The sequence below is a fragment of the Streptomyces sp. CY-1 genome (assembly GCF_047218265.1).
GTDB classification, from domain to species: domain Bacteria; phylum Actinomycetota; class Actinomycetes; order Streptomycetales; family Streptomycetaceae; genus Streptomyces; species Streptomyces niphimycinicus.
This window is the reverse complement of record NZ_CP178393.1, coordinates 9,817,150-10,739,895: the sequence shown is the minus strand read 5'-3', so window position 1 is coordinate 10,739,895 and position 922,746 is coordinate 9,817,150. Positions and strand designations below refer to the sequence as shown.

Annotated in this window: 576 protein-coding genes, 14 pseudogenes and 2 riboswitches (2 of these 592 cut by a window edge); of the genes and pseudogenes, 284 read left to right on the top strand and 306 right to left on the bottom strand. The window is 71.9% G+C overall.

Annotated elements, in window-relative coordinates; genetic code table 11:
- From ACK1X7_RS45270 to ACK1X7_RS45255, 4 genes are all read right to left on the bottom strand, one after another.
- A protein-coding gene (locus ACK1X7_RS45270) for an aldo/keto reductase (RefSeq protein ID WP_385146125.1) crosses the window boundary here: on the bottom strand, positions 1 to 239 show its 5' portion. The gene continues 769 nt to the left of window position 1, outside the view; 239 of the gene's 1,008 nt are visible here — the first part of the coding sequence; its start codon is at positions 237 to 239; the stop codon falls past the left edge of the window.
- Positions 240 to 312: 73 nt separating this feature from the next.
- Positions 313 to 2,850 (bottom strand): beta-L-arabinofuranosidase domain-containing protein, encoded by a 2,538-nt coding sequence (locus ACK1X7_RS45265; RefSeq protein ID WP_413116674.1) that lies wholly within the window; start codon positions 2,848 to 2,850, stop codon positions 313 to 315.
- A gap of 122 nt (positions 2,851 to 2,972) precedes the next feature.
- Positions 2,973 to 4,859, bottom strand: a complete 1,887-nt coding sequence (locus tag ACK1X7_RS45260) for a family 43 glycosylhydrolase (RefSeq protein ID WP_413116673.1) — start codon at positions 4,857 to 4,859, stop codon at positions 2,973 to 2,975.
- 289 nt (positions 4,860 to 5,148) lie between these two features.
- A complete protein-coding gene (locus tag ACK1X7_RS45255; protein WP_385149385.1) occupies positions 5,149 to 6,180 on the bottom strand; it encodes a hypothetical protein in 1,032 nt (343 codons plus the stop codon).
- Between the two features lie 279 nt (positions 6,181 to 6,459).
- Here ACK1X7_RS45255 and ACK1X7_RS45250 point away from each other — a divergent pair, with 279 nt between their 5' ends.
- The 11 genes and pseudogenes from ACK1X7_RS45250 to ACK1X7_RS45200 all read left to right on the top strand — a co-directional run.
- Positions 6,460 to 7,545 (top strand): MerR family transcriptional regulator, encoded by a 1,086-nt coding sequence (locus ACK1X7_RS45250; RefSeq protein ID WP_390795613.1) that lies wholly within the window; start codon positions 6,460 to 6,462, stop codon positions 7,543 to 7,545.
- Between the two features lie 178 nt (positions 7,546 to 7,723).
- Entirely contained in the window at positions 7,724 to 9,736 is a 2,013-nt protein-coding gene (locus ACK1X7_RS45245) for a glycoside hydrolase family 127 protein (protein ID WP_390795614.1), read from the top strand.
- Positions 9,737 to 9,923: 187 nt separating this feature from the next.
- Positions 9,924 to 10,154: a hypothetical protein gene (locus ACK1X7_RS45240; protein WP_216343740.1), complete on the top strand. Its 231-nt coding sequence runs from the start codon at positions 9,924 to 9,926 to the stop codon at positions 10,152 to 10,154.
- Positions 10,155 to 10,284: 130 nt separating this feature from the next.
- Entirely contained in the window at positions 10,285 to 11,079 is a 795-nt protein-coding gene (locus tag ACK1X7_RS45235) for an ABC transporter substrate-binding protein (protein WP_413116672.1), read from the top strand.
- Positions 11,080 to 11,120: 41 nt separating this feature from the next.
- Positions 11,121 to 11,906: an amino acid ABC transporter permease gene (locus ACK1X7_RS45230; protein WP_413116671.1), complete on the top strand. Its 786-nt coding sequence runs from the start codon at positions 11,121 to 11,123 to the stop codon at positions 11,904 to 11,906.
- A gap of 5 nt (positions 11,907 to 11,911) precedes the next feature.
- Entirely contained in the window at positions 11,912 to 12,748 is an 837-nt protein-coding gene (locus tag ACK1X7_RS45225) for an amino acid ABC transporter ATP-binding protein (RefSeq protein WP_385149397.1), read from the top strand.
- Positions 12,749 to 13,095: 347 nt separating this feature from the next.
- On the top strand, positions 13,096 to 14,139 hold the full coding sequence (locus ACK1X7_RS45220; RefSeq protein ID WP_390795617.1) for a LacI family DNA-binding transcriptional regulator: 1,044 nt from the start codon (positions 13,096 to 13,098) through the stop codon (positions 14,137 to 14,139).
- 113 nt (positions 14,140 to 14,252) lie between these two features.
- Positions 14,253 to 15,221: an acetylxylan esterase gene (locus tag ACK1X7_RS45215; RefSeq protein ID WP_385149404.1), complete on the top strand. Its 969-nt coding sequence runs from the start codon at positions 14,253 to 14,255 to the stop codon at positions 15,219 to 15,221.
- Between the two features lie 99 nt (positions 15,222 to 15,320).
- Entirely contained in the window at positions 15,321 to 16,460 is a 1,140-nt protein-coding gene (locus ACK1X7_RS45210; protein ID WP_385111249.1) for a CaiB/BaiF CoA transferase family protein, read from the top strand.
- A gap of 72 nt (positions 16,461 to 16,532) precedes the next feature.
- On the top strand, positions 16,533 to 17,267 hold the full coding sequence (locus tag ACK1X7_RS45205) for a YqjF family protein (protein ID WP_413116670.1): 735 nt from the start codon (positions 16,533 to 16,535) through the stop codon (positions 17,265 to 17,267).
- Between the two features lie 196 nt (positions 17,268 to 17,463).
- Positions 17,464 to 17,965: pseudogene (locus ACK1X7_RS45200) on the top strand (aminotransferase class I/II-fold pyridoxal phosphate-dependent enzyme); the annotation flags it as partial.
- 28 nt (positions 17,966 to 17,993) lie between these two features.
- On the opposite strand, the gene ACK1X7_RS45195 reads toward ACK1X7_RS45200, so the two are convergent.
- The 3 genes from ACK1X7_RS45195 to ACK1X7_RS45185 are packed head-to-tail and all read right to left on the bottom strand — an operon-like array spanning position 17,994 to position 19,706.
- Complete coding sequence (locus ACK1X7_RS45195) at positions 17,994 to 18,308, bottom strand: hypothetical protein (protein ID WP_385149413.1); 315 nt, start codon at positions 18,306 to 18,308, stop codon at positions 17,994 to 17,996.
- A 22-nt stretch (positions 18,309 to 18,330) separates the two neighbouring features.
- Positions 18,331 to 19,353, bottom strand: a complete 1,023-nt coding sequence (locus ACK1X7_RS45190; protein ID WP_385149416.1) for a hypothetical protein — start codon at positions 19,351 to 19,353, stop codon at positions 18,331 to 18,333.
- Positions 19,350 to 19,706, bottom strand: a complete 357-nt coding sequence (locus ACK1X7_RS45185; RefSeq protein ID WP_385149418.1) for a PadR family transcriptional regulator — start codon at positions 19,704 to 19,706, stop codon at positions 19,350 to 19,352. The genes ACK1X7_RS45190 and ACK1X7_RS45185 overlap by 4 nt, the downstream gene beginning before the upstream one ends.
- Before the next feature lie 336 nt (positions 19,707 to 20,042).
- On the opposite strand from ACK1X7_RS45185, the gene ACK1X7_RS45180 reads away from it, so the two are divergent.
- From ACK1X7_RS45180 to ACK1X7_RS45170, 3 genes are all read left to right on the top strand, one after another.
- Positions 20,043 to 20,699, top strand: coding sequence for a DedA family protein (locus ACK1X7_RS45180; protein ID WP_361510380.1), 657 nt, complete (start codon positions 20,043 to 20,045; stop codon positions 20,697 to 20,699).
- A 230-nt stretch (positions 20,700 to 20,929) separates the two neighbouring features.
- Positions 20,930 to 22,012, top strand: a complete 1,083-nt coding sequence (locus tag ACK1X7_RS45175) for a sensor histidine kinase (protein ID WP_385149421.1) — start codon at positions 20,930 to 20,932, stop codon at positions 22,010 to 22,012.
- The gene (locus tag ACK1X7_RS45170) at positions 22,003 to 22,647 is read left to right on the top strand and encodes a response regulator (protein ID WP_208519502.1); all 645 of its coding nucleotides are present in this window, start codon (positions 22,003 to 22,005) and stop codon (positions 22,645 to 22,647) included. Before ACK1X7_RS45175 ends, ACK1X7_RS45170 begins: the two co-directional genes overlap by 10 nt.
- 136 nt (positions 22,648 to 22,783) lie before the next feature.
- Here ACK1X7_RS45170 and ACK1X7_RS45165 read toward each other — a convergent pair whose 3' ends face one another.
- Positions 22,784 to 23,743, bottom strand: coding sequence for an ornithine cyclodeaminase family protein (locus tag ACK1X7_RS45165; protein WP_390795621.1), 960 nt, complete (start codon positions 23,741 to 23,743; stop codon positions 22,784 to 22,786).
- A 452-nt stretch (positions 23,744 to 24,195) separates the two neighbouring features.
- Here ACK1X7_RS45165 and ACK1X7_RS45160 point away from each other — a divergent pair, with 452 nt between their 5' ends.
- Entirely contained in the window at positions 24,196 to 26,376 is a 2,181-nt protein-coding gene (locus ACK1X7_RS45160; protein ID WP_385158416.1) for an MMPL family transporter, read from the top strand.
- Positions 26,377 to 26,480: 104 nt separating this feature from the next.
- Here ACK1X7_RS45160 and ACK1X7_RS45155 read toward each other — a convergent pair whose 3' ends face one another.
- From ACK1X7_RS45155 to ACK1X7_RS45115, 9 genes are all read right to left on the bottom strand, one after another.
- Positions 26,481 to 27,293: an alpha/beta fold hydrolase gene (locus ACK1X7_RS45155; protein ID WP_390795622.1), complete on the bottom strand. Its 813-nt coding sequence runs from the start codon at positions 27,291 to 27,293 to the stop codon at positions 26,481 to 26,483.
- Positions 27,294 to 27,414: 121 nt separating this feature from the next.
- Positions 27,415 to 27,639, bottom strand: coding sequence for an MbtH family protein (locus tag ACK1X7_RS45150; RefSeq protein WP_385158609.1), 225 nt, complete (start codon positions 27,637 to 27,639; stop codon positions 27,415 to 27,417).
- A gap of 55 nt (positions 27,640 to 27,694) precedes the next feature.
- On the bottom strand, positions 27,695 to 34,906 hold the full coding sequence (locus ACK1X7_RS45145) for an amino acid adenylation domain-containing protein (protein ID WP_413116669.1): 7,212 nt from the start codon (positions 34,904 to 34,906) through the stop codon (positions 27,695 to 27,697).
- A complete protein-coding gene (locus ACK1X7_RS45140) occupies positions 34,906 to 55,383 on the bottom strand; it encodes a non-ribosomal peptide synthase/polyketide synthase (protein WP_413116668.1) in 20,478 nt (6,825 codons plus the stop codon). Before ACK1X7_RS45140 ends, ACK1X7_RS45145 begins: the two co-directional genes overlap by 1 nt.
- Complete coding sequence (locus ACK1X7_RS45135; protein WP_413116667.1) at positions 55,380 to 65,294, bottom strand: amino acid adenylation domain-containing protein; 9,915 nt, start codon at positions 65,292 to 65,294, stop codon at positions 55,380 to 55,382. The genes ACK1X7_RS45140 and ACK1X7_RS45135 overlap by 4 nt, the downstream gene beginning before the upstream one ends.
- 81 nt (positions 65,295 to 65,375) lie before the next feature.
- Complete coding sequence (locus ACK1X7_RS45130) at positions 65,376 to 65,648, bottom strand: acyl carrier protein (RefSeq protein ID WP_361512881.1); 273 nt, start codon at positions 65,646 to 65,648, stop codon at positions 65,376 to 65,378.
- Between the two features lie 44 nt (positions 65,649 to 65,692).
- Positions 65,693 to 66,643, bottom strand: a complete 951-nt coding sequence (locus ACK1X7_RS45125) for a hypothetical protein (RefSeq protein ID WP_413116666.1) — start codon at positions 66,641 to 66,643, stop codon at positions 65,693 to 65,695.
- Entirely contained in the window at positions 66,640 to 68,415 is a 1,776-nt protein-coding gene (locus ACK1X7_RS45120; RefSeq protein ID WP_413116665.1) for an acyl-CoA dehydrogenase family protein, read from the bottom strand. The genes ACK1X7_RS45125 and ACK1X7_RS45120 overlap by 4 nt, the downstream gene beginning before the upstream one ends.
- Positions 68,412 to 70,187 (bottom strand): fatty acyl-AMP ligase, encoded by a 1,776-nt coding sequence (locus tag ACK1X7_RS45115; protein WP_413116664.1) that lies wholly within the window; start codon positions 70,185 to 70,187, stop codon positions 68,412 to 68,414. Before ACK1X7_RS45115 ends, ACK1X7_RS45120 begins: the two co-directional genes overlap by 4 nt.
- 413 nt (positions 70,188 to 70,600) lie before the next feature.
- Here ACK1X7_RS45115 and ACK1X7_RS45110 point away from each other — a divergent pair, with 413 nt between their 5' ends.
- Positions 70,601 to 71,431, top strand: coding sequence for an ABC transporter permease (locus tag ACK1X7_RS45110; RefSeq protein ID WP_216344490.1), 831 nt, complete (start codon positions 70,601 to 70,603; stop codon positions 71,429 to 71,431).
- A 55-nt stretch (positions 71,432 to 71,486) separates the two neighbouring features.
- Positions 71,487 to 72,428 carry a TauD/TfdA family dioxygenase gene (locus ACK1X7_RS45105; protein ID WP_413116663.1) on the top strand — a complete coding sequence of 314 codons (942 nt, stop codon included), beginning with the start codon at positions 71,487 to 71,489 and terminating at the stop codon, positions 72,426 to 72,428.
- Between the two features lie 92 nt (positions 72,429 to 72,520).
- Here ACK1X7_RS45105 and ACK1X7_RS45100 read toward each other — a convergent pair whose 3' ends face one another.
- The 7 genes from ACK1X7_RS45100 to ACK1X7_RS45070 form a co-directional block, all read right to left on the bottom strand.
- Entirely contained in the window at positions 72,521 to 75,787 is a 3,267-nt protein-coding gene (locus ACK1X7_RS45100) for an amino acid adenylation domain-containing protein (RefSeq protein WP_413116662.1), read from the bottom strand.
- The gene (locus ACK1X7_RS45095; protein ID WP_413116661.1) at positions 75,787 to 77,055 is read right to left on the bottom strand and encodes an ATP-grasp domain-containing protein; all 1,269 of its coding nucleotides are present in this window, start codon (positions 77,053 to 77,055) and stop codon (positions 75,787 to 75,789) included. The genes ACK1X7_RS45100 and ACK1X7_RS45095 overlap by 1 nt, the downstream gene beginning before the upstream one ends.
- Complete coding sequence (argH, locus tag ACK1X7_RS45090; RefSeq protein ID WP_413116660.1) at positions 77,052 to 78,536, bottom strand: argininosuccinate lyase; 1,485 nt, start codon at positions 78,534 to 78,536, stop codon at positions 77,052 to 77,054. The genes ACK1X7_RS45095 and argH overlap by 4 nt, the downstream gene beginning before the upstream one ends.
- A complete protein-coding gene (locus ACK1X7_RS45085; RefSeq protein WP_382959611.1) occupies positions 78,533 to 79,606 on the bottom strand; it encodes a pyridoxal-phosphate dependent enzyme in 1,074 nt (357 codons plus the stop codon). The genes argH and ACK1X7_RS45085 overlap by 4 nt, the downstream gene beginning before the upstream one ends.
- A gap of 105 nt (positions 79,607 to 79,711) precedes the next feature.
- Positions 79,712 to 80,653, bottom strand: a complete 942-nt coding sequence (locus ACK1X7_RS45080; RefSeq protein WP_385150886.1) for an ATP-binding cassette domain-containing protein — start codon at positions 80,651 to 80,653, stop codon at positions 79,712 to 79,714.
- 180 nt (positions 80,654 to 80,833) lie between these two features.
- The gene (locus ACK1X7_RS45075) at positions 80,834 to 81,694 is read right to left on the bottom strand and encodes a TrmB family transcriptional regulator sugar-binding domain-containing protein (RefSeq protein WP_385150883.1); all 861 of its coding nucleotides are present in this window, start codon (positions 81,692 to 81,694) and stop codon (positions 80,834 to 80,836) included.
- Positions 81,695 to 82,126: 432 nt separating this feature from the next.
- Complete coding sequence (locus ACK1X7_RS45070) at positions 82,127 to 82,762, bottom strand: HAD family acid phosphatase (protein ID WP_385150880.1); 636 nt, start codon at positions 82,760 to 82,762, stop codon at positions 82,127 to 82,129.
- Between the two features lie 421 nt (positions 82,763 to 83,183).
- On the opposite strand from ACK1X7_RS45070, the gene ACK1X7_RS45065 reads away from it, so the two are divergent.
- Complete coding sequence (locus ACK1X7_RS45065; protein ID WP_167543208.1) at positions 83,184 to 83,357, top strand: hypothetical protein; 174 nt, start codon at positions 83,184 to 83,186, stop codon at positions 83,355 to 83,357.
- Positions 83,354 to 84,154 carry a DUF427 domain-containing protein gene (locus ACK1X7_RS45060; RefSeq protein ID WP_390794970.1) on the top strand — a complete coding sequence of 267 codons (801 nt, stop codon included), beginning with the start codon at positions 83,354 to 83,356 and terminating at the stop codon, positions 84,152 to 84,154. The genes ACK1X7_RS45065 and ACK1X7_RS45060 overlap by 4 nt, the downstream gene beginning before the upstream one ends.
- A gap of 74 nt (positions 84,155 to 84,228) precedes the next feature.
- On the opposite strand, the gene ACK1X7_RS45055 is transcribed toward ACK1X7_RS45060, so the two are convergent.
- Positions 84,229 to 85,803: an AbgT family transporter gene (locus tag ACK1X7_RS45055; RefSeq protein WP_385153990.1), complete on the bottom strand. Its 1,575-nt coding sequence runs from the start codon at positions 85,801 to 85,803 to the stop codon at positions 84,229 to 84,231.
- A complete protein-coding gene (locus ACK1X7_RS45050) occupies positions 85,803 to 87,104 on the bottom strand; it encodes a metal-dependent hydrolase family protein (RefSeq protein WP_385153987.1) in 1,302 nt (433 codons plus the stop codon). Before ACK1X7_RS45050 ends, ACK1X7_RS45055 begins: the two co-directional genes overlap by 1 nt.
- Before the next feature lie 124 nt (positions 87,105 to 87,228).
- On the opposite strand from ACK1X7_RS45050, the gene ACK1X7_RS45045 reads away from it, so the two are divergent.
- The 3 genes from ACK1X7_RS45045 to ACK1X7_RS45035 all read left to right on the top strand — a co-directional run bounded on the left by ACK1X7_RS45045 (position 87,229) and on the right by ACK1X7_RS45035 (position 90,672).
- Complete coding sequence (locus ACK1X7_RS45045) at positions 87,229 to 88,290, top strand: Lrp/AsnC family transcriptional regulator (protein ID WP_385153984.1); 1,062 nt, start codon at positions 87,229 to 87,231, stop codon at positions 88,288 to 88,290.
- 154 nt (positions 88,291 to 88,444) lie between these two features.
- Positions 88,445 to 89,719 (top strand): O-antigen ligase family protein, encoded by a 1,275-nt coding sequence (locus tag ACK1X7_RS45040; protein ID WP_413116659.1) that lies wholly within the window; start codon positions 88,445 to 88,447, stop codon positions 89,717 to 89,719.
- Between the two features lie 152 nt (positions 89,720 to 89,871).
- Positions 89,872 to 90,672, top strand: a complete 801-nt coding sequence (locus tag ACK1X7_RS45035) for an alpha/beta fold hydrolase (protein WP_385153978.1) — start codon at positions 89,872 to 89,874, stop codon at positions 90,670 to 90,672.
- Here ACK1X7_RS45035 and ACK1X7_RS45030 read toward each other — a convergent pair.
- Genes ACK1X7_RS45030 through ACK1X7_RS45020 form a run of 3 tightly spaced genes read right to left on the bottom strand, consistent with a single transcriptional unit; the run spans position 90,641 to position 95,346 of the window.
- On the bottom strand, positions 90,641 to 92,158 hold the full coding sequence (locus ACK1X7_RS45030; protein ID WP_385153975.1) for an AMP-binding protein: 1,518 nt from the start codon (positions 92,156 to 92,158) through the stop codon (positions 90,641 to 90,643). The two genes, ACK1X7_RS45035 and ACK1X7_RS45030, sit on opposite strands and share 32 nt — an antisense overlap.
- On the bottom strand, positions 92,155 to 94,455 hold the full coding sequence (locus tag ACK1X7_RS45025; protein WP_413116658.1) for a CaiB/BaiF CoA-transferase family protein: 2,301 nt from the start codon (positions 94,453 to 94,455) through the stop codon (positions 92,155 to 92,157). Before ACK1X7_RS45025 ends, ACK1X7_RS45030 begins: the two co-directional genes overlap by 4 nt.
- Before the next feature lie 18 nt (positions 94,456 to 94,473).
- Positions 94,474 to 95,346 carry an alpha/beta fold hydrolase gene (locus ACK1X7_RS45020; protein WP_385153969.1) on the bottom strand — a complete coding sequence of 291 codons (873 nt, stop codon included), beginning with the start codon at positions 95,344 to 95,346 and terminating at the stop codon, positions 94,474 to 94,476.
- Positions 95,347 to 95,533: 187 nt separating this feature from the next.
- Here ACK1X7_RS45020 and ACK1X7_RS45015 point away from each other — a divergent pair, with 187 nt between their 5' ends.
- Both ACK1X7_RS45015 and ACK1X7_RS45010 read left to right on the top strand, forming a co-directional pair.
- Entirely contained in the window at positions 95,534 to 96,010 is a 477-nt protein-coding gene (locus ACK1X7_RS45015; RefSeq protein ID WP_385153966.1) for an FAS1-like dehydratase domain-containing protein, read from the top strand.
- Positions 96,007 to 96,405, top strand: coding sequence for an acyl dehydratase (locus ACK1X7_RS45010; RefSeq protein WP_385153963.1), 399 nt, complete (start codon positions 96,007 to 96,009; stop codon positions 96,403 to 96,405). The genes ACK1X7_RS45015 and ACK1X7_RS45010 overlap by 4 nt, the downstream gene beginning before the upstream one ends.
- 89 nt (positions 96,406 to 96,494) lie before the next feature.
- Here ACK1X7_RS45010 and ACK1X7_RS45005 read toward each other — a convergent pair whose 3' ends face one another.
- Complete coding sequence (locus ACK1X7_RS45005; protein WP_385153960.1) at positions 96,495 to 97,448, bottom strand: quinone oxidoreductase family protein; 954 nt, start codon at positions 97,446 to 97,448, stop codon at positions 96,495 to 96,497.
- Positions 97,449 to 97,692: 244 nt separating this feature from the next.
- On the opposite strand from ACK1X7_RS45005, the gene ACK1X7_RS45000 reads away from it, so the two are divergent.
- From ACK1X7_RS45000 to ACK1X7_RS44955, 10 genes are all read left to right on the top strand, one after another.
- Complete coding sequence (locus tag ACK1X7_RS45000) at positions 97,693 to 98,910, top strand: Rieske 2Fe-2S domain-containing protein (RefSeq protein ID WP_385157086.1); 1,218 nt, start codon at positions 97,693 to 97,695, stop codon at positions 98,908 to 98,910.
- 114 nt (positions 98,911 to 99,024) lie between these two features.
- Positions 99,025 to 100,362, top strand: coding sequence for a M20 family metallopeptidase (locus ACK1X7_RS44995; protein WP_385157083.1), 1,338 nt, complete (start codon positions 99,025 to 99,027; stop codon positions 100,360 to 100,362).
- A complete protein-coding gene (locus ACK1X7_RS44990) occupies positions 100,359 to 101,339 on the top strand; it encodes a catechol 1,2-dioxygenase (RefSeq protein WP_390794973.1) in 981 nt (326 codons plus the stop codon). Before ACK1X7_RS44995 ends, ACK1X7_RS44990 begins: the two co-directional genes overlap by 4 nt.
- Positions 101,336 to 102,199: an alpha/beta fold hydrolase gene (locus tag ACK1X7_RS44985; RefSeq protein ID WP_385157077.1), complete on the top strand. Its 864-nt coding sequence runs from the start codon at positions 101,336 to 101,338 to the stop codon at positions 102,197 to 102,199. Before ACK1X7_RS44990 ends, ACK1X7_RS44985 begins: the two co-directional genes overlap by 4 nt.
- Positions 102,200 to 102,215: 16 nt before the next feature.
- On the top strand, positions 102,216 to 102,998 hold the full coding sequence (locus ACK1X7_RS44980) for an IclR family transcriptional regulator (protein ID WP_351901510.1): 783 nt from the start codon (positions 102,216 to 102,218) through the stop codon (positions 102,996 to 102,998).
- Positions 102,995 to 103,531 carry a hypothetical protein gene (locus tag ACK1X7_RS44975; protein ID WP_385157074.1) on the top strand — a complete coding sequence of 179 codons (537 nt, stop codon included), beginning with the start codon at positions 102,995 to 102,997 and terminating at the stop codon, positions 103,529 to 103,531. The genes ACK1X7_RS44980 and ACK1X7_RS44975 overlap by 4 nt, the downstream gene beginning before the upstream one ends.
- Positions 103,528 to 103,923 carry an acyl dehydratase gene (locus ACK1X7_RS44970; protein WP_361507599.1) on the top strand — a complete coding sequence of 132 codons (396 nt, stop codon included), beginning with the start codon at positions 103,528 to 103,530 and terminating at the stop codon, positions 103,921 to 103,923. Before ACK1X7_RS44975 ends, ACK1X7_RS44970 begins: the two co-directional genes overlap by 4 nt.
- 236 nt (positions 103,924 to 104,159) lie before the next feature.
- Complete coding sequence (locus tag ACK1X7_RS44965; protein ID WP_413116657.1) at positions 104,160 to 105,179, top strand: NAD(P)/FAD-dependent oxidoreductase; 1,020 nt, start codon at positions 104,160 to 104,162, stop codon at positions 105,177 to 105,179.
- 1 nt (position 105,180) lies between these two features.
- Positions 105,181 to 105,501 (top strand): indolepyruvate ferredoxin oxidoreductase subunit alpha, encoded by a 321-nt coding sequence (locus tag ACK1X7_RS44960; RefSeq protein ID WP_014057389.1) that lies wholly within the window; start codon positions 105,181 to 105,183, stop codon positions 105,499 to 105,501.
- 151 nt (positions 105,502 to 105,652) lie between these two features.
- A complete protein-coding gene (locus ACK1X7_RS44955; RefSeq protein ID WP_385156993.1) occupies positions 105,653 to 106,465 on the top strand; it encodes an IclR family transcriptional regulator in 813 nt (270 codons plus the stop codon).
- Positions 106,466 to 106,516: 51 nt separating this feature from the next.
- Here the strand turns inward: ACK1X7_RS44955 and ACK1X7_RS44950 are convergent, their stop codons facing one another.
- Complete coding sequence (locus tag ACK1X7_RS44950; RefSeq protein WP_413116656.1) at positions 106,517 to 107,734, bottom strand: ROK family protein; 1,218 nt, start codon at positions 107,732 to 107,734, stop codon at positions 106,517 to 106,519.
- A 498-nt stretch (positions 107,735 to 108,232) separates the two neighbouring features.
- Here ACK1X7_RS44950 and ACK1X7_RS44945 point away from each other — a divergent pair, with 498 nt between their 5' ends.
- From ACK1X7_RS44945 to ACK1X7_RS44915, 7 genes are all read left to right on the top strand, one after another.
- Positions 108,233 to 109,336: a Gfo/Idh/MocA family protein gene (locus ACK1X7_RS44945; protein ID WP_385156987.1), complete on the top strand. Its 1,104-nt coding sequence runs from the start codon at positions 108,233 to 108,235 to the stop codon at positions 109,334 to 109,336.
- A gap of 42 nt (positions 109,337 to 109,378) precedes the next feature.
- On the top strand, positions 109,379 to 110,266 hold the full coding sequence (locus ACK1X7_RS44940; protein WP_390794975.1) for a sugar phosphate isomerase/epimerase family protein: 888 nt from the start codon (positions 109,379 to 109,381) through the stop codon (positions 110,264 to 110,266).
- 28 nt (positions 110,267 to 110,294) lie between these two features.
- Positions 110,295 to 111,803 (top strand): ABC transporter substrate-binding protein, encoded by a 1,509-nt coding sequence (locus tag ACK1X7_RS44935; protein ID WP_413116655.1) that lies wholly within the window; start codon positions 110,295 to 110,297, stop codon positions 111,801 to 111,803.
- Positions 111,804 to 111,885: 82 nt separating this feature from the next.
- Positions 111,886 to 112,827, top strand: a complete 942-nt coding sequence (locus ACK1X7_RS44930; RefSeq protein ID WP_385147017.1) for an ABC transporter permease — start codon at positions 111,886 to 111,888, stop codon at positions 112,825 to 112,827.
- On the top strand, positions 112,824 to 114,620 hold the full coding sequence (locus ACK1X7_RS44925; protein ID WP_385147014.1) for a dipeptide/oligopeptide/nickel ABC transporter permease/ATP-binding protein: 1,797 nt from the start codon (positions 112,824 to 112,826) through the stop codon (positions 114,618 to 114,620). Before ACK1X7_RS44930 ends, ACK1X7_RS44925 begins: the two co-directional genes overlap by 4 nt.
- Positions 114,617 to 115,480 carry an ABC transporter ATP-binding protein gene (locus ACK1X7_RS44920; RefSeq protein WP_385147011.1) on the top strand — a complete coding sequence of 288 codons (864 nt, stop codon included), beginning with the start codon at positions 114,617 to 114,619 and terminating at the stop codon, positions 115,478 to 115,480. The genes ACK1X7_RS44925 and ACK1X7_RS44920 overlap by 4 nt, the downstream gene beginning before the upstream one ends.
- Entirely contained in the window at positions 115,477 to 116,421 is a 945-nt protein-coding gene (locus ACK1X7_RS44915) for an NADP-dependent oxidoreductase (protein WP_390794978.1), read from the top strand. The genes ACK1X7_RS44920 and ACK1X7_RS44915 overlap by 4 nt, the downstream gene beginning before the upstream one ends.
- 80 nt (positions 116,422 to 116,501) lie before the next feature.
- Here the strand turns inward: ACK1X7_RS44915 and ACK1X7_RS44910 are convergent, their stop codons facing one another.
- The 3 genes from ACK1X7_RS44910 to ACK1X7_RS44900 form a co-directional block, all read right to left on the bottom strand.
- A complete protein-coding gene (locus ACK1X7_RS44910) occupies positions 116,502 to 119,219 on the bottom strand; it encodes a family 78 glycoside hydrolase catalytic domain (protein ID WP_413116654.1) in 2,718 nt (905 codons plus the stop codon).
- A gap of 214 nt (positions 119,220 to 119,433) precedes the next feature.
- Positions 119,434 to 120,396 (bottom strand): ABC transporter substrate-binding protein, encoded by a 963-nt coding sequence (locus ACK1X7_RS44905; RefSeq protein ID WP_385147003.1) that lies wholly within the window; start codon positions 120,394 to 120,396, stop codon positions 119,434 to 119,436.
- Between the two features lie 70 nt (positions 120,397 to 120,466).
- On the bottom strand, positions 120,467 to 121,603 hold the full coding sequence (locus ACK1X7_RS44900; RefSeq protein ID WP_385147000.1) for an LLM class flavin-dependent oxidoreductase: 1,137 nt from the start codon (positions 121,601 to 121,603) through the stop codon (positions 120,467 to 120,469).
- Between the two features lie 669 nt (positions 121,604 to 122,272).
- Here ACK1X7_RS44900 and ACK1X7_RS44895 point away from each other — a divergent pair.
- The gene (locus ACK1X7_RS44895; protein WP_398159615.1) at positions 122,273 to 123,277 is read left to right on the top strand and encodes an amino acid ABC transporter permease; all 1,005 of its coding nucleotides are present in this window, start codon (positions 122,273 to 122,275) and stop codon (positions 123,275 to 123,277) included.
- 66 nt (positions 123,278 to 123,343) lie between these two features.
- Here the strand turns inward: ACK1X7_RS44895 and ACK1X7_RS44890 are convergent, their stop codons facing one another.
- The 14 genes from ACK1X7_RS44890 to ACK1X7_RS44825 form a co-directional block, all read right to left on the bottom strand.
- A complete protein-coding gene (locus tag ACK1X7_RS44890) occupies positions 123,344 to 123,859 on the bottom strand; it encodes a flavin reductase (protein WP_385146994.1) in 516 nt (171 codons plus the stop codon).
- Positions 123,860 to 123,927: 68 nt separating this feature from the next.
- A complete protein-coding gene (locus tag ACK1X7_RS44885) occupies positions 123,928 to 124,680 on the bottom strand; it encodes an SDR family NAD(P)-dependent oxidoreductase (protein ID WP_390794981.1) in 753 nt (250 codons plus the stop codon).
- Positions 124,677 to 125,045 carry a hypothetical protein gene (locus tag ACK1X7_RS44880; RefSeq protein WP_361508965.1) on the bottom strand — a complete coding sequence of 123 codons (369 nt, stop codon included), beginning with the start codon at positions 125,043 to 125,045 and terminating at the stop codon, positions 124,677 to 124,679. The genes ACK1X7_RS44885 and ACK1X7_RS44880 overlap by 4 nt, the downstream gene beginning before the upstream one ends.
- 83 nt (positions 125,046 to 125,128) lie before the next feature.
- Positions 125,129 to 126,292, bottom strand: a complete 1,164-nt coding sequence (locus tag ACK1X7_RS44875; protein WP_413116653.1) for an acyl-CoA dehydrogenase family protein — start codon at positions 126,290 to 126,292, stop codon at positions 125,129 to 125,131.
- Positions 126,293 to 126,392: 100 nt separating this feature from the next.
- The gene (locus ACK1X7_RS44870; RefSeq protein ID WP_385146985.1) at positions 126,393 to 127,829 is read right to left on the bottom strand and encodes a sensor histidine kinase; all 1,437 of its coding nucleotides are present in this window, start codon (positions 127,827 to 127,829) and stop codon (positions 126,393 to 126,395) included.
- 11 nt (positions 127,830 to 127,840) lie between these two features.
- Positions 127,841 to 128,458 (bottom strand): response regulator transcription factor, encoded by a 618-nt coding sequence (locus ACK1X7_RS44865; RefSeq protein ID WP_385146982.1) that lies wholly within the window; start codon positions 128,456 to 128,458, stop codon positions 127,841 to 127,843.
- 48 nt (positions 128,459 to 128,506) lie between these two features.
- Positions 128,507 to 129,334 carry an ATP-binding cassette domain-containing protein gene (locus ACK1X7_RS44860; RefSeq protein WP_383147172.1) on the bottom strand — a complete coding sequence of 276 codons (828 nt, stop codon included), beginning with the start codon at positions 129,332 to 129,334 and terminating at the stop codon, positions 128,507 to 128,509.
- Positions 129,331 to 131,121 (bottom strand): dipeptide/oligopeptide/nickel ABC transporter permease/ATP-binding protein, encoded by a 1,791-nt coding sequence (locus tag ACK1X7_RS44855; protein ID WP_413116652.1) that lies wholly within the window; start codon positions 131,119 to 131,121, stop codon positions 129,331 to 129,333. Before ACK1X7_RS44855 ends, ACK1X7_RS44860 begins: the two co-directional genes overlap by 4 nt.
- Positions 131,118 to 132,059, bottom strand: coding sequence for an ABC transporter permease (locus ACK1X7_RS44850; RefSeq protein WP_385146975.1), 942 nt, complete (start codon positions 132,057 to 132,059; stop codon positions 131,118 to 131,120). Before ACK1X7_RS44850 ends, ACK1X7_RS44855 begins: the two co-directional genes overlap by 4 nt.
- A gap of 43 nt (positions 132,060 to 132,102) precedes the next feature.
- Complete coding sequence (locus ACK1X7_RS44845; RefSeq protein WP_413116651.1) at positions 132,103 to 133,611, bottom strand: ABC transporter substrate-binding protein; 1,509 nt, start codon at positions 133,609 to 133,611, stop codon at positions 132,103 to 132,105.
- A 108-nt stretch (positions 133,612 to 133,719) separates the two neighbouring features.
- The gene (locus ACK1X7_RS44840) at positions 133,720 to 134,607 is read right to left on the bottom strand and encodes a sugar phosphate isomerase/epimerase family protein (RefSeq protein WP_413116650.1); all 888 of its coding nucleotides are present in this window, start codon (positions 134,605 to 134,607) and stop codon (positions 133,720 to 133,722) included.
- Positions 134,608 to 134,682: 75 nt separating this feature from the next.
- Complete coding sequence (locus ACK1X7_RS44835; protein ID WP_413116649.1) at positions 134,683 to 135,792, bottom strand: Gfo/Idh/MocA family protein; 1,110 nt, start codon at positions 135,790 to 135,792, stop codon at positions 134,683 to 134,685.
- Between the two features lie 51 nt (positions 135,793 to 135,843).
- A complete protein-coding gene (locus ACK1X7_RS44830) occupies positions 135,844 to 136,764 on the bottom strand; it encodes a sugar phosphate isomerase/epimerase family protein (protein ID WP_385146963.1) in 921 nt (306 codons plus the stop codon).
- A complete protein-coding gene (locus ACK1X7_RS44825) occupies positions 136,761 to 137,912 on the bottom strand; it encodes a Gfo/Idh/MocA family protein (RefSeq protein ID WP_413116648.1) in 1,152 nt (383 codons plus the stop codon). The genes ACK1X7_RS44830 and ACK1X7_RS44825 overlap by 4 nt, the downstream gene beginning before the upstream one ends.
- 221 nt (positions 137,913 to 138,133) lie before the next feature.
- On the opposite strand from ACK1X7_RS44825, the gene ACK1X7_RS44820 reads away from it, so the two are divergent.
- Positions 138,134 to 139,369, top strand: a complete 1,236-nt coding sequence (locus ACK1X7_RS44820; protein WP_390794988.1) for an ROK family transcriptional regulator — start codon at positions 138,134 to 138,136, stop codon at positions 139,367 to 139,369.
- A gap of 53 nt (positions 139,370 to 139,422) precedes the next feature.
- On the opposite strand, the gene ACK1X7_RS44815 is transcribed toward ACK1X7_RS44820, so the two are convergent.
- Entirely contained in the window at positions 139,423 to 140,877 is a 1,455-nt protein-coding gene (locus tag ACK1X7_RS44815) for a glyceraldehyde-3-phosphate dehydrogenase (RefSeq protein ID WP_390794989.1), read from the bottom strand.
- A 380-nt stretch (positions 140,878 to 141,257) separates the two neighbouring features.
- Between ACK1X7_RS44815 and asnB the strand changes: the two genes are divergently transcribed.
- Entirely contained in the window at positions 141,258 to 143,090 is a 1,833-nt protein-coding gene (gene asnB, locus ACK1X7_RS44810; protein WP_385158410.1) for an asparagine synthase (glutamine-hydrolyzing), read from the top strand.
- Between the two features lie 82 nt (positions 143,091 to 143,172).
- On the opposite strand, the gene ACK1X7_RS44805 is transcribed toward asnB, so the two are convergent.
- A complete protein-coding gene (locus ACK1X7_RS44805) occupies positions 143,173 to 143,832 on the bottom strand; it encodes a TetR/AcrR family transcriptional regulator (protein ID WP_413116647.1) in 660 nt (219 codons plus the stop codon).
- Between the two features lie 171 nt (positions 143,833 to 144,003).
- On the opposite strand from ACK1X7_RS44805, the gene ACK1X7_RS44800 reads away from it, so the two are divergent.
- The 3 genes from ACK1X7_RS44800 (at position 144,004) to ACK1X7_RS44790 (ending at position 146,408) form a co-directional block, all read left to right on the top strand.
- Entirely contained in the window at positions 144,004 to 144,633 is a 630-nt protein-coding gene (locus tag ACK1X7_RS44800) for an MSMEG_1061 family FMN-dependent PPOX-type flavoprotein (protein ID WP_361504365.1), read from the top strand.
- Between the two features lie 22 nt (positions 144,634 to 144,655).
- A complete protein-coding gene (locus tag ACK1X7_RS44795; RefSeq protein ID WP_385157291.1) occupies positions 144,656 to 145,564 on the top strand; it encodes a PDR/VanB family oxidoreductase in 909 nt (302 codons plus the stop codon).
- A gap of 76 nt (positions 145,565 to 145,640) precedes the next feature.
- A complete protein-coding gene (locus ACK1X7_RS44790; protein ID WP_413116646.1) occupies positions 145,641 to 146,408 on the top strand; it encodes a siderophore-interacting protein in 768 nt (255 codons plus the stop codon).
- A gap of 50 nt (positions 146,409 to 146,458) precedes the next feature.
- On the opposite strand, the gene ACK1X7_RS44785 is transcribed toward ACK1X7_RS44790, so the two are convergent.
- The 3 genes from ACK1X7_RS44785 to ACK1X7_RS44775 form a co-directional block, all read right to left on the bottom strand.
- Positions 146,459 to 147,061, bottom strand: a complete 603-nt coding sequence (locus tag ACK1X7_RS44785) for a DJ-1/PfpI family protein (RefSeq protein ID WP_385157297.1) — start codon at positions 147,059 to 147,061, stop codon at positions 146,459 to 146,461.
- A gap of 108 nt (positions 147,062 to 147,169) precedes the next feature.
- Complete coding sequence (locus tag ACK1X7_RS44780; protein ID WP_385157300.1) at positions 147,170 to 147,592, bottom strand: tautomerase family protein; 423 nt, start codon at positions 147,590 to 147,592, stop codon at positions 147,170 to 147,172.
- 52 nt (positions 147,593 to 147,644) lie between these two features.
- Positions 147,645 to 148,346, bottom strand: coding sequence for an SDR family oxidoreductase (locus tag ACK1X7_RS44775; RefSeq protein ID WP_385157303.1), 702 nt, complete (start codon positions 148,344 to 148,346; stop codon positions 147,645 to 147,647).
- Positions 148,347 to 148,529: 183 nt separating this feature from the next.
- On the opposite strand from ACK1X7_RS44775, the gene ACK1X7_RS44770 reads away from it, so the two are divergent.
- The gene (locus tag ACK1X7_RS44770; protein WP_385157306.1) at positions 148,530 to 149,174 is read left to right on the top strand and encodes a TetR/AcrR family transcriptional regulator; all 645 of its coding nucleotides are present in this window, start codon (positions 148,530 to 148,532) and stop codon (positions 149,172 to 149,174) included.
- A gap of 50 nt (positions 149,175 to 149,224) precedes the next feature.
- On the opposite strand, the gene ACK1X7_RS44765 is transcribed toward ACK1X7_RS44770, so the two are convergent.
- From ACK1X7_RS44765 to ACK1X7_RS44740, 6 genes are all read right to left on the bottom strand, one after another.
- Entirely contained in the window at positions 149,225 to 150,235 is a 1,011-nt protein-coding gene (locus tag ACK1X7_RS44765; RefSeq protein ID WP_390794991.1) for a PfkB family carbohydrate kinase, read from the bottom strand.
- The gene (locus ACK1X7_RS44760; protein WP_413116645.1) at positions 150,232 to 151,725 is read right to left on the bottom strand and encodes a purine-cytosine permease family protein; all 1,494 of its coding nucleotides are present in this window, start codon (positions 151,723 to 151,725) and stop codon (positions 150,232 to 150,234) included. The genes ACK1X7_RS44765 and ACK1X7_RS44760 overlap by 4 nt, the downstream gene beginning before the upstream one ends.
- A 61-nt stretch (positions 151,726 to 151,786) precedes the next feature.
- A complete protein-coding gene (locus ACK1X7_RS44755; RefSeq protein ID WP_385149435.1) occupies positions 151,787 to 152,794 on the bottom strand; it encodes an ADP-ribosylglycohydrolase family protein in 1,008 nt (335 codons plus the stop codon).
- A 134-nt stretch (positions 152,795 to 152,928) separates the two neighbouring features.
- A complete protein-coding gene (locus ACK1X7_RS44750) occupies positions 152,929 to 153,645 on the bottom strand; it encodes a GntR family transcriptional regulator (protein WP_216340366.1) in 717 nt (238 codons plus the stop codon).
- Between the two features lie 132 nt (positions 153,646 to 153,777).
- The gene (locus ACK1X7_RS44745) at positions 153,778 to 154,341 is read right to left on the bottom strand and encodes a CGNR zinc finger domain-containing protein (RefSeq protein WP_390794993.1); all 564 of its coding nucleotides are present in this window, start codon (positions 154,339 to 154,341) and stop codon (positions 153,778 to 153,780) included.
- A gap of 87 nt (positions 154,342 to 154,428) precedes the next feature.
- Positions 154,429 to 155,163 (bottom strand): alpha/beta fold hydrolase, encoded by a 735-nt coding sequence (locus ACK1X7_RS44740; protein WP_390794994.1) that lies wholly within the window; start codon positions 155,161 to 155,163, stop codon positions 154,429 to 154,431.
- Positions 155,164 to 155,226: 63 nt separating this feature from the next.
- Between ACK1X7_RS44740 and ACK1X7_RS44735 the strand changes: the two genes are divergently transcribed.
- Positions 155,227 to 156,261 (top strand): helix-turn-helix transcriptional regulator, encoded by a 1,035-nt coding sequence (locus ACK1X7_RS44735; RefSeq protein ID WP_385149444.1) that lies wholly within the window; start codon positions 155,227 to 155,229, stop codon positions 156,259 to 156,261.
- A 26-nt stretch (positions 156,262 to 156,287) separates the two neighbouring features.
- On the opposite strand, the gene ACK1X7_RS44730 is transcribed toward ACK1X7_RS44735, so the two are convergent.
- Entirely contained in the window at positions 156,288 to 157,307 is a 1,020-nt protein-coding gene (locus tag ACK1X7_RS44730) for a D-cysteine desulfhydrase family protein (protein ID WP_413116644.1), read from the bottom strand.
- Between the two features lie 269 nt (positions 157,308 to 157,576).
- On the opposite strand from ACK1X7_RS44730, the gene ACK1X7_RS44725 reads away from it, so the two are divergent.
- The gene (locus tag ACK1X7_RS44725) at positions 157,577 to 157,753 is read left to right on the top strand and encodes a hypothetical protein (protein WP_361508107.1); all 177 of its coding nucleotides are present in this window, start codon (positions 157,577 to 157,579) and stop codon (positions 157,751 to 157,753) included.
- A gap of 50 nt (positions 157,754 to 157,803) precedes the next feature.
- On the opposite strand, the gene ACK1X7_RS44720 is transcribed toward ACK1X7_RS44725, so the two are convergent.
- On the bottom strand, positions 157,804 to 158,343 hold the full coding sequence (locus ACK1X7_RS44720) for a winged helix-turn-helix transcriptional regulator (RefSeq protein ID WP_390794996.1): 540 nt from the start codon (positions 158,341 to 158,343) through the stop codon (positions 157,804 to 157,806).
- 98 nt (positions 158,344 to 158,441) lie between these two features.
- Here ACK1X7_RS44720 and ACK1X7_RS44715 point away from each other — a divergent pair, with 98 nt between their 5' ends.
- Positions 158,442 to 159,224, top strand: coding sequence for an SDR family oxidoreductase (locus tag ACK1X7_RS44715; RefSeq protein ID WP_385149453.1), 783 nt, complete (start codon positions 158,442 to 158,444; stop codon positions 159,222 to 159,224).
- 62 nt (positions 159,225 to 159,286) lie between these two features.
- Positions 159,287 to 159,646, top strand: a complete 360-nt coding sequence (locus ACK1X7_RS44710) for a nuclear transport factor 2 family protein (RefSeq protein ID WP_385149456.1) — start codon at positions 159,287 to 159,289, stop codon at positions 159,644 to 159,646.
- Positions 159,647 to 159,693: 47 nt separating this feature from the next.
- Here ACK1X7_RS44710 and ACK1X7_RS44705 read toward each other — a convergent pair whose 3' ends face one another.
- Positions 159,694 to 160,719, bottom strand: a complete 1,026-nt coding sequence (locus ACK1X7_RS44705) for a 2-hydroxyacid dehydrogenase (protein ID WP_385149459.1) — start codon at positions 160,717 to 160,719, stop codon at positions 159,694 to 159,696.
- Positions 160,720 to 161,045: 326 nt separating this feature from the next.
- Here ACK1X7_RS44705 and ACK1X7_RS44700 point away from each other — a divergent pair, with 326 nt between their 5' ends.
- The 6 genes and pseudogenes from ACK1X7_RS44700 to ACK1X7_RS44675 form a co-directional block, all read left to right on the top strand.
- Positions 161,046 to 162,560 carry an ABC transporter substrate-binding protein gene (locus ACK1X7_RS44700; RefSeq protein WP_390794997.1) on the top strand — a complete coding sequence of 505 codons (1,515 nt, stop codon included), beginning with the start codon at positions 161,046 to 161,048 and terminating at the stop codon, positions 162,558 to 162,560.
- 1 nt (position 162,561) lies between these two features.
- Positions 162,562 to 163,491 carry an ABC transporter permease gene (locus tag ACK1X7_RS44695; RefSeq protein ID WP_385149464.1) on the top strand — a complete coding sequence of 310 codons (930 nt, stop codon included), beginning with the start codon at positions 162,562 to 162,564 and terminating at the stop codon, positions 163,489 to 163,491.
- 14 nt (positions 163,492 to 163,505) lie between these two features.
- Positions 163,506 to 164,480 carry an ABC transporter permease gene (locus ACK1X7_RS44690; RefSeq protein ID WP_390794998.1) on the top strand — a complete coding sequence of 325 codons (975 nt, stop codon included), beginning with the start codon at positions 163,506 to 163,508 and terminating at the stop codon, positions 164,478 to 164,480.
- The gene (locus ACK1X7_RS44685; RefSeq protein WP_390794999.1) at positions 164,477 to 165,490 is read left to right on the top strand and encodes an ABC transporter ATP-binding protein; all 1,014 of its coding nucleotides are present in this window, start codon (positions 164,477 to 164,479) and stop codon (positions 165,488 to 165,490) included. The genes ACK1X7_RS44690 and ACK1X7_RS44685 overlap by 4 nt, the downstream gene beginning before the upstream one ends.
- Positions 165,483 to 166,547, top strand: a complete 1,065-nt coding sequence (locus tag ACK1X7_RS44680) for an ABC transporter ATP-binding protein (RefSeq protein WP_385149473.1) — start codon at positions 165,483 to 165,485, stop codon at positions 166,545 to 166,547. Before ACK1X7_RS44685 ends, ACK1X7_RS44680 begins: the two co-directional genes overlap by 8 nt.
- Positions 166,544 to 167,161 (top strand): annotated as a pseudogene (locus ACK1X7_RS44675) (sulfite exporter TauE/SafE family protein); the annotation flags it as partial. The gene ACK1X7_RS44680 and the pseudogene ACK1X7_RS44675, both read left to right, overlap by 4 nt.
- A gap of 128 nt (positions 167,162 to 167,289) precedes the next feature.
- Here ACK1X7_RS44675 and ACK1X7_RS44670 read toward each other — a convergent pair.
- The 3 genes from ACK1X7_RS44670 to ACK1X7_RS44660 form a co-directional block, all read right to left on the bottom strand.
- Positions 167,290 to 167,610 carry a hypothetical protein gene (locus ACK1X7_RS44670; RefSeq protein WP_385149476.1) on the bottom strand — a complete coding sequence of 107 codons (321 nt, stop codon included), beginning with the start codon at positions 167,608 to 167,610 and terminating at the stop codon, positions 167,290 to 167,292.
- Between the two features lie 53 nt (positions 167,611 to 167,663).
- Positions 167,664 to 168,359 carry a DJ-1/PfpI family protein gene (locus ACK1X7_RS44665; protein WP_385149479.1) on the bottom strand — a complete coding sequence of 232 codons (696 nt, stop codon included), beginning with the start codon at positions 168,357 to 168,359 and terminating at the stop codon, positions 167,664 to 167,666.
- A gap of 146 nt (positions 168,360 to 168,505) precedes the next feature.
- Positions 168,506 to 169,537, bottom strand: a complete 1,032-nt coding sequence (locus ACK1X7_RS44660) for a LacI family DNA-binding transcriptional regulator (RefSeq protein ID WP_385149482.1) — start codon at positions 169,535 to 169,537, stop codon at positions 168,506 to 168,508.
- A gap of 110 nt (positions 169,538 to 169,647) precedes the next feature.
- Here ACK1X7_RS44660 and ACK1X7_RS44655 point away from each other — a divergent pair, with 110 nt between their 5' ends.
- The 4 genes from ACK1X7_RS44655 to ACK1X7_RS44640 all read left to right on the top strand — a co-directional run bounded on the left by ACK1X7_RS44655 (position 169,648) and on the right by ACK1X7_RS44640 (position 173,705).
- A complete protein-coding gene (locus ACK1X7_RS44655; protein WP_385149485.1) occupies positions 169,648 to 170,826 on the top strand; it encodes a phytanoyl-CoA dioxygenase family protein in 1,179 nt (392 codons plus the stop codon).
- 16 nt (positions 170,827 to 170,842) lie between these two features.
- Positions 170,843 to 171,619 (top strand): SDR family oxidoreductase, encoded by a 777-nt coding sequence (locus ACK1X7_RS44650; RefSeq protein WP_413116643.1) that lies wholly within the window; start codon positions 170,843 to 170,845, stop codon positions 171,617 to 171,619.
- Between the two features lie 98 nt (positions 171,620 to 171,717).
- Positions 171,718 to 172,722 carry a Gfo/Idh/MocA family protein gene (locus ACK1X7_RS44645; protein WP_385149488.1) on the top strand — a complete coding sequence of 335 codons (1,005 nt, stop codon included), beginning with the start codon at positions 171,718 to 171,720 and terminating at the stop codon, positions 172,720 to 172,722.
- On the top strand, positions 172,719 to 173,705 hold the full coding sequence (locus ACK1X7_RS44640; protein ID WP_413116642.1) for a Gfo/Idh/MocA family protein: 987 nt from the start codon (positions 172,719 to 172,721) through the stop codon (positions 173,703 to 173,705). Before ACK1X7_RS44645 ends, ACK1X7_RS44640 begins: the two co-directional genes overlap by 4 nt.
- A gap of 70 nt (positions 173,706 to 173,775) precedes the next feature.
- On the opposite strand, the gene ACK1X7_RS44635 is transcribed toward ACK1X7_RS44640, so the two are convergent.
- A complete protein-coding gene (locus tag ACK1X7_RS44635) occupies positions 173,776 to 174,387 on the bottom strand; it encodes a TetR/AcrR family transcriptional regulator (RefSeq protein ID WP_385157554.1) in 612 nt (203 codons plus the stop codon).
- Between the two features lie 243 nt (positions 174,388 to 174,630).
- Here ACK1X7_RS44635 and ACK1X7_RS44630 point away from each other — a divergent pair, with 243 nt between their 5' ends.
- The 5 genes from ACK1X7_RS44630 to ACK1X7_RS44610 all read left to right on the top strand — a co-directional run bounded on the left by ACK1X7_RS44630 (position 174,631) and on the right by ACK1X7_RS44610 (position 179,772).
- The gene (locus ACK1X7_RS44630) at positions 174,631 to 175,188 is read left to right on the top strand and encodes a 2Fe-2S iron-sulfur cluster-binding protein (RefSeq protein WP_383147210.1); all 558 of its coding nucleotides are present in this window, start codon (positions 174,631 to 174,633) and stop codon (positions 175,186 to 175,188) included.
- Positions 175,185 to 176,177, top strand: a complete 993-nt coding sequence (locus tag ACK1X7_RS44625) for an FAD binding domain-containing protein (RefSeq protein WP_413116641.1) — start codon at positions 175,185 to 175,187, stop codon at positions 176,175 to 176,177. Before ACK1X7_RS44630 ends, ACK1X7_RS44625 begins: the two co-directional genes overlap by 4 nt.
- Complete coding sequence (locus tag ACK1X7_RS44620) at positions 176,174 to 178,324, top strand: xanthine dehydrogenase family protein molybdopterin-binding subunit (RefSeq protein ID WP_385157560.1); 2,151 nt, start codon at positions 176,174 to 176,176, stop codon at positions 178,322 to 178,324. The genes ACK1X7_RS44625 and ACK1X7_RS44620 overlap by 4 nt, the downstream gene beginning before the upstream one ends.
- 186 nt (positions 178,325 to 178,510) lie before the next feature.
- Positions 178,511 to 179,044, top strand: a complete 534-nt coding sequence (locus ACK1X7_RS44615) for a ferritin-like domain-containing protein (protein WP_385156026.1) — start codon at positions 178,511 to 178,513, stop codon at positions 179,042 to 179,044.
- 20 nt (positions 179,045 to 179,064) lie between these two features.
- Positions 179,065 to 179,772 carry a pentapeptide repeat-containing protein gene (locus ACK1X7_RS44610; RefSeq protein ID WP_385156023.1) on the top strand — a complete coding sequence of 236 codons (708 nt, stop codon included), beginning with the start codon at positions 179,065 to 179,067 and terminating at the stop codon, positions 179,770 to 179,772.
- Here ACK1X7_RS44610 and ACK1X7_RS44605 read toward each other — a convergent pair.
- Positions 179,730 to 180,074 carry a hypothetical protein gene (locus ACK1X7_RS44605; protein ID WP_385156020.1) on the bottom strand — a complete coding sequence of 115 codons (345 nt, stop codon included), beginning with the start codon at positions 180,072 to 180,074 and terminating at the stop codon, positions 179,730 to 179,732. The genes ACK1X7_RS44610 and ACK1X7_RS44605 overlap by 43 nt on opposite strands.
- A gap of 204 nt (positions 180,075 to 180,278) precedes the next feature.
- Between ACK1X7_RS44605 and ACK1X7_RS44600 the strand changes: the two genes are divergently transcribed.
- The gene (locus ACK1X7_RS44600) at positions 180,279 to 181,145 is read left to right on the top strand and encodes a GyrI-like domain-containing protein (RefSeq protein ID WP_385156017.1); all 867 of its coding nucleotides are present in this window, start codon (positions 180,279 to 180,281) and stop codon (positions 181,143 to 181,145) included.
- A 67-nt stretch (positions 181,146 to 181,212) separates the two neighbouring features.
- Here the strand turns inward: ACK1X7_RS44600 and ACK1X7_RS44595 are convergent, their stop codons facing one another.
- Together ACK1X7_RS44595 and ACK1X7_RS44590 are read right to left on the bottom strand one after the other, a co-directional pair.
- Complete coding sequence (locus tag ACK1X7_RS44595) at positions 181,213 to 182,649, bottom strand: APC family permease (RefSeq protein WP_413116640.1); 1,437 nt, start codon at positions 182,647 to 182,649, stop codon at positions 181,213 to 181,215.
- Entirely contained in the window at positions 182,643 to 183,488 is an 846-nt protein-coding gene (locus ACK1X7_RS44590) for a carbon-nitrogen hydrolase family protein (RefSeq protein WP_385156011.1), read from the bottom strand. Before ACK1X7_RS44590 ends, ACK1X7_RS44595 begins: the two co-directional genes overlap by 7 nt.
- Before the next feature lie 109 nt (positions 183,489 to 183,597).
- Here ACK1X7_RS44590 and ACK1X7_RS44585 point away from each other — a divergent pair, with 109 nt between their 5' ends.
- On the top strand, positions 183,598 to 184,359 hold the full coding sequence (locus ACK1X7_RS44585) for a FadR/GntR family transcriptional regulator (protein WP_413116639.1): 762 nt from the start codon (positions 183,598 to 183,600) through the stop codon (positions 184,357 to 184,359).
- Between the two features lie 29 nt (positions 184,360 to 184,388).
- Here ACK1X7_RS44585 and ACK1X7_RS44580 read toward each other — a convergent pair whose 3' ends face one another.
- Complete coding sequence (locus tag ACK1X7_RS44580) at positions 184,389 to 184,898, bottom strand: DinB family protein (RefSeq protein ID WP_385156004.1); 510 nt, start codon at positions 184,896 to 184,898, stop codon at positions 184,389 to 184,391.
- Positions 184,899 to 184,932: 34 nt separating this feature from the next.
- A complete protein-coding gene (locus ACK1X7_RS44575) occupies positions 184,933 to 185,622 on the bottom strand; it encodes a class I SAM-dependent methyltransferase (RefSeq protein WP_385156001.1) in 690 nt (229 codons plus the stop codon).
- A 133-nt stretch (positions 185,623 to 185,755) separates the two neighbouring features.
- On the opposite strand from ACK1X7_RS44575, the gene ACK1X7_RS44570 reads away from it, so the two are divergent.
- From ACK1X7_RS44570 to ACK1X7_RS44555, 4 genes are all read left to right on the top strand, one after another.
- The gene (locus ACK1X7_RS44570; RefSeq protein ID WP_385155998.1) at positions 185,756 to 186,343 is read left to right on the top strand and encodes a helix-turn-helix domain-containing protein; all 588 of its coding nucleotides are present in this window, start codon (positions 185,756 to 185,758) and stop codon (positions 186,341 to 186,343) included.
- 285 nt (positions 186,344 to 186,628) lie between these two features.
- Positions 186,629 to 187,909 carry a YeeE/YedE family protein gene (locus ACK1X7_RS44565; protein WP_390795004.1) on the top strand — a complete coding sequence of 427 codons (1,281 nt, stop codon included), beginning with the start codon at positions 186,629 to 186,631 and terminating at the stop codon, positions 187,907 to 187,909.
- Between the two features lie 137 nt (positions 187,910 to 188,046).
- Positions 188,047 to 189,477 (top strand): hypothetical protein, encoded by a 1,431-nt coding sequence (locus ACK1X7_RS44560; RefSeq protein WP_385158455.1) that lies wholly within the window; start codon positions 188,047 to 188,049, stop codon positions 189,475 to 189,477.
- A gap of 221 nt (positions 189,478 to 189,698) precedes the next feature.
- Positions 189,699 to 190,106 (top strand): RidA family protein, encoded by a 408-nt coding sequence (locus ACK1X7_RS44555; RefSeq protein WP_385158451.1) that lies wholly within the window; start codon positions 189,699 to 189,701, stop codon positions 190,104 to 190,106.
- A gap of 70 nt (positions 190,107 to 190,176) precedes the next feature.
- Here the strand turns inward: ACK1X7_RS44555 and ACK1X7_RS44550 are convergent, their stop codons facing one another.
- The 16 genes from ACK1X7_RS44550 to ACK1X7_RS44475 form a co-directional block, all read right to left on the bottom strand.
- Positions 190,177 to 190,557, bottom strand: coding sequence for a winged helix-turn-helix transcriptional regulator (locus ACK1X7_RS44550; RefSeq protein ID WP_398159594.1), 381 nt, complete (start codon positions 190,555 to 190,557; stop codon positions 190,177 to 190,179).
- A gap of 84 nt (positions 190,558 to 190,641) precedes the next feature.
- On the bottom strand, positions 190,642 to 191,526 hold the full coding sequence (locus ACK1X7_RS44545) for an alpha/beta fold hydrolase (protein WP_390795947.1): 885 nt from the start codon (positions 191,524 to 191,526) through the stop codon (positions 190,642 to 190,644).
- Positions 191,527 to 191,631: 105 nt separating this feature from the next.
- Positions 191,632 to 192,240 carry a TetR/AcrR family transcriptional regulator gene (locus tag ACK1X7_RS44540; protein ID WP_390795948.1) on the bottom strand — a complete coding sequence of 203 codons (609 nt, stop codon included), beginning with the start codon at positions 192,238 to 192,240 and terminating at the stop codon, positions 191,632 to 191,634.
- A gap of 156 nt (positions 192,241 to 192,396) precedes the next feature.
- On the bottom strand, positions 192,397 to 193,473 hold the full coding sequence (locus ACK1X7_RS44535) for an ACP S-malonyltransferase (protein ID WP_413116638.1): 1,077 nt from the start codon (positions 193,471 to 193,473) through the stop codon (positions 192,397 to 192,399).
- Positions 193,470 to 194,906 (bottom strand): class I adenylate-forming enzyme family protein, encoded by a 1,437-nt coding sequence (locus tag ACK1X7_RS44530; RefSeq protein ID WP_361505562.1) that lies wholly within the window; start codon positions 194,904 to 194,906, stop codon positions 193,470 to 193,472. The genes ACK1X7_RS44535 and ACK1X7_RS44530 overlap by 4 nt, the downstream gene beginning before the upstream one ends.
- Positions 194,907 to 195,027: 121 nt before the next feature.
- Positions 195,028 to 201,948 carry an SDR family NAD(P)-dependent oxidoreductase gene (locus ACK1X7_RS44525; RefSeq protein ID WP_390795950.1) on the bottom strand — a complete coding sequence of 2,307 codons (6,921 nt, stop codon included), beginning with the start codon at positions 201,946 to 201,948 and terminating at the stop codon, positions 195,028 to 195,030.
- Positions 201,949 to 202,060: 112 nt separating this feature from the next.
- Positions 202,061 to 208,372 (bottom strand): type I polyketide synthase, encoded by a 6,312-nt coding sequence (locus ACK1X7_RS44520; RefSeq protein ID WP_413116637.1) that lies wholly within the window; start codon positions 208,370 to 208,372, stop codon positions 202,061 to 202,063.
- Positions 208,373 to 208,422: 50 nt separating this feature from the next.
- Entirely contained in the window at positions 208,423 to 218,781 is a 10,359-nt protein-coding gene (locus ACK1X7_RS44515; RefSeq protein ID WP_413116636.1) for a type I polyketide synthase, read from the bottom strand.
- A gap of 57 nt (positions 218,782 to 218,838) precedes the next feature.
- Positions 218,839 to 228,456 (bottom strand): type I polyketide synthase, encoded by a 9,618-nt coding sequence (locus ACK1X7_RS44510; protein ID WP_413116635.1) that lies wholly within the window; start codon positions 228,454 to 228,456, stop codon positions 218,839 to 218,841.
- A 45-nt stretch (positions 228,457 to 228,501) separates the two neighbouring features.
- Positions 228,502 to 253,269, bottom strand: coding sequence for a type I polyketide synthase (locus tag ACK1X7_RS44505; RefSeq protein WP_413116634.1), 24,768 nt, complete (start codon positions 253,267 to 253,269; stop codon positions 228,502 to 228,504).
- 76 nt (positions 253,270 to 253,345) lie between these two features.
- Positions 253,346 to 267,580, bottom strand: a complete 14,235-nt coding sequence (locus ACK1X7_RS44500) for a type I polyketide synthase (RefSeq protein ID WP_413116633.1) — start codon at positions 267,578 to 267,580, stop codon at positions 253,346 to 253,348.
- A 25-nt stretch (positions 267,581 to 267,605) separates the two neighbouring features.
- Complete coding sequence (locus ACK1X7_RS44495) at positions 267,606 to 272,549, bottom strand: type I polyketide synthase (protein WP_413116632.1); 4,944 nt, start codon at positions 272,547 to 272,549, stop codon at positions 267,606 to 267,608.
- Between the two features lie 85 nt (positions 272,550 to 272,634).
- Positions 272,635 to 283,029, bottom strand: coding sequence for a type I polyketide synthase (locus ACK1X7_RS44490; RefSeq protein ID WP_413116957.1), 10,395 nt, complete (start codon positions 283,027 to 283,029; stop codon positions 272,635 to 272,637).
- 91 nt (positions 283,030 to 283,120) lie between these two features.
- Positions 283,121 to 294,970: an SDR family NAD(P)-dependent oxidoreductase gene (locus ACK1X7_RS44485; RefSeq protein WP_413116631.1), complete on the bottom strand. Its 11,850-nt coding sequence runs from the start codon at positions 294,968 to 294,970 to the stop codon at positions 283,121 to 283,123.
- Positions 294,971 to 295,226: 256 nt separating this feature from the next.
- Entirely contained in the window at positions 295,227 to 295,433 is a 207-nt protein-coding gene (locus ACK1X7_RS44480) for a ferredoxin (protein WP_413116630.1), read from the bottom strand.
- Between the two features lie 79 nt (positions 295,434 to 295,512).
- Entirely contained in the window at positions 295,513 to 296,607 is a 1,095-nt protein-coding gene (locus tag ACK1X7_RS44475) for a cytochrome P450 (RefSeq protein ID WP_398159584.1), read from the bottom strand.
- Between the two features lie 472 nt (positions 296,608 to 297,079).
- Between ACK1X7_RS44475 and ACK1X7_RS44470 the strand changes: the two genes are divergently transcribed.
- From ACK1X7_RS44470 to ACK1X7_RS44455, 4 genes are all read left to right on the top strand, one after another.
- Complete coding sequence (locus ACK1X7_RS44470; protein WP_398159583.1) at positions 297,080 to 298,294, top strand: cytochrome P450; 1,215 nt, start codon at positions 297,080 to 297,082, stop codon at positions 298,292 to 298,294.
- Between the two features lie 160 nt (positions 298,295 to 298,454).
- Positions 298,455 to 299,063 (top strand): TetR/AcrR family transcriptional regulator, encoded by a 609-nt coding sequence (locus ACK1X7_RS44465; protein ID WP_385147447.1) that lies wholly within the window; start codon positions 298,455 to 298,457, stop codon positions 299,061 to 299,063.
- A gap of 146 nt (positions 299,064 to 299,209) precedes the next feature.
- Positions 299,210 to 303,853, top strand: a complete 4,644-nt coding sequence (locus ACK1X7_RS44460; protein WP_413116629.1) for a hypothetical protein — start codon at positions 299,210 to 299,212, stop codon at positions 303,851 to 303,853.
- Complete coding sequence (locus tag ACK1X7_RS44455; protein ID WP_385147440.1) at positions 303,850 to 304,512, top strand: hypothetical protein; 663 nt, start codon at positions 303,850 to 303,852, stop codon at positions 304,510 to 304,512. Before ACK1X7_RS44460 ends, ACK1X7_RS44455 begins: the two co-directional genes overlap by 4 nt.
- Here ACK1X7_RS44455 and ACK1X7_RS44450 read toward each other — a convergent pair.
- Genes ACK1X7_RS44450 through ACK1X7_RS44350 form a run of 21 tightly spaced genes read right to left on the bottom strand, consistent with a single transcriptional unit; the run spans position 304,500 to position 328,930 of the window.
- Positions 304,500 to 304,775 carry a hypothetical protein gene (locus ACK1X7_RS44450; protein WP_385147437.1) on the bottom strand — a complete coding sequence of 92 codons (276 nt, stop codon included), beginning with the start codon at positions 304,773 to 304,775 and terminating at the stop codon, positions 304,500 to 304,502. The genes ACK1X7_RS44455 and ACK1X7_RS44450 overlap by 13 nt on opposite strands.
- 5 nt (positions 304,776 to 304,780) lie before the next feature.
- A complete protein-coding gene (locus tag ACK1X7_RS44445) occupies positions 304,781 to 306,883 on the bottom strand; it encodes an ATP-binding protein (protein WP_413116628.1) in 2,103 nt (700 codons plus the stop codon).
- A gap of 5 nt (positions 306,884 to 306,888) precedes the next feature.
- Positions 306,889 to 308,766: a hypothetical protein gene (locus ACK1X7_RS44440; RefSeq protein ID WP_413116627.1), complete on the bottom strand. Its 1,878-nt coding sequence runs from the start codon at positions 308,764 to 308,766 to the stop codon at positions 306,889 to 306,891.
- On the bottom strand, positions 308,763 to 309,293 hold the full coding sequence (locus ACK1X7_RS44435) for a hypothetical protein (protein WP_385158706.1): 531 nt from the start codon (positions 309,291 to 309,293) through the stop codon (positions 308,763 to 308,765). Before ACK1X7_RS44435 ends, ACK1X7_RS44440 begins: the two co-directional genes overlap by 4 nt.
- A gap of 2 nt (positions 309,294 to 309,295) precedes the next feature.
- A complete protein-coding gene (locus ACK1X7_RS44430) occupies positions 309,296 to 310,432 on the bottom strand; it encodes a hypothetical protein (RefSeq protein ID WP_413116626.1) in 1,137 nt (378 codons plus the stop codon).
- Positions 310,429 to 312,474, bottom strand: a complete 2,046-nt coding sequence (locus ACK1X7_RS44425; protein ID WP_413116625.1) for a coiled-coil domain-containing protein — start codon at positions 312,472 to 312,474, stop codon at positions 310,429 to 310,431. The genes ACK1X7_RS44430 and ACK1X7_RS44425 overlap by 4 nt, the downstream gene beginning before the upstream one ends.
- Before the next feature lie 2 nt (positions 312,475 to 312,476).
- Complete coding sequence (locus ACK1X7_RS44420) at positions 312,477 to 313,733, bottom strand: hypothetical protein (protein WP_413116624.1); 1,257 nt, start codon at positions 313,731 to 313,733, stop codon at positions 312,477 to 312,479.
- 12 nt (positions 313,734 to 313,745) lie between these two features.
- On the bottom strand, positions 313,746 to 315,710 hold the full coding sequence (locus ACK1X7_RS44415; protein WP_413116623.1) for a phage tail protein: 1,965 nt from the start codon (positions 315,708 to 315,710) through the stop codon (positions 313,746 to 313,748).
- Entirely contained in the window at positions 315,707 to 317,758 is a 2,052-nt protein-coding gene (locus tag ACK1X7_RS44410; protein WP_413116622.1) for a putative baseplate assembly protein, read from the bottom strand. The genes ACK1X7_RS44415 and ACK1X7_RS44410 overlap by 4 nt, the downstream gene beginning before the upstream one ends.
- Positions 317,755 to 319,704 (bottom strand): putative baseplate assembly protein, encoded by a 1,950-nt coding sequence (locus tag ACK1X7_RS44405; RefSeq protein ID WP_413116621.1) that lies wholly within the window; start codon positions 319,702 to 319,704, stop codon positions 317,755 to 317,757. The genes ACK1X7_RS44410 and ACK1X7_RS44405 overlap by 4 nt, the downstream gene beginning before the upstream one ends.
- A complete protein-coding gene (locus tag ACK1X7_RS44400) occupies positions 319,701 to 320,123 on the bottom strand; it encodes a GPW/gp25 family protein (RefSeq protein ID WP_361498794.1) in 423 nt (140 codons plus the stop codon). Before ACK1X7_RS44400 ends, ACK1X7_RS44405 begins: the two co-directional genes overlap by 4 nt.
- The gene (locus ACK1X7_RS44395; protein ID WP_361498796.1) at positions 320,120 to 320,815 is read right to left on the bottom strand and encodes a phage baseplate assembly protein V; all 696 of its coding nucleotides are present in this window, start codon (positions 320,813 to 320,815) and stop codon (positions 320,120 to 320,122) included. Before ACK1X7_RS44395 ends, ACK1X7_RS44400 begins: the two co-directional genes overlap by 4 nt.
- A 2-nt stretch (positions 320,816 to 320,817) precedes the next feature.
- Positions 320,818 to 321,999, bottom strand: a complete 1,182-nt coding sequence (locus ACK1X7_RS44390) for a phage late control D family protein (RefSeq protein ID WP_385157477.1) — start codon at positions 321,997 to 321,999, stop codon at positions 320,818 to 320,820.
- Between the two features lie 10 nt (positions 322,000 to 322,009).
- Positions 322,010 to 322,681 (bottom strand): CIS tube protein, encoded by a 672-nt coding sequence (locus ACK1X7_RS44385; RefSeq protein WP_014057289.1) that lies wholly within the window; start codon positions 322,679 to 322,681, stop codon positions 322,010 to 322,012.
- The gene (locus ACK1X7_RS44380; protein ID WP_385157474.1) at positions 322,678 to 322,863 is read right to left on the bottom strand and encodes a putative phage tail protein; all 186 of its coding nucleotides are present in this window, start codon (positions 322,861 to 322,863) and stop codon (positions 322,678 to 322,680) included. The genes ACK1X7_RS44385 and ACK1X7_RS44380 overlap by 4 nt, the downstream gene beginning before the upstream one ends.
- Positions 322,864 to 322,868: 5 nt before the next feature.
- A complete protein-coding gene (locus ACK1X7_RS44375; protein ID WP_361498802.1) occupies positions 322,869 to 323,387 on the bottom strand; it encodes a phage tail protein in 519 nt (172 codons plus the stop codon).
- Entirely contained in the window at positions 323,384 to 324,877 is a 1,494-nt protein-coding gene (locus ACK1X7_RS44370) for a phage tail sheath family protein (RefSeq protein ID WP_385158073.1), read from the bottom strand. The genes ACK1X7_RS44375 and ACK1X7_RS44370 overlap by 4 nt, the downstream gene beginning before the upstream one ends.
- A 1-nt stretch (position 324,878) precedes the next feature.
- Entirely contained in the window at positions 324,879 to 325,334 is a 456-nt protein-coding gene (locus tag ACK1X7_RS44365; RefSeq protein WP_014057285.1) for a phage tail protein, read from the bottom strand.
- Positions 325,335 to 325,354: 20 nt separating this feature from the next.
- Complete coding sequence (locus ACK1X7_RS44360) at positions 325,355 to 327,619, bottom strand: phage tail sheath family protein (RefSeq protein ID WP_413116620.1); 2,265 nt, start codon at positions 327,617 to 327,619, stop codon at positions 325,355 to 325,357.
- Between the two features lie 10 nt (positions 327,620 to 327,629).
- Positions 327,630 to 328,355 (bottom strand): carboxypeptidase regulatory-like domain-containing protein, encoded by a 726-nt coding sequence (locus tag ACK1X7_RS44355; protein WP_385150912.1) that lies wholly within the window; start codon positions 328,353 to 328,355, stop codon positions 327,630 to 327,632.
- A complete protein-coding gene (locus tag ACK1X7_RS44350) occupies positions 328,352 to 328,930 on the bottom strand; it encodes a DUF4255 domain-containing protein (RefSeq protein WP_385150915.1) in 579 nt (192 codons plus the stop codon). Before ACK1X7_RS44350 ends, ACK1X7_RS44355 begins: the two co-directional genes overlap by 4 nt.
- A gap of 178 nt (positions 328,931 to 329,108) precedes the next feature.
- On the opposite strand from ACK1X7_RS44350, the gene ACK1X7_RS44345 reads away from it, so the two are divergent.
- Both ACK1X7_RS44345 and ACK1X7_RS44340 read left to right on the top strand, forming a co-directional pair.
- Positions 329,109 to 329,306 carry a hypothetical protein gene (locus ACK1X7_RS44345; protein ID WP_014057281.1) on the top strand — a complete coding sequence of 66 codons (198 nt, stop codon included), beginning with the start codon at positions 329,109 to 329,111 and terminating at the stop codon, positions 329,304 to 329,306.
- 175 nt (positions 329,307 to 329,481) lie between these two features.
- Positions 329,482 to 330,279, top strand: a complete 798-nt coding sequence (locus tag ACK1X7_RS44340; protein ID WP_390795013.1) for an AfsR/SARP family transcriptional regulator — start codon at positions 329,482 to 329,484, stop codon at positions 330,277 to 330,279.
- A gap of 78 nt (positions 330,280 to 330,357) precedes the next feature.
- On the opposite strand, the gene ACK1X7_RS44335 is transcribed toward ACK1X7_RS44340, so the two are convergent.
- Positions 330,358 to 332,211 carry an ABC transporter ATP-binding protein gene (locus tag ACK1X7_RS44335; protein ID WP_385150921.1) on the bottom strand — a complete coding sequence of 618 codons (1,854 nt, stop codon included), beginning with the start codon at positions 332,209 to 332,211 and terminating at the stop codon, positions 330,358 to 330,360.
- A gap of 136 nt (positions 332,212 to 332,347) precedes the next feature.
- Here ACK1X7_RS44335 and ACK1X7_RS44330 point away from each other — a divergent pair, with 136 nt between their 5' ends.
- Positions 332,348 to 332,788 carry a MarR family winged helix-turn-helix transcriptional regulator gene (locus ACK1X7_RS44330; protein WP_385150924.1) on the top strand — a complete coding sequence of 147 codons (441 nt, stop codon included), beginning with the start codon at positions 332,348 to 332,350 and terminating at the stop codon, positions 332,786 to 332,788.
- Between the two features lie 225 nt (positions 332,789 to 333,013).
- Here the strand turns inward: ACK1X7_RS44330 and ACK1X7_RS44325 are convergent, their stop codons facing one another.
- A complete protein-coding gene (locus ACK1X7_RS44325; RefSeq protein ID WP_385150927.1) occupies positions 333,014 to 333,754 on the bottom strand; it encodes a L,D-transpeptidase family protein in 741 nt (246 codons plus the stop codon).
- A 154-nt stretch (positions 333,755 to 333,908) separates the two neighbouring features.
- On the opposite strand from ACK1X7_RS44325, the gene ACK1X7_RS44320 reads away from it, so the two are divergent.
- Together ACK1X7_RS44320 and ACK1X7_RS44315 are read left to right on the top strand one after the other, a co-directional pair.
- On the top strand, positions 333,909 to 335,834 hold the full coding sequence (locus ACK1X7_RS44320; protein WP_385150930.1) for an ABC transporter transmembrane domain-containing protein: 1,926 nt from the start codon (positions 333,909 to 333,911) through the stop codon (positions 335,832 to 335,834).
- Positions 335,831 to 337,612, top strand: a complete 1,782-nt coding sequence (locus tag ACK1X7_RS44315) for an ABC transporter ATP-binding protein (protein ID WP_390795012.1) — start codon at positions 335,831 to 335,833, stop codon at positions 337,610 to 337,612. The genes ACK1X7_RS44320 and ACK1X7_RS44315 overlap by 4 nt, the downstream gene beginning before the upstream one ends.
- 47 nt (positions 337,613 to 337,659) lie before the next feature.
- Here the strand turns inward: ACK1X7_RS44315 and ACK1X7_RS44310 are convergent, their stop codons facing one another.
- Positions 337,660 to 338,451: a metal-dependent hydrolase gene (locus tag ACK1X7_RS44310; RefSeq protein ID WP_385150936.1), complete on the bottom strand. Its 792-nt coding sequence runs from the start codon at positions 338,449 to 338,451 to the stop codon at positions 337,660 to 337,662.
- Positions 338,452 to 338,587: 136 nt separating this feature from the next.
- On the opposite strand from ACK1X7_RS44310, the gene ACK1X7_RS44305 reads away from it, so the two are divergent.
- On the top strand, positions 338,588 to 341,116 hold the full coding sequence (locus ACK1X7_RS44305; RefSeq protein ID WP_413116619.1) for a DEAD/DEAH box helicase: 2,529 nt from the start codon (positions 338,588 to 338,590) through the stop codon (positions 341,114 to 341,116).
- Positions 341,117 to 341,177: 61 nt separating this feature from the next.
- Entirely contained in the window at positions 341,178 to 342,080 is a 903-nt protein-coding gene (locus tag ACK1X7_RS44300) for an acyl-CoA thioesterase (RefSeq protein WP_385150942.1), read from the top strand.
- A gap of 30 nt (positions 342,081 to 342,110) precedes the next feature.
- Here ACK1X7_RS44300 and ACK1X7_RS44295 read toward each other — a convergent pair whose 3' ends face one another.
- Together ACK1X7_RS44295 and ACK1X7_RS44290 are read right to left on the bottom strand one after the other, a co-directional pair.
- Positions 342,111 to 343,073 (bottom strand): DUF6397 family protein, encoded by a 963-nt coding sequence (locus ACK1X7_RS44295; protein WP_413116618.1) that lies wholly within the window; start codon positions 343,071 to 343,073, stop codon positions 342,111 to 342,113.
- 99 nt (positions 343,074 to 343,172) lie between these two features.
- Positions 343,173 to 343,577, bottom strand: a complete 405-nt coding sequence (locus ACK1X7_RS44290) for a roadblock/LC7 domain-containing protein (protein WP_014057270.1) — start codon at positions 343,575 to 343,577, stop codon at positions 343,173 to 343,175.
- Between the two features lie 119 nt (positions 343,578 to 343,696).
- Between ACK1X7_RS44290 and ACK1X7_RS44285 the strand changes: the two genes are divergently transcribed.
- Complete coding sequence (locus tag ACK1X7_RS44285) at positions 343,697 to 344,125, top strand: PPOX class F420-dependent oxidoreductase (protein WP_385150948.1); 429 nt, start codon at positions 343,697 to 343,699, stop codon at positions 344,123 to 344,125.
- Between the two features lie 53 nt (positions 344,126 to 344,178).
- Here the strand turns inward: ACK1X7_RS44285 and ACK1X7_RS44280 are convergent.
- A pseudogene (locus ACK1X7_RS44280) lies at positions 344,179 to 345,028 on the bottom strand (alcohol dehydrogenase catalytic domain-containing protein).
- The gene (locus ACK1X7_RS44275; RefSeq protein WP_385150951.1) at positions 344,997 to 345,515 is read right to left on the bottom strand and encodes a roadblock/LC7 domain-containing protein; all 519 of its coding nucleotides are present in this window, start codon (positions 345,513 to 345,515) and stop codon (positions 344,997 to 344,999) included. The pseudogene ACK1X7_RS44280 and the gene ACK1X7_RS44275 overlap by 32 nt, the downstream one beginning before the upstream one ends.
- A 241-nt stretch (positions 345,516 to 345,756) precedes the next feature.
- Between ACK1X7_RS44275 and ACK1X7_RS44270 the strand changes: the two genes are divergently transcribed.
- From ACK1X7_RS44270 to ACK1X7_RS44260, 3 genes are all read left to right on the top strand, one after another.
- Positions 345,757 to 346,377 carry a class I SAM-dependent methyltransferase gene (locus ACK1X7_RS44270; protein WP_385150954.1) on the top strand — a complete coding sequence of 207 codons (621 nt, stop codon included), beginning with the start codon at positions 345,757 to 345,759 and terminating at the stop codon, positions 346,375 to 346,377.
- Between the two features lie 200 nt (positions 346,378 to 346,577).
- Positions 346,578 to 347,114, top strand: coding sequence for a PadR family transcriptional regulator (locus ACK1X7_RS44265; protein WP_398159572.1), 537 nt, complete (start codon positions 346,578 to 346,580; stop codon positions 347,112 to 347,114).
- 102 nt (positions 347,115 to 347,216) lie between these two features.
- Positions 347,217 to 348,014, top strand: coding sequence for a hypothetical protein (locus ACK1X7_RS44260; protein ID WP_390795008.1), 798 nt, complete (start codon positions 347,217 to 347,219; stop codon positions 348,012 to 348,014).
- 308 nt (positions 348,015 to 348,322) lie between these two features.
- On the opposite strand, the gene ACK1X7_RS44255 is transcribed toward ACK1X7_RS44260, so the two are convergent.
- Positions 348,323 to 348,505, bottom strand: a complete 183-nt coding sequence (locus tag ACK1X7_RS44255) for a hypothetical protein (protein ID WP_014057263.1) — start codon at positions 348,503 to 348,505, stop codon at positions 348,323 to 348,325.
- Positions 348,506 to 348,647: 142 nt separating this feature from the next.
- Here ACK1X7_RS44255 and ACK1X7_RS44250 point away from each other — a divergent pair, with 142 nt between their 5' ends.
- The 3 genes and pseudogenes from ACK1X7_RS44250 to ACK1X7_RS44240 all read left to right on the top strand — a co-directional run.
- Positions 348,648 to 351,602, top strand: coding sequence for a DEAD/DEAH box helicase (locus ACK1X7_RS44250; RefSeq protein ID WP_390795007.1), 2,955 nt, complete (start codon positions 348,648 to 348,650; stop codon positions 351,600 to 351,602).
- On the top strand, positions 351,599 to 352,876 hold the full coding sequence (locus ACK1X7_RS44245; protein ID WP_390795006.1) for an SWF or SNF family helicase: 1,278 nt from the start codon (positions 351,599 to 351,601) through the stop codon (positions 352,874 to 352,876). The genes ACK1X7_RS44250 and ACK1X7_RS44245 overlap by 4 nt, the downstream gene beginning before the upstream one ends.
- A gap of 433 nt (positions 352,877 to 353,309) precedes the next feature.
- Positions 353,310 to 354,281, top strand: a pseudogene (locus tag ACK1X7_RS44240) (pectinesterase family protein); the annotation flags it as partial.
- 56 nt (positions 354,282 to 354,337) lie between these two features.
- Here the strand turns inward: ACK1X7_RS44240 and xylA are convergent.
- Positions 354,338 to 355,507 (bottom strand): xylose isomerase, encoded by a 1,170-nt coding sequence (xylA, locus tag ACK1X7_RS44235; RefSeq protein WP_390794916.1) that lies wholly within the window; start codon positions 355,505 to 355,507, stop codon positions 354,338 to 354,340.
- Positions 355,508 to 355,625: 118 nt separating this feature from the next.
- On the opposite strand from xylA, the gene xylB reads away from it, so the two are divergent.
- A complete protein-coding gene (xylB, locus tag ACK1X7_RS44230) occupies positions 355,626 to 357,083 on the top strand; it encodes a xylulokinase (RefSeq protein WP_382948666.1) in 1,458 nt (485 codons plus the stop codon).
- Positions 357,084 to 357,214: 131 nt separating this feature from the next.
- Positions 357,215 to 358,480, top strand: coding sequence for an ROK family protein (locus ACK1X7_RS44225; protein WP_390794914.1), 1,266 nt, complete (start codon positions 357,215 to 357,217; stop codon positions 358,478 to 358,480).
- On the opposite strand, the gene ACK1X7_RS44220 is transcribed toward ACK1X7_RS44225, so the two are convergent.
- Both ACK1X7_RS44220 and ACK1X7_RS44215 read right to left on the bottom strand, forming a co-directional pair.
- Positions 358,461 to 358,949, bottom strand: a complete 489-nt coding sequence (locus ACK1X7_RS44220) for a GNAT family N-acetyltransferase (RefSeq protein WP_385155571.1) — start codon at positions 358,947 to 358,949, stop codon at positions 358,461 to 358,463. The genes ACK1X7_RS44225 and ACK1X7_RS44220 overlap by 20 nt on opposite strands.
- 66 nt (positions 358,950 to 359,015) lie before the next feature.
- Positions 359,016 to 359,918: a phosphatidylinositol-specific phospholipase C/glycerophosphodiester phosphodiesterase family protein gene (locus tag ACK1X7_RS44215; RefSeq protein ID WP_390794913.1), complete on the bottom strand. Its 903-nt coding sequence runs from the start codon at positions 359,916 to 359,918 to the stop codon at positions 359,016 to 359,018.
- Positions 359,919 to 360,319: 401 nt separating this feature from the next.
- Between ACK1X7_RS44215 and ACK1X7_RS44210 the strand changes: the two genes are divergently transcribed.
- Positions 360,320 to 361,732, top strand: a complete 1,413-nt coding sequence (locus ACK1X7_RS44210; RefSeq protein ID WP_390794912.1) for a family 2B encapsulin nanocompartment shell protein — start codon at positions 360,320 to 360,322, stop codon at positions 361,730 to 361,732.
- 71 nt (positions 361,733 to 361,803) lie between these two features.
- The gene (locus ACK1X7_RS44205; protein ID WP_361508280.1) at positions 361,804 to 363,192 is read left to right on the top strand and encodes a family 2B encapsulin nanocompartment shell protein; all 1,389 of its coding nucleotides are present in this window, start codon (positions 361,804 to 361,806) and stop codon (positions 363,190 to 363,192) included.
- Between the two features lie 36 nt (positions 363,193 to 363,228).
- Here ACK1X7_RS44205 and ACK1X7_RS44200 read toward each other — a convergent pair whose 3' ends face one another.
- From ACK1X7_RS44200 to ACK1X7_RS44180, 5 genes are all read right to left on the bottom strand, one after another.
- A complete protein-coding gene (locus ACK1X7_RS44200; RefSeq protein ID WP_020866016.1) occupies positions 363,229 to 363,423 on the bottom strand; it encodes a hypothetical protein in 195 nt (64 codons plus the stop codon).
- Between the two features lie 162 nt (positions 363,424 to 363,585).
- Entirely contained in the window at positions 363,586 to 365,103 is a 1,518-nt protein-coding gene (locus ACK1X7_RS44195) for a GMC family oxidoreductase (protein WP_398159567.1), read from the bottom strand.
- 126 nt (positions 365,104 to 365,229) lie between these two features.
- On the bottom strand, positions 365,230 to 366,369 hold the full coding sequence (locus ACK1X7_RS44190; protein ID WP_385155583.1) for an acyl-CoA dehydrogenase family protein: 1,140 nt from the start codon (positions 366,367 to 366,369) through the stop codon (positions 365,230 to 365,232).
- Entirely contained in the window at positions 366,366 to 367,571 is a 1,206-nt protein-coding gene (locus ACK1X7_RS44185; RefSeq protein ID WP_390794910.1) for an acyl-CoA dehydrogenase family protein, read from the bottom strand. The genes ACK1X7_RS44190 and ACK1X7_RS44185 overlap by 4 nt, the downstream gene beginning before the upstream one ends.
- Positions 367,568 to 368,572, bottom strand: a complete 1,005-nt coding sequence (locus ACK1X7_RS44180) for an NADPH:quinone oxidoreductase family protein (protein WP_398159565.1) — start codon at positions 368,570 to 368,572, stop codon at positions 367,568 to 367,570. Before ACK1X7_RS44180 ends, ACK1X7_RS44185 begins: the two co-directional genes overlap by 4 nt.
- Before the next feature lie 220 nt (positions 368,573 to 368,792).
- On the opposite strand from ACK1X7_RS44180, the gene egtA reads away from it, so the two are divergent.
- The 5 genes from egtA to ACK1X7_RS44155 all read left to right on the top strand — a co-directional run bounded on the left by egtA (position 368,793) and on the right by ACK1X7_RS44155 (position 374,635).
- The gene (egtA, locus tag ACK1X7_RS44175) at positions 368,793 to 370,076 is read left to right on the top strand and encodes an ergothioneine biosynthesis glutamate--cysteine ligase EgtA (protein WP_390794908.1); all 1,284 of its coding nucleotides are present in this window, start codon (positions 368,793 to 368,795) and stop codon (positions 370,074 to 370,076) included.
- Positions 370,073 to 371,401 (top strand): ergothioneine biosynthesis protein EgtB, encoded by a 1,329-nt coding sequence (gene egtB / locus ACK1X7_RS44170; protein ID WP_385157354.1) that lies wholly within the window; start codon positions 370,073 to 370,075, stop codon positions 371,399 to 371,401. Before egtA ends, egtB begins: the two co-directional genes overlap by 4 nt.
- Positions 371,401 to 372,156: an ergothioneine biosynthesis protein EgtC gene (gene egtC, locus ACK1X7_RS44165; RefSeq protein WP_390794907.1), complete on the top strand. Its 756-nt coding sequence runs from the start codon at positions 371,401 to 371,403 to the stop codon at positions 372,154 to 372,156. Before egtB ends, egtC begins: the two co-directional genes overlap by 1 nt.
- Positions 372,153 to 373,118 carry an L-histidine N(alpha)-methyltransferase gene (gene egtD / locus ACK1X7_RS44160; protein ID WP_413116617.1) on the top strand — a complete coding sequence of 322 codons (966 nt, stop codon included), beginning with the start codon at positions 372,153 to 372,155 and terminating at the stop codon, positions 373,116 to 373,118. The genes egtC and egtD overlap by 4 nt, the downstream gene beginning before the upstream one ends.
- 278 nt (positions 373,119 to 373,396) lie before the next feature.
- Positions 373,397 to 374,635, top strand: coding sequence for a transglycosylase family protein (locus tag ACK1X7_RS44155; RefSeq protein ID WP_385157363.1), 1,239 nt, complete (start codon positions 373,397 to 373,399; stop codon positions 374,633 to 374,635).
- Here ACK1X7_RS44155 and ACK1X7_RS44150 read toward each other — a convergent pair.
- The gene (locus ACK1X7_RS44150; RefSeq protein ID WP_413116616.1) at positions 374,625 to 376,247 is read right to left on the bottom strand and encodes a phytoene desaturase family protein; all 1,623 of its coding nucleotides are present in this window, start codon (positions 376,245 to 376,247) and stop codon (positions 374,625 to 374,627) included. The genes ACK1X7_RS44155 and ACK1X7_RS44150 overlap by 11 nt on opposite strands.
- A gap of 141 nt (positions 376,248 to 376,388) precedes the next feature.
- Here ACK1X7_RS44150 and ACK1X7_RS44145 point away from each other — a divergent pair, with 141 nt between their 5' ends.
- Complete coding sequence (locus ACK1X7_RS44145) at positions 376,389 to 377,480, top strand: SGNH/GDSL hydrolase family protein (RefSeq protein WP_413116615.1); 1,092 nt, start codon at positions 376,389 to 376,391, stop codon at positions 377,478 to 377,480.
- A gap of 410 nt (positions 377,481 to 377,890) precedes the next feature.
- Here ACK1X7_RS44145 and ACK1X7_RS44140 read toward each other — a convergent pair whose 3' ends face one another.
- The 3 genes from ACK1X7_RS44140 to ACK1X7_RS44130 all read right to left on the bottom strand — a co-directional run bounded on the left by ACK1X7_RS44140 (position 377,891) and on the right by ACK1X7_RS44130 (position 380,936).
- Positions 377,891 to 379,072 carry a serine hydrolase domain-containing protein gene (locus ACK1X7_RS44140; protein WP_390794903.1) on the bottom strand — a complete coding sequence of 394 codons (1,182 nt, stop codon included), beginning with the start codon at positions 379,070 to 379,072 and terminating at the stop codon, positions 377,891 to 377,893.
- A gap of 132 nt (positions 379,073 to 379,204) precedes the next feature.
- A complete protein-coding gene (locus tag ACK1X7_RS44135) occupies positions 379,205 to 380,119 on the bottom strand; it encodes an SDR family oxidoreductase (RefSeq protein ID WP_413116614.1) in 915 nt (304 codons plus the stop codon).
- 1 nt (position 380,120) lies between these two features.
- Positions 380,121 to 380,936: an SDR family oxidoreductase gene (locus ACK1X7_RS44130; protein ID WP_385147559.1), complete on the bottom strand. Its 816-nt coding sequence runs from the start codon at positions 380,934 to 380,936 to the stop codon at positions 380,121 to 380,123.
- 79 nt (positions 380,937 to 381,015) lie between these two features.
- Here ACK1X7_RS44130 and ACK1X7_RS44125 point away from each other — a divergent pair, with 79 nt between their 5' ends.
- From ACK1X7_RS44125 to ACK1X7_RS44100, 6 genes are all read left to right on the top strand, one after another.
- Positions 381,016 to 381,771, top strand: coding sequence for an enoyl-CoA hydratase family protein (locus ACK1X7_RS44125; RefSeq protein ID WP_382948603.1), 756 nt, complete (start codon positions 381,016 to 381,018; stop codon positions 381,769 to 381,771).
- A 6-nt stretch (positions 381,772 to 381,777) separates the two neighbouring features.
- Complete coding sequence (locus ACK1X7_RS44120) at positions 381,778 to 382,641, top strand: CoA transferase subunit A (protein WP_385147562.1); 864 nt, start codon at positions 381,778 to 381,780, stop codon at positions 382,639 to 382,641.
- Positions 382,638 to 383,375 (top strand): CoA-transferase subunit beta, encoded by a 738-nt coding sequence (locus ACK1X7_RS44115; protein WP_385147565.1) that lies wholly within the window; start codon positions 382,638 to 382,640, stop codon positions 383,373 to 383,375. The genes ACK1X7_RS44120 and ACK1X7_RS44115 overlap by 4 nt, the downstream gene beginning before the upstream one ends.
- Positions 383,375 to 384,433, top strand: a complete 1,059-nt coding sequence (locus ACK1X7_RS44110) for an NAD(P)H-dependent flavin oxidoreductase (RefSeq protein ID WP_413116613.1) — start codon at positions 383,375 to 383,377, stop codon at positions 384,431 to 384,433. The genes ACK1X7_RS44115 and ACK1X7_RS44110 overlap by 1 nt, the downstream gene beginning before the upstream one ends.
- Before the next feature lie 38 nt (positions 384,434 to 384,471).
- A complete protein-coding gene (locus ACK1X7_RS44105) occupies positions 384,472 to 385,974 on the top strand; it encodes a glutamate synthase subunit beta (RefSeq protein ID WP_385147571.1) in 1,503 nt (500 codons plus the stop codon).
- A gap of 113 nt (positions 385,975 to 386,087) precedes the next feature.
- Positions 386,088 to 387,086 (top strand): MBL fold metallo-hydrolase, encoded by a 999-nt coding sequence (locus tag ACK1X7_RS44100; protein ID WP_385113951.1) that lies wholly within the window; start codon positions 386,088 to 386,090, stop codon positions 387,084 to 387,086.
- Between the two features lie 93 nt (positions 387,087 to 387,179).
- On the opposite strand, the gene ACK1X7_RS44095 is transcribed toward ACK1X7_RS44100, so the two are convergent.
- Both ACK1X7_RS44095 and lpdA read right to left on the bottom strand, forming a co-directional pair.
- Positions 387,180 to 389,837 (bottom strand): SpoIIE family protein phosphatase, encoded by a 2,658-nt coding sequence (locus ACK1X7_RS44095; RefSeq protein WP_413116612.1) that lies wholly within the window; start codon positions 389,835 to 389,837, stop codon positions 387,180 to 387,182.
- 65 nt (positions 389,838 to 389,902) lie between these two features.
- Positions 389,903 to 391,303 carry a dihydrolipoyl dehydrogenase gene (gene lpdA / locus ACK1X7_RS44090; protein WP_413116611.1) on the bottom strand — a complete coding sequence of 467 codons (1,401 nt, stop codon included), beginning with the start codon at positions 391,301 to 391,303 and terminating at the stop codon, positions 389,903 to 389,905.
- A 30-nt stretch (positions 391,304 to 391,333) separates the two neighbouring features.
- On the opposite strand from lpdA, the gene ACK1X7_RS44085 reads away from it, so the two are divergent.
- Complete coding sequence (locus ACK1X7_RS44085; protein ID WP_361507848.1) at positions 391,334 to 391,723, top strand: RNA-binding S4 domain-containing protein; 390 nt, start codon at positions 391,334 to 391,336, stop codon at positions 391,721 to 391,723.
- A gap of 46 nt (positions 391,724 to 391,769) precedes the next feature.
- On the opposite strand, the gene ACK1X7_RS44080 is transcribed toward ACK1X7_RS44085, so the two are convergent.
- From ACK1X7_RS44080 to ACK1X7_RS44070, 3 genes are all read right to left on the bottom strand, one after another.
- Positions 391,770 to 393,023, bottom strand: a complete 1,254-nt coding sequence (locus ACK1X7_RS44080) for an NAD(P)/FAD-dependent oxidoreductase (protein WP_413116610.1) — start codon at positions 393,021 to 393,023, stop codon at positions 391,770 to 391,772.
- Positions 393,020 to 394,447: an NAD(P)/FAD-dependent oxidoreductase gene (locus ACK1X7_RS44075; RefSeq protein ID WP_413116609.1), complete on the bottom strand. Its 1,428-nt coding sequence runs from the start codon at positions 394,445 to 394,447 to the stop codon at positions 393,020 to 393,022. The genes ACK1X7_RS44080 and ACK1X7_RS44075 overlap by 4 nt, the downstream gene beginning before the upstream one ends.
- A gap of 88 nt (positions 394,448 to 394,535) precedes the next feature.
- Entirely contained in the window at positions 394,536 to 396,032 is a 1,497-nt protein-coding gene (locus ACK1X7_RS44070; protein ID WP_413116608.1) for an FGGY family carbohydrate kinase, read from the bottom strand.
- Positions 396,033 to 396,266: 234 nt separating this feature from the next.
- Between ACK1X7_RS44070 and ACK1X7_RS44065 the strand changes: the two genes are divergently transcribed.
- Positions 396,267 to 397,274, top strand: a complete 1,008-nt coding sequence (locus ACK1X7_RS44065; protein ID WP_385147592.1) for a hypothetical protein — start codon at positions 396,267 to 396,269, stop codon at positions 397,272 to 397,274.
- 113 nt (positions 397,275 to 397,387) lie between these two features.
- Positions 397,388 to 398,908 (top strand): amino acid permease, encoded by a 1,521-nt coding sequence (locus ACK1X7_RS44060; RefSeq protein ID WP_385147595.1) that lies wholly within the window; start codon positions 397,388 to 397,390, stop codon positions 398,906 to 398,908.
- Positions 398,909 to 398,969: 61 nt separating this feature from the next.
- Here ACK1X7_RS44060 and ACK1X7_RS44055 read toward each other — a convergent pair whose 3' ends face one another.
- Positions 398,970 to 400,223 (bottom strand): FAD-dependent oxidoreductase, encoded by a 1,254-nt coding sequence (locus ACK1X7_RS44055; RefSeq protein WP_385147598.1) that lies wholly within the window; start codon positions 400,221 to 400,223, stop codon positions 398,970 to 398,972.
- Positions 400,224 to 400,396: 173 nt separating this feature from the next.
- On the opposite strand from ACK1X7_RS44055, the gene ACK1X7_RS44050 reads away from it, so the two are divergent.
- Positions 400,397 to 401,131 (top strand): peptidoglycan-binding domain-containing protein, encoded by a 735-nt coding sequence (locus ACK1X7_RS44050; protein WP_413116607.1) that lies wholly within the window; start codon positions 400,397 to 400,399, stop codon positions 401,129 to 401,131.
- A 28-nt stretch (positions 401,132 to 401,159) separates the two neighbouring features.
- Here ACK1X7_RS44050 and ACK1X7_RS44045 read toward each other — a convergent pair whose 3' ends face one another.
- From ACK1X7_RS44045 to ACK1X7_RS44035, 3 genes are all read right to left on the bottom strand, one after another.
- Complete coding sequence (locus ACK1X7_RS44045) at positions 401,160 to 402,515, bottom strand: CAP domain-containing protein (RefSeq protein WP_385147603.1); 1,356 nt, start codon at positions 402,513 to 402,515, stop codon at positions 401,160 to 401,162.
- A gap of 136 nt (positions 402,516 to 402,651) precedes the next feature.
- Positions 402,652 to 404,124 (bottom strand): NAD-dependent succinate-semialdehyde dehydrogenase, encoded by a 1,473-nt coding sequence (locus tag ACK1X7_RS44040; protein WP_385147606.1) that lies wholly within the window; start codon positions 404,122 to 404,124, stop codon positions 402,652 to 402,654.
- Between the two features lie 89 nt (positions 404,125 to 404,213).
- A complete protein-coding gene (locus tag ACK1X7_RS44035; protein WP_382948560.1) occupies positions 404,214 to 405,473 on the bottom strand; it encodes an aspartate aminotransferase family protein in 1,260 nt (419 codons plus the stop codon).
- 202 nt (positions 405,474 to 405,675) lie between these two features.
- Here ACK1X7_RS44035 and ACK1X7_RS44030 point away from each other — a divergent pair, with 202 nt between their 5' ends.
- Positions 405,676 to 407,361: a PucR family transcriptional regulator gene (locus tag ACK1X7_RS44030; RefSeq protein WP_385147609.1), complete on the top strand. Its 1,686-nt coding sequence runs from the start codon at positions 405,676 to 405,678 to the stop codon at positions 407,359 to 407,361.
- Positions 407,362 to 407,434: 73 nt separating this feature from the next.
- On the opposite strand, the gene ACK1X7_RS44025 is transcribed toward ACK1X7_RS44030, so the two are convergent.
- The 6 genes from ACK1X7_RS44025 to ACK1X7_RS44000 all read right to left on the bottom strand — a co-directional run bounded on the left by ACK1X7_RS44025 (position 407,435) and on the right by ACK1X7_RS44000 (position 417,810).
- Positions 407,435 to 408,040, bottom strand: coding sequence for a LuxR C-terminal-related transcriptional regulator (locus tag ACK1X7_RS44025; protein WP_216342518.1), 606 nt, complete (start codon positions 408,038 to 408,040; stop codon positions 407,435 to 407,437).
- Positions 408,041 to 408,372: 332 nt separating this feature from the next.
- Positions 408,373 to 411,180 carry an ATP-binding protein gene (locus ACK1X7_RS44020; protein WP_390794895.1) on the bottom strand — a complete coding sequence of 936 codons (2,808 nt, stop codon included), beginning with the start codon at positions 411,178 to 411,180 and terminating at the stop codon, positions 408,373 to 408,375.
- Complete coding sequence (locus ACK1X7_RS44015) at positions 411,170 to 413,926, bottom strand: AAA family ATPase (RefSeq protein WP_413116606.1); 2,757 nt, start codon at positions 413,924 to 413,926, stop codon at positions 411,170 to 411,172. Before ACK1X7_RS44015 ends, ACK1X7_RS44020 begins: the two co-directional genes overlap by 11 nt.
- 57 nt (positions 413,927 to 413,983) lie before the next feature.
- A complete protein-coding gene (locus ACK1X7_RS44010; RefSeq protein ID WP_413116605.1) occupies positions 413,984 to 416,884 on the bottom strand; it encodes a helix-turn-helix transcriptional regulator in 2,901 nt (966 codons plus the stop codon).
- 228 nt (positions 416,885 to 417,112) lie between these two features.
- Positions 417,113 to 417,619: an ATP-binding protein gene (locus ACK1X7_RS44005; RefSeq protein WP_385154156.1), complete on the bottom strand. Its 507-nt coding sequence runs from the start codon at positions 417,617 to 417,619 to the stop codon at positions 417,113 to 417,115.
- The gene (locus ACK1X7_RS44000; protein WP_385154153.1) at positions 417,616 to 417,810 is read right to left on the bottom strand and encodes a DUF5999 family protein; all 195 of its coding nucleotides are present in this window, start codon (positions 417,808 to 417,810) and stop codon (positions 417,616 to 417,618) included. The genes ACK1X7_RS44005 and ACK1X7_RS44000 overlap by 4 nt, the downstream gene beginning before the upstream one ends.
- Positions 417,811 to 418,186: 376 nt before the next feature.
- Between ACK1X7_RS44000 and ACK1X7_RS43995 the strand changes: the two genes are divergently transcribed.
- Entirely contained in the window at positions 418,187 to 420,490 is a 2,304-nt protein-coding gene (locus ACK1X7_RS43995; RefSeq protein ID WP_413116604.1) for an ATP-binding protein, read from the top strand.
- 231 nt (positions 420,491 to 420,721) lie between these two features.
- Positions 420,722 to 422,716, top strand: coding sequence for a pyridoxal phosphate-dependent aminotransferase (locus ACK1X7_RS43990; protein WP_413116956.1), 1,995 nt, complete (start codon positions 420,722 to 420,724; stop codon positions 422,714 to 422,716).
- A gap of 28 nt (positions 422,717 to 422,744) precedes the next feature.
- Here ACK1X7_RS43990 and ACK1X7_RS43985 read toward each other — a convergent pair whose 3' ends face one another.
- Positions 422,745 to 423,215 (bottom strand): hypothetical protein, encoded by a 471-nt coding sequence (locus tag ACK1X7_RS43985; RefSeq protein WP_385154146.1) that lies wholly within the window; start codon positions 423,213 to 423,215, stop codon positions 422,745 to 422,747.
- 212 nt (positions 423,216 to 423,427) lie between these two features.
- Between ACK1X7_RS43985 and ACK1X7_RS43980 the strand changes: the two genes are divergently transcribed.
- Both ACK1X7_RS43980 and ACK1X7_RS43975 read left to right on the top strand, forming a co-directional pair.
- Complete coding sequence (locus tag ACK1X7_RS43980) at positions 423,428 to 424,288, top strand: helix-turn-helix domain-containing protein (protein WP_385154143.1); 861 nt, start codon at positions 423,428 to 423,430, stop codon at positions 424,286 to 424,288.
- Between the two features lie 5 nt (positions 424,289 to 424,293).
- Entirely contained in the window at positions 424,294 to 424,530 is a 237-nt protein-coding gene (locus ACK1X7_RS43975; protein WP_216342526.1) for a DUF397 domain-containing protein, read from the top strand.
- 120 nt (positions 424,531 to 424,650) lie between these two features.
- On the opposite strand, the gene ACK1X7_RS43970 is transcribed toward ACK1X7_RS43975, so the two are convergent.
- Positions 424,651 to 425,805, bottom strand: a complete 1,155-nt coding sequence (locus ACK1X7_RS43970; protein ID WP_398159559.1) for a M20 family metallopeptidase — start codon at positions 425,803 to 425,805, stop codon at positions 424,651 to 424,653.
- A 46-nt stretch (positions 425,806 to 425,851) separates the two neighbouring features.
- Positions 425,852 to 427,537 (bottom strand): AbgT family transporter, encoded by a 1,686-nt coding sequence (locus ACK1X7_RS43965; RefSeq protein WP_413116603.1) that lies wholly within the window; start codon positions 427,535 to 427,537, stop codon positions 425,852 to 425,854.
- A 93-nt stretch (positions 427,538 to 427,630) separates the two neighbouring features.
- Here ACK1X7_RS43965 and ACK1X7_RS43960 point away from each other — a divergent pair, with 93 nt between their 5' ends.
- Together ACK1X7_RS43960 and ACK1X7_RS43955 are read left to right on the top strand one after the other, a co-directional pair.
- Positions 427,631 to 428,644, top strand: coding sequence for an Lrp/AsnC family transcriptional regulator (locus tag ACK1X7_RS43960; protein ID WP_385148738.1), 1,014 nt, complete (start codon positions 427,631 to 427,633; stop codon positions 428,642 to 428,644).
- Between the two features lie 61 nt (positions 428,645 to 428,705).
- The gene (locus ACK1X7_RS43955; RefSeq protein WP_413116602.1) at positions 428,706 to 429,116 is read left to right on the top strand and encodes an SRPBCC family protein; all 411 of its coding nucleotides are present in this window, start codon (positions 428,706 to 428,708) and stop codon (positions 429,114 to 429,116) included.
- 28 nt (positions 429,117 to 429,144) lie between these two features.
- Here the strand turns inward: ACK1X7_RS43955 and ACK1X7_RS43950 are convergent, their stop codons facing one another.
- The gene (locus ACK1X7_RS43950) at positions 429,145 to 429,978 is read right to left on the bottom strand and encodes an MOSC domain-containing protein (RefSeq protein WP_385148744.1); all 834 of its coding nucleotides are present in this window, start codon (positions 429,976 to 429,978) and stop codon (positions 429,145 to 429,147) included.
- Between the two features lie 1,515 nt (positions 429,979 to 431,493).
- Between ACK1X7_RS43950 and ACK1X7_RS43945 the strand changes: the two genes are divergently transcribed.
- Positions 431,494 to 432,648, top strand: coding sequence for a transglycosylase family protein (locus ACK1X7_RS43945; protein ID WP_390794887.1), 1,155 nt, complete (start codon positions 431,494 to 431,496; stop codon positions 432,646 to 432,648).
- Positions 432,649 to 432,872: 224 nt separating this feature from the next.
- Here the strand turns inward: ACK1X7_RS43945 and ACK1X7_RS43940 are convergent, their stop codons facing one another.
- Together ACK1X7_RS43940 and ACK1X7_RS43935 are read right to left on the bottom strand one after the other, a co-directional pair.
- Positions 432,873 to 433,607, bottom strand: coding sequence for a DUF429 domain-containing protein (locus ACK1X7_RS43940; RefSeq protein ID WP_390794886.1), 735 nt, complete (start codon positions 433,605 to 433,607; stop codon positions 432,873 to 432,875).
- Between the two features lie 154 nt (positions 433,608 to 433,761).
- A complete protein-coding gene (locus ACK1X7_RS43935; protein ID WP_413116601.1) occupies positions 433,762 to 435,690 on the bottom strand; it encodes a sulfatase-like hydrolase/transferase in 1,929 nt (642 codons plus the stop codon).
- Between the two features lie 233 nt (positions 435,691 to 435,923).
- On the opposite strand from ACK1X7_RS43935, the gene ACK1X7_RS43930 reads away from it, so the two are divergent.
- From ACK1X7_RS43930 to ACK1X7_RS43920, 3 genes are all read left to right on the top strand, one after another.
- Positions 435,924 to 436,295 carry a MerR family transcriptional regulator gene (locus tag ACK1X7_RS43930; protein ID WP_385117884.1) on the top strand — a complete coding sequence of 124 codons (372 nt, stop codon included), beginning with the start codon at positions 435,924 to 435,926 and terminating at the stop codon, positions 436,293 to 436,295.
- Between the two features lie 132 nt (positions 436,296 to 436,427).
- Positions 436,428 to 436,859 (top strand): Rrf2 family transcriptional regulator, encoded by a 432-nt coding sequence (locus ACK1X7_RS43925; RefSeq protein ID WP_361508320.1) that lies wholly within the window; start codon positions 436,428 to 436,430, stop codon positions 436,857 to 436,859.
- 84 nt (positions 436,860 to 436,943) lie between these two features.
- A complete protein-coding gene (locus tag ACK1X7_RS43920; protein WP_385148759.1) occupies positions 436,944 to 437,696 on the top strand; it encodes an SDR family NAD(P)-dependent oxidoreductase in 753 nt (250 codons plus the stop codon).
- Positions 437,697 to 437,718: 22 nt separating this feature from the next.
- On the opposite strand, the gene ACK1X7_RS43915 is transcribed toward ACK1X7_RS43920, so the two are convergent.
- Entirely contained in the window at positions 437,719 to 441,081 is a 3,363-nt protein-coding gene (locus ACK1X7_RS43915; RefSeq protein WP_413116600.1) for an AfsR/SARP family transcriptional regulator, read from the bottom strand.
- A gap of 183 nt (positions 441,082 to 441,264) precedes the next feature.
- Between ACK1X7_RS43915 and ACK1X7_RS43910 the strand changes: the two genes are divergently transcribed.
- A complete protein-coding gene (locus ACK1X7_RS43910; protein ID WP_413116599.1) occupies positions 441,265 to 442,479 on the top strand; it encodes an SGNH/GDSL hydrolase family protein in 1,215 nt (404 codons plus the stop codon).
- 127 nt (positions 442,480 to 442,606) lie between these two features.
- On the opposite strand, the gene ACK1X7_RS43905 is transcribed toward ACK1X7_RS43910, so the two are convergent.
- Positions 442,607 to 443,365 (bottom strand): GntR family transcriptional regulator, encoded by a 759-nt coding sequence (locus ACK1X7_RS43905; RefSeq protein WP_390794883.1) that lies wholly within the window; start codon positions 443,363 to 443,365, stop codon positions 442,607 to 442,609.
- A gap of 127 nt (positions 443,366 to 443,492) precedes the next feature.
- Between ACK1X7_RS43905 and manD the strand changes: the two genes are divergently transcribed.
- From manD to ACK1X7_RS43875, 6 genes are all read left to right on the top strand, one after another.
- Positions 443,493 to 444,710, top strand: a complete 1,218-nt coding sequence (gene manD, locus ACK1X7_RS43900; RefSeq protein ID WP_385148771.1) for a D-mannonate dehydratase ManD — start codon at positions 443,493 to 443,495, stop codon at positions 444,708 to 444,710.
- Positions 444,707 to 446,140 (top strand): mannitol dehydrogenase family protein, encoded by a 1,434-nt coding sequence (locus ACK1X7_RS43895; RefSeq protein ID WP_390794882.1) that lies wholly within the window; start codon positions 444,707 to 444,709, stop codon positions 446,138 to 446,140. Before manD ends, ACK1X7_RS43895 begins: the two co-directional genes overlap by 4 nt.
- Positions 446,141 to 446,173: 33 nt before the next feature.
- The gene (locus ACK1X7_RS43890; RefSeq protein WP_413116598.1) at positions 446,174 to 447,544 is read left to right on the top strand and encodes an MFS transporter; all 1,371 of its coding nucleotides are present in this window, start codon (positions 446,174 to 446,176) and stop codon (positions 447,542 to 447,544) included.
- 9 nt (positions 447,545 to 447,553) lie between these two features.
- A complete protein-coding gene (locus tag ACK1X7_RS43885) occupies positions 447,554 to 448,585 on the top strand; it encodes an NAD(P)-dependent alcohol dehydrogenase (protein ID WP_398159554.1) in 1,032 nt (343 codons plus the stop codon).
- Positions 448,586 to 448,700: 115 nt separating this feature from the next.
- Positions 448,701 to 449,123, top strand: a complete 423-nt coding sequence (locus ACK1X7_RS43880; protein WP_390794881.1) for a YchJ family protein — start codon at positions 448,701 to 448,703, stop codon at positions 449,121 to 449,123.
- Positions 449,124 to 449,283: 160 nt separating this feature from the next.
- On the top strand, positions 449,284 to 452,790 hold the full coding sequence (locus tag ACK1X7_RS43875) for a phosphodiester glycosidase family protein (RefSeq protein WP_413116597.1): 3,507 nt from the start codon (positions 449,284 to 449,286) through the stop codon (positions 452,788 to 452,790).
- Positions 452,791 to 452,890: 100 nt separating this feature from the next.
- Here the strand turns inward: ACK1X7_RS43875 and ACK1X7_RS43870 are convergent, their stop codons facing one another.
- The gene (locus ACK1X7_RS43870) at positions 452,891 to 455,227 is read right to left on the bottom strand and encodes a collagenase (protein WP_390794879.1); all 2,337 of its coding nucleotides are present in this window, start codon (positions 455,225 to 455,227) and stop codon (positions 452,891 to 452,893) included.
- Positions 455,228 to 455,388: 161 nt separating this feature from the next.
- On the opposite strand from ACK1X7_RS43870, the gene ACK1X7_RS43865 reads away from it, so the two are divergent.
- Positions 455,389 to 456,774 (top strand): aminopeptidase P family protein, encoded by a 1,386-nt coding sequence (locus ACK1X7_RS43865; protein WP_413116596.1) that lies wholly within the window; start codon positions 455,389 to 455,391, stop codon positions 456,772 to 456,774.
- 79 nt (positions 456,775 to 456,853) lie between these two features.
- On the opposite strand, the gene ACK1X7_RS43860 is transcribed toward ACK1X7_RS43865, so the two are convergent.
- Both ACK1X7_RS43860 and ACK1X7_RS43855 read right to left on the bottom strand, forming a co-directional pair.
- Complete coding sequence (locus tag ACK1X7_RS43860) at positions 456,854 to 457,540, bottom strand: GntR family transcriptional regulator (protein WP_413116595.1); 687 nt, start codon at positions 457,538 to 457,540, stop codon at positions 456,854 to 456,856.
- Positions 457,541 to 457,649: 109 nt separating this feature from the next.
- Positions 457,650 to 458,228 carry a tyrosine-type recombinase/integrase gene (locus ACK1X7_RS43855; protein WP_390794877.1) on the bottom strand — a complete coding sequence of 193 codons (579 nt, stop codon included), beginning with the start codon at positions 458,226 to 458,228 and terminating at the stop codon, positions 457,650 to 457,652.
- A gap of 98 nt (positions 458,229 to 458,326) precedes the next feature.
- Here ACK1X7_RS43855 and ACK1X7_RS43850 point away from each other — a divergent pair, with 98 nt between their 5' ends.
- Together ACK1X7_RS43850 and ACK1X7_RS43845 are read left to right on the top strand one after the other, a co-directional pair.
- The gene (locus tag ACK1X7_RS43850; protein ID WP_385157271.1) at positions 458,327 to 458,830 is read left to right on the top strand and encodes a metallophosphoesterase family protein; all 504 of its coding nucleotides are present in this window, start codon (positions 458,327 to 458,329) and stop codon (positions 458,828 to 458,830) included.
- A gap of 111 nt (positions 458,831 to 458,941) precedes the next feature.
- Positions 458,942 to 460,123: an MFS transporter gene (locus ACK1X7_RS43845; RefSeq protein WP_413116594.1), complete on the top strand. Its 1,182-nt coding sequence runs from the start codon at positions 458,942 to 458,944 to the stop codon at positions 460,121 to 460,123.
- 19 nt (positions 460,124 to 460,142) lie between these two features.
- Here ACK1X7_RS43845 and ACK1X7_RS43840 read toward each other — a convergent pair whose 3' ends face one another.
- A complete protein-coding gene (locus ACK1X7_RS43840) occupies positions 460,143 to 461,120 on the bottom strand; it encodes a TDT family transporter (RefSeq protein WP_390794875.1) in 978 nt (325 codons plus the stop codon).
- A 322-nt stretch (positions 461,121 to 461,442) separates the two neighbouring features.
- Here ACK1X7_RS43840 and ACK1X7_RS43835 point away from each other — a divergent pair, with 322 nt between their 5' ends.
- Positions 461,443 to 461,943: a hypothetical protein gene (locus tag ACK1X7_RS43835; protein WP_390794874.1), complete on the top strand. Its 501-nt coding sequence runs from the start codon at positions 461,443 to 461,445 to the stop codon at positions 461,941 to 461,943.
- A 139-nt stretch (positions 461,944 to 462,082) separates the two neighbouring features.
- On the opposite strand, the gene ACK1X7_RS43830 is transcribed toward ACK1X7_RS43835, so the two are convergent.
- Complete coding sequence (locus ACK1X7_RS43830; RefSeq protein WP_390794918.1) at positions 462,083 to 464,428, bottom strand: transketolase-like TK C-terminal-containing protein; 2,346 nt, start codon at positions 464,426 to 464,428, stop codon at positions 462,083 to 462,085.
- 162 nt (positions 464,429 to 464,590) lie between these two features.
- Between ACK1X7_RS43830 and ACK1X7_RS43825 the strand changes: the two genes are divergently transcribed.
- Positions 464,591 to 465,073, top strand: coding sequence for an Lrp/AsnC family transcriptional regulator (locus ACK1X7_RS43825; RefSeq protein ID WP_385152645.1), 483 nt, complete (start codon positions 464,591 to 464,593; stop codon positions 465,071 to 465,073).
- A gap of 199 nt (positions 465,074 to 465,272) precedes the next feature.
- Positions 465,273 to 466,196, top strand: coding sequence for a triacylglycerol lipase (locus tag ACK1X7_RS43820; RefSeq protein ID WP_385152648.1), 924 nt, complete (start codon positions 465,273 to 465,275; stop codon positions 466,194 to 466,196).
- A 76-nt stretch (positions 466,197 to 466,272) separates the two neighbouring features.
- Here ACK1X7_RS43820 and ACK1X7_RS43815 read toward each other — a convergent pair whose 3' ends face one another.
- Entirely contained in the window at positions 466,273 to 467,034 is a 762-nt protein-coding gene (locus ACK1X7_RS43815; RefSeq protein ID WP_413116593.1) for an IclR family transcriptional regulator, read from the bottom strand.
- A gap of 458 nt (positions 467,035 to 467,492) precedes the next feature.
- Between ACK1X7_RS43815 and ACK1X7_RS43810 the strand changes: the two genes are divergently transcribed.
- The gene (locus ACK1X7_RS43810; protein ID WP_385152654.1) at positions 467,493 to 468,881 is read left to right on the top strand and encodes a PHB depolymerase family esterase; all 1,389 of its coding nucleotides are present in this window, start codon (positions 467,493 to 467,495) and stop codon (positions 468,879 to 468,881) included.
- A gap of 240 nt (positions 468,882 to 469,121) precedes the next feature.
- On the opposite strand, the gene ACK1X7_RS43805 is transcribed toward ACK1X7_RS43810, so the two are convergent.
- The gene (locus tag ACK1X7_RS43805; protein ID WP_385152657.1) at positions 469,122 to 470,141 is read right to left on the bottom strand and encodes a YeiH family protein; all 1,020 of its coding nucleotides are present in this window, start codon (positions 470,139 to 470,141) and stop codon (positions 469,122 to 469,124) included.
- A gap of 100 nt (positions 470,142 to 470,241) precedes the next feature.
- Between ACK1X7_RS43805 and ACK1X7_RS43800 the strand changes: the two genes are divergently transcribed.
- Positions 470,242 to 471,174 (top strand): LysR family transcriptional regulator, encoded by a 933-nt coding sequence (locus ACK1X7_RS43800; protein WP_385152660.1) that lies wholly within the window; start codon positions 470,242 to 470,244, stop codon positions 471,172 to 471,174.
- Positions 471,175 to 471,222: 48 nt separating this feature from the next.
- Here ACK1X7_RS43800 and ACK1X7_RS43795 read toward each other — a convergent pair whose 3' ends face one another.
- Positions 471,223 to 471,954: a TetR/AcrR family transcriptional regulator gene (locus tag ACK1X7_RS43795; RefSeq protein WP_390794872.1), complete on the bottom strand. Its 732-nt coding sequence runs from the start codon at positions 471,952 to 471,954 to the stop codon at positions 471,223 to 471,225.
- A 37-nt stretch (positions 471,955 to 471,991) separates the two neighbouring features.
- On the opposite strand from ACK1X7_RS43795, the gene ACK1X7_RS43790 reads away from it, so the two are divergent.
- From ACK1X7_RS43790 to gndA, 4 genes are all read left to right on the top strand, one after another.
- Positions 471,992 to 473,155, top strand: coding sequence for a hypothetical protein (locus ACK1X7_RS43790; RefSeq protein WP_413116592.1), 1,164 nt, complete (start codon positions 471,992 to 471,994; stop codon positions 473,153 to 473,155).
- 12 nt (positions 473,156 to 473,167) lie between these two features.
- Entirely contained in the window at positions 473,168 to 473,761 is a 594-nt protein-coding gene (locus ACK1X7_RS43785; protein ID WP_385152669.1) for an ester cyclase, read from the top strand.
- A 22-nt stretch (positions 473,762 to 473,783) separates the two neighbouring features.
- Positions 473,784 to 474,602, top strand: coding sequence for an MBL fold metallo-hydrolase (locus ACK1X7_RS43780; RefSeq protein WP_385152672.1), 819 nt, complete (start codon positions 473,784 to 473,786; stop codon positions 474,600 to 474,602).
- 227 nt (positions 474,603 to 474,829) lie between these two features.
- Complete coding sequence (gndA, locus tag ACK1X7_RS43775; RefSeq protein ID WP_385152675.1) at positions 474,830 to 476,284, top strand: NADP-dependent phosphogluconate dehydrogenase; 1,455 nt, start codon at positions 474,830 to 474,832, stop codon at positions 476,282 to 476,284.
- 104 nt (positions 476,285 to 476,388) lie between these two features.
- On the opposite strand, the gene ACK1X7_RS43770 is transcribed toward gndA, so the two are convergent.
- On the bottom strand, positions 476,389 to 477,732 hold the full coding sequence (locus ACK1X7_RS43770) for an MFS transporter (RefSeq protein WP_385158293.1): 1,344 nt from the start codon (positions 477,730 to 477,732) through the stop codon (positions 476,389 to 476,391).
- An 80-nt stretch (positions 477,733 to 477,812) separates the two neighbouring features.
- On the bottom strand, positions 477,813 to 478,964 hold the full coding sequence (locus ACK1X7_RS43765; RefSeq protein WP_385158291.1) for an XdhC family protein: 1,152 nt from the start codon (positions 478,962 to 478,964) through the stop codon (positions 477,813 to 477,815).
- 51 nt (positions 478,965 to 479,015) lie between these two features.
- On the opposite strand from ACK1X7_RS43765, the gene ACK1X7_RS43760 reads away from it, so the two are divergent.
- From ACK1X7_RS43760 to ACK1X7_RS43740, 5 genes are all read left to right on the top strand, one after another.
- Positions 479,016 to 479,594, top strand: coding sequence for a (2Fe-2S)-binding protein (locus ACK1X7_RS43760; RefSeq protein WP_361508040.1), 579 nt, complete (start codon positions 479,016 to 479,018; stop codon positions 479,592 to 479,594).
- The gene (locus tag ACK1X7_RS43755) at positions 479,591 to 480,592 is read left to right on the top strand and encodes an FAD binding domain-containing protein (RefSeq protein ID WP_390794871.1); all 1,002 of its coding nucleotides are present in this window, start codon (positions 479,591 to 479,593) and stop codon (positions 480,590 to 480,592) included. The genes ACK1X7_RS43760 and ACK1X7_RS43755 overlap by 4 nt, the downstream gene beginning before the upstream one ends.
- Positions 480,589 to 482,751, top strand: a complete 2,163-nt coding sequence (locus tag ACK1X7_RS43750; RefSeq protein ID WP_413116591.1) for a xanthine dehydrogenase family protein molybdopterin-binding subunit — start codon at positions 480,589 to 480,591, stop codon at positions 482,749 to 482,751. Before ACK1X7_RS43755 ends, ACK1X7_RS43750 begins: the two co-directional genes overlap by 4 nt.
- A 10-nt stretch (positions 482,752 to 482,761) precedes the next feature.
- Positions 482,762 to 483,409, top strand: coding sequence for a TetR/AcrR family transcriptional regulator (locus tag ACK1X7_RS43745; RefSeq protein ID WP_385157584.1), 648 nt, complete (start codon positions 482,762 to 482,764; stop codon positions 483,407 to 483,409).
- A gap of 82 nt (positions 483,410 to 483,491) precedes the next feature.
- Positions 483,492 to 484,388, top strand: coding sequence for a lysozyme (locus tag ACK1X7_RS43740; protein ID WP_413116590.1), 897 nt, complete (start codon positions 483,492 to 483,494; stop codon positions 484,386 to 484,388).
- An 11-nt stretch (positions 484,389 to 484,399) separates the two neighbouring features.
- Here ACK1X7_RS43740 and ACK1X7_RS43735 read toward each other — a convergent pair whose 3' ends face one another.
- The 3 genes from ACK1X7_RS43735 to ACK1X7_RS43725 form a co-directional block, all read right to left on the bottom strand.
- A complete protein-coding gene (locus tag ACK1X7_RS43735) occupies positions 484,400 to 485,008 on the bottom strand; it encodes an extensin (protein WP_390794868.1) in 609 nt (202 codons plus the stop codon).
- A gap of 171 nt (positions 485,009 to 485,179) precedes the next feature.
- Positions 485,180 to 486,436, bottom strand: coding sequence for an acyltransferase family protein (locus ACK1X7_RS43730; protein ID WP_413116589.1), 1,257 nt, complete (start codon positions 486,434 to 486,436; stop codon positions 485,180 to 485,182).
- Positions 486,433 to 488,724 carry a glycosyltransferase gene (locus tag ACK1X7_RS43725; protein WP_390794867.1) on the bottom strand — a complete coding sequence of 764 codons (2,292 nt, stop codon included), beginning with the start codon at positions 488,722 to 488,724 and terminating at the stop codon, positions 486,433 to 486,435. The genes ACK1X7_RS43730 and ACK1X7_RS43725 overlap by 4 nt, the downstream gene beginning before the upstream one ends.
- Before the next feature lie 712 nt (positions 488,725 to 489,436).
- Here ACK1X7_RS43725 and ACK1X7_RS43720 point away from each other — a divergent pair.
- Positions 489,437 to 490,618 (top strand): FAD-dependent monooxygenase, encoded by a 1,182-nt coding sequence (locus ACK1X7_RS43720; protein WP_390794866.1) that lies wholly within the window; start codon positions 489,437 to 489,439, stop codon positions 490,616 to 490,618.
- Positions 490,619 to 490,676: 58 nt separating this feature from the next.
- Here the strand turns inward: ACK1X7_RS43720 and ACK1X7_RS43715 are convergent, their stop codons facing one another.
- Positions 490,677 to 491,531, bottom strand: coding sequence for an ABC transporter permease (locus ACK1X7_RS43715; RefSeq protein ID WP_385118894.1), 855 nt, complete (start codon positions 491,529 to 491,531; stop codon positions 490,677 to 490,679).
- On the bottom strand, positions 491,528 to 494,314 hold the full coding sequence (locus tag ACK1X7_RS43710; RefSeq protein ID WP_390794865.1) for an alpha/beta fold hydrolase: 2,787 nt from the start codon (positions 494,312 to 494,314) through the stop codon (positions 491,528 to 491,530). The genes ACK1X7_RS43715 and ACK1X7_RS43710 overlap by 4 nt, the downstream gene beginning before the upstream one ends.
- Before the next feature lie 167 nt (positions 494,315 to 494,481).
- Between ACK1X7_RS43710 and ACK1X7_RS43705 the strand changes: the two genes are divergently transcribed.
- Together ACK1X7_RS43705 and ACK1X7_RS43700 are read left to right on the top strand one after the other, a co-directional pair.
- The gene (locus ACK1X7_RS43705) at positions 494,482 to 495,750 is read left to right on the top strand and encodes a VWA domain-containing protein (protein ID WP_385158524.1); all 1,269 of its coding nucleotides are present in this window, start codon (positions 494,482 to 494,484) and stop codon (positions 495,748 to 495,750) included.
- Positions 495,750 to 496,619, top strand: a complete 870-nt coding sequence (locus tag ACK1X7_RS43700) for a hypothetical protein (RefSeq protein ID WP_413116588.1) — start codon at positions 495,750 to 495,752, stop codon at positions 496,617 to 496,619. Before ACK1X7_RS43705 ends, ACK1X7_RS43700 begins: the two co-directional genes overlap by 1 nt.
- Before the next feature lie 93 nt (positions 496,620 to 496,712).
- Here the strand turns inward: ACK1X7_RS43700 and ACK1X7_RS43695 are convergent.
- Positions 496,713 to 497,246: pseudogene (locus tag ACK1X7_RS43695) on the bottom strand (TerD family protein); the annotation flags it as partial.
- A gap of 156 nt (positions 497,247 to 497,402) precedes the next feature.
- Between ACK1X7_RS43695 and ACK1X7_RS43690 the strand changes: the two are divergent.
- From ACK1X7_RS43690 to ACK1X7_RS43680, 3 genes are read left to right on the top strand one after another with little or no spacing between them, the layout of a single operon-like run.
- Entirely contained in the window at positions 497,403 to 497,771 is a 369-nt protein-coding gene (locus tag ACK1X7_RS43690; protein WP_059147558.1) for a BlaI/MecI/CopY family transcriptional regulator, read from the top strand.
- Positions 497,768 to 497,956 carry a hypothetical protein gene (locus ACK1X7_RS43685; protein ID WP_398159542.1) on the top strand — a complete coding sequence of 63 codons (189 nt, stop codon included), beginning with the start codon at positions 497,768 to 497,770 and terminating at the stop codon, positions 497,954 to 497,956. Before ACK1X7_RS43690 ends, ACK1X7_RS43685 begins: the two co-directional genes overlap by 4 nt.
- Positions 497,957 to 497,971: 15 nt before the next feature.
- A complete protein-coding gene (locus tag ACK1X7_RS43680) occupies positions 497,972 to 498,691 on the top strand; it encodes a M56 family metallopeptidase (protein ID WP_413116587.1) in 720 nt (239 codons plus the stop codon).
- Between the two features lie 80 nt (positions 498,692 to 498,771).
- Here ACK1X7_RS43680 and ACK1X7_RS43675 read toward each other — a convergent pair whose 3' ends face one another.
- Positions 498,772 to 499,395 carry a DUF305 domain-containing protein gene (locus tag ACK1X7_RS43675; RefSeq protein ID WP_413116586.1) on the bottom strand — a complete coding sequence of 208 codons (624 nt, stop codon included), beginning with the start codon at positions 499,393 to 499,395 and terminating at the stop codon, positions 498,772 to 498,774.
- A gap of 279 nt (positions 499,396 to 499,674) precedes the next feature.
- Here ACK1X7_RS43675 and ACK1X7_RS43670 point away from each other — a divergent pair, with 279 nt between their 5' ends.
- Positions 499,675 to 499,797 (top strand): hypothetical protein, encoded by a 123-nt coding sequence (locus ACK1X7_RS43670; protein ID WP_413116585.1) that lies wholly within the window; start codon positions 499,675 to 499,677, stop codon positions 499,795 to 499,797.
- A gap of 250 nt (positions 499,798 to 500,047) precedes the next feature.
- Here the strand turns inward: ACK1X7_RS43670 and ACK1X7_RS43665 are convergent, their stop codons facing one another.
- Complete coding sequence (locus ACK1X7_RS43665) at positions 500,048 to 500,527, bottom strand: general stress protein (protein WP_385153877.1); 480 nt, start codon at positions 500,525 to 500,527, stop codon at positions 500,048 to 500,050.
- Between the two features lie 434 nt (positions 500,528 to 500,961).
- Positions 500,962 to 501,258: a hypothetical protein gene (locus ACK1X7_RS43660; RefSeq protein WP_078638913.1), complete on the bottom strand. Its 297-nt coding sequence runs from the start codon at positions 501,256 to 501,258 to the stop codon at positions 500,962 to 500,964.
- Between the two features lie 123 nt (positions 501,259 to 501,381).
- On the opposite strand from ACK1X7_RS43660, the gene ACK1X7_RS43655 reads away from it, so the two are divergent.
- The gene (locus ACK1X7_RS43655) at positions 501,382 to 501,750 is read left to right on the top strand and encodes an arsenate reductase family protein (protein ID WP_208519289.1); all 369 of its coding nucleotides are present in this window, start codon (positions 501,382 to 501,384) and stop codon (positions 501,748 to 501,750) included.
- Between the two features lie 70 nt (positions 501,751 to 501,820).
- Here ACK1X7_RS43655 and ACK1X7_RS43650 read toward each other — a convergent pair whose 3' ends face one another.
- A complete protein-coding gene (locus tag ACK1X7_RS43650) occupies positions 501,821 to 503,455 on the bottom strand; it encodes an AMP-binding protein (protein WP_385153874.1) in 1,635 nt (544 codons plus the stop codon).
- Positions 503,456 to 503,903: 448 nt separating this feature from the next.
- Here ACK1X7_RS43650 and ACK1X7_RS43645 point away from each other — a divergent pair, with 448 nt between their 5' ends.
- A complete protein-coding gene (locus ACK1X7_RS43645; protein ID WP_413116584.1) occupies positions 503,904 to 505,907 on the top strand; it encodes a M6 family metalloprotease domain-containing protein in 2,004 nt (667 codons plus the stop codon).
- A gap of 77 nt (positions 505,908 to 505,984) precedes the next feature.
- Here ACK1X7_RS43645 and ACK1X7_RS43640 read toward each other — a convergent pair whose 3' ends face one another.
- Positions 505,985 to 507,382, bottom strand: a complete 1,398-nt coding sequence (locus ACK1X7_RS43640; RefSeq protein WP_385153868.1) for a M28 family metallopeptidase — start codon at positions 507,380 to 507,382, stop codon at positions 505,985 to 505,987.
- A 264-nt stretch (positions 507,383 to 507,646) separates the two neighbouring features.
- On the opposite strand from ACK1X7_RS43640, the gene ACK1X7_RS43635 reads away from it, so the two are divergent.
- From ACK1X7_RS43635 to ACK1X7_RS43595, 9 genes are all read left to right on the top strand, one after another.
- Entirely contained in the window at positions 507,647 to 508,294 is a 648-nt protein-coding gene (locus tag ACK1X7_RS43635; protein WP_385153866.1) for a hypothetical protein, read from the top strand.
- 41 nt (positions 508,295 to 508,335) lie between these two features.
- Positions 508,336 to 522,702 carry a type I polyketide synthase gene (locus ACK1X7_RS43630; RefSeq protein ID WP_413116583.1) on the top strand — a complete coding sequence of 4,789 codons (14,367 nt, stop codon included), beginning with the start codon at positions 508,336 to 508,338 and terminating at the stop codon, positions 522,700 to 522,702.
- A 47-nt stretch (positions 522,703 to 522,749) separates the two neighbouring features.
- Positions 522,750 to 529,361 carry an SDR family NAD(P)-dependent oxidoreductase gene (locus ACK1X7_RS43625; RefSeq protein WP_413116582.1) on the top strand — a complete coding sequence of 2,204 codons (6,612 nt, stop codon included), beginning with the start codon at positions 522,750 to 522,752 and terminating at the stop codon, positions 529,359 to 529,361.
- 107 nt (positions 529,362 to 529,468) lie between these two features.
- Complete coding sequence (locus ACK1X7_RS43620; protein ID WP_413116581.1) at positions 529,469 to 535,267, top strand: type I polyketide synthase; 5,799 nt, start codon at positions 529,469 to 529,471, stop codon at positions 535,265 to 535,267.
- Positions 535,264 to 535,701 carry a nuclear transport factor 2 family protein gene (locus ACK1X7_RS43615; RefSeq protein WP_413116580.1) on the top strand — a complete coding sequence of 146 codons (438 nt, stop codon included), beginning with the start codon at positions 535,264 to 535,266 and terminating at the stop codon, positions 535,699 to 535,701. The genes ACK1X7_RS43620 and ACK1X7_RS43615 overlap by 4 nt, the downstream gene beginning before the upstream one ends.
- A gap of 35 nt (positions 535,702 to 535,736) precedes the next feature.
- The gene (locus tag ACK1X7_RS43610) at positions 535,737 to 536,204 is read left to right on the top strand and encodes a nuclear transport factor 2 family protein (RefSeq protein WP_390795887.1); all 468 of its coding nucleotides are present in this window, start codon (positions 535,737 to 535,739) and stop codon (positions 536,202 to 536,204) included.
- Between the two features lie 35 nt (positions 536,205 to 536,239).
- A complete protein-coding gene (locus ACK1X7_RS43605; protein ID WP_398162355.1) occupies positions 536,240 to 537,670 on the top strand; it encodes an NAD(P)/FAD-dependent oxidoreductase in 1,431 nt (476 codons plus the stop codon).
- Positions 537,667 to 541,575 carry a type I polyketide synthase gene (locus ACK1X7_RS43600; RefSeq protein WP_413116579.1) on the top strand — a complete coding sequence of 1,303 codons (3,909 nt, stop codon included), beginning with the start codon at positions 537,667 to 537,669 and terminating at the stop codon, positions 541,573 to 541,575. The genes ACK1X7_RS43605 and ACK1X7_RS43600 overlap by 4 nt, the downstream gene beginning before the upstream one ends.
- A gap of 35 nt (positions 541,576 to 541,610) precedes the next feature.
- Positions 541,611 to 542,018: an acyl carrier protein gene (locus tag ACK1X7_RS43595; protein WP_078638925.1), complete on the top strand. Its 408-nt coding sequence runs from the start codon at positions 541,611 to 541,613 to the stop codon at positions 542,016 to 542,018.
- A 96-nt stretch (positions 542,019 to 542,114) separates the two neighbouring features.
- Here the strand turns inward: ACK1X7_RS43595 and ACK1X7_RS43590 are convergent, their stop codons facing one another.
- Positions 542,115 to 543,374 (bottom strand): cytochrome P450, encoded by a 1,260-nt coding sequence (locus ACK1X7_RS43590; protein WP_413116578.1) that lies wholly within the window; start codon positions 543,372 to 543,374, stop codon positions 542,115 to 542,117.
- Between the two features lie 180 nt (positions 543,375 to 543,554).
- Here ACK1X7_RS43590 and ACK1X7_RS43585 point away from each other — a divergent pair, with 180 nt between their 5' ends.
- Positions 543,555 to 544,421, top strand: coding sequence for an alpha/beta fold hydrolase (locus ACK1X7_RS43585; protein WP_413116577.1), 867 nt, complete (start codon positions 543,555 to 543,557; stop codon positions 544,419 to 544,421).
- A gap of 92 nt (positions 544,422 to 544,513) precedes the next feature.
- Here the strand turns inward: ACK1X7_RS43585 and ACK1X7_RS43580 are convergent, their stop codons facing one another.
- Positions 544,514 to 545,209 (bottom strand): TetR/AcrR family transcriptional regulator, encoded by a 696-nt coding sequence (locus ACK1X7_RS43580; protein ID WP_385147867.1) that lies wholly within the window; start codon positions 545,207 to 545,209, stop codon positions 544,514 to 544,516.
- A 127-nt stretch (positions 545,210 to 545,336) separates the two neighbouring features.
- On the opposite strand from ACK1X7_RS43580, the gene ACK1X7_RS43575 reads away from it, so the two are divergent.
- From ACK1X7_RS43575 to ACK1X7_RS43550, 6 genes are all read left to right on the top strand, one after another.
- Entirely contained in the window at positions 545,337 to 547,010 is a 1,674-nt protein-coding gene (locus tag ACK1X7_RS43575; protein WP_390795883.1) for an amidohydrolase, read from the top strand.
- An 88-nt stretch (positions 547,011 to 547,098) separates the two neighbouring features.
- Positions 547,099 to 548,730, top strand: a complete 1,632-nt coding sequence (locus tag ACK1X7_RS43570; RefSeq protein ID WP_398162363.1) for an ABC transporter substrate-binding protein — start codon at positions 547,099 to 547,101, stop codon at positions 548,728 to 548,730.
- Positions 548,727 to 549,695: an ABC transporter permease gene (locus ACK1X7_RS43565; RefSeq protein WP_390795881.1), complete on the top strand. Its 969-nt coding sequence runs from the start codon at positions 548,727 to 548,729 to the stop codon at positions 549,693 to 549,695. Before ACK1X7_RS43570 ends, ACK1X7_RS43565 begins: the two co-directional genes overlap by 4 nt.
- Positions 549,692 to 550,555: an ABC transporter permease gene (locus tag ACK1X7_RS43560; RefSeq protein ID WP_390795880.1), complete on the top strand. Its 864-nt coding sequence runs from the start codon at positions 549,692 to 549,694 to the stop codon at positions 550,553 to 550,555. Before ACK1X7_RS43565 ends, ACK1X7_RS43560 begins: the two co-directional genes overlap by 4 nt.
- On the top strand, positions 550,555 to 551,586 hold the full coding sequence (locus ACK1X7_RS43555; protein ID WP_413116576.1) for an ABC transporter ATP-binding protein: 1,032 nt from the start codon (positions 550,555 to 550,557) through the stop codon (positions 551,584 to 551,586). The genes ACK1X7_RS43560 and ACK1X7_RS43555 overlap by 1 nt, the downstream gene beginning before the upstream one ends.
- On the top strand, positions 551,583 to 552,455 hold the full coding sequence (locus tag ACK1X7_RS43550) for an ATP-binding cassette domain-containing protein (RefSeq protein ID WP_385147849.1): 873 nt from the start codon (positions 551,583 to 551,585) through the stop codon (positions 552,453 to 552,455). Before ACK1X7_RS43555 ends, ACK1X7_RS43550 begins: the two co-directional genes overlap by 4 nt.
- Positions 552,456 to 552,535: 80 nt before the next feature.
- Here ACK1X7_RS43550 and ACK1X7_RS43545 read toward each other — a convergent pair.
- The 9 genes and pseudogenes from ACK1X7_RS43545 to ACK1X7_RS43505 form a co-directional block, all read right to left on the bottom strand.
- Positions 552,536 to 557,506, bottom strand: a pseudogene (locus ACK1X7_RS43545) (type I polyketide synthase); the annotation flags it as partial.
- A gap of 16 nt (positions 557,507 to 557,522) precedes the next feature.
- Positions 557,523 to 569,684, bottom strand: coding sequence for an SDR family NAD(P)-dependent oxidoreductase (locus ACK1X7_RS43540; RefSeq protein WP_413116575.1), 12,162 nt, complete (start codon positions 569,682 to 569,684; stop codon positions 557,523 to 557,525).
- Positions 569,685 to 569,725: 41 nt separating this feature from the next.
- Positions 569,726 to 579,346, bottom strand: coding sequence for an SDR family NAD(P)-dependent oxidoreductase (locus ACK1X7_RS43535; protein WP_413116574.1), 9,621 nt, complete (start codon positions 579,344 to 579,346; stop codon positions 569,726 to 569,728).
- Between the two features lie 194 nt (positions 579,347 to 579,540).
- A pseudogene (locus ACK1X7_RS43530) lies at positions 579,541 to 579,657 on the bottom strand (hypothetical protein); the annotation flags it as partial.
- Between the two features lie 10 nt (positions 579,658 to 579,667).
- Complete coding sequence (locus ACK1X7_RS43525) at positions 579,668 to 580,003, bottom strand: acyltransferase domain-containing protein (RefSeq protein ID WP_413116573.1); 336 nt, start codon at positions 580,001 to 580,003, stop codon at positions 579,668 to 579,670.
- On the bottom strand, positions 579,888 to 581,945 hold the full coding sequence (locus ACK1X7_RS43520) for a type I polyketide synthase (RefSeq protein WP_413116572.1): 2,058 nt from the start codon (positions 581,943 to 581,945) through the stop codon (positions 579,888 to 579,890). Before ACK1X7_RS43520 ends, ACK1X7_RS43525 begins: the two co-directional genes overlap by 116 nt.
- Positions 581,946 to 581,961: 16 nt before the next feature.
- Positions 581,962 to 594,117 (bottom strand): SDR family NAD(P)-dependent oxidoreductase, encoded by a 12,156-nt coding sequence (locus ACK1X7_RS43515; protein ID WP_413116571.1) that lies wholly within the window; start codon positions 594,115 to 594,117, stop codon positions 581,962 to 581,964.
- A gap of 41 nt (positions 594,118 to 594,158) precedes the next feature.
- The gene (locus tag ACK1X7_RS43510; RefSeq protein ID WP_413116570.1) at positions 594,159 to 600,863 is read right to left on the bottom strand and encodes an SDR family NAD(P)-dependent oxidoreductase; all 6,705 of its coding nucleotides are present in this window, start codon (positions 600,861 to 600,863) and stop codon (positions 594,159 to 594,161) included.
- A 41-nt stretch (positions 600,864 to 600,904) separates the two neighbouring features.
- Positions 600,905 to 608,209, bottom strand: a complete 7,305-nt coding sequence (locus ACK1X7_RS43505) for a type I polyketide synthase (RefSeq protein ID WP_413116569.1) — start codon at positions 608,207 to 608,209, stop codon at positions 600,905 to 600,907.
- A 243-nt stretch (positions 608,210 to 608,452) separates the two neighbouring features.
- Between ACK1X7_RS43505 and ACK1X7_RS43500 the strand changes: the two genes are divergently transcribed.
- The 4 genes from ACK1X7_RS43500 (at position 608,453) to ACK1X7_RS43485 (ending at position 613,031) form a co-directional block, all read left to right on the top strand.
- On the top strand, positions 608,453 to 609,265 hold the full coding sequence (locus ACK1X7_RS43500) for an SAM-dependent methyltransferase (protein ID WP_413116568.1): 813 nt from the start codon (positions 608,453 to 608,455) through the stop codon (positions 609,263 to 609,265).
- Between the two features lie 744 nt (positions 609,266 to 610,009).
- Positions 610,010 to 610,780 carry an AfsR/SARP family transcriptional regulator gene (locus tag ACK1X7_RS43495; protein ID WP_216344765.1) on the top strand — a complete coding sequence of 257 codons (771 nt, stop codon included), beginning with the start codon at positions 610,010 to 610,012 and terminating at the stop codon, positions 610,778 to 610,780.
- Positions 610,781 to 610,806: 26 nt separating this feature from the next.
- Positions 610,807 to 611,037: a DUF5988 family protein gene (locus ACK1X7_RS43490; protein WP_385156045.1), complete on the top strand. Its 231-nt coding sequence runs from the start codon at positions 610,807 to 610,809 to the stop codon at positions 611,035 to 611,037.
- Between the two features lie 86 nt (positions 611,038 to 611,123).
- Complete coding sequence (locus tag ACK1X7_RS43485) at positions 611,124 to 613,031, top strand: Xaa-Pro dipeptidyl-peptidase (RefSeq protein ID WP_413116567.1); 1,908 nt, start codon at positions 611,124 to 611,126, stop codon at positions 613,029 to 613,031.
- A gap of 42 nt (positions 613,032 to 613,073) precedes the next feature.
- Here ACK1X7_RS43485 and ACK1X7_RS43480 read toward each other — a convergent pair whose 3' ends face one another.
- Positions 613,074 to 613,925, bottom strand: a complete 852-nt coding sequence (locus tag ACK1X7_RS43480) for a class I SAM-dependent methyltransferase (RefSeq protein WP_385151585.1) — start codon at positions 613,923 to 613,925, stop codon at positions 613,074 to 613,076.
- Positions 613,926 to 614,243: 318 nt separating this feature from the next.
- On the opposite strand from ACK1X7_RS43480, the gene ACK1X7_RS43475 reads away from it, so the two are divergent.
- Positions 614,244 to 615,437: a CapA family protein gene (locus tag ACK1X7_RS43475; protein ID WP_413116566.1), complete on the top strand. Its 1,194-nt coding sequence runs from the start codon at positions 614,244 to 614,246 to the stop codon at positions 615,435 to 615,437.
- 43 nt (positions 615,438 to 615,480) lie between these two features.
- Here the strand turns inward: ACK1X7_RS43475 and ACK1X7_RS43470 are convergent, their stop codons facing one another.
- Both ACK1X7_RS43470 and ACK1X7_RS43465 read right to left on the bottom strand, forming a co-directional pair.
- Positions 615,481 to 618,132: an ATP-dependent Clp protease ATP-binding subunit gene (locus ACK1X7_RS43470; RefSeq protein ID WP_385151591.1), complete on the bottom strand. Its 2,652-nt coding sequence runs from the start codon at positions 618,130 to 618,132 to the stop codon at positions 615,481 to 615,483.
- A gap of 115 nt (positions 618,133 to 618,247) precedes the next feature.
- A complete protein-coding gene (locus ACK1X7_RS43465) occupies positions 618,248 to 619,357 on the bottom strand; it encodes a PP2C family protein-serine/threonine phosphatase (protein ID WP_390795187.1) in 1,110 nt (369 codons plus the stop codon).
- Between the two features lie 202 nt (positions 619,358 to 619,559).
- Between ACK1X7_RS43465 and sigJ the strand changes: the two genes are divergently transcribed.
- Positions 619,560 to 620,432: an RNA polymerase sigma factor SigJ gene (gene sigJ, locus ACK1X7_RS43460; protein WP_390795186.1), complete on the top strand. Its 873-nt coding sequence runs from the start codon at positions 619,560 to 619,562 to the stop codon at positions 620,430 to 620,432.
- Positions 620,433 to 620,506: 74 nt separating this feature from the next.
- The gene (locus tag ACK1X7_RS43455; protein WP_413116565.1) at positions 620,507 to 621,589 is read left to right on the top strand and encodes an NAD(P)/FAD-dependent oxidoreductase; all 1,083 of its coding nucleotides are present in this window, start codon (positions 620,507 to 620,509) and stop codon (positions 621,587 to 621,589) included.
- Between the two features lie 223 nt (positions 621,590 to 621,812).
- Here the strand turns inward: ACK1X7_RS43455 and ACK1X7_RS43450 are convergent.
- The 4 genes and pseudogenes from ACK1X7_RS43450 to ACK1X7_RS43435 form a co-directional block, all read right to left on the bottom strand.
- A pseudogene (locus tag ACK1X7_RS43450) lies at positions 621,813 to 623,270 on the bottom strand (aldehyde dehydrogenase family protein); the annotation flags it as partial.
- Between the two features lie 73 nt (positions 623,271 to 623,343).
- Positions 623,344 to 625,263, bottom strand: coding sequence for an ABC transporter permease subunit (locus ACK1X7_RS43445; protein ID WP_413116564.1), 1,920 nt, complete (start codon positions 625,261 to 625,263; stop codon positions 623,344 to 623,346).
- Positions 625,260 to 626,831: an ABC transporter substrate-binding protein gene (locus ACK1X7_RS43440; RefSeq protein ID WP_390795184.1), complete on the bottom strand. Its 1,572-nt coding sequence runs from the start codon at positions 626,829 to 626,831 to the stop codon at positions 625,260 to 625,262. Before ACK1X7_RS43440 ends, ACK1X7_RS43445 begins: the two co-directional genes overlap by 4 nt.
- Before the next feature lie 78 nt (positions 626,832 to 626,909).
- A complete protein-coding gene (locus tag ACK1X7_RS43435) occupies positions 626,910 to 627,395 on the bottom strand; it encodes a GNAT family N-acetyltransferase (protein WP_385151618.1) in 486 nt (161 codons plus the stop codon).
- Positions 627,396 to 627,549: 154 nt separating this feature from the next.
- Here ACK1X7_RS43435 and ACK1X7_RS43430 point away from each other — a divergent pair, with 154 nt between their 5' ends.
- The gene (locus ACK1X7_RS43430; protein ID WP_413116563.1) at positions 627,550 to 629,946 is read left to right on the top strand and encodes a tetratricopeptide repeat protein; all 2,397 of its coding nucleotides are present in this window, start codon (positions 627,550 to 627,552) and stop codon (positions 629,944 to 629,946) included.
- A gap of 44 nt (positions 629,947 to 629,990) precedes the next feature.
- Here the strand turns inward: ACK1X7_RS43430 and ACK1X7_RS43425 are convergent, their stop codons facing one another.
- The 3 genes from ACK1X7_RS43425 to ACK1X7_RS43415 form a co-directional block, all read right to left on the bottom strand.
- The gene (locus ACK1X7_RS43425) at positions 629,991 to 630,338 is read right to left on the bottom strand and encodes a hypothetical protein (RefSeq protein ID WP_385151615.1); all 348 of its coding nucleotides are present in this window, start codon (positions 630,336 to 630,338) and stop codon (positions 629,991 to 629,993) included.
- Positions 630,339 to 630,449: 111 nt separating this feature from the next.
- Positions 630,450 to 631,001: a hypothetical protein gene (locus ACK1X7_RS43420; RefSeq protein WP_413116562.1), complete on the bottom strand. Its 552-nt coding sequence runs from the start codon at positions 630,999 to 631,001 to the stop codon at positions 630,450 to 630,452.
- Positions 631,002 to 631,192: 191 nt separating this feature from the next.
- The gene (locus ACK1X7_RS43415) at positions 631,193 to 631,519 is read right to left on the bottom strand and encodes an MmcQ/YjbR family DNA-binding protein (RefSeq protein ID WP_161558908.1); all 327 of its coding nucleotides are present in this window, start codon (positions 631,517 to 631,519) and stop codon (positions 631,193 to 631,195) included.
- A gap of 53 nt (positions 631,520 to 631,572) precedes the next feature.
- On the opposite strand from ACK1X7_RS43415, the gene ACK1X7_RS43410 reads away from it, so the two are divergent.
- On the top strand, positions 631,573 to 632,232 hold the full coding sequence (locus ACK1X7_RS43410; RefSeq protein ID WP_385109900.1) for a PhzF family phenazine biosynthesis protein: 660 nt from the start codon (positions 631,573 to 631,575) through the stop codon (positions 632,230 to 632,232).
- 54 nt (positions 632,233 to 632,286) lie between these two features.
- Here the strand turns inward: ACK1X7_RS43410 and ACK1X7_RS43405 are convergent, their stop codons facing one another.
- On the bottom strand, positions 632,287 to 633,210 hold the full coding sequence (locus ACK1X7_RS43405) for a pseudouridine-5'-phosphate glycosidase (protein ID WP_382948468.1): 924 nt from the start codon (positions 633,208 to 633,210) through the stop codon (positions 632,287 to 632,289).
- Positions 633,207 to 634,343 (bottom strand): PfkB family carbohydrate kinase, encoded by a 1,137-nt coding sequence (locus tag ACK1X7_RS43400; protein WP_413116561.1) that lies wholly within the window; start codon positions 634,341 to 634,343, stop codon positions 633,207 to 633,209. The genes ACK1X7_RS43405 and ACK1X7_RS43400 overlap by 4 nt, the downstream gene beginning before the upstream one ends.
- Before the next feature lie 166 nt (positions 634,344 to 634,509).
- Here ACK1X7_RS43400 and ACK1X7_RS43395 point away from each other — a divergent pair, with 166 nt between their 5' ends.
- The 3 genes from ACK1X7_RS43395 to ACK1X7_RS43385 all read left to right on the top strand — a co-directional run bounded on the left by ACK1X7_RS43395 (position 634,510) and on the right by ACK1X7_RS43385 (position 637,209).
- Positions 634,510 to 635,412, top strand: a complete 903-nt coding sequence (locus ACK1X7_RS43395) for an ATP-grasp domain-containing protein (RefSeq protein ID WP_390795180.1) — start codon at positions 634,510 to 634,512, stop codon at positions 635,410 to 635,412.
- Positions 635,413 to 635,464: 52 nt separating this feature from the next.
- A complete protein-coding gene (locus ACK1X7_RS43390) occupies positions 635,465 to 636,292 on the top strand; it encodes an ATP-grasp domain-containing protein (RefSeq protein WP_385152799.1) in 828 nt (275 codons plus the stop codon).
- A 161-nt stretch (positions 636,293 to 636,453) separates the two neighbouring features.
- Positions 636,454 to 637,209, top strand: a complete 756-nt coding sequence (locus ACK1X7_RS43385) for a thioesterase II family protein (RefSeq protein ID WP_385152802.1) — start codon at positions 636,454 to 636,456, stop codon at positions 637,207 to 637,209.
- A gap of 23 nt (positions 637,210 to 637,232) precedes the next feature.
- Here ACK1X7_RS43385 and ACK1X7_RS43380 read toward each other — a convergent pair whose 3' ends face one another.
- Positions 637,233 to 638,447, bottom strand: coding sequence for a DUF4032 domain-containing protein (locus ACK1X7_RS43380; protein ID WP_385152805.1), 1,215 nt, complete (start codon positions 638,445 to 638,447; stop codon positions 637,233 to 637,235).
- A 30-nt stretch (positions 638,448 to 638,477) separates the two neighbouring features.
- Positions 638,478 to 639,089: a TetR/AcrR family transcriptional regulator gene (locus ACK1X7_RS43375; protein ID WP_385152808.1), complete on the bottom strand. Its 612-nt coding sequence runs from the start codon at positions 639,087 to 639,089 to the stop codon at positions 638,478 to 638,480.
- 159 nt (positions 639,090 to 639,248) lie between these two features.
- Here ACK1X7_RS43375 and ACK1X7_RS43370 point away from each other — a divergent pair, with 159 nt between their 5' ends.
- The gene (locus ACK1X7_RS43370; protein WP_385152812.1) at positions 639,249 to 640,025 is read left to right on the top strand and encodes an SDR family NAD(P)-dependent oxidoreductase; all 777 of its coding nucleotides are present in this window, start codon (positions 639,249 to 639,251) and stop codon (positions 640,023 to 640,025) included.
- A 40-nt stretch (positions 640,026 to 640,065) separates the two neighbouring features.
- Here ACK1X7_RS43370 and ACK1X7_RS43365 read toward each other — a convergent pair whose 3' ends face one another.
- The 3 genes from ACK1X7_RS43365 to ACK1X7_RS43355 form a co-directional block, all read right to left on the bottom strand.
- On the bottom strand, positions 640,066 to 641,937 hold the full coding sequence (locus ACK1X7_RS43365; RefSeq protein WP_385152816.1) for a CASTOR/POLLUX-related putative ion channel: 1,872 nt from the start codon (positions 641,935 to 641,937) through the stop codon (positions 640,066 to 640,068).
- Positions 641,938 to 642,108: 171 nt separating this feature from the next.
- Positions 642,109 to 644,799, bottom strand: coding sequence for a SpoIIE family protein phosphatase (locus ACK1X7_RS43360; RefSeq protein WP_413116560.1), 2,691 nt, complete (start codon positions 644,797 to 644,799; stop codon positions 642,109 to 642,111).
- A gap of 247 nt (positions 644,800 to 645,046) precedes the next feature.
- On the bottom strand, positions 645,047 to 645,421 hold the full coding sequence (locus ACK1X7_RS43355) for a hypothetical protein (RefSeq protein ID WP_385152823.1): 375 nt from the start codon (positions 645,419 to 645,421) through the stop codon (positions 645,047 to 645,049).
- Positions 645,422 to 645,617: 196 nt separating this feature from the next.
- Here ACK1X7_RS43355 and ACK1X7_RS43350 point away from each other — a divergent pair, with 196 nt between their 5' ends.
- The gene (locus ACK1X7_RS43350) at positions 645,618 to 646,976 is read left to right on the top strand and encodes a Gfo/Idh/MocA family protein (RefSeq protein ID WP_385152826.1); all 1,359 of its coding nucleotides are present in this window, start codon (positions 645,618 to 645,620) and stop codon (positions 646,974 to 646,976) included.
- 58 nt (positions 646,977 to 647,034) lie between these two features.
- Positions 647,035 to 647,739 (top strand): DUF4232 domain-containing protein, encoded by a 705-nt coding sequence (locus tag ACK1X7_RS43345; RefSeq protein WP_413116559.1) that lies wholly within the window; start codon positions 647,035 to 647,037, stop codon positions 647,737 to 647,739.
- Positions 647,740 to 647,774: 35 nt separating this feature from the next.
- Here ACK1X7_RS43345 and ACK1X7_RS43340 read toward each other — a convergent pair whose 3' ends face one another.
- Together ACK1X7_RS43340 and ACK1X7_RS43335 are read right to left on the bottom strand one after the other, a co-directional pair.
- On the bottom strand, positions 647,775 to 654,158 hold the full coding sequence (locus ACK1X7_RS43340) for an SDR family NAD(P)-dependent oxidoreductase (RefSeq protein WP_413116558.1): 6,384 nt from the start codon (positions 654,156 to 654,158) through the stop codon (positions 647,775 to 647,777).
- Positions 654,159 to 654,242: 84 nt separating this feature from the next.
- A complete protein-coding gene (locus ACK1X7_RS43335) occupies positions 654,243 to 655,595 on the bottom strand; it encodes a beta-ketoacyl synthase N-terminal-like domain-containing protein (RefSeq protein ID WP_385147958.1) in 1,353 nt (450 codons plus the stop codon).
- 522 nt (positions 655,596 to 656,117) lie between these two features.
- Here ACK1X7_RS43335 and ACK1X7_RS43330 point away from each other — a divergent pair.
- The 17 genes and pseudogenes from ACK1X7_RS43330 to ACK1X7_RS43250 all read left to right on the top strand — a co-directional run bounded on the left by ACK1X7_RS43330 (position 656,118) and on the right by ACK1X7_RS43250 (position 677,011).
- Positions 656,118 to 656,609, top strand: coding sequence for an Lrp/AsnC family transcriptional regulator (locus ACK1X7_RS43330; RefSeq protein ID WP_078638964.1), 492 nt, complete (start codon positions 656,118 to 656,120; stop codon positions 656,607 to 656,609).
- A gap of 133 nt (positions 656,610 to 656,742) precedes the next feature.
- Positions 656,743 to 657,552, top strand: coding sequence for a dimethylargininase (gene ddaH, locus ACK1X7_RS43325; RefSeq protein WP_385147961.1), 810 nt, complete (start codon positions 656,743 to 656,745; stop codon positions 657,550 to 657,552).
- On the top strand, positions 657,552 to 658,814 hold the full coding sequence (rocD, locus tag ACK1X7_RS43320) for an ornithine--oxo-acid transaminase (RefSeq protein ID WP_361505325.1): 1,263 nt from the start codon (positions 657,552 to 657,554) through the stop codon (positions 658,812 to 658,814). Before ddaH ends, rocD begins: the two co-directional genes overlap by 1 nt.
- A gap of 326 nt (positions 658,815 to 659,140) precedes the next feature.
- On the top strand, positions 659,141 to 659,737 hold the full coding sequence (locus ACK1X7_RS43315) for a hypothetical protein (RefSeq protein ID WP_385148002.1): 597 nt from the start codon (positions 659,141 to 659,143) through the stop codon (positions 659,735 to 659,737).
- Positions 659,738 to 659,815: 78 nt separating this feature from the next.
- Positions 659,816 to 662,140: an aminodeoxychorismate synthase component I gene (gene pabB / locus ACK1X7_RS43310; RefSeq protein ID WP_413116557.1), complete on the top strand. Its 2,325-nt coding sequence runs from the start codon at positions 659,816 to 659,818 to the stop codon at positions 662,138 to 662,140.
- 56 nt (positions 662,141 to 662,196) lie between these two features.
- Positions 662,197 to 663,759: an AMP-binding protein gene (locus ACK1X7_RS43305; protein WP_385148005.1), complete on the top strand. Its 1,563-nt coding sequence runs from the start codon at positions 662,197 to 662,199 to the stop codon at positions 663,757 to 663,759.
- Positions 663,760 to 663,831: 72 nt separating this feature from the next.
- Positions 663,832 to 665,421, top strand: a complete 1,590-nt coding sequence (locus ACK1X7_RS43300; protein WP_398161538.1) for a class I adenylate-forming enzyme family protein — start codon at positions 663,832 to 663,834, stop codon at positions 665,419 to 665,421.
- Position 665,422: 1 nt separating this feature from the next.
- Positions 665,423 to 666,700 carry an FAD-dependent oxidoreductase gene (locus tag ACK1X7_RS43295; protein WP_413116955.1) on the top strand — a complete coding sequence of 426 codons (1,278 nt, stop codon included), beginning with the start codon at positions 665,423 to 665,425 and terminating at the stop codon, positions 666,698 to 666,700.
- Positions 666,701 to 666,810: 110 nt separating this feature from the next.
- Complete coding sequence (locus ACK1X7_RS43290) at positions 666,811 to 667,653, top strand: aminotransferase class IV (RefSeq protein ID WP_385147973.1); 843 nt, start codon at positions 666,811 to 666,813, stop codon at positions 667,651 to 667,653.
- Complete coding sequence (locus ACK1X7_RS43285; RefSeq protein ID WP_385147976.1) at positions 667,650 to 668,147, top strand: carboxymuconolactone decarboxylase family protein; 498 nt, start codon at positions 667,650 to 667,652, stop codon at positions 668,145 to 668,147. Before ACK1X7_RS43290 ends, ACK1X7_RS43285 begins: the two co-directional genes overlap by 4 nt.
- A gap of 54 nt (positions 668,148 to 668,201) precedes the next feature.
- Positions 668,202 to 668,813 carry an Rv1733c family protein gene (locus ACK1X7_RS43280; RefSeq protein ID WP_385147979.1) on the top strand — a complete coding sequence of 204 codons (612 nt, stop codon included), beginning with the start codon at positions 668,202 to 668,204 and terminating at the stop codon, positions 668,811 to 668,813.
- 90 nt (positions 668,814 to 668,903) lie between these two features.
- Positions 668,904 to 669,194 carry a DUF1876 domain-containing protein gene (locus ACK1X7_RS43275; RefSeq protein ID WP_385147982.1) on the top strand — a complete coding sequence of 97 codons (291 nt, stop codon included), beginning with the start codon at positions 668,904 to 668,906 and terminating at the stop codon, positions 669,192 to 669,194.
- A gap of 210 nt (positions 669,195 to 669,404) precedes the next feature.
- On the top strand, positions 669,405 to 670,661 hold the full coding sequence (locus ACK1X7_RS43270; RefSeq protein ID WP_413116556.1) for a cellulase-like family protein: 1,257 nt from the start codon (positions 669,405 to 669,407) through the stop codon (positions 670,659 to 670,661).
- Positions 670,662 to 670,836: 175 nt separating this feature from the next.
- Positions 670,837 to 672,233: pseudogene (locus ACK1X7_RS43265) on the top strand (MFS transporter).
- Positions 672,224 to 673,396, top strand: coding sequence for an anhydro-N-acetylmuramic acid kinase (locus tag ACK1X7_RS43260; protein ID WP_385147987.1), 1,173 nt, complete (start codon positions 672,224 to 672,226; stop codon positions 673,394 to 673,396). Before ACK1X7_RS43265 ends, ACK1X7_RS43260 begins: the two are co-directional and overlap by 10 nt.
- Before the next feature lie 250 nt (positions 673,397 to 673,646).
- Positions 673,647 to 675,524 (top strand): hypothetical protein, encoded by a 1,878-nt coding sequence (locus ACK1X7_RS43255; protein ID WP_390795193.1) that lies wholly within the window; start codon positions 673,647 to 673,649, stop codon positions 675,522 to 675,524.
- Positions 675,525 to 675,529: 5 nt separating this feature from the next.
- Positions 675,530 to 677,011 carry an ABC transporter substrate-binding protein gene (locus ACK1X7_RS43250; RefSeq protein ID WP_413116555.1) on the top strand — a complete coding sequence of 494 codons (1,482 nt, stop codon included), beginning with the start codon at positions 675,530 to 675,532 and terminating at the stop codon, positions 677,009 to 677,011.
- 263 nt (positions 677,012 to 677,274) lie between these two features.
- On the opposite strand, the pseudogene ACK1X7_RS43245 reads toward ACK1X7_RS43250, so the two are convergent.
- Together ACK1X7_RS43245 and ACK1X7_RS43240 are read right to left on the bottom strand one after the other, a co-directional pair.
- Positions 677,275 to 677,430, bottom strand: a pseudogene (locus tag ACK1X7_RS43245) (transposase family protein); the annotation flags it as partial.
- 489 nt (positions 677,431 to 677,919) lie between these two features.
- The gene (locus tag ACK1X7_RS43240; protein WP_385147996.1) at positions 677,920 to 678,798 is read right to left on the bottom strand and encodes a helix-turn-helix transcriptional regulator; all 879 of its coding nucleotides are present in this window, start codon (positions 678,796 to 678,798) and stop codon (positions 677,920 to 677,922) included.
- Between the two features lie 105 nt (positions 678,799 to 678,903).
- Between ACK1X7_RS43240 and ACK1X7_RS43235 the strand changes: the two genes are divergently transcribed.
- Complete coding sequence (locus ACK1X7_RS43235; RefSeq protein WP_046426084.1) at positions 678,904 to 679,602, top strand: SDR family NAD(P)-dependent oxidoreductase; 699 nt, start codon at positions 678,904 to 678,906, stop codon at positions 679,600 to 679,602.
- Between the two features lie 413 nt (positions 679,603 to 680,015).
- On the opposite strand, the gene dnaK is transcribed toward ACK1X7_RS43235, so the two are convergent.
- From dnaK to ACK1X7_RS43215, 4 genes are all read right to left on the bottom strand, one after another.
- Entirely contained in the window at positions 680,016 to 681,935 is a 1,920-nt protein-coding gene (gene dnaK / locus ACK1X7_RS43230) for a molecular chaperone DnaK (RefSeq protein ID WP_390795171.1), read from the bottom strand.
- Between the two features lie 76 nt (positions 681,936 to 682,011).
- Positions 682,012 to 683,415 (bottom strand): Si-specific NAD(P)(+) transhydrogenase, encoded by a 1,404-nt coding sequence (gene sthA, locus ACK1X7_RS43225; protein ID WP_382948390.1) that lies wholly within the window; start codon positions 683,413 to 683,415, stop codon positions 682,012 to 682,014.
- A gap of 85 nt (positions 683,416 to 683,500) precedes the next feature.
- The gene (locus ACK1X7_RS43220; RefSeq protein ID WP_390795170.1) at positions 683,501 to 684,229 is read right to left on the bottom strand and encodes a YoaK family protein; all 729 of its coding nucleotides are present in this window, start codon (positions 684,227 to 684,229) and stop codon (positions 683,501 to 683,503) included.
- Positions 684,230 to 684,302: 73 nt separating this feature from the next.
- Positions 684,303 to 684,932, bottom strand: coding sequence for a CGNR zinc finger domain-containing protein (locus ACK1X7_RS43215; protein WP_385156923.1), 630 nt, complete (start codon positions 684,930 to 684,932; stop codon positions 684,303 to 684,305).
- A gap of 55 nt (positions 684,933 to 684,987) precedes the next feature.
- Here ACK1X7_RS43215 and ACK1X7_RS43210 point away from each other — a divergent pair, with 55 nt between their 5' ends.
- Positions 684,988 to 685,956: a ketopantoate reductase family protein gene (locus ACK1X7_RS43210; protein WP_390795169.1), complete on the top strand. Its 969-nt coding sequence runs from the start codon at positions 684,988 to 684,990 to the stop codon at positions 685,954 to 685,956.
- Here the strand turns inward: ACK1X7_RS43210 and ACK1X7_RS43205 are convergent.
- Positions 685,928 to 686,392, bottom strand: coding sequence for a DUF2000 domain-containing protein (locus ACK1X7_RS43205; RefSeq protein ID WP_216343486.1), 465 nt, complete (start codon positions 686,390 to 686,392; stop codon positions 685,928 to 685,930). The two genes, ACK1X7_RS43210 and ACK1X7_RS43205, sit on opposite strands and share 29 nt — an antisense overlap.
- Before the next feature lie 108 nt (positions 686,393 to 686,500).
- Between ACK1X7_RS43205 and ACK1X7_RS43200 the strand changes: the two genes are divergently transcribed.
- On the top strand, positions 686,501 to 686,995 hold the full coding sequence (locus ACK1X7_RS43200) for an Lrp/AsnC family transcriptional regulator (protein ID WP_216343485.1): 495 nt from the start codon (positions 686,501 to 686,503) through the stop codon (positions 686,993 to 686,995).
- Between the two features lie 19 nt (positions 686,996 to 687,014).
- Here ACK1X7_RS43200 and ACK1X7_RS43195 read toward each other — a convergent pair whose 3' ends face one another.
- Complete coding sequence (locus ACK1X7_RS43195) at positions 687,015 to 687,617, bottom strand: helix-turn-helix domain-containing protein (protein WP_385156916.1); 603 nt, start codon at positions 687,615 to 687,617, stop codon at positions 687,015 to 687,017.
- Between the two features lie 69 nt (positions 687,618 to 687,686).
- Here ACK1X7_RS43195 and ACK1X7_RS43190 point away from each other — a divergent pair, with 69 nt between their 5' ends.
- Complete coding sequence (locus ACK1X7_RS43190; RefSeq protein WP_413114635.1) at positions 687,687 to 688,895, top strand: IS701 family transposase; 1,209 nt, start codon at positions 687,687 to 687,689, stop codon at positions 688,893 to 688,895.
- 154 nt (positions 688,896 to 689,049) lie between these two features.
- The gene (locus tag ACK1X7_RS43185; protein ID WP_385158797.1) at positions 689,050 to 690,141 is read left to right on the top strand and encodes an IS630 family transposase; all 1,092 of its coding nucleotides are present in this window, start codon (positions 689,050 to 689,052) and stop codon (positions 690,139 to 690,141) included.
- A gap of 125 nt (positions 690,142 to 690,266) precedes the next feature.
- Here the strand turns inward: ACK1X7_RS43185 and ACK1X7_RS43180 are convergent, their stop codons facing one another.
- Together ACK1X7_RS43180 and ACK1X7_RS43175 are read right to left on the bottom strand one after the other, a co-directional pair.
- Entirely contained in the window at positions 690,267 to 691,694 is a 1,428-nt protein-coding gene (locus tag ACK1X7_RS43180; protein WP_390794707.1) for a purine-cytosine permease family protein, read from the bottom strand.
- A gap of 73 nt (positions 691,695 to 691,767) precedes the next feature.
- The gene (locus ACK1X7_RS43175; protein ID WP_216343482.1) at positions 691,768 to 692,685 is read right to left on the bottom strand and encodes a flavin reductase; all 918 of its coding nucleotides are present in this window, start codon (positions 692,683 to 692,685) and stop codon (positions 691,768 to 691,770) included.
- A 194-nt stretch (positions 692,686 to 692,879) separates the two neighbouring features.
- Between ACK1X7_RS43175 and ACK1X7_RS43170 the strand changes: the two genes are divergently transcribed.
- From ACK1X7_RS43170 to ACK1X7_RS43145, 6 genes are all read left to right on the top strand, one after another.
- On the top strand, positions 692,880 to 694,058 hold the full coding sequence (locus tag ACK1X7_RS43170; protein ID WP_385150374.1) for an LLM class flavin-dependent oxidoreductase: 1,179 nt from the start codon (positions 692,880 to 692,882) through the stop codon (positions 694,056 to 694,058).
- Positions 694,051 to 694,668: an amino acid synthesis family protein gene (locus tag ACK1X7_RS43165; protein ID WP_385150377.1), complete on the top strand. Its 618-nt coding sequence runs from the start codon at positions 694,051 to 694,053 to the stop codon at positions 694,666 to 694,668. Before ACK1X7_RS43170 ends, ACK1X7_RS43165 begins: the two co-directional genes overlap by 8 nt.
- On the top strand, positions 694,665 to 695,216 hold the full coding sequence (locus tag ACK1X7_RS43160) for an amino acid synthesis family protein (protein ID WP_390794706.1): 552 nt from the start codon (positions 694,665 to 694,667) through the stop codon (positions 695,214 to 695,216). The genes ACK1X7_RS43165 and ACK1X7_RS43160 overlap by 4 nt, the downstream gene beginning before the upstream one ends.
- Positions 695,217 to 695,221: 5 nt before the next feature.
- Positions 695,222 to 696,163, top strand: a complete 942-nt coding sequence (locus ACK1X7_RS43155) for an alpha/beta fold hydrolase (RefSeq protein ID WP_413116954.1) — start codon at positions 695,222 to 695,224, stop codon at positions 696,161 to 696,163.
- Positions 696,160 to 697,647, top strand: coding sequence for an aldehyde dehydrogenase (locus ACK1X7_RS43150; RefSeq protein WP_385150380.1), 1,488 nt, complete (start codon positions 696,160 to 696,162; stop codon positions 697,645 to 697,647). The genes ACK1X7_RS43155 and ACK1X7_RS43150 overlap by 4 nt, the downstream gene beginning before the upstream one ends.
- A 144-nt stretch (positions 697,648 to 697,791) precedes the next feature.
- Positions 697,792 to 698,472 carry a GntR family transcriptional regulator gene (locus ACK1X7_RS43145; protein ID WP_216345273.1) on the top strand — a complete coding sequence of 227 codons (681 nt, stop codon included), beginning with the start codon at positions 697,792 to 697,794 and terminating at the stop codon, positions 698,470 to 698,472.
- A 69-nt stretch (positions 698,473 to 698,541) separates the two neighbouring features.
- On the opposite strand, the gene ACK1X7_RS43140 is transcribed toward ACK1X7_RS43145, so the two are convergent.
- On the bottom strand, positions 698,542 to 699,219 hold the full coding sequence (locus ACK1X7_RS43140) for a GntR family transcriptional regulator (protein WP_385150383.1): 678 nt from the start codon (positions 699,217 to 699,219) through the stop codon (positions 698,542 to 698,544).
- 246 nt (positions 699,220 to 699,465) lie between these two features.
- On the opposite strand from ACK1X7_RS43140, the gene bglX reads away from it, so the two are divergent.
- From bglX to ACK1X7_RS43105, 7 genes are all read left to right on the top strand, one after another.
- Entirely contained in the window at positions 699,466 to 701,751 is a 2,286-nt protein-coding gene (gene bglX / locus ACK1X7_RS43135; protein ID WP_385150386.1) for a beta-glucosidase BglX, read from the top strand.
- Positions 701,752 to 701,936: 185 nt separating this feature from the next.
- Positions 701,937 to 702,857 (top strand): AEC family transporter, encoded by a 921-nt coding sequence (locus tag ACK1X7_RS43130; RefSeq protein WP_385150389.1) that lies wholly within the window; start codon positions 701,937 to 701,939, stop codon positions 702,855 to 702,857.
- Positions 702,858 to 703,115: 258 nt separating this feature from the next.
- Positions 703,116 to 703,934 carry a SigB/SigF/SigG family RNA polymerase sigma factor gene (locus tag ACK1X7_RS43125; RefSeq protein WP_385150392.1) on the top strand — a complete coding sequence of 273 codons (819 nt, stop codon included), beginning with the start codon at positions 703,116 to 703,118 and terminating at the stop codon, positions 703,932 to 703,934.
- Positions 703,935 to 704,114: 180 nt separating this feature from the next.
- Positions 704,115 to 704,954, top strand: a complete 840-nt coding sequence (locus ACK1X7_RS43120; protein ID WP_385150395.1) for an SDR family oxidoreductase — start codon at positions 704,115 to 704,117, stop codon at positions 704,952 to 704,954.
- Positions 704,955 to 705,000: 46 nt separating this feature from the next.
- A complete protein-coding gene (locus ACK1X7_RS43115; protein ID WP_413116554.1) occupies positions 705,001 to 705,642 on the top strand; it encodes a C39 family peptidase in 642 nt (213 codons plus the stop codon).
- A 129-nt stretch (positions 705,643 to 705,771) separates the two neighbouring features.
- Positions 705,772 to 706,599 carry an LLM class F420-dependent oxidoreductase gene (locus ACK1X7_RS43110; protein WP_385150401.1) on the top strand — a complete coding sequence of 276 codons (828 nt, stop codon included), beginning with the start codon at positions 705,772 to 705,774 and terminating at the stop codon, positions 706,597 to 706,599.
- Positions 706,600 to 706,615: 16 nt separating this feature from the next.
- Complete coding sequence (locus ACK1X7_RS43105) at positions 706,616 to 707,047, top strand: TIGR03668 family PPOX class F420-dependent oxidoreductase (RefSeq protein WP_413116553.1); 432 nt, start codon at positions 706,616 to 706,618, stop codon at positions 707,045 to 707,047.
- 37 nt (positions 707,048 to 707,084) lie between these two features.
- Here ACK1X7_RS43105 and ACK1X7_RS43100 read toward each other — a convergent pair whose 3' ends face one another.
- Positions 707,085 to 707,462 carry a DUF2267 domain-containing protein gene (locus ACK1X7_RS43100; RefSeq protein WP_385150407.1) on the bottom strand — a complete coding sequence of 126 codons (378 nt, stop codon included), beginning with the start codon at positions 707,460 to 707,462 and terminating at the stop codon, positions 707,085 to 707,087.
- A gap of 168 nt (positions 707,463 to 707,630) precedes the next feature.
- On the opposite strand from ACK1X7_RS43100, the gene ACK1X7_RS43095 reads away from it, so the two are divergent.
- Positions 707,631 to 708,341, top strand: coding sequence for an HdeD family acid-resistance protein (locus ACK1X7_RS43095; protein WP_385150410.1), 711 nt, complete (start codon positions 707,631 to 707,633; stop codon positions 708,339 to 708,341).
- Between the two features lie 86 nt (positions 708,342 to 708,427).
- Here ACK1X7_RS43095 and ACK1X7_RS43090 read toward each other — a convergent pair whose 3' ends face one another.
- The 3 genes from ACK1X7_RS43090 to ACK1X7_RS43080 all read right to left on the bottom strand — a co-directional run bounded on the left by ACK1X7_RS43090 (position 708,428) and on the right by ACK1X7_RS43080 (position 712,906).
- Positions 708,428 to 708,586 (bottom strand): hypothetical protein, encoded by a 159-nt coding sequence (locus ACK1X7_RS43090; RefSeq protein ID WP_361502676.1) that lies wholly within the window; start codon positions 708,584 to 708,586, stop codon positions 708,428 to 708,430.
- A gap of 147 nt (positions 708,587 to 708,733) precedes the next feature.
- Positions 708,734 to 711,499 (bottom strand): glycoside hydrolase family 2 protein, encoded by a 2,766-nt coding sequence (locus ACK1X7_RS43085; RefSeq protein ID WP_385150413.1) that lies wholly within the window; start codon positions 711,497 to 711,499, stop codon positions 708,734 to 708,736.
- A 252-nt stretch (positions 711,500 to 711,751) separates the two neighbouring features.
- Entirely contained in the window at positions 711,752 to 712,906 is a 1,155-nt protein-coding gene (locus ACK1X7_RS43080) for a hypothetical protein (protein ID WP_398159048.1), read from the bottom strand.
- Between the two features lie 131 nt (positions 712,907 to 713,037).
- Between ACK1X7_RS43080 and polX the strand changes: the two genes are divergently transcribed.
- Both polX and ACK1X7_RS43070 read left to right on the top strand, forming a co-directional pair.
- The gene (gene polX / locus ACK1X7_RS43075) at positions 713,038 to 714,783 is read left to right on the top strand and encodes a DNA polymerase/3'-5' exonuclease PolX (RefSeq protein WP_413116552.1); all 1,746 of its coding nucleotides are present in this window, start codon (positions 713,038 to 713,040) and stop codon (positions 714,781 to 714,783) included.
- On the top strand, positions 714,780 to 715,556 hold the full coding sequence (locus ACK1X7_RS43070; RefSeq protein WP_385151664.1) for a uracil-DNA glycosylase: 777 nt from the start codon (positions 714,780 to 714,782) through the stop codon (positions 715,554 to 715,556). Before polX ends, ACK1X7_RS43070 begins: the two co-directional genes overlap by 4 nt.
- 106 nt (positions 715,557 to 715,662) lie before the next feature.
- Here the strand turns inward: ACK1X7_RS43070 and ACK1X7_RS43065 are convergent, their stop codons facing one another.
- From ACK1X7_RS43065 to ACK1X7_RS43035, 7 genes are all read right to left on the bottom strand, one after another.
- Positions 715,663 to 717,234, bottom strand: a complete 1,572-nt coding sequence (locus ACK1X7_RS43065) for a S1 family peptidase (protein WP_413116551.1) — start codon at positions 717,232 to 717,234, stop codon at positions 715,663 to 715,665.
- Positions 717,235 to 717,485: 251 nt separating this feature from the next.
- On the bottom strand, positions 717,486 to 717,836 hold the full coding sequence (locus tag ACK1X7_RS43060) for an L-rhamnose mutarotase (RefSeq protein WP_385151670.1): 351 nt from the start codon (positions 717,834 to 717,836) through the stop codon (positions 717,486 to 717,488).
- 87 nt (positions 717,837 to 717,923) lie between these two features.
- Positions 717,924 to 719,858 (bottom strand): discoidin domain-containing protein, encoded by a 1,935-nt coding sequence (locus ACK1X7_RS43055; RefSeq protein WP_413116550.1) that lies wholly within the window; start codon positions 719,856 to 719,858, stop codon positions 717,924 to 717,926.
- Positions 719,859 to 720,350: 492 nt separating this feature from the next.
- The gene (locus ACK1X7_RS43050) at positions 720,351 to 721,715 is read right to left on the bottom strand and encodes a GH1 family beta-glucosidase (protein ID WP_398159045.1); all 1,365 of its coding nucleotides are present in this window, start codon (positions 721,713 to 721,715) and stop codon (positions 720,351 to 720,353) included.
- Positions 721,716 to 721,744: 29 nt separating this feature from the next.
- Positions 721,745 to 722,605, bottom strand: coding sequence for a carbohydrate ABC transporter permease (locus ACK1X7_RS43045; protein WP_079059413.1), 861 nt, complete (start codon positions 722,603 to 722,605; stop codon positions 721,745 to 721,747).
- Between the two features lie 28 nt (positions 722,606 to 722,633).
- A complete protein-coding gene (locus tag ACK1X7_RS43040; protein WP_390794695.1) occupies positions 722,634 to 723,632 on the bottom strand; it encodes a carbohydrate ABC transporter permease in 999 nt (332 codons plus the stop codon).
- 13 nt (positions 723,633 to 723,645) lie between these two features.
- Positions 723,646 to 724,965 carry an ABC transporter substrate-binding protein gene (locus ACK1X7_RS43035; RefSeq protein ID WP_385151680.1) on the bottom strand — a complete coding sequence of 440 codons (1,320 nt, stop codon included), beginning with the start codon at positions 724,963 to 724,965 and terminating at the stop codon, positions 723,646 to 723,648.
- Positions 724,966 to 725,148: 183 nt separating this feature from the next.
- On the opposite strand from ACK1X7_RS43035, the gene ACK1X7_RS43030 reads away from it, so the two are divergent.
- Positions 725,149 to 726,456 carry an ROK family protein gene (locus ACK1X7_RS43030; protein WP_413116549.1) on the top strand — a complete coding sequence of 436 codons (1,308 nt, stop codon included), beginning with the start codon at positions 725,149 to 725,151 and terminating at the stop codon, positions 726,454 to 726,456.
- Positions 726,457 to 726,605: 149 nt separating this feature from the next.
- Here ACK1X7_RS43030 and ACK1X7_RS43025 read toward each other — a convergent pair whose 3' ends face one another.
- From ACK1X7_RS43025 to ACK1X7_RS43015, 3 genes are all read right to left on the bottom strand, one after another.
- On the bottom strand, positions 726,606 to 727,658 hold the full coding sequence (locus ACK1X7_RS43025) for a LacI family DNA-binding transcriptional regulator (RefSeq protein WP_385151686.1): 1,053 nt from the start codon (positions 727,656 to 727,658) through the stop codon (positions 726,606 to 726,608).
- 82 nt (positions 727,659 to 727,740) lie between these two features.
- Entirely contained in the window at positions 727,741 to 729,489 is a 1,749-nt protein-coding gene (locus ACK1X7_RS43020; protein ID WP_413116548.1) for a discoidin domain-containing protein, read from the bottom strand.
- Between the two features lie 84 nt (positions 729,490 to 729,573).
- Positions 729,574 to 730,689, bottom strand: a complete 1,116-nt coding sequence (locus ACK1X7_RS43015) for a DUF1996 domain-containing protein (RefSeq protein WP_390794693.1) — start codon at positions 730,687 to 730,689, stop codon at positions 729,574 to 729,576.
- A 375-nt stretch (positions 730,690 to 731,064) separates the two neighbouring features.
- On the opposite strand from ACK1X7_RS43015, the gene ACK1X7_RS43010 reads away from it, so the two are divergent.
- Positions 731,065 to 732,891: a coagulation factor 5/8 type domain-containing protein gene (locus tag ACK1X7_RS43010; RefSeq protein WP_413116547.1), complete on the top strand. Its 1,827-nt coding sequence runs from the start codon at positions 731,065 to 731,067 to the stop codon at positions 732,889 to 732,891.
- A 77-nt stretch (positions 732,892 to 732,968) separates the two neighbouring features.
- Positions 732,969 to 733,442 (top strand): type II 3-dehydroquinate dehydratase, encoded by a 474-nt coding sequence (gene aroQ, locus ACK1X7_RS43005; RefSeq protein WP_385155682.1) that lies wholly within the window; start codon positions 732,969 to 732,971, stop codon positions 733,440 to 733,442.
- 66 nt (positions 733,443 to 733,508) lie between these two features.
- Here the strand turns inward: aroQ and ACK1X7_RS43000 are convergent, their stop codons facing one another.
- Positions 733,509 to 734,294, bottom strand: coding sequence for a DeoR/GlpR family DNA-binding transcription regulator (locus ACK1X7_RS43000; protein ID WP_385155685.1), 786 nt, complete (start codon positions 734,292 to 734,294; stop codon positions 733,509 to 733,511).
- A gap of 127 nt (positions 734,295 to 734,421) precedes the next feature.
- On the opposite strand from ACK1X7_RS43000, the gene ACK1X7_RS42995 reads away from it, so the two are divergent.
- The 4 genes from ACK1X7_RS42995 (at position 734,422) to ACK1X7_RS42980 (ending at position 737,704) form a co-directional block, all read left to right on the top strand.
- Positions 734,422 to 735,315 (top strand): SIS domain-containing protein, encoded by an 894-nt coding sequence (locus ACK1X7_RS42995; protein WP_382948291.1) that lies wholly within the window; start codon positions 734,422 to 734,424, stop codon positions 735,313 to 735,315.
- A gap of 69 nt (positions 735,316 to 735,384) precedes the next feature.
- Positions 735,385 to 736,224, top strand: coding sequence for a class II fructose-bisphosphate aldolase (locus ACK1X7_RS42990; RefSeq protein ID WP_382948288.1), 840 nt, complete (start codon positions 735,385 to 735,387; stop codon positions 736,222 to 736,224).
- A gap of 146 nt (positions 736,225 to 736,370) precedes the next feature.
- Positions 736,371 to 737,072: a glycoside hydrolase family 75 protein gene (locus ACK1X7_RS42985; protein WP_413116546.1), complete on the top strand. Its 702-nt coding sequence runs from the start codon at positions 736,371 to 736,373 to the stop codon at positions 737,070 to 737,072.
- Positions 737,073 to 737,245: 173 nt separating this feature from the next.
- Entirely contained in the window at positions 737,246 to 737,704 is a 459-nt protein-coding gene (locus ACK1X7_RS42980; RefSeq protein ID WP_413116545.1) for an STAS domain-containing protein, read from the top strand.
- Here ACK1X7_RS42980 and ACK1X7_RS42975 read toward each other — a convergent pair.
- The 4 genes from ACK1X7_RS42975 to ACK1X7_RS42960 all read right to left on the bottom strand — a co-directional run bounded on the left by ACK1X7_RS42975 (position 737,603) and on the right by ACK1X7_RS42960 (position 743,997).
- Positions 737,603 to 738,604, bottom strand: a complete 1,002-nt coding sequence (locus tag ACK1X7_RS42975; RefSeq protein ID WP_382948278.1) for a sigma-70 family RNA polymerase sigma factor — start codon at positions 738,602 to 738,604, stop codon at positions 737,603 to 737,605. The genes ACK1X7_RS42980 and ACK1X7_RS42975 overlap by 102 nt on opposite strands.
- Positions 738,605 to 738,714: 110 nt before the next feature.
- Positions 738,715 to 738,945 (bottom strand): DUF6296 family protein, encoded by a 231-nt coding sequence (locus tag ACK1X7_RS42970; RefSeq protein ID WP_385155696.1) that lies wholly within the window; start codon positions 738,943 to 738,945, stop codon positions 738,715 to 738,717.
- A gap of 92 nt (positions 738,946 to 739,037) precedes the next feature.
- Complete coding sequence (locus tag ACK1X7_RS42965; RefSeq protein WP_413116544.1) at positions 739,038 to 743,624, bottom strand: cation-translocating P-type ATPase; 4,587 nt, start codon at positions 743,622 to 743,624, stop codon at positions 739,038 to 739,040.
- A 79-nt stretch (positions 743,625 to 743,703) separates the two neighbouring features.
- The gene (locus ACK1X7_RS42960) at positions 743,704 to 743,997 is read right to left on the bottom strand and encodes a hypothetical protein (protein ID WP_385144782.1); all 294 of its coding nucleotides are present in this window, start codon (positions 743,995 to 743,997) and stop codon (positions 743,704 to 743,706) included.
- Between the two features lie 10 nt (positions 743,998 to 744,007).
- Here ACK1X7_RS42960 and ACK1X7_RS42955 point away from each other — a divergent pair, with 10 nt between their 5' ends.
- From ACK1X7_RS42955 to ACK1X7_RS42930, 6 genes are all read left to right on the top strand, one after another.
- Positions 744,008 to 744,454, top strand: coding sequence for a hypothetical protein (locus ACK1X7_RS42955; protein ID WP_385144781.1), 447 nt, complete (start codon positions 744,008 to 744,010; stop codon positions 744,452 to 744,454).
- 347 nt (positions 744,455 to 744,801) lie between these two features.
- Positions 744,802 to 745,377, top strand: a complete 576-nt coding sequence (locus ACK1X7_RS42950; protein WP_216345614.1) for a helix-turn-helix transcriptional regulator — start codon at positions 744,802 to 744,804, stop codon at positions 745,375 to 745,377.
- 146 nt (positions 745,378 to 745,523) lie between these two features.
- Positions 745,524 to 746,360: a hypothetical protein gene (locus tag ACK1X7_RS42945; protein WP_390794688.1), complete on the top strand. Its 837-nt coding sequence runs from the start codon at positions 745,524 to 745,526 to the stop codon at positions 746,358 to 746,360.
- A complete protein-coding gene (gene cseB / locus ACK1X7_RS42940; protein WP_390794687.1) occupies positions 746,357 to 747,130 on the top strand; it encodes a two-component system response regulator CseB in 774 nt (257 codons plus the stop codon). The genes ACK1X7_RS42945 and cseB overlap by 4 nt, the downstream gene beginning before the upstream one ends.
- Position 747,131: 1 nt before the next feature.
- Positions 747,132 to 748,403 carry a sensor histidine kinase gene (locus tag ACK1X7_RS42935; protein WP_385144775.1) on the top strand — a complete coding sequence of 424 codons (1,272 nt, stop codon included), beginning with the start codon at positions 747,132 to 747,134 and terminating at the stop codon, positions 748,401 to 748,403.
- Positions 748,404 to 748,541: 138 nt separating this feature from the next.
- On the top strand, positions 748,542 to 750,449 hold the full coding sequence (locus tag ACK1X7_RS42930; protein ID WP_385144773.1) for a transglycosylase domain-containing protein: 1,908 nt from the start codon (positions 748,542 to 748,544) through the stop codon (positions 750,447 to 750,449).
- On the opposite strand, the gene ACK1X7_RS42925 is transcribed toward ACK1X7_RS42930, so the two are convergent.
- Together ACK1X7_RS42925 and ctaD are read right to left on the bottom strand one after the other, a co-directional pair.
- Positions 750,436 to 750,783 (bottom strand): hypothetical protein, encoded by a 348-nt coding sequence (locus tag ACK1X7_RS42925; protein WP_385144788.1) that lies wholly within the window; start codon positions 750,781 to 750,783, stop codon positions 750,436 to 750,438. The genes ACK1X7_RS42930 and ACK1X7_RS42925 overlap by 14 nt on opposite strands.
- A 2-nt stretch (positions 750,784 to 750,785) precedes the next feature.
- On the bottom strand, positions 750,786 to 752,450 hold the full coding sequence (gene ctaD, locus ACK1X7_RS42920; RefSeq protein WP_385144770.1) for a cytochrome c oxidase subunit I: 1,665 nt from the start codon (positions 752,448 to 752,450) through the stop codon (positions 750,786 to 750,788).
- Between the two features lie 104 nt (positions 752,451 to 752,554).
- Here ctaD and ACK1X7_RS42915 point away from each other — a divergent pair, with 104 nt between their 5' ends.
- Together ACK1X7_RS42915 and ACK1X7_RS42910 are read left to right on the top strand one after the other, a co-directional pair.
- Positions 752,555 to 753,151, top strand: a complete 597-nt coding sequence (locus ACK1X7_RS42915) for an RNA polymerase sigma factor (protein ID WP_385144768.1) — start codon at positions 752,555 to 752,557, stop codon at positions 753,149 to 753,151.
- Complete coding sequence (locus ACK1X7_RS42910; RefSeq protein WP_385144766.1) at positions 753,148 to 754,128, top strand: CU044_5270 family protein; 981 nt, start codon at positions 753,148 to 753,150, stop codon at positions 754,126 to 754,128. The genes ACK1X7_RS42915 and ACK1X7_RS42910 overlap by 4 nt, the downstream gene beginning before the upstream one ends.
- A gap of 50 nt (positions 754,129 to 754,178) precedes the next feature.
- On the opposite strand, the gene ACK1X7_RS42905 is transcribed toward ACK1X7_RS42910, so the two are convergent.
- Entirely contained in the window at positions 754,179 to 754,967 is a 789-nt protein-coding gene (locus ACK1X7_RS42905; RefSeq protein ID WP_385144764.1) for an Fpg/Nei family DNA glycosylase, read from the bottom strand.
- Between the two features lie 83 nt (positions 754,968 to 755,050).
- Between ACK1X7_RS42905 and ACK1X7_RS42900 the strand changes: the two genes are divergently transcribed.
- The gene (locus tag ACK1X7_RS42900; protein WP_390794685.1) at positions 755,051 to 756,196 is read left to right on the top strand and encodes a PP2C family protein-serine/threonine phosphatase; all 1,146 of its coding nucleotides are present in this window, start codon (positions 755,051 to 755,053) and stop codon (positions 756,194 to 756,196) included.
- Between the two features lie 86 nt (positions 756,197 to 756,282).
- Positions 756,283 to 756,429, top strand: a riboswitch (SAM riboswitch).
- A gap of 342 nt (positions 756,430 to 756,771) precedes the next feature.
- Entirely contained in the window at positions 756,772 to 757,617 is an 846-nt protein-coding gene (locus ACK1X7_RS42895) for a glutathione S-transferase C-terminal domain-containing protein (protein WP_385144760.1), read from the top strand.
- Positions 757,618 to 757,658: 41 nt separating this feature from the next.
- Here ACK1X7_RS42895 and ACK1X7_RS42890 read toward each other — a convergent pair whose 3' ends face one another.
- From ACK1X7_RS42890 to ACK1X7_RS42855, 8 genes are all read right to left on the bottom strand, one after another.
- Positions 757,659 to 758,402, bottom strand: a complete 744-nt coding sequence (locus ACK1X7_RS42890; protein WP_385144758.1) for a Mut7-C RNAse domain-containing protein — start codon at positions 758,400 to 758,402, stop codon at positions 757,659 to 757,661.
- 144 nt (positions 758,403 to 758,546) lie between these two features.
- A complete protein-coding gene (locus ACK1X7_RS42885; RefSeq protein WP_413116543.1) occupies positions 758,547 to 759,407 on the bottom strand; it encodes a ribonuclease BN in 861 nt (286 codons plus the stop codon).
- A 230-nt stretch (positions 759,408 to 759,637) separates the two neighbouring features.
- Positions 759,638 to 760,525: a MauE/DoxX family redox-associated membrane protein gene (locus ACK1X7_RS42880; RefSeq protein WP_385144754.1), complete on the bottom strand. Its 888-nt coding sequence runs from the start codon at positions 760,523 to 760,525 to the stop codon at positions 759,638 to 759,640.
- Positions 760,522 to 761,232, bottom strand: a complete 711-nt coding sequence (locus tag ACK1X7_RS42875) for a cell wall protein (RefSeq protein WP_385144752.1) — start codon at positions 761,230 to 761,232, stop codon at positions 760,522 to 760,524. Before ACK1X7_RS42875 ends, ACK1X7_RS42880 begins: the two co-directional genes overlap by 4 nt.
- A 13-nt stretch (positions 761,233 to 761,245) precedes the next feature.
- A complete protein-coding gene (locus ACK1X7_RS42870) occupies positions 761,246 to 761,668 on the bottom strand; it encodes a septal ring lytic transglycosylase RlpA family protein (protein ID WP_413116542.1) in 423 nt (140 codons plus the stop codon).
- 269 nt (positions 761,669 to 761,937) lie between these two features.
- Complete coding sequence (locus tag ACK1X7_RS42865) at positions 761,938 to 763,095, bottom strand: acetyl-CoA C-acetyltransferase (protein ID WP_382948219.1); 1,158 nt, start codon at positions 763,093 to 763,095, stop codon at positions 761,938 to 761,940.
- Positions 763,096 to 763,130: 35 nt separating this feature from the next.
- Positions 763,131 to 763,802, bottom strand: a complete 672-nt coding sequence (locus tag ACK1X7_RS42860) for a TetR/AcrR family transcriptional regulator (protein ID WP_385144750.1) — start codon at positions 763,800 to 763,802, stop codon at positions 763,131 to 763,133.
- A gap of 15 nt (positions 763,803 to 763,817) precedes the next feature.
- Positions 763,818 to 764,603 carry an SDR family oxidoreductase gene (locus ACK1X7_RS42855; RefSeq protein WP_413116953.1) on the bottom strand — a complete coding sequence of 262 codons (786 nt, stop codon included), beginning with the start codon at positions 764,601 to 764,603 and terminating at the stop codon, positions 763,818 to 763,820.
- Between the two features lie 65 nt (positions 764,604 to 764,668).
- On the opposite strand from ACK1X7_RS42855, the gene ACK1X7_RS42850 reads away from it, so the two are divergent.
- From ACK1X7_RS42850 to ACK1X7_RS42840, 3 genes are all read left to right on the top strand, one after another.
- On the top strand, positions 764,669 to 765,850 hold the full coding sequence (locus tag ACK1X7_RS42850) for an acyl-CoA dehydrogenase family protein (protein ID WP_390794683.1): 1,182 nt from the start codon (positions 764,669 to 764,671) through the stop codon (positions 765,848 to 765,850).
- 76 nt (positions 765,851 to 765,926) lie between these two features.
- Positions 765,927 to 766,943 (top strand): acyl-CoA dehydrogenase family protein, encoded by a 1,017-nt coding sequence (locus tag ACK1X7_RS42845; protein WP_385144746.1) that lies wholly within the window; start codon positions 765,927 to 765,929, stop codon positions 766,941 to 766,943.
- A 58-nt stretch (positions 766,944 to 767,001) separates the two neighbouring features.
- Complete coding sequence (locus ACK1X7_RS42840; RefSeq protein WP_385144744.1) at positions 767,002 to 768,006, top strand: LacI family DNA-binding transcriptional regulator; 1,005 nt, start codon at positions 767,002 to 767,004, stop codon at positions 768,004 to 768,006.
- A gap of 61 nt (positions 768,007 to 768,067) precedes the next feature.
- On the opposite strand, the gene ACK1X7_RS42835 is transcribed toward ACK1X7_RS42840, so the two are convergent.
- Entirely contained in the window at positions 768,068 to 768,814 is a 747-nt protein-coding gene (locus tag ACK1X7_RS42835) for a PaaX family transcriptional regulator C-terminal domain-containing protein (protein ID WP_413116541.1), read from the bottom strand.
- A 122-nt stretch (positions 768,815 to 768,936) separates the two neighbouring features.
- Here ACK1X7_RS42835 and ACK1X7_RS42830 point away from each other — a divergent pair, with 122 nt between their 5' ends.
- From ACK1X7_RS42830 to ACK1X7_RS42815, 4 genes are all read left to right on the top strand, one after another.
- Positions 768,937 to 770,583 carry an acyl-CoA dehydrogenase family protein gene (locus ACK1X7_RS42830; RefSeq protein ID WP_385144740.1) on the top strand — a complete coding sequence of 549 codons (1,647 nt, stop codon included), beginning with the start codon at positions 768,937 to 768,939 and terminating at the stop codon, positions 770,581 to 770,583.
- Positions 770,580 to 771,395, top strand: a complete 816-nt coding sequence (locus ACK1X7_RS42825; RefSeq protein WP_385144738.1) for a crotonase/enoyl-CoA hydratase family protein — start codon at positions 770,580 to 770,582, stop codon at positions 771,393 to 771,395. The genes ACK1X7_RS42830 and ACK1X7_RS42825 overlap by 4 nt, the downstream gene beginning before the upstream one ends.
- A gap of 757 nt (positions 771,396 to 772,152) precedes the next feature.
- On the top strand, positions 772,153 to 772,305 hold the full coding sequence (locus tag ACK1X7_RS42820; RefSeq protein WP_385144736.1) for a hypothetical protein: 153 nt from the start codon (positions 772,153 to 772,155) through the stop codon (positions 772,303 to 772,305).
- 33 nt (positions 772,306 to 772,338) lie between these two features.
- Positions 772,339 to 773,109 (top strand): hypothetical protein, encoded by a 771-nt coding sequence (locus tag ACK1X7_RS42815; protein ID WP_385144734.1) that lies wholly within the window; start codon positions 772,339 to 772,341, stop codon positions 773,107 to 773,109.
- Here the strand turns inward: ACK1X7_RS42815 and ACK1X7_RS42810 are convergent.
- Positions 773,072 to 774,364, bottom strand: coding sequence for a cytochrome P450 (locus tag ACK1X7_RS42810; protein ID WP_385144732.1), 1,293 nt, complete (start codon positions 774,362 to 774,364; stop codon positions 773,072 to 773,074). The two genes, ACK1X7_RS42815 and ACK1X7_RS42810, sit on opposite strands and share 38 nt — an antisense overlap.
- A 56-nt stretch (positions 774,365 to 774,420) precedes the next feature.
- Entirely contained in the window at positions 774,421 to 775,272 is an 852-nt protein-coding gene (locus tag ACK1X7_RS42805) for a metallophosphoesterase family protein (protein ID WP_059148448.1), read from the bottom strand.
- Between the two features lie 106 nt (positions 775,273 to 775,378).
- On the opposite strand from ACK1X7_RS42805, the gene ACK1X7_RS42800 reads away from it, so the two are divergent.
- Both ACK1X7_RS42800 and ACK1X7_RS42795 read left to right on the top strand, forming a co-directional pair.
- Positions 775,379 to 775,840 (top strand): universal stress protein, encoded by a 462-nt coding sequence (locus tag ACK1X7_RS42800; protein WP_361505451.1) that lies wholly within the window; start codon positions 775,379 to 775,381, stop codon positions 775,838 to 775,840.
- 84 nt (positions 775,841 to 775,924) lie between these two features.
- Positions 775,925 to 776,137: a dodecin gene (locus ACK1X7_RS42795; RefSeq protein ID WP_093467158.1), complete on the top strand. Its 213-nt coding sequence runs from the start codon at positions 775,925 to 775,927 to the stop codon at positions 776,135 to 776,137.
- A 49-nt stretch (positions 776,138 to 776,186) separates the two neighbouring features.
- On the opposite strand, the gene ACK1X7_RS42790 is transcribed toward ACK1X7_RS42795, so the two are convergent.
- The 6 genes from ACK1X7_RS42790 to ACK1X7_RS42765 form a co-directional block, all read right to left on the bottom strand.
- Complete coding sequence (locus tag ACK1X7_RS42790; RefSeq protein ID WP_413116540.1) at positions 776,187 to 777,254, bottom strand: phosphatidylinositol-specific phospholipase C domain-containing protein; 1,068 nt, start codon at positions 777,252 to 777,254, stop codon at positions 776,187 to 776,189.
- Positions 777,255 to 777,438: 184 nt separating this feature from the next.
- Positions 777,439 to 778,527: an NAD-dependent epimerase/dehydratase family protein gene (locus ACK1X7_RS42785; protein ID WP_390794681.1), complete on the bottom strand. Its 1,089-nt coding sequence runs from the start codon at positions 778,525 to 778,527 to the stop codon at positions 777,439 to 777,441.
- 64 nt (positions 778,528 to 778,591) lie between these two features.
- On the bottom strand, positions 778,592 to 780,430 hold the full coding sequence (locus tag ACK1X7_RS42780; protein ID WP_413116539.1) for a transketolase: 1,839 nt from the start codon (positions 780,428 to 780,430) through the stop codon (positions 778,592 to 778,594).
- 27 nt (positions 780,431 to 780,457) lie between these two features.
- Positions 780,458 to 781,777: an NAD(P)/FAD-dependent oxidoreductase gene (locus tag ACK1X7_RS42775; protein ID WP_385146737.1), complete on the bottom strand. Its 1,320-nt coding sequence runs from the start codon at positions 781,775 to 781,777 to the stop codon at positions 780,458 to 780,460.
- Between the two features lie 141 nt (positions 781,778 to 781,918).
- The gene (locus ACK1X7_RS42770; RefSeq protein ID WP_390794679.1) at positions 781,919 to 783,130 is read right to left on the bottom strand and encodes an FAD-dependent monooxygenase; all 1,212 of its coding nucleotides are present in this window, start codon (positions 783,128 to 783,130) and stop codon (positions 781,919 to 781,921) included.
- 212 nt (positions 783,131 to 783,342) lie between these two features.
- Positions 783,343 to 784,209 carry an Fpg/Nei family DNA glycosylase gene (locus tag ACK1X7_RS42765; RefSeq protein ID WP_390794678.1) on the bottom strand — a complete coding sequence of 289 codons (867 nt, stop codon included), beginning with the start codon at positions 784,207 to 784,209 and terminating at the stop codon, positions 783,343 to 783,345.
- Positions 784,210 to 784,368: 159 nt separating this feature from the next.
- On the opposite strand from ACK1X7_RS42765, the gene ACK1X7_RS42760 reads away from it, so the two are divergent.
- The gene (locus ACK1X7_RS42760; RefSeq protein ID WP_390794677.1) at positions 784,369 to 787,185 is read left to right on the top strand and encodes a peroxidase family protein; all 2,817 of its coding nucleotides are present in this window, start codon (positions 784,369 to 784,371) and stop codon (positions 787,183 to 787,185) included.
- 18 nt (positions 787,186 to 787,203) lie between these two features.
- On the opposite strand, the gene ccrA is transcribed toward ACK1X7_RS42760, so the two are convergent.
- The 21 genes and pseudogenes from ccrA to ACK1X7_RS42655 all read right to left on the bottom strand — a co-directional run bounded on the left by ccrA (position 787,204) and on the right by ACK1X7_RS42655 (position 846,843).
- Positions 787,204 to 788,544: a crotonyl-CoA carboxylase/reductase gene (gene ccrA, locus ACK1X7_RS42755; RefSeq protein ID WP_413116538.1), complete on the bottom strand. Its 1,341-nt coding sequence runs from the start codon at positions 788,542 to 788,544 to the stop codon at positions 787,204 to 787,206.
- Between the two features lie 114 nt (positions 788,545 to 788,658).
- Positions 788,659 to 790,044 (bottom strand): NDP-hexose 2,3-dehydratase family protein, encoded by a 1,386-nt coding sequence (locus tag ACK1X7_RS42750; protein ID WP_413116537.1) that lies wholly within the window; start codon positions 790,042 to 790,044, stop codon positions 788,659 to 788,661.
- Entirely contained in the window at positions 790,032 to 791,018 is a 987-nt protein-coding gene (locus ACK1X7_RS42745; protein WP_390794675.1) for an aldo/keto reductase, read from the bottom strand. The genes ACK1X7_RS42750 and ACK1X7_RS42745 overlap by 13 nt, the downstream gene beginning before the upstream one ends.
- Complete coding sequence (locus ACK1X7_RS42740) at positions 791,018 to 791,983, bottom strand: NAD-dependent epimerase/dehydratase family protein (protein WP_385146751.1); 966 nt, start codon at positions 791,981 to 791,983, stop codon at positions 791,018 to 791,020. The genes ACK1X7_RS42745 and ACK1X7_RS42740 overlap by 1 nt, the downstream gene beginning before the upstream one ends.
- A gap of 92 nt (positions 791,984 to 792,075) precedes the next feature.
- On the bottom strand, positions 792,076 to 792,789 hold the full coding sequence (locus ACK1X7_RS42735; protein ID WP_385146753.1) for a response regulator: 714 nt from the start codon (positions 792,787 to 792,789) through the stop codon (positions 792,076 to 792,078).
- Complete coding sequence (locus tag ACK1X7_RS42730) at positions 792,786 to 794,048, bottom strand: sensor histidine kinase (RefSeq protein WP_385146756.1); 1,263 nt, start codon at positions 794,046 to 794,048, stop codon at positions 792,786 to 792,788. Before ACK1X7_RS42730 ends, ACK1X7_RS42735 begins: the two co-directional genes overlap by 4 nt.
- A gap of 1 nt (position 794,049) precedes the next feature.
- Complete coding sequence (locus tag ACK1X7_RS42725; RefSeq protein ID WP_385146759.1) at positions 794,050 to 794,787, bottom strand: ABC transporter permease; 738 nt, start codon at positions 794,785 to 794,787, stop codon at positions 794,050 to 794,052.
- Positions 794,788 to 794,808: 21 nt separating this feature from the next.
- Entirely contained in the window at positions 794,809 to 795,717 is a 909-nt protein-coding gene (locus ACK1X7_RS42720; protein WP_014056963.1) for an ABC transporter ATP-binding protein, read from the bottom strand.
- Between the two features lie 175 nt (positions 795,718 to 795,892).
- Positions 795,893 to 796,489, bottom strand: coding sequence for a dTDP-4-dehydrorhamnose 3,5-epimerase family protein (locus ACK1X7_RS42715; protein WP_385146762.1), 597 nt, complete (start codon positions 796,487 to 796,489; stop codon positions 795,893 to 795,895).
- The gene (locus ACK1X7_RS42710) at positions 796,486 to 797,718 is read right to left on the bottom strand and encodes an activator-dependent family glycosyltransferase (RefSeq protein WP_385146764.1); all 1,233 of its coding nucleotides are present in this window, start codon (positions 797,716 to 797,718) and stop codon (positions 796,486 to 796,488) included. Before ACK1X7_RS42710 ends, ACK1X7_RS42715 begins: the two co-directional genes overlap by 4 nt.
- 34 nt (positions 797,719 to 797,752) lie before the next feature.
- Entirely contained in the window at positions 797,753 to 798,538 is a 786-nt protein-coding gene (locus ACK1X7_RS42705) for a thioesterase II family protein (RefSeq protein WP_385146767.1), read from the bottom strand.
- A gap of 87 nt (positions 798,539 to 798,625) precedes the next feature.
- Entirely contained in the window at positions 798,626 to 804,880 is a 6,255-nt protein-coding gene (locus tag ACK1X7_RS42700; RefSeq protein ID WP_413116536.1) for a type I polyketide synthase, read from the bottom strand.
- A gap of 41 nt (positions 804,881 to 804,921) precedes the next feature.
- Positions 804,922 to 815,127: a type I polyketide synthase gene (locus ACK1X7_RS42695; RefSeq protein WP_413116952.1), complete on the bottom strand. Its 10,206-nt coding sequence runs from the start codon at positions 815,125 to 815,127 to the stop codon at positions 804,922 to 804,924.
- A gap of 69 nt (positions 815,128 to 815,196) precedes the next feature.
- Positions 815,197 to 820,107, bottom strand: a pseudogene (locus tag ACK1X7_RS42690) (type I polyketide synthase); the annotation flags it as partial.
- 61 nt (positions 820,108 to 820,168) lie between these two features.
- Positions 820,169 to 825,049, bottom strand: coding sequence for a type I polyketide synthase (locus ACK1X7_RS42685; RefSeq protein ID WP_413116535.1), 4,881 nt, complete (start codon positions 825,047 to 825,049; stop codon positions 820,169 to 820,171).
- Positions 825,049 to 838,419, bottom strand: a complete 13,371-nt coding sequence (locus ACK1X7_RS42680) for a type I polyketide synthase (protein ID WP_413116534.1) — start codon at positions 838,417 to 838,419, stop codon at positions 825,049 to 825,051. Before ACK1X7_RS42680 ends, ACK1X7_RS42685 begins: the two co-directional genes overlap by 1 nt.
- 137 nt (positions 838,420 to 838,556) lie before the next feature.
- Entirely contained in the window at positions 838,557 to 839,531 is a 975-nt protein-coding gene (gene rfbB / locus ACK1X7_RS42675) for a dTDP-glucose 4,6-dehydratase (RefSeq protein WP_385151573.1), read from the bottom strand.
- A gap of 13 nt (positions 839,532 to 839,544) precedes the next feature.
- Entirely contained in the window at positions 839,545 to 840,417 is an 873-nt protein-coding gene (gene rfbA, locus ACK1X7_RS42670; protein WP_385151579.1) for a glucose-1-phosphate thymidylyltransferase RfbA, read from the bottom strand.
- 136 nt (positions 840,418 to 840,553) lie between these two features.
- The gene (locus ACK1X7_RS42665; RefSeq protein ID WP_413116533.1) at positions 840,554 to 843,430 is read right to left on the bottom strand and encodes a helix-turn-helix transcriptional regulator; all 2,877 of its coding nucleotides are present in this window, start codon (positions 843,428 to 843,430) and stop codon (positions 840,554 to 840,556) included.
- Positions 843,431 to 844,021: 591 nt separating this feature from the next.
- Complete coding sequence (locus ACK1X7_RS42660; protein ID WP_385151567.1) at positions 844,022 to 845,740, bottom strand: 3-hydroxyacyl-CoA dehydrogenase family protein; 1,719 nt, start codon at positions 845,738 to 845,740, stop codon at positions 844,022 to 844,024.
- A gap of 38 nt (positions 845,741 to 845,778) precedes the next feature.
- Positions 845,779 to 846,843, bottom strand: coding sequence for a 3-oxoacyl-ACP synthase III family protein (locus tag ACK1X7_RS42655; protein ID WP_398159026.1), 1,065 nt, complete (start codon positions 846,841 to 846,843; stop codon positions 845,779 to 845,781).
- A gap of 295 nt (positions 846,844 to 847,138) precedes the next feature.
- Here ACK1X7_RS42655 and ACK1X7_RS42650 point away from each other — a divergent pair, with 295 nt between their 5' ends.
- Positions 847,139 to 848,584, top strand: a complete 1,446-nt coding sequence (locus ACK1X7_RS42650; RefSeq protein WP_413116532.1) for a lipase maturation factor family protein — start codon at positions 847,139 to 847,141, stop codon at positions 848,582 to 848,584.
- 19 nt (positions 848,585 to 848,603) lie between these two features.
- Here ACK1X7_RS42650 and ACK1X7_RS42645 read toward each other — a convergent pair whose 3' ends face one another.
- Positions 848,604 to 848,918, bottom strand: coding sequence for a hypothetical protein (locus ACK1X7_RS42645; RefSeq protein ID WP_385156461.1), 315 nt, complete (start codon positions 848,916 to 848,918; stop codon positions 848,604 to 848,606).
- Positions 848,919 to 849,023: 105 nt separating this feature from the next.
- Here ACK1X7_RS42645 and ACK1X7_RS42640 point away from each other — a divergent pair, with 105 nt between their 5' ends.
- Positions 849,024 to 853,658, top strand: coding sequence for an HAD-IC family P-type ATPase (locus ACK1X7_RS42640; RefSeq protein WP_413116531.1), 4,635 nt, complete (start codon positions 849,024 to 849,026; stop codon positions 853,656 to 853,658).
- A 167-nt stretch (positions 853,659 to 853,825) separates the two neighbouring features.
- Positions 853,826 to 853,954: a hypothetical protein gene (locus tag ACK1X7_RS42635; protein ID WP_382948127.1), complete on the top strand. Its 129-nt coding sequence runs from the start codon at positions 853,826 to 853,828 to the stop codon at positions 853,952 to 853,954.
- Positions 853,955 to 854,125: 171 nt separating this feature from the next.
- Here ACK1X7_RS42635 and ACK1X7_RS42630 read toward each other — a convergent pair whose 3' ends face one another.
- Positions 854,126 to 855,124, bottom strand: coding sequence for a cation diffusion facilitator family transporter (locus tag ACK1X7_RS42630; RefSeq protein ID WP_382948124.1), 999 nt, complete (start codon positions 855,122 to 855,124; stop codon positions 854,126 to 854,128).
- 294 nt (positions 855,125 to 855,418) lie between these two features.
- Here ACK1X7_RS42630 and ACK1X7_RS42625 point away from each other — a divergent pair, with 294 nt between their 5' ends.
- Positions 855,419 to 855,673 (top strand): hypothetical protein, encoded by a 255-nt coding sequence (locus tag ACK1X7_RS42625; protein ID WP_078639076.1) that lies wholly within the window; start codon positions 855,419 to 855,421, stop codon positions 855,671 to 855,673.
- Positions 855,674 to 855,754: 81 nt separating this feature from the next.
- Here the strand turns inward: ACK1X7_RS42625 and cobN are convergent, their stop codons facing one another.
- Positions 855,755 to 859,396 carry a cobaltochelatase subunit CobN gene (gene cobN, locus ACK1X7_RS42620; RefSeq protein WP_385157401.1) on the bottom strand — a complete coding sequence of 1,214 codons (3,642 nt, stop codon included), beginning with the start codon at positions 859,394 to 859,396 and terminating at the stop codon, positions 855,755 to 855,757.
- 33 nt (positions 859,397 to 859,429) lie between these two features.
- Positions 859,430 to 859,594: riboswitch (cobalamin riboswitch) on the bottom strand.
- 71 nt (positions 859,595 to 859,665) lie between these two features.
- Between cobN and ACK1X7_RS42615 the strand changes: the two genes are divergently transcribed.
- From ACK1X7_RS42615 to ACK1X7_RS42605, 3 genes are read left to right on the top strand one after another with little or no spacing between them, the layout of a single operon-like run.
- On the top strand, positions 859,666 to 861,195 hold the full coding sequence (locus tag ACK1X7_RS42615; RefSeq protein ID WP_413116530.1) for a nitrite reductase: 1,530 nt from the start codon (positions 859,666 to 859,668) through the stop codon (positions 861,193 to 861,195).
- 11 nt (positions 861,196 to 861,206) lie between these two features.
- Positions 861,207 to 861,842, top strand: a complete 636-nt coding sequence (locus ACK1X7_RS42610) for a precorrin-8X methylmutase (protein ID WP_413116951.1) — start codon at positions 861,207 to 861,209, stop codon at positions 861,840 to 861,842.
- Positions 861,839 to 863,338: a precorrin-2 C(20)-methyltransferase gene (locus ACK1X7_RS42605; RefSeq protein ID WP_385156068.1), complete on the top strand. Its 1,500-nt coding sequence runs from the start codon at positions 861,839 to 861,841 to the stop codon at positions 863,336 to 863,338. Before ACK1X7_RS42610 ends, ACK1X7_RS42605 begins: the two co-directional genes overlap by 4 nt.
- 16 nt (positions 863,339 to 863,354) lie before the next feature.
- On the opposite strand, the gene ACK1X7_RS42600 is transcribed toward ACK1X7_RS42605, so the two are convergent.
- Positions 863,355 to 864,131, bottom strand: coding sequence for a cobalt-precorrin-6A reductase (locus ACK1X7_RS42600; protein WP_390794667.1), 777 nt, complete (start codon positions 864,129 to 864,131; stop codon positions 863,355 to 863,357).
- A gap of 53 nt (positions 864,132 to 864,184) precedes the next feature.
- Here ACK1X7_RS42600 and ACK1X7_RS42595 point away from each other — a divergent pair, with 53 nt between their 5' ends.
- On the top strand, positions 864,185 to 865,345 hold the full coding sequence (locus tag ACK1X7_RS42595; protein ID WP_413116529.1) for a cobalt-precorrin-5B (C(1))-methyltransferase: 1,161 nt from the start codon (positions 864,185 to 864,187) through the stop codon (positions 865,343 to 865,345).
- Between the two features lie 78 nt (positions 865,346 to 865,423).
- Here ACK1X7_RS42595 and cobM read toward each other — a convergent pair whose 3' ends face one another.
- From cobM to ACK1X7_RS42530, 13 genes are all read right to left on the bottom strand, one after another.
- A complete protein-coding gene (cobM, locus tag ACK1X7_RS42590; RefSeq protein WP_385156060.1) occupies positions 865,424 to 866,200 on the bottom strand; it encodes a precorrin-4 C(11)-methyltransferase in 777 nt (258 codons plus the stop codon).
- Complete coding sequence (gene cbiE / locus ACK1X7_RS42585; protein WP_413116528.1) at positions 866,197 to 867,516, bottom strand: precorrin-6y C5,15-methyltransferase (decarboxylating) subunit CbiE; 1,320 nt, start codon at positions 867,514 to 867,516, stop codon at positions 866,197 to 866,199. Before cbiE ends, cobM begins: the two co-directional genes overlap by 4 nt.
- A gap of 50 nt (positions 867,517 to 867,566) precedes the next feature.
- Positions 867,567 to 868,376: an acyltransferase gene (locus ACK1X7_RS42580; RefSeq protein WP_385156054.1), complete on the bottom strand. Its 810-nt coding sequence runs from the start codon at positions 868,374 to 868,376 to the stop codon at positions 867,567 to 867,569.
- Between the two features lie 78 nt (positions 868,377 to 868,454).
- A complete protein-coding gene (locus tag ACK1X7_RS42575) occupies positions 868,455 to 869,198 on the bottom strand; it encodes a (2Fe-2S)-binding protein (RefSeq protein WP_413116527.1) in 744 nt (247 codons plus the stop codon).
- Positions 869,191 to 870,189 (bottom strand): methylmalonyl Co-A mutase-associated GTPase MeaB, encoded by a 999-nt coding sequence (meaB, locus tag ACK1X7_RS42570; protein ID WP_390794663.1) that lies wholly within the window; start codon positions 870,187 to 870,189, stop codon positions 869,191 to 869,193. Before meaB ends, ACK1X7_RS42575 begins: the two co-directional genes overlap by 8 nt.
- Positions 870,190 to 870,192: 3 nt before the next feature.
- Positions 870,193 to 872,421 carry a methylmalonyl-CoA mutase gene (gene scpA, locus ACK1X7_RS42565; protein ID WP_390794662.1) on the bottom strand — a complete coding sequence of 743 codons (2,229 nt, stop codon included), beginning with the start codon at positions 872,419 to 872,421 and terminating at the stop codon, positions 870,193 to 870,195.
- Positions 872,421 to 874,304, bottom strand: a complete 1,884-nt coding sequence (mutA, locus tag ACK1X7_RS42560) for a methylmalonyl-CoA mutase small subunit (RefSeq protein WP_385156972.1) — start codon at positions 874,302 to 874,304, stop codon at positions 872,421 to 872,423. Before mutA ends, scpA begins: the two co-directional genes overlap by 1 nt.
- A gap of 348 nt (positions 874,305 to 874,652) precedes the next feature.
- The gene (locus ACK1X7_RS42555) at positions 874,653 to 875,882 is read right to left on the bottom strand and encodes a cytochrome P450 family protein (RefSeq protein WP_385156969.1); all 1,230 of its coding nucleotides are present in this window, start codon (positions 875,880 to 875,882) and stop codon (positions 874,653 to 874,655) included.
- Positions 875,883 to 876,073: 191 nt separating this feature from the next.
- Complete coding sequence (locus tag ACK1X7_RS42550) at positions 876,074 to 877,258, bottom strand: MAB_1171c family putative transporter (RefSeq protein ID WP_385156263.1); 1,185 nt, start codon at positions 877,256 to 877,258, stop codon at positions 876,074 to 876,076.
- A complete protein-coding gene (locus ACK1X7_RS42545; RefSeq protein WP_385156266.1) occupies positions 877,251 to 877,961 on the bottom strand; it encodes an ImmA/IrrE family metallo-endopeptidase in 711 nt (236 codons plus the stop codon). Before ACK1X7_RS42545 ends, ACK1X7_RS42550 begins: the two co-directional genes overlap by 8 nt.
- Complete coding sequence (locus ACK1X7_RS42540; protein ID WP_382948075.1) at positions 877,948 to 878,475, bottom strand: helix-turn-helix domain-containing protein; 528 nt, start codon at positions 878,473 to 878,475, stop codon at positions 877,948 to 877,950. Before ACK1X7_RS42540 ends, ACK1X7_RS42545 begins: the two co-directional genes overlap by 14 nt.
- Before the next feature lie 280 nt (positions 878,476 to 878,755).
- A complete protein-coding gene (locus ACK1X7_RS42535; protein ID WP_211122063.1) occupies positions 878,756 to 878,926 on the bottom strand; it encodes a hypothetical protein in 171 nt (56 codons plus the stop codon).
- A 181-nt stretch (positions 878,927 to 879,107) separates the two neighbouring features.
- The gene (locus ACK1X7_RS42530; protein WP_413116526.1) at positions 879,108 to 880,646 is read right to left on the bottom strand and encodes an FAD-dependent monooxygenase; all 1,539 of its coding nucleotides are present in this window, start codon (positions 880,644 to 880,646) and stop codon (positions 879,108 to 879,110) included.
- A 127-nt stretch (positions 880,647 to 880,773) separates the two neighbouring features.
- On the opposite strand from ACK1X7_RS42530, the gene ACK1X7_RS42525 reads away from it, so the two are divergent.
- The 4 genes from ACK1X7_RS42525 to ACK1X7_RS42510 all read left to right on the top strand — a co-directional run bounded on the left by ACK1X7_RS42525 (position 880,774) and on the right by ACK1X7_RS42510 (position 886,877).
- Positions 880,774 to 881,370: a TetR/AcrR family transcriptional regulator C-terminal domain-containing protein gene (locus ACK1X7_RS42525; RefSeq protein WP_413116525.1), complete on the top strand. Its 597-nt coding sequence runs from the start codon at positions 880,774 to 880,776 to the stop codon at positions 881,368 to 881,370.
- A gap of 244 nt (positions 881,371 to 881,614) precedes the next feature.
- Complete coding sequence (locus ACK1X7_RS42520) at positions 881,615 to 883,945, top strand: glycosyl hydrolase family 95 catalytic domain-containing protein (protein WP_385156276.1); 2,331 nt, start codon at positions 881,615 to 881,617, stop codon at positions 883,943 to 883,945.
- A 165-nt stretch (positions 883,946 to 884,110) separates the two neighbouring features.
- Positions 884,111 to 885,670, top strand: a complete 1,560-nt coding sequence (locus tag ACK1X7_RS42515; protein WP_390794659.1) for a bifunctional phosphatase PAP2/diacylglycerol kinase family protein — start codon at positions 884,111 to 884,113, stop codon at positions 885,668 to 885,670.
- Positions 885,671 to 885,767: 97 nt separating this feature from the next.
- Entirely contained in the window at positions 885,768 to 886,877 is a 1,110-nt protein-coding gene (locus ACK1X7_RS42510; RefSeq protein ID WP_390794658.1) for a DMT family transporter, read from the top strand.
- Positions 886,878 to 886,906: 29 nt separating this feature from the next.
- Here the strand turns inward: ACK1X7_RS42510 and ACK1X7_RS42505 are convergent, their stop codons facing one another.
- On the bottom strand, positions 886,907 to 887,791 hold the full coding sequence (locus ACK1X7_RS42505; protein ID WP_390794657.1) for an NAD(P)-dependent oxidoreductase: 885 nt from the start codon (positions 887,789 to 887,791) through the stop codon (positions 886,907 to 886,909).
- Positions 887,792 to 887,933: 142 nt separating this feature from the next.
- Here ACK1X7_RS42505 and ACK1X7_RS42500 point away from each other — a divergent pair, with 142 nt between their 5' ends.
- On the top strand, positions 887,934 to 888,269 hold the full coding sequence (locus tag ACK1X7_RS42500; RefSeq protein ID WP_413116524.1) for a winged helix-turn-helix transcriptional regulator: 336 nt from the start codon (positions 887,934 to 887,936) through the stop codon (positions 888,267 to 888,269).
- Between the two features lie 240 nt (positions 888,270 to 888,509).
- A complete protein-coding gene (locus ACK1X7_RS42495; protein WP_216346604.1) occupies positions 888,510 to 889,847 on the top strand; it encodes an MFS transporter in 1,338 nt (445 codons plus the stop codon).
- A gap of 25 nt (positions 889,848 to 889,872) precedes the next feature.
- Here ACK1X7_RS42495 and ACK1X7_RS42490 read toward each other — a convergent pair whose 3' ends face one another.
- The gene (locus ACK1X7_RS42490; protein ID WP_385154917.1) at positions 889,873 to 890,340 is read right to left on the bottom strand and encodes an ATP-binding protein; all 468 of its coding nucleotides are present in this window, start codon (positions 890,338 to 890,340) and stop codon (positions 889,873 to 889,875) included.
- Between the two features lie 224 nt (positions 890,341 to 890,564).
- Here ACK1X7_RS42490 and ACK1X7_RS42485 point away from each other — a divergent pair, with 224 nt between their 5' ends.
- Genes ACK1X7_RS42485 through ACK1X7_RS42475 form a run of 3 tightly spaced genes read left to right on the top strand, consistent with a single transcriptional unit; the run spans position 890,565 to position 892,539 of the window.
- Entirely contained in the window at positions 890,565 to 891,422 is an 858-nt protein-coding gene (locus tag ACK1X7_RS42485) for a helix-turn-helix domain-containing protein (protein WP_216346602.1), read from the top strand.
- A gap of 29 nt (positions 891,423 to 891,451) precedes the next feature.
- Positions 891,452 to 891,724 (top strand): DUF397 domain-containing protein, encoded by a 273-nt coding sequence (locus tag ACK1X7_RS42480; protein WP_372458596.1) that lies wholly within the window; start codon positions 891,452 to 891,454, stop codon positions 891,722 to 891,724.
- Positions 891,721 to 892,539 carry an SAM-dependent methyltransferase gene (locus tag ACK1X7_RS42475; RefSeq protein ID WP_385154914.1) on the top strand — a complete coding sequence of 273 codons (819 nt, stop codon included), beginning with the start codon at positions 891,721 to 891,723 and terminating at the stop codon, positions 892,537 to 892,539. Before ACK1X7_RS42480 ends, ACK1X7_RS42475 begins: the two co-directional genes overlap by 4 nt.
- A gap of 60 nt (positions 892,540 to 892,599) precedes the next feature.
- On the opposite strand, the gene ACK1X7_RS42470 is transcribed toward ACK1X7_RS42475, so the two are convergent.
- Positions 892,600 to 894,012: a HAMP domain-containing sensor histidine kinase gene (locus ACK1X7_RS42470; RefSeq protein WP_385154911.1), complete on the bottom strand. Its 1,413-nt coding sequence runs from the start codon at positions 894,010 to 894,012 to the stop codon at positions 892,600 to 892,602.
- A complete protein-coding gene (locus tag ACK1X7_RS42465) occupies positions 894,012 to 894,716 on the bottom strand; it encodes a response regulator transcription factor (RefSeq protein WP_119992821.1) in 705 nt (234 codons plus the stop codon). Before ACK1X7_RS42465 ends, ACK1X7_RS42470 begins: the two co-directional genes overlap by 1 nt.
- Positions 894,717 to 894,891: 175 nt before the next feature.
- Between ACK1X7_RS42465 and ACK1X7_RS42460 the strand changes: the two genes are divergently transcribed.
- The gene (locus ACK1X7_RS42460) at positions 894,892 to 896,154 is read left to right on the top strand and encodes a glycosyltransferase family 4 protein (RefSeq protein ID WP_413116523.1); all 1,263 of its coding nucleotides are present in this window, start codon (positions 894,892 to 894,894) and stop codon (positions 896,152 to 896,154) included.
- Between the two features lie 60 nt (positions 896,155 to 896,214).
- On the opposite strand, the gene ACK1X7_RS42455 is transcribed toward ACK1X7_RS42460, so the two are convergent.
- From ACK1X7_RS42455 to ACK1X7_RS42425, 7 genes are all read right to left on the bottom strand, one after another.
- The gene (locus ACK1X7_RS42455) at positions 896,215 to 897,693 is read right to left on the bottom strand and encodes an SDR family NAD(P)-dependent oxidoreductase (RefSeq protein WP_361502581.1); all 1,479 of its coding nucleotides are present in this window, start codon (positions 897,691 to 897,693) and stop codon (positions 896,215 to 896,217) included.
- Between the two features lie 90 nt (positions 897,694 to 897,783).
- Positions 897,784 to 898,890 (bottom strand): pyrroloquinoline quinone biosynthesis protein PqqE, encoded by a 1,107-nt coding sequence (pqqE, locus tag ACK1X7_RS42450; protein WP_390794146.1) that lies wholly within the window; start codon positions 898,888 to 898,890, stop codon positions 897,784 to 897,786.
- Complete coding sequence (gene pqqD, locus ACK1X7_RS42445) at positions 898,887 to 899,261, bottom strand: pyrroloquinoline quinone biosynthesis peptide chaperone PqqD (protein WP_413116522.1); 375 nt, start codon at positions 899,259 to 899,261, stop codon at positions 898,887 to 898,889. The genes pqqE and pqqD overlap by 4 nt, the downstream gene beginning before the upstream one ends.
- Positions 899,258 to 899,965: a pyrroloquinoline-quinone synthase PqqC gene (gene pqqC / locus ACK1X7_RS42440; protein ID WP_014056908.1), complete on the bottom strand. Its 708-nt coding sequence runs from the start codon at positions 899,963 to 899,965 to the stop codon at positions 899,258 to 899,260. Before pqqC ends, pqqD begins: the two co-directional genes overlap by 4 nt.
- The gene (gene pqqB, locus ACK1X7_RS42435) at positions 899,962 to 900,867 is read right to left on the bottom strand and encodes a pyrroloquinoline quinone biosynthesis protein PqqB (protein ID WP_385155164.1); all 906 of its coding nucleotides are present in this window, start codon (positions 900,865 to 900,867) and stop codon (positions 899,962 to 899,964) included. Before pqqB ends, pqqC begins: the two co-directional genes overlap by 4 nt.
- Positions 900,868 to 900,878: 11 nt before the next feature.
- Positions 900,879 to 901,022 (bottom strand): pyrroloquinoline quinone precursor peptide PqqA, encoded by a 144-nt coding sequence (gene pqqA / locus ACK1X7_RS42430; RefSeq protein WP_385155166.1) that lies wholly within the window; start codon positions 901,020 to 901,022, stop codon positions 900,879 to 900,881.
- A gap of 158 nt (positions 901,023 to 901,180) precedes the next feature.
- Positions 901,181 to 902,974: a discoidin domain-containing protein gene (locus tag ACK1X7_RS42425; RefSeq protein ID WP_413116521.1), complete on the bottom strand. Its 1,794-nt coding sequence runs from the start codon at positions 902,972 to 902,974 to the stop codon at positions 901,181 to 901,183.
- A gap of 273 nt (positions 902,975 to 903,247) precedes the next feature.
- On the opposite strand from ACK1X7_RS42425, the pseudogene ACK1X7_RS42420 reads away from it, so the two are divergent.
- The 3 genes and pseudogenes from ACK1X7_RS42420 to ACK1X7_RS42410 all read left to right on the top strand — a co-directional run.
- A pseudogene (locus ACK1X7_RS42420) lies at positions 903,248 to 904,474 on the top strand (glycoside hydrolase family 27 protein); the annotation flags it as partial.
- Between the two features lie 110 nt (positions 904,475 to 904,584).
- Positions 904,585 to 905,391, top strand: coding sequence for a hypothetical protein (locus ACK1X7_RS42415; protein WP_413116520.1), 807 nt, complete (start codon positions 904,585 to 904,587; stop codon positions 905,389 to 905,391).
- An 11-nt stretch (positions 905,392 to 905,402) separates the two neighbouring features.
- Positions 905,403 to 906,485 (top strand): PQQ-dependent sugar dehydrogenase, encoded by a 1,083-nt coding sequence (locus tag ACK1X7_RS42410; protein WP_390794144.1) that lies wholly within the window; start codon positions 905,403 to 905,405, stop codon positions 906,483 to 906,485.
- A 75-nt stretch (positions 906,486 to 906,560) separates the two neighbouring features.
- Here the strand turns inward: ACK1X7_RS42410 and ACK1X7_RS42405 are convergent, their stop codons facing one another.
- From ACK1X7_RS42405 to ACK1X7_RS42395, 3 genes are all read right to left on the bottom strand, one after another.
- Positions 906,561 to 907,706, bottom strand: coding sequence for a glycoside hydrolase family 88/105 protein (locus ACK1X7_RS42405; protein ID WP_390794143.1), 1,146 nt, complete (start codon positions 907,704 to 907,706; stop codon positions 906,561 to 906,563).
- A 135-nt stretch (positions 907,707 to 907,841) separates the two neighbouring features.
- Positions 907,842 to 909,134 (bottom strand): NAD(P)/FAD-dependent oxidoreductase, encoded by a 1,293-nt coding sequence (locus ACK1X7_RS42400; RefSeq protein ID WP_398159014.1) that lies wholly within the window; start codon positions 909,132 to 909,134, stop codon positions 907,842 to 907,844.
- On the bottom strand, positions 909,131 to 910,525 hold the full coding sequence (locus ACK1X7_RS42395; RefSeq protein WP_385146559.1) for an MFS transporter: 1,395 nt from the start codon (positions 910,523 to 910,525) through the stop codon (positions 909,131 to 909,133). The genes ACK1X7_RS42400 and ACK1X7_RS42395 overlap by 4 nt, the downstream gene beginning before the upstream one ends.
- 170 nt (positions 910,526 to 910,695) lie before the next feature.
- On the opposite strand from ACK1X7_RS42395, the gene ACK1X7_RS42390 reads away from it, so the two are divergent.
- From ACK1X7_RS42390 to ACK1X7_RS42375, 4 genes are all read left to right on the top strand, one after another.
- Positions 910,696 to 911,919: a CdaR family transcriptional regulator gene (locus ACK1X7_RS42390; protein WP_413116519.1), complete on the top strand. Its 1,224-nt coding sequence runs from the start codon at positions 910,696 to 910,698 to the stop codon at positions 911,917 to 911,919.
- Positions 911,920 to 911,946: 27 nt separating this feature from the next.
- Positions 911,947 to 912,927, top strand: a complete 981-nt coding sequence (locus ACK1X7_RS42385) for an ABC transporter substrate-binding protein (protein WP_390794141.1) — start codon at positions 911,947 to 911,949, stop codon at positions 912,925 to 912,927.
- A gap of 151 nt (positions 912,928 to 913,078) precedes the next feature.
- Positions 913,079 to 914,437: a glutamine synthetase gene (locus ACK1X7_RS42380; RefSeq protein ID WP_385146565.1), complete on the top strand. Its 1,359-nt coding sequence runs from the start codon at positions 913,079 to 913,081 to the stop codon at positions 914,435 to 914,437.
- Between the two features lie 3 nt (positions 914,438 to 914,440).
- Positions 914,441 to 915,610 carry an amidohydrolase family protein gene (locus tag ACK1X7_RS42375; RefSeq protein WP_390794140.1) on the top strand — a complete coding sequence of 390 codons (1,170 nt, stop codon included), beginning with the start codon at positions 914,441 to 914,443 and terminating at the stop codon, positions 915,608 to 915,610.
- Positions 915,611 to 915,665: 55 nt separating this feature from the next.
- Here the strand turns inward: ACK1X7_RS42375 and ACK1X7_RS42370 are convergent.
- A pseudogene (locus ACK1X7_RS42370) lies at positions 915,666 to 915,890 on the bottom strand (hypothetical protein); the annotation flags it as partial.
- A 253-nt stretch (positions 915,891 to 916,143) separates the two neighbouring features.
- On the opposite strand from ACK1X7_RS42370, the gene ACK1X7_RS42365 reads away from it, so the two are divergent.
- The 5 genes from ACK1X7_RS42365 to ACK1X7_RS42345 all read left to right on the top strand — a co-directional run bounded on the left by ACK1X7_RS42365 (position 916,144) and on the right by ACK1X7_RS42345 (position 920,400).
- Positions 916,144 to 916,329 carry a hypothetical protein gene (locus ACK1X7_RS42365; RefSeq protein WP_385146569.1) on the top strand — a complete coding sequence of 62 codons (186 nt, stop codon included), beginning with the start codon at positions 916,144 to 916,146 and terminating at the stop codon, positions 916,327 to 916,329.
- Between the two features lie 134 nt (positions 916,330 to 916,463).
- On the top strand, positions 916,464 to 917,045 hold the full coding sequence (locus tag ACK1X7_RS42360) for a MauE/DoxX family redox-associated membrane protein (RefSeq protein WP_385146571.1): 582 nt from the start codon (positions 916,464 to 916,466) through the stop codon (positions 917,043 to 917,045).
- Positions 917,046 to 917,110: 65 nt separating this feature from the next.
- Entirely contained in the window at positions 917,111 to 917,665 is a 555-nt protein-coding gene (locus tag ACK1X7_RS42355; RefSeq protein WP_385146573.1) for a hypothetical protein, read from the top strand.
- 23 nt (positions 917,666 to 917,688) lie between these two features.
- Entirely contained in the window at positions 917,689 to 919,668 is a 1,980-nt protein-coding gene (locus tag ACK1X7_RS42350; protein ID WP_413116518.1) for an ABC transporter ATP-binding protein, read from the top strand.
- A 54-nt stretch (positions 919,669 to 919,722) separates the two neighbouring features.
- A complete protein-coding gene (locus tag ACK1X7_RS42345; protein WP_390794138.1) occupies positions 919,723 to 920,400 on the top strand; it encodes a S26 family signal peptidase in 678 nt (225 codons plus the stop codon).
- On the opposite strand, the gene ACK1X7_RS42340 is transcribed toward ACK1X7_RS42345, so the two are convergent.
- A complete protein-coding gene (locus ACK1X7_RS42340) occupies positions 920,370 to 921,470 on the bottom strand; it encodes an RICIN domain-containing protein (protein ID WP_413116517.1) in 1,101 nt (366 codons plus the stop codon). The two genes, ACK1X7_RS42345 and ACK1X7_RS42340, sit on opposite strands and share 31 nt — an antisense overlap.
- A 114-nt stretch (positions 921,471 to 921,584) precedes the next feature.
- On the opposite strand from ACK1X7_RS42340, the pseudogene ACK1X7_RS42335 reads away from it, so the two are divergent.
- The 3 genes and pseudogenes from ACK1X7_RS42335 to ACK1X7_RS42325 all read left to right on the top strand — a co-directional run.
- Positions 921,585 to 921,716 (top strand): annotated as a pseudogene (locus ACK1X7_RS42335) (right-handed parallel beta-helix repeat-containing protein); the annotation flags it as partial.
- A 340-nt stretch (positions 921,717 to 922,056) separates the two neighbouring features.
- Positions 922,057 to 922,650: a TetR/AcrR family transcriptional regulator gene (locus ACK1X7_RS42330; protein WP_390794135.1), complete on the top strand. Its 594-nt coding sequence runs from the start codon at positions 922,057 to 922,059 to the stop codon at positions 922,648 to 922,650.
- A gap of 6 nt (positions 922,651 to 922,656) precedes the next feature.
- On the top strand, positions 922,657 to 922,746 hold the 5' portion of the coding sequence (locus ACK1X7_RS42325) for an NADP-dependent oxidoreductase (RefSeq protein ID WP_413116516.1). It continues 912 nt past the right edge of the window; only the first 90 of its 1,002 coding nucleotides appear in the window; its start codon is at positions 922,657 to 922,659; its stop codon lies beyond the right edge, outside the window.

Below are 922,746 nucleotides of genomic sequence, written 5' to 3'. Positions count from 1 at the left end.
ATCGAGCCGAAGTTGGTCTCGGCGCTGCCGGGCGGCGGACCGTAGTTGTTGGCCAGATCGATATGGGTGACACCGAGGTCGAAGGCGCGGCGCAGCACAGCGCGCTGGGTCTCCAGGGGGTGGGTGTCGCCGAAGTTGTGCCACAGGCCGAGCGAGACCTTGGGGAGCTGCACACCACTGCGTCCGCAGCGCTGGTACTGCATGGAGTCGTAGCGATTCTCGGCGGCGAGGTGGACCATGCGCGTCGTCCTTGTCCGTACGGTGCGGTTGGGAGCGTGCGGGCCGTGGGGACGGCCCGCACGCCTGAGCTTGTCAGCTTTGGGCCAAAGTGGCGACCTCATTCCCGCTGAGTGTTCTGCCGTACACGCGGAAGTCGTCGAACGCGGCCTTCAGGTACGGGTCCGGGTACTGCGACTTGCCGAGGTAGCCGGCGCGGATGTGGTTGCCGAAGTGGACGGGCTCGACGGTGACGGCGGTGTTGCGTCCCGCCTCGCGCCCGCCCACGTAGAGGACGGCGGTGCCGCTGCCGTAGGCGACGGCGACATGCACCCACTGGCCGGTGGGCAGCGGGGCGGCCTCGATGCGCTGCTCGGCTCCGCCACCGCCCGCCGTGATGGCGAAGCGCAGCTTCCCGGAGTCGGCGACGGGGGTGAGGAACATATTGGCGGTCACCCCGGTGCCGATGTCGAAGATCCGGGTCCAGGCGGCGGGAGTGCCGTCCAGCCGGACCCAGGTGGCCAGGGTGTACGCCCGGGCGCCGGCCAGGAGGTCGTCGGCGAGGACGACATGGCCGTCGGTGCCGTTCAGGGCGACCGCGCCGCCGGTCCTGCCCGCCGTCCAGGAGGCGCCCCCGGTGAGCCGGGCGGTCCTGCCGCGACCGGTGGCGTCGGCTGCGGTGGTGCCGGAGGTCTCGTCGAAGCGGTGCCAGGCGGCGAAGGCGGGCGGCGGGGTGGGCGGCTGCCCGGTCAGCCAGTACACGTTGTAGTGCTGGTGGTGGACGCGGGCGACCGGCAGCAGGGTCACGCTCTCGCCACTGGCCGTGGCGCTGAACCGCATGGGGCTGGTGGCGTTCTGGGCCACGGATCCCTTGTCCAGGCGCGGCATGGTCATTCCGGTGCGGCCGCCGTACGCCCCGGCGAGCACGACGGGCCCGTAGAGCACGGCCTGGACATCGGGGTCGTCGGGGGTGGGGTCGAACGTCAGCTTCATCGGCAGGGTCACCTCGACCCGGTCGCCGGTCTTCCACCGGCGGTCGATGACCAGCCAACTGCCGGGGGCCGGCCGGTCGGCGAGGGGGGTGCCATTGAGCGTGGCGCGGGCTCCCGCCGTCCAGGAGGGGATGCGGACGCGCAGTTCGAGGGAGGCGCCACCGGAGACGACGCCGAGGGTGGTGGTCTGCTGGTCGGGGAAGCCGGTGGTCTGGCGCCAGGTGATGCCCTTGTCCTGCCAGCGCAGTTCGGCGGGGATGAAGAGGTTCACCAGCAGGCTGCGGTCGGCGTGGGTGTAGATGGTGTCGGCGAACTTGGCCTGGGTCTCCATGCCGCTGCCGTGGTCGCAGGAGAAGTTGTCGTAGTCGGTGGAGTACTGATTCGGGTCGGTGCCCATGAAGGACGGCTGCTGTTTGAAGGAGCCGGGGGCGAGACCGGTGTAGTAGATGTTGAAACCATGGGCCGAGTCCGGGTCCTGCTCGCCCAGCATCTGGTTGAGCAGGGTGCGCTCGTAGTAGTCGAGCAGATCCGTGCGCTCCGGCGCGTGGAAGTGGATCAGCCGGGTGAGCTTGAGCATGTTGTAGCTGTTGCAGTTCTCGCAGGCGTTGTCGGAGAGCTGGGCGGCGATGGCGTCGGGCTCGTGGAACGCCTCCCCGTTGCTGTTCCCGCCGATGACATAGGTGTGGTGATCGGTGACGATCTTCCAGAAGTTCTCGCCGATGGTGCGGTAGCGGCTGTCGAGCCCCTCCTCCCACAGCCGCATGGCGCCGACCATCTTGGGGATCTGGGTATTGGCGTGCAGCCCGGCGAGCCGGTCCTCGTTCCGGGCGAGCGGGTCGAAGACGCGGGCGTGGGTGAAGCGCTCGGCGACCTTCAGCCAGCGGCTGTCGCCGGTGATCTCGTGCAGATCGGCGAGGACGTCGTTCATGCCGCCGAACTCGGTCTGAAGCACCCGCTGCATCTGGTCGTAGCTCAGCTTCCCGGTGCGGGTGTCGACCCAGGCGGCCTGGCGCAGCACGGTCTGAAGGGCCTCGGCGTCGCCCGCGAGCCGGTACTGGTCGACAAGCCCGGCCATGATCTTGTGAATGGTGTAGTACGGGGCCCACACCCCGGTGCCGGCCTCCAGCCGGTCGAAGAAGCTCTCGGGGAACGCCGAGAGATAGCCCTGGCCGTAGCCGGCGGCCGGGGATCCGGCCTGGCAGGCGGCGAGCGCCGAGACCAGTGCGCGGCCCTTGTCGCGCAGCGCGGTGTCACCGGTGGCCGCGTACGTGAGCGCCAGTCCGGACAGGAGGTGGCCGGTGCTGTGGCCGCGCAGCTCCGTGGTGGGGCTCTCCCAGCCGCCGCAGGGCTGGGCGCCGCTGGGCAGGCCGACGTTGAGGCGGAAGGTGTGCAGCAGCCGGTCGATGTCCACGAAGCGCAGATAGGCGGTGTTGCGGGACTGGTTGTCCTTGAAGGCGCCGGGGAGCAGGGTCACGGCGGTGAGCGGAAAGGGCTGGACGCCGGTCAGCGCCTTGGGCTTGCCGTGGGTCTCGCCCGGGGGCGCCGCCGCGGCGGTTCCCCCAGCCGCGACGGTGAGCGCCACGGCCGCGGCCCCGGTGGCGGTCGTGGTGATGAAGTGCCGTCTGTCGACTGGTTCGCTCATGACTGCCCTCACCGAGGTTCGAAATTACGAACAATGTCCGACATCATGTGCATGGTGAAGGTACCGGCCCTCCCAGGGAAGTCAACAGCTCCCAGGCACCGGCGGTACGGGTGCGGTTGCGGTCACACGGTCTCCTTCAGGACGGTGAAGTGGCGGGCGAATCCGGTGAGCCCGGGCAGCTCCCGGATCGGCGTCCAGGTCCGGAAGCCGTCGAGGCTGTCGCTGTAGTAGTACTTCTGCTCGGTGTAGCCGTCGAAGTAGATCCGCCAGCCGCCGTTGTCCAGGCGCGCCAGTGCCGGTCCCTCGCGCCGGCTTCCCCAGCCCGCCCAGTCGCCGGTGCCGCGGAAGGTGTACGGCCCGCCGAGGCTGTTCGCGGTCGCGTGCTCGATGTACTTGGTCGTCTCCTGCTTGGTGAAGGCGTGATACTGCCCGGCGTGGCGGACGACGAAGGTGTCGATGTAGTTGGACGCGTCCAGACCCCGCAGCGGCGTGGGGGTGGTCCATGACGACAGCGACGCGTCGGTGGCGGTGAGCAGATGCGGCCGGAAGATGGAAGCGGGTGTGGAGGCGGTGTCCAGCGAGACGATGATGTTGACGCTGCCGCCGTCGTCGACGAAGAACTCCGGCGCCCAGGTGCGCTCGAGACCGGACACCGGCAGGGTGTGATCGCGGACGAAGGTCCAGGTGAGGCGGTCACGGCTGCGCGCGAAACCGATGGTGTTCCCGGTCCAGTTCGTCGTGTAGACGATGTAGTAGTAGCCGTCGGTGTGCTTGATGACGCTGGGGTCGCGGATGAGCCCGGACGGCGGGGTGTAGGCGGGTCCCTTGAGCAGCGTGTACGTGGTCGCGTCGGACGACTGGTAGACGTACATGTTCGACTCGCTGCTGTTGGTGAACGCCGTCATGGTGTAGCGGGTGGCGGCCGTGGTGTCGCGCGCCGGTGCGTCGGCCACGGGCACACCGAAGTCCGGGGTGCCGTCGGCCTTCCAGCCGAGGGCCTGGACGCGGGTGTGCCGGTTGGGGTCGTTCAGCGGGTCGCCGGTGATGTCCTTGTACTGGCGGGCGTGGTAGACGAGGAGGTCGGTGCGGCCATCCTCGGCGACGGTGAAGGAGTTGTGGCCGGGCCCGTACTGCTTGGTGGTGTCATTGCTGGTGAAGACCGGCCGCGGGCTCTTCTTCCAGGAGGCGGCGGCGAGCAGGTCGCTGCCGGCGGAGGCGGTCAGCAGCCCCATGCAGTAGTTGGCGTCGGTGGCGCTGGCGGAGTAGGCGAGGAAGAGGTGGCCGTTCCGCTGAAGGACCGAGGGGCCCTCGTTGACCTTGAAGCCACGGGTCTCCCAGTCGTACGTCGGCCGGGAGATCTCCACCTGGCGCCCGGTGATGGTCCACGGGTTCGCCATCCGGGCCAGGTAGATGCTCGAGTTGTTTCCGACGTCCGGGTTGCTCTGCGCCCAGACGAGATAACGCGTGCCCTGGTGGATGAAGGTGGAGGCATCCAGGGAGAAGGAGTCGATGGGCGTGGCGATGCGGCCCTTCTCGGTCCAGGTCCCGGCCAGGGGGTCGGCGCTCGCGTTCTCCAGCACCCACATCCGGATCTTCCAGACGTCGTTCGCCGGCGCGGAGGCGAAGTAGATGTACCACTTGCCGTCGATGAAGTGGATTTCCGGGGCCCATATGTGGGCGCCCATGTCGCCGCTGGTGTGCTTCTTCCAGATCACCGACTCGGCGGCGGTGGCCAGGCCGCCGATGGTCCTGGAGCGCCGCAGGACGATGCGGTCGTACTCGGGGACGGTGGCGGTGAAGTAGTAGTAGCCGTCGGTGTGCTTGACGATATGCGGATCGGCGCGGCGGGGCACCAGCGGATTGGCGTACGAGGCGGCCCTGGTGGCGGCCCGCGACGCGGTGGGGGTGGCGGCCTGCGCGATACCGGGTGCTCCGGCGGCGGCCCCCAGGGCGAGGGCGCCCATCACCACATGCCTGCGGCTGGGCCGGTGTTCTGCGCTGCGGCTCATGCGGTTCTCTCCTGCTCTGGAGAGCAGAAGCCGTTGAAGCGGGTGCCGCTCGCGGTGAGGGGAACCACGAGAGCGAGGGCGGCCGGCAGCGCGAGCAGCGCTGCCGGCGCTCTCCGGGGTCGGGTGGCATGCGGGGGCATCAGAGGGCTCCTGCGATCCGAAGTGATCGAATTTGTTCGGAGATTAAGGGTTCTGATGACTTCCGGCAGCCCCTGGAGAGGGTGCGAAAGTTTCGAAAACCGTGGAGCCCTGGAAGACGCGCGATGGGGCGGTGTGGTGAGGGGGCGGGTCAGACGAAGGTCTGGCGCTGGAGCCAGAGGTCCCTGGCGGTTCCGCTGCCCTGGATGAAGACATAGAGCAGATTCTCCTCGTTGAGGATGGGGACGCCGATGCCCGCGGAGCCGATGACCCCGCCGAGGGACTGGAAGCCGCTGTAGGCCGTGCCGTTCTCCGTGGTCTGCACGGCGACCCACAGGGCGTTGTCGGTGGCCTTGATGAACACGTTGACCCGGCCGTCCTGGGCGAGGGCGCAGGTGGGCCGCCAGACGATCTGGGCGCCGAGGCTCACGGGGGCGCCGAATGTGGCGTAGTCGTCGCTCTGGCCGACGCGCCGGACGGTCCCGTCGGAACCCCGGTAGAAGATCTGCACCCGGCCGGCCGCGTCGAGGCACACCGAGGGGCGGCTGGTCACGTTGGAGGCGTCGAGGGTGAAGGGCCCCCAGACGGTGGCGTTCTCGGTCTGCTGCTGGATGGTGTACAGGGTCTCGCCCGTGCCCTTGACCGCCACCACGATCCGCCCTCCCCCGTCGAGGATGGGCGAAGGCGTGGCGAAGATGGCACCGCCCAGCGATGTGGCGGCGGTGTAGGTCTCGTACTGGAGGTCCTGGTTGCGCAGGTACCACAGGGCGTCGTCGGCGCCGGGGAAGAACACATAGATGCGGCCGTCGGCGCCGAGCGCCGCGGCCGGATCGTCCCCGATGCCGGTGGCCAGGACCTGGGGTGGTCCGTACCCGGAGTTGATGGAGGTCTGGGTGATGACCTCCAGATTGTTGCCCGGGGTGCGGTAGAAGACCCGGACCTTGCCGTCCTTGCCCCGGATCGGCGCGGGAATGCCGTCGACGGACAGGCCCGGGTATTGCTGCCAGGGACCCCAACTGCCGTCCCGGGCCTCCACCCTGCTCCACAGGACGTTGGACCCGCCCCGGATGAAGACCTGCACCCGGTCGTCGGCGAACGCGACCGGGGCGGGCTCGGAGTGGATGCCGCCCTGAAGGTTGATCCAGGTGCCCCAGACGGTGCCGGGGGTGGTGGAAACGGTCATGAGAGGACCTCCCTCTTCTCGTGAAGCCACGAGACTGCACGGATACACCGTCAATTCCCGGGGAAAGCATGGCGGATACCCGAAGAAGGGAAGATGTATGGATATGACCGATTCATTATTATGAGGGACTGATGTCAGATTAAATACGCTCGCTTGCTGAGGAGATTCGTCACGCGAAAGGAGAGATGCTGATCGTGGACCCGCCGTTGACCTTCCCCGAAGGGGAAGCCCGAGCATGGTGGTCGCCGGGCGAGGTGCCCGGCGGCGAGGAGGGCGAACATGGGGCTGCTGACCATCGGTGCGTTCGCGAGGGCGTCGCGGCTGTCCCCCAAGGCGCTGCGCCTGTACGACGAGCTCGGGCTGCTGCCACCCGCCCGCGTCGATCCGCACTCCGGCTACCGCCGCTACGATCCGGCGCAGCTCGAGCGGGCCCGTCTGGTGGCGTGGCTGAGGCGGCTCGGCATGCCGCTCGCCGAGATCCGGATGGTGTGCGAGCTGGACCCGGAGGCGGCGGCGCGGGAGGTGCGCGCGTACTGGGCCCGGGTCGAGGCCGACACCGCGGCCAGAAGGGACCTGGCCGCCTTCCTCGTCGACCATCTGTCCGGGAGGGACACCACGATGACGTCCGACCACACCACCCTGGGGATCCGCTACGCCGTGCTCTCCGACACCGGCTCGGTCCGGGAGAGCAATGACGACGCCGGGTACGCCGGTCCGCGCCTGCTGGCCGTGGCCGATGGATTCGGGGGCGGACGGCACGCCGGCGAGGCGGCGATCGAGGCGCTCAAACCGCTGGACGCGGGCGTCCCGGGCGGGGAGTTGCTGAGCGCCCTGGAGGAAGCGGCGCACCGGGCCCGGGAGTCGGTCTCCGCGCTCGCCGCGTCCGACCCCGCGCTGCGGGATGTCGGCACGACGCTCACCGCGATGGTGTGGTCGGGCTCCCGGCTGGGGCTGGTCCATATCGGCGACTCGCGCGCCTATCTGCTGCGCGAGGGTGAGCTGTTCCAGATCACCCATGACCACACCGTGGTCCAGTCGCTGATCGACGAGGGTCGGATCACGCCCGAGGAGGCCGCCTCGCACCCCCAGCGGGCGCTGCTGCTGCGCGCCGTGGGCGGCGGTTCGGCGTTCGAGCCGGACTTCGCCCTGCGGGACGCCCGCGCCCAGGACCGCTATCTGCTGTGCTCGGACGGGCTGACGGGGGTCGTGCCCGCCGGGGAGATCCGGCGGGTGCTCGCCTCGGAGGACGATCCGGGCACGGCCGTACGGCAGTTGGTCGCCCTCGCCAACCGCGCGGGCGGGCCCGACAACGTCACCTGTGTGGTGGCCCATGTGGCCGAGCGGAGGGCACTGACCTCGGCGTAAGCCGCCGCCGCTGACCGATCGCCCACCCACCGTGACCGCTTGTTGAACGTTGATGAATGGTGTGTGCAAAAGCTTGTCGGCCGCAAGAACGCCTCCTTATGCTCGCGGCGGAAATCGCTTTCCACTCCTGCCGACCGGGAGACAGCCATGGCCGGCGGCGCGGCGTAAGGGGCAGGGCATGTCCGCAGGTCCGATCCGGCTCTCCCGGGGAGCGCACACCGCGCTCCGCCCGGCCACCGCGGCGCGGATCACCGGAGGCTTCTGGGCCGCCAGACGCCGTGTCAACGCCGAAGTGAGCGTTCCCCAGGGGCCGGACCGGCTGGAGCGGGCGGGCAATCTCGCCAATCTGCGGGCCGTCGCGGGGACGTCGCCGGCGGAGTCCGGCTTCCGGGGCGACTTCCCGTTCCAGGACTCCGATGTGCACAAGTGGCTCGAGGCGGCGTCCTGGCAACTGGCGGACGGCGGCGAGGGACCGGCCGAGGAGGAGCTGTCCCGGCAGGTGGAGCGGCTGGCCGGGCTGGTCGCGGCCGCGCAGGCCGAGGACGGCTATCTACAGACGTACTACCAGCTCGGGCCGGACGCCCGGCGGTGGGCGGAACCGCACTGGGGGCACGAGCTGTACTGTGCGGGCCACCTCCTCCAGGCCGCGGTCGCGCACCACCGGGCCACCGGCGCGGACGGGCTGCTCGATGTGGCGGTGCGGTGCGCCGATCTCGTCGACGCCACGTTCGGACCCGGCAGGAACGAGACGGTGTGCGGACATCCGGAGATAGAGACGGCGCTGGTCGAGCTGTACCGGGAGACCGGTGAGCGGCGCTATCTCGAGCTGGCCGGGTACTTCGTGGACCGGCGCGGGCACGGCAGCCTCGGCGACGGCCCGGCGGACGGCTCGCCCGGCCCCCGGCCCGGGGCGCCCTACTGGCAGGACCACATCCCGGTGCGGGCGGCGACGGCGGTCGCCGGGCATGCGGTGCGCCAGCTCTATCTCCTGGCCGGGGCCGCGGATGTGGCGGCGGAGACCGGCGACGCGGGGCTGCGGGACGCGCTGGTGCGGCTGTGGGAGGACATGGTCACGACGAAGACCTATCTGACGGGCGGGGTGGGGTCCCGGCACGAGCTGGAGTCCTTCGGGGACGCGTACGAGCTGCCGCCGGACCGGGCGTACGCGGAGACCTGCGCGGCCATCGCCGCCATCCACTTCGGATGGCGGATGGCGCTGCTGACCGGGGAGGCCCGCTACAGCGATCTGGTGGAACGGACCCTGTTCAACGGCTTCGCCTCGGGGGTGTCGATCGACGGTGAGCGCTGGCTCTATGTGAATCCGCTCCAGGTCCGCCAGGACGATGAGAGCCGTAAGGCCGCCACCGGTGACCGGAGCGCCCACCGGACGCCGTGGTTCCGGTGTGCCTGCTGCCCGCCCAATGTGATGCGGCTGCTGGCCTCGCTGCCGCACTACATGGCGAGCGGCGACGCCCAGGGGCTGCAACTGCACCAGTACGCGTCCGGCTCGTACGAGGCCGGCGGCGGGGCGGTGCGGGTGGGGACCGGCTACCCCTGGGAGGGGCGGATCGCGGTGGTCGTGGACGCGGCCCCGCAGGACACGGACTGGACGCTGTCGCTGCGCGTACCGCACTGGGCGACGGCGTACGAGGCGACGGTCGGCGGGGAGCCGGTGGCCGAGCGGGCCGAGAACGGCTGGCTGCGGCTGCGGCGCCGCTGGCGGCCCGGCGAGACGGTCGTGCTGAGCCTGCCCATGGACCCCCGGCTCACCCGGCCCGATCCGCGGGCCGACGGGGTGCGCGGCTGTGCCGCGATCGAGCGCGGCCCGCTGGTGTACTGCCTGGAGCAGCCCGATCAGCCCGCCGGGCTGCGGCTGGACGACATCGTCCTCGACCCGGATGCCACGCTGGGCGCGGAGCACCGGCCGGAGCTGCTGGGCGGGGTGACCGTGCTCACCTCCCTGGCGCTGCGCCATGCCGTCGCACGCGACGGGTGGTGGCCGTACCGCGACGGCGGCGCGGGCTCGGGCGGCGGCGCGCGCCCCGGCGGGGACGCTGGCCCGGGCGGGGACGCGGGTGGCTCGGAAGTCCCCGAGCCGGTGCCGGTGACCGCGATCCCGTACTACGCGTGGGCGAACCGCGAGCCCGGCGCGATGCGGGTGTGGACCCCGCTCCGGGCCCTGAGCGGCTGACCTTTGCGGAACAGGCCCAGGCCCCTGACCTGCTGGTCTTCTATTCACGCCCTGACCGGCTGATCTTCACCTGACCCCGGCACGTCCCGCGCGGTGTCCACCGGAACTCGGCGGACACCCCATGCGTTCATCGCTCGAGGAACACGCTCTTGTGCCCGAGCGGCACCATTGCAACGGGAGGTGCCCCTTGAGCACCGGATCCACACCCCGCGGGGACGACGACGCCGACGGCTGGGACGACGTCACCCTCGACGAGGACTTCATACGGGGCGCCGAGGTCGCCGAGCCCGCCGCGCGCACCCGGATGCTGACCGCGCGGTGGCGGCGCGGCGCGCCCGAGCCCCAGCCCTGGCGGGCGGACGAGCCGCCGGCCGGCTGGTTCTGGAGCAAGCGCCGCAAGCGGCGCCGGCGGCGCTGACCTCGCCTCTCCGTTATCCGGTCGCAATTGCGCGCGTAAAGACACCGCGGCGTATCCGGTGGGAGGATTCGGCCCGACTCACTGATCATCGAGGTCCGTGGTCGTTCGCCGACCCTGTCCCGGAGGTGCCGTGTCCGCTCGCTCCGCGTTGCCCGTCATAGCCGTCGCCGCCGTATCCGCCCTCCTGGCCGGGTGCACCAGCACCAAGTCGTCGGGGTCCGGCGGCGGCGACATCAGCCTGGTGAATTCCGGGAAGCTCACCACCTGCACCCATCTGCCCTATCCGCCCTTCCAGTCCAAGCAGGGCAAGAAGATCGTCGGCTTCGATGTGGACATCGTCGACCTCGTGGCCTCGGCACTCGATGTGAAGCAGGAGATCGTGGACACGCCCTTCGAGGGCATCCAGTCCGGGGAGGATCTCAACACCAACCAGTGCGACGTGGCCGCCGCCGGGATGACCATCACCGACGTACGCGAGAAGAACCTGGACTTCTCCGCCCCGTACTTCGAGGCCACGCAGGCGCTGCTCACCACCAAGGGCAAGCCCTACAAGACCCTCGCCGACCTCAAGGGCAAGAAGCTCGCGGTCCAGCAGGGCACCACCGGTGAGAGTTACGCCCAGAAGCACGCCAAGGGCGCCAAGCTGGTCCAGTTCGAGGATCTCGCGCTGCTGCTGACCGCCGTCAAGACCGGGCAGACCGACGCGGGCATCAACGACAACGGTGTGCTCTACGACTACGTCAAGGACAACGCCGACACCGCGGTGACGGCCGAGTTCGACACCGGCGAGCAGTACGGCATCGCCGTGCGGACCGGCAATGACGCCCTGCGCAAGAAGATCGACGCGGTGTTGAAGGACGCCCGGACGGACGACTCCTACGACCGTATCTACAAGAAGTGGTTCGGCACCGCGCCCAAGAAATGACGCCCGCCGACGGCCATCGGAGCTGAGGAGTCCGCACACTTATGGCAATAACCCGCCGGCAGCGGGCGCGGGCGATACGAGCGGTGCAGTACGCCGTGCTCATCGCCCTGCTGCTCGCCATCGTCCTGGCCGCGGACTGGGGTGAACTGCGGCGCGCGTTCTTCGACGCCGAGGTCGCCCGGTCCCTGTTCCCCGACATCATCACCACCGCCCTGGTCAACACCGTCGTCTACACCCTGCTCGGCTTCGGCTTCGGCCTTGTCCTGGGGGTGGTGCTGGCGCTGATGCGGCTCTCGCAGGTGCCGCCGTACCGCTGGCTGGCGGTCGCCTACATCGAGTTCTTCCGCGGGGTGCCCGCGCTGCTGGTGTTCATCGCGCTGGGCTTCGGGGTGCCGCTCGCCTTCCAGGTGGCGCTGGACCGGCATGTCACGGTGATGCTGGCGCTGGGGCTGGTCGGGGCCGCCTACATCGCGGAGACGATGCGGGCGGGCATCCAGGCGGTGCCCAAGGGGCAGATGGAGGCGGCGCGTTCGCTGGGCATGTCCCACAGCCGGGCGATGGCCTCGATCATCATCCCGCAGGCGTTCCGCATCGTCCTGCCGCCGCTCACCAATGAACTGGTGCTGCTGACCAAGGACTCGTCCCTGGTCTATCTGCTGGGGCTGTCCCTGGACCAGTACGAGCTGTCCAAGTTCGGCCGGGACGCGCTGAATCAGCACCGCAGCCTCACCCCGATCCTGGTCGCCGGGGTGTGCTACCTGATCATCACCGTTCCGCTCGGCCAGTTGGTGCGCCGGCTCGAGGCCCGTTCGGCGAAGGCGAGGTGACCGGTGTGAAGGAGACGACGGTGGCGAAGGAGACCGGCGAGGCGGACGGCATCGCCATCCAGGTGGCGGGGCTGCACAAGTCCTTCGGCACGCTGGAGGTGCTCAAGGGCATCGACCTCACCGTCCGGCGGGGCGAGGTGGTCTGTGTCATCGGCCCGTCGGGATCCGGCAAGTCGACGCTGCTGCGCTGTGTGAACCTCCTGGAGGAGCCGACCTCGGGCTCGGTCACCGTGGCGGGCACCGAGGTCACCGACCCGGACGTGGACATCGACCGGGTGCGGCGGCGGATCGGCATGGTGTTCCAGGCGTTCAACCTCTTTCCGCATCTCACCGCCCTGGAGAACCTCACCATCGCCCAGCGGCGGGTGCTGCGCCGCGACAAGGCGGAGGCGGTACGGATCGGGCGGGACACGCTGCGCCGGGTCGGGCTGAGCGACAAGGAGTCGGCCTATCCGGCGCAGCTCTCGGGTGGCCAGCAGCAGCGGGTGGCCATCGCCCGGGCGCTGTCGATGGATCCGGAGTTGATGCTCTTCGACGAGCCGACCTCGGCGCTCGATCCGGAGCTGGTCGGCGATGTGCTCGCCGTGATGCGCGCCCTGGCGGACGAGGGGATGACGATGCTGGTCGTCACCCATGAGATGAGCTTCGCGCGGGAGGTCGCCGACCGGGTCGTGTTCATGGACGACGGGGCGATCGTGGAGGAGGGCGGACCGGAGCAGGTGGTGTCCGATCCGGTCCACCCGCGCACCCGGGCCTTTCTCACCAGGGTGCTCAACCCGGCCGCGGCGCGGGTCGGGGAGGTGCCGGACACGGGCCCGCACGGAGCGCGGATCGACCGCTGAGCTCCGTGCGGGCGGCTGAGCTTCTCTACTGGCGCAGGTCGCGCGGGTCGACCGCCTCGCACCCGGACGCGGACGGCGTGGCCGCCGACGCTGGTGTGCACCACATCGCGGATCGACTGACCGGGCAGGGCGGGGACCGTCCCGGAGGCGGCGGCCTCCCAGGTGCCCGTCCGGCCATGGCCGGGGGCGGAGCGCGGGCAACGTTTCTGCGGGCGGCGGCGACAAGCAGGCGTGGGGCGTCCCACCTCGACTCCCGGGTCTTCCCGGCGACTTGGGGCGGCCTTAGGGTAGAAACCGATTGCTGCCCGGTCAGGGTTCCACGTGGGCGGTTAGGGAAGGGAGTCTCGATGGCTCGTTCCTCGGGATCGACGGGGCCCACGCTGGCGGTCGTCGCCCGTGAGGCGGGTGTGTCGGTGCCGACCGCTTCGAAGGTGGTCAACGGCCGGGAGGACGTGGCCCCCGAGACCCGTCGCCGGGTCACCGAGGTCCTGGACCGCCTGGGGTACATCCGCAGGCCGCGCTGTGAGACGCCCAGACCGGCCGCGATCGTCGACCTGGTGGTGCACTCACTCGACAGCCCCTGGCCGGGGGCGGTGCTGCACGGTGCGGCGGAGGCCGCGCACGAGGCGGGCCTCGAGGTGGTGGTCTCGGCCGCGGCCACTCGCGGCCCAGGCGGCCCGAGCGAGCACGGCTGGCCGGACAAGCTGTACGCCCGGGGCAGCTCGGGTGTGCTGTTCCATCTCAGGGAGCTCGCGCCCGCCCAGTACTCCTGGCTCGATGAGCACCGGATCCCGTTTGTGATGATCGACCCCGCGCATGACCCGCCGCCCGGGGTGCCGTCCGTGGCGGCCGCCAACTGGCAGGGCGGGATGGCCGCGACGGAGCACCTCATCGAGCTGGGGCACCGCCGGATCGCGGTGCTCGGCGGCCTGGGGCGGGCGGTGCGCGACGGTGGCCGGGTCGCCGGGTACCGGTCGGCGATGGCGGCGGCCGGGTTGCCGGTGCCGTCCGCGTATGTGCGCTACGGCGACGTCGGCGAGGCCGGGGCGGGCCACCGGATGGCCGAGCTGCTGGATCTGCCCGAGCCGCCCACGGCCGTCTTCGTCTGCTCCGATCAGATGGTGCCGGGGGTGTACCAGGCGGCCGGGGAACGGGGCCTGGAGGTGCCGCGGGACATCAGCGTCGTGGGCTTCGACGATCTGCCGCAGGCCCGCTGGATCACGCCCGCGCTGACCACGGTCCGTCAGCCGCTGTCGGAGATGGCGGCGGCGGCGCTGCGCAAGCTGCTGCGGCTGATGACCGGCGAGATACCGGAGGCGATCCGGACCGAGCTGTCCACCCGGCTCATGGTCCGGTCCAGTACCGCTCCCCCACTTCGCGCTCTCTTATGACCGAGGGCTCGAACACTGCACGGCTGTCCGGACGGGCCCGTATCACCAATCCCATCCCTCACATCTGATAGGTCATCCCGCACCGCACCGATCGCTACGGAGGTCCGCCCACCGTGTTCATCGACCTGCCCCTGGAGCAGTTGCGCAGCTATCAGCCCCCGCTGCCCGAGCCGGACGGCTTCGACGACTTCTGGACGCGAACCCTCGCCGAGGCCCGCGCCTGCGCGCTGAACGCGGTGTTCACCGAGGAAGACACCGGAATGGCCCGAGTGCAGAGCTACGACGTGGAGTTCTCCGGCTTCGGCGGGCACCGGATACGTGGCTGGCTGCTGGCCCCGCGGGAGGTGGCGGGCCCGCTGCCGTGCGTGGTGCAGTACCTCGGCTACAGCGGCGGCCGGGGACTGCCGCACAACTGGCTGCTGTGGCCGTCGGTGGGCTATGCGGTCTTCGTGATGGACAGCCGGGGCCAGGGGTGGGTCCAGCACTCCCCCGGCGTGACCCCCGATCCGGTCGGCGGCACCGGGCCCGAGACCCCGGGCAAGATGACCCAGGGCGTTCTCTCCCCGGACGACTACTACTACCGCCGGCTGTACACGGACGCGGTACGGGCGGTGGAGGCCGCCCGTGAGCATCCGCTGGTGGATTCCGGGCGGATCGTGGTCAGCGGCGGCAGTCAGGGCGGTGCGCTCGCGCTGGCGGCGGCCGGTCTGGTGCCGGATCTGACTGCGGCCCTGGTGGATGTGCCGTTCATGACCCACATCCGGCGCGCGGTCGAGATCACCGATGCGGAACCCTACGGTGAACTGGCCCGGTTCTGCGCCGGACAGCGCCACCTGACCGAGCGGGTGTTCGCCACGCTCGACCACTTCGACGGACTCAACTTCGCGGCCCGCGCCAGCGCGCCGGCGCTGTTCTCGACCGCCCTTCGCGATGAGATCACCCCGACCTCCTGCGGCTTCGCCGCCCATCACCACTACGCCGGTGAGAAGGACCTCAAGGTGTGGTCCTTCAACGGCCACGAGGGCGGGGGCACGCATCAGCAGGCCGAGCAGATCCGCTTTCTGCGCGGGCTGCTGGGCTGAACCCGGCGTGTCGGGCGGCGTTCGACCGCCGCCCGGATCGGGTTCGACCGCCGCCCGGCACGGGGTAGACAGGGGCTACCCGCACCGAAGGAGCCGCCCGTGCCCGCGCAACCGCTGGAAGGCATCACCGTCGTCGCCCTGGAGCAGGCCGTCGCCGCCCCGTTCGCCACCCGTCAGCTCGCCGATCTGGGCGCCAGGGTCATCAAGGTGGAGCGGCCTGGGCGCGGGGACTTCGCCCGCGACTACGACCGCGAGGTCAAGGGCGCGTCGGCCTACTTCGTCTGGATCAACCGCGGTAAGGAGAGTGTCGTCCTCGACGTCAAGGACGACACCGACCGGGCACTCCTCGATGCGATGCTCGCCCGCGCCGATGTCTTCGTGCACAATCTGGCGCCCGGCGCCGTGGACCGGCTGGGCCTGGGAGCGCGGACGCTGCGGCCCGCCCATCCCCGCCTGATCACCTGCGCGATCTCCGGCTACGGGGACAGCGGCCCGTACCGCGAGAAGAAGGCGTACGACCTGCTCATCCAGTGCGAGGCGGGGCTGCTGTCGATCACCGGCAGCCCACAGGCCCCGGCCCGCCCCGGGATCTCGATCGCCGATATCGCGGGCGGGATGTACGCCTATACGGGCATTCTCACCGCGCTGTACGAGCGGGAGCGCACCGGTGCGGGGACGGACCTGAGCGTGAGCCTGCTCGACGCGCTGGGCGAGTGGATGGGCCACCCCTATTTCGCCCAGGCGTACGGCGGTGCCGGGGTCGTGCGCAGTGGCGCGCGCCATCCGTCGATCTCGCCGTACGGCGCCTACCGCTGCGGGGACGGCGGTCAGGTGTTCCTGAGTGTGCAGAGCGACCGTGAATGGGCCGCGCTGTGCGAGCGGGTGCTCCGCCGCCCGGAGCTGATCGGGGATCCGCGCTTCGCGGACAATCCCCTGCGCCGTACCCATGACGAGGAGCTGACGGCCGAGTTGGAGTCGTGCTTCGCGGAGCACACCGCCGAGGGGCTGATCGCGCTGCTGGACGGGGCCGGTATCGCCAATGCCCGGCTGCGCGACATCGCGGAGTTCGGCGCCCACCCCCAGTTCGACGCCCGCGACCGCTGGGGCGAGTTCGGCTCCCCGGTCGGGCCGCTGCGCGGTCTGCTGCCGCCGGTGGAGGTGGCGGGCCGCAGGGCGCCGATGCGGCCGGTGCCGGGGCTCGGCGAGCACACGGAGGCATTGCGCGCCGAGTTCTCCTGAGCGCGTCGCGCGCCCCGGGAATCCGGGACCCGGCTGACGGGTGGCTCTGGCTCCTGTGCTAGGACGCTGGCCATGGAGATCGAGCCGATCACGCTGTCCACGCCACGGCCCGTGCGGCGGCCGACACTGGTCCAGCGCTGGGATGAACTCACCTTCCTGCACTGGCCGGTGGAGCCGGAGCGCGTCGCCCCGCTGCTGCCCGCCGGTACCCGCCCCGACACCCTCGACGGTGTCACCTATGTCGGGCTGGTCCCGTTCCTGATGCGCGGCGTGGGCTTCGGGCCGGGGCCCGGCCTGCCGTATCTGGGCACGTTCTGCGAGACGAACGTGCGGCTGTACTCGGTGGACGGGCAGGGCCGGCGCGGTGTGGTGTTCCGATCCCTCGACGCGGCCCGGCTGCTCCCCGTGCTGGTGGGCCGGCTCACCATCCGGCTGCCCTATCGGTGGTCCACGATGCGCCTGCGCCGCGAGAACGACGTGATCGCCTATAGCTGCGGCCCGCGACGGCGCCCGGCGGCCGGGGGCCGCACGAGCCGGGCCGTGGTGAGGATAGGCGGGTCCATCGCCGAGCCGACACCGCTGGAGCGCTTCCTGACCGCCCGGTGGGGTCTGCACGTCTCCTGGCACGGCCGTACGGTGCACCTGCCGAACGACCACGCACCGTGGCCGCTGCACCGGGCCGAGCTGCTCGATCTCGACGACGGCCTGATCACCACCGCGGGCCTGCCGCCCATGACGGTCCCGCCGGTGAGCCTGTTGTACTCCCCCGGGGTCGCCGTTCGCTTCGGGACCCCGCAACGCGCCTGAGCCCGGGAAATGGGCTCAGGCTGGAAGGTCAACGCGCGGACGTCCGCCATAGGCCGCCTCGGTGGGTTCCTCGGCCGCCCGTCCCGAGGCCGTGCGTCGCGTGCTCGGCCATCGGGCTGCGGCCGTCACGACCCGGCGCGTCCCGCACCGCCTCGGTCTACCGCCCGCACCGCGGCGCGCCTCCCAGCAGACCTGGCTGAAGGGTCCCGGACGAAGCCCCGCCCCGGCGGCGGTCTTCGACTGGATCGACCGGCGCACCGAATTGCGCCGCGCGCCGGGCTGACCCGTCACCTGCGCCCACGACCGGCCGACGAGCCCGTACCGGATCTGGCGGGCAACGACTACCTGGGCCCGGTCCGCCACCCGCGAGTGGTGCGGGCGGCCACGGAAGCGGTGGCGCGCCGGGGCGGCGGCGCCACCGGTTCACGCCTGGTGACGGGCACCACGCTGCCGCACCAGGAACTCGAGGAGGAACTCGCGGCCTTCTGCGGCTTCGCGGCCGCGTTGGTCTTCTCCTGCGGATATACGGCCAACCTGGCCGCCCTCACGGCTCTGACGGGACCGGGCACGCTCATCGTCTTCGATGCCTACGCGCACGGCCTCGGAGTTGTCGGCGACGGAGGCAGCGGCGCGCTGTCGGCCGCCGATCTGGCGGTTTCCCGGACGTAGTGGCCACCGTGACGCTGTCGAAGGCGCTGCCACCAGTCCCGGAGACCCGGTCGCGCATCACTCCGGATGGGCCACCGCATCATCCCGTAGTCGCACCGCTGCCAGCAGACTCAGCCCCGGCTCTGCCCCGCGCAGCGCCTTTACCGCCGCGACCGACGTGAGATCCCCGGCGAAGCCGACGTCGGCCAACCGGGAGCGGACCCAATGACCACGCACCTGGGTTTCGGTGGCGGCAGCGGTGGATTCGACGATCGTGACCGCGCGTTCCAGGCCCGGGCGCGTCTCGGCCGAGGCCCCGTCCAGTGCCTGGCGGAGAGCCGCCGCGACCACATGCGCGTCCCGGATCAGCACGACGTTGTGACTCTTACCCATTGTTACGTTGCTCCTCTTCAGATCACTGCTCTTGTGATGTCCGAGGTCCAGGCATACGCGAGCGCCGGAACCGCGACACGAACATTCCGGCGCTGACCAGCGACAAGGCTCCCCATCCGAAGGTCAACCCGGGCGGTTCGCCATTGACCAGGCTGAGCGTGAGCCCCATGGCCGAGCACACGGTGAGAATGGCCGACCGTGCATCGCCCCCTGCCGGCCGGCGCACCCGGCTGGGCTCCTGCTCCGCCAACCGGAGTGCGTACAGCCCCACCGGGCCGAATTCGTCCCAGGGCGCCCGGTCAGCATCGATGAGATGACGGGCCGCTTCTTCAGTGAGCTCGGCCGCGCGGGCACGAGGCAGGCCGTGTTGTTCTTCCAGCAGCCGCGGCAGGTTCCTCAGCCAGTCCTCGCAGGAGTGAACACTCTCCGGCATCCCGTCGAGTCCACCCTTGCTGGTCGGCTTACCGGGTACGGCAAACCAGATCGCCATCAGGACGACCCCCGCCAGACAGACGATTGGCGTTGGAAGCGTGCCAAGTCCGGTCCTGGGCAGCGTGGTGAAGGCGATGGCCGCCAGGATCGTCGTGGCGGCCGAGACGCACCACCACCCGACAGCCCGGCGCCGGGCGCCTGACCGCGGCCCGTGCGCCGCGACGAGCGCGGTCGCCAGAGCGAGCGTGGTGAGGACTGTGCCCGCCAGGCCGGCCTTGGTCAGCGTGAGAGTGCCACCGGCTGAGATCCACAGCCAGACGCCGGCCACCACCGTACTCATTCCCAGCAGACCGAACACGGCGGAAATGCGGTCGGCCGGGGTCAGGCCGTCCCGGTCGTAGGCCGCACGGATCTGATCCGGGACCCGTTCGGCGGCGACCATCGACGCGAACTCCGCCGGTGAGCCGAAAGCCTCCCGCGGATGCTCACCGCTCTCCGCGCAGTGCTGCCCCACTTCGTTCAGCACCGTGTCGGCGGTTTCCCGCGGCACCGGCCACGCGGCAAGCGTCAGCCGAGCCCTGGCGTACCAGACTTCGACGGTCTCGTTACTCACGTCCGCTCCCTGTCGACGTCATCCACCCGGGCCAGCAGACGATCCACGGAGCCGGAGAAGTGCTCCCAGCCCACCCGCTCCTCGCGCAGCCGCGCCCACCCGGCGTCGGTCAGCCGGTAGACCTTGCGCCCCGGGCCGCCCTCCCCCGCCTGCCAGCGAGCCTCGACCAGTCCGTCGTTCTCCAGACGGCCCAACACCGGGTAGAGCGCACCGCCACGGACCGTGCCGAATCCCTGCGCGGCCAACTGCTGGACCAGTGCGTACCCGTGCTGGTCGCCCTGCGCGAGCAGAGCAACCAGCAGCAGAGGCAGCATTCCTCGCAGCCAGCCGGACGAGGGCTCCCCTGTCGGCATGACCTACTCCCCCTTCCAACTAGTCGCGGTTCGCATCTAGTTTGATTTCAGAGTAGTTAAGCACGCTCCAAGATCTCACACCACCCCGGCTCGGTTCAGGGCGCGGCAGGCAGTTGGCCGTGTTCTCCCGAGCCGGTCCCCCGGTACCGCGCGCATGGTGCGCCTGGGCGGACCGGCACCCGGCTGATCTGCGGTTTCCCGCAGGGCGAGCGCTGCGGAGAACACCACCGGGTTGGGCGGCAATCCTCATGTCCTCGCTGGTCGGCGGTTTCTAGATTGACAGGCGTCGGGGCCGCACAGCGCTCCGGCGCCTGACCGCCATGTTGGAGACCACGCATGCACTTGATGACCCTGGCTCTGCCCCAGGAACCCTCCGACGGCTTCGCCGGCTGGGCCGCGGACCTCGTGGACGCGATGGGTGGGCCGGGAGCCGGTCTGGCCATCGCGCTGGAGAACCTCTTCCCGCCGCTGCCCAGCGAGGTGATCCTGCCGCTGACCGGGTTCGCGGCCGGGCAGGGTGTGCTCAGCCTGGCCTCGGCGCTGTTCTGGACCACGCTCGGTTCGGTGGTGGGCGCGCTGGTGCTGTACTGGATCGGCATGCTCGTCGGCCGCAAGCGCATGCACGCGATCTGGGCGAAGCTGCCGCTGGTGAAGGCGTCCGACCTGGACCGTACGGAGCAATGGTTCGAGCGGCACGGCACCAAGGCGGTCTTCATCGGCCGCATGGTGCCGATCTTCCGTAGCCTCATCTCCATTCCGGCCGGGGTCGAGCGGATGCCACTGCCGGTCTTCGCCCTGCTGACCACGCTGGGCAGCCTGGTCTGGAACACGGTGCTGGTGATGGCCGGCTACTGGCTGGGCGATCAGTGGGACGAGGTGGAGACCTACGTCGGTGTGCTCTCCAAGGTGGTCCTGGTCGCGGTGGTGGTGGCCATCGTGGTCTACGTGGTCGTGCGCTTCCGCGGTCGCGGCAGGCAGCGCCCCGCTTCATGAGCCATGACGGGCGCCCCGGCCCCTCCGCGCTGCTCGCGCCACAGCCCGGACGATCTTGCCCGGGCTGTGCGGCCGGGCTAGGCTTGGCCTCCGTGCAGGGGGATTTGACGAAATTCGCCACCCATCACCTGTTTCTCGGCTCGCCCGGTCAGGACGACGGCGGGAGGGGGGCGGCGGAACCCTCGTGGCCGCGCAAGATTCCGGGAGCGCTCCTCGGCTGTTGCACGGCCATGCTCGGATTTCTCTACTTGCTGATCGTCGGCACGGTTCTGGCGCCCTTTCTGTTGGGGCCGCGCACCCGGCATGGGGCCCTGGCCGCGCTCGCCTCCGGGGCCCGTCGGCTCGCGGGGCTGGACCGGGCGCGCCGCTTCGTCTTCTTCGGCGACCGTTTCCCCGAGCACTACAAGTCGTCCGACCAGAAGGTCCTGCGCTATCTGGCGATCCGCAGCTATACGGGGCTGCTGTGCACCATCGTCATCGGTCTGCTGGGGTTCGGTGTCATCCTCGCCGCGGTGCTGGCCATGCGACTGGTCCAAGGCCGCCTGGACCTCCAGGAACTCCTCACCCAGGCGCTGCTCGGCGGGGTGCTGCTCTTCCTCGACGTGCAGGGCATCTACTCTCTCGCGGTCCTGGACGCCCGGCTGGCCCGTGAGTGCTTCGGGCCGTCCGAGCGGGAGTTGCTGCGGCAGCGCATCGACGAGCTGGCCACCAGCCGGGCCGCGGTCCTCCAGGCCGTCGACGCCGAGCGCCGCCGCATCGAGCGCGATCTCCACGACGGCATCCAGCAGCGCCTGGTGGCGCTCGCCATGCTGCTCGGCCGGGCGCGCCGCAGCCGCGGCCGCAACCCCGAGCAGGTGGATGCCTTGCTGCACCAGGCCCACCAGGAGTCCCAGGAGGTCATCACCGAACTCCGGGAGGCCACCTGGCGGATCTATCCCTCCGCCCTGGACAGCCTGGGGCTGAAGGAAGCACTCAGCGGGGTCTCCGAGCGGTGCTCCATCCCCATCCGCATGGACTTCGAGGTCGACGGCGCACTGCCGCAGACGGTGGAGACCGCCGCGTACTTCGTGGTCTCGGAGTGCGTGACCAACGCCGCCAAGCACTCCGGCGCCACGGCCATCGACATCCGACTCGCGCTGCACGGAGCGGTGCTGGTGGTCCGGGTGGAGGACAATGGCACCGGCGGAGCGGATCCATCGGGCAGCGGCCTCACCGGGCTGCGCAGCCGGGTGAGCGCGCTCGACGGTCTGCTGCACATCGACAGCCCCCTCGGGGGACCCACGACCATTACCGCGGAGCTTCCATGCGCGTGATCCTCGCCGAGGACTCGACCTTGCTACGGGAAGGACTGGTACGTCTGCTGGTCGAGGAGGGCCATGAGGTCGTCGCGGCGGTGGGTGACGCGGTGTCCCTCATGAAGGAGGTCGAGGAGCGGATGCCCGACATGGTCGTCGTCGACATCCGGATGCCTCCGACGCACACCGACGACGGGCTGCGGGCCGCGCTGGACATCCGTAAGCGCTGGCCCCAGATAAGCCTGCTCGTGCTGTCGCAGCACGTGGAGCGCAACTACGCGGCCCAGCTTCTGGCGTCCAACGCGGAGCGGGTCGGGTATCTCCTGAAGGACCGGGTCGCCCAGGTCGAGGAGTTCCTGGACGCGCTGGAGCGGATCCATGCCGGTGGCGCGGCCATCGACCCGGAGGTCGTACGCCAGTTGGTCATCCGCACCACACACGGCGACCCGCTCGCCCGGCTCACCCCGCGCGAGCGCAGTGTGCTGGAGACGCTGGCGCAGGGCCACACCAACACGGCCATCGCACAGAAGCTGCATATCTCGCTGAGCTCGGTGGAGAAGAACCTCAACACCATTTTCGACAAGCTCGACCTGTCGCACACCGCCGGCTACAGCCGGCGGATCCTGGCGGTCCTGCGGTATCTGGAGTCCTGAGGCCCGCGCCGGGCGAGGCCATGGGTGGCGAGGTGCTCGACGACGTGTTCCCACACGTCGTCGAGATCCGCTCGGCGTCCAAGACGCCACCGGGCTGTCTGCGGCCCCACGTCCGGGCGGGCACAGCCCGGTGCCGTCACTGGAAGGAGTACGGGTTGAGCGCGTCCTCCGGCAGGTGTTCGAGCTGCACCCGGTCGCCGATACCGGCCTCCTCGGCGAGTTCGAGGAGCACATCGAAGGCGACGTGATCCTCCAGGGCGAATCCGGTCGAGTCGAAGACGGTCACCTGCTCCCGCCGTCCCTCGGCGAGCGCCGGGTCGACGCACAGCGCGGGCAGCTCCGGGCCCAGCTCGCTCCGGTCGAGCTGCTGGCACTCACCCTCGCGCAGCGCCTGCCCCTGGTGGTCGGGGGTGACGAAGGCGGACTTGAGCACGGACAGCGGCACCTCGAACTTGCCGATCAGATCGGCGCCTATGGCGTTGATGTGGACGTGCGGGCGCAGCCGCTCGCCGTGGAGGACCGGGCCGTCCCCGACCCCGACCGAGGTGACGGTGCAGATGATGTCCGACGCCGCCTCGATCTCCGCGACGGATGCCACCTCCACGTCGATACCGAGGAATTCCGCGCGCTCGGCGAAGGACTCGGCGTGGGCGGGCTCGATGTCGTGGACGAGGATCCGGTCCAGCCGGAAGACCCGGCTGAGGGCATGGGCCTGGGTCACCGCCTGGGCACCGGCGCCCACCAGGCCGAGGACCCGGCTGTCGGGGCGGGCGAGCAGACGGCTGGCGATGGCGGACGCGGCGCCGGTGCGGACGGCGGTGGGCAGGATGCCGTCACCGACGGCCAGCAGACGGCCGGTCACGTCGTCGTAGCGGGCCATCGTGCCGATGATGGTGGGCAGTTGGTGGGTGGACGGATTCGTGGGGGTGTACGCCACGGTCTTGATGGTGATCGAGTCGCCGGGCTGGTGGTGCGGCATCCATTCGAGGACGGCCGTGTTCTGAGGACCGCGCAGGAATCCGTCCCGCGCCGGGGTGATGCCCCATCTGTTTTCCGCACGGAACGCCTCATCGAGCCGGTCGATCATCCGGTCCATGAAAAGGTCCAATCCCTTTCCCTGGACGATCTTGGCAACATGTTGCCGAGTGAGGACCGTGGTTTCCATTGTTTCCCCTTGATTCGCATCACGGTGCGGCATTTACCTGCCAATGGAATTTTCACTCCACTGGAAAGGACGAACCGGAATATGAAACTAATGGCTGCGGAATCTTCCGGTCAAGCTTTCGCCTGGGCGAGTACGGTTTCCCGCAACTGTCACCCTGCGGAGAACCGCAGGGTGACAGTTGCGGGAAACAATGACTACCGAGGCGGTTTACCCCGTGTCGACGTCCGGGACATGGAACTAGCGTTTTAGCGTCATAAGCCCGGCAGCCGCCACTACGGTTCGGCAACATTGGGAGGACGCTGACAGTGCGAAAGAAACCGGCGACGTTACGGGTTGCCCGATGGAGCGCCACACATCCGTGGTCCGCGATCGGACTGTGGGTCGTGTTCGTCGCCCTGTGCCTCTTCCTCGGCGGCGCCGCCGGTACCAACAAGCTCGACTCCGAGGAGTCCGGGGTCCGGGAGTCGGGCCGGGCGGGCAAGATCGTTTCTTCCGGTGACTTCCCCGAGCGGGCCGAGGAGAACGTGCTCATCACCGCCGAGTCGGGCGGGAAGCTGGACCAGCGGGCGGCGCAGCGGGCGGCCCAGGACATCACCGGCCGGATGAAGGCACTGCCCGAGGTGCGGAGCGTCGGTGAGCCGGTGCCCGCGCCGAACGGCAAGGCCCTGCTCGTACCGGTGACGATGAACGGTGACAAGGACGACGCCATCAACCGGGTCGGCCCGCTGCTCGATGTGAGCGCCGAGGCCGACCGCACCCACGACGGGCTCAACATCGAGCAGGTGGGCACCGGTTCGACGGCGAAGGGCATGTCGGACACCATCGGCGAGGACTTCAAGAGGGCCGAGCTGATCAGCGTTCCGCTGACCCTGCTGATCCTGCTGGTGGTCTTCGGCGCGATCATCGCCGCCGGAGTGCCCGTACTGCTCGCCCTGTCCTGTGTGGTCACCGCGATGGGGCTGTCGACCCTGGCGTCCCATGTGCTCCCGGAGACCAGCGCGGTGAGCAATGTCATCCTGCTCATGGGCATGGCCGTCGGCGTCGACTACTCGCTCTTCTACCTCAAACGGGAGCGGGAGGAGCGCCGTAAGGGCAAGTCCCACCTCGACGCCATCGACATCGCCGCGGAGACATCGGGACATACGGTCGTGGTGTCCGGCACCACCGTGATCGTGGCGATGGCCGGGCTCTATCTGGCCCAGGAGGCCACCTTCGCCTCCCTGGCCACCGGTTCCATCATCGTCGTGGCGGTCGCGGTGCTCGGCTCGGTGACCGTGCTGCCCGCCCTCCTCGCCAAGCTGGGCCGCTGGGTGGACCGCCCCCGGGTGCCGTTCCTGTGGCGGCTGACGATGCGCTCCGGCGAATCGCGGGTGTGGCCGGTGCTGCTGCGCCCGGCGCTGCTCAAGCCGGTTCTCACGCTGGTGGTGTCGATCGGCGCGCTGCTGCTGCTCGCCCTGCCCGCCCTGGACATGAAGCTCAAGCAGCCCGGCCAGGACGACCTGTCGCGGGACATCCCGGTCGTCCGGGCGACCGACCGGCTCACCGACGCCTTCCCGAGCGAGGGCACCGTGCACAAGGTGGCGGTACGGGCCCCGGCCGACGAGGCCGGCCAGGTCAAGGCCGCGCTACGGAGGCTGATCGACCGCACCGAGGGCAACAGCCTCTTCGCCCACGACCAGACGCCGGTGATCCGCGAGTCCGGGGACCACCGGGTGCACACCGTCGAGGTGGGCACGCCGTACCCGCCGAAGAACCCCAAGGCCACCGAGTCGCTGAAGGTGCTGCGCGGGTGGGTGCCCCAGGCGCTGGACGAGGTCCCGGACGCCGAGAGCGGCGTCGGCGGCGCGGTGGCCCAGGGCATCGACTTCACCGACCACTTGGAGGAGCGCATGCCCTGGGTGGTGGGCTTCGTACTGCTGCTGACCTTCGGCACCATGGCGGTGATCTTTCGCTCTCTGGCCGTGGCGCTGTCGGCGGTGCTGCTGAACCTGCTCTCCGCGGCCGCCTCGTTCGGTGTCCTGGTGGCGGTCTTCCAGCACACCTGGGCGGAGGGGCTGCTCGACTTCGACAGCTCGGGCACGGTGGTGTCCTGGCTTCCGCTCTTCCTCTTCGTGGTGCTGTTCGGACTGTCCATGGACTACCACGTGTTCGTGGTCAGCCGGATCCGCGAGATGGCCGAGGACGGCGCGTCCGTGAGGGACTCGGTGCGTGAGGGCATCGTTCGCTCGGCGGGCGTCGTGACGAGTGCCGCGATCGTCATGGTGGCGGTGTTCTCGATCTTCGGCACGCTCAACGCGGTCGAGTTCAAGCAGCTCGGCGTGGGACTCGCGGCGGCGATCATGCTGGACGCCGTGGTCATCCGGATCTTCGTGCTGCCGGCGCTGATGACGGCGCTCGGCCCGTGGAACTGGTGGCCCGGCGGCACCTCCGGGACCGGCAGGGAGCCTTCCGCCGTGTCGGTCCCGGCCGGGACCGGTGAGCCGACGGGCCCGCCAACCCCCTCCGTACAGTCCCTCGTGCCCAGGACGGACCAGGCACCGTCGCCGGGCCGGCCGCGGCCGTAGTGGCCGAGCGGCCCCTTTGACGAGGGGGGAGGGCCGTCCGGTACCCCCGGCCGGGCGCCTCCCCCCTCTTTCTCGTTCCGGTGCCGCTCGCCGTCCCATGGCGGTCAGCGCGCGGCCGCCCCGGTGAGGAACTCCACCATCACCTTGTTCACCGTCGCGGGGTCTTCCAGATAGCCGTAGTGCCCACAGCCCTCGATGAGTTCGTACTCGGCTCCCGGGATGGCGTCGGCGACCTCGCGCGCCAGCTGCGCGGGGGTGATCAGATCGTCCGCGAAGGCGATGACCTGGCAGGGGACGCGGATGCCCCGGTATGCCTCCAGCCGGTGGCCCAGCGTGCTCAGCTCCATCTGCGCTCGCTGTCCGGGACCGGCCGCGGGCGACAGCTCGAACAGATCGAGCCAGTCGGCCATCGCCTCGCCGTCGTCGAGGGTGCGCGGGGACAGCGACTTCAGGGCCCGCACCACGGCGGCGTACCGGACCGGGATTTCCACCCCGGCGTCGTGCAGCTCGATCTCGGCACGGGTGATCGCGGCGCGCAGCGCATCGGTGCGGCCCCGGGTGGCGATGAGGACGGCCTGGCGTACGAGATCGGGCCGGGACAGCGCGAGTTCCTGCGTGATGAAGGCGCCCAGGGAGGTGCCGACGACCCGGCAGGGGCCGACCCCGAGGTGCTCGATGAGCCCGGCCACATCGCCGACCATGTCCTGGAGGGTGAACCCCTCGGGACACTCCGAGGTCGGCGGTATGCCCCGGTTGTCGAGGGTGATCACGCGGAATCCGGCGGCGGTGAGGGCGGGCACCTGGTGCAGTTGCCACACGGTGCCGCCGGCGCCGGTCCCCTGGATCATCACGACCGGCTCGCCCTCGCCGGCTTCCTCGTAGTGGAGCTGTATTCCGTTGACGTGAACGACCGGCATCTCGCTCCATCCTCCTTGGTATGACGGGTGCACGGGCATGGGTGTGGCCCGCCCCTCGGGTACGACGCGTCGGACGCGTCCCGGCGGGGCGGGCCACACGGCGGTCCAGCGGGGGCGGCGCTCAGGCCGCGTCGGCGCCTTCCATGGCCTTGATCAGGCTCTTGGGGCGCATATCGGTCCAGTGGGCGTTCACGTATTCGAGCGCCGCGTCCCGTGTGGCGTCGGCGAGGGCCGTGCGCCAGCCCTGAGGAACCTCGACGAACGCCGGCCACAAGGAGTGCTGCCCCTCATCGTTGACGAGCACGAGATACGTGCCCTCGGGGTCCTCGAAGGGGTTGGTGCTCATGAGATCGCTCCTTCTCGAAGAATTCTTTCGCTTGCGCTTGACGTACATTCACGGCTCACAGCCGGTCGGCGAGAAAACGTCCGATACGCGCCGCGTGACGGGCGTCGGTCATCAGATCTCCGTGGTTCGACTCTATGGGGCAGATCTCGATCGACCCGCCGGTCAGTGGTTGCCACAAGTTGACATTCAGGATGGTTTCCCGCTCGGCGGGTTTCCGCTCCGCGGAGATGAAAAGCATGTCCCCGTCGAAGAACTGGGGCTCATAGGACCGCATGATCCGGACATTGTTCACGTAGACGTCCTTGAGGGCCAGCACATCCTGGGCCTCGAGGTGGTCGAGGTGGGCCATGGGGTGATTTCCCCCTTGCAGGAATTCCCGGAAGCGCATCAGAACCCGCTCCTGGTCTGCTATGAGCTCGGCCATGTCGACGGTGAATCCCATGGCCTGAAGGTTGTTCGCGACGACTTCGTGCTCCACCGGCTCCGAGTGGTCGCTGTGCTCCCCCGGCGGGTAGGAGTCGAGCACCGCGAGCATCCCGACCTCCTCGCCCGCCGCGCGTATCCGGACGGCCAGCGCCTGCGCGGTCAGCCCACCGAACGACCAGCCGGCGAGCCGGTAGGGGCCGTGCGGCTGCACGGAGCGGATCCGCTCGAAATAGTCCTCGACCATCTCCTCCATGGACGCCGGGAGCGGTCCGGTGCCATCGAGGCCGCGGGCCTGGACGCCATAGACCGGTACCTCGGCACCGAGATGGCGGACGAGACCGGAGTAGCACCAACTGAAGCCGCCTCCCGGGTGCAGGAAGAACAGCGGGGCGGCCGAGCCGCGGGCGCGCAGGGGCAGCAGTGTTCCCGTCGAGTCGCCCTCCACAGGCGCCTCGCCCGTCAGCAGGCGGGCGAGCGCCGCCGGTGACGGGGCGTCGAAGACCGCCCGCACCGGCAGGTCGCCGCCCATCTCGTCACGGATCCGGCCGACCAGCCGGGCGGCGAGGAAGGAGTGGCCGCCGAGGTCGAAGAACTCGTCGTCGGCTCCGACCTCCGCCACGCCCAGGATCTCGGAGAACAGGGCGCACAGCGCACGCTCCTCGGGCGTCCTGGGCCGTCCCGACGCCGTATCGCCCCGGTACTCGGGCGCCGGCAGCGCGGCCCGGTCGAGCTTGCCGTTGGGCGTCAGCGGCAGCGCGTCCAGGGTGACGAACGCGGCGGGCACCATGTGGTCGGGCAGATGCCGGGCGGCGTGCTCGCGCACCCGGCGCGGTGCGGGGTCGGAGCCGGGCGCCGCGACCACGTAGCCGACGAGCCGCCGGTCCCCCGGCCGGTCCTCCCGCACGACCACGGCCGCCCGCACCACCTCCGGGGCGGTGGTGAGCACCGCCTCGATCTCACCCGGTTCGATGCGGAACCCGCGGATCTTGACCTGGGTGTCGGTGCGCCCCAGGTACGTCAGCTCCCCGTCGCGGGTGAGACGGGCCAGGTCGCCGGTGCGGTACATCCGGGCGCCCGGCGGGCCGTACGGATCGGCGACGAACCGCTCCCCGGTGCGGTCGGGGCGGGCGATGTAGCCGCGGGCCAGGGCGGCACCGGTGATGTACAGCTCGCCGGGGACGCCCGGCGGCACCGGGTTCAGCCAGGGGTCGAGCAGCCGCACGGCGGTGTTGTCGACGGGCCGCCCGATGGGGGCGGGGCCGGGTGTCCACGCGTCGGTGTCCGCCGGGAGCGGGCAGGCGGTTACCACATGGGTCTCGGCGGGCCCGTAGTGGTTGTGCAGCCGCACGCCGGGGCGGGCGGCGCAGAAGGTGCGGATGGCGCCGTGCGGGGTGAGCGCCTCCCCGGCCTGTACCAGGTCGGTGAGGTCCGGCAGCTCCAGCCCCTGGACGGTGGCGGCCTCGCACACCGCGTCGATGACCAGGTTGGGCGCGTACAGCTCCTGCACACCCGCGTCGTGCAGCCACCGGGCCAGGCGGGCCGGGTCGCGGCGGACGTCCTCGGGGCAGACCACGAGGGTCTTGCCGTGCAGCAGCGCGGAGAGGATCTCCTGGACGGAGACGTCGAAGCTGACCGCGGTGAACTGCGCCACCCGGGTGCCCGGTCCGCCCGGCAACTGCGCCTGGTGCCAGTCCAGCATGTTGGCGAGGGCGCCCACGGGCATCATCACGCCCTTGGGGCGCCCGGTGGAGCCCGAGGTGTAGATGGCGTACGCCGGGTGGGCGGGGTGGAGCGGCCTGGTGCGCTCGTCGTCGGTGACGTCGGTCGCGGGATACGCGGCGAGCGCCTCGGCGGCCTTCGGGTCGTCGGTGACGATCGTGCGGCCGGCGAGAGCTTCCGGAAGCGCCGTGGCCAGTTCGCCGGTGGTCAGCACGAGGGCGGGGCGGGCGTCTTCGAGCATGAAGCCGATGCGGGCCGCCGGGTACTCGGGGTCGACGGGCAGATACCCGGCACCGGCCTTGAGGACCGCCATGAGGGCGGTGACCAGGTCGGCCGACCGGGGCATGGCGACCGCGACAAGGTCCTCGGGGCCCACTTGGCGGTCGATGAGCAGCCGTGCGAGGCGGTTGGCGCGTGCGTTGAGTTCGGTGTAGCCGACCGCGCCTTCCGGGGTCTCCACGGCCACGCCGTGCGGGTTGTCGGCGACGGCCGTCTCGAACCGCTCGGGCAGGGAGGCGGCGCGCGCGGGGCGGACCGCGCCGCTGCCGCCGCTCAGCACGGTGGCCCGTTCGCCCTCGTCGAGGAGGGGCACCTCGCCGAGTCGCGCCTGCGGATTCGCGGTCATGGCCGCCAGCAGCCGCAGGAGCCGTGCGACGATCCGCTCGGCCGTGTCGCGCTCGAAGAGGTCGGTGCTGAATTCGAGGCCCGCGCTGAGCCCGTCCACGCTGCCGTCGGGGGCGTGCCGTTCGGCGAAGGACAGCAGCAGGTCGAATTTGGCCGTACCGGTGTCCGAGGCCACCCGCTCGACGGTCAGGCCCGGCGCCCCCACGCCGTCCTCGGGGGCCGCGGTGTCCGACGGCAGTTGCCGCTGCTCGGTGTTGTTGAAGGTGAGCATGGTCTGGAACACCGGGTGCCGGGACTGCGACCGCCTGGGGTTGAGCGCCTCCACCAGCCGTTCGAAGGGCAGGTCCTGATGGGCGTAGGCCGCCAGGTCCGTGTCCCGGACGCGGGCGATCAGTTCACGGAAGGTGGGGTTGCCCGAGGTGTCGGTGCGCAGCACCAGCGTGTTGACGAAGAAGCCTACGAGATCCTCGAGGGCGTCGTCGGTGCGGCCGGCCACCGGGGTGCCCAGCGGGATGTCGGTGCCCGCCCCGAGCCGGGTGAGCAGCGCGGCGACCGCGGCCTGGACCACCATGAACGGGCTGGCCTTGGTGGCCCGGGCCAGGGCGCGGACCTGCTCGTACAGCGGTCCGGGCACCTGGTAGGGGATGCGTTCGCCGCGATGGCCGGAGGTCGCGGGACGCGGCCGGTCGGCGGGCAGCGTGAGTTCGTCCGGCAGTCCGGCCAAAGCTCCCTTCCAGTAGGCGAGTTGCCGGGCGATCAGGCTCTGGTCGTCGTCCTCCGAGCCGAGCACCTCGTGCTGCCACAGGCTGTAGTCGGCGTACTGGACGGGCAACGGCTGCCAGGCGGGGGCGGTGCCGACGCGTCGTGCGGCGTAGGCGGAGACGATGTCGCGGGCGAGCAGCGGCACCGACCAGCCGTCGCCCGCGATGTGGTGGACCAGGAGCAGCAGCACATGCTCCCGCTCCCCGGTCTCGAACAGCCAGACCCGCAGCGGGAGTTCTTCGGACAGGTCGAAGGCGTGTCCGACGGCGGCGGCGATCTCCCGCTCCAGGCGATCCCGCGGCACGTCGGGGACGACGGTCAGCGCGGAGCGGGCCTCCGGGGCGGGCAGCACGACCTGGTACGGCCCCTCGGCGTCCTCGGCGAAGACCGTGCGCAGCGACTCATGGCGCTCCGCGACGTCCACGAGCGCGTCCCGCAGCGCCGTGCGGTCCAGGTCGCCGGTGAGCCTCAGTGCGAAGGGGATGTTGTACGTCGGTGAGGGGCCCTCGAAGCGGTGCAGGAACCACAGCCGGCGCTGGGCGAAGGAGGCCGGGACGCGGTCGGGGCGCGGTTCGGCGGGCATCAGCGCGGCACGGGCCGATCCGGCCGTGTCGAGGGCGCGGGCGAGCCCGGCCACGGTGGGCGTGTCGAAGAGTTGCCGCACCGCCATCTCGGCGCCGAGCACCGAACGGATGCGCCCGGCGAGCCGGGTGGCGAGCAGCGAGTGTCCCCCGGCGTCGAAGAAGTTGTCGTCGATGCCGACCGACGGCAGGCCGAGGACCTCCGCGAAGAGGCCGCACAGGATCTCCTCCTGGGGGCTGCGCGGGGCACGCCGCGCGGCGGTGGCGGCGGCCGGGCCGGTGTCGGGCACGGGCAGGGCCTTGCGGTCCACCTTGCCGTTGCCGGTCAGCGGCAGCGCGTCGAGAACGACGAACGCGGCGGGCACCATGTAGTCGGGGAGTTCGGCGCCGAGGTGCGCCCGCAGGTCCTCCGGGGACGGGGTGGTGCCGCGCTCGGCGACGAGGTGGGCGACCAGGCGCCGGTCGCCGGGGCGCGGCTCCTGCACGGTGACGACGGTCTGGGCGACGCCGGGGTGGCTGCCCAGCAGCGCCTCGATCTCACCCAGTTCGATGCGGAAGCCGCGCAGTTTCACCTGCTCGTCCGCGCGCCCGACGTATTCCAGGACGCCTTCGGCGTTCCAGCGCACCAGGTCGCCGGTGCGGTACATGCGGGCGCCCGGCGGGCCGTAGGGGTCGGCGACGAAGCGTTCCGCGGTGATCCCGGGGCGCCGCCAGTAGCCGCGGGCCAGCCCGGCCCCGGCGATGTGCAGCTCGCCCGCCGTGCCCGGTGGCACGGGGCGCAGTCCGGTGTCGAGGACCATCAGCCGGGTGTTGTCCAGGGGGCTGCCGATGGGGACGGAGGCCGGGACCTCCGGTCCCCGGGGAAGCCGGTGGCGCACCGCGAACGTGGTCGTCTCGGTGGGCCCGTACACGTCGATGACGGTGGTGTCGGGGCAGGCCCGCATCACCCGGCGGATGGACGCGGCGGGGACCGCCTCGCCGCCGGTCCACACCTCCTGGAGGCCCGCGAAGTGTTCGGGCGCCTCGTCGGCGACGAGCTGGAAGAGACCGGTGGTCAGGAACAGTCCGGTGATCTCGTGCTCGACGAGCAGCTTGCCGAGCCGTTCGGCGTCGAGGTCGCCGGGCGGGGCGACGACGGCGGTGCCGCCGGTCAGCAGCGGCACCCACATCTCGTAGGTGGAGGCGTCGAAGGCGTGCGGCGAGTGGACCAGGATCCGGGTGTGGGCGCCGTTCGCGAACGAGCGGTCATGGGCGAGTTCGAGCACATGGCGATGGGTGGCGGCGACGCCCTTGGGGGTTCCGGTGGAGCCGGAGGTATGGCTGATGTAGGCGATCTGGCCGGGGTGGACGTGCGGCAGTGGCTCTCCCGGCACGGCATCGGGCTCCGCCTGTGCGCCGTCGTCCACGACGACCACGGGCGGCCCCAGTTCCGCGGCGCGGTCGGCGTTCGCCCGGTCGGTCAGCACCAGCCGGACACCGGCGAGGCCGGTGAGCAGACGCAGTCGGTCGGCCGGGTCACGCTGCCGCAGCGGGACGTACGCGCCGCCCGTCTTGAGGATCCCCAGCGCGGACACGATGACGTCCGCCGAGCGCTCCATGAGCAGCGCCACCGGGGTTTCCGAGACCACTCCGAGCCGGGTCAGGCGGTGTGCCAGCGCGTCGGAGCGGGCGTCGAGCGCGGCGTAGTCGAGCGTGTCGGCGCCGGTGCGGACGGCGGTGGTGTGCGGGGTGCGGGCGGCCTGGGCGCGGAACGCCTCCGGCAGGCTGAGGTCCGGGATGGCGGTGTCCGCGCCGTGGCCGAGTTCGAGTACGGTGCGGTGTTCCTCCCCGGAGAGCAGTTCGAGCCGGCCGACGGGCCGCAGTGGGTCGGTGGCGACCGAGGTGAGGACGCGGACCACGCGGTCCAGGACGGCGCGGGCCGCTGCCTCGGGGATCAGGTCGGGCTGGTGGTCCAGGCGCAGCCGCAGCAGGCCACCACGGCCGACGGCGACGAGTGCCAGCGGATAGTGCGCGGCGTCGCGGTTGCGGGCGCCGGCGACGGTCAGGCCGCTGGTCCCGCCGGGCTTGTCGTTCCCGGCCGTGAGGTCCACGGGGTAGTTCTCGAACACCATCGTGGTGTCGAAGAGTTCACCGGCTCCGGCGAGCCGCCGCACCTCGGCGAGGTCGATCTGCTGGTGGGGCTGGAGCCGGGTCTGCTCGTCCTGGACCCGGCGCACCAGGTCCACCAGCGGTTCGTCGGCACGCAGCCGTACCCGCACCGGCAGGGTGTTGATGAACAGGCCCACCATCGTCTCGACCCCGGCGAGCTCGGGCGGCCGACCTGAGACGGTGGCGCCGAAGACCACGTCGTCCCGTCCGGTCAGTCCGCCGAGGACGACCGCCCAGGCGCCCTGCACCAGGGAGTTGAGGGTCAGCGCACGCTCCCGGGCCAGGGCGGCGAGCGCCTCGTACACGGCGGGTTCGAGCTCGGTGTCCAGGCGTCCGGGCACGACGGCGGCCCGGTCGCCGCTCCGGGGCGCGACGAGGGTGGGGCCGTCGATTCCGGCCAGCGCCTCGCGCCACGCGGCCACCGAGGCGTCCCGGTCCTGGCCGGCGAGCCAGTGCAGATAGTCCCGGAAGGGCCGGACCCGTGGCAGCCCGCTGTCGTCGCCGCGGGCCGCGTACAGCGCGAGGAGTTCGCGCAGCAGCATCGGGCGTGACCATCCGTCCAGCAGGATGTGGTGGTTGGTCAGGACGAAGCGGTGCCGGCCGTCGCCGAGCCGCAGCAGGGTGAACCGCATCAGCGGCGGCTTGCCGAGGTCGAAACGGCGTCTGCGGTCCGCCTCCAGCACCCGGTCCGCCGCCGCGGTGCGCTCGTCCTCGGTCAGCGCGGCGAGGTCGATCTCCTCCCAGGGCAGGGGGACCTCATGCGGAATGAACTGGACGGGGCGCCGCAGACCCGCGTAGCGGAAGCCCGCGCGCAGATTGGCGTGGCGCCGCAGCAGGGTGCGGCACGCGGCGCGCAGCGCCTCGGGGTCGAGGTCGCCCTCCAGGTCCATGGTGTCCTGCACGACATAGACGTCCGGCGCCGCCTCGTCGTACACGCTGTGGAAGAGCAAGCCTTCCTGTAGCGGGGCCAGCGGCAGGATGTCCTGCAATCCGGACTGCGTCGCCATCACATGGTCCTCCAGTCGTCTTCCAGCAACTCGATCTCGTCCTGGCTCAGCAGGCTCAGGGAAACGTCCGAGACGGTGAGCCCGCCCGCGTCGGGGCGCTCCGCGTGTTCGGTGAGGGCGGTCAGGGCCTGGAACCACAGGTCGGCCAGGGTGCCGACCGCGGTCCGGTCGAGGATGCCCTCGGCCCAGGTCCAGGTGGCGGCCAGTTCGGGTCCGCGCGGCCCGTCGTCGGTACGGGCGTTGAGCTCAAGGGGGTGGGCGAGCGGAACCCGGGGGTCGGTGCCGCCGATGCCGGCGGCGCTGGCCAGCACGGTCCAGTCCGGGACGGTGGCACTGCCCGCCTCCTCGGCGTCCGCGACCTGGAAGCGCCCGAGGTAGTTGAACGCCACCCGCGGCTCGGGCAGGCCGGTGAACCCCGGTGCGGTGCCCGGGTTCAGATGCCGGGCCAGGCCGTAGCCGATGCCCTTGTCGGGCACGGCCCTGAGCTGCTCCTTGATCCGCTTGACGGCCTCGCCCGCGGCCGGGCCGCCCGCGAACGCGTCGGTGAGATCCACGGCACCGGGGTCGATCCGTACGGGATACAGGCTGGTGAACCAGCCCACGGTGCGGGACAGGTCCACGGCGCCCACGATGTCCTCCTCGCGCCCGTGGCCCTCCAGGTCGAGGAGCGTTCCGGCCGCGCCCGGGCTCCAGGCGTCCCGGCCGCCGCGCCAGCGCGCCCAGGCCAGCGCGAACGCGGTGAGCAGCACGTCGTTGACCTCGGCGCTGAACACCGACGGCACGCGGGTGAGCAGCTTCTCGGTGACCGCGACCGGCAGTGTGACCGTCAGATGCGCCGCGCTCCCGTAGGTGTCCCGGGCCGGGTCCAGGGCCCGGCTGCCCAGGAGCGAGTCCCCGGGCCGCAGCACCTCCTGCCACCAGGCGGCCTCCGCCGCCCGCGCGGGCCCGGCCGCCGCCTCCGTCAGCCGCTGCGCCCAGTGGCGCAGCGAGGTGCCCACGGGCTGGAGTTCCGGCGCCCGCCCGGTGCTCACGGCGCGGTACGCCTCCGCCAGGTCGGGTACCAGGATGCGCCAGGACACCCCGTCGACCACCAGGTGGTGGATGAGGAGGAGCAGCAGGCCCGGAGTGTCCGCGCCGCGGTCGAACCAGACCACCTGGACGAGCCGTCCCGCGTCCAGGTCGAGACGCTCCCGGGCGGCTTCGGTCTCCCGCCGCACCAGGTCCCGCTGGGCCGGTTCGTCGAGCCCGGCAGCGGCCACGCGGTGGACCAGGGAGGCGGCGTCCACCGCGCCCGGTTCGCGGATCTCCAGGCGCCGTTCGGGGGCGGCGGTGAGCCGGGCCCGCAGGGCGCCGTGGTGGTCGAGCACCGACTGCACCGCGGACCGCAGATGCTCGTGGCGCAGCGCCGCGGGCACCTGGACCAGCCGCGACTGGTTGAACTGGTCGGCCGGGCCGCCTCGTTCGAGGAACCAGCGCATGATCGGGGTCAGCGGTACCTCGCCGACGTCCGCTCCCGGCTCCTCCGCGGCCACCCGGACGGTCTCCGTGGCGATGTCGGCGAGCGCGGCGACCGTGCGGTGTTCGAAGACGTCGCGCACCGCGAGTTCGAGTCCGGCCCGCCGGGCGCGGCTGACGAGCTGGATGGACATGATGCTGTCGCCGCCGAGGTCGAAGAAGCCGTCGTCGATGCCGACCCCGTCCAGCCCCAGCACCTCGGCGAACAGCCCGCACAGCGTCTTCTCCCGCTCGGTGCGCGGGCCGCGCCGGTCGGCCTCGGGCGTCCCGCCGTACACGGGCGCGGGCAGGGCCCGCCGGTCGAGCTTGCCGTTCAGGGTGAGCGGAAGCGCGTCCAGGACGACCACGGCCGACGGCACCATGTGCTCGGGCAGGGCGGTGGCGAGGTGGGCGCGCAGCGTGTCCTGCCCGGGAGCAGGGTCGGCGCCGGCGGTCGGCACGGCATAGGCGACGAGGCGTTTGTCGCCGGGCCGGTCCTCGCGCAGGATCACCGCGGCCTGGGAAACGGCGGTGTGCGCCTCAAGCGCCGCCTCGATCTCGCCGAGCTCGATGCGGAAGCCGCGCAGTTTGACCTGGTCGTCGATGCGGCCGTGGTACTCCAGGCGTCCGTCGGCCAGCCGGCGTCCGGTGTCCCCGGTACGGTACATGCGGCCCTCGCCGAACGGGTTGGCCACGAAGCGCTCGGCGGTCAGCCCGGCCCGGCCGAGATAGCCGCGGGCCAGACCGGCGCCGACGACGTACAGCTCGCCCACGACGCCGCTGGGCACCGGCCGGAGCCTCTCGTCCAGCACGTACACGCCGAGATCCGGGATCGGTTCGCCGATCACCGAGCCGGACGAGGCGGCGACGATGGCCTCGTCGAGCGCGATATGCGTGACATGCACGGTGGTCTCCGTGATGCCGTACATGTTCACCAGGGACGGGGCGTCATCGGGGTGCCGGGCGTACCAGTCGGCCAGCCGGCCCAGTTCGAGCGCCTCGCCGCCGAAGACGACATGGCGCAGGCGAAGCCGCGCGGCGGTCTCGGGATTGTCCCGGTCGGCCGCCATGAGCTGGTAGAACGCGGACGGGGTCTGGTTCAGCACGGTGACCCGCTCATCCGCCAGCAGCGTCAGGAACCGCTCCGGGGTCCGGCTGGTCTCGTAGGAGACGACGACCAGGCGTCCGCCGTGCAGCAGCGGGCCCCACAGTTCCCAGACGGAGAAGTCGAAGGCGTAGGAGTGGAACAGCGTCCATACGTCGTCGGGGCCGAAGCCGAACCAGTGGCCGGTCGCGTCCATCAGGCGTATCGCGTTGCCGTGCGGCACTTCCACACCCTTGGGCCGTCCCGTGGATCCCGAGGTGTAGATGACGTACGCGGTGTCCAGGGGCGAGAGTGCCACGTCCGGGTCGCCCGCCTGGTAGCGCTGCGACTCGGCGAGCACGTCGGGCGTCACGGTGAGGATCGGCCGGGCGTCGTCGACCATGTACGCGATGCGGTCGGCCGGGTAGGCCGGGTCGATGGGCACATACGCCGCGCCCGACTTCAGTACGCCGAGGACCGCGACGACCAGTTCCTCGGTGCGCGGCATGCTTAAGCCCACATACCGCCGTGGTCCCGCTCCCCGCTCGCGCAGCAGATGGGCCAGCCGGTTCGCCCGCGCGTTCACCTCGGAGTAGCTGAGGGACGTGGTCTCGTAGGTCACCGCGATGGCGTCCGGGGTGGCGGCCACCTGCCGCTCGAACCGGGACACGATCGTCTCGTCGGGGGCGGAGATGTGCCGCGGCGGTGCGGTCAGCTCGCGCCGCTCGGCCGGGGCGAGGATCTGGAGGTCCTGGATCGGGACGGCCGGGTCGGCGGCCACCTGTTCCAGCACCCGCACGAAGCGGTCGACGATGCTCTGTGCGGTGGCCCGGTCGAACAAGTCCGTACTGAAGTCCAGCGCACAGCCCAGGCCGGTCCCGGCGGTCCCGGCCGTCTCGGCCATCTCGGCCGTCTCGGCCATCTCGAAGGAGAGGTCGAACTTCGCCGAGGGCGACCCGAGCGGTCGCCCGGTGACGGTGAGCCCGGTCTGGGCGGTGAGGGGCCGAGCGGCGTTGTTCAGGTTGAGGACGGTCTGGAAGAGCGGGTGCCGGGCCAGTGAACGCTCCGGGTTGACCACCTCGACCAGCCGCTCGAAGGGCAGGTCCTGATGCGCGTACGCCTCCAGGTCCCGCGCCCGGACACGTTCGACCAGCTCGGTGAAGGTGGGGTTGCCGGAGGTGTCGGCGCGCAGCACCAGCGTGTTGACGAAGAACCCGACGAGGTCGTCCAGCGCGTCGTCGGTACGGCCCGCGACAGGGGTGCCGATGGGGATGTCGCTGCCCGCGCCGAGCCGGGTCAGAAGGGTCGCCAGGGCCGCCTGCAACACCATGTACAGGCTCGCGCGATGCTCACCGGCGACCCGCACCAGCCGCTCGTACAGGCCCGGCGGCAGCTCGAACCCGACCCGGTCGCCCCGGTAGGAGGCGGCCGCCGGCCGCGGCCGGTCGAAGGGCAGGGCCAGTTCCTCCGGAAGCCCTTCCAGCGCCCGGGTCCAGTAGTCGAGCTGGCGCGAGATCTCGCTGCCCGAGTCGGACTCGTCGCCGAGAAGGTCACGCTGCCAGAGGCTGTAGTCCGCGTACTGCACCGGCAACGGCTCCCAGGCGGGGGCACGGCCGGTCGTCGCGCGGGCCGCGTACGCCGCCGTCAGGTCGCGCACCAGGACACCGCGCGACCAGGCGTCGCTCGCGATGTGATGCGTCAGCAGGAGCAGCGTCGAACGGTCGGTTCGCGCACCGTCGGAGCCTGCGACGGCGGGCAGCCGGAACAGCGAGGCGCGGATCGGCATCTCGGTGGAGAGGTCGAAGGCGTATGCGGCGGCGTCACGCATCAGCCGGTCGACGGACGCCTCGTCGGCCACCTCCTCCACGGTCAGCGGCACCTTCGCCTGTTCCGGTGCGAGGACCACCTGGTAGGCGCCGCCGCCCGAGTCGTCCGCGAAGACGGTGCGCAGGCTCTCATGGCGTACGACCAGGTCGGCCAGGGCCTGCCGCAGCGCGTCCTGGTTCAGCGGGCCCGTCAGGTCGAGGGAGATGACCATGTTGTAGGCGTCGCTCGGCCCCTCCAGGTGCTGGAGGAACCACAGGCGTTGCTGCGCATGGGACAGCGGCACCCGGGCGGGCCGCTTCGCGCTCACCACCCGGCCTCGTACGGCGGCGGACTCGTCGAGCGCCGTGGCGAGTTCGGCCACGGTGGGTGCCTCGAAGACCCGGCGTACGGCCAGTTCGGTGTCCAGGACGGTACGGATCCGGCTGACCAGCTTGGTCGCCAGCAGCGAGTGGCCGCCGAGATGGAAGAAGTCGTCGTCGATCGTGACCGACTCCACGCCCAGGACCTCGGCGAACAGACCGCACAGGATCTCCTCGCGCGGCGAACGCGGCGCCCGGCCGGTGGCGCTGTCGGGGCCGTAGTCGGGCGCGGGCAGCGCACGCCGGTTCAGCTTGCCGTTCGCGGTGAGCGGGAAGGCGTCCAGCGTCACAAACGCCGACGGCACCATATAGCCGGGAAGTTGCCCGGCCACGTGCTCACGCAGGGCCAGGGGCTCCGGTCCGCCCGCCATGGAGGGGATGACATAGGCGACGAGCCGCTTGTCGCCGGGCCGGTCCTCACGGACGAGGACGGCGGCCTGGGCCACGCCGTCCTGCCCGGCCAGTACCGCCTCGATCTCGCCCAGCTCGATCCGGAAGCCACGCAGCTTGACCTGGTCGTCGACCCGGGAGAGATACTCCAGCTCACCCGCGGCGGTCCAGCGCACCAGGTCACCGGTGCGATACATCCGCCCACCGCCGGTGCGGTCGAACGGATCGGCCACGAAGCGTTCGGACGTCAGTCCCGGGCGTCCGTGGTAGCCACGGACCACACCCTCGCCCGCGATGTACAGCTCACCCGGCACCCCGGCCGGCACCGGCCGCAGCCCGCCGTCCAGCACATACACCTGGGTATTGGCGATCGGCCGCCCGATGCGGGGCGCACGCGCGGTGTCCGGGGTGACCGACCAGGCCGTCGACCAGATCGTGGTCTCGGTGGGGCCGTACATGTTCGTCACCGACTCGGCCCGCTCGGCCAATGCCACCGCCAGATCGGCGGGCAGCGCCTCGCCACCGACGAGGACCCGCACCCCCGCCAGCACCGAGGCGTCCTCGGCCAGCACCGCCCGCCACAGGCTGGGGGTCGCCTGCATCACCGAAATCCGCTCGTTGGTCACGAGCGCGCACAGCGTCACCGGATCCCGCACCGCGTCCCGCTCCGCCACCACCACCGCCGCACCGCTGAGCAGCGGTACGAACAGCTCCAGGCCCGCGATGTCGAACCCGACGGTGGTGACGGCCAGCAGCCGGTCCTCGCCCGTGAGCTGGAACCGCCCGGCCATCGCCACCACGAAATTCGCCAGCGGCCCCTGTGGCACCACCACACCCTTGGGTCGCCCCGTCGAACCCGACGTATAGATCACATACGCCGCATGCGACGGCGCGAGGGGAGCGATCCGCCGCTCCGCCGCCGTCCGGGAGAGCTCCTCGGCGATCTCGGGGGCGTCCAGCAGCACACGGGGGATGTCCACGTCCGGCAGCACGGACGCCAACCCGCCTGTGGTCAGGACGAGTTCGGGGCCGGCGTCCTGGAGCATATAGGCGAGCCGGTCGGCCGGGTACTCCGTGTCCAGCGGCAAGTACGCCGCCCCGGCCTTCCACACCGCCAGCAGCGCCACCAGCAGCTCCACCGACCTGGGCAACGCCACCGCGACGAACGCCTCGGGCCGCACCCCACGGTCGGCCAGCAGCCGCGCGAGACGGTCGGCCCGGGCGTCCAGCTCGCCATAGGACAGGGACACCCCGCCGGCCGCCACCGCCACCGCGTCCGGCGTCCGGGCCGCCCGCTCCTCGAACAGCTCCACCACCGGACGACCGGGCACCTCACCCGCCGTGTCATTCCAGTCCCGCACCACGGACCGCGCCTCGGCCTGGTCCAACAGGTCGATCCGGTCGAGCGGGGTGTCCGGGGCGTCGACCATGCCCTGGAGCACACGCAGATAGCGCCTGCCGAGCGTTTCGACCGTGTCCCGGTCGAACAGGTCGGTGCTGTACTCCAGCACTCCTCGCAGCCCGCCGGTTTCATGCGGCTGCTCGGTGAAGGCGAAGGACAGGTCGAACTTGCCCACGCCCGTGTCGGCCGCCACCGGCGACACGGTGAGGCCGGGGATATCGGCCACGGCTTGGTCGGTGGCCGCCGTGTCGGTGTTGTTGAACGCCAGGAGCACCTGGAAGAGCGGGTGACGGGCGAGCGAGCGCTCGGGGTTGAGCACCTCGACCAGCCGCTCGAAGGGCAGATCCTGATGGGCGTAGGCGGCCAGGTTCCGCGCACGGACGCGCTCGATCAGCGCGCGGGCCGTGGGACGTCCTGACGTGTCGGCGCGCAGCACCAGAGTGTTGATGAAGACGCCGACCAGGTCGTCGAGCGAGGTGTCGGTGCGACCGGCGATCGGTGTGCCGATGGGGATGTCGGTGCCCGCGCCGAGCCGGGTCAGCAGCGCCGCGAGCGCCGCTTGCACCACCATGAACGGGCTCGACTGCGTGTCCCGCGCGAACGCGACCACCTTGTCGTAGAGCGGGGCCGGAATCTCGAACGGGACGCGGTCCCCACGGTAGGAGGCGACGGACGGCCGCGGCCGGTCGTACGGCAGCTCCAACTGGTCCGGGAGGCCCGCCAGCGCGGCAGTCCAGTAGCCGAGCTGCCGCGAGATCTCGCTGTCGGCGTCGGTCTCGTCGCCGAGGACGTCCCGCTGCCAGAGGCTGTAGTCCGCGTACTGGACCGGCAGCGGCTCCCAGGCGGGGGCACGGCCGGCCGTCGCGCGGGCCGCGTAGGCCGCCGTCAGGTCCTGCGCCAGCGGGGCGCGCGACCACGCGTCGCTGACGATGTGGTGCAGGACCAGCAGCAGAATGTGTTCGTCACCGCCGTCGAGCGCGAACAGCGTTGCCCGCAGCGGCAGTTCTCCCGAATCCGCCGACAGGTCGAAGCCGCGCCGCGCGGCCTCACGCAGCTCCCGTTCGACATCCACCCGGTCCGTCTCCACCGTCGCCCACTCCGGCGCGGCCCCGCCCAGCGGACGAACGACCTGGTACGCGCCGTCGGCGTCCTCGGTGAAGAGGGTGCGCAGGCTCTCGTGGCGGGCGACCACATCGCCCAGGGCCAGGCGCAGCGCCTCCCGGTCCAGAGGACCGGTCAGTCTGAGCGCGATCGGGACGTTGTAGGTGGCGCTGGGGCCCTCGAACTGGTTGAGGAACCACAGCCGTTGCTGAGCGTAGGAGAGAGGGATGCGGTCCGGGCGCGGATCGGCCGCGGTCACGCGGCGGCGCACCGCGTCGGTCGCCAGGGCGGTGGAGATGCCCGCGACGGTGGGGGTCTCGAAGAGCTGCCGGATGGGCAGTTCGGCGTCCATGACGCTACGGATGCGGCTGACGAGCTTCGTCGCGAGGAGGGAGTGGCCGCCGAGGCGGAAGAAGTCGTCGTCGATGGTGACCGAGTCCACGCCCAGCACCTCGGCGAACAGACCGCACAGGATCTCCTCGCGCGGCGAACGCGGGGCCCGGCCGGTGGCGGTCTCCGGACCGTAGTCGGGCGCGGGCAGGGCACGCCGGTCCAGCTTCCCGTTCGGCGTCAGCGGCAGCTCGGGGAGGGTGACGAACGCCGAGGGCACCATGTAATCCGGCAGCAGGGCAGCGGCATGGTCCCGCAACCCCGATTCGGACACCGTGTCATCGGCCACCACATAGGCGACCAGCCGCTGGTCCCCGGCCCGGTCCTCCCGCACGACCACAGCCGTCTGCGTGACATCGGGATGGCCGCTGATGACGGCCTGGATCTCGCCCAGCTCGATACGGAACCCACGCACCTTGACCTGATCATCGACCCGACCCACATACACCAACTGACCATCGGCGTTCCACCGCGCCACATCACCCGTGCGATACATCCGCGCACCCGCCGGACCAAACGGATCAGCGGTGAACCGCTCCGCCGTCAGATCCGCACGACGCCAGTAGCCACGTGCCAGAACCACACCACCGACGTACAGCTCACCCGCCACCCCCGGCGGCACCGGACGCAACGACGCGTCCAGCACATAGGCCCGTGTGTTCCAGAACGGCCGCCCGATCGGCACCGCACCGCTCACCAGTTCCTGACCAGGCTCGATGCGGAAGTCGGTGCAGTTGACCGTCGCCTCGGTGGGACCGTACGCATTGACCACCGTCACATCCGGATGCGCGGCCCGCCACGACGCCAGCGCCTCACCCACCAGCGCCTCACCACCGGTGATCAACGTCCCCGACGGCGACACACCCTCCGGCAACGCTTCCAACAGCCCCAGATGGGAGGGGGTGACCTTCATAAACGACGGCTGAGCGACACCGGCCACCTGCTCATCGAGATCCGCCAGCACCACCCGGCCACCACTCACCAACGGGGTGTACAACGCCGTCACCGTCAGATCGAACGCCACCGACGAATGCAGCAACGCCGTACCCGACGCATCCGGATACACCTCCCGCGCCCGCTCCAGATACGCCCCCACCGAACGATGCTCGACCACCACACCCTTCGGCCGACCCGTCGAACCCGACGTGTAAATCACATACGCGGAGGTGTTGAGGGCGTTGATCGCCTGCACGCGCTCATCCGGATACTCGTCAGCCGCCGCGAGCGCCGCCGCATCGTCGATGACCAGCACCGGCCGTGCATCGCCCAGGATGTGCGCTATCCGCTCGGCCGGATACTCCGGATCCACCGGCACATACGCACCACCCGCCTTCAGCACACCCAGCAGCGCCACCACCAGCTCCACCGACCGGGGCAGCACCACCGCCACAAACGACTCCGGCCCCACCCCCTGCCCCACCAGCCACCGCGCCACCCGATTCGACCACGCGTCCAGCTCCCGGTACGACAGGCCGCGGTCCCCGGCGACAACAGCCACCGCGTCCGGCGTCCGCGCCGCCTGCTCCCCGAAGAGCACCGGCAACGACACACCCCGCACACCCCGCGACTCACCATTCCACCCGACCAGCAACCGCTCCCGCTCCACCGCGGACAGCAACTCCACATCACCGATGCGGCGGTCGGGGTCCTCAGTGAGCGCGGTCAGAACACGGACGAAACGCTCCGCGATGCCCTGCGCGGTGGCCCGGTCGAACAGCTCCGTGCTGAAGTCCAACGCCCCCTCCAGCACCACACCGCCATCCGCCTCACCCCCACACTCGGCGAGCCGGAACGACAGATCGAACTTCGCCGCACCCGCCGCCACCGGCTCACCGTCCACCGACAGCCCCGGCAACGAGGCAACAGCCGAGGCGCCACCCTGCTCCGTGTTGTTCAACGTCAACATCGTCTGGAACAAGGGATGCCGCGACAGCGACCGCTCCGGGTTGACCACCTCCACCAATCGCTCGAACGGCAGATCCTGATGGGCATACGCCTCGAGGTCCTTAGCGCGGACGCGGTCGAGCAGTTCGACGAATGTGGGATCGCCAGAGGTGTCCGTTCGGAGCACCAGGGTGTTCACGAAGAACCCGACAAGATCGTCCAACGCGTCATCCGTGCGCCCGGCGATCGCCGTGCCCAGCGGAATGTCCGTGCCCGCGCCCAGCCGCGTCAGCAGTGTCGACAGCGCGGTCTGCACCACCATGAACAGGCTGGCCCGGCGCTCCCGGGCGACCCGCGTCAGTTCTCCGTAAAGGCCGGACGGCACCTCGAAGGTGATCCGGTCACCCTCGTACGAGGAGGTCGCCGGCCGCGGCCGGTCGAAGGGCAGCGGCAGCTCCTCCGGGAGGTCCGCCAAGGCGGCCTTCCAGTAGGCCAGTTGGCGGTTGATCTCGCTGTCTGCGTGGTCCTCCGCGCCCAGCATCCGGCGCTGCCAGATGCTGTAGTCCGCGTACTGCACCGGCAGCGGCTCCCACCCGGGAGCGTCGCCGGTGGTGACGCGGGTCGCGTACGCCGCCGTCAGATCACGGGCCAGCGGGCCCATCGACCAGGCGTCACTCGCGATGTGGTGCGCCACGAGCAGCAGCACCTGCTCATCATCGCCGAGCCGGAACAGCCAGGCGCGCAACGGCACGTCGTCCGTGAGGTCGAAGGGAGTCCGTATCGCGTGGCTCAGTTCTTCGTGGACCGCTTCCCTGTCGGTCGCGGCCACCGTCAGTTCTACTTCCGCGGTGTCCAGAACCGTTTGATACGGGCCGTCGGCGCCCTCGGCGAACACCGTGCGCAGGCTCTCGTGCCGCGCCACCACATCACCCAGCGCCGACCGCAACGCACCCTCGTCCAGTGCGCCCCTCAGCCGCAACGCCACCGGAATGTTGTACGTCGCACTGGGACCCTCGAACTGGTACAGGAACCACAAACGCTGCTGCGCCAGCGACAACGGCAACCGCGCCGGACGCGGCACCACCGCCCGTACCGCAGACCGCACCACCGCCGACGCGTCCAGCACACCCGCAAGCTCGGCAACCGTCGGCGCCTCGAAGACACGGCGCACCGCCAGCTCGACGTCCAGGACGGTACGGATGCGGCTGACCAGCTTGGTGGCAAGCAGGGAGTGACCGCCGAGGTGGAAGAAGTCGTCATCGATGGTGACGGACTCCACGCCCAGGACCTCGGCGAACAGACCGCACAGGATCTCCTCGCGCGGCGAACGCGGGGCCCGGCCTCCCGTGCCCTCCGGGCCGTAGTCGGGCGCGGGCAGGGCACGGCGGTTCAGCTTGCCGTTCGCCGTCAGCGGGAAGGCGTCCAGCGTGACGAACGCGGACGGCACCATATAGCCGGGCAACTGGGTCGCGATGTGTTCGCGCACATCAGCGCTTATCAGGCCGGTGTCCGCCGTCGCCGGGACGACATAGGCGACAAGGCCCCTGTCACCGGGCCGGTCCTCACGCACCAGGACAGCGGCCTGCCCGACCTGGTCGTGCCCGGCCAGCACCGCCTCGATCTCGCCCAGCTCGATCCGGAAACCACGCAGCTTGACCTGGTCATCGACCCGCGACAGATACTCCAGCTCACCATCGGCGGTCCACCGCACCACATCACCGGTGCGATACATCCGCCCACCCGCCGAACCACCGAAGGGATCGGCGACGAAGCGTTCCGAGGTCAGGGCGGAACGCCCGTGATAGCCCCGCACCACACCGGCACCGGCGATATACAGCTCGCCCGGCACGCCGACCGGCACCGGCCGCAGCCCGCCGTCCAGCACATACACCTGAGTGTTGGCGATCGGCCGCCCGATGCGCGGGCTGCTCGCCCGCTCGGGGGTGACCGGCCAGGCCGTCGACCAGATGGTGGTCTCCGTCGGGCCGTACATGTTCGTCACCGACCCGGCCCGCTCGGCCAGCGCCACCGCCAGATCGGCGGGCAGCGCCTCACCACCCACCAGCACCCGCACACCGCTCAGCACGGCCGGGTCCTCGGCCAGGACCGCCCGCCACAGACTCGGTGTCGCCTGCATCACCGACACCCGCTCAGCCGACACCAGCCCACACAAGGCCACCGGATCGCGCACCACATCCCGTTCGGCCACCACCACCGCGGCGCCGGACAGCAGGGGCACGAACAGCTCCAGCCCCGCGATGTCGAACCCGACCGTGGTCACCGCCAGCAGACGGTCCTCGCCCGTGAGCTGGAGCCGCCCGGCCATCGCCACCGCGAAGTTCGCCAGCGGCCCCTGCGGCACCACCACACCCTTGGGCCGCCCCGTCGACCCCGACGTGTAGATCACATACGCGGAGGTGTCGGGGGCCGTGGCCGCCCGCTCCGCCACCCCTACCCGGGCAAGCTCTTCCACGACCTGAGGCGCGTCCAGCAGCACACGCGGAACATCCACATCCGGCAGCACACCCACCAGCTCACCCGTGGTCAGGACAAGGGCCGGTGCGGCGTCCTGAAGCATGTACGCCAGCCGGTCGGCCGGATACTCGGTGTCCAGCGGGAGATACGCCGCCCCCGCCTTCCACACCGCGAGCAACGCCACCACCAGATCCACCGACCTCGGCAACGCCACCGCCACAAAACGCTCGGGCCCCACCCCACGGTCGACCAGCAACCGCGCCAAACGCCCCGCACGGACATCCAGCTCGCCATACGACAGCGACACACCACCCGCCACCACCGCCACCGCATCCGGCGTCCGCGCCACCCGCTCCCCGAACAGCTCCACCACCGAACGACCCGGCACCTCACCCGCCGTGTCATTCCAATCCCACAACACCGACCGCGCCTCGGCCTCATCCAGCACATCGATGCGGGACACAGGTGCGGTCGGCTCGGCCACGGCCTCGGTCAGGAGCCGGAGGAGTCGCTCGGTGAACGTCTGGGCCGTCGTGCGGTCGAACAGGTCGGTGCTGAACTCCAGGACACCGTTCAGCGCACACACCTGCCCGCCCTCGTCATGGCTCTCGGTGAAGCCGAAGGCGAGATCGAACTTGGCCACTGCCGTCTCGACCTGCTGTCGGTGGGCGGTGAGCCCCGGAAGGCCGTCCAGCGAGTCCAATGCCCCTTGGTAGTCGGTGTTGTTGAGGGTCAGCAGCACCTGGAAGAGCGGGTGGCGGGCGAGCGAGCGCTCGGGGTTGAGCACCTCGACCAGCCGCTCGAAGGGCAGGTCCTGATGGGCGTAGGCGCTGAGGTTCGTCTCACGGACCCGGTGGAGGAGTGCGGTGAAGCCCGGGTTCCCCGAGGTGTCCGTGCGCAGCACCAGTGTGTTCAGGAAGACGCCGACGAGGTCGTCGAGCGAGGTGTCGGTGCGGCCGGCGATCGGCGTGCCGATGGCGATGTCCGTGCCCGCGCCCAGCCGCGTGAGGAGGGCGGCGAGGGCTGCCTGAAGCACCATGAAGGGGCTGGCCTGCGCCTGTCCGGCCAGCTCGCTGATCCGCGCGTACAGCTCCGGGGACACCTGGAAGGGGACGCGGTCTCCGCGGTAGGAGGCGACGGACGGCCGCGGCCGGTCGTACGGCAGCTCCAACTGGTCCGGGAGGCCCGCCAGCGCGGCAGTCCAGTAACCGAGCTGGCGCGAGATCTCGCTGTCCGGGTCGGTCTCGTCTCCCAGGACATCGCGCTGCCAGAGGCTGTAGTCCGCGTACTGGACCGGCAGCGGCTCACGCACGGGAGCCTCACCGGTGGTGACACGGGCCGCGTACGCCGCCGCCACGTCACGCGCCAGCGGGGCGCGCGACCACGCGTCGCTGACAATGTGGTGGGTCAGGGCGAGCAGCACATGCTCGTCCTCCGCGACCGCGAACAGAACTGCGCGGAAGGGAGTTTCGGCCGCGAGGTCGAAGGGACAGGCCGCCGCGACGGCCAGGTCCTCGTCCAGCCGCCGCTCGTCGGTCTCCACCACCGGAAGCTCCGTAGGCACCTCGTCGGCGGGCAGCACGATCTGCCGGGAGCCGTCGGCGTCCTCGGTGAAGACGGTGCGCAGGCTCTCATGGCGGGCCACCACATCGCCCAGGGCCAGCCGCAGGGCCTCCCGGTCCAGGTGACCGGTCAGCCGCAGGGCGACCGGAGAGTTGTAGGTGGCGCTGGGACCCTCGAACTGATTCAGGAACCACAGCCGCTGCTGGGCATACGACAGCGGGATCCGCTCCGGCCGCGGATCGGCCACGGTCACACCCCGGCGGACACCATCCGTCGCGAGAGCGGTGGAGATGCCCGCGACGGTGGGGGTCTCGAAGAGCTGCCGGATGGGCAGTTCCGCGTCCATGACGCTACGGATGCGGCTGACGAGCTTCGTCGCGAGGAGGGAATGACCGCCGAGGCGGAAGAAGTCATCGTCGATGGTGACCGAGTCCACGCCCAGCACCTCGGCGAACAGACCGCACAGAATCTCCTCGCGCGGCGAACGCGGGGCCCGGCCGGTGGCGGTCTCCGAACCGTAGTCGGGCGCGGGCAGGGCACGCCGGTCCAGCTTCCCGTTCGGCGTCAGCGGCAGCTCGGCGAGGGTGACGAACGCCGAGGGCACCATGTAGTCCGGCAGCAACCCGGCGGCGTGCTCCCGCAGGGCCGCATCGGAAACGTGGGAATCCGCCACCACATAGGCGACCAGCCGCTGGTCCCCGGCCCGATCCTCCCGCACGACCACCGCGGCCTGGGCCACCTCGGGATGACCACGCAGCACGGCCTGGATCTCGCCCAGCTCAATGCGGAAGCCCCGCACCTTGACCTGATCATCCACCCGGCCCACGTACACCAGTTGGCCATCGGCGTTCCAACGCGCCACATCACCCGTGCGATACATCCGCGCGCCCACAGGGCCGTATGGATCGGCGGTGAAGCGCTCGGCGGTCAGATCCGCACGCCCCAAGTAGCCACGTGCCAGCACCGCTCCCGCGATGTACAGTTCACCCGCCACTCCCGGCGGCACCGGACGCAACGACGCGTCCAGCACATAGGCGCGGGTGTTCCAGAACGGCCGCCCGATCGGCACCGCACCACCGGCGACCGCCTGCCCCGGTTCGATACGGAAGTCGGTGCAGTTGACCGTCGCCTCGGTGGGACCGTACGCGTTGACCACCGTCACATCCGGATGGGCGGCCCGCCACGACGCCAGCGCCTCACCCACCAGCGCCTCACCACCGATGATCAACGTCCCCGACGGCGACACACCCTCCGGCAACGCTTCCAGCAGCCCCAGATGGGAGGGGGTGACCTTCATAAACGACGGCTGAGCAACACCGGCCACCTGCTCATCGAGATCCGCCAGCACCACCCGGCCACCACTCACCAACGGGGTGTACAACGCCGTCACCGTCAGATCGAACGCCACCGACGAATGCAGCAACGCCGTACCCGACGCATCCGCATACACCTCCCGCGCCCGCTCCAGATACGCCCCCACCGAACGATGCTCGACCACCACACCCTTCGGCCGACCCGTCGAACCCGATGTGTAAATCACGTAGGCCGGAAGCGACAGCTCCCGCACCGCTGCCACCGGGTCATCCCGGTACGCCTCGGCCGCCAGGAGATCCGTGACCTTATCGATCACCAGCACCGGCCGCGCATCGCCCAGGATATGAGCCTTGCGCTCGGCCGGATACTCCGGATCCACCGGCACATAGGCACCACCAGCCTTCACCACACCCAGCAGCGCCACCACCAATTCCACCGACCGCGGCAACACCACACCCACAAACCGCTCGGCCCCGACGCCCTGCCCCATCAGCCACCGGGCCACTCGGTTCGACCACGCGTCCAACTCCGCGTACGACACCTCACGCCCGTCGCACACCACCGCCACCGCATCCGGTGTCCGCGCCACCTGCTCCGCGAACAGCACGGGCAACGAGGCACCCCGTACACCCCGCGGCTCACCATTCCACTCGACCAGCAACCGCTCCCGCTCCGCAGCATCCAGCAACTCCACCTCGCCGATGCGACGCTCGGGGTCCTCGGCGAGCACGCTCAGAACGCGGACGAAGCGCTCCGCGATGCGCTGAGCCGTGGCCGGGTCGAACATGTCGGTGCTGAAGTCCAGAGCCCCCTCCAGCACCACACCCCCGTCCGCGCCATCGACCCGCCGCTCGCCCAGCCGGAAGGACAGGTCGACCTTCGCCCCGCCCACGGCCACCGGCTCACTCGCCACGGTCAGACCCGGCAGCGAGGCCACCGCGGTTTCCGCGCCCTGCTCGGTGTTGTTCAGCGTGAGCATCGTCTGGAAGAGCGGATGCCGGGAGAGCGAACGCTCCGGGTTGACCACCTCGACCAGCCGCTCGAAGGGCAGGTCCTGGTACGCGTACGCCTCCAGATCCCGCGCCCGCACCCGTTCGATCAGCTCCGTGAACGTCGGGTCACCGGAGGTGTCCGTGCGCAGCACCAGCGTGTTCACGAAGAAGCCGACCAGGTCGTCCAGCGCGTCATCGGTACGGCCGGCCACGGGGGTGCCGAGGGGGATGTCCGTCCCCGCGCCCAGGCGCGTGAGCAGCGTGGACAGCGCCGCCTGCACCACCATGAACAGGCTGGCCCGGCGCTCATGGGCGATCCGCGTCAGCTTCTCGCGCAGCTCCGGAGCGAGGTCGAGGGTGACGGTGTCGCCCTGGTGGGTGGCGGCTGCCGGACGGGGGCGGTCGAACGGCAGCGGCAGCTCTTCCGGAAGGTCGGCCAACGCGGCCTTCCAGTAGGCCAGTTGGCGGGTGATCTCACTGTCGGGGTCGTCCTCGGCGCCGAGTACCTCGCGCTGCCAGATGCTGTAGTCCGCGTACTGGACCGGCAGCGGCTCCCAGCCGGGAGCCCCGCCGGAGCCGACCCGCGCCGCGTAGGCACCGGTCAGATCGCGGGCCAGCGGGCCCATCGACCACGCGTCGCTCGCGATGTGATGCGCGACGACCAGCAGTACACGCGCGTCGTCGCCCAGCTCGAACAGCCGGACCCGCAGCGGTCCTTCCGTCCGGAGGTCGAAGGCGTGGCGGGCCGCGCCGAGGAGTTCGGCGGGCAGCCGGGTCTCGTCGGTCCGTACCACGGCGAGCTGGACCGCTTCGGCGTCCCGGACCACCTGGTACGGGCCGTCGGCGTCCTCGGCGAACACCGTGCGCAGGCTCTCGTGCCGCGCCACCACATCGCCCAGGGCCAGCCGCAACGCGCGCTCGTCCAGCTCACCGCTCAGCCGCAGCGCCACCGGAATGTTGTAGGTGGCACTCGGCCCCTCGAACTGATGCAGGAACCACAGCCGCTGCTGGGCCAGCGACAGCGGCAGCCGTGCCGGGCGCGGTTCGACCGCCCGTAGCGGCGAGCGCACCGCGGCGGACACGTCCAGCACGGCCGCGAGGTCGGCGACGGTGGGGGCCTCGAAGACCCGGCGCACCGCCAATTCGACGTCCAGGACCGAGCGGATCCGGCTGACCAGCTTCGTGGCCAGCAGCGAATGGCCACCGAGGCCGAAGAAGTCGTCGTCGATGGTGACCGACTCCAGGCCCAGCACCTCGGCGAAGAGACCGCACAGGATCTCCTCGCGCGGCGAGCGCGGGGCCCGGCCGCCCGTGGAGCCCGGTCCGTAGTCGGGCGCGGGCAGGGCGCGCCGGTCCAGCTTGCCGTTCGGCGTCAGCGGGAAGGCGTCCAGCGTCATGAACGCGGAGGGCACCATGTAGTCGGGGAGCCGCGCGGCCATATGCCGGCGCAGCTCGGCGCCGTTCGGCACGCCGCCATCCGCCGCCGGGACGAGATAGGCGACCAGCCGCTTGTCGCCGGGCCGGTCCTCGCGCACGAGGACGGCGGCCTGGGCCACGCCGTCCTGCCCGGCCAGTACCGCCTCGATCTCGCCCAGCTCGATCCGGAAGCCACGCAGCTTGACCTGGTCGTCGACCCGGGAGAGATACTCCAGCTCACCTTCGGCCGTCCAGCGCACCAGGTCACCGGTGCGATACATCCGCCCACCGCCGGTGCGGTCGAACGGATCGGCCACGAACCGCTCGGACGTCAGCCCCGACCGCCCGTGATAGCCACGGACCACACCCTCGCCCGCGATGTACAGCTCACCCGGCACCCCGACCGGCACCGGCCGCAACCCGCCGTCCAGCACATACACCTGAGTGTTGGCGATCGGCCGCCCGATACGCGGCGCACCCGCCCCCTCCGATGTGACCGGCCACGCCGTCGACCAGATGGTGGTCTCCGTCGGGCCGTACATGTTCGTCACCGACTCGGCCCGTTCGGCCAGCGCCACCGCCAGATCGGCGGGCAGTGCCTCGCCACCCACCAGTACCCGCACACCGCTCAGCACGGCCGGGTCCTCGGCCAGGACCGCCCGCCACAGACTCGGTGTCGCCTGCATCACCGACACCCGCTCAGCCGACACCAGCCCACACAAGGCCACCGGATCGCGCACCACATCGCGCTCGGCCACCACCACCGCGGCGCCGGACAGCAGGGGCACGAACAGCTCCAGCCCCGCGATGTCGAAGCCCACCGTGGTCACCGCCAGCAGACGGTCCTCGCCCGTGAGCTGGAGCCGCCCGGCCATCGCCACCGCGAAGTTGGCCAGCGGCCCCTGCGGCACCACCACACCCTTGGGCCGCCCCGTCGACCCCGACGTGTAGATCACATACGCCGCATGCGACACCGCCGGAGAAGCGATCCGCCTCTCCCCCGCCGTCCGGGAAAGCTCCTCGGCGATCTCGGGCGCGTCCAGCAGCACACGCGGAACATCCACATCCGGCAGCACACCCACCAGCTCACCCGTGGTCAGGACAAGGGCCGGTGCGGCGTCCTGAAGCATGTACGCCAGCCGGTCGGCCGGATACTCGGTGTCCAGCGGGAGATACGCCGCCCCCGCCTTCCACACCGCGAGCAACGCCACCACCAGATCCACCGACCTCGGCAACGCCACCGCCACAAAACGCTCGGGCCCCACCCCACGGTCGACCAGCAACCGCGCCAAACGCCCCGCACGGACATCCAGCTCGCCATACGACAGCGACACACCACCCGCCACCACCGCCACCGCATCCGGCGTCCGCGCCACCCGCTCCCCGAACAGCTCCACCACCGAACGACCCGGCACCTCACCCGCCGTGTCATTCCAATCCCACAACACCGACCGCGCCTCGGCCTCATCCAGCACATCGATGCGGCCGAGCGGCAGCTCGGGATCGGCGACCAGGGCGTGCAGGATCCGCACAAAGCGGTCCAGGACGCGCTGGGCGGCGGCTTCCTCGAAGACATCGGGCCGGTAGTTGAGCCTGAACAGCATGGTGTCGCGTGCGGAGCCGACCAGCATCAGCGGGTAGTGGGTGGCTTCGCGGTCCTTGCCGGGGACGAGGCGGACGGCAGCGGCGATGCCCTCTTCGGCGGTGGTGGCGCGGTCGACGGGATAGTTCTGGAACACCATTGAGGTGTCGAAGAGCTCGCCGTGGCCCACCGTGCGCTGGATCTCGGCGAGTTCGAGGTGCTGATGCGGGGTGAGGCGGGTCTGCTCGGCCTGGACGCGGGTGAGGAGTTCGGCGAACGGTTCGGCGGCTCGCAGCCGGATCCGGGTGGGCAGGGTGTTGATGAACAGGCCCACCATCCGTTCGACGCCGTCGATCTGCGGCGGGCGCCCGGAGACGGTGGTGCCGAAGACGATGTCGTCGCGGCCGGTGTGCCGGCCGAGGGTGATCGCCCAGGCGGTCTGTACGACGGTGTTGAGGGTGATGCCTCGGCTGCGGGCGATCTCGGTGAGGGCGGCGGTGTCGGACCGGGAGAAGGAGGCGAGGACCTCGGCGGACGCGACCGTGGTGCGGGCGATTCCGGGGGCCACCGGGCTGGGTTCGGCGAGGTCGGCGAACGCCTCGCGCCAGGCGGTGCGGGCCGCCTCGCGGTCCTGCGCCGCCAGCCAGCCGAGGTAGTCGCGGTAGGGGCGTACCCGGGGCATGGCGCTGTCGTCGCCGTGGGCGTCGTAGAGCGCGCACAGTTCGGCCATCAGGACCGGCAGCGACCAGCCGTCCAGCACCAGGTGGTGGTTGGTCAGCACCAGGCGGTGGAGCGAGGGGCCGAGCCGGAGGAGTGTGAAGCGCAGCAGCGGGGGCCGGGTCACGTCGATCCGGGTGCTCCGGTCGGCGGCCATGGCCTCGGCCGCGGCAGCGGTCCGCCCGTCCTCGGGCAGCGCGGTCAGGTCGGTCTCGGTCCAGGGCAGCGGCACGGTACGCATCACCACTTGCGCCCAGTCGCCGTTCTTGCGCTGGCGGAAGGCGGCGCGCAGGGTGGCGTGGCGGGCCAGGAGGGCTTCGGCGGCGGCGCGCAGGGTGGCCGTGTCCAGCGGGCCCTCGATGTCGAAGGCGGCCTGGACGACGTAGGGGTCGAGTTCGCCCTGGTCGTAGACGCTGTGGAAGAGCAGGCCCTCGTGGAGCGGGGCCAGCGGCAGGATGTCCTCGATCTTCCGCGGGGTGCGACTCACTTGCGGGCCTCTTCTTCGTCTTCAGGAGCGTGTACGTCGTCGTATGCGGCCGGCTCTTCGTCGTCCGGCAGGTCGTCGAAAAGGTCGCCGAGTTCGTCCTCGAACGCCTCGATCTCGTCCTGGGTGATCGAGGACAGGGAGACGTCGGAGGGGGTGAGCCCACCGGCCTCGGGGTTCTCGGCGTGGGCCACGAGAGCTTGGAGTGCCCGGAACCACAGGTCGGCCAGTTCGCGGACCTCGTCCTCGTCCAGGATCCCCGCGGCCCAGCTCCAGTAGGCGACGAGCTGCGATCCCTGGGGGCCGTCGTGTGTACGGGCGTTGAGCTCCAGGGCGTGGGCGAGCGGCAGGTGCGGCGGGTCGCCGGCGACGCCGTCGATGCCGATGAGCGGGGTCCAGTCGGCGTTCTGTCCGGCGGCGGCGGTGGAGAAGCGCCCCAGGTAGTTGAAGGCGACCTGCGGGTCCCGCAGCCCGTCGAACCCCTCGGCCGTGGCGAGGTTGAGGTGACGGACGAGGCCGTAGCCCATGCCCTTGTCCGGCACCGCCCTCAGTTGTTCCTTGACGCGTTTGAGGATGTCTCCGGCGCTGCGCCCGCCCGCGAACGCCTCGGCTAGGTCGGCGGCGCCCGTCTCCAGGCGCACGGGGTAGAGGTTGGTGAACCAGCCGACCGTGCGGGACAGGTCGGCGCCGCGCACGAGGTGTTCCTCGCGGCCGTGGCCCTCCAGGTCGAGGAGGAGGCCGGTGTCCCCGCGCCACTGTTCCCACGCCAGGGTGAACGCGGTCAGCAGAACGTCATTGACCTCGGCGTTGAACGCGGCGGGCACTCGGGTCAGCACGGCTTCGGTGACATTCACCGGGAGGGTGACGCTGACCCGGCCGGCGGCCGCGGTCGTGTCCCGGGCGGGATCCAGCGCCCGGCGCCCGAGCCCGCGGTCCTCCTTGCGGAGCGTTTCCTGCCACCAGGCGGCGTCGGCGACCCAGGTCGGTGCGGCCGCTTCCTCGGTCAGCCGCTGGGCCCAGCGGCGCAGCGAGGTGCCCACGGGCTGGAGTTCGGGGGTGCGGCCGGCGGCGATGGCCTCGTGGGCCTCCGCGAGGTCGGGCACCAGGATGCGCCAGGACACTCCGTCGACGACCAGGTGGTGGACGAGGAGGAGCAGCAGGCCCGGGGTGTCCGCGCCACGGTCGAACCACACGGCCTGTACGACCGTGCCCCGGTCCAGGTCGAGCCGGTCCCTGGCGCTCTCGCCCTCCGCCCGTACCAGCGCGCCGAGTGCGGTTTCGTCCAGGTGCCGGCCGTCCTGTCCGTCGACCGTCACCCGGCGCACCAGCGGCGCGGCGTCGACCGTGCCGGGTTCCCGTATCTCCATTCGGCGTTCGGGTCCGGCGGTGAGCCGGGCCCGCAGGGCGTCGTGGTGGTCGAGGAGCGCCTGGAGGGACTGGGTGAGGGTGTCCAGGCGCAGTGCCGCGGGGGTCTGGAGGACGACGGACATGTTGAACCCGTCCAGGTCCTCGCCGCGCCGCAGCAGCCAGTGCGCGATCGGGGTGAGGGGCACCTCGCCGATGCCGGCGCCCGGCTCCTCGGCGGCGACTCCCTCCACCTCCGTGACGACCTCGGCGAGCGCGGCCACGGTGCGGTGCTCGAAGATGTCGCGGACCGACAGTTCGAGTCCGGCGCGCCGGGCCCGGCCGACCATCTGGATGGACATGATGCTGTCGCCGCCGAGGTCGAAGAAGCCCTCGTCGATGCCGACCCCGTCCAGCCCCAGCACCTCGGCGAACAGCCCGCACAGCGTCTTCTCCCGCTCGGTGCGCGGGCCCCGGCCCGTGCCGTCGCGGTCGGTGGCGGGGGCGGGGAGCGCGCGCCGGTCGAGCTTTCCGTTGGCGGTGAGGGGCAGTTCGGACAGGACCGTCACGGCCGAGGGGACCATGTAGTGCGGCAGGTGCTGTTCGAGGTGGGTGCGCAGGGTGGGCACGAGGTCGGCTTCGTCGTGGACACCTTCCGGTACGACGTAGGCGACCAGCCGGGTCGTTCCGGGGGTGTCCTCGCGGGTGACGACGACCGCCGTGTCCACGCTCGGATGGTCGCCGAGCACGGCCTCGACCTCGCCGGGTTCGACGCGGAAACCGCCGATCTTCACCTGGTCGTCGACGCGGCCCAGGAACTCCAGTTGCCCCAGGCGGTTCCAGCACACGATGTCACCGGTCCGGTACATCCGGGAGCCGGGGGCGCCGAACGGTGTGGCGACGAAGCGTTCGGCGGTGCGGCCGGGCCGGTGCAGATAGCCGCGGGCGATCTGGGCGCCGCCGATGTAGAGCTCCCCGCGCACACCGGGCGGCACCGGCCGCAAGTTCGCGTCGAGCACATGGACCTGGGCGTTCCACAGCGGCTGGCCGATGGACGCGGCCGAGGGCCACTCGTCGGTGTCCTCGGGGAGCGTGGTGGAGGTGGCCGCGTGGGTCTCGGCCGGGCCGTAGATGTTGTGCGCCATATGGCGCCAGTCGCCGGCACAGAACCGGCGGAGCTCGCCGCTGAGCCGGAACTGCTCGCCGCCTTGGAAGATGTCGGTGAGCGAGTCCAGTGGTTCGCCGCGGTCCTCGGCGGCGGCGAGCACCGCGTCGATCATCAAGGTGGGCGCGAACAGCTCATTGACACCGTGGCGGGCGATCCAGCCGACCAGTTCGTAGGCGTCGCGCCGGACGTGTTCCTCGGGCAGGACGAGTGTTTTGCCCGCCACCAGCGCCTGGAGGATCTCCTGTACCGCGAAGTCGAAGGCGACGGCGAGGAACTGGGCGGTGCGGGTGCCGACGCCGCCGCTGTAGGTGTCGGTGTGCCAGGCGAGCAGGTTCATCAGCGACGCCATCGGCATCACCACACCCTTGGGGGTCCCGGTGGAGCCCGAGGTGTAGACGACGTACGCCGGATGGCGCGGGTCGAGCGGGCGGACGCGGTCGTCGTCCGTGAGGTCGGTGGCCGGGGCGTCGGCGAGCGCCCGTACGGTCGCCGGGTCGTCCAGGACGAGGCAGCGGGCCGGTCCGGTGCCCAGGAGGGGGCGGGTGGCCGCGTCGGTGATCAGGGCGCGGGGCGCGCAGTCCTCGACAATGGCGCGCAGCCGCTGCTCGGGGGCCGAGGTGTCGAGGGTGAGGTAGGCGGCGCCCGTCTTGAGGACGGCGACCAGGGAGACGATCATCTCCGCCGACCGGGGCAGGGCGATGGTCACGATGTCCTCGCCCCCGATTCCCTCGGCGGCCATGAGCCGAGCCAGCCGGTTGGCCCGGGCGTTGAGCTCCGCGTAGGACAGGGTGGCGTCCTCGGAGATCAGCGCGGTGGCACGGGGCACCTCGGCGGTCTGCCGCTCGAACAGTGCGGGCACGGTGTGCGGAGGCACCTCGCGCGGGGTTCCCATCCAGTCATCCAGGATGTGCCGGGTTTCGGCGCGGGTCAGAATGTCGAGCCGCCCGATGGGGGCCTCCGGGTCGGCCACGACGCCTTCGAGCACCCGCAGCAGTCGGGCGGCGAAGCCGTCGGCGGTCTCCCGGTCGAAGAGGTCGGCGTTGTACTCGACTGCCGCGTGCATACCGGTCGGCTCGCCCGTGGGCCCGTAGGTCTGGTCGAAGAAGAACGCGAGGTCGAACTTGGCGCGGCCGGTCTCCGGGGCCCGTACGTCCATGGTCAGGCCCGGCAGCCTCAGCACTTCGAGGGCGTCCTGGTTGTTGTCGAAGCCGAGCAGCACCTGGAACAGGGGGTGCCGGGCGAGCGAGCGGACGGGGCTCAGCACCTCGACGAGCCGCTCGAACGGCAGGTCCTGATGCGCGTAGGCGCCCAGGTTGGTCTCGCGGACCCGGCCGACGAGTTGGCTGAAGGCGGGGTCGCCGGAGGTGTCGGTGCGCAGCACCAGCGTGTTGACGAAGAATCCGACCAGGTCCTCCACGGCGGCGTCGGTACGCCCCGCGATGGGGCTGCCGATCGGTACGTCGGTACCGGCCCCGAGCCGGGTCAGCAGCGTCGCCAGGGCCGCCTGCACCACCATGAACAGGCTCGACCGGGTGTCGCGCGCCAGGTCCGCGAGACCCGCGTGCAGCTCCGCGGGGACCTCGAAGGCGACCCGCCCGCCCTGGTGGGACTGGCGCGGCGGCCGGGGCCGGTCGGTGGGCAGCTCCAGTTCCGCCGGGAGATCCGCGAGCGCCCGCTTCCAGTGGGCGAGTTGGCGGGAGATCTCGCTGTCGGGGTCGTCCTCGGCACCGAGCACCTGTCGCTGCCACAGGGTGTAGTCGGCGTACTGCACCGGCAGCGGCTCCCACCGCGGGGCCTGGCCCGACTCGACGCGCGCCGTGTACGCGGAGGACAGATCGCGGGCCAGCGGGCCGAGCGACCAGCCGTCGCCCGCGATGTGGTGGAGCGCCAGGACGAGGACGCACTCGCCGGTGTGCGTGGTGAACAGCCAGCCGCGGACGGGCAGTTCACGGGTGAGGTCGAACGGGTGGGAGGCCGCGGCCCGCACCTTGTCGTCCAGTTCCTCGGGGGTGACCGTCTCCTCGATCAGCTCCGGTCGGGCCTGCGCGGCGGGCAGGATGACCTGCCGCGCGCCGGTCCCCTCCTCGGTCTCCTGCGCGAACAGCGTGCGCAGGCTCTCATGGCGGGCGACGACATCACCGAGGGCCAGGCGCAGCGCGGTGCGGTCCAGGGTGCCGACGAGCCGCAGGGTGACCGGGATGTTGTAGGTGGCGCTGGGGCCCTCCAGGTTGTGCAGGAACCACAGTCGCTGCTGCGCGTACGACAGCGGAAGGCGGGGCGGGCGCTGGGCGGGGGTCACGGGAGGCCGGGCGCCGGACGCCTCGTCGATCACCGCGGACAGTCCCGCGACGGTCGGGTTCTCGAAGAGCCGGCGGATGGAGATCTCCACGCCGAGCACCGAGCGTACGCGGCTGAGCAGCCGTACGGCGGACAGGGAATGGCCGCCGCCGGCGAAGAAGTCGTCGTCGATGCCCACGGCGGGGACGCCCAGCAGCTCGGCGAAGAGGGTGCACAGGATCTGTTCCCGCGGGCTGCGCGGCGCCCGGGACGGCTCGGTCCGCCGGTCGGGTACGGCGGCCTCGTCCGGCCGCTCGGCGGGGGTCTCGACCAGCCGCAGCTCCCCGTCGGGGGACCAGCGGGCCACCCGGCCGGTGCGGTGCATCGCGCTGCCCTGGTCGAAGGGGCACGGGAGCGGCCGGTCGGCGTCGGCGGTACCGGGGCCGGCGGCGTCCGCGCCGCCCGGGGCCGGGCTCGGGTACGCCACGTAGAGCTGTCCGGGGACGCCGGGGGCCACCGGGCGGAGGGTCTCGTCCAGTACATAGGCCCGGGTGCCGCTCACCGCCTCGGGCAGTTCCACCCGTGACAGCACGGCGGCCACACCCGGGCGCCGGATGTCGTTCCACTCCTCGAGGACGGCCGTCCGCTCGGCGGCGTCGAGTATCTCCGCCGCGAAGACCGGCCGGTCCGGTTCCCCGACCATGGCGGCCAGCAGCCGCAGGTAGCGATCCCGGAGGGTGCGGGCCGTGTCCGGCTCGAAGAGTTCGGCGCTGAACTCCAGGTCGGCGGCGATTCCCGCGGGCCTCCCCGCGTCGTCGAACCGCTCGGTCAGCTCGAAGTTGAGGTCGAACTTGGTGTCCTCGATCGGCAGCCGCTCCAGCTCCACGGCGAGCCCCGGCAGCCGGGCGACCTCGGCGACCGTGGCCCGGGGGTCGGTGTGGTGGAGCGAGAGCGACACCTGGAAGAGCGGGTGCCGGGAGAGCGAGCGCTCCGGGTTGAGCACCTCCACCAGCCGCTCGAACGGCAGGTCCTGATGGGCGTACGCCGCCAGGCTCCGCTCCCGGACCCGCCCGATCAGCTCGCCGAACGTCGGATCGCCCGAGGTGTCCGTGCGCAGCACCAGCGTATTGGCGAAGAACCCGACCAGTTCCTCGACCGCGGTGTCGGTACGGCCGGCGATCGGTGTGCCGATGGGGATGTCGGTGCCCGCGCCGAGCCGGGTCAGCAGCGCCGCGAGCCCCGCCTGCAACACCATGAACAGGCTGGAACGGGTCTCGCGGGCCAGCCCGTACAGCGCCTGATGGAGTTCGGCCGGGATGCGGAAGGAGTCCTGGCCACCGCGCTGCGTCAGCTCGTCGGTACGCGCCCGGTCGGCGGGCAGCGCCAGCTCGTCCGGAATACCGGCCAGGGCGGTGGTCCAGTAGGCGAGCTGGCGGGAGAGTTCGCTGCCGGGATCGTCCTCCCGGCCCAGGACCGCCCGCTGCCAGAGGCTGTAGTCGGCGTACTGCACCGGCAGCGGCTCCCACCGCGGGGCCTCGCCCGACTCGACGCGCGCCGTGTACGCCGTCGCCACATCACGCGCCAGTGGCCGCATCGACCAGCCGTCGCCCGCGATGTGGTGCAGCAGGAGCAGCAGTACATGCTCGTCCGGCCCCAGTTCGAACAGCGTGACCCGCAGCGGTGGTTCATGGGCCAGATCGAAGACGTACCGGGCCTCGGCCAGCAGCTCGGCCGCGAGCCGGGCCTCGTCCACCGTCCGCACGCCGGGATCGACCGGGGCGTGACCCGGTTCCAGGACGATCTGGGTGAAGCCTTCCTCGTCCTCGGCGAAGACGGTGCGCAGGCTCTCGTGGCGGGCGACCACATCCTCCAGGGCCAGGCGCAGCGCCTCCCGGTCCAGAGGGCCGGTCAGCCGGAGCGCGCCGGGCGCGTTGTAGGCGGTGCTTCCATCGCCCAGCAGGTCCAGGAAGCGGAGGCGGGCCTGGGCGTACGAGACGGGGACGCGGGACGGGCGCGCGGTCGCGACCAGGGCGGGGCGGGCGGCGGAGGTGCCGAGGGCCGTCCGGTCCAGGGTGGCGGAGATGCCCGCGACGGTGGGGGTCTCGAAGAGCTGCCGGATGGGCAGTTCGGCGTCCATGACGCTACGGATGCGGCTGACGAGCTTCGTCGCGAGGAGGGAGTGACCGCCGAGGCGGAAGAAGTCGTCGTCGATGGTGACCGAGTCCACGCCCAGCACCTCGGCGAACAGACCGCACAGGATCTCCTCGCGCGGCGAACGCGGGGCCCGGCCGGTGGCGGTCTCCGAACCGTAGTCGGGCGCGGGCAGGGCACGCCGGTCCAGCTTCCCGTTCGGCGTCAGCGGCAGCTCGGCGAGGGTGACGAACGCCGAGGGCACCATGTAGTCCGGCAGCAACCCGGCGGCGTGCTCCCGCAGGGCCGCATCGGAAACGTGGGAATCCGCCACCACATAGGCGACCAGCCGCTGATCCCCGGCCCGATCCTCCCGCACGACCACCGCGGCCTGGGCCACCTCACCATGAGAAGCGAGAACGGCCTGGATCTCGCCCAGCTCGATACGGAACCCACGCACCTTGACCTGATCATCGACCCGACCCACATACACCAACTGACCATCGGCGTTCCACCGCGCCACATCACCCGTGCGATACATCCGCGCACCCGCCGGACCAAACGGATCAGCGGTGAACCGCTCCGCCGTCAGATCCGCACGACGCCAGTAGCCACGTGCCAGAACCACACCACCGACGTACAGCTCACCCGCCACCCCCGGCGGCACCGGACGCAACGACGCGTCCAGCACATAGGCCCGTGTGTTCCAGAACGGCCGCCCGATCGGCACCGCACCGCTCACCAGTTCCTGACCAGGCTCGATGCGGAAGTCGGTGCAGTTGACCGTCGCCTCGGTGGGACCGTACGCATTGACCACCGTCACATCCGGATGCGCGGCCCGCCACGACGCCAGCGCCTCACCCACCAGCGCCTCACCACCGGTGATCAACGTCCCCGACGGCGACACACCCTCCGGCAACGCTTCCAACAGCCCCAGATGGGAGGGGGTGACCTTCATAAACGACGGCTGAGCGACACCGGCCACCTGCTCATCGAGATCCGCCAGCACCACCCGGCCACCACTCACCAACGGGGTGTACAACGCCGTCACCGTCAGATCGAACGCCACCGACGAATGCAGCAACGCCGTACCCGACGCATCCGGATACACCTCCCGCGCCCGCTCCAGATACGCCCCCACCGAACGATGCTCGACCACCACACCCTTCGGCCGACCCGTCGAACCCGACGTGTAAATCACATACGCGGAGGTGTTGAGGGCGTTGATCGCCTGCACGCGCTCATCCGGATACTCGTCAGCCGCCGCGAGCGCCGCCGCATCGTCGATGACCAGCACCGGCCGTGCATCGCCCAGGATGTGCGCTATCCGCTCGGCCGGATACTCCGGATCCACCGGCACATACGCACCACCCGCCTTCAGCACACCCAGCAGCGCCACCACCAGCTCCACCGACCGGGGCAGCACCACCGCCACAAACGACTCCGGCCCCACCCCCTGCCCCACCAGCCACCGCGCCACCCGATTCGACCACGCGTCCAGTTCGGAGTAGGTCAACCGGACGTCATCACACACCACCGCCACCGCGTCCGGTGTTCGCGCCACCTGCTCCCCGAAGAGCACGGGCAACGACACATCCCGCACATCCCGCGACTCACCATTCCACCCGACCAGCAACCGCTCGCGCTCCACCGCGTCGAGCAACTCCACGTCGCCGATGCGACGCTCGGGGTCCTCCGCGGCCCACTCCAGCACCCGCACCAGCCGTTCCTGGTGGGCGGCGATTTCTCGTTCGTCGTAGAGGGACGGGTCGGCGTCGAACTCCACGCGGATGCCCGTGCCGGAGCCTGCCGCGCCATAGAAGTTGATCTTCAGGTCGTTGACGGGCCCGGTGGACAGGGGGTGGGGAGTGGCCGGGCTGTCGCCGAAGAGGAGTTCGTCGACGTAGGCCACCACGTTGAGCGTCGGGCCGAGGCGGGCCTGACGGCCGCCGGAGAGCCCGAGTTCCCTGACGAGTTCCTCGCCCCGGAACCGCTGGTGCCTGACGACATCGGCCAGCGAGCGGGACACCGACGCGACCAGCTCCGTGAACGTGGTCCCCGGCGTGGCGGCCACCCGGATGGGCAGGACGTTGACCATCGCGCTCGGCGTGGTCAGCGACACCCGGCCGGTGCGGCCTGCCAGAGGCAGCGAGAAGGTGAGGTCCGTGCGGCCGGTCAGGCGGTGATAGAGGACGGCTGTGGCCGCGATGGCGACGGCCGGCCACTGCGCGCGAAGCCGGCCGCCCAGCGCGGTGAGCCGATCGGCCAGGGCGGTCGGCAGGGTGAGGATGCGGCGCAGACTGCTGTGGGTGCTGCCCGCGGAACGTCCCGCGAGCGCCACCGGCTCGGGCAGCTCCTCGAACAGGTCGAGCCAGTAGGCCCGGTCCTGGGCATAGCGGCGCGAGCCCGGATAACCGGCCTCCTCGGCGATCACCCGGTCGAGGGTGGCGAAGCCGGTCGCGGGGGGCTCGGTACCGCTGATCAGGGCGGTGTAGAGGGCCGCGACCCGCGCGCCGTACACGGCCTGGCCGAACGCGTCGAGGACGGCGTGGTGGTAGCGGTGGAAGTAGAAGGACCGGTCGTCGGCCAGGAGCAGCAGGGTCTGATCGCTCAGGGGGCCGTGGCCGAGGTCGAAGGGCTTGAGCATCTCCGCGTTCATCCACGCGTGCGCCGTGGCCTCCGGGTCCGCCGCGTCGCGCAGGTCGCGCACGCACAGGGACGTCGGCTCGGCGGGCGCGACGAGCTGGAACAGCCGGGTCTCGTCGGTGGTGTCGGTGGTGTCGGTGTCCTCGGTGAGGTGCGACCGCAGTGCCTCGGTCTCGTCGACGGCTCGCCGTACCGCCTCGTGGAGGACGTCCGGGTCGATCGGACCGTTGATCTCCAGATAGGCGCCGCAGTTGTAGAGGGGGCTGTCCGGCTCCAGTTGCTGGGCGACCCACATGCCCAACTGGGCGGCGCTTACGGGTCGACGGAGCGTACGGGCGGCGTCGGACATGACGGAGCGGTCCTCTCGGTTCTGCGGAGTGGCGGACTGCGCGGGATGGGATGCGGTGGCGGATGCGGCGGGGTGTGCCCGTCAGGCGTACTGGGCCAGCTCTTTGACGAGGGCTTCGCTGAGCGCGTCGATGGTGGGGTTGTCCCACAGGAGCGTCGGGTCGAGGGAGACGTCGAAGTGGTCCTCGAGCTCTCCGGCGACGGACAGCACGTACAGCGAGTCGAGTCCGTAGTCGGAGAGCCGCACGCTGGTGTCGATGGTGTCGGCGGGCCGCTCCAGGTGGGAGGCGATGCAGTTGGTCAGCCACTCCCGCAGGCTCTCGACGGTGTGCTGCTCGGCGTGGGGGTCGGACATGGGTGTCTCCTCTGCGTCGGGGGTCGGGTGTCCGGGCGCGGCGGCTAGGGACGGTCGGGGAGGGGGCGTTCGGCCAGGTCGAAGGAGTGGCCGGTGTCATAGCGGCGGTCGAGCTCCGCGAACAGGTGGTCCAGGGCGGCCTGCGGCGGCCGCGGTGTCCCTCGCCCAGGTGTGATGAGTGCGGCACGTGTGATGAGTGCGTGGCCGGGCGCCGCGCCGAGCAGTTCGGGGTCGCACAGCGCGGTGACGGCCGGTGCGGTCGTGAGGTCCGCGACGGTCATGCCGCTGAGTGGTGCGGCGGCGACGGCGGGCTCCGGCAGCCGGTCCGGTCGGCCGTCCGCCGCTCGGCCGTCCGCCGCGAAGAGCGCGCTCTGCATCTCGTTCAGCAGCAGGTGGAAGGCGGGCTGTTCGCCCTCCCTGATGTAGAAGCGCGACCCCATGGCCAGCGAGAGGCGGTCCATCGCACCCTGGAGCACGCGCGGTACGAGGATCCGGACCACTCGGTCGTGGGCGTCCGGCCGGGCGGGGAAGGCATCGGTGTTCCGGACGGCGAGTGTGGTCAGCGTGTCGCACACCAGCAGGTCGGCGTAGGCTCCGGCGAGTACCGCGCGCAACTGGGGGATGTCGATGGCCGCCGCGCCGTACAGGCGCCGGGCCCGCAGATGGCGCAGCGTCATGCGCAGGCCGGAGTCCAGGGTGCCGACGGCGATCGCGCCGACCGTCACGGCGCCGCTCCCCCACTGGGCCCCACCGCCGGACCGGGTGAGCGTGGGCGATCTGCGGTACCCGGCGCGCAGGGCGTGCATCAGCGACTCCGGGTCCACATCGCCGCCGTCGACGCCGTCCACGCGGAAGGGCTCACCGGCCGGTGGCTGTCCGGCCTCCCGTGCGGCGAGGATCGCCCGGAAGCCGTTGGGGTTCGTGGTGTCGTAGGGGTCGCCGAGGCGCTTCTCCACGGTGGTGGCGAGAGCGACGGAGCCGGTGGTGGTGGTCACGAGGCGGCCCCCTCCTGGGAGCTGGTCGGCTCCACGTGGTCGAGGAGCGAGTGGAAGGGGGCGGACGGGCGGGCGAGGACCGCGTCGGCGAGGTCGTCGAAGACGGTGCGGTCGGCTTCGTCGACGGGCTCCTCCAGGTCGGTGAGCGCCTTGACGAGACAGGCGGTCAGCGCGGTCTCCGCGAGGGGGCCCTGAGCGCGGGCGGCGGCGCGCAGCCACAGGTGGAGCGCCGAGGCCGCCGCGAAGCACGACTCGAACCGCTCGGCGAACCCGAACGCGTGGCCGGGGACGGCGCGGGGCGAGAACCGGACCGCCGCCAGGTCCTGGTGGAGCCGGTCGGACACCTCCAGGAGCCGCCCGGCCAGAGTGGTGAGCGCCGTGGAGGCGTGGCCACGTGCGGCCAGCTCGCGCAGCTCGCCGACCGCCGACGGCAGGCCGGCCATGACGGAGCAGCCGCCGCTGGAGACCAGGCCGAAGTCGCCGGGCCGCATCGGGCGCAGCGGGGCCCGCGGATCCGTGGCCTCGGCGAGGCCCTCCGCGTCCCACCGGCCCTTGGCGTAGCCGCGGGCGATGCGGGGGAACTGCTCGATGAGGGCGCTGCGGTTGACCAGGCTGCTGCCGTCGAAGATGCCGATGATGCGGTGGTCGCGTTCCACCTTGGCGAATCCGGTGTGCGGGTCGTCGGGGCGGAGCAGTCCGTACGGGCCGAGGAGGTGCAGCAGGCGCGCGATGAGGGCGTCGACCTCGGCGGGCACATATGCCTTCGCGGCGGCGGAGATGACGCTCATCTCGCCGGCCAGCGCGTGCGGGGAGCGCGCCGCCACCACGCCGGTGGCGTCGGCGAGCAGCAGGCCCGCGGCGGCCTCGCCCAGCTCCCGCCGCACGTACGGATCCCGTGCGAGCCCTCCGCCGTCCTGGGCCACGAACTCGGCGGCCAGCGCGAGCGCATGGTCTCCCGCGCCCAGTGACATCGCGACGCAGCCGGTCCGGGAGAGGTGCAGCGCCTTGAGGATGATCTCGATGCCCGCACCGACCCGCCCGATGAGCGCGTCCTCGGGCAGTGGCGCGTCGTGGAAGGCGATGCCGCTGATGTCCGCGCCCCGGATGCCGTAGGTGGGCACCTTGGACAGGTGGGTGAAGCGTTCCGGGGCGAGGCGGGACTTGTCCACGAGGAAGAGGCTGAAGCCGCGCGGTCCGCCGTTGTCGTCGGTGCGGGCGAGGACGGTGACCAGGCCGGCCCGGGTGGCGGAGTTGATCAGCCACTTCTCGCCGGACAGCAGCCAGCCGCCGCCCGGGGCGGGCCTGCCGGTCAGCTCACCGGCCATCAGATCGCTGCCGTGGTGGCGTTCGGTCAGGGCGCAGGAGACGGTCGTGCCCTCCGCTATCCGCTCTCCCAGCCGGCGGGCGGCCTCCGGCTCTCCCGCGATCCAGGTGGCGGCGGCCCCGAGATAGGTCTTCCCGTGCGAGGCGGCCACGGTCAGGTCGATCCGGGACACGGCCCGCAGCAGCCCCATGACGACGTCGAAGCTCTCCAGCGCGCCGCCGTGCTCGGCCGGTACGTAGTAGCGCCGCAGTCCGAACGCGTCGAGCGCCTGGCATGCCTCGGCGGGAAACGCCTCCGTCCGGTCGAGTTCGGCGAGCGCCTCGGGTGCGAAGGGCTGCCCGGGTACGGTGAGCTCGCCGAGCAGCCGGGTGAGCCGCTCGAGGGGCGCGGCGCAGGGGTTCTGGGCCGGGGTGGCCGGGGAGGCGGCGGTCGGGGAGGCGGTGGTCATACGGCGGCTTCCTGGGGCTCGGGTAAGGGGCGCAGCAGGCTCTGCTCGTAGACCGCGTAGGTGGGCCGCAGCTCGCCGGCGCGGAACAGGTCGCGCATCGCGCGCCGCTGGATCTTGCCGCTGGTGGTGCGGCGTACTCCGCCGGGGCGCAGCAGCAGGACCGCGCCGACGGGGGCGCCGAATTCGCGGGCGACGGTGAGCCGCATCTCGGCGGCGAGTTCGCGCAGCCGTTCCTCGTCCTTGATGCCGCGCACCTCGTGGGTGACCACGAGTACGTCATCGCCCTGCGGGCCCTCGCCCGGTACGGCGAAGCAGGCGCCGACGAGGTTGCCCAGTTCGGGCCACTGGGTGCGCAGTTCCTGCTCGATGTCCTGCGGGTAGAGGTTGCGGCCGCGCAGGTTGAGGACGTCCTTGATGCGGCCGGTGATGTGGAGTTCGCCCTCGTACAGGACTCCCAGATCTCCGGTGCGCAGCCAGTCGGTGTCGCCGTCGGCGGTCGTGGCGTGGAACTCGGCCTCGTTGGTGGCCTCGCGGTTCCAATAGCCCTGGCCGACGATGCCACCGCGGATCCAGATCTCGCCGACGTCGCCGTCGAGCAGGACCTGCTGGGTGTCGGGTTCGACGATGCGCACCTCGGCGCCGAGCGGCGGACCACAGCCGACGACGGCGCGGGCGGGCTCGTCGGGGGCCGCGGGCCGGAACTCGTGGCGTTCCAGGAGTTCGGCGGAGACGTGGCGCACCCGGGGGGCGGTGCCGGCGGCCCCGGCGATGAAGAGGGTCGCCTCGGCCATGCCGTAGCAGGGGGTCAGTGCGTCGGCGCGCAGTCCGTGGCCGGTGAAGCGCCGCTGGAATCGTTCGAGTACGGCGGCGCGTACGGGTTCGGAGCCGTCCAGTGCGTGCCGCCAGCGGGACAGGTCCAGGCCCTCGCTCTGGGCTTCGGTGACCCGTCGGCTGCACAGGTCGTAGGCGAAGTCCGGTGCCGCGGACGCCTCGACACCATAGCGGTCGACCATGTGCAGCCACAGATGGGGGCGTTTGAGGAAGGTGGTGGGGCTCATCAGGACGGTGGTCGACCCGAGCAGCAGTGGCGGGAGGATCGAGCCCATCAGCCCCATGTCGTGGAAGTGCGGGATCCATCCGCCGATGGGGGTGGTGTCGTCCAGTTTCAGCGAGTCGGCGAGGTTGGCGGTGTTGTGCAGCACATTGCCGTGGCTGATCATCACGCCTTTGGGGTCGCCGGTGGAGCCGGAGGTGTACTGGAGCACGGCGAGCGTGTCGTGTCCGGCGGGCGTCATCGTCCATGCGTCCGGATCGGCGGCCTCGCCGTCGTCGGTGACCAGGAGGGGAAGGCTGTCGAGTCCCTCCTCGGCGGCCCACGCCTCGATGTCGGCGCGGGTGGCGGAGTCGGTGAGGATCGCCACGGCGCCCGCGTCGTCCGCGATGCGCCTGACCCGGTAGCGCTCGTGCCGGTAGCGGCCGGGCAGGGACGAGGGAACCGCGACGGCGCCCGCGTACAGACAGCCGAGGAAGGCGATGAGAAAGGCCAGCCCGGCGGGGTACAGCAGGACGACGCGGCCCCCCGGCGGGACATGGGCGCGGAGCCGTACGGCGACGCTCCTGGCCTGTGCGTCGAGTTCCGCATAAGTGAGCCGTTGCGCTCCGTCGGTGCGCAACGGGTCCGTCACGAATACGGCCGCCGTCTTTTCCGGACGGTTTTCCGCATGCTCCCGGAGCACTGCGTCAACGGTGGGGGCGGTGACGATTCCCGCCATATCCGAGGCCCTGCCCTTCGTGTCCGCGAACTGAGTTTCCAGATGCCGATCCGGCACTGTCGTGCATTTCTACCGAGGGGCCGCAGGCGGGGAAAGGCGCTGACAACAAATTGCACCGCGCACCCCATCCCCTCGTCACAAAACCGACCAAAACGCCCGCATCTCACCGCGGTTCTCGTGCGCACCGGCCAGTACTGGCCATGAAACGCCCCGTCGGAGCCAATTCCGCGCGATAGAGTCGAAGCGCATTCGTTCCCCATGGACGACGCAGCCATCCGATACCACCGCGCTCAGTCATCGCGTAGCCGGTCATGACGGCGGATTCTTTGATCCTGCCTTTCTTCGACAACCGCTCCAGGAATTTGGCGCACCGTGCCACGCACCAGCGGGCGCACCACTCCCGGAGGAAATTCATGACCCGTAGCACGTCATTACCGGACGGCGGCGCCTTCGCTCCCGCCTGGCACGGCAGCAGCCCCCCGGCACAACTGCTGATCCTCACCCAGCGGTCGCTCAAGGCCCATCTCGCACACCGCCGGACCCTGATCCTCGCCATGCTCCAGCCGGTCTTCATGCTGCTGCTGCTCAGCGAGGTCTTCGGCAGCATCGTCGACCTCGACCACCTGCCCGACGGCGTCTCCTACCTGGACTATCTGCTGCCCGCGCTGCTGGTGACCACGGGCATCGGCCCCGCGATCGCCTCCGGTATCGGCCTGGTCCGGGACATGGACAACGGCGCGGTGGCACGGCTGCGCACCCTGCCCATCCATGCGCCGCTGCTGTTGTTCGCCCGCAGCTTCGCCGACCTGCTGCGCACCACCGCACAGCTCGCGATCCTGCTCGTGGTGGCCGTGGTGTTCATGGACGCCGACCCGGCCGGCGGCGTCGTGGGCCTGGTGGCCGCGCTGCTGCTGACCTGTGTGGTGGTGTGGGCGATGACCTGGCTCTTCCTGGCGCTGGCGGCCTGGCTGCGCAGTGCGGAGGCGCTCCAGAGCATGGCCTATCTGGTGACGTTCCCGCTGATGTTCGCCTCCAGCGCCTTCGTCCCGGTGGACCGTATGCCGGGCTGGCTTCAGGTCCTGGCGATCCTCAACCCGCTGTCGTACGCGATGGACGCCTCACGCTCTCTCTGCCTCGACCAGCCGCTGGGCGCCCAGGTGTGGTCCGCTCTGGGCGCGAGCGCCCTCGTGGCGCTGTTCGGGGCGAGCGCGGCGGTGTGGGCGTTCCGGCGCCCCCTGGTCTGAACTCGTCCTCCCCTTCTCACCCCCTCCCCCTCATGAGACGAAACGGAGAGCCCTCATGCCCGAGCAGCGAGACGCCCCGCGGCGGCTGGACGCCGCCCCCGGGCCCGGCACCGACGCCGCGGCCTGGGCCACCGAACACCGCGAGGAGATACGGGACCTGGTGGCCCGGCACGGTGCCCTGCTGGTCCGCGGGCTGGGCCTGGACGGCCACCAGCACGCCGCCGCCGTGGTCCGCGGGATCATCGGCGAAGGCATGGCCGAGCGCGAGGGGTTCGCGCCCCGCGAGGAGTTCGGGCCGGGACTGTACTCCTCCTCGCACTGGCCGGCCGACCAGCCCATGTGCATGCACCACGAACTCAGCTACGCGGCCGAGGCGCCCCGGCTGATGGTCTTCGCCTGTGTCACCCCGCCCGCTGTCGGCGGAGTCACGGCCGTCGCCGACGCCCGTGCGGTGCTGCGTGATCTGCCGGACGAGCTCGTCGAGCGCTTCGAACGCCACGGCTGGGTGCTGACCCGCCACTACAACCCGTTCGTCGGGATCGGATGGGAGGACGCGTTCGGCGCCAAGAACCCCGACGAGGTGGAGCGTTACTGCGCCGACCACGGCATCGAGGTGCGCTGGGACGCCGATGGCGGCCTGCGCACCCGGCAGACCCGCCAGGCCGTCATCACGGATCCCGAATCGGGCGAACGGTGCTGGTTCAACCAGATCGCGTTCTTGAACGAGTGGACGATGGCCCCCGAGGTGCGTGAGTTCCTCACCGCGGAATTCGGCCCCGACGGGCTGCCGTTCAACACCTTCTACGGTGACGGCTCACCCCTGGACAGCGCCACCGTCGACCTCATCAACGCGGTCTACGAGAAGCACACGGTGCGCGAGCCCTGGCAGCGGGGCGACCTGCTGGTCATCGACAACGTCCGGATGGCGCACAGCCGCGAGCCCTACCGTGGCGACCGCGAGATCGTCGTCGGCCTCGGCGAACCGTTCCGTCCGTAATTGCTGGTCCCTGGTCCCGGGTCCCGGAGACCAGGGCCGACGGGCCACGGATGAGGGGGCGTACCCGGGCGGACCCGGGTACGCCCCCTTCGTCACTGGTCCCGCGGCGTGGACGGCGCGCAGCCGGACCGTACCAGCGCGGCGGTCTCGGCCGGCCGGGTGCGGACGAAGTAGTGGCCGCCCTCCGCCAGTTCGTGGAGGGTGATCCGGTCGGAGATCGCCTTCCAGCCGCCGTACTCCTCGGTGATGGCCGCCGTGGCGGCGTCGTCCCGTGCGACCACCACCTCCACCGGGGCATCGAGGCGGTACGCCTCCGGGTCCTCGCCCACCGCGCGCAGATGCCGGCCGGCGGTCAGGACGTCGTGCTGGTAGGCGCGGGCCACCACATCGGCGCGCTCCGTCCCCAGCTCCTCCAGCTCCGTGTACACCTCTCCGGCCCGCAGCCGGGACAGCAGGCTCTGGTCGTCCGCCGTGGCCGCCCGGGTCATCTCGGCGGCGAGCGTCTCGGTGTCCCCCAGCAGCAGCGCGCCGATATAGACGCGTTCGACGGGCCGGCCCGCCTCCGCCAGCAGCCGCGCCGTCTCCAACGCGGCGGCCACACCGGTGGAGTGTCCCCACACCGATACCGGCGTGGGGACATGGGCGACGATCTCGTCCCGTACCCACTGGGCCAGGACGGGGACGTCCTCCATCGGCTCACCGTCGCCGGCGAAGTCATGGCCGGGCGGCTCCACACCGAGCACCGCGATGCCGTCGCGCTGGAGTTCGGCGGCCAGGGGCCGGAAGTTGACGGCGTTGCCCCCCGCGAAGGGGAAGCACACGAGGGTGTGGTGCGGGTCCGGCACGGCGGACAGCGGCTGGAGCAGCCGGGTCGCCACGGGGCGGGCGAAGGCGCCGCCGTCGCGGGGTTCGAGCACCGCCGCGCAGTCGGCGAGCACCGGGTGGGCGGCCAGGTCCTTCAGCGACAGCGCCCGGTCGAGCCGGACCAGGAGCCGCACCGCGGCCAGCGAGGTGCCGCCGAGTTCGAAGAAGTCGTCGGACCGGCCGATGCGCTCTCGCGGTACGCCGAGGACGTCGGCCCACAGTTCGGCCAGGCGCCGTTCGGCGGGGGTGGCGGGCGGGATGTGGGCGGGGCGTCCGGCCGTTTCCGCGGCGGGCCGGGCCAGCGCCTTTTTGTCGATCTTCCCGTTCTCGGTGAGCGGCAGCCGGTCCACCCGGTGGATATGGGTGGGCACCATGTAGTCGGGCAGGACGGTGGCGAGGAAGTCGCGCACGCCCTCCGCGGTCACCTCCTGCGAACCGCTGAAGAAGGCGACGAGGACGCGCTGTTCGCTGGTGTCGCCCTCGGTGACCACCGCCGCCTCGCGGACACCCGCCATGGTCAGCAGCTTGTTCTCGATCTCGCCGATCTCGATGCGGAAGCCGCGGATCTTGACCTGTGCGTCGCGGCGCCCCAGGAATTCGAGGCGGTCCTCGGGGAGCCACCGGCCGAAGTCACCGGTCCGGTACATCCGGCTGCCCGGCCGGAACGGGTCCGGGACGAACGCCTCCCGGGTGCGCTCCTCGTCGTTGATGTAGCCACGGCCCACGCACACCCCGGAGAACGCGATCTCGCCGGGGGTGCCCAGCGGCACCAGCGCCAGATTCTCGTCGAGCACATAGGTGTTGACGTTGCGCAGCGCGCGGCCGACGGTCACGAAGTCGCGCTCCGGGACGCCGTGCAGCACCTCGTGCATCGGGTCGTCCGATGTCTCGGTGGCGCCGTAGGCGTTGACCAGTTGGACATCGGGGCAGGCGGCGAACCAGCGCTGCACCAGTTCATAGGTGAGCGCCTCGCCCGTCACCGACACCGAGCGCAGGGGGCCGAGCGGGCGGGGGTGCTGCTCCAGGTGGGTGAGGAGGACTTCCAGATAGGACGGGACGACCTGCATCACGGTGACCCGGCCCTCGACGATCTCCTCGACGAAGGCGGCGACATCGAGCTGGGTGCGGGTGTCCATGATCCGTACGCTGCCGCCGGTCAGCAGCGGCGCGGCGAACTGCCACAGGGAGATGTCGAAGCACTGCGAGGCGATCTGGGTGACCACATCCCCGCCACCGGCCGTCATCCCGGTGTCCTCGATCTTCGCGTACAGGTGGTTGAGGAAGCCCGCGTGCTCGCACAGGGCTCCCTTGGGGCTTCCGGTGGAGCCCGAGGTGAAGTAGATGTAGGCGGCCTGTCCGGGCGTCAGCGACACGCTGGGCGGCTCGGTGTGGCCGCCGCGCGCCAGGACGCGGGTCACCGACAGCCGGGTGAGCGGGGCGGCCAGCCGGGCGGAGACCGCACGCACCAGCGCCTCGCTGCCCGGCTCGGTCAGCGCGACGGCGCAGGCGCTGCGCTCCAACTGGGCGACGACCCGTTCGACCGGGAAGTCCGGCCGCACGGGCAGATAGACACCGCCCGCCGTGAAGACGCCGAGGGCGGCCGCGATCCACTCCGGGGTGCGGTCCATGACGACCGCGACCACGTCCTCGGGCCCCACCCCGGCCTCGAGCAGCGCGTGCGCGATCCGGTTGACCCGCCGCGCCAGCTCCCGATAGGTCCACCGGACCGTGCCGTGCTCGACCGCGATGGCGTCCGGGCAGCCGCGGGCCCGCTCCTGGAACAGGTCGACGAAGGTCGCGTCGGGCAGTTCGACGGTGGGGCCCGCGAGCCCGTGCAACTGCTTCTCGGACTCCTCGGGTGACAGCAGGCTCGGTGACTCGTGCCGCCCGTGCGGGGCGTCCGCGAGATGCCGCAGCGCGGCGAGGTGGTATCCGGCGAGGCGCCGCGCGTAGTCGCCGTCGATCGCGGCACGGTCGTACAGCACCCGCAGCGACAGGCCGTGTTCGTCGCGCGTCCAGGCCACGCGGAGCACCGCACCGTCGTCCGGGACGGCGGGCGAGCCGTCGTCGTGGGCCGGAGCCTGGGCCGGCCCGTCCCGGTGCTCCGCCAGCCCGGACAGGTCCAGCACGGCCTCGGGCCGTACGCCGGCCGCGGGCCCCAGGCCCTTCAGCGCCGCGTGCGCGTGTGCCGCCAGCTCCGCCCAGGTGGTCTCGGCGACGGACAGGGCCAGCGGACGCGCGGGGCCCGGCCCGTCCTGTGGCACACAGCCGGTGAGCAGGTCCCGCTCGGCGGTCACGGTCGAAAGGACCCGGGCGTGACCGGCGAGCAGCAGGGCGGCCAGGGGGATGTCCAGTTCCCCGGCCGTACGTTCCAGGGCGCCCGTGAGCTCCGCGTCCAGGCGGGTGCCATGGACCCCGGTGCCCGTATCCGTGGCGGAGGGTAAGGTCCACCGGGGAACGCGGGTGAACGCCTCGGTCTTCGCGCCGTCTCTCATCAGCCTGCGACTCCTTCATCCGGCAGCGCCGGCTCCTCCAGCTCGATCCTGATCAGGCCCGCGGCGGCCGCCGCGCGGTCTCCGGCCTGCTCCCCGTCCGTCCCGGTGGCGACGACGCAGCCCAGGCGGTCCTGGAACGAGTTCGTCACCCGCACCGTCCGTCCGGGCGCGGTGCCGATCGCGACGGCCACCACGCCGGGGGCCGCCTGGGCGGCCTCGACCCCGCCGATGCCCGTGACCCGCCCCTCGCGCTCGTTGCGCAGGAAGCGGACCGCGGCGTGCCCCCGGCCCGGCCGCGTGGGCGTCCGGCTCTGTCCGGCCGCGCGGGCGATCGCGGCGTCGACGAGGTCGATGCCGAGGGCGGCCCGTACGGCGACGGGGATCATGCCGCCCGCGAGCCGCGGGTTGACCTCGATGACGACGGGGCCGGCCGCGGACATCCGCAGTTCGGTGTGGGCGGCACCCCAGCCGAGGCCGAGCGCGGCAAGCGCCCGCAGGGCGGTGCCGCCGAGCGCGGTGGCGACGGCGTCGGGCACGGGTGCGGGCACCTGGTGTCCGGTCTCCACGAAGTACGGCCGGGGCCCGATGTGTTTGGCGACGACGGTGACGACGGTGTTGTCGAAGGTCTCGACCGAGAACTCCGGCCCTTCGACGGCCCCCTGGACCAGGATCCGGGCCGGCACCGGATTGCCGCGTTCGTCGGTGGAGCGGCCGAGCAGTTCCTCCGCCCACTGCCTGGTCTCCTCCCGGTCCCGGCACAGCCGGACACCGACCGAGCCCGAGCCGAGGACCGGCTTCAGCACGACCGGGTGGCCGATCCCGTCGGCGGCGCGCACCGCGTCGGCCACCTCACCGACGGCCACGCCGGCGGGCACCGGGACACCAGCCGCCGCCAGCGCGGCGACCTGCGTCTCCTTGTCCCGGCACCGGGCGATGGCGTCCCCGTCCGCCGCGGGCAGGCCGAGCTTGGCCGCCGCATGGGCGGCGGTGGACACGAAGTACTCGGAGCTGGACGCGATTCCGGCGAGCCCGCCGTCCAGTACGAGCCCGGTGCAGCAGTCCACCACCGCGGCCAGGTCACCGGTGTCCAGGAGCCTGGTGTCGATGCCGTCCTGCTCGACGTACACATAGCGGGCCGGGTCGCGGGTCAGCAGCACCGGCCGTAAGCCTCGTGCCCGCGCCGCCGCGCAGAACTCCCGCCCCGTTCCGGTGGTGTTGCTCTCCACGAACGCGAGCCAGGGCCCGCTCGTCCCGTTCTGCCCGGTCACCGTTCTCCGTCCTTCGCCGCCGTGGTTCCGTGGCCCGTCAGGAGCGCCTCGACCGCGGCGTCCAGCCTCCGCTCCGCGTCCCGCGTCCGCCCGCGGTGGTCGGCGAGCCGTCGCCCATGGGCGGTGAGCCGCTCCCGCAGGACGCCCACGGCCGCGTCGGACTCGCCGGGGCCGCCGCCGCGGTCATGTGCCGCGACGACATCACGCAGGGAGGACAGTTCGGTGGCCGTACCGGTGGGGGCCCCGTCGGGCAGCGCGATCTTGGTGAGTTCCGTTGCCCCGCTCTCGATCGCCTCGCGCACGGCGGCGCCCACGATGTGGTGGGCGGTGCGGAACGGAACCCCCTGTGCCACCAGTCTGTTGGCGATCACGGTGGCGGTCACGAAGCTCTCCGCCGTACGCCGTTCCATCCGCTCCGCCACCGGGCGGGCGCCGCTGACGAGCACCTGGGCGAGGAGGACGGAGTCCCGTACGGCGGCCAGCGCGGGCCAGGCCGGAGCCACGGCCTCGGTGCCGACCTCGATGGAGTTGGTGAACGGCGCGGACTTCATGGCGGAGGCGGCGGCCGTCCAGGCGCCGATGGCCGCGCCGGCCTTGGCCTTGACGTGCTCCAGCAGGAACGCGTTGCGCTTCTGGGGCATGGCCGAGCTGCCGCCGACGAGCCGTTCGGGAAACTCGATCAGCCCGAACTCCTGGGTGCTCCACAGTTGCAGGTCGGTGGCGAGCCGGCTGAGCGTCACCCCGGCCGAGGACGCGGCGGCCAGCGCGCGCAGCAGCGTGTCCCGTGCGGCCACCGCGTCGATCGCGTGCAGCGGTGAGCCGTCGAACCCCAGCAGGGCGGCGGTGCGCGCCGGTTCGATGGGCAGGTCCGTCCCGGAGACCGCCCCGGCGCCCAGGGGGCAGCGGTCCAGTTCGTCCAGCGTCTGGCGCAGCGCGGTGATGTCGCGATCGAGCGCGGTGGCTATTCCGCACAGGTAGTAGCCGTAGCTGACCGGCATGGCCGGCTGGAAGTGGGTGTAGATGGGCATCACCACCTCGCGGTGGGCGCGGGCCCGGGAGAGCAGGACCGCCTGAAGCCTCAGCACCTCGCCGAGCAGATCGGTCAGTACGGAGCGCAGCCGCATCGCGGTGACGGTCGCCTTGATGTCGTTGCGGGAGCGTCCGGTGTGCAGCTTTCCGCCCACGTCGGCGCCGAGCTCGGACACGAGGTGGCCTTCGTACATCAAGTACAGGCCGCGCGGCGCCGGCAGCCCGTGCAGACTGCCGAAGCCCTCCGCACGCAGCCGTGTGATGCGCTCCAGGAGCGCTGTGGCCGTGTCGGCGGGCAGCAGTCCGCACTCGGTGAGCATGACCACATGTGCCATGTCGATGGTGCTGATGGGTTCGAGTTCCCCGCGTATGGCGCCGGGATCCGGTTCGCCGTAGACGACGCGGCGGGTGCGCGGGCCGAGGATGTGGGTGAGCCGTCCGGTGGAGCTCACGACAGGGCCCGCTCGGCGAGGGGGTGCGTCACCCGGGGCACGACGCCGGGCACCTCCTCGTAGGAGCGGCGGCCCCAGACGAGTCGGGTCCAGCGGTCACCGGCCTCGGCGGGGGACGCGACGGTCACCGGCTCGGTGGGACGCTCGGCGAGCAGTTCGCCGTTCGCGGCGAGCCACGCGTCGTCGTAGACGGTGGCCTGATAGCGGTATCCCTCGTCGGGCAGGATCACCACACAGAGTCCGTCCGGGTTCTTCGCCGCCCACCATTGGGCGACCAGATGGGCGGCGCCGCTGGTGGGGCCCTGGAAGAGGGCGGATTCGGCGTGCAGGGCCCGGGTCTGGGCGTATGCCTCGGCCGCGCTGCACCAGTGGATTTCGTCGAAGAGGGTGTGGTCGAGGTTGGCGGGCCACAGGCTGTTGCCCAGGCCGCGCAGCGAGCGGGGCCCGTCGGGCTGGCCGAACAGCACGCTGCGGTGGCTGTCGACGCCGATGATCTGGGTGTGCGAGCTGTATTCGCGCAGGCCGCCCCCGGTGCCACACATCGATCCGGCGGTGCCGACGGTGCCGACCAGGCAGTCGACGGTGCCGAAGGTGCGCACGAGCTGATCGGCCACCACGTGGTACGAGCGGGCGTTGTCCGGGTTGTTGTACTGCTCGGGGCAGAAGGTGGACGGCAGCGAGGCGCGGATCTCCGCCAGCTTGGTCAGCCGGGCTCCCTGATACCCGCCGACCGGCGCGGGCTCCAGGCACATCTCCACCTTGGCGCCGAGGTCGGTCAGTCTGCGGTGGAGGTTGTCGTCGATCGCGGGGTCGCTCACCAGGATCAGCTCACGCTCCATCAGCGCCGCCTGCATCGCGAGGGAGAGTCCGAAGGTGCCCGAGGTGGTCTCGACGATCACGGTGTCCTCGGTCAGCTCACCGCGTTGCAGCGCGCGGCGCAGGATGTACTGCGCGGGCACGAGTTTCATCAGGGTGAAGACCGCGCCGTACAGATTGGGGCCGAGCCGGATGAGGCGTGGCAGCATCTGGGCCTCGGTGATGGAGCGGTAGGTCAGTGCGGACAGCGGCATGGAGACTCCTCGGAATCCGGGGGCGGACCGCGGATCGGGGATCCGGCGGGCGCCCCGCGGCGGTCGTGGGGGCATGGCCTGTCGGCCGGGGCCCGGGGGTGGGAATCAGGAGAGGACCGGCAGGTCCGACAGCCCCTCGGCGAGGGCCACATAGACGTCGTCGAGGGTCGGCTCGGACAGCGAGATCCCGGTGATCACCACTCCCGCGTCGTCCAGGGCCCTGACGACGGCGGCCAGGGCGGCGGACTCGCGCACGGGGACGCAGACCGTGCCCGCGGGCTCACCGGGCTGCGGCTCGAGACCCGCGTGGCGCAGCGCGGCCCGGGCGGTCGGTTCGGCCGCCGGATCGGCGAGGGTGGCACGGACCGAGCTGACGCCGAGTTGCTCCTTGAGCTGGGCCACCGAGCCGTCGGCGATGGTCCGGCCGCGGCCCAGCACGATGACCCGGTCCGCGAGTTGTTCGGCCTCTTCGAGGTACTGCGTGGTCAGCAGGACGGTGGTGCCGCCCGCCACCGCCGTCCGGACCGAATCCCACAGCCCGCTGCGGCTGACCGGATCGAGTCCGGTGGTGGGTTCGTCGAGGAACAGCACCTGGGGGCGGCTGACGAAGCTGCTGGCGAGGTCGAGGCGGCGGCGCATGCCTCCCGAGTACGTGGCCGCCGCCCGGTCGGCCGCGCCGGTCAGGGCGAAGGTCTCCAGCAGCTCACCCGCTCTCGTCCGGGCCTCGGTGCGGCTCGCGCCGAGCAAACGGGCCACCAGGACGAGGTTGTCCCGGCCGGACAGGTTCTCGTCCACCGCGGCGAGCTGTCCGGTCAGGCCGATGCGCCGGCGTACCTCGCGGGCCTCGCGCACCACGTCGTATCCGGCCACCCGCGCCGTGCCCCGGCTGGGCGGCAGCGCGGTGGCGAGGATGCTCACCAGCGTGCTCTTGCCCGCTCCGTTGTGGCCGAGCAGGCACAGAACCTCGCCCTCCCCGATCCGGAAGCTGACACCGTCCAGCGCCCGGGTGCTGCCATAGGACCGGCTTAAGTCCGTCACTTCAATCATCGCGCTATTCACCGGATGTCATTCCTCGCAGGAAGCGGATCGGGCAATGCATGAGAGGCTGGGAAGTTCCTACATTCGCCACTCAATCCCCTGCAAGGCCCATACAACAAGTTGCCAGACGGTGCGTGGGAGTTCAGGAGAGCCGACTCTTCCTGACAGGTTCTGACCGCCGCCGGGTGATTACGCTGGCTGCGAGTCCTCATCATCGACGGAGTCCACATAGGGCAGCAGACCCAGTTCCACCGCGCGGGCGCCGGCCTGGAATCGTGAATTCGCACCGAGTTCACGGGTGATTTCGGCTACGTTCCTTCGATAGGTGCGGACCGACATGCCGATTTCCCGGGCCGCGGCTTCGTCGGTGCGCCCCGAACTCAGCGCCATCAGTATCCGCCGGGCCATGACGCTGCGGGTCCGGACGCTGAGGCGGCGGTGGTCCTCGAGCGCCGCGCTGCCGTTCCAGGAGATCGTGAACAGGGTGCGCAGATTGCGCAGCACGGCCGGTGACCGCACCAGCACCGCCTCGCGCGAGAGTTCGTCCGAACCGGACCACACCACGCTCACCGAGCCGTCGGCGAGCACCATTCCGTGCAGCGGTTCCCCGATAAGCCTGACGTCGACTCCGGATGCGTACTTCTCCAGGCACTTCAGGAGATACCGCTCGTCCATCAGCCCCACCCGCCCCAGCAGCCGCACGTCGACCCCCCGGGCGACGGCCCTGCCCAGCAGGGCGACAAGCCGGGCGGCCCGCTGGTCGTTGCCGCCGGTGAACACGACGGCAAGGCTCTGCTGCGCCGACTCGATGACCTGCTCGGCGGCGTCCACACCCTCCTCCGGCTCCATCTCGGTCAGGAGCCGTTCCTCGCTGCGATGGCGATCGACGGCCGACTTGACGAGTCGGCCGGCCTCCAGGAGCAGGCGCTCGATCTCTCCGCTGAAGACCGCGCCCCGCGGTCTTAACAGCGTGATATCAGAGTCTGGTTCGGGTTCCGGACCGGTGGAATTCTTAGCGATGATGAACGCGTCATTGCAAGGGCTTGGCACAGCTCCCCCTGAAGCCTGGGATTAACGTCCTAAACCCGGCGTTGTTGCCGAAAGGAAGGGTTGCGACTCACGAGTGCACCATGGGATCAAGGCAGTTCAGGGAGAACAGGCAGCTCGCTGTTCGACCACACCGTCCACGCTCGGAACGTGGCACGCACTTTCCATGGGCACCCCATCCCGCGCGAGCAAAGACGCAACGATCTCACCTTGACCGACCATGGCGCTGGACTATACCCATCCGCTCCCAGCACAGGGAATGGTTGAACCCCTAAAGACAATGGGGGAAACCTCATTGTAGAGTGCGGATTCTCGCCTCCAGGCAACCGGAAACCCGTATCCGACATCGCCCCTGAGGGAAACCGGAAGCACGGCCACCGGTGGACGGGCTCCGGCGGCCCGCTGCGGGGAGCCGCCGGAACCCACTATTCCGATTCAGGACAACTGACCGTCGTAGTCAGGCAGTTTGAACGTGCGCTCGGCGTGTCCACCGACAAGATCGCTCTGATTGTTTCCGATGTTGGCGATGATGGTGTAGCCCAGGGACTCGATCTCCGCCCGCTTGGCCGTCTTGTACTCGGTCGGGTCACCGAAGATGTCACCCAGCGACCGCTGGTACAGGCCGGTGATCGGGTAGCCGACGTGCACCAGGTTGCCGCGGGTCACCTGCTCGAGGATGTCCGGGCGCGCGGTGATGAAGAAGATGCCCACCCCACGCTCGTTCGCGTAGCGGGTGAGCTCAAGAACCCGCTCGACGGCGGGAGTCGGCGGGAACAACTGGAAGTACGTCTCCAGCGAGGTGTTGTCCACGTCGAGGACGATCGCCTGCTTCTGTCCCCCGCCGTTCTGGATGCGCTCCTGTATGTAGGGAAGGGCCTGGTCCATCACCTTGTCGACGTCGTTCTTCCACGTCTGGTAGTCGACGGCCGCGGCGGCGCTGGGGGCCGCGGCCGCCGTGGTAGGCGCCCGATCCGCCCCGAGGGCCTGCGCGTCCACCGTCCCCGCCAGCCCGAGCACCGCCGCGGTGGCGACAACCGCTCCCACCCGTGCCTTGCGTAAAGCCGCTCTCATTGTCGCTTCCTCCGTTGCCTCAGCCGTGACCGGCGGCCACGATTCGGCTCGAAGCTAAGGCCGCCACCGATGCTTCGGCGAGCCCCTGGCCGCAACCGGAGCGAGCCAGGGTGACCGCATACACCGGCCGTGGACGCAACTGCGTGCTTCTCGCCGGACCGGCCGAAATCATGGCAAGTAGCTGCCACCGGGCATGAACCGTGGCGGTGGGATTAGGGTGGAAGTGTCATCGAGCGGATGTCCGTCACAGGCCGATGAACGGATCGAGGCAATGCCCAGAGCGACCAAGACACCACCTCCCACCAGCGCGGACTCCCGGGCACCGGCTCGGGCCGCGAGGAGAGGATCCCATGGGCCGCGCGCCGCTGCCGACCGCGTCTGCGCGCGTCATTCGGTGACCGTCTACTTCGGGGAGCGGCGAGTGGAGCTTCCCTCGGAGGAACAGCTCTGCTTTCTCGCGGGCGTCGGCCTGCTCGCCGCGGTCGAGGTCATCGAATGGCCGGTGGCCGCGGCCATAGCGATCGGGCACGGGCTCGCCCACAGCCAGCACGGCAAGGCGCTGCGCGAGTTCGGAGAGGCCCTGGAAGAGGTATGACGGAGTACCCGCCGGACTACCCCGGGATGATCGTTCCGGTCGGGCAGGTGGAGCCCGTACCACGCCGCATCCGCGGCTACGTCGCCGGCCGCCTCGTCTTCGACACCGTGCGGGCGCGCTATGTGTGGCTCTGGCCGGGCTATCCGCAGTACTGCGTGCCCCGCGACGACATCGCCGAGGGGGCGCTGGTGGACGAGGGCCGGAACCTGACGCTCAAGGTCGGCGGGGCACGCCGCCAGACCCTCCACCTGGGCTCGCTCACCCGCCCGGGCGCGGCCTGGGAGTGGGCCGAGGACGCGCCCTCCGGCATCGTCGGCCACATCAGCTTCCGGTGGGAGGCCATCGACGCCTGGTTCGAGGAGGACGAGCAGGTGTTCGTCCACCCCAGGAACCCCTACACCCGCGTCGACGCGCTCCGGTCGGGCCGCGGTGTCCGCGTCGAGCTGGACGGCACGGTGCTCGCCGACGCCCCGAACTCGGTGATGGTGCTGGAGACGGGGCTTCCCACGCGCTACTACCTGGACCGGGTGTATCTCGACTGGACGCGCATGGAGCCCACCGACACCGTCACGAGCTGTCCGTACAAAGGGACGACGAGCGGCTACTGGGCTGTGCGGACCGACACCGCCACCTACCCGGACCTCGCCTGGGCCTACGACTTCCCGACCCGGCAGGTGTCCCCCGTCGCCGGACTGGTCGCCTTCTACAACGAGAGGGTCGACCTCTATCTGGACGGACGGCCGCTCCCCCGCCCCGCCCCGGTCACCAGGGCGATCTGGGAGAACGAACAGCGATAGGCGGCAACACCCGATCACACGGTGGTTCCGTCCGCACGGCCGTGCGGACGGAACCACCGTGTGATCGGGGAGCGTCATTTGACGCCGATATGCGCTCCGGGACCGAGCGGCAGGTCCAGGCCGTAGAAGATGCCGAGGATCGCCAGCCACACCACCAGGAACGGCACCACGAAGATGGCGAGCCGGGAGATGAGGGTCCCCAGCCGGGCTTCCGGTTCGTATTCACGGACCATCGCCAGGATGAGGAGGAGGTACGGATTCATCGGGGTGATGGCGCCGGTGGCCGAGTCACCGATGCGGAAGGCCGCCTGGCTGAGCGCCGGGCTCATGCCCATCAGCATGAACGCCGGGATGAACACCGGACCGACCAGGGACCACAGGGCGGATCCGGAAAGGATCACCAGGTTGAGGCAGGAGGCCAGCAGGACGAAGGCGATGATCGCCCAAAAGCCGGTCACACCGATGGCGTTGAACAGCGCGGCGGCCTTCACCGCCAGCAGCACCCCGAGGTTGGACCAGGTGAAGAGCGCGATGACCTGGGCCGCGAAGAACATCATCACGATGTAGCCGGACATGTTCTTCACCGAGTCGGTCATCGCGGTGACCACGTCCTCGGTGCCGGTGAGCTTCTTGACCGTGAAGCCGTAGGTGAGCCCGGCGAGCAGGAAGGCACCGAAGAGGACCGGGACGACACCGCTGAGCACGGGCGAGGGCACGAAGGCACCGCCCTCTCCGCGCAGCGGGGCGCCCGGTGGCAGCCAGAGCGCGAGGACCGCCGCCAGGTAGAGGCCGACGACCGCGCCGGTGTACACGAGCCCCTTGCGCTGCACCGGGGTGAGCGTCAGGTCCTCCCGCGGGGTCTCGCCACTGTCGGCCGCCTGGTAGGGGGCGAGGCGTGGTTCGAGGACGCGGCTGATGAGGAATCCGCCGAGCAGCCCCAGGACGACACTGCTGGCGGCGGTGAAGAAGTAGTTGATGAGCACATGGATATGAAGGCCCTCGGCGGCCGGGAGCACCGAGGCCGCCTGCTGGGTGATGCCCACGTACAGGGCGTCGAGCGAGCCGATGGTGAATCCGGCCGCGTAGCCCGCGGTGACACAGGCGAAACCGCCGATGAGGCCCGCCACGGGATGGCGTCCGGCGCTCTTGAACACCAGGGCCGCCAGCGGGGGCAGCACGATGGCGCCGACATCGCTCATCATGTGCGCCTGGCTGGCGATGACCGCCACCGCGTACGGCAGCACGGCGCGCGGCACCCGGGCCAGTGAGGCCCGCATCGCGGTCTCCAGCAGGCCGGTCCTCTCCGCGAGTCCGACCACCATCATCAGCACCAGGACGGCGCCGATCGGCGGGAAGGTGGCGAAGTTGGGGATCAGGTTCTCCAGCAGCCAGCGCAGCCCCTCACCGGTGAGCAGCCCGCCGATGTCCTTGGTGTCATCGGTGCCGGGGACGGTGACGGAGACGCCGATCAGGGCGAGGACGGTGGAGAGGACGGCCAGCAGCACGAAGAGCGCGGCGAACAGGACGATGGGGTTGGGCAGGGCGTTGCCGGCCCGTTCGATGAAGGAGAGGACACGGTCGAGTCCGCCGCGCCGCTCCTTGTCCGGGGAGGTGCCCTCGGGAGCGGGCAATCCGGTCACCGCCGGCATCAGGGCCGCCTTCCGGCTGGCGTGGCCGACGGCAGGAGGCCCTTGGTGTCCTTGCGGACACGGCCGTCCTGCACGACGCACACGACGTTGGCGGGATCGCCGAGCACACCGATGTCCGCGAGCGGGTCTCCCTCGCAGAGGATGAGGTCGGCGACGCGGCCGGGGGCGAGTGTGCCGAGCCGGTCGGCGACGCCGAGGAGTTCGGCGGCGGTCCGGGTGCCGGCCACGATGGCGTCCATCGGGTCCATGCCCAGGTCGACGAGGTAGCTCAGCTCCATCAGGTTCTGTCCGTGCGGGCAGACGGCGGCGTCGGTGCCGAGCGCGATCCGGGTCCCCTGCTCGATGGCGCGGGAGATGTTCTCCTTGGTGATGCCGGACCAGCGCACCTTCTTCTCGTAGTGATAGGGCTCCATGGTGGCCTTGTCGATGCCCGCGTAGACGGTGGAGAGGGTCGGGACGACGAAGACGCCGCGCTCCCCCGCCATCTCCCGGGCCCGGTCGTCCAGCCCGTAGCCGTGCTCGATGCTGGTGACCCCGCCGCGGATGGCGTTGAGGATGCCCGCGTTCCCCTGGGCGTGCGCGGCCACCGGCTTGCCGCCGTGGCGCCGGCACTCGTCGACCACGGCGCGGATCTCCTCCTCCAGGAGCCCCTCGTCGTCCGGCTGGTCATACGGGCTTCCCATGCCACCGGTGGCGCAGATCTTGACCAGGTCGGCACCCGCGCGCAGCACCCTGCGCACGGCCAGGCGCGCCTCGTCCACGGTGTCGGCCAGCACGGACATCTCGCCGCCGCTGAGGTCGGTGCCGTCGGGCAGCCGCACATCGGCGTGGCCACCGGTGTGGCTGATGATCCGTACGGCGGTGTGCACCCGGGGGCCGGTGATCCGCCCGGTCTCGACGGCGGTGCGGTATCCGGTGGCCAGGCCGCCCAGGTCCCGGATGGTGGTGACGCCCGCGTCGAGCGTCTGCCGCAGCCGGGTGGCGGTGTCGTAGGTGACCAGGACCGGGTCGAGTTCACCACGGCGGCCGGGGGGTGACGCATGGGCGTAGGCGAGGTGGGTGTGGCAGTCGAAGAAGCCCGGCAGCACGGTGCGGCCGCCGGCGTCGATGACACGACCGGTGAAAGAGTCGCCGGAGGCCGGGGGCGCGGTCGCCGCCGGGCCCGCGTAGGTGATCGTTCCTTCGGCGTCGGCGATGACGACGGCGTCCGCGATCGGCGTCGCCCCAGTGCCGTCGATCAACGTGGCGTTCTCCACGCGCAGAGCGGTCCTGGTGGTCTCGGACGTGATGGCATCCGTCATGAGCGAGATCTCACTCCTCGTTGAGGGAACTGGTGGGGAGGAGTGTCGATCCATCGCGTGTTTCGGGTGTTATCATGCAGCATTCCATCGAGATTCACATGCGATACGCAGAAAAGCGCCGCCCATGCAAACGCAGGATTACGCCGCGCATGACCTCGACGACTTGGATCGTGGCCTCGTGCACGCGCTACAGATCCATCCCAGAGCCCCGTGGACACTTGTCGGTGATGTCCTCGAGGTGAACCCGGTGACGGCCGCGCGACGCTGGCAGCGGCTCCAGGAGGCGGGGCTGGCCTGGGTGACCGCCTATCCCCAGCTCTCCGACTCCCGGATCGTGGTGACCGGCATCGTCGAGGTCGACACCGAGCCCGGGGTCGGGGAGGACGTGGCCGAGGCCCTGGCGGCCGAGCCCTCGGTGGCCAACGTCAAGCTCACGGCGGGAAGCCGGGATCTGGTGATCGCGCTCCAGGCTTCGGACCTGGGTGAGCTGGCGCAGCTCACCACGGTCCTCTTCCGGGGCGCGCCAGGGGTGCGGGCGACACGTACGCATGTGACGACGGCCCTGCCGTCCGAGGGCAGCCGGTGGCGGCTTCGCGCCCTGGACACCGCGCAGTGCGCCCGGCTCGAGGCGGCGCTCCCGCCGGTCGAGCCGCTCCCGCCGGGTGCGACCGGCTGGGACCCCCTGGATGTGCGGCTCCTGGAACTGCTGAGCGTCGACGGCCGCATGGCGATCAGCGACCTGGCGGAGCACGCCGAGGCGCCCCTGACCACGGTCCGCCGGAGGCTGCGGGGGCTGCTCGGCTCACGGGTGTGCCTGCGCTGCGATCTGGCCCGGCCACTGTCCGGGTGGCCGCTGTCCGCGGTGTACTTCGCGTCCGTACCGGCCGAGCGCCTGGAGGAGACCAGCCGGGCGCTGGCCGGGGTGCGTGAGGTCCGGTCGTGTGCGATCACGGCGGGCCCGCACAACCTCGTGATCGACGTCTGGCTGCGCGCGGCCGGCGATGTGCACGCCTTCGAGGCGCATCTGTCGAGGCGGCTGCCGCAGCTCACCATCGACGACCGCTCGGTGGTGCTGCGCACCGTCAAGCACATGGGCCGGCTGCTGGACCGAAGCGGCCACAGCGTGGGCATCGTCCCGCTGCGCCCCTTCGCCACCCCGGCTCCCGGGAGTGCGGCGGCCACCTGACGCAACCGGCGCCCGGCCCGTGTCGGCTTCGGACCCGTCGGGACGGGTTCTGCCTGGTCCGGACCGGTCGGGGGCACACCGGACGCGCAGGCGCTTTCCGCTGTTCGTGTGCGTGCCATCTGCCGGTACCTGCGGCCGGACACGCTGGGGCGCCATGGCACCTGTGCGCGCGACAGTCCAGGCCGTTCCGCTGATGGCTACGGCCATCGTCATGCTCGATTCGGCCACCGACTTCTTCCCGGACGCCCCTCTGGTCGGCGTCATCACACCGGTGCGCCTTGCCGTGCTGGCGGGGCTGGTCGCGACGGCGGTGACGGCGCCGCGGCTCGCCACGTTCCGCACCCGGCTCGACCCCGCCATCGCGCTGCTCCTCCTCAGCGCCATCGCCACCACCTACGTCGGCGGCCACCCCGACGCGCCGCTGCGCGCCCTGCTGACCGCCCTCGCCACCTTCTACCTGCTGGTCGGGGTGCGGCGGGCGCAGTCCGAGTCGTGGCGGGCGGTCGCGCTGCTCGCGCTGGCCGCCGTGGCGGCCGCGGCCACCTCGGCGTTCGCCCAGGTGACCAACGAGGTGCCGACCGGCTTCTGCCGTACCGGTCTGTTCACCGACGTCGACTGCGACAGCGGCGGGCCCGGGTCGATGATCCGCGCCACCGGCACCTTCGCCAACCCCAACCTGCTCGCCGCGTTCCTGGTGCTGCTCACCCCGATCGCCCTGCTGGCCGCGGTGACGGTCGCCGAGCGCACGGCCCGCGTCGCGGTCGTGAGCGTGGGGCTCATCGGCTACGGCGCGGTGCTCACCACCTTCTCCCGGGCGGGCTGTGTCGCGGCGGTGGCGGGTCTGCTGGTGCTCGGCGGCGCGTACTGGCTCGCCCCCCGCCTCGGCCGGTGGGGGGTGCGGACGCTGACGGTTGTGGGGCCGGCCGGGCTGGTGGCCGTGACGGTGGCGCTGTGGGTGGTCTCGCGGGCCGGGGACTCGCTCGGTGTCCGTGGCCAGGCGTGGAAGGCGGCCGTCGACCTCGCCGTGGACCAGCCGCTCGGTGTCGGGCTGGGGCGGGCCGGGGACGCGGTTTCCGCCGCCGTGCCCGGCGGCCGGACGTTCGTCCACGCCCACAACATGTGGCTGAACTGGCTGGCCGAAGCGGGCGTGGCCGGGCTGCTCGGCATGGTGCTGGTGACCGTGATCGCCCTCGCCACGGCGGTCCGCGCCGCCCGGGAGAAGTCGGTGGCCGGAGTGGTCGGGCTCGCCGCCCTGACGGGGTTCTTCCTCGCGGCCACGGTGGACCACCCGGCCAACCTGGACCGGATCGCCATGCTCTTCTGGCTGGTCCTCGGCCTCGTCATGGCCGAGGTCCCGGGCCGGTGGCGGGACTCGGGGACGCCCGCCGGAGCCCCCGCCCGCTCGGGCCGCCGCGCGCGGCGCCGCTAGTCGGCCACCGGCGCCCCCGGGCGACCACCGGCGCCCGCTCGCCCGCCGTGCCGGGAGGGGTCCGGACAGCGGACCGTTCGCCTGGTCCCGCCCGCTCGGCGGCGACGAGAGTGGGCGGGCGGTTCGTGTCGATCGGAAGGCGGCTCACAGCGATGGCGAACACGGTGCGGCGGGGCTATGTGCCCAGCCCCTTCGGGCAGTTGCACTACGCGGAGTGCGGGTCCGGCGAGCCGGTGCTGCTGCTGCATCAGACGCCGCGCTCCTGGACCGAGTACGCCGCTGTGCTGCCCCTGGTGGGCCGGACACACCGGGCGATCGCCATGGACACCGTGGGGTTCGGCGGCTCGGCCAGGCCCGAGGGGCCGCACTCGATCGAGCGGTTCGCCGACGGGGTGGAGGCGATGGCCGACGGGCTCGGGCTGGAGGCGTTCCACCTGGTGGGCCATCACACGGGCGGTGTGGTCGCGGTGGAGGTGGCGGCCCGGCTGGGCGACCGCGTCAGCAGTCTGCTGCTCTCCGCCACGGCCTTCGTCGACGAGGCCAAGCGCGAGGCGGCTCCCGGGCGCCCGCCGGTCGACCATGTCGACCCGAAGCCGGACGGCTCGCATCTGGTGGAGCTGTGGAACCGGCGCCGCGGCTTCTACCGGGCGGGCGAGGAGGCCGCGCTGACCCGCTATGTGATCGACGCGCTGACCGTGCTGGACCGGGTGGAGGAGGGGCACCAGGCGGTGTACCGGTACCGGATGGAGGAGCGGCTGGCGCACATCACGGCCCCGGTGCTCGCCGTGTGCGCGCCGGAGGACCACTACTCGCTGCCCGCGCTGGAGAAGTTCGCGGCGGCGCTCGGCTGCGAGACCGCGGTCCTGCCCGGCGGCCATGTACCGGCGCCCGAGCAGTTGCCCGGGGAGTTCGCCGACGTCGTCACCGCATGGGTGGACCGGCCTCGGCCGTGACCCGGTCCCATGTCGTCTCCGTGACACCACGCCGTCGCAGCGCCGCTTTGCGCACCTTGCCGGTCTCGGTGAGCGGCAAGGTGCGCAGGATGTCCACGTAGCGGGGGGCGGCGAACGGGGGCAGCTCCAGCTCGCAGTGGCGGATCAGGTCGGCCGGGTCGAGGGTGCTGCCCGCGCGGGGCAGCACGGCGACCATCACCTCGTCCTCCGCCAGCTCGGACGGCACCGGGAAGACGGCCGCGTCGGCCACCGCGGGATGGCTGCGGACGACCGTCTCGACCTCGCAGGAGGAGATGTTCTCCCCGCGGCGGCGGATGACGTCCTTGATGCGGTCCACGAACCGGAACCAGCCGTCGGGTTCGCGCACCACCCGGTCCCCCGTGCGCCGCCACGCGTCCGCCTGCTCCGCCGGTTCGCCCAGGTAGCCGGTGGCGAAGGCGTACGGCCGGTGGCTGCGCACCAGCAGCTCGCCCGGGGTGCCGTCGGGGACGGGGGTGAGCAGTTCGTCCACGACGCGGGCGTCGAAGCCGTCGCGCAGGGTGCCGATGTAGCCGGGCCGCTGTTCCTCGGGGGTGGTGCCGATGACGAGGTTGGTCTCCGTGGAGCCGAATCCGTCGATCAGGGTGACGCCGAACCGCTCGCGGAACGGCTGCCAGGCGTGGGCCGGTGTCGCCGGGGAGAGTCCGCGTACGGCCCGGTGGGCACGGTCGTGCGGGCCGGGGGGCTGGGCCAGCAGCATCGGCACCATGGCGCCCAGCAGATAGACCACGGTGGCCCCGGCGCCTGCCGCCTCGGTCCAGTACCGGGAGGCCGAGAAGCGGGGGGCGAGGGTGTACGCCGCCCCCACGGTCATCGCCTGCGCCAGCGCGTTCAGGGCGTTGGTGTGGAACAGCGGGAGACAGGTATAGAGGACGTCGTCCGCGGTGAGGCGCAGCGCGCCGGAGACATTGCGCCCCCACCAGACGAACTGGGCATGCGGGCAGCGGACCCCGCGGGAGGTTCCGGTGGTCCCGGAGGTGAAGAGAACGCACGCGGTGTCGCCCGGCCGTACGGGGGCCGCCGGAAGGGCGGGGCCGTGGCCCGGCCGGGGCACATCGTCCGCTCCCGCGAGCCACAGCGTCCCCCGGTACCCGGCCGCCCGCAGGCGTTGCGCCGTCTCGTCCTCCGCGAGGAGATGGGTGGGGCGGGCCTGGTCCAGGACGTTCCGCAGTCCGCTGCCGCGCAGCCCCGTGTTCAGCGGGACCAGTTCCGCGCCGAGCCAGGCGGCGCCGAGGAACAGGTCGACGAGTTCGATCCGGTTGCCCGTCATCGCCGCGATGCGGTCCCCCGGGCGGCAGCCCCGGGCCGCGAGGGCCCCCGCCATGGTGGCGGCGGCCTCTCGCGTCTGCCGGTAGGTGCGGACGGTGTGCCCGATCCGCAGGAAGGTGCGGTCCCCGTGGTCCCGGGCCGCGGTGTGGAGCAGCCCGGGAATCGTCAGGGAGGTCACCGCAGCACCTCGCGCTCGCGCAGTTCGCGGATCCGCTCCGGTGGCAGCCCCGCGACATCGCGCAGCACATCGTCGGTGTCGGCGCCGAGCACGGGTGCCGCGGTGCGGACGCCGCCGGGTGTGCGGGTGAGCCGGATGGGCGGCCCCTCGTGCAGGAAGGCCCCCGCCACCGGGTGTTCCGCGCGGACGTAGAAGCCCCTGGCCCGCAGTTGCGGGTCCTGTTCCACGAGGTCGCGGCCGTCCTGCACGGCGCCCGCGGGTATGCCCCGCTCCTGGAGGAGTTCGGCGGCGGCGTCGGCCGGCAGGGTCCTGGCCCAGGTGGCGAGGGCGTCGTCGACCAGCTCGGCGTGGTGTGCGCGGTCGGCCGCGGTGCGGGTGCGTTCGTCGGTGGCCAGGTCCGGGTGCCCGATCACCGTGCACAGCCGGGCCCATTCGGTGTCGTCGCGGACGCTGACGGCCAGCCAGCGGTCGACGCCGAGGCAGCGGTACACGCCCTGCGGGCTCCACCGCGGATCGGTGTTCCCGGCGGGCTCGACGGGGTTGAGCAGGCTGGTGCCCATATGGGAGGCGATCGCCTCGAGCTGGGACAGGTCGATGTGCTGTCCGCGACCGGTCCGCTCCCGGTGTTCCAGGGCGGCGGTGGTGGCGAGGGCGGCCTGGAGACCGGCGACGATGTCGCCGTGGCCGTAGATCACCCCGACCACGTCGTCCGGGCCCCATCCGGTCAGACCGGTGAGCCCCGAGGAGGCCGACACGGTGTCCGCGTACGACACCCAGCCGCTGCGCGGGCCGCTGTGTCCCATGCCGGACATGCTGACGTACACCAGGCGGGGGTTGATCTCGCGGAGGGTGTCGTAGCCCAGACCCAGTTTGGTCATGACGGTGGCGCTGAAGTTCTCCACCAGGACGTCGCAGGAGGCGATGAGGTCGCGCAGTACGGCGATGCCGTCCTCGGTGCGGGTGTCCAGGGCCAGGCTGCGCTTGTTGCGGTTGACCTCGTTGAAGTAGCCGTTGGTGTTCGGATCGGTGTGCGGGCCACGGGAGAGATGCATGAAGGGCGCGAACCGGGTGGGGTCGGGGCGGCCCAGCGACTCGACCTTGATGACATCGGCGCCGTGGTCGGCGAGCACCTTGGTGCAGTAGGGCCCGGCGAGCACCCAGGTCAGGTCCAGGACGCGGATGCCGTCCAGGGCGGGCCGCGCGTCTTCCGCGGACGCCGCGGGCACCCGCGGGGCCGGCCGGTGCTCCCGGAGCAGCCGCTGGTCCGCGCCCCGCTCCGGGACGTCCAGCTCCTTGGTCCGGTGGCCGTCCGGGAACGCGAAGGGGAAGCCAAGGTCCGTGCGGCCACCGGCGCGGAGGAAGAAGTCACGGGCGGCGAGCTGCGGGTTGCCGGGCATCTCGTGCGGCAGGTCGACGGCCGCCCAGGGCAGCTTCCTCGACTGGGCGAGCTCGGCGAACTCGGCCTTCGGCCACCGGCCCGCGAAGTCCTGCACCACCTCGAAGACATGCTCCTGGTACTTCTTGCGCTCCACCGGGTCCTGCCAGCGCGGCTCGGCGAGGTCGGCCTCGGCGCCCTCCTCGCGCAGCCAGACCAGGAGCGCGTCCCACATGCGGGGGCTGCCGCCGAGGCCACCGCCCAGATAGCCGTCGGCGGCCCGGAAGAGTCCGTGCGGCACCAGCGGGTGCACCCGGCCGGGGCGTCCCGGCACCCGGTCCTCGTGCAGATAGGCGAGGGTACCGGCCTCCAGTGCGGCGGCCGTGCACGCCTGCGCGGACACATCGGCGAGCTGGCCCGGCCCGGTGCGCCGCGCCCGCAGTCCGAGCAGCGCGGCGATCGCGGCGTGCACCCCGGCGAGCTGCTCCGCCTGGTTCTCCGGAAGGCGCAGCGGCGGGCCGTCCGGGTCGCCGACCTGCGCGAGCATGCCGCCGAGCGCGGCGACCACCAGATCGGTGCCCTGCCAGTGGCTGCGGGGGCCCACGGTGCCGAAGGGGGTGACGCGGACATGGACGAGGTGGTCCAGGCCCGCGACGGCCTCCGGCGCACCGTCCGGTGTCCCGTCGAGGAGGACGTCGGCCCCCTCCACCAGGCGCCGCAGCTCCGCCGGGGACGCGGGGGTCACGGACCGTTTACCGGCGTGCCAGTGGACGAACGCGTCGCCGTTCAGTTCCCGCCGGGTCGGATCCCCCTCCTCGGGCTCGACCAGGACGACCTCATAACCGAGGCCGACCAGGAGCCGGCCCGCGAACCGGGTGAAGGGGCTGGACAGTTCGACGACGCGTACGGCCGGGTTGCTCACATCTCCTCCGCGGGATGCTCAGGCGTGCTGCTGGTTCAGGAAGCCGGTGACCGCCGTGTAGTAATCGTGCGGCCGCTCCTCCTGAAGGTGATGGGAGACCTGGTCCATGATGTGGAGATTGCCCCTGGGGACCATGCGGGCGAGCATCAGCGGATAGTCGGGGGTGAGGAACGCGTCGTACATGCCCCAGATGAAGAGGGTGGGGGCCTGGATGGCGCCGAGTTCCGCGGTGAGGTCCTGCCAGTCGCCGCGGGGGTTGTCGGAGGCACCGGCGAGGGCGGTCTCCTCCGGGTCGAGGCTCTGCTCGTAGCGCAGGGTGACGGTGTCGTCGGGGACGGCACCGGCGTCGTACCACTCCATGCGGGCGATCAGATCCCGCATCTTCTCCCAGGAGGGGCCGGTGCCGCCGTAGTACACATCACGGGCGTTGCGGCCGCGCCGGCCGCCCTCGGGCAGCGGGGCCAGCGGGCCGTGGAAGACGGGCATGCTGCCGGTGATGGTCAGCGACCGGACCCGCTCGGGGTACTTCGCGGCCAGGTTCAGCGCGATGGTGCCGCCCCAGGAATTGCACACGAAGTCGGCGCGCTCGATGCCCAGGGTGTCGAGCAGGGCGACCGTCTTGGCGGCGTGGTAGTCCCACATGGGGCCTTCGATGACGGGCTTGGCCGACTTGCCGTACTGAAGGATGTCCACGAGGAAGCAGTGGCGGTCCTGGGCGAACAGCGGTGCCACCTGTCCGAAGTCGGACCAGCCCGTGCACCCGGGGCCACCGCCGTGGAGGAAGACCGTCGGGCTGGTGCCCGGCGTGCCCAGCTCGATGTAGTGGTAGGTGACGCCGTCCGCTTCCGCGTGGGCGCCCTCCGGCGGCTTCTGGATGTTCATGAGGTCCATGCCCCGATGGTGTGGTGCCGGTGATCTCCGCCCAAGCGGTCCGGTCCGCTGAGCGGGCCGGTCCCGTGGTGACCGCCTCCGGGCGGTGGCTAGGGTCCCGGACCAACGTGTCCGCGATGAGGCGCGTCCGCGAAGGCCGGGGCCGCGAAAGACGTGTCCGCGGCAGTCGTCCGCAGAAAGGCAGTACATGTCCGCGTGGGAAGTTGCCGAGGAACGGGCCAGGGCGGCGATCGGCCGCCCGGAACACCGGGATCTGGGGGTCGTACGGGCCGAGGACGCGGCGGAGTTCGCGCGCTCGGCCGGGGAGACCGGCCCGCATCTGGTCGACCCCGGCCACCCCGGCTTCACCGTCCACCCGATGTACCTGGTGAGCCTGTTGCGTGGCGCGGGAGGCGCCGGCCAGGACGAGTTCCGGCCGGACGGCATGTACCGCGACGAGGTCCCGGGCACCGACGGCCTGGATGTGCGGCTGATGGCGGGCGGCCAGGAGGTCCGGTTCAGCGGCGAGGTGCGGGCGGGCGACCGGATCCGGGTCCGCCGGGTCCTCACGGATGTCGAGCGCAAGGGCAGCGGAACGCCGTTCCTGCTGCTGACCGTCGAGAAGACGTACACGGCGGAGCGGGGCACGCTCGTCTTGGTGCGGGAGAGGTTCATCGTCCGATGAGGGTTCACACGGGGCAGCCCGTACCACCGGTGGAGTTCACCCCGGACGCCGTCACCCTGCTGCGGTTCGGGGCGGTCACCCGCAACGCCCATCGCATCCACTACGACAGCGGGTTCGCGCGTTCCGAGGGGCTGGACGGCCCGGTGGTCATGGCGCAGTTGCACGGCTGTCTGATGCACCGGGCCGCCATGGGCTTCGCGGGCCCGGGCGGGCAGGTCCTGGAGGTCGGGTGGCAGAACCGGGCCCCGGCCCTCGCCGGGGAGCGGCTCGTGGTGAGCGGCACGGTCGGCGAGGTCGATCCGGAGACGGGGCGGGTCACCCTGGAGCTGGTCGAGCACGGTGGGCAGGGTGATGTGGTGTGCTGCCGGGGCACGGCCGTGGTCCTGATGGGCTGACCGCGCGCCGCGTCGGGATGGGATCGCCCGGGGTCGGGATGGGATCGCCCGCGCGGGACCAGCCCTCGGGCGAGATCCGGGATCGTCCCTCAGCCGAGATCGAGGACCACCTTGCCGATCGCCTCCCCGGACCGCAGGCGTGCCACGGCTTCCGCCAGGCCGTCGATGCGATGGTGCTCGATGGGCAGCGTGAGCTCCCCGGAGGTGAGGTCGCCCAGCATCCGCTTGGTGTCGGCCGCGACCTCCTTCCCCCGGGTCATCAGGTTCACGGGCAGCAGCGACACATCGGCGAGGAGGAAGTCCGCCAGGTCCACGGTGAACTCCCGGCCCGCGGTGTAGCCGACGAGGGCGACCCGGCCGCGGGGGCGCACCAGCGGCAGCGAGTCGCGCAGGACCGGCCCGCCCACGGTGTCGATGACGACGTCCACCGGGCCGCCGACCGCGTCGGCGGACAGGTCCGCGGCGAGCACCACCTTGGCGGGGGCCGGGACGTGCGGCAGCTTGGCGGGGCGGCCCACCACGCCGATCACCTCGGCTCCGGCCCGGGCCGCGACCTGCACGGTGAGCGCGCCCACCGCACCGGCCGCCCCGGTCACCAGGACCCGCTCGCCGGGCTGGACGGCCGCCACCGCGTGCACCGAGGCCCACGCCGTCCCGGCGGGCGAGAAGTAGCAGCAGGCCATGGCGGGGTCCGTGCCCTCGGGCACGGCCTCCACGGCGGCGTCCGGGACCAGCGCGTGCTCGCTCCAGGCGCCGTCGCGGCGCATTCCGAGGGCCTTCCCGCGCAGGAGGACGAGGCTCCCCTCGGGGTGGACGTCGGAGGCGATGACGGTGCCGCTGCCGGCGGTGCCGGGAATCGACGGCAGGTCGGGGAGGATGCCGAACTTGCCGTCGACGACGTTCAGATCGAGGTGGCTGACGGCGGCCGACGCCATCCGCACCAGGGTGTGGCCGGGCCGTGGCTCGGGGACCGGCCGCTCGACGAGCCGCGGCAGGGTGCCGAACTCCTCCAGCACCAGGGATTGTGACGTCGGGTGGCTCACGTTTTCGCTCCGTATCCACGGGCTCATGGCCGTGTTCGGTGGTGGCGGACCCCGCGCACGCTAGACCGCGCCCCGCCGTCCGCGCACCGGGACGGGTCCGCTCAGCGGGACGCGCCGCCGCGTGTTCCTCTCGTCTTCCGCCGAGGAGGGTGCGGTCTGCTCAGCGGACCGGATCCCTTGGGCGGATCCGCGCCGCGCCGGATGCTCGGGTCCACCGAAAACCGGCAGCAGGAGGACACGCACGATGACGGTCGAGGACTCTCCCGACACGGCCACCCCCGCCCGGAGCCGCCGCAGAAAACCCGCCGAGCCCGGTCGCCAGGACTGGTCGTCCTGGCCCCATTACGACGGCGCGGCAGCGGGCTTCCGCGGCTACTGGTATCCGGTCACCTGGTCCAGCCAGGTCACGGGGAAGCCGCTGCCGTTCACCATCTGCGGCGAGCGGATCGCGCTGATCCGCGACAACGGCACGGCGTACGCCCTGCACAACCGCTGCCCGCACCGCGGTGTGCCGCTGTCCGAGGGCAACCAGCAGTTCCCCGGCACGGTGAGCTGCCCGTACCACGGCTGGACCTTCGATCTGCCCACCGGGAAGCTGTCCGCGGTCATCACCGACGGCCCCGGGTGCCGGCTCACCGGCAAGCTGGGAGTGCGCACCTACCCGGTCGAGGAGCGCCTCGGCATGGTGTGGGTGTACATCCCGATCGCCGGCGAGGAGCCGCACCCGATCGACTCCCAGCTTCCGGAGGAACTGGTCTCCAACGCCTTCGTGATGGGTGGACGGATCGAGCCGCGCGGCGGCAACTGGCGGTTCGCCTGCGAGAACGGCTTCGACGAGGGCCACGCCAAGTATCTGCACCGCACGGCCCTGTGGCGGCTGTTCAAGCCCATGCCGACCTGGAACATCACCCGGATCGTGCCGCGCGGCCGGTGGATCTTCCGGGTCCAGGACGAGGTCCACTGGGACGCCGAGTTCCCGGGGGTGGGCCGCTGGTCCAACAAGCGGTGGTGGAAGATGCAGCCGCCCAAGGAGACCTTCAACATCGGCAACACCGGCAAGGCCGACAGCGTCGATCCGACGATCGAGGCACAGGACTTCCCCGGGTTCGCCTCGCTGTCGATGCCGGGCGTGCTGCGCATCGCCTACCCCAAGTTCATCCACTACGAGTTCTACGTCCCGGTGGACGAGGACAACCACCGCTATGTCGGTGTGATGGTCAACTTCACCGAGGGCTGGGAGACCCTGCGCTTCTACGCCAAGTACCTGGGCGCGATCCGCTGGCTGTTCCACGGCCAGTTCTCCGGCCAGGACGCGTGGATGGTCGATGTCACGGACGCGCCGCCGGAGAAGCTCTACCGGCCCGATATCTCGCTCACCGCCTGGCGGAATCTGAGCGAGGAGGAGTACGGCAAGAAGCTGGCAGCGGCCGACGGCGGATCCGCACCCGAAGAGAAGGCATGACATGTTCCGTAAACTGTTCACCCTGCTGCTGGGCGCCGCGATCGCCGTCGGGATCCCGCTGGCCACAAAGCGCATCGCGCGGACCACGATGACCCAGGTCCACAGGATCAACCAGTGACCGCCGACGGCTTGGCGGGACTGGATGACCGACGGCGCTCCTGGGCCCTCGACGCCGCCCGCCACATCAGCGCCGACCGGCTCCGCGAGCTGATCACGGGCCTGGTGAACATTCCCAGCCCGACCGGCGACGAGGGCCCGCTGGCCGCTCATATCGCCGACACCCTGCGCGCCGCCGGGTGCCACGCGGCGATCCAGCCCCTCGATGACCGCCAGGCCAACGCCTGGGGGCGGCTGACCGGTGACGGCACCGGCCCCGACCTCATGCTCTACGCCCCGATCGACACCCTGACGGTGGGCGAGGAGAGCGAGGACGTGCCGTGGATCGGACCGGAGCTGCGCGAGGACATGCGCCCCGCGGCCACCGTGTACGACGATCTGGTCACCGGGCTCGGCGCCTCCAACCCCAAGGGCCACGCGGCGTGCGTGATGATGGCCATCGAGGCGATCTCGCTGGCCGGTGTCCCGCTCACCGGTGACCTGGTCGCGGCCTTCGGCGCGGGCGGGATGCCCACCAACGCCCGGCCCGTGGGCACGCGCCTCAACACCGGCCAGGGCGCCGGGTGTTCGTTCCTGCTGGAGCAGGGCGTGTGGACCGACTACGCGGTCATCGCCAAGCCCGGCTGGACCGTCTCGTGGGACGAGGTGGGGCTGGTCTGGTTCGAGGTGACGGTCGGCGGCACCCACACCTACGCGGGCTCCCGCCACCGGCTCCCGTACGACAACGCCATCGCCCGCGCCGGGGAGGTGGCCGCGTACCTGGAGAAGTGGTTCGAGGGGTACGCCGAGCGGCACACCTCGGGCACGGTGGCGCCGCAGGGCATCGTCTCCTCCATCCGCGGCGGCTGGCCACGGATGGCGGCGGTCACCCCCGCCGTGTGCACCCTGATGGTGGACCTGCGGATCAGCCCGGACATCACACCGATGCGGGCCAAGCGCGAGTTCATGGACGCGCTGGCCGCGCTGCGGGCCGCCTCGCCCGGGCTCGACGTCCGGGCGGAGATGGTGCTGGCGATCCCCGGCACCCGCACCCCGCGCGAAACGTGGATCCACCGCAGCGCCACGGCCGCCTGGGAGGCGCTGGAGGGGCGCGAGCACGAGGTGATCCCCGGGAACAGCGGCGCCACCGACGCCAACATCCTGCGTGGCCGTGGCATCCCCACGGTGCGGGTCGGCATGCCCAAGGTGGCCGAGGCGCCGTTCGAGATCGACTTCGCCCGCGGGATGAACACGGTGTCGCTGCGGGCCATGGAGAAGCTCACGCGCCATCTGATCCGCACGGCCGTGGACACCGCCACCCGGTCCCGCGACGAGCTGGAAGGAGCAGGGGCATGACCGAGATCGTCCTGGGCGTCGGAGCGTCGCACAGCACGCTGATGAACACCCACTGGGAGGAGACGTACCACAAGGACCGCGCCGAGCGGTTCCGGGACGCGCTGGGCCAGGCGCGGGACGCGCTGGCCGCGGCCCGTCCGGACACGGTGATCCTGATCGGCTCCAACCACTTCCGGGGGTTCTGGCTCGACCTGATCCCCAGCTTCACCATCGGGGTGGACGAGTGCATCGCCAGCGGTGAGTCCGGCACCCCGAAGGGCCCGCAGCCGGTGGACCGGGAGCTGGCCCTGTACCTCGCGGGCTCGCTGGTGGAGCGGTCCGGTTTCGACGTGGCGTTCTCCGCCCGGCTTCAGATCGACCACGGCCAGTCGCACGCCGTCCAGTATCTGCTCGACGGGCTCGACGTCGACCTCGTACCGCTCGTGGTGAACGTCTTCGCGCCGCCGCTGCCCACCCTGGCGCGCTGCGAACAACTGGGCCGGGCGATCCGGGAGGCGGTCCTGGCCTTCCCCGGCGACCGCCGGGTGGCGGTCATCGGCTCCGGCGGGCTGTCCCACCGGCTGCCCTGGCCGGACTGGCGCGACCCGAACGGCGAGGACGAGGAGTTCATGGTCGGGGCCTGGCTCAACGGCCGGGAGAACTGGCAGGACTACGACGTGCGCCGCCGCCAGATCATCCGGGCCGCCGAGGCGTCGCTCAACCCGGAGTTCGACGAGGAAATCCTGTCCTGGATGGAACGCGGACAGGCCCACCGCATCACCGAGTACACCACCGCGGAACTGGAGAAGGTGGCCGGCAACGGCGCCCAGGAGCTGCGCACCTGGCTGCTGATGTCCGCGCTGCTCGATCACATCCCGGGCCGCCGCCTGGCCTATGAACCGATGCCCGAGTGGCTCACCGGCATGGGGGTCGCCGTCCTCGATCCCGCACAGGCCCCCGCACAGACCCCCGCGCAGACCAGCGAAAGGCAGTCATGAGCATCTGGAACGAGCTGTCGGGCATCGACTACCGGCACGCCTACGTCGAGACCGGCGACTTCAAGACCCGCGCCCTACAGGCCGGCCCCGAGGACGGCGAGCATGTGGTGTTCCTGCACGGGACGACCGGCCACCTGGAGGCGTTCGTACGGAACATCCCGGCGCATGCCGAGCGCTACCGCTGCCACTCCATCGACATGCTGGGCCACGGCTACACGGGCAAGCCCGACCGCCCGGCCGAGATTCCCCTGTACGTCGAGCACCTGATGGCCTACCTGGACGCCGTCGGCGCCGAGCGCGCCCATCTGGTCGGCGAGTCGCTGGGCGGCTGGGTGGGGTCGTGGGCCGCGAGCGAGCACCCGGACCGGGTCGCCTCCCTCCAACTGCTGTGCATGGGCGGCACGAAGATCAACCCGGCGATCATGGAGCGGCTGAAGACGTCCACCAGCGACGCGGCCCTCAAGGACGACATCGCCTTCACCCGGGAGCGGCTGCGGCTGCTGTGGGCGCACTGGGACGAGGAACTGGGCGAGGAGCTGACCCGGATCCGCTACGACATCTACCACCACCCCGACTTCCAGCGGAACCTGCACAATCTGCTGGCGCTCCAGGAGCCGGAGGCCCGCGAGCGCAACCTGCTGCGGCCCGACCGGATGGGCCGGATCAAGGCGCCGACCCTGGTGGTGTGGGGCAACAAGAACCCGCTGGGCGATGTGCCGGAGGCCGAGGCCATCGCGGCCGCGATCCCCGGGGCGCGGCTCGAGGTGTTCAACGAGTGCGGCCACTGGCCGCAGCACGAGAAGGCCGATCTGTACAACCCGCTCAGCCTGGAGTTCCTCGCCGCGTCCTCGGCCACCTGATCGTGAGGTTCCTGCCATGACCGTAGTCCCCATCGACCAAGCCGTCAGAACCTGTCCCGACCCGATGAACTCCGTCCTCGGCAAGGTCCGGTCCATCCTGGAGGCGTTCACCGCCGACGACGACTCGCTCTCGCTCGCCGATCTGGTGCGCCGTTCGGGAGTGGCGAAGGCGACCGTCCACCGGCTGTCCCAGGAGCTGGTCGCATGGGGGCTGCTGGAGCGGGCGGGCTGCAACTACCGGCTCGGGCTGCGCCTGTTCGAGATCGGGCAGCGGGTGCACCGGCAGCGCATCCTGCGGGAGGTGGCCCAGCCGTATATGGAGGATCTGCTGCTGGCCACGCGGGAGACCATCCACTTCGCCATCCATGACGGGCTGGACGTGGTGTACCTGGAGAAGATCCTCCCCCACCGGGGGCTGAGCGAGGAGTCGCGGGTGGCGGGGCGGCTTCCGCTGTACTGCACGGCGACCGGCAAGGCGATCCTCGCCCACTCCCCCGGCAGCCTGTTCGGCGAGGTGGTCAGGAGCGGCCTCAAGCCGTTCACCCGCCACACCATCACCTCTCCGGGCCGGCTGCGCACGCAACTGGACCGCGTCCGCGAGCAGGGCATCGCCACCGAGGCGGAGGAGGTCCGGCTCGGCTATATGAGCATGGCGGTCCCGGTCTTCGGCCGGCAGAACACCCTCGCCGGGGCCCTGTCGATCACGGCGCCGACCTACCGGGTGGACGCGATCGCCCACGCCAGCGCGCTGCGTACGGCGGGCCTTGGCATCAGCCGCTCGCTGAGGTCGGCGCTGTGACGGCGCCCGTCGTGTCCTCCCCCGCCCTGGAAGAGGTGCTGGCACGGGCGCGGGGGCTGATCGACCAGTGGCGGGAGGAGGACTGCGGCACCCCGACGGTCAAGGACTTCTGCCGTTACGCCGCCGCCCTCAACGACGGCGCGTATATCCGCCGGGCCCGCGCCCTGGAAGCGGACGGCCGCCCCGTCGAGGCGCCCGCCCTGTTCCTCGCGGCCACCATGAGCTGGGAGGACGGCCCGCCGGAGGACGAACTGCGGCCGGATGGCCTCGCCCAGCGTGAGTCGCCGTGCACCGAGGGTCTCGCGGTGCGCCAGGTGCACGGCGGCCAGTCGGTGCGCCTGGTCCGGCCCCCGGTGGCCGGAACGCGGATCACGGCGGCCCGTGCGGTCGTCTCCGCGCGGCACAAGCGCGGACGGTCGGGTGAGTTCGTCCTCCTGGGCGTCCGGACCCGGTTCCTGGCCCCCGACGGGAGCGAGCTGACGTCCGTGGACGAGACGATCGTGGTGCTCGACGCCACCGGAGGTGACCGATGACGGCGCCCGCTGCCGGGACCGAGTGTCCACCGCGCCGGTACGCCCACACCAGTGTGCAACTGTTCCGCTTCAGCGCCGTGTCGTGGAACGCGCACCGGATCCATTACGACGCCGCGTTCGCCGCGTCGGAGGGGTTTCCCGACACGGTGGTGCAGTCGACGCTGCACGGCGAGACGCTCAGCCGGAACGCCCTGGAGTGGGCCGGGCCGGGCGCCCGGCTGGAGTCGGTGGCGTGGCGCAACGTGGCCACGGCGGTGGCCGGTGAGGAGCTGACCTGGGCCGCGACGGTGTCCTCGGTCGAGGGCGGGCGGGTCCGGCTGGACGCGCGCATCCTCAAGGCCGACGGCTCCGAATGCGTCACGGGGACGGTGGAGGTGACGCTGGCCGGGTGAGAGCCCGGCTCGTCCGGGTGCGGGAGCGGGAGCGGTGGACCCAAGGCTGACGGGGGCCTTGGGTTCCACCGCTCCGGTGTGTCCGGGCCACGCTGTCCCGGCGCCACCGGTTCCTCGCCATGTCCCGGCGCCACCGGTTCCTCGCCGTGTCCCGGCGCCACCGGTTCCTCGCCGTGTCCCGGCAGGCGGACCGATTCCATTGGACCGTGATCCGGGCCTGCCTACGCTCCCTTTTCATGAGCGTTCTCAACGTTGAGCCGGTCGCCGCGGAGGACGCGGCGGTGGTCGAGACGGACATCCTGATCATCGGCGCCGGCCCGTCGGGCCTGTACGGCGCCTACTGCGCGGGCTTCCGCGGACTGCGGGTCGCCGTGATGGATGTGCTGCCCCAGCGGGGCGGCCAGATCAGCGCGATGTACCCGGAGAAACCGATCTTCGACATCGCCGGATTCGCCTCGGTCCGCGGCCGCGACCTGGTCGACAACCTGGTCGCCCAGGCGGAGACACACGGCACCCGCTACCTCCTCGGCCACCGCGCGACGGAGCTGTCCTACGACGACGGCCTGCCCGTGGTCCGCAGCGACCGGGGGACGACCGTGCGGGCCGGGGCGGTGGTGATCACCGGTGGCGTGGGGACCTTCACTCCCCGTCCGCTGCCGGCCGGGGAGGACTTCCTCGGCCGCGGCCAGGTGTACTTCGTGCCCGACCCCACCGCCCACGCCGGCCATGACGTGGTGGTCGTCGGCGGTGGCGACAGCGCCTTCGACTGGGCGGCCCTGCTGGCGCCCATGGCGCGCTCGGTCCGGCTGGTGCACCGCACAGCGCGGTTCCGCGCCCACCGCGCGTCGGTGGAGAAGGTCCGGGCACTGGGCATCGAGATCCTTACCGACTCCGAGGTCAGCGGCCTGTACGGCGGCGCGCTGCTGGAGGAGGTCGAGATCCGCCACCGCGTGACGAAGGACACCACGCGCCTCCCCGCGCAGACCGTGGTGGCGGCCCTCGGCTTCATCGCCGACCTCGGCCCGCTGCGGGACTGGGGCCTCGCCCTGGAGGCACGCCGGATCGCCGTGGACACCCACATGGCCACCAGCCTCCCCCGCGTCTTCGCGGCCGGCGACATCACCGACTACCCGGGCAAGGTGCGCCTGATCTCCGTCGGCTTCGGCGAGGCCGCCACGGCCGTCAACAACGCCGCCACGGTCATCGATCCGGAGGCGGCGCTGTTCCCCGGGCATTCCACCGAGAAGGAGAACTGACATGGCCTACGTCATCGGCGCGTCCTGCGTTGACATCATGGATCGGTCCTGCATGGAGGAGTGCCCGGTCGACTGCATCTACGAGGGCGAGCGCAAGCTCTACATCAACCCGGTGGAGTGCATCGACTGCGGCGCCTGCGAGGTCGCCTGCCCGGAGCAGGCGATCACCGTGGACCGGAAGGCGGATCCCGAGCACCGCGCGGACAACCGGCGGTTCTTCGAGGAGGTCCTGCCCGGCCGGGACGCCCCGCTGGGCACCCCCGGTGGCGCCGGGGCGGTCGGCCCGCTGGGCGCCGACACCGCTCTGGTGGGGGGCCGCTGAGCGCACCGGACGCGGCGCTCCAGCCGGTGGCCCCCGCCGGATTCTGACCACTCACACCATTCCTACCAGGCAAAAAAATCTCTATATTGTCCATCCTCAGAACTAATGGTGTCCTTGGTCGAGGCACACCAGCGGGCGAGGAGGGCATGTCGTGACGACTGCATCGGTGCCTCGTGGCAACGGCGAGGAAGCCGGGCCGGACGGGCGGTCCCCCAGGTCCGTCCTCGGCAAGGTCGGGCTCATCCTGTCCGCCTTCGGCGACGGCGACCTCGCCCTCAGTCTCACGGAGCTGACGGCCCGCACCGGGGTCGCCAAGGCCACGGTGCACCGGCTCTGCCAGGACCTCGTCGCCTGCGAAATGCTGGAGCGGGACGGCTCGGACTACCGGCTCGGCCTGCTGCTGTACTCGATCGGCCTGCGCGCGCCCCGGCAGCGCACCCTGCGCCACGCCGCACGACCTGCCCTGGAGAACCTCGCGCAGGCCCTCGACAGCCCGGTGAGCCTGTCCGTGCCGAACGGCAGCGAGCTGCTGTGCATCGACAACGCGGGCCGCCACCGCAACCGGGCCGGAGCCTCGATCGGCGGACGGCTGCTCCAACTGCACAGCACCGCCCCGGGAAAGCTCACCCTGGCCCTGCTGCCCGAGCAGTACCCGCTGGCGCGGCTGGCCCCCCATATGCGCCGGATGACCGCCCGTACCCTCACCGCCGACCGGCTCCCGGGCGAACTCGTCCGCATCCAGGAGCAGGGCTACGCCACCGACTGCGAGGAGCACCGGCTCGGCTATACCGCCGTGGCCGTGCCCGTGCGCGGGCCGCGGGACGGCGCCTACCTGGGCGCGCTGTCGGTGGTCGCCCCCACGGCACGCCAGAACGTGCCCCGTACGGTCGCGGCGCTGCGGACCGCATCGGAGGCCGTCACCACCCGGCTCTCGGTGATCGAGGCATACCGCACCGAGCCGTAGCCCACAGCCCCGGTCCGGAGCCCCTGGTCCGTGGCCCCCGGCCCGTAGCCCTCAGTCGACGAGCAGCCGGGCTATCCCGCGTTCGCTGAAGACGTCCCCGGTGGCGAGGGCCACCGCACCGTGCAGGGCCGAGGCGGCGCCGAGCTGCGTGGTGGTGATGGTCAGCTTCCGCGTGGCCAGTGGCAGGGCGCGCTGGTAGACCACCGCCCGCACCCCGGAGAGCAGGTCGTCGCGCAGTTCGCTGAGCGGCCCGCCGAGCACCAGGGTGCGGGGGTTGAACATGTAGACGAGCATGGCGGCGAGTTCACCGATCTCGGTGGCCGCCTGCCGCAGGGCCCGGACGGCGGGCGGGTCGTTGTTCGCGACGCGCTCCGCGAGTTCGTGGACCCCGTGCAGCGGGTCCTCCTCGGTGGACTCGGGGATGCCCAGGTTCAGCAGTACGGCGCGGTGCGAGGCGATGGCGCGCACACAGCCGACGTTGCCGCAGGTGCACAGGGCGGTGCCGCCGCCGAGGGACCGGATGTGGCCGACATCGCCGGCCGCGCCGTCCGCGCCGCGGTAGATCCGGCCCTCCGAGGTGGCGAGCCCCGCCCCGATCCCGGTGGCGATCTTGAGGCAGAGCACCGGGGTTTCGGCGCGGGCGTGCACGGCCTCGCCGAGGGCCATGAGGTTCGCGTCGTTGTCGACCTGGGCGGGGGCGCGGAACCGGGTCCGCAGCCGTTCGGCGACCGGGAAGCCGTCCCAGCCGGGCATGCCGTTGGGCCGGAGCGGGGAGCCGCGCCACGGGTCCACCGGGGCGGGCAGCCCCATCACCACCTGGCGGACCCGGTCCGGATCGCACCCGGACCGCTCCAGCAGGGCGAACAGCCGGTCGCACACCAGCTCCAGGACCGTTTCCGGCCCCGCGTCGATCCGCACGAGCACCGTGTCCCGCGCGAGGATGCGTCCGCCGAGGTCGGCGATCGCGATCCGCGTCTCCAGGTTGTCGACGTCGGCGACGGCGATGGTTCCCGCCCGCGGGCTCAGCGTCAGCAGCCGCGGGGGCCGCCCGCGCACCGATTCGCCGGACTCCAGCTCCTGGAGGATGTCGCGGCCGAGGAGTTGGTCCACCTGCTGGCCGACGGTGGAGCGGGCCAGACCACTGCGCCGCGCGATCTCGGCACGGTTCGTCGCCTCACCGGCCACCACGAGGTCCAGCACTCTGCGCAGTCCGACGGGGACCGCGGGCAGCAGTGCCCGGTCGGCGGAACGACCGTCATCTTCACGCATTTCCTCAACCTAGCCGTCGTGGATCACCGGCGACCAGCCTTCCTTTAAGACGTTATTAGTTTGCAAGGAAAATTAACAACTGCCTCTTGTTCGAGGTAACCGAACTAAACGAAGGTGTTGGGCGAGGCGAACACGCCCCAGTCAACCGTCAGAAGAGGGCCGTCCTCTAGCAATCCCAGTTCCCGAAGTCAATGGCGGTGGACCGCTCCACGAGGCGCTGCCCGCCTCCGCGGCACCCGTGCCGCGACCGTACGCGACCCGCGCACACCGCCCTGGCCTGCCCTTTTCTCAAGCGTGACCCGCCACAACACACGTTGAGCACCGCGGAAAACACATCGACCCGCGTTCCACTGAGCGGACTGTTCATCTCGTCCCGGCCCCGCCGGGGCCCTTGAATACTCGCCAACCCGGCGATACACCGACACTCCACACAAAGGTGTCGATCACTCGCATATCCGAACACCTCACGCATCACTCCCTGGGAGAGGAACCCCGGCCATGGCCAAAGAGACCCATCGCATCGGCATCCTGGGCAGCGGCAACATCTTCGGCCGGTATGTGACCGGCCTGGCCCGCTACCCGGAGCTGGAGATCGTGCGGGTGGGCGACATCGATGTGGCACGAGCGAAGCAGGCGGCCGCCGAGCATGCCATCCCGGCCTGGGGTGACGACGCGGAGCTGTACGCCGACGACTCGGTGGACATCGTCATCAACCTGACGCCGCCGGTCCACCACGCCCGCACCGTCATCACAGCCCTGGAAGCGGGCAAACACGTCTATGCCGAGAAGCCGTTGGCCACCACGGTCACCGACGGCGAGGCCGTCCTCGCGGCGGCCGCCCGCACCGGGCGCGTCCTCGGTTCGGCGCCGGACACCTTCCTCGGCAGCGCCGCCCAGACCGCGCGCAAGGCGATCGACTCGGGCTCGATCGGCGCCCCCATCGGCGCCACCGCCTTCATCGGGCACAGCAAGGCCGAGACCTGGCACCCCAACCCGGCCTTCCTGTTCCAGCCGGGTGGCGGCCCCGTGATGGACATGGGCCCGTACTACCTGGCCATCCTCGTCAACTGCCTCGGCCCCGTCTCCACCATCTCCGCGGCCGGCCGGATAGGCGTGCCCCGGCGCACGGTCACCGCCCCCGGACGGACCGTCGAGACCATCGACGTCACCATCCCCACCCACACCGGCGCCGTGCTCACCTTCGCCTCCGGCGTCATCGCCACCACCCAGATGAGTTTCGACGTCTGGGACAGCGACCTGCCGTACATCGAGATCTACGGCAGCGAGGGCACCCTCTCGCTGGCCAACCCGAACCACTTCGACGGTGATGTGCGGGTCCGGCGGCACGGCGATGGCGAATGGACCGTCCTGGAACCGGCCCTGGAACTCTTCGGCGCCGTCGGAACGCGCGAGCAGGCCCGCCGCGGGCTCGGCGTCCGTGATCTCGCAGGCGCCGTCGAGGGCGGGCCGCACCGTGCCAACGCCGCCTTCGCCTTCCATGTCCTCGAAGCCCTCTGCTCGTTGGAGGACTCCGCCCAGCAGGGCCGGTCCGTGACGCTGACCAGTTCATGTGAGCGCCCCGAGGCCCGCTTCACCGTCTGACACCCGCCCGCCCCACCGCCCGAACCCCGTGAAAGGACCCGCATGACCATGCGCCACGACCGGATCGCGATCAACCCCCTCCAGTGGATCGCCACCGATGACGGCTGGATCGACCCCGCGCTGGCACCGGCCCTGCCCGAGCGCCTCGAGGTCATCCGCGAGGCCGGTATCGCCGCCGTGCACGCGGATGTGCCCGCCGAGATGTCCGCCGCCGAATACGGCCGGCTGCTCGGCGAGCACGGCCTGGCGCCCGCCCCGGGCTATATCTCGGGCCCCCTCCCCGAGGACGAGAGCGGCCTGCGCGAACTGCTCGACAAGACCGACCGCGTCAGCACCCAGATGGCCGAACTGGGCCTGCCCACGGTCTTCGTGGCCACCGGGATGAACAAGCAGGCCCCCCGGGTGCACCGCCCGGCCGTGGGCGCCGAGGCCACTCCCGAACGGCTGGAGCGGGTGCGCGAGGTGTTCGCCCGCATGGGCGAGACCACCAAGGCCAACGGCGTCGCCGCCGCGTTCCACCCGCACATCGGCACCTGGGCGGAGACCGAGGAGGAGACCCGCTTCATCCTCGACGGCGTGGACGCCGACGTCCTCTCCTTCGGCCCGGACATCGGCCACCTCGGCTGGGCCGGTGCCGATGTCATCGGCCTCATCCGCGACTACGCCGAGCGGGTCGCCGCCCTGCACATCAAGGACTTCCACGCCGACATCGCCGAGCGGGGCCGCGCCGAGGCGTGGACCTATCAGCAGACCGTGCTGGCCGGTCTGTGGGCCGAGCCCGGCCACGCCTCGGTCGACATCCCCGCCACCCTGGCCGCGCTGCCCGCCGCCTTCGAAGGCTGGCTGGTGATCGAGGTCGACCGCGGCGCCCGGCCCACCCCCGAGGAGAGCGTCCGGCTCTGCGGCGAGTGGGCCCGGCAGCAGCACTGAGCGCGGCACCCGAGAACAGAAGGACGACATGCGAAGAATGGTCATGGCAGGGGCGGCCCTCGCCCTCGTGGCCGTGCCGGCGTGCAGCGGTGGCGTCGGCACCACGGCGTCCGCCACCGGAGACGACACCCTGACGCTGTCCATCGGCAACGCCCACACCGGCTGGGACCTGGCGTCCGCGGCCCTGGGCGACAACATCCAGTACTACGAGCCCGTCTTCGACTCGCTGGTCCGGCTGGACTCCAAGGCCCGCCCCCGGCCCAACCTGGCGACCTCCTGGTCCTACGACAGCGCGCACACCGTGCTGACCATGAAGCTCAGGAAGGACGTGCGGTTCACCGACGGTACGGTGCTGGACGCGACCGCGGTGCGCAAGAGCCTGCTCCACAACAAGGAAGGCACCAACGAGGCCGCCGGCAAACTGCGCGCCATCGACTCGGTGGCGGCCGTGGACCCCCGGACCGTGGCCATTCACCTGTCGGCGCCCGACCCGCAGCTCGTGGTGAACCTCGGCGACCCCTCAGGCATGATCGCCAGCCCAAAGGATCTGGCGGCGAAGGGCGGTCCGGTCGGCTCGGGCCCCTACGTCCTGGACAAGGGCGCCACGACCAACGGCAGCACCTATGCCTTCACCCGCAACCCGCACTACTGGAACAGGAAGGCGTACCCCTTCGACAAGATCGTCATCAAGAACATCAGCGACCCCACCGCACGTCTCAACGCCCTGCTCGGCGGGCAGGCCGACTGGGCCCGGATCACCCCGCAGACCGCCGAGCACGCCAAGAGCCGGGGCCTCGAGGTGCAAGGGCACGCCGACAGCGTCGAGGGCCTGTACATCTGGGACCGCACCGGGAGGATCGTGCCGGCCCTGGGCAAGGCGAAGGTGCGCCAGGCCCTGAACCACGCCTTCGACCGCGAGTCGATCGTCAAGAAGCTCAACCTCGGCTACGCCACGGCCACCTCACAGATGGCGACCGCCGGCAGCACCTGGTACGACACATCCCTCGAGAGCAACTACGCCTACGACCCGGCCAAGGCCAAAAGGCTGCTCGCCGAGGCGGGCTATCCCAACGGTTTCACCGTCACCATGCCCGATGTCTCCTCCGTCGCGCCGGGCCAGCAGGTGGTCATGACGCAGGCCCTGGAGGACATCGGCATCAAGGTCGAGGTGGACAAGATCCCGTTCACCCGGCTGTTCACGGCCCTCCAGTCCGGCCAGTACGCGATGTCGTGGTTCAAGCTCCAGTCCGGCCAGCCCTGGGACTTCATCCAGTCCGAACTGGCCAAGGGCGCCGCCTGGAACCCCGCCAAGGACTTCGACCCCAAGCTGAACTCCATGATCGACAAGGCGCAGAAGGCCCGGGGAGCGGCACAGACCGCCGCGTTCCGCGCGATCAACGCCTATCTCCAGAACCACGCCTTCAACGCGCCCTGGGATGTGCTGGACGCCGTCCAGGGCAACTCCAAGAAGATCAAGGTGACGCCCCGGGCCTTTGTCTCGGCGGTACCGATCTACGACATGGCCCCCGCCGGCTGACGCGACGGCGGAGCGGACCGCACACCGCCCCGCCCCGTCCGCGACAGATCCCGCATCCGCCGACGCAGAAGGAACGAACGCGATGCTGACCTTTCTCATGCGCCGCGTCGCGGCCGGCCTGGTGCTCCTCTATGTGCTCGCGACGACGGCGTTCGCGATGATGAGCCTCACCGGGACCGACGCCGCGCGCAATATCGCCGGCAATATGGCGACGCCCGCGCAAATCGCCGCCAAGAAACACGAGTTGGGCCTGGACCGGCCGTGGATCGCCCAGTACGGACAGTGGCTGAGCCATGCCGTCCGGGGCGACTTCGGGACCTCCTGGTTCGGCGGTGACTCCGTCTCCGAAAGCCTGGTGCTCAAGGCACCGGTGTCCCTGTCCATCGTGGTCGGCGGACTTCTGCTGGCCACCGTCCTCAGTGTGGTGCTCGGTGTCGCCGCCGCCGTACGGCGCGGCCGGCTCGACCGGGTGGTGCAGGCGACCGCGATCGTCGGCTACGCGGTACCGAGCTTCCTGATGGCGCTGATGCTCTCCGCCACCCTCGCCGTCGAGCTGCGCTGGCTCCCGGCGACCGGATACGTCCCGCTGGCCGACTCCCCCTCCGGCTGGCTCCAGTCCATCACCCTCCCCGCCGTCTCGCTCGCCATCGGCGCCATCGCCGCCACCGCCCAGCAGGTGCGCGGCTCGGTCATCGACGTACTGCGCCAGGACTTCGTACGCACCCTGCGCAGCCGGGGCATGAGCGAGCGGCGGGTGCTCTTCCGGCATGTGCTGCGCAACGCGGCACCCCCGGCACTGACCGTGCTCTCCCTTCAGTTCATCTCCCTGGTCGGCGGCGCCGTCGTCATCGAGAAGGTCTTCGGACTTCCCGGAGTGGGCTCCGCCGCGGTGACGGCGACCGTCAACGGCGACACGCCGCTGGTCATGGGCGTCGTGGTCTATCTCGTCCTCATCGTCGTGGCGGTCAACCTGCTGGTGGACCTCGCCTACGGCTGGCTCAATCCGAAGGTTCGTGTCCGATGACGCAATCCGCACGCCGCGACACCCGCGGCGCCCCCGACCCCGCCCCGGGCACCGCCCGCCGGCGCGGCCATCCGCTGAGCCGTCTGCTGCACAACCGGGTGGCGGTGGTGTGCCTGGTCCTGCTGGCGCTCATCGTCGCGGCCAGTGTGTTCGCACCGCTGCTCACCTCGGCCAGCCCCACCCGCTCCACCCTGGACGACGCCTTCGCCCCGCCCGGCGGCGGTCACCTCCTCGGCGCCGACAGTGTCGGACGGGATGTGCTCGCACGGCTGCTGTACGGCGGCCGGGTCAGCCTGCTGGGCGGGTTCATCGCGGTGGCGGTCGCCCTGCTGATCGGTGTTCCGGCCGGGCTGCTCGCCGGTTACTACCGGGGCCGGCTCGACGCCGTCGTGAGCTGGGTGGCGAGTCTCGTCATGGCCGCGCCCGCCATCATGGTGCTGCTGGTCTCCATCGCCGCGATCGGCCCCGACACCAACGCGACGATGGCGGTGCTCGGCCTCATCCTCGCCCCCGGTGTCCTCCGCCTGGTGCGGGCCTCCGTCACCTCGGTGCGCGAGGAGCTGTACGTCGACGCCGCCCGCGTCAGCGGACTCGGCGACGCCCGCATCGTGCGGCGGCACATCCTGCCGGTGGTACAGGCGCCCACCATCATCCAGTCGGCGCAGATGTTCGGCGTGGCCGTCGTCATCCAGGCGGGCATCGAATTCCTCGGCCTCGGCTCGGCCGGGCAGGCGAGCTGGGGCGCGATGCTCAACGAGGCGTTCGCCAACCTGTACACCAAGCCCTCGCTGCTGATGGCTCCCGGCCTGACGATCGTGATCACCGTGGCGACGCTCGGCCTGCTCGCCAACGCCCTGCGCGACGCGCTCCTGGACACGCCCGGCCCGGCGGCCCGGCGGCGCCCGCGCCCCGCGGCGGCCACGGCGAGCGCACCCGGACCGGCCGACGACGACAGCCTCCTCGCCGTCGAGGACCTGCGGGTCACCTACGCCACCCGCGACGGCGAGCGCACCGTGGTGGACGGGGTGTCGCTCACCGTGCGCCGCGGTGAAGTGGTCGGCCTGGTGGGCGAGTCGGGCTCCGGCAAGAGCCAGACGGCGTTCGCCATCCTCGGGCTGCTGCCCCCGGAAGGCCGCAGCGAGGCCGGCCGGCTCAGCTTCGACGGCCGCGATCTGCGGGGGCTCGGCCGCACGGAGCGGAACGCGCTGCGCGGCTGCCGCATCGCCTACGTCCCCCAGGAGCCGATGTCCAACCTCGACCCGGCCTTCCGCATCGGCACCCAGCTCACCGACCCGATGCGGGCACATCTGAAGCTGACCGCCCGGGAGGCGCGGGAGAAGGCCCTGGCCCTGCTGGAACGGGTCGGCATCGCCGAGCCGGAGCGCGTCTACCACGCCTATCCGCACCAGATCTCCGGCGGCATGGCCCAGCGCGTCCTCATCGCGGGCGCCGTCTCCTGCGACCCCGAACTGCTGATCGCGGACGAGCCCACCACGGCGCTCGATGTCACCGTCCAGGCCGAAGTCCTCGATCTGCTGCGGGAGTTGCGGCGGGAGCGGGAGATGGGGCTCATCCTGGTGACGCACAACTTCGGGGTGGTCGCGGACATCTGCGACCGGGTGGTCGTCATGCGCACCGGCCAGGTCGTCGAAACCGCCCCGGCCGAGAAGCTCTTCGCCGAGCCGCGGCACGAGTACACCCGCATGCTGCTGGACTCGACGCTGGACGACGCCCCACCCCGCGCCCCCCTGCGAACTCCCGCGACGGGCGGACCCCTCCAGGAGACGGTATGAGCACCACAGCGACACCTACACCGACCCCCGGCAATATGCTCGAAGTCGACGGCGTGGTGGTCGAGTACGCCGCCAAGAGCCGGCGCGGACAGCCGTTCCGGGCCCTGCACGGCGTCTGTCTGGACATCCGGCCCGGTGAGACGGTGGGGCTGGTCGGCGAATCCGGCTCGGGCAAGACGACGCTCGGGCGTGCGGTGCTCGGACTCGCCCCGGTGGCCGGGGGCGAGATCCGCTATGCGGGCCGGGTGATCTCACGGCTGGGCGCGCGCGAGCGGCGTGGCCTCAGCGCCGAGATCCAGGTGGTCTTCCAGGACCCCTACACCTCGCTGAACCCGGCGATGACCGTGGGCGACATCCTCGCCGAGCCCCTGCTGGTCTCGGGCACCTCCCGGGCCGCGGCCGAGGAGCGGGTCCGCGGACTGCTCGACCAGGTGCGGCTGCCGGCCGACGCCGCGCACCGGCTGCCACGGGAGTTCTCCGGCGGGCAGCGCCAGCGCGTCGCCATCGCCCGGGCCCTGTGCCGCGACCCGCGGCTGATCGTGTGCGACGAACCGGTCAGCGCGCTGGATCTGTCCACCCAGGCGCGGGTCCTGGAACTGTTCGTTGAGATCCAGGAGCGCACGGGTGTCGCCTATCTGTTCATCACCCACGATCTGTCGGTGGTGCGGTGTGTCAGCCATCGCGTGGCCGTGATGTACGGCGGCCGGATCGTGGAGACGGGCGAGGCCACGGCCGTGACCAGCGGCCCGCGGGACCCCTACACCCGGCGGCTCCTGCTCGCCGCCCCCGTACCGGACCCGGCACGCCAGCGGGAACGCCGGGAGCAGCGCCGGAACCTCAAGTCCGTGGGGGCGGAATGACGACCGTGACGGATGCCTACGGATTCACGGCATACGGCGGCCCGGACGTGGAGCGTTTCCTGGACCTTCCGCTCCCCTCCCCCGGGCCGGGGGAACTGCTGATCGAGGTCCACGCGGCAGGGGTCAATCCGGTCGACTGGAAGGTGCGCGAGGGAATGCACCGGTCGTTCCTTCCGCTCGGCCTCCCGTCGGTGTTCGGGCGCGAGGCGGCCGGGGTGGTGGTGGAACTCGGCCCGGGAGTCGGGGGGTTCGCCGTCGGGGACGTGGTGTTCGGCAGCAGTGCGCGCGGCTGCGGCGGCTACGCGACCCATGCCGTGCTGACCGCCGACTTCACGATCCCCAAGCCGGAGGGGCTGTCCTTCACCGATGCGGCGGCCCTCCCCGTGGCGGCGGGGACCGCGTACGACTCCGTGAACGGGCTCGCCATGACCACCGGGGAGAGACTGCTGATCCTGGGCGCCGGGGGCGGGGTGGGAGTGGCGGCGGCCCAACTCGCCGCGTCGGAGGGGGTGTCGGTGGTCGGGACCGCGTCCCGCGCGAAGCGGGATTTCGTGGCGTCCCTGGGCGTCACGCCCGTTCCGTACGACAGCGATGACACCGCGGACCGGCTGGCCACCGCGCTTCCGAAGGGGGCCGACGCCGTGCTGGACCTGGTGGGCGGCGACGCGCTGGACACGGTGTCCACCCTGATCTCCCCTGGCTGCCGTGTCCTCACGGTGGCCGACCCGGACACCGCGGCCCGCTTCGGCGCCCGGCCGCTGTCCCGCGGCAACCGGGCGCGGACCCTCGGCGAACTCGCCCGCCGGGTCCAGGACGGCCGCCTCCATCCCCATGTCCGGGAGATCTTCCCCTTCGCCCAGGCCCCGTCCGCTCTCCGGGCGGTCGAAACCGGCCACCCCTGGGGAAAGGTGGTGCTGGAGATGCGGACCGGGCCTCGATGACGTTCGCTCCCGCGAAAGGGGAACACCTTCCGCTTCCTGGGACCCAACGACCAGATCAAATGAGCTGGTTGATCATTTCGTCACCGGGCGTCAACGGTGAACGTCCACGTTCCGGAGCCGACCCGGTACCGGACCGCTTCGCCGGTCGCCCGGATCTTCCGCACCTCGGTCGGGGCCCGGACCCGGTCGTCCTCGTGCGTCAGGGGTACCCGTACCACCGCGCGGCTGTTGGCCGGGATGGTGACGGTCAGTCGCAGGGTGTCCCCGGTCTTCTTCCAGCCGGCGGCGACGTGGCCACGCACGGTCTCCTGTGAGGCGGACACCTGGTCGAGGCAGTCGGGGATCCGTGGCTCGACGGCGATCGCGCGGTAGCCGGGCCCGGTGGGCCTGATTCCTGCCAGGACGGTGTACAGCGAGGTGTTGATGCCGGCGAACATCGCGTGGTCGTGGGTTTCCATCGAGGAGCGGTAGAGCCACTGTTCCCAGGTGGTGGTGGCCCCCTTGGCGAGCTGGAAGCCGAAGCCGGGATAGGTGCGCTGGTGGAGCATGGTCATCGCCAAGTCGATCCGCCCGGTGCGGGCCAGCGCGTCGAGCAGGTAGCGGGTGCCGAAGATGCCGGTGTCCAGGTGCCGGGCGTCGTGCTCGACGATGGTCCGGGCGAGCTGGTCGCCGACATCGGTGACCTTGTCGGCGGGCACCAGCCCGAACGCCAGCGGGAGGATGCTGGTCACCTGGCGTCCGCTGCCGTAGGTGTCACCGGCTTCGTTGAGGAAGTGCGCGTTGAACGCGTTCTTGATGCGGCCCGCCAGGGACTCGAAGTGGCGCGCGTCCCGCCGGTGCCCGAGTACTCCCGCGGCCTTCGCCACGGCCCGGGCTTGCTGGTAGGAGAGGGCGGTGTTGACCAGGGAGACCTCGCTGGTGCAGTCCCCGGCGGTGGGGCTGCCCATGCCGTCGTTGGCCTGCGGCCCGTGATCGGGCGGGCACCAGTCGCCGAAGCCCTTGTCCGCGGGCCAGATGAGGCCGGGGACCTCGGTGGCATTGCGGTCCACGAACCGCTTCATGTCCGGATAGGCCGTCTCCAGCACGTCCCGATCGCGGTACTGCTCGTACAGGGTCCAGGCCAGGGTGACCTGACCGCCCGCCATGTCGGGGTACTGTGCCTTGACGTCGTCGGAAGGCAGCGCGGTGCCCGGCGGCAGGTCCTGTAGGTACTTCGCGTAGAAGCCCTCCATGCCGAATTCGCGCGTCGCCGCGTCCCGGTATGCCTGGACGTCCATGGCCGGAGGGGTGCGCTCGTCGCGCACCGGCGTATCGGTGGGCGTGCTCATGGAGTTGTTGAGAATGCTCCAGCGGTTGTTCTTCCAGATGCGGTTGAGATCCTCGCTGGAGGAGGTGAAGGCGCCGGTGGAAGCCACATCCGCGTGGACGACGCGTGCGCGCACATCCCCGAAGTCCGCCGCCCCGGGAGATCCGGCGACCTCCAGGTAGCGGAAGCCGTGATAGGTGAAGCGCGGTTCATAGGTCTCGCGACGGCCCGTCCCCGCGAGGGTGAAGGTGTCGGTCGACGCGGCATCCCGATTGGTGGCGGTGTCCAGCGTGCCGTCGGCATTGAGCTCCTCGGCCGTACGCATGGTGATGCGCGTACCGCTCTCGCCCTTGGCACTCAGGCGCGCCCAGCCGGCGATGTTCTGGCCGAAGTCGTAGACGTAGCCGCCCGGTCGGACCTCGGTCACCTTCCGCGGCCTCAGGGTGTCCGTCACTCGGAGCGGCGGCATGGTGTTGGACCGCGGTGCGCCCTGCGGCGCATCGACCATCGACACGCTCCTCCAGGAACGGTCATCGAAGCCTGGCTCGTCCCAGCCGGCCTGTTCCTTCCGGGCGTCGTAGGACTCACCGTCGTACAGATCGTCCGCGGTGATCGGCCCGATGGACCACTTCCAGGACGGGTCGGTGGTGAGGCGACGCCGGGTACCGTCGGTGAAGGTGACGTCGAGCAGCATGACCGCCTGCCGCTGCCCGTTCCAACGGAAGCCGTACCGGCTGAAGTTCTCCCCGTAGCCGTGGCCCAGCCACAGCCCCACCGTGTTGCCGCCCGTGCGCAGTTCCTCGGTCACGTCGTACGTGTCGTACAGCACCCGCCGGTCGTAAGGCGAGTTCGCCGGTGCGAGGACGCGGTCGCCGACCTTCACACCATTGAGGCGCAGCTCGTGGAGGCCGAGACCGGCCGCGTAGGCACGCGCGCCGGCCACCTTCTTGTCCAGGGAGAACTCCTTGCGCAGCAGGGGAGCCCCGGCCTTCGGATCGGACGGGCCGATCCACCGCGCACCCGCCCAGTCCTCGGGGGCGAGCAGCGCCGTCTCCCACGAGGAGGGGGCACTCCACGTCGACGCCCTGCCCTGACCGTCCCAGACGCGTACCTTCCAGTAGTAGCGGGTGCGGGGCGCGAGCCGCCGGCCGCCGTAGGGCACCCCCACGGACTCGTCGGAGTGTCGTCTGCCGCTGTCCCAGACGTTGCCGTGGTTGTGCGCCAACTGCTCGGCGGACGTGGAGACCAGGATCCGGTAGGCCGACTGCACGACGTTGTGCGACTCGGTGTCCAGCTTCCATCCCAGCAGCGGGCGAGCGGCATCGACTCCGAGCGGATCGGCCCGGCCATCGACGGTGGCGCCACTGACCTGGAATCCGCTGTCCACGGCGGCAGCCGGGTTGCCGGTGACCAGCGCCGTGGCCAGGAGCACGGCGGCGCCAAGGGTTGCGAGAGCGCCTTGGGCCAGTGCGGAACCGCTGCGTCGGAGCACGTCGAGCACCTCTCGCCACGGGCATCGCCCGATTGCCACCACCAGGGAGTAAAACGATTCAAGACGCCATTGGTTATAGCAGCGCCGGCAAGGCGCGGCTAGTGGCCCACCGCACGCCCGACTCCGGACGAGGCGGACGAGGCGGTGGCGGTGGCGGTGGCGGCAGCGGTGTGGCGACGGAGAATCCGTGCGGATCCCATCGCCGGGTCCTTGCTCACCCTTGGGTGTGTTCGGGCGGGTTGATCCGCGACGCGTCGATCGCGGAGGCGCTGGTGCCCCACTTCTTGAGGATCCGGGCGTAGACGCCGTTCTCGATCAACTCGTTGACGGCGGCCTGGAAGGCGCGGGTGAGCCCGGAGCCCTTCTTGAAGGCGAAACCGACGTCGAGGCGGTGGTACTCGCCGAGGAAGGAGGTATGGGCGGCGGACTGGGCCGCTTGGTAGCGCAGTCCGTTGATGGTGGACATGACGACGTCGATGCGGCCTTGCTGCAGGGCCGTGAGGACGGCCCCGTTTTCCGCGTAGACCTTCACGTCGTACGGCTTCTTCCCGGCCTTGGCGCACACCCCTTTCTGCCGGGTAAGGGTCGCCTCGAAGGTGGTGCCGGCCCCGGTGCCGATGGTCAGCCCGCACAGCTCGGTCAGATCGGTGACCTTCCGGCTGAGCGCCGTGCCGCCCTTCTTGACCGCGAAGCCCTGGCCGTCGTTGATATAGGTGACGAAGTCGATGGTCTTCAGACGCTCGGCGGTCACGCCGAAGTTGCCGGTGCCCACGTCGAACTTGCCGCTGCCGAGGGCGGGCAGGATCGTCTCGAAGGAGGCGTCCTGGCGTTCCAGCCTGACGCCGAGCACCTTGGCCACCGCGTCGGCGATGTCGATGTCCTGGCCCGCGGGCTTCTTGTCCGGGCCGTTCGGGTAGTAGGCGCCCGGCGGGAACCCGATCGAGCTGCCTATCCTCAGGGTGCCGGACCTGGCGACGTCGGCGGGCAGCAGGGCGGCGACGGAGTCCGCCTTCCGTACGGCGGCGACCGGGTCGTCGGTCGGCGCGGGAGATGCCTGGGCGCCCGCCGGCGTTGTGCCGTCCGTGCCGCCGGAGCCACCGCAGGCGGTCAGCGCCAGGAGTGACAGCAGCGTCAGCGCGGCGATGCGCTGGCGAGTTCTGGTCCCGGGGTGGTTCACAGGCTGGGGCCTTTCCGTTCTGCGCCGTGGTGGCGGCGATGGGAATGTCCGTGTGGGCGTGCGACGGAGGTCATCCGCGCACGGCGGCCAGGGTCCGCGTGCCACGCGCCGCACGCTCGGCATCACGCTTGGCGACCTCCTCACGGACGATCGGGATCACGTGCCGGCCAAAGTCGATGGCGTCGCCCAGCAGGTCGTAGCCGCGGGCGGAGAGGATGTCGACGCCGAGGTCGTAGTAGTCGAGGAGTGCCCGGGCGACCGTCTCGGGGGTGCCGACCAGGGCGTTGGAGTTGCCCGCCCCACCGGTCGCCGCGGCGGTCGGCGTCCACAGCGCGCGGTCGTAGCGCTCCCCCGCCTCGGCGATGGCGATCAGCCGCTGTGAGCCGGAGTTCTGCGGGTGTGCCTGCCCGGTGTGGCGCCTGGTGACCGGCTCGCCGCTCGCCTTGCGGGCCTCGATCGCGCCCACCGTACGGCGGGCCTTCTCCCAGGCCAGTTCCTCGGTCGGGGCGATGATCGGGCGGAACGCCACCTGGATGCGCGGGACGTCGGTACGGCCCGATGCCTTCGCGGCGGCCTTCACCGCCTCGATCTGCTCGGCGGTCTTCTCCAGGGGCTCGCCCCACAGGCAGTAGATGTCGGCTTCGGCGCCTCCCGCGGCGTACGCGGCGGGAGACGATCCGCCGAACGAGATGTCCGGGCGGGGCTGTTGGGCCGGGAAGACGTCACTGACGAAGTCACGGAAGCGGTAGTGCTCGCCCTCGTGGTCGAAGGGCTCGTGAGTGGTCCAGATCTTCCTGACGATCTGGATGTACTCGCGGGTGCGGGCGTAGCGCTGGTCCTTGGTGAGCGTGTCGCCCTCACGGCCCTGCTCGTGGTCGTTGCCGCCGGTGATGAAGTGCACGGTCAGCCGCCCCTCGCTGATCTGGTCGAGAGTGGCGAAGGTCTTGGCGGCGAAGGTCGGATACGAGACGTTGGGCCGGTGGGCGAGCAGGATCTGGAGCCTGTCCAGCCTGCTCGCGATGTACGCGGCGGCCGGCGCGGGGTCGGGCGATCCGGATCCGTAGGCGAACAGCACCCGGTCCCAGCCATGGTCCTCGTGGGCCCTGGCAAGCCGGAGTGTGTACTCCTTGTCGAATGCGCCACCGGAGCGCGCTGTGGTCTCGGAACCGTCATGGGTCGCGGCGATGCCGAGGAATTCCACGGGCATGGGGAATGGCCTTTCGGTAGGACAGGGGGGAGCACGCGGACAGGCCGGATCGGCCTTCGCATGGCCGTACGTGACGGCATCGGGGAAATGCCACTGGCTGGAGCAGGCGTGACGACGCCGGGGCGTCGGGAAGGGGTGGCGGCAGCGTGTGTCCGGGCGCTCGCAGGGCCGTGTCCGAACGCGGCTCAGCGCCCGCGTACGGCGGTGATACGACGAGAGAGCTCGGCCCGCGACGGGGTCACCGAGGGAGGGAAGGGCCGGTCAGACAGCCCGCTGCCGAGTCAGGCGCAACATGCGGCCGACCACACCCGACCGAAGTCGATGTGGCCACGGGTGACCAGGCGCTGCTCGGTATTCATGGGAGCAATTAGGCAGTACACAACGCTTCTCGTCAACCACCGCCCGCATACCGGACCGGCGTTGACCGGTTCCCATGTGTTCACCGGTTCCCATGGGTTCTTGACAGATGCATGCGCTGGGCACATACGATCGATGACGGACGGGTCCGCCACGCGCGGAGGCCCTTCCGGCCGCGTTGAGGGACGCGGTGAGCGTGATGACGCCGAGCCCGGCCGCACCGTACCCGCGTACCGCCTTCTCGGGTGTCCGTGTGCGCGTCCCGCCGGGCTGCCGCCGACGCCCGTGCCCCCTCACCCGGAGAGCTTCCCGATGGCCACGCCTTCCCGTACCACCGCTCCCGACGCGGTGCCCGTCCCCGCCGACAAGCGCCCCGAGACGGGCACCCCCGGTCCCGGCGACCTGCCGCGGATCGTGCCGCGCCGACGCATCGGCCGCCGGCTGACCGCCGCCGCCGCGCTCCTGGTCTTCGCGATGGTGGTCAACTCCGTTGTGCGCAATGACGCTTTCCAGTGGGACGTGGTGGGCCGGTACTTCACCACCCGCGCCGTGCTGGACGGACTGCTGCTGACCCTGTGGCTGACCGGCGCGGTGATGGTGCTCGGGTTCCTGCTCGGCATCCCGCTGGCGGTGATGCGGCTGTCCACCAACCCGGTGCTGTCCATACTGAGTTGGGGCTATGTGTGGATCTTCCGCTCCACTCCGCTGCTGGTGCAGTTGCTGTTCTGGTTCAACATCGGCGCTCTGTACCCGACACTCGGCCTCGGCGTCCCGTTCGGCCCGCAGTTCGTCACCGTCAAGACGGTCAACCTGCTCGGCCCCACCCTCACCGCCGTCATCGGCCTGACCCTGCACGAGGCCGCCTACGCCGCCGAGGTGATACGCGGCGGCATCCTGTCCGTGGACTCCGGCCAGACCGAGGCCGCCCAGGCACTCGGGCTCGGCAAACGGCGCACACTGCGCCGGATCGTCATTCCGCAGGCGATGCGTTCCATCGTGCCGACCGCGGGAAACATGCTGATCGGCACGCTCAAGGGCACCAGCATCGTCAGCGTGCTGGCCGTGCACGACCTGCTGTACTCGGTGCAACTGGTCTACAACCAGAGCTACCAGGTCATCCCGCTGCTCATGGTGGCCACCCTCTGGTACATCGCGGTCACCACCGTACTGAGCGTGGGGCAGTTCTACGTCGAGCGCTACTACGCACGGGGGTCCGCGCGGGCACTGCCGCCCACCCCACTGCAACGGCTGCGCGCCCGTGCGGCCGCCGTCCCGAGCGCCCGATCGCGCGCCACGACGGCCAGGACCACCGTCTGACGCCGTGGTCCCGTCCGGCCACGAGGGCCGGACGGGGCCATCCGGTACCCCACCGCGTCGTCGGGTTCAGGGCCGGGTGCCTTCCGGTACCAGGGGTGTGGCGTCGAGACGGTGGAACGCGCGGTTGAAGTAGACAAGGCTCTGGCCGCCCGAGTGGGTGCGGATCCGCTCGATGTCGACGAAGAGCACGCTGTGGGAGCCCATGGGGACGGCGTGTGTGATCGTGCCGATGGCGCTCACCAGGGCGTCCTTCAGGACCGGCACATCGTGGGCGCGGTCCCAGACGTCCCAGGTGAAGCGCTCGGCCATCGGCACCTTCGTGGCCCCGGCGAAGTGCAGGGCCAGTTCCTGCTGGGCGCCGCCGAGCACATTGACGCAGACCCTTCCATTGGCCCGGAACACATCGTGCATGGCGCTGCCGCGGTTGACGCAGACCAGAACGGTCGGCGGATCGTCGGTCACGGAGCAGACCGCGCTGACGGTGATGCCACAGCGGCCGTTCGGGCCGTCGGTGGTCAGGATGTTGACGGCCGCCGGGAGATGCGCCATCGCCTCCCGGAACTGGGACGGGTCGGGGGTCACGGCGGTGCCCCTCCTCTCCTGGTTCGGTTCGGATTCGCTCGAGCGGTCGCGGTGCCCTGAGGTGAGCGTCAGCGCATGTACAGGCCGCCGTTGGCGTCCCAGCACGCGCCGGTGACCGCGTCCGCGTGGTCGGCGGCGAGCAGCACGGCCATGTCGGCGATGAACTCCGGGCGTCCCAACCGCCCTACGGGGATGGCGCGTTCGAAGGCGTCGATCTTGTCCGGCGGAATGATGTCGCGGACCACGGGCAGGTCCAGGGGGCCAGGAGAGATGGCGTTCACCGTCACCCCGTGCGAGCTGAGCTCGCGGGCGAACACCTTCGTCAGGGTGGCCACTCCCCCCTTCGCCGCCGCGTAGTGCCCACCGGTCCCCGAGCCGCCGTTCTGACCGGCGAGGGAGGCGATGTTGACGATGCGCCCATACCCCCGCTCGGCGAAGTAGGCGCCGAAGACCTGGCAGCCGAAGAAGGCGCCGTTGAGGTTGGTGGACACGATCCGGTCGAAGCTCTCGGGGCTGATGTCCATCAGCGATTCGGCCTTGGTCAGGGCGGCGTTGTTGACCAGCACATGGACGGCGCCCCAGCGGTCGACGAGCTGATCGCGGACGGCCGCGAAGGCGTTCTTGTCGCGTACGTCCAGGGCGAGCCCGGTGGTGGCGTGGCCTTCCGGATCGAGATCCGCCGCGGCCTGCACGGCGCCCGCCTCGTCCAGGTCGGTGAGGGCGACACGGTAGCCCTGGGCGCACAGCCGGCGGGCGATGTGGGCGCCGAGGCCGCCCGCCGCTCCCGTCACCAGGGCGACGCGGACGTTCTCGGTGGTCATCGGCCGGCCTCCGGCTCGGGCAGCGGGCGGCCGAGACGCGCCTCGATCTTCATATAGCGCCACAGGCCGTGCTCGCCGACCTGGACGGTGCGGAAGAGGTTGCAGGCGGCGGCGACCGTCGGCTGGTCGACCACGTCGGCGAGCACGTAGCTGGTCCAGGGCCAGGAGGCGGAGGGGCCGACCATGTGCTGGTCGTCGTCGATGGTGCCGAGGACGCTCACCCCGGGCAGTGCGTAGAGCTGCGAGAGCATGGAGGTGAAGCCGTCCCAGACGGCCTTGCCCTGGCCCGTGGGCAGATCGAAGAAGTTCTGGTTGACGCCGATGCAGAACAGCACGCGCAGGGGTGTCTCGGGGGATTCGGGCATGGATGTCCCGCCTTTCGAGGTAGCCGGGGGCAGAGGTGGCCGGGGGTTCAGAGGTGGCCGGGAGTTCAGAGGTGGCCGGGAGTTCAGAGGTAGCCGGGGAAGGGCTGGACGCCCATGAGGACCGCGCCCGCGCCGTCGTACATGCCCTCCTGAAGGAAGGCGTGCTGGGGGACGACCGAGCCGTCGCGCAGATAGCGCTGCATGGGGCTGCCGTCGGCGATGGCGGCGATGCCACCGAGCTGGTAGGCGGCGCGGACCACCTCGAAGGAGGTCTTCGCGAGGTGGGCGGAGGCGAGCCGCAGCGAGCTGGTCTGTCCCGGGCTCGCCGGGTCCCCCGCCGCCACGGTGGCCCACACCTCCTCGGTGGTCTCGTAGAAGTAGGCCCGCGCGGAGCGGAGTTGGGCCTCGGCCTGGCCGACCGTGATGCGATAGGTGGCGCGCTCGGCGGGTTTCGGGGCACCCGTATAGCTCGTGCGGCCGCCCTGGGCGATGACATGGTCGAGCGCGGCCCGCGCCACTCCGAGGCCGACGACGGCCAGCACCTGGGAGGCGTACGGGACGGTCGGGTAGCGGTAGAGCGGCTCGTCCACGGTGGGCTCGCCGCCGCGGACGAAGGTCCAGTCCTCGGGGACGACGGCCCCGTCCACCACCAGGTCGTGGCTTCCGGTGCCGCGCATGCCGATGACGTCCCAGTTCTCGACGATCTCCACCTGCTCGGGCCGCAGCACGGCGGTGAGCGGTCGGCCGCCCCGATCCTGACCGCCCTTGATGCCCACGCCGAAGACGTCCGCGCCCTTGCAGCCGCTGGCGAACTTCCAGCGGCCGGCGACCCGGTGGCCGCCCGGGACCCGCTCGGTGGGCTGCACCGGGAACAGTCCCGCGGCGAAGACCACATCGGGCCCGTCGGCGTACAGCTCGGCCTGGGTATCGAGCGGCAGCGCCGCCAGGTAGACCAGGGACGAGCCGAAGCTGGCGACCCAGCCGGCCGAGCCGTCGACGACCGAGATCCGCTCGATGAGACGGAGGAACGCGGCGGGCGGAAGGGGGTCGCCGCCGAATTGGCTCGGGGTGCTCGCCCGGTAGATTCCCGCGGCCTTGAATTCCTCGATCACATCGCGCGGAACATGCCCCATCTCCTCGAATTCGGCACGCCGCCGGGCGACCACGTCCAGCGCCCGGTCGAACGCCGATCCGGAGGGCGACCGCCCGGTGGCCGCCGCGGCGGCGGCATCCAGCGTCTGCGTCATGAGCGAATCTCCTCGCGTTGCCGGGCGGTTCTCCCGCCCGCCTTGTCATCACGCTAGGCGTGGCCGCTCAGGGGCCTCAATTGGGAGTTGGATGCTTCGGCTAGGGGATTTCCCCTACCCGCCCCGCCCCGTCGGCGGGCAGCGTGAACCGGAAAACCGCGCCGCGCGGCTCGTTCGCGTGGACGTCCATCCGGCCGCCGTGGCGGGTGATGATGCGGTGGCTGAGGGCGAGGCCGATGCCGCTGCCGTTCTCCTTGGAGGTGAAGACACCGTCGAAGAGCCGGTCCTCCGCGGGCGGGCCGTTCCCCCAGTCCGCGACGGCGAGCACGGCGGACCCGTCCTCGCCGCGCCGGGTGGTGATCCGCACCCCGCGTTCCGCCTCCGGCCGGCCGGCCATCTCGTCCACCGCGTTGAAGGCGAGGTTCATCACGACCTGTCCGATGAGCACGTTCTCGCAGCGCACCGGCAGCGGCTCGGCGGTGAGGCCGTATTCGACCGGCACCGCGTGTTCCTGGGCGCGCAGCTCGATGAAGTACGCGCAGTCGCGCACGATCGCGTTGAGGTCGGCCCGTTGCTCGGACTGTTCCAGGCGGCCGACATAGCCGCGCAGGCTGGCCAGGATGGTCCGGGCCCGCTCGATCTGCCGTACGGCGTTGTCCAGCCCCCAGGCCACGCTCTCGTCGCCGCGTCCGAGCCGGCCCCGTGCCCCTTCGACGAAGTTGTACGCGGCCGCGAGCGGCTGGCTCACCTCGTGGGCGATGGCCATCGCCATGTCGCCCATGGCGTTGTTGCGGGCCAGATGGTCCAGGCGCTGGGTGTCGCGGCGGTGCTCCTCCTCGGCGCGGACCCGGTCGGTGATGTCGTAGAAGAGCAGCATCCGGCCGTGCAGATCGCTCTCGATCTCGATGTACTGGCAGGTGGCCGCGTACCAGCGGGGCTCATCGCCGGGTGCGGCGAACCGGTAGCGGCCCTCGCGGTCGGGTACGGTCCCGTCGCGGCAGTAGCCGGTGAAGTCCGCCCCGTGGAGGTCGCCGCCGAGCAGCCTGGCCGCGGATTCGCTGGCGAAGACCACCCGGTCGGTTTCGTCGAGGACGACGATCCCTTCGGCCAGGCCGCTCAGAAAGGCCCGCAACCTGCTCTCGGTGCGGAACAGATCGCGCCGGACCGCCTTCTCCTCGGCGATGTCCCGGAACTGCACCATCACCACCGTCCGCGCGGGCAGGGCGACACGGATGGCGATGGCCTCGGTGAGGATCTCCTCGCCGGTCTTGGACCGGTAGCACCACTCGGTGGCGCTGATGCCGTGCTCCACCGCGTGCCCGAGCCAGCGGTGCCCGAGCGCCCGGCTGTACTGGAGGGAGTTCTTGCTCATGTCCGGTGCCTTGAGGGGCCTGAGCTCATCGACGGTCCAGCCGAGCAGTTCGCAGGCGGCCCGGTTGGCCCAGAGGATGTCGTAGGTCCGGGCGTCGTGCAGCAGGACGCAGTACTTCAGGGCCTGCATCAGCGTCTGGAAGCCGGACGGCGCAAGACGGTCCACGGCCGGGTCCCTCATCGGTCCGCCGCGGGTCGCAGCCCCAGCCGGAGGATGTCGTGCACAAGGGTCGCGATGCTCTCGGCACCGGTCTTCTCCCGGATCCGGGCCCGGTGCACATCGACGGTCTTGGTGCTGATGCCGAGCCGGGTGGCGATGCGCTTGTTCGGCACGCCGTCGACGGACAGCGCGAGCACCTCCCGTTCGCGGGCGGTCAGCCGGTCCAGGCTCGTCCGCAGCTCGCGCTGGCCGGCGGCCCGCTCGAAGCGCTCCCGCGCGGTGCGGAGCGCGGCCTGCACGACGTCCAGCATGTGCTGGGGGTCGTACGGCTTCTCCAGGAAGTCGACCGCGCCGTTCTGAAGGGCGCGCACCGACATCCGGATGTCGCCGTGCGCGGAGACGAAGACGACGGGCAGCGGCGCGCCCGTCTCGTTCAGCAACTGCTGTACGTCGAAACCGCTCAGCTCGGGCATGCGCACGTCCAGGACCAGGCAGGCGGGCCGGTCGCGGTCGTAGGAGCGCAGAAAGGCGTGGGCGTCCCGGAACCGCTCCGAGCGGATGCCGACCGACTCGAGGAGCCAGGCGAGCGATTCGCCCAGTTCCTCGTCGTCGTCCAGGATGTAGACGAGGGTCATCTCAGCGGGCCCGTCGGCGAACCCCGTCGAGTCCCCGGGTGCGGAAGGTCATGAGGCGGCCTCCTTCAGCCGTTCGGCCCGGCGCCGCGCCTGCCGGTCGGGGTCCGGCACCGGCGCCGCCAGCAGCAGCCGCCGTGTGTAGGCGTGTTCCGGACGCTCGGTGACCTGGGCGGCGGTGCCCGTCTCCACGATGTCGCCACGGTACAGCACGGCCACCCGGTGGCTGATGTGCCGGACCACCGACAGATCATGGGTGACGAAGAGATACGCCACGCCCGTCGCCTCCTGGATCTCGGTGAACAGGTCGAGCACCCGGGCCTGGGTCGTCAGGTCGAGGGCGCTGACCGGTTCGTCGCAGACGATCAGCCGAGGGTCCCGGCACAGGGCGCGCGCGATGGCGATCCGCTGGCGCTGGCCGCCGGAGAACTCACGGGGCAGCCGGTGGACCGCGTCATGCGGGAGGTACACCCGGTCGAGCAGGGTGCGCACGCGCTGTTCGGCGTCGCGCCGGGCGACGCCGGTCACCAGCAGGGGCTCGGTGAGGATGTCCAGGACCGTCATGGCCGGGTTCAGTGAGGTGAACGGGTCCTGGAAGACCACCTGGATGTCCTCGCTGAGCGCCCGCCGCTCCCGTTTGCCGAGCCGGGAGATGGCCCTTCCGCCGTACCGGATCTCGCCGCCGGTGACGGGCGCGAGACCGAGGACGGCCCGGCCCAGTGTGGTCTTGCCGGAGCCGGACTCGCCGACCAGGCCGAGCGTTTCGCCCGGTGCGATGGTCAGGGAGATGCCGTGCAGGACGCGGAAGGGATTGCGGCCGCGGCCCTTTCCGGGGTACTCCACCACGACGTCGTCGAGTTCGAGGAGCGGAGCGGTCATGGTGTTGCCCCCTTGAGAGGTTCATCGGCACCGGAGTGGACGGAGAGTTCGCCGCGGACCGGCCCGCCGTCCAGCGTCGAGTCCAGGAGGGTGCGGGTGTACGGATGCTCGGGCGCCGCGAAGATCTGCCGCATCGGCGCCGTCTCCACGATCCGCCCGCCGCGCATCACCGCGACCCGGTCGCAGATGTCGGCCACCACGCCGAAGTCATGGGTGACAAGGATCATCCCCATGTCGTGCTCCTGCTGGAGGGAGCGCATCAGGTCCAGCACCTCGGCCTGGACGGTGACGTCCAGCGCCGTGGTCGGCTCATCCGCGATCAGCAGCCGCGGGGCGCAGGAGACGGCGCCGGCGATGAGCACACGCTGCGCCATACCGCCGGAGATCTGATGCGGATAGGACCTGAACACCCGCTCCGGGTCCGGGATGCCGACTCGTTCCAGCAGCCCGAGCGCCCTGGTGCGGGCCTCGGACCGGGACAGCCCGAGGTGGGTGCGCATGGGCTCCACGAGCTGGAAGCCGATCCGGAAGCACGGGTCGAGGTTGGACATGGACTCCTGGGGGACGTATCCGATGCCGTGGCCGCGAAGGCGGTTCAGCGCGGCGGTGTCCATGCCCAGCAGATCCTGCCCGTCGAAGGTCAGCCGGTCGGCCGTCACCTCGGCGTCGTCCGGCAGCAGGCCGAGGACGGAGAACGCCGTCTGGCTCTTGCCCGATCCGGACTCGCCCACCAAGCCGAGGACTTCACCGTGTGCCACGGTGAGGTCCACCCCGTCGACCACTGTCTTCTCGCCGCCGGGCTTCGGATAGCCGACGCGCAGCCCCTCCACGGTGAGGAGGCGGTCCGCGGGGGAATCGGCGGCCGGTGCGCTTATGCGCGCCAGGCGCTTACGGCGTTTGTTCACCGCCGGGCGCTCGGTGGTGCCCAGCGCGTCGCGCACCGCGTTGCCCAGCAGGCTGGAGGCCAGAATGGTCAGGCCCATCGCGGCGCCCGGCCACACCAGCAGCATGGGGGCGTTGTAGATGTTGGTGAAGGCGTCGCTCAGCATCGCGCCCCAACTGGCCTGGGACGCCTTGCCCAGGCCGAGGAAGGCGAGCCCGGCCTGGATGCCGATCGCCACGGCGAACACCTGGGTCGCCTGGATGACGGACGGGGCGACCACCACGGGCAGGATGTGGCGGCGCATGATGCGCCCGTCGCCGAGTCCCGAGACCCGGGCGGCGTCCACGTACAGCTCCTCGCGGACCGCGATAACCGATGCCCGGATGAGCCGGAAGACCATCGGGGCCATGATGGCGCCGAGGACGATCATGGCGACGTTGAGATCCTGCGAGACGGCCGCCATCACCACGAGCATCACGATGATGGCGGGCACGGCCATGATGACGTTCACGATCCAGCCGGCCACGGCGTCGAACCAGCCGCGGTAGAAGCCGCTGATCACGCCCAGTGGCCCGCCCACGGCGAAGGCCACGAGGATGGCCAGGGTGCCGCCCAGGAGGCTGGTGCGACCTCCGTACAGCAGCCGCGAGAGCACATCCCGGCCGACGCCGTCGGCGCCGAGGGGATGGGTGCCCGAGGCGGGTGCGAGGGTGTCCCCCATGATGCTGACGTCGGGTGCGCAGTCGGTGAACAGGGGCGCCGCCAGGCTCCCGAGGACCACCAGGACCAGCACCACCAGGCAGCCGGCGGCCACCGGGTCACGCAGCGTCCGGCGCAGCAGGTGGTCCCGCGCGAGGGCCGGAGCGGACGGCTCGGGGGCCGGAGCGGACTCCACAGCGGTCATGAGACACGCACCTTCGGGTTGAGCCAGCCGTACACGATGTCCAGCAGCAGATTGACCGCGACGACGATGCTCACCGTCACCACGACCGTGCCGAGCAGCACGGGCGCGTCGCCGCGTACGGCGGCCGAGTTGGCCAGGGTGCCGATGCCCGGCAGGCCGAACACCTTCTCCACCACGACGGCGCCGCTGATCAGCCCGATGAACTGGAGGGCGAGCACGGTCAGGGCGGGCGGGGCGGCGTTGCGCAGCGCATGCCGGAACACGACGCTGCGGGTGCTCAGGCCCCGGCTGCGCAGGGTGCGCACATAGTCCGCTCGCAACACATCCATCAGCGCGCCCCGCACCTGCATGGCGGTGGCCGCGGTCGCGGCGACGGCCAGTGACACCGCGGGCAGGATGATCGAGCGGAGCCACTCGGTGACGGAGGCGTCGATGGCGACGTAGCCGGTGGCGGGCAGCCAGCCGAGCTGAACGGCCAGGGTGACGGCGAGGACCAGGGCGATCAGGAAGCTGGGCACCGCGGTGCCGAGCACCGCGGCGAACTGCACCACGCGGTCCACCCAGCCGCCGCGCAGCGCCGCCGCCGTGCCCAGGGCGACGCTGAGGACCGCGGCGAGCAGCAGCCCGGCGAGCACGATGGAGAGGGTGACCGGCAAGGTGTCCACCAGGGACTGGTTCACCGGGGCGCCGGTGAACCACGAGCTGCCCAGGTCACCCCGCAGGGCCTGTTCGGCCCAGTGCCGGTAGCGCTCCACCAGGGGCTGGTCCAGGCCGAGTTCATGGCTCTTGGCGGTCACGGCGGACCGCGTGGCGGTCTCGCCCAGGATGTTACGGGCGACGTCGGTCCCCGTGAGATTGAGCAGCAGGAATGTGGCGGTGGCCACGACGACCACCAGGGCCGCGCCGGCGGCGATGCGCCGGATCAGAAAGGCGAGCACGGTCAGTCTTCCTCCTTCCGCGCGTCGGATCTCGGGCCGGTGGCTACTTCGCCGCCGGTGCGTAGCTGTGGAGCGGCGGGTACTGGAGACCGGCCTGCGGGGTCGCCGTCACGCCCTTCGCGGTGGCGTAGGCATTGGCCACCACGCTCCAGGGCGCGTTCCACGCCTGGTTGACGACATGGGCGTTGAGCTGCTTGAACAGCGTGTCCCGCGTCGGGCCGGTCGCCTCGCCGATGCGTGTGATGAGGTCCTCGGCCTTGGGGTCGTGGTACTTGAGCGGATTCCAGGTCGAGTTCTTCGTGAGCTGAAGCTGCACCTTGTCCCATCCGGTGGGGGCGCCCAGTTTGAAGTACGACATCGCGTACTTGCCGGACAGTGCGCTGCTGAAGATCTGGTCGCCGGGCACGTTGTCCAGCCTCACCTTGATGCCGATGTCCTTGAGGCTCTGGGTGAGTGCCGCCTGCTCCTGGGGGAAGGCCGTGGAGAGGTCCGGGAGGGTGACGGCGAAGCCGTTCGGATAGCCCGCCTCCGCCAGCAGTTTCCGTGCCTTGGCCGGGTCGTAGGGGTAGGTGTTCTCCAGCCGGGCGTCGTAACCGTCCTCACCGGGTGCGAAAACCTGTGTGGTGGGGGTGCCGAGTCCGGTCTTGGCCGCCTTGAGGATGGCCTTCTTGTCGAACGCGTAGTTGAGCGCCTGCCGGACCTTCAGCTTTCCCAGGGCGGGCACCTTCTTCCCGGCGCGGTCCCATATGTAGAGCCCCTCGATGTCGCCGGGCTGGTAGGTGGCGACCTTCAGGCCGTGGCCCTTGACGGTCGGCACCCGGTTGAGGTTGACCATGCCGCCGTCGATCTGGCCGGACAGCAGCGCGTTGATGCGCGCGGTGGGGTCGGCGAGGTACTTGATGACGACCTTGTTGTAGGGGAACGCCTTCTTGTTCCAGTAGCCGGGGTTGCGCGTGTAGGTGTACGTCTGGCCCGCGATGGTGGCCGACGCGTCCAGCCGGTACGGGCCCGAACCGACCGGAGTCCCGGGGTCCTTGAGCGACCTGGGGCCGGCCATCATCCCGGAGACCTGGCCCAGCGCCGGAAGCAGGGACGCGCTGGGGTGGCTCAGCTCGATGGTCACGGTCTGTCCGTCGACCACCTCGACGCCGCTGATGTCGCGGATCTCACCGGCGGCCGAGGCCGTGCCGCTCCTGGTGTGCAGCAGGTTCCGCCGGACCGCGTCCGCGTCGAGGGCCGTACCGTCGGTGAACGTGACCCCGGTACGCAGCTTCAGCGTGAGCCTCGTCTGGGTCTTGTCGTACGACCACGAGGTGGCCAGGTTGGGGGTGGGCGCGCCGTTCCTGTCGAGCCGGACCAGCGTGTCGAAGACCGGCTGGTAGTACGAGGACTCGGGGCCCAGGCTGGCCTTGGCCAGATCCCATGGCGTGGCCGTGACCGATTCGGCGAGGGTCAGCGTCTGGTCGCCGTCGGCTAGCGCGCCGCCGCCGCAGGCCGTCGCCGTCGCGGTCAGAAGCGCGGCACAACCGATGAACGCCACTGTCTTGCGCATGGTCTTCTCTCCACCTGGTTCACGTGTCGGATCACCTCGATGTCCCCCCGGCTCGTCCTGCCACCGGCCGTGCCCCGGCCGGTCCTGGTCCGTGTCGCCCGGTCATGGCTACGCGTTCCGCCTGGCCCACTCCCCGCACAGCCGCACGCTCTCCTCGGGGGTCGGCCGGGCTCCCCGGTCGACCTCGATGATCAGCCAGCCGTCGAAGTCGTCCGGCAGCGCGCCGACGAACCCCGCGATGTCGGCGTTTCCATGGCCCGGCTCCGACCACAGCCCCGCCAGCACCGTCTTCCGGTAGTCCCAGCCCGCTTCCCTGGCCTCGGCGGCGAGGCCGAGGTCCAGGTCCTTGATGTGGACGCTCGCCACCCGGTCCGCGTAGTCGCGCACCAACTGTGCGGCGTCCGCGCCCGCCCAGGCCAGATGGCCCATGTCCGGTCCGAAGCCGAGGACGGACGCGTCGGTGGTGTCCAGTACGAAGCGGGTCTCCTCCTCGGTCTCCGCCCAGGTGCCCACGTGCGGATGGAAGGCGGGGGTGATCCCCTGTGCCCGGATGATCCCGGCGATCTCGGCCAGCAGGTCCCGTACCCGCTCCAGCCGTCCCCGGTCGGCGAGGTGACCGACCGCGGGGCAAGCCACCCGCTCGGCGTCCTTCGCCATTCCCATGGCGAGGAAGAGGGTGGGCACTCCCAGGGCCGCGTGCTGTTCGGCGGCGCGCGCCGCGTTGTCGCGGAACGTGCGCAGCTCGGCCTCGTCCTCGGTGAGCCGGACGGCGAGATAGCCGGGCGCGGGGCTGATGCCGTGGTCGGCGAGCCGGTCGGCGTACGCCTCGGGTGTCATTTCACCGGGCACGGCGCTGTGCAGGGCGGTGATGCCCGCGTCGCGGATGACCTCCAACTGCCGGTCGAGCGAGGGGGCGAGGGTGGGGTCGATCCAGCCGTCGGCGCTCGCGACCCACTGGAGGGGGTTGATGGCGAGACGGTCCTGCCTGATCTTCATGGTCCATGGCCCTTTCGGTGGCGGTGGCGGTAGCTGTGGCGGTGCCAGTGGCGGTGGCGCGGTCGTACGCCGGTGTCAGTGGGCGGTGCGCGGCTGGGGGCGTTCGCAACTGCTCTCGATCGCCACCACCCGGTTCTCCCGCTGGGCGGTCTCGAAAGCGGTCAGCACCTCGAGGGTGTGGAAGGCGAATCGCGCGTCGGCGCGGTGCGGGCCGCCGTGGAGGGCACCCGCGAGGTCGTGTACGCCGAGGCCGCGGCGGTGCTGCTCGGAGGTGTTCACGGCGCCGAAGAGCGCGGTGACCGGGGTGAGCACCTCCCACTCGTCGTCGTGGTGGCGCTTGACCCGCACATCGCCGTCGAAGCCGTTGGGATTGGGCAGCGAGAGGGTGCCCTCGGTGCCGTAGATCTCCATGCGGGGCAGTTCGGTGTCCCAGACGTCGAAGCTCATCAGGGCGGTGCCGATGGCTCCGGAGGCGAACGTCAGCACGGCCGAGGCGTGGGTGGGGACCTCGACGGTTATCTCGTCGACCACCCGCTCGGGGCTGGTGACCTTGCGGGTCTTCGCGCCGACGCGAGTGGCGGCGGACACCTGCCGGACCGGGCCGAGGCAGTTGACGAGCGCGGCCAGATAGTAGGGGCCCATGTCCAGGACGGGTCCGTCGCCCGGCCCGTAGAAGGCCCGGGGGTCCGGATGCCAGGTCTCCGAGCGGCTGGACCTCACGAAGGCGGTGGCCCCGACGGGTTCGCCGATCAGACCGGTGTCGATCGCGTGCCGGGCGGTCTGCACGGCGCTGCCGAGGAAGGTGTCCGGGGCCGATCCCAGCAGTTTCCCATTGCGCTCGGCGGCGTCGAGGGCCTCGTGGGCCTCCTCGACGGTGGCCGCGAGCGGCTTCTCGACGTAGACGTGCTTGCCCGCCTCCAGCGCCGCGATGACGGTCTTCGCGTGGAACGCCGGCGGGGTGATGTTGATGACGATCTCGACGGCGTCGTCCGCGAGCAGCTCATCGGGACCGCCCCAGGCCGGGATGGCGTATTCGGCCGCGGCACGCTCCGCGCGGGCCGTGTCGGCGTCGGCCACCCGGATCACGTCGAGTTCCGGAAAGGTGCGCAGTCCCTCGACATAGCGGCCGAAGATATTGCCGGCGCCCAGAATTCCGATCCGGTGCCGTGCGGTGTGCTGGGCCATGAGTCTCCTGCGGTCGTGATGTGGTGGTGCACGGGGAGCGGCAGGCGGTCGTCAGGCGACGATCAGCGGGCGCAGGGTGCGGTGGGCGATCTCCAGGCCGGTCTTGACCTTCTCCTCGGTGCCGCCCCACACCGGGTCCTCGTGCTCGATCGAGAGGGTCCCGGTGAATCCGTGCTCGTAGAGGGCGTCCACGACGGCGCTCCAGTCGACCTGGCCACGGCCGGGCACGCGGTAGCGCCACCAGCCGGTGTCCCACGGGTCCTCCCGCTGGACCGCCTTGCCGAAGAACCCGTAGCGGTCCACCTTTCCGGGGAGGATCTGGAGGTCCTTGGCCTGGGCGTGCACGATCCGGTCCGCGTAGGGCGCGATGGTCTGCACCGGATCGACACCGATCCACGTCAGATGCGACGGATCCCAGTTCAGATACAGCCCGAGGGAGAACATCCACTCCCACAGCTCGGGCGAATAGGCGAGGTTGCCCGGATAGCCGTCCGGGTGCCAGCCCTCCATCACACAGTTCTCGATGATCAGGCGGACGCCCTTGTCCCCCGCGTAGTCGACGAGTTCGGGGAAGACCTTCTCGGCCTCTTCCAGATTGGGCGCCACCGGCCGGGTCCAGTCGCGGCCCACGAAGGTGCCCACATACGGGACGTCGAGGGCCGCCGCGGTGTCGATGACCGCCTTGAGGTGGGCGTGGATCTCCGCGCGGCGCGCGGGGTCGGGGTGGAGGTTGTTCTCGTAGTACGCCAGGGCCGAGATGTCGAGGCGGTGGCGCTCGAACAGCCCCCGGATCTCCTCGGCGTCGCGTTCGCCGAATCCGGCCACGGGCAGATGCGCGGCCTCGAAGTCCCGGCCTCCGGTGCGTGGCCAGGCCGCGACCTCCAGGGCCTGGTATCCCGCCCCGCTCGCCCATGCGGCGATCTCGGCGAGGGAGAGCCGGGGCAGACAGGCGGTGAGCATGCCGAGTTTCATGCGGTGGCCTCCAGGGCTATGGCTGTGGGGTCGACATCGGTCCAGGTCAACGACGCGGAAGAGGTCAGCACGGCCTCGACGATCCGTGCCGAGCGGACACCGTCCGCTCCGGTGGGCAATCCCTCGGGCGCATCCCCGCGGATCGCCGCGTAGGCGTCGGTGACAAAGGAGGTGAAGCAATCGGCGTAGCCCTGGGCGTGGCCGGCGGGGAGCCGGGAGAGCCGTCGCTGCTCGGCCGATCCCTGGTCCGGGTCCCGGAACAGCACCCGCGCCCCGTCCGGCGCGCCGAGCCATACCGTCTCGGGATTCTCCTGGTCGAAGACCGCGCTGCCCCGCGCGCCGTCCAGCTCGAACCACAGCCGGTTCTTGCGGCCGGCCGACACCTGGGAAACCGTGAGCGTGGCCAGGGCGCCACCGTCGGTGCGCAGCAGTACGGTCGCCACATCCTCGGTGCGCACCCGCACTCGTGGGCCCCCGCCCCTGGTCGCGAAGCCCGCGCCGGTGCCGGTGGGCCGGGTGGGAACGGTGGTGCCGAGCCTCGCGGTGAGTTCGGTGAAGCGGACTCCGGCCACCCACTCCACGAGGTCGCACCAGTGGGATCCGATGTCCGCGAAGGCCCGGGAGGGGCCGCCGTCGGCCGGATCGACCCGCCAGGACATGGCCTCTTCGGACAGCATCCAGTCCTGTAGATAGCTGCCGTGGAGCAACTGCCAGGCGCCGAATTCGCCACGCAGCCGCCGGTCCCTGAGCTCCCGGACGAGCGGGTGGTAGCGGTAGACGAAGGGGACCGCGAGCACCAGCCCCGCCTCCTGCGCCAGGCTGGTCAGCCGCTCCGCGTCGGCGGCCGAGGTGGCGAGCGGCTTCTCGCAGATCACATGCTTGCCCGCGCGCAGTGCCGCCTCGGCCTGGCCGATATGCAGTGCGTTCGGGGTGCACACATGGACGACCGATACGCCGTCGTCGGCGAGCACCGCCTCGAAGTCGGGGTAGCGGCCCGGTACGTTCCACTCCTCGGCGACTCGGGCACCGCGCTCGGGGGTCGAGGCCACCACTCCGGCGAGATCTCCGCCGCTCGCACGGATCGCGGCCGCGTGCACGGCGCCGATCATCCCGGCACCTGATACCACCGCTCGAAGCGAACCCTTCATCTGATGCACCTCCGTCGTCCTACCGCCGATCGCGGTCTGACGCCGCGCTGCGCATCACCTTGGTTTAGTTCTGGCAGCAAGCACAAGACAGCATATTTAATTTTTTTCAAGACCTAAAAGTGGCCAAATTTTCCGGGTGTTCGCCCTGGAAGCACCTGAAGGGCAAGGTGAAAGGGGAGAACCGTTGACGGACCCAAGGGAGCAACATTACGGTCACTCGAATGCATAAAGACGACGGCTGGGCGGAGGAATCATCCGCCTCCGCATCGGTCCCCCTCGCGCTGCGCCGGGTGCTGGGGCTGGTGATCTCCGGGGAGGCGACCAACCGCGCGGAGCTCGCGCGGCGCAGCGGCCTGGCCCGGTCGACCGTGGGCCAGCAGGTGGAGAATCTCGTCGGCAACGGCATCCTCCAGGAGGTCGAGTCCAGGCGGTCCGTCCGCGGGCGACCGCCCCGGGTGCTGACGATCAGCCCACAGGCCGGCACCGTCGTCGCCGTGGACGTCGACACCACCGCCTCCCATGTGGCCATCGCCGATCTCAGCAGACGGCTGATCGCGCAGGACACGGTCGCCGTCCGGATCGACGCGGGCCCGCGAATCGTGCTGGACGCGGTCTCCGAGCTGCTGCGGAGGCTGCTGGCGGAGTACGACCGCGCCCCCGGCCGGGTGCGTGAGGTGGTCGTCGGCCTGCCGGGTCCGGTGGACTTCCAGCAGGGTTGCGCGGTACAGCCCACCGGCATGCCCGGCTGGGACGGCTACCCCGTCGCCGAGCACCTCCGGGAACGCTTCCGCGCCCCGGTCGTGGTGGACAACGACGTCAATCTGATGGCCCTGGGCGAGGCCGAACAGGGCGGGGCGGAGACGCCCCTGCTCTGCATCAAGATCGCGAGCGGTATCGGGGCGGGCCTGGTCACCGCGGGCGGCGATGTGTACCGCGGCGCCGACGGAGCCGCCGGCGACATCGGCCACACCCGGGCCGTCAGCGGCGGCAATGTCCTGTGTGTCTGCGGCAACGTCGGCTGCGTCGGGGCGATCGCCTCCCACCGCGCCGTCCTGCGCGGCCTAGGCATCCCCGAGTCGACCGACGACGACCCGCTGCACGGCACCCGGGTGCTCGCCCAGCGCGTCGCCGACAGCGACCCGGCCGCACTGCACGCCGTACGCCAGGCGGCCACGGAGGTCGGGGAGGTGGTCGCCGTACTGGTCCATATGTTCAATCCGCGCAGCATCATCCTGGCCGGTCCGCTGAGCGAACTCCGCGACGACCTCGTCTCCGCCGTACGAGCGGCCGTGTACCAGCGCGCCCTCCCGCTGGCCACCCGCAAGCTGACCATCACCGCGACACAGCTCAAGGGCCGCTCCGGGCTCCACGGTGGGATCGCCCTCGCCACGCGGGACGTCTTCGGACCGGCGGGCATCGCACGGCTGCTGGCCGACGAGCCCGGAGCGGCGGGCTAGGCGGGCTCGTCGGGGAGCCCGCCGAGCCCGCCGAGGCCGTCGCCGGACGGGTATCAGGCCACCGGGGCCGGGTAGGTCGGGTACTCCACTCCGGAGACGTACTGGACGACGCGGATGACCTGGCAGGAGTAGCCGAACTCGTTGTCGTACCAGAGGTAGAGGATCGCGTTGTCGCCCTCGACCTTGGTGGCACCGGCGTCGACGATCGAGGCGTGGCGCGAGCCGATGAAGTCGTTGGAGACCGCGTCGGGGGCGCTGGTGAAGTCGATCTGGCGCTTGAGCGGCGAGGTCAGGGACACATCGCGCAGATAGTCCAGGACCTCCTCGCGGCTGGTCTCGCGGGCGAGTTGCAGATTGAGGATGGCGATCGAGACGTCCGGCACCGGGACGCGGATCGAGCTGCCGGTGATCTTCGCCTCGAGGTCGGGCAGGGCCTTCGCGACGGCGGAGGCGGCACCGGTCTCGGTGATGACCATGTTGAGCGGCGCCGAGCGGCCGCGGCGGTCGGACTTGTGGTAATTGTCCAGCAGGTTCTGATCGTTGGTGAACGAGTGGACGGTTTCCACATGGCCGCGCAGGACACCGTACTCGTCGGCCATCGCCTTCAGCGGCGGGACGATCGCGTTGGTGGTGCAGGACGCGCAGGACAGGATCTGCTCGTCCGGCTTGATCGTGTCGTGGTTGACGCCATGGACGACGTTGGGCACATCGCCCTTGCCCGGCGCGGTCAGCACCACCTTGTCGATACCGGGGCGCAGATGCTTCGAGAGTCCTTCGCGGTCGCGCCATTTGCCGGTGTTGTCGATGAGGATGGCGTCCTTGATGCCGTACGCCGTGTAGTCCACCGCCGTCGGGTCGTCGGCGTAGATCACCTTGATCTCGTTGCCGTTGGCGACGATCGTGCTGTTCGCCTCGTCAACGGTGATCGTGCCCTGGAACTGGCCGTGGATGGAGTCGCGGCGCAGCAGCGAGGCGCGCTTGACGAGATCTTCGCCGGCCCGGCCGCCGCCCCCGCGGACGACGATGGCGCGCAGCCGCAGCCCATTGCCGGACCCGGCCTTCTCGATGAGCAGGCGGGCGACGAGGCGGCCGATGCGGCCGAACCCGTAGAGGACGACATCGCGCCCCTCACGGCACTCGATCTTGTTGGCGCCCGTGGCACCGGCGACGGCCTCGGCGGTGAACTCCGCCACCGACAGACCGCGGTCGTCGGCCCGGTATGTCTCGGCGAGCATGCCGATGTCGATCTGGGAGGGGCCCAGGTCGAGCGCGGTGAGCGCCTTCAGGAAGGGCAGGGTGTCGGTGACCGAGAGTTCCGCACCGGCGATCTGGCGGGCGAATCGGTGGGTCTTGAGGATGCTGACGACCGACTTGTTCACCAAGGAGCGGCTGTGCAGCAGGACCGTGACGTCCCGCTCCCGATGCAGCTTCCCGATGACGGGGATCATCGACTCCGCGATCTCCTCGCGGTGCTTCCAGTTGGTGAACGAGTCCTCGTTGAGAGTCACAAATCCATCTTTCGAGCTAGGTGGCGCTCATATGGTAACCCCCCAGCTCATGATGGAACCCAGCACCCCCGGCGGCGACCGGGAAGGAGCCCGTCGAGGAACGGTCGCGGGTGACGGGGCCTCAGGTCGCCGGGCCCGGACTTCTTTCGTATACGGCCGGCGTTTCGCTTATGAATTGCGACGTGGATATCGGCTGCAAAATGGGAATTTAGTGGGCGACACTTTTCGGCCAGCGGCCACCGCGAAACTTACCATTAACAGGAATTTACCAGTGAGAAATACCACTCCCCCAGGGAACAGCGCCCGGTAGCGATCCGCCTCCGGAGAGGTAGATGGTTTTCACAGGCAACCATCTCTGCTGAGTGAAAGGGATGATCACTGTGTGCGGCATCACCGGATGGGTCTCCTACCGCCGCGATCTGACCTCCCATCGCCAGGTCCTCGACGCCATGACCGAGACGATGGCCTGCCGGGGCCCGGACGCGGCCGGAGCGTGGGTGACCGGCAAGGCCGCGCTCGGCCACCGCAGGCTGGCCGTCATCGACCTGCCCGGCGGGGCACAGCCCATGACCGTCGACACCCCCGACGGTCCCGTGAGCATGGTCTACTCCGGTGAGGCGTACAACTTCACCGAACTGCGCGACGAACTGCGCCGCAGGGGCCATGGCTTCACCACCGACTCCGACACCGAGGTCGTCCTGCGCGGCTATGTGGAGTGGGGCGAATCCCTCACCGAGAAGCTGAACGGCATGTACGCCTTCGCCATCTGGGACTCCCGCACCGAAAAGCTGGTGATGGTCCGGGACCGGATGGGCATCAAGCCGTTCTACTACTACGAGACCGACGACGGCGTCCTCTTCGGATCCGAGCCCAAGGCCATCCTCGCCAACCCGCTCGCCGCCCCCGAGGTCGGCATGGACGGGCTGCGGGAGATCTTCTCCTTCGCCAAGACACCGGGGCATGCGATCTGGAAGGGAATGAAGGAGCTGCGCCCCGGCCATATCGCCGTCGTCGACCGCAATGGACTTCGCGAGCAGGCGTACTGGCGCCTGGAGGTCTCCGAGCACACCGATGACCAGGACGCGACCGTCGCCCATGTGCGGGAGCTGCTGGAGGACATCATCGCCCGGCAGCTCGTCGCCGATGTGCCCCGCTGCACCCTGCTCTCCGGGGGGCTCGACTCCTCGGCGATGACCTCGCTCGCCGCCCGCAAACTCGGCGAGCACGGCGAGACCGTCCGCAGCTTCGCCGTGGACTTCCCCGGGCAGGCGGAGAACTTCCGCGCGATCGACGTGGCGCCCAGCGTGGACACCCCGTATGTGCACGCCGTGGCCGAGCATGTGAAATGCGACCACCGGGACATCATGCTCGACGGCTCCGCCCTGTCCGACCCGGCCGTGCGGCAGGCGGCCATCGCGGCCCGGGATCTGCCCACCGGGCTCGGCGACCGGGACAACTCGCTCTATCTGCTGTTCAAGGCCGTTCGCGAACAGTCGACCGTGGCCCTGTCGGGCGAGTCGGCGGACGAGGTCTTCGGCGGCTACCCGTGGTTCCACGACGAGCGGCGCGAGGCCGACACCTTCCCGTGGCTCGCCGGAGGGCTGACGCTCGGCGACACCAAGAGCCTGCTGTCCCAGGACCTCACCGAGAAGCTCGACCTGGACACCTACCTCCATGACCACTACCTCGGCGCCCTGGACGAAGTCCCCCTCAAGGACGGCGAGACCGGCCTGGAGAAGCGCATGCGGCAGGTCTGTTATCTGCATCTCACCCGCATGGTCAATACCCTGCTCGACCGCAAGGACCGGATGAGCATGGCCGTCGGCCTGGAGGTCAGGGTGCCGTTCTGCGACCACCGCCTCGTCTCCTATGTCTTCAACACCCCCTGGTCGCTGAAGACATTCGACGGGCGGGAGAAGAGCATCCTGCGCGAGGCCACCCGCGATGTGCTGCCCGAGTCCGTGGCCAACCGCAAGAAGAGCGGTTACCCCGGCAGCTTCGACCCCGCCTATCTCTCCGCCATCAAGCAGCAGGCGGGCGACCTCATCACCTCGGGACACCAGGCCCTCGAACTGTGCCGCGCCGAGACGCTGAAGGAGGCGATCGCCGCACCGGCGGAGGACATCACCACCCAGCAGCGCGCCATCATCGAACGCGCCCTCGACCTTGCGACATGGATGGACCTGCGCAAGCCCACCCTCACGCTCGACTGACACCCGCGGTTCGACCGCACCGAGAGGGACGGACGGGGACCTGGCCCACCAGGTCCCCGTCCGTCGTCCCGGTGGCCCCGCATCAGCCGCCCCCGCGCGCCGGAGGTTCCACGGCCGCGGAGGGTGCGGCCGTGAGGTAGCGGGTGAGCATCGCGACGAGCTCGTTCTCCAGCCGGGTGGTGTCGATCGACTCGGGCGCGGCGATGAGCACATGGACGACGAGCTCGATCGTGGACACGGTGAGCCGGGCGGCGACATAGGTGTCCTCGACCCGGACCTCGGGATGGCGCTCGAGCAACTCCTGGGTGTAGGCGACCCGCTCCCGCTCATGACGGGCGACCTTCTCGAACAACTCCGGTGAGCGCGGGGCCTGTTCGCCCATGACGCGGAGAAGCTGCGGGTCGTCGAGGTGGTTTTCGATCACGGTGCGCGCGAAACCACGGAGGATCTCCTCGAGGGAATCGGGCTCCTCCTCGTCCTGGCGTTCGCGGATGGCGGCCGCCCCGGCATCGAGATGACGGGTCACCAGCTCGACCAGGATCGCATCCTTGTTCGGGTAGTACTGGTACAGCGAGCCGATCGAGATCCGTGCGTGCTCGGCGATGCGGTTGGTGGTCCCGGCGGCGTAGCCGTATTCGGCGAAAACGTGAGCAGCCGCCGTGAGGATGCGCTGCCGGGTGAGCTCGGCCCGGGCCTGGCGGGGCTGTTTACGTGGCTGAAGTCCGCGACGGCCTGTCGTCATGACACCTCCTGGACGGCGCCTGGAAAGCGAGTGGCGCAAGACCTGAGTAATTACTCACAATGGTGCCATGAACTGCGGCGGAGCGGTGAACCACCGTCGTCGGCAGAGAGCGGGAGGCGACCGGCACGGCCCTCGCGCGCCCGCCGCTCCCCCCGCCCGGAAGGAGTCATCGTGACGCAGACCAGCACCCGCCCCCGACGGCTGTCGCCGGCCGAGGTCCACGCCCGGCTCGGGGATCCCGAAGGCATGACCAAGGACAAGAAGGCCGACCATATCGACGAGCACTTCCGCCTCTTCATCGCGCACTCCCCCTTCCTGACCCTGGCCACGGCGGACGCGGCGGGGCGCGCCGACTGCTCGCCCCGTGGCGACTACCCGGGCTTTGTGAAGGTCCTCGACGGCCGTACGCTCGCGATTCCCGACCGCCCCGGCAACAAGATCGCCGACTCCTTCCGCAATCTCGCCGAGAACGACGGGGTCGGGCTGCTCTTCCTCATCCCCGGGATGCGGGAGACCCTGCGGGTCAACGGCCGTGGCTATCCCACCGATGAGCCCGATGTACTCGCCCGGATGCAGACCGAGGCCAGCGAACCGGTGCTGGCGATCGTCGTCGAGGTGGCGGAGGCATACTTCCACTGCGGCCGCTCGCTGATCCGCTCCCGGCTGTGGGACCCCGCGAGCCAGGCCCTGGCCGACGAGATGCCGTCGGTCGGTGAGACCGCCGCCGCCCAAATGGGGATGGACATCGATCCGATGGTGCTCACACACGCTCTCGAAGAGAGCTACCGCAAACTCTACTGACCACGGCACAAGGTGAATCGCGATGCAACAGACCATCGTCGGCGCCATCGAGCGGGTGGCCGAAGACGTCGTATCCCTCGTCCTGAAAGGCGCCACCGGTCCGCTGGCGCCCTGGGAGCCGGGGGCCCATATCGACCTGGCCCTGCCGAACTGGCTGACCCGGCAGTACTCGCTGTGCGGCGACCCGGCGGACCGGGAGTCCTATCGCGTCGCGGTGCGGCACGACCGCCTCAGCCGGGGCGGTTCGGAGTACATCCACCGGTTTCTGCGCCAGGGCCGCACCCTGGACGTGTCGCTGCCGCGGAACCATTTCCCGCTCCTCCCCGCGCCGGAGTATCTCTTCCTGGCCGGCGGGATCGGCATCACCCCGATCCTGCCGATGCTGCGCGCGGCGGCGGCATCGGGCGTCCCGGCGTCGCTCGTCTACGTGGGACAGTCGGTCGCGTCCATGCCCTTCGCCGACGAACTGCGCTCCCGCTACGGCGATCGGGTCCGGATCATCGCCACCCGAGAGCAGGGCAGGCCGGACTTCGCCGCTCTGGCAGCCGCGCTGAACCCCGGTGCCGTGGTCTATGCCTGCGGCCCCGGACCGATGCTCGCCGCGGCCGAGGCCGCGTTCCCGGCCGGACGGCTGCACGCGGAGCTGTTCCGCCCGGTGGCCAGGTCGTTCGCCCCCAACACGGCGTTCGAGGCGGTGTGCGCGCGGTCGGGGCGGACGGTTCAGGTGCCGGCCGACGAGTCGCTGCTGGACGCCCTGACCCACGCCGGATATCCGGTGGCGTCCGGATGCCGCGAAGGGGTCTGCGGCAGTTGCGAAATCGCCGTCGTCGACGGCGAGCCCGAGCACCGGGACGCCATCGGCGCCCCCGCGGGCCGGATGTACGCCTGTGTGTCCCGCGCCCTGTCCCCGCGGCTCGTCGTGGACCTGTGACCCCACGGCGAGCGGACTTAAGCGGAAGGCGAGGAAAGACGTGTTGCCCAAGGTGCGCACACCAGAATCACGGCGAATGATCACGCTGGAGGTACGCGGGAACACCACGCTGACACCCGGCTTCTCGACCATCACGCTCGGCGGCCCGGAACTGGAGCATCTGAAGCCCACCGGTTTCGACCAGACCGTGCGGCTGTTCTTTCCCCGCGAGGGGCAGGACAGGCTGAGAATGCCGAAGCTCTCCAGCGAGGCGTGGATGGCGGAGATTCTCCTGCTGCCGAAATCACGCAGGCCCTGGGTGCGCAACTTCACCATCCGCCGCGCCCGGCCCGAACTCGGCGAAGTGGACATCGAGTTCGCCCTGCACGGCGACACCCCGGCCTCCGCATGGGCCCGGCGCGCCCGGCCCGGGGACCCGGCGGGCATCTTCGACATGGGCGTGAGCTATCTGCCGCCCGCTCATGCCGAATGGCAACTGCTCGCCGGGGACGAGAGCGCCGTACCGGCGATCCTCGCCATCCTCGAGCACGCTCCGGCGTCACTGGCCGCGGAGGTCTTCCTGGAGGTTTCCGGGACCGCCGACATCCGCGCGGACATCACCGCTCCCGGAGGCGTACGGGTGCGGTGGCTGGCCCGGGACGGCGCGGACGCGCTGCCCGGCAGACTGGCCCTCGACGCGGTCAGGAAGTCGTCGCTGCGGCCGGGGCGGTTCTACACCTGGGGCGCCGGAGAGGCCGGAATGGCCACCGGGGTGCGCCGCCATCTGGTGCGGGACCGCGGCGTACCGAAGCCGGACATCGCGTTCTTCGGGTACTGGCGGCACGGCCGCTCGAGCCCCGGCTGACCCTGCCGCTGTGCCGATGCGGTGTGCTCACACCGGTGGTTGCGGTGTGCTCACACCGGCGGTTGCGGGTCGTACTGGATGCCACGCCGCACCTGACGTGCGCGCTCCGGCGAGGTCAGCCGGGCGACCAGATGAAGAGCCATGTCGATACCGGCCGAGACCCCCGCGGAGGTGATCATGTCACCGTCGTCGACGAACCGCTCCTCGGGCCGTACGTCGATCGTCGGGTCGAGCTCGGCGAGCAGGTCCAGCGACCCCCAGTGCGTGGTCGCGGGCCGCCCGGCCAGCAGCCCGGCCGCCGCGTAGACCAGCGAGCCCGTGCACACGCTGGTCATCAGGGGAACCGAGCGCCGCTGGGACCGGACCCACTCCAGGTGCTGCTCGTCCTCGAGCTGGGGCCGGGTCCCCCGGCCGCCGGGGTGCAGCAGCACATCCAGTGGGGGCAGGTCGGCCATCGCCTGATGTGCCTCGATGGTGAGCCCCTTCGCGCAGGTCACGGGGTTGCCGTCGGCGGAGAGGCAGAACACCTGCCACCCGTCCTCGGCGAAGGTGTGCGTCCAGTAGGACAGCACCTCCCATGGACCGATGGCGTCGAGTTCTTCCACGTCCGGGAACAGCAGGATCCCGATCTTCCGCGTATCCGCATGGGCCATACGGTGATCCAACCAGACCCGCCCCCGCTCGGCCATGGGTTCCCCGCGAGGCCGCCGAGCGCCACCGGTGGCCTCGCTCGCCGCCCTGGTGCGGTCGCGGGCGGCCGGTCAGTACGGCAGCGGCCGGTTCTCCCGCGCCCAGATCTGTTCGGCTTCGCTGCGCGGGGGCGGCGGCGCCATCCCGTCGATCATCCAGAGATCCCGGGGCGTCTCGTCGATATGGAACTCGCAGTACAGCCCGCGGTCCCGGGTGTGCGGGGCCAGCACACGGTCGAGCCCCTCGACGGACCTCTTCCTCGTCTCGGGGTCCGACAAGTGGCGGGCGATGTGCTCGATCACGACCCGGACGGTGCGATTCGACGGCTCGCCACCGACCAGGAACGAGGACTCCGGGACGTCGTGGAACAGGGTGACGACGTAGAACTTCGGCAGACCGACCTGGGTGTAGTACTCCGTGACGTCCGCGGCGAATTTCCGCTTCTGCTCGGCGGAGTAGGCGTCGACCGGATGGTAGATGTGCCACAGGGGCATGGCTCTCTCTCTCCTTCGAGGAAGAGTGACGTCGAACGGTGGCGACGAGCGGTCAGCGTCCGAGGAGAAGGGTGAGCCCCTCCACCGGCCCGGCGAGCGCCGCCTTCATCTGCCGGGTCACATCGTCGACGAGCACCTCGTCGGCGCCGTTCTCGACGCCGTCCAGAACCGCCTCCGCGACCTCGGCCGGGGAGATCTTCTGACTCGGGATCCCGGCGACCATGTCGGTGTCGGCGAGCCCGAGGTGCACGCCGACCACCTGGGTCCCCTGCTCCGCCAGCTCTATCCGGAGAGAGTTCGTGATCGACCACAGCGCGGCCTTCGAGGCGCCGTAGGCGGCAGCGCCCGCGCCCCAGGACAGCACGGAGTGCATGTCCACCAGCGCGCCGCCGCCGTTCGCCGACAGGACCGGGGCGAACTCACGTGCCACCCGGAGAGGCCCGAAGACATTCGTTTCGAACGTCGCCACCACATCGGCCATGTCCGACTTCAGCAGCGGCGAGGGCAACAGCACCCCCGCGTTGTTGATGACGATGTTCACATCCGCGGCCCGGTCGGCGAGAGCGGCGACCGCGTCCGGATCGTTGACATCGAGGGAAACGGCCTCGACCCGCGGGTCCTCGCCGGGGCTGGGCTTCCGCGCGGTCGCGTAGACCTTCGCCGCGCCACGCCCGAGCAATGCCTCCACGAATGCCTTGCCGATGCCACGTTGACCTCCGGTCACCAGCACCACGGAACCATCGATCGCAACCATGCCGGACCCTCCTCGTCCCAGAGCGCGCTCGAACCGGCAGGGGCGGCGGACCGTGAGGCGGCCGTCCCTGTGGCGCGCTAAATAGATTACTAGCATCATCTATAACGGGCCGCAAATATCATCGGTGCGGTACCGGCATCCCGTACGCGAGTCCGGCAACCTACGCAGAAGGAAGTACCGACCATGCCCCGAGCATCCCGAGCCGAGGCCGAGCGCCACCGCGAGCAGGTGATCGCGGCCACCGCGAAGCTGGTGCGCACCCACGGCGCCGACAAGGTGAGCGTTCCCCAGGCGATGGCGGCGGCGGGTCTGACCCACGGCGGGTTCTACCGCCACTTCGCCTCGAAGGACGATCTGATCGCCCAGGCGTGCTCGGCCGCGTTCGCCGAACGCCTCGCGGACATGGAGGAACCCCCCGAGGGCGAGGACCCGGGCGAGGAGCGCGACCGCGGCGTCCGGGCCGCTTTCCTGGCCGCCTATCTGTCCGCCCCGCACCGCGACAACCCCGGACTGGGGTGCGCCGCCGCGGCGCTGGCGGTGGACGCCGCACGCGCGGAGCCCGGCGACCCGCTCAAGGGGGCGTTCGGCGAGGGTCTGCGCAAGCTGATCGACGCGATGCAGCGAAACGCGAGGAAGTCCGGCGGCACCGCGGCCGGCGAGGAGTCCGTCCTCGTCGAACTGTCCACCATGGTCGGGGCGTTGGTCCTGTCACGGGCCTGCGCGGGCGACGACCTGTCGGACCGCATCCTGGCGGCGGTACGCGACCACGTCCTCGGCGACGATGAGCACACACCCGGCAGGCAGGACACTTCCGAGACCGCCGGGTGAAGCACGCGCTCGCGTCACGGGGGCCTCCGTGACGCGAGCGCGCGGGCGGGCTACCGCCCGAGCGCCGAGGACAGCCGCGCCGCGAGGGGCTCGCCGTCGAGGAGGTCCAGCAGCTCGCCGAGGGTCGGTCCGGTGGCGGGGCCGTGCCGGGTGACCGCGAAGGCGGCAGCGGCGTTGGCGCCTCGTACGGCGGTGCTCGGGTCGAGACCGTGGCCGAGAAGGGCCAGGAACGCTCCCGTATGGGCGTCGCCCGCGCCGTTGCTGTCGACCGCGGTCACCCGGCGGCCGGGGATGTGCAGAGCCGCTCCGCCGGGCGGGACCAGCCAGCAGCCCGCCGCGTCGGCCCGCAGAAGCACACCGGTGCGCGGGCCCAGCCGGGCGGCGAGCGCCGCCGCGGCCTCCTGGGCGTCGTCCCGGCCGGTCAGCAGCCGCCCCTCACGCTGGTTGCAACTGACCCAGTCGCAGCGCTCCAGAACGGGCGCCAGCACCTCGTCCGGGATCTGGTCGACCAGGGGACCCGGATCGAGGAAGACCCGGATGTCCTCCGGCAGCCGCGCGACGAGTGAGGCCAGGACCGGGCCGTTGACCGGGTAGGCGAGCCCGTAGCCGGAGATCTGCGCCATGTCGCCGGGGCGCAGCGCGGCGAGCACGGACGTCGCGTGGGCCTCGGTCAGCCGGGCCTCCGCTCCGAGGCTGGTGGCGAAGGTGCGCTCGCCGCCGCCGTCGACGAAGGCGACACAGAATCCGGTGTCCTCCTCGGCCACCGCGGCCAGCAGCATGTCGATGCCTTCCCGGGCGAGGTCGGCGCGCACCCGGTCGCCGAACGGCCCGGTGCCATGGGCGCCCGCGTACACGGCGGTAAGGCCCAGGCGGCGGGCGGCGGTGAGGACGTTGAATCCGCCGCCCGTGGTGAGGGTGGTGTCCGTGGAGACGATGTCGCCGCCGCGTTCGGGCAGTGCGGGCACCCGCATCACCAGATCGACGATGGCGTTGCCGAGCAGGACCAGCCGGCCGCCCGTCACCTCGCCGGGGGCGCCGAGGGCGCCGTCGTGGCCGCTCATGAATGCTCCCGCGCGGCCGGGGTGGGCAGCACCTGCTGCTGGGGACGCTGCCCGGACGCCTCCTCGCGGACGGTGCCGTCGAACCTGCGCAGCACGGCGTAGACGGCGGCGGCGAGCAGCAGGGTCACCACCCACCCCAGCCCGTTGGACCCGATCCAGCTATGGGACAGCGGGCCGGAGAACCACACGTCGGTCGCGCTGGTGCTCGCCTCGGTGAACATCAGGCCCACCACGATGGCCGCCGCCCAGGCGATCATCGCGGCCCAGGCGATCCCGCCCCGGAACCAGTAGCGGCTGGACCGGCCGACGTCCATCAGCGCCGCGCCGTCGTAGGACCGGCGGAGTATCAGGTCGACCGCGAAGACGCCCACCCAGGCGTTGATGGGGACGGCGAGGAGGGTGAGGAAGGTGATGAAGGGACCGTAGAAGTCCTTGGCGATCAGGATGAAGTAGATCCCGCCCGCGAAGGTGACGACCACGTCCAGGCCGACGGCGAGGGTGCGCCGGACCCGTATGCCCAGGGTGATCATGGTGAGTCCGGCCGAGTAGACGGACAGGTGGTTGGAGAGCAGCAGTCCGCCGAACGCGGCGATCAGATACGGGATGGACATCCACGACGGCAGCATCGTGTTGATGGCCGAGACGGGGTCGGAAGCGGAGGCGAGATTCGGCTCGCCCGCGGCCAGGAGTGAACCCAGCGAGATCAGCACGACCAGCGGGATACCGGCACCGAAGGCGGAAGCGGCCACCAGCCTGCCGCCCGGAATGCGCCGGGGCAGATAACGGGCGTAGTCGGCGCCCGTGTTGGCCCAGCCGATCCCGGTACCGGCGGCGATCATGCCGACGCCCACGACCATCGCACTCACCGATCCGACCGGGGCGTGGAAGACCTTGTCCCAGTCCACGGTGGTGGCGAGGAAGATGATCACGACGAGGTTGAGCAGGCCGAAGATATAGCTGGCCCATCTGTTGATCCACATGATGGTGGCGTGGCCCAGACCGCTGATCAGCAGCGTGCAGCCGATGAAGACGAGCAAGCACACCACGGTCAGGACGGTGTTCCGCCGGATGCCGAAGGCCGCGTCGAGCAGTGCCAGCAGGGCGAAGGCGGCCGTGGTGGTGTTGATGGTCTCCCAGCCGAGCCGGCTCATCCAGGTGACCAGTGTGGGGCCGGCGTTGCCGCGGACTCCGAACACCGCGCGGGAGAGGGTGAGGGCGGGCGCTCCGCCCCGCTTCCCCGCGATGCTGAGGGCGCCCACCAGGGCGAAGGAGCCGAAGGAGCCGAGGATGGCCACGACGGCCGCCTGCCAGATGTTCAGGCCGCGGAAGCTGACCAGGGCCGCGCCGAGCGGCAGGCCGAGGATGCTGATGTTCGCGGCGAACCAGGTCCAGAACATCTGGCTCGCGTGGCCGTGGCGCTCGGCGTCCGGAACCGGCTCGATGCCTCGGGTCTCCACGGAGCCGACGCGGTCGTTCTCTGAAGCCGCCATGGTGGTACCTGTCTTTCTGTCCGGGGGCGCTCCGGTGCGGATATGAGGGCGGGCGTGGGGGTCACGCGGCCGTGCCGGCGCGCAGCGCGAGCAGGGCCGTGGCCAGCGGTTCCAAGTCGAGACCGTTGACCGAGCGCAAAGTGGCGAGGGCTTCGTCGGGGAGGCCCGAGGCCCCGCTGACGGCACCCGCTATGGCCCCGGCTATCGCGCCGATGGTGTCGCAGTCACCGCCGAGGTTGGCCGCCAGCAGACAGGCCCGCCAGGGCTCGCCCTCGGCGAGGGCCAGCACGGCGAAGGCGGCGGGGACCGACTCCTGGCTGGCGACGCTGGTGCCGACCAGGTCGCAGACGCGGTCCAGGGCCTGCCGCTCGGGCAGACCGCGGACCAGGTCCACGGCCCAGCCGATACGGGCGGCGATATCGGCACCGGCGACCCAGTGGCCGCGCTCGGCCCCGGCCGCGGCCGCCGTGACCGCCGCCTCGAAGGCATCCTCCAGATCGCCGCCGTCGATGCCACGGCTCACCGCGGCGGCCACGGCGGCGGCGGAGGCGATGCCGATGGAGGTGTCATGGGTGACCTGGCACGCCTCCGCGACCCGGTCGAGAAAGGGCTCCAGCGGGGTGTCGGGGAAGGCGACGCCGACGGGGGTGATCCGCATCGCCGCGCCGTTGGTGGCACCGGCCTTGCCCGCCTCCTCCGGCGGTACGCCGCGGGACACGGCCTCCAGGGCCGCCTTGGTGGAGGGGCCGAGCAGGTCGAAGGAGCCCTTGGCCTTCATGGCGCGCTCCCACTCCAGCAGCTCGTGCGCGAGCCGCAGCGGTTCGATCCGCCCGCCGGACCCGGTCAGCAGCCGGCCGACGATGACGGCCTGATCGGTGTCGTCCGTGACCGAACCGGCGGGCATTCCGGCGCTCACCGGGTTGTCCTCCGGGCCGGGCTCGAAACCGGTGACGGTGCCGAACCGGGCGACAATGGACGCCCGGGACATGATCTGGGTGGGCATACCGAGGGCGTCGCCCATCGCCAGGCCGTAGAGGGCGCCGAGCGCGCGGTCGTGCTGGTGGTTCATCGGGACTTCCTGTCGGTGCGCGGAGGCGGTACGTCGGGGAGGGCGGGTGCCGGGTGCGGTCTCATCGGGGTCTCACCGGGGGCCTCATCGGGAGCGCCTCAATGGGCGCCTCAATGGGCGCCTCACCGGGGGCCTCATTGGGGCTGCTCGCCGAAGCCGAGGTGCAATTGGAAGCGGGCGGGGTCCAGCAGGCTGGTCACCTGCTCGACGATCTGGCCATCGGCTCCGCGGCTGACCCGGCGGGTGTTGAGCCAGACCTCGCCCTCCTGGCGGCGGAGCAGTGTCGCCTCGTCGGCGGCCAGTTGCCGTACGGAGGCCCACTCGTCGCCGTGGGTGGCGCGGATGCCGACCGCGGCGAGGGTCTTGGTCAGCGAGCCGTCGAGGAGCCCGCCGAGCGGGACGTCGGCGAGGGCCGGGGCCATCGGGACCCTGCTGCGCTCCAGCGCGACCGGGGTGCCCTCGGGCAGCACGCGCAACCGGTCCAGCGCCATGAACTCGACGCCCTCGATGCCCAGTTCCCCGGCCAGCCGGGCATCGCGCACCGCTTCGAGGCGGAGGACCTCGGTGGTGACGCGGGCGCCCTGGTCGGCCAGTGCCCTGGTCCAGCCCAGGCGGTTGTCCAGCAGGCCACCGTCGAAGGTGACGAACGAGCCGACGCCCGCGTGGGTGGAGATCAGCCCTTGCTTGCTGAGCTCGTCCAGCGCCTGGCGAACGGTGGCCCTGCTGACCGCGAAGCGCCGGGTGAGCGCGTGTTCGCCGGGCAGCCTGCTGCCCGGCTCCAGGGCGCCGCTGTGGATCTCACGGGCCAGAACGCGGGCGATGCGCTGATGCTTGAGGACCTGTTTAGGCATGTCCGGTAGTTAGCCATACATGTCCAGTCCTGTCTAGAGTCGCAAGACATTCATCCCGTCGACGGCCATCCGCCACGAGGCGGGCCGTGTGATCAGCTCGCTGTGATCAGCGATGGGCGGGCGGGGTGTTCATCACCCCGCGGCAGGCTCCTGGGCCTGCCGCTTACGGGCGCGGTAGGCGGCCGCCTTGAGCTTGTTGCCGCAGGGCTCCATGCCGCACCACTGCCGGCGCCCGCCGCGCGACCGGTCGATGTAGACACGGGTGCATCCGGGGTTGCCACACTCCTTGAGGAGCGGCACATCCGGACCGCTGAGGAGCTCGACGGCATGCCGTGCCACCGTGGAGAGCGCCTCCTGCGATGTCGCGTCCGTCCGCCGCCCGCTCGCGGTGAGTTGCGGCGCCGCGGGAGGCTTGCGGGCCGTGTCGTTCACCATGGCGAGTGCCTCGCCGTCGTAGGGATCCCCCGCGACGCGGGCGGTGACCAGCTCGTAGATGGCCTCCCGCAGGGCCACCGCGCGCTCGACGTCGGCATGCTGACTGGCGGAGACGGTGTCGACGATTCCGGACTCCAGATACCAGGCGTCCAGCCGGTCCGGGGAGACGAACATCTCGAACCGCACCGAGCGGCGAGCGCGCAACGTCGCGGCGAAGTCGAGAGCGGGGTTCCCACACAGAAAGACATGCTCCAGATTCACATCACCATCCTGACAGGTGATTTTAATCTCTCGCAAGGTCGCCACCGGCGGCAGGCGGCGAGCCGCACCAAGGGCGCTTCATGCCGGTCAGGCCGCGTCGTGCAGGATCGCCGCCAGCTCGCCGGGCCGGTCGAACATCGGCCAGTGCCAGCCGGGCAGCTCGCGGTACGCCGAACTCTCGGCCGCCATGTGCCGGAAGGCCGGAACGGTGGCGATCCGCGCCCGGACCTGCTCCACCGAGAAGCCGCACAGCACATGCAGCCGCGGGAGCTTCTCCCACGCCTCGGTCAGCCGGACCGGGGTGGTGGCGGTGGCCCACGGCTGCGGCACCGACAGCCGCACCAGCCGTTCGAGCGTGCCGTCCGGCAGCCCGGACACCTCGGAGGCCAGTTGCCGCCACGGCGGTGGCGGCAACTGCCGGCCGTGTCCCTCCGCGCGGACCAGCTCGGCGTTGCGCCTCTGCTCCTCCGGCGGGGCGAACTCCGCGTGGGACATCCCGTCCGGCAGCGGACCGCTGTCGATGAACACCATCCGCTTGATCCGGTCCGGCATCCGGTCCGCCACGCCCGGGACCACCACCGCACCGGCATAGCTGTGCCCGACCAGGATCACATCGCGCAGCTCCTCGTAGCGGATCAGGTTGAGCACATCGGTGATGTGCGTCTCCACATCGGTGTCGGGCCGGGCCAGATGCGCCCGCTCGCCCATCCCGGTCAGGCTGAGCGCGTGGACGTCGTGCCCACGGCCGCGCAGATCGGCCGCCACGGGGTGCCAGGCCCAGGCCCCGAGCCAGAACCCGGGAAGAAGTACGTAGGTTGCCATGGCCCACACGCTAGGAGGGATACCGGACAGGAACCGCCCGGTATCCGCGCCATACTTCCGGGCATGACCCGACCGACCGCCCGTGTGCTCGCCCTGCTGGAGATCCTTCAGGCCGGTGGCACCCGCACCGTCGCCGACCTGGCCGACCGGCTCGGCGTGGACGAGCGCACCGTACGGCGCTATATCGGCCACCTGATCGACCTGGACGTCCCGGTCCGTTCGGTGCGCGGCCGCTACGGCGGCTACCGGCTCGCCCCCGGCTACCGGATGCCCCCGCTGATGCTCACCGACGAGGAGGCGCTGGCCGTGCTGCTGGGCGTGGTCGCCGGGCGCCGGGCCGGGCTGGTGACCACGTCCGTCGCGGCGGCGGAGAGCGCCGCCGCCAAGGTGCGCCGGGTGCTGCCGGAGGCGCTCGGCCGTCGGCTGGACGCGCTGCTGGCCACCGCCGACTTCACCGCCCCCGCCCGTCCCGTGGTCATCCCGGAGACGAGTGTGCTGCTGATGCTCGCGGAGGCCGCGCGGGACCGCCGGCCGGTCGCCGTCAGCTACACCGCGTGGAAGGGGCGGCGCAGCGAACGCACCGTGCACCCGTACGGGATCGTCGCGCACTCCGGGCGCTGGTATGTGACGGGGGCGGACTCGGCCAGCGGCGAGGTACGCACGTTCCGGCTGGACCGGATCGAAACCGCGACGGTGCTGCCCGGGTCGTTCGAGGTGCCCTCGGGGTTCGACCCGGCCGCCCGGGTGCTGTCCGGGCTCGCCGGGGTGCCCTACCTGCACGAGGTGTCGCTGCGGGTGCAGGGCACGGTCGAGCAGGTCCGCCACCGGCTCCCGCCCGGGCTCGCCACGGTGCGGGAACTTCCGGCCGAACCGGCGGAGGGGGCCGCCGGTGACACGGCGGAGAAGGCGGATCGTACGCCGGAGGAGGGGGAAGGCGGCGGATGGGTGCGGGTCCGACTGCGGGCCGAGCGGCTGGAGTGGGTGCCCTCCGTGCTGGCCTGGCTGGACCTCCCGTTCGTGATCGAGTACCCGGACGCCCTGCGCGACCATGTACGCGCCCTGGCCCGCCGACTCGCCTCCTGCGCCGACGCGGAGTAGCACCGGCCCGAACCGCGGTGCGACGGTCAGCCGCGGGGCCACCGTACGGCGGTGTCGGCCACGGCGGAACGCGCCCGCCGCAGCACCTCGGTGTGCCCGAACAGACCGGGCAGACCGCCGGTGTGCACGAAGACCGTGCGCTGCCCGGGGCGCACCTGCCCGTCGTGGACGGCCGCGATGAGACCGGCCAGGGCACGGCCGGTGTAGACGGGGTCGAGGACGATGCCTTCGGTGCGGGCCGCGGTGGTGATGGCGTCCATGACCGGTTCGGTGAGCGCCGAGTAGCCGGGACCGACCTGATCCAGGCGCAGCCGCAGGGACGTGGCCACGGGCCGTCCGGCCAGCCCGTCGACCAGGTGGCCGACTGTGTGCTCGGGATCGGGGATGGCTCCGCAGTGCACGCCCAGCACCCGCTCGGCTCCGAGGGCGTGGACGAGACCGGCCATGGTGCCGCCCGATCCGACCGCCACGACCGCCGTGGCCAGGTCATGGGCCTGTTCCAGGAGTTCCGTCCCCGCCTCGGCATAGCCCCGGGCGCCCAGCACACTGGATCCGCCGAAGGGGATCACCGCGGGCCGGGCGCCCTGCTCGCGCAGGTCCGCGGCCACGGCCGCCACGGCCGCCGCGAGTTCGGCCTCGCTCACCTCCCCCGCCCATACGACGCGGGCGCCGAAGAGACCGTCGAGCACGATGTTGCCGGTCATCCCCTCGCTCGGCGCGCCGGCGAGGACGAGGACCACGTCCATGCCCAGCCGTGCCCCGGCCGCGGCCGTCAGGCGGGCGTGGTTGCTCTGCGCGGCCCCGCTGGTCACCAGCGTGGTGGCGCCCTCGGCGCGGGCGGCCCCGGCCGTCCACTCCAGCTTGCGGACCTTGTTGCCCCCGCCACCCAGCCCGATCAGGTCGTCACGCTTGACCCATAGATCCCCGGGCTCCAGCCCGATCGCACGGGCCAGCCGCGGCGCGGCCTCCAGCGGTGTGGGCCGACTCATCAGCTCGACCCGCGTGGTTTCCTGACGCCGCGTGGTTTCCTGACGCTCTTCTGGCACGATCGCCGCCTTCGCTCGCCGCACTGAGGGATGTACACGTACGCGGGAACACAATCGCCGACGCCCGGCCGGCGCGACAGATCACCTGCCGGGTTCGGCGTGAAGAGGTTGCGACAAGCTGGAACCCGGCTCCGCGCCGGCTCGCCCACGGCCCCCACTGCCGAAGCGCGGCCGGTCCAAGGTGCGATTCCCATCGCGTCACCTACTTGACCAGTGATGCACGAGGCTGCAACCATCGCTGGACCACCGAAACGACAAGGAACGATGCGATGTCGGATAAGCGGGAAGTGCCGGATGCCGCGGAGACGGCGCGCCATGCCCGGTTCGGCAAGCTGCCGGAGCGGATCCACCTGGAGGACACGGTGGAGGAGCGGGCGGCCATAGCGCCGGACCCCGCGAAGGACACGTACAACCCCGACGAATGGCTCGTTCGCTACTGCCTTTGAGACCAGTCGCTCGCAACTTCACCTCGGCTTCACCTCGGCGAGACGCGCGATCAGCCGGGCAGGTCCTCGTCGCGCGCCGCCCGGACGTGCGCGGGACGCTGCCGTTCGAGTTCGACATACCGGGCACGCATCGCGTCACTGGCGGCCGGACCCGCGGTGAAGACGAAGGTCTCGCCGTCGTCGAGGCTGCGGCCGGTGCGCGCGTCCACCACGACGGGTTCCACCTCCTCGCCGGTCCGGGCGTCGACCAGGATCATGGCGCGCTCCTCCGGAGCGAGGTGCTGATTGCCCCAGGCGGCCAGGGCGACGACCACGGGCCGTAGCGAACGACCGCGTTCAGTCAGCACATATTCATGGCGCACCGGGTTGGTCTGATAGGGGCGCCGCTCCAGGAGACCGTCCGCCACCAGGGTCTTCAGGCGTGTGGTGAGCATGCTGGTGGAGATGTTCAGGCTCTGCTGGAACTGGTCGAAGCGCGTGTAGCCGTCGAAGGCGTCGTGCAGGATCAGCAGCGTCCACCACTCCCCCACGTGCTGAACCGTGGTCGACAGCGGACACTCACGGTCCTCCAGCCTGATCCGGCTTGCCATCGCGACGCCCTCCCGAGTTACTGCTAAAGTGAAAGTTACGCGCTTCTATCTTAGCAGTCGCAAGGGATGCGCTCGCGTGCGTCCCGGAACGGACAGCCTTGCCCACCTCTCCCGATGACTCTCTCACCGGCCGTCGCGCACTCGTCACCGGTGGCACCAAAGGTGCCGGAGCGGCGATCGCGGCCCGGCTGCGGACGGCCGGTGCGACCGTGCTGGTCACCGCCCGCTCCCGGCCCGAGGACGTCCCCGACGACGACTTCGTGGGCGCCGACCTGACCACACCGGAAGGCGCAGAACACGTCGCACTGGAGACGAAACGGCGCCTCGGCGGCACGGACATCCTGGTCCATACGCTCGGTGGCTCGGCCGCGCCCGCCGGTGGCTTCGAGGCGATGTCCGAGGAGATCTGGCAGCAGGAGCTGAACCACAATCTGCTCGCCGCCGTCCGTCTGGACCGCGCCCTGATCCCGGGCATGATCGAACGTGGCCGGGGCGCGGTGGTCCATGTCTCCTCGATCCAGCGCCGGATGCCACTGTGGAACGGCACGCTGGCCTACGCCTCCGCCAAGGCGGCTCTCAGCACCTACAGCAAGGGCCTGGCGAACCAAGTGGCGCCGCTCGGTGTGCGGGTGAACACGGTCTCCCCCGGGTTCATCCAGACCAGTGCGGCGGACGCCCTCATCGACCGCATTGCCCAGCAGACCGGCGACCGGGAATCCGCTCTGGCATCGCTGATGGATTCCCTCGGCGGCATCCCCCTCGGGCGCCCCAACCGCCCTGAGGAAGTCGCCGAACTCGTCGCCTTCCTCGTCTCCGACCGGGCCTCCGCCATCGTCGGCGCCGAACACGTCATCGACGGCGGCACCGTTCCCGCGCTCTGAGCACCGTCCCGTCCGGGAACGGCCCGAGAACCATCCCTCAGAAAACCCTCAGCGAGGCGGCCATGACCGACGACACCACCACGCCCTTCGACGCCACCGATCTGCCCGACGTCGTCAAGCGGTATCTCAAGGCACACAACGAGCACGATGTGCCCGCGGCCTCGGCCACACTGACGCCGGACGCGACCGTCATCGACGACGGCCGCACCTACCAGGGGATCCCGGCCATCGAGCGGTGGCTGGACCGCGCCACCTCCGAGTACACGTACACCACCACGCTCATCGGGGCCGAGCACGACGGCCCGGACCGCTGCACCGTCACCCAGCATCTGGAGGGCGACTTCCCCGGCGGCACCGTCGACCTTCACTATCGCTTCACCTTGGACCAGGGCCTGATCAGCCACCTCACCATCGCCCCCTGACCCACAGCGCCGTGGTGGCGCACGGTGCGTCAGAAGCCGTACGGGCGTCAGTCCGTCCTGCTGCCACCGCCACCGGGAATGGCGGCCCGCTCACGAGCGGCGCGCACCACATTGCCGAGGGGGGCTCCCTGTGCCAGGCGGTTGATGTTGGCCGCGATATCCGTGGCGCGGGCCGCGAAAGTCTCCTCGGTGTGGCCCGAGTTGTGCGGTGTCATCACCACATTGGGCAGCGTGTGGAACGGCAGGCGGCTCGGCGCGTGTGGCGGGCCGGCCCACCACACGTCCAGGGCGGCACCGGCGATGGTGCCGGCCGAGAGCGCCTCGTACAGCGCCTCCTCCTGGACGACCGGGCCACGGGCGACGTTGACGAGGAGGGATCGCGGGCCCATCGCGGCGAGTTCGGCCGGACCGATCAGTCCGCGGGTCGCGGGGCTCAGCGGGACGGTGACCACGACGATGCCGGATTCCGCCAGCAGCTCCGGGAGCCGCTCCGTGCCACCCACCCAGTCGGGGCGCAGGCCATCCGGCAGGGGGGCCGATGGATCGCGGCGCACCGCCCGCACGCCGAGCCCGACCGCCTGGCACAGCCGGCCGATCTCCCGCCCCGTCTCGCCGAAGCCGATGACTCCGACACGGCGGTCCCGCAAGGTGTCCCCGAAGGGCAGCGCGGAGTCCACGGCGACGTTCCGCCATCGTCCGGCGCGCAGCTCCCGGTCGGCCGCGAGCACACTTCGGGACAGCATCAGCACGCACATCAGGACGTGTTCGGCGATCGACCTGCCGTGGTGGTGGGTGTTGGCCACGGTCACCTCCGACCCCAGCGCCTCCAGGGGGATGCCGTCGTAGCCCGCGCCGACGACATGGACGAGGCGGAGCCGCCGGGCTCGTCGCGCGTTCTCCTCGGTGAGCTGGGAGCCCACGTACACATCGACGGTGGCGATGGCGTCGGCGATCCGCGCCGCGTCCCAGTCGGAGGCGTCCAGCCATTCGTGCGGGCCCTCGATCCGCGCCCTCAGCCGCTCGGTGAACCTGCTCAGGATCCGGTGGTTGAGCATGATGCGCATACTGGCCATGACCGCCGTCCTCATATGTAGCCGCCGTCTTCATTCCTGCACAGGACTGTTGAGGCTGTCAATGCTGCGGCTGCTGCGGCCATCTCCTCATCCACCTGGGCTTGTTGTCAGATCTCTTGACGATCCGGCACCTCAGGTTTAGCTTCAGCGTCCACAAATACAGACCGGGTACGCAAGTATAGACAGCCAGGTCGACTGTCGTTCTCGGGCGGCAACCCGCCACCACCCTCGGAGATACGCCGACGATGAAGTCCTCCGTACCCTCCAGTCCGCGCCCGGAACGGGGCCGGGCCCATACAGTTCTCGCCCTTCTGACCACGGGCACGATGCTGCTCACCAGTGCGTGCGCCGTGGCGAACAGTGACGCGGCGGGTGATGCCGGCAGCGCCGACGGGCGCAACCTGCGAGTGGTCCTGACCCAGGAGCCGCCGACGCTGGAGCCCTGTGAGTCATCGCTGACCGCGACCGGTGTGGTCGTCCGCTCCAACATCACCGAACCGCTGGTGGAACGGGACCCCACCTCGGGCAAGCTGGAGCCGCTGCTGGCGACCGGCTGGCGGCAGACGAGGCCCACGACGTGGACCTTCGACATCCGCCCGGGGGTGACCTTCCAGAACGGGCAGCCGTTCACGGCGAAGGACGCCGCGTTCTCCATCGACCGCGCCGTCAACTCCGATCTCGCCTGCAATGTGGACGGCTATGTCTTCGGCGACGCGAAACTCGACGTACGCGCCGTCAGTCCCACCCGGCTGACCGTCACCACCGAGAAGACCGACCCCATCCTCCCGCTGCGGCTGAGCTTCGTCGAAATCGTGCCGCGCACCACCGACACCAAGGCCAAGGTGCGCATACCGATCGGGACCGGCCCCTACGCCGTCAAGTCATGGCAGACCGGTGTCTCGATCTCCCTCGCCCGCAACGCCGATTACTGGGGGAAGGCACCCGCCTATCCCCGGGCCAGGTATGTCTGGCGGAGCGATGCGAGCGTCCGCGCGGCGATGATCGACAAGGGCGAGGCCGATATCGCGACGGCGCTGGACCACACGAGCGCCGAGGAGGGCAACACCGTCGCCTACCCCAACAACGAGACGACCGCGCTGCGTCTGGACGGCCGTGAGGCACCGCTCAACGACATCCGGGTGCGCAAGGCGATCGGCCTGGCCGTCGACCGCAAGGGCATCATCGGCGCACTCCTCGGCGGACTGGCCAAGCCCGCCGCGCAATTGGTCCCGCCCGGAGTGGTGGGCCACAACGACGACCTCGCCCCCGCCCCGTACCAGGAGGCCGCCGCCCGCGCGCTGGTGAAGCAGGCGGCCGCCGACGGCGTCCCGGTACACCGGCGGATCACCCTCGTCGCGCGCAACGGCATGTTCGCCGGCATCGCGGAAGTGACCGAGGCCCTGCAATACGAGATGGCGCGGGTGGGGCTGAACGTGAGGATACGCATGGCGGACACCGCCACCCATCTCCAGTACCAACTGCGTCCGCTGCCCCGCGGTGTCGGGCCGGTGGCGCTGCTGATCATGCACGGCAACCAGGCCGGGGACGCGGCCTTCACCACGAGTCAGTACCTCCAGAGCGACGGCCCCCAGTCCACCTTCGGCACCAAGGACCTCGACCGGCGCATCGCCGCGGCGGACGCGCTCTCCGGCAAGGCCCGGCAGAAGGCGTTCGCCGATGTGCTCGCCCACCAGAACACGTCGGTCGTGCAGTACGCCTACCTGGCCCATATGCGCGGGCTGCTCGGACTGTCGCCGTCCGTGCGCTACCGGCCGGACTCGGCCACCGGGGACGAGATGCGGCTCTCCGAGGTCAGTCCCGCAGCGGCGGGGAGGCGCTGATATGACGTCCTTCCTGCGCAAGCGCATCGTCTCCAGCGCGATCCCGCTGGTCTTCGTGGTGCTGGGCGTGTTCTGCCTGGCGCGCCTGACCGGCAGCCCCGTCGATCTCTACCTCCCGCTGAGCGCGACCGCCCAGCAGCGGGCGGAATTCTCCGCCGCCCACGGCTTCGACGACTCCATTCCGGTGCAGTTGTGGGACTACCTCACCAATGCCGCACAACTCGACTTCGGCACCTCGCTGCGCACCGGCGAGTCGGCCGGTTCGATGGTGCTCAAGGCGTTCCCGGTCACGCTCCAACTCGCCGGGATGACCATGCTCCTGGCGATCCTCGGGGCGCTGCTGGTCGGAAGCCTCGCCGCCTACCGGCCCAACTCGCTCATCGACCGGATCGCCGGTCTGCTGTCGATGACCGCGGCCAGCATCCCCGACTTCTGGTTCGCGATCATGGGTGTGCTGGTCTTCGGCGTGGGTCTGGGCTGGCTGCCCACCTCCGGCACCCTGGGCGGCCCCGAGATCTGGGTGCTGCCCATCGCCACCCTGCTGATCCGTCCGTTCGGTGTGCTGGTGCAGGTGGTGCGCGGCAGCATGGTCGGCGCGCTGTCCGCGCCCTATGTCAAGGTCGCGCGCAGCAAGGGAGCCGGTCCCAAGCGCGTGGTGTTCGGGCACGCCCTGCGCAACTCCATCACGCCCGTGCTGACCGTCGCCGGGGATCTCACGGTCGGCCTGGTCAACGGCGCGGTGATCGTGGAAACGATCTTCGGCTGGCCCGGAATCGGCAAGCTCATGATCGACTCGATTCTCCAGCGCGACTTCGCGGTGTTGCAGGCCGCCGTGCTGATCACGGCGGTGACGATCTTCGCGCTGAACATCCTGGTCGACGTCTGCCACGCCCTGATCGACCCCCGAGTGCGCCAGGCGGTGCCGGCGTGAGTGAAGGAGCCACCATGACCGGGCCCGCCGACCCCGACGGCCGACCCTCCGGCGAGGCCGAGGCCGCCCCGTCACCCATCCGACCGCCCCGCTGGTGGCTGCTGCTCGGCCGGGACCGGGGCGCGACGGTCGCGGCCGTCGTCCTCGCCATGGTGTTCCTGGTCGCGCTGTTCGGCCGGCTGTTCATCGGGGACCGGGCCGTACGGCAGGACCTGCGCGCCTCGCTGCGCCCGCCCTCCCTCGACCACGGCTTCTACGGGCTGCTGGGCACCGATGTGCTGGGCCGCAGCGTGCTGGCCCGGCTGGTGGACGCCGCCGGGACGACACTGTCCATCGCGGTGCCCGCGGTGCTGTGCTCGCTGCTGATCGGCTCGGCGCTGGGGCTGTGGGCCGGATACCACGGAGGGATGCGCGAGAACGTGGCGATGCGGGTCGCCGATGTCATCCTCAGCTTCCCGTCCCTGCTGATCGCGGTCGTCGTGCTGTATGTCTTCGCGCCCAGCGCGATGAACCTCGTGCTGATCCTCGCCATCGCACGCGTCCCGGTCTATCTGCGCACCGCCCGCGCGGAGTCGGCCGAGCTCAGAAGCCGTCTGTTCGTCGATGCGGCCCGCACCTTCGGCACACCGAGCCGGAACATCATCCACCGGCACATTCTGCCGATCGCGCTGCCCACGCTGCTGACCGTGGCCACGCTCGACTTCTGCTTCGTCATGCTGACCGAGTCGTCCTTGAGTTTCCTCGGCATCGGTATCCAGCCCCCCGATGTGAGCTGGGGGCTGATGGTGGCCCAGGGGCGCCAGTACCTTCAGACGGCCTGGTGGATCGCCGTGCTGCCGGGCTTCGCGATCGTGCTCACCACGGTGTCGGCCACGGTGCTCGCCGCCTGGGTCCGCCTGGCCACCGACCCCGCCCAGCGCTGGCGGCTGACGCTGCCCCGGAAGCGGCGCGGCAACCGCGCCGCTGTTCCCTCGGAGATGATCGCGTGAAGCCCGTCACCCTGCCCGCGCCCGCCACGACCGGCGATCCCGCACTTGAGGTCGAGGGGCTCTGCGTCGATCTGCGGACGCCCGCCGGAATCCTCCGCGCCGTGAACGGCGTCGGCTTCAGTGTGCGCAAGGGGCGCACGCTGGCGCTGCTGGGCGAGTCCGGCTGCGGCAAGTCGATGACGGCGCTGTCGATCGTCGGGCTGCTCGACCCGACGGCCGAGGTGACGGCCGGATCCGTGCGGGTGTCCGGCACCGATGTGCTGCGGTTGGGCCAGGCGGGGCGCAGAAAGCTGGCCGGCCCCGTGCTGTCGATCGTCTTCCAGGACGCGCTGACCGCGCTCAACCCCGTACAGCCGGTCGGCAGACAACTCGCCGAGCCGTTCCGCATCCATCGCGGGCTCTCGCGGCGCGATGCCCGGGAGAAGGCGGTCGAGCTGATGACCCGCGTCGGCATCCCCGAGCCGCGGCTGCGGGCGCGCGCGTATCCGCATCAGTTCTCCGGCGGAATGCGCCAGCGGCTGCTGATCGCGATGGCCGTGGCACTGGACCCCGATGTGCTGATCGCCGACGAGCCCACGACCGCGCTCGATGTCACCGTGCAGGCGCAGATCATGCGGCTGCTGCGGGACCTCCAGACCGAGCGGGACATGGCGCTCGTGCTGATCACCCACGATCTGGCGGTGGTCGCCCAGCGCGCGGACGATGTCGTGGTGATGTACGCGGGCAATGTGGTGGAGACCGGCCCGGTGGCGGAGGTCTTCTCCCGTCCCCGCCACCCGTACACCAAGGGATTGCTCGACTCGGTGCCCGAACACGCCGTCAGGGGCGGCCCGTTGCCCGCCGTACCGGGGAGTCCGCCCGAGCTCGGCGCGGTCCCGTCCGGCTGTGTCTTCCAGGCCAGATGCCCGCTGGCCGAGGAGCGCTGCGCCCGGGAGCGCCCTCACCTTGCGTCCGTCGGGGCCTCGCGTTCGGCCGCCTGCCACTTCTCCGAGGAGCTCGACCGTGCCTGAGACGCCCCTCACCGACACCACGGCCGCGGGCCCGCGGGCCGATGGCCCGGCCACTCCCCCGCCACTGCTCGAAGTCCGCGGTGTGACCAAGTCGTTCGGCCATGGCCGCCGGCGTCTGACCGCGCTGGACGGAGTCGATGTGCGGGTCGAGCGCGGGGAGACCCTCGGGCTGGTGGGCGAGTCCGGATGCGGCAAGTCGACCCTGGCCAGAGTGGTGCTCGGTCTTGAGCGGCCGGACTCGGGGACGGTGCGCTTCAACGGCACCGACCCGTTCACCCTCAAGGGCAAGGAGCTGCCGGCCTGGCGGCGCCGGGTGCAGATGGTGTTCCAGGACCCCTTCGCCTCGCTCAACGCCCGGATGTCCGCGGCCGATCTCATCGGCGAGCCATGGCGCACCCACCGCGATATCGTGCCCACCGCGCAGGCGCGGGAGCGACGGGTCCGTGAGCTGCTGTCGCTGGTCGGACTGCGCGGGAGCGACGCCCACCGCTACCCGAACGAGTTCTCCGGCGGGCAGCGGCAGCGCATCGGCATCGCCCGCGCGCTGGCACTGGACCCCGATCTCATCGTGTGCGACGAGCCCGTGTCCGCGCTGGACCTGTCGGTCCAGGCCCAGGTGCTCAATGTCCTCTCCGAGCTGCGGGAACGGCTCGGTGTCTCCTACGTCTTCATCTCCCATGACCTGTCCGTGGTCCGGCATGTCGCCGACCGGGTGACGGTGATGTATCTGGGCAAGGTCATCGAACACGGCCCCACCGAGGACGTCTTCGACCGCCCCCTCCATCCCTACACCGCCGCCCTGATGTCCGCCGCGCCCACCCTCGACGTGTCCGGGCGGGCCCAGGACGACGACGAGATCCAGTTGCGCGGGGAGATCCCCTCCCCGTACGACATCCCGTCGGGCTGCCGGTTCCGCACCCGCTGCTGGAAGAGCGAGGCCCGGTGCGCCGAGCTGGATCCTCCGGTCGTCACCCGAGACGGCACCGCGGACCCCGGGCGGGAGCCGCATGAGGGCCTGTGCCACTTCCCGCTGGGCACCGGGCCGACGGAAGCATGAGCCCGCCGGAGTTCACCCTGCTCTTCATCACGGTGGCGGTCGGGGCGCTGTTCCAGGTCTCCATCGGCTTCGGGCTCGGCCTGCCGGCCGCCCCGGTGATCGCGATATTCGACCCCTCGCTCACCCCGGTGGTGGTCCTGCTGCTCGCCACCGGGGTCACGGCCGCGGTCCTGGTGCTGGAGGGCGGCCACCTGGATCTGCGCGGCGCGGGGTGGGCACTGGCCGGGCGGGTGCCGGGCGCGGTGGGCGGCGCGGCGCTGGTCGCCCGGCAACTCGCCCTCCTCGTCGCCGTGGTCGTCCTCGTGGGCGTCGCGGTGAGCCTGCGCGGCTTCGTTCCGGTGCCGCGACGGCGTGCGGTGCCGCTGGCCGGCCTGATGTCCGGGCTGATGGGCACGGCGACCTCCATCGGAGGGCCGCCGATGGCCATGGTCTGGCAGCGTCTGAGCGGATCGCGGCTGCGCGCCACGATGAGCGGGTTCTTCCTGGCCGGTTCCGTGATGAGCCTGGCCATCCTGGCTGCCACCGGAGCGGTGCACACCTACGGCCTGTGGCACACCGCCCTGCTCGCCCCGGCCGCGGCGATCGGGGTGCTGCTCTCCCGCCCGCTGTCGAGCCGACTGGACATGCGGCGCACCAGAGGTGTCGCCATGGTGCTCGCGGTGGCGAGCGCCACCGTGCTGGTCATCCAGCAGTTCGTCCGAGCCGAGCCGCACCTCCGCTACCGCCCCGGCCTCGGGGAGGCTCAGCCCTTCGCTGCCACGGGGGCGGCCCGGCGCTCTCCGGTCACCTTGGAGGAGGGCAGCCGCCCGGCCTTGGAGATACCGGTCATCGTCTCGCCGTCGACCGTCATGGTGAACGCGAGGTTCAGCCGCAGGGGCTTGGTGATGGCCTGCCGCCAGGCGAGCCGGTCGCCCTCGAGCGCCACATCGGCCAGCGGGACCTCCTCGCCCGCGCCGTGGGCCGTACCGGTCAACGTGCCGTCCTCGTCGCGGAATTCGGCCACGGCCTTGATCCGGCCGATGGGGGTGGAGATGGTCAGATCCCAGGTGCCTTCAATGGACATGGTGGTGTGCTTCCTCAACGTGGGTCGGGGTGGATTGCCTGGGGGCGGTGTGGTCACGGGGCGACGGGCGACGGCCCGTGGTGGCGCCAGGGGGTGCCGCGGCGCTCGTAGGCGAACAGCTCCTCGACTGCGTGGGCGATCCGCGGCCCCAGTTCGCGCTCCAGCAGGTACAGGCCCAGATCGAGCCCGGAGGTGACACTGGCGCCGGTGACGAGGTCGCCGTCGTCGACGACACGGGCCCTGACCGCGTTGACACCGGTGGCGTCCAGCATGTCCCGGCCCATGTGGTGGGTGGTGGCCCAGCGGCCCTCCAGCAGACCGGCCATGGCCAGGATGAGCGAGCCGCCGCACACCGTGGCGACGGTCACCTCCGGACGGTCCATGGCCGCCTTCAGCAGTCCCGGCAGGCCGGTGTTCACGGCGCGGCCCAGCAGTACCGGGATGAATTCGTGCTCCCGCCACTCGCCCGCGTCCGCGTCCACGTCGAGATCGGGGACCTCGCCGGGTTCTCCGACCCGGCCGGCCGCACCGGGGACCACGACCAGGTCCGCCGTCGTGGGATCCAGGGCGGCCGTGGCACGCAGCGGCACACCGCCGACCCCGCTCACCACCTCACGCGGCCCCTCGGCGGACACCAGCTCGACGCGCAGTGCTCCCCCGGCAGCCATGCCACCGGCGTGCAGCACTTCGTAGGGGGCGATCACATCGAGGAGGTCGAAACCGTCGAACAGAACGATCTGGGCGAGCATGAAATGGTCCCTCACATGCGGTGATGGCCAGTCTGTCTGGCCTTGTCCCGACGCTAGGCGAGGGCGGAAACGGCTCCCAGTGGCACGAGTGACATGGTTCAACGGAATATCGCCAAGCGGGCCGGAGGGTGCCGCGGACAGGCGTCTCAGACCAGGTCGGGCGGCATGTTGTACGGCGTGACGACCTGGATGGGCGAGGGCAGGGCGGGGCCGTCATCGGGCAGCGCTCCGTGGGCCCGCATGATGATCTGGCAGGCGCGGCGCATGTCCTGGCGCAGATCGTGGTGGAGCACGGCGGACAGCCGGCGCTCGCGCAGCAACCGGGTGTTGTCGTGGTCGAGGTCATGGGCGATGAACACCTCGTAGGCGCGGCCCAGTTCCTCGAAGGCTTGAATCGTGGCGGTGTTGCCGCCGCCGATCGAGTAGACCGCCCGGATCTCCGGGTCGTGGCGCAGTGCCCGCAGGACCAGGTCACGCTGGGTTGCGTCCAGACCGTCGCTGTCGGTCACCTCGACCAGCGTGCGCCCGGGATGGACATTGCGCAGGGCGCTGCGGAACCCCATCTCGCGTTCCTCCTCCCCGCGGAAGAAGCCGCGGCTGATGGTGGTGAGCACATTGCCGGGGCGGTCACCGAGCCACTGTCCTATGAGGTACGCGGCGGTGGCGCCGGCGGCACGGTTGTCGATGCCGACGTAGGACCGTCGTGCGCTGCCGGGCAGATCGGTCACCAGGGTCACGACCGGTATGCCGACGGCGGCCAGGCGGCCGACGGCCGCCGTGACCTCCGGGACGTCGGGCGCCTTCAGAACAACGCCCTGGGAGCCGCCGCGCGCGGCGACGCGGTCCAGCGTGGCGATCAGCTCCTCGACCGGACCGGTCTCGCGGAAGTGGAAGCGCGAGCGCAGCACCGCGGGGCGCAGCGCCGGCAGCTCCGCCTCCAGGGCGGCGCGGACCGCCAGGGAGAAGCGCTCCGGCGCCTGCATCACGATGTCGATCATGAAGCTGCGGCCGCCGATACGGACCTGGGTCCGCTGCCGGTCCAAGTCCTTGATCGCCTGGTGGACCTCCCGGCTGGTGCTCTCGCGCACGCCGCCGCGGTTGTTCAGAACCCGGTCGACGGTGGCCTCGCTCAGGCCCGCCTGCCGGGCGATCTCCCGGATCGGATACGGATGGGACATCGGCGCGCCTCCATGAGGGGTTTTTGATGGACTGCTGAGGATTGCCCGATGCTCGGCTGATCACAACACTGACAGAAAGCCGCAGCCCACGGGAAGGACCGGAAAGCATCATGTCCCTCGTCGCTCCGAGGTCTCATGTCTGGCTCAGTGAGGCCGACTGCACTCTCGACGCCTTCCGCGCCCTGGTCGAGCGGACCACCGACCCCGACGATCACCCGGGCGCCGACGCCGTGGTACGACACGTCCCCGTCTACGACGGCGACCGCCTGCGCGCCCGGGCCGCCACGGCGCCCGGCCGCCGGGAGGCGCAGGCGGAACTGGTACACGCCCTGCTGGACGGCCCCGGCATCGTGGTGTTCAAGCGCGCCTTCCCCGACCCGTCGGTCCTCGACCGGGCCACCGAGGCGTTCACGACGCTGATCGAGGAGGAGCGGGCGGCGGGCTCCGCCCGCGGTGACCACTTCGCCAAGCCCGGCACCAACGACCGGGTCTGGAACGCGCTGGAGAAGCTGGCCCTGGGAGCGCCGGAGGTCTTCGCCGACTACTACGCCAACGACCTCCTCGCCCTGGTGGCCACCGCCTGGCTGGGCCCCGGCTACCAGCTCACCTCACAGATCAACCAGGTCAACCCGGGCGGCGCGGCGCAGAGCGTGCACCGCGACTATCACCTCGGCTTCCTCTCCGAGGCACGGGCCGCGGCCTATCCGGCCCATGTCCACCGGCTCTCCCCCGTGCTGACGCTGCAAGGCGCGGTCGCCCACTGCGCCATGCCCGTCGAGTCCGGCCCGACGCTCTACCTGCCGTACTCGCAAGCGTATGAGCCCGGCTATCTGGCCTGGCGCCGTCCGGAGTTCATGGACTACTTCGCCGAGCACCACGTCCAACTGCCGCTGGAGGCGGGCGACGCGGTCTTCTTCAACCCCGCGCTCTTCCACGCCGCCGGGCACAATCGCTCCGCGGACATCCGGCGGATGGCGAATCTGCTCCAGATCTCCTCCGGCTTCGGCCGCGCCATGGAGACCGTGGACCGCACTTCGGTGGTCGACGCCGTCTTCCCCGTGCTGCGGCAGCGCAAGGCGGACGGCGCCTCCGAGGACTGGCTGCACAACGTCGTCGCGGCCTGTGCCGAGGGCTACCCCTTCCCCACCAACCTCGACCTCGATCCGCCCGTCGGTGGCCTCGCCCCGGACTCCCAGGCCGATATCGTCCGGCGCGCCCTGGAGCAGGACTGGACCCCGGAGACCCTGCGCGCCGAGCTGCGGGCCGCCGCCGAGCGCCGCAAGAGCTGAAGGAGACGGATCGCTCATGGGACTGCTGAAGGACAAGATCGTCCTGGTCAACGGCGGCAGCCAGGGAATCGGCGCCGGTATCGTCCGCGCCGCCGCCCGCGAAGGGGCCACGGTCGCCTTCACCGGACGCCGCCCCGACGTCGGCGAACCGCTGGCCGGGGAACTCACCGACCAGGGTGCCACCGCCACCTTCCACCGCGCCGATCTGGCCGATCCCGCGCAGGCACGGGGCAGCGTGGCGGAGGTGGTGGCGGCCCACGGCAGGATCGACTGCCTGGTCAACTCCGCCGGGCTCACCTCGCGCGGGACACTGCTGGACACCACCCCGGAACTCTTCGACGCGCATATCGCGATCAATCTGCGCGCCCCGTTCTTCGCCATGCAGGCCGCCGTCGCCGACATGGTGGCCAGGAAGGCTCCGGGCAGCATCGTCAACATCATCTCCAACTGCGCACACGGCGGATATCCGTTCCTGGCGCCGTACTCCGCCGCGAAGGCCGGACTCGCGGGCCTGACCCGCAACGCCGCCCACGCGCACCGCTGGGACCGGGTCCGTATCAACGGCCTCAACCTCGGCTGGACCGAGACCGAGGGCGAGGACGCCGTCCAGCGTGCCTTCCACGGCGCCGGGGACGACTGGCGCGAGGAGGCGGCCCGTGCCCAACCGATGGGCAAGCTCGGCCAGGTGGACGAGATCGCCGAGTTCGTCGTGCTCCTGCTCTCCGACCGCAGCGGCGTCGTCACCGGCTCGGTCATCGACTGGGACCAGATCGTCGTCGGCGGACTCGGCTGACCCGCCGCACCGCACCGTCACAAGCAGTACGGCCACAAACCGCACCGCCAAAACCCCCACCCACACCAGCCGCACCGTCAGAAAGGGCACAACTCCCCATGCGTATCGGCATCATGGGCCTGGGCCGGATCGGCGCCTTCCACGCCGAGACCCTGTCCACGCTCGACGCGGTGGACTCCCTCGTGGTCACCGACCCGGTCGCCGCTGCGGCCACCGCCGCCGCCGAGCGGTTCGGCGCCCGGACGGCGGCCTCGCCGGAGGCCCTGCTCGCCGCGGACGTGGACGGCGTCGTGATCGCCGCCGCGACCGACGCCCACCCCGAACTGATCCTCGCCGCCGTACGGGCGGGCGTACCGGTCTTCTGCGAGAAGCCGGTGGCGCGCACGATCGAGGAGAGCCTCGATGTCCTCCGCGCGGTGAAGGACAGTGGCGTGGAGGTCCATATCGGCTACAACCGGCGCTTCGACCCCGGGTATGTGGCGGCGCGGAAGGCGGTGGTCAGCGGTGAGCTGGGGCCGCTGACCACCGTGCGCTCCACCACCTTGGACCCCGAGCCGCCTCCGGCCGCCTATGTGGCCGTCTCCGGCGGCATCTTCCGCGACTGTGCCGTGCACGACTTCGACACCGTCCGCTGGGTCACCGGCCGCGAGGTCACCGAGGTCTACGCGACCGGCGCCAACCGCGGCGCCGACTACATCGCGGCCGCCGGGGACGTCGACACCGCCGCCGCCCTCCTCACCCTGGACGACGGCACCCTCGCCGTGGTCTCCAACACCCGCCACAATCCGCGCGGTTACGACGCCCGCCTGGAGCTTCACGGCATGACGGACAGCATCGCCGCGGGCCTGGAGGACAATCTGCCACTGCGCTCCGTCGAACCGGGCGCCACCTTCCCGGGCGGCACACCGCACCACTTCTTCATGGACCGCTTCGCCACCGCCTACCGGGCCGAGCTCACCGCCTTCACCGAGGTGGCGGCGGGGCTGCGGCCCTCCCCCTGTACCGTCGCCGACGCCGTCGAGGCCGGCTGGATCGCCGAGGCGTGCACCCTGTCCCTGCACGAGCACCGCCCCGTGAGCATGGAAGAGGTACGGAAGGCATGACGACAGCCGAGCCGCTGCGCATCGGGATCCTGGGCGCCGCCCGGATCTCCGGGCTCTCCCTGGTCGGCCCCGCCCGCACCCGTGGCCGGGCCGATGCCTTCGCCGCCGAGCACGGCGTCGAGCGTGTCCTCGGCTCCTACGCCGAGGTGATCGGCGACCCCGAGGTGGAGGTGGTCTACAACCCGCTGGCCAACGGCCTGCACGGCCCGTGGAACCTCGCCGCCCTCGCCGCGGGCAAGCACGTCCTGAGCGAGAAGCCGTCGGCGAGCAACACCGAGGAGGCCACCGAGGTGCGCGACGCCGCCGCCAAGGCGGGCACCGTCTTCATGGAGGGCTTCCACTACCTCTTCCATCCCGTCACCCGCCGCCTCCACGAACTGCTGGGCTCCGGGGAACTCGGGGAGCTGCGGCATGTCGAGACGATGGTCGCCATGCCCGCTCCGCCCGGGTCCGACCCCCGCTGGTCCCTGCCCCTGGCCGGGGGCGCCCTCATGGACCTGGGCTGCTACAGCCTGCACGCGCAAGCCACGCTCGCGCCCTGGGCCGGTGGTCCCCCGCGTCTGGTCACCGCCCGCGGCGGCGCACGGCAGGGCGCACCGGATGTCGACGAGTGGCTGGACGCGGAACTGGCCTTCCCGGGCGGCGCCACCGGATCGGCCCGCTGCCATATGGCGTACGGGGACTTTCGGATGAGCCTGCGGATCATCGGCTCGCGGGGCGAGGCGACGGCCGTGAACTTCGTCCAGCCCCATCTGGACGACCGCGTCCTGGTGCGCACGCCCGCGGGTGAGCGGACCGAGGAGCTGGGCAAGCGCTCCTCGTACACCTACCAACTGGAGGCGTACGCCGCTCATCTGCGGCATGGTGCGCCGCTTCCGCTGGACGCGGAGGACGCGCTGTCCACCATGTCCCTGATCGACGCGTGCTACCGCACCGCCGGGTTCCCGCCCCGGCCCCGCACCGCGCTTCCCCCCTCGGGCTGATCCCGCACCCGCGGGGGCACGGTCGTCGCCGACGTGCCCCCGCCGGCCCGGCCTGTCCCCGGCTGCCGGCTCAGCCCGCCGTATCGGCCGTCGGCCCCGGCCGGGCCGCCGCGGGCGCGCCCACGCGCAGCCCGTCCATCACCAGGTCCAGCAGCCGTCTGGCGCGCACCGGCCCCTGGTCATCGGGACTGATCTGCCACAGGCCGGAGATGGCGAGCAGGAAGTCGTCGGTGGTCACGTCCGGGCGGATCGTGCCGACCTCCTCGTTCGCCTTCAGCAGAAGCGCCACGGCCTCGGTCATCCGGCCGTGTCCCGGCTTCTTCTGTCCGCAGTCGGTGCTGAGGGCCTTGTGCAGCGCGTCGGCCAGACCGGCCTTGGCCATGGCGAACCGGGCCAGATGTCCCATCCACTCCCGGAGCGCCTCATCGGGCGCCCGGGTACGGAGCAGCTCGGCCGCGATGTCCGCGACCTGAAGCATCTCGTGGCGGTAGATCTCCAGCACGAGGGCCTCGCGGCTGGGGAAGTTTCGGTACAGCGTGCCCTGTCCGACGCCCGCCTTCTTCGCGATGGTGCTCAAGGGGACATCCGCCGAGCGGGTCAGCTCCGCCAGCGCCACTTCCAGGATGCGCTCGCGGTTCGCCTGCGCGTCCGAGCGCAGACGCGCGTCCTTCTCTGCCCGCACACATCCTCCTTCCGGACACCGCCATAGCGCCGACATAGCACCGACCTTGCCTACCGGACACCTGTCCGCTAGGTTTCATGCATAGCGGACAGGTGTCCGCTTAGGCCCACCTTACCGGCTGAAACGGCTCGTGGGGATGGCCGGAACCGAGCGCCGACCGGCATTCTCACGCATTCCCCTCCCCCGGGACCCCCTCATTGGACGACTTCGACGCGCACCACACCCGCGAAAGAAGGCTGACTCATGGCCCCATCGACGTCCAGCGTCATCACGCTGACCATCAACGGCGAGAAGTACACGCTGCCCGTCGACCACCGCACCACCCTGCTCGACGCCCTGCGTGAGCATCTCGACCTCACCGGGACCAAAAAGGGCTGTGACCAGGGCCAGTGCGGGGCCTGCACGGTACTGCTCGACGGCCGCCGGGCCGTCTCCTGCCTCCAGCTCGCGGTGGCGGCCGAGGGCCGTGACGTCACCACGATCGAGGGCGTGGCCGACGGCGACCGGCTGCATCCGGTGCAGCAGGCGTTTCTCGACCTCGACGGCTACCAGTGCGGCTACTGCACCCCAGGACAGATCTGTTCCGCCCTCGCCGTGATCGAGGAACACGCGGCGGGCTGGCCGAGCGCCGTCACCGCCGACGTCCGCCCCGAAGCGGGGCCGCCACCACTGACCGCCGATGAGATCCGGGAGCGGATGAGCGGCAATCTGTGCCGCTGCGGCGCGTATGTGTCGATCGTGCAGGCGGTCGCGCAGGCGGCCGAGGCTCAGGCGACCGGCACCGAGGAGGCCGTGGCATGAAGGAATTCGGATACCAGCGCGTCCTCGACGTCTCCGAGGCGGTCACCGTACTCGGCGCCGATCCCGACGCACGGTTCCTCGGCGGCGGCACCAATCTGGTCGATCTGATGAAGACCGGCATCGAGCGGCCCGGACGCCTGGTCGACGTACGCGAACTGCCCCTGGACCGCGTCGAGATGACGCCGGACGGCGGGCTGCTCATCGGGGCCACCGTCACCAACAGCGATCTCGCCGCCCATCCCGAGGTACGGCGCCGCTACCCGGCCCTCGCGCAGGCCGTCCTGGCCGGTGCCTCCGGGCAACTGCGCAATATGGCCACCGTCGGCGGGAATCTGCTCCAGCGCACCCGCTGCGGCTACTTCACCGATGTGGCGGGGCCCTGCAACAAGCGCCTGCCCGGCAGTGGCTGCCCGGCCATCGAGGGTGAGCACCACAACCACGCGATCCTCGGCGCCTCCGAGCACTGCGTGGCCACCCACCCCTCGGACATGGGGGTCGCGCTCGCCGCCTTCGACGCCGTCGTGCGGTACGAAACCGCCGACGGGCCGGGCGAATTGCCGCTCGCGGACTTCTATCTGCCCGTGGGCGACACCCCGCATCTGGAGACGGCGCTGCCCTCCGGCGCACTGATCACCGGCGTCGCCCTGCCCCCGGCCCCGGTCGCCGCGCACTCCCGCTACCGCAAGGTCCGCGAGCGCGCGTCGTACGCCTTCGCGATCGGCTCGATCGCCGCCGCCCTCGACGTCCGGGACGGTGTCGTCCACGAGGTCCGCCTCGCCTTCGGAGCGGTCGCCTCCCGGCCGTGGCGGGCGCTGGAGGCCGAGCGGGCGCTGACCGGAGGCCCGGCGACCGCCGAGGCGTTCGCCGCCGCCGCGGACGCGGAGCTGGCCGCCGCCGAGGCACTGCCCCACAACGGATACAAGGTGCCGCTGATGCGCAACCTCGTCGTGGCCCTGCTGACCGAACTCGCCGAGGAGGCCGCCCGATGACCACGACGACCGGAACCCCCACGACGACGGGGGCCCTCGGCACCGCGCGCACCCGCGTCGAGGGCCGGGAGAAGGTCACCGGGGCGGCCCGCTACTCGGGCGACATCCCGCTGCCCGAACTCGCCCATGGCTGGCTGGTGTTGTCCACCATCGCCCGCGGCCGGATCCGCTCGGTCGAGGCCGACTCCGTCCTGGCCATGCCCGGTGTCCTCGCGGTCCTCCACCATGAGAACGCCCCGCGCGTCAACCTGGACTACATGGGCATGATCGGGCCGCCCGACCCGATCATCGGGGTCTTCCAGCACGACCGTGTCCCCTTCCGGGGCTGGCCGGTGGCGCTGGTCGTCGCCGAGCGGCCCGAACAGGCCCGGGAGGCCGCGGAAGCGCTGGTGGTCCGGTACGACCAGGAGTCGCACGACATCGACTTCTTCGCCGGACACCCCGATGTGTACACCCCCGGGGACTCGCCGTTCGGTCCGGCGGAGACGACGAAGGGCGACATCGAGGCCGAACTCGCCGCCTCCACGTTCGTCGTGGACGCCGAGTACACCACCCCGGAAGAACACCACAACCCCATGGAGCCGCACGCCGCGACGGCCCGCTGGGACGGCGGCCGGCTCGAGGTCCTCGACTCCAATCAGGGCACCACGTACGTGGCCGGTGAGCTCGCGCAGATCTTCTCCCTCGACGCGGAGTCGGTGCGGGTGCGGTCCGAGCACGTCGGCGGCGGCTTCGGCTCCAAGACGGTCCGCCCGCACCAGGTGGCCGCCGCCATGGCCGCGACCGTCCTCGACCGTCCGGTGCGCGTCGTGATGACCCGCCGCCAGATGTTCTCGACCATCGGCTATCGCAGCCCCACCGCGCAGCGGGTCCGGCTCGGCGCCGACGCCTCGGGGCGGCTGCGCGCGCTCGACCACCGGTCCGAGTGCGTCACCTCGACCGTGCACGAATTCATCGAGCGCAGCGCCACGGTGCCGCGTGTGATGTACGACGCCGACGCGCACCACACCAGCGACCGGGTGGTACGGCTCGATGTGCCCACCCCGACCTTCATGCGCGCGCCCGGCGAGGCACCGGGCTCGTTCGCGCTGGAGTGCGCGCTCGACGAACTCGCCGAGGCGTCCGGCATCGACCCGATCGCGCTGCGCGTCCGCAATGAACCGGACCGGGGCCCCGTCTCGGGCCTGCCGTTCAGCAGCCGCAATCTGGTGGCCTGCTACGAGGAGGGCGCCCGCAGGTTCGGCTGGGCGGACCGGGATCCGCGTCCGGGGCTGCGCCGCGAGGGACGGTGGCTGCTCGGAACGGGCATGGCGGCGGCCAGCTTCCACTCGGGGGCGGGCCCGTCCACGGCGGGTGTGACGGCGGAGGCGGACGGCACCTTCACCGTGCGCATCAACGCGGCGGACATCGGGACCGGCGCCCGGACCGGCATCGCCCTGGTCGCCGCGGACGCGCTGGCGGTGGATCCGGACCGGGTCCGGGTGGTCATGGCGGACAGCGACCTCGGCCCGGCGATGATCGCCGGTGGCTCGATGGGCATGCGCTCCTGGGCGTGGGCGGTGTCGATCGCGGTGCGCGAGCTGCGCGAGCGGCTGGCCCTGGGCGGCGACATCCCGCCCGAGGGAATCACCGCGCGGTCCGACACCTCCGAGGCGATCGGCGCCCTGTCGAAGAAGGAACGGCACTCCTTCGGGGCGCAGTTCGCCGAGGTGGCCGTGGATGTCACCAGCGGAGAGGTCCGGGTGCGGCGGATGCTCGGCATCTTCGCGGCGGGCCGGATCGTCAACCCCCTGACCGCGCGCAACCAGCTCGTCGGCGGGATGGTCTGGGGCATTTCCATGGCCCTGCACGAGGAGGCGGTCCGGGACCGGGCCTCGGGCGGCCATGTCGGACCGGACCTCGCGGGCTATCACTTCGCCGCGAACGCCGATGTGCCGCTCATCGAGGCGGACTGGGTGGACGACCCGGACCCGGACGACCCGGTCGGCATCAAGGGCGTCGGCGAGATCGGCATCGTGGGAGCCGCGGCGGCCATCGCCAACGCGGTATGGCACGCCACCGGCGTCCGCCACCGCGACCTGCCGATCCGCCCGGACCGGGTCCTGTCGGCGGGGACGAACGTGCCGGAGCCCGGCCACGGAGGCTGACCCATCGTCGAATGATCGGCGCCGGCCGGGCCCACAAGCCCGGCCGGCGCCGAACCGCGTTCTGGGCCGGATACCGCCGATCGGCTGGCGCTGTGCGGCGATCCAGTCATCTTGACGCTCTGCCCGATGCCCTCCGGGCCCCGCGGGGAACACTCGCCCAACCCGAGGAGACCAGAGAGGGCACCGATGAGCGACGACTTCGTGCTGGACGTGACCAAGATCCGCGACGAGGCCCGCCGGAAGATGGCGGCCGGTCCGGTGACGGACACCTACGGTCTTGACAAGGACCGGGTCATCGGCATCCTCAATGACGTCATCGCGACCGAGGTGGTGTGCTGGCTGCGCTACACCCGCCACGCCATCTCCGCCAGCGGGATCGACCGCGCCCAGGTCTCCTCGGAGTTCACCGAGCATGCGAAGGAGGAGATGCAGCATGCGCTGCGCGCCGCCGAACGCGTCTCCCAGCTCGGCGCCAACCCCGACTTCGACCCCGCCTCGCTGGCCCAGCGCGCCCACACCGACTACACCACACCGCCCGACAACGACCTCAAGGCGATGCTGGAGCACAATCTGCTCGCCGAGCGCATCGTGATCGCCAGCTATCAGGAGATCATCCGCTGGCTGGGCGAACACGACCCGACCACCCGCCGGCTGATGGAGTCGATCCTGGAGGAAGAGGAGGAGCATGCCGACGATCTGGTGGACCTGATCGGCGTCTGACGCCTGCGGTGGTTCGGCCCATGACCACGCGGTGGCCCCGCCCGCTCTGCTGCCTCATCGTGATCGCCCTGTCCTCGGCCCTGCTCGCCGGGTGCGGGGAGGACGACGACCATGGCCGGAGCTGTGCCGGCCGTACGGGCAAGGACCTCTCCAGCCGCACCGTGGCCGGTGGCGATCTGTGGCAGAAGAAGCTGCGGTGCGTCAATCTCGAACGGTCCACCCTGACCGGGCTGGTGTCCGAGGCCAATCTGCGGCGCGGCAATCTCTACGCGGCGCGGCTGGACGGGGTGTCGCTGGAGAACGTCGATCTGCGGGGCGCCGACCTCCGGCGCGCGAACCTCGGCTCCGCCACCCTCTCGCAGGTCGATCTGCGCGGCGCCGATCTGAGCGGCGCCAGGCTCGACAGGGGTCTGCTCACCGACGTCAGCTTCGAGGGCGCACAGCTCGACGGCGTGGAGCTGCGGGCGGCGTCCCTCACCCATGTCGGCCTCAACGGAGCGGATCTGAGCGGCGCCGATCTGGGCGGAGCCACGGTGTCGGACTCCGATCTGCGCGGCGCGCGGCTGCGGGATGCCGATATCTCGACCACGAGCTGGGAGAACGTCCTGTGCCCGGACGGCTCGCGGTCGAGCGCCCGGAATTCCTGCGCCGACCATCTGAGCCGGGCCGACTCCCGGGCGGCGGGTCAGTTCCCCGCGCCGTCGGCCGCCTTGCCGGATTCGCCCTGAGACGCCTTCTGCGCGACACGGTGCGCCTGTTCGAGCCCTGCCATATAGGCGTCCAGATAGTCGGCGTCCGACAGCTTGGCGCACGGTCCGGGGACGGGATGGGAGCGGACCGCTCCGCCCTTGTGGGCGGCGGCCCGGTCGGCGATGGCATCGACACAGCGCCGGGTGATGTCGGCCTTCTCGGCGGCGGCCGGGGTGCCGCTCGGGTCGCGCTTGTCCCCCGTGTCACCACCGCCGGAACAGCCGGTCAGCAGCAGGGTGATGGCGATGACGGCCGCGGCTTCGAGGGTACGGGTGCGCATATGTCTCCCAAGGGCGTCGATGGTGGGGTGCATCATGCGGCGCCGGGGCGGCGGGGCGGGAGAGCCGGGTCACCGTTGTGATGAAACGGTGACCGAACGGGCGTACAGGGCGATCCGGCACACCCGACCGGAGCGGGCACAGGATGTCGGGTCCGGCAGAGTGCGGACTTCCTACCGTGAGGGGCGTCAGGGAAGGAGACCGAGGTGCTGGAGCGGCTGAACAAGGCCCTGGAACATATCGAGTCGCATCTCGATCAGCGGATCGAGACGGCCGAGTTGGCGCGGATCGCGGTGACGTCGGAGTACCACTTCCGCCGGCTGTTCTCCGCGCTGGCGGGGATCCCGCTGTCGGAGTACATCCGGCGCAGGAGGCTCACCATCGCGGGGGCAGAGGTGCTCGCCGGGGAGCGGACACTCCTGGAGATCGCGGTGCGCTACGGCTACGGCTCGGGCGAGGCGTTCGCGCGCGCGTTCCGGGCCGTGCACGGCGTGGGGCCGGGTGACGCCCGGCGGGCAGGTGCCGTACTGCGCTCCCAGCCGCGGATGTCCTTCCGCCTCATTGTCGAAGGGAGCAGCAGCATGCGATACCGGGTCGTGGAGAAGGAGCGATTCCATGTGGTCGGCAAGAAGGTCCGGGTCCCGCTCGTCCATGAGGGGGTGAATCCGGGGATCGCGGAGTTCATCCGGGGCATCGGCGAGGAGACGATCGGGCGGATCACCGCGCTGTCCGATCAGGAGCCGGCGGGGATCCTGGGAGTGAGCGACAACCTCGATCCCAGCCGGGCGGAGGGCACCGAACTCGACTACTACCACGCGGTGGTGACCGGAGCCGCCGCCCCCGAGGACCTGGACGAGCTTGTCGTTCCGGCGGGGACATGGGCGGTCTTCGAGAACTCCGGGCCGTTCCCGCAGGCGCTCCAGTACCTGTGGCGGGACGTCTTCACCCAGTGGTTCCCGTCCAACCCGTACCAGAGCAGGCCGGGGCCGGAGATTCTGCGCACCCGGCTGTCGCGGGACGCGGCGCAGGCGGACGCGGAGTTGTGGATCCCCGTGGAGCGGACCGCGGTCTGACACTCCGCCCGGCCGTCACGGCGGCCGGGCGGAGCCGCGTCTCACAGACGGCCGCGGAGTCCGCGTCTCACCCACGCCCCCGCGGGCCGCGAGCCCCTCGGACCAGGCCGGCGATGAGCGCGAGGAAGGGGATGACGCCGAGGACGATGCTCACGCCCACGCCACCACCGGTGACGAGGGTGAAGTTGGAGAACACCAGCCACAGCGCGGTCAGCAGTCCGGCCACGGCCAGCAGCGGGGCGATCCGGGTCTGCCAGGGCCTGCCCGCGGCGAGCTGGGCGTTGCGCGCGAAGAAGGCGACCACGGCGACGGAGGTGATGAGCATGAGCAGGATCATGCCCACCGTCGCCAGCCCCGCCATGGAGCCGAAGACACCCACCAGCGGATCGAGTCCGATGACGGCGCAGGCGACGACCAGGACCAGCGCGGTGACGGTCTGGACGACCGAGGAGACCGACGGCGAATGGTGGCGCGGGTGGACGACGCCCAGCCGCGCGGGGAGGAGGTCCTGGCGGGCGAGGGTGAAGGTGTAGCGGGCGATGACGTTGTGGAAGGACAGCACGCAGGCGAAGAGGCTGCTGAGCAGCAGCACCTGCATGACGTCCCGCAGGGCGGTGCCGACGTAGATCTGGGCGGTGTCCATGAGCATGTTGCCCTGGCTGTCCACGGTCTTCTGGGCCACGGCCGAGGCGTCATCGGTGCCCGCCGCCAGGACCAGCGCCCAGCAGGAGAGCGTGTAGAAGCCGCCGATGATCAGGACGGCGAGATAGGTGGCCCGGGGGATGGTCCGCTCCGGGTCACGGGCCTCGTCCCGGAAGACGGCGGTGGCCTCGAAACCGATGAATCCGGTGATCGCGAACAGCACGGCCACGCCCAGCGGTCCGGAGAACGCCGCATGCGGGGTGAACGACTCGACATTGACACCGTGGGCGCCGCCCCGGGCGAAGATCCCCGCGTCCAGGACGAGGACCACCACGATCTCCAGGACGAGTGCGACACCGAGCACCTTGGAGCTGAGGTCGATATGGCGGTAGCCGAGGAGGGCCACGATGCCCAGGGCCGCGAGCGCCCACACCCACCAGGGCAGGGTGGGCCCGCCGAAGGTGTGCAGGACATCGTTGACGGCCCAGCCCAGATAGCCGTAGACGCCGACCTGGATCGCCGTGTACGCGACCAGCGCGACGGCGGCCGTGCCCACTCCGGCGCGGTCCCCCAGTCCGCGGGTGGCGTAGGCGTAGAAGGCACCGGCCTGCGGAACGTGGGGCGTCATGGTGACGAAGCCGACCGCGAACACCAGCAGGACCAGCGAGGCGAGGGCGAAGCCCACGGGGGCGCCGGCGCCGGGGCCGCCCGCGATGGCGAGCGGGACATTGCCGCCGACCACCGTCAGGGGCGCGGCGGCGGCGATCACCATGAAGACGATGGCACCGGTGCCGAGCCGCCCCGACAGATTCGCGTGTGCCGGTTGCCGGGTGGACGCGTGCGCGTCGGAGTCGGTCAGCATGACGGGTCCTTGGTGGCGCGGGCGGACGGGGTGAAGAGGTCTCGCCGGAGGTCGGCCAGGTACGGATTGGCCTTGCGCGCTTGCCGGACCGTGTGCGGGTCCACGGTCGCGAAGAGCAGCCGGTTGCCGTGTTCGACGCTGTCCAGCACCGTCGCCGACGGGCTCACGATGGAGCTGCGGCCGACGTAGCGCAGTGAACCCTCGTCGCCGTCATGGTTGACGTAGGCGATGTAGATCTGGTTCTCCCAGGCGCGCACCCTCAGCAGGTGCTCGGCGATGAACTCGTACGGTTGCATCTGGGCGGTCGGGACCGCGACGAGGTCGGCCCCGGCGAGGGCGGCGGCCCGCACGTTCTCGGGGAACTCCACGTCGTAGCAGATCAGCATGGCGATGCGGACGCCCGCGTAGTCGATGACGGGGGCGGGCAGGTCGCCCGGGGTGAAGTACCTGCGGTCGAGTTCGCCGAAGAGATGGTTCTTGCGGTGCCGGGCGAGGACCGCTCCGGCCGGGTCGATGAAGAAGGCGCTGTTGTAGCAGGCGCCGGAGTCGTGCTCGGGCGCTCCGAGGACGAGCGCGATGCCATGGGAGGCGGCTATCTCCCGGGCCGGTGACAGCAGGTCGGTGCGGGCCAGGTCCCGGACGGCATCCCCGATGTCGTAGCCGGTGATGAACAGCTCGGTGGTGATCAGCAGTTCGGCGCCTTCGGCACGGGCCCGGCGGCACGCCGCGTCCAGTTCATGGAGATTGGCGTCGACGTCGCCGGGCGTCCCCGCCGTCTGTAGTCCGGAGATCTTCATCAGTGCCTTTGGAGTGGGCGTCCAGGGGTGAATGCGAGCCATGAAAACATGCTCACTTTGATCAGGTAAACCCCTGGAGGTCACGGTTCCGCAAAGCGGCAGCCTCCGCCCGAAGGCCCTGGGGCGGCCCCGAGCCCCCTACTCTGAGGGCATGGCGATCCAGGAACCGTCCGGCGCACCGAGCGCCCTGACCAGCAGCGCCCTCGCCGCGATCCGCCGCACCAGCGCCGTCGACACCGTTCGGGCCCGGATCTCCCTGGCGGTCGAACTGGGCCTGCTGGCGCCCGGTGAGCGGCTGCCCAATGTCCAGGCCACGGCGGCGGCGCTCGGGGTCGGCGAGATCACCGTCCGCCGGGCCTTCGGCACCCTGGAGCGCGAAGGCGTGGTCGAGCGGCGCCCGGGACGCACGGGCGGCACCTTCATCGCGGAGCGGCCCCGCCGCCGCACCGTGGCTCAGGTCGCCGCGTACCGGGAGGACAGCGAACGGGTCCACCGGCTGATCGACGAGCGCATCGTGCTGGAGGCCGGTTTCGCCCATCTGGCCGCCGAGCGGCTCGATCGGGACGGGCTCGACCGGCTCGATCAGTGCATCCGGGAGATGGACGCGGCCGAGAGCTGGGCCGAGTTCCACGCCGGCGACCAGCGGTTCCATCTGGCCCTCGCCGAGGGCGCCGGGCCGGCCGCCGCCCTGGGGATGTACCAGCGGGTCACCGGGGAGCTGTACGCGTACTTCCTGCCGTACCCGATGGACTATCTCCGCAGCAGCAACGAGCAGCACAAGGCCATCCGGGCCGCGCTCGGCGCACAGGACGCCACCGTGGCGGCCACTCTGCTCCGGGACCATGTCGCGGAACTCCACCACTCGATGTACGTCGGCCTCGCGGATGCCGCCGAGCGGGGCGACGACGGCTGACCGCGGCGCCGCCCGCGCGGCAGCCGGTGTCAGCGGCCGGTGGATCCGTCGATCTGCTCACGGAGGATGTCGGCGTGGCCCGCGTGCCGGCCGGTCTCCTCGATCATGTGCACCAGGACCCAGCGCATCGACGGTGCCGAACCCCGGCGCGGGGCTCGCGGAGCGGGGAGTGCCAGATCGGGGCAGGCGTCGATGACCCGGTTCGCCCGCTCGACGGTCTGTCGGTAGTCGGCGAGCACGCCGTCGACGGTGTCCTGCGCGGACGGCCGCATGGTCGCGGGCCAGTCGCCCGCGTCCTCACCGAGGAAGTAGAACCGCTCGACGAACGCCAGATGCCTGAGCAGTCCGAGAAGGCTGGTGCCCGAGGGCACTTGGCCCGTCCGGACCTGCGGTTCCGGTACGCCCGCGACCTTGTCCGCGACCGAGTTCCGCAGATAGTCCAGGAAGCCCCGCAGGGTGGCCTTCTCATCGGGGCCGGTCGCCGGAGGGCCGGTTTCCCTCGCCCGGGTCCGGGATCGCTGGGCACTGTTTCCTTGCATCGGGTCACTCCCCTGCGTCGTGAAGTCGGTCGGTTCAGGCGGCCATCGGGCGGTCGCGCCGCTGGACGAGCAGGACGTTGTCGATGACGGTGGCGGTCTCCCCAGCGGGTCCGGTGGCCTGGCGGCGGGGCATCTCGGCGCGCAGCACGGACCAGTGCGCGGGGTCGAGATCGAGCTCGGCGGCGATCTCGGTGGGCGTGGGGTAGTGGATGTCGGGGTCCTGGTTCCACGACCAGGGGGCGGTGGAGCCGTGGTCGACGATCAGCAGCAGACCGTCGGGGCGCAGCGCATGTGCGGCGGTGCGCAGGACTCGGCCGCGGGGGAACGCGAACGGGGTGTGGAAGTACTGGGCGGAGACCAGATCGAACTGGCCGGCCGGGAAGCTGCTTGCCAGATCGTGCTGTTCGGTGACGACCCGGCCCGCGATGCCAAGATCGCGGGCGCGCTCCCGCACCCGTTCGACGGCCGTGGTGGAGATGTCCACGGCGGTGACATGCCAGCCCTGCTGGGCCAGCCAGATGGTGTCGCCGCCCGGGCCGCAGCCCAGATCCAGGGCGACGCCGGGGCACAGCGGTGCGGCGGTCTCGGCGAGCAGCGGGTTGACATGGGCGTCCCAGGCGCGCCGGGTGCCGTAGTGCCGCTCCCAGAACTGCTCGGCGTCCGCGTCCGCCGTGCCCTGCTCCCCGGGGTCGGCAGTGAGCCGTCGGCCTTGCGTGGAATCCATCTGAGTCGCCCCTTCGTCGGCCGGCGTGCCGAGCGTGACCGGATACGCGCCTTCGGCGCCGGTGATGTACCGACAGCCTCGGCGCCACCATTTCGCTCTTGCAAGAAAAGTTGCGGATCCGCATCATCGGGGCATGGACAACCTGGACAACCCCGCGGAGGACGTGCTGGCCGGAGTGGGGCCGCGGCTGCGTGCCCTGCGCCGGGCGCGAAGTGCCACGCTGGCGGCGCTGGCGAAGGAGACCGGCCTCACGGCGAGCACTCTGTCCCGGCTCGAGAACGGCAAACTCCGGCCCACGCTGGAGCAGTTGCTGCCGCTGGCCCGGGCGCACGGCGTCCCGCTCGACGATCTCGTCGCGGCGCCGCCCACCGGCGACCCGCGTATCCACTTGCGGCCGGTGCGTCGCTCCGGGCTGGTGATGGTGCCGTTGACCAGGCGGGCCGGTGGTATCCAGGCGTACAAGGTGATCTATCCGCCCGCCGACCGGTCACCCACGATGAAGCTCCAGACCCACGAGGGATACGAGTGGTTCTACGTCCTCGACGGACACGTCGGATTCGTGCTCGGCGAGCGGGAGTTCCGGCTCGGAGCCGGGGAGGCGGCGGAGTTCGACACCCGCATACCGCACTGGATCGGCAGTGCCGAGGGCCGGTCCGCGGAGGTGCTCACCCTGTTCGGCCCGCAGGGAGAGCGCGCGCACCTGGCACCGGCCGGGCACTGACCGTCCGGGAGCCGCCTGTGGCTGACCCCACAGATCACATGGTGAGATCAGGGTCCAGTTTTTGAAATCCGGACCATATCCTCGTTTCCATGTCCGCACCCGCCCGTCCGCTGTGTCTCGCGCTGTTCGCGAACTCGGCGTGGTGCGTCGACGACGGCCTCTGTCGCCACTGAGCCGGAACCAGCCGGTTTCCCCACCGCGCGCCGCCGCCCGGCGCCGCGCCGCCCGGCCGGGCCCTCCCGCCCAGCGTGATGCCCCCCTTTCGAACGTCTCCGGAGTCCGCACGTGACCACCGTCCCGCCCGCCGAGGCAGCGAAGACCGCCGCGCTGTTGTCCCCCTCACCCACCTCCGTGCCCCGGCCGGAGGCGCCCGCCGCGCCGCCGGTGCGCCGGGTGCCGCTCGCCGTGTCCGGGCTGCTCGGCGCGGCACTGACCGCGTATGTGTGGTCCGCCCACGGGGCCAAGCCCGGCGTTCTGCTGCTGCTCGGCCTCGCCCTGGGAATCGCCCTCTTCCACTCCCGCTTCGGCTTCACCTCCGCCTGGCGGCAGTTGGTCGCCGTCGGCAACGGCACCGGACTGCGCGCCCACACCCTGCTGCTCGGCACCACGGCCACGCTGTTCGCCCTGCTCATCGGCACCAAGACCGGGCTGTTCGGGTCCGTACCGGCGCCCTCGGGCGGACCGCTGGGCTTCGGGCTGCTGATCGGCTCGTTCGTCTTCGCCGTCGGCATGCAGCTCGGTGGGGCCTGCGCCTCCGGCACCCTCTTCGCGGTCGGCTCGGGGCAGTCGTCGATCGTGCTCACGCTCGGCGGCTTCATCGGCGGTGCGACCCTGGCCGCCTGGCAGTTCGACCTGTGGAAGGACCTGCCGTCGCTGGAGCCGGTGGTCATGGCGGACCACATCGGCTGGTTCGGCTCCTGGGCGGTGACGATCGTCGTGCTCGCCGCCATCGCCTTGATCAGCCGCAGCGTCCAGGCCCGCCGCAACCCGCCGCCGATCGGTCCGGTGCCCTCAGCGCGCGGTGCCGCCGCCCGTGTTCTGCGCGGCTCCTGGCCGCTGGCGGTCGGCGCCCTGGCGCTGGCCGTACTGGGCGCGGGGGTGCTGCTCGTCTCGGGCGGCGCCTGGGGCGTCACCAGTGCCTTCAGCCTGTGGGGGTCGGAGCTGGTACGAGCGCTCGGCGGCCACCCGGAGAGCTGGAGCTGGTGGCAGCAGCCCGGAAACAAGGAGATGCTCGCCGGGCCGGTGCTCGCCGACAAGACCAGTCTCACCGACATCGGCATCATGATCGGCGCGGCCGTCGCCGCGGCGCTCGGCGGCACCTGGACCCTGCACCGCGGCGTGCCGTGGCGGACGGCGACCGCGGCGGTGCTCGGCGGGGTGCTGATGGGCATCGGTGCCCGGCTGGCGGGCGGCTGCAACATCGGCGCCTACCTCGCGGGCATCGCCTCCGGCAGCCTGCACGGCTGGGTCTGGGGCGGCTTCGCCCTCCTCGGCACCTGGGCCGGGCTGAAGCTGCGGCCGCTGTTCGGGCTCGGGAACCCGAAGCCGGGCGACGGCGTCTGCTGACCGAGACGGACCCCTCCCTGGCCGGAAATGGTTTATGTTCGGGGGTCGTTCATGCGTCCGCCACGTAAATGATCCATCGTCAGGGCGGTGTGCCGGTCCACCGACCGGCCCCGCCGCTGACCGAAGGGTTGCTCACGATGGTCCCGTTCCATGCCGCTCCGCCGCGCCGCACCCGCCGGGTCGTCCACGCCGCCGCGCTGGCGCTGGTGGCCGGCGCCATGACGCTGTCCGCGCTCCCGGCCTCCGCGGTGGCCGGGAAGGCGGACTACGGCACGCCGACCATCAAACCGGCCACCTCGTACCTGTCCGGCGCCGTCGGCGCCACCGGCGACCCGACGGTGACCGTGAAGGTCGGCCAGAGCGGCGCCGACGCGGACGCGCTCACCGTGTCCGCCACCGCCACCACCCACGGCTCGGTCGCCGGGACCGGGGACGTCACGGTGACCGGCACCGGCGCCACCCGTGAGGTGGCCGTACGGGCCCGCGGCAAGGGCTACACCGACCTCACCCTCAAGGTGAACGGCCTCGGCGGCAAGAGCGCCACCACCACCCTGCACTACGCGGCCTCCGGCACCGTGGGCAACGCCGCCGACACCCGCTACCCGACCGGCTCCAGCGACTCCTCCGCCGCCGTGGACGTCGGCGACGGCTACATGGTCGTCGCCGACGACGAGTCCAACGTCCTGCGCCTGTACCGCCGCGACGCGTCCGGCGCGCCGGTGCGCACCTGGGACGTCAGCTCCGACCTCGATGTCGACAAGGAGATCGACATCGAGGCCGCGGCCCGCGTCGGCGACACCATCTACTGGACCGGCTCGCTGGGCAACAACAAGGACGGCGAGCCGAAGGAGGACCGCTTCACCCTCTTCACCACCACCGTCTCCGGTTCCGGCGCCGACACCGAGCTCGAGGTCGACGGCTCGTACCGGGGCCTGCGCGAGGACCTGGTGGACTGGGACAAGGCCAACGGCGACCGGCTCGGCTTCGCCAAGGGCACCGCGGACGGCCAGGCGCCCAAGCAGATCGACGGATTCAACGTCGAGGGCCTGGAGTTCGCGCCCGGCTCCGGCTCCACCGCGTACATCGGCTTCCGGGCGCCGCTGGTGCCGCCCGCCGACGGCGGCAAGGCGCTGCTGGTCCCGGTCACCAATGCCGACGAGCTGGCCCGGTCCGGCAGCGACAGGGACACCCACGCCACCTTCGGCGACCCGATCACCCTCGACCTCGGCGGCCTGAGCGTGCGCGACATCCGCCGCAACGACAAGGGCCAGTACCTGATCGTGGCGGGATCCTGGGCCGCCGAGGACAACAGCGCCCCGTACGCGCTCTACTCCTGGGACGGCGTCCCCGGACACCAGCCGGTCAAGCGGCTCGACCTGCCGACGGCCGACCCGGGCGGCTGGGAGGTCGTGGTGGACGTGCCCGACCTCACGGCCCCCGGCGCCCGGGCCCAGGTCATCACCGACAGCGGCTCGGCCGACCTGTATGGGGACGGCACCGAGGCCAAGGACCTGGAGCACGACGAGTGGAAGAAGTCCCGGTCGGTCAGCTTCCCCCTGAACCCCTGACCCCCTGCCCTCTGAACCTCTCTCTGGGCCTCTGACCCGGACGGTGGCTACGCGAGGCCCCGGGCTGCACGGTCACCAAAAGGTTCCCTGGTCACCGAAAAGTGCGTTCTTCCATGTCAGCGGCCACTCTCTTACGGTTTCCGGGTAACCAAGAGAGAGCACACCCCCGTGGGCTCCACTGAAGCGAGCCCACGGGCTCCCATGACGAGAAGGCAGGCAGCATGGCCATCACCCTGGTAAACCCCAGCGGATTGCCGGAGATCGAGGTGTACCGGCAGGTGTCGATCGCGACCGGGTCGCGGCTGGTCCATATCGCCGGGCAGGTCGCCTGGGATGCCAATGGGGCCACGGTCGGCGAAGGTGACCTCGCCGCTCAGGTCGAGCGGTGCTACCTCAACATCGGCATCGCTCTGGCCGAGATCGGCGGCTCCTTCGACGATGTGGCGAAGCTGACCGTCTACGTCGTCGACTGGACGCCCGACAAGATGCCCCTGTTCCTGGAGGGGGCCGCCCGGGCCGCCGCGAAGCTGGGGGTCACTCCGGTCCCGCCGGGGACGCTGCTGGGGGTCGCGGCGCTGGACATCCCCGAGCATCTGGTCGAGATCGAGGCCACCGCGGTCCTCGACTGACCTGGCCGTGCGGTGGCCCCGCAGGAGGCGGGGCCACCGCACGGTCCGAGTGAGCCCCCGATCAAGCCGATCAGCCGTCGAAGCGGCGGCGGGAGTCCTCGATATGGCCGAGGTAGGTGTGGGTCCAGCCGCACATGCCGTCGACCGTCGCGCGCAGGGCCCGGCCCGCCTCGGTGAGGGTGTACTCGACCCGGGGCGGCACGGTGGGGTGGACCTTCCGCTCGACCAGGCCGTTGCGCTCCAGCATGCGCAGGTTCTGGGTGAGCATCTTGTGGCTGATGCCCTCGACCTCGTTCCGCAACTCACTGAAGCGCAGGGTGCGTTCCCCGAGGAACTCGATGATCAGGAATGCCCACTTGTTGGCGACATCCGCGAAGATCTCCCGCGCCAAGGAGTCCGCGCGCATCAGATCGGCGTCCTCGGGCGAGCCGGTGTATCGCTTGGTGCCCATGGGGCCACTCTCCTACAGGTCCCGAGTCACCACAAGAGAGCACAGAGGCGGAGGACCGGCCCCGGCACACCCACGGCCCTCGGATCAGGTGAGCCGGTCGGCCAGGAACGGCAGCAGGACATCGGCCACCTCGTCCGGCACCTCCTCGGCGAGGTCATGTCCGGCCCGGAAGACATGACCGGTGACATCGTGGGCGAGCAGCCGCATCTGGGTCTCGTTACGGTCGCCGATGAACGCGTCGCCGCCGAGCGCCAGCACCGGAATGTCCAGCATCGTGCGCGCCGCCTGCCGGTTCTGCTCGGCGTCCACGAGCATCGCCCGGTAGATCGCCAGCATCGAGCGGATACCGCCGGGCATGGAGTAACAGCGCACATACTCCTCGATCGCGTCGGCGGTGGCGGTGTCGGGGTAGCTGCGCTCGTCCTTCAGCATGTGGGTGATGAGTTCGCGCTCATGCCCGCTGATCAGCATCTCGGGTACGTCCGGCTGGAAATAGAAGCCCAGATGCCATAGGAACATCCCGCCCGAGACATTCTCGTGGGTCAGGGCGGCGTGGTCCTCGAAGCCGAAGCCGGGCAGCAGCGCCTCGGCGAACACCAGGGCCTCGACGTGATCACGGTGGCGGGCGGCGAGCTGATAGGCGACCACCGCTCCCCAGTCCTCCCCCATCGCGGTGTAGGACTCATGCCCGAGGTGGGCCATCAGCGCGGCGATGTCGTCGCTCATGGTGGCGCAGTCGTATCCGTCCGCGGGATGGGCCGAGTCGCCCAGACCACGGAGGTCCGGTACGACGACGGTGTGCCGTGCCGTCAGCTTCGGGACCAGGTGGCGCCAGTGGTATCCGGTCTTGGGCACACCGTGCAGCAGGACAACCACCGGACCGGAGCCGGCCGTTCGGTAATGGAGCTTGGTGCCGCCCACGGCGGCGCGGCCGGTGCGGACAGGTTCTCCACGATGGTCGAAAAGCATGACCCCTCCATGGTTCGGGACTGATTAGTCTTGAATTAGTGCAAACACAAGACACCCAGGGACATGGGTGTCTTCCCGCGTCGGCGCGGTGGCGGATCGCCGCCGTCACTCGGTGACGGCGGCCTCCGGGGAGGTCAGCATCGCCATGACGGTGTCGACCGTGGTGGTGATGCGGTCGCGCTGACCCTCGCCCGCGCACGACAGCACCTTCAGGCCGCTGTTGAGCGAGGCCAGCATGGTCGCGGCCGCACTCGGATCGACGCCGGGCGCCAGTTCGCCCTGCGCGCGGGCCCTCAGCAGCGCACCGAAGAGCGCGGTCTCGAGGCGGCTTCGGTTGCCCTCGAGCCGCCGCGAGATCTCGGGGTCGGAATCCCCGTGCTCCACCGTGGCGTTGACCGCGAAGCAGCCCTGGGGCGTACCCGGTTTCGGGGCCGCCGCGCTGGTCTCCAGCAGGTCCCGGACGGCATCCAGGGCGGACGCACGCGACGCCAGGATGTCGGCCGCACTCGGCGCGGCGACGCCGGAGAGGAAGCGGTCGAGCGCGGCCAGATACAGTCCGCGCTTGGACCCGAAGGTCCCGTACAGACTCGCCCGCGCGATTCCCAGGCCCTCCACCAGATCGCTGGTGGACGTCCCCTCATAGCCATTGCGCCAGAACAGCCGCATCGCGGCGTCCAGCGCGACCTCGGGGTCGAATTCCTTCCTCCGTGCCATACCGGCACACTAGCCTTTCGAGATCGATCAGTCAATTTAAAGAGGGGATGGTGCCACGGACGGCGTCCGACCGGCTGGGCGCTGCCCGAGGGCAGCGCCTCCATCAGACGGCGGACGACGATCCGGGGCCGACTGTGGCCGGGGGCGGAGCGGCCGTCACCGCCGCGCCCGGCGAGCGCTCCTCTGACGGACGCGCGGGCGCATCGCCTTGCGGGCGTCGATGGCCAGGACCTCGAAGTTCTCCCCGGTGCTGTTCACCCGGCCGAAGAGGTTGTCCGGGCCCGAGATGCAGATCTTGGTGATGCCGCGGCCCCGCATCGTCTCCACCATGTCCGGCCAGCGGATCGGGCAGTTGAAGGTGTCGAGCAGCATGGTGCGCACCCCCTCCGCGTCGGTCAGCAGCGCGCCGTTCTGGTCGGAGACGACCGGCAGCTTGGGGTCGGCCAGCTCGAAGCCGCCGAAGACCTCCTCCTCCGCCTTGCGGCGCAGATCGCCGAACGAGGGGGCGTGTACGGGCGGCCACATGGTGTACATGTTGTAGCCGCCGAGGTCGCCGATCCGCTTCTTGAACCGGTCGAGCACGGGCTCGCGCAGGGACACGAGGTAGAAGCCCCGGTCGATATAGCCGGAGACGTCGTGCCACTCCCCCTCGTCGTCCAGTTCGCCCAGCGCCTTGTGCAGGCTCTCCTCGGGGGTGTGGATCACGCAGTGCGTGACCGCCTCACGGTGCTCCTGCCCGAAGTACTCCTCCTCGCAGCGGGCCAGCTCCGCGGTGAGCCGTACGGTCTCCTCGAACGGCAGGGACCCCGCGTAGGTCACCGCGGCCCGCTGGCCGAAGCTCGGTCCGGCACACAGCTCGGGCTTCTCTCCCAGCGTCTCCTCCGCCCAGTCGGCGAGGGAGAGACAGACGGTCAGGAAGGCGATCTGGGTATGGGCGGCGTACTGCCCCTCCTCGTCGCCGTCCGACTGGCGGTACCGGTCGAAGACGGAGTACCCCACCACTTCGTCGGCGATCGCGAGCCGGCGCCGGGCATGGGGGTTGGTCAGCAGGAACTCGCCCACGTCGGTGAAGCGGAAGGGGCCCATCCCGGGGAAGACGAACGCCGTGCGGCCCGGCTGTGACTCCGCCTGGGACTCGGAGGTCTGGGGCTCGGGGCTCTGGGACTCGGGGCTCTGGGACTCGGGGCTTTGGGACTCGGGGGTCTGGGACTCGGGGGTCTGTGGCTCTGTCATGCCTTCGCTCCGGGTGCCAGGTCGAGGGCGAGCTGCTCGAGTTGTCGCTTGTCGGGCTTGCCGTTGCGGTTCAGGGGGAATCGCTCCAGGACATGAATGCGGTTGGGGTGCTCGAAGGCGGGCAGCAGGTCGCCGATCGGCTCCCGCCAGAACCGCGACTCCCGCTGCTGCTCGTCCTCCACGAAGAACACCAACTGGCAGCCGCGCTGCTCGTCGGGGACGGGCACGACCTTGACCAGACAGCCGCCCGCGGCCAGCTTGTGCTCGATGATCTCGGGGTAGAGCGTGTGACCGTTGCGGTGCACCGCGGACTTCCGGCCGAGGACGAAGAGGTTGTCCCCGCCGTCGAGATAGCCGAAGTCGCCGGTGGGGTACCAGTCGGTCTTGTCCGGGTCGACGGGGGCCACCGTGCCGTCGACCGCCAGGTAGCCCTCCATCAGGTCGGGCGAGTGGACCTGGATCTCCCCTACCTCGCCCGAGGGGAGGGCGGTGCCCTCGTCGTCCACGATCCGCAGCTTCAGGCCCTGGACGGCCCGCCCGCAGGCGACGACGTTGTCCTCGGTCGCGAAGGCCACGTTTCCGGCCTCGGTGCTGCCGTAGCTGTCCAGCAGGGGCAGCCCGAACTTCTTGACGTAGTCGCCGACCAGGCCGGGGTCCAGCGGGGCGGCCCCGCTACAGAACATCCGGACACCGGACAGCTCGTCCGCCAGGGCGGGCTTACGGCCCATCATGTTGAGCATGCTGCGGTAGCTGGCCGGGGTGGCGTCGACCACCGTCGCCCCGCAGGTGCCCGCCATGGTCATCGCCCGGTCCAGACGCCGGTAGGGCGCGATGACCAGCGAGCACTTGACCAGCCAGGCGATGAGCACCATGGACAGCCCGTACTGGTGGGAGAAGGGCAGCAGCGGCAGCAGGACGTCGTCGGAGCGGTGGCCCACCTGCTCGGCGTTGCGCTCCAGGTTCTTCAGGAACTTCGCCCCGGTCTTGACGACGCCCTTGGGCTCCCCGGTGGACCCGGAGGACCACATGATCAGGCCGTCGGGCAGCTCGCACCAGGTGTCGAGGGACAGCCGCCGCTCGGCGGGGGACTGCTCCATGCCCGCCACGAGCAGTTCGTAGACGGTGACCCGGGCCGGGCCGCTCTCGGGCATCGGGGTGTCGTCGTCGACCACGCATATCTTGACACCGGCCCGGTCACAGATGCGCTGTGTCGCCTCCGCCCGCTCCTGGTGGTCGACCATGACGATCGACGCGCCGACGTGCATCAGGGCGAGGAGGGCCGCCACATAACCGGCGGAGTTGCCCGCCTTCAGCATGACCCGGGTGCCATCGCTGACGCCACGCTCGCGGAGCGCGTCGGCGATGCCCAGGGCCCGCTGCTCGAACTCGGGAAGCGTGTACACCGCTTCCGTCGTAAAGAGCTTTGCGGTCATCGGGTTTCACTGTGCCTTTCTTCTTCTTGAAGCTCTTGGGGTGAGGAACACCCGCGGCGAGGGCGGACGTTGGGCGAGAGTCCGAGTCCCCCCGGAAACCTCCGGGGGCACTCGGACTTCATCAGGAGTCGAGATCTCCGAGCATCATGTCGATCAGGTCGTCGTCGTCCATCGCGTCGATGGAGTCCGTCTCCTTCTCCTCGGTGTCCTTCTCGGCCTGGTCCTTGCCGCTCGCCAGCTCCGTGAGCGTGTCCAGCAGACCGGCGCGGCGCAGCCGCTCCAGCGGAATCGACGCCAGAACGGCACGGATCCTGGCCTCTTCCGGATCGACGTCCGGTTCGGCCGGGCCGTCCGTCGCCACCCGGCTGCGCAGGTACTCGGCGAGCGCCGCGGGCGTGGGGTTGTCGAAGATCAGCGTGGAGGGGAGGCGGAGTCCGGTGGCCGAGTTCAGCCGGTTACGGAACTCCACGCCCGCCAGTGAGTCGAACCCGAGGTTCTGGAACGAGCGGTCGGGCTCGATGGACTGGGCTCCGCTGTGCCCCAGCACCATCGCCGCACTGCCGCGCACCAGGTCCAGCAGCGCACGGTCGAGTTCGGCTCCGGAGAGACCGGCCAGCTTCACCCGGGCCGATTCGGGAGCGGCCGCCTTGCCGTCGGCCGCCGCCTTGCTCCGCACCCGGACCACACCACGCAGCAGGGTGGGGATGTCGGCCTGGCCGCTGAGCGCCGCGGTCTCCAGCCGCATCGGCACCAGCAGGGCGTCCTCGCCCGTCCGGCCTGCGTCCAGCAGCCGCAGACCGCCCGCCATGGACAGGGCCGCCATGCCCTCGCGCGCCATGCGCACCATGTCCGCCTGGCTGAGCGTGCCGGTCATGCCGCCGCCCTGCTCCCACGGACCCCAGGCCAGCGATACGGCGGGGAGGCCGAGGGTGCGCCGGTGTGCGGCGAGCGCGTCCAGGAACGCGTTGGCCGCGGCGTAGTTGCCCTGTCCCGGGCTGCCGAACACACCGGCGACGGACGAGAACATCACGAACTGAGCCAGGTCCAGATGGCGGGTCAGCTCATGCAGATTCCACGCCGCGTCGACCTTCGGCTCGAAGACCGCGTCGATGCGCTTCGGCGACAGGGTGTCGATGACACCGTCGTCGAGTACGCCCGCCGCGTGCACGACCGCGGTCAGCGGGTGCTCGGCGGGCACCGCGGACAGCACCCGCTCCAGCGAGGCGCGGTCGGCCACGTCGCAGGCCGCCAGCGTCACCGACGCGCCCGCCTCGGCCAGTTCGGCCTTGAGCTCGGCGGCGCCCGCCGCGTCCGGCCCGCGCCGGGAGACCAGCACCAGGTTGCGCACTCCGTGCTCGGCCACCAGATGGCGCGCCACTTCGCTGCCCAGGCCGCCGGTGCCACCGGTCACCAGCACCGAACCCTCGGGGTCGAGGCCGTGGGACATGGTGAACACGTTCTTGCCGATGTGCCGGGCCTGGCTGATGTGCCGGATCGCGTCCGGGGCCCGGCGCACGTCCCACGCCGTCAGCGGGAGGGGGTGCAGCGCACCGCTGTCGAAGAGGGCGACCAGTTCGACCAGCATCCGCTGGACCCAGTCGTAGTCGGCGACGACCAGGTCGTACGCCTCGTACTTCACCCCGGGGTGCTCGGCGGCGACGACCTCGGGGTCGCGCACGTCGATCTTGCCCATCTCCAGGAAGCGCCCGCCCCTGGGCATCAGCCGCAGGGAGGCGTCGACGAACTCGCGGGCGAGCGAGTCCAGGACCATGTCCATGCCCCGGCCGCCGGTCGCCTCCATGAAGCGCCGCTCGAACTCCAGGTCACGCGACGAGGCGATGTGCTTCTCGTCGAATCCCATCGCCCGCAGGGTGTCCCACTTGCCGGGGCTGGCCGTGGCGTACACCTCGGCGCCGAGGTGGCGCGCGAGTTGCGTGGCCGCCATGCCCACCCCGCCAGTGGCGGTGTGCACGAGGATGGACTCGCCCGGCTGAAGCTTGCCGAGTTCCACCAGGCCGATGTAGGCGGTCAGGAAGACCACCGGCACCGACGCGCCCTGCGCGAACGTCCAGCCGCGCGGCATGGGGACGATCTGCCGCCGGTCGGCGATCGCGATGGGCCCGAACGATGCGTTGATCATGCCCATGACCCGGTCACCGGGTGCCAGGTCGGTGACTCCCGGGCCGACCTCCAGGACCACACCGGCGCCCTCGCCGCCCATGGTGGCGTGGTCGTCGGGGTACATGCCGATGGCGATCAGCGCGTCCCGGAAGTTCAGACCGGCGGCGCGCACCGCGATCCGGACGTACCCGGGAGCCAGCGGCGCCTCCGCCGACGGGTCGGGCTGGAGCGAGAGGTTGTCCAGCGTGCCTCCGCCGCTGGTGCCCAGCTTCCACGCGGAGGTGCCGGCGGGGGCCTCGAGCACCCGCCCGGCGGCGTTCCTGGCGAGCCGGGGAATCAGCCCCTGGCCCACGCGAACGGCCACCTCGCGCTCGCCCGCCGCGATGGCGGCCGTCACCAAGCCTGCGGCAGCGGTGGCCGACTCGGCGTGGCGGTCGACGTCCACCAGCACGAGCCGGCCCGGGTTCTCGGTGGCCGCCGAGCGCACCAGTCCCCACACGGCGGCATTGGACAGTCCGGCGAGGCCCTCGCCCGCACCGGTCGCGACCGCGTCGCTGGTCACCACCACCAGCCGGGAGCCCTCGAACCGGTCCTCCGCCAGCCAGGACTGCACCAGGGCCAGCGCCCGGTGAGTCGACTTCCGCGCGGCCTCGGCGAGGTCCCCGGCGTCCGGCCCGGCGGGCGTGGCGCCGCACCAGGCCCAGACCACGTCCGGCAGCGCGGCGCCCTCGTCGATGGCGGCGACGAGCGCGTCCGTCCCTTCGTACTCGGCGTACTCGACGCCGGCGGCGGCGAGCAGCTCGCCCGCCCGCGCCCGGTCGGCGCCGATGACCGCCGCGGACACACCGTCCACGCTCAGGCCGGCGCCCCGCGCGGCGGGGAAGACATCCCAGTTGGCCCGGAACAGCGTTCCGTCGCCGCCGGTGGAGCGCGGACCGGAGGCGAACCGCTCGGGCGCCACCTCGCGCACCACCAGCGACTCCACCGAGGCCACGGGCTCACCCGTGGCGTCGGTCACCAGCAGTGCGACCGTGTCCTTGCCCTGCGGGCGCAGCCGCACCCGCACCCGTCCGGCGCCCACCGCGTGCAGGGTCACCCCGGTGAAGGAGAACGGCAGCGTCACGCGCCCGCTCTCGCCGCCGAAGTCGCCCATCTCCATGGCGTGCAGGGCGGCGTCGAGCAGGGCGGGGTGCAGGCCGAACCGTCCGGCTTCCTGGGCCGCCGAGTCCGGCAGCGCCACCTCGGCGAAGACATCGCCGTCCAGCCGCCAGACCGACTCCAGACCCTGGAAGACCGGCCCGTATCCGTAACCGACCTGGGCCAGGCCCTCGTAGAAGCCCTCCATCGGCACCTGCTCGGCGCCCGGGACGGGCCACTGGAGCAGGCTGTCGGTGACCGCGGCGCCGCTGTCCGCCTCGAGGACACCCTGGGCGTGGCGCACCCACTCCTCGCCCGGCTCGTCGCTGTCGGAGCGCGAGTACACGCCGAGCGGCCGTACCCCGGACTCGTCCGTGGGGCCGACCACGAGCTGGATGCGGACGCCGCCCTGCTCCGGCAGGAGCAGCGGGGTCTCGAGGGTGAGTTCGCCGAGCCGCCCGGCCCCGGTCTCGGTGCCCGCGAGCAGGCCCAGTTCCACGAATCCGGTGCCGGGGAAGAGCACTCCGCCGGCCACGGCGTGGTCGGCGAGCCACGGGTGCGTCTGAATGGAGAGGCGCCCCGTCAGCACGGTGCGCTCGCCGTCGGCCAGTTCGGTGAGGCCGCCGAGCAGCGGGTGGTCCACCCGGCCGAGTCCGACGCTGCGGGCGTCGCCGGTCACGGCGCCGCCCGCCTCGAGCCAGTACCGCTTGTGCTGGAAGGCGTAGGTCGGCAGGCCGACCCGGCGGGCGCCGCGCCCCGCGTACACCGCGTCCCAGTCCACGCCGACGCCGTTGGCGTACAGCGTGGCGACGGCCTCCGCAAGCGTCTGCGCTTCGGCGCGCCCGGACCGGGCCAGGGGCACGAACGCCGCGTCGGCGTCGATGGCGTCCAGGCAGTCCTGGCCCATCGCGGTCAGCACGGCGTCGGGGCCGAGCTCCACGCAGGTCGTCACTCCCTGGGCCGCGAGGGAGCGCATGCCGTCGTCGAAGCGGACGGCTTCGCGCACATGGCGGACCCAGTACTCGGCGGTGGCCAGTTCTGCGCCGGCGACATCGCCGGTGACGTTGGAGATGACCGGGATGGCCGGGGCCGAGTACGACAGGCAGTCGGCGAGCTGGCGGAACTCCTCCAGCATGGCGTCCATCCGGGGCGAGTGGAACGCGTGGCTCACCCGCAGCCGCTTGGTCTTGCGGCCCTGTGCCTCCCACTGGCCGGCGAGTTCGAGCACCGCGTCCTCGTCGCCCGAGAGCACCACCGAGGTGGGACCGTTGAGCGCCGCCAGCGACACCTGCTCCTCGCGGCCCTTCAGGCTCTCCAGGACCTCCTGCTCGGACGCCTGGACGGCCACCATGGCGCCGCCCTCGGGCAGTTCCTGCATCAGCCGCCCACGGGCCGCCACCAGGGCGCACGCGTCCTCCAGGGACAGCACCCCGGCGACGTGTGCGGCCGCGATCTCGCCCACCGAGTGCCCCATCAGGAAGTCGGGGCGCACGCCCCAGGACTCCAGCAGGCGGAACAGGGCCACCTCGAAGGCGAACAGCCCGGCCTGGGTGAACATCGTCTGGTTCAGCTCGTCACCGGAGGCGCTCGCGGCGTCGGCGGCGTCGTCCTCGGGGCCGAAGACCACGTCGAGCACGGAGGTGCCGAGGCGGACCTCCAGATAGTCGCACGCCTCGTCGAATACGTCGGCGAACAGCGGGTAGGTCTCGTAGAGTTCGCGGCCCATGCCCATCCGCTGGGCGCCCTGGCCGGTGAACAGGAACGCCACCCGCTGTGCCGTGGACCTGCCGAGCACCAGGCCCGGCGCGTCGGTGTCCTCGGCGAGCGCGGCGAGTCCCCGCAGCAGCCCGTCCCGGTCGGAGGCCACCACCACGGCCCGCTGTTCGAGCGCGGCACGCGTCACGGCGGACGACCATCCGACGTCGACCGGGTTCACGTCGCGGTCGCGCACCACATGCTCGCGCAGCCGCGCGGCCTGCGCCCGCAGCGCCTCCTCGCTCCTGGCGGACACCAGCCACGAGATGGGCTGGGACGCCGTCTCCTCGATGTCGGCGTCGTCGCTCGCGGAGACGGGCTCCTGCGGCGGGGCCTGCTCGATGATGGCGTGTGCGTTGGTGCCGCTCATGCCGAACGAGGAGATACCGGCACGGCGCGGCCGCCCGTCCTGCGGCCACGCGCGCTGCTCGGCGAGGAGCGCGACGCCGCCCGAGGACCAGTCCACGTGCGGGGTCGGCACCTCCACATGCAGGGTCTTGGGCATGATGCCGTGGCGCATGGCCATCACCATCTTGATGACGGCACCCGCACCGGCCGCCGCCTGGGTGTGGCCGATGTTCGACTTGAGGGACCCCAGCCAGACCGGCTGCCCCTCGGGGCGGCTCTCGCCGTAGGTGGCCATCAGCGCCTGCGCCTCGATGGGGTCACCGAGCGAGGTGCCGGTGCCGTGCGCCTCGATCACGTCGATCTGGTCCGCGGTCAGCTCGGCGTTGGCCAGTGCCTGCCGGATGACGCGCTGCTGGGAGCGCCCGTTGGGGGCGGTCAGACCGTTGGAGGCGCCGTCCTGGTTGACGGCGGTGCCACGCACGATGGCCAGCACCTCGTGGCCGTTGCGCCGGGCGTCCGAGAGCCGCTCGACCAGCAGGACGCCGACGCCCTCGGCCCACGACGTGCCGTCGGCCTCGGCGCCGAACGCCTTGCAGCGCCCGTTGGAGGAGAGTCCGCGCTGGCGGCTGAAGAGGATGAAGTCACCCGGGGTGGGCATCGTGGCGACACCGGTGGCGAGCGCCAGATCGCACTCGCCCTGGCGCAGCGAGTGCGCCGCCTGGTGCAGGGAGACCAGCGACGAGGAGCACGCGGTGTCCACGGTCCACGCCGGGCCCTCGAAGCCGAAGGTGTAGGCGATGCGCCCGGAGGCGACGCTGCCCGCGATGCCGGTCAGCGCATAGCCCTCGAGGCCGCTCTTGGTGCTCTGGAGGTGGGGTCCGTAGTCGTGGTGTTCCGCGCCGGTGAAGACGGCGGTCCGGCTCCCCCGCAGCTTGGTGACATCGATACCGGCCCGCTCGAAGACCTCCCAGCTCGTCTCCAGCAGCAGCCGCTGCTGCGGGTCCATGGCCAGCGCCTCGCGCGGCGATATGCCGAAGAACTCCGCGTCGAACTCGGGGGCGTCGTGGATGAACCCGCCCTCGGTGGCGTAGCTGGTGCCGGGCTGGTCCGGGTCCGGGCTGTAGAGCGCCTCCAGGTCCCAGCCACGGTCGGTGGGGAACGGGGTGATGGCGTCCACGCCCTCGGAGACGACCTTCCACAGGTCCTCGGGGCTGTTGACGCCGCCGGGGAAGCGGCAGCTCATCCCGACGATCGCGATGGGGTCGTCCGAGCCCACGACGGCACGCGCGGGAGCGGTGTCGTCCCCGGCCACGGGGAAGATCTTCCGGTGGAGGTGGTCCACCAGCTCACTGGGCGTCGGATAGTCGTAGGCGAGCGACACATCGAGGGTGAGCCCGGTGGCGGCGACCAGCCCGCGGTGCAGATTGACCGCCGCGAGCGAGTCCAGCCCCAGGTCGAGGAACGAGCTCTCCGCGTCGAGGGTGCGCGGTGACTCGGACCGCAGCGCCGCGGCGACGTGTGCGTGTACCAGGTCGAACAGGACCCTGCGCTGTTCGAGATCCGGCAGTTCCCGGAAATCCGGTGTGAGTGAAGGAAGTTCGCCCTGGCTCTCGCCGCAATCCGGCCCAGCCTGGATTCCGGACTCGCCTGAGTCGCTGGACCCGCGCAACATGCTGCTCACCTATCTCCTGCTTCGTGGAAAAACCTTGTGGCAAAGCTGTGTGCCGCACTGAGCGCGGCATCGGCGTGGGCGCCCGCCCGGCATTCATCGGTGCCGGGCGGGCACTTGGCCGTTAGAGGTTGGCCACCCAGTCCTCGACGGCCTGGGCGGTGGAGTCCGCGTGCTTCTCCATCATGGTGAAGTGATTTCCGGGCACGTCGGCGACGGAGTCGGCGGGCCAGTCCGCCTGCCAGCTCCGCTCCGAGGAGTCCGGGTCCGTCTGCACCACCTTCTCGGTCGCGCGGACGTGGAGACTGGGGACCGAGATCTCCGGCGGCTTCCACCCCTCCATCAGATGCGCGTACCAGCCCATGGCGGACATCCGGACACCCTCCATGGAGACGAGCTCGTCCCGCTCGTACATTTCGTCCAGCCAGGCATCCGCGGCATCACCGAGCCTCGTGGTGTCCGGAAGGTAGGTGTCCAGCAGGACGACTCCGGCGGCCGGTGTGCCCTGGTTCTCCAGAGCGGCGGCCACCGAGTGGGCGAGAATTCCGCCGGCCGAGGAGCCGCACAGCACGACCGGGGCGCCCTCGGCGTACTCGGCGACGATCCGCGCCTGCAAGCGGAACAACGTGTCCAGGTTGGCCGGAAGGCTCTCGCCCTGGACGGACCCCACGGTGCCGAGGGCCGCCACGTCCCGATTGCCACGGAACAGCCCGGCGAACCGCGCGTACTGGTGCACGCCGCCCAGAGCGACATGGGAGGAGAAGCACATCAGCCGGGGCCGCCCGGGGCCCCGGGAGAGCCGCGCGGGCCTGATGTTCCCCTCGAAGTCGGCCGGGTCCTCGAAGGTGGGGCGGAGCCGCGCCGCGTTCATCAGCAGATCCATGGCGATCTGGTGCTTGCCCTGCTGCGCCGCCTGCCGGTAGAGAGAGCCCAGGGTGTCGGGCGCGTCCGCCTGCGGCGCCGCGGGAACGGGCTCGGTCACGGGCGCGGCGACCGGAGCGGCCGGGCCGGACTGCTCCTGGACCTGGCGGCCGGCGGGGCTGGGCGCGGCCTCGGCCGCGAGCCGGGGCCGCACATGGGCCACCATGTCGCCGGGGCTCGGGTAGTCGAAGACGACAGTGGTGTTCAGCCGGAGGCCGGTGATGGCGGCGAGCTGGTTACGGAATTCGACCGCCGTAAGGGAGTTGAAGCCCATCTCCAGGAACTCGTGGCCAGGGTCGATGTCATTGTGCGACGCGAACCCGAGCACCGCGGCGGCGACCGTACGCACCAGTTCGAGCAGCACCTCGTCCGTCTCGGCCTGCGACAGCCCGGCCAGCCGCTGCCGCAACTGGGTGGGCTGGTCCACCTCGGAGCCCGCCGTCCGAGCCGCCCGGCGCACGGGTGCGTCCGGGACGACGGAACGGAACACGGTGGGCATCGCGGCGCCCTGGGCGCGCAGCGCGGCCATGTCCAGCCGGACGGTCATCACCACGGCCGCATCGGAGCTGACACCCGCGTCGAAGAGCTCCAGGCCCTGCTCGGCGGAGAGCGGCACCAGACCGGTGGGCGCCACCTCGGCCCCACCGGGCGGGGTCACGCCGCTGTCCTCGGCCCACCGGCCCCACGCCAGCGAGACACCGGGCAGTTCCTGAGCGCGACGCAATGACGCGAGGCCGTCCAGGAACACATTCGCCGCGGCGTAGTTGCTCTGCCCGGCCGCGCCGAGCAGACCCGCGGCCGAGGAGAACAGCACAAACGCCGACAGGTCCATGCCCGCGGTCAGCTCATGCAGATTCCAGGCCGCGTCCACCTTCGCCCGCAGCACCGCGGTGGCCTGTTCGCGTGTCAGCGATGCGAACAGCCCGTCGTCGAGCACCTCGTCCGCATGCACCACGGCGCTCAGCGCGAGCTCGTCGGGCAGCTCTGCCAACACCGCGGCGAGCGCTTCCCGGTCCGCCGCGTCACAGGCCGTGACCAGCACCTCGGCGCCCGCGGCCGCCAGTTCGGCCCGCAACGCGGCCGCGCCGTCGGTCTCCGCGCCACCACGAGAGAGCAGCACGAGCTTCTTGACACCGTGCCGGGCCACCAGGTGCCGGGCCACCAGACCGCCCGGACCGCCCGTGCCCTCCGTCACCAGCACGGCGCCGGAACCGAACACCTCCGACTCGGAAGCGTCACCCGCGGACAGCGAGCGGGCCAGACGCGGCAGGCGGACCTCGCCCGAACGCACCACCACCTGCTCCTCACGAGTGGCCACCACCCCCGCGAGAAGTGCCACCGCACGCTCGACATCATCCGTGTCGACAAGCACCAGCCGTCCCGGGTGCTCCGCCTGCGCCGACCGCACCAAACCCCAGGCGGCCGCACCCGCCAGGTCCCGCACACCATCGCCGGTGTCAACGGCACCTTGGGTCAGCACCACCAGCGGAGTGCCCGCGAACCGGTCGTCCGCCAACCACGACTGAACGGTCTCCAGCACCTCACCGACCCGGGTGTGGACCTGGTCCACCACGGCGGGGCCGTCCGAGGACACCGGCAGGACCACCATTCCGGGCATGCTCGTGCCCGCCGCCACGGTGTCACTCAGCGCCGCGGTGTCCGTGTACACGTCGGCGGGGAAGAAACCCGCCGCCTCCAGAGCGTCGCCCACGCCAAGGCGGTCGTTGAGCAGCGTCGCCCACCAGCCGGGTGCCACGCCCTCGGCGGGCTTCGCGGCGCCCGCTGTCCACTCCATGCGCAACAACCCGTCGCCAGGCGTGCGGCCCACGTTCTGCAACGCCGCGGCCTGCACGGGCCGGAGAACGAGGGATTCGACGGAGGCCACCGGGTGGCCGGAGGTGTCGGCGATGGCCAGCGACACGGCCTGCCGGCCGTCCGGGATGATCCGGACTCGCAGCGCTTGGGCGCCGACGGCGTCCAGGGAGAATCCCCGCCACGAGAACGGCATCAGATTCCCCGCACTGGGCGCGTCATCACCTCCGCGCAGCGCGTTGTTGGCGCCGATGGCCTGGAGGGCCGCGTCGAACAGGGCCGGGTGCAGACCGAAGTACTTCGCGATGCCGCGCTGCTCCTCGGGCAGTTCGACATCGGCGAACACCGCGTCGCCGCGCTTCCAGGCGCGCCGCAGCCCGCGGTACGCGGGACCGTAGTGCAGCCCAAACTCCTCGGCGTGCTCGTAGCCGCCGGAGACATCGACGGGCTTGGCCCCGGAGGGCGGCCACTTCACGAAGTCGAAGGAGGCCGCCGGGGCGGGCGGTGTGAGCACACCCTGAGCGTGCCGCACCCACGGCTGCTCGAGGTCGGCCTCGCCGTCGGCCGGCTCCATCCGTGAGTACACGCCGACGTCGCGATGGCCCGCGGCGTCGGGCTCTCCCACCTCGACCTGGATCTGCACCCCGCCACGCTCGGGTATCGCCAAGGGCGCCTCCAGCACCAGCTCCTCGACGCGGCCGCACCCGACCTGGTCCCCCGCTTGTGCGGCCATCTCCGGGAAGGCCGTCCCGGGCACCAGCGCCACGCCCTGCACCGCGTGGTCGGCGAGCCAGGGGTGGGTGGCCAGCGACAGCCGCCCGCTGAGCAGCACTCCGCCGCCGCCCGCCGGTGAGACCGCGGCGCTCAGCAGGGGATGCGCCACGGGGTTGAGGCCCATCGATCCCACGTCGCCGAAGGCCGCCGTCGAGTCCAGCCAATAGCGCTGGCGCTGGAAGGCGTAGGTCGGCAGATCGACCCGGCGGGCACCCTGGCTCTCGAACACCTTTCGCCAATCGACACCGACGCCGCTGACGTGCAGCTCGGCGGCGGAGGTCAGGAACCGCTCGGGCCCGCCCTCGTCCGTCCGCAGCGTCCCCACGACCACGGCCCGCGCCTCGGCTGCCTCCACCGTCCGCCGCACCGGCAGGGTGAGCACCGGATGCGGGCTCACCTCGATCAACACGGTGTGCCCCGCATCGAGCAAACGACGCGTCGTGGACTCCAGTTCCACGGTCTGCCGCAGGTTGCGGTACCAGTACTCGGCGTCCAGACCGGCGGTGTCCACCAGCTCACCGGAGACCGTCGAGTAGAACGGCACCTCGGAAGAGCGCGGCGCGATATCCGCCAGAACCTTCAGCAGTTCCTCACGGATCTCCTCCACGTGGGCGGAGTGCGAGGCGTGGTCCACCGGGACGCGATGAACCTGGACCTCCGCACCCTCCAGCCGCGCGACCATCTCGTCCAGCGCGCCCGGGTCACCGGAGACCACGACCGACTCGGGGCCATCGACCGCAGCGACCGAGATCGCGCCATCCCAGGCGGCGATACGCTCCTTGGCCTGGTCGACCGGAAGCCCGACCGACACCATGCCACCACGGCCCGCAAGGCCCCTCGCGATCGCCTGCGACCGCAGGGCCACCACCTTGGCGGCGTCCTCCAGCGAGAGCGCGCCCGCCACACACGCCGCGGCGATCTCACCCTGACCGTGTCCCATCACGGCGTCCGGCTCGACACCCACCGAACGCCACAGTTTCGCCAGCGACACCATCACCGCGAAGAGCACCGGCTGGACGACATCCACCCGGTCGAAACCGGGAGCACCGTCAACCCCGCGCAGCACATCCGTCAGCGACCAGTCCACATGAGCCGACAGCGCCGACTCACACTCACCGATCGCCTCCGCGAACACCGGCGAGGACTCCAGCAAGTCCACCGCCATACCGGCCCACTGCGCCCCCTGACCCGGGAACACGAAGGCCGTCCTACGCCCCTTCGCCGCCCGCCCCATGACCACGCCCTGGGGCAGCTCGCCTTGGTCCGGCTCGCCCTGGGCCACGGCCCGCAGGCCGCGCAGCAGGCTCTCGCGGTCCTCGCCGATCACCGCGGCGCGGTGCTCGAACGCCGATCGGGACACCGCCAGGGAGTAGCCGATGTCCGCTACGGACCCCGCCGCGGAATCGTCGCCCTCCACCATCTGGGCGTACAGCCGCTCGGCCTGCGCCCGCAGCGCGGCCTCGCCCTTGCCGGAGAGCAGCCATGGCACGACGGAGGAGACGAGGGGGCGGGGAGCGTCGGTCCCGGAACCGGCCGGCTCCGGCTCCTCGGCTTCGGTGGCCTGCTCGATGATGGTGTGCGCGTTGGTGCCGCTGATGCCGAAGGAGGAGATCCCGGCCCGGCGGGGCCGGCCCGTCTCCGGCCAGGGCCGGGCCTCGGTCAGCAGCTCCACGGCCCCCGCCGACCAGTCCACATGCGGGGTCGGCTCGTCCACATGCAGCGTCTTCGGCAGGACGCCGTGCCGCATGGCCATCACCATCTTGATGACACCCGCGACACCCGCCGCCGCCTGTGAGTGCCCGATGTTGGACTTGATGGAGCCCAGCCACAGCGGCCGGCCCTCGGGCCGGTCCTGGCCGTAGGACGCGATCAGCGCCTCCGCCTCGATCGGGTCGCCCAGTGAGGTGCCCGTGCCGAACGCCTCCACCACGTCGACCTCGTCCGGGGTGAGTCCCGCGCTGTCCAGCGCCTGACGGATCACCCTGCGCTGCGACCGGCCGTTGGGGGCGGTGAGGCCATTGCTGGCACCGTCCTGGTTCACCGCGGAGCCGCGCACCACCGCCAGTACGGGGTGGCCGTGGCGGCGGGCGTCGGACAGCCGCTCCACGAGCAGCACACCGACGCCCTCGGACCAGTTGGTGCCGTCCGCGGCCGCCGCGAAGGGCTTGCAGCGGCCGTCGGACGAGAGTCCTCCCGGCTGACGGCTGAACTCGGTGAACGCGCCAGGCCCTGCCATCACGGTGATGCCGCCGGCCAGGGCGAAGTCGCATTCGCCCTGGCGCAGCGCCTGTGCGGCCAGGTGCAGCGTCACCAGGGACGACGAGCACGCCGTGTCCACTGTCACCGCGGGGCCCTCGAGGCCGAGGACGTAGGAGACCCGGCCGGAGGTGACGGAGGTGAGCCGCCCCGTCACCAAATAGCCTTCGGCCTGTTCCGCCTCGATCGGGTCGGCCGCGCCGTATCCCTGGAAGGCGGCGCCCATGAACACGCCGCCGGAGGTGCCCTTGACGGACAGCGGGTCGATGCCCGCCCGTTCCAGGACCTCCCAGGACGCCTCCAGCAGCAGCCGCTGCTGGGGGTCCATCGCCAGCGCCTCTCGCGGGGAGATCCCGAAGAACACGGGGTCGAACATGGCGGCGTCGTGCAGGAACCCGCCCTCGTTCACGTAACCCGTGCCCTGACTGTCCGGGTTGTGCAGCTCCTCGTGCCAGCCGCGGTCCTTCGGGAACGGTGAGAGCCCGTCGGCGCCATCGGCGACCATGCGCCACAGCTCCTCCGGAGAGCTGACCCCGCCGGGGAAGCGGCAGCTCATCGCGACGATCGCGATGGGCTCCCGGTTCTTCTCCTCCACCTCCCGAAGGCGCAGACGGGTGCGATGCAGATCAGTCGTCACCTTGTTGAGGTAGTCGCGGAGCTTCGTCTCACTCACTGTTTGCCGTCACTTTCTTTACAGTCAGGTCAGAGGCGCTGGACAACGGTTCAGGACAGTCCGAGCTCGTTGTCGATGAAGTCGAACAGCTCGTCGTTGGAGGACGATCCGATCCGTTCGGCCACCCCTGTGGTGGAGTCTTCGGAAGCCTCGCCCAGCTTCTCCAGGAACTCCCTCAGTCGCTCGGCCACCTTCGTGCGGGTCTCGCCGTCGTCCATCACGTTGGAGAGCAGCGGCTCCAGCTTGTTGAGCTCGGCGAAGACCATGGGCTCCCCCGCGCCACCGTCCGGCAGGAGCTCCTCCCGCAGGTGGTCCACCAGCGCCGTAGGCGTCGGGTGGTCGAAGACCAGCACGGCCGACAGCCGCAGCCCGGTCTCCGCGTTGAGCCGGTTGCGCAGTTCCACCGTGGTCAGGGAGTCGAAGCCCATGTCCTTGAAGGCCATATCGGGCTCGACCGTCTCCGGCGAGCCATGGCCGAGGACGGTGGCCACCTGCACCCGCACCAGGTCCAGCAGAGTCCGGTACTGGTCGGCCGCGGAGAGACCGGCCAGGCGGTCCCGCAGCGATCCGGTGCCGGTCTGCGCGGTCTCCCGCGCCGTGACCCGGCGCCTGGGGACACGCACCAGGCCGCGCAGCAGAGCGGGCACCTCACCGGTGCGGGCCTGGACGCGCAGGGCGGCGAGGTCCACATGGGTCGGCACGAGCACGGTCTCATCGGTCCCGAGCGCGTCGTCGAACAGCGCGAGGCCCTCTTCCGAGCTGAGCGCGTTCAGCCCGGCCCGCGCGATGCGCTGGAGGTCCGCCTCGCCGAGATCCCCGGTCATCTCACTGCGCTGCTCCCACATGCCCCAGGCCAGGGAGACCGCGGGGAGGCCGAGCGCGCGGCGCTGGTGCGCCAGGGCGTCCAGGAAGGCGTTCGCCGCGGCGTAGTTGGCCTGGCCGCCTCCACCGAAGTTGGAGGAGGCCGAGGAGAACACCACGAAGGCGGCGAGGTCGAGATCGCGGGTCAGCTCGTGCAGGTGCAGCGCGGCGTCCACCTTCGGACGCAGCACCTTGTCCACCCGCTCCGGCGTCAGCGACTCCACCACACCGTCGTCCAGCACACCCGCCGCATGCACCACCGCGGACAGCGGATGCTCCGACCCGATTCCGGCCAGCAGACTCTCCACCGAAGCGCGGTCGGCCACATCACAGGCCACAGCACGCGCCTGCGCACCGAGCCCGGCCAGCTCCGCCACCAACTCCGCCGCACCCGGCGCCTCCACGCCACGACGACTCGTCAGCACCAGAGAACGCACACCGTGCTCCACCACCAGATGACGGGCCAACAGCGCGCCCAGACCACCCGTACCACCGGTGATCAGCACCGTGCCACGGCCGTCGAACGGCGTGGTCTGCGGCTCGGGCCGGTCCTCGGCCGGGGCCACCCGGGCGAGGCGCGCCGCGAGCACCCGTCCGTCGCGCACGGCCACCTGCGGCTCCTCGGCGGTCAGCGCCGTCCGCAGCATCGAGGACACATCGCCCTGCTCCGCCGGGTCCAGGTCCACCAGAAGGAACTTCCCGGGGTGCTCGGTCTGCGCGGAGCGCACCAGGCCCCATACGGCGGCCTCGGCCGGGGTGCGCACCTCGTCGGAGGAGCGCGCACCCATCGCGCCGCGGGTCACGAACACCAGGTAGGAGTCCTCGAACCGCTCATCGGTGACCCAGGTCCGCACCAGCTCCAGCGCGCGGTACGCGGTGCCGCGCACCCGTCCCGCCAGATCCGCGCCGTCGTCGATGCCGGCCGCCTCCGCGGCGCCCGCCACCATGACGACGTCCGGCGCCGTGGCCCCGGAGTCGATCGCCTCGCGCAGCGCGGCCAGGTCCGCGTACGAGGCCACGTCGGCGCCCTCGGCCGCGAAGCCGGGGAGCATCCCCAGCTCGTCGGTGCCCAGTACGGCCCAGGTGCCCTGGGAGGCGGGGGCCGACGCGCTGACGGGGACGGGGGTCCAGTCCAGCCGGAAGAGCGAGTCATGCCCGGCCGCCGGGGAACCGGCCGACTGGATCTGCCCCTCCGCGACCAGCCGCATCACCAGGGAGTCGGCGGTGGCCACGGCGCGGCCGCTGGTGTCGGCCACCACGAGGCCGATCGAGTCGGAGCCGAGCGAGCTGAGGCGCACCCTCAGTTCCGAGGCGCCCGTGGCCCGCAGCGACACACCGGTCCAGGAGAACGGAAGCCTGGCGAGGCCCGCCTCCTCCTGGGGTACGAACATGACGGCCTGGATCGCCGCGTCCAGCAGGGCCGGGTGAAGGCCGAACTTCCCGGCGTCCGAGGCGTTCTCCTCCGGCAGGCGCACCTCGGCGAAGACCTCGTCGCCACGGATCCACACCGACCGCAGCCCCTGGAAGACCGGGCCGTAGGCGAAGCCGCCCGCGGCCATCCGGTCGTAGACGTCCTCGGTGTCGATCCGCTCGGCGCCCTCCGGGGGCCATACGGAGAGGTCGGCCTGTCCGGCCTCGTCCGGCGCGTCGCCTTGGGCGAGCAGACCGGAGGCGTGCTGGACCCACGGCTGCTCCATGGTGGAGTCCTCCAGCCGGGAGTACACGTTCAGCGAGCGCGCGCCGTTCTCGTCCGGGCCGCCCACCGCCAGTTGGAGGTGAACCGCGCCCCGTTCGGGCAGCGGCAGCGGCGCGGTGAGGGTCAGCTCCTCGACCCGGTCGCAGCCCACCTGGTCGGCGGCGTGCAGGGCCAGTTCGAGGAAGGCGGTGCCGGGCAGCAGAACCGTGTCCTGGACCATGTGGTCGACCAGCCACGGGTGCGTCTGCGGCGAAAGACGGCCGGTGAACAGGAAGCCGTCCGCGTCGGGCAGTTCGACGGCGGCGCCCAGCAGCGGATGCGTCGGCGGGACGAGCCCCACGGCGGTGACATCGCTGGCGAACGCCGACAGGGCCTCCAGCCAGTAGCGCTCCCGCTGGAAGGCGTAGGTGGGCAGCTCGACCTTGCGGGCGTCACGTCCCGCGAAGAGCCGCTCCCAGTCCACAGCGATGCCATGGACATGGAGTTCGGCCAGCGCCGTGGTCAGCGCCCGGGTCTCGGGACGGTCCTTTCGCAGGACCGGCACCAGGACCGGTGCTGAGGCGCCCTCGGGCTGGTCCGCCACGCAGTCCCGCGCCATCGCGGTGAGCACGCCGTCGGGACCGACCTCCACGAACCTGGACACGCCCTGCGCTTCGAGCGCCCGCACGCCGTCCGCGAAGCGCACGGCCTCGCGCACATGGCGGACCCAGTACTCGGGCGAGCACACCTCGTCCGCGTTCGCCGCCGCGCCCGTCACATTCGAGACCAGGGCGGTGGACGGCCGGGCGAACGACAGCTCTTCGACGACCTTACGGAAGTCGCCGAGCATCGCGTCCATACGGGGCGAGTGGAACGCGTGGCTGACCTTCAGGCGGCGGGTCTTACGGCCCTGCTCCGCCCACTGCCCCGCGATCTCCAGCGCCGCTTCCTCGTCACCGGCGATGACCACGGCGGTCGGGCCGTTGATGGCGGCGATGCTCACCGCGGTCTCACGACCGGCCAGCGACGGGGCGATCTCGTCCTCGGATGCCTGCACCGCCACCATGGCGCCGCCCTCGGGCAGCGCCTGCATCAGCCGGCCACGGGCGGCCACCAGGGTGCACGCGTCCTCCAGGGAGAACACCCCGGCCACATGCGCGGCGGCGATCTCACCGATGGAGTGGCCGATCAGCACATCCGGGGTGACACCCCAGTGCTCCAGCAGCCGGAACAGCGCCACCTCGACCGCGAACAGCGCGGGCTGGGTGAACGCCGTCTGGTCCAGCAGCCCGGCGTCATCGCTGTCCTCGGCCGCGAACACCACATCGCGCAGCGGGCGGTCCAGCAGCCCGTCGAGATGGGCGCACACCTCGTCCCACGCGTCGGCGAACACCGGGAAGGCGTCGTACAGTTCCCGGCCCATGCCCAGGCGCTGCGCACCCTGGCCCGAGAACAGGAACGCCGTCTTACCGGCCGCGCCCGCCGTGCCGCGTACGACGCCGGGCGCGGTCTCGCCCTTCGCGAGGGCCTCGAGGCCACGCAGCAGCTCCGCGCGGTCCTCGCCGACCAGTGCGGCCCGGTGGTCGAAGAGAGATCGGCTCGTCGCCAGGGAGTAGCCGACGTCCACAGTGGGCATGAACTCATCGGTGGACGTCGCCAGTTGGTCGCGCAGCCGCTCGGCCTGGCCCCGAAGGGCGGCGTCGGTCCGGCCGGACAGGATCCACGGCACCGGGGCCGTGGTGGTGTCCGGGGCCTCGGCTGCCCGCGGCGCCTCCGGCTCGTCGGAGACCGGTGCCTGCTCGATGATGGTGTGCGCGTTGGTGCCGCTCACGCCGAAGGCGGACACCGCCGCCCTGCGCGGGTGGTCCCGCTCCGGCCAGGGCCGCGCCTCGGTCAGCAGCTCGAGGTCGCCCGCCGACCAGTCGACATGCGGTGACACCTCGTCAACGTGGAGCGTCTTGGGAAGGGTGCCCTCGCGCATGGCCATCACCATCTTGATGACACCTGCGACACCGGCCGCGGCCTGCGTATGACCGATGTTCGACTTGATGGCGCCCAGTAGCAGCGGCTCGCCCTCGGGGCGGCCTTGACCGTAGGTGGCCAGTAGTGCCTGCGCCTCGATCGGGTCACCGAGGGGGGTGCCGGTGCCATGGGCCTCGACCACGTCCACATCGGCGGAGACCAGCCGGGCGCCGGCCAGCGTCTGCTCGATCAGTCGCTGCTGCGACGGGCCGTTGGGCGCCGTCAGACCGTTGGACGCACCGTCCTGGTTGATGGCCGAACCCCGGATGACGGCCAGCACCTTGTGGCCGTTGCGCTGTGCGTCCGACAGCCGCTCGACGAGCAGCATGCCCACGCCCTCGGACCAGCCGGTGCCGTCGGCGTCCGCCGAGAACGCCTTGCACCGCCCGTCGAACGACAGCACGCGCTGGGCGCTGAACTCGATGAACGTGCCCGGCGTGGCCATGATCGTCACACCGCCGGCCAGCGCCACCGAGGACTCGCCCTGCCGCAGCGACTGGCAGGCCAGGTGCAGGGCGACCAGCGACGAGGAACACGCGGTGTCCACCGTCACGGCCGGCCCCTCGAAGCCGAAGGTGTAGGAGATACGGCCGGAGGAGACGCTGGGGGCGCTGCCGAGTCCGAGATACCCCTCCACTCCTTCGGTGTCGCTCACCATGCGCGAACCGTAGTCGTGGTAGTTGGAGCCGACGAAGACTCCGGTCTGGCTTCCGCGCAGCGCCACGGGGTCGATGTCGGCGCGCTCGAACGCCTCCCAGGAGGTCTCCAGCAGCAGCCGCTGCTGCGGGTCGATGGCCATCGCCTCACGGGGGGAGATCCCGAAGAACGACGGGTCGAAGTGGCCCACCTCGTCGAGGAAGCCGCCCGCCTGCACATAGCTGGTACCGGACTTCTCGGGGTCCGGGTCGTAGAGGCCGTCGATGTCCCAGCCACGGTCATCGGGGAACTGGGAGATCACGTCCCCCTCGGCCATCAGCAGCTTCCACAGTTCCTCGGGGCTGCGCACCCCTCCGGGGAACCGGCAGCTCATGCCGATGATGGCGATCGGCTCATCGGTGGCGATGGGCCGATCGAGCCCCTCCGATGCCTTGGCCGCGGCAGCGGGGCCGCCCTCGGTGACCGGCTGGTCGCCGAACATCTCGGTGTACAGGTACCGGGAGAGAACCGTGGCGGTCGGGTAGTCGAAGACACAGGTGACCGGCAGACGGAGGCCGGTGACCACGCCGAGGCGGTTGCGCAGCTCGACGGCGGTCAGCGAGTCGAAGCCGAGGTCGCGGAAGGCACGGTCGGCCTCCACCGCGTCCGCGCCGTCGTAGCCGAGGACGTCGGCGGCCTGGTTGCGCACCAGCTCCAGGAGGAGCTTGGGCTGCTCGGCGGGGGACAACTGCGCCATCTCCCGGCGCAGTTCGGAGATGGCGTCGTCGCCGTCGCCGGTGTCCGCGCCAGTGGCGGCAGCGGGGCGGTTCAGCTCGGGCAGCTCACGGAAGAGCGCGCTCGGACGTGAACCGACGAACTCCGGCTGGAAGCGATCCCAGTCGATCTCGGCGATGACCATGAAGGTCTCGTCCAGTTCAAGGGCCTGCTGCATACCGGAGATCGCCAGCTCGGGCACCATTCCGACCATGCCGGAACGGTCCATCCGCTCGCCGACCTCGCCGGATCCGAGGCCGCCTCCGGCCCAGGCGCCCCAGGCGATGGAGGTGGCCGGAAGGCCGTCCGCACGCCGCTGCAACGCCAGCGCGTCGAGGTAGGCGTTACCCGCCGCGTAGCTGCCCTGACCCGGACCGCCCAGCGTGCCCGCCCCGGAGGAGAACAGCACGAAGGCGGACAGGTCCATCCCGGCGGTCAGCTCATGCAGGTTCCGCGTGGCGTCCACCTTCGGACGCAGCACCCCGGCCGCCCGGCGCACCGTGAGGGCGTCCACGACGCCGTCGTCCAGCACACCGGCCGTATGCACCACGGCGGTCAGCGGGAACTCCTGCGGAATGGCGTCCAGTACCGCGGCCAGCGACTCACGGTCCGCGGCGTCACACGCCGCCACCGTCACCCGGGCACCGAGCCCTTCCAGCTCCGCCTTCAACTCGGCGGCGCCCGCGGCCTCCATTCCACTGCGGCTGGTCAGCACCAGGTGCTCGACACCGGTACGGGCCAGCCAGCGGGCGACATGACCGCCCAGCGCACCCGTACCACCGGTCACCAGCGCCGAACCGCGGCTCTGCCAGGCTCCCCGGCCCTCGACGTCCTCAGCCGCCGAGGCCCGCAGCATGCGCTTGGCGAACACACCGGAGCCGCGCACCGCGACCTGGTCCTCGCCCTCCGTGCCCGCCAGCACTCCGGCCAGCCGGGCCACCGCACGGGCGTCCATGGTCTCGGGCAGATCGACCGCGCCACCCCAGCGCTGGGGGTACTCGACGCCCACGATCCGCCCCAGGCCCCAGACCATCGCCTGGGTCGGGCTCACCAGCCGGTCGGAGCGCCCCACCGACACCGCGCCCCGGGTCCCGCACCACAGCGGGGCCACCACACCGGCATCACCCAGCCCCTGGACCAGCGCCACCATCGCCGCCAGCCCGGCCGGCACCACACCGAACGTCGCATGCCCCGACTCGTCCAGCGCGAGCAGCGAGAACACGCCCGTCACGTCCGAAGGCTCCACACCGGCCTCGCCGAGCGCCGCCTGTAGCCGCTCCGCCACAGTCCAGCGGTCGTTGCCCGATCCGTCCAGCACGACCCGGACGACGTCGGCACCGCTCGTCCCCAGCCCGTTCACCGTGGCGGTCACGAGGGCGTCGTCGGCGTGCGACGCGGGAAGGACGACCACCCATGTGCCCGAGAGGGCCGCCTCGGTGGCGGCCGCCAGTGGCTTCCAGACCACCTTGTAGCGCCAGCCGTCCACCGTGTTCTGCTCGCGCCGCTGACGGCGCCAGGAGGACAGCGCCGGAAGCAGCGCGGTCAGGGACGACTGCTGCTCCTCGTCCTCCACCTCAAGGGTGCGGACCAGCGCCTCCAGGTCCTCACGCTCCACCGCCTCCCAGAAGCGCGCGTCCACCGCGTCCGCGGCGAGACCGTCGGTGGTGGCCTGGAGCTCCGCGGCCGACACCTCCAGCCAGTACCGCTGGCGCCGGAAGGCGTAGGTCGGCAGCTCGACGCGGCGGGCGCCACGGCCCTCGAGCAGGGCGGTCCAGTCCACCGTGACGCCCCGCACGAACACCTCGGCGGCGGAGGTCAGGAACCGCTCCAGGCCGCCCTCGTCACGCCGCAGCGTGCCGACGACCACCGCCTGCGCCTCGGCTGCCTCCACCGTCTGCTGCACCGGCAGGGTGAGCACCGGATGCGGGCTCGCCTCGATGAACACGGTGTGACCGTCGTCCAGCAACGTGCGGGTGGTGGCCTCCAGTTCGACGGTCTGCCGCAGGTTGCGGTACCAGTACTCGGCATCCAGTCCGGCGGTGTCCACCAGCTCACCGAGCACCGTGGAGTAGAACGGCACCTCGGAGGAGCGCGGCGCGATGTCCGCAAGGACCTTCAGCAGCTCCTCGTGGATCGCCTCCACATGGGCGGAGTGCGAGGCGTAGTCCACCGGAACCCGGCGAACACGGATCTCCGCACCCTCCAACTGAGCGACCATCTCATCCAGCGCACCCGGGTCACCCGAGACCACCACGGAGCCGGGGCCGTTGACCGCGGCCACCGAGATCGCACCATCCCACGCGGCGATACGGTCCTTGACCTGGTCGACCGGAAGCCCGACCGACACCATGCCACCACGGCCCGCAAGACCCGCCGCGATCGCCTGCGACCGCAGGGTCACCACCTTGGCGGCGTCTTCGAGCGACAGCGCGCCCGCGACACACGCCGCGGCGATCTCGCCCTGGCTGTGTCCCATGACCGCGTCCGGCTGCACACCAGCCGAACGCCACAGCTTCGCCAGCGACACCATCACCGCGAAGAGCACCGGCTGGACGACATCCACCCGGTCGAAACCGGGAGCGCCCTCGGCGCCACGCAGCACCTCGGTCAGCGACCAGTCCACATGAGCCGACAGAGCCGACTCACACTCACCGATCGCCTCCGCGAACACCGGCGAGGACTCCAGCAAGCCCACCGCCATGCCCACCCACTGCGCACCCTGCCCCGGGAACACGAACACCGATCGGCCGGCATCGCCGGTCCTCCCCCGCACCACTCCGTTCGACGCGGTGGCGTCCTCGGCGACCGCCTCCAGACGCTGGAGGAGTTCCTCGCGGTCGGCCCCGGTCACCACGGCCCGGTGCTCGAACGCGGACCTGGTCGTGGCCAGCGAGAGGGCCACGTCCGCCACGCCGAACTCCGGACGCTCCGTGAGGAACTCCCGCAGGCGCCCGGCCTGTGCCTGAAGCGCCTCCGCGCTACGCCCTGCCACCAGCCACGCCACCGGACCGTCGACGGCCTCGGCCTCGGCGACCTCGGCCGGCTCGGCCTCCGGGGCCTGCTCCAGGATGGTGTGCGCGTTGGTGCCGCTCATGCCGAACGAGGACACGGCGGCGCGGCGCGGGTGGTCCCGGTCCGGCCACGGGGTCGAGTCGTGCAGCAGGGAGACGGCGCCGCCGGTCCAGTCGATGTGCGGCGAGGGCTCGTCCGCGTGGAGCGTCTTGGGCAGCACGCCCTCGCTCATGGCCATCACCATCTTGATGACCCCGGCGACACCGGCGGCGGCCTGGGTGTGCCCGATGTTCGACTTGATGCCGCCGAGCCACAGCGGCTGGTCCACGGGCCGGTCCTGGCCGTACGTGGCCATCAGCGCCTGCGCCTCGATGGGGTCACCCAGTGTGGTGCCCGTACCGTGCGCCTCAACGGCGTCCACCTCGGCGGCCGACAACCGGGCGCTGGTCAGCGCCTGCCGGATGACCCGCTGCTGCGATATGCCGTTGGGCGCCGTCAGACCGTTGGACGCGCCGTCCTGGTTGATCGCCGAACCCCGCACGATGGCCAGCACCTTGTGACCGTTGCGCTGCGCGTCCGACAGCCGCTCCACGAGCAGCATGCCGACGCCCTCGCCCCAGCCGGTGCCGTCGGCCGCGGCCCCGAACGGCTTGCAGCGGCCGTCCGCCGCCAGACCGCGCTGCCGGCTGAACTGGACGAACGCCGCCGGGGTGGACATCACCGTGATGCCACCGGCCAGCGCGAGCGTGCACTCGCGCTGGCGCAGTGCCTGAACGGCGAGGTGCAGGGCCACAAGCGACGACGAGCACGCGGTGTCCACGGAGAGCGCGGGGCCCTCGAGACCCATGGTGTAGGAGATCCGGCCGGAGACGATGCTCGCAGCATTACCCGTGCCGGAGTGGCCCTCGACATCCTCCACGCTCTCGGAGGCACCGAGCGCGAGCATGGAGTAGTCCTGGCCGTTGGTTCCGACAAACACGCCGGTCCGGCTGCCGCGCAGGGACATCGGGTCGATGCCCGCCCGCTCGATGGCCTCCCACGAGGTCTCCAGCAGCAGCCGCTGCTGGGGGTCCATCGACAGCGCCTCGCGCGGCGAGATCCCGAAGAACGCCGGATCGAATTGGTCGGCGTTCTCCAGGAAGCCGCCCTCGGTCGTATAGCTGGTGCCGGGACGGTCCGGGTCCTCGTCGTAGAGGGCGTCGATGTCCCAACCACGGTCCATGGGGAATTCCGAAATCGCGTCGGTGCCCTCCGCCACCAACCGCCACAGGTCCTCCGGAGAGTTCACCCCTCCGGGGAACCGGCAGCTCATGGCGACGATCGCGATCGGTTCCTGGTCCGCTGACTCGGCCTCGAGCAGGCGCTGGCGAGTCTGCTGGAGATCCGCGGTCACCCGCTTGAGATAGTCGAGAAGCTTCTCTTCGTTCATTGTTATGTCACCCATGGAAGTAGTAAGGGACGACGCTCGGGAACCGACCGCGCCAGCTCAGGAGATCCCAAGCTCCTTGTCGATGAAGTCGAAGATCTCGTCCGACGTCGCCGACTGAATCTTGTCCGAAACCGCCTTCTTGCCGGAGTTGCCCGTGTCCTGCTCCGCTTCTCCCCACTTGAGGAGGAGCGTCTGAAGACGCGTCGTGATCCTGGGCCGGTCCACGTCGTCGGCGGAGATCGTGGCCATCGCCGCTTCGATCCGGTCCAGCTCGCCCAGGATCGGTGCGGCCGCCGAGATCCCGTCCTCGACGACGTCGGTACGCAGCCTGCGGGCGAGCGCGACCGGCGTCGGGTGGTCGAAGACGATCGTGGCGGGCAGGCGCAGACCCGTCGCCGCGTCCAGCCGGTTGCGCAGTTCGACGGCGGTCAGCGAGTCGAAGCCGAGCTCACGGAAGGCCCGCTGGGACTCGACCAGCTCCACCGACGGGAAGCCCAGCACCATCGCCACCTGCGTGGTGACCAGGTCGAGCAGCGCTCGTTCCTGCTCCGCCTCCGACATTCCGGCGAGCCGCTCACGCAGTTCGGAGCCACCGGTCTCGAACTGCGCCGCGCTGCCGCCGCCGATCGCGGCTTCCAGGATCCGCCGTGCCTCGGGCACCTCGTCCAGCAGCCGGCTGCCCCGAACGGCGACGTAGGAGGGTACGAAGCGCTCCCAGTCGAGGTCGGCGATGGCCAGGTGCGTCTCCTGGAGGTCGAGGGCCTGCTGGAGGGCCTTGACCGCCAGCTCCGGGGTCATCGCGGCCATACCGCCGCGCCGCAGCCGCTCCTCCAGCGCCCCGTCGACCGCCATGCCGCCCTCGGCCCACGGGCCCCAGGCGACCGAGGTGGCCGCCAGTCCCTGGGCCCGGCGCTGCTGCGCCAGGGCGTCGAGGTAGGCGTTGGCCGCCGCGTAACTGCCCTGCCCGGCGCCGCCGATGGCTCCGGCGAGCGAGGAGAACAGCACGAACGCGGACAGGTCGAGGCCCTCGGTCAGCTCGTGCAGATGACGGGCCCCGTCCACCTTGGGACGCAGCACGCCCGCGACCCGCTCCACCGACATCGAGTCCAGGACACCGTCGTCCAGGACACCCGCCGCGTGCACGACGGCGTTCAGCGGATGCCGCTCCGGGATGGCGGCCAGTACCGCGGCCAGGGCGTCGCGGTCGGCGGCGTCACATGCCGCGATGGTCACCTCGGCGCCCAGCGCGGTGAGTTCGTCGCGCAGTTCGGCGGCCCCGTCCGCTTCCAGGCCACGGCGGCTGGTCAGCACCAGGTGCTCGGCGCCGGCGCGTGCCAGCCACCGGGCCACCTGGCTGCCCACTCCCCCGGTGCCGCCGGTCACCAGCACCGAGCCCCGCGCGCTCCACGGCTGAGCCGTGGTCTGCGGGGCGGCGGCCCGCGCCAGACGCCGGGTGAACACGCCGGACGCGCGCACCGCCACCTGGTCCTCGAACTCGCCCGCGCCGCCGCCCAGCACACCGGCCAGCCGGTTCGCGGCCCGCTCGTCGAGGGTCTCCGGGAGGTCGACCAGACCGCCCCAGAGCCGGGGGTGCTCCAGACCGGCGACCCGGCCGAGGCCCCACATCTGCGCCTGCGCGGCGCTGCGCAGGGTGTCGGAGCCGGTCACCGACACGGCGCCGCGCGTCGCCACCCACAGCGGGGCCTCGACACCGGCGTCCACGAGTGCCTGCAACGCGACGAGGTTCAGCGCGAGCCCCTGGGGCACGACGGCGTGCTCCGGGCTGGGGCTCTCGTCCAGGGCCAGCAGGGAGAGGACCCCGCCGACGGCCCCGTCCGACGCGCCCTCGACCGCCGTGCGCAGCCGCTCGGCGACCGCCGCGCGGTCGATGTCCACGGCGCCGTCGAGCACGATCCGCGCCACCTCCGCGCCCTGCCGCTCCAGCATGGTCACCGCGGAGGTGACCAGCTCGTCGTCGGCGTGCGACCCCGGGACCATGACCATCCAGGTCCCGGTCAGCGCCCGCTCCAAGAGCTCGGAGACCGGGGTCCACGCGATCTGGTAGCGCCAGCCGTCCACCGTGGAGCGCTCACGATGGCCCTTGCGGTAGGACGACAGGGCGGGCAGCACCTCGGTGAGCGAGGCGTTTCCGTCCACGTTCAGCGCGGTGGTCAGCGCCTCCAGGTCCGCACGCTCGACCGCGTCCCAGAACCGGGCGTCGACCGAGTCCACGGACGCGGGGCCGACGGTGGCATCGCTCTCGGGGGCGTCCAGCCAGTAGCGCTGCCGCTGGAACGCGTAGGTGGGCAGCTCGATCCGCCGGACGTCCTGCCCGGCGAACAGGGCCTCCCAGTCGACGGTGACGCCGTGGACGTGGAGTTCGGCCAGCGCCGTCGTCAGCGCCTGGGCCTCCGGGCGGTCCTTGCGCAGCGCGGGCACCACGACGGGGGCCGAAACCTCGTCCACCGTCAGGCACTCCCGCGCCATCGCCGAGAGCACACCGTCGGGGCCCACCTCGAAGAACCTGGTCGCACCCGCGGTTTCGAGGGAACGCATCCCGTCCAGGAAGCGCACGGCCTCCCGGACGTGCCGCACCCAGTACTCCGGCGAGCACACCTCATCGGCGCCCGCCGACTTGCCCGACACATTGGAGACCAGGGCAAGGGAGGGCGGGGCGAACGACAGCCCCTCGACCACCTTGCGGAAGTCGTCCAGCATGGCGTCCATACGGGGCGAGTGGAAGGCGTGACTGACCTTCAGGCGGCGGGTCTTGCGGCCCTGCTCCGCCCACTGCTCCGCGATCTCCAGCGCCGCTCCCTCGTCACCCGCGATGACGACAGAGGTCGGGCTGTTGATGGCGGCGATGCTCACCTCGGCCTCACGACCGGCGAGCGACGGAGCGATCTCCTCCTCGGACGCCTCGATGGCCACCATCGCGCCACCCTCGGGAAGGGCCTGCATCAGCCGGCCACGGGCGGCCACCAGCGCACACGCGTCCTCCAGCGAGAACACCCCGGCCACCTGCGCGGCCGCGATCTCACCGATGGAGTGGCCGATCACCACATCCGGCGCCACACCCCACGCGGACAGCAGCCGGAACAGCGCCACCTCGATGGCAAACAACGCGGGCTGGGTGAACGCCGTCCGGTCCAGCAGTTCCGCGTCCTCGCTGCCCTCCGCCGCGAACATCACGTCCTTCAGCGGACGGTCCAGCAGCATGTCCAGGTGCGCGCACACCTCGTCCAGGGCACGGGCGAACACCGGGAAGGCTTCGTACAGCTCCCGTCCCATGCCCAGGCGCTGCGCGCCCTGGCCCGAGAACAGGAAGGCGGTGATTCCCGTCGGGGTGGCGACCGAGCGCACCACCCCGGGGGTCTCCTCGCCGGTGGCGACGGCCTCGAGCCCGCGCAGCAGCTCCGCGCGGTCCGTGCCCGTCAGCACGGCACGGTGTTCGAACACCGACCGGGTGGCGACCAGGGAGTAGCCCACGTCCTTCAGGCTCAGCTCCGGCTGTGCCGTCAGATGCGCCCGCAGCCGCCGCGCCTGGGCGCGGAGCCCGTCCGCGCTCCGGGCGGAGAGCGTCCAGGGAGCCGCACCACGGTCGTCGGGAGCCGTCGCCTCGGCCGGTCGCTCGTCTTCGGCGTCCATCGGGGCCTGCTCGATGATGGTGTGCACATTGGTGCCGCTCACACCGAACGCGGAGACACCGGCCCGGCGCGGCTGACCCGTCTCCGGCCACGCCGTGACCTCGGTCAGCAGCCGCACCTCACCCACCGACCAGTCCACCTGCGGCGAGGGCTCGTCCACGTGCAGCGTCTTCGGCAGCACGCCGTGCCGCATCGCCATCACCATCTTGATGACACCGGCGAGTCCGGACGCGGCCTGGGTGTGTCCGATGTTGGACTTCAGCGCGCCCAGCCACAGCGGGCGGCCCTCCGGACGCTCCTTGCCGTAGGTGGCCAGCAGCGCCTGCGCCTCGATGGGGTCACCCAGCGAGGTGCCCGTGCCGTGGGCCTCGACCGCGTCCACCTCGGCGGCCGAAATCCCGGCGCTGGCCAGCGCCTGGCGGATCACCCGCTGCTGCGACGGGCCGTTGGGCGCCGTCAGACCGTTGCTCGCACCGTCCTGGTTCACGGCGGAGCCCCGCACTATGCCCAGCACCTGGTGGCCGTTGCGCCGCGCGTCCGACAGCCGCTCCACCAGCAGCACATCAGCGCCCTCGCTCCAGCCGGTACCGTCCGCCGCGGCCGCGAACGGCTTGCAGCGGCCGTCGGGCGCGAGACCGCCCTGCCGGCTGAACTCGACGAACGCCATCGGGGTGGACATCACCGTCACACCGCCGACCAGCGCCATGGAGCATTCACCCTGACGCAGCGACTGACAGGCCAGATGCAGGGCCACCAGCGACGACGAGCAGGCCGTGTCCACCGTGACGGCGGGGCCTTCCAGGCCGTAGGTGTAGGCGAGGCGGCCGGAGACGACACTGCCGGCGTTGCCGGTCAGCAGATGGCCCTCGACATCCTCGGGCACCGTCTCCAGGTTGCTGCCGTATCCGGAGCCCGAGAAGCCGACGAACACACCGACCTGGCTGCCCCGCACCGAGGTGGGGTTGATGCCCGCCCGCTCGAACGCCTCCCAGGAGGTCTCCAGCAGCAGCCGCTGCTGCGGGTCGGTGGCCAGGGCCTCACGCGGCGAGATCCCGAAGAAGCCGGGGTCGAACTCGGCCGCGTCATAGAGGAATCCGCCCTCACGGGCGTAGAACGTGCCCGGCCGGTCCGGGTCCGGGTCGTACATGCCCGACAGGTCCCAGCCACGGTCCGACGGGAACGACGAGATGGCGTCACCGCCGCTCTCGACCAACTGCCACAGGTCCTCCGGGCTCCGCACCCCACCGGGGAAGCGGCAGCTCATGGAGACGATCGCGATGGGTTCGTCGTCCGCGCCGACACCCGCGGGAGCCCCGGATCCGGTGGCCACCGCCGGGGACGTCGTGCCCAGCACCTCGGTGCGCAGCAGCGCCGCGAGCGTGGTGGCGCTGGGGTAGTCGAAGACCAGCGTGGCGGGGAGGCTGAGACCGGTCTCGGCGGCCAGCCGGTTGCGCAGGTCGACCGCGGTCAGCGAGTCGAAGCCCAGATCGCGGAAGGCCCGGTTCGGCTCGACCATCTCCGCGGAGGCGTAACCGAGCACGGAGGCGGCGTGCTTGCGCACCAGATCGAGCAGCGCCCGGTCCCGCTCGCCCTCGGTGAGGGGCTTCAGCCGCTCACGCAACTGCGCCCCGGCGGCGTCGGAGCTCTCGCCGCCGTCGCCCTTGGTCTCCAGCCGCTGGACCTCGTCGAGGTCGCTCAGGAACGGGCTGGGGCGGACCGCGGTGAACGAGGGCGCGAACCGTTCCCAGTCCACGTCCACGACCGTCACCACACCGTCGTCCCCGGCCACCGCGCGTTCCAGCGCGGCGATCGCCAACTCGGGTGCCATCGCGGGCAGTCCGCGCCGCGCCAACTGCTCCCCCGCGTCGTCCCGGGTCGCCATGCCGCCCTCGGCCCACGGGCCCCAGGAGACGGCGGTGCCCGCGAGACCCCGCGCACGGCGCTGCTCCACCAGCGCGTCCAGGAAGGCGTTTCCGGAGCCGTAGACGCCCTGGCTGCCGCCGCCCCAGATACCGGAGATGGACGAGAAGACCACGAACGCGTCCAGCTCACGGTCGCCGAGCAGCTCATCGAGGTTGACGGCGCCCGCCACCTTGCCCGATACCACCCTCGCCGCGTCCGCGAGCTCGGTCTCCACCAGGGAGGCCGCGATCGTGACACCCGCCGCGTGTACCACCGCGGTGAGCGGCTGGTGCTCCGGCACGGCGTCCAGGACGGCGGCGAGTGCGTCGCGGTCCGCCGCGTCGCACGCGGCCACCGTCACCTCGGCGCCCATGCCCTCCAGCTCCGCCTTCAACTCGGCGGCGCCTTCGGCCTCGAGGCCGCGGCGGCTGGTCAGCACCAGATGCTCGGCACCGCTACGGACCAGCCAGCGGGCCACCTGGCCGCCGAGCCCGCCCGTGCCACCGGTCACCAGCACCGTGCCGCGCGCCTGCCACGAGGTCGCCTCAGCGTCGACCGCGGCCGAGCGCACCAGACGGCGTACGAAGACACCGGAGCCGCGCACCGCGACCTGGTCCTCGCCGCCCTCGACGGACAGCACACCGGCCAGCCGCTCCGCACCGCGCTCGTCCAGCGACTCGGGCAGATCCACCAGACCGCCCCACAGCGGTGCCAGCTCCAGCCCGGCCACCCGGCCCAGCGCCCAGACCATCGCCTGCGCCGGGCTGGTGAGCCGGTCCGAACGCCCCACCGACACGGCGCCACGCGTACCGCACCACAGCCGGGCCGGAATCTCGGCCTCGACCATGGCCTGCACCAGCACCAGGGTCAGCGCGTAGCCGCCCGACAGCGCCGGGTACCCCGGGCAGGGCTCCTCGTCCAGGGCCAGCAGCGACAGCACACCACCCAGCTCGGGTGCGTCGGCGGCCACCTGTCGGAGCCGCTCCGCCAGTGTGTTCGCGTCGAGGTCCCGCTCGTCCACCACGATCGAGACCACATCCGCGCCGTGCCGCTCGAGCCCGGCGACGACCTCCGCGACCAGCTCGTCCCCGGCGCGGGACGCCGGAACGACCACGGGCCACGTCCCCGACAGCGAGCCGTCGGCGATCTGGGAGAGCGGCTTCCATGACACCCGATAGCGCCAGCCGTCGATCGTGGACTGGTCACGGTTGTTGCGGTGGTACGCGGACAGGGCGGGCAGCACCGCGCTCAGCGGCGCCTCGCTGTCGACCGCCAGCGCCCCCGCCAGCGACTCCAGGTCCTGGCGCTCCACCACGTCCCAGAACCGTGCGTCGACGGAGCCGGTGACCTCGGCCGCGTCGCCGCCGGGCGGCAGGCCGAATCCATCGAGCCAGTAGCGCTCGCGCTGGAAGGCGTAGGTCGGCAGCTCGACCCGGCGGGCGCCACGGCCCTCCAGTGTGGTGAGCCAGTCGACCTTCTTGCCACGCGTGAAGACCTCGGCGGCGGAGGTCAGGAACCGCTCCAGGCCGCCCTCGTCACGCCGCAGCGTGCCGACGACCACCGCCTGCGCCTCGGCTGCCTCCACCGTCTGCTGCACCGGCAGGGTGAGCACGGGATGCGGGCTCACCTCGATGAAGGTGGTGTGTCCCTTGCCCAGGAGGGTGCGGGTGGTGGCTTCCAACTCGACGGTCTGCCGCAGGTTGCGGTACCAGTACTCGGCGTCCAGAGCGGCGGTGTCCACCAGCTCACCGGTCACCGTGGAGTAGAACGGCACCTCGGAGGAGCGCGGCGCGATGTCCGCCAGAACCTTCAGCAGCTCCTCGCGAATCGCCTCCACATGTGCCGAGTGCGAGGCGTAGTCCACCGGAACGCGGCGGACGCGGATCTCCGCACCCTCCAACTGAGCGACCATCTCATCCAGCGCGCCCGGGTCACCCGAGACCACCACGGATCCCGGGCCGTTGACCGCGGCCACCGAGATCGCGCCGTTCCAGGCGGCGATGCGCTCCTTGGCCTGGTCCGCCGGCAGTCCGACCGACACCATGCCGCCACGGCCCGCAAGACCCGCCGCGATCGCCTGCGACCGCAGGGTCACCACCTTGGCGGCGTCCTCCAGCGACAGCGCGCCCGCGACACACGCGGCGGCGATCTCGCCCTGGCTGTGACCCATCACGGCGTCCGGCTCGACACCCGTCGAACGCCACAGCTTCGCCAGCGACACCATCACCGCGAAGAGCACCGGCTGCACCACATCGACCCGGTCGAAACCGGGAGCGCCCTCGGCACCACGCAGCACATCCGTCAGCGACCAGTCCACATGAGCCGACAGCGCCGACTCACACTCACCGATCGCCTCCGCGAACACCGGCGAGGACTCCAGCAAGCCCACCGCCATGCCCACCCACTGCGCACCCTGACCGGGGAACACGAACACCGAGCGGCCACGGACATCGGCCACCCCGCGCGTCACACCCGAGGCGACCTCATCGCCGGCCAACGCGCCCAGCCGCGCCAGGAGTTCCGCACGGTCGGCGCCCGTCACCACTCCACGGTGCTCGAACACCGACCGCGACGCCACCAGCGAGAACGCCACATCGGCCGCGCCCAGCTCCGGACGCTCCGCCACGAACTCCCGCAGCCGGCCCGCCTGAGCCCGCAGACCCGCCGCGCTACGGCCGGACACCACCCAGGCCAGCGGACCGTCGGCGACCTCGGCCCGGGTCTCCTCGGCCACCTCGGCCGCCGGAGCCTGCTCCAGGATCGCGTGCGCGTTCGTCCCGCTGATTCCGAACGAGGACACACCCGCCCGGCGAGGCTGCTCCGATTCGGGCCAGGGGGTCGACTCGTTCAGCAGCCGGATGTCACCCTCGGTCCAGTCCACCTGGCTGGACGGCTCATCCGCGTGGAGCGTCTTGGGCAGCACGCCGTTCCGCAGGGCCATCACCATCTTGATGACCCCGCCGACACCGGCGGCGGCCTGGGAGTGGCCGATGTTGGACTTCAGCGAGCCCAGCCACAGCGGCTTGTTCTCCGGCCGCTCCTTGCCGTAGGTGGCCATCAGGGCCTGCGCCTCGATGGGGTCACCCAGCGACGTGCCCGTGCCGTGGGCCTCCACCGCGTCCACATCGGCCGGTGTCAGGCCCGCGTTCTTCAGCGCCTGGCGGATCACCCGGCGCTGCGAGGGGCCGTTGGGCGCGGTCAGACCGTTGGACGCGCCGTCCTGGTTGATCGCCGAGCCCCGGATGACGGCCAGCACCGGGTGGCCGTTGCGCCGGGCGTCGGAGAGCCGCTCCAGGAGGAGCAGGCCCACGCCCTCGGCCCAGCCGGTGCCGTCGGCGCCCGCGCCGAACGCCTTGCACCGGCCGTCGGGCGCGAGCCCGCCCTGCCGGCTGAACTCGACGAACATGCTGGGGGTGAACATGACGGCGACGCCGCCCGCCAGGGCCAGCGAGCACTCCTCCTGACGGAGCGCCTGGCAGGCCCAGTGCAGGGCCACCAGCGACGACGAGCACGCGGTGTCCACCGTCACGGCGGGCCCCTCCAGGCCCAGGGTGTAGGCCACCCGCCCGGACACCACCGAGGTGGCGTTGCCCGCGAGCATCAGCCCCTCCACGTCCGCGGGCATCTCGCTCACTCCGGCGCCGTAGCCGGAGGGCGAGGCGCCGACGAACACACCGGCCTGGCTGCCCCGCACCGACGCCGGGTCGATTCCGGCGCGCTCGAACGCCTCCCAGGCGGTTTCCAGCAGCAGCCGCTGCTGGGGGTCGGTGGCGAGCGCCTCCCGCGGGCTCATGGAGAAGAAGCCGGGGTCGAAGTCGCCGGGGGTCTCCAGGAATCCGCCCTCACGGACGGAGAAGGAGCCGGATCGCTCCGAGTCGGGGTCGAAGAAGCCATCGACGTCCCAGCCCCGGTCGGGAGGGAACTCGCTGATGGCGTCGCCGCCCTCGGCGACGAGCCGCCACAGTTCCTCCGGCGTCTTCACACCGCCGGGGTACCGGCAGCTCATCGCCACAATGGCGATGGGCTCCCGGTCCCGCTCCTCCACCTGTCGAAGTTGCCGACGAGCCTGACGCAGGTCAGCCGTCACCTTCTTGAGGTAGTCAAGGAGTTTCTCGTCTTCCGCCACTATGCCCAGCCCCTTGAAACACTCTGTGAGTTCCAGCTCGCCACGTCAGGAGGTTCCGAATTCATCGTCGATGAGTTTGAAGATCTCGTCGGCGGTGGCCGATTCGATCTCGCTGTCGTCGTCCATCTCGTCGTCCAGCGCCGTCGCGGTGCCGGACACCTGCCCGGTTCCGCCGGCGGACCACTTGGCCACCAGGCCCTGGAGCCGCGCCATGACCTTGTCGTGCGTCTCGCTGCCGGAATCGAGCGCCGACAGGGTGGATTCCAGGCGGTCGAGTTCTCCGAAGACGGGCTCGGTCGCGGGCCCGTCCGCGGGAGTGACCTCTTCGCGCAGGAATCGTCCGAGCGACGCCGGGGTCGGGTAGTCGAACACCAGGGTGGCCGGCAGCCGCGTTCCGGTGATCGCGTTGAGACGGTTGCGCAGCTCGACGGCCGACAGGGAGTCGAAGCCCAGGTCCTTGAACGCGTGTCCGGGTTCGATCGCCTGCCCCGACGCATAGCCCAGGACGACGGCCACCTGGTCGCACACCAGGTCCACCAGGATGCGCTCGCGCTCCGTCTCGGACTTCCCGCCCAGGTGCTGCTTGAGCTCGGCGACCGGGTCGACCCCGGTGCTCGCCGCGGCCGACTCCGCGGTCCTGCGTGCGGGTGCCCGCACCAGTCCGCGCAGCAGTGCGGGTACCGACTCGCTCACCGACGCCATGTCCATCGTCATGGGCACCAGGACGGCACCGTCGAGATCGCGGGTCGCGTCGAACAGCGCGAGTCCGGCCTCGGGGGTGAGGGCGACCATGCCGGTCCTGGACATCCGGTTGACGTCGGCGTCGGCCAGCTCGGTGGTCATGCCGCCGTCCTGTGTCCACGGCCCCCACACGAGCGAGGCTGCGGGGAGACCCGCGGCCCTGCGGTGCTGGGCCAGGGCGTCCATGAAGGCGTTGCCCGCCGCGTAGTTGGCCTGGCCCGCGCCGCCGAAGGTGCCGGAGACGGAGGAGAACAGGATGAAGGCGGCGAGGTCGAGATCGCGGGTCAGCTCGTGCAGGTGCAGCGCGGCGTCCACCTTCGGACGCAGCACCTTGTCCACCCGCTCCGGCGTCAGCGACTCCACCACACCGTCATCCAGCACACCGGCCGCATGCACCACGGCCGACAGCGGATGCTCCGACCCGATTCCGGCCAGCAGGCTCTCCACCGACGCCCGGTCGGCGACATCACACGCCACGACCTGCGCCTGCGCACCGAGCCCGGCCAGCTCCGCCACCAACTCCGCCGCACCCGGCGCCTCCACGCCACGACGACTGGTCAGCACCAGAGACTGCACACCGTGCTCCACCACCAGATGACGGGCCAGCAACGCGCCCAGACCACCCGTACCACCCGTGATCAGCACCGTTCCCGGGCCATCGAGGGTCCTCGGGATGGTCAGCGCCACCTTGCCGGTGTGCCGGGCCTGGCCGATGAAGCGGAAGGCATCGGGCGCCCTGCGGACGTCCCAGGTGCGCAGCGGCAGCGGCCGCAGCACTCCGCTCTCGAACAGCGAGATCAGCTCGGCCCACATCTCGTGGATGCGATCGGGTCCCGCCTCGATGAGGTCGAACGCCTGGTAGGAGACACCGCTGTATTCGGCGGCCACCTCCTCCGGCACCCTGATGTCGGTCTTGCCCATCTCCAGGAACCGGCCGCCGCGGGGCAGCAGACGCAGGCCCGCGTCCACGAACTCCCGTGCCAGCGAGTCGAGCACCACGTCCATACCGCGTCCGCCGGTGACATCGAAGAAGCGCTTCTCGAAGTCCAGCGTCCGGGACGACGCGATGTGCTCGTCGTCCAGACCCAGCGACCGCAGGGTGTCCCACTTGCCCTCGCTCGCCGTGCCGAAGACCTCGGCCCCCAGGTGTCGTGCCAACTGGAGCGTGGCCATGCCCACACCACCGGCCGCCGAGTGCACCAGCACCGACTGGCCGGCCTGGAGACCTCCCAGGTCCACCATGGCGTAGTAGGCCGTCAGGAACACGATGGGAGTGGAGGACGCCTGCTCGAACGTCCAGTCGTCCGGGATCCGGGCGACGACGCGCCGGTCGGTGATGGCGACCGGGCCGAACGACCCGCTGAAGATGCCCATCACCCGGTCGCCGGGCGACAGGTCCGTCACTCCGGGGCCGACCTCGGTCACGGTACCGGCGCCCTCACCACCGAGCGGCCCGGCCTCTCCGGGGTACATCCCCAGGGCGTTGAGCACATCGCGGAAGTTCACACCCGCGGCGCGCATCTCGACCCTGATCTCGTTCTCGCCCAGGGCTTCGGTGGTGTCGGGGCAGGGCAGCAGCGCCAGGTTCTCCAGGGTTCCCTTGGCGTGCATGTCCAGGCGCCATTCCCGTATTCCGGCCGGCGGCAGCAGCGCCGTGCCCGAGGAGACCCGGGCCATGCGCTGGCCGAGCACCGTTCCCTCGCGGACCACGGCCTGCGGCTCGTCGGTGGCGAGCATGGCGGGCAGTGCCGCCCTGGACGCCTCGTGCTCGTCGAGGTCCACCAGGACGAAGCAGTTCGGGTTCTCCGACTGCGCGGACCGCACCATGCCCCACAGGGGGGCGTGGATCAGGTCCGGGGTCTCGTCGCGGTCCTCGGGCGCCATGGCGCCCGAGGTCACGAAGACCAGTCGGGAGGAGTCGAACCGGCGGTCGCCGAGCCAGCCCTGGATCATGCCGAGCGTGTGGTGCGTCACCGAGTGGATGGCGCCCGCGGGCTCCGGGCCCCGCTTGGCCTTGCTCTTGCCCTTCGCCTTGCTCTTGGGCTTGCCCTGGGCCGCCTCGTCGTCGAGGCCCGGTGCGTAGGAGACCAGCACGGCCTCCGGGGCGGCGGCGCCACCGTCGATCGCGGCGCCCAGCGCGTCGAGATCGGCGTAGGCGGTCACCTCGGCTCCGGCGATCGCGCCGGCGGCCAGTCCGTAGTGGTCGGTGCCCACCAGGGCCCACTCGGCCGTCGCCGTCTCGGCCGGAGCGATGGCCGGAACGGGGGTCCAGTCCAGCGTGAACAGCGAGTCGCGGAACGCCGACGTCCTGGCCGAGTCGATGTGTTCCACCGACACCGGGCGCAGCACGAGGGACTCGACCGACGCCACCGGGCGGCCGGTTCCGTCGGCCACCGCGAGGGAGATGGAATCCGGTCCCAACTGGGTGAGCCGCACCCGCAGGGTGGACGCGCCACCGGCGTGGAGCGACACCCCGCTCCAGGAGAACGGGAGCCGGGAGAGGCCGACGTCCTCCAGGGCGACGAAGGTCACCGCCTGCACGGCGGCGTCCAGCAGGGCCGGGTGGAGGCCGAAGTCGGCCGCGTCCGACGCGTGCTTGTCACCGAGACCGACCTCGACGTAGACGTCGTCGCCGGAGCGCCAGGCGGCCCGCAGGCCCTGGAACACCGGGCCGTAGGCGAAGCCGCTGGCGGCGAAGCGCTCGTAGAAGTCGCTGATGTCCAGGGCTTCCGCGTTCGCCGGGGGCCATGCGCTCAGGTCGAACGACGGCTCGGGGCCGGTCGGGGCGAGCGCACCGGCCGCGTGCTGCGTCCACGGCTCGTCCGAGGAGGCGTTGGCCGAGCGGGAGTACAGGCTGAGCGAGCGGTAGCCCGTCTCGTCCCTGTCCCCCACCCAGAGCTGCACCTGGACCGGTTCGTTCTCCGGCAGGACCATCGGGGTGGCCAGGGTGACCTCCTCGACCCGGCCGCTGCCGACCTGGTCGGCGGCGCGGATGGCCAGCTCCAGGAATCCGGTGCCCGGGAACAGGGCCGCGCCGCCGATCGCGTGGTCGGCCAGCCACGGCTGGCTCTGCACCGACAGCCTGCTGGTGAACAGGAATCCGTCGCTGCCCGCCAGCTCGACTCCGGCACCCAGCAGCGGGTGGTTGGGAGAGCTGAGTCCGGCGGAGGCGACGTCCCCGGTGATCGGGCCGGGCGCCTTCGGCCAGTAGCGCTGCCGCTGGAAGGCGTAGGTGGGCAGTTCCACCCGCCGCACATCGTGTCCGGCGAACGCGGTCGACCAGTTCACGGTGGAGCCGTGGACATGGAGTTCGGCCAGCGCCGTGGTCAGCGACCGCGCCTCGGGGCGGTTCTTGCGCAGAGCGGGGACGAGGGTGAGATCGCCTCCGCCCTCCTCGGCCGTCAGGCAGTCCTGGGCCATCGCGGTGAGCACACCGTCGGGGCCCACCTCCAGGAACGAGGTCACCCCGAGCTTCTCCAGGGCCCGTACCCCGTCCGCGAACCGCACGGCCTCCCGCACATGCCGCACCCAGTACTCCGGCGAGCACACCTCGGCCGCTCCCGCGGACGCGCCCGTGAGGTTGGAGACCAGAGAGATCGACGGTGCCTGGAAGGACAGGCCGGAGACGACGTCACGGAAGTCGTCCAGCATGGCGTCCATGCGGGGCGAGTGGAAGGCGTGGCTGACCTTCAGCCGGCGGGTCTTGCGGCCCTCCTCCTCCCACTGTCCGGCGATCTCCAGTGCCGCTTCCTCGTCACCGGCGATGACCACGGCCGTCGGGCCGTTGACCGCGGCGATGCTCACCTCGGTCTCACGACCGGCCAGCGATACCGCGATCTCCACCTCGGATGCCTGGATGGCCACCATCGCGCCACCCTCCGGCAGCGCCTGCATCAGCCGGCCACGCGCCGCGATGAGCGCGCACGCGTCCTCCAGGGAGAGCACCCCGGCCACATGGGCCGCGGCGACCTCTCCCACCGAGTGGCCGATCAGCACATCCGGGGTGACGCCCCAGCGCTCCAGCAGCCGGAACAGCGCCACCTCGATGGCGAACAGCGCGGGCTGGGTGAACGCCGTCTGGTTCAGCAGTTCCGCGTCCGCACTGCCCTCGACGGCGAACATCACCTCCTGGAGCGGCCGGTCGAGCAGCACGTCCAGGTGGGCGCACACCTCGTCCAGGGCGCCGGCGAACACGGGGAAGGCGTCGTACAGCTCCCGGCCCATGCCCAGGCGCTGCGCGCCCTGGCCCGAGAACAGGAACGCCGTCTTGCCCGCCGTGCCCACGGATCCCTGGATCACTCCGGGAGCCGTGGCACCCGAGGCGATGGCGTCCAGCCCGCTCAGCAACCCGTCCCGGTCGCCGCTCATGAGCACGGCGCGGTGGTCGAAGACGGACCGGGTGGTCGCCAGGGCGTAGCCCACGTCGTCGAGGTCGAGCTCGGGGTGGGCCGTCACATGGTCGTGCAGGTTCCTCGCCTGGGCGCGCAGCGCCTCGGCGCCCTTGCCGGTGATCGTCCAGGGAAGTGCTTCCGAGTCGGTCGAGGGGGCGTCGTCCTTACGGACCCGCTCCACCGCCTCCGGCTCCGGGGCCTGCTCGATGATGGTGTGGGCGTTGGTGCCGCTGATGCCGAACGAGGAGATACCCGCCCGGCGCGGCTCGCCGTTCTCCGGCCACGCGGTCGGCGCGGTCAGCAGCCGGACCTCGCCCGCCGTCCAGTCCACATGCGGTGTGGGCTCATCGACATGGAGCGTCTTCGGCAGCACGCCCGCACGCATGGCCATCACCATCTTGATGATCCCGGCCACACCCGCGGCCGCCTGCGTGTGCCCGAGGTTCGACTTGATGGAGCCCAGCCACAGCGGCTGGTCCTCCTGCCGCCCCTGGCCGTAGGTGGCCAGCAGCGCCTGCGCCTCGATCGGGTCACCGAGCCTGGTGCCGGTGCCATGCGCCTCGACCGCCTGCACCTGGTGGGCGGAGAGGTCGGCGCTGGCCAGCGCCTGGCGGATGACCCGCTGCTGCGACGGGCCGTTGGGCGCCGTGATGCCGTTGGACGCACCGTCCTGGTTGATCGCGGAGCCGCGCACGATCGCCATCACCGGGTGACCGTTGCGCCGCGCGTCCGAGAGCCGCTCCAGCAGCAGCACGCCGACGCCCTCGGACCAGCCCGTGCCGTCCGCCGACGCGGCGAACGCCTTGCACCGTCCGTCCGACGACAGCCCCTTCTGGCGGCTGAAGTCCACGAACGACCCCGGGCTGGACATGATCGTGACACCGCCGGCCAGCGCGAGCGAGCACTCGCCCTGGCGCAGCGACTGCACGGCCATGTGCAGCGCCACCAGCGACGACGAGCACGCCGTGTCCACCGTGACGGCCGGTCCTTCGAGACCGAAGGTGTAGGAGATACGGCCCGATACGACGCTGGCCGCGTTGCCCGTTCCGAGGTATCCCTCGGGTCCGCCCGGGGCGGTCAGCAGCAGGCCGATGTAGTCCTGGCCGTTGCTTCCCGCGAAGACACCCGTCCGGCTTCCCTTGAGCGAGGTGGGGTCGATGCCCGCCCGCTCGAACACCTCCCAGGAGGTCTCCAGCAGCAGCCGCTGCTGCGGGTCGATGGTCAGCGCCTCGCGCGGAGCGATCCCGAAGAACTGCGGATCGAACTCGTCGGCGTCATAGACGAATCCGCCGCCGCTCGAGTAGCTGGTGCCCGAGTTCTCCGGGTCCGGGTCGTACAGCTCGTCGAGGTCCCAGCCACGGTTGGTCGGGTAGGCGCTGATCACGTCGCTGCCCTCGGAGACCAGCCGCCACAGATCCTCCGGAGTGCGTACCCCACCGGGGAAGCGGCAGCTCATCGACACGATCACGATCGGATCGTCGTCCACCACCGTGCCCGTCACCACCGGCAGGTCATCGGCCGGCGCGGGGGCGGTGCCCAGCACCTCGCCGAGGACGAACTCGGCGAGCGCCGTGGGCGTCGGGTAGTCGAAGGCCACGGTGATCGGCAGGTTCACACCGGTCGCCATGCCGAGGCCGTTGCGCAGCTCCACCGCGGTCAGCGAGTCGAACCCGATGTCCCTGAAGGCCCGGTCCGGCTCCACCGAGTCGGCGCTCGGGTATCCGATCGCCTCGGCGGCGTGCGACCTGACGAGGTCGAGCACCTCCGCCTGGCGTTCGGCGGCCGACAGCCCTTCGAGGCGCTCGGCCAGCCCGGTGGAGGTCGCACCGAGCTCGGCCTCCGCCGCCTCCAGCGCCTGCCGCACCTCCGGCAGTTCGTTCAGGAGGGGACGCGGCCGGGCCGCGGCGAATCCGGGGGCGTAGCGCTCCCAGTCCACGTCGGCGACGGTGACGTCGACCTCTTCGTGGTCGAGCACCTGCTGAAGGGCGTCCACGGCGAGTTCGGGCACCAGCGCCGGCATACCGCGCCGCCTGAGCTGGGCAGCCATGGCGTCGTCGACCAGACCGCCGCCGCCCCAGGCACCCCACGCCACCGAGGTGGCCGCCAGCCCCTGGGCCCGGCGCTGCTGCGCCAGGGCGTCGAGGAAGGCGTTCGCGGCGGCGTAGCTGCCCTGACCGGCACCACCGACGGTTCCGGCGTAGGAGGAGAAGAGGATGAACGCGGACAGGTCCAGGTCCTGGGTCAGCTCGTGGAGGTTCACCACGGCGTCCACCTTGGGCCGGAAGACACCCTGCGCCCTGGGGACGGTGAGGGTGTCGATGAGGCCGTCGTCCAGGATGCCGGCCGCGTGCACCACCGCGGTCAGCGGATACTCCGCGGGCAGTCCGTCGAGGAGCTCCCGCAGCGCGTCACGGTCTGCGACGTCGCAGGCCGCGACGGTGACCCGGGCGCCAAGAGCGATCAGCTCGTCCCTCAGCTCCGCCGCGCCGGGGGCGTCCAGGCCGCGGCGGCTGGTCAGCACCAGGTGCTCGGCACCGCCACGGACCAGCCAGCGGGCGAGGCGGCCACCGAGGGAACCGGTACCACCGGTGATCAGGACGCTGCCGCTCGGCTGCCAGGTACGGGCCGGCCGGCTGTCGCCCAGGGGCGCCCGGACGAGCCGTCGGCCGAAGACCCCGGTGGCGCGCACCGCGACCTGGTCCTCGTCACCGGAGCGCCCGATCAGGCCGACCAGACGGTTCAGCGCCCGCTCGTCGATCGCCTCCGGCGACTCGGGGAGGTCGACGAGACCACCCCAGCGCTGTGCGTACTCCAGGCCGACCACTCGGCCCAGACCCCACACCAGGGACTGCTTGACGCTGCCGACCCGGTCGGAACGGCCCACGGACACGGCTCCGGTGGTGGCGAGCCACAGCGGCACGTCGATGTCGACGTCGCTCACCGCCTGGACCAGGGCCACGGTGGCGGCGAAGCCACGCGGAATGCCCGGGTGTTCGGCGAGCGCCTCCTCGTCCAGCGCGAGCAGGGAGAGCACTCCGTCGATCGCGGGTTTCCCCTCCTGCTCGGATCCGTCCGCGGCGGGTGTACTGGGGGCCGAGGCCCGCAGGAGTTCGGCCAGCGACGACCGCTCGGGCTCCGTCGCGTCCAGGTCGATCCGCACCATGCGGGCACCGTGGCGCTCCACGTCCCGGACGATGCGCTCCGCCAGTTCACGGGCGCTGTCGACCGGCGGGACGACGACCGCCCAGGTACCGGTGATCGGGGCGCCCTGCTCCTGGTCGGAGCCGGACGACGACTGGTCGATGAGGGGCTTCCAGTTGATCCGGTAGCGCCAGTTGTCGACCGTCGAACGGTCCCGCCTGCCCCGCCGGTACGACGACAGGGCGGGCAGCACCGCGCTCAGCGGCGCTTCCCCGTCGAGCTCCAGGGTCTGTGCCAGTCCTTCGAGGTCCTCGCGCTCGACGGCCTCCCAGAACTGGGCGTCCACCGAGTCGGCCTCGGACACGGGTGCGTTGCCGAACGTGTCGCCCTCGGCCGGCTGCGGCCAGTACCGCTGCCGCTGGAAGGCGTAGGTCGGCAGGTCGATCCGGCGGGCGCCGTGTCCGGCGAACACCTTCGGCCAGTCGACGTCGGCCCCGCCCACATGAAGCTCGGCGATCGAGGTCAGGAACCGCTCCAAGCCGCCCTCGTCACGCCGCAGCGTGCCGACGACCACCGCCTGCGCCTCGGCGGCCTCCACCGTCTGCTGCACCGGCAGGGTGAGCACCGGATGCGGGCTCGCCTCGATGAACACACCGTGGCCACTGGCGAGCAGGGCGCGGGTGGTGGCCTCCAGTTCGACGGTCTGCCGCAGGTTGCGGTACCAGTACTCGGCATCCAGTCCGGCGGTGTCCACCAGCTCACCGAGCACCGTGGAGTAGAACGGCACCTCGGAGGAGCGCGGCGCGATGTCCGCAAGGACCTTCAGCAGCTCCTCGTGGATCGCCTCCACATGGGCGGAGTGCGAGGCGTAGTCCACCGGAACCCGGCGAACACGGATCTCCGCACCCTCCAACTGAGCGACCATCTCATCCAGCGCACCCGGGTCACCCGAGACCACCACGGAGCCGGGGCCGTTGACCGCGGCCACCGAGATCGCACCATCCCACGCGGCGATACGGTCCTTGACCTGGTCGACCGGAAGCCCGACCGACACCATGCCACCACGGCCCGCAAGACCCGCCGCGATCGCCTGCGACCGCAAGGTCACCACCTTCGCGGCGTCCTCCAGCGACAGCGCACCGGCCACACACGCCGCGGCGATCTCACCCTGGCTGTGGCCCATGACGGCAGCCGGCTCGATGCCGACCGAACGCCACAGCTTCGCCAGCGAGACCATCACCGCGAAGAGCACCGGCTGCACCACGTCCACCCGGTCGAAACCGGGAGCGCCCTCGGCACCGCGCAGCACCTCGGTCAGCGACCAGTCGACGTGGGCCGACAGGGCGGTCTCACACTCGGCCATCGCCTCCGCGAACACCGGCGAGGACTCCAGCAAGCCCACCGCCATGCCCATCCACTGCGCACCCTGGCCGGGGAAGACGAACACCGAGCGGCCCGGGGCCTCGATGGCGCTCGCGCGGACCACGCCCGGTGCCTTCGTGCCCTCGGCCAACGCCTCCAGACGCTCGAGGAGTTCCTCGCGGCCGGTCCCGGTCACCGCGGCCCGGAACTGGAACGCGGACCTGGTCGTCGCGAGGGAGTGCGCCACATCCGCGGCACGCAGCTCGGGGCGCTCGGCCACGAACTCCCGCAGTCGCGCGGCCTGGGACCGCACCGCGTCATTGGTCTTGCCGGCCACGACCCACGCCACCGGAGCGTCGGCGGCCTCTGCCTCGGCGGCCTCTGCCGCCTCGACCTCCGGAGCCTGCTCCAGGATGGTGTGCACATTGGTGCCGCTCATACCGAACGCCGACACACCCGCACGCCGCGGATGCCCGGTCTCGGGCCACGGCCTGGCCTCGGCCAGCAGCTCGACGTCGCCCTCCGTCCAGTCCACATGCGGCGAAGGCTCGTCGAGGTGCAGCGTCTTCGGCAGCACGCCGTGCCGCATCGCCATCACCATCTTGATGACGCCGCCCACACCGGCGGCCGCCTGCGAGTGGCCGATGTTCGACTTGATGGCGCCCAGCAGCAGCGGCTCGCCCTCGGGGCGGTCCTGGCCGTAGGTGGCCAGCAGCGCCTGCGCCTCGATCGGGTCGCCCAGCGAGGTACCCGTACCGTGCGCCTCCACGGCGTCCACCTCGGCGGCCGACAGTCGGGCGTTCGCCAGTGCCTGCCGGATGACCCGCTGCTGCGAGGGGCCGTTGGGCGCGGTCAGGCCGTTGCTCGCACCGTCCTGGTTCACCGCGCTGCCCCGCACCACGGCGAGAACCGGGTGCCCGTTGCGGCGGGCGTCCGACAGCCTCTCGAGGACGAGCATGCCGACGCCTTCGGCCCAGCTCGCACCGTCCGCGGCGGCCGAGAACGGCTTGCTCCGTCCGTCGGTGGCGAGGGCGCGCTGCCGGCTGAACTCGATCAGCGACATCGGGGTGGACATCACCGTCACACCACCGGCCAGCGCCAGCGAGCACTCGCCCTGGCGCAGTGCCTGCCACGCGAGGTGCAGGGCGACCAGCGACGACGAGCACGCGGTGTCCACCGTCATGGCGGGCCCTTCGAGGCCCAGGGTGTAGGAGATACGGCCCGAGAGCACGCTGGGCGAGACACCGGTGCCGACGAGGCCCTCGACGTTCTCCTGCGATCCGACGAGGAGGCCGCCGTAGTCCTGGTAGGTCACACCGGCGAAGACGCCGGTCTGGCTGCCCTTCGCGGAGACCGGGTCGATACCGGCCCGCTCCAGCGCCTCCCACGAGGTTTCCAGCAGCAGCCGCTGCTGCGGGTCCATCGCCAGCGCCTCACGCGGCGAGATCCCGAAGAACGCCGGGTCGAACTGGCTGGCGTTGTGCAGGAAGCCGCCTTCCTGCGTGTAGCACTTGCCGGGCTCGTCCGGGTCCGGGTCGTAGAGGTTCTCCACGTCCCAGCCACGGTCCGTCGGGAAGGGCGAGATGCCGTCCCGGCCCTGGGCGACGAGATCCCACAGCCCCTCGGGGCTGGACACCCCTCCGGGATAGCGGCAGCTCATTCCCACGATCACGATCGGATCGTCGTTGGCCGCCACCGCGACCGGCACCGGCTGCCGGGCCCCGGTCAGCGTGCCGAGGACCTCGGCACGGGTGAACTTCGCCAGTTCGGCGGGGGTCGGGTAGTCGAACACGGCCGTCGCCGGGAGGCGCAGGCCCGTGGCCTTGCTCACCCGGTTACGGAACTCGACGGCGGTCAGCGAGCTGAAGCCGAGGTCCTTGAACGCCTGCGACCCCTGGACCGCGTCGGCGGAGGCGTGTCCGAGCACCGCCGCGACATGTGTGCGGATCACATCGAGCAGCACCCGGTCCTGCTCCGGCTCGGAGAGCCCGGCCAGCCGCTCGCGCAGCGCGGCGAGCGGTCCGGAGTCCGATCCGGCGCCCCGCTTGGCGGTGCGTCGTGTGGTCTTGCGCCGACGGGAGGGCTTGGTGGAAGTCTCCTCGACGGGGGCGGTCTCCTCGACCGGGATGGTCTCCTCGACCGCGGCGGTCACCTCGGCGGGGACGCCGGTCCCGGCCGCGTCCGGCGCCGGGCTCTCCGGCTGCTCCGTGGCGACCTGGCGCAGCGTCAGCGTGTCGGCGGACAGCACGGCCTCACCGGCTCCGTCGACGGCCGCCAGGGAGAGGGTCTCCGGTCCCGTGCGAGCGAGCCGGACCCGCAGCGCGGAGGCACCGGCCGCGTACAGCGACACCCCGGCCAGGCTGAACAGCATGCGGCCGCGCCCCACACCGTCCAGGACCCCGAGGCCGAGCGGCTGAAGCGCCGCGTCCAGCAGGGCGGGGTGCAACCCGAACCGCTGGGCGTCCACGACGGACTCCTCGGCCAGGCTGACCTCGGCGAACACCTCGTCCTCGCGCTGCCACACGGCTCGCAGGCCACGGAAGGAGGGTCCGTAGACGAAGCCACTGTCGGCGAGGAGCTCGTACAGGCCGTCCACATCGACGCGCTCGGCGCCGGGCGGGGGCCAGGCGGTGGAGTCGAAGCGGGCCGCTCCTTCGGCGGCCGCGGCATCGTCCGGCTCCGGGGCGAGCACACCGCTGGCGTGGCAGATCCACTCGTCCTCGCCCACCGGCTCGGCAGCTCGCGAGTACACCTCCAGCGAACGGGTGCCGAACTCGTCTTCCTCGCCCAGGACGAGCTGGATCTGGACGCCGCCCCCTCGGGGCAGGACCAGGGGCGTCTGGGCGACGAGCTCTTCCACATGGCCGAGGCCGACCTCGTCACCGGCGCGAATGGCCAGTTCGACGAGGGCCGTGGTGGCCAGGACCGCCTCGCCGGCCAGGACGTGGTCCGCCAGCCAGGGCTGGGTGTGCAGCGAGAGCGTTCCGGTGAACACCAGGCCGTCGGCGCCCGCGAGGGGGACGGCTCCGCCCAGCAGCGGATGGTCGGCGGGATCGAGGCCGAAGGCCGCGGCGTCTCCCGCCGCGGTACCGGCCTCCAGCCAGTAGCGCTGGTGCTGGAACGCGTAGGTCGGAAGGTCGACGCGGCGGGCGCCACGTCCGGCGAAGAACGGCCGCCAGTCGACGGTTTCGCCGTGGACGTGTATCTCGGCGAGGGCCGCGACGAGCGCCTGTGTGTCGCCGCGGTCCTTGCGCAGCACCGGAACCAGCAGGGGGGCCGGTGTGTCCTCGGCCGAGATGTCGTCGACCGGTCCGGTCAGGCAGTCCTGGGCCATCGCGGACAGTACGCCGTCGGGGCCCACCTCGACGTAGCAGGTGACACCCTGGGCTTCGAGGGACCGCACTCCATTGAGGAAGCGGACGGTCTCGCGTACGTGCCGCACCCAGTACTCGGGCGAGCACACCTCTTCGGCCCCGGCCTGCTCTCCCGTGACATTGGAGATGAGCGCGGTGGACGGGCTGTGGAAGGTGAGCGTCCGCGTCACCGCGCGGAAGTCCTCCAGCATCGCGTCCATGTGGGGCGAGTGGAAGGCGTGGCTGACCTTCAGGCGGCGGGTCTTGCGGCCCTGCTCCGCCCACTGTCCGGCGATCTCCAGCGCAGCTTCCTCGTCGCCCGCGATGACCACGGCGGCGGGGCCGTTGACGGCGGCGATGCTCACCTCGGCCGCACGGCCGGTCAGGGACGGCGCGATCTCCTTCTCGGACGCCTCGATGGCGACCATCGCGCCACCGGCCGGCAGCGCCTGCATCAGGCGGCCGCGGGCGGCCACCAGGGCGCAGGCGTCATCCAGGGAGAACACCCCGGCCACATGCGCCGCGGCGATCTCACCGATGGAGTGGCCGATCAGCACATCCGGGGTGACACCCCAGTGCTCCAGCAGCCGGAACAGCGCCACCTCGATGGCGAACAGCGCGGGCTGGGTGAACGCCGTCCGGTCCAGCAGCCCGGCGTCATCGCTGTCCTCGGCCGCGAACACCACATCCCGCAGCGGACGGTCGAGGAGAAGGTCGAGCCGCGCGCACACCTCGTCCAGTGCCCGTGCGAACACCGGGAAGGAGTCGTACAGTTCCCGGCCCATGCCCAGGCGCTGCGCGCCCTGGCCGGTGAACATGAACGCGGTCTTCCCGCCCTTGGCCGCCTGCCCCTGGACGATGCCGGGGGCGTCGTCGCCCGCGGCGACGGTCTCCAGACCGCGCAGCAGGCTCTCGCGTTCGGTGCCCAGCAGCACCGCCCGGTGCTCGAACACCGACCGCGTGGCGACCAGCGATTCGGCGATGTCCAGAACGGCGGCCTCGGCCCCTTCGGAAAGGTGGGCGCGCAGCCGCTCGGCCTGGGCCCGCAGGGCTTCCGGGGTCCGGGCGGAGAGCACCCAGGGGGCCATGCCGTGGTCGTCGGCGGATGTACCGTCCGCCTCGACGTGTACCGGGGCCTGCTCGATGATGGTGTGCGCGTTGGTGCCGCTCACCCCGAACGCGGAGACACCCGCCCGGCGGGGCTGCCCGTTCTCGGGCCACTCGGTGGTCTCGGTCAGCAGCCGCACCTCACCCGCCGACCAGTCCACCTGCCGCGACGGCTCATCCACATGCAGCGTCTCCGGCAGCACACCGTGCCGCATCGCCATCACCATCTTGATGACACCGGCGACACCGGCAGCGGCCTGGGTGTGGCCGATGTTCGACTTGATCGAGCCCAGCCACAGCGGCAGGTCCTCCGGGCGCTCCTGGCCGTAGGTGGCCAGCAGCGCCTGCGCCTCGATCGGGTCGCCCAGCGTGGTACCGGTGCCGTGTGCCTCGATCACCTGGACGTCGGCGGGCGACAGTTGGGCGTTGGCGAGGGCCTGGCGGATGACCCGCTGCTGCGAGGGGCCGTTGGGCGCCGTCAGGCCGTTGCTCGCACCGTCCTGGTTCACGGCGGAACCACGCACGATCGCCAGCACCTGGTGGCCATTGCGCTCGGCGTCCGACAGCCGCTCCACCAGGAGCATGCCCACACCCTCGGACCAGCCCGTGCCATCCGCGGCGTCCGCGAACGGCTTGCACCGGCCGTCAGGGGCGAGCCCGCGCTGCCGGCTGAACTCCACGAAGGCGGCCGGGCTGGTCATCACGGTGACACCACCGGCGAGCGCCATGGAGCACTCGCCCTGGCGCACCGCCTGCGCGGCCTGGTGCAGGGCGACCAGCGACGACGAGCACGCCGTGTCCACCGTCAGCGCGGGTCCCTCCAGACCCAGTGTGTAGGAGATACGGCCGGACACGACGGAGGTCGCGCTGCCGGTCAGCATCTGGCCTTCGAGGCCCTCGGGGACTTCCGCCAGTCCCATTCCGTAGCCGGAGGTGGCGGCGCCGACGTAGACACCGATCTGGCTGCCGCGCACGGACGCCGGGTCGATACCGGCCCGCTCGAACGCCTCCCACGACGTTTCCAGCAGCAGCCGCTGCTGGGGGTCCATCGCGAGCGCCTCACGCGGCGAGATCCCGAAGAACCCCGCGTCGAAGTCGCTCGCCCCGTCGAGGAACCCGCCCTCGCGGGCGTAGAACGTGCCCGAGCGCTCCGGGTCGGGGTCGTACATCCCCTCGACGTCCCATCCACGGTCGGAGGGGAAGTCGGTGATGGCGTCCGTACCGGCCGCGACGAGGCGCCACAGGTCCTCGGGGCTGCGTACCCCGCCGGGGAAGCGGCAGCTCATCCCGACGATCGCGATCGGGTCGTCGTCGACCGGGACCGCCACCGCCGACGGTGTGGCCACCGCGTCCCGCGTCCCGAGCACCTCGGCCCGCAGATGGTCCGCCAGGACCGATGCGTTCGGGTAGTCGAAGACCAGTGTCGCCGGGAGCTCCAGCCCGGTCTCCGCCACCAGTCGGTTGCGGAACTCCACCGCCGTGAGCGAATCGAATCCCAGGTCCTTGAACGCGCGGCCGGCCTCGACCGCCTCCGCGCCCGCGAACCCGAGGACCGCGGCGGCGTGGGCGCGCACCAGGTCGAGCAGGGCCCGATCGGTCTCGGCCCCGGTCAGCCCCGCCAGACGCTCGCGCAGCGCCGCTCCGGCGCGCAGCTCGGCGCCCTGGGCGTCCCCGGCGCTCGCCAGCGCCCGCTCGACCTCGGGCAGGTCGCCGAGGAGTGGGCTCGGCCGCCCCATGGTGAACGCGGGGGCGAATCGCTCCCAGTCCACGTCGGCGATCGTCACCGCACCGTCGTCACCCGCGACCGCACCCTGTAGTGCGGCGATCGCCAGGTCGGGCACCATCGCGGGCAGACCGCGCCGCGCCAAGTGCTCGGCGGCTCCATCCCCGGTCGCCATGCCGCTCTCGGCCCAGGGGCCCCAGGCGACAGCGGTACCGGCGAGCCCACGCCCGCGGCGCTCCTCCACCAGGGCGTCCAGGTAGGCGTTGGCCGCACCGTAGGCGGCCTGGCCACCGCTGCCCCACACACCCGCGATCGACGAGAAGACCACGAAGGCGTCCAGCTCACGGTCGCCCAGCAGCTCGTTCAGATTGACGGCACCCGCCACCTTGCCGGAGACCACGGCGGCCACATCGGCCGGCCCGGTCTCGGCCAGCGTCCCCGCCCCGTTGGCGCCCGCCGCGTGGACGACCGCCGTCAGCGGGTACTCCTCCGGAACCGCGTCCAGCACCGCGGCGAGCTGCTCACGGTCGGCCACATCACAGGCCGCCACGGTCACTCGGGTGCCCAGGGCCTCGAGCTCCTCACTCAGCTCGGCCGCCCCCGGCGCGTCAGGACCACGACGGCTCGTCAGCACCAGATGCTCGGCGCCACTGCGCGCCAGCCACCGGGCCACCTGACCGCCCAGCGCGCCGGTGCCACCGGTCACCAGCACCGTGCCACGCGCCCGCCACGTCGTTCCGTCGCCGTCGACCGCGGCAGAGCGCACCAGACGGCGTACGAAGACACCGGAGCCGCGCACCGCGACCTGGTCCTCGCCGCCCTCGACGGACAGCACACCGGCCAGCCGCTCCGCACCGCGCTCGTCCAGCGTCTCGGGCAGATCCACCAGACCGCCCCACAGCGGGGGCAGTTCCAGCGCGGCCGTCCGGCCCAGCGCCCAGACCATCGCCTGCGCCGGGCTGGTGAGCCGCTCGGAACGGCCCACCGACACGGCGCCACGCGTACCGCTCCACAGCGACGTCTCGACACCCGCCTCGACCATGGCCCGTATCAGGGACAGCGTCAGGGCGAGACCGTTCGAGAGGGCCGGATGGGCGGCGCAGGGCTCCTCGTCCAGGGCGAGCAGCGACAGCACACCACCCAGCTCCGGTGCCTCGGCGGCCGCCTCGCGCAGCCGCTCGGCGAGCACGTCCGCGTCCAGGTCGCGCTCGTCCAGCACGAGCGACACCACGCCCGCACCATGCCGCTCCAGCCCGGCGGCAACCCCCGAAACCAGCTCGTCCCCGGCACGCGACGCCGGAACCAGCACCAGCCACGATCCCGACAGCGAGCCGTCGGCCACCTCGGAGGCCGGCTTCCACGACACCCGGTAACGCCAGCCATCGATCGTCGACTGATCACGAGTGCTGCGGTGATACGCGGACAGGGCGGGCAGCACCGCGCTCAGCGGCGCCTCACTGTCGATGGCCAGGGCGCCCGCCAGCGACTCCAGGTCCTGACGCTCCACGACCTCCCAGAACCGCGCGTCCACCGAGTCCACGGCGCGCGACGCGTTCAGGCCGTCCAGGGAGATGGACACCTCGGGCCAGAACCGCTCGCGCTGGAAGGCGTAGGTGGGCAGTTCCACCATGCCCGCACCGCGCCCGGCGACCACGGACTCCCAGTCCACCGACCCACCGTGGACGTGAAGTTCGGCCAGCGCCGTCATCAGCGCCTGGGTCTCGGGGCGGTCCTTGCGCAGCACCGGCACCACGGCCGAGGCCGCGGCCTGGTCCGCCGTCAGGCAGTCCCGCGCCATCGCGGACAGCACACCGTCGGGGCCGACCTCGAGGAACCTGGTGACGCCCTGGGCGTTGAGTGCCCCCATGCCGTCCGCGAAGCGCACGGCCTCACGCACATGGCGGACCCAGTACTCGGGCGAGCACACCTCATCCGCGTTCGCCGCCGCGCCCGTCACATTCGAGACCAGGGCGATGGACGGCGCCTGGAAGGACAGGCCCGTGACCACGTCACGGAAGTCGTCCAGCATCGCGTCCATACGGGGCGAGTGGAAGGCGTGACTGACCCGCAGCCGGCGGGTCTTACGGCCCTGCTCGGCCCACTGTCCGGCGATCTCCAGAACCGCTTCCTCGTCACCGGCGATGACCACGGCGGTCGGGCCGTTGACGGCGGCGATGCTCACCTCGGCCGCACGACCGGCCAGCGAACCGGCGATCTCCTCCTCGGACGCCTCGATGGCCACCATCGCCCCGCCCTCGGGCAGCGCCTGCATCAGCCGCCCACGAGCGGCCACCAGCGCACACGCGTCCTCCAGCGAGAACACCCCGGCCACCTGCGCCGCCGCGATCTCACCGATGGAGTGACCGATCACCACATCCGGCGCCACACCCCACGCCGACAGCAGCCGGAACAACGCCACCTCGACCGCGAACAACGCGGGCTGGGTGAACGCCGTCTGATCCAGCAGTTCCGCGTCCGCGCTCCCCTCCGCCGCGAACATCACATCCCGCAGGGGACGGTCCAGCAGGAGGTCGAGGTGTGCGCACACCTCGTCCAGCGCCCGCGCGAACACCGGGAAGGCTTCGTACAACTCCCGGCCCATGCCCAGGCGCTGCGCACCCTGACCCGAGAACAGGAACGCCGACTTTCCGGCCGTCACGGCCTGGCCCTGGACGACTCCCGAGGCGATTCCGCCCTCGGCGACGGCCCGCAGGCCGCGCAGCAGGGTCTCCCGGTCCTCACCGACCAGCACGGCCCGGTGCTCGAACACCGACCTGGCCGCCAGTGTGTGTCCGACGTCCGGCACACCGATGTCGTCCCGCGTCGCCACATGCGCGTGGAGCCGCTCGGCCTGCGCCCGCAGCGCCTCCCGGCTCTGCCCGGAGACCAGCCACGGCACCATGGCCGCCGACACCTGCGTCCCGGGCTCCACCGCCTCCGGGGCCACGGCCCCTTCGAGGTCGGGGGCCTGCTCGATGATGGTGTGCGCGTTGGTCCCGCTCAGTCCGAACGAGGAGATACCCGCCCGGCGCGGCTGTCCCGTCTCCGGCCACGCGGTGGCCTCGGCCAGCAGCCGCACCTCACCCGCCGACCAGTCCACCTGGCTCGACGGCTCGTCCACATGCAGCGTCCGCGGCAGCAGGCCCGCGCGCATGGCCAGCACCATCTTGATGACACCGGCCACGCCCGCGGCCGCCTGCGTATGGCCGAGGTTGGACTTGATGGCGCCCAGCCACAGCGGCCGGTCCTCCGGCCGGTCCTGGCCGTAGGTCGCGAGCAGCGCCTGCGCCTCGATCGGGTCACCCAGCGTGGTGCCCGTACCGTGCGCCTCGACCGCGTCCACCTCGGAGGGGGACAGCCCCGCGCTCTCCAGCGCCTGGCGGATGACCCGCTGCTGGGACGGGCCGTTGGGCGCCGTCAGACCGTTGCTCGCACCGTCCTGGTTCACGGCGGAACCACGCACGATCGCCAGCACCTGGTGGCCATTGCGCCGGGCGTCCGACAGCCGCTCCACGAGCAGCATGCCCACACCCTCGGACCAGCCCGTGCCATCCGCACCCTCGGCGAACGGCTTGCAACGGCCGTCAGGCGCCAGCCCACGCTGACGGCTGAACTCCACAAAGGCACCCGGCGTCGACATCACCGACACACCACCGGCCAACGCCAGATCACACTCACCCTGACGCAACGCCTGAGCCGCCAGATGCAACGCCACCAACGACGACGAACACGCCGTATCCACCGTCATCGCCGGCCCCTCAAGACCGAACGTGTACGAGATACGACCCGACACCACACTGGCCGCGCTACCCGTGCCCACGTGGCCACCGAAGTCCTCGGTGCCGTCGAGCATGAGCATGGAGTAGTCCTGGCCGTTGGTGCCGACGAACACACCGGTCCGGGTACCGCGCAGCGAGGCCGGTTTGACGCCCGCGTTTTCGAACGCCTCCCACGAGGTCTCCAGCAGCAGCCGCTGCTGCGGGTCCATGGCCAGCGCCTCGCGCGGCGAGATCCCGAAGAACGTGGGGTCGAACTGGGGTGCCCCGTAGAGGAAGCCGCCCTCGCGGGCGTAGAACGTGCCCGGGTGCTCGGGGTCCGGGTGGTACATGCCCTCGACGTCCCAGCCACGGTCGCCGGGGAACCCGGCGATGGCGTCGCCGCCCTCGGCCAGCAGTCGCCACAGGTCCTGCGGGGTCTCCACGCCTCCGGGGAAGCGGCAGCTCATCGCCACGATCGCGATGGGGTCGTCCTCTTCGGGCCGCGCCCGGTGCGCCACCGCCGAGGTGGCCGCTTCGGCGTGGACTCCGCCCAGCTCCCCCCACAGATGGTCGGCGAGCACCTCGGCGGTCGGGTAGTCGAAGACGAGGGTCGCGGGCAGCCGCAGACCGGTGGCCAGGTCGAGCCGGTTGCGCAGCTCGATGGCGGTGAGGGAGTCGAATCCCAGGTCGCGGAAGGCGCGGCCCGGCTCGACGGACTCCGCCGAGAAGTGGCCGAGTGCCGAGGCGGCGTGGGTGCGGATGAGGTCCAGCAGCAGGAGGCGCTGTTCCTCGTCCGACCGTCCGGCCAGTTGTTGCCGCAGGTCATGGCCCACGCCCTGCTGAGCGGCGGCTCCGCCGGTGGCGGCCAGGAGTTCGCGTGCCTCGGGGATGTCGCTGACGAGGGGGCTGGGGCCCGCGCTCATCGTCGAGGCCATACCGGACCAGTCGATGTCGGCCACGACCAGGGCGGCCTCGTCATGGCCCACGGCCCAGCGCAGTGCGTCCACGGCCAGCGAGGGAGTCATGGGGGGCAGTGATCCGCCACGGAGCCGCTCCCCGGCGCGGCCGGTCGCGGCCATGCCGCTGTCGGCCCACGGGCCCCAGGCGACCGCGGTGGCGGCCAGGCCCCGGGCGCGGCGCTGCTGCGCCAGGGCGTCCAGGTAGGCGTTGGCCGCCGCGTAGGCGGCCTGGCCCGCGGCGCCGACGACGCCGGCGAAGGAGGAGAACAGCACGAACGCGTCGAGCGACAGTTCTTCGGTCAGCTCGTGCAACTGCCGCGCGCCCTCGACCTTCGCGGTCAGGGTCCCGGCGAGCTGGTCGACGGTCAGGCCGTCCAGCACACCGTCGTCCAGGATGCCCGCCGCGTGCACGACGGCACTCAGCGGATGCCGCTCCGGGATGGCGGCCAGTACCGCGGCCAGGGCGTCCCGGTCGGCGGCGTCGCAGGCCGCCACGGTCACCTGGGCGCCCAGTTCCTCGAGCTCCGCCTTGAGTTCGGAAGCACCCTCGGCCGCCGGTCCGCGACGGCTGGTCAGCACCACGTGTTCGGCGCCCTCGCGCACGACCCAGCGCGCCACATGGGCGCCCAGGGCGCCGGTGCCACCGGTGATGAGCACCGAGCCACGGGGCCGCCACGCGCGCTCGGCCGGCTCGTTGCCGACCGTGACGCGGGAGAGGCGCCGGGCGTACGCTCCGGAGCCGCGCAGCGCCACCTGGTCCTCGCCGCCTTCGGCGGACAGCGCCCAGGCCAGTCGCGCGGCGGCGCGCTCGTCCAGCGTCTCCGGCAGATCGACGAGGCCGCCCCAGATCCGCGGGTGCTCCATGGCCGCCACCCGGCCAAGGCCCCAGATCTCGGCTTGCGCGGTGCTGGAGAGCTGGTCGGAGCGGCCCACCGAAACGGCACCCCGGGTGCCGCACCACAGCCGGGTCTCGATGTCCGCCTCGGCCAGGGCCCGCACCAGCGTCAGCGTCAGCGCGAGGCCACGCGGGACCACCGGCTGTTCGGTGCAGGGCCGCTCGTCCACACTCACCAGGGACAGCACACCGCCGATCCCGGGCAGGTCGGCGGCGATGTCACGCAGCCGCCCGGCCAGCACGCCGGGGGCGAGGTCGTCCTCGTCCGCGACCACACGCACGACATCGGCACCGTGCCGCTGGAGAGCGGTGCACGCCGACTCCGCGAAGGTGTCATCGACACCGGAGGCGGGGACGACGACGAGCCAGGTCCCCGAGAGTGTGGTGGCGGAGGTCTCCGAGACCGGCTTCCACGAGATGCGGTACCGCCAGCCGTCGACCGTGGCCCGGTCACGCTGCTGACGGCGGTACGAGGACAGCGCGGGCAGCAGCTCGCCGAGCGAGCCACCGCCGTCGACCTCCAGGGCCGCCGCCAGCGCCTCCAGGTCCTCGCGCTCCACCGCGTCCCAGAACCGCGCGTCCACACTGTCCGCGGCGGTGGAGCCGGCGGACGCCCCGCTCGTACCCTCCAGCCAGTAGCGCTGTCGCTGGAACGGATACGTCGGCAGCTCCACCGTGTGGGCGCCCCGCCCGGCGAAGACCTGCTCCCAGTCCACCGTCACACCGTGGACATGGGCCTCGGTCAGCGCGGCCATCAGGGCCTGTGCGTCAGGGCGTCCCTTGCGCAGCACCGGCACCACGACCGGGGCCGACACCGACTCGTTCGTCAGGCACTCCCGGGCCATCGCCGAGAGCACACCGTCGGGCCCGATCTCCAGGTAGGCGGTGACCCCCTGTGCCCGGAGGGAGCCAACGCCGTCGGCGAAGCGCACTGCCTCGCGCACATGCCGCACCCAGTACTCGGGCGAGCACACCTCGTCCGTGTTCGCCGCCGCGCCCGTGACGTTGGAGATCAGCGCCATGGTGGGTGCCTGGAACGACAGTCCCCGCACCACGCGCCGGAAGTCGTCCAGCATCGCGTCCATGCGCGGGGAGTGGAAGGCGTGGCTGACCCGCAGCCGGCTCGTCTTGCGTCCCTGTTCCGACCAGGCGGCGGCGATCTCCTGCACCGGCGCCTCGTCGCCCGCGATGACGACGGAGTTCGGGCCGTTGACGGCGGCGATGCTCACCTCGGCCGCACGACCGGCCAGCGAACCGGCGATCTCCTCCTCGGACGCCTCGATGGCCACCATCGCGCCACCCTCGGGCAGCGCCTGCATCAGCCGCCCACGAGCGGCCACCAGCGCACACGCGTCCTCCAGCGAGAACACCCCGGCCACCTGCGCGGCCGCGATCTCACCGATGGAGTGACCGATCAGCACATCCGGGGTGACACCCCAGTGTTCCAGCAGCCGGAACAGCGCCACCTCGATGGCGAACAACGCGGGCTGGGTGAACGCCGTCCGGTCGAGCAGCTCGGCGTCCGCGCTCCCCTCCGCCGCGAACATCACATCCCGCAGCGGACGGTCGAGCAGCGGGTCCAGATGTGCGCACACCTCGTCCAGCGCACGGGCGAACACCGGGAAGGAGTCGTACAACTCCCGGCCCATGCCCAGGCGCTGCGCACCCTGACCCGAGAACAGGAACGCCGTCTTGGTCGCCCCTCCGGCCACGCCCTGGACCAGGCCGGGGGCGGCTTCGCCGGTCGCGATGGCCTCGACGCCACGCAGCAGTTCCGCACGGTTGGCGCCCGACACCACCGCACGGTGTTCGAACATCGACCGGGTGGCGACCAGGGAGTGGCCGACGTCCAGCGGACTCAGCTCGGGCCGCTCGAGCAGGAACGCGGTGAGCCGTGCGGCCTGGGCCCGCAGCGCGTCCTGGCCACGAGCCGACAGCAGCCAGGTGGCCACCCCACGGTCGCCGTCGGACACCGGGCCCGGCTCGGCCTCGTCGGCCGGCGGGGCCTGCTCGATGATGGTGTGGGCGTTGGTCCCGCTCACACCGAACGCGGAGACACCGGCCCGGCGCGGCCGATCCCCCTCCGGCCACTCGGTGGCCTCCGTCAGCAGCCGCACCTCACCCGCCGACCAGTCCACCTGGCTCGACGGCTCGTCCACATGCAGCGTCCGCGGCAGCACACCGTGCCGCATCGCCATCACCATCTTGATGACACCGGCGACACCGGCAGCGGCCTGCGTGTGGCCGATGTTGGACTTCAGCGCGCCCAGCCACAGCGGCTGTCCCTCCGGCCGGCTCTGGCCGTAGGTGGCCAGCAGCGCCTGCGCCTCGATGGGGTCGCCCAGGGACGTGCCAGTGCCGTGGGCCTCCACCACATCCACATCGGACGGGGTCAGCCGGGCACTGGTCAGCGCGTCCCGGATGACCCGCTGCTGCGAGGGTCCGTTCGGCGCGGTCAGACCGTTGGACGCACCGTCCTGGTTGACCGCCGAGCCGCGCACGATGGCCAGCACCGGGTGGCCGTTGCGCCGCGCGTCCGACAGCCGCTCCACCAGGAGCATGCCCACACCCTCGGACCAGCCCGTGCCATCCGCGGCGTCCGCGAACGGCTTGCACCGGCCATCGGGCGCCAGGCCGCGCTGACGGCTGAACTCCACGAAGGCGGTCGGGCTGGTCATCACCGTGACGCCACCGGCCAGCGCCAGATCACACTCACCCTGGCGCAGCGCCTGCGCCGCGAGATGGAGCGCCACCAGCGACGAGGAACACGCCGTGTCCACCGTCACCGCGGGCCCCTCGAGACCGAAGGTGTACGCGATACGGCCGGATACGACGGAAGTCGAGGTGCCCGTCAGCAAATGGCCTTCGACTTCCTCCGGGAGGTCGTCGACATCCGTGCCATAGCCCGAGGTCGAGGCTCCCACGAAGACACCGCCCCGACGGCCCTTCACCGACCCCGGAGCGATGCCCGCCCGCTCGAACGCCTCCCATGAGGTCTCCAGCAGCAGCCGCTGCTGCGGGTCCATGGCCAGCGCCTCACGCGGCGAGATCCCGAAGAAGCTCGCGTCGAACTCGGCCGCGTCGTGCAGGAAGCCACCCTCGCGCGAGTAGAACGTGCCCGAGCGCTCGGGGTCCGGGTCGTACATCCCGTCCACGTCCCACCCACGGTTGGACGGGAAGTCGGAGATGGCATCGACACCGCCGGCCACCAACTGCCACAGATCCTCCGGGCTCCCCACCCCACCCGGAAAACGGCAGCTCATCGCCACGATCGCGATGGGGTCCGGCTCTCCTGCCTCCAGCTCGCGCAGACGTTGACGCGCTTGGTGCAGATCAGCCGTCACCCGCTTGAGATAGTCCCGGAGCCTATCTTCGTTCACCATGGAAACCTTGCCTATTACGAGTCAAAGAAGACTGAAGAATGGAAGAAGGCCGGAGAGAGTGCCCCGGGGTTCACACTTAACTGAGCTCATTTTCGATGAAATCGAAGAGATCGTCATCCGATGCCGAGTCAAGCCGCTGCGTGACGCTTTCAGCGTCCGACGCTCCGGCTTCGCCACCGTTCAACTTGGCGAGAAGTACTTGGAGTCGGGTCGCGATGGCCGATCGCTCGGCATTGTCCGGCTCAGCCGTGGAGAGTGCTGCCTCAAATCGTTCCAAATCCGTGATCAGCGGAGTACCGGACGTCCCCTCGTCGGGTAGGACGCCCGCTCGTACGTGTTCCGCAAGTGCCCTTGAGTTCGGGTAGTCGAAGACCAGCGTGGTAGGTAGCCGCAGCCCCGTATCCGCGTTGAGCCGGTTTCGGAATTCTACCGCCGTGAGCGAGTCGAAGCCCAATTCCTTGAATGCCCGGTCGGATTCCACGGCCTCGGTGCCGGAGAATCCGAGAACCGCGGCCGCATGACCGCGCACCAGGTCGAGTACGGCGCGCTCCCGCTCGGCAGGAGCCAGGGCGGAGAGCCGTTCCCTCAGCCGCGATCCGGCCTCCGCGTGGGTCTCTTCGGCGGCACGGGCCTCTTCCAGGGCGGATACGACCTCGGGCAGATCGCCGAGGAGCGGGCTCGGCCGCCCCATGGTGAACGCGGGGGCGAATCGCTCCCAGTCCACATTCGCGACCGTCACCACACCGTCGTCACCGGCGACCGCCCCCTGCAACGCGGCGATCGCAAGCCCGGGCGCCATGCTCGTCAGGCCACGGCGGGCCAGTTGCTCGCCCCCGTCGCCGGCCGCCATACCGCTCTCGGCCCAGGGGCCCCAGGCCACGGCGGTACCGGCGAGACCTCGCGCACGGCGCTCCTCCACCAGGGCGTCCAGGTAGGCGTTGGCCGCACCGTAGGCCGCCTGGCCACCGCTGCCCCACACACCGGCGATCGACGAGAAGACCACGAACGCGTCCAGCTCACGGTCGCCCAGCAGCTCATCCAGGCACGCGGCTCCCGCGGCCTTTCCGGACACCACCGCCGCCGCGTCAGCCAGGCTCATCCCTTGCAGCTCGGCCGCCTGCTCGACGCCCGCCGCGTGGAACACCGCACTGAGCGGGAACTCCTCCGGAACCGCGTCCAGCACCGCGGCCAACGCCCCACGATCAGTCACATCGCAGGCCGCCACGGTCACCCTGGCGCCCGATGCCACGAGTTCGTCCCGCAGTTCGCCGGCGCCCGGGGCGTCAAGGCCACGACGGCTCGTCAACACCACATGCTCGGCGCCCTGACTCACCACCCAGCGCGCCACCCGAGCGCCCAGCGCGCCCGTGCCGCCGGTCACCAGCACGGTGCCGCGGGCCTGCCACGGCCGCTCCGCGCCCTCGCCCGCGTCGGCCCTCACCAGACGCCTGGCGAACACACCCGAGCCACGGACCGCGAGCTGGTCCTCGCCGTCCCCGGCGGACAGCACACCGGCCAACCGGGCCGCGCCGCGCTCGTCCAGCTCCTCGGGCAGATCCACCAGACCGCCCCACACCTCGGAGTGCTCCAGCGCCACGACCCGCCCCAGGCCCCAGACCTGCGACTGCACCGCACCAGTGAGGCCATCCCAGCGGCCCACCGACACCGCGCCACGCGTACCGCACCACAACCGGGCCGGAATGTCGGCCGCGACCATGGCCTGCGCCAGCACCAGGCTCAGCGCATGGCCGTTCGACAGCGCCGGATACCCCGAGCTCGGCTCCTCGTCCAGGGCGAGCAGCGACAGGACTCCACCCAGCTCGGGCGCCTCGGCGGCCGTCTCACGCAGCCGCTTCGCCAGCACGTCCGCGTCCAGGTCGCGCTCGTCCAGCACGAGCGACACCACGCCCGCACCATGCCGCTCCAGCCCGGCGACAACCCCCGAAACCAGCTCGTCCCCGGCACGCGACGCCGGAACCACCACCAGCCACGACCCCGACAGCGAGCCCTCGGCCACCTCGGAGACCGGCTTCCACGACACCCGGTAACGCCAGCCATCGATCGTCGACTGATCACGAGTGCTGCGGTGATACGCGGACAGGGCGGGCAGCACCGCGCTCAGCGGCGTTTCGCCATCGACGTCGAGCGCCTGGGCCAGCGCTTCGAGATCCTCGCGCTCGACCGCCTGCCAGAAGCGCGCGTCCACCGAATCCACGGCACCCGATGTGTCCCGGCCCCCCACGGGGATGGACACCTCGGGCCAGAACCGCTCGCGCTGGAAGGCATACGTCGGCAGTTCGACCCGCCGCGCACCACTGCCCGCGAAGACCGATTCCCATGCCAACGAGACGCCGTGAACGTGGAGTTCGGCCAGCGCCGTCGTCAATGCCTGTGCCTCGGAGCGGTCCTTGCGCATTACAGGGACAAACACTGTGGCAGAGGTGTCCCCCGCCCCTTCCGCCAGGCAATCCCGGGCCATCGCGGTGAGCACACCATCGGGTCCCACTTCAAGATACCTGGTCACACCCAACGCCTTAAGCGAACGTGCCCCATCCGCGAACCGCACCGCCTCACGCACATGCCGCACCCAGTAGTCGGGTGAGCACACCTCTGTCTCGGAAACCGGCCCACCAGTGACATTGGACACCAGCGTCATGGTCGGCGGCTCGAAACGGAGCTCGCGGACCACGTGGCCGAACGCGTCCAACATAGTGTCCATAAGGCAAGAGTGAAACGCATGAGAGACCCGCAAACCCTTAGTCTTTCGACCCCTGGCCTCCCAGACACCCGCGACTTCCTGGACCGCGTGTGCATGACCCGAGACCACCACGGCCGATGGACCGTTGACGGCGGCGATGCTCATCTCGTGCTCGCGGCCGGAGAGTGAGGCGCCGACCTCATCCTCGGTCGCTTCGATGGCGACCATCGCGCCGCCCTCGGGGAGCGCCTGCATCAGCCGGCCACGTGCAGCGATCAGCGTGCACGCGTCCTCCAGCGAGAACACCCCGGCCACATGCGCGGCCGCGATCTCACCGATGGAGTGACCGATCACCACGTCCGGGGTGACACCCCAGTGTTCCAGCAGCCGGAACAGCGCCACCTCGATGGCGAACAACGCGGGCTGGGTGAACGCCGTCCGGTCCAGCAGCCCGGCGTCCGCGCTCCCCTCCGCCGCGAACATCACATCCCGCAGCGGACGGTCGAGCACCACATCCAGGTGCGCGCACACCTCGTCCAGCGCCCGCGCGAACACCGGGAAGGAGTCGTACAACTCCCGTCCCATGCCCAGGCGCTGCGCGCCCTGACCCGAGAACAGGAACGCCGTCTTGCCACCCGTGACGGCCTGGCCCTGGACGACCCCCGAGCCGATGCCGCCCTGAGCCATCTCCTCGAGACCGCGCAGCAGTGCCTCACGGTCCCCACCGACCAGCACGGCCCGGTGCTCGAACACCGACCTGGCCGCCAGCGAGTACCCGATATCCAGCACGTCAAGGTCGGCCCGGGCCGCCACATCCGTGTGCAGCCGCTCGGCCTGTGCCCGCAGCGCCTCCCGGCTCTTACCGGAAACCAGCCACGGCACCACGGCCATCGACCCGGCCGTTCCGGAGGCCACGGTGTCCGTAACCGCGGGCTCCTCCTCAGCGGGGGCCTGCTCGATGATGGTGTGCGCGTTGGTCCCGCTCAGTCCGAACGAGGAGATACCCGCCCGGCGCGGGCGCCCCGTCTCCGGCCACGCGGTGGCCTCGGCCAGCAGCCGCACCTCACCCGCCGACCAGTCCACCTGGCTCGACGGCTCGTCCACATGCAGGGTTTGCGGCAACACACCGTGCCGCATGGCCATCACCATCTTGATGACACCGGCCACGCCCGCGGCCGCCTGCGTGTGGCCGAGGTTGGACTTGATGGCGCCCAGCCACAGCGGATTGCCCTCCGGGCGTCCCCGACCGTAGGTGGCCAGCAGCGCCTGCGCCTCGATCGGGTCACCCAGCGTGGTGCCCGTACCGTGCGCCTCCACCGCGTCCACCTCGGCGGCCGACAACCCAGCGCTGGCCAGCGCCTGACGGATCACCCGCTGCTGGGACGGACCGTTCGGCGCCGTCAGGCCGTTGCTCGCGCCGTCCTGGTTGACCGCCGAGCCGCGCACGATCGCCAGCACCGGGTGACCATTACGGCGGGCGTCCGACAGCCGCTCCACGAGCAGCATGCCCACACCCTCGGACCAGCCCGTGCCATCCGCACCCTCGGCGAACGGCTTGCAACGCCCATCGGGCGCCAGCCCACGCTGACGGCTGAACTCCACAAAGGCACCCGGCGTCGACATCACCGACACACCACCGGCCAACGCCAGATCACACTCACCCTGACGCAACGCCTGAGCCGCCAGATGCAACGCCACCAACGACGACGAACACGCCGTATCCACCGTCATCGCCGGCCCCTCAAGACCGAACGTGTACGAGATACGACCCGACACCACACTGGCCGCGATGCCCGTGCCCAGGTGGCCTTCGAGGTCACCCTGCTCGTCCATCCACAGCCCGGCGTAGTCCTGGCCGTTGGTGCCGACGAAGACACCCGCCCGTGTGCCCCTCAGCGACTCGGGGTCGATACCGGCCCGTTCGAACGCCTCCCACGACGTCTCCAGCAGCAGCCGCTGCTGCGGGTCCATGGCCAGCGCCTCACGCGGCGAGATCCCGAAGAACCTGGCGTCGAACTCCGGGGCGCCGTAGAGGAAGCCGCCTTCCCGCGCGTAGGACGTGCCGAGCCGCTCGGGGTCGGGGTCGTACAGCCCCTCGGTGTCCCAGCCGCGGTCGGTGGGGAACTCGGAGATGGCGTCGCCGCCCTCGGCGACCAGCCGCCACAGGTCCTCCGGTGTGTACACGTCCCCGGGGAAGTGGCAGCTCATCGCCACGATCGCGATGGGGTCGTGGTCCACGGCCACCGCGCTCGGCTCGGTGACGTCGAGGGCCGGCTGGGCCGTGCCGAACGCCTCGGCGTCCAGGTAGTCGGCCAGTTCGGCGGCGGTCGGGTAGTCGAAGACCAGGGTCGCCGGGAGACGAAGGCCGGTCTCCAGATCCAGCCGGTTGCGCAGCTCGACCGCCGTGAGGGAGTCGAACCCGAGGTCGCGGAAGGCCCGGTCCGGCTCGATCGATTCCGCCGAGGCGTGGCCGAGCACCGAGGCCGCGTGGCCGCGGACCAGTTCCAGCACGGCCGCGTTCCGCTCGGCCACCGACAGTCCGGCGAGCTTCTCGGCGAATGTGGCAGCCTCCCCGCCGACACCGTCGTCGCCCGTGGTCAGATGCCTGTGCGCCTCGGGGATGTCGCTGAAGAGAGTGCCGCCGCGGGCCCCGGCCAGCGACGGGGCCAGACGCTCCCAGTCGACGTCCGCGACGATGAGCGACGCCTCCTCCTGGCCCACGGCCCAGCTCAGCGCGTCCACCGCCAGCGCCGGGGCCATCGCGGCCACCGCGCCACCGCGTATCCGCTCCCCGGCACGACCGCTCGCGGCCATACCGGCATCGGCCCACGGTCCCCAGGCCACCGCCGTACCGGCCTGCCCGGCACCACGACGCACCACGGCCAACGCGTCCAGATACGCGTTCGCCGCCGCGTAGGCACCCTGCCCCGGACCGCCCACCGCACCGGCGAACGACGAGAACAGCACGAAGGCGTCCAGCTCCAGGTCCGCCGTCAGCTCATGCAGCAGCCGCGCACCCTCGACCTTCGCCCCCAGCACCCCGGCAAGCTGGTCAACCGTCAGGCCATCCAGAACACCGTCGTCCAGCACCCCGGCCGCGTGCACCACAGCGCGCAACGGGAAACGGTCGGGAATCCCCGCGACCACCTCGACCAGCGCATCCCGGTCGGCGGCGTCACAGGCCACCACCGTCACCTCGGCGCCAAGCCCTTCCAGCTCCGCCCGCAACTCGGCGGCACCCGCCGCCGCGAGACCACGACGGCTGGTCAGCACCACATGCTCGGCACCCTCGCGCACGGCCCAGCGCGCCACATGCGCGCCCAGGGCACCCGTACCACCGGTGATGAGCACCGAGCCCCGGGGCCGCCATGCCTGGCCGCCCATGGACGCCGCGTGCACCAGCCGTCGGCCGAACACCCCGGAGCCGCGGACCGCCGCCTCGTCCTCGCCGCTCTCGGTGGACAGCACACCGGCCAGCCGCGCAACCGCGCGCTCGTCCAGTGTCTCGGGCAGATCGACGAGGCCACCCCAGATCTGCGGGTGCTCCAGCGCCGCTACCCGGCCAAGACCCCACACCTGCGCCTGGGCGGCACTCGCCAGTCGGTCGGAACGCCCCACCGACACCGCGCCCCGCGAGGCACACCACAGCCGAAGGCCCGCCTCCAGGCCCGCCGCGGCCTGCACCAGCCGCAGCGTCAGCGCGAGTCCGGTCGGGACCACCGGCTCCCCGGCACACGGCTCCTCGTCCAGCGCGAGCAACGACAGCACATTCGCCTCGGACTCATCACCGAGCGCGCCCAGCAGCGCCTCGGCGAGACCGTCGCGGTCCGCTCCGGCGTCCACCACCACCGGCACCACACGAGCGCCGTACTTCTCCAACCCTTGGGTGATCGTGCCGGTGATCTCGCTGTCCGCGAGTCCGGCGGACACCGCGAGCAGCCACGTACCCGAGAGCGATCCGGCCGTCGCGTCCGGTACCGGCTTCCAGGAGACGCGGTAGCGCCAGCCGTCGACCGTGGCCCGGTCACGCTGCTGACGGCGGTACGACGACAGCGCGGGCAGCAGCTCGCTCAGCGAGCCCTCGCCGTCGACGTCCAGCGCCTCGGCCAGAGCCTCCAGGTCCTCGCGCTCAACCGCTTCCCAGAACCGGGCGTCCACGCTGTCGGTGGCAGAGCCGCCCGACGCACCGCCCTTGTCCTCCAGCCAGTAGAGCTGCCGCTGGAAGGCATAGGTGGGGAGTTCGGCCTTCCGCGCACCGCGCCCCGCGAAGAGCTGTTCCCAGTCGACGGTGACGCCGTGGACGTGGAGTTCGGCCAGCGCCGTCGTCAGCGCCTGGGCCTCCGGGCGGTCCTTGCGCAGCACCGGCACGACGACCGAGGCCGACGCGCCCTCCGCCGTCAGGCACTCCCGCGCCATCGCCGAGAGCACACCATCGGGGCCCACCTCCAGGAAGGTGGCCACGCCCTGCGTCTCGAGTGCCCGTACCCCGTCCGCGAACCGCACGGCCTCCCGTACGTGCCGCACCCAGTACTCCGGCGAGCACACCTCGTCCGCGCCCGCCGGCTTGCCCGTCACATTGGACACCAGCGCAATGGCGGGCGGGGCGAACGACAGCCCCTCGACCACCTTGCGGAAGTCGTCCAGCATCGCGTCCATACGGGGCGAATGGAAGGCGTGACTGACCCGCAGCCGGCGGGTCTTACGGCCCTGCGCGGCCCACTGTCCGGCGATCTCCAGTGCCGCTTCCTCGTCACCGGCGATGACCACGGCGGTCGGGCCGTTGACGGCGGCGATGCTCACCTCGGCCGCACGACCGGCCAGCGACGGAGCGACCTCCTCCTCGGAAGCCTCGATGGCCACCATCGCCCCGCCCTCGGGCAGCGCCTGCATCAGCCGCCCACGGGCGGCCACCAGCGCACACGCGTCCTCCAGCGAGAACACCCCGGCCACCTGCGCCGCCGCGATCTCACCGATGGAGTGACCGATCACCACACCCGGCGCCACACCCCACGCCGACAGCAGCCGGAACAACGCCACCTCGACCGCGAACAACGCGGGCTGGGTGAACGCCGTCCGGTCCAGCAGCCCGGCGTCCGCACTGCCCTCCGCCGCGAACATCACGTCCTTCAGCGGACGGTCCAGCAGCATGTCCAGGTGCGCGCACACCTCGTCCAGGGCACGGGCGAACACCGGGAAGGCTTCGTACAGCTCCCGTCCCATGCCCAGGCGCTGCGCACCCTGACCCGAGAACAAGAACGCCGTCGAGCCCGAAGTACGCGCCACGGACCGGGCCAGTCCCGGGGCGGTCTCGCCGGCCGCGACGGCCTCGAGCCCCCGGAGCAGTTCCGTACGGTCCGCGCCCGTGACCACCGCACGGTGTCCGAAGACCGAGCGGGTCGCTACCAGCGAGTAACCCACATCCAGCGCGCCCAGGTCGGTGCGCTCCATCAGATGCGACCTCAGCCGTTCGGCCTGGGCGCGCAGGGCTTCGGGGCTCCGGCCGGAGAGCGCCCAGGGAAGAACGCCGTGATCCTCGGCGGGAGCCTCGTCCCGCTCCGGCTCGTCGTACACCGGGGCCTGCTCGATGATGGTGTGCGCGTTGGTGCCGCTCACCCCGAACGCGGAGATCCCGGCCCGGCGCGGCTGACCCGTCTCCGGCCAGGCGGTGGTCTCGGTCAGCAGCCGCACCTCACCCGCGGACCAGTCCACCTGCCGCGACGGCTCGTCCACATGCAGCAGCTTCGGCAGCACACCGTGCCGCATCGCCATCACCATCTTGATGATCCCGGCGACACCTGCGGCGGCCTGCGTATGACCGATGTTGGACTTCAGCGCGCCCAGCCACAGCGGGCGGCCCTCCGGCCGTTCCTGGCCGTAGGTGGCCAGCAGCGCCTGCGCCTCGATCGGGTCACCGAGCATGGTGCCGGTGCCGTGGGCCTCCACCGTGTCCACCTCGGCGGCCGACAGCCGGGCGTTCGCCAGCGCCTGCCGGATGACCCGCTGCTGCGAGGGGCCGTTCGGCGCCGTCAGACCGTTGGACGCACCATCCTGGTTGACCGCCGAGCCGCGCACGATCGCCAGCACCTGGTGGCCGTTGCGCTCGGCATCGGACAGCCGCTCCACCAGCAGCATGCCCACACCCTCGGACCAGCCCGTGCCATCCGCGGCGTCCGCGAACGGCTTGCACCGGCCATCGGGCGCCAGGCCGCGCTGACGGCTGAACTCCACAAAGGCCGCCGGTGTGGCCAGCACGGTCACACCACCGGCGAGCGCCATGTCGCATTCGCCCTGACGCAGCGCGTGCGCGGCCTGGTGCAGGGCGACCAGCGACGACGAGCACGCCGAGTCCATCGTCAGCGCGGGTCCCTCCAGACCCAAGGTGTAGGAGATACGACCGGATACGACCGATGTCGCATTACCGGTCAGCAACTGTCCTTCCAGCTCCTCGGCCAGCTCGCTGGTGCCGGAGCCGTAGCCCGAGGTGGCGGCCCCCACGAACACGCCGATCTGGTTCCCGCGCACGGACGTGGGAGCGATACCGGCGCGCTCGAACACCTCCCACGAGGTCTCCAGCAGCAGCCGCTGCTGCGGATCGATGGCGAGCGCCTCACGCGGCGAGATCCCGAAGAACGCCGCGTCGAACTCGCCCGCCTCGTGCAGGAAACCGCCCTCGCGCGAGTAGAACGTGCCCGAGCGCTCGGGGTCCGGGTCGTACATCCCGTCCACGTCCCACCCACGGTTGGACGGGAAGTCGGAGATGGCATCGACACCGCCGGCCACCAACTGCCACAAGTCCTCCGGGCTGCGGACCCCGCCCGGGAAGCGGCAGCTCATCCCGACGATCGCGATCGGATCGTCGTCGACCGGAGCCGCCGTCGCCACCGGCGCGGCCACCGCACCCCGCGTGCCGTGAACCTCGGCACGCAGGTGGTCCACCAGAATCGACGCGTTCGGGTAGTCGAAGACCAGCGTCGCCGGCAACGCCAGCCCGGTCTCCGCGTTCAGCCGGTTACGGAACTCCATCGCCGTCAGCGAGTCGAAGCCCAGCTCCTTGAACGCGCGCTCGGCCTCGACCACCTCGCCACCGGTGAACCCGAGGACCGCCGCCACATGGCCACGCACCAGGTCGAGCAGGGTCCGGTCGACCTCGGCCTCGGTCAGCCCCGCCAACCGCTCCCGCAGGCCCGCCGAAGCATCCACCCGGCCGGCCGCACTCGCGACCTCGAGTACCTTCGCGACCTCAGGGAGGTCGCCGAGGAGCGGGCTCGGCCGCCCCAGGGTGAACGAGGGGGCGAACCGCTCCCAGTCCATATCCGCGACCGTCACCACACCGTCGTCACCCGCGATCGCGCCCTGCAAGGCGGCGATGGCCAGCTCCGGAGCCATGACGAGCAGGCCACGACGGGCGAGTTCGCTCTCCATTCCCCCCGCGGTCGCCATCCCGCCCTCGGCCCAGGGTCCCCAGGCCACGGCGGTACCGGCGAGGCCCCGTGCACGGCGCTCCTCCACCAGGGCGTCCAGGTAGGCGTTGGCGGCGCTGTAGGCGGCCTGGGCACCACTGCCCCATACACCGGCGATCGACGAGAAGACCACGAACGCGTCCAGCTCACGGTCGCCCAGCAGCTCATCCAGGTGCGCGGCCCCCGCGGCCTTCCCGGACAGCACCGCCGACGCGTCCGCCAGGCTCATCCCCATGAGGTCGGCGGCCTGCTCAACACCCGCCGCGTGGAACACCGCACTGAGCGGAAACTCCTCCGGAACGTCTGCGAGGACAGCGGCCAACGCGGCACGGTCCGTCACATCACACGCCACCACGGTCACCCGCGCGCCCAGCGCCTCCAGCTCATCGCGCAGTTCGGCAGCGCCCGGCGCCTCGAGGCCGCGACGGCTGGTCAGCACCAGATGCCCGGCACCGCTGCGCGCCAGCCAACCGGCCACCTGGCCGCCCAGCGCTCCGGTGCCGCCGGTCACCAGCACCGTGCCACGCGCCCGCCACGGCTGCTCCGCTCCCACCCCGGCGTCAGCCCTCACCAGACGCCTGGCGAACACTCCCGAGCCACGGACCGCGAGCTGGTCCTCGCCGTCCCCGGCGGACAGCACCCCGGCCAGCCGCGCCACCGCGCGATCGTCCAGCGAATCGGGCAGATCCACCAGACCGCCCCACACCGCGGAGTGCTCCAGCGCCACGACCCGTCCCAGACCCCAGACCTGCGACTGCACCGCGCCGGTCAGCCGGTCCCAGCGCCCCACCGACACCGCGCCACGCGTACCGGACCACAACCGGGCCGGAACCTCCGCCTCGACCATGGCCTGCGCCAGCACCAGGCTCAGCGCATAGCCACCCGACAGCGCCGGATATCCCGAGGTCGGCTCCTCGTCCAGGGCGAGCAGCGACAGCACACCACTCAGCTCCGGCGTCTGCCCGACCACCTCGCGCAGCCGCTCCGCCAGCACGTCCGCGTCCAGGTCGCGCTCGTCCAGTACGAGCGACACCACGCCCGCACCATGCCGCTCCAGCCCGGCGACAACCCCCGAAACCAGCTCGTCCCCGGCACGCGACGCCGGAACCACCACCAGCCACGTCCCCGACAGCGACCCCTCGGCCACGTCCGGAAGCGGCTTCCACGACACCCGGTAGCGCCAGCCATCGATCGTCGACTGATCGCGGCTGCTGCGCCAGTACGCCGCCAGCGCGGGCAGCACCGCGCCCAGCGACGACTCGTCCTCGAAGTCCAGGGTCCTCGCGAGTGCTTCGAGGTCCTCCCGCTCCACGGCCTGCCAGAACCGTGCGTCCACCTCGTGGCGGATGCCGACATCGGCACCGGCCGCGTCGGTGGGCTTCTCGATCCAGTAGCGCAGCCGCTGGAAGGCGTAGGTCGGCAGGTCGACCCGGCGGGCCCCGAGACCGTCGTAGGCCGAGGGCCAGTCCACGGCGGAGCCGTGAACATGCAGCCGGGCCAGCGCCGTGGTCAGGGCCACGGCCTCCGAACGGTCCTTGCGCAGCACCGGCACGACGACCGAGGCCGATGCCTCCTGTGCCGTCAGGCAGTCCTGCGCCATCGCCGAGAGCACACCGTCGGGACCGACCTCCAGGTAGGTGGTCACGCCCTGTCCCTCGAGTGCCCGCACTCCGTCCAGGAAGCGCACGGCCTCCCGCACATGCCGCACCCAGTACTCCGGCGAACACACCTCGGCGTCCGAGGCCACCGCGCCGGTCAGATTGGAGATCAGATCGATGGAGGGCGCGGCGAACGAGAGCCCCTCGACGACCTTGCGGAAGTCGTCCAGCATGGCGTCCATGCGGGGCGAGTGGAAGGCGTGGCTGACCCGCAGCCGGCGGGTCTTGCGGCCCTGCTCCGCCCACTGCGCCGCGATCTCCAGCGCCGCTTCCTCATCACCGGCGATGACCACGGCGGTCGGGCCGTTGACGGCGGCGATGCTCACCTCGTGCTCGCGCCCGGCCAGCGACGGAGCGACCTCCTCCTCCGACGCCTGGATGGCGACCATCGCGCCGCCCTCGGGCAGCGCCTGCATCAGCCGGCCGCGGGCCGCGATCAGCGTGCAGGCGTCCTCCAGGGAGAGCACCCCGGCCACATGGGCCGCGGCGATCTCGCCCACCGAGTGGCCGATCAGCACATCCGGGGTGACGCCGAACTGCTCCAGCAGCCGGAACAGCGCCACCTCGATGGCGAACAGCGCGGGCTGGGTGAACGCCGTCCGGTCCAGCAGCCCGGCGTCCGCACTGCCCTCCGCCGCGAACATCACGTCCTTCAGCGGACGGTCCAGCACCACATCCAGATGCGCGCACACCTCGTCCAGCGCCCGCGCGAACACCGGGAAGGTGTCATACAGCTCCCGGCCCATGCCCAGGCGCTGCGCACCCTGGCCCGAGAACAAGAACGCGAGCGTGTCCTCGTTCCGTGTCGTGCCCTGAATGACCTGCGCCGCGTTCTCGCCGGTGGCCAGGGCCTCCAGGCCACGGAGGAACTCGTCCCGGTCCCCGGCGACCAGGGCGGCGCGGTGCTCGAACGCCGAACGGGTGGTGGCCAGGGAGAAGCCGACATCCGTCAGCGCCGGCGCCGCGTCGGCGCTCAGCCGGGCGTGGAGCCGACCGGCCTGGGCGGCAAGCGCCTCCGCGCTCTTGCCGGACAGCAGCCATGGCAGGACGACGGACCGCTCGGCCTCGTCCCCCTCGGGGGCCATCGTCCCGGTCTGTCCGTCCCGGTCGGCTTCCGGAGCCTGCTCGATGATGGTGTGCGCGTTGGTCCCGCTCACTCCGAACGAGGAGATGCCCGCCCGGCGCGGTCGGTCCGTCTCCGGCCACGCGGTGGTCTCGGTCAGCAGCCGCACCTCACCCGCGGACCAGTCCACCTGCCGCGACGGCTCGCCCACATGCAGCGTCTTGGGCAAGACGCCATGCCGCATCGCCATCACCATCTTGATCACACCCGCCACACCCGCGGCGGCCTGCGTGTGACCGATGTTCGACTTGATGGCCCCCAGCCACAGCGGCCGGCCCTCCGGCCGGTCCTGGCCGTAGGTGGCCAGCAGCGCCTGCGCCTCGATCGGGTCGCCCAGCGTGGTGCCCGTACCGTGCGCCTCCACCGCGTCCACCTCGGACGCCGAAAGGCCCGCACTGGCCAGCGCCTGACGGATCACCCGCTGCTGCGCGGGGCCGTTCGGCGCCGTCAGACCGTTCGAGGCGCCGTCCTGGTTGATGGCGCTGCCACGCACCACCGCCAGCACCGGATGGCCGTTCTTCCGCGCGTCCGACAACCGCTCCACCAGGAGCATGCCGACGCCCTCGCCCCACCCTGTGCCATCCGCCGCGTCGGAGAACGGCTTGCACCGACCGTCGGGAGCGAGCCCCCGCAGCCGGCTGAACTCCACGAACAGGGTCGGCGTCGTCATCACCGACACACCGCCGGCCAACGCCAGGTCACATTCGCCCTGACGCAGCGCCTGCATGGCCATGTGCAGCGACACCAGCGACGCCGAACAGGCCGTGTCCACGGTCACCGCGGGGCCCTCTAGACCGAAGGTGTAGGAGATACGCCCCGACACCACGCTGACCGCACTGCCCGTCAGATGGCCCTCGAGCGCACCCGCCTCATCGAGATGGCTCGAATAGTCCTGACCGTTCGTGCCGACGAAAACCCCGACCGGCTTTCCGCGCAGCGACGATGGATCAATGCCGGTTCGCTCGAACGCCTCCCATGACGCTTCCAGCACCAGCCGCTGCTGCGGGTCGGTCGCCACGGCCTCACGGGGAGACATTCCGAAGAACTGCGGGTCGAACTCGTCGGCGTCGTGCAGGAAACCGCCCTCGCGGGCGTGACTCGTCCCCGGATTGTCCGGGTCCGGGTGGTACAGCCCCTCGGCATCCCAGCCGCGATTCGTCGGAAACCCGGAGATGACGTCGACGCCGTCGGCGACGAGCTGCCACAGTTGCTCGGGAGTCTGGGCGCCCCCAGGAAAACGACAGCTCATCCCGACAATGGCAATGGGCTCTCGCGATGCCGCGGCCAGGCGCTGATTCTGTAGCTTGAGGCGGTCGTTTTCCCGCAAAGAAGCGCGCAGCGCTTCGACAACTCGCTCGGAGGACGTAGCCATCAGTAGCTCCAAATTTCCAAAACCATCAGAGGTCTGCGCCGCCCAGTGCCCTCTGGACGAGGTCGTCGACATCCATCGCGTCGACCGCGCTGTTCAATTCTTCTTGGGGCTCCAGCTCGGAACCGCTCTCCGAGATCTGGGCAAGTTCCAGCAGGGCGTCCATCAGTCCGGCTTCACGGAACCGCGCGAGCGGAATGGCGGCCAACGCCTCGCGAATCCGGTCCTCCTCCGGGTCCTTCAGCGCAGCCTCATCCGCCTCCGGAAACATATTCGTCTCCAGATGCTCGGCCACTACGGTGAGGTTCGGGTAGTCGAATGCCAATGTGGTCGGCAGTTCCAGGCCGGTGATCGCGCTCAATCGGTTCCGTAGCTGAACGGCCGTCAGCGAGTCGAAACCAAGCTCCCTGAACGACTGATCGTTCTCGATGGCGTCGGGAGTGGCATGCCCCAGGACCGCGGCGACGTGCTGCCGGACCAGCTTGCGGAGGGAACGCTGACGCTTCGCCGGGGAGAGCCCCTCCAGCTCCGCACGCAGCTCCGCCGCGGCCTGCTCGCCCGGTGCCGGGTCCGCCGGCTCGGACGACGCGTTCGGCTGCCGCCTCTGCACCAGCTCGGTCAGCAGCGGCGTCGGCCGGGCTCCGCTCTGCTCGCCCCCGAAGCGCTCCCAGGCGGCATCGATCACCAGGGCGTAGGTCTCGTCCAGGTCGAGGACGCGCTGGAGCGCGGAGATCGCCAGTTCCGGGTTCATCAGGGCGACGCCGCTGCTGTTCATGTACTCATCGAGGTCGCCGTCGATCACCAGGCCACTTCCGGCCCAGGCGCCCCAGGCGATGGAGGTCGCCGGAAGGCCGTCCGCACGCCGCTGCGCGGCCAACGCGTCGAGATAGGCGTTGCCCGCCGCGTAACTCCCCTGCCCCGGGCCGCCTATCGTGCCCGCCGCCGAGGAGAACAGGACGAACGCCGACAGATCCATGCCCGCGGTCAGCTCATGCAGATTCCGTACCGCGTCCACCTTGGGACGCAACACCCCGGCCGCCCGCTCCACCGTCAGCGCGTCGATCACACCGTCGTCCAGCACACCCGCCGTATGCACCACCGCGCTCAACGGCGACTGTGCGGGAATCCCCTCCAGCAGCGCCGCCAGCGCCGCACGGTCCGCCGCGTCACACGCCGCCACCGTCACCCGGGCACCCAGGGCCTCCAGCTCCGCCTTCAGCTCGACGGCACCCTCGGCCGCCATGCCCCGACGGCTGGTCAGCACCAGATGTTCGGCACCCGTACGCGCCAACCACCGCGCCACATGGCCACCCAGCGCACCCGTGCCACCGGTCACCAGCACCGAACCGGCCGGCCGCCAGCCGTCCCCGGTCGTGCTCTCCGGCGCCGAGGCCCGCACCAGCCGCTTGGCGAAGACTCCCGAACCACGTATCGCCACCTGGTTCTCGGCCTCCGCACCGGCCAGTACACCGGCCAGCCGGTCCATCGCACGGCTGTCGATGGTCTCGGGCAGGTCGACCAGACCGCCCCACCGCTGGGGGTACTCCACCTCCACGATCCGTCCCAGCCCCCAGACCATCGCCTGGGTCGGGCTCACCAGCCGGTCGGAGCGCCCCACCGACACCGCGCCCCGGGTCCCGCACCACAGCGGGGCCACCACACCGGCATCACCCAGCCCCTGGACCAGTTCCACCGTCGCCGCCAGCCCGGCCGGGACCACCTCGAACGACCCGTGCGCCGACTCGTCCAGCCCCAGCAGCGAGAACACACCCGCCACTCCCGCCGGGTCCGTTCCCGACTCGTCGAGCGCCTCACGCAGCCGCTCCGTCATCACCTCACGGCCGTCGGCCGCGTCGACGACCACACGAACCACCTGCGTACCGCGCCCGGCCACACCATCCAGCACGGAGCCGAGCAACGCGTCGTCACCACAGACCTTGGGGACGACGACCAGCCAGGTGCCGGTGAGCGTGGCCTTGGCGGCTGACCCCACAGACCTCCAGGCGGCGCTGTAGCGCCAGCCGTCCACCGTGCTCCGCTCACGCTGCTGACGACGCCACGACGACAGCGCCGGAAGCAACGCGGTCAGGGACGACTGCTGCTCCTCGTCCGCCACCTCCAGCGTCCGGACCAGCGTCTCCAGGTCCTCGCGCTCGACGGCCTCCCAGAAGCGCGCGTCCACACTGTCCGCGCCCAGCCCCGCACCGTCGGCGGGCGCCTCGTCAACCGGCGCTTCCAGCCAGTACCGCTGGCGCTGGAAGGCGTAGGTCGGCAGGTCGATCCGGCGGGCGCCACGGCCCTCGAACGCCTTCCGCCAGTCGACACCGGCCCCGCTCACATGGAGTTCGGCGGCGGAGGTCAGGAACTGCTCCAGACCGCCCTCGTCCCGCCGCAGCGTGCCGACGACCACCGCCTGTGCCTCGGCGGACTCCACGGTCTGCTGCAACGGCAGCATCAGTACGGGATGCGGGCTCGCCTCGATGAACACACCATGCCCGCTGTCGAGCAGGGCGCGGGTGGTGGCCTCCAGTTCGACGGTCTGCCGCAGGTTGCGGTACCAGTACTCCGCGTCCAGCCCGGCGGTGTCCACCAGCTCACCGGACACGGTCGAGTAGAACGGGACGTCCGACGAACGCGGCGCGATGTCCGCCAGAACCTTCAGCAACTCCTCGTGGATCGCCTCCACATGGGCGGAGTGCGAGGCGTAGTCCACCGGAACCCGGCGAACACGGATCTCCTCGCCCTCCAACTGAGCGACCATCTCATCCAGCGCACCCGGGTCACCGGACACCACAACCGACCCGGGGCCGTTGACCGCGGCGACCGAGATCGCGCCATCCCAGGCGGCGATACGGTCCCTGGCCTGGTCGACCGGAAGCCCGACCGACACCATGCCACCACGGCCCGCAAGACCCCTCGCAATGGCCTGCGACCGCAAGGTCACCACCTTCGCGGCGTCCTCCAGCGACAGCGCACCCGCGACGCAGGCCGCCGCGATCTCACCCTGGCTGTGGCCCATCACGGCGTCCGGCTCGACACCCACCGAACGCCACAGCTTCGCCAGCGACACCATCACCGCGAAGAGCACCGGCTGGACGACATCCACCCGGTCGAAACCGGGAGCACCGTCAACCCCGCGCAGCACATCCGTCAGCGACCAGTCCACATGAGCCGACAGCGCCGACTCGCACTCACCGATCGCCTCCGCGAACACCGGCGAACTTTCCAGCAAGTCCACCGCCATACCGGCCCACTGCGCCCCCTGCCCCGGGAACACGAACACCGAACGCCCCCGGGCATCCGCCACACCACGCGTGACGCCCGGGACGGCCTCGTCCCCGGCCAACGCGCCCAGCCGGGCCAGCAGCTCCTCGCGGTCGGCCCCCGTCACCACACCACGATGCGGGAACGAGGACCTGGTGGTCGCCAGCGACAGCGCCACATCGGCGGCGTCCAGTTCCGGACGGGCCGCCACGAACTCCCGCAACCGCCCGGCCTGTGCCTGGAGGCCGGCCGCGCCGCGGCCCGACACCACCCACGCCAGCGGGCCCTCGGCCACCTCGGTCTCGGCGACCTCGGCCGCCTCCTCCTCCGGAGCCTGCTCCAGAATGGTGTGCGCGTTCGTCCCGCTCACGCCGAACGACGACACGGCGACCCTGCGCGGCGCCCCGGTCTCCGGCCACGGGGTCGGCTCGGTCAGCAGCGACACCGCCCCCGCCGACCAGTCCACGTGCTCCGACGGCTCCTCCACGTGGAGGGTCTTCGGCAGCACACCGTGCCGCATGGCCATCACCATCTTGATGACGCCGCCCACACCGGCGGCCGCCTGCGTGTGCCCCATGTTCGACTTCAACGACCCCAGCCACAGCGGCCGGTCCGCCCCGGGGCGCTCCTTGCCGTAGGTGGCCAGCAGTGCCTGTGCCTCGATCGGGTCGCCCAGCGTCGTGCCGGTGCCGTGCGCCTCCACCGCGTCCACCTCGGCCGCCGACAGGCCCGCGTTCCGCAGGGCGTCGCGGATCACCCGCTGCTGCGAGGGACCGTTCGGCGCGGTCAACCGGCTGCTCGCCCCGTCCTGGTTGACGGCGGCGCCCCGTACGACGGCCAGTACCTGGTGTCCGTTGCGCCGCGCGTCGGAGAGCCGTTCCAGCAGCAGCACACCGGCGCCCTCGGACCATGCGGTGCCGTCGGCCGCGTTCGAGAACGACTTGCAGCGGCCGTCCACGGCGAGTCCGCGCAGTCGGCTGAACTCGATGAACACCTCTGGAGTCGCCATCATGGCCACACCGCCGGCGAGCGCCAGCGAGCACTCGCCCTTGCGGAGCGCCTGCACCGCCAGGTGCAGCGCCACGAGCGACGAGGAGCAGGCCGTGTCCACGGTCACCGCGGGGCCCTCGAAGCCGAAGGTGAAGGAGATGCGGCCGGACGCGATGCTTCCGGCGCTGCCGTTCCCCAGGTGGCCTTCGAGACCCTCCGGTATCGACCGGATGCGCGAACCGTAGTCGTTGTACATCACACCGATGAACACGCCGGTGCGGCTGCCGCGCGCGGACGCCGGGTCGATGCCCGCCCGCTCCAGCGCCTCCCACGAGGTCTCCAGCAGCAGCCGCTGCTGCGGATCGGTCGCCAGCGCCTCGCGGGGGCTCATGCCGAAGAACGACGCGTCGAAGCCGTTCGCGTCGTGCAGGAACCCGCCCTCACGCGTGTAGCTCTTGCCCGGCTGCTCCGGGTCCGGGTCGTACAGATCCTCGTCCCATCCCCGGTCCACGGGGAAGGTGGAGATGGCGTCGGTGCCCGAGGCGACCAGCTCCCACAGGTCTTCCGGCGACTCCACCCCACCCGGATACCTGCATCCCATGCCGACGATGGCGATGGGCTCGGTGTCCCTGTCCTTGAGTTCCCGCAGCTCTTGACGAGTCTCGTGCAGACTGGCCGTCGCGCGCTTGAGGTAATCGCGCAGCTTGGTGTCGCTCACTGCCTCTTGTCACTCCTCTGAGAACCCCAAGACAGGGGGTTGAAAGCCTTCGGCCGGTAACTTCCGGGGACCGGGTGCGTTGTGGTCACGACGTTCCGAGCTCCTCGTCGAGGAAGTCGAAGATCTCGTCGTCGGTCGCCGACTCGAACTTGTCGGCGGCAGCGACCCCACCGTTCGCCGACTGTGTCTGCTGACCTGCGGTCAGCTTCGCCAGCACCTGCTGCAAGCGTGCTGTGAGGCGTGTCCTCGCGGCTTCGTCCGCCACCACCTCGGCGAAGGAGCTCTCCAGCTTCTCCAGCTCCGACAGGACCGGCAGCACGACCGACGCGTCCGGCTCCTCCGCGACGAGTTCTTCCGCCAGATACCCGGCCAGTGCCCTGGACGTCGTGTAGTCGAAGAGCAGCGTGGCGGGCAGCCGAAGGCCGGTCACCGTGCCGAGCTGGTTGCGCAGTCCGACCGCGGTCAGCGAGTCGAAGCCGAGGTCGAGGAATCCGCGGTCCGGGGCGATCATGCGGGGGTTGTCATGGCCCAGCGCCATGGCCGCGTGCTCGGTCACCAGCTCGAGGAGCGCCTGCTGTCGCGCGGCGGGGTCCAGCGAGCCGATACGGCGGCGCAGTTCGGCGGAGCCGGCGCCGGAACCGCCCGTGGACGCCCTCGCGGGGCCGCGCCGGGCCGTGGTCCGGATGATGCCCCGCAGCAGGGCCGGAATCGGCCCCTCCTGGGCTCGCCACGCCGAGGCGTCGAGCCGTGCCGGGACCAGGGTGGCCGCGTCGATGCCGCACGAGGCGTCGAACAGGGCCAGGGCCTCCTCGGAGGCCATCGGGGCCACGCCGTCCCGGGCGATGCGCCGCCTATTGGCCTCGTCCAGCTTGCCGGTCATGCCGCTGCGCTCCTCCCACAGCCCCCAGGCGAGCGACTGGGCGGGAAGGCCCTCGGCCCGGCGCCGGTACGCGAACGCGTCCAGGAAGGCGTTGGCGGCGGCGTAGTTGGCCTGGCCCGGGCCGCCGAGCGTCCCGGAGAGGGAGGAGAAGAGCACGAACGCGGACAGGTCGAGGCCGGCGGTCAGCTCGTGCAGGTTGAGCACCGCGTCGACCTTGGGCCGCAGCACGCGGTCGACGCGCTCGGGAGTGAGGGCCTCGACGACGCCGTCGTCCAGCACACCGGCGGTGTGCACCACGGCGGTGAGCGGGTGCTCGTCCGGCAGGGCGGCCAGGAGTCCGGCGAGGGCGTCGCGGTCGGCGGTGTCGCAGGCGGCGACCGTGGCGTGGGCGCCCAGGTCCGCCAGCTCCGTGCGCAGTTCGGCCGCGCCGTCCGCGGCGAGGCCGCGGCGGCTGGCCAGTACGAGGTTGCGCACACCGTGCTCGCTGACGAGGTGCCGGGCGACCAGGCCCCCGAGGCCGGAGGCCGCTCCGGTGACCAGGACGGTGCCCTGCGGGTCCCAGGTGATGCCGGTCGTGGCCGCTGCCTGCTCGGGCTCGTTGCCGCGAGCCGGGACCCGGGCCAGCCGGCCGGCCAGGACCGTGCCGCCGCGGACCACGATCTGCGGTTCATCGGTGGTGAGCGCCGCCGGGAGGATCCGGCGTGAGCCGTCCTGGTCGTCCAGGTCGGCCAGGACGAACCGGTCGGGGTTCTCGGACTGGGCCGAGCGCACCAGGCCCCAGACGGCCGCGGCGGCGGGGTCGGCCACATCGGTGTCCTCGCCCGCGGCGATGGCTCCCCGGGTGAGGAACACCAGCCGGGAGGCGCCGAAGCGGTCGTCGGCCAGCCAGCTCTTGAGCAGGTCGAGGGCGCGGTGGCCGGCTTCCCGTACCGCCTCCGCCAGGTCCTGCGTCCGGCGGGTGCCGGACCCGCTCGAGGCCAGGACGACGTCGGGCGCGGTGGCGCCCGCGTCGATGGCCTCGGCCAGGGCCGCGAGGTCCGGATAGGTGTCCACGGTGCCATCGGCCGATCCGAGGACACCGGCCGGCTCGGTCCGGTCGGGGCCGACGAGCGCCCAGCGCCCGGCCGCCACGCCGTTCGGCTCCGGGGCGCGGGAGGTGTCCACGGGCACCCACTCGACCTGGTACAGCGACTCGTACGGCTGGGCGGAGTTCACCTGCTCCGGGGCCACGGGCCGCAGGACGAGGGAGTCGACGGTGACGACGAGCGCGCCGGAGGTGTCGGTGGCGTGCAGGGAGACGGTGTCCCCGCCCGCGCTCGCCAGCCGTACGCGCAGCGCGGACGCGCCACCGGCGTGGAGGGTCACCCCGTTCCAGGAGAACGGAAGGGTGCTGCCGTCGGTGCCGGTGGGGTTGAACGCGACGGTGTGCAGCGAGGCGTCGAGCAGTGCCGGGTGCAGGCCGTATCGCGCGGCCTCGGCGTCCTGTGTCTCGGGCAGGTCGATCTCGGCGAAGATCTCGTCCCCACGGCGCCAGGCGGCTCGCAGCCCCTGGAAGGCCGGGCCGTAGGCGAACCCGACGTCGATGAAGCGGTCGTAGAGACCGTCCACGTCGATCGGCTTCGCCTCCGCGGGCGGCCACACGGCGAAGTCGGCGGCCACCGCCTCCGGTGCCGTGGTGGCCGGGTCCCTGGTGAGCAGGCCGGTCGTGTGGCGTGTCCAGGGGTCGTCCGGCTGGGCGTCCTCGGACCTGGAGTACAGATTGAGCGAACGGGCCCCGGCCTCGTCCGGCTCGCCCACGGTGAGCTGGATCTGGGCCGCGCCCCGTGCGGGCAGGACCAGCGGCGTCTCGATGGTCAGCTCGTCCAGCCGCTCGTAGCCCACCTGCTCCGCCGCGCGCAGGGCCACTTCCACGAAGGCGGTGCCCGGGAAGAGCACGGTCTCCGCGAAGACGTGGTCGGCGAGCCACGGCTGAGTGGCGACGGACAGACGGCCGGTGAACAGGTAGGAGTCGGTGTCGGCCAGGGCGACGGCGGCGCCGAGGAGCGGGTGGTCGGGCGAGTTCAGCCCCGCCGAGGTCACATCCCCGGCGGCGGGCGCTGTCTCGAGCCAGTAGCGCTGCCGCTGGAAGGCGTAGGTGGGCAGCTCCACCCGCCGGGCGCCACGCCCTGCGAACACCGCGTCCCACTTCACCGTGGTGCCGTGGACGTGGAGTTCGGCCAGCGCCATGGTCAGCGACTGGATCTCGGACCGGTCCTTGCGCAGCACGGACACCAGCGAGGGGGCGAGCCCGCCGTCGGACTCCTCGGCCGTCAGGCACTCCTGGGCCATCGCGGTGAGCACACCGTTCGGGCCCACCTCCACGAACGACGTCACGCCCAGCTTCTCCAGGGTCCGTACCCCGTCCGCGAAGCGCACCGCCTCGCGCACATGGCGCACCCAGTACTCCGGCGAGCACACCTCGTCCGTCTCCGCCGGCCTGCCGGTGACGTTGGAGACCAGGGAGAGGGCCGGCGGGGCGAAGGACAGGCCCTCGACGACCTTGCGGAAGTCGCCGAGCACCCCGTCCATGCGCGGGGAGTGGAAGGCGTGGCTGACGCGCAGTCGACGCGTCTTACGGCCCTCTCGCTCCCACTGTCCGGCGATCTCCAGTACCGCGGCCTCGTCGCCCGCGATGACCACGGCGGTCGGGCCGTTGATGGCGGCGATGCTCACCTCGGCCTCGCGGCCGGCCAGCGACGCGGCGATCTCCTCCTCGGGCGCCTGGACGGCCACCATCGCGCCGCCCTCGGGCATGGACTGCATCAGCCGGCCACGGGCCGCCACCAGCGCGCACGCATCCTCCAGAGAGAACACCCCGGCCACATGCGCGGCGGCGATCTCGCCGATGGAGTGGCCGATCAGCACATCCGGGGTGATGCCCCAGTGGTCCAGCAGCCGGAAGAGCGCCACCTCGATGGCGAAGAGGGCGGGCTGGGTGAACGCCGTCTGGTTCAGCAGCCCGGCATCCGCGCTGTCTTCGGCCGCGAACATCACCTCGGTGAGCGGACGGTCGAGCAGCACATCGAGATGCGCGCACACCTCGTCCAGCGCCTGGGCGAACACGGGGAAGGCGTCGTACAGCTCCCGTCCCATGCCCAGGCGCTGCGCGCCCTGGCCCGAGAACAGGAACGCCGTCTTGTGCTCGGCCCGCGCCACGCCCTGGATCAGCGTGGCCGCGTTCCGGCCCTCCGCGAGCGCGTCGAGCCCGGCCCGGAACTGGGCCGCTTCCTCGGCGACCACAACCGCGCGGTAGGGCAGGGCGGAACGGGTCGTCGCCAGCGAATAGCCGATGTCGGCGAGGTCGTCGGCGTGTGCGGTGGCCACACCGTCGAATTCGCGCAGCCGCCCGGCCTGAGCGCTGAGCGCCTCGGGGCTTCCGCCGGAGAGCAGCCAGGGAACCACCGTGAGGCCGGCCGGTGAACCGGCGGCCGCACCGCCCGTCTCCCGCGCCGGTGCCGCCGCGGCGTCGGCCGCCTCGATGATCGTGTGCGCGTTGGTGCCGCTGATCCCGAAGGACGACACGGCCGCCCGGCGCGGGCGGTCCGTCTCCGGCCACGGGGTCGGCTCGCGCAGCAGGGACACGGCGCCGCTGGTCCAGTCGATGTGCGGCGAGGGCTCGTCCGCGTGGAGCGTCTTGGGCAGCACGCCCGCACGCATGGCCATCACCATCTTGATGACCCCGGCCACACCGGCCGCCGCCTGGGTGTGTCCGATGTTCGACTTGATGGAGCCCAGCCACAGCGGCTGGTCCTCCTGCCGCCCCTGGCCGTAGGTGGCCAGCAGTGCCTGCGCCTCGATCGGGTCACCGAGCGAGGTGCCCGTGCCATGGGCCTCCACCGCGTCCACATCGGCGGCCGACAGGCCCGCGTTCTCCAGCGCCTTGCCGATCACCCGCTGCTGCGACGGGCCGTTCGGCGCCGTCAGTCCGTTGGACGCGCCGTCCTGGTTGATCGCCGAACCCCGGACGACGGCCAGCACCTGGTGGCCCTTGCGCCGGGCGTCCGACAGCCGCTCCACCAGCAGCAGGCCCACGCCCTCGGACCAGCCCGTGCCATCGGCCTCGGCGGAGAACGCCTTGCACCGTCCGTCCGGCGACAGCACACGCTGGGAGCTGAACTCGACGAACGTGCCCGGCGTGGCCATGATCGTCACACCGCCGGCCAGCGCCATATCGCATTCGCCCTGGCGCAGCGACTGCGCGGCCAGATGCAGCGCCACCAGCGACGAGGAGCACGCGGTGTCCACCGTCACGGCCGGGCCCTCGAAGCCGAAGGTGTAGGAGAGGCGGCCGGAGGCGACGCTCGACGCGCTGCCGAGTCCGAGATAGCCCTGCACACCGTCGGGCGCGCTGATGGCCCGGCCGCTGTAGTCCTGGTAGTTCGAGCCGATGAAGACGCCCGCCTGGCTGCCGCGCAACGCCGCCGGGTCGATTCCGGCGCGCTCGAACGCCTCCCAGGACGTCTCCAGCAGCAGCCGCTGCTGCGGGTCCATGGCCAGGGCCTCGCGCGGGTTGATCCCGAAGAAGTCCGGGTCGAAGTCGGTGACGTTGTCGAGGAATCCGCCGGTGAGGGCGTAGGTCTTGCCCGGCTTGTCGGGGTCGGGGTCGTACAGCCCCTCGAGGTCCCAGCCGCGGTCGTCGGGGAACCCGGAGATGGTGTCGACTCCGGCGTTCACCACGTCCCACAGTTGCTCGGGGGTCCGCACACCGCCGGGGAACCGGCAGCTCATCGCCACGATCGCGATGGGCTCGTCGAACGAGTCCGAGCGGGTGGGCGCGGTCTCGGCGGTGCCGACCTCCTCGGTGCCGAACATCTCGCTGTTCAGGAACCGGGCCAGCACCGTGGGCGTGGGGTAGTCGAAGACCAGGCTGACCGGCAGCCGCAGCCCGGTGGCCGCACCGATCCGGTTGCGCAGTTCAACGGCGGTCAGCGAGTCGAAGCCGAGGTCACGGAAGGCGCGGTCCGAGGCGACCGCGTCCGCGCTGTCGTGCGCGAGGACGTCGGCGGCCTGGGCACGCACCAGGTCCCGCAGGGCCCCTTCGCGCTTCTCCCAGGGCATGGCTGCCAGCCGGTCGTGAAGTTCCGCCCGCCCGGGGGCGGCGGCACTGCCCGCCGTGAGCTGCTTTCCCGTGGTCGCGCTCGGCGCGCTCCGCAGCCGGCGGAAGAGGGGGGTGTCGGCGGAGTCCGCTTCGAAGCGTGCCCAGTCGATGTCCGCGACCGCGAGGAACGTCTCATCGTGGTCCAATGCCTGCTGAAGCGCTGAGATCGCCAGCTCGGGGACCATGGCCAGGATCCCCGACCGGCTCATCTGCTCGCCGATGTCACCGGTGACGAGGCCGCCTCCGGCCCAGGCGCCCCAGGCGATGGACGTGGCCGGAAGGCCGTCCGCGCGCCGCTGGACGGCCAGCGCGTCGAGGTAGGCGTTGCCCGCGGCGTAACTCCCCTGCCCGGGATTGCCCAATGTGGCCGCCGCCGAGGAGAACAGCACGAACGCCGACAGATCCATGCCCGCGGTCAGCTCATGCAGATTCCGCGCCGCGTCCACCTTCGGACGCAGCACCCCGGCCGCCCGCTCCACCGTGAGGGCGTCCACGACTCCGTCGTCCAGCACACCGGCCGTATGCACCACGGCGGTCAGCGGGAACTCCTGCGGAATGGCGTCCAGCACCGCGGCCAGCGACTCACGGTCCGCGGCGTCACACGCCGCCACCGTCACCCGGGCACCGGACTCCTCCAGCTCCGCCTTCAACTCGGCGGCGCCCTCGGCCTCCATGCCACTGCGGCTCGTCAGCACCAGATGCTCGGCACCCGTACGCGCCAGCCAGCGGGCAACGTGACCACCCAGCGCACCCGTACCACCGGTCACCAGCACCGAACCACTCGGCTGCCAGCCATCCGCGGTCGTGGCATCGGGCGCGGAGGCCCGCACCAGCCGCTTGGCGAAGACACCGGAGCCGCGCACCGCCACCTGGTCCTCGGACTCCGCACCGGCCAGCGCTCCGGCCAGCCGGGCCACCGCACGGTCGTCGATGGTCTCGGGCAGGTCCACGACGCCGCCCCAGCGCTGGGGGTACTCGGCCTCCACGATCCGTCCCAGGCCCCACACCATCGCCTGGATCGGGCTCACCAGCCGGTCGGACCGCCCCACCGACACCGCGCCCCGGGTGCCGCACCACAGCGGGGCCACCACATCCGCATCGCCCAGCGCCTGAACCAGCGTCACCGTCGCGGCCAGTCCGGCCGGGACCACCTGGAAGGACTCATGCGCCGACTCGTCCAGGCCCAGCAGCGAGAACACACCCGCCACGGCCGACGGCTCCACGCCGTCGAGGGCCACGCGCAGCCGCTCCGTCATCACCTCACGGTCATCCGCCGCCCCGACGGTTACGCGCACCACATGCGCACCGCGCCCGGCCAGCCCGTCCAGCACGGCGGCGACCAAAGTGTCGTCACCGCGGGCTTCCGGAACGGCCACGAGCCAGGTGCCCGAGAGCGTGGTCCCGGAGGCGGATGCCAGGGGCTTCCAGACAATCTGGTAACGCCAGCCGTCCACCTTGTTCTGCTCGCGCCGCTGACGGCGCCAGGACGACAGCGCCGGAAGCAACGCCGTCAACGACGACTGCTGCTCCTCGTCGGCCACCTCCAGGGTGCGGACCAGCGCCTCCAGATCCTCACGCTCCACCGCCTCCCAGAAGCGCGCGTCCACCGCGTCCGTGCTCAGGCCGCCACCGGCTGCCGCCACCTCGGCGGCCGAGGTGGCGTCCAGCCAGTACCGCTGGCGCTGGAAGGCGTAGGTGGGCAGGTCGACGGGGCGGGCACCGGTCCCGGCGAACACCGTCCGCCAGTCCACGGCGATACCGCCGACGTGGGCCTCGGCCAGGGAGGTCAGGAACCGCTCCAGACCGCCCTCCTCACGGCGCAGCGAGCCGACGGCCGCCACGGGGGTGCCGTGGTCGTCGGCCGTCTGCTCGATGCCCATGGTCAGGACGGGGTGGGCGCTGGCCTCCACGAACGTCTGGAAGCCTTCGTCCAGGAGCACTCGTACGGTCTCGTCGAAACGCACCGTCCCGCGCAGATTGCGGTACCAGTACCCGGCGTCCATCTCCGTGGTGTCCAGCACCCCGCCGGTCACCGTCGAGTAGAACGGCACCGAGGAGGACCGCGGGGCGATCCCGGCCAGAGTGCGCCGGATCTCCTCTTCCAGGCTCTCGACGTGGGCGGAGTGCGAGGCGTAGTCCACCGGGATACGGCGCGCCCGGATCTCCTCCGCGGCACACGCCGCCAGCAGCTCCTCCAGCGCGTCGGCGTCGCCGGAGACCACGACCGCCGAGGGCCCGTTCACCGCCGCCACCGACAGCCGCTCACCCCACGCCTCGAGGCGCTCCCGCACCGAGTCCACGGGCAGCGACACCGACACCATGCCACCGCGCCCGGACAGCACGGGCAGCGCCTGGCTGCGCAGCGCCACCACCTTCGCGGCATCCTCCAGCGACAGCGCACCGGCCACACACGCCGCCGCGATCTCACCCTGGGAGTGACCGATCACGGCAGCGGGCTCGACACCGTAGGAGCGCCACAGCTCCGCCAGCGACACCATCACCGCCCACAGCACCGGCTGGACCACATCCACCCGCTCCAGGGCGGCCGCGGCGCCCTCACCGCCGCGCAACACCTCCACCAGCGACCAGTCCACCAGCGGCGCCAGCGCCGCCGCGCACTCCTCGATCCGCCGGGCGAACACCGGCGAGGCATCCAGCAGCCCCGCCGCCATGCCCACCCACTGCGAACCCTGACCGGGGAAGACGAACACAACCCCGGCGCTGCGCCTGGCGACACCTTCGACCAGCCCCGAAGTGCCCCCGCCCGCGAGATGACCGGCCAGCGCCCGGACGGCCTCCGCACGGTCCTGGGCCAGCACCACCGCACGGTGGTCAAAAGCGGTCCGCGTGGTGGCAAGAGACAGTCCGATGTCCCCGGCCGCCACCTCCGGACGCTGTTCCACATGGTCCAACAGGCGCCTGGCCTGGGCGCGCAGCGCCGCCTCGGACTTGCTCGACAGCAGCCAGGGGACCAGCGGCAGCGCCGTCCGGGGCGCCTGCGCCTGCTCGGCCGCCTCGGAGCCGGAAGCCGTCTCGGTGGCGTCGTCCTGCGTCACCTCGGGGGTGGCGGACGGTGCCGGTGCCTGCTCGATGATGGCGTGGGCGTTGGTCCCGCTGATGCCGAACGAGGACACCCCGGCCCGGCGCGGCTCCTCGCCCTCGGGCCATGCGGCGGCCTCGGTGAGCAGCTCGACCGTACCGGTAGACCAGTCCACATGCGGCGACGGCTCGTCGATGTGCAAGGTGCGGGGCAGTGTGCCCTGCTCCATCGCCAACACCATCTTCATCACACCGGCCACGCCGGCGGCCGCCTGTGTATGGCCGATGTTGGACTTGACCGACCCCAGCAGCAGCGGACGCTCCGCGGTGCGCTCACGGCCATAGGTGGCCAGCAGCGCCTGCGCCTCGATGGGGTCGCCCAGCTTCGTACCCGTCCCGTGCGCCTCCACGGCGTCGACCTGCCCGGCCGTGAGCCCGGCGTTGGCCAGCGCCTGACGGATCACCCGCTGCTGGGACGGCCCGTTGGGGGCGGACAGCGCACTGCTCGCACCGTCCTGGTTGGTCGCCGTCCCCCGGACAACCGCCAGCACCCGATGCCCATTGCGCTGCGCGTCGGACAGCCGCTCCAGGAACAGCATCCCCGCGCCCTCGGCCGCCCCGAAACCATCGGCCGCCGCCGAGAAGGGCTTGCACCGGCCATCCAGCGCGAGCCCGCGCTGCCGGCTGAAACCGACGAAGGTACCCGGCGTGGCCATCACGCTCACACCGCCGGCCAGGGCAAAGGAGCACTCGCCCTGACGCAGCGCCTGCACGGCCAGATGCAGCGCGACCAGCGACGAGGAGCACGCGGTGTCCACCGTCACCGCCGGGCCCTCGAGCCCGAGCGTGTAGGCCACCCGTCCGGACACCACGCTGATGGCGCTGCCGGTCACCAGATGACCCTCGACACCATCCGGCGCCTCATGCACCCGCGGCCCGTAGTCGGGGGCCACCGCCCCGAAGAAGACCCCGGACCGGCTGCCCCGCAGCGAGACCGGATCGATGCCCGCCCGCTCGATGGCCTCCCACGACGTCTCCAGCAGCAACCGCTGCTGGGGATCCATCGCCATCGCCTCACGCGGCGAGATCCCGAAGAAGTCGGCGTCGAAGTCGCCGATGTCGTACAGGAATCCCCCCTCACGCGTATAGGAGGTGCCCGACCGGTCAGGGTCCGCGTCATAGAGCGAGTCGAGGTCCCAGCCGCGGTCCTCGGGGAACGGCGTGATGGCGTCCTCGGCCCCGCTCAGCAGCCGCCAGAACTCCTCGGGGGAGCGCACCCCGCCGGGGAAGCGGCAGCTCATCCCGACGATCGCGATGGGCTCACGGGCCGCGGACTCCACATCCTGTAGACGCTGCCGCGCCTGGTGCAGATCAGCCGTCACCCGCCGGAGGTAGCCGAGCAGCTTTTCTTGTTCCGACATCAGAACCTCTCGGGGTCGCGCTTCGGGAGCGGGGTGGTCGGCGGGCAGGTGGTGTGGGTTCGTGGGTGCGCCGTGGTGGCGGCCGCTGATCGGATCACGACGTCCCGAACTCCTGGTCGATGAAGGCGAAGAGCTCGTCGGCCTCCGCCGTCTCCAGATGTTCGGCGACATCCTGGGCATCGCCGGAATCGGTGGTCGGGCCATCCGGCGCCGGGCCGCCACGGCCGCCGTCCCAGTGGGACAGCAGACGCTTCAACCGGCCGGCCACCATGGCCCGGGTGTCGTCGTCGGCCGCCGTGCCGGTGCCGAGCAACGCCGCTTCCAGCCGGTCGAGTTCGGTGGCCACGTCCGTCGGGTCGTCCGCCGCCACGGGGGCGATCTCCGCGTTCAGATGTGCGGCCAGCGCGGCGGGGGTCGGGTAGTCGAAGATGAGGGTCGCGGGCAGCCGCAGCCCGGTGGCCGCGTTCAGCCGGTTGCGCAGCTCGACCGCGGTGAGCGAGTCGAAGCCCAGCTCCAGGAAGCCACGATCGGTGTCCACCGCCGACGCCGACCCATGGCCGAGGACGGTGGCGGCGTGTTCCTGGACCAGCCGCAGCAGCGTCCGCTGCCGCTCCCCCTGGCCGAGCCCGGCGAGCCGCCGCACCAGCGGCGCCTCCTGCGAACCGGACTCGTCCTGGGCCGAGGCACGCCGGGACACCACGGGCCGCCGTACGAGCCCGCTGAGCAACGGCGACACGGGGGTGGTGTCGGCGGTGGCCGCCAGGTGGCCGAGGTCGAGCCGCGCGGGCACCACCACGCCTTCGGCCAGCCGCCCGGCCGTGTCGAACAGCCGCAACCCCTCCTCGGAGGAGAACGGCACCAGTCCGCCGCGTGTCATACGGGAGAGGTCCGCCTCGGCGAGGTGTCCGGTCATCCCGCTGCGCTCGGCCCACATACCCCAGGCCAGCGACACTCCGGGCAGGCCCATGGCCCGGCGCCGCTGCGCCAGTCCGTCCAGGAATGTGTTGGCGGCGGCGTAGTTGGCCTGGCCCGCGGACCCCAGGACACCGGCGGCCGAGGAGAACAGGGCGAACATGGCCACATCGAAACGGCGCGTCAGCTCATGCAGATGCCACGCCCCGTCGACCTTGGCCCGCAGCACCGCGTCCAGCCGCTCCGGTGTCAGCGAGGTCACCGTGCCGTCGTCCAGGAGGCCCGCGGCATGGACCACACCGGTCAGACCGTGTCCGTCATCGGGCAGCCCCGCCAGCAGATCGGCCAGCGCGTCGCGGTCGGCGACATCGCAGGCGGCGATGTCGACCGAGGCCCCCAGGGCCGTCAGCTCCGTTTCGAGCGCCGTCATGCTCTCGGCGGCGCGGCCACGGCGGCTGACCAGCAGCAGCCGGCGGATGCCGTGCTCCGCAACCAGATGCCGGGCGACCAGTCCGCCCAGGACGCCTCCGGCGCCGGTGATCAGTACGGTGCCCTCCGGGTCCAGCGCGGCCGGAACGCTCAGCACCAGCTTGCCCACGTGGCGGGCCTGGCTCATGAACCGGAACGCCTCGGGGGACCTGCGCACATCCCACACCCGGGTGGGCAGCGGCCGCAGTTCGCCTCGCTCGAAGAGGGCCACGATCTCGGCGAGCATCTCCCCGATGCGCTCGGGGCCCGCCTCCGCCAGGTCGAACGCCCGGTACAGCACGCCCGGATGGGCCGCCGCCACCTCGTCGGCGGACCGCACATCCGTCTTGCCCATCTCGATGAACCGGCCGCCCTCGCCCAGCAGCCGCAGCGACGCGTCCACGAACTCACCGGCCAGGGAGTCCAGGACCACATCCACACCACGACCGGCCGAGGAGTCCTTGAACCGCTCCTCGAACTCCAGCGTCCGCGACGAGGCGATATGCGCCTCGTCCAGCCCGAGACCGCGCAGCACATCCCACTTGGCCTCGCTCGCGGTCGCGAACACCTCGCAGTCCCAGGCCCGCGCCAACTGCACCGCCGCGATTCCCACACCACCGGCCGCGGCGTGGACCAGCAGCGACTCACCGCGCCGGAGGCCCGCCAGTTCCCGCAACGCGTACAAAGCCGTCACGAACACGACCGGGACGGAGGCGGCCTCGGTGAAGGACCAGCCGTTCGGGATCCGCACCAGGGTGCGGTGGTCGACCACGGCCAACGGCCCGAAACCGCCCTCCCACAGCCCCATCACGCGGTCGCCGACGGCGAGGGAGGTCACACCGGGACCGGCGGCCACGACCACACCGGCCCCCTCGCCACCCATCATGGCCTCACCCGGATACATGCCGAGCGAGATCAGGACATCGCGGAAGTTCAGGCCCGTGGCACGCACCGCGACCCGCACCTCGTGCTCGCCGAGTTCCTCGGTGGCGTCCGTGGCCGTGGCCAGCGCGAGCCCCTCCAGGGTGCCCGTTCCGGACGCCTCCAGCCGCCATGCCTCCGCATCGGCCGGCGGCGTCAGCACACCCCTCGCGGCACCGGAGGCCAGACGCGGCACCAGCATCTCGGCGCCGCGCACCGCGACCTGCGGTTCCCCGGTGGACACCGCCTGGTGCACCAGGGCCGACGACTCCTCGGCGCCGTCCACGTCCAGCAGGACGAACCGGTCCGGATTCTCGGCCTGCGCCGACCGCACCAGCCCCCACACCGGGGCCGCCGCCAGGTCACGCGGGTCCACACCGTCCTCGGTCGCCATCGCGCCCCGGGTCACGAGCACCAGCCGCGCCTCGGCGAACCGGTCCTCCGCCAGCCATGTCCGCACCATGTCCAGGGTCTGGTGGGCCACCGCCCGCGTCGCCGGAACGACGTCCTCGCCGGGGGCGGAGGAGACGGTCACGAACACCAGGTTCGGCAGCGGAGCGCCGGACGCCACATGCGCCGCGAGAGCAGCCAGGTCGGCGTGTTCCTCCACCGACCCGTCGGCCGCCTTCAACGCCCGGGCCAGGCCGAAGACATCGGGCCCGGCCACGGCACACCGGTCCGTCGCGGGGACGGGGGCGGCAGTGGACGCCGCGACCCACTCCACCCGGTAGAGCGACTCGCCGTCCTCGGCGGACGACGCCAGTTGCGCTTCCGAGACCGGCCGGGTGACCAGCGCGTCCGCCGACGCCACCGGCGTACCTGCGGCATCCGCCACCAGCACCGACATCCCATCGGCGCCCGTGCGGGTCAGTCGTACGCGCAGGGAGGTCGCGCCGGTGGCGTACAGCGACACACCGCTCCACAGGAACGGCAGCCGGATCCCGCCCGAGCCTCCCTCGCTCTCCGCGGCGGCGGACACCAGCCAGGCGTGCAGCGCCGTGTCGAGCAGCGCGGGGTGCAGCCCGAACCGGGCCGCCTCCGCCCGCGACTCCTCCGGCAGCGCCACCTCCGCGAAGACCTCGTCACCCTTGCGCCAGACGGCACGCAGCCCCTGGAACACCGGCCCGTACGCCAGCCCGGTGGCCGCCACGTCCTCGTAGAAGCCCGCGGTCTCGACCGCCTCCGCCCCCGCCGGCGGCCATGCGCTCAGGTCCACCGGACCCGCTGTCCCGTCGGCTGCGGATGCCAGGGTCAGCACGCCCTTCGCATGGCACGTCCAGGACGCCTCAGGGCCGCCATCACGACGGGAATAGACACTGACCTCACGCCGCCCGTCCGGCCCCGGCCCGCTCACCATGAGCTGCGTCCGGACCGCCCCCTCCTCGGGCAGCACCAGGGGCGCCTCCAGCGTCAGCTCCTCCAGCCGGTCACAACCGACCGCGTCACCGGCCCGCGACGCCAACTCGACAAACGCCGTACCGGGCAGGATGACCCGGCCCAGCACCGCATGGTCGGCCAGCCAGGGATGCGTACGCAGCGACAGCCGGCCGGTCAGCAGGAACCCGTCGGAGTCGGGCAGCGGCACGGCGGCACCGAGCAACGGATGCCCGGCCGAGTCCAGCCCCGCCGAAGACACATCAGCGGCGTCGCCCGCTTCGGGGTCGAGCCAGAAGCGCGCACGCTGGAAGGCATACGTCGGCAGAGCAACGCGCCTGGCCGCCGTTCCGGCGAACACGCCCGCCCAGTCGACGGACAGACCGCCCACATACGCCTCGGCCAGAGACGTCATAAACCGGTCCAGGCCGCCTTCCTCACGGCGCAGCGAACCCACGGCGGTGACGCGGGTGCCGTGGTCCTCGGCCGTCTGCTCCACCCCCATGGTGAGCACCGGATGGGCACTGGCCTCGATGAACACCTGGAAGCCATCGGTCAGCAGAACACGGACGGTCTCGTCGAAGCGCACCGTCTGCCGCAGATTCCGGTACCAGTACCCGGCGTCCATCTCCGTGGTGTCCAGCACCCCGCCGGTCACCGTCGAATAGAACGGCACCGACGACGAGCGCGGGGTGATTCCCGCGAGGATCCGCTGAAGCTCGTCCTCGATGGCCTCGACGTGAGCGCAGTGGGAGGCGTAGTCCACCGGGACGCGCCGCGCCCGGATCCCCTCGCCCTCGCATGCGCCGAGCAGTTCGTCCAACGCGTCGGCGTCGCCGGAGACCACGACCGCCGAGGGCCCGTTCACCGCCGCCACCGACAGCCGCTCACCCCACGCCTCGAGCCGCTCCCGCACCGAGTCCACGGGCAGCGACACCGACACCATGCCACCGCGCCCGGACAGCGCCCGCAGCGCCTGGCTGCGCAGCGCCACCACCTTCGCGGCATCCTCCAGCGACAGCGCACCCGCCACACACGCGGCAGCGATCTCACCCTGGGAGTGACCGATGACCGCCGCGGGCTCCACACCGTAGGAGCGCCACAGCTCGGCCAGCGACACCATCACCGCCCACAGCACCGGCTGGACCACATCCACCCGCTCCAGCGCCTCCGCGCTGCCTTCGCCACCCCGCAGCACCTCCGCGAGCGGCCAGTCCACGAACGGCGCCAACGCCGCCGCGCACTCCCCGATCCGCTCCGCGAACGCCGGGGAGGACTCCAGGAGCTCTGCCGCCATCCCCACCCACTGCGACCCCTGACCGGGGAAGACAAGCACGGCCTGGTCGCGGGCGGTGGCCATGCCCCGTACCACACCGGGTGCCACATTCCCCTCGGCCAACGCGCCCAGGCCGTTCAGGAGGCCGTCGCCGTCGCCCGCCAGCACCACCGCGCGGTGTTCGAACACACTGCGCGTGGTCGCCAACGACAGCCCGATATCGGCGGGCGAGAACTCTCGGCGCTCACGCACATGGGCCAGCAGCCGCTCCGCCTGTGCCTCGACGGCGGTGTCCGACCGTCCGGAGATCACCCACGGCGTGATCTCCGGCGGTTCCACGGCCTGGACGTCGTCATCGGCGGCGGGACCGGCAGCGTCGTCCAGCGGAGCCTGTTCCAGCACGGCGTGGGCATTGGTGCCACTCATCCCGAAGGAGGAGACTCCCGCGCGCCGCGGCCGTCCCGTCTCCGGCCAGGGCATGTCGTCCGTCAGCAGGCTCACCCCGCCCGCGGACCAGTCCACATGCGGCGACGGCTCATCGATGTGCAGCGACTTCGGCAGCGCGCCGTGCCGCATCGCCATGACCATCTTGATGACACCGGCCACACCGGCCGCCGCCTGCGCATGGCCGATGTTCGACTTCACCGAGCCGAGCCACAGCGGCTGGTCCGCGGGCCGGTCCTGGCCGTAGGTGGCCAGCACGGCCTGGGCCTCGATGGGATCGCCCAGCTTGGTGCCGGTGCCATGTGCCTCGACCGCGTCCACCTCGGTGGCCGACAGCCGGGCGTTGGCCAGCGCGGCGCGGATCACCCGCTGCTGAGAGGGGCCGTTCGGGGCGGTCAGTCCGTTGGACGCACCGTCCTGGTTGGTCGCCGTACCCCGGACGAGGGCCAGCACCTCATGCCCGTTGCGCTGGGCGTCCGACAGCCGCTCCACGAGCAGCAGGCCGACGCCCTCGGCGAATCCGAAGCCGTCGGCGGCATCGCTGAACGCCTTGCACTTGCCGTCCACGGACAGCGCGCGCTGACGGCTGAAGTCCACCAGCCCGAGCTGCGTGGACATCACGGTGGCACCACCGGCCAGCGCCATATCGCATTCGCCCTGGCGCAGCGCCTGGACCGCCAGGTGCAGTGCGACCAGTGACGACGAGCACGCGGTGTCCACCGTCACGGCGGGACCCTCGAGGCCCAGGGTGTAGGAGATACGGCCCGAGGCCACGCTGCCCGCGCTGCCGATGCCGAGGTAGCCCTCGATGCCTTCGGGAGAGTGTCCTTGCAGTCGGGTGCCGTAGTCGTTGTAGACCACACCGACGAAGACGCCGGTCCGGCTCCCCTTCGCCGTCTCGGGAGCGATACCGGCCCGCTCGAACGCCTCCCACGACGTCTCCAGCAGCAGTCGCTGCTGCGGGTCCATCGACAGCGCCTCGCGCGGCGAGATCCCGAAGAACTCCGGGTCGAACTGGTCGGCCTCGTAGAGGAAGCCACCGTTGCGGGCGTAGTACGTGCCCTCATGCGAGGGGTCGGGGTGGTAGGCCGACTCGAGGTCCCAGCCACGGTTGGACGGGAGCGACGACGTGGCGTCGGTGCCCGCCATCACGAGTTGCCACAGCTCCTCGGGGGTCCGCACCCCGCCGGGGAAGCGGCAGCTCATGGCCACGATCGCGATCGGGTCGTCGTCCGTGCCCGACGGGGCGTTGATCGATCGGCCCGCCGCCGGTGCCGTGGTGGCCGTGCCCTGGGATCCGAGGATCTCCGAGCGCAGATAGCCCGCCAGTACGGTCGGGTTCGGGTAGTCGAAGACGAGTGTCGCCGGGAGGCGCAGCCCGGTTTCGGCACTGAGGCGGTTCCGCAACTCCACGGCGGTGAGGGAGTCGAAGCCCAGCTCCTTGAAGGGCCGTCCCACCTCCACGGTGTCCGACTTCGCGTGTCCCAGGGCGGCCGCCACCTGGATGCGGATCAGCCCCTCGAGCAGGAACTGCTCCTGTTCCGCCTCGGACATGCTGAGCAGTCGTCGCCGCAGGCGGGCGGCAATGTCGTCCACGTCGGTGTCTCCGGCGCCCGCGGCACGCCGGACGGTCATCCCCGGTACGACGTTGCGGAAGAGGGCGGGGAGTTCGGCGCCCTGCGCACGTAGCGCCGGGATGTCCAGCCGGAAGAGAACCGGTACGACCGCGTCCGAGACCAGAGCCGCGTCGAACAGCTCGAGCCCCTCGTCCGTGGCCAGTGGCACCACGCCCGAGCGGGATATCCGCTGGATGTCCTCCTCGCCGAGGTGTCCGGTCATGCCGCTGGCCTCGGCCCACAGGCCCCACGCCATCGACACACCCGGCAGCCCCTGGGCCCGGCGCCAGGACGCCAGACCGTCCAGGAACACGTTCGCCGCCGCGTAATTGCTCTGCCCCGCGCCACCCAGCACACCAGTGGCCGAGGAGAACAGTACGAACGCCGACAGGTCCATCCCCGCGGTCAGCTCATGCAGATTCCATGCCGCGTCCACCTTGGCGCGCAACACCGGCGCAACCCGCTCGCGGGTCAGCGACGTCAGCAGCCCGTCATCGAGCACACCCGCCGCATGCACCACACCACTCAGCGCGAACCCCTCGGGCAACCCCGACAACACCCCGGCCAGGGCCTCACGGTCCGCGGCGTCACACGCCGCGATCACCACCTCGGCGCCGGCGGTCTCCAACTCGGCCCGCAGCTCGGCCGCGCCCTCGGCCTCCGCACCACGGCGGGACATCAGCACCAGCTTCTCGACACCATGCCGGGCCACCAGATGCCGGGCCACCACACCACCCAGAACACCCGTACCACCGGTGACCAGAACGGCACCCGGGCCGAACCCACCCGACTCCGGAGCCGCACCCGAGGGCAGCACCCGGCCCAGGCGCGGCATCCGCACCGCACCCGACCGCACCACCAACTGCTCCTCACCCCGAGCCAGCAGCCCGGGAAGAACACCAGCCACCCCGTCCACATCATCGGTGTCCACCAGCACCAGACGCCCGGGGTTCTCCGACTGCGCGGACCGCACCAGACCCCACACCGCGGCCCCCGCCAGATCCTCCACACCCTCACCCGCGTCAACAGCGCCCCGGGTCACCACCACCAGCCGCTCACCGGCGAGGTCCTCGTCGGCCAGCCACGCCTGCACCCGCTCCACAACCTCAAACACACGCCCATACGTCTCCCCCACCACATCCGCACCGCCGGAGACGACCCGCACCACCTCGGTCCTCGGCGCGATCTCACCCACCGCCACGGCCTGGGGCGCATCCACCCACTCGACCCGGAACAGCGCCTCCCGCGCCGCCCCGCCCACGGCCTTCAGTTGATCCGCATCGACCGGACGCAGCACCAGCGACTCGACCGACGCCACCACCCGCCCGGACTCGTCCCCCACCAGCACCGACACCGCGTCCGACCCGGCACCCGCCGACGCCAGCCGTACCCGCAGCGATGTCGCGCCCACCGCCTCCAGGGCGAACCCGCGCCATGAGAACGGCAGCCGGCTCCCCGAACCGCCCGACAGGCTCTCGCTCACACCCATCGCGTGCAGCGCCGCGTCGAACAGCGCCGGATGCAAACCGAACTGACCCGCCCGGTCCCGCTCCTCCTCCGGAAGCTCGACCTCCGCGAACACCTCGTCGCCACGGCGCCACGCCTGCTTCAGCCCCTGGAAGACGGGCCCGTACTCCAACCCGTTCTCCGCCGCCCGCACATACTCACCGGACACATCGACCGGCTCGGCCCCCGCCGGAGGCCACACACCGAAGTCGAACTGGGTGCCGGAGACGGGCGCGGCCGAGCCGACCACACCATGGGCATGCCGCACCCATGCGGCGCCCTCGCCCTCCGCTTCCTCCCGCGAGAACACACTCACCTCGCGGAAGCCGGAAGCGTCCGCCTCCCCCACCTCGACCTGAAGGTGTACGCCACCCTTCTCGGGCACGATCAGCGGCGCTTCCAGGACCAGTTCCTCAACGCGGCCGGCCCCGACCTGGTCGCCCGCCCGTACCACCAACTCCACGAACGCCGTCCCCGGCAGCAGCATCACCCCGTGCACGGCGTGATCCGCCAGCCAGCCGTGCGTGGCCAACGACAGCCGCCCGCTCAGCAGCACCCCGCCGCCGCTCGCCAGCGACACCACCGCACCCAGCAACGGATGCCCCAGCGAACCCAACCCCACCGAGCCCACGTCGCCCATACCCGCGGGTGCGTCGAGCCAGAAGCGCTCGTGCTGGAAGGCGTAGGTCGGCAGTTCCACGCGGCGGGGGCGGTGTCCTTCGAACACCTTCCGCCAGTCGACGCTCGCCCCGCTGACGTGCAGTTCGGCGGCGGAGGTCAGGAACCGCTCAGGTCCGCCCTCATCACGCCGCAGAGTCCCCAGGACCACCGCCCGCGACTCGGCGGCCTCCACCGTCTGCTGCACCGGCAGGGTCAGCACCGGATGCGGGCTCACCTCGATGAACACGGTGTGACCCTCATCGAGCAGGGTGCGCGTCGTGGACTCCAGCTCGACGGTCTGCCGCAGGTTGCGGTACCAGTACTCGGCGTCCAGCCCGGCGGTGTCCACCAGTTCACCGGACACGGTCGAGTAGAACGGGACGTCCGAGGAGCGCGGCGCGATGTCCGCCAGGACCTTCAGCAGCTCCTCGCGGATTCCCTCCACATGCGCCGAGTGCGACGCGTAGTCCACCGGAACCCGGCGGACCCGCACCTCCTCGCCCTCCAGCTCCGCGACCATCTCATCCAGCGCACCCGGGTCACCGGACACCACAACCGACCCGGGGCCGTTCACCGCCGCCACCGAGATCGCGCCACCCCACCGGGCGAGACGCTCCTCCACCTGGTCCGCCGGAAGCCCGACCGACACCATGCCGCCACGGCCCGCCAGACCCCTCGCAATGGCCTGCGACCGCAGGGCCACCACCTTCGCGGCGTCCTCCAGCGACAGCGCACCCGCCACACACGCGGCGGCGATCTCGCCCTGACTGTGACCCATCACGGCGTCCGGCTCCACACCCGTCGAACGCCACAGCTTCGCCAGCGACACCATCACCGCGAAGAGCACCGGCTGCACCACATCGACCCGGTCGAAACCGGGAGCGCCCTCGGCACCACGCAGCACATCCGTCAGCGACCAGTCCACATGAGCCGACAGCGCCGACTCACACTCACCGATCCCCTCCGCGAACACCGGCGAGGACTCCAGCAGCCCCACCGCCATGCCCACCCACTGCGCACCCTGCCCCGGGAACACGAACACCGAACGGCCAGGCGTTTCGGCGTCCTTCCCCCAGACCACACCGGGGAGCTTCGCGCCCTCGGCCACCGCCTCCAGGCGCTCGAGGAGTTCCGCACGGCTGGTCCCGGTCACCACGGCGCGCTGTTCGAAGGCGAACCTGGTCGTCGCCAGCGAGAGCGCCACATCGGCGGCGCCCAGCTCCGGACGCTCCGCCACGAACTCCCGCAGCCGCCCGGCCTGCACCCGCAACGCGGTGTCGGTCTTGCCGGAGACCACCCACGCCACCGGGCCAGCGACCCCCGCGACGCCACCGTCAGCGGGCTCCTCGGCAGTCTCCGCCTCGGTCTCGGCCTCCGGGGCCTGCTCCAGGATCACATGCGCGTTCGTCCCGCTCACGCCGAACGAGGACACACCGACCCTGCGCGGCTCCCCGGTCTCCGGCCATGCCCTCGCCTCGGTCAACAGCTCGACCTGGCCCTCGGACCAGTCCACATGGCTCGAGGGAGCGTCGACATGCAGCGTCTTCGGCAGGACGCCGTGCCGCATCGCCATCACCATCTTGATGACGCCGGCCACACCGGCGGCGGCCTGCGTATGGCCGAGGTTCGACTTCAGCGAGCCCAGCCACAACGGGCGGCCCTCGGGCCGGTCCTGGCCATACGTCGCCAGCAGCGCCTGCGCCTCGATCGGGTCGCCCAGCGTCGTGCCCGTACCGTGCGCCTCGACCACGTCGATCTGGCTGGGGGTCAGCTCACAGTTCTCCAGCGCCTGCCGGATCACGCGGCGCTGTGACGGGCCGTTGGGGGCGGTCAGACCGTTGCTGGCGCCGTCCTGGTTCACGGCGGAGCCGCGTACCACCGCCAGTATCTGGTGGCCGTTGCGCCGCGCGTCGGACAGCCGTTCCACCAGCAGCACACCGATGCCCTCGGACCAGGTGGTGCCGTCGGCGCCGTCGGCGAACGCCTTGCACCGGCCGTCGGGGGCCAGTCCGCGCTGGCGGCTGAAGGTGACGAAGCCCTTGGGGCTCACCATGACGGTCGCACCGCCGACCAGCGCCATGGAGCACTCGCCCTGACGCAGCGCCTGCGCGGCCAGGTGCAGGGCGACCAGCGCCGATGAGCAGGCGGTGTCCACGGTCAGCGCGGGGCCTTCGAAGCCGAAGGTATAGGAGACACGGCCCGAGGCGATGCTGGTGGTGGCGCCGTTGTGGAGGTACGGCTCGATCTCGTCCGGTATCTGCGCGGCCTCGGACGCGTAAGTGGTATGCATGGCGCCGGTGAAGACGCCCGTCTGGCTGCCACGCAGTGACGCGGGGTCGATGCCCGCCCGTTCGAACACCTCCCATGAGGTCTCCAGCAGCAGCCGCTGCTGGGGGTCCATGGCGAGGGCCTCGCGGGGTGAGATTCCGAAAAACGCCGAGTCGAATTGGTCCGCGTCGTGGAGGAAGCCGCCTTCGCGTACGTAACTGGTACCCGGACGCTCCGGGTCCGGGTCGTAGATCCCCTCCACGTCCCAGCCGCGGTTTGTGGGGAAGGGGGAGATCGCATCCGCTCCATCGGCGACCAGACGCCACAGTGCCTCGGGGGAATTCACTCCACCCGGAAATCGGCAGGCCATACCGATGATGGCAAGGGGCTCGGTTGCAGAACTGATGAGCTGGCGGTTCTGACGCTTGAGCCGCTCGATTTCCTTGAACGACTTGCGCAGCGCTTCAACAGCTTTGTTCTGGTTGGATGCAGCAGGCATCGGAAACTCCACACTTAACGCGTCGTTCGCTGGAGAGCGCAACGGCCCTGAGATTTTTCAAAACACGCCTTGCCAGACGGACACCGGCCACACTAGCCCCGCACCCGTAAGGGAAACCCTAGAAACCCGCGCAGGCTGGGTTAACGCTCGCGGGCATGTTCGCGGGATTTGATTTCACCAATGTTTCACCGGCCGTGCATCGCGTGCCACCACGCGTTCTCCGCCGCTGTTCGCGCTTTGATCCGACCCGCCGTTTTCACGCGCCAGGGTCTTCTTCGATGCGGATCGCACCGGTTGGGCAACGGGATACGACCTCGCGCAGGGTGTCCAGCCGTCCGGCGTCGGGCTGTGCTTCGAGCAGGACGACGGCGCCGTCCTCATCGCTCTGGTCGAACAGGTCAGGCGCGATCAGCGCGCACTGGCCCGCCGCACAGCACACCTCACGGTCGGCGGTGATCCTCATCGGGTCTCAGTCCTACCTTGTCGTTCGGGATGATGAGCCGGCCACTCGCGGAGTGGCCGGCTCAGGAATCCGGGCTCGTTCAGTCGTCCCAGGTGACGGGAAGCGACTTGGGGCCGTAGTGCACGCAGTCGTCACGCATCGGGATCTCATCGGCCGGTACGGCCAGCCGCAGCGTGGGGAACCGGTCGAACAGGGCCTCGTAGCCGACGCGCAGGATCGTGCGGGCGAGGTGCTGGCCGAGACACTGGTGCACGCCGTGGCCGAGCGCCAGGTGCCCGTGGTCCGTACGGGCGATGTCGAGCTGGTCAGGGTTGCTGTAGCGCTCGGGGTCGCGGTTGACGGCGGAGAGGGCGACGGTGACCACTTCGCCCTTCTTGATGGCCTGTCCCGCGAACTCGACGTCTTCGAGCGCCCACCGGCTGGCCCCGAGGTGGGAGATGGTGAGGAAGCGGAGGAGCTCCTCGACGGCACCCGCCATCAGCTCCGGGTCCTCGCGCAGCCTGGCCAGTTGGTCGGGGTGCTCGAGCAGGGTGAAGACACCCATGGCGAGCATGTTGCCCGTGGTGTCGAAGGCCCCGGTGATCAGCGTGGCGGCCATGCCCATGAGCTCCTGCTCGGTGAGCTGCCCGCCGCGGATCAGGTCACCGAGGAGGTCGTCCCGGGGATCGTCCATCCTGGCCGGTATGAAGCGGGACAGGAATCCGCTCATCCCGGACACGGCGGCGAGCGCCTCGGGCTCGGTGCAGGTGAGTCGTCCGAGCGTCTCGACGTGCCGCTGGAGGGTCTTCCGCTCCGATTCGGGGACGCCGATCATCGCGCACATCACCCGGGAGGGCGCGGATTCGGTGAAGACCTCGACCAGATCGGCACCCGGCCCGGCCTTTTCCAGATCGTCGAGTTGTTCATGCACGATTCGCTCGATCATGGGCGCGAGCTGACGCGTACGACGGACCGTGAAAAAGCCGGTGAGCAGCTTGCGATACCGGCCGTGGATCGGGTCGTCCGTCTTCGCGAAGGCACCGGGGTCGGCCGGGACACCGTCGTATTGCAGTTCCGTGGGGACCGGAGGGGTCAGCCCTTCCTGACGCGCACTGAAGCTCTTATGGGTGAGGAGTTCCTTCGCCTCGGCGTGACGCGTGATAAGCCACCCCGGCGACCCGGCCGGGTAACTCATGCGCGTTATCCGCTCCTGCGCGCGCAGGGGGGTGTAGCCGTCCGGAGGATCGAAGGGGCAGCTCCGCTTGGTGGGCAATGACACAGGGGGGTGCGGGGCGTCGACCAAGACTCCTCCATCGATTTCACATCCGTGTATCGAGGTCGTCGGCGGCTACACCGGCTGGCTCGAAGTCGATGCTAGCTTCGCCGTCGGCCCGACAGCGCACCGAAAGGCCCCCGCAGACAACGTCTGCAAATTTCCTTAGACAAAGGCGGAAGCTGTTGACCCCGTCCGGGTCGGCGAACTCACCGCGCCTGCCGCCACGTCTGAGCGTGCGGCCCGACCACCCTCTACCCCCCTTCCCCGGGTGCGCTCGGTCCAACCCCAACCGACCCGGGTCGAATGTCGGCCAACCCGTCTAAGGCGATTGTCTTAATAAGACGACCGCCTTACCGTGATCACAGGTCCCCGACACCGGAGGAGTCCCCCCATGACGGACGTCATCCCCGACTACCCCTTCGAGCAGCCGAACGCGCTGGAGCCCCCGCGGGAATGGGCCGAGACCCGGGCCACCTGCCCGGTGGCCCACGTACGGATGCCCAGTGGCGATGTGGTCGGCCTGCTGACCGGGTACGAGGAGGTCCGTGGGCTGCTGACCGACCCGCGGTTCAGCCGCAATCTCGCCCGCGAGGGCGCCGCCCGCATGTCGACCACCGAGGACGGGGGGACGTTCAGCCGGCCCTCCCTGGGTGACGCGGACATCAAGGAGGGCCCGGGACACCGGAGGTGGCGACGGCTGCTCAGCCGGGCGTTCACGGTGAAGAAGATGGAGGCGTGGCGCCCGCGTATCCAGGAGATGGCGGATGAGTTGGTGGGCGCGATGGTGGCCAAGGGGTCACCCGCGGATCTCCGCGCGGCGGTGGCCCTCCCCCTTCCCGTGCGGGTCATCTGCGCACTGCTGGGGGCGCCGAGCGAGGACCAGGACAAGTTCGCGCGCTGGTCGGAAACCCTGCTGACGCTGACGCGTTACACCCAGGCCGAAGTGGACGTGGCGCAGGCGGAGTTCCGTGCCTACGCATCGGATCTCGTCGAGCGCAAGCGGGCGCGACCGGGTGATGACCTGCTGAGCGAGCTGACCCAGATCACCGACAGCCAGGACGGCCGGCTCAGCCACGACGAACTGATCGCCACCGCGGTGGGTCTCCTGCTCGCGGGGCACGAGACCACCTCGAACATGATCCTCAAGATGACTGCGATGCTGCTGTCGGAGCGGGAGCGCTACGAAACCCTGCTGGCCGATCCCGGGCTGGTACCGGGAGTGGTGGAGGAGGCCCTGCGGCTGGACGCCCTCGGCGGGGTGGGCATCCCCCGGTTCATCACCGAGGACACGGAGGTCAGCGGGGTGCCGGTGGGCGCCGGGAGCACCCTGTTCGTCAATCTGCACGCCGCCAACCGGGACGAGCGCAAGTTCCCCGACCCCGACCGGTTCGATCCGCGCCGGGAGAACAGCGCCCAGCACGTCGCCTTCGGCGCCGGACCGCATTTCTGCGTCGGCCAGACGCTGGCCCGGGTGGAACTCCAGGTGTGCCTGGCCACCTTCGTCAGGCATCTGCCCGAACTGCGGCTGCGGGACGCCCCGGAAGACCTCCGCATGCGCGAGGGGATCTCGGCGGGCGGCTTCGAGGACCTGTGGGTCACCTGGTGACGGTCCGCGGCGGCACGGTGGGCGAGCGGCGCCGCGCGCACGGCCGGGGTGTGCCGGCCCCCGGGGCAAGCCTGACCGGTGCCATTAGCCTGACGGGATGACTCCTCCGGGCCCGGCTGCCCCGCCCTCTCCGCGCTCCGCGCTCGCGCGGGACAAACTGATGCGCACCGCAGAACGGCTCTACGCCGAGCGCGGGTTCGCGAACGTATCGGTCAGGCAGATCAGCGAGGCGGCCGGCCAGCGCAACAACTCAGCGGTGCAGTACCACTTCGAGAGCCGGGACGGGCTCATCGAGACGATTCTCTCGAGCCACACCCGGGTCGTGGAGAAACACCGCATCGTGATGGTGGAGGCGCTGCGCGAGCGGAAGACCGTGTCCCTGGAGGAGCACTACGGCTGCCTGATCCTGCCGAACGTCGAGAACCACATCGAAGCGGGCACTCCCACATGGTGTGCCCGCTTCCTCGCCCAGGCCCTCGTCGAGCCCGCGCTGCGCGACTACGTCCTCCAGGACCATCTGGACACTCCGTCGCTCCGCCTGCTGGACGAGATAGGTGCCATCCGCCGCGATGGCATCCGCCCCGAACTCCGGGCCCGGCACGGCACCATGGTGCGCCAGCTCTCCGTGCACGCCTTCGCCGAGCTGGAGTACGACCTGGCGAACGGCCGCATCGACCCCGCCACGGCGGAGGAATCCTGGCGGGTGCTCGGCCAGGATCTGATCAAGGCGCTGTGCGGACTCACCAACGGCCTGCTCGGCCCCCTGTGACCGCGGGTCTTCCCCACGTGCGTGGAGACGGCGCGACGACACGGGGGTGACGGCCTCGTCACGCCCGTGCTGCCACCCTTCGTGCGGGAGTGTCAGCGGGACGCCACGTTCCTGTCGGCACCGACATGCGTGGGAGGTTCCGTCCGATGCCACCGCCGAAGGCTCTCGCGCAGCGGCCCCGGGTGTCGAAGACGGTGCCCGTCCCCACCCAGGACCGGCCGGAAGCACACGGCCCCGCCCGACCCCAGTTCCCTCCGTCCAACGCGGCGGTGACGGCGGCCCTGTCCGGCGGACGCGGCCCGGCGGCGCTGCCGCCCTCCTCCGCCCGGTTGCCGCCCGCCGGGCAGGACATGGTCGGCAATGGCGCGGTCGCGGCGGCCCGCCGTACCGAGCCCGGCCCTCGGCAGCCGCAAACGGCCGAACCGGCACCACCGGTGGACACGGCGGAGGCGGCGCCCGCGGCCTCGACCGCCGCGCCGGAGACGAAGGCACGGCCCGGCCCGGGCGCGGATCCGAAGTTCGCCACGCTGAAGAAGGACGTACGGCTCAAGAAGCGCTCGCTGGCGAGCTCGCACCCGCCCCCGAGGACGGAGGCCGGGGCCGCCCAGGACGCCGCCCGGCCGCCCAAGGACGACGAAGAGGCACAGGGCAAGACCGCCAACGCCGAGAAGATGAACGAGGCCAAGCCGAAGGACTTCGACAAGGACGCGTTCATCAGGGCGGTCGAGAAGGCCATCGCCGAGAAGGCGCCGAAGAACCTCGACGAGGCCGACAAGTTCGCCGACTCCGGCAAGGCCGATGAGGTACGCGCGGAGGTGCACGGCAAGGTCGGCGAGGGCAAGTCGGCTTCGGCCGAGCAGATCGCCACGACGACCGCCGCCCCGCCGGACACCGCGGCGGCCGTGCCCAAGAAGGTCGTACCGCTGACCTCGGACCGGCCTCCAGGGGTCCCGGGCACGCCGGATCCGGCCAACGCCGTACCGGACAGGCTGCCGCCGTCGGCCACCGATATGTCCGCGGGCCCCGCCCAGCTCAAGCAGCGGATGGTGGGCGCGCAGGTCACCGAGGGACAGTTGCGGAAGTCCAACGAGCCCACGTTCAAGACGGCGCTGGACGAGAAGAAGGCCGCCGAGCGCCACTCCGAGGCGGCCCCCGGCCGGATGCGCGGGCATGAGAAGAAGGAGCTGAACGCGGCCACCGCGCAGGCGAAGCGGCTCGGCGCGGCCGCCATGGGCTCGATGGGCGCCCAGCGGGCGCGGACCGGGCAGCAGGTCGACCGGGGCAAGGGTGGCGCGAAGGGCCGGGACGAGGAGAAGCGGACCCAGGTCACGGCGCTGCTGCAAGGGGTCTTCGACACGATGAAGAACGACGTCGAGGCGATCCTCGACGGCCTCGACAAGCTGGTCGACGACCAGTTCGGCAGGGGTGAGAAGGCGGCGCGGGACGCGTTCACCGCCGAACACCAGCGGAAGATGGACGAGTACAAGGACCGTCGGTACTCGGGTGTGACGGGCAAACTGCGCTGGGTCCGCGACAAGTTCGCCGGGCTGCCCGCCGAAGCCGACAAGATCTTCGAGGAGGCTCGCGACAACTACGTCCGCCGGATGCGGCAGGTGATCTCGGACGTCGCCGACACCATCGGCGCCGAGCTGAACCGGGCCAAGCACCGCATCGCGCGGGGCCGGGCCGAGTTGCGGACCGCGGTGCGCGAACTCCCGGCCGAGCTGCGGTCCATCGGGCAGCGGGCGGCGGCCGAGTTCGCCGACAAGTTCGATGAACTCACCCAGTCCGTGGACGACAAGGGCACCCAGCTCGTCGACACGCTGGCCACCAAGTACACCGACGCGCTCACGTCCGTCGACGACGAGATCGCCGCGGAGAAGGAGAAGAACAAGGGCCTCGTGGCCAAGGCCGTGGACGCGGTCAAGGCCGTGATCAACACCATTCTGGAGCTGAAGCGGCTGCTGCTGTCGGTCCTCGCCAAGGCCGCGTCCGCGGTCATGCTGATCCTCAAGGACCCGATCGGCTTCCTGCGCAATCTGGTCTCGGCCGTCGGCGCCGGTCTGCGGCAGTTCCTGCGGAACATCGGCCGCCATCTCCAACAGGGCATCCTGTCCTGGCTGCTCGGCAAGACGGCCGAGGCGGGCATCGAACTGCCGGCGAAGTTCGACACCCAGGGCGTCCTGAAGATGCTCGCCTCCCTGCTCGGACTGACCTGGCAGTCGATCCGCGCCCGGATCGTCCGCAAGGTCCCCAAGATGGAACCGGCGGTCGCGGCGGCCGAGACCGCGGTACCGCTGGTCGCGGAGGTCCGCAAGCGGGGCGTCGCCGGGATGTGGGACGACCTCAGGACGCGCGTGGGCGATCTGCGCAAGGACCTGCTGGACAAGGTCATCGCCTATGTCACGCCGACCATCGTCGTCGCCGGGATCATGTGGGTGATCTCGCTGCTCAACCCCGCGTCGGCCTTTGTGCGGGCGGTGAAGCTGATCATCGACATCGTGCGGTTCATCGTCACCCGGGCCCGCCAGATCTTCGAGTTCGTGAACGCCGTGCTCGACGCGGTCATCGCGATCGCCGGCGGCGGCAGCGGCGGCGTACCGGGCCTGATCGAGCAGGCCCTGGCCCGCTCGATCCCGGTCCTGCTGGGCGTCCTGGCCGCGATCCTGGGCGTGGGCGGGATCGCCTCCCGCGTCAAGGGGATCGTCCAGGCGATGTCCAAACCGGTGAACCGGGCGGTGGACTGGGTGATCGACAAGATCGTGGGCCTGGTGAAGAAGCTCTGGCCCAAGATCAAGTTCGCAGTCGACAAGAAGAAGCCCAAGCCGAAACCGAAGCGCCGCCCGGACCGGAAGCGGCCGGGCCGCCCGCGCCGGCGGAAGCGTCCGGACCAGCGGCGCCGTCCCGGCCGGCGCAGGCCCGAACACAGGCGCGCCCCGAAGAAGAAGCGTCCCGGCAAACGTCCCGACAAGCGGACCGAGGCGGACAAGAAGCGCGCCCTCGACGCCGCCGTGCGCGATGCGACGCATCTGCTCAACGAGGAGTCGGCGACGGTGAAGTCCGTACGGCGCGGGCTCCCGGCCATCAAGCGGCGGCACCGCCTCACGCGGATCCAGCTCAAGAAGGTGACCGAGGGCAAGTACCGCGTCAAGGTGGCCATCAACCCGGAGGCGGAGACCCCGATCGAGGACCTGGGGGACAAGTTCCCCTACAAGATCGGCCCGGCCGAGGAGCATTTCAAGATCAGGAAGCATGGGAAGGTGGTCGACCAGCTCAACCCGATCAAGAAGCTCCCGATGGCGGGGCGCGACCCGCGAACCGGCTTCGTCATCAATATGGCGGCCGTCCCGGGCGAGGTGAAGAAGAACCCGGGCATGGCCGCCCGCTATCTCCACGACGCGTGGAAGCACCCCGAGACCAAGCACTTCGGGCCGGTCAGCACCGCCGTAGTGATCGGCGTCAACACCTTCGAGCACCTCGACCAGAAGAACGACAGCAGGGTCCTCAACGAGGCGATCGACGCCGTCAAGCGACCGCTCAAGCTCATCATGGCCGTGTTCGGCTTCATCTGGACGCCCAGGTGGCTCCACACGGACGGCCATGAGGTCCCCATGGCGGAGGTGCGCAAGAAGTGCCGGGAGCTGACGGCCGACGAGAAGCGCGTCGCCGAGCAGAACGAGAAGGGCCTGCGCGACAAGGACGCGCTCCCCTACGGCCTCTTCCGCGAGCAGGTGACCAACTCCTCGTACACCCGCGAGGCGACGGCCATCCTGTCGCATGCCAACGACCAGGTGCACATCCTGGGCCAGGACGCCGACACCGGGGTCGCGGTGTCCGAGACGACCGGGGTCCTCGCCGCGTACCAGCGGGTCCTCGACGCGATGGGCGGCCATCCGCTGATCACGATCGGCGGCTACCACTTCAAGGGCTTCAACTGGAGCCCGGAGGGCGACCAGCGCCCCAAGCAGCTCACGCTGCTCGCCAACGCGCTGGACCGGGCGATCCGGGTCGCCATCGCCGGACGGTTCCCGCAGATGCTCTACCCGACCGAGCCGAACATGCTCATCAAGGCGTGGGACCGCCATCGGCCGGACGGCCTCTTCCAGACCAGCCGCCTCCACGCCCTGCGCCAGGTCCAGGGCGGGCTGTACGGCATCGGCAGCGCGGAAGGACGCAATCTGCGGATCCAGTTCATGGAGGTCTTCGGCGAGAACCTCGCCATCGCCTACGCCCCCGAGGCGTCCACCAGCACGAGCCCGGAGCCGGGAGACGAGGACCGCGGCCTGACCGTACGGCCGTCGGGCGTGCACCTGGCCGCACGCGGCAGGATGCGCGGCAAGGGCGGTGTGGAGGAAGCCATCCGCGTCGCACACCGGATGTACGCGCTCATCATCCAGTCACAGTCCTACACCAGCGCCCACACCCTCTCCCGGGAGTACTTCCACGCGAATCCCGGGCTGTCCAAACGGCTCCGGTTCACCCTGCGGGACACCGTCTTCGTGCACGTCGAGAACGTGGCGATGATGATGGCCGACAACCCGAGGCTGACCGTCCGCGGCGAGAGCGTCCAGGCGGAGCTGCAACGGCTCTCGGACACCGTCGACCGGCTGGTCCGCGGCGCGGGGGGCGACCAGCGGCGCAAGCGGGCCGTAGAAAGAGCCCGCGACCTGACCTCGGACATCATCCAGGCGATGACCGCCCCCGAGCTCCACACCTTCTGGGAGAGTGTCCGCACGGCCCTCGACGAGGCCATGAGCGACGCACCGCAGAGCGGAGGAGAGCCGCAGTGAACCGGGAGACCGCCGACCGGCCGCGGAGCGAGGCATCGCGGGACGACTACGCCTCGATGGCACGGCTGGCGCGGGCGCTGTACGAGAGCGGGCCGGGGCCGCGCGAGGTGCTGCGCGAGTGCTACGGCGTCGGCCTCCCCGACGAGGTCTTCGCCATCGTCGACGCCGGGCTGTGGTCCCTCGACCTCCTGGCCTACTTCACCAACCAGCCCTGGCAACTGGCCGTCCCGCCGGACCGGGGCGGCCCGGCCGAGGCGCCCGATCCGATGGCCGACACCGAACTGCTGGTCCTGGCGCTCGACCCCGATCTGATGCCGCTCGTGCAGATTCCGGCGGCCACGGCCGGTGCGGACGACCGCATCGTGTGCTACCGGATCGAGGAGCTGCGGGCGGGCCGGTCCACGGCCTTCTGCCTCCGCGCGGCGCCCTACCCCCACAGCGAGCTGCGGGACGCCGAGGCGCTGCGCTGCGGGGAGTCCCTGCTCGCCGTGCTGTACGAGGTGCACGCCGACGACCTCCGCCGGCTCGAGGAGGAGCTCCACCAGCCGTGGAACCGGGGCGCCGGATCGGTGGACCGCGGGGAAGTGGAAGCGGCGCACGCGTCCCTTGAGCTGATTCAGAGGTTGCGGGGCCAGTCGGGCGGGCGTCAGGAGGGCTGAGCGCCCTTCGGCTTCAGTACCACCGTGCCCGCCACCGGGGGCACGACGGGGCTCGTCCGGGCCGCCGCGCCCGCCACCGCCGCATTGCCCAACTGGTCCTGCCCGGCGAGCAGACGATCGAGGACGGTCGGCGGTTTCGCCGCGGCCGGGGCGGGGGCCGCGGCCGGGACGTGGTGGGTGGCCACCGCCGTCTCCTGGGGGCGGGCCGGTGGGACCGGGGCCACCAGGCGGTGGAGGGAGAGCGGGGGTTCGGTGGGCAGCATCGGCTTCACCCCGGGGTTCCGTCGTCGAGCAGATGGGCGTGCGGGCCCAGTTCGGCCGAGCGGAGCAGGCGGGCCTCGCGTTGGAACTGGCGTGCCACACCACGTACGACATGGCGCATGACAATCGTATCGCCGCTTCCGTCCGCGGCCGCCAGTGCCGCCGTGCGGGCAGCCGCGGCGATGGCGGCGCCCGTCATGTCCAGGCGGGCCAGGGCCTCCAGGTCCACGTCGGGCGCGAGCGGGGCCTCCTCGGGGAAGGCGAGGCGCCACAGTCTGCGGCGTTCGGCGGCGGCCGGGCGGGGGAAGTGGACGACGAAGTGGAAGCGCCGGGTGAAGGCCGGGTCGATGTTGTCCTTCAGATTGCTGGTCAGGATGACCAGGCCGTCGCTGGCCTCCAGGCGCTGGAGCAGATAGCCGACTTCCAGGTTGGCGTAGCGGTCGGTGCCGTGCTTCACCTCGCCGCGCTTGCCGAACAGGGCGTCGGCCTCGTCGAAGAGCAGCACGGCATGGCTCTCCTCGGCCTGCCGGAACGCGATCTCCATGTTCTTCTCCGTCTCCCCCACCCATTTGGAGACGACCTGGGCGAGGTCCACCTTGAGCAGTTCCAGGCCGAGCATGCCGGTGACGATCTCGGCGGACATGGTCTTGCCGGTTCCGGGCTCCCCGGTGAAGAGCGCCTTGACCCCGCCGTGCCCGGAGCGGCGGGCGAAGCCCCAGCTCTCGGCGATCCGGGGCCAGGCGCGGAAGGCCGACGCGATCTCCAGGATCTGGCGGAACTGGACATCGGGCAGGACCAGGTCGTCGACGGTGCGCCGGGGCGTGATCGCGTGGACGGCGCTGCCGCTGCGGCCGCGGGTGACGGTGGCGATGGCGGGCTCGACATGGTCGGTGACCGGCTCCGGGTGTCCGTTGCCGGCCAGGCGTGCCCCGGCGTCCGCGACCGAGGCGACGGCGCGCAGTTCGCCGCCGCTCATCCGGTAGCGGACGGCGAGGTCTTCGAGGAGGGTGCCGGTCAGGTCCGGGAGCGCGGCCGACCACATCGCCCGGCGCTCGGTGAACCCGGGGACGGGCAAGGTGAGTTCGGCGTACGAGCGCGCGGCGAGCAGACCCGCCGGGCGCCAGGGCTTCAGGCCGGTCAGGCACACCGGCACGCGCGAGCGCAGCAGCGCGGCGGACACCGCGTCGGCGACGGGCCGCTGCTGCTCGCCGTGCAGGTCGTCGGTGGGGATCCACAGCACGGCACCCAGCGCGGCGGCCGTCCGCAGATCGGCCTCGGGGTCGGCGGTCAGGGTGCGCAGCGGCGCTCCGGCGGCCCGGGCCAGTGCCTGTACGGCGTCGAGTTGGCCGTCGGGCGGGCAGCCCCACAGCCCGGTCAGGTCGAGGTCGCCGCGGCCCAGCGCCCGGCCCAGCCGGATGAGCCGGTCCGAGGAGAGGTACGGGGACGGCACGCGGGGCTCGGGCGGTGCGACCTCGCCGGAGTCATGGCCGAGCAGGCCCACGTCGCCGCCCCAGCCCAGCAGGAAGTCCAGCACCCCGGGGCCGGGGACCAGTTCCTGGGCGAGTTCGACCGCGGCCTCGCCGTGCGCGCGCAGCAGCCCGTACCGGCGCAGTGGCCCGGCCGGGCCGAGGGAGCGGCGCAGGGCGAGGCGGGCCGCCGCGGTGTCCGCGCCCACGGCCACCAGCAGTTCCACGCTCGGCAGCCGCCGGTTCAGGTTGTCCACGACGTAGGCGTAGATCCGCTCGTAGCCACGGTCCAGTTCGGGCGCGGCGGCCAGGAGCAGGGCGTCCTGCTCCGCGCGGGTCAGGCCGAACCGGGTGGCCAGCGCGTCCAGCGGCAGGGTCGTGCCCTCGGCGGACGCGCGCCGCCTCAGGTCCCGTTCGGCCTCCGGCTCCGGCTGCCGGGGGGCGCACGGCTCGGCCATGGCGTCGGCGAAGGCATGCACCTCGCCCAGCAGCACGTCGACCTGTTCGTCGGTCACGCAGTACGGGGTGAGGTCGGGCCTGGTGAGCCGGGCGGCGAGCGCCGCCTGGCGCTCGACGGCGGCCCTGAGCGCCCGGTGCAGGCCCGCCAGCCGTAGCCGCAGATGCTCGAGCGCTGGTTCGCCCATGTGTCTCACCCGGCCGAGAAGGTCAGGGTCCGGCCTCCCAGCCAGGCCACGTCGGGCACATCGGCGAGCAGGCCGCCGCGCAGGAGGTCCGCATGGCGCCGTCCCATCGGGACGCGCACCCGGACGGCCGCGGCCTCGAACCGCACCGTGGCCTCCAGGTCGGCGAAGCGGTCCAGGGCCAGCAGCGGATCCGGTGTTTCGCGCTCGCGCCAGAGCGTCCAGGCGACCGTGGACAGGCCGAGCGCGGCGGCCAGGGTGACGGTGCGCTCCAGACCACCGTCCCTGTCGAGTGGCACCGCCCGGCGCTCGGTGACCAGGGCGGTGACCAGGTCCGCGCACCGCTGGGCGTGGGCGGGCAGCTCCGCGGCGAGACGCGGGTCCGGTGCGGTGCCCGGCGCGCTCCACAGCGGTGTGCGCCAGGGCAGCCGCGCCACCGGGTCGCCGCGCAGCGGCCGTACGCCGGTGAGGAACGGCACGCCCGCCGAGGCGAGGTCGCGCAGGGTGCCCGGGGGCAGGGGCCCGTCGCAGAGCAGCACGGGTGGCCGCCCGCAGGACTGCCAGTACGGCAGCAGCCCGGCGGCCTCCGCGGCCCAGGCGATCGGGAACATGCCGTGGGCGTCGACGAGAAGCAGCCCGTCGTCGGCGCCCGTGAGCAGCAGCGGGTCGGCGGGGCCGTGGCCCCGGCACACGGCCAGTGCCAGGACGCCGTCGAGGACCGGGAGCGCGGGGCGCACCTGGCGGGCGAAGGCGGTCAGCCGCTCCTCGTCGAGGGGTGGGAAGAGACCGGCGAAGGCGGCCGCGGCCTCGCCGTCCCGTTCGGCGCGCCGCCAGCCCCGTGCGGTGGCGCCCAGCACCTTGTACGCCAGGGCCGCGGCGAACAGCGGTGCGTCCTCGGCCAGTTCGACACCGGACAGGGCGGGCCCGATCGCATCGAGGTATCCGATGCGGGCCAGTGGCCCGGCGAGCAGGAAGGGCAGGGCGGACCACACCTGCACCTCGCCCGTGGTGCTCGGCCCGGCGGCGGTGCTCGCCCCGGCTGGGGTACGCACCGCACCGGTGCCGCCCGCCGCGCCGGACGGCTCCTCGGCACCCGGGTCGTACGCTCCGGCCGGGGACCGGGCCGGCCGTACCGCCTCCGCGCGGTCCGGCGACGCCAGGAAGTCGGCGAGCAGCCGCGGCAGGTCCGCCGCGTCGGCGCCCGCGATCATCGCGCGCAGCCGCTCGGGCAGCGGCTCGGCGGGCCCGGGGCGGGCGGCCGCACCGTGCGGATGAGCGGGCGGAGGGTCTGCCGTGAGGGCGCGCCCGACGAGTTCGGCGAGCAGCCGGGCGGCCGCCGTGTCGTCCACGCCGAGCAGGGCCAGCAGATACGTCCCTAGCGACGCGTCCGGCAACAGCGCGAGCAGCGCGTCCAGTTCGCCGCGCTCGGCGAGTTCGGCGAAGAGCGCGGCGGCGCTCGGGGCGGTCCATGGATCCGGCGCCGCCGCGAAGGACTCCTCGAACGACATGGCGTCGGCGGCGGTTCCGGGCGCCTCTGCGGGGACCTCCACCATCGGCACCGGCGCGAAGTGGACCTCCACGGGCGGCCCGCCGCCCGCCGTCCGGCCGGACCGGCCGTCCCGGCCCGGCCGGACGGTGACGGTCAGCGGCTCGGTGATCTCCACGTCCGGCCCGTCGGCCGCCAGCCGCTCGGCGAAGTGGTCCGCCAGCAACTCCGGCAGGGCCTCGACCACCTGGCGGATCAGGCCGCGTGGCTCGGGCCCCCAGCTCCACCCACCGCGCCGGACCACCGTCACGGTGCACCGGTGCACCGTGATCTCGCCGGGCTCACCGTCGTCGCCGGTCCCGCCGGTCCCGGCGGCGGTCGGCGCGGTGGGCGCGCTCACGTCACCCTCACCTTCCCCAGGTGGCCCGCCCAGCCCGCGACGAGCACCAGCACACCGTGCACGCTGCCCACCACAAGGGTCACCGGCAGTTTCACCTGGGTCTGCTGGGCGGGGATCTCCCCGGCGAGCACATGGGTGTCCTGCTCGTCGGAGACCAGGGCGACCACGGGGGTGGGGCGGGCCACGGCGACCTTCACGGTGACGGTGAGCCCGTCCGTGGCCAGTGCGATGCCCTCGGTCCACGACGCGAGCCGCACCAGCGCCGGTTTGGGTTTGCCCTCGGACGTCATCTCGACCCCGAAGGCCAACGGCTCGGCGAGGGCGGCCGGTTCGTCGTCCACGGCCGTCGCGGCGAGGTCCCGGGCGCTGAGCGGAAGGTCCGCGACGCGGCCTCCGTCCAGGGATACGCGCAACGGCAGCGCGCGGCCGACGAGTGCGGCCACCTCGTCCGGGGCGGCGGCGCCGGTCAGGGCCAGCGCGCCCACGACGTGGCCGGTGTCGAGGGTGTACACCACGGAAAGGGCCATCGTCAGCCACCGCCGTTCGTGGGCGCGACCGTCGCCAGGACGAGGAAGTCGACCGCACCGGGCTGTTCGACGACCTCGGGGGTGGCCTTCAGGGGATCGTACAGGCGCACCCGGCAGCGGACCCGCCGGTCTCCGTCCACGGTGGCCTCCACCGGGCTGTACAGCGTCGTGCCCGCCAGGGGTGGTGTGCGGGGAATGAGATGGACATGGATCACGACCCGGCCGTCGGCGACCTGTTCCGGGGTGATGCCGGACGGCAGCGGCAGCAGCATTCCGTCGGTGGCGGCCCCGGAGGTCACCAGCGTGCTGCCGGCCGGCATCCGGCCGCTGAAGCTGCCCTCGATCGTGAGGTTGCCGTTGGCCGCCACGGTCATCAGCGGGGCGACCGCGCCGCCGCCCTGATAAAGGCCGAAGACCAGGGTGGGCCGGTCGCCGCCGGACAGGACGAGGGCGGGCTTGCCCTCCTCGGCCTCCGCGCCGGTCCGCAGGGTCAGCGCGCCCGACCGGGCCGATACGGTGTCCGCGCGTACTCCGGCGAATCGCACCGCGACGCCGCGGGCCGTGGTCTCGACGCCGCTGAAGTGGCCGTCCGCCCAGTGGACATAGCCCAGCAGAACGAGCCAGCGGGCGGGCGGATCGGCCGGTGGGGCACCGATCGCGGGCGGCCGCTGCTCCGTGGCCAGCCGCTCGTCGCCGCGGCGCCCGAAGAGGATCTGGTAGGACTCCTCCACCCGGGTCTTCGTGGCGCCGCCGGAGCAGGAGACCGGCCCGGGGAGCTGGGCGGGTTCCCGGTCGGCCGCGGTGAGGAAGACCGGGTAGGGCTCGTCCGTCGACTGGTCCGCGCCGTTGACCTCTTCGAAGTCGCTCTCGCGCAGCACGACCGGCTCGGTGACGACCACCTCGCGGCCCGTTCCGTCGACGGCGATCCCCGCCGAGACGCTCACCTCGACATGGCGGACGCCCGTCAGCGGGTCGGTGCGGGGCTCGGTGGCGAGGCCGAGCCCTTCGACGATGCCCCACTCGTGGAGATGCCGCGCGTGCCGGGCGGCCCCGGCGCGGGCGTACTCGACCGTGGCCGACAGGTCCGCGGCGGACAGCACCTGGCCCTCGTGGAAGGCGGGGCGCAGGGGGCCCGTCATGGCGTCTCACCGGGCTTCCGGGTACGGGGCGAACGGCCGCGCTTGGCGGGGGGCTTGGCGGGTTCGGCCCCCTGCTCCGGCCCCTGCCCAGGTTGGTCGGGCCGATCCGGCTGATCAGGTCCCTGATCGAGTCCCTGGTCCGCCGCTCGGTCCGATGTGTCTTCGAGGTCCGCGAGGCGGGTCCCGAGCCGTTCCGGCACCTGCTCCTCCAGGTGGGTCATCTGCGTCCGGGCGCTGCCCAGTTGGGCGCGCAACCCCTCCACGGCGGCGGTGAGGTCGGAGACCTGGGTCCTGAGCCGGGCCAGCTCCTGCATGCTGTCGGTGACTTCGCTGGGGGTCGTGTAGACCTGTTCGTGCAGCGCCTTGGGCGGTGTCTCGCCGGGTGCCGGGGTCAGCAGCAGGGACAGCATCTCCTCCAGGTCCCCGGTGCGCGGCCAATCGCCGAGCAGGTCGTCCGCGTACGGGCGCGCCACCGGGCCCTCGGACGGGAGCGTCGGCTTCTGGTGCTGGGGCACGGGCAGGCAGCACACGCGCTCGGCGAGTTCCCGCAGCCGGTAGAGCTTGGGCAGCCACTCGCCGTACGCCGATCCGCCCGGCAGCACCTGCTCCCGGGTGGCCGAGCAGACCCGTACGACATCGCAGCCGTCCAATTCCAGACGCGCGAGCAGGACATCGGTGTCGGTGCAGTCGCCGCAGGGCGGATTGAGCGTGGCGCACGCCGCGTCGGTCAGCAACCGGCGCAGCGCGGTGCCCAGGGCCGCGGCCGCCTCCGCGATCTGCTGCACCTCGGCGACGGTCGCCTTCTCGGTGCTGTCCGGCGGCGGGAGCGGCAGCAGCGGGGGTACGTCGGCGGCGGCGACGTCCGTGCGCAGCGCGCAGTCGGCGAGGTCGGCGGCCTGGTCCAGCCGGCACAGCAGCCACTCCCGGATCAGGCCGAGGTCGGCGCGGAACTCCACGCGCAGGGCGTGAGCGAGCGGCGTGCCCTGGGCCAGCATGCGTACTTCGCAAGGCGCTTCCGGGTCGCCCCGCTCCGGTACGACGCGGGCCACGGTCTCGGTGACGACGGCGTGGGCGATCGTGCGGCGCAGCGGGTCCGGCCACGAGGCTGCCATGTCGGCGCCCCTCAGCCGCTCGCAGGCCGTACCCAGGACGCCGCGGGCCTCCCGCACGGTGGCGAGGTCCGGGTAGTCCCTTCCGAGCTGCTCCTGTCCGGCCGGGTCGTAGGTGTCGTAACGGGCGACGGCGGCGGCCAGCGCGCGGACGTGCTCGGTCATCTCGCGGGCCGTCGGCGGGGAGGGCGGGCCTTCCCCGCCCGCGTTCTCGCGCAGCCAGCCGAGGGCGGTGGCGTACCGTCCCGCGTCGGCGGCGTCGAAGCGGAAGGCCCGGCCCGTGGCGAGCGAGGCGACGGTCAGGGCGTCGGCGTAGTGGCCGAGCCGCCGGTCGCGGGTGCGGGCCCGGTCGGCCCGTGCGAGATCGCCCAGGCTCATGAGGAGCCGGGTGCCGGGGTTGTGGCGGTGGTCCTCGAAGTCGTCGCATTTGACGACGAATTGGAACCCCTCCTGGATCCTGGAGGGCACGCATCCCGGTGAGGGACAGGGCTCCTCCGTGGCGTACGGGGCCACCGGCTCGACGGACAGCTCCCGGTAGCGGACGTAGAGCCCGTAGCGGCGCCCGCCCTCGTCATCGCAGTGTTCGCCGCAATCCACACCGAGGCCGCTGATGCGCCGCTCCCGCACCAGGGCCTGGACGTCGACCCGTTCGGCGCAGGGCACCACGATGTCGTTTCCGGTGCAGTCCAGCGCGTGTCCGGGGTGCACCGCCACGGTTCCGCCGCCGCACGGGTCGCAGGTGACGCCGAGGCCGCAGATGACGCCCGGCCCGTACAGGGAGCGGTTGTGCAGTCTGGCCTTCGCCGTCGTGTACTCCACCAGCAGGCTGAGATCGTCCTCGGTCAGCAGTTGCCCTGCGAAGAAGCGAGGACGTACGAAGGCGGAGGTCCGGGTGGCGTCGCCACCGCAGCCGCATCCGCAGTCTGTTCGCATGATCAGCGCTCCTTCACGAAGAACCAGCTCTCGAAGACGTCCCCGCCCGCGCCGGTGCCGGACGTCCAGGGCCCGATGCCCGAGGGCGGGAGGTCGCAGCATTCGTCGCCGTGTGCGGCCGACAAGGTCGCACCGGTGTGGATGACCGGGACGCGTCCGCCGACATGGGTGCCGTCGACCGGGCGGCAGCAGCGGTCCAGGAGGAACGCGGCGCGGACGGTGATCAGTACGCGGTCGCCGTCCTGAAGCGTCTCGCGGGTGGTCTGGCGGTAGCGGAACTCCCGGGTGAACTCGTCGCATTCATCGGCTTCCGGGTCCGGTTCGGCGAAGGTGCCGCCCATGTACCAGGTGGAGGCGTTGCGGCCGCTGCCACCCTCGATCACCTGGAGTTCCACCACACCGGGCCGCAGCGTGTCGGACCGTACGTCGGCGGAGAACCGCACCACGAGCCCGCCGTCCTGGTTCTGGGTGCCGAGGAGGTCCTTGGCCTCGTCGATGGTGTAGGTGTGTCCGTGGATCCAGTTGATACCGGTGATCACCGTGGGCAGATGGCGGCCGAACGGGCGGCGTACGTTCATATGGACCTGGTCGCGGCGCACCGGCTCGTACCAGTCCACGCGGTCGATCCTGGCCAGCCACAGCACCTTGTGCTCACAAGTGGAGCAGCAGGTGTCACAGCGCTCGTCCACCGGTGGCTCGCACCCGGTGACCCGCACCCTGTAGCACTCCTCGGTCCAGCCGAACTCGCAGTCGGAGGTGTCCGCGCAGGCGTCGTTGTAGACGGCGCGGGTGGGCTCGACGGGCCGCTCGGCGTACTCGATGCCGACCCAGACGGTGTCGGTGTCCCGTTCGTGCGGGGGCAGCGCCTTCCACAGGTCGATCACGCAGCCGCCGCGCACCACGACCTCGTCGCCCTCGCAGTCCACGGCGAGACCGGGAGTGATCCGCACCCTGGCCCTGCGCCGGGTGTGCTCCGGCTCGGTACCGCCCTCTTCCGCGCTCTCCCCGGGCCGGGTGGACTCCTCGCCGCCGTCGTCCGGCGGGCAGTCGTCCTCGTCCCGCGGCACCGGCTCCACATGCAGGCCGCACACCACGCCGTAGCCGAGCAGACAGCGCATGCGCAGTCTCGACTTCTCACGGTGGTACTCCTGTTCGCGCTGGAAGTCCCGTGCGCCCAGCATCTGACCGTGGAAGTACCGCAGCCGGCGCAGTGGTGGCGCGTCGAACTCCTCGGTCCTCGGTGTTCCTGGCTCGGTCATCGCCCCGTCCTCTCACGACACTTGTGTCTGAATGCCGACGGCGGAGACGACTCCCACGCCCACCCCTCGGCGCAACCCTCTCGGTCCTGGCCTCAGCACCCCGTCGCGGTTCAGCCGCACGGGGTGCGCACCGCCCAGTACGGGCGCCGGGAGCGGGACGAACGCGGTGTCCACGCCGACCGTGGACCGCGAACCGACCACGAACCCCGCGCCGCCGGTGCGTACCGATCCCACCGTGTGCGCGGGCGCCTGCCGCTCCACCAGCCGCCGCAGCGCCGCCACGTCCGCGGATCCGGCGGGCAGGAGCAGCCGGAACCGGTACGCATGCGCGGTGAACGGGTCGCTGTCCGGTGTGCCGAACGCGCGCAGCGGCGCCGCGCCCAGCGCCGTACCGCCGACCCGGAAGCGGCTCGCCGACCGGCCGAACAGCCGTACCGCGCCGAGCCCTTGGGCCGGTCCGTCTCCTCGCCGCGCCTCGCGCAGCCACGCCCAGCGGCGGTCGGTCGCCAGTTCGTCGACGACCGGAGTCACCCCGAACACGATGCGCACCGCCTCCCGCAGCGCCCACGGCGTGCCCCGGCGCCGGTACAGCTCCGGGGCCGCGGCCAGCAGCGCGCGCCGGGTGCGGGCGTCCCAGCCCGCCTCGAACGACAGGCCCAGCAGACCGGCCAGCCAGGGCAGCGCCCGGTCCGGGACACCGGCCGGGTCCAGGAGCGACGGATAGCGCTCGATCACCCGGTCGAGCTGGTCGAGCGTGGCGTCGAACAGCGACAGGAAGCGCTCGGTGAAGTCGTCGGCCGCGGGGTCCTCGCGGAAGGCGGGCGGCAGCAGGTCGGCGCTGGTGACCCGGGGGAAGTCCAGCCGGATCCGGCGCAGAACCGGAGTCGAGCCGCCGTCGCCCGACAGCCGCAGCCGCAGCCGCAGGAAGCGGCCGGGCGGCTGGTCGACGAGGAAGTCCGTGGCGCCGGGAGCCGACGCCTGCCAGTCGCTCTCCTCGTACCGCCCGTCCTCGGTCACCACGATCTCGACGGCGGCCGCCGTTCCGGCGGGCACCTCGGCGTCCACGCGCACCCGGTGCCAGCGGCACCGCGAGATGCCGCTGTCGATCAGGGTGGTGAGGTACGTCCCGCTGGTCGGATACGCGTCGGTGGCCGGTGGCGCGGGGTCCCGGGGCAGGCCCTGCCAGGTGAAGCAGGTGGTCTCGGGGCCCTCCGGGCCCTTCTCGCGCAGGCAGAACCCGTCCTCGTCCGCCGAGGTGAGCGCGGACGGCGGCAGGACCGCGGCCAGTTCGTCCACGGTGACGGGGCGGAAGGGTCGGCCGTGGCCGCCCCGGTGGATCCCGAGCCGTCCGCCGTCGTCGGTGAGCAGCCACACGGTCCGCTCCGGGCCGGTGCGCAGGCCGATGACCTCGCCGGGCGCGCCGGTGCGCAGCACACCGCGGAAGCCGCCGGTCGAGTCGTACCGCCGCAGGTCCGTACTGCCCTGACAGGCCACCAGGATGTCGTCGCCGGGGCCGAAGGCGGCCCACCGGGGCCGCTCGGCCCGGATCACACCGGCGAGTCGCTCGCCCTCGCGGCGCCAGACCAGGACCCGGTCGGACTCCACGACGGCCAGCCGGTGTCCGCGCGCGGCGACGGAGACCGGCTCCCGCAGCGGGTGGGGGTCGCAGTCGGACGGCCAGACGGGGGTGAAGGCGCCGCCGCATATACCGCGGCGCAGCAGCCGCCGCTCGCCGGGAACGAGCAGATACCAGCCGCACGGTCCGCATCCGGGCGCGAGGCGGGGGTCGGGGAACCACGGCAGCAACTGGTTCCGAGTGGGTCCCTCCGGGTCGGCGCCGAGGTGGGCGAGCCGGAGGCCGGCCGGGTCGTCGAAGCCGACGATGCCGTCCACGCCCGGCTCGCCGCCGGTCGGCTCGTCCCAGCCGACATAGGCGTCCAGCAGCCGGAAGGTCGCGGGGTGCGGGTTGCACATCATGGCCGGTCTCCTACCGGGATCAGCAGCGGGCGCTCCGGCCAGATCAGGGTGTGGGGCGGGAGGGTGTGGTCGGTGCAGGGCGGGCGGCGCACCCCGTCGACGGTGAGCGCGAGCCGGGTGACGGCCAGCACTCCGTCGACCGCCAGCAGCCGCCGGACCAGCGCCGTGTGGCGCAGCGCGCCGCCGAACGGCCAGCCCGCGCCGTCCTCCCCGCCGCGCAGCGGATCCAGATAGGTGCGCACCGCGTCCCCGGCCCGGGCCAGGACCGCGGCCCGGTCGAGGCCGGGGTCGAGGGAGACCCAGGACTCCACGGCGACGCGGCGGTACGGCGCGGGGGCGGCGACCACCGTGACTCCGGCGGGGGCGGCCTCACGGATGAGGAAGTCGGCGACGGCCCGCAGGGTCGCGGCGGTGGGGACCGGCGGTTCGCTGGTGTCGTCGCCCGGCGGTAGCGGCGGTACGACGAGGACTCCCACCACGCCGGGGATCGGCACCCCGGCGAAGTCGGGGTGCAGACCGGGCACGCCCCGGGCGCGGGCCACCGAGGCGCCGGGCGCGCGGGTGGCGAGCTGCCCGTAGTCGACCGGGGCCACGGCCCGGCCGCGGGCCCGCAGTTCACCGGCGCCGCGGCGCATGGCGTCGGCGTCGGGCTCGGCGTCCGTTCCACCGGAGGCCGGGAACGGGTTGCCCACGCCGGTGATGAACGGCAGCGCGGTCACCACCCCGTTCACCGCGCCCGCCGCCACGGCACCGGCGCTGCCGCCGCCCACGCGGTAGCGCACGGCGCGGACGTTGCGGAAGCCGGGCGGGACGGCCGCACCGCTGACGCCGTCCCCGAAGGTCACCTCGCCGCTCTCATGGTCCACGGTGAACACCCGGTCGTCGGCGCCGTACCCGGCCAGGCTCTCCACCTCACGCCACCGGGACGGGCTGCCGGCCGCGGTGCCGAACACATCGCCGCCCGTGTCGTCGTCCACCTCGATGACCACCGACCGGGCGAGGATGGGCACCTGACTGAGCTTCATACGCCGCCGCCCGGTCGCCGCGGGATCCTGGACGGGCTGGAGCGGCTCGTCCCGGATGGTGCGGGCGGCGGTGGCGGCGACCACGTTCAGCCGCAGTCCGGACAGCACGGGCGCGGGCCCGGCGAAGGCGCCGTGCGCGATCCGCAGGCGCAGCCAGCGCAACCGGGGCCGGGTGCCGGACGGACTGCCCGGCTCCCAGGAGCGCGGGACCCTCAGCTCGACGGTCCCATCGGCGCCGAGCCCGGCCGTGGAGTCCCGCATCACCTCGGCCGGTACGAGCCGGCTGCCGTCCAGCACGTCCCAGCGCAGCAGCGGCGCGGGCGGCAGCGGCAGGGGCGCCGCGCCACCGGCGGCCGCGGGGGCGGGGGGTGCGGCGACGACCACGAAGCCCAGCGACAGCCGCGGGTAGGGGGCGGCGGGCCCGGCGAGTCCGATCCACAGCGCGTTGCCGGGCTCCGGGTCGCGGCCGAAGGGCTCGAAGGGGCGGCTGGGACCGGCCGGGCCCAGCGGCAGGGCCTGTAGCGTTCCGGCCTCCTGGACGGCGAGGTCGGCGAGGGTGGCCGGGGTGGCGTACAGGTCCTGGTCCGTCTCGTAGACGACCTGCCCGGCCGGGGTCGAGGCGGCGCTCTGGAACCCGGCGGGGACGAGCACGGAAGCGCCGTCCGGCGGGTTGACGGTGAACTCCAGGAGCGCCGCCGCCGCACCGGCCGGGCGCCTGCGCACGCCCGCCGTCGCCAGATGTTCGGCCAGGACCTTCTCCGGCAGCCGGTTGACGCGGCCGAGCACGGGTTCGGCCTGGGTGCCGAAGAGGCGGACGAGGGCGACACCGGCGTCCTGCCGGTCGGGGTCGGTCCAGTCGGGGGTGTAGCCCGCGATCCGGGCGCGTACGTCGGCGCGGACGGCCTCGCGGGTGGCGTCGAGCAGTTCGGGCTGGACTCCGGTCGGGCCGGGGCCGGGCACGATCCGCCCGTCCTCCCGCTCCCGTTCCCGCGCGTCCTTCTCCCACCACATCTCGCCGGTCATGCCAGCCCCTCCCCCGGTTCGGCGGCGGGCACGATCCGGGTGCGGACCGTCCGCAGGACGGGCAGCTCCCCCGCACCGAGCGGCACCTCGTCGCACTCCTCGGCCGGTTCGGCCCCGTCCAGGCCGATCGCCACGGCGGCGATGTCCGCGAGGTCGCCCAGCGACCGCTGCGCGGCCCGCAGCAGGGCCGAGGGCCGCAGCGGCTGTCCGAACGGCCAGCCGTCCTGGTCCTCACCGCCCACCAGCGGGTCGAGGTAGCGGCGCAGCGCGGCGGTGAGCGCGGTGGACACGCGGGTGTGGTCGGCCGGGTCGCCGGACAGGGTGACGCGCAGCGCCACCTCGCGGTAGCGAGGCGGGCGGACGAAGACCTCGGAGGTCAGCAGCCGTGCCTGTTCGAGGCGGGCGGCGGCCGCGCACAGCGTGCCGGGGTCGGGGAGCGGCGCGGCGACGAAGTCCTCGCGGGTGAGGTCGTCGCGGGGCACGGCCGGGACGATGTGGACGGTCACCGCGCCGGGCACCGTGGCGCACGGGAAGCCGGGGTGCTCGCCGACGGCCGGGTGGGCGCGGGCGATGGCGACGCCCGGTGTCGTACGGGCCAGGGTGACGTGGTCGTCGGCGGTGACCGCGCGGGTCGCCTCGCCCAGGGACGCGGCGGCGCGCCTGCGCGCCTCGGCGATCGTCTCCGGGTCCGTGCCGCCTTCGGCCCGGACGAGATTGGCTGCCGAGACCGCTGCCTGCGGGGCCGGAAGGCCGTCGGCGGGCAGCCAGTTACCGGTCATGCCGCCATTGCCGCCCCGGCCGCCGCCGGTGACGTAGTCGACGCGCGCGTCCGGGTCCGGGCGGGGGATGCGCCCGGTGAGTCCGTCGCCGAACACCAGCGCGCCCTCGGCCCGGTCGAGCACGAAGATCCGGTCGGCCGGTGCGCCGAAGGTGAAGTCCGGCACCGGCTGCCACTCCTGGCCCGCCAGGCGCGGGGTGGCCTCCAGAAGGCGGCCCGCGGCGTCCGGCAGGACGAGATGCTGGCCGGGCAGTCTGAGCCAGGCGTCGATCTGCTCCCGGAGGTCGGCGCCGCTCGCGGTGTGGTACGTACGGTGGTGTGCGGCGGACACGTTGACGGCGAGCTGGAGAAGGCGGGGCGGGGCCGGGTAGGTGGCGGCCGGGGTCGAGACCAGGAGCCCGGTGTCCTGTGTGGTCCAGCCGGGCGGGGGATGGAGCCGGACGACACCGGACCGTCTTAGTCCGGCCGTGCCGTCCTCGACCGTCTCGAATCCGCCGGAGACCTCCGTGCCCGGCCGGAACCAGGACCAGGTCAGCTCCGCCGGAGGCGGTACGTCGGCGACCGCCCCGGGCAGCCACGAGGGCGCGGACGCGGCGGGCGTGTCCAACTCGACGAGCAGGCCGATCGGGCCGGGCGCGGGGTGCGCCCCGGTGAGCGGCAGGGTGAACCGGACCTGTGCCGGGGCGCCGTCGCTCGCCAGCAGCGCGATACCGCGGCGGGCCCGCAGGTCCGCCGTGCGGTCGCGGTCGGTCCACACGGTGGCCTCACCGCCCTCGGCGAGCGGGAGGACGGCCACGTCGTCGTCGAGGGTGAAGACGATCTGCCCGGTGGGGTCCCGGGTCAGCGCCGTCCCGGCGTGGACCACGGGTACGTCGGTGCCCTCCTGCCGGGCGGCGAGGCGCAGCACGGTGGCGGCGGGGCGGGCGGGGCGCGGCGGTTCGAGGCCGAGCAGCCGGAGTATGGCGACCACGAGCGCGTCCGGCACCTGGTCGAGCCAGTACAGCCGCTGTTCGAGGAGGTAGGCGAAGAGTTCGAGAAGGGTGACACCGGGGTCGACGGGCGCGTGCAGCGTCCAGGTGCCATCCGATTCGGCGGGGATCCGGCGGCGGATGGCCGCCATCATGTCGGCCCAGGTGAGGTCGTCCAGCTTCGGTGCGGGCAGGGTCATGAGATGCCCCCGCTGAAGCCGGTCGGTCCGGTGAGACCGGTGTAGAACGGGAACACCAGGTTGGCCTTGGTGTTGCTGCGCCGGATGCGGTAGACGACCGAGACGGTGATCCGCGACTCGTCGGCCGGATCGGCCTCCGCGCGGACCTCCTCCAGCTCCACCCGGGGCTCATGGTCACGGACGGCGGCGGCGATCGACTGCTCCAGATCGCGCAGATTCTGCACACTGCCGGGCGCGAACACCAACTCATGGGCGCGGGTGCCAAGTTCGGGCCGCATGACCCGCTCGCCGGTGCCGGTGAGCAGCAGGGCCCGCAGACAGTGCTCGATGCTCTCCTCCCCGACGGCGTATCCGAGCCGCCCGGACGCGTCGGGCAGGATCGGGAACCGCCAGCCGGTGCCGAGGAACTCCTCGCTCATGCCGTCCTCGCCTTCTTGGCCAGTACGGCGGGGGTGAGTGGCGGGGTGGGCGGGCCGGTCGGCCCGGCGGCGGAGGGGTGGGTGTGGGTGTTGAACGCCTGGAGCAGCGCGTTGCCGAGGACGAGCGGTTCGGTGGCGCCGCCGCCGAGGTCGATGGAGGGGGAATCGACCGTCACCTTCGGCGCCTTGAGGGTGATCTCGCCCTGTGCGGTCACGGTGACGCTGCCGCCCTCGGCCGCGGTGATCCGGAGCGCCTTGCCCTGGTCGTCCAGTTCCACCACGTGTCCGGCGGCGGAGGTGATGCGTACGGCGGCCGTGGACTCGGTGTCGTCGAGGAGCACTTCATGGCCGTGCCGGGTCCGGATCATCTTCTGGTCGCGGCCCTCGGTGCGGGCGGTCGGCGGCTTGTCCTCGCCGTTGTAGAGGCCGCCGAGCACGATCGGATAGCGCATGTCCCCGTGGACGAAGGCGACGAGCACCTCATCGCCCTTCTCGGGGACGAACACCGAGCCGTAGCCGCCGCCCGCGTAGAGCTGGCCGACCCGGACCCAGTCGGTGACCGTGGTGTCGTCGAACCACGGGAACTTCAGCTTGACCTGGCCCTCGTCATCGCCCTCGTTCTCCACGACGAGCGCTTCGACGACGCCGTAGTAGCGCTTGTCGGTGGAGCGGGCGCGTGGCGTGCCCCTCATGGTCACTGGTCCCCCTGATGAATCCGCCGAGCGGTGAACTGGGTGAAGAAACCACTGGTGCCCAGGGTGTGCTCGACCCGCTTGACGAAGTAGGTGCCGGAGAAGCGGCGGCCGAGGCCGTAGATCTCCAGGTTGTCGCCGGGCCGCAGCTCGGGCAGGCCCGCCACCTTGCCGGTCGCGGTGATGAACTCGTACGCCCGCTCGCGCAACAGGCTGATCGCCAGTTCGCGGGCCTCCTGGTCGCTGCCGACGGGCGCGTCGACCACGACCTCCTGGCGGCCCTGCAAGGTGGATTCGGCGGCCTGCGGGCCGCTCTGCCCATCGGCCGTGTTCTGCCCGGCGGGAAGGTTGTCGGCGGTCGCGGTGAACGCGATCGACTGTTTGGTACGGGGGTCCCAGCCGCGCACGGTGACCTTGCTGACCTGCTGGGAGACGGTCAGGGTCGGGGTGAACTCGATCAGGTTCGGGATCAGCCCCGCGGGCTGGCCGGTGGGGCCGGTGCTCAGCCCCGGCGCGTACGCCAGCCGGTACAGCCGGATCGGGCGGCCGTCGCGGCCGTCGGTCGGCTTGATGAAGTACAGCGTGTCCTCGCCGGTCGTCGGGTCGGGGAGGATGTAGCAGTCGAAGTCGAGCCGCTTGGCCCGCTCCAGCAGGAACGTCGCGTCGTCCTGGTTCTTCTGCACCACCAGGTCGTGGGTGGGGCCTTCCCTGGTGACCTCGATGCGCAGATGGTTGCGCTGGGCGATCTGCTCGGCGATGCGCCAGTCGGGCAGATTGCGGTAGGTCTTGGTCTCGTTCTCGGTGGGCTTGCGGTCCTTGAGCCGCAGCAGCCCGTCCACGCCGCTGACCTGGACGGTGGGCGACGCGCCGTCGGTGAACTTCGGGCTGAGCGTGGAGATGGTGCCGGTGGCGACGGTGAGCAGTTTGTCGGCGTAGCCGAGCCGCACCGAGACCCGGCCGCCGAGCCGGAAGCGCGGCGAATCGCTGTGCTTGAACCGCAGATTGGCGTCGTCCCAGTTGTTCAGGGTGAGGTCGAACCCGGACAACTCGTCGATGTCCCGGTTCACCTTGATGTCGATGATGTCGTTCTTGGTGGACGGGTCCATCTCCAGGCCCTCGATGCGCACATCGAACTCGGGCGCGTACCGGTCGGGGGAGGCGACCTCGGGTGTGGGGGTGCTCATCGGGCGCTCCTCACGGCAGCCGGGGCACGGTCAGCACACGGCCCGGCCGCAGCTCCCGCGGGTCGCTGATGCCATTGGCGCGGGCCAGCTCCCGCCAGGCGTCGGGCCGCCGGTACAGCGCGGCGGAGATGGAGCTGAGCGTGTCGCCGCGGCGCACCACATAGCTCTTCTCCACCGTGGGGGACGAGCGCGGGGTCTCGGCGACCTGTACGGCGGCCGTGCGGAACTCCTTGAGCGAGAGGTCCAGCATGGCCCGCAGCGGCACCCCGTCCGGCCGGAAGAGCTGGTAGTTGACGTCCAGCTTCTCCACGACACCGGTGAAGACCTCCTCGTCCCAGACGAACCGGACGACCGGCGGGGCGTGTTCGCGGCTGTCGGGCCGCAGCAGATTGCGCACCGCGTTGACGTAGAGCTTCCGTACGTTCTCCAGGGTGTCGGAGGTGTCCACCAGCGCCTGGACGGTGAGGGTCTCCGTGCCGCCGCGGACGTACTGAAGAGGCGGTGTCTCCAGGCCGGGGATGGTGATCTCGGCGAAGGTGTTGCTCTTGCTGAGCTTGTAGTCGGTGGGGTTGAACCGCAGCGGGATCCGCCGCTGCCGCTCGTCGGCGATCACCGGCCGCACGATCTCCAGCCGGGCCTTGGCGGCGCCCTGGCGGGCGAAGGACACGGGCGTCACGCTCATAGGTGCACCTCCCCGTCGCCGAAGCTGCGTTCGCCCTTGGTGTGTTGGGCGCGGGCGCACTGGTCCTCGTACAACTTCGCCCACGCCTGGATGTGCTTGTTGAACAGGTGGGTGAATACGGCGCCGTCGTCGCCGTCCACCTGGAAGCGCACCTCGAGATGGTGAATGGTCACCTTCGGCACGTCGGTCACCTCCCTTGACTCAGGCGCGGCAAGGCGCTCGCCGCGGCGTCCTGCAAGACCTTCGTCAGCCCCTCGTGCGCGATCTCCAGCGACTCGATGGCGATCGCGTTCTGTTCCGCGTGCAGATCCGGGCCGCTCCACTTGGCGGCGAGTCCGCCGTGGAAGGCCCATGCCGCGCCGGGCACCCCGTCCGGGCCGAGCACGATCACCGCGCCGTCGCGGCGGGCGCCCAGCGAGTCGGCGAGCCCGGCCTGGTACCAGGACCACAGCCCGGGGTCGCGCACCACTCCGCGCTTGAGCGTGATCCGGTTCCATGAGTGGCGCAGCGGCAGTTGGTGGACCGAGTCGTTGCGGCCGCCCTCCGCGTAGCTGGTCACCTCGAGCTGGGCGCCGAGCCCGGTGACCTCCTGGAACGCGCCGGAGGCGGCCAGCGGCAGCAGGAGCGCCTGCGCGGCGGGCAGATAGGCGTCGCCGGGGTCGAGGGTGACCAGGAAGCGGTATTTCGGCAGCGGATCCAGGCTCACGCCTCGATCACCTCCAGACCTCGGTCCTGGCCGAGTACGAGACGCAGCCGGATGAACTCCATGGGGACGGCCGGAGCGACCTCGATCTCGCAGACCAGTTGCCCCGGGTCCTGCTCCGGCGGGTTGTTCGTGTCGTCGCACACCACCCGGAACGCCTGCTCGGGCCGGGCGCCGGCGAGCGCCCCGGCCCGGTAGGCCGAGAGGAGCACGGAGGTCAGCGCGCGTACCAAGGTCAGCCGCAGCTCGGCCGAGTTGACGTCGAACACCAGCGGGCTCGCCGCCCGCCGGATCGCGCGCACCAGCAGATGCACCAGCCGTCGGTGGGCGATGTAGCGGGTGGCCGGGTCGGCTGACAGGGTGCGTCCGCCCCACACCACCAGCCCCCGCCCGCGGGTGCAGCGGATCAGGTCGAGACCCGCGTCGAACAGCCGCACCTGCTGCGGCTCGGGGTATTCGGCGGCGAGGTCGACCGCCTCCAGGATCACGGCGCCCGCGGGCGTGTGGTGCGCCCCGCGCTCGCCGTCGAGACGGGCGATGACGCCCAGGACGTGGCCGGACGCCGGGACGGTGCGCAGGTCCTGCCCGTCGGGGGTGCGCAGCGGCGGGTGGTAGACGGCGGCGCAGCCGAGCAGCCCGCTGTCGCCGGTGGCCGCGAGGGAGCCCACCCAGTCGACCGCCTGGTCCACCGAGGACAGCCCGGGCGGTACGTCCAGCACGGCGAGGCGGTCGTGCAACGGCTTTACGTTCCGCAGCAGTTCGAGCACCGCGTCGGTATGCGCGGCGCCGGACAGGTCCGTACCCAGGTCCGGCAGCGCCACCAGCGCCGGTTCCGGCAGTTCGGCCTGTACGGCCACGGCGTCCGTGTACGCGTCGCGGGTGGGCGCGGCGTCGGCGCCGCCCGCGAGTGTCAGGTCCCAGGACATCGAGATCGGGCCGGGCCGCTCCGGTGGCGGTGGCGGTCCGTCCGGGACCAGCCGGATGTAGCGGGAGGCGATCAGCCGGTCGGCCAGGCCGGCGGGCGGAAGTCCGGGGAAGGTCTCGGGCGGTTCGCCGGGCATCATGACCCGTACGCCCACGGTGGGCGGTCCGGCGACGGTGCTGGCCTGGTAACGGATGGCGAGGCGCCCGCCGTTGGCCCAGGCGCCCGGGCTGGTGGCGATCACCTGGTAGCGCGTGGTGTCCCAGCCGCTCAACGGCCCGGCCGTCCACGCCGTCCGGGCCGTGGTGGCCGGCCCGGACACACGGAGCACCCAGGCGGTGCGGCCGCCGTTCTCGAAGAAGCCGCGCAATGCGTACGGGGTGGCGAAGGCGCCCTCCGGCGGCCCGAAGGTGCCCACGACGTCGTTCCAGCTCTCCACGCGGACCGGAGTGCCGACCGGGCCGCGGCGCAGCCGGCCCAGGAACGCCGCCACATCGGTGCGCAGCGGCTCCGTGTCCAAGTCGCGTGGCGCGAACGTGAGGGATACGCCGGGGAGCGCTTCGCCTGCCATGTCAGACTTCGATCTCCAGCTTCTCGACCGCCAGGACGAGCGTCTCCATGGCGATCTCGTTCTTGGTGGCGCTGAGCGTCGGGCCGGTGTACTTGGTGGGCCAGCCACGGTCGAAGTTCCAGCGCATCACGTCGTTGCGGTTCTCGTCGCAGAGCACGATCGAGCCGTGGGTGCGCTTCACCGTGCCGTTGAGCGCGTCGGCCACCCACTTCCAGAAGGCGGCGTGGCCGGTGATGCCGCGCTTGAAGGTGAGGTTGGTGAACTTCTTCAGTCCCGGGATCTTGCGGACGGTGATGTCCTCGCTCCCGTTGCGGTACTCGATCGGCGGGATCTCCAGCTCCAGCCCGCTCGCCTCGGTGAAGGACCCGCTCACCGCGAGCCCGTCGTCGCTGACGTTGAACACGAAGATCTTGAAGTTATAGGACGCGTATGGATCGTCCCTGGTCACAGGCGGCATGGTGGACTCTCCTCGGGCACTCAGGCGAGTTGGGTCTCGCGGGTCTTCTGCTGGATCCGGAAGATCACGAACTCCGCCGGGAAGACCGGCGCGACGCCGATGGCGCAGATCAGACGGCCGTTGGCGAGGTCGTCCTCGGTCATCGTGGTGCGGTCACAGGCGACGAAGAACGCCTCGTCGGCGGTGGTGCCGGCGAGCGCGCCGCTGCGCCAGACCGTGGTGAGGAAGTTGGTGACCGTCTGGCGGACCAGGGACCACAGCGCCTCGTCGTTCGGCTCGAACACCACCCACTGGGTGCCCTCTTCGATCGACTCCTCCAGATAGAGGAACAGCCGCCGGACGTTGACGTACTTCCACGAGCTGTCCGAGGAGAGCGTGCGCGCGCCCCAGACCCGGTGGCCGAGCCCGGGGAAGAACCGCAGCGCGTTGATGCCCTTGGGGTTGAGCACATCCTGGTGGCGCTTGGTGATGTCCTGGGCGATGCCGTCGGTCGGCCGGATGCCCCGGATGACCGTGTTGGCGGGCGCCTTGTGCACCCCCCGCTCCACGTCCACGCGGGCGTAGATCCCGGCCATATGGCCCGAGGGCGGCACCTCGACATCGCGGCCCGCCGACAGATCGCGGGTGACCAGCCATGGGTGGTAGAGCGCGGCGTACTTGGTGTCGAACCGCTCGCGGAACGCCTGGACGTCCTCGAGGTCCAGGCCGTCCTGCGGATCGAGGATCGCGAACCGGTCCCTGAGCAGTTCGCAGTGGGTGACCAGGGCCGATTCGACCGTCCCCGACCACATGCCCGGCACCGCGCAGACCGCGATCTCGTCGATGTCCTCCAGCGCGGTGATCCCGGTCCGCTTGCTGCTGCCGCCGTCCTCGCCGACGAAGTCGGCCACGCTCAGGCTCCCGTAGGCGTCGTCCCCGCCTCCCAGGGTCAGCCAGGAGCCGACCGCGGGCAGGGGGAACTTCGCCGGGTCGGTGGACAGGGCGCCCAGCGCCGTCGCCCGCACCAGCCGGGAGCGGACGGCCAGGGTGGTCACCAGGTTCGCCGCGGTGTCGCCGGTGAGCCGCAGGTTGCGGTGCGTCTCCGTCTCCACGGCCCCGGACGGGTCGGTGAACCGGGCGTCGACCTGCGCCTCGACCAGTTGCAGCCGGTCGGTTTCGAACAGCGTCCCGGGCACGTTCCCATCCAGGGTGACGACGTCCGCGGCGATCGACTCGACGGTGCGGATGGTCAGATGGGTGCCGTCGTCGAGCTGGACGACTGCGCCCTCGTAGAGCCGGCTCGCTCCGCCGATCCGCAGCGTCGGCCCCGCCGAAGTGGTGCCCCGGCGCACGCGGCGCACCAGCAGCCCGCTCCGCCATGCCTCATGTGCGGTGCCGGACGGCAGGGTCAGCGTGACCTTCCCGTCCGCCGGCTGGCCGAGCTGGACCTTGAACCGGCCGGAGCCGATCTGCACCCAGACGTCGGGCGGCAGTTCGTCGGGGTCGAGTCCGGTCACCGCGGCGACCTCGACCGTCTCGCCGTCCGCGGCGGCGTCCGCGGCCAGCCGCGTGACGAACAGGGCGCCCTCCTGCGGATCCGGCAGCACCGGCAGCGCGGCCGAGGCCATCGGCTGGATCCGCACCTGTACCGCGTCGCCCCATGAGCCGGGGCTGACGGCGGCGAACTCCAGTGTCTGCTCCGCGTTACGCGTCCCGATCTGTACGTAGTCGCCGCGGCCCGCCCGGACCTCCGCGGGCAGCGGGACGTCCAGCTCGATCCGGCGGGTGGTGGCGTCGTAGGCGGCGACACCGGCGGTGTGGATCGACTGCTGGTCGTCGCCGCGGAAGAGCTGAAGCTGCTGCCCGACGCCGGAGAACCCGATCAGGTGGCCGAGTTCCAGGCGGGTCGCGCCCTTGGCGGCGTCGCCGGCGACCGGGCTCACCAGGCCGTGGCCCAGCACGCCCGAGGAGGGGCTCGCCTGCCTGCTGGCGACCCGCTTGATGTACAGCCGCTGGCCGCCGTTGTCGAAGAAGCCCTTGACCGCCAGCGGGAACAGCCACCAGCGGCCGCCTTCCGCCGGGTCGTTCGCCCAGGTGTCCCGGATCAGCGGGTCCGGCTCACGGAGAAATCCGCCGAAGGTGTTCTGGAACTCCAGGAAGTTGGTGACCAGCTTGGGCTTGCCGGTGTACGGACCGCGCACGGTGACCCCGGCCATGCCCGCCGTACTGGTGCTCACCCCCGCGATCGGCCGTGGGCCCGCATCGATCTCCTCGATGTAGACCCCGGGGCTCAGATACTCCGCCATGGACGGCTCCTTAACTCTCGCGGATCTCTATGACGTGCCGGCGCTCGATGTCCTGGGGCAGCCGCACGACCAGCGATCCGGTCCGGCCCGGCCGCTCGGTGGCCTGCAAGTGGAATGTCTCCTCGGCGGCCTGTTCTTCGGCCTTCTCGCCCTCCCACCGCAGGGCCAGCCGGAAGGCGCCCGTGGCGTCGGACAGGGTGCGCTCGTGCCATGGCGTCAGGTCCCGGCTGGTCCGTCCCCTGGCCTCGACCAGCGCGCCCGCGACCGGCGCCCGGGTGGCCGCGTCGACCACGGCGCCGTGCACCGTGCGCAGCCCCGTCGGGTAGGGGAAGGAGACGCTCGGCAGCAGCCGGACCAGCCGCGGCTCGGTCACCGCCGGCGGCGGGTGGGCGTCGTCATACGGGTGCACCAGGAACTCGACGCCCACCAGGGCGGCCGAGAACGGCTGGCCGTCGGCCGGGTACAGCGGCTGGTAGCCGGCGGCCGCGAAGCGGGCCCGGTGGCGCCGTGGCCGGGCCGCCCACGGCTCGGCGCACCGGCCGAGTCCCGGATAGGCGAAGGCGGCGCTGGGGGTGCGCACCGCCAGGTCGTCCAGCGGCAGCCACTCGCCGTCCTCGTAGCGGTCCAGTTGGACCGTCACCCCGGCTGCGCGCACCCGCCGGGCGTGGTCGTCGAAGGGGATGAACCAGACCGGGCTGTGGAGCGTCGACCGCTCCAGCGGTACGAAGCGGCTCATGGCATCGCCGTCCCGCTGATGACCCGGCTGTGCACCGGGCGGACCGGGGTCTCCACGGCGGAGTCCAGGTTGACCACGCGGACCTCGTAGTTCAGCGACAGCCGGTACGGCTTCTGAATCGCGTACCAGACCCAGGACTTCTGGTCCAAGGTGAGCGGGGTCAGGCTGAGGTGCAGCGAGTCGGTGCTCGCCGCCAGGCTGCCGGACAGTTGAACGCCGTCCAGGATCGCGTCGTCGTAGAAGGTCTGGAGGGCCCGTCCGAGCATCCGGTGCTGGGTCGCCTGGTCGCCGCCCCAAGGGGTGACCAGATAGCGCAGCAGCAGGGCCATCGGCGGCTTGCGGGTGGTCGATGGGGCGGGGGGCTGGGAGCGCACCGGCGGCCGGTTGCGCGAGGTGGGGTCCTCGGCGATCTCGTAGAGGAACACCGTGAGCTTCGGCGGCGGTGTCTGTACCGTCTCGGAGAGGTCGTTGAGTTCCGCGATCGGCGGTTCCACCTGGCTGAGCCCGCGCAGGGATTGGGTCAGGCTCTCCACGATGACCGTCGAGACATCGGCGATGACGCCGAAGTCCCCCATGCGAATCCCCCCTCTCCGCGCTCGAAAGCGTGCTTCGAGAGAATGCCGGTCCCGGCGTGGCCGGACCGCGATGCGCTCATCACACGAGCGTCACCGGTCCGTTTTCACTGCCGACGATGACGACTCCGGACACACACCGACAACGCCGAGGTGACACGGCGAGGCATATCTTCTTTTCATGGAAATCCCCTCAGAACGGACCGGTGTCCTGATCCTCCGGGTCTGGGTGGAAGGCGGCAGGCCGGACGGATTCCGTGCTCGCATCGTGCGGACGGAGGACCGGCACCAGGCGCCCCCCACCGCGGTGAGCGCGGTCGACGACGCGCTCACCGCCGTGCGCGCCTGGCTCGATCAGTTCATCGAGCCCGACAGGTGACGTTGCCGCGACGGCCCGGTGATGCCTGGCCATATAGCGTCCTTTAACGGGAAGGCCGGATACACGATCATGATCTGCTCGTAACATGGCTTTCGGGCATCCCGATAGGACGCATGGGATGGATCGCTGGAGCCAATATCGCCCCGGGGGGCCGATGAGCGCAGAAGGCCATGTCATGACGTTGAGACTGCTCAAGAGTTTCGCGTTGTCGGTCGATCACAAACGCGTTCCGATATCCTCCAGCGCCCAGCGGCTTCTCGCGTTCCTCGCCTTGCAGAACATGCCACGGAGCCGGACCTATGTGGCCGGCACGCTGTGGCCGGATGTCACCGCGTCCCGTGCCAACGCCAACCTCCGATCGTCGTTATGGCGCGCCACGCGAACGGGACATCAGGTCATCGACGCGTCCACACAGGAATTGGCGATCTGCAAGCACATCACCGTGGACATCCACGCGGCGGCGACGCGCGCCCACCGGCTGCTCGACATGTCGCGCCCGTGCGACGACATCCTCACCACACAGATGCGGGAGGATCTCTCGGCCGATCTCTTACCCGAGTGGTCGGAGAACGAGTGGGTGCTGGTGGAGCAGGAGCAGTACCACGAACTGCGGCTGTACGCCCTGGAGGCGATGACCGAGCGGCTGACGGCGGCGGGCCGCCATGGCGAGGCCGTCGCCGCCGGGCTCGCGGCCGTACGCGCGGAGCCCCTGCGGGAAAGCGCTCATCGTGTGCTCATGAACGCGCATCTCGGGGCCGGGAACAGAGGTGCGGCACTGCGGCAGTACGAGCAGTGCCGCCGCGTCCTCCTCGACGAGCTGGGCCTGGAGCCCTCCCCGACGCTGAGGAACCTGGTGCCACCCGGGGGTGCCGCTCCAGAGCTCCCGGCGCGCCGGATCGTCTCCCGCTCGGCGAGCGACGTCCCGGCACAGGAGACGGACACATCGGCCCCGGCGGGCACCGTGCCCGCGTAACGGGCGCGGTGCGGGGACCGGCGGACTGGCGGCCTGGGCCGACTGGACGGACTGGGCGAACTAGACGGACCGGGCGGACTAGACGGCGGGGACCACCGGCGCGAGATGGGTGTCGCGCCGCACCAGTGCGGCGTAGCGCCCGTCCTTGGCCAGCAGCTCCTCATGGGTGCCCCGCTCGGCGACCCGGCCGCCGTCCAGTACGACGATCTGGTCGGCGTCGCGCACGGTGGAGAGCCGGTGGGCGATGGTGATCGTGGTGCGACCGGCCGAGAGGGCGTCGATGGCCTGCTGAACGGCCTGCTCGGTGCGGGTGTCCAGGGCGCTGGTGGCCTCGTCGAGGATGAGGACGGGCGGGTCGCGCAGAATGGTGCGGGCGATGGCCAGACGCTGCTTCTCCCCGCCGGAGAAGCGATAGCCGCGCTCTCCCACGAGGGTGTCATAGCCGTCCGGGAGGGAGGCGATGTGGTCGTGGATCTGGGCGGCCTCGGCCGCCGCCACGATCTCCTCATCGGTCGCGTCGGGCTTGGCGAAGCGCAGGTTCTCGGCGACGGAGGCGTGGAAGAGATAGGTCTCCTGGGAGACGACACCGATGGCCCGGGCGAGGGTGTCGAAGTCGAGGTCGCGGACGTCCACCCCGTCGAGCAGCACCCGGCCGCCGGTCACGTCGTAGAGCCGGGGCACCAGATAGCTGAGGGTCGTCTTGCCGGAACCGGTCGGCCCGACCACGGCCAGGCTGCCGCCCGCGGGAACGGTCAGCTCGATGCCGCGCAGGGTGCCCTTCGATGCGCCGCCCTTGGACAGGGTGCTCTTCGATGCACCGGGGGCCGTGCCGTCGTAGTCGAAGTCGACGCCGTCGAAGCGGACTTCGCCGCGCACCTTCTCCAGCCGCACCGGATCAGCGGGCTCGGTGATGTCGATCGGCAGGTCGAGGTATTCGAAGATGCGGGCGAAGAGGGCGAGGGAGGTCTGCACCTGCACACCGGTGGACAACAGGCTCACGGTGGGCCGGAGCAGCCCCTGCTGGAGCGAGACGAAGGCCACGAGCGTGCCGATGGAGACGGCCGGGCCACCGGCCTGGAGGGCGATTCCCGCGGCCCAGTAGATCAGCGCGGGCATGGCGGCCATGACGATGCCGATGGTGGACATCCGCCAGCGGCCGGCCATGTTGGAGCGCACTTCCAGGCCCACGAGGCGCTCGGACTCCTCGGCGAACTGCCGGGTGAGCGACTCGGACCGGCCCATGCTGCGGCCGAGCAGGATTCCGCTCACCGACAGCGACTCGGTGACCATCGCGGACATGGTCGCCATCTGCTTCTGCCGCTGCGAGGTGATCTTCTTGCGCTCGGCGCCGACCCGGCGGCTGATCCAGACGAACACCGGCAGCAGAAGCAGCGAGACGATGGTCAGCCGCCAGTCGAGCGCGAGCATCGCGACGACGGTGGCGACCACACTGGTGAGGTTGGAGACCAGCGAGGTCGCGGTGGAGGTGACGGTGGCCTGCATACCGCCGATGTCATTGGCGATACGGGACTGCACCTCGCCGGTGCGGGTGCGGGTGAAGAAGGCGAGCGGCATGCGCTGAAGCCGGTCGTAGACGGCGGTGCGCAGATCGTGCATGACGCGCTGGCCGACGGTGGTGGAGATCAGGGTCTGGAGAACGCCGAAGACGCTGTTGACGACGGCCGCGGCGATCATGCCGAGGGCGAGCAGGGTGAGCAGGCCGGTGCGGCGGTCGGGGATGGCGGTGTCGAGGATCTCCCGGAGCAGGAACGGGGTGGCGACCGAGACCAGCGCGGAGGCGGCGACCAGCAGGCCGACCACGGTGAGGCGGCCACGGTAGGGACGGAAGAGCCGGAGGATGCGCCGCACTTGGGCGGGGCGCTCGGGCTCCTGGGTGGACGGGGTCCATGACGGTGGTGTGTCGGGACGCATGGGCTCCTTCTGGAGTCAGGGAGGCCGCCGCGAGTGACGGCATGGTCGAGCCGTGACCGCGGCGGCGCGGACTTTTGAGAGCATAGCTCATTGTTACCTATACTCACAATGAATCGAGTCCTGATAAACTGCGATCATGCCCACCCCCGAGACATCCGGCCTCCTCGCGGAGCAGTTGCTGCGACTGACCCGCAGGCTGCATCGCGCCCAGAAGCGTCATATGGAGCCACTGGGCATCACCCCCGCCCAGTCCCGCCTGCTGCGCACCGTCTCCCACAGCGACCAGCCGCCGCGGATGGCGGACCTGGCGCAGCGCCTCGAGGTGGTCCCGCGCGCCGTGACCACGCTGGTGGACGCGCTGGAGGCGCATGGCTCGGTGCGCCGCGCACCGGATCCGTCCAACCGCCGGGTGGTGCGCATCGAGCTCACCGACACCGGGCGGGCGACGCTGCGCGCGCTGCGCGAGGCGCGCCGAGCCGCCGCGGAGGACATCCTGGCACCGCTCAGCGATCAGCAGCGCGACGCGCTGGGCGATCTGCTGGACACCCTCTCCGGCACCCCGGGCCACCGCTGCTGAGGTCGCGGTGACAGGCATCCGGACGCGGTGAATGAGCGGCTGCCGTGGTGAAAGCGCTGCTGGAGGCGGGGGAAGTACGGTGCGGCGCCGTACCACGGCGCTACCGACTTCCCCTGCGCGAATACGGCCTTCAAGCCGTACTCCCCGACGAGCCGGGCCATGGCGCCGAGGACCGCGGACGATGCGAGCCGCGCGAAGGACGCCGGGACACGGCCGGTGCCGCGCTCAGGCGGCCAGATGCGCCTTGTCCCCCATGACCACCACCGGGTGCAGCTTGGGGTCGAGGTTCTTCAGCAGATACTCCATACCGGACTTGGAGAGGCTGACACAGGCCGAGGTGCCGCTGCCGTGATCCATGTGCAGCCAGATGCTGCCGCCCTTGCTCTGCCCTTCGGGCCGGGTCTGGTCGAGCGGCGAGGCGCCCTTGACCCGGTTGTAGTCAATGGCGATGACGTAGTTGAAGTCCGTCCAGTGGGACTTGGGCCAGTAGTGGGGCGCCGCGAAGGAGCCGGAGGCGGTGTACGGCAGCCGGGCGCCGGGGTCGGGCAGCACCCCGCCCGCGTCGCTGAGCGTGTAGACGCCGACCGGGCTGCGCTTGTCGCCCTCGTGATGGCTCGTCGTCCAGCCGCGCTTGCCGTTGTGCGCCGTCCAACTGTGGGTCCGCTCCCATGCCTTGCCCTGCTTGGTGTAGAGGACCACGGTGGCGTCCGCGGAGTTCACCCCTTTGCCGTAGACCGCCACGACCTGACGGGACTGCTCCGGGATCCGGGACTGGAGCCTGTCCCCCACATCCGGGATACGCGTGGGATCCGGCGTGGGCGCCCCGCCGCGCAGCGCTTGCTTGCCCGAGGTTCCGCCCTTGTCACCGCCGCTGTCCCCGCCGCCGTTGCCGCAGGCAGTGAGAAGGACAAGGGCCGCGGCGGCCGCGGCCGCCGCGCGCATGGACATCGTGCCGGAGATTCGCATGTCCCCATGGTCCCACCTGCGCAGGACGGTGCCGTATGCGGGATTGGCGTGTTCCGGCCGCTCCCGGGAAAACCAGTTGAATTCCGCACCGTGGGAACGTCAACCTTTCACGTCTCCTACCAGCCCTCCGCAGCCCGCCCGACCTTGGGACGTCATGCACATTCGCGATCTTCCGTATCCCGACCCCGGCCGACCCGACGTACGGTCAGGTCCGCGGTTTCTCTTCTGGCTGGGCAGGAATCAGTTGGGCGGGCAGGTCAAGGCGGCCCTGTGGGGGCTGGTGCACATGGCCGCGCTGGTGTCCTTCCCCATCGCCATCGGCTTCGGTGTGCAGGCGGTCGTGGACCGCTCCGGCTCCCGGCTGGCGATGGCCGGAGCGCTGATGGTGGGGCTCACCGTGCTCACCGCGCTGGGGGACGCCATGCTGCACCGCGCGGCGGTCACCAACTGGATCACGGCGGCGGCACGGGTGCAGCAGCTTCTGGCCCGCAAGGCGGTGGAGCTGGGCTCCGCCCTCACCCGGAAGGTGGCGGCCGGTGAGGTCGTCGCCGTCTCCACGGGCGATGTCGAGAAGATCGGCTGGTTTGTGGAGGCCCTGTCCCGCTTCACGGCGGCGGCGATCACCACCGTCGCGGTCTGCGTGGCCCTGATTTTCTACCAGCCGGCGCTGGGAGTGGTGGTGGCGGTCGGGGTGCCCGCACTGGCGCTGGCCGTGCTGCCGCTGCTGCCGCGCGCGGCGCGCCGGGCGGATGAACAGCGGGAGAAGGCGGGCCGGGCGACCGAGTTGGCCTCGGACACCGTGGCCGGGCTGCGGGTGCTGCGGGGCATCGGCGGGGAGGAGCTGTTCCTGGGCCGCTACCGGCATGCCTCGCAGGAGGTGCGGATCGCGGCGGTGCGCAGCGCGCGGATGTGGGCGCTGATCGCGGCCGTGCAGGTCGCGCTGCCGGGGCTGCTGCTGATCGGTGTCGTCTGGTACGGGGCGTCGCTGGCCCGCGACGGGCGGATCGAGGTGGGCGAGCTGGTCACCGTCTACAGCGCGGTGACCTTTCTGCTCTTCCCGCTGCGGCACTTCGAGGAGATCGCCATGGCGTACTCCTTCTCCCGGCCCTCGGCGCGGCGCGCGGCCCGGGTGCTGGCGCTGCGGCGCTCCTCCCCGGACAGCGAGGCCGCGGCCATCGTGGACGGCGGCGAGCGCGGGGAGGTGCAGGAGGCCACCGCACCGCTCGGCGGGGATCTGTACGACCCGGCGAGCGGGATGCTGGCGCCCAGCGGGCTGCTGACCGCGGTGGTGTGCGGCGACCCGGACGCGGCGGGGCGGCTGGCCGACCGGCTCGGCGGACATCCCGCCCACGACGGCCCGGACGACCGGGACCACGACCGGGCACCGTCGGCGCTGCTGGGCGGGGTCGCCCTGGACGAGGTGCCGCTGACCGCGGCGCGCGCGGCGGTGCTGGTGCAGGACAAGGATCCGGTACTGCTGTCGGGGGCGCTCGCCGAGCTGCTGGATGTGCCGAGGTCCGGCGAGGTCACGGCGGATAAGGCGCTCGAGGCGGCCCAGTGCGGCGATGTGCTGGACGCGCTGGCGCAGGCGTCGGCGGCCGAGGGGGATGACGCCGGACCCATGCACACCCGGATCAACGAGCGCGGCCGCTCGCTCTCGGGTGGCCAGCGGCAGCGGCTGGCACTGGCCCGCTCGCTGGTGACCGATCCGGAGGTGCTGGTGCTGGACGAGCCGACCTCGGCGGTGGACTCGCATACCGAGGCGCGGATCGCCGACGGGGTGCGGGGGCTGCGGGCGGGCCGGACGACCATCGTGCTCACCTCCAGCCCGCTGCTGCTGGACCGGGCCGACCGGGTGGTGTTCGTGCCCGACGGCGAGGCGGCGGGGGTGGGCACCCATCGTGAGCTGCTGGGCAGCGATCCCGCGTATCGCGCGGTCGTCACCCGCGAGACGGAGGACGAGGCCGCCGTGCGGCGGGCCGGGCGGGGCACCGGACCGGCCGGACACGGCCTGAAGGACACCGGACACGGTCTGAAGGACATCGCGCAGATCGAGGAACAGATCGAGGAGTCGGCATGATCGGCGTGGCACCGCCCGGCTACGACCCGGCCGCACCGGAGTCGGCGACGACGCTGCCGGTCGGCACACCCACCACCGTGCGGGCCTATGTGCGTGAGCTGCTGCGGCGGCATCGGGCCGCGTTCACCGTGCTGATGGTCGTGAACGCGACCGCGGTGATCGCCTCCATGGTCGGCCCCCAGTTGCTGGGGGGCCTGGTCGAGGACCTCTCCCAGGGTAAGGAGGATCTCCACATCGGCCGCATCGTGGCGCTGTTCACGGTGGCGCTGGTGGTGCAGACCGTGTTCGTCCGGATGGTGCGGCTGCGCGGGGCCGTGCTGGGCGAGGAAATGCTGGCGGATCTGCGGGAGGACTTTCTCGTACGGTCGGTAGGTCTGCCTCCGGGGGTGCTGGAGCGGGCCGGGACCGGGGATCTGCTCTCCAGGATCACCACCGATATCGACCGGCTGGCGAACGCGATGCGCGAGGCCGTGCCGCAACTGGCCATCGGCGTGGTGTGGACCGGGCTGCTGCTCGGCGCGCTGACATTGACCGCTCCCCCACTGGGTCTCGCGGTGCTGGTGGCGCTTCCGGTGCTGGTGATCGGCTGTCGCTGGTACTACCGGCGCGCGCCGAGCGCCTACCGCTCCGAGGCGGCCGGCTACGCGGCGGTGTCCGCGTCCCTCACCGAGAGCGTGGACGCCGGGCGGACCATCGAGGCCCACCGGCTGGGCGACCGGCGGATCGCCCAGTCCGAGCTGCGCATCAAGCAGTGGACCGCGTGGGAGCGCTATACGCTCTGGCTGCGCTCGGTGCTCTTCCCGGTGATCAATGTGAGCTACACGCTGATCACCGGTTCGGTGCTGATGATCGGCGGCGTCTGTGTGATGCGCGGCTGGATGTCGATCGGCGAGCTGACCACCGGGGCGCTGCTGTCGCAGATGCTGGTCGAGCCGATCGGGCTGATCCTGCGCTGGTACGACGAGCTCCAGGTCGCGCAGGTGTCGCTGGCCCGGCTGGTGGGCGTGCGGGAGATCGAGGAGGGCCCCGCCGACGCGGGGGTGGTCCCCGGCGGCCGTGAGGTGCGGGCGGACGAGGTGCGGTTCGGATACCACGAGGGCAGCGATGTGCTGCACGAGGTGTCCATGAAGGTGCCTCCGGGAACGCGGCTGGCGCTGGTGGGCCCCTCCGGGGCGGGGAAGTCCACCCTGGGGCGGCTGCTGGCCGGGATCTACTCCCCGCGCACCGGCCGGGTGACCCTGGGCGGGGCGGAGCTGGCGCGGATGCCCGCCGAGCGGGTGCGTGAGCATGTGGCCTTGGTCAACCAGGAGCACCATGTCTTCGTGGGCTCGCTGCGTGACAATCTGCTGCTGGCCCGCGCCGTCGCCAAGGACGCCGAGCTGTGGGCGGCGCTGGGCGCGGTCGACGCCGACGGCTGGGCCCGTGCGCTGGCCGAGGGCCTGGACACCGAGGTCGGATCGGGCGGTCTGGCGCTCACCCCCGCACAGGCGCAGCAGATCGCGCTGGCCCGGCTGGTGCTCGCCGATCCGCATACGCTGGTGCTGGACGAGGCCACCTCGCTGCTGGACCCGCGGGCGGCGCGCCATCTGGAGCGGTCGCTGGGCCGGGTGCTGGAGGGCAGGACCGTGGTGGCGATCGCCCACCGGCTGCACACCGCGCATGACGCGGATGTGATCGCCGTGGTCGAGAGCGGCCGGATCACCGAGCTGGGCAGCCATGACGAACTCGTCACGGCGGACGGGGCCTACGCCGCGCTGTGGCGCTCCTGGCATCAGTGATGAGGGTGGCCGCGCCCCGGCGCGGCCACCCCGGTCCCGTCCTGGATTCAGATGATGCCGAGGGCGGCCAGCCCGCCCACGCCGCCGAGCAGCATGAAGACCGGCATCAGCACCTTCAACTCGACCCAGCTTCCGGCCCGGAACCGCATCCCCTTCGGCGGGCCGAGCGCGTACCAGCGCTTGCGGCCTATCGGGATGGGCCACAGGATCGGGCAGCCGGAGACGGTCAGCGCGTCCCCGATGTCGTGGACCAGGGCGCCGAGCACGATCGGCAGGCCGAGCCAGAGGTACTCCTGGCCCGGTGCGCTGAACAGCCAGTCCGAGCCGTTGCCCGGCCGGTGCAGCACATCGGCCAGGATCCAGGCGCTGGCCGCGCCGAGCAGCCATACCAGGACGTCGCTGGAGACCCGGGCCGCGCGCCACAACAGCCCCTCGACGGCCAGCACCATATGCACGAAGAGGATGCCCAGCACCGCCCAACGCCCGCCGACCATGGCGAGCGCCGAGGCTCCGGCGCCGATCAGCACCGCCCATACCCAGGTGTGGGTGAGGGTGCGGTGGCCACCCGAGCGGCGCGGGTCGCCCGGCTTCCTGGTCGCCTTGTAGACGGAGTACGAGAGCTTGTCGATCACCTCGCACAGTGTCCGTGAGATGGGCCCGAAGGCGCGCGATATGGTCGCCGCCTTGTGGTCGAGGTCGGGGGCGAGCGCCGCTCCCGCGCAGATCAGCGCGCCGGCGACCAGCACCGGCCAGGGCATCGAGTGGCCGGCCGCCGCGGCCGCCGCCCCCACCCCCAGCCAGGCCGCCGCTCCGGACAGCGAATGCGCCGGTCCCATCATGGTCGTACCCCGCCCCTGTTCTTTCCCGCTTCCGTGCGGGAGTTGACTGCTTCGGCCCGGCACAGCCTAGCCGCGGGCGATCTTCGTCCGCACAGCCGGTTCCCGTCCCGGCGGGGAAACCAGGCAGTATAGGTGCGTGACTCTTATCGATCAGCTTCCGAGCGACGCCGACCCCGACGCACTTTTCGAGGCGTTCTCCACCTGGGTCGAGGAGCGGGGCATCTCGCTGTACCCCGCCCAGGAGGAAGCGCTGATCGAGGTGGTGTCCGGGGCGAATGTCATCCTGTCCACCCCCACGGGATCGGGCAAGAGCCTGGTGGCGGCCGGCGCCCACTTCGCCGCGCTCGCCCGGGACCAGGTCACCTTCTACACCGCGCCGATCAAGGCCCTGGTATCGGAGAAGTTCTTCGAGCTGTGCAAGCTCTTCGGCACCGAGAACGTCGGGATGCTGACCGGTGACGCGTCGGTCAACGCGGACGCGCCGGTCATCTGCTGTACGGCCGAGGTACTGGCGTCCATCGCCCTGCGGGACGGCAAGGAAGCCGATATCGGCCAGGTGGTGATGGACGAGTTCCACTTCTATGCGGAGCCGGACCGGGGCTGGGCGTGGCAGATCCCGCTGCTGGAGCTGCCGCAGGCGCAGTTCATCCTGATGTCGGCGACGCTCGGTGATGTGAGCCGGTTCGAGGGGGATTTGACCCGGCGCACCGGGCGGCCCACCGCGGTCGTGCGGTCCGCGACCCGGCCGGTGCCGCTGAGCTATGAATACCGGACGACGCCGCTGACCGAGACGCTGACCGAGCTGCTGGAGACGCAGCAGGCGCCGGTCTACATCGTGCACTTCACCCAGGCGGCGGCGGTCGAGCGGGCCCAGGCGCTGATGAGCATCAATATGTGCTCGCGCGCCGAGAAGGACGAGATCGCCTCGCTGATCGGCAATTTCCGGTTCACCACCAAGTTCGGCCGGAATCTGTCCCGTTACGTCCGGCACGGGATCGGCGTGCACCATGCGGGCATGTTGCCCAAGTACCGGCGGCTGGTGGAGAAGCTGGCGCAGGCCGGGCTGCTCAAGGTCATCTGCGGTACGGACACCCTCGGCGTGGGCGTCAATGTGCCCATCCGCACCGTCCTGTTCACCGCGCTGACCAAGTACGACGGTCAGCGGGTGCGGACGCTGCGGGCCCGGGAGTTCCACCAGATCGCGGGCCGGGCCGGCCGGGCCGGCTTCGACACCGCGGGCTTTGTGGTGGCCCAGGCGCCCGAGCATGTCGTCGAGAACGAGAAGGCGCTCGCGAAGGCCGGGGACGATCCTAAGAAGCGCCGCAAGGTGGTCCGCAAGAAGGCGCCGGAAGGGTTCGTCAACTGGGGCCAGAACACCTTCGAGAAGCTCATCGCCTCCGAACCCGAGCCGCTCACCTCCCGGTTCCGGGTCACCCACGCGATGCTGCTGTCGGTCATCGCCCGGCCCGGCAACGCCTTCGAGGGGATGCGCCGCCTGCTGGAGGACAACCACGAGCCGCGCAAGAACCAGCTCCGGCACATCCGCCGGGCGATCGCGATCTACCGCTCGCTGCTGGACGGCGGGGTGGTCGAGCAGGTGGAGCCACAGGGCGCCGACGGTGCGGACGGAGCCGCCCCGATCGTCCGGCTGACGGTGGATCTTCAGCAGGACTTCGCGCTCAACCAGCCGCTGTCCACCTTCGCGCTGGCCGCGTTCGAGCTGCTGGACCCCGAATCGCCCTCCTACGCCCTGGACATGGTCTCGGTCGTCGAGTCGACGCTGGACGACCCCCGGCAGATCCTGGCGGCGCAGCAGAACAAGGCACGCGGTGAGGCGGTCGCCGCGATGAAGGCGGACGGCGTCGAGTACGAGGAGCGCATGGAGCGGCTCCAGGACATCTCCTACCCCAAGCCGCTGGAGGAGTTGCTCTTCCACGCGTACGGGCTCTACCGCAAGAGCCATCCCTGGGTCGGCGACCATCCGCTGTCGCCCAAGTCGGTGATCCGCGACATGTACGAACGGGCGATGACCTTCACCGAGTTCATCTCGTTCTACGACCTGGCGCGGACCGAGGGCATTGTGCTGCGCTACCTGGCCAGCTCCTACAAGGCGCTGGACCACACCGTGCCGGACGATCTGAAGTCCGACGACTTCCAGGACATCGTCGCCTGGCTCGGCGAGATGGTGCGGCAGGTCGACTCCAGCCTTCTGGATGAGTGGGAGCAGCTTGCCAACCCGGAGGACGAGTCGGCGGAGGAGGCGCAGGAGCGCGCCGACCAGGTCAGGCCGGTCACCGCGAACGCCCGCGCCTTCCGCGTGCTGGTGCGCAACGCGATGTTCCGCCGGGTGGAGCTGGCCGCCCTGGACAAGGTCGCCGAACTCGGCGAGATGGACGCCGACTCCGGCTGGGACGAGGATGCCTGGGCGGAGGCGATGGACGGGTACTGGGAGGAGTACGAGGAGCTCGGCACCGGGCCGCAGGCCCGCGGGCCGAAGCTGCTGCTGATCGAGGAGGACCCCGAGCACGGCCTGTGGCGGGTGCGGCAGACCTTCGACGATCCGAACGGCGACCACGACTGGGGCATCTCGGCGGAGGTCGATCTCGCCGCCTCCGACGAGGAGGGCCGGGCGGTGGTCCGGGTCACCGACGTGGGCCAACTGTAGCCTCCTGGACGCGGTCCACGCCGAGGACCGACCCGGCCCCCTCAGTGAAGGAGCACCAGCGATGACCAATCCCGCCGAGCGCCTGGTCGATCTGCTCGATCTGGAACGGATCGAGCAGGACATCTTCCGCGGCCTCAGCCCCGATGAGTCGCTCCAGCGGGTGTTCGGCGGGCAGGTGGCGGGCCAGGCGCTGGTGGCCGCCGGGCGGACCACCGACGGGCTGCGCCCGGTGCACTCGCTGCACGCGTACTTCCTGCGGCCGGGGCGGCCGGGTGTGCCCATCGTGTACCAGGTGGAGCGGATCCGGGACGGGCGCTCCTTCACCACCCGCCGGGTCGTCGCCATCCAGCAGGGTCGCACGATCTTCAATCTGACCGCCTCCTTTCATTCTCCTGAGCCAGGTATCGAGCAGCAGTTGCCGATGCCGGAGGTGCCCGGGCCGGAAGGTCTGCCGAGCCTCGCCGACGAGGTCCGCTCGCATCTGGGAGCGCTCCCCGAGGCGTTCGCCCGCATGGAGCGCCGGCAGCCCTTCGACGTCCGCTATGTGGAGCGGCTGCGCTGGACTGACGAGGAGCTCAAGGGCGTGGAGCCGCGCAGCGCCGTATGGATGCGCGCGGTGGGGCCGCTCGGGGACGACCCGCTGGTGCACACCTGCGCGCTCACCTATGCGAGCGACATGATGCTGCTGGACGCGGTGCGGATGCCGGTCGAGCCGCTGTGGGGGCCACGGGGCTTCGACATGGCCTCGCTGGATCACGCCATGTGGTTCCACCGGCCGTTCCGCACCGATGAGTGGTTTCTCTATGACCAGGAGTCGCCCGTGGCCACGGGCGGCCGGGGACTGGCGCGCGGCCGGATCTACGACCGTGCGGGCCATCTGCTGGTGTCGGTGGTGCAGGAGGGGTTGTTCCGCCCGCTGCGTCCTGCCGAAGGAGCCGCAGAAGGAGCCACCGACGGCGGCTGAGCGCCCCCGGGGTGTGTGCCGCACCGTGGCTCATCGCCTGCCGACCAGCTTCTGCCACAGGCTCCGCGGGCGGCCCGGAGCCTGGATGCGGTCCTCGAGCGGCCGATCCGCCCCGGTGTGCGGGCGCGGCGCGGGCCGGGCCCGGCGGGCGTCGCCCAGTGAGGAGGCGAGGGCGGCCCGATAGCGCCGGATCTCCCGTGGGTCGTCGGCCGTGACCACCGCGTCGATGACGTCCCGGACCGCGCCGCCCTCGGGGCGCGTCCGGACGAGTGCGGGGCGCAGCTCCCGCAGATGTGCCCGCTCGTACGGATCGGCCACGGCCGTGGCCAGTTCGACGGAGCCCAGCACCGAGGCCAGCACCGCGGCCCGCTCCCAGGGGTCCTCGGTCTGGGCGAGCAGCCGGCCGATCCTGCGGCTGCGCCATTGCGCCGCCCGCCAGTCCTCCCCGGCGGCCAATGCGGCGCTCAGCCCAGGCGGCGTGCGGCCGCTCAGCAACTCCGGCTGCCTGATGGCGAACTCGGTCAGCTCCGACGCCAGATAGAGCCATACGACGGCCCGATAGCGATTGACATAGAACCGGACGGGGGCGAAGAAACCCCCGCGCGCGAGACGGGTGAGCCGGCCCTGGCTGATGCCGAGCAGCTCCGCGCCCTCCGCCGTGCCGACCACGCGCAGGCGGACGATGAGCGCCTCCGGGAAACCCTCGGCGGTGGTCACCCGCCTCAGCTCCTCGCACGCCACCCGCCGGCCCAGGCCGGTGCTGACGGTGCGCACCTCTCCCAACTGCACGGCCAGCTCGAACTCTCGCGATTTGAGCCCGAGCGCCCGGGCCGCCACGCCGAACCCGACGCTCTCGCCCGATCCGCCCGGCTCCGCCAACCCACCAGGGTCTCCCGGCCCGCTCGCCTGTCCCGGTACGCTCGGCTCCCCGAGCCACTCCGGGCTCCATGGCCCCTGGCTCTCCCGCGGCTCCTGATCCATCCGCACTGCCATGGCGACGTCCTCCCCCGCACTGCCTCAATCACTGACAGTGACGACGATAGTCGCGAAGCAAGAGGGTCGGTCAGCCCTGTGGATAACTTTCGCGCGGCCTCAGCCGGGTGTGCCGGTTTCCTGCCTGGCCTCGACTCCCAGGTGTTCCCCCACCCGGTTGACCAGCAGCGCCATCTCGTAGGCGACCTGCCCCACATCGGAGTCCGGCCCGGTGAGCACACACAGACAACTGCCGTCCCCCGCCGCCGTGACGAAGAGGACGCCCTCGTCGAATTCGACCATCGTCTGCCGCACCCGGCCGGTCCGGAAGTGGTGCCCGGACCCCTTGGCGAGGCTGTGCAGTCCCGAGGCCACCGCGGCCAGGTGCTCGGCGTCCTGGCGCACCAGTGTGGAACTCGCCCCCGTCACCAGCCCGTCGTTGGACAGCACCAGCGCATGCCGTATCTCCGCGATCCGCTCGGTCAGGTCATCCAGTAACCAGTCGAGCCCCTTGTTCACTGCCATATCCGATTCCTCCCCGATTCCCCTTCATCTGCGTGCCAGCCTTTCTCACTGCCGCCGTCTGGGCAACCCGCCCCGCCCGGCACCCCACGGTTGTGCGCTGATTGACGCAGGATGGGGACATGGCACAGAACATGACCAAGGATCAGTGGCAGAAGTTCCTCATGGAGGGCACCCGCACCGCGAAGCTGTCGACCGTGCGGGCCGACGGAAGCGCGCATATCGCCCCCGTGTGGTTCCTGCTTGACGGTGACGACCTTCTCTTCAACACAGGTCAGGAGACGGTCAAGGGACGCAACTTGGCCCGGGACGGCCGGGTCGCCATCTGCGTGGACGACGACAGGCCGCCGTTCGCCTTCGTCACCCTGCGGGGTCAGGCCGAACTCATCGACGATCTGCCGCAGGTCCGCGAGTGGGCAACCCGGATCGCCGCCCGTTACATGGGCGAGGACCGAGCGAAGGAGTTCGGCGAGCGCAACGGCGTGCCGGGCGAGCTGCTGGTCAGGGTGCGCATCGACAAGGTGCTCGCGCTCGCCGGGGTCGCCGAGTAGCAAGATTCGACCGAAATCCAACCCTTCATGACGCACCCCCGCCCATCCGACGTTTACGGGCGCATGAGGATCTTTATCGCACCGTCCTCCTTGTGCTGGAACATCTCATAGGCGCGGGGTGCCTCCTCCAGCGGCATGCGATGGGGGGCGAACCCGTCGACGCCCAGCGGGTCGAGACGGCCTCGACCAGGTCCTCCTGACGGGAGAAGTCATTGAGGTCATGGACCTCGACGCCGTCGGCGCGCGCTCGGCGCAGCCGTTCGGGGACGAGGTCCACTGCGATGACCCGGTCGGCCATGCCCCGGACCTTCGCCACCCGGCAGGCCATGATCCCGATGGGGCCCAGTCCCAGGACCGCGAGCGTGCCGCCGCGCGGAATCCCGGCGTACTCGACGGCCTGCCATGCCGTGGGCAGCACATCGGAGAGATAGACGTAGCGGTCGTCCTGGACTCCTTCGGGCACCTTGATCGGGCCGTACTGGGCCTGCGGCACCCGCAGATACTCCGCCTGGCCGCCGGCCACCGCGCCGTAGAGCTTGGTGAAGCCGAAGAGCTCCGCGCCCATGCCGTGCTCGGTGACCTGGGTGGTCTCGCACTGCGTCGGCAGACCGGAGCGGCACATCCGGCAGTGTCCGCAGGCGATCTGGAACGGAACCACCACTCGGTCGCCGGGGCTGATGTGCGTCACCTCAGGACCGGTCTCCTCCACGATGCCCATCGGCTCGTGGCCGAGGATGTCGCCGGGGTCATGAAGGGCGTGAGCACCTCGTACAGATGCAGGTCGGAGCCGCACAGCCCGGTGGTGGTGATCCGGACGACCGCGTCCGTCGGCTCCTTGATGATGGGGTCCGGCACCGTCTCGACCCGCACATCATGCCGGCCCTGCCAGGTCACCGCTCGCATCGCCGCATCCCTTCGCCGTGGTCGTCGGCATGGACCTCCGCGGGTCGTTCCGGGTACCCCGGCGGATCCGGCCGAAGCGTCGGCGGAACCACGGCCCGCGCCGCCGGCCCACCAGGTCCACGAGCCGGGATGTCTCCTCGGCGACCACGGCCGGTTCGGCGCCCACGGTGCCCAGAACGGCCAGGCACGCGCCGTCCGCCAGCGCCGCGACGACGAGGAGACCGGCCGCCATCTCGATCATCGTCCGCCGGGGCGGGCCGCCGCGCCCCCGGCGCCCCGCACTCGCGGCGACGCTGTGGAATCCGGAGGCGACGGCGGCCAGGTGCTCGGCCTCCCGGCGGGAGAGCCCACGGGACGCGCTGACGGTCGCCCCGTCCCGGGAGAGCACCACGGCATGGCGTACGCCTCCGGCTCCGGCCACCAGATCGTCCAGGATTCGGTCGAGATCGGCCATGGAGCGTGCGGCGGCACTGCGGGGCTTGGTCATGGGCGGTCTCCCTCGGTCGGGATGCGCCGCGCCGGGCGGCGCTCCAGGTCCCCCCTGAGCCAGGGACGCTAGACCCGGCGGGGGTGCACCTTGGGGGCGCATTACGGAACCTGTTGAAATTTGACAGAGTCAGATGCCAGAGCGATCGGTAAGCGTCCGAATCTGCACTCGATACGGGCGTAGGCTGCTTGCTCATCGCATCGCTTCACCGTCGTCGTCCAAGGTGTCCCGAGGAGTTCCCGTGCCACATGAGCCCTCCCACGGAAACAGCGCGGCCGATGTGAGGGACTTCTTCACCCCCCGAGCGGCCGACTGGGACAGCCGCTTCCCGGACGACGGCCCCGCCTACGCCGCCGCCGTGGCCGACCTCGGGCCGCGGACCGGGGACGCGGTCCTCGACGCGGGATGCGGGACGGGGCGCGCGCTGCCGGCGCTGCGCGCCGCGGTCGGTCCCGAGGGGACCGTCCTCGGCGTGGACCTCACACCCGCCATGCTGGACGCCGCCCGGCGCGAGGGCCGGGACGGCTTCGCGGGCCTCGCCCTCGCCGATGTGGCGCGGCTGCCGCTGCGCGACGGCTGCCTCGACGCGGTGTTCGCAGCCGGGCTGGTCTCCCATCTCGCCGAGCCCGGGCCGGGCTTGCGGGAACTGGCCCGGGTGGTGCGCCCCGGCGGGCGGCTCGCGCTGTTCCATCCGGTGGGGCGGGCCGCTCTCGCCGCCCGCCACGGCCGTCCGCTCACCCCCGACGACCTGCGGGCGGAGCCCCAGTTGCGACCGTTGCTGGCGGGCGTCGGCTGGCGCCTGGAGTCCTACGTCGACGAGGACACACGCTTTCTGGCGCTTGCCGTCCGCGGAACCGACTAACCGGCTAGACGGGCCCGACCCGACCGGTCAGGGCTGATCCGCGTTCGCCGCCGCGAAGCCGGGGGCGTCATCGAACATCACGTTGTGCCCCGCTCCGGATCGGTGTGGTTCACGTCGGACGCCCGACAGTGCACCGGTAATACATCGTTCTCGATGTATTACGTCTACGAGGTACAGCGGTCATACGGCACAATACGGCCATGCTCGAACTCGCCATCCTGGGCTTCCTCCACGACGCTCCCCAGCACGGTTACGAGTTGCGCAAGCGCATCGCCGCGCTGACCGGACATGTGAAACCCGTGGCCGAGAGCACCCTCTACCCGGCGATCAAGCGGCTGGAGAAGGCCGGACTGCTGGCTCGCCGGACCCAGCCGGGCGCGGGAGCCGCCCCCCGGCACGTCCTCACGCTGACCGCGGAGGGACATGCGGAGCTGCGCCGCCGACTCGCGCATCCCGCGGACATCGACATCACCGACGAGAACCGCTGGTTCACCCTGCTGGCGTTCCTGCGGCATCTCGACGACCCGTCGGCACAGGCGGAGCTGCTGGAGCGCCGGATGGCCTTTCTGCGGCAGCCGTCGAGCTTTTTCTACGAGGGCGACCGCCCGCTGCGGGCCGAAGAGGTGGAGGACCCCTTCCGGCGCGGCATCCTCACCATCGCCCGGGCCACCGGCCAGGCCGAACTGTCCTGGCTGCGGCGCACGCTCGACACGCTCCGCGCGGCGACCGACGACTGAGGGCGGACCGCGGCCCGATGTCTCGACTCCATGGCTACTGGGTGGTTAAGGTGCGCGACGACGGATCGCCCTTCGGATCCGCATGCGCAAGAGGAGGCTGTCGTGCCCGCCACGGAGGAGTCAGGCGACGAGGCACTGTATGTGCTGACCGCGGTGCTGCTGACACCCGCTCAATTCCCGAGCGTGCTCGGTGACGACTATCCCGAGGCATGTGCCGTGCTCGGGCTGGAGCCGTACGAGACCGGCTACGGACTGGTGCTGGGGCAGGACGGCGGCGGCGCCCGCTGGACGGTGGTCACCGACGATGTGTCACTGGTGGCGTGCGCCATCGCCACCTGGGACTGCGGTATGGAGTACGCCCTGGCCATCGACGACCGGACGGTGGTCGCCTCCCTTCCCGGCTGGCCGCTCGCGGTGGCCGTGGCCGCTCCGGGCGTACCGGCTCCCCATGACCCCGCTCCCGGCGCCGAGCTGGGGGCGGACGTCTCCCGGGCGCCGCTGACACCGCCGGACTCCGAGCGATGGGGCCCGGCGCAGCGGCGGCTCGGCGCCGATGAGATCGCGCTCCAGTGGGCGATCTGGCGTGAGCAGGTCGACAGCGATGTGACGTTCGTGGCCCCGGGCGAGAAGCCGCACGGGGGCGTGCGGCGGGTGCTCGAGGAGGCGCGCGGCTATCTGGCCTCGCCCCCGCCGGCGGGCCGGATCCGTTCGGCGTTCGCCTCCGGTGACGCGCGGACGCTCCGGGCCGACGGGCCGGGCTGGAGCATGGTGGCCCGGACCGACGACATCGCCTTCGTGCTGCTGGACGACGCTCCGGGCGAGGTGCTGCCAGTCGGCCGTGGTCCCGAGCTGCCGGAGCTGCTGACGGCCCTGGACAAGCTGGCCATGCGACCCCACTGAGAGCACCACCTCGCTGAGACCTGAGCGGCGGGCCGGGCAACCCCGCTGAGAGCCTGAGCGCCCTCCTCCGTCCCGGCCGGTCAAGGACGCCGAGCGCATGGCCCGCCGCCCGTACGGTCGCCACTGCCCACCGCGTCCGGGCCCCGGGCCTCAGCCGGGACATGGCCGCTCCCCTGCTCGGCCGGGCCCCGAACGGGGTCGCGGGCGGTCCGCGATCGGTACTGCACGGTCACTCCCGGCTGCGCGCCGCCCGTGGCCCCGAGCCCGGCCGGCCGCCTTCCGCGGCCGCGCTCGGCGGCCCGGCCGCGTCAGCGGCCGAGCTGCTTGCGGGAGACCCTGTGCAGCCTGCGGCGCTGGGACGAGTCGAGCAGCAGATAGGCCGCCGCCGGCACCCCCACGATCACCAGCAGCGCCGCCCAGAAGGGCAACACCCAGAGCAGGATCACACCTGCCACCACACCACCGGTGGCGACCTTCGCGCGTGTGGACATTTCACCCGCCTCCTTCACGGCCCATAGCCGCACTCACTCCACACAACGGACGCCGACGGCACCCGGTTCCTCCTGGCGCCGTCATCCTGTACCCTCGGGCGGCCCGGGCTCCACTAGTCAAATTTGAGGAACGCTCAGCGCTGTGACCCCACCCTCCGCGGCAACACCCTCCGAGGTCGCCGAACTCTCCCGCTGCACCGCGGTCTTCCTTCCCGGTGATCCGGCACGCACCGGCCGGATCGCCTTCTGGCGGCCGGACGGCCCGCCCCCTTCCGGTCCCGCCACCGGCTCCGCCGAGGAGCTGACGGTCGCCGTCCCGGTGGACGGCGCCGACGACGGCTCCACCAGCCCCGCGCCCACCGGCCTCGACGTCCGGACACGGACCGTACAGGCGCTCGTGCTGCCCCTGGGCGAGGCGCTGCCGGTGCTCACCCGCGCCCGCGCGCGGGCCGCGCAGGCCGGTCCGGGCCAGTGCGACCCCGCCACGGCCTTCTGGGGCGCCGCCGCCGTACTCGCCCTCCAACTCGCGGCCCGCGGAAAGCTGCTGCCCGGGCTCACCGCCACCGACCACGACGCCTGGCGCGTCGGCCCGCTCACCCCCGACGACCTGACACGGGTGCGTGAACTGGCCGCCGCCATGCCGCCCAGCGCGCACGCGACGCCGCTGCCCGGCTCCGGCCCGGTGCTGCTGCCCGAGCCCGAGCGGCTGCTGCGCGCGTTCCTGGACGCGGTGGCGGACGGGCTGCCGCGTTCGCCCGCCGCGGCGCCGGCCGCGGGCGGCCCCGCCTTCGCGGCCACCGCGCCACGGCGGCTGCCCGAACAGCGTGCCTGGGCCGCCGATGTGGCCGCCGGGCATGACGCGGGGGTACGGCTCTCGGTCCGTATCGAGCTGCTGCACGGCGGCGGTGGGAACGGTGAGGCGGACAGGCCGCACTTCCGTGCCGTCCTCCAGTTGCACAGCCTCACCGACCCGGCGCTGGTCGCGGACGCCGCCGATGTCTGGGCGGGCACCTCGCCCGTCATCCCGGCCCTCGGTCCGCGCGCCCGTATGGACGCGCTGCTGACCCTGCGGCGCGCGGCCCGCGCCTGGGCGCCGCTCACCCCGCTGCTGTCGGCCGCCGTGCCCGACGCCCTGGACCTCGCGGACGAGGAGGTCGCCGAGCTGCTCGGCCCGGCGGCCGGGGCGCTGGACGCCGCCGGGGTCCAGGTGCACTGGCCCAGGGAGCTGGCCCGTGGGCTCACCGCACGTGCCGTCATCGGTCCGGACGGCGACGAGGCTCGGGACGACGATGAGGCTCGGGACGATACCGGGCCCCGGTTCCCCGCCTTCCTCTCCGCCGACGCGCTGCTGCGCTTTAGCTGGCGGTTCGCCGTGGGCGACCAGGAGCTCACCCGCGCCGAGCTGGACCAGCTCGCCGAGGCCAGCCGGCCGGTGGTGCGGTTGCGCGACCAATGGGTCCTCCTCGACCCCGAGGCGGCCCGCCGCGTCCGCGACCGGCAGGACCGCAAGCTCACCCCCGCCGACGCCCTCGGTGCCGTCCTTACCGGTCGCGCGGAAGCCGACGGCACCGAGGTGGAGGTGCGGCCCACCGGCTGGCTGGAGGCCCTGCGGGACCACCTCGCCGACCCCGAGGGGACCGCGGGCACACAGCCGCCGCCCGTGTCCCAGCCGGCCGCGCTGGCCGCCACACTGCGCGACTATCAGCTACGCGGCCTGGACTGGCTGGTCCGGATGACCTCGATCGGCCTCGGCGGCTGTCTCGCCGACGACATGGGGCTCGGCAAGACCATCACCCTGATCGCCCTCCATCTGCACCGCCGATCCATCCCCGAAGCCTCCGGGCCCACTCTGGTGGTCTGCCCAACGTCGCTGATGGGCAATTGGCGGCGCGAGATCGAGAGGTTCGCGCCGGGCACCCCGGTGCGCCGCTTCCACGGCCCCGCACGCGGCCTGGACGGCCTCGCGGACGGCGAGTTCGTCCTCACCACCTACGGCACGATGCGGCTGGACGCACAGCGGCTGGCCGAGGCCGGGCCGTGGGGCATGGTGGTCGCGGACGAGGCACAGCATGTGAAGAACCCGTTCTCGGCGACGGCGCGGCAGTTGCGCACCATCGGCGCGAAGGCCCGCGTGGCGCTCTCCGGAACCCCCATCGAGAACAACCTCTCCGAGCTGTGGGCGATCCTCGACTGGACCACGCCGGGCGTGCTGGGCACGCACGGCGCGTTCCGCAGGCGCTACGCCCAGGCCGTGGAGAGCGGAAGCGACCCCGAGGCCGCCGCGCGCCTGGCGAAGCTGGTCCGCCCCTTTCTGCTCAGGCGCCGCAAGTCCGACCCCGGTATCGCCCCCGAGCTGCCGCCGAAGACCGAGACGGACCGTGCCGTCGCGCTCACCAAGGAGCAGGCCGGGCTCTACGAGGCGGTGGTCCGCGAGATCCTCGCCGAGATCTCCGGCACCGGCGGTCTCGTCCGGCGCGGGCTCATCGTCAAGCTCCTCACCGGTCTGAAGCAGATCTGCAACCACCCGGCGCAGTATCTGAAGGAGGACCGGCCCGTGATCCCCGGGCGCTCCGGCAAGCTGGAGCTGCTCGACGAGTTGCTGGACACCATCCTGGCCGAGGGCGCGGGCGTCCTGGTCTTCACCCAGTACGTCCAGATGGCGCGCATCCTCGAGGGCCATCTGGCCGCGCGCGGGGTGCCGGCCCAGTTGCTGCACGGCGGTACGCCGGTGGCGCGGCGCGAGGAGATGGTGCGGAGCTTCCAGGACGGCGAGGTCCCGGTGTTCCTGCTGTCGCTGAAGGCGGCGGGCACGGGGCTCAATCTCACCCGGGCCGGGCATGTCGTGCACTACGACCGCTGGTGGAACCCGGCCGTCGAGGCGCAGGCCACCGACCGCGCGTACCGCATCGGCCAGACCCAGCCGGTGCAGGTCCACCGCATCATCGCGGAGGGGACCGTGGAGGACCGCATCGCCGCGATGCTGACGCGCAAGCAGGAGCTGGCGGACGCCGTCCTCGGCTCCGGCGAGGGCGCGCTGACCGAACTGACCGACGCCGAGCTGGCAGAGCTCGTGGAGCTGCGGGGGACCGAACGATGAGCCGTGCCGAGGTCGAGCGCACCTTCGCCGCCCTGCCGCCCGCCCGCGGCCGCGGCTTCGCCGGCACCTGGTGGGGCCAGGCGTGGCTGAAGGCCCTGGAGGACACCGCACTGGACGGGGAGCAGCTCAAGCGCGGCCGCAAGCAGGCGCGCGAGGGCGCGGTGGGCGCGGTGTGCGTACGTCCGGGCCGGGTCACCGCCGTGGTGCGGGACCGCGACCGCACGCCTTACCGATCCGATGTGCTGCTGCGGGAGTTCACGGAGGCGGAATGGGACCGGCTGCTGGGGGTGGTCGCGGACCGCTCCGGCCATATCGCCGCCCTGCTGGACCGCGACATGCCCCCGCAACTGGCCGAGGACGCGGCGGCCGTGGGCGTCGAACTGCTGCCGGGGATAGGCGATCTGGAGCCGGAGTGCGGCTGTGAGGCGTGGGACCACTGCCCGCACACCGCCGCGCTGTGCTACCAGCTCGCGCGGCTGCTGGACGAGGATCCGTATCTGCTGCTGCTGATGCGCGGACGCGGGGAGCGGGAGCTGCTGGACGAGCTCCAGGTGCGCAGCGCGGCGCGGGCCGCCCCGCACCTCCCGCAGGCGGCCGAGGACGCCTCTCCCCCGGCTCCGGAGGGCGTACCGGCCCGGGAGGCGTTCGCCGCGCCCGGTCCGCCGCCACTGCCCGCACCGCCGCCCGCCGTCGCGGCGCCCGGCCGTCCTCCGGCGCTGGCGGGCGGCACGGACCCGGCCGAGGGGCTGGACGTCGCCGCGCTGGAGTTCCTGGCGGCGGACGCCGCCGTACGCGCCCAGCGGCTGCTGGCCGAGGCCCTCGCGCCCGGCCACGCCTCCTCCCCGGTCCCGGCGGCACTGACGGTGTGGCAGGACACGGTGCGGCTGACCGCCGCCGGTCCCCCGGCCCCGATCGCCGCCCGGCTCGCGGCCGGTTGCGGGCGTGACCGCACCGATCTGGCGCGGGCCGTCCGTGCCTGGGAGCACGGCGGGGCCGCCGCGCTCACCGTCCTGGAGGAGGAGTGGACGCCGGACGCGGCAGCCCTCGCGCGTGCCCGCGTGCAGCTCGCCGCCGCCTGGGAGGGGGACGAGCGGGCGCCCGGGCTGCGCGCCGCTGGGAACCGCTGGACTGTGGTGGGCACCGATCTCCAGGTGCGCTACGGACGCGACGGCCGCTGGTGGCCGTACCGCAAGGAACACGGCCGCTGGTGGCCCGCGGGCCCGGCCGGACACGACCCGGCGGCGGCGCTGGCGATGCCAGGCTCCGAGGGCTGACGCGGCGCACGGCCGGTGGCGGCATCCCGTACGCCACCGGCCGCGGGCCGGGAAGGGCCAGTGCCACCCGTAAGGAGGAGCGCGCCGGTGAGCGGCCCCGGCCGTCGGCCCGGCGGGGGGGGCGGCCTCGGGGTTGCCCCTCCAGGCCGCCGTCCCGTGGCCGGTGAGGGCGGACGGGACCAGGGGGGGGGAAGATCCAGCCGGGGCCGAAGGCGGCGGGGCGGCAACCTTTGGGTGGGCCGTGGAGACCGTAAGGGCGTCAACCCCCTCGGCACGTCTCCACGGGACGGAGTCACCGACCATGACCCTCAGCCCACGGCGCCCCCGGCGCCGCCGCCCCGCCCCGCTCATCGGCTCCCTGGCCCTGGCCACGGGTGTCGGGCTCGTCGCCGCCCCGGCCGCCGGCTGGTTCGGCGACGGCGCCCGGGCCCATGCCGCCACGCCCCGGGCCGCGGCGGCCATCATCGTGGTGGCCAAGGACGGCAGCGGTAACTACAGCACCGTGCAGGCGGCCGTCGACGCGGTGCCAGCCAACAACCCGTCCGCCGTCACCATCTCCGTCAAGCCCGGTACCTACCGCGAGACGGTGAAGGTCCCCGCCAACAAGCCGCATATCCGGCTGGTGGGCACCACGAGCGGCAAGAACGATGTGACGATCGTCCACAACAACGCCTCGGGCACCCCCAAGCCCGGCGGAGGCACCTACGGCACCAGCGGCAGCGCGACCGTCGCCGTCGAGGCCGATGACTTCCAGGCCCGCAATCTACAGTTCGTGAACGACTTCAACGAGGCCAACAGCGCCATCACCGACAAGCAGGCGGTCGCGCTGCGCACCGCGGGCGACCGGATCGTCCTGGACAACATCGGGGCGGTCGGGGACCAGGACACCCTGCTGCTGGACTCCGCGAGCAAGTCCACCGTCGGCCGGGTGTACATCAGGAACGCCTGGATCCAGGGGAACGTCGACTTCGTCTTCGGCCGTGCCTCGGCCGTCATCGACAAGTCGGCGATCCGGCTCGTCAAGCGCTACGACGGCACCTCCGGCGGCTATGTCGCGGCGCCCTCGACGGCGGCCGGGAAGAAGGGCTTCCTGTTCATCAACAGCAATATCACCGGGGATGTCAGCAGCCGGTCGTTCTATCTCGGCCGCCCCTGGCACGCGGGCGGCGACGCCAGTCTCGATCCACAGGCGATCGTCCGCGATACGGATCTGTCAGCGGCGATCAAGACCACTCCGTGGACGGACATGAGCGGCTTCTCCTGGAAGGACGACCGCTTCGGGGAGTACAAGAACACCGGCGCCGGTTCCGGTGCGGCGAGCACCGACCGGCCGCAACTGACCGACGCCCAGGCCGCGGACTACGAGATCGCCGACTGGCTCGGCGGCTGGCAGCCGCCGGCCTGACGATCAGCCCCGGCCGCCGGTCCCGTCGGGGGGCGGGACCGGCGGCCGGACGCGGGTCAGCGCGCGGCGAGCAGATGGTCCATGGCGAGCTGGTCCAGGCGCTCGAAGGCCATGCCGCGCTCGGCGGCCGCCTCGACGTCGAAGTCCTCGAAGGCGGTGCGGTCCGCGAGCAGCGCCGCCGGGGTCTCGCCCTCCTCGAGGGTCGGCTCACCCAACTGGTCCAGGCGCGAGGCGCGCAGCGCCTCCTGGACCTCGGGGTCGGCGCGGAAGGCGGCCGCCCGCTCCTTGAGGATGAGGTAGTTGCGCATACAGCCCGCCGCCGAGGCCCATACGCCCGAGATGTCCTCGGTGCGCGGGGGCTTGAAGTCGAAGTGGCGCGGTCCCTCGTAGCCGCCCGTCTCCAGCAGGTCGACCAGCCAGAAGGCGGCCCGCAGATCGCCCGCGCCGAACCGCAGGTCCTGGTCGTACTTGATGCCGTTCTGGCCGTTGAGGTCGATGTGGAAGAGCTTGCCCGCCCACAGTGCCTGGGCGATGCCGTGCGGGAAGTTCAGCCCGGCCATCTGCTCATGGCCGACCTCCGGGTTGACGCCGTACAGCTCGGGCCGCTCCAGCCGCTCGATGAAGGCCAGTGCGTGGCCGACGGTCGGCAGCAGGATGTCGCCGCGCGGCTCGTTGGGCTTGGGCTCGATGGCGAAGCGCAGATCGTAGCCCTGCTCGGTGACGTAGGCGCCGAGCAGGTCGAACGCCTCCTTCATCCGGTCGAGCGCGGCGCGCACGTCCTTGGCGCCGCCGGACTCCGCGCCCTCGCGGCCGCCCCAGGCCACATAGGTCCTGGCGCCCAGTTCGGCGGCGAGGTCGATGTTGCGCATGGTCTTGCGCAGCGCGTAGCGGCGCACATCGCGGTCGTTGGCGGTGAAGGCGCCGTCCTTGAAGACCGGATGGGTGAAGAGGTTGGTGGTGGCCATGGGGACGGACATCCCGGTGGCGTCCAGGGCCTGCCGGAAGCGCTTGATATGCGATTCGCGCTCGGTCGCCGAGGCCCCGAAGGGGATGAGGTCGTCGTCGTGGAAGGTGACGCCGTACGCGCCGAGTTCGGCGAGCCGGGTCACGGACTCCACGGGGTCGAGCGCCGGGCGGGTGGCGTCCCCGAACGGGTCCCGGCCCTGCCAGCCGACCGTCCACAGTCCGAAGGTGAACCTGTCCTCGGGGGTGGGGTTGTAGCTCATCGCGGCTCCCTCGCCTATTTCGTCATGGCGCTTTACAAATTAGTATGCGCGAGCATTCCGGGGAAGCCCCGTTCCACCCGCACACCGCACGACCCATGGACGCAAGGGAGAGCGCGAGATGGCAGCAGCAGCCGTGCCCGTGCCGCAAGGACCGCTCGTCGTCGGCGTGGACAGCTCCACGCAATCGACCAAGGCGCTCGTCGTCGACTCCGCGACCGGCGCGGTCGTCGCCCGGGGGCAGGCCCCGCACACCGTCGGCGGCGGCAGCGACGGCACCGGTAAGGAGTCCGTCCCCGAGCAGTGGTGGGAGGCGCTGACCGAGGCGCTGCGCCAGTGCGGGAACCCGGCCCGCGAGGCGGCCGCGGTCTCCGTGGGCGGCCAGCAGCACGGCCTGGTGACGCTGGACGCCTCGGGCCGCTCGGTGCGGCCCGCGCTGCTGTGGAACGATGTGCGCTCCGCGCCCCAGCGCGACCGGCTCATCGAGGAGCTGGGCGGCCCGAAGGCATGGGCGGAGCGGGTCGGCAGCGTGCCCGCGCCCGCCTTCACCGTCACCAAGTGGGCCTGGCTGAAGGAGAACGAGCCGGAGGCGGCCCGCGCCACCGCGGCCGTCCGGCTCCCCCATGACTATCTCACCGAGCGGCTCACCGGCTACGGGACCACCGACCGGGGCGACGCCTCGGGCACCGGCTGGTGGTCCTCGGCCACCGAGTCCTACGACGAGGAGATCCTGGACCGGGCCGGGCTCTCCCCGGAGCTGCTGCCGCGCGTGCTGCGGCACGGCGAGGCCGCCGGGACCGTACGGGAGCTGCCCGATCTGCCGCTGCCCACCGGCGCCCTGGTGGCCACCGGCACGGGCGACAATATGGCGGCCGCCCTGGGGCTCGGCCTGCGCCCGGGGCAGCCGGTGCTCAGCCTGGGCACCTCCGGCACCGTCTACGCGGTCTCGGCCCACCGGCCCGCCGACCCCACCGGGGTGGTCGCGGGGTTCGCCGACACGCGGGACGCCTGGCTGCCGCTGGCGTGCACGCTCAACTGCACGCTCGCGGTGGACCGGATCGCGGCGCTGCTGGGCCGCGACCGGGAGGCGGTGGAGCCGGGCGGCTCGGCCGTACTGCTGCCGTTCCTGGACGGTGAGCGCACCCCTCATCTGCCGCACGCCTCGGGGCTGCTGCACGGTCTGCGCCATGACACCACACCGGGGCAGGTGCTCCAGGCCGCCTACGACGGGGCCGTCTTCGCCCTGCTCACCGCGCTGGATCAGGTGCTGGACGCGGACGCGGCGCCCGACGCCCCGCTGTTGCTCATAGGGGGTGGCGCCAAGGGCACGGCGTGGCGGGAGACGGTCCGGCGGCTGAGCGGACGCCCGGTTCAGGTGCCCCGGGCCGAGGAGCTGGTCGCCCTCGGGGCAGCCGCGCAGGCCGCGGGGCTGGTGCTGGGCGAGGACCCGGCGGCGGTGGCCCGGCGCTGGGCGACCGCCGAAGGGCCGTCCTACGGTCCGGTGCCCCGCGACGAGGCGGCGCTGGAGCGGCTCTCCCGGGTGCTGGCGGACGCGGAGGGCCTGCTGCGCCACGCGTGAGCGCGGTAAGGCGCGCGTGAACACCGTATGGCGCGCATGAGCGCCGTACGACGGCGGCCGGGCGACCCGGTGTCGTACCGGCCCGGCACAATGAGCGGATCTGGCGACCGGGCGAGAGGAGGCGGATTCAGGTGGCAGCGCCACTGCCCAACACCCAGCAGGCGATGCGCCGGCGCAATCTCTCCCTCGTGCTGCATGCCGTGGCCGCACACGGCCCGCTGTCCCGTGCGTCGGTGGCGGCCCGGGTGGGGCTCACCCGGGCGGCCGTCTCCACGCTCGTCGACGAGCTGATCCGGGACGGGCTGCTGGTCGAGCTGGGCCCCTCCCGGCCCGGTACGGTCGGCCGCCCCGGCAGCGCCCTACAGCTCAATGAGCGCGGTCCGGCCGGAATCGGCGCGGAAATCGCGGTGGACCATCTCGCGGTGTGCGCGGTGGACCTCGCCGGGCGGGTGCGGGCCCGCACCGAGATAGCGTCGGCCAACCGCGACCGTGCACCGGCCCCGGTGCTCACCCAGCTCTCCTCCCTGGTCCGGCAGGTCGCGGCGGAGGCGGAGCTGGGCGGGCTGCGGCCGGTGGGGCTCGCGGTGGCGGTGCCCGGTCTGGTGGCGCGGGACTCGTCGCTGGTCGTCCGCGCCCCCAACCTGGGCTGGGAGGGGGTGGACATCGGCCCCGAGCTGCGCACGGCGCTGCCCGGGCTGCCGGTCACCGTCGACAACGAGGCGAATCTGAGCGCGCTCGCCGAGCTGTGGCGGGGCGGCCACGACCCGGCACCCCGGGACTTCATCCATGTCTCGGCCGAGATCGGCATCGGCGCCGCGGTCGTACTGGAGGGGCGACTACTGCGCGGCACCCATGGTTTCGCGGGCGAGCTGGGCCATGTGCCGGTGCGTCCCGAGGGGCCCGAGTGCGCCTGTGGCGGCCGCGGCTGTCTGGAGCAGTACGCGGGCGAGGAGGCGGTGCTGCGGGCGAGCGGCCTCTCCCCCGAGCAGGCCGCGGCCCAGCACCCGGGCCCCGGCGGCCGTATCACCGTGCTGGCCGTAAGGGCGGCGAGCGGCGACCAGCGGGCGCGGCGCGCGCTGCGCGGCGCGGGCTCGGCGCTCGGGATCGCCCTCGCGGGCGCGGTGAACCTCCTGGACCCGGAGAAGGTGGTGCTCGGCGGCGCGCTGACGCCGCTGGCGCCCTGGCTGCTGCCCGCCCTGGAGCGGGAGTTGGGACGGCGGCTCACCGACCCGGCCCGTCCGGGCAGTGGGGCGGTGACCGTCTCCCGGCTCGGCCCGGACGGTCCGCTGCTGGGCGCGGCCAACTCGGTGGTTCAGGCGGTGCTCGACGATCCGGCGGGGTTCAGGGACCCGGCAGGAGCCGGAGAGCCGGCCGGGGTCAGAGGAAGCGATGCATGATGTGCAGCCCCACATAGCCCTTCGTGGGGTGGTCGAACGCCTTGGGGACGGTGCCGATGACCTCGAAGCCCAGTGAGCGCCACAGCGCCACCGCCCGGGTGTTGCTCTCCACCACGGCGTTGAACTGCATCGCCTTGTAGCCCTCGGCGCGCGCCCACTCCAGGACATGCTCGCCCAGGGCCCGGCCCACACCGCGCCCGCCGTGCTCGGGCGCGACCATGAAGCTGGCCCCCGCGATATGCGCGGCGGGTCCCATGTGGTTGGGGTTCATCCTGGCCGAGCCCAGGACCGTGCCGTCGGGGTCGGTGGCGACGGCGGTACGGCTCGGGGGCTCCGGCATCCAGAGGTCGCGGGCCCGGTCCTCGTCCAGGTCGCGGGGGTAGGTGTAGGTCTCGCCCGCGGCGACGATGCGGCGCAGGAAGGCCCAGATGGCGGGCCAGTCCTCGGCGGTGGCGGTCCTGATGAGCATGCGGGCCAGCATGGCGGTGCGGGCGACGGCGCGCGAGGGGTTTTCCCGGCCGCCGCCCGCGAGGGGTCAGCGGGCCGCGCGCAGGAACGCCTCCAGCCCGGCCAGGTCGTCGGTGTTGAGGTAGTCCACATCGGCGGCCAGGAGCTCACGCCACAGGGCGTCGCGCTCCGGTCCGGCCACGTCCGGGGTGGCCCAGAAGCGCACGGTCTGCCGGGCGGCGTGTGCGGAGGCGACGAGGCGGTGCAGCGTCTCGCGCTCCGCCTGCGGCATCGGACCGGTTCCCGTCCAGGTGAAGGTCTTGGTCCAGTCGGCGCTGATGAGCGGGATGAAGGAGGCGGGCACGCCCGAGCCGAGGTCCTCGAGACGGCCGTCGTAGAAGGCGTGGCGCACCTTCTCGGCCTCCATGGGGGCCCGTGCGCCGCGGTCGCCGGAGATGACGGCCGTCACCGCGCCGCGGCGCACCCGGCCGTCCACCCCGCCGTAGGCGGCGCTGAACAGGGGGCCGTAGTGGCGCAGCCGCTTGGCCAGCTCCAGGTAGGTGGCCTCCCCGGCGGTCTTGAGGTCGATCAGCAGTTGCAGCGACAGGTCGTAGCCGCGGTAGACCCGGCCTCCGTTGGCCTTCACCCGCCGGGCCAGCGGGTCGAGGTAGAGCGACTCCAGGGTGCGGGTGGGGTCGAGGTCGGTGGCGTCGTGGGCGACCAGCAACTGGCCGTCCACCAGCCAGATGTCGGCCTCGACGCTGCCGAAGCCGTGGGAGAGCGCGTCCAGGAGCGGGCGCGGGTGCTCGTAGTCGTTGTGGGCGTGTGCTCTGGCCAGCGGCTTGCTCTTCGAAATGTCCTTCGAGCCGTCATTCGAGACGGACGTGGTGCCGAACGAGCTGGCCGTGCTCGCGAACGCGGGCGCGGCCGCGCCGCCCGCCAGAGCGGCTCCGAGGGTGACGACAAAGGCACGGCGTGTACGGCGGACCATGGGGCCTCCCGGCTCTCGTCCCGGCGCGGTGCCGGATACGCAGGATGGACGCCAGTGAGTATCGGGCGGCCGTGCGCCCAAAGGGCAGTGCTGCGCGAAGAGTTCCACGGGTGGTCCCCGGCCATTTCCTCACCGTTCCCGGGGTGCCGGGGCGATGGCCCGCGGTCTCCGGCCACGGGGGCGCGTGACAGATGCGCGGGCGCCGGGTGAACGGACGGGGTCGCGAAGGCCGTCGGCCCGCGGCGCGCATTCGGAGTGTTTACCCGTCCGCGACCGCCGACATAACCATCGCCCAGACACTCTTTTGAGTGAATGCACCACCCAAAGTCCGCTGATAGCTTGGCAGTTGCTCGAGCGGAATTTGTCCTCAAGGTCCGTACAGGGATGGGTGAGCATTCACGATGACGACGTCCGTTGAACCGGGTTCCGGTACCGAGAATTCGCAGCCGCAGTTGAGTCTCGGCACGGCGGCCGCGCGGAATCTGGCGACGACGACCAAATCCGTTCCGCAAATGCAGGGCCTCAGCTCCCGGTGGCTGCTGCGCATGCTGCCGTGGGTGCAGGTTCCGGGCGGTTCCTATCGTGTGAACCGCCGGGCGTCCCATACGCTCGGCGACGGCCGGGTGGAGTTCACCACCACCGGGTCCGAGGTGCGGGTCATCCCGGTCGAGCTGCGTGAGCTGCCGCTGCTGCGCGATTTCGAGGACATCTCGGTGCTCGGTGCCCTGGCGGACCGCTTCGCCCAGCGGGAATTCGCGCCGGGCGAGGTGCTGGTCGAGGCCGGGCGCCCGGCCGATGAGCTGCTCCTCATCGCCCATGGCAAGGTCGACAAATTGACCGAGGGCGCGTTCGACGAGCCCGCGGTGGTCGGCTCGGCCGCCGGTGGCGACCACATCGGGGAGCCGGAGCTGACCGCGGCCGAGGCGGGCACCTGGGGCATCACCGTGAAGGCCGTGACGTCCTGCACGGTGCTGGCCCTGCCCCGGCAGGAGTTCGAGGAGCAGCTCGACCGTTCACCGGGGCTGCGGGCGCATGTGGAGGGGGTGCGCTCGGCGCCGGAGGCCGAGCAGAACGAGCACGGGGAGGCGGCCATCGCGCTGGCCTCGGGACATTCGGGCGAGCCGGTCCTGCCGGGCACCTTCGCGGAGTACGAGCTGACACCGCGCGAGTACGAGCTGAGCGTCGCCCAGACCGTGCTGCGCGTCCACACCCGCGTGGCCGACCTCTACAACGAGCCCATGAACCAGGTCGAGCAACAACTCCGCCTCACCATCGAGGCCCTGCGCGAACGCCAGGAACACGAGCTCGTCAACAACCGCGAGATCGGTCTGCTGCACAACGCCGACCTCTCCCAGCGCATCCACACCCGCAGCGGACCGCCCACCCCCGACGACCTCGACGCGCTGCTGGCCACCGTCTGGAAGGACCCGGGGCTGATCCTGGCGCATCCGCGCGCCATCGCGGCGATCGGCCGCGAGTTCAACAGCCGTGGCATCTCCCCGCAGCCCACGGAGGTGAACGGCCATGCGATGCCGGCCTGGCGGGGCGTGCCCATCTTCCCGTGCAACAAGATTCCGGTCTCCCGGAGCGGGGTGACCTCGATTCTCGTCCTGCGCACCGGCGAGGAGAACCAGGGGGTCATCGGACTGCACCGCACCGGAATTCCCGACGAATACCAGCCGAGCCTCTCGGTGCGGTTCATGGGAATCAGCGAGCAGGCCATCATCTCGTATCTCGTCAGCGCCTACTATTCCGCGGCCGTGCTCGTCCCGGACGCGCTCGGAATTCTGGAGAACGTGGAAATCGGACTCTGACGCCCGCCCGACCGGGCCCGTGGCCTTCGCATACCTTCCCGAAGATCTACCGAAATGGGTGATGAGCACTTATGACCACTTCCGTGGAGTCCGGTGAGCAGCCGCTGAGTCTGGGCACGGCCGCCGCACGGAATCTGGCGACCACCACCAAGTCCGTTCCGCAGATGCAGGCCATCTCCTCCCGGTGGCTGCTGCGCGTCCTCCCCTGGGTGCAGGTGTCGGCCGGTACGTACCGGGTGAACCGCCGACTGACGTACACGGTCGGAGACGGTCGAGTGGAGTTCATCAGCACCGGATCGCAGGTGCGGGTCATCCCACCGGAGCTGGGCGAGCTGCCGACGCTGCGCGGCTTCGGGGACACCGCCGTACTGGAATCGCTGGCCGACGGGTGCGTCCAGCGTGAGTACGCGCCCGGGGATGTGCTGGTGGAGGCGGGCCGCCCGGCCGACCAGGTGTTCCTGATCGCCCACGGCAAGGTCCGTCAGGTCGCCCCCGGCGCCTATGACGAGGGCACCACGCTGGCGGTGCTGGCCGACGGGGAGTACTTCGGCGACGCGGTGCTGACCGGTCCGGAGCACACCTGGGAGTTCACCGTCCGGGCCGTCACCCGGACCACGGTGCTCACCCTCCCCCGCCGCGTCGTCCAGGAGGCCGCCGATCGCTCGGATGCGCTGCGCGACCATCTCCAGGGTCTTTCCGAGCGGTCCACGCCCGCTCAGAACCGGCGCGGTGAGGCCGATATCGCCGTCGCGTCCGGCCACGCGGGCGAGCCCGTCCTGCCGGGCACCTTCGTGGACTACGAACTGGCCCCGCGCGAGTACGAGCTGAGCGTCGCCCAGACCGTGCTGCGCGTCCACACCCGCGTCGCCGACCTCTACAACGAGCCCATGAACCAGGTCGAGCAACAACTCCGCCTCACCATCGAGGCCCTGCGCGAACGCCAGGAACACGAGCTCGTCAACAACCGCGAATTCGGCCTGCTGCACAACGCCGACCTCTCCCAGCGCATCCACACCCGCAGCGGACCGCCCACCCCCGACGACCTCGATGAGCTGCTGGCACGGCGCCGCAAGACCCAGTATCTGCTGGCGCATCCGCGCACCATCGCCGCCTTCGGGCGCGAGTGCAGCGACCGTGGTCTGTATCCGCAGGGCATCGAGGTGGCCGGGGTCGCGGTGCGGGCGTGGCGCGGGGTTCCGCTGCTGCCCTGCAACAAGATCCCGGTCAGCGAGTCCGGCACCAGCTCCATCCTGGCGATGCGCACCGGGGAGGAGAGCCAGGGGGTCATCGGTCTGCATCAGACCGGTATCCCGGATGAGTACGAGCCCAGTCTGAACGTCCGGTTCATGGGCATCAGCGAGCAGGCCGTGACGTCCTATCTGGTCTCCGCCTACTACTCGGCGGCGATTCTGGTGCCCGACGCGGTCGGTGTGCTGGAGGACGTCGAGATCGGCCGCTGAGCCCGGCCGGGAGAGGCCGGTCACCGCGGGCGTGGGTCAGGGGCGGACGCTGCTGACCACGTCCGCGGTGGCGGCGAGCCCCTCGGAGATGGTGGGCGCCACGCTGCTGCTCGCCAGATAGAAGCCCAGCGTCACACAGACCAGCGCATGCGAGATGCGCAATCCGCCGCTGCGGAGGAAGACCACCGTCAGGATCAGAAGCAGCAGGACCACGGAGATGGAAATGGCCATGGGGAGCCTCCTCGGCCACGGAGCATCGGAATCCGGCCGTCAGTGTGGCCCAGAATCGCCCCTGCACCGCCGTCGGCTGGTGCTCCATACGGGTGCCGATCTGCTGTGCGGTTACTCCCCGGCTATTCGCCCCTCGGTGGTGAGCGGGCGTGGCGAGCCGTCTCAGGCGTCGGCGCGGATCAGCTCGGCGGCCATCTCGCCGATCATGACGCAGGCCGCGTTGGTGTTGGCCGAGACGATCGACGGCATGATCGATCCGTCGGCGATCCGCAGCCCCTCGACGCCCCGGACGCGCAGCCGGGGGTCCACCACCGATTCCTCGTCCCCGCCCATCCGGCAGGTGCCGACGTGGTGGAAGTAGGTGCCGGCGTTCTCGCGAACGAAGTCGGCCAGTCCGTCGCGGCCGCGCACACCGGGGCCGGGCAGCAGTTCACGCGGCTGCCACGCCCCGAAGGCGTCGGTGGCGGCCAGCGACCGGGCCAGTTCGACGCCCTGGACCAGGGTGGCGAGGTCCCTTCCGTCGCTGAGATAGCCGGGGTCGATCAGCGGCCGGTCCTCGGGGTCCGCGCCGGAGAGCCGGACCGTGCCCCGGCTGTGGGGCTGCATCGCGGCGGCCGTCAGGGTGAAGGTGTTCGGCGGGAACGGCAGCAGCCTCGGGTGGAAGGGGATGTGAAAGAGGAACACCTCGAGGTCGGGGCGGGGCAGTCCGGGGTCGGTCCGGGTGAACAGGGCCGCCTCGGCGGTGGTCACAGGGGGCGGCGGCAGCGGGGTGCCCGCCTCGTGGACCAGCCCGACCAGGGGGTGGTCCTGGAGATTGGCCCCCACCTCCGGGGCGTCCACCAGCAACGGGACGCCCACCTCGCGCAGATGACCGGCCGGGCCGATTCCGGAGAGCATCAGCAGCTTGGGCGAGTCGACCGAACCGGCGCACACGATGACCTCCCGCGCCGCGCGCACCCGCCGTGCCACACCGCCGGAGCCGGCGTATTCGACGCCGACGCAGCGGGTGCCCTCGAAGAGCAGCCGGTGTGCGTGGGCCTCGGTGCGGACGGTGAGGTTGGGGCGGTCCATCGCCGGATCGAGATAGGCGACCGCCGTGCTCTGGCGGCGCCCCTCGTGGATGGTCCACTCATGGCGTCCGGCGCCGTCGCTCTCCGCCCCGTTGAAGTCGTCGTTGAAGGGATGGCCGAGTTCCTTGGCGGCGTCGAGGAAGGCGGCACTCAGCGGGTTGGGCGTATCGGCCCGGCTGAGCCGCAGCGGGCCGCCGGTGCCGCGGAAGCGGGGGTCACGGCCCTCGGTGTGCTCGATGGCGCGGAAGACCTCCAGCACCGACGCGGCGTCCCAGCCGGTGCAGCCGTCGGCGGCCCACGCGTCGAAGGTGCCGAGGTGGCCGCGGACATACGTCATCACATTGATGCTGCTGGAGCCGCCGAGCACCTTGCCGCGCGCGGCGGCCTGCGGATGACCGGCGAGTCCCGGCTGCGGGACGGTGGTGTAGCCCCAATCGTGCTCACCGCCGATGAGGGTGAACCACGCGGTGGGGTCGTGGATCTGCTCGGCCGCGTCGTCCTTCCCGGCCTCCAGCAGCAGCACCCGGGTGTCCGGGTCTTCCGTCAACCGGGCCGCGACCACCGCGCCCGCCGAGCCCGCGCCCACCACGATGTAGTCGAAGTCGCTCATCATGTGCCCCCGTTCCGGCCTCGCACGATCTGCCGTAGAGCTGTGCGCCACCAAAGCGCCGTACAGTTGTTCGGCACTTTAGTGGCGTGATCGCGGAACGGGGGCGGGTTCACCGGATCCGGCCGGTCAGCCGGTGGGGGCCGCCAGGTCCACCAGCCCGGCGAGCGCCTGGCGGTGGCGGCCGGGGGTGCCCAGCGCGATCTCATCGCTCTTGGCCCGCTTGAGATACAGATGCGCCGGGTGCTCCCAGGTCATGCCGATGCCACCGTGCAACTGGACGCACTCCTCGGCCGCGCGCACCGCCACCTCGGCGCAGTGCGCCTGGGCCACGGCCACCGCGACCGGTGTGTCCGGGCTGTCCGTGGCCAGTGCGTCGGCCGCGTACCGGGCGGTGGCGCGCGCCGAGACCAACTCCAGCCACAGCGCGGCCATACGGTGCTTGAGCGCCTGGAACGAGCCGATGGGGCGCCCGAACTGATGGCGCTCCTTGGTGTGCCGGACGGTCTCGGTCAGACACCATTCGGCCACGCCCAACTGCTCGGAGGCGAGCAGTCCGGCCCCGGTCAGCAGCGCCCGCCCGATGGCCGCCGCGGCCCGGTCGGGCCCGGCCAGTTTGCGGGCCCGGGCGCCGGTGAGGGTGACCGCGGCGAGCGGGCGGGTGAGGTCGAGCGAGGTGAGGGGTTCGACGCTGACGCTGGTCTCGGCGGTCTCCACGGCATACAGCCCGTATCCCTCAGCGCCGCCGGCGGGGACGAGCAGCACATCGGCGCCCGCCGCGCCCGCGACCCCGGAGACCTGGCCGCTGAGCGTTCCGTCGCCGTCGGCCCGTACGGTCGCGGCGGGTGTGCCGGGCGCACCGGCCACGGTGGACAGCGGCAGCGCGAGGGCGCCGACCGTGCGGCCCTCGGCGAGCGCGCCGAGCAGCCGGGCCACCGGCTCCTGGTCGGTGTCGCAGCCGAGCAGGGCAGCGGCGGCGAGGACGGCGCTGGTGAGGTAGGGCACGGGGGCTACGGCGCGGCCGAGCTCCTCCATGACGACGGCCGCCTCGCGCGCGGTGGCGCCCTGGCCGCCGAGCTTGTCGGGGACCAGCAGCCCGGCGGTGCCCATCTCGGTGCCGAGCGCGCCCCACAGCGCGACGTCGTGGGCCCGGCCGCTCTCGGCCCGGGAGAGCACGGTGGCGGGCGGGCAGCGGTCGGTGAGCAGCGACCGTACGGCCGCGCGCAGATCGTCCTCCGCCTCGGAGTAGAGCAGGTCCGGGGTGCTCATCGGGGCAGGTCCTTCCACGGGACGTCCTTGTCGGTCCGCGGCTCGGGCGGCAGGCCCAGGACGCGTTCGGCGATGATGTTGAGCAGCACCTCCGAGGTGCCGCCCTCGATGGAGTTGCCCTTGGCGCGCAGATAGCGGTAGCCGGCCTCGCGTCCGGTGAAGTCCACCAGTTCGGGACGGCGCAGCGTCCAGTCGTCGTAGCCCAGCCCCTCCTCCCCCAGCAGCTCGACCTCCAGCGCGCTGATCTGCTGGTTGAGGCGGGCGAAGGCGAGTTTCATGGCCGAGCCCTCGGGGCCGGGCTGGCCGACCGCGAGCTGCTGGCGCAGCCGCTCGCCCGCGAGCCGGGCCGCCTCGGACTCCGTCCACAGCCGCAGCAGCCGCTGGTGGAGGTCATGGGTGCGCAGTTCGGGCCGCTCGCGCCAGGTGTCGGCGACCAGGCCGATCATGCCGCCCTCGCGGGGGACGCGGCCGCCGCCGATGGCGACCCGCTCGTTCATCAGGGTGGTCTGGGCGACGCGCCAGCCCTCGCCGATCTCGCCGAGCCGCCTGCTGTCGGGGATCCGGACACCGGTGAGGAAGACCTCGTTGAACTCCGCCTCGCCGGTGATCTGGCGCAGTGGCCGGACCTCGACCCCGGGGTCGGTCATATCGCAGATGAAGTAGCTGATGCCGCGGTGCTTGGGCTGGTCGGGGTCGGTGCGGGCGATGAGGATGGCCCAGCGGGCGAGATGGGCGCTGGAGGTCCAGACCTTCTGTCCGTCGACCACCCAGTCCTCGCCGTCCCGCACCGCCCGGGTGGCCAGGGCCGCGAGGTCGGATCCGGCGCCGGGCTCGCTGAAGAGCTGGCACCACACCTCCTCGCCGGTCCACAGCGGACGCAGCAGCCGCTGCCGCTGCTCGTCGGTGCCGAAGCCGAGGATGGTGGGGGCGGCCATGCCCAGGCCGATGCCGATGCGGCGGGGGTCGTTGTCGGGTGCGCCGGCGGCCGCCAGCTCGGCGTCGACGACGGCCTGGAGGGAGCGCGGGGCGTCCAGGCCGCCGAGTCCGGCCGGGTAGTGCACCCAGGCGAGTCCGGCGTCGAAGCGGGCGCGCAGGAAGTCCAGGGGTTCGGTGGTGGCGGGCGGATGGGCGTCCAGGAGGTCGCGGACGCGGCGGCGCAGCTCGTCGGCGTCCACGGCGGGGTGCTGCCCGGCGGCGCTCATCGGGCGCCTCCGGCGGGCTGCCCGGGGACGACCACCACGCGGCCGGTGGTCACGCCGTCGGCGACGCGCTGCACGGCGTCGGCCGCGCCCGCCAGCGGTACGCGCTCGCTGACCAGCGGCTTGACGGTGCCCTGTGCGGCGAGCTTGGTCAGCTCCTCGTGGCAGGCGCGGACCGCGGCCGGGTCGTGGGTGTTGTAGAGGCCCCAGTGGAGGCCGAGGATGGCGTAGTTCTTGACCAGGGCGTGGTTGAGGGCGGCCTGGGGGACGACTCCGCTGGCGAAGCCGACGACCACGATGCGGCCCTCGAAGGCGACGCATTTGACGGACTTGACGAAGGCGTCGCCGCCGACCGGGTCGTAGACGACGTCCGCGCCGCGCCCCCCGGTGGCCTCCTTGACGGCCGCCACGATGTCATCGGCGCGCCGGTCGAGGACGAGGTCGCAGCCGAGCTCGCGGGCGACCTGGGCCTTGTCGTCGCCGCCGACGACCCCGATCACCGTCGCCCCGGCCGCCTTGCCGAGCTGGACGGCGGCGCTGCCGACCCCGCCCGCGGCGGCGTGCACCAGAAGCGTTTCGCCGGACTGGAGGCGGGCCCTGCGGTGCAGGCCGAACCACCCGGTCTGGTAGCCGATGTGCAGCGCCGCGGCCTCGGCGTCGTCCAGGGCGTCGGGCGCGGGCAGCGCGGCCGCGGCCTCGACGGGCACCAGCTCGGCGAAGCCGCCCGCGGGGAGCGTGGGCGTGGCCAGGACGCGGGAGCCCACCTCGCCGTCGGCGCCCTCGCCGACGGCGACGACCTCGCCGCACACCTCGACACCGGGGGTGAACGGCAGGGGCGGCCGCACCTGGTACTGGCCGCGGCACAGCAGGGCGTCGGGGAAGTTGACGTTGACGGCCCGGACCCGCAGCAGGAGCTGTCCCGGTCCCGGCTGGGGATCGGGCACATCGTCGAGGCGCATGACCTCACCCGGCTCGCCATTGTCGTGCACTCGCCATGCCTGCATCGGGTGGCCTCCACAAACGGATCGTCGGTACGCGGTACCCGCGCCGGGCGCACATACTAACCAGTCGGTACGAGCAGGGGAACCGCCATCGCCATCAGCCATCCTGCCCTGCCCGTCCGGCGGCAAATGAACCTTGTGCAACTCTGGAGGCACCCTTGAGCCCGGTGCGTCGGCAGGTAAAGGTGGACGGCGACATATCGGCTCGTTTCACAGCGAGCCGATGCCGGAACGGGACGGGAGAGAGACAGTGCCCGACGACAAGGCGATCAGCGAGGCCGAGATGGAGGCCCGGCTGCACGGCATCTGCTTCAAGACAGGGCCGCCGCGCCGCATCGGAGTCGAGCTCGAATGGCTCCTTTACGACCCGCACATCCCCGCACGACCCATCGAGGCGGCCCGGCTCGAAGCCGCGGTCACCGCCCTGCGCGGACTGCCGCTGCGGTCCGCCATCACCTTCGAACCCGGCGGCCAGGTGGAGCTCAGCTCCCTCCCGGCCGACTCCCTCACCGCGTGTGTGGAGTCCGCCGCCGCCGATCTGGCCCTCGTACGATCCCTTCTCGCCGGGCTCGGCCTCGGCCTGGCCGGCCATGGCCACGACCCCTGGCGCCCGCCGAGACGGTTCCTCACCACGCCCCGGTACGAGTGCATGGAGACCTACTTCGACCGCCGGGGGCCGGCCGGGCGCTCCATGATGTGCAGCACCGCCTCCGTGCAGGTCTGCGTGGACGCCGGGCACGAGGAGCCCGGACCGCTCGGCATGGCACGGCGCTGGCGGCTCGCCCATCTGCTGGGCGCGGTGCTGACCGCCGCGTTCGCCAACTCACCGCTGCGCCAGGGCCGCCCCACGGGCTACCGCTCCACCCGGCAGGCGGTGTGGACGGCGATGGAGCCCGGCCGCACCCACGCCCCGCCCGACGGCGCGGATCCCCGCACCGCCTGGGCGCACTATGTGCTGGACGCGCCCGTGATGGCCATCCGGGACGAGAAGGGGCCCTGGGCGGTGCCGTCCGGAGTGACCTTCCGCCAGTGGGCCAGGACCGGGCTGCCCCGGCCGCCCACCCTCGACGATCTCGACTTCCACGCCTCCACGCTCTTTCCCCCCGTCCGCCCGCGCGGCCATCTGGAACTGCGCATGATCGACGCGCAGAGCGGTGAGGACGGCTGGATCGTCCCCCTCGCCGTCACCGTCGCCCTCTTCGACGATCCGCAGGCTGCTGAAACGGTTTACCGGGTGGTGAAGCCGCTCGCCGAGACGGCGGGCGCACGCCCCGCACCGGGCAATCGGCTGTGGCGGGCCGCGGCGCGCCACGGTCTGGCCGACCCCGAGCTGCGCGCCGCCGCCGTGAGCTGCTTCGCCACGGCGCTGGACGCACTGCCCCGCATCGGCGCCTCCCCCGCCATCACCGCCGCCGTCGCCGCCTTCACCGACCGCTATGTGGCCCGCGGCCGATGTCCCGCCGACGATCTGCTCGCTCCTCCCACCGGTAAGGAGGGACGGCCATGACCGCCCCCGACTCGGACCTCACCATCGATCCCGAGGTGCTGCGCCGGCGCGCCGAGCTGGCACTGCGCACCGCGCGCGAGCGCACCCACACCCTCACCACGTGCGTGGACGAGCCCGACCTCACCGCCCAGCACTCCCCGTTGATGTCCCCGCTGGTCTGGGATCTGGCGCATATCGGCAACCAGGAGGAGCAGTGGCTGCTGCGCGCGGTCGGCGGCCGTGACGCGCTGCGCCCCGAGATCGACTCGATCTACGACGCCTTCGAGCATCCGCGCGCCGAGCGGCCCTCCCTGCCGCTGCTGGCGCCCGCCGAGGCCCGCGGCTATGTCCATGAGGTGCGCGGCCGGGTGCTGGACATCCTGGAGCGGATCGAGCTGCGCGGCGCCCCGCTGGTCGACGCGGGCTTCGCATTCGGCATGATCGCACAGCATGAGCAGCAGCACGACGAGACGATGCTCATCACCCACCAACTGCGCCGCGGACCCGCCGCGCTCACCGCTCCGCCACCGCCCGGCACGGCGGACGGCGCGGCGCTGCCCGAGGAAGTGCTGATCCCCGGCGGCCCGTTCACCATGGGCACCTCGACCGAGCCCTGGGCGCTGGACAACGAGCGGCCCGCGCACCACCGGCTGGTCCCGGCCTTCCACATCGACACCACACCGGTGACCAACGGCGCGTACGAGCGGTTCATAGCCGATGGCGGCTACGGCGAGCGGCGCTGGTGGACGGCCGAGGGCTGGGCGTACATCCAGGAGCACGGCCTGGCCGCCCCGCTGTTCTGGCGGCGCGAGGGCGGGCAGTGGCTGCGCCGCCGGTTCGGGGTGACCGAGCCGGTGCCGCCCCAGGAGCCGGTGGTGCATGTGAGCTGGTACGAGGCGGACGCCTACGCCCGCTGGGCGGGGCGGCGGCTGCCGACCGAGGAGGAGTGGGAGAAGGCCGCCCGCCACGACCCGGACAGCGGCCGGTCCCGGCGCTATCCGTGGGGCGACGCAGACCCGGCCCCCGACCAGGCCAACCTCGGCCAGCGCCATCTGCGGCCGGCACCGGCGGGAAGCTATCCGAAGGGCGCCTCCCCGCAGGGGGTGCGGCAGCTCATCGGCGATGTGTGGGAGTGGACCTCCAGCGACTTCCTGCCCTACCCGGGGTTCCGCGCCTTCCCCTACCGCGAGTACTCCGAGGTCTTCTTCGGCCCGGCGCACAAGGTGCTGCGCGGCGGTTCCTTCGCGGTGGACGAGGTCGTCTGCCGGGGCACGTTCCGCAACTGGGACCTGCCGGTGCGCCGCCAGATCTTCTCGGGTTTCCGCACCGCTCGGGACGCGTCCTGATGTGCCGGCATCTGGCGTATCTCGGGCCGCGGACCCCCATCGGCGAGGTGGTCATGGCGCCCGAGCACAGCCTGTTCCGGCAGTCGTGGGCGCCGCGGCGGCAGGCGCACGGCACGGTCAACGCCGACGGGTTCGGCGTCGGCTGGTACGCGTCGGGCGACCCGGTGCCCGCGCGCTACCGCCGCGCCGGGCCCATCTGGGGCGATCTGTCGTTCGCCGACCTCGCCCGCGTGGTGCGGACCGGGGCGCTGATGGCCGCCGTGAGGGACGCCACCGAGGCGAGTGCGGACGGTGAGGCGGGCGCCTCGCCGTTCGCCGCCGGGACCTGGCTGTTCAGCCACAACGGGGCGATCCGCGACTGGCCGCACGCGGTCGCGGACCTCGCCGCCTCGCTGCCGCCCGTGGATCTGCTCGGCCTGGAGGCGCGGTGCGACTCGGCGTTCGTCTGGGCGCTGGTGCTGCGCCGGCTGCGGCTGGGCCACGAGCCGCCGGAGGCGCTGGCCGAGGCCGTCGAGCAGCTCGCCGGCGCGTCCCCCGGCTCACGTCTGAACCTGCTGCTCATGGACGGGGAGACCATCGCCGCCACCGCCTGGGGCGACACCCTGTGGTACCTGGCCGAACCGGACCGGGGCGTGGTGGTGGCCTCCGAGCCGTATGACCAGGACCCCGGCTGGACCGAGGTCCCCGACCGCACCCTGCTCACCGCCACCCGCACCGATGTACTGCTCACCGCCCTTAAGGAGGCTTCCCGTTGAGCCCCTTCTCCGTCACCCGCACCCTGCCCGCCGATGCCACCGCGGCCGCCCTGCGCGCCGATGTGGCCGACGGGCTGACCAGCACCCCCAAACAGCTTCCGCCCAAGTGGTTCTACGACGCCCGGGGAAGCGCGCTCTTCGAGGAGATCACCCGGCTGCCGGAGTACTACCCGACCCGTGCCGAGCGGGAGATCCTCATCGCCCGCGCGGCGGAGATCGCCGACGCCACCGGGGCCCGCACCCTGGTCGAACTGGGCTCCGGCTCCTCCGAGAAGACCCGCCACCTGATCCGGGCGCTGCCGGATCTGCGCGTCTACGTCCCCGTCGACGTGAGCGAGAGCGCACTGGAACTGGCCGGGGAGGCCCTGCTGGCCGAACATCCGCGGCTGACGGTGCACGCGCTGGTCGCCGACTTCATGAACGGGCTCGCACTGCCCGACGACACCCCGGGGCCGAGGCTGCTGGCCTTCCTCGGCGGCACGATCGGCAATCTGCTGCCGGCCGAGCGGGCCGCGTTCTACGCCTCGGTGAGCGATCTGCTCGCGCCCGGCGACGCGCTGCTGGTCGGCACCGACCTGGTCAAGGACGATGCCACGTTGGTCTCCGCCTACGACGACGCGCAAGGGGTCACCGCGGCGTTCAACAAGAACGTGCTGACGGTGCTCGACCGCGAACTGGGCGCCGACTTCGACCCCTCCGACTTCGACCACGTGGCGGTGTGGAACGCCGAGGAGGAGTGGATCGAGATGCGGCTGAGGGCCCGTAAGGACCTCACGGCGAAGATCCCCGCCATGGATCTCGCGGTCCATTTCGCGGCCGGGGAGGAGGTCCGTACGGAGGTGTCCAGCAAGTTCCGGGAGGAGAAGGTGCGGGCCGAACTGGCCGCCGCGGGGATGGACTCGCGGCGCTGGTGGACCGATGCGCAGGGCCGCTTCGCGGTGTCGCTCGCGGTCCGCCGCTGACCGTCCGGTAGCGCGCCGCACACCGCCGCCCGGGGCCCGCGCTCCGGGCGGCGGCACGTTCGCGGGTGGGCGAGGCGGGGCGGCCGTCACCCTGCGTTCGGCTCGCACCACCGACGGAAATCGTGTGATGCACATCACATAAGCCGAAGAGGGCCGCAGCACAGCGCGCTGTGGCCCTCGTTCTAGGCGATCCCCCTCTTGTTGTGGCCAAATCGGCCCCCTTATCTTTGGCCCGCCCGGCAGCGCGCCGCACCCGGCAGCACGAGAAGGAGCCGTCCATGCCCTTACGGGGACGCCACCGCCGTTACAAGCCCAACCGCATCTCCCGTGCCTCACTGAGCGTCACGGCGGGCGGCGCCGGAATCGCCCTTCCGCTCATCGGCGCCGCGGGCGCGTCCGCGGCCTCGGGCGAGACCTGGGACAAGGTCGCCCAGTGCGAGTCCACCGACAACTGGGACATCAACACCGGCAACGGCTTCTACGGCGGGCTTCAGTTCACGCAGAGCACATGGGAGGCGTACGGCGGCACCGCCTACGCGGGACGGGCCGATCTGGCCACCAAGGACCAGCAGATCGCGGTCGCGGAGAAGGTGCTCGACGGCCAGGGCCCCGGCGCCTGGCCGGTGTGTTCGGGGAAGGCCGGGCTGACGCGGGGCGAGGCGGCGCCGCAGAGCGCGCCGAAGATCGTCAAGACGTCCGCCGCCCCGGTCAAGAAGGCACAGCGGCCCGAGCAGGCCCGGCAGGTGGCGGCGAGCAAGCCCACACCCACCAGCCTCCCGGGGCACCACTCCACCAAGTCCGGCCGCTATGTGGTCGTCAGCGGCGACTCGCTGTCCGGTATCGCCGACTCCCACGATGTCACCGGCGGCTGGGAGGCGCTCTACGAGAGCAATCGCGAGGCGATCGGCGGCGATCCGGATCTGATCTACCCCGGTCAGAAGCTCTCCCTGAAGGGCGGTAAGGCCACCGCCAAGCCCAAGGCGGAACCCGAGCGCCACCACCAGACCAAGGAGAAGCCCAAGCCGAAGCCCAAGGCGAAGCCCGCACCGCAGCCGAAGGCCGAGAAGCCCCACAACAGCCGGGAGCAGAACACCAAGCGCGTCGCCTCCTCGGGCTTCACCGCCCCCGTCAGCGGCGTCAACCCGAGCACCGCCTACCGGGCGGCCGGCTCCAGTTGGTCGAGCGGCTACCACACGGGCGTGGACTTCCCCGTCGGCATCGGCACCTCGGTGAAGGCCGTGGGCACGGGCCACGTGGTCTCGGCGGGCTGGGGCGACGCGTACGGCTATCAGGTGGTCATCCGGCATCCGGACGGCAAGTACAGCCAGTACGCCCATCTCTCGCAACTGTCGGTGCGGGCCGGGCAGAGTGTCAACGGCGGCCAGCAGATCGGCCGTTCCGGCTCGACAGGGAACGCCACCGGACCCCATCTCCACTTCGAGATCCGCACCGGGCCCGGCTACGGCTCGGACGTCAACCCGCTCGCCTATCTGCGGTCACACGGCGTCAGCCTCTGATCCCGCGCCCGGGTGAGAGCCGGGGCAGGCGGGCGAATCGGGCCCCTGTGGTGAGCGTGGTGGCCACCATGTGCCCGGAGATGCCGCCCAGCCCCGGCCCCGGGTGAGTGGACGCGCCGATGTGCCAGAGCCCGCGGATGTCGGTGGCATGCCGTCCCGAGGCGGGCAGCGGGCGCCAGAGAAAGCTCTGGTCGAGTTCGAGCGAGCCACCGTACGGGTCGCCGTCGACCGCGTTGGGGTTCCGGCGGGTGAGGTCCGGGGGCGCGATGACATCGACGGCGAGGACCTTGCCGGGCAGATCGGGTGCGTGCCCGGCGATCCGGTTCAGGACCCGGTCGGCGTAGCCGTGGGCCAGCTCCGGCGTCCAGCCCTGAGCGGTGTCCAGCTCACCGGCCGCGTCCCCGCGCGGCGTGGACGGCATCTCCTGCAACTGTAGCCACAGAGCGGCGGCCCCGGGCGGCACCCGGCTGGAATCCAGGACGTACTGCTGCCCGACGACCACCGTGGGCCGCCGGGGCAGCAGGCCCGCCTCGGCCTCGGCACAGGCGATACCGGTGCTGCCGGACCCGTCGGAGAGATGCACGACCGGGATCGTGTTCAGCCGCGCGTCGCGCCAGCCCAGCGGCCGGGAGAGCGCCACATGGATCTGCATCGCGGCGCGTCCGTAGCGGAATCGCCGTGCCTCGTCCCGCAGTTCGGGGCGGACCGAGCCCTCCGGAAGGAGGGTGCCGTACAGGGCGGTGGGGGTCACCGAGGCGAGGACGGCGCGGCGGGCGCGGAAGACCCGGCCGCCGGCCGCCACTCCCACGGCGCGCCCCTGCTCGACGAGGATGCGGTCGACCCGGGTGCCGGTCTCCACCCGTACCCCCGTCGTCGCCAGCAGCGAGGTGAAGGCGTCCAGGAACCGGCCGGCGCCCCCGGCCACCACCGGCACCCCGACGCCATGCAAGGTGGCGGCCAGCAACGTCATCAGGAACGCGCCGGACGCATGGTCCGGCGACAGCCCCGCGTGCAGCAGCCATGGGGCGAAGAGATGGTCCACCTCGTCCCCGCGGAACTCCGCACGGGTGTATCCACGGCCGCTGGCGGCCGCCGAGCGCATCCACCGCTCCACCCCCCGCCGCCCGCCGCCACGGAGCAGTGCGGCGGCGGGGCGGAAGACGGCCGGCGAGCGGAGCTCACCGCTCATCAGGCCGCCGATCGCGGCCATGTTGTCGCCCAGCCGGCCGAGCGCGGCCAGATACGCGGCCCTGTCCCCGTCGTGCGCGAAACCCTCGGCGGTGCGCCGCGGATCGCGGTGGGCCAGGGTGACCCGGCCGCCGTCGGCCACGCTGGCGGTGACCCACCCGTCGGTGTTGCGGTACTCCAGCCCATGGCGGCGCAACCGCTCCCCCAGACGCGCGTACGCCGGGCCGGAGACGAACAGCGGATGCCATGAGGAGTAGGTGTCGTGGAGATAGCCGGGCAGGGTGCGCTCCTCGGTGGCGATGAACCCGCCGATGTTCAGCTCGCGTTCCACCAGGACGACGGACCATCCGGCCAGGGCCAGCTCCGCCGCGGCGACGAGGCCATTGACACCGGATCCGACGATGACGGCGTCTGCCTCGGCCATCTGGTGTTCCTCCCGCCGTCCGTCACACCATAGGGCTCGCATGCCCGGATTAGGCATGCTATGCGAAGAGTGCGCGGCGAGCCGGAGGCCGCGGGGCGGTGTCGCAGCGGGGTGTCACAGGGGGGTGCCAGACTCGCGAGCATGCAGACCCACGCCGTCCGCGCCGCGCTCGACATCCGCCACGACGACCCCCGGCTGCGCTACCGGGGCGCGGTGTCGCTGGAGCGTGGCCCCGGGTGGACCGCCCCCTGGCGGCTGCCGCGCGAGGAGGCGGCGCTGTATCTGCCCGAGGGCGGGCTGGGCCGGGCCGCGATGCCGTCCGGGGTACGGGTGACGCTGCGCACCGACAGCGCCTCGCTCGTCTGCCGCTACCAGGCCGACCCCGCGCCCAGGCTGAACGGGCCCGAGGAGCGGCCCCGCCTCGATGTGCTGTGCGATGGGCGACGGGCCGCCACGGTGGAGCTGGAGACCCACGGCGGGGACGCGGAGTTCCGGTACGAGGGCCTGCCGGGGCGGATGGCGACGGTCGAGCTGTGGCTGCCCTTCTACCATCAGTTCCGGCTGCGCGGACTGTCCGTGGAGGCGGGCGCGGCCCTGGAGGGCGAGGCGCCCGGGCGGCAGCCGCGCTGGGTCCACTGCGGCAGCTCCATCTCGCAGGGGCGCGGCGCCGCGTCCCCCAGCCGGACCTGGACCGCCCTGGTGGCCCGGCGGGCCGGGTGGGATCTCACCTCGCTGGCCCTGGGCGCGTCGAGCTGTCTTGAGCCCATGACCGCGCGGCTGATGCGGGATCTGCCGGCCGATCTCCTCACCCTCTGCGTCGGGGTCAATGTCCAGGCGCTCGGCAGCCATAACCGCGATGCGCTGGTCTCGGCGCTCGTCGGCTTTGTGCGCACCGTGCGCGAGGGCCACCCCACGACCCCGTTCGCCGTGATGTCCACGATCACCGCACCCGAGCGGGAGGAGGTGCCGGGCCCTTCGGGGATGACGATGCGCGAGTGCCGGGCGCACATACGCCGGGCCGTGACGCTGCTGCGCGACCACGGCGACACGCGGGTGCACTACCTCCATGGCCCCGAGGTGTTCGGCCCCGCCTGTACGCGGCTGATGCTGGAGCCCGAGGGCTCGGACCGCCTGCACCCCGCGGCCGCCGGCCATCCGGTCCTCGCCTCGCGCTTCACCACTCTGCTGCACCGGGCCCGCTGTGTGCCGATACTGATGACCGCGGCGCGGTAGCGGCTAGGACGGCGATTCCAAGGAGACGAGAAGTGACGGAGCAGCCCCAGCGCGACCTCGACCGCCACCGGCTGATGAAGGTACTCGCCGACCGGACGGAGACCGGCAGCCTGCCCGGGGCGCGTACGGACGGATACCGGGTGGTGCCGGCGATCGAGGGCGGCGGGATGCGCGGCACGGTGTCGATGGGTTCCCGGCTCGTCGCCGCGGTCGCCTTCCGCCAGTACACCCCGCAGTTCCGGGCCGCCTTCCTGAACCGGCCCGCCCGGCTCGCCGACGACGACCGGCTGCTGGCCGCCTACGACACCGACGCAGCCGTAGCGCCCACGGACCCCGCGGTGCTGTCCGTCCGCCCCGATGCCGCGGCACCGTGGCGGGCCTGCCCCCGGCTCCTCCCCCATGCGCGGGGCTCAGCCGCACAGGACCGCGGTCTGCGCCTCCTGGAGCCCCTTGCTGTTCGGTACGGGCGGGTCGCCCTTGAGCTCCGCGGCGAGGTCGTAGGTGGTGGCGGCCAGGACCAGTTGACGCTCGCCGTCGTCGGTGGTGAGCGAGACGCTGGTGTAGCCGGGGCCCGCGCCGTCGGTCTCCCAGACGGTGAGCGGGGCGGCCTTCCGCCGCGCGCCGGTGCCGCCGCACGGCACCTCCATGCGCTGCACCCCGAGTCCGTACGCCGGGGCGTCGGGGAACTCCACCGGGGTCTTCAGCTCGCGCCGCTGGGCGGGGCGCAGCAGTTCGCCGCCGAAGAGCGCCCGCTCGAACCGGGCCAGCTCGTCCACGGTCGAGATCATGGCTCCGGCGGTCCAGTCGTAGGAGGGGCTGAACCGCGTCATATCGCGGCCCTTGAGGTCGTAGCCGTGCAGGTGGGAGCCGTGCACGGCGGGGTCGGTCACCGGGAAGGAGGTGTCCTTCAGCCCCAGCGGGGCGAGGATCCTGCGGTGGATCTCGTCGGGCACGGAGCGGTGGGTCACCGCCTCGATCACCAGCCCGGCGAGCAGATAGTTGGTGTTGGAGTACGACCAGCCCTTGCCGGGGGCGAACTCCGGCCGGTGCCGGACCGAGCGGGTGATCACCTCGCGCGGGGTGATGACATGGTCCCGGTCGCCGTCCTCCAGATAGGGGGCGAAGAACGAGGCTTCGGTGGTGGGGTCGTAGATCCCCGAGGTGTGATCGAGCAGTTGACGGATGGTGATGGCCTTACCGTCGTTGCCGTTCCCCTGGACGACGCCGGGCAGCCACTTCTCCACGCTGTCGTCGAGGGACAGCCGCCCCTCGCCCTCCAGTTGAAGCAGCACCGTGGAGACGAACGCCTTGGTGTTGCTGGCGATCCGGAACCGCTGCTCGGGACGGGCGCGCTCGCCGGTCGCCCGGTCCGCGACCCCGGCCGCCGTCCGCCACTCGTCGTCGCCGCGCCGCGCGTAGGCCACCGCGCCCGGGAAGCCGTCCCGCACCGTCCGGCCGACGGCCTCCTCGAAGCCGGACGGCGCCGGCGGCCCGGCCGGCTCCCCCTGGGCCGTGGCGAGGGTGAGGGTCGCCGTCACCGCCAGCGCGCCGATCCCCGTCCACAGCGCCGCGCGCTTCACCCGAGCTCCCACGAACCCCGCTCCTCGCCTTGTCCCCGTGTGCCGTTCGCGGTTCATCGTGCCGTCGCGGCGCACCGGACTCCATCCCGCTGCCGTCCGTCCCTTACGGGGGCTGTCCCCACCCCGCAGGGGGCGGACAGCCCGTCAGGGTGCCCCGTAGGCGGGTCGTGGCGGTTCGGCCTCGGCGAGGAGTTTCCGGGCGGCCTCGCCCGCCTCCGCGGGGTTCCAGCGGGCGCTCTTCTCGGCGGTCGGGCCCGGCCGCCAGCCCTCCATGACGGTGATCCGCCCGGCCTCCGCCTCGAAGACCCGGCCCGTGACCCCGGCGCAGGCGGCCGAGCCGAGCCAGACGACGAGCGGTGAGACATTGGCGGGGGCCATCGCGTCGAAGGCGGCGGGGTCGTCCGGGGCGGCCATGGCACCGGCGAACGTCGTCTCCGTCATCCGGGTGCGGGCCGCCGGTGCGATGGCGTTGACCTGGACGCCGTAGCGGCCGAGTTCGGCGGCGGCCACCGAGGTCAGCCCGAGGATTCCGGCCTTGGCCGCGGAGTAGTTGCCCTGTCCGACGCTGCCCAGCAGCCCGGCCCCGGAGCTGGTGTTGACCACCCGCGCGAGAGGCGTACGGCCCGCCTTCGCCTCGGCGCGCCAGTGGGCGGCGGCGTGCCGCAGCGGCAGGAAGTGGCCCTTGAGGTGGACACGGATCACCGCGTCCCAGTCGTCCTCGCCGAGGTTGACGAGCATGCGGTCGCGCAGGAACCCGGCGTTGTTGACGAGGGTGTCGAGCCGGCCGTAGGCGTCGAGGGCGGTGGCGACGAGGGAGGCGGCACCGTCGGTGGTGGCGATGTCCCCGCCGTGCGCGACCGCTTCCCCGCCCGCGGCCCGGATCTCCTCGACGACTTCCTGGGCCGGGTCCGCCGACGCCCCGGCGCCGTCCGGGGCCACCCCGAGGTCGTTGACGACGACCTTGGCGCCCTCGGCGGCGAAGGCGAGCGCATGCGCCCGTCCGAGGCCGCGGCCCGCTCCGGTGACGACGGTGACGCGCCCGTCGCAGAGTTCGCTCATCTCAGTCCTCCCGTGGGTCGGTCCGGCCGGTGCCGGGGGCCTGTTGGTTGACGTTGGCGGCGTCGAGGAACGCGGGGCGCTCCCCGCCTCCGTGGATGGCGATACTGGCGCCGCTGATGTACTCGGCCAGCCCGGAGGCGAGGAACACACAGGCGGTACCGGCCTCGACCGGCTCGGCCAGCCGCCCGAGCGGCACGGTCCGGCCGACGGCCGCGATGCCCTCCTCGTCCCCGTAGTGCAGATGCGACAGTTCGGTGCGGACCATGCCGAGCACCAGCGTGTTGACCCGGACCGCGGGGGCCCACTCCACGGCCAGGGTGCGGGCGAGGTTCTCCAGCCCCGCCTTGGCGGCTCCGTAGGGTCCGGTACCGGGGGACGGCCGGGTGCCGCTGACGCTGCCGATCATCACGATGGCGCCCCCGCCCTCCTGCCGGCGCATCAGCTCATAGGCGCTCAGGGAGACGGTCATGGGGGCGATCAGATTGAGTTCGACGACGCGGGCGGCGCGCCGCTGCCCGGCCTCGGCGATCAGCCCGTAGGGGCTTCCTCCGGCGTTGTTGACCAGCAGGTCGAGCCGCCCGTGGGTGCGGCGTAGCCGGTCGAAGAACGCGGTGACCGCGTCCGCGTCCCGGACGTCGAGCTGTTCGAAGCTTGCCGTGCGCCCGTCCGCCTCGACGGGCTTGCCCGGGGCGTGGCGCGCACAGATCACCACCTCGGCCCCGGCGCTGAGCAGGGCCCGGGTGATCCCCGCTCCGACGCCGCGCGTGCCGCCGGTGACGACGGCGACGCGCCCGGCGAGATCGATGGTGACGGCCACGAGACACCTCCCGCTGTGCGGTGAGCGCTGCTACCTTCTCACCTAACAAATGTTTGGTGGAAAGGTAGCGGATCTGCTCATGGGTGTCTCCACCTCCGCACCGGCGGCCGGCGTCCGCCTGGTCGCCATGGACTTCCCGCCCGTCAACGCCCTGCCCGTCCAGGGCTGGTACGAGCTGGCCGCGGCGCTGCGCGGCGCGGGCGCCGATCCGTCGGTGCGGTGTGTGGTGCTGGCCGCCGAGGGCCGGGGCTTCAACGCGGGCGTGGACATCAAGGAGATCCAGGCGGCCGAGGGCCATACGGCGCTCATCGGCGCCAACCACGGCTGTGCCGAGGCGTTCGCCGCCGTCTACGACTGCCCGGTCCCGGTCGTCGCCGCCGTCCACGGCTTCTGCCTGGGCGGCGGCATCGGGCTGGCCGGGAACGCCGACGCGATCGTGGCCAGCGAGGACGCCACCTTCGGCCTGCCCGAGCTGGACCGGGGCGCGCTGGGCGCGGCCACCCATCTGGCGCGGCTGGTCCCGCAGCATCTGATGCGCGCGCTGTACTACACCTCGCGCACCGCGACCGCCGGGGAGTTGCACCGCCATGGCTCGGTGTGGCGGGTCGTCCCGCGCGCCGCGCTGCGGGAGGCGGCGCTGGAGCTGGCCGGTGAGATCGCCGCCAAGGACGGTGCGCTGCTGCGCCTGGCGAAGGCGGCCATCAACGGCATCGACCCGGTCGATGTGCACCGCAGCTACCGCTTCGAGCAGGGCTTCACCTTCGAGGCCAATCTGGCGGGGCTGTCCGATGGACACCGCGACGCGTTCGTCGCCAAAGGCACCGGGAAGGGGTGAGCGGCGTTGGCCGACAAGACGATGGCGGCCGAGGAGGCCGTCGGCCGGATCCGCAGCGGTATGACGGTCGGCATCGGCGGCTGGGGCTCACGGCGCAAGCCCATGGCCCTGGTCCGCGCCCTGCTGCGGTCGGATGTCACCGATCTGACGGTGGTCTCCTTCGGCGGCCCGGACGTCGGGCTGCTGGCCGCCGCCGGGAGGATCCGCAGGCTGGTGACGGCGTTCGCGACGCTCGACTCGATCCCCCTGGAGCCGCACTTCCGGGCGGCCCGCGAGCGGGGGGAGATCGAGCTGACCGAGCTGGACGAGGCGATGATGATGTGGGGGCTGACCGCCGCCGTGCACCGGCTGCCGTTCCTGCCCGTCCGCGCGGGCCTGGGCTCGGACGTGATGACGGTCAACCCCTCGCTGCGGACGGTCACTTCGCCCTACGAGGACGGTGAGGAGCTGGTGGCGGTGCCCGCGCTGCGGCTGGATGTGGCGCTGGTGCACCTCAACCGGGCGGACGCACAGGGCAATGGACAGTACCTCGGGCCCGATCCGTACTTCGACGACCTGTTCTGCGAGGCGGCGGCCGAGGCGTATCTCTCCTGTGAACGCGTCGTCGCCACCGCCGAGTTCGCCGACGCGGGCGGTCCGCAGACGCTGCTGGTCAAACGGCATGCGGTGACCGGTGTGATCGAGACCCCGCAGGGTGCGCACTTCACCTCCTGCGCCCCCGACTACGGACGGGACGAGGCGTTCCAGAGCGCGTACGCCAAGGCCGCCGCCGATCCGGAGGCGTGGCGGGAGTTCACCGAGCGGTTTCTGTCCGGGGACGAGGAGCGGTACCGGGCCGCGGTGGCGGCGTTCGGGAAGGAGGGCGTATGACCGGCGGGGTGACCCGGGCCGAGTACTGCGTGGTGGCCTGTGCCGAGGCATGGCGGGGCGACGGGGAGATCCTGGCCGCCCCGATGGGTGCGGTGCCCAGGGTCGGCGCCCGGCTGGCCAGGCTCACCTTCGCGCCCGAGCTGCTGCTGACGGACGGCGAGGCGATGATCGTGGGCGGTGACCCTGAGGTGGTGGAGGGGTGGCTGCCGTACCGGGCGCATCTGGCGATGGTCACCGGCGGGCGGCGCCATGTGATGATGGGCGCGAGCCAGCTCGACCGCCACGGCAATCAGAACATCACATGCGTCGGCGACTGGAAGCGGCCCAGGCGGCAGTTGCTGGGGGTGCGCGGAGCGCCGGTCAACACCCTCAACAATCCCACGAGTTACTGGGTGCCCCGGCATTCGCGGCGGGTCTTCGTGGAGCGCGTCGACATGGTGTGCGGGGTCGGCTACGACCGGGCGGCGGCCGTAGGGCCCGCCGCCCGATTCCATGACCTGCGGTGTGTGGTGACCGATCTCGCGGTCCTCGACTTCGCCACGCCCGACCGCACCCTGCGGGTGCGCTCCCTGCATCCGGGGGTGACCGCCGAGACGGTGCGGGAGGCCACCGGCTTCCCCCTCGACATCGCCGACGACGTCCCGTGCACCCGGGAGCCGACCCCCGCCGAGCTGCGGCTGATCCGGGAGGTCATCGACCCGGAGGGGGCCCGCGAGCGGGAGGTGCCGTCCTGATGGACACCCCGCTGACCAGGCTCGTCGGAGTGCGCCACCCGCTCGTCCAGACGGGCATGGGGTGGGTGGCCGGGCCCCGGCTGGTGTCGGCCGTGGCGAACGCCGGGGCGCTGGGCATCCTGGCCTCCGCGACCATGTCGCCCCAGCGGCTGCGCTCGGCCGTCCGCGAGGTGGCCGCCCGCACCGACGCGCCCTTCGGCGTCAATCTGCGCGCCGACGCCGGGGACGCCGGGGAGCGGGTGCGGATCATCATCGAGGAGGGGGTGCGGGTCGCCTCGTTCGCGCTGGCCCCCAGGCGTGAGCTGATCGACCGGCTGAAGGACGCGGGCGTGGTGGTCATCCCGTCCGTGGGCGCCCGGCGCCATGCGGAGAAGGTCGCGGGCTGGGGCGCGGACGCGGTGCTGGTGCAGGGCGCCGAGGGCGGCGGCCACACCGGGCAGGTGGCCACCACCGTGCTGCTCCCCCAGGTCGTGGACGCGGTGGACATCCCGGTCGTGGCCGCGGGCGGCTTCCACGACGGACGGGGGCTGGCGGCCGCGCTCGCCTACGGGGCGGCGGGGATCGCGATGGGCACCCGGTTCCTGCTCACCTCCGACAGCACGGTCCCGGACGCGGTGAAGGCGCGCTATCTGGCGGCGGCGGTCACCGATGTCACCGTCACCACGGCGGTGGACGGGCTCCCGCACCGGATGCTCCGCAGCGAGCTGGTCGACTCCCTGGAGCGCTCCGGCCGCACCGCCGCGCTGCTGCGCGCCGTGCGCCACGCCGCCGCCTTCCGGCGGCTGGCCGGGCTGAGCTGGCCGCGGATGGTGCGCGACGGGCTGGCCATGCGGCACGGCAAGGACCTCACCTGGAGCCAGGTCCTGCTGGCCGCCACCACTCCGATGCTGCTGAAGGCGTCGATGGTGGACGGCCGCACCGATACGGGGGTGATGGCCTCCGGGCAGGTGGCCGGGGTGATCGGGGATCTGCCCTGCTGCGCGGAGCTGGTGGACCGGATCATGGCCGAGGCCGCCGAGACCCTGGACCGGCTGACCCGCGGTCGTACAGTGGGGTGAAAGCGGCCAGACCATGACACGGGTAGTGGGAGGTCATCATGGCCGATCCCAAGGGTTTCCTCACCACACCCCGTCGTCTTCCGCCCCGGCGTCCGGTGGACGAGCGGGTGCGGGACTGGAACGAGGTCCAGGCCCCCGGCGCCCTGCTGCCGATCATCAGCGCCCAGGCGGACCGCTGCATGGACTGCGGCATCCCGTTCTGCCACGAGGGCTGCCCGCTGGGGAACCTCATCCCGGACTGGAACGACCTGGTCTCCCGTGACGACTGGCTGCGCGCGAGCGAGCGGCTGCACGCCACCAACAACTTTCCCGAATTCACCGGCCGGCTCTGCCCGGCCCCCTGTGAGAGCGCCTGTGTGCTGGCCATCAACCAGCCGGCGGTCACCATCAAGAACGTCGAGGTGGCCATCGCCGACCGGGCCTGGGAGAGCGGATATGTGACCCCCAGGCCACCGGAGCGGCTGTCCGGCCGGACCGTCGCCGTCATCGGCTCGGGGCCCGCGGGCCTGGCCGCGGCCCAGCAGCTCACCCGCGCGGGACACACCGTGGCGGTGTACGAGCGCGACGACCGGGTGGGCGGACTGCTCCGCTACGGCATCCCCGAGTTCAAGATGGAGAAGCGCCATCTCGACCGGCGGCTGGGGCAGATGCGTGCGGAGGGCACCAAGTTCCGCTCCGGCGTGGATGTCGGCACCGATCTGGACGCCGCCGAGCTGCGGGCGCGCTACGACGCGCTCGTGATTGCGGTGGGCGCCCGGGCCTGTCGCGAACTCCCCGTACCGGGAAGGGAGTTGGCGGGTATCCATCAGGCGATGGAGTATCTGCCGATGGCCAACCGGGTGCGCGAGGGCGACTACGCCCGGCCGCCGATCACCGCCGAGGGCAAGCATGTGGTCATCGTCGGCGGCGGGGACACCGGCGCGGACTGCCTGGGCACCGTGCTGCGGCAGGGCGCCGCCTCCGTGACCCAGCTCGACATCCACCCCCGGCCCGGCGACGAACGCGCCGACGGCGAGCCCTGGCCCGTCTACCCCAAGATCTACCGGATGTCCGCCGCCCATGAGGAGGCGCGGGAGCTTGCGGCCTCTCCGGAGGCGGACGTGGACGCGCGGGTCTTCTCCGCGACCACCGTCCGCTTCGAGGGGACGGCACCGGACGCGCGGCGGCCGCACGGCGGTGTCCGGGCGCTGCGCCTGATCGGGGCCCGGGCCGACGGGCGGCCCGGCCCTGACACCGAGCGGGTGCTCCGGGCGGATCTGGTGCTGCTGGCCCTCGGTTTCCGTGGCCCGGAGCCGGACAGCGGGCTGTTCGGCCAGCTCGGGCTGGAACTCGACGAGCACGGCACCGTCGCACGCGACGCGTCCTTCGCCACCGGCGCGGACGGGGTGTTCGTGGCGGGCGACGCGGGCCGTGGCCAGTCGCTGATCGTCTGGGCGATCGCCGAGGGCCGCTCCGCCGCGGCCGCCGTGGACCGCTATCTCGCGGGCGCCACGACGCTCCCGGCGCCGGTCGGGCCTGCCGACCGGCCGATGACGGCCTGACGGAACGGCACGCGGGTGGCCGACCCCGGCACCTGGATTCCAGCACCCGGACACCCGTGCCCGGAGGGCGGGCCGCCTGCCGCGGGCGTGCGGCGCGGGAATAGTGTGCGTCCATGATCTCGCAATCGCCCCTCCTCACCGTGGCCGACGGTGTGCACATCTGGTCCCCCACCCCGAGCGCCGGATGGGGGCTGGCCAACTGCGGCCTGATCGTCTCGCCCGACGGCGCCGCCGCCTGGATCGACACCCCCTACGACCGGCGGATGGCCGGTGACTTCCTGGAACGCAGCCGGGCCCTGCTGCCCGGCGGGTCCCGGATCGAGCGAGTGATCGTCACCCATGCCAACGGCGACCATCTTTGGGGCGCGGAGGTCGTACCGGACGCGGAGATCGTCGCCACCCGCGAGGCACTCGGCCATATCGAGTACGAGCCCTCGCCGCAGCAGTTGCACGCCCTGGTGCACGGCAGCGATCCGGCGACCCCGCTCGGCTGGTATCTCCAGCGCCACTTCGGACGGTTCGACTGGTCCGGCACCGAGGTGGTCGAGCCGACGCTCACCTTCGTGGGCGAACTCGACCTGCGGGTGGGCCAGGTGCCGGTGCGGCTGTTCAGTCTGCCGTCCGCACATACCGCGGGCGATCTGGTGGCGTATCTGCCGCGGCAGAAGGTGGCGTTCACCGGCGATGTCATCTTCGCCTCCGGCCCCCAGGACCCCGGCGACCACGCGGTGCACTGGGCGGGCCCGCTGGACAATGTGATCGCGGCGTGCGAGCGGGTGCTCGCGACCGGGGCCGAGGTGATCGTCCCCGGCCATGGGCCGGTCCTCGACCGGGAGGGGGTCCGCGGCCACATCGGCTATCTGGAGCATCTGCGGGACCGCACCCGGACGCTGCACACGGCGGGGGTCCCGGCTCTGGAGGCCGCCCGCACCCTCATCGCGGAGAACACCTATCCGGCGCTGGGCCTCCCCGAGCGGCTGGTGATCACGGTGGGCTCGGAGTACCGGCATCTGAACGGCACGGACGAGGCGGCGGATCTCGTGGCCACCATGGCCGACCTCGCCCAGGTCGCGTGGGAGCGGCGCGAGGGCGCGCCCACCGCCTCGGCCTGACGGCACCCACGGCGGAACGCGGGGGGACGGGGGCCGCGGACGGCGACCGGGGCCGGTCGACGGCGACCGGGGCCCGGTCCGTACAGGCCGGTGTCACCGCGGGGCGCGTTCCGCGTCCGGAAGATCCTGCTCGGTCCAGATGATCTTGCCGTTCCTGGTGTAGCGGGTGCCCCAGCGCTGGACCATCTGGGCGACGAGGAACAGCCCGCGTCCGCCCTCGTCGGTGGTGGCCGCCCGGCGCAGATGCGGTGCGGTGGTGCTGCCGTCGGCGACCTCGCAGATCAGCGCGCGGTTGTGCATCAGCCGCAGCCGCACGGGGCCGACCGCGTGCCGGATGGCGTTGCCGAGCAGCTCGCTGACCACCAGCTCGGTGGTGAAGGCGGCCTCCTCCAGGTTCCAGTCGGCCAGGGTGCGGGCGACGGCCGCCCGCATCCGGGCCACGACCTCCGGGTCCGGCGGCAGCTCCCAGGAGGCCACCCGGCGCTCGTCCAGCACGGTGGTACGGGCGATGAGCAGGCAGACGTCGTCGGTACGGCGCGGCGACAACAGGGCTGCCATCACGGCGTCGCAGGCCCGCTCCGGGTCGGGGTCGGCATCGGTGAGGGCGTCACGGAGCTGGTCGAGCCCGGCCATGAGGTCCCGTTCGCGGTCCCGGACCAGCCCATCGGTGTAGAGGACGAGGCGGCTGCCCTCGGGCAGATGGGTCTCGGCCGCCTCGTAGAGCCGGCCGCCGAGTCCCAGCGGCGGTCCGGCGGGCAGGTCGAGGAAGGTCACGGAGCCGTCGGGGTGGACCACGGCCGGGGGCGGATGACCGGCCCGCGCCAGGGTGCAGTGCCGGGAGACCGGGTCGTAGACCGCGTACAGACAGGTGGCCCCCGCCGCCCCGACGCCGCCGTTGACGGCGGTGTCCTCCCGGTCGACCTGGTCGACCACGTCGTCGAGCCGGGCGAGCAGCTCATCGGGGGGAAGGTCCACGACGGAGAAGTTGAGCACGGCGGTGCGCAGCCGGCCCATGGTCGCGGCGGCATGCAGCCCGTGGCCGACGACATCGCCGACGACGAGGGCGACCCGGGCCCCCGACAGGGGGATGACGTCGAACCAGTCGCCTCGCACCCCGCCGGGGGCGGGCAGATAGCGCTGGGCGGCGACGACGGCCTGCTGTTCGGGGCGACCGCGCGGCAGCAGGCTCTCCTGGAGGGCCAGTGTGGTGGCGTGCTCGCGCGCGTAGCGGCGGGCGTTGTCGATGGCGACGGCCGCCTGGCCGGCCAGCTCCTCGGCGAAGGTCCGGTCCTCCTCGTCGAACGGCGGGGCGTCCCCCGAGCGCCAGAACGCCACCTGGCCCAGCCGGACGCCACGCCCGCTGAGCGGCACGGTCAGCAGCGAGCGGATGCCGTACGCCACCAGCCACCCCAGCCGCTCCGGCTCCTGCGGCACCCAGTCGGGGTAGGACGGCAGTTGCTCCACGGGGAACACCCGCGCCTGGCCGGTGCCGCCGGCCCGCTGGGTGACGGGGAAGGCGGAGACATGCTCACCGACCCGGCGCAGCGGGGGGTCCTGCCGGATACCGCTGAAGGCGGCCCGGCGCAACGGCGAGTCGCGGTCGCCCGGCTCCTCGCCGCGCAGTACGGCCTCATGCAGATCGACGGTGGCGTAGTCGGCGAAGCGCGGCACGGCTACCCGGGCCAGTTCCTGGGCGGTCCCCTCCATGTCGAGGCTGCTGCCCACCCGGACACCGGCCTCGTACAGGAGTTGGAGGCGTGCGTAGGCCCGGTCGGCCTTGTCCGTCAGGGCACGCAGCTCGGTGGTGTCCCGCAGGGTGGCGACGCTTCCCCAGGGCTGTCCGTCGCGTTCCGCCGGGCGCTGGTTGACCGCCAGCAGCCGGTCCCCGACCTGATACACCGCGTCGGTGGCCGGACGGCCGGAGGCGAGCAGCCCGGCGAGCTCCGGGGGCAGGCCGGCGTCGGTGATCTGCCGTCCGTGCGCGTCGGGCGTGAGGCCCAGCAGATGCAGCGCCTCGTCGTTGGCCAGCAGCAGCAGCCCCTCGTCGTCGATGATCAGGACTCCCTCCCTGACGCTGCGCAGCACGGCGTCGTGGTGTTCGTACATCCTGGTGATCTCGGCGGGGCCGAGCCGGTGGGTCTGGCGCCGCAGCCGCCTGGCCACCAGTGCCGCACCGCCCCCGCCCAGGACGAGGGCGAGCGCGGTGGAGCCGTAGATCATCGGCAGTTGGCGGCCGACCGTCCGGGACACGGAGGGGATGGAGACCCCGGCGTTGACGATGCCGATCACCCGGCCCCGGGCGTCGGTGACCGGCACGGCGGCACGGATCGAGGGGGCCGAGCGGGTGATGCCCGGGACCCTGTCGGTGAAGGTCCGGCCCGCCGTGGCCGGATAGAGGCCGCGGTCGATGCGCTTGCCGATCAGCTTCGGATTCGGATGGGTCCAGCGGATGCCCCGGGGGGAGGTGACCACGATGTAGTCGACGTCGGTCCGGTGCCGGACCTTCTCGACATAGGGCTGGAGGGTGGTGGAGGGGTTGCGGGACTCCAGCGCCCGCTGGACGCCGGGGGCCAGGGCGACGGTCCGCGCGACGGTCAGGGCACTGGTCCGGGCCTGGCTGTCCCCGCTGCCGCGGGCCTGGAGGGACAGCGTGGCACCCGCGGCGAGCACCAGGAGCGTCACGATGATCAGCATCAGGGCGCACACCTGCCCGCCGACACTGCGCGAGCCCAGCGCCGAGCGCACCTTCACAAGCTCTGTCTAGCGCATATCCCCCGGTCGCACACCCGGTGGCGGCCGGGGCGGGGTATCGGCGGTCACAGATTGATCATGTGTCCGGCGAGCCCGTGGACGGCCTCCTTCACCGCCTCGCTGAGGGTCGGATGGGCGTGGACGTTGCGGGCCACCTCGTGCGCCGTCAGATCCCACTGCTGGGCGAGGGTGAGCTCGGGCAGCAGCTCGGTGACCTCGGGGCCGATGAGATGGCCGCCCAGCAGCTCGCCGTGGCGGCCGTCGCCGATGAGCTTCACGAAGCCGACCGGGTCGCCGAGGCCCTGGGCCTTTCCATTGGCGGTGAACGGGAACTTCGCCACCCGGACGTCGAAGCCGCGCTCCCGCGCCTGGGTCTCGGTCCAGCCGAAGCTGGCGATCTGCGGCTGGCAGAAGGTGGCGCGCGGGATCATCACATAGTCGAGCTCCATGGTCTCGGCCCCGGCGATGGTCTCCGCCGCGACGATGCCCATGGCCTCGGCGGCGTGCGCCAGCATCAGCTTGGCGGTGACATCACCGATGGCGAAGATGTGCGGCACATTGGTGCGGCAGCGGCCGTCCACGTCGATGGCGGCCCGCTCGGTCAGCCGGACGCCGGTGTGTTCCAGCCCGTATCCGTCCACCCGCGGCCGGAATCCGATGGCCTGGAGCACCCGGGCGGCTTGCAGGGTCTGCCGCTGGCCGCCCGTGGTCACCATGACCTTGACCGCGGGGCCCGTGTCGTTGATCGCCTCCACCCGGGTGGAGGTCAGGATGTTCATGCCGAGCCTGCGGAAGCGACGGGTGAGCTCGGCGGAGACCTCCTCGTCCTCCAAGGGCACGATCCGGTCCATGAACTCCACCAGCGTCACCTGCACCCCGTAGCTGTGCATGATGTAGGCGAACTCCACGCCGATGGCGCCCGCGCCCGCGATCAGGACGCTGCCGGGCAGGGTGGGGGCGAGGATCTGCTCCTCGTAGGTCACCACCCGCTCGCTGAGGGAGGTGCCGGGCAGCAGATTGGTGAGCGAGCCCGTGGCGATGACGCAGTGGCCGAAGGTGACCGTCTCCGTGTCACCGCCGGTGAGGGTGACCCGCAGTTCGTGGGGCCCGGTGAAGGTGCCCCGCCCGTCGTACTGGGTGATCTTGTTCTTCTTCATCAGATAGTGGACGCCCTTGACCCGTCCGTCGGCCACCTTGCGGCTGCGCTCGAACGCGTCGCGGTAGTCCACGGTCACCTCGCCGTTCACCCGGATGCCGAAGGTCTCGGCCTCATGGATGAACAGATGGGCCAGCTCGGCGTTGCGCAGCAGGGCCTTGGACGGGATGCAGCCCACGTTCAGACAGACGCCGCCCCAGTAGCGTTCCTCGACGACGGCCGTGGTCAGGCCCAACTGGGCGGCGCGGATCGCGGCGACATAGCCACCCGGGCCGGCTCCCAGAACCACCACGTCGAAATGTGCGCTCATGCGTCGCACCTTAGACATTAGAGTCGGGGTATGGCTTCAGACGAGGGGTCCGTACGGGTGGACAGTTGGATCTGGTCCGTGCGGCTGACCAAGACGCGCTCCATGGCGTCCTCGGCCTGCCGCGCGGGGCACGTCCGGGTCAACGGCGAGCGCGTCAAGCCCGCGCAGCCGGTGCGGCCCGGGGACGAGGTGCGGCTGCGCCATGCGGGGCGCGACCGGGTCGTGGTCGTCTCGCGCATCGTGCGCAAGCGGGTCGGCGCGCCGGTGGCCGCGGAGTGCTTCGTCGACAACAGCCCGCCTCCGCCGCCGCGCGAGCACACCGTGCCGATCGGGCTGCGCGACCGCGGGGCGGGCCGCCCCACCAAGCGCGACCGGCGCGAGATGGAGCGGCTGCGCGGTACGCCCGGCGACCTCGGCTGAGAGCCGGTCGGTGCGCCGGGATCCGGTCGGTCCGCCGTAGGGCCGGTCAGTCCACCGTGATGTGTACGGGGCCGCCGTGTGCGTCGGCCCCGGCGATCCAGTCGGCGGGCAGGTGGAACGGCCGGCCCGGCGCCACCGTGCGGGGAAGCCGCCCGCGGTGCAGCGTCCGGCCGTCCTGGCCGACGGTGAGCACCGGCCGGGTCAGGAACCGCGTGGTGCGCAGGGTGAACGGGCCGCGCGGCGGGCGGGGCCCGTCCGGGGCGATCCGGTTGGGCGAGACCCACAGCAGTGGCGCCTCGACCCGCACCGGCAGCGCACCGGGAGTCCACGGCCGGCCGGCCAGATGGCGCAGCACGGGCCCGGCGGCCAACCGGCCGTCGAGGGCGGCGATGTCGGCGGTCTCCACGGGGTGCAGCACATTGCCCACGGCGAAGACCCCGGGTTCGCCGGTGCGGAACTCGGCGTCGGCGGCCGGGCCGCGGGTGCCGGGGTCGAGGGCGATCCCGGCGCTTCTGGCCAGTTCGTGGTCGGGGATCCAGTCGCCGGTGAAGACCACGGTGTCGCAGGCGACGGCCGCCGTCCTGCCGTCCCGGTGCCGCAGTCGCACGCTCTCCAGCCGCCCTCGGCCGGTCAGTTCGGCCACGGTGGCGTCGGTGACCAGCGGAAGGCCATAACGCAGCCGGGTGCCGAAGTGGCGCGCCGGATGGGTCTGGTGGCGGGGCTGGTCGGTGACCATGGCGGCGACCTCGGCCCCGGCCCGGCGCAGGGTGGCCACCGCGGAGTAGCTGACGCGTTCCGCGCCGACGATGACGGCGCGTCGGCCCACGTTCTGCTGGTGCAGATGGACGGCCTGCTGGAGCTGGCCGGTGGTGAGGACACCCGCCGGCCGGGTGCCGGGCACCAGCCGGGCGCTGCGCGGGCGTTCCCGGGCACCGGTGGCCAGGACGACGGCCGTGGCGGTGATCCGCTCCAGGCCCGTCGGGCCGGTGATGTCCACGGTCCTTAGGCCCGCCCAGCCCGTGGCCGTGACCGAGGTGCGCAGCACCGCTCCGGCGCGGATGGCGGCGGCGATGTGATGGCGGGCGTAGTCGGGGCCGGTCAGCACCCGGCGCAGATCGCGCAGCCCGAATCCGGTGTGGTGGCAGTGGCGGGGGATGCCGCCCGCGTGCTGCTCGCGGTCGAGGACCTCGACCCGCTCCACCCCGGCGGCGGCCAGCCGCTCGGCGAGCGCGAGCCCGGCCGGTCCGGCCCCGATGACCAGCACGTCGACGGTGCGGTGGGTACGGTCGGTGGGGGTCATCGCCGGGCCTCCGTCCGGTCCTGGGCCGCGGTGGCCGCGTCGAACTGGGCGCGCACCGCGGCGCCGCAGAAGAATCCCTGGCAGCGTCCGCCGAGGGCCCGGGTGCGGCGCCGGAGGCCGTCCAGCGAGCCCGGTGGCACGGTGGCGGTCAGCGCGTCGCGGATCTCGCCTTGGGTGACGCGTTCGCAGTGGCAGACCACGGTGCCGTACGCGGGGTCGGCGGCGATGAGATCGGCGCGCTGGTAGGGGCGTGGGAACGCCTCGCCGATGGTGGGCATCCGCACGGGCTCGATCTCCCGCTCGGGCCCGGGGTCCAGACCGCATTCGGTGAGCAGCTCCGCCACATGTGCGGCGATCGCCATCGAGGCGGTGAGTCCGGTGGACCGGATGCCGCCCACGGCGACATACCGCCGGCCGGGGTCGGCGTGGATCTGGAAGTCGCCGTGCTCGGTGGCGGCGCGCAGCCCGGCGTAGACCGCGGTGACCTCCTCCGCCAGCAGCTCCGGCATGATGCGCGCGCCCTTCTCCCGGAGCGAGGCCAGTCCGTCCGCGGTCGATCCGGTGGCGGTCTTGTCGCCGAGGTCCTCGGCGGTGGGGCCGAGCGTCACATTGCCGTACACGGTCGGCGCCACCAGGACGCCCTTGCCGAGTGCGGTGGGGACCGGCAGCAGGATGTGGTCCACCAGGCCGCGGGCGAACTTGTCGAAGACGATCAACTGGCCGCGGCGCGGGGTCACGGTGAACTCCTCGTGGCCGAGCCGCCGGTTGATCTCGTCCGAGTACAGCCCCGCGGCGTTGACCAGATGACGGGTGCGCAGCACCCCGCGCGGGGTGGCGATCTCGTGGTGGTCCTCGCCGGTGGTGATGGCCCCGGCCGGGCAGTTCAGATGCAGGGCGACGCCCGCGCGCACCGCCTGGGTGGCGTAGGCGAGTGTCGTCGTCCAGGGGCAGATGATGCTCTCCCCGGGGACTTCGAGCGCGCCGAGGGCGCCCGGTCCCAGATTGGGTTCGCGGGCGTAGACCGCGTCCGCGTCGAGGATGCTCGTCTCGTCGTAGCCGTTGCGCACGGCCTTCTCGGCGAGTGACGGCAGTGCGGCGAGCTGTTCGGCGTCCCAGGCGACGAGGAGCGCGCCGAGCGGTTCCAGCGGGATGCCGGTCTCGGCGGCGTAGGCGGTCAGCCGCTGGTAGCCCTCGCGCACCAGACGGGCCTCCAGGGTGCCCGGGGTGGCGTCGAAACCGGTGTGCAGGATCGCGGTGTTGGCCTTGGAGGTGCCGTTCCCGACGTCGTCGGACGCCTCGAGGAGGGCGATCCGCAGCCGGTGGCGGGCCAGTTCGCGGGCGATGGCGGTGCCGACCATGCCGGCGCCGATGATGGCCACGTCGTAGACCTCGCCGGGGAGGTCACCCGTGGTCGTGACGGTCATTGTGGTCCCTTGCTCGGTGGTGCGAACGGCTCCTGGTGCACGGCGGTCGTCAAAGGGGTGTCCTCAACGGATGTCCTCAGCGGGGTCCTCAGTCGTGGGCGGCGGCCGTCGGCGCCTGGTCCAGCAGCGCGGCCACGGCCGAACGGAAGCCGGCCAGGCGCTCGGCGGCCCGCTCCGCGCTGATCCGCGGTTCGTAGACGGCGGCGGGCTCCCACGCCGGGACCGCCTCCTCGACGGTGAGGCCCGGGTCGAGCCCCAGCCGCGCGGCGGCGCCCACACCCAGCGCCGTGACATCCGGCAGCGCCGACACCTCCACCGGCCGTTGCAGCAGATCGGCCTGGGTCTGCATCAGCAACGCCGAGCGGGTCAGCCCCCCGTCGACCCGCAGGACGGTCAGCGGCGCGCCCAGGTCGGAGGCTGCCGCCTCGGCGATCTCCACCACCTGCGCGGCGATGCCCTCGCACAGAGCACGCACCAGATGCCCGGCGGTGGTGTCCAGGCCGAGCCCGGTCAGCGAGCCCTTGAGGTCGCCGCGCCACCATGGCGCCGCGAGTCCGGCGAGCGCCGGTACGAAGGTGACTCCCCCGGTGTCGGGCACGGTCCCGCCGACCGGATCGAGGTCCTGGGGCCCCTGGATCACCCCCAGGTCGCCGAGCCAGCGCACCGCGGAGGCGGCGGTGTACACCTGGCCGTCCAGGCAGTAGCTGGTGCGCCCGCCGAACCGCCAGGCCACACAGGAGACCAGGCCATGGGGGCCGCGCCGGGGCCGGTCCCCGGTCTGGGCGAGGAGGAAGGCGCCGGTGCCGAAGGTGCACTTGGCGGTGCCCGGCTCGGTCACCCGCTGCGCCAGCAGGGCGGCCTGCTGGTCGACGAGGAGCCCGGTGAGCGGGACTTCGCCGCCGAAGGCCGTGGTGGTGCCGACGGGCCCGGCGGCGTCGACGACGCGCGGCAGCCGTTCGGCGGTCAGCCCGTAGAGGTCCAGTGCCTTCGGGGACCAGGCGACACGGTCGAGGTCGAGCAGCCCGGTGCGCCCTGCGGTGGCGGCGTCGGTGACGAACGCCCCGGTGAGCCGGTGGACCAGCCAGACGTCGCTGGTGGTGACCACGCCCTCGCCGGTCAGATGGCGCCGGATCCACGCCATCTTGGGCGCCGCGAAATACGGATCGAGCGGCAGTCCGGTGAGTTCGCGCAGGGTCTCGGCGTGCGGCGCGAGCTGTTCGCACACCGTCAGGGCCCGCCGGTCCTGCCAGACCAGCGCGTCGGTCAGCGGGTCGCCCGTGACGGGATCCCAGGCCAGCACGGTCTCGCCCTGATTGGCCAGCCCGACCGCCACGACCGGCTCCCCCGCTGCCGCGAGCGCCTGGCGGCCGGCCTCGAGGACCGAGGTGAGCAACGCGGCCGGATCGACCTCGACCAGTCCGCCGGGCAGATGGCGGGGGCGCACGGAGACCTCGGCGGAGCCGATCACCCCGCGCTCGGGACAGAGCACCAGCGCCTTGGTGCCCGAGGTGCCTTGGTCGACGGCGAGGACCGGACCGGTCGCGGGGTCGGCCGGGGTGCGGTGGCGACGCTCTCTGGGCAGCATGTCCGGTTCTTCGCTCGGGACGGGTGGATCGCTTCGGGTCGGGGAACAGTGCGCGGAGATCTTGCCGGAAAGCCTGGTGCAGTCGCGGGGCGGGCGTCAAGACGGCCGATCCGGGCACACCCCGTGGTCCCCCGTGACCGGGTCACCTCGGCGGGACTATAGGATCCCTGCAACCATCCCCCAGGCCCCTCGCTCTCCGCGTCCGGTACGTCAGCTCCGTACGAAAGTCATCCGATGCCCGAGGAAGAGTTCCGCCCCGTGTACCACCCCGCGGGGCATGACGGCGGACTGCGCATCGCGCTACAGGACCTGCGCACCGGACGCTGGATATCGATGCGCAATCTGCTCGCGGAGACTCCCACCTGGACGCTGTGGACCCAGCGCACCCAGGTGCTGGCCACGGCCGCCGCCGGATCCACTGTGGTGGACGCGTGGCGGGCCGAGGAGCCGCAGAGCGTGGCGGCGCTGGTGATGGGCACCCGGGTGGGGGTGGAACGGGCGGTGCGCGCACACCGCGAGGGACATCCCCGCACCCGGGAGCTGTGGCGGGAGGCGTGGCAGTCCTGCCAGTTGGCCGCGCACCACTCCCCGGCGGACCCGGTGCCGTGGGTGTGTCTGCTGGCCCTGGCCCAACTGGACAAGGAGCAGCGGCAGGAGGAGCACCGGGTGCCCCCGCCCGGTCCGCTGCTGTTCCCCGGGCCCTGGGGGCTGCTGGCGGAGGCCGACCGGCGCGATCCGTACAACCGCGAGGCGTACCACCGGATGCTCCAGTTCGTGTACGCCCGGCGGGCCGGGGGTTCGCTGGCCGAGGCGGTCAACTTCGTGCAGTGGGTGTCCTCGGGTGCGCCGGGGGAGTCCGCGCTCCAGGTGCTGCCGTTGTATGTGCATGTCGAGCGGTACCGCGAGGAGCGGGGCTACGAGAAGGCGCTCGACCTGCACTGGGCCACCGAGGACGCCACCCGGGACGCCCAGAAGGCGCTGCACGGCTGGTTCGACCACGCCGATCTCACGACGAGTTCACTGCTGGATCTCAACCATCTGGCGCACGCCCTGTGGGGCGCGCTGCGATTCTCCGACGCGGCCCGCGTCTTCGATGCGCTGGGCCCGTACTTCACCCCGCTCCCCTGGGCCTACCGCACCTCCGACCCCACCGACCGCGCCATGGCTGAAGAAATGTTTCTTCGCGCCCGGGTCCGCTCGCTGGCCGGCGCCCGCGGGCCAAGACCGGGGGCCAACGGCTGAACCGGGGGCCTCCCCGGCATTTCCGACCACCGCTCCCCATCCGCCCTTCCGCCAATTCGATTTCCCGCCCGTACCACCACCCTCGCCCGCCCCAGCATTCGGGAGGTACATTCATGTCCACGGCATGGTCGAGTTCGGGTCCCGCTCCCCAACGGGACGACGAACAGCGGCTGCGTGAGCTCGGCTATCAACCCGTATTGGCCCGCCGTATGGGCGGGTTCGGCAATTTCGCCATCAGTTTCTCGGTCATCTCCATTCTCTCCGGCTGCATGACGCTGTACGGCTTCGGGCTGGACACCGGAGGCCCCGCGGTCATGATGTGGGGCTGGGCCGGGGTGGGGCTCTTCGTCCTGTGCGTCGGGCTCGCCCTGGCCGAGGTGACCAGCGCTTATCCCACCTCGGGGGCGCTGTACTACATGGCCGACCGGCTGGGCGGACGGAGCTGGGGCTGGTATACCGGCTGGCTCAATCTGCTGGGGCTGCTCGGGGCCATCGCCGGAATCGACTACGGCGCCGCCCTGTTCACCGGCGCGCTCTTCAACCTCCAGTGGGGATTCGATCCCACACCGGAATCGACCATGGTCATCTTCGTCTGCATTCTGCTGCTGCACGCGGCGCTGAATCTGTTCGGGGTGCGGCTGGTCAGCGTGCTCAACTCGGTCAGTGTGTGGTGGCATCTGGCCGGTGTCGCCGTCATCGTCGGCGCGCTGGCGATCGTGCCCTCCCACCACCAGTCGCCCGAATTCGTCTTCACCGAATTCGTCAATAACACCGGCTGGTCGAATCCGCTGTACGTGGGCGCGATAGGACTGCTGCTCGCCCAGTACACCTTCTCCGGCTACGACGCCTCCGCGCATCTGTCCGAGGAGACCTCCAACGCCTCCGTCTTCGCCGCCCGGGGGATCGTCCGCGCCATCTGGGTGTCCTGGGTCGCCGGGTTCGTGCTGCTGGCCGGGCTCACCTTCGCCATCCAGGACTACGCCGGTACGCAGAAGAGCGCCACCGGAGTGCCCCCGGCGCAGATCCTGATCGACGCCCTGGGGACGAGCGGCGCCACCGCGATGCTGCTCATCGTCATCGTGGCGCAGCTCTTCTGCGGAAACGCCGAGGTGGCGGCGGCCAGCCGGATGGTGTTCGCCTTCAGCCGGGACGGCGCGCTGCCCGGCTCACGGCTGTGGCAGCGGGTCAGCTCCCGTACTCAGACGCCGGTGCACGCGGTCTGGCTGTCGGTGGCGGTCGCATGTGTGCTGGCCCTGCCGTCCCTGTACTCCGAGACGGCCTATGGCGCGGTGACCGCCATCAACGTCATCGGGATCACCCCCGCCTACGCCATCCCCATCTTCCTGCGGCTGCGCGCCGGGGACCGGTTCCAGCCGGGCCCCTGGCACCTGGGCCGCTGGAGCAAACCGGTGGGCTGGATCGCGGTGGTGTGGGTGGCCGTGGTGACGGTGCTGTTCTGTCTGCCGCAGTCCAGCCCGGTGACGGCCGACTCGATGAACTACGCCTCGATCGCCCTGGCCGTGGTGCTGCTGCTGGCCACCATCTGGTGGTTCGTGGCCCGCCGCTCGTACAACACGCCCTCCGCGTACGGCACGGCGCGCGAACAGGCGGAGATCGCCGAGGGCATCGTCTGAAGAGGTCCGTCCGGAACCGGGGTGCGAAGGGATTCCGCACCCCGGTTCCGCGCGTTCGGACTCATCCGGAGCGACGCAGCGACGCGGCCGGGGGCCGCTCGCGGCCCGCGCCGTAGGCGAGGAAGTACGCGGGCCCCCGCTTCAGCCAGGGCGCCTTGGTGAGCACCTGGGTCAGCCGCAGCGGCTGCCCCGCGAGAGCCGGTGAACGCCCCTGGAGCAGCGGCTCGATGACCCGTGCGTGGGCGATCCGCTGAAGCATCTGCGTCCCGGCGGCGGTCGGCCACCGCCGGTTCTGGATGGCGCGTACGTCGGCGAGGCCCACGGTGCCCTTCCGCAGCGGCCCGGCCAGATGGCGGGCGGCGGCGACCGCGTCCTCGACGGCGAGGTTGATGCCGATCCCGAACACGGGCGACATCGCGTGGGCCGCGTCCCCGATGCACAGCAGCCCGGGGCGGTGCCAGCGGCGGAGCCGGTCCATCCGGACGTCCAGCAGCTTGATCTCGTCCCAGGACCGCGGGCGGGGCTCGCGGTCCGCCACACCCTGCCGTATCCACGGCGTGGCCTCGGCGAACGAGGCGAGGAACTGGTCCAGGGGCTGGGCGCGCCAGGCGTCGTCGGCCCCCTTGGGGATCAGGGCGGCGCACTGCCAGTAGTCCCCGCGGTCGATCATGGCCGTGAGATAGCGTTCACCGGCGTTGCCCACCAGCCCCCGCGGGTCGCGCTCCTCGCGCGGCAGCCGGAACCACCAGACGTCCATCGGGCAGGGGAACTCCCGCAGCCCCAGCTCGGGCAGGACCCGGGCGAGCGACCCCCGGCCGTCGCAGGCCACGGTGAGGGTGGCGCGCAGCTCGCCGGTGGAGCCGGAGACGCGGTCGCGGTAGCGCACTCCGGTGACCCGTCCACGCTCCATGAGGAAGGAGGTCACCTCGGTGTTCATCCGCAACTGGAAGGTGGGCTCCCGCTTGGCCTCGTCCGCCAGCAGATCGAGCAGATCCCACTGCGGCACCATCGCGACGTAGTTGTACTTCCCCGGCAGCGAGCTGATGTCGCCGACCGTGAACAGATCACCGTCCCGTCCGATGGGCAGTTGGACGGAGTGCACATGCCGCTGTGGCAGGGCCGCGAACCGCTCGGCGAGACCCAGGTCGTCAAGGAGCCGCAGAGTGCTGGGATGGACCGTGTCGCCACGGAAGTCGCGCAGGAAGTCCCCGTGTTTCTCCAGGACGGTGACCTCCACCCCGGCCCTCGCCAGCAGCAGTCCGAGGACCATCCCGGCGGGCCCACCGCCCACCACACAGCATGTGGTCCGCTCCATCTCACGGCTCCCTTCGACGTCCCCGAGGCCATGGGCACCCTCTCAGGAGGAATTACCCCGTGGCGGCACGCCACACCGGCCCCGCGTATGCGCCCGATCACGATCGGCTTGAATCCTCCCGGGCCCGCGTCCGTATCCCCGCGTGATGGTGTGGGGCGCATAAGGAGGTCTGTATGGCAGCCGAACCCGATCCGGACCGACCGGCCGGGCGCGAGGTGCTCGAGCCGACCGCGATCTTCCGTGCGACGCCGGAGTACGACGACGACTCGGAGCGGCCGGTCGAGGGGTGGATGGAGGAACTCGACCTCTTCCGGCCGCCGGGCACCGAACTCCCGCCCGAGGCGCCGCCCATGGCGGATGCGGACACCCAGGAGATTTCGGGCGGTCCGGCCGCGGCCGACGCCTGGCCGGTTCAGGGGGCACCTGCCGAGCCGCGCCGTCCGGCCGAGCCCCCCGCCCCGGCCGGGCGGCGCTACCCCAGGGCCGCCCTGCTGGTGCTGGCCGGACTCGGCGCGGGGGTCGCCCTCTCGCTGGTGGTGATGGTGCCCCGGGACTCGGCGTCCGGTGCGGCCGATGGCGGCGCGTCGGCCACGCCGACGGCGCCCGCGACCTCCGCCGCGCCCGGGACGCCGAGCGCGCCCGCCTCGCAGCCGCCGGACGACGGGCTACCGCCGCCGGGCGATCCGGGCGATGTGCTGACCCTCGGGGACACCGGCCCGGAGGTGACCGAGCTCCAGAAGCGTCTGCTGCGGATTCCGAACGTGTATCAGGACGGGCCGGTCAACGGGCAGTACGACCAGAGCCTGGCCCAGGCCGTCTCCCGGTTCCAGGTGTGGTACGGGATCCGGGGCGACGCGAACGGGGTGTACGGGTCCGCCACGCGGCAGCAGTTGGAGTCCCGCACCTGACCGACCGTTCAACCGTCGGCCGGGATGATCAGACGGCGCCGAAGACCTGGGTCCAGTACGTGCCCGCGCGGCTTCCGGTGGCGTGGCCGACGCCGATATGGGTGAAGTCGGGCTTCAGGATGTTGGCGCGATGGCCCGGGCTGTTCATCCAGCCGCGTACCACCTCCGCCGGGGAGCGCTGGCCGCATGCGATGTTCTCGCCGATGCCGCGGTGCGTGGCGCCGGCGGTCCGCGCCCGGTCCCAGGGCTGACCTCCTTCGGGGCCGGTGTGGGAGTAGAAGTCGCGGGCCACCATGTCGTCGCTGTGCGCCTGCGCGGCGGCCGTGAGCCGGGGGTCCGGGGCGAGCGGTGCCAGCCGGGCGGCGGCGCGCTCCGCGTTGGTGAGGGCGATGACCTCCGAGGCCAGGCGCAGCAGCCCGTCCGGGGTGAACGGCCTGGTCCATACCGCCGTCCAGTAGACGTCCCCGGTGGTGGGGCCGTCGGCCCGGCCGATGCCCAGGTGGACGAATTCCGGATCGTGGAACGGGCCCCGGCGCTCGTCGCCTTCGAGGCAGTAGTCCACGAACTCCCGCGGGGTGCGCGGCCCGGAGACGATGTGCTCGGCGATGGTCAGCGGGGTGTATCCATGCGCGGCGATCCGTTGGAAGAGCGCTATGCCGTCCGGGGTCTCCAGCGCCAGCGCACCATGGGCGGCCATGGCACGGGCGTGCGCCTCGGCGGCGGCGGTCAGCCGTCCGTCGAGGGCCATGGGGGCGGCTCCGGCCCGTGCCCGCGCCGCGTTCACCACCTCCAGGGCGTGCCGTGCGGCCCCGTCGACGGGTCCCGGAGCGGGCGGCGCGGGAGGCGCGAGAGGCACGGAAGGCGCGGCCCCGGCCCGGGTGGGCGGCGCGGGCGGCGGGGCGCCGTCGTCGGCGACATCGACGCCGAAGTCCCGCGCCACACCGGCCAGTCCGTCGGCGTAGCCCTGGCCGATCGCCCGCACCTTCCATCCGCCGCCGCGGCGGTAGATCTCGGCGAGCAGCAGCACCGTCTCCGCCGAGGGGCGCGGCGGGGCGAACCGGGCCAGCGGCGCGCCCCGTTCGTCCAGCACGCTCAGCACGGGCGCCGGCAGCCGCCCGAGCGGGGTGCCCGGGTCGGCGGGGCTGATGACGAGGGTGACCCGGGCGGCGCCTGGCCGCAGCCCCCGGGGCCGCAGGGTGACGGTGTCGCCGTCCAGCCGGGCGCCGGGCGCGGTGGGCTGGTTGAAGAAGACGAAGTCGCCGTCACCCGCGACCTTGCCGTCCTCGCCGGTGATCAGCGCGGACAGGTCGAACGGGCCCGGCACCCGGATGGTCAGCGCGCCGTCGGGCAGCGCCTGGTTTCCGCCGGGCACCAACTCGCCCATGTCCGCTCCTCACCGCCGCGTATCCGGAGGCAACGCGCCATGAAGGCAACGGCCGGGCGCACCCGGCGGTTCCGGCGGTGTGCTCCCGGCGGTTCCGCGGTGTGCTCCCGGCCGTTCCGGCGGTGGGGCCCGGTCGTCAGACCGGCACCGCGACGTACTTGTACTCCAGGAACTCGTCGATACCGACGCGGCCGCCCTCGCGTCCGAGCCCGGACTGCTTGACCCCGCCGAAGGGGGCCGCCGGGTTGGAGACCAGACCGGTGTTGAGGCCGACCATGCCGACCTCGAGCCGCTCGCTCACCCGCAGCGAACGGCTCAGATCCTGGGTGAACACATAGCCCACCAGACCCCATTCGGTGCTGTTGGCGGTGGCGACGACCTCGTCCTCGTCGTCGAAGGTGAGAACGGCCGCGACCGGTCCGAAGATCTCGGTACCCATCAGCCGGCTGGCCGGGGAGACGCCGGTGAGCACCGTGGGCGGGTAGAAGCAGCCGGGTCCCTCGGGGGTGCTGCCGCCGACCAGGACCTCGGCGCCGCGCGCCACGGCGTCCGCGACCAGCTCCTCGACCTTGGTACGGCCGGCCTGGTCGATGAGCGGCCCGACGTCGACACCGGGCCGGCTGCCGGGGCCGACCTCCAGCGCGCCCATGCGGCGGGCGAGCCGGTCGGCGAACTCGGCCGCGACGGAGGAGTGGACGAAGAACCGGTTGGCCGCCGTGCACGCCTCGCCCATGTTGCGCATCTTGGCGGTCATGGCGCCCTCGACCGCGGCATCGAGGTCGGCGTCCTCGAAGACGATGAAGGGGGCGTTGCCGCCCAGTTCCATGGAGGTGCGGACCACCGCGGGCGCGCACTGGGCGAGCAGGGTGCGGCCGACCTGGGTGGAGCCGGTGAAGGAGAGCTTGCGGACGTGTCCGCCGGTCAGCAGCGGCTCCACGACCTCGCCCGCGCGGGAGGTGGTGACCACGTTGAGCACCCCGGCCGGAAGCCCCGCCTCCGCCAGGATGCCGGCCAGCGCGAGGCTGGACAGCGGGGTCTGCGGGGCGGGCTTGAGCACCATGGTGCAGCCCGCGGCGATGGCCGGGCCGATCTTGCGGGTGCCCATGGCCAGCGGGAAGTTCCACGGCGTGACGAGCAGACAGGGGCCGACCGGGCGGCGCATCAGCAGCATGCGGTTCCTGCCGTCGGGCAGCGTGGAGAACCCGCCCTCGATGCGTACGGCCTCTTCGGAGAACCAGCGGAAGAACTCCGCGGCGTAGGCCGCCTCGCCCCGCGCCTCGGCCAGCGGTTTGCCCATCTCGGCGGTCATCAGCGCGGCGAGCGCGTCGGCCCGCTCCATGATCAGCTCATAGGCGCGGCGCAGGATCTCGCTGCGCGCGCGGGGCGCGGTGGCCGCCCACTTCTCCTGGGCGTCCTCGGCGGCGGTCAGGGCGCGCTGCCCGTCGGCGGGGGCGGCGTCGGCGACCTCGCACAGCACCTCACCGGTGGCCGGGTCGTCGACCGGCATGGTCTGCCCGCCGGCCGCGTCGGACCACGACCCGGCGATGTAGAGCTGCTTGGGCACCGCCGCGAGGACCTCGGCGGCCGAGGGGTACGAGGGGGTGGACATAGGGGCAATCTCCTTCGTGACCGCCGCCGGTCCGAGGGGTTCGGACCGGCGGGCGGATCGGGCTCCCGTCGGGCGTTATGCGGTGCGCGTCAGGAGTCCGCTGTTCCGGCGCTGACGGCGGCGGACCAGGCGCGCAGACCCTCGTCGATCGCCGCTTCGTCGACGACGAGGGCGGGGATCATCCGGACCACATGGTTCCAGGCCCCGCACAGGAGCAGCAACAGTCCTTCGTCCACGGCGGCGCGCTGCACCCGGGCCGCGGTCGCCGGGTCCGGCTCGCCGTCCTCGGTGACGAACTCGCTGGCCAGCATGAGGCCGAGGCCGCGCACATCGCCGATGGCCGGGGTCTTGGCGGCCACGTCCTCCAGACCGCTGCGCAGCCGTGCCCCCATGGCCTTGGCGTTGGCCACCAGGTTCTCCTCGCGGACCACGTCGAGGGTGGCGGCGGCGGCCGCGCAGGCCACGGCGTTGGCCCCGTAGGTGCCGCCCTGGGAGCCGGGCCATGCCTTGCTCATCAGCTCCTCGGAGGCGGCGATGCCGGACAGCGGGAAGCCGCTGGCCAGCCCCTTGGCGGTGACCAGGATGTCGGGGCGGATGCCGAAGTGGTCATGGCCCCAGAACCGTCCGGTACGGCCCACCCCGGTCTGCACCTCGTCCAGGATCAGCAGGAAGCCATGGCGGTCGGCCCGCTCCCGCAGGCCCTGGAGGAAGCCCTCGGTGGCGGGTACGTAGCCGCCCTCGCCGAGCACCGGCTCGACGATGATCGCGGCGGTGTCGTCGGGCGGGGAGATGGTCTGGAGGACGTAGTCCAGCTCCCGCAGGGCGAACCGGGTCGCGGTCTCCTCGTCCCAGCCGTACCGGTAGGCCGTGGGGAACGGGGTCACCACGACGCCGCTCATCAGGGGCGAGAAGCCGGAGCGGAAGCGGGTACCGGAGGTGGTCATGGAGGCGGCGGCCACGGTGCGGCCGTGGAATCCGCCGTGGCAGACCAGGACGTTGGGCCGGCCGGTGGCCTGGCGGGCGAGGCGCAGGGCCGACTCGACTGCCTCGCTGCCGGAGTTGGAGAAGAACAGACTGTCGAGGCCGGTGGGAAGCACCTCGCCCAGCTTCTCGACCAGCCGCCGCAGCGGTGGGTGCATGACGGTCGTGTACTGGCCGTGGATGAGCGTGCCCACCTGCTCCTGCGCGGCGGCGACGACCCGCGGATGGCAGTGTCCGGTGCTGGTGACGCCGATGCCCGCGGTGAAGTCGAGGTATCGCCGCCCGTCCTCGCCGTCGATGTAGGCGCCCTCTCCTCGGACGGCGACCACCGGAGTGGCCTGACGGAGCTGCGGCGACAGATTGGTCATGTTCTCTCCCACACGCACAGGTCGGCGATGCGCTCGGACACTTCGAGGGTGAGGGGGCGCACCCGGTCAGGACAATGATCACTGTGTCGCGGGGTGGTGATCGGTATGGACGATCTGTCAACGACCTCCCCCACAGCTCTTGTCAAGATGCCGGGCGGGGTGATGGTTGCGCTCGGCGCGGGGGCTTGCCAGAGTGAGCGGTATGAACGGCTCCGGCGGCACCGCGTACGACGCCGCCGGACGGCCGCCGTCCCGCCCCGCCGGGCCCCCGCCGGTCCCCGGGCGTTCCCCGCTCAGCCTCGCCGACGTACTGCGGCTTCCGGTGCTGGCCGCCGGGGTGCCGGAGGTGGTGTCCGGCCATGGGCAGCTCTCCCGGCCGGTCCGCTGGGTGCACGTCACCGAACTGCTGGACCCGGCGTCCTTCCTCAAGGGCGGGGAGCTGGTGCTGACCACCGGGATGCCGCTGCCCGAGGACCCGGCGCTGGTCCGCCGGTATGTTGACGAGCTCGCGGACATCGGCGCCGCCGGGCTGGTGATCGAGCTGGTGCGGCGCTACCACCGGCCGCCGTCGGAGCTGGTGCGGGCCTGTCTGGCGCGGGACTTTCCGCTCGTGCTGCTCTCCCGGACCGTGAACTTCGTGGAGGTCACCCAAGTTCTGCACTCCCTGATCGTCGGCAGCCAGGTGGAGAGCCTGCGCCGGGCCCAGGACGTCCATGACACCTTCACCGCGCTGACCCTGCGGGGCGCCGGGCCCGAGGAGGTGGTGGACATGGCGGCCGAGATGAGCGGGCATCCCGTGGTGCTGGAGAACCTGGTGCACCAGGCCGTGATCTGCGGTTCGCCGGGGCGCGGCGTGGAGGGGGCGCTGACCGGCTGGGAGCGGCGCTCGCGCGCCACGCCCTCGCCCGACCGGACCGGGCTGAGCGGTCCGGAGGACTGGCTGGTGACCGCGGTGGAGTACCGGGGCGAGCGGTGGGGGCGGCTGCTGATGCTCCCGGACGGGGCCGGGCATTCGGCGGTCGGCCCCGAGGACGCGATGGTCCTGGAGCGCACCGCCACGGCCCTGACCATCGCCCGGCTCACCCATCACACCCGCTGGGAGCGGCGGGCCCAGCGCACCCTGCTGCTGGACCTGGTGGAGCAGCGCTGCCGCTCGATGGGCGAGGCCCGGGCCAGGGCCGAGGCGCTGGGCGTGCCGGTCGCGGGCCGCCGGCTGATGGTGGCGCTGGTCAGCCCCGGCCCGGGCGCCGGGGAGACCACCGAGCTGGAGGACCGGCTGACGGACGAGCTGGGGGCGGCCGGGGCCGCCGTGCTGGTCGGCGCGGTGCCCGGCGACCACATAGGGGTGCTGCTGGCCCTGCCCGCCGCCACGCCCTGGCGGCCGCTGGTGGAGCGGCTGAGCCGGTCGGTGCGGGAGTCCCGTCCGGAGGCGGTGATCAGCGTCGGCTCGGAGGTGTCGGAGCTGTCACAGACCGCCCGGTCGTTCCAGCAGGCGGCGCGGGTCGCGGACGCCGCCGTTCCGGGGACGCCGGACAAGGCGTTCCACGAGCTGTCCGACATCGGGCTGCGGCAGTTGCTGTACGCGCTGCGCGGCGATGTGCGGCTCCAGGAGTTCGTGGAGCGGCAGTTGGGGCGGCTGGTGGACTACGACGAGCGGCACGGCACCGATCTGCTGCCGGTGCTGCACACCTTTCTGGACGCGGCGGGCAACAAGACGGTGGCCGCCAAGCGCGCGAATCTGTCCCGCCAGGCGTTCTACCAGCGGCTGCACTCGATAGAGCGGGTGCTCGGCTGCGATCTGGAGTCGGGCGAGCAGCGCACCCAACTCCATGTGGCGCTCACCGCCTTCCGGCTGTTGCGGCTGTCCCGGGGCCCGGCCCTGTCCTGACATGGCGACGCGCCACGGCCGGCCCGGATCCGGGCCGGCCGTGGCGCGTCTGTCGGCACCCGCGGGGGGCGCGTCATTTGACGAAGTCGTCGACGACCTTTGGCGGCCAGCAGCCGACGTTGAGGACGCCGATGGAGTAGGCGCGGGAGACGAGGGCGGCCCGGTTGGGCACCCGCAGCTTCCGCAGCAGCCGCGTCACGTGGTACTCGACACCCTGCCGGCTGAGGTAGAGCCGGGAGGCCAGCGGGATCGTGGAGAGTCCGGCGGCGATGCCCTCCAGAATGCGCGCCTCGGTCTCGGTGAGGAGCTTCTTTCGGTCGGTGACCATGTCCACCTCCTCGCCACCCGCGGTGGGTCGCATGACCACCAGGATCGAGGCCACATGGGCGGAGCCCTCGCGCACGGCGACCGCCGTGAGCCCGCTGGTGAAGGCGGCGCCCTCGGCCCCGATGGCCACCACATGGGTGGTGAACCGGTGCCGGGAGCCGTCGAGGAGCCGGGTGAACTGCCGCTTCACCGCCTGCCGCACGCTGGGGTGCAGAAGGTCACAGAAGTCACGGCCGCACACGTCCGTGGAGGCGTCGTCGAACTGCCGGAAGAATTCCCGGTTCGCCTGCTGGACGGTGAGCGACGGGTCAAGACAGACGACACAGGCCCCTGGCTGGTCGAACTGGCGCAATAGATCCGTGTACTCGGTCTGCTCGTGTCCAAGCTCGTGGGGGGTTGGCCGAGCCGAATCGGTCAGTAAAGGCAATGCCAAGGGACTGCCATCCCTTCCTAATTCTCAGAATTCGGAATCGAATACCAGATATTCAATTCCAAATGTTCATTTCAGAATTGAGACTAGGGATCTACGAGCACGGAAGTCAACGTCAACAGGGGTGTCGCCACCCAATCCCGTGGTGGGGTGCCCCGAAGGTTCGGTCCGAACCCCACCGCTTCGGTGGGCCGGTACGGTCGGTTCACGAATCCTCGTCAAACACCGACCAATTATCGCCGTTAACGCTACGTTCATGAATCCATGCGAGGCAGCAGCTCGATGAGCTCGCGGCGCCCGGAGACGCCCAGCTTGCGATAGGAACTCGTCAGATGCTTCTCGATGGCGCGAGAGCTCACCCCCAGCTCGGCGGCGACCTCCTGGTTGGTGAGCCCGCGTCCCACGAGGGAGGCCACGGTGCGCTCGGTTCGGGTGAGGGCCGCCTCCGGCGGGGCGGCCGACGCACCGCTGCCGTCCGCGGCGCGGATCCGCTCGACCAGCCAGGGGACCCCGCACGCCGCGGCCAGGCCACCGGCCTCCTGGAGTACCGCCGCCGCCTCGCCGCCCGGTCTCAGCTTGCGGCCCAGCAGCAGGAGTGTGCGGGCGAGTTCCAGTTCATCGGCCGAGGCACGCAGCACATCGACCGATTCGCGCAGCAGCCGCACCTCCTGGTCACCGCCGGTCAGCCGGGCCTTCACCCGCAGCGCGCGGCCGAGCGCCACCGGGGCGCCCCACTCCTTCGCCCGCAGCAGCTCCTCCTCGGCCAGCGCCCCGGCCGCGCCGGGGTCGCCGACGCGCCGGTGCAGTTCGGCCGCCCAGGGCCGCCAGGCGAAGAGCACCGGATTGCGCCAGCCCGACGCCTCCAGTTGCCGGCCGCAGGCCAGCAGGGTTTCCAGGGCGCTGGTCCAGCGTCCGTTCCCGGCGTCCTGGGCCGCCTTGGCGAACTGGAGCGCCGCGGTCAGGGCCAGGCTCGGGGAGCGGCGCCGCCCGGGGCCGTCCAGAATCCGCTCGATCAGTACGGGGTCGTGAAGGTCCAGGGCGACGCGGGTGAGGGCGAGGGTGGAGACGACCCCGGCCTCCTGCCAGTGCACCTCCGCCAGCCGTACGGCGCGCTCGGCGAACTCACGGGCCTGGGAGACGCGTCCGCGGGCGCTGAGCACCATGGCCTGCTGGACGTTGACGAGCGCGTCGGCGACCGTGCCGCCCTGCCGCCGGGTCTGCTGTTCCATCGCGAGCCAGGAGCTGATCCCCCGTACCGAGTCGGCGGCGACCAGCCCGATCACCACCAGCGGCAGCGGGGTGTGGACCTGTTCGGAGGTGGCCGGTTCGCGCTCCAGGATACGGTTCGCCAGCCGGGAGACCTCGGCCGCGGGCCATCGGGCGGTGAGCACCGCCGAGTTGAGCAGCACCGCCGTCAGCTCACGCTCGGCGGCGGTGAGCAGCGCCGGCTCCTCGCCCAGCGCGGACAGCCGCTCCACCGCGGCGGCCAGCTCCGCCGGATCCTCGTGCCCGGCGTGCCGCAGCCGCGCCTCGAGCCGCAGCGCCACATCGCGCGCCGTGCCCTCCAGCGAGGTGGCGGGCCCCAGGTCCTCGGCGACCTGGTGCAGCAGATCGATGGCCGACGGTGGCCCCAGGCCCACGATGGTCGGCGAGATCCGCAGGGCCGCGGCGGCCCGGAGCCTGGGCGTGGTCAGCAGGGGTATCGCCTGGGAGATATGGCGTTCGCAGGCGGCCGGGTCGAAGCCGCGCTCCGCGGTGGCCAGATCGATCAGCAGCCGGGCCCGGCCCTCCCCCGCCAGCGAACCGTCCAGAAGGGCGCGGCGCAGATAGCGGGCGGCGGTACGCGGCGCCCCGCGGCGCAGCGCGGTGTCCGCCGCGGCCCGCAGCACCTCCACCGCCCAGGGATGGCCCGAGCTGGTGACGGCCATGAGCTGGGCCGCGACCAGCTCGGCGGGGCGTCCGTTGTGGTACAGCAGGGCCGCCGCGGCGTCGTGCAGCCGCTCCCGTTCCGCCACGGTCATCGAGGACTCGACCGCGTCCTGCACCACCCGGTGCAGAAAGCGCGGCTCCTGCTCGGCGGCGAGCAGCCCCACCTCGTGAAGGACGCGCAGGGTGGCCAGGAAGCCGATCGGGTCAAGACCGGCCAGCTTGGCCAGCAGCTCCGGTTCCGCCTGGCCGCCGAGGACCGCGATGGCCGCGGCCAGGTCCCGGGCCGGCCGCGGCTGGACCCGCAGGGAGCCGGCCAGCCGCTCGCGCAGCAGGGCGGGGCGCAGCGAGCGGACCGTCTCGACCTGCTCGGCGATGGGCCGCACGCCGCTCATGGCCAGATCCGCCAGCACCGATTTCAGGAACAGCGGGTTGCCCGCGGAGGTCTCATGGCAGGCGCGGGCGAACTCCTCGTCCCCCGGCACGCCGAACTGCTCGTGGATCACTTCCTTGGTGGCGCCAAGGGACAGCGGCGCGGGGCGCAGCTCCCGCCGCGCCGCGTCGACGACCTCCCGCAGCAGCGGGTCCCCGGGGCGCCGGTAGCCGTCCCGCAGCGCGCAGACGACCACGGCGCGCAGCCCGTGCAACCGCTTGACCAGGAAGGCGAGCCAGCGCAGCGACGGGGCGTCGACCCATTGCAGATCGTCCACCAGGATGAGCAGCGGGCGTTCGGCGCTGACGGCGGCCAGCGCCGAACGCAGACCGTACAGCGCCTCCTCGGGCATGGTGAGGGTTCCGCCGTCGTCGAGCAGTGGGGCGTCGTCGGAGAAGACCGTCCGGTAGAGGTCGTCCTCTGTCCCCAGCCGCCACTCATGGAGTTCCTCCGGGGCGCCGGTGAGCAGGCTGTCGAAGAGCTGGCGGACCACGCCGAGGGCGAAGTCCTGCTCCACCGGCGCGGCGTTGGCGCGCAGGACGCGGATCTCCTCGGCCTCGGCGAGCATCGGGAGCTGCTGAAGCAGCGCGGTCCGGCCGATGCCCATCGGGCCGGTGAGCAACATCAGCGACGAGTGGCCCGCCGCCCCGGCCCCCAGGGCCTCCGCGACCTGGGCCAGTTCGGCCTCCCGTTCAAGCAACATCCGTTCCGCCTCCCTCTGCCGCCCGCAGCAATGCGATCAGCTCTGCTCGGCCGCTGATCCCCAGCTTCCGGTACGCGCCGCTGAGCCTCAGCTCCACGGTGCGTCTGGTGACAGAGAGGGTTTCCGCTATCTCCCGGTTGCCATGGCCGAGTCCGACAAGGGTCGCGGTGCGCTGTTCGGGCTCGGTCAGGTTCGCCCACGCCGGATGCGGGACGCGGCCGCGGACGGCGGACGGCCCCGCCCGCTCGGACAGTTCGCGCACCCGCGCGACCATTCGGCTGGAGGACCGGTGGGCGATGACGAAGGTGAACAGCTCGGCCACCAGGGGGGCCGCGGCCTGCGGGTTCCCCGCGTCGAGTTCGGCCGTGGCCAGTTTCATCAGGGACCCCGCGTAGGCGAGCCGGGCCGGGGTGTCGCGCAGGGTGGCCACCGCCTCGCGGAGACGGTCGACCCGCCCCTCACGGGCCACCCGTCCGGCGCCGAGCTGGGCCCAGCCGATCGTGTTGGGGGCGCCCCACAGCCGGGCCAGCGCGAGCTCCTCGTCGGTGAGCCGCCGTGCCTCCTCCTGGTCGCCGAGGGCGTCGTGGACCCGGGCGGCCATCGAACGCCATGGCATCAGGGCGGGGTTGATCCGGCCGCGGCCCAGCTCCCATCTGCCGGTGGACCGGAACAGCTCCAGCGCCTCGGGCAGCCGGTCGTCCTTGACGGCCACCAGCGCCCTGGCGAAGAGCAGATAGCCCCAGGAGGCGCCCTCCCGCGACTCGGCGGGCGCGGAGACGCCCGCGAGCGCGCCGGCCTGGCCGACCTCGCCGTTCTCCAGGGCGATGAGGATCCGGATGGCCATCAGATACGGGACGGTGTAGCGATGCCACAGGGCGCGCGGCAGTGACCGCTCCGCGGCGGCCACATCCCGTTCGGCCATGTCGATCCGGCCGCGCCGCAGGTTCAGCTCGCCGCGCACGGCCAGGGTCTGGGCGGCGGCCGCACGGGCGTGCCGCCTGCGCAGATCGGTGTGGAGCACGTCCAGCCGGACCTCGGCCTCGTCCAGGTCGTCGGTCAGCAGCAGGGTCCGGGCGGCGGTGAGCCGGGGCAGGATCAGGGCCCTCGCGGCGCCGTTCACCGTGAAGACCCGCTGGGCCAGCGCCCGGGCGGTGGGCAGGTCCTCGCCGCGCAGGGCCAGTCGCCAGGCGACCGCCGCGGCCTGCACCGGGCAGGTGGGGTCGGCGGGCAGCGGGGGGATGCCGTCCGGGACCAGATCGGTGTCCTCCTGCCCGACGGACTCGGTGAGCCAGAACAGCCCGGCCAGGGCCCCTCGTTCCTCGCCGTCGGTGAAGGGCAGTACATCGGCGATCGCGCGGCGCAGCGCCTTGTCGTCGCCGCGGGAGAGCCCCAGGTCGGCGGCGCGTACCCGGATCCGGCCGGGCCCGCCGTCGCCGGTGCGGATGATCTCCGCCAGCCGGCGGCCCGCGGCCTCGGGGACGGCCAGCACTTCGATGGCGGCCAGTTCCAGGCCCAACTGGGCGCGCGGCGCCGGGTCCAGCGGCTCCTCCAGCGCCCGCGACAGGCAGGCGATCGCCTGGGCGGTGCGGCCCCCGCGCAGTGCGGCGGCGCAGGTGCGGCGCAGTACGGGGATCACCCAGGGCTCGTCGACCGGGCGGGCGGCGAGCAGCAGCCGGGCGATGTCCTCGTCGGGTACGGCCGCCCGGTAGGCCAACTCGGCGGCGCGGGCGTGCAGTTCGGCCCGCTCGTCGCCGGGCATCTCGGCGAGGATCCAGCTCCGCGCCTCGGGCCGGCTCAGCCGGAGCCCGGTCTCGGTGGCGGTGGCGAGCCCGCTTTCCTGGAGTGCCTCGGGGAGTCCTGGCTCGCTCGCGGCGCGGGGATCCGCGAGCGTGTACAGCAGGGCGAGGTCCAGCAGATCGCCGCAGACGGCGAGGGCGCGGACGACGGCGACGGCCGTGTCGGACAGCGCTCCGAGTGCGCGGACGGCGTGTTCGCCGCTGACGGCCTCGGCGATGGTGCACAGTTCCGGCACCCGCCCGGCCACCGGTGCGTATCCGCGTCGGATGAAGCGCCTCAGCGCCTCGGACAGCACCTCGGGGTTGCCCGCGCTCGCCTCCAGGGCGGCCGTGGTGAAGGCGGTCTCGCCCGGGCGGTCGCAGATCAGCGCGACCGTGGCGGCCACATCGCGCGGAGCGAGCGGGGCCAACTCGACTTCGAGGGTGATCACTTGCTGCGGCGCGGTGGAGAGGGGGCAGACGCCGGGGCGGAGCCGACCGGTGCCGCTCACCAGCAGGGCGATCCGGGCGTCGGGCAGGCGCCGGATGAGCGCCCCGAACCAGCGCTGCGAGGCCGGGTCCAGCCATTCCACGTCATCGACCACCAGCAGCGTGGGCTGTCCACGCGCGGTCCGTAGCAACTCGGTCAGGCCCGGTAAGCGACTCTCGGGTCCCCGTCCGGTCAGGGCCTTCAGCGAGCCGTCGGTGAGTCCCTCCATCGGGGCCAGCAACTGTGCCACCACGCCGTAGCGCACCTCGCGCTCGCCCGCCGTCGCCTGGGCGCGCAGCACGCGGTAGCCCTGGTCCTCGGCCAGCCGGGCGGCGAGGTTCAGCAGGCGGCTCTGTCCGTAGCCGGGCCTGCCGACCAGCGTCACCACCGAGGAACGGCCCCTGCCGAGATCGGCGACGGTCTGGGCGAGCATGGCCTGCTCTCGTTCACGGCCGGGGAACGGGAGCCCGTTGAGCTGCATGGTGTGACTATATGCCTGGGGCGGGGTGCGGACGTGGCACCCGGCCCCGCGTACGCGTCAGCGCCGGCCGCGTGAGGCGAAGACCCACGCCGGTGCCTGTGGGTCGGGAAGGCTCGGGGTGTTCAGCACCGCGGCCAGCTCACCGCGCTGACCGACGCTCAGCTTCCGGTAGACGCTGGTGAGATGGGTCTCGACGGTGCGTACGGTGACGAAGAGCGACTCGGCGATCTCGCGGTTGCCCGCCCCGCGGGAGGCCATCTGGGCCACTTTGCGCTCGGTGCCGGTGAGCAGGTCGACCGGTGAGGCGGTGATCTCGCGCATCCGGCCGCCCGCGGCGACCAGCCGGTTGCGGGCGTCCTTGGCGAGCGCGAGCGCGCCGCAGCCCTGGGCGAGGTCGACGGCCGAGCGCAGCCGCTCCCGGGCGTCGCGCGGCCGCCCGATGTCCAGCAGCGCCCCGCCGAGCAGGAACTCGGCCCGGGCGTGCTCGGCGCGGGCGGGCGACCCGGAGAAATGCTCGACCGCCTCGGTGAGATACCCGATGCCCGCCTCACCGGGAGTGGTCACCCCGCGGGCGAGGGCGGCGAGTCCGAAGGCGCGCGGGGTGCTCCAGCGGCGGGCCAGTTCGGCGCCGTGCTCGACCAGGTCCCGCGCCTCGTCCGCCCGCTTCTCCGCCGCGAGCACACAGGCCGCCTCGGTCCACCAGGGCAGGAACGCCGGGTTGGCGAAGCCGGAATCCTCCAGGGAGGCACCGCAGTCGAGCAGCAGCCGCAGCGCGGTGGCGCCGTCGCCGAGCGCCCAGCGGGCCCGGGCGCGGGCCATGAGATACCAGTGGTACTCCATGACGAACCCGTCCAGGTTCGGCCGGGTGACGGCGGCCAGCAGCTCCTCGGCCCGCTCCGGTTCGCCCCGGTCGATCAGAATCGTCGCCAGCGCGGTCTGGGGCATGGTCACATTGCCGCTCCAGCGCTCCTCGCCGATGATCTCGACGGCGGTCTGGGCGTCGGCGAGCGCGTCGGGGATCGCCCCGAAGCCATGCAGCAGCATGGCGCGGTAGGACAGGGTGATCACATACGACCACACCGCGGCGTTGTCCTGGCCCTGGCGCAGCGCGTGGTCCAGCGCCTCCATCGCCCCCTCGACCTCGTCGGCCAGGCCCAGGGTGAACGCGGAGAAGAGCAGCGACCAGTTGTCGAGCCGGTCCGAGGAACCGAGCGCACGGTGGGCCTGTTCCACGGTCCGCCGCACCGAGCCGCCCTCCATCGCGGACAGGACCGTCATCATGGCGAGCATCTGCCGCTGGGCGGGGGTGTCCCCGGAGGGTTCGGGAATCCGCGCGAAGCGCTCCCGGACCGTATGGATCGTGGCCTTCTCGTCGGATCCGCTGATCAGCAGCGCCGATTGGACGAGGGTGCGCAGCTCACGGTCGCGCGGATCGGGGTCGGGCCCCAGCTCGGCCTCGAGTTCGTCGAGCACCTCGCTGAGCACCCGGACGGCGGTCGGCGACTGCTGGACGGTGAGGCAGGTGAGGCCGAACTGCACGGCGATGGGCGCCTTGGTACGGACGTCGGTGGCCAGCGTGAGCGCGCGCCTGAGCAGGCGGATGGCCTCGGCGGGATTGATCTCCGCGAGCGCCTTGGCGAGCGGGACATGGGCCGACAGGCTGTCCGGCTCCGCCTCCAGGACGCGGTAGAGATAGCGGGCGGCGGCCTCCGGGGCGCCGCGGTGCTCGGCCTGGACGGCGGCCTCCCGCAGTACCCAGCCCATCCACGGCTGGGGGGTTCCGGGCACCAGCAGCACCTGGTTGGCGACCTCCTCGGCGGGCCGTCCGGCGTCGCTCAGCAGCAGGGCCGCCCGGGCGCGCAACTCGGCCAGCGACCCCTCCCCGGCGGCCTCCAGCACCGCGGAGCGCACCACGTCATGGGCCAGGTCCGCCCGGTCCGGCGCCATCACCTCGGCCCCGCGCAGCAGTTCCACGGCCTCCGCGACACGGGCCGCGGGCACCCCGGCCAGCGCGCCGATGTGCTCCACGTCCTCCTCGCCGAGCACCGCGATGGCGGTGGCCACGTCCCGCACCCAGTCGGGCCGGGCGTCGAAGAGGGCGCGCACGGACAGGGCGACCACGTAACTCCCGACCTCGGCGATCTCGCGCAGGCCGCTCTCGTCGGGTGAGACGCCCTTGGCCCGCAGCTCGCGCAGCAGCCGGGCGACGGTCAGCGGATTGCCGCCGCAGACGGCGGCGGCGCGCCCGGCGAAAGAGTGCGCGACGGGGGAGGCGAAGACCTGGCGGGCCATTTCGGCCACTTCGGTGTCGGTGAGCGGGTCGAGGCGGATCACCGAGGAGCGGGGCTGGGCGAGGATGTCCGCGAGTGTCGCGGGGGCTACCGGTTCCTCCTCGGTGCGCTGGGCGAGCACCACCAGCAGCGGCAGCTCGTCGGCCCGGCGCAGCAGGAAGTCGATCCAGCGCAGGGACCGCTCGTCGCACCAGTGCACATCGTCCAGGACGAGCACCAGCGGGCCCTGGGCCATCAGGTTGGCCGCGAGCCAGTACAGGCCGTGCAGCACCGGGTAGACGGAGGCGGCCGTGGGCGGCCCCTCCTCGCCCGGGTGGGGGCTGAGTGCGGGGAGGGCGCGGCGGGCGCTGCCGCGCAGCAGCGGGGAGTCCTGGGCGTCCTCGGCCGAGAGCCCGAGTGCCCCGAAGAGGGCGCGCACTCCGCTGTAGCCGGCGCCGGCCACCACCTGACCGCAGGTGCCGTGCAGAACGGTCATCTTCCGGCAGACATCGCTGTCGAGGAAGGCGCGCAGCAGGCTGGTCTTGCCGATTCCGGCCGGGCCCGACAGGACCACCAGACCGGAGCGGCCGTTGTGGGCGGCCTCCGCGTGGGCGGTCAGCGCCGCGAGTTCGGCAGCGCGCCCGACAAGCGCGCCGGGTAAACCGGAATCGATTTTCCGGTCCACCACGCAGCCTCCTAGAGCCACAGAACGCGAACAATCTTCCCGGAAAAGTCTGCTACTGCCGCGATCAGGAGGCTACACGACCGCTGTGACGACGATCAATATCGATCAGTGAAGCCCGGAGACGGAAGGCGTGGTGAGGGCGATCACCATTCCGTTCCCGGGCCCTTCGGTATCACTGTGTGGGTACGAGGCATGAAGTCGTCTATAGCGTCTCCTTTCGTCGGCTCACGTTCACGGGGTCATATGCGCTTCATCCAGCGCGGCTTCCAGCGCGCTGGCAGGTGGATGGAGCTCGAACCAGACGACCTTGCCCGCCGCCGTGCAGGTGGAGCCCCAGCAGCGGGAGAGCAGGTCCAGCAGATGGAGTCCGCGGCCGCCTTCGTCATCGCCGCAGGTGCGGCGCACCCGGGGCTGCCCGGGGTGCTCGTCCGCCACCTCGCACCGGAACGCGCGGTCGACGGAGCACAGGGAGAGGGTCAGGCGGATCGGTCCGCCCGCGTGCCGCAGGGCATTGGTCACCAGCTCACTGACGAGCAGCTCGGCGTCGTCGGAGAAGTCGTGCAGGGCCCATACACCGAGCTGGGCGACGGCCAGCCGCCGGGCCCTGGGCACGGACGAGGGCTCGGAGGGCAGCAGCCACGACGTCCCGCCACTGGTCGCGGGAGGGCGGGCGGCCTCGGGCCGGCGCTCGGTGCTCACCGGGGCGCCGTGCGAGATGGCGAGGGTGGTCGCGTTCATGTCGACTGGTCGGGGCTGATCCGGGGGGCGGGGATGGCACGCCCGTCGGGAAGGAGTTCACCCGTGTCCGCGAAGATCACCACTCCGTTGCAGAGCAGGCTCCACCCCTGCTCGGGGTGGGTGGCCACCAGACGCGCCGAATCATGGTCCGATGCGTCGGCCGACGGACAGGGAGGTTGATGGAGGCACATGGTCCGAACCTTCGATCTTCCGCCACGGACTGGCGGTACTCGTTTCCGAGGTCACCATGGTGGGTCGGCGCGGCGGTGCGCGACGAGGGGAGATCTCCCCGCATGGGTACCCGAACCCGCCCCCGGCCCCCGGGGAGGTCACGGGTGGCCGACGCCCGCTCACCCTCGGTGAAACACCGCCCCGGCGGGCGGACCGCCCGCCCCGATTGCGTGCGGTGGCTCCCGGCCCGGGCATAGCCTGGAAGCAGGGCTTCGGGTCCGTGCGGGCATCGGCCCGTCCACCCGAGCCCGGTGCGAGGCATCGATGGGTGCGGTGGCGACGAGCACCCCGACCGGACGGCAGACAGTGAGGCTGCCGGCCGAGGTGACGAGTTTTGTGGGACGTCGGCATGAGGCGGCCGAGGTCAGGGAGATGCTGTCCGCATCCCGCCTGGTCACCCTCACCGGCGTCGGCGGAGTGGGCAAGACCCGGCTGGCGCTGCGGGTCGCGGACGAGGCGCGCCGGGCCTTCCCCGACGGCGTCTGGCTGGCCGAACTGGCCGAGCTGGACAACCCCGCGCTGCTCGCCCAGGGCCTCACCGAAGCACTGGAGATACGGGACCACTCCCCCCGCCCGGCGCTCGACGTCCTCGTCGACCATCTGCGGGACCGGCAGGCACTGATCGTCCTCGACAACTGCGAACACCTCCTGGAGGAGTGCGCCCGGCTCGCCGACCGGCTGCTGCGCGCGGCGCCCCGGCTGCGGCTGCTGGCCACCAGCCGTCAGGCGCTGGGCACGGCAGGTGAGCAGAGCCTGGCCGTCCCCACCCTCGGGCTGCCGGACCTCGAAGGGCCACGGCCCACCCTCGCGACCCTTGCGCGATGCGACGCGATACGGCTGTTCACCGAGCGGGCGGCGGCCATCGTGCCCGGATTCCAGCTCACCGAGGACAACCGGGACGCCATCGAGCTGGTCTGCCGCCGGCTCGACGGCATCCCGCTGGGCATCGAGATCGCGGTCGTACGGCTGCGCGCCCTGTCCGTCCAGCAGCTCCTGGACCGGCTCGACGACCGGTTCCGGCTGCTGACCACCGGCTCCCGGACGGTCCTCCCGCGCCATCAGACACTGCGGGCGCTGATCGACTGGAGCTATGAGCTGTGCACCGAGCGGGAGCGGCTGCTGTGGGCCCGGGTCTCGGTGTTCGCCGGAAGCCTGGATCTGGACGCGGCCGAGGCGGTCTGCTCCGGCGAGGGCATCGACCGCGCGGAGATCCTGGACCTGGTGACCGAGCTGGTGGACAAGTCGGTGCTGCTCCGGGAGGAGCACCGGACGGCGGTTCGCTACCGGATGCTGGACACACTGCGCAGCTACGGCCGTGAGCGGCTGGCGACCGCCGGCGAGGAGGACGTACGGCTCAGGCGCCATCGCGACTACTACCGCGGGCTCGCCGCGGACGCGCGGGCGGCGCTCTTCGGACCGGCCCAGGTGCAGTGGTTCGCCCGGCTCCAACTGGAGCACGCCAATCTGCGCACCGCACTGGAGGGCTGCCTGACCGAGCCCGGGCAAACCGGCCGCGGGCTGGAGATGGCGGCCGATCTGCTCTACCACTGGATCACCAGCTACTACCTCGGCGAGGGCCGCCGCTGGCTGGACCAGGCCCTGGCGCTGTGCACCGAACCGACCGCGGCACGGGCGCGGGCCCTGTGGACCGATAGCTGGCTGGCCATCATCCAGTCGGACACCGACGCCGCCGCGGCCATGCTCGAGGAGAGCCGGTCCATCGGGACCCGGCTGGACCTGGACCCGGTGCTCGCCTACACCGCGCTCTACTCCGGCATGGTGGCCATGTACCGGGGCGAGGCCCGGTCCGCGATCACGCTCTACGAGGAGGCCGTGACCCGCCACCGCGCGACCGGCGATCCGGTGGGGCTGGCCCTGGCGCTCATCCGGCTCTCGCTCGCCCACTCCTTCATCGGCGACTCACCCCGCGCGATCGCCCTGGGCGAGGAGTCGCTGGCGGTGTGCGACGCGTACGGGGAGGGCTGGCACCGGGCCTACGCGATGATGGCGCTCGGCATGGACGTATGGCGCCAGGGCGACACCGCCAGGGCGGCCGCCCTGGAGAAGGACAGTCTCACGTTCAACCGCTCGCTGGACGACCCGCTGGGCGTCGCGGTCAATCTGGAGGTGCTGGCCTGGATCGCGGCCACCGACCGGGACCACACACGGGCGGCCGGGCTGCTGGGCGCCCTGCGGACCATCTGGCACGCCATCGGCGCCCCGCACTCCGGCTACGGACATCTCGCCCGCTACCACGAGGAGTGCGAGGCCACGGTGCGGCGGGCCCTGGGCAAGGCGGCCTTCAACACGGCGTTCAAACGGGGCGCCCGGCTGTCCTACGCCGAGACGCTGGTGTACGCGCTCGAGGACGAACTGCCCAGCGAGGAGCCGGCGGTGGGCGGTCGGCCGTCGCCGCTGACGCCCCGGGAGTCCGAAATCGCGCAACTGGTCGCGCAGGGGCTCAGCAACAAGGAGATCGCCTCGTCCCTGGTGATCGCCCAGCGCACGGCCGAGGGCCATATTGAGCACATTCTGAGCAAGCTGGGTTTCACCTCGCGTGCGCAGGTGGCGGTCTGGGTAGCGGAAGGGCACCGCACCGCGGAGGCCGATGGCCAACACCCGCCGGAGGATACGGTCTAGGCCACGCGGCATTCTCAAGGGGCAAGAGGCGGAATTCTATTCGATACGGGCGCACATGTCCCCGAAGTTTTCACAAGCCCCACGAAAATCCTCGCCCGGCCCGGCTTCGAGGGATCATGCGTCAGGCTCGAGGGACGAGCCGCAATGGCCGTGTCAGCGCGTCGACGCGACCCATGCGACCGAGGAGGTCCCGCCGTGACTGTTGCCGCAGTCGGCAATACCGGTGATGCCATGGAACTTTTCCGTGGCACCGCCCACAGCCCGTCGTTCTTCGCGCTCAACCGCGCCGGGGTCACGGGTGGCGGACAGGAGCTCGTGGACTTCTGCATCCCCTGCAATCCCTACTTCCCCACCCCCGCGATGTTCGCCGTGATGGCGGTCAGGCTGCGGGACATCCTCACGTACTACCCGAGTTCCGCCGAGACCATCACCGCCGAACTGGCCGATGTGCTCGGGCTGCAACCGCAGACCATGGCGATGGGCAACGGCTCGACCGAGCTGATCACCTGGATCGACCATCTGCTGGTGAAGGAAAGCCTGGCGGTGCCGATTCCCACCTTCGGCCGCTGGACCGACCAGCCGATGGAGACCGGTAAACGGGTCGACTTGTTCCAGCTTCCGGAAATGAGCGGATTCGCACTCGACCCGAACGCCTTCGTCAACTTCGTACGTTCCCGGGGCTCTCGGGTCGCCGTGATCTGCAACCCCAACAACCCCGACGGCGGACTGGTGTCCCGCCAGGCCCTCATCGGCATCATGGACGCCCTGGCCGACCTCGACCTGATCGTGATCGACGAGTCGTTCCTGGAGTTCGCGGACGCCGAGGCGTATCCGAGCGTCGTCGACGAGGCCATCCTGCGCCCGAATGTGATCGTGCTGCGCAGCCTCGGCAAGAACTTCGGACTGCACGGTGTGCGCTTCGGCTATCTGGTCGCCAATCCCTCGCTCGCCGTGCAGATCCGCTCCCGGCTGCCCAAGTGGAACCTCAACTCCTTCGCCGAGGTCATCGTCTTCATGCTGAAGCGGTACCGGCAGGAGTACGTGGACAGCCTGCGCATGCTCAGCCGCGACCGGCAGCAGATGACCAGCCAGTTGGCCGGACTGCCCGGGATGACGGTCTACCCCTCCCAGGGAAACTTCGTCTTCGTCAAGCTGCCGGCCGGAACGGACGGCGGCTTCGTCCGGGACCAACTGCTGTCCCAGCACGGTGTGCTGGTGCGCGAATGCGGCAACAAGCTGGGCAGCAGCAGCCAGTTCATGCGGCTGGTGGTGCGCTCCCAGCCCGATGTACAGCGACTGCTGACCGGGCTGAGCACGGTGCTGTACGGGACGTCCTTCTACGCCCCGCAGGTGAGCTGGGAGCAGCAGCCTTCGGTGTCTTCGGGGTACGCGGAATCCTCGGGGTACGCGGGATTGCCGGGGTCCTGGGGATCCGCCGCGCAGGCGCCGTCACTGGACTACTCCTACCAGCAGCCGCCCCAACTGCCCGCGGCACCCATGGCCCAGGAGCCCCAGCCGATGTACTCCGCGGCCGCCCTGCCGGCCCCGCAGGGCGTCTCCGGCGATCCCTACGGGCAGGCGTCCTTCACGGGCGCCTCGGCGGGATACGCCCAGCAGCAGCAGCCCGCGGAGCTGTCGCCCGCGTATGTCGCCACTCCCCCGGTCCAGACGCCCCTGTACCAGGCCCCGGCGGCGCTGCCGCAGCCCCAGATGGCCCAGCCCCAGATGGCCCAGGCCCCGCAGCCGATGATCCCCCAGCAGGCAGCGGCGCAGCAGTTCCCGGCCCCGCAGTTGCAGCCGGCCCAGAGCCAGGCGCCGCAGGGCCAGACGCCGCAGGGCCAGACGCAGTTCATGCAGATGGCGCCGCAGCCGCAGAGCGCGCAGTACCAGGGCGCCCAGGCGCAGACCGGCCAGATCCCGGTGGTCCAGGTCCAGGGCGGTCCGGGGCAGGGGGCGGCGCCCGCGTACAACTTGTTCCGGCCCGAGGAGACGACGGTCGACCAGATCCCGGTCTACGGCCGGCGGAGCGCCGGTGTGCCCGAGCCGTCGCCGGTGGAGCGGACGCAGGCCATGACCTACGACCCCGCCGAGCTGAAGGCCGCAGCCGCGGCCCCGGCCCCGGTGGTGCCCCTCAGCGAGCAGGAGGACGACCCGACCGGGCAGACTCCGGCGCTACAGCGCTATCCGCGCCCCGCGGCATACCTCCAGGACGACTCCACGTCATGACCGGACCGATGCCATGACCGGGCCGGACTCATGACCGTGGCAGCCCTTCGTCGCACGGCCAGGCCGGCGAGACCCCGGCCGCCGCGCAGACCGCGATATGCAGCAGCAGGGGGTGGGTGTACGCCTCTCCGTCGTCCGGCCAGTGCACCACACCGGGCTCCTCGGTCCCGATGGGGCCGGTCCGCCGGCCGGGCGGGCCGGTCACCGTGGCACCGACCGCGTAGACGGCCGGAGCGGGCCAGTTGACCCCGATGTCCGACTGCGGCGGCACGATCCACCACCAGCGCCCGGCGCGGGCGAGCACACATCCCGCCCGGGGCAGCAGGGCCATGACCCCGGGGCCGTGCCGCTCGGCGATCCCCACCGCGTCGTAGGCCCGCTCCGTCCGCAGCTCCGGCGGCAGTTGCAGGCGGTGACGTCCGGACGCCGGACGGAACCCGCGCCGGCCGAACCGGCCGCGGACGAGGCCGGTCAGCGCACCGGCGAAGGCGTACGTCATCTAGGGGCACTTCACAAAGGTCGGGCCGCTCGCGCCTGCGGTCGCCGCGGCAGAACGCGGTAACGGGATCATGACGCAACTATGCGCACCGCCGCGCACACTTGGCAAGGGGCACTCTGAACAGTGCAGAGTCGTAAGTGCAATGTGTCCGTTCCGCACTGGCCATGGCACACTGCGAACATCAGCGTTGGGGAGGTCAGGGAGGGATTCAGGTGAGCGAACCGCGGTCGGCCCCGACCGTGGGTCAGGTCGTCCTCGGCAAGAGGCTCCAGGACCTGCGGGAGAAGGCGGGGTTCAAGCGGGACGAGGCGGCCAGAGTGCTGCGGGTCGCGCCCGCCACCGTCCGCCGCATGGAGACCGCCGAGGTCGCCCTGAAGGTTCCGTATGTGCAGATGCTGCTCGACGCCTACGGGATCACCGGCGACGAGCTCGATTCCTTCATCACCCTGACCGAGGAGGCCAACAAGCCCGGCTGGTGGCAGCGGTTCCACGACATCCTCCCGGACTGGTTCAGCGTGCATGTCAGCCTGGAGGGCGCGGCCGAGATGATCCGGGCGTACGAGCCGCATTTCGTCCCCGGACTGCTCCAGACCGAGGAGTACGCCCACGCGGTCATGCAGACCGGTGCGGTCGGCCAGTCCGCTCCCCGGCAGGCGGAGCGCCATGTGGCGCTGCGCATGGAGCGGCAGACGCTGCTCACCCGGCGGGACGCGCCCCGTCTGTGGGTGGTGATGGACGAGACGGTGCTGCGCCGCCAGGTGGGTTCGGCGGCGGTGATGCGCGACCAGATCGACCGGCTGCTGGAGTCGGTCGAGATGCCGCACATCACGCTACAGATCTCGGAGTTCACCTCCGGACACCATCCGGGCACCTATGGGCCCTTCGTCCTCTTCCGCTTCGCTGTTCCCGAACTGCCGGACATGGTCTACGTCGAGTACCTGACCGGCGCCGTCTACCTGGATGAGCGCATCGAGGTGGCCTCCCATCTGGAGGCCCTGGACCGCATGGCGGCCCAGGCGGCAACCGCACGACGCACAAAGGAAATCCTCCGTGATTTCCGCAAGGAGCTCTGATCGGAATGGATCGCATTCACAACGGCATGCGCGCGAGCGACCTCGGCAGCGAGGGCTGGCACAAGCCGTGGAGCGGTGGCAACGGCGGCAACTGCGTCGAGGCCATGAGGCTGGACGACGGCCGGGTCGCGATCCGTCAGTCGACCGATCCGGACGGTCCGGCCCTGATCTACACCCGCCACGAGATCATGGTGTTCATCGAGGGCGCCAAGGCGGGCGAGGCCGATTTCCTCATCTCCTGATCTGCCTCCCGTGCGCCGACCCGCTCTCCGCGGCCGCGCCGGAAACCCATGGGCCGCCGCCGTGTCGGGACACGGCGGCGGCCCATGGGTTTCCGGCCCTCCGGCCGTCGGCGTCCGCCGTTACGAGGCGTCCGCCGCCAGCGCCCGCAGCAGACCGACGGCGAGCGCGGTACGGGCCGGGATCGGGGCGAGCACCGTGTGCTCATGGCGGGCGTGGGCGCCGGAGCCGAGGGCACCGAGCCCGTCGAGGACCGGACGGCCGAGCGCGGAGACGAAGTTGCCGTCGCTGGCCCCGCCGACCGCGGTCTCCGCCAGCTCCCAGCCGTGTTCCGCGGCGACCGCGTGGGCCTGCTCGAAAAGCCGGCGGGAGGCGTCGTTGGGGACCATCGGCGGGCGGTTCCACTCCCCGGTGACGGTCAGCCGCACCCGCTGGTCGGAGGGGGCGAGGGCGTGCAGCGCGGTGTCGATCCGCTTCATCTCCTCCGGTTCGGCGATCCGGATGTCGATACCGCAGCTCGCCTGTGCGGCGATCACATTGCGCCCGGTGCCGCCGCTGATCAGCCCCACGTTCACCGTGGTTCCGCGCTCCGGGGCGCTGAGCGCGGCGATCTGCGGGACGACCTCGGCCAGCGCGTGGATGGCGCTCGCGCCCGCGAACGGGTCGAGTCCCGCATGCGATTCGATGCCGTAGGCGGTCACATCGAACAGCCCGACGCCCTTGCGGGAGGTCTTGAGCGCCCCGTCCAGCGATGCCTCGAAGACCAGCGTGGCCAGGACGTCCTCGCTCAGCCGCTCGATATGGCGCCGGGAGGCGGGGCTGCCGATCTCCTCGTCGCCGTTGAGCAGCAGCCGCACCGAGGGGTGCGGAAGCTCCAGCTCGCGCAGCAGTCGCAGGGTCCAGACGGCCTGCACCAGACCCGTCTTCATATCGAAGACACCGGGTCCGCTCGCCCGGCCGTCCTCGATCCGGAAGGGCCATTCGGCGAGTGTTCCGGCCGGCCAGACCGTGTCGTAGTGGCACAGCAGCAGCACGGTGCCGGGGGCCGTGCCGCGATAGGTCACGGCCAGCACATCGCCGTACGTCCCGCAGTCGTGGCGCTCGGTTCCGTCCGGCTCGCCGAGCCGGTCGACGAGCCAGCCGCTGATCGTGGCGAGCCCGGCGTCCAGCAGCCGCTTGTCATGGCTCGGTGTCTCCAGCTCCACCAGCGTCCGTAGGTCTTCGGTCATCTCGGGCAGCACCCGGGCGGTGGCGGCGGCGAGATCGGAGGGGGTCATTCGAGGGGTCCTTCCCGAGGTGGCGTGGGTGAGGGAGCGGCCGGGATCAGCGGACGGGCGCGCCGGGGCCGAGCGGGATGCCCAGCGCCCACCAGGCGTAGAAGAGGAGGGTCCAGGCCACCAGCATGGCCACCGAGAGCGGCAGGGTCAGCGAGGCGAGGGTGCCGATTCCGGCGGAGCGCCGGTAGCGCTGGAGGAAGCCGAGCGCCATGACGAAGTAGGCGCTCATCGGGGTGATGGCGTTGGTGCAGGAGTCGGCGATGCGGTAGACGGCCTGGGTGGCCTCCGGGGGGATGTGCAGCAGCATCAGCATCGGCACGAAGACCGGGGCCACCAGCGCCCACATGGCCGAACCGCTGGTCATCGCCAGATTGATCACCGTGCACACCAGCACGATGCCGACGAAGGCGACCGGGCCGGTGACCCCGAGGTCCTTGAGCAGATCGGCACCGCGGATGGCGAGCACCTGGCCGACGCCGCTCCACTTGAAGTAGGCGAGGAACTGGGAGATGGCGAAGAACAGCACCAGGATGGGGGCCATCTCGCGCATGCCCTGCGCCATGAAGTCCGGGATGTCACGGCCGCCGCGCACGGTGCCGGCCGCACGTCCGTAGACCGCGCCGAGGACGGCGAAGAGCAGTCCGAGCACCACGGCGATACCGGAGAGCACCGGGGATTCGACGATGCTGCCGCCCTCGCCGCGCAGCGGTGACCCGGTGGGGATCATCGCCACCACGACCACCGCGAGGAAGGCGACGAGGGCGATGGTGGCGTGGCGCAGCCCGCGGCGCTCCTCGGGTGCCAGGGCGAGCTCGACCTCCGTGGTCCGCCCGTTCTCCGCGGTCATGTCCTCCGCGGCCTCCTCGGGCTCGGGCGGAAGCGCCGCCACCCGCTTCACCAACACCTTCTCGGTGACAAAGGTGATCACGGCGGCCAGCACCACCGAGGAGGCCAGGGAGAAGAAGTAGTTGGACAGCGGGGTGACGACATAGCCGGGGTCCACGGTGTGCGCGGCGGCCGTGGTCAGCCCGGACAGGACCGCGTCCATCGGGGTGATCAGCGGGCTGGCGTCATAGCCCGCCGATACGCCCACGAAGGCCACCACGATCCCCAGGAGCGGACTGCGCCCGACGGCGCGGAAGGCCAGCCCGCCGAGCGGGACCAGCGCCACATAGGCGGCGTCGGACGCGATGTGGGCGACCATCGCGGTGAAGGCCAGGGCGAAGGTCATCCAGCGCGCCGGGACCTTGGCGACACCGGCCCGCAGCATCGCCGCGAGCAGCCCCGACCGGTCGGCGACGGCGACGCCGAGCATGACCACCAGGATCGTGCCGAGCGGCGGGAAGGTGGCGTAGTTGGTGATGGCGTCGCTGATCATCGACCGCACCCCGTCGACCGAGATCAGGCTGCGCACCGCCACGGTCTTGCCGCCCGCCGGATCGACGGCGGAGACGTCCGCGGTGGCGAGCCCCCAACTGATCAGCGCGAGCAGGACGCTGAGGATCCCGAACAGCCAGAAGGGATGGGGAAGTTTGTTGCCCGCGCGCTCGACGGCGCCGAGCACCCGCAGCAGTGCGGACAGCGCCGCCGAGGACTCCCCGGGCGCGTCGGGAGGCGTTTGGCCGGGTGTGGTGCCGGGTGTCTCCCCGGGCGGGTTGTCGGGTGTGGTCGTGGTGTCTTTGGAACTCACCGTCCGCACTCCTTCGTCGGCGACGCAGTAGTGGTCGTCCATTAGAGAAGGGATGACGGAATGAGGCAAGTAAAAGAGTTGTAACGCATGAATGATTCACGCATGGAGCACCAATCGCACGATAGATTCGTATCCATGGCAGCCGTTCCCACCACACCACCGGTACTCGACGACGCGGACCTCGATCTGGTGGCCGCCCTGCAAGTGGCGCCGAGGGCGCCGCTGAGCACGCTGGCCGAGGTGCTCGGCAGCTCGGCCAGCACCGTCGGCCGCCGGCTGACCCGGCTCGGGGAGGAGCGGCTGCTGCGGGTGATCGGGCAGGTGGAGTGGCCCATGCTGGCCGAGGGCAACCCCATGCACGTCTGGGTGGCCACGGCCCCGGGGCAGGCGTGGCAGGTGGCCCGGCGGCTGTCCGAGCTGCCCGAGATACCGTTCGTCGCCACGACCACGGGCCGTACCGATGTCTACTGCTCCCTGCACGCGACCCGGCGCGACCGGGCCCGGGAGCTGCTGATGACCCGGATCCCGTCCGTCCCCGGTGTGCGCTCTGCCCATACCGAAGTGGTGCTCAGGGCGACGACGAAGTCCGACTCCTGGCGGCTGCGGAAGCTGGACGACGCCCAGGTGCGGGCGCTGCGCGAGGTCGCCGATCCGGTGGCGGAGCCCACCGCCGTCACCGAGTTCAGCGACGACGAGCTGCGAGCCGTGGAGCTGCTGCGCCAGGACGCCCGGGCGAGCGCCGCCGATGTGGCGCGCGGGCTCGGCATCAGCCGGTCCACCGCCTACCGGCTGACCCAGTCGCTCCTCCAGCGCGGTCTGGTACGGCCCCGTGTGGAGATCGAACCGGCACTGCTCGGCTATGCGCTGGAGGTCGTGATCGAGCTGCATGCCGCCCCCGGGGCCATCCAGGAAGTGGCCGACGCGCTGGCCCGGCATCCCTCGGCGCGCTATGTCTCGATCGTCGCGGGCACCTCCTCGGTGATCCACCACGGGGTGTTCCGGGACGAGGACGGCCTCGCCGAGCTGCTCACCCGCGATCTGGCGAAGCTCCCCGGCATCACCGCCTGCGAGGTGTCGGTGTTCCTGGATGTGCTGCGCCGGTACTGGATCGGCCGGGAGGACGGAAGGCTGCTGAGCCAGGAGCGATGAGTTCCGCACGGCGGGCCGGTCTGATGGGTGACAACACCTTCCCGCTCGCCGAGGAGAGACCATGAGCGACAGCGAGATCACCATCACCCGGGACCTGGACGCACCGCGCGAGACGGTGTGGCGGGTGTGGACCGAGCCGGAGTACTTCGCCCGCTGGTTCGGCGCCGCCCCCGAGTCCGTCGCCCTCGACGTCCGGCCGGGTGGCGCCTGGAAGGCGAACATCGCCACTCCCGGTGGCGAGATGCCGATGCGTGGCGTCTACCGCGAGGTGGTCGGCCAGGAGCGGCTGGTGTGGACCCTGGACCTTCCGCAGGGGGTCATGGAGATGACCGCCACCTTCGCCGAGCTGGGCGACGGCCGCACCCGGGTGGTGCTCCGGCAGCCGGCCCCGCCGCAGGAGCAGTGCGCCCAGGCCGAGGAGGGCGCGGCCCACCTCCTGGACAACTTCGCCAAGGTGCTCGCGTCGGTCTGAGCGCTCACCTCGTTCTGAGCGCTTCCGGTCACTCCCCCGGCGGTGGCCCGTCCCACTCGATGACATCCACCTCGTCGCCCACGGCCAGCTTCCCGGCGCGGGTCACGGAGAACTGGCAGCCGAACAGGGTGGCGCCAGCCGGCCCGCGCCGGTAGCCGGCCAGGGTGCGCAGTGGCTCCGGGCCCGCCTTGACGCCCTTGACCTGATCGACGGTCGTCACGACACACCGGGCGGTGGGCTTGGCGAAGCCCAACTCGGCGCCGCCGATGGCGATCCTGCGGATCCGGTCCTCACGATGGGGTTCGTCCCATCCGTCGAGCACGATGCCGGGCCGGAAGCGGTTCATCGGCAGCGCGGCGCCGCCCGCCTCGGCGATCCGCTGGTTCAGCCCGTCCAGGCTGGCCCGGGAGACGAGGTGCACGGCGGCGCTGTCGGCGTAGCCGCTGGTGCCGGGGATCCATCCCTCGGTCACCCGGTCGTGCTCCGGGGGCACCCGCACCAGCCTGCTCGGCGCGCCCAGCGCCCGCGATAGCCACGTGGCGGCGTCATCGCCCTGGTCGATACCGAGGAAGGGGTTGTGGAACAGCTTGACCTCGCGCCGGGCGGAGGTGGTGTCGACGTCGATGGCCACCTCGCCCTCGCCGGGTGCCGACAGGGTGAGCCGGGTGCCGTCCGGGTCGATGGCGGGGCGGATGACGGCGAGCCGGGGATCGCGCCGCTGCGTGCGGCACTCTCCGTCCTCGCCGATGACCATGAAGCTGCGGTCGTGCCGCAGACCCGCCTCCGTCAGCAGCGCCTCGGATACGGGAACGCCCGCGCAGCCCTTGACGGGATAAGAAGTCAGCTCGACAACGATCGCCACGCGGCAACCCTACCCGGGGATCGTGTCGCCGATCGTCTGGCCGGGGTGCCCCTGCGCGCCCGCCCGGTGCCCGACCGGCGTTTCATGGCACGACCCGGCTCCGCCATGCGCCCCCGGCCATGCGTCCGGCGGCAGGGCGTAGCGCGGAGTACGCCGAATGACCCACCGCGTACGGCCGGTGACCACCGGCACTTGGCGTAGGCGCGCTGCGCCTCCCGCCGACAGGAACCCAAATCCGACCGTTTCCCTGGAGCGGCGGACGAGATCGCGGGAAAAGCGCGGTCTCCGGCGTCGCCCGGGGGCCCGGACCGGCGGGGTGAAGGGTGATGATTTCGGTGCCGCCCCTGAGAGCGGCTCGAAGGGGAGAAGTCGATGTGAGGCAATGATATGCGCGGCGGCGCGGTTCCCGCTATACACGGACCGTGTGATTCTCCGCCAGTTCCCGGCCGCCATGACGACCGGCTCTTTTCGGAGAACTGCCGCGGCGCATGGGCGGTCGGCGCGGCGATGCATGACAAGAGATACGGTAAACGCCAAGTCAAGTCCGTTCGTACGAGCGCGAGTTGCTCCGGGCGCCAAGCGACTCCCGCTGTTCCGTGGGCCATACCGGATGCCGGAGAAGGGACAAGCCGGGGCCGGGGTTCCGCGCCCGGCACTCTCGGTCCCCACCATCTCCCGCGCGCCTTCGCCCGGGCCGCCCCCGCTCCCGGCCGGCCCCGCCGCTGAACGCCGCGGTCGGCGGCACGCCCCCGTAGATACGATTCAAGGTCCCGCCGCGCGCAGGGAAACGCCGCCGGGCCCGGCTGGCACGTTCGCCCAGACGTCCCCCTCTTCCCCCGCTCCCCCGTAAGGCCGTCCTATTTCCCGCCCCTCGCTCCGCCTCCCGCTCTCCTCTCTCTCCTCCACTCCCCGGCATTCTCCGGTTGCCGCAGGACAGAAACGGAACGGCCCGTTCCAGCGCGGTGCCGCGCGGTTACGGCCGCCCGCCGCGGCCCGGCCGCCAAGCGGCCGATCTTGACTGGGCCGCGACGCAATAGCGCCGAGGAAGATCCCGTGCCGCACGTCCGGCCCGCATCAGGCGCCGTATTGAGCCGCCCGCCGCTCGTCCGCGCTTCAACTGTCCATGCCCCGGGCGCAATTCGCCCGACCCGCCGTCCGGGATCGCTCACCGATCATCCGGAAACGAATCCGGCGGAATAGCGTCCGCCCCGTCCGGCGCCCCGGAGAATCATTTCCCGCCGTACGAGGGCGTCCAGCGGGGCGTGATCGTCCACATCCGCCCCGGCCCGCCGGGTCCGCCGCGCCGACGGCCGTGCGCCCCCGGCCTCCCATGCGCCTCCCGCCCCGCAGATGACGGGGCGTCAGCGGATTCCGGGGTCGCACCAGGCGGCGCGCGGCCGTCCATGAGGCCCCCTGCGCCTTGTGACCAGCGGGGCCGGGCTGCGGTACTCGTACAGCCCGCCGGGTCCTCCGGAGGGCATGTCGAGCGCCGTTGTGTCGAGAGGAACCAGCCTCATGGCCGTACGAGGAAGTCACCGACGCCCCGCATCGTCCAGCCGGATCTCCCCGCTGTGCGCGGCCCTCACCGCCGGCGGTGTCGGCATCGTCCTGCCGCTCCTCGGCGCCGGCCCCGCCCACGCGGCCTCGGCCGGCACCTGGGACCGGGTCGCCAAGTGCGAGAGCGGGGGCAACTGGCACATCAACACCGGCAACGGCTACTACGGCGGGCTTCAGTTCTCCCAGCACACCTGGGCGGCGTTCGGTGGCACCGCCTACGCCGCGCGGGCCGATCTGGCCTCCAGGGCCCAGCAGATCACCGTGGCGGAGGTGGTCCTGCGCAAACAGGGCCCCGGCGCGTGGCCGGTCTGCTCCGTCCGCGGCCGACTGTCCCGGTCCGGCCCGCCCGCCGAGGTGGCGAGCCGCAGTACCGAACCCCGCGCCCAGCACCCGGCCAAGCCTTCCAGGAAGTCGGCCAAGTCCGCCGCGAAGTCCCGGGCCCGGCAGCACACCGCCCGGCGCGCGGCGTCCGGCTCCTACGCGGTCGTCCGCGGCGACACGCTGTCCCGCATCGCCACGCGTGCGTCGGTCAGCGGTGGCTGGAAGGCGCTGTACCACTCCAACCGCGGGACCATCGGCCCCAATCCCCATCTGATCCACCCGGGGCAGCGGCTCGCCCTGCCCGCGGGCGCCCGGCACATGCGCAAGGCGGCGCCCCGCCACCGCGCCTCGGCCATCTCGAGCCACGTGGTCCGCAAGGCGGCCGCCCGCCCGCATATGGCCCCGGTCAGCGGGACGGTCAGCGCGGCGTACGGCATCCGCGGCGCGCGGTGGGCGAGCGGCCATCACACCGGCGTGGACTTCGCGGTCCCCATCGGCACCTCGGTACGCGCGGCCGCCCCGGGCACCGTGGTGGCGACGGGCTGGGGTGGCGCCTTCGGCTACCAGGTGATCATCCGCCATGCCGACGGCCTCTACACCCACTACGGGCATCTGTCGGCGCTGACGGTCCGTACGGGGCAGTCGGTCGAGGCGGGCCGCCGGATCGCCCGGTCCGGCAACACCGGGAACGCCACCGGACCGCATCTCCACTTCGAGGTCCGCACCGGCCCGCACTACGGGTCCGACATCGACCCGCTCGCCTATCTGCGCTCACGCGGCGTCAGCGTCTGACGGCTCGCACCTAAAGCACGGCGCCCCTCGAGGAAGTGTCCGGCGGACCTTGCCGCCTGCGGCAGGCCGCTCCCTCCCCGCCCCCGGCAACTGAAGGGCACGGGAAGGGGACGGGAAGGGGAAAGACCCGCCGAACACCCATAGTCCATCTCCAGGGGGTGGGGGAAGGGGAGGCCGCCCGAGGCACGGCTCGGGCGGCCTCCCGCCATCCGCACGGGGCCCGGTCAGTACCAGATCGCGACGGCCAGCCCGGTGTCCGCCTCCTGAGGCGGATCGGGAAGGCTCCGGGCGGCCCCGAGCGCGATGCGCCGCGCACTCCAGGCCGCCACCGCGGCGTCCAGGACGTCGTCCGGCGGCACCCGGCCGGCCGGTCCGAGGTCGCCGGGCAGCACGATGCCCTGGTCCCCCAGCAACCGGCGGCGCAGGGCCTGGCCGTTCCAGCTCTTCTTGCTCCAGGCCACCGGCCGCGACTCGTTGACGGCGGCGAAGGAGACCTCGGGATGGACCTCGTAGAGCCGGTGGTCGCCCCCGTCGCGGCACGCGTTGGCCTCGCGCAGCTTCGCGGCCAGCCCCCAGGTCTGACGGCTCAGCCCCTGACCGGTCAGCTCCCGGCAGCGCTGATTGGCGTCGTCATAGTCATCCGCCTCCCAGACCCCGCGCGGCGGCACGGGGAAGACCCGGGAGCGGTGCGGGGCCACCATCCCCACGGCCAGGGCCTCCGCCTCGCGCCATCCGGTCCTCAGCAGCCCCAGCGGCATATCGACCGCCACCACGGCGGCGCCCGGAAACCGGCCGAGCAGCTCACTCAGCCCGGCTGCGGTATCCGCCCCGGCGAAGCGGCCCTCCTCGCACAGCGCCACGGCCACCCAGCCGGTACGGCAGGCGTCCACCCCCACGACGGGTGATCCGGCGCATCCGGGTGCGGGCGGGGTGTGAAAAGCATCGCGACGGGAACCCATGCGCCGTATCCGACCATGCCGATGGGCCGGTACGGGTCAGAACGGCGCGAAAGGACGGGCGATGACTCCTCCGCCCTCTGAAGGGGTGGTTTCTCGCTATGCCGGTTGGGCTTCGCGACGGACCAGCCCCCTGCGCGCCCAGGGCCGTCGATGGCTATGGCTTCGCGGAACCCTTCGCCGAGGCTTTCGGTGCGGCCGACGGGGAGGAAGGGGCCGTGGGGCCGCCGGGGTTCGGGCCGTAGGCGTCCAGGAAGCGGTCGCGGAAGGAGCTCATCTTCCACACCGGGGCCTTCGCGCCCGGCATCAGGCCGTCCTCCCAGCCCCAGTGGGAGATCCGGTCGAGCACTGCCTTGTCGTGTGCGACGATCGCGACGGGTACGTCCCGGCTGGCGTTGTTGCCGCTGACCCGGGAGAGGGGCTGGTGGTCGCCGAGGAAGACGAGCACGGTGTTCTTGTTGCCGTACTTGAGCACATAGTCGATGAGGCTGTTCACCGAGTACTGGATGGACTTGCCGTACTCGGTCTTCACCTTGTGGGGGTCGGTGAACACATCCGCGGGATTCTTGCCCGCCTTCTGGATGGCCTTGTAGACCGAGCCGTCGCCGACCTGGCTCCAGGGGATCGTCTTGGGGATGGGCGCCCAGGGCTGGTGGCTGGAGGTGAGGATGATCTCCGACATCAGCGGCTTGTCGCGCTTCTTGCCGTGCTCCAGGTGCTCGAACGCCTTGAGGGTGTACTGGTCGGGCATCGTCGACCAACTGAACTTCGGGCCCTTGTAGCCGAGGTCGCGGGAGTCGTAGACGTGGTCGAGGCCGTAGAACTTGCCCTCCGGCCAGCCCTTGGTGACTCCCGGCATGATGCCGACCGTCCGCCAGGCGCCGGTGCGCTGGAAGGCGCGGGTGATGGACATGTGGTCGCCCGCGGTGACGGTGCGGTAGCGGTTCTGGTTGTCGATCCACAGGCCGGTGAGGAAGGTCGAGTGTCCCAGCCAACTGCTGCCGCCGTAGGTGGCCGAGGTGAGCCAGCCGCTCTTGGCGGCGAACCCGGCCTTGTTCAGCCGCTTGGTGGCGTTCTTGAGGGTCTTGTCGACACCGGGCGCGATGGCCGGGTCCTCGATGGCCGAGCGGCCGTAGCTCTCGATGAAGGTGAACATCATGTCCTTGCCGCGCAGCCCGGTCAGCAGTTGGTCGCCGGGGGTGTCGCCGTAGGTGTCGACGGCGGCCACCTTGGCGAACTCCCGCTCGTCCTTGAGGGTCTTGCGCACCCGCTCCGCCCGGTCCTGGACGAGCGCGGTGGTGCTCCGGGACGCGAACGGCGCCCCGGCCACCTGTACGCCGAGCGCCGCGCACATGACCCAGACGGTGCCGAGCACCAGGGTGGTACGGGTCGCCACGGCGGTGTTCCTCGCCATGACGTTGCTGATCCGCAGGACGGCGAGCCCCATCAGGACGAGCAACGCGACGGCGAGGACCACGACACCGATCACGGCGGCGGTGGCGGCCGTCCCGCCGAGCGCGTCCTTGACGTAGGACTGGGCGTCGTCCAGCAGTATCCAGTCGAGCACCACGTTGAACCCACGGCCGAGGAACTCGTTGAAGCCGATGTCGAGCAGGTTCAATATGGTCAGCGCGCCGAGGACCACCCCGGCGAGCACCGCCACCACCCGCCGCGCCAGTGACGGCAGCATCAGCAGCAGCGTGGCGCCGAACACCCCCTCCACCGGGATGCGCATGAAGGCGCTGGGGTGGATGAGGCTGAGCTGGGTCGGCAGGAGGAGGGCGAGGAACACAAGGGCGAGGGAGAGTCCCGTGGCCGTCCATGCCACCGTCCGCGCCACGGCGGGGTACTTGGCCCGCCAGCCCTTGGGGGCGGCGGCCGTGTCGTGGACGGTGCTCACCTCCTGGTCGGGGGCCTCGTCCCGCTCCCCGGTGTCATCCTGCCGCTGGGCAGGGAGATCCAGCGTGGCCTCAGGTTCGGCCTCAGCCTGAGGTGGGCCCTCCGGAGTCGGGCCCTCCGTCGGGTCCTGCTCCGTGGTGCCCTTGTCCGTTTCCGACCGCTGATGAGAGCTCGATTGGCGCGACAACCCGAAGGTCCTTCCCTGCGAAGCCCGGTGGTGACACGGCGGACCCGGCTCGGGTAGTCGGGCCCGTCGTCATCCGTACGGCGCGCCGGGGGCCTGCGTTCAATCACCTGGCACTTTTCCCGGCGTCTCCCACCCGCTCGCGAACGCACCCGCCCACGATACGCTGCAACCCTCACATGGATGTGAAAGTCAGCCGTTCGGCGGCACACCGGCGGAGAGACAAGGACGGACACATGCGCATCGGAGAGCTCTCGGAGCGCACCGGCACACCGCGCCGGCTGCTGCGCTACTACGAGGAGCAGAAGCTGATCCTGCCCGACCGCTGTGCGAACGGCTACCGCTCCTACGACGAGCGTCTCGTCGACCGGGTGCTCCAGATCAGGGGGCTGCTCGACGCGGGGCTTCCGACCCGGATCATCAAGCAGATCCTGCCGTGCCTCGACAAGCCGCGGCACATTCACTTCTCCGACGCCACCCCGGAGATGATCGCCACGCTGGAGAACGAGCGGGACCGCATGAGCCAACGCATCGAGTGCCTGACCCGCAACCGGGACGCGATCTCCGACTACCTTGACGCCGTGCTCGGAAACAAGACCGCCGGCTGACCCACCCGGGGAGCCCGGCCCGGATCCGTGGCGCATGCGTCCCGGCCCGGCCCGGGGTCACCGGCAGGGACTTGCCACACAGCGACGTAACATTTACTGTTACGACAAGGGTCGAGGGAGGTGAGGTCCGACGTGAGCGCCAACAGCAGGCTGACCATCGCGGCGCATGCCCTGACATGGATAGGGCTGTACCAGCGCCGCGGCCACGACGTCGCCACCTCCGAGCAGATCGCGACGAGCGTCAACACCAATCCGGTGGTGATCCGCCGCCTGCTGTCCGAGCTGCGCCGGGCGGGCCTTGTCGACTCACGGCGAGGCGCCGGCGCCGGCTGGACGCTTTCACGGGACCTGGCGGCGATCACCCTGCTCGATGTCTACGAGGCGATCGAGCCGGGGCCGGTCTTCGCCCTGCACCGCTCGACACCCGACCCCGAATGCGTGGTGGGCCACGGCATCGGACCGGCGCTGACCGCCGTCTACGGCGAGATCGAGGCCACCCTTCGCGGGGAGTTGACGAAAACCACACTGGAGGACGTCCTGCGGGACGTACTCAAGGCCGCCTAGCCCGTCTCCCGGCGGCGGGAGGTGGCGCTCTTCCGCACCCCGTCAATGTAACAAAAATTGTTACCTCAAGATTCGGAGAACCCCATGGGACAGCTCGACAACAAGACCACCCTGGTGACCGGCGCCTCCACCGGCATCGGTCTGGCCATCGCCCGCCGGTTCGCCGCCGAGGGAGCGACGGTCTATCTGACCGGCCGCCGCGAGGCGGAACTGGACGCCGCCGTCGCCCAGGTCGGCAGCCGCGGGATCGGCGTCCAGGGCGATGTGTCGCGGCTCGGCGACCTCGACCGGCTCTTCGCCGAGATCAAGGAGCGCAGCGGCCGCCTCGACATCGTCGTCGCCAATGCCGGCCTCGGAGACTACGGCCCTCTCGGCGAGATCACCGAGGAGGAGTACGAACGCACCACTTCCGTCAACCTCAAGGGCACGATCTTCACCGTCCAAAAGGCCCTGCCCCTGCTGTCGGCCGGCGCCTCGGTGACGCTGCTCTCCTCCAGCGCGGCCCTTCGCGCCGCCCCGGGCCTTGGCGTGTACGCCGCCACCAAGGCCGCGATCCGCAGCCTCGCCCGCACATGGGCCGCCGAGCTGGCCGACCGCCGGATCCGGGTCAACGCCCTGACTCCCGGCCCTGTCGAGACCCCTGGCGGTGACGAGCTGCGGGCCGCGTTCCCGCAGGACGATCAGTCCAAGGCGGCCGAGTCCGCCGCACCGACCCCGCTCGGTCGCGCCGGTCGTCCCGACGAGGTCGCCGCCACCGCCCTCTATCTGGCCGGCGACCAGAGTTCCTTCACCACCGGTGCGGAGCTGTTCGTCGACGGCGGCGTCACCCAGCTCTAGGGACTGCTGACGCCCCGCTCCGCTATCCGTCGACGGTGCCGGACAGCCGGGCCGGGTCGGCGGCGGTCACGGCCGCCTTCCCGTCCAGCTCCCAGCCCTTCGCGTACGCCGCGGCGAACTCCTCGCCGCCCAGCGCGGCCTCACCCCGGCGGGTGAGCTCACGGACCCGCGGATCGGTGTGGTCATGGGTGCCTCGGAGCCGGGCGGCGGCCCCGAGCAGCACGGCCGACTCGTGCGGCCGCCCGCGCGTCTCGGCGAGCGCGGCCGCGTTCACCGCCACCAGTGACAGGATCGGCAGATCCCGGGTCGCCAGCGCGGCCGCGTACGCCTCGCGCAGCGCCTTGTCCACACCGGGCAGGTCGCCCAGCGCCAGGCAGAGCGCGGCCCGTGCGTTGCCGACCAGCGTCCGGATGTGGTCCGTGGGGAACGCGGTTTCGTCGAGCAGACGGCGTTCGGCGGCGTCGATCAGGTCGCCCGCTCTGTCCAGGTCGCCGAGCCGCACCCGGAAGTCGGCCTCGCACACGTCGACCAGGACGAGCATGTCCGCCGAGGACGCGTGCAGCGCCCGCTCCCGGGCGGAGTCGATCACCGCCATCGCCCGGTCGGTGTCGTCGCTCCGCAGGTGCACATCGATCCAGCGCAGGTCGCTGTAGAGCTGGTCGCCGAGGCTGAGCGAGCCGAATTCGCCCGCCAGCGTCCGGGCCTCGCGCAGGTCGGCCAGCGCGCCGTCGAGGTCGTCGTATCGCCGCAGGTGGGCGCTCATCGGCAGGGTGGCGGCCTGGCCCCAACGGTCGCCCGCCCGCCGGAAGCGGGCCAGGGCCGCCTTCACATGGACCCGCATCCGCGTCAGGGCGCCCGCGTTCTCGGCGATCTCGGCCTGGAACATATGGGCCAGCCCGGACAGCCACACGTCGTCGCCGTCGGCCAGGCGCTGGAAGATCTCGAGCGCGGCCTCCTCTTTCTGGAGGAAGAGCAGGACCGGGCCGAACACCCGGTAGTGGCTCGGCAGCTCCGGATGCGCGAGCAGCCGGTCGGCCAGCTCGCGCGTCTCCGCCTGGTCGTCCGCCGCTTCCCCGGCGGTGACCCCCGACAGGATGTCCGCCCGGTTGAGCAGGTAGGCGGCTAGGACGCAGTCGCGCTCGGGCGTCGGCCCGCCGCTGGTCACCGCCAGCACCTCGCCCAGCCAGTAGGCGGCGTCGGAGTGGCGGGCGAACATCTGCCAGTACCAGATCAGGGTCAGGGCGAGGGCGGTCGCCCCGTTGGAGTCGCGGGTGGCGCACAGGTGGCGCAGGGCGGCGAGGGTGTTGTCGTACTCGGCGCCGACGACCTTCATGGCGGTGAGCTGGCCGGGCCCGCGCAGCAGCGGGTCATGACGGGTCATCAGCTCCGTGAAGTGGGCGGCGGCCAGATCGCGGGCCGTGCCGATCTCGCCGGTGTCGGTCAGGCGGTCGGCGCCGTACTCGCGGATGGTTTCGAGCATGCGGTAGCGGCCGGTGCCGGGCTCGAGCTTCAGCAGTGACCGGTCGACGAGGGTGGCGAGCAGTTCGGGGATGTCGGCCACGGGCACGGCGGTGCCGGCGCAGACGGCGGTGGCCGAGGCGGGAGTGACGCCGCCGGGCAGGATGGAGACGCGTTCCGCGACGGTGCGTTCGTGCTCGCCCAGCAGCTCCCAGCTCCAGGCGATGACCGCGCGCAGGGTGCGATGCCGGGGTGGTGCGGTGCGGCTGCCGGTGGTGAGCAGCCGGAACCGGTCGGAGAGTCCGTCGGCCAGGTCGGGCAGTGACAGCGTCCGCAACCGGGCGGCGGCCAGCTCGAGGGCCAGCGGCAGGCCGTCCAGCCCGTGCACCACGCGCACGATGTCGGGCAGCGAGGTCTCGTCGACGTCGAAGCCGGGTCGTACGGCGGCGGCCCGCTCGGTGAACAGGCGCACCGAGGCCGCCCTTCGGGCCTGTTCGACGCCGTCGTCCGGGTCGGGCAGCGCGAGCGGGGCCAGCGGCACGAGCGCCTCGCCGTCGACCGCGAGGGGTTCGCGGCTGGTGGCGAGCACGCGCAGCCCGGGGCAGCGGGGCAGCAGCGCCGAGACGAGGTGGGCCACGGCGTCGATCAGGTGCTCGCAGTTGTCGACCAGCAGCAGGGTCTCCCGGCCGCCGAGCTCGCCGACGAGGACGTCCAGCTCGTCACCCTCGATCCGCTTGCGGGCGTCGAGCATCGCGCCGCCCCGCAGCCCGGTCCCGGTGAGCACCGCCGTGGCGATCTTCGCCGGTTCGGTGACGGACACGAGGTCGATGAGCCAGGCCCCGTCGCGCCATGCGTGGTGGTGCCGACGGGCGGCCTCCAGCGCGAGCCGGGTCTTCCCGGCGCCGCCGGGGCCGAGGACGGTGACCAGGCGTCCGGTGGTGAGCAGGGTGTCGATGCGGGCGAGGTCGTCGTCGCGGCCGATGAAGCTGGTCAGCGGCGCGGGCAGGTTGGTCGGCCGGATCCGGTCGGGTTCGGCGGCCGCCTGTCCCCCCGCCTGGCCCCCGTTGTTCCGTACGGTTGCGGCCGCGTCGGCCGGGGCACTGGAAGCCGCCGGGCTCCCGGCCGGAGCGCCCCCGGCCGAGGTGTCCGGCACGGGCAGGGACCGGGCGGGGCGCAGCAGGCGCAGATGGCGTTCCCGCAGGGCGGTGCCCGGGTCCGCGCCGAGGACGTCGGCCAGCGTCTCGCGGACCCGCTCGTAGACCGCGAGCGCCTCGGCCTGACGGCCCTGAGCGGCGAGCGCGTCCATCAGCAATGCGGCCGCCCGCTCGTTGACCGTCTGCTCGGCCAGCAGCCCGGTCAGCCGGGCGGCGGCCAACTCGGCCCGCCCCAGCGACAATTCGGCGTCGGCGAGATCGGCGACCGCCTCGATCGACATCCGCGCCAGCCGTGTGGCGACCGTGGGCGCGACCGCGGCGATGGCCGGGGGTTCGGCACCCGGATGGCCGTCCCACAACGCCACGGCCTCGGACAGCGCGGCGACCGCGGCCTCCGGGGCACCCGCCCGCAGCCCCTCCCGACCGGCCGCGGTGAGCCGCTCGAAGCGCAGCGCGTCCACGTCGGCCGCGTCCACGGCCAGCCGGTAGCCGCCCGCGACCTGCACGACCACGCCACTGGCCGGGTCGGTCGGGGTGAGGGCGCGGCGCAGCCGGGAGACGAGGGTCTGGAGGGCGTGGGCGGGGCCGGACGGCGGCTCCTCGGCCCAGATCGCGTCGACCAGCACACCGGGCTCGACCGCGTGGCCACCGGCGAGCGCCAGCCGGACGAGCAGCCCCCGCAACCGCGCGCCCGAAAGGGTCAGAACGGTGTCTTCGCGAGACACCTGAAACCGGCCGAGCAGCGTGATGCGAAGCCGTGCGCCCCTGTCCATTCCCCGATCTTCGCGCGCCCACCCACAAGGCCCCAAATCACGGCCGCGCATCACGGCCCCGCATCACGGCCCCGCATCAGGGCGCCCGTGCCAGCAGCGTGTCAGCGCCGTGTGAGCCCCCTGTGAGCGACCCGCCTCAGTCTTCTCATGCCGCACCACGTTCACGAGCAATGGAGGCAACAGATGACAGGGACGGACAACGCCGGCAACTGGGTCCGGAGCTGGGGCGCCTCGCCCCAGGCGGCCCACGACGGGCTCGGCTCGCTCAACGACCACCCGCCCCTCGCCGATGTGACCCTGCGCCAGGTGGTGCGCGTCAGCGGTGGCGGCCGCCGGGTGCGCATCCGTTTCACCAATGAGTTCGGGACCGCGCCGTTCACCATCGGCGCGGCGCGGGTGGGCCTCGCGGCGCCCGATGGCGGGGTGCGACCGGGCAGCGAGCGCGTGCTGACCTTCTCCGGCGCGTCGGCCGCCACCGTCCCGGCGGGCGCGCCGCTCCTCGGCGACCCGGTCGACCTGCCCCTGCCCGCCCTCGCCAAGCTGTCCATCAGCCTCTACCTGCCAGGGCGCGTGGAGACCTGCACCTGCCACGACCCCGTCCTGGACACCGGCTGGACGATTCCGGGCGACGCGGTCGCCTCCCCCACCCTGCCGGAGAACGCCGAGGTGCTGCCGGTACGGGCCCTGATCTCCGCCGTCGAGCTGCTTCCCGACGCCCCCGCCAAGGCCATCGTCGTGCTGGGCGACTCCCGCACCGACGGCGCCGGCTCGACCCCGGACACCAACCGGAGCTGGCCGGAGCTGCTGGCCGAGCGTCTCGCCGAGCGTGGCGAGGGCACCGGCTACGTTTCCAATCAGGGCATCAGCGGCAACCGGATGCTCAACAACGGCATCGGGGTCGCCGCCGCGGCCCGCTTCGACCGCGATGTGCTGGCGACGCCCGGCCTCGGTTATGTGGTGCTCTCCGTGGGCGGCAACGACCTCGCCATCTCCTTCGCCCCGCGGGACGGCGACGGCCCCCTGGCCGATTTCCTGAAGGTGTTCCCCGGCGCGCCGGTGACGACGGACGACGTCATCGCGGGCTACCGCCAACTGATCGCCCGGGCGCATGACCACGGCGTTAGGGTCTACGCCACGACGATCCCGCCGTATGAGGGCGCGGAGGTCTGCACACCGGAGGGCGAGAGCGCACGCCAGGCGGTCAACGAATGGATCCGCACCAGTGGCGCCTTCGACGCCGTGCTGGACTTCGACGCCGTCTGGCGCGACCCGGGCCGCCCCAGCCGGATCCGGGAGGACTTCCACGCCGGCGACCATCTGCACGGCAACGACGCGGGCTACCGGGCGCTGGCCGACTCCATAGACCTGTCGCTGTCGGCTGAGTCGGCCGGTCTGTGAGCCGGCCGGTCCGGGAGTCGGCCGGTCCGGGAGTCGGCCGGTCCGGGAGTCGGCCGGTCCGCCGCCGGAACGCTTCGGTGTTCCGGCGGTTCCGGACAGGGGGACGAACGGGTCACCCTCGGCCGGGTCAGCCGTCTCCCTGGGAGGCGGTGCGCCGGGCGCTGTCGCGGCGCGGCCTGAGGGGGGCGTCCTCGTCACTGAAGAGCTCCGGGTGCTTGGCGCGGATCTTCTCCACATCGCTGAAGACCAGCCGCAGATGGGAGCGCAGCGCCCCGTCGGCCCGGTCCAGATCGCCCGCCTCCAGCAAGTCGACCACCTCCCGGTGCTGGCCGATGAGCAGGGACATCTGCTGGGTCATGGGCAGTGACAGCCTGCGGGCGCGGTCCAGTTGGGCCTTGGCCTGGCTGACGACCGGCCAGGCCGAGGCGTGTCCGCTGACGGCCATCAGCCGGGCGTGGAAGTCCTCGTCGAGCTGGAAGAAGCCCTGCATATCGGAGTGCCGGTCGGCCTCCTCCTGCGCGGTGAGCAGCGCCCGCAGCTCCGCCACATCCCGTGCGGTGGCCTTCTCCACGGCCTCCCGCAGCGCGGCGCACTCCAGCGCCTCCCGGATGAACTGGGCGGAGGCGACATCCCGCTCCCGGATGCGCGAGATGAACGTCCCCATCTGGGGATAGATGTCGACCAGTCCCTCGTCGGCGAGCAGGATCAGGGACTCGCGGACGGGGGTGCGGCTGACCCCGAGCTCGGCCGCCAGATCGTTCTCCGAGACGGCGGAGCCGGGCGCCAGCTCCAGGCCGACGATGCGCGAACGCAGCACCTCATGGACCAGTTGCCGGGTGTTGCGCCCCCGGGAGCGTGCCGCGTGCAGTCCTTCCGCCGGTGCCATCCGACCCCTTCCGAACCCTTGACTCGCCTCACTGACGTACTTGTATGGTAGCCGACCGACAGCCCGGACTCCACCCCCGGGAACCCCCGGAGCCCCCGGGAGCCCGCTCAGTGAGGAGCACATACGCATGGCCACGATCACGGAGGCCAAGGTCATCGTCACCTCGCCGGGTCGCAATTTCGTGACCCTGAAGGTGACCACCTCCGACGGCGTGACCGGTCTCGGTGACGCGACCCTCAACGGCCGCGAACTCGCGGTCGCCTCCTATCTGGAGGACCACCTCGTACCGCTGCTGATCGGCCGCGACCCCGCCCGTATCGAGGACACCTGGCACTACCTCTACAAGGGGGCCTACTGGCGCCGCGGCCCGGTGACCATGACCGCCATCTCCGCCGTGGACACCGCGCTGTGGGACATCAAGGGCAAGGTCGCGGGCCTTCCGGTGTACGACCTGCTGGGCGGCAAGGCCCGCGAGGGCGCCATGGTCTACGGCCACGCCAGCGGCGGCGACATCCCCGAGCTGCTGGAGGACGTCGCCCGCTTCCAGGAGATGGGCTACCGCGCGATCCGCGCCCAGGCCGCCGTCCCCGGCTCACCGGGGACCTACGGCATCCGCCACGGCACGGTCGCCACCGTCTACGAGCCCGCCACCGGCGCGCTGCCCGAGGAACAGCCCTGGTCGACCGAGGCGTATCTGGACTTCGCACCGCGCTATCTGGAGGCGGTCCGCGAGCGGTTCGGCTTCGGCTTCCATCTGCTGCACGACGTCCACCACCGGCTCTCCCCCACCGAGGCGGGGCGGCTGGGCCGCAGCCTGGAGGAGGTGCGGCTGTTCTGGATGGAGGACCCCACCCCCGCCGAGCTCCAGGAGTCCTTCCGCCAGATCCGCCGGTCCACCACCACCCCGATAGCGGTCGGCGAGGTCTTCAACTCCATCTGGGACTGCCAGCAGCTCATCACCGAGCGGCTCATCGACTACATCCGCGCCTCGGTCGTGCACGCCGGCGGAATCACCCATCTGCGGCGGATCTTCCACCTCGCCGAGCTGTACCAGGTGCGCACCGGCTCGCACGGTGCCACCGACCTGTCGCCGGTGAGCATGTCCGCCGCCGTCCACCTCGATGTCACCGTACCCAACTTCGGCATCCAGGAGTACATGGCGCACGACCCGCTCACCCATGAGGTGTTCCGGCCGTCCTACGAGCTGCGCGACGGCGCGCTGCACCCCTCGGCCGCGCCCGGCCTCGGCATCGAGCTCGACGAGGAGGCGGCCGCCCGCTTCCCGTACGACCCGAAGTACCTTCCGGTGAGCCGCCGTACCGACGGGTCGGTGCACGACTGGTGAGCACCGACCCGACGCGGCGCCTGTCCCTGGCCACGCTGCCCGACGTCCCCGCGGGCAGCCGCCCGCCGATCGATCCGCGGGCGCTGCGCCCCCGGATCGTGCATCTGGGCATCGGCGCCTTCCACCGCGCCCACCAGGCCCTCGCCACACAAGCCGCCGAGGCGGCGCACGGCGGCGGCTGGGGCATCGCCGGTGTCACCCAGCGCAGCCGGGCCGTCGTGGACGCGCTGCGCCCGCAGGACGGGCTGTACTCGTTCACCGAGCGGCGCCCCGACGGCCCGGCCACCCGCGTGGTCGGCACCGTGACCGAGGTGCTGCACGCCGCCGACGACGGCCCCCGGCTCGGCACGCTCCTCGCCTCCACCGAGGTCACCGTCGTCACCCTCACCGTCACCGAGAAGGGCTACCGGCGGGACGCCGCCACCGGCGGACTCGCCCTGGACGACCCGCTCGTCCGGGGCGATCTGGCGGGACGGCCCGCCCCCGCGAGCGTGGCCGGGCAACTCGCGGCGGGGCTCCGTGCCCGGCTGCGGGAAGGCGGCGCCCCGGTGTCGCTGGTGTCCTGCGACAACATGGCCGACAACGGCGCCGTACTGCGCCGCCTGGTGCGGGAGTTCATCGCCGCGACCGCGTGGCAGGACCGTGACCGCCTGCTGGACTGGATCACCGGCTCGGTCGCCTTCCCCGCCACCGTCGTCGACCGCATCGTCCCCGCCACCACCGACGCCGACCGGCTGACCGCCGCCCGCGCGCTGACCGTGGCCGACGAAGGCGCGGTGACCGGCGAACCGTTCACCCAGTGGGTCCTCCAGGACATCTTCGCCGCCGACCGCCCGCGCTGGGAGGCGGCGGGGGTGCGCTTCGTCGCGGACGTCGCCCCCTACCAGCTCGCCAAGCTCCGGCTGCTCAACGGCGCCCACTCGCTCATCGCCTATCTCGGCCTGGCCGCCGGATGCGAGACCGTCGCCGATGTCCTGGCCACCGGCTGGGGCGAGGAGACCGTACGCGCCTTCTGCGCCGAGGCCGCCCAGAGCCTGCCGCCCACCGAGGGTCTTGACCTCCCCGCCTACATCGACAGCATGGTGGACCGCTTCGCCAACCCCGCGATGCACCATCGCATCCAGCAGATCGCCATGGACGGCTCCCAGAAGATCCCCGAACGGTGGCTCGCCCCGCTGCGCGAGCTGCGCGCCGCCGGACGGGACACCCCCCTCCTGGCCACGGCGCTCGCCGCCTGGGCCCGCCGCACCCGGGACCACGCCCTGGACGATCCGCGCGCCGAGGAGCTGCGCCGGGCCTGGGACGGCCCGCACTCCGAGGCCCCGCGCCGGCTGCTGCGGCTGCTGGGCGCCGAGGACCTCGCGGACGACGCCGCCCTCGTCGCGTCCGTACGGGCGGAGCTGGACTCCGGCGCCCGGCCGCCGCGCTGACCGCACGCACCGCCCCTGCAAAGGAGAGCCGCCTTGAAGACGCCCAGAATCGCCCCCGCCACCGACACACCGCCCCAGGACGAGGCCAGCCCCGCGCCACCGCGCCCACGCGGACTGCGGCACAACACCCGCTGGCTGATGGTCTTCCTCTGTTTCCTGGGCATGACCGTCAACTACGTCGACCGCGCCACCATCTCCATCTCCCTGCCCTATATGACCGATGACCTGCACATCGGCCCCGAGTGGCAGGGCGTCATCCTCAGTATGTTCTTCGTGACCTACGCGCTGGGCCAACTGCCCGCCGGGGCGCTGATCGACCGCTACGGCGAGAAGCGCATGTTCGCCATCGGCGGGCTCCTCTGGTCGCTGGTCACCGTGGGCACCGGTTTCGTCCGTGGCATCGGCAGCCTGCTCTTCGCCCGCCTCGCCCTCGGCGCGGGCGAGGCCCCGGCCTACCCCTCGTGCGCCAAGTCCGTCTCCCGCTGGTTCCCGGTCCGCGAACGGGCGCTGGCCAACAGCGTCTGGGACAACGGCGCCCGGGCCGGCACCGCCGTCGCCGCCCCGGTGGTGACCGCGCTGATCGCCTGGCAGGGCTGGCGGATGGCGTTCTGGGTCACCGGCGCCGTGGCCCTGCTGTGGGTGGCGCTGTGGCTGAAGGCGTACCGCGAGCCCACGGCGCGCGGCGGGCTCAGCGCCGAGGAGCGCGCGTACGTCACGGCGGGCGGCGCCCGGCTCGAGGAGAGCCCCGCCGAGGAGACGGCGCCGCAGGAGCCCGCCGTGCGCTGGCGCGACCTGTTCCGGCACCGCACGGTCTGGGGCATGATGATCGGCTTCTTCTGCCTCAACTACGTCATCTACTTCTTCATCACCTGGTTCCCCAGCTACCTCGTCGACGCCCGCGGCTTCGACCTGCTCAAGCTGGGCTTCTACGGGGCCCTGCCCGGCGTCGTCGCCATCGCCGGCAGTCTGCTCGGCGGCTGGACCAGCGACACGCTGCTGCGCCGCGGCTGGTCGGTGACCCGGGCCCGCAAGACCTGTCTGGTGTGCGGCATGCTCTTCTCCTCGGTCATCGCCTTCGCCGTGCTCGTCCCCAGCGCCATGTGGGCCCTGGTCCTGCTGTCCGTCAGCTACGCGAGCCTGGCCTTCTCCGCCGCCTCGGTGGCCAGCCTGCCCGCCGACGTCGCGCCCACCCCGCGCCATGTCGCCTCGCTCGGCGGCATCCAGAACTTCGCCTCCAACCTGGCCGGGGTCCTCGGCTCCACCACCACCGGGCTGCTGCTGGGCGCTTTCCACCACTCCTTCGTCGCACCGCTGATGCTCTCCGGCGCGCTGTGCGTGGTCGGCGCCCTCACCTACGGCCTGGTCGTCCAGCGGGTCGAACCGCTGCGGCTGTCCGCCGCCTGAGCCCCACTCATGCACGAGGAGAACCACCCCGATATGAACGACGCCACCGCCGCGATCCTGCACGGCCCCAAGGACGTGCGCATCGAGCGGCGCCCGATTCCGCGACCCGCCGCCGGCGAGGTTCTCGTGGAGATCGGCGCGGTGGGGCTGTGCGGCTCCGATCTGCACTACTACGCCCACGGCGAGAACGGCCCCAATGTGCTCCGCTCTCCCACCGCGCTCGGCCACGAGGCGGCCGGAACGGTCGTGGCGGGCGACGGCCCCCTGCCCACGGGCACCCGGGTCGCGATCGAGCCCGCCATCCCGTGCGGGCGCTGCCGCGCCTGCCGCGCGGGCCGCTACAACCAGTGCCCCCACGGCCGCTGCTTCGGCTCCCCGCCCACCGACGGCGCCCTGACCGGACATCTGGCCGTGCCCGTCGAGTTCGCCCATCCGCTGCCCGGCGATTTCCCCCTCACCTCCGGGGCGCTCATCGAGCCCCTCGCGGTCGCCCTGCACGCGGTGCGCCGCGGCAATGTCACGGCCGGGGACCGGGTGCTGATCACCGGTGCCGGGCCGATCGGCCTGCTGGTCCTCCAGGCCGCCCGCGCCGTGGGGGCGGGCGAGACCGTGGTGACCGACGTCAACCCCGGCCGGCTGGCCCACGCCCGCCGCCTGGGCGCCGACCGCGCCCTGGACACCTCCCGTGAACCCCTCCCCAAGGATCCGGTGTTCGACATCGCGCTCGACTGCTCCGGTATCGAATCCGCCCTGGCCGCCGCCGCGCACGCGGTACGCCCCGGCGGCACCGTGGTCGCCGTCGGCAACCCGCCCCGGCCCCGCACCACGCTGCCGCTGGCCTGGATGCAGCGCCAGGAGCTGACCCTGGTCACCGCCTTCCGCTACGCCGGGGAATTCCCCGCGGCGGTGTCCCTGGCCGCCACCGGACGGATCGACCTGGAGTCGCTGGTCACCGCCCGCTTCCCCCTCGAACGCACGGCGGACGCGCTCCAGACGGCGCTCTCCGACCCCGTACAACTGAAGGTCGTCATCGAGCCCTGAGCCATGACGGTCCGGGCGGTCGGCCCTGAGCCATGGCCACCCGAACAGTCGAGCCCTGAGCCGCCGTCCGGGCCGGGGCGGCACCCCGTCCGTCCCACCCGTCAAAATGGGGATCATGTCCCGACGTACCCGACGCCCGCGGCCGGCCCGCCCCACCCCGGCCTCCTGCCCCTGCGGGCTGCCCGCGGCCTACGACGACTGCTGCGGCCGGCTGCACCGCGGCCAGGCCCGCGCGACCACCGCCGAGCAACTGATGCGCTCGCGCTACAGCGCCTTCGCCGTCGGGGACGAGGCGTATCTGCTGCGCAGTTGGCACCCCACCACCCGGCCGCCCGGCGCAGGGCTCGACGCGGGGGTGCGCTGGGTGCGCCTGGAGATCCTGGGCACCACCGAGGGCAGCGCGTTCCACACCACGGGCACCGTCGAGTTCCGCGCCCACTACACCGAGGGCGGCCGGGCGGGCTCGCTCCACGAGAACAGCCGCTTCGTACGCCACGAGGGCGACTGGGTCTACCTCGACGGGGTGACCGGCGACTGACCCCCTCCACAGGGGCAGGCGCGGTCACGATCCGCGCCGACACTTGGTCATTTGTTTCCCGTGTCGTCGCCGACGCCTTCTGGTGCCCGGTCAACTCCGGGGCGATGCTGGGGCGCTGTGCGTGTGAACCACGCGAGTCCCCTGGCCCCATGGAGTTGCCGTGCCTCCTGTCGCGTTCGCCAGACCTCTGGCGGCCCTGGCCGCGGTGTCCGCCCTTGTGCTGGGCGCCGCCGGCCAGGCCACCGCCGGCACCACCCCCGCCCCGGCACCCGAACCCCTGCCGCGGGTCTCCACGGAGATGCTGCGGCCGGTCGCGCCACCCGCCGCCAGCGGTGCGCCGGGTACCCGGTCCGTGGCCGACGGCGACGGGCTCCAGACCGCCCGCTCCTCGCGGCCGGTCGCCCCGGGCGTGAAGCTGACCTCGTACGACCGGCTGGAGTCGGACAAATGGCTGCGGGTCGACGCGCTGTCGGTGGACCTGGCCGGCGGCACCAAGGTCGACTATCTCCACCCCGACCAGGTCGCCAAGCGGCGGACGGTGTCCCAACTGGCCGCCGAGCACGACGCCGGGCCGGGGCGCCGCACGGTCGCGGCGATCAACGGTGACTTCTTCGACATCAACCAGACCGGCGCCCCCGAGGGCAACGGGATCGGCGACGGCCGCCTCGTCAACTCCGCCTCCGCGGCCGGGCCCGCCCAGTCCGTCGGCATCGGCCCGGCCGACGCGGGCCGCGTCCTCCAGCTCTACTTCGACGGCACCCTGACCCTCCCCGACGGCCCCCATCCGCTCGCCGCCCTCAACGCCGCCAACGTCCCGGCCGCCGGGATCGGGGCGTACACCGCCCAGTGGGGCGAGGCGGACCGCGCCCAGACCGTGGACGGCGCACGGCGCACCGCCGAGGTCACGGTCGTGGACGGCAAGGTCACCAAGGCGGCCGGCGCGCCCGGCAAGGGCCCGATCCCGGCCGGTGCGACCGTGCTGCTCGGCCGGGACGCCGGGGCCGACACGCTGTCCGCACTGGCCGTCGGCGACGCGGTGTCGATGGAGTACCGGCCGCGCACCGACGACGGCGATCTGCCGCGCACGGCCGTCGGCGGCCGGGAACCGCTGGTCGTGGACGGCAAGCCGGTCGGCCACGACGGCGAGGGCAACAACACCACGGCGCCGCGCACCGCGGTCGGCTTCTCCCGCGACGGCCGCACCATGCAGATCCTCACCGTGGACGGGCGGCAGGCCGACAGCGGCGGGGTCACCCTGACCGAGCTGGGCCTGATGATGAGGGACGCGGGCGCCTACAGCGCGCTCAACCTGGACGGCGGCGGCTCCTCCACGCTCGTCGCCCGCGAGCCCGGCAGCGACACCGCCCGGGTGGAGAACAGCCCGTCCGACGGCGCCGAGCGCACCGTCCCCAACGGCCTGGCCCTCACCGCGCCCGACGGCAGCGGCCGGCTCAAGGGCTTCTGGGTGGACACCGCGATGGACCGCGCGGCCGCGCCCACCGCGGACCCGGTCCGGGGCGGCCACCCCGAGCGGGTCTTCCCCGGGCTCACCCGCCGCCTCACCGCCGCCGGTTACGACGAGACATACGGCCCGGCGGACGGCGCGGCTCAGTGGCGGACGGCCGATTCCCACATCGGCCGGGTCGGCGCCGACGGCACCTTCACCGCCCGCCACGGCGGTGACACCACCGTCACCGCCCGACGCGGCGCCGCCCACGGCGACATCGGCCTCACCGTCCTGGACCGGCTGGACCGGATCCAGCCCACGGGCCGGCTGGTCGGCCTGGCCGATGCCGAGGCCACGGGCCGGTTCGGCATCGTCGGCCTGGACGCGCACGGCACCAGCGCCCCCGTCGAACCCTCCGATGTGCGGCTCTCGTACGACCACGGGCTGTTCGACATCGCCCCGGACCCCCGGACGGGCACCTTCACCGTCAAGGCGCGCCACGACCAGGCCGCGGGGCAGGTCAAGGTCGGCGTCGGCGGCGCCACCACGGTGCTCGCCGTCACCGTCGGCCTGACCGAGCGGCAGGAGGCGTCCTTCGACGACGCCGACCGCTGGGCCTTCAGCCAGGCCCGCGCCTCCGGTTCGGCGGAGGCCACGCCCGACGGCCACACCGGCACCGGGCTGAAGCTGGACTACGACTTCACCCAGTCCACGGCCACCCGCGCGGCCTATGTCACCCCGCCCCAGCAGATCGAGGTGGACGGGCAGCCGCAGTCCTTCGGCCTGTGGATCAAGGGCGACGGCAAGGGGGCGTGGCCCACTCTGCACCTCAAGGACGCGGCGGGCTCCGACCAGTTGCTCCGCGGACCGTATGTGACCTGGACGGGCTGGCGGCATGTCGACTTCGACGTCCCGGCCGGGGTCGCCTATCCGCTGAAGGTCAACCGCTTCTACCTCGCCGAGACCGGCGCCACCCGCCAGTACACCGGCAGTGTGGTCATCGACGACCTCTCGGCGCGGGTGCCGCCCTCCGTCGAGCTGCCCACCGAGCGCGTGCGCCCCGATCCGCTGATCTCCACCGCCGCACAGGTGCGGGGACGCGACTGGCGGTTCGCGGTGATGTCCGACGCGCAGTTCGTGGCCCGCGATCCGGGCAGCCCGATCGTCGCCCAGGCCCGCCGCACCCTGCGGGAGATCAAGGCGGCCAAGCCCGACTTCCTGGTGATCAACGGGGACCTGGTCGACGAGGGCTCCCCCGCCGATCTGTCCTTCGCCCGCACCGTGCTGAACGAGGAGCTGGGCGATGAGCTGCCCTGGTACTACGTGCCCGGCAACCATGAGGTGATGGGCGGCTCCATCGACAACTTCACCGGCGAATTCGGGCCCGCCCACCGCTCGTTCGACCACCGGGGCACCCGCTTCCTGACCCTGGACACCTCACGGCTGGGGCTGCGCGCCGGTGGCTTCGACCAGATCAAGGAGTTGCGCGCCCAGTTGGACGCGGCCGCGAAGGACCCCGGCATCGGCTCGGTGATGGTGATCGAGCATGTGCCGCCGCGTGACCCCACCCCGCAGCAGGGCAGCCAGCTCGGCGACCGCAAGGAGGCGGCGCTGCTGGAGGGCTGGCTGACCGACTTCCGCCGCACGACGGGCAAGGGCGCGGCGTTCATCGGCGGCCACGTCGGCACCTTCCACGCCTCACGGGTGGACGGCGTCCCGTACCTGATCAACGGCAACTCGGGCAAGAACCCCGCCACCCCGCCCAACCAGGGCGGCTTCACCGGCTGGTCGATGGTCGGCGTGGACCGCGTCCCGGCCCGGGACCAGGAGGCAGCGCGCCACGCACCGTGGCAGGGCGGCCCGGACTGGGTGTCCGTGCAGACCCGCGCCCATGTGGACGGGCTCACCGTCACCGCCCCGGACGACCTGCGCACCGGGCGGACCGCCGACATCACGGCGACCGTCTTCCAGGGCGAGGGGCCCGCTGCCCGCCGGGTACCGGTCGCCTTCCCGCTGAGCGCGGACTGGACCGGCTCGCCGGGCGTCCACATCGGCGACCCGGACCACGCCGGGCGCCGTGATGTGGCGGCGTACGACCCGACCAGCGGCAAGCTGACCGCGCTGCGCCCGGGAACGGCCACCCTCGCGGTGAGCGTGAACGGCGCCACCGCACAGGCGCGGTTCACCGTCACCGCGGCGGCCGCGGCACCCGCGGCCTGAGGGCCGTCCGGCGGAACACGGTTCCGGCGGACGGCCCGCTGGGACATCGGCCCGCGCATCCGCACCGAGCGGGTGCGGATGCGCGGTACCGAACGTCAGGTCACCGCCGCAGCGGTCCCTCGCAACTGAAGTCCGCGGTACCGGAGTTGCCGGTGACGGTGGGACGGCCGAAGCTACAGTTCATATCGCCGAAGTCGACGGCGGCGGGCTTGGTACGGTCGAGCAGATTGGCGTCGACCGCCTCGGACATCTCCGTGAAGACCTTGTTGAGGCTGCCGGGGTCGCTGAGGTTCGCGGTGATCTTGCCGGTGCAGACGAACCGTCCGTGCTCGCGGTCGCCATTGTCCTGGCAGGCGGGCTGATCGCCGGTGGCCCGGGAGAAGGCGCTCTGCGCCCCGGCGGCGTCGGTGAGCGTCAGGTCCTGGTTGGGGACGAACGTGGTGTCCGGGACGAACAGATCGTCGACGCTGGCTATCTGCTGGTCGAGGAAGACGTTGTACTGCTGCTGGAGGTTGACGTCCGCGCCCTGCTGGTTGCGCCAGTTGTCGAAGGCGACGGGGTCGTCGGCGCGGATGAACCGGTACATCTCCTGGAGCTTCGCCGGGTGGTCGCGCCACAGGAACTCGAAGAACGTTCCCGCGTAGGAGTAGAAGCGGAAGCCGTCGCGGTCGTAGGTCGCGTGCAGCATCTCGTTGATCGTCATCCGCGGCCTGCCGCCCTGGGTGTCGTTGATGATGTCACGCACCAGGGACTGGCGTACGCGGATGCCGTCGTCACGGGTCGAGCCGTCGAAGAACTCGGCGCTGCCCTCGTCCATGGCGGTCGTGCGGTCACCCTCGTACCAGGGGCCCTCGCCGAAAGAGCCGGGGACGGCGAACCGGCCGTTGAGGTAGTGGGTGTACTCGTGCCGGAAGAGCTCTTCCAGGGTGAGGGAGGAGTCCTGGGGCACTCGGCGCTGGTAGGTGTAGAAGGTCGCGCCCTTCTCGATGTAGACACCGCCGTTGTCGGTCCCCATGCCGGTGAGCATCGGATGGTAGACCTCGTAGTCGGAGCGTGAGGCGTACAGCACGATGTTCAGGGTGGCGTTCGGGTCCCCGGCAAGTGGCTCCTCGGTGCCGAGCACCCGGTGGAACTGGGCCTTGACCTGCTTGGACGCATAGTAGAGCTGGTCCACGGTGGCGCGGTCGAGGGCGGTGCGGACCTTGATGCCGCCGTTGTCGTAGGAGTACGTGTTAGGGAAGATCCGCTTCTCGATGTCCTCCTTGCACACGCCGTAGGGCTTGCACGCGTCGAAGGTGATGAGCCAGGAGACGACCTTGCCCCAGGGCGCGCTGCCCTCGCCGAAGTTCCGGACGGTGACGGGCAGCAGGGCTCCGAGGTCGGTGACGGTCTGCTGCTTGAGGGAGTCGATCTCGCCGAAGCGGCCGTACTCGAGGAGGGCGTCCCGTGCCACCCAGGCGTTGGGGGTGTCCTTGAGGTGCGTGTAGTCGCCGAACGCCTTGAAGGCGGCACGGTAGCCGGGGTCGGCGGCGACCGCGGCCTGGAACTCCTTGTCCTGGTTCCCGGAGTAGACGCCCAGGTAGTTCAGCGAGAGCGCGGAGAGGGCGGCGTTGCCCCAGGACTGGTCCTTGTTGGTGGCGGTGTGCCCCGAGTCCATGGTGGCCAGGACCTTCTTGACCAGGCCCAGTTGGTACTGGCGTCCGCCGGGCCCGCTGCACGCGATCAGGGCCTCGCGCAGGGTGTCCGCGTTGGCCCGGGTGGCGTCGAAGCTGTGGGCCGCGGCGCCGAAGGCGTCGACCGCGCCGCGTACCGCGTTGACGGTGGGGGCGTCGGTGGTGTCGATCTCGTCGTGCGAGAAGTCGTGGTAGGCCACCGCGTGGAGGTACGTGAACATCTCGTACAGGTGGCTGGTGTTCGCGCCGTCATGGCCGGGGGCGAGGGAGGCGATGCGCCGGGCCACGGTCTGGACGTGCGCGTCGGACATGACGGGGATCAGCCGCGGGTCCCAGTTCCAGATGAGGCCACGCAGACAGTTGTCGGCGGTGACCGCGGGGTCGGCGAGGAAGTCGGCGAACTGATCGGGGCTCAGCCCGGTGATGCCGTCCAGGGTGCAGGGGGCGACCGACGGCTTCCTGTGGTGGTGCGAGGTGGCCCGCTCGGACAGCGGGCCGGGGATCCGTCCATCGGCGGTGACGGAGCGGGGCGCGGGGGCCGGAGGCGCACTGAACTCCGGCTTCACGTCGAGACGTTGGGCGTGGTCGAGGGGGTTGTCGGCGGGCCGGGGCGGGGGCTTCGGTGCCGCCTTCGGCTGCCACGGATGGGCGGATGGTGCGGGGTCCCTGGGCGCGGCCGCGGCGGCCTGCCCGAGTGGCATCACGAGTGCGGCGGCGAGGGTCGCGGCCAGCAGGAGTCTGCGCGAGGAGCGCGAATGTAACACCTGAACCTCCAAGAGGCGGTGGGGGGTGAGTGGGGGGGTGAGTGGGGGCCCGAGGCAATGGCCTTCACTTCACGAGATGTGACCTGTAACATAGTAATGTGAAATTGCACTGACAAGGTGTCAGACAAAGGTCATCCAGATTTCCTTCACCGGAGGTGTCCGTGACCGCGCGTGCCACCCAACTCCACACCGGCAGCCATGACTTGCCCGTATCGGACGCCCTGGCCCGCTCGATGGCCGCCGGCTGGGCCCCCGCCCCACCCCCCGACGACTCCCGCGTCCCCGGCTTCGAACAGCTCACCGGCCGCCGGGCCCGGCTCGCCGCCCGCTTCCCCGGCGAGCGGCTGCTCATCCCGGCCGGCGAGCTGAAGGTCCGCTCCAACGACTGCGACCACCGCTTCCGCCCGCACAGTGCGTACGCCTGGCTGACCGGGCTGACCGGCGAGGACCAGCCCGGCCATGTGCTGGTCCTGGAGCCGGACGGCGAGCCGGTGCTGTACCTGCGGCCGCGGTCACCACGCGACGAGGACGGGGAGTTCTACCGGGACCGCAAGTACGGCGAGTTCTGGGTCGGCCGCCGCCCCGACCTGGCCGAGACCGAGCGGCTGACCGGCCTCCGCTGCGCCCACCTGACCGGCCTCGCCCGCCTCGGCCCCGGCCGGGACGCCTCCCGCGATCCCGAACTCGCCGCCGCCCTCAGCGAGTTGCGCTTGGTGAAGGACCCATGGGAAGTGGCCCAGCTCCAGCAGGCCGTGGACCACACCGCCACCGGCTTCGAGGACGTCGTCCGCGCCCTGCCGTCGGCACTGCGCCACCCCCGCGGCGAACGCTGGATCGAGGGCGTCTTCCAGTTGCGCGCCCGCGCCGAGGGCAACGGCACCGGCTACGAGACCATCGCCGCCGCCGGCGCCCACGCCTGTGTGCTGCACTGGACCCGCAACGACGGCCCGCTCGACCCACGGCAACTGCTGCTGCTGGACGCGGGCGTGGAAACCGACGCGCTGTACACCGCCGACATCACCCGCACCCTGCCGCTCTCCGGGCGCTTCTCCCCCGTCCAGCGCAGGGTCTACGAGCTGGTGCTCGCCGCGCAGGACGCGGGGATCGCCGCCCTCAAACCGGGCGCGAGCTTCCGCGACTTCCACCGGGCCTGTTCCACCGTGCTCGCCGAGGGCCTCGCCGACTGGGGCGTGCTGCGCATCCCCGCCGCACAGGCACTCACCGCCGAAAGCGGCCTCCACCGGCGCTACACCCTGTGCAGCTCCGGCCATATGCTCGGGCTCGACGTCCACGACTGCGCCCGGGCCCGCGCGGAGCAGTACCTGGACGGCGTCCTGGAGGAGGGCCAGGTTCTCACCGTCGAACCGGGCCTCTACCTCCAGCCCGACGACACGACCCTGCCGCCCGAACTGCGCGGGATCGGCGTCCGCATCGAGGACGATCTGGTGATCACGGCCGACGGCGCCCGCCTGATGTCAACGGCCCTGCCCCGCACGGCCGATGCGGTGGAGGAGTGGATGGACCGGCTGCTGTCCCCGTCCGGCTGATCCGCGATCGCGCCGGGCCTCCGCCCAAGGGACCGCCCCCGCCCAAGCCGTCCAAGAGGCCCGGCGGGCGGCGGCCCCGTCAGAGCACTCGTGCCCCATCCTCGCGGCCCTCGGCCCACAGGGAACGGACATGGCCGAGGTGGCGGGCCATGCATGCCTCCGCCGCCTCGGCGTCCCCGGTCAGCATCACATCGAGCAGTTCCACATGCTCCTCGGCGGACGGCAGAAGCTGGTCGTGTTCGTCGAGCCAGGTCAGGCCGTAGAGACGGGAGCGCTTGCGCAGATCGCCGACGGTCTCGACGAGGCGGTCATTGCCACTGAGGCCCAGCAGTTCGAGATGGAAACGGCGGTCGGCCTCCAGATAGCCCACGAGGTCATGCGCGGCGGCCGCGTCGACGATCTCCAGGGCGATCGGGCGGAGCACCTCGAGCTGGGCGCGGGTCGCGGTGCGGGTGATCCGGCCGACCACCGGGACCTCGATCAGCGCCCGGATCTCGGTGTACTGGTCGAGATCGCGCTCGCTCACCTCGGTGATCCGGAAGCCCTTGTTGCGCACCGGCTCGACCAGACCCTCGCGGGCCAGGTCGAGCATGGCCTCCCGGACCGGGGTGGCCGAGACCCCGAAGTCCGCGGCCAGACCGGGCGCCGAATAGACCGTGCCCGGCCGGAGTTCACCCGCTATCAGGGCCGCACGGAGCTGATGGGCGACCTGGTCGCGCAGCCGGTGCTGAACGGTGGCCAGGCTCCGATGCTTGAGTTCACCCATCTCGGCCCTCCGAATGGCACGTCGAGTCGGCGCGGAGTGCCAAGCGTACAATGTCACGTTGCGCAATCGACCCGACAGTGGCCCGGCCGGGACCCGGCGGGGAACGGGCTCAGGTGTCCCAGACCCGGCGGACCTGTTCGAAGCGGGTGGGCAGCGGAGGGCGGCGACCGGCGTACCGGGCGTTCGTACGGTGGACGAACCGGCGCCAGGAGAGCACCAGCCCCTGCCGGGTGATGGGCAGCCCGGCGATCACCGTCACGCCGTTGTCATGGGTGTGGTGCACCGTCAGCAGCAGCGCGTCCGGCACCGACCCCTCCAGCTCGGCGCAGAGCTCCTGCCGCACCCGCAGCCAGCGGCGCAGCACCAGCACGGTGCCGCGGTCCAGGCCGTGCCGGCGCGGGACGCGATGCTTGCCGTGCTCGATGGTCACCCATCCGGAGTCCAGGTCCAGCGACGACAGTTCGCAGCGCAGCAGTCCGCCGTACCGGGCGCCGCTGGCCCGCGCCAGGCCCACCACCACGGCCAGCCGTACGGTCTCCGGCTTCGCGCCGTCCTCCATCGCCTGCACCGAGAGCTGCCGCCAGATCCACTCCGCCTCCGCCGCCGAGACCACCGGCCGCGGATAGCGCTCCCGCGCCGCCTCCTTCGCCGTCTCCTTCGTCGTCCGCGCCTGGGACCGCGCTGCCATGTCCACTCCCTGGGAGACTTGCGACACCGAGTCGCTTGGCACACTATTTATTCCATCGATGTCCCCGTCAAGGGCATCACGGCGGTACGGTCGTCCGTGTGCGCCTTCTGCTGATGTCCGACACCCATCTTCCCCGGCGCGCCAAGGCGCTCCCCGGGGAGCTGCTGGAGCGGCTGCCGCACGCCGATGTGGTGGTCCACGCGGGCGACTGGGTCGACCTCGCCACCCTCGATCTGCTCCAGGAGCGGTCACGGCGGCTGATCGGGGTGTACGGCAACAACGACGGGCCCGAGCTGCGGGCGCGGCTGCCGGAGGTGGCCCGGGCCGAGCTGGCGGGAGTGCGGCTGGGCGTGGTGCACGAGACCGGAGCGGCGCGGGGGCGGGAGCGGCGCTGCGCCGAGCGGTTCCCCGACCTTGATGTACTGGTGTTCGGCCACAGCCATATCCCGTGGGACTCCACGGCCGAGGGGCCGCTGCGGCTGCTCAACCCCGGCTCCCCCACCGACCGGCGCCGGCAGCCGTACTGTACGTATCTGACGGCCGCGATCGAGGCCGGGCGGCTGACCGCCGTGGAGCTGCACCGGCTGCCGCCCCGCCGCTGACCGATCGCCGTTCCCCGGGCGGGTTGGCCGCGCCTGTTTCCTTCCGTTCGCCCGTCTCTCTTTTCAGCCCCGGTATCCGACCTGTTCTTTTCGGGTGCCGAGGAGTGTGTGATGACGACGGCAAGTGGTGGGTCCGCGGGGCGATGGGCGCTTGCGGCGGTGTCCGCGACGGTGTTCCGCGTCCAGCTCGACGCGTTCGCGCTGAACCTGGCCCTGCCCGGGATCGGGCGGGATCTGGGGGTGGCGGGAGGCGGCCTCCAGTGGGTGGTCAGCGGGTATCTGCTCGCGGCCGGCGCGCTGATGGCGGGCGCGGGGCGGCTGGGCGATCTGTACGGCCGCCGCCGGTTGCTGACGGCGGGTCTCGTGGTGTTCGGCGTGGCGTCGCTGGTCTGTGCGCTGGCCCCATCGCTTCCGGTGCTGGTGGGCGCGCGGGTGGTGCAGGGCGCGGGCGGGGCGATGGCCATGCCGGCCGGTCTCGCCCTGCTGACGAACGCCTGCCCGCCCGGTGCGCGGGCGCGGGTCATGGGCCGGGCACTGGGCATCGGGGGCGTGGCCACGGTGTGCGGGCCGTACGTCGGCGGGGCGCTCACCGAGGCGGTGTCCTGGCGGGCGGTGTGCTGGCTGAACGTACCCCTCACGCTGGTCGCGGTGGTGTGCGCGGCACGGGCCGGGGAGTCGCGGGACACCACCGCACCGGCGTCCGTGGACGCGGCGGGGCTGGTCACGGCGACCGGCGCGCTGGCGGCGCTCGCGGTCCTGGTCGACCGGGGGCCACTGTGGGGCTGGGTCTCGGGCCGCTCGGCGGTGGCCCTGGCGCTCGCGGTCGGGCTCGGGGTCGTCTTCATGCGGCATGAGCGGGCGACGGCGCATCCGCTGGTGGATCTCGCCCTGTTCGGCAACCGGCGCTTTGTGGCTCTCACGGCGGCCGGGGCGGCGGCCAATGCCGCGACCGTGGTCGTCCTGTTCGTCGTACCCCTGGCATTGCAGGGGCAGTGGCGGCTGTCGGCGATGGGCGCGGGGGTGGCCTTCCTGGCCCCGGCGGGCGCGATGGCGCTGGCCGGGCCGCTGGCGGGGCGGATCCGCACGGCGGACGCGGTGCGGGCGATGGCCGGGGCCCTGGTGCTGGGGGTGGTGGCGCTGGTCGGAGCCGCCACGGCGCCGACCCTGCCGGTCTTCCTCGTCGCGGTCACGGGGTGCGGGGCCGCACTCGGGGTCGCGGGCGCGCTGCTGACGCGGATACGGCCCGGCTGTGGCCCACGAGCCCGGCGTCGACATGCTTTTCTACAGAAATGACTGACTCAACCCTGCTTGTCTACGGGCTGTGGGCGCCGGAGGTGGGCGACGAGGGCGGAAACAGTTGGCCACGGGCCAGGGCCAGGACGGTCCGGGCCGCGATGCCGCCGATGAGGATGGTGACGGCCGCGAGGACGAGGTAGGTGTAGACGAGGTGGCCCGCCGGTTTGCCGTCATCGATCCAGTGCAGCGTGGTGGTGGCGACCACGGCCCAGGAGAAGGTGAAGGCCCACGTGGCGACCGTGAACCGCAGGCGCGCGTAGAGGGGGACCAGCCGGAGCTGGACGATGACCATCAGCAAGAGGTATCCGGCCAGCGCGGCCGCGATGAAGTCCACCCGGCCCTTGTCGAGTGCGAAGTAGGCGACGCTGGCGATGGCGGCGGGGGCCACCTCGATCGTCATCGTCGGCAGGAGCGGCGCGGGCAGTCGAGGGCGGTGGAACAGCCTTCCCGTGATCATCGAACCGAGGATGAACCAGCAGATCACGCCTAAGCCGAACATGACCTCGGCCAGCCGGGTCTGTCCCACCCTCGCGGCGCTGGCGCAGGAAACGAGGCCGCCGGCCACAGTGGGCAGGAAGTAGCCGGGGTGCATCCGGTCCAGTTCCATGTCCCTGCAGACCCACTGTCCGGTGAGCCATCCGCCGAACAACACGGTCAGCACGAGAAAGACGTCCACCAGAACCTTTCCCGCCATCGGGCTGTACGGCGCCAGTCCCTGGGCCGCCAACAGCATCGGGGTGATCAGCGCCAGGGAGGTGAACGGACTCGCCACGGGGTCTTCCAGATCGGCGCGGAGCCTCCCCCTGCCGCCGCACACGTAGCGCAGATACCATCCCACCGATACCAGCCATACGACAGTGGCCAGTCCGATCAGGGCTCTTCCGACGATCACCGGCACATGCCCGGCCTGACCAGCGGCCACCCAGGTACCGCCGAGACCGGCCAGGCCGAAGGCCATGCTGAAAATGTTGGGCGGGACGCGCCGTACGGTCATCGCCGGGCTCCTTTCAAATCCGGCTGGTGAGCCACCGCAACCGACTGTGCACTCCGCGGGCCGCCTCCGCGACTTCCCCATGTCATCCGGGGACGCCGGCAGCCACGGAAATACGAGACGACGCCCTTACCGTCGCACCTGTCGCACGCCACGGCGTACGTGATGCCCCCGTGAGTGACGATCGTGCTCGGCGAGACCTGACAGCCCTCCGTAGGTCAGGTGAACGCGCGGGGCCGGTTCTCCGTATGGCTCTGTGTGCGTCCTGCCCATGGGGACGCGCGCCGTCCGCACAGGCCGAAACCGAGACCGGAGGCCCCGCTCCATGAATGACCGGTTCATCCCTCCCATCCAGGCGCTGCCGGATGGCGACGCCGAAGTCCGCCTGGTGCTCCATCTGCCCTGGGAAGTGGTCGCCGCGCTGGGCCAGGAGGCCGGCCGGCTGGCGGCCCAGTCGCAGCGGCCGGTGAGCCTCGACGAGGCGGTCAGCCACCGGCTGCGTCACGGGACGGCCCAGACCATCGGCGTCCACGCCAAACCGGAGCGGGAGCGGAACCAGCCCGCGCCCACCGCGCCCCACACCTCACCCCCGCTGGCGGCCCGCTCCCCCGGTGAGCAGGCCCGGCAGGCGATCGAGAAGATCAACGGGTCGGCGCAGCCGCACAACGGCACCGCGAACGGCAGCGCCGGCGCCACCGAGTCCACGGGCCCGCAGCACACCACCGGCGCCCCGGAACCGGCCCCGCCCGACGCCCGGGGCATCCTGGAGCGTCCCACGAGGGCCACCGGAACGGTGAACGGCACATCGACGGAGATGCCGAGATAACACCGGACGCGGACGCGGGAACACGGCTGGAAGGCCGCGTAAGGGCCGCGGATACGAGGGTGCCGTCCCCCATCGGACGGCACCCTCGTATGTGCGGCACCTCCAAGGCGCGAGGCCCGTGTGCCTCCGGACCCTCGCCCTACTCGACGAGGTCCAGCGCCGCGGCGACGATGCCGTCGCTGTCGATGCCGTGGTAGCGGTAGACGTCCTCGATCGCACCGGACTGGCCGAACCGGGTCACGCCGAGGGTGGTGAGGGGCGTGTTCTGGATCGTGCCCAGGAAGGAAAGGGTGTGCGGGTGACCGTCCAGCACGGTGACGAGCGGCGTGGTCCGCTCGGCGGGGAAGATCTGGTCGAGGATCCAGGTCGGGTCCTCCGACAGGCCGCGGCGGGCCTGAAGCGCGCGGAAGAGCAGGTCCGGGCTGGTCACGCAGACGACATCGGCGCCGTGGCCGAGGGCCGCGAGCCGGTCGGCGGCGGCCAGGGCCTCGGGGACCAGCGCGCCCATCGCGGCGAGGGTCACCACGGGGTTCTCGTGCTGCCTCAGCCGGTAGGCCCCGGCGACCGCGTGCCGGCGGCGGCGCTCACGCGCGGCCGGGTCGGTCGGCACCGCGGCCGCGGACTGGTCGACGGGCCGGGTGGACAGCCGCAGGTAGGCCGAGCTCCCGTCCGGCCGACCGAGGTTGCCGAGCGCGGCCAGCAGACACCATTCGGTGTCGATCGCGAACGCGGGTTCGTAGGTGACACAGCCGGGCTGCTCGATACCGAGTGACGGAGTGGTGATCGACTGGTGGGCACCGCCCTCGGGGGCGAGCGTGACGCCGGACGGCGTGCCGACCAGGATCGACTGGCCACCGGCGTAGATGCCGAAGGACCACGGCTCCAGGGCCCGGTTGACGAAGGGGTCGTAGACCACACCGATCGGCAGCAGCGGCTGGCCCCAGCGGCTCCAGGTGGTGCCCAGCTCGCCGAGCAGGCCGACCAGGTTGGTCTCCGCTATGCCCAGCTCCACATGCTGGCCCGTGGGCCGCTCCCGCCAGTGCAGGATCGTCTCGGCGTCGTCGGCGAACCAGTTGGGGCGCTCGGTCGGCGACCACACCCCGACCTTGTTGAGCCAGCCACCGAGATTGGTGCTGGAACTGACGTCGGGGCTGACGGTGACGATCCGTTCCGCCGCCTCCGGCGCCCGCCGGGTGAGGTCCAGCAGGACGCGTCCGAGCGCCTGCTGGGTGTTGCCGGTACCGGTCGGTGCCGGGCGGGCCAGGTCGGCGGGCACCTCGGGGGGCCGCCGCGACGTGTGTCCTGGGCGGCGCAGCCGATCGGCGGCCGCCGCGCACAGGGCCGCTTCCGGCGAGCCGTCGCCGAAGGCCGCCCAGGGACGGTCGAGATCGGTCCCCAGCCGGTCGGCCAGTGCCTTCATCTGGTCGCCGGTCAGCAGGGAGGAGTGGTTCTGCGGATGGCCCTCGGTGGGCAGCCCGCAGCCCTTGACCGTATACGCGAAGATCACGGTCGGGCGGGTGTCGTCGACGGCGTCGTACGCGTCCATGAGGGCGCGGATGTCATGGCCGCCCAGGTTGCGCACCGCCGCCAGCAGCGAGGCGTCGTCCAGTGGCGCGATGAGGTCGGCGATCGGCCCGGCCGTGGAGCCGGTGCCGGGCAGGCGCTCACGCAATTCCTCGGCGGAGCAGCGCAGCAGGCGCTGGTATTCGGGGTTGCCCATGGCGTCGATACGGGCGCGCAGCGCCTCGCCACCCGGCCGCGCGAACAGCTCCTGGAGCAACCGCCCGTACTTGAGGTTCATCACCTGCCAGCCGGCGGCGGTGAACATGCCCCGCAGCCGCTCCGCGGCGATACCGGGCACCACGCGGTCCAGGGACTGCCGGTTCAGGTCGACGACCCACACCACTTCGCCCAGGCCCGGCACCATCGGGTCCTGGATCGCTTCCCAGATCGCGCCCTCGTCCAGTTCCGCGTCGCCCAGCAGGGAGTACTGCCGTCCCGTACCGGCCCCGCCGAAATGTCCCTCCGCGTAGCGCCGCGCGATGGCACCCCACAACGGCGCGGTGGCGCCGATGCCGACCGAGCCGGTGGAGTAGTCGACCGGGTCGGGGTCCTTGGACCGGCTGGGGTAGCTCTGGAGGCCCCCGAAGGCGCGCAGGGTGGTCAGATAGGACTCGTCCAGCTCACCCAGCAGATAATTGATCGCATGCAGTACGGGCGAGGCGTGGGGCTTGACCGACACCCGGTCCTCGGAGGTCAGCGCGTGGAACCACAGTGCCGTCATGATCGAGGTCATCGAGGCGCTGGACGCCTGGTGACCGCCGACCTTGAGCCCCGAGGGGTTCGGCCGCACCCGGTTGGCATGATCGATGATCGCCGTGGACAGCCACAGCACGCGCCGTTCGACCGCCTCGAGCGCGGCGAGCTGCGCCTCCCGGGCAGCGCCCGGGCCCTTGCCGCCGACTGACCTCAGCTCCGAGTTCACGACCGTCACAGAGCGCACCCCACTGTCCGCACCTTGCTTCCGCAGAAATTGACGTTGTGCTCCGCCAGTAGACAGATAATCCTTTGGATGCACAACATGTTCCCGTAGGACTATGCATTCTGCTCAGACTCCGAGGCGGATGAGGGACATCGATTGGGCACCATGAGCGATGAGCGAGGGCTGGACGCCACCGACGCGCGGATCCTGCTCGCCCTTGCCGCCGATCCTCGAGCCACCATCGTCGCCCTGGCCGAGCAGCTCGGATTGTCCCGCAACACCGTCCAGGCCCGGGTGGCCAGATTGGAGCAGGGCGGCGCGCTGGACTCCTTCGAACGCCGGATCACCCCGAAGGCGCTGGGCCATCCGCTCACCGCGTTCGTCACCGCGCGGGTCCATCAGCACCGCTTGGCCGAGGTTTCCGACGCGCTGGCGGGCATCGAGGAGGTCGTGGAGGTCTTCGGCCTCAGCGGCGAGACGGATCTGCTCATACGGGTGGTCGCCACGGATGTGGAGGCCCTGTACGGGATCGCGGGACAGATCCTCGCCATCCCCGGCATCGAGCGCACCACGACGGCCCTGGCCATGCGCGAACTGGTGCCGCACCGCCTCACCCCACTGCTGCGCCGTGCCGCGGCGGGCGGATAGCGGGCGGTAGGGGGACACGGCGGGCCTTCCCTTCCGCTGGGCAGAAACCCGACTTCCGGGTGTCTCCGGCGGAATTTACGTTGCGGACGCGCTGCACTTCCGGCAGCGCGCACCCGCGCAGCGTCCTGGAGGTCTCTTGATGCGTCCAACTCGTCGTTCGCCCAGAAGGACTTCGCCGTTACGGTCCCGGTCCCGTTCCGTGGCCGTGCTGATCGCGCTGGCGACCACCCTCGTCTCCGCGCTGTTGACCGCCTCCGTCACACCGACCGCGGCCGCCGAGCGGCAGTCCCGGAGCGGGCCCGCGACCGGCTCGTCCGCCGACAGCGCTTCCGTCCTCGCGACGATCCCGGATCCGACCGCCGCTTCGCTCGAGGCCACGAACGGGCCGCTGGCCACCGCCACTTACACCGTTCCCAATCCGAGCGGATACGGGTCCGGCACGATCACCTACCCGACGGCCAGTGGCTCGTACCCGAGCGTCGTGCTGATGCCGGGCTATCAAGGGACCCAGCAGAACCTGCAATGGCTCGCGCCCCGCCTCGCCTCCTGGGGCTTCGTCGTCATCAACGTCGGCACCTTTACGCTGGGCGACGATCCCGCGTCGCGCGGCCGCCAGATCAGCGCCGCCGGCACCCAACTGATCTCGTTCGGTTCCGCCTTCGGCAACCCGATCTACGGGAAGGTGAACGGCACACTCGGTGCGGCCGGTCACTCGATGGGCGGCGGCGGTGTCATGGTGGCCCTCCGGGACGACTCCCGCTTCAAGGCGGGCGTGCCGCTGGCACCGTACAACCCGAACCAGAACTTCTCCGGAGTGACCGACCCCACCTTCTTCATGACCTGCCAGAGCGACCCCGTCGCACACGGCAACACCTACGCTCTGCCCTGGTACAACTCGATGTCCCAGGCCGAGAAGCTCTATATCGAGGTTCCCGGCGACCACCTCTGCCCGATGACCGGCTACGGCAACAAGGCCAAGCAGGGCAAGTGGATCGTGTCGTTCTTCAGCCGCTGGCTGTACGGCGACACCCGCTTCAGCCCGTTCCTGTGCGGTGCCGCGCGGGAAGCGGACAAGAACAGCCCCGCCCTGGTCACGCGCTGGCAGGACACCTGCCCGTTCTGAGCGGGTCCTCGCACCCACGGCTCCTGCGGTCCGCCGCGGGAGCCGTCCTCACGCGCCGTCCTCACGCGCGCCGTCCTCACGCGCCGTTCTGCCGATGACGATGCCGATGACACAGCGCTCGGGAGATGGCCCGGCCGGTGGCCATGACTTCGGGCGCGAGCATGCTCTGTCCGCCGCCAGAGGTCCCCCGGAGGACGGACACAGCGGCCACGACCTCGCCCGTCGCGTCCCGCACGGGAGCCGCGGCCGACGCGCAGCTTCCCGGACCGGACCACCGGCCGTTCACCGCACAGCCCGTCCGCTCCACCTCGGCGAGCATATGCCGCAGACCGGTGGTCAGGGCATGGTGGGCCAGATAGCGCTCCTGGGCGGTCGCCCCGGCATAGGCGAGGAGCACCAGGCCGTCACCGGTGGCGTGCGCCGGGCGCCGGCCGCCGACCGGTTCGCCCGCTCCGTCGGCGGCCGGGGCACCGATCCGCTCGACGAGCACCGTCTCCATGCCGTCCAGCACCGTCAGCCGGACCTGCTGTCCCCCGGTCTTCCGGTGCAGGCCCCGGAGGAAGGGCATCGCCATGTCTCTCAGTTCCAGCCATCGTGGGGCCGTGGCCGCGACCGCCCACAGGTGCAGGCCGATCTCGTAGCGGCCGTTCCGGTTCCGTTCGAGCGCACCCCAGGACAGCAGCTCGCCGACCAGCCGGTGCGTGGTGGCCAGCGGTATCCCGGTTCGCCGGCTGATGTCCGAGAGGGTCAGCCGACGGCGTTCTCCGGCGAACGCGTCCAGCACACTGAGGACCCGGCCGGTCACCGAGCGGGGGGCTGATTCCTGCTCAGCGGGCATGCCGCTGGGCCGAGGCGGAGGCGGAGGCGGCGCTGAACGCATATGGCGATCCCTTCGGCGGATAGGGCCGTGCGCCAGAGTATTGACATGCATACAACAAGAGCTTCAGGTGCGCACGAAGACACGGCCACCCCTCGCCCCCGGATATGAAGCTGTCGTTTACGCATAAGAAAGCCGCAGGAGTCGAACCGCTTGCCCGGGGAGCACGAGCACACGGCCGGATTGATGCATATGACGCATCGACAGATCCCGGTTTCGACGCTGGACACCGCTTGGCCACGGCTTGGAGACTCACCCGTGGCAGGGGGACGCCCGCCACCCGCCCCGCTCCCGGAACGACGTCGCCCGGCCACGCGTCGGCGCTCATCACCCCGTACGGCTCATCCTCGGTTCACCGCACCAGACGGCCGGCTCCACATCCGGCCCTCTCCGGCTGCCCGACACCTTACGGAGGACCCATGAGAAGGATCACCAGACGTACGGCGCTCACCATGGCCGGAGGTACCGTCACCGCCTCGATGGTGATCAACGCGGCCACTACGGCCACCGCGGCGTCCGATGCTCCGGCGCCGGGACGACCGGTGGCGTCCGGAGCCGGTCCCGCGCTGCGGACGGCCCTCATCACACGGGTGACGCCCAGGAACAACTGGCGGGTGACCGCCGTCGCCATCCGCTACGCGAACCCCATCGACCTGCGCGGCGGCGTCATCCCACCCTCCGCGTTCCAGGTCACCGCCGACCTCGGCGGGCAGAGCGCGGCCCGAACCGTCCGCCGGGTCTACCCGAACACCGTGGCCGGGACGGCCGACCTCCCCCACCGGGGACGGCCGGGCAGATACCTCATCATCGAGCTCGACCCGGACGACACCAATGCGCAGGCCGCCGGCACCGACCCTCTTCCGCTCCATCGCGCCTACGCCGTCAGGCAGACTGCCGATGTGCGGACCCCCGGCGGAGATCCGGTGCTCGCGGCCGGTCCGTTGGCGATCCGCAACGACGACGTCATCACCCCGGTGGTCGACGACTTTTCGGCGGGATCGTTCACCGACTCCACGGGATTCGAGCTGGCCTTCCGGCTGTATCAACCGGAAGGGTTCGTGCGGAGTCCGGGGGCGGCCACCCGGTATCCGCTCGTCGTCACCCTGCACGGCGGCGGCGAGGTCGCCGACAACAACATGACGCAGCTCACCGCCAATCGCGTCGCCGTCACCTTCGCCAAGCCGGAACGCCAGCGCCGGAACCCGGCGTTCGTGCTCGCCCCCCAGATCCCACTCCCCCGCCCCATGGACGGACCCGACGGTACGGACTGGACCGACCCCAGGGTCCGCACCGCGCTGGTCGAACTCATCGACGCCTTCACCACGCAGCGCCCCGTCGACGCGGACCGGCTCTATCTCGTCGGCCTGTCATCGGGTGCCCGAGGCATCTTCAACCTCCTCCCGAGGCATCCCCGCACCTTCGCCGCGGCCCTGGCCACCGCCGGCTGGGGCGACCCCTCCACCATGGAGCGGATCACGCACATCCCGATCTGGGCCGATCACTCCATCGACGACCCGGTGGTCCCCTACCGCGAGGGACGGTTCGGCAAGCCCGGCACCTGGACGCTGATGAACGCGCTGGAGAGCGCCGGTGCACCCATCACCCGCGGGGAGTGGGCCAACGACCTGCCGAAAGCGGAGTTCGAGGCCCGGTCCAGGGCCCTGCTGAACCGGGCCCGCAGGACCGGCAGCCATGTGCTGTTCACGAGCTACACACCCGGAACGACGCCGGTGAGCGCCCACTTCGCGTGGGCACAGACCTATGAGAACGACGTCGCCATCGACTGGCTCTTCGATCAGTCACGTTAGTGTGACCCGCGTCGTCGGGCTCGGTAGCTGGGGAGCCCAGCACGCCGAGGGCACCGGCCCGGTCACCGGGCTCCACCGCATCAGCGCCCCCTTCGACCCCGACCTTCCGCTGCACTTCGTCGCCACCCGCGACATCGGGGTCGTAGCGGACGGACGCGATCGCGAAGGCCATAGGTGCGGACGACCTCATCTACGAGCAGATCAGCCTCGCCGCCTTCCACGCGGAGAGATCAGTCGCGATCACACACCGACGACGGCCAGCGCGCCATAGCCGACAACCGCGACGAGAAGCGTGGACAGAGCCCCCAGGGCAAGACCTCGCTTTCCGGCCCGAAGCAGCGCACCGATTTTGACGCCGCTGCCCAGCCCGAACAGTGCGGCGGCGAAGAGCAGCGTGGTGACGACCTTGACCACGGACAGCGCGGTCGGCGGCACGATACCGCTGCTGCGAACCAGCATCATCATCAGGAATCCGAGGACGAACAGCGGAACGATCGGCGGACGTTTCCCCGTAGCGGCCCCGCCTTGCCGGCGCTGAACGATGCTGACGCCGGCGACCATCGGGGCGAGCAGCACGACCCTGGTCAGCTTGGTGACGACAGCGATGGCGACCGCCCCGGCGCCCGCGGGTGACGCGGCCGCGACGACCTGAGCGACTTCGTGAACGGAGAGTCCGGCCCAGGACCCGAGGCGCTCGGGGCTCATTCCCAGCGCCTCACCGACGAACGGTATGAGCGCGATCGCGGCGCTTCCGTAAAGGGTCACGAGAGTGACAGCCGTCGCCACGTCCTCTTTATCGCTTTCGGTGACGCTGTCCATTGCCGCGATCGCCGACGCCCCGCAGATGGAAAATCCGGTCGCCACCATCAGCGCGAGTCCCCGCGACACTCGGATCAGCCGGCCGAGCAGGAGGGTTCCGAAGAAGGTCACGAGCACGGTGACCACGACCGCCAGCACCTTTCCCGCACCGAGCCCGAAGACCTCGCCGAGCCCGAGCTGAAGCCCGAGCAGAACGACGCCGAGGCGCAGAAACCTCTTCGTCGCCCAGCCCAGACCTTCCTGGGTCTTCGCCGGAAGGCGACCTCCCACGGCGATTCCGAGGACCACCGCGACGGTGAGCGCGCTCACGGCGGGCACCAGCTTGTTGAGGCAGAACGCGGCAGCCGTGCCGACAGCCACCACGAACAGCCCCGGGGCCAGTGAACGAACTGGTCCGGCGGCGTCTGCGGCACGCTCGACAACGTGTCCTGGGTTGGTCATGCCCCGATCATCATCGTGCTGCGCCGGGCGCGGTACCGGTCAATAAGTGAGGACGTCATACCCCAAGGGCATGACAGGCCCGGAGCCATACGCTGGGACTATGAGTCAGTTGCCGGATCTGGAATCGCTGCGTCTGCTCGTCCTTGTCGGAGACGTGGGGAGTCTGAGCAGGGCGGCGGCGCAGCTCGGTCTCGCGCAGCCGTCGGCCAGCAAGCGGCTGTCCACACTGGAGCGCAGGCTCGGCCTGGTGCTGGTGGAGCGGACCCGGCGCGGATCACAGCTCACCGACGCGGGTCGGGCCGTGGCGGTCTGGGCCCAGCAGGTTCTCCAGGACTTGGACGGTCTGCTCACCGGCGCGGAGGCATTGCGTACCAAGCGCGACGCCGAGCTGAGAGTCGCGGCGAGCATGACGGTGGCCGAGTACTTGGTACCGGGTTGGCTCGGCGAACTGCGTCGGATGCGGCCGGAGCTGTACGTGGGCCTCCAGGTGACCAACAGCGAGCACGTCCCGGAGCTGCTGCGCAGTGGCGCGGTGGATCTCGGATTCATCGAGTCGCCGCAGGCCCCGGCCGGATTGCCTGCTCGGCGGGTCGCCCATGACCGTCTGCTCGTGGTCGTTGCGCCGGGACACCCTTGGGCGCGCCGCCGTCGCCCGCTGGGCGTCGCCGAGCTTGCCGCCGCGCCGCTGGTGCTCCGTGAACGTGGATCGGGCACCCGCGAAACTCTGGACCAGGCGCTGCGCCGGGCGGGGATGGCCGAGCCCCGGCCCCTGCTGGAGCTGGGGTCGGCGACTGCCGTGCGCAACGCCGTGATGGCCGGGACCGGCCCGGCAGTGATCAGCGAACTCGCCGTACGAACGGACCTCGCCGACCGCCGCCTGGTGGCGGTCGAGGTCGAGGGCATCAAACTGCACCGTGCCCTGCGCGCCGTATGGGCGTCGGAACGCCCCCTGGCCGGCCCGGCTGCCGAACTCCTGGCCGTGACCAGGCGACACAGACCGGACGCCGCCACCACGGGCGCCACCGCGCGGTGAACGCGCGACGAGGCGGCCCGGCTTGAGCGGCGGCTGCCAGTCGGTCACCTAAGAATGTGCGGTCTGGTCGGTCCGCTTGTCCTCAGCGGCCTTCCGCGTCACCGCGGTGACGATGAAATCCAAGGCGTACTCGAATTCCTCATCGTGGTTGAAGTGGGCCAGGTACGGGGCCGCCTCGACCAGTGCGGGCATTCCCGAGGACTCGAGGTCGCGGCGTCGCCTCGCCTCGGCCTCGGGAACGACCGCTCCGAAGGTCGGCCCGGCCGTGACCTCGCGCAAGAGGGTCCCGATGATCGATGCCAGCAGCGTCCTCAGCAGATGGACCGCCTCGGCGGGGTGGCAGCCGGCGGCACGCAGGATCGACAGCACCCTGTCGATGGGTTGAAGACCGGCTGTGGACGAGAGCTGCCGGGTCAGGACGAGGGCTCCGGCTCGGGGGTGCGCGAGGGTGCCGGCGCGGAACGTTCTCCCTATGGCGCGGAGGTCCACATCGAGCGATCCCGTCGGTTCGGGGAGTGAGAGGCCGGCCAGGATGTGCTCGGCGACGGCGTCGAGGAGGTTGTCCTTGCCGTCGACGTAGTTGTAGAGGCTCTTCGCGTCGACTCCGAGGCGACGGGCGACGGTGCGCATGCTGACGCCCTCGACACCTTCCTCGTCGATCAGGGAAATGGTGGCACCGACGATGGCCGCCCTGGTCAGCGTGGACGCGCCTTTGCGGGGCCGGCCACGTCGGGGCGGCGTTCCAGGTGGGTTCTCGGCGGATTCAGGCAGCGTCGTCACCACTTCATCATGCCTCATCCTTGCCAAAATCCACGGTGTGGACTATAACCGTGGGACCGAATATCCACGGCGTGGAATTAACCTGGAGACCCGGATGCGGAACTTTCCGTGGCGTGCGGCGGACGTGGTCGATCTGCCGGTGATCGGCACCCCCGTCGACACGCTCACCGACCTGAGCCGGACGCCCGGAGGGCCGGGCGTCCGGCTGGCCGCGGTCCGCCTGGAGGCGGCAGCGTTCAAGCGAGAGTTCGCGACGACGGGGACGCCTGACCGCATCACCACCTGCGACCTGGTCACACTGCCCTACCCGACGCGATTCGGCCTCTTCCGGGCGTCGCACGCGATCGCGCCATTCCTGTCGATAACCAACCGCATGCTCGTCATCCGGTGGCATGAGACCGACGGTCGGTCGCGTGTCCTGCTGTTCGAGCCCAGCGACGTCGAACTGGGCCGGTACACGCCCTACTTCGACAGGCTTGCGCAGCGTACGCCTGACGTCGTCGCCCGCCGGATGCTGACCGAGCATGGAACGGTGCTGGACCATCTCGCCGGCCTGGGCATCGCGCCGGGAGACATCGACTACCTCCTGTTCGACCACCTTCACACCCAGGACCTTCGGCGCTGGGTGGGGACCACGGCGTATCAGGAAGACCTCGGTTGTCAGCCGCAGCCGGCCTTTCCGAACGCCAAGGTCATTGTTCAGCGTGATGAACTCGCGGGCATGGCCGAGCTCCACCCGCTGCAAAAGCCCTGGTACCAGCCCGGTTCCTACCGTGATGTACCGGCGGAGGCGTTTCTCCCGATCGAGGGCTCGGTGATGCTCGGCCCCGGCGTCGCCGTGGTGAAGACACCGGGGCATGTGTTCGGCAACCAGACTCTGGTCGTCAACACCTCGACCGGCATATGGGTCAGCAGCGAGAACGTCATAGCGGCCGAGTGTCTGACGCCGGAGCACTCGAAGCTCCCGGGCCTGGCGAAGTGGAGCCGCGAGTGGGGGCAGGAGGTCGTCCTCAACGCCAACAGCATCGAGAGCACGGCCGACCAGTACAACTCGGTCATCCTCGAGAAGACGCTCGCCGATCCGTGCCAGGAAGACCCGCGTTTCCTACAGTTCTTCCCGTCCAGTGAGCTGACCGGCGCCTGGACGAACCCTGGCACCAGGCCGACGTTCAGCCATCGCACCATCACCCACGCGAACTAGCGAGCGACGACCGTGAACCGTTTTGTGCTGCCCCCCGAGTCCGTGCTCCGCGCTCGCGAGAAGCTCGTTCTCGACCATTTCCGCGATGAGGTCGCCCAGGACTGGGACGCCACCTTGTCCACCTTCCCGCATCCGCACTACGAGCTCATCGCGTTGATGAGGGTGCACGACGGCGACTCGGAGGTCCGCGAGTACTACGACGGTACCCGCGTGGCCTTCCCCGACCAGAACCACGAGATCATCGCCCTGCGTCACAGCGTCGACGCGGTCATCGTCGAGTTCTGGCTGATGGGCACCCACCTGGGCCCCCTCGGCAAGATCCCGTCGACCGGTGCCGGGCACCGCACCCGCATGAACGCCTACTTCATCTTCGACGAGAACGAGAACCTGGTCACCGAGCGCATCTACTTCGACCAACTGACCATCCTCAAACAGCTCGTCGCGGGGGTCGACAAACGCAGGCCGAGCGGTCTGCTGAAGCTCATCCGCATCCTCAAGGGGGCCCTCGCGATGGCCGGCGGTGCAGCAGATCCGCGACTCCTTCGCAGCACCCCGCCCGACTTCATACGCCGACCCGTCGCCCCCGACACAGGAGAACCGCTATGAGCACGCGACTCGAGGCCCTCAGGTGAGAGTCCACCACCTCAACTGCGGGACGATGCGGCTGCCGGGCGCCGATCTGGTCTGTCACGTACTGGCGGTCGAAACCAGCACCGGGCTGGTGCTCATCGACTCCGGATACGGGACGGAGGACATCGCGGAACCGGCCCGCCGAGTGGGCATTGTCCGCCACCTCGTCCGTCCGGCGTTCGATGTACGGGAGACCGCGCTGCACCAGATCAACGAGCTGGGCTTCCAGGCGAAGGACGTCTCACACATCGTAATCACCCATTTCGACCTGGACCATATCGGGGGACTCTCGGACTTCCCGGACGCGCGGGTCCATGTGACATCCGCCGAGGTGCGAGGCGCGCTGTCACCGGCCACCCGCCTGGAGAGAGCACGGTACCGCCGCATCCTGCTGTCCCACCGCCCAAAACTGGTGGAGCACGACCCGGCCGGGGATCAATGGCGCGGGTTCACAGCCGCCAAGCAACTCACCGAGATCGACGACGGCATCGTGCTGGTGCCCATGCCCGGCCACACCAGAGGACATGCCGCCGTCGCGGTCGACGCCGGCGACTACTGGGTCCTGCACTGCGGGGACACGTTCTACCACCGGGGGACACTCGACGGCACATGCCATGTCCCCGCCTCGCTACGGGTCCAGGAGCGTCTGGTGGCACACGACATCAAGGCGCTGCGAGCCAACCAAGAACGCATCGCGGAGCTCCGGGAAGGCGACCAGGAACACCTGATGGTGGTGTGTGCCCACGATCCCTCCCTGTTCCGGGCCGCCCGCGCACGCAGCGCGGCTCCGCGCCGACTTCCCCGCCGGGACCGCTGAACCCGTCCACCAGCCGCCTTGTGGGCACCCCACAAGGCGGCACACCGGCCGGGTGGGAGAAAAATGACACACCTCGGCCGCTTTCTTCGGACACGCGTCCGCCGTCGGGGACATCGTGCAACTATGGCCGGGCGATGCCCGGCTGACCGTGAGGGAAGATCCCCGTTCCCTTCGTCGTTGCCACCTCGCATAAGCATTCAATGCGCGTGACAGGAGTGGAACACCGTATGCCCAGCCCTTCCACCACCCAGCCCACCGCCCAGATCGGCGTCACCGGGCTCGCCGTCATGGGCAGCAACCTCGCCCGCAACTTCGCCCGGCACGGGCACACCGTCGCTCTCCACAACCGCACGTTCGCCAAGACCAAGGCGCTGATGGAGGAGCACGGCCACGAGGGGAACTTCGTGCCGGCCGAGAGCGCCGCGGAGTTCGTCGCAGCCCTCCAGCGGCCCCGGCGGCTTGTCATCATGGTCAAGGCGGGTGCGCCCACCGACGCCGTCATCGAGGAGTTCGCACCCCTCCTCGAAGAGGGCGACGTGATCATCGACGGGGGCAACGCCCACTTCGATGACACCCGGCGCCGGGAGAAGTCCCTGCGCGAGCGCGGGCTGCACTTCGTGGGCACCGGCATCTCCGGTGGCGAGGAGGGCGCGCTCAACGGGCCCAGCATCATGCCCGGCGGATCGGCGGAATCCTACAAGTCCCTCGGCCCGCTGCTGGAGGACATCTCCGCCAAGGTGGACGGCGTCCCCTGCTGCACCCATATCGGCCCGGACGGGGCCGGCCACTTCGTGAAGATGGTGCACAACGGCATCGAGTACGCCGACATGCAGCTCATCGCGGAGTCGTACGACCTGCTGCGGCGGGCGCTGGGCATGACGCCGGGCGAGATCGCGGAGGTCTTCCGCACCTGGAACGGCGGCCGGCTCGAGTCGTATCTGATCGAGATCACCGCCGAGGTGCTCGGGCACACCGACGCCGCCACCGGCAAGCCGTTCGTGGACATCGTTCAGGACCAGGCCGAGCAGAAGGGCACCGGCCGCTGGACCGTCCAGACCGCGCTGGACCTGGGCGTGCCGGTGAGCGGGATCGCCGAGGCGGTGTTCGCCCGCTCGCTGTCCGGCCACGCGGATCTGCGGGACGCCTCGCAGGGGCTGCCGGGGCCGTCCGGCGAGAAGCTCACGGGCGCGGCGGCGGAGCGGTTCGCCGACGATGTCGAGCAGGCGCTGTACGCCTCGAAGATCGTGGCGTACGCGCAGGGCATCCACCAGATCGAGGCGGGCAGCCAGGAGTACGGCTGGGACATCGACCCGGGGGCGGTCGCGAGGATCTGGCGTGGCGGCTGCATCATCCGGGCGCGGTTCCTGAACCGGATCACCGAGGCGTACGCCAAGGACCGCAAGCCCGTCACGCTGCTGACCGACGACCACTTCGCGGAGGCGCTGGGCGCGGCGCAGGACGCCTGGCGGCGAGTGGTGGCCACCTCGGTCGAGCTGGGCGTGCCCGCACCGGGCTTCTCGGCGGCGCTGGCGTACTACGACGCGCTGCGCTCGGAGCGGCTGCCCGCGGCGCTGGTCCAGGGGCAGCGGGACTTCTTCGGCGCGCACACCTACCGGCGGGTGGACCGCGAGGGTTCGTTCCACACGATGTGGGGCGCCGACCGCGACGAGCGTACGGCCTGACGTCGCGACGTCGTGACGGCACGAGGGCCGTGTCCCCGCCCGGATTCCGGCGGGGACACGGCCCTCGTGCCGTTGTGTGCCACGGCCCTCGCGCCGCCGCGCCGTCAGGGTGTGTAGCGGCGGAAGGCGGGCACCGCGGCGGCCAGCCCGAGTGTGCTGACGGCCACCAGCAGCCCGCCCGCGGCGACCGCCGCGCGGGCCCCGAGGAGGGAGCCCGCGGTGCCGTGCAGCAGGTCGGCGATGCGCGGGCCGCCCGCCACCACCACGGTGAACACGCCCTGCATCCGGCCGCGCATGTCATCGGTTGCGGCCGACTGGAGGATCGCCCCGCGGAAGACCATCGAGACCATGTCGGCGACGCCCGCCAGGGCGAGGAAGGCCACCGCCCACCACAGGTTCGGGCTGAGTCCGAATCCGGCGATGGCCACGCCCCAGGCCACCACGGCGGCGATGACCATCAGGCCGTGGCGGCGGGCGCGGGAGAAGGTGCCGGACAGCAGACCGCCGGCCACCGCGCCGATCGGGATCGCCGCGAAGAGCAGGCCGAGCGCGAACCCCTCGCCCCAGGGCGCGTAGGTGTGCGAGGCGAGCTGGGGGAAGAGTGCGCGGGGCATGCCGAAGACCATGGCGATGATGTCCGCGAGGAAGGACATCAGCAGGATGCGGTGGGCGGCGATGTACCGGAAGCCGTCGACCACATCGCGCCATCCGGCCCGTCGGCCGCCGCCCGCGGCGCCCTCGGTGAGCGGCGGGAGGGACGGCAGCCGCCAGACGGCCCACAGGGTGATGCACAGCGCCACGGCGTCGATGAGATAGAGCGTGGGCAGGCCGAGGACGGGGATCAGGGCGCCCGCGAGCAGCGGCCCGATGATCATGCCCGTCTGGGCGACGGTGGACTGGAGGGCGCCCGCGGCGGGCAGTTCGTCGGCGGGCACGAGGCGGGCGACGGAGGCGCTGCGGGCCGGGGAGTTCATGCCGAAGAAGCCCTGCTGGGCGGCGAGCAGCACCATGAGCACCGCCACCGAGTCCAGACCGGCGAAGGACTGGGCCCAGAACAGCAGCGAGGTGACGGCGATGCCCACGTTGGTGACGAGCATCAGGGTGCGCCGGTCCATCCGGTCGGCGACCACCCCGCCCCACAGTGCGAAGACCACCAGCGGGAGGAGCCCCGCGAAACTGGCGTAGCCGACCCACGCCGATGAGCCGGTGATGTCATAGATCTGCTTGGGGACGGCCACGGCGGTGAGCTGGCTGCCGATGGCCGTGACGGTGGTGGAGGTCCACAGCCGCCGGAAGGGGCGGTGGCGCAACGGCCGGGTGTCCATCACCCAGCGGCGCCAGCCGGGTTTCGGCGGCGGGGCGGGGGCGCCGCCCTCGGCTCCGGGAGGCTTGTCGTCGTCCCGGGCGGTGGGTTCTATCTCGTCGTCGCTGCTTCTGGCGGTCTCCACGGCTGGTTCGATTCCTCCTACATCCATTCGGGCCGGGAACCATTGTGACGACCCCCGGCCCGCGCCGTGGCCCCGGCTCCTCAGTCCCCGGCCGCGGGACGCATCTGCCGCCGGCCGTGGATGCTGCCGCTCAGTGAGGTCAGCCGGGTGCCGCTGCCGCCGCCGCGGTCGGCGATGATCTCGGCCGCGATGCTGACGGCGGTCTCCTCCGGGGTACGGGCGCCGAGGTCCAGGCCGATCGGCGAAGCGAGCCGGGTCAGCGCCTCCTCGCCGAGACCGGTGGCGCGCAGCCGGCGGAGCCGGTCGTCGTGGGTGCGGCGGGAGCCCATGGCGCCGACGTAGGCCAGCGGCAGGCGCAGGGCGACGTCCAGCAGCGGCACATCGAACTTCGGGTCGTGGGTGAGCACACAGACCACCGTGCGTTCGTCGATCCGGCCCGCCTCCGCCTCGGTGCGCAGATAGCGGTGCGGCCAGTCGGTCACCACCTCGTGTGCGTCGGGGAAGCGGCGCGCGGTGGCGAAGACCGGCCGGGCGTCGCACACGGTGACGTGGTAGCCGAGGTACGCGCCGATCCGGGCCATGGCCGCCGCGAAGTCGACGGCACCGAAGACCAGCATCCTCGGCGGGGTGGCGTGGACGGAGACGAACAGGGTGAGCTCCTCGTCCATACGTGTGCCGTCGTAGCCGTAGCGCAGGGTCTCGGTGCGCCCGCCGGCCAGCAGTCCGCGCGCGTCCTCGGCGATGGCCGCGTCCAGCCGCCCGGAGCCGAGGGATCCCGAGGTGCCCTCGGGCCGTACGACCAGCCGGCGGCCCAGCCGCCCCTCCGGGTCGGGCCCGTCGACGGCCACGCAGATCACCTCGGCCACCGGCTCCCCGGCGGCCACCGCGGTGGCCACCTCGCCCAGTTCGGGGAAGCCTTCGGGGTCGACCCGCTCCACATACACATCGATGATTCCGCCACAGGTCAGCCCGACCGCGAAGGCGTCGTCGTCGCTGACGCCGTAGCGCTCCAGCACGGGCGTTCCGCTGTCGGTCACCTCCTGGGCCAGTTCGTAGACGGCGCCCTCGACACAGCCGCCGGAGACGCTGCCGATCGCGGCGCCATCGGGCCCGACCAGCATGCTCGTCCCGGGCGGCAGCGGGGAGGAGTGCCAGGTCGCCACCACCGTGGCACGGGCGAACGGCTCGCCCCGGCCCCACCATCGGTGCATCTGCGCTACGACGTCTCGCATGGAATCCAAATCTCCTCGCCGACCCATGTAAGAGGTTGATACATTCAATGTATGAGCCTCTCACATCACTCACCGAGTAGCGACATCATCTTGCGGATCAACGGCACGTCCCACCCGATGACCATCGACAACCGGACGACCCTGCTCGATGTGCTGCGCGAGCGGCTGGGGCTCACGGGCACCAAGAAGGGCTGCGACCACGGTCAGTGCGGGGCCTGCACGGTACTGGTCGACGGTGAGCGGGTGAATAGCTGCCTGGTGTTCGCGGTGACCGCCGAGGAGCGCGAGATCGTCTCCATCGAGGGCGTGGCGGCGCTGTCGGACGGCGGGGAACTGCACCCGGTGCAGCGCGCCTTCCTCGACCATGACGGGCTCCAGTGCGGCTACTGCACCCCGGGCCAGATCTGCTCCGCCATCGGGGCGCTGGGCGAGGCCGGGCGCGGCTGGCCCAGCCATGTCACCGAGGACACCGCCGCCGGGGTGGCCGATGTCTCTGAGCTGGACGCGCGGGAGGTGCGCGAGCGCATGAGCGGCAATCTGTGCCGCTGCGGTGCGTACAACGGCATCGTGGAGGCCGTGCTGGAGGCCGCGGGCGCCGAGGACACTGCCACGGTCGGGGGCGCCCGATGAAGGAGTTCGCCTACGCCCGCGCGGGCGACGCCGACGAGGCGGCCGCGCTGATCGCCGAGCGCCCGGATGCCACCTACCTCGGCGGGGGCACCAATCTGGTGGATCTGATGAAGCTCGGCGTCACCGGCCCCGGGCTGCTCATCGACGTCTCCCGGCTGCCGTACGACCGGATCGAGCACCGCGACGACGGCTCCGTGCTCATCGGCGCCACCGTGCGCAACGGCGCTCTGGCGGGCGATCCGGGCATCCGCGAGCGCTTCCCGCTGCTGTCCCAGGCGCTGCTGGCCGGGGCGTCGGGGCAACTGCGCACGGTGGCCACGGTGGGCGGCAATCTGCTGCAACGCACCCGCTGCGGGTACTTCCAGGATGTGAGCAAGCCGTGCAACAAGCGCGAACCGGGCACCGGGTGTCCGGCGATCCGGGGCGCGCACCGCGATCTGGCCGTGCTGGGCACCTCCGACCGGTGCGTGGCCTCCCACCCCTCCGACATGGCGGTGGCGCTGGTGGCGCTCGACGCGGTGGCGCATCTGCGGTCCGTGGACGGCGGCTCGCGCACCGTTCCGGTGGCGGAGCTGTATCTGCTGCCCGGCGAGACACCGCACCGGGAGACCGTCCTGGACCACGGTGACCTCATCACCGCCGTGGAGCTGCCCCCGCCGCCGCCAGGTGCCCGGATGCGCTACCGCAAGGTACGGGACCGCTGGTCGTACGCCTTCGCGCTGGTGAGCGCCGCCACCGCGGTGTCCGTGGCCGAGGATGGCTCGCTCCAGGACGTGCGGATCGCGCTCGGCGGGGTGGCGCCCCGGCCGTGGCGGGCCCGGATCGCCGAGGAGCGGCTGCGCGGCGCCCGGCCGGACGAGGAGACGCTGCGGGAGGCGGCCCGGGCCGAGCTGGCCGAGGCGCGGCCGCTGCCGGACAACGCCTTCAAGGTCGACCTGGCCATTGATCTGATGGTCGCGGGCGTCCGCGACCTCGCCGCGAGGAAGGACCGCGCATGACCACCGTCTCGCGATGTGTCGGCGCCCCGATGACCCGGGTCGACGGCCTGGACAAGGTGACCGGCGCGGCGCGCTACGCCTATGAGTTCCCCACTCAGGGCGTCAGCTATGTGTGGCCGGTGCAGGCGACCGTCGCCCACGGCCGGGTGACGGCGGTGGATCCCGCCCCGGCGCTGGCCCTGCCCGGTGTGCTGACGGTGCTCGACCACACCAACGCCCCGCGGCTGAACGCCGAGGCACAGGCGAGCGCGGACCTCTTCGTGCTCCAGTCCCCTCAGGTGGCCTACCACGGCCAGATGGTGGCCGCCGTGGTGGCCACCTCGCTGGAGGCGGCGCGCGAGGGTGCGGCCGCGGTCCGGGTGAGCTATGAGCGGGAGCCGCACGATGTGGTGCTGCGCGCCGACGACGAGCGGCTGGAGATCGCCGAGACGGTGACCGACGGCAGCCCCGGCCTGGTCGAGCGCGGTGACGCCGATGCGGCGTGGGCCGCCGCTCCGGTGCGGGTGGACAACACGTACACCACCCCGGTCGAGCATGTGAGCCCGATGGAGCCGCATGCCACCATCGCGGTGTGGGACGAGGACCGGCTGACGCTGTTCAACTCCGACCAGGGCCCGTACATGAGCGCGCAGCTCCTGTCCGCGCTGTTCGGGATCGAGCTGAGTGCGGTGGAGGTCGTCGCCGAGTACATCGGCGGGGGCTTCGGGGCCAAGGGCATTCCGCGCTCGCCGACGGTGCTGGCGGCGCTGGCCGCACGGGCCGTCGGACGGCCGGTGAAGATCGCCCTGACCCGGCAGCAGATGTTCCAGTTGATCCCCTACCGCTCCCCCACCATCCAGCGGGTGCGGCTGGGCGCCGGGCGCGACGGCCGGCTGACGGTGGTCCAGCACGACTCGGTGCAGCAGCGCTCGACCCTGGTGCCGTTCGCCGACCAGACGGTGTCCTCGACGCGGATGATGTACGCGGCGCCCAACGCCCGTACGACCGTGAAGGTGGCGCCGCTGGACGTGATGACGCCCGCCTGGTTCCGCGCGCCCGGCCACACACCGGGGATGTTCGCACTGGAGTCGGCGATCGACGAACTGGCCGAGGCGCTGGGCATGGACCCGATCGAGCTGCGGATCCGCAACGAGCCGGCGAACGACCCGGAGAGCGGCAAACCGTTCAGCAGCCGCAATCTGGTGGCCTGCCTGCGCGAGGGCGCGGCGCGCTTCGGCTGGGAGCACCGCGATCCGGCGCCGGGGATCCGGCGCGAGGGGCGCTGGCTGGTCGGCACCGGTGTGGCCGCCTCGCACCACCCGGACTACACCTTCCCCTCCTCCGCGGTGGCGCGCGCCGAGGAGGACGGGACGTACCGGGTGCGCATCGGCGCGGCCGACCTCGGCACGGGCGCCCGCACCGCCCTCACCCAGGTGGCGGCGGACGCGCTGGCCATTCCGGTGTCGCGGCTGCGGCTGGAGATCGGCCGCGCGTCGCTGGGCATGGCGCCGTTCGCGGGCGGTTCGCTCGGCACCGCCTCCTGGGGCTGGGCGGTGGACAAGGCGTGCCGTGCGCTGCTGAAGGAGCTGGACGTCTACGGAGGTATGGTCCCGGACGGCGGCCTCGAGGTGGTGGCCGACACCACCGAGGACCTGGGGCGGCGGGCGGATCTGTCACGGCACACCTTCGGGGCGCAGTTCGCCCAGGTGCGGGTGGACGCCGACACCGGTGAGATCCGGGTGGACCGGATGCTGGGCGTGTTCGCGGCCGGGCGGATCGTCAATCCGCACACCGCGCGCTCGCAGTTCCTGGGAGCCATGACGATGGGTCTGTCGATGGCGCTGCTGGAGATCGGCGAGGTCGATCCGGTCTTCGGCGACTTCGCCAACCATGACTTCGCGGGCTATCACATCGCCGCCCACGCCGATGTCCCGCGGCTGGACGTGGTGTGCCTGGAGGAGACCGACAACACCTCCAATCCGGTGGGTGCCAAGGGCATCGGCGAACTGGGCATCGTGGGCGCGGCGGCGGCCATCGGAAACGCCTTCCACCATGCGACCGGAGAGCGGGTGCGGGATCTGCCGATCCGTATCGAGCGCTCGCGGGAGGCGCTGCGGGCGGCCAGGTCCGCCGAAAAGCGCAGGCCAGGGGCGGGCGAGCCGGAGTCTCGGGTCCGGTAGGGTCACCCGAATGGCACCCACCCCGAAGGGACGCGCCACCTATCACCACGGCGACTTGGCCGCGGCGCTGGTGGAGGCGACCCTGGAGATCATCGATGAGGTCGGGGTGCGCGGTTTCTCCGTCGCGGAGGCCGCGCGCCGCACCTGTGTCAGCCCCGGTGCCCCGTACCGCCACTTCGCCGACCGTGACGCGCTGGTCGCCGCCGCCGCGCTGGAGGTCTCGCGGCGGCTGCGGGCCATCTACCTGGAGACCGCGGCCGAGACCGGGTCCGCTCAGGAGCGGCTGGCGGCGGTGGCGGGCAGCTTCGTGCGCGCGGCGGCCCGCTACCGCGGCGGGCTGGACATCCTCTTCGCCCCGGGGCTGCGGGCCACCCATCCGGAGCTACGGGACAGCACCCGGGAGTTCGTCGATCTGCTGTTGCCGAGCGCCTTCGAGGTGATCGCTCCGGGCGAGGGCCCGGCGACGGCCGTGGCGCTGCTCGACGCGCTGCATGCACTCGCCCGGGGGTATGTCGCCCAATTGCTGGAAGGGAAGTTCGGCGATCCGGATGACGTGGTCGAGGAGGTCGCCATCCGTGCGACCCGGGCCGCGCGGGCGCTGGTAGCGGGCTACGGCGTGCCGTCGGGGCATGTCGGCGAGGTGGCACGGGACCGCTGACGGAGGGACAGAATTTCCCGTTCCACTTCACGATCTTCGTTCGGCGCGCATACCGTCGATGCGGAACGGATCGGAGGAACAGATGTCCCTGAAATCCGGTAAGGGCGCCCACCGGGCGCCTTCGCGGCTGCGCTCGCCGTACGCCATCGGCGCACTGGGGGTGGCGGTCACCGCCGCCGTCCTCGCCACCCTCGTCCCGGCCACGGCCGGGACGACCGACCCCGACCACGACACCGGTACCGACCCGGCCCCCGCATCGTCCGTCTCGCACCCCGAGCGGGACTGGATGGGCTCGACGATCGCCCGCTACGAGAAGGCCGACCCCGGCGTCTCACCCAGGGCCACCAGAGCGGCCTCGGTGGAGGGTGTGGATGTCAGCGACCATCAGGGTTCGGTCGACTGGGCGGCCCTGTGGGACGACAACGTCCGATTCGCCTATGTGAAGGCCACCGAGAGCACGACCTACAAGAACCCCTCGTTCGCCGGGCAGTACAACGGCTCCTTCCAGCAGGGCATGATCCGCGGCGCCTACCACTTCGCCCTGCCGGATCGTTCCAGCGGCACCCGTCAGGCCGACTTCTTCGTGAGCAACGGAGGCGACTGGTCGGACGACGGCAGGACACTGCCGCCCGTCCTGGACCTCGAGTACAACCCGTACGGAGCAACCTGCTTCGGACTGACCGCGTCCCAGATCGTGGACTGGATCGGCGACTTCACGGCGCGGGTCAAGGAGCGCACCGGACGCCAGCCGGTGATCTACACCGCCACCGGCTGGTGGAAGACATGCACGGGCAACAGCGCCGCCTTCGCCGAGCGGAACCCCCTGTGGCTGGCGCGATACGCCGCCACCCCCGGGGAGCTGCCGGCCGGCTGGGAGACCCACACCCTGTGGCAGTACACCTCCACCGGGCCGCTGGTGGGCGACCACAACAGGTTCAACGGAAGCCTGGCGGGCCTCAAGGCGCTGGCCACGGGGTGAGGCGGCGGCTCTCAGCCGCCGAGCACACCGCCGACCCCGCCGAGCACACCGTCGAGCGTGTCCCCGACACCGTCCACCAGACCGCCCACCAGACCCTTGCCGTGGTGACCGCCCTCGCCGGGAGTGGACTGCGGCGGCTGGCTGGGCTGCTGCGAGGGGGTGGTCGGATCGGCGCTCGGGGTCGTCTCGCTCGGCGAGGAGTGCTCCGAGGGAACCTGGTCGTCCCGCTGTGCCGGGGTGGGGGCCGCGTGGGTGGTCGCGGCCTTTGAGGGGGCCGCGTCGGGGGTGGCCGGGGTGGTGGGCCGCTGCGCGCCGGCGCTCCGGTCCGTCGCCCCGCCACCGGGAGTGGCGGCGTCCGTGTCGTCGGAGATCAGCTTCGGCTTCGTGGACTCGCTGGGCGAGACATGGCTCTGCGAGGGCGAGTGGTCGACGGTGGGGTCGATGTGCGGCGCCTGCTCCTGCTGTGTGTTCACATCGGAGCGGGCCTGCACGGACTTGTCGCCGCCGGTCGTCGAGTGGAGGCCGAAGGCTATGGTTCCGGCCACTCCGAGGGCGGTAGCCGCCTTGAGCGTCGTGGTACGCGCCTGCTGGGCGGCGGTCGGTCGGCTGTGTCGACCCATTTCGCTGGTCTCCCCGTTATGGCATGGGTTGGGTGCAGTGCACCGGAAGGCCCGGTTCCGAGCGGAACTGATGTCCGACGCACACGTGTTACAGAGTAAAGAACGAGCCAGATGATAACCATGGCCCCCCGGTGTACGGCCACCCGTACACCGGGGAACGTTTGTCCATGGCTAGCGCGCGGCCTCCGGATAGAAGTCGCGTGAACGGCCCTGGCCGTCCTTGAGCTTTCCGAGCAGGCTCGCCGGGTACTCGATGAGCCAGTAGCTCACCGCGGCGGCGGCCACGGCCACCACCAGCACGATGACCACGGCCAGCGGGAAGCCCGCCTGGCCGTCGGGGGGCAGCAGCCCGGCGTTGTACAGGCCCAGCATGATCGGCTCATGCCAGACGAAGAGGCTGTAGCTGGCCAGCCCGGCGCCGGTGAGCCAGCGGGCCGTGAGCCATGTGTGCCACCGCCCCTGCCGCCGCACATGGATGGTGCTGTACAGCAACACCATCCACAGCAGGGCGGACAGCGGATGGTAGAAGGTGGTCGGGAAGTCCTCCGACTCCGTACCGGACCAGGACAGCAGATACAGCCCCAGGAGGGCGGCCACCCGCAGCGGGATCGCCACCTTCGCGTGGAGCCGGCCCCGGTCGCCGAGGGCGACCATCATCACGGCCAGGCCCATGCCCGCCGCGAACCCTCCGAAGCGGGCCTGCGGTCCGAAGTACACCGGCCATTCGGTGTGCGGGATCTCCAGCACATAGCGGGCGACCGCGATCCAGATGAACGGCCCGATGTACAGCAGGGCACATCCGGCGGCGCACACCGCCACCCGGGAGGCCCGCTTGCGCAGCGGACGGCAGACGCGGGCGGCCAGCGGGCCGAGTCCCACCAGCGCCAGATAGAACATGATTTCCAGCGACAACGACCAGGTGGGGCCGATGGTGTAGAAGATCTGCTCCTGGTCGAAGACCTGGGTGAAGGTGAGATGGTGCACCAGATCGGACCACTCACCGGGCAGCGTGGGGTTGCGGGTGGCCCAGACGCACAGGACCGCCAGGAAGTACAGCGGAATGATCCGGATGGCCCGCCGGAAGAGGAACACCCGGCCGGGGCGGGTCGAGCCCCCCTCGATCGCCGCCCGTGCGTAGGACAGTGTCAGCAGATACGCGGACAGCACGAAGAAGAAGTCGATGACCTCCAGCGACACCAGCGCGTTCGCGTACCGGTTGGGCACCGGTGAGTGGGCGCCGTCCCGGTCGTAGGTGAAGTACTGCTGCCAGACGTGGAAGACGACCGTGAGGAGGGCCGCCATGCCCCGGAAGCCCTGGATCTCCGCGTTCCTCCGGTTCCGGGAGGGCGCGCCCTTGGCGGGTGTGCCGTTGACCGGCCGGCGGACGGTGGCGGGTGCGGTGGTGAGGGTGGTGGACGCCGTGCTCATGTCCGCTTCACCGCCTTCTCGCCGGGCCGCGGGGTGACCCGCCACTGGCGGTCCCGCAGCACCTCCTTGAGCAGCGACTGACGGGCCACGATGTTCTTGAAGTGGCTGTAGAAGAAGGTGGACACCAGCAGATACCGCCAGAACCACGCCCTGCGGCGGCGCAGTTCGGGCACCGCGAGCCGCCATGCGAACAGCGCCTGGACCAGTCCGGCGGAGAGGGTGAACAGGGTGGCCAGCAGGCAGACCGGCACCGCCCAGTCGAGCTGGTCCACGCCGCCCGCCCGCCACGCCGAGTACAGCAGCACGGGCAGGATCTGGAGGGTCAGCCACGGCTGGATCTCACGCCAGCCCAGCAGCACCAGCAGCCCCGCCTTCTGGCGGGCGGTGAAGGCCGGCGAGCGCAGCCCGCGCCACAGATACTTCAGCGACACCTGGAGCCAGCCCTGGGCCCAGCGCGACCGCTGGTTCCACAGCGCCTTGAGGGTGGTGGGCGCCAGTTCGCGGGAGATGAGCGTCCGGTCGGTGGCGATCCTGGCTCCCTCGTGGAGGGCACGCATCGAGGAGTCGATGTCCTCGGTGAGCATCGTGCCGTGCATCCGGGTCCTGGCGAGCAGATCGGTGCGCCAGAAGCCGTTGGAGCCGCCGAAGACACCGAAGGTGTAGAGCCGGGTCCGGCCGGGGTGGCTGACGGCGTAGATGGCCTCGAACTCCACGCCCACCAGCTTGGCGACCCAGGAGCTCTCGCCGTTGCGGATCACACAGTGGCCCTGGACCACGTCGTAGCCGTTCGAGAGCCAGTGCCAGGCGTGCTGGAAGGCGTCGGGCACCGGGTGGTGGTCGGCGTCGAAGATGCCGACGAACTCACCGCGCACCCGGGTGACCGCGGCGTTGACGTTCTGCGCCTTGGAGGTGCTGCCCGCCACCGGCATCAGCACCAGCCGCGGGTCGCGGCGGGCCATCTCCCGCAGGGTCTCCTCGACGGGCATGGGGTGCGGCGTGTTGTACGCGAGCACGATCTCCAGCTCGTTGGGGTAGTCCAGGCGCAGAAAGGACTCGATGGTGTCGACGATGGTCGCGGCCTCATTGGGCAGATACGCGGCGATGACGGCGCTGGCCGGCGGATACGGCTGGGCCGGCTGTTCGGGCCGGGGTTTGGCGTCGAGCGAGAAGAGGCACTCCAGCACGATCATCGCGGCGGAGAGCACCAGCCCGGACACCACGACCCAGTAGGCGGCCGAGCCGACGTCCCAGCCCAGTTCGTACATCTGCTGGTAGAAGACGAAGGGGATGCCCACGCCGAAGAGCAGCACCAGGATGGGCGAGAGCGCCGACAGCAGGGCGCGCAGCGCGGTGGCCAGCGGACGGCGGCGGCGGTGGCTGCCGCGCATCCACGCCGCGTACTTGACCGGCCGCAGATCCCGGTGGCGGATCGATTCGTCCACCGCGTTGCGGGAGTTGGCGACGGCCTGGGCGCGGTCCGGGCAGTCGGCCAGCGGGGTCCAGCCGATCGCCGGGGTCAGCCGTACGTTCTCATCGGCGACCACGAAGCGGGTCCCGGCCACCGCGTTGGCGAACTTCTGGAGTTCGCCGCGCGCGGTGTCCTCGTCCACACCGGGCATGAGCATCAGCAGATGGCCGTCGTCGTCCCAGCCGAGCCGGTCGCAGACGCCGCCCAGTTTCTCCGCCACTCCGGCGAGACGTTCGGCGACCTCACGGCGCACCCGCGGCCCCAGCCGGGCTTCGAGGGCGGCTATCTCGGCGACGCCGACCATGGCGACGACACCACCGACGCGGCTGTCGTCGACCCGCTTGAGTTCGCGGTCGAGTTCGCCCAGGAAGTGGGGCTGGGAGTACAGGCCGGTGCGCGGGTCGAGCAGCAGATTCTCGACGGGGACCGGAACCCGGCGCAGCTTGGCCTCGATCCGGGCGGACAGCTCGACGGGGTCGGAGCTGTCCGGCAGGCAGTCGTCGGCGCCGCCGCGCAGCATGTCGGCGACGCCGACGGGACCGGGGTCGGAGGTGACCATGAGCAGGGGAAGCGCCCGTCCCGCGGGCACGGCGCGGACCTCGCGTATCAGGTCCAGCCCGTCGCCGGCGCCGTCCAGGGCGACGATCGCGTCCGGAGGGGATTGCCGCATCTGACGGCTGACGTCGCCGGGCTCCGCATGGCTCACCTCATGCCCGGTCGAGACGAGTGTCCGGGTCAGCTTGTCGAGTCTGGGACCCGGTGTGCCGACCGCCAGCACATGCCCGCTCGGCCCCGCCACATCGCCGCGAGCGGCGGGCACGGGTTGCTGGTATTCGCGTGATCGTGGGTGGTGCGAAGTAAGCACCTGAGGTTCCTTTCTGAAAGACATGCGTCACCGAACGGGCCGTGGGCGCGCGGACGTTCCGGCCGGGGTCAGGGCAGACCACGTGGCCCGTGGGCATGCGCGCATGGGCATGCGGCTACGGGCAGGCCGGAGGACGGCGTCGCCGGGAAGGCCGGGGCGATCCGCCGTTCGGTGAGTGGTGAGAGGCGGCTACGCCGCTACCGTGGCCGATCCGCGCGGGGAGAGGTGAGGTCTCCGGCGGGGTCTCGGGCAGACGGACGTGACGGCGGCGGTGGACACGCGAACGTGCTCCAGCGAATTGCGCATAAGGTCCCATCCTGTTCGGATCGTGGGGGGCGGACCGAACGTCACCAGTGCGGGTCGACCGATCTTTTAGGCTGACCGGTCGGAATCCTTAGTCTCATCGATCACTACGGAACCACACAACACATCGAAGTAACACTCTCATTAACCGATGAGAGAGTTCGGCGTTCCCACGGGCCGATGGCCATTGGCCCCAACTTGCCTACGGCGCGGGGGTGTCGGAGCCCACGTCGGTACGGCGTCGGCGGGGCGTCGGCGGGTCATCGACCCGGCGTCGGCGCCACGTCGGTGCGATGTCGGTGCCCGCGGCCAGTCTTTTTCCAGGCACCACATTCGGTGGTTGAATTCGGAAGGGACAACACCCATGCGCAATACCCGGGTCCTGATCTCCGGCGCCAGTATCGCCGGGCCCGCCCTCGCCTACTGGCTGGACCACCATGGCTTCCAGGTCACCGTGGTGGAGCGCGCCGCGGGCCCGCGCCCGGGCGGACAGGCGATCGACGTACGAGGCCCGGCGCTGGAGGTGTGCGAGCGCATGGGTGTGCTGGCGGAGGTCCGGGCGCGCCGCACCGGGCTGCGCGGTATGTCGATGGTCGACGGCGACGGAAAAGAGCTGTTCAGCACAACCGAGCGCACCGCGAGTGGCGGCTTTCTCGACAGCCCCGACGTGGAGATTCTCCGGGACGATCTGTCCTCGGTTCTGCTGGCCGCGGGCGGCGACGGGATCGAGTACCTCTTCAACGATTCCATCGCCTCGCTCGCCCAGGGCCCCCATGAGGTGGCGGTCACCTTCCACCGGGGCGGTTCGCGCGCCTTCGACATCGTGGTGGCGGCCGACGGGGTGCACTCCTCCACCCGGGCGCTGGTCTTCGGCCCGGAGGAGAAATTCCTTCACCATATGGGGGGCTATCTGGGCGTGTGGACGGTGCCGAACTATCTGGGCCTGGACCGCTGGGAGGTCATCTACCAGATGCCCGGCGACGTCTGGGGCGGCATGATGATGAGCGTCCGCGAGAACACCGAGGCCCGGGTCTACATCGGCATCGACTCGGACGAACCGCCCGCCGAGTTCCTCGGCTCCCGGACCGTCTCGGATCAGAAGCGGCTGGTGGCCGAGCGGTACCGGGACGCGCGCTGGGAGATGCCACGGCTGCTGGAGTACATGTGGGGGGCGCCCGACTTCCACCTCGACGTGGCGGCCCAGATCCATATGGACTCCTGGTCCCGTGGCCGGGTGACCCTGGTCGGCGACGCCGGTTACTGCGGCTCGCCGATGTCCGGGCAGAGCACCAGCGTGGCCATGGTCGGCGCCTATGTCCTGGCGGGCGAGCTCAAGGCCGCCGGCGGCGACCACACCACGGCCTTCGCCGCCTATGAGCGCGAGCTGCGGGGCTATGCGGCGGCCAACCAGCAGCTCGCGCTGGACCAGAAGGCGCGGAAGGACGCGGAGACCGCATCGCACGGGCAGGAGCCCGACACCAACCCGACCAATATCGGTGACGGCTTCTACGAGGTGGTCAACTCCTACACCCTCAAGGACTACTGACCGGGCCGCCCGACGGTGGTGGCCGTGGCCCTGGACGTGGCCGTGGGCCCGTGACCGGCTAGGACACCACGTCCTTGCGGCCGAAGCCACGGAAGGCGAACGCGAGGAACACCAGCGCGTAGGCAACCGACACCGAGACGCCCTTCACCATTCCGCCCCACTCCATATGGGGCTGGAGTGCGTCCGCCCACGCGAACTGCCAGTGCGCGGGCAGGAAGTCGCGCCAGGAGCCGAGTGCCGTGACCGCGTCCAGCACATTGCCCACGATGGTGAGCCCCACCGCACCGCCCACCGCGCCCAGCGGCGCGTCGGTGACGGTCGAGAGCCAGAACGCGAGGGCGGCCGTGACCAACTGGGACAGGAAGATGTACAGCACCACGAGGGCGAGCCGGACGAGGGCGTCCCCGATCGGCAGTTCACCGCCCGTGGGCATCTCCAGCGGCCCCCAGCCGTATGCGACGGTGCCCACCGCGAGCGCGACCAGCGGCAGCAGCACCATGGCGGCCGCGCTGAACGCGAGGGCCACCGCCAGCTTGCTCCCCAGCAGCCGGGCCCGGGGCACGGGCGCGGCCAGCAGATAGCGCAGCGAGGACCAGCTCGCCTCGGCGGCCACGGTGTCGCCGCAGAACAGCGCCACCGGCACCACCAGCAGAAAGGCGGCCGAGACGAACAGCGCGGTGGCGGCGAGGTTGGCGCCGGAGGCGGTGGCCGTGGCCATCAGGGTGACCCGGTCCTCCTGCCCCTCGGGGGCGCCGCCGATGGCGAACGCGACGACGAGGACGAACGGCAGCAGCGCCAGCACCAGCGCCATGACCAGGGTCCGGCGGCGGCGCAGTTGCCGTACGGCCTCCACCCGCAGCGGCAGGGTGTGGTGGGCCCGGTAGCCGGGCGCGACCTGGGACAGGGAGCTCACGCGGATCCTCCTGCAATCAGCGTCAAGAAGGCGTCTTCCAGGCGCCGGTTGGGCCCGAAGCTGGTCACCGGGATCTCCAGCCGCACCAGTTCGGCGAGCAGCCGGGCCGGGGTGGTCCCGTCGAGCTGGACGAGCAGTCCGTCGGCGGTGCGGGCGGCGGAGACGATGCCGGGCAGCGTGTTCACCTTGTCGATGTGGACCTCGCTCAGCTCGCCGTCGTGGCCCACGAGCACACTGCCGCCGTTGCCGGTGATCTCGCCGACCGGGCCCGCCTGGATGAGCCGGCCCCGGTCCATGACGACCAGATGGGTGCAGGACTGCTCGACCTCCGCCAGGAGATGGCTGGAAACGATCACCGTGCGCCCCTCGGCGGCGTACCGGATCATCACCTCGCGCATCTCGCGGATCTGCGGCGGGTCCAGGCCGTTGGTCGGTTCGTCGAGGATCAGCAGATCGGGCAGGCCCAGCATGGCCTGGGCGATGGCGAGCCGCTGCCGCATGCCCTGGGAGTAGGTGCGTACCGCACGCTCCAGCGCGCCGCCCAGGCCCGCGATCTTGAGCGCCTCCTCGATATGGGCGTCGGCGGCGGGGCGGCCGGTGGCCCGCCAGTACAGCTCCAGGTTGGCGCTGCCGGTCAGATGCGGCAGGAAGCCCGCTCCCTCGACGAAGGCGCCGACGCGGGAGAGCACGGGCGCACCGGGCCTGATGGCCTGGCCGAAGACCCGGATCTCGCCCTCGTCGGGGGCGATGAGCCCCATCAGCATGCGCAAGGTGGTGGTCTTGCCCGCGCCGTTGGGCCCGAGGAGTCCGAGCACCTGCCCCTTCTCTACGCGGAAGGACAACTCGCGTACCGCGTAGCGGTCGGCGGACTTGGCGTAGCGCTTGCTGAGACCGGTGATCTCCAGGGGCACCTCGGCCAGTTCGGGGTCGGGCGCGGGAGTGGCCGTACGCCGCCTGCCGGTCAGCACCAGCACGAGCGCCACCACGGCCGCGGCCAGCGGCAGCCCCCACACCCAGGCGGGCAGCGGGGCGGGCTGGGTGTGCACCACGGGAGCGGTGGGGACCGTCAGGCCGCCGTCCACGAGCCCGACCGTGTAGGTGGCGGGCTCGGTCGGCGAGGCGTAGCCGAGGTCGGTGGAGGCCAGGACCAGCCGCAGCCGGTGGCCCGCGATGAGCTCGTGGTCGACGGCGGGCAGCCGCACGGTGACGGTACGGCCCTGCTTCGCACCCGTGACGCGCAGCGGCGTGACCAGTTGCTCGGGCAGCACCTGCTGTCCGTCCGGCCCCACGTCGTAGACCTTGGCGAACAGGACGGCGTCATCCGTGTCGGCCTTGACCCGCACCTTCACCTCGGGCGATCCGGTGATGCGCAGGGGCCGGTCCAGCCGCGCCGAGTCGAACCGCGCGAACTGGCCGGGGATGTCGAGGGAGAGGCCGACGCCGAGCGAGGACGCCTGGGACAGCCCGGCCACGCCCGGCACCGTGGAGATGGAGGGCGGCCCCGCCCCGGGCGGGTTGGCGAACGACTGCTCGCGTCCGGGCAGTGCCACCTTCCGGGTGCCGTCGGCCAGGCCCGGGTAGCGGTCGCCGGTGGCGCCGCGCAGTTGGAGCGCGCCGTTGGTGGTGTCGATGCCGCCGGTGCGGCTGATCCGGAAGGCGGGCCCGGTGTCGGTGCCCTTGTCGCCCTTGAGGTAGCGGTCGAACCAGGCCCGGGTGCGGGCCGCCACCCGCGAGGTCTCGCGGTCGCCGCCGTCATGTCCTCCGGCGGTCCAGTCGACGGCGACCGGCGCCCCGGTGGCCCGGATCGCCTTCGCCATCTCGTCGGCCTGGCCGAGCGGGAAGAGGGAGTCGGCCTGTCCCTGGAGGATCAGCGTGGGGACCTTGATCCGGCCGGCCACGGCGGACGGGCTGCGGGCCTCGAGCATCCGGCGGGCGGCGGCATCGGGCTTTCCGGCGACCGCGACCCGCTCGTACATCTCGCACAGCCGCTTCTCGAAGCGGCCACAGCCCTGGCCTCCCAGGGCCTTACCGCCGCTCTCGCCCCGTTCGCCGTTCGCGTCTCCCGGGTCCGCCCGGACTCCCTGGCCCGCCCCGCCGTTCGCGCCGCCCGCGCCCGACCGGCCCATTCCGCCGTTCGCATCCTCCTGGCCGCCCTGGGCCCGGGTGAGGTCGGCCGAGCCGGTGGTGAAGAACAGCCCGGTCCAGAGCTTCTTGTAGACCCCGTTCGGGAAGAGCGCGTCGGCGAGGTTCCAGTAGGTGATCTCGGGCGCGATGGCGTCCACCCGGCGGTCGTATCCGGCGGCGAGCAGGGAGACCGCCCCGCCGTAGGAGGCGCCGGCGACGCCCACCCGGGGGTCGCCCTGGCCGTCGAGCCGCACCTCGGGGCGTTTCGCCAGCCAGTCGATCAGCCGCCGGGCATCGGCCACCTCATGGTCCGGGTCGTTCAGCCCGATCTTCCCCGTGGATCTGCCGAATCCACGCGCCGACCAGGTGAGCACGGCGTATCCGTCGCGGGCCAGCCCCTCGGCCCGCTCGCGTACGTCGTCCTTGCTGCCGCCGAAGCCGTGGGCGAGCAGGACCGCGGGCCTGCGGCCGCTGCCCGAGGTGAAGTACGAGGTGTCGATGCGCGCCCCCGGCATGTCCAGCACGCGGTCCTGGCGGTGCACGGCCGGCCGGTCGTCGGAGGCGGCGGCCGCCCAGGTGCCCGCGCCCGCGAGGACGGCCGCGGCGGCCACGGCGGCGGCCAGGCGCCGGCCTCGCAGCCGGGTCTTTCGGAGATCCATACCGCAACCCTAAGAGGAGGATGCGAACGCCGGAGCTGACACCAGACGGATTCTCGCCCCCTCCCGGGGGAGTACCCGGACACCCGCCGTACACCCGGTGCGGTATGCCCCCGGCCGCGGCGGCCGGGCTTTTGGATCCGTCAGATGAAGCTCCATAAGATGCGCCGGTGATCATAAAGAAACGTCTGGCGACAGGCGCGTTGGGGCTGCTCGCGGCCCTCGCCTGCGGCCTGATATCCCCTCCCGCCGCGATGGCCGGCGAACCGGCTCCCGATTCCCCGAAGGTCGAGCTGGTGCTCGACGTCAGCGGCTCCATGCGGGCCCGCGACGTCGACGGCGACACCCGGATGGCGGCAGCGAAACAGGCGTTCAACGAGGTGCTGGACGCCACTCCCGAGGAGGTGCGGCTGGGCATCCGCACCCTCGGCGCCAACTACCCGGGCAAGGACCGCGTGGCCGGCTGCCGGGACAGCGAGCGGCTCTACCCGGTGGGCCAGGTCGACCGCACCGAGGCCAAGGCGGCCGTCGCCACGCTGCGCCCCACCGGCTGGACGCCCATCGGGCTCGCGCTGCGCGGCGCGTCCAAGGACCTCTCCAGCGGCGACGGGACCCGCCGGATCGTGCTGATCACGGACGGCGAGGACTCCTGCGGTCAGCCCGACCCGTGTGATGTGGCTCGTGAACTGGCCGCCCAGGGAACCCATCTGGTCGTCGACACGCTCGGGCTGACGCTGGACCGCAAGGTCCGCGAGCAGCTCAGTTGCATCGCCGAGGCCACCGGTGGCACCTATACGGCGATCCAGCACCGGGACCAGCTCTCCAGCCGTATCAAGCAGCTTGTCCGGCGCTCCGCCGACACTCCCGTGCAGACGCCCACACCGGTGCAAGGCGCGGCACAGTGCGCGAAGGCCCCGTACCTGGGCTCCGGCCTCTACAGCGACCGGGAGAGCTTCGGCGAACACCGCTGGTACCGGATGCGCGTGGCGCCAGGTCAGGAGCTGCGGGCCGCGACGAGCGTGGCCGTGGACCGGGCCGTCGACCCGGACTACGGCATTCTGCTGCGCGCGATGACCCCCGGCGGCCGGGAGCTGGTGCGCGGCAGCGAGGCGGGCAGCGGCCGTACGGACGTCATCTCCAGCGGGCTGCGCTATCCGGTCGCCGATGTGGACGACGACGAGGACAAGACCGCGCGGACGGTGTGCCTGGAGCTGAGCCAGTCCTTCTCCGCGCCCGCTTCCGTCAAGCGCACTCCGGGCCTTCCGGTGGAGCTCGCCGTCGATGTGGTCGGCAACGACGATCCGCCCGCCGATGTGGCCGCCTTCGGCCTGGGCCGCGGCTGGATGCTGCTGGGCGTGCTCACCGTGGGCGGGCTGCTCGCGGGGTTGCTGTGGGGCTGGCTGGCCCGCTGGCGTGTCACCGTCTGGAGGTCCAACTGATGCGAGCCCTGCGTACCGTGGGCGCCGCGCTCACCCTGTGTGCCGCGGCCTGGCTGACCGCCGCCGCCCCGGCCGCCGCCGACGGCACGGACGGCGCGGACGACAAGAAGGACAGCGCCCCCACCGAGGCGGGCACGAACTTCCGTACCGCCACCGAGATCAAGCCCGGTGAGAAGGCCACCGCGGCGGCCTCCACCGGCGACTATCTGTACTGGGTGTTCCCGGCCGCCGCCGGGCAGACCCCCAAGGTCGAGGCAGAGCTGAAGCTGCCCGACGGTTCGAGCCGGCACGGCAGCGCCACCTGGCAGCTCGATGTCTACGACGGTCTGCGCCGCCACCAGGCGTGCGCCTCGGGCACCCCGGCGCGCCGGGCGGCCCAGCAGGACCGGTCGGTCACCGTGAGCTGCACCCTGCGCCAGGTGCGGTCCTGGTCCGAGCGCTGGGCCAACGACCCTCTCCAGGGCGCCTATTACGTGCGGCTCACCGTCGTCGATCTGCCGGCCGAGGACCTCGGGCTGCCGATCGACGCCGCGGTGGAGGCGTCCGTACCGGACGCGGGCGGGGCACACGCCGACGGCGGGGACGTGTCCCCGCTCAATCCGGTGCTGCGGTCCGGAACGGCCCCCGGCACGGGCTCCGGCGCGGACTCCGAGGCGCCGGGCGACACGTCCTCGGACTCCGCGGACGACAAGGGCGGGGAGATCCCGCACGCGGTCGCCGAGCCGGAGGACGGCTGGGGCTCCGGCTGGTGGTCGGACCGGTGGGTGTGGACCGTGATCGGCGCGGCGCTGGCGGCGCTCGCCGGGGTGGGCGGCTACACCCTCATCCGGGGGCCGCGCTTCCCCGGCCGTCCGCCGGGCGACACCTGACCCGATATCTGACCCGATGTCCGGAATTGGCGCGCGGCCCGCACCTTCACCGTGCGGGCCGCGCGCCTCCCCGGACCCCGGTCGCCCGGGCCCTCAGGAATAGTCCTGGCCCATGAGCCGCCCAAAGTCTTCGGGATCCGTGTCGAATCCACGAATTGCGCCCTGCATTCCCCATTCCCCCGAGTCGTCACGGGTGAATACCGCTACCGTGGCGGCAGTGGCTTCTGAGACACCGGAGAAGTCGCTCTTAATCAGCTCGGTGTATCCGTTGAGAATCCGGACGCTGGTGTTCGGAACATCCCCGAACGCCTTCCGGCCCGAGCTCCGCTGGATGACCACCCCGACGACCACCCGCGAGTAATCGGACGACAGCCGTTCGAGCTCGAGGGTCATGGACTCGTCGACGCCAAGGCCCTGGCCAGTGCGGCTGTCCCTGTTGAGGTTGATGGTGCCGTCCGGTGAGCGGCTGTCGAAGTGGACGAGATACGCGGGCTCGCCGAACGGATCGGCGGCGCGGTACGTCCCCGCCACGATGTCGAGATCATGGGGCGGCTCACCGGTGGGACTCGGATCCCACTTGAGCGCCACCTCGATTTTCCGAAGCCCCTTGTTGAGACCAGTCACCCGGACTTCCCTTCCCTCGAACCGTGCGGATGTTGAATGCGCGTGGCGTCAAGCGTATCGCGGGCAGGGCGAGTTGAGGATTTTCCGACGGCCGCGTGCGGGGCCTCCCCGAGGGGTCTCTACTATGGGCCTCCGTACTAACGGCGGAAGGAAGCGTCCATGCGACGGTTGGGGGAGCTCGAGGCGGAGATCATGGACCGCCTCTGGGCTTGGCAGCGTCCCACCACAGTGCGGGAGATCGTGGACGACATCAATGAGCACCGCCCGGTCGCCTATACCACGGTGATGACCGTCGCTTCCATCCTCTACAACAAGGGCTGGCTGCTGCGCGCCAAGGAGGGCCGGGCGTGGGTGTACTCGCCGGTCCGCAGCCGCGAGGAGTACACCGCGGCCCTGATGGAGGACGCGCTCGGCACCAGCGAGGACCGCTCCGCCGCCCTCGCCCACTTCGTCGAGCAGATGGGCCCGGAGGAGGTCAGCGCGCTGCGCAAGGCCCTGCGGGCCGCGGGGCGGCGGACCCAGGCGTGACGGCCGCCCTCACCACCCTGGGCCGCTACGCCGCCGTGGTCGGCCCGGTGGCCCCGAAGGCGCTGGCGCGCAGCGCCTGGCCGCATCGCGCACCCGGTCTGGCGATTGCCGTTTGGCATGGATTAGCCCTGTCGTTCACCATCGCACTGGTTCTGACCACTTATCACCTCGTCACCCCAACTTGACATCTTCATAATGGAATGTCCGGCTTGCTCCAGTTCTGTGGGTTGACGTTCGATGCCCGCATCCCGGGCACGGGCCCGGTCGGAGTTCCGGCCGTCGCCGTATCGGCCTCGGTGGCACCGCTCCCGCCCGTCCGCTTCGGCCATGAGCTGCTGCGGGCCCGGCGCGTTCGCGCCCGCCACCGGGGCGTACCGGACATGGCCGGACGGCGCTCGGCGCGCTGGCGCGCCACCGTGCTGGACCATGACACGCCCGCGGCGTACCGCCTGCCCGGCCGCAGGCCGCGGATCGTCGTGAGCGCGCACGCGTTGAGGCTGCTCTCCCCCGCGCAACTGGAGTCCGTACTGGAGCATGAGCGCGCGCATATCGCGGGCCGCCACCATCTGGCCCTGGCGGCCACCGAGGCGTTCGCCCGGGTGTTCCGGTGGCTGCCGCCGGCGCGCGAGGCCAGGGCGCAGACGGCACTTCCGCTGGAGATGGCCGCGGACGACCGGGCCCTGCGCCGCCATCCGCGCGAAGCGCTCGTCTCCGCCCCGTACGCGATGGCGGCGGGCCACGCGGGCCATGCTCCCGGCGGGGCCTTCAGCGTCGGCGGACCGGACGCCGTGATCCGGCTGCGGCGGATGCTGGAGGCCCGGCGGCGTCCGCATCCGGCACTGTGCGGCGTGGTGGTGGCGGCCGCGGTGGCCGTACCGCTGCCACCCCCTCTGCTCGGCTGCGCTCCCGGGATGGGGTAGCGGCCCCGGCGCGCCTAAGGGGCCGCCCCGGTGCCACGCGGAGGGACCGCGGGACCCGGGGCGGCGGGGCGGGAGGCGGATCAGAGCCGGTCGAGGAGGGTTCGCAGGGTGGCGACCTCGGTGGACTGGCTCTTGACGACGTCGTCGGCGAGCTTCTTGGCCTTGGCGTTACGGCCGTTCTTCTTCTCGTCCTTCGCCATGGCGATCGCGCCCTGGTGATGGTCGATCATCATGCGGGCAAAGGCGCGGTCGAAGGCCGGCCCCTTGGCGGCCTCGAGCTTCCGCATGTCCTTCTCGGACATCATTCCGCCCATATCGCTCTTACCGCTTGAACCGTGGCCCATGCCATCCATACCGTCCATACCGTCCGATGACGCCTTCTCCGGCTTGCCCCAGTCCTTGAGCCAGGACTTCAGGGTGGCGATCTCCGGGCCCCGCACCTTCTCGATCCGCCCCGCCAGGCTGGTGATCCGCGCGTCCGAGGCCCGGCCATCGGCCAGTGCGGCCATCGTCAGGGCCTGCTCATGATGCGGGATCATCATCTGCGCGAAGCCGACGTCCGCGTCATTGAACGTGCCCGCAGCGGAGCCCGCGGTCACCCCGGAGGCGGTGGACTCCTTCCCGCTCCCGTGATCCACACCCTTCGCGTCGTCGTTCCCGCCACAGCCCGCGAGCAGCAGCCCTCCGGCGGCGACGGCGCTCACGAGTGCGAGACGGCGATGGAGCGGCCGACGCGGGGACATGCGTGAATGCGGTCATGTCGATATATATCTTTTTGCCAAGTGCTGACTGTCCCATGGGGCGCATCGGCGCTTTACGCGTGGTTCGACCTAAATCCAGGTCCGCGGGATGGCGGGTCGGGCCGTGCGACGACGGCCCACGCCACGGGGAGCCTCGGCGGGGGACCGCTCCGACGGGCGAGGACCGCGCTCAGGAGCGCCCCGAGCACCCAGACGCCGAGCGCCGCCACACATAGCGAGGCCATGTCCATACCGGTCATGGGTGCGCATGGCTTCGTCTCGGGCGCGGCCGGGGCATGCCCGGCCTCGGCGGGCGCGGCGGACGGGGCGGGGCGCAGCTCGCCGGAGGCATGGTGCGCCGACTGACTCCCATGACCCCCACCCGCACCGGATCCGCCGTCGGGATGGCCCAGGGTGCGCATGACGAAGACACCGAGCGCGAGCACGACGACGAGCAGGAGCCGCGGAAGGACTCCGTCCGCGCGCACACTCCTGCCGGTGTTCACCTTCGCCCCTCGGGGGTCGGCGCGATCTCTCGGAGCCACACCCTACTCCTAATGCCGTTAGTACGCGCACGGACCCCGGGAAGACCCTCGGAAGACCCCTCGGAAGCCGCTCAGCTCTCCCGCATCGCGAGCCTGGCCAGCATGTTCTTCGCCTCGTCGGCGACCTGGGCATCCGCGACCACGTCATAGCGCGCGGCCACGATCTGGCTGCGGGACGAGAAATCGCGCTCCCCCCGGGTCATGGCATGCCCGACGAAACCGAAGATCGCACCGAACACCGCGCCGTAGACGAGACCGCTCACCAGCAGCAAGATCACGTTGTGGGCCCCGGCGGCGAACACGGTCAGCAGCAGCCCGACCAGCAGTCCGAACCAGGCCCCCGTACCGGCCCCCGCCAGCGCCGCACGGCCCCTGGTCAGCCGCCCCAGCACCGTCTCGACCATCCGGAGGTCCGAGCCGATGATCGCCATGTGTTCCACCGGGAACCTGTTGTCGGACAGGAAGTCGACCGCGCGCTGGGCGCCGGCGTACGTCGGAAACGAGCCGACGACCGGGCGGTCGACCACCTCCGACGGCGGTTGCTGGGTCATCGCCGTCTCCCTCCGTCAAAGAGAGCGTGCGCCCGCGCCTGTCCCCTCGCAACGGGAGAGGCGGCGGGGAGCAGCGAGGGGAAAGCGGCGGAACCTCCGAGGATGGTCCGCGCGGCCGGATATCCGGAACACCGGCGCGGCTATCCGCGGAGCATTTCCCCGGCCCTCTTCACCCTTCTCCCCGCCGCTCCTCGCCGTCGACCCCCATTTCCCACCCGGGCACGAGACCGTGCCATTCCCGGAAGGGGCCGCTTCCTTTCGCGTCGTCGGCGCATGGGCCCGCTCCCTCTCCCGGGAGTCCCAGGAGACCCGCTATCCGTTTACGGTTAACCGTTGACAGCGGTAGCCGTAGGTACGGCTGACGCTGACGCGGTGACCCCACGCCGCCCGGACGGGCCCGCCGCGCTCCGAGGAGGCGCGGCGGGCCGGGGGTTTCAGCGGCGGGCGGGGCGGTCGGTGTGATCGGTGCGGATGAGGGAGCGCACCATCCGGCAGGTGGTGTCGGAGGGCGGATGCACCCCGATCCGGGCGGCCGTGGAGCGTATCTTGCGGTTGGGCGCCTGCTCGGGGCGGTAGACACCGGAGTTGAGCAGCGCGATGGCCAGGCGCATGGCCTTCAGACGGCGGTTGTGGGACTCGTACCACTCACGCGGGCGCCCGGCGGGCATCCGCTTCTTCGGCAGGGTCGGAAAGCTCGGCAGCTCCTGAAGAGGGGGTGCGGCAACGGCCATCGGCAGCCTCCTGAGATGGTCGGGAAACCTTCCCTTCAACTGCCTCTATTCTACGGCCGGGCACTGACAAAGGCCCCTGGTCAGGCGCCATTTACGAGGCGGTCTCGCGATACTGTGCACGGCATGGAGATCTGGATCAATCCGGCATGCTCGAAGTGCCGTGGCGCGCTCACCCTGCTCGATGCGGAGGGGGCCGGATACACCGTCCGCCGCTATCTCGAAGACGTGCCGAGCCAGGACGAGATCCGCGAGGTGCTCGGCCGGCTCGGGCTGGAGCCGTGGGACATCACCCGGACCCAGGAGGCGGCCGCGAAGGAGCTGGGGCTGAAGGACTGGCCGCGTGAGGAGAGCGCTCGGGACCGCTGGATCGCGGCGCTCGCCGAGCACCCGAAGCTCATCCAGCGGCCCATCATCACGGCGGACGACGGTACGGCGGTGGTGGGGCGCACGGAGGAGGCGGTACGGGAGGCGCTGTCCCGGTCCCGCGAGTGACCTCGAGGCCGTGGGCACCACGCCCCGGGCGCCCCGCGTTACGACACGGGACGCCGGGCGTGGGAGCCGCTCAGTGGCGCCGGGGCGAGGGCTGCTGCGGACGCAGCAGGAACCGCTGTGTCTTACCGCTGGAGGTCTTCGGCAGCTCGGTCACGAAGTGGACGTTCCGCGGATAGGCGTGCTTGGCGTACCGCTCCCTGACGAGCTGCTGGAGCTCGGCCGCGAGCGCCCCACCCGCCTCCGTCCCGGGCCGCGGCACGACGAACGCCTCCACGACCTCGCCGTACTCCTCGTCCGGTACGCCGACCACGGCGGCCTCCGCCACCGCGGCGTGCTCCAGCAGCACGGTCTCCACCTCGAAGGGGCCGATGCGGTAGCCCGCCATCAGGATGATGTCGTCGCCGCGCCCGGAGAAGAACAGATCGCCCTCCTCGTCGCGGGAGGCGGTGTCACCGGTGTAGAACCAGTGCCCATCGGGGCTGAACTTCTCGGCGGTCTGCTCGGGGGCGTCGCGGTAGCCCTTGAACCACATCAGCGGGCTGTTCCGGATGTCCACCACGACCCGGCCGGGAATGTCCACCCGGGCCGGCGCGGAGTTGGTGTCCTCGCGCAGCACCCTCACCCCCCAGCCGGGCAGCGGACGGCCCATGGAGCCGGGCTTGATGTCGTCGCGCAGGGCCGGGTGCCAGGCGTGGGCGACCACCATGCCCAGCTCGGTCGAGCCGTAGTGGTCGCGCACGGGGACACCGAGCGTCTCGAGCGCCCAGTCGACGACGTCCGGGGGCAGCGGTTCGCCCGCCGCCGAGCAGCAGCGCAGCCGCAGATCGCCGGGGGCGGGGATGCCGGAGGCGCGCAGCTTGCGGTAGACGGTGGGCCCGGCGGCGAAGTTGGTGACCCCGAAGCGGGAGAGCACCTCCCAGGTGGACTCCGCGGAGAACAGGCCGTTCAGCAGCAGTGCGCGCTGCCCGAGGGCGAGCGGCCCGATGAGCGCGTAGTACAGGCCGTACGCCCAGCCCGGGTCGGCGGCGTTCCAGAAGACGTCGGTGGGCCGGTGGTCCAGGCCGAACTGCTGGTACATCGTGAAGCCCGCGACGGCCCGCAGCGGGATCGGGACCGCCTTGGGGGTGCCCGCGGTACCCGAGGTGAACAGCTCCACGATGAGCCCGTCGCCGCCCACGGCCACCGGTTCGGGCAGCGTGGCGTCTCCCTCGGCCAGTTCCGCGAAGGACAGGTCCGACCCGGTGACGGGCCCGGTGGTGACGATCCGCCAGGGGCGCTCGCCGGGGAAGCCCGACTCCGGGTCCAGCTTGGGGCGTTGGTCCGCGTCGCTGATCACGACCTTGGTGTCGTTGCCCGCGATCCGCAGCGCGATGGCCGGCGGGGCGAACGCGGTGAACAGCGGCACCTGGACGGCCCCGAGCCGCCAGATCGCAAGGCTGGCGACCAGCAGGTCGGCGGATTTGCCCATCAAGGTGGCGACGCGGTCGCCCACTCCGACCCCCAGGGCGGCCAGGGCACCGGCCATCCGCGACGAACGGTCCCGCAGCTCCCCGTACGTCATGTCGCGGCCGGCCAGATCCTTGCCCACCACCGTGAACGCGACGGCGTCGTCCGGGTGCCTGTCGCATAGCAGGTACGCGGTGTTCGCCGCAGGTTCACCGAAGGTCTTGAGCAGGTCAGCCATGCGCTGTTCCGGGCTGGTCAAGAGGGCTCCTAGTGCTGGTATCCACGAATCGCGCCGGACGGGAGCCAGGGCCGGTGCCCGGCTTGGGGCGAGCGCGGACGCACCTCGGGGGCGCGGGCGCATCTCGCCTTCCGGGGTGGGCTGTTCCCGGGGTGCGCTGAGCCGAAGTCCCAGGCGGCAGCTCCCGTTGGCCTGTACACGCTATCGCGCTTTCCCACCGATCCGGCAGCGGTCCTCCGGTACCGGAATCGGGACGACTTCCGAAGGCCGGAGCGGAGCCGATACGGGGCCCGGAGCGGAAGCGGCGGGCGACGGTCCCGGCCGTCACCGACGCACTCTGGCGCCCCCTCTTCCCCCGCCTTACCTTGGGGCAGCGGTAGGCATACCGCTCGTACGGCTTGTCATGTCTGAATTCCGAGATGCCCGACACGAGGTGACCTTGTTACTCCCCCGAAGACCCGCCGGCCGGTTGACCGTCGTCGCCACGGTCCTCGCCACCGCGGCGGCCATCGCCGCGGGACCCGCGCGGGCCACCCCCGATGAGTTACCGACGGCCGGTCCCGCCCGGCCGTCGCTGGTGCGGCCGATCGACCCGCAGCAGTGGCGCAACCCCGACGACATGACCTGGGCCGACTACCGTGCGGTCCCCGGAACGCGCTGGGCGGACCCCGACGTCAAGCCCACACAGCGCACCTTCAAGGGCGCGCTGGTGCTCCTGGACTATCCGGACGAGGAGTTCACGGTCAGCCGCCCCGCCGGATCCACTCTTTTCGGCAATCCGCAGGCCAGTGCCTCCGATATCCCCCGCGACCGCCTGCCGCGCTTCTACCAGGACTTCCTCAACACACCGGGGCCGCTGAACAACGGTCACACCATCAACGAGTACTGGATGGAGGACTCCGGCGGCCGTATCGGTGTCGATCTGACCGCCTTCGGTGTGTACCGCATGCCGGGCAAGTCCTATCAGTACGGCATCGAGGATTCGATGAACCCGGGCGCCTGCCCGGCCGGGGACACCTGCGACAAGGACATCCGGGCCGACGGCAAGGGCGCCTGGGTGGCCGATGTCGGCGCCGACCAGGCGGACTCGTTCGACTTCGTCTTCTATCTCACGGCAGGGCAGGACGAGTCGTCCACCTGGCAGGAGTTCGGCCAGATGAAGTTCCCGAGCGCGGCGGGCATACCCGCCGCCTGGGGGCCGCCGGCCACCGCGGGCGACAACTCCGCCCGGACCCGCTACGTACCGTGGACGTCCTGGCAGTCAGCCGCCCGTATCTGGCCCAACGCCGCCGACGGGTCGTCGGTGCAGGCCGAGAGCTCCGGGATGGCCGTGTACGCCCATGAGTTCAGCCATATCCTGGGCATCGGGGACAACTACAACAACCCGTACGGCACCCCCCTCAGCCGTTCGTACACCGGTATCTGGGGCATGCTCTCCCGCGGTTCCTTCAACGGCCCCGGCGGGCCGCACACCCGCTGGCAGATACCCGCCACCGCCGGTGGCTCGATGGGCTCCCAGCATGTGCTGCGCGACAAGCTGAAGCTCGGCATCGTGGACGAGAAGAACGTCCTGCGGCTGGACCGCGACGCGCTGAAGAGCTCCGGCCTCGTCGTCGCCCGGGTCACCGCACGCTCGGCGCCACCGGGTGAGAAGGGGCTCTCCGGGGTCAATATCGCCCTGGGCCGCGATCTCTCGCCGTCCTGCGACAACGCCACCGACCCGCTGTGCGACGGCGGCGGCTACGACAACTACACCGTCGAGATCGTCGACCGCATGGGCATGGACTCGTTCACCCCGGATCACGGGGTGCTGCTCACCAAGACGAAGAACAAGGACCGGGCGCCGTTCGCCTGGGTGGTCGACGCGCATCCCGAGGACATCGACCTGGTGGACTTCCGGCGCCCCGACGGCACCACCCAGAAGATCACCATGGGCGACTACCGGCAGCTCAGCGATGCGCTCTTCCACGCCGGAGCCGACTCCGGCAGCCAGTACGAGTACGTCGACCGGGCCAATCGGCTGCACTTCTATGTGCTCGGCCTCAAGCGCGACCGGTCCGGAGTGCTCTCGTACACCATCGCCGTGAAGTCCCTCGACGGCGCGGGACCGCAGCGCCGCGGAGTGGCCCTCCACCGCGGGCGGGCCAAGGGGGACGCCGCCCGCTCCCGGGCCGTGTGCACCTATCGCCTCGACAACACCGGACGCGCTACGGGCAACCGGTCCGAAGCGGCGGCCACTTCGGTGGACTCGGATGTCTACCGGCTGTCGGCGAGGGCCGTGGGCCGGGGCTGGTCCGCGTGGCTGCCCAACCGGCTCGCCACCGCCGGGGCCGGTGGGTCGGTGGATGTCGAGGTGGCCGTGGCCGCGAAGGAGGGCGCCACGCAGCAGGGGGCAGTCGTGCTCACCGCCCGCTCCGAAAGCGATCCGCACCGCACCGCCAAGGCGCTGTGCCGACTGTCGAGCCACCGCTGACGGTAAGGAGATGGGTGACGGACCGCCGACATGCGGCGGGCCGTCCCTGCTCCGCGGGTCGTCGGTGCTCGGTGGCCCTACTCCGTCTCGTCGGCCGCGGTCTGGATCGGCACCCGGAGGGTGTCGGGCTCGCAGCCGGCCGTACCGGCGATGATCCGCGCCGCGCCCTTGGTGAGCGGCACCAGGCTCTGCTCGTCCACCTTGTCCGGGGTGTCCCGCGGATCGAAGATGTACATGGGCGTGGTGATCAGTTGCACCAGCGGCACACCCGTGTAGTAGAAGTAGGCGCCGTCGGTGGCAGGGTTCGGCGCGAAGGCGGTCGGCGACAGGATCCATGAGCGGCGCAGGTCCTCCGCCGCGAGGGACTCGGCCACCAGTTGCTCCAGCTCGGGCGCCTGGGTGGTGAACCACCAGCGCACCTCGGGGTCGTCGGTGGGCACCACCTCCCCGTCGACCACCACCGCCTGGCGTGCCGCGTGTTCCAGATGCATTTCGAGGACGACCTGGGGAAACAGCTCGGGATGCGCCGCGATGAACGCCTGCGTGCCGGCGGCGCCCGCCATATGGCCGGACGTCAGCACGAACAGCATGTTGTGCGGTCGCAGCTCCTGGGGCACCGACGCCCAGAACTTGGCCTGTGCCAGGACCAGCGCGACCCCGGAGGCGTCCTCCACGGCGGACGCCCAGGGGCCGTCGTGGTGTGAGCCGATGATCACCCAGTGGTCGGAGGCGCCGGGCAGTGTGCCCACCACGTTGTGGGTGGTCTCCTCGGTGATGGTGGCGTCGGAGACGATCCGGCCCTCGCACTCCCCCGACGCCATCAGCTCGCGGACCCGCTGCCCGTCCTGGCCACTCAGCCAGATACCGGGGATGGGGCGCCGTTCGGCGTCATAGGGCCAGTAGAAGTCGCTGGTCTCCCAGGGCAGTCCGGTGAGCAGGCCGACATAGGCCGTGGCACCGTCCTTGGCGGCGATGTCGAAGTCCAGCACATGGGGAAGGTCGAACGGCACGGTCTGGACGAGGTCGGGGAACACGCCCTCGGGGTCGTAGGAGGCGGTGGCCCGGGCCTGCACCTCGGTCTGCGGCAGCCGCGTGAAGCCGATCTCCTGGACCGCGATGGAGCCCCGCACCTCCCCGTCCTCCATCCGCACCAGCCGGCCCTCGGTGCCCTCGGTCGGGGTGGTGTACGGCAGGGCGAGTCCCTCGAAGCGGATGACCTCGTCGGGGCGGCCGGTGGGCCAGATCTCGAAGGCGGCGGACCGCGGCCGCCAGATGGGCGTGTCCAGCGGCTCCAGCCGCACCTCCGCCAGCCCGGTCTCCCGGAACTGCTCCGCGGCCCACTCCTCGGTCCAGCCGTCCGCCGGATAGCCCGCCCGGCGAATGCCCTGGCCGACGATCAGTTCGATCCAGGCCATCATCTCCTTCGACGTGGGTGCCCGATCGAGGTACTTCTCCAGCGCCGGCCAGCCGCTCATCGTCATCCTCCTCATCGCCACGGTCCGGATTCATGCTCGACGGACGGGCTAAAGCTGGGCTAACGCGAGGCCAGTGCGCCTCTTTTCGCGGCTTCCCCCTTTCCGTATCGGTTCGTGTCAATCGGTTCGTATCAGGGAGGAGGCCAAGCCGGGCGTTAGACCCACTTTGGTGACGGCGCAAATGATGGTCGCCATATCCGGACTGGCCGCCTGGCAGGTGGCTGAGCCGCAGGTCAGCGCCCGATTGACGGTTGGGAGTCGAGTGTGCGCACCGAGAAGTCAGAGGAACGGGAACCGGATGGCACGGCCCGGCGGAGGAAGTGGATCCGGCGCGTCCCGGCCGGTGTCGTGGGTGTGGCCGCCGTGAGCCTGATCGCGCTCACGGTCTCCCCGGTGAACGCCGAGCCCGATACCAGAGCCAAACCGCCGCGCGACAGGAATCCACTGCCCGCACCCCCGCAGATCCGCGATCTCGACTTTCTGCTCGGCTCCTACACCTGCGACTACACCCCACCGCCGGGTGGCACGGCGGCGGTGCTGAAGCTCACCACCAAGCGGGCGATGGGCGGGCATTACCTCTACACGGACGCCACCCTCGAACCCGGAAACGTGGTCGGCCGTTCGACCTTCGGCTGGAATCCCGTCGACGGGAAATTCATCAACCAGTACCACGACAACTGGGGCTCCTCCGGAAACTACGCCTCGTCCGGCTGGAAGGACGGCCACCTGATATTCAAGGGTCCCCTCACCCAGGTGATCACACCGAATGCCACGGGACAGACATCGGGCGTGAAGCTGGACCTCATGGATGACTACCAGGTGCTCGGTCGAGGGCATTTCAAGAACTCCACGAGCTTCACCTTCCCCGACGGAAGTATTTTGCACGGCAGTTACGACTGCCGCCGCCAATAGCGTTCAGCGTTCCGGACCGAGGGAAGTGGGGGTGGCCGACCATGGCGAGCAATGAAGAGAAGCTGCTCGACTATCTGAAGCGGGTGACGGCGGATCTCCGTCAGACCCAGCGCCGTCTCAAGGATGTCGAGTCCGCGGGGCATGAGCCGGTCGCGATCGTGGGAATGTCCTGCCGCTTTCCCGGAGGCGTACGGTCCCCCGAAGAGCTGTGGGAACTGGTCGCCACCGAGCGGGACGCCATCTCGGAACTCCCCACCGACCGCAATTGGGATCTGGAGAATCTCTTCCATCCCGATCCGGACCATCCGGGGACGAGTTATACCCGCGAGGGCGGCTTCATCGACGACCCCGCGGGGTTCGATGCCACGTTCTTCGGTATCAGCCCCCGTGAGGCGCTCGGGATGGCCCCGCAGCAGCGGCTGGCCCTGGAGGCGTCCTGGGAGGCCATCGAGCACGCCGGTGTCGACCCGGAGTCGCTGCGGGGCAGCCGGACCGGCACCTTCATCGGCTGCGATCACCTCGACTACTGCTCCGACGCCTCCCAGGTGCCCGAGGGCTCGGCCGGCTACTTCACCATCGGCAACTCCGCGAGTGTGGTGTCCGGCCGGGTGGCGTACACCCTCGGCCTGGAGGGCGCCGCGGTGACGGTGGACACCGCGTGCTCCTCCTCCCTGGTCGCCATGCATCTGGCGTGCCAGGCGATCCGCCAGGGCGAATGCGATATGGCGCTGGCCGGGGGCGTGGCCGTGATGTCCTCGACGGCGCCGTTCATCGGCTTCAGCGAGCTGCGAGGGCTCGCCCCGGACGGCAGGTCCAAGGCGTTCTCGGCGAACAGCGACGGCATGACCCTGGCCGAGGGCGTGGGGGTCCTGCTGCTGGAGCGGCTGTCGGACGCGCGCCGCAACGGCCACCAGGTGCTGGCCGTGATCCGGGGCACGGCGGTCAACCAGGACGGCGCCAGCAATGGCCTGACCGCACCGAACGGTCCTTCGCAGCAGCGCGTGATCCGGCAGGCGCTCGCCAACGCCCGGCTGTCACCGTCCGAGGTGGACGCGGTCGAGGCGCATGGCACGGGCACGACGCTGGGTGATCCGATCGAGGCGCAGGCGCTGCTGGCCACGTACGGGCAGGAGCGCGACGAGGGACGTCCGCTGTGGCTGGGGTCCATCAAGTCCAACATCGGGCATGCCCAGATGGCGGCGGGTGCGGCCGGTGTCATCAAGATGGTGATGGCGATGCGGCATGAGGTGCTGCCGGCCTCACTGCACATCGACGAGCCGACACCCCATGTGGACTGGAGCGCGGGCGATGTCCATCTGCTGACCGAGGCGCGGGAGTGGCCGCGGGGCGAGCATCCGCGCCGGGCGGGGGTCTCCTCGTTCGGCATCAGCGGGACGAACGCCCATCTGATCCTGGAACAGGCCCCTGAGGAGGCCGCGACGGCGCTCGGGGACCTCGGGGCGGACCCGGTGGAGCCGGTGGCGGGTGAGCCGGTGGCCGCCGAGGTGGAGCCCGTCGCGGTCCCGGTGGAGCTGGTGGCTGGCCCGGTGCCGTGGGTGGTGTCGGCGCGCGGGGCGGAGGCGCTACGGGGCCAGGCCCGGGCGCTGGCCGCACGGGTGAACGCCGACCCGGGGGTGAGCGCCGCGGAGGTGGGCTGGTCCCTGCTGCGTACCAGGACGCTCTTCGACCACCGGGCCGTGGTCATCGGCCAGGACCGCGACGAACTGGTGGCGGGACTGAAGGCACTGGCCGCCGGGGAACCACATCCGAGTCTGGTGCACCCCGGACAGGCCGCCGAGGCCGTCGGGCAGACCGTGTTCCTGTTCAGCGGGCAGGGCAGCCAGCGCCCCGGCATGGGCGCCGAACTCTATGACCGCTTTCCCGTCTTCGCGGCGGCTTTCGACGAGGTCTGCGGACTTCTCGATCCGCATCTCGAACGCCCCCTGCGGGAGCTGGCCTTCAGCCAAGACCCCGAAGACGCGGCACTGCTGGACCACACCACCTACGCCCAAGCCGGACTGTTCGCCCTGCACATCGCCCTGGCACGACTACTCGACTCGGTCGGCGTACGCCCCGACGCCGTCATCGGCCACTCCATCGGCGAGATCGCCGCCGCCCACATCGCCGGAGTCTTCGACCTCCCCGACGCCTGCCACCTCGTCGCCACCCGCGCCACCCTCATGGGAGCACTCCCCACCGGCGGAGGCATGGCCACCATCGCCGCCACCCCCGAAGAACTCGCCGAGGACCTGGCCCGCTACGACGGCCAGGTGGGCATCGCCGCCCTGAACACCCCCGGCAACACCGTCATCTCCGGACCGACCGACCTCGTCACCGACATCAGCAACTCCTGGGCCGAACGTGGCCGCAAAACGCACACCCTCACGGTCAGCCACGCCTTCCACTCCCCCTTGATGGAACCGATTCTGGAGCCCTTCAAGGAGGCGATCAGCGGGCTGACCTACCACCCGCCCACCATCCCCCTCATCAGCAACCTCACCGGACAACCAGCCGACGAACACATCACCACCCCCGACTACTGGGCCCAGCACATCCGCCAACCCGTCCACTTCCACCCCGCCATCACCCACACCGCACCCCACACCAGCACCTACCTCGAACTCGGCCCCGACCCCGTTCTCGCCACCGCAACCCAGCACACCCTCCACCACCACATCACGACCACCGACACCGAGCAGAACAACGCCACCGACCGGCCGACCCCCCTGATCACGTCCGCCCTCACCCGTAAGCGGCCCGAGGGACAGGCCCTCACCCATGCCCTCGCCCGGCTGCACACCGCCGGTGTCGAAGTCGACTGGACCAGTTGGTACCCCGTCGACCCGCCGCCCCAGGTGGTCGGCCTGCCGACGTATGCCTTCCAGCACCAGCGCTTCTGGCTGGCCCCGCCCGCCGCCCGTACGAGCTTCGGGGGGATTGCCGAGGACCCGGCCGAGGCGCAGCTCTGGCATGCCATCGAGGAGCTGGACGTCGACGCCCTCACCAGCACGCTCCAGTTGGAGAAGGGCAGCCCCGGCATCGACGCCCTGCTGCCCGCGCTCCCGGTGCTGTCCGCCTGGCGGCGGCAGCACCGCGAACGGTCCACCCTCGACTCCTGGCGCTACCGGGCCACTTGGCAGCAGCTCCCCGACCCGGCCACACCGGCCCTGACGGGCACCTGGCTGGTGGTCGCCCCTGCCGGGCAGGAGGAACACCCGACGGTCCGGGTCACCGTCCAGGCGCTACAGGCGCACGGCGCCACGGCGCTCCCGTTTGCGGTGGACGCTCATGACGTCGATCGCACCGCGCTCCGCGAACGCCTCGGCCGACTGACCGAGGAGTCCCGGCCCGCCGGGGTCATCAGCCTGCTCGCCCTCGACCAGGAGCCGCTCACCGGCCACTCCGCGGTGCCCGCCGGGCTCGGCGCCACCACCGCTCTCCTCCAGGCTCTCGGTGACACCGATATCAGCGCGCCCCTGTGGTGTGTCACGCAAGGAGCCGTCGCCACCGGTCGCAGCGACCTCCTCCCCCACCCCGAGCAGTCACAGATCTGGGGATTCGGCCGCGTGGCCGCGCTGGAACATCCGCAGCGCTGGGGCGGTCTCATCGATCTGCCCGCCACCATGACCCACCACACCGCGGGGCGGCTGGCAGCCCTACTCGTACCCGGGCAGCCCGAGGACCAGACCGCCCTCCGCACCACCGGAACGTACGCGCGCCGCCTGACCCGGATGCCCGCCGTCGACACCGCCCCCGCGCCTTGGGAGCCGTCGGGAACCACGCTCATCACCGGTGGCACCGGGGGTCTCGGCGCCCAGATCGCCCGCTGGCTGGCCCACCGGGGCGCGCCCCATCTCCACCTCGTCAGCCGTTCGGGACCCGACGCACCCGGCGCGTCCGCGCTCAGCGAGGAGCTCACCGCTCTGGGGACCGACGTCACCATCACCGCCTGCGACATCTCCGACCGCGCCGCACTCCGGCAGCTCATCGACACCGTCCCCGCCGAACACCCCCTCACCGCCGTCTTCCACACCGCCGGCACGATGGAACTCGGGCAGATCAGCGAGCTGGATCCCGGGCGGTTCCAGTCCGTTCTGCGGTCCAAGGCCCTGGCCGCCGCTCATCTGCACGACCTCACCCAGCACCTCGATCTCACGGCCTTCGTTCTCTTCTCGTCGAACGCCGCCACCTGGGGCAGCGGGCAACAGGCCGCCTACGCCGCCGCCAACACCTACCTGGACGCGCTCGCCGAACACCGCCATACCCGGGGCCTGCCCGCCACCAGCCTCGCCTGGGGCCCCTGGGGCGAGGCAGGCATGGCCGCCGACCAGCACACGCTCTCCCACCTCAAGCGGCGCGGTCTCTCGCCGCTCCCCACCGACCTCGCCATCGCGTCGCTGCACCACGCCCTGACACACCACGACACCACCGTCACCATCGCGGATGTCGACTGGGCGCGGTTCGGCGGTACGTTCACCGCGCAGCGCCCGAGCCCGTTCCTCGCCCATCTGCTGCCGTCGGCCGCGGATCCCGCCACGCGCACGGACACCGCCGACGACAATCCGTTGCGGCAGCGGCTCAGCGCGGCGCCGGCCGCACAGCGGCAGCAGATCCTCGTCCGCCATATCCAGACCCTGGCCGCGACCATCCTCGGCCACCCCGGCCTGGACGCGATTCCCCCGGCGCAGCCCTTCCAGGAGCTGGGCTTCGACTCCCTCACCGCGGTCGAGCTGCGCAATCAGCTCGCCGCCACCACCGGCCTCCCGCTCGCCCCGGCGCTGGTCTTCGACCATCCGACACCGAATGCGCTCGCCACCCATCTGGGCGCCGAGCTGACGGGGCGGAAGGCCGCCGTCACCACCCGTACGACGTCCGCGGCCGCCGACGACGAGCCGATCGCGATCGTCGGCATGGCCTGCCGTTACCCGGGTGGGGTGCGCTCACCGGAGGAGCTGTGGGAGCTGGTCGCCGCGGGCCGGGACGCCGTCGGGGAGATGCCCACCGACCGTGACTGGGATCTGAACACCCTCTTCGATCCCGACCCCGAGCGTCTGGGCACCAGCTATGCGCGCGAGGGCGGCTTCCTCCACGACGCGGCCGGGTTCGACGCGGCGTTCTTCGGCATCAGCCCGCGCGAAGCGCTCGCCATGGACCCCCAGCAGCGTCTGCTTCTGGAAACCGCCTGGGAGACCTTCGAGAACGCGGGTCTGGACCGGGACACGCTCGCCGGAAGCGTCACCGGCGTCTTCGCGGGCGGCACCTATCAGGGCTACGGCGCCTCCGGAAGCTCCTCGGCGCGGGAGGTCGAGGGATATCTGCTGGCGGGCGGTACGCCGAGTGTCATGTCCGGCCGGGTGGCGTACGCGTTCGGCCTTGAGGGCCCGGCGGTGACGGTGGACACGGCGTGCTCGTCCTCGCTGGTGGCGATGCATCTGGCGGCCCAGGCCCTGCGACAGGGCGAATGCACGATGGCGCTGGCGGGCGGCGTGACGGTGATGGCCACGCCGACCACCTTCATCGAGTTCTCCCGCCAGCGCGGTCTGGCGGCCGACGGCCGGTGCAAACCGTTCGCATCGGCGGCCAACGGCACCGGGTGGGGCGAGGGCGCCGGGCTTCTGCTGCTGGAGCGGCTGTCGGACGCGCGCCGCAACGGCCACCGGGTGCTGGCCGTCCTCCGGGGCTCCGCGGTCAACCAGGACGGCACCAGCAACGGCCTGACCGCGCCGAACGGGCCCTCGCAACAGCGGGTCATCGGCCAGGCGCTCGCCAACGCCCGGCTGTCGCCCGCAGAGGTCGATGTGGTGGAGGGGCACGGCACCGGGACCACGCTCGGCGATCCGATCGAAGCGCAGGCGCTGCTGGCCACGTACGGGCAGGAGCGGGCCGGTGGACGTCCACTGTGGCTCGGCTCCATCAAGTCCAACATCGGCCACACCCAGGCCGCCGCCGGAGTGGCGGGTGTCATCAAGATGGTGATGGCGATGCGGCATGAGCTACTGCCCGCCTCACTGCACATCGACGAACCGACACCCCATGTCGACTGGAACGCGGGCGATGTCCATCTGCTGACCGAGGCGCGGGAGTGGCCGCGAGGTGAGCATCCGCGCCGGGCGGGGGTCTCCTCGTTCGGCATCAGCGGGACCAATGCGCATGTCATTGTGGAGCAGGCCCCCGAGGAGCCGGTGGCGGTCGAAGCCGTCGAGGCGGAGCCGGTGGGCGGGCCGGTGCCGTGGGTGGTGTCGGCGCGCGGGGCGGAGGCGCTAAGGGGCCAGGCGCGGGCGCTGGCCACATGGGTGAACGCCGACCCGGGGGTGAGCGCTGCGGAGGTGGGCTGGTCACTGCTGCGGACCAGAACGCTCTTCGACCAGCGCGCGGTGGTGATCGGCCAGGACCGTGCGGAGCTGGTGGCGGGTCTGGAGGCGCTGGCCGCCGGAGAGCCGTATCCGGGTCTGGTGGGGCCCGGACAGGCCGGCGAGATGGTCGGGCAGACCGTGTTCCTGTTCAGTGGGCAGGGCAGCCAGCGGCCCGGTATGGGTGCCGAACTCTACGACCGCTTCCCCGTCTTCGCCGAAGCCTTCGACGAGGTCTGCGGCCTTCTCGATCCGCATCTCGAACACCCGCTACGGCAGGTGGTCTTCGACGCCGCCCCGGAACATGCCGGGTTGCTGGATCACACCACCTATGCACAGGCGGGGCTGTTCGCCCTGCACATCGCCCTGGCACGGTTGCTCGACTCGGTCGGCGTACGCCCCGACGCGGTCATCGGACACTCCATCGGCGAGATCGCGGCAGCCCATATCGCCGGGGTCTTCGACCTCGCCGACGCCTGCCACCTCGTCGCCACCCGCGCCACCCTCATGGGAGCACTCCCCACCGGCGGAAGCATGGCCACCATCGCCGCCACCCCCGACGAACTCGCCGAAGACCTCGCCCGACACAACGGCCAGGTGGGCATCGCCGCCCTGAACACCCCCGGCAACACCGTCATCTCCGGACCGACCGACCTCGTCACCGACATCAGCAACTCCTGGGCGGCCAAGGGCCGCAAGACCAAGACGCTGACGGTCAGCCACGCCTTCCACTCACCCCTGATGGACCCCATCCTCAAGCCCTTCAAGAAAGCAATCAGCGGACTGACCTACCACCCACCCACCATCCCCCTCATCAGCAACCTCACCGGCCAACCGGCGGACGACAGCATCGCAACGCCCGACTACTGGGCCCAGCACATCCGCCAACCCGTCCACTTCCACCCCGCCATCACCCACACCGCACCCCACACCAGCACCTACCTCGAACTCGGCCCCGACCCCATCCTCACCACCGCAACCCACCACACCCTCCACCACCACACCACCGAAAACCCCCCCAACCACCCAACACCCCTCACCACCTCCACCCTCACCCGCAAGCAACCCGACGCCCAGGCCCTCACCCACACCCTCGCCCAACTCCACACCAGCGGAACCACCATCGACTGGACAAGCTGGTACCCCGCCACCCCCACCCCCCGCACCATCGACCTCCCCACCTACGCCTTCCAACACCAGCACTACTGGCTGTCGTCGGCCTCCTCCTCGGACCCGGCGCCCACCGAGGCGGCTCTGGTCGACAGGAAGTTCTGGGAGGCGGTGGAGCGCGAGGATCTGGAAGCCCTGGCGGCGACCATTGATTCACCGGTGGATCAGCAGCCCATGCTGGGCGCTGTTCTCCCGACGCTGTCCGCCTGGCGGCGGCATCACCGGGAGCAGTCGGTCATCAACTCCTGGCGGTATCGGACCACCTGGAAGCGCCTTTCCACTCCCTCCGCGCCTCCGAGCCTCTCCGGCACCTGGCTGCTGATCGTCCCGGCCGGTCAGTCCGACCATCCTGCCGTGGCAACCGCCGAGCAGGCCCTCACCGCCCACGGCGCCATCCCGCTCCGCCATGTGCTCGACATCCACACCGCCGATCGTGACGCCTTGGCGGACCACCTCACCCGTCTGACCGCGGAGGGCGAACCCTCCGGAGTGCTGAGCCTGCTCGCCCTCGACGAGGAGCCGCACCCCGCGTTCGCCGCCGTGCCCTCCGGGCTGGCCGCGACCACCGTGCTCGTCCAGGCCCTCGGCGACGCCGAGATCCCGGCGCCGCTGTGGTGCCTCACCCAGGGCGCCGTCGCCACCGGTCCCGGTGATCCGCTCCCGAGCCCGCGGCAGGCGCAGACATGGGGGCTGGGCCGCGCCGCGGCCCTGGAACACCCTCGGCGCTGGGGTGGCCTGATCGATCTCCCGGCCGTCATCGACCACCACACCTCCGACCGTCTGGCGACCCTGCTCACCCCCGGCCGACCGGAGGACCAGACCGCCATCCGCGCCACCGGCAGCTACGCCCGGCGCCTCCGTAAGGCCGGTGCTCCCGCCACTGCGCCCAGGACCTGGCAGCCCACGGGTACCACGCTCATCACCGGCGGTACCGGCGGTCTCGGCGCCCATGTCGCCCGCTGGCTCGCCCGCCACGGCGCACCCCATCTCCACCTCATCAGCCGCTCCGGACCCGACGCACCCGGCGCCACCCAACTCGCCCAAGAACTCACCACCCTGGGCACCACCACCACCATCACCGCCTGCGACGCCACCGACCGCACCGCACTCCAGCACCTCCTCGACACCATCCCCACCGAACACCCCCTCACCGCCGTCATCCACGCCGCCGGAACGTCGGACACCGAGCTCATCGCCGATCTGGGGCCGGAGCGACTACAGCATGTGCTCGGGCCCAAGGCCCTGGCCGCCGCTCATCTGCATGAGCTGACGCAGGGGCTCGATCTCAGCGCCTTTGTGCTCTTCTCGTCCGGCGCGGCCGCGTGGGGCGGCAGTCGGCAAGGCGCCTACGCCGCCGCGAACACCTATCTCGACGCCCTCGCCGAGCACCGCCGCGCCCGGGGACTCCCCGCCACCAGCCTCGCCTGGGGCCCCTGGGGCGACGCGGGCATGGCCGCCGACGAGACGGCACTCGCGTTCTACGGCCGACGTGGACTGGCTCCGCTGAGCCCCGAACTGGCCGTGGCATCGCTCCAACACGCCCTGGACCACCGTGACACCACGATCACCGTCGCCGACATCGACTGGGAGAAGTTCCCGGCGGCCTTCACCGCCCAGCGGCCCAGCCCGCTGCTCGACGAGCTGAACACGGCCGCCGAGAACCCGACCGAGCGAACCAGCAGCGCGTCCACGGGCCCGTCCGCCGGTACCTCGCTCCAGCAGCGACTCTCCACCGGTACCCCCGAGCAGCAGCACCAGCTCCTGCTCGAACGGATCCAGTCCCTCGCGGCCTCGATCCTGGGCCATTCCGGGCCGGACGCCATTCCGCCCGCCCAGCCGTTCCAGGAGCTCGGGTTCGACTCCCTGACGGCCGTGGAGCTGCGCAACCAGCTCGCCACCGCCACCGGAATCGACCTCGCACCCGCGCTCGTCTTCGACCACCCCACGCCCAGCGCCCTCGCGACGTATCTGCGCGCCGAACTCACGGGCCAGCAGATCGCCGTCGCCGCTCACAACCCCACCACGGCAGCCCAGGACGAGCCGATCGCGATCGTCGGCATGGCCTGCCGCTACCCCGGCGACGCACACTCCCCGAAGGATCTGTGGGACCTGGTCGTCGCCCATCGCGATGCCATCGCGGAGATGCCCACCGACCGCAACTGGGATCTGAACGCGCTCTACGACCCCGACCCCGACCGTGCGGGGACGAGCTACGTCCGGGAGGGCGGTTTCCTCTATCGGGCGGCCGAGTTCGATCCCGGGTTCTTCGGCATCAGCCCGCGCGAGGCGGTCGCCATGGACCCCCAGCAGCGTCTGCTTCTGGAAACCGCCTGGGAGACCTTCGAGAACGCGGGTCTGGACCGGGACACACTCGCGGGCAGCAACACGGGAGTGTTCGCGGGGGTGACGTCCCAGGACTATCTGTCCCTCACCGGCGATACCGCGAGCGACGTCGAAGGCTATGTGGCCACGGGCAATATCGGCAGCGTGGTGTCCGGCCGGGTGGCGTACTCGTTCGGCCTCGAAGGCCCGGCGGTGACGGTGGATACGGCGTGCTCGTCCTCGCTGGTGGCGATGCATCTGGCGGCCCAGGCCCTGCGGCAGGGCGAATGCACGATGGCGCTGGCGGGCGGCGTGACGGTGATGGCCACCCCGGGCGCGTTCATCGAGTTCTCCCGCCAGCGCGGGCTGGCGCCCGACGCACGCTGCAAGCCGTTCGCGGCAGCGGCGGACGGCATGGTGTGGGGCGAGGGCGCCGGTCTCGTACTGCTGGAACGGCTCTCGGACGCGCGCCGCAACGGCCACCAGGTGCTGGCCGTCGTCCGTGGCTCGGCCGTCAACCAGGACGGCACCAGCAACGGCCTCACCGCGCCGAACGGACCCTCGCAGCAACGGGTGATCCGACAGGCGCTCGCCAACGCCCGGCTGTCAGCGTCCGAGGTGGACGCGGTCGAGGCGCACGGTACGGGCACGACGCTGGGTGACCCGATCGAGGCGCAGGCGCTGCTGGCCACGTACGGGCAGGAGCGGGACGAGGGACGTCCGCTGTGGCTCGGCTCCATCAAGTCCAACATCGGCCACACCCAGGCCGCCGCCGGAGTGGCCGGGGTCATCAAGATGGTGATGGCGATGCGGCATGAGCTACTGCCCGCCTCACTGCACATCGACGAACCGACACCCCACGTCGACTGGAACGCGGGCGACCTGCGGCTGCTCACCGAACCCGTCCCATGGCCCCAGGGCGAACGGCCCCGCCGGGCCGGGGTCTCCTCCTTCGGCATCTCCGGTACGAACGCCCATCTCATCCTTGAACAGGCCCCCGGGCCGATCGAGCCCGCCCCCGTATCGAACGCTGCCGGTGTGACGCCGTGGGTGGTCTCAGCACAGAGCGACGCGGCGCTGCGGGGCCAGGCGCGAGCCTTGACCGGGCACATCGTCGGCGACCCCGAGGTGGCACCGGCCGAGGTGGGCTGGTCGCTGCTGCGTACCAGGACGCTCTTCGACCACCGGGCCGTGGTCATCGGCCAGGACCGCGACGAACTGGTGGCGGGACTGAAGGCACTGGCCGCCGGGGAACCACATCCGAGTCTGGTACACCCCGCAGAGATCTCCGACGCGACCGGCCAAACGGTGTTCCTCTTCAGCGGACAGGGCAGCCAGCGGCCCGGCATGGGTGCCGAACTCTATGACCGCTTCCCCGTCTTCGCCGAAGCCTTCGACGAGGTCTGCGGCCTCCTCGACCCCCACCTGGAACACCCCCTGCGGGAGCTGGTCTTCAGCCAAGACCCCGAAGACGCGGCACTGCTGGACCACACCACCTACGCCCAAGCCGGATTGTTCGCCCTGCACATCGCCCTGGCACGACTACTCGACTCGGTCGGCGTACGCCCCGACGCCGTCATCGGCCACTCCATCGGCGAGATCGCCGCCGCCCACATCGCCGGAGTCTTCGACCTCCCCGACGCCTGCCACCTCGTCGCCACCCGCGCCACCCTCATGGGAGCACTCCCCACCGGCGGAGGCATGGCCACCATCGCCGCCACCCCCGACGAACTCGCCGAAGACCTCGCCCGACACAACGGCCAAGTCGGCATCGCCGCCCTCAACACCCCCGGCAACACCGTCATCTCCGGACCGACCGACCTCGTCACCGACATCAGCAACTCCTGGGCGGCCAAGGGCCGCAAGACCAAGACGCTGACGGTCAGCCACGCCTTCCACTCACCCCTGATGGACCCCATCCTCAAGCCCTTCAAGAAAGCAATCAGCGGACTGACCTACCACCCACCCACCATCCCCCTCATCAGCAACCTCACCGGCCAACCAGCCGACGAACACATCACCACCCCCGACTACTGGACCCAACACATCCGCCAACCCATCCACTTCCACCCCGCCATCACCCACACCGCACCCCACACCAGCACCTACCTCGAACTCGGCCCCGACCCCATCCTCACCACCGCAACCCACCACACCCTCCACCCCCACACCACCGAAAACCCCAACAACCACCCAACACCCCTCACCACCTCCACCCTCACCCGCAAGCAACCCGACGCCCAGGCCCTCACCCACACCCTCGCCCAACTCCACACCAGCGGAACCACCATCGACTGGACAAGCTGGTACCCCGCCACCCCCACCCCCCGCACCATCGACCTCCCCACCTACGCCTTCCAACACCAGCACTACTGGCTCGCCCCGCCCGCTCCGCGCGCCGACGCCAAGGCCAACGGCCACGACCCGGCCGAGGCCAGGCTCTGGGACGCCATCGAAGAGCTCGACGTCGACGCCCTCACCAGCACACTTCAGCTTGAGAAGGACAGCCCAGGCGTCGACGCCCTGCTGCCCGCACTCCCCGTACTGTCGACCTGGCGGCGTCGGCACCGCGAACGGTCCACCATCGACTCCTGGCGCTATCGGGTCGCGTGGAAGCAGTTGCCGGACCCCGCCACCGCGCCGACGCTCAGCGGGACCTGGCTGCTGCTCGTCCCCTCCGGGCTGGAGGAGCACCCTGCCGTCCACGCCGCCGGCCAGGCGCTCGACGCCCATGGCGCGGCCCATGAGCTTCTGTCGGTCGATGGCGCAGACGCCCGGCGCGATGGCCTTGCCCCACTGGTCTCGCATCTGCCCGACGGCAGCACACCCGAGGGCGTTCTGAGTCTGCTCGCGCTCGACCGGACGCCCCACCCCGACCACTCCGCCGTCCCCCTGGGGCTGGCCGCGACGGCCGCGCTTGTCCAGGCTCTCAGCCAGACGGCGCCGGCCGCCCCCCTGTGGTGCGTCACTCAGGGTGCGGTGGCCGCTGTCGCCACCGATCCGCTCCCCCATCCGCACCAGTCCCAGATCTGGGGTATGGGCCGGGTCGCGGCGCTGGAACACCCGCACCTCTGGGGCGGTCTCATCGACCTCCCGGCAGTCGTCGACGCCCGCACCCCCGCCCGTATCGCCGCCGTGCTGGTGGCCGGGCAGCCCGAGGACCAGGTGGCCATCCGCTCCACCGCCCTGGCCCGCCGCCTTGAGCGTGCGGCCTGCCCGGACACCGCCCCCAGCACGTGGCGCCCCGCCGGAACGACCCTGATCACCGGCGGTACCGGCGGTCTCGGCGCCCATGTCGCCCGCTGGCTCGCCCGCCACGGCGCACCCCATCTCCACCTCATCAGCCGCTCCGGACCCGACGCACCCGGCGCCACCCAACTCGCCCAAGAACTCACCACCCTGGGCACCACCACCACCATCACCGCCTGCGACGCCACCGACCGCACCGCACTCCAGCACCTCCTCGACACCATCCCCACCGAACACCCCCTCACCGCCGTCATCCACGCCGCCGGTATCGCGGAGAACACCCCGCTCGCCGAGCTGGATCTGCCGGGGATCGAGGCGGTGCTGCGGCCCAAGGCGCTCGCGGCCGGCCTTCTCCACGAGCTCACGGAGGATCTCGACCTCAGCGCGTTCGTGCTCTTCTCGTCCGGCGCTGCCTCGTGGGGCGGGAGCCGACAGCCCTCCTACGCCGCCGCCAACGCCTATCTCGACGCCCTGGCCGAGCACCGCCGCGCCCGGGGGCTCCCCGCCACCAGCCTCGCCTGGGCACCGTGGAGCGACGCGGGCATGGCCGCCGACGAGGCCGTCGTCGAGTACTACCGCCGGCGCGGGATGCGTCCCCTGGACACCGATCTGGCCATCGCCTCGCTCCAGCACTCCCTCGACCACGGCGACACCACGGTCACCATCGCGGACATCGACTGGGAGAGGTTCCCGGCCGGTTTCACCGCACAGCGGCCCAGCCCGCTGCTGTCCGACCTGGCCGCCGCCGCGTCGCCACGCGTCGATGCCACTCCGGACGACGCCGCGGCCGTGGGCAGTTCGCTTCAGCGGCAGTTGGCCACCGGCACCCCCGCCCAGCAGCATCAGCTTCTCCTCCATCACATCCAGACGCATGCCGCGGCGATCCTCGGCCACCCCACCATCGATGCCGTGCCACCCGCCCAGCCGTTCCAGGAGCTGGGGTTCGACTCCCTCACGGCCGTCGAATTCGGGCATCGGCTCTCCGCCGCCACCGGTCTCGACCTTCCGCCCACCCTGGTCTTCGACCACCCCACCCCCAAGGAGCTGGCCGACTTTCTGCGCGAGCGGCTCGTCGAGGGGGAGCTGACCTCCGAGGGACATCTGCTGTCGGAGCTCGACCGGTGGGACGCGGTGTCGGCGCCCTCGGCGGTGGACGAGGCGGCCCGTCGGCGGATCACCGGGCGACTGCGGCTGCTGCTGGCCAAGTGGAGCGACACGGAACGGGAAACGGAGCGTTCCGCGGCCCATAGCGAACTCGAGACGGCGACGGCAGAGGACATCTTCGACCTCATCTCCGACGAGTTCGGAAAGTCGTGAGCCCGATGCCCCCCATCCTCCGCGACGCGCCAAGGAGCCTCCGCTAGATGTCGAACGAAGAGAAGCTGCTCGACCACCTCAAGTGGGTCACGGCCGAGTTGCGCCAGACCCGTGAGCGTCTGCGAGAGGCCGAGTCCGCCGAGCCGGAGCCCATCGCGATCGTGGGCATGGCCTGCCGCTATCCGGGCGGAGTGCGGTCGCCGGAGGAGCTGTGGCGGCTGGTGCGGGACGGGGAGGACGCCGTCTCCGGCTTTCCCATGGACCGGGGGTGGGGCACCGAGGAGCTGTTCGACCCGGACCCCGAAAGCTACGGGAAGTCCTATGTGGACCAGGGCGGATTCTGCTACGACGCGACCGAATTCGACGCGGCCTTCTTCGACATCAGCCCCCGCGAGGCCCAGGCCATGGACCCTCAGCAGCGGCTGCTGCTGGAGACCGCGTGGGAGGCGTTCGAGCGCGCCGGGCTCAATCGGGAGTCGCTGAGCGGCAGTAACACCGGGGTGTTCGCCGGGGTCGGTTCGCATGACTATCTGTCGGTCATCGGCAATATCACCAGCGAGGTGGAGGGCTACGTCGGCGCCGGGAACCTCGGCAGTGTGGTGTCCGGCCGGGTGGCGTACTCGCTCGGCCTGGAGGGTCCGGCCGTCACGGTGGACACCGCGTGTTCCTCATCGCTGGTCGCCATCCACCTGGCCTCTCAAGCGCTGCGCCAGGGCGAATGCGATCTGGCCCTGGCCGGCGGGGTGGCCGTGATGGCGACGCCCGGCGCGTTCATCGAGTTCTCCCGGCAGCGTGGCATGGCCCCGGACGGCCGTTGCAAGCCGTTCGCGGCGGCCGCCGACGGCACCGGATGGGGCGAGGGCGTCGGGTTGCTCGTCCTGGAGCGCCTGTGCGAGGCGCGGCGCCGCAACCGCCGTATTCTCGGAGTGATCCGGGGTTCGGCGGTCAACCAGGACGGCGCAAGCAACGGCCTTACGGCGCCCAACGGGCCCTCGCAGCAACGGGTGATCCGACAGGCGCTCGCCAACGCCCGGCTGTCGCCGTCCGAGGTCGACGCGGTCGACGGACACGGCACCGGGACCACGCTCGGCGATCCGATCGAGGCGCAGGCGCTGCTGGCCACGTATGGCCAGGGCAGGCCGGAGGACGGGCCGCTGTGGCTCGGCTCGATCAAGTCCAACCTGGGGCACACCCAGGCCGCCGCCGGTGCGGCCAGTGTGATCAAGATGGTGATGGCGATGCGGCATGAGCTGCTGCCCGCCTCGCTGCATATCGACGAGCCGACGCCCCACGCCGACTGGGCGTCGGGTGCGGTGCGGCTGCTGACCGAACCGGTTGCCTGGCCGCGTGGGGAGCGTACGCGCCGTGCGGGTGTGTCGGCGTTCGGTATCAGCGGTACGAATGCCCATCTGATCCTTGAGCAGGCTCCCGAACCGGCCGAGGCCACCCGCACACCGGACACGTCGCCGGACGGTGCCTCGGTGGGTGGTGTGGTGCCATGGGTGGTGTCCGGACGTGGCCATGAGGCGCTGCGCGGCCAGGCCGCGGCACTGGCCGAACGAGTAACCGCCAACCCCGCGCTCACACCGGCGGATGTCGGCTGGTCGCTGATCAGCACCCGGTCCGTCTTCGACCACCGCGCCGTCATCATCGGCCAACACCGCGACGAACTCCTCGCCGGACTCAACGCCCTGACCACCGGCAACACCCACCCCGCCCTCATCGAACCCCACACCACCACAACCACGGGCAGCACGGGACCAGTCCTGGTCTTCCCCGGCCAAGGCTCACAGTGGCCCGGCATGGGCGCCGGACTCCTCAACACCTCACCCCCCTTCGCCACCCGCATCACCGAATGCGAACAAGCCCTCGCCCCCCACGTCGACTGGTCCCTCACCGACGTCCTGCGCGGCGGCGTCGACGCCGCCGACCTCGCCCGCGTCGACGTCATCCAACCCGTCCTATGGGCCGTCATGGTCTCCCTCGCCGCCGTATGGGACCACCACGGCGTCACCCCCGCCGCCGTCATCGGCCACAGCCAAGGCGAAATCGCCGCCGCCTGCGTCGCCGGAGCCCTCTCCCTCGACGAAGGCGCCCGCATCGTCGCCCTCCGCGCCCACGCCCTCCGCCGCCTCACCGGCCACGGCGCCATGGCCTCCCTCACCCTCAACCACCACCACGCCCGAGAATTCCTCACCGACCTCGGCGAACGCGCCGAAGGGGTGGGCGTGGCCGCCGTCAACGGCCCCGGATCCGTCGTCGTATCCGGACCACCCGAACAGGTCGCCCACGCCGTATCCGCATGCGAAAAGACAGGCCGCCGAGCCCGGCTCATCGACGTCGACTACGCCTCCCACAGCCCCCAAGTGGACGAAATCGCCAAGGAGTTGAGGGAGGTGCTGTCGGGGATCGAACCCGTCCAGGCAGAGGTGGCGTTCTACTCGACGGTCACCGGTGCCCGCATGGACACCAGCGGACTCGACACCGCCTACTGGGTCACCAACCTCCGCGAACAAGTACGGTTCGCCGACGCCGTACAAGCACTCCTCGACGACGGCCACCGCGTATTCATCGAAGCCAGCACCCACCCCGTCCTCACCATCGGCATGCAGGAGACCTTCGAGGAAGCCGGTGTGCCCGCGGCCGCGGTGCCGACTCTGCGACGGGACCACGGCGACCACACCCAGTTGATGCGATCGGTGGCGCAGGCGTTCACCGCGGGAGTCGCGGTCGACTGGGCCCGCTGGTTCCGCGCCGACCCCGCACCCCGCGCGATCGACCTGCCCACCTACGCCTTCCAGCGACGGCGCTACTGGCTGGACGGGCGGGGTGGCCACAGCGGTGACCCGGGCGACCTCGGACTGGGGTCCGCCGGTCATCCGCTGCTCGGCGCCGCCGTGGAACTCGCGGAGGGCGGAGCGCATGTACTCACCGGCCGGCTGTCGCCGCGGACCCACCCTTGGCTGAACGACCACCGGGTCCTGGACACCGTCCTGCTGCCGGGCACCGCCTTCGCCGAACTCGCCCTGCACGCCGCCGCGCGGACCGGCTGTGACCAGGTATCGGAGCTGACCCTGCACGCGCCACTGGTGATTCCGCAGGGTGAGGCGGTCGATGTGCAGATCGCCGTGGCCGCTCCCGATCACACCGGGGAGCGTCCCATCACGGTGCATTCCCGGCCGGCGGCCGACGCGGGCGACATGGCGGACACTGACGACGCGGCCTGGACCCGGCATGCCACCGGGGCGCTCGCCACCTCCTCCGCGGCCGACTCCCGGGCCCTGGACGGCGCCTGGCCGCCTCCCGCGGCCACACCACTCCCCGTCGAGGACTTCTACCGTCAGCTCGCCGACCACGGCTATCACTACGGACCGTCCTTCCAGGGCCTCACCGCCGCCTGGCGGCTGGACGGCGCCGTCTACGCCGAGGTGTCCCTGCCCGAAGGGGAGCGCGACGGCGCGGCCAGGTACGGCATCCATCCCGCCCTCTTCGACGCCGCGCTGCACGCCCGGGCCCTGGACGTCGTCCCCGGTTCCGAGGACGCACACCGGGTCCTGCTCCCGTTCACCTGGAGTGGTCTGCGGCTGCGCGCCACCGGGGCGGACACCCTGCGGATCCGCATCACCCCGACGGCACCGGACCGGCTCACGCTGTTCGCGGCCGATCCGACCGGCGCCGCGGTGGTCGTCGTGGACGATCTGATCCTGCGCCCGGTGCCGGACGGGCAGTTGGGGCGGGCCCGTGCGGCGGGCAGGAACGCGCTGTTCCAGGTCGCCTGGACACGGCTGACACCGGCCGAGTCCGCCCCCGCCTGCCGTTCGGCCGTGATCGGTCCGGACGGCGGCCTCCTGGCCGATGCGCTGCCCGGCGCCACTGGCCTTCCGGATCTCGCGGCCGTACGGGCGGACGTGGCGGACGGGGCCCCGGCCCCCGATGTGGTGTTCGCCTTCTTCGGCTCTCCCGCCGATGTGCGCGACAATCCGGTGGAGCGCACCCATGACCTCGGCAAACACGCCCTCGGGGTGTTGCGGGAGTTCCTCGCCGCACCCGAACTCGCCGACGCTCGGCTGGCCGTGGTCACCCGTGGCGCGGTCGCCACGCGCAGCCATGACGATGTCCACGATCTGCCCGCCTCGGCCGTGTGGGGTCTGGTGCGCAGCGCCCAGTCGGAGAACCCCGGCCGGGTCCTGCTGCTCGACCTCGATGAACGGGACGCCTCACTACGCGCCGTGGCCGACGCCGTGGCCTCGGGCGAGCCTCAACTGGCGCTGCGCGAGGGTGTGACGTATGTCCCGCGGCTGGTCCACGACGACGTGGCCAAGCGGCTCGCCGCGCCGGAGGGGTCGGCCGCGTGGCGTCTGGGGCTGACCGGCCACGGCAGCCTGGACCAGCTCGCGCTGGTCGACTGCCCGGACAACACGCGCCCGCTTGGCCGTGGCGAGGTCCGGGTGGCGCTGCGGGCGGGCGGGGTGAACTTCCATGACGTGGTCGTGGCGCTGGGCATGGTGGAGGATCCCAGGCCACTGGGTGGCGACGGTGCGGGCGTGGTCGTCGAGGTGGGGCCGGAAACCGACGCGTTCGCGGTGGGCGACCGGGTGATGGGGCTGTTCAACGGCACCGGGCCACTGGTCGTCACCGATGTCCGGATGATCACCAGGATCCCGGCGGGGTGGTCGTACGCCCAGGCGGCGACCACACCGTCCGCCTTTCTCACGGCCTACTACGGTCTCGCCGATCTCGCGGGGCTGCGGGCCGGGGAGAAGCTGCTGTTGCACGCGGCCACCGGCGGAGTGGGCCTGGCGGCCGTGCAGTTGGCACGCCACTGGCGGGCCGACGTGTATGCCACGGCGGGCCCCACCAAGTGGCATGCCCTGCGAGAGCGCGGATTCGACAACCGTCACATCGCCTCCTCCCGCACTCTCGACTTCGAGGAGGGGTTCCGCACCACCGCGGGTTCCATCGATGTAGTGCTCAATTCGCTGGCCGGTGACTTCGTGGACGCCTCCTTGCGGCTGCTGGCGCCCGGCGGTCGCTTCATCGACATGGGCCGGACCGATGTCCGCGACCCCGAGGAGGTCGGCGCCCGCTATCCGGGCGTGGTCTACCGTGCGTTCGACCTGGTCGGCGGCGCGGGCCCGGACCGTATCCAGCGAATGCTGGCCGAGTTGTCGGCCCTGTTCGAGGACGGGACGCTGCGGCCGTTGCCCACCACCCTGTGGGATATCCGCCGGGCCCCCGAGGCGTTCCGCTACTTCAGCCAGGCCCGCCACATCGGCAAGATCGTGCTGACGCTCCCCACCGCCCTCGACCCGGACGGCACAGTCCTCATCACCGGTGGTACGGGCACCCTGGGCGCCGCCACCGCCCGCCATCTGGTGGCCCAGCACGGCGTACGGCGGCTGCTGCTCATCAGCCGCCGGGGCCTCGACGCCCCGGGGGCCACGGAGCTGGCGGCCGAGCTGACCGGGCTCGGCGCGCGGGTCTCCATCGCCGCGTGTGACGCGGCCGACCGGGCCGCGCTGGCCAAGCTGCTGGAGACCGTCCCCGACCGCCATCCGCTCACCGCCGTCGTCCACGCCGCCGGGCTGCTGCGCGATGCCACGGTCGAGGCGCTCACACCCGATCAGCTCGATGAGGTGTTGTGTGCGAAGGCCGACGCGGCGTGGAATCTGCATGAGCTGACCCGCGGCGCGGGGCTGTCGGCGTTCGTGTTGTTCTCCGCGTCCGCCGGGCTGCTGGGCGCCGCGGGACAGGGCAACTACGCGGCGGCCAACACCTTCCTGGACGCGCTCGCCGCGCACCGGCATGCCCAGGGCCTGCCCGCCACCTCCCTGGCCTGGGGGTACTGGGCGCAGGCCACCGGGATGACCGGAGGGATGACCGACGCCGACCGGGCGCGGCTGGCACGGGCCGGGATGATGGGCCTGGAGACCGAACAGGGTCTCGCACTGCTCGACATCGCCCTCGACAGCGGCCTTCCGTCCCTGGCACCCATCCGGCTCGACCTCGCCACCCTGCGGCGGGAGGCCCACGCCGACGATCTGCCGCCCCTCTTCAGGAGCCTGGTGCGCGGCACCGCCCCGCAGGCGGCCACCGGAGCCGCCGGCCCGGGCGGCGCGGCACCGGCGGAAGCGTTCGCCACCCTGTCCGAGGAGGACCGGCAGCAGGCGCTCCTCAAGCTGGTGCGCAACGCCACGGCGACGGTGCTGGGCCATGACACGGCCGATGCCATCCACCCCGCCCAGAACTTCCGGGAGCTGGGCTTCGACTCGCTGACCGCGGTGGAGCTGCGGAACCGGCTGGGCGCCGCCACCGGTCTGCGGCTGCCCGCCACGCTGGTCTTCGACCACCCCACGCCCACCGCGGTGGTACGGCTGCTGCGGGAGCTCCTCGTCCCGGCCGAAGTGGCGCCGGGGGCCTCGCTGCTCACCGGCCTCGACACCCTCGACGCCGCCTTGACCGGGGGTATCGCCGACCGCGAGCAGCGGGCCCGGATCGCGGTGCGGCTGCGCGAGCTGCTGCGCAAGGTGGACGGCCCGTGGCATGGCGAGGACGGTGACGACCCCGCCGAGGAGGATCTGGAGTCGGCCAGCGACGAGGAGTTGTTCCAGGCGCTCGACAACGAGCTGACCGTCCCCTCCGACGACAGTCTCCGATGAACCGCTGAATCAGGACCGCCGAATCAGGACCCCTAGCGGGGCCCCAGACAGAGCCCCTGACAGGACCGCCGAAATCAGGACCGCCGTGACGATCGGGTTGATGCGATATGACGGATGACGAGAAGCTCCGCAGCTATCTCAAGCGGGCGACCGCCGATCTGCGTCTGGCCAGGCGGCAGTTGCGCGAGGTCGAGGACCGCGCCCGGGAGCCCATCGCCATCATCGGGATGGCCTGCCACTTCCCCGGCGATGTGGCCACCCCCGAGGACCTGTGGCGGGTGGTGGACGAGGGTGTGGATGTCATCTCCTCGTTTCCCGAGGACCGTGGCTGGGACCTGGAGAACCTCTACGACCCGGACCCGGAGCACGCCGGTACCAGCAGCGCCCGCGAGGGCGGGTTCCTGCGCGATGTGGCCGATTTCGACGCCGAGTTCTTCGGGATCAACCCGCGTGAGGCCGCGGCGATGGATCCGCAGCAGCGGCTGCTGCTGGAGACGGCGTGGGAGGCGTTCGAGCGCGCGGGGCTGACGCGGGACGCGCTGAGCGGCAGCGGCACCGGGGTGTTCGCCGGAGTGGACTCGTACCACTATCTGTCACTCATCGGCCAGACGACCGGCGACTCGGCGGGCTATGTGGCCACCGGGAACCTCGGCAGCGTGGTCTCGGGCCGGGTGTCGTACTCGTTCGGCCTGGAGGGGCCCGCGGTCACGGTGGACACGGCGTGCTCGTCGTCACTGGTGGCCACGCATCTGGCGGTGCAGGCGCTGCGGCAGGACGAGTGTTCGCTGGCGCTGGCGGGCGGGGTGACGGTGATGGCCACGCCCGGCGGGTTCACCGAGTTCTCCCGTCAGCGCGCGCTGTCCCCGGACGGGCGGTGCAAGGCGTTCGCCGCGGCGGCGGACGGCACGGGCTTCTCCGAGGGCGTCGGCCTGGTGCTGCTGGAGCGGCTGTCCGACGCACGGCGCAACGGCCATCGGGTGCTGGCGGTGATCCGGGGTTCGGCGGTCAACCAGGACGGCGCAAGCAACGGCCTTACGGCGCCCAACGGGCCCTCGCAGCAACGGGTGATCCGACAGGCGCTCGCCAACGCCCGGCTGTCGCCGTCCGAGGTCGACGCGGTGGAGGCACACGGTACGGGTACGACGCTGGGTGACCCGATCGAGGCCCAGGCGCTGCTGGCCACCTACGGCCAGGACCGGCCGGAGGGACATCCGCTGTGGCTGGGCTCCGTCAAGTCCAACATCGGGCACACCCAGGCCGCCGCCGGAGTGGCGAGCATCATCAAGATGGTGGAGGCGCTGCGGCACGGGGTGCTCCCCGCCTCGCTGCACATCGACGAGCCGACACCGCATGTGGACTGGGGCGCGGGCGAGGTGCGGCTGCTGACCGAACCGGTCGAGTGGGCGGCGAACGGACGGCCGTGCCGTGCGGGTGTGTCGTCGTTCGGCATCAGCGGTACGAACGCTCATCTGATCCTTGAGCAGGCTCCCGAACCGGCCGAGGCCACCCGCACACCGGACACGTCGCCGGACGGTGCCTCGGTGGGTGGTGTGGTGCCATGGGTGGTGTCCGGACGTGGCCATGAGGCGCTGCGCGGCCAGGCCGCGGCACTGGCCGAACGAGTAACCGCCAACCCCGCGCTCACACCGGCGGATGTCGGCTGGTCGCTGATCAGCACCCGGTCCGTCTTCGACCACCGCGCCGTCATCATCGGCCAACACCGCGACGAACTCCTCGCCGGACTCAACGCCCTGACCACCGGCAACACCCACCCCGCCCTCATCGAACCCCACACCACCACAACCACGGGCAGCACGGGACCAGTCCTGGTCTTCCCCGGCCAAGGCTCACAGTGGCCCGGCATGGGCGCCGGACTCCTCAACACCTCACCCCCCTTCGCCACCCGCATCACCGAATGCGAACAAGCCCTCGCCCCCCACGTCGACTGGTCCCTCACCGACGTCCTGCGCGGCGGCGTCGACGCCGCCGACCTCGCCCGCGTCGACGTCATCCAACCCGTCCTATGGGCCGTCATGGTCTCCCTCGCCGCCGTATGGGACCACCACGGCGTCACCCCCGCCGCCGTCATCGGCCACAGCCAAGGCGAAATCGCCGCCGCCTGCGTCGCCGGAGCCCTCTCCCTCGACGAAGGCGCCCGCATCGTCGCCCTCCGCGCCCACGCCCTCCGCCGCCTCACCGGCCACGGCGCCATGGCCTCCCTCACCCTCAACCACCACCACGCCCGAGAATTCCTCACCGACCTCGGCGAACGCGCCGAAGGGGTGGGCGTGGCCGCCGTCAACGGCCCCGGATCCGTCGTCGTATCCGGACCACCCGAACAGGTCGCCCACGCCGTATCCGCATGCGAAAAGACAGGCCGCCGAGCCCGGCTCATCGACGTCGACTACGCCTCCCACAGCCCCCAAGTGGACGAAATCGCCAAGGAGTTGAGGGAGGTGCTGTCGGGGATCGAACCCGTCCAGGCAGAGGTGGCGTTCTACTCGACGGTCACCGGTGCCCGCATGGACACCAGCGGACTCGACACCGCCTACTGGGTCACCAACCTCCGCGAACAAGTACGGTTCGCCGACGCCGTACAAGCACTCCTCGACGACGGCCACCGCGTATTCATCGAAGCCAGCACCCACCCCGTCCTCACCATCGGCATGCAGGAGACCTTCGAGGAAGCGGGGGTCGACGCGGTGACCGTCCCGACCCTGCGGCGCGACCACGGCGGCCCGGACCAACTGGCACGGTCCGTGGCGCAGGCGTTCACCGCGGGGGTCGCGGTCGACTGGGCCCGCTGGTTCCCCGCCGACCCCGCACCCCGCGTCATCGACCTGCCCACCTACGCCTTCCAGCGTGAGCGGTACTGGCTGGACGGAGCGGGCGGGCCGGGTGGCGATCCGGCCGATCTGGGGCTGACGTCCGCGGGCCATCCGCTGCTCGGCGCCGCCGTGGAACTCGCCGACGGCACCACCCATGTGCTCACCGGCCGCCTCTCCGCGCGGTCCCATCCGTGGCTCGCCGAGCATGTGGTGGCGGGTGCGGTGCTGGCGCCGGGCGCGGTGCTGGTGGAGTGGGCGCTGCGGGCGGCCGACGAGGTCGGCTGTGGCGGGGTGGAGGAGCTCGCGCTCCAGGTTCCGCTGGCGCTGCCCGAGTCCGGTGGGCTGCGGGTGCAGGTGGTGGTGGGCGCGGCGGCGGAGGACGGGCGGCGTGAGGTGCGGATGTACTCCCGCCCCGACCGGCTCGACGGCCCCGACCGTCCTGGTGGTCACGCCCCGGCCCTCGATTCCGGTCCGGACGCGGGGTGGGTGTGTCATGCGGTGGGCGTGCTCGCACCCGCTGCCGAGGTTCCCGCACCGGTGGAGGGTCTGGGCGGGGCGTGGCCGCCACCGGGCGCCGAGCCGCTGGACATCGGTGCCTTCTACGAGCAGGTGATGGCGGCGGGTTACGGATACGGCCCGGCGTATCAGGGGCTTATGGCCGCGTGGCGCCATGGCCGGGATGTCCTCGCCGAGGTGGCGCTGCCCGATGCCGCGGGTGGCCGGGACGGCTTCGGCATCCATCCGGCGCTGCTGGACGCGGCGCTGCATCCGTCGCTGCTGATGGACCGGCCCGAGGGGCAGGAGGACGACGGCCAGGTGTGGTTGCCGTTCGCCTGGAACGGCGTATCCCTGTGGGCCACCGAGGCGGCCACCGTACGGGTGCGGCTGTCGCGGGACGAGGAGCGGCAGTCCCTGCGGCTGACGGTGGCGGACACGGTGGGCGCTCCGGTGCTCACGGTCGATTCGCTGGTGACCCGTCCGGCCGCGACGGACCGGCTGCGTACGGCCGGGGCCGGCCGTGCCGTGGACGGGCTGTTCACCCTGGACTGGACGCCGCTGCCCGCCGCGGCCACCGCGCCGTCCCCGACGTCGGTGGTCGGCGAGGGCGGCTGGGTGGTGCTGGGCGAGGACCGGCTGGGGCTGGCGGAGCGGGTCGCGGCCGGGGTGGGCCCCGATGCCACGGTGTGCCATCCGGACCTGGAGGCGCTGATCGCGGCCGTGGACGCGGGTGAGCCGGCCCCCGCCGTCGTCCTGGTCCATCCATACGCCGCTGAGGGTGGCCACGGGGACGGGCTGGGGGCGGTCGAGGAACTGCTGGGGCTGGTGCAGTCCTGGCTGAGGCGACCGGCCCTGGCCGATGCGCGGCTGGTGGTCGTCACACGGGGTGCGATGGCGGCGGGCCGTCCGGGCGAACACACCGATGAGCCCGACGGCACCGCGCTGGATCCGTCGAGTGCCGGGGCGTGGGGGCTGATCCGCAGCGCCCAGTCGGAGAACCCGGGCCGGTTCGTACTGCTCGACCTCGATGAGGGCCGCGAGAGTCGCGAGGGTCTGGTGGCGGCCGTGGTGCGCGCGATCGAGTCGCATGAGCCCCAAGTGGCGCTGCGGGACGGACGGGTGCTGGTGCCCCGGATGGCCCGCGCGAAGGCAGCGACGGCCACGCCGGCCCCGGCCGTCGACGACCAGGACGAGCGGGAGAAGACCCCCGGACTCGACGCCGGTGGCACCGTGCTGATCACGGGTGGCACCGGCACCCTGGGCGCTCTGGTCGCCGAGCATCTGGTGCGCACCTGGGGAGTCGGGCATCTGCTGCTGGTGAGCCGCAGCGGTCCGGAGGCCGTCGGTGCCGATGAACTCGCCGACAGGCTGACGGAGTTGGGCGCCGAGGTGCGGATCGCCGCGGTCGATGTCACCGATCCGGACGCGGTGGCCGCTCTCGTTGCCGGGGTCGATCCCGCGCATCCGCTGACCGGTGTCGTCCACGCGGCCGGGGTACTGGACGACGCCGTCCTCACCACCCAGACGCCGGAGCGGCTGGCGCGGGTGTGGCGTCCGAAGGCCACGGCCGCGGCTCATCTGCACGCCGCGACCGCGGAGTTGCCGCTGTCCCTGTTTGTGATGTTCTCCTCCACGGCGGGCACGCTGGGCGCCTCCGGGCAGTCCAACTACGCTGCGGCTAACGCCTATTGTGACGCCCTGGCCGCCCGGCGCCGCGCCCTCGGCCTGCCGGGTCTCTCGGTGGCATGGGGCCTGTGGGCGGATGCCAGCGGGATGACCGGGCATCTGGAGGAGGCGGACCGGGCCAGGATGGCCCAGTCGGGCATCGGGGCGATGTCCAGCGAGCGAGCGCTGGGGCTGCTGGACGCCGCCGTGCGCCACGGCCACCACCATCTGATCGCCATCGATCTGGACGTACGGGCCCTGGCGGGACAGCCGGCGCTCACCCTGCCCGCTCCGCTGCGGGCGCTCACCGGTGGCGGTACGGCGCGGCGCACCGCGGCCACCGCCCGGCCGCATACCGACTGGGCCGGTCATCTGGCCGCGCTGCCACTGGAGGAGCGGCGGCGCACGCTGCTCGGTCTGGTCCTCACCCATGCCGCGGCGGCGCTGGGCCATTCCGACCCCGGGCGGATCCAGACCGAGCGCGGCTTCCTGGAGCTCGGCTTCGACTCGCTGACCGCGATCGAACTGCGCAACAGGCTGACCGCCGTGACCGGGCTGCGGCTGGCCACCACCCTGATTTTCGACCATCCGAATCCGGCCGCGCTCGCCGCGCATCTCCATTCGGAACTGGCGCCCGAGGACGTGGATCCGCTCACCCCGATGCTGGGCGAAATCGACAGGATGGAAGGCGCGCTGCTTTCCGTGGCCCGGGACGGGGCGGCGCAGGAAGCGCTGCTGGGGCGCCTTCAGAGCACGTTGTCGAAATTGGGCGCCCTGCACGGCGGCGGAACGGAGGAAGGGCCCGCGGCCGGCCGTATTCAGGACGCCACGGCCGACGAGATCTTCCAGTTCATCGACCAGGACCTTGGCCGAAGCGACAGCAACGGAGAGCATGCGCATGGGGGCACACGGTGATTGATGAGCGAAGCCGGAAGAAACTCATCCTCGAGCACAGCCGCCGGATGAACGCCGCGGATATCGACGGGCTGCTCGAACTCTACGCGGACGAGGTGACTTTCGAGGATCCGGTCGGTTCGGGGCGCAGGGCCGGGCGGGACGCCCTTCGTGAGCATTTCGAGGAGCTCGCCGCGGCGGGTATCAGCGAGATTCCCGGTGAGCCGGTCGCGGGGCAGGACGGTGTGCATGTCCTGGTGTCGGTGACGGCCACCATGGACTATCTGCCCAAGGGCCCCGGATACACCGAGCGCGGCTGGCTCCCGGCCCCGGACAGCCCGGAGGACTCCCGCATCACCTGGGACTACGTCCTGATGATGCGCGCGGGGGCCGGCGGTCTCATTCAGGAACTTCAGATGTTCTGGGGGAGGTCGGACATTGATATCACCGGCTGATCCCCGACGATCCCGGCACCGCACAGGAGGCGTTCATGGCCGATGAGGCGACCCTCAAGAAGATGGCCCTGGAATACGCGCGGCGGATGAACGCCGGTGATGTCGAGGCCGTATTGGAGTTGTTCTCGGACGACATCGTCTTCGAAGACCCGGTCGGCGCGCCCCCGCTCATCGGCAAGGACGCCCTTCGCGGACATATCGCCTGGTCCATCGAATGCCAGGTGCATGAGACCCCGGGCCGTCCGGTCACCTCGATGGACGGCCGCAAGGTGGCGGTGCCGACCACGGTCACGGTGTACGCACCGGCGAAACTCACCTTCAGCATCATCGGTGTGATCGAACTCGGTGATGACGGTCTGGTCCATCACGCCCAGGCGTTCTGGGGCATCACGGATACGAAAGTGGGAGACGGCCCCGAACTCAGCGGTGTCGCGCATTTCATGGCGGTCACCCAGAACCTCGCCAAGATGGTCCAGGCCAAGGGCAGCCCCAGTCCGATGTAAAAGGCCGTAAGCGGTGAAGGGACGAAAGCAGAACCATGACCGAACCCAAGCACGGAATCGTTCTGGGCGGAGGCTGGGCGGGAATGCTGGCTGCCCATGTGCTGGCCCGCCATGTGGAGCGCGTCACCGTCGTGGAGCGCGATGTGCTGCCGGACGGCCCCCGGCACCGTAAGGGATCGCCGCAGGGACGCCATGTCCATGTGCTGTGGTCCAGCGGTGCGCGCATCGTGGACACGCTGCTGCCGGGCATGATCGACCAACTGCTCGCCGCGGGCGCCCGCCGGATCGGATTCCATCAGGACCTGGTGACCTTGACGTCCCACGGCTGGCAACACCGCTTTCCACCGCGGCAGTACGCCCTGATGTGCACCCGTCCGTTCCTGGACTGGAAGGTCCGCGACCGCGTTCTGGCCACCGGGCGGATCGCCTTGCGTCAGCGCGCCGAGATCCTCGATCTGGTCGGCGACGCCAAACGGGTCAGCGGGGTCCGGGTGCGCGACATGGACACCGGTGCGCGGGAGACGCTGGAGGCCGATCTGGTGATCGACGCCTCCGGGCGCGGTTCCCGGCTCCGGCACTGGCTGTCCGCGCTGGAGGTGCCGCCGCTCGATGAGGACATCGTCGACGCGGGCATCGCGTACGCCACCCGCGTGTACCAGGCGCCGCCGGGTGCCGCCACCGGATTCCCCGCCGTCAACGTGGCCGCCGACCACCGGCTGCGCGAGCCGGGACGCTTCGGAGTGGTGTATCCGCAGGAGGACGGCACCTGGATGGTGACCCTGTCGTGCACCCGGGGCGCCGGACTGCCCGCACACGACGACGACTTCCTGCCCTACGCCCGGACGCTGCGCCATCCGCTGGTCGCCGATCTCATCGCCCTGGCCAAGCCGCTGACCTCGGTGGCCGTCTCGCGTGTCGGCGCCAACCGGCGGCTGTATCCGGAGCGGCTTGAGATCTGGCCGGAGGGGCTGCTGGTGCTCGGGGACGCGCTGGCGGCGTTCAACCCGATCTACGGCCATGGGATGAGCTCCGCGGCTCGTGCGGCCGCCGCGCTGGACACGGAGCTCCAGCGGTCCGGGACCGATGTGGGAGCGACCCGCCGGGCCCAGCAGGCGATCAGCGCCACCGTGGACGATCCCTGGATCATGGCCGCGTCCAAGGATGTGGAGTACGTCAACTGCCGGATGAGCGCGACGGATCCGCGGCTGATCGGTGGGGCGGTGGCCCGGCAGCGCTTCTCCGATCTGATCTCCGAACGGTCGATCCGTTCCTCGGCGGTGTGCGATGTGGTGACCGATGTCATCAGTCTGACCGCTCCGCAGTCCGAGCTGGCGTCCAACGGCTTTCTGTCGCTGATGCACAAGGACCGGGTCCTTCCGGAGCTGACCGAGCCACCACTGACCGCCGAGGAGCTCGCGCTGGTGAAGCTGACTCCGCGCAGCACGGTGAGTGCGGGCGGCTCATGAGCAACGAGGAAAAGCTCGTCGACTATCTCAAGTGGACGACGGCCGAGCTGCATGAGACCCGGCAGCGGCTGCGGGAGGTCCAGGCGGAGCTGGCGGAGCCCATCGCCGTCGTCGGCATGGCCTGCCGCTTTCCCGGCGGTGTGCGCACCCCGGAGCAGTTGTGGGATCTGGTGGCCGATGAGCGGGACGCCGTCTCCAGCTTCCCCACCGACCGGGGCTGGGAGCTGGAGAACCTCTATCACCCCGATCCGGAGCACCACGGCACCTCATACGTCCGGGCCGGTGGCTTCATCTATGACGCGGCCGACTTCGACGCGGAGTTCTTCGACATCGGCGCCCGGGAGGCGGCGGCCATCGAACCGCAGCAGCGGATGCTGCTGGAGCTGGCTTGGGAGGCCACCGAAAGCGCGGGCATCGATCCGCACACCCTGCGGGGCAGCCGGACCGGCGTCTATACGGGGGTGATGTACCACGACTACGCCTCGCGTCTGGACGAGATCCCCGAGGGGCTGCTGGGCCATGTGGGCAACGGCAACGCGGGCAGTGTGTCCTCGGGCCGGGTGGCGTTCACCCTCGGTCTCCAGGGCGCGGCGGTCTCCTTGGACACCGCGTGTTCGTCGTCGCTGGTGGCGATGCATCTGGCGGCCGGATCGCTGCGGCGGGGCGAGTGCACGCTGGCGCTGGCCGGTGGCGCCGCCATCATGTACACCGCGAGCGTCTTCCAAGTGGCCTCCAGCCAGCGCCAGTTGTCCCCCGATGTCCGGTGCCGGTCGTTCGCGGACGCCGCCGACGGCATGGTGTACGGGGAGGGCGCCGGTCTGGTGCTGCTGGAGCGGCTGTCCGACGCGCGGCGCAACGGCCATCCGGTGCTGGCCGTGATCCGCGGCTCGGCGATCAACCAGGACGGTGCCAGTACGGGCATGGCCGCTCCGAACGGCCCCGCCCAGCAGCAGCTCATCCGCGACGCCCTGGCGGACGCCCGGCTGTCCACGGGGGACGTGGACGCGGTGGAGGCGCATGGCACGGGTACCGCGTTCGGCGACTCCATCGAGCTCCAGGCGCTGCTCGCCACGTACGGCCAGGACCGTCCGGACGACCGGCCGCTGCTGCTGGGATCCATCAAGTCGAACCTCGGTCATACGCAGGCCGCCGCCGGAATGGCCGGTGTGATCAAGATGGTGATGGCGATGCGCCGGGGCGTGCTGCCGCGTTCGCTCCATATCGACCGGCCGACCCGGCTGGTGCACTGGCGCAAGGGCGCGGTGCGGCTGCTGACCGAGCGGATGGACTGGCCGCGGATGGACCGGCCGTGGCGGGCCGGGGTGTCCTCGTTCAGCGCCAGCGGCACCAACGCCCATGTGATTCTCGAGCAGTTCACCGAACCGGTCGAGGCCGCTGCCGACAACAGCGGCGCGCGGGATGCGGGGGTGGTGCCATGGGTGCTGTCCGCGCGGAGCGCGGCGGCGCTGCGCGGACAGGCCGGTGCGCTGGCCGCGCATACGGCGGCGGCCGGTCCGGGGCTGTCCCCCGCCGATGTGGGATGGTCGCTGGTGACCACGCGGTCGGCCTTCGACCACCGGGCGGTCGTGGTCGGCCGGGGGCCGGACGAGCTGAGCGCGGGGCTGACGGCGCTGGCCGCCGGTGAGCCACATCCCTCGGTGGTGGGGCCCGAGATGGCCCGTACCGGCGCGGCGGCGGCCTCGGCGGGCGGGGCGGTGTTCGTCTTCGGTGGCCAGGGTGGCCACCTCCCGGGGGCGGGCGCCGAGTTGTACGACCGGTTCCCCGTCTTCGCCACCGCCTTCGACGAGGCCGGTGAGCTGCTGGGAATGCGGGGGGACCGCGACGCGTCCTCCCCGGCGGGGCTGTTCGCCCTCTACGTCGCCCTGACCCGGCTGCTGGCCTCGGTGGGGGTGCGCCCCGACGCGGTGATGGGCTGTGGGGTCGGTGAGATCGCCGCGGCGCACATCTCCGGTGCTCTCGACCTCGCCCACGCCTGCCGCCTGGTGGCCACCGGCACCGATCCGAGCACGGTGGAGTACGAGCGGCCGCCCCTGCCCTCGCTGGACGAGGCCGGTGTGGTGTGGGAGCTGGGGCCGGAGGCGATGCTGACCTCCGCCCCGGCGGCGCTGGTGCTGTCGCCCTTCCGGGGCAAGGGGCCCGAGGGGGCCGAGAGGTCCGAAGGCTCCGAGGTGCGCGAGCTGATGTGCGGCCTGGCCCGTATGCACACCATGGGCGCCACCGTGGACTGGGCCTCGCTGTTCGACGGCGATCCGGCGCCCCGCACCGTCGCCCTGCCCACCTATGCCTTTCAACGACAGCGCTTCTGGCTGGAGAACGAGGCTCCGGCGGATGCCGTGCCCCGGGTGGAGACCTGGGCGGACGCCGAGTTCTGGGATGCCGTGGCCCGTACGGACACGGCGGCCCTGACCCGGGCGCTCGAGGTCCCCGCCGACCGGCGGGAGGTGCTCGCGGAGATCCTGCCCGCCCTGGCCACCTGGCGGCGACAGCGGGAGTGGCGCTACCGCATCGCCTGGAAGCCCCTCGCCGACCCGCCGGCGCCCCGGCTGACCGGCACCTGGCTGGTCATCAGCAGCGACGACGCCAAGGTCGCCGCCGTGATCACCGCCCTGAGCGACCATGGCGCCGAGGCCGTCGTATTCGCCCCGGACACCACACCATCGGACGACGAGGCGCGTACCCGGCGGATGTCCGAGGCCGTCGCCGGTCGGCCGGTCACCGGGGTGCTCTCCCTGCTGGCGGTGGGGCCACCGGCCGACGACGGACGCGGCCCTGCCCTCGCCCCGACCCTCGATGTGTTCGAGACGCTGCGGCGGGCCGGGATCGAGGCCCCGGTGTGGCTGGCCACCCGTGGTGGCGTCGGCATCGACCTGGGCGATCCGATGTCCCGTCCGGAGCAGGCCCGGTTCTGGGGTCTGGGCGGGGCGCTGGCGATGGAGCGTCCGCGCTGGTGGGGCGGGCTGGTCGACCTGCCGGAGCGGTTCGACGACCGGGCGGGACGGCGGCTCGCGGCGGTCCTGGCCGGGGCGTACGGCGAAGCGGAGGTGGCCGTGCGCGGCGACGGCTGCTTCGCCCGCCGCCTGGTACGCGACATCCCCACCGCCCTCACCGGCCCCGCCCGACGGTTCCGGGGAACGGTCCTCATCACGGGCGCCACCACCCTGGCCGCGCACACCGCCCGTTGGGCGGCCGAGGACGGCGCCGAACATCTCCTGCTGGTCGACACCGCGCCACCGGCCGCCGATCTGGTGGCCGAGCTGACTGCCATGGGCGTACGGGTGTCCGTGGCCACGTTCGATGTGGCGGACCCGGAGGCGCTCGCCACGGCGGTCGCGGGCCTTCCCGCGGAGTTCCCGCTGACGGCCGTTCTGCATCTCACGGCGCCGCTGGCCGCCGAGGCGGGGCAGTTGGAGACGGCGCGGATCGAGCGCGAGTGGGCGGCCACGGTGGCGGGCGCGGTGAACCTCAGCGCCCTCGCCAGCAGCCATGAGCTGTCGGCCCTGGTCCTCGGATGCTCGATCGTGGGCGTCCTGCCCAGCCCGGGTCTGGGCAATCAGGCGCCGGCCCACGCCTATCTGAGCGCGCTCGCCCAGCAGTGCCGGGCCCGGGGTGTTCCGGCGACCTCGGTGTGCTGGGGCTCGATCGACGACCCCGATACGGCCGTCGGCGCCGCCAAGCAGCTCCGGACCAATGGGATGCCCGCACTGCCCCACCACGCGGCCGCCGCCCTGCTGCGGCAGGCGGTCATGGCGGACACGGCATCCGTGGTCATCGCGGACATCGACTGGAGCTGGATGACCGCACACGCCTCCGAGCTGGGACGGCATCGGCTCCTCGATGACCTTTCCGGCCCCTCGGCCACGCCGCATACGCACCGCGGTCGGTGATCACGCCGACCGGCCCCAACCAGGCGGGAGTACCGATGAACGCACACACCACCGTCAACAACCACACCCCCGGCGACGCCGGCCCTCAAGGAGACGGATCCGCGATGCAGACGGAGAAGAGCGAGACCGCACTGGACGGGGCGGCGCTGCACCAGGCGCTCGCCATCGCCACCGCCGAGGAGCGCGAGGACATCCTGCGGGAGACCGTACGGACGCAGCTCGCCGACATCCTGGCACCCGCAGTGGTCGACGACGACAGCAACTTCCTGGAGAACGGGCTCACTTCGCTGACCGCTCTCGAACTCACCCGCAATCTGATGACGCTCACCGACGTGGAGATCCCCCTCGTCGCCATTCTGGAGTACCCCACCCCCGCCCAGCTCGGCCACTACCTCGCCGAGGCGTACGCCGCGGTCAACTCCGGTGACGGCGCCACGGCCTAGCCCGGCCCCGCAGGGCACAACGCCGCGCGGGAGGGGGACGGTCCCCCTCCCGCGCGGCGTTTTCCTGTTGGCCGTACGGGCGGCTCCACCGGTGCGTCAGAACGCGCAGTCCACGTGCTTGATGGCCTCGACGAAGCTGGCCACCAGCCGCCGGGGCTCCCCCACCGTGCGGATCTCCGGCAGCCGGCTGAACAGCTCGCGGAAGAGCACCGTGACCTCCATCCGGGCGAGATGGGCGCCCAGGCAGAAGTGCGGGCCGACCGACCCGAAGGTCATATGCGGATTGGGGTCCCGGGTGATGTCGAACTGATAGGGGTCGCTGAAGACGTCCTCGTCCCGGTTGGCGGACCAGTAGAAGAGCAGCAGCTTGTCGCCCTCCTGGAAGCGGTGGCCGTTCACCTCGCAGTCCCGCTTGACGGTTCGGCGCATCCAGTTGATGGGGGTCGCGACCCGCAGAATCTCCTCGACCGCGCCCGGCACATAGGTCTCGAAGTCGGAGAGCAGCAGCTTCCGCTGCTCCGGATGCTCGGTGAGCAGCACCAGACCACGTGAGATCGCGTTGCGGGTGGTCTCCATTCCGGCGACCACGAGCAGGATGAAGAAGGAGGAGAGTTCCTCGGGGCTCAGCCGCTCACCGTCGATCTGCGCCTGCACCAGCCGGGTGACCAGATCCCCGGTGGGGTTACGGGTGCGGTCGGCGGCGAGCCGTGAGATGTAGTCGGCGAGTTCATGTGAGGTCTTCAGCAGGGCGGCGGTTGCCTGATCGGCCCGGGGAACATATTCGGGGTCGAAGGTGCCGACGATGACATTGGACCGGTCGTAAATGAACTCGTAGTCGTCGCCGGGAATCCCCATCATGCCGCTGAGCACCGCGATCGGCATGATCGCCGCGACGTTGCGGACGAAGTCGCCCGGGCCGTCCGCGATGAGATCGTCGACAATCTTCCGGGCCGCCTTTTGGGAAGCCACCTCGAACTCGGCGGCCATTCCCCGGCCGAAGGCGCGGGAGACCAGCCGGCGCAGCCGGGCGTGCTGGGGATTGTCCATATTGATCATCGACCCGAAGAAGCTGTTGAACTCCTCCGGCAGGTCGATGATGCTGATCGCGGTGGGCAGCGAGCCGAAGTCCTGCGGGCGGCGGCTGACCTCGGCGATATCGGCATGCCTGACCATCGCGTAATAGCCGGACCCGCGCCCGAACCCGGGCATGACCGGTTCGCGGAAGAGCACGGGCTCCGGCCGCCGGCGCAGCGCCGCGAAGGCGGCGTCACGGTCGCCGTAGGGCTGGGCCCAGAAGGACAAGTCGGTGAGGTCGATGTTGTCGACATGGGCGAGCCTCGATTCCGGGGGATACACAGCGCCTCACTTCAGCTCGGAGTCTACGGAGTCTACGGTCGGTAAGGAGTTGGGTCGGCATGACAGAATGAATCGCCCGGTGGCCCAGCATCTCGCGTCCCGCTTAAGCGCCGCTAATCCGCGCATACCTCATATCCCCAGCGGTCGAATCCGATTGGGCGGCCCGGCTAGAATTCCGGCATGGATCTTTCCGTGCCCGTAACCGACGATGTGAAATTGCATTTCCGGCACCGGCCGGGAACGGCGTCGCTGCCCTTTCTCCTGGTCCATGGCATGGCCTCCAGCGCCCGGCTGTGGGACGAGGTCGCCGACCATCTGGCCGCCGCGGGCCATGCGGTGTACGCGGTGGATCTGCGCGGCCACGGGGACTCCGACACACCGGAGACCGGCTACGACACCCCGACCGCGGTCGCCGATCTGGTGGCGGCGTCCGCCGCCCTCGGGCTGGACCGGGTGGTGGTGGCCGGTCACTCCTGGGGCGGCAATGTCTCGGTGCGGCTGACCGCCGAGCACCCCGACCTGGTGGCCGCGCTGGCGCTCGTGGACGGCGGCTGGCTGGAGCCGGCCAAGGCGTTCGCGTCCTGGGACGCGTTCGTCGGGGCGTTGCGGCCGGCGTCCCTGGAGGGCGCCACCGTGCAGAGCGTGAGTGACTACTTCCGCGCCATCCACCCGGACTGGTCCCCCGCGGCGATCGAAGCCGCGGTGGACACGATGCTGGTGAACCCGGACGGGTCGCTGTCCCGGCGCATGTCCACCGAGCAGCACATGTCGATCCTGCACAGCATCTGGAACGAGCCGCCGAGGCCGTGGTACGCGGCCATCACGGTGCCCACCCTGCTGATGCCCGCCATTCCCAAGGGCGCGGACGGGAAGTGGGCGGACCGCATCCGCTCCCGTATCAGGGAGACCACGGCCGATCTGCACCACGCGACGATGCGGGAGTACCTCGACTCCGAGCACGATCTGCACGCCCAGCGTCCCCGGCGGGTGGCCGACGATCTGCTCGACCTGGCCCGCGGCGTGCAGCCGGGCCACGGCGCTCGCTGACCGGCACGGCGCCCCCGAGCCGCTCACCGGGGAGCCGGTGCGCCGGCCCGGGCATCGACATCACCCAGTGGTCCATGACCGCCACTGGCTGCTTAGGCCCCCCGCAGAGTCTCGGCCCGTTTCTCGATCGCCGAGATCAGCGCCCCGACCATGGCCTCGAAGATCTGCTCGTCCGTCACCTCGGCGAGTTCGGCGCTCAGGCCGGTGATGTTGGGGAATGCCCGCGGGTCGACCAGCCGGTACTCGCGGGTCCAGGCGGACTCGTCGGCAGCGCGGACCTCCGGGGCGAACAGGAGATAGGCGGCCTGCTGACCGACATAGGCGAGGAGTGAGTCCGCGACCATGCGGTAGTGGACGGCCGCCTCGGCGCCCTCGAGTCCGGCCTCCATGACGGCGCCGAGGATGAGTTCCACGACCCGGAACTCATTGGGCCGCCGGGTGGTACGGCTCGCCATGGCCGAGCCCACCACCGGGTATTTGAGGGCGACCGCCAGCGAGCCGTCGGCGAGCGCCCGGATGCGCCCCTTCCAGTCGAGGCCCTCGGGGATGCTGTCGAGCACCTCGCCCAGCGTACGGTCCGCGACGGACAGCAGCAGCTCGTCCTTGTCGCGAAAGTGCCGGTAGATCGCGGTCGGGTCCGCGCCCAGCTCCTCGCCCAGGCGCCGGACGGTGAAGGCGTCCTCGCTTCCGCGGGCCGCGATGCGCAGGCTCGCGTCGATGATCGCGTCGGGCGTCAGATGACTGCCTGCGCGCTTGCTCCGGGCCGTGTTGGCGGGTGATTTCGGCATGGTGCGGCCAGTGTATCGATCCAAGAAACGATCAGCGCAATATCGTTGACAACAGCATTGCGCTGCCGTTCACTCCTCCACAACAAACAAGCCAGCGGGTCAGCCCGCCGAGCCGGAGGTTGCTTTGATGGCAGACCGCAGCCAACAGGCCGACACCGTTTTCGTGGGTGGCCGGGTCTTCACCGGAGCCGGAACACGGCCCACCCCGGTGGACGCCGCCGTCGCCGTAGGGGGAGGCCGGATCCTTGCCGTCGCCGACACGAGCACGGTGTGGTCGCTCGCCGGCACCGCCACGGAGGTCGTCGACCTGGAGGGCGGGCTGCTCATCCCCGGGTTCCAGGACGCCCATGTCCATCCCGTGGTGGCCGGAGCCTTGATGCTCGGCTGCGACCTGGGTGAGCAGAGCACCGCCGAGGGCTGTCTCGCGGTGGTGGCCCAGTACGCCAAGGACCATCCGGACGCGGTCTGGATCCGCGGCGGTGGCTGGTCCATGGACAGTTTCCCCGGGGGTACGCCGACGCGCGGCATGCTCGACGCGGTGGTGCCGGACCGGCCCGTCCTGCTCACCAACCGCGACGGCCACGGCGCCTGGGCCAACACCCACGCGCTCGACCTCGCCGGGGTCGACCGCCACACCCCCGACCCGGCGGACGGCCGGATCGAGCGGGAGCCGGACGGCGGCCCAGCCGGCACCCTGCACGAAGGCGCCGTGGAGCTGGTTGCCCGCCATATGCCGGTCGCGACACCGGACGAGGCATACGCCGGTCTGCTCGCCGCGCAGGAGTACCTCTTCTCGCTAGGAGTGACCGGCTGGCAGGACGCCATGATCGGCGCTTTCCCCGGCAACCCCGACAACTTCGATGTCTATCTGCGCGCGGCCCGTGAAGGCTCGCTGGTCGCCCGCGTCGTCGGTGCCCTGTGGTGGGACCGCGAACGCGGCCTGGAACAACTTCCCGAGCTGGAGGAGCGCCGCCGCACCGGACAGGTGGGCCGCTTCAACGCCACCAGCGTGAAGATCATGCAGGACGGCGTGGCGGAGAACTTCACCGCGGGAATGCTGGAGCCCTACCTCGACGGCTGCGGCTGCCCCACCGCCAATTCCGGGCTCAGTTTCGTCGAGCCCGCCCTGCTCACCGAGGCGGTGTGCGCGCTCGACCGCTCCGGCTTCCAAGTCCACTTCCACGCGCTCGGCGACCGCGCCGTCCGTGAGGCCCTCGACGCGCTGGCCACCGCCCGCACCACCAATGGAGTCAATGACAACCGGCACCACATGGCCCACCTCCAGGTCGTCCACCCCGACGACATCGGACGCTTTTCGAGCCTGGACGTGGCCGCGAACATCCAGGCGTTGTGGGCCGCGCACGAACCGCAGATGGACGAGCTCACGATCCCGTTCCTGGGCCCCGAACGGGCCGCCCTGCAGTACCCGTTCGGGGATCTGCGGCGCGCCGGGGCCCGCCTGGTCGCGGGCAGCGACTGGTCGGTGAGCAGCCCCAACCCGCTGTGGGGCATCCATGTCGCGGTCAACCGCACCGTCCCCCCGGGTGAGAGCGACGCGCCGGGCGCGCCGTTCTATCCCGAGCAGGCCCTGTCCCTGGCCGAGGCGTTCACCGCGTACACCGCGGGCAGCGCCTGGGTGAACCACCTCGACGACGTGACCGGCACGATCGAGGAGGGCAAGTACGCGGATCTCGTGGTACTCGACCGCGACCCGTTCGCGGGCCCCTCCCAGGAGATCGCAGGCGCCCGGGTGCGCCGGACCTATATCGACGGTCGGCTCGTCTTCGCCGCGACCGACTGACGTATCCCCCCTACTTCACCGAGCCCACCCCGGACGGAGACAGACGATGCCCATAGGGAGCGCAGGAGAGCGGCGACGGACACGACCATTGCGGCGCACCGTGGGGACCTTCCTCGCGGCGGCCGCGGTGCTCATCACCAGTGCGTGCAGCGGCACCGCGCATTCGGACAAAGGCGGCGGCACGAGGGCCGCGTATCAACTCACGGACCGGACTCCCGCCGCCGCAGGCGCCATTGGCTCCTTTAGCTGGTCGATCTTCGCCGAGCCCACCTCGATCGACTACGTCTACGCCTTCGACTATCCGCCCAATCAGATCCTCTCCAACGTCTGCGAGAGCCTGCTGCGCTGGAACCCGGATCTGACGACGTCGCCGAACCTGGCGTCCTCGTACAGCAATCCGACGCCCACCACCTGGGTCTACAAGATCCGTCCCCATGTGCGTTTCCATGACGGGACGGTGCTCACCGCGAAGGACGTCGTCGCCTCGCTGCGCCGTCACCTCGACCCCGCCGTGGGCAGCGCCTGGGTCAACTCGTTCCGCAATGTGAAGTCGATCAGCCAGTCCGGCGAGCTGGAAGTCACCGTCAGGCTGAAGAGGCCGGACTCGGCTTTCAACCAGTCGATGGCCGCCAGCCCCGGCACCGTCGAGTCCGCCGCCACGCTCGCCAAGGAGGGCAAGGACTACGGCAGCCCCAAGGGCGGTGTGAACTGCACCGGGCCGTTCTCGTTCGGGTCCTGGAACCCGGGCCAGTCGATCGTGCTCAAGAAGTTCGACGGCTACTGGAACCCCAAGCTCAAGGCCAAGGCGGGCCAGGTCAAGTTCGTGTTCCTGGGCGATGCGACGACCCGCGTCAGCGCCTTCCAGAGCGGTGAGGTGGACGGCGGCTGGATGGTCCCGACCGATTCCTACGACCAACTGCGCTCGTCCCAGGCCGGAAAGCTCTACTTCGGCCGCAACACGACCGTCGCCGATGAGGTGGTCGGCAACCTCAAGGGCCCGCTGGGCGACGCCCGGGTGCGCAGGGCCCTGCTGATGGCCATCGACCGCAAGGGCATCGTCAAGGCCGGCGCCGGCGGGGTCGGCGAGGTCGCCGACTCGCTGGTCACCGACAACGTGTGGAGCAACGCACCCGCCGCGGACCGCAAGGCCCTCCTCAAGGACCTGCCGCGCTACCCGTACGACCCGGCCAAGGCCAAGAAGCTCGCGAAGAAGGCCGGAGTGCAGGGCCAGCGGATCACCATCGCGACCAGCCCGCTCGACTCGCAGACGAAGATCATCACTCAGGCTGTCGCCCAGGCGGCCAAGGCCATCGGGCTCAACCCCAAGATCGACACACTCTCCCCGGAGAAGTACTCGACGCTCTTCACCGACCCTGCCGCCCGCTGGGGCATCGACCTCTTCCTCACCTTCTGGTACACCTCGATCACCGACCCGCTGGACATGTACACCTCCCTGGAGACCGGCGCGTCCACCAACTACGGGGACTGGTCCAACAAGGACTTCGACAAGGCCGTCGAGCAGGCCGTCGGCACCTACGAACCGGCCGCGCACGCGGAAGCCAACGCCAAGGCGCAGCGGATCGCCCAGCGGGAACTGCCCTGGCTGCCCCTGTACACGCAACCCGTGAGCGTCTTCCTCGGCAACCGGATCACCGGCGTCCAGCCGTCGATCGCCTACCTGTACTACCCATGGGCGGCCGAGATCGGAGCGAAGAAATGAGTCGCGCGGCGACGCGGGCGCTCGGGGCCCTGCGCAGACTGGCCGGAATGGCCGCGACCCTCCTGGTCACCTCGTTCCTGGTGTTCTCCTCGCTGTATCTGGCGCCGGGCGACCCGGCGAGCTTCCTGGTGCGCGGCCGCAGCGCGAGCCCGCAGGAACTCGCCGAGATCCGGCGGCAGTACGGGTTCGACCAGCCGTTCCTGGTCCGGTACGGACACTGGCTGGACAATGTGCTGCACGGCGACCTCGGCCGGTCCTACATCTTCCACCAGGACGTCAGCTCAATCCTCTGGTCGCGCCTGCCGGCCACACTGCTGCTGGTCGGGGTGTCGGCACTGCTGATCGCGGTAGTGGGCATCGGAGCGGGCATGGTCGGCGCGCTGCGCCGCGGCACGCGGACCGACTCCGTGCTGATGCTGCTGGTGACGGTGGGAGCCGCCGCCCCCGCCTTCGTCGTCGCGGTGCTGTTGAGGTCGCAGTTCGGAGTGGCGCTCGGCTGGTTCCCGACCATCGGCAACGGCACCGGCCTACTCGACCGACTGCATCATGTGGTGCTTCCGGCGGTGGCCCTGTCGGTGACGTTCATGGCGCTGGTGACGCGGGTGACCCGCTCGGCGATGATGGAGGAGCTGGGCCGTGAACACGTCGAGGTCTCGGTGAGCCGTGGCACACCACGGTGGACCGTGATCCGCTGCCATGTGCTGCGCAACGCGCTCGGACCGATCGTCACCGTCTCCGCGCTCCTGATCTCGGGAATGCTGGTGAGCACCTCGATCGTGGAGACCGCGTTCGGGATGTCGGGCGTGGGCTCGCTGCTCGTGCAGTCGGTCAACCAGATGGACTTCCAGGTGGTGCAGGCGATCGTGCTGCTCGTGGTGGCCGCGTTCGTCGTGGTCAACGCCCTGGTGGACGTGGCACATCCACTGATCGATCCGCGAGTGGCGGCAGCGGGGAGCGCACGATGAGCGTACAGAACCCAGGCGTGATGCGCGGTCCGGTCGCCCGGCTGCGGTCCTTGGGCGGCGGATGGCTGCGAAACCTGTGCCTGCCGCTTCTGGTCCTGTTCGTCCTGGTCTCGGTGTTCGCGCCGTGGCTCGCGCCGCAGGATCCGACATACGGCGAGCTCGGCTCGGGGCTCCTGGGCCCGAGCGCCGAACATTGGCTGGGCACGGACCAGGGTGGACACGACACCTTCTCGGCCCTCATCGAAGGGAGCCGTACGAGCCTGGTCGGCCCGCTGGCGGTGGTGCTGTTCTCCACCGTCACGGGCATCGCCGTCGGCCTGTTCACGGCCTGGCGGGGCGGCTGGGTCGACACCGTGATCGGGCGGCTGATCGACGTCCTGTTCGCCTTCCCCGCACTGCTCGTCGCGATCCTCGCGGTGGCGGTCTTCGGCAAGGGGATGACGGCACCGGTGATCGCCATGTCCCTGGCGTACATGCCGTACACCGCCCGGCTGGTGCGCGGCCTCGCCCTACAGGAGCAGGCCAGGCCCTATATCGCCGCCTACCGTGTGCAAGGGCACTCCGGGATGTTCGTCGCGGTCCGCCGACTGCTGCCGAACATCGGCCCGACCGTGCTCGCCCAGTCGACCGTCAACTTCGGCTACGCGCTGCTCGACCTCGCCGCCCTGTCCTTCCTGGGCCTCGGCGTTCAGCCGCCGACACCCGACTGGGGCGCGATGATCAACCAGAGTCAGACCGCGGTGCTGCAGGGGCAGCCGCTGTCATCGATCGTGCCCGCGGTCGCGGTCGTACTGGTCGTCGTCGCCTTCAACGTGGTCGGAGAGAACTTCGGCGACCGGCTCGCGGGGAGGGATTCCTGATGGCACTGCTCGAGTACGAGGCCCTGAGCGTCACCCTGCCCGGCATGGCCCGCCCGGTCCTCGACGGCGTCGATCTGACCGTGGCCGCCGGTGAGGTCGTCGCCCTGGTCGGTGAATCCGGCTCCGGGAAGTCGGTCACCGCCCGCGCCGCCCTCGGCCTGTTCCCCGCGGGAGCCGAAGTCGAAGGCAACGTCCGGGTCGATGGAACGGACCTGGTGAACGCCGACGCCACCGGCCTGCGGACTATCCGTACGGCCAAGGCGTCGATGATCTTCCAGGACCCCCGGGCGGGCATCAACCCGGTGCGCCGCATCGGAGACTTCCTCACCGAATCGCTGCGCGTCAGCCGCGGCTGGGCCAAGGACCGCGCGAACGCCCGGGCCGCCGAACTGCTCGCCGCGGTCGGCCTACCCCACCCCGCCCGGCACCTGAAGCAGTATCCGCACCAGCTCTCCGGCGGCATGCTCCAACGCGTCATGATCGCCGGAGCGCTCACCACCGAACCCCGGCTGCTGCTGTGCGACGAGCCGACCACCGCCCTCGACGTCAGCACCCAGGCCGAGATCATGGCCATCCTGGGACGGCTGCAACGCGAACGCGACCTGGGCCTGCTCCTCATCACCCATGACATCGAACTCGCGGCCGCCGTCTGCGACCGCGCCTACGTAATGTACGCAGGGCGGATCGTGGAGACGGCGCCCACCGCCGAACTCTTCGCGGCGCCTCGCCACCCCTACACCGCGGGCCTGCTCGGCTCGTCCCCTCCCCTGTCTGCGCCGAACGGCCCGCCCGCCCGGCTGACTCCGATCCCCGGGGCCCCGATGGGTCTGCTCGACTCCGCCCCCGGTTGCTCCTTCGCGGCCCGCTGCCGCTTCGCCCGGCCCGGCGTCTGCGACCAGTCGCCACCGCCCCTGGAGCGAAACGGCACGGCCCTGGTCGCCTGCCACCGCGCCGACGACCTCACCTCCGTACCCGACGCGCTCGCCGCGACGGCGACGGCTCCCAACTCACCGCATCTGGAGGACGGTTGACCAGCGAGACGGACACGCTGCTCCAAGTGAGCGGTCTACGCAAGACCTACCGGGCGGGAAGGGCGGAGGTCGTCGCGGTCGACGACCTGTCGTTCTCCCTACGGGCCGGCGGCGCGCTCGGCATCGTAGGAGAGTCGGGCTCCGGCAAGACGACCACGGCCCGGATGCTGATCGGCCTCGAACGCCCCGACGCGGGACGGATCCTGGTCCAGGGCAAGCCGCTGACCGCGACCGTACGTGGCAAGGCGGCCCGCCTCGCCCGAGCCAAGGCGGTCCAGATCGTCTTCCAGGACCCGTACCTCTCGCTGGACGCGCGCATCAGCATCGGCGCGACCATCGACGGAGTGCTGCGCCTGCACGGCCTGACGGACCGGGCGCACCGGGCCACCCGCACCAGGGAGCTGCTCGCCCAGGTCGGCCTCGGTGAGCGCGAGGCGGCCGCGCTCCCCCGCAAGCTCTCCGGCGGCCAACGCCAACGCGCCGCGATCGCAAGGGCGTTGGCCGTCGAGCCGATCGTGCTCGTGCTCGACGAGGCGGTGTCGGCCCTCGACGTATCCGTACAGGCACAAGTGCTCAACCTCCTGTGGGACATCCGCCGCGACACCGGCATCGGCCTGGTCTTCGTCAGCCACGACCTGGCCGTCGTGCGATACGTGTGCGACGAGGCGCTCGTTCTGTACCGGGGCCGCACGATGGAACACCGCCCCGTCGCGGACCTCCTCGCCGACCCCGGACACCCGTACACACAGCTCCTGCTGTCGTCCGTTCCCCGACCGGGCTGGGATCCCGACTCGATCAGCAGCCGACGCCGAGAGCTCGATCCGCTGACGGCCGCGGGGGCCGCGGGAGGCACGGACCCCGGCAGATAACGGCGCACCGGGGAGCCGGTCCTCGTCCACCAACCGCATGACCGGCGTGGCGGTCCAGACCCGGGGCCCGCGACCGCCGGTCAGACGCCGAGTTCGCGGTCGATGAGGGCGAACACCTCATCGGCGGTGGCGGCCGTCAGGTCCTCCTCGTCCGCCGGTCCGCCGGTCTCCCGCGCGGTGGCGGTGTACTTCCACACCAGGGCCTGCAACCGGTTCACCAGACCGGCACGCCGCGGGTCGCCGGTCGGCAGCCCGGCCAGCGCGGCCTCGAGTTCGTCGAGGTGTCCGGAGAGCGGATGTGCCGCACCGGCCTCTCCCGGGTCCACCTCGGCCAGCAGATGGCCCGCCAGCGCCCGGGGTGTCGGATAGTCGAAGACCACCGTCGTCGGCAGGCTCAGCCCCGTGGCGGCGCGCAGCCGGTTCCTGAGCTCGACGGCCGCGATGGAGTCGAACCCCAGCTCCTTGAACGGGCGGTCGGGCTCGACCGCCTCCGGCGCCGGATAGTGCAGTACGGCGGCCACATGGGCGCGTACCAGCGCCAGCAGCCGCTCGACCCGCTCGTCCTCGGCCAGGGGGCCCAGCTCTCGCCGCAGTGCCGACGCCTCATCGGTGCCGGTGTCCTCCGTGGATCCCCGCGCGGCCTCGATGGCCCGGCGGGCGGCCGGGATGTCGTCGAAGAGCCTGCTGGGGCGGGCGAGGGTGAACAGCGGCGCGAAGCGCTCCCATTCCACATCGGCGATGGTCACGCGCGGATCGTCGTGGTCGAGCACCTGGCGCAGTGCGGTCAGCGCCGGCCGTGGATCCAGCGGGGACAGGCCCTGCCGCCGGGAGCGCTCGGTGTGCGGGGCCATCGGCCCGTCCGATGTGTCACCGCCGTAGGGCAGATCCCACAGCCCCCACGCGATCGAGACGGTGGGGCGGCCGTCGGCCCGGTCGCGCTGCGCCAGCGCGTCGAGGCAGGCGGTGGCGGCCGCGTAGGAGCCGTGGTCCTTGCTGCCCCAGGAGGCGGCGACGGTGGAGAAGTAGACCACGGTGTCCTCGGGGCCCATACCGCGGAGTTCGTCCAACCGGCGCCCGGCGTCGTCCAGATGGGCGCGGATCTCCTCGGCCAGTCGCCGCGGGGTGAGCTCCATCAGCGGGGCCAGCTCACCGGAGGCCGAGGTGTGGATGATCGTCCCGATCCGTCCGCCCGCCTCCGCCATCCGCTCGACGAGGTGTGCGGTGCCGTTCTGGTCGGCGGGTGAGTGGTCCGCCACGGTGAGTCCGGTGCCGAGCGCGTCCAGTTCGGCCGTCAGACCCACGGCGCCGGGGGCGTCGCCACCTCCGGGGGCCAGCATCACGATGTGTTCCGCGCCGTCGGCGGCCAGCCTGCGGGCGACATGAGCTGCGGGTCCGTCGGCGGTTCCGGTGATGAGCACGGTGCCCCGGGGTTTCCAGGTGCGCCGCGGGGCACGGCCGCCGATCGGGTCGGGGACCAGCCGCCGGCCGTACGCACCGGTCGGGCGCAGCGCCGCCTCGTCCTCGCCGCAGGCCCCGGTGAGCAGGGCGCGCAGCCGCTCGGCGTCCAGGGTGTCCGGGCTCGCGGGCAGGTCCACCAACCCGCCCCACCGGTCGGGGTGTTCCAGGGCGGCCACTCTGCCGAGCCCCCATAGCTGGGCCTGGTGGGGGGCGTCCAGGGGGTCGGAGTCGTCGATGGCGACCGCGCCGCGGGTGGCACACCACAGGGGCGCGGTGACGGCGGCGTCCACCAGCGCCTGGAGCAGGGTGAGCGTGCCGGTCAGGCCGGGGGCCACGCCGGGCAGCGGCCGCGCGCGGTCGTCCAGGGCCAGCAGCGACAGTACGCCCGCCGGTGGCGGCTCCTCGGCGCACCGGGAGCGCAGCAGTTCGGCGAGCCCCTCCCGGCCGGTGTCCTCGGCCAGCCCCAGCCTGCGCACCTGGCCGCCGTCCGCGCTCAGCGCCCGTACGCAGGCGTCCGTCCAGCCTTCGGCGGCGCCCTTCGGGTGGACCACGAGCCAGGAGCCCGCGGCGGCGGGGGCGGCGGCGGTGACGGGCCGCCATTCGACGTGGTAGCGCCAGGAGTCCACGGCGGAGCGCTCACGACGGCCGCGACGCCATGTGGAGAGCGCGGGGAGCACGGTGCCCAGCGAGGTCCGGTGGCCGGTGCCGTCCGGGAGGCTCAGCGTCTCGGAGAGCGCGCTCAGGTCCTCTCCCTCCACCGCGGCCCAGAACCGGGACTCCTCCTCGTCCGCCGGGGACTCGGTGGCGAAGGACACCGAGTCGGCCAGCCAGTACCGCTCCCGCTGGAAGGCGTAGGTGGGCAGTTGGACGGTGTGCGGGGCGGCGGGGCCGGTGGGGTGGAGGGTGGTCCAGTCGACCGTGACGCCCGCGGTGAAGGCCAGCGCGAGGGACTCGACCAGCCGCGCCCGGCCGCCGTGGTCGCGCCGGAGCGTGGGTACGGTGACCGCGTCGGCCCCGGCTTCCTCGAAGTTCTCCTGCATTCCCACGGTCAGTACGGGATGGGTGCTGCTCTCGATGAACACGCGGTGGCCATCGGCCAGCAGCGCCTGGACGGTGTCGGCGAACCGCACCGGCGCACGGAGGTTGGTCACCCAGTACGCGGTGTCCAGCCCGGTGGTGTCGATCCGTTGGGCGGTGACCGTGGAGTAGAACGCCACCTTGGACGCGACCGGCCGGACGCCCGCCAGGGCTTCCGCCAGCTCGTCGGCGATCTCGTCCACCTGGGGGCTGTGCGAGGCGTAGTCCACCTCGATCGGCCGCGCCCGGTCGCCCGCCTCCCGACACGCCGCCACGGCGTGCGCCACCTGCTCGGGCGGCCCGGAAACCACCGTGGAGGAGGGGCCGTTGACGGCCGCCACGCCGACGGCCGCCGCCTGGCCGCCCAGATCGGCCAGCAGCTTCCCGGCCCGCTCCCGGCTCACTCCCAGGGAGGCCATCGCCCCGCCCCCGGCGAGGCGCCGCAACGCCTTGCTGCGCAGCGCCACCACCTTGGCGCCGTCCTCCAGGGAGAGGGCGCCGGCCACCACGGCCGCCGCGATCTCGCCCTGGCTGTGCCCGATCACCGCCCCGGGACGTACGCCGTGTCCTGCCCACACCGCGGCGAGCGACACCATCACGGCCCACAGGACGGGCTGCACCACATCGACACGGCCCAGGTCGGCCGCCCCTGCGGCGCCGCGCAGCACATCGGTGAGGGACCAGTCGACGTACGGCGCCAGGGCCCGTTCGCACTCCGCCACCCGCGCCGCGAACGCGGTTGATACGTCGAGCAGTTCGGCGCCCATGCCCGGCCACTGCGAGCCCTGGCCGGGGAACACCAGCACCGGGCCCAAGTCCCCGGCCACGGCGGCGCCACCGGGGTGGACCAGGCCCGGGTGTGTCCCGCCGGTGGCCAGCGCCTCCACGGCCGCCATCAGTTCTTCGCGGGTCTCGCCCACGGCCACGGCCCGGTGGTCGAACACCGATCGGGTGGTGACCAGCGACCAGCTCACATCGGCGATGGGCAGCCCCGGATCGGGGGCGATCCGCCGGGCGAGGGCCGCCGCCTGTCCCCGCAGGGCCTGGGCGCCACGGGCGGACAGCACCCATGGCACCACCGCCTCGGGCGCCGGGGCGGCGGGCTCCGCCTGGTCAGGGGGACTGGGCTCGGGGGCCTGTTCCAGGATCAGATGGGCGTTGGTGCCGCTGATCCCGAAGGAGGACACCCCGGCCCTGCGGGGCCGCTCGCCCCTCGGCCACGCCACCGGTTCGGTCAGCAGCCGTACCCCGCCGCCTTCCCACTCCACATGGGGGGTCGGCTCATCGATGTGCAGGGTGACCGGCAGTGTCTCGTGCCGGAGCGCCATCACCATCTTGATGACACCGGCGACACCCGCGGCCGCCTGGGCATGGCCGATGTTCGACTTGAGCGACCCCAGCCACAGGGGCCGTTCACCGGGCCGGTCCTGTCCGTAGGTGGCCAGCAGCGCGTGTGCCTCGATGGGGTCGCCGAGGGAGGTCCCCGTGCCGTGCGCCTCGACCGCGTCGACCTGGTCGGCGGCGAGGCGCGCACTGGCCAGCGCCTGACGGATCACCCGTTCCTGCGATACGTCGTTGGGCGCGGTCAGACCGTTGCTGGCACCGTCCTGGTTGATGGCCGAGCCCCGGATCAGGGCAAGCACCCGATGCCCGTTGCGCCGTGCGTCGGACAGCCGCTCCAGCAGCACCAGACCGACGCCCTCGGAGAAGCCCGTGCCGTCCGCGGCCGACGCGAAGGACTTGCAGCGGCCGTCCGGGGCCAGCCCGCGCTGGCGGGAGAACTCGGCGAAGGCGGTCGGAGTGGTGAGCGCGGTGACCCCGCCCGCGAGCGCCAGATCGCATTCGCCCTGCCGCAGCGCCTGGCTCGCCAGATGCATCGCCACCAGCGACGACGAACACGCCGTGTCGACGGTCACCGCCGGACCCTCCAGGCCGAAGGTGTACGCCACCCGGCCGGAGACCACACTGGTGAGGCTGCCGGTGGTGGCGTAGCCCTCGAAGCCCTCGGGGACCCGGGGCATCCGGGACATGTAGTCCTGGCTGGACACGCCCGCGTACACACCGGTCCGGCTGCCCTTCACCGTCGCCGGGTCGACCCCGGCGCGTTCGAGCAGCTCCCAGGCCACCTCCAGCAGCAGCCGCTGCTGCGGATCCATCGCCAGGGCCTCGCGCGGGCTGATCCCGAAGAACTCCGCGTCGAAGCGGTCGGCGCCGTCCAGGAATCCGCCGTGCCGGACGTAGCTGGTGCCGGGGTGGTCGGGGTCGGGGTGGTAGAGGCCGTCCAGATCCCAGCCGCGGTCGGTGGGGAACGGGGTGATGCCGTCGCCACCGGAGGCCACCAGCTCCCACAGCTCTTCGGGGCAGCCGACACCACCCGGATAGCGGCAGGCCATGCTCACGATGGCCACCGGCTCCTGGGATCGCTCCTCCATCTCGCGCAGCCGCTGACGAGCCTGCCCGAGATCCACCGTGACCCGCTTCAGATACTGGCGGAGTTTCTCTTCCGTACCCGACATCAGTCCTCACTCACGATCAAGAGGGCAGTTCCCTATCGATGAACTCGAACAACTCGTCGTCCGACGCGGAGTCGAGGGCGCCGTCGTCCACGGTGGGGTGGTGCCGGCCGGTGGCCTCGTCCGGCGTGTCGTCGGTCAGGCGCCACAGCAGCGCCTCCAGGCGCTTCGCCAGCCGGTCGCGGGCCTCGTCGTCGTGGGGTACGAGGCGCGCCATCGCCGCCTCCAGCCTCTCCAGCTCGCCGAAGACGGGGGCCGAGGTGTCCGCCTGCGCGGGGCACAGCTTCTCGCGCAGTTCGGCGGCGATGGCCGAGGGCGTGGGATGCCGGAAGACGACGGTGGCGGGGAGCCGCAGCCCGGTGGCGGCGGCGAGCCGGTTGCGCAGTTCGACACCGGTCAGCGAGTCGAAGCCCAGATCCTTGAAGGCGGTGTCACCGGACACCGCCCCGGCGTCGGTGTGGCCCAGGACCGCCGCGGCCTGCGTGCGCACCAGCGTGAGCAGGATCCGGTGCTGTTCCTCCACGGGCACCGCCGCGAGCTGGGCGACCAGACCGGCGGCGGGCGCCCCGGTGGCGGCGGTACGACGGGTGGTCGTTCCGTTGTCGAGGAGCGTGCGCAGCAGGGCGGGCAGGGTGTCAGCGGGCTGAGCGGCCAGGGTCCGGAGGTCGAGCTGGACGGCCGCGGGCTGCGGGGCACCGTGCCAGCAGGCGGCGTCCATCAGCCCCAGCGCCTGCTCGCCGGACATGGCGGCGATGCCGGAACGCGACATCCTGGCCAGGTCGGCCTCGTCCAGATGCCCGGTCATCCCGCTGGCATCGGCCCACAGCCCCCAGGCCACCGAGACCGCCGGGAGGCCCATGGCCTGGCGGTGGGTGGCCAGGGCGTCGCAATAGGCGTTGGCCGCCGCGTAGTTGGCCTGGCCCGGGCTGCCCATCACCCCCGCGGCCGAGGAGAACATCACGAACATGCCGAGCCGCAGATGCGCGGTGGCGGCATGGAGATGGGCCGCGGCCGTGGCCTTGGGCGCCCACACCCGCGCCAGACGCTCCGGGGTCTGCGAGGTGACCATCGCGTCGTCCAGCACACCCGCCGCGTGGACGACACCGGTCAGGGGGTGCGCCGGATCGACGCCCGCGACGAGGTCGTTCACCGCGGCGCCGTCGGTGACGTCCACGGCCACGATCCGGGCCTCGGCGCCCAGGTCGGTGAGGTGGGCCAGCAGCTCCGGTACGCCGAGGGCGTCGGGGCCGCTGCGGCTCACCAGCAGCAGGTGGCGGATGTTCCAGACGCGGACGAGGTGCTCGGCGACGTGTCGGCCGAGGGTCCCGGTGCCACCGGTGATGAGCACCGTGCCGTCCGGGTCCACGGGGGCAGGGACGTCCAGGACCAGTTTGCCGGTGTGCTTGGCCTGGCTGAAGTACCGCAGGGCCTCACGCGCCCGGCTGAGCGGCCATGCCCGTACGGGAGGGGGCTCCAGCAGCCCGGAGGCGAACAACTCGCCCAGCTCGCACAGCATTGGGCCGATGCGGTCCGGCCCGGCGTCCGTGATCAGGTCGTAGACCCGGTAGGTCACGCCGGGGTATTCGGCGGTGATCAGCTCCTGGTCGCGGACATCGGTCTTGCCCATCTCCAGCAACCGGCCGCCTTCGGGGAGGAGACGGAGCGAGGCGTCCACGAACTCCCCGGCGAGGCTGTTGAGCACCACATCCACACCGCGGCCGCCGGTGGCCTCCCGGAATGTCTCCTCGAAGCCCAGATCGCGCGAGGAGGCCCGATGGGCCTCGTCGATGCCCATCGCCTCCAGGACCCCGTGCTTACCGGGACTCGCCGTGGCGAAGACCTCCGCGCCCAGATGCCGCGCGATCCGCACCGCGGCCGTCCCCACACCACCCGTCGCGGCATGGATCAGCACCGACTCCCCCGGCCGGAGCCCGGCGAGGTCGGTCAGTCCGTACCAGGCGGTGAGATAGGCCACCGGTACGGCCGCCGCCTGCCGGAAGCTCCAGCCGTCCGGGATCGGCGCCAGCAACCGCGCGTCGGTGACCGCCAGTGGTCCGAACGACTGGTCGAGGACGCCCATGACGCGATCGCCCACGGACACGTGGGACACCTCGGGGCCGATGTCCACCACCACTCCGGCACCCTCACCGCCGAGTCCGGTCTGTCCGGGCACCATGCCCAAACCGATTAGCACATCACGGAAGTTGACACCGGCGGCACGTACGGCGATCCGTACCTGGCCCGCGCCCAGGGGCTCCAGTACCTCGGGGCAGGGCACGGGTACGACGTTCTCCAGGGTCGCCGTGCCCGCCGTGTCCAGCCGCCATGCCTCCGGCTGCTCCACGGGGCCCACCAGCCCCGCGCCCCCGGTACCGGCATGGACCAGGCGGGGCACCAGCGCCCGACCGGCACGCAGGGCGAGCTGGGGCTCGTCCAGCTCCACGGCGCGCGCTGCGGCGATGCGCACGGCATCGGTGTGGGGGGTGGCCTTGGTGTTGGTGGTGGTAATGGCGTTGGCGGTGGCGTCGAGGTCGTCGTCACGGTCGAGGAGGACGAACCGGCCGGGGTTCTCCGACTGTGCGCTGCGTACGAGGCCCCATACGGCGGCAGCGGCCAGGTCCACCCGGGTGGTGCTCTCGGGTCCGTCGACCGCGACCGCGCCCCGCGTGACCACCACCAACCGGGCCTCCGCCAACCGCGGTTCGGCGAGCCAGCCCCGCACCAGTTCCAGCGCCCGTTCCGTCGCCGACAGCGCCTCGGCCGACGCCTCCTCGGCGCCCGCACCGGTGGGGCTGGTCAGGGCGGCCATTTCGGCGAGAACGACCGGCGGGACGAGCTCCTGATCGCCCAGTGCCGCGACCAGCGCGGCAGGATCCGGATGGCCGTCGTCGCCCAGGACGGCCCAGTCATCGTCCCCGGCCGCCGTCTCTCCGGCCCCGGCCGCCGTCTCTTCGGCCCCGGCCGCCGTCTCTTCGGCCCCGGGCGCGAGCGGCAGGGGCGTCCACTCGACGGTGAACAGGCTGTCCGTGCGGCGGCTGCCGTGGGCCACCGCCGCCCGCAACTGATCGACGCTCGCGGGCCGCATCGCCACGGAGTCCACGGTCAGCACCGGAGCGCCGACGGCATCGGCCACGGTCAGCCGTAGTGCGCGCTCGCCCTCGGCGTTCTCCGGCTGGGGAGAGAGCCGAACCCGGACCGTGGTGGCCCCGGCCGCCCACAAGGTCACGCCGTTCCAGGCGAACGGCAGCCAGACCCGGCCATCGGTGGCTTCGGGACCGGTCTCGGTGTCGTCCGCGTCGAGCTGGTCGATCAGCAGTGCGGGATGCAGCGCGGCGTCCAGCAGCGCCGGGTGGATGCCGAACCCGGTCTGCTCCCCGGCGGCCTCGGGCAGGGCCACCTCCGCGCACACATCCGCGCCGTCCCGCCATACGGCACGCAGCCCCTGGAACGACGGCCCGTAGGCATATCCCGAGGCCGCGACCCGGTCGTAGAACACCTCGACGCCGAGCGGTGCCGCACCGGCCGGAGGCCACGCGCCACCCAGCCCCAGCGCCTCGTCGGAACGGTCAGCGGGTGCGCTCAACACGCCCTCCGCATGGCACACCCATCCCGTGACGGAGTCTCCTTCACCGGCGGGCCGGGAGTACACCCGCACATCACGGCGCCCGTCCTCGGTGGCCTCGCCCACGACGACCTGCACCCGCAGCCCGCCCGACGACGGCAGGACCAGCGGCACCCGCAGCGCCAGTTCATCCACCCCGCCACAGCCGACCTCATCGGCCGCCCGCAGCGCCCACTCGGCCAGCGCCGCGCCCGGGACCAGCACCGCGTCCGCCACCACATGCTCACCGAGCCAGGTATGCGTACGCGCCGAAATCCGGCCCGTCAGCACATGGCCACGGCCATCGGCAAGCTCCACAGCGGCACCCAGCAGCGGATGTCCGGCGGAGACGAGCCCGAGGTCGGCCGGGTCGCCGGCGCGTCCACCGTGACCGTCGAGCCAGTAGCGCTCACGCTGGAACGCGTAGGTGGGCAGTGCGACCACGCGGGGTGCCGGGGAACTCGGGTACAGAGTGGTCCAGTCGACGTCGACTCCGGCGGTGAACGCCTGGGCGAGTGAGTGGAGAAGCTGGGTCTGGCCGCCGTGATCGCGCCGCAGGGTCGGCACGGTGACGGCCGTGACCTCGGCTTCCTCGAAGGTCTCCTGAAGACCGAGCGTGAGCACGGGATGCGTACTGGCCTCGATGAACACCCGATGCCCATCCGCCAGCAACGCCTCGACCGCATCGGCGAACCGCACCCGCTCCCGCAGATTCGCCACCCAGTAAGCGGTGTCGAGGTCGGTGGTGAGGGCACGGCCACCGGTCACCGTCGAGTAGAACGCCGGACCCGACGTATCGAGCGGACGGACACCGGCCAGAACCTCATTCAACTCATCGCGGATCTCCTCCACCTGAGGACCATGCGAGGCATAATCCACCTCGATCAACCGCGCACGCTCCCCCGCCTCCTGACACGCCGCGACAACCGCGACCACCTGCTCCGGCGGACCCGAAACCACCGTCGACGAAGGCCCGTTGACGGCCGCCACCCCTACACCACCGGCCTGATCGCCCAGGCCCGAGAGCAACGCACCCGCCCGCTCTTCACCCACACCGAGCGATGCCATCGCGCCACCACCAGCCAACCGCCGCAACGCCTTACTCCGCAAGGCCACCACCTTCGCGCCATCCTCCAACGACAGCGCACCCGCCACCACCGCCGCCGCGATCTCACCCTGACTATGACCCACCACCGCCGCAGGACGCACGCCATGTCCGGCCCACACCGCAGCCAACGACACCATCACCGCCCACAACACCGGCTGCACCACATCCACCCGCCCCAGATCGGCGGCGCCATCAGCTCCCCGCAACACATCCGTGAGCGACCAGTCCACGAACGGCGCCAACGCCCGCTCACACTCCCCCACCCGCGCCGCGAACACCGGCGACACCTCCAGCAACTCCGCACCCATCCCCACCCACTGCGAACCCTGACCAGGGAAAACCAGCACCGGACCCACATCACCCGCCAGCGCCGCCGCATCCGACTGCACCACGCCCGGATGCGACACACCCCCCGCCAACGCCTCCACGGCGGCCAACAGCTCGGCGCGGTCATCACCCACCACCACCGCCCGATGCTCGAACACCGACCGCGTCGTGACCAACGACCACCCCACATCGACGGAGGACAGCTCGGATACGCCGCCCACACGTTCAGCGAGGGCAGCGGCCTGGCCGCGCAGCGCCTCCGCACTCCGCGCCGAGAGCACCCACGAGACCGTGCCACTGTCGGAGGAGACCGGCTCCGTCTGCTGATCCTCCTCGGGCGGGGCGGGAGCCTGTTCGAGGATGACGTGGGCGTTGGTGCCGGAGGCGCCGAACGAGGACACACCGGCCCGGCGCGGCCGCTCACCATTCGGCCACTCCGCCGCCTCGGTCAGCAACCGCACCGCACCGCTGTCCCAGTCCACATGTGGGCTCGGCTCATCAATGTGGAGAGAGGCGGGCAGTGTGCCGTGGCGCATGGCCTGCACCATCTTGATGACGCCCGCCACGCCCGCCGCCGCCTGGGCATGGCCGATGTTGGACTTGATCGAGCCGAGCATCAGCGGCTGCCCGGCAGGGCGATCCTGACCATAAGTGGCCAGCAGCGCCTGCGCCTCGATCGGATCACCCAGCGTCGTACCCGTGCCATGCGCCTCCACCGCATCGATGTCGGCCGACGACAGCCCGGCGCTCGCCAGCGCTTGGCGGATGACCCGCTGCTGTGAGGGGCCGTTCGGCGCGGTGAGTCCGTTCGACGCACCGTCCTGATTGACGGCGGAGCCGCGGATCACCGCCAGCACCTCATGGCCGTTGCGCCGGGCGTCCGACAGCCTCTCCAGCAGCAGAACGCCCACGCCTTCGCCCCAGCCCGTCCCGTCGGCGGCGGCCGCGAAGGGCTTGCACCGACCATCGGGAGCCAGACCACGCTGACGGGAGAAACCGGTGAACACATCCGGCGTGGCCATCACCGTCACCCCACCCGCCAGGGCCAGAGTGCACTCACCCTGCCGCAACGCCTGCGCCGCCAGATGCATCGCCACCAACGACGACGAACACGCCGTATCCACCGTCACCGCAGGGCCCTCGAAGCCCAGCGTGTACGCCACCCGCCCCGAGACCACGCTGCCCGAACCCGCGAGCATCGCATAGCCCTCGAGCTTCACATCGGCGCCGCCGCTGAGCCCGGCCGCGTAGTCGTGGTACATCACCCCCGCGTACACCCCGGTCGGGCTGCCCTTCAACGACACCGGGTCGATCCCCGCCCGCTCCAGCACCTCCCACGACGCCTCCAACAGCAACCGCTGCTGCGGATCGGTGGCCAGCGCCTCCCGCGGATTGATCCCGAAGAACGCCGCATCGAACGCATCGGCGTCATGGAGGAAGGCGCCCTCGTGGGCATAGCTGGTGCCCGGGTGATCGGGGTCCGGATGGAACAGCCCGTCCAGGTCCCAGCCTCGGCCGGTCGGAAACTCCCCAATCACGTCCTTCCCCGAGGCGACCAGGTCCCACAGCGCTTCAGGGGAGTTCGCACCTCCCGGGAAACGGCAGGTCATGCCGATAATCGCCACGGGATCGCCCGTATCGGCCCGCGCCACGACGGGGGCGCGGGACCCGGCGGTCTCGCCGGTCAGCCGGGTGCACAGATACTCCGCCAGCACCCGAGGCGTCGGATAGTCGAACACCAACGTCGCCGGCAACCGCAACCCCGTCACCACCGACAACCGATTACGCAACTCCACCGCCGTCAACGAATCAAAACCCAACTCCTTGAACGCGGCATCCACCCGCACCTCACTGGCGGAACCAAACCCCAACACCACCGCCACCCCACCCCGCACCGCCTCGACCACCACATCCAACCGAGCACCAGCCCCCAACCCCGCCAACCGCCCCGCCAGCCCCGAGGCCGAAGGGCCACCCTCGGCGATCCTCCGCCGGGTGCGACCGGCCACCAACCCCCGCAACACCGCCGGAAGTTCCTCACCGGCCGCCCCGGCCGGATCGAAGTCCACGGCCACCATCAGCGGGCTCGCGTTCCGGCATGCGGCGTCCAGCAGGGCCAGCCCGCGCTCGGAAGACAACGGCCTCATTCCGCGCAGTCGCGTCAGGTCCGCCCGGCCCATATGTCCGGTCATCTCGCTGGCCTGGGCCCACAGCCCCCATGCCAGCGAAAGCCCGGGCAGTCCCAGCGCCCGCCGATGGGTAACCAGGGCATCGACAAACGCGTTCGCCGCCGCGTATCCGGCCTGACCCGCGTTGCCCACGACTCCGGCGGCCGAGGAGAACATCACGAACATGCGGAGCGGAAGGTCCGCCGTGGCGGTGTGCAGATGGGCGGCCGCCGCGGCCTTCGCCGCCCACACCCGCGCCACCTGTTCCCGGCTCTGTGAGGTGACCACCGCGTCATCCAGCAGGCCCGCCGCATGAATGACACCGGTCAGCGGGTGCGCCGGGTCGATACCGGCCACCGCGTCGGCGACCGCGTCGCCGTCCGTGACATCCACGGCGGCGATCCGCACCTGCGCACCCAGGTCGCTCAGCCGCTCGGCCAACTCCGGCGCGCCGGGCGCGTCCGAGCCACGGCGGCTGACCAGGACCAGTTGCTTGACCTGCCACGTACGCACCAGATGCTCGGCCACCAGACCGCCCAACAGGCCCGTACCACCGGTGATCAGCACCGTACCGTCGGGATCGAGCTCACCAGGGGCCGGCCCTCCCGATTCGCTCTCGTCGGCGTCGTCGGTGTCGCGTGCGCGCATCAGCCGGGGCACCATCAGCCGCCCTGAGCGCAGCGCCGCCTGTGGCTCATCCGCCCGTACGGCAGGCACGACGGCAGCCACCACAGCACCCGCGGCCGGTTCGGTGGCCTGGTGAAGGTCGAGGAGGACAAACCGGTCCGGGTGTTCCGCCTGCGCACTCCGCAGCAGGCCCCACAGCCCCGCCGCGGCCACATTCAGCTCGTCGTCGCCGGAATTCCCCTCTTCAGGGCCTCCGGTCGACACCGCACCGCGTGTCACCACCACCAACCGGGTGTCGGCCAGCCGCGGTTCGGCCAGCCACCCCTGCACCAGCTCCAGCGCTCGGCCGACGGCAGCCAAGCCATCGGCCGCCTTCGCCGCGGCTCCGGCCTCCGGCGAGCCACCGCCCGCGGGCAGGTGGGTCACGGCGAAGGCGGGAAGTTGCGCGCCGTCGTCGAGCGCGGCGACCAACGCTTCGAGCGCCGGATGGCACACCACTCCCTCATCGCCGAGTCCGGGCTCCTCGGCCAGGTGCAGGGCGTCCTCACCCAACACGACCCAGCCCGTGGCGTCGGAGCCGTCCACCTCCGGCACATCGGGCATCGGGATCCAGTCCAGCGTGAACAGCCCATCGACGCCACGTCCGCTCCCGGACCTCAACTGGCTGGGTTCGGCGGGGCGCATCGTCAGGGAGTCGACCGTCAGCACCGGGGCGCCCATGCCATCGGCCACGACCACCCGCAACCCGTGCTCCCCCACCGCACCGTCCTGATGGGGAGAGGGCTGGCGGGGCGAGAGCCGGACCCGGACCGTGGTCGCCTCCGCGGCCCACAGAGAGACTCCGCTCCAGGCGAACGGCAGCCTCATCCCGCTGTCGTCGGCCGACTCCAGGCCGGCCGCGAGCAGCATGGGATGCAGGGCGGCGTCGAGCAGTGCCGGGTGGATGCCGAAGCCGTCCGCGTTCCCCGCCGCCTCGGGCAGCGCCACCTCGGCCAGCAGGTCAGCGCCGTCCCGCCACACGGCACGCAGCCCCTGGAACGACGGCCCGTACCCGTAGCCCGCCGCCACGGCATGCTCGTAGAACCCCTCGACATCCATCGGCTTCGCGCCCTCGGGGGGCCAGACTCCCCCCAGTTCCTCGGCCCCGCTCGGCGCGGCCGGCGGGCCCAGGACACCCTCCGCATGGGTCACCCAGTCCGGATCCGCGCCGGGCTCGGCATCGCGGTCGGGCCGGGAGTACACCCGCACATCACGCCGCCCGTCCTCGGCGGCCTCGCCCACGACGATCTGCACCCGCAGCCCACCCGACGACGGCAGCACCAATGGGACCTGAAGCGCCAGTTCCTCGATGCCGCCGCAGCCCGCCTCATCGGCCGCCCGTAACGCCCACTCGACCAACGCCGCACCCGGCACCAGCGGCGCTCCGGCGACCACATGGTCACCGAGCCAGCCCTCGCCGCCGGTGGCCGACACCCGTCCGGTCAGCACCAGCCCGCCATCGGCAAGCCCCACCGCCGCCCGCAACAACGGGTGCTCCACCCGCTGGAGCCCTGCGGCACCCATATCGCCGACCCCGCCGGTGGCAGTGGCCCAGTAGCGCTGGCGCTGGAAGGCATACGTGGGCAGATCGACGGTCCGAGGGGGCGGGTCGGCCGGGAACGCGGCCCTCCAGTCGACGTCGACTCCGGCGGTGAACGCCTGGGCGAGTGAGTGGAGAAGCTGGGTCTGGCCGCCGTGATCGCGCCGCAGGGTCGGCACGGTGACGGCCGTGACCTCGGCTTCCTCGAAGGTCTCCTGAAGACCGAGCGTGAGCACGGGATGCGTACTGGCCTCGATGAACACCCGATGCCCATCCGCCAACAACGCCTCGACCGCATCGGCGAACCGCACCCGCTCCCGCAGATTCGCCACCCAGTAAGCGGTGTCGAGGTCGGTGGTGAGGGCACGGCCACCGGTCACCGTCGAGTAGAACGCCGGACCCGACGTATCGAGCGGACGGATACCGGCCAGAACCTCATTCAACTCATCCCGGATCTCCTCCACCTGAGGACCATGCGAGGCATAATCCACCTCGATCAACCGCGCACGCTCCCCCGCCTCCTGACACGCCGCGACAACCGCGGCCACCCGCTGAGGCGGACCCGAAACCACCGTCGACGAAGGCCCGTTGACGGCCGCCACCCCCACACCACCGGCCTGATCGCCCAGGCCCGAGAGCAACGCACCCGCCCGCTCTTCACCCACACCGAGCGATGCCATCGCACCACCACCGGCCAACCGCCGCAACGCCTTACTCCGCAGCGCCACCACCTTCGCGCCATCCTCCAACGACAGCGCACCCGCCACCACAGCCGCCGCGATCTCACCCTGGCTATGACCCACCACCGCCGCAGGACGCACGCCATGTCCGGCCCACACCGCCGCCAACGACACCATCACCGCCCACAACACCGGCTGCACCACATCCACCCGCCCCAGATCCGCCGCACCCTCCACCCCCCGCAACACATCCGCCAGCGACCAGTCCACATACCGCGCCAACGCCCGCTCACACTCCCCCACCCGCGCCGCGAACACCGGCGACACCTCCAGCAACTCCGCACCCATCCCCACCCACTGCGAACCCTGACCCGGGAAAACCAGCACCGGACCCACATCACCCGCCAGCGCCGCCGCATCCGACTGCACCACGCCCGGATGCGACACACCCCCCGCCAACGCCTCCACAGCGGCCAACAGCTCGGCGCGGTCACCGCCCACCACCACCGCCCGATGCTCGAACACCGACCGCGTCGTGACCAACGACCACCCCACATCCACAGACGAGAACTCGGCCGCGCCACCCACCCGCTCAACCAGAGCGCCAGCCTGCCCCCGCAACGCCTCCGCACTACGCCCCGACACCACCCACGGAACCACCCCACCCACACCAGAGGCATCCACCCCCACCTGCGGCGCAACCTCCTCGGGCCCCTGCTCCACGATCACATGCGCATTGGTGCCGCTGATCCCGAAGGACGACACACCGGCCCGGCGCGGCCGCTCCCCGTCCGGCCACTCGACCGCCTCCGTCAGCAGCCGCACACCGCCGCCGTCCCATTCCACATGGGGCGTCAGCTCCTCGGCATGGAGGGTGGCCGGGAGCACGCCATGTCGCAGGGCCATGACCATCTTGATCACACCGGCCACGCCGGCCGCGCCCTGCGTATGGCCGATGTTGGACTTCAGCGAGCCGAGCCATAACGGCCGGTCCTCCGGACGGTCCCGGCCGTAGGTGGCGATCAGCGCGTCGGCCTCGATCGGGTCGCCCAGCTTGGTGCCCGTGCCATGCGCCTCCACCGCGTCCACCTCGGACGGGGCCAGCCGGGCGCTGGCGAGGGCCTGGCGGATCACCCGCTGCTGGGAGGGGCCGTTGGGCGCGCTGAATCCGTTGCTGGCGCCGTCCTGGTTGATGGCCGAACCACGGATCAGGGCGAGCACCTCATGCCCGTTGCGCCGGGCGTCGGACAGCCGCTCCAGCAGGACGAGTCCGACGCCTTCGCCCCATCCGGTGCCGTCGGCGTGCACCGAGAACGCCTTGCACCGCCCGTCCGGGGACAGTCCCCGTTGCCGGGAGAAGCCGGTGAACACCTCGGGAGTGGCCATCACCGTCACCCCGCCCGCGAGGGCCAGGGTGCACTCCTCCTGCCGCAGTGCCTGGCAGGCCAGATGGATCGCGACCAGGGATGACGAGCACGCCGTCTCCACCGTGACGGCCGGTCCCTCCAGGCCGAAGGTGTAGGAGACCCGGCCCGACAGCAGGCTCGGTGCGTTGCCCGCGTATCCCTCGGATCCCTTCTGCGGAAGGTCACCCGATGTGGCGCCGCCGGTGGTCGCCGTACCGGCGTAGACGCCCGTCCGGGAGCCCTTGAGGGACACCGGATCGATTCCCGCCCGTTCGCATGCCTCCCAGGCGGTTTCCAGCAGCAGTCGCTGCTGAGGGCTGGTGGCGAGCGCCTCGCGTGGGCTGATGCCGAAGAACTGGGGGTCGAATCGGTCGGCGTCGTAGAGGAATCCGCCACGGCGGACATACGTGGTGCCGGGGTGGTCCGGGTCCGGATGATAGAGGCTGTCGAGATCCCAGCCGCGGTCGGTGGGGAAGTCCCCGATCGCGTCCACACCACCGGTGACCAGCCGCCATAGGTCCTCGGGCGTGTTCACTCCGCCCGGGAACCGGCAGGCGATGCTCACGACCGCGACCGGCTCCTGGTAGCGCTCCTCCACCTCGCGCAACCGCAGGCGCGTATCGTGCAGATCCGCGGAGACGCGCTTGAGATACTCGACCAGTTTCTCTTCATTCACGTTCACCATGAGGTTTCACCCGGCCTCAGCGATCGTCGCGCCCGGCACATTCAGGACACACCCAGTTCGTTGTCGATGAAGTCGAGAACCTGGGCCGCGGACGCGGACTCCAGCCTCTCCGCGGCGGTCTTTTCTTCCTCCGCCGGCTTTCGTGTCGCTTTCCACTTCGCCAGCAGGCTTTCGAGCCGTGCCGTGACCGCCCCCGAATCGGGGTCTGCCATCTCTAGGCCGATCAGGGTGGTTTCGAGCCTGGCCAGTTCGTTGAGGACCGGATCGGCGCCGTCCCGGCCCATGGCGGTGCCGACCGCCGGGGCGATGCGTTCCAGCAGGTAGTCGGCGAGCACGGCCGCTTCCGGATAGTCGAAGACGAGGGCGGCGGGCAGCCGCAGGCCGGTGGCGGCGGCGAGCCGGTTGCGCAGTTCGACGGCGGTCAGGGAGTCGAAGCCCAGCTCCTTGAAGTTGGCCTCGGCCCGCACCGCTTCGGCGTCGGCGTGCCCCAGCACGGTGGCCACATGGCCACGGACCAACTGGAGGACCGCGCGGTGCTGTTCCGCGGCGGACAGGCCCGCCAGCCGCCCGGCCCAGTCGTCCGGCCGCGCATCGGCTGCCGCCGCCGTACGCCGCGCCGCCGCGCCACCGGCGCCGGATGCGGCGAGGGCGCGGAGCGTGGCGGGGAGGCTGTCGGCGGGCTGGGCGGCCAGGACACGGGTGTTGATGTCCGCCGCGATCAGCAGGTGGCCGCCGTGCTCGGCCGCCGCGTCGAGCAGTCGGAGGGCATGGTCGGCGGCCATCGCGGTGACGCCGGAGCGGGACATCCGGGCCAGGTCCGCGTCGGCGAGGCCGCCGGTCATCTCGCTGGATTCGGCCCACAGGCCCCAGGCCACCGAGACCGTCGGCAGGCTCAGTGCCCGGCGGTGGGCCGCCAGCGCGTCGCAGAAGGCGTTGGCCGCCGCGTAGTTGGCCTGTCCCGGGCTGCCCATGACCCCGGCGGCCGACGAGAAGAGCACGAACGCGCCCAGGCGCAGATGTGCCGTCGCGGCGTGCAGATGGGCCGCGGCGGTGGCCTTCGCCGCCCAGACCCGCGCCAGCCGCTCGGGGGTCTGCGCGGTGAGGACGGCGTCGTCCAGCACACCCGCCGCATGGATGACTCCGGTCAGCGGATGCCCGGGGTCGACCCCCGCCACCAGCTCGGCCACGGCCGCCGCGTCGGTGACATCCGCGGCGACGATACGTACCCGCGCGCCCAGAGCGGTCAGCCGGTCGGCGAGGTCCCGGGCGCCCGGCGCTTCCGGGCCCCGGCGACTCACCAGCAGCAGATGCCCGATCCGCCAGACACGTACGAGGTGTTCGGCGACCAGCGCGCCCAGGGTGCCGGTGCCACCGGTGATGAGGACGGTGCCGTCCGGGTCCACCGGCGCGGGGACGTCCAGGACCAGCTTGCCGGTGTGCTTGGCCTGGCTGAGATGGCGCAGCGCCTCACGTGTCCGGCTGAGCGGCCAGGTCCGCACCGGCAGCGGCCGCAGGGCTCCGGTGGTGAACAGCTCGCCCAGTTCGCCCAGCATCCGGCCGATGTGTTCGGGCCCGGCGTCGGTGATCAGGTCGTAGACCTGGTACGTCGCCCCGGGGTGCTCCTCCACGACGCGCTCGGGGTCACGGAGGTCGGTCTTGCCCATCTCCATCAGCCGGCCGCCCTCGCCCAGCAGCCGTAGCGATGCGTCGACGAAGGGTCCGGCGAGGCTGTTGAGCACCACATCGACGCCACGCCCGCCGGTGGCCTCGCGGAACACGTCCTCGAAGTCCAGATCGCGTGACGAGGCGCGATGTGCCTCGTCGATGCCCATCGCCTCCAGCACCGCATGCTTGCCGGGGCTCGCTGTCGCGTAGACCTCCGCCCCCAGATGACGGGCGATCCGTACGGCCGCCATGCCCACACCGCCGGTCGCGGCATGGATCAGGACCTTCTCCCCGGCCCGGAGCCGGGCCAGCTCCACGAGCCCGTACCAGGCGGTCAGGAACGCCACCGGCACCGAGGCCGCCTGCTGAGCGGTCCACCCGGCGGGGACGGGCGCCACCATACGGGCGTCGGTCACCGCCGTCGGGCCGAAAGCGCGGTCGAAGACCCCCATGACCCGGTCGCCCACCGCGACCCCGGTCACCTCGGGGCCGACGTCCAGCACCACACCGGAGCCCTCGCCACCGAGCCCGGTCTGGCCCGGGACCATGCCCAAACTGATCAGCGCGTCACGGAAGTTGATACCGGCCGCGTGCACCGCCACCCGTACCTGACGGAGTCCGAGGGGTTCGAGCACCTCCGGGCACGGCACCGGCTTCACATTGTCCACCGTGGCCGCGCCGGTCAGCTCCAGCCGCCACGCGGGCTGTCCCACCAGCGCGGCCACACCCCCGCTGCTCACGCCACCGGCACGCATCAGCCGGGGCACCCGGAGGCGCCCCGCCCGCAGCGCGACCTGCGGCTCGTCCAGGTGCGCCGCCCATGCCACGGCGCTGCGCACACTCTCTTCGAGCAGCTCGGAGTCCGGGTCGAGATCGACCAGAAGGAATCGCCCCGGGTTCTCGGCCTGCGCACTGCGCACCAGGCCGCACACGGCGGCCCCGGCCACATCCAGGCCGCGATCTCCGGCGCCGTCCGCGTCGGGGGCGCGGTCCGTTTCGAGGGCGCCGTCCGTTTCGGAGACATCGTCCGCCTCGGGAGCGCCCTCGGCGTCGGAGGTCTCGATCGCGACCGCTCCCCGCGTGACCACCACCAGCCGCGTCTCGGCCAGCCGGGGTTCGGCCGGCCAGCCCCGCACCAGTTCCAGCACCCGCTCCGAGGCCGCCAGACCGGCGGCCGCCAGGTCCGTACCCGGGTCCCCGCCGGACGGGCCACCGAACGCGGGCAGATACGCGATGGCCACCGAGGGGGCGGGGCCGTCACTGTCGAGGGCGGACACCAACGCCTCCACATGCGGATGGTGTACCGCGCCCGGCACGATCGGCCCGTACTCCTGCGGGCCCAGAACCACCCACTCACCGCCGTCCGCCGGATCCGGCTCCCGCCGTCCGGCGCCGGTGTCCGGTGCGGGGACGGGCAGGGGCGTCCACTCCAAGGTGAACAGTCCGTCCACCTCCGTCCCGCCGGAGGTGCTCAGTTGGTCCATGTCGGCCGGTCGCATCACCAGCGAGTCGACGGTAAGCACCGGAGCGCCCAGGGCGTCGGCCACCTCGACCCGAAGACCGCGTTCGCCCTCGGAGCCACCCGCCTCCTGCTCCCGGGGCGAGAGCCGGACCCGTACGGTCGTGGCACCGCCCGCCCACAGCGACACCCCGTTCCAGGCGAACGGCAGCCACACCCGGCCGTCCTCGTTCTCCTGCCCGGGCCGGTCGAGGAGGAACGCCGGATGGAGCGCGGCGTCCAGCAGTGCCGGATGGATTCCGAATCCCTCCGGGTCTCCGGCGGCCTCGGGCAGCGCCACTTCGGCGAACACTTCCGCGCCGTCCCGCCATACGGCCCGCAGGCCACGGAACGACGGCCCGTAGGCGTATCCCGACGCCGCGGCGCGCTCGTAGAACCCGTCCAGCCGTACGGGCTCCGCGCCTACCGGGGGCCATACCGGGCCCGGTTCGTCCACCGGACCCCGCGCGGGGCTCTGCGGGGACGGCGGACTCAGAACGCCCTCGGCGTGGCATACCCAGCCCGGCTCGGCACCGGGCTCGACATCGCGGTCGGGCCGGGAGTACACCCGCACATCACGCCGCCCGTCCTCGGTGGCCACGCCGACCACCACCTGAACGCGCAGCCCACCGGACGCGGGCAGCACGAGCGGGACTTGGAGCGCCAGCTCCTCCACCCCGCCGCAGCCCGCCTCATCGGCGGCCCGCAGCGCCCACTCCACCAGCGTCGCGCCCGGGGCCAGCACGGCGCCCGCCATCACATGCTCGGCCGGCCAGCCCCCGGCACCGCCACCGGCCGAGATCCGGCCGGTGAGCAGCAGCCCGCCATCGGCGAGCCCGACGGCCGCCGGAAGCTGGGCATGCTCGACCCGCTGGAGCCCGGCGGCCCTCACATCCCCGACGCCACCGCCCTGGGCCAGCCAGTAGCGCTCGCGCTGGAAGGCGTACGTGGGCAGGTCGACCGTCCGGGGCGCCGGGTCGGCCGGGAACCAGCGGGCCCAGTCGATATCGGTGCCATGGGTGTGCAGTTGGGCGAGGGCGTGGCCGAGTGCGTGCACATCGGGTCGCTTACGGCTCAGGGTGGCTGTGACCAGGGGTGTCGGCCGCTCGGCCGCGTCCCCTCCCTCGTGGGTGTCCGCGTCAGTCGTCGCCTCGTCCGGGGTGAGGTGCTGAAGGGTGTGCTGGGTCGCGGTGGCGAGAACGGGGTCGGGGCCGAGTTCGAGGAAGACGCCGGTTTCGGGCGCGATATGGGCGATGGCGGGGTGGAAGCGGACGGGTCGGCGGATGTGGCGCACCCAGTAGCCCGGCGTGGCCATCTCTTCGTCGGCCGGCTCACCGGTGAGGTTGCTGAGCACCGAGAGGGTGGGTCGGTGGAAGGTCAGGCCGTCGATGGCCTGCGCGAACGGCTCCAGGATCGGGTCCATCAGCGGGGAGTGGAAGGCGTGGCTGACGGTCAGGATCCTGGTCTTACGGCCCTTGGCCCGCCAGGTGGCACCGATATCGGCGACCAGCTCGACCGGGCCGGAGACGACGGTGTTGCCGGGGGTGTTCAGGGCGGCGATGCCCACCTGGCCGTCGTAGCGGGCCAGGTCCTCGGCGAGTTCATCAGCGGTGGCCGCGATGGTGACCATGCCTCCGCCCTCGGGAAGCCCACCCATCAGGGTGGCGCGGGCGGCGACGAGACGGCAGGCGTCGGGGAGGTCGAACACCCCGGCGACGTGGGCGGCGGCGATCTCGCCGATGGAGTGTCCGATGACCGCGTCGGGGCGTACGCCGACCGAGTCGAGCAACCGCGCCAGGGCGATATGCAGGGCGAACAGCCCGGCCTGGGCGTAGGTGGTGTGGTCCAGCAGCCCCGGCCGCTCGGCCACACCGTCGAAGACCACGCCGTGGAGGGGATGTTCCAGGTGGGGGTCGAGCAGCCCGCAGACCTCGTCGAACGCCGTGGCGAACACCGGGAACCGTGCGTACAGCCCGGCCCCCATCCCCTGGCGCTGGCTGCCCTGACCGCTGAAGAGCCACACGGTCTTGCCCGTCGCCGCTCCGCTGCCGGGGAGTACGACACCCGGATGTGGTTCACCGCTCGCCAGCGCCTCCACGGCGGCAAGCAGCTCGGCGCGGTCATCGCCCAACGCCACCGCCCGGTGCTCGAACAGAGATCGGGTGGTGGCAAGTGACCAGCCCACCTCGACCGCCGGGGTCTCCGGGCAGTTGGCGACGCGTTCGGCCAGCGCGGCGGCCTGGCCACGCAGCGCCTCCGCACTCCGCGCGGACAACGTCCATGGAACCGCCCGCATATCGGGGGAGATCACGGGTTCGGTCGTGACACCCTCGGCCGGCTCGGAGGCCTGCTCCAGAAGGAGATGGGCGTTGGTGCCGGAGGCGCCGAACGAGGACACACCAGCCCGGCGCGGCCGCACATCGTTCGGCCACTCCACCGCCTCGGTCAGCAGCCGCACCGCGCCGCTCTCCCAGTCCACATGGGGAGTGGGTTCGTCGATGTGCAGGGAGGCGGGCAGTGTGCCGTGGCGCATGGCCTGCACCATCTTGATGACGCCCGCCACGCCCGCCGCCGCCTGGGCATGGCCGATGTTGGACTTGATCGAGCCGAGCATCAGCGGCTGCCCGGCAGGGCGATCCTGACCATAAGTGGCCAGCAGCGCCTGCGCCTCGATCGGATCACCCAGCGTCGTACCCGTGCCATGCGCCTCCACCGCATCGATGTCGGCCGACGACAGCCCGCCGCTCGCCAGCGCTTGGCGGATGACTCGCTGCTGTGAGGGGCCGTTCGGCGCGGTGAGTCCGTTCGACGCACCGTCCTGATTGACGGCCGAACCACGGATCACCGCCAGCACCTCATGGCCGTTGCGCCGGGCGTCCGACAGCCTCTCCAGCAGCAGAACGCCCACGCCTTCGCCCCAGCCCGTCCCGTCGGCGGCGGCCGCGAAGGGCTTGCACCGACCATCGGGAGCCAGACCACGCTGACGGGAGAAACCGGTGAACACATCCGGCGTGGCCATCACCGTCACCCCACCCGCCAGGGCCAGAGTGCACTCACCCTGCCGCAACGCCTGCGCCGCCAGATGCATCGCCACCAACGACGACGAACACGCCGTATCCACCGTCACCGCAGGGCCCTCGAAGCCCAGCGTGTACGCCACCCGCCCCGAGACCACGCTGCCCGAGCTGGCCAGCATCGCGTAGCCTTCCAGCCGCGCGTCGCCGCCGCTGAGCCCGGCCGCGTAGTCGTGGTACATCACCCCCGCGTACACCCCGGTCGGACTGCCCTTCAACGACACCGGGTCGATCCCCGCCCGCTCCAGCACCTCCCACGACGCCTCCAACAGCAACCGCTGCTGCGGATCGGTGGCCAGCGCCTCCCGCGGATTGATCCCGAAGAACGCCGCATCGAACGCATCGGCGTCATAGAGGAACCCGCCTTTGCGGGCGTACGAGGTGCCGGGGTGGTCCGGATCGGGGTGGAAGAGACCGTCCAGGTCCCAGCCTCGGCCGGTCGGAAACTCCCCGATGGCATCACGGCCCGAGGCGACCAGATTCCAGAGCTCTTCCGGCGAACTGACTCCGCCCGGGAAGCGGCAGGTCATCGCGACGATGGCGATCGGCTCATCCGCGTCGGCCGCCGCCACGACGGGCGCGTGCGCGGCCGACCCGGCGGTCTCGCCGGTCAGTCGGGTGCACAGATACTCCGCCAGCACCCGAGGCGTCGGATAGTCGAACACCAACGTCGCCGGCAACCGCAACCCCGTCACCACCGACAACCGATTACGCAACTCCACCGCCGTCAACGAATCAAAACCCAACTCCTTGAACGCGGCATCCACCCGCACCTCACTGCCAGAACCAAACCCCAACACCACCGCCACCCCACCCCGCACCGCCTCGACCACCACATCCAACCGAGCACCAACCCCCAACCCCACCAACCGCCCCGCCAACCCCGAAGCCCCCACCTCACCGGCCGCCGTCCGCCGCCCGACCCGACCGGCCACCAACCCCCGTAACACCGCCGGAAGATCCCTACGAGCCACCCCGGCCGGATCGACTGCGGCGGCGACACACAGGGAGCCACCCTGCGCACAGGCGGCATCGAGCAGGCCCAGCGCCTTCTCGCTGGACATCGGGGCGATGCCCGAGCGGGACATCCGGGCCCGGTCCGTCGCGGCGAGCTTTCCGGTCATTTCGCTGGACTGGGCCCACAGTCCCCAGGCCACCGACAGCCCCGGAAGGCCACGGACCTGACGGTGAGCGGCGAGTGCGTCGCAAAAGGCGTTCGCCGCAGCGTAGTTGGCCTGCCCCGGGCTGCCCATGACCCCGGCGGCCGACGAGAACATCGCGAACAGGGACAGCGGAAGGTCGGCGGTGGCGGTGTGCAGATGCGCCGCGCCCGTGGCCTTGGCCGCCCAGACCCGGGCCAGCCGCTCGGGGGTCTGCGAGGTCATCACCGCGTCGTCGAGCAGCCCCGTGGCATGGATGACACCGGTCAGCGGATGCTCGGCATCGACGCCCGCCACCAGCTCGGCCACCGCCGACGCGTCCGTGACGTCCACGGCGGCGATCCGCACCCGCGCCCCCAGCCCCTCCAGGCGGGTGGCCAGTTCGCGGGCTCCCGGGGCGTCCGGCCCGCGACGGCTCACCAGGAGCAGATGGCCGACCTGCCAGGTGCGGACCAAGTGCTCGGCCACCAGTCCGCCCAGGGTGCCGGTGCCGCCCGTCACCAGGACGGTGCCGCCAGGGTCGAGCGCCGTCGGGGTGTCCCGCTCCTCCGGGCCGCTCTCGGCGGAGGCACGGATCAGCCGTGGCACCCACGCCCGGCCATCCCGTGCGGCCAACTGCGGCTCCTCCAGGTCCACCGCCTGTGTGATGGCGTCCCGCAGGTGAAGGCCGAGGTCTCGATCTGCGTCCGGTTCGAGGTCGAGCAGAAGGAAGCGCCCCGGGTTCTCCGCCTGAGCGCTCCGCAGGAGACCCCACAGCGCGGCGGCGGCCACATCCGTACCGCCCTCGGCATCGGCGACGGCGACCGCGCCACGCGTCACCACGACCAACCGGGCATCGGCCAGCCGCGGCTCGACCAGCCACTTCTGCACCAGATCCAGGGCTCGTTGCGCCAACGCCAGACCAGCAGTCGCCATATCGGTCGCGGCGTCGGAGTCGGAGTCGGAGTCGGAGCGCGGGAACTCGGCGAGAACCACGGTCGGGACCGGCTTCCCGTCATCGAGCCCCGCGAGAAGCGCCTCCAGATCCGGCTGCGCCCCATCGGTCGCCAGCACCGCCCAGGTGTCGCGATCGGCCACCGGCCCATCGGCTCCTGTGGGTTGCGGCAGTGGGATCCAGTCCAGGACGAACAGACCGTCCACACCACGTGCCGCCTCGGCCCCCCGCAACTGCTCCACGGACGCCGGTCGCGTCACCAGGGAGTCGACCGTCAGAACCGGGTCGCCCACGGCATCGGCCACCACCAGCCGCAACCCGCGTTCGCCCTCGGCGCCGTCCCCGTGCGGGGTGAGCCGTACGCGTACCGTGCTCGCTCCAGCGGCCCACAACGACACCCCGTTCCAGGCGAACGGCAGCAGCACCTGTCCGCCGTCCCGCTCCCGCTCGGATCCGGTGTCGAGCAGGAGGGCCGGATGCAGGGCCGCGTCGAGCAACGCGGGGTGGATGCCGAAGCCGTCCGCGTCCCCCGCCGCCTCGGGCAGCGCCACCTCGGCCAGCAGGTCGGCGCCGTCCCGCCACACGGCACGCAGCCCCTGGAACGACGGCCCGTACGCATAGCCCGCCGCCTCGGAGCGCTCGTAGAACCCCGCCAGATCCACCGGTTGCGCACCCGCCGGAGGCCATGTTCCGCCCAGTCCCTCGGCCGACCGGCCCGCGCCTTCCGGCGCCGGGCTCAGCACCCCTTCGGCGTGGCATAGCCAGCCCACATCGGTGCCCGAGTCGGCCTCGCCGTCCGGACGGGAGTAGATCCGCACATCGCGCCGCCCGTCCTCCGCCGCAGCGCCCACCACCACCTGGACGCGCAGCCCGCCCGACTCCGGCAGCACCAACGGCACCTGGAGCGCCAGCTCCTCGAGCCCACCGCAGCCGACCTCGTCGGCCGCCCGCAGCGCCCACTCCACCAGCGCCGCACCCGGGGCCAGGACGGCATTCGCCACGATGTGTTCGCCGAGCCAGTCGTCACCGCCACCGGCCGCGATGCGTCCGGTGAGCAGGTGGGTGCTCCCATCGGCCAGCTCCACGGCGGCGCCCAGCAAGGGATGGTCCGCGGCGACGAGACCGAGGCCGCTGGGGTCACCGACCGCGCCCGAGGCGTTCATCCAGTAGCGCTGGTGCTGGAAGGCGTACGTGGGCAGATCGACCGTACGAGGGGTGGGGTCGGCCGGGAACGCGGCCCTCCAGTCCACCTCCACCCCAGCAACGAACGCCTGGCCCAGCGAGTGGAGAAGCTGGACCTGGCCGCCGTGATCGCGACGCAACGTGGGCACGGCAACCGCCCTCCACACCCACCTGCTCGAACGTCTCCTGCAAGCCCAAAGTCAACACGGGGTGACTGCTGGCCTCGATGAACACCCGATGCCCATCCGCCAACAACGCCTCGACCGCATCGGCGAACCGCACCCGCCTCCCGCAAATTCGACACCCAATAACCCGCGTCCAGAACGGAAGCCTCCTCCCGCCCACCGGTCACCGTCGAATAGAACGCCACCTCATCCGCCCCCACCAACAACCGACGAACACCACCCAGAACCTCATCCAGCTCATCGCGGATCTCCTCCACCTGAGGACCATGCGAGGCATAATCCACCTCAATCAACCGCGCACGCTCCCCCCGCCTCCTGACACGCCGCGACAACCGCGGCCACCCGCTGAGGCGGACCCGAAACCACCGTCGACGAAGGCCCGTTGACGGCCGCCACCCCCACACCACCGGCCTGATCGCCCAGGCCCGAGAGCAACGCACCCGCCCGCTCTTCACCCACACCGAGCGATGCCATCGCACCACCACCGGCCAACCGCCGCAACGCCTTACTCCGCAGCGCCACCACCTTCGCGCCATCCTCCAACGACAGCGCACCCGCCCACCACAGCCGCCGCGATCTCACCCTGGCTATGACCCACCACCGCCGCAGGACGCACGCCATGTCCGGCCCACACCGCCGCCAACGACACCATCACCGCCCACAACACCGGCTGCACCACATCCACCCGCCCCAGATCCGCCGCACCCTCCACCCCCCGCAACACATCCGCCAGCGACCAGTCCACGAACGGCGCCAACGCCCGCTCACACTCCCCCACCCGCGCCGCGAACACCGGCGACACACCCAGCAACTCCGCACCCATCCCCACCCACTGCGAACCCTGACCCGGGAAAACCAGCACCGGACCCACATCACCCACCAACGCAGCAACACCCGACTGCACCACACCCGGATGCGACACACCCCCCGCCAACGCCTCCACAGCGGCCAACAGCTCGGCGCGGTCACCGCCCACCACCACCGCCCGATGCTCAAACACCGACCGCGTCGTGACCAACGACCACCCCACATCCACAGACGACGACCCCGAATCCCCACCCACCCGCTCAACCAGAGCGCCAGCCTGCCCCCGCAACGCCTCCGCACTACGCCCCGACACCACCCACGGCACCACCCCACCCACACCAGAGGCATCTGCCCCCACCTGCGGCGCAACCTCCTCGGGCCCCTGCTCCACGATCACATGCGCATTGGTGCCGCTGATCCCGAACGCGGAGACACCGGCCCGGCGCGGCCGCTCGTTGCTCGGCCACTCCACCGGCTCGGTGAGCAGCCGCACCGCGCCGCCGGACCAGTCCGCGTGTGGGGTCGGCTCATCGACGTACAGCGTGGCGGGCAGCAGTTCATGGCGCAGTGCCATCACCATCTTGATCACACCGGCCACACCCGCCGCACCTTGCGTATGGCCGATGTTGGACTTCAGCGAGCCGAGCCAGAGCGGCCGGTCCTCCGGGCGGTCCTGGCCATACGCGGCGAGCAGCGCCTCCGCTTCGATCGGGTCGCCGAGTGTGGTGCCCGTGCCATGTGCCTCCACCGCGTCCACCTCGGCGGAGGAAAGCTGGGCGTTGACCAGTGCCTGGCGGATCACCCGCTGCTGGGATGGGCCGTTGGGCGCGGTCAGCCCGTTGGACGCGCCGTCCTGGTTGATGGCCGAGCCCCGGATCACGGCGAGCACCTGGTGGCCGTTGCGCCGTGCGTCGGAGAGCCGTTCCAGCAGCAGGAGCCCGACGCCCTCCGAGAAGCCGGTGCCGTCGGCGGCGGCCGCGAAGGGCTTGCAGCGGCCGTCGGGGGCGAGGCCGCGCTGGCGGGAGAATTCCACAAAGGTGTTCGGGGTGGTCATCACGGTCACGCCACCGGCCAGGGCCAGGGTGCATTCGCCCTGCCGCAGCGCCTGGCAGGCGAGATGCATCGCGACCAGCGAGGACGAGCAGGCGGTGTCCACCGTCACCGCGGGTCCCTCCAGGCCGAGGGTGAAGGCCACCCGGCCGGAGACGACGCTCAGGGTGTTTCCGGTGAGCAGATATCCTTCCGCGCTCTTTTCGATCTGCGGGGTGCCGAAGCCGAGAATACCTGCGCCCGCGTAGACCCCGGTGGGGGTGCCCTTCAGCGAGGTGGGGTCGATTCCGGCACGTTCGAGCAACTCCCAGGAGACTTCGAGCAGTTGGCGCTGCTGGGGTTCGGCCGCCAGGGCCTCGCGCGGGCTGATGCCGAAGAAGGCGGCGTCGAAGCCGTCGGCCCGGTCCAGGAATCCGCCGTGGCGGACGTAGCTGGTGCCGGAGTGGTCGGGGTCCGGGTGGTAGAGGGCCTCGGGACGCCAGCCGCGGTTGGTCGGAAACTCCCCGATCGCGTCCCCGCGCGAGGCGACCAGCTCCCACAGGTCCTCGGGCGAGGCGATCCCGCCGGGGAACCGGCAGGCCATGCTCACGATGGCCACCGGCTCCTGTGCCCGGTCCTCCATCTCGCGAAGCCGCCGACGTGTCTGCCCCAGATCGGCCGTGACCTTCTTGAGGTACTGGCGGAGCTTCTCTTCGGTACCCGACATCAGTTCCGCTCCTCCATCAGGGCAGTTCACGGTCAATGAGCTCGAACATCTCGTCGTCAGAGGCGGCTTCGAGGGCATCGAAGTCGGTCGCGTCGGCGGGGGCGCCGGACCCGCCGCCGTTCCATGTCGCCAGCAAAGCGGCCAGCCGTTTGGCGATCCGCTGCCGGCCTTCGTCGTCCGTGACGAGGGTGGCCAAGGTGGTGTCCAGCCTGGCCAGCTCGCCCAGGACCGGGTCGACGGCGTCCCGGCCCGGCGTGGCTCCATCGCCGGGTGCGAGCCGTTCCAGCAGGTAGTCGGCGAGCACGGCCGCTTCCGGATAGTCGAAGACGAGGGCGGCGGGCAGCCGCAGACCGGTGGCGGCGGCGAGCCGGTTGCGCAGTTCGACGGCGGTCAGGGAGTCGAAGCCCAGCTCCTTGAAGCTGGCCTCGGCCCGCACGGCGTCCACATCGGCGTGTCCGAGGACCGTGGCGGCGTGGCCTCGGACCAGGTTGAGCACGAGTCGGTGCCGTTCGGCCGTGGACAGGCCGGCGAGCCGGGCGCCCCAGTCGACCTGGCGGCCTTCCCCGGCCGCCGCCGCGGTGCGCCGTCCGGTGCCGCCACCGCCACCGCCCGTGGCGGCCAGGGCGCGCAGCGTGGCGGGCGGGCTGTCGGCGGGCAGCCCGGCGAGGGTGCGGGTGTCCACATGGGCGGCGACCAGATGGGCACCGCCGTGCTGGACGGCCGCGTCGAGCAGGGCCAGGCCGTGCCGGGTGCTCAGGGCGGCGACACCGGTACGGGACATCCGGGCCAGATCCGCCTCGGCCAGGTGTCCGGTCATCCCGCTGGCGTCGGCCCACAGGCCCCAGGCGATCGACACTCCGGGCAGTCCGGCGGCCCGGCGGTGGGCGGCGAGTGCGTCGCAAAAGGCGTTGGCCGCCGCGTAGTTGGCCTGTCCGGGGCTGCCGAGTGTGCCCGCGGCGGAGGAGAAGAGGACGAACATGCCGAGCCGCAGATGGGCCGTCGCCGTGTGCAACTGGGCCGCGGCCGTGGCCTTGGCCGTCCAGACCCGCGCCAGCCGTTCGGGGGTCTGTGAGGTCACCACCGCGTCGTCCAGCACACCGGTGGCGTGGATGACTCCGGTCAGCGGATGCTCGGGGTCGACGCTCGCCACCAGCTCCGCCACCGCCGTGGCGTCGGTGACATCCGCCGCCGCGAGGCGCACCCGCGCGCCCAGCTCCGCCAGCCGGGCGGCCAGGTCGCGGGCTCCCGGAGCGTCCGGCCCGCGCCTGCTCACCAGCAGCAGATTGCCGATCCCCCAGGTGCGGACGAGGTGTTCGGCGACCAGCGCGCCCAGTGTGCCGGTGCCGCCGGTGATCAGCACCGTGCCGTCCGGGTCGACCGCGGCGGGTACGTCGAGCACCAGCTTGCCGGTGTGCCGGGCCTGGCTCAGTTGCCGTAGCGCGTCCCTTGCGCGGCTGAGCGGCCAGGGGCGTACGGGGGCGGGCCGCAGCACTCCGGCCGCGAACAGCTCGCTCAGTTCGCCCAGCATCTCCCCGATACGGTCCGGCCCGGCGTCGGGGACCAGGTCGAAGGCGCGGTAGCGGACGCCCGGATGCGTGGCCGCGAGGTATTGCGGATCACGGGTGTCGGTCTTGCCCATCTCGGAGAGCCGTCCGCCGTCGGCCAGCAGCCGCAGGGAAGCGTCGACATACGGTCCGGCGAGGCTGTTGAGCACCACATCGACGCCACGCCCGCCGGTGGCCTCGCGGAACACCCCCTCGAAGTCCAGGTCGCGCGAGGAGGCGCGATGGGCCTGGTCGATGCCCATCTCCTCGAGCACCCCGTGCTTGCCGGGGCCGGCCGTTGCATAGACCTCGGCGCCCAAGTGGCGGGCGATCTGCACGGCCGCCATGCCGACGCCACCGGTCGCGGCGTGGATCAGCACCGTTTCGCCGTCCCGCAGCCCGGCCAGGTCCACCAGCCCGTACCAGGCGGTGAGGAACACCACCGGTACGGCGGCGGCCTGCCGGAAGCTCCAGCCGTCGGGGATAGGCACGACCATGCGCGCGTCCGCGACCGCCCAGGGGCCGAACGCGCCCTCGAACAGGCCCATGACCCGGTCGCCCACCGCGAGCCCGGTCACCTCCGCGCCGATGTCCACGACGATGCCCGCGCCCTCGCTGCCGCGGAACACCCCGCCTCCGGGGTACATCCCGACGACGATCAGCGCATCGCGGAAGTTCATGCCCGCCGCGTGCACCGCGATCCTGACCTCTCCCGGCCCGAGCGGCTCCAGCGCCTCGGGGCACGGCACGGGTGTCACATTGTCCACGGTGGACGCGCCCCGCACGGCGAGTCGCCAAGCGGGCTCTCCCACCGGGCCCACCAGGCCACCGCTGCCGGGGCCGCCCGCGCGGATCAGACGGGGCACCCACACCCGGCCGGAGCCCACCGCCACCTGCGGTTCGTCCAGCGCGACGGCCCTCAGCACACCATCCAGCACCGCAGCGCCGATCTCGTCGGCGTCGGGCGCGCCGTGCGGATCGCGGTCGAGCAGGATGAACCGCTCCGGGTTCTCCGCCTGTGCGCTGCGCAGCAGCCCCCACACCGCGGCACCGGCCGCGTCCACGGCCCCGGCGTCGGAGTCCTCCGCCACCGGGCCACCGGCCGCGACGGCGCCGCGTGTCACCAGGACCAAACGGCTCTCGGCCAGCCGGGGTTCGGCCAGCCACCCCCGCAGCAGCTCCAGGGTCCGCCGCACGGCCGCCAGGGCATCGGCTTCGGTGGCCCCGATGTCCGCGGCCGTCGTCGAGTCCGGTACGGCGGTCAGCGCCACCGAGGGCGCGGGTGTTCCGGCGTCGAGCGCCGCGACCAGCGACTCCAGGTCCGGGTGACGGACCACGCCGGGTGGGGTCCACTCCGCGCCCAGCGCCACCCAGCCGCCATCCCCGGCCACCGGCTCGGGCAGCCCCGTGTCGGTGCCGGGCGCCGCCTCGGGGAGCGGGATCCAGTCGAGGGTGAACAGCCCGTCCACGGCGCCTCGGCCCGCGGTCCGCAACTGATCCTTACGGGCGGGGCGCAGCACCAGCGAGTCGACGGTCAGGACCGGGTCGCCGACGGCGTCGGCCACGGTCAGCCGCAGCGTCCGCTCGCCGTCCGTGCCCTGCTCACGCGGGGACAGCCGGACGCGTACGGTGGTCGCTCCGGCGGCCCACAGCGACACCCCGTTCCAGGTGAACGGCAGCCATACGTGGCCGGTGTCGCGCTGCTGCCCGGCCCCGGCGGTGAGCATGCCCGCCGGGTGCAGCGCGGCGTCCAGCAGCGCCGGGTGGATGCCGAATCCGGCCCGGTCGCCCGCCGCTTCGGGGAGCGCCACCTCGGCCAGCACATCCGCGCCATCGCGCCACAGCTTCCGTACGCCCTGGAAGGCGGGCCCGTATCCGTATCCGGCGGCCTCGGCGCGCTCGTAGAAGCCGTCCGTGTCCACCGGCTCCGCGCCCGCCGGGGGCCAAACCCCGTTGGGCCGTGGCGCCGGTTCGCCGTGCGGGCCGAGCACGCCGACCGCGTGGCACACCCAGACCGGATCCGTGGTGGTTTCGGCGTCGCGGTCGGGCCGGGAGTACACCCGTACGTCGCGGCGGCCGTCGGCGGCGGCCTCGCCCACCACCACCTGGACGCGCAGCCCGCCGGTGTCGGGGAGGACGAGCGGGACTTGCAGGGCGAGTTCCTCGACCGTGCCGCAGCCCGCCTCGTCGGCGGCCCGCAGCGCCCATTCGACCTGGGCCGCACCCGGCACCAGCCGGGCGCCCGCCACCACGTGTTCGCCGAGCCAGCTATCGCCGCCACCGGCCGTCAGCCGTCCGGTGAGCAGATGGGTGCTGCCGTCGGCGAGTTCCACGGCCGCGCCGAGCAGCGGGTGATCGGCGGAGACCAGGCCGAGGTCGGCGGGATCGCCGCCCCGGTTGGCGGTGCCTTCGAGCCAGTAGCGCTCGCGCTGGAAGGCGTAGGTGGGCAGCGGCACCGTACGGGGCGCGGGGTCGGCGGGGAACAGGGTGGTCCAGTCGACCTCGGCCCCCGTGGTGAACGCCTGGGCGAGCGAGCGCACCAACTGGGCGAGGTCGCCGTGGTCCCGGCGCAGGGTCGGTACGGTGGCGGCGGGAACGCCCGCCTCCTCGAAGCTCTCCTGCATGCCGACCGTGAGGACGGGGTGGGTGCTGGCCTCGATGAATACCCGGTGGCCATCGGCCAGCAGCGCCCGCACCGCCTCGGCGAACCGCACCCGCTCCCGTAGATTCCGCACCCAATAGCCCGTGTCCAGGACGGAGGCATCGGCCCGGCCACCGGTCACCGTGGAGTAGAACACCACGCCGGACCCGGACCCGCCGACCGGCTCAACTCCCCCGAGCAGCTCGGTGAGTTCCTCGGCGATCTCGTCGACCTGGGGGCTGTGCGAGGCATAGTCCACCTCGATCGTCCGGGCCCGCTCGCCCGCCTCCCGGCAGGCGGCCACGGTGGCGGCCACCTGCTCCGGCGGCCCGGACACCACAGTGGAGGCGGGGCCGTTCACGGCGGCCACGACCACGGCGGCGGCGCGGTCGCCGAGCCCGGACAGCAGCTCCGTGGCCTGTTCCTCACCCACGCCGAGGGAGGCCATGGCTCCGCCGCCGGCCAGTTGGCGCAGCGCGCGGCTGCGCAGGGCCACGATCCGGGCGCCGTCGGCCACGGTGAGCGCCCCGGCCACGCAGGCGGCGGCGATCTCGCCCTGGCTGTGGCCCACGACGGCGGCGGGCCGCACTCCGTGGCCCGCCCATACGGCGGCCAGGGACACCATCACCGCCCACAGGACGGGCTGCACCACATCCACCCGGCTGAGATCGCCCGCGCCGTCCACACCGCGCAGCACGTCGGTGAGCGACCAGTCGACGTGGGGTGCGAGCGCTCGTTCGCACTCCGCCACCCGGGCGGCGAACACCGGGGACGCGTCCAGCAGTCCGGCACCCATCCCGATCCACTGCGAGCCCTGCCCGGGGAAGACCAGCACCGGGCCCGCGCCCCCCGTGGCGGCGGCCGTGCCCGTGTGCACCACGCCCGGGTGGGTCTCGTCGGCCGCCAACGCCTGTACAGCCGCGGTCAGTTCGGCGCGGCTCTCGCCGACCACCACGGCGCGGTGGTCGAAGAGGGTGCGGGAGCGGATGAGCGACCAGCCCACCTCGACGGGCGAGGCCGTGGGGTCGGTCGCGAGTTGTGCGGCCAGCGCCCTCGCCTGGTCCCGCAGCGCCTCGGCGCCCCGCGCGGACAGCACCCAGGGCACCACCCGGGGGCCGTCGGGCGCGGACTCGCGCTCGGTGTGTCGGACCTGCTCGGGGGCCTGTTCGAGGATCACATGGGCGTTGGTGCCGCTGATGCCGAAGGAGGAGACACCCGCGCGCCGGGGCCGCTCGGCCCGTGGCCACTCGACGGCCTCGGTCAGCAGCCGCACTCCGTCCTCGTCCCATTCCACATGCGGGCTGGGTGCGTCGATGTGGAGGGAGGCGGGCAACCGGCCGTGGCGCATCGCCATCACCATCTTGATCACACCCGCCACGCCCGCGGCGGCCTGCGTGTGCCCGATGTTGGACTTGATGGAACCGAGCCACAGCGGACGTCCCTCCGGCCGCTCCTGCCCGTACGTGGCCAGCAGCGCCTGGGCCTCGATGGGGTCGCCGAGCGTGGTGCCCGTGCCATGGGCTTCCACCACATCGACGTCCGCCGGGGAGAGGCGTGCGGTGGCCAGGGCCTGGCGGATCACCCGCTGCTGGGACGGCCCGTTGGGCGCGGTCAGACCGTTGGAGGCGCCGTCCTGGTTGACGGCCGACCCACGGATCACCGCCAGCACCTCACGGCCGTTGCGGCGCGCGTCCGACAGCCGCTCCAGGACGAGCAGGCCGATGCCCTCGCCCCAGCCGGTGCCGTCGGCCGCCGCGGCGAACGGCTTGCAGCGGCCGTCCGGGGCCAGTCCGCGCTGCCGCGAGAACTCCACGAAGGTGTTCGGTGTGGCCATCACGGTCACCCCGCCGGCCAGGGCCAGGGTGCATTCCCCCTGCCGCAGGGCCTGTGCCGCGAAATGCATGGCCACCAGCGACGAGGAACACGCCGTGTCCACCGTCACCGCGGGCCCCTCCAGGCCGAAGGTGAACGCCACCCGGCCGGAGGCGATGCTCGGTGTGCTGCCGGTCATCAGCCGGCCCTCGACGCCCTCCGGGGTGCGGCCCAGGAAGCGGCTGCCGTAGTCGTCGTACATGACCCCGGTGATCATCGCGCTGCGGCTGCCCCGCAGGCTCACCGGGTCGATGCCCGCGCTCTCGAACGCCTGCCACGCGGTCTCCAGGAGCAGCCGCTGCTGGGGGTCGGTGGCCAGCGCCTCGCGGGGAGAGATCCCGAAGAACTCGGCGTCGAACCGCGGGGCCTCGTAGAGGAATCCGCCCTCACGGGCGTAGCTGGTGCCGGTGTGGTCCGGGTCCGGGTCGAAGAGGCCCGCGAGGTCCCAGCCGCGGTCCGAGGGGAACTCCCCGATCGCGTCCACGCCCTCGGCCACCAGCCGCCACAGCTCCTCGGGGGAGCCGACGCCGCCCGGATAGCGGCAGGCCATGCCGACGATGGCGATCGGGTCGTCGTCGGCCGCCACGAGAGTGGCCGTGGGCGGGAGCGGGGTATCGGCCGCGCTCCCGACCAGCCGCCCGCGCAGGAAGCGCACCAGGGCGTCGGGGGTCGGGTAGTCGAAGATGACGGTGGCCGGGATCCGGGTGCCGGTGGCCGCGTTGAGGCGGTTGCGCAGGTCCAGCGCGGTCAGCGAGTCGAAGCCGAGGTCCTGGAAGGCCCTGCCCAGTTCGATGGCCTCCGGCGCGGGGTGGGCCAGCACGGTGGCGACCTGGTCGCGTACCAGCTCTCCGATGAGCCGGTCCTGTTCCTCGGTGGACAGCCCGGCGAGCCGCCCGGACAAGGATGCCGTCCCGGTGTTCCGCGCGGCCTTTGCCGGGACGTGCACCAGCCGCCGTAGCAAGGGCGGAAGTGGTCCGGCGGCGGCCCGGGTGCGCAGCGCCGCGAGGTCGAAGCGCGCGGGGACGAGGGTGGGGTGGTCGGTGGTGAGCGCCGTGTCGAGCAGCGTGAGCGCCTGCTCGTTGGAGACGGGGGCGATCCCGGAGCGGGCCATCCGGGCGAGGTCGGCGTCGTCCAGGTGGCCGGTCATGCCACCGGCGGACGCCAGCAGCCCCCAGGCCAGCGTATGGGCCGTCCGCCCCTCGGCGCGGCGGTGCTCGGCGAGGGCGTTGAGGAACATGTTGGCCGCGGCGTAGTTGGCCTGGCCGCCGTTGCCCATGATGGAGGCGGCGGAGGAGAACATCACGAACGCGGCCGGATCCATGTCCCGGGTCAGCCGGTGCAGATGCCATGCCGCGTCCAGCTTCGGGGCCAGTACGGCGTCGAGTTGCTCGGGCGTCATGGCGGTGACCACTCCGTCGTCGAGCACCCCCGCGGCATGGACGACGGCCGTCAGCGGATGCGCCGCGGGGAGGGTGGCGAGCAGCGCGGCCAGCGCCTCTGGGTCGGCGGCGTCACACGCGGCGATGCTCACGTCCGCAGCGCCCAGCGCGGTCAGTTCGTCCGCGAAGGCGTCGATGTCCTCCGTGATGCCCCCGCGCCGGCTGACCAGCAGCAGATGGCGGACGCCGTGTGCGGTGACCAGATGCCGGGCGACCAGCCGGCCCAGCGCTCCGGTGCCACCGGTGATCAGCGCCGTGCCGTCCGGGTCGAGGGCGCGGGGCGTGGTGTCCTGTTGGGGGGCGCGGGGCGGGGTGTCCTGTTCGGGGCGGACCGTGACCAGACGGGGCACATGGGCCGTTCCGGCCCGTACCGCCACCTCGGATTCGGCACCGGCGACCACGGCCGGAAGGGCGGTGCGCAGGACATCGCGCGACGCGGTGTCGTCGTCCAGATCGAGCAGCAGGATGCGTTCCGGGTGCTCGGCCTGGGCGGCGCGGACCAGGCCCCATACGGGCGCGGTGGCCAGGTCGGCGGGCCCGTCCCCGGGGCCGGTGGCGACCGCGCCACGGGTGGCGATGACCAGCCGGGCCCCGCTGAACCGCTCGTCGGTCAGCCAGGTGCGCAGCGCGCCGAGGACGTGGTGGACCGCCGCGCGTACACGGGCGGGCGTCTCGTCCGGGGGTGGTGCGGTGTCCGGTGCGCCGGGGCATGCGAGGACGACGATGTCGGGGGTGGACTGTCCGCCGTCGAGGGCGGCCCGCAGGGCGGCCAGGTCCGGATAGGCCGGGAGGTCCGGGCCCGGACTTCGGGATCCGACCATCGCCCAACTCGCCGTGGGCGGGTCCGAGTCGGCGGAGACCGGATACGGCTGCCAGTCCAGGCGGTACAGCGGGGTGTCGGCCGTGGTGGCGCGGGCGGAGCGCCAGCGGTCGGCGGAGACCTCCCGCAGCCCGAGGGTGTCGATGGTGGCCACGGGCGCGCCGTGGTCGTCGGTCAGCCGCAGCGTGATGGTGTCCGGGGCGGTGGGGGTGATGCGCACGCGCAGCCGGGTGGCGCCGGTGGCGAAGAGCCGTACCCCGCTGAAGGAGAACGGCAGTCTGACGGTGCCCTCCGCGCCGTCCGGCGTGTGGTCGCCGCCGAACAGCTCTTCCACCGGGTGCAGGGCGCTGTCGAGCAGGGCGGGGTGCAGTCCGTAGCCGTCGGCCTCGCCGCGCTGTTCCGGGGCCAGACGTACCTCGGCGAACATCTCCTCGCCGAGCCGCCATGCGGTGTGCAGGCCGCGGAAGGCGGGCCCGTAGGTGTAGCCCTGCGCGGTCAGCCGCTCGTACAGGTCCGCCACGTCGACCGGGGCGGCCCCGGCGGGTGGCCAGGCCGTGGCCGAAGGTTCGTCGTCGGGCGGTGGCGTGACCTGGTCGGCCAGTACGCCGGTGGCGTGGTGGCGCCAGGCGGCCGGGGCGTCCAGGGCGTCGCCGCCCTCGTCGGCGGGGCGGGAGACGATGGTGACGGTCCGCCGTCCGGTCTCGTCGGGTGCGGTGACGGCGAGCTGGATCCGTACCGCGCCGGAGGCGGGCAGGATCAGCGGGGTCTCCAGGGTGAGGTCGTCGAGCAGTTCGCAGCCGGTGTGCGCGGCGGCGAGGAGGGCCAGCTCCAGCAGGGCCGTACCGGGCAGGGGCACGCTGCCCCCGATGGTGTGGTCGGCGAGCCAGGCGTGGGTGTGCGGGGACAGCCTGCCCGTGAGCAGCAGCCCGCCGTCGGGTGTCTCCACGGCGGCCTGGAGCAGGGGATGACCGGTCGGGCCGAGGCCGACGGCGCGTACGTCGGCGGTGGCGTTCGGGACGGGCCGCCAGTACCGCTGCCGCTGGAACCGGTAGGTGGGCAGGTCGACACGGACCGCGTCCTTGGGGAGGGCGGCGGCGAAGTCGACCGTGGCGCCGTCGATGTGCGTCAGGGCGAGCGCGGTCAGCAGCGTACCGGGCTCGTCGCGGCCCGGGCGCAGGGCGGTGGCGAACACGGGGGCGGTGTCAGGAGTGGCGGGGCTGTCGGGCGCGTCGGAGGCATCGGCGGTGGAGGCCGCGGCGGCCAGGGCGTCCTGGGCCATGGTAGTGAGGACGGCGTCCGGGCCGAGTTCGAGGTAGCGCGTCACGCCTTCGCCGTGCAGGGTGCGCAGACCGTCGTGGAACCTTACGGGCGCGCTGACGTGGCGTACCCAGTACTCGGGGTCGCGGAGCTGCTCGGGGTCGGCCGGCCGGCCGGTGACGTTGGAGATCACCGGGATGCGCGGGGCGTGGTAGCTGAGCCGCCGCGCCACGTCGCGGAAGTCGTCGAGCATCGGATGGAGCAGGGGCGAGTGGAAGGCATGGCTGACACGGAGTCGCTTGGTGCGGTGCCCCTGCTCCTTCAGGGTGCGGGCGATCTCGTCGACGTCTTGCGCGGCTCCGGATACGACCACCGAGGTGGGGCCGTTGACCGCGGCGAGCGCCACGCGGTCCTCGCGACCGGTGAGCAGGGGGAGGACCTGTTCCTCGGTGGCTTCGACGGCTGCCATGGCGCCGCCGGACGGCAGCGCCTGCATCAGCCGGCCGCGGGCGGCCACCAGCTCGCAGGCGTCGGGGAGGGACAGCACGCCCGCCACATGGGCGGCCACCAGTTCGCCGACGGAGTGGCCGGTGAGGAACGACGGGGTGAGGCCGAACGACTCGACGAGCCGGAAGAGCGCGGTCTCCAGGGCGAAGAGGGCCGCCTGGGTCACACCGGTGCCGTGCAGCGCCCGCGCCTGGTCGGTGTCCTCGGCCGCGAAGAGGGTGTCGCGCAGCGGGTGGCCGAGCAGCGGGTCCAGATGGGCGCAGGCGTCGTCGAGGGCGGTGGCGAACACATCGAAGGTCCGGTACAGCTCACGGCCCATACCGGGCCGTTGGCTGCCCTGCCCGGTGAACATGAAGGCGGTGCCGCCGGGGCGGGCCGACGTGGTGGCCCGGGTCAGCCCGGGGTGGCTCCGGCCCTCGGCCAGGGCCCGGACGGCGGCCAGCAGTTCGTCGCGGTCCTCGCCGATGGCCACGGCCCGGTGTTCGAAGGCCGAGCGGGTCCGGGCGAGCGACCAGCCCACATCGGCCACGGGCAGCCCGGGGTGGGCGGTGAGATGTGCGGCGAGTGCCTCGGCCTGGTCGCGTAATGCCTGGTCGGTGCGGGCGGACACCACCCACGGCACCACCCACGGCACCACGCGGCCGACCGGTGCCGCGGTGGCCACGGCGGTCGGGCCGGGGGTCCGATCCGGAGCGGAGGGCTCGTCGGCGGGGGGCTGTTCGAGCAGCAGATGGGCGTTGGTCCCGGAGATGCCGAAGGAGGACACCGCCGCCCGGCGGGGCCGCTCGCCGCGCGGCCAGTCGACGGCTTCGGTGAGCAGGCGCACGGCGCCGGTGTCCCAGGCGACATGGGGCGTGGGCTGGTCGACGTGCAACGTGGCGGGCAGCGTCTCCTGCCGCATCGCCATGATCATCTTGATGACGCCGGCCACGCCCGCGGCGCCCTGGGTGTGCCCGATGTTGGACTTGACCGAGCCCAGCCACAGCGGCCGGTCCTCGGACCGGTCCCGGCCATAGGCGGTGAGCAGCGCATGCGCTTCGATGGGATCGCCGAGGCGGGTTCCGGTGCCATGGGCCTCCACCACGTCCACCTCGGCCGGGGACAGCCGTGCGTTCGCCAACGCCTGGAGGATGACGCGCTGTTGGGAGGGACCGTTGGGCGCGGTCAGGCCGTTTGAGGCGCCGTCCTGGTTGATGGCCGAGCCCCGGATCACCGCGAGCACCTGATGGCCGTTGCGGCGCGCGTCGGACAGCCGCTCCAGCAGCACCAGGCCGACGCCCTCGGAGAAGGCGGTGCCGTCGGCGTCGGCGGAGAACGCCTTGCACCGGCCGTCGGGAGCCAGCCCGCGCTGCCGGGAGAACTCGGTGAAGACGTTCGGGATGGCCATCACCGTCACCCCGCCGGCCAGGGCCAGGGTGCATTCGCCCTGCCGCAGCGCCTGACCGGCCAGATGCATCGACACCAGCGAGGACGAGCACGCGGTGTCCACCGTGACCGCGGGTCCCTCCAGACCGAGGGTGTACGCCACCCGGCCGGAGAGCACACTGGGCGCGTTGCCCGTGACCAGATAGCCCTCGGCGCTCTTCTCGATGTGCGGGGTGCCGAAGCCGGGAAGCGCGGTCCCGGCGTACACCCCCGTCGAGCTGCCCTTCAGCGAGAGCGGGTCGATTCCGGCGCGTTCGAGCAGCTCCCAGGCCACCTCCAGCAGCAGCCGCTGCTGCGGGTCGATGGCCAGCGCCTCGCGCGGGCTGATCCCGAAGAACTCGGGGTCGAACCGGTCGGCGTCGTAGAGGAAACCGCCCTCGCGGGCATGGCTGGTGCCGGGGCGGTCCGGGTCCGGGTGGAAGAGTCCCTCCAGGTCCCAGCCGCGGTCGGCCGGAAACTCCCCCATGGCGTGCGCGCCGGAGGCGAGAAGCCGCCACAGCTTCTCGGGCGAGTCGGCCCCGCCCGGGTAGCGGCAGGCCATGCCGACCACGGCCACCGGCTCCTGGGAGCGGTCCTCCAACTCGCGCAGCCGCTGACGCGTTTCGTGCAGATCGCCTGCCACTCGCCTCAGATAGTCGACCAGCTTCTCTTCATTAGCGTGCGTCACAGAGGGTCACCCGGCCTTCAGCGAAGGGCGCGCCACGTTGTTCATGACAGGCCAAGTTCGTTGTCGATGAATTCCAGAACCTGATCGGCGGTCGCCACCTGCAACCGCTCCACGGCATTGCCGTCGTCCGCCTCCGCCGGTGAGCACATCGCCTTCCACTTGGACAGCAAGGTCTCCAGCCGGGCGGTGACCGCACCGGAGTCCACGTCCTCGACGACGACGGCCGACAGGCTGTTCTCCAGCCTGACCAGCTCGTTGAGGACAGGATGTGGCTGGGGTACGCCGGGGCCCTGGGCGCCCGGCTCACCGTCCGGCGAAAGCTCCTGGCGCAGATGCTCGGCCAGCACGGCCGCCTCCGGGTGGTCGAAGACGAGGGCCGCGGGCAGCCGCAGTCCGGTGGCCGCGGCCAGCCGGTTGCGCAGCTCCACGGCGGTCAGCGAGTCGAAGCCGAGGTCCTTGAACGACGCGTCCGGCTGCACCACACCCGGATCGGCGTGGCCGAGCACCGTGGCCGCCTGCGTACGCACCAGGTTGAGCAGCAGCCGGTGCTGTTCGGTGGACGGCAGCCCCCGGAGTCGGCCCGCCCAGTCGGTGTTCTGCCCAGCGGCGGCCGCCGTGGGCCGGGCCCGCCCGCTGCCGCCGACGGTGGCGAGGGCCCGCAGGGGGGCGGGGAGGGCGCCGGGGGCCTGCGCGGCGAGGGAGCCGGTGTCCAGGTGGAGCGCCAGCAGATGCGGATGGCCGTGGTGGCAGGCCGCGTCCAGCAGCGCCAGCCCCTCCTCGGTGCTGTTGGCCTTGATGCCCAGACGGCCGATCCGGGCCAGATCGGCGTCGGCCAGCCGCGCGGTGAGACCGCTGGTGGCCGCCCAGAGTCCCCATGCCACCGACAGCCCGGGGAGCCCGGCCGCCTGGCGGCGGGTGGCCAGGGCGTCGCAGAAGGCGTTGGCGGCGGCGTAGTTGGCCTGACCGGGGGTGCCGAGATCGGAGGCGAAGGAGGAGAACAGGACGAACATGCCGAGCCGCAGACGCGCGGTGGCGGTGTGCAGCTCGGCCGCCGCCGCGGCCTTCGCCGCCCAGGCCCGCGCCAGCCGCTTCGGATCCTGCGAGGGCAGCATCGCGTCGTCCAGTGCCCCCGCCGCGTGCACGACACCGGTCAGGGGGTGTGCCGGGTCGATGCCCGCGATGGCTTCGGCCACCTGGGCGGCGTCGCCGATGTCGCAGGCGGCGATACCTACGTCGGCCCCCAGGTCGGTGAGGTGGGCCAGCAGCTCCGGTGCGCCGGGGGCGTCGGGGCCGCTGCGGCTCACCAGCAGCAGGTGGCGGATGTTCCAGACGCGGACGAGGTGCTCGGCGACGTGTCGGCCGAGGGTCCCGGTGCCACCGGTGATGAGCACCGTGCCCTCGGGGTCCACCGGTGCGGGGACGTCCAGGACCAGCTTGCCGGTGTGCTTGGCCTGACTGAGATACCGCAACGCCTCTCGCGCCCGGCTGAGCGGCCACGCCCGTACGGGAGGGGGCTCCAGCACACCGGAGGCGAACAACCCGCCCAGCTCGCACAGCATTTGGCCGATACGGTCCGGACCGGCATCGGCGATCAGGTCGTAGGCGTGATAGCGGACTCCGGGATACTCCGCCGCGATCCGCTCCGGGTCGCGGACATCGGTCTTGCCCATCTCCAGCAACCGGCCGCCTTCGGGGAGGAGACGGAGCGAGGCGTCCACGAACTCCCCGGCGAGGCTGTTGAGCACCACATCCACACCGCGGCCGCCGGTGGCCTCCCGGAATGTCTCCTCGAAGCCCAGATCGCGCGAGGAGGCCCGATGGGCCTCGTCGATGCCCATCGCCTCCAGGACCCCGTGCTTACCGGGACTCGCCGTGGCGAAGACCTCCGCGCCCAGATGCCGCGCGATCCGCACCGCGGCCGTCCCCACACCACCCGTCGCGGCATGGATCAGCACCGACTCCCCCGGCCGGAGCCCGCCCAGCTCCACGAGGCCGTACCAGGCGGTGAGGAACACGACGGGGGCCGCGGCTGCCTGCCGGAAGGTCCAGCCGTCCGGAATGGGCACGACCGTACGGGCGTCCGCCACGGCCTGCGGGCCGAACGCGCCCTCGAACAGGCCCATCACCCGGTCGCCCACGGACACATGGGTCACCTCGGGACCGACCTCCCGCACCACACCGGCGCCCTCACTGCCCCCGAACACCGCGCCACCTGGGTACATCCCCAACACGATCAGCGCATCGCGGAAGTTGACGCCCGCCACGTGGACATCGATCCGCACCTGGCCCGCCCGCAGAGGTTCCAGCACCTCCGGGCACGCCACCGGCCGCACGCCGTCCACCGTCCCGGCGCCCTCCAGTCCGAGCCGCCACGCGGACGGTCCCACCGGGGCCGCCAGGTCCGCGCTTGGCGCGGCGCGCACCAGCCGGGGCATCAGCGCCCGCCCCGCGCGCAGCGCCAACTGCGACTCGTCCATCTCCACGGCGCGCGCCACGGCGTCGGCCACGAGGCGGGCGGACACCTCGGTGTGCGGGTCGAGATCGAGCAGCAGGAAACGGCCGGGGTTCTCGGCCTGCGCGCTGCGCACCAGACCCCATACCGCGGCCCCCGCCGCATCCACCCCCTCGACCGCGGGATCAAAGCCATCCGGGTCACCCGTCGCGACGGCGCCACGCGTCGTCACCACCAACCGGGCGTCGGCAAGGCGCGGCTCGGCCAGCCAGTCCTGGAGCAGCGCCAGGACCCGCTCCGCCGAGGCCAGACCGTCGGCCGCGATGCCGCCGCCCCGCGCGTCCACCGGCTTGGCGGGCTCAAGTGCCAGTACGACAGCGGGGGCGGGCGCGCCCGCGTCAAGCGCGCTGATCAACGCCTGCGGATCCGGATGGCATACGGCGGCGGAACCGGCCGGAGCCCTGTCCCCGGGCCCCAGGATCGCCCAGTCGGCGTCATCGGCCGTGTGGTCCGTGGACTGCCCGGTGCCGTTGGGCGGCGCGGGCACCGGCAAGGGAACCCAGTCCATGACGAACAGCCCATCGGTACAGGGGCGTTGGGCGGTACGTAGCTGATCGGCATCGGCCGACCGCAGCACCACCGCGTCCGCGCTCAGCACCGGGGCACCGAGAGCGTCCGCCACGGTCACCCGCAGCGTGCGCTCCCCCTCCGCGCTCGGCTCGTACGGAGAGATCCGCACCCGTACCGTGGTCGCCCCGGCCGCCCACAGCGACACTCCGTTCCAGGTGAACGGCAGCCACACCCGGCCATCGGCCGACTCGGCGTCGTCACTCGTGGACCCCTCGGTCAGCAGGACGGGATGCAGCGCGGCGTCGAGCAGCGCCGGGTGGATGCCGAACCCGGTCCGCTCCCCCGCCACTTCGGGCAGTGCCACCTCGGCCAGCAGGTCGGCGCCGTCCCGCCACACGGCGCGCAGCCCCTGGAAGGCCGGGCCGTACGCATACCCCGAGGCCGCGATGTGCTCGTAGAAGTCCACGGGGTCCACCGGCTTCGCACCCGCCGGTGGCCACGCCCCGCCCAGCTCCTCCATCGGCCCGGGGCCCTCGGGAGGCGGGCTCAGCACGCCCTCCGCATGACACACCCACCCGGGCGCCGAGTCACCACCATCGTCGGGACGTGAGTACATCCGCACATCGCGTCGGCCATCGGCACCGGGCCCGCCGACGACCACTTGCAGACGCACCCCGCCTTGGGGCGGCAGCACAAGCGGTACCTGGAGCGCCAGCTCCTCCACACCCCCGCAGCCGACCTCATCGGCGGCCCGCAACGCCCACTCCACCAGGGCCGTCCCGGGCACCAGCGCCGCGCCCGCCACCACATGGTCGGCGAGCCAGCCATGGGACTGTGCCGAGAGCCGTCCCGTCAGCAGATGTCCCTGGCCGTCGGCGAGTTCCACGGCGGCGCCCAGGAGTGGATGCCCCGCGGCGACCAGGCCGAGGTCGGTGGGATCGGCACCCCGGCCGCTGAGGCCGTCGAGCCAGTAGCGCTGGTGCTGGAAGGCGTACGTGGGCAGATCGACCGTACGAGGGGTGGGATCGCCCGGGAACGCGGCCCTCCAGTCCACCTCCACCCCAGCAACGAACGCCTGGCCCAGCGAGTGGAGAAGCTGGACCTGGCCGCCGTGATCGCGACGCAACGTGGGCACGGCAACCGCCTCCACACCCACCTGCTCGAACGTCTCCTGCAAGCCCAAAGTCAACACGGGGTGACTGCTGGCCTCGATGAACACCCGATGCCCATCCGCCAACAACGCCTCGACCGCATCGGCGAACCGCACCCGCTCCCGCAAATTCGACACCCAATAACCCGCGTCCAGAACGGAAGCCTCCTCCCGCCCACCGGTCACCGTCGAATAGAACGCCACCTCATCCGCCCCACCAACAACCGGACGAACACCACCCAGAACCTCATCCAGCTCATCGCGGATCTCCTCCACCTGAGGACCATGCGAGGCATAATCCACCTCGATCAACCGCGCACGCTCCCCCGCCTCCTGACACGCCGCGACAACCGCGGCCACCCGCTGAGGCGGACCCGAAACCACCGTCGACGAAGGCCCGTTGACGGCCGCCACCCCCACACCACCGGCCTGATCGCCCAGGCCCGAGAGCAACGCACCCGCCCGCTCTTCACCCACACCGAGCGATGCCATCGCACCACCACCGGCCAACCGCCGCAACGCCTTACTCCGCAGCGCCACCACCTTCGCGCCATCCTCCAACGACAGCGCACCCGCCACCACAGCCGCCGCGATCTCACCCTGGCTATGACCCACCACCGCCGCAGGACGCACGCCATGTCCGGCCCACACCGCCGCCAACGACACCATCACCGCCCACAACACCGGCTGCACCACATCCACCCGCCCCAGATCCGCCGCACCCTCCACCCCCCGCAACACATCCGCCAGCGACCAGTCCACGAACGGCGCCAACGCCCGCTCACACTCCCCCACCCGCGCCGCGAACACCGGCGACACACCCAGCAACTCCGCACCCATCCCCACCCACTGCGAACCCTGACCCGGGAAAACCAGCACCGGACCCACATCACCCACCAACGCAGCAACACCCGACTGCACCACACCCGGATGCGACACACCCCCCGCCAACGCCTCCACAGCGGCCAACAGCTCGGCGCGGTCACCGCCCACCACCACCGCCCGATGCTCAAACACCGACCGCGTCGTGACCAACGACCACCCCACATCCACAGACGACGACCCCGAATCCCCACCCACCCGCTCAACCAGAGCGCCAGCCTGCCCCCGCAACGCCTCCGCACTACGCCCCGACACCACCCACGGCACCGTGCTCACCTCCGAGCAGGCCGGGGCCATTGGCCCATCGTCCTCAGCCGCCTGCTCCAGGATCAGATGGGCGTTCGTACCGGAGATGCCGAACGAGGAGACCGCCGCACGGCGGGGGCGTTCCAGCCGGGGCCACTCCACCGGTTCGTTCAGCAGCCGCAGCCCGCTGTCCTCCCAGTCCACATGCGGAGTGGGGACGTCGAGGTGCAGGTTCGCGGGCAGGTGTGGGTGCCGGAGCGCCATCACCATCTTGATCACGCCTGCCACACCGGCCGCCGCATGTGTATGGCCGATGTTGGACTTCAGCGAGCCCAGCAGCAGTGGCCGGTCGGCGGGGCGGTCCTGGCCATAGGTGGCGGTCAGGGCCTCGGCCTCGATCGGGTCGCCGAGTTTGGTGCCGGTGCCGTGTGCCTCGAGGGCGTCCACATCGCCCGGCGTGAGCTGGGCGTTGGCGAGGGCCTGGCCGATGACGCGTTCCTGGGCCACGTCGTTGGGCGCGGTGAGGCCATTGCTGGCGCCGTCCTGGTTGATCGCCGAGCCCCGGATCACCGCCAGCACCCGATGGCCGTTGCGCTGTGCCTCCGACAGCCGCTCCAGCACCACCAGACCGACGCCTTCGGAGAAGCCGGTGCCGTCCGCGTCGGCGGCGAAGGACTTGCACCGGCCGTCCGGGGCCAGTGCGCGCTGCCGGGAGAACTCGGTGAACATGATGGGGGTGGCGAGCGAGGTGACACCGCCCGCCAGGGCCAGGGTGCATTCGCCCTGCCGCAGCGCCTGTACCGCCAGATGCATGGCCACCAGTGAGGCCGAGCATGCGGTGTCCACCGTCACCGCCGGCCCTTCCAGGCCGAAGGTGTAGGCCACCCGGCCCGTGATCACGCTGGTGAGTCCGCCCGTGGTGGCGTAGCCCTCGAATCCCTCGGGGATGCGCGGGGCCCGGGACAGATAGTCCTGGCTGGACACCCCGGCGTAGACGCCGGTGCGGGTTCCCTTCAGCGACACCGGGTCGATACCAGCCCGTTCAAGGGATTCCCAGGCCATCTCCAGCACCAGCCGCTGCTGCGGGTCCATGGCGAGTGCTTCCCTGGGGCTGATGCCGAAGAACGCCGCGTCGAACCGGTCCGCTTCGACGAATCCGCCCTGGCGGACGGAGCTGGTGCCGTAGTGCTCGGGATCGGGGTGGTAGAGGTTCTCGAGGTCCCAGCCGCGGTCCGTCGGGAAGTCCCCGATCGCGTCGGCACCGGAGACGAGCAGTTCCCACAGCTCCTCCGGGGAGGTGACCCCGCCGGGAAAGCGGCAGGCCATGCCGACCACGGCCACCGGCTCGTGGGAACGCTCCTCCACCTCGCGCAACCGCAGACGCGTATCGTGCAGATCGGCGGAAACGCGCTTGAGGTACTCGACCAGCTTCTCTTCGTTCGCCATGAGGGTCACCCGGCCTTCAGCGATCGTCGCGCCCGGCACATTCAGGACACACCAAGCTCGTTGTCAATAAACTCAAGGACCTGATCCGCCGAGGCGGACTCCAGCCTTTGGGCCGCGCTCATTTCATCCGTCGGCTGCCGTGGCACCTGTGTGTTCGGCGGGACGATCGCGGTGGGGGTGGCGGCGGTGCCGTCCGAGGTCAGCCGTCGCACAAGGTGGTGGGCGATGCCTTCCGGGGTCGGATGCCGGAAGATCAGGGCCGCGGGCAGCCGCAGACCCGTGGCGGCCGCGAGGCGATCGCGCAGTTCGACAGCGGTCAGGGACTCGAAGCCCAGCTCCTTGAAGCTGGCGTCGGCGCGCACCGCCTCGGCATCGGTGTGGCCCAGCACGGTGGCGGCGTGGTCGCGCACCAGGCCGAGGAGGGTGCGATACCGGTCGAGGGCCGACAGCCGCGCCAGCCGGGCGGCCCAGTCGACGGACGGCACTTCGGCGGCGGCAGCGGTACGCCGCCGTACGCTTTCACCGCCACCGCCACCGCCGCTGTCGGTGGCCACCCGGCCGGTGTCGAGGGATCGGAGCTGCTCGGCCTCGGCGGGGCGCAGCAGCAGCGCGTCGATCGTCAGCACCGGGGCGCCCACGGCGTCGGCGACGACGACCCTCAGTTCCCGCTCGCCCTCGGCGGCCTGCGGCCGGGGGGTGAGCCTGACCCGTACGGCCGTGGCCTCGGCCGCCCACAGGGACACGCCGCTCGCGGTGAACGGCAGCCACATCCGCCCCTCGTCCGGCTCCGGCCCGGCATCGGGACCGCCGGTCAGCAGCGTCGGATGGAGCACCGCGTCCAGCAGGGCGGGGTGGATACCGAACCCACTGGGCTCTCCCGCGGCCTTGGGCAGTTCCACATCGGCCAGCAGATCGGCGCCGTCCCGCCATACCGCGCGCAGCCCCTGGAACGCGGCTCCGTAGGCGTATCCGGATGCGGCGATCCGTTCGTAGCACCCATCGGTGTCCACCGGCCGCGCTCCGGGCGGCGGCCATGTCCCGGGCAGCTCCGCCGCTCGGCTCTCCGGTTCGGCGGGGCCGAGTACGCCCACGGCATGGCACATCCAGTCGGTGTCTCCACCTGCGCGAAGGGCGTCGTCGGGGAGGGAGTAGACCGCGAGGTCGCGGCGTCCGTCGTCGGCGGACGGGCCCACCACCATCTGGACGCACCGGCCGCCCGTCGCGGGCAGCACCAGGGGCAGCCGCAGCGCGAGCTCCTCCACCGCACCGCAGCCCGCCTCGTCGGCCGCCCGCAGCGCCCACTCCATGAGCACGGTTCCGGGGACCAGGGCCACGCCCGCCACCACATGGTCGGCGAGCCAGCCGTGTGTCTGTGGGGAGAGACGTCCGGTCAGCACATGGCCGCTGCCGTCGGCGAGCCGCACCGCGGCGCCCAACAGCGGATGGTCCGCGGCGACCAGGCCGAGGGCGCCGGGGTCCCCGCCGGACCCACCGGGGGCGTCCAGCCAGTAGCGCCGGCGCCGGAAGGCGTACGTGGGCAGATCGACCGTACGAGGCGTGGGGTCGCCCGGGAACGCGGCCGACCAGTCCACCTCGGCCCCGGCGATGAACGCCTGCGCGACCGACTTCGTGAGCTGCACCAGGTCCCCGTGGTCCCGGCGCAGGGTGGGAACCGCGGTGGCGCCGCTCTCCGCGTGCTCGAAGCTCTCCCGCATCGCCATGGTGAGGACGGGGTGGGTGCTGGCCTCGATGAACACCCGGTGGCCATCGGCCAGCAGCGCCCGCACCGCCTCGGCGAACCGCACCCGTTCGCGCAGATTCCGCACCCAATAGCCCGTGTCCGGCATGGACGCATCGGCCCGGCCACCGGTCACGGTGGAGTAGAACACCACCCCGGACCCGGACGTGCCCACCGGCTCAACTCCCTTGAGCAGCTCGGTGAGTTCCTCCGCGATCTCATCGACCTGGGGGCTGTGCGAGGCGTAGTCCACCTCGATCATCCGGGCCCGCTCGCCCGCCTCCCGGCAGGCGGTCACGGTGGCGGCCACCTGCTCCGGCGGTCCGGACACCACAGTGGACTCGGGCCCGTTCACCACCGCCACCACTACCGCGTCGGCCTGATCCGCGAGCCCGGACAGCAGCTCCGTGGCCTGTTCCTCACCCACGCCGAGGGAGGCCATGGCCCCGCCTCCGGCGAGTCGCCGCAAGGCCCGGCTGCGCAGCGCCACGACCTTGGCGCCGTCCTCCAGGGACAGCGCTCCCGCCACCACGGCCGCCGCGATCTCGCCCTGGCTGTGGCCGACCACGGCGGCGGGCCGCACACCGTACTCGGCCCATACGGCGGCCAGGGACACCATCGCCGCCCAGAGCACCGGCTGCACCACGTCCACCCGGCTCAGCTCGGCGGCGCCTTCGGCCCCCCGCAGGACATCCGTGAGCGACCAGTCCACGTGGGGTGCGAGCGCTCGTTCGCACTCCGCCACCCGGGCGGCGAACACCGGGGACGCGTCCAGCAGTCCGGCACCCATCCCGGCCCACTGCGAGCCCTGCCCGGGGAAGACCAGCACCGGGCCCGCGCCCCCCGTGGCGGCGGCCATGCCCGTGTGCACCACGCCCGGGTGGGTGCCCTCGGTCGCCAACGCCTGGAGGGCGGCGGTGAGTTCGTCGCGGTCGTCGCCGACCACCACCGCGCGGTGCTCGAACGCCGTCCGGGTGGTGATCAGTGACCAGCCCACCTCCCGGGGTGACGGCGTGTTGTCGGCGGCCATGCGGGCGGACAGCTCCCGGGCCTGACCCCGAAGGGCCTCGGCGCTGCGGGCGGAGAGCACCCAGGGCACCGGCCGGTCGTCCTCGTCCGTCCGCGCCCCGGCGGGTGCGGGGTCCGGCTCGGGGGGCTGTTCCACGATCAGATGCGCGTTGGTGCCGCTGATGCCGAAGGAGGACACGCCCGCGCGGCGGGGGCGTTCGTCGTGCGGCCACTCCACCGGCTCGGTCAGCAGGCGCACCGCGCCGCTGTCCCAGTTGACATGCGGGCTGGGCGCGTCGATGTGCAAGGTGGCGGGCAGCAGTCCGTGCCGCAGGGCCATCACCATCTTGATGACGCCCGCCACGCCGGCGGCGGCCTGGGTGTGGCCGATGTTGGACTTCAGCGAGCCCAGCCACAGGGGCCGGTCTCCGGTCCGCTCCTGCCCGTAGGTGGCGAGCAGGGCCTGGGCCTCGATCGGGTCGCCGAGGGTGGTTCCGGTGCCATGCGCCTCGACGGCGTCCACCTCGGCGGGCGACAGCCGGGCGTCGGCGAGGGCTTGGCGGATCACCCGCTGCTGGGAGGGGCCGTTGGGCGCGGTCAGGCCGTTGGAGGCGCCGTCCTGGTTGACAGCCGAGCCCCGGATCACCGCCAGCACCCGGTGGCCCTCCCGCCGGGCGTCGGAGAGCCGTTCCAGGAGCAGCAGGCCGACCCCCTCGGCCCATCCGGTGCCGTCGGCCGCCGCCGCGAACGGCTTGCACCGCCCGTCGGGGGCCAGCCCTCGCTGGCGGGAGAAGCCGGTGAACATGCCGGGGGCGGCCATCACCGCCACCCCTCCGGCCAGGGCCAGCGCACACTCGCCCTGCCGCAGTGCCCGCACCGCCAGATGGACGGCCACGAGCGACGACGAACACGCCGTGTCCACCGACACCGCGGGCCCCTCCAGGCCGAAGGTGAACGCCACCCGGCCGGACACCACGCTCGGGGTGCCGCCGGTCAGCAGATGGCCGTCGAGCCCCTTGGGCGCCTCGTGCAGCCGGGGGCCGTAGTCCTGGGCCGTCACGCCGACGAACACGCCGGTCGGGCTGGACCGGAGGGCGGTGGAGCGGATGCCCGCCCGTTCGAAGGTCTCCCACGCGGTCTCCAGCAGCAGCCGCTGCTGGGGGTCGGTGGCCAGCGCCTCACGGGGGCTGATGCCGAAGAACTCCGCGTCGAATTCCGGTGCGTCGTAGAGGAAGCCGCCCTCGTGGGCGTAGCTGGTGCCGGGGCGGTCCTGGTCGGGGTCGAAGAGGGCCGCGAGGTCCCAGCCGCGGTCCCGGGGGAACTCCCCGATGGCGTCGGCGCCCTCGGCCACCAGCCGCCACAGCGCCTCGGGCGAGTCGACCCCGCCCGGGAAGCGGCAGCCCATGGCCACCACCGCGATCGGTTCGCCCGCGTCGCCCGGCGTGGTGGCCATGGACACGGCGGAGGTGGCAGGGGCGGTGTGGGCGCGCAGATGGTCGGCGACGGCCCGTGGTGTGGGGTGGTCGAAGGTGAGCGTGGCGGTCAGGGGCAGCCCGGTGGCCGCGCCGAGCCGCTCGCTCAGTTCGGTCGCCGCGAGCGAGTCGAAGCCCAGCTCCTTGAAGGTGAGGCCGGGATCGATGGCGCCCGGCGCGGAGTGCCCGAGGACGAGGGCCACCTGCGTCCGCACGGTGTCCAGCGGATCGCGGCGCCACGCCGCGGCGGTGGGCTCGGCCGTCTCTTCCGTGGGCGGTGCCGGGTCCGGGGCGCCGTCAGTCCCGGTGGTGTGGGTGGCGGACGCGGTGGATTCGAGTGGGGTGCCGGGCCAGTAGCGGTCCCGCTGGAAGGCGTACGTCGGCAGGGCTACCCGCTGCCGGGGCTGCCCGGCGGAGGCCCGGTCCCAGGACACTTCGGCGCCGCGGACATACGCCTGGGCCATGGCGGTGGCGAAGGTGCGCGCCTCGGGGCGGTCGCGGCGCAGCGCCGCCACGGCGGCCGGGCGCGCCTGCCCCGGGGCCGGTCCCGGCCGTGCGGTGAGGCATTCGCGGGTCATGGCGGTGAGCGGGGCGTCCGGTCCGAGTTCGAGGAAGGTGGTGACACCGGCGTCCAGGAGGGTGTGCACGCCGTCCATGAAGCGCACGGCGTGGCGGGCGTGCCGGGCCCAGTAGTCGGGTGCGGCGAGTTGTGAGGCGGTGGTGAGCCGTCCCGTCACGTTGGAGACGAGGGGGATGGCCGGTGCGGAGAAGGTCAGTTGCGAGGCGACGGCGCGCAGTTCGTCGAGAATGCCGTCCATATGCGGCGAGTGGAAGGCGTGGCTGACCTTCAGCAGCCGGGCCTTGCGGCCACGCTCGCGCCAGACGGCGGCGGCCGCGTGGACGGCGTCGTGGTCGCCCGAAATCACCACGGACGAAGGCCCGTTGACGGCGGCGATGTCCAGCCGGTCCTCCCATCCGGCGAGCAGTCCGGCGGCCTCGTCCGCGTCGGCCTGAAGCGCGGCCATGGCCCCCTTCGCCATGACCGACTGCATCAGCCGGCCGCGGGCGGCCACCAGAGCGCAGGCGTCGGGCAGGGTGAGCACACCGGCCACATGGGCCGCGGCGATCTCGCCGACCGAGTGGCCCATCACATGGCCGGGGGTCAGCCCCCAGGATTCGGCCAGCCGGTACAGGGCCACCTCGATGGCGAACAGCGCGGGCTGGGTGTACGAGGTCCGGTCGAGCAACGCCGCCCGCGGGGAGGGGGCCCCGGCGGACATCACCTCGTGCAGCGGCTCCGCCAGCCGTGCGTCCAGACAGTCGCACACCTCGTCCAGCGCCGCGGCGAAGACCGGATAGGCGGCACACAGCTCACGGCCCATGGCCGCTCGCTGGCTGCCCTGGCCGCTGAAGAGGAAGGCGAGGCCGCCATCCGCGGTCCTGCCCCGCACCGCTCCGGGGGTCTCCGCGCCCTCGGCCAGCGCGTCCAGCCCGCTCAGCAGCTCGTCGGTGTCCTCACCGAGGAGCACGGCGCGGTGGTCGAAGGCGGTGCGGGTGGTGGCCAGGGAGTGGGCGATGTCGGCCGGGGAGAGGGCGGGGTGGTCCGCCAGATGGTCGCGCAGCCGCCCGGCCTGGGCGCGCAGCGCCGCGGGGGTCTTCGCGGAGATCGGCCAGGCCACCACAGAGGGCGCGGGGGTGTCGGCCGGCGCGGGCACGGAGGCGGGCGCGGGCACGGAGGCCGGCGCGGGCACGGAGGCCGGCGCGGGCACGGAGGCAGACGCATAGGCGGGCGCTTCGCCGAGGACGAGATGGCAGTTGGTGCCGCCCATGCCGAAGGAGCTGACCCCGGCGAGCAGCGGCAGGTCCGGGCGGGGCCAGTCGCCGAGCCGGTCCTGGACCCGCAAGCCGAGTTCGGTCAGCGGGATCCGCGGGTTCGGGGTGGTGAAGTGGAGACTGGCCGGGAGCAGGCGGTGCTTGATGCCGAGGGCGGTCTTGAGGAGGCCGACGATGCCGGCGGCGCCTTCGAGGTGGCCCACATTGGTCTTGGCGGAGCCGACAGGCAGGGGTGTGCCGTCCGTCCGGGCGGTGCCGAGCGCGGCGCCGAGCGCCGCCGCCTCGACGGGGTCGCCGACGGGGGTTCCGGTGCCGTGCAGTTCGACGTACTGGACGTCGTCGGGTGCGACTCCGGCCCGCCGGTGGGCGGTGCGCACCACGTCCTCCTGAGCCGCCGGGCTGGGGGCCGTCAGCCCGTCGGTGGCGCCGTCGTTGTTGATGGCACCGGCGTGGATGACGCAGTACACCGGGTCGCCGTCCCGTACGGCCGCGGCGAGTGGTTTGAGGAGGACCGCCGCGCCGCCCTCACCGCGGACGAAGCCGTTGGCGCGGGCGTCGAAGGTGTGGCAGCGCCCGTCCGGGGAGAGCCCGCCGAACTGGGCGGCGGCAGCCGTCATGCTGTCCTCGGTGAGGATGAGGTTGACACCGCCGGCCAGCGCCAGGGTGCACTCCCCGCGCCGCAGACTCTCGCAGGCGGTGTGGACGGCCACCAGCGAGGACGACTGTGCGGTGTCCACGGTGAGGCTCGGGCCGCGTAGACCGTAGCCGTAGGAGACCCGGTTGGCGATGATGCTGCGGTGGACACCGGTCATGGCGTGCCGGGTGGCCGCGGTGGTGTCCCGGCGCAGCACGGTGGCGTACTCGTCCCAGATGGCGCCGACGAACACACCGGTCGGGGTGTCCTTCAGTGTTCCGGGGCGGATTCCCGCGTCCTCGAACGACTCCCAGGCGAGTTCGAGCATCAGCCGCTGCTGGGGGTCCATGGCCGTCGCCTCGCGGGGCGGGATGCCGAAGAAGGAGGCGTCGAAGGTGTCGACGCGGTCCAGGAAGCCGCCGTACCAGGCCGGGGCGGGCCGGTCGGGGCCGTCGCCGGCCGCGGCACCGGTGGCAGCGGCGCCGGTGGCGGCGCCGGTCCGGCGGCGGTCCTCCGGCATGGTGGTGACGGCGTTCCCGCCCTGCCGCAGCAGCCGCCAGAAGGCTGACGGACTGGGTGCGTGCGGCAGGCGGCAGGCCATTCCCACCACGGCGATGGGCTCCGCTTGCTGAGGTGTCCGGGTCGGCGCGGCGCTATCCATCGCACCCCATATGGCGCTGGGAGAACATCTGCGTGTTCTGGGTCATGGGCGGCACTCCCGCTCCGGATTGATGATCGGTGCGAGCACGTGGCCCATCGTGGGGCGCGGCTCTAAAGCAAGACCAAATAGGCCACGGCCGGTGACTTTAGAGACGCGTTACCGGAACCCATGACCATCGCTGAGCGGGTGAGCCCTTTATGCGCCCTTGGCCGACCCGATCTCCGAGCACACAGGAGGAGTGCCATGACATCTCCATCGGCCGTGCCACCAGGCGGCACGGTGTCGGACTACTACAGCTCGCTGGGACCGCTTCTGCAGATGGCGTGGGACGACAACTTCCACTTCGGCTACTGGGACGGCCCGTCCGATACCCGTTCGGTCCAGGAGGCCACCGATCGCTTCACGGATCTGCTGATCGAACGGCTGCGGGTGGGGGCTGGAGACCGGGTACTGGATGTCGGCTGCGGTATCGGGAAACCCGCGATGCGGGTGGCGACCGCCACCGGTGCCCATGTCCTGGGCATCACGATCAGCGAGCTCCAGGTCAAACAGGCGACCGAATCCGCCCGGCTTGCCGACCTGTCCCACCATGTGGCATTCCAATATGCCGATGCCATGGCCATGCCTTTCGACGACGCGGCTTTCGACGCCGTACTCGCATTCGAATCGATCAATCACATGGACCGCCCGACGGCGCTGCGGGAGATGGCCCGGGTGCTGGGATCCGGGGGCCGGGTGGTGCTCACGGATGTGACCCCGCCGAGCGACGGCAGTTACCAGCCGGACGCCGATCCCGATGTGGTCACCTCGCTGACCCGGCTGGAGGACTGGCCCGGTCTGATCGGTGACGCGGGGCTGGTGCTCGACGAGTTGACCGACGTCACCGAGAACACGAAGGACACCGCCAACCGGATGATCGACGGTATCCTGCGCTGCCGCCGGGAGTTCGAGGCGCGGCACGGGGTCAGCGTCCAGGAGGTACTGGACGCCGCCAAGTCGGCGCTCCCCACCGTGCCGAGCGCCGGCTGCGCGATCGTGGTGGCCCACAAGCCCTGAATCACCAACAAACCTGATGGTTATTCGACATCCCCTTCATGGGTCCCGCGGAGCCGGAATTCTCCACTCCTCATCAAAGCGGCGCCAAGGGGCCCATGATCTCGCAGGATTCGCTTGTCCCGGCCGATGCGATCCGCGTATTCTCATTCGCGGACTGCACCACCTCAAGTGCGGGATATCCGGACTCCGATCTTCCGGACGCATTGCGAATACCCGCTCCGCACCGTCGAGGACGCCGCCTCGAGGGCGCGTATATCCGGATTCTAGGTGAGGTGGGTAGTCATAGGACTTGCTTACGATGTGGGGCACCCGCCGAAGGCGTCCGATCTTGTCCGTTCTCTGATTCCTCGGCAGGGCCCGCGATAAAAGAGGGGTGAGTAATGGCAGTCGCGAACGGCGTGCGTCAGTGGATCCGGCGGCACCGCCCGTCCCCGCGCAGAGGGGCGCGACCGGACCACTTTCCACACGCAAGCGGCTCAGCAAGCGCCCACTTCCCATCCCCTCCGGGGTCGCCGGACTCCGGGGACGTGACAATTGCCGCGCGCCACCCGGACGGCCCGGGACGGCGATCCGCGCGGACCAACAGAGCCACCAGAGCCCGCCCCGCACAGGCGTGCGCCTCCGGAAGCAGACGGACATCGCCCTCGAAATCGAGGAAACACCCAGAAAACACCACGGGCACTTCCGGCAAAGGCGCCGACTTTCCCATGACCGCACACGTCGGCGACTCGGATGGGGCACATCGTGCGATATGAGATCATGGGACCTCTCCGGGTGGTAGAAGGAGAGCGGAAATTAACCATCAGGGCGCGGAAGATCGAGGTCCTGTTGACCGTTCTTCTCGTCCGCGCCGATCAGGTGGTCCCGATCGACCAGCTCATCGCGGAGATCTGGGGGGAGTATCCGCCGCGCCGGGCGATCGCCGGGCTTCATGTGTATGTCTCCCAGATCCGTAAGTTCCTGCGCCGGCCCGGTCAGAGCGAAAGCCCCGTTCTCACCCGCCCCCCGGGATATGTCCTGCGGCTGGGCCCCGACCACCTCGACTTCCACTGCTTCGAACGGCTGGTGTGCGAGGGCCGGGATCATCTCAGGGAGCGGCGCTACCAGCAGGCCACGGCCACTTTCGAAAGCGCGCTCGATCTCTGGCGCGATCCGCTGCTGGATGATGTATGCCACGGGCCGATCCTCGAAGGCTTTCAGACCTGGCTGAAAGAGGCCCGGCTGGAATGCATCGAGATGCTGACGGATTCCCGGCTCATGCTCGGCCGCCATCGCGAACTGGTCAGCGATCTGTACCAGTTGACCACCGAGCATCCTTTGCGGGAGGCACTCCACCGTCAGTTGATGCTGGCGCTCTACCGCTGTGGCCGCCGGGCGGACGCATTGCATGTGTATCAAGCGGCGCGCAAGACGCTCAATGAGGAACTCGGGCTCGAACCGTGCCGAGCCCTCCAGGACATGCAGCGCGCCATCCTCACCTCGGATGACCGGCTGGAACTGCATGTTCCCGCATGAGGAAGACCGCGTAAGGAGGTGGACATATGAGCGATCACGTCAGTTACCTGTCCGACGGCAGCCCGATCGAGGTCGTCCTCGAAGGCGGACCGGACGATCTGCCCCGGGCATTCCGGACCGGGCGATCGACCCTCACCAGCACGAAGCTCAAAATCCAGCATCGTGATGGATACGAGCACTTCGAACTCGTCAGCGATTCCGCTGACATCACCACAGCGATCTTTCGCTGGACCATGCGTACGAAAATCGCCGAGTAGCCTCCATGGCCCCGGAACCCCGGGATCGCCGACCGGTCACCGCCGACTCCTGATCCCGGGGCGGGGGCCGTGGCCAGGAGGTCCGCATGCTCACCTCACGATGGCGCGGCGCCGTGATCGCCGCGGTCGCGATATCGACAGCCCTTGCCGCACTGCCCGCCGGGCCCGCCTCGGCCCGGCCGTCCACCCAGCCCGGCGGCCCGCCCGGCGCCCACGTGGTGGACGGCCGTACCCAGCCGGTGTTCTCGTATCCGGATGCCGTGCGCGAGCACCTCATGGTCCAGACACCCGTCGACAGTGACGGCGATGGACACAAGGACCGGGTCGCGGTGGACATCATCCGGCCCAAGGAGACCCAGCAAGGTCTCAAGGTGCCGGTCATCATGTCGGCCAGCCCCTACAACGACACCGTGGGCCGCGGATTCGAGTCGGAGCGGAAGAGCTACGACGCCCAGGGCGCCCCGGTCAAGTTCCCTCTCTACTACGACAATTACTTCCTGCCGCGCGGCTATGCCGTGGTCGATGTGGATGTGACCGGGACCGGCAGATCCGACGGCTGTCTGACGGTCGGCGGCGCCTCCGACGTGGCGGCCGCCAAGGCGACGATCGACTGGCTGGGCGGCCGGGCCACGGCGTACGCGGCCGACGGCAGCGAGGTGAAAGCCTCCTGGTCCACCGGCAAGGTGGGCATGATCGGCCACTCGTACGAGGGCATGCTGGCCAACGCCGTGGCCGGCACCGGCGTGGAGGGGCTGGAGACCATCGTCCCGATCTCCGGGATCAGCTCGTGGTACGACTTCGCCCGCACCAACGGCGCCAAGCACTGGAATGGTTTCGCCTCCTATCTGACGACGGCGCTGGACACCGATCCACCCCAGAAATGCCAGGCGGTGCGCGACCGGCTCCAGGCCGGCGAGGACGACGCCACCGGCAACTACAACGCCTACTGGCATGAGCGCAATTACATCGCGCGGCCGGCGCCCGAGGTGAACAAGGTACGCACGAGCGTCCTCGCCGCACACGACCTCAGCGACTACAACGTACGGATCGACCAGTTCGCCAACTGGTGGGCCCCGCTGGCCGAGCGCGATGTGCCACGCAAGCTGTGGCTGGGCCGCTACGGGCACACCGATCCGTTCGACTGGCCCGGTCGGCGCGCCCAGTGGGTCGACACCGTGCACCGATGGTTCGACCACTGGCTCTACGGCGTCCAGAACGGAATCATGGACGAGCCCCGGGTCGATCTCCAGACCGGCCCGACCACCTGGACCACCCAGGCCGACTGGCCCGCGGGCACCTCCTCGGTGCCCCTGCGCCCCGGGCCCGACGGCTCGCTGGCGCTGAGCCCCGCGAGCGGCACCGGGACCTTCACCGACACCAAGCTGAGCGAGGCGGATCTCACCGCCGACCCGTCGGCGAGCCATCCGGGACGCCTGGCGTTCCTCACCCCGCCGCTGCGCACGGGGGTACGGCTGTCCGGCACGCCCACCGCGGATCTGCGGGTCACGCTCGACAAACCGACGTCGAACCTCACCGCGCTGCTGGTGGACTACGGCGAGGACGAACGGATCGACTGGAACCGCAACGAGCCGCAGAACCGGATCCATGACGGTCTCCAGGGGCTGGACGAGGAATCCTGCCACGGGGAGAGCACCGCCCAGGACGACGCCTGCTACCAGAAGACCGCCAATGTGACGGCGCGCAAATCCTCGGAGGTGATCGCCCGCGGCTGGATGGACGCCCAGAACCGCCACTCGCTCACCACCCCGGAGCCGCTGACCCCCGGCCGGTCCTACCGGATCGCCTGGAAGACACTGCCGAACGACTACGAGATCAAGCCGGGTCATCGGCTGGGGCTGGTCCTCGGCGGCACCGACGCCGACTTCCTCTATTTCGAGGATCCGACCGGGGCGAAGGTGACGGTGGACCTGGGCGGCAGCCATGTCACCGTACCGGTGACCGCCGCCGGTGGAATCACCAAGTCCCTTCGCTGACAGGCGTGTTGACGGGGCCCGGGCCGCCACCGCGGTCCGGGCTCAGCCCTGGATCCAGGTGTGGATCACATGGGCGCCCAGGTCCGCATACCCGTCGGCCATGCGGTGGCCGCTCTCGTACCGGGCCGTGAGGTCGCCGTAGCGGATGTCCTCCCGCGCGGAGAAGCCCAGCCGGTGCAGGTCACGGGCGAGTTCGTCGGGGGTGAAGAAGCTGAGGAAGGGCTCACCGGCCTCGGCGGCCCATGCCGCGCGGGCCTCGTGCACGGCGCGGTGCTCCGGTGGCAGCGCGTCCGGCGGCTCGCCGTAGTCGAAGACGGCTCCGGAGCCGCCCGGCAGGCCCGCGATGAAGCCGAGCGTGTCCAGCACGGCGGTGTGCGTCAGATACGGCACCACCCCGAGCCAGATGAAGAACGCCGGGCGGGCCGGGTCGAAGCCCGCCGCCGTCAGCCCGTCGGCCAGGCTCTGCCGTTCGAAGTCGACCGGTGCGAAGGTCAGTGAGGGCGGTACGGGGATCTCCGTGGCGGCCAGCCGGCCGCGCTTCCACTCCTGGGTCGCGGGATGGTCCACCTCGAACACCCGCAGGCCCTCCGGCTCGTACGGATTGCGGCAGCCGAAGGTGTCGAGCCCCGCCCCCAGTGCTACCGCCTGCCGCACCCCGCGCGTCACGGCGGCGGCTACGGCGTCCTCGGCGAACCGCGCGCGGGCGGCCACGGACAGCCGCACATCCTCGCGCTCGGGCCGGAAGGCCGCCTCGAGGAGAGGGTCGTCCGCGTCGGCGGCGAGGATACGGAGCGCCAGCGGATCGTAGAACACCCGGCCGCCCTCCAGCTCCTGGTGGGCCGCGCGGAACGCGGCGGCGCCGCGGGCGGTGATGCTGGGCCGGCCGTTCTGCATGGAGCGTCCTCCCCCGAGGTCCCGCCGTATGTCGCGGGCGACACACCCCATGGTGTCAGCTCCGCACCCAGCGCGCATCGCCAACCACCCATGTGCACATGGGAGTTACGCGTCGGACGGCGGCCTGGGGACCTCGGGCCGCGCCCGCCGCGCGGCGGGCGCGCATTGTCCCATCGATGGGCGCCGAACAGCGGGCAGCCGGGCCCATCGGGTACATCCGGTCGGCCGAACCGGTGAAGCTCCCGCCTCACTCCGCAAACCCTCCGGATGTCGTGCAATAAATATGACAATCCGACAATCAGAACAAAAGGGTCCGGCATGGCCCGGACCAGTGCGGAGTGCACCGTGTCCCATCACCCATGCCATCGGACGGCGCTGCTCGCCGTCGCCCTGCTCAGCGCCGCCACCGCGTGCAGCAGCGGGACACCGGCCACTCCCAAGGCCGAGGAGAAGCCGTCGAGAACCGCACCGGCCAGGAGCGGGGCCATGAAGGGCTTCACCCTGGTGGCCACCGGCGATCTGCTGGTGCATGCCTCGGTCATCCGGCAGGCACAGGCGGACGCGGGCGGTGACGGCTATGACTTCCAGCGCATGATCCGGGCGGCCGCGCCCGTCGTCGCCCGGGCCGACCTGGCCATCTGCCATATGGAGACCGTCTACGGGGCCACCCACGGGCCGTTCACCGGCTATCCGACCTTCAAGACGCCTCCGCAGCTCGCCTCGGCCGTGAAGAGGCTCGGCTACGACTCCTGCTCCACCGCCTCCAACCACACCCTCGACGCCGGTCCCGAGGGGGTGGTCCGCACTCTCGACGCCATGGACAAGGCCGGGCTCAAGCACGCCGGATCGGCCCGTTCCGCCGCGGAGAGCACCCGTCCCACGATGCTGGAGGCCGGTGGCGCCAAGGTCGCCCAGCTCGCCTACGCCTATGGCACCAACGGCATCCCGGTCCCCAAGGGCAAGCCGTGGCTGGTCAACCTCATCAATCCGGCGCGGATCATCAAGGACGCCCGGGCCGCACGGCGCGCCGGGGCCGATGTGGTCGTCGTCAGCGTGCACTGGGGCACCGAATGGCAGCAGGCGCCGGACAAGCTCCAGCTTTCGCTCGCCAAGAAGCTCACCGCCTCCAAGGACGGGGGCCGCCGCGACATCGACCTGATCATCGGCACCCACGCCCATATCCCCCAGGCGTACGAGAAGGTCAACGGCACCTGGGTGGTCTACGGCATGGGGGACCAGATCGCCGGGGTCATGCCCGACAAGCGCGGCCAGATGGGCTCGGCGGCCCGCTTCACCTTCGCCCCGCCCACCGCTCAGGGCAAGGCGTGGGAGGTGAAGAAGGCGGAGTACATCCCGCACGCCGTGGACAACGATCCGATCTCCCTGGTGAACCTGCCCCGGGCCCTGGAGAAGAACCCCGGCAACCGGGGCTACACCAGCGCCCTGAGCACCATCCAGGAGGCGGTGCTCAGCCGGGGCGCCAAGAAGGACGGCCTGACGATGGGCCGTTGAGCCCGGCCCGCTCCCCTTTGACCCCGGCCCGCTCCCCGTGGCGTTACGGCTCGGGCTGGTCCGGACGGCCCGGCTCGCCCGGCTGCTCCGTTCGGCCCGATTGCTCCGTTCGGCCCGGCTGCTCCACCTGCCCCCCGGCCTGCTGCGCCTCCTGGGTGTGGAAGGCCAGGTTCTCGTTCTCCACATCGACGCGGACATGGCTGTGGGCCGGCAGCGTGCCGCCGAGCAGCATCCGGGAGAGCGGATTGTCGACCTCGCGCTGGATGATGCGGCGCAGCGGCCGGGCGCCGTACTCCGGCTGGTATCCATGCCGGGCCAGCCACTCGACGGCGGGCGGGGTGAACTCCACGCTGACGTCCTGGGCGCGCAGCCGGCGCCGGGTCTCCTCCAGCAGCACATCGGCGATCTGCCGGAGCTGGTCGTCGGCGAGCCGGCGGAAGATGACGACCTCGTCGATGCGGTTGAGGAACTCCGGCCGGAAGTGCTCCCGCAGCGGGCGCAGCACCCGCTCCCGGCGCGCCGCCTCGTCGGCCTCGTCGTCACCGCCGCCGAAGCCCAGGGGGCCACCGCGTCCGGTGATGGCCTCCGAGCCGAGGTTGCTGGTCATCACGATGACGGTGTTCTTGAAGTCGATGGTGCGGCCCTGGGCGTCCGTCAGCCTGCCGTCCTCGAGCACCTGGAGCAGGATGTTGAAGACATCGGGGTGCCCCTTCTCCACCTCGTCCAGGAGCAGCAGGGAGTAGGGCTGGCGGCGCACCGCCTCGGTGAGCTGCCCGGCCTCCTCGTGCCCGACGTATCCGGGGGGCGCGCCGACGAGCCGGCTGACGGTGTGCTTCTCCTGGTACTCGCTCATGTCGAGGCGGACCATGCGGTCCTCGCTGCCGAAGAGCGCCTCGGCCAGTGCGCGGGCCAGTTCGGTCTTGCCGACGCCGGTGGGGCCGAGGAAGAGGAAGCTGCCGCTGGGGCGGTTGGGGTCGGCGAGTCCGGCGCGGGCGCGCAGGACCGCGTCGGCCACGGCGGCCACCGCCTCCTCCTGCCCGACGACCCGCCGATGGAGGTGTTCCTCCAGGCCCAGCAGGCGTTCGCGCTCCTCCTGGGTGAGGCTGGCGACGGGGATTCCGGTCTGCCGGGAGACGATTTCGGCGATGTCCTCGACGGTGACCTCGGCGACCCGCCCGCCGTGGTACTGCGTACCGGATGCCTCGGCGATCCGGGTGTTCAGTTCGGCGATGCGGTCCCGCAGGGAGGTGGCGCGTTCATAGCTCTCGGACGCGACGGCCTGGTCCTTGTCCCGGGTGAGCTGCTCGACCTCCCGTTCCAGGGCGCGCAGATCGGTGCCGCGGCCGCTGGAGCGCAGCCGGACCCGGGCCCCGGACTGGTCCATGAGGTCGATGGCCTTGTCGGGCAGGAAACGGTCGGTCAGATAGCGGTCGGAGAGCTCGACGGCGGCGAGCAGTGCCTCGTCGATGTAGCGGACCTGGTGATGGGCCTCGTAGCGGTCCCGGAGTCCGTGCAGGATGGCGACGGCGTCCGCGGGGGTGGGCTCGGGGACCATGATGGGCTGGAAGCGGCGGGCGAGCGCGGCGTCCTTCTCGATGTACTGGCGGTACTCCCGGAGGGTGGAGGCGCCCATCACATGCAGTTCGCCGCGGGCCAGCGCGGGCTTGAGGAGGTTGCTCGCGTCCATCTGGCCGCCCTCGGAGCCTCCGCCACCGGCGCCGACCACCGTGTGCAGCTCGTCGATGAAGATGATCAACTCATCGGTGTTGGCGCGGATCTCATCGACGATGCCGGTGACCCGCTGCTCGAAGTCGCCGCGGAAGCGGGTGCCGGCCACGACGCTCGCGATGTCGAGCTGGACGACCCGGCGGCCGAGCAGGATGTCCGGCACATCGGCGTCGGCGATCCGCTGGGCGAGCCCCTCGACGACGGCCGTCTTGCCGACTCCGGCCTCGCCGATGAGGACGGGGTTGTTCTTGCCGCGCCGGGCGAGCACCTCGATGCTCTGCTCGATCTCCTCATCGCGGCCGATCACCGGGTCGATCCGCCCCTCGCGGGCCAGTTCGGTCAGATCGCGGCCGAACCGGTCCAGGTTCGGGGTCTTCCGCTGGTCCACGACGGGCCGCTGGTCGGTGGTGGGGGCGCTCGGCGTGAGACCGCCGGTCTGGGGCGGGCCGGGGGCCTTGGGTTCGAAGCGGGCGGCGCCCAGGATCTGCCCGGCGGTGGACTCGCGGTTGGCGGCGAGCGCGATCAGTACGTGTTCGGGGCCGATGTACGAGGAGCCGCGTGAGCGGGCTATCTCATGGGCGTCGAGCAACGCCCGCTTGACGGCCGGGGTGACGGCGACCGAGTTGCGCGGCGGGCCGCCTCCCGCCTCCCGGTCGATGTCCGCGGCGATCCGGTCGGGGTCGGCTCCGGCGCGCGAGACCATGGTCCGGGTGGGCTCGGAGAAGAGCGCGGCCCGCAGCAGATGTTCGGTGTCGAGGTCGGTGCTGCCGTGTTCGGCGGCGTAGGACGCGGCGGCCGAGACGAGATGCCGCGCGTTCTCGCTCATCAGCCGGCCGAAGTCGACATGTCGCGAATCGGGCCGCTGGCCGGCCGGCCCGGTCCCGAGGAAGCGTGCGAGGAAGTCGCCGAGTGGATCCGGCCCGAAGTCCTCGGGCCCCTTGTCAGGGCCCCCATTCCCGCTGCCCATGCGACCAGTTTAAGGGCGATTGACGCCGATGTCCGTTCGTGGGCGGTTTCGCGGGCGGCGGGCACCGGCGACGCCGGGCCCCGCCCCGGGCCCTTCGACGCTCCGTAGGGCGCGGTCAGGGCTCCGCCCGGTGGCGTTCGAGGACGACCAGGGCGGCGTCATCGCCCTGGTGGCCGCCGGTGTGGGAGAGCAGATCGCGGTGCAGTCGGTCGACGAGGTGCTGGGGTCCGGAGCCGTTCCATCCGGGGAGCCGTTCGGCGAGCGGGAAGAAGGTGCCCTCGCTGTTCCGCGCCTCGATGACCCCGTCGGTGTAGAGCAGCAACTGATCGCCCTCCGCGAAGGGGAAGACCTCGCTGTGGTACCGGTCGGCCACCAGATGGCCGAGGCCCAGCGGCAGTGCGGGCGCATGGCCCTCCAGCGCCTTCACACCCGAGTCGCTCAGCATGATCGGCGGTGGATGTCCGCAGTTGACGAGCCGGACCACCGGCTGGTCGTCCGGGATCTCCAGCACGGCGGCGGTGACGAACGACTCCCCCGCCCCGGGCGCCTTGTCGGGGGGTTCGGTCCGCTCGGCGGACAGGGCGGTGTCCAGGTGCGCCGCCAGATCGGTCAGGGGTACGGGCCAGTGGGCCATCGCGCGGAAGGCACCGAGCACCAGGGAGGCGTCCGCGACGGCGGTCAGCCCGCTGCCCCGGACATCGCCGATGATCAGGCGGGTGGTGTTGGAGGTGCGCGCCGCCGCGTACAGATCGCCGCCGATCTCCGCCCCCGGCTCGGCCGCGAGATACACCGAGGCGATCAGCAGCGGGCCGACCCGGACGGGAAGCGGGCGCAACAGGACCCGCTGCGCCACATCGGCCACCGCCCGCACCCGGTTCAGCTCGCGCATATGCCGGTCGAGGACCGCGCGGAACAGCACGATCATCGCCGAGACCAGGGCCAGGGTGATCACCTCGGTCAGCCGGCTGGGGTGGCCGAGGTAGCCCTCCGAGGCGTTCACCGCGATCTGGGCGGCGACGGCCAGGAGCCCCACGCAGCCGGTGAGCAGGGGGCCGGCGAACGAGGCGGTCATGGCGGGGGCCGCGATCAGCAGCGGGCTGAGCCGGACGCTCGCCGGTGACAGCACATCGCCGAGCGTGATCAACCCGATGAGCAGCAGGGGGATCACGACCAAGACGCGGGTACGCCACCTTGGCCGGCGCAGATCCGAATGACCCTGCCGCATGTGCACATCTACTGCTTACGCCTGCCCTTGCCCCCGCGCCAGCCCCGCCCCGCCCCGCAGGGCACCACCGCTCCGCCGGAAGGAGCCCGGACCGCCCGCGAGGCCGCGGGCTTCGCCGGGGGATCGCCGCGCCCGGGAGGCGGTTGTCACACTTCCGGCCGCCGTCTCGTCCTCCCTCTCAGGCCGACGAGAGGATCAGGACATGGCAGAGCTGACCGACTTCGAACAGCAGCGCGCCCGGCTGTGGGCCGTCGCCTATCGCATCACCGGCTCGGTCGCCGACGCCGATGACGCGGTGCAGGAGACCTGGCTGCGCTGGCAGGCGCTGCCCTCGGACGAGGTCGCCGACCCCCGCGCCTTTCTGACCACCGTCATCAGCCGGATCTGCTACGACCTGCTGGGTTCGGCGCGGGTGCGGCGCGAGGCGTACGTCGGCCCCTGGCTGCCCGAGCCGGTGGTGGCGACCGGCGGTCCGGAGGACCGGGTGACGCTCGACGAGTCGGTGGGGCTGGCGCTGCTGACCGTGCTGGAGCGGCTGACCCCGGCGGAGCGGACCGCGTTCATCCTGCACGATGTCTTCTCGGTGCCGTTCCCCGAGATCGCCGAGGTCGTCGGCCGCAGCCCGGAGTCCGTACGAAAGCTGGCCTCCCGGGCGCGCAAGCGGGTCCGGGAGGAGGCACCGCGGCGCTCGGTGGACCGCGCGGAGCACCGGCGGGCCGTGGACGCGTTTCTCCAGGCGGTCCTGGGCGGCGACATGGACGGGCTGCTGGAGATCCTGGATCCGGAGGTCGTCTGGCGTTCGGACGGTGGCGGCAAGGTGGCGGCGGCCCGGGTCCCGGTGCTGGGCAACGAGAAGGTGGCCCGCTTCGCCCAGGGCCTGGCCCGGGGCTTCGACCCGGCCACGATGGTGGTGCACCGTTGCGCGGTCAACGACGCCCCGGGCCTGGTCATCGCCGACCGCACGGCCGGCCAGGCCGTGGTCTTCGCGTTCTCCGTGCACCAGGGTCTGATCACCGAGATCGACGTGGTCGTCAACCCCGACAAGCTCCGCCATCTCGACCTGCCGCACCTGTGACCGGCATCACCGTCACATCTGGAGCCGCCATGTCGTCCTCCTCGTGAACACCACCCGAGAAGGAGGCCGCCGGTATGGAGAAGCAGCAGGTCCTGGTACTCGGCGCGGGCTATGCGGGGCTGATGGCCGCCCTGCGGCTGGCCCCGCACACCCGCGTCACCCTGGTCGATCCCAGCACCGCTTTCACCGAGCGCGTCCGGCTGCACGAGCGGGCCGCCGGACGGCCCGACATCACACATCCGCTGGACGCGCTGACCCGGCGGGCCGGCATCGTCCACGCGGCCGCCCGCGCCACCCGGATCGACCCGGCCGCCCGGCAGGTCACCACCGACGACGGCCGCCGGATTCCGTACGACCGGCTGGTGTACGCGCTCGGCAGCCGCACCCCCGACCCCGGTGAGCGCGCCTTCACCCCGGAGACGGCGGCCGAACTGCACAAGCGGCTGCTGGACGGCCCGGGTGAGCTGACGGTGATCGGCGGGGGACTCACCGGCATCGAACTGGCGGCCGAGATCGCCGAGGCCCAGCACACCTGGAAGGTCCGGCTGATCACCGGCGACGAGGTCGGCACGGGGCTGTCGGCGAAGGGCCGCGCCCATGTCCGGGCGACGCTCACCGGGCTCGGTGTGCGGATCGAGGAGGGCCGCCGGGTGGCGGGCCCCGAGGACATCGACACCGACGCGGTGGTCTGGGCCACCGCGATGACCGCGAACACCGCACTGGCCGAGGCCGCCGGGATCGCACTCGATGCCACCGGCCGCGTCAGCGTCGACGGCGCCCTGCGCTCGGTGTCCCATCCGGAGATCTACGCGGTGGGCGACTCGGCGGCCATGACCACCCCGGCCGGAGGTGCCCTGCGCATGGCCTGTGCCACCGCGCTCCCGGCCGGTTCGCACGCCGCCTCCTCGATCATCGCCGAGACGCGGGGGCGGCAGCCGGAGCCACTGCGCTTCCGCTTTGTGGTGCAGTGCGTGAGCCTGGGCCGCCGGGACGGGCTGATCCAGTTGGTACGGGCGGACGACTCCCCGCGCGAGCGGGTGGTGCGCGGCGGCCTGGCCGCACGTACCAAGGAACGGGTCGTGCGCTCCACGGTCAGCATGCTGCGGCTGGCGGCGCGGCGCCCCGGGGCCGTGCCCCTCATCCCCGGGATGAGCTGAGCCGCCGGATGAGCTGAATCCCGGGGACGGGCCGAGTCCCCGGGATGGGCCGAGGGGTCGCGCGGCCGCTAAGCGCTCCGCTGGAAGTGTCGCGATGCGTCGTCGGCCGACTGCGGCGCCGTCGTGGCTGGTCGCGCCCACGCGGCGGAGCCGCACATCGACACAGCCCCGCGCCCCTTCGGGGCGCTGCCCGAGCCGTAGCGGACTTCCTCTGACCTGCTGAGAAGGGGTAGTGCGCGTGCTGGGTGGCGAGGGTGATCCAGCGGGTGTCGCTGAACGCCTCGATGCCCCAGCGGCCACCGAACCGCCCGTACCCCGAGTGCTTGATGCCACCGAACGGGGCCTGTGGCTCGTCCGCCACCGACTGGTCGTTGATATGCACGATGCCGGTCCGGATACGGCGGGCGACCTTGAGCCCATGGGTCCCGTTCTCGGTGATGATGCCGCAGGTCAGGCCGTGGTCGGTGGCGTTGGCCAGGGCCACGGCCCGATCGTCGTCGGCGAAGGTGGCGACCACACAGACCGGCCCGAACGCCTCGGCCCGGTGGATGTCCATGTCCGGGGTGACACCGCCGAGCACCGTCGCCGGGTGGACCGCGCCGTCCGGTTCGCCACCGCCGGTGAGCACCGTGGCGCCCTTGTCCACCGCGTCCTTCACCAGGGCCGCCACCCGGCGCGCCGAGGCGGCCGCGACCAGCGGGCCGACCACCGTGGACGGGTCGGCCGGGTCGCCGCAGGGCAGGGCGGCCACCTTGGCGGTGAACTTCGCGGTGAACTCCTCGGCGAGGCTCTCGTGGACGAGTATCCGGTCGCCCGACATGCAGATCTGTCCGGAGTTCATGAACACACCGAAGGTGGCGGCGTCCACCGCGTGGTCCACATCGGCGTCGTCCAGGACGATGATGGCGTTCTTGCCACCCAGCTCCAGCACGGCCGGTTTGAGGTGGCGCGCGGCGAGTTCGCCGATGGTCCTGCCGACTCCGGTGGAGCCGGTGAAGTTGACGATCCGTACGCGCGGATCGGCGATGAGCGCCTCGGCCACCTCGGCGGCGTCCTCACGGGCGTTGGTGACCACATTGAGCACCCCGTCGGGCAGCCCGGCGTCGCGCAGCACATCGGCGACGAAGAGCCCGCAGGCCAGCGGGGCGTCCTCGCTGGGCTTCAGCACGACCGTATTGCCTGCCGCCAGGGGCGCCGCGACGGCGCGGACCCCGAGGATGACCGGGGCGTTCCAGGGGGCGAAGGCCGCGACGACACCGGCCGGTTCGCGGACGGCGAGACCGAGCGCGCCCGCCTCCTGGGCGCTGAGCACCTCACCGCGCGGGGCGGTGATCGCGGCGGCGGCCTCGCGGAGGATGGCCGCGGCCAGGCCCACGTTGAAGTGCGCCCAGGGCGCGGTGCCCCCGGTCTCCCGGGCCATGATCTCCGCGGCCCGGTCGGCGCGCGACTCCAGCAGATCCGCCGCGGTCAGGAAGATCCTACGGCGCTCGAACGGGGCCAGTTCCGCCCAGGCCGGGAAGGCGGCGTCGGCGGCGGCCACCGCCCGCGCCACGTCCTTTGCCCCGGCCGCCGCGACGGTGGCGAACACCTCACCGGTGTAGGGGTCGAGGTCCTCGGCGGTGCGCCCCGAGGCGGCCGGGGTGTCCTTGCCATCGATCAACAGGTCGCGGTGAAGGGTCATAGCGGATGTCCTTTACGGTCCCTCGCCCCAAAGGCGCGTTCGCGGAACGAACTTCAGTTCACCTGGCCGGACGTCAGTCTCCGCCGCGCCCCGGGCCGTCGTCAATGCGGAGGCGACGACGGGGCCACCGCACCCCGCCGGACGCCGTCACCGCCAGCACGCCCAGGAGGGCCAGCGCGGCGGCGGGAGCGAGGACCGTCCACGGGGCGCGCTCGGCGTAGGGGTGGTTCTCGGCCAGCAGCCGTCCCCACTCCGGTGACGGCGGCTGCGCGCCCAGGCCGAGGAAGCCCAGCGAGGCCAGGGCGAGCGCCGCGGCCGGCAGGCGCAGCAGGGCGTGCCGGACGACCGGGGGCAGCACCGCGGGCAGGACGTGGCGGCGCAGCAGATGGCGGCGGGAGGCGCCCAGTGCGCGGGTGGCGGCGAGATGCGTGGCGGCGCGCTGCTGCCGCAGCAGGGCGGAGGTGTGCGCGGCCAGCGGTGCCCAGGCGACGGCGGCCACGGCGAGTGCGGGGGTGTACGGACCGCGCCCGGCCGCGCCCGCGACCAGGAGTCCGGCGAGCACGGGCGGCACCGCGTTCACGGTCTCGACGAGTCCGCCGGACAGCCGGGGCACCAGGCCGAGCAGCACCCCCGCCACCAGCGCGGCGGCACTCACCGCCACCGCGAGCGCGAGGGTGGACAGCGCGCCGTGCCCCACCCGGGCCAGCAGATCGCGGCCGAGCGCGTCGGTGCCGAACGGATGCGCCCAGGATGGGGAGGTGAGCCGGGCGGAGGTGTCCACCGCGAGGGGGTCCCGGAGGGCACCGGGCACCACGGCGGTGAGCAGGAGCGCGCCGTACAGCAGCGGAACGGCGCGGGCGGAGGGCGCGGACGGCCGGTGGAGCGAGGGCAGCGCCCCGTCGCGCAGCGCGGGCCCGAGCAACCGCCGGGCCGCGAGCCGGGCGAGACCTCCGGCGGCGGCCGCGAGCAGGACGAGGACGAGGGTGCTCGCCTGGAGCATCGGCAGGTCCTGGGCGATGGCCGCCTGGAGGGTGAGCCGGCCGAGCCCGGGGATGTCGAAGACCTGCTCGACGGCGACCGCCCCGCCGGTGAGCCCGACCACGAACAGCCCGATGTTCGGCAGCACTCCGGGCACGGCACGCCGCAGCGCGTGGCGGGCGATCCGCCGGGCGGGCAGCCCGCGTGCGGCGGCGGCCCGCGCCCAGGGCTCCGCGAACGCGCCGGGCAGGGCGTCGTCCAGGACCCGGCCCAGCAGGGCGCCCGCGGGCAGGCCGAGGGCGAGCGAGGGCAGCACCATCCACCGCGGTCCGTACCAGCCGACCGCGGGCAGCCAGCCGAGCCGCACCCCGACCACGGCTGCCAGCACGGACGCCAGCAGGAACTCCGGCAGCGCCGCGAACAGCGCGCCGCCGCTTCCCGCACCGGCCCCGCGCCGGGCGGCCCGCCGCCGCGGCCCGAGCCACAGCGTGCGCCCGCACACCGCGCCCGCGGTGACCGCCGCGACCACCAGCGCCCCGCCCATGAGCAGCAGCGAGACGCCGAGCGCCTCGGCGACGGAGGGGGCCACGGCCGTCCCCGAGATCCAGGACCGGCCCGCGTCGCCGTGCGGCAGTCCGGCGAGCCACCGGCCGAGCAGCGTCAACGGCTCGGCGTCGAGACCCAGTTGGGAGCGCAGGGACTCCAGCAGCTCGGGGCTGGGCGCGCGGTCGGCCTCGCGCGCCTTGAGGACGGTGCGGGCGGGGTCGGTGCGGGACAGCCAGGGCAGCAGCCCGATGCCGCACAGCAGGGCCCCGGCGAGCGCGAGGCGCCACAGCGCGCTCAGGCCGGTGGACCGCCCGGCGCCGAGGCCGGTGAACCGCGCGGCGCCGAGCCGGGTGGACCGATCCGCGCCCGGCCCGGTGGACCGCCCGCCCGTGCCCGGTCGCGCTCGCCGCCCGGCCGGGCGGCCCGTACTCAGCTCGGTGGACCGCGCCCTGGTCCGCGCGCCGCTCATCGCCGCGTACCGGTGCCGACGAGCGTGCGCTCGTACGGATCGAGGATCACACCCCGCACCGAGGCGCCGACGCCATGGATGATCCGCTGATGGACCAGCGGGACGACCCCGTCGGTGCGCAGCACGGCGGTCTGCGCGGCCAGGGCGGCGCGATGACGGGCGGCGTCGTCGGCGCGGGACCCGGCCTCGGCGACCGCGCGGTCCACGGCCTTGTCGCACACCCGGGCCAGGTTGTAGCCGCCGTCGCAGGTGAAGTCGTCGGCGAGATAGGAGACCGGGTCGCCGGTGTCGAGCATGGTGTTACGGGCGGCCACCACGGCGTCGAACTTCCCGGCCAGGGCGTCGCTTTCGAGCCGGGAGTACTCCCGCACCTCCAGCTTCACACTGAACCCGGCCTTGCGTAGCTGCTGTTGCAGCACCTGGGCGACCTCGGGCAGCTCGGGCCGGTTGTCGTAGGTGGCGAGGGTGAGCGCGGTGTTCCCGGGGCGCTTGGCGGCGGGGCGGCCGGACGGCCGGGGGCGCTCGCCCGCGGCCCAGGTGAGGGCCGGGCCGAACAGGCCGCGGCCGGTATCGGCATGCCCCTCGTAGACGTCCTCGGCGAGGGCGGAGGCGTCGACGGCCTCGCGGGCGGCGGCGCGGACGGCGGGGTCGGCGAAGGGGCCGGAGCGGGTGTTGAGGAAGAGGGCGGTGGTGCGGGCGGTGGGCACCTCGCGGACGGTCGGCCGGTCGAGGGTGGCCGCCTGGGAGACCGGAACCGCCTCGGCCATGTCCACCTCGCCGCCGCGCAGCGCGTTGGTGCGGGCCGTGCCATCGGCTATGAAGCGGACATCGAGACCGGAGGCGTGGGCGAGGCCGCCCCAGTAGTCGTCGAAGCGGTGCAGGGTGGCGCGGGTGGCTCCGGTCGTCCTGGTCAGGGTGAAGGGACCGGTGGCGGTACCGGCCGGATCGACGGCCGCTTTCCCGTCCGCCGTGTCCGAACGCCCCTCCGCCGAACCGGACTTGTCCGAACCGGCTGTCCCCGTACCGGCCTTCGTGCGGTACGCCTTGGGCGAGAGGATGGCCAGGCTCGGGCTGGACAGTCGTAGCGGCAGCGCGGAGTCGGCGGTGGCGGTGGTGACCCGGACCCGCCGCTCCCCCATCGGCTCGGCGGTGAGCGTGACCCCGGTGAGCGCGGCGGGCCCGGGATCGGCGTGGGTGGCATGGGTGAGGGCGCCCGCCACCGCCGCCGGGGTGACCTCGGTGCCGTCCTGGAACCGCGCGTCGCGCAGGGTGAACACCCAGCCGCCGCCGCGCTCCCGGGTCCAGGACTCGGCGAGGGCGGGCACCGCGCCTCCGTTGCCGTCCAGCCGGGTCAGTCCCTCGGTGACCCCGAGCCGGCTGAGCAAAGTGGCGTCGGCGCCGTACGGGGAGAAGCGCTCGGCTGGCGGGAAGGCCATCGCGACCCGGAGGCGTCCGCCGCCCGCACCGGCCCCGGCGTCGTACGGCGAACCGTCACGGGCCGCGAAACACCCGGTGAGCAGCGGGAGGGGCAGCAGCGCGGCGGCCCACCGGCGGCGGACAGAGTGCATGGGCGTGGTTCTCCAGGGGCTGCGCGGGGACGGCAGGGTGGCGAGACGGAACGCTACATGATAATCATTTCCATCAACTCATGGCATCCCCGGCCCCATGGGGACCTCGAAGTGCACGATCCCCTGACCGCCCCCGGGCACCTCCCGCTCATCGCAGACGACCTTCCCCATGGACCGCCAGAACGGCTCGGCGCCCGCCACCTCCGGATCGGTGTGCAGATAGACCGCGCGATACCCGCCGTCCGCCACGGCGAAGTCCAGCAGCGCATGCACCAGCCGCCGGGCCAGCCCGTTGCGCCGATGCCCGGATCGCACATAGACCCGGCGCAGTTGGGCGGTCTCCCCCGACGGGTAACGCGCGGCCAGCCATGACGGGTTGGGCGGATGGGCCGGGCCCCGGGAGTCGAGCGCGGCGGTCGCCACGACCGCCCCGTCGCTCTCGTCCACCGCCACCAGCAGGGTGTGGCGCGCATCGTCCAGATACGCGGCGGCGGGATCGATGATGTCGGCGTGCCAGCGTGGCACATAGCCGGTTCCGAAGTCGCGGTAGACGGTGTCGAGCATCACGCCGCGGACGGCGTCGAGGTCATCGGGGGTGGCGGTTCTGATGCGATAGCAGGGCACCTGCGCATCGTACGCAATAAGCCCACGCGCCGATCGCACTGGCAGACTGGGCCGGGACCGGAGGAGGGGGCCGATGGGGCGGGGACGGCCGTCGATGCAGGAACTGATCCTGCGGCGCAGGAACGCCGGATTCGTGGGACGGCAGCGGGAACTGGACGCGTTCCGGGACAACTTCGGGCTGCCGCCGGAGGACGGGCGGCATCGCTTCGTCTTCCATGTGCACGGCCACGCGGGCGTGGGCAAGACCTGGCTGATGCGCCGGCTGGAGCAGACCGCCCGCCAGGAGTACGGCGCGCTCACCGCCCGCGTCGACGAGGCGGCGGGCTCCGTGCCCGAGGCGATGGCCGCGATCAGCGACCAATTCGCCCTCCAGGGGAGGGAGTTCACGGCGTTCGATCGGCGGCTCGCCACATATCGGCAGCGCCGCCACGAGGCGGAGTCGGTACCGGCGGCGGACGGCGAGCGGAGCGGGCCCAGCACCGGCAGCATGGTCGCCGCGCGAGCCGGGCTCACCGGCCTCGGCCTGGTGCCGGGGGTCGGGGCGCTGGCGGGTGCCGTCGACCCGGTGCCGCTCGCCGAGCGGACCGACCGGCTGCGGGCGGCGCTCAGCTCGCGGTTCCGCGACCACAAGGACGTCCAGCTCGTGCTGGACCCGGTGGAGACGCTGACCCCGCTGCTGGTCAGGGAGTTGTCGGAGGCGGCAGCGGAGGTGCCGTGGCTGGTGCTGCTCTTCGACACCTACGAGCGCCTGGGCCCACTGCTCGACCCCTGGCTGCGCACCCTGCTGACCAGCGAACGCCTCGGCACCCTCCCCGCCAACACCGTACTGGTGCTGGCCGGGCAGACCCGCCCGGACCCCGGCTGCTGGGGCGAGCTGGCCGATGTGGTCGCGGAGCTGCCTCTGGAGCCGTTCACCGACGCGGAGGCCCGGCAGTTGCTCACCGCCAAGGGGATCACCGATGAGCCGGTGGTGCGGGAGGTGCTGCGGCTCTCCGGCCGGCTGCCGGTGCTGGTGTCCACCCTCGCTGAGAACCCCGGAACCAGCGGCGATCTGGACGACCCCAGCGCCACCGCCGTCGACCGGTTCCTGAAGTGGGAGCGCGATCCGGTGCGCCGCTCCGCCGCCCTGGCGGGCGCACTGCCCCGGCGGCTGAACGAGGACGTCTTCAGGGCGGCGGTGGACGAGGACGCAGCCGAGCTGTTCGGCTGGCTGCGGTCGCTGCCGTTCATCGGCGACCGTAACGGGGCGGCCCGCTACCACGATGTGGTCCGCGGCCCGATGCTGCGGCTTCGGCGGACCACCTCACCGCAGCGGTGGAGCGCGGCGCACACCCGGCTGGCGGAGACCTTCGCCGGGTGGCGCGAGTCGGCCGCCGGGGGGCTCGACGCGCGTGACGGGTGGCGGCTGGACGCCTGGAGCGGACCGCGGCTGGAGGAGTGGTACCACCTGCTGTGCGCACGGCCGTCGGCGGCGCTGCCCGGAGCGCTGCGGGACGGGATCGACGCCTGCGACGCGGGTCCGGCGGCGGCCCGGCGCTGGGCGTCCACCCTGGTCGAGGCGGGCGAGGACGCCGACTCGGACGCGGTGCGCACCTGGGGGCGGCGCCTGGTGGAGGCGCTGGCGGACGAACGGCGGCGCGGTATCGAGGCGCTGGGGCTGCTGCTGGCGCGGGCCGGGCTGGACGCCGCCGACCGGGTCGCGGCGCTCGTCGTACGCGGGTGGCACCGCCGGTCGGTCGAGGAGTACGACGGGGCGCTGGAGGACTTCCGCCGGGCGATCGAGCTGGACCCCGGGAACGTACGCGCACACTTCGGGCGCGCCGTGGTCCACCGGGCGACCGGGGACTTCACCGCGGCGATGGACGCGCTGGACGGCGTGGCGGCGCTGGAGCCTGACTCGACCTGGGTTCAGCGGGAGCGCGGGGAGACCTGCCGCCGGGCGGGCCGGTACGAGGAGGCGCTGGCCCTGCTCGACCCGGTGGTCGCGGCCGATCCGGCGGACCATGTGGCCCTGGGCAGCCGCGGCCAGACCATGATGGCGCTCGGCCGGATCCAGGAGGCCCTGGCGGACTTCGACCGGGCCATCGAGCGGCACGGCGACTACACCTGGGCGCTGGTCCGGCGGGCCCGGGTCCGCAGCACTCTGGGGGACGCGGCGGGCGCGCTGGACGACCTGGACCGGGCGGAGGCGCTGGAGCCGGGCATCCCGGGAACGCTGGGCGAGCGCGGCGATGTCCACCGCTTCGCGGGCCGCTACGAGGAGGCCATCGCGGCGTACGACCGGGCGCTGGCCCTCGACCCCGGCTACGCCTGGGCCCTGGGGAGCCGCGCGATGGCCAACGAGGCCCTGGGCAGACACGCGGAGGCGCTGGCGGATCTGGACCGTGCGGTGGCACTGAATCCCGGCTACGCCTGGGCCGTGGCGCAGCGCGAGCGATTGCTTCTCGGCGGGGATTCACCGGAGGGCGGACGGAACGACGGACCGGTGTGACCTCCCGGCACCCGTCCTTCCGGCTCCTCTCCCTCCGCGGCCGGTCACCGGCCCTGTCGTGATACGCGCCCGGTGACGCAGGACGACACGGCGCGGCGTACGGCGCGCAGCACGGCACGGCAACGCGACAGATACCGGGCCGGGCGGGACCGGCGGACCGGGCGCGGTGCGGCCGATGGAGCCGGTGCGGCCGACGTGGCCGGTGCGGACGTCGGAGCCGGTACGGCCTCGGCCCCGGACGCGTCCTGAGCGGTGGCGTCCACCGGATCGGGAGCGGCCGGACCGGCCGGGGGCGGCGACGGATCGGTGGTCCTGGCCCGCGGGGTGACGGGGCGCCGGGTGGCTTCTGCGCGCATCATCGCGCGCATGGCGGCATAGACATCGATGGGCATGCGGATACTCCTGCGGTCTCGGGCGTCCGATGGCTGAGCGGGCAGGGCACACCGCATCCGGGATCCGCGCGGCAGCCGCGGAAACGGGATGACGGACGTGACCGGGCCCGGTCAGCAGCGCAGGACGACGGACCGCGAGGAGAGCCGATCGGCCGGGATGCCGCCACCGGCGGCGAACGCGCCGACGCCCGCCGCGAGGTCGGCGGGGCGACCGCGGACCGCGACGAGCACGAGGGGGCCGAGGGACGTCGAGAGGGATCGATGGGCGCCGAACGAGGCGCCGTGGACCAGCCGCCCGGCATGCCGGGCCGGATGCCCGGCACCGTCGCGGGCGAAGAGCTTGGCCGACGCCGACGCGGTGGAGCGCTCGTCCTCGGTCTCCGGCGCCACCGGAACGGGCGCCGGAACGGGCGCCGGAACGACGGGAGTCCCGGCGGGGGCCCGGGATGAGACGGGAGCACCGGCGGCACCGGGCGTGGCCGGGGCCGCAATGGGGTTCGGAGGCCCGGCCGCGCGCTGGTCAGGGCCGGTGGCCGGCGCGTCGCGAACGACCCCCAGGGCCAGCACGGCATGCAGCAACGTGACCGCCAGCAGCAGAAGGACGGCGGCCGCGCACGGGCCGCCGCACACCGCGGGGCGGTTCGTGTCGCGGCCGTGCACCATGCGGCCTCCCTCGCTGATCCCCCTCCAGGGAACCCCGCACAGCGGAAGACGGCACTCCGATTACCGGGAAAAGTCTATACTTTCACCCGTGTCGGTTATCTCCTCGAACACACATATCGCCCCATTTCGAGGAGTCACCGGTCGCCGTGGGGTGATCGGTCGGGGTGGGGTGATCAGTCGCCGTGGGGTGATCATTCGAGCAGCGTGGCCGGTGCGGCCTGCCGCCAGGAGTCCAGCAGGATGTCCCGCAACTCATCCACGTCCTCCAGCGCGGCGAGCCGCACCCGCACCCAGGCCGAACTCGCCTCATGGGCGGCCACCCAGAACTTCTCCGGCTCCGCCAGCACCAACTCCTTCCGCTCCTCCTTGGGACATCTGACGGCCATCGAGGTCTCGTCCTCGGGCAAGGTGGCGAACATCTTCCCGGCGACCCGGAAGGTGGGCATCGACCAGGCGATCTTCTCTGTGGTCTCCGGCAGCGACAGGGCGATGGCACGGACATCGTCGGACGTGGTCATGGCCCGACCGTAGAACACCCCACCGACAACCGCGCCCGTGCTTGAATGCCCAGGTGACGGATCTGGACGTGCTCAAGGTGTTCTGCGGGCCCTATGGCCGCGGCGGCAATGAACTCGGCGTGGTGCGCGACGGCGCCGCCGTGGTCGGCGAGGCGGAGCGGCAGCGGGTCGCCGCCCGGCTGGGGTTCAGCGAGACCGTGTTCGTGGACGATCCGGAGCGCGGCGTCGTCGACATCTACACCCCGAGCGTCCGGCTGCCCTTCGCGGGCCATCCCCTGGTGGGCACCGCCTGGCTGCTGGACCTGCCCGAGCTGCTGCCGCCCGCCGGTGAGGTTCCCGCCCGCCAGGACGGCGAGTTCACCTGGATCACCGGCCGTCCCGCCTGGGCGGCCGGGCGGCGCACCCAGCGGTACGCCTCCCCCGAGGAGGTCGAGGCGCTGCCCGCCCCTCCCGAGGGCGAGGGCTGGCTGTACGCCTGGGCGTGGCAGGACGAGGCCGCGGGCCGGGTTCGGGCGCGCGCCTTTCCCCGCCGCGGGGACGGGATCGTCGAGGACGAGGCCACCGGCGCCGCCGCCCTGATTCTCTCGGGCGAGCTGGGCCGTGCCCTCAACATCACCCAGGGCGTGGGGTCGCAGATCCTCACCGGTCCCCAGCCGGACGGCTCCATCGAGATCGGCGGCCGGGTCGAGCTGGCCGAGGTCCGCTCGCTGTAGGGCGGTCGCGGTCGCGGAGACAAGGTGGCCCGGCGGAGGTCCGGGCGGTCGCGGTCAGTCCGTACGGGCGTAGTGGATCGCGATCCGCGCCCCGAGGCGTGCGTTGTTCTTGACGAGGGCGATATTGGTCCGCAGGCTCTCCCCCTTGGTCAACTCGACGATCCGGCCCAGCAGATACGGGGTCGCGTCCTTGCCACCGATCCCCGCCTCCGCCATCTCGGCGAGGGCCCGCTCGATGATGCCGTCGATCCGCTCGGCGGGGATCTCCTCGGCCTCGGGCACCGGATTGGCGATGCTCAGCCCCGCCGTCATGCCCAGCTCCCACTGGGCCCGCATGGTGGCGGCGATCTCCTCGGGCGAGTCGACGCGCAGCGGGGAGCGGAAGCCGCTCACCCGCGAGTAGAAGGCGGGGAAGTCGTCGGTGCCGTAGGTGAGCACCGGAACGCCCAGGGTCTCCAGCTTCTCCAGGGTCAGTCCGATGTCGAGGATGCTCTTGACCCCGGCGCTGATGACGGCCACCGGGGTGGTGGCGAGCTCGGTGAGATCCGCGCTGATGTCGAACGAGTGCTCCGCTCCCCGGTGCACTCCGCCGATGCCACCGGTGACGAAGACCCGGATCCCGGCGAGCGCGGCGAGCCGCATGGTGGACGCCACCGTGGTGGCGCCATGGCCGCCGCGCGCGATGACATGGGCGAGGTCGCGCACGCTGACCTTGCCGACGTCGGGGCTGGTGGCGAGCAGTTCGAGAGCGGCCCGGTCCAGACCGGCGCGTGGTGTGCCGTGGAGGACGGCGATGGTGGCGGGGACGGCCCCCTCGGCGCGGATGATCTCCTCGACCTCGGTGGCCATCTCCACGTTCTGCGGATACGGCATGCCGTGGCTGATGATCGTGGACTCCAGCGCGACCACCGGACGGCCGTCGCGCAGGGCCTCCGCGACCTCCTCGGTGAGGGTCAGCCGGGGGTGGGGCGTGGTCATGTGGTCCTCCGCAGCGGTGCGTCGAGCGCGTCCTCGATCAGACGCGGGGTCAGGTCGGGTCGTACGGTGGCGGGGGTGGCCACGGTCAGCGCGGCGGCGGCGTGGCCGTAGCGGGCGGCGTCGACCGGGTCGGCGCCACCGAGCAGGGCGTGTGCGAACGCGCCGAGCATCGCGTCGCCGGCCCCGGTGACGTCGTGCACCTCGGCCGGTGGCGCCTCCAGCGGCACCCGGCCCTCGTCGAGGGTGCTCAGCAGGGAGCCGCGCGCACCGAGCCGCACCCACACATGCCGCACACCGCGCGCATGGAGGACTGCCACGGCCGCGAGCAACTCCGGATCGTCCGCGGCGGCCTCCCCGTCGAGGTCCCGGCCGGTGAGCGCGCCCAGCTCCACCACGTTCGGCGTGACGACGAAGACCGGCCGCCCGGTGGCGAACAGCGGGGCGAGCAGCGCCGCCTTGGGGACACTCACCGGGTCGATCAGCGTCTGGACGCCGGTGGCCGCGGCGATGTCCAGGACGTACGAGAGCACCCGCGGGGAGAGGTTCCCGTCCAGCACCAGCAGACCGGCGTGGCCGATCAGCTCACGCGCGGGGTGCAGATGCTCGGGGCCGAGCGCGTCGGTGGCGGCCATGTCGGCGATGGCCACGACCAGATCGCCGTCGGCGTCCAGCACCGCCGTATAGGTGCCGGTGGGGTGCGGGCCGCGGTGCATATGGTCGATGCGCACCCCGGCGGCCTGAGTCTCGCTCAGCAGCCGCTCCCCCGCCGCGTCCTGACCCACGGCGGCGATCAGATGGGTGGGGGTGCCCAGCCGGGCGAGGTTCTCGGCGACATTGCGGGCGACCCCGCCGGGGCTGGTGTGGGACCGGCCCGGATTGCTGGTGCGGTACGCGACGGGCGCGAGGCTGCGCACCTTGATGTCCACATTGGCGCCGCCGATGACCACCACCGCGTGTTCCTGGCGCAGTATGTAGCCGCGCCCCAGGATGGCGCCCTTCTTGCCCAGGTTGGAGAGATGGACGTTGACCGCGGCCCGGGTGGTCCCGAGGGCGTCGGCGATGGACTGGGCCCCGGCCAGGGGATCCCGCCGCAGCAGCGCGAGAATCTCCCGTTCCCTGCGCGTCAGCATCATGCTCAGCAGAGTAAAGGACCCTTAGCCCGATAAACAGGCCACTGACACCCATGGGTTGGCCCAGGAGATCGTAAAAGAACGGCGGATGACATCCTGGGAAGCCATGGCGCGCCGGACACTCTCGGCAGCGGCCCGGGAACCTGTCCGGTGACGAGGGAGAAGGCCGATGAGACTCTGCTTTCTGGTGGAGGAGCGCTATCGCCATGACGGGATGCCCCGTGAGGTGATCCGTCAGCTCTCCGCCTGGGGCCACCAGGTGGATGTGGTCCGGCCGGGCGCTTCCCTGCTGCGGATGTCCGATGCGGTGCGGGCGGGAAGCCATGACGCCTGGGTGCTCAAGACGGTGTCCGGAGGCCCCGGGCTGACGCTGCTGGAGGCCGCGTCGGCGGTCGGGCTGACCACCGTCAACGACGCCCGCGCCATCCGCGGCGTACGGGACAAGGCGCTGGCGGCCGCCATCGGGCGCAGCCGGGGGCTGCCGTTGCCGCCCACCTACGCGGCGGCCCGGCCCGAGGCACTGGAGGAGATACCGGAGGCCGAGTTCCCGTTGGTGGTCAAGCCCGCGGACGGCAGTTCCGGGCGGGCCGTGCGGCTGGTGCCCACGCCGGACCGGCTGCGGGCGCTGAGCGCCGAACTGGCCGTGGAGGGCATGCTCATCGCCCAGCCCTATGTGCCGAATTCGGGCATCGACCTCAAGGTGTACTGCGTGGACGGGGAGTTGCACGCGACCGAGCGCAGCTCACCGCTCGGTCCCGACGGGGGCGCGCGTGGCCGTCGGGTGCGGCTGTCCGCCGAAGTGGCGGCCATCGCCGCCGAGGTGGGTGCGGTCTACGGCCTCGATCTGTACGGGGTGGATGTGCTGCTGGGTCCGGACGGGCCGGTGGTCGTCGATGTGAACGACTTCCCCAGCTTCAAGGAGGTGCCGGACGCGGCGGCCCGGGTGGGGCGTGCGGTGCTGGAGTTGGCGCGCAGGGGCGGCGCCCGGTCCGGGACGGGGCTCGTCGGTGCCCTCACCGAGCCGGTGCCGGCTCCGGAGCCGGTCCCGGCCGTGGCCACGGGCAGGCTATGAACACGGGCCGTGGCCATGGGACGGCCGTGAACGCGACGGTGAGCGGCGGCCGATGAGGATCGGTCTGATCACCGCCGACCCCGGCCATCAACTCCTCGCCGATACGACGGAGTTGCTGACGCCCCGCCATGAGGTGGTGGCGCTCGACCCGGGCGGCCACGACCCCCGGGAAGACCTGGCCGACCCCGGGGAACTCGCCGACGTCTATCTGCTGAAGGCCCGGACGCCGCGTGCGCTGGCGCTCGCCCGGTCCCTGGAACGGCGCGGCGCCCCGGTGGTGAACTCCGCCGCGGCCACCGCGCTGTGCCAGGACCGGACGGCGATGGCCGAACTGGCGCTCCGCGCCGGTCTGCCGTTCGCCCCCACCCGTACCGTGGCCTCACTCGCCGGGCTGACGGCGGAGCGGCTGCCTCGCCCGGTCGTCGTCAAGAGCCGCCACAGCCGCCGCCATGATCTGGTGGCCCGGGTCGACGACGCCGCACGGCTGCGCGCCCTGTGCGCCGACTGGGCGGATGAGCCCGTGGTGGTGCAGGACTTCACCCCGAACGACGGCTGGGACCACAAGCTTTGGGTGATCGCGGGCCGGGTGTTCGCCGCGCTGCGCCGGTCGGAGCTGGCGGCCGGCGGCCGCGGTCCGAGCCTGCCGCTCGCCCTGGACGCGCTGCCGCCCGGCTGGCTGGATCCGGTGCGCCGTGTCGGTCCGGTGTTCTCGCTGGACGTCTACGGCGTGGATCTGATCGACGCGGGCGGCGGCGCCCCGCTGATCGTGGACATCAACGCATTCCCGGGCGTCCGCGGTCAGTCCGGCGCCCCCGAGGCGCTGGCGGCCCTGGCCCTGCGGACCGCCGAACGGGGCCGACTCACCGCGCCCCGCACATGACCGACACGAGGGAAATACTAGGGGACTCCGGTCCGAAATAGGGGTGGTCGCAGGTCGGACCCGTCCGGCAGGGTGGTCTACTGGTCTCCGCGCGACCCGAGGCACGCGCGCGACAGCCACACGACAGCCGCCGTAGCACGAACGGCGCGAAAGGACATCACGTGACCGCAAACCCCACCGGCACAAGCCTGTGGATCAGGCAGTTCCACCCCGCGCCGGCCGCGGCGACGCGACTCATCTGCCTGCCCCACGCCGGCGGGTCCGCCTCCTACTACTTCCCCGTCTCCAAGGCGCTCTCGCCCGCGGTCGATGTGCTCGCCGTGCAGTACCCGGGGCGCCAGGACCGGCGCAACGAGAAGTGCATAGACAACATCCCCGAGCTGGCCGACGCGCTGGTGCCGGAGCTGCTGCCCTTCACGGACAAACCGGTGGCGCTTTTCGGCCACAGCATGGGCGCCACCCTCGCCTTCGAGGTGGCCCTGCGCCTGGAGCAGAAGGGCGTGGTGCCGGTGGCGCTGTTCGCCTCGGGGCGGCGCGCCCCCTCCTGCCACCGTGACGAGTCCGTCCACCTCCGCGACGACGACGGGCTGATCGCCGAGGTGAAGGCGCTCGCCGGGACCGACACCCAGCTCCTGGGCGACGACGAGATCCTGCGGATGGTGCTGCCCGCGATCCGCAGCGACTACAAGGCGGCCGAGACCTACCGCTACACCTCCGGCCCGCGACTGGCGACGCCGATCCACGCGCATGTGGGGGACGACGACCCCAAGGCGAGCGTCGAGGAGGCCCGCGCCTGGGGCGAGCACACCACCGGTGGCTTCGACCTCCAGGTCTACTCCGGCGGCCACTTCTACCTCAACGACGAGGCCCCGCGGGTCATCGCCTCGATCCGCGAGGTGCTGACCGAGCGGTCCTGAGCCATCGGCCGGCCGCGGGGCGTTCAGTCGTGCGGCCGGTCCGCCAGGACGGTTCGTATGTAGTCCTCGACGGTGGCCTCCAGGCCCACGTCACGCCCGGCCCGCTCGGACAACAGCCAGCGGTGCTCGAGCAGTTCGTAGTAGATCTGCGCGGTGTCGGTGACACCGCGCAGCTCCTTGGGAACTCTTCGCACGGTGGGCCGGAAGACATCGCGGACCCACCGGTGGGCGAGCACCTCGGGGCGTGCGCCGAGCGGATCGCCGGGCGCGTAGTCGTCCTGTGTGGCCATCCAGGTCTCCAGGTCGTTCAGCAGGCTGCGGGCCTGGTTCTCCTCGGCGTCGAGTCCGGTCAGCCGCAGCAACTGCCGCTGGTGGTGGCCCGCGTCGACGACCTTGGGCACGAAGGTGACGGTGTCGCCGTCGGGTGAGCGCTCGATCTGCATCTCCGCCACGTCGAACCCGAGGTCGTTCAGGCGCCGGACGCGCTGGTCGATGGCGTGGCGCTGGGCGAGCGGATAGACCGACTGGCGGGTCAGCTCATGCCACAGGTCGCAGTAGCGCTCGGCGATGGCCTCGCCGAAGAGCACCGGGTCGACCGAGGGGTGCAGGGAGCCGCTGGCCTCCAGGTCCATCAGTTCGCCCGCGATGTTCACCCGCGCCACCTCGACGTCGTAATCCCGCTGTCCGCTGGTGAGCCTCGGCTGGATCTGCCCGGTCTCGGCGTCGACCAGATAGGCGGCGTACGCGCCCGCGTCGCGCCGGAAGAGGGTGTTGGACAGCGAGCAGTCGCCCCAGGCGAACCCGGCCAGATGCAACCGCACCAGCAGCACGGCGAGCGCGTCGAGCAGCCGTCGGATGGTGCTCGGCCGCATGGTCGTCTGGAACATCGAGCGGTAGGGCTGCGAGCCCACCAGATGGCGGGTGATCAGCGCCGGTTCCAGCGGTTCGCCGTGCTCGTCGGTGCGCCCGGTCACCACCGCGAGCGCGTCCACCGCGGGGACCGCGAGCCGGTCCAGGTCACGCAGCAGCCCGTACTCGCGTACCGCCGCCCACTCGCCGACCTCCTTGACCGCGACGATCTCGCCGCCCGCCTGCGCGAAACGGACGACATGGCGGGAGATGCCCCGGGGCAGCGCCACCAGGTGCTCCTGCGGCCACTGCTCCAGGGGGATGTTCCACGGCAGATCGAGCAGCGACGCCGGATGCTCGGGCGAGGTGGCGGTGATCTGGAGCTCCATAACACCCCAGTGTGCGGTACGGGGGTGTGATCAGAGCCGGTCGGGCAGTGGGGTGCCCGCCGGTGCGCGCATTCCGTCGAGGACGACCGTGACACACCGTTCGACCTGGAGCCGGTCGGCCGGGAGGTCCAGCACACAGGCTCCGGCGGCGGCCGCCCTGGCCAGGAACGGGATGTCCCGCCAGGACAGATCGGCGCGCAGCACGCCGTCCCGCTGGGCGCGTTCGGTCAGGCGCTGTACGCGGTCGAGCAGGGTGCGGCGGGCGGCGGCCACCTGGGGTCCGCCGCGGTCGTCGAGGGAGTCCGAGAGCCCCGCGTTCTCGCCGGTGCGCAGGGCGAGGCCGGCGAAGAACCGGGTGAAGGCCGGCCAGGACTCGTCCTCGCCCAGGGCCTGTTCGGCACTGTCGGCGAGTTCGCCGAGCACATCGAGGAGAACGGCTTCCAGCAGCCCGGCCCGCTCGGGGAAGCGACGGTAGACGGTGCCGACGCCGACTTCGGCCAGCCGCGCGATCTCGTGGTAGCTGACGTCGAAGCCATGGGCGGCCACCGCCTGGCGTGCGGCGGTCAGGACGCGGGCGGCGTTGCGCCGCGCGTCCGCGCGCGGCGGTCTGGGGGGCCGCTGAGCGGAGGGCATGCCCGTCATGTCCCCAGCCTAGTCAGAAGTGGACAGAAACTGTCCACCTCCGTACGCTGAACTCTAAGCGGACAAGATCTGTCCATTTAATGCGCGGCGCCACGGCCGCCTACCCCACCGGCCGCTCGCCACACGTCCCACCCGCACGACCGAACAGGAGCCACGGGCATGAGCCATCTCGACGGCATGACCGCGGTGATCACCGGGGGCAGCGAGGGCCTCGGCTACGCCATCGCCGACGCCTTCGCCACCGAGGGCGCCGACCTGGTGCTGCTCGCCCGTGACCAGGAGAAGCTCGACCGGGCCCGGCACACCCTGACCGGACACGGCACCACCGTACGCACCCTCTCCGTCGACCTGGCCGACCCCGGCGCCGTGACCACCGCCGCGCGTCAGGTGCTCGCGCTCACCGGACGGGTGGACACCCTGGTCAACAACGCGGGCACGGCACACTTCAGCCCGCTCGCCCAGACCTCGGCCGACTCCTTCGACGCCATGCTCCATCTCAATGTCCGGGTGCCCTTCCTCCTCGCCCAGGCGCTGCTGCCCGCGCTCGTCGAGGGCCGCGGCAGCATCATCAACATCAGCAGCTACTGGGCGCACAAGATGGTCGCCGACCGCCCGTCCGCGGCCTACTCCGCCACCCGCGGCGCCATCAACGCGATGACCCGGGCCCTCGCCAATGAGCTGGGCCCCTCCGGCGTCCGGGTCAACGGCATCGCCCCCGGCGCCGTCCGCACCCCCACCTACGAACGGGCCCATCTCGCCCCGATGAGCGCCGAGGAGCGCGACGGCCACGACCAACGCACCCGGGACGCCTATCCCCTGGGCCGGGTCGGCGAACCCCACGAGGTGGCCGCCGCGGCGGCCTTCCTCGCCTCCCCGCAGGCCGGCTGGACCACCGGCACCATCATGAACGTGGACGGCGGGCTGACCGTCCGCTGACGGCCCTCGCGGGAGCCCGGCGGCCGATGGAGTCGCTGGTTCAGTCCTCGGCCAGAACCACGACCGTATCGCCCTCCTCCAGGGTCAGCGGTGCTGTCTTGGACGGGTTGAGGTGGACGCCGTAGAGCGGTGGCTCATCGCTCTGCCGGGCCAGCCGGTAGCCGATGGCCGTCTCACCGCGCTGGCGGGCGGCCTCGATGACGGTGGCGAAGTTGGCCTCCGCGCCGGGTATCAGATAGCTGGGCGCGGGTTTGAGGTAGATCTCGGATCCCTGTGGGTCGAAGAGGTCGGCGAAGACCGCGTACAGATGGCGGTTCTCGGTGAGCTGGGTCAGCAGCAGGCTGATCACCTTGGTGGAGACGATGAAGTCGTCGGCCTTGGTGACCTGCGCGACCTCGCGGTTGGCGTCGTCGTGCATCTCGGTGACGATCGAATACGGATCGCCGAGCTGGATCTCGATGTCGCGCAGATGGAGCAGGGTGACCAGGGTGCGGTCGTCGGCCCGGCCGGGATCGATCCCGTCGTCCGTGAGCACCACGATATGGCGGTAGTCGTCCAGTCCGAGCGCCTCCAGCGACGGACGGCGGGTGGGTTCGCAGTGCTTGAAGCCGACCGTGAGGTTCTTCAGCTCCCGGTTCGCCTCCTCGCGGGGCGGGCGCGGGGCGGCGATGTCCACCACCGAGCCGGGCTTCACCAGCAGGTCGAGCTGCGCGATGATCTTCTCCGCGCGGGAGTTCCAGCCGATCAGCAGGGTCCGGTCCGGTACTGGCGGGCGGAACGCGGCCACGGCCATCGCCGAGCGCGCGATCCGGGGGCGGGTGGCCGCCACCTTGATCAGCAGATCGTCCTCGGCGACCATCAGCAGCCGGTCCCCGCGCTCGATCACGGTGTCCATGGCGGGGTTGACCAGCGCCTCGCCGTCCGCGCGCCACACACCGATGGGCACACCGAGCTCGAAGGCGTTCAGCGACTCCCCGTAGGTGGCGCCGGCCAGTGTGGGCGCGTGCCAGGGGTAGATCTCGTTGCCGATGAAGCTGAGCAGTTCATTGAAGACGGTGGACAGTCCGGACTGGCGGTGGGACTGCACGATCAGCCCGACCGCGATGTCATCGGCGTCGATCACCAGCGCGGTGTCCCCCGCGGCCAGCCGGGCGGCCGCCAGGTTCGCCGAACTCTGCACGGCGGCCACCACATTGGGCCGTGTCCCGGTCCAGGTGCGGCCGTTGAGCAGCAACAGCGTCTTGATGACGTCGATGTCGCTGTCGTCCCCGATGGGCGAGAGCACCATGATGGCCTTGGCGCTGTCCGGGCTCACCAGCTCCAGGTCGCCGCGCTGGAGCGGATTGCCGGAGCGGCAGATCACCCGGGTCTTCCCGGTGTCCGGGATGCGGCGCCGGATCTCGTCCTCCATGTCGACCTTGTCGCGGTCGGCGAGGATCACCACACATGAGCGCCGCTCGCTCTGGTTGGCCTCCGCCAGCTCCGCTATCACCGTGAAGACCTGCTCCGACCAGCCCAGCACAATGGTGTGGCCGTGCTCGATCAGCCGTGATGTCCCCTTGCGCAACTGCTGGATCCGGGCCTCCAGGCCGGTGGTCATCACCCCGATCAGCGCGCTGACGATGAAGATTCCGCCGATGGTCACCGTGAGCATGAGGACCAGGAACAGCGGCCGTCCCGTGTCCCCGCCCATCGTGCCCGGATCGAGGGTCCGCAGCAGGCTCATCCAGACGACACCGAGCCAACCGCCGTTGTCCGCGGTGTCCTTGTGGGCGAAGGTGACCACCACCGCGGAGACCAGGGTGATCAACGCCAGGGAGGCCAGCCCCAGCCAGCCGATCAGCGCCGGGGTGCCACGGTCCATCGTCCCGTCGAACCAGTACCGCAGCCGCTCCCGCAGCCTCTTGCGCATGCCGCATTCCTCCATAGCCCATCACGCCGCCGGGCCCAACGGCCCGTGGTGAGCGGCGCTTTACGCCATGAGGGTGTCGTCTGACCCCGCTTCAGCGCCAATCGGGCGCCGCCGGTGACCAGCGGAGCGCCCGTCCGGCGCGCCCGCCCGCGACCATGCGGGGCGGCGGGGTCAGCCGGGGACGTCGTCCCACTGGTCGAGGAGGTCCCCGCCCTCGGCGTCGGCCGGCGGGAGCATCGGGTCGGTCAGGGGCTGCTCGGCCCAGATGATCTTACCGTTGGGGGTGTAGCGGGTCCCCCAGCGCAGCGCGTACTGGGCGACGAGGAAGAGCCCTCGGCCGCCTTCGTCGGTGGTGGCGGCGCGCCGCAGATGCGGGGAGGTGCTGGAGCCGTCGGCCACCTCGCAGATGAGGGTGCGGGCGCGCAGCAGCCGGACGCGGCTGGGGGCGCATCCGTAGCGGATGGCGTTGGTCATCAGCTCGCTGAGGATGAGTTCGGTGGTGAAGGCGATCCCCTCCAGGCCCCATGCGGTGAGTTGCTCGGCGGCCTCGTTGCGGATGCGGGCGACCGCGGCGGGGTCGGAGGGCAGCTCCCATTCGGCGACGTGCCCGGGGTCCAGCAGATGGGTGCGGGCGACCAGAAGGGCGATGTCGTCGCCGGGGTGGGCGGACGTCATGGTGTCGAAGACGGCCTGGCAGGTCTCCTCCGGTGTGCCGTCGGGCAGTCCGGCGAGGGTGCTGCGCAGGAGGCCGAGGCCCTCGTCGCAGTCCCGGCCGTGGTCCCGGATCAGCCCGTCGGTGAACAGGGCCAGCCGGCTGCCCTCGGGCAGCTCCAGCTCGACGGTCTCGATGGGTTCGCCACCCAGGCCCAGCGGCGGGGCGAGGGGGATGTCGGGGAAGGTCACGGTGGAGTCCGGGAGGACCACCGCCGGGCCCGGGTGGCCGGCGCCCGCCACCGTGCAGCGGCCGGAGACCGGGTCGTAGATGGCGTACAGACAACTGGCGCCGCTGATCCCCGGGGCGTCGGTGCCCGCGGCGGCCTGGTCCTGGTCGAACCGGCTGGCCAGCTCGTCGAGATGGGCGATGAGCTCATCCGGCGGCAGATCGAGGGCGGAGAAGTTGTGCACGGCGGTGCGCAGCCGGCCCATGGTGGCGGCGGCGTGCAGTCCGTGGCCGACGACATCGCCGACCGCGAGGGCGACCCGGCCGCCGGGCAGGGGGATGACGTCGAACCAGTCGCCGCCGACTCCGGCCTGGGCGGGCAGATAGCGGTGGGCCACGTCCAGGGCGTCCTGTTCGGGCAGGCCCTGGGGCAGCAGACTGCGCTGGAGGGTGGCCGCCATGGCGTGTTCGCGGGTGTAGCGGCGGGCGTTGTCGATGGCGACCGCGGCGCGGGCGACCAGCTCCTCGGTGAGCGCCACATCGTCCTCGTCGAACGGCTCGGACTGCTCGGAGCGCCAGAAGGTGGCGATGCCCAGGGTGACGTCCCGGGCCCGCAGCGGGATGGTGATCATCGAGTGGATGCCGTACTTGACGATCTTCGTCGCCTGTTCGGGGTCCTGCTCCTGCCATCCCTCATAGGCCCGCAGATCCGCCTCGAGCACCGGACGGCCCGCGCCGAAGCCCAGCGCCTGGGGCACGGTGCCGGCGTAGGTGATCATCTTGCCGACCCGCCACAGCGGATGGTCGGCCCGGATGCCGCTGGTGGCGGTGCGGCGCATGGCGCTGCCCGCGGGCTCGTCGCCGCGCAGCACGGGTTCCACGAGGTCGACGGTGGCGAAGTCGGCGAACCACGGGACGCCGAACCGGGTCAGCTCCTCGGCGGTCCGCACGACGTCCAGGGTGGTGCCGATCTTCGAGCCCGCCTCGAAGAGCAGCCTCAGCCGCCGCTCCGCCACTTCGGCCTTGCCGGACAGCGCGCGTAGCTCGGTGGAGTCACGGAGCGTGGCGACGCTGCCGGAGATTCCGCCGTCCCACCGGGTGGGGCGCTGGTTGACTGCGAGCAGCCGGTCCCCGGCCAGATGCACCTCGTCGGTGGCGACCCGGCCCGAGGCGAGCAGCTCGGCGGTGCGCGGCTCGATGCCGAGCTCGGTGATGGGGCGGCCCTCGGCGTCCCGGGGCAGATCGAGCAGCCGGCCGGCCTCGTCGTTGGCGAGGACGAGGCGGCCATGGCTGTCGACGATGAGCACGCCTTCGCGCACGGAGTGCAGGACGGCGTCATGGTGCTCGTACATGCGGGTCATCTGGGCGGGGCCGAGCCCTCGCGTCTGGCGCCGCAGCCGCCCGCCGACCAGCGCCGTCCCGCCGGTGGCGAGCGCCAGCGCACCGGCGGCGGAGCCGAAGACCAGCGGCAACTGGCGCTCGACCCGGCCGCTCACATCCGCGGCGGTCATTCCGGCGCACACCACACCGGCCACGGTGCCGTTGCCCCGGGGGATCGGGACGGTGGCCTGGACCTCCCGGCCGAGGGGCCCCTGCACGGACTCGGTGACGATCTTGCCCTTCACCACGGGCCGCCAGTCCGCGACGATCTCCTTGCCGATGAACTCCGGCCTGGGGTGGGTGTACCGGATGCCCTTGGTGTTCGCCACGACCACGAAGTCCAGATGTGCCCGCTTACGGGTCTCCTCGGCCCGGGGCTGCAACTGGGCGGTGGGATTGTCCGTACGCATCGCGGACGCGATGCCCGGGGAGGTGGCGAAGGTCTGGGCGACGGCGGTCGCGCGGCGGATGGCCTCCTGCTCGCTGTCGTTACGCGCCTGGAAGATGAGCGCCGTCGTGGCCGCGACGATGAGCAGGCCGACAAGCAGCACTTGAACAGCGAAAACCTGCCCGGCGATGCTGCGTACGCTCAAGCTGCGCATGCTCGAGAGCGAACGGAAGCGCTTCCGGGAGAGGGGGGGTGGGGCAGGTCCTGACCGACCGATAACTCCGACCACGCACCCTTCCTACCATTTTCCACCCTCGATCCGTGAAGCCTGGTGGCCCACGATCGGGGACCGTCCCGGCCACCGATACACATCGGCACGGTGCGTGGCGAACCACCCACGCATCGCTCACCGCGGGGCTCCTCGGCGAGCACCACGGGCCATATCGGCCCCTCTACCACGGTCACACATCGAGCCGGTGGGCCACGGCCCGCATGGCCGCCCGCGCGGCGCCCAGGTCCACCCGTGTCCGGTCGGCCACCAGATAGAGAAAGACACCCTGGCGGGTGCGCTGGCTGAGCGGACGGATCAGGTGATATTCGGTGTCCAGCGTGACCACGATGTCCTCGAGACGATCCGGGTCGTAGCCGAGCAGCTCCAGAGTGGACAGCTTGGCCCGCATGACATCCGTGTCCCCGTACGCCACCTTCTCCAGATCCGGACCGCGCGGGGTCTGGACGGCACCCAGGGTGATCCGGCTCAGATAGTCCACGAGCGAGGCCGCCAGTGCGCCCTCGCACTCCATCACCTCGCGCAGCGACTCCTCGATGTCGATCATGGCCCGTCGCCCTCCGGGGACCTGGGGATCATGTCCACATATTTCATCCTTGCACAGGGTCCGCCGACGCACCCCCGCGCGCGTCCGATCCCCGGCGCCGGGTGCCCCACCCCGTGGTGGCGGGCCGCCGATCGTCCTATCCTGCGCACGCGTTGATCGACTTCGGATTGAATCGTCGCTTCCCGCTGGAGGACGCATGACCGTCGGCAGCACCCCGTCCCGGGCCGTGGTGGTGGGCACCGGCTCCCGGGCCCAGATGTTCACCGAGGCGCTGGCCCGCCGCCCGCAGCTCAGGGTCGCCGCGCTGTGCGATCCGAACCCGGTGCGCATCGCCCACCACCAGCGGCTGCTGAAGGAGGCGGGCGAGCCGGAGGCCGCCGCCTGGAGCCCCGAGGAGTTCGAGCGGCGGCTGCGCGCGGACGATATCCAGGAGGTGGTGGTGACCTGCGTGGACGCGCTGCACGACGCGTATGTCGTGCCCGCGCTGCGGGCCGGCTGCCGGGTGGTCACCGAGAAGCCGATGACCACCGACGCGGCCAAGTGCCGTCGCATCCTGGAGACGGTCCAGGAGACCGGCAACCATCTGGCGGTCGCCTTCAACTACCGCTTCAACCCGGTGCACGAGGAGGTCCACCGGCAGTTGTCCGGCGGCGCCATCGGCGAGGTGCTGTCGGTGCACTTCGAATGGCTGCTGGACACCCGGCACGGGGCCGACTACTTCCGCCGCTGGCACCGCGAGAAGGAGCACAGCGGCGGGCTGATGGTGCACAAGTCCAGTCACCACTTCGACCTGGTCAACTGGTGGCTGGGGGCCCGGCCGCAGGAGGTGTTCGGCTACGGCCGGCTCGGCTTCTACGGCCGCGCGGCCGGTGAGCGCAGCGGCTACCGGCGCGAGTACGAGCGGGCGCACGGCGCCGCCGCCGCCAAGGACGACCCGTTCGCGCTGGAACTCGCCGAGAACGACGCGCTGCGCTCGCTGTATCTGGACGCCGAGGGCGTGGACGGCTACCACCGCGACCGCAATGTGTTCGGCGACGGCGTCACCATCGAGGACGACATGGCGCTGCTGGTCCGCTATGACACCGGCGCCACCATGACGTACCACCTGACCGCCTACTCCCCCTGGGAGGGCTACCGGGTGATGTTCAACGGCACCCGGGGCCGGCTGGAGCTGGAGGTCGAGGAGAGCGCGTGGCAGCCGTCGCTGCTGGGCACCTCCTCCGGCCGCGGCACCATCCACGGCGACCAGGCCCTGGCCAACGCGGGCGGTCCGCGGCTGGTGCTGCGGCCGCTGTGGGAGCCGCCGCGGGAGGTGGAGCTGCCGGCGTTCGACCACGCGGGACACGGCGGCGGGGACGAGCGGATGCTGGAGGTGCTGTACGGCCCGGTGGATCCGGCGGCGGCCACCGGGAAGGCGGCCGTGGACGCCTCGGACGCCGCACGCCGGCGGGCCACCGAGGAGGACGGGGCGCTGGCGCTGGTCACCGGGCTCGCGGCCAACCGGTCGTTCGTCAGCGGAAAGCCGGTGGCCACGGCGGATGTCGTGACGCTGTAGCCGGGGCGCCGGGTCCAACGCGGCTCATCCCGCCGGGCGTTGGGGCAGGATGAGCCGCATGGACACGGATGCGATCGAAACACCCCGGGCGCCCCTTTTCCGGAGCGCCGCCCGGCGCCGCCGAAGACGGCTGCTCGGCTCCCTCGCGGCGGCCGGTCTGCTCGGCGCATGCGGTACGCAGACCTCCTCGGGAGTCGCCGCGGTGCCCGACAAGGCCACGAACCGCCCGTCGGGCATCGCCGTCTCCCCGGACACCGCCGCCCCCACCGCCCCCGCGGGCTGCCCCGACTCGGGGGTGCTGCTGCGGGCCGCGGAGGCCAACGCGGCGATGGGGCTGCGGGAGCAGCAGATCGAGCTGGTGAACTGCGGCAGACGCGACTATACGGTGAACGGCCATCCATCCGTCCAGGTCCTCGACACGGACCTGGAGCCACTGGAGGTCACGGTCGGCCACGGGACGTCGGGCATCGCCACCGTCGACGGCTTCGAGACGGCCACCGGGCCGGTGCGGCTGAAGCCCGGTGAGCGGGCGGTGACGCGGCTGCTGTGGCGGAATCTGGTGACGGACACCACGCGCCCCGCCGCCGACGGGCGCTATCTGCGGATCGCGCCCAACGGCGACGGAAGGGACGCGCAGACCGTGCCCGACCACGTCGACCTGGGCACCACCGGCAAGCTGGGCGTGAGCGCCTGGGCCCGCCCCGCCACGGATCGTCCTGCCCCGGATCGCCCTGGCGCGGATCGCCCGGACGCCGGATCGTGACGCTCGCCGGTGGCACCGTAGGTCCCCCGGACCCGTCAGCCCGGAGCGCCCAGCCGCTCCTCCGGCCGGTCGGCCGGATCGAGCCCCAGTTGCCGGGCGAGCCCGGCGGCCAGGGCCTCCAGGGTCGGATGCCGCCAGACGAAGTTGCCCGCGAGCTTGATGTTCAGCCCCGTCTCCAGGCGCACCCGCAGCTCCATGGCGAGCAGCGAGTCGAACCCCAGTGACCGCAGGGGGGTCTGCGGATCGAGGGTGGCGCTGCTGAGCCGCAGCACGGCACGGATGTGGTCGGTCAGATAGGACTCCAGCGCGGTGCGGCGGGCCGGGCCCGCGGGGAGTGCGGCCAGCCGGGCGCGGATGTCGTCGGTGCTCTCCCGGGCGGCCACCGGAGTGTCGTCGCCGGGGAGCAGCGGGGCGAACAGGGCGGACCTGCGGCCGGCGGCGGGGATCCAGGTGGCCGGTTCGCCGGGGATCACACCGGTCTGCACCCGCCGGTGGGCCAGCAGGGCGCCGAGCGCGCCGAGCCCCTGCTCGGTGGGGATCGTCTGATAGCCGCGGTCGGCGAAGCCGGTGGCCACTCCGGTCTCGCCCCACGGGCCCCAGTTGACCGCGAGGGTGGGCAGGCCGTGTGCCGAGCGCCAGGCGGCGAAGCCGTCCAGCCAGGCGTTGGCGGCCGCGTAGGCGCCCTGTCCGGCGTTGCCGAGCAGTGCGGCCATCGAGGAGTACACCGCGAACCAGTCGAGCCGGTGTCCCTCGGTGGCCTGGTGCAGCCGCCACGCCCCGGTGACCTTCGGCGCCCATACCCGGCCCAACTGGTCCTCGCGGATATTGGCCACGGCCGCGTCGTCGAGGACCATCGCGCTGTGGACGACACCGTTCAGCGAGGCCCCGTCGCGGGCGGTGGCGGCGGCCACCAGCCGGTCGGCCGTGCCCGGGTGGCTGATGTCGCCGGTCACGACGGTGATCCTGGTACCGGCGGCGGAGAGTTCGGCGAGCGTCCGCGCGGCGGCGCCGACCGGTGCGGTACGCCCGCTCAGCACCAGATGGCCCGCGCCCTGCCGGGCCAGCCAGCACGCGGTGGCCAGCCCGAGACCGCGCAGCCCGCCGGTGACGATGTACGTACCGCCCTCGCGTACCGTCAGCGGTCCGTCCGGCAGCACGGCGTCGACCCGGCCCTCCTGCGGGATGGTCAGCACCAGCTTGCCGATGTGGCGGGCGCCGGCCATCCGCCGGAACGCGTCGGTGACCTCCGCCAGCGGATAGGTGGTGCAGCGCAGCGGCTTGAGGCGGCCCTCGGCGATCGCGTCGAGCACCTCGCGCAGCATCGCGGCGTACGTCTGCGGGCGGGCCAGTTGCAGCTCCCTGAGGTCCACGGTGGAGAAGGTGATGTTGTGGCGCAGCGGGGAGAGTCCGAGCGGGGCGTCGGAGAGGATGTCGCGGACGCCGAGTTCGACGAAGCGGCCGAAGGGGCGCAGACACTCAAGACCGGCCCGGATGGCCGATCCGGCGAGGGAGTTGAGCACGACGTCGACGCCCTCGCCCCCGGTGGCCTCCTTGACCTCGTCGCGGAAGTCCAGCGACCGGGAGTCCATCACCTGGGCGATGCCCATGGCCCGCAGGAAGCGCCGCTTCTCCTCGCTGCCCGCCGTGGCCAGCACCTGGGCGCCCAGCAGCCGGGCGACCGCGATGGCGGCGAGCCCGGTGCCGCCGGTGGCCGAGTGGATCAGCACCCGCTCCCCCGCGGTCACCTGGCCGACGTGGCGCAGCGCGTACCAGGCGGTGAGGAAGGCGATGGGCAGCCCGGCGGCGGTGTCCGGGGGGAGGCCCTCGGGGAGGGGCGCGGTGCGGTCGGCGGGGACGACGGTGAACGATCCGAAGGCGCCGCCGTGCACATCGGCCGCCACCACCCGGTCGCCGGCGCGGAGATGGTCGACACCGGGGCCCACCGCGCTCACCTCGCCCGCGCATTCGAAGCCGAGCCGGTAGCGGATGTTCTCGTCGCCGGGGAGCAGCCCCATGGCGGTGAGGACGTCGCGGAAGTTCAGCCCCGCGGCGAGCACCCGCAGCTCCACCTCACCGGGCCCGGGCCGGCGGCGGGGCGCGGTGGTGAGCTCCAGGCTGCCGAGGTCGCCGAGGCGGCCGGCGCGCAGCCGGAAGCCGTCGGTGCCGCAGCGCACGGTGCGGGCACAGGCGGTGGTGCGCTCGGTGTCGGTGAGGGGCGCGTAGTCCAGCTCGGCGGTGTAGCGGGCGCTGTCGCGCAGGGCGATCTCCTCCTCGGGGCCATCGGCGAGGAGTTCGGCGGCGAGGGTTTCCGCCAGTTCGTCGGGGGCGGCCGGGTCGGTGTCCACCAAGGTGGCGCGCAGTTCGGGGTGTTCCAGGGCGAGCACCCGCAGGAGTCCGCGGAGCGGGCTCTGTCCGGGGTCGGCCAAGTCCCCGGGGGTCACGGTGCGGGCGCCGCAGGTGGCGGCGTAGAGGCGGGGCGGTTCGGGGAAGCGGGATGTGAGCGCCTGGGCGGCGGCGAGCAGCCGGCGGGTGCGGCGCAGTCCGTCCTGCGCGCCGCCGTCGACCGGGCGCGGGCCGCACAGGAGCACCACGGCGCGCGGCCGTTCCCCGGGGCGGGTGAGCCGGTTGGTGAGGGCGTCGCGGAAGGCGTCGAGCCCCTGGTCGGCCAGGGGTGTCTCCCATACCCGGGCGGTGGCGCCGGAGTTGCGCAGCGCGGCGGCCACCGGGCGGGCGGTGCCGTCCGCCTCGCCGACGATCAGCCATCGTCCCGGGGGCCGGGTGGCGGCGGGCCGGGTGGCGCTCCGCCAGCCGATCTCGAGGAACCACTGGTCGACCTCGGCCGTGCGGTCCGCTGCGCTGTGGACGATCCGCAGTCCGTCGACGGCCAGCACCGGCCGGCCGTCGGCGTCGAGCAGGCGGACGTGTCCGACGGTGGCCCCGGGGGTGGTCTCGGCGAGGCGGGCGTGGCAGTAGACGGCGGTCTCGGGGTCGCCGAGGACGCGTACGCTCTGCATCCGCGCGGGCAGCAGCAGCCGCCGGTCGTCCTCGTCGAGCAGTCCGGCGACGAGGAGTTGGGCGCACAGGTCGACGAGGACGGGGTGGATGCGCAGACCGTGTCCGGGGGCGCGGGCGGCCTCGGGGATCCGTACCCGGGCCCAGAAGCTGTTGGCATGGGGGGCGGCGGACACTTCGGTGATGCCCTGGAACGCCGGTCCGTGTGCCACGCCCCGGGCCCGCAGATTGGCGTAGAGGGCGTCGGCCTCGACGGGCAGCGGATGGCGCAGGGCGAGGGTCCGGACGGAGGCGGCGCGGGAGCGCGGCGGTGCGGCGAGTCTGCGGAGCACCGCGGTGGCCTGTCGCACCCAGGCGCCGTCCTCGTCGCGTCCGAAGATCTCGCATTCGGCGCGGTCGGCGGCGGCGGCGAGGGTCACCGTGGTGGAGAGGTCGGTGTGGTCGGCGAGCCGCAGCAGTTCGCGGAAGTGCAGATCGGTGACCTCGACCTCCTCGGGCGCGGCGCCGAACACCTCGCAGGCGGCGGTGAGCGCGAGGGCGTAGGAGGCCGCGCCGGGCAGGACGGGGGCGTCGTGCACCCGGTGGTCGTCGAGCCAGGGCAGGGCGGCGGTGCCGGTGCGGGCGCGCCAGGAGTGGCGGACGGGTTCGCCGGGCAGCTCCAGATGCGCGCCGGGCAGCGTACCGGCCGGACCCGCGCCGGGCGGGTCGGCGGAGGGCGCGGAGGGCGGGGCGTCGGCCCAGTGGCGGGTGCGGTCGAAGGTGATGGGCGGTACGTCGGCGAGGGCGGCGTCCGCGTACAGCACGGACCAGTCGACGGGGACGCCCGCGCAGTGCAGCGCGGCCAGATGGGTGCGGAAGGTGGCCGGTTCGTCCTCGTCGCGGCGCAGTGTGGGCAGGACGACGGGGTCCTCGACCAGACCGGCGAGACCGCGCTGGACGGGGTGGGTGATGACCGGGTGGGGGGATATTTCGACGTACACCAGGTGGCGGTCGGCCGCGGCGGCGGCGATGGCCGCGGAGAACCGGACCGGGTGGCGCAGATTGGCGCACCAGTAGTCGGCGTCGAAGGCGGGCGGGGTGTGCGGATCGTCGAGGACGGTGGTGTAGAAGGGCACGTCCGGGCGGCGGGGGGTGAGGTCGGCGAGGGCGGTGCGCAGATCGGCCAGGAGCGGGTCCACCTGGGGTGAGTGCGAGGCGACGTCCACGGCGATCAGCGCGGCGGGCACGGAGCGGGCCTGCCAGCCGGCGACGAGCCGTTGGACATGGGCGGTGTCCCCGGCCACCACGGTGGAGCCGGGCGCGGCCATGACGGCGACGGTGACCGCCGCCGCGGCGCCGCCGGTGTCGAGTTCGGCCTGCACCTCGTCGGCGCCGAGGCCCACCGTGGCCATGGCGCCGTTCCCGGCGACGCGGGTGAGCAGGGCGGAGCGGCGGCAGATCACCTTGGCCCCGTCGGCCAGGGAGAGGGCCCCGGCCACCACGGCGGCGGCGACCTCGCCCATGGAGTGGCCGATGACCCCGGCGGGCCGCACACCGTGGGCGCGCCAGGTGGCGGCGAGCGCGGTCTGGAGGGCGAACAGCACGGGCTGCACCCGGTCGCAGCCGGTCACCGGAGCGCCGGAGCGGACGATGTCGAGCACCGAGAATCCGGACTCGGCGGCGATGAGCGCGTCGGCCTCGGCGAGCGCCTCGGCGAAGGCCGGTTCGCTCTCCAGCAGCCGCCGTCCCATGCCCGGCCACTGGGAGCCCTGCCCGGAGAACACCCAGACCGACCGGCGGGAGACCTCGGCGCCCACGGCGCCGGTGACCACGGCGGGGTGGGCCCGACCGGTGGCGAACGCCCGCAGGGCGCCGATGAGTTCGGTGCGGGAGGCGGTGGTGACGCCGAGCCGCCCGCGCCCGGCGCCGCGGCGCAGCGCCAGGGTGTGGGCGATGTCGCGCAGCGGGGTGTCCGCGCCGTCGCCCTCCAGCCAGTCCGCCATCCGCCGCGCGGCGGATGGCAGCGCGGCCGGGGACCCGGCGGGGACGAGGAACACCTGCGGAACGGCGCGGGTGGCCGGCCGGTGGCGCGGTGCGGGGCGGGTGGCGGGTGCGGGGACTGCGGGGGGTTGTTCCAGCACCACGTGGGCGTTGGTCCCGGAGAAGCCGAAGGAGGACACGGCCGCCAGCCGCGGGCCGGTGCGCACCGGCCAGGGGGTGAGTTCGCGGGGGATGAACAGGCGGGTGCCGTCGGCGTCGATGGTGGGATTCCACCGGGTGAAGTGCAGATTGGGCGGGATGAGTCCACGGCCCAGGCACAGCACGGCCTTGATCAGGCCGGTGACCCCGGCGGCGGGCTCCAGATGGCCCAGGTTGGTCTTGACCGAGGCGAGGGCGCAGCGGTCGCGGCCGGTTCCGTAGACCTGGGCGAGGCTGGCGAATTCGACCGGGTCGCCGACGGGGGTGCCGGTGCCGTGGGCCTCGACCATCCCGACGTCGGCGGGGTCGACCCCGGCGCGGCCGAGCGCCTCCTCGTACAGGGCGCGCTGGGCGGTGACGGAGGGCGCCGCGAGCCCGTCGGAGTGGCCGTCCTGGTTGACGGCCGAGCCGCGCAGCACGGCCAGGATCCGGTCCCCGTCGCGGATGGCGTCGGTGAGGCGTTTGAGGACGACGATGCCGCAGCCCTCGCCGCGGACGAAACCGTCGGCGGCGGCGTCGAAGGCATGGCAGTGGCCGGTGTGCGAGAGCATGCCCATCCGGTCGAACGAGCGGGTGATCCGCGGCTCGAACATCAGGGTGACCCCGCCGGCCAGGGCCAGATCGCATTCCCCGGCGCGCAGCGCCTGGACCGCCAGGTGGACGGCGACCAGGGAGGACGAGCACGCGGTGTCCAGGGCCACGGAGGGGCCGTTCAGGCCGAGGAGGTAGGAGATCCGGCCGGTGGCGACGCAGTGCCCGTTGGCCAGGGCGGAGCCCTCCAGCTCGCGGGGGTGCCGGTCGAGCCGGTTCATGTAGTCGTTGTAGCTGAGCCCGGCGAAGACGCCGGTGGCGGTGGAGCCGAGCCGGTCGGGTGGCATTCCGGCGTGTTCCAGGGCCTCCCAGACCACTTCGAGCAGGAGCCGGTGCTGGGGGTCGAGGATGTCGGCCTCGCGCCCGGAGACGCCGAAGAAGTCGGCGTCGAAGCCGGATACATCGCGCAGATATCCGCCGTGGACGGGCGGTGCGGACTCGGGCGGGGCGGTCGTGGTGGGGTCGGCCGCCCAGAGCGCGGCGCGCTCGGCGGGCGGTTCGCCGACGGCGTCGCGTCCGTCGGCCAGCAGCCGCCACAGGGCGGCGGGCGAGTCGGTGTCACCGGGAAGCCGGCAGCCCATGCCGACGATGGCGATGCGGCCGGGGGAACGGCTGGGAGCGGGGGTGTGCTGACTCATCGGGGTCTCCGTGGGTGGTGCTCGGCCCGGGGTGGGGGCCGTGGGGGGGGCCGTGGGGTGGAGATCGCCGCGGGGTGTACGGACTCAGGTGGCGTCCGGGCCGCCCAGCAGCATCGCGTGCTTCACGCCACCGATCTGGTAGTTGAAGCTGAGCGCGTGGTCGAAGTCGAGGGGACGGGTGCGGGCGCCGGGAACGGGGTCGAACGAGAGCCCGTCCGCGGGCTGTTCGCAGTTGGCCGTGGGGCACACCTCGCCGAACTCCATCATCATCAGGGTCAGGGCGAGGCCCACACAGCCGGAGGCCGCTCCATGGTGGCCGAAGCAGCCCTCCTGGGAGGACAGCAGCACGGTGGAGCCGTTGCCGTACAGCTCGCGGACGGTGTTGGCCTCCATGGCGGTGACGGCGGCACCGCCGTCGCTGGCGCCGTTGATGTACGGCACCTGCTCGATCCGCCATCGGTCGCCCAGGCAGAGGCGGACGGCCCTGACCAACTGGGCGCCGGAGTCGTCGGCCGAGAGCGGGTTGGCCAGGCCGTCGCGGGTCATGGCGGCGGCGAGCACCTGGCCGTAGAGGTGGGCGCCGCGCCGTTCGGCGGCTTCCCGGCTCTCCAGGATCACGGTGGCGGATCCCTCGCCGTGGTTGACGCAGTCGGCACGCCGGTCGTAGGGGCGCATGAGGGAGTCGAAGGACGGCAGCAGATCGGGCATTCCGGCGGCGTCCATGCCGTCGTAGGCGTGCTGGGCGCCGCGCAGCAGCCGCTGGCCCTTTTCGATCAGGCCGACGTTGAAGACGTCGACGCCGGTCACCACGGCGAGGTCGGTCTCGCCGGTCGCGATGAGGCGGCGGGCGTTGCCGATCTGCACGGCGCTGGAGGAGCAGCCGCAGGAGACGGTGAAGCAGGGGCCGATGGTCCGGGTCAGCGCGCCCTGGACGACGGCCACGTCGGAGGGGGACACGGCCTGTTCGGCCGCGACGAACATCTCCAGGGCGTCGAGGGTGGTGGCGGAGTCGGAGTCGGGGTCGATGCCGAGCAGGGCGAGATAGCTGTCCACATTGGCGTCCACGCTGCCGCGGCCGACGAGCAGGGCCGCCTCGCCCAGATCGCCCGCGACCAGGTCGAGTTCGGCGTCGGCGCACGCCTCGACGAGGGAGACCAGGCCGTACCGGTGGGCGTCGGTGTAATGGCGGGAGAAGAATTCGGGGATGTCGGGGAGTCGCTCCCGGAACTGCCCGGCCGTCAGATGGACCGAGCCGTAGTGGCTGCCGTCCCGGCCGAGGACGGTGCGGCCCCGGGAGGCGATGTCCCACACCTGGGCCGCGGTGAAGACGGGTTCGGCGCCGCCCGGAAGGCAGAAGCCGAGGCCGGTGACGACGGCGTCCCGGGGGTTTCCGGCACCGCCCGGAGCCGGGCCGGAGGGGTGGTGGCGCGGGCTCACGACGCCCTGCCGGATCTGGAAAGAGTCATGACGGTGGTCCCTTTCGCTCACACCGGAGTACGGGCCCGCCGGTACGGCGCGTCGCCGAAGGCGCGGTGGCACCGTCGGTGTGCCGGAATCGGTTCACCGGCGAATTCGGCGCGTACGGCGCGGCGTTGGGCGTACTCGAAGCCTTTCCCCGTTGGATGGTGAGTCGTCTCCGTTCGGGAGTCGCTCACCTTTCGGAAAGGACGGGTGGAATAGATGACGGTACGCCCGCGGAGACATGGGCCGGTAGGTGGTATCCGCATCACCGAGGTGGATTCGGCCGGTCCGGCGCACCGCCGTTGTACCCCCGGAGCCCGTGCCGCGCGACCCCTGGAAAGAAGGGGCTCGCGCCCCGGTTCACGCCCCCCTCTGGTGGAATCTTTCTGAAAGAGCGTACAGAAAAAGGCGCCTCAGGCATTCAATGACTATGGGGCGGTTCGAAAGAACGGAAGAGCCCTTTACCCATGGGGCAAAAACCGTAAAGGACGACAAACGATGACGTACCCGCCCCCACTGTTCGATGATCTGGACCGCAAGATCGTCGCGGCACTGGTCGCGAACGCCAGGACCAGCTTCACCGAGATCGGCGCCGCGATCGGGCTGTCCGCCTCGGCGGTCAAGCGCCGGGTCGACCGGATGCGGGAGACCGATGTGATCACCGGCTTCACCACCACCGTGCGCCCGGCCGCCCTCGGCTGGCGGACCGAGGCGTATGTCGAGGTGTACTGCGACAGCGCCGCACCACCCCGGCGCCTCGCGGAGGTCGTGCGCAACTATCCGGAGATCATCGCGGCCATGACGGTCACCGGCGGTGCGGACGCGCTGCTGCATGTGATGGCCACCGATGTGGAGCACTTCGAGGAGGTGCTGGAGCGCATCCGGGCCGAACCGTTCGTCCGCCAGACGATCAGCTACATGGTGCTGTCCCACCTGCTCACGGGCAGTCCGGAGGCCGGTTCGGCGCCACCCGCGACCGCTACGCAATGAACCGTCGCCAGACGGCCTCAGCACGCAGCATCGGTGCGCCTACACGCAGTTTTCCTTTCTTGTCTCCCCTCTCCTCCGTTTTCTACCGTTGATTCATCCCCCCGGTCGCCCGCGGAAGCGAGAGGAATCCTCCGTGTCCCTTACGCGCGTGCCGCGCCCCCGGCGCTTCTTGACCTGTGCCCCCAGATATTTCGATGTGCGGTATGCCATCAATCCCTGGATGCGTGAGGACACCGAGGTCGATACCGACCTCGCCCGGGCGCAATGGGAGACGCTGATCAGCGCCTACCGCGAGCACGGCCATCGGGTCGAATTCATCGAGCCGGTGGCGGGGCTGCCGGACATGGTGTTCGCGGCGAACTCGGCCCTCGTCCTGGAGGGCCGGGTCTTCGGCTCGCGATTCCACGCACCGCAGCGCCGCCCGGAACAGCTCGCCTACGAACGGTGGTTCAAGGCGGCCGGTTTCGACGTCCATCCGCCGGAGTCGGTGTGCGAGGGCGAGGGCGACCTGGTGCCGGCCGGGCCCTTCGTCCTGGCGGGCACGGGCTTTCGCACCACCCGGGCGGCCCACCAGGAGGTGCAGGAGTTCTTCGGGGTGCCGACCATCAGCCTGCTGCTGGTGGACCCGTACTTCTACCACCTGGACACCGCGCTGTTCGTCCTCGACGACCAGAACATCGCCTACTACCCGGAGGCGTTCTCCCCCGGCAGCCGTGAGGTGCTGGAGCGGCTCTATCCCGACGCGCTGATCGCCACCCGCGACGACGCCATGGCCTTCGGGCTCAATTCCGTCTCCGACGGCCGCCATGTCTTCGTCGCGCCCCGGGCCACCGGTCTCATCGACCAGCTCACCGACCGCGGTTACGTCCCCGTCCCCGTCGATCTGTCGGAACTGCACAAGGCCGGCGGGGGCATCAAGTGCTGCACACAGGAGATCCGCTGATGACCGCCACCACCCCCACCGCCTCCGGTTCCACCGCCGCCGCGGCGGACGGTGTCCGCGCCGCCCGCTCCTCGCGGGAGCTGATCCGCGCCGAGGAGTCCTCGCTCGCGCACAACTACCATCCGCTGCCCGTGGTCGTCTCCCGCGCCGAGGGCACCTGGGTCTGGGACGTCGAGGGCCGCCGCTATCTGGACATGCTGGCCGGCTACTCGGCGCTCAACTTCGGCCACCGCCACCCGGCCCTCATCGAGGCGGCCCACCGCCAGCTCGACCAGCTCACACTGACCTCCCGGGCCTTCCACAACGACCGGCTGGCCGGCTTCGCCGAGGGGGTGGCGGAGCTCACCGGGCTCTCCATGGTGCTGCCGATGAACACCGGCGCGGAGGCGGTGGAGAGCGGCATCAAGGTCGCCCGCAAGTGGGCGTACGAGGTCAAGGGCGTGGCCCCGGACCAGGCCACCATCGTGGTGGCGGCCGACAACTTCCACGGCCGTACGACGACGATCGTCGGCTTCTCCAGCGACCCCGTCGCCCGCGACGGCTTCGGCCCGTTCGCCCCGGGCTTCCGCGTGGTGCCGTACAACGACCTCGCGGCACTGGAGGCCGCCGTCGACGAGACCACGGCGGCGGTCCTCATCGAGCCCATCCAGGGCGAGGCGGGCGTCGTCATCCCCGACGACGGGTATCTGCGGGGGGTGCGCGAACTGACCCGGCGCACCGGGACGCTGTTCATCGCCGATGAGATCCAGTCCGGTCTGGGCCGCACCGGCACCACCCTGGCCGTCGAGCACGAGTCGGTGCTGCCGGATGTGCTGCTGCTCGGCAAGGCGCTGGGCGGCGGCATCGTGCCGGTGTCGGCGGTCGTGGCCGACCGTGCGGTGCTCGGAGTGCTGGGCCCCGGCGAGCACGGCTCCACCTTCGGCGGCAATCCGCTGGCCGCGGCGGTCGGCTCGGCCGTGGTCGACCTGCTGCGCACCGGCGAATTCCAGCGCCGCGCGACCGAGTTGGGCGAGGTGCTTCAGGCCGGGCTGGCCACGCTGACCGGCAAGGGTGTCGTGGGCTACCGCTGCCGCGGGCTGTGGGCGGGCGTCGATGTGGACCCCGCCCTCGGCACCGGGCGCGAGGTGAGCGAGCGGCTGATGGCCGAGGGGATCCTGGTCAAGGACACCCATGGGTCGACGATCCGGCTCGCACCGCCGCTGACCATCACCCGCGAGGAGCTGGAGGGGGCGCTGGCCGCGCTGGAGAAGGTGCTCGGCTGAGCGATTGACCGAAAGCGACGAGGAGCGCCGGGCCGCATTACGTTTCATACGGCCCGGCGCTTCGTCATGTTCAATCCCCGCGCGAAATCTTTTTCAGCGCCGCTGTCGCGGTGCCGCGAGAACGCCGGATCGTAGATAACGCCCAGGTCACGGCGGCCTTTTCGAGTTTTTATGTACGTTGTTGAGCATTCCACTGTCCCCGATCGCACGGTGTGGAACACTTCGTGTCGTCTCGCCGGGTGGACCTGACGAGAAGTTGGCAGTTCTCGCAGGTCGGCACGGTGGAGAAGGCAAACGTCATGGTGCGGAAAGGAGTTGCGGCTGGAGTGGACGGTGAGCCGGTCACGGTGACTGCCGCATACCGGGTGGACCCCGGCCGCGAAAGCGAGTTCTATGCCTGGGCGATCGAGATGCTCAATGCCGCGGCAAGCCTTCCGGGATATCTCGGAGGCGGGGTCATGGGATCCGGTTCGGCCTCCTCGGAGTGGCATGTCCTCTACCGGTTCGAGGCGGAAGGCCCGGCACGGGCATGGGATTCCTCGCTGGAACGTGCCCGATTGGCGTCCCGGACCGGGCCCTTCGTCCAGGAAAAGGGAACACAGCGCACCTCGGGACTGGAGAACTGGTTCAACGGGCCGGTGCGGCCGCTGCCGCCACCGCCCAAATGGAAGCTGTGGCTGGTGAATCTGAGCGCGGTGTTCCCTCCGGTCCTCATCTTCAATGTGCTGGTGATCCCGTTCATCAAGGACACCAATTTCCTGCTGCGGACCCTGGCGCTGTGTCTTGGTGTGACCGCGATGGTGACCTGGCTGGTCATGCCACGGCTCCAGCGGATTCTGAAGAAGTGGCTCTACCCGCCGCTTCAGTCGATACGAGGACGTCACAGGCGGATGGCAGCCGACGGCCCGCGCGCTCGCCGGTAGGTGGGCGACGCGCCACGGCCCGACGACCGGGGCGGGTGATCCCCGACCGGTTTTCTCATCGCAAGGAGGCAAATCCGGATGGAATCGCTGAGGACACTCCTCGTCGATCATCACGACTCGTACACGTACAACCTCTTTCATCTGCTGACCGAGGTCAACGGCGAGGAACCGGAGGTGCTTCTCCATGACGCGCCGGAATGCGCGGACATCGATCTGACCGCGTTCGACAACATCGTGCTCTCCCCCGGCCCCGGGCATCCGGCCGATCCACGGGACTTCGGCGCCACCGCCCGGCTGATCGAGCGGTCGACCATTCCGGTGCTGGGGGTGTGCCTGGGGTACCAGGGAATCGCGCTCGGTGCCCAGGCGCGGGTGGTGCCCGCGCCCGAACCGAAGCACGGGCATCTGTCCCGGATCAAACACGGCGGGCGCGGGCTGTTCCGCGGTCTGCCGCAGGACTTCACGGCCGTTCGCTATCACTCGCTGTGTGTGGCCGAGCCGCTGCCGCTGGGGCTTCAGGGCATCGCCTGGTCCGAGGACGGTGTGCTGATGGGGGTGCGGCACCGGGCCCGTCCACTGTGGGGCGTCCAGTTCCACCCGGAGTCGGTGCTGACCGGATACGGCCACCGTATGCTCAGCAACTTCCGCGATCTGACCGTCGAGCACGCCAACGGCGAGTCGGTGACCTCGACCGTGGCCCCCGCCTCCGCCTCCGCCTCCGCCGAGGAGCCGCGCCGCGCCCGCAGGGCCGCCGAACCGGCCCCGGAGCCTCCCGCCGCACCGGACTCCCCGCGGGCCCCCGAGGCGGACCCCCGAGCGGAACTGGCGCGGCTCGACCCCGACCCGGGCGCCCCGGCGCAGACGTCCCCGGAAGGCCCCGCCTACCGGCTGCACGCCCGGTGGCTGGCCGATGCCACCGATACCGAGGCGGCCTTCACCCGGCTGTACGCGAAGGCGCCGCACGCGTTCTGGCTCGACAGCTCGCGCGCCGAGTCCGGCGAGGCGCGGTTCTCCTTCCTCGGGGACGGCACGGGCCCGCTCGCCGAGTTCGTCCGCTACGACACCGACACCGGCGTCTGCGAGGTCGAGCGGGCGGGACGGCCCGCCGCCCGGGTCGAGGGCAGCGTCTTCGACTACCTCAAACGGGAGCTGGCCCGCCGCCGCGTGACCGCGCCCGGTCTCCCCTTCGACTTCACCGGCGGCTATGTGGGCTACTTCGGCTATGAGCTCAAGGCCGACTGCGGCGCCCCGGGCCGCCACCGGTCCGCCACCCCGGACGCCTGCTGGCTGTTCGCCGACCGGTTCGTCGCGGTCGACCACCAGGAGGGCGTCACCTACATCTGCTGCCTCACCGAGGACACCCCCGACGGCCACCGGGAGGCGAAGGACTGGCTGGACACCACCGTGACCGTGCTCAGCGGGGTGCCGACGCTCAGCGGCCCCGCCCCGCAGCCGCCCGCCCTGGCCACCACGGCCGCCGTGGAGCCCTGGCTGGCGCGGGACCGGGAGCGGTATCTGACCTCGATCGAGGCATGTCTGCGGGAGCTGCGCGCCGGGGTGAGCTATGAGATCTGCCTGACCAACGCCGCCTGGCTGCCCGCCCCGAGCGACAGCTACGCCTTCTACCGGGCCCTGCGGCGGTTCAACCCGGCGCCGTACGCCGCCTATCTGCGGTTCGGCGGCACCGATGTGGCCTGCGCCTCCCCCGAGCGCTTCCTGCGCATCACCCCCGACGGCACCACCGAGGCCAAGCCGATCAAGGGCACCGCGCCGCGCGGCCGGGACCCGGAGCAGGACGCGCGGGCGCTCGCCGCCCTCGCCTCCAGTCCCAAGGCCCGCGCCGAGAACCTGATGATCGTGGACCTGCTCCGCAACGATCTGGGGCGGGTGTGCGCACCGGGCAGCGTGTATGTGCCGCGCCTGATGAACACCGAGACCTACGCCACCGTCCACCAGTTGGTCTCCACCGTGCGCGGCCGGCTGCGCCAGGAGACGACCTCCGTCGACTGCGTCCGGGCCTGCTTCCCGGGCGGCTCCATGACCGGCGCCCCCAAGCTGCGCACGCTGGAGATCATCGACTCGCTGGAGACCGAGGCCCGCGGTGTCTACTCCGGGGCGCTCGGCTACCTGAGCTGCAACGGCGCGGCCGACCTCAACATCGTCATCCGTACGGCCGTGTTCACCGGCGGCCGGATGCACATCGGCGCGGGCGGCGCCATCGTGCTCGATTCCGATCCGGCCGAGGAGTACGAGGAAATGCTGCTGAAGACGGCCGCCACCATGCGTGCCTACGAGGCCGTGGAGACGGTCCCCACCGGGGAGCCCGGCGGGGAGATGGACGACCTGCTCGTGGCCGCCGCCACGGCGCCACCGGCCCCCGCGGTGCAGGAGCCCACCCGGTGACCGCCCTGTCGGTGTCCGCCGCATCGGTGTCCGCCGCTTCGTTGACCGCCCTTTCGATGACCGCACCGCCCGTGCCCACCGGCCCCACGGTCTCCGCCAATGTGGCCGCGCATCTCGCGGCGCTCGCGGACCGCCGCGGCTGGTCCGGCCGGGCCGCCTTCTTCGAGGGCCACCGGGTCTGGACCCACGGCGAGGTCCACGACCGCGCCGAGCGCGCCGCCACCGTACTGGCGGGCCGCGGGGTGGCGGCCGGCGACCGGGTGCTGCTCGCGTTACCCGACGGCATCATGTGGGTGACCACGTTTCTGGCCGCCGCCCGGCTGGGCGCGACGGCGGTGCTGGTCAATCCCGCGCTCACCGCGGACGACCACCGCTTCATGGCCGAGGACTCGCGCGCCGCGCTGGCCGTCTCGGGCCCCGGACTCCAGGACCACTTCGACGGCGTCCCCTGGCTCGGCGCCGACCAACTGTCGGCCCTGACCGGTCCGCCCGCCACGCTGGGCGCGGTGGCCCCGGCCCCGGCGGCGGAGCCGGTGACGGCCGCCACCCCGCTGTACCTCCAGTACACCTCCGGGACCACCGGCCGCCCCAAGGCGGTGACCCACAGCCATGGCGATATGGCCGCCTATCACGATCTGGTCGGGCAGGAGGTGCTGGACATCGGCCCGGCGGACGTGTCGTTCTCGGTGTCCAAGCTGTTCTACGCCTACGGCTTCGGGAACGCCGTCGCCTTCCCGCTCTTCTCGGGGTCGGCCGCCGTGCTCACCGCGGACCGCCCCGGACCGGCCCTGATCGACGACCTCGTGGCCCGGCACCGGGTGACCCTGCTGTACTCGGTGCCGTCCTCGTACGCCGCCCTGGTGGACGAGCGCGGCACCGGCCACACGGCCTGCTTCGCCTCCGTCCGCGCAGCGGTCAGCGCGGGCGAGGGGCTGCCGCCCGCCCTCGGTGAGCGGGTCGGTGAGCTGCTCGGCGCGCCGGTGCTGGAGCAGATCGGCTCCACCGAGGCGGGTCACGCCTTCTGCGCCAACACGGTATGGGACAACGTGCCCGGCACCCTCGGCCGTCCGGTGCCCCGCTTCGAGCTGGAGTTACGGGACCACGAGGGCGCCGTGGTGGCGGACGGCGCCGACGGCACCGCCGAGGGCGAGCTGTGGGTGCGGGGTCCGACGGTGGTCACCGGCCGCCCGGGGGACGGCGGTTGGCTCGCCACCCGGGACCGGGCCCGGCGCGAGCGCGACGGGACCTATCGCCATCTGGGCCGGGTCGACGACCTGGAGATGGTCGGCGGGATCACCGTGTCGCCGCTGGAGGTCGAGGAGGTGCTGCGGCAGCACCCGGCGGTGCGGGAGGTGGCGGTGGCGGCCGTCCCCGACGAGCGGGGCGCGACCCGGCTGCGCGCCTATGTCGTACCGGCGGCCGGCCCGGGTGTCGTACCGGCGGCCGACCCGGGTGGCCGGGCGGCCGGCGAGGAGACGCTGACGGCCGAGCTGATCGCGCTGGCCCGGCGGCGGCTCGCCGCGTACAAGGCGCCGCGCACCGTGCGCCTGGTGGCCTCGCTGCCGCGCACCCCGACGGGAAAGCTGCGGCGCCATGTCGTCCGCACGGGCCGCTGGTGACGCGCCGCGGGCCCAACGGCCGCGCCCGAGCGCACGGCCTCCCGACCGACTTCGAACGATGAGGACCTCGATATGTTGCAGCGGCTGCTCCCCGAGCGCGGGTTCTATCTGGGGCTGATGTTCCAGGAGGCCGCGGCCCGCCACGGCAGGGTCAGGGTGACCCTGGACCGGCCACTGGACGTCGCCCCCGACGCCGGTACCGACCTCGGGTACACCGATCTGGCCGATCTGGTCGACGATCTGGCCGCCCGGCTGTGGTCGGCGGGGGTCCGCCCGAGTGAGCATGTGGCGATCCTCAAGGGCGACAACGTCGACATCGTGCTGCTGACCTGTGCCGTCTCCCGGATCGGCGCGGTCCCGGCGCTGCTGTCGCCCTCGTTGGAGGGACAGGTGGCCGCGGTGCTGCTGGACCGGCTGCACGCCCCCTGGCTGATCACCGACCGGGCGACGCTGGAGTCCACGCTCAGCGCCGTGGACACCACCCTGGCCCGGGGCGTGCTGACGGTGGACGAGGCGTCCGGGAACACCACCGCGCTCGCCGCGCTCGCCGGAGTACCGCGCCGCCCGGCCATCCGGCTCCATCCCGGTGAGCCCTCGCTGATCACCCACAGCTCGGGGACCACCGGCATACCGAAGCTGGCCGTGCACTGCCCGCACACCATGTGGAACCGGCTGGTGCCCCAGCAGGCGCTGGGCCGGGCCACCCGCCGTGAACCGGCCGCGCTCCACATGTCGTTCGCACACTCCCGCTTCTACCATCTGCTGGGTGTGCTGCTGCACTTCGGCAGCCCGCTGCTGCTGCTCGTCGACCCCGACCCGGCCCACGCAGGTCCGCTGCTGGCGGCACACCGCCCCGGCATCGTCGAGACGCATCCCAACACCTATGTGCTGTGGGAGGAGCTGGCCGACGCGCCGGACGGGCCACTGTCCAGCGTCCGGGCGTACGGCTCCACCTTCGACGCCATCCACCCCCGTACGGTACGGCGGCTGCTCGCCGCCTCCCGGCGCCGCGACCCCCGGCTGATGCAGTTGTACGGGCAGAGCGAGACCGGGCCCATCGCGTTTTGCTGGTACACCCGGCGGGGCGCGGACCGGGTGCGGGCGCGGCGGGTGGGCACCGGCATCCCCGGCTTCACCCGGATCCGGGTGGTGGACGAGCGGGGCCGCACCTGCCCGCCGGGGGCGACGGGGGCCATCGAGGCCCGCACCCGCGGCCGGATCCTCACCTACCTCGGCGCGCCGGAGAGTTACGCCCGGCAGGTGGACCGGGGCTGGTGGCGGATGGGTGACATGGGCTACCGCGACCGGTGGGGCGCGCTGTATCTGCTGGACCGCGAGGTGGACCAGATCTCCACCGTGGACAGCAATCTGGAGGTGGAGGACGAACTGCTGTCGCGGATCGCCGACCTCCGGGAGGTGGTCATCGTCCACGGTCCAAAGCGGCAGCCGGTGCCGGTGGTGTGTACCCGGGGCGACCAGCCGCTGGACCCCGCCCGCTGGCGGGAGGCGACCGGGGATCTTCGGGCGCTGGCCGAGCCGGTGCAGTGCCGCTTCGAGGATCTGCCGCGCACCGGCACCTGGAAGATCAAGCGGCTGGAGATCGCCCGGCTGCTCGCCGCGGGTGAGCTGCCCATCCTGTCCACCGCCCCGGTCGGTGGCTGAGATGGCGGCGCGGCAGGAGAGCGGGCCGGTTCTGGTGGTGGGCGCCGGGCCGGTCGGGATGACGGCGGCGCTCACCCTGCGCGCCGCCGGGCTGCCGGTCACGGTGCTGGAGGCCGGGGCGCGGGACCGGGTGCGGCCCGGGAGCCGCGCGCTGTTCGTCCACCGGCGGTCGCTGCGGCTGCTGGAGCGGGCCCGCCCGGGGCTGGGCACGCGGATCGCGGCGTACGGGACGACCTGGCGCACCCGGCGCACCCTCTACCGCGGCCGTGAGGTGTTCGCACGGACCTTTCCGCGGGCCGCCGGAGACGGGGGCTACGGAGACGCGATTACCGGCGACGGGGTTTCCCACGAGGGGGTTTGCGGAGACGCGGCCGCGGCGGCACTGCCCGCGTTCACCAGTCTGCGCCAGGTGGACACCGAGCGGTTCCTCTTCGAGGCGTGCACGGAGGCGGGCGTGGAGTTCCGCTTCGACGCCGAGGTGCACGGGGTGCGCTCGGACGGCGACGAGGTGACGGTGACCGCGAAGGACGGCGGAAACTGGACGGCCGGTCATGTGATCGCCGCCGACGGGGCCCGTTCGGGGGTGCGCGGGGCGCTGGACATCCCGCTGGAGGGCACCCGGTCCGAGGGGTACCACGTGGTCGTGGACGTGGCGGATCCGGCCGGCGGGGACCTGCCGGTCGAGCGGGTCTTCCACTACGAGCACCCCGGCACCGGCGGCCGCACCGTGCTGCGGGTGCCGTTCACCGGGGGCTTCCAGATCGATCTCCAGTGCCGCGCCGACGATCCGCCGGAGTCCTTCGGCACCGAGCAGGCGGTGCGCCGCTGGCTGCCCCGGCTGGTGGGCGAGGACTGCGCCCACCGGGTGCTGTGGGTGTCGCGGTACCACTTCCTGCGCAAGGTCGCCGGGTCGTTCGCCGATCCGTCGGGCCGGGTGCTGCTGGCCGGTGAGGCGGCGCATCTGTTCCCGCCGTTCGGGGCCCGCGGGATGAACAGCGGGATCGCGGACGCGGTGGCGGCGGCCGAGGCGGTGTCGGCGGCATGCTCCGAACCGTCGCGGGGACCCGCGGCGGTGGCCGGGTACGCCGCCGCCCGCCGGAGCGCGGCCCTGCACAACAGCGAGGCCGCCGGGGCGGCCCTGGACCATCTGCGGCCCCGGCCGTGGAAGCGGGCGGCCCAGCGCGCGGCGGCGACCCTGGCCCCGGTGGTCCCCCGCTGCGGGGAGTGGCTGGAACGCGCTCCTTACGGCCCCCGGGGCGGCCCGGCGCGCGGCTATTGACCGGCAATCCAGCGAACGCGGCTAGGAATCCGGCCGGACAGCACTCATCGGATACCGCAAACACCGGAAGCAGCTTCGGACAACATCGGGACGGAGACGTGGAAGCGGACATGGTCGCTGCACAGAACATCGGTCACGCCGACGCGTCGGACCAGAAGCAGTGGACGCTGATGTGGCGCGAGGACGGCGGGCTGACGCCCTCCCGGGCGGTGCCGGACGCCGCCCTGCTGGCCGCCGACTCCTGGCTGGTCGACGACGGGCGGGTGCGCGGGCTCGACCACCACCGCCGCCGGTTCGTCGCCGCGTGCGTCGAGGCGTCCGGCGACTCCCCCGCCCGGATCGAGAGCTTCTGGCGCGAGGCGATCGCCGCCCTGCCCCGTACCGAGCGCTGGTTCCCGCGGGTCGAGCTGGCCGGTCCGGAGCCGGCCCGGCTGTTCCTGCGGATACGCCCGGCGCCGCCGCGGACGGCCAATGTGACCGTATGCCTGACCGAGGAGTTCGATCCGCGGTCGTATCCCCGCCGTAAGGGCCCCGACCTCCCCCTGCTGGCGCATCTGCGCGAGCGGGCCGCCGCCCGGGGCGCGCAGGAGCTGATGCTCACCACCCCCTCCGGGCTGGTGCTGGAGGGGACGACGGCGAGCGTTCTGTGGTGGGAGGACGACGTCCTGTGTCTGCCGCCCCCGGGGCTTCCGCTGCTGGCGGGCGTGACCTCGGCGCTGCTCCAGGACCGGGCGGCCGAGCTGGGCGTCCGCACCGAGCACCGCAGCCGCACCGTGCAGGAGCTGGACGGCCGTGAGGTGTGGCTGGTCAACGCGGTGCACGGAATCCGCCCGGTGACCGCCTGGCTGGGCCGTCCGCTGCGGGCGGGCCCGGCGCTGCGCGCCGCCTCCTGGCAGTCCTGGCTGGACGGCGCTTCCGATCCCCTGGTTTCGACGAACGGAGTTCACCGATGACGACGACCACCCCGGCGCGTACCACCGCCCGGCTGGATCTGAAGGGCCTCGCCCCCGAGGTCTCCGCCGCGATGGGCGAGCTGCACCGGGCGGCGGTGCGGGCGGCCCGGGCGGCGGGGGTCGAGCCCGAGCTGCTGGAACTGGTGCGCATCCGCGCCTCGCAGCTCAACGGCTGCGCCTTCTGCCTGGACATGCACACCAAGGACGCCCGCGCCCAGGGCGAGAGCGAGCAGCGGATCCACACCCTCGGCGCCTGGCGGGAGACCCCGTTCTTCACCGAGCGGGAGCGGGCCGCGCTCGCGCTGGCCGAGGCGGTGACCTCGGTCCAGGACGGCCAGGTGCCGGACGAGGTCTACGTGGCGGCCCGCGAGGTGTTCGACGAACCGCAGGTGACGGCGGTGATCTGGGCCGCCGTCGTGATCAACGCCTACAACCGCACGGCGATCAGCGCACGGATGGTGCCCGGCGCCTATCAGCCCGCCCCGCGCTCCTGACCCCGACACCGGTGCGAGCGCGCGCCGGTGACAGCACTCGCTGGAGGCCAGACCATGAACACCCACGGACCGCGACGCGTATTCGGGCCGCGTCCGCCCCTGCCCGGGCGTCCGGCCAGGGGTCCCAATCCGCTGCGCCGCCGGACGGACCGGATCCAGACCTGGTGCACCGTGCTGTTCGTGCTGATCCTCGCGGTCGGGCTGCCGGCCGCCTCGATCAGCGCGGGGTACGCGGCGCACGCCTCCCAGATGCGCGTCGTGGCCGCCGAGACCTCGGCGCGGCACCAGATCACCGCACGGCTCGCCGAGGCCCCGCCCGGGCCGGACCACACCGATGTGCGGGAGCCGCGGCAGGCGCGGGTGCGCTGGGTCGCCGACGACGGTGAGCGCCATACGGGCACCGCCACGGTGTCCGGCGGCGGCTCGGGGGGCGAGGTGCGGGTCTGGGTGAACCGCGAGGGCGCCCTGGCGCAGGCGCCCTCCTCCCCGGCGACCGCGCGGACCATGGGCTGGTTCACCGGCTGTGTCACCGCGGCGGCGGTGGCCGCGGTCGCGTTCACGGGGCGGGCAAGGGTCCGGCGGACCCTGGACCGCAGGCGATACGCGCGATGGGAGGCAGAGTGGAAGGTGGTGGAACCCGCGTGGTCCGGCCGGAACCGCCGCTGAGCGGGGCTCCGGCCGCCTCCGCGGGGTTGCGCGGCCGCCAGGGATCAGCCACCGCCACCAGAGGCGGCCGCCGGAAGTGAGGAGCAGACCATGTCGCACACAGTGGAGTGGAGGGTCCATCTCTACCTCTCCGAGGACGAGGGGCGGACCACGGCCCGCGTCGAGCTGGACACCGGGTCCGCGGCGCTCACCGGCCGGGGACTGGCCCGGTGCAACCCGGACGACGAGGACGTGCCCGTGATCGGCGATGAGCTCGCCGCCGCGCGGGCGCTCAGCGACCTGGCGCAGCAGCTCGAGCACGCCGCCGAGCGGGATCTGGAGAGCGTGGGCGCGCCCCCGGCCTCGCGCAGGCCGCGGCCCGGCTACGGCTGGATCGCCTGAGGAGCCGGACCCGACACGACCGTAGTACGGACCTCGGGAGCGAGGTCCGGCAGGCGCCGACGGCCTCGGCGAAGGCTGGAGGAAGGGTGCGAAATACAGCCCCCGCAAGCGCTGGCCATTATTTATGAATACATCTTGACAGCCCGTTCGGCACCCCCGGACGATGAACCGGACTCTCATCGCCGAGCCGCCGACCGCGGGGAGCCCCCTGTGACGCTGTCGCCGCATCTGCCGGACAAACTGACCATCTCGCTGTGGGACTTCAGTTGGTACACCCGCACCGGCCCGGGCGAGCCCTTCTCCGACCTCGACCGGGCCTTCGCGGAGGCCGTGACGCGCGGCTACAACACCGTGCGCATCTGCGCCATGCCGTTCCTGCTCTTCGGCTCCCGGCTCGACACGGACAAGCTGCGGCCCTCGGGCCTGGGCGGCGCGTACGGGCAGCGGATGCGCTGGTACGACGTGGGCGGCGGGGGCGAGATCGACGGACGGGCCTGGCTGCGCGAGCTGTTCGAGGCGGCCCTGCGCCATGACTGCTTCGTCATCCTCTCCAGTTGGGAGTACCAGCAGAGCCCTTCGTTCGGCGAGGACCGCGCCTGGTTCGACGCGCTGATGGCCGTCGATCCCGAGCGGCGCCCCGAGGCGCTCGCGGACGCGCTGGCCGATCTGATCGACTTCCTGGTGATCCACGGTCTGGACGACCGGATCGCCTTCACCGAGCTGCACAACGAGGTCCAGGGCAGCCGGCTCACCGAGGGGCTGGCGGGCCAGGACAAGGTCGTCGCCCTGCGGCCACGGCTGGAGCGGGGCATCGCGCGCTTCAAGGAGCGCCACCCCAACCGGCCCGTCACGGTCAACTACGCCAAGGTGCCGGTCGGTTCGCTGCGCGGGGTCCCCCGCGAGGTGGATGTGGCGGTCTTCCACCCCTACGTCTACGGGGTGCTGGACGAGCTTCTGGCCACCTTCGCCATCCGCGACCGGGGCCGCCCCTTCGCCCAGGAGCCGGTCCGCCGGGAGCTGCTGCGCCCCGGCGCCCCCGATCTGGCCGACTGGGCTCCGCCGCCCGGCGACCGCTGGCGGCTGGAGGCCACCACGGTCGGCCCCCGGGAGATCTACGTCCACGACTGGTGCGACCCCGACCGCTGGGACGCCTGGCTGTACGACCGCTATGCCATGCACCGTCTGGCGATGGAGCAGCGGCTGACCACCTGGATCGAGGCGGCCGCGGACTGGGCGGCCGGGAGCGGGGTCCCACTGGTCTTCGGCGAGGGCTGGATCGGCTACACCCCGCTGCACGGGACCTTCGAGGAGGGCCCGGTGGGGGCCGCGTTCTGCCGCCGCGCCGTCGAGGAGTCGGCACGGGTGGGCGCGTGGGGCGCGGTGGTGTGCTCCAACGCGGCGCCCCAGCACCCGATGTGGCAGGACATCGCACTCCAGCGGGAGTGCAACGCGGTGCTGCGCGGCTGACGCGCGCGACCGAAGGCGGCTCCGGTGACGATGACGCACGTCATGAGGGCAGGCGTTCGCCAGGTTCCGCCAGGCCCTCGAGCGCCACTGGAGCCGCGCTCGCACCGGTAGCCGCCGCCCTCAACGGGTACGCACATCACATTCCCCTTGGCGGTGACGGCGAAAGGGCCCGAATGTGACGACGTCCCCAGCGGACCCAAGCGAGCGTGCCACCGGGCGGGCCCCGCGCCGTGCGCTGGTGGCCGGTTCGGTCGGCAACTTCATCGAGTGGTACGAATTCGGTGTCTACGGCTTCTTCGCGACGATCATCGCGGCGAACTTCTTCACCCCGCACGGCGGCAACGAGCTCGAGGGCCTGGTCAAGACCTATGCCTCCTTCGGGATCGCGTTCTTCTTCCGCCCCATCGGCGCCGCCGTCTTCGGCCGGATCGGCGACCGGATCGGCCGCCGGCCCACGCTGATCCTGGTGCTGCTGCTGATGACCGGCGCCACCACGCTCATCGGCGTGCTGCCCACGTACGACACGCTGGGCGCGGCCGCGCCCTGGCTGCTCACGCTGTTGCGGATCCTCCAGGGGCTGTCCGCGGGCGGGGAGTTCGGCGGTGCGGTGTCGATCATGACGGAGTTCGCGCCACCGGGCCGGCGCGGGCTCTACGGGGCGTGGCAGTCGTTCACCGTGGCGCTGGGGCTGCTGGCCGGGGCCGGTGTGGCGGCGCTGCTGGCCACGGTGATGAGCGAGGAGTCGCTGGGCGCCTGGGGATGGCGGTTGCCGTTCCTGGCGACCCTGCCGATCGGGCTGGTCGCGCTGTGGCTGCGGCTGAGGCTGGAGGAGACCCCGTTCTTCCGCGCGGCGGCGGACGGGGAGACCGGCACCGCGCCGGGCCCCGGGGCACCGTCCGCCGTACCGGAGCGGGTGGCGGACCCGCGTGAGCTGGCCGGGGCCATCGTCATGGGGGCCGCGCGCATCATGGGCTGGGCGGCGGCCGGTTACACCTTCCTGGTCGTCATGCCGTCGTATCTCCAGGCCACCTTGAACGCCACCTTCCGGCAGGCGCTGGTCGCCACCGTGGTCGCCAACGCGGGCTTCGCGCTCTCCATCCTCCCGGCGGGCCTGCTCAGCGACCGGATCGGGCGGCGGCCGGTGATGCTGACCGGGGCCGCGCTGGTGGCGGTGCTGGCCTTCCGCTGCTCAATGTGTTGCAGGAGCCGGGCAGTTCGGCGTGGGTCCAGGGAGCGGCGGTGTTCGTCGCGGGCGTGGTGGTGGGCCTGATGGCGGGCCCGGGTCCGGCCATGCTCGCCGAGATGTTCCCGACCCGGGTCCGCTACACGGGTCTCGGGCTGGCGTACGCGCTGTCCAACGCGGTGTTCTCCGGATGCGCGGGGCTCATCATCACCGAGGTGATCAAGCACACCGGCGAGGTCGACATCCCGGCCTACTACGTGACGGTGACCTGCGCCATCAGCGTGCTCGCACTGCTCACCCTGCGCGAGGAGGACCACCGCGGCGCGCTGCCGGAGGTGGCGCGGGCGGGGAAGGCCGTCGAGACGGAGGAGGAGACACCATGCGCGTGATCGGTCTGATGTCGGGCACATCCCATGACGCGGTCGACGCCGCGGCAGCCGATCTGGTGCTGGACGGCGACACCGTGGTGCTGGCCCCGCTGGGGATGGTCGGCGAGGCGTATCCGGAGGCGCTGCGGTCGGCGCTGAGCGCCGCGCTGCCCCCGGCGGCCACCACCATGAAGGAGGTGTGCGCGCTCGACACCCGTATCGGCCAGGCGTTCGCCGCGCTCGCGGCCCGCGCCGACCGGGAGCTGTGCGAGGGCCGCGCGGACCTCATCGGCTCCCACGGTCAGACGGTGTACCACTGGACCGAGGGCGGGCGGGTGCACGGGACGCTACAGCTCGGCCAGCCCGCCTGGATCGCCGAGGCCACCGGCCGCCCCGTCGTCTCCGATCTGCGCACCCGTGATGTGGCCGCGGGCGGCCAGGGCGCTCCCCTGGTCAGCCTGGTGGACGCCCTGTGGCTGCGCGGGCGCCCCGGTGTGTGCGCCGCCCTGAACCTGGGCGGGATCGCCAACATCACGGTGGTGTCGAGCGCCGGCGATCCGCTGGCCTTCGACACCGGCCCGGCGAACGCGCTCATCGACGCGGCGGTCGGCGATCTGACGGGCGGCCGGCTGGACCATGACGCGGACGGCGCCATGGCGGCGCGCGGCACCGTCCACGAGCCGCTGCTGGAACGGCTGCTGGCCGAGCCGTATTATGCGCTGCCCGCGCCCAAGACGACCGGCAAGGAGCTGTTCCACGGCTCCTATCTGCGGGCGGCCCTGGCCGCCGCGGGCCCGGTGCCGGACGATGACGTGGTCGCCACCGTCACCGAGCTGACGGCCCGTACCGTCGCCGACGCGGTGCGGTCGGTGCACGCCACCGAGGTGATCGCCTCGGGCGGCGGCACCCGCAACCCCACCCTGATGGGGGCGTTGCGCCGGGCGCTGGGCACCATCGGGCTGCGGACCTCCGATGAACTCGGCCTTCCGGCGGCGGCGAAGGAGGCGTACGCCTTCGCCGTCCTCGCCTTTCTGACCGCCCATGGGCTGGCCGGTGCGGCACCGAGCTGCACCGGCGCCCGCCATGCCAGCGTGCTGGGGTCGATCACCCCGGGGCGCCGCGGCCTCACCCTGCCCGCACCGGGCCGGCCGGCGCCCACCCGGCTGGAGATCTTCCGCCGCTGAGCGATCGGCGGCGCGTGGCCGGTAAAGGGGATGTCGGCATCGGCCGTACTCGGGGTACGTTGGGAACGGTCGGCTATAGAAGGGGCGAACGTGGGTAAAGACCCCACGAGTTGCCGACGGGGGGCCGACGGGGGGACGGGGGCACGTGGCGGAATCCGGTATGGGTGTGGGCTTAAGAGGCCGCAGCGGGATCATCAGTCTGGTCGGAGAGTGTCTCAGGCTGGGGCCCACGGACGAGCGGCCGGTGATCATGCTGCTGGGGCCGCGCGGCAGTGGGGCCAGCGAGGCCCATGGCGCGCTGATGGAGAAATTCGGGCCCGAGACACCGTTCGCGTATATCAATCTCGGCGGTGAGCAGTCGCTGCTGCCGCGGTACGGGCTGGCCCTGATCGCCCGCCAGTTGGAGCGCAAGCTTCCGCGCTACCGCCGCTCCCACTTCCCGCGGCTCACCCTCGGTCTGCTCGCCTCGGACCACCAGTTGCGGATGACGAGCCTGGCGGAGGGGCGGCGCAACATCCGGCGGGAGCTGGACGCGTTCCAGGAGCGGGCGGAGGCGCGTTACGGCGACTATCTCGCCGCCTTCTTCGAAGTGGCCGGAGGCGCCGTCGGCGCCCCCGACGGCGCCTCCACGGCGGCGCTCGCGCTGCTGCGGGACGCGCTGCGGCGCGGCCGGAGGCGGCTGCCGGGCCGCAAGTTCACCAGCAGCGCCGCCTGGTACGGCGGGCATCCGCTGCTCCAGAGCCGGGATCCCTGGGAGGCGCTGGTCGAGCTCAACCTGTGGCGCCACGACGGTGACGAGGACGATCAGGAGCGGCTGGACCGGGTGCTGTTCTCGGCCCTGCTGGAGGATATGCGCGGCAATGTGCGCCACTCGTTCATGCCCCGCTCCTATCTGCTGCTGCTCGACAACTCCCATACGGAGTACGGCCGTCGCTTCCTCGATCTGCTGATCCGGGCCCGTCATGACGACTCCGTGGTGGCCGGCGCCGACTGCGATCCGCTCACCGTCGTGGCCAGCTCCAACCGGTGGCTGCCCCGCTGGGGCCCGGCCACCGGCGATCAGTGGCCGTGGCGGCTGCGTGGCCCGGACCGGGCCTCCCTCGCGGACTGGACGGAGCACCGGCCGGGCCGGGACAGCGATGACACCTGGTGGTATCCGCTGCGGCTGCGCGATCTCAATCTGGACGAGGTGCGCATCCGGATCGAGCTGGAGCTGCGCCACCACCCCGACCTCGCGCCGTTCACCCGGCTCGCGCCCTTCATCCACCGGCTGACCGCGGGGCTCCCCCGGGCGGTCAGCCAGGTCCTTGAGCTGTTCCGGCATTCGACCGTGCCCACCGAGGACGGCGCCGAGCAGGACCGCTGGCTGCGCACCCTGCCGGACCGTACGCCGCGGGAGGGCGAGGACACCCGGACGCTGGTGGAGGCCGCCCTGGACCATCTGCTGCGCGGTTTCGACCCCATGCAGCGGGCGGCGCTGGAGGAGTGCGCGGCGGCGCGCGATCTGTCCATCGGCACCCGGCTGCTGGGCTCGGGCGACTCGCTGTTCGGCGAGGTCCGCGGCCGCTGGCTGCTGCACAGCCCGGGCACGGTGACCCCGGCGCTCCACCCCTGGCCGCGGCGGCTGCTGCTGTGGCGGCTGGCCGCGCGTCCGGACGACTGGGACGCGGTCCACGAGCTGCTGGCCGAGCACTTCAGGTCCGAGGGGCGCACCGTCCAGGAGATGTACCACCGGCTGGCGGCCGAGCGGATCGACGAGGTGACCGGCTATCTGGTGGCGCGCTTCCCGACGGTGCCCGCGGCGCAGTGGATCAGCGAGTTCAACACGATCACGGCCGCGCCCAACCGGCTGGGCCAGGCCGGCGGACCGCTGGAGCTGCTCGCCGGCCTCGCCCCGGAGGAGCCCCCGGAGGCGGTCACCACCGCCTCGGTGATCCGGGAGCTGATCACGGTGCGCTGGGTGTGGAGCGATCCGCTGGCCGACCCCGGAATGCGGCTCAACGACATGATCGCCGACGGGTTCAACCAGCTCTCACGACTGCGGAGGAACGACATCGTGGCCCTGTTCAACGAGGCCGAGCGGTACCGCCACTGGCGCCATCCGCTGACGCGCGCGGGCGAGGGGTGAGACCGGTGCCGAGACTGGAATGGCCACTGCATATCGTGCGCCGGGTGGTGATCGGCGTGATCGTCGTCGCACTGCTCGCGGTGGCGGTCCCCCTCACCGTGAACTGGATCCAGGAGAAGCGGGCGCGGTGCGGCGAGGGCGTCGTCAAGAAGGGCGACGACCACGAGTGCGTCGGTGTCACCGACGGCTCTTATGTCTTCGCGGACCATCTGAAGTCCGTGGAGAAGAAGATCAAGGCGGAGAACGACCGGGTGGAGGAGAACGCCGGCAAGGAGCCGTACGTCAGCGTCGCCTATATGACCTCCTTCACCCTGACCGACGACGACAGCAACTCCGAGGAGTCGGTCCGCCATGAGCTCGAGGGCGCGTATCTGGCGCAGTACCGGCACAACCGCGGCGATCTCTCCTCCTCCCCCAAGATCAAGCTGCTGATCGCCAATGTGGGGAGCAACGCGGCCCACTGGGAGCACACCGTCGACGAGCTGATCGGCCGGATGGCCCCCGACCGCGACAAGCTGGTCGCGGTCACCGGGCTCGGCCCCAGCACCGATCGCAGCCTCAGCGCGCTGCGGCGGCTGTCGGACCGCGGGCTCGCCCTGGTGGCCAGCACCATGACGGCCACCAACATAGAGGGCATAAAGGGGTTCGTCCGGGTCTCGCCGACCAATGTGGACGAGGCGTATGCCGCCTCCGCCTATCTGAAGAAGCAGAAGGTCCGTACGGCGGTGGTCGTTCAGGACGCCGCGCGGAGCAACTACTACGCCAAGACGCTGGGTGACGCCTTCACCGAGGTCTTCCAGGACACCAAGGGCCATCGGCTGGTGGCGGACCGGATGACCTATGACTCCTCGGTGCGCAGCGCCTGGGAGAACGAGCTGCGCTATATGCCGGGGCAGTTGTGCGACCAGAAGCCGGAGGTGGTCTACTTCGCGGGCCGCGGCAAACACCTCACCCGGTTCCTGGACTCACTCGCCAACCGGCCCTGCCAGGAGCGGAAGTTCACCGTCATCACCGGTGACGACACCTCCAACCTCACCGCCAAGGAGCTGGCGCACGCGGCCGAGAGCGGGGTGCGGGTGCTCTACACGGGCCTGGCGCATCCCGATATGTGGCAGCAGGACCCCCTCCATGTCTCCGGCCCCTCGGCCCGCCACTTCCAGCCGGGCGGATCGCTGGACAAGTGGTTCCCGGGCGATCCGCGCTACGACGGCCAGGCCATCATGGGGCATGACGCGGTGCTGGCCGCCGCCCATGGCATCCAGATGGCGGCGGGCTGGCAGGGCGAGGTGTCGGGGGACGCGGTGGCGCGGATGTTCCACCAGATGGACGGGCGTCAGCAGGTGGCGGGGGCGAGCGGCTTCATCTCGTTCCAGAACAACGGCAATCCGCGCAACAAGGCCATTCCCATCCTGCACCTCAACGCCAGGGGGCGCTCGGAGCTGGTGGAGGTCTCGGCGCCACGGGGCGAGCCGCCCAGAAAGCAGTGAGCCTCCGCCAACTTGAAATCACAGGTCAAAGAGCTGGTGTGACCGGTTCTCGGGGTGCTCACGCTGGTCGTGGGCGACAGTCTGCGGAGTAGATCATCCGTCAGCGGTTGACTTCGGGGTTCGTCAGAACGAGCAGGGCGCGCAGGAGGTGGGTGGCGCGGGCGGGGTCGCGTACGTCGTTGTCGAGGCCGCGGAAGCCGGAGGTCCGCCAATGCGCCGAGACCGGCGGCGCGCAGGTGGGCCAGAATGTGGTCGTGGCGGGCGGCCGTGATGTCGTGGGTGCGGCCGGGCCGGGCGGCGGATATCCAGATCAGGCGGCCTTTCTCGTCGGTCACGGCGAGGAAGTGCAGGCCGTGATGGCGGTATTTGCCGGAGTAGTTTTGCCGGTCGGCCTTTCCTGTGCGGCGTCGGGTGGGGATGAGGGTGCCGTCGATCAGGACTACCTCCCCGCCCTGCTAGGCCACCTTCTTCAGGACGCGGTCCAGGCGCGGAGCCTGCGCGGCGAGGAGGGCGATCAGCTCGTCGCGCCAGCGGCGGACGGTGGACGGTGGACTCGGACACATTGTTGCCGCCGGCCATGTCGGCCAGGCGCTGGTCGTGGCACAGCACGGCCAAGACGATCACCGTGATCCTCCCGGGCGGCAGGATCCGCCATCTGGACCGAATCGCCTTCAGGTGGCGTCGCAGTAGATCGGCGAGGTACTTGACGGTGCTCGTGGACAGCGGCAGACGGCACTGGTAATCAAGCGGGCAGGTGTCCTCGGCGCGTTCTTTGGTTCTCGTCACACAGTTCCAACGGCCGCCGGGGGCACCCCGGTTACGCCCGCACCCCACCACTCCGGGCGCTGGCGTCCCTGGTCACAGGCAGGTGGTAAACCGGCCGTCGGTCGGCCGATGGGCGGGGCGGATCAGTTGCGCGTGCCGGCCGGTGGGCCGACGACGGTGGTGAGCCGGAGTTTGGTCTCGTCCTCACTGCCCGGCGCGGCGGTCATGATGACAATCTTGAGCTCCGTGTCGCCGTCGGTCAGGACATCGCAGTCCACCGTGACCGGGCCCACCGACGGGTGATCGACCCTCTTGTGGACCTCGCGGTTCGCGGTCACCTCTCCCGTCGCCCACAGCTCGGCGAACCTCTCGTTGCCTGCGTTCAGGTCGCGGACCAGCGCGGCCAGGCGGCTGTCCCGGGGGAAGCGGCCGGTGGCGCGGCGCAGATCGGAGACGAGGGCGGCGTCGGCGGTGTCGGGGTCCGTCTCGGTGACCGGCCACAGCGCGAGGGGGGTGTGATCGACGTCCACCGGGAACCTGTCGCGGGCGAAGTTGCGCATCCGCGGCGGCGAGGCCAAGGGGTCTCCCAGCAGGGCGGCCCACCCGTGGTTCCACCACACCAATTGCCAGTCCGCCGCGAACACGGCCACCGGTACGTCTCCGAGGCGGACGAGTACCCGTTGCATACCGGGCGGGAGAAGGTCGCAGATCGTGCCGTCCGCCGGCGGCACGATCTGGGCCAGCCGGTAGAGGTGGTCCCGCTCGGCGGTGGACAGTTGGAGAGCGCGCGCCAGGGACGCCACCACCGACGCCGAGGGTGTCGTGGCCCGCCCCTGCTCCAGGCGCACGACGTAGTCGACCGACACTCCGGCCAGGTCGGCCAGTTCCTCGCGCCGCAGCCCGACAGCCCGGCGCTTGCGGACGACCGGCAGCCCAGCGGCTGACGGGGGCAGCCGGTTCCGCCACGTGCGGATCATCGCGCCCAGTCCAGCTCCGGGGGGTGTCCTCGTCATGCTCTCCATCCTCCCGCGTCCCCGATCACATGCGGGGGCGCGAGGGTGGTACTGGTCTTCCCACCGTCGAAGCGTCCCTGGTCCGGCTTCCTCGTCAAGGCAACTATCGAAGGCATGACGATCACTTTCATCACCGGAGCCAACAAGGGCATCGGCCGCGAGACCGCCCGCCGCCTCATCGCGTGCGGTCACACCGTTCTCCTGGGAGCCCGCGACCGTGAGCGGGGTGAGGAGGCAGCCGCCGCGCTGGGCGCACGCTTCGTCCCCGTCGACGTGACCGACGACGCGTCCGTGGCCGCCGCCGCCGCGGACGTCGCCGAGCACGAGGGCAGGATCGATGTCCTGATCAACAACGCGGGGGTCCAGGGTCCCTTCGGTGATCCCGGCGACCTCACCGCCGCCGACGCCCGCGCCGTCCTCGACGTCAACGTCATCGGCGTGGTCCGCACCACCACCGCGTTCCTGCCGCTGCTGCGCCGTTCGGACGACCCCGTGATCATCAACGTCAGCAGCGGCATGGGCTCCCTCGCCTTCACCCACGACCCCGGGCGGTCCGAGTCGCACGTCGTCGTGCCGCTGTACGCCTCATCGAAGGCGGCGCTGACGATGTTGACCACGCAGTACGCCAAAGGGCTCAAGGGCATTCGCGTCAACGCCGCCGACCCCGGCTACACCGCGACCGACATAAACGGTCACAGCGGCTCCCAGACCGTCACCGAGGGCACGGACGCGATCGTCGCCCTCGCCACCGAGGGGCCCGGTGCCGGCACCGGACGCTTCATCGACCGCCATGGCGAGATCGCCTGGTCCTGAGACCGGCGGTGCCGGGTCACCGGCCCTGAAGAACAGAACGGGCAGAACATCGAGACCGGTCCCGGACAGGAGAACCGCTGCCGCCACTGGCGTCGGCGGAACCTCCGGCCGAGGTGATCAGGACGTACGAGCCGGGGCCCGGCACGTCGAGACGGTAGCCGCCGTCGGGATGGCGGAAGGATGACGATGCTGCGGCAGCTCGGGTTCCTGACCGGAACTGCTGCGCGACGCACTGGACTTGCGAGTGAGCACGGAGACCACCCGCGCCACCCACCTCCTGCGCGCCCTGCTCGTCCTGACGAATCCGGAGGCTCAGTGACGCACAGGCCGCGGTGAGGGTCAGGACGCGGTGACGGTCAGGACGCGGTGACGGTCAGGCCGCAGTGAGGTCAGGCCCCAGGAGGCGGTGGCGGTCAGCCGCCGCCCTGGGGCCGCTCGCCCCCGGCCTTCTCGTCCCCGCTCTTCTCGTCGTCGACGATCTCCGCGTCCACGACCTCCTCGTCGGGCGCGTGGGCCTGGCCCCCGCCGTCACCGGAGGAGCCGCCCGCCGAGCCGCTCGCTCCGCCGTCGGACGAGCCGGACTGCTGGGCCTGGGCGTAGATGGCGGTGCCGATCCGCTGCCCGACGGTGGCGGTCCGCTCGGTGGCCTCGCGGATCGCGTTGGTGTCCTCGCCCTCGAGCGTCCCCTTCAGCTCCGCGACCGCCGCCTCGGCCTCCTGCCGGACGTCCTGCGGCACCTTGTCGGCCTGATCCCGCAGCAGCCTCTCGGTCTGGTAGACGAGTGCCTCTGCCTGGTTGCGGGTCTCGGCGGCCTCGCGGCGCTTGTGGTCCTCCTCCGCGTAGCTCTCGGCCTCCCGCATCATGCGGTCGATGTCGTCCTTCGGCAGCGCGGAGCCGCCGGTGACGGTCATCCGCTGCTCCCGGCCGGTGCCGAGGTCCTTGGCGGAGACATGCATGATGCCGTTGGCGTCGATGTCGAAGGCGACCTCGATCTGCGGCACCCCGCGCGGGGCGGGCGGCAGGCCGGTCAGCTCGAACATCCCGAGCTTCTTGTTGTACGCGGCCATCTCGCGCTCGCCCTGGAAGACCTGGATCTGCACCGACGGCTGGTTGTCCTCGGCCGTGGTGAAGACCTCCGAGCGCTTGGTCGGGATCGTGGTGTTCCGCTCGATCAGCTTGGTCATGATGCCGCCCTTGGTCTCGATGCCGAGGGACAGCGGGGTGACGTCCAGCAGCAGGACGTCCTTGACCTCGCCCTTGAGGACACCGGCCTGGAGGGAGGCGCCGATCGCCACGACCTCGTCGGGGTTGACGCCCTTGTGCGGCTCCTTGCCGGTCAGCTCCTTGACCAGGCCGGTCACGGCGGGCATCCGGGTGGAGCCGCCGACCAGGATCACATGGTCGATATCGGAGGTCTTGATCCCGGCGTCCTTGATCGCCTGGTGGAAGGGGGCCTTGCAGCGCTCCAGGAGGTCCTCGGTCAGTTGCTGGAACTGCGAGCGGGTGAGCTTCTCGTCCAGATGCAGCGGGCCCGCGTCGGACGCGGTGATGTACGGCAGGTTGATCGTGGTCTCGCTGGCCGCGGAGAGCTCGATCTTGGCCTTCTCGGACGCCTCGCGCAGCCGCTGGACCGCCATCTTGTCGTTGGCCAGATCGACGCCGTAGCCGCCTTTGAAGCGGGTGACCAGATGGTCCACGATCCGCTGGTCCCAGTCGTCGCCGCCGAGGTGGGTGTCGCCGTTGGTGGCCTTGACCTCCACCACCCCCTCGCCGATCTCCAGCAGCGAGACATCGAAGGTGCCGCCGCCGAGGTCGAAGACCAGGATGGTCTGGTCGTTCTCCTTGTCCAGCCCGTACGCCAGGGCGGCGGCCGTCGGCTCGTTGATGATCCGCAGCACCGTCAGCCCGGCGATCTCGCCCGCCTCCTTGGTGGCGGTGCGCTGGGAGTCGTTGAAGTACGCGGGGACGGTGATCACGGCGTCCGTGACGTCCTCGCCGAGATACGCCTCGGCGTCGCGCTTGAGCTTCTGGAGCACCCGCGCGGAGATCTCCTGCGCGGTGTAGCGCTTGCCGTCGATGTCGCCGGTGGCCGGGAACCGCCACCGGTCCTCGCCCACGTGGCGCTTGACCGAGCGCGCGGTGCGCTCCACGTTCGTCACCGCCTGGCGCTTGGCGACCTCGCCGACCAGCACTTCGCCGTTCTTGGCGAAGGCCACCACCGAGGGGGTGGTCCGGGTCCCCTCGGTGTTGGTGATGACGGTCGGCTCGCCGCCCTCCAGGACGGATACGACCGAGTTCGTCGTACCCAGGTCAATACCGACTGCGCGGGTCATCTGAGCCCTCCTCCCGGTCTGCCTCCCAGTATCCCAAAAAGGGATGTTCCGGGCGGGTGGGGAGGCGGGGCGGGGCTCAGTCCCGCAGGTGGTCGACCTCGCGCATCTTGTTCGTGGCGTCGAGCGCGGCGACCTTGTAGGACTCGGCGAAGGTCGGATAGTTGAACACCGCGTCCACCAGATAGTCGACGGTGCCGCCGCAGCCCATCACGGCCTGGCCGATATGGATCAGCTCGGTGGCGCTGGTGCCGAAGCAGTGCACTCCGAGCAGCCGCCGGTCCTCCGGGGAGACCAGCAGCTTCAGCATGCCGTGCGCATCGCCGACGATCTGGCCCCGGGCCAGCTCGCGATAGCGCGACACCCCGACCTCGAAGGGCACCTTCTCGTCCGTGAGCTGGTCCTCGGTGCGGCCGATGAAGCTGATCTCGGGGATGCTGTAGATCCCGATCGGCTGAAGATGGTGGATCGGGTTCACCGGCTCCTCACAGGCGTGGTACGCCGCGCTGCGCCCCTGTTCCATGGAGGTCGCGGCCAGGGCCGGGAAGCCGATGACATCGCCGACGGCGTAGATATGCGGTACGGCGGTGCGGTAGTGCTCGTCCACGGCTATCCGGCCCCGCCGGTCGGCGGTGAGCCCCGCCTTGTCGAGGTCCAGCCCGTCGGTGAGTCCCTGGCGCCCCGCGGAGTACATCACCGCGTCGGCGGGGATCTTCTTACCGCTCTCCAGGATGGCCAGGGCGCCTCGCGCATGGCGCTCGACGGCCGCCACGGTCTCGCCGAAGCGGAAGGTGACGGCCAGGTCGCGCAGCCGGTACTTCAGCGCCTCGACGATCTCGACATCACAGAAGTCCAGCATCCCCTCGCGCTGCTCGACCACGGTGACCTTGCTGCCCAGGGCGGCGAACATCGAGGCGTACTCGATGCCGATCACCCCGGCGCCCACGATGACCATGGAGCGCGGCACCCGCTCCATGTTGAGGACACTGTCGGAGTCCATGATCGTCCGCTCGTCGAACTCCACGCTCGCGGGGCGGGCCGGGCGGGTGCCGGTGGCGATCACGATATGCCGCGCGGTCAGCAGTTGTTCCTGACCGTCCGCGTCCGTGACGGCCACGGTGTGGTCGTCCACGAACCGCCCGGTGCCCGGGAACAGCGCGACCCGGTTGCGGGAAAGCTGGTTGCGGACGACGTCCATCTCCCGGCCGACCACATGCTGGGTCCGGGCCGTCAGGTCGGCGATGGTGATGTCGTCCTTGAGCCGGTAGCTCTGGCCGTACAGATCCCGCTGGGTCAGTCCGGTGAGATAGAGCACCGCCTCGCGCAGGGTCTTCGACGGAACCGTTCCGGTGTGGAGGGAGACCCCGCCCACCATCTCCTGCCGGTCGACGACGGCCACCCGGCGACCGAGTTTGGCGGCTGCGATGGCAGCTTTCTGGCCGCCCGGTCCGGACCCAATCACAAGCATGTCAAAGTCGGTCACGGACCGAGTCTGGCATCGGATGACGTCCCGCTGGAAGAGCGAATCGCCGGTCAACCGCCCCGGGCGTCACCAGACTTGGGGCGCCCTACTCGGCGTGGGGCCACAGACGGCCCTGCGCGTCCCGGGCCAGCGAGGTCAGGGAGGCCAGCAGAACGAGGGCGACCAGCCCGGCCGGCAGGGCGGGCGCGGCCCGCGCGGCATGGGCCACCAGCAGCCCGCCCGCCGCGGCACCCACCACCAGGGCCCCCAGCAGGGCCATGCTGAGCCTCCCCACCGTGCCGCTGCGCGCCACGTCGACCAGCAGCCCGGTCAGGGCGCCGGTGAGATAGGTGGTGGAGAGGCCGGGCGGCCCGACGGCCCGCACCAGACCGCTCTGCCCTCCCATGGCGAGCGCGGCCACCGCCAGCAGCCCCAGTTGCCGACCGCCGGAGGGGTGGCCGCCGGCCGCCGCCCACGCCGCCCAGAGCCCGCCGAGCGCGAGCAGTTCCACCGTGAGCGCGCAGCGGGCGCGCCAGGCGGGCCGGGGGCCGCGGACGATCCGGCCGCTGAGCAGCGCACCCGCGATGTATCCGGCCATGGCGATCGCGGAGTCCCGGGCCCGCGTCGCGTCCAGGGACGCGGTCGACATGCCGAGCAGGGAGAGATTGGCGGTCATGACGCTGGTGAAGACGCCGCCCAGCGCCAGAAAGCTGATCGCGTCCATCGCCCCGGTCGCCGCGGTCAGCGCGACGGCGGCGGCCACTCCCCCGGAACCGGCGGCCCGGCCCGGGCGCCGCCGCTTCGGCGCGGGGTCGGTGTCGCTCTCATCTGCCATCGGCACTCCTCCGGCCACCTCGGGTGCCCCCGGGCGGCGCACCGGAAACAGGGCCCTGGGAGCACCGGAGGTATCAGGAACCGGCGGGGGTGGCGGCTGCCCGCCGCTCGCGGTGTTTCGCGGCCTTGGCGCTGTTGCCGCACAGCCGCATGGAGCACCACCGGCGCCGTCCGCCCGGTGTGTGATCGAGGTAGACCATCGTGCACAGCGAGGCGTCGCACATCCGCAGCGCCCCGCGCCGCTCCGGGTCGCCGAGCACCGCGATGAGATCGCGGACGACGACCGACTCCAGCTCCCGCCCGGACAGCGGGCGGTCCGCGCCGTCGACCCCGACCCCGGTGCCGGTGGCTATCAGCAGCGGCTGCGGCGGGGCGGGCCGCGCCCGGTCGTTGAGCAGTGCCACGGACACGGCCGACGGGGCGCTGCCGTGAACGACCGCCGCCACCACGTCGTACGCCGCCTCGCGCAGCGTCCACAGCTCGGCGAGGAGTTCATCGGTGACGGCCTCGTCGTGGAGCCGCAGCCTCACGCCCTGGCACCACTCCCGCAGCCGGTCGAGGGTGCCGAGGCGCTCGATCGGGGCACTGTCGCGCCGCCCGAGGGTCGCCACGAGATTCAGGGCAAGGCTGCCGGTGTCGAAGCGCAGTGCCCGCAGCCGGGCGGTCACCCGCGGCCGCGGCACCGGCCCCGTCGAGGAATCCATCCGCATATAGTAACCATCCGAAGGGTTACCAAGCGGCTGAGGATGAGGGCACATCATGCGGATCGCGGTCATCGGCGCGGGTGGCGTCGGCGGATACTTCGGCGCACGGCTCGCCGCAGCGGGTGACGATGTCACCTTCGTGGCACGGGGCCGCCATCTCGCGGCGATCCGGGAGAAGGGGCTGACGGTGCGCAGCCCGCTGGGCGAGCTGCGGGTGCCGTCCGAGGCGGTGGTGCCGGCCATCTCCGACCTGGAGGCCCCGGACCTCGTCATGGTGGCGGTGAAGCTGTGGGACACCGAGGACGTCGCCCGGCAGCTCGCAACCCTCGCCGAAGGCGGCGCCGCCGTCGTGTCCTTCCAGAACGGGGTCCAGAAGGACACGGTGCTGCGCCGCCATCTGCCGGCCGGGGCCGTCCTCGGCGGGGTCGGCTATATCTCGGCGTTCATCGAGGAGCCCGGGGTGGTGGTGCACAACGGCACATTGCAGCGGCTGGTGTTCGGCGAGTACGACCGTACGGAGTCCCCGCGCGTCCGCGCCTTCCTCGACCGCGCGGTGGCGGCCGGTATCGACGCGGAGATCAGCGCGGACATCGAGCGCACCATCTGGGAGAAGTTCGTCTTCCTGGTGGGCCTTTCCGGGACGACGTCGGCGGTGCGGCAGCCGATCGGGGTGGTCCGCGGGGATCCCGGGTCGCGGGCCCTGCTGCGTGAGGTGATGCACGAGGTGGTCGCCGTGGGCCGGGCCAAGGGGGTGGCCCTGGACCCCGGTTTCGCCGACGACCGGCTCGCCTTCTGCGACACGCTGCCCGCCGCCATGACGTCCTCCATGCACAACGACCTGCTGCGCGGCAACCGGCTCGAACTGGGCTGGCTCAGCGGCGCGGTGGCCGGCCTCGGCGCCGAGCTGGGCGTAGCGACCCCGCGCAACCGGGCCATCGCCGACATCCTCTCCCCGTACGCCCTGGGCGATCCGGCCGCGACCGGCGGCGCGGATGTCAGCGCAGCAGGGGCAGCTTCCCGATGAGCTTGCTCACCCTGTTCCGCGGGCCGACGAGGCTGAGCGCGAGATAGTCGAGGTCCTCGGTCTTGGTGCCGGCCAGGCTGTCGAGGTACTCGTCGTAGACCCGTGAGGTCTGGGCCTGCCCGGGCATGTCGACGAGGAAGATGTCGTCCTTCTCCGCGGCCTTCGCGCGCAGCTCGCGCAGTGTCTCCGGGCCGGCGACCAGGATCGAGCAGCCGGCCCACGGCAGCCCCGGGTGGCCGGCGCCGGACCCGTCCCGGCCGTCCGGCCCGAGCAGCTCCGGCATCGCCCGGCCGACGGCGGCGGCCATGCAGGCGGCGGCGTTCACCGCCCGGCCCGCCGGCAGCTCCTCGGCCACGACGATCACCCACTTCAGCTTCGCCTGCCGGGTGGACTGGTCGGTGCGGACATCCTCGTCGGTGAGCTGGGGAACGGACACGAGCGGCACTCCTTGTCGATGGCTAATGTGGTGGATGTGGTGGACGGTACCCATCCATCCGAGCAGCGGCACGGCCCGCCGAATTTCCTCAGGCAAAGGAGCGCATTCGTGGAACTTGATGCACTCGACCGCGCTCTTCTGCGGGAGCTGCAAAACGATGCACGCCAGACCAATCGCGAGCTGGCCGTGCGGACGGGGGTCTCGCCGTCGACCTCTCTGGAACGGGTCCGGGCGCTGCGGGAGCGCGGCATCATCAGCGGCTATCACGCCGCCGTCGACCTGGAGGCGGTCGGCCGCCCCGTCCAGGCGCTGATCTCGGTCCGGATCCGCCCGCCGTCCCGGCCGGTCATCGAGGGCTTCCGGGAATGGGCCGCCCAGTTGCCGGAGACCATCGGCCTGTTCGTCACCTCCGGCGCCCATGACTTCCTCATCCATGTGGCGGTGCCGGACACCAATGGGCTGTACGCGTTCGTCATCGACCGCCTCACCGAGCGCCGCGAGGTGGCGGATGTGCAGAGCACGATGGTCTACGAACACGCCCAGTCGCGCTGTATCGACCCGGCGCCCGCCGAGCGCCCGACGCCCTCCCGCCGGAGGCGGTAGCGGGCAGGGACGGGATGGGTCAGTGGTGCGGGGTGTCGCCGAAGGCCGTCACGGTCAGGAACCGTATGGGCAGGGTGATCAGCTTCTCCGGGCCGTGCGGCGCCTCGCCGTCGAACTGGAGGGCGTCACCGGCCCGCAGTGTGTAGCTGGACTTGCCGTGGCCGTAGCCCATGACGCCCTCGAGCATGTAGATCAGCTCGGTGCCGCCGTGCTGGAAGAGCGGGAAGACCTCGCTGGACTCGGTGAGGGTGACCTCCAGCGCCTCCATCCGCTTATTGCTGCCGCGCAGGGCGCCGAGCAGGGCGTACTCATGGCCGATCCGGGTGCCGCGGCGCACGATGCGGGCGCCGTGACCGGCCGGGACGAAGACCGCCTCGCGCTCGTCGTCCATCCCCCGGAAGAGCGCGGTGACGGGTACGCCCAGGCCGCGTGCGAGCCGGGAGAGAGTGGTGAGGCTACAGGCGGTCTGGGCGTTCTCGATCTTGGACAGCATGGCCTTGGAGATGCCCACCCGCTCGGCCATCCCACCGACCGACGCCCCGGCCGCCTGCCGGTACTCCCGCGCCCGGACCGCGATGATCCGCTCCAGCGCCTTGTCGTCATCCCCCGCGTCTCCCACCATCCACCGCATCCTAGTAGTGCTTTGTTAGCCGGTCTTGTCACGTTCGGTGTGTGGTAGGTCGCTGGTTGTATGAGGGCTGGGGAGCTTGCCGCGTGTCGGGGCCGGTTAGAGGAGTTCGCTTCCGAGTTGTTCGCACCGTTGGTGCGGCGGGATCAGCGCGAGAAGGGCTCGCTGTACGTGCGGGGGCTGCTGCTGGACGGGCGGCGCAAGTCGATGCAGCCGATGGCTGAGCGGCTCGGGGCGGACCATCAGCAGTTGCAGCAGTTCATGACGTCCTCGACCTGGTCGGTCGGGGACGTGCGGGCCAGGCTGGCGTGGCGGGCCGTGCGGGTGGTCCGTCCGCAGGTGTGGGTGGTGGACGACACCGGCTTCCCCAAGGACGGCACCGCCTCGCCGGGGGTGGCCCGCCAGTATTCGGGCACTTTGGGCAAGGTCGGCAACTGCCAGATCGGCGTCAGTGTCCACGCCGCTTCCGACACCGCCTCGTGCCCACTGTCCTGGCGGCTGTTCCTGCCCACTGCATGGGACACCCCCGAGGCAGCCGCACGCCGCAGGGCCTGCCGGATCCCCGATGGCGAGCACCACCGCCCCAAGTGGGAACTCGCGCTGGAGATGCTCGACGAACTCGACGGCCATGGCCTGCGGCCCGCCGCGCTGGTCGCCGACACGGGCTACGGCGCGAACGCCGGCTTCCGGCACGGTCTGGAAGCCCGCGGGCTGGCCTATGTCCTTCAGGCCAAGGGCGAGATGACCGCTCATGCGGAAAGTTCCGAACCCCACCAGCCCGCCTACGGCGGTCTCGGGCCCCGCCCGCTGCCCCGCTACCGCACCCGCCCACTGTCCCTACGCGACCATGTGCTGGCCGCTGGACGCCACCACGGCCGGACCCTGACCTGGCGCAAGGGCTCCAAAGCCGCCATGAGCTCGCACTTCGTTCTCCTCCACGTCCGCCTCGCGGGCCGGCGGCCCAAACCGGCCGCCGACGGGACGATCCCGCTCACCTGGCTGATCGCCCAGTGGCCCGAAGACGAGACGGAACCGGTCAAGTACTGGATCTCGAACCTGCCCGCCGACATCCCCGCGAAAGATCTGGTCCGCCTCGCGAAGTCCCGGTGGCGGATCGAGCACGACTACCGAGAGATGAAGACCGTCCTGGGGCTGGACCACTTCGAGGGCCGCTCCTTCACCGGCTGGCACCGGCACGTCACCCTCGTCACCGCTGCCCACCTGTTCCTGACCGAACAACGGAGGAGCCCAAAAGTCCCTGCCAGGGCCTGACCCTCTACCAGGCCCTGGACCTCCTCCAACACCTCATCGCCACCTGGACCGGCACCTGCCCCACCTGCCAACAGACCGTCCCCTGGCAGCCCTACGACACCACCTAACAAAGCACTACTAGTGACCTGAGTCGGAGATTTGTCGTTAGTTGGGTATGAGTCGTCCGGGTCCGAAGATTCCGCCGTTGTTACTGACTGATGCCCAGCGGGCGGTGCTGGAGGGGTGGGTGCGTCGTCGTACGACGGCCCAGGCGTTGGCTCAGCGGTCGCGGATCGTGCTGGAGTGCGCGGAGGGCCACTCGATCATGGAGGTGTCGCGTCGGCTGCGGGTCGCCCCGGACACGGTCCGCACCTGGCGACGGCGCTTCCTAAAACATGGCCTGGACGGCTTGTCCGACGAGTCGCGGCCCGGCGTTCCACGGAAGATCACTGATGCCGATGTCGAGCGTGTGATCGTCAAGACGCTGGAGGAGACCCCGAAGAACGCAACCCACTGGTCCACCAGGTCGATGGCCGCGGCCACGGGGATGTCGCAGTCGGCCATCTCGCGGATCTGGCGGGCGTTCGCCCTGGCACCGCACCGCACACAGACGTTCAAGCTGTCCACGGATCCGCTCTTCATCGACAAAGTCCGCGACGTGGTCGGGCTCTACCTCGACCCGCCGGAGAAGGCCCTGGTCTTGTGCGTGGACGAGAAGTCGCAGATCCAGGCGCTGGACCGCTCGCAGCCGGTCCTGCCGATGATGCCCGGCGTTCCCGAACGCCGCAGCCACGACTATGTCCGGGCCGGCACCACCACCTTGTTCGCCGCTTTGGAAGTGGCTACGGGGAAGGTCATCGGCTCCCTGCACCGCCGGCACCGGGCCGTGGAGTTCAAGAAGTTCCTGGCCAGGCTCGACAGGGAAGTTCCGGCGGGTCTCGGCGTGCACCTGATCCTGGACAACTACGCGACCCACAAGACTCCCGAGGTCAAGAAGTGGCTGCTGGCACACCCTCGCTTCCACCTGCACTTCACGCCCACGAGCTCCTCCTGGCTGAACCTGGTCGAGCGGTGGTTCGCCGAACTTACACAGAAGAAGCTCAGGCGCGGCGTCCACCGCTCGGTCCAGGCTCTCGAACGCGACATCCGGGCATGGCTGGCCGACTGGAACGAGCACCCGCGACCGTTCATCTGGACGAAAACAGCCGACGAGATCCTCGACAAAGTCGCCGCCTACTGCCACCGAATCTCTGACTCAGGACACTAGGGCCTGTCGCTTGGATCAGGCCGGGCTCGCGGGGCCTGATCCAAACGACAGGCCCTGGGCCCCACCTCGGCGGCGGGCGGCGCCGTAGCGACGCCGCCCGCCCCGGGCCGTGCACTGCCAGGAGGTCAGGAGCCCGCCACCGCCGCCGTCTTCTCCGGCTGCGGCCCGGGCGTGGCGGGGACATCCCGCGTCCACAGCGGCCGGAGCCGGTAGGTCAGCAGATAGAGCACCGCGGCGGCGGCCGCCGCGACGAACATGCTCAGATCGCCCGCGTGCGGATACGCCGAGGCGAACGCCCCGGTGTAGAGGTTGGATTGCCAGAACGGCACCGAGGCCACCACCCCTCCCGCCCAGGCGACGAAGCCCCAGGAGAGCACCCGTCCGCGGTCGTACAGCTCGGCGATCCGGCTGGGGTCGGAGCGGCCGCCCAGGTGGTAGTCGAGCAGCAGCACGGTGGCGAACGGCGCGATGAAGTACGCGGTGAGGTTGAGGAACACCGAGAACTTGTCCTCGACCCCGGAGTGTCCCCACAGGCTGATCCCGTACGCCAGCGCGCAGATGAGGGTCACGGCCTGGGTCCGGGTGACCGGCACCTTCAGCGTCTGGACGGAGATCGCGCCGCCGTAGACGTTGAGGAAGTTCTGCGCGAGCGCCGAGAGCCCGATGGCGATGAGGGCGGGGATGGCGAACGGCCCGGTCAACTGGTGCAGGGCGGTGATGGAGTCGGTGCTGGTGGCGTTGGAGCCGAGGAGCACACCGAGGATGCCGAGCCAGCAGATGGTGACGAAGTTGCCGAGCCCGGTGTACCAGGCGGTGCGGCCCACCACGCGTGGCGAGTCGGGCAGATAGCGCGAGTAGTCCGAGGCGAACGGCGCCCAGGCGACGAGGAAGGAGAGGAACCAGCCGCCGAAGGTGATCCAGCCGCCGGTGGAGCCCACATAGTCCGGTGCCTTCGGATCGGCGCCGAAGGTGCCCGCGCCCCGTACCAGGGCCACCACCGTGATCATGACGAACAGCGGGGTGAGCACATAGGTCAGCACCCGCTGAAGGAAATTGATCATGTTGTAGCCGTAGATGGACACCACCAGCTCGACCAGGGTGAGCGCCAACCCGCAGACCCAGAAGGGCAGATGGGTCAGCTCGGCGATGGCCTTGCCGCCGAGGATCACGGTGACGGAGGCCCAGCCGACCCCGGCGAACACATTGATGTACGCCACCGGCAGGAAGTTGCCGAAGAAGCCGAGCGGACCACGCGCCTGGATCTGCTGGGGCACGCCCAGCCGTACGCCCATCCGGGACATCACGGCCATCAGCAGCGAGCCCAGACCCGCGCCGGCCACGATCGCGGCGACGGCGGCGCCGAAGCTGAGACCGAGCCCGACCGCGCTGAACCCGAGCAGGATGATGGGGAAGTTGAGACCGGCGGCGAACCAGACGAAGAACTGCGAACTGGGCTTGCCGTGCCGCTCGTTGTCGGGGATGTGGTCGACCCCGAAGGGCTCCACCTTGGTGACCGCGCTGCCGTACACCGGCGCCGTGTCGTCGTGGGTCATGGGCGTGCTCCTGGGACGGGAGGAGTGGACGTCAGGGGGGACCGGTGGGCGTACGGATCCGGGCCGCGGCCTTTCACCACGGCAGCGGCGCGGTCTGCGAGATGTCGAAGAAGCCACCGCCGCTGTAGACCAGCGGGGCCAGCTCCGCATGGCGGGCGGAGACCACCCGGCCGGTGAAGACGGTGTGGCTGCCGGCCTCCAGCCGCTCGCCGATCTCCACCTCCAACTGGGCGCAGGACCCGTCGATCAACGGGGCCCCGAACTCGCCTGCGGTCCAGGCCAGCCCGGCGAACTTGTCGTCCGCCTTGGAGGCGAAGGTCTTGGCCACATCGAGCTGGCCGGCGGCGAGGATGTTGATCCCCAGATGGCTTGCCCGGTGCAGCGCGGGGTGGGTGGTGGAGGTGCGCTGCACACAGACCAGCACCATCGGCGGATCCAGCGAGATGCTGGCGAACGCGTTCACCGCAAGACCCCGGGGCCTGCCGTCGTCCTGGCAGGTCACGACAGTGACACCGGTGATGAACTTACGGTGCACCCCACGGACCAGATCGGCGTCGACGGCCGCTCGCTGGGTGGTGGTGATGATCCCGAGCGCCTCCAGCAACTGGCGGGGATCCCAGGTCACCCACTCCTCGCTGACCACACCGTGGTCGAAGCGGGTGAAGGTGGCTCCGGAGACTTCGACCGGCCTGCCGGTGGCCGGCACGCCGAGGAAGTCGCCGGTGTGGCTGCCGGTGCTGCGCCAGCGGATCGCCAGCGATTCGCCGTCCTCGACGATCTCCTCGATCTCGGTACGGAGATCGGGGAAGGCCCGGCGGATGGCGCGGACGGACTCCTTGAACTGCTCTCGGTCCTGGGGGGCCGCGGCGGGACCGCGTCGCCGTACATAGCCGGGGCTGAGCAGTTGGTCGAGCGCGTCGACCTGGCCCTGGTCCCAGACGGCCTGCCAGGTGGAGCGGATGCGGGCGGTGCGGTCAAGAGTATGCGTCATGACGTCTTCCCTCACTCAGCTCTTGTATGGCAGAGGACCGTAGGAAGGGCCATCAGTCGCTGTCAACACCTAGGGATGAATGAACCGGAAATGGGTTGGCGAGACCCCTCCGAACAGCAAAGACACAGGTCAATAGTAGTTGTCTCGACCATGACCCTTGACGGGGCCAGAATCGGACTCCTAGCCTCCCTGCCATGGCACAGCGTGAGCCGGAAGAACAGGACGGACGCTGCATGCGCTTTTCGATATTCCACAACCTCGGTGCCCCGGGCCGCCTCGGCGAGTACGCCGACGTCATGGCGGAGGCCCGCGAGTTCGCGGTCACCGCGGACCGGGCGGGCTTCTGGTCCACCTGGTACACCGAGCACCACTTCGGGCACGAGGCGATCGAGATCACCCCGAACCCGGTGCTGATGGGGGCGGACATCGCCGCCCGTACGACAGATATCCGGATCGGCCAGGCGGCCTCCATCGCCACCTTCTGGCATCCACTGCGGCTCGCCGAGGACATCGCGATGCTCGACCAGCTCTCGGGGGGCCGGGTCGAGGTCGGGCTCGGCCGGGGGCTGTACGGCCGCGAGGCGCTCAACCTCAACGCCCTGGCCGATCCGCGCGACCAGGAGCAGAACCGCGCGCTGTACGACGAGACCGTGGAGGTCCTGCGCAAGGCGTGGAGCGGCGAGTTCTTCTCGCACCGGGGCCGGTTCTACGAGTTCCCCGCCCCCGGGGTGAAGTGGAACCACCCGCTCTCCCCCGCCACCCCGGAGTACACCGAGGCCGGTGTCATCACGAAGATGCAGGTCACGCCGTTTCCGCTGCAACGGCCGCATCCTCCGCTGTGGCAGGTCATCGACAGCCCCCGGTCGATCCAGGCCGCGGCGGCGGACGGTGTCCAGGGGCTCTTCTGGCTGCCGCCGGTCTCCGCGCTGGGGGAGCGGTTCGAGCTCTACCGGGACACCGCGAGCCAGGCGGCGGGCCGCGAGTACGCGCTGGGCGAGGGCATCGGCCTGGTGCGTGATGTGTATGTCGCCGACACCATGGAGCAGGCACGCGCCGAATTCGAAGAGGCGCTGATGACCACCTACCGGTGGATCATGCACTGGCGGGGGCTGGGCAACCTCATGGAGGCGGGCGAGGAGCTCACCGACGCCCATGAGCTGTCCTTCGACTTCCTCCAGCGGCGCAATCTGCTGGTCGGCACCCCCGAGTACGTCTCGGAGAAGATCGCCGAACTGCGCGACGAGGTGGGCCTGGAGCATCTGCTGCTGTGGACCACACACCCCGGTCTGCCGCACCGCAACGCGATGCGCAGCCTGGAGCTGTTCGCCGAGAAGGTCATGCCGGGGTTCACCACCGGTGGCGGTCATGGCTGAGGCGGGGCTGCGCAAGGTCGTCACCGTCACCGATGAGCTGCTGCTGGAGCTCGGCCGCCCGGTCGCGGTGCCGGTGCGCCGGGTCGCGGCGGCCGCGGTGATCCACAACCCCTGGGCCGACGGCGGCGTCGTCGCCGATCTGGGGCCCGAGGTGGAACGGATCGCCCCGGGGCTGGCCCGGCTGCTCACCGGCCGGATCAGCGAGGCGCTGGGCGGGGTCGACCGGATCGAGTCCTTCGGCAAGGCCGCGATCGTGGGGCTCGACGGGGAGATCGAGCACGGCGGCGCGCTGATCCACACCCCGTTCTTCGGCAATGTCTTCCGCGAGCTGACCGAGGGCACCTCGATCATCGTCTTCAGCGACGACCGGCTTCCGGCCGGTGAGCCGCTGACCGTGCCGCTGTGGCACAAGACCGCGGCCGCGACCCGCTCGCACTACCAGACCTGCCAGATCCGCATCCCCGACGCGCCCCGCCCGGACGAGATCGTCGTCGTCGCGGCCGGGGCGTCCGGCCCCCGCCCGAACGCCCGGATCGGGGACCGCGCCACCGACCCCCTCATCCGCCTCGCCGATCTGGACGACGACGTCGACCTGGAGACCGTGACATGAACGTCCGCAAGATCATCACCTTCACCGAGGACATCCACAGCGAGGGCGGCCGCCCGGTGGACCCGCCGGCCCGTACGGCGGTGGTGCTCGCCGTCATCGAGAACCCCTGGGCCGGTCAGGGCTTTGTGGCGGATCTGCTGCCCGGGATCGACGAGACGGCGCCGAAGCTGGGCGAGTTGCTGGCGCCCCGCGTGGTGGAGGCGCTGGACGCGCCGGTGGAGGCGTACGGGAAGTGCGCGATCGTGGGACTCGACGGGGAGATCGAGCACGGCTCCGCGCTGATCCACACCCTGAAGTTCGGCGACCACTTCCGCCGGGCGGCGAACGCGACCACCCTGTTGCCGGCCGTGGAGAAGCGGGCCGCCGCGGGGACGGTCTTCGACATTCCGCTCAAGCACATCACGGACGCCACCGTCCGCTCGCACCACCAGAGCATCGAGGTCCGGGTGGCGGACGGGCCGCGCGCCGACGAGATCGTCATCGGGCTCGCGGCGGCCGCCCAGGGCCGCCCACAGGCCCGGCTTGCCCCGCTGTCGACGGAGCGGTGAGCGGCATGGACGCGGTGCGGGCTCCCGACGGGGCACCGGGGGCGGGTGCTCCCGGCGCGCCGGACCCGGCGGGGGCCCGGCCGCCGGTGGCGCTCGCCCATGAGTCCCATGGCACCGGAGCGCCGATGATGCTGCTGCACGGCGTGGGCCTGGACCGCCGTATGTGGGACCGCTGTCTGCCCGCGCTGGCCGCCCGGCACCGCGTGACGCTGGTGGATCTGCGCGGCCACGGCGCCTCCCCGGCCGCGGCGGCCGGGGTGTCCCTCGCCGAACTGGCCGCGGATGTCGGGAAGCTGCTGAGCGGCCCCACGCATATCGTCGGCTTCTCGCTCGGGGCCCTGGTCGCCCAGCGGCTGGGGCTGGATCGGCCGGACCTCACCGCCTCGCTCACCCTGGTCAGCTCGGTCGCGGGCCGGACGGAGGAGGAGCGGGCGGCGGTGGCCCGCCGCCAGGAGCTGGCCGCCGAGGACTTCGGGGCGTCCGCGTGGGCGGCGGTCGACCGCTGGTTCTCGCCCGCCTGGCGGGCCCAGGACCCCGGTCTGGCGCAGCGGGTGCTCGACACGCTGCTGGCCAACGACCGGGCCTCCTATCTCGCGTGTTACCGGGTCTTCGCGACGGCCGACACCGGGCTGTGGCAGTGGCTGCCCCGGATCGCCGCCCCCACCGTGGCGGTGACCGGCGAGCGGGATCCGGGCTCGACCCCGGCCATGTCGCACCGGCTGGCGGGGCGGATCCCCGGCGGCCGGGCGGTGATCGTGCCCGGCGCCCGCCATCTGCTGCCGCTGGAGTGCCCGCAGGAACTCGTCGACGTGATCCTCACCCACACCGGAGCCCACCCCGGAGTTCAGACCGGATCCCACCCCGGAGCCCACACCGGAACCGACACCGGAACCGACACCGGAGCCCACCCCGGAGCCCACACCGGACAGGAGTCCCACCGCTCATGAACCCTCTGCCGCGCCATGACCACTACATCGCGGGCGAGTGGACCGCCCCCGCCGACGGCGGCTACTTCGCCAGCGTCAACCCGGCCACCGCCGAGCCCTGGTACGAGGCGGCGCGCGGCACCGCCGCCGATGTGGACCGTGCGGTGGGCGCCGCCCGCACCGCCTTCGAGGATCCGCGCTGGCGCGATCTGAGCCAGACCCGGCGCGGGCGGCTGCTGCGGAACCTGGGCGATCTGATCGGTGAGCACGCGGAGCGGCTGGCCCGTACCGAGACCCTCGACAACGGCAAGCTGCTGCGGGAGATGCGGGCCCAACTCGCCGGGCTGCCCGAGTACTTCTACTACTACGCGGGACTCGCCGACAAGATCCAGGGCGAGGTGATCCCCGGCGCCGACCGCGAGCTGCTCAACTACACCCTGCGCGAACCGGTGGGCGTGGTCGGCGCCATCACCCCCTGGAACTCCCCGCTGCTGCTCACCGCCACCAAGCTGGCCCCGGCCCTGGCTTCGGGGAACACGGTGGTGGTCAAGCCGTCGGAGCACACCTCGGCCTCGCTGCTGGCGCTCGCACCGCTCTTCGAAGAGGCGGGGTTCCCGCCGGGGGTGGTCAATGTGGTCACCGGGTACGGCGCGGAGGCGGGCGCTCCGCTGACCGAGCACGAGGCCGTGGCCAAGGTGACCTTCACCGGCTCCAGCGGGACCGGCCGCCGGATCGCCCGTACCTGCGCCGACCGGCTGATCGGCTGCACTCTGGAGCTGGGCGGGAAGTCGCCCAACATCATCTTCCCGGACGCCGATCTGGGGTCGGCCGCCATGGGGGTGATCGCGGGCATCTTCGCGGCTGCCGGGCAGACCTGTGTGGCGGGGAGCCGGGTGCTGGTGCACCGGGAGGCGTACGACGAGGTCCTGGAGCGGGTGACCGCGCGGGCGGCCACGATCCGCGTCGGCGATCCGCTGGAGGAGACCACCGAGCTGGGCCCGCTCGCCCTCGCCGAGCAGTTGGCGAAGGTCGAGTCGTATGTCGAGCTGGGGCAGGCCGAGGGCGGAAAGGTGGTCTGCGGCGGCAGGCGGCCGGAAACGGGCCTCGACGGGTACTTCTACTCCCCCACCGTCTTCACCGGCACCGACAACGGGATGCGGATCTGCCAGGAGGAGATCTTCGGGCCGGTCGCGACCGTCATGCCCTTCGGCTCCGAGGAGGAGGCCCTGGCGATCGCCAACGACTCCGCGTACGGCCTGGCGGCGGGGGTGTGGACCCGGGATGTGAACCGGGTGCACCGGATGGCCGCCCGGCTGGAGGCCGGGACGGTGTGGGCCAACACCTATCGCTCGATGTCGCCGATGTCGCCCCGGGCCGGGTTCAAGACCAGCGGGATGGGGACCGAGCACGGCACAGAGGTGATCCGGGAGTACACCCGGCTCAAGAGCGTCTGGATCAACACCAGTGAGGAGCCCGCCGGGGACCCGTTCATCCTGAAGTCCTGAGTCGGTCCTGGGGCCGGTCCTGAGCCGGTCTTGGGCCTAGGAAAGGGTTCTTGTATGGCACAACACCCGAGCGCATCTCCGGCCGATCTCTCCGCCGACACCTCAGTTGACGGGGAGCGACGGCCACCTCTAGGGTCACGTGCCATGCAACAACCCACCGGAAAGCGGCTTCAGCAGACCAGCATGCAGGCGAGGGTCGCCGAAGAGCTGCGGCAGATGATCATCAGTGGTGAACTGCCGCCCCGCTCCAGCCTCTCCGAGATGGCGCTGTCCGAGACCTTCGGCGTCAGCCGGACACCCATCCGCGAGGCCCTCAAGCAGCTCCAGATCGAGGGGCTGGTCGAGGTGCGGCCACGGGTCGGGACGTTTGTCGCCGTACCGTCCCGGCGCGAGCTGACCGAGCTGTTCCAGATGAAGGAGCTGCTGGAGGGCGCCGCCGCCCGGCTGCTCGCCTTCCGCGGGAACGTACCGGAAGTGGAACGGCTGGAGGCCAATATGAAGGCGGCCGACGCGGCCGTGCGGGACGGCGACGCCGAGCAATACGCGGCGCTGGTCCACGAGTTCCACGATCTGATCGTGGTGGGCGCGGACAACAGCAAGCTGGAGGCGCACTACCGCACCCTGATGAACCAGTTGGCCTACGCCCGGCTGGTGCGCACCTCGCTCTCCCGGCCCGGCCGGCTGGACGAGTCCGACGATGAGCACCATCGCGTCCTCAACCTGATCCAGGCCAAGGACGGGGACGGCGCGGAGCGGGTGATGCGGGAGCATGTGCGGATGAGCCACCAGGCCCTGATGGCGGGCATGGACGAGCGCCGGGACTGACGCGGGCCGCGGCACCCTTGGCCGACGCGGTGGCGATGTTCCTCCGATGTCCCTTCGGGGGCGGGCGGTTCACTCCTGGTCGGCCGCCGCGCGTGCGGAGCGCAGCGCGGCCCGGAGCCGGTTCCTGGCGCCGAGGAGGTGTTCGCGCAGGGTGGTGGCGGCGTGCTCGACATCACCGGCGCGCACGGTCGCCAGCAGATCGGCATGGGCCTCGGCGGAGGGACGCAGATCGACGTCCTGGGCGTTGGTGACGTCGAGGATCACACCGAAGGTGGGGCGGTACTGCTCCCAGACCACCAGCAGCCTGCGGTGTCCGGAGAGCACATAGAACTGGGAGTGGAACTCCAGGTCGGCGAGGGCGAAGTCACCGGCCGCGGCGCGGTCCGCGGCATCGCTCATGTGCCGCACGAAGCGCTCGGCGGGCTCCCAGTCATCCGGCCCCGCCCGGCCGATGGCGAGGGTGAGGGCGAGCGTCTCCAGAGACTCCCGCAGGGTGTAGAGCTCCTCGACGTCGTCCTCGGTGAGCCCGGTGACGAAGACCCCGCGGCGGCGCGCCTCGACCAGCCCCTCGGCCTCGAGCTGCCGCAGCGCGTCCCGCACCGGGCCGCGGCTGACGTCGTACTGCTCGGCGAGGGCGCCTTCGACAAGATGGGTGCCGGGCCGCAGCCGTCCTGAAACGATCAGGACCCGCAGCTCATGCGCGACCAGATCGCCGAGGGACTGCTGCTGGAGCGAGGTGATGGGCACCGACGGGCTCCTTCTGGCGGGCGGACCGGCACTGGTCGACGGTTAACCGTTGACCTCAGTATCGCCCTCCGGCGTCTCGCCCGGAACACCGGACGCACCGGGAGCCCGGATGCCGATCCTGTCGTACGTTGGCAGAAGACCCACGGCAAAGGTGGCGGCCCGCATCCCGCACAGGGTCGTGACCAGCATGGTCTTGAGGAACTCGGACTCGGGGACAACAGCTCGCCGAAGGCCAGGACAAAGACCATGAATGATGTGCGCAGACGTACGGTGCTCGCCGCGGCCGGAGGGGCGGCCATCGCGGGCAAGGCCGCGACCGCCCGTGCCCAGGCCCCGCCCGCCCCCACCTCCGACGCGCCCCGGCCGGGGCCGGAATCCGGTCCGTACGAGACCAGGATCCGGGCCCTGATGGCGCGGATGACCATCGACGAGAAGCTCGGCCAGCTCCAGCAGTTCGCCTGGACCGGCGACACCGGACCCGGCGGCGGGCAGACCGCCGCCGCGGAGAAGGCGGCCCGCAGGGGCAGGCTCGGCTCCGTGCTCAACATCTATGGGGCCCGCACCACCAACACTCTCCAGCGGATGGCCGTCGAGAAGTCCCGGCTGGGCATTCCGCTGATCTTCGGCCTCGATGTCATCCATGGCATGTGGACCACCTTCCCCATCCCCCTCGGCCAGGCCGCCGCCTTCGATCCCGCGGTGGCCGTGTGGGACGCGGAGGTGTCGGCGCGGGAGGCCCGCTCCAACGGTGTGCACTGGGCGTTCTCCCCGATGATGGACGTCACCCATGAACCGCGCTGGGGGCGGATCGCCGAGGGCGACGGGGAGGACCCGTATCTGGCGGCGACGCTCGCGGCCGCCAAGACCCGCGGCTACCAGGGCGACGACCTCCGCTCCCGGCACCGCCTCGCGGCCTGCGCCAAGCACATGATCGCCTACGGGGGCGTCGAGGGCGGCCGCGACTACAACACGGTGGATGTCTCCGAGGCCCGGCTGCGCAACTTCTACCTGCCCCCGTTCAGGGCGGCCCTGGACGCCGGGGTGGCCACCGTCATGGCGAGTTTCAACACCGTCAGCGGGGTCCCCGCGCATGGCTACCGGCATGCGCTGACCGAGATCCTCAAGGAGGAGTGGGGCTTCCGCGGCTTTGTCGTCAGCGACTACAACGGCGTCCAGGAAATGATCGTCCACGGCTATGCCGCCGACCGCTCCGACGCGGCCCGGCTGGCCTTCAACGCCGGGATCGACATGGAGATGGCCAGCACCACCATCAACGAGTACGGCAAGCGGCTGCTGCGCGGCGGGCAGATCACCACCGACCGGCTGGACGACGCGGTGGCCCGCATCCTGCGCCTGAAGTTCCGGCTCGGGCTCTTCGAGCATCCCTACGCGGACGAGGACACGGCGATCGCCGGGCCCACCAAGGCGTCCCGGGCGGCGGCACGCGAGGCGGCCGGGCGCACCATGGTGCTGCTCAAGAACGAGAAGTCCACGCTCCCGCTGGACCGGTCGGGCTCCATCGCCGTGGTCGGGCCCTTCGCCGACTCCACCGATCTGCGCGGCTCCTGGGCCGGGGCATGGGCCGACGCGTTCCGCCCGGTCACCGTCCTGGACGCGGTCAAGGACGCGGCGCCGAAGGCCAGTGTCAGCCATGTCGAAGGCGTGGACGCGTCCGGCCGCAGCACCCGGGGCATCGCCCGGGCGGCCTCGGCGGCCAGGGCGACCGATGTGACCGTCGTGGTGGTCGGGGAGGCGGCGACGCTCAGCGGGGAGGCGGCGGTGCGCAGCGACCTCGGCCTGCCCGGCCGTCAGGAGCGGCTGATCACCGCGATCGCGGACACCGGCGCGCCGTTCGTGGTGGTGCTGCTCAGCGGGCGTCCGCTGACGATGGGCGGCTGGCTGGACCGCACCCCCGCCGTGCTCCAGGCGTGGCATCCGGGGATCGAGGGTGGCAACGCCATCGCGGATGTGCTCTTCGGCACCGTGAACCCCGGTGGCAAGCTCCCGGTGACCTTCCCGCGCACGGTCGGGCAGATCCCCATCTACTACAACCACGAGAACACCGGACGCCCCTACGACCGGGCCAACCACTACACCTCCAAGTATCTGGACCTGGCCTACGGGCCCCAGTTCCCCTTCGGCCACGGCCTCAGTTACACCACCTTCGACATCGGCGAACCCCGGCTCAGCGTCAGCCGGGTCCGGGCCGAGGCGCTGCGCAAGGGCGACACGGTCGAGGTCGCGGTGGCGGTGCGCAACACCGGGCGCCGCAAGGGCGATGAGGTGGTGCAGTTGTACATCCGCGATCCGGTGGCGAGCATCGTGCAACCGGTGCGCAGGCTCAGCGGTTTCCGCCGGGTCAGCCTCGGCGCCGGGAAGGCCACCACCGTCCGCTTCCGGCTGAGCGCCGAGGAGCTGGGCTTCTGGACCCAGGACCCGCACGGCAGATTCCTGTTGCAGAAGGGCGAGATCCGGGTGTTCGCGGGCAACAGCTCCCTGGCGAAGGGCGGCCGCACGCTCACCATCATCTGACCCCTGACCGGCGCCGGGTAACCGATTTCACCCGCGCCGCGGCCGAATTACTTGTAGGGTGCATGCTGACCGCTACGCATCCGGAAGACGCCCTTGATGACCGCCGCGCCCTGGCCCTCGACCACCACGACGAGCGGACGAGACCCCGCGGCACACCATGCGGGCCACGATGGGGTGGAGGCCCAGTGGGCGGTGTGATCACCGGCTTCGGCGTCATCGCGGCCATCATCGTCGTCGGCTATGTCATCGGGCTCCGCCGCTCCCTGGGCGACCACGGCCGGCAGGTGCTCACCAAGCTCTCGTTCGACATCGCCTCCCCCGCGCTGCTGTTCACCACGCTCTCCAAGGCCGACCTCTCCGCCATCATCTCCACCCCGCTGCTGGTGACCGCCCTGAGCACGTTCGTGGTGGCGGGCACATTCGTCACCGTGGGCGCCGTACGGCGGTGGAGCGTGGGCCGGACGACGATCGGCGCGCTGTGCGCAAGCTATGTGAACGCGGGCAACCTCGGCATCCCCATCGCGATGTACGTCCTGGGCGACGCCAGCCTGATCGCCCCGGTGCTGCTCTTCCAGCAACTCGTCATGACCCCGATCGCCCTGACGGTCATCGATCTCAGCCGCCCCGACCGGCGGCCCTCGCTGATCCGCAGGCTGACCACGCCGTTCCGCAACCCCATCGTGATCGGCTCGCTGTCCGGCGTCCTCGTGTCCGCCGCCGGCTGGCACGTCCCCGGGCCCGTCGCCGAACCGCTCTCGCTGCTGGGCGGCATGGCCGTTCCCGCCGTCCTGCTGGCGTTCGGGATCTCGCTGCCGGGCACTCAGCTCCCCGGACGCGGCGCGGAACGCGGGCCGGTGCTGCTGTCGGTGGCGCTGAAGTCCTTCGCCCAGCCGGTGGTGGCCTGGGCCATCGCCGCGGGTGTGTTCGGGCTGGACGGCCCGGCGCTCTTCGCCGCCGTCGTCACCTCGGCGCTACCGGCGGCTCAGAACCTGTTCACCTACGCCTCGCGGTATGAGACCTCCACCATCCTGGCCCGTGAGTCGATCCTGCTGTCCACACTGCTCGCGCCACCGGTGCTGATGACGGTCGCCGCGCTGCTGGGCTGAGCCCGGGCCCACGGCGGCCACTCGGGGCAGGTGTTCGCCCGGTGTGCCGCCGCGCGGAGCCGTCCGGAAGAACTTTGTTTGCCCCTCGGGGCCCAGGGCAGGCGGATACTCGTGCTTCGGACCGTAGGCACGCACCGCGGGAGCAGTCTGCATTGCTCCACACCGCGGCGGCGCGCCGGTCAGCACGTCCCCGTGAACCTCCCGCGATGCACCCCCGGTCCCAGGTGACCCGTCAGCCCATCGCAGGAGGTGTGTTCCGTGACGACCGCGACGCAGGACATGGCACGGCCCCAGACCGGCCCCACGAAGCACCCGCATGACGACGCGCCCGACACCAGCGCCGAGTTCGCGGAAATGGCCCGTCTCCCCGACGGACCCCAGAAGGAGGCACTGCGCCGTCGGGTGGTGGAGGCGTGGATGCCGATGGCCGAGCGGCTGGCCCGGCAGTACCGCAACCGCGGCGAATCCCTGGAGGATCTTCAGCAGGTGGCCGCGCTCGGTCTGGTGAAGGCCGTCAAGCGGTACGACCCGGAACACGGCACCGCCTTCGCCGGGTTCGCGGTGCCCACCATCGTCGGCGAGATCAAGCGCCACTTCAGGGACCATCTGTGGGTGCTGCACGTCCCCCGCCGGGTCCAGGATCTGCGCAACCGGGTGCGGGCCGCCCACCGCGAGCTGTCCCATTCGGCGGACGACCGGCCGCCGCGGACCCAGGACATCGCCGAGCGCACCGGGCTGACCGAGAAGGAAGTGCGGGCCGGTATGGAGGCCATGGGCAGCTTCACCCCGCTGTCCCTGGATGCCCAGCTCACCGGCGCCGACGACGGCTTCTCGCTGGCCGACACGCTCGGCACCCAGGAGACCGCGTACGACCGGGTGGTGGACCGCGAGGCCGTGCGGCCCGGTCTCAGCCGGCTCCCCGACCGGGAGCGGCAGATCCTCTACATGCGCTTCTTCTGCGATATGACACAGAGCCGGATCGCCGAGCAGCTCGGCATATCGCAGATGCACGTCTCACGGCTCATCAACCGCACCTGCTCGACACTGCGCGACCAGGCGCTGGCCGAGGTCGGCTGAGCGTCGGCCGACCGGGCCGGGCGCGCGTTGCGCCGCTGGAACGATGTGCATCGCCTTAGTGGGTGACCGTGGCGCCGTGGGGAGCGGCGGCTCCCCACGCGGGCTGCGAGGGTCGGTGCGGCGGGTGCCGGACGCCCAAGCGGACGGGGGCGGACGCCCAAGCGAAGGAGACGAAAGCCAGTGAACACCAATCCCGAGCGTCCTCCTCCGGTGCATGTCCCGGAACTCCTCAAGGGGCAGAAGGCGCTGGTGACCGGGGCGAACTCGGGGATCGGCAAGGCGACCGCGATCGCCCTGGGACGGGCCGGCGCGGATGTGGTGGTCAACTACGCCAGTGACCGGCCGGCCGCCGAGGCCGTCGTCACCGAGATCCGGAGCCACGGTGTGCACTCCTACGCCCATCAGGCGGATGTGTCCCAGGAGGACCAGGTCATCGACCTGGTGTCCACGATGGTCGACCGCCTGGGCACGATCGACGTCCTCGTCGCCAACGCGGGGCTCCAGCGGGACGCCCCCACCGTGGAGATGACGCTGGAGCAGTGGGAGAAGGTCATCTCCGTCAACCTCACCGGCCAGTTCCTGTGCGCCAGGGAGGCGATCAAGGAATTCCTGCGGCGCGGGGTGGTCCCGGAGGTGTCGCGGGCGGCCGGGAAAATCATCTGCATGAGCTCGGTCCACCAGATCATCCCGTGGGCGGGCCATGTGAACTACGCGTCGTCCAAGGGCGGCGTGGCGATGCTGACACAGACCCTGGCCCAGGAGTTCGCGCCCCAGAAGATCAGGGTGAACGCGATCGCGCCGGGTGCCATCAAGACCCCGATCAACCGCAGTGCCTGGCAGACCCCCGAGGCGCGGACCGCCCTCCTGGAGCTGATCCCGTACCGCCGGATCGGCGACCCCCTGGACATCGCCAACGCCGCCGTGGTCCTGGCCTCCGACCTGTGCGACTACGTGGTGGGCACCACCATCTACGTCGACGGCGGCATGACCCTCTTCCCGGGTTTCGCCACCGGCGGCTGACCGGGGACCACGGCGCGGCGGGCGGATTTCGGGAAGACTGGCACACATGTCCCAGGCCCCTGTTTCCCTCATCCATCCCGTCCCCTACTACGCCCAGTGGGAGTCGGCCGCCCTGGTGCCCGACATCATCGCGGGCACCCTGTCGGCCGCCGACGACCCGCTGTGGCAGAAGTCCGGGGCGGCGAACCGGGAGGAGTACGCGTTCTGGTCATGGCGGCTGTGCGGGATGGCGTGTCTGCGGATGGCCCTGGACCACTGGCGTGGCACCGCGCCGCCCGCCGTGACGCTCGCCGAGGAGTGTGCCGAGGCGGGGGCCTATGTGCGCCACCCGGACCGGGTGGACGGGCTCATCTACGCTCCGTTCGCCGCCTACGCACGGCGGCGCTGGGGACTGTTCGCCGAGTCCCGGCCGCGGCTGCCTGCCGAGGAGCTGCCGGAACAGCTCGCGGCCGGGCGGCTCGCGATGCTGTCCGTCCACCCCTCGCTGCGCACCCTTGACCCGCGGCCGCCGCACCAGGGCGGCCATCTGGTGCTGGCCGTCGGCGCCACCCCGGACCATCTCCTCGTACACAACCCGTCGGGCTTCCCGGACAGCTCCCAGCGCTTCGCCGAGGTCCCCTGGGCCGACCTCGGGCGGTTCTACGCGGAGCGGGGTGTCCTGCTCGGCCCGGGTGAGCACCGGTCGTAAAGCACACGCCGTCCCGGGGTCCTCGCCACGGGCACACCGTGTCACTCGTGCGCACCGTTGTGGTTTCCCCCGGGCCGGGTACCCATGTGGTTCCCGTAGATCATCGACGCACCTTCCCAGGGAGCCGCAGTGAAGATCGGCGTATCCACGTTCGTCACCGACCAGGGCATCCGGCCCGCCCCACTGGGGCGGGCCCTGGAGGAGCGCGGTTTCGAATCGCTCTTCATCGCCGAGCACAGCCATATCCCGGTGGACCGCCGCACCCCCTATCCGGGTGGCGGAGAGCTGCCGGAGGTGTACTACCGCACTCTCGACCCCTTCGTGACGCTGGCCGCGATCGCCGCGGTCACCGAGCGCCTGCTGCTGGGGACCGGGATCCTCCTGGTGGTGCAACGGGACCCGATCACCACCGCCAAGGAAGTGGCCTCCCTCGACCTGGTCTCCGACGGAAGAGCCGTCTTCGGGGTCGGCGCGGGCTGGAACCGCGAGGAGATGGAGAACCACGGGACGGATCCCTCCACCCGGGGCCGGCTGATGAACGAGCGGCTGCGGGCCATCCGTGAGCTGTGGACGAAGGAGAAGGCCGAATTCCACGGGGAGTTCGTGAACTTCGACCCCGTCTTCCAGTGGCCCAAGCCCGTCCAGCGGCCGCATCCGCCGATCTATGTGGGGGGTGGCGGCGACGCCGCGTTCCGGCGGATCGCGGACCTCGGCGACGCCTGGCTGGCCAACAGCGGATCCCCCGAGGAGCTGGGCCCGCAGATCGAGCGGATGCGTGAGGTGGCCGGCCGTGAGGTGCCGGTGACGATGTACGCGATGCCGGAGGACCCCAAGGCGATCGAGGGATATCAGCGCGTCGGGGTGGAGCGGGTGCTGTTCTATCTGCCGACGATGCCGGAGGCGGAGACGCTCAAACGGCTGGACGCGATGTCCCAGGTCGCCGCCCGGTTCCGGTGAGCCGCCGGGGGCCGCGATGCCGGAGCTGACGAGCGCGCAGGCGCGCGAGCGTTTCGCGGGCGCCAGGCTGGCCCGGCTGGCGACCGTCGGCGCCGACGGCCGCCCCCATCTGGTGCCGGTGGTCTTCGCGCTGACCGGCGACACGGTGGTGACGGCCGTCGACCACAAGCCGAAGCGGACGATGCGGCTGAGGCGCCTGGACAACATCCGCGCCCATCCCGCCGTATGCCTCCTGGTGGACGACTACGACGAGAACTGGGACCACCTGTGGTGGGCGCGGGGCGACGGCACGGCCCGCGTCCTGCCCCCGGCCGACGAGTCGGCGCTGTCCGCGGATTACATCCGGCTGCTCGTGGACACCTACCCGGTCCAGTACGGGGTCCGGCCGCCGCGCGGGCCGGTCGTGGAGATCACCGTCGGGCGGTGGAGCGGCTGGCGGGCCGGATGAGCCGCATCGGCCGTGGGCGGGTCAGCGTGCGGGCTGATCAGCGCGCGGACTCCGCCATCCTCGCGAACTCGCTGCCCAACTGGGACATGGCGTGGTCGTACTCCTCGGCGGAGACCGCCTCCCGGAGCGTGGCGAGGACCGCCCGGACGCCTCGGTCGGCCTCCGGCTCGGACAGCCCGGTGCGCTCATGCACCCTGCGGATCGACTCGTCGGGGTCGAAGATCTCCATGTCCCCCTCCCCGCGCTGAAGGGACTCCCTGAGGTGTTCGGGCAGCTCCCGGGCGAGATCGCGGGCCTCGCCCGCGCTGAGGCGGGCCGCCACGGTCTCGAGCGTGGCGCGGGTGACATCGGCCGCTTCCTGCCGGGAGAGCTGGGTGCGGTCCGCCACTGTCCGGAAGAACTCCCTGTCGTCCATGCGAGCCTCCCTATGACGCGCACCAGCACACGGCCTCATCCACCACCTTCCCATGCGTGGCCGCGGCCCGCGAGGCACTGCCCGGTGTCATCAGGCGCGGGGACGCACGCGGAGGGACGATGGTGGTGTGGGCTATGGCCCTCTGTTCACTCGAGGAGGTGGACGATCATGACTTACTCCTCCGACAGTCCGCATGGTGCCGAGCAGCCGAGAGAGGAACCCCCCGGCCGGCAGGGACGGTCCTCCGGTGCGGGCAGCCCGTACGCCACGTTGGAGAACACCATGTCCAACGCCGCCTGGCAGGTCCTGGTGGCCGGGGGGCTGGTGGCGATCGCGCTGGGCATCATGGTGCTGGTGTGGCCGGCGGCCACCCTGGCGGTGGTCGGCGTACTGTTCGGTGCGTATCTGCTGATCAGCGGGATCTTTCAGCTAGTCGCCGCCTTCGGTGCGCATATCCCCGGGCATCTGCGGGTGCTGAGTTTCATCACCGGGGGGCTGAGCGTGCTGCTCGGACTGCTCTGCTTCCGGGGTCCGGCCCAGTCGATCCTGCTGCTCGCACTGTGGATCGGCTTCTCCTGGCTGATCCGGGGCGTGATGCAGACCGCCACGGCGATCTCCGCCGAGGGCATGCCCGCCCGGGGCTGGCATCTGTTCTTCGGTGGGCTCACCATCCTGGGCGGGATCATCCTGATCGTGGCCCCCTTCGGCTCGATCACGGCGCTCACCGTGGTGGCGGGCATCTGGCTGCTCGCCCTCGGCATCATCGAGATCATGCACGGCATCCAGTTGCGCACCCATCTCAGCGGCGGTGCGCCCCGCGCGGAGCACCGGGGTCTGCACTTCCCCCGCTTCCGCTCACAGCCGCATCCGCAGGCGTAGCCGGGCCGTCGCGATGGCCGCTCACGGCCGCCGCGACGGTGCGGGACGGTCAGGGGCTCCGGCTCGGGACGGGGTGACGGGGCGGGTCAGCGGGTCTGCACCCACCACGCCATCATGCCGATGGCCGCGGTGCCGCAGGCGTATGACGCGCCGCGGACGAAGTTGGCGGCCGCGAGCCGGCCGTATCGACGCCATCTGCTGGTGGAACGGCTGGGTACCGGTGGGCGAACCTCCATGGTGTGCATATGGAGCCCCTTTCGTGAACGTACGGACAGTGACTGTCCGACACGGGGGAACGACGCGCTGGAGAAAGCATACAAAAGTGTGAACTTGCTCCATGCATCGGACTCGCCGGAAAAATTCCTTTCGACACGATTTCAGGACAGGGCCGGTCAGTGGGATTTGGCCGCCGCGGGGACGGTACGGGTGGCGGTGTTCCAGCCCGAGATCCGGACCGAGGGGGCCGAATCGCCCAGGTCCGCCGTGCGATAGGTGGCGGTGAGCGTCACCGACTCCCCCGGCCACAGGCTCACCTCGTTGTCCGACCAGCGCACGGGCAGGACGGGCGTGTCCGAGCCGTTCACCAGATGGGCGTCCACGAGCAGCGCCGGTGTGCCGCGGCTCGCGGTGTTGCTCAGGGTGACGGTCGTGGTGGCGGTGGAGTCCGGCCCGGCGGTCGTGGTGGCGGTGGCGGACACGGGTGCCTCGGCCATGTCGTCGAGCCCGGTCAGATCCGCGTAGGAGGTGGTGGGGGTGTAATACCAGTCGGTGTTGTCCCAGTCGAGCACGTCCTGCTCGGTGGAGAGCCAGTACACATTGCGGCCGATCTCCTTGCCCGCGCCATCGGTGAGCTGGAGCTTGGCCAGATAGGTGCCGGACACTCCGCTCACATTCGCCGGGACGGTGAGCGCGGTGGCCTTGCCACCGTCGCCCGGCACCCGAAGACCGGTGGCGCTCTTGTCGAACTTCCGGGTGCCGTCGGGGGTGTAGAGGCTGACCCGGGCGGTGAGACCGGTGGCGGCGGTGTGCCGGTTGTTGACCACGACCACCGAGCGGGAGTCGTACGAATACTGGATGTGCAGCGGCTCATTGGCCTTCTTGGCGCCGTAGTAGGCCCCGCCCTGGTCCAGATAGCGGTCGAAGAGCTGCCAGTGGAGCGAGGTCCAGCCGCTGTTCAGCATCCAGTGGACGACTCCGGTGGCGGGCCGGGAGGTGTCGGAGAAGTTGCGCGCGTACGCCTCGAACTGGGCGCGCACCGCCTCGTAGCGCGCGAGCCGCGCCTTGCGTACGTAGTCCGTCAGCCCGGTCGGCGGCCCGTAGCGGCCGATCAGCGCGTTGTCGAACAACTTGAGGTCACCGAAGGTGTCCGACGGGGACCGGTGGTACTGCTTGGCCGACGGATCCCGCCACAGGGTCTCCAGCTCGCTGGGGGACATCATGCGCCGCAGCGTGTCCAGGGTGGGGATGTCGGGTCCGGCGCTGGTCTCGGAGTTGAAGCCGGTGGCACCGCCCTCCCGCTTGGCGTACCAGTAGTCCGGCGGGACCCAGTCGTACGGGCCGGTCATCTTCATGCCGGACTTTCCGAGCTTCGGGGAGGACTTGGCGGAGGCGGCGGGGATCACCGGGTTCGGCCAGTCCGCCGCTTCGAGGGCGTCGAGGTAGTTCTTCTCGATGGTGGCGTCGGGGGCGAAGTCGCTGCCGATGAGGAAGGAGATGACGCTGGGGTGGTCGCGCAGCCGCGCGGCCTCGGCGGCCATCGAGTCCTTGGCGACGGGGTAGTCGGCGGCGTTCCACTTGTCCCCCGTCTCATCGCCGTTGACCTGGCCCTCCCACTTGTCGCAGCACTCCCAGCCGGGGAGGGTCAGAATGCCGTAGCGGTCGGTGAGGTCGAAGAACTCGTCCGGCTCGATATGGCCTTCGAGGCGGACGGTGTTCAGCCCCAGGTCGAGGGTGTACTTCAGCCGGTCCTCCACCGAGCGGGCGTCCCAGCGCAGAAACACATCGGGGGACCAGCCGCCCGCCTTGATCAGCAGCGGGCGTCCGTTGATGCGGTACTGGCGGGCACCGTCGGCGTTCAGCGGCGCCTTGACGTCGCGGACGCCGAAGCTGTGGTGCGCGGTGTCGGAGGGGGTGCCCGAGACGGTGGCGGTCAGATCGAGGTCGTACAGCGGCTGATCGCCCATCCCGGCGGGCCACCACACCTTGGGCCGGTCCAGTCGCAGCGCCGGAACGTCGTCGGGGGTGAAGGTGACGGCCTTGGTCTCGTGCGGGGCGAGGGACACCGTGCGGCTGATGGCCGCGGGTCCGGCGGCACCGGAGACCGTGGCGGTGACCGTTGAGCCGGAGTCGTTGCGGACCTGGGCCTTGACGGTGAGGTCGGCGGAGGCGAGCGAGTCGGTGTCCAGCCTGGTCGTCACATGCGCGTCGCGCAGGGCCACCGGGCCGCCGCGGCGGATCAGCACATCGCGGACGATGCCCATGTTCTCGTCGGGCGGGGGCTGTAGCCAGTCGATCCAGCCCATCGTGAGGTTCTTGCGCGGATCGTTGGGCTGGACGCGGAACGCCACGGTGTTGGTGCCCGCCTTGACCAGGTCGGTGACGTCCAGCTCATGGTGGGTGTACGCACCGGCGATCCGGTCCTTGGTGGCGGCCTGGACGCCGTTGACATACACATCGGCGGCGGACACCACACCGCTGACGTCCAGATAGGTGCGGCGGGAGGGGTCGGCCACGGTGAAGTCGCTTCGGTACCACCAGGGGACGGTGAAGTCGGCGGCCGGGATCTTCTTGAGGTTGGTCGAGTAGAACGGATCCGGGTACGTGCCCGCCTTGAGCAGCCCGGCGAGCACCGTCGACCGGGGCCCCACCGGGTGCCAGCCGGACGCGGGGTAGCCGGGCGTGGAGATGGCCGCGGGGGTGTCCGACACCTTGGCCGAGGACTGCGTGGCGAAGCCCGCGAGCGGAGTCGCGGTGCCCGGGGCCCCGCCCACCCGGGTCACCGGGGCGGGAGCACCCGTAGCCGTCCCGGGGCGCGGGGGCGCGGCGCCCGTGGTCAGGGAGACGGCCAGGAGGAGGCCGCCGACGGCGAGCGAGGCGGTCAGGGCGCGTCGGACGCGGGCTCGCGCCCGCCGCCGGGATGGTGCCGGACGGAGGACCACGGATGTCTCCCTGAGGGCAGGCAGAGCATTGGTTAAGTAGGTTTCCTAACAATCTAGGGACGGTAGAGAGCTGAGGGAGGCATGTCAACCAGCCCCGCTGAGAAATGGCCCTTCCGGCGCATTGGGCGGTTATTCGCGGTTCGGGCGGCCATCCACGGTTCGGGCGGTCATCCGCGCCGAGGCGCCGGGCGCGGACACTCCGCGCCCGGCGCCGTACGCCTCGTCAGGCTTCGTGGCCCTCACGCCCGCTCGTCAGGCGTGCCAGCGCAGCACCGCGCCCAGGCCCCCGGCCGGTCCCTGGAGCCCCTCGGGCACCACCAGCACCTCGGTGTCGGCCACCGCCGCGGATCGCATCAGCGCGTCGTCCGCGCGGGCGGGCTCGGGTGTTCTGACGCCCATGGCCCGCGCCTGGGAGCGCTGTACGGCCACCTGGTCGGCGTCGGGGCCGATCCACACCTCATGGCGCATATCGCCCCCGGCGGTCCCCAGCAGCAGCGTGGCCGCCTGGTGGCTGCGCATGGCCTCCACGACCGCGGGCACCCCCTCCGCCGCCCCGCTGCTCTGCGGTTCGTCGCCGTCGTGCCCGCCCGGGCCCGGTCCGCCGGGGCGGCCCCGACCGGCGCGGAAGAGGTCGAGGACCGACTCCAGATGGGCGCGGGCGTACTCCGCGCGGGCATGGTCGATCTCCGCGTTCAGCAGCTCGGAGCAGCCGGAGGCCCTGCTGCCGTGGCGCATCTCCTCCGTCGTGGCGCGCAGCGGCTCGGGCAGCCGGTCGCGTACGGCCCGGCGCTCGCGCGGATCACCGGCCAGGATCAGCAGCTCGGCGTCGCCGTCCGACCACTGCCGTACCAGCTCTTCGGCCACCCGATCGGCGGTCAGCTCCCAGGTGTTCCCGACCCGGTTGCGGTAGTGCCACTCGTGGCGGTCGGCGGGCACCGACCGGTGGCCCCGGCCATGCGCTCGCCTCCCCGCGGCGCGGCCCGCCGGGCGGCTCCCGGTGTCGTCCCGCAGCTCCAGATCGGCGCCCGCCTGGTCGACGAAGGCCACCAGACAGGCCGGCCACTCGCCACGGAACGCGGCCAGTGGCGCCACCCGCGGCAGCATCGACCAGGACGTCACCACATCGATCGGGGACGTGGCGAGCGGCAGGTCCAGCACCACCTCGCCACCCGCCGCGAACAGCGCCCGCCCCGCGGACGCCCTGGCCACCTGCTCACCGGCCAGCCGCTCGATCACCGCGTCACACGTGGCGCGGTCGGCGCCCTGGTCGGCGAGCTGATCCGCCACGAACCGCTCCCGCAGCGTGCGCCGCCTGGGCGCGTCCTCCGTGCTGCGGGAGGTGTCCATGTACACACCGGCCCATGGCCCGGTGCGGTCGAACAACGGCTTCAGGAATCCAACGTCCATGACCTCCCCCAAACCCGGGGACACGCAGGGCAGGAACCGGCCGACCCGAATTCCGCGGATCGCCGTTTCGCTCCTGACACCAGGATCCCTCCACCCCACCGGGTTCGCCAGAGACGGCTAGAATCGCTGGCATGGCTCGCTCCAATGAGGAGGTCGAAGCCCTCCTGCGCGAGTACGCCGATCTCCTCCTGATCACGGGCGGGGACGCGTACCGGGCGCGTGCGTATGAGAAGGCCGCCCGGGCGATCGGTGGCCATGCGGCCGATATCTCGCAGTTCGACGCGAAGGCGCTGCGGGACATCCCCAATGTGGGCCGGTCGATCGCCGACAAGGTGGTCGAGTATCTGCGCACCGGGACCATGCCCGCCGTCGAGGAGGCGCGCGCCGCGATCCCGGCCGGGGTGCGGGAGCTGACCGCCATCCCGGCGCTCGGGCCGAAGAAGGCCATGATCCTCTACGAGGAGCTGGAGATCTCCTCGATCGATCAACTGGCCCAGGCGATCGAGGAGCACCGGCTGCGCGATCTCAAGGGCTTCGGGCCGAAGTCGGAGGAGAACATCCTCCACGGCATCGCGCTGATGCGCGCCGCGGGCAACCGCATTCCGCTCGACGAGGCCATGGACGTGGCCGATGACATCGTCTCCGCCCTGTCCAAGGTGCGCGGCTGCCGCCGGTGTGCGTACGCCGGGTCGCTGCGCCGGATGAAGGAGACCGTAGGCGATGTGGACATCCTGGTCGCGGCGGAGGAATCCGGCCCGTTCATGGAGGCGTTCACCCGGCTTCCGCTCACCTCCGAGGTGATCGCACACGGCCAGAAGAAGACATCGATCCGCACCACGAAGGGGCTCCAGGTGGATCTGCGGGTCCTGCCGCTGGACTCATGGGGTGCGGGGCTGCTCTATTTCACCGGCTCCAAGGCGCACAACATCCGCGTCCGCGCGATCGCGGTGCGCCATGGCCTCAAACTCTCCGAGTACGGCCTCTTCGAGACCAAGAGCGGCAAGTCCATCGCCTCACGCAGCGAGGAGGACGTCTACGCCCGGCTCGGCATGGACTGGATCCCGCCGACGCTGCGCGAGGACCGGGGCGAGGTCAAGGCCGCCCTCGAAGGCCAACTCCCCAAGCTGGTCACGGAGTCCGACCTACGAGGCGATCTGCACACCCACACCACTCTCACCGATGGGCTGGAACCGCTGGAGGACATGATCACCAAGGCGGAGCGGCGCGGATACGCGTACTACGCCATCACCGATCACGCCCCCAAGCTCTATATGCAGCAGATGACCGAGGAGAAGATGCTGGCCCAGCGGGAGCGGGTGCGCGAACTCGACCGGGGGCGCGGACGCGGGCACACCCGGCTGCTGCACGGTGTGGAACTGAACATCGACACCGAGGGAGACGTGGACTGGCCGCCCGAGTTCCTCGAGGACTTCGATGTGTGCGTGGCCTCGGTGCACACCCAGTTCGGCATGGACCGCAAGGCCATGACCCGGCGGCTGGTGAGGGCCTGCGAGAACCCGTACGTCCATGTCATCGGCCATCCGACGACCCGGCTGATCGGCAAACGGCCCGGTATCGACGCCGACTTGGACGAGGTGTTCGCCGCCTGCGCCCGCACCGGCACCGCGCTGGAGATCAACGCACATCCGGAGCGGCTCGATCTGTCGGACGACAACATCCTGCGGGCGAAGTCCTACGGGGTGGTGTTCGCCCTGGACAGCGACGCCCACTCGACCCGGGATCTGGACAATATGCGATACGGGGTGGGCGTGGCACAGCGAGGCTGGCTCACCCCGGACGACATCATCAACACCTGGCCGCTGACCCGACTGCGGCGTTTTCTGCGCAAGGACAAGGGGCAGCAGCCTCCCACATGACCACTTCCGAACCCGCGCCCTCCTACCCGGCCCAGCGGGCCCCCGGCGCCGAAACCCTCGCCGAGCTGGACGAACTGCTCATCGACTGCCGTGCCTGCCCCCGGCTGGTCGAGTGGCGGGAGGAGACCGCGCGCACCAAGCGCCGTGCCTACGCCGACTGGGACTACTGGGGGCGGCCGGTGCCCGGCTTCGGGCCACCGGACGCCTCGGTGGCGATCGTGGGCCTCGCACCGGCCGCCCACGGCGGAAATCGCACCGGCCGGATGTTCACCGGCGACCGCGCCGGCGACTTCCTGTACTCGGCGCTGTACGACCTGGGGCTGGCCAGCCGGCGCACCGCCACCCACCGCGGCGACGGTCTGGAGCTGCGCGGGGTCAGGATCACCTCGCCGGTGCACTGCGCCCCGCCCGCCAACCGCCCCACCCCCGGCGAGCGCGACACCTGCCGCCCGTGGCTGGCCCGGGAGCTGCGGCTGCTGCGGCCGACCGTGCGGTCCGCCGTGGTGCTCGGCGCGTTCGGCTGGCAGGCCGTGCTGCCCGCGCTGGAGGCGGCCGGATGGTCCGTGCCCCGGCCGCGGCCCGTGTTCGGGCACGGCGCGCGGAGCACACTGCGGGCGGCCGACGGCGGGGCGCCGCTCACGCTCTTCGGCTGCTACCACGTGAGCCAGCAGAACACCTTCACCGGACGGCTCACCCCGGCCATGCTGCGCGAGGTGCTCGGCGCCGCGGCGGAGGCGGCCGGGCTTCCGGTCTCCGGCCCGGATCCGTCCTGACGCGGGCCTTCCGGCAGGGGCCGTCCGATGTGCGGAGGCGGGAGGGGAGGCCCCGGGCACTGGGGCAGGAGGGCGCCCGGGACCTCCGATCATGGGGTGGGCCGGATCAGTTGAGACCCTGGCCCGCATCGTTGCCGGTGTCACCGACCCCGGCGGCGGCACCCGCGTCACCCGCGTTGCCCGCGTCGCCCGCTCCGGCGTTGCCCGCGTCACCCGCTCCTGCGTTGCCCGCACCGGCGGCGTCACCAGCGCCGCCCGCAGCATCACCGGCACCACCGGCAGCATCACCGGCGCCACCCGCCGCGTCGCCGCCACCGGCGCCGCCGTCACCCGCGCCGATGACCGCACCGGTGGCCTCCAGCGCGCCGGTCACCGGCTGGAAGAACGTCTCACCGCCCTGGGTGCAGTCGCCGCTGCCGCCGGACGTCAGCCCGACCGCCGCGTCCTCGGCGAACATCGCGCCGCCGCTGTCGCCTGGCTCGGCGCACACATCGGTCTGGATGAGGCCGTTGACGATGTCGCCGTTGCCGTAGTTCACCGTGGCGTTGAGGCCGGTGACCGTGCCGTCGGTGACCCCGGTCGTGGAGCCGGAGCGCTGCACCTTCAGGCCCACGCTCGCCTCGACGGCGCGCCCGATCTCCTGGGTGCTGCCGTTCTGGAGGTCGACCGTGCTGGACGCCTGGGTGGTGGCGTCGTCGTACATCACCAGCGCGAAGTCGTTCTCGGGGAACTTGGAGTCCTGCACCGTGCCCACCTGCTGGGCACCGGCCTCGTCCGAGGTCCAGGTCTGGGACGCGTTGCCACAGTGCCCGGCGGTCAGGAAGCCCGGCGCGCCGTCGACGCTGACGTTGAAGCCCAGCGAGCAGCGGGCGCCACCGCCGAAGATGGCATCGCCGCCGTCGAGCCCTCCGGCCGCGGCGTCACCACCACCGCCCGCGTCACCCGCACCACCGGCGTCCCCGGCGCCACCCGCGCCCTGCTCCCCGCCGTCGGCGCCACCGGCACCGGCGTCCCCGGCACCGCCCGCGCCCGCGTCACCCGCGCCGCCCGCACCCGCGTCATCAGCACCGCCCGCCGCACCCGCGTTGCCCGCGGCATCCCCGGCGCCCGCGTCACCCGCGGCGTCCCCCGCGCCCGCGCCGCCGTTGTCGCCGGGCTGGGCCGCCTCCTCGCCGTCGAACTTCTTGAACTCGCCCTGGCTGCGCTTGACGCTGACCGTGCCCTCCATCTGGTCCGTGGCCTTGGTCAGCGTGGCCCACTTGGCGCCGGTCACCGTGCGGTCGGCGGTCACCTGGACCTTGTTGGTGACCGGGTCGATCGACCAGGCGGTGCCGGGCACCGACGCGTCGCTGCTCAGCGTCTTGGTGGCGGCCTTCAGGTCTTCCATGCTGTTGGTCACGATCTTCGCCACGGCGCCCTTGGCCCGGACGCCCTCGGCTGAGTCCTCGTCCACCACGTTCATGACCAACTGGCGATTGGCGTTGTCGTAGTACCAGCCCGCGCCGTTGTCACCGAGGTCCGCGGCGAGGCTCCTCGCGAGCTTCACCGCGACCGGGGACGAGAAGGTCTTGGCTCCCGACGTCTTGTCCGGGTTCGCATTCGCGTTGGGCAGCAGAATGGCCGCTGCTCCGAGCGCGGCGACGGCGGCTCCGGAAATGGCGAGGGTCCGCTTGTTCACACGTCGGTGGCTCAACTCACTGACCTCCAGTCGGGGATGCGCGGCAGGCGCGTGCGGAGCGCTTGTCGCGTTCCGCCACGCCCCCGCGCGGGGCCACCACGTCGTACGCGGACGCGTTCGCCCCGTTCTCACCCGTACTCAAGGTCTGATGAATGGCTGCGCCGAACGGCCCGGATGGGTAGGCTCCGCCGGTTCGGCCGGTCGTCTTGACGCCTGCGGCGGGCTGTTCCCCTCCCGCGGCCGGGGACCCCCTATCCGCGCTCGGCGGCCTCGGCCTGGGCGCTCAGCTCCCACACCTCGCCGAGCGTCATCCGCTCCGCCTCGGCGGGGGCACCGCCGGTGTCCTCGAAGTGGTCGACATACGCGCCGATGAACTCCTGCCAGCGCTGGTTGGCCGGGTCCTTGTCCAGCGCCGCCATCGCGGCCGCGAAGTCCTCGCAGTCCACGAGGTGGAAGAGATGGCGGCCACTGCGCCAGATCCGCCAGTTGGTGATCCCGGCCCGTCGCAACGCCTCCAGCAGGTCCTCCGGGACCGTGGCGTGCACCTGCTCATAACCGGACTCCTGGCCCTCCTTGAGAACCGAGTGCAACGCCACCCGCATGGGCGCTCCTCCTTCTTCCGCGGCCGCTGCCGCTTCCGTTGACGGGCGGCCACGGCGGCCGCCCGTCAACGTCCCATAATGCAGCGCTCAGCCCTTCTGTTCGACGCGCACCCAGTCCACCTCCGCCTGCACTCCGCCCGCCGCGATCCGGTCGACGCTGGATTGCGGCAGGCCCCAGTAGGGGGTGGTGACCTTGTTCCAGCCCGCCGGATACGCCCCGCCCAGGGCGAGGTTGAGGATGACGTACTGGTTGTGGCCGAAGACCCATTGGCCACGGGTGGATTCGAGCTTGTTGCGGGTCGTCTCCTGGACCACCCGGTCGTCGACGAAGAAGCGCATCACGGTGGGTGTCCACTCCACCGCGTAGGTGTGCCACTGGTCGGCGCGGCCGCCGCCCTCGTAGATCTGGCGGGCGCCGATGTTGCCGTCCGCCGAATAGCCGGGGCCGTGCAGGGCGGTGCTGGTCCAGTCCGCGTAGCCGATGTTCTCCATGATGTCGGTCTCGCCGGAGGACGGCCAGGACACCGACGGATCGTCCACATCGCTGCCCAGCAGCCAGAACGCGGGCCAGAACCCATCGCCGACCGGCAGCTTCATCCGGGCGCTGACCCGCCCGTAGGTGAAGTCCATTTTGGTGTGGGTGTCGATGCGCCCGGAGGTGAAGTCGTAGGTGCCGCCGCCCGCCTGGGTGCAGCCCTTGCAGTACTTCGCCCTGAGGACGAGATTGCCGTTCTCGGTGCGGATGGTGTCGGAGGAGTCGACATACGCCTGCGACTCTCCGTTGACCGACCCCATCTCCTGGCCGGTCCGCACCACACGCCACTTGGAGCGGTCGAGGGTGGCACCGGTGAAGTCGTCGAGGAACGTCGTCCGGTACGCACCGGACTGTTCACCGGGGAGGGCGGGGTAGGTGGCGGAGGCGCTCCCGCCGGTGCCCCAGACCTGGAGCTCGTAGAGGGAGTAGCCGAACTGGGCCGTGGCCGGGGCCGGGTTGTAGAAGGAGCGGCGTTCCTTGCCGAGCATCCGCACATAGCGGCCGGTGGCGGGCTGCGACAGCTTCACGGTGTCACGGCGGCCCACCGCGTCGGCGGGCGACTTGACGTCCGCGCGACGGGCGGCCACCTCGGCGGCGGAGGGCTGGTACACCGTGCGCCAGGTGCGGTTGTCGTCGGACACCTGCACCTGGTAGTCGACGGCGTAGGCCGCCTCCCAGTAGAGGTCGACGGTGTCGATCGTGGAGGTGGCGCCGAGGTCCACCGAGACCCAGCGGTCGGCGTTCCAGTCGCTGGACCAGCGGGTCTGGTCGTCCTTGAGGTTGGCGGGCCAGCCGCCGTCGGTGAGGAAGGCGGGTGAATTGCCCGCGTGCTGGTAGTAGTTGGAGTAGGCGGGGTGGTTCAGGGCGAGGTTGGTGCGGGTCGTGGACGCCGGGGCGGGCTCTCCGCCGTAGACCTTGAACGAGTACAGCGAATAGCCGTAGGGCGTGCCACGCTCGATGCCACGCATCCGTACGTAGCGGCCGGTGACGTCCTGCGGATAGGTGTGAGCGGTGAGGGATCCTCCGGTGCCGGCGTTCTCGGTGTAGAAGGGGGCCCAGTCGGTACCGTTCTTCGACACCTCCAGGACGTACTTCTTGCCGTAGGCGGCCTCCCAGTCCAGGACGACCCGGTCGATCCGGATGGTCGCGCCGAGGTCGACACGTATCCAGGCGTCGTCGCTGAACGGGCTGGCCCAGCGGGTCGACCCGTTGCCGTCGAAGGCCAGGCCCGGCGCGGTGCCGTCGTTCTCGCTGCCGGAGGCGGTGACGGCGTTGTGATTGGCGGCGTACGCGGCCGCCGCGCGGTCGGTGTCCCACGTCGCCTCGGCGGCGGCCTTGGCGGAGTGGGACGCGGGCGTGGCGAGGGCCGGGCCCGCGGACAGCAGCGCCACGGTGGTCAGGGTGGCGAGGGCGCTCAGCAGTGTGCGGTGGCGGTGGCATTGGCGTTGGCGTTGGCGTTGGCGTTGGCGTTTGGTACGGGATGGCATGCGGCTCTCCTCGATGAGGTTGTGGGATGCACGTGCGGTGCCGAAGTGCGGTGGTGCCTTCGTGCCGTGCGCAGATGTGCCGATGTGCCGTGTGCCGTAGTGCCGATGCGCTTTCCGTCGTGCCCGCCTGCCGTGGTGCGCGTGGTGGCGGCTGTGCGGGCCCTAGGGGCGTCCGGCGGGTTTCTCTCCCCTCCCCGCCCCTTCCCGATACCAGGGGCTCCGCCCCTGGACCCCGGGTTCCGGGGCGAAGCCCTGCCACGCGGCGGAGCCGCATATCGATGCTGCGGAGCGGGGCGGAGCCCCGACCCGGAGTCTGGGGCGCAGCCCCAGCCCGGAATCTGAGGCGCAGCCCCAACCCGGAGCCTGAGGCGCAGCCCCAACCCGGAGCCTGAGGCGCAGCCCCAGGCCGGGGTCTGGGGTGGAGCCCCAGTTTCGGGAAGGGGCGGGGAGGGGAGCAGCCCGCCGCAGGCGGAACTATCCCTCGGACACCCCCTAGGCGGCGCGGCGGGCCCGGCCCCGGTGGGTGCGGATGATCTCCGCGTAGCGGTGGCCGGAGCCCTTGATGGTGCGGGTCTGCGTGGGGTAGTCGACGTGGACGAGGCCGAAGCGCTTGTCGTATCCGTAGGCCCACTCGAAGTTGTCGAGCAGCGACCATGCGAAGTAGCCGGCCAGCGGGGCGCCCTTGCGGGCCGCCGAGGCGCAGGCCGCGAGGTGCTGGACGAGGTAGTCCTGGCGCTCGGGGTCGTCGATGGTCCCGTCCGGGCGTACGACGTCGGGGTAGGCGCAGCCGTTCTCGGTGACGTACAGCTTGCGGGCGCCGTATTCGTTGGTCAGGCGCAGCAGGAGGGTTTCGATACCGGTGGCGTCGATCTCCCAGTCCATGCCCGTGCGGGGTACGTCAGGGCGGCGGACGGCGCGGGCGTGGGGGGCCGGGCCGGTGGGGTCGTCGGTGACGGTGGCCGGGAAGTAGTAGTTCAGGCCCAGCCAGTCCAGGGGTGCGGCGATGGTTTCGAGGTCGCCGGGGCGCTCGGGCAGTTCGACGCCGTACACCTCGCGCATGTCCGCGGGGAAGCCGCGGCCGTGGACCGGGTCCAGCCACCAGCGGTTGGTGTGGCCGTCCATGCGCCGCGCGGCCGCCAGGTCCTGCGGCCGGTCGCCGGCGGCCTCGACGGTGTTGAGGTTGTTGACGATGCCCAGCTCGGCGCCCGGTGCGGCGGCCCGGATCGCCTGGGCGGCGAGGCCGTGGCCGAGCAGCAGATGGTACGAGGCGCGGACCGCCGCGGTCAGATCCGTGAGCCCGGGCGCCATCACACCTTCGAGGTGGCCGATCCAGGCCGAGCACAGCGGCTCGTTGAGGGTGGTCCAGTGGTGCACCCGGTCGCCGAGGCGGTCGGCGACCACCGAGGCGTAGGCGGCGAAGTGTTCCGCGGTGTCGCGCACGGGCCAGCCGCCCCGGTCCTGGAGCACCTGCGGCAGATCCCAGTGGTACAGGGTGACGGACGGGGTGATGCCCGCCTCCAGCAGACCGTCGATCAGCTCGTCGTAGAAGGCCAGGCCCTTGGCGTTGACCGGTCCGTCGCCGCCCGGCACCACCCGTGGCCAGGCGATGGAGAGCCGGTAGGCGTTGGTGCCCAGCCGCTTCATCAGCCCGATGTCGGCGCGCCAGCGGTGGTAGTGGTCGCAGGCCACGTCGCCGTGGTCGTCGCCCGCGACTCTGCCGGGGGTGTGCGAGAAGGTGTCCCAGATCGAGGGCGACCGTCCGTCCTCGGCAACGGCTCCCTCGATCTGGTAGGCCGAGGTGGCCGTGCCCCACAGGAAGTCGTGCGGGAGGGCTGCGAGGTCCAGGAGTTCGGACACGTACGTCCTTTCAGAGGTGGGAAGGCCGGTCACTTCACGGCTCCGGCGGTGAGTCCGGCGACGAGGTAGCGCTGGAGGAGCAGGAAGCCCGCGACCACGGGGACACTGACGACGAGCGAGGCGGCCATGACCTGGTTCCAGTACACCTCGGTCTGGGTGGCGTAGCCCTGGAGGCCGACGGCGAGGGTGCGGGTGGTGTCGTTGGTCATCACGGACGCGAAGAGCACCTCGCCCCAGGCGGTCATGAAGGCGTAGACGGCGACGGCGACGATGCCGGGGATCGCGGCCGGGACGACGACCCGGAACAGCGCGCCGAGCGGTCCGCAGCCGTCCACCAGCGCCGCCTCGTCCAGATCGCGCGGCACCGAGTCGAAGTACCCGATGAGCATCCAGATCGAGAACGGCAGCGAGAAGGTGAGATAGGTGAGGATGAGGCCGCCGCGGGAGCCGAAGAGGGCGATGCCGGTGGCGTTGCCGATGTTGACGTAGATGAGGAACAGCGGCAGCAGGAAGAGGATCCCGGGGAACATCTGGGTGGACAGCACGGTGACCGTGAACACCCGCTTGCCCCGGAAGCGGTACCGGCTGACCGCGTACGCCGCGAAGACGGCGATCACCACCGAGCAGACGGTCGCCGCGCCCGCCACGATGACCGAGTTCACGAAGTAGTCGGCGAGCGGCACCGTCGACCAGATGTCGATGTAGGGGCGGATGGTCAGCCCGCTGGGCAGCCAGCGGAACGTCCCGGAGACGTCCTGGAGTGGCTTCAGGGAGCTGGAGACCATGACGTACACCGGCAGCAGGACGAAGCCGGTGAGCAGGGTGAGGAAGATCCGGCGGGCCCAGAGGAAGGACCGGGGGGCGGCCATCGGTGAGCGGGGAGGGGCCATCGGTGAGCGGGGCGGCGCCTGGGAGGTGCTAGACATCGGCCGTCTTCCTTCGTCGGGAGGTCAGCAGGAGGTACAGGCCCGTCACCACGAGCAGGAAGAGCAGCAGCAGTACGGACATGGCGGAGCCGGTGCCGAAGTTCCAGGTGGCGAATGTCGTCTGGTAGACGTGGATCGAGATGAGGTCCGCGGCCTCCGGCGCCGCCTTGCCGAACAGCACGTACGGGGTGTTGAAGTCGTTGAACGTCCACAGGAACAGCACCAGCACCAGCACCTGGTTGACCGGGCGCAGCGAGGGCAGGGTGATGCGGCGGATCTGCTGCCACATCCCGGCGCCGTCGAGGGCGGCCGCCTCGTAGAGCTCCCTGGGGATGTTCTGGAGACCGGCCATGACGACGAGGAACGCGAACGGCCAGCCCTTCCACACCGACACGGTCAGCAGCGCGATGAAGCTGTTGTCGCCGATCAGCCAGAACGAGGGCTTGTCGGTGAGGCCCAACTGGTCGTGGAGGACATGGTTCACCAGCCCGTTGTCGTGCTGGAACATGAACGCCCAGGTGATGACGGCCGTGTAGACGGGCAGCGCGTACGGGACCAGGAACAGGGTGCGCAGCAGCCCCCGTCCACGGAAGGTGTCCTGGAGGAAGATGGCGGCGGCGGTGCCCAGCAGCCAGCACAGCCCGACCGACAGCACGGTGAAGCCACAGGTGACCCAGAACGAGTGGAGCAGCGCCTCACCGGCCGGGGCGTTGATGTCCACCGAGATCTTGTAGTTGTCCAATCCGGACCAGGGCGCGGCGCCCCAGTCCCGGATGGAGAACCGGGTGAGCGCCTTGAAGCTCATCAGGATGCCGATCCCGATCGGCACCAGATGGACCAGGAGCTCGAGGACGAGGGCGGGCAGGAGCAACAGGTACGGCAGTCCGATGCGGCGGATCCGCCCGGGGCGGCGCGGGCCTCGCGCCGCCCCGGGGGTGCTCCCCGACACCGTCCGCCGGTCTGTTTCGGCGGTCGCGGTCGTGGTGGTCATGAGGTGTCCGCACTCACTTCGCCGGCATCTGCTGCTGGGCCTTCTCCAGCTTGGCCTTCACCGACTCGGTGGTCACCGGGCGTCCGCCGGCGGCATCGGCGAGCAGCTCCTTGACGGCCGTGCCGACGCCGGTTTCGAACTGCGACTCGTCGGCCACCTGCGGCAGTGCCGCGGCGCTCTTGGCGAGGGTGTTCCGCAGGGCGGCCGTCGCCTTGGTGTTGAAGGCGGGGTCGGACTGGGCGGCCTTGACCGGCGGGATGGAGCCGTACGCCTTGTTGAGGATCTTCTGCTCGGCGTCGCTGGTCATGAACTTCACGAACTTCAGGGCGCCGTCGTGGTTGTCGGTGTTCTTGAAGACGGCCAGGTTGATACCGGCGACCATCGAGTTGACGGAGGTGCCGGAGCCGGGGGTGCCGGAGCGGACGGGCGCCGGGGCCACGCCCCACTCGTCGTCCTTCATGCCCAGTGAGGTGAGGGTGGCGGAGGCGGTCTGCCACAGGACCATCGCCGTCTTTCCCTTGGCGAAGTCGCTGAGGGACTGGTTCTGCGCGTACTCGGCGTTGCCCGGGGCGATGATCTTGTCCTTGGCCATCAGGTCGACGTACTGCTTGATGGCGGTGACCGCGCCCTCGGAGGTGAAGTCGGGCTTGCCGTCGGCGGTGAAGAAGTCCGCGCCGTGCTGCTTGGCGAAGACGAAGACCTGGTGGATGTTCTCCGAGAGGTTCGCGCCCTCGGCGCCGAGGCCCCACTTGCCGTCCTTGGAGAGCTTCTTGCCGTCGGCGACCAGTTCGTCCCAGGTGGCGGGCGGCTTGGAGATGCCCGCGTCGGCGAACATCTTCTTGTTGTAGTAGAGCGCGTACGCCATCGAGTACAGCGGCACCGCGGCCGGGTCCTCGCCCCGCGCACCCGTCGAGCCGAGGGCGGAGGCCACGAAGCGGTCCTTGCCGCCGATGCTGCCGAAGTTCTTGGTGTCCCACGGCAGCAGCGCCCCGGACGCCTGGAGCGAGGCGCTCCAGGTGTTGCCGATGTTCAGCACGTCGGGGCCCTGGCCGGAGGTGGTCGCGGTGAGGATCCGGTTCAGCAGCTCGGACCAGGGAATGACCTCGAGCTTCACTCTGATCCCGGTCTGCTTCTCGAACTTGTCGAGTTCGGGCTTCAGGACCTTCTTGTCCACCGTGATGCTGGCGCCCTGGTTGGAGGCCCAGTACGTGAGCGTCTTCGGCGAGTCGTTGGAACCGCCGCCGTCCGTCGAGGAACCACCTCCGCACGCCGAGGCGGCAAGGGCGAGTGACAAGGTGACGGCGCCTATGGCCGCGGCTCGGATCCTGCGCATGGCTCCAGGTGTCCCTTCCGGGAGGGGTGAATGCCAAGAAGGGCCCGGGCACGCCAACCGCGTTCAACTCCCGAAGCCGCTCACGGCTTAATTTAGGACGTGAGTTAAACCTCAAGAGAAGGTCGCGTCAAGAGATCCGGCGGAGGTATCTTGCGGCGCGGAGCCGGGACTTGAGGAGGCCAGGTGGCGGCACACAGCGGGCGTAACGTTCGTGACCTGCGGCGGGAGAACCGCGCCGCGGTGCTGCGTCGGTTGTATTTCGACGGGCCGATGAGCCGCTTCTCGCTGGCCCCCGCGACCGGGCTGAGTTCAGGTTCCATCAGCAATGTGGTCGCCGAACTGCTCACCGAGGAGTTGGTGGAGGAGGCCGGAAGCATCGACTCCGACGGCGGCCGCCCCCGCACCCTGCTGCGGATCACACCGCACAGCGGCCACATGATCGGGGTGGATGTCGGCGAGACCCGGGTCCGCGTCGAGCTGTTCGATCTCTCGCTGGCCGAACGGGCCCGCGCCGACCGGCCGTTGCCCACCCGCGGGGCCGGGCGCCGGATGCGCTACGACAGCGAACTGATCGCGGGCCACATCCGCGACGGCATCGCCGAGGTCCTGGAGGCTGCCGGGCACGACCCCGCGCGGATCCTCGGCGTCGGCATCGGCGTCCCCGGCATCGTCGAGCACTCCGGGGAGGACGGTGCGGTGGTGCACGGCCAGCCGATCGGCTGGGAGGCGGTGCCACTGGAGCGGATGCTGCGCGGATCGGGCCAACTCCCCGACGAGGTCCCGTACTTCGTCGAGAACGGCGCCAAGACGCTGGGGCAGGCCGAGATGTGGTTCGGCGCCGGGCGCGGGGCTCGCAACGCGGTGGTCGTGCTCTTCGGATCGGGCGTCGGCGCGTGCGTCGTCACCGACGATGTCGAGCACGGCCGGGCGGTGGAGTGGGGCCATCTCACCGTGCGGGTGCGGGGCCGCCGGTGCCGCTGCGGGGCGCTGGGCTGCCTGGAGGCGTACGCGGGCGCGGAGGCGCTGCTGGAGCGCTGGCAGGAGGCGGGCGGGCAGCCGCCGCCCGACACCGACGAGGAGACCGCCCTGACGGCGATGCTGGCCGCCGCCTACCCCGCGGACGGCGACGCCCCGGACCCGGTGGCGGCCACCGTCCTCGCCGAGACCGCGGAGTACCTGGGCGCCGGGCTGTCCGACCTGATCAACCTCTTCCAGCCCGAGCGCATCCTCGTCGGCGGCTGGGCCGGGCTCCAGCTCGGCGCGCGTTTCCTGGACTCGGTGCGGCGCCACGCGGTGTCCTACGCGCTGCCGTACCCCGCCGGGCGGGTCGGCATCGACCTGGGCGCGCTGGGGCCGGACGCGGTGACGGTGGGCGCCGCGATCCTGCCGCTCGCCGCGTTCTTCGCCCGCGGCGGGCGCCGCCTGCCACCCACCCCCGCCCCGGAGCCGTCCCCCGCGTGGCGCACCACCCTGGGCAGGCGGCTGGCGTAGGGGGTACGGGCGCGGCCGGGCCCGGGGGCTACGGGCACGTCCCGCGCACGGCTACGGACACGTCCCGCGCGGGGGCTACACGCACCGTCCGGGCGCGGGGGCTACGTGTGCGGCTGGCACAGGGGCTGCGCGCACGTCCGGGCGCGGGGTTACGCCGACTCCCGTACCACCAGCTCCGGTTCGAAGAGGACCGAGGCCGGTTCGGTGCGCAGGCCCCGGACGTGTTCGTCGAGCAGCCGGGCCATCGCCGCCGCCATGTCCTCCACCGGCTGGCGCACCGAGGTCAGCGGCGGCCGGCAGGTGGCGGCCACGCTGGAGTCGTCGAAGCCGACGACCGCGACATCGTCGGGCACCCGCAGGCCGCGCTCCCTCAGCACCTGGCAGACCCCCTGGGCCATCAGGTCGTTGGCGGCGAACACGCCCTCCACATCGGGGTGTTCGGCCAGCAGCTCGGCCATCGCAGCCACTCCGCTGTCCAGTGTGAAGCCCCCCTCGGCCACCGGCACATACGGATGGCCGCCGCGGGCCATCGTGTCGCGGAACCCGGCGAGCCGCTCCTGGCTCGCCGCCACGGCCCACGGCCCCGACACGGTGGCCACCTTCCGGCACCCCCGGGCCAGCAGACGCTCGGCCGCGAGGCGGCCACCGTCCCAGTGCGCCAGGTCGACATGGCTCAGCGCTACCGGCCGCACGGGACGGGCGAAGAGCACGGCGGGCAGTCCGGCCTCGGCCAGCAGCGCGGGCAGCGGATCGTCGGGGTGGGTGGACACCACGAGCGCCCCGTCCGCGTTTCCCTGCCGCAGATACCTCAGCACCTCCTGCCTGGCCTCGGGGGACTCGGCGAACATCAGCACCGGGTGTGTCGAGCGCGGCCGCAGGAATCCCACCACCCCGCCGACCACCCGGCCGAAGAACGGATCGGCGAACACCCGCGCGGCGAAGGCGTTCTGCTCCTCCTCCGAGGTGTCCCCGGTGCCGTCCCCGGCCCCGGAGACGACGAGCGCCACCGTGCCGGTGCGCCGGGTCACCAGCGATCTGGCCGCCCGATTGGGCGCGTAGCCGGTGCGCTCGATCGCGACGCGGACCTGGTCCTGGATGGCCGGATCCACGTTGCGGACGCCATTGACGACCCGGGACACCGTCGCCCGGGAGACACCGGCCTCCCGGGCGACATCCTCCAAGGTCGGGGCGTGTCGGTTCATGCCCGCACCCTAGTGGCAGCGCGCCCGAGGGCATAGAGCGCTCTCCCGCCACCACCGGGGACACATCACCGCCGGTCATGGATCAGTGGTAGACGCCGAACTCGTAGAGCGAGTAGCCATATCCGGTGCCCCGGGCCGTGCCGTGGACGCGGACATAGCGGCCGGTGCCGGAGACCTCGAAGTCGTCGACACCGCCGTTGCCGTCGGTCACCTCACGGATGGTGCGCCAGTTCTGGCCGTCGTCGGAGGTCTGGAGGGTGTACGCCTTGGCGTAGGCGGCCTCCCAGACCAGTTGGACATGGGTGAGGGGGGTGGACGCGCCGAGGTCCACCTGGAGCCACTGCGGATCGCTCCAGTCGGCCGCCCAGCGGGTGTCCGCCCTGCCGTCCACGGCGTTGGCGGGGGTGCAGGGGCAGTCACCGCCGCCCGTCTGGTACGAGGAGGCGGTGGCCGGCCTGCCGAGGGCCACATTGGTGCCGTTCACGGCGGGCGGGACGACCCGTACGGAACGGGTCTCGATGCCCACGTTGCCCTTGCCGTCGGTGGCCTTGACGTAGACCTTCCACACGCCGGGGCGGTCCGGCGCGGTGACCCTCAGCCGGCCGCCGCCGAGGTCGGTGGCGGGCAGCGGGGTGAGTTTCTTGTCCTGGTCGAGGTACATGCTGCTGCCCAGCACCTGGTAGGAGAGGGCGTCGCCGTCGGGGTCGGTGGCCTTGACCGTGAGCGTCAGATCGCGGCCCGCCTCCACCTTGGCGGGGTCGCCGTCCACGGCCAGTGAGGAGATGACCGGCGGGGTGTTGTCATGCGAGGTGTCCGCGCCGTACGCCTTCTTCACCGCGTAGTACGACAGCCGCTTCTGGCCGGCGGGCAGCAGATTGAACCAGACGCCGCCGAAGTCGTCCTCGGTGCCGTAGTGGAACATCGTGGCGCCGAGCGCGACCCCCCGGTGGCCGGTGACACAGTTCCACGCCTTGGTGTAGCCCGCGGCCTTGGCCTGGTCGGTGGGCTCCTCCGGCACACCGTTGGCGTCGTCGGGAACCTCCCACTCCCCCGGCGGGCCGGTCTCGGTGACGATGTACGGCTTGGTGTAACCGCCCTGCTCCCAGGTGGCCTTGATATCGCAGACGGCGTTGTAGGAGTTGACGGCGTACAGGTCCAGGTCGGGGGCGTTCCGCTGGTAGTACGGCCAGGCGCCGGTCCATGCGTCCGTGGAGGTGACCGGGTGGTCGGGGTCGACACCGTGGATCTTCTTGGCGATGTCGTTGACGAACGTGGTGTAGGCGTCGCGCTGCCGCTCCAGCTCATCGCCGCTGTAGCAGTTCTGGAGGCCGAGCACCGACTCGTTGCCCACGTTCCACATCAGCACGCCCGGGTGGTCCTTGTACGTGGCGACCCACTTGGGGAACTCGGCGAGCATCTGGTCCTTGTAGGCGGTGTCCGTCCGGTAGTTCACACAGCCGCCGCTGCCCGGGCCGCCACCGGGCTGGAGCCAGAAACCGGCGATCACCTTGACGCCGTTGGCGGCGGCGGCGTCGAAGAGGGGTTTGCTGGTGGCGTCGGTGCCCCAGGTGCGGAGGGTGTTGACGCCCATCGACCGCAGATCGGGCAGATAGCGGTCGGCGTCCGCGATGGCGGGGCCCCAGGTCAGGCCCTTGATCTGATACGGCTGGCCGTCCACGGTCAGCCGCCAGTCGCCCTGGGTGCCGGTGACCTTGACGACGCTTCCGGCGGCGTGTGCCTGCTGGCCGGGCAGCGCGAGGGCGCCGGTGGCCAGCAGCCCGGCGGTGAGGGGCGCCGCGATACGGCGTGGGGCGGTACGGGTCCGGGTCATGGTGGTGTCTTTCGGTGTGTCGGGGGAAGTGGCGTGCGAACGGCCCGGCCGCGGTGGTGTGCGCACCGGCGGCCGGGCCGTGGTTCACGGCAGTTCGTAGTTCTCGTCCAGGGCCGCTCCGGCCTCGGGGTGGGTCTGGTCGTAGCCGCGGGCGTCGCACTGGAGCGCCCCGACGACGCAGTGATCGACGAGCGCCTTCAGCGTGGGCGCGTCCCAGGCGTTGAAGAAGTCGTAGTGGAACGACCAGCTCGGGCCGCTGGCCAGCCTCGCGTGCGAGAGGTCACCGTTGACCGGGAAGGCCATCTTGAACTCGACCATCGGCAGCGCGACCGGGTGGTCGGCGGGGCACACGTTGTTGTTCGTCCCGGGGTTCACCACGGGGTAGGCCATATGGCTGCGGTGGTCGGGCGTGTCCAGGTACTTGCCGTCCCAGCAACTGGGCGCCTGGAAACGGATGTTGAGCTGGACGTCGGGCCGGTTCGGGCAGTCCTTCGGGAACTCGACGTTGAAGTAGCTGTCGCCGCACTCCCAGCCCTCCACGAAGCCGGGGTGGTGGCGGAACTCCTCGGCGGTCTGCATCGGGTCGCCCACCACGAAGCGCAGCCCCTTGGGGAACGGCCGCACACTGGTGTAGTCGGTCACGCCCGCCTTGTAGTAGATGGTCTGCGGGCCGATGGGCAGCACCGGCCGGTCGGCATTGAACAGCGTGGGCATCCAGTACCCCGACTTGTCCCCCGGCGCCTTGCAGGTGGTGCGCCCGGCGTCGAGGGAGGCCGTGGTGCTGGCCGCGTCGGTCGTGGTGTTGCCCATGAAGGTGTGGTCATGGGACGCGCCCGGCCGCTGCGGGTAGACGATGGGGTCGTCCGGTTTGGTGTGGCTCACCGAGCAGTTGGCCTGGAACTCGTGGAAGTAGCGGTGCGGCGGCTCCTTCGTGGACGGGGTGACGCCGGTGACCGGCGGGTTCGCGGGAATGTAGCCGTCGCCGTCCGGGTCCTCGGGCGAGGAGGCGGACCGCGCCGCCATGACATGCCCCGCGTGGGCGGCCGTGACACCGCCGCCCGCGGAGGCCGTGACACCGCCGCTCGCGGGCTTCGCCGGGGGCGCTTCGGCGCTCATCGCGATACCACCGAGCCCGAGCGAGGTCAGCAGTAACGCGCCTGCGATCAGGGTTCCTGAAACGATCTTCGATCTCCGTGCCATGGAGACTCCTGCCACCTGGAGAGGGGTATGACGGGCCGTCACCGGCCCGCGACAACACTGGGAGAGCGCTCTCCAAGACCGGAGTGTCCGGGCGATGACGCGAAGGTGTCAAGGCGTGGAGCGCAAAGGATCAGAGACACCGGCTCCGCTTACCTCTTGAACACAACATCCATGAACACCGGCGGCCGCGAATCCACCCCAAGTTCGCCCGACCTACCGGAATTTCCAGGCCAGTTGATGTTCAAAAGGCAACAACACCCACAGACTGCGGTCACAACTCTTGACGAGTCGTTCACATGGCTGAAGCATGCGACGGCAAGAGAGCGCTCCCTCACCCCCATCCCGTTCATTTACTGAACCAGGAGAGACGCCCCCATGACGCCTTCCCCCACACCTGCCACGCCTTCCCCCACGCCTGCTTCCTCCGGCCGCTCCCCGGTCGGCCGCCGCGCGGTGCTCGGCGCCGCGGCGGCTGTCGCATCGGCCCCCGCCCTCGCCGGCCTGGCCACTCCCGCGTCGGCCGCCCCCGCGGGCCGGAGAAAGAGCCCGCGGGCGCTGCCGGGCGGCGGCGACCTCGGCCCGAACGTCATCGTCTTCGACCCGTCCACGCCCGGTATCCAGGCCAAGCTGGACGAGGTGTTCAAGAAGCAGGAGTCGGCGCAGTTCGGCACCGGGCGCTACGCCCTGCTGTTCAAGCCCGGCTCCTACAGCGGGCTCAACGCCCAGATCGGCTTCTACACCTCCATCGCCGGGCTGGGGCTGTCCCCCGACGACACGACCATCAACGGCGACATCACGGTGGACGCCGGGTGGTTCAACGGCAATGCCACCCAGAACTTCTGGCGTTCGGCGGAGAACCTCGCGGTCGTCCCGGTCAATGGCACCAACCGCTGGGCGGTGGCGCAGGCGGCGCCCTTCCGGCGGATGCACGTGCGCGGCGGGCTCAACCTCTCGCCCAACGGCTACGGCTGGGCGAGCGGCGGCTATATCGCGGACAGCCGCATCGACGGCCAGGTCGGACCGTACTCCCAGCAGCAGTGGTACACCCGCGACAGCGCGATCGGAAGCTGGCTCAACGGCGTGTGGAACATGGTGTTCTCCGGGGTGGAGGGCGCGCCCGGGCAGAGCTTCCCGAACCCGCCGTACACCACGCTCGACACCACCCCGGTCTCCCGGGAGAAGCCGTTCCTGTACCTCAACGGCGGCGAGTACCGGGTCTTCCTGCCCGAGAAGCGGACCAACGCCCGCGGGGTCACCTGGGGCAACGGCACCCCCCGAGGCACCTCGCTGCCGCTGTCGCAGTTCTACGTGGCCAAGCCCGGCGTCACCGCGGCCACCCTCAACGAGGCGCTCGCCCAGGGGCTCCAACTGCTGCTCACCCCGGGGATCTACCACCTCGACCAGCCGATCCAGGTGAACCGGGCGAACACCGTCGTCCTCGGGCTCGGCTATGCCACGCTCATCCCCGACAACGGCGCCACCGCGCTGAAGGTCGCCGATGTGGACGGGGTGCGGCTGGCCGGTTTCCTCATCGACGCCGGACCGGTCAACTCCGCCACCCTGCTGGAAGTCGGCCCGGCGGGAGCCTCGGCCGACCACTCCGCCAACCCCACCACCGTCCAGGACGTGTTCATCCGCATCGGCGGCGCGGGCCCCGGCAAGGCCACCACCAGCATGATGATCAACAGCCGTCACACCATCGTCGACCACACCTGGGTCTGGCGCGCCGACCACGGTGACGGGGTCGGCTGGGAGACCAACCGCGCCGACTACGGAGTCCGGGTCAACGGCGACGACGTCCTCGCCACGGGGCTGTTCGTGGAGCACTTCAACAAGTACGACGTGCAGTGGTCCGGGCAGCGGGGCCGCACCATCTTCTTCCAGAACGAGAAGGCGTACGACGCCCCGAACCAGGCGGCCATCCAGAACGGCTCCATCAAGGGCTACGCGGCCTACAAGGTGGCCGATTCGGTGACCACGCACGAGGGATGGGGGCTCGGCAGCTACTGCTACTACAACGTCGACCCGAGCATCGTGCAGCACCACGGCTTCGCCGCCCCGAACGCGTCGGGGGTGAAGTTCCACAATCTGCTGGTGGTCTCGCTCGGCGGCCAGGGCCAGTACGAGCGCGTCATCAACGACATCGGATCTCCCACGTCGGGCACCTCCACCGTGCCGTCGACCGTGGTGTCATATCCCTGATCTACGATGCCTCGCGGGCCGGTTTCCCCGGTGAACCGCCCTCGATGTACCGACCGCCCAGGAAGGACCACCCCGCCATGGCGAACGCCCCCGTGCGCGACCGTTCCACGATCATGGTCCTGAACGGGCCGAATCTGAATCTCCTGGGCCGTCGGCAACCCGAGATCTACGGCACGGACACGCTGGCCGACATCGAGAAGCTGGTCGCCGTGACCGCCGCGCCGCACGGTCTGACGACCGACTGCCGGCAGAGCAACCACGAGGGGCAGCTCATCGACTGGATCCATGAGGCGCGAGAGCACCACTCGGCGGTCATCATCAACCCCGCGGGCTACTCCCACACCTCCGTCGCCCTGCGCGACGCCCTGGCGACCTGCGACGGTCTGCCGATCGTGGAGGTGCACATCTCCAACATCCACCAGCGGGAGACGTTCCGGCACCACTCCTATGTCTCCGCGCTGGCCAACGGGGTGATCGCCGGATGCGGTGTCCAGGGCTACGCGTTCGCCGTCGAGCGGGTGGCCGCCCTGCTGGCCGCGGCCAAGGCGTAGGCGTCCGGCACTTCGGGCCGGTCGGCCACTTCCGGCCCGTCCGGCACTTCAAGACCGTACGGCGCGTCAGGCCCTTATCACGCGGACACCGGCCTCGGTGTACGGAGCGACCAGCTCCGCATCGGCGCCGGTGTCCGTGATCAGCACATCGATATCCTCCAGCGCGCAGATCCGGGCGAACGCCCGGCGACCCAGCTTGGAGCTGTCGGCCACGACCACCACCCGGGCCGCCCGCCCGGCCATGAGGTGGTTGATGCTGGCCTCCCCCTCGTGGTGGGCGGTCGCGCCCTGGACCGTGTCCAGCGCGTCCACGCCGAGGATCGCCAGATCCAGCGACACCTGGCCCAGCACTCCGGTGGCCAGCGGCCCCATCAGCTCGAAGGACTGCGGACGGGCCACCCCGCCGGTGAGCACGATCTTGACCTGGGGGCGCACCGCCAGCTCACTGGCGATGTTCAGGGCGTTGGTGACGACCGTGACGGCCGGGCCGCCGCCCGGGGCGGACAGATCGCCGCGCAGGGAGATGGCGCGGGCGACCTCGGTGGTGGTCGTCCCGCCGTTGAGACCCACGATCGAGCCCGGTTCGGCCAGACGGGCCGCGGCCGCGGCGATCCGCTGCTTCTCCGAGGCGCGCCGGGCGGTCTTGTAGCGCAGCGGAAGGTCGTACGAGAGGTTCTGCGCGACCGCGCCGCCGCGGGTACGGGTCAGCATCTGCTGCTGAGCGAGCTCATCCAGGTCGCGCCTGATGGTCGCGGCGGACACCGCCAACTCGGCGGCCGCCTCCTCCACATCGATCCTGCCGTCCCTGGTCAGCAGATCCAGCAGGGCGTTCCAGCGCTCGGGCCGTTTCACGTCGATCACCCTACCCCGCGCACATCGGCTCTGGACTTTCATGCGTGATCCTGCGCATTATCTGCTCGTACGAAACAAATCCGCGCATGAAAAGTGCTCGGATCATGCGTGCGACGAGGGGAGTCCCATGAGCCACACCGAGGCCGAGATCGCGAGCCAGCCCGACTGCTGGCGGCGCGCCATCGCCCTGGCCCGGGATCCGGAGGGGTCCGTGCGGGCGGCGCTGCCCCGGCCGGGTGAGCGGGTCGCCGTCGTCGGCTGCGGCACCTCGTGGTTCATCGCCCAGTCGTACGCGGCGCTGCGCGAGGCGGCGGGCCAGGGCGAGACGGACGCGTTCGCCGCGTCGGAGATGCCGGCCGGCCGCGCCTACGACCGGGTGGTGGCACTGTCCCGGTCCGGCACCACGACCGAGGTGCTGGAGCTGCTCGGCGCGGTGCGCGGCCGGGTGCCCACCACCGTCATCACGGCGGTTCCCGACTCCCCGGTCGTGGGCGCCGCGGACGCCGCGGTCGTACTCGACTTCGCCGATGAGCGGTCGGTGGTGCAGACCCGCTGGGCCACCACCGAACTCGCCCTGCTCCGGGCCCACTTGGGCGCGGAGCTGGAGCACCTGGAGGCGGATGGCGAGGCGGCGCTCGCCGAGCCGCTGCCCGGGGCGCTCGTGGACGCCGGGCAGTTCACCTTCCTCGGGCGGGGCTGGACCTACGGGGTCGCCCAGGAGGCCGCGCTCAAGATGCGCGAGGCGGCGGGGGCGTGGACCGAGGCATATCCGGCCAAGGAATACCGGCACGGCCCGATCAGCGTGACCGGCCCGCGGAGCGTGGTGTGGTGGCTGGGCGAGGGGGCGTCGGATGTGACGGACCAGGAGATCACCCGCACCGGCGGCCGGGTCGCCGGTTTCGGCCGCGACCCGCTGGCCGAACTGGTGGTGGTGCAGCGGCTCGCGGTCGCGATCGCGGCGACACGCGGGCTCGACCCCGACGAGCCGCGCCATCTCACCCGCTCGGTGATCCTCGGCTGAGCCGGGGCGGACGGAACACACGAACACGGAAACCGAACGAACATGGAAACGGGCGGAAGGAGCCGGTAGATGCCACTGGTGGCCACCGGGGAGATCGTCGGGACGGCCGCACGCGCCGGACTCGGCGCGGGTGCGTTCAATGTCATCCAGATCGAGCACGCCCAGGCGATCGTGGCAGGGGCGGAGGCGGCGGGCGCGCCGGTGATCCTTCAGATCAGCGAGAACGCGGTGCGGTATCACGGCGCCCTGGCCGCCATCGGCCGGGCGACCGTGGAGGTGGCCCGCGCGGCGCGGGTGCCGGTGGCCGTCCATCTGGACCACGCCACCGGGCCGGAGCTGGTGCGGGAGGCGGTGGACCTCGGCTTCGGCTCGGTGATGTTCGACGCCTCGGCCCTGGAGTACGACGGCAATGTGGCGGCCACCGCCGAGGTGGCGGCCGACTGCCATGCCCACGGGGTGTGGGTGGAGGCCGAGTTGGGCGAGGTGGGCGGCAAGGACGGGGTCCACGCACCGGGCGCCAGGACCGATCCGGCCGAGGCCGCCGCCTATGTGACGGCGACGGGTGTGGACGCGCTCGCGGTCGCGGTGGGCACCTCGCACGCCATGGTCGTCAAGGCCGCGGTGGTGGATCTGCCGCTGGTCGCGGCGCTGCGCGCGGCCGTGCCCGTACCGCTGGTGCTGCACGGCTCCTCCGGGGTGCCCGAGGCGGATCTGACCCGGGCCGTGGAGGCGGGGCTGACGAAGGTGAACATCGCCACCCATCTGAATGTGGCCTTCACCCGGGCGATCCGCGACCATCTCGCGGGCCACCCCGAGGTGGTCGACCCCCGCCGCTATGTCGCGGCCGGGCGTGACGCGGTGGCGCGCGAGGTGACCCGGCTGCTGAAGCTGGTGCGGGCCACGCACTGAGACCCCCTGCCGGAAGGCGCTCCGAACGACGCCGATTCGCGCGATATCACGCAGGGGCTTTCCCGGGGCGGGCGTATTGACATGAGCTTATCAACTCGCCAGGATGCCGACGAGGTTAGGAAAGGTTCCTAACAAAGGGGTGTCCTATGCGCAAGCGTTTCGCTTTCGTACTCGCCGCGGCCGGACTGCTGGCCGGCTCCGTCACCGCCGGCGCCCATGCCGCCACCCGGGGCCCCGCGCCGGTCCCCGCGTCCACCAAGGAGGGCACGGTCACCGCGGCGCAACTGCTCGCCAAGGTGCAGGGCTGTTCACAGATATCCAGCGGCAAGTACCGCACCGACGACGAGACATCGGCCAACATCCCGGTCTGCGGTGCCAATGGGGCGGTCTTCTGGAAGGCCGACATGGACATCGACTGCGATGGCCAGGTGACCTCCCGGTGCAATGAGGACACCGACCCGTGGTTCCAGGACGACACCGCCTTCCACCAGTCGGACGGCAAGCCCCTCGTCGCCGACAAACTGCCGTATGTCGTGGTGCCGAGCCCGAGTTCCACCTGGGACTACACCAAGTCCGGCATCAAGGGCGGCGGTGTGGTCGCGGTCATCTACAACAACAAGGTGGAGTACGCGGTGGTGGGCGACACCGGGCCGACGAAGATCATCGGTGAGGCGTCCTACGCCACGGCCAACGCGCTCGGCATCGACCCCAACCCGGAGACCGGCGGTGCCGAATCGGGGGTGACGTACATCGTCTTCAAGAACTCCTCCGTCTCCCCCATCGAGAACCACGACAAGGCCGTGTCGGTCGGCGACGGTCTGGCGAAGCAGTTCATCCAGAACAACTGACCCCGCCACCCCGGCGGCGAACGGACTGTGGTGCACGGCCCCTGACGGCCGTGCACCACAGTCGTGCGTGCGCGAGGCGGCGGCATCGCGGGGCTCGGCCGGAGGGGCTCGGCCGATGACTTTTCCTCAGCCGGGCGGTCTTCACCGGTGAACACCACGACAGGAGGTGGACGTTGGCCCGTCCCGAGCCCGAGAAGCCGCCCACGCCGCCCCCGGCCCCGGCCCCGCCGTCCCCGGCCGTGCTGGTCCTGGGCCGGCCGGTCACCCGCGCCGAGGTGGAGGCGCTGTGCGAACGGCTGTCCGCGCTGGCGCGCCGGGCCGGTCCTGGGCCGGTCACCGTGGACGTGGGCGGGGTGGGCCGGCCGGACCTGGCCGTGGTCGAGGCCCTGGCCCGGCTGCGGCTGACCGCCGGCCGGCTGGGGCGCGGGCTCCAGCTCCGCAACGCCCGCGGCGAACTGCGGCGGCTGCTCACCTGGACGGGGCTGGACGAGGCCCTGACGACCCCCGCGGCGCCAGGGCACGCCCTGGCGTCAGGCCACGCCCTCGGGCTCGAGCTGGGCGGGGAGGCCGAACAGCGGGAAGAGACGCTCGGTGTCCAGGAAGGAGTTGAGCCCGGTGATCCGGCCCCCTGATATCTCGAGGACCTGAAGCGCCCATGGCTCATGGCGGCCGTCGGGGCCGCTCGGACGGTACTGGCCGAAGGCGGGCACGCCGTTGGCCACGGTAGGGACCAGTCGTGAGCCGCGGCAGCCGATTCCATGGCCCACCAGCCACTGGCGGATGTCCTCATGGCCGCGCAGCCACAGCTCGTACGGCGGCATGGAGAGCGTGGCGTCCTCGTGCAGCAGGGCGGTGAGGGAGTCCAGGTCATAGCGCTCGAAGGCGTCCACATAGCGGGCCAGCAGGGCGCGCTGCTCCTCGTCCAGCGGCTTGACCGGGTCGGAGTCGCTGATCTCGCTCGCGGCGAGGGTGGCCCGGGCGCGCTGCAAGGCGCTGTTGACGGACGCGACGGTGGTGCCCAGCAGCTCGGCGACCTCGCTCGCCTTCCACGCCAGCACCTCGCGCAGGATCAGCACCGCCCGCTGGCGGGGCGCCAGATGCTGAAGCGCGGCGATGAACGCCAGCCGCACCGCGTCCCGCTGGGCCGCCACCTCGGCGGGGTCTCCCCCGGCCGGCAGCACCTGGCCGTCCGGGACCGGCCCGATCCAGGTGGCCTCCGGCTGCTCGGCGAGCGCGGCCGGGAACGGGGTGGCCGCGGAGGTCAGATCCATGGGCCGGGCCCGGCGCTTGCTCCCGTTGAGCATGTCCAGGCAGACATTGGTGGCGATGCGGTAGAGCCAGGACCGCAGCGCGGAGCGGCCCTCGAAGCGGTCCAGGCCCCGCCAGGCGCGCACCATGGTCTCCTGGACGGCGTCCTCGGCCTCGAAGGCCGAGCCCAGCATCCGATAGCAGTAACCGGTCAACTGCGTGCGGTACGGCTCCAACTGGAGCTCGACACCGGTCGCGCCGTCCACCGCCGCCACATCACTCATCGCCGCACCTCATCGCTCTTCGAACTCCCATGGGGCAAACGTAGCGGGCACCACTGACAACGGCGCCGACCTGCGAAGACGACAGACGCATCGGGCACCGGACGGGTGATTCAGGACACCGGGCGGGCGCTGACCGCAGCGTGCACCTGATGGCCGCCACTGGCGATCATCCGCACCTCGTCACGGTCGCTGATCTCCGCCCGCACGATGCCGGTGTCGTCCGCGTACACGGGGTGCCCGCCCGGACCACTGCTGTCCGTACGGTGCACCACCACGACATCCTCGGTCCCGGGGACGGTCGCATCCACGAAGATCAGCTCATACCGCTCTTGGCTCCGCATCACACCCTCCTCCGTACCGACCCGCACCCGTCATCTCAAACCGGGACATTCAACACTATCGCTCGGGCCGGGTGGCGCAAGAGGTTCGGTGGTCAGCGCGATGCGGCGGGCACCTCCGCCCCGTCGGCGGCGTCCGCGCCCTCCGCCGCACCCTCCGCCCGATCCGCCCGATCCGGCCGATCCGCCCGATCCGGCCGATCCGCCCGATCCGCCTGATCCGCATCGAGGGGCGTTCTCTCCAGCCGCAGCAGCGGCGCCAGGAGGGGGCCGACCAGGGTGGCCGCGGTGATGGACCCCAGAGTGATGGCCCAGGCGACCGGGCCGAGCGGGGTGCAGTCGAAGAACTGGCTGACGCCCGGGGTCTGGATGATGGCGGCGAGCACCGCGGCGGAGCCCAGCCCGGCGACCAGGACGTGCCGGTCCAGGCCGCCCGTGGTCAGGGTCTGCGCGAGCTGGGTGCCGACCAGGGCGGCGAGCGCCACCGTACTGGCCCGGCGGCCTCTGCCGGTGACCCGGGCACCGGTCCAGGCCAGTCCGGCCCCGGCGGCCGTGATGACGCCCCGCAGCAGCATCTCCTTGGTCAGCGCCGCGCCCAGGGAGCGGCTGGGGCCCTCCTTGAGCAGCCGTTCGCCGGTGTGCCCGGTCGGCTCGCGCACCGCGATGGCGAGCGCGGGCGCGAGGTCGGTCAGCAGGTTGACCAGCATGATCTGACGGGCGCTCAGGGGTGTGGCGCCGGTCAGGGCGGAGGTGACCACGCTGAAGGTGACCTCGCCGAAGTTGCCGCCGATGAGGATGGCGAGGGCCGCGCGCACCGAGGCCCACATGGCGCGCCCCTCCATCAGGGCCGAGACGATCGTCTCCAGGCGGTCGTCGGTGACGACCAGGTCCGCCGCGGCGGTCGCGGCCGGGGTGCCGCGCCGCCCCAGGGCGATCCCTACGTCCGCGAGCCGGATCGCGGGGGCGTCGTTGGCGCCGTCCCCGGTCATCGCCACCACCCGGCCGAGGCGCTGATACGCCTGGACGATGCGGACCTTGTGGTGCGGGCTGCACCGGGCGATCACGTCCACCGTCGGCAGCAGCTCGTCCAGCTCCGCGTCGTCCATCTCGTCCAGCTCCGGACCGGTGCACACCTTGGGCTCGGGGAGATCCATGATGGGCGCCGCGATGGCGTCCGCGGTGGCGGGGTGGTCGCCGGTGAGCATCATGGTCTGCACACCGGACTCGCGCAGCCGCGCGAGGGCGGGGCCGGCGCTGGTGCGCACGGGGTCGGCGATGGCGATGAAGCCGAGGAAGTCCAGGTCCCGTACGGCCTCGTCGGACAGCTCCTCGCCCTCCCGCATCCGCCGCTCGGCCACCGCCAGCACCCGGCGCCCGGCGCCGGCCAGCTCCTCCGCGGTCTCGCCCAGCTTCCTGATGCCCTCCGCGTCCAGTTCGGTGGCATGGCCGGTGCCCGGGGTGCGCCGCCGGGCGACCCGGTCCAGGACGCCCTCGGGCGCGCCCTTCACGCTGAGCAGCGGACCGTGCACGGTGCGCCCGGTGGTGGCGTGGTAGGCGCGGGAGGGTTCGAAGGGCAGCGCGTCCGTACGGCGCCAGCGGGGCGCTCCGCGCCGTACCCCGACCCCGGCCCGGCGCGCCCCGACGCTCACCGCACGGTCGGTCTGGTGCGCCATGGGCTCGGACTGGCGGGCCGGCGGGGTCGCGCGCAGGGCGGCGGCGAGCACCGCCTTACGGGGCGCGTCGAGCCGGTCGGCGGGGAGCGGGCCGCCGCTGTCGCTGACGGCCGCGAGCTGGAGGTTGCCCTCGGTGAGGGTTCCGGTCTTGTCGAAGCACAGCACGTCGGCGCGGCCGAGCGCCTCGATGGTGCGGGGGTTGCGGACCAGTGCGCCGAGGTCGGCCAGCCGGCGGGCGGCGGCCAACTGGGCCGCGTTGACCAGGAACGGGAGCCCTTCGGGGACGGACGCGACGGCCAGGTTGACGGCGGAGGCGAGGTTCTCGGTGAGCGGGAGGCCGTGCAGCAGTCCGGCACCGGCGACCGCTGCGGCGGACCCGAGCGCGATGGGCACGCTGGAGCGGGTGAGCGAAGTCAGCCGCGCCTCGACACCGGTGACGGGGGCGGCCTGGCGGGCGGTGGCCAGGCTCCGGCCGACCTCGGTGGCCGGTCCGGTGGCCACGACGACGGCCACGGCGCGCCCCGCGGAGACGGTGGTGCCCTCGTAGAGCATCGACCGGCGCTGGGTGATGTGCGCGCCGACGACCGGCGCCGGATCCTTGCTCACCGGCAGCGATTCGCCGGTCAGCGAGGACTCGTCGACCTCGAGCCCCTCGCCTTCCAGCAGCCGGCAGTCGGCGGGCACCACATCCTCGGGGCCCAGCATGACGATGTCGCCGGGGACGAGGTCCCCGGCGGTCACGAGGCGTTCGGTGCCGCCCCGGCGGACCCGGGCGCCGATCGCGGAGCGGGCGAACAGCTCGGACAAGGCCCGCTCGGTTCTGACCCGCTGGAATCCGCCGACGAGAGCGGAGATGCCGGTGATGGCGGCCACCAGCGCGGCGTCGGTGCGCGAGCCCACGGCGGCGGCCAGGGCGGCCCCGGCGGCGAGGACCGGGGTCAGGGGGTTGGCCAGCTCCTCGATGAACGCGGCGGGCAGGGTGGTGCGGGTGGGCTCGCCGCGGCGCGGCCCCAACGCGGTGCGGGCGGTCGCCTCCTCCGGGGTGAGGCCGTCGTGGCCGGCGTCCAGGCGCTCCAGCACCCGGGGGACGGGCATCAGATGCCAGGGGGTGGTGGTCACCGGCGGGTCCATGGGGCGGGCGAGAAGCTGGCGCGCCCGCCAGTGGCCCAGGGCGAAGGCCAGGGTCCCCGCGGTGGTGCCCGACGCCGCGGCGCGGGCGGTGGCCTGGTTGGGGGCCGCCTGGAGGGCGGCCACCGCGCCGACGGCGCTGCCGCCCGCGGACAGCAGGGCGCTCTCCCGGTCGACCCGCGCGGCCACGCCCACGGCGTCCACGATGAGCCCGGCCGACTCCAGGTCGGCGCCGACGAGCAGATGGGCGCCCCAGGCCGGGGGCTCGCCGTCGCGGTGCACGCCGACGCCGCAGTCGGCGGCTCCCAGGGCCCGGCGGTTGCCGGAGAGCAGCAGCACCACGGCGCCGTCGGCCTGAAGGGACCGTACGGAGGCCACGAGGCGGCGGCCGGCGGGCACCACCGCGTCGGCGAAGGTGAAGCCGGTGGGGTGGGGCCGGTCGGTGGCCAGGACGATGCGGGATCCCGCCCGGCGGGCGGCGGCGGCCACGGCCTCGGCGCCCGGCACGGTCTGCGGGGCGAGGCCCACCACGGCCTGGAGCGTGGTTCCGCGGGCCAGGCCGAGCACCCGCTCGCTGCCCCTGCGGCGGAGCCGCGCGGCGGTCTGCTGCCCGGTGCGGCCCGTCAGCTCCAGCCGGTCCAGGGAGCCGAGCACCCATCCGTTGTCGCGGCGGGTCTCCAGGGGTTCATCGGGGTCGAAGAGGTCGAAGAGCCGCTCGGCGGTCGGCTCGGGGTCGGCGCCGCCGAGGAGTTCCAGGTCGATGGGCTCGTAGCGGTCGCCGCGCAGCGCCGCCTCGTCCAGCACCACGGTGTCGACCCGGCCCAGCCGCCGCAGACTGCTGCGGTCCATGGCCAGGACGCCGCGCAGGGCGAGGAACTGGCCGAGGCAGGTGGCGAACCCCTCCCGGCCGGCCCCCGGCGCCTTGGGCACGGACGAGAACGCGACCGCGAATCCGCGACGCGGACCGGCGAACGGGGCCGCGAGGACACCGGCGGCGGCCCCGGCGGCCATGGAGCGCTCCGCGAAGCGCTCCACGGTGTCCTTGGGGGGCTTGCCGGGTCGCTCGACGACGATCGGCTCGGCCACCACGTCCTGGGGGCCGTGCACGAGCTGTGGCTCCATCGCCGCCCAGGCCCGGCCCTCCGCCTCCGCCTCCCGCCACAGGGCCGCCCGCTGGACGAGGTCGAGCGCCAGCCCGCCGCCCCGGGTGGCCAGGCCCTGGGTCAGCGCGGTCAGCACCGGCAGTGCGGCCTCGGTGGGCTGCCCGCGGGTGATGGCCAGGGCCAGCCGCCGCAGCCGGGGGTGGTGCTGGATGATGGACAGGGCCGCGGCCGCCTCGGTCGGCAGTTTGAGCCACGGGGTCAGACGCAGGGCGGTGGCCACGCTCAGCCCCACGACGTCCGCCGCCACGACGGCCAGCGACTGGGACTCCTTGGCGCCGCCGGAGGGATGGCGCGGTTCCGGGGCCCACTCGTCGAACTCCTCGGTGGGCGCGACGGGCTCCTGGACCTCCGCGCGCTCGATCCGTGCGACCAGGTCCTGCTCGGACGGGGGCGGCTTGCCCACGGCCACCACGACCCGCTCGGAGGGCGCGTTGACGCGTGCCCACTGCACCCGCGAATGCTCCTCGAGGGCCCGTTCCACCCGGCGGGCCACCTGCTCGCCCCCGATCCCGTGCACCCCGCGGACCTCGATGTAGTACCGCCCCGGATAGGACCAGATTCCGCGCTGGGAGGGCCGGACCAGCCGCCCGACGGCTCCGGCGGCATCCCGCACACCCGCGGCCATACCGGCCTTGATGGGCGCGAGGAGCTGCATGGGTGGCAGGGGCAGCAGCCTCAGCGGCGCCAGGGGCAGATGCAGCCGTGACAGCGGTGACATCGAGGGAACCTCCGCTCCCCGGGCGGCCTGCCCGGTTCATCCCTATTACCCTTAAATAGGAAGAAGATTCAATCCGTCATCACCGTGTGGACGTGAGACCAGTGACCACTCCCGCTACTTCACGCAAGCGCAGCTCCTCGACCGCCGCGAAGAAGACGGCACCGGGGCGCGGCGGCAAGTCGACGAAGTCCCAGGCCGCGGCAGCCAAGTCGGCCACGTCGAAGTCTTCGCAGCCGAAGAGGGCGACGAAGACCACCAGGCCATCGAAGACCACGCAGCGACAGCGGACGGCGAAGGCCGCCAAGGGCGCCAAGGGCGCCATGGAGACGTCGCGCAGTGACGGCAGGCGCAGCCTGACCCTCACGGTGCCCACGCTCGACACCATGGGCCACGCGACGAAGGACACCCTCGGCACCGTCGGCCACGCCACCATGGGCACCCTCGGCACCGTCGGTCAGGCCACCAGGGGCACCCTCGACACCATGGGGCACGCCACGAAGGAGACCTTCGACACGGTCGGCCACGCCACCACCCGTGCGACCGGGGGCGCGGCGAGGGTCGCGCTGAAGCCGGTCGAGATGGCCCGCCGGGTGCTGCCCGCCAAGGGCGGACTCCCGCTGTACGTGGGGCTCGGCGCGCTGAGTGCCGTGGAGGTCATCGAATGGCCGGTGGCCGTCGGCATCGGGGTAGGTTATGCGGTGCTGCGCAAGGGCGGCATCATGGCCCCGCCGGCCGAGAAGGGCACCCAAGGCCGCACCGCGGGCCGTTCGAAGAGCAGTCGCTCCGGGAGCCGTGCCAAGACGCACAAGTCGGCCAAGGCCGCGGCGTAGCGCTCCCACCAGCGGCTCCCGCCTCCCGCCGGTTCCGTCAGCAAAGCGGGCAGAAAGCGGGCACAACTCTGTTGGAAACGGGCACCCCACAGTCACTGTAGCGTTGGTATACACCAGGAAGCGGATCTAACACCCGTCACTGAATTCCCCCTGGGGTACGGCGCATTGCGTGACCCGCTGTGCGCCGACCCTCCGTCACCTGGGGGTTCACCCGAGACGGACTGACCACTCCGTCACGAACCGACTGAAAGCGGTGACTCCTCTTGGCCCTCCCCCACAGCGCTCAGAGTGCCCCTCGAGTGCCCGGACAGGCAGTGCCCGCCGCCGCCCCGCGGCACGCCACCGGAATGGCCACACTCGCCCCCGACCTCCATGTGGTGGCCGGGGACGAGGACTTCTGCCGACATTTCGGCGCATCCTCCGCTGAGTTGTGCGGCCGCAGCGTGTTCGACCTGTTGCACCCCAGCACCTCGTCCGTCCTGCGGGAGCACTTCTCGCGGCTGCACGACGGACGGCGCACCCGTTTCACCGAGCGTTTCCTCGGCTGCCACTCACGCGGGCAGGTGTTCTCGGGCAAGCTCACCGGTACGGCCATCCAGGGCCGGTCCGACCGGCTCTCCGCCATCGTCGTCATGGTCAAGCCGGATGACGAACGCCCCGAGGAGGCACCCGTCCCCACCAGCCAGAAGCTGCTCTCGCCGCTGGAGGCCCGGATACTCGAGGGAGTGGCCACCGGCGCGTCGACCGTGCAGATGGCCGCCAAGCTCTATCTGAGCAGACAGGGCGTCGAATACCACGTGGGATCGATGCTGCGGAAGATGAAGGCACCCAACCGGGCCGCCTTGGTCTCGCGCGCCTACGCGGCGGGCATGCTGACCGTGGGCACCTGGCCGGCCCGGGTGCGTCCGGAATTCGTCAAATGAGGCCGGTCATGTGACACCACGTCACTCCGAACGGGCCCGGGGCGGCATGCCCCGGGCCCGTCGCCTTCGGCCACCCCGCCCCTACCGGCCGGTACTTCACGGGTCCGGCGTGAGACGCGTCCGCCACTCAGTAGTCTGTGACGGCCATGCCTTCACTCCCCCACGCGTCGCGCACCGCGCGACAACTCCCCCGCCCCCGGCCGCCACACGGCCTTCTGCCCGCCGTGGTGGCCGCGTGTGCCATCGTGACCGCCGCGGGGTGCGCGGCCCAGTCCGGGGTGCGGGACGACGGCACGGCACCCTCGCTGTCGGCACCGGCCAGCGCGGTTCCGCTGTGGCCCCGGTACACTCCCCCGGCCACGTCGTCGCCCCGTCAGAAGCCGGACTTCGACCGCTATCTGCCGCTGGGCAGACTCCGGCTGTCCTCGGGCGGACTGAACGCCGTCTCCGCGCAGGACCTGCTGCTCCACGACCCCAATGTGCCGGCGCTGGTGCAAAAGGAGATCTCCGTATGCCCGGGCAGTGGCGACTGCCCGCTGCGGGACGCCGTCCACCGCGATCTGACCGGCGACGGCAAGGACGAACAGGTGGTGGCGGTCGATCTGCCGAGACTCGATCGGACGCTGCTTCAGGTCTACACGGCCTCGGGCCGCACGGTCCGCCCCGTGCTGATCTACTGGGGCCCGCCGGGGCTCACCGGCGAAACCTTCGGCCGCGATCTGCTGATCAGCGCGACCGGCGAGGACGGCCGGGTCACCACGCGCTTCCGCTGGAACGGCCGGGTCATGGCCGCCGTGACCCCCGAGGGCGACGCGGGCCCCCGGGCGAAAGAGCCCGGAGCCGACCCGGCTGTCGGCCCGGAACCAACGCCGGCCAGCAGCCTCACGCCGGTCCCGGGCCCCCGTACGGAGACGCCGGTCCCGGGCCCCCGTACGGAGACGCCGGTCCCGGGCCCCCGTACGGAGACGAGGACGACGCGATGACCACCGGCTTCCTCCCGCCCGGCCCCGCCCCGGGCACCGGCTCCCCGACCGAGGCACATCTGCTGCTCGTCGAGGACGACGAGGTGATCCGCAATACGGTGCGGATGGCCCTGGAACGGTACGGCTTCACGGTGTTCACCGCGGGCGACGGCCTGACCGGGCTGGAGATCTTCCGTGAGAAGCAGCCCGATCTGCTCCTCCTGGATGTGATGCTGCCCGAGCTGGACGGCATCGGACTGTGCCGCAGGGTCCGCGAGTTCAGCCTGGCGCCGATCCTGATGATGTCCGCGCGCGGGGACTCCCTCGACGTCGTCTCCGGTCTCGAAGCGGGTGCCGACGACTATGTGATCAAGCCGTGCGAGAGCGCGGTCCTGGTGGCCCGCATCCGCTCGCTGCTGCGCCGCGCCTCCTTCACCCCCGCCGCCCGCGCCCCGCACGCCGAGACGCGGAACGGGGCCGGGGAGCCGGACGGCGCGGCCGGGCCGGACACCCTCGTCTTCGGCGATCTGATCATCGACACCCTCGGCATGGAGGTGCGGCGTGCGGGAGAGCCGCTCGCCCTGACCCCCACCGAGCTGCGGATGCTGCTGGAGTTCGCCGGCTCACCCGGTGTGGTGCTGGAGCGCCGCACGCTGCTCAACCGGGTCTGGGACCACGCGTGGCAGGGCGACACCCGGGTGGTCGACCTCCATGTGCAGCGGCTGCGGGCGAAGATAGGCGCCGAACGGATCGAGACGGTCCGCGGCTTCGGATACAAGCTGCGGCGCTGAGATGACACTGAGATGGCGGATCGTGGCCCTGGTGGCGGCGGCGACCTGTGCCGCCGCGGCCGCGGTGGGGGTGCTGGTGCACCATGCCTCGCGCGACCGCGAACTGTCCCAGGCGCGCGAAGGGGCGCGGACCACGCTCGACCGCGCCGCGCTCAACTACGCCCGCACCGGCGGCATCCAGGGCTCCGGTGCGGTGATGGACGCCCCCGGGCTGCCCCAGGGGCTGCGGCGGCTGGTGAAGAAGGGGCATCAGGGCACCGAGTTCGCCACCGGCCCGGACGGGCCCGCGATGTGGGCGGCCCGGCCGGCCGAGGGCCGGGTCCTGTCCGTACGCGTCGATATGAGCACCGCGATGCGCAACATCGGCGCGCTGGACACCAACATCATCCTGGCCGGGCTGATGACCACCGCCGTGGTGCTGCCCCTGGGGGTGCTGACCGCCGAGCGGATGAGCCGGCGGCTGCGGCTCGCGGCGGCCACCGCGCGGCGGATCGCGGCCGGGGACCTGGACGCCCGGATCTCCGCCGCCGCCCGCCCGCATGACGAGATCGCCGAGATCTCCGGGGCCGTGGACTCGATGGCCGCCGCGTTGCAGGAGCGGCTGCTCGACGAGCAGCGGTTCACCGCCGATGTGGCGCATGAGCTGCGCACTCCGCTGATGGGCCTGGTCACCGCCGCCGAGCTGCTCCCGCCGGGGGAGGAGGCGGCCGGGTATGTGCGCGACCGGGTGCGGGTGTTGAGCACACTGGTCGAGGATCTGCTGGAGATCTCCCGGCTGGACGCGGGAGCCGAGGAGGCCGATCTGTCGCCCTGTCCCCTGGGGCCCGTACTCGACGAGGCCATCGCCGCCACCGGGCTGTCGGCCTGTCTGCGCACCGGCGGCGCGGAGGACGGCGAGCCGCAGGACCCCGCGGACGGCCCGAAGGTGTGGACGGACCCCCGCCGGCTGACCCGCATCGTCACCAATCTCGTGGTCAACGCCCATCGCCACGGCCGCGAACCGGTCGAGGTGACGGTGACGGCCGATGGCCGGACCGTAACCGTCCGCGACCATGGAACCGGCTATCCGGACGATCTGCTGGAGAGGGGACCGCAGCGGTTCCGCACCGGGGTCCGGGAGCGGGGCCGGGGCCACGGTCTCGGGCTGACCATCGCGGCCGGACAGGCTCAGGTCATCGGCGCCACGCTCGAGTTCGGCAACGCGCCGGACGGCGGCGCGGTCGCCACGCTGCACCTGCCCGAGCGGCCCGAGCCCGGACCGATACACGGCTGATACATCATCGAGCGGAAGTCGAGAAGCGGCCGAGGCCCGGCCGAGATCGTCCGTAGCCGTTCCGAAGATCTTCGGTGAGGAGGATGGCGCCGACCCCCGCGAATCCTCGCGGCCGGGATCGATGGAGGAGCAATCGGCATGGCAGGTCCCCTCACGGCACTACGCGAACGGTTCACCCCGGACTCGGAGCAGGCGCCGCGGGACACCAGACCCCCGGGCCGACGGCGCGGTGCGAAGAGACACGGAAGGCCGAAGCGGACCGGCATCCGGCGGTTCTTCACCTGGCGGAAGCTGATCGCCTATGTGGCCTGCCTGTGTGCCCTGCTGATCGGGGCGTTCACCGTGCTCTACTACTCGATCGACATTCCCAGGGCCAACGCCCAGGCCAAGGCGCAGAGCAACGTCTACAAGTACAGCGACGGCACGATCCTCGCCCGCACCGGCGAGATCAACCGCGAGATGGTCACCCTCGACCGGATACCCACGGGCGTGCAGCACGCGTTCGTCGCGGCGGAGAACAAGTCCTTCTACAAGGACCGGGGCGTGGACCCGATGGGCATTCTGCGGGGTCTGGTCAACACCGTGGCCGGCAAGGGCACCCAGGGCGGCTCGACCATCACCCAGCAGTACGTCAAGAACTACTACCTGAGCCAGGAACAGACCGCCAGCCGCAAGATCAAGGAGCTGGTGATCTCCCTCAAGGTCGACCAGCGCAACTCCAAGGAGGACATCCTCGCGGGATATCTGAACACCAGCTACTTCGGCCGCGTGGCCTACGGCGTCCAGGCCGCCGCCCGCGCGTACTACGACAAGGACGTCGACGACCTCACGGTCGAGCAGGGCGCGTATCTGGCGGCGCTGGTGCAGGCCCCCAGTCAGTACGACTGGGCCGTCGCGAGCCCCAAGGCGAAGCGTCTGGTCACCCGGCGCTGGAACTATGTGCTGGACAACATGGTCGACATGCACTGGCTGGACCCCGCGCAGCGCAAGCACATGCGCTTCCCCGTGCCGGTCGACCCCAAGCCCGCCCCCGGTCTCGACGGCCAGGCCGGCTATCTCGTGGACGCGGCCCGCAATGAGCTGATCGCCTCGGGCGTCAGCGAACAGGAACTCGCGGCGGGCGGCTGGACCATCACCCTCAACGTCGATCCGGACAAACAGCGTGCGCTGGAGAAGACGATGCGCCAGGGCCTCGACGGCACCGCCAAGGGGAAGCCCCGGGCGGGCGGTTCCGCCGGGAAGAAGCAGACCCGTGCGGACGCCGCCGCCACCCAGGGCGGCGCGGTCTCGCTGGACCCGAAGAACGGGCGGATCCTCGCGCTCTACGGCGGCCGGGACTACACCCGGCACTATCTGTCCAACGCGACCCGCGGCGACTATCAGGTGGGCGCCGCCTTCCAGCCGGTCACCGACGCCGCCGCCATGGACGCCAAGGTACGCAACGGGCCCGACGCCGGCGGACTGCCGGAGGTCAAGCGCACCGCCCGGGCCCTCGGCATGGACACCGACGGCGGCTTCGGCACCAGGCAGTCGGTCGAGCTGGGGCTGATGGGCTCGAGCCCGCTGAAGATGGCCGGTGTCTACGCCTCGTTCGCCCACCAGGGCAAGCGGATCGCCCCGGGCATCGTGAAGTCCGCACGGCGCGGCGACGAGACGGCCGGGCTGCCGAAGGCCGTGGGCGATCAGGCGATCGCCCCCGCGGCGGCCGAACTGGTCGCCCGGAATCTCATCATGGACGGCAGTAAGGACGCGGTACGCACCGTCAGGCGGCCCTCGGCGGGCCAGGGCGGGGTCTCCGACGACAAGAGGGCGGCCTGGTACGTCGGTTACACCCCGGACCTGGTCACCGCGGTCGCCCTGTTCGGCGAGGACGCCGAGAAGCGCAAGCAGATCCCGCTCAGGAACCCCAGTGCGCAGCGGGTCGCCGACATGTGGAGCGACTACACCGAGCAGGCGCTGCACAATGTGCCCCCGGCCTGGTTCGGCTCCGGCTCCGAGGGCGGGGCGATTCCGAACCCGGCCCAGATCGGGCCTACCGGACGGTGAGGGCGGCGGCGCAGCCGCCGGCGAGGGCCGCGGCCCCGAGGAGGCAGACCAGGAGGAGCCGGCGGCGCAGCGTGCGGTAGACCTCCTGGTACTCCGCCCGCAGCTCGTCACAGCGCCGCACCACCTTGCGCAGGGTCTGCTCGGTGACGGCGAGCTGGTCCTGGAGGTAGAGCCGCTCGACCTCCGCCCGCTGGGCGGAGGTCAGCCAGTCGAGCCGGGCGCTGAGTCGGCGGGCCCGCTCCCGGGCCGCGTCCCGCTCCGTCTGGAGCAGCAGATAGCCCTCGATCTGATTGATTCCGGCGGCGATACCGGGGGGCTCGGCGGCTCTGGCCATACTCACGCCACACTCTCCTTCTGGCCGACATCGGGATGGTGCAGATCGAACGCGGGGGATTCGGAACGGATCTTCGGCAGGCTGACGAAGTTATGGCGCGGCGGCGGGCAGGAAGTCGCCCATTCCAGGGAACGGCCATATCCCCAGGGGTCGTCGGTGACGACCTTCTCACCGTACTTGGCAGTCTTCCAGACGTTGTAGAGGAACGGCAGGAACGACAGGCCGAGGACGAAGGAGCTGATGGTCGAGATGGTGTTCAGCGTGGTGACGCCGTCGGCCGCCAGATAGTCGGGAACTCTGCGCTGCATTCCCTCGGCGCCCAGCCAGTGCTGCACCAGGAACGTGCCGTGGAAGCCGAGGAAGAGGGTCCAGAAGGTGATCTTTCCCAGCCGTTCGTCGAGCATCTTGCCGGTGAACTTGGGCCACCAGAAGTGGAATCCGGCGAACATCGCGAAGACCACGGTGCCGAAGATGACGTAGTGGAAGTGGGCGACCACGAAGTAGGTTTCCGAGACATGGAAGTCAATCGGCGGCGAGGCCAGGAGCACGCCGGTCAGACCGCCGAAGACGAAGGTGATGAGAAATCCGGTCGCCCAGAGCATCGGGGTCTCGAAGCTCAGCGAACCCCTCCACATCGTGCCGATCCAGTTGAAGAACTTGATGCCGGTGGGCACTGCGATCAGGAACGTCATGAAGGAGAAGAACGGCAGCAGTACGCCGCCGGTGACATACATGTGATGCGCCCAGACGGTGACCGAGAGGCCCGCGATGGAAATCGTCGCCGCGATGAGCGAGAGATAGCCGAACATCGGCTTCCGGGAGAACACCGGAATGACCTCGGAGATGATGCCGAAGAACGGCAGCGCGATGATGTAGACCTCCGGATGGCCGAAGAACCAGAAGAGATGCTGCCAGAGCAGCGCCCCGCCATTGGTCGCGTCGAAGACATGCGCCCCGAATTTACGGTCCGCCTCCAGGGCGAACAGCGCCGCCGCGAGCACCGGAAAGGCCAGCAGCACCAGTACACCGGTCAGCAGCACATTCCAGGTGAAGATGGGCATCCGGAACATCGTCATGCCCGGGGCGCGCATACAGATGATCGTGGTGATGAAGTTGACCGAGCCGAGGATGGTGCCGAAGCCGGAGAGCGCAAGACCCATGATCCACATGTCCGCGCCCACACCGGGTGAGCGGACCGCGTCCGACAGCGGGGCGTAGGCGAACCAGCCGAAGTCGGCCGCGCCCTGCGGGGTCAGAAACCCGCCCACCGCGATCAGCGAGCCGAAGAGGTACAGCCAGTACGCCAGCATGTTCAGCCGCGGGAACGCCACATCGGGCGCACCGATCTGAAGCGGCATGATCCAGTTGGCGAAGCCCGCGAACAGCGGGGTGGCGAACATCAGCAGCATGATCGTGCCATGCATGGTGAACGCCTGGTTGAACTGCTCGTTCGACATGATCTGCGTGCCCGGACGGGCCAGCTCGGCGCGCATCAGCAGCGCCATCACCCCGCCGATGCAGAAGAAGGCGAACGAGGTGATCAGGTAGAGCGTGCCGATCGTCTTGTGATCGGTGGTGGTCAGCCAGTTCACGGCCGTGGCCCCCGGCCCGGGGCGGCGCGACGGCGGGGCGGCCGGCGCCGCCGCGACAACGGTGTTGTTCCTCATGATCCGAAGGTGTCCGGCACCCCGTGGACCGTCACTCCGACGGCCGGTCAAGATTTCCCGCTCCGGGGTGTGATGATCCAAGGCATGCCGGACACCTTCGGATCATGAGCACCGACGACGCCTTCGACGACGCCTACCGTGAGCATTACTGGGCGGTCAGCCGATTTGTGGCACGGCGGCTGGACGGCCAGGCATGGGAGGTCGAGGAGGTGGTCGCCGAGGTGTTCTCGGTGGCCTGGCGGCGCCGGGTCGAACTGCCCGGGTCACCCCTGCCGTGGCTGTACGGAGTGGCCCGGCACTGTCTGGCCAACGCCGTGCGCGGCAAGGGCCGTTACCGCAGACTGCTGGCCAAGCTGGGCCATCACGAGGTGACCCGCGATGGGCGCACCGTGGCGAGCCCGGACGCGGAGCGGCCGGGCTCCTGGGTGCTGGAGGCGCTGTCCCGGCTCGCCGAGGCCGACCAGGAGGTGCTGCGGCTGACGACATGGGAGGAGCTGACCGTCGAGGAGCTCGGCACCGTGCTGGGATGCGGCCGGTCCGCCGCGGCGATGCGGCTGCACCGGGCGCGGCGGCGGCTGCGGGAGCAGATAGAGACCCTGCGCCGGGACGACCGGGTCTCCGTGGGGGGCACGAGCGGCAAGGGCGACAAGGCCCATAGCGCTGACAGGGCCGGCAAGGCCCACAAGGATGGACACGCATGACCGACGAACTGGATCTGCTCCGCGAGGCCGACCCCGTGTCCGCCGACACCGGCCCCTGGCGGGACCGGCCGCTGAACGCGCGCGCCGAGCTGCTGCTGCGGCGGCTGCCGTCCCAGGACCGGGGGCGCCGTACCGTCCGACGCGTGATCTGGAGCCTGGAGGCCGCGGCGGCCGCGACGGTCCTCGCCCTCGCACTGACCGTCTCGGGCACCCCTTCCTCCGCGGTGGCCGCGTCCAGACCAGTGCCGCTGGTGGCGCATGCCTCCCGGGCGGACGTATCGCTCGCGGAGATCGTCCGGCGGGCGCGGACGGCGGCCGAGGAGTCCCCGGGGAAGAGCGAGCGGGGCAGCCATTTCCAGAGCTGGGCGCTGAGCATGACGTCGGGCGAGGATCCGGTGACGCTGCCCCGGGAGTCGCTGACCCGGTGGAACGCGGACGGCAGCGGTTTCTCGCTGGAGGTGGCCACCGATCCGCGCCACCCGGACCACTTGGTGATCGCCGACGGTACGCCGCCCCGTGCGGTCCACGACGGGAAGGTGCTGAGCGAGAAGAAGTATCCGGCCGGTATCAACGGCGCCGACGAGAGCTACTTCGAGGATCCTCCGGCCGGGGCCTCGGCGCTGCGCGCCTATCTCGCCGTCTGGTCCCCGGGCGCGGACGACGACCCGGCGGACCTGATCTCGGCCATCGAGTCGTTCCTCGCGGTGTGGACTCCCGGCCCGCGCCAGCGGGCGGACATCGTCACCCTGCTGTCCCGGATCGAGGGGCTGCGCCCGGCGGGCAAGGTCACCGACCGGCTCGGCCGGGAGGGGCAGGCGTTCCGGTTCACCCCCGCTCCCTCCGGGACGCGGTATCTGATCGTCCTCGATCCGGACGACGGCAGCGTGCTGGACGTCGAGGAGACCATCACCCGGGACGATCCGGAGTACAAGCTGAAGGCGGGCGACGTGATGTCGTACAAGGCGTGGGTGTCCTGATCGATCGGCTGCGAGGGCGCCGAGCGGCCGCGGGTCGCCCCGGGCGGGTGTCAGTCGCCGTCCGGCTGGCAGTGGGGGCACCACAGGCTGGTCCGCCCGGCGATCCGGCCGCGGCGCAGCGGATGGCCGCAGCGGGGGCAGTGCGGATCCGGGTCGTCGCGCTGTCCGGTGAGCCAGTCCGGGTCGTCCGGCACCCGCTCCGCCCGCACCGAGGCGCGCAGCACCTCGCGTATCGCGGTGTGGAGCCGTTCGTGCTCGTCGTCGGTCAGCGCGTTCGCCGGACGCCGCGGATGGATCCGGGCCCGCCACAGGATCTCGTCGCCGAGCAGGTTGCCGAGCCCGGCGATCACGGTCTGGTCGGTCAGGGTGGCCTTGACGCGGCCGCGCCGCCCCGCCAGCAGCCGGTCGAGCTCTGCCCGGCTCAGGGAGAGCGCGTCCGGGCCCTGGTCGCCGAGGATCCGGTCGACGTCGGCGTCGGTGGCGGCGAGCCAGATGCCCTGGAGTTTGCGCTGGTCCTCGTAGCCGAGGCGGTGGCCGTCGTCGAGGTCGAAGGCGACGCGCTCGAACCGGCCGGCCGGTTCGGAGTCCGCCCCGCAGACCAGCCGCCCGGTCATGCCGAAGTGCACCACGACCGTGGGCCCGTCGGTGGGGGCGATCAGCCACTTGCCGTGGCGGCGGGGTGCGGCGAAGCGGCGGCCCTTGAGGTCGCGCTTCAGCCGCTGTGCGGTCACCCCGTGCAGCACTCCCGCGTCCGCCACCTCCGCCCGCTCGACGCGGTGGCCCTGGGCGCAGGAGGCGAGCGTTCGCCGGAACCCCTCGACATCCGGTAGCTCGGGCATAGCGTCAGGCTACGCCCGGGGCCTCCGTCGCGCGTTACGGAGAACCACCCCTTTGGCGGCTTTCATCGGATAAGGTCCAAGTTATGCGATTCATGCGCTTCGCCCCGGGGGCGAGCGGTCGCAGCCATACGCTGTTCGCGGTCACACGGTGTCTGCCGTTCCTGGACCTGGCGGCGGTGCTCAGCATTGAGCTCTCCCCCGCGCACACCCTCTACACCGGCCCCCTGCTCTCCCCGGCGCCGGCGCTGGCGGCGGTGACCATGGGCCCGGTCGGCACCGGCGGGGTGGCGCTGCTGGCCCTGGCGGTGAGTGCGATCACCGCCACCCACAACAGCGTCTGGGGCAGCGAGACGGTGTACGCGAATCTGCTGGCCCTGGTGGTGGTGGCGCTCGCGAGCGTGGCGACCAGCGCGGTGCGGGTGCGCCGGGACAGCGAGCTGGCCCATATCCGCCGGATCGCCGAGGTGTCCCAGAACGTGGTGCTGCGGCCGCTGCCCGCCCGGATCGGTGTCGTGAACACCGCCAGCGTCTATATGGCGGCCGAGCGCGGAGCGCAGATCGGCGGGGACCTCTACGAGGCGATGTGCACCCGCTACGGAGTGCGGCTGATCGTCGGCGATGTGCGGGGAAAGGGGCTGGCCGCGGTGCGGTCCGCCGCGGCGGTGGTGGGCGCCTTCCGGGAGGCGGTGCACTACGAGCAGGACCTGGCCGAGGTGATGCACCGCTGTGCGGCCGCGCTGGCCCGCGAGTACGAGCTGCTGGACCGCTCCCAGCTCCAGGACCCGCAGGAGCTGGAGGAGCAGTTCGTCACCGTGCTCCTCGCCCAGGTGTCGGACGAGTCGCTGGTCGAGCTGATCAACCGCGGCCATCCGCCGCCCCTGGTGATGCGCGAGCGCAAGGTGCGCTCCCTGGACCCGGCGCGTCCGCTGCCGCCACTCGGCCTGGAGGAGTTCCTGAGCCCTCCCCCGATCCGCGTCGAGACCTTTCCGTTCCTGCCCGGTGACCGGCTGTTGCTGCACACCGACGGCGTGGTCGAGGCCCGCAACCACTACAACGAGTTCTTTCCGCTGCACCGGACCATGGAGACGCTGGACGGTGCCACCCCGGGCGAGTACCTGGACCGGCTGCGCCACGCGCTGGTCCGGCATGCCGAGGGACGGCTGGCGGACGACGCGGCCATGGTCCTCATCGAGCGGGCCATCGGCGGCGCTCGGCGGCCGTTCCGCTGAGCGGGCATCCACCGTGCCGTCGGCCCGCGTTGGCCGTCCCGGCATGGGTTGACGCCCTCGCGGAGCGCGACGACACTGTCAGGGACGGTCACGATGGTCAGCGCCCACCGTGCGGAATCCCCGCTCGGATGGGTCATCGGCCCCGGCTCGCTGACAGGCAACCCTTCTCCCGCGACGGGGTGCCCCCGGGTGACGACCAGGTTCCGTCGGTGCGGACGGGACAAGCGCGGTCTCGCTGCCTCGCGAGCCCCCGATGATGGGATCGGTGAGATGCCCAGGACCGACAGCGACGGGGAATGCGCCCGTCGGCGTCCCCGGCGGTGGTCCCCGCTCCGGTCCCCGCTCCGCCGTCGTCACCTCCTGACCAGGCGTCTGCACATCGATCTGCTGCGCATTTGCAGCGCCTCCAGTCCAGCCGGCTGAATCGACGCGGTCACCGAGCGCGGCCCAGCGCGCCGGGGCCGGGTGCGTCCCGGCAGCCTCCCGGCGAACGCCCCGCGCGGGCTTCCCTTCCGTAGCGCCATCGGCGCCGCCCAGACCGGCGGGCCGGGGCTCCGTCCTTGCCTTGGAGAGCCATGTCCGAGACGTTTCCGGTCAGTTCAGGTCCTGCCGCTCTTCTCGACCCCGACCCCTGCTCGCCCGGCCCCCGGATCGTCCCGCCCGCGCCGCCGCACCGCTTCCGCAGCCGCATCGGCGTCGACCTCGCCGGTGGCTTCTATCCGGTGCCGCATCGCTATCGGCTCTATCTCTCCGCGAGCTGTCCGCTCTCGCTGCGCGTCTCCATCACCCTCGATCTGCTCGGGCTGCGGGACACCGTCGCCACCACCCTCGTCGGGCACCCGGACGAGACCCCCGAGGCGTTCGCCGCACTGCGCGGGGCCTACGAGGCCACCTGGCACCGCTACGGCGGGCCGGTGGACGCGCCCGCGCTGTGCGACGGCTGGACCGGACGTGTCGTCAGCAATCACACACCCGACATCCTGCGCGACCTCGCCGGCCATCTGAGCGACGGCGGCGGACCGGGACGCCCCCGGCTGCGCCCGGCGCCCCGCGCCGCGGACATCGACGCCCTCCGGGAACTCCTCGACGACGACATCACCCACGCGGCGCGGCAGGCCGGGACGGCGCACGAGGCGGAGTGCCGGGACGCCGCGCTGGAGCGGCTGCTGACCGCCCTCGGGCGCCTGGACCGCAGCCTCGCGACCGCGCCGTACGCCCTGGGCGGCGAGCTGACCGCCGCCGATGTGGACCTGTGGGTGGCCCTCGTCCAGCTCGACACCGAGCACCGGCTCCGGCTGGACGCCGACGCGGCCCAGCGGGTCTCCCGCCATGGGCGGCTGCGCGCCTATGTGCGGCGGCTGCACGCCCATCCGGCCTTCCACACCACGATTCCGGAGGCCCTCCAGGACGACCTGTCCTGAGTCCGCGCCCCAGGACCAGGCACTCTGCCGGGCGGCTCGGCTCAGGACAGGGCGGCCCGGGCGTCGCCGAACTCGTCCATCGCCCCGGCCACGATGGCCTCCAGCCGGGCGTGGTGGGCGCCGCGCCAGTAGACCCGCTCGCAGACCGTGCAGCGGGCGAAGACCTCGTAGGTGCGCCGGGTGCCGTGCTGGAGCCGCTCCCGGACCGACTCCTTGTCGGCGTCCTCCAGCGGGCCGTTGCAGGCGGTGCAGCGGGTCCAGGGCGCCAGACCCGGGGTGAACCGGCCGAGGACGTCCCGCAGTTGCTCGTCGGGCCGGTCGCTGTAGACATACGCCCCGGCCCACAGCTCACGGCGGCGCAGCAGCCCCCGGTCGCGGGAGAGCAGCACCCGGCGCTGGGCGGCGGAGCGCGCGGCCAGCTCGGGGTCGCCGATGTCCTCGCTCTCGTACGCGGCGTCCACGCCCAGCAGCCGCATCCGGCGCGCCAGCGTGCCCAGGTGCACATCGAGCAGAAAGCGCAGCGGGGCGCCCGGCACCCGCTGCGGGCGGACGACCGGATGGACCTCCACGGTCTCCCCCGCGCTCGGCACATGCGAGACGGCGGTCTCCTCGCCGTTCACCACCAGCCGGCCGACCTCGGTGAGCGGGACCCCGAGCGACTCGACGACATGGCCGAGGGTGGAGGCGCCATCGGTGACCACGGCCGTCCACGGGCGGCGCCGCTCCGGGACGGCGAAGAATCGCAGTTCGGGGGCGAGACTGAGATGGATCTCGGGTCCGTTCACACCGCCAGCATGCCAGGCGGGCCGGGCCCGAGGCGATGGCGTTTCGGGTCCGGCCCCGGGCTCGATGATCATGGAAGCGCCCACCGGTGGGAAGGCGCCGCACCCCGGTCACGGGCCACCCCCGGATGATCGTCGGCCGGGGTGTCAGTCCGCCGGTGGGGGCGCCTCGGCCCGGTCGCGCCGCCGCTTGCGGCGCCATGCCACCATCCGCAGATACTCCTCGTACAGCACCCGGCCCAGCAGCGCACCGCCGAAGACCACGAATCCGACGCCGACCAGCCAGGACTGGACGACCAGGACGGTGCCGACCGGACCGTAGGAGACGGCGTTGGAGGCGATCAGCGGGGAGAACACCAGTTGGGAGAAGACCCGCAGCCCCAGCAGCCCGACGCCGGTGGCCAGCGCGCCGGGCAGCAGTGCGCCCCAACTGATCCGCCCGCCCAGCAGCAGCCGCTGCGACCACCAGAAGAACAGCACCGTGCCCAGCACCCCCACCAGCACCCGCGAGATGCCCGGCTCCAGATGGGCGGAGAGCAGCAGATAGCAGATCAGCACCACGAACCACACCAGATGGCGCCAGGCGGTGTGCCAGCGGCCGGCCGGAAGCTCCCACACCTTCTCGTAGCCGACCTGGAGCACCGTGCCGAAGCGCAGGCTGAAGACGGCCAGCGTGGCCAGACCGAAGGCGGTGGTGGACTCCAGCGCCTGCTTGGGCGGGGCGAACAGCTCCTGCACCTCGTCCCGCGAGGTCGAGGAGAGCCCGAGTCCCTCGGCCAGCCACTGGGCGAATCCGAGCCGGTTCACCGGATCGGCCGCCGCGACCACGATCAGCAGCGGCACCAGGGTGAGAAAGCCCAGGGCGGCGAAGCCCATCGCGCGGTGCAGCAGCTCGAAATCACTGCCCCGCCGCCATCCGCGTCCGATCGCGGACCGGTGGAACGCGTCCTCCAGCCGCCGCCACCATCTGGGCCCCCGGGAGCCGGACGCGGACCGATGCTCGGACATACACCCACTCCCCTACCGGCGCCACCGGCTCAGCCCCCGGCGGGCGGGAACGCGCACCGGGCGCCACGGGCCCCCCTCGGCAGGGGTGTCGGTCAGTACGGGTGTCGGTCGGGCCTGTCCATCCATGCCTGGTACGCCTCGGAACCCATCTGCGCTGGACGCCCCGCGGTTCGATCGTTTTGTCCAGGAAGCTTTCGTTCGATCCAGATTACCCGCCGAGCGCCGGCCTCTCACGCCGTGGCCATGACCGGGGCCCCGCTGTCCGCGTCGATGACGCTGACCCGGACGGCGGGCTCGCGCACCGTGTCCAGGCTGGCCGCGGCGTCCACCGCGAAGAGCACCAGAACGGGCCTCGCGGCGGTGCCACCACCGTGCACCCCGGCGAACTGGAGGATGCGCCAGCCGCCGTCGTCCCAGTGGTCCAGCAGCGCGGAGCGCACCACACGGGAGGCGCTCTGCCAGGCGCGCGAGCGCTCCAGCAGTTCGACTGTCGCGGCGACCGGGACCGCCGTGGGGACCGCCGTCGGGACCGCGGTCGGGGCTCCGGTCGCGGCGAGGGGGTGTCCGGCGATCCGTAGCCGCAGGCGGCGCAGCGGCGTCCGCCAGTGGCGGTCCGGATCGGCGGAGAGGACCGTCAGGGCCGCCGCCGCGGCCAGGAGCAGCCACAGCGCCGCGGCCGGACGGCGGGCCGCCACCGTCCACCAGGGCTGCTGGGCCAGGGCCGCCGCGATCCCGCCCGCCAGGACCGCGGCGGCGCGGGCGAAGGCGCGCCACGTGAGGGGGGCGTCCTGCTGCCGTGCCGTACAGCCGCAGGAGGAGCCGGGCGCGGCGGCGCGGGCGTAGCCGAGGTAGCCGAGGAAGCCCGCGCCGAGGAGGGCGGCCGCCGCTCCCGGGAGCGGGGTGGCGGGCGGCGCCGGCAGCGCGGCGGCGAGGAGGAGTTCGACCGCGCCGAGGACGCGCAGGACGAGCGCGGCCCGGCCGCCGTCGCGCAGCAGCCGTGCGAGCGCGGTACGGGGCGCCTGCCGGACGGTGCCCCGGCCGAACAGCTTGCCCGCACCGGCCGGTCCGAGCACCCCGGCGAGCACCAGCGGGGCGAGGGCACAGACCAGGGCGCTCACCGTCGCCTCCCGGCACCGGGCGCGACCGCGACCCGCACGAGGTCCACGGAGCCGTCGGAGGGCCGCCAAGCGCCCAGGACCTGGGCGCTCTGTCCGATGGTGAGCCGGGACAGATCGGCGGTGGGCGAGGCGTCGCCGTACGAGGCGCTGGTGGTCCGCGCCATGAGGTTGCCGACGATCTCGTGCTGTCCGTGGGCGAGATGCAGCCGGGTCTTCTCGATGCCGCGGATGGTGGCGTGGAGGTTGACGATGTTGACCCACACCGCGTCGGCGGCGAGGGTGCCGTCGGGCAGGGGGAGGCCGCGGGCGTAGAGCCCGTCGCCGGTCTCGATGTCGGCCGCGGTGGTGGCCCGGGCCTTCCAGACGCTGGTGGCGTTCGTGACCCGCACCCGGGAGTGGTCGCCGTAGGAGCCCGCGACCTCCAGGACATCGTGGTTGATCGCGGCGATCCGCCCCTCGGCGAAGGCGCTCTCGGCGACCGCGGGGTCCAGGGGGCGGATGGGTGCGGCGAACGCGGCGTCGGCGTCCACGGCGCCCAGGGCGGTCGCCCCGATGACTCCGGTGCCGAGGGCTCCCGCGCTCAGGGCTCCGGTACTCAGGGCTCCCGCGCTCAAGGCTCCCGTGCCGATGACGGTGGCGCCGCGGAGGGCGGCGGCGGTGAGGAAGCGACGGCGGTCGAGGGGGTCGCCGGTTCGGTAGGCGCTCATGGCCGGGCCCGCCTCATTCGAAGATGGAGACCGGCAGGGTGCCGGAGCTCAGGCTGCCGATGGCGGAGAAGGCGGCGGGGGTGAGGTCGATGACGCGGTTGGTGCGGCAGACCCCGTCGCAGCAGGTGGACTCGGAGCAGAAGCTGCGGGTGCGCGGGCCGCAGTCGCTGACGGTGACACAGACGCTCGCGCCCGAGCAGTCATGGCGCACCTTCATCATGGAGCCGCAGCCGCGCCGGGGTATGTCCTCGCCGCACAGGTCCGGCCGGGTGAGGTCCCAGCACGCCTTGGAGGCGTTGGGCCAGGCCGCCTGAAGGGCGCTGGAGCGGCAGGTGCCACATGCGCCACCGCCCGCCGAGGCGCACGGACCCCAGGCGTTGCCACAACAGAACCAGGTGGCCTCGCCGTTCCAGAGCTTGGTCGATCCGCACACCATGCCACTGTCCTCCCGGCTTCGGTCCGCCCCTCGGAGCAGCACCATCATCCGTGGGGCCGGGGGCGGCCGCCACGGGAAGGCGTCCGGTCGGAGTCCTCGTCAGCGGCCAGGGTCGCTACAGCCGCTCGACGATCGTCACGTTGGCCTGGCCGCCTCCCTCGCACATCGACCCCACCTCCACGGCCCCCTCGCACCGCTCGGCCCCGGGGGCCTTACGGGCTTCGGGTACCTGCGCCGGACTCCGTCCGCCGAGCCGGTGGCCAGGGTCGCTACAGCCGCTCGACGATCGTCACGTTGGCCTGGCCGCCTCCCTCGCACATCGTCTGTAGCCCGTACCGGCCGCCGGTGCGCTCCAGTTCGTGGAGGAGGGTCGTCATCAGCTTGGTGCCGGTGGCGCCGAGCGGGTGGCCCAGGGCGATGGCGCCGCCGTTGACGTTGACCCGTTCGGGGTCGGCGCCGGTCTCCTTCAGCCAGGCCAGTACGACGGGGGCGAACGCCTCGTTGATCTCGACCAGGTCGATGTCGCCGATGGTCAGTCCGGTCTTCTTCAGTGCGTGCGCGGTCGCCGGGATGGGCGCGGACAGCATCCGGATCGGGTCCTCGCCGCGCACCGACAGATGGTGCACCCGGGCGCGCGGGGTCAAGCCGTGCTCCCGTACGGCCTGTTCGGAGGCGACCAGCAGGGCCGAGGCGCCGTCGGAGACCTGTGAGGAGAGCGCGGCGGTGAGCCGGCCGCCCTCCATGAGCGGCTTGAGGGCGGCCATCTTCTCCAGACTGGTGTCCCGGCGCGGCCCCTCGTCCATCCGGACGTCCCCGAACGGGACGACCTCGCGGTCGAAGCGCCCCTCGTCCATCGCGCGCAGTGCCCGGCGGTGCGAGCCCAGGGCGAACTCCTCCATGGCCTCGCGGGTGATGCCCCACTTCTCGGCTATCAGCTCGGCTCCGTAGAACTGGCTGACCGGCCGGTCGCCGTAGCGCGCCCGCCATCCCTCCGAGCCCGCGAAGGGGCCTTCGGTCAGGCCCAGGGGTTCGCTCGCCTGGCGGCTGGCGAAGCCGATGGGCACCATCGACATGTTCTGCACCCCGCCCGCGACCACCAGGTCCTGGGTGCCGGAGAGCACCGCCTGGGCGGCGAAGTGCAGGGCCTGCTGCGAGGAGCCGCACTGCCGGTCGACGGTCACGCCCGGGACCTCCTCCGGGAGCCCGGCGGCCAGCCAGGAGGTGCGCGCGATGTCCCCGGCCTGCGGACCCACGGTGTCCAGACAGCCGAAGACGACGTCCTCGACGGCGGCCGGATCGGCGCCCGAGCGCTCCATCAGCGCGCGCAGGACATGCGCGCCGAGGTCGGCGGGATGGACGGCGGCGAGCCCGCCCTTCCGCCGCCCCACCGGCGTCCTTACCGCTTCGACGATGTATGCCTCGGGCATGTCGGCTCCTTGGGTTCCCTCACGTCATGACGGTCTTACGGTCGCTCTTGCCGCCCTCGCGGAGTGATGCCGTCCAGGACCATCGACAGGTACTGGCGGGCGATCTCCTCGGGGCTGTGCTGTCCGCCGGGCCGGTACCACGAGGCGGCGACCCATACGGTGTCGCGCAGAAAGCGGTACGCCAGCCGGATGTCGAGGTCGGCACGGAAGACCCCCTCGGCCACTCCGCGCTCCAGCGCGCCCAGCCACGCCCGCTCGAACCTGCGCTGCGACTCGGTGAGATAGCCGAAGCGCGGCTGGGCGGACAGGTGCTTGGACTCCTTCTGGTAGATCGCGACGGCGGCGCGGTGCCGGTCGATCTCCCGGAAGGACTCGGTGACGAGTGCCTCGACGGTCTCCCGGGGGCCGAGTCCGGCGCCGAGCACCGCCTCGTATCCGGCCCAGAGCTCGTCCAGGAAGGTGGAGAGGATCTCGTCGACCATCGACTCCTTGGAGTCGAAGTGGTAGTAGAGGCTGCCCGCGAGCATCCCCGCCTCGTCCGCGATCCGGCGGACGGTGGTCGCGTTGTACCCCTGGGCGGCGAAGACCTCCGCCGCGGTCGAGAGCAGTTCGCGCCGTCGCTCGGGGGACGGGCTCACGGTCGTCTTCTTCTCGCTCTTCTTCGCACTGTTTCCGGTGGAAGCGCGGGTCCTGGTGGAATTCGGCACGTTCTCATTCTCGCCTCATGCGTGCTGGCTGCTCACGGATACCGTCTCGCCGGTCATGTACGACGAGTAGCCGCTGGCCAGGAAGACGATGACGTTGGCCACCTCCCAGGGCTCGGCGTACCGGCCGAACGCCTCGCGCTCGGTGAGCGCGGCCAGCAGCTCGGGGGTGGTGACCTTCACCAGATGCGGATGCATGGCCAGGCTCGGCGAGACCGCGTTGACCCGCACCCGGTAGGCGGCGGCCTCGACCGCGGCGCAGCGGGTGAGCGCCATGACGCCCGCCTTGGCCGCCGCGTAGTGCGCCTGGCCCGCTTGGGCGCGCCAGCCCACGACCGAGGCGTTGTTGACCACCACCCCGCCGTGGCCGCCCGCCTTCATCCGGCGCAGCGCGGCGCGGGTGCAGCGGAAGGTGCCGTTCAGGGTGACGTCGATGACCTTGTCCCACTGCTCGTCGGTCATCTCGGTCAGCAGGGCGGTGCCGCCGAGCCCGGCGTTGTTGACCACCGCGTCCAGCCGTCCGTGGCGCTCCTCGGCGAGGTCGTACAGCGCGGCGATCTGGGCCTCGTCGGTCACATCGCTGGGGCATCCGGCGACCCGCTCCTCGCCGAACTCCTCGGCGAGCGCGGCCACCGTCTCCTCGAGCCGGCGCCCATGGACGTCGCCGAGGACGACCCGCGCGCCCTCCTCCAGGAACCGCCGGGCCGTGGCGCCCCCGATTCCGGCGCCCGCGGCAGCGGTGATGACGGCCGTGCGGCCGGTGAGGAGGCCGTGGCCGGGAACGTACGGCGCCTTGTTGTCCATCACGACGCCACGGTAACCTACCAAACACTTGTTAGGGAAGCTCGGCCGAGGGAGGTGACGCACCGGTGGACCTCGATCTCACCGAGCGGCAGACGGCGTTCCGGGGCGAGGCCCGGCGGTGGCTGGCCGCGCACACGCCCACCGCTCCCCTGCCCTCCCTGGAGACCGCCGAGGGGTTCGCGGCGCACCTCGGCTGGGAGCGCACCCTCGCGGCGGACCGCTGGTCGGCGGTGACCTGGCCCGAGGAGTACGGCGGCCGGGGCGCCTCGGTGGTCGAGTGGCTGCTGTTCGAGGAGGAGTACTACGCGGCGGGCGCGCCCGGCCGGGTGAGCCAGAACGGGATCAGCCTGCTCGCCCCCACCCTCTTCGAGCACGGCAGCGCCGAGCAGCGCGCCCGGATCCTGCCGCCGATGGCGCGCGGCGAGACGATCTGGGCCCAGGCGTGGTCCGAACCGGAGTCGGGCTCCGACCTCGCCTCGCTGCGCTCCACCGCCCGCCGCACCGACGGCGGCTGGCTGCTGACCGGGCAGAAGACCTGGTCGTCCCGGGCGGCCTTCGCCGACCGGGCCTTCGGCCTGTTCCGCAGCGATCCGGCGGCGGACGCACCGCACCGGGGGCTGACGTATCTGATGTTCGCCCTGGACGCGCCCGGTGTGACCGTGCGCCCCATAGGCCGCCTCGACGGCAAGCCCGCCTTCGCCGAGCTCTTCCTGGACGAGGTGTTCGTGCCCGACGAGGACGTCATCGGCGAGCCGGGGCAGGGCTGGCGCATCGCGATGAGCACGGCGGGCAACGAACGCGGGCTGACCCTGCGCAGCCCCGGGCGGTTCACCGCGGCGGCCCGGAAGCTGGTGGCGCTGTGGCGGGAGCGGACGGACGCGCCGGACGACGAGACGGCCGCCTCGCTGCGCGACCGGGTCGCCGACGCCGTGATCCGCGCCCGCGCGTATGAGCTGTTCGCCTACGCGGGCGCCTCGCGGCTGGCCGCCGGGGGTTCGCTCGGCGCCGAGTCCAGCCTGAACAAGGTCTTCTGGTCGGAGCTGGACATCGCCCTCCACGAGACGGCCCTGGACCTGCTGGGCCCCTGCGGCGAACTGGCCGACGGCGCCGACGACCCGGCCGCGCCCGGCGGTTGGTCCGACGGCTACACCTTCGCCCTCGCGGGCCCGATCTACGCGGGCACCAATGAGATCCAGCGCGACATCATCGCCGAGCGGCTGCTGGGCCTGCCGAAGGGGCGCCGGTGAGGCCCCGGTGCCGGTGCGGACCCGGTGCCGGTGCGGACCCGGTGACGAGCTCAGTGGCTGACGAGGGGATCCCCGGATGAGGTTCATGCTCGATCAGGCGCAGACGGACTTCGCCCGCACCGTGGACCGGATGCTCGGCGCGGCCGATACGCCGCACGCCGTCCGGGCGTGGGCGCGCGGGGAGCGTGCGCCGGGGCGCGCGGTGTGGGGGCGGCTCGCCGAGGCCGGGGTGACCGGGCTGGCCGTACCGGAGGCGTACGAGGGGGTCGGGCCGCTGCCGGTGGAGCTGGGCGTGGCGTATGTCGCGGCGGGGCGGCACGCCGTGCCCGGGCCCCTGGCCGAGACGGCCGCCGCCGCGGTGCTGCTGGCCGCGCTCGCCGAGGGCGGCACGGCGCGGACCGTTCGGGCGGCCGAGTACTGGCTGCCCCGGATCGCCGACGGGCGGGCGCTGGTGACGCTGGCGGCGGCCGACGGCGGGCCGTACGCACTGGACGCGGACGCCGCCGACGCCGTCCTCGCCGTCGGGGGCGAGGAGCTGTGGCTGGCCCCGGGGCACGGGCCGGTCCAGCCCTCGTTCGACCCGGCCCGGCGGCTGTCCCGGCCACTGCCGGGCGGCGAACCGCTCGCCCGGGGCCCGGCCGTGGCCGCCGCCGCCGCGCGCGCCGCCGACTGGGCCGCCTTCGCCACGGCCGCGCTGGCCCTGGGCACCGGGCTCGCGCTGGTCGAGCGCACCGCGGCGTACGCCGGGCAGCGCACCCAGTTCGGCCGCCCGATCGGCTCGTTCCAGGCGGTGAAGCACCGGCTGGCGGACGCGCTCATCGGCCTGGAGTTCGCCCGGCCGCTGCTGTACGGGGCCGCGGTGGCGCTGGCGAGCGCGGCGCGGCCCGCGGGCGAGGTGCGGGCGGAGGTCGCCGCGGCGAAGGTGGCCGCCGGGGAGGCCGCGTACACGGCGGCGCGCACCGCCCTCCAGGTGCACGGCGCGCTCGGCTACACCGATGAGTACGACCTCTCGCTGTGGATCCGCAAGGCCCGCGCCCTGCGCTCCGCCTGGGGTTCTCCGTCGATCTGCCGGGCCCGCGTTCTCGCGCCCTGACCGGTCTTGATCCATGCTGTAGCGACCATCAGTGAGCACACAGCGAGGTATTGCGCGGATGCACCGTCCCCGGCCCACCCTGGAGAGCGTGGCGCGGCGCGCGGGTGTCTCGCGCGCCACCGTCTCCCGTGTCGTCAACGGCTCCACCAAGGTCGCCGAGGAGAGCCGGGAGGCGGTGCTGGACGCGATCCAGGAGCTGGGCTACATCCCCAACCAGGCGGCCCGCAGCCTGGTCACCCAGCGCACCGACTCCTTCGCGCTGGTGCTCCCCGAGGAGCCGGGCCGGGTCTTCTCCGACGACCGGTTCTTCCCGGGCGTGGTGCGCGGGGTGAGCCAGGAGCTGGAGTCCGCGGACAAGCAACTGGTGCTGATGATGGCCCGCTCCCCCGCCGGCCGTGACCGCATCGAGCGCTTCGCCCTGGCCCGCCATGTCGACGGGGTCATGGTCGCCTCGATGCACGGCTCCGATCCGCTGCCGGCCGCGCTGGCCCGCATGGGCATCCCGGTGGTCTGCAACGAGCGGGTGCTGAGCCCGGCCTCGCCGCCGTACGTCGGGGTGGACAACGCGGCGGGCGCGACGCTGGCCGTGAAGCACCTGATCCGCTCCGGACACACCCGTATCGCCACGGTCGCGGGCCCCCAGGACATGGTCGCCGGGATCGACCGGCTCTCGGGCTACCGGCTGGCGCTGGCCGGGGCGCAACTGGAGGCGTACGTCGCGGTCGGGGACTTCACCCAGGAGTCCGGGGCGGTCGCGATACGGGAGCTGCTGGACCGGGAGCCCCGGCTGGACGCGGTGTTCGTGGCCTCCGACCTGATGGCGATCGGGGTGCTGCGGGCGCTGCGCCGGGCCGGGCGGCGGGTGCCGGACGATGTGGCGGTGGTCGGCTTCGACGACATCGAGCCCGCGCGCTACACCGAACCCCCGCTGACCACCGTGCGCCAGCCGATCGGCGGGATCGGCCGCCGGCTGGCCCGCCAACTGCTGCGGCTGACGGCCGGGGAGATGATCGAACCGGCGCTGGTGCTGCCCACCGAGTTGGTGATCCGCGAGTCGGCGTAGCCGAGGGTGCGACGGGGGTGCCCCCGCCCCGTGCCACCCCCGGCGGAGGCGCCGCCACCGCTCAGCCGCCGCCACCCGCGTACCGCGGCAGCCACGCCCGGAAGTCCCGTTCGAACCCGTCGTAGCGACGCCGTAGCTCGGCACCGGGCCAGTCCTCCGGCAGCAGCCGCGCGGGAAGGACGGGGTCGGCGAGGAGGTGCCGGAGGGCCGCGGCCGCGACGGTGAACCGCTCGGCCGGTTCCTCCGCCCCGTCCAGCGCCGCCCCGAGCAGCCTGGCCTGGCGGGCCCAGCCGTCCAGGTCCCACAGGCGCGCGGCCAGCTCGGCCGGATCGCCCTCCGGTGCGCCGGTGAACCAGCCGCACTGCTCGGCGGCGACATCCGGGCGCGGGTGGACGAGATTGGCGGGGCGCGTCCAGGTGCCCTCGCGCAGTTCGGCCAGGCGCAGGGCGGCCATGGCCTGGCGGAGGGCGGCGCGCTCGGCCGCCTCGCGGCGGTCGGAGGTGACGATCGCGATCTCCCAGCCGCCGTCCCAGCGCCGGGTGCGGGGGGCGCGGCTGTCGTCCTGCCGCGCCTGGCGGGCCAGCAGCCGGTCGGTGAGCCGGTAGACACCGTCGCTCTGCTCCAGGTCACCGGCCGCGACCATACGGGTCAGCGCGACCCGGATGGTGCCCTCGGCGGTGCCGAAGAGCGCGCCGACGCGCACCAGCGCGCGGGCGGGCAGCCGGGGCGGGTGATGGCCGAGCAGGGTGCTGAGCACGATCGAGCGCGCGGTCAGCGGCCGCAGGGTGAGCGTTCCGGTGTCGTCCATGGTTACGCGAAACCCTATCCATTACATTTTTGAATCGCGCATAATGGAAGTGTAAGACGCGCCCGCCTGCCCCACCGGCCGCCCGGCCCCGGGAGACCGTCGCGAACGAGGAGATGTCTGCCATGAGCGCTACGCATGAGGTCCTCAACCAGGCCCCGCCGCTCGTCGGCTTCAGCACGGCGGACGACCCCGCCCTGCTGGAGGCCCTGCGGCGGGACGGCGGCGGCTGGGGCGAGCCGGAGGTGCGGGAGCTGGGCGCGCGGGCCGGTTCCGCCGAGGTCCAGGACTGGGCGCGGATGGCCGAGGAGCACCCTCCGGTGCTGCACACCCACGACCGTTACGGCCATCGCATCGACGAGGTCGAGTACCACCCCGCCTACCACCAGCTCATGGACGTCGCCGTGGCGAGCGGCCAGCACGCGGCGGCGTGGAGCGAGAGCCGCCCCGGCGCCCATCTGGTGCGCGCGGCCAAGTTCTACGCCTTCGCGCAGGCCGAGCCCGGCCATGGCTGCCCGATCTCCATGACGTACGCCGCGGTACCGGCGCTGCGCGCCGAGCCGGAGCTCGCCGCCGTCTACGAACCGCTGCTGGCCGCCCGCGGCTACGACTTCGGACTGCGGCCGCCGCTCACCAAGCGGGGCCTGATCGCGGGCATGTCGATGACGGAGAAGCAGGGCGGCTCGGACGTCCGCGCCAACACCACCCAAGCCGTACCGGACGGTGCCGGTGGCTACGTCCTCACCGGCCACAAGTGGTTCACCTCCGCGCCGATGAGCGATGTCTTCCTGACGCTGGCCCGGACGGAGGAGGGGCTCACCTGCTTCCTGGTGCCCCGGGTGCTGCCGGACGGCAGCCGCAATCCGCTGCGGCTGATGCGGCTCAAGAACAAGCTGGGCAACCGCTCGAACGCGTCGGCCGAGATCGAGTACGAGTCCGCCGTGGCCTGGCGGGTCGGCGAACCGGGCCGCGGGGTGCGGACCATCGTGGAGATGGTCAATGTCACCCGGCTGGACTGTGTCATCGGCTCGGCGGCGGGCATGCGGGCCGGGCTGCGGCAGGCGCTGCACCACACCGAGCACCGCCGGGCGTTCGGCGCCGATCTGATCGACCAGCCGCTGATGCGCAATGTGCTCGCCGATCTGGCGGTGGAGTCGGAGGCGGCCACGACGCTCGCGATGCGGCTCGCCACCGCCCTGGACCGCGCGGAGGCCGGGGACGAGGGCGAGGCGGCGCTGCGCAGGCTGGGGCTCGCGGTGAGCAAGTACTGGGTGTGCAAGCGCGGCTCCGCCCATGCCGCCGAGGCCCTGGAGTGCCTGGGCGGCAACGGCTATGTGGAGGAGTCCGGCATGCCGCGCCTGTATCGCGAGGCGCCCCTGCTGTCGATCTGGGAGGGCTCGGGGAATGTCGCGGCGCTCGATGTGCTGCGCGCGCTGAGCCGGGAGTCCGGTGCGCTGGAGGCGTTCCTGGCCGAGGTCGACGCCGCGGCCGGGGCCGACGCGCGGCTGGACGCGGCCGTGGACCGGCTGCGCGGGCTGCTGCCGCGGCTCGCCGACCCCGAGCGGGCGCAACTGCTGGCGCGGCGGGTGGCCGAGCAGATGACACTGGTGCTTCAGGGCAGCCTGCTGGTGCGGTACAGCCATCCGGCGGTCGCCGACGCGTTCTGCGCCTCGCGGCTGGACGGGGACTGGGGGCATGCCTTCGGCACCCTGCCGCCCGGTACGGACACCGGCCCGATCCTGGAGCGCGCCCGCCCGAAGGACGCGCGGTGAAGCCCACGGAGGACGCGGGGAAAGCCGTGGACGCGGCCGGTGCGCCCCTTACGGTTCGCACGGAGCGGGAGGGCCCGGTCACCACGGTCGTGCTCGCCCGCCCCGAGGTGCGCAACGCCGTCGACGGCGCGACCGCCACGGCTCTGGCCGATGCCTTCCGCGCCTTCGACGCCGACCCGGAGGCGCGGGTCGCGGTGCTGTGGGGCGAGGGCGGCACCTTCTGCTCCGGCGCCGATCTGAAGGCGGTCGGCACAGCGCGCGGCAATCGGGTGGCCGAGGACGGCGACGGCCCGATGGGACCCACCCGGCTGCGGCTGTCCAAGCCGGTGATCGCGGCGGTCAGCGGCCACGCGGTGGCGGGCGGGCTGGAGTTGGCGCTCTGGTGCGATCTGCGCGTCGCCGAGGAGGACGCGGTCTTCGGGGTGTTCTGCCGCCGCTGGGGCGTGCCGCTGATCGACGGCGGAACGGTACGGCTGCCACGGCTGATCGGCGCGAGCCGGGCGATGGACCTGGTGCTGACGGGGCGGCCGGTGCCGGCCGACGAGGCGTACGCCATCGGGCTCGCCAACCGTCTCGTACCGCCGGGGCGGGCGCGCGCGGAGGCGGAGCGGCTGGCGGCCCAGCTCGCGGGCTTTCCGCAGATGTGTCTGCGCTCGGACCGGGCCTCGCTGCTGGACCAGGAGGGACTGCCGGAGGACGAGGCCATGGCGCGGGAGCTGCGCCACGGTCAGGCCACGCTCGCCGAGGGGCTGGACGGCGCGGCGCGGTTCGCGGCCGGCGCGGGTCGGCATGGAAGTTTCGGCGAGCGGTGACCAGGGGCGGGACCGCCGCGGGACGAGCCGAACGCCATGAGGTGAATGTCCTCCGGTAAACCTCGAAGCGCCAATGTCCGGGTCTATTCCCCTATTCGGGGGAATCCCGGTGCTCACACGGCTGGCGGGCGCCTGTTCGGCGGAACATCTCCTCGTGAAGCGATGGCAGCGCGTATGGCGTGCGGGGGTCCTGACCACTGCCCTTGTTCTCGCCTCGGCGGGGGCGACAGCCCTGGCCGACCAGGACGGTGACGGCCCGGCGACCGCGTCCGCCTCCCCACGGCCGACGGCCGGTGCCCGGCCCGGGACCGGGGGCCAGGACCACGGACCGCACGTCTGGGTGAAGATCCGGATCGGTCCGGGTCTGTGCGTCTGCGTCGCCGCCTCGGCGGGCCCGGTCGGCTTCTTCGCCCACTACGGCTGGTGCCACAAGCCGAAGCCCACGCCGACCCCCACACCTACGCCGACTCCGACGCCTACACCCACGCCTACACCGACTCCCACCCCGACACCGACGCCGACCCCCAGCCCGTCCGCCACACCGACCCCCACTCCCACTCCTACGCCCACCCCGAGCCCCACTCCCACGCCCACCCGGACGCCGCGGGCCCCCTCCCCCACACCGTCTCCGCGGCTTCCCACGCCGAGGCCCACAGCCGAGCCCGCGCTTCCGCTGCCGTCCCCGCCCCTGCGCACCAAGCCTCCGGCCGCACCCCCCACGCCGGTTCCCACACCGACCAGGACCCGTGCCGTCGAGGTGCACGCGTATCAGAAGCCCACGCGCCAAAAGCCCGACAGCGGCACCTCCCTGGTCACCTTCACCCTGCTGATCACCGCGCCCGCGGTCCTCGCGGCCGCCGCTCTCCGTCCCCGTTCGCGCTCTGCCGGGCGCGGCGGGCGGCGCGGCTGACGGCTCACTGTCGAACCGCTTGGGAGGTTATGCATGCCCGAATGGCTGATCATGGCCCTGGTGATGGCCGGGACCTGTGCGGTCGTGGTCACCGGGGCGGTCCTCAACGCCCGCCGCCTCGGGGAGGAGGACGATCCGGACGAGACTCCCGATGTCCTCGACTACATGATCATGATGATCGGCGTGGTCTACGCGATCGTGCTGGGCCTGGCGATCGCCGGTGTCTGGGAGGCGCGTTCCGCCGCGCAGGACGGGGTCCGTACGGAGGCGCAGGCGCTGCACGAGGTGGCCGAGCGGTCGGCCGTCTACCCCGGCCCGGTGCGCGACCGCATCCGCGACGGTGTGGACGCCTATGTGCACCATGTGGTGCACAAGGAGTGGAAGGTGATGATCGACAAGGGCGAACTCACCGACCGCGGTGGCGAGCTGCTGACCACCCTGCGCCGCGATGTCACCCTCGCGACACCGCACAGCGATCTCCAGTCGCAGGCGTATCAGCCGATGGTGGATCAGGTGGCCGCCGTGGACGACGCGCGGAACGCCCGGCAGCAGAGCGCGGGGCCCACGATGCCCCATCTGGTCTGGTTCGGCCTGGTGCTGGGCGCGGCGCTGGTGATCGGGCTGGTCTTCACCCTCCAGATCCGCCGCTCGCCCCGGGAGCTGATGCTCGCGGTGATGTTCACCGCGCTCATCGTCTTCCTGCTCTTCCTGGTGTGGGACTTCGACGCGCCCTTCGGCCGGTCGGTCGGCGATTCGACCACGGCCTTCACCGATCTGTTCCCCAGCGCACGGGGAGGGTCTTGAGCCCGTTCTGGAAGTTGGAGGTCAGCCGCACCGGCTCACCCGCCCGACGCAGCCCCGGCAGCCGGTCCAGGGCGGCACGCAGCATGGCCCGCATCTGGACGCGGGCCAGATGCGCGCCCAGGCAGACATGCGGTCCGAAGCCGAAGCTCAGATGGTCGTTGGGGGTGCGGGTGATGTCGAACCGGTCGGGGTCGGTGAAGACCGTCTCGTCACGGTTGGCCGAGGCGTGGAAGACGACGACCTTCTCACCGCGCCGGATGAGCCGGCCGCCCAGTTCCACATCGCGGGTGGCGGTGCGCCGGAAGTCGATGACGGGCGGCCAGAAGCGCAGCATCTCCTCCACCGCGGGGCCGGTCAGCTCGGGCCGGTCGCGCAGCAGCCGCAGGCTCTCGGGGTGGTCGAGCAGGGTGAGCAGTCCGCCGGGGATGCCGTTGCGCAGCGTCTCGTTGCCCGCCACGGCGAAGAGGAAGAACATGTTCTCGAACTCGTCCCGGCTCAGCCCGCCCTCCCGCATCCGCGCCATCACACTGCCCGGACGGGGCCGCTCGGCGAGCGCGTGGGCGTAGGCGAACATATCGGCCAGGGCCTCGCGGGAGCGCGGGTTCATCGGCCGGCCGTCGGGGCGTCGCGCCGCCGGGGCCGGTCTGCGGGCGAGGGCGGCGCGGCCCATGGGGCTCAGCTCCTCGAGGGCCACGGTGGACGATCCGGCGTAGTCGGCGTCCTGGTAGCCGATGACCCGGTCGGCCCAGTCGAAGAGCAGTCGCCGGTCACCCTCGGGGACGCCCATCACCTGGGCGAGGGTCCAGACCGGCAGATCGGCGGCGAGTTCGACGAAGTCGGCCGCGCCGCGCCCGGCCACGGAGCCCACGAGCGCCGCCGCGCGCTCCTCGATGGTCTCCTCCAGCTCCCGTACGGCGCGCGGGGTGAAGGCCGCGGCGACGATGCGGCGGGTGCGGGAGTGGTCGGGCGGGTCCTGGTTGAGCATCATCGCCCGCACGAACTCCAGATCGGCGGGGGTGTCGGGGTCGCGGATCTGGGTGGCCCCGAGGTGGGAGGAGAAGACCTCGGGGGTGCGCAGGACGTGTTTGACGTCGGCGTGCCGGAACACCGCCCAGAAGCCGGGGCCGGCCGGCCAGGCCCCGACCGCGGGCTCCTCGATCCGGCAGACCGGGCGGGTGGTGCGCAGTTCGGCGAAGAGCGCGTAGGGGACGCCGACGGTGTAGGTCTCGGGAAGGAACGCCTCGACAGGGTTCACAGCCGAGACCGTACGGCGCCGCCCTCCGGGCCCGTCAAGACGCCCGGCGTGTGCCCCTACGGCACCGGCACCGGGAGGATCCGGCGCAGCGGGTCCTCCGGCAGCCGGCCGTGGGCCTTCCACTCCCGGGGGTAGCCGACCGAGACCTCCTGGAACTTCACCCCGTCCTCCACCGTGGTCCGGGGGATGTGCAGGTGGCCGTAGACGACGGTCTCGGCCCGGAACCGCACATGCCAGTCGGCGGTCAGCTCGGTGCCGCACCACAGCGCGAAGTCGGGGTAGCGCAGCACCCTGGTGGGCAGCCGGGTCATCGGCCAGTGGTTGATGAGCACGGTCCGCAGCCCGGGGTCGACGGCCGCCAGCCGGGCCTCGGTCTCGGCCACCCGGGCCCGGCACCACGCGTCGCGGGTGGGGTAGGGGTCGGGGTGCAGGAAGTGCTCGTCGGTGCAGACCACGCCCACCTCATGGGCGTGGGCCAGCGCGGCCTCCTTGGTGGCCATGCCGTCGAGCCGGAAGGTGTAGTCGTAGAGCAGGAACAGCGGGGCGATGACCAGCGGTCCACCGATGCCTTCCCAGAGGGGGTAGGGGTCCTCGGGAGTGACGATGCCCTTGGCCCGGCACATCTCCACCAGCGCCTCGTAGCGCGCCACCCCCCGGACTTCCAAGGGGTCCTTGGGATGGGTCCACAGCTCGTGGTTTCCCGGTGACCAGATGACTTTGGCGAAACGCTCGCTCAGCAGGCCGAGGACCTCCTCGATCTCGGAGAAGACCTCGCCGACGTCCCCCGCGACGATCAGCCAGTCGTCGTCGGAGCCGGGCCGCAGCCGCTCCACGATCGCCCGGTTCTCCGAATAGGCCACATGCAGGTCGCTGATTGCGAGGAGTTCGCCCCCGTGGGTGCCACCCATTGTCTCTCCTGTCGTACGGTGGCGGTCATGACGCGGTCGCGGTGCTCACGCGCCGCGGGACGGGCCGGGTGATCACCGGACCGTCCCTGGCGCTAGCCTCGCAGATGTGGTGGACAAACTCCCTCCGTCTTTTGAACGGGGAACCGACGGACCCAAGGTCATCGTGGCCGGACTGGACGGTTCCGAATCTTCCTGGCGTGCCACGGCCTACGCCGCCGGACTGGCCAGACGCCAGAAGGCGCTGCTCGTCGTGGTCTATATCCAGCCGGTGCTGGCCGCCGGGGCGGCCCTGGGTGCCTCGGTGGCCGACACCACGGGTGAGGTGGCCGAGGAGCTGATGACGGAGATGCGGGAGGCCGCCGAGCGGCTGCGCGGGGTCTTCGACGTCCGCTGGGAGTTCCACACCTTCCGGGGCGATCCGTACAACGGCCTGGCCCAGGCGGCCGATGAGCTGAAGGCCGACGCCGTGGTGGTGGGCGCGTCCGAGCAGGCCGGGCACCGCTTCATCGGCTCGGTGGCCGTACGGCTGGTGAAGGCGGGCCGCTGGCCGGTCACGGTGGTGCCGTAGGACCCCCGCCGGCTCGCGGAGCCCGGCGCGGTGAGGCACGGTGGGAGAAACGAACGGACCACCCCATGGACCGGGGAGACTGCCATGGCCCACACCTACCGGGTGACCGAGATCGTCGGCTCGTCCACCGAGAGCGTCGACGACGCGATCCGCACCGCCATCGGCCGCGCCTCCAAGACGCTCCGCAACCTCGATTGGTTCGAGGTCGGTCAAGTGCGCGGGCATATCGAGGACGGCCGGATCGCGCACTATCAGGTGGGGCTGAAGGTCGGATTCCGGCTCGAGGACCCCGACTGACCCCGGCCGCGTCCGCACAGCGGACACGGCCCGGGAGGCGGTCGCGTGCTCAGCCACGGGCCACGACGGTGGAGAGCACGGACGGCAGCGGATACCAGTCGGCGGTCGCGAAGCTGGCGTGCCGGGCGGCGAGTTCGGACACCCGGGTGCGCGCCTGGTCCTCGGTGGGGCTGGTGCCGTCGATCGCGGGCGCCACGTTGTGCGCGTCCGTCATGATCAGCAGGTAGTGGCGGTCGTCGTACCAGGCGGTGTCCACACCGCTGGTGACATACGTGGACGCGTCCCCGTCGAAGACCACGAACCACGGCCGGAGGGCGGCGTCGGTGTAGCGGGTGCGCGGATCGTCCGAGGCGGCGCCGTGCACGGCGGGGAAGGCGGCGGCCTGACCGAGCTTCCCGGCGGCGGACAGGTCCCGCAGATGGGTGGCGTACTCACGGTCGGTCCACAGCGAGTCCAGCGGGTTGTTCTCCTCGACCGTGCCGGGGATCAGCTCGACGACGAACTTCCCCGCGAGCGCGGAGCGGGACGGCCAGCCGTCCGCGCGCACCGCCTCGTCGAGGTTGGCGTGGCCGCCCACCACATCCGCCGGGCGCAGCAGCGCGTCGCCCAGAGTGGCGCCGAGGAGGGCGTCGAGGTCGGCCGGGCCACGGCCGCTCTTGCCGTAGAAGCCGTCCTTCATCTCCACCTTGATGAAGATGGGCCGGTGGCCCGGATGGGCCTGGTGCCAGGCCCGCATATCGGCGAGGCAGCCGGTCAGGCTCTGGTCGCGGGGCTTGGTGCGCAGTTCGTCCGGGCCCGCGGCGTTCTCGCAGTTGTTGTCGTTGCCGAGCGGATTGCCGTGCGAGACCCGCCAGCCGGCGCCGAACGCGTTGGTCCATACGTCGAGTTCAAGCAGCGAGGCACCGGAGTCGAGCGCGTCGGCGAAGTACGGGTACTTGGCCTTTTCGTATGCGTTGTGCACCCCTACCGAGGTGGTGGCGGAATAGGACGGGTCGTCCGCGGCGGTGGGCCGGGCCTCCGCCGATGCCGTCAGACACAGTGCGGCGGCCGCCGCGGCGACCGCCACCGTTCCCGTGCGCCGGGCATGACCGCGCGCCGGATTCCCCACCCTGCCCATGTGTCCCCACCCTCGTCGACAACCCGACCAACTGGGCAGAAGCGTACGGGAGTCGCGTCACGGGTTACGAGGGGCTATGGGTCACAGCGGGACGGGCCCCGCGGCGGTGCTGCCGCTGAGCCCGTCTCATGTGCCGCGTCTCACACGGCCGGGGCCTCATCTGAAGCCCTCTTTGGCTTTGGGGTCAGGGGCGCTCCCCCGCACCGGTCGTCGCGGCCTCGCGCGGCCGTCCGCCGGGCAGCTTGGCGGCCAGCGGGGCGGTCTGATCCATACCGGTGCCGCGCCGCAGCCCGGTGAGGAACTCCCGGAACGTCTCGACGGCGGTGTGCCGGGGCCGCCAGCCCAGTTCCTCCTGGGCCCGGGTGGTGTCCATCAGCGGGAGCCGCAGGGCCGCGTCGAACAACTGGGGCGAGGGAGGCAGCAGACGCAGATGCCAGGCCGTGGCCATGGCCGAGCGGGCGGCGAGGCGCGGGATCCGTACCGTCCGTGCGTCGAGGAGACCGGCCAGCGTCCGGCCGTCGACCGGCGGTTCGGCCGCGAGGTTGAAGGCGCCGCGCACCTGCCGGCCGAGCGCCAGGCGGTACGCCTCGGCGGCGTCGTCGGTGTGCAGGACCTGGAGGCGCAGCCCGGGCAGGTCGAAGACCGCGGGCAGGAAACCGGCGCGGATCAGCCGCCGGGGCACGAACGGCCCCATGAACAGCCGACGCTGCTCGGCCGCCGCCTCCTCCTTGAAGAGGAAGCCCGGCCGCATCCGCACCACCCGGATCTGCGGATGCTCCCGTTCGAAGGCGTCGAGCACCCGCTCCACATACGCCTTCTCACGGCAGTACGCGGCCTCCGGCCAGCCGTGGGTGGGCCAGGACTCGTCCACCGGGCGGCCGTCCTCGGGGCCGGGTGAGTAGGCGCCCACCGAGGAGGCGTACACCAGGACCGGCACCTCGGCCCGCGCCACCGCCTCGAAGACCCGGACACTGCCGAGGACATTGGTGTCCCAGGTGACGGCGGGCCGATGGCTGGGCTGGATCAGCCAGGCGAGGTGGACGACCGCGTCGGCGCCCTCGAAGTGCCGTACGAGATCGGCCTCCTCACCCGCGTCCCGCCCGATGTCCGCCCGTACCCAGGTGGTCTTCGGCGGCGACCAGTTGGGCACCCGGCGGGCGACGCCCACGATCGACTCGATGTCCGGGGCCTCGCCGAGCGCGCGGACGACGCTCGTACCGGCATTGCCGGTGGCCCCGACCACCACCACGCGCATGCCCTGCTTGATGCCCATGTGTCCGCTCCTTCCGGCCGCGCCGAGTCCTCGGCCGTTCCGGGGTCCTCGGCCGAACGCCTCCTCAGCCGGCCCGGCCGACCAGCTCCCGCGCGGCCGCGACGATCGCGTCCGCGTCGATTCCCGCGTCGCTCAACTGCTCGTCGGGGGTCGAGGAGCCCGGCATCGTGCGCAGCGCGAGCCGGACCGTCCGGGGCACCGGACGGCCGTCGCCGAACGCCCCGAGCACCGCGTCGCCCAGTCCGCCCTCGGGGTGGTGGTCCTCCACGGTGATCAGGCCGCCCGTCACCTCGGCGGCGGTGCGCAGCGTCTCGGCGTCCACCGGCTTGACCGAGTACAGGTCGATGACGCGGGCGGGGATGCCCTCCTGGGCGAGCCGGTCGGCGGCCTCGATGGCCTCGTGCAGGGTGACCCCCGCACCGATGAGGGTGACCTGGTCGTCGTCGGTGGCGCGGACGACCTTGGAGCCGCCGATGGGGAAGCTCTCGGTGGGCGGGTAGATGACCGGCGTTCCGCCGCGGGTGGTGCGCAGATAGCGGATGCCGGACTCCGCGGCCATGGCCGCGGTCAGTTGGGCGGTCTGGTTGGCGTCGCACGGGTAGAGCACCGTGCTGCCGTGTACCGCCCGCATGGCCGCCAGGTCCTCCACGCCCATCTGCGAGGGGCCGTCCTCACCGATGGCCACCCCGGCGTGGGAGCCGATGAGATTGAGGTCCGCGTCGCTGATGGCGGCCATCCGGATGAAGTCGTAGGCGCGGGTGAAGAAGGCCGCGAAGGTGGAGACGTACGGGTTCCAGCCGCGGGCCTGCATGCCGACGGCGGCGGCCACCAGTTGCTGCTCGGCGATGAAGAACTCGAAGTACCGCTCGGGGTGTTCCTTGTGGAAGTACTCCAGGCGGGTCGAGTCGCCCACCTCGCCGTCGAGTGCCACCACACTGCCTCGGGCGGTGCCGACGGCGGCCACCGCCTCGCCGAACGCGTCACGGGTGGGCACCGAGTCGCCGGTGTTGTAGCGCGGCAGGACCAGCGGGCCCTCGGCGAAGGGCCGGGTGGGAGAGACCGAGGGCGGGCCGAGCACCGGCACGGCCAGGTTGCGTACGCCGCCGAGCTCGGCGATGGCCTCCTCCGGGTTCTTCAGCGGCTTGCCGTGCATGCCCTCGCGGTTCTCCACCGAGGCGACACCGCGGCCCTTCATGGTGCGGGCGATGATGGCGGTGGGGCGGCCGACGGTGGACAGCGCCTCGGCGTAGGCGCGGTCGATGGCCTCGATGTCATGACCGTCGATCTCGATGGTGTGCCAGTCGAAGGCGCGGATGCGCCGCGCGTAGGCGTCCAGGTCCCATTCGTGGCGGGTGGGGCCGCGCTGGCCGAGCCGGTTCACATCGATGATGGCGATGAGGTTGTCCAGCCGCTCGTAGCCCGCGTGCTCGAACGCCTCCCACATCGAGCCCTCGGCCATCTCGCTGTCGCCGCACAGCACCCAGACGCGGTAGGGCAGATGGTCGAGCCGCTTGCCGCTCAGCGCCATGCCCACGCCGTAGGGCAGGCCCTGTCCGAGCGATCCGGTGGCCACGTCCACCCACGGGAGCCGTGGCGTGGGGTGGCCCTCCAGCCTGCTGCCGCGCTTGCGGAAGGTGACGAACTCCTCGTCGCGGAGGGCCCCGGCCGCCTTGTAGACCGAGTAGAGCAGCGGGGAGGCATGGCCCTTGGAGAAGATCAGGTGGTCATTGCCCGGACGCTCGGGCTGCTCGAAGTCATAGCGCAGATGGTTTCCCATCAGGACGGCCATCAGGTCCGCCGCCGACATCGACGACGTGGGATGGCCGGACCCGGCGGCATCGGCGGCGCGCACCGAGTCCACCCGGAGCTGCTGGCCGAGTTCGCTGAGTTGTTCGTGTCGCATTGTTCTCCTTCCAGGTTTCGCCGACGGTCAGCCGCGACCCGCCCGTACCGTCTGCGCGACCTCGGGCGATTCGGTGTCCAGCGGCACCGCCCAGGGCGGGACCACCCCGAGCTGCACCGCCTGACGTGGCAGCACCGCGTCGAGCAGCCAGTCGGCGGCGACCCGGACCCGGTTCCCCGGCATCGCCATCAGGTGATAGCCGCGGGTGACCGCGCCCGCGAGCGGCCCGGACAGCGGTATGTGCAGCGGGTCCGCGGCGGCCTGCGCCCCGCCGAGGTCGACGGTGAACCCGAGGTCATGGTGTTTGTACGGTTTGGGGGCGCCGCGCCCGAGGGAGGCCAGGACGTTGTGGGCCGCGACCTTTCCCTGCCGGTGGGCGTGCTGTGCGGTCATCGGGGTGAACTGGCCCGGCCGGGTCAGATCGGGTACGGCGGCGGCGTCCCCGCAGGCCAGCACCTCCGGATGGCCGGGCACGGCCAGATACTGGTCGACCCTCAGCCGGCCGCGTTCGGTCGGCAGCCCGAGCTGGTCCACCAGCGGGTCGGGGCGCACCCCGACACACCAGATCAGCGACCGGGTGTCGATGAACTCGCCGTCGTCCAGCCGCACGCCCTCCGAGGTGGCCTCCTTGACCGTGGTGCGGGTGCGGATGTCCACACCCCGTTTGCGCAGCACCCGGTCGGCCGTGCGGGACAGTTTCCTGTCCAGCTCCGGCAGCACCCGGGGGGCGATGTCGACCAGCAGCCAGCGGGGCCGTGGCGCGTCGCGCAGTGTGGTGTTCTTGCGCGCCAGCGAGTCGGTGAAGAGCACCCCGTGGGCGGCCACCTCGGTGCCGGTGTAGCCGGCGCCGACCACCACGAAGGTGCGGCGGGCGGTCCGCTCCCGCGGGTCCTCACTGGTGCCGGACATCTCTATCTGCCGGGTGATGTGGTCGCGCAGGTAGAGCGCCTCCGGCATACCGCGGAAACCATGGGCGTGCTCGGCCACACCGGGGATCGGCAGCAGTTTGTTGACGCTGCCCACGGAGAGGATGAGGCGGTCGTACGCCATCTCGCCGGACCGTCCGTCCGGGTCCCGCCAGGAGACCCGGCGGGCGTCCAGGTCGACGCCGTGGACCTCGCCCAGCACCAGCCGGACATGCGGCAGGGTGCCGGTGAGGGAGACCGAGACCCGCCGGGGCTCCAGGATCCCGGCCGCCACTTCGGGCAGCAGCGGCAGATACAGGAAGTAGTCGTTGGGGTTGATCAGGACGATGTCCGCCGCGCCGCGCAGGGTGCGGGAGAGCTCACGGGCGGCCTGATAACCGGCGAAACCGGCACCGACGATCACTATGCGTACTGGGCTCACACGAATCTCCCGGGCATACGGGGCCAGGGAGCACCAAGTGCCCGTGAGAGTCCGGGCCAAACGTCGGGCTCGCGCGGCCCCGCCCCCGGGACCGCGTTCCGGAGGGTTCGGGGTGCGGTCCGGGGGCGGGTGCGCGGTGGGTCAGCGGCGCCGGCCGGCCGTCTGCGCGTCGACCGGCTCGTCCCAGTCGATGCGATAGCCGGTCAGCCAGTCGGGGGCGCCGTTGCCGGCCCGGTCCAGCTTGCGCGGCATGGTGGCATCGCGCAGGGCCCGCGCCACCGGTCCCGGCGCCGTGCGGCGGGCCATGCCCGCGCTGGCCGTGGCGACCTTCTCGACCCGCTCCCGGCGCAGCGCCTCGTACGCGGCGAAGGCCGACTGGGGCGAGCGCAGATCGCGCAGGCATTTGGCGAGCACGACACCGTCCTCGATGGCCATCGACGCGCCCTGGGCGGCGTTGGGCGCGCAGGCGTGCGCGGCGTCGCCGACGATGACCATGGACTCCTCGGACCAGGTGGGGGTGGAGACGATGTCGTAGGCGGCGGTGGCCACGATGGAGTCGCCGGTGGCGCGGACCAGGTCGGCGGCGGGGGTGTTGTCCTCGGCGAAGAGCCTCAGCAGCCGCTCCCGCCACTCCTCGGCGGCGATGGCGGCCAGCTCACTCTTGGAGATCTCCTCGGCCGGGGCGTTGCAGAACCACCACACCTCGCCGTCCGGGGCGGTGGTGCAGCCGAAGAACGCCTGCTTGCCGAAGATCATCGTGTAGGCGTCCGGATCCGGCGGCGTCTCGGCGTCGCGGGTGTAGCCGCAGACGGTGTGCTGGCCGGTGTAGCGGGGCCGGGGCGCGGCCGCGTCGATGGCCCTGCGGACGAGCGAGTGGATGCCGTCCGCGCCGATCAGCACATCGCCCACGGCGCGCCCGCCGTCGGCGAAGGAGCAGACGATCCGGCCGTCGGGGCTGGTGTGGGCGGCGAGCAGCCGCTTGCCGTGCTCGATGCGCACTCCGCGGCGCACCGCCTCCTCGCGCAGCACCCGGGCCAGGGTGGCGCGTTTGAGGGTGACGGAGCCGAGGCCGCCGTCCTGCGATCCGGACATGGGCCGGTTGCCGAGCCGCTTGCCGGTGTTGCTGATGAACTCGACGCGGCCGACCGGGAAGGAGTTCTCCAGCACCGGTTCATGGGCGTCGATGGTGCGCAATGCCTCCAGGCCGTTGGCGGCGACGACGAGGAACGCACCCGCGTCGGTGGCGTCCGGGGGGTACGTCTCGTAGACGACCGCGTCGATCCCGGCTTTCCGCAGGGCCATCGCGGTCACCGTGCCGGCGATGCCGCCACCGATGATCAGGGCTGTGGTCATGGTGCTCCGTGACGTGGCGTGGGGTGTCGTGTCGTGTCGTGGGGTTGCGACAGCACCATATGGCGGACCGGAGCCTCCCGGGACAAGAGCGCCAGTTCAACTACCCGGCGATGGGCGGCATTTGGGACAGCTCCGGCAACCCGCCACGTGAGCGGCCCCGCTACGTGAGCGGCCGCGCCATGTGAAGGGCTTCGCTACGTGAGCGGTCCCGCCTACTTGAGCAGCCGGGACAGCCGCCGGTCGGCGAGCGGCTTGCCGCCGGTCTGGCAGGTGGGGCAGTACTGGAGCGAGGAGTCGCGGAAGGACACCTCGCGGACGGTGTCCCCGCACACCGGGCACGGCTGCCCGGTGCGGCCGTGCACCCGCATGCCGCCGCGCTTCTCCCCCTTGAGGTCGGTGGCGGCCAGTCCGCGGGAGCGCTCGACGGCGGAGCGCAGCGTGGCGCCCATCGCCTCGTACACCCCGGCGATCTCCGCTTCGGTGAGGTCGGAGGCGAGCCGGTAGGGGGACATCCGGGCGGCGTGCAGGATCTCGTCGGAGTAGGCGTTGCCGATCCCGGCGATGACGCTCTGGTCGCGCAGCACCCCCTTGATCCGGTGGCGTACGCCGCGCAGCAGCCCGGCGAACGCCTCCAGGGTGAAGGAGTCGTCGAGCGGGTCCGGGCCCAGCCGGGCGATCCCGGGGACCTCCTGCGGGTCGCGGACCACGTACACCGCGAGCCCCTTGCGCGTCCCGGCCTCGGTGAGGTCGAACCCGGAGCGCTCCGGACCGGCCAGGAGCAGCCGCAGCGCCAGCGGGCCCTTGCCGGGGCGGGGCGGAGCCTCGGGGAGTCCGTCGCGCCAGCGCAGCCAGCCCGCCTTGGCGAGGTGGACGACCAAATGGGGGCCGTCGGTGGCCAGGTCGAGGAACTTGCCGTGGCGGACCGCCGCCGTGATGGTGCGGCCTTCGAGCGCGCCCAGCGGCGGATCGTAGGTCTTCAGAACGCTCACCGCGACGGGGAGGACACGGGCGATCTCCCGGCCGGCGGCGCGCCCGGCCAGGATCTCGGCGAGGGCCTCCACCTCGGGCAGCTCCGGCATGCCACCAGTGTGCCGCAGGGCGGCGGCGCATCACCCGGGGCGCCCCCGAGGGAGCCGGTTACCACCGGCGCACCGCTCCGGGCTGCGGCTTCGCGGACACTCACTTACCGTCTCTTTTGTCCCCTTTCGTCCCAGCCTGCCCCGTACGGAGCGTTTCCCATGGTCGACACCGGACAGCAGTCCGTACGAAGCGAGGCAGTACGCGGTGGTGCGGTACCACGCGTCGGCGAGGCGGCACGCGGCGCGGAGGCGGCACGGCACGAGGCGACGGGCGGGACACGAGGCGCGACGTACGAGGGCTATGAGGCGTACGAGGGCGGCAGTCCCGAGGCCGAGCGGCGGCGCTTCGAGAAGCTGACCCACGAGCTGATGCGGGTGCAGCGGGCCCGCCCCGGCGGCGCGGTGGGCCCGGGCGCCCCGCAGTTGCTGCGCCCCTTCCGGGCCAAGGCCGCGCTGGGCGTGGAGAACGCCCGGCTGCGGTTCCGTGACGACCTTCCGCCGGAGCTGTGCGTGGGATACGCCCGGCCGGGCGCCGAGTACCCGGCCGTGCTGCGGCTGTCCACCGCGAGCGGCACCGAGCGGCAGGACACCACGCCCGATCTGCGCCGGATGGCGGTGCGGGTCCAGGCCGGTCCGGAGGAGACCCACGATCTGCTGGCCACCAGCTTCCCGGTGTCCCATGCCGCCGATGTGCATGAGTTCGTCGCCTTCGCCAAGGCCACGGCGGGCGCGGGGAGCACCGTGGAGAAGGCGTTCGGGCTCTTCGTCCGGCTGCCGCTGGCGGTGGGCTGGGCCACCGCCGACCGGATGCGCCGCAATGTGCGGACCGCCACCCGCCATACGGTGGGCTCGCTGGCCCGCGAGACCTTCTGGAGCCGGGGCGCGATCCTGTGGGGCCCGGCCGGTCCGGTGCGGTATCGGCTACGTCCGGCGCCCGGCGGCACCGCCGCTCCCCCGCCCGACCGCGGCGATCCCGACTATCTCGACCGTGAGCTGGCGATGCGGCTGTCCACCGGCGACATCGCCTTCGAGCTGTGTGTGCAGCGCTATCTGGACGACCGCCGCACCCCGGTCGAGGACGGCTCGGTGGAGTGGCCGGAGAGCGACGCCCCGATCGTCCCGGTCGCGGTGCTCACCGTGCCGCGCCAGGACCTGGACGGCGCCCGGGCCCGGGCCGCGGCCCGCCGGGTCGAGCTGCTGACGTTCAACCCCTGGCACACCACCGAGGAGTTCCGGCCGCTGGGCAATCTCAACCGGGCGCGCAAGGCCGCGTACGAGGTCGCCGCGGCGCACCGACTCGGCCTGCGCTTCCCCACCGCCGAGCCGGGCCCGACCACGGAGCCGGGCCCGACCGACGAGCCAGTCCCGACCGCCGGACCGGGCCCCGCCGCGCTGCTGCCCGTTCCGGTGCGCGCCGCCCTCGATCTGCCGGTGCGCGCGGCCTTCGGCCTGGTCAACCGCTGTGTGCCCTGGCATCGGCTGCCGGACCCGCTGGGGCTGCTCAACCCGGACGCGCTGGGCCGGACGCTGCATCGGTTCGGCCTCCTCGACGCGCCCTCGCCCGAGTCGCCTTCGCGCCCCGGTCCGGCCCCCGCCCCGGCGCGCTCGTACGACGGCCTGCCCGGCGATACGGGCGTGGCGCGGAGGGCCGCCGCCGGCCGCCGCCTGTCACCGGTCCACCGTCCCGATCTGATCCATGTGCCCCACCCCGCCACGGTCGGCGAACGGCTGCTGCACCGGGAGCGCTTCCGGCCCGCCACCTCGCTCAATGTCCTGGCGGCCGCCTGGACCCACTTCCAGTCCCCGGACTGGGTCGGCACCGCCTCCCACCGCTGGGACGGCTCGCAGGCGTACGGCGGCGCCGGGCAGCGCCTGGAGGAGGGCCATCTGCCGCTGGGTCCGGGCGGGGTGCCGCCGATCGGCTCGCCCGGCGCCTGGTGGCTGGGGCTCAGCGCGATGCACACGCTCTTCGCCCGCGAGCACGAGGCGGTGTACGAGGCGCTGCGCCGCACCCATCCGGCGATGGACGAGGAGGCGGCGCACCGCACGGCCCGGCTGGTGGTCCGCGCGCTCATCGCCAAGATCCATACGGTGGAGTGGATTCCGGCGATCCTCGCCACCGAGGTGATCGACCTCGGCTCGAGGACCAACTGGCAGGGCCCGCCCGCCCGTTGGCTGTCCCGGCTCGGCCTGTGGCTGTTCGAGGCGAGCGTGTCGGCGGGCGGCCCCCGCGGCGTGCCGGACCATCCCGGAGTGCCGTTCGCCCTCACCGAGGAGTTCATGACGGTCTACCGGACGCATCCGCTGGTCCCCGACGACATCGAGCTGTGCGACCACCGCCTCGGGCGGCGGTCGCGGTCGCTCGGCTTCGACGAGGTGCGGGGCCCGGCGGCCGAGGCGGTGATGCGCAAGACGGGGCTCGCCGACGCCCTCTACTCCTTCGGCATCGCCCATCCGGGCGCGATCACTCTGGGCAACTACCCGCGAGCGCTGCGGCGTTGCGAGCGGGACGGCGAGTTCCTCGATCTGCCGGTGGCGGATCTGATGCGGGCCCGGCGGCGGGGCGTTCCGCGGTACAACGACTTCCGGGCCCGGCTGGGCAGACCGCGGATCCGCTCCTTCGAGCAACTGTCCCCCGATCAGGACACGGTCGCGCGGCTCGAGGAGGTCTACGCCTCGGTCAATGAGATCGACGCCATGGTGGGGCTGTTCGCGGAGAATCCGCCCGAGGGGTCCGGCTTCAGCGAGACGGCGTGCCATGTCCTGCTGCTGATGGCCACCCGGCGGATTCAGGACGATCGCCTTCTGACCGTGGACTTCCGGCCCGAGGTGTACACCCCGCTGGGGCTGGACTGGGTGGAGAAGTCCAGCATGACCTCGGTGATCCTGCGGCACTGCCCGGAGCTGGCCGGAGTGCTGCCCCGCGGGGCGAGCCCGTTCGCGCCCTGGCGGCCGGTGGTGCCGTCCGCGGCCTGACCGCGGCCGTGGACCGGTTCAGTCCTGGCGGAAGCGGTTGATGGACGGCAGATGGCGCTCGCGCAGCTCCGGATCGCGCACGCCCAGGCCCTCCTCCGGGGCCAGGCACAGGACGCCGACCTTCCCGGAGTGGCGGTTGCGGTGGACGTCCTGGGTGGCCGTGCCGACCGCCGCGAGCGGATAGACCTTGGAGAGCGTGGGGTGCACCATTCCCTTCTCGATCAGCCGGTTGGCCGCCCATGCCTCCCGGTAGTTGGCGAAGTGGGTGCCGATGATGCGCTTGAGGGCCATCCACAGATAGCGGTTGTCGTACTCATGGCGGTAGCCGGAGGTCGAGGCGCAGGTGACGATCGTTCCGCCGCGCCGCGCCACGTACACACTGGCGCCGAAGGTTTCCCGGCCGGGGTGCTCCAGGACGATGTCCGGATCGTCGCCGCCGGTCAGTTCGCGGATCCGGGCGCCGAAGCGCTTCCACTCCTTGGGGTCGGGCGTGGACGCGTCCTTCCAGAACCGATAGCCCTCCTCGGCCCGGTCGATGACCAGCTCGGCCCCCATGGAGCGGGCGAGTTCGGCCTTGCGCTGCCCGGAGACCACGCACACCGGGATGGCCCCGCCGTTGACGGCCAGTTGGGTGGCGTACGAGCCGAGGCCACCGGCCGCGCCCCAGATGAGGGTCACATCGCCCTGCTTCATCTGGGCGCCGTTGCGGGAGACGAGCTGCCGGTACGCCGTGGAGTTGACCAGGCCCGAGGACGCGGCCTCCTCCCAGGTGAGGTGGGCGGGCATCGGCATGAGCTGATTGGCTTTGACCAGCGAGAGCTCGGCGAGCCCGCCGAAGTTGGTCTCGAAGCCCCAGATGCGCTGCTCGGGGTCGAGCATGCTGTCGTCGTGGCCGTCCGGTGAGCGCAGTTCGATGGACAGGCAGTGGGCCACCACCCGGTCGCCGGGCTTCCAGTGGCGCACCCCCGGCCCGGTGCGCAGCACCACACCGGCCAGATCGGAGCCGAGGACGTGGTAGGGCTGGTTGTGGCGGGCCGCGCCGGGGTCGTCGGTCCGTGCGTACCGCTCCAGGAAGCCGAAGGTCGGCATCGGCTCGAAGATGGCGCTCCACACGGTGTTGTAGTTGATCGCGCTGGCCATGACCGCGATCACCGCCTCGCCCGGGCCCGGTTCGGGCGTGGGCACCTCACGGATGTGGAGCGACTTCTGGGGGTCCTTGTCCTTGGTGGCCATGCCCTCGAACATCTCGGATTCCTCTTTGAGGATCACCGCGCCCCGATAGGACTCGGGCACGCTCAAGGCGGCGAAATCCGCGGCCACCGCATCCTCTGCCAGCATGGCGCTGATGATGTCCTGCATGACGTGTCCTCCGATGTACCGCCCCGAGCCATCTGTGTCCCGGAGGCTATGGCAGCGGCCACGATCCGAATAACCCCTACGTCCGCCCAGGTCCGGCCCCCCTAGGCGGCCCCCCTATACCGCCAGGGAGTGCAGACAGGCGATGAGCGTGCGGGCTTCGACATTGACGTAATGGCTGTGGCGTATCAGGTCGAGCAACTGACGCACGGCCATCCAGCGGTAGTGCGACGGCTCCTCGGGGACGGCGCTCATCTCGGTTTCCACGATGAGGTAGCGGTTGAAGGCGTGGAAGAACCGGCCGCCTTCCTCGGAGAGCACGGTGTCGAACCGCACCCGTTCGGCCGGTGCCTCCACCACCTCGCGGAGGAACGGCGGGGCGGCCTTCTCGGGCAGATGGGTGTAGTTGCGCGGGGTGCACTGCACGGTGGGGGCCAGCTCCACCACATCCGTGTAACCGGGTTCGGCGCGGGCCTGCACCAGCACATGCGGCACCTGGTCGGCGTAGGCCAGCAGGAAGGCCGCCACGCCCGGGCCATGGGGCTCGATCATGGGCTGGGTCCAGCCGCCCACCTCACGGCCGCCCGCGGTCACGTCCACGGCCATCACGCTGAAGAAGCGACCGCTCTCGTGGGAGATCCGATGGGTGCTGCGGTGCCAGCTCGCCGTCTCCCGCAGCGGTATCCGCTCGGTGAACACCTCGCGCTCGGTGCGCAGTCCGGTGATCCAGCTCAGGATGTCGGCGTCGCGGTGGCGGCTGTGGGCCCGGGGGGCCGGGAAGGTCGTCTCCTGGGGGGCCGGCGGGGAGTGCGGCAGACAGGCCAGGACGCTGCGCGCGTCCATGTTCACCAGGTCCTCCACGGCCAGCAGATGGTATAACTGGCCCAGCGTCAGCCAGCGGAAGCCGTCGCGCACCTCGACGTCCGTCTCCGGTGCGACCTCGACCAGCATGTTGCGGTTGCGCTTGTGGAAGAACCAACTGCCCTGCTCCGACTGGCGGACATCGGCGAGCACCCGGTGCCGTTCGGCCTGCTGGAAGTACTCCACATACGGCACGGCCCGGCCCTTGTGCACCCGGGTGTAGTTGCTGCGGGTCGCCTGGACGGTGGGCGAGAGCTGAAGCCCACTGTGGTTGCCCGGCTCCATCTTGGCCTGCATCAGGAAGTGCGGTACGCCGTCGAAGTCCTTGACCAGGATGCCGAGGATGCCGATCTCCGGCTGGTGGAGGATCGGCTGGCGCCACTCCTCCACCGGCGCCCCGGGCATCCGTACCCGGATGCCCTCGACGCTGAAGAACCGGCCGGTCTCATGGACGAGGTTGTGGGTGTCCGGTGCGAAGGCCCAGCCGCGCATCTGCTCGAACGGAATGATCTCGACCCGGGATTCGTCGGCCTCGACGCGCTCCCGGAACCAGCGCTGGAAGTCGGCGAGCAGGGTCACCGAGCTGTCGACGGTGGCGGCCGAGCGGATCAGCCGTTCCTGGAGCGTTTTCACCACGCCCATGCCTCCGGCCCGGGGCCGCCGTTGCCGATCGGCGGGAACAGCCGGTCCAGTTCGGTCAGCACCTCGTCGGACAGCGTCAGCTCCATGGCCTTGAACGCCCCTTCGAGCTGGTCCAGGCTGCGTGGCCCGATGACCGGCGCGGTGATGCCGGGGCGGCCCATCACCCAGGCCAGCCCCACCTCGGCCGGGTCGGCGCCGAGGCCGTCGCACAGCTTCTCGTACGCGGCGACGGCGTCCCGGTGGACCTCCAGCGCCTGGGCCGCCCGGCCCTGGGCGGTCTTCATCGCGGTGCCCTCGGCCAGCTTGCGCAGCGCCCCGCTGAGCAGTCCGCCGTGCAGCGGGGACCAGGCGAGCACCCCGACCCCGTACCGCTGGGCGGCGGGGATCAGCTCCAGTTCGATATGGCGGGTGACGAGGTTGTAGACGCTCTGCTCGGAGACGATGCCGAGGAAGTGGCGGCGGGCAGCGGCCTCCTGGGCCTCGGCGATATGCCAGCCGGCGAAGTTGGACGAGCCGACGTAGCGCACCTTGCCCTGCCGGGTCAGCGTCTCCATCGCCTGCCACACCTCCTCCCAGGGGGCGTGGCGGTCGATGTGGTGCATCTGGAACAGGTCGATCCAGTCGGTGCCCAGCCGCCGCAGCGAGTCCTCGCAGGAGGCGATGATGTGCCGGGCGGACAGCCCCGAGTCATTGGGCCAGTCGCTCATCGGGTTGAACACCTTGGTGCCCAGCACGACCTTCTCGCGCCGGCCACCTCCCTGGGCGAACCAGCCGCCGAGGAACTCCTCGGTGTAGCCCTTGTGCTTCTGCCAGCCGTACTGGTTGGCGGTGTCGACGAAGTTGACGCCGCGGTCCAGGGCGGTGTCCAGGATCGCGTGGCTCTCCTCGTCGCTCGCCCTGACCCCGAGGTTCAAGGTGCCCAGGCACACCCGGCTCACCTTGAGGCCAGTACGTCCGAGATAGGTGTACTCCATCAGTGTCCTTCGGTACGGGCCGCCGCGGCAGCCGGTCGGCTCGAGGTGGCGGAGGCGGCCCACAGGTCGTGGAGGGATTCCTTCAGGGCCACCTTCGGGGACCAGCCCATGAGCCGCCGGGCGAGGCGGATGTCGGCCTGGGTCCAACTGCCGCCCTTGCTCTGCACGGCGCCGGTCTCCTCGCGCACCAGCTCCGTGGGGACCTGGGAGGCGGAGATCAGCAGCCAGGCCAGTTCGCGCATGCTGGAGGCGTCGCCCTGCCCGATGTTGATCGCCCGGCCGGTCACCGGGCTGCTCGCGGCCAGCGCCACGGCCTCGGCGACATCGCGGACGTCGATGAAGTCACGCTGGTCGTCGACGAGGGTGAGGGAGAGCGGAGCGTCCTGGGTGGTCCGGCGCAGCCGGTGGGCGAGTCCGCCGAGGAAGCTGCCCCGGGGGGTGCCCGGTCCGCAGACGTTGGTGACGCGCAGAACACAGCCGTCGACGCGGCCCGCGTCCGCGGCGCCCAGGACGATCCGGCTGCCGACGAGCTTGGTGCGGGCGTAGGGGGTGTGGGGGGCGGTGGGGTGGTCCTCGGTGATGGCCGTGCCGTCGGGGACCGGGCCGTACTCGTGCACCGACCCCAGATGGACCAGCCGCGGCCGCCTGGGGAGCGTCGCCACGGCGTCCACCAGCCGGTCGACGAGCGGGATGTGCGAGGCCGTCATGCTCGCCTCGTCGCCCTCCCAACTGTCGCCCGCGGCGTTGACGACGAGATCGGCGGACTTCGCGGCCCGGACGATGTCGTCGCTCGGCGCGGTTACCGCGTCAAGGGGCAGGAATACGACTCCGGGAATGGGTTCAGCGGGTTTTCTCGCTATTGCCAGGACCTCATATCCGCGTTTGGTGAGAGCCCTACAGATATGTCGCCCGATGAATCCGGTGCCGCCGATCACAACGGCCTGCCGATCTCGCATGTGGCCCATATCGCCACCGTATTGGCGCCGCTTCGAGCCGAACAACCCCTACCCTCGCCCACCCCTATCCGCCACCCCTATCACGGCTCCGACCTGCGATGTCATTGGAATAGATGTCGTTTATGGGCCTCGCTGACCGCTGCCGCGCGATCCTTCACGCCGAGTTTCTCGTAGACATGCAGCAGATGTGTCTTCACCGTCGCCTGGCTGATGAACAAGGCCGCCGCGGCCTGTCGATTCGTGGCCCCGTCCGCGATAAGTCTGAGCACTTGGAGTTCACGGTCGCTCAGCGGTCCCTGGGTGGGTTTGCGGACCTGGCCGAGAACCCGTCCGGTGACCGCGGGCGAGAGGACGGACTGGCCCGAGGAGGCGGACCGCACGGCGCGGGTCAGCTCCTCGCGCGGGGTGTCCTTGAGGAGATAGCCGGTCGCCCCGGCGGCCAGGGCGCCCATGACATCGCTGTCGGTGTCATAGGTGGTCAGGACCAGGATCCGGGCCTCCGGGTCGCCGCGCAGCAGCCGTTTGATGGCCTCGACGCCGCCCATCCGGGGCATGCGCAGATCCATCAGGACCACATCGGCCGACTGCCGTTCGTACAGTTCGACGGCCTCGGCACCGTCACCGGCCTCGCCGATCACCGTGAAGTCGGGGTCCCGCTCCAGCACCCCGCGCAGCCCGTCGCGGACCACGGGGTGGTCGTCCACGATGAGGATGCGGATGGGCGCGGCGGCGGGGCGGTGGGCGCCGCCGTCGTGAGGGTTGCCGCTGGGGGTGCTACCGCCGTGGGGGTGACCGCTGGGGGTGATTCCGCTCATGCACCGGCTTCCTGGGGGATGACGGGGACGGCCGCACTGATGGCGGTGCCCTCGCCACGGGCGCTTTCGATGTCCAACGTACCGGCGAACCGGCCCAGTCGGCGCCGCATCGCCACAAGCCCCAGCCCGTGGTCACCGGAGGTGCCGGCCGCGGCCTCCGCGGCCGCGGGGTCGAATCCGACGCCGTCGTCGAGCACATCGAGGACGACCACGTCCTCCATGTACGACAGGGTGATGCCCACCTTCGACGCCTCGGCGTGCTTGGCGATATTGGCGAGGGCCTCCTGCGCCACCCGGTAGAGCGTGGCCTCCAGTTCGGCGTGGACGGGGGTGGCGGTCCCGGTCGTCTCGAACGCGACCTTCGCCTCCCGCCCCCGTGACCAGCCCTCGACCAGGCATTCCAGGGCGTCGGGCAGCGTCCGGGACTCCAGTTGCTCGGGGCGCAGGGCCTGGACGGACCGGCGCGCCTCGGCCAGGCTGTCCCGGGCCAGGTCCTTGGCCGCGACGAGATGGCGGCGCCACACCTCGCGGTCGCCTTCGGCGTGTTCGGCGGCCTCCAGTTGCCGGATGATGCCGGCCAGCCCCTGGGCGAGGGTGTCATGGATCTCCCCCGCCATCCGCTGGCGCTCGTCCAGCACTCCGGCCTCCCTCGCCTGGGTGATGAGCTGGGTGTGGAGCCCGGCGTTCTCCTTGAGCGCCGACCGGAGTTCGGCCACGGTCCGTTTGCGCCGCTGATGCTGTTCGTTCAGCCGGCTCGACAGCAGATTGATCCAGCCGATCACCACGGTCTGGAAGGCGATGGCGGCGACATAGCCGACCACGGCGCCGGTCGTGGGGCTCGGGAAGCCGTCCGGCACGGTGTTGACGACGAACGAGGTGGCCGCCACGGACACCAGCGCCCAGACCGTCGGCAGCAGCACCAGCGCCTGGAGGAATCCGGTGGTGGCGAAGACCATGAACACCTGGTCCCGTGCCATCAGCGCGGCGGAGAGGGCGAGCAGCCCGGCGAAGTAGACGGCCGTCCGCGCCATGCCGTAGGGCTGTCTGCTGCGGCGGCCGGTCGGCAGGGTGTAGGTGCCCAGGATCCAGAGGGCGGCCAGCGCCGCCAGGCCGAGCGTGGTGAGCAGCCGCCCGGCCGGCGGCGGGCCGTGGACCACGCTCAGGGCCGTGGACAGAAACAGCAGAAGGTAGGGCAGCCCTCCGAACAGGATGTCGGAGTGCCGCTCCCACCGTCCGCCGTCGTCCTTGGACGCGCTCACCTCACTCCCAGCGGAACAGCTTGGCCGCGGCGGCGGTGGCGGCCACCGCGATCACCCCGAGGACGGTCAGATGCAGCGTCTGCGGCCACTGGTTCTCCCAGGAGTCGCGCAGGGCCTGCAACGCGGCGCCCAGCGGGGTGTAGTCGCCGATGGTGGACACGGTCTCGGGCAGATCCTCCTTGGGGAGGAACGCCCCGCCGAAGAAGAGGCTGGGGAAGAGCAGGGAAAGGCCCATCGCGGTGGCCGACTTGCTGCTCGGCGCGATGGCCGCGATCACCAGGCCGATGGAGAACAGCGCCCAGGTGCCCAGGGCGAAGCTGATCAGGAAGGCGGGGACGTCGCCGGGCAGCTTGGTGTCGAAGGCGGCCTTGCCGACGATGAGCACCAGCACCGCGGAGACCGCCGCGGTGACCAGGTTGATGAAGAGCTGGGCGATCAGCAGATTTCCCGGGTGGACGGGGCTCGCGGCCAGCCGCCGCAGGATGCCCTTCTCCCGGTAGGTCGCCAGCGTGGTGGGCAGCAGGTTGAGGGCCAGCATGGTCAGACACAGCGACATCGCCATCGCGGGGACGAACGCGGCCATCGACTCCTTGGTGGCGGCGTCGTCATTGGACTTGGTGGTGACGAAGTGGAAGATGGCCAGCAGCATGATCGGCAGTGCGATGACGAAGAACACCGCGGTGGGATCGCGCAGGAACAGCTTGCTCTCGACGAAGGTGAGCTTGGTGCGCCCGGACATGGCAGAGATCTCCTCGGCGGTTCAGTTGGCGGGCTTGGAGCCGGTCAGGGCGACAAAGGCGTCATCGAGACTCGCCTGCTCCAGACGGAGTTCGTTCGCCACGATCTGGTTGCGGGCCAGGACGGAGATCACCGCGTAGACGACATTGCCCTTGCCGACCACCGTCACCTGGGACTTGGACCGGGTCACACTGCTCACCTCGGGCAGTGAGGTCAGCAGTTCGTCGTCCATCGGCACGGACGGCTTGAACCGGATGATCTGCTGCTCATCGACCCGGGACACCAGTCCGGAGGGGGTGTCCAGGGCCACGACCCGGCCGGATTCGATGATGGCGATCCGGTCGCAGAGCCGCTCGGCCTCCTCCATGAAGTGGGTGACCAGCAGCACGGTCACATCCTGCTCCCTGACCTTCTCGATCAGCTTCCAGGTCTCGCGCCGGGCGTGCGGGTCCAGTGCGGTGGTCAGCTCGTCGAAGACGGCGATCCTGGGGTTGCCGACCAGGGCGAGGGCGATGGACAGCCGCTGCTGCTGTCCGCCGGACAGCGATCCGTAGGGGGTGTCGGCCTTGCCCGACAGGCCCCAGTCCTTGATGAGTTCGCGCCAGTCGACGGGGTCGCGGTAGAAGGTGCTGTACAGCTCGAGCGCCTCCCACACCTTCATCTTGGGCGGCAGTTCGCTCTGCTGGAGCTGGATCCCGATGGACTCGCGCAGCTCGGCGAGGTCCTTCAGCGGGTCCAGGCCCATCACGGAGATCTCGCCGCCGTCCCGTTTGCGCATCCCCTCGATGCACTCCACGGCGGTGGTCTTGCCCGCGCCGTTGGGGCCCAGGATGCCGAAGATCTCACCCTCCTCCACGGAGAAGGACACGTCCTGTACCGCGACGTGATTGCGGTATTCCTTCCGCAGGTTACTGACCTCGATCAGCGGCATCGGCCGGGTCCTCCTCGCTTCTGTTCCTTCACTCTTCCACCGTAGGAAGCGGGTATCCCCCGCGGATCGGCCCATCGGCTGCCCAGCGGGCTGATCCTCCCTCCACCCACCGGCTGACCGGCCGCATCAACCGATCGGTGGAGGGGGGTACACCACGGCCTACACCACGGCCGGGTCAGTCACGCCGGGGGTGCAGCGCCCGGCACACCTCGTAGGACGGCAGCAGCCCCGCCCGTTCGGCCTCGGCAAGACCGGGGGCGTTCCGGTCCCGCTGGGAGACCAGATACTCCAGGTCCGTGGGCCAGGGCAGGCCGAGCGCCGGGTCGAAGGGGTCGATCTCGTGCTCGGCTCCCGGGTTGTACTCCACCGAGTTCAGATAGGCCGCCACGGTGTCGTCCCGCAGCGCGATGAAGGCGTGGCCGAGGCCCTCCTCCAGATACACCGCCCGGTACGAGACGGGGTCCAGGCGCACACTGTCCCAGTGGCCGAAGGTGGGCGAGCCCACCCGCAGGTCCACCACCACATCGAGGAGTTCACCGCTGGTGCAGGTCACCATCTTGGCCTGGCCCGGGGGTACGTCCGCGTAGTGCACCCCGCGGACCGTGCCGCGCCGGGAGACGCTGTGGTGGTTCTGGCCCAGCCGCAGCGGATGGCCGACGGCCGCGGCGAAGGCCGCTTCGGTGTAGTGGGCGACGAACGCGCCGCGCTCGTCGCGGTGGACGTCCGGGCTGAACTCATAGGCGCCGGAGACCGCCAGCTCGCGCACCTTCATCGGTTGTGCTCCATGGTGAGCTTCTCCAGCACCGGCACCACATCGTGCGGGGTGGGGGTGTGCAGGTTCTCCTCCCGCAGCCGCTCGGCGGTCTCCTTGTACGTGGCGTCGCCCAGCAGCCGCTGGACGCTCTCCCGCAGCACCTCGGCGGTCAGCTCGGAGGCGTGCACGGCCAGTCCCGCACCGGCCTCGTGCAGGCTGGTGGCCTTGTTCCACCAGTCGCCGTAGCGGATGGTGGGGATGAACTGCGGTACGCCGTTGACCAGTGCGGTGCCCCAGGAGCCGAAGCCGCCGTGGTGGATGAGGACCGCGGCGCCGGGCAGCAGGGCGTGCAGCGGGACGAAGTCGACGATGTGGGTGTTGGCGGGGATCTTCTCCAGGGCCGCGACCTCCTCGGGCGGCAGCGCGGCCACCACGTCGATGTCCATGGTCCCGAGGGTGTCGATGATGTCGGTGACCGGCATGAAGGTGCCGCCCAGGGCCGCCCGTGCGGAGACGCCCGAGGTCAGCACGACGCGCGGCCGCTCGGGGACCTCGCGCAGCCAGTCCGGGATCTCGCTGGGGCCGTTGTAGGGCAGATAGCGGACCGGGACCCGGTGGACCGACAGCGGAAGCTGGAGGCTGGTGGGGATCTGGTCGATGGTCCACTGACCGACCACGACCTCCTCGTCGAAGGTGCGGTCGTAGCGGGCGAGGATGCCGCCGAGCCAGTCGGCCATCGGGTCCTCGCGGCGCTCCTCGGGCTGCTCCGCGAGGCGGGTCAGGAACACCTCGCGCATCTTGGAGTAGATGTCGATGCACCACAGCAGCCGGGCATGGGCGGCGCCCACGACCCGGGCGGCCACCGGGCCCGCATAGCTGACCGGGTCCCAGATGACCAGGTCGGGCTGCCAGTCGCGGGCGTAGGCCACCAGTTCGTGCACCATGCAGTCGTTGTAGGTCTGGTACGCGAACATCACGCTGACCTTGAACTTCATCAGCACCTGTTCCCAGGAGTGCTGATCGAGGTCCGGAGCGGACCAGTCGGACAGCGGATTCTCCAGCGAGTCGCGGTTCTCCGTCAGCATCTCGTGGAGATTGTGGTCCGTGCCGACGGAGACGGCCGTCAGACCAGTGCTCTTGATGTGCTCGGTCAGCGCGGGGTTGCTGGCGACATGCACCTCGTGGCCGGCCGCGGCCAGCGACCAGGCGAGCGGGACCATGGTGAACAGGTGCGATTTCTCGGACACCGTGGCGAAAAGGATACGCATCGTCGGTTCTCTCTCAGTCGATAGGTCGTCGGGGGCGGGCGGTGGCCGCCCGCAGGGTGTCCGTGATGACTCCGGCCACGGCGGCCTTCTGTTCACCCAGGTAGAAGTGGCCGCCGGAGAAGACCTCCAGCCGGAAGGAGCCGGAGGTGTGCTCCCGCCAGCCCGCCATCTCCGGGGCCCTGACGCGGATGTCGCCGTCGCCGGCGAGCCCCACGATGTCGCAGCGCAGCCTGGCGCCGGGCCGGTACTCATAGGTCTCGGCCGCCTTGTAGTCGCTGCGGATGGCCGGCAGGGTCAGCCGCAGCAGTTCGGCGTCGCCGAGGATGCGCGAGTCGGTCCCGCTGACCAGTTGGAGCTCGGCGATGAGCCCGGCGTCGTCGCGCCGGTGGATGTCCAGGCTCCGGTGGTGTGAGGGCGCGGGCCGGCCCGAGGCGAAGAGCGTCACGGGCACGGTCCCCAGCTCCCCTTCGAGCAGCCGGGCCAGCTCGAACCCGACGCTCGCGCCCATGCTGTGGCCGAACAGCGCGATCGGCCGGTGTGCCGCCAGTGGCGTCAGCGCCTCGAAGATCTCGCGCGCCATCTCATGGATGTTCTCGATGGGCGTGTCATGGCGGCGGTCCTGCCGCCCCGGGTACTGGACGGCCAGCGCCTCCACGGTCGGCGGCAGCAGCTCGGAGAGGGGGAAGTAGAAGCTGGCGGCTCCTCCGGCGTGCGGCAGGCAGACCAGGCTGACCTCGGCCTCCGGACGCGGATGGAACCTGCGGAACCACAAGCTCTCATCGGTGACGGGCAACGCCATGGTCGTCGTTCCTTTCGCGGTGCGGGGAGGGCGCCTCGGCCCTTTCGCGGTGCGGGAGGGCGCCTCGGCGGCGGGTGCGGGCCGGAGTCAGGCGCCGTCGCGCGGCAGGGACTCCAGCCAGTCCTCGATGGCCTGGGCGGTGGGGAGGGAGTGGTCCTCCATCATGGTGAAGTGGTTGCCGCGCACATCGACGATGTCGTGCGGCAGCTCCCAGAAGGACCGCCAGTCGGGCAGCTCCTCCAGCTTCAGCGAACCGGTGGACAGCGGCTCCAGCGCGCGCACGAGAAGGGTGGGGGTGGCGATCGGCTCGGGATCCCAGCTTCCGAAGAGGTTGAGATACCAGCCCATGGCCGACAGCCGGTCGTCGTCCATGGTGACGAACACGCCCTCGCGCTCGGTCATCCCGTCCATGAGCGAGAGCCCGAACTGGTTGAGGATGCTGCTCTTGGGCACGTACGTGTCCACCAGCACCACCGCGGTCGGCCGGATCCCCATCCGCTCCAGATGTCCCGCCGCCGCATGGGCGAACCAGCCGCCCGCCGAGGAGCCCAGCAGCACGATCGGCGCCCCGTCCGCGGCCTTCGCCACCGCCTCGGCCTGGGCGGCGACCACCGCGTCCGCCGTCTCCGGAAGGGGCTCGCCGCGGCCGAAGCCCGGCAGCGCGAGCGCCGACACATCGCGCCGGCCCCGCTGGGAGGCCGCGAACCGCGCGTACTGGTGGATGCCCGCGACCGCCAGGCACGAGGAGAAGCAGAACATGTGCTGCTCGGCCGGGCCCTTGCTGAGCCTGACCGGCGTCGGCAGCTTCTCCAGCTCGGAGGTGGCGCTGAACCGGGGCCGCAGCGCAGCCGTGGCATGCAGCAGGTCGAAGATCTCTTTCCATTTCCCGGTCTCGAACGCCTGGGTGTAGAGCGCGCTCAGCGTGGTGGACTCACCCGTGGCGGCTGCCGTCGTGCCCGTGGGCGTCTCCGCGGACGGGCCCGACTGCCGGGCCGCGGCCAGGTCGGAGCGGAGCCGGGCGGCCAGATCGGTGGGCGTCTCGTGGTCGAAGACGAGCGTGGCGGGAAGCCGCAGCCCGGTGGCCGCGTTCAGCCGGTTGCGCAGCTCGACCGCGGTGAGCGAGTCGAAGCCGGAGTCCACGAACTCATGGGTTGCGCCGATGGCGGACGGGTCCGGGTGGCCGAGCACGGTGGCCACCTGCGTGCGCACCAACTCCACCAGTACGGCGTCCTGTTCGGCCTCGGACAGCCCGGCGAGCCGGTCCCGCAGCGCGGAGTCGCCGCCCGGTGAGCCGGTGCGTGTGTTCGCGCCCGCCCGGCGCGCCGGTGCCCGCACCAGTCCGCGCAGCAGCAGCGGCACCGAGCCGGATCCGGCGTTCGCGCGCAGTGCGGCGAGGTCGAGCCGCATCGGGATGAGCAGTGGAGTGTCCAGGGCGAGGGCGGTGTCGAGCAGTTCCATGCCCTGTTCGGAGCTGAGCGCGGCCACGCCCGAGCGGGCGGCCCCGGCCGTGTCCGCCGTTCCGGTCATCGTGCTGGTCCGCGCCCACAGCCCCCAGGCGAGGGAGTGGGCGGGCAGCCCCCGCGCCCTGCGGGCCTGGGCGAAGGCGTCGAGGAAACCGTTGGCGGCTGCGTAGTTGCCCTGTCCGGCGCCGCCGAGTACCCCGGCGGCCGAGGAGAAGAGCACGAACGCGGCCAGGTCCAGCTCCCGGGTGGCCTCGTGGAGGTGGAGTACGGCGTCGGCCTTGGGCCGCAGCACCGTGTCCATCCGCTCGGGGGTGAGCGAGGAGAGCACCCCGTCGTCCAGTACCCCGGCGGTGTGGAACACCCCGGTCAGCGGGTGGTCGCCGGGCACCTGGGCCACCAGGGCGGCCACGGCGTCCCGGTCGGCGGTGTCGCACGCCGCCACGGTCACGGTGGCGCCGAGCGCGGTCAGCTCGTCCCGCAGCCGGTCGGCGCCCTCGGCGGCCGGTCCCCGGCGGCTGGTCAGCAGCAGATGGCGGACGCCGTGCCGGGTCACCAGATGACGGGCGAGCAGCCCGCCGAGCGTACCGGTGGCGCCGGTGATCAGAACGGTGCCCTCGGGGTCCAGCGCACGCGTGGCGCCGGTCTCCCCCTGGGCGCGGGCGAGCCGCGGGGTGTGCGCCTGGCCGGCGCGCAGCGCGAGCTGCGGCTCACCGGAGGGGAGGACCGCCGCGAGAGCCCGTACGGACTCCTCGTGCTCATCGAGGTCGACGAGGGTGAACCGGTCGGGGTTCTCGGACTGCGCGGAGCGCACCAGGCCCCAGACGGCGGCGCCGGGCAGATCGGTGACGTCCGCGCCGGGCGCGGTGGCCACGGCGCCCCGGGTGATGAACACCAGCCGGGAGTCGGCGAACCGCTCATCGGCCGCCCAGCTCTTGGCCAGCCCCAGGGCGGTGGCCAGGGAGGCCCGTACCGCGTCGGCCGGTTCGCCTGGCCGGGCCTGGCCGCACACCAGGACCGCCGCGGGGGCGGCCGTACCGGCGTCCACGGCCGCGCCCAGCGACTCCAGGTCGACATACGACTCCAGGTGGACCCCGGCCGCGAAGAGGCTCTCGGTCACCTCCAGCGCGTCATCGCCGACCAGCGCGGCCCGGGTCAGCGGGGTGGCCGGGGCGGAACCGGCGAGCGCGGGCCAGTCGAGCTGGAACAGTGCCTCGTTGCTCGCGGCGCGGGCGCCGCTGAGCTGATCGCCGGTCATCTTCCGCAGCAGCAGCCCCTCGACGGTGGCCACCGGGCGGCCGGTGGGGTCGGCCACCGCGAGCGCCACGGTGTCCTCCCCGGCCGGGGAGATCCTCACCCGCACCTCGTCGGCTCCGGCGGCGTGCAGCGACACCCCGGTCCAGGAGAACGGCAGCCGCCCCTGCGCCGTTTCGGGGTCCTCTCCGGCGAAGAGGGTGCCGAGCGCGATGCCGTGCAGGGAGGCGTCGAGCAGGGCCGGGTGGATCCCGTACGCGGCGGCGGCCGACCGCTGCTCCTGGGCCAGCCGTATCTCGGCGAACACCTCGTCGCCGCGCAGCCAGGCGGCCCGCAGGCCCCGGAAGGCCGGGCCGTAGCCGAAGCCGCCCGCCGCGTACCGCTCGTACATGTCGCTGACGTCGAGTTCGGTGGCGTCCGCCGGAGGCCACTCGGTCAGCTCCGCGGGGGTGGCCGGGGCGGCGGTGGCGAGGGTGCCGGTGGCGTGCGGGGTCCACGGCTCGCCGAACCCGGCGCCCTCGGGGCGGGAGTGCACGTTCAGCGGGCGCCGTCCGCTCTCGTCCAGTTCCCCGGCGGTCACCCGGAGGGTGAGCGCGCCAAGGGCGGGGAGGATGAGCGGCGCCTGGAGGGTCAGCTCCTCGACCTGGTCGCAGCCGACCTGGTCACCGGCCTGGATCGCGAGTTCCAGGAACGCGGTGCCGGGGAAGAGCACCGTGCCGGAGACGGCGTGGTCGGCCAGCCAGGGCTGGGTGGCCAGGGACAGTCGGCCGGTGAGCACCAGGCCGTCGGTGTCGGCGAGTTCGACGGCGGCGCCCAGCAGCGGATGCCCGGCGGCGCCGAGACCCGCGGAGGTCACGTCACCGGCCCGGTCGGCGCCGTCCAGCCAGTACCGCTGCCGCTGGAAGGCGTACGTGGGCAGCTCCACCCGGCGGGCGCCACGTCCCGCGAACACCTTCTCCCAGTCCACCTCGCCACCGTGGGCATGCACCCGGCCGACCCCGGCCAGCAGCGACTCGGCCTCACCCCGGTCCTTGCGCAGCAGCGGGACGAACGCGACGGCATCGGCGTCGGAGACGCACTCCTGTCCCATCACGGACAGCACTCCGACCGGGCCCAACTCGACATAGCGGGTCACGCCCTGGTCCTCGAGGAACCGCATGCCGTCCTGGAACCGCACCGGCTGCCGCAGATGGCGCACCCAGTAGTCGGGCGTGCACAGCTCCTCGGCCGCCGCCTGGCCGGTCACATTGGACACCACCGCGATCCGGGGGGTGCCGTAGGACAGTTCGCCGACGACCTTGGCGAACTCCTCGAGCATGGGGTCCAACAGCGGCGAGTGGGCGGCGACGCCGACCCGCAGCCGCTTGCTCCGGCCGCCCACCGCTTCCGCGATCCGCAGGACGGCCTTCTCGTCGCCGGAGATCACCGTGGCGGCCGGGCCGTTGACCGCGCCCAGGGCCACCTGATCCTCGTGGCCCGCCAGATGGGGCAGCACCTCGGCCTCGCCGGTCTGAAGCGAGACCATCGCGCCGCCGGCGGGCAGCGCGTCCATCAGCCGGCCCCGGGCCGCGACCAGCGCACAGGCGTCCGGCAGCGAGAACACGCCCGCCACATGGGCCGCCGCCAGCTCGCCCACCGAGTGGCCGACCAGGAAGTCCGCGGTCACGCCCCAGGACTCCAGCAGCCGGTACAGCGCCACCTCGACGGCGAAGAGGCCGGTCTGGGTGTACAGGGTCCGGTCGAGCAACGGGGCGTCCTCGCCGAAGACCACATCGCGCACCGCGTGCTCGACATGGCCGTCCAGGTGGCGGTCGAGTTCGGCGCAGACGGTGTCGAACGCGGCGGCGAAGACCGGGAAGGCGGTGTGCAGGGCGCGTCCCATGCCGAGCCGCTGTGCGCCCTGCCCGGTGAACAGGAACGCCGTCTTGCCCGCACCGGCCACCGCGCCGGGCGTGGCGCCGGAGGCCAACTGATCGAGTTCGCCCAGCAGTTCGGCACGGTTCGATCCCACGACCACCGCGCGGTGGGTGAAGGCGGAGCGGGTGAGCGCCAGCGAGTAGCCGATGTCCGCCGGGGACGGCTCGGGCGCGTCCGCCACATACGACCGCAGTCGCGCGGCCTGGGCCCGCAGGGCCTCCTCGGTGCGTCCCGACAGCGGCCACGGCACCAGGTCACAGGCGGCGGGCCCGGTGTCCGCGGGGGCCTCGGCCTCGGTCTCGCCCTTGTCCTCGGGCTCCTCTGCGGGGGCCTGCTCCAGGATCACATGGGCATTGGTGCCGCTGAATCCGAAGGCGGACACCGCGGCGCGGCGCGGCCGCTCGGTTTCCGGCTCGGGCCACGGCCTGGCCTCGGCCAGCAGCCGTACCGCGCCCGACTCCCAGTCGACGTTGGGGGTCGGCTCCTCGGCGTGCAGGGTCTTGGGCAGCACACCGTGGCGCAGCGCCAGCACCGTCTTGATGATCCCGCCGACGCCCGCGGCGGCCTGGGTGTGGCCGATGTTGGACTTCAAGGAGCCGAGCCACAGTGGCCGGTCCTCGGGGCGGTCCTGGCCGTAGGTGGCGAGCAGGGCCCCGGCCTCGATGGGGTCGCCGAGCGAGGTGCCGGTGCCGTGTGCCTCGACCGCGTCCACATCGGCTGCGGTGAGCCCGGCGTCGGCCAGTGCCTGCCGGATGACGCGCTGCTGGGAGGGGCCGTTGGGGGCGGTGAGCCCGCTGCTGGCGCCGTCCTGGTTGGTGGCGGAGCCGCGGACGACCGCGAGCACCCGATGGCCGTTCTCCCGTGCGTCGGACAGCCGCTCCACGAGCAGCATGCCCACGCCCTCGCCCCAGCCGGTGCCGTCGGCGGAGGCGGCGAACGCCTTGCAGCGGCCGTCGGAGGCGAGCCCGCGCTGCCGGCTGAAGTCCACGAAGGCCACCGGTGTGGACATCACCATCGAGCCGCCGACGAGGGCGAGTTCGCACTCGCCGCGGCGCAGCACCTGGGCGGCGAGGTGCAGGGCCACCAGCGAGGACGAGCAGGCGGTGTCCACGGTGACCGCGGGGCCTTCGAGCCCGAAGGTGTAGGCGATACGGCCGGAGGCGATGCTGCCGGAGCCACCGCTGCCGACGTATCCCTCGACATCGTCGGGCACCTGCCGCAGCCGGGTCGCGTAGTCCTGGTACATCACCCCCGCGAAGACCCCGGTGCGGCTGCCGCGCAGCGTGGCCGGGTCGATCCCGGCCCGCTCCAGGGCCTCCCACCCGGTCTCCAGCAGCAGCCGCTGCTGGGGGTCCATGGCCAGCGCCTCGCGCGGGGAGATGCCGAAGAACGCGGGGTCGAAGTGGTCGGCGTTGGTGACGAAGCCGCCTTCCCGCGCATAGCTCGTCCCCGGCTTGTCCGGGTCCGGGTCGTAGAGGGCCTCCAGGTCCCAGCCCCGGTCGGCGGGGAACTCGGTGACCGCGTCCCGGCCGTTCGCCACCAGCTCCCACAGATCCTCCGGGGACGCCACACCACCGGGGTAGCGGCAGGCCATCCCGACGATGGCGATGGGCTCGTGGTCCTTGGCCTCGGCCTCCTGAAGGCGCTGGCGAGTGCGGTGCAGATCCGTGGTCACTCGCTTGAGGTAGTCGCGGAGCTTTGCCTCGCTCACCGTTTACCGCCCATCTCTTTGTATTCCAACTCCGGGTACTGTCAGGACAGGCCGAGTTCGTTCTCGATGAAGTCGAAGATCTCGTCGTCCGAGGCGGCGTCGATGCGGCCGGCGACCGCGTCCTCCGCGTCCTCCGGGCCCTGGCCGAGCCGTACCAGCAGGTCCTGGAGACGCGAGGCGAGCGTGCTGCGCGCCTCCTCGTCGGTGGCGACGCGGGCCAGATTGCTTTCCAGTGCGTCGAGTTCCGGAAAGGCCATCGACGCGGCGGTGAAGGTCTCCGGGGCGATCTCGGCTTCCAGATAGGCGGCGATCGCCGCAGAGGTGGGGTAGTCGAAGAGCAGGGTGACCGGCAGCCGCCGCCCGGTGGCCTTGCCGAGCTGGTTGCGGAGTTCGACGGCGGTGAGCGAGTCGAAGCCGAGGTCCAGCAGACCTCGTTCCGCATCGACGGCGGCCACCGAGTCGAAGCCCAGCACCCCGGCCACGGTCGTACGCACCAGGTCCAGCAGGAACCGGCCGCGCTCGGCCTCCGGCAGGCTGGAGAGATGCTGCTTGAGCCCCTCGGGCCGCGCGGACGCGGCCCCGGCTCCCGCTCCCGCGGCGGTCCGGCGGGCGGGCTTGGCGGGCGCGGCCTTCACCAGCCCGCGCAGCAGCGCCGGTACGTCACCGGAGCGCGCCCCGAGCCCCGCGGTGTCGAGCCGCATGGGCAGCACGACGGCGGCGTCCACGGCGCGTGCGGCGTCGAAGAGCCTGGCGCCGTCCGCCGAGGAGAACGGGACGATGCCACCGCGCGCCAGCCGGTTCAGATCGGCGCCCGCCAGCTTGCCGGTCATGTCGCTGCGCTGGGCCCACAGCCCCCACGCATGCGACTGGACGGGGCGGCCCTGGGCACGGCAGTGCTGGGCGAAGGCGTCGAGGAAGGCGTTGGCCGCCGCGTAGTTGCCCTGGCCCATCCCGCCGAAGGTGCCGGCGATGGAGGAGAAGAGGACGAGCGCGGACAGGTCCAGGTCGCGGGTCAGCTCGTACAGGGTGAGCGCGGCGTCGACCTTGGGCCGCAGTACGCGGTCCATCCGCTCGGGGGTGAGCGAGGACACCACACCGTCGTCCAGGACGCCCGCCGTGTGCACGACGGCCGTCAGCGGATGGGCGGCGGGGACGGTGGCCAGCAGCGCCGCCAGCGCCTCCCGGTCGGCCACATCGCAGGCGGCGAGGGTGACCTCGGCGCCCAACTCGGCGAGTTCGGAGCGGAGTTCGGCCGCGCCCTCGGCGTCCGGGCCGCGGCGGCCGGCGAGCAGCAGATGCCGCACACCGCCCTCGGCCACCAGATGGCGGGCGATGACCCCGCCGATGGTGCCGGTGGCCCCGGTGACCAGCACCGTGCCCTCGGGGTCCCAGGCGGGCGGGGCGGTGTCGGGGACGGGGGTGGTGGCGAGCCTGGCCACCGTGATGTCACCCCGGCGCACCGCCAGTTGCGGCTCGTCCAGGGCGAGGGCGGTCGGCAGGGCGCCCACCGACCCCTCGTGCTCATCGAGGTCGACGAGGACGAACCGGTCGGGGTTCTCCGACTGCGCGGAGCGCACCAGGCCCCATACAGCGGCGTGGGCCAGATCGGGCACCTCCGCGGCGGGCGTGGTGGCCACCGCGCCCCGGGTGATGAACACCAGGCGGGAGTCGGCGAACCGCTCCTCGGTCAGCCAGGCCCTGACCAGCGCCAGCGCCCGGCTGGTCGCCGTCCGTACGGCGTCGGCCACCCCCTGGGGCTCCGGTGCGCACGGCACCAGCACGGTGGCGGGCATGGCGGCCGGGTCGGCGGGCAGCGCGTCCAGGTCGCGGTAGGTGTGCGCGTCGAGTCCGACCAGCTTGAAGTCGTCGTCGCCGAGCAGGCCCCAGCTCCCGGCGGGGTACCGCTCGGGCACGGCGGCGGAGGTGTCGGCGGCCACCCAGTCGAGCCGGTAGAGCGTGTCACCGCCGGTGGTGGCGGCGTCGCCGAGCTGTTCGGGCCGCTTGCGCAGCACGAGCGATTCGACGGTGGCCACCGGGCGTCCGATGGAGTCCGCCACGGTCAGGGCCACCGTGTCGGCGCCGCCCGGGGTGAGCCGCACCCGTACCTCTCCGGCCCCGGCGGCGTGCAGCGACACCCCGGTCCAGGAGAACGGCAGCCGGCCCTCGCCGTCCTGGAACGTCGGGGCGAGCGCGATGGTGTGCAGCGCGGCGTCCAGCAGGGCCGGGTGCAGCCCATAGCCGGTGGCGGCGGACTGCTGCTCCTGGCCCGGCCGTACCTCGGCGAACACCTCGTCGCCGCGCAGCCAGGCCGCGCGCAGCCCCTGGAACGAGGGGCCGTAGCCGAAGCCGCCCGCCGCGAACCGCTCGTACAGGTCCTCGACCTCGATCGGCTCGGCGCCCGGCGGTGGCCACGCCCCGCCCAGGTCGTAGGAGCCCTCGGCGGCGCCGACCGCCAGCACACCGGTGGCGTGCCGGGTCCACGGCAGCTCCCGGTCCGCGTCCTCGGGGCGGGAGTAGACGTTCAGTGTGCGGTGACCGTCCTCGTCGGGCGCGTCCACCACCAGTTGCAGGGTGACGGCTCCGCGCTCGGGGAGGATGAGCGGCGCCTGGAGGGTCAGCTCCTCGACCCGGTCGCAGCCCACCTGATCACCGGCCTGGATCGCGAGTTCCAGGAACGCGGTGCCGGGGAAGAGCACCGTGTCCAGGACGGCGTGGTCGGCCAGCCAGGGCTGGCCGCGCGTGGACAGCCGCCCGGTGAGCACCAGGCCGTCGGTGCCCGCGAGTTCGACGGCGGCACCCAGCAGCGGATGCCCGGCGGCGCCGAGACCGGCCGAGGCCACATCGCCCACGGTGGCGGGCGCGTCCAGCCAGTAGCGCTGCCGCTGGAAGGCGTACGTGGGCAGCTCCACCCGGCGGGCGCCACGTCCCGCGAACACCTTCTCCCAGTCCACCTCGCCACCATGGGCATGCACCCGGCCGACCCCGGACAGCAGCGACTCGGCCTCACCCCGGCCCTTGCGCAGCAGCGGGACGAACGCGACGGTGTCGATGTCGACGTAGGCGTCGACATCGGGGTCGGCCTCGGCCAGGCACTCCTGGCCCATGGCGGAGAGCACACCGGCGGGGCCGATCTCGACGAAGCGGGTCACCTTACGCCCGGTGAGGAAGCGGATGCCGTCCCCGAAGCGCACCGCCCGGCGGACGTGGCGCACCCAGTACTCCGGCGAGCACAGCTCCTCGCCCGCCGCCTCACCCGTGACGTTGGAGACCACCGCGATCCGCGGCGCGGAGTAGCCGATCCCGGCGGCCACCGTGCCGAACTCGGCGAGCATGGCGTCCATCAGCGGCGAGTGGAAGGCATGGGACACGGTGAGCCGCTTGCTCTTGGCCCCGACCGCCTCCGCGATCCGCAGGACGGTCTCCTCGTCACCGGAGATGACGGTCGCCCGCGGCCCGTTGATCGCCGCCACGCTCACCCGGTCCTCGTGGCCTTCGAGGTGCGGGAGCACCTCGGCCTCGGCCGCCTGGAGCGACACCATCGCACCGCCTTCGGGCAGCGCCTGCATCAGCCGGCCCCGGGCCGCCACCAGCGCACAGGCGTCCCGTAGCGAGAACACCCCCGCCACATGGGCCGCCGCCAGCTCGCCCACCGAGTGGCCGCCCAGGAAGTCCGGGCGCAGGCCCCAGGACTCGACCAGCCGGTAGAGCGCCACTTCGAGGGCGAACAGCCCGGTCTGGGTGAACACGGTCCGGTTCAGCGGCTCCGGGTCCTCCCCGAACACCACCTCCCGTACCGAGCCGTCCAGATGAGGGTCCAGCTCCGCGCACACCGCGTCGAACGCGGCCGCGAACACCGGGAAGGCGTCGTACAACTCCCGCCCCATACCGAGTCGTTGGGCGCCCTGCCCGGTGAACAGGAAGGCCGTCTTCCCGGTGTCGGCCTCCGTCTCCCGGGCCGTCCCCGAGGCCAGTTCCGCAAGGCCCCGCAGCAGCTCGTCCCGCTCGGCGCCGACGACCACGGCGCGGTGGCCGAAGGCCGAGCGGCTCGTCGCCAGCGCGTAGCCGACGTCCACCGGGCACAGCTCCGGCCGCTCCTCCAGATGGGTTCGCAGCCGACCGGCCTGCGCCCGCAGCGCCGTCTCGCTCCGCCCGGAGAGCACCCAGGGCACCACATCGGAGCCGATCGACCGCTCGGCCACCGGTGCGGTGGGCTCGGGGCCCTGCTCCAGCACCACATGCACATTCGTGCCGCTGACGCCGAAGGCGGACACTCCCGCGCGCCGCGGCCGTCCCGTCCCGGGCCACTCCCTGGCCTCGGTCAGCAGCTCCACCGCACCGGCCGACCAGTCGATGTCGGGCGAGAGCGCATCGGCGTGGAGGGTCTTCGGCAGCACACCGCGGCGCAGTGCCAGCACCATCTTGATGATCCCGGCGACCCCCGAAGCGGCCTGGGTATGGCCGATGTTGGACTTCAGCGCGCCCAGCCACAGCGGCCGGTCCGCGTCCCGGCCCTGGCCGTACGTGGCCATCAGGGCCTGCGCCTCGATCGGGTCGCCGAGCCGGGTGCCGGTGCCATGGGCCTCGACCGCGTCCACATCGGCGGCCGTCAGGCCCGCACCGGCCAGTGCCTGGCGGATCACCCGCTGCTGGGAGGGGCCGTTGGGGGCGGTGAGGCCGTTGCTGGCGCCGTCCTGGTTGACGGCGGAGCCGCGCACCAGCGCCAGCACCTCATGGCCGCCTGCCCGCGCGTCCGAGAGCCGCTCCAGCAGCAGCATGCCGACGCCCTCGGCCCATCCGGCGCCGTCGGCGTCCGCCGAGAACGCCTTGCAGCGGCCGTCGGGGGCCATGGCCCGCTGCCGGCTGAACTCGATGAACGTGTCCAGTGTGGACATCACGACGACGCCGCCCGCCAGCGCCAGCGAGCACTCCCCCTGGCGCAGCGCCCAGACCGCCTGGTGGAGGGCGACCAGCGAGGACGAGCAGGCGGTGTCGACGGTGACCGCGGGGCCTTCGAGGCCAAAGGTGTACGAGATGCGCCCGGATGCCACGCTGCTCGCGCTGCCGGTGGCCAGATAGCCCTCGAACTCCTCGGGCGCACGGCCGAAGCGCGATCCGTAGTCGTTGTAGCTGGCGCCGATGAAGACTCCGGCCTGGGTGCCCTTCACCGAGGCCGGGTCGATCCCGGCCCGTTCGAACACCTCCCAGCTCGTCTCCAGCAGCAGCCGCTGCTGCGGGTCGATGGCGAGCGCCTCGCGCGGGGAGATCCCGAAGAACTCGGGGTCGAAGTGGTCGGCCTCGTGGAGGAATCCGCCGCCGGTGGCGTAGAAGGTGCCCGGCTTGTCGGGGTCGGGGTCGTAGTGGCCCTCGATGTCCCAGCCGCGGTCGGTGGGGAAGTCCGAGACGGCGTCGCGGCCGTCCATCAGCAGTTGCCACAGCTCCTCGGGGGTGGTCACCCCGCCGGGCAGGCGGCAGCTCATGGCCACGATGGCGATCGGGTCGTCGTCGACCGCGACGGTGGCGGGCACCGGGCCCGCGGGGGCGGTGGTATCGGTGTCTGCGGCGCCGCTCTCGGCCAGCAGGAAGCGGGTCAGCGCGGTGACGGTCGGGTAGTCGAAGACGAGGGTGACCGGCAGCCGCAGCCCGGTGGCGGCGTTCAGCCGGTTGCGCAGGTCGACGGCGGTGAGCGAGTCGAAGCCCAGCTCGCGGAAGGCACGCCCGGATTCGACCGCCGTGGTGTCGGGATAGCCGAGCGCGGCGGCCACTTCGGTGCTGACGAGGTCGGCCAGCGCCTCCTCGGCCTCCTGTGGCGACAGCCCGGCCAGCCGCTGGACGAGCGGGGTGTCCGCGTCGCCTGTGGTGGCGTCCGCCGCGTCCGTCCGCCGGGCGTCGGGGAGTTCGCCGAGCACGGCGTCCCCGTCCAGCGAGGGGGTGGCGGCGATGAGCCGGTCCCACTCGATATCGGCCACGGCCACATGGGTGTCGCCCACGTCCAGGGCGCGCTGAAGGGCGCCGATCGCCGGGTCGGGCGCCATCGCGGGCATACCGGTGGCCCGCAGCCGCGCCTCGACCGCCTCGTCGACCAGTCCGCCACCGGACCAGGCACCCCAGGCCACGGAGGTGGCGGGGAGGCCCTGGGCGCGGCGGGCGTGGGCGAGCGCGTCGAGGAAGGCGTTGGCGGCCGCGTAACTGCCCTGGCCGGGGCCGCCGAGCGTGCCCGCGAAGGAGGAGAAGAGGACGAAGGCGGACAGCTCGCGGTCGCGGGTGAGTTCATGCAGATGGAGCGCCGCGTCCACCTTCGGGCGCAGCACCCCGTCGGCGCGCTCGGGGGTGAGGGTGTCGAGCACCCCGTCGTCCAGAACGCCCGCGGTGTGGACGATCGCGTCGAGCGGGGCCGCGTCCTCGTCCAGCGTGGCGAGGAGGGCGGCCAGCGCGTCGCGGTCGGCCGCGTCGCACGCGGCCACGGTCACCCGGACGCCCGACTCGCGTAGCTCCGCGGCGAGTTCGGCCGCGCCGGGGGCCTCGGGGCCTCGGCGGCCGGCGAGCACCAGATGTTCGGCGCCACCCCGGGCCAGCCAGCGCGCCACATGGGCGCCCAGGCCGCCGGTGCCACCGGTCACCAGCACGGTGCCGCGCGGCCGCCACGGCGCGGTGGCGTCGGTCAGCGCCGCCGAGGCCCGTACCAGCCTGCGCCCGTGGACGCCGGAGGCGCGCACCGCCACCTGGTCCTCGCCGGTCGACCGGCCCGCGAGCACACCGCACAGCCGCGCGATGGCGCGGTCGTCGAGGGCGCCGGGCAGATCGACCAGACCGCCCCGGCGCCGTGGGTACTCCGCGGCGGCGATCCGGCCCAGGCCCCAGGTGAGGGCCTGTAGCGGGTGGTCCAGTACGTCCGCGCGGCCCACGGACACCGCCCCGCGCGTGGCGTACCAGATGGGGACGTCGGTGCCGGTGTCGCCGAGCGCCTGTAGCAGGGCGAGGTTGAGGGCGAGGCCGAGCGGCTGCGCCGTACCCGCCCCGTACGGCTCCTCGGCGAGCGCGAGGAGCGAGAGCACCGCGGTCGGGGGCGTGTCCGTGGCCGGGGGCGTGTCCGCCGTCGGAGGCGCGTCTGTGGTCGGTGACGTGTCCGCCGTCGCGTCGCCGAGCCTGCGGGCGAGCGCCTCGCGTACGGCGTCCGCCTCGGTCAGCTCCACCAGCCGCACCTGGGCGCCGCGTTCCCGCAGCGCCTCCGCGACCCGCGGGCCTTCCGGCGCTCCGGCGGGCGCGGCGATCAACCAGGTGGCACCGGCCGACGACCGGTCGTGCGGAGCGGTGAGCGCGTCGCCCAGGGGCTTCCAGGTGATGTGATAGCGCCAGGAGTCGAGCACCGACCGCTCGCGGCGCGCCCGGCGCCAAGAGGCCAGCGCCGGAACCACCATGGCCAGGGACGACTCCTCGGCGTCCACTTCCAGCGCGGTGGCCAGCGCCGCCAGATCCTCGCGCTCCACGGCGTCCCAGAAGTCCGCGTCCACCGCTTCGCCTTCGGCGGTGGACGCGGAGGAGCCCTCGAGCCAGTAGCGCTGCCGCTGGAAGGCGTACGTCGGCAGTTCGACGACCGACGCCCCCGTCCCGGCGCATACCGCGGCCCAGTCGACGGCCACGCCACGGACGAACGCCTCGCCCAGCGAGACCAGGAACCGCTCCGGGCCGCCCTCATCACGCCTCAGCGACCCCACCACCACCGCGTCCTCGACGGTCGCCTGAAGCGGCATCGTCAACACCGGATGCGGAGACATCTCCAGGAACGTCCCGAACCCGGCCGCCGACAGAGCCCGCACCGCCGACTCCAGCTCCACCGTCTGTCGCAGATTGGTGTACCAGTACCCGGCGTCGAGTCCGGTGGTGTCGATGGTGTCGCCGGTGACCGTCGAGCAGAACGGCACCGCGGCGCGGCGCGGGGCGATCGGAGCCAGGACGTCGAGGAGTTCCTCGCGCAGCTCCTCGACATGGGCCGAGTGGGACGCGTAGTCCACCGGGATCAGCTTCGCCCGTACGTCCTCGGCCTCGCACTCCGCCTGGAGCTCACGCAACGCCTCCGGGTCACCGGACACCACGATCGAACCGGGGCCATTGACCGCCGCCACCGAGATACGACCGTCCCACGCGGTGATCCGCTCCCGCACCCCATCGGCACTCTCGGCCACGGACATCATCCCGCCACGACCCGCCAGCCCACGCCCAATGGCCTGCGAGCGCAACGCCACCACCCGCGCCCCGTCCTCCAACGACAACCCACCCGCCACCACCGCCGCAGCGATCTCCCCCTGCGAATGCCCCACCACCGCCGCAGGCACGACACCACATGCCCGCCACACCTCCGCCAACGACACCATCACCGCCCACAACACCGGCTGCACCACATCCACCCGACCCAACCCCGGACCCCCACCCCGCAACACCTCGACCAACGACCACTCCACAAACCCCGACAGCGCCACCTCACACTCCGCCAACCGACCCGCGAACACCGGCGACGAATCCAACAACTCCACCGCCATCCCCACCCACTGCGACCCCTGCCCCGGAAACACGAACACCGGACGGGCGTCGGCCGCCGCGACTCCCTCGCCGCGCACCACGTGCGGGGACTCGCCGCCCGAAGCCAGCGCGCCCAGTGCGTCGATCAGCTCGTCGCGGTCGTCGCCCAGGACCAGCGCACGGTGGTCGAACCGGCCCCGGGTGGTGGCGAGCGAGTGGCCGATGTCGGCCGGGGACAGGCCGGGGCGCGCGGTCACATGGGTCAGCAGCCGCTCGGCCTGTGCCCGCAGGCCCGCCGCGCTCTTGGCCGACAGCACCCATGGCACCACTTCCCCACCCACGGGGGCGGTTCCCTCGGCCGAGGCGTCGGAAGGCTCCGCAGCCTGCTCCTTGGGAGCCTCCTCGATGATGGTGTGCACATTGGTGCCACTGGCCCCGAAGGCCGAGATACCGGCCCGGCGGGGCTCCTCGCCGCGCGGCCACTCCCTGGCCTCGGTCAGCAGCTCCACCGCCCCCGCCGGCCAGTCGATCCGCGAGGAGCGCTCCTCGGCGTGGAGCGTCTTGGGCAGCAGGCCGTGGCGCATGGCCTGCACCATCTTGATGACCCCGCCGACGCCCCCGGCGGCCTGCGGATGGCCGATGTTGGACTTCAGCGAGCCGATGAGTACGGGGCGGTCCGCCGCGCGGTCCTTCCCGTACGTGGCGAGCAGCGCGCCCGCCTCGATGGGGTCGCCCAGCGGGGTGCCGGTGCCATGGGCCTCGACCGCGTCGATCTGCTCCGCCGTCAGGGCGGCGTTGGCCAGCGCCTGGCGGATCACCCGCTGCTGGGAGCGGCCGTTGGGGGCGGTGAGGCCGTTGCTGGCGCCGTCCTGGTTGACGGCGGAGCCGCGCACCAGCGCCAGCACCGTATGGCCGTTGCGGCGGGCGTCCGAAAGCCGCTCCAGCAGCAGCATGCCGACGCCCTCGCCGAGGCCCATGCCGTCGGCGCCCTCGGCGAACGCCTTGCAGCGACCGTCCTGCGCCAAGCCGCGCTGCCGGGCGAACCCGATGAGCCCCATCGGGGCGCCCATCACGGCGGCGCCGCCCGCGAGGGCGAGGGAGCAGTCGCCCTGGCGCAGCGACTGGCAGGCCAGGTGGAGGGCGACCAGCGAGGACGAGCAGGCGGTGTCGAGGGTGACGGCCGGGCCCTCCAGGCCCAGGGTGTAGGCGACGCGGCCGGACATGATGCTCGCGGAGATTCCCGTGACCAGGTGGCCCTCCAGCCCTTCGGGCATATGCGGCCAGTCGGGGATGTAGCCCTGGTAGGCGGCGCCCACGAAGATGCCGGTCTTGCTGCCGCGCAGGCCCGCCGGATCGATTCCGGCGCGCTCGAACGCCTCCCAGGAGGTCTCCAGCAGCAGCCGCTGCTGCGGGTCCATCACGGTGGCCTCGCGGGGCGAGATGCCGAAGAACGCCGGGTCGAACTGGTCGGCGTCGTGGAGGAATCCGCCCTCGGTGGCGTAGACGGTGCCCTGCCGGTCGGGGTCCGGGTCGTACAGGTTCTCCAGGTCCCAGCCGCGGTTGCCGGGGAAGCCGGAGATGGCGTCGCGCTCGCCGGTGACCAGCTCCCACAGGTCCTCGGGGCCGCGCACATCGCCCGGGTAGCGGCAGCTCATCGCCACGATGGCGATGGGTTCGCGGGACGCGGCGGTGAGTTGCTGATTGGCCCGGCGCAGCCGTTCGGTCTCCTTCAGAGACTCCCGCAGCGCGCCAACGATCTTGTCGGTTGGGTTTGCCATTGTCAGCTCCGCAGTCGAGTCTCGTCAGAGGTCGTTCTTGTCGTAGGCCATGCGGACGAGGTCATCCACGTCCAGGTCGTCGATGGACTCGGCGGGTTCCTCGTCCACCGGTCCGGCGGCGGGGTCATGGGAACCGGCCAGCCGCAGCAGCTCGTCCAGCAGCCCGGATTCGCGGAGCCGGAGCAGGGGGATGGAGGTCAGTGCCGCGCGGACCTCGGCCTCCTCGGCGTCCTCGGGGCCGAGGCCGGTGCTCGCGGTGTCAGCGGGGAAGAGTTCGGCGCCGATGTGTCCGGCGAGTTCCTCCGCGCTCGGGTAGTCGAAGACGACGGTGACGGGGAAGCGGAGCCCGGTCGCGGTGCCCAGGCGGTTGCGCAGGTCGACGGCGCTCAGGGAGTCGAAGCCCAGTTCGCGGAAGGCGCGCTGGGCGTCGACGGCCTCCGGGCCGGGATAGCCGAGCACGGTGGCGATCTGCGAGCGCACCAGCGACAGCACGGCCACCCGCCGGTCCGCCGGGGCCATATCGGCCAGCCGGTCGCGCAGCGAGGAGGACTCTCCGGTCGTGTCCGCCCCCGTGCCGGCGTCGGCGGCGAGGATCCGCGCCACGTCGGGCACCTGGCCGATGAGCGGGCTGGGCCGGGCCGAGGTGAAGACGGGGACGAACCGCTCCCAGTCCACGTCGGCGACCACGACCACGGTCTCGTCCCCGTCCATCACCTGCCAGAACGCGTCGATGGCGAGCCGGGGAGTCATGAACGGGATCCCCCGGCCGCGCAGTTGCTCCTCGGCGAGGTTGGCGGCCATGCCGCCCTCCTCGGGGCTCCAGATGCCCCACACCACCGAGGTGGCGGTGAGGCCGCGGGCCCGGCGGTTCTCGGCGAGCCCGTCGAGGTAGGCGTTGGCGGCGGCGTACGCGCCGTGTTCACCACTGCCCCAGACGGCCGAGATGGAGGAGAAGAGCACGAAGGAGTCGAGCGTGTCCCGGTCGAAGAGGGCGTCCAGGTTGGCGGCGCCCGCGACCTTGGCCTCCGCCGTGTCGGCGAACTCCGCCAGATCGGTGTCGGCGAGCGGAACGAGCACACCGGCACCCGCGATGTGCAGCACGGAGCGGATCGGCGGGCCCTCGGCCTCCACCTCCCGTACGAGCGCCTCCAGCGCGGCGCGGTCGGCCACATCGCACGCGGCCACGGTGACCTTGGCGCCGAGTTCGGTCAGTTCGGCCTTGAGCTTGTCCGCGCCGGGCGCCTCGGGGCCACGTCGGCTGGTGAGCACCAGGTGTTCGGCACCGGCCTGGGCCAGCCGGCGGGCGATCTGGGCTCCGACACCACCGGTGCCGCCGGTGAGCAGCACGGTGCCCCCGGGGGTCCAGGCGGCGCCGCTCCCCCGGTGTCCGGCGGCCCGTACCAGCCGCCGGGTGAACACGCCGGAGGGCCGCAGGGCCAACTGGTCCTCGTCGCCGAGACGGCCCGCCAGCGCGCCGCACAGCCGTGTGGTGACCCGGCCGTCGACGGTGCCCGGCAGGTCGATCATGCCGCCCCAGCGCTGCGGGTGTTCGAGGGCGGCGACCCGGCCCAGCCCCCATACGGCCGCCTGGGCGGGGCTGTCGAGCACATCGGTGCCGCCGACGGACACACCCCCGCGGGTGGCCAGCCACAGCGGGGCCGCCACCCCCGTGTCGCCGAGGGCCTGGACGAGGGCGAGGGTGAGCGCGAGGCCCATGGGCACTCCCGCGTGGCCGGGGTGCGGTGCGTCGGCGAGCCCGAGCAGGGAGAGCACTCCGGACGGGGTGGCTCCGGAGGTGGCCTCGGCGAGCCGCGCGGCGACCGCGGCGCGATCGGCCTCGGCCACCTCGGCGGTGACGACCGTAGCGCCGTGGGTCTCCAGACCGTCGCGTACGCCCTCGATCAGCTCGGTGGCGGGGTGTCCGGCCGGGACCACGAGCAGCCAGGTGCCGGTCAGGGCCGCCGAAGCCGGGTCCGGCACCCGGTTCCAGGTGACGTGGTAGCGCCAGGAGTCGAGCACGGACCGCTCCCTGCTGCCGCGGCGCCATGAGGACAGCGCCGGGAGCACGGTCCGCAGCGACGACCGCTCCTCGTCTGCGTCCACTTCCAGCGCGGCGGTCAGCGCGGCCAGGTCCTCGCGCTCGACGGCGTCCCAGAACTCGGCCTCCACCGGGTCGCCTCCGGTGGCGGCCACCGGTGCCGGGGGCTGCTCCAGCCAGTAGCGCTGCCGCTGGAAGGCGTACGTCGGCAACTGCACAACGGACGCGCCCAGCCCGGTGAACACCGCGGCCCAGTCGACGGCCACCCCACGGACGAACGCCTCGCCCAGCGAGGCCAGGAACCGCTCCGGGCCGCCCTCGTCACGCCGCAGCGACCCCACGACCACCGCGTCCTCGACGGTCGCCTGTAGCGGCATGGTCAGCACCGGATGGGGGCTCATTTCGAGGAACGTCCCGAACCCGGCGGCCGACAGTGCCCGCACCGCCGACTCCAGCTCCACGGTCTCCCGCAGATTGGTGTACCAGTACCCGGCGTCGAGCCCGGTGGTGTCCAGGGGGGCGCCCGTCACGGTGGAGTGGAAGGTGATGTCCGAGGTGCGCGGGCGGATCGGGGCGAGGAGGTCGAGGAGTTCCTCGCGCAGTTCCTCGACATGGGCCGAGTGGGACGCGTAGTCCACCGGGATCAGCTTCGCCCGTACGTCCTCGGCCTCGCACTCCGCCTGGAGCTCACGCAACGCCTCCGGGTCACCGGACACCACGATCGAACCGGGGCCATTGACCGCCGCCACCGAGATACGACCGTCCCACGCGGTGATCCGCTCCCGCACCCCATCGGCACTCTCGGCCACGGACATCATCCCGCCACGACCCGCCAGCCCACGCCCAATGGCCTGCGAGCGCAACGCCACCACCCGCGCCCCGTCCTCCAACGACAACCCACCCGCCACCACCGCCGCAGCGATCTCCCCCTGCGAATGCCCCACCACCGCCGCAGGCACGACACCACATGCCCGCCACACCTCCGCCAACGACACCATCACCGCCCACAACACCGGCTGCACCACATCCACCCGACCCAACCCCGGACCCCCACCCCGCAACACCTCGACCAACGACCACTCCACAAACCCCGACAGCGCCACCTCACACTCCGCCAACCGACCCGCGAACACCGGCGACGAATCCAACAACTCCACCGCCATCCCCACCCACTGCGACCCCTGCCCCGGAAACACGAACACCGGCTTCCCGACCGGGCCCGCCAAGCCCTGAGCCACGAGGCCACCGGGCTCGCCCCGGGTGAGCGCCGTCAGACCGCCGCGGAAGTCCTCGACGCCGCCGCCGACCACCACGGCGCGGTGGTCGAAGAGGGCGCGGGTGGTGGCCAGCGAGAAGCCCACGTCCGCCGGGGGCAGCTCCGGGTCCTCCGCGAGGCGCGTCAGCAGCCGTTCCGCCTGCGCCCGCAGGCCCGACTCGGTCTTGGCCGAGAGCACCCACGGCACCGTTGCGCCGCCCACCGGGGCGTCACCCTCGGCCGAAGTGCCCGAAGGCTCCTCGTCGGGGGCCTGCTCGATGATGGCGTGGGCGTTGGTGCCGCTGGCACCGAAGGCGGAGACCCCGGCGCGGCGGACCCGCCCGGTCTCCGGCCACGGCCGGGCCTGGGTGAGCAGTTCGACGGCGCCCGAGGACCAGTCCACGTTGGGCGACGGCTCCTCGATGTGCAGGGTCCTGGGCAGCACGCCGTGGCGGATGGCCTGCACCATCTTGATCACGCCGCCGACCCCCGCGGCGGCGGCCGTGTGACCGATGTTGGACTTCAGCGAGCCGAGCCACAGTGGCCGGTCGGCCGGACGCTTCTTCCCGTACGTGGCGAGCAGGGCGCCCGCCTCGATCGGGTCGCCCAGCGACGTTCCCGTGCCATGCGCCTCGACCACATCGACATCGGCGCCGGACAGCGTGGCGTTGGCCAGCGCCTGGCGGATCACCCGCTGCTGCGCACGGCCGTTGGGCGCGGTGAGGCCGTTGCTGGCGCCGTCCTGGTTGATGGCGGAGCCGCGGACGACCGCGAGCACGGTGTGGCCGTTGCGGCGGGCGTCGGAGAGCCGTTCCAGCAGCAGCACTCCGACGCCCTCGCCCCAGGCGGTGCCGTCGGCCGTCGAGGAGAACGCCTGGCAGCGGGAGGAGGTGGACAGCGCGCGCTGGCGGCTGAACTCGATGAAGCCATTCGGGGTGGACATCACGGTGGTGCCGCCGGTGAGCGCCATCGAGCAGTCGCCCTGCCGCAGCGCCTGGCAGGCCATGTGCAGCGCCACCAGCGAGGATGAGCACATGGTGTCGACCGTGACGGCCGGTCCCTCCAGGCCCAGGGTGTAGGCGACGCGGCCGGAGAGGATGGCGCCCGAGGCGCCCATGGACATCTGGCCTTCGAGCCCTTCGGGCAGCTCGGTCAGACCGCGGGCGTAGTCGAAGTCGGTGGCGCCCATGAAGATGCCGGTGTCGCTGCCGCGCAGGGTGCCCGGGTCGATTCCGGCCCGTTCGAAGGTCTCCCAGACCACTTCCAGCAGCAGCCGCTGCTGCGGGTCCATGGTGAGGGCCTCGCGCGGCGAGATACCGAAGAACGCCGGGTCGAACTGGTCCACGTCATGCAGGAATCCGCCCTGGCGGGCGTAGGTGCGGCCCTCCCGGTCGGGGTCCGGGTCGAAGAGGTTCGGCAGGTCCCAGCCCCGGTCGGCCGGGAAGTCGCCCATGCCGTCCCGGCCTTCGGCCACGGCCTGCCACAGGTCCTCGGGGGACCGGATGTCGCCCGCGTAGCGGCAGTTCATCGCCACGATGGCGATGGGCTCGGGGGTCTGAAGCTCCTGGATCCGGCCGTGTGCCGCGCGGAGGTGGCCGGTGGCCCGCTTGAGGTAGTCGCGCAGCTTCTTCTCGTTGTCCATGGTCGTCAGCTCCTCAAGAGGGCCGGAACGTCGGTGGCGGCCGGGGCGGTGGCGCGGCGGTTCATCGGGCCGTCAGATCCCGGCCCAGCAGCTCGAACATCCCGTCGAGCAGCTCGAACATCTCGTCGTCCGTGGCCGATTCGATGTCCTCCAGCTCCAGGGCGGCGAGGGTGGACTGGGCGCGGTCGAGCTCCGCGAGCGACGCGGTGTCCATGGACTCCTCGTCCGATGGGAGGAGTTCCTCCCGCAGCAGCTCGGCGAGGTCGCCCGCGGTCGGGTAGTCGAAGACGAGGGTGACCGGCAGCCGCAGCCCGGTGGCGGCGTTGAGCCGGTTGCGCAGATCGACCGCGGTGAGCGAGTCGAAGCCCAGCTCCTTGAAGGCCCGTCCGGTCTCGACCGCGCCCGCGTCGGCGTAGCCGAGGGCCGCGGCCGCCTGCTCGCTCACCAGCTCCACCAGGGCGGTGTGACGGTCGGCCGGGCTCAGCTCCACGAGCCGCTTGCGCAGCGCGGCAGCGCCACCGGCCTCCTCCCGCTCGGCCCCTGCCGGGTCCTGCCCGGTGGCGACCGCCTCGGGGAGGTCGGCGAGCAGCGGCAGCGGCCGAGTGGCGGACAGGGCGGATGCGAAACGGCCCCAGTCGATGTCGGCGGCGACGAGGAAACCGTCGCCGTGCGCGACCGTCTGCCGCAGCAGTTCCAGGGCCCGCGCACCGTCGATGGGGGGCGCGCCGCGCCGTCGCAACTGGTCCGCCACCGCACCGTCGATCATTCCGCCGCCCGCCCAGGCGCTCCAGGCCACCGACGTGGCGGGCAGGCCGTCCGCGCGGCGGAGTTGGGCGAGTGCGTCGAGATACGCGCTGGCCGCCGCGTAGTTGCCCTGTCCGGCGGCGCCCACGGTGCCGGCGATCGAGGAGAGCAGGACGAACGCGTCGAGGTCCAGGTCCCGGGTGAGCTCGTGCAAATGGCGCGCGCCCGCCACCTTGGGGCGCAGTACGGTCTCGATCCGCTCGGGGGTGAGCGCGTCGACGGTGGCGTCGTCCAGCGCTCCGGCGGCGTGCACCACGGCGGTCAGCGGGTGGTCCGCGCCGTCGCCCGTGACCGAGTCCAGCAGGTGGGCCAGCGCCGCACGGTCGGCCACATCGCAGGCGGCGACGGTCACCTGGGCGCCGCGCTCGGTCAGTTCGGCCTTCAGCTCGGCGGCGCCCGGGGCCTGGGGCCCGCGGCGGCTGACGAGCACCACGTGTTCGGCGCCCTCGTGGACCAGCCCGCGGGCGATCTGGGCGCCGACGCCGCCGGTGCCACCGGTGATCAGTACGGTGCCGCGGGGCTGCCAGCGCTCGCCGGTGGAATTGGCACCGGCCCTCCTGAGCCGCCGGGCGAGGGTGCCGGAGGCGCGGATGGCCAGTTGGTCCTCGCCGTCCTGGCCGGTCAGGGCCCGGGCGAGCGCCCGGAGGGAACTCTCGTCGAGCCTGGCGGGCAGATCGATCAGACCGCCCCAGCGCTGCGGGTGTTCCAGGGCGACCGCACCGCCCAGGCCCCAGACGAGGGCTTGTGCGGGTGCTTCGAGACGGTCGGCGCCACTCGCGGAGACGGCGCCGCGGGTGACACCCCACAGGGGTGCGTCGAGGCCCGCGTCGCCCAGCGCACGTACCAGGGCGAGGGTGGTGGCGAACCCGGTGGGGATGTCAGGGTGTGCCGGATGCGGTGCCTCGTCGAGGGCCAGCAGGGACACCACGCCGACGGGCGCGCCGGCCTCCCCGATGGTCTCGGTGATACGGGTGGCGAGCCGGGTGCGGTCGGTGTCGTCCGGGCTGATCCGCAGGGGGACGATCTCGGCGCCGAGCGCGGCGAGTCCGGCGGTGACGGCCTCGACGTCTGCGGCATGCGTGCTGTTGGCCGCAGTGCTGTCGGGCACCGCCACCAGCCAGCGGCCGGTGAGCGCGGGGGTCCGCTGTCCGTCGACCGGCTGCCAGCCGATGCGGTAGCGCCACGAGTCGAGCACCGCCTGGTCGCTCAGCCGGGACCGCCACGAGGAGAGCAGCGGAAGCACCTCGCTGAGCGGCGCGTCGGCGCCGGTGCCCAGTGTGGCCGTCAGGGTGTCCAGGTCGGCGTTCTCGACCGCGGTCCAGAACTCCGCCTCCGCCCGGCCGGTGGCCGTCTCGGCGACGGGACCGGTCTGGGGCTCGACCCAGTAGCGGGAGCGCTGGAACGCGTAGGTGGGAAGGTCGACGTGCCGGGCTCCCCGCCCGGCGAACAGCCCCCGCCAGTCCACCTCCGCACCGTGGACGTACGCCTGGGCGAGCGAGAGCAGCATTCGCTCGGGGCCGCCCTCCTCGCGGCGCAGGGTGCCGATGACGGCGGCCGCGCCGTCGGCGGCCTCGACGGTGGCCGCCATGGCGGCGGCCAGCACGGGGTGCGGGCTCACCTCCACGAACAGCCGGTGGCCGCTGGTGAGCAGCGCCCGCGTCGCCGTTTCGAGCCGCACGGTCTCGCGCAGGTTGCGGGCCCAGTAGGCGGCGTCGAGCCCGGCGGTGTCGAGGGGTTCGCCGGTGACGGTCGAGTGGAAGACGATCCGCGAGGTGCGCGGACGGATGGGGGCGAGGATGTCCAGCAGCTCGTCGTGGATCTGCTCCACCTGGGCGGAGTGCGAGGCGTAGTCCACCGGGATCAGCTTCGCCCGTACGTCCTCGGCCTCGCAGCGGGCCAGCAGCTCGTGCAGCGCCTCCGGTTCACCGGAGACCACCACCGCGCCGGGGCCGTTGACGGCCGCCACGGAGATACGACCGTCCCACGCGGCGATGCGCTCCCGCACCTCCTCGACCGGGAGCGAAACGGACATCATGCCGCCGTGTCCGGCGAGGCCCCGTGCGATGGCCTGCGAGCGCAACGCCACCACCCGCGCCCCGTCCTCCAACGACAACCCACCCGCCACCACCGCCGCAGCGATCTCCCCCTGCGAATGCCCCACCACCGCCGCAGGCACCACCCCACACGACCGCCACACCTCCGCCAACGACACCATCACCGCCCACAACACCGGCTGCACCACATCCACCCGACCCAGCCCCGGACCCCCACCCCGCAACACCTCGACCAACGACCACTCCACAAACCCCGACAGCGCCACCTCACACTCCGCCAACCGACCCGCGAACACCGGCGACGAATCCAACAACTCCACCGCCATCCCCACCCACTGCGACCCCTGCCCCGGAAACACGAACACCGGACGGGCCTCCACCGCCGCCGCGCCCTCGCCGCGCACCACCCCGGCGGAGACCTTTCCCGAGGCCAACGCCTCCAGGTGGCCGAGCAGTTGGGAGTGGTCCGCGGCCACGACCGCGGCGCGGTATTCGAAGGCCGACCGTCCGGTGGCGAGTGCGTGGCCGACATCGGCGGGGGACAGCTCGGGGCGTTCGTTCAGCCGCGCCAGCAGCCGCTCCGCCTGCGCTCGCAGGGCCGCTTCGTTCCTGCCGGAGAGCACCCAGGGGACGGTGGAGCCGCCGAGCGCGGTGCCGTCGAGCGCGGGTGCGCCGTCGTCGTCCTCCCCGGCGGCCGGGGCCTGTTCGAGGATGACATGGGCGTTGGTGCCGCTCACGCCGAACGCGGACACCCCGGCGCGGCGCGGGCGGCCACGCTCGGGCCACTCCTGGGCCTCGGTGAGCAGTTCGACCGCGCCGGAGGACCAGTTGACGGCCGGGGACGCCTGGTCGACGTGGAGTGTCCTCGGCAGCGTTCCGTGGCGCAGCGCCATCACCGTTTTGATGACTCCGCCGACCCCGGCCGCCGCCTGGGTGTGGCCGATGTTGGACTTGAGCGAGCCGAGCCACAGCGGATGGCCGGAGGTGCGGCCCTTGCCGTAGGTGGCGAGCAGCGCGCCCGCCTCGATCGGGTCGCCGAGCGCCGTGCCCGTGCCATGGGCCTCGACGGCGTCGACGTCGTCCACCGCCAGCCCGGCGGCGGCCAGCGCCGCCTCGATGACGCGGCGCTGGGCCGGGCCGTTGGGCGCGGCGAGGCCGTTGCTGGCGCCGTCCTGGTTGACGGCGCTGGAGCGCAGGACGGCGAGGACGGGGTGACGGTTGCGGCGGGCGTCGGACAGCCGCTCCAGCAGCACCATGCCCGCGCCCTCGCCCCAGCCGGTGCCGTCGGCGCCCGCGGCGAAGGACTTGCAGCGGCCGCCTGCCGCCAGTCCGCGCTGATGGCTGAACTCGACGAAGACACCGGGAGTGGCCATCACCGCCACCCCTCCGGCCAGCGCCAGCGAGCATTCGCCGCGGCGCAGCGCCTGGGCCGCCAGATGCATGGTCACCAACGATGAGGAGCACGCGGTGTCCAGGGTGACGGCCGGTCCTTCGAGGCCGAGGGTGTAGGAGATGCGGCCGGAGGCGACGCTGGAGACGTTGCCGATCAGCAGATGGCCCTCGACGCTCCGCGGCGCGTACTGCGGGTCTCCGCCGTACTGGAACGAGGCGAGTCCCACATAGACCCCGGCGCTGCTCCCCTTCAGCGAGAGCGGGTCGATGCCCGCGCGTTCGATCGCCTCCCAGGACACTTCGAGCAGCAGCCGCTGCTGCGGGTCCATGGCCAGCGCCTCACGCGGGGAGATGCCGAAGAAGGCCGGGTCGAACTGGTCGGCGTCGTGGACGAATCCGCCTTCGCGGGTGTTGCAGGTGCCCGACCGGCCCGGATCCGGGTCGTAGAGTCCCTCGACGTCCCAGCCCCGGTTGGCGGGGAATTCCGAGATCGCGTCCCGGCCCTCGGCCACCAGCCGCCACAGCTCCTCCGGTGAGCGGACACCGCCGGGGAAGCGGCAGCCCATCGAGACGATGGCGATCGGTTCCCGCTCGTCGGCCTCGATCTGGTCCAGCCGCGCACGGGCCTGTTTGAGATCGGAGGAGACCCGCTTGAGGTAGGTGAGGAGTTTCTCTTCGTTCTCGTTCGCCATCAGGAAGCCCCGAATTCGTTGTCGATGAAGTCGAAGACCTCGTCGGCGGTAGCGGAAAGGAGTTCGGTGTCGGGGGATGGTCCGCCGGTGTGCTCCACGGGCGTGCCGCCCAACTTCGCCATGAGGTCGCCGAGACGGCCCGTCAGCCGCTCCCGGACTCCGTCGTCGGCGATCAGCTCCGGCAGTGCGGACTCCCACCGGTCCAGGTCGTCGAGGAGGGTGAGCGCGTCCATCGGCCGGGCCGACGGCAGCTCGCCGCGGAGGTACTCGGCCAGCGGCGCGGGTGCCGGATAGTCGAAGACGAGGGTGGCGGGCAGGTCGAGCCCGGTGACCGTGGCCAGCCGGTTGCGCAGTTCCACGGCGGTGAGCGAGTCGAAGCCCAGCTCCTTGAACGGGCGGCCGCCGGCCACCGCGTCGGACGAGGAGTGGCCGAGCACGGCCGCCGCCTGGGCGTGCACCAGATCCCGCAGGGCCCGGCCCAGGCCCTCGCCCGACAGGCCCGCCAGGCTCTCCAGGAAGGTGTCCGCCACGCCGTCCGGCCCGGTGCCGTCGGGGGCGGCCGACGTGGTGGCGAGGGCGTCGCGCACCTCCGGCAGTTCGCCGATCAGCGGCCGGGGGCGCGCCGCGGTGAAGCCGGGGACGAAGCGGTCCCAGCGCACATCGGCCAGGACGAGGGAGGTCTCGCCGGTGTGCAGTGCCTCGCCGAGCGCGGCCACCGCCAACTGCGGTGCCATCGCGGGCAGTCCACGGCGGCTCAGGTGCTCCGCCACCTCGCCGTGCTCGATCATGCCGTGGTCGGCCCAGGGCCCCCAGGCCACGGAGGTGGCGGGGAGGCCACGCGCCGCGCGGTGCTCGGCGAGGGCGTCCAGACAGGCGTTGGCGGAGGCGTAGGCGCTCTGTCCGCCGCTCCCCCAGGTGGCGGCGATCGACGAGAAGAGCACGAACGCCTCGAGGTGGTCCTGGTCCAGCAGCGCGTCCAGATGGGCGGCGCCCAGCACCTTGCCGTCGGCCATCTCCGCGAAGTCGGCCACCGTACTGTCGGCGAGCTGGGCGAACTCCACGACACCCGCGGCGTGGAAGACGGCGTGCACCGGGTCGCCCCCGGCGGTGGTCCGGCGCAGCAGCGCCGCCACCTCGTTACGGTCGCGGACATCGCACGCCGCCACCGTCACCCGCACACCGCCCTCGCCCAGCGCGGTCAGCTCGTCGCGCAGTTCGGCGGCGCCGGGCGCCGCCAGGCCACGTCGGCTGGTGAGCACGAGATGTTCGGCGCCGGAGCGGGCCAGCCAGCGGGCGACCTGGGCGCCGAGCCCGCCGGTGCCCCCGGTGATCAGCACGGTGCCATGCGGCTTCCAGCTCTCCCGGCCCGGTGCGCGCAGCGGCGCCCGCACGAGCCGCCGGACGAACACCCCGGCGTCGCGGAGGGCGAGCTGGTCCTCCGGACCGCTGTCGCCGACGATGCCGGAGAGCGCGGCGCACAGCCGGTCGGCCGACCGCTCGTCGAGGTCCCCGGGGAGGTCGACCAGACCGCCCCACCGCTGCGGGTGTTCCAGGGCCACGACCCGGCCGAGGCCCCAGGTGGCGGCCTGTGCCGGGCTGCCGAGCGGATCGGCTCCGCTCACCGACACCGCCCCTGCGGTGGCGAGCCACAGCGGCGCGGCGATCCCCGCGTCGCCCAGCGCCTGGATCAGCCCGACGTTGAGGGCCAGACCGGTGGTGAGCGCGGTGTGTTCGGGGTGCTGATCGTCGTCGAGGGCGAGCAGCGAGAGCACACCGGCCGGGGTGCCCCCGGTGGCCACCGCCTGACGCAGCCGCTCGGCGAGCGCGTCACGGCCGCTCGTGGACAGGGTGAGGGGGGTGACGTGTGCGCCGCGCCGGTCGAGGGCGGCCGCCACGGCGGCGACCCGCGCGCTGTCGGCCCGGCCCTCGGGCACGGCCAGCAGCCAGGTGCCGGACAGCGGCGCCGTACGTTCTTCGACGGAGACCGGGGACCAGGTGATCCGGTAGCGCCAGGAGTCCACGGTGGCGCGGTCGCTCTGGCCCCGGCGCCAGGAGGAGAGCGCGGGCAGCAGTTCGCTGAGCCGCGTCTGCTGGTCGATCTCCAGGGTGGTGGTCAGCGCCTCCAGGTCCTCGCGCTCGACCGCCTCCCAGAAGCGTGCCTCCACGGAGGACGCGCCCGTGGCGGCGGCGGTCGGCGTTCCGGGCGTGGCGGGGTCGAACCAGTAGCGCTGCCGCTGGAAGGCGTACGTGGGCAGCTCCACCCGGTGCGCACCGCGCCCGGCGAACACCCGCTCCCAGTCGACCTCGCCGCCGTGCGCGTGGAGCTGGGCGACCCCGGACAGCAGCGCCTCGACCTCGTCACGGTCCTTGCGCATCAGGGGGACGAACGCGGCGGGGCCGGAGACGCACTCCTGGCCCATCGCGGAGAGGACACCCGCCGGGCCGATTTCCACAAAGCGGGTGACACCCTGCCCTTCGAGGAACCGGATGCCGTCCCCGAAACGCACCGCCTGACGCACATGGCGCACCCAGTACTCCGGCGAGCACACCTCCTCGCCCACCGGCTCACCCGTGACGTTCGAAACGATCGCGGTGCGTGACATGGCGTAGGTGATCCCGGCCGCCGCCTCGGCGAACTCGGCCAGCATCCCCTCCATCAGCGGCGAGTGGAAAGCGTGCGAGACGCTCAGCCGCTTGCTCTTGACCCCCACCGCCTCCGCCACCGCCAGCACCGCCGACTCCTCACCGGAGATGACGGTCGCCGCCGGGCCATTGACGGCCGCCACACTCACCCGGTCCTCGTAACCGGCCAGATGCGGCAGCACATCCCCCTCGGCGGCCTTCAGCGACACCATCGCGCCGCCCTCGGGCAGCGCCTGCATCAGCCGACCGCGCGCCACCACCAGCGCACACGCGTCCTCCAGCGAGAACACCCCCGCCACATGCGCCGCGGCCAGCTCCCCCACCGAATGCCCCACCACGAAATCCGGTGCGAGACCCCACGACTCGATGAGCCGGAAGAGCGCCACCTCCACGGCGAACAACCCGGTCTGTGTGAACACCGTCCGGTCCAGCGTCTCCGCATCCCCGCCGAAGACCACCTCGCGCACCGAACCCTCCAGATGACGGTCCAGCTCCGCGCACACCGCGTCGAACGCCGCCGCGAACACCGGGAACGCGGCGTACAACTCCCCTCCCATACCGGGTCGTTGTGCGCCCTGCCCGGTGAACAGGAACGCCGTCCTGCCCTCCTCGTCGGCCACCGTGCCGGGAGTGATGCCCGTGGCGAGCCGGTCCAGCCCGCTCAGCAGCTCCGCCCGGTCGCGGCCGGTGACCGCCGCCCGGTGGCCGAAGGCGGACCGGGCCAGCGCCAGCGAGTAGCCCACATCCACCGGATCCAGCTCCGGCCGCGCCGCCACGTACGACCGCAGCCGCTCCGCCTGGGCGCGCAACGCCGCCTCGGTACGGCCGGACACCACCCACGGCACCGCATCGGTGCGCACCGACGGCTCCGGCTCCGGGTCGGCGGCGGGCTCGGCGGGCGGTTCCTCCAGGATGAGGTGGGCGTTGGTCCCGCTGATGCCGAAGGCGGACACCCCGGCGCGGCGCACCCGCTCGCCCGTCGGCCAGTCCCTGGCCTCGGTCAGCAGCTCGACCGCTCCCGCCGTCCAGTCCACATGCGGGGTGGGCTCCTTGACATGGAGTGTCCTGGGCAGCAGACCGTGGCGCATCGCCATGACCATCTTGATGACACCGGCGCCGCCGGCCGCGCCCTGGGTGTGGCCGATGTTGGACTTCAACGCGCCCAGCCACAGCGGCCGTTCGGCCTCCCGGCCCTGGCCGTAGGTGGCGAGGATGGCCTGAGCCTCGATCGGGTCGCCGAGCGTGGTGCCGGTGCCGTGGGCCTCGACGGCGTCCACTTCGGCGGCCGACAGCCCGGCGTTCGCCAGCGCCTGCCGGATCACCCGCTGCTGGGAGGGGCCGTTGGGGGCGGTGAGGCCATTGCTGGCACCGTCCTGGTTGACGGCGGAGCCACGCACCAGCGCCAGCACCTCATGGCCGTTGGCGCGGGCGTCGGACAGCCGCTCCAGGAGCACCATGCTGACGCCCTCGCCCCAACTGGTGCCGTCGGTGTCGGAGGAGAACGCCTTCGACCTGCCGTCGGGGGCGAGGCCGCGCTGCCGGCTGAACTCGATGAACAGGCTCGGCGTGGACATCATCGTGGTGCCGCCCGCCAGCGCCATCGAGCATTCGCCCTGGCGCAGCGCCTGCGCAGCCTGGTGGATGGCGACCAGGGAGGAGGAGCACGCGGTGTCGATGGTGAGCGCCGGGCCCTCCCAGCCGAGGGAGTAGGCGATACGGCCGGAGACCACGCTGGCGGCCTTGCCGGTCAGCAGATACCCCTCCATGTCCTCGGGGATCTCACCGAGCCCCGAGGCGTAGTCCTGGCCGGTGGAACCGATGAACACGCCCGCGGTGCTGCCCCGTGTGGTGTGCGGGTCGATCCCGGCGCGCTCCAGCGCCTCCCAGGAGGTCTCCAGCAGCAGCCGCTGCTGCGGGTCCATGGCGAGCGCCTCGCGCGGGGAGATCCCGAAGAACTCCGGGTCGAAGTGGTAGGCGTCGTAGAGGAAGCCGCCCTCCTTGGCGTAACTCCTGCCCGGCGTATCGGGGTTGGGGTCGTACAGCTCCTCGACGTTCCAGCCGCGGTCGGCCGGGAAGGCCGAGATCACATCGCGGCCGTCCGCCACCAGCTCCCACAGCTCCTCGGGGCCGCGGACCCCGCCCGGCAGCCGGCAGCTCATGGCCACGATGGCGATCGGATCGTCATCGGCGGGGCGGACGGCGGCCACCACGGCCGCCACCTCCTCCCGCTCGCCCAGCGCCTCGCGGCGCAGATGGTCCACCAGCACGGCGGGGGTCGGATAGTCGAAGAGGAGGGTGGTCGGCAGCCGCAGCCCGGTGGCCGCGCCCAGCCGGTTGCGCAACTCCACGGCGGTCAGGGAGTCGAAGCCGACCTCGCGGAAGGCGCGGGTGGCCTCGATGTCCTCCGGGGCGGCGAGCCCCAGTACGGCCGCCGCGTGTTCCCGCACCAGGTCCAGCAGGAACGGATCCCGATCGGCCGCCGCCAGGGCGGCCAGCCGCCGGCCGAGCGAGCTCTCGTCGGTTTCCACGGCCCCGCCTCCGCCACCGGCCCGTACCACCCGGCGGACCGGCGTCCTGACCAGGCCGCGCAGATACGCCGGTACGGCTTCCCGGCCGGGGCTGCCGCTCGCGGCCCGCCTGCGCAGATCCGCCAGATCGAGCCGGACGGGCACCAAAGTGGCGTCCCCGGCCGCCCGCGCGGCGTCGAAGAGTTCCATGCCCTCCGCGCTGGGCAGCGGACGGATACCGGAGCGCGCCATGCGCCGCACATCGGCGTCGGCCAGATGACCGCTCATGCCGCTGCGCTGCTCCCACAGGCCCCAGGCGAGGGACTGGGCGGCCAGGCCACGGGCCCTGCGGTGCTGGGCGAGGGAGTCCAGGAAGGCGTTGGCGGCGGCGTAGTTGGCCTGTCCGGCGTTGCCGATGGTGGCGACGACGGAGGAGTAGAGGACGAACGCGGCCAGGTCGTGGTCCGCGGTCAGCTCGTGCAGATTCCATGCGGCGTCCACCTTGGGCCGCAGCACCCGGTCGAGCCGCTCGGGGTCCAGCGCGTCCACGACGCCGTCGTCGAGCACCCCCGCCGCGTGGATCACGGCGGTCAGCGGATGCGCGGCGGGTATCGCGCCGAGCAGCCCGGCGAGCGCCTCGCGGTCGGCCGTGTCGCAGGCGGCGACGGTGACGGCGGCCCCCAACTCGGTCAGTTCTGCGTAGAGTTCGGCCATGCCCTCGGCGGCGGGCCCGCGCCGACTGGTCAGCAGCAGATGCCGTACGCCGTGCTCGGTCACGAGGTGGCGGGCGAGCAGCCCGCCCAGGGTGCCGGTGGCGCCGGTGACGAGAACGGTGCCCTCGGGGTCCAGCCGTCGGTGGGCGTCGGGGGCTTCGATGAGCCGTGTGCTGGCAGACTCGGTAGCGCTGGTGGTGGCTGCCTCGGTGGCGGTGGTGTCGGCGGCTCCGGTGGCGGTGACGACGGTCGCGGCGAGCCCGGCAACCTCGGTGGCGGCGACCCCGGTAGCCCCGGCAACCTCGGTGCCGTCGGCCTCAGCGGTCTCGGCGCCGGTGGCCACGGTGGCAGCGAGCCCGGTAACCCCGGCCCCGGCAACCTGGGCAACCTGGGTGCCGGTGCCCCCAGAAGTCCGCATGGCGACGGCCCCAGCAGCCGCCCCAGCCCCCAAAGCCACCCGTGCCAGCCTGGGAACCCGCGCCCGGCCCTCGCGCACCGCGCACTGCGGTTCGCCGGAGGCCACCGCGCCCGGGAGGGCGTCCACCGACTCCGGGTGGCCGTCGAGGTCGACGAGGACGAAGCGCCCGGGGTGTTCCGACTGCGCCGAGCGCACCAGTCCCCATACGGCGCCGTGTGCCACATCGGGCACCTCTTCGCCGGGGACGGCCGCGACCGCGCCCCGGGTGACGAACACCAGCCTGGAGGAGGCGAGGCGCTCGTCGGAGATCCACCGCTGGATCAGCGCCAGCACGCGGTGGGTGGCGGCGTGGGCCGCCTCCGCCACGTCCCCGTCGCCCTCGGCGGTGCCGGTGCGGGTGCACGGCACCAGCACCGCGTCCGGCACGTCCGCCGCCTCGTCGTAGGGCACCGCGTCCACCGCCGGGGAGAGCCCGAGCGGGTCGTCGCCGAGCACCGCCCAGGTCGCCGGGGCCACGGCCGTATCCGCGGTGGGCGCGGCGGGCCACTCCAGGCGGAACAGCGACGGGTGAAGGGCGGAGCGGCCGCCGATCGGTTCGGGCGTGTCCACCGTGCGCAGTACGAGCCGGTCCACCGAGACCACCGGGGCGCCGCTCGGGTCGGCCGCCGCCACCGCGTAGGTGTCGGGGCCGGCCGGTGTCAGCCGTACCCGCAGCGCCGTGGCGCCCGTGGCGTGCAGTACGACACCGCTCCATGAGAAGGCCAGCCGCGCCCCGCCGTCGCCGTCGCCGTCTCCACCGCCGTCGCCCGGGGTCTCCACCGCGTCGAGCACCGACTCCAGCAGCACCGGATGCAGACCGTAGCGCTGGGCGTCGGCCTCCTCGGCCTCGGTCAGCCCCACTTCGGCGTACAGGTCCGCACCGAGCCGCCAGGCCGCGACGGCGCCTCCCGCCACCTCCACCGGGACCGCGTCGGCCGGGGGCCATACGGCGAGGCCGGGGTCCGCGGCCGGGGCACCGACGCCCAGGACCGCCGTGGCGTACCGCGTCCACGGCTCGTCGGAGTCCGCGCCCTCGGCGCGCGCGTAGACGCTGAGCGCGCGCAAGCCGCCACCGTCCGGGGCGCCGACGCGCATCTGGATCACCGCGGCGCCCTTCTCGGGCAGCACCAGCGGCGTGTCCAGGGAGAGTTCCTCGATCCGGTCGCAGCCGACCTGGTCGCCCGCCCGGATCGCCAGTTCGGCGAGGGCGCTGCCGGGGAGCACGGCCGCGTCCGGGCCGGTGCGCTCGATCAGCCAGGGGTGCTCCGGTGCGAAGACGCGGCCGGTGAACAGATGGTCGTCCGCCCCGGCCAGCGGGACGGCGGCGCCGAGCAGCGGATGTCCGGCCGCGTCGAGTCCGGCGGCGGCCACATCGCTCGCCGCGACCGGCTTGTCCAGCCAGTACCGCTGCCGCTGGAACGGATACGTCGGCAGCTCCACGTCCGGTGCGCCGCTCCCCGGGCCGCCCGCGAACACGGCGTCCCAGGACGGCTCGACACCCTGCACATACGCCTCGGCGAACGAGGCGGCGAAGCGCTCCGGGTCGCCCTCGTCCCGGCGCAGCGTGCCGACGACGGCGGCGCTCCCACCGGCGTCCTCGATGGTCTGCTGGAGCGACATGGCGAGCATGGGGTGCGGAGCGCACTCGATGAACGCGGTGTGGCCGTCGGCCAGCAGCGCCCGGGTGGCCCGTTCGAAGTCCACCGGCTCGCGCATGTTCCGGTACCAGTAGTCGGTGTCCAGCTCCGTGGTGTCCAGCGGTCCGCCGGTCACCGTGGAGTAGTAGGCGATCCGCGAGGTGCGCGGCCGTACCCCCGCCACTTCGCGCAGCAGCCGTTCGCGCAAGCCGTCGACCTGCGGGGAGTGCCCGGCGGTGTCCACGCCCGGCACCCGGCGGGACTTCACCCCGTCGGCGGCGAGTTCGGCCATGAAGGCGTCCAGGGCCTCCGGGTCGCCGGAGACGGTCACGGTCGCGGGGCTGTTGACGGCGGCGATGCCGAGCCGTTCGCTCCACGGCCGAAGCCGCTCGGCGACCGTCCCGGCCGAGGCGAGCACCGAGAGCATGCCGCCCTTGCCGCTCAGCTCGGCCCATGCCTGGCTGCGCCGGGCCACCACCTTGGCCGCGTCCTCCAGCGAGAGCCCACCGGCCACATACGCGGCGGCGATCTCGCCCTGCGAATGGCCCACCACCGCGGCCGGTTCGACGCCGTACGAGCGCCACAGCGCGGCCAGGGAGACCATCACGGCGAACAGCGCGGGCTGGACCACGTCGATGCGGGACAGCGACGGGGCGCCCGGCTCACCGCGCAGCACATCGCGCAACGACCAGTCCAGGAACGGCTCCAGGGCGTCGGCGCACACCTCCAGCCGCTCCGCGAAGACGGGCGAGGCGTTCCACAGCGGGAGCGCCATCCCGATCCACTGCGAACCCTGCCCGGGGAAGACGAACACGGTCTTCCGCCGCCCGCCCGCCGTGCCCTCGACCACATGCGGCGCCGGGGTGCCCTGTGCGAGCGCGCCGAGCCCGTCCAGGAGCGGCTCCCGGTCCCGGCCGAGGATCACCGCCCGGTGGCCGAAGGCCGTCCGGGTGGTGGCGAGGGCGCGGCCGAGTGCGGCGAGGTCGGTGCCGGGGTGGTCGGCGAGGTGGTCGCGCAGTTGCCCGGCCCGGGTCCGCAGGGCCTGTTCGGTGCGCCCGGTCAGCACCCAGGGCAGCACGGGCAGGGCCGGGGCGGCGGGGCGGGTCTCCTCCTGGGCGGCGACGTCCGGTTCGGCCGGGGCCTGCTCCAGGATGGCGTGGGCGTTGGTGCCGCTGATGCCGAAGGACGAGACGCCCGCGCGCCGTGGCCGCGCGGTCTCCGGCTCCGGCCACGGCCGGGCCTCGGTCAGCAGCTCCACGCCCCCGGACGACCAGTCGACATGTGGCGAGGGCTCGTGTACGTGCAGGGTCTTGGGGAGTGTGCCGTGGCGCAGCGCCATCACCATCTTGATGACCCCGGCCACGCCCGCGGCCGCCTGGGGGTGGCCGACGTTGGACTTCAGCGAGCCGAGCCACAGCGGCCGGTCCTCGGGCCGGTCCTGGCCGTAGGTGGCGAGCAGGGCCCCGGCCTCGATGGGGTCGCCGAGCGAGGTGCCGGTGCCGTGTGCCTCGACCGCGTCCACATCGGCCGTGGTGAGCCCGGCGTCGGCCAGTGCCTGCCGGATGACGCGCTGCTGGGCGGGTCCGCTCGGGGCGGTGAGGCCGTTGCTCGCGCCGTCCTGGTTGGTGGCGGAGCCACGGACCAGCGCCAGCACCCGGTGGCCGTTGCGCCGCGCGTCCGACAGCCGCTCCAGCAGCACCATGCCCACGCCCTCGCCCCAGCCGGTGCCATCGGCGTCGGACGAGAACGCCTTGCAGCGGCCGTCGGGCGACAGCGCCTTCTGGCGGCTCAGCTCCACGAAGATCCCGGGGCTGGACATCACGGTGGCGCCACCGGCCAGCGCCAGCGAGCACTCGCCCTCACGCAGCGACCGCACGGCCATGTGCAGGGCCACCAGGGACGACGAGCACGCCGTGTCCACGGTGACCGCCGGGCCCTCCAGACCCCAGGTGTAGGCGATCCGGCCGGAGGCGACGCTGGTGGTGCCACCGGTCAGCAGATAGCCCTCGAACCCTTCCGACGCCTCGTCCATCCGCGGCCCGTAGTCCTGCGGCATGGTGCCGACGAAGACGCCGGCATCGCTGCCCTTGAGCGTGGTGGGGTCGATCCCGGCGCGCTCGAACGCCTCCCACGCGGTCTCCAGCAGCAGCCGCTGCTGGGGGTCCATCGCCTGGGCCTCGCGGGGGCTGATGCCGAAGAAGGCCGGGTCGAACTGGTCGGCCTCGTAGAGGAATCCGCCCTCGCGCACATAGCTGGTGCCGTGGCGGGCCGGGTCCGGGTCGTAGAGCCCCTCCAGGTCCCAGCCACGGTTGGCGGGGAAGCCCGCGATGGCGTCCCGGCCCTCGCCGACGAGCTGCCACAACTGCTCGGGCGTGCGCACCCCGCCGGGGAGGCGGCAGCTCATCGCCACGATGGCGATCGGGTCGTCGTGGCCGGTGGCGCGCCGGACGGCGGCCGGACGCGGGGCCGTGGCGGTGGCCGTCCGGGAGCCCACCGCCACGTCCTGGACGTGGCGGGAGAGGGCCAGCGGGGTGGGGTGGTCGAAGAGGACGGTCCCGGCGAGCCGTGTTCCGGTGGCGGTGCTGAGGAGGTTGCACAGCTCGACGGACATCAGCGAGTCGAAACCGAGATCCTTGAAGATCTTCTCGGGGTCGACGGTGTCGGGGCCCCGGGAGCCCAGGACCCAGGCGGTGTGCGTACGGACCAGCTCCAGCGCCACGCGCTCGCGCTCGGCGGGGTCGGTCAGGGCGGCGAACTCCGCGCGCCAGGAGAGGGGTTCGCCGGTGGCGGCCTCCTCGATCCCGGGCAGCTCGCTGTCCAGCCAGTAGCGCTGCCGCTGGAAGGCGTACGTGGGCAGCTCCACCCGGCGCGCACCGCGCCCGGCGAACACCCGCTCCCAGTCGACGTCCCCGCCGTGCGCGTGCACCTGGGCGACCCCGGACGACAACGCCTCGACCTCGTCACGGTCCTTGCGCAGCAAGGGGATGAACGCGGCGGCCTCCGAGACACAGTCCCGGCCCATGGCGGAGAGCACACCGGCCGGGCCGATCTCCACATAGCGGGTGACACCCTGCCGTTCGAGGAACCGGATGCCGTCCCCGAAACGCACCGCCTGACGCACATGGCGCACCCAGTACTCCGGCGAGCACACCTCCTCGCCCGCCAACTCGCCGGTGACGTTCGAGACGATCGCCAGTCGCGGTGCGGAGTAGCCGATCCGGCCCGCCGCCTCGGCGAACTCGGCCAGCATCCCCTCCATCAGGGGTGAGTGGAAGGCATGCGAGACGGACAGCCGCTTGCTCTTGACGCCCACCGCCTCGGCCACCGCCAGCACCGCCGACTCCTCACCGGAGATGACGGTCGCCGCCGGACCATTGACCGCGGCCACACTCACCCGGTCCTCATAACCGGCCAGATGCGGCAGCACCTCGGCCTCCGCGGCCTGGAGGGAGACCATCGCGCCGCCCTCGGGCAGCGCCTGCATCAACCGGCCCCGGGCCGCCACCAGCGCACAGGCGTCCTCCAGCGAGAACACCCCCGCCACATGCGCCGCCACCAGCTCCCCCACCGAATGCCCCACCACGAAGTCCGGCGCGACACCCCAGGACGCCACCAGCCGGTACAGCGCCACCTCCACGGCGAACAGCCCGGTCTGTGTGAACACCGTCCGGTCCAGCGCCTCGGCATCCCCGCCGAAGACCACCTCCCGTACCGAACTCCCCAGATGACGGTCCAGCTCCGCGCACACCGCGTCGAACGCCGCCGCGAACACCGGGAACGCCGCGTACAGTTCACGCCCCATGCCCAGCCGCTGGGCGCCTTGTCCGGTGAACAGGAACGCCGTCCCACCGCGGCCCGCCACCGTGCCCGGGACCACGCCCGTGGCCAGTTCGCCGAGGCCCCTCAGCAGCTCCCCCCGGTCGCGGCCGACGACCGCCGCCCGGTGGCCGAAGGCGGACCGGCCCAGCGCCAGCGAGTAGCCCACATCCACCGGATCCAGCTCCGGCCGCGCCGCCACGTACGACCGCAACCGCCGCGCCTGGGCCCGCAGCGCCGCCTCACCGCGGGCCGAGAGCACCCAGGGCACCACATCGAGGTCCATCGGCCGCTCGACGGCCGGGTCCTCGAGGGGTGCCTGCTCCAGCACCATGTGCACATTGGTGCCGCCCATGCCGAACGAGCTGACGCCCGCGAGCCGTGGGGTGTCCGCCTCCGGGGCCCAGGGGGCGAGGTCGGTCTGGACCGTGAGGCCGAGGGTGTCCAGGGGGATGGCGGGGTTCGGTGTCTCGTAGTTGAGGCTCGGGAACAGTTCGCGATGGGCGAGCGAGAGCAGCGTCTTGATGAGGCCGGTGATTCCGGCGGCGCCTTCGAGGTGGCCGACGTTCGTCTTGGCGGAGCCGACGCGCAGGGGCGCGCCGTGTGCCCGGCCGGCGCCCAGGACCGCGCCGAGTGCCTCGGCCTCGACCGGGTCGCCGACCTTGGTGCCGGTGCCGTGCAGTTCGACGTACTGGACCCGGGCGGGGTCGACCCCGGCGCGCTCGTAGGCGGCGCGCAGCATGGCCTCCTGCCCGTGGGCCGCGGGGGTGGTGAGGCTGTCGCCGCCACCGTCGTTGTTGGCCTCGGAACCGCGGATCACGCCCAGCACGGGGTCGCCGTCGCGTCGGGCGTCCGCGAGCCGTTTGAGCACGACGAGGCCGCCGCCCTCACCGCGCACATAGCCGTTGGCGCGGGCGTCGAAGGTGAAGGAGCGGCCGTCCGGGGAGAGCGCGCCGAACCGGGAGGCGGCGATGAAGCTGTCGGGGGCCAGGTTGAGCTGGACACCGCCCGCGACGGCGGTCTCGGTCTCGCCGCGCCGCAGGCTCTCGCAGGCCAGGTGGACGGCGGCCAGGGACGAGGACTGCCCGGTGTCCACGGCCACGCTGGGGCCGCGCAGTCCCAGGGCGTAGGAGACCCGGTTGGCGATGATGCCGCGGTTCAGACCGGTGAGGGTGTGCTGGGTGATGGTGGCCGGTTCGCGGCGGTGGACCAGTGTCGCGTAGTCGTCGGCGATGGCGCCGATGAAGACGCCGGTGCGGCTGCCCTCGAGATGCGCGGGGACGAGTCCGGCGTTTTCCAGGGCCTCCCAGCACAGTTCCAGCGCGAGGCGCTGCTGGGGGTCCATGGCCAGTGCCTCGCGGGGAGATATCCCGAAGAACTCCGGATCGAACTCGGCTGCCGTTTCGACGAACCCGCCGAATCGAATGCCGGCGTCCCGGAGCTCATCGGCATACCGGTCCGCCGGAATCTCCGTGATGGCGCTCTCTCCATTGCGCAGCAACTGCCAGAACTCATCCGGTGTCGATGCGCCCGGTACGCGACATGCCATACCGATGACCGCGATGTGCCCGTCACGCACCAGGGAGTTCTCCGACATCACGACCTCAGACTCTTCTCTCAGTGGAGATACGACGCGACTGGACTGACCATGATCCGGAAGTCGACGGTATGGGCTCGGGAGTCAGCTCAACCACCCCTAACCGTCGGCACCCCTAACCGTGGGCATAGGGGTGGTCACCGCTTCTTGAGAGGTGACCACCAACCGCGGTGTGTCATGTACCACTTGGCGGTTTCCGCGAGGCCGTTCTCGAACGACATCTCGGGGCGGTATCCCAGTTCGGCGGAGATTTTCTCGATGTCCACGGAGTAACGGCGGTCATGGCCCTTGCGGTCGGGCACCCGCTCGACCAACGAGCGGTCGGCACCGAGGAGTTCGAGCAGCCGTTCCGTGAGTTCCAGATTGGTCAGTTCGGTGCCGCCGCCGATGTTGTAGACCTCGCCCGGGCGGCCGTTCTCGGCGACCAGGGCGATTCCGCGGCAGTGGTCGTCCACATGCAGCCAGTCCCGGACGTTTCCGCCGTCGCCGTAGAGCGGCACCGGTTTGCCGTCCATGAGGTTGGTGACAAAGAGCGGAATGACCTTCTCGGGGTGCTGGTACGGGCCGTAGTTGTTGGAGCAGCGGGTCACACAGACGGGCAGCCCATGGGTGCGGTGGAAGGCCCTGGCCAGCAGATCGGAGGATGCCTTGGACGCGGAATACGGCGAATTGGGCTCCAGCGGTTCCTCCTCGCTCCAGGAGCCGCTTTCGATGGATCCGTAGACCTCGTCGGTGGAGACGTGGACGAATTTTCCGACCGCCGCGTTCACGGCCGCGTTGAGGAGGGTGTGCGTGCCCAGGACATTGGTGCGCACGAATTCCTCGGCGCCGGAAATAGAGCGGTCGACATGCGATTCCGCGGCGAAGTGGACCACCAGATCGGTGCCGTGCAGCAGCTCGCCGACGAGCTCGCCGTCGCAGATGTCGCCGCGGACGAAGCGCAGCCGGGGGCTGTCGGCGACCTCGGCCAGATTGGCCTCGTTGCCCGCGTAGGTGAGCTTGTCGACCACCACGACCTGGGCGTCCGCCCAGGCGGCGTACGCCCCTGTCAACGTCTGCCGGACGAAGTGGGAGCCGATGAAGCCCGCGCCGCCGGTCACAACTATGCGCACTGGAGACAACCCTTCAGCGATGATTGGCCGCGATATCCATCAGGTATTTTCCGTAGTCCGTCTTGCCGAGTTCCGCACCGAGCTCATAGCAGGCGGCCGCGTCGATGAAACCCATCCGGAAGGCTATCTCCTCGAGACAGGCGATCCGTACTCCCTGGCGCTGTTCCAGAAGCTGCACATACTGGCCCGCCTGGAGCAGCGAGTCATGGGTTCCGGTGTCCAGCCAGGCGAATCCGCGGCCGAGCCCGACCAGTCTGGCCTTTCCGCGCTCCAGATAGACGCGGTTGACGTCGGTGATCTCCAGCTCGCCGCGCGCGGAGGGCTGTACGTTCTTGGCGATGTCCACGACGTCGTTGTCGTAGAGATACAGACCGGTGATCGCCAGATTGGACCGGGGGGCGGCCGGCTTCTCCTCGATGGAGATCAGCCGGCCGTGCTCATCCATTTCCCCGACACCATAGCGCTCGGGGTCCTTGACTCCGTAGCCGAAGAGCACACAGCCGTCGACATGACTTGCCTCGTTGTGCAGCATCTTCGAAAATCCGGGCCCGTGGAAGATGTTGTCGCCGAGGACCAGCGCCACCTGGTCGTCGCCGATGAACTCGGCTCCGATGATGAATGCGTCGGCGATGCCATTGGCCTCGGACTGTTCGGCGTACTCGATTGAAAGGCCCAGCCGCCGGCCGTCGCCGAGGAGTGCGCGGAACATCCCCACATGCAGCGGGGTGGAAATGATCTGGATTTCCCTGACGCCGCCGAGCATGAGCACCGACAGCGGGTAATAGATCATCGGTTTGTTGTAGACGGGAAGGATCTGCTTCGACACCGCATGTGTCAAAGGATGCAGTCGGGTTCCGCTTCCTCCGGCGAGGACTATGCCCTTCATGCGGCCAGAAGCTACCAACGCGGTCGGCCCGCGCTCCAGGTCTGCCGCGGCGATAGGGGGGTAATCAGGGGTGGTCATGGAACAGGGGTGGCATCGAGTGGCCACCCCCTCCGCGGGACCTCGCCCCGGTCAGCGCTCAGGCGATTTCATCCACCTGGGCCCGCAGTGCGGTCGGCAACTGCTGGCGGCTCCTTATATTCAGCTTGCGGTACACCCGCGTCAAATGCTGCTCAACTGTGCTGATGGTGATGAAGAGGCTGGCGGCTATTTCCCGGTTCGTATAGCCGTCCACCGCCAGGGCGGCGACCCGGGCCTCGGATTCGCTGAGCTTCGTCCCCAGGGACGGCGGCACCGTCTGCTTCGGGCCGAGCGGTCCGGACACCGGCCGTACCACCGGCCGTGGATCGCGGGCCTCCAGACCGGAGTCGAGGCGGATCCGGTCGCACAGCTCCTCGGCGCCGCACTCCTTGGCCATCCGCCAGGCCCGGCCGGTGATGGCATCCGCCCGTCCGAGCTCCCCCGAGCCGCGCAACGTACGGCCCAGATCGTCCAGCGCCCGGGCCAGCTCCAGCCGGTCGCCGGAGCACTGCAACTCTTCCACGGCCTGGCCGAGCAGCCGGGACCGGTTCTCGATGTCGCCCGCGGCCGCGAGTAACCGCAGCGAGACGCCGCGGACCCGGGAGTCCCCGGCGCCGTTCCTGGCCAACTGCTCGGAGACCAGGCTCGCGGCCTTCTCCCGGTCACCGAGCTCCAGCCATGCCTCGGCGGCGTCGGAGCGCCAGGGCAGCAGCGCGGGCTGGTCGAGCTCCCACAACTGGGCGAGCCGGCCGGCCATCAGGAATTCGCCGAGCGCCGCGTTGATGCGGTTGGTGGCCAGGTAGTAGCGGCCGCGGGCGCGGGTGTAGCCGAGTCCGTAGATGCTCTTGAACAGCGCCTCGGGGACCGGGCGGCTGAGCTGCCGCGCCGCCGCGTCGTACTTGCCCATCGCCGTGTACGCGAGGATCTGGCTGGCCAGCGGGCCGCCGATGAAGACGCTTCCGTCGCTGCCGGGCACGATGTCCAGGGCGGTGGTCGCATAGGCCGCCGACTCCACGAGGTTGCCCTGCCGGAGGGCGATCTCGGCCCGGATCGAGGCGAAGATGGCCCGCCAGCCCGGTGCCCGGCGCCGCTCGGCCTCCTCCATCAGCGAATCGCACCACGGCGCCGCCCGGTCCGGACGGCCCGCGTACACCAGCGCGTTCACCGAATTGACGATGGGTTCGAAGGTGGCGTCGGTGAGCGGTGAGACCTCGAGCACCTTCTCCGCCGCGGCGACCGGCGACTCCTCGCTCCCCCCGCGGCCGAAGAAGCCGCTGAACGCCGCCGTGATCGTCGACAGCGAGGAGGGTCTGCGGGATCTGAGCGGGGTACGGGAGGCGCCGCCGTCCTCGCCCTGGCGCGCCGGAGCCCCGGGGCCGCGGTCCTGCGCACCGGAGTCCTGGGCCCAGCGGGCGGTCATCCGGAACTGGGCCAGCGAGGTGGGTCCCGCGTTGCTCATGACGGTGTTGAGCCGGCCGATGGCGCCGCGCGCCTCCTCGATCCGGCCGTGGGCGAGCAACAGCTCGATCAGCCGCCCGATATGGGCGGCGGGCAGCCGGTCGGCGCACAGCGCGGCCAGCGGCTCCTCCAGCATCCGCTCGGACGCCGAGGGGTTGAGCCGCCACATGATCCCGGCGGTGCCGATCCTGATACCGGCCCGCAGCTCCTCGTCCTGGCAGGCCGCGTACGCCAGCTCCAGACAGGCGACCGCCAGCTTGGCGTCGTCCTCGGCGAGCGCCTGCTGCGCGGCGTCCCGCAGCAGCGGCACCGCCCAGGGCTCGTCGGCGGCCTGGGCGGCGAGCAGATGGCGGGCCACGGCGAGGGTGGCCCCGCCGCCCTGGTGCAGCAGGACGGCGGCGCGGCGGTTCATGTCCAGCCGGACCTCGGGGTCCATGTCCTCCAGCACCGCGGCCTCGACATACGGGTGGCGGAAGGCGAGACCGCCGACGAGGCCCGCCGCGTCCAGCGCGGCGACTCCGCGCCGGGTTCCGGCGGAGCCGATGCGCAGCAGCCTGCCGAGGAGTTCGGGGGAGGCGGACGCGCCGAGCACCGCGATGCCCTCGGCGAGCCGGGAGACGGTGCGCCCGCTGCGGTAGACACAGGTGAGCACGGCCTGGATGAACATGTCACCCACTACGGGTTCCACGGCGCGACCGTGCCGTGGGGGCGCCCCGGCGGTGCGGTAATCGTCTATCACCGCGCGTAGCAACAACGGATTTCCGCCGCTTACCTCGTACCAGGTGTATGCCACATCGGCCGAATCCGGGAGTCCCAGACGGATGGTCAGCAGATGCGCGGTCTCCTCCCAGGACAGCCTCTCCAGCCGCAGCCGCTGGAAATTGGGCTGGCGCAGCAGTTCGGTATTGAAGACGGCGTCTTTTTGATCGCTGTCCGCCGCCTGCGCGAATACCATGAGTAGTTTGGCGGAGTGCGAACGGGTCGCCAGGTACAGCAGATACTGGAGTGACTCCGCATCGACGAGCTGGAGTTCGTCGACGCAGATCACCACCGGTTCGCGTGAGGCGAGTTCACATAGCGCGGCACGGAACTCCCGGGCTCCCTGGATATGCGGCGGGGTCCCGCCGGCGGGGTCGCCACCAGGGGTTTCGCGGGGCTGTGCGGCGTCGAGGGCGCCTTGGTCGAGAGCTTCGCGCAGATGGTCGGCGGTCGCCTTGGGCAGCCGGGGCGAATCCAGAAGCTGGCGCAGAGTGCCGAGCGGAGCCCGGTCGGCCGACGTTCCGTATGCCTTGAGGACGAGGGCTCCGGCCTTCGCCGCATGGGCCGTGACGGCTTCGAGCGTATGGGTCTTGCCACAGCCGACGGCACCCTCGACGAGCACGATGCCCGCTTCCCCGGACAGGCATCGGGAAAACGTCCGGCGAAGTCTCTCGAATTGCGCGTCGAATTGTCTGACTCTGGCCGATGAAAATACCATTGCTCGCACCCCCGAATGCGACGCGAAGCACTGCTCACGGCAGCCCGAACGACTTCCAGCAAGCTATACGCCAACCGGCCACGCCACCATCGCCGCACGTAAAATCATCGTTAACGAATTACCAATTCTGAGCGGACTGCCCGACGATCGACGAAATCGATGCCATCGAGCCGGCCCCTACCTGGGGCGACACCGCGAAGCCGAAGTGCACCAACACCCTGACAACCCTGCGCCACCCCCGTTCACGTGGGCATTTGTTCGGAAGGGCCAGCATACACGAGACCCCCTGACAACACCCGGGATAACTCATGACATCCTTGGCTTCGACACCAAGTGGTCATCCATTGGGGCACCCCGGGATCCTCTTCGAACATTTATTTGCCCGTTTTGATGGCTAATGCGATTCTTATGTCTGTTGCCGATGGTAACCGCAAGCGATTCGCTGGGAATTCTCATGCCATAAAGCGGACAGAGACGTGGCACGCCAATCCCTGTCACAATGAATTCCGCAGCCACACATCCAGCCCAACATCCAACCCACACATCCAGCCCTGCCCTTGGACTATTCCAATGGCATGCGCGTACCCATTGTCAGCGCTCGTGGAGGTGCAGCCCCCTGCCGCCCTTGCGGCCCAGGTGACCGGCCTCGACCAGCCGCTCCAGATGGCGGGCCGGGGCCAGGGCCGGATCCCGGAAGGTGCCGTGCAGGGTGCGCTGGATGGCGAGCGAGACATCGAGGCCGATCACATCCAGCAGGCGCAGCGGACCCATGGGATAGCCCTGCCCGGCCGCCATCACCGTGTCGATGTCCGCGGCGGTGGCCCAGCCCTCCTGAACCATCGCCACCGCGCTGTTCAGATAGGGAAAGAGCAGGGCGTTGACGATGAAACCGGCCCGGTCCGGGCAGTCCACCGCACGCTTGCCGAGCGCCGCGGCCACCGCGTGCGCCGTGCCCAGTGCCTCCTTGGCGGTGAGCACCGTGTGCACCACCTCGACCAGCCGCATCACCGGCGCCGGGTTGAAGAAGTGCATCCCGATGACGTCCTCGGGCCGCCGCGTGGCCATCGCGCACTCGATGACGGGCAGGCTCGAGGTGGAGGTGGCCAGCACCGCCCCCGGTGCGCACACCCGGTCCAGCTCGGCGAAGACGGCCCGCTTGACGTCGATGTCCTCCGCCACGGCCTCGATCACCAGGTCGCAGGTGCCGAGCGCCTGGAGTTCGCGTCCCGCGGTCAGGCGGTCCATCGACTCGGTGAGCAGCTCGGGCGCCAGCTTGCCGCGCCGCACCCCCCGCTCCAGCGAGCGCTCCACGGCGGCCGTGGCCTCCTTCGCGCGCACCTCGCTCCGGGCCACCAGCACCGTCGGATAGCCGGAGCGCGCGCACACCTCCGCGATGCCGACGGCCATCGTTCCCGAGCCCACCACGCCGATCCGCCGCACCGCGCGGGCCGGTACGGGCTCGCCGAGGCCCTCCGCCTCCCCGCCCCGGGCGGCGCCGCCCGCCTCGTACTCGTAGAAGCCGCGGCCCGCCTTCACCCCCAGCAGACCGGCGGTCACCATATGGGCCAGGGTGGGCGCGGGCGCGTACCGCGGATCCCCGGTGCGCTCGTACAGCGCCTCCAGGGAGTCCCGCGCGGTGTCCAGGCCCATGGCGTCCAGTTGGGCCAGCGGCCCCATCGGCAGTCCGCAGCCGAGCGTCATGGCGGTGTCGATGCTGTCGCGCGAGGCATAGCGCCGCTCGTACATGGCCACGGCGTTGTTGAGGTACGCCATGGTGAGCGCGCCGCCGATGAAGCCCGGCCGGTCGGCCACCGGCACCGGGATCCGGCCCAGGTCGCGCACCAGCTCCCGGACGTCCGCCAGGACCGCGGCGCCGGTGAGCGGGGTGCCCACCACCTCCACCGCCCGGTCCTCGCGGTCGGGGCCCAGCGGGAAGAGGTGCAGCCCCACCGTGCGGTCGGTCCGCCCGGAGCCGAAGGCGATCTCGGTCACCGGGAGCCCGGTGGTCGTGGTGGCGAACACCGTCTCCGGCGGACAGTCGGCATGGGCGCGGGCGAGCAGCCGGCGCTTGGTCTCCAGCCGTTCGGGGACCGCCTCGATCACCAGATCGGCCCGTGCGGCGGCCGCCGGGTCGGTGGTGAACTCGACGACGGATTCCGCCGCGTCCACCCGCCCCCTGCCGCGCCGCAGGGCCGCCTCGTCCCGCTCCACGGCGATCACCCGCCGACCGCCGCGGACCAGGGCGTCCACGAGGTGGCGGCCGGTGGTGCCGAGCCCGAACACCGCGACGGTGGGAAAGCGCTGTGCCATGCCGATGAGTCCTTTCACTGGCTGGGACCTTGGGTTGGTCACGAACCGCCGTGGCCGTCCTGCCATCTGACGAGCGCCGCGCCGAGCGACATCCCGCCGCCGAAACCGGCCAGCAGCAGCAACTGACCGTCGGTGAACACGCCCTGCCGCCGGGCGTCGTCGAGCGCCAGCGGGATGGAGGCGGCGCTGGTGTTGCCGTGTTCGGCCACCGTCAGATGCGTACGCGCCCGCGGCAGCCCGAGGTCCGGGAGCGCCTTGGCCAGCAGCACGCCATTGGCCTGATGGGGGATGAAGTGGTCCACGCTCGCGGCGTCCGTGCGATGCGCGGCCAGCAGGGCCCGTATCGCACGCGGCAGCTCGGCGAGGACGTACTCACTGACCGCGCGGCCCCGCATCCGGAAGAAGTGGCCCCCGTCGGCGAGGGTCTTCTCGGACGCCGGCGCGCGGCTGCCGCCCGCCGGCACCTGGATCAGCTCGTGGAGTGCGCCGTCGCTGGTGAGCAGCGATCCGGTGAGGCCGTAGCCGGGGCGCACGGGCCCCAGCACCACCGCCCCCGCCCCGTCGCCGAAGAGCACCGCGGTGCGCCGGTCGGTGCGGTCGATGATGCGGGAGTAGACATCGGCGCCGATCACCAGGGCGTACGGGGCGGGGCCGCCGGAGCCGGCCGACAGCAGTCCGGCCGCCGTCACCAGGGCGAAGACGAAGCCGCTGCACACCGCGTTGATGTCGAAGGCGGCGGCGCCCGTCGCGCCGATCCGGTGCTGCACCAGACAGGCGGTGGCGGGCTGGGGGTGATCGGGGGTCGAGGTGGCCACCACGATCCAGCCGAGCTGACCGGCGCGGATCCCGGCGTCCGCGAGGGCGGCGCGGGCCGCCTCCACGGCCAGGTCGGAGGTGGCCTCATGGTCGGCGGCGTAACGGCGGCGCCGGATCCCGGTCTTGGCCGAGATCCACTCCGCGGTCACCCCGGCGCGCTCGGCCACCAGCTCATTGGACACGGCCTCGGCCGGCAGATACGAGCCGGTGCCCAGGATCCCGACGGGCCGGCCGCCCGGTATCCGGACCGGCGGGCCACCCGGTGTCCGGACCGGATGGTCGGTCATCCCGGTCTCCCGGCCCGCGCGGCCACCGCCGCCTTCGCCGGTGCCATCGCCGTGGTCGCTGTGCGCGGGGTTCGGCGGTGCTCGAGAAGAAGCATTGAGTGGTTCCCTCCGGATCCATGCCGGGCTTTGACGCTACGGACCGGGCACGGCACGGATAACCCCTAACCCGTCACCCCCCTAGGCCCCCTACCGAATGAACCCGGTCCGCCGTATGAGCCGGCGCATGGCGGGCACCCGCCCGAGGTGGTACCGATACATGCAGGCCGAAGGCAGACCGGCTCAGGGAGCGGCCCCCATGGAGTGGTTCACCTCATCCGACTACTGGCTGAGCCGGCTGGTCTTCCAACGGGGGCTGGCCGCCGTCTATCTGATCGCCTTTCTGACGGCGGCTCTACAGGGCCAGGCGCTGCTCGGCGAGCGGGGGCTGACCCCGGTGCCGCGTTTCCTCGAACGGGTGCCGTTCCGGCGCTCGCCCAGCCTGTTCCATCTGCACTATTCCGACCGGTTCTTCGGCTGCTGCTCCTGGCTGGGGGCCGCGCTGTCCGCCGCGCTGCTGGCGGGGGCCGCGGACCGGGCGCCCCTGGCGGTCGCGATGGTGGCGTGGCTGGTGCTGTGGCTGCTGTACCTGTCGATCGTCAACGTGGGACAGGTGTGGTACGGCTTCGGCTGGGAGTCCCTGCTGCTGGAATCGGGGTTCCTCGCCGTCTTCCTGGGCAATGAGCACACCGCGCCGCCCGTGCTCGTCCTGTGGCTGCTGCGCTGGCTGCTGTTCCGGGTGGAGTTCGGCGCCGGGCTGATCAAGATCCGTGGGGACCGCTGCTGGCGGGACCTGACGTGCCTCTACTACCACCATGAGACCCAGCCGATGCCGGGGCCGCTGAGCTGGTACTTCCACCATCTGCCGAGGCCGCTGCACCGGGTGGAGGTGGCGGCCAACCATGTGGCGCAGCTCATCGTGCCGGTGCTGCTGTTCACCCCGCAGCCGGTCGCGAGCGTGGCGGCGGGGATCGTCGTGGTCACCCAACTGTGGCTGGTGGCCTCCGGGAACTTCTCCTGGCTCAACTGGCTGACGATCCTGCCGGCGCTCTCGGCGGTCGACGGGCGCCGCGCCGCCGAGGTGCTGGGGCTGCCCGGGCCGCCGCCCCTCGCCGCTCCCCCGGTCTGGTACGAGGTGGTGGTGCTGGCCGCCACCGCGCTGGTGCTGGTGCTCAGCTACTGGCCGGCCCGCAATCTGCTGTCGGGCCGTCAGCTCATGAACTATTCGTTCAACCCGCTGCACCTGGTCAACACCTACGGGGCGTTCGGCAGCATCAGCCGCAGCCGGCAGGAGGTGGTGATCCAGGGCACCGGCGACGCCGTCCTCACCCCGGACACGGTCTGGAAGGACTACGAGTTCCGGGGCAAGCCCGGCGATGTGCGGCGGATGCCGCGCCAGTACGCCCCGTACCATCTGCGGCTGGACTGGATGATGTGGTTCGCGGGGCTCTCACCCGCCTACGCCGGGTCCTGGTTCACCCCGCTGATCGGCAAGCTGCTGGTCAACGACCGGGCGACGGTGAAGCTGCTGCGCGCCACGCCCTTCCCGGGGACGCCGCCCACCCATCTGCGCGCACGGCTGTATCTCTACCGCTTCACCACCCCGGCGGAACGGCGGGCCACCGGGGCCTGGTGGCATCGGACCCTGCTGAGCGAGTTTCTGCCGCCGGTCAGGCTGGGGGACCACGGCTCGTCGCGGGCGTGACACCAGGCCGGGCCGACGCTCAGCCGGCGGCACCCTTCGCGTTCGGAGTCTCGGCGCCCGGCGGGGGGTTGCGCAGCACGGCGTAGCCGACGCCGACGCCCACCGCGATCGGCCATTCCAGCACTCCGGCGAGGCCCATCGCGCCGAGTCCGAGATAGAGCGGAAGTCCGCCCTTGGCGGGCAGGATCCGCCGTGCGGTCCTGATCGGCATCGTGGCCACGTTCGCCGTGGCCATGGCGGCGCGGGGGACGGTGAAGGTGACGGTGCGGTCCTTCCCGCGGGACTCGCCCGTCTTCCGGGTGTCGGCCGTCTTGGATGTCGTCGCTGCGCTCACGCCTTCCTCCTACCGGATGTCACTTTGGTTATTTTGCGGTGGAATTAGGTAAGTATAAGCCGAATTTACGATCCCGGCATATCAGGACCGAGGGGAGAGCAGCCGTTGCTGCCCATCACTACGTTCACGGGCCTCGTCTCCGCCCCGTCCCGCGGGATCAGCGGGCTGCGACTGCGCCTCGCGGACATCGCCGACGTCCTGCGCGACACCGGCGACCGGCGCAGCAGCCGGAGGATGTGGACCCGGTCCGGCCGGACCCATGTGGAGGTCCACGGGCTCACCGGCCACGGGGAGGGCCATGAGCGGCTGGCCCGCGCGGTGGAGGACGCGCTGCGGCGGGTGGCGGGCGTCAACTGGGCCGGGGTGAACGCGGCGCTGGGCCACGTACTGGTCGACTTCGACGAGGACCAGCTCGGCCCCGAGGACGTACTGAAGGTGGTCGAGCGCGTCGAAGCGGCCCAGGGGACGGACGCGGACTCCTTTGCGACGGGCCGTCCGCAGCCGCCGTTCGCCTCCGCGCCCGCGACACTCGCCGCGACCGCGCTCGCCGCCGACTGCCTGGGTCTGGTGGCGGCCACGATCCGACGGGTGTCGATGGTGCCCGCGCTCTCCCCCGCACTGCGCATCCCCACGGTGATGGCGGAGATCCAGCCGCGGGTGCGCGGTCTGCTGGAGTCCCGGCTCGGCCGTGCCCAGGCCGACGCCCTCATCGGCGTGTCGAACGCCGTGGTGCACGCCCTGACCAGGGGCGAGGCCCCGCTCGCCCTGGACGCGGTGCAGCGCATGCTGCAACTCGCCGAGATCCGCGGCCGGCAGGCCGTATGGCAGAGCCGGGAGCCGGAGCTGGTGACGGACGGCGACGGGCTCCCGGAGCGCTCGCACCCACCCGTTCCCCGGCCCACTCCCCTGCCGCACGGGCCGGTGGAGACCTGTATCGACCGCACCTCCCTGGCCTCGCTGTTCGGCGCGGGCGGGCTGCTGGCGTGGACCCGCGACCCCGAGCAGGCCGCCAAGGCGCTGCTGGCCACCGTGCCGAAGGCGGCCGCCATGGGGCGGGAGGCGTTCGCCGCCCGGCTGGGCGATGTGCTGGCACGCGACGGCGTGGTGCCCATGGACGGCACCGCGCTGCGGCTGCTGGACCGCGTGTCGGCGGTGCTGATCGACTCACGGGTGCTGTGTGCCGGCCGGCCGCGGCTGCTGTCGGTCACCACCGTCGGCGACCTGGGGGAAGCCGAGGCGTGGAGCGCCGCGCAGTCCGTCCTTGACCGCCGCACCCTGCGGGAGCTGTCCGGCGAAGGGCCCTGGACGCGCGGCCCCTGGCGGCTGGAGCGGCCCCACGACATCCCCGCGGCGATCCCGGCGAGCCCCTTGGCGCTGACCGCGGACCTGCACGGCGAGGACGGCCGGCGGCAGGCCCGGATCCGGATCGGCCGCGAACTCGACCCGCTGGCCGACGCCGTGGTGGCGGCGGCCCGATCCGGTGCGCGGCGTCTGGTGCTCACCGGACACGCCAGCACGGACGAGATCGCTCCATGGGCCGACGAACTGCTCCCCCTCGGCAGCTCGCTGCCCGACACGGTGCGCCGACTACAGATCGAGGGCCACGGTGTGTTGCTGATCAGCGGCGAGGACGACGAGGCGCTCGGCGCGGCCGATCTCGGCGTCGCCGTCACCACGCGCGGCGAGAACCGGGTGTGCTGGTCGGCCGATCTGATCTGCGGCCCCGGGCTGCTCCATGCCTGGCGGGTGCTGCGGGCGCTGGAGGACGCGCGCTCGGTCAGCCGGCGCTCGGCGCGGCTGTCGATGGGCGGTTCCGCGCTCGGCGCGCTCATCGCCGCGGCGGGGACCCGGCCCGCGGTGGCCGGGCTCGCCACCTCTCCGGTGTACAGCGCGGCGTTCCTGGCCGTGCTCGGCGGGATCGGCGCGGCGCGCCGGGTGGAGCGCCGCTCCCCGCCGCCGCCCCGCGTCCGTGGCAACTGGCATGCCCTGGGGGCGCGGGAGACCCTGAGCGTGCTGTGCGCGTTCCGGGAGAACGGGACGGAGCTGCCCGACGGCTCGGCCATCTCACGCGGTACGGGTCCCGGGGAGCCGGGCGCGCCGGGGACCTCCGGGATCCTGTGGTCCGCCGGGGTGCGCCCGGTGCGCAAGGCCGCCGGGACGACCGTACGCGCCGGGGCGCCCGGCGCCATGGGAGCCGCCGCCGCCCGCTTCGCGGCGCTGCACCGGAACACCGCCTCGCTGGTGAACGCGGTGCGCGAGGAGCTGCACGACCCGCTCACCCCGGTGCTGGCACTGGGCGCCGCGGCCTCGGCGGCGGTGGGATCCGGGGTGGACTCCTTCCTCGTCGTCAGCGTGATGGCGGGCAACGCGGTGATCAGCGGCGCACAGCGGCTGCGGGCCGAGCGCTCGCTGCGCGGCCTGCTGCTGAGCGAGCGGATGAACGGCCGGCTGGTCGACTGGGCGCCCGCGATGTCCCAGGCGGACGGGGTGGCGGCGGACCGCGAGGTGTTCTTCGCGGGGCTGACCACCGCCCCGGTGCGCACGGTGGCCGCCGAGGAGCTGCGGGTCGGGGACATCATCGCGCTGCGGCCCTCGGACGTCGTACCGGCCGACGCCCGGCTGCTGGTCAGCGACCGGCTGGAGCTGGACGAGGCCGGGCTGACCGGCGAGTCCGGCCCGGTCGCCAAGGACCCGGCCGCCACTCCGGGCGCCGACCTCGCGGAACGGTCCTGCATGGTCTACGAGGGCTGCACGGTGCTCGCCGGCACCGGATACGCCGTGGTCGTGGCCGCCGGAGCGCAGACCGAGGCCGGGCGCGCCGCCGAACTGGCCGGACGCCCCACCGCGCCCATCGGAATCGAGGGCCGGCTGGCCGCGCTCACCAAGGTCGCGCTGCCCGCCACCGGCCTCGGCGGCGCCGCCGTCACCCTGCTGGGGCTGATGCGCGGGGTGCCGGTGCGCGAGGCGCTGTCCACCGGCGTGGCCATCGCGGTGGCCGCCGTGCCCGAGGGGCTGCCGCTGGTGGCCACGGTGGCGCAGTCCGCCGCGGCGCGCCGCCTTTCGCACCGCGGAGTGCTGACCCGCTCGCCGCGGGTGCTGGAGGCCCTGGGCCGGGTCGACGTCGTCTGCTTCGACAAGACCGGCACCCTGACCGAGGGCCGGCTGGCCGTGGCCCGGGTCGCCGGATACGACCACGAGCTGCCGACCAGCAGTGCGCTGGGCATGCGGCTGCTGCGTACGGCGGCCAGGGCCTGCCCCCAGCGGGAGGGCGGGCGGGCGCTGGCCCACGCCACCGACCAGGCCGTCCTCGACGCGTCGGCCGCGCACTGCGACGGGGACGGCGCCTGGTCTCCGGTGTCCGAGCTGCCCTTCGAGGCCAGCCGGGGATTCTCGGCGTCGCTGGGCACGGAGTCCGGGCGCCCGCATCTGGCGGTCAAGGGGGCCCCGGAGATCGTGCTCGCCCGGTGTGCGTACGCCCTGAGTCCGGGGGCGGTGGACGACACCGTGCCGCTGACCGCCGAGCGGCGGCACGCCACCGAGCGCCTGCTGTACTCGCTGGCCTCCGACGGGCTGCGGGTGCTTGCGGTGGCCGAGACCCGGCCCGCCACGTCCGACACGCCGTCGGCGGAGGTGGCCGGGATCGCCACGGAGCTCACCCTGCTGGGCTTCATCGCCATCGCCGACACCACGCGGCCGGGTGCCGCCGAGACCGTCAAGCGGCTGACGGACGCCGGGGTACGCGTGGCCATGGTCACCGGCGACCATCCGACCACGGCGGTCGCCATCGCCCGGGAGCTGGGGATCCCGGACGCCGAGCCGGTGCTCACCGGGGCGGAGCTGGACACCCTGCCCGAGGGCGAGCGGGTCGAGCGGATCGCCCGTACCACCGTCTTCGCCCGGGTCTCACCCGAGCACAAGGTCCGTATCGTCCAGGGACTGCGGCAGGCCGGGCAGGTGGTGGCCATGACCGGGGACGGGGTGAACGACGCGGCCGCCATCCGCCTCGCGGACATCGGCATCGGACTGTCCGCCCACGGCTCGGCCTCGGCCCGCGCCGCCGCCGACATGGTGCTCACCGACCCGGACCCGACCCGGATCCTCGACGCGCTTCAGGAGGGCAGGGCGCTGTGGCGCAGTGTGCGCGACGCGGTGGCGATCCTGGTCGGCGGGAACGCGGGTGAGGTCGCCTTCACCGTGCTGGGCGCGGCGGTGGCCGGGCGGGCGCCGCTGGGCACCCGTCAGTTGCTCCTGGTGAATCTGCTCACCGACATGCTGCCCGCCCTGGCGGTGGCCCTCGCCCGGTCCCGGGAGCAGAAGTCCGGTGAGGACCCGCTGGTCGGCGGCCCGGCGTCCGCGCTGTTCGGCTCCGATCTGGGTCGTATTCTCGCCGTGCGCGGCAGTGCCACCGCGCTGGGCGCAGCCGCGGCCTGGCAGTGCGGGCGGATGACGGGGCGGGCCCGGCGGGCGAGCACCATGGGGCTCGCGGCGCTGGTCGGCACCCAGCTCGGCCAGACGTTCATGACCGACTGGCACAGCCCCCTGGTGCTGGTCACCAGCGTCGCCTCGGCGGCCACGCTGTTCGCCATCGTGGAGACCCCGGTGGTCAGCCACTTCTTCGGCTGTACGCCCCTGGGCCCGATGGCCTGGTCGGTCGTCGGCACCTGCTCGACCACCGCCACTTTGGGGGCGGCGGTCGCGCCGCGGCTGCTCTTCCCCCGGCGAGCGCCGCTCGCGGTCTGAACACGCCACCCGGGAAACGGGACATCTCGGGCGTTTCTTAACCTGAGCTTTCCGTCCATTCACCGGACGCTTACCCGGTGTGCGCCACCCGCTTTCCGGCGCGGGTCAGGCTGCGGATTGGAAGCGGATGCCTCGCTTCCGCCCGTGTTCCGTCCAGTGAGGTACTCATGGCCCACATTCTGACGACCGTCCTGGTCAAGCTGGCCCAGATTGCGCTGGAGGCGTTTGTCGCCCAGCTCCTGAAGACGCTGCTGACGTCGACCTTCCGGCCGGCCGCCGCTCCGGCCGCCGCCTGATGGGGCCGGCACCCGCCGGCCGCCCGGGGTGACGGCCGCCCGGGGTGACGTCCGCAGGGACGGCGCCCCGCCACCATCATCGAGGCCCGGAAGCGCCGCGACGCTCCCGGGCCTTCCGCAGGGTCTTCCTCAGGACGGCGGCGCCGCGCGGCCCTGCTCGGTGCGACGCACTCAGTGGCCGTACGACGCCGCCCGGTGCACCGGACCGTGGGCGGTCGGGCAGTGCTCCCCGTCCTCCCGTCCCCGCGCGGCGGGGTCGTCCAGATGGTCGACCTGAAGCGTGGTGTGGGTGATCCCGTACTCGGCGCGCAGCACCGCCTCCAGGTCCTCCCGGACCGCATGGCACTCGCCGCCCGCCGCGACCAGGACATGGGCGGACAGCGAGACCTCGCCCGAGGTGATCTGCCAGACATGCAGATCATGCACCTCGGCCACCTGTCCATGGGCGACGAGTCGGCCGCCCACCTCATCGGGCTCGACACCGGCCGGGGCGGCCTCCAGCAGCACCCGGCCGGAGGCCCGCAGCAGCTCCACACCCGCCTTGATCATGAGGACGACCACCAGCAGACCGGCGATCGCGTCGGCGCGCGCGAAGCCCGTCGTCACCACCACCAGTCCGGCGACGGCGGTGGCGATGAAGGCGTAGAGATCGTTGAGCACATGCTGGAAGGCGCCCTCGACATTGAGCGAGGAGCGGTTCGCCTTCGACATGCACCAGGCGGCCGCGAGATTCACCGCCACCCCGGCCAGCGCGGTGACCAGCACCAGACCGCCGGTCACCTCGGGCGGATCGATCAGCCGCCCCACACTCTCATAGCCGAGATAGGCGCCGAGCAGCAGCAGGGAAAGGCCATTGGCCTGGGCGGAAAGGATTTCCGACCGCTTGAGCCCATAGGTGTATCCGCCACGCGCGGGGCGCGCCGAGAGCCGGATCGCGATGAGCGCGAGCACGATCGAGGCGGCGTCGGTGAGCATATGGGCCGCGTCGGACAGCAGCGCCACGGAGCGGGCGATGATCCCGACGACGACCTCGACCGCCATGAAGCCGCTGATCAGCGCGAGGGCGAGGGACAGCCACCGGCGGTCGGCGTTCTCGGCCACACCGTGGGCGTGGCCGCCGTGCCCAGCTCCGCCGTGCCCCTCGTCGGGTCCGTGCGCATGAGCTCCCACCGGCTCCTCCTCGGATCGTCTTCGGGACAGCGCAATTGAAACAGCCCCGAGGGGAATTCACCAAAGGCTGCAATGGACACGGTTATCAATAAACTTACGCACCGGCGGCGGAGGGGCTTTATGAATGCGGCAATGCTTTTCATTTCGAAGCGCGAAAAGGGCGCGCGGCCCGGCCGCCCGGGGCCGCCACCAGGGAGTCGCTGACATGTGCGAGACCACGCCGATGCGGGTGAGACCGGCGCGCGGAAGGTGACCCGGCGGGGCGGGACGCGTTGTCCGACTATGACGACGACGATGCGACGCCGTTCTCTCTCGCAGCCGAGCAGAGCGCTGGACCGGAGCACCGAAGGCGACGGAACGGTTCATCAGACCGTTCACACCTCCACATCCGTGCCGATCTACGCGGATCTGGTCGAGCGCTGGGCGTCCGCGGGGCGCGCGGTACCCGGGCGCTACGACCGCGAGTGGACCGAACTGGTCAACTGTCCCCCCTGGCCGGACCGGATCCGGGCGGCGGCCCGCCCGGCGGCACGACCGTCCGCCGACTGAGCCACCGCCCGTTGCGGGGACGCGCCTACGCCTCCCCGCGGACGTGGACGTACCTACGCGTCCCCGCGGACGTGGACGCGTCTACTCGTCCCCGCCCTCCAGGCCGCCCTCCGTCTCCAGATACAGCTCCTTCACCCGCTCCAGCACCTCCGGGTCGGGCTCGTCCCACAGCCCGCGGCTCTCGGCCTCCAGCAGTCGCTCGGCCATGCCGTGCAGCGCCCAGGGGTTGGCCTGCTCCAGGAAGGCGCGGTTCTCCGGGTCGAGCAGATAGGTCTGGGCGAGCTTGTCGTACATCCAGTCGGCGACCACGCCCGTGGTCGCGTCGTAGCCGAAGAGGTAGTCGACCGTCGCGGCGAGTTCGAAGGCGCCCTTGTAGCCGTGGCGGCGCATCGCCTCGATCCAGCGCGGGTTGACCACCCGGGCGCGGAAGACCCGTGAGGTCTCCTCGTGGAGGGTGCGGGTGCGGACCGTCTCGGGGCGGGTGGAGTCGCCGATGTACGCGGCGGGGGCGGTGCCCTTCAGAGCGCGCACGGTGGCCACCATGCCGCCGTGGTACTGGAAGTAGTCGTCGGAGTCGGCGATGTCGTGTTCGCGGGTGTCGGTGTTCTTGGCCGCGACCGCGATCCGGCGGTAGGCGCTCTCCATCTCGGCCCGCGCCGGCCGCCCCTCGAGACCGCGGCCGTAGGCGTAGCCGCCCCAGACCGTGTACACCTCGGCGAGATCGGCGTCGGTGCGCCAGTCGCGGCTGTCGATGAGCTGGAGCAGCCCGGCGCCGTAGGTGCCGGGGCGGGAGCCGAAGATCCGGGTGGTGGCGCGGCGCTCGTCACCGTGGGCGGCGAGGTCGGCGCGGGTGTGCGCCCGTATGTAGTTGTCCTCGTCGCTCTCCTCCAGGGCGGCGGCGAGCCGTACGGCGTCGTCCAGCAGCCCGACCACATGGGGGAAGGCGTCCCGGAAGAAACCGCTGATGCGCAGGGTGACATCGACGCGCGGTCGGCCCAACTGGTCGAGCGGCACGGCTTCCAGGCCCGTCACCCGGCGCGAGGCGTCGTCCCACACCGGGCGGATACCCAGCAGCGCCAGCGCCTCGGCCACATCGTCGCCGGAGGTGCGCATCGCGCTCGTGCCCCACAGCGAGAGGCCGACGGACTTCGGCCACTGGCCGTCGTTGTCGGCGCGGTAGCGCTCCAGCAGCGAATCGGCGAGCGCCTGGCCGGTCTCCCAGGCCAGCCTGCTCGGCACGGCCTTGGGGTCGACGGAGTAGAAGTTGCGGCCGGTCGGCAGGACGTTGACCAGGCCGCGCAGCGGCGAACCGGACGGCCCCGCGGGGACGAACCCGCCGGCGAGGGCGTGCACGGCGTGGTCGATCTCGTCGGTCGTGGCGGCCAGCCGGGGGACGACCTCGCGGGCGGCGAAGTCGAGAATCGCGGAGACGGCGGGGCGCTGCTCCTCGGGCAGGGTGAGGACGGCCTTCTCGACGGCCTCCGGGGCCCATTCGGCGTCCTCCATCGCCTGGACCAGCCCACGGGCCCGCTCCTCGGCCTCGTCGGCGCCGGTGCGGGTGGCGGCCGACTCGTCGAGGCCGAGCGCCTCGCGCAGCCCGGGGAGTGCGGACGTACCGCCCCAGATCTGGCGGGCGCGGAGGATGGCCAGCACCAGGTTGACGCGCGCGGGCCCGGCCGGGGCGGTGCCCAGGACATGCAGTCCGTCGCGTATCTGGGCGTCCTTGACCTCGCACAGCCAGCCGTCGACATGCAGCAGGAAGTCGTCGAAGCCGTCGTCGTCCGGCCGGTCCTCCAGGCCCAGGTCGTGGTCGAGCCGGGCGGCCTGGATGAGGGTCCAGATCTGGGCGCGGATGGCGGGGAGCTTGGCCGGGTCCATCGCGGAGATGGCGGCGTACTCGTCGAGCAACTGCTCCAGCCGCGCGATGTCGCCGTAGGAGTCGGCGCGGGCCATCGGCGGGACGAGGTGGTCGACGAGGGTGGCGTGGACACGGCGCTTGGCCTGGGTGCCCTCGCCCGGGTCGTTGACCAGGAAGGGGTAGATGAGCGGCAGATCGCCGAGCGCGGCGTCGGGGCCGCAGGCGGCGGAGAGTCCGGCGTTCTTGCCCGGCAGCCACTCCAGGTTGCCGTGTTTGCCCAGGTGGACCATGGCGTCGGCGCCGAATCCGCCGTCGGCTCGGGGGGTGGCCATCCAGCGGTAGGCGGCCAGGTAGTGGTGCGAGGGCGGCAGATCGGGGTCGTGGTAGATGGCGATGGGGTTCTCGCCGAAGCCGCGCGGGGGCTGGATGACCACCAGGAGGTTGCCGCGGCGCAGCGCGGCCAGCACGATCTCGCCCTCCGGGTCGCGGCTGGTGTCGACGAACATCTGGCCGGGCGGCGGGCCCCAGTGCTCCTCGACCGCCTCCCGCAGCGCCTGCGGGAGCGTGGCGTACCAGCGGCGGTAGTCGGCGGCCGGGACGCGGACGGGGTTGCGGGCGAGCTGCTCCTCGGTGAGCCACTCCTGGTCATGGCCGCCCGCCTCGATGAGGGCGCGGATCAGGTCGTCGCCGTCGCCGGAGACCAGGCCCGGGAGCGCGTTTGGCCCGTCCTCGGGGCCGAGGTCATAGCCATCGGCGCGCAGCCGGCGCAGCAGGGCGACGGCGCTTGCGGGGGTGTCGAGGCCGACGGCGTTGCCGATCCGGGAGTGCTTGGTGGGATAGGCGGAGAGGACGAGCGCCAGGCGCTTGTCGGCGGCGGGGATATGGCGGAGCCGGGCGTGTCGTACCGCGATTCCGGCGACACGCGCGGCGCGCTCGGCATCGGCGGCATAGACCGGCAGACCGTCCTCGTCGACCTCCTTGAACGAGAACGGCACGGTGATGAGCCGCCCGTCGAACTCCGGGACGGCGACCTGGGTAGCGGCGTCCAGCGGGGAGAGCCCCTCGTCGTTCTCCTCCCACGCGGCGCGCGACGAGGTCAGGCACAGCGCCTGGAGCACGGGCACGTCGAGCGAGGCGAGCGCGCCCGCGTCCCATGCCTCGTCGTCGCCGCCCGCGGACGCCTCGGCGGGGCGGGTGCCACCAGCCGCGAGGACGGTGGTCACGATGGCGTCGGCCGCGCCGAGGGCCTCGATCAACTCGGGTTCGGGAGCCCGCAGCGAGGCGACGAACAGCGGCAGCGGGCGGCCACCGGCGTCCTCCACGGCCCGGCACAGGGCCTCCACGAAGGCGGTGTTGCCGCTCATGTGGTGGGCGCGGTAGTAGAGCACCGCGATGGTCGGGCCGGTGACGGCGCCGGAGCCGGCCGCGCGGCCGGTGCGCTCCAGCGGCCCCCAGGTGGGCGCGGGCGCGGGCGGTTCGAAGCCATGGCCGGTGAGCAGCACGGTGTCGGAGAGGAACCGGGCGAGCTGGTCGAGGTTGGCGGGCCCGCCGTGGGCGAGGTAGGCGTGGGCCTCGGCGGCGATGCCGACCGGGACCGTGGACGCCTCCATGAGCTGGGCGTCGGGCGCCTGTTCACCGGTGAGGACGACGACCGGGAGGTCGCCCGCGAGCAGCGTGTCGAGCCCCTCCTGCCAGGCGCGGATGCCGCCGAGGAGCCGTACGACGACGAGTTCGACGCCGTCGAGGAGGCCGGGGAGATCGTCGAGAGCGAGGCGGGCCGGGTTGGCGAGGCGGTACGGCACCGGGCCCGTGGCGGCACGGGCGCTGAGCAGGTCGGTGTCGGACGTCGACAGCAGCAGAATCATGCGGCGGCATGCCTTCCTCGGGGTCCGCGCCCCGGGCGGGTTAAGACGGCGGCAGTTCCTGGCTCGCGCGACCGCTGCCGTTCGGCGGCTTCCGCGCTCACAGTGGCGGGACCGCGCCGGATTTACACCGACTTCCTACCGTGAGTGCCGTCTTGTGCGTTCGGTGGGCCGGGACCGACCCACCGCTGAGCATAGTAAGCGTTGCTGACCTGCCACGGGATGGTGAGTTCCGGCCTGGCCGGGGCGGTGGGCCGGACCGGATCGTCGGTATGCTCGCCGCCATGCCCCTCCCCCCGACAACCACCCCATCCGGGGATGAAACCCCCGTGCGCGGGCGCGATGACGCCTGTCCGGGCGCGCTGCGGCTGCACCCGGCGGACGACGGTTCGCTCGCCCGGGTCCGGGTGCCGGGCGGGCTGCTGACGGCCCGTCAGGCGGTGGCGCTGGGACGGCTGGCAGAGGAGCTGGGCGACGGGCGGCTGGACATCACCTCGCGGGGCAATCTCCAGGTGCGCGGCCTGGATACGGGGTGCGGCGCGGAACTCGCGGCCCGGCTGCGGGCGGCCGGACTGCTGCCCTCGGACCGCCATGACCGGGTGCGCAACATCGTGGCGTCGCCGCTGTCCGGCCTGGACGGCGGGGGGCACGCGGATGTGGCGGCGTGGGTGCGGTCGCTGGACGCCGTGCTGTGCGACGACTCACCGGCGGGGGGCGGGGAATTGTCGGGCTTGTCGGGCAGGTTCCTGTTCGCGCTGGACGATGGGCGGGGCGATGTGGCCGCCTTGGGCGCCGATGTGACATTGATCGCAACGCCGGACGGCGGAGCGGTGCTGCGGGCCGGCGGTCCGCCGCCGGGTCCGGATGTGCCGTCGCCGTCGACGGGGGCGGCACGCCCGGACGCGGCGGGGCGGCGGGGGTCTCGTACGGCCGGGTCGGCGGTGGGTGGCGGTCTCCGAGTGCGGGGCGAAGACGCGCCGCGTGCGGCGGCGCTGGCCGCGGTGGAGTTCCTGGCCAAGGCGCGTGAGAGCGGCACCCGGGCGTGGCGGGCACGCGAACTCCCCGCGCGACACGCCGTGACGACCGAGGGACTGGCCGCGCGACTCGCCGACGCGGGCGTGGCGGCCGTACCCGTGGAGCATGAACCAGCTCCCCGCGCCCGCGCCACACCACCCGCCCCCGGACCGATCCCCGGCCCGGACGGACGTCACGCGCTGTCCGTCGCCCTCCCCCTGGGCCGGGTGAGCGCCGCGCAGTGGCAGCTGCTCGCCGCGCTCGCCTCCCGGGGCGGGGCCGCTGAGCTGCGTATGACACCCTGGCGCGGCGTGGTGCTCCCCGGGTTCGCCCCGGACGACACGCGCGGTGCCTTGGCCGAACTGTCCGACGCGGGGCTGGTGACCACGCCGGACTCGCCGTGGCTCGGGGTCGGCGCGTGCACGGGACGGCCCGGCTGCGCCAAGTCCCTGGCGGATGTGCGGGCCGACACGGCACGCATGGTCGCGGACCCGGCGCTACGGACCTCGGGCACGCGGCGAGGGTTTGCGGACCCGGCGCCGGGAGCCTCGGGCACCGCCTGGTCCGATCCGCTGCCGGTGTACATCTCCGGGTGTGAACGGCGCTGCGGTCACCCCGGGGGCCGCTGGGTGGACGCCCTGGCCACCGGAGACAGGGACTACCGCGTCACCGTACGGGGCGCGAGGGAAGACACGCCGGAGGCGGACAGCGCGGACAGTGTGCACAGCGTGGATGTGACAGCGGAGCAGTTGGCCGGCGCCGTGGCGGCGGCCCGTGGAACGACATGATCGAGGACACCGTGTTCGACTACGAGAAGGACGGGGCGGCCATCTACCGCGCGTCCTTTGCCACCATCCGTGCCGAGGCCGACCTCGGCGGGCTCCCCGCCGACGTCAGCCAGGTGGCGGTGCGGATGATCCACGCCTGCGGCATGGTCGACCTGGTCAAGGACCTCGCGTACAGCCCCGAGGTGGTCTCCCGCGCCCGCGCCGCGCTGTGGTCCGGCGCGCCGGTGCTCTGTGACGCGCGCATGGTCGCCAGCGGGGTCACCCGCAAGCGGCTGCCCGCCGACAACGAGGTCATCTGCACCCTCGCGGACCCCGCCGTACCGGAGTTGGCGCGGCGCATGGGCACCACGCGCAGCGCCGCCGCGCTGGAGCTGTGGCGGGACCGGCTCGACGGGGCGGTGGTGGCGGTGGGCAACGCCCCCACGGCGCTGTTCCGGCTGCTGGAGATGATCGAAGAAGGAGGGGCGGGCGCGCCGCGCCCGGCCGCCGTGATCGGTGTGCCGGTGGGCTTCATCGGCGCCGCCGAGTCCAAGGAGGCGCTGGCCGGGCATCCGGCGGCGCTCGACCACCTGGTGGTGCACGGCCGGCGGGGCGGCAGCGCCATCGCCGCGGCGGCGATCAACGCGATAGCGAGCGAGGAAGAGTGAGCGAGCAGCAGACGGGCCGGCTCTACGGTGTGGGGCTCGGTCCCGGCGACCCCGCCCTGATGACCGTACGCGCCGTGGAGGTCATCGCCGAAGCCGATGTCATCGCGTACCACAGCGCCCGGCACGGGCGCAGCATCGCCCGCTCCATAGCCGAGCGGCATCTGCGGCCGGACCACATCGAGGAGCGGCTGGTCTACCCGGTCACCACGGAGACCACCGACCATCCGGGCGGCTATCGCGGCGCGATGGACGAGTTCTACGCGGAGGCGGCCACCAGGCTCGCCGCGCATCTGGACGCGGGGCGCACGGTCGCGGTGCTCGCGGAGGGCGATCCGCTCTTCTACGGCTCGTACATGCATATGCACAAGCGGCTCGCCGACCGCTACCCCACCGAGGTCATCCCCGGTGTCACCTCGGTCAGCGCGGCGGCAGCCCGGCTCGGCGCGCCGCTGGTGGAGGGCGAGGAGGTGCTGACGGTCCTCCCCGGCACCCTGCCCGAGGAGGAGTTGACGGCCCGGCTGGCGACGACGGACGCGGCGGCCGTGATGAAGCTCGGCCGGACCTTCCCGACGGTGCGGCGCGCGCTGGAGCGGTCGGGGCGGCTCGCGGACGCGCGCTATGTGGAGCGCGCCACGATGGACGCGGAGCGCACCGCCCCGCTGGCCGACGTCGACCCGGAGTCGGTGCCGTACTTCTCGATGGCGGTGCTGCCCAGCCGGGTGGACGCGCCACGCGATGCGTCCGGCCCGGGCGAGGTCGTGGTCGTCGGCCTGGGCCCGGCCGGTCCGCTGTGGCTCACCCCCGAGGCACGGGCCGAACTGGCCGCCGCGCAGGACCTGGTCGGCTACAGCACCTATCTGGACCGGGTGCCCGTACGGCCGGGCCAGCGGCGCCACGCCTCCGACAACAAGGTGGAGTCCGTACGTGCCGAATTCGCCCTCGACCTCGCCCGGCGCGGTCGGCGTGTCGCCGTGGTCTCCTCCGGCGACCCGGGCGTGTTCGCCATGGCCACCGCCGTCCTGGAGGCCGCCTCCGAGGACCCCTACCGCGAGGTCCCGGTGCGGATCGTCCCCGGTATGACGGCGGCCCACGCCGCCGCCGCCCGGGCCGGTGCCCCGCTCGGCCACGACTACGCGGTGATCTCCCTCTCCGACCGGCTCAAGCCCTGGGAGGTCATCGCCGAACGGCTGCGCGCCGCCGCCGCGGCCGACCTGGTGCTCGCCCTCTACAACCCCGGCTCCCGCAGCCGCGTCTGGCAGGTGGGCAAGGCCCGCGAACTCCTGCTGGAGCACCGCGCCCCCGACACGCCCGTGGTGCTGGGCCGCGACATCGGCGGCCCCGGGGAGCGGGTGCGGATCGTCCGCCTCGCCGACCTCGACCCGGCCGATGTCGACATGCGCACGATCCTCCTGGTGGGCTCCTCCCAGACCCGCACGGTCCGCCGAGGCGACGGCACCGACGTCGTCTGGACGCCACGCCGATACCCGGAGGCATAGCCCCCGGGCTCAGGACTCAGGGCCTCCGGGCTCGGGCCAGGGTCGTACGGAGCCAGGCGGCGGCTTCGGCGGGGGTCTCGGCCACCGGGACGTCCTGGGGGGCGGGTGGGCGTTGGATGACGACGACCGGGATGCCCGCGGCGCGGGCCGCGGCGAGTTTGGGGGCGGTGGCGTGGGCGCCGCTGTCCTTGGTGACCAGCACCTCGACGCGGTGGCGGCGCAGCAGCTCCGCCTCGCCGTCGAGGGTGAACGGGCCGCGGTCGAGGATCACCTCCATCCGGGGCGGGACCGGCGGCTCGGGGGCGTCGACCGAGCGGACCAGGAACCATGGCTCGGTGAGATGGGCGAAGGTGGCCAGGCCCATGCGGCCCGTGGTGAGGAAGATCCGCTCCCCCAGGGCCGGGGCCAGCCGCGCCGCGTCGGCCAGTGAGCCCGCCGAATGCCAGCGGTCGCCCGGACCGGGCACCCAGCCGGGGCGGCGCAGGGCGAGCAGGGGAACATGGACGTCGGCGGCCGCCCGGGCCGCGTGGGAACTGATCGTGTCGGCGAAAGGATGGGTGGCGTCGATGAGCGCGTCCACCTGGTGCTCGCGGAGCCAGCGGGCCAGCCCCTCGGCGCCCCCGAACCCGCCGATCCGCACCTGCCCCACGGGCAGCCGTGGCGCGGCGACCCGGCCCGCGAGGGAGCTGGTGACGCGCAGGGCGGGGTCGTCGGCGAGTTCCCCGGCGAGGCGGCGCGCCTCCGTGGTGCCGCCGAGGATGAGCACATGGCGCCGCGCCGGTGCGGTGTTCATCGGGTGCCTTTCGTCGTCCGTGCGCCCGTCATCGTATGCGCGGCGGCCTGCCCATGGCTGAGGCGGAGACGAGAACGGAGACGGAGGCCAAGGCGGCCGGGGGGCGGAGCGCGCAGCTCGAGCGGACGGGGCTGCGGCACGGCTGGACCACCGGGGCGTGTGCCACGGCCGCGACGACGGCCGCGTACACCGCGCTGCTGAGCGGGGAGTTCCCCGACCCGGTGACCATCGAACTGCCCAAGGGGCAGCGGCCCGCGTTCGCGCTCGCGGCCGAGGAACTGGCGGCGGGCCATGCCATGGCCGCGGTCGTCAAGGACGCGGGCGACGACCCGGATGTGACCCACGGCGCGCTGGTCAGGGCCACGGTGCGGGCTCTGCCGCCCGGCGGCGGAGTGGTCTTCCGGGCCGGTCCTGGCGTCGGCATGGTGACCCGGCCCGGGCTGCCGCTCCCGGTCGGCGAACCGGCCATCAACCCCGTGCCGCGCCAGATGATGCGCGACCACATCGCCGCCGTCGCGGCCCGGCACGGCGGGGCCGGTGACGTCGAGATCGAGATCTCGGTGGACCACGGCGAGGAGATCGCCCGCTCGACCTGGAATCCGCGGCTGGGCATCCTCGGCGGGCTGTCCATCCTCGGCACGACGGGCATCGTGGTGCCCTACTCCTGCTCGGCGTGGATCGACAGCATCCGGCGCGGGGTGGACGTCGCACGCGCGGCGGGGCGCCGCCATGTGGCGGGCTGTACGGGCTCGACGTCCGAGAAGGTGGCGGTGGCCGTGCACGGGCTGCCACAGGACGCGTTGCTGGACATGGGCGACTTCGCGGGGGCGGTGCTGAAGTATCTGCGCCGCCACCCGGTGGACCGGCTCACGGTCGCCGGAGGCTTCGCCAAGCTCTCCAAGCTGGCCGCCGGACATCTGGATCTGCACTCCGCACGCTCCCAGGTGGACAAGGGCTTCCTCGCGGACCTGGCCCGCCGTGGCGGGGCGGACGAGAAGCTGGCGGAGGCGGTGGCGACGGCCAACACCGGCCTGGAGACGGTGCAGTTGTGCTCCGCCCGCGGCGTACCCCTCGGCGACCTGGTCGCGGCGGCGGCCCGCGACACGGCGCTCGGGGTGCTGCGCGGGGCACCGGTGGCGGTGGACGTGATCTGCATCGACCGCGCGGGCACCATCGTGGGCCGCACCGAACCTCGCGGCCCCCGGGCGCGCTGACCCCTTCACCGCGCCGGGAGCGTTGCGGCAGGTTGCCCGGGCCCATACGTCACGACCGGGCCGATGTCCCGGCCCCCCTCAGGCCGCGGGACCGGGTGGGTGGCAGGGGTCGTGGGGGCGTTGGCGGTTCGGGGAGTAGAGGTGGCTGTCGCGGAACTGGTCGGCGCTCAGGGTGCGGCCCACGATGATGACCGCCGTCCGTACCACGCCCGCCGCCTTCACCTGGGCCGCGATGTCGTCCAGTGTGCCGCGGAGCACCAGTTCGTCGGGGCGGCTGGCCATGGCGACCACGGCCGCCGGGCAGTCGGCGCCGTAGTGCGGGAGGAGTTCGCCGACCACGCGGTCCACGTAGCGGGCGGCGAGATGCAGCACGAGGAGCGCGCCGCTGCGGCCCAGGGTGGCGAGGTCCTCGCCGTCCGGCATGGGGGTGGCCCGCTGGGCGATGCGGGTGAGGATGACGGTCTGGCCGACGGTCGGGACCGTCAGCTCCCGCTTCAGCGCGGCGGCCGCGGCGGCGAACGCGGGGACGCCCGGGACCACGTCGTATGGAACGCCGGCGGCGTCCAGGCGGCGCATCTGCTCGGCGACGGCGCTGAAGACCGACGGGTCGCCGGAGTGGAGGCGGGCCACGTCATGGCCCGCCTCGTGGGCGGCGACGAACTCGGCGGTGATCTGGTCGAGGTCGAGCCGGGCGGTGTCGACCAGGCGGGCGTCCGGCGGGCATTCTGCGAGCAGTTCACGCGGCACCAGGCTGCCCGCGTACAGACACACCTGGCAGCGGGCCAGGGTACGGGCGCCGCGCACCGTGATCAGATCGGCGGCACCGGGGCCCGCGCCGATGAAGTACACCGTCATCGTGTCTCTCCTTGAGCGGCTTCGGCTTCGGCTTCGGCTTCGGCTTCGATGGATTCCGCGGGATCGGCGGCGTACCCGCCAGGGCCCCGGGAGTCGAGCGGTTTGGTGGCGGACCACTGGGTGACCGGCATCGCCTGCCGCCAGCCGGTGAAGGCCCCGACCGGGGTGGCGTGGGAGACGGCGAGGCGGACGAGGTCGCCGCCGTGGCGGCGGTACCGGTCGGCGAGCAGCGCCTCGGACTCCAGGGTCACGGTGTTGGCGACGATCCGGCCGCCCGGCCGCAGGGCCGCCCAGCACGCCTCCAGCACCCCGGGGACGGTCAGGCCGCCGCCGATGAACACCGCGTCGGGGGTGGGCAGTCCGGCCAGGGCGTCCGGGGCGGCGCCGGTGACGACGGTCAGCCCGGGCACACCGAGCGCATCGGCGTTGCGGCCGATGCGCTCGGCGCGCACCGGGTCCCGTTCGACCGAGACCGCCCGGCAGGTGCGGTGGGCGCGCATCCACTCCACGGCGATGGAGCCCGAGCCGCCGCCGACGTCCCACAGCAGCTCCCCGGGGGCGGGGGCGAGCGCGGCGAGGGTGGCGGCCCGCACATGGCGCTTGGTGAGCTGTCCGTCGTGGTCGTACGCCGTGTCGGGCAGCCCCGGCACGAGCGACAGCGGCCGGGCGCCGTCCGCCGGGGCGCAGTCGACGGCGATGACGTTCAGGGGGTCGCCGGGCGGATGAGGCCACGTTTCGGCCGTGCCCGCCACACAGCGCTCCCGCGCGCTCCCCAGTCGCTCCAGCACCCGCATCCGGCTCGGGCCGAAGCCGCGGTCCCCGAGCAACCCGGCCACCTCGGCGGGGCTTTCGGCGCCCGCGCTGAGCACGAGCAGCCGCCGTCCGGCGTGCAACTCACGGTTCAGCGTGGCCAGGGGACGGCCGACGAGGCTGATCACCTCGGTCTCCTCCAGCGCCCAGCCGAGCCGCGCACAGGCCAGGGAGACGGACGAGGGATGGGGCAGCACCCGCAGCCGCTCGGCGCTCAGCAGCTCGGCCAGGGTGCGGCCGATGCCGAAGAACATGGGGTCGCCACTGGCCAGCACACAGACCCGCCGCCCGGTGTGCGCCGCGAACAGCCCGGGGACGGCGGGGCGCAGCGGGGACGGCCAGGGCACCCGCTCACCGTGGCATTCCGGCGGCAGCAGGCCCAGATGGCGCCGTCCGCCGATGACCACCTCGGCCGCGCGCAACGCCGCACGGGCCGTGGGACCGAGCCCGTCCCAGCCGTCGGCGCCGATGCCGATGACGGTCACGGGGGGAGGCGGCGGGCTCACGATGGTCACCTCACGGGTCGGGGAACGGTCCACGAAACTCTACTGACCTGCTACGACGCCCCGGCCCCCGGCTCCCGCTCCAGGCCCCGCCCGGGCTCCCGCGCCTGTCCCCGCCGCTCCGTCCGCTCGCGCTCCAGCTCCGCCAGTGCCAGCAGTTGCTCGACGGTCATGTCCTCCGGAATCGGCACCGGCGCCGGGGTGCGCAGCGGTGGCTGCCAGCCCTCCTCCGGGGCCCAGCGCCGTATGATCCGGGCCGGCGCCCCGGCCACCACGGCGTGGTCGGGCACCTCGCCCCGTACGACCGCGCCCGCCGCGACCACCACATTGCGGCCCAGCCGCGCCCCGGGCAGGATCACCGCGCCCGCGCCCAGCCAACTGCCGGGGCCGATGTGGACGGGCGCGGAGCGCGGCCACTGGCGGCCGATGGGCTGCTCCGGATCGTCGTAGGAGTGGTTGTCGCTGGTCACGTAGACGTACGGGCCGCAGAAGACATCGTCGCCGAATTCCACGGACACCGACGCGATCACATGGCTGCCCCGGCCCAGCACCACACCGTTGCCGATGCGCAGCACCGGATCGGGGCCGAGGTCCACACCGGGCATCATGCCGGCGGTGAGGGTCACCTGCTCGCCGATGACGCAGTGCTCACCGAGCTGGATCCATGGTTCGCCGAAGAGGGTGCCCTGGGGGAACGCCAGCCGGGTGCCGACGCCGATGCGGCCGAACCGGTACGGGCCGGGGCGCTCGGCCGTCACCGCACCGGCCCGCTGCACGGCGCGCCATCCGCGGTGGACCAGACGGGAGGTGACGCGTCCGCACCAGCCCCGCCAGGATGAGAACAGGTTCTCGTTCTTCGGCATTCGCCCACCGTATCGGCCCGTCGGGAGGCCGTCTGCGGCACCCCGGCGTCCCCTGAGCACTCCCCCTACGCGCTCCCGCTAAGCCCTCCCGCGCCCCGGGGCCTCGCGCAGTGCGCAGTCGCCGCACAACCCGCCGCCGGGCACGCGGTAGTAGAGACAGCAGGTGCGGCGCCGGTAGCCGAGCGGCGCGGTGCTCAGGGTGCCGGCCTCGCGCAGCGGCGGGTGGACGAGCTGGGCCCGCGCCAGCTCGGTGGCCCGGCCCGCCGCCTCGGCGCGGCCGTCCGCCCGGCACCAGTCGTGGAGCACCCGCAGCGAACCGGCCAGCGCCGAGGCGGCGTTGCCCCACAGCAGCCGCTCCGAGACGCGGTAGGCCCGTGCGATGGCGTGGTGCAGCGGCGTCAGATGGACGAACGCCGCGGTGCCCACCTGACCGGCGAGTCCTCCCGGTTCGCCCATCACCGGCGGCACGCCGGGCCACCACAGGTCGTCGGGGGCGACTCGCCCGGGGTTCCACCACAGCCGGTCGGGCCGGAGGTGGGGCACCCGGCCGGTGAGGGCCGCGGGGCCGAGCGCGAGTGACCACACCCGGGCGGCGAGGCCCTGGAAGGCGAGCGAGGCCGCGACCCTCGGCTCATCGGTGCCCAGGCTCGCGGCGACCGCCTCGACCCGGGCGCGCAGCACCGGCCCGGCGGCGCCCTCGCCGGTCAGCCGGTACGCCTCGCCGATCCGTACGTACCCCTCCTCGCGCGGCTCGCCGAGGCCGGTGCGCAGGGCGAAGAACGGCCCGACCCGCGCCGCTTCGGGCAGCGGCGCCTCATCCACCGTCGGCCGGGGCCCGGAACGCCTCCAGCAGCCGGTCCGCCGCGAGCGTGGCCGTCAGCGTGCCCTCGCGGACCCGCTGTTCCAGCTCGGGCCCGAGCCGCCGCACCTCGGGGTGGGCGTGCAGCCGCGCGAGCAGTTGGTCGCGCACCATCGACCAGGTCCAGTCGACCTGCTGGTCGCGCCGCTTGGCGTGCAGCGCGCCGGTGGCCTCCAGCACCCGGCGGTGCTGCTCCAGGCGCTCCCACACCACGTCGAGCCCGGTGGACTCGCGGGCGCTGCACGTGAGCACCGGCGGGTTCCAGGGCGCGTCCGCGGGCTGGAGCAGCCTCAGCGCGCCCGCCAGCTCACGGGCCGCCGACTTGGCGTCCCGCGCGTGGGGGCCGTCGGCCTTGTTGATGGTGACCACGTCGGCCAGCTCCAGGACGCCCTTCTTGATGCCCTGTAGCTGGTCGCCGGTGCGGGCCAGGGAGAGCAGCAGGAAGGAGTCGACCATATTGGCCACCGCGGTCTCGGACTGGCCCACGCCCACGGTCTCCACCAGCACCACGTCATAGCCCGCGGCCTCCATGACGACCATGGACTCGCGGGTGGCGCGGGCGACCCCGCCCAGCGTCCCGGCGCTGGGCGAGGGCCGTACGAAGGCGTCGGGGTCGACCGCCAGCCGCTCCATCCGGGTCTTGTCACCCAGGATGGAGCCGCCGGTACGGGTGGAGGAAGGGTCGACGGCGAGCACCGCGACCTTGTGGCCGGTCCCGGTGAGCATGGTGCCCAGGGCGTCGATGAAGGTGGACTTGCCCACCCCGGGCACCCCGCTGATCCCGATCCGCCGCGCCCCGCCGGTGTGCGGCAGCAGTTCGACCAGCAGCCGCTGGGCGAGGTCGTGGTGGTCGGGCCGGGTGGACTCGACGAGCGTGATCGCACGGGCGATATACGCGCGATGGCCGTCGAGCACGCCCTTGGCGTACTCCTCGATGTCGATCGTCCGTGGCATGGACTACAGCTCGTGGCCGAGGTCGGCGGCCAGCTTCCGCACCAGGTCATGGGCGGCGTCCGGGATGACCGTGCCCGGCAGGAAGACGGCGGCGGCGCCGGCGTCGTGCAGGGTCTGGACATCGTGCGGCGGGATGACCCCGCCGACCACGATGGTGATGTCCTCGCGCCCCGCCTCGGCCAGTTGCTCGCGCAGCGCGGGCACCAGCGTGAGGTGGCCGGCCGCGAGCGACGACACGCCGACGATGTGCACATCGGCCTCCACCGCCTGCCGCGCGACCTCCTCGGGGGTCTGGAACAGCGGGCCGACGTCGACGTCGAAGCCCAGGTCGGCGAAGGCGGTGGCGATCACCTTCTGGCCGCGGTCATGGCCGTCCTGGCCCATCTTGGCGACCAGGATGCGGGGGCGGCGGCCCTCGGCGCTCTCGAACTTCTCCACCAGCGCGCGGGTGCGGCTCACGCCGGAGGATGCTCCGGCCTCTTCTCGGTACACACCGGAGATCGTACGGATCTGCCCCGAGTGGCGCCCATAGACCGCCTCGAGCGCGTCGGAGATCTCGCCGACGGTCGCCATGGCGCGGGCGGCGTCCACGGCGAGCGCCAGCAGATTGCCCTCCAGACCCGCGCCCGGACCGGACCGGGCCGCCGCGGTCAGGGCGCGCAGCGCGTCCTGGCAGACGGCCTCGTCGCGCTCGGCGCGCAGCCGCCGCAGCTTCTCGATCTGCTGGGTGCGCACCGCCGAGTTGTCGACCTTGAGGACCTCGAGCTGCTCATCGCTGTCGATGCGGTACTTGTTGACACCGATCACCGGCTGGCGGCCGGAGTCGATCCGCGCCTGGGTGCGGGCGGCGGCCTCCTCGACGCGCAGCTTGGGGATGCCCGCGTCGATGGCCTTGGCCATGCCACCGGCCGCCTCGACCTCCTCGATGTGCTGCCAGGCCCGCCGCGCCAGGTCGTACGTCAGCTTCTCGACATACGCGCTGCCGCCCCACGGGTCGATGACCCGGGTGGTGCCCGACTCCTGCTGGAGCAGGATCTGGGTGTTGCGGGCGATCCGGGCGGAGAAGTCGGTGGGCAGCGCGAGCGCCTCGTCCAGCGCGTTGGTGTGCAGCGACTGGGTGTGGCCCTGGGTGGCGGCCATGGCCTCCACGCAGGTGCGCGCCACATTGTTGTAGACGTCCTGGGCGGTCAGCGACCAGCCGGAGGTCTGCGAATGGGTGCGCAGCGACAGCGACTTGGGGTTCTTCGGGTCGAACTGCTTGACCAGCTTGGCCCACAGCAGCCGCGCCGCCCGCAGCTTGGCGACCTCCATGAAGAAGTTCATGCCGATCGCCCAGAAGAACGACAGCCGGGGCGCGAAGGCGTCCACGTCCATCCCGGCGTCCCGGCCGGCCCGCAGATACTCCACACCGTCGGCCAGGGTGTACGCCAGCTCCAGATCGGCCGTGGCTCCGGCCTCCTGGATGTGGTAGCCGGAGATGGAGATGGAGTTGTAGCGCGGCATCCGCTGCGAGGTGAAGGAGAAGATGTCGGAGATGATCCGCATCGACGGCTGCGGCGGATAGATGTAGGTGTTGCGGACCATGAACTCCTTGAGGATGTCGTTCTGAATGGTCCCGGCCAGCTTCTCGGGCGGTACGCCCTGTTCCTCGGCGGCCACGATGTAGAGCGCCAGCACGGGCAGCACCGCGCCGTTCATCGTCATCGACACGCTCATCTTGTCCAGCGGGATGCCGTCGAAGAGCTGCCGCATGTCGTAGATGGAGTCGATGGCCACGCCCGCCATGCCGACGTCGCCGGTCACCCGGGGGTGGTCGCTGTCGTAGCCCCGGTGGGTGGGCAGGTCGAAGGCGACGGACAGGCCCTTCTGGCCGGCCGCGAGGTTGCGGCGGTAGAAGGCGTTGGACTCCTCGGCGGTGGAGAAGCCCGCGTACTGCCGGATGGTCCAGGGCTGGTTGACGTACATCGTCGGGTACGGGCCGCGCAGATAGGGCGCGGCGCCGGGATAGGTGCCCAGGAAGTCGACGCCCTGGAGGTCCTCGGCGGTGTAGAGCGGTTTGACCCCGATGCCCTCGGGGGTGTCCCACACCAGGTCCTCCACGCCCTTGCCCACGCTGTTCTGTAGCGCGGCGGCCCAGTCGCCGGAGCCGGGCACCGGGCCTTCGGCCGGTCCGTCCAGATCGACCGCCGAGAAGTCCGGGATCTTCCCCGGCTCCGCCGGAGCGCCGGCCATCACGCCACCCCCATGGTGTTCAGAGCCGAGGAGAGCACCTCGACCGCGTCGCAGCCCGCGAAGACGTATCCGTCCACTCCGGCCCGTTCGTACTCATCCTGTTGTGTGCCCGGCCGTCCGGCCAGGTAGACCCGGGTCGCCCCGGCCGCCTTCAGCCGCTCGGCCACGGCCGCCGCCTCCTGCGCGTACAGCTTGTCGCTGGAGCACAGGCAGGCCACGCTCGCGCCGCTGGCGGCGAACGCCTCGGCGACCGTCTCCGCGGTCACGGTGGCGGGTTCGTGGACCGCCTCGATCCCGCCCGCCTGGAAGAGGTTGGCGGCGAAGGAGGCGCGGGCGGTGTGTGCGGCGGCGGGGCCCAGCGCGGCCAGGAAGATCCTGGGCCGGCTGCCCTCGGCCGCCAGACGGGCGTCGGCGCGGGTGCGCAGTGCCTCGTACGCCTCGTCGCGGCGCACCCTCGGCAGCCCGCCGCTGGGCGGCTCCGGGGCGGGCTCGCGCTCGACGGGCCGCTCGGCGAGGTTCGGGAACTCGCTGACGCCGGTGATCGGCTCCTTGCGGCGGGCGAGGTCGCGGCCGCGGCGCGCCCAGGTCTCGGCGAGCCGGTCGCGGACCAGCCCGGAGGCGAGGGCCGCGGCCATCCCCCCGGCGCGCTCGATCTCCTGGAACCAGGCCCAGGCGGCGCGGGCGACGTCGTCGGTGAGCTTCTCGACGTACCAGGAGCCGCCGGCCGGGTCGATCACCCGGGCCAGATGCGACTCCTCCAGCAGGATCGTGGAGGTGTTGCGGGCGATGCGGCGGGCGAAGTCGTCGGGCAGGCCGATCGCGCTGTCGAAGGGCAGCACGGTGACCGCGTCCGCGCCGCCGACGCCCGCGGCGAGGGTGGCCACCGTGGTGCGCAGCATGTTCACCCAGGGGTCGCGCCGGGTCATCATCACCGGGGAGGTCACCGCGTGCTGACGCTGGGCGCGCGCCTGCGACGGCGCGCCGCACGCCTGCGCCACGCGCGCCCACAGGCGGCGGGCGGCCCGGAGCTTGGCGATGGTGAGGAACTGGTCGGCGGTGGCCGCGAAGCGGAACTCCATCTGAGCGCAGGCGGCTTCGACGCTCAGCCCGGCCTGGTCAAGGGTGCGCAGATACGCCACCGCGGCGGCGAGGGAGCAGCCGAGCTCCTGGGCCGCCCCGGCGCCCGCCTCGTGGTACGGCAGGGCGTCCACGGCGAAGGCCGTCACCCCGGGGTGGTCGCGGTGGCAGATCCCGGCGAGGTCGGCCGCGGCGGCCAGTTGCCCGGCCAGGCCGTCGTCGCGTCCGGTACGGGCGACGAGCCCCAGCGGGTCGGCGCCGAGGTTGCCGAGCGCGGCGCCGGGCGGCACCTCACGGCCGGCGTAGAGCCGCAGCAGGGCGCGGGCGGCGTCCTCGAAGTCGGCGCCCGCGTCGAGCGCGACGGGGGCGAGGTCGAGATAGACCCCCTTGAGCGCCTCGGGCAGCCCGTCCACGGGCACCCCGGCCGCGCCGGCCGCGAGCCAGATGGAGCCGGCGCCGTTCTCCAGGTCGGCGAGGATCGCCTGGTTGGTGCGCGCCGGGTCGGGGTGGGCGTGGCGCTGGCGTACGTCCCATCCGGAGACGGCGGAGCCCTCGGCCCGGCCGCCACGCACGAAGGGCGCGAAGCCGGGGAATCCGGCGTCCTGGGGCGCGTCTTCGGCGGTGTAGAGGGGGTGGACGGTGATGCCGTCCTCGAGCGCGGTCGCGAGGGCCTCTTCGGCCTCGGCGCCCACGGCGTCCGATGTGCCGGTTTTACGCAGCACGCCTTCGACGAGGTGACGCCATTGGTCTCGTGTCACTTCGGGGAAATCGTCGGCTAGGGGAAGCCCGTCGGGCAGGACCGTCATAGGAGGAGGCTAATGGGGTCCACTAAAGCCGGAGCAGTGGTTAAGCCTGTGACCTTACTCTCTAGTGATCTCAGGGGTGTGCTCTAGGGATTTCCGTAGTGGCGGCCGCCCACGGCCGGGGCGGGTGAGGCGTATGGGCCCGGCGCGGGGCGCGGAACGGACGCCCATGTCCGGCGAGCGCCCCGGAGAGGGGACCGCCTCGGGCAGGGGACCGCCCCGGACAGGGGACCGCCTCGGGCACACAGAGGCCCGCCCGGTGCGACGGGGGATGCACACCGGGCGGGCTCGAAGACCTTTTTACCGCATCGGCGGGGGGTTATGCATCAAAAACGTGTTCGCTTCCCCGTTTCACCATGCGACGGGCAGCGAGATCAGGCCACGCGCGCGGATCGACGGCCGCCACCGGAGCTGCTCCCTCGGGACGTCCAGCCGCAGCCCCGGAAAACGCCGAAGCAGCGCGGCCAGAGCGATTTCCAGCTCCATCCGGGCCAGGGGCGCACCGAGGCAGTAGTGGATGCCATGGCCGAGCGCAAGGTGACCGGACCGGCCAAGATGTGGATTGAAGTCGTCCGGATCCTTGAACTGTGCCGGGTCACGGTGTGCGGAGGCCATCGAGAGCAGCACGGTCTCCCCGGCGGGGATGGTCACACCGCCGATCTCGATCTCCTCGAGCGGGAAGCGGCGGATCCCGAGCGACGCCGGGCCCTCGTACCGCGCCAGTTCGTCGAAGGCGGCCGCGGGACCGTCCGGATCCGTGCGCAGCTTCTGGAGGACCGTGGGATGGTCGAGCAGGGTGAGCACCGAGTTGGCGATGAGGTGGACGGTGTTCTCGTAGCCCGCGAGGAGGATGAGGAAGGCGAGCGAGGTCAGTTCGTCCTCGGTGAGCCTGCCGTCGCCGTCCCCGGACTCGTCGTCGCGGACCCGGATCAGATCCGAGAGCAGATCGTCCCCGGGCTCGGCGCGCTTCTTCGCGATCAGCCCGGTGTAGAAGCGGAGCATGCTGCCGACCGCTTCCTTCGCCGCCTGCGGCCGCGCCGGATCGGGGGTGATCAGGGCGTCGCTCCAGGCCCGGAAGTCGCGCTGGTCGCGCTGCGGGACGCCGAGCAGATCGCAGATGACGATGATGGGAAGCTGTCCGGCGTAGGCGGCCAGCAGGTCCGCGCGGCCCTCGGACTCGATGGCGTCGAGCAGCCCGTCGGCGATCCGCCGGACCGGTTCCCGCATCCGCTCCACGCGGCCGGGGGTGAACGCCTTGACCACCAGCCGGCGCACCCGGGTGTGGTCCGGCGGGTCCATGTTGAGCAGGTTGGCGTCGAGGGCGGGCGGCAGGGAGAAGCCGCGGTAGTTGCCCGGGGCGGCGTGGCGCTTGTCCAGGGCCAGGCGCGGATCGGCGAGCAGCCGCCGCACATCCTCGTAACGGGTCACCAGCCAGGCGGGTCGTCCGTCGGTGCCGGCGATCCGATGGACCGGGCCGGCCTCGCGGAGCGTGGCCAGGGCCGGATAGAGGTCCTCGATCATCGGGGCGGTGTCAACGAGCTCCGGGCCGTCCGTTCCGGCGGCCTGTGCGGTGTTCTGCATGGATCCCGACTCTAGGCGGTGGCGTCCTCCGGGCCTGAACGGGTGGGGCGTTTCGGCCCGTCCGGGCGATGCGCACAGATGCGCGTGGTGGTGGCCGGGAGGCGGCGCCGGGGCTGAATCCCCCCGGCGCCGCCTGTGCCACGGGCGGCCCCGACCCCCGTCCAGGGCCACCTCGTCTGTGATCCCCCCGTTCACCGCCGCTGGGCGGCGGTCCCCTCCCTCAGTTCCGCGAGCACCTCGTCCACGAGCGGCAGGTGATAGACGTCGGCGACGCGGGCCAGATGCTCGTGCTCCTCCACCAGTTCGGCCCCTGTCGTCATCACCACGCTGTCCGCCGCGGACTCCGGCACATGTCCCGCTGCTTGATTCAGCAAACCGCGTCTGAGCGCCGCTGCTTCCACTACGGCAGCAAGTTGCCAATCGTCGAGTCGCGCCGCGCCGGCCTTGACATGCGCGATCTCCAGGACGGTGGCCTCCACATGGCGCCGTACGCCGCGCTGGACGTCGCGGATCTCCGCCATCTGACGGTTGGCCCGCCACTCGAGGTCCGCGAACGGCCACCAGCCGGTCCAGCGGGAGTGGCCCATGGACACCTCGGGGGCCTGTGCGGTGACCTCCCGCCACAGCGGCCGCAGCCGCCGGAAGCGGCGCCATGCCGAGGCCCGCGGCCCGACGGCGGGGATGGCGAAACCGGCCAGCACCAGGAGCGCCGCGACCGAGGCGGTCAGCGGAGCGACCCCGTTGGAGAGCCAGTACAACTCACGGCCCGCCCAGGAGAAGACGAAACCGATCAGTTTGCAGGCGCAGTACGCCAGTCCCAGCCAGCATCCGGCGGCCAGCACCCGCAGCCCCCGGGCCAGCCAAGAGCCGCGCAGGCTGGCGGCATAGCGCGGGCAGAGGATGCCGAGCCCCGCCAGACCGGCTCCGAAAATGGCCAGATACAGCACCAGGAAGAGGACCACTCCCGGGGCGTCGGCGTAGGCGGTGCTGAAGTCGCGGGGGTGCTCCACCGCGTCCGGGCGGCCGACCGCGAAGCCGACGATGGCCACGGTCCATGCCACGGCCACGGCGGCGACCACCACGACCGGCCGCACCGCCGACCCCGTCCAGCGCAGCAGCAGCACCAGGGCGCCGGTGGCGAACACGACGACGGAGGAGTAGAGGAAGACCATGGCGAGATTGGCGACGCCCACCAGGCCGTCGAACCAGCGGTAGACGCTGGGCGCGGAGAGCAGGAACACATTCGCCACGGCCGCCGTCATCACACAGGCCAGGCCGAGATCGGCGTTGGCACGGTCGCGGAACCAGGCCCGGGCCTTGTATCCGGCCATCGTCCAGGCGGCGGCGCCGAAGCAGAGATACACGAGGTCAAACACCGGCGTCACCGCCCGGTTCACCGCGTACGCCACCGTCGGCACCGACGGCGCCGGTGGCGCGGTCGGCACTGGTGGCGCGGTCGGCACCGGTGGCGCGGTCGGTGCGCACATGGCCCAGCGCCGGGCCGAGCGCCGCGGCGAGTTCGGCCGCCCGGCCCTGGAGCGGCAGCCCGTGGTCCGGCGAGGTCGGCACCACATGCTCCATCAGCAGCGTGCCCAGCACCTCGGTCTCGCGCTCGGTGAGGTTGTCGTAGCAGTGGTGGCGGGCGAAGTCCGGGGTCATCCCCAGCCGGCGCATCGCGGTGGTCACATCGACGGACGGCGTCCACATCCGCAGCGCGTCCTCGGTGACCGACGGGTCCTGCTCGTGTCCGAGCAGGAGATGGCCGATCTCATGCAGCACGATATGGATCTGGTGCCAGGGGGACGTCCTGAGCTCGTAGAAGATCCAGTAGTCCTCGTCGGTGGACGCGGTCATGCCCGAGACCACACCGCCCAGGCTCATCGGCACCAGATGGACGGGGCGTCCGACGCGGCGGGCGACGAGGTCGCACAGACCGGGCAGGTCGGTCGAGGCGGGCAGCCCGAGCTCCTTGATGAGCTGCTTGCACTGCCGCCGTATCCGGCCCACTCGCATGCCTGTACCACCCTCGTATCCGGTCCGCCGCCAGGAGGCGAACAGTTCCGGGTCAGTGACGGCCATTCGTCGCCTCGCCGTCCGGACCGCCCGAACCGTCCGCTCCCGCGGCCTCGTTCGGACCGGGAGGTTCGGGCGGAAGGTTCATCTGCTGCCGGAACTGGGAGATGATCGTGGTGAGACTGTCCTGGACCTCCGGCGGAAGGCCCACGGAGCGCAGCGCGATGCTGCGCACCCGCTTGTCGCGCATCGCGACGAGGAACCGTACCTCCTCCTCGACCCGCTCGGCCTGCGAAGGCGACAGGTCGCCCAGCAGATAACCGACGGGCACGGCGAAGAACTTGGCGAGCGCCCGCAGCACATCCGGGCTGGGGTTGGTGCGCTTGCCGTTGCGCAGCATCGACAGATACTGCTCGGTCACGCTCACCCCGCCGTACTCCTCGCCGCCGCTGATCTCCTCGGCGACGTAGGCGTTGGTGTACGGCGCGCCCGGCGGGTGCATGGTGGTGAACAGGTAGCTGAGCCGGTCCGCCAGCGGGCTGTCGGCGGCGTCCGGTGACCTGTCGGCACCCGCTGCCATCTGCGCCCCCTCACGGCTGCTCCCGGGCTCGAACACCCTCACGGTTGGTTAAGGCGGACGATGCCGCGCGACGCATCCTGCCATGTCCATCGCACAGCACACCAGTCCGGTGCCGAATCGTGCGGGCGGCCGACTTAACTACCAGTTGGCAGCGGGGCCAAGAGGGTGATCGATCAGGCGAGGGAGGAGGTCGGCCGACGGCCGCGATGTCCGCTTGCTGCCAGCGGCCGCGGCCGAGGGGCCGGTGTCCTCCCCCGCTCTCAGCGCATGCGCCGGGCCATCAGTCCACGCTCTGGAGAATGTGCGGCTCGGCGAGGTCGTCCTCGTAACCGGCGAGTCGGATCGGCGCGGAACGTGCCCATACTTCCAGACTGCCCACCTCCGTGGCCTGCACGAACCGCCCGCTGCTATCGGCGCGCGCGTCGTCGCTCTGTGTTTGTTCGGGGGTCACCGCACACTCCCTCGTGTCGGCTGAACCGGATCTGTCGTCAGATTAACCAGCGTCTGAACGGTCCGCGCGTCGATTCTCAGGGACTGGACAACGAGCCGTCGCCGGGACCCCCTTCAGCGCCCGGTGGCCGCGCGGAGCCGTCCGTGATGAGCTGGTACGTACGAGACCCACCGAACTCGTCTCACCTGCTGGACAGCGCGCCTTCCCAGGCGACATGGCCGTCCGGGCGCACCAGCACCGTGCTTCTGCCGGCCCAGCCGTCATGGGCGGTGGTGGGGCGCGCGGTCACGGTCCGTATCCGGTCGGGGCTCCCGGCGAACGCCTCGGCGGCGGCGCGGGCGGCGGCACCCGGGCCGTCGGGCGTCCCACGCCCCGCGTCGCCGCCCGGGTCGAGGTGGAGCAGTACGAAGCGCCCGTCGGCCAGCAGCGGATACAGGCTGGGCTCGGGCGCCCCGGCCAACCCGAGGTCGGGGGCGCGGGTACCGGCCAGCGAGCGGCCGCCCCCGGCCCCTCCCGGCTCCCCGGCCCCTCCCTCCCCCGGCTCCCCGGCCTCGCCCGGCTTCCCCACGGCCGGGCGGTAGGCCACGTCCAGTGCGGACAGCTCCCCGGCGAACTGCCGGTTCACCGCCGGATAGGCGGCCAGAAGCCGGCCGAACACCGACCGCAGGGCCTGCACGTCGGCGGTGTGGGTGGCGCCGAGCACGGTCTGGGCCCGGGTGTTCTCCAACAGCGCGGCCCCCACAGGGTGGCGCTCGGCGTGGTAGGTGTCCAGCAGCCCCTCGGGGGCGCGGCCCTGGCACACCGCGGCCAGCTTCCACCCCAGGTTGAAGGCGTCCTGGAGCCCCACGTTCAGGCCCTGGCCCCCCATCGGCATATGCATATGCGCCGCGTCCCCGGCGAGCAGAACGCGGCCGTCGCGGTAGCGGGCGGCCTGCCGGGAGGCGTTGCCGAACCGGGACAGCCAGCGCGGCGCCCGCATCCCGAAGTCCGTGCCCGCGACCTGGCGCACATATCGGCGCAGCTCATCGAAGGTGAGCGGCTGATCGGCGGGGATGGCGAGGGACTCCCCGGTGGTGCCCGCGATGCGGTGGTGTCCGTCGGCCAGCGGGACGACCAGGAAGCCCCCGTGCTCATTGTCGACCGAGGGGACCGACGGCGGCGCGTCGAGCACCACATCGCCCAGGAAGCCGGTCGTGGTGGCGCTGGTGCCGGGGAAGTCGATACCGGCGGAGCCGCGTACGGCGCTTCCGGCCCCGTCGCAGCCCACCACCCAGGCCGCGCGCAGGGTGTACGTCCCGTCGGGGCCAGCCACGTCCACCTCGGCCCCGTCCGCGTCCTGGCGCACCTCCAGCGCCCGGTGCTCCCAGCGGATCTCCCCGCCCAGCTTCCGCAGCCGCTCCTCCAGTAGTTGCTCGGTGCGGAGTTGCGGCAGGACCAGCGTGTACGGGAAGCGGGTGTCCAGTACGGAGAAGTCCAGCCGGACCGGCAGCCCGCCGTAGTGCCCGGTGGGCATCGGAACGCCCTCGCGGACGAACGGCCCGGCGAGACCGCGCATCGCCAGCACCTCCAGGGAGCGCGGATGCAGGGTCAGCGCCTTGGAGTGCGGGCTGCGGGCGGCGGCGCGCTCGATCACGGTGACGTCCACACCCACCAGCCGTAGTTCGGCGGCGAGCAGCAGCCCCACGGGTCCGGCCCCCACCACGACGACGTCGTTCACCACACCATCTCCCTTGTCTCTCGATCTTGTCTCTCGATCCGCCCCTCGATCCCTCCTTGATCGAGGATCAAGGGGCCGTCCTCAGTACACTTGATCCCGGATCAAGACGCAAGCGAAGGAGATCGGCGGCATGGGCCTGGACCGCACGGCCGTGGTGACGGCGGCGCTGGAACTGCTCGACGAGGCGGGGCTGGACAAGCTCACGATGCGCAAGGTGGCCGAGCGGCTGGGCGTGCAGCTCAACACCGTCTACTGGCACGCCTCCAGCAAGCCCCGGCTGCTGGGGCTGATGGCCGACACGATGCTGGCGGGATGCGCCGACGCACCGCTCCCGGACCGCTGGGACGACCGGGCGTGCACCCTGGCCCACCGGTATCGCGCCGCACTGCTCTCCCGCCGCGACGGCGCCCGGGTGGTGGCCGGGACGTATGTGGCCGAGGAGCACACCCTGCGCTTCGCGGACGCCCTGGCCGGCGCGTTCCTCGACGGCGGCCACAGCCCCGCCGAGGCCGGCTGGCGGACCTGGTCGCTGGTCTACTTCACGCTCGGCCTGGCCCAGGAGGAACAGGCCGCCCAGGGCATCGGCGGCATGGAGCCGCTGCTGCGGGCGGCCACCGCCGAGCGCTTCCCCGCCCTCGCCACGGTCGCCGAGCACTTCGGGGACTTCGAGCACCGCTTCCGGCATGGCGTCGGGCTGATCGTCAGAGGGCGGGAAGCGAGCACGTAACCCGCTCACTCAGGGCCGGAAGGTCCGAGGTCTTACCGCGCCTGCCGCCACGCAGGCGTCATTTTCCCCTTGACGGCTTGCCGTCCATCCGATGTTTATGACGCACAAGGGGTTCCGGTTCCGCCACACGGGCTGCATCATGCCCGCGGGGGTTCAGATCGTGGAACCTCAGGCATGTACGTGACCGCCCGCTGCTGCCCCCGCAGAAGATCGTCCGCACCCGGTTCACATCCCCTGGAGCGTCATGTCATCCGCACCCTCCCGAAGGACAGTCGTCGGCACCGCCGTGGCCGCCGGTGCCGCCGCCGGACTCGCCGGCCCGGCCACCGCGTACGCCGCCGAGCCGCAGGCCCCCGCCGCGGCCGTGGCCGCCCACCCCGCGGGGGACCCCTGGGCCACGGTCCTCGCCGACGCCGACATGGTGTGGCAGAAGCCGCCGCAGACCTGGTACGAGGGCCCGTTCCTCGGCAACGCCCTGCTCGGCTCGGGCATCTACGCCGAGCCGGGCGACGCGAACAAGGTGCGCTTCAATGTGCAGCACAGCGAGGTCCAGGACCACCGGCCGGAGTTCGGCTCCCTCTTCGGTCTCGCCCGGCTGCCCATCGGGTACTTCACCCTGGAGCCGGTCGGGGCCATCACCGCCATCGACTGGCGGCTGCGGCTGCGCGACGCCGAGCTGACCGGGACCATCACCACCGACAAGGGCACCCTCCACCTGCGCGCCCTCGTCCACAACTCCCGTTCCCTGCTGGCCATCGAGGTGACCCCGAGCGCCGGTGAGACCGCGTTCCGCTGGGTGTTCCACCCCGCCGAGGCCATCAGCCCCCGGGTCGCCTTCAAACCGGTCCCCGACGGCTACACCGGCAACCCCCCGGCCGTCGTCGAGGACCACCACGGCATCCAGGCCGCCGTGCAGCCGCTGCTCGCCGGCGGACAGCATGTGACGGCCTGGCGGGAGCGGACCCACGCGGGGCGGCGGACGCTGTACGTCACCGTGGCCCACTCCCACCCGAGGCGCACCGCGCGCGACCGTGCGCTCAAGGACATCCGGTCCGCCTCGGCGCTCTCCTACGACGTCCTCGCGCCCAGCCATCGCGCCTGGTGGCACGCGTACTACCGGAAGAGCTTCCTCTCCCTCCCCGACGCCCGCCTTCAGCGCTTCTACTGGATCCAGCTCTACAAGGTGGCCGCGGCCGCACGCGCCGACGCCCCCGTGATGGCCACCTCCGGCCCCTGGCTGGAGTCCACCCCGTGGCCCGCGACCTGGTGGAACCTCAATGTGCAGCTCGAGTACTGGCTGATCCACGGCTCCAACCACCTCGAACTCGACGCGGTGACCCGGGCGCTCGGTGAATTCCGCGACAACCTCTCCAACCAGCTCGACACCCCGTACCGCAAGGACTCGGCGGGCATCCCCCGCACCACCGACATCCACCTGGTCAACGGCGGCGACGCGGCGAACGGCGGCTACGCGGTCGGCATCCCCGGCCAGGACCCGCCCACCCCCGAGGTCGGCAACCTCACCTGGGCGCTGCACAACGTCTGGCTGACCTACCGCCACACCATGGACGAGTCGGTGCTGCGCGAGGTGGTCTATCCGCTGCTGCGCAAGTCCGTCGCCTACTACCTCCACTTCCTCACCCCCGGCAGCGACGGCAAGCTGCATCTGCCCGCCACCTTCTCGCCCGAGTACGGCGTCAACGCGCCCGACTGCAACTACGACCTGATGCTGCTGCGCTGGGGCTGCGCCACCCTCCTGGACTCGGCCCGGCAGCTCGGCGTCAAGGATCCCGCCGCGCCGCGCTGGCGGGAGGTGCTGGCCAAGCTCACGCCGTACCCCGTCGACGAGAACGGCTTCATGATCGGCGCGGGAGTTCCGTTCGCCAAGTCCCACCGCCACTACTCCCATATGCTCGCCGTCTATCCGCTCTACGAGGTCACCTGGGAGGACCCCGCCAAGCGCGAGCTGATCGAGACCTCGCTCAACCACTGGGTCGGCTTCGAGGGCGCGCTCCAGGGCTACACCTTCACCGGCGCCGCCTCGATGTCCGCGCAGATGGGGCGCGGTGAGGACGCGCTCAAGTACCTGGGCGAGCTGATGAGCCGCTTCATCCAGGCGAACACCATGTACAAGGAGTCGGGCCCGGTCATCGAGACTCCGCTGTCCGCCGCGCAGTCGCTGCACGACATGGTGTGCCAGAGCTGGGGCGGGGTGATCCGGATCTTCCCCGCGCTGCCCGCCGCCTGGCGTGAGCTGATGGTCCACGACTTCCGCACCCAGGGCGCGTTCCTGCTGAGCGCCGCCCGCGAGGACGGCCGTACCCGCTGGGTGCGGCTGCGCAGCGAGGCGGGCGCGCCGTGTGTCGTACGGCACTCGCTCGACGGGCCGATCGAGGTGCGGGACGAGCGGGGGCGGCGGCTGCCGTACGAGACCGTGGGCGCGGGAACGATCCGGATCGCGCTCCGCAGGGGCCAGGAGGCGATCATCACCGCCCGCGGCGACCGCCCGGACCTGACGGTCCGCCCGGTCGAGGCAGCCGAGCCGGCGCCGCGCTGGGGGCTCCCCGCGTCCTGATCCCCCGACAGGGATCTCGCGGCAGGGATCTCCCGGCAGCGATCTCCCGGCCGGGCCCGGCCGCCCCGGTTCGGCGGCCCGGTCCGGCCGGTGTGGTCGGCCCGGATCGGCCCCGGCGGCGTCCAATGACGACTGCCGACCGCGGTTCCGGGATACCCATCACGCATGAGACGCATCAGTGACTTCGACCGCCGGCTGTTCGCGCGGGTCGCGGACAGCCGGCTCCGCGGCGTCCATCCGCTGCTGCCCCGGCTCAGCCGGGCCGCCGATCACGGCAGACTGTGGTTCGGCACGGCCGGGGTGCTCGCCACAGTCGGCGGCCGTACCGCGCGGCGGGCCGCGCTGCGCGGGATCGGCTCGCTCGCCGCCGCCTCACTCGTGTCGAACGTCGTGGTCAAGTGGACAGTGGCACGCCAGCGTCCGGTCCCGGACGTGGTGCCCCTGGTCCGCCGACTGCGCAGGCAGCCGTGGACCAGCTCCTTCCCCTCCGGGCATTCGGCCTCCGCCGCCGCGTTCGCCACCGGGGTGGCCCTGGAGTCCTCGCGGTACGGCCTGATGGTCGCCCCGCTCGCCGCCGCCGTCGCCGCCTCCCGGGTGTACGTGGGCGTCCACTACCCCAGCGATGTGCTGGCCGGAATCGTCCTCGGCGCCGGTGCCGCCGCGCTGACCTGCCGCTACTGGCCGCCGCGCCCCGAGGTCCCGGCGCAGGCCCGGCCGCGGATCTCGGCGCCCGCCCTGCCCAAGGGCGAGGGGCTGGTGGTCCTGGTCAACCAGCGGGCCGGGATGGCCAACCCCACCGGCGGGTTCACGGTCGCCGAGCAGTTGCAGGTGCTGCTGCCCGCCGCGGAGATCCTGGAGTGCGGGCCCGACGACGACTTCATGGACCTGCTCCGGCAGGCCGCCCGGCGCGCCGCCGACCGGGCCGGGGCGCTGGGCATCTGCGGCGGGGACGGCAGCGTCAACGCGGCCGCCACGATCGCGGCCGAACGCGGGCTGCCGCTCGCCGTGTTCCCCGGCGGCACCCTCGACCACTTCGCGCTGGACCTCGGCGTACCGGCCTTCGAGGACACCGCCCACGCCGTGACCGAGGGCGACGCCGTGGCCGTGGACCTCGGCCGCGCCACCCCCCTCGCGGGAGGCGGCGAGACCAGCCAGTTCGTCAACACCTTCAGCATCGGCTTCTACCCGGAGCTGGTGCGGATCCGGGAGAGCATGGAGGGCCGGCTCGGCAAGTGGCCCGCGGCCGCCGTCGCGCTCACCCGGGTGCTGCGCACCGCGAGCCCCATGGAGGTCGAGGTCAACGGGCGGCCGCGGCGGCTGTGGATGCTGTTCGCCGGCAACGGCGTCTACTCCCCCGAGGGTTTCGCGCCCACCTACCGTCAGCAGCTCGACGACGGGCTGCTCGATGTGCGGGCGATCGACGGCGAGGAGCGGCTGGCCCGCACCCGGCTGCTGATCTCGGCGCTCACCGGCACCCTCGGCCGGTCACATGTCTACACGACGCGGCGCATGCGCCAACTGCGGCTCTCGGGCCTCCACACAGTGGACAGCCGGGCCTACGATGGAGAGGTGGTGGCCGACCCTGCGGAGGAGCTGCTGATCGACAAGTGGCCGGGGGCGCTCACCGTGTACCGCCCCGCCGAGCCGCAGAACGAGCTGCTCCAAAGGGCCCGTACGGCCGCCGCGAAGGCCCCCCATTGGTGGAGGTCTCTACTACGCAAGTAGTACTCGGAAATCTGTGCTCAAGGACGACGACGGGGGCACCTCCCACCGTCAAGGATGAGGGCATGGACGACGACCGATCGGCCCAGGGGGCCGCGACGTGACCTCCCTTGCGCTGTCTGTGCTGCTGGCCCTGGTCTCGGCGGTCTGCTACGCCGCCGGAGCCATACTCCAGGAGCATGTCGCGGCCACGACGCCGCGCCTCGCGGCCGCTCCGCTGCGGCGCGGGAGTTGGTGGGCCGCGGTGAGCCTCAACGGTGCGGGCGCGGTCCTCCATGTGATCGCCCTGGCCTACGGCCCGCTGAGCGTGGTGCAACCCCTAGGGGCTCTGACGATCGTCTTCGCCCTGCCGATGGCGGCCATATTCGTCCGCCGCCGGGTCGGCGGATCCGGCTGGCGGGGTGCGCTGCTGGCGACCGCGGGGCTCGCCGGGCTGCTCTCCCTGACCGGCAGCTCGCGGGCCCAGGCGTTGGCCGAGCGGGAGGGCGTCTGGCTGATCGTGATCACGGTCTCCACCATCGCCGTACTGGCCGGGGCGGCCCGCCTGATGCGGTCGCCCGTCATCCGCAGTGTGCTGCTGGCGGCGGCCGCGGGGACGGCCTTCGGTGTCTCGTCGGTGGTCACCAAGAACGTGGCCGTGGAGTGGACCTGGGACGCCTGGGAGGACGCCCTGCCCGGCCTGGTCACGATCGGGCTGCTGGCCTCGGGTGGGGTGCTGCTCTCCCAGGCGTCGTACCGGGGCGCCGGGCTGGCCTCGCCGCTGGCGACGGCGACCGTGGTCAACCCCGTGGTCGCCACGGCCGTCGGCATCGCCGCGCTCGGCGAGAGCTTCCGGCACGGCACGCCCGGCACCCTGCTGGCCCTGGTCGCGGCCCTCGTCGCGAGCACCGGCCTGGTGATGCTGACGGTGCACAACGCCGAGGCGGAGGCCGAAGCCGAGGCCGCGACCGAAGCAGCGGCCGAGGAGGCCCCGGCCGCACCCGGGCGTGGCGGGCACGATGCCACCGGCGGGGGCGGCGGGCCGGAGGTTCCGGAGGGGCCCGGCGGATCCGGCCCGCATGAGGTGCCGGACGTCCCCGCCGGGCCGCCTGTCGAGCCCGGTACCCCGCTCCTGCTCCCCCAGCCGATCCCCCGCCAGCCCACCGGCGAGAACGACCCCGGCCCGCGCCTGCCCGAATGTGGCGAGGCCGTACTCCAGCACCACGCCTGACAAGCACCACGCCTGGGCGGCAACCACCCCTAGACGGCGCCGGGCCGTCCCGCGCCGAGCAGTTCCACCAGCCCTGAGAGGCCCTCATGGCCATGGCCGTCGGCGACCCGGCGGGCCATGAGGCCGCCGATCGGGGCGATCAGTTCGGGGCTGATGCCCTGGTCCCGTGCGGAGCCGGTGAAGTTGACGAACGCGGCCGACTGCATGGCGAGGTTGGAGACCACCCCGGTGGCGTGGTCGCCGGAGTCGATCTGCCGTGCGTAGCCGTCCACGGCCCCGGACATGGCGGTCAGCCAGCGCCCCAGCAGCGGGGCGGCATCGGCCGCCGCCACTCCGTCCGACCGCACGAGGGCGTAGGCGTGCAGCACGCCCGAGAACATGCCGTACATCGCGCTGAGCAGGGCGAGGTCGTACAGCGGGGCGCGGCCGGGGTCCTCGCCGAGATGGTGGCTCTCGCCGAAGAGGTCCAGCACGGCGCGGTGGGCCGCGAAGACGGCCGGTGAGCCGCTGTAGAGGAGGAAGGCGGCGGGCGTCCCGATCATCGGCGGGACGGCCATGATGCCGCCGTCGAGGTACTGGGCACCGTGTCCGGCCGCCCATGCGGCCAGGTCGCGGGCCTGCCGCGGAGTGCCGTTGGTGAGGTTGACGACGGCCTTGCCGGACAGGGCGTCCCCGAGGGGTTCCAGCACCTGCCGTACGGAGTCGTAGTCGAGCAGGCAGACCACCACCAGGGGGCTCGCCGCGACGGCCGCACCGGCCGTGGCGGCGGTCGGCGCGCCCTCGGCGGCGAGCGCCTCGGCCCTGGCGGCCGTACGGTTCCACACCGTCGTCCGGTGCCCGGCCGTCATCAGGGCGCGGGCCAGCGCGGTGCCCATGTCGCCGAGGCCCAGCACCGTCACGGGGGTTTCGCTCATCTCATCCGCTCCAGTTGTTTCGATACCGCTTGTGGTTCGTAGGGGTCCGGCGCGCCGCTCACAGCCTCGTTCCCCGGCGGTAATGTGGGCAAGTACCCACTAAAGAGTGCGTACTTACCTTGAGGTCAGTGGGGGCGGGGCCATGCGAAATCAGCCTTATGTCTGTGGTCTGGACGCGGCCGTGGATGTGATCGACGGCAAGTGGAAAGTGCTGATCATCTGGGCGCTCGATCACCAGCGGTGCCGTTTCGGGGAATTGCGGCGGCTGGTTCCGGGCGTGAGCGAAAAGGTACTGACGCAGCAGCTCAGGGAGTTGGAGGCGGACGGAATCGTCCACCGGGAGATGTACGACGTGGTGCCGCCGAAGGTGGAGTATTCGCTGACCGAGCTGGGCGATGAGCTGAATACGGCACTGGGTCCGCTGGGCGCGTGGGGCAAGCGCCGGATGGCGGCGCTGGAGGAAGCGGGGCAGGGCTGACTTCCAGGGCCGCCGCACCGCCCGGGGCCGCGGCCCCGCCGGGGAGTCGGCGTCAACCGGCGCCGTCGCGCGTATTTTCCAACCGGGCCTTAGGGCCCTTCTGACGGATCTCCGCGGCGTCGCGGCGCCCGGCACGCCGAGAGCACGCACCGGACGCCGCTCCTTCTCCCACGGAGATCCGTCAGAAGGACCCTAGCGGGGTAGGGGTGTGGAGATCACCCCGCTCACTTGGAGGCCCCCGTGACCGACAGCGCTCCCCGGAGCCAAGCGCGCACACCCTGGCGAGCCGTGTTCGGCGGCTCGATCGGAAATCTCGTCGAGTGGTACGACTGGTTCGTCTACGCCAGTTTCGCCACCTACTTCGCCGGAGCCTTCTTCCCCAAGGGCAACGACACCGCACAGCTCCTCAACACCGCCGGGATCTTCGCGGTCGGCTTCTTCATGCGTCCCGTCGGCGGCTGGCTGCTGGGCCGGTTCGCCGACCGGCGCGGCCGTAAGGCGGCGCTCACCCTGACGGTGACGCTGATGTCGGCCAGCGCGCTGCTCATCGCCATCGCCCCGACCTATGACCAGGTCGGCTACTTCGGCGCGGCCGTGCTGCTGGTGGCGCGGCTGCTCCAGGGGCTGTCGGTGGGCGGGGAGTACGCGGCCAGTGCCACCTATCTCACCGAGGCGTCACAGCCCGGCGGCCGGGGCTTCGTCTCCAGCTTCCAGTATGTGTCGATGACGATGGGGCAGTTGATCGGTCTGGGGCTCCAGATCGTGCTCCAGCACACCATGTCCGATGACGCGCTGCACTCCTACGGCTGGCGCATTCCGTTCATCGTCGGCGCCGTGGGCGCGGCGGTGGTCTTCTGGCTGCGGCGCAATCTGCTGGAGACCGAGGTCTACACCGAGGAGGACGCCCACCAGGACGAACGGGGGACGATGGCCGAGCTGCTGCGCCACCGCAAGGAGGCGGCGCTCGTCATCGCGCTGACCATGGGTGGCACGGTCGCGTACTACACGTACACCACCTATCTCACCAAATACCTGTCGAACACGGCCGGTCTGAGCAAGTCGGACGCCTCTCTGGTCAGCTTCTGCGCCCTGTTCCTGTTCATGCTGTTGCAGCCGCTGGCCGGATCGCTCTCGGACCGGATCGGGCGCCGTCCGCTGCTGATCACCTTCGGCTTCGGCTCGATGCTCGGCACCGTCCCCATCATGACCGCGCTGTCGCACACCGACACCTTCACGGGGGCGCTGCTGCTCTCGCTCGCGGCGCTGGTCATCGTCACCGGCTACACCTCGATCAACGCCGTGGTGAAGGCCGAGCTGTTCCCCACCCACGTCCGCGCGCTCGGGGTGGCCCTGCCGTACGCGCTGGCGAACGCGCTGTTCGGCGGCACCGCCGAGTATGTGGCGCTGTGGTTCAAGAAGGGCGGTGCGGAGTCCGGGTACTACTGGTACGTCTCGGCGTGTGCGGCCGTCTCGCTCATCGTCTACCTCACCATGCGGGAGACCCGCGACGCCGCCCTCTCCCGGGACCGCGCGGACGGCCCGGCCGCCCCGGGGAAGCGGCGGACGACGGCGGTGTGACGGCGCCGAGGGGCCGGCCCCGGGGTCAGCGGCCGGTGGTCACGCTCATCTGAGCCCAGACCACCCGTCCGCCGTTCATGCCCGGCCGGTCCCCCCATGCGTCGGCCAGGGCGCGGACCAGTGCGAGTCCGCGTCCGCACTCGTCCTCGAGACCGGCCTCCCTCGGCGTGGGGACGGCCGGTCCGCCGCCCTGGTCGGCGACCTCGATATAGAGCATGCGCCGCTCATGGGCGCGCAGCACACAGAGGATCTGCTCGCTTCCGGTGTGCACCATGGCGTTGGTGAACAGCTCGGACATCACCAGCTCGGCGGATTCGCAGAGCTCCTCCTCGAAGCCCCACTCCAGCACCCATGAGCGCACCCGGTGCCGGGCGACGGCGACCGAGGCGCCTCTGGCGGGCAGTTGGAACCTCTCCTGGCGGAGGGCGGAGTCAACGCTCCCGGAGTTCGGGTGGTGGGCCATCGTCGAGCGTTGACGCAATGCCACGGCCATGTGCCTTCCGTCCGTCTACCTGTGGGGGCGTGAATGCCGTACGTGAATGCCGCAAGTGCGCGACACAGCAGCCACGTTGGACTGGTCACACCCGTCACTATCGTTGCTGCGAGCATCAGTTGGCAAGGCGCGATCTGCAAAATGCAGAATAGCCAGCGCACTCTGTTCCCCTCACCTCGCACGTGGCACACTGATCCTGACAAGACCGTCCCAGGAGGTACGACGTGGGTGAAGCGCGATCTGCCCCGACCGTCGGGCAGATGGTCCTCGGCATGCGGCTGCGGGACCTTCGCGAGAAAGCCGGCGTCAGCTACGACCAGGCTGCCAGGGCGCTGCACGTCAACCAGACCACGGTGCGCAGGATGGAGAAGGCCGAGGTCGGCCTGAAACTCCCCTACGTCGAGAAGCTGCTCCAGACCTATGGCGCCGAACAGGAAGAGATCGACTCCTTCCTCGCGCTCGCCGAGGAGGCCAACAGACCGGGCTGGTGGCACCGGTTCCGCGATGTGCTGCCGGACTGGTTCAGTCTCTATGTGAGCCTCGAGGGCGTGGCGAGCCGTATCCGCGCCTACGAGCCGCATTTCATCCCCGGCCTGCTCCAGACCGAGGAGTACGCCCGCACACTGCTCTCCATCGGCTTCCCGCACGGTTCCGCCCAGGAGCTGGACCGCCGGGTGGCGCTGCGGATGGAGCGCCAGGAGCTGCTCAGCCGCCCGGACGGACCGCATCTGTGGGTGGTGATGGACGAGACGGTGCTCCGTCTGTCCATCGGGGGTCCCCAGGTGATGCGCGCCCAGATCGACCACCTGATCGAGGCGGCACAGAAGCCCAACATCACCCTTCAGGTGGTGCCGTTCTCCGCCGGCCCTCACCCGGGCATGGGCGGACCCTTCCAGCTCTTCCGGTTCCAGATCCCGGAACTGCCGGACATCGTCTACGCCGAGGGCCTGACCGGCGCCGGCTATCTCGATCAACGTTCCGATGTGGTCGCCTATTTGGAGGCCCTGGACCGTATGGGCACCCAGGCCACACCGGCGCGGCGCACGGAGAGTTTTCTCCGCGGGATTCGCAAGGAGCTCTGACTGTGGATCAGGTACATGTGTACAACGGCATGCCGGCCAAACATCTGGGGACCGAAGGCTGGGCCAAGCCGTGGAGCGGTCCCAACGGCGGTGCGTGCGTGGAGGTCATGAGGCTGCACGACGGGCGGGTCGCCCTGCGTCAGTCGACCGATCCGGACGGCCCTGCCCTGATCTACACCCACCATGAAATCGAGCGGTTCATCCAAGGCGCCAAGGCCGGCGCCGCGGACTTCCTGCTCACACGTCCTGACCCCAACCTGACCTCCTCGGCGGGTACCGCACCGGAACGGAGGGCCGCGTGACCGACAACGGGCTCGCCCCTGACCAGATCGACACCACCAAGCCGCACCCGGCTCGGATGTACGACTTCTACCTCAACGGCAAGGACCACTACGAGGTCGACGCGGATGCCGCCGGGCGGGTGCTGGAGGTCTATCCGACCGTCCGGCTCAACGCCACCGTCAACCGCGCCTTCATCCACCGGGCCACCCGCTGGCTGGCCCGGGAGGCCGGGATCCGGCAGTTCCTCGACATAGGCACCGGCATACCCACCGAGCCCAATCTCCACCAGGTCGCCCAGGGCGTCGCCCCGGAGGCCCGGGTGGTGTACACCGACTACGACCCCATCGTGCTGGCCTACGCCCAGGCGCTGCTGATCGGCACCCCCGAGGGCCGTACGTCCTATGTGCAGGCGGATGTGCGCGATCCCCAGCGGATCATGAGCGCCCCCGAACTGCATGAGACGCTGGACCTGGACCAGCCGGTGGCGATCTCCGTGAACGCGCTCTTCCACTTCATCCCGGAAGAGGACAAGCCGTACGAGATCATCCGCGAGCTGATGGCGCCCCTGGCCCCGGGCAGCTATCTGATGCTGACCCACTCCACCCATGACTTCTCGGCGGAGACCTGGCGGAACGTCATCCAGGTCTACAAGGAGAGCGGCATCTCCTTCACCACCCGCTCGCAGAGCGAGGTCGGGGGCTTCTTCGAGGGTCTGGAGCTGGTCGACCCGGGGGTGTCGGAGCCCCACCACTGGAACCCGGACCCCGGCGACCGCCCGGAGACCATCCGCAGCGCGGACATCAACATGTGGGCGGGAGTGGCCCGGAAGCCCTAGCGGCGGCCCAAAAGCCCCAGCGGCACGATGATTCTCGCGCCCGGGTTTCTCGGCCCGGTGTCACGGCGCCTCGGCGCCCTCGCCGACCGTGAAGCCCAGTACCGCGCCCCCGCCCGGGCGCGGCCGGGCGAAGACGGTGCCGCCGTGGGCGAGGGCCACCTCGTGCACGATGGCCAGGCCCAGCCCAGAACCGGGCAGGCTGCGCGCGCCGGGCGCACGGTAGAAGCGGTCGAAGACGCGCTCGCGGTCTTCTTCGGCGATGCCGGGGCCGCGGTCCAGGACCTCCACCCGACGGCCGGTGACCATCACCTCGACGGGCTCGGTGCCGTCCTGGTCGAACTTGGCGGCGTTCTCCACCAGATTGGAGATCGCGCGCTGCAAGCCGGCCGGGCGGCCCGTCAGCCGGGTGTCGCCCTCGGCCCGTACGGTGATCTCCCGGCCGGTCCGGCGCCGGGCGAGGGTCGCGGCGGTGGTGGCCACCTCCGCCAGCGAGACCTCCGTAGGGGGTTCGTCGTCCCGCTGCCCGGCCGCCAGCTCCACCAGCTCATTGACGAGGTCGGTCAGCTCCCGGGTCTCCCCCGCCAGATCGGCCAGCAGATCCTCGCGCGCGGGCCCGGGCAGCTCCTCGAAGCGGCGCAGCAGGGAGATATTGGTGCGCAGCGAGGTGAGCGGGGTGCGCAGCTCGTGCCCGGCGTCCTCGACCAGCCGCCGCTGGTCGTCCTTGGAGCGCGCGAGCCGGCCGAGCATGCCGTCGAAGGCCCGCCCGAGGCGGCCCACCTCGTCGTCCCCGGCGACCGGCACCGCCACCTGCATCCGGCCGGTCGCGGCCACGCTCTCGGCGACCCGGGTCAGCCGCACCAGCCGCCGGGTGATCCGCCCGGCCAGCCACCAGCCGGCGAGTCCGGCGGCCAGGATGACGGCGACCACGAACAGCGCGGTGCGCTTCTGGAGTTCTTGCAGCAGATCCTCGGTGTCGCTGATCTGCTGGGCCACCTGGACCGCGCCGGTGCCGTCGCCCACCGCCACCGTGGCCATGCGGTACTGCTCTCCGCCGATGCCGATCTCGCGCCGTACGACGGTGCCCGGCGTACGGGAGGCGGCGGTGATCCGGTCGTCGCCGGTCACCGGCAGCGGGGGCTTGCCCGCGTCGTAGACCATGCCGTTGCCGTTGATCACCTGGACGTCCATCCGGCTGATCCGGCGCAGATCGTCCCGCAGGCCGTAGGGGACGGGCGCGGTGGACTCGGTGGGGTACTGCCGCAGGACCACCTTTTCGCTGCGGACCTCGCCGCGCAGATCGCGGATCACATCGTCGAACGCCGTCTGCTGGTCGACCCGCACCAGCCCGGCCGCCGAGTCATAGCTGAGGCCGCCGACCAGGAGGGTGACCACGGAGGCCGCCGCCGCGAACGAGAGCGCGAAGGTGGTCCGCAGACTGGGCCGCCCACGGCGGAGCGGTGGGAACCGCACCATCACTCCTCCCGCAGGGTGTAGCCGACTCCGCGCACCGTATGGATCAGCGGGGTGCGCCCCTCCGGATCGACCTTGCGGCGCAGATAGCCGATGTAGACGGCGAGGTTCTTCGAGCCGGGGCCGAAGTCGTAGCCCCAGATGCGGGCGTAGATGGTGGTGTGGTCCAGGACGATGCCCGCGTTGCGCGCCAGCAGCTCCAGCAGGTCGAATTCGGTGCGGGTCAGCTCCAGCTCCGTACCGCCGCGCCAGACCCGGCGGGCCGAGGAGTCCAGGTGCAGGTCCGCGACCTCCAGTACGCCGTCGATGGCGGCGTCCTCCGGCGCGGGCGGTTCGGCGGGGGCGGCGCGGCGCAGCAGTGCGCGCAGCCGGGCGAAGACCTCCTCGACCTCGAAGGGCTTGGCCACATAGTCGTCCGCCCCGGCGTCCAGCCCCTCGATCCGGTCGGCGGTCTCGACCCGCGCGGTGAGCATCAGGATGGGAGTGCGGTCCCCCTCCGCGCGCAGCACCCGGCACACCTGGAGCCCGTCCACGCCCGGCATCATCACATCCAGGACGACCACGTCCGGGCGCTCGCGGTGGATGGCCGCCAGCGCCTCGATCCCGTCGGGCACGGCGGTGACGCGGTACCCCTCCAGGGTCAGGGCGCGGTCCAGCGCCTGGCGGATGGCACGGTCGTCCTCGGCGAGCAGCACGGTGTTGGTCACACCCCGAGTCTGCCAAGGCCACCAGGGTGCCTGCCCCGGGTGGGGGTCCTGAGCGGGGCTTCTTACCCCGCTCTCACCTTCTTCACGCGACCGGCTTACCGGGCCCGGACAGAGTGTCCGCTACGTTCCGGGGGGAACTCGCCCCGGGGATGCAACCGGCCGGAGAAAATACCGCATGAAGATCGCATTCCTGCTGCACAACGCCTACGGGATCGGCGGAACGATCCGGACGACGATGAATCTCGCGACGGCGCTCGCCGACCGCCACGAGGTGGAGATCGTCTCGATGATGCGGCATCGCGAGACGCCGCGTTTCGCCCTCGACCCCCGGGTGCGGCTGGTCCCCCTGGTGGACTTGCGTCCGGAGGGCGCGGACGCGAAGGATCCGCTGTTCTTCGAGGCCAGCCGGGACTTTCCGGCCGCCGAGAAGCGGCACCACCAGTACAACCGCCTGATCGACGCGCGGGTCGCGGAGTATCTGCGCGGCTGCCCCGCCGATGTGATCATCGGCACTCGGCCGGGGGTGAACGTCTATGTATCCCGCTTCGCCCCCCGTCGTGCGCTGCGCATCGCCCAGGAGCATCTGCGGTACGACGCGCACAGCAAGAAGCTGCGGCGGGAGCTGGCCCCGCACTACCGGCTGCTGGACGCCATCGTCACCACGACGGAGGCGGACGCCGCGGTCTACCGCGGGAAGATGCCGATGCCGGGGGTGCGGACGCTGGCGATACCCAACAGCGTCCCCGAACCGGCCGTCGCCCCCTCCGAGGGCACCACACCGGTGATCGCGGCGGCCGGGCGGCTGGTCCGCGGCAAGCGCTTCGACCTGCTGATCGACGCCTTCGCGGAGGTCACGGCGAAGTTCCCGGCCTGGCGGCTGCGGATCTACGGCGGGGGCGCCGAGAAGGAGCGGCTGGCGGAGCAGATCGAGCGGCTGGGCCTGTCCGGGAGCGCGGAGCTGATGGGGTCCTACTCCCCCATCGAGGCCGAGTTCGCGAAGGCGTCGCTGGTCGCGGTGGCCTCGGAAGCCGAGTCGTTCGGGATGACGATCGTGGAGGCCATGCGCTGCGGGGTGCCGGTGGTGAGCACCGACTGCCCGCTCGGCCCCGCCGAGATCATCGAGGACGGGGTCACCGGGCGGCTCGTCCCCACCGGGGACAAGCAGGCGCTGGCGAGCGCCCTGATGGAGCTGATGGCCGACGCCCCGGCCCGGCGGGCGATGGCCGCGGCCGCCCTGGAGAGCTCCCGGGCCTACGATCCCGCGCCGCTCGCCCAGCGCTACGAGCAGCTCTTCGAGGAGCTGCGGGCGAGCCGGTCCGCCCGCTTCTGGGAGCGCGGCCGGGCCGCCGCCCGCGCCCGCCTGCGGCGCCTGGCCCGCCGCTTCGGCATCTCCCCCGTCCGCCGGACCCCGGCGGCGGGCGGGAAGGCGAGCGCCTGATGCCATGGCGGGCGAGGCACGGGCGTAACCGCTACGGCCGGGGTGCGCGGCGCCCCGGCGCTACCAGGACGTCGGGGCGTAGTCCTTCAGGAAGCAGCCGAAGAGGTCCTCGCCGCTCTCGCCCCGGACGATCGGGTCGTAGACCCGGGCCGCGCCGTCCACCAAGTCGAGGGGGGCGTGAAAGCCCTCGGCCGCCAGCCGCATCTTGTCCGGGTGCGGGCGCTCGTCGGTGATCCATCCGGTGTCGACGCTCGTCATCAAGATGGCGTCGGCCTCGAACATCTCCCGGGCGCTGGTGCGGGTCAGCATGTTCAGCGCGGCCTTGGCCATATTGGTGTGCGGATGGCCCGCGCCCTTGTAGCCCCGGCCGAACTTGCCCTCCATCGCCGAGACGTTGACCACGTATTTGCGCCGGGCGGGCGAGGCGGCCATCGCCGGGCGCAGCCGGCTCACCAGGATGAACGGCGCCGTCTCATTGCAGAGCTGGACCTCGAGCATCTCGACCGGGTCCACCTCGTTGACCCGCTGCACCCAGGTGTTGGTCGGGTCCAGGTCCGGGACCAGCCCGCCCGCGTCGATCGCGGTCCCGGCCTCGATCCGGGCCGGGGAGGCGGAGCCGCTGGTGAGGGCGAGGGCGGTGAGGTCCTGCGGGGTGAGGGCGCCGTCCTGTGGCGTGCGGGGCGCAGGCAACGCCGCCTGGGCGCCGCTGCCGAAGGCGCCGAGGACCAGGGACTCGGGAAGTTCCCCGGCGGGGAGCGGCGCCGACTCGCCCGCTATCAGCTCCGCGTACGCCTGGGGTGTGCGGCGGACGGTCTGGGCGGCGTTGTTGATCAGTATGTCCAGCGGGCCCGCGGCGCTCACCTCGTCGGCCAGCGCGATGACCTGGGCGGGGTCGCGCAGGTCGATGCCGACGACCTTGAGCCGGTGCAGCCACTCCCCGCTGTCCGGCATGGCCTTGAAGCGGCGGATGGCGTCGCCCGGGAAGCGGGTGGTGACGGTGGTGTGCGCGCCGTCGCGCAGCAGCCGCAGCGCGATATACATGCCGATCTTCGCCCGGCCGCCGGTGAGCAGGGCCCGGCGCCCGGTGAGGTCGGTGCGGGCGTCGCGCCGAGCCCGGTTCTCGGCGGCGCAGTCGCGGCACAACTGGTGATAGAAGGCGTCGACCTCGACAAACCGGGTCTTGCAGACATAGCAGGAGCGGGGGCGGGCCAGGATGCCCGCGATCTCGGTGGAGACGGAGCTGCTGAGCGCGCGGCCCAGCGTCTCGTCGTCGATCCGGTCGGCGGCCCCGGTGGCGGTGGCCTCGGTGACGGCCTTGTCATGGGCGGTCTTCGCGGCCCGCCGCTCCTGGCGCCTGCGCTGCTTCACGCTGCGGTAGATCCCGGAGGTGGCCCGGCGGACCAGGACCGCGTCGGGGTGGTCGACCGGCAGCCGGTCGAGTTCCGCGAGGACGCTCAGACAGGTCGCCAGCCGCTCCGGGTCGATGCCCGGCTCCTCGGCCGCCGCCCGTTCGGCCCGGCCTTCGTCAATCACCGTCATCGCCGCTGCCGCTTTCTGGTTCGCCTGTTCCCCTGGACAACGGCGAAACTTTACGGAAGCGGAGGCGTATGCGCCAAACCGCGCCCTGTCTCACCCTCCGCCGGGCTTGCGGTACGCATAGCCGCCGGTCCGCGCCGGGGCCCGGGCTCCGGCCCGCTGCCCGGTGTCCGTCAGCGCGCGGATCACACCGTGGTCCGGGGAGAGCGCACAGGCCGGGTCGGTGCGGGCGGCGTCACCGGTCAGGGCGTACGCCTGGCAGCGGCAGCCGCCGAAGTCCTCGGTGCGGCGGGAGCAGGTGCGGCAGGGCTCCCGCATCCACTCCTCGCCCCGGTAGCGGTTGAAGGCGGTGGAGTGGTCCCAGATCCACTCCAGGGTGTGGTCGCGCACATTGGGCGGGTCCAGGTCCGGCAGGCTCGCGGCGGCGGGGCAGGGCAGCGCGGTGCCGTCGGGCGCGACGGTCAGCGAGACCGCGCCCCATCCGCCCATGCAGGGCTTGGCGACACCGTCGAAGTAGTCGGGCACCACCCACACCAGGTCGACGGTGCCGCCCAGCCGCTGCCGTCGGCGCTCGACCGTCTCCCGCGCCCGGGCGAGCTGGTCGCGGGTGGGCAGCAGGGCGTCGCGGTTGCGCAGCGCCCAGCCGTAGAACTGGGTGTTGGCCAGCTCGATCCGGTCGGCGCCCCAGTCCAGGCCGCGCTGGATGATGGCGTCGAGCGCGTCGAGGTTGTCGCGGTGCAGGACGACGTTGATCCCCAGCGGCAGACCGGCCTTGCGCACCAGGGCGGCGGCCCGCTCCTTGGCGGCGAAGGAGCGGTATCCGGCGATCCGGTCGGAGGCGGCCGGATCGGCGTGCTGAAGGGAGAGCTGGACACTGCGCAGCCCGGCGGCGACCAGGGCGGCCAGCCGGTCCTCGGCCAGGCCCACGCCGCTGGTGACGAGCTGGGTGTAGATCCCGGCGGACTCGGCGGCCGTGACGATCTCGGCCAGATCGCGGCGCAACAGCGGTTCGCCGCCGGAGAGATGGGTGTGCACCACGCCGAACTCCCCGGCCTGGCGCATCACCTCCGTCCACTCGGCGGTGGACAGCTCACGCGAGCGGCGGACCAGCTCCAGCGGGTTGGAGCAGTAGGGGCAGTGCAGCGGGCAGCCGTGGGTGAGCTCGGCGAGCAGGGCCCAGGGGCGGGGCGCGGCGGTCATCGGACCCAGCCCTCCGTACGCATCCGGCCGAGGAAGGCGGGCACGTCCTCGGCCACCGGCGCGCCGGGGAAGCGGCTCGTGAGCTCCGCCACGATGGTGTCGAGGTCGCGGGCGCCGTCGCACAGCCGCAGGATCCGGGCGGCGCTGCCGCGCAGCACCACCACCCGCTCGGGCAGCACCAGCAGATCGGCGTCACGCACCCGGTCATGGCGCAGGCTCACGGCGGGGGCCAGCGCGGGCCGCCACCCGGCCGGGGCGGGCGGCGCGGGCGGAGCGGGCGGGGTGTCCAAGGCGGGTGAGGCGTCCGGGGCCGGTGAGGCGTCCGGGGCCGGTGAGGCGTCCGGGGCGGGCGGGGTGTCGGCGGTGGTCATGCTCCCTCCCCCGGGCCGTCCTTGGTGTCGGCGTGCTCGACCGCGTCCAGCAGCGACCACAGCACATCGCATTTGAAGGCGAGCGCCGCCACCGCGCGGTCCTCGTCCTCGGGGGTCCGCGCCCAGGTCAGGACCAGGTCGAGCGCCTCGGTGCTGTCCCGGCGCCCCTGGTCGACCCGGTTGCGGAAGTAGGCCAGGCCCGCGCGCTCGATCCAGGGGTAGTACCGCTCGAAGGCGTCGATACGGGTGAGCATGATGCCGGGCGCGGACAGCTCGGTGAGCGAGGCGGCGACGGCTTCCAGCGGGCCGCGCAGCCGGCAGAAGTTGACATAGCCGTCGACCGCCAGCCGCACCCCCGGTACCACCTCGGCGCCGGACAGCAGCCGGTCCCGGTCCAGACCGGCGGCCTCGCCGAGCCGCAGCCATCGCTCGATGCCGCCCTCGCCGTCGGCGGCGCCGTCGTGGTCCTGAATGCGCCGCAGCCACATCCGGCGCAGCCGTGCGGTGTCGAGTTTGGCGGTGATCAGCGCGTCCTTGATGGGGATATGGCGCTGGTAGTGGAACCGGTTGAGGATCCAGCGGCGCAGTTCGGCGGGGGTGAGTTCGCCCGCGTGCATCCGTACGTTGAAGGGGTGGCGGTCGTGGTAGCGCTCCTGCGCGACCGCGCGCAGCCGCTCCTCAAGACGTGTCCGTGGGGTGCTCACAGGTCGATCACCATCCCGTCGGCGGCCACCTCGACGCCCAGCTCGCGCAGCACCGTGTGCTGGGGCGCGGCCGGGTCGTTGAGGGGGTTGGTGTTGTTGAGGTGGGTGTACAGGGTGCGCGCGTCGAGTGCGGCGAGCCGCCGCGCCGTGCCGTCCGGTCCGTCGATCGGCAGATGCCCCATGGCGGTTGCGGTACGCGAGCCGAAGCCGCTGGTGAGGGGCTCGTCGTCGGACCAGAACGTGCCGTCGACGATGACGTGGTCGGCGCTCTCGGCGGCGCGCTGGAAGGCGTCGGGCCAGGCGGCGAGCGCGGGGGCGTAGAGGAGGGAGCGGCCGGTGGTGCGGTCGGTCAGCCGCAGGGCGACCACCCACGCGTCGTCGGCGTCGTCCGGGGCGTCGAGTCCGGCCGCGTAGCGGGGGCGTTTGGCGGAGACGGGGACGGCGCCGACGGTCAGCGGCGAGTCCTCGGCGAGCGGGCGGTCCTCGGAGTCGAGGGGGCGCCAGTCCAGCCGGGCGTAGGGGGTGAGGACCTCGCCCAGGTGGAGTCCGGTCAGCAGGGCGTGCCGGACCGGGGCGGTGGCCACGATCCCGATGGCGTCCGCCTCGCGCAGCCGGGCGATGCCGAGGGTGTGGTCGAGTTCGGCGTCGGTGAGGATCACCCCGGCCAGCGGGGTCCGGCGCGGTTCGGGCCCGGGGTGCAACTCGGGGCAGTCCTCGACCTGTTCGCCGAGGTCGGGGGTGGCGTTGACCAGATACCAGCGGCCTTCGGCGGCCTGGACGGCGAGCGAGGCATGGCGGCGGCGCCACCCCGGGTGGGCGCGTGCCCCGGAGCATCCGGGGCACGCGCAGTTCCACTGGGGTACGCCGCCACCCGCCGCGGTGCCGAGCACGCGCACGCGCATGGCGGGGGAGCTCAGCGGGCGTTCAGCGAGTAGGCGGTGACCTCCAGCGCGGTCTCCACGACCACGTAGTCGGGCGTCTGCCAGGCGGTTTCCCCGGCGTCCGTACGGGTCCGGTCCGTCGCCTCGGGGGCCGTGTGCGATGTGGTGTCGTTCATGGCTGCGACCTGCCTTCCATCTGGGTGGGGATTGGTCAACGGGACGGCACGGACCGTCAGTCGGGCCGTTGGCCGGCGGTGAAGGACCCGCGGCGCCCCGCCGTCGGGGGTGGTGCTGTCGTCCGCCATGGTCGATGGCGTCGTCGTCGGGCACCGGGTCATGAGCCGCTGCCGGGGTAGGCGGTTCCGATGCGCACCTCGTCGAGCAGCAGCTTGCGGTAGTGCTTGGTGTCGGTGGCCGCCGCCCAGGTGGTGTTCACCGTGAGCCGGACATAGCGCTTGGTGGTGGCGGGGATGTCGATGAACGCCGCTCCGCGGGCGCTGGGCAGCGTTCCGCTCGTCACCGGGCTGCCCCAGTCGCGGCCGTCGCCGGAGACCTGCACCTGGTAGTCGCGGATGCGGGCGGACTGCTCGGTGTCGGAGCGGGCGTAGGAGACCGACCACTCGCGCTGGTTCACCGCCAGATAGCGCAGGCTTTTGGCGGATCGCAGATCGAAGGTGACCGAGGCGGGCAGGGTGGTGCTGTTGTCCCAGTAGGTCTGCGGATCGCCGTCGAGTACGGCGGAGGCGGGGTGGCCGCTGGCGGAGACACTGGCGCTCGCGGTGATCGAACTGGCCGGAAGGACACCCTGGCGGCCGTCGGTGCGGACCGCGAGGACGGTGTCGTACGGATCCCAGCCGGTGATGCCGGAGATGGTGATCCTGCCGTCGCTCTGGCGGAAGTCCAGCTTCTTGCCGGTGCGGAAGTCGGTGACGCCGGTCGCCTTGTAGCCGTTGTCCCGCACGGTCAGCGTGGAGCCCGAGGGCCTGGTGAGAACGTGGACGAAGTGGCGGTCGGGGTCGGCCTCGCTCACCGTGGTCACCCCGTGGGCGCCGTCGTTCCAGGCGCCGGGTTGCAGTCCGCCGTAGGAGTAGCCACCGCCCTCGGTGCCGTCCAGCGACCCCCAGATCTTGTCGAGATAGCTCTTGGCGTAGTCGTTGAAGGCTTCCTGTTTGCTGGGGAAGCGCCCATTCACCTGGGCGGTTTCGGCCATCAGCGATTTGACGGAGGATCCGGAGTTGCTGATCAGCCGGCCGAGGGTGAGTCCCTGGTCCACCGCCGAGTCGGTGCCGCTGTACCACCAGGCCCCGCTGCTGGGCAGCTTGAAGCAGGCTTCGGTGAGCCGGGGCTGCGGGGTCCAGACGGCCTGGGGGTAGTCGTAGGCCGGGGTCATCCCGGTCTTCTGCTCATTGCTGACCGTGTCCATGATCGGCGTGTCTTCGTTGTTGTTGCTCAGCAGCCAGCCGGGACGGTCGACACGGATCTTCTCGTAGAGCCCGTGGTCGATCCAGTAGTCGTTGTCGTTGTCGATCCAGAACCCGGACAACTTCGGGTACTTCCGCATCACTTCCACGAAGTTGTCGTAGGAGTACTCGCCGAAGCCGTCGCGCGTGGTCAGGTCGACGTCATGGCCCTTGTAGGCCGAGTAGGCCGCCGAGTCGAGCCATTCATGGCCGCCCTCGGCATGCCACTGCGGATCGTCGGTCATATAGAGCATGACCTTCAGCCCCTGGGTGTTCGCCGCGTCGATCAACTCGCCGAGGAAGTCCCGCTTGGTGGAGCAGCTTCCGGGGACGGCGGACGGCCAGGCGCGTGCGTAGCCCAGACGGCTGTGGAAGGAGGCGAGCACCAGGTAGGAGGCGTGCAGCTTCCTGGCCTCGGCCACCCAGTAGTCGGGCTTCCAGCCGCCGTCGGTGACCGCCTTCTCCCAGGCGGAGCAACTGGTGTAGCCGGGCGAGGTGCGCATGCCCCAGTGCAGGAAGAGGCCCGCCTGGGAGTCGCGCAGCCACTGCTGGCGGGGGTTGACCACATCGGCCCGCGCCGGGGCGGGGCCGGTCAGGGCGAGGATGGCGACGAGCGACAGCACGGCTGCCGGCCAGGCGCCGAGGCGCCGGCGCGATCTGCGGCCCATGAGGGCTCCTTCTCGGGGGCGTACGGTCATGTGCCGTTCTGTTGCAGCGTCACCGGCTGTTGGGGTCCGGTCAAGAAGCGTGCGCCAAAAATCCTCCGACCTCTCCGGCTGCACATTCCCTATGCGAAGCCAAGAAACAAGCGGAACCCGCTGGTAGTTGGCCACTTTTCGCCGACTGCCACCCCCATCACCACCCCCTTGGTCCACACCATTCCTTGACTCATCGCACCACACCTCCTACCTTCCGCGATGCACCGTCCGCGCTCAAAGGAGATGATCATGCAGAGATCCACCCGATCACACGGTCTTCGCTCCTGCCTCGCGGCCGTCACCGCGGCCACCACGGTCGCCGCCGGCGCCCTCACCGTGAGCCTCACCACCGCGGCGCCGCAGGCCGTCGCGCTGGACAACGGCCTGGCCCGTACGCCCCCGATGGGCTTCAACAACTGGAACGCCACGCACTGCGACGCCTCGTTCAACGAGTCCATGGTCAAGGGCGTCGCCGACGCGTTCGTCTCGCTCGGCCTCAAGGACGTGGGCTACAGCTACGTCAACATCGACGACTGCTGGGCCGAGCCGAACCGGGACGCGAGCGGCAATCTGGTGCCCCACCACACCCGCTTCCCGAACGGCATCAAGGCCGTGGCGGACTATGTGCACGCCAAGGGGCTGAAGTTCGGGATCTACACCAGCGCCGGCACCAAGACCTGCAACGCGGCGAACGGCTTCCCGGGCGGGCTGGACCACGAGAAGCAGGACGCCAAGCAGTTCGCCTCCTGGGGCGTGGACTACCTCAAGTACGACAACTGCAACAACCAGGGCGTCGACGCCCAGAAGCGCTACAAGGCCATGCGCGACGCGCTCGCCGCCACCGGCCGCCCGATCCTCTACTCGCTGTGCGAATGGGGCCAGACCACCCCCAAGGTGTGGACCTGGGGCGAGCCGGTCGGCAACTCCTGGCGCACCACCGGCGATATCAGCGACAAGTGGTCCAGCATGATCGACAAGCTGCACATCAACGACGATCTGGCGCAGTACGCGGGCCCCGGCCACTGGAACGACCCCGACATGCTGGAGGTCGGCAACGGCGGGATGACGGCCACCGAGTACCGCACCCACTTCAGCCTGTGGGCGATGATGGCGGCGCCGCTGCTGATCGGCAGCGACATCCGGAACGCCTCGGCGACCACCCAGTCGATCCTGAAGAACACCGACATCATCGCGCTCGACCAGGACACTCTGGGCAAGCAGGCCACCATCGTCTCCTCCAGCGGCGGGAAGACCGTGTACACCAAGCAACTGGCGAACGGTGACCGCGCGGTGGCGCTGCTCAACGAGAACTCGTCCAGCAAGACGATCTCGACGACGGCGAGCGCGATCGGCCTCGGCGGCTCGTCCTCGTACCGCCTGAAGGACCTGTGGTCGAAGGCCACCTCCACCACCAGCGGCTCGATCAGCGCCTCGGTGCCCGCGCACGGCACGGTCGTCTACCGGGTCTCACGCGGCTGACCGCGACTGACCGCGGCTGACCGTGACCGACCTGTTGACGGGTTAGGAAGCCTTCCTTACAGTCCCCCCATGTGAACAAGGATCAGACAGGAGAATCCTTGATGGAGCGTTCACCGCTCTTACCGCGCACCGCCCTCGCGCTCGCGGCGACGGCCGCGCTGATCGCCCCGGCCGCGGTCGCCTACGGTTCCGAGCGGTCCCCGCGGGCCCAGGCCGCGTCCTGGAGCCTGAAGTGGAGCCCCGCATCGGGGGCGAGCGTGGCCGACGCCTTCGAGGGCGCCGAGGACGACCGCGCCGACTCCCATCCCGGTGTCACCCACATCTACCCCTACCAGGGCGGTTTCCGCACCGACATCCACTACCCCAAGGACGTCGACACCAGCACCGACCGCCAGCGCCAAGAGGTCAGGGGCATGGAGCAGAACGGCTCCGCCGTCAAGATCCTCAAGAACGAGACCTGGCGGATCCAGTACCAGATGTATGTGCCGGACACCCTCGGCGCGACCACCGGCTTCACCCACATCATGCAGATCAAGGTGGGCGACGTGGCCGCCCCGCTGTTCACCATGTCGCTGCACCAGCACAGCGACGGCCCGAAGGTCGAGATCCGCACCTCGGACGACGACGACAACCTCACCGAGGCCGGGGCCGCCGATATGAAGCCGCTCCAGGGCACGTGGAGCGATGTGTCGGTCGAGGTCAAGGCTGCCGACTCGGGCGCGTACGCCGACTGGTCGGTGACCAGCGACGGCAAGAAGATCGCCTCGTACAAGCGCACCGGCCTGGACCTGTGGCGCGGCAAGAACTATCTGCGGCCCAAGTGGGGCATCTACCGGAGCCTGAACAGCACCGGCCTGCGGACCACGTACCTGCTCACCCGGAACTTCAAGGCATACAAGCTCCAGTAGGAGGGCGCGCGATGAAGAGCTATCGGAAGACCCTGGTGGCCGCGGCCGCCACCACCGCACTCACCGCGGGGCTGCTGCTCACCCAGACCGGCACCGGCAGCGCCGCGACCCCGGCGGCCGACTCGGCCCCCTCGGACATCAAGACCGTCTCCTCCGGCTGGTCGATCCCCTGGGGGCTGAGCTGGCTGCCCGACGGCTCGGCCCTGATCACCGAGCGGGATTCATTCGACGTCTACAAGCTCACCCAGTCGGGCACCAGGACCAAGGTGGGCACGGTGCCCAATGTGGTGACCACCGGCGGTGAGGGCGGGCTGATGGGCATCGCGGTCTCCCCGAACTGGAACAGCGACCACGCCGTCTTCGTGATGCACACCGCCTCCGACGGCAACCGCATCGCCCGGATGACCTACGACGGCTCCTCGCTCAGCGGCTACAAGGCGCTCGTCACCGGCATCAAGAAGAACAAGTACCACAACGGCGGACGCCTCAAGTTCGGCCCGGACGGCTATCTGTACGCCACCACCGGGGAGGCCCAGACCCCCGATCTCGCCCAGGACAAGAACTCCCTCAACGGCAAGATCCTCCGGATGACCACGGACGGCAAGCCCGCCCCGGGCAATCCGTTCGGCACGCTCGTCTACTCCTACGGCCACCGCAATCCGCAGGGCATCACCTGGGATCCGCAGGGGAGGCTGTGGGAGGCCGAGCTGGGCAACAGCAAGTACGACGAGCTCAACCTCATCGAATCGGGCAAGAACTACGGCTGGCCGACCTGTGAGGGCAACTGCTCCACCTCCGGGATGACCAACCCCAAGCGCCAGTGGCCGGTCGGCGACGCCTCGCCCAGCGGGGTCACCTACGCCGACGGCGCGATGTACATGGCGGCGCTGCGCGGTGAGCGGCTGTGGCGGATCCCGGTGGACGGGACCAGCGCGGGCACCCCCAAGGCGTACTACACCAGCTCCTACGGGCGGCTGCGCACCGTGGAGACCGTGCCGGGCAAGAACACGCTGTGGCTGTCCACGACCAACGCCGACAACAACGGCGGGGAGCCGGACGGCGCGGACAAGGTGTTCCAGGTCGAGTTGAAGTAGCGCCTCCGCGGGTGAGCGTACGGGCGCGGTCCGCGGACCGCGCCCGTACGTCCATGTCGCGCCCCCGCGTCCGTGTCAGTGTGCGAGCCGCTCGTTCATGAGCAGGAAGGCGCCCAGACCGTGGAGGTCGTTCGTATTGCGCGGCCGGTTGAGGTAGTAGGACAGGTCTCCGACGTTGGTGCCCTCGCTGATGTCGGAGATGTTCGTCAGCCCGTCGGAGCCGACCGACACCTTCCGCAGCACGCCCTGATAGCCCCTGCGCGCCGCCGAGGCGTAGCTGCCACCGCTGATCCAGCCGTGCTTCAGGGCCGCGTGCAGCATCAGGGTGTACATGCTGGAGGCGGAGGTCTCGGTCCAGTTGCCGGGGTCGCTCGCCTTGTCGACGACCTGGAACCAGCGGCCGGTGGCCGGGTCCTGGTAGCGCGCGAAGCCCTTCGCCAAGTGCCGCACGTTGCCGATCAGTTCGGCGCGGCGGGGGTGGTCGGCGGGGAGCATTTCCAGCACCTCCACATGGGTCATCGCGGTCCAGCCGATGGCCCGTGCCCAGTGGTAGCCGGAGGTGCCGGTGGTGGGATCGGGCTTCCACGGGGCGTCGCCGTCGGCGTCATAGGCGTGGTAGAGCAGCCCGTTGGACGCCTTGAGGTGGCGGAAGTACACCGAGAGGTTCCTGGTGACCTCCTCGTACGCGTACGCCTGGTCGCCGTAGGCGATGCCGTAGCGCAGCAGGAAGGGCTGGGCCATGAAGACGCCGTCGCCCCACAGTTCGTTGGTCTTGCCGGTGGCGTGCCACATCCCGCCGTCGGCGGTGCGCGGATAGGTGGTGATCCGGGCCCGGATCTGGTCGGCGGCGGTCCGGTAGCGGGGGTCGCCGGTCTCCTGGTGGAGGATCAGCAGCAGATTGCCGGACTGCATCGCGTCGAGGTTGTCGAAGGTCCGGCTCATATGACCGTCGGCGTCGACGAAGTTGTCCACCCAGCGCTTGATGTACGCCAGGTACGAGGGCTCCTTGACCCGCTGGTAGACGCGGTGGGCGCCGAGCAGGAACAGCCCCCGGGTGTAGCCCCAGCCGCCGAGCGCGGCGGGATCGGGGTAGCGGGCGATGGTGGAGTCCACCACCGCCCGGGACCAGTCGGCGGGCGCCGCGCCGGCGCCCGCCGTCGGGAGGAGAAGGCCGCCGGTGATGCCCAGTGTGCTCGCGAACAGCGTTCTGCGACTGATCACTCGTTCCCCTTTTCTCAGGGCTCGGTTCGCCTCCGGGGCGCCCACCTCGCCGCCGGTGGTCGACCGCGCCCGGCCCCTGCGTTCCTCAAGGGCCCGCGCGCGCTCTCCCGTTCGACAGCGGTGCGCCCCTTCGGCTCACCGGCCGTGGGTGGCGCGTACACGCCAAGAATAGCGGCGAACGCTCCGTACCGGTGCAAAAGCGGAGGAAAGAGCGGAATCCGCCGTACCCGTCAGTAGTCCGGCCACCAGCCGGCCGGTGGCGGGGGCGAGCATCAGCCCGAGCATGTTGTGACCGGTCGCCAGCAGCACCCGGGGATGGCCCGGCACCGGCCCGATCAGCGGCAGCCCGTCGGGGGTCATGGGCCGCGGCCCCACCCACTCCTCCTGGCGGTCGTCCCAGTCGGCATGGCGCAGATACGGGCGCGCGGCGGCCACGATGGCCTCGATGCGCCGCTGCCGGAACCGGTCGGCGTCGCGCTCGAACTCCATCGTCCCGGCGACCCGGACCCGCTTGCCCATCGGAGTGAGCACCACCTTGGCCGCGCCGAGGTGGACCAGCCGGGAGGGCGGCGGCTCGGCCGCCACGGAGAAGCTGTACCCCTTGCCCGCCACCAGGTCGACGTCCAGGCCGAGCCCGCGGACCAGCTCGCGCGACCAGACGCCCGCGGCGATGACCACCGCGTCGCTCCGGTACGTCCCCGCCGAGGTGCGCACCTCGGTGCGGCCGCCCCGGTCGGTGACGGCCGACACCCGGGCGCCCTCGACCAGTTCGACGCCCTGGCCCCGCAGTTGCTCGGCGAGCCGGTCCACGAAGAGCGAGGGGTCGAGCGACCACTGGCGCTCCACCACGAACCCCGCCCGCGCGCCCTCGGTGAGCGAGGGCTCCGCCTCCGCGAGCCGGGTCCCCTCCAGCACCCCGCCGGGCGCGATGGGGGCGTCCAGCCGGCGGAAGGCGGTCAGCGCCTCGGCGGCGTACTCACGGGAGGGGAAGGCGAACAGGAAGCCGTCCTTGTGCGCCTCGCCGTCGACACCGGCCGCCTCCAGCTCCTCGAAGAGCCCGAAGGTGCCCTTCGCGAGCGCGCCGAGGGCGGCGGCCCCGCGCATGTAGTGGCGCGAGGTGGCCCGCAGCCCGAACCGGACCAGGAAGCGGAGCAGTTCGGCACCGGCCGGGGGGTGGACGGCGAGCGCGCTGTCCGGGCGGTGCAGCCCGCGCAGCGCCGTACCGATGACACCGGGCGCGGCCAGCGGTTCGACCAGGTCGGGGCAGACCTCCCCGGCGTTGCCGCGGGACGCGCCGCTGCCCAGCCGGTCGCGTTCGAGGACGGTGACCCGCAGCCCGGCGGCGCTCAGGTAGTGGGCGCAGGCCAGGCCGACGACTCCGCCGCCGACGACCGTGACCGTGGCGGGCGGGGTGTCCGGGGAGGTCATGAAGGCTCCTTCACGGCGGGGGACGGTGTGGTCGAAGAGGTGTCACGGCGGGTACGCGCACGCCCGCGGGCGTAGTCGGCGTCCGCCGCACTGGCGTCGGCGAGGGTGAGCCCGCTGGTCTCCGGCGCGAGGACATACGACGTGCCCCAGCCGATGACGCAGATCACCGCGCCGAGCAGCATGGCCAGCCGGGTGCTGTGGTCGAGGACGACGGGCGCTCCCCAGGTGCCGATCGCGGCGCCGACCCGGCTGATGCCGGTGGCGAAGCCGTTGGCGGTGGCCCGCACTCCGGTCGGGAACAGCTCGGAAGGGTAGATGGCCTGGAGGCACTGGCTGGAGAAGGCCGCCACGCCGAACGCCGCGAAGAGGACCACCACGACCGCCGGTGCGGGGCGGGCGAGGGCCGCGAGACAGAGCAGCGGGATCGCGGAGAGGCCGAAGCTCCACAGGAGCAGGGTGCGCCGCCCCTTGTTGATGACCAGGATCCCGGAGAGCGAGCCGAGCACGAAGAAGATCTGCACCACGACCGAGCCGAGATAGGAGTCGTTGCCGTCGGCCAGTCCGAAGGAGGACAGGATGGTGGGTTCGTAGGTGGTGATGGCGTAGATCGGCAGCAACTGGCAGGCCCAGAAGACACTGACGAAAATGGTCCGGCGCAGATAGGCGCCGCGGAAGATATCGGTGTAGCGGGTGCGCGAGGCGGTATCCGCCTCCAGGTCGGCCAGGGTCGCGTCCGGGCCGAGCATCTGCTTCAGCACGGCCTCCGCCTCCTGGTTGCGGCCCTTGCTGAGCAGCCAGCGCGGCGACTCGGGGGTGCCGAAGCGCAACAGGAGGATGAGGACGGCGGGGATGGCGCTGCTCGCGAGCATCCAGCGCCAGTTGTCATGGCCGGAGGACATCATCGCCCAGCCGACGACATAGGCGACGGCGGCGCCGACCGACCACATGGTGACCATGATGACCAGCAGCGGGCCCCGGGAGTTGCGGGGCGCGAACTCGGAGGCGATGGTGCCCGCGATGGCGAAGTCGGCGCCGATGGCGATGCCCATGAGGAAGCGCAGCACGGTGAGCTGCCAGGGATCGCTGACGAAGAACTGCGCCGCGGAGAGCAGGATGAAGGCGGCGATATCGAAGAGATAGACCTTCTGCCGCCCGACCCGGTCGGTGACATAGCCGAAGACCAGGCCGCCGGCGAACATGCCGACCAGGGAGGCGGAGCCGACCACTCCGGAGTCGAAGGAGTTGAGGTGGTAGTCGGCGGTGAGGAGCGGAAGCGCGACGCCGATGATGCTGAGGATGTAGCCGTCGCAGAACTCACCACCGCCTGCGTAGAGCGTGATGAGCCAGTGGGTGCGGGTGGGACGGGATTTCTCCAGGGATGCTGTGCTCATGGCCGTCTCCTGAGGAGATGCTCCTGGGGAGGAGGAGGACGGATGGCCGGGCGGTCGCGAGGCGCCCGGTGCTGATGTCCGAAGACGGTAGGCAGCGTCCGGCGGTCGGTCATCGTTGGAATCGTATGAATCGATCGCCACCTGGAAGCCCACGCTTGTACGATCCGTCCATGGACCCCTCGATCGATCCCATGAGTGGCCGTCCCGTCCTGACCCCGGAGCTGGCTCAGGAGATCGCCCAGGACATCGGCCGGATCACCGGTTTCAATGTGCTGATCACCGACCCCGCGGCGGTCGTCATCGGCTGCGGCGACCTCGAGCGTGTCGGCACCGTCCACGAGGCGTCCCTGGAGGTGGTGCGCACCGGGCGGCCCGCCACCCACACCGCCGAGCAGGCGGGCCGGATGCGTGGGGTGCGGCCCGGGATGAGCCTGCCGATCACCGTCGGGGAGGAGGTGATCGGCACGGTCTGTCTGACCGGGGTGCCGGCGGAGGTGCACCGCTTCGGCCTGGTGGTGCGGCGGCAGACGGAGATCCTCCTGGAGGAGGCGGCGCTGCTGCGCTCGCGGCTGCTCCACGAGCGGGCGGTCGACGACTTCGTACGGGACATCGCGCTCTACGACCCCGAGGTGGTCGACGCCGGGGCGGTGGAGGCCCGGGCGGTGGAGCTGGGCCTGGCCCCCGGGCTGGCCCGGGCCGCGGTGCTGATGGAGATGAACCCGGCGGGGGAGGGCGCGGACGAGGGCGCGGCGGCGGTATCCCGGATCACGGTGCTGCGGACCGTACGCGAGGTGTTCCGGGACCGGCAGGACGTGGCGGGCGTACAGGCGGCGGGGCGGTATGTGGTGCTGGCCGCCGCGCACGGTGAGCGGGCGGCGCCGGGACGGCTCGCCGACGCCTGCGGCCATCTGCTCTCGCTGCTGTACGACCGGCACGGCCTGGACGGACGGATGGCCCTCGGCGAACCCGGCGCGGGCACCACCGGGATGCACCACTCCTATCGCGACGCCGCCACCGCGCTGCGCACCGGACCGGCCGTCTTCCCGGGTGACCGCGTCTTCACCGCCGCCGACCTGCGGATACCGCATCTGCTGGGCGCCGCTCCGCGGCAGGCTCGGGCGCGGTTCGCCGACGCCGTGCTGGGGGAGTTGCCCGGACAGCCCGACTGGCCGACGCTGCGGGAGACGCTGATCGGCTGGGCGGAGGGGGGTTTTCATCTGGTGCGGGTCGCCGAGCGGCTGCACATCCACCGGAACACACTCCTGTACCGGCTGGAGAAGATCGGAAAGTTGTCGGGGAGACAGGTGCGGGAGCCGGGCCAGGCCATCGAGATGTATCTCGCCTGTCTGACCGACATCCTCCAGGAGACCACCAGCCAGGGCAAGGTAAGGTAAGCCTGACCTTACCCACTGGAGTTGTCCGTGCGCCCCCACCGTCTGTTTCCCCTGCTCGCGGCCGCCCTCGCCGTCACCGTTCTCACCGGCTGCGGCTCCTCGGATGCCGCGTCGTCCTCGACGTCCTCGAAAGCCCCGAAGTCCCGAGCGGCCGACGGCGCCTTCCCCCGCACCGTCGCCCATGAGCAGGGCAGTGCGCCGCTGAAGGCCGAGCCGAAGCGCATCGCCGCGATCAGCACCGGGCAGCTCGACGATCTGCTCACCCTCGGCGTCGTACCGGTGGCCACCACCCGCGCCGACTACGCCGGGCTGGTCCCCGCCTATCTGCGCACGGCCTTCCCCCGGCAGGCCGAGGCGCTCGGCGCGATGGCGGACATCGGCACCCGCACCTCCCCCAACATGGAGAAGCTGGCCGCCGCCAAGCCCGATCTGATCCTGGTCAACAGCACCCAGGGCAATCTCTACGCCACCCTGTCCGCCATCGCCCCGACCGTGGTCACCAAGGGCCGCGGGGTGAACTGGAAAAAGGATCTGCTGACCGTCGCCGACGCGGTGGGCAAGCGCGAGCGGGCCCGCACCCTTGTGGCCCGCTTCGAGAAGGACGCCGCCGACCAGGGCGAGAAGCTGGGCGGCGAGCAGACGGAGCTGTCGATGGTGCGCTTCAACCCCGACCGGGTCCGGATGTTCGGGAAGAAGTCGTTCACCGGCACCATCGCCGACGACATGGGGCTCGGCCGCCCCAAGTCCCAGCGCTTCGACGACATCTCACAGGACCTCAGCGGTGAGCGGATCCCGCAGATGGACGGCGACTGGATCTTCTACTCCGTCCAGGGCCGCCCCGGGAAGACCGACGCCGCCACGTATCTGTCCAATCCGCTGTGGAAGAAGCTGGGCGCGGTGCGCGCCGGACACACCGTCAAGGTCGATGACGACCCCTGGTACCTCAACGCCGGGCCCACCGCCGCCCGGGTCGTCCTGCGTGACATCACCGAGCACCTCGGGCGCTGACGCCGGACCCCTCGACGCCCCGGCCGGCCGTGTCAACCTCCGACCGGCATAAGCCACCGTCACACCCCGTATGCGATCGGGACAATGCGTCACCACAAGACCGTCCGCAGGCAATAGTCTCGGCGTACAGGACGTGGCTGAGGAGGCGCCCATGGGGACCGGCGATCGTGAGCAGGCATACGCACGGGCTCGGCAGGAGGCCGAGCGGCTCACCGCGAGCGGAATCCAGGGCATCGCGCTGACCTGGGTGGACAACGCGGGGGTGACCCGGGCGAAGTCCGTGCCCACCGCGCGGCTGCCCCATGCCGCGCGGCGCGGGGTCGGGATGTCCCCCGTCTTCGACGTCTTTCTCGTGGACGACTCCATGACCACCAGCCGCCATGTCGGCGGCCCCGACGGGGATCTGCGGCTCATCCCCGACCTGGACCGGCTCATCCCGCTGGCCGCCCAGCCCGGCTGGGCCTGGGCCCCGGTCGACCGGTACGACCAGCAGGGCCGGGCGCACCCCGTCTGCCAGCGGCTGTTCGCCCGGCGGATGGCCGAGCGGGCGCGGGAGCGGGGACTGAGCGTACGCATGGGGTTCGAGACCGAGTGGGTCGTCACCACCGGCGACCCGGACCAGGATCCGCCGCACTACCCCTGCGCCGGTCCCGCCTACGGCATGGCGCGCGTGGCCGACCTCGCCGACTACCTCGCCGAGCTGCTCGCGGCGCTGGACGCGCAGCACACCGAGGTGCTCCAGCTCCACCCGGAGTACTCCCCCGGGCAGTTCGAGGTGTCCCTGGCACCGGCCGACCCGGTCGGCGCCGCCGATCTCGCCGTGCTGGTGCGGGAGACGATCCGGGCGTGCTCCGGGCGGGCCGGGCTCAACCCGATGTTCGGCCCGGTGGTGGACCCGGGCGGGGTCGGCAACGGCGCCCATGTCCATCTGAGCCTGTGGCAGGGGGACCGCAATCTGTGCCGGGACGGCGACGGGCCCAGCGGCATGACCGCGACGGCCGAGGCGTTCCTCGCCGGGGTGCTGCGCGAACTGCCCGCCCTGCTCGCCATCGGCGCCCCCTCCCCCGCGAGCTACCTCCGGCTCGAACCCTCCCGCTGGGCCGGGGCGTACCAGTGCTGGGGCCTGGAGAACCGCGAGGCCGCGGTGCGCTTCATCACCGGCGCACCGGACGACCCGGGGGCGGCCAACGCCGAGATCAAGTCCTTCGACCCGGCGGCCAACCCCTATCTGGTGGCGGGCGCGGTCATCGCCGCGGGCCTCGGCGGGCTGGACTCCGGGCTCTCCCTGCCGCCGCCCGTCGCCGGGGACCCCGCGGTCGAGGGGCGCGAGCGGCGGCTGCCCACCTCGCTGCTCACCGCGCTGGAGCACTTCGAGGACTCGACGGTGCTGCGCGAGGCGCTGGGCGATCCGCTCTTCGAGTCGATCGCCGCGGTGCGCCGGGCGGAGGCCGCCCTGTTCGAGAAGTCGTCGCCACGGGAGATCGCCATCGCGACCCGGAGGCGGTACTGACCGATGGAGGCCGCCGAGCAGACGGATCCGACCGAGCCGCCGCTGCCGCCCCTGGTGGACCACCACTGCCATGGGGTGGTCCGCTCCGAGCTGAGCTCGGCCGCGTTCGAGGCGTTCCTGACCGAATCCGACGCGCCCGCCGCGCTCGGCACCACCTTCTTCGACAGTCAACTGGGGTTCGCGGTGCGCCGCTGGTGTCCACCGCTGCTGGGCCTCGAACCGCACTGCCCGCCCGCCCACTACCTCGCCAGGCGGCGCGAGCTGGGCCCCCGGGAGGCGACCCGGCGGCTGCTGGGCGCCGCCGGGATCAGCGAGTTCCTGGTGGACACCGGGCTGCCGGGCAATCTGACCACCCCTCAGGAGCTGGCCCTCGCGGCGGGCGGCACCGCCCATGAGATCGTCCGCCTCGAGCAGTTGGCGGAGCGGATCGCCGACACCTCGCTGACCGCCGACGACTTCCTGGCCGGGGTGGCGGACGGGATCCGGGAGGCGGCCCGTACGGCGGCCGGTTTCAAGTCGGTGGCCGCGTACCGCCACGGACTGGACTTCGAGCCCGATCCGCCGGGCCCCGGCGCCGTCCACACCGCCGCCGAGCACTGGCTCGCCCGGCGCGGTCAGGGCGGCACCGCCGCCGCCCGGGTCACCGACCCCGTACTGCTGCGCCATCTGCTGTGGTCGGCGGCGTACACCGGGCTGCCGCTGCAACTGCACACCGGATTCGGCGATCCCGATCTGCGGCTGGACCGCTGCGATCCGCTCGCCCTCACCGACTTCATCCGCGCGGTGCGCCCCACGGGCTGCACGCTGATCCTGCTGCACGGCTATCCGTACCACCGCGGCGCCGCCTATCTGGCCGCCGTCTTCCCGCATGTCTACGCCGATGTGGGGCTGGCCCTGTCGCACACCGGGGCGCGGGCCGGGGCCGTGCTCGCCGAGATGCTGGAGCTCGCCCCGTTCGGCAAGGTGCTCTTCTCGACCGATGCCTATGGGCTGCCCGAACTGTATGTGGTGGGGGCGCGGCTCTTCCGGGAGGCGCTGACCGGGCTGCTGACCCACTGGGTCGCGGAGGGCGCCTGGTCGCGCCGCGACGCCCGCCGGGTGGCCGCGCTGCTGGGCGCGGACAACGCCCGCCGCGTCTACGGCCTCGGCACCCCGGCCCCCCGCGAGGGCTAGGCATGTCCGGCGGCGAGGATCGCGTACTCGCGTACACCGGCCCCGACCAGCAAGATCACGATCTACGGAAGGCGTGCTGCCCGGTCCGGCCGGTGGCGGCCACCACCTCGCGTGCGATATCCACGACAGGCCGCCCGTCAGTCACCACCCGCACGGTCCCCGCGGGGACCCGCTGGTCCAGGAGCCGCGCCTTGCGGACACTGCTCTCCAACTCCCGCTCCAGCTCCGAGCCGAGTTCCCGGCCCACCGGACGCTCGCGTGCCGTGGCGTCGATAACGGTGTCGGCGATGCCGCCCGCGGCGAGGACGAGCTGGTCGTGACGGCCGACGTCGTCGTATGGGCGAGGGGAGGGTGTCCCGGACAGTCCGGGACGCGTCCCGGACGCCGGGACGCTGGAGGGACCGGTCCGGGCCTCCCTAGGATCCGGAGACGTCGCGAGCCGGACACGGCGAAAACAAACGGCTGTTCGCCGCTCCCGTTGAGCGGCTCGCGCGACGTACTCCCGACGCACCCATCCGACGAGGAGGAGAACCATGTCCAAGGTGCTGGAAACCGTGGGCGGCAGGCTGCTCGGCCTGTTCGTGCCCAAGGTGGAGGCCGCCGCTTCCGCCCAGGCGTGTCAGTGCTTCAACGAATGCTGGCAGTGCGCGCGCAGCGCGTGCTGCGTCAATACCGCCTGTGGCTCCATCAACTGCTGGCGAAGCTGTCCGGGTTGCTGATCCGGTGACGTGACAGGGAACCGGCCGGGGGCACCGGCGTGCGACACCGGGCGGACCGCCGTGCCGTCGTCCACCGGTGTCCCCGGCTCCCGGTTCCCGGTTCGTTCCCGGTTCCCGCTCCGCAGGAGGTCCCCGTGCAGTACCTGGAATTCGGCATCCGCTGCCTGATCGGCACGGTGTTCCTGGCCGCCGCCGTCGGCAAAGCGGCGAGCGGGCGTTCGTTCGCCGCGTTCACCTCGTCCCTGGGCGACCTGGGGCTGGTGCCGCTCCGGGCCGTCCGCCCGGTGGCGGTGGCCGTCGTCGCGGGCGAGGGGCTGGTCTGCCTGCTGCTCGCCGCGCCGTGGGCGCGTCTGCCGGCGCTCGGTCTGGCCGGGGCGGCGGCCCTGCTTCTGGCCTTCGCGGTGGCCATTGCCTGTGCCGTGGCCCGGGGCACCCACGCGGTGTGCCGGTGCTTCGGAGGGGCGTCCACCAGCCCGCTCGGCGTGCGCCACATCGTACGCAACGTCCTGCTCGCCGGGCTTGCCCTGGCCGCGGCCGGAACCATGCTGCGCCCGGACATCGGCCCCGCGCAGCCGGCCGGGCTGCTCGTGGCGGCGCTCGGCGGGCTGCTCGTCGGCGGCTGCGTCGCCGCGCTCGACACCATCGCGGGCCTCTTCCGGCCCATGAGCCCCGTAGGTACCGCCCGGTCCCGGCACCCCGTCCGCCCGGGACGGTGAGCCGGACCCCGCGCGCCATCCCCTGCCCTCCGCACAGGAATCCGCACAGGAAACGGAGACCCACCGTGCCCATCGTCATCGCCACTCTCGTCCTCGTCGGGCTGCTGTGCCTCCTCGATCTGGTGCTCACCGTCGGCGTCATCAAGCGGCTGCGGGAACACACCGAACTGCTCGCCACCCGGGGCGGCGGCCGGCTCTCCCTCGGAACCGGGGACGAGGTCGGGGAGTTCTCCGGAGCCACCGTGGACGGGGAGCGGGTACACGACGGCATGATCCACAGTGAGACCGTCGTCGCCTTCTTCTCCCCGACCTGCGGCCCGTGCAAGGAGAAGCTCCCGAAGTTCGCCGAGTACGCCAGGAGCGTGCCGCGCGGACGCGAACAGGTCCTCGCCGCGGTGATCGCCGACAGCCCGGAGGAGGCGGAAGCGGCGGCCCCGATGCTGACCGCGCTGCGCCCGGTGGCGCGCGTACTGACCGGCCCGGACGCCGACGCCGTCGCCGGGGCGTGCAAGGTGCAGGGCTTTCCCGTCGTCCTCAAGGTCAACCGGAGCACGGACGGCCGTCTCCTGGTCATGGCCGACCAGGTCGACGTGGACCGTCCCGCCGTCGCCGCCCGCTGACCGGCGTCGCCGTCCACCGCGCCATGACGCGCAAACGCCCCGCCGTGCCGCACCCACGACCCGCCTCCCAGGCCACCGCCCCCGAGCACCCCGAGCACCCCGAGCACCCCGAGCACCCCGAGCACCCCGACGACGAACGCGCACCCCGCATCCGGCCGTCCCATGTCCTGGACGCGGTACGGATGGTGGTGCGGGCGGCACCCGGCATCCTCGCGCTGTACACGGGGCCCGCGCTGGCCATGGGGTTCTTCCCGGTGGCGGCCGCCTGGTCGCTGAAACTCGTCATCGACCGCCTCGCCGCCGGTGCCACCGTGGGCGCCCTTCTGCTCCCCGTGGCCGTGTTGACCGCGACCGGGGTGGCGACCGCGGCACTGCCGCATCTGGCCCACTATCTGCGCACCGAGATGGACCGCCGGGTCGGGCAGTACGCCCAGGACCGGCTGTTCCTGGCCGTCGACCGGTTCCCCGGGCTCGCCCGCTTCGAAAACCCGGTCTTCCTGGACCGGCTGCGCCTCGCCCAGCAGACGGTGGTGGCCAAACCGGTCGCCGGCCAAGCCGTCGAAGGAGCCCTGGGCGTCGTCCGGTCCGTCCTCACCATCGTCGGCTTCCTCGGCTCCTTGTTCGTGATCAGCCCGCCGACGATGGCGCTCGTCCTGCTCGCCGCGCTGCCCGTGCTGGCGGCCGAACTCCTGCTGTCGCGCAGGCGCGCCGCCACCGTCTGGGAGATCGGGCCCGACGAGCGGCGCCAGTTCTTCTACATGGGCCTGCTCGCCAACGTCGAGGCGGCCAAGGAGATCCGCCTCTTCGGCACCGGCGCCTTTCTGCGCGGCCGGATGCTCGCCGGCCGGCAGAGCGCGGACGCCGCCCGCCGGACGGTCGACCGGCAGGAGGTCCGGATGCGCGCCGGACTCGGCCTGCTGTCCGCGTCGGTGGCGGGCGCGGGGCTGCTGTGGACGGTCGGCAGCGCCCGGGGAGGCGGACTCACCCCCGGCGATGTGGCGGTCTTCCTGGCCGCCGTGGCCGGGGTCCAGACGGCCCTGACGGCGCTCGCGGGCGATGTCGCGACCACCCACCACGCCCTGCTGCTGTTCGGGCACTACCTGGCTGTGGTGCGCGCCGGGCCCGAACTCTCCGCGCCCGCCGACCCCCGCCCGCTGCCGGAGCTGCGGCGCGGCATCGAGCTGCGCGATGTGTGGTTCCGCTACGCGCCCGACCATCCCTGGGTGCTACGCGGTATCGACCTGTGGATCCCCGCAGGATCGTCGCTCGCCCTCGTCGGCCTCAACGGCTCGGGCAAGTCCACGCTGGTCAAGCTGTTGTGCCGGTTCTACGACCCGGTCCGGGGCAGCATCCGGTGGGACGGCGTCGACCTGCGCGACGCCGACATCGCCGATCTGCGCCGACGCATCAGCGCGGTGTTCCAGGACTACATGGACTACGACATGACGGCTGCCGAGAGCATCGCGCAGGGCGACCTCGACGCCCTCGGTGAACCGGAGCGCCTGCGAAGGGCGGCGCGGCGGGCCGGGATCCACCAGGTGCTGGCGGCGCTGCCGCACGGCTACGACACCCTGCTCTCCCGGATGTTCTTCGCCGAGGCGGACAAGCGGAACCCGGCCACCGGAGTCATGCTCTCCGGAGGGCAGAGCCAACGGCTCGCCCTGGCCCGGGCGTTCGTCCGCGACCGCCGCGATCTGATGATCCTCGACGAGCCGTCCGCCGGGCTCGACGCGGCGGCCGAGCACGAGATCCACACCTCGCTCCGGGCCCACAGGCAGGGGCTCACCAGCGTCCTCATCTCGCACCGCCTGGGCGCCGTACGGGAGGCCGACATCATCGTCGTGCTCGACGGGGGACGGGTCGCCGAGCGCGGCAGCCACGGCCAACTCCTGTGCGCGGAAGGGCGGTACGCGGGGTTGTACGCCCTTCAGGCCGCCGGTTACCGCCAGGAGGCGGCCCCGGACCCGGCCACCGCCCCTGACGCCTCGCCGCACATCGCCTGAGCGGATCCCCGAGCGGTCCTTGTCCCGACGCACCCCGCAGAGGAGAACACCACGATGAGTCCCGGCAGCGGCCCCCACTTCTCAGAGGCCCGGGCATCCTGGGCGGAGACCGCCCCCGACCGGGCCCGGGTCCGCGCCCGGCGCGCACGCCGCGCCCGGACCGCTCTGCTCACGCTGGACGTGGCCCTCTGGGCGGGCACCGCCTCGCTCCTGTGGCCCGTACGCAGCCCCGGCTGGGGAGCAGGATGCGGGGCGGTCGCCCTCCTGCTCACCGCCGGGCTCGCCCTCGCCCGGGCCGCGGAACGGCGGCTGGTGGCGGTCGGCGTCTCGGGCCGGAGCATGGAACCGGCCTACCACGACGGGGACAGCGTGCTGGTCCGCCGCGGCCGTACCCCCGGGCGCGGGGCGGCCGTGGTGGTGGAGCGTCCGCCGTACCAGGCGCCGTGGCCGGACCCGCCCGTCCCGCGGACCGCGCCCGCGCACCGGATCTACGCACGGCAGTGGTTCATCAAACGGGTCGCGGCCGTACCGGGCGATCCCGTGCCCCGGTCCGGGCTGCCCGCGCTCGGGGACACCCCGGACCGGACCGTCCCCGAGGGCATGCTGATTCTGCTCGGGGACAACAGCGAGCAGAGCTATGACTCGCGCCAGGTCGGCTACTTCCCGGCGGAACGCGTCCTGGGCGAGGTGGCGGGCTCGGATCAGCCGGCGCGCCGGATGAGGAACACCTGACGGCCCTTGCCCTCGCAGCGCTGCATCACCGCCTCCGCACCGTGGACGGAGCTGGAGTCGACGATGCCCACACAGCCGCGTCCCTCGATCCGGAGCACATATCTGCCCCGTTTCAGCTCGCCCGACGGCTCGATGGTGAACAGACTGCCGTCCGCGCAGACGTCCATCGGCTCCAGCAGTCCCGCGCCGTCTCCGTCGGCGAGCGCTTTCAGACAGCCCCTGCCGTAGTCGGGGTGATACCACACGATGTGGTACTTCCCGTCGCCGGCCGGCTCCAGCAGGGTGCTCTGCGGCGCCGCCTCGGCACAGGGTCGCTGCACCGCGACGAGCGGTGTGTACCGCCAGTCGCGGACCCGGCCGTCGGTCAGACACAGCTCCGGGTCCTCCGCGATCCTGATGGTCACCCAGCCGCCGGGCGGTGTCGGCCGACCCCCGGACGGGGCGCCGGACGGGGCGCCGGACGGGGCGCCGGACGGCGGGTCCGCGGCGCGGGATTGCCGCCACGGCATCTGATCCTGGCGGAAGGCCACGACGGCCCCGAGGGCGACCGTCAGCACGGCGGCGGCGACCGTCAGACCCCGCCGGTGCCGGCCGAGGCGCGCCCGCCGCCCGCCCGTCCCCGGTCCGGGATCCGTCCCGGGACCCGGCTCCGGCCCGGGAGGCGCGGCGCCACCGCTCACGCTGTCCCGCGCGCCCTGATCCACCGGCAGCCGAATGCCGACGCCCACCGCGCTGGACGACGGCACCGACGCCTCCGCCGGTACCCACGACGCCTCCTCCGCCGGCGCAGCGAGTCGTGCGACCCGGTCCCGGGCCGCGCACCACCGCGCGGCCCGCTCGCCGTCCCCGCACGCCCGCACGAAGGCCGCCAGCAGCTCCGGCCGGGGCGGTTGGTCACGGCTCAGCATGGTGGAGACGCTGCTGCGCGGCAGTACGTCCCCCACGGCGGCGGCCCGTTCCTCGAGCCGCCGGTACGACAGCCCGGAGTGGGCCTTGAGTTCCCGCAGCAACGTCATGAAGCCGCCTACATCCTGGACATCCTCAAGATCACCAGCCTTGTCAGGTTCCATGGGCGGAATCGTCATGGCGGCCGCTGATCGCCCACAACGGCCATGTCCGCCATTTATCGACTTCCACGCAAGGGGGCGTTGACGCTCTCGAAAGCGCTTGCTCATTTGATGCACATCGCCTACCGCAACGGCAAGCACGGGTTCACCTACAACAGCAACCCCGGCCGTATGCCGGTGTCGGGCAACGTCAGCATCGACAACACCGAGCGCAACTACAACTTCGACGGCGGTACGTCGGTGTTCCGGCGCGCTGCGCTGGTCCCTCGCCTCGGACGGCAAGCTCTCCGTGACCTTCGGCCAGAGGGGTGCTTGTTCTTCGAGCCTGGATGCCGTCCGTAGCGGGTGGTGTCCGTGGACGTGGTCACCTCGGGGTTGCGCCAGGTCTCGGGACATCGGCTTCCCCAGGGGCGGTGTCTCCTCTCCAGGGGTGACCTGCCGCGTAGGACGGGCCCGATGCGGCCGTCCGCAGGGCACGTCCGCCGGGCGGACCCTGACCCAAGGGGGGACTCGAACGCGACAACCACAATGTGGACGGTGCTAACATCGAAGTGAATGTAAGCACCGTAAACTCCGAGGAGGTGGTTCCGTGCCCTCGGAGCCCAGCCGTGCCACGTACCACCATGGCGATCTGCGTGCCGCCTGTCTGCGGGCAGCGCGGGAACTGCTCGCCGAGGAGGGCGGTGCGGGGTTGTCGTTGCGGGCGGTCGCCCGTCGTGCCGGTGTCTCGCCCACCGCCCCGTACCGGCACTTCGCTGATCGGCAGTCCCTGGTCTCGGCGGTCGCCGCCGAGGGCTACCGGGAACTCGCCGGGTATCTGGCGGCGGCCCACCCGGCCCCTCAGACGCCGGACGATCTTGCGGCGGTGGCGGTCGCCTATGTGCGGTTCGCGCTGGAGCACCCGGGCCTGTTCCGGGCGATGTTCTCGGAGCCCTGCGATCCCGTACACGACGAGCGGGTGGCCGCGAACGGTGTCGTGGTCGCGTATGTCGAAGACCTGGTGCGACGCGCCTTCCCGAACAGCGCCGCCGACCTCGGCGATCTGGCCACCGCGGTCTGGGCCCTGGTGCACGGCCTCGCCTTCCTCCATCTCGACGGCAAGCTCGACGCCTCCGACGGTGTCGACGCGCGGGTGCGCGGCGCCGTGCACGCATTCCTCGCGACGAACAGTGAAAGCGGGTAACACCCCATGCAGGGATACGTTCTGACCCGGTACGGCGGCCCCGACGCCATGGAGCTCCGCGAGGTGCCCGCACCGCAGGCCGGGCCCGGTGAGGTG

Excerpts from the sequence above, each read along its gene's own strand:
- sigJ (WP_390795186.1), top strand. The coding sequence starts at position 619,560 with ATGGCAGAGCTGACCGACTTCGAACAGCAGCGCGCCCGGCTGTGGGCC.
- ACK1X7_RS45085 (WP_382959611.1), bottom strand. The coding sequence starts at position 79,606 with ATGCCGCTGTCCGCACTGACCTACCGCTCCATCACCGAGGCCCAGATG.
- ACK1X7_RS44045 (WP_385147603.1), bottom strand. The coding sequence starts at position 402,515 with ATGGGCGAGTTGGTGCCCGGCGGAAACCAGGCGCTGCCCGACGGCGCG.
- ACK1X7_RS44330 (WP_385150924.1), top strand. The coding sequence starts at position 332,348 with ATGCCCACCCCCGAGACATCCGGCCTCCTCGCGGAGCAGTTGCTGCGA.
- ACK1X7_RS44650 (WP_413116643.1), top strand. The coding sequence starts at position 170,843 with ATGGGACTGCTGAAGGACAAGATCGTCCTGGTCAACGGCGGCAGCCAG.
- ACK1X7_RS43470 (WP_385151591.1), bottom strand. The coding sequence starts at position 618,132 with ATGGGCAGCGGGAATGGGGGCCCTGACAAGGGGCCCGAGGACTTCGGG.
- ACK1X7_RS44335 (WP_385150921.1), bottom strand. The coding sequence starts at position 332,211 with ATGCGTCCCGACACACCACCGTCATGGACCCCGTCCACCCAGGAGCCC.
- ACK1X7_RS44320 (WP_385150930.1), top strand. The coding sequence starts at position 333,909 with ATGCACATTCGCGATCTTCCGTATCCCGACCCCGGCCGACCCGACGTA.
- ACK1X7_RS43565 (WP_390795881.1), top strand. The coding sequence starts at position 548,727 with ATGAGTCGCGCGGCGACGCGGGCGCTCGGGGCCCTGCGCAGACTGGCC.
- ACK1X7_RS42545 (WP_385156266.1), bottom strand. The coding sequence starts at position 877,961 with ATGGCCGTCACTGACCCGGAACTGTTCGCCTCCTGGCGGCGGACCGGA.
- ACK1X7_RS44540 (WP_390795948.1), bottom strand. The coding sequence starts at position 192,240 with ATGGCACGGAGGAAGGAATTCGACCCCGAGGTCGCGCTGGACGCCGCG.
- ACK1X7_RS43605 (WP_398162355.1), top strand. The coding sequence starts at position 536,240 with ATGACCGAACCCAAGCACGGAATCGTTCTGGGCGGAGGCTGGGCGGGA.
- ACK1X7_RS45250 (WP_390795613.1), top strand. The coding sequence starts at position 6,460 with ATGGGGCTGCTGACCATCGGTGCGTTCGCGAGGGCGTCGCGGCTGTCC.
- ACK1X7_RS45105 (WP_413116663.1), top strand. The coding sequence starts at position 71,487 with ATGCCCGAGCAGCGAGACGCCCCGCGGCGGCTGGACGCCGCCCCCGGG.
- pqqD (WP_413116522.1), bottom strand. The coding sequence starts at position 899,261 with ATGACCACCGCCGACACCCCGCCCGCCCCGGACGCCTCACCGGCCCCG.
- ACK1X7_RS43575 (WP_390795883.1), top strand. The coding sequence starts at position 545,337 with ATGGCAGACCGCAGCCAACAGGCCGACACCGTTTTCGTGGGTGGCCGG.
- ACK1X7_RS43305 (WP_385148005.1), top strand. The coding sequence starts at position 662,197 with ATGACCGCACCGCCCGTGCCCACCGGCCCCACGGTCTCCGCCAATGTG.
- ACK1X7_RS43670 (WP_413116585.1), top strand. The coding sequence starts at position 499,675 with ATGTCCATACCGGTCATGGGTGCGCATGGCTTCGTCTCGGGCGCGGCC.
- ACK1X7_RS44625 (WP_413116641.1), top strand. The coding sequence starts at position 175,185 with ATGAAGGAATTCGGATACCAGCGCGTCCTCGACGTCTCCGAGGCGGTC.
- ACK1X7_RS44795 (WP_385157291.1), top strand. The coding sequence starts at position 144,656 with ATGCAACAGACCATCGTCGGCGCCATCGAGCGGGTGGCCGAAGACGTC.
- ACK1X7_RS44340 (WP_390795013.1), top strand. The coding sequence starts at position 329,482 with ATGACGTTGAGACTGCTCAAGAGTTTCGCGTTGTCGGTCGATCACAAA.
- gndA (WP_385152675.1), top strand. The coding sequence starts at position 474,830 with ATGCCCAGCCCTTCCACCACCCAGCCCACCGCCCAGATCGGCGTCACC.
- polX (WP_413116552.1), top strand. The coding sequence starts at position 713,038 with ATGGCTCGCTCCAATGAGGAGGTCGAAGCCCTCCTGCGCGAGTACGCC.
- ACK1X7_RS43435 (WP_385151618.1), bottom strand. The coding sequence starts at position 627,395 with ATGCTCGACACCGTCTACCGCGACTTCGGAACCGGCTATGTGCCACGC.
- ACK1X7_RS42595 (WP_413116529.1), top strand. The coding sequence starts at position 864,185 with ATGGCTGAGGCGGAGACGAGAACGGAGACGGAGGCCAAGGCGGCCGGG.
- pqqA (WP_385155166.1), bottom strand. The coding sequence starts at position 901,022 with ATGAACGACACCACATCGCACACGGCCCCCGAGGCGACGGACCGGACC.
- ACK1X7_RS43445 (WP_413116564.1), bottom strand. The coding sequence starts at position 625,263 with ATGAGCGGCGCGCGGACCAGGGCGCGGTCCACCGAGCTGAGTACGGGC.
- ACK1X7_RS42885 (WP_413116543.1), bottom strand. The coding sequence starts at position 759,407 with ATGTCCGAGCATCGGTCCGCGTCCGGCTCCCGGGGGCCCAGATGGTGG.
- ACK1X7_RS43580 (WP_385147867.1), bottom strand. The coding sequence starts at position 545,209 with ATGCCGAAATCACCCGCCAACACGGCCCGGAGCAAGCGCGCAGGCAGT.
- ACK1X7_RS44760 (WP_413116645.1), bottom strand. The coding sequence starts at position 151,725 with ATGGCGGCTTCAGAGAACGACCGCGTCGGCTCCGTGGAGACCCGAGGC.
- ACK1X7_RS43170 (WP_385150374.1), top strand. The coding sequence starts at position 692,880 with ATGGCACAGCGTGAGCCGGAAGAACAGGACGGACGCTGCATGCGCTTT.
- ACK1X7_RS43145 (WP_216345273.1), top strand. The coding sequence starts at position 697,792 with ATGCAACAACCCACCGGAAAGCGGCTTCAGCAGACCAGCATGCAGGCG.
- ACK1X7_RS43480 (WP_385151585.1), bottom strand. The coding sequence starts at position 613,925 with ATGCAGAACGGCCGGCCCAGCATCACCGCCCGCGGCGCCGCCGCGTTC.
- ACK1X7_RS45150 (WP_385158609.1), bottom strand. The coding sequence starts at position 27,639 with ATGAGCACCAACCCCTTCGAGGACCCCGAGGGCACGTATCTCGTGCTC.
- ACK1X7_RS42725 (WP_385146759.1), bottom strand. The coding sequence starts at position 794,787 with ATGTCCGGGCGCACCAAGCTCACCTTCGTCGAGAGCAAGCTGTTCCTG.
- ACK1X7_RS43405 (WP_382948468.1), bottom strand. The coding sequence starts at position 633,210 with ATGACCACGCCCCACCCCCGGCTGACCCTCACCGAGGAGGTCGCGGAG.
- ACK1X7_RS44900 (WP_385147000.1), bottom strand. The coding sequence starts at position 121,603 with ATGCCCGTGGAATTCCTCGGCATCGCCGCGACCCATGACGGTTCCGAG.
- ACK1X7_RS42705 (WP_385146767.1), bottom strand. The coding sequence starts at position 798,538 with ATGGCGTTGCCCGTCACCGATGAGAGCTTGTGGTTCCGCAGGTTCCAT.
- ACK1X7_RS43360 (WP_413116560.1), bottom strand. The coding sequence starts at position 644,799 with ATGCGCAGCTTGAGCGTACGCAGCATCGCCGGGCAGGTTTTCGCTGTT.
- ACK1X7_RS42400 (WP_398159014.1), bottom strand. The coding sequence starts at position 909,134 with ATGACCTCCCCGGACACCCCGCCCGCCACGGTCACGGTCGTCGGCGGC.
- ACK1X7_RS44300 (WP_385150942.1), top strand. The coding sequence starts at position 341,178 with ATGACCAATCCCGCCGAGCGCCTGGTCGATCTGCTCGATCTGGAACGG.
- ACK1X7_RS45080 (WP_385150886.1), bottom strand. The coding sequence starts at position 80,653 with ATGATTGAAGTGACGGACTTAAGCCGGTCCTATGGCAGCACCCGGGCG.
- ACK1X7_RS43505 (WP_413116569.1), bottom strand. The coding sequence starts at position 608,209 with ATGGATAGCGCCGCGCCGACCCGGACACCTCAGCAAGCGGAGCCCATC.
- ACK1X7_RS45110 (WP_216344490.1), top strand. The coding sequence starts at position 70,601 with ATGACCCGTAGCACGTCATTACCGGACGGCGGCGCCTTCGCTCCCGCC.
- ACK1X7_RS44135 (WP_413116614.1), bottom strand. The coding sequence starts at position 380,119 with ATGAGCGAACTCTGCGACGGGCGCGTCACCGTCGTCACCGGAGCGGGC.
- ACK1X7_RS43990 (WP_413116956.1), top strand. The coding sequence starts at position 420,722 with ATGGAACTTTTCCGTGGCACCGCCCACAGCCCGTCGTTCTTCGCGCTC.
- ACK1X7_RS43620 (WP_413116581.1), top strand. The coding sequence starts at position 529,469 with ATGACGGATGACGAGAAGCTCCGCAGCTATCTCAAGCGGGCGACCGCC.
- ACK1X7_RS42665 (WP_413116533.1), bottom strand. The coding sequence starts at position 843,430 with ATGGTATTTTCATCGGCCAGAGTCAGACAATTCGACGCGCAATTCGAG.
- ACK1X7_RS43595 (WP_078638925.1), top strand. The coding sequence starts at position 541,611 with ATGAACGCACACACCACCGTCAACAACCACACCCCCGGCGACGCCGGC.
- ACK1X7_RS43415 (WP_161558908.1), bottom strand. The coding sequence starts at position 631,519 with ATGACCACGTCCGACGATGTCCGTGCCATCGCCCTGTCGCTGCCGGAG.
- ACK1X7_RS43185 (WP_385158797.1), top strand. The coding sequence starts at position 689,050 with ATGAGTCGTCCGGGTCCGAAGATTCCGCCGTTGTTACTGACTGATGCC.
- ACK1X7_RS45000 (WP_385157086.1), top strand. The coding sequence starts at position 97,693 with ATGACGGTCGAGGACTCTCCCGACACGGCCACCCCCGCCCGGAGCCGC.
- ACK1X7_RS45050 (WP_385153987.1), bottom strand. The coding sequence starts at position 87,104 with ATGACGGATGCCATCACGTCCGAGACCACCAGGACCGCTCTGCGCGTG.
- ACK1X7_RS44620 (WP_385157560.1), top strand. The coding sequence starts at position 176,174 with ATGACCACGACGACCGGAACCCCCACGACGACGGGGGCCCTCGGCACC.
- ACK1X7_RS44605 (WP_385156020.1), bottom strand. The coding sequence starts at position 180,074 with ATGCGCACCCGTACCCTCGAAGCCGCGGCCGTCATCGCCATCACCCTG.
- ACK1X7_RS44080 (WP_413116610.1), bottom strand. The coding sequence starts at position 393,023 with ATGACCCCCACCGACCGTACCCACCGCACCGTCGACGTGCTGGTCATC.
- ACK1X7_RS45170 (WP_208519502.1), top strand. The coding sequence starts at position 22,003 with ATGCGCGTGATCCTCGCCGAGGACTCGACCTTGCTACGGGAAGGACTG.
- ACK1X7_RS42715 (WP_385146762.1), bottom strand. The coding sequence starts at position 796,489 with ATGAAGGTGCGCGAGCTGGCGGTCTCCGGCGCCTATGAGTTCAGCCCG.
- ACK1X7_RS42770 (WP_390794679.1), bottom strand. The coding sequence starts at position 783,130 with ATGACCACAGCCCTGATCATCGGTGGCGGCATCGCCGGCACGGTGACC.
- ACK1X7_RS44100 (WP_385113951.1), top strand. The coding sequence starts at position 386,088 with ATGATCTCGCAATCGCCCCTCCTCACCGTGGCCGACGGTGTGCACATC.
- ACK1X7_RS44640 (WP_413116642.1), top strand. The coding sequence starts at position 172,719 with ATGACGACAGCCGAGCCGCTGCGCATCGGGATCCTGGGCGCCGCCCGG.
- ACK1X7_RS44930 (WP_385147017.1), top strand. The coding sequence starts at position 111,886 with ATGCTGACCTTTCTCATGCGCCGCGTCGCGGCCGGCCTGGTGCTCCTC.
- egtC (WP_390794907.1), top strand. The coding sequence starts at position 371,401 with ATGTGCCGGCATCTGGCGTATCTCGGGCCGCGGACCCCCATCGGCGAG.
- ACK1X7_RS43040 (WP_390794695.1), bottom strand. The coding sequence starts at position 723,632 with ATGACCACCACGACCGCGACCGCCGAAACAGACCGGCGGACGGTGTCG.
- ACK1X7_RS44660 (WP_385149482.1), bottom strand. The coding sequence starts at position 169,537 with ATGTCCCATCCGTATCCGATCCGGGAGATCGCCCGGCAGGCGGGCCTG.
- ACK1X7_RS44275 (WP_385150951.1), bottom strand. The coding sequence starts at position 345,515 with ATGACCAAGCCCCGCAGTGCCGCCGCACGCTCCATGGCCGATCTCGAC.
- ACK1X7_RS45100 (WP_413116662.1), bottom strand. The coding sequence starts at position 75,787 with ATGAGAGACGGCGCGAAGACCGAGGCGTTCACCCGCGTTCCCCGGTGG.
- ACK1X7_RS43490 (WP_385156045.1), top strand. The coding sequence starts at position 610,807 with ATGAGCGATCACGTCAGTTACCTGTCCGACGGCAGCCCGATCGAGGTC.
- ACK1X7_RS44725 (WP_361508107.1), top strand. The coding sequence starts at position 157,577 with ATGTCGGATAAGCGGGAAGTGCCGGATGCCGCGGAGACGGCGCGCCAT.
- ACK1X7_RS42600 (WP_390794667.1), bottom strand. The coding sequence starts at position 864,131 with ATGAACACCGCACCGGCGCGGCGCCATGTGCTCATCCTCGGCGGCACC.
- ACK1X7_RS44395 (WP_361498796.1), bottom strand. The coding sequence starts at position 320,815 with ATGAGGGGCACGCCACGCGCCCGCTCCACCGACAAGCGCTACTACGGC.
- ACK1X7_RS43340 (WP_413116558.1), bottom strand. The coding sequence starts at position 654,158 with ATGAGTCAGCACACCCCCGCTCCCAGCCGTTCCCCCGGCCGCATCGCC.
- cseB (WP_390794687.1), top strand. The coding sequence starts at position 746,357 with ATGACCACCGGCTTCCTCCCGCCCGGCCCCGCCCCGGGCACCGGCTCC.
- ACK1X7_RS44350 (WP_385150915.1), bottom strand. The coding sequence starts at position 328,930 with ATGGGGGACTTCGGCGTCATCGCCGATGTCTCGACGGTCATCGTGGAG.
- ACK1X7_RS42365 (WP_385146569.1), top strand. The coding sequence starts at position 916,144 with ATGTCCAAGGTGCTGGAAACCGTGGGCGGCAGGCTGCTCGGCCTGTTC.
- ACK1X7_RS44895 (WP_398159615.1), top strand. The coding sequence starts at position 122,273 with ATGGCCACGCCTTCCCGTACCACCGCTCCCGACGCGGTGCCCGTCCCC.
- ACK1X7_RS43155 (WP_413116954.1), top strand. The coding sequence starts at position 695,222 with ATGGACGCGGTGCGGGCTCCCGACGGGGCACCGGGGGCGGGTGCTCCC.
- ACK1X7_RS44200 (WP_020866016.1), bottom strand. The coding sequence starts at position 363,423 with ATGGCCATTTCCATCTCCGTGGTCCTGCTGCTTCTGATCCTGACGGTG.
- ACK1X7_RS43190 (WP_413114635.1), top strand. The coding sequence starts at position 687,687 with ATGAGGGCTGGGGAGCTTGCCGCGTGTCGGGGCCGGTTAGAGGAGTTC.
- ACK1X7_RS43860 (WP_413116595.1), bottom strand. The coding sequence starts at position 457,540 with ATGGGTGAACTCAAGCATCGGAGCCTGGCCACCGTTCAGCACCGGCTG.
- ACK1X7_RS44355 (WP_385150912.1), bottom strand. The coding sequence starts at position 328,355 with ATGAGCCGCTTCGTACCGCTGGAGCGGTCGACGCTCCACAGCCCGGTC.
- ACK1X7_RS44405 (WP_413116621.1), bottom strand. The coding sequence starts at position 319,704 with ATGACCCTGCCCGCACCGAAGCTGGACGACCTCACCTGGGCCGACATG.
- ACK1X7_RS44695 (WP_385149464.1), top strand. The coding sequence starts at position 162,562 with ATGACGTCCTTCCTGCGCAAGCGCATCGTCTCCAGCGCGATCCCGCTG.
- ACK1X7_RS44040 (WP_385147606.1), bottom strand. The coding sequence starts at position 404,124 with ATGTCCACCCCCTCGTACCCCTCGGCCGCCGAGGTCCTCGCGGCGGTG.
- ACK1X7_RS44315 (WP_390795012.1), top strand. The coding sequence starts at position 335,831 with ATGATCGGCGTGGCACCGCCCGGCTACGACCCGGCCGCACCGGAGTCG.
- ACK1X7_RS43600 (WP_413116579.1), top strand. The coding sequence starts at position 537,667 with ATGAGCAACGAGGAAAAGCTCGTCGACTATCTCAAGTGGACGACGGCC.
- ACK1X7_RS43390 (WP_385152799.1), top strand. The coding sequence starts at position 635,465 with ATGAGGATCGGTCTGATCACCGCCGACCCCGGCCATCAACTCCTCGCC.
- ACK1X7_RS45230 (WP_413116671.1), top strand. The coding sequence starts at position 11,121 with ATGGCAATAACCCGCCGGCAGCGGGCGCGGGCGATACGAGCGGTGCAG.
- ACK1X7_RS42455 (WP_361502581.1), bottom strand. The coding sequence starts at position 897,693 with ATGACGGTGATTGACGAAGGCCGGGCCGAACGGGCGGCGGCCGAGGAG.
- ACK1X7_RS42680 (WP_413116534.1), bottom strand. The coding sequence starts at position 838,419 with ATGTCGGAGAACTCCCTGGTGCGTGACGGGCACATCGCGGTCATCGGT.
- ACK1X7_RS44615 (WP_385156026.1), top strand. The coding sequence starts at position 178,511 with ATGAGCGACGACTTCGTGCTGGACGTGACCAAGATCCGCGACGAGGCC.
- pabB (WP_413116557.1), top strand. The coding sequence starts at position 659,816 with ATGGAATCGCTGAGGACACTCCTCGTCGATCATCACGACTCGTACACG.
- ACK1X7_RS43940 (WP_390794886.1), bottom strand. The coding sequence starts at position 433,607 with ATGGGTTCCCGTCGCGATGCTTTTCACACCCCGCCCGCACCCGGATGC.
- ACK1X7_RS44420 (WP_413116624.1), bottom strand. The coding sequence starts at position 313,733 with ATGACCGAGCCAGGAACACCGAGGACCGAGGAGTTCGACGCGCCACCA.
- pqqE (WP_390794146.1), bottom strand. The coding sequence starts at position 898,890 with ATGACCGCCGCGCCCCGCCCCTGGGCCCTGCTCGCCGAGCTCACCCAC.
- ACK1X7_RS43280 (WP_385147979.1), top strand. The coding sequence starts at position 668,202 with ATGAACACCCACGGACCGCGACGCGTATTCGGGCCGCGTCCGCCCCTG.
- ACK1X7_RS43885 (WP_398159554.1), top strand. The coding sequence starts at position 447,554 with ATGCACGAGGAGAACCACCCCGATATGAACGACGCCACCGCCGCGATC.
- meaB (WP_390794663.1), bottom strand. The coding sequence starts at position 870,189 with ATGCCACGGACGATCGACATCGAGGAGTACGCCAAGGGCGTGCTCGAC.
- ACK1X7_RS45040 (WP_413116659.1), top strand. The coding sequence starts at position 88,445 with ATGGCACCTGTGCGCGCGACAGTCCAGGCCGTTCCGCTGATGGCTACG.
- ACK1X7_RS44610 (WP_385156023.1), top strand. The coding sequence starts at position 179,065 with ATGACCACGCGGTGGCCCCGCCCGCTCTGCTGCCTCATCGTGATCGCC.
- ACK1X7_RS43750 (WP_413116591.1), top strand. The coding sequence starts at position 480,589 with ATGACCACCGTCTCGCGATGTGTCGGCGCCCCGATGACCCGGGTCGAC.
- ACK1X7_RS43355 (WP_385152823.1), bottom strand. The coding sequence starts at position 645,421 with ATGATCGACATCGAGGAGTCGCTGCGCGAGGTGATGGAGTGCGAGGGC.
- ACK1X7_RS43175 (WP_216343482.1), bottom strand. The coding sequence starts at position 692,685 with ATGACGCATACTCTTGACCGCACCGCCCGCATCCGCTCCACCTGGCAG.
- ACK1X7_RS42425 (WP_413116521.1), bottom strand. The coding sequence starts at position 902,974 with ATGGGCCGCAGATCGCGCCGGCGCCTCGGCGCCTGGCCGGCAGCCGTG.
- ACK1X7_RS42900 (WP_390794685.1), top strand. The coding sequence starts at position 755,051 with ATGCGATTCATGCGCTTCGCCCCGGGGGCGAGCGGTCGCAGCCATACG.
- ACK1X7_RS42625 (WP_078639076.1), top strand. The coding sequence starts at position 855,419 with ATGCGACGCCGTTCTCTCTCGCAGCCGAGCAGAGCGCTGGACCGGAGC.
- ACK1X7_RS45165 (WP_390795621.1), bottom strand. The coding sequence starts at position 23,743 with ATGGACCGGATGATCGACCGGCTCGATGAGGCGTTCCGTGCGGAAAAC.
- ACK1X7_RS42635 (WP_382948127.1), top strand. The coding sequence starts at position 853,826 with ATGGCCCACATTCTGACGACCGTCCTGGTCAAGCTGGCCCAGATTGCG.
- scpA (WP_390794662.1), bottom strand. The coding sequence starts at position 872,421 with ATGGCCGGCGCTCCGGCGGAGCCGGGGAAGATCCCGGACTTCTCGGCG.
- ACK1X7_RS42760 (WP_390794677.1), top strand. The coding sequence starts at position 784,369 with ATGGTCGACACCGGACAGCAGTCCGTACGAAGCGAGGCAGTACGCGGT.
- ACK1X7_RS44070 (WP_413116608.1), bottom strand. The coding sequence starts at position 396,032 with ATGCTGCCCAGAGAGCGTCGCCACCGCACCCCGGCCGACCCCGCGACC.
- ACK1X7_RS44740 (WP_390794994.1), bottom strand. The coding sequence starts at position 155,163 with ATGGCAACCTACGTACTTCTTCCCGGGTTCTGGCTCGGGGCCTGGGCC.
- ACK1X7_RS44030 (WP_385147609.1), top strand. The coding sequence starts at position 405,676 with ATGAACGGCTCCGGCGGCACCGCGTACGACGCCGCCGGACGGCCGCCG.
- ACK1X7_RS42685 (WP_413116535.1), bottom strand. The coding sequence starts at position 825,049 with ATGGCGAACGAGAACGAAGAGAAACTCCTCACCTACCTCAAGCGGGTC.
- ACK1X7_RS43430 (WP_413116563.1), top strand. The coding sequence starts at position 627,550 with ATGCAGGAACTGATCCTGCGGCGCAGGAACGCCGGATTCGTGGGACGG.
- ACK1X7_RS44575 (WP_385156001.1), bottom strand. The coding sequence starts at position 185,622 with ATGGATTCCACGCAAGGCCGACGGCTCACTGCCGACCCCGGGGAGCAG.
- ACK1X7_RS43965 (WP_413116603.1), bottom strand. The coding sequence starts at position 427,537 with ATGGACGACCACTACTGCGTCGCCGACGAAGGAGTGCGGACGGTGAGT.
- ACK1X7_RS44665 (WP_385149479.1), bottom strand. The coding sequence starts at position 168,359 with ATGCTCGCCCAGATCGTTCTGTTCGACGGTTTCGACCTCCTCGATGTG.
- ACK1X7_RS44255 (WP_014057263.1), bottom strand. The coding sequence starts at position 348,505 with ATGTCCACACGCGCGAAGGTCGCCACCGGTGGTGTGGTGGCAGGTGTG.
- ACK1X7_RS44560 (WP_385158455.1), top strand. The coding sequence starts at position 188,047 with ATGGTCCCGTTCCATGCCGCTCCGCCGCGCCGCACCCGCCGGGTCGTC.
- ACK1X7_RS42340 (WP_413116517.1), bottom strand. The coding sequence starts at position 921,470 with ATGGAACCTGACAAGGCTGGTGATCTTGAGGATGTCCAGGATGTAGGC.
- ACK1X7_RS42470 (WP_385154911.1), bottom strand. The coding sequence starts at position 894,012 with ATGGTGCGGTTCCCACCGCTCCGCCGTGGGCGGCCCAGTCTGCGGACC.
- ACK1X7_RS43395 (WP_390795180.1), top strand. The coding sequence starts at position 634,510 with ATGAGACTCTGCTTTCTGGTGGAGGAGCGCTATCGCCATGACGGGATG.
- ACK1X7_RS45035 (WP_385153978.1), top strand. The coding sequence starts at position 89,872 with ATGGCGAACACGGTGCGGCGGGGCTATGTGCCCAGCCCCTTCGGGCAG.
- ACK1X7_RS43520 (WP_413116572.1), bottom strand. The coding sequence starts at position 581,945 with ATGTCGGGTACCGAAGAGAAGCTCCGCCAGTACCTCAAGAAGGTCACG.
- ACK1X7_RS42345 (WP_390794138.1), top strand. The coding sequence starts at position 919,723 with ATGAGTCCCGGCAGCGGCCCCCACTTCTCAGAGGCCCGGGCATCCTGG.
- ACK1X7_RS45020 (WP_385153969.1), bottom strand. The coding sequence starts at position 95,346 with ATGGACCTCATGAACATCCAGAAGCCGCCGGAGGGCGCCCACGCGGAA.
- ACK1X7_RS43815 (WP_413116593.1), bottom strand. The coding sequence starts at position 467,034 with ATGCCCGCTGAGCAGGAATCAGCCCCCCGCTCGGTGACCGGCCGGGTC.
- ACK1X7_RS43215 (WP_385156923.1), bottom strand. The coding sequence starts at position 684,932 with ATGGATTCCTCGACGGGGCCGGTGCCGCGGCCGCGGGTGACCGCCCGG.
- ACK1X7_RS44585 (WP_413116639.1), top strand. The coding sequence starts at position 183,598 with ATGGCGATCCAGGAACCGTCCGGCGCACCGAGCGCCCTGACCAGCAGC.
- ACK1X7_RS44185 (WP_390794910.1), bottom strand. The coding sequence starts at position 367,571 with ATGAGCGCCGCCGGGCAGCACCCCGCCGTGGACGCCGACGAGCTGCGC.
- ACK1X7_RS43020 (WP_413116548.1), bottom strand. The coding sequence starts at position 729,489 with ATGACCCGGACCCGTACCGCCCCACGCCGTATCGCGGCGCCCCTCACC.
- bglX (WP_385150386.1), top strand. The coding sequence starts at position 699,466 with ATGAATGATGTGCGCAGACGTACGGTGCTCGCCGCGGCCGGAGGGGCG.
- ACK1X7_RS44065 (WP_385147592.1), top strand. The coding sequence starts at position 396,267 with ATGCCCGAGGAAGAGTTCCGCCCCGTGTACCACCCCGCGGGGCATGAC.
- ACK1X7_RS42815 (WP_385144734.1), top strand. The coding sequence starts at position 772,339 with ATGCCCGAATGGCTGATCATGGCCCTGGTGATGGCCGGGACCTGTGCG.
- rfbA (WP_385151579.1), bottom strand. The coding sequence starts at position 840,417 with ATGAAGGGCATAGTCCTCGCCGGAGGAAGCGGAACCCGACTGCATCCT.
- ACK1X7_RS44125 (WP_382948603.1), top strand. The coding sequence starts at position 381,016 with ATGGGTGTCTCCACCTCCGCACCGGCGGCCGGCGTCCGCCTGGTCGCC.
- ACK1X7_RS43915 (WP_413116600.1), bottom strand. The coding sequence starts at position 441,081 with ATGGACAGGGGCGCACGGCTTCGCATCACGCTGCTCGGCCGGTTTCAG.
- ACK1X7_RS44110 (WP_413116613.1), top strand. The coding sequence starts at position 383,375 with ATGGACACCCCGCTGACCAGGCTCGTCGGAGTGCGCCACCCGCTCGTC.
- ACK1X7_RS43160 (WP_390794706.1), top strand. The coding sequence starts at position 694,665 with ATGAACGTCCGCAAGATCATCACCTTCACCGAGGACATCCACAGCGAG.
- ACK1X7_RS45055 (WP_385153990.1), bottom strand. The coding sequence starts at position 85,803 with ATGCCGGCGGTGACCGGATTGCCCGCTCCCGAGGGCACCTCCCCGGAC.
- ACK1X7_RS42855 (WP_413116953.1), bottom strand. The coding sequence starts at position 764,603 with ATGGACAACAAGGCGCCGTACGTTCCCGGCCACGGCCTCCTCACCGGC.
- ACK1X7_RS44410 (WP_413116622.1), bottom strand. The coding sequence starts at position 317,758 with ATGACCGGCGAGATGTGGTGGGAGAAGGACGCGCGGGAACGGGAGCGG.
- ACK1X7_RS44205 (WP_361508280.1), top strand. The coding sequence starts at position 361,804 with ATGACCACTTCCGTGGAGTCCGGTGAGCAGCCGCTGAGTCTGGGCACG.
- ACK1X7_RS44670 (WP_385149476.1), bottom strand. The coding sequence starts at position 167,610 with ATGTCCATTGAAGGCACCTGGGATCTGACCATCTCCACCCCCATCGGC.
- rocD (WP_361505325.1), top strand. The coding sequence starts at position 657,552 with ATGACCGCCACCACCCCCACCGCCTCCGGTTCCACCGCCGCCGCGGCG.
- ACK1X7_RS44000 (WP_385154153.1), bottom strand. The coding sequence starts at position 417,810 with ATGTGCCTCCATCAACCTCCCTGTCCGTCGGCCGACGCATCGGACCAT.
- ACK1X7_RS44830 (WP_385146963.1), bottom strand. The coding sequence starts at position 136,764 with ATGAAACTCGGCATGCTCACCGCCTGTCTGCCCCGGCTCTCCCTCGCC.
- ACK1X7_RS44775 (WP_385157303.1), bottom strand. The coding sequence starts at position 148,346 with ATGGTTGCGATCGATGGTTCCGTGGTGCTGGTGACCGGAGGTCAACGT.
- ACK1X7_RS42950 (WP_216345614.1), top strand. The coding sequence starts at position 744,802 with ATGGCCACACTCGCCCCCGACCTCCATGTGGTGGCCGGGGACGAGGAC.
- ACK1X7_RS42910 (WP_385144766.1), top strand. The coding sequence starts at position 753,148 with ATGACCGACGAACTGGATCTGCTCCGCGAGGCCGACCCCGTGTCCGCC.
- ACK1X7_RS44435 (WP_385158706.1), bottom strand. The coding sequence starts at position 309,293 with ATGGCCCTTTCCGTGGTGTACACCCTCGACACCGGCCACGTCGTGGGC.
- ACK1X7_RS44415 (WP_413116623.1), bottom strand. The coding sequence starts at position 315,710 with ATGATGTGCAACCCGCACCCCGCGACCTTCCGGCTGCTGGACGCCTAT.
- ACK1X7_RS43810 (WP_385152654.1), top strand. The coding sequence starts at position 467,493 with ATGAGAAGGATCACCAGACGTACGGCGCTCACCATGGCCGGAGGTACC.
- ACK1X7_RS44075 (WP_413116609.1), bottom strand. The coding sequence starts at position 394,447 with ATGACCGTCACGACCACGGGTGACCTCCCCGGCGAGGTCTACGACGTG.
- ACK1X7_RS42965 (WP_413116544.1), bottom strand. The coding sequence starts at position 743,624 with ATGTCACCGCTGTCACGGCTGCATCTGCCCCTGGCGCCGCTGAGGCTG.
- ACK1X7_RS43945 (WP_390794887.1), top strand. The coding sequence starts at position 431,494 with ATGGCCGTACGAGGAAGTCACCGACGCCCCGCATCGTCCAGCCGGATC.
- ACK1X7_RS42740 (WP_385146751.1), bottom strand. The coding sequence starts at position 791,983 with ATGGGCCACATGCGAGATCGGCAGGCCGTTGTGATCGGCGGCACCGGA.
- ACK1X7_RS44655 (WP_385149485.1), top strand. The coding sequence starts at position 169,648 with ATGTCCCTCGTCGCTCCGAGGTCTCATGTCTGGCTCAGTGAGGCCGAC.
- ACK1X7_RS43970 (WP_398159559.1), bottom strand. The coding sequence starts at position 425,805 with ATGACCCCCTCCGATCTCGCCGCCGCCACCGCCCGGGTGCTGCCCGAG.
- ACK1X7_RS44480 (WP_413116630.1), bottom strand. The coding sequence starts at position 295,433 with ATGAGGATCACCGCCGACCGTGAGGTGTGCTGTGCGGCGGGCCAGTGC.
- ACK1X7_RS44920 (WP_385147011.1), top strand. The coding sequence starts at position 114,617 with ATGAGCACCACAGCGACACCTACACCGACCCCCGGCAATATGCTCGAA.
- ACK1X7_RS43150 (WP_385150380.1), top strand. The coding sequence starts at position 696,160 with ATGAACCCTCTGCCGCGCCATGACCACTACATCGCGGGCGAGTGGACC.
- ACK1X7_RS43855 (WP_390794877.1), bottom strand. The coding sequence starts at position 458,228 with ATGGCAGCGCGGTCCCAGGCGCGGACGACGAAGGAGACGGCGAAGGAG.
- ACK1X7_RS45120 (WP_413116665.1), bottom strand. The coding sequence starts at position 68,415 with ATGACCACCGCCTCCCCGACCGCCGCCTCCCCGGCCACCCCGGCCCAG.
- ACK1X7_RS43235 (WP_046426084.1), top strand. The coding sequence starts at position 678,904 with ATGACGATCACTTTCATCACCGGAGCCAACAAGGGCATCGGCCGCGAG.
- ACK1X7_RS43740 (WP_413116590.1), top strand. The coding sequence starts at position 483,492 with ATGTCCCTGAAATCCGGTAAGGGCGCCCACCGGGCGCCTTCGCGGCTG.
- ACK1X7_RS43825 (WP_385152645.1), top strand. The coding sequence starts at position 464,591 with ATGAGCGATGAGCGAGGGCTGGACGCCACCGACGCGCGGATCCTGCTC.
- ACK1X7_RS42395 (WP_385146559.1), bottom strand. The coding sequence starts at position 910,525 with ATGAGCACAGCATCCCTGGAGAAATCCCGTCCCACCCGCACCCACTGG.
- ACK1X7_RS44940 (WP_390794975.1), top strand. The coding sequence starts at position 109,379 with ATGACCATGCGCCACGACCGGATCGCGATCAACCCCCTCCAGTGGATC.
- ACK1X7_RS42985 (WP_413116546.1), top strand. The coding sequence starts at position 736,371 with ATGCGCAAGCGTTTCGCTTTCGTACTCGCCGCGGCCGGACTGCTGGCC.
- ccrA (WP_413116538.1), bottom strand. The coding sequence starts at position 788,544 with ATGCAGGACATCATCAGCGCCATGCTGGCAGAGGATGCGGTGGCCGCG.
- ACK1X7_RS43455 (WP_413116565.1), top strand. The coding sequence starts at position 620,507 with ATGGAGAAGCAGCAGGTCCTGGTACTCGGCGCGGGCTATGCGGGGCTG.
- ACK1X7_RS44855 (WP_413116652.1), bottom strand. The coding sequence starts at position 131,121 with ATGACCGCTGTGGAGTCCGCTCCGGCCCCCGAGCCGTCCGCTCCGGCC.
- ACK1X7_RS44150 (WP_413116616.1), bottom strand. The coding sequence starts at position 376,247 with ATGGCCGAGGCAGACGCCGTCATCGTCGGATCCGGTGTCAATGGCCTC.
- ACK1X7_RS43625 (WP_413116582.1), top strand. The coding sequence starts at position 522,750 with ATGTCGAACGAAGAGAAGCTGCTCGACCACCTCAAGTGGGTCACGGCC.
- ACK1X7_RS43955 (WP_413116602.1), top strand. The coding sequence starts at position 428,706 with ATGAGCGACAGCGAGATCACCATCACCCGGGACCTGGACGCACCGCGC.
- ACK1X7_RS45015 (WP_385153966.1), top strand. The coding sequence starts at position 95,534 with ATGTCCGCGTGGGAAGTTGCCGAGGAACGGGCCAGGGCGGCGATCGGC.
- ACK1X7_RS42935 (WP_385144775.1), top strand. The coding sequence starts at position 747,132 with ATGACACTGAGATGGCGGATCGTGGCCCTGGTGGCGGCGGCGACCTGT.
- ACK1X7_RS43165 (WP_385150377.1), top strand. The coding sequence starts at position 694,051 with ATGGCTGAGGCGGGGCTGCGCAAGGTCGTCACCGTCACCGATGAGCTG.
- ACK1X7_RS44970 (WP_361507599.1), top strand. The coding sequence starts at position 103,528 with ATGACGGCGCCCGCTGCCGGGACCGAGTGTCCACCGCGCCGGTACGCC.
- ACK1X7_RS44835 (WP_413116649.1), bottom strand. The coding sequence starts at position 135,792 with ATGGCCCAGCACACCGCACGGCACCGGATCGGAATTCTGGGCGCCGGC.
- ACK1X7_RS42785 (WP_390794681.1), bottom strand. The coding sequence starts at position 778,527 with ATGGGCATCAAGCAGGGCATGCGCGTGGTGGTGGTCGGGGCCACCGGC.
- ACK1X7_RS44770 (WP_385157306.1), top strand. The coding sequence starts at position 148,530 with ATGCCCCGAGCATCCCGAGCCGAGGCCGAGCGCCACCGCGAGCAGGTG.
- ACK1X7_RS44105 (WP_385147571.1), top strand. The coding sequence starts at position 384,472 with ATGGCCGATCCCAAGGGTTTCCTCACCACACCCCGTCGTCTTCCGCCC.
- ACK1X7_RS43295 (WP_413116955.1), top strand. The coding sequence starts at position 665,423 with ATGGCGGCGCGGCAGGAGAGCGGGCCGGTTCTGGTGGTGGGCGCCGGG.
- ACK1X7_RS44400 (WP_361498794.1), bottom strand. The coding sequence starts at position 320,123 with ATGAGCGAGGAGTTCCTCGGCACCGGCTGGCGGTTCCCGATCCTGCCC.
- ACK1X7_RS44780 (WP_385157300.1), bottom strand. The coding sequence starts at position 147,592 with ATGCCCCTGTGGCACATCTACCATCCGGTCGACGCCTACTCCGCCGAG.
- ACK1X7_RS44015 (WP_413116606.1), bottom strand. The coding sequence starts at position 413,926 with ATGCAGCTCAACGGGCTCCCGTTCCCCGGCCGTGAACGAGAGCAGGCC.
- ACK1X7_RS42990 (WP_382948288.1), top strand. The coding sequence starts at position 735,385 with ATGCCACTGGTGGCCACCGGGGAGATCGTCGGGACGGCCGCACGCGCC.
- ACK1X7_RS42350 (WP_413116518.1), top strand. The coding sequence starts at position 917,689 with ATGACGCGCAAACGCCCCGCCGTGCCGCACCCACGACCCGCCTCCCAG.
- ACK1X7_RS42390 (WP_413116519.1), top strand. The coding sequence starts at position 910,696 with ATGGACCCCTCGATCGATCCCATGAGTGGCCGTCCCGTCCTGACCCCG.
- ACK1X7_RS43180 (WP_390794707.1), bottom strand. The coding sequence starts at position 691,694 with ATGACCCACGACGACACGGCGCCGGTGTACGGCAGCGCGGTCACCAAG.
- ACK1X7_RS45145 (WP_413116669.1), bottom strand. The coding sequence starts at position 34,906 with ATGGCGACGCAGTCCGGATTGCAGGACATCCTGCCGCTGGCCCCGCTA.
- ACK1X7_RS44960 (WP_014057389.1), top strand. The coding sequence starts at position 105,181 with ATGGCCTACGTCATCGGCGCGTCCTGCGTTGACATCATGGATCGGTCC.
- ACK1X7_RS44880 (WP_361508965.1), bottom strand. The coding sequence starts at position 125,045 with ATGCCCGAATCCCCCGAGACACCCCTGCGCGTGCTGTTCTGCATCGGC.
- ACK1X7_RS44630 (WP_383147210.1), top strand. The coding sequence starts at position 174,631 with ATGGCCCCATCGACGTCCAGCGTCATCACGCTGACCATCAACGGCGAG.
- ACK1X7_RS44505 (WP_413116634.1), bottom strand. The coding sequence starts at position 253,269 with ATGGTGAACGAAGATAGGCTCCGGGACTATCTCAAGCGGGTGACGGCT.
- ACK1X7_RS43880 (WP_390794881.1), top strand. The coding sequence starts at position 448,701 with ATGTCCCGACGTACCCGACGCCCGCGGCCGGCCCGCCCCACCCCGGCC.
- ACK1X7_RS44035 (WP_382948560.1), bottom strand. The coding sequence starts at position 405,473 with ATGACCAATCTGTCGCCGCAGCTCCGTCAGGCCACTCCGGTGGTCGCC.
- ACK1X7_RS44050 (WP_413116607.1), top strand. The coding sequence starts at position 400,397 with ATGGCAGCCGAACCCGATCCGGACCGACCGGCCGGGCGCGAGGTGCTC.
- ACK1X7_RS43210 (WP_390795169.1), top strand. The coding sequence starts at position 684,988 with ATGCGGATCGCGGTCATCGGCGCGGGTGGCGTCGGCGGATACTTCGGC.
- egtB (WP_385157354.1), top strand. The coding sequence starts at position 370,073 with ATGACCGCCCCCGACTCGGACCTCACCATCGATCCCGAGGTGCTGCGC.
- ACK1X7_RS42795 (WP_093467158.1), top strand. The coding sequence starts at position 775,925 with ATGGCCCACACCTACCGGGTGACCGAGATCGTCGGCTCGTCCACCGAG.
- ACK1X7_RS44345 (WP_014057281.1), top strand. The coding sequence starts at position 329,109 with ATGGAAATCCCCTCAGAACGGACCGGTGTCCTGATCCTCCGGGTCTGG.
- ACK1X7_RS43835 (WP_390794874.1), top strand. The coding sequence starts at position 461,443 with ATGAATGACCGGTTCATCCCTCCCATCCAGGCGCTGCCGGATGGCGAC.
- ACK1X7_RS43920 (WP_385148759.1), top strand. The coding sequence starts at position 436,944 with ATGGGACAGCTCGACAACAAGACCACCCTGGTGACCGGCGCCTCCACC.
- ACK1X7_RS44005 (WP_385154156.1), bottom strand. The coding sequence starts at position 417,619 with ATGAACGCGACCACCCTCGCCATCTCGCACGGCGCCCCGGTGAGCACC.
- ACK1X7_RS43220 (WP_390795170.1), bottom strand. The coding sequence starts at position 684,229 with ATGGCAGATGAGAGCGACACCGACCCCGCGCCGAAGCGGCGGCGCCCG.
- ACK1X7_RS44700 (WP_390794997.1), top strand. The coding sequence starts at position 161,046 with ATGCTGCTCACCAGTGCGTGCGCCGTGGCGAACAGTGACGCGGCGGGT.
- ACK1X7_RS43285 (WP_385147976.1), top strand. The coding sequence starts at position 667,650 with ATGACGACGACCACCCCGGCGCGTACCACCGCCCGGCTGGATCTGAAG.
- ACK1X7_RS43755 (WP_390794871.1), top strand. The coding sequence starts at position 479,591 with ATGAAGGAGTTCGCCTACGCCCGCGCGGGCGACGCCGACGAGGCGGCC.
- ACK1X7_RS44145 (WP_413116615.1), top strand. The coding sequence starts at position 376,389 with ATGCAGACCCACGCCGTCCGCGCCGCGCTCGACATCCGCCACGACGAC.
- ACK1X7_RS43475 (WP_413116566.1), top strand. The coding sequence starts at position 614,244 with ATGGCCCGGACCAGTGCGGAGTGCACCGTGTCCCATCACCCATGCCAT.
- ACK1X7_RS44705 (WP_385149459.1), bottom strand. The coding sequence starts at position 160,719 with ATGGCCAGTATGCGCATCATGCTCAACCACCGGATCCTGAGCAGGTTC.
- ACK1X7_RS45115 (WP_413116664.1), bottom strand. The coding sequence starts at position 70,187 with ATGGCGGGAATCGTCACCGCCCCCACCGTTGACGCAGTGCTCCGGGAG.
- ACK1X7_RS44690 (WP_390794998.1), top strand. The coding sequence starts at position 163,506 with ATGACCGGGCCCGCCGACCCCGACGGCCGACCCTCCGGCGAGGCCGAG.
- ACK1X7_RS43640 (WP_385153868.1), bottom strand. The coding sequence starts at position 507,382 with ATGAGCGGCTGGCCGGCGCTGGAGAAGTACCTCGATCGGGCACCCACG.
- ACK1X7_RS44190 (WP_385155583.1), bottom strand. The coding sequence starts at position 366,369 with ATGAGCACCCCGGACCTGCTCTACTCCGAGGCGGAGGACGATCTGCGC.
- ACK1X7_RS44845 (WP_413116651.1), bottom strand. The coding sequence starts at position 133,611 with ATGCGCAAGACAGTGGCGTTCATCGGTTGTGCCGCGCTTCTGACCGCG.
- ACK1X7_RS43115 (WP_413116554.1), top strand. The coding sequence starts at position 705,001 with ATGTCCCAGGCCCCTGTTTCCCTCATCCATCCCGTCCCCTACTACGCC.
- ACK1X7_RS43805 (WP_385152657.1), bottom strand. The coding sequence starts at position 470,141 with ATGACCAACCCAGGACACGTTGTCGAGCGTGCCGCAGACGCCGCCGGA.
- cobN (WP_385157401.1), bottom strand. The coding sequence starts at position 859,396 with ATGATTCTGCTGCTGTCGACGTCCGACACCGACCTGCTCAGCGCCCGT.
- ACK1X7_RS43275 (WP_385147982.1), top strand. The coding sequence starts at position 668,904 with ATGTCGCACACAGTGGAGTGGAGGGTCCATCTCTACCTCTCCGAGGAC.
- ACK1X7_RS43370 (WP_385152812.1), top strand. The coding sequence starts at position 639,249 with ATGAGCCATCTCGACGGCATGACCGCGGTGATCACCGGGGGCAGCGAG.
- ACK1X7_RS43800 (WP_385152660.1), top strand. The coding sequence starts at position 470,242 with ATGAGTCAGTTGCCGGATCTGGAATCGCTGCGTCTGCTCGTCCTTGTC.
- ACK1X7_RS42525 (WP_413116525.1), top strand. The coding sequence starts at position 880,774 with ATGGGCCTGGACCGCACGGCCGTGGTGACGGCGGCGCTGGAACTGCTC.
- ACK1X7_RS43585 (WP_413116577.1), top strand. The coding sequence starts at position 543,555 with ATGGATCTTTCCGTGCCCGTAACCGACGATGTGAAATTGCATTTCCGG.
- ACK1X7_RS43255 (WP_390795193.1), top strand. The coding sequence starts at position 673,647 with ATGCTGCTGGGGCCGCGCGGCAGTGGGGCCAGCGAGGCCCATGGCGCG.
- ACK1X7_RS43540 (WP_413116575.1), bottom strand. The coding sequence starts at position 569,684 with ATGGTGAACGTGAATGAAGAGAAACTGGTCGAGTATCTCAAGCGCGTC.
- ACK1X7_RS42975 (WP_382948278.1), bottom strand. The coding sequence starts at position 738,604 with ATGAGTGATGTGGCGGCGGTGGACGGCGCGACCGGTGTCGAGCTCCAG.
- ACK1X7_RS43375 (WP_385152808.1), bottom strand. The coding sequence starts at position 639,089 with ATGACGGGCATGCCCTCCGCTCAGCGGCCCCCCAGACCGCCGCGCGCG.
- ACK1X7_RS43095 (WP_385150410.1), top strand. The coding sequence starts at position 707,631 with ATGACTTACTCCTCCGACAGTCCGCATGGTGCCGAGCAGCCGAGAGAG.
- ACK1X7_RS45070 (WP_385150880.1), bottom strand. The coding sequence starts at position 82,762 with ATGAGAGCGGCTTTACGCAAGGCACGGGTGGGAGCGGTTGTCGCCACC.
- ACK1X7_RS44735 (WP_385149444.1), top strand. The coding sequence starts at position 155,227 with ATGACCCGACCGACCGCCCGTGTGCTCGCCCTGCTGGAGATCCTTCAG.
- ACK1X7_RS45205 (WP_413116670.1), top strand. The coding sequence starts at position 16,533 with ATGGAGATCGAGCCGATCACGCTGTCCACGCCACGGCCCGTGCGGCGG.
- ACK1X7_RS44710 (WP_385149456.1), top strand. The coding sequence starts at position 159,287 with ATGACCGACGACACCACCACGCCCTTCGACGCCACCGATCTGCCCGAC.
- ACK1X7_RS44645 (WP_385149488.1), top strand. The coding sequence starts at position 171,718 with ATGCGTATCGGCATCATGGGCCTGGGCCGGATCGGCGCCTTCCACGCC.
- ACK1X7_RS44430 (WP_413116626.1), bottom strand. The coding sequence starts at position 310,432 with ATGACGGGCCCCCTGCGCCCCGCCTTCCACGAGGGCCAGGTGCTGTCC.
- ACK1X7_RS43560 (WP_390795880.1), top strand. The coding sequence starts at position 549,692 with ATGAGCGTACAGAACCCAGGCGTGATGCGCGGTCCGGTCGCCCGGCTG.
- ACK1X7_RS43690 (WP_059147558.1), top strand. The coding sequence starts at position 497,403 with ATGCGACGGTTGGGGGAGCTCGAGGCGGAGATCATGGACCGCCTCTGG.
- ACK1X7_RS43025 (WP_385151686.1), bottom strand. The coding sequence starts at position 727,658 with ATGAACCGACACGCCCCGACCTTGGAGGATGTCGCCCGGGAGGCCGGT.
- ACK1X7_RS43105 (WP_413116553.1), top strand. The coding sequence starts at position 706,616 with ATGCCGGAGCTGACGAGCGCGCAGGCGCGCGAGCGTTTCGCGGGCGCC.
- ACK1X7_RS42995 (WP_382948291.1), top strand. The coding sequence starts at position 734,422 with ATGAGCCACACCGAGGCCGAGATCGCGAGCCAGCCCGACTGCTGGCGG.
- ACK1X7_RS43055 (WP_413116550.1), bottom strand. The coding sequence starts at position 719,858 with ATGCCATCCCGTACCAAACGCCAACGCCAACGCCAACGCCAACGCCAA.
- ACK1X7_RS43660 (WP_078638913.1), bottom strand. The coding sequence starts at position 501,258 with ATGGCCGTTGCCGCACCCCCTCTTCAGGAGCTGCCGAGCTTTCCGACC.
- ACK1X7_RS45195 (WP_385149413.1), bottom strand. The coding sequence starts at position 18,308 with ATGGGTAAGAGTCACAACGTCGTGCTGATCCGGGACGCGCATGTGGTC.
- ACK1X7_RS43730 (WP_413116589.1), bottom strand. The coding sequence starts at position 486,436 with ATGAGCACGGCGTCCACCACCCTCACCACCGCACCCGCCACCGTCCGC.
- ACK1X7_RS44965 (WP_413116657.1), top strand. The coding sequence starts at position 104,160 with ATGAGCGTTCTCAACGTTGAGCCGGTCGCCGCGGAGGACGCGGCGGTG.
- ACK1X7_RS43465 (WP_390795187.1), bottom strand. The coding sequence starts at position 619,357 with ATGCGGCAGGGTCATTCGGATCTGCGCCGGCCAAGGTGGCGTACCCGC.
- ACK1X7_RS43840 (WP_390794875.1), bottom strand. The coding sequence starts at position 461,120 with ATGACCGTACGGCGCGTCCCGCCCAACATTTTCAGCATGGCCTTCGGC.
- ACK1X7_RS45220 (WP_390795617.1), top strand. The coding sequence starts at position 13,096 with ATGGCTCGTTCCTCGGGATCGACGGGGCCCACGCTGGCGGTCGTCGCC.
- ACK1X7_RS43045 (WP_079059413.1), bottom strand. The coding sequence starts at position 722,605 with ATGGCCCCTCCCCGCTCACCGATGGCCGCCCCCCGGTCCTTCCTCTGG.
- ACK1X7_RS43300 (WP_398161538.1), top strand. The coding sequence starts at position 663,832 with ATGTTGCAGCGGCTGCTCCCCGAGCGCGGGTTCTATCTGGGGCTGATG.
- ACK1X7_RS42840 (WP_385144744.1), top strand. The coding sequence starts at position 767,002 with ATGCACCGTCCCCGGCCCACCCTGGAGAGCGTGGCGCGGCGCGCGGGT.
- ACK1X7_RS44085 (WP_361507848.1), top strand. The coding sequence starts at position 391,334 with ATGGCTTCAGACGAGGGGTCCGTACGGGTGGACAGTTGGATCTGGTCC.
- ACK1X7_RS43700 (WP_413116588.1), top strand. The coding sequence starts at position 495,750 with ATGCGAGCCCTGCGTACCGTGGGCGCCGCGCTCACCCTGTGTGCCGCG.
- ACK1X7_RS43510 (WP_413116570.1), bottom strand. The coding sequence starts at position 600,863 with ATGGCGAACGAAGAGAAGCTGGTCGAGTACCTCAAGCGCGTTTCCGCC.
- ACK1X7_RS43240 (WP_385147996.1), bottom strand. The coding sequence starts at position 678,798 with ATGGAGAGCATGACGAGGACACCCCCCGGAGCTGGACTGGGCGCGATG.
- ACK1X7_RS44875 (WP_413116653.1), bottom strand. The coding sequence starts at position 126,292 with ATGACGCAGACGCTGGATGCCGCCGCCGCGGCGGCCACCGGGCGGTCG.
- ACK1X7_RS45255 (WP_385149385.1), bottom strand. The coding sequence starts at position 6,180 with ATGACCGTTTCCACCACCCCCGGCACCGTCTGGGGCACCTGGATCAAC.
- ACK1X7_RS44935 (WP_413116655.1), top strand. The coding sequence starts at position 110,295 with ATGCGAAGAATGGTCATGGCAGGGGCGGCCCTCGCCCTCGTGGCCGTG.
- ACK1X7_RS43010 (WP_413116547.1), top strand. The coding sequence starts at position 731,065 with ATGACGCCTTCCCCCACACCTGCCACGCCTTCCCCCACGCCTGCTTCC.
- dnaK (WP_390795171.1), bottom strand. The coding sequence starts at position 681,935 with ATGACCCGCGCAGTCGGTATTGACCTGGGTACGACGAACTCGGTCGTA.
- ACK1X7_RS43440 (WP_390795184.1), bottom strand. The coding sequence starts at position 626,831 with ATGCACTCTGTCCGCCGCCGGTGGGCCGCCGCGCTGCTGCCCCTCCCG.
- ACK1X7_RS45175 (WP_385149421.1), top strand. The coding sequence starts at position 20,930 with ATGCTCGGATTTCTCTACTTGCTGATCGTCGGCACGGTTCTGGCGCCC.
- xylB (WP_382948666.1), top strand. The coding sequence starts at position 355,626 with ATGGCAGCAGCAGCCGTGCCCGTGCCGCAAGGACCGCTCGTCGTCGGC.
- ACK1X7_RS43720 (WP_390794866.1), top strand. The coding sequence starts at position 489,437 with ATGCGCAATACCCGGGTCCTGATCTCCGGCGCCAGTATCGCCGGGCCC.
- ACK1X7_RS43845 (WP_413116594.1), top strand. The coding sequence starts at position 458,942 with ATGACGACGGCAAGTGGTGGGTCCGCGGGGCGATGGGCGCTTGCGGCG.
- ACK1X7_RS44550 (WP_398159594.1), bottom strand. The coding sequence starts at position 190,557 with ATGGGCACCAAGCGATACACCGGCTCGCCCGAGGACGCCGATCTGATG.
- ACK1X7_RS44020 (WP_390794895.1), bottom strand. The coding sequence starts at position 411,180 with ATGTTGCTTGAACGGGAGGCCGAACTGGCCCAGGTCGCGGAGGCCCTG.
- ACK1X7_RS43710 (WP_390794865.1), bottom strand. The coding sequence starts at position 494,314 with ATGGATCTCCGAAAGACCCGGCTGCGAGGCCGGCGCCTGGCCGCCGCC.
- ACK1X7_RS44545 (WP_390795947.1), bottom strand. The coding sequence starts at position 191,526 with ATGCTTTTCGACCATCGTGGAGAACCTGTCCGCACCGGCCGCGCCGCC.
- ACK1X7_RS42970 (WP_385155696.1), bottom strand. The coding sequence starts at position 738,945 with ATGCGGAGCCAAGAGCGGTATGAGCTGATCTTCGTGGATGCGACCGTC.
- ACK1X7_RS44215 (WP_390794913.1), bottom strand. The coding sequence starts at position 359,918 with ATGGTCCGCCGTACACGCCGTGCCTTTGTCGTCACCCTCGGAGCCGCT.
- ACK1X7_RS42375 (WP_390794140.1), top strand. The coding sequence starts at position 914,441 with ATGGAGGCCGCCGAGCAGACGGATCCGACCGAGCCGCCGCTGCCGCCC.
- ACK1X7_RS43655 (WP_208519289.1), top strand. The coding sequence starts at position 501,382 with ATGGAGATCTGGATCAATCCGGCATGCTCGAAGTGCCGTGGCGCGCTC.
- aroQ (WP_385155682.1), top strand. The coding sequence starts at position 732,969 with ATGGCGAACGCCCCCGTGCGCGACCGTTCCACGATCATGGTCCTGAAC.
- ACK1X7_RS43380 (WP_385152805.1), bottom strand. The coding sequence starts at position 638,447 with ATGGAGCTCCAGATCACCGCCACCTCGCCCGAGCATCCGGCGTCGCTG.
- ACK1X7_RS42650 (WP_413116532.1), top strand. The coding sequence starts at position 847,139 with ATGGAGTGGTTCACCTCATCCGACTACTGGCTGAGCCGGCTGGTCTTC.
- ACK1X7_RS42515 (WP_390794659.1), top strand. The coding sequence starts at position 884,111 with ATGAGACGCATCAGTGACTTCGACCGCCGGCTGTTCGCGCGGGTCGCG.
- ACK1X7_RS43080 (WP_398159048.1), bottom strand. The coding sequence starts at position 712,906 with ATGGACGTTGGATTCCTGAAGCCGTTGTTCGACCGCACCGGGCCATGG.
- ACK1X7_RS44885 (WP_390794981.1), bottom strand. The coding sequence starts at position 124,680 with ATGACCACCGAGAACGTCCGCGTCGCCCTGGTGACGGGAGCGGCGGGC.
- ACK1X7_RS42735 (WP_385146753.1), bottom strand. The coding sequence starts at position 792,789 with ATGAGCGGAATCACCCCCAGCGGTCACCCCCACGGCGGTAGCACCCCC.
- cobM (WP_385156060.1), bottom strand. The coding sequence starts at position 866,200 with ATGACGGTGTACTTCATCGGCGCGGGCCCCGGTGCCGCCGATCTGATC.
- ACK1X7_RS43760 (WP_361508040.1), top strand. The coding sequence starts at position 479,016 with ATGAGCCTCTCACATCACTCACCGAGTAGCGACATCATCTTGCGGATC.
- ACK1X7_RS44805 (WP_413116647.1), bottom strand. The coding sequence starts at position 143,832 with ATGACGACAGGCCGTCGCGGACTTCAGCCACGTAAACAGCCCCGCCAG.
- ACK1X7_RS45130 (WP_361512881.1), bottom strand. The coding sequence starts at position 65,648 with ATGTCCGACCCCCACGCCGAGCAGCACACCGTCGAGAGCCTGCGGGAG.
- ACK1X7_RS43035 (WP_385151680.1), bottom strand. The coding sequence starts at position 724,965 with ATGCGCAGGATCCGAGCCGCGGCCATAGGCGCCGTCACCTTGTCACTC.
- ACK1X7_RS43765 (WP_385158291.1), bottom strand. The coding sequence starts at position 478,964 with ATGCGAGACGTCGTAGCGCAGATGCACCGATGGTGGGGCCGGGGCGAG.
- ACK1X7_RS45010 (WP_385153963.1), top strand. The coding sequence starts at position 96,007 with ATGAGGGTTCACACGGGGCAGCCCGTACCACCGGTGGAGTTCACCCCG.
- ACK1X7_RS42870 (WP_413116542.1), bottom strand. The coding sequence starts at position 761,668 with ATGGTGTGCGGATCGACCAAGCTCTGGAACGGCGAGGCCACCTGGTTC.
- ACK1X7_RS44825 (WP_413116648.1), bottom strand. The coding sequence starts at position 137,912 with ATGAAGGGTTCGCTTCGAGCGGTGGTATCAGGTGCCGGGATGATCGGC.
- ACK1X7_RS44450 (WP_385147437.1), bottom strand. The coding sequence starts at position 304,775 with ATGCTGCCCACCGAACCCCCGCTCTCCCTCCACCGCCTGGTGGCCCCG.
- egtA (WP_390794908.1), top strand. The coding sequence starts at position 368,793 with ATGCCGGAACGGGACGGGAGAGAGACAGTGCCCGACGACAAGGCGATC.
- ACK1X7_RS45155 (WP_390795622.1), bottom strand. The coding sequence starts at position 27,293 with ATGCCGGTCGTTCACGTCAACGGAATACAGCTCCACTACGAGGAAGCC.
- ACK1X7_RS45260 (WP_413116673.1), bottom strand. The coding sequence starts at position 4,859 with ATGAGCCGCAGCGCAGAACACCGGCCCAGCCGCAGGCATGTGGTGATG.
- ACK1X7_RS43630 (WP_413116583.1), top strand. The coding sequence starts at position 508,336 with ATGGCGAGCAATGAAGAGAAGCTGCTCGACTATCTGAAGCGGGTGACG.
- ACK1X7_RS44535 (WP_413116638.1), bottom strand. The coding sequence starts at position 193,473 with ATGACAGAGCCACAGACCCCCGAGTCCCAGACCCCCGAGTCCCAAAGC.
- ACK1X7_RS44530 (WP_361505562.1), bottom strand. The coding sequence starts at position 194,906 with ATGACCGCAAAGCTCTTTACGACGGAAGCGGTGTACACGCTTCCCGAG.
- ACK1X7_RS43610 (WP_390795887.1), top strand. The coding sequence starts at position 535,737 with ATGGCCGATGAGGCGACCCTCAAGAAGATGGCCCTGGAATACGCGCGG.
- ACK1X7_RS44470 (WP_398159583.1), top strand. The coding sequence starts at position 297,080 with ATGACGGACGTCATCCCCGACTACCCCTTCGAGCAGCCGAACGCGCTG.
- ACK1X7_RS44195 (WP_398159567.1), bottom strand. The coding sequence starts at position 365,103 with ATGAGCGACTTCGACTACATCGTGGTGGGCGCGGGCTCGGCGGGCGCG.
- ACK1X7_RS44285 (WP_385150948.1), top strand. The coding sequence starts at position 343,697 with ATGGCACAGAACATGACCAAGGATCAGTGGCAGAAGTTCCTCATGGAG.
- ACK1X7_RS44425 (WP_413116625.1), bottom strand. The coding sequence starts at position 312,474 with ATGCGAACAGACTGCGGATGCGGCTGCGGTGGCGACGCCACCCGGACC.
- ACK1X7_RS42915 (WP_385144768.1), top strand. The coding sequence starts at position 752,555 with ATGAGCACCGACGACGCCTTCGACGACGCCTACCGTGAGCATTACTGG.
- ACK1X7_RS44990 (WP_390794973.1), top strand. The coding sequence starts at position 100,359 with ATGACCGAGATCGTCCTGGGCGTCGGAGCGTCGCACAGCACGCTGATG.
- ACK1X7_RS42875 (WP_385144752.1), bottom strand. The coding sequence starts at position 761,232 with ATGAGCGCCTACCGAACCGGCGACCCCCTCGACCGCCGTCGCTTCCTC.
- ACK1X7_RS44265 (WP_398159572.1), top strand. The coding sequence starts at position 346,578 with ATGCTCGAACTCGCCATCCTGGGCTTCCTCCACGACGCTCCCCAGCAC.
- ACK1X7_RS43290 (WP_385147973.1), top strand. The coding sequence starts at position 666,811 with ATGGTCGCTGCACAGAACATCGGTCACGCCGACGCGTCGGACCAGAAG.
- ACK1X7_RS43345 (WP_413116559.1), top strand. The coding sequence starts at position 647,035 with ATGGACACGGATGCGATCGAAACACCCCGGGCGCCCCTTTTCCGGAGC.
- ACK1X7_RS42660 (WP_385151567.1), bottom strand. The coding sequence starts at position 845,740 with ATGGCACAGCGCTTTCCCACCGTCGCGGTGTTCGGGCTCGGCACCACC.
- ACK1X7_RS44925 (WP_385147014.1), top strand. The coding sequence starts at position 112,824 with ATGACGCAATCCGCACGCCGCGACACCCGCGGCGCCCCCGACCCCGCC.
- ACK1X7_RS43420 (WP_413116562.1), bottom strand. The coding sequence starts at position 631,001 with ATGGTGCACGGCCGCGACACGAACCGCCCCGCGGTGTGCGGCGGCCCG.
- manD (WP_385148771.1), top strand. The coding sequence starts at position 443,493 with ATGGCCACGATCACGGAGGCCAAGGTCATCGTCACCTCGCCGGGTCGC.
- ACK1X7_RS45185 (WP_385149418.1), bottom strand. The coding sequence starts at position 19,706 with ATGCCGACAGGGGAGCCCTCGTCCGGCTGGCTGCGAGGAATGCTGCCT.
- ACK1X7_RS42845 (WP_385144746.1), top strand. The coding sequence starts at position 765,927 with ATGAGGTTCATGCTCGATCAGGCGCAGACGGACTTCGCCCGCACCGTG.
- ACK1X7_RS44475 (WP_398159584.1), bottom strand. The coding sequence starts at position 296,607 with ATGAGTTACCCGGCCGGGTCGCCGGGGTGGCTTATCACGCGTCACGCC.
- ACK1X7_RS43960 (WP_385148738.1), top strand. The coding sequence starts at position 427,631 with ATGGCAGCCGTTCCCACCACACCACCGGTACTCGACGACGCGGACCTC.
- ACK1X7_RS42930 (WP_385144773.1), top strand. The coding sequence starts at position 748,542 with ATGGCAGGTCCCCTCACGGCACTACGCGAACGGTTCACCCCGGACTCG.
- ACK1X7_RS42615 (WP_413116530.1), top strand. The coding sequence starts at position 859,666 with ATGCTCGCCGCCATGCCCCTCCCCCCGACAACCACCCCATCCGGGGAT.
- ACK1X7_RS42540 (WP_382948075.1), bottom strand. The coding sequence starts at position 878,475 with ATGGCAGCGGGTGCCGACAGGTCACCGGACGCCGCCGACAGCCCGCTG.
- ACK1X7_RS44365 (WP_014057285.1), bottom strand. The coding sequence starts at position 325,334 with ATGCCGCCTGTGACCAGGGACGATCCATACGCGTCCTATAACTTCAAG.
- ctaD (WP_385144770.1), bottom strand. The coding sequence starts at position 752,450 with ATGAGGAACAACACCGTTGTCGCGGCGGCGCCGGCCGCCCCGCCGTCG.
- xylA (WP_390794916.1), bottom strand. The coding sequence starts at position 355,507 with ATGAGCTACAACCCCACCCCCGAGGACAGGTTCACCTTCGGACTGTGG.
- ACK1X7_RS43195 (WP_385156916.1), bottom strand. The coding sequence starts at position 687,617 with ATGGTGGGAGACGCGGGGGATGACGACAAGGCGCTGGAGCGGATCATC.
- ACK1X7_RS44840 (WP_413116650.1), bottom strand. The coding sequence starts at position 134,607 with ATGAAGATCAGGCAGGACCGTCTCGCCATCAACCCCCTCCAGTGGGTC.
- ACK1X7_RS43735 (WP_390794868.1), bottom strand. The coding sequence starts at position 485,008 with ATGGGTCGACACAGCCGACCGACCGCCGCCCAGCAGGCGCGTACCACG.
- ACK1X7_RS43485 (WP_413116567.1), top strand. The coding sequence starts at position 611,124 with ATGCTCACCTCACGATGGCGCGGCGCCGTGATCGCCGCGGTCGCGATA.
- ACK1X7_RS45135 (WP_413116667.1), bottom strand. The coding sequence starts at position 65,294 with ATGTCCGACGCCGCCCGTACGCTCCGTCGACCCGTAAGCGCCGCCCAG.
- ACK1X7_RS43260 (WP_385147987.1), top strand. The coding sequence starts at position 672,224 with ATGCGCGTGATCGGTCTGATGTCGGGCACATCCCATGACGCGGTCGAC.
- ACK1X7_RS42830 (WP_385144740.1), top strand. The coding sequence starts at position 768,937 with ATGAGCGCTACGCATGAGGTCCTCAACCAGGCCCCGCCGCTCGTCGGC.
- ACK1X7_RS44985 (WP_385157077.1), top strand. The coding sequence starts at position 101,336 with ATGAGCATCTGGAACGAGCTGTCGGGCATCGACTACCGGCACGCCTAC.
- ACK1X7_RS42655 (WP_398159026.1), bottom strand. The coding sequence starts at position 846,843 with ATGACCGACCATCCGGTCCGGACACCGGGTGGCCCGCCGGTCCGGATA.
- ACK1X7_RS44210 (WP_390794912.1), top strand. The coding sequence starts at position 360,320 with ATGACGACGTCCGTTGAACCGGGTTCCGGTACCGAGAATTCGCAGCCG.
- ACK1X7_RS43975 (WP_216342526.1), top strand. The coding sequence starts at position 424,294 with ATGGATCGCATTCACAACGGCATGCGCGCGAGCGACCTCGGCAGCGAG.
- ACK1X7_RS42380 (WP_385146565.1), top strand. The coding sequence starts at position 913,079 with ATGGGGACCGGCGATCGTGAGCAGGCATACGCACGGGCTCGGCAGGAG.
- ACK1X7_RS45045 (WP_385153984.1), top strand. The coding sequence starts at position 87,229 with ATGCAAACGCAGGATTACGCCGCGCATGACCTCGACGACTTGGATCGT.
- ACK1X7_RS44785 (WP_385157297.1), bottom strand. The coding sequence starts at position 147,061 with ATGGCCCATGCGGATACGCGGAAGATCGGGATCCTGCTGTTCCCGGAC.
- ACK1X7_RS44790 (WP_413116646.1), top strand. The coding sequence starts at position 145,641 with ATGATCACGCTGGAGGTACGCGGGAACACCACGCTGACACCCGGCTTC.
- ACK1X7_RS42415 (WP_413116520.1), top strand. The coding sequence starts at position 904,585 with ATGGAGCGTTCACCGCTCTTACCGCGCACCGCCCTCGCGCTCGCGGCG.
- ACK1X7_RS44720 (WP_390794996.1), bottom strand. The coding sequence starts at position 158,343 with ATGGCAAGCCGGATCAGGCTGGAGGACCGTGAGTGTCCGCTGTCGACC.
- ACK1X7_RS44595 (WP_413116640.1), bottom strand. The coding sequence starts at position 182,649 with ATGCTGACCGACTCCGACGCGCACGCGTCCACCCGGCAACCGGCACAC.
- ACK1X7_RS44945 (WP_385156987.1), top strand. The coding sequence starts at position 108,233 with ATGGCCAAAGAGACCCATCGCATCGGCATCCTGGGCAGCGGCAACATC.
- ACK1X7_RS43015 (WP_390794693.1), bottom strand. The coding sequence starts at position 730,689 with ATGGCACGGAGATCGAAGATCGTTTCAGGAACCCTGATCGCAGGCGCG.
- ACK1X7_RS45265 (WP_413116674.1), bottom strand. The coding sequence starts at position 2,850 with ATGAGCGAACCAGTCGACAGACGGCACTTCATCACCACGACCGCCACC.
- ACK1X7_RS42410 (WP_390794144.1), top strand. The coding sequence starts at position 905,403 with ATGAAGAGCTATCGGAAGACCCTGGTGGCCGCGGCCGCCACCACCGCA.
- ACK1X7_RS44980 (WP_351901510.1), top strand. The coding sequence starts at position 102,216 with ATGACCGTAGTCCCCATCGACCAAGCCGTCAGAACCTGTCCCGACCCG.
- ACK1X7_RS44555 (WP_385158451.1), top strand. The coding sequence starts at position 189,699 with ATGGCCATCACCCTGGTAAACCCCAGCGGATTGCCGGAGATCGAGGTG.
- ACK1X7_RS43665 (WP_385153877.1), bottom strand. The coding sequence starts at position 500,527 with ATGACCCAGCAACCGCCGTCGGAGGTGGTCGACCGCCCGGTCGTCGGC.
- ACK1X7_RS44485 (WP_413116631.1), bottom strand. The coding sequence starts at position 294,970 with ATGCCTGCTGCATCCAACCAGAACAAAGCTGTTGAAGCGCTGCGCAAG.
- ACK1X7_RS44570 (WP_385155998.1), top strand. The coding sequence starts at position 185,756 with ATGGACAACCTGGACAACCCCGCGGAGGACGTGCTGGCCGGAGTGGGG.
- ACK1X7_RS43425 (WP_385151615.1), bottom strand. The coding sequence starts at position 630,338 with ATGCCCATCGATGTCTATGCCGCCATGCGCGCGATGATGCGCGCAGAA.
- ACK1X7_RS44865 (WP_385146982.1), bottom strand. The coding sequence starts at position 128,458 with ATGACCCTCGTCTACATCCTGGACGACGACGAGGAACTGGGCGAATCG.
- ACK1X7_RS44915 (WP_390794978.1), top strand. The coding sequence starts at position 115,477 with ATGACGACCGTGACGGATGCCTACGGATTCACGGCATACGGCGGCCCG.
- ACK1X7_RS44360 (WP_413116620.1), bottom strand. The coding sequence starts at position 327,619 with ATGGCGGAGTATCTGAGCCCCGGGGTCTACATCGAGGAGATCGATGCG.
- ACK1X7_RS43350 (WP_385152826.1), top strand. The coding sequence starts at position 645,618 with ATGACCGTCGGCAGCACCCCGTCCCGGGCCGTGGTGGTGGGCACCGGC.
- ACK1X7_RS43985 (WP_385154146.1), bottom strand. The coding sequence starts at position 423,215 with ATGACGTACGCCTTCGCCGGTGCGCTGACCGGCCTCGTCCGCGGCCGG.
- ACK1X7_RS44180 (WP_398159565.1), bottom strand. The coding sequence starts at position 368,572 with ATGCAGGCATGGCGAGTGCACGACAATGGCGAGCCGGGTGAGGTCATG.
- ACK1X7_RS44390 (WP_385157477.1), bottom strand. The coding sequence starts at position 321,999 with ATGAGCACCCCCACACCCGAGGTCGCCTCCCCCGACCGGTACGCGCCC.
- ACK1X7_RS43500 (WP_413116568.1), top strand. The coding sequence starts at position 608,453 with ATGACATCTCCATCGGCCGTGCCACCAGGCGGCACGGTGTCGGACTAC.
- ACK1X7_RS44860 (WP_383147172.1), bottom strand. The coding sequence starts at position 129,334 with ATGACCGCTCCGCTCCTCGAACTCGACGACGTCGTGGTGGAGTACCCC.
- ACK1X7_RS42505 (WP_390794657.1), bottom strand. The coding sequence starts at position 887,791 with ATGAGCGAAACCCCCGTGACGGTGCTGGGCCTCGGCGACATGGGCACC.
- ACK1X7_RS44820 (WP_390794988.1), top strand. The coding sequence starts at position 138,134 with ATGCATAAAGACGACGGCTGGGCGGAGGAATCATCCGCCTCCGCATCG.
- ACK1X7_RS43100 (WP_385150407.1), bottom strand. The coding sequence starts at position 707,462 with ATGGACGACAGGGAGTTCTTCCGGACAGTGGCGGACCGCACCCAGCTC.
- ACK1X7_RS43525 (WP_413116573.1), bottom strand. The coding sequence starts at position 580,003 with ATGGCGTGCGTCCTGCGGCGGTGGTGGGTCATAGCCAGGGTGAGATCG.
- ACK1X7_RS42750 (WP_413116537.1), bottom strand. The coding sequence starts at position 790,044 with ATGGGCGTGGTGAAAACGCTCCAGGAACGGCTGATCCGCTCGGCCGCC.
- ACK1X7_RS44310 (WP_385150936.1), bottom strand. The coding sequence starts at position 338,451 with ATGATGGGACCGGCGCATTCGCTGTCCGGAGCGGCGGCCTGGCTGGGG.
- ACK1X7_RS42905 (WP_385144764.1), bottom strand. The coding sequence starts at position 754,967 with ATGCCCGAGCTACCGGATGTCGAGGGGTTCCGGCGAACGCTCGCCTCC.
- ACK1X7_RS44155 (WP_385157363.1), top strand. The coding sequence starts at position 373,397 with ATGCCCTTACGGGGACGCCACCGCCGTTACAAGCCCAACCGCATCTCC.
- ACK1X7_RS44115 (WP_385147565.1), top strand. The coding sequence starts at position 382,638 with ATGACCGGCGGGGTGACCCGGGCCGAGTACTGCGTGGTGGCCTGTGCC.
- ACK1X7_RS42955 (WP_385144781.1), top strand. The coding sequence starts at position 744,008 with ATGGGCCACGCGACGAAGGACACCCTCGGCACCGTCGGCCACGCCACC.
- ACK1X7_RS44245 (WP_390795006.1), top strand. The coding sequence starts at position 351,599 with ATGAGCCGTGCCGAGGTCGAGCGCACCTTCGCCGCCCTGCCGCCCGCC.
- ACK1X7_RS43555 (WP_413116576.1), top strand. The coding sequence starts at position 550,555 with ATGGCACTGCTCGAGTACGAGGCCCTGAGCGTCACCCTGCCCGGCATG.
- ACK1X7_RS42790 (WP_413116540.1), bottom strand. The coding sequence starts at position 777,254 with ATGGGCAGGGTGGGGAATCCGGCGCGCGGTCATGCCCGGCGCACGGGA.
- ACK1X7_RS42945 (WP_390794688.1), top strand. The coding sequence starts at position 745,524 with ATGCCTTCACTCCCCCACGCGTCGCGCACCGCGCGACAACTCCCCCGC.
- ACK1X7_RS44950 (WP_413116656.1), bottom strand. The coding sequence starts at position 107,734 with ATGCGTGAAGATGACGGTCGTTCCGCCGACCGGGCACTGCTGCCCGCG.
- ACK1X7_RS42580 (WP_385156054.1), bottom strand. The coding sequence starts at position 868,376 with ATGCCGAAGAACGAGAACCTGTTCTCATCCTGGCGGGGCTGGTGCGGA.
- ACK1X7_RS42925 (WP_385144788.1), bottom strand. The coding sequence starts at position 750,783 with ATGGCCAGAGCCGCCGAGCCCCCCGGTATCGCCGCCGGAATCAATCAG.
- mutA (WP_385156972.1), bottom strand. The coding sequence starts at position 874,304 with ATGACGGTCCTGCCCGACGGGCTTCCCCTAGCCGACGATTTCCCCGAA.
- ACK1X7_RS43905 (WP_390794883.1), bottom strand. The coding sequence starts at position 443,365 with ATGGCACCGGCGGAAGGACTGCACGCGGCACGCTCCCGGGGGCGCAAC.
- ACK1X7_RS42720 (WP_014056963.1), bottom strand. The coding sequence starts at position 795,717 with ATGCCGCTGATCGAGGTCAGTAACCTGCGGAAGGAATACCGCAATCAC.
- pqqB (WP_385155164.1), bottom strand. The coding sequence starts at position 900,867 with ATGCGCGTGCGCGTGCTCGGCACCGCGGCGGGTGGCGGCGTACCCCAG.
- ACK1X7_RS43070 (WP_385151664.1), top strand. The coding sequence starts at position 714,780 with ATGACCACTTCCGAACCCGCGCCCTCCTACCCGGCCCAGCGGGCCCCC.
- ACK1X7_RS43400 (WP_413116561.1), bottom strand. The coding sequence starts at position 634,343 with ATGATGCTGACGCGCAGGGAACGGGAGATTCTCGCGCTGCTGCGGCGG.
- ACK1X7_RS44325 (WP_385150927.1), bottom strand. The coding sequence starts at position 333,754 with ATGCGAATCTCCGGCACGATGTCCATGCGCGCGGCGGCCGCGGCCGCC.
- ACK1X7_RS44295 (WP_413116618.1), bottom strand. The coding sequence starts at position 343,073 with ATGGCAGTGCGGATGGATCAGGAGCCGCGGGAGAGCCAGGGGCCATGG.
- ACK1X7_RS42555 (WP_385156969.1), bottom strand. The coding sequence starts at position 875,882 with ATGCAGAACACCGCACAGGCCGCCGGAACGGACGGCCCGGAGCTCGTT.
- ACK1X7_RS44590 (WP_385156011.1), bottom strand. The coding sequence starts at position 183,488 with ATGGCTCGCATTCACCCCTGGACGCCCACTCCAAAGGCACTGATGAAG.
- ACK1X7_RS44515 (WP_413116636.1), bottom strand. The coding sequence starts at position 218,781 with ATGAACGAAGAGAAGCTTCTCGACTATCTCAAGCGGGTGACCGCGGAT.
- ACK1X7_RS42805 (WP_059148448.1), bottom strand. The coding sequence starts at position 775,272 with ATGGGTGGCACCCACGGGGGCGAACTCCTCGCAATCAGCGACCTGCAT.
- ACK1X7_RS43745 (WP_385157584.1), top strand. The coding sequence starts at position 482,762 with ATGGCACCCACCCCGAAGGGACGCGCCACCTATCACCACGGCGACTTG.
- ACK1X7_RS44445 (WP_413116628.1), bottom strand. The coding sequence starts at position 306,883 with ATGGGCGAACCAGCGCTCGAGCATCTGCGGCTACGGCTGGCGGGCCTG.
- ACK1X7_RS44465 (WP_385147447.1), top strand. The coding sequence starts at position 298,455 with ATGCGCACCGCAGAACGGCTCTACGCCGAGCGCGGGTTCGCGAACGTA.
- ACK1X7_RS43930 (WP_385117884.1), top strand. The coding sequence starts at position 435,924 with ATGCGCATCGGAGAGCTCTCGGAGCGCACCGGCACACCGCGCCGGCTG.
- ACK1X7_RS42765 (WP_390794678.1), bottom strand. The coding sequence starts at position 784,209 with ATGCCGGAGCTGCCCGAGGTGGAGGCCCTCGCCGAGATCCTGGCCGGG.
- ACK1X7_RS43680 (WP_413116587.1), top strand. The coding sequence starts at position 497,972 with ATGTCCGGCTTGCTCCAGTTCTGTGGGTTGACGTTCGATGCCCGCATC.
- ACK1X7_RS44755 (WP_385149435.1), bottom strand. The coding sequence starts at position 152,794 with ATGAACCACCAGCACGACCGCGCGCTCGGCGCCCTCTACGGCCTGGCG.
- ACK1X7_RS44385 (WP_014057289.1), bottom strand. The coding sequence starts at position 322,681 with ATGAGCGTGACGCCCGTGTCCTTCGCCCGCCAGGGCGCCGCCAAGGCC.
- ACK1X7_RS44580 (WP_385156004.1), bottom strand. The coding sequence starts at position 184,898 with ATGCAAGGAAACAGTGCCCAGCGATCCCGGACCCGGGCGAGGGAAACC.
- ACK1X7_RS43365 (WP_385152816.1), bottom strand. The coding sequence starts at position 641,937 with ATGCGCAAGAGGCTGCGGGAGCGGCTGCGGTACTGGTTCGACGGGACG.
- ACK1X7_RS45245 (WP_390795614.1), top strand. The coding sequence starts at position 7,724 with ATGTCCGCAGGTCCGATCCGGCTCTCCCGGGGAGCGCACACCGCGCTC.
- ACK1X7_RS45060 (WP_390794970.1), top strand. The coding sequence starts at position 83,354 with ATGACGGAGTACCCGCCGGACTACCCCGGGATGATCGTTCCGGTCGGG.
- ACK1X7_RS42835 (WP_413116541.1), bottom strand. The coding sequence starts at position 768,814 with ATGGACGACACCGGAACGCTCACCCTGCGGCCGCTGACCGCGCGCTCG.
- ACK1X7_RS44765 (WP_390794991.1), bottom strand. The coding sequence starts at position 150,235 with ATGAGCGGCCACGACGGCGCCCTCGGCGCCCCCGGCGAGGTGACGGGC.
- ACK1X7_RS44290 (WP_014057270.1), bottom strand. The coding sequence starts at position 343,577 with ATGGCAGTGAACAAGGGGCTCGACTGGTTACTGGATGACCTGACCGAG.
- ACK1X7_RS42500 (WP_413116524.1), top strand. The coding sequence starts at position 887,934 with ATGCGAAATCAGCCTTATGTCTGTGGTCTGGACGCGGCCGTGGATGTG.
- ACK1X7_RS43060 (WP_385151670.1), bottom strand. The coding sequence starts at position 717,836 with ATGCGGGTGGCGTTGCACTCGGTTCTCAAGGAGGGCCAGGAGTCCGGT.
- ACK1X7_RS45180 (WP_361510380.1), top strand. The coding sequence starts at position 20,043 with ATGCACTTGATGACCCTGGCTCTGCCCCAGGAACCCTCCGACGGCTTC.
- ACK1X7_RS43330 (WP_078638964.1), top strand. The coding sequence starts at position 656,118 with ATGACGTACCCGCCCCCACTGTTCGATGATCTGGACCGCAAGATCGTC.
- lpdA (WP_413116611.1), bottom strand. The coding sequence starts at position 391,303 with ATGAGCGCACATTTCGACGTGGTGGTTCTGGGAGCCGGCCCGGGTGGC.
- ACK1X7_RS43910 (WP_413116599.1), top strand. The coding sequence starts at position 441,265 with ATGACAGGGACGGACAACGCCGGCAACTGGGTCCGGAGCTGGGGCGCC.
- ACK1X7_RS44750 (WP_216340366.1), bottom strand. The coding sequence starts at position 153,645 with ATGCCTAAACAGGTCCTCAAGCATCAGCGCATCGCCCGCGTTCTGGCC.
- ACK1X7_RS44060 (WP_385147595.1), top strand. The coding sequence starts at position 397,388 with ATGTCCACGGCATGGTCGAGTTCGGGTCCCGCTCCCCAACGGGACGAC.
- ACK1X7_RS43090 (WP_361502676.1), bottom strand. The coding sequence starts at position 708,586 with ATGCACACCATGGAGGTTCGCCCACCGGTACCCAGCCGTTCCACCAGC.
- ACK1X7_RS42865 (WP_382948219.1), bottom strand. The coding sequence starts at position 763,095 with ATGCCCGAGGCATACATCGTCGAAGCGGTAAGGACGCCGGTGGGGCGG.
- ACK1X7_RS42460 (WP_413116523.1), top strand. The coding sequence starts at position 894,892 with ATGAAGATCGCATTCCTGCTGCACAACGCCTACGGGATCGGCGGAACG.
- ACK1X7_RS44460 (WP_413116629.1), top strand. The coding sequence starts at position 299,210 with ATGCCACCGCCGAAGGCTCTCGCGCAGCGGCCCCGGGTGTCGAAGACG.
- ACK1X7_RS42745 (WP_390794675.1), bottom strand. The coding sequence starts at position 791,018 with ATGGAGTACACCTATCTCGGACGTACTGGCCTCAAGGTGAGCCGGGTG.
- ACK1X7_RS42780 (WP_413116539.1), bottom strand. The coding sequence starts at position 780,430 with ATGCGACACGAACAACTCAGCGAACTCGGCCAGCAGCTCCGGGTGGAC.
- ACK1X7_RS42520 (WP_385156276.1), top strand. The coding sequence starts at position 881,615 with ATGTCATCCGCACCCTCCCGAAGGACAGTCGTCGGCACCGCCGTGGCC.
- ACK1X7_RS42895 (WP_385144760.1), top strand. The coding sequence starts at position 756,772 with ATGTCCGAGACGTTTCCGGTCAGTTCAGGTCCTGCCGCTCTTCTCGAC.
- ACK1X7_RS44500 (WP_413116633.1), bottom strand. The coding sequence starts at position 267,580 with ATGGCTACGTCCTCCGAGCGAGTTGTCGAAGCGCTGCGCGCTTCTTTG.
- ACK1X7_RS42480 (WP_372458596.1), top strand. The coding sequence starts at position 891,452 with ATGCCGGCCAAACATCTGGGGACCGAAGGCTGGGCCAAGCCGTGGAGC.
- ACK1X7_RS42490 (WP_385154917.1), bottom strand. The coding sequence starts at position 890,340 with ATGGCCGTGGCATTGCGTCAACGCTCGACGATGGCCCACCACCCGAAC.
- ACK1X7_RS44220 (WP_385155571.1), bottom strand. The coding sequence starts at position 358,949 with ATGCTCATCAGGACCGCCACCGCCGAGGACTGGCCCGCCATCTGGGCC.
- ACK1X7_RS44370 (WP_385158073.1), bottom strand. The coding sequence starts at position 324,877 with ATGGCAGGCGAAGCGCTCCCCGGCGTATCCCTCACGTTCGCGCCACGC.
- ACK1X7_RS44055 (WP_385147598.1), bottom strand. The coding sequence starts at position 400,223 with ATGGAGCGGACCACATGCTGTGTGGTGGGCGGTGGGCCCGCCGGGATG.